The organism is Mesorhizobium sp. WSM1343, assembly GCF_055901535.1.
The window spans coordinates 226,904-1,123,761 of record NZ_CM148370.1; the positions used below are offsets into that span (position 1 = coordinate 226,904).

Sequence of the window (896,858 nt, forward strand, 5' to 3'; positions counted from 1 at the left end):
CCGCCCCTTGGCACGGGATGCAGTTCAGATAAATTCCATGACAGAGACGACCAAGTGACCGAAGCAGGACTCACCATGCTCAATCGGACCGCGGAGAACGTTGCCCGGGCGACCCCGGAACCGTTGGCCCGCAAAGTCCGGGGCATCAGCGACAAGGGCCTCGCCTGGCTGTTCATCTCGCCGACGATCCTGTTGCTGCTGGCCATCAACATCTTCCCGCTGTTCTGGGCGATCTATCTGTCGTTCACCAACTACCGGGCCAACCGCCCGAACGAGGTGGTGAAAAATCTCGGCCTTGCCAACTACCAGCGCATCCTCGGCGACAAGGATATCTGGATCGCCATGCAGACGACCGCGCATTTCGTGTTCTGGACGATCCTTTTGCAGACGCTGATCGGCTTCACGCTGGCCTGGCTGATCGACAGGAAGTTCCGAGGCCACGCCTTCTGGACGACGCTGATCCTGGTGCCGATGATGCTGTCGCCGGCGGTGGTCGGCAATTTCTGGCGCTTCCTCTATGAGCCGCAGATCGGCCTGTTCGCCTATGCGATCTCCTTCGTCACGAGGATTCCGCCGACCGATATCCAGATGCTCTCCAACGTGTCGCTGGCGCCCTGGTCGATCATCATCGTCGATACCTGGATGTGGACGCCCTACGTGATGCTGATCTGCCTCGCGGGCCTCCGCTCCATCCCCGAATACATCTACGAGGCGGCCGAGGTCGACCGCGCCTCCAACTGGCGGCAGTTCTGGTCGATCACGCTGCCGATGGCGCTGCCCTTCATCATGCTGGCTGTGCTGTTTCGCGGCATCGAGAACTTCAAGATGTTCGACATGGTCAATCTGTTGACCGGCGGCGGGCCGGGCTCGACGACCGAGGTCGCCTCGATAACGCTGAAGCGGCAGGCTTTCGAAAGCTGGCGCACCGGTTATTCCTCGGCCTTCGCCATCATCCTTTTCGTGGCGGTGTTCGGCCTGGCCAACATCTACGTCAAGGCGCTCAACAAGGTGAAGCAGAGATGAGCCTGACCACAGCCCATTCGGTCGTCGCACCGAGCAGCAACTCGAAACGGATCGCCGGCACGATCATCGTGCTTTACGCACTAATCTCGATCGTGCCGCTGCTGTGGATCTTCGCCACCAGCTTCAAGACGCCGCCGGATTCAATCGCGTATCCGCCCAAGATCCTGTTCCAGCCCAGCCTCGAGGGCTACTGCAATTTGTTCACGACGCGGACCCGGCAGACGCCGGAATACATCAACTCGCTGGGCCCGGCGACGGGCTTCTGCGACGAGACCACGCGCAAGCGCAACATGGTGATCGCCGGTCCGTCCAACTTCCTGCCGCGCTTCGTCAATTCGCTGATCATCGCCTTCGGTTCGACCTTCTGCGCCGTGTTCTTAGGCACGCTGTCGGCCTACGGCTTCTCACGCTTCAAGGTGCCGCTCGCCGACGACCTCCTGTTCTTCATCCTGTCGACGCGCTTCATGCCGCCGATCGCCGTCGCCATTCCGATCTATCTGATGTACCGCGAGCTTGGCCTGTCGGACACCGCGCTCGGCATGATCCTGCTCTACACGGCGGTCAATGTGTCGCTGGCTGTCTGGCTGCTGAAGGGCTTCATCGACGAGATCCCGCGCGAATATGAAGAAGCGGCAATGATCGACGGCTACACGCGGCTGCAGGCCTTCTGGCGCACCGTGCTGCCGCAGGCGACGACCGGCATAGCCGCGACCGCCATCTTCTGCCTGATCTTCGCCTGGAACGAGTATGCGTTCGCAGCGCTCCTGACCTCCGGCACGGCGCAGACCGCGCCGCCCTTCATCCCGACCATCATCGGCGAAGGCGGCCAGGACTGGCCGGCGGTCGCGGCCGGCACGACGATCTTCCTGGTGCCGATCCTGGTTTTCACCATCCTGCTTCGCAAGCAATTGCTGCGCGGCATCACCTTCGGCGCGGTGCGCAAATGAGCTTGACCAAGCCTGGGAACCGCAAATCGCGCTGGCCGGCCTGGGCACGGCGCGGGCTGATGGAAAACATCGCGACAGCGCTGATCGCCATCGGCTTCCTGATGCTGTTCCAGCCCTTCGCGCTGTCGCTCTACACCTACTCCTTCATCACCATGCTCGCTGGCACCGTGATGTTCATCATCGTCTCCAAGTTCCCGGAATAATCATGGCCGAAATCCGTGTCCAGCACCTGAGAAAGGCTTTCGGCGATTTCGTCGCCGTGCAGGATTCCAACTTCGTCGTCGAGGATGGCGAGTTCTTCGTCATGCTCGGCCCGTCCGGCTGCGGCAAGACGACGACCTTGCGCATGATCGCGGGGCTTGAGCTGCCGACCGGCGGCCAGATCCTGCTCGGCGGCGACGACGTTACCATGCTGCGGGCCCGCGAGCGCGACATCGCCTTCGTCTTCCAGCTGTTCGCGCTCTACCCGCACATGAATGTGCGCAAGAACATCGGCTTCCCGCTGCTGGCGCAAGGCATGCCTTCGGCCGAAATCCGCACGCGGGTCGAGGAAACGGCGAAGCTGCTGCGCATCGACCATCTGCTCAACAAATCCGTCTCCGGACTTGCCGGCGGCGACCGCCAGCGCGTCGCGCTCGGCCGCGCCATCGTGCGGCGGCCAAAATGCTTCCTGATGGATGAGCCGCTGGGAACCCTTGACACCGAATTCCGCGATTTGATGGTCCATGAGCTGCGCGAACTGCACAACCGCATCCACGCCACGACGGTCTATGTCACGCACGACCAGATGGAAGCGATGTCGATGGCCGACAAGATCGCGGTGATGAACCATGGCGTCATCGAGCAGTTCGGAAGCCCGCGCGAAATCTATGACCGCCCGGCGACCATGTTCGTCGCCGACTTCATCGGCTCGCCACCGATGAACTTTTTGGGATTTGGCGGCGGGCTCGCCAAGGGCGCCAGGGAGATCATCGTGCAAGGCGCGAAGGTCGCGGTGCCGGAGGTGCGCGAGGACATCGCACCTGGCGACATGGCGCTCGGCATCCGCCCTGAACACATCCGCTTCGACGACGCCTCAAAATTGCGCGGCGCCATCTACGGCACCGAATATCTCGGCACCACGCAGATCGTCGCGGTGGAGACGGCGGATGGCATCATCAAGGCACGCGTACCGGCCGAAATCAGGCTCGCCACCGGCGACCATGTCGGCCTGACGCTGAGCAGCGCGCGGCTGTCGCTGTTCGAGAAGGGATCGGGCCGCGCGGTGAGAACCGCGATCCACGATGTCGCCTCGGAACGGAGGGCCCAGCATGGCTGAGGTGCACATCAAGAACGTGACCAAGAGTTTCGGCGACCATGTCGCCGTCGACGGCCTCGACCTGCACATAGCGGATGGTGAATTCGTCGTGCTGCTCGGGCCAACCGGGGCCGGCAAGACGACGACGCTGCGGCTCATCGCCGGGTTGGAACGGCCAGACAGCGGCACGATCGAGATCGGCGGACACAATGCCACGACGCTGTCGCCGGCCGAGCGCGACACCGCCTTCGTCTTCCAGCAATATTCGCTCTATCCGCATCTGTCGGTGTTCGACAATCTCGCCTTTCCGCTGCGCTCGCCGGCGCGGAAAATGCCGGAAGACCAGATCCGCCGCCGGGTCGAGGAGGTGGCGAAGATGGTACGCATCCATCACAAGCTCGCCAACCGCTCGACCAAGCTTTCGGGCGGCGAAATGCAGCGCGTCGCCATCGGCCGCGCGCTGGTGCGCAAGCCTTCGATCTATCTGATGGACGAGCCGCTGTCATCGCTCGACGCCAAGCTGCGGGCGGATCTGCGGCTCGAGCTGAAGCGCATCCAGACCGAGCTCGGCGCCACCATGCTCTACGTCACCCACGACCAGATCGAGGCGATGACGATGGCAGACCGCATCGGCATCCTCACCGAGGGCGTGCTGGTGCAGATCGGCTCGCCGCGCACCATCTATTCAGAGCCGGCAAACCTGCATGTCGCGGCGAGGCTCGGCCAGCCGGCGATCAATCTTCTGCCGACCGGGCTGCTGCCTGACGGCGGCGCACCGGCCGGCACCAAGACGATCGGCGCGCGCACCGAGCATCTGACGATCGCGAAGGCCGCGAATGGCCATGCTGACGGCGTTGTCGACTGGGTCGAGCATCTCGGTGACCAGAACCATTTGCATGTGACGGTAGGCACCAAGAAACTGGTGACGCTGACCGATCCCGACACGGATCTGGCGCAGGGCGACAAAGTGGTGATCCGCTACCGGGCGCCGCTGTATTTCGGCGCCGATGGACAGCGATTGATGTGAGCGGTTTTCGGTGATTCAGCACCGGTTTTGACTTTGCCAGTACGGGACGAATCGATGAAGCACTTTTTCAATCGCAGGGAAACGATCGTCACCGAGGCGCTGGACGGCCTGCTACGAACCATTGGCTCCGGCGATCTCGCGCGCCTCGACGGCTATCCCGAGATCAAGGTCGTCCTGCGCGCCGACTGGGACAAGACGAAGGTCAGTGTCGTCTCCGGCGGCGGGGCCGGGCACGAGCCTTCACATGCCGGTTTCGTCGGCAGGGGCATGCTGACGGCGGCGGTTTCGGGCGAGATCTTTGCCTCGCCAAGCGTCGAAGCGGTGCTGGCCGCCATTCGCGCGGTCACCGGCCCGGCCGGCTGCCTGCTGATCGTCAAGAACTACACCGGCGACCGTCTCAATTTCGGCCTGGCGGCAGAGAAGGCGCGCGCCGAAGGGTTTCGTGTCGAGATGGTCATTGTCGCCGACGATATCGCTTTGCCCGACATCACCCAGCCGCGCGGCGTTGCCGGCACCTTGTTCGTGCACAAGATATCAGGCCACCTGTCGGAAGCCGGCCACGATCTGGCTGAAATCGCGGCAGCGGCGCGGGCGGCGGCTAAGGACATAGTTTCGCTCGGCATGTCGCTGTCGTCCTGCTCGATCCCGGGCCAGCCGCACGAAGACAGATTTGGCGAGAACGATGGCGAACTCGGCCTTGGCATTCACGGCGAGCCGGGCGTCGAGCGGATTGCGGTGCAGAGCGCCGACAGGCTGGTGGCGATCATGGCGGAGCGCCTCGCGGCACGGCTTGATCCCAAGGCCACCTACGCCTTGCTGATCAACAATCTCGGCTCCGTGCCGCCGCTGGAAATGTCCGTTATCGCCAATGCGGTGCTTGCCTCGCCGTTGGCCAAAACCATCAAACTGACGATCGGGCCGGGCCCGCTGATGACGGCGCTCAACATGAACGGCTTCTCGCTGTCGCTGATCCGGCTGGATGCGGCGCGCGAAACCGCCTTGCAGGCGCCGGTCGGCCCGCATGCCTGGATACCGGCAAAGCCGGTTGTTTCACCTGCCGTCGTGCCGATGGCGAAAGCGGCCGGACAAAGCGTGGCACGCAAGCCCAGCCAGGATGCGCGGACCCGGTCTCTTCTCGTTACCATCTGCGAAAGGCTGATCGCGCTCGAAGCGACTTTGAACGGACTGGACGCCAAAACAGGCGACGGCGACACCGGTTCGACGGTGGCGACCGGCGCGCGCAGTGTTCTCGAGCGGCTCGACGCGCTACCGCTTGCCGAGCCTGCAGCCACCCTTGGCGCGATAGGCGACATTCTGAGCGCGTCGATGGGCGGCTCCAGCGGCGTGCTGCTGTCGATCTTCTTCACGGCGGCGGCGCAGGCTCTGGGCGGCGGCGCGAGCCTGCCCAGAGCGCTGCTTGCCGGCCTTGAACGGATGACCTTTTACGGCGGCGCCAGAATTGGCGATAGAACCATGGTCGATGCGCTTGAGCCGGCGCTCAAAGCGCTCGACGCGAACGGCCTTGAGGAGGCGGCAACAGCAGCCCGCCATGGTGCCGAGGCCACGGCGGCCATGGACAAGGCAAAAGCCGGGCGGTCGGCCTATGTCGGCAGCAAGCTGCAAGGTGTGGTCGACCCCGGCGCTCACGCGGTGGCCGAAGTCTTCGCGGCGGCCGCGGCATTGCATGAAGCGGCCTGACGTATGCTCCAGTTGTCGAATGACCGTTCTTTCGATACTGCCGGCAAGATGGAAACCGGGAATGCGGGTGACATGGCGGCGTTGAACCTTGCCCGGCTGATCGCGGCCGCCGCGGATACGATCGCCGCGAACGCCGAGGAATTGACGGCGCTCGACCAGGCGATCGGCGACGGCGACCACGGGCTGAACATGAAGCGCGGCTTCGAGGCCGTGCGCGCCGAAGCCGAAGCATTTTCGGCCAAACCGCTGCCCGATGCCCTGAAGGCGATCGGCACCAAGCTGGTGATGACGGTCGGCGGCGCCTCCGGCCCGCTGTTCGGCACCCTGTTCCTGGCACTCGGCAAGGAGATTTCGGCGAAACCCGATCGCGCCAATCTGACGGCGGCGTTCGGCAAGGCGATCGAAGCTGTGGCAGCACGCGGCAAATCGCAGATCGGACAAAAAACCATGCTCGACGTGCTGCAGCCGGTGCATGACGCGCTGCTGCAGGGAAAGACAGCTCTTGAAATCGCCGATATCGCCGACGCCGCGGCCGACGCGACCGTGCCTATGAAAGCCTTGCGTGGCCGCGCCTCGTTCCTGGGCGACCGATCGATCGGTCATATGGACGCCGGCGCGCGCTCAACCGCGGTGCTGGTGCGCACAGTGGCGCACAGCCTCGGGGAAAGCGCATGAGCAATGTCGGCATCGTCATCGTCTCGCATTCGCCGCTGGTTGCCGAGGGCACGGCCGACATGGTGCGGCAGATGGTGGGCGACGAAGTGCCGCTTGCATGGTGCGGCGGAAACGGCCATGGCGGGCTCGGCACCAATGTCGAGGCGATCATGGGTGCCATCGACAAGGCCTGGTCGGAAGCCGGTGTCGCCATTCTGGTCGATCTCGGCGGCGCCGAGACCAACTCGGAAATGGCGGTGGAGATGATCGGCGAGCCACGGTCGCACAAGATCATTGTCTGCAACGCGCCGATCGTCGAAGGCGCGGTGATGGCAGCGACCGAGGCCTCCGGCGGCGCTACGCTCAGGGAAGTGGTGGCGACGGCACATGAATTGTCGCCGTCGTGAACGAACGGGAATTTTGAAAGACATGTCCGCATCCGCCGAAGCGACCGTTGTGATCACCCACGAGGTGGGTCTGCACGCGCGTCCTTCGGTGAAGTTCACCAAGCTGGCCAAGAGTTTTGCCGCCGAGGTGGAGATCGCGCTCGCCGCCAATGGGCCATGGTTCGACGCCAAGAGCATCGTCAAGGTGATGGCGGCCAAGGCGCCGAAGGGCACCGTGCTGCACATCAGGGCCAGCGGTGACGGCGCCAATGATGCCGTCGACGCGTTGGTCGAACTGGTGCGGCGCGATTTCGACGAAGGCGCGGACCATGTCCGAACCGCTTAGACTGCAAGGCATTTCGGCCTCGGCCGGCTATGCCGAGGGGCCACTGTTCGACCTCGACCAGACTGTCGTATCCTATGTCGGCAAAGAAACAGCCGACGACGAGAAGGCCGCGCTCGAAGCCGCAATCGCCGTCGCGACAAGCCGTCTCACCGCATTGAGCGAGATGGCCGAGGGCGATGCCGCCGACATTCTCGAGTTTCAGATCGCCATGCTGCAAGACGATGCGCTGAGCAGCCCGGCCTTTGCCGCGATCCGCACCGGCCTGCCAGCCGACAAAGCCTGGCGGCAAGCGCTTGATACCGAGATTGCCGGCTACGACGCTTCAGACCAGGATTATTTCCGCGCACGGGCCGCCGACATACGCGATATCAGGGACCAGGTGCTGCGGGCGCTGTCCGAGGATGGCGACGTCCAGGCGCCAACCGGCGCCATCCTCTACGGCTGGGATATCGCGCCGACGCGTTTTCTCGAAACCGACTGGAGCCGCGGCGGCGGCATCGCACTGAAGGCGGGCAGCACCGCCAGCCACGTCGCCATGCTGGCGCGTTCGCGCGGCGTGCCGATGGTTGTCGGGTTGGGCACTTCGCTGGCTCGTCTAACCGGCACAGCGCTGCTCGACGCCGAACATGGCGGCATTGTGCTGTCACCCTCCAAGACTGAAATCGCTGCTTTTCGCCAATCGTCCTCATCATTCCGGGCGCGCAGCGACCGGGCCGGGACGTTCCTGGCGCGACCGGCGGTGACCAAGGCCGGCACGGCGGTGCGCGTGCAGGTCAACATCGCCGACCCGTCCGATGTCGACCTCATCGACATTACGACCTGCGACGGAGTCGGGTTGATGCGCACCGAATTCCTGTTCGGCAAGACGCTGCCGGATGAGGAGACGCAGTATCGCGCCTATCGCAAGGTGCTGGAGTGGGCCGGTGAAAAACCGGTGACGATCCGCACCGTTGACGCCGGCGGCGACAAGCCGGTGCCCGGCTTTACGGTCGAGGAGAGCAATCCGTTTCTCGGCCTGCGCGGGATCAGGCTGTCGCTGGCAAGACCCGAGGTGTTTCGTGTACAGATCCGGGCGCTGCTGCGCGCCGCTGTCCATGGCAGCCTGAAAGTGATGTTCCCTATGATCGCCATTGTGGAGGAATACCGACAGGCAGCGGCGATGTTCGCCGAAGAGCAGACTGCACTTGCCGCACGCGGCGTCGCACACAACATGCCGCCGCTCGGCATCATGGTCGAAGTGCCTTCGGTGGCGATCGTACCGGAAGCCTTTACCGATGCCGCCTTCTTCTCGATCGGCTCCAATGATCTCACCCAGTATGTCATGGCGGCCGCCCGCGACAACGCTGCCGTGGCGCATCTCAATTCGGTCCGTCATCCGGCCGTGCTGCGGCTGATCGCTGCCGTGACGGCGTTTGGCCAGCGGGAAGAGATCCCGGTCAGCCTGTGCGGCGATGCAGCCGGCGATCCAGCCTCGATCCCGTCACTGATCGAGGCCGGCCTGCGCGATCTTTCCGTCGCGCCGGCGCAACTCGCCATGGCCAAGGCGGCCGTCGCGGACGTTTCTGTCTAGGCGCGGCCGGCATGGTCGACAGGACACCCGAACCCGGTTCCGAAGAGGCGATCCGCGCCTACAAGACGATCCTGTCGCAGGTCATCGACCAGCGCCCGTCCGGTATGCGCCAGCGCCTGGCCGATGCGCTCGGCAAGCACCGCAGCTTCGTCACGCAGATTTCCAGTCCTGCCTATTCGATCCCGATTCCGTCAAAACATTTGCCGGCTATATTTTCCGTCTGCCATTTCAGCCCGGCCGAGCGCGACCAGTTTCTCGCCGCCTATCACCAGGCGCATCCAGGCAAGATGTCGATCGCATCAGGCATGCGCAAGACGCGGCATGTCTCGCTGATCGTGCCGGATTTCGGCGACGACAAGCAGAACGCCGCGCTCGATAAGGCGGTGAACGATTTTATCCAAAAGATCACCAGCATCACCGGCAAGAGTGGCTGATCGAACTCTTGTTTTACGCAATTCCGGACGGAAAACCGCGATACACTTTTCCTGGAATTGCTTTGGAAGGCCTATTTCGGGAGGAGACGGCCGTGAAGAAGTTTATCAATTCGGTGGACACGGTGCTGACCGAAAGCCTCGACGGCTTCGTCGCCGCCCATGCCGACATCCTCATGCTCGGCGACGCGCACAAATTCATCCGCCGAAAGACCTTGCGGCCGGGCAAGGTGGCGCTGATCTCCGGCGGCGGTTCCGGTCACGAGCCGCTGCATGGCGGCTTTGTCGGTCACGGCATGCTGGACGCCGCCTGCCCCGGCCAGGTGTTCACCTCGCCGACACCGGACCAGATGCTGGCGGCGGCAGAGGCCGTCGACACCGGCGCCGGCTGCCTGTTCATCGTCAAGAACTATGAGGGCGACGTCATGAATTTCGAGATGGCGGCCGAAATGTCGGAAGGCGTCCAGCAGATCGTGACCAATGACGATGTCGCGGTCGAGAATTCTTCCTATACGACGGGCCGGCGTGGCGTCGCCGGCACGCTGGTGGTGGAAAAGATCGTCGGCGCGGCGGCCGAACACGGCCTGGCTCTGGCGTCGCTGAAGGCGCTTGGCGACCGCGTCAACGCTGCTACCCGCTCGATGGGCGTGGCGCTGACCAGTTGCACCGTGCCGGCGGCGGGCAAGCCGACTTTCGATATCGGCGACGGCGAGATGGAGTTCGGCGTCGGCATCCATGGCGAGCCCGGCCGCCGGCGCGATGCGCTGAAAAGCGCCGATGCGATCGCGCAGGAGATTTGCGCCGCGATCCTCGGCGATCTCGGCGACAAAGCGAAAGGCCCGGCGCTGCTGTTCGTCAACGGCTTCGGCGGCACGCCGCTGATGGAACTCTATCTGATGTACAACAGCGCACGGCTAATCTTCGAGAAGCATGGCGTGACGGTGACCCGTTCGCTGGTCGGCTCCTACATCACCTCGCTCGATATGGCCGGCTGCTCGATCACGCTGACCATGCTCGACGACGAGACGACCGCATTCTGGGACGCGCCGGTACACACTGCGGCGCTGCGCTGGGGCATGTAAAAGCTGGCTTACATTAGGCTTTTCTGCAACCATTCCTGACTTGCTCGCAATGCTAGCTGGGTTGATGCTGCCACCGCTTACTTCCGCCGAAGAAAGACTCTTGCTGCGCTTCGCTGACCCCGAGGCGGCGGCAGGCGGCGAAGATTTGTCGGCAAAGACGCTGACGGCGCTGCTCGACAATGCCGAGTTTCACGGCGTGCTGCCGATCATGTTGCGCAAGCTCAGCGGGGACGCGCGGCTGCCAGCGGATGCCGACCTGCACGGCAAGCTGGAGGATCTGCGCCAGAAGGCAACGATCGCCACCGGCCAGTCGATGCTGTTGAAGTATCATGGCGACCGCATCATGAAGGGACTGGCGGCGGACAATATTCCGGCGCGGATCGTCAAGGGACCCGTCTTCGCGCGAAAGCTCTACCGCAACGTCGCCGACAGGCCCTTCACCGACATCGACATCCTGGTCGAACCCGCCAATCTGGCCAGGGCAAACCAGGTGATCGCGGCATGCGGCTTCGAGCTTGGCAGCAACGAGGCCGAATCCTACGAATTGCAGGAATTCAAATGGCTGGAAAAAGAGAATTCCAGCCTGCTGGTCGAACTGCATGGCGACCTCGTGCATGACACCGGCATGCGGCGGCGCCTGTCGCTGGGTTTCCCTGAATTGCGCGCCATCGACGGCGAAGCCACGGACACGCCGGCGGCTCTTCTAACGATCGCCATCGTGCACGCCGCCGGCGGCCACAAATTCCACCGCCTGCAGCTTTGCGTGGACGTGCTGCAAGGCGTGCGGGCGCTGCAATCACCCGAAGCGGAAGCACGCCTGTTCGACGCTGCCCGCATGACCGGCATCGAACTGGAGTTGGCAATCGTGCTCGATGTGACCGGCCAGTTGTTCGACGAAAGCCGCGCGCTTGAGCTCGCCGGCCGCATCAAGCCCGATCTCTCCATACGGCTGGCCAGGCGGTTGATCACCACGAATACGCTGCTCGGCGTCAATTCCAGGGACAGACTGGGCTCGCGCCTGCGCCGCGACGCCTTCCGGTGGATCCAGAGATTGGCCAAGGCCAGAGCAATTCCAGGAAAAGTGTGAGACGTTCTCCCCCGGAAAAGCGTCGCGCCATCACCTCAGGTGGGAAAGTGATGGCGCTCTTGGCTTGGCCGCTCTGAGTCTTTAGCCTGCGTCGGGAAGCACACGACGAAGGATTGAGGAATTTGGCCTATCTCAATACCCACATTGCGAATGCTGCGCATGATCGGAGTTCCCCGCGAGTCGTCGCGGTCCTTACAACACGGAACGAAGAACGGTTCGTCGCCGGATGTCTCGAGAACCTCTTTCATCAAGGCGTACAGGTCTACATCTGCGACAATCAGTCGACGGACCGAACGCTTGAGATTGCCCAGCGCTACTGCAGAGCCGGATTGATAGGATTCGAAACCATCCCGCATAACGGCTGGTATTGCTGGGAGCACCTTCTTCGTCGCAAAGAGGAACTGTTTCAGTCGCTCGAAGCAGACTGGTTCATGCATGTTGACGCTGACGAGATCCACCTTCCGCCGACTTCGTACTCATCGTTGGTCTCCGCCATTGCGGCAGCCGACGCACTCGGCTTCAATGCGATCGAATCTTCCGAGTTTACGTTCATTCCTACCAGAGAAGCTCCCGATCACGACAATCCCGATTATCAACACACGCTGCGCACCTACTACCCGTTCCGGCCAACCTCCCCACACTGCGTCCGTGCCTACAAGAAACAGGACGGCCCCATGGAGATTGCGTGGTCAGGCGGCCATCTCGTACGGTTCGCGGGTCCGGTGAGGCTTTACTCCGAGCGTTTTCGCATGAAGCACTATCTGTTCCTTAGCGCAGAGCACGCCGCATGCAAGTATGCTGGCCGCCGGTTTCTGAGCGAAGAGGTCATTGGTCGTGGCTGGCACGCATGGCGACCCCGCTTGCGATCAGAGGATATTCTGCTGCCGGACGCCAGCCAGGTGCGCGCCAGCGCGACGGACGACGATCTGGACGAGGCCAATCCATGGTCGGCGCACTGGCTTGAGCGGTACGCCTCGTGAATGAGGTACACCTCCCCCGCGTCCTGGCGATCGCGGATCGACCCGGCTGGGCGATTGATCGCAAGACCCAAAATCTCCGGCGCGTGCTGGAAAGAAGGTTCGAGATCGTCCAACGATTTCAACATGATGTGACTGAGTCGGACGTGAACACGGCGGACATCGTGCTCATCTTCTATTGGCTCCAGATCTCGAAGCTGCCCCTGCCGGAATCGGCCCTCGCCAGGCGGTCTGACAGGCTGCTCATCGGGATCTGCAGCCACAGAGAGCTGGAGGGCGAATTCCGCGAGCCCGGGCTCGCCGCCCTGCACCGGCTGGCGCGCGCTGTCTTTGTCAACAATCGGCAGCTCGAGCACGAATACGGTCCTCTACTGCGTGTTCCGGTCCACTACACGCCCAATGGAGTCGACACGACGTTCTTTTGTCCCGCACAAGAGCCACAACCCGGTTCTGGCGAGCTCCGTGTCGGATGGGCGGGAAGTCTCGGCAACCATGGTCCAGCACATCGCGGCTTCCACGACGTCATCGAGCCCGCGGTAGCGGCCGTGCCGGGCGCGCGCCTAGTGACGGCGATTCGCGAGCAACGCTGGCGTAGCCATGACGAGATGCCCGGCTTCTATCGGGATCTCGACGTTTATGTCTGCGCCAGCCTCAGCGAAGGCACTCCCAATCCTTGCTTGGAGGCGGCGGCGTGCGGTGTCCCTTTGGTGACCACCCGTGTGGGAAACATGCCCGAGCTGATTCGGGATGGCGACAACGGGCTGTTCTTCGATGGAACTGCGGAGGGGCTTGCGAACAAGCTAGCCTTGTTGCGGGACACGCCATCGCTCCGGTCGAGGATGGCCGCCCGCATGATCGAGACGATCCAAGAGTGGGATTGGGGCGTGCAGGCGGAGAACTACGCGCGCATGTTTGCCTCGTTGCTTACTGCGGGCGGAGCTGTCGGGCCCGTGAGATGAGCGGCTTCGGGTGTGCCCTGCCAAACCTGACCTTTGTAGCGCCATTCGAGTTTTCCCGGACCCTTGCTCTTCCGTACCTCGCGCAGCAAGGATAACGAGGCCGCGCTGCGCTTAAATCGTTGTTTTTGCGCAAAACTGCGAAGTAGAAGCACTCCGAAACACGCTATCCCCACGCCCTTGGGAACAAGGAATAGCGGCCCCACGTTGCCTGGGGTATTCAGTCCCGCGTCGTCAAAGCGGCGCTGATCAGTGCCGCCGCGTCAGCCGGGCGCGCGCCCACTTCGAGGCGAAAGGTCGGCACCGCATTGACCACCCCGGCGATGGTCGCCAGCCGGCGCTTCTGGATCGGCAGCAGCCCGGTCATGCCGGTGCGGACATTGTCCACTGCCAGCGCCACCATCGCGTCGGTCCCGGCCATGGCGACAAGCCGTGTCTGGCTGTCGGCGGAACGCGCCAGGTGCAGAAGGGCCGCCACCGGCCGGGCGGATGCGTTTTCCACCCGTATGATACCCCCCAACCGTTCTAACGAGACCGGCTGTTCGCCGTTGCGATCCCAGGTCTGGCCAAGGCATGGCGCCACCTGCGGGATCATTTCGGCAGTCTTCCGGTGGATCTTGACGGCGCGCGGCAAACCCCAGGCCACGACCTCGCCCGAAGCGACCTTCACGATCATGGCATCGTCGGAGCAGAGGCCAAAGCCCTGTGTTGCCAGCGCCAGTGACGTCGTGGTCTTGCCGGTGCCGCTCGGAGCATGGATCAGTACCACAGCGTCGCGGTCAGGCAGGGTCAGCCCGGCCGTGTGCAGCATATGCTGGCCACAGGCGTCGAGCGCGGCGTCCAGGACCAGCATCGACGGCGTCCAGGCGGCTTTCGTACCGGTGCGAATCCGGAGTTCGGCCCAACCCTCCCCGCCATTGATCGCAACGGTTTGGCGCCCGGGAAAGACAAGATGGACAATGCCGCCATCCTCGATCATCCGGCAGGAACCATCCTCCGGCACCTCGCCATCGAAGACGAGGGATCCATTGGGTGTCTCGTCCAGTGTGCCTGTCTCCGTGATCTCAAGACGAAAGTCCGGCGCGACGGGTTCCGCGATACGCAGGCTGCCCAGCATGCGGTCGAAATCCTGCCACAGCTCGGGGCGCTCGGCCGATATGCCAAGGATCAGGCCGTTGAGGCCATAGCAGGCTGAAGGTCTGGTCAAGCGGGACGCGCCTTTACGGCATCGGCATGATGACGATAGATTTCGACCATGCCGGGAAGCTTGTCGCTGACCACCGGCTCGCCGTCGAGGCAGACCCAGCAATGCGCCGACAGACGCTGCGCTTGCATCGATTGCGGATCGACGCCAAAGCGCAGGTCCGGATCGAAGCCTGCTAACCGCAGGAAACGATGACCGAGCAGACCCTCCCTCAGGCACCTGCGATCGCGCATCAGCCAGGGATGGCGGACGGTGCGGGTGACGCTGGCGACGATGTAGGCGGAAGGCAGACCGCGATAGGGCGTCGATGAGGCGAGCGGGGCCCATTTGAGCACCTCCTCGAAGCTCCGGTTGATGACAAGGACCGGCATCAGCCGCGCGCTCGTCCAGAGATGGCAGCGAAACAGAGCGCGCAGGAGCGGGCCGTCAGTCATCAAGCACCTGGCGCGGCGAGGATACCTTCCGAAATCAGATCCGTGGCCAATGCCGCCATGTCCTGATCGAGCGTCCCCTTGTCGACCTCGAACTCCTCGCAAAGCAGGTCGACGATCTGGTCGAGGTTGCGCGCGCCGTCCACCTTGTCGAGAAAGGCTTCGGTCGTGCCGTTGCATGTATAGAGCTGGCCGCTGCGCGCCAAAAGCACGACTGCGCCATCGCCCACATGCTGCACCGAGGCATCCTCGGCCAGCCGCAGAACGGTTCCAGAGACTATTTCCACCACGCCCCCTCCAAGCCATGCTCATCCCGGAAATCAGATAGCGCGGAGGTGGAGCGCTGTCTATCAGCCGATCACGGGAGCCCGGTGCACGGACCAACGGCCTTGCTGACAGATTTTCCGCGCCAGTCGCGTTAGAACCTGCTCGGTTGCGTCTTCCCGGCCGCATTCGGCCCAGAAATAGTCATCGGTGAAACGTGACAAACAGCGGGCTGCCGGCAGCGGACGTTGCATTTCTTCCCCTAAGTAAGGTAAAACCTGCCTGGGTATTGGGGAGATAGCGTATGCGTTACAATTGGGAGCGAGCTCCGACGAGCTTCGAACGTCATAGAAAAGCGCTGGCGACAGCCATTTTGATCGCTGGCGGCATTGGCCTCATGCTTGTGGCCCTGCCGATCTAGAAACAACCTTCAGACAGAGCGGCTGCCGGCGCTTGGGCGTGACCTCTCAGCGTGGCTGCCCGGTCACTGCGAGGAAGCGGCGATCGCGCCCCTCGAAACCCTGGCTGAAACGCTGCACCAGCACAACGATCACCGCCGGCTTGCCGGCCGGGGTAAGTTCGTAGGATTCCGACAGGCTGTAGGAGGTCGGGCAGTTTCTTGAGCCCGGCACGGTCTTGTCCTCGTGCAGGATCTTGAACGGCTTGCCGTCCTGCCCTTGCAGCGTCAGCCGGAAGCCGAGTGCCTTGCCAGATGTGTCGCGCTGCTCCGTCGTTGCGAAACTCGCCGAACAATCGCTCGTGCTGGCTGCCAGGATCTCGTCGAGCTGGATGGTCGAAACGCCCGTTTCGCCATGGAGCGGCGACAGCCATTTCTGCGACACCTGTTCGAGGCGGGAGATGTCGTTGTAGGCAACCATTTCACCCGGAAAGGTGAATTTGTCGGACGCTGTCTGCTCGGCTGGGGATGTGATTGCATAATGGGCGAGAATGGGCGCCGCCTGAGCGGCGGCCTGCGCCCTCGCCTGCTCCAGCGTCAGTGTCGCCTCCTCCGTCTCATCGACGACGAGGATCGGCTTACCGCCAACGAACCGATCCGTACGGGTATCGATGATGTCGATCTCAGACCAGCCGGAGTCCGAGGCGCCGGCGTCGAGCGTTCCATATTGCTCGAAGGCGAAATAAGCGCCATCCGGCGAAAAGCCGATGATGTGCCGTGCCGCGGCATCGCCGGCTTCAGCGGTTCCGGTGGACATAGCAAGTACGGCGCCCATGACCGACGATAGCGAAAAGCGCCCGATGATCCGAACAGCAGCAGACATCACCACCCCAGTCCCGTCTCGCAGTTCATAGCTGCTTGCCCCCAAGCGCCAGGTCGATGCCGTCGTCACAATGGCGTGGATTTGCGGCCAAGGGTAGAGCGCGCTATCTGGAAGGAAGAAAAACATTTCCCGGGGAGGTATGGATGGCTTCACGCTATCACGAGGTCTATGAAGGCTGGAAACGCGATCCGGAACAATTTTGGGCGGATGCGGCCGGCGCCATCGACTGGTATTCGCCCTGGGACAAGGTGTTCGACGCCACGGCCGGCGTCTATGGCCGCTGGTTCACCGGCGCCACCTGCAACACCTGCTACAATGCCATCGACCGCCACGTCGCCGGCGGCCGCGCCGACCAGATCGCGCTGATCCATGACAGTGCGATTGCCGGAACCGTGAAAAAGTTCACTTATGCCGAGCTGAAGCGCGAGGTCGTCGCGGTGACCTCGGTGCTGAAGAACCGCGGCATTCGCAAGGGCGACCGCGTCATCATCTACATGCCGATGGTGGCCGAGGCGGCCATCGCCATGCTCGCCTGCGCCCGAATCGGCGCGGTGCATTCGGTGGTCTTCGGTGGCTTCGCCTCGCATGAGCTTGCCACCCGCATCGACGATGCCAGGCCGAAGCTGATCATTTCGGCATCCTGTGGCCTGGAACCCGGCCGCGTCGTTGCCTACAAGCCGTTGCTCGACAAGGCGATCGAGATCTCCCGCCACAAGCCGGACGCCTGCCTGATCCTGCAGCGCGACCAGTTGCGATGCGAGTTGAAGGAGCATTTCGACATCGACTACGCCGATGCGGTCGCCCGCGAACGGGCAGCGGGCGCCAATGTCGATTGCGTTCCGGTGCTTGCCACCGATCCGCTCTACATCATCTACACATCGGGCACGACCGGTCAGCCCAAGGGCATCGTGCGCGACAATGGCGGCCATATGGTCGCGCTGAAATGGACGATGGAAAACGAGTTCGGCGTCAAGCCGGGCGAGGTGTTCTGGGCGGCATCCGATGTCGGCTGGGTGGTCGGCCATTCCTACATCGTCTACGGACCGCTGCTGCATGGCTGCACCAGCATCCTGTTCGAGGGCAAGCCTGTCGGCACGCCCGATGCCGGCACCTACTGGCGGGTGATAGCGGAGCATGGCGTGGTCGCGCTGTTCACCGCGCCGACCGCATTCCGCGCCATCAAGGGGCAGGACCCGAAGGGCGAGTTCATTGCCAAACACGACCTCTCGAAGTTCCGCACGCTGTTTCTTGCCGGCGAGCGCGCCGACCCGGAAACCATCAAATGGGCGGAGCAGAAGCTGAATGTGCCTGTGGTCGACCATTGGTGGCAGACAGAGACCGGCTCGCCGATGACGATCAATCCCGCCGGCCTTGGCCTGCTGCCGGTGAAATACGGCTCGCCCGGCGTGCCGATGCCCGGCTACGACATCCGCGTTCTCGACGATGCTGGCCATGAGGTGCAGCGCGGCACGCTGGGCAATGTGGTGATCAAACTGCCGCTGCCGGCCGGCTGCCTGCCAACGCTGTGGAATGCCGATCAACGGTTCCGCCAAGCCTATCTCGACGAGTTCCCCGGCTTCTACAAGACGGCGGATGCCGGCATGGTCGACGAGGACGGCTATCTCTACGTCATGGCCCGCACCGATGACATCATCAATGTCGCCGGCCACCGCCTGTCAACCGGCGCCATGGAAGAGGTGCTTTCGGCCCATCCCGATGTCGCCGAATGCGCGGTCATCGGCATTGCCGACGCCATGAAGGGCCAGGTTCCGCTGGGCTTCGTGGTGCTGAATGCGGGTGTGACCCGCGATATCGGCTCCATCGAGAACGAGGTGGTCGGCCTGGTGCGCGAACGCATCGGCCCGGTCGCCGCCTTCAAGACGGTGGTGACGATCAAGCGCCTGCCCAAGACGCGATCGGGCAAGATCCTGCGCGGCACCATGCAGAAGATCGCCGACAAGGAGGAATGGGCCATGCCGGCAACCATCGACGATCCGGTCATCCTCGACGAGATCACTGCGGCGCTGAAGGAACGTGGGATCGGCCTTTGAGCCACTGAAGGTGAGCCGCGGACGACCTTTTCGATCGGCAAGCAATACTTTTATTGTGCGGCGCAGCAATGCACCCTAAAGTCGTTCGCGGGGGGCCATCGACAAAGGTCGCATGGCTCAGCAGAAGATTACATTTGGCGGCGTCGACATCCTGCGCTTTCTCGCCGCCGTCATGGTCATGGTCTACCACTATGGCTTCTGGGTGTGGGCGTATCCTGACGGTATCTCGGCGCGTGCCACGGGCGGCGTTCCCCCGCAGCCGGCAATAGGCGCCTGGGTCGAATCCGGCTGGGTCGGCGTCCAGATCTTCTTCGTCATCAGCGGCCTCGTCATCGCCTTCAGTGCCGAAAGGTCGACACCCCTGCGGTTTTTCGAAGCCAGGGTGAAACGGCTGGCGCCGGCCGTGTGGATCTGTGCACCGGCCACTGCGGCGGTGCTTTTGATCGTCGGCCTCAGCTGGCCGACCGATGCCGTCGTCAGGCTCGTCCGCACCGGCCTGTTCGCCCCGTACGCGCCATGGGTGGACAGCGTCTACTGGACGCTCGGCATCGAGATCGCCTTCTATGCCGTCGTCTGGACCTTGCTGCGGCTCGGCCGCTTCCATCTAATGGAAATTGTGGCCCTCGCCATCGGCCTAGTCAGCGCGCTGTTCTGGTGCCTCTACTACCCGCTTGACTGGGCCGACCTTGCCGAAACACGCACGCTCGACCTGCTTCTGGTGCATCACGGCGTTTTCTTCGCCACCGGCGTCATGCTGTGGCTGATGCGCTTCAAGGCGGTGACAGCCGCCCGCCTAGCCTTCTGCGCCCTGTTCCTGGCCGGTGGTGTGCTGCAGATCGCCAGTTCGGTCGACGTTCATATCCTGAAGGTCGGGCGTGATATGCCCTTCGCCCCGCCGATCCTCATCTTCCTCATAGGCATCGCGCTGATGGCGTGGTCGCTGCGGCTCGACCTCTCCTGGAGCGGCTGGCGCCGGATCGGGCTGATGACCTATCCGCTCTACCTGCTGCACGATGTCGTCGGCGCGGCCCTGCTCGGCATCCTGGTCCGCGCCGGTCTGCCGCATCTGTTCTCGATGGCGGTCGTCGGCGCGACGATGATCGCGGCAAGCTGGCTAGTGGCGACCGAGGCCGAACCACGCATCCGGCTGCTGCTCGACCATACCGTTTTCCGTTATCGGCTTAAGGCAGCCTGACGACGGTCCGGCAGACCGGCCCGGCCGCCGACCTAAAGCATGTCGCGCCTGAGCGGATTCAGGCCCACTCCAGGCCTTTGTTCCACGGATCGCTCTCCCAAAACGGAGCTCACTTCCGAGCGACATGCATTGGCGGTGCCGACCCGGCGCAGCTGCATTTTCACGATTGCGGAATTCTTCGTTTCGGGCATGATAACAGGCACTTATGCCTTCGGCATGAGAGCTTGCCTCGAGACGCCCGGCACGTGACCCTGTTCCAGCGAAAACCCCGCATCGCGGCGCGTCCGCGCCTCGATATCGATATGCAGGACGCTGTCGTCTATGCGATCGGCGACGTGCATGGCTGCTACAAGGAACTCCGCGCGCTGGAGCAGAAGATCCTGCTCGATTCGCTGCGCTTCCAGAGCCGCAAGATCATCGTCATGCTTGGCGACTACATCGACCGGGGGTTTCAGTCGGCGCGGGTGCTCGATCACCTCCTGGCGCCGCCGCCGAAAGGATTTCAGCGCATTTGTCTTGCGGGCAACCACGAAGTGGCAATGCTGAACTATCTCGACGGAAATCTGTCCCGCGAACCCTGGCTGGCGACGGGCGGCCTGCAAACCCTGTTTTCCTATGGCATCGATCCGGCGCGCCTCACCAGCCTCTACGGGAGCAGCGGGCAGATCGACCGGCGCATAAGGGAGATCATTCCGGACGATCACGTCAGCTTCCTGCGCGGGCTGCCGATCATGGTCCGTTCGCGTAAGTTCGTGTTTGTCCACGCCGGCATCAGGCCCGGCGTCGACCTTGCGGCGCAAACCGACCATGACCTGATCAACATCCGTTCGGACTTCTTCGAGGCAACGCACCTGCTCGACCGCTGGGTGGTGCACGGGCATACGCCGGTGGATGTCCCGAAGCTCGAAGGGCGCCGGCTCGGCATCGACACGGCCGCCTTCCAGAGCGGACGCCTGACCGCCGTCAGGATCGCCGACAAGCAAGGCAGGCTGATCTTCTCCTGACGCGCAACGATATTCAGGTGTGCTGGCCTGAAGATCGATACACTTCAGAGTGGACCCACTCGCGCAACGGTCGACGTCAGACCGGCGCCTTGCCGCGCACTTCCGACTTTTCCAGATAGTAGCTCGAATATTTATCGAAGAATTTTTCCGAACCGCCGAACGAGCCGTATTTGGCCAGTTTCTTCAAATCGACCTTGTTCAGCACCGCGCCGACGATCTTGTTGGCGACATAGGGTTCGGATTCCAGCATCGACCTGACCATCGCGCGCGGGGTGCGCCCCCACTCGGTGACCAGTACAAAACCGTCGACCAATGGCGCGAAGGCCTTGGCGTCGACCACCGGTCCGAGCGGCGGCAGATCGACGACGATGTATTCGAACGTCTCCTTGGCGTTCTCGATGAAGCGCCGCATGCCGGCCGAGGAGAGAAGTTCGCTGGTATGCGAGAAGTGACCGCGCAGCACCGCCGGGATGATCGCCAGCTTCGTCTGCCTGTCGATCTTGCCGACGGACTGCCAGGTCTGGCCGCCGACCACCGCTTCCATCAAGCCCTGCTCGGTTTCCATGCCAAGGCCTCGGCTGAGGCCGGGATTGCGCAAGTCGCCGTCGATCAGCAGCGTCTTGGAGCCATTGGCGGCAAGCAAGCCGGCGAGATTTGCCGCGACCGTCGACTTGCCCTCGCCGGGAAGCACCGAGATGATGCCGATGACGCGGCTGCCTTGCCCTTCCATCACGACGTCGAAGGCGATCTTGGCGCTGCGCAGCGTTTCGGAGAACATCGAGGCTGGAGAATCGATGCTGACCCGCATGCGCGCCCGCTTTTCGGCTGAAGACAGCGATTGGGTGGTCTTGGCGTCCACCTGGGTCTCGCCCGGTTTTTCTTCCTTGCCGAGCTTGCCGCCGATCGTCGGCAGGTAGCCGAGGAATTTGAGGTTGACGCGGTCGCGCACGTCCTCGCCGGTCCTGAAGAAGCGTTCGTTGAACTCGTTCAGGCCACCAAAGCCGGCGCCCATCAGCAGGCCAAGCACCAGCGAAAGTCCGAGCACGACGATGGTGCGCGGGCTTGAGGCCGCCATCGGCATCGACGCGTCGGAGATGATGCGGATCTTGCCGACCGGGAAGGACTGCTGCTGCGCGGCTTCCTCGTAACGACCCAGGAATGTCTGATAGAGCGTGGTGAGCGCCGTCGCCTGCTGATCGAGTTCACGCAGCTTGACTTGCGTCTGGTTGTCGACGGAACTCTTGCCTTGCGCGGCCGCGACGTTGGCCCTGAGCGCGGTCTCGCGTGCCTGCGCCACCTCATATTCGTTGCGATAGCTTTCGGTCAGCTGCTTCAGCTCGCCGAAAATCTGCGTCGATATGTCGGCCTTCTCCTTGGAGAGAGCCACCGCCTGCGGGTGCTCGGGGCCGAAATTCGCCTCGACGTCCTGCAGCCGCTTGGCCACAGTGAGGTAGCGGGTCTTGAGCGCCGATATGACCGAGCTGCTTGGCTGGTCGCTCGATATGGCGGCATCCTTGAAAGCGTTTTCGGAGCCGCTGTCGACGATGGCCTTGTACTGCTGGTAGCGGGCGCTGGCGCGTGCGGTATCGGCCTGCGCCACGATAAGCTGGGCGTTGAGGTCGGAAAGCTGCTTGTCGCTCATCAGCTGGCCATCGCTGTTGGCGGCCAGCCCATGTTCGGCCCTGAATTTCTCAACCGCGAGCGAAGCTGCCTGCGAGCTCTGGCGCAACTCCGTCAACCGGCCCTGCAGCCAGACCGCAGCCCGCTCGGTGGCATCGAAGCTGGCATCGAGCTGATCGGCGAGATAGGCATCGGCATAGGCCTTGGTGATGGCGTTTGCCAAGGCCGGATCCGTCGCCTGATAGCCGAGCGCGATGACGTAGCTTCGGCCGACGCGTTCCGCCCGGATCTCGTTCTGCAGCTTGAGGATCGCGTAGTCGCGGCGCGACGTGGCGATCAGCGCATCGCGGGCGGCCGGGTCGAGCTTGCTGAAGTCAGCGCCACCCGGCATGGAAGAGCTGGGGCGGACATACTGGATCAGGCCGCGGATGAGGCCTATGCCTTGGGCAAGCGCCGACTGGGGCGGATTCATGAACGTGTCGTTCTGGTCGAGCTTCAGCTTGTCGACGACCACGGCGGCAAGCCGCGTCGAGGTCAGGATCTCGATCTGGCTCAGGATGGCGGAATCGGTCTGCATGGTTGTCGACGTCGCCGAAATGTCGTCGACGATCTTGTTCAAGCCCTCGTCGATCAGCACGCTGGCGATCGACTGATATTTGGGCGGCGTTGTCTGCAAATAGAGCAGGCCCAGGAAGAGACCGATGACGGCACACACGGCAACCACCTTGGCCTGCCGTGCGGCCATGCCAAGCAGCCGCTCGATATCGATGAAGTCTTCGCCGTCTCCTGCGTCCGAATTCGGCAATGGCATCCTCTTGTCGAGAGGAAAGTTGGCATAATTCATCTTCGGTCCAATTCTAGAGCCGGTCCTATTCCGATTGATCGCAATTGGCTCTATCTTACTGTTTCAACATGATCTTTTCCGGAAACCGGGACCCACTTTCAGGGATCATGCCTTGGCTTGCAGGCGCCTCGAAGATCGGGAGCATCGCCAGAGCAATGCAAGCGTCGTGCCAGACGGAGAGAACCTGCCGGCCCCTCTTCGCCGGCCATCTGACGATACTCCCGAAAGATGGGCATTATGCGGCTTCTTCCTGGCGTTCATACGACCGGACGAACTCCTGAAGCATCTCGAAAACCGGACCCTTCATGTCGTCGCGCGCCAGCGCGAAGGCGATGTTGGCCTGGATGAACCCTTCCTTGGAACCACAGTCGAACATGCGGCCGAGGAAAGGCTGGGCGAAGAACGGCTGATCCTTCGACAGACGAACCATGGCATCCGTCAGTTGAATCTCGTTGCCGGCGCCGCGCTGCTGATTGCCCAGGAGCGCGAAAATCTCGGGCTGCAGGATGTAGCGGCCGTTGATGTAGAAGTTCGAAGGCGCATTGGCCGGCGCCGGCTTCTCGACCATGGCCGTCACCTCGAAACCGCCGCCGATCTCGGCGCCACGGCCAACGATGCCATATTTGTTGGTCTCGCTGGGTTCGCAACGCTCGACGGCGATTACGTTGCCGCCCGTCCGCTCATAAAGCTCGACGGTTTCGGCGAGGCATCCGCGACCGCCGAAGGACACCATGTCCGGCAGCAGCAAGGCGAAGGGCTCGTTGCCGATAACCTCGCGCGCGCACCAGACGGCATGGCCGAGGCCTTGCGGGGATTGCTGGCGGATGAAGCTGGTGGCGCCGGCCACAGGCAGCATGCTTTCGAGCGCCTCCAGCTGGGTCTTCTTGCCGGTCTGCTCCAGGGTGCCGATCAATTCCGGATGCAGGTCGAAATAGTCCTCGATCACCGCCTTGTTGCGACCGGTCACGAAGACGATGTGCTCGATGCCCGCCTCGAAGGCCTCGTCCACCGCATATTGGACGACGGGCCTGTCGACCACGGGAAGCATTTCCTTCGGCATCGACTTGGTCGCCGGCAGGAACCGCGTTCCAAGCCCCGCCACCGGTATCACGGCCTTCCTGATTTTCTTCATCGCAAATTCCTTCTGAGGAGATCGACTTCAATCCGTTCACAGGCCACGAAAATTCCCTCCATGTGCCTGCATCTTCACCTCCCCGCCCCGACGGCAAATTGTGCCGCCATTCTTCGCAACCGCACGGCGATCGGCATGCCCATATGCCTGACCGCCGCCGGGTCGCTGAGCGCAGTCCGGATCGCCTTGAGCGGGGACCGCGCCTTGATGTGCTGTACCAGTGACAGAAACGATGCCGCCTTGCGCAGGCTGCGGCCACGCCGCGCGAACGCGGCTTGCGCGGCCTCATCCATCCGATGGGTTTGAGCGAACACGGCATCCGCCCTGCGCATGGCTTCGACGTGGTGAAGCTCGAGCACGCGCGAAATGGAGGCGCTGCGAATATGGTAGGCATAGCCGATATCGGGCTCGACGACGCATTTTCCGCCCTTGGCCAGGGCGGCGGCAAAGAGGATGTAGTCTTCGCCGATCCTCAGCTTCTCGTCATAGCGAAGCCGGTTTTCGTTCAGGAACTCGCGCTGGAAGACCGGCTTGAGGTATCCGAGGTTGAACTTGGATTCGAAGACGACGTTGCCGGCGATGTAGGTGGCCAGCGAAATCTCGCGCAAGCCTTCCAGATATTGCCGCGGAAACATCGCGTCCTCGATAACGCCGTCCTCGCGGACGACCTGCAGATTGTCGACGGCGATCTGGGCATCCGCGCTTTCGGCACGCGCGATCATCTTGGCGAGCCGGCCGGGAAAGACCGCGTCGTCGGAATCGAGAACCGCGATCCATTTGCCGCGGGCGGCATCGAGGCCGGCATTCCTGGCGCCGCCCGGGCCGCGATTGCTTGGCAGGGCGATGACACGGACGATATCCCCGGGACAGGCCCGCGCAACATCGAGCGTCGCATCGCGCGACTTGTCGTCGACGACGATGATTTCGACGCTGACACCCTTCTGGGCGATGGCGCTGGCGATCGCCCGATCAAGGGTCGTCTCGGCATTGTAGGCGGCAATAACGAAGGAAACATCGGGGATAGAGCTGACGTCAGGCTGCACGCTTGCCTCCCTCCTGTGGCGACGGCTGGCCATAGAGGCGGATTTCGCGGATGCCGACGAGGCCGCTGACGACACCAATATGCATAATGCCGCGCAGCACGCTGCGGTTCCTGCGTACCGGACTGACGACGACCGGAAGTGCCGAGGCGAAGCAATAGATGGCCTTTGCCGAGGCCAGGCCGACCTGCTTGGCCAGGCCGATTCCGCTGGCGCTGCTGCCCAGGAGATGGCCATGCGTCTGGCCGACGCGGAAGCGGCGGCGGCCGAGCCAATCGAATGCCGCCCTGGAGCGCGGCACCACCTCCTCGACCCACGCCTCGGGCGAGAAGGCGATGCGGCCGCCTGCCTTGTGCATCTGGTCGAAGAATTCGGTGTCCTCGCCGCCGGTCTGGCCACGCGCCAGGCTGAAGCGGCGGCCGCGCAGGCTGTCCGAGCCCATCCGCAGCAGAACGTTGCAGGTGTAGCCGGTCTGGATCTCGCCGCGCACCCAGACGGGCAAGGTCGAATGGAAATCGCCGCGCCGCATCCAGTCCGGCGCGTCCGGGCGATAGCGCGCCCTGACCGGGCCGAGCACGGCGGCGGCACCGCTTTGCTGCGCCATCGCGACCAGTTCGGCAAGCCATGGCGTCGTGGCCGTCTCGTCGTCATCGATGAAGGCGACGAAATCCGCGGTGCTCGCATCGAGGCAGGCGTTGCGGGCGATCGAGATGTTGCGCGCCGGGGCGTGCTGATAGTGGATCGGCACCGTCAATTCCCGCGACAGCGCCGCCACCAGGTCACGGGCCGTTGGGGTGTCGTCATTGTCGGCGACGACGATGCGGACATCGAATCCCACCGGCATCTCCATGGCGTCGAGCGAGCGCAGCGTGTCGGCCAGTTCCGGCCGGCGGAACGTGCAGACGCCGATGTCGATGCTGCGGTTCTTTGCCGACACCGCCATCAGGCCACTCCTCGTCGCGAGCCGAGGCCGAGAAGCTGCAGCCAGAAGCCGACCGACCAGCCAAGATGCATGACCATGGCCGAGACACCGGCCAGCGCAACGTCGGCCTTGCGCTGGCGGATAGCCGCCACCAGCCCGTAGCCCAGGCAAACCGACGCCCACAGCAGCAGCGGCACCGCCGCCAGCCAGTGCACGAAGGAGAAGGCCGCCAGCAGCACCACCGGGAACACCAGCAGCGGCACCATCTGCCTCACCTTCGGGATGACGCGATGCTTCAGTACATTCTTGGCACGCCCGCGACCGTAGCCGAGATACTGGAAATAGAGGCCTGAGAGCGAGGCACGCGGGTAGTAGACCATCTGCGTCTTGCCGCTCATCCAGATCTTGTAGCCGGCCTTGCGCAGGCGATAATCGAGCTCGGCGTCCTCGTTGTGGCTGAACGTTTCGTCATAGCCGCCGACGGCGCCGAACGCCGATATCCGCATCAGTGCATGATGGCCGTGATCGATCCACTGTCCCTGCGAAAGATGCCTATGCTTCGAGCCGCCGGTGCCGAGCTTGGAGTTCTGCGCCGCGGCCGCCGCCTTCTGCACGGCACCGCTGCCGCTGGTCAGCATCGAAACGACAACCGAATCCGCCGATGTAGCCAGGGCTTCCTCGACCAGCCGGTCGCAATAATCGTCGGGATAACCGCCATGCGCATCGATGCGGATGAGATAGTCGGCACCATCGCCGAAAGTACCGACGGCGAGATTGATCGCCGCGCTCTGGATACGCCGCTTGTTGTGGAGCAGGATAACCCGCGGGTCCCTGGCAATGACGTCGTCTACGATGGAAAGCGTGCCGTCGGTGCTGCCGCCGTCGACGACGATGATCCGGGCGCCAAGCCTGGCGGCCGCGGGCCGCAATTGATCGAGCAGCGCACCGATATGGGCGGCTTCGTTCAGGCATGGGATAACGATCAGGCTGGATGAGGGTTTTTCCGTCTGCGTCATCAACCTCTGTCCATCTTGCCTCTGTCCATCCCCTGCCATCCTATGCCAATGCCTCGGCGGCAAACGAACCGGGCACGGCCGTCAGGCTGCGCAGCCGCTCGACAAGCGCACGGCAATCGCTGCGATCGTAGCTCCAGGTCCTCGGGTTGCGCGCCAGAACACGCCCCTTCAGCCTGGCGAAGCGATGCTCCTCCATCTTGCCTAGCGCGGCTTCGAGCGCTTCGGGCGACGCTTGCGGCAACAGCACGCCGATATCCTGCTGCTTGAGGAACCGCCCGGTCTCGGTGTTGCCCATCGAGATCGGCACCGCGCCGAAACGGCAACCCTCATAGAGCCGGTTGGGCAGAAGCCATTCGGAGTTCTGCCCCGCTTCGAAGAAATCGATCGCCCAGGAAAAATGGACATCGTTGTAGATCGCCGCCATGTCTTCCGGATTGCGGTAGGGCCCGAGAAACGACAGCCATGGCTCGGCCTCGACAAAGCCGTGAAAGTCAGGGAATTCCGACAAAGCCGGACGGCCGCGCAGCACGATCTCGAAGCGGCCCTCCGTGCGGCGGGAGAAATCAGCCAGCAGCTCGAGCGAGCGGCGGCAGCGCAGCGCGCCGAACCAGCCGATCCGCCATGGCGGGCCGACCAGGCTCTCTTCAGCCTCCGGAGCGCCGGGCACAATCGTCGCGGCCTCGAAATATTTGTTTTCGACCAGCTCGATGGGTGCCGCGACCTGGCCGAACGGCTTGAAATAATTGGCGATGAAGGCAGGCGAACTGGTCACCAGCAGCTTCACATCCCTGGCCAGAAATCGTTCGGTGGCACGCAGCGCCTTGCCCAGGACATCGTTGCGCAGCACAAGCCGATGAATGTCGAGGCACTCGTATACGATCGGAACCGATGCACCGAAGGCTGACCTGGCGCGGCGGGCAAGCGCCAGCATTTCCAGGTTGCGCGCGACGATGACATCCGGCTTTGGCATTCCGCCCAGCTTCGAGCCTATCGAAACGGCTGCTTTGGCTACGGCCGCGAGGCGTTGGCCGAATCGCCCGTCACGCGTCCCGCCGAGGTCGATCGGGCGCAGTCCCTCGATATCCGCAATCGGCTTCGCGGTGCGACGGAATCCGGCCAAGGTGACCTGGGCCCCACCTGCCCTGAGCATCGTGATCCGCCGGCGCACCGCCGGGTCGGAAACGTCGTGCACTAGGTACAAGACATGCAGCATAAAAACTCGACCGCTGTTGGCCCACCCGAGGGAATGCTAGTACAGGTCTTGCTGCATCGCAACATTTTTGGTGCGGCGGTCCACGTTTTCTGTTGCACTGCAAAATTATTGCCGTAGTTTGTGGTCGGCGGCGGTCGTGGATTTTCGGGCTCGAAAATCCACGTAAAAAATCAGGAATCCTGAATTTGGAAGCCAATGCATTCGATCCGCCAGAAGGCTCCTTGCGCAAATCGGTTGGGCGCGGCGCGGTTGTCACGGCCATGGCGCAATCGGTGCGGGTCGCGACACAGATTCTGTCGGTTGTCGTGCTGTCGCGGTTGTTGTCGCCACAGGATTTCGGTGTCGTGGCGATGTGCGCGCCGGTGCTTGCCTTTATCGCACTGTTCCAGGATTTCGGCCTGACCCAGGCAACGATCCAGAAATCAGGCATCCGGCATGAGGAGGTGAACTACCTCTTCTGGATCAATGTCGCCGTCAGCGCGATCCTGGCTTGCGTGCTTGCGGGTGCGGCGCCGCTGGTTGCTGCCTTCTACGGCGAGCCGCGCGTGACAGGTCTGGTGGCTGCGTTCGGGCTGCAGATCATGGCCTATGGGCTTGGCGCCCAGCATCTGGCGCTCTTGACGCGCCGTATGCAGTTCGGCCGGCTGGCCGTCATCGACGTCGCCAGCGCAATCGCCGGGCTTGCCGTGTCGATCGCCTGGACCTTCATCGATCGCTCCTATTGGGCCCTGTTTGCCGGCACGCTGACCGGTGCCGTGCTGCCGACGCTCTGCTACTGGGCGAGTTCGCGCTGGCGTCCGGGCCTGCCGCGCAAGGTCGCCGGCATCGGCGAGCTGATCAATTTCGGCGCCGGCATCACCGGCTTCAACTTCGCCAATTTCTTTGCCCGCAACCTCGACAACGTGCTGATCGGCAAATATTGGGGCGAGGCGCAGCTCGGCCTCTATGACCGCGCCTACAAGCTGCTTCTGTTTCCGCTGAGCCAGATCACCAACCCCTTGTCGAAGGTGATGGTTCCAGCACTTTCCAGGCTGAAGGACGAGCCGGATCGCTACCGCAGCGCCTATCTGCGCGTCATGCCGCTGATCCTGCTGGTGGCGCTTCCCGGTGTCGCCTTCGCCACCGCGATGTCGGATGTGCTGATCCCCTTCGTGCTCGGCGAGCAATGGCGCGCAAGCGCCTCGATTTTCCTGGCGCTCGGCTTTGCCGGGCTGCTGCAGCCGCTCAACAATCCGGCGGGGTGGCTTTTCGTCAGCCAGGGCCGCTCCGGCGATTTCATGCGCTGGGGCATCATAACGGCCGTGACGTCGGTGCTGGCTTTCATGCTCGGCCTGCCCTATGGCGCGCTGGGCGTGGCGATCGCCTATGCGATCAGCGAATATCTGCGGACGCCTTTCCTATGGCTCTATGTCGGCAAGAGCGGACCGCTGCAGGCGCATCATGTGCTGCGCGCGGCAACGCCGTTCGTGCTTGGCGCCCATCTGGCGCTGGCCGCGATCTGGTTCGTCAAGCCACTGCTGCCGCAGCAGCATGTCGTCGCCCTGGCCAGCAGCGCCGTGTTCGCCTACCTCATCACAATCATCATCGCACTGGCATTCGCCTCCGGCCGCGAAGCCTTGCGCGAGGCGCTCAAGATGCTGCCGGCAAGGCTGCCTGCGGCAGCGCCGCGCGAAGCGCAATAATTTGGGCGTCTTCGACTGCTACGGACATCTCCTCCAGGACCAGGTCTGAACCATGCACTACCGATCGATCTCCGATATGAACGACGCCATCGTCAGGGGCCTGCACCGGCTGCCGCGCGACATCGACCTGGTCGTCGGTGTGCCGAGAAGCGGCGTTTTGGCAGCGACGCTGGTCAGCCTTGCCGCGAACATCCCGATGACCGATCTCGACAGCTTCCTGGCTGGGCGAATCTACACATCAGGCGTGACCAAGCGCCGTGCCGCTCTCGACCGCAAGGTTTCCGAGATGCGCAAGGTGCTGGTGATCGACGACAGCGTCGCCGGCGGCAATGCCATGCGCGACGCACGCGCCCGCATCCAGGCTGCGGGCATCGAGGCGGACTTCACCTTTGCCGCCGTGTTCGGCCTTGAGCCCCTGCACCAGGAAACTGACCTCGTCTTCGAGGTCGTGCCGCATCCGCGCATGTTCCAGTGGAACTTCATGCATCACAAATTCCTGGCGCAATGCTGCGTCGACATTGACGGCGTGCTGTGCCTCGACCCGACAGAGGCGGAAAACGACGACGGCCCGGCCTATGAGAAATTCCTCAGCGAAGCGCGGCCGCTCCATGTCGCGACCCACACGATCGGCTGGCTGGTCACCAGCCGGCTGGAGAAATACCGCGCGCTCACCGAGGCATGGCTCGCCAAGCATGAGATCAAATACGACCAGCTGATCATGCTCGATCTGCCGAGCAAGGCGGAACGGCAACGACTCGGCGCGCATGGCAGTTTCAAGGCCGATTTCTACCGCAAGTCCGATGCCATCCTGTTCATCGAGAGCGAGCACGAACAGGCGCTGAAGATCACCGAACTGTCAGGCAAGCCGGTGCTGTGCGTCGAAACGCATATGGTCAGCTTCCCCGAAGCGCTGTCGCTGCCGGCACTTGGCCAGGCGGCCCGCAACCTGCCGGCAAGGCTGCGGCAGATCAAGTCGCAAGAGGGCCGCAAGAGCGCCGCCAAGACCATTGCCCGCGCACTGCTTGGCGCCCGCGGCTACGAGACGCTGAAAAGCCGGGTCAAGCGTCCGGCCTGACCTGCTCAGGCGGCGTCGTCAGGCCGCCTGTCGCGCGCGCTGCTGCATGGCCCTGTCCAGTATCGAGAAGAAGGTGATGAACTGGCGATCGGGATCGAGTTCCGGGCGCCCGGCGAAGCTGCGAGCGAGACCGGAAAGCCGGTCATATTCCTGGTTGTCGTTCCACAGCCGCCTGACGGCCGCGACCCAATCGGCCAGCGGAGCATCGTAATCCAGCACCACGCCACCGGAGCCGACAGCCTCGGGCAGACCGCCGCGCCGCGAACCGATAACGGGGATTCCGCTGCAATGGGCCTCCGAAGCGACGCGGCCCCACGCCTCTTCCCACTTGCTGGGAGCAAGCAGGATCTTCGTGCGGCCATAGATCGTCTTCATGTCGCTGGTGCGGCTCTCCAGGACGACATTGCCCAAGGGAGCGATCGTCTGTTCGATCCGCGCCCGGTGATCGTCGTCGAGCTTCCAGCTTTCGACGAACAGGAAGGGAATTTCGCGGCAGGCGCCGGCAATCCGCACCGCGAGCTCAAACCCCTTTTCCTCATAAGGGTTGATCAGCGTGACGAACTGGCCCGTCGTCGGCGTCGAGTAATGCGCCGGGTTGATGGTTGGCGGGATCACCGCTGCCTCGATGCCGAATTCTTTTTTGTAGGTTCGCGCGGTGAAGTCCGAATTGGCAATGTAGAGCGCCGAATGCAATTCGCGCAGATCGCCGCCCAGTTCATGGAACTCGACATTGCGGAGATAAACGACCAAAGGCACGCCCTCCGCCTGCAGCGCCTTGCCGATCGGAACCGATTTGTGACACTGGACCACGGCGACATCGGGCTTCAGCCTGTCGACGGCATAACCCGCCGCTTCCCAGGGAAACCAGGCCCGCACCACCGGATAGCCGGGATAGCTGTCGACAACCGCCGGCTGCCGCAACAGCTTCATCTTGGCGCGCGCCTTGAAGCCGAAGACACCGTCACCGAACAGGGCGGCGAGCACAGCGGCTTCATGACCGTGCTCGATCAGCTGTTCGGCCAGATGATGCGTGCTCGACTGAACGCCGCCACTGAACTCGGGCGGGTAGCCGTTGCCGCCTGCAAAGAGAACTTTCATGATCGGGCTCCTTGTCGCATCTCGTATTCCTTGCTCGAAGACAACAGGCAAAGGCCGCCGCCTCGCTTTCGACGTCAGGCAAGTTTCGGCGGCTCCAGATTGGCGAAGGGATTGGTACAGGATTGCCAGCCGGTAAACCGGATCGGGTCGTTGGGCGAACTGCGCCAGGCGTAGTCCGTCAGCATATGGAATTCGGCGACGACCCAGCGGTCGAAATGCAGCAGATCTTCCCGCTTCCGCCGGGGCAGCAAGCGACGCGCGGCGCCCAGTTTGAGCTCCTCCACCAGGGTGACGGCATCACTCAGTTTTTCGCTTGGGAAATTCCATGGATTCCTGTCGCGGAACGCCAGCACGAACTGCTGCAGATGCTCGATGCGGATGTTCAACTTGCCAAGATATTTTTCCAGCGTGACGCGCACCAGATCCTCGTCCGAGAAGGAGGAAACGGTGGCGTAGGCGACCCCCGTCGAAACCACTCCGCCAGCCAAGACGGCCAGGGCCGAGCGTCTGGAAATCTCGATCATGCGATACCTCCTTTCACGCGATCCGGCTCGCCGCCCGCAAGGACAGCGCTGCCGCGGTCAGGCTCGGGTTGGCGCAGGAGCAGCTCGGATAGGTGCTGGTGCCGACGACGACCAGGTTTCTGAGCTGATGGTGGATCATGCCGCTGTCGACCACAGAATCGGCCGGGCCGGTGCCCATCCTCAGCGTGCCCTGGACGTGCGATTCGGTCGGCCGAATGCCGCGGTCGAAGAGCTTTTCGACCGGCAGCGGCGCCAGAAGGTCAGGCAATTTCTCCAGAGCGCGCGCCATGCCCTTCACCGCGTAGTCCGATGGCGCCTTGAAGCTGACGAAGGCATTGTCATCCGCGTCAAGCGTGACGTAGTTCTCGGGGTCGAGCAGGTTCTCGGTGACCACGACCAACGGCAGCGCCTGGCGTAGCCGCCCCTTTTCGGCACGCATTCCGTGCTGCCAGCGGTTCTCGAAATAGACCAATGCCGCCGCATGCTCCGATCGGTGAGGACCATCATAGAGGCCGAAATTCAGGCCTGTTGTGATGGTGCTGCCGTCGAAATTGTCGACGCCGTCGAGATAGACCTCGAAATTCCAGCCGTAGGATTCATGCAGGCCGCTGCCGACAAACTCGCCGCCCAGGCCGGATCGCAGCATGATCGCCGCGCTCTGGATGGCATTGGCGCCGAGAATGAAGAGATCGCCGCTGACCTGGTATTCCTTGCCGTCATGGCTGAACGTGACCGAACGGACAGCGCCGCCGACGTGATCGAGCCGGCGCACCTCCGCACCGAGGCAGACCGAGATGTCGGGATGCTCGAAGACGTGCATCAACCCGTTGTTGACGGTGAATTTGGCGTCGACCGGGCACAGCCAGCAACGCAGATTGGCACAGCACGAGCTGCGCTGCGCGGTCGGCACGCGAGCCCGCGCGGTTGGCATGACGAAGTGCTGGTCGGGCTGCGCCGCCTTCATCATCCTGTCCGGTGTCGACATGCGATGCGGCGGTTGCGGAAACGGCTTCGAGCGGGGCAGCATCGCCGCCATGTCGGGGTCGCCGGAGATCGACATGATGTCTTCCGCGTCGCAGTAGAACGGCTCGACGTCGTCATAACTGATCGGCCAGTCATTACCGATGCCGTAGGTGCTTTTCAGCCGGAAATCATTGGGATGAAATCTTGGCGTCTGCGCGAACCAGCAGTTCGTCCCGCCACCCAGTCCGATCGTGTAGTTCCACGGCTTGTCGGAATTGGTCTTGTAGGTCGTCTCGTCTTCGATGTCGGTGTTGACGTTCTGTTCGAGCTGCCATTCATGGGTGTTGTGGCGTCCCCACTCCAGCACCAGAATGCGCGCCTTTCGGCGCCTGGCGAACTCATGCAGGAAGAAGGCCGAACCGAAGCCGGAACCGATCGCGACGAGATCGAAATGATCCTTGGTGATTTGCTCCGGCTTTACGTCCAGCACCATCAGCTACAACTCCACACAGAAATACGCGCTCAACCCCAGCGTCCGCAGGCCGTGTGCGGACCGGTCTTGCATCCGTCTGACAGGGCCCGGTCTCATGCCGCCATTCTGCCGATCGAGTGATATTCGATGCCATGGCGGGCGATGACCTTGGGGTCATAGAGGTTGCGGCCGTCGAAGATGACCGGCGTGGTCAGCGCGTCCTTCACCGCGTCGAAGGACGGCGCGCGAAAGCTCTTCCATTCTGTGGCGATCAGCAGCGCATCGGCGCCGCGCAGCGCCGCCTCCTTGGTGCCGCACAGAAGCAGGTCGTCGCGCAGCCCGTAGATGGCCTGGCATTCCTGCATCGCCTCGGGATCATAGGCCTGCACATTGGCGCCGGCCTTCCAGAGCGCCTCCATCAGGACGCGCGCCGGCGCCTCACGCATGTCGTCGGTGTTGGGCTTGAAGGCCAGACCCCAGAGCGCAAAGGTCCTGCCTTTGAGGTTGCCCTTGAAATAGCGGTCCACCTTGTCGAAGAGAACCGATTTCTGTGCGTTGTTGCGCTCCTCAACGGCGCGCAGCAGCTTGGCGTCGAACTTGACGCCTTCGGCGGTCTTGATCAGCGCCCGCACATCCTTCGGGAAGCACGAGCCGCCATAGCCGAGGCCCGGATAGATGAAATGGTAGCCGATGCGCGGATCGCTGCCGATGCCCTTGCGGACCTCCTCGATGTCGGCGCCGAGTTGTTCGGCCAGATTGGCCATCTCGTTCATGAAGCTGATCTTGGTCGCCAGCATGCAGTTGGCGGCATATTTGGTGAATTCTGCGCTGCGCACGTCCATCACGATCATCTTCTCGTGGTTGCGATTGAACGGCGCGTAGAGTTCGCGCATCACAGCCTCGGTGTCCTCGCTGTCGGTGCCGACGATGATGCGGTCCGGCTTCATGCAGTCGGCAACCGCGGACCCTTCCTTGAGGAATTCCGGATTTGAAGCGACATCGAAAGCCAGGTCCTCGCGGCCTCTTTTCTTCAGCGTGTCGGCGATCCTGGCCTTCACCTTTTCGCAGGTGCCGACCGGCACCGTCGACTTGCCTACGACGATCTTGGGTTTGTCCATTTCGCGGCCGATGGTCTCGGCGACTGCCAGCACATATTTGAGGTCGGCCGAGCCGTCCTCGCCCGGCGGCGTGCCGACCGCGATCATCTGGATCTCGCCGTGCCTGACAGCGGCGGCGGCATCCGTTGTGAACTTGATGCGGCCGGCGGCATGGTTCTCCTTAACGAGGTTTTCCAAACCGGGTTCGAAAATGGGAACCAGGCCCTGGTTGAGCCGCTCGACCTTGGCGGCGTCGATGTCGACGCACACCACCTGGTGCCCGACTTCGGCAAGCACCGCCGCCTGCACGAGGCCGACATAGCCAATTCCAAACACCGTCAAATTCATTCGGTTTCATTCCCATGCAAGGCAGCGGACCGTTTTCGGCCCCGCCGGTTCAAATCGACTTTCCCAACTACTTTACACTGCATGCCAGCGATTCCGGAAATTGACAGGGTTCGCCGAGCGCCGTGAAGGCGACCCGCTCGACCTGCAGGGAAAGCTTGCGGCCCGGATCCGCGAACGCTCCCATCCAGCCCTTCATCGTATCGCTACCCCAAAAGCTGAAGAATATCTTCTGTGCATGGCTGGGCAGCTTCGCCGGGTCGGTAATCGTGTTCACCAGTTGGCCGTTGACGTACCATCGCAAGCTGTCCTTCTGCCAGACGAAGGCGTAGTCGTTGAAGGCCTTCTCCGTGCCGCCCGGTACGTCGACCCGTTTCTCGTTCTTGCCCTTGCCCGCGATATAGGCGTTGACCTGCACCTTGGAGGTGTCCTTGGTCAGGACCTCGAAGTCGATCTCGTCCCAGGGCTGCTTGTCGCTTGGACCGATATAGGTGAAGAACGCGGCGTTGAGGCCGGAGCCGGTATCGGTCTTCAGCCGTGCCTCATAGGTGCCATAGCCGAAGCGCTGCTTGGTCTGGATCTCGCCGCAGACGTAGTCGCGATCCTTCAGCGTCTGCTTTTCGAAGCCGAGCGACAGCACACCATTCGACAGTTCGACCATATTTTTCGACCAGGTGCAATTCTGATGGCTGCCGTTGTTCCAGCCGTCGGAAACATACCAGCGCGTGCGGTCGAAGCTTTTGAAATCATCGACAAAGGACGGCGATGTCGGAATGTCCTGGGCATGGGAAGGGGTTGCCAGGAAACCGCCAAGAGCAGCCAGCAGCAACGCACCGAGCGACCCCAGCCGCCGGGCGGCTTGTCCGGTCCGATATGCGAGAGGCGGTGCTTCAATTGCCGTCGTAGGTTTCGGATTCCAATTCATACCAAACTCACCTTTGCGCTGTGTGTCCCCAACCCAAAGTCGACGTTCGAACCGCTCCTGCACGGGCCAACCTTGACCTTCCTTGTGACCCTCTCGATTGCTTCTGCTTCCCGCCTTGCATCAAATCTGTTGCAACAGTTCCGAGCCTTCACGTTCAACCTCTGCCGGCGCCTGCCGGCCAGGCGAATTCCGCCGCGGCGGCCGAGGAGGCATCCTCGTCAAAGACCATATCCAGCGAATGACGGAGCTCTTTCATCATGCCGTCCTGGCGCGACAGCGCCGCGATGCGGCGCTCGCAATTCAGGATCGACTGTGTCAGGGCGCTGACTTCCGAAGACCGCTTGTCGGAAGCAGAGCCGTTTTCCATCGCTTCGACCAGAAAGGCGGCGTTGGTCGACGTCGTCCGGTAGCGATTCTCAAGCCCGGTTCTCTCGGCCTCGATCTCGGCCGCAATCTGCTCGAACAGCTTTGCCAAACGATCAAGACGTGAAACATCGGCCTGACGGTCGCGGGCCGGATCCCTTGATCTGAAACCGAATATCGAGGCCATGAACTCAGGTTCCCGTCATCGCCGGCTTGTGGGCCGGGCTTCTGGCCGATCCCCGCAGCCGGGGCTCAAAAACTCGTGTTGCGTTGTCGTGCTCCTTTTGAGGGAGAGACATCAGACCAATCCGATCGGGGGCCAAGTTCGGCTGGTCGTCCACTATGCTGCACCGCAACATAGACTGCCATCGTCGGAGCCGCGAGGCAACCACCCAATTCGTAAACTCATAAATCCGGCCGAAATGGTTTGCGTGATGACATGCCGCGAGTGGACAAATCGCTGCATCGGGACCACTCTCAGCGTTCCTTGCCCGTGCTGGTTCCGGCCATCAGAAAGCGCAGCGGCGGCACAGGCTTTTGGCTGGACACAAGGCCGACACGACGAAACAGCGCCTCGAGCTTGTCGGAAGCCACGCCCTGGACGATGGGGACGAGGTTGGACAGGCTGGCGAAGGCGTAAGCCGCAGCCGAGCCCAGCCCCCGCTCGGCCTTGACGTCAAGGAAATTACGCAGCCGATATTTGTCGCGCACGTGCCGTTCATGCCGCCGCAGCACCGCCTTCGAGCCTTCCGGCAGGCTGTCGATCGCCAGCAGCGCCAGATCCGCATCGGCCAAACGCTTCAAGTCCTGGGTCTTGTGGCGGCCGCTCAGGGAATCGGCGCGGACGATGGCGCCGTAGCCGCAGGAGCGAATGACCTTGAACCGCGCCCCGCATGCGACCGCGCGGGCGTAGAGTTCATAGTCCTCGCCCAGCCGCAGGCTCTCGTCGTAGCTCAACCCATAGCGGTCGAGGAAGGCACGGCTGATCACCGGCTTCAAAAAGCCCAGTTCGCCCCTCTGCACGCGGCGCCTGGAGATGTTGCCTTCGACGAAACGCTCGAAATCGAGGAATTCCGGATCGGCGGCAAATTGCGGCGCGACGATTTTCGTCGCGTCGCCTGTCGCATCATCCCTGATCAGCATGATGTTGTCGGCGGCGAAATCCCAATCGGCGCCGGCAAACAAGTTGCGAAACCGGCCTTCGAGGAAGAAATCGTCGGCATCGAGAATGCTGATGAACGGCGATTTCGAGCCGGCGATGGCTGCGTTGCGGGCAAAGGAGGGGCCGCGATTGACATCGAGGCGCATCACGGAGAGCCGCCCGCTGCCATCATCGGCGGATCGTGCGACACCGGCGGTGTCGTCGGTGGAGGCATCGTCGACGACCACGACCTCCGCCACTTCCGGTTCGCGCAATGCGGATGCGATGGCGACGGCGATTGTCGCTGCGGCGTTTTTTGCCGCGATGATCACGCAGACCTCGGATTTCGTCATCGACATGGATTTGCCTCTCGTACAGGTAATATCGATTTGCCCTCGCCCCGTACTCGTTCGATGCACTACAGAATTGCCATCAGCATCCAATTTACCTTCAGCGACTCGCCGGCCGCTCGAAGATGCGGCGGCTGATATCGGCGGACGCCGCCCAGCCTGCTTCGGCCAGATAGCGGACCGGCGCGCGGCCGCACAGTTCCCAAAGCACCGTTCGCCGCTGCGGCCACCGCAGCGACGGCAGCCACGGCGCGATGACCATGCTGAGCAGATCCTCATCGCCGATGCGCGGCAGGATCCTGGTCGCGCGCTGCGACAGCAGCGTGGCGGCACCGCCGAGTAGCACGTCGGCGGCGCGCAGGCCAAGCAGCAGCGTGTCGTCCAGACCTTGCGCGGTAGCGGCATCGAGCAAACGCTGCTGATCCGCCTCGTCGAGGCGGCCGGCGCTGGCGCCGATATCACAGACGTATCCGGCGCAGGGTTCCCGGTTGAAAAGTGCCTTGGCGACGCTGATGCAGGACAAAAGCAATGTATCGGCCACCGAGGTGAACGGCACCGTCGCACCGGCGATTTCGACCTGTCGCTTGCGCCGCAGGAACCCGTCCGCGTCGCGCGGGCTTGGCGAGCCGGGCTGCTGGAGGCGGTAGTGGAGATCGACGGTGGACGACCTCGGCCCGTCGTCCCGGGTCATGTGCTGTTCGCCGAGGAAGCGGACCCACCAGACGGAGCTCGACTTGCCTGATACCTCATAGCCGATCTTGCGAAGCGCATCACGCGCCCTGAAAAATCCGAGCGGCGAAACCAGGATGTCGACATCGCCCGAGGGCTTCATAAAATGGTCGTCGTAGAGAAGTTGCTGCTGGAACGGACCCTTCAGAAAAACGAAATCGATCTCGCTGGCGCGCAGCACGTCCTGGATCGCCATCGAATCCATGATGCAGGACGCGTTCATCGAAACCGTTTTCCTGCGGTAGGTGTCGAGCCATTGGAAAAGCTTAGTTGGCCTCTGAAGCGCGGGTGCGCGCGAAAGCGCCTTGAGGACAAAGACGGCGACCTTGTTCAGCCTGGCAATCTCGGCAATTTTTTCACCGTCAAGATGGCGCATCGAAACGTCGCCCGCGCCCGGGCCGGCGAAAAACAATCGCAGGCAAGCCTGCACATAGGCCACCTCGCCGGCACAGCCGGCGGCGCGCAATCGTTCGTATGAGCCATCCGGCAAGGCCATTTAGCGCACAGTCTCCCAAGAAAGCGTTTCGCGCCGACACTTATGCTGCAATGCGAAGCAAGCATCACCAAAAACCTCGATGCCGTAAAGCCTTTCCTTCTGCAGTGCGAATTTTTGCCACCAAAGCGTCTATCGAGGTGGCATCGGAAAGCAGTGAAAACCGCGGTTGAAATGTCCCTTGCCACGTCGGCTTAGGCAATCTCCGGACGATTTCTCAAATGGAAATTCTTTTCATTAGAGAGGCCTAAATATAGGCACAACGCAAACGGCTTATGCAAGCAAAATCAAATGCTTAAAGAATCAGCACAGGCGCGATCGTCGTGCACAAGGAATCGGCTAAAAAATGACAAGTTTTAGGCATGCCGCTCATGTGACGACGCCAGCAACCGTAATTGATTAACAGAAAGTAAAACAGTCTTGACTCATAAATGCTGCCGTGCAGCTATTGCATTGCAGCATAAAAGTGCTGACGGCACTCGACAGGCCGTTTCCAGTCCTAAATCGGAGAGTAAAATGGAACAGAATGTTGAAAAGCATGAATATGAAACGCCAAGCCTGACGGTCCATGGTTCGATTGAGACCATCACCCAGGGCGGCGGCGGCAGCACGGCGATCGACGCATCGTTCCCCGCGCATACGCCGATTGGCGACCTGACGTTCTCCTGAGACCTACAGCCGATTCCAGAGTGACATGTTGGGACTCTGGATTCAAAAGCAGACGTAAGAGGGGTCGGGGGGCCAGCCTCCCGATTTCTCCTGCGCCACCTGGAGATGTCGCAGCGTTTTGTCAGCGAGGTTTGGGGATGAACGGGGAGCTATCCGACCGTGATCTGGGCGACCACGATAGCGTGTGCGCGACCAAGGATGCCGTGGCTTGCGAGTTCGGAGATGGCTTGGCGCTGCTCAATCTCAAATCCAATGTCTACTACAGCCTGAATGGCGTCGGCGCCTTCATCTGGGATTTGATCCAGGAACCCCGGTCGATCGGCGACATCCGCAGCGCCGTGCTTGCGCGCTACAATGTCGACCCGGCGCGCTGCCAGGCCGATGTCGACGCATTGCTGAAGGGCCTGGCCGATAATGGGCTTGCGAGACGGCATCATGAGGCACTTGTCTAAGCCGGTCCAGCACAAGTCCCTGGTTTCACGGGCCCTGGTTTCGCGGGCCTTGTCTTCGCGGGCCACGGCTTTACGGCAGGAACCGGCGAGAGAAACAAACGTCAAGCAGACGAAGCGCGGGGGAAGCCGGCGCGGGCTGGTCAGGATTTTCTCCCTGAGTGGCTCGGAAATGATCTTCCTTGGCCATTGCCTGCTGGTGGTGGCGACAGTTCGGCTGGGGCTGACGCTGTTGTCCTACAATCGTGTACGCAGCCTGGTGACGCGCCTCGACGCGCGGCAGTGCGCCTCAATGGGCGAACTGCGGCGTGTCGCCTCGGGCGTTGCCGCCGCGGCCCGTTTCGTCCCTTACGCCACGTGCCTGACCCAGGCGCTCTCCGGCCAGTATATTCTCGCCCGCCAAGGCAATGAATCGACGATACGCATCGGCATCGAACGTGGCACAGGCGAGCAGTTGAAAGCACATGCCTGGCTGGTCAGCGACAACCATATCGTGCTTGGCGGATCGATCGACGGCTTCGCCCATCTCGTCGACCACGGCAGCCGATGAGCGGCGTCGCCGGAATCCTGTTGCGCGGAGCAAACGCACCGGCGGTCGCGGCGGCCGACATTCAGCAAATGCTGGCGCGCATGCGCCATCGTGGTCCTGACGGCAGTTCTTGGTGGCTGGACACCAGCATCGCCCTTGGCCACGCCTGGCTCAACACATCGGATGAAGTCGGTCCGGGCCCTTTGACGATGGCTGGGGGCCGGCTCGCCATCACCGCCGATTGCCGGCTGGACAACCGTGACGAGTTGCTGGCCAGGCTCGGTATCCGCGACCAGTCGGTAGCCGACGCGATCGTGCTGATGCGGGCCTATCTGCGCTGGGGCGAAGCCTGCCCGGAGCATCTGCAAGGCGATTTCGCCTTCGCCATCTGGGATGACGAGCGGCAATCGCTGTTTTGCGCGCGCGATCATTTTGGCGTCAAGCCGTTCTACTACCACGCGGCGGACCGGCGTTTTGCCTTTGCGTCGGAGATCGGTCCGATCCTGGGCGTCGAGGGTATCCGCGCACGTGTCAGCGAGCGCCAGATCTCCGGCTTCCTGGCCGGGCTTCCCGACGACCCGCAGTCGACCCCCTACAGCGATATATTCAGCCTGCCGGCCCGCCACAGCCTAACCGTCACCGCGCAACAAGTGATGCTGCGCCGATACTGGCAGATCGAGCCGTCGGCGCGGCCCTTGCGGTCGGATGCATCGGAGGAATTCGCCCATCTGTTCTCGCAATCGGTGCGCAACCGCATGCGAGGGACCTCGGCGGTCGGAGCAATGCTGAGCGGCGGCCTCGATTCCTCGTCTATCGCCTGTGTCGCCGGCCTGCAGAATGCCGCCGCGCGCAAGCCGAGGCTGCCAACGTTCTCGCTGATTTTCGAGAAGGGCTCGCCGATGGACGAGCGGCCCTTCATCGATGCCGTTCTCGACCAGCAGAAGGTCGACGCGACGCTGATCCCGGTCGGCAACTATGCCCCATTCGCCGAATTCGAGCGCGTGCTGGAAGAACAGGAAGGAACGTTCCTGGCGCCGGGCCTGACGCTCACCCGCGGCATCTACCGGACTGCCGGCGCCAAGGGCATCAAGGTGCTGCTGGACGGCCATGGTGGCGACGAGGTCGTTTCACAAGGCCACGGCCACCTGCACGAGCTTGCGAATGGCGGCCGATGGATGGATCTGTGGCGCGAGGTCCGCAGCGCATCCAACACCTATGGCGACAGCACGCTTGGCCTTTATCTCCAGTTCCTGACCCTCTACGGGCCGGCCTGGCGCATCGCCAGGCTGAGGCATATGGCCAACCGTGCCCTGAACAAGATCCGCAAGCCCGCGCAAGTGTCGCGCGCACGAAGCTGGCGCGACCTGATCAATCCGGACCTGGCCAAGCGCACCGAGCTTGTCGACCGGTTTCACCGGGCCGGCTACATGCCGCCCGGCGTCCAGGCCAGCGACGCCTTGAGCCATCGCTGGATCCTGTCGAACGGCTATGTCCCGCATGCTTTCGAGGTTCTCGACAAGGCCGCCGCCAATTTCGGGGTCGAGCCGCGCTACCCCTTCTGGGACAAGCCGCTGGTCGAGTTCTGCCTGGCGCTGCCGGGCGAGGAGAAGCTGAGCCACGGTTTTGGCCGCTATGTGCTGCGCCGCGCCATGCAAGGCGTATTGCCGGAGGCGGTGCAGTGGCGGCGCGACAAGATCGACTTCACTGCCAATCTCGTCAACGGCATGCTGCGCAACCATCGCGACCTCCTGGAACAGCTGCTGGTCTCGGATGCGAACCGCATCGCGCCTTACGTCAATCTGCCGCAAGTGAGTGCTGCCTATGCGCGGCTGCTGCGCCAGCCCGATCAGGCAGCCCCCCTGGATGTCCAGTACGTCTGGCGCTCGGCCTCGCTGTCGCTCTGGCTGCGGCAACTCCAGCATGGCGGGAGCCCCGCATGATGCCGCGCAACGAGCCGGTGGCCGCATACAGTGATAATCCCCGTCCGTATGACCGGGCCATACGAGAGCGCCGCTTCTACCGGGCCTACGGCCTGACCATCGCGTCGGAGGTGACGTTGCCCGAACTGCAGCCGGCGGCGCCGGGGGCGGCGGATGTCGTGATTGCCGTCGGCGCGATCGACCTGCCAAAGCCCTCGCCCGAAGCCGCGACCGACTTTCGCTTCGAGCCGGACCGGCAATATCTGGCGTGGCATGCCGTGGGCGCGTTCCTGATCACCGATTCCAGCCGTATCGACATCGAACCGGCGCCCGGCGTCGACGACGCACTGCTCGCGTTTCCGCTGCTTGGTCCGGTCATGGCGCTGCTCTTGCACCGGCGCGGCCTGCTTGTCCTGCATGCCAGTGCCATCGCCGCCGCCGGCACGAGCGCCATCTTCATGGGTGACAAGGGAGCCGGCAAGTCGACGACCGCAAGTGCGATGATCCGGGCCGGGCATCGACTGCTTACCGATGACGTGGTGGCGCTGGACCTCGCCAATCCGAGTGAGCCAATGACCGTTCCGGGCTTTCCGCAGATCAAGCTGGCGGCCGACGCCGCGGCGGCGATCTCGCTTGAGGAAGCGGAAGTGCGGCCGCAAGTGCATCCGGCGATCGACAAGATGCAGCATCGCCTGAACGGCGGCTTTTCGGGCGACGAGGTGCCGGCGACCAGGATCTATATCCTCGAGCGCGGCGAAAGGGCTGGCATCACGCCCTTGCCCGCCATTGCCGCCCTGCCGGCCATCATCAAATTCTCCTATGTGACGCGCTTCGGCCGCGCGGCCCTGCCCGGCGACTTCGCGACGGCGCATCTTCGGCAATGTTCATGGATTGCCAACCATATCGGCGTGTACCGGCTGGAAGTCCCGACGGGCCTGGACAGGATCGGCGAAGCCGTGGAACTGATCGAAAAGGATCTGTCGGCTGGCAGCCGGCGGTTGTGAGCGCAACCATGTCGAAGCCCCCAATCCTTCGCCTGTCGCTGTTTCGAGAAATTGCCGCCTTCGGCGCCACCATTGCCCGGATCGGCGGCCGGCGAACGTGGACGGCGCTGTTCTTCCTCATCCTCGGTAGCCTGACCGAGGGCATTTCGATCCTGCTGCTCGTCCCGCTGCTGCATCTGGTCGGACGTGCCGACCAGGATTTCGCTGTTCGGCTGCCCAACGATGATTTCGTGCGCTGGCTGGTGCCTGATGGCACGCTGCAACTGACGACCGTGCTTTGCGCGCTGGTCGGGCTTGTTGCGGCGCAGGCGGCGTTCAATCGCTTCAAGTCGGTCTACATGGCCAAATTGCTGTTCGATTTCATCAATCGCGTTCGCATGAACCTGTTCGAAAGCATCGGCAAGGCGCGCTGGGGCGTTTTTACACGCATGCGCAGTTCCGACCTCGATCATGCCCTGACCGGCGACATCGACCGCGTCCAGGGCGCGGCTTTCTCACTGCTGATGCTGGTGCAGATCGCCGTTCTTCTGGCCGGCTATCTCCTGGTTTCCGTGTTTATCTCGCCGGTCATGACGCTGTTTGCCGTGGTCATCGGCATCCTGATGTTCGTGGCGCTGCGGCCCTTCCGGGCACGGGCCACTGCCTTCGGCCGTGTGCTGACCGCCAATCGCCAGGACCAGTACCGGACAGTCTCGGAATTTCTCGGCGGCATCAAGGTGGCCAAGAGCCTGAACGTCGAGGACAGCTATTTCGCGCAGCTGCGGTCGACGCTTGAGAGGATGAAGGCCGACAACATCGACTATGTGCGCAACAGCACCATCGGCACTGCTGTATTCCAGGTGGCGAGCGTCGTGGGCCTGAGCCTGTTCATCTATGTGGCTTTGGTCCGCTTCAACCTGTCGCTGGCCGAGATCGTCGTCCTGCTCCTGGTCTTCATGCGTATCGCGCCGCGCTTCATGGACATGCAGACGCAGGCCCAGCAAGTGCTGATCAACCTGCCCGCCTTTACGGCAATGCGCAGCCTGCAGGCACGTTTCGACGCCGAACGCGAACCCGGCCATACCGAGTTCGCCGACGCCGGGACACTCTCCCTCAATACGGGATTGAATATTCGCGGCGTGTCCTTCGCCTACGGAGATGCTGTCGACAAGGCGGTGGTGAGCGGCATCACCTTCGGCCTGCCGGCCGGCAAGGTCACCGCCCTGATCGGGCCGTCCGGATCGGGCAAGAGCACGATCGCCGACATGCTGCTTGGCCTGCTGGAGCCCACCACTGGCAAGATGCTTGTCGATGGCGTCGAGATCGATGCCAGCAATCGCCGTCGCTGGCGCGACCAGGTGGCCTATGTGCCGCAGGACGTGTTCCTCCTGCACGACACGATCGCGGCGAACCTGCGCCTCGCCGCGCCACGGGCCAGCGATGGCGATCTGTGGGCCGCGCTGCGTCAGGCGCACGCCGGCGAGTTTGTCGAACGGCTCGACCTCAGGCTCGAGACGGTGGTCGGCGATCGCGGCGTGCGGCTCTCGGGCGGCGAACGTCAGCGCATCGCGCTCGCGCGCGCGCTGCTGCGCAAGCCGTCGCTGCTCATCCTCGACGAGGCGACCAGCGCGCTCGACTGGCAGAACCAGTCGCTGATCGCCAGGTCGATCGATGGATTACGCGGTACGATGACGATCCTGACCATCGCGCACCGGCCGTCGATGATCGCCTTCGCCGACTGGGTGGTGGCGATGGAAAACGGCCGTATCGTCGAGGTCGGCCAATATCAGCGGCTGAAGGAAAAAACCGGCAGCCGGTTGTCGAGGATGCTGTTGGGGGAACAGTCGGAGAGCGAACCCGCTGATGTGGCGTGAGCCGGCGACCAAGACGCGTCGCGCCGAGACGGATTCACGCGGCGCTTTGGTCCCTTTGTCTCGAAGCATGTCGTTGCCGCCAAACCGGGCCACGTTTGAGCAGTCTGCATCAATGCAGGCCGCGCCTGGCACCGCCCAGCTTCTCGCTTTCGGCGACCTCGGGTGCGTTCAGTTTGCGCTCGGCGTCACGAGCTATGTCGGCAGGCGTCGGCGCGCTCCTGGCGATCATGGTGTAGATGAGCACGAAATAGCCGGCCTGAATGGTCACGGCGCAGATGATGACACGCACCAATATCGTGCCTATCGACGCACCGCCCAGCCAGGACCAGCCGACGACGATCGCCAGAGCGAAAATCATCCCGAGGATGAATTTTGGAAGTGCCATACCCAACAGCCCATAAACCGGCTCGGGTATTATCGCGATTGCCCCACCCGAGCGCCGTCCCTTGTCATGTGGGCTTGTTAAGGTCGCCCACTCTCGACCGGTTGCTTCCGGCCTTTTCCACCTGTCGTCACCGTGACAGGTATAATTTGCAATTCTATTAAGGCGAGCAATAGGCGGCAAGGGCAACTTCGGTTATTTTTGATCGAGCTTTTGCGATCGACTCTGCCATGTTGCAATGCACGCAACGGGAGCTAGGCCGATATCCTCTCGTCGATATTTTTTAGTAAAATTGGCAATATTAAGTAGTACTTTATACGGTTTTGACCAAGCATCACGGCATGATGAAGCACTAATTTGTACCTCGCCTTGGCAAATAGGTAGGTCCGCCTAAAAACCGCCCCACAAAGGCCTCTATTTTTTCGGCCGTGCCCATTTATTGTCACAAATGTGCTAAATATGCCGAAATTTGTGCATAGCAAGCTTATTATTTAGTCATTCCATGACGTGACTATTTCAACGGGGTGGTAAATTGTGTGTTGCGCTGCAACATTTTTTGGGTATCGTGTGGTGAACCATTCGTTCAACGCATGGAGTTTACGGCATGAGGGACGTTGCCAAGTCGGCCACCGCGAGCTTTTCGCAGGCTGACATCGATTTTCCGCCGCCGATCGGCGGCCTGCTCAAACGCAGCTTCGATATCACCGGTTCACTGATTGGCTTGATCGCCCTCAGCCCGCTATTTGTCATGATAGCGCTGCTCGTCAAGTTTTCCGACGGCGGCTCGATTTTCTACGGCCACAGGCGAATCGGGCGGGGCGGACGGATTTTTCCGTGCCTGAAGTTCCGCACCATGGTTCCGGACGGCGACAAGGTGCTGGCAGCCTACCTCGCCACAAACCCGGACGCCAACGCGGAATGGATCGCGACCCGCAAGCTGAAGAACGACCCGCGCGTCACCCGCGTTGGAGCGGTGCTGAGGAAACTCAGCCTCGATGAGTTGCCGCAGATCATCAACATCCTGCAGGGCGATATGAGCCTTGTCGGTCCGCGTCCGGTTGTGCGCGACGAACTGGAGATCTATGGCACATCCGCCGTCTACTACCTGAAATCGCGTCCGGGCCTGACCGGCCTGTGGCAGGTCAGCGGCCGCAACGATGTGTCCTATGACAGCCGCGTCGCCTTCGACCGTCACTATGTCGAGAACTGGTCGCTGTTCGAGGACGTTCGCATCATCATCAAGACCGTCCCGGCCGTCTGGATGTCGCGCGGTTCTTACTGACCGGCCGGTGGCCAATGCCAGACATTGGCGTCGGCCATTCGACGCAAGCTCATCGGGCGATGGGGCTATAGCGGATCGGAACGTTGAGTTGAAAACAGATTTGTTCGAAGCCTTTCGCGGCCCGGTTTCCGGCCGCCTGCGGCGGGCGCGTTTGCTGGCCACATGCCTTGCCATGGCCCTCGTCGTCCCGCACATCGCCGCCGCCGGCGACTATCGCCTCGGCTCGCAGGACAAGCTCACCATCCGCGTCGCCGAATGGCAGACCGTTGAAGGCACATTCCGTGACTGGTCGGCGGTGAATGGCGAGTACACGGTCGGTCCATCCGGCACGCTGTCGGTGCCGTTCGCCGGCGAACTGCCGGCCTCCGGCAAGACCACGTCCGAAATCGCAACGGCGATCGGCGAGGCTTTGCAGAAAAAGCTCGCTTTGTCAGACAGACCGGAAGCCTCGGTCGAGATGGCGCAGTTCCGGCCATTCTACATTTCGGGCGAAGTCCAGAACCCCGGCCAGTTTCCTTATGTGCCCGACCTGACGGTGTTGAAGGCCATCAGCGTCGCCGGAGGCATCCGGCGAAACGCCGACTACGGCCCCCAGCTCGGCAAGGACCTGGTCACCGCCAAGGGCATGTTCGACATCTCCGACGACCAGCGCATCCGACTGATCGTCAGGCGCGCCCGCATCGATGCGGATATGGCCGGAAAGGCGAGTTTCGACGTGCCGAAGGAGGTCGAGGGCGATCCGAGACTGCCAGCCATCGTGGCGGACGAGATGACGATCCTGACAGCGGACCAAAAGGCGCTGAAGCTGAAGCTTGAAGCGCTCGACGATCTCAAAGGGGTTTTGGAATCCGAGATCGAATCGCTGCAGAAGAAGATCGTCAACCAGCAGCAGCAGGTCGACTTGGCGCAGCAGCAGCTCGCCAGCATCGGCCCGCTGGCGCAGAAAGGCCTGATCGCCAACGCCCGACTGCTGGATTCGCGCCAGTCGGTTGCCGACCTGCAGGGCAAGATCCTGGACTACGAAACCGCCATCCTCACCGCCAAGCAGGCGATCAGCAAGGCGAAGCAGGATGCTATCGATGCCCAGAACACCTTGAGTTCAAGTCTCGCCACTGACCGGCAGCAGACCGAAACCGACCTGAACGAGGCCGCGTTGAAGGTGAACATGCAGAAAGGCCTGATAGCCCAGGCCAGCGATCCCGCGATGGCGGCCGCTATGACAAATGATCAGCAGCCGACCCTGCTCTATTCACTGGTGCGCAATGTCGACGGCAAGACCAGCGAAATAGCCGCCAAGGAAGAAACCCCGGTGCTGCCTGGCGATGTGATCAAGATCAAGCTGGCGCCGCTGGCCAGCCAGTAGACCGACTTCCAACACGATCCAGTGTTTCGAGCCAGAGCCTCACCCGACAAACCGGGATGAGGCCCTGGCTCAGTTGTTTGAACATCTCCCTGCGGAAACTATGATAGCCGTCTCGGGATCGAGGCTTCCCGTCCGAGCACATGCTTGCTCAAAGAGGAAGGCCGCTCCCTTCAGCCCGCGAGATGATAATTTATGAGGGACCGGCGCCCGCCGGATGGCCGGCATACCGAGGCCAGTCAGTCTCGCCCCCGGCCGCGTCAGCCGGCTCCAGAGCCGGTGACCGCCGCCTGCGGGTAACGGGCAGCCGCGCCAGCTTGAAGAAGCTGAAATACATCAGGAAAGAACCCATGATGTAGGGGTTGAGTATCTCGACCTCGACGAAGGAGCGGATCAGCAGCAGGACCATCACGCCGAAAAGGATCACCGAGTCCGCCTGCCATGCCTTGAAGATCACCGCCGAGACGTGGCCGTAGAGCGTGCGCAGCATGATCAGCGACACCAGCGTCGCTCCGACGAAGCCGAGTTCGACGAGGGCCTCGATATAGGTGTTGTGGAAGTGGAAGCCGGTGCGGGTGGTGATGTAGAATTCGTTCCACAGCCGCTCGGCTTCAGCGAAACCCTGCACCCAATAGGCGGCATAGCCGACGCCGAGAATCGGCGATTTCTGGACCGTGTTCCAGCCTTGCTCCCACAGATAGGTTCGCCCGGTGAGCGTCGAATCCTTGCCGAAGAGGCCGAGGACGAAGTCCATCAACCCGAGATTCAAGGCGACGAAGGCCGTCACGACCAGCAGGCCGGCGCCGATCAGGAAGATGACCCGGCGATAGCGTCGTGACAGAAGTTTGCTCATCGCAAGAAGCGCCACCAGCGCCAGAACCGCGGGTATCGAGGCCATCGAGGTGGCGGAATGCGAGGCGACCAGGACATAGGCCGACAGCAGCACGACGGGCACCGCCAGGATGAAGCTCAGCCGGCCGCGCCTGTAGAACGCAAGGAAGACGACGCAGAAATAGATGCCGAGCGAGCCGACAAAGCCGATCTGGTTCTTGGAGGCGAAGGCGCCGACGAAGTTGACGGTGCCGTCGAGGACATCCTCGGAATAGTTCCCGACCTTCAGCGAATAGATGAGGACGACAAATATCCCGATCAGCGCCCCTATGGTCAGCGTGCGCACGCTGACGGTGCGCGCAGCTACGTAGGCGCAGGCAATATGGGAAAAATACTGGACCGACGTCCTTGCGGTGACGCCGGGAGCCTGCGACCAGAAAACCGAGAAGCAGACATAGGCAGCAAACAGCAGCGGCAGCCAGGCGCTGGACAGATGCCTCACAAACCGCCGGTAGTCGACCAGGATGAGCGGGAGCCAGACCGCATAGTAGGCCAGGATCAATATCTGGCCGAAGATGACCGAATAAGAAAACGCCCAGATCGAAACGGCTACGGCAAAGGCGCCATAGACCGAATTCTTCTCGGGATCGATCAGCAGGGACTTTGGAATCTTCATCTCAGAGTCCCGCCGACACGACCCAGGGCCGGCAAGCCATGAGCCGGCCGGAATCTTCGCAGACATGGGCGTGCAATAAACGGCGTCTCCATTGTGCAGTGCAATATAACCTATTGCGCCCGGCGCTCAATGGCAAATCCGGTCACCTTGTCTTACAGCGAGGCATCTGCGGAGAGATCAGCCGGTTGCGTGTCCGAGACGCTACCAAAGCGCTCCGCCGGTGATCTGGATGTTTTCCATGGTGATGCCCTTGGCCAGATCGGAGCACAGGAAGACTGCCAAAGCCGCGATCTCCTGCGGCTGCAGCATGCGCTGCTGCGGGTTGCCCCTGGCGATCTCGGCCATCGCTTCCTCTGGCGTGCGCCCCTTGCCTTCGCGCTCGACGACCTGCGCCACATTGCGGCGCATCAGTTCGGTCTCGACCCAGGTCGGGCTGATCATAACGCAGGTGACGCCATGCGCCGCCCCTTCCAGCGCCACGCAGCGGGTGAGACCCAGCAGGCCGGCCTTGGACGCGCAGTAGGCCGGGTTGTCCTTCCACCCGACCAAGGCGGCCGTCGAGCCAATGTTGACGATGCGGCCCCAGCCGCGCTCGATCATACCCGGCAGCACGGCACGCGTGACGCGGAAGGCGCCGGTCAGGTTGGTGTCGACGATCTTGTCCCAAAGCGCGTCGGAATGGCCGCAGACCGGCTGCTCGGCGGTGGTGCCGGCGGCGTTGACCAGAATGTCGGCGGGGCCGATGGCCGTCTCGGCATCAGCCGCGAAACGGTTGGTGACGTCGCTGTCGCGAACGTCAAGGTGTGCGGCGTGAACTTTCGTTCCATGGACGGCAAGGGCCGAGCGCACGCGCTCGATCTCGTCGGCGGCCGGATAGTAGGCGGCATCGGATCTGTCGGCGCCGGCAGGCGCGATGTAGGAGCCGACGGCGACATTGGCCCCAGCCTCGGCCAAAGCCGTGGCAATGGCGAAGCCCATGCCCGAGAAACCGCCGGTCACGATGGCGCTACGGCCGGAAAGGTTGTTCATGGCGCACGGTCTCCGCTTCGTTTGGGCAGGCAATCAGTCCTGACCGGATTTGGCAATCACAGCGGCGCAGCCTCCATCGACGAGGGTTCAGGACCCCTGAAGCGGTCTGCCCAGCCATTCGCGATAAAAGCCTTCGAGGTCGGGTTCGAAATCATGCACGATGGGATAACCGGGTGCCGCCGCCTCGACCTCATGCAGCGTCCCGCACTCCGGGCAGATGAACTCCCGGATTTCCATCCATTCGGGATCAGGGAGATCGCTGTTGGGATAGATCTCGCGCAAAGCCTCCTCGGTGTTGCGCACGTTAATCGCGGCGTTGAGCTTCCAGTTCTTCCGATAGTCGCCGAAGGAGTGGCCGCATTCGCAGCGGGTAATACGCTCATCGCCACTCTGGCAGATGAACAGATGGTCCGAGACCGGCAGCAGGATCGGGTCCTTCCAGGCGACACGATCCTGATAGACGGCAACCATCTTGAAGAAACGGTCGTCATCCTTGTAGGCACTCATGATGCGCCTTGTCTGCGGCCAGGGCAGCTTGCCGGCGGCCAGATCGCCCAGGACTTCCTTGCTGTATGACGTCATGGCTTGGCTCCCGGCGTGAAGATCGATTTGGCGTCGACGTTCCAGAAATCGCTGAATTCCTTGGTGAAGCGCGACGACAGCTTGATCGCGCTGGCGTACATTTTCTTCACTTCGGGCGCGAAGTCGGCCTTTCCGACGCGGCCACGCTCCTTGGCGATCCAATCCGCCACCGGAATCGCCTTAGCCAGGCGCTCTTTGCGCATGGCGGCGCGGCGTTCGACCGTGGCGTCGATATCGGCGACGGGATAACCGTCTTCATCGTCCTTCAGCACAATGCCGAAAACCTGGTCCGCCGCTTCACGGGTGAGAAAGCCGTTCTCGACATCCCATGCCGTCTTGATCGGATCGCGCTCCAGCACGTCGCCATAGCCGCCGCCGCCATTGTAGGAATGGCTGAAGATGTCGCCGGATTTGTGCGGCGAGGTGATGTAGGGGCCTTCGACCACGACATGGTCGCCGCCGATGTTCTTCTCGTAGTCGGAGACGTCAGGGTCGATGCCGGGCGAATGCGCCAGCGGTTCGCCTTTTGCCGCCAGTTCGTGAATGTCTGAGTTGCGCGCCGCGCGATGCTTCTGGCAGGTCGGCGCCGGATAACCACCGCACATGCCGCCATTGTCGAACACGCGCGAGGAGTGCTCGGAGGTGTGGAGCCGCAGATGTGAGGTCTTGTTGATCAGCCAGGTCGAGACGAAGGAACAGCCACCGCGATATTTGCCGGCGCCGCCGGAATTCGGCACGATCGAACGGCCGATATAGACCATCGGCATCGACTGTTCCCAGACCTCGATGTTGCCCATGTCGGATTCCGGGTTCCAGCCGACATAGGCGGTGTCGAGACCATCCTTGATGGCGAGCGCCCCGGACCCGGCGGCAGCGCACTCGAAATGCGCCATGCCGAACGGCGTGCCGTATTGGCTTTCGCCGCCCATCTCGATCATCGGGCTGTTGACCTGGCCGACAAAGGCCTCCTCGACGAAGCCGCGCGCGACAAAACTGCGCGACAAAAGCCGCTGGAAAACACCGTAGGCCGGCAGCAGCAGCGCCCATGAGGTGGCGGTGGCCACCATCTCGTTGTCGGGGTTGGTCCAGGTGCCGTGCGGCAGTTTCAGTTCGGTCGCCATCCAGGCACCGTCATTGACCAGGCCTTCGAAATTCATGTGCTGGGTCAGCGTCACGAACATGCCGCCATCCATGCCGGCCGGCGTGCAGTTCATCGAATGGTAACCCCAGGGCTGCGTGCCCTCGAAGTCCATGGTGATCTTGCCGTCGGTGGTGATCTCCATCTCGATCGGGATGTTGTAGAGCCAGTCGGGATCGCCGAGCAACTGGAAGCCGGGCTTTCCCGCCGTGACATGGCCGTAGAACGTGTGGCCGCGGTAGATGCCGGGCACGGTGAGCTGGCGGGTGCGGGCGAGCTGGGCGCGGCGACCTTCCTCGATGAACTCCTTCGACACCTTCATCCAGTAGTCCAGGCCGATCTCCGAGATGAGCTGCTTGACGCTTTCGCGCATGTCGATGCAGGAGGCGACCTTGGCCTTCTCGTCGAGCACCCAGTAGATCGGCATGCGCAGATTGCGCTCACAGCGGATGACGTAGTCGCGCCGGATCTCGTCATTCTCGCCGATCTTCTCGGCGCAGACGAACAGGCCTTCGGTGAAGCGCTCCTGCGCCAGGCAGACATCGCCGCCCGGCGTAATGCCGCCGGCTTCCAGCTCGTGGCAGACGGCACCGGCCCAGCCGACCAGCGTGCCTTCATGGAAGATCGGCACCACGTCCATGACGTCGGGCACCTGCACGGTGCCGATGAAGGCGTCGTTGTTGGCAAAGATGTCGCCTTCGCGGATCTTCGGGTTTTCCTCGTAATTGTTCTTGATCATCCATTTGATGAAGCGGCTCATCGTATGGACATGCACCATGATGCCATTGGAGAGCGCGATGGCGTCGCCTTCGGGCGTATAGATGGCGACCACCATCTCGCCGACTTCGCGCACGCCGGGCGAGGCCGAGATGCGGCGGGCCATTTCGCGAGCCGAGACGCAATAGGCGCGCAGCTTGGTGTGCAGCGTCTCGAACTTCAGCGGATCCTGGTTGCGCAGCGTGAGTTCCGTGATGCCGTCATAGCAGCCGGTCTCTTCCATCAGCCGCTCGGAATCGAGCAGTCTTTCGCGAAGGCGCAGGGTCGAGGCAGGTTTGTCCAACATGGCGATGCCCTCTCAAGCGTGGGTGTAGTGCAGCAGCGTCCATTCATCGACATGGACGCGGTCCTGCGGATGAACGACGAGCGTGGTGGCGGGGTGTTCGATGATGGCGGGACCGATGACTTCGTGACCGGGCTGCAGCAGGTCCATCTCGTAGAGATTGGCCTTGTGCCAGCGTCCGCCGATATAGGCCTCACGCACGCCCTTGTGCGCGGAAGCCGGATCCGACTTGCCAAGCGGACGCTTGAGCAGCACCGGTTTGACCTTGTCGGCGGTGGCGATCAGCCCGAGTTCGGTGATGGTGAAGCCGGCCTCGCCGTAGCGCGACACGCGATGATTGACCTTGGCGTAGACCGCCTCGAACTCGTCGATAACCCTGCGCATGTCGTCGGCCGAGTTGACCTCAGCCAGCGGCGCCATGACTTCGACATCCTCGAGCTGGCCGGTGTAGCGCATCATCAGGAACGGCACGGTCCTGATCTTCTCGCGCGCATGGCCGTCGGCGATCATCTCGTCGACCGCGGCCTTGGTCAGATCGTTCCAGACCGTGGTGACCTTGACGCCGAAGGCGGCCAGCGTCGCCTCATCGGCGCGTGACGGGATGTCGTGCTGCGTCGACACCGAATGCCGGCGCATGAAATCAGCCGTGGTGCAGCCGAAGGCGGAGAAGGCGGCCGCAAACTGGAAGGTGATGATGTCCTTGAAGCCGATGCCCCTGGAACAGCCGGCCAGGTGCAGCGGGCCAGAGCCGCCATAGGACAGCAGCGTGAACTCGGAGGGATGGATGCCCTGGCCCGAAATGACGCGGCGCAGCGCGTTGTTGGCGTCGGCCTCCAGCATGTCGATCATGCCTTCGGCGGCTTCCTCCAGCCCGACGCCCAGGATGTCGGAGCATTTCTCCTGGAAGGCGCGGCGGGCCTTTTCGACCTGCAGCACGACCTTGCCGCCGAGGAAATAGTGCGGGTTGAGCCGGCCGAGAATCGCATCGCAATCGGCAATGGTCGGTTCGGTGCCGCCCCTGGCGAAGCAAATCGGACCTGGATCGGAGCCGGCGCTTTCCGGTCCAAGCGAGACTTTCTTGGTCAGCGGATCGACCTTGAGGATCATGCCGGCGCCGGCACCGATCGTATCGAGGTGCAGCGTCGGCACGTTGAGCTTGAAGCGATCCATCAGCGGCTCGTTCTCGATCCGCGTCTGGCCGCGCGTGATAACGCCCATGTCGAAGGAGGTGCCGCCCATGTCCGAGCAGATCAGCGAATCATTGCCGATCAGCTTGCCGACATAGGCAGCACCGAGGATGCCGCCGATCGGGCCGGAGATCATGGTTTCATGCAGGCGCGGATGGTTGATCGAGGTCAGGCCGCCGAAGGAGAGCAGCGTCTGCACGCCATATTTGAAGCCGTATTTCTTCGAGACGTCCTCGATACCCCTAAGCTGCTTGCGGCCGCGCGAGGTGGCGTAGGCCTCGATCAGGACCGAGTTCAGCCGCGACTGCTCGCGGATGACCGGGCGGACCTCGTGGCTGGTGTAGACGATGATGTCGGCGCCGGCCTTGTCGACCTCTTCGCGGCAGATTTCCGCGATGCGCTTCTCGTGCACCGGATTGACGTGCGAGAAGATGGTCATGATGCAGATCGCTTCGACCTCGTCGGCGATCAGTTTTTTTGCGGCTGCAGAAACCTCGTGCTCATAGAGCGGCAGCACGACGTCGCCGAACTGGTCGATCCGCTCGGTGACGCCATGGGTGCGGCGGCGCGGCACCAGCGGATCGGGATGATGGTGGGTGACCGCATGCAGCCGGTCGGCGTAGGAATAATCGGCCCAGGCCTGCAGCCCGCGGCCCATCAGGATCATGTCCTCGAGGCCCTTGGTGGTGATCAGGCCGAGCCGGCGGCCGGTGCGCGACAACAGCGTGTTCAGCATGCCGGTGCCGGAATAGAGCACGACGTTGACGCCTGAAAACAATGATTCCAGCGAGATGCCCCAGGCATCCGCCGCGTCCTCGGCCGAGGCCAGAAAACCCTCGGCTTCGTTCTTCGGCGTGGTCGCCGACTTGCCGATCTTGAAGTGGCCGTCCTGATCGACAAGGATCGTGTCGGTCATGGTGCCGCCGGCGTCGATGCCGATGACGATTGGGTTGCCGACAATGGGGGCGGTGAGATTGGGTTGGGTCACGGTCGCCTCGGGATCTGGTCTAGGTTGACGCCAGGCTAGATTCATTGGATGGCCTCGCGCCATATGCCTAAAGACACAATGACGGTTGGGCTGACATCGCCGAGAAAAGGGCATGGGCATGGGCAATATCTGGGCGCCGCTCGCCAAAGCGATCGCCGCCATCGGCACGGACAGGCATGTCGACTGCCTGATCGACCTGATCGGCGCCGACATCGACCACGACCTCGTCACGGTGACGCGCTATTCGGCGACGCAGACACCCGAATTCATCAAGCACCGGCGCTTCTCGGATGAGATGGTCCGGCGCTATCTCCACAATTACTACGTGTTCGACCCGTTCTATGCCTCGTGGCGGCGCGAGCGCAGGTTGGGCATCATGCCGCTGAAACGGCTCGCCGACGACGAGGCCAAGCGCGGCCAGTACATTGCCGGCTTCCTGGCGCAGTCGGAGATCTGCGACGAGGTCGGCATCATGCTTGCCGATGGCGGCGACTGGTGCCTCGGCATCTTCCTCGACCGCTCGACCACGTCGTTCAAGGAGAGCGAGATCGCTTTGCTGGACGAGCGGTTGCCTGTATTCGAGGCGCTGCATGCGCTCGACATCAAGGCGCGCGGAACCAAATTCTCCCGCACGTCGGCGCCGACAGGCCCCGGCGCCTCGCCCCGGCAGGAGCCGACGATCCCGGCCAGTCTGTGGCCGGAGCTGTCGCTGCGCGAGCGGGAATTGGTTCAGTTGATCCTCGCCGGCCACCCGACGGCCAACATCGCCGAGCGCCTCGGCATCACCGTCGGCACGGTCAAGAACCATCGCCGGCGCATCTACGAGAAGCTCGACATCACCACCGAGCGGGAATTGTTTTTGCAGTTCTTCCAGCATCAGGCCGATCGCTAGCCGCTCGCTTACCCAGCCGATCCGCCAGCCGAATGCCTGATTTGCAGAGCCGCTCCCTCCGTGAATTGGTGCAGGGGGCTTGTCGCCGGAATGGCTCGAAAACTGGCTTCAAAATTCCTCTTGCGGAACGCCGCCGTCCCGGCTTAGTCTCGGCTTCGCACAGAAAATGAAATTTAATTCCATTTGTGCGGTGCCCGCAAGCCAGTGCAGTGCCCAGGAAAAGTGCCCGGACGCAATCGACTGAGAAAATATTTGATATATCATCTACCAGAACGGAAATAGCTGACATGGTCCAGCAGACATCGATCCAGCCATCGGCGCCCTGGTTGCGGCTCGACGTCGACGATTCGGACTGGAACGACGCCGAGGTTTCGAGCCTGGTGCGCTGGTATCAGCAGATGCTGCTCATCCGCCGTTTCGAGGAAAAAGTGCTCGATCTCGCCAATGCCGGGCTGGTGCATGGTCCGGCGCATGCCAGCATCGGACAAGAGGCGACGGCGGTCGGCGCCATGTCCGTGCTCGGTACGGGCGACCGCATCAACGGCACCCACCGCGCCCATCACCAGGTCTTGGCCAAGCTTGTCAACGCGCAGACGCCCGGCGGATTCGACCCGTTGCATGACGCTTTCAACCCGGACATGCAGGGCTCGGTGCGCGGCTTGATGGCCGAGATCATGGGCCTCAAGTCAGGCTATTGCGGCGGCCGTGGCGGCTCGATGCATATGCGCGACGATGCCTCCGGCATCCCTGGCACCAGCGCGATCATTGGCGGCAACCTGCCGCATGCGGCCGGCTATGCGCTGGCCGACAAGCTGCTCGGTACCGGCAACATCTCGGTCGCCTTTTTCGGCGACGGCACGATGATGGCGGGGCCGGCCTATGAGGCGATGAACATCGCCGCGCTCTACCGGCTGCCGGTGATCTTTTTCGCCGAAAACAATCTCTATGCCGTCTCGACGCACATCAACGAGCAGACGCGCGAGACGCGGCTGGCCTCGCGCGGACCTATGCTCGGCTTTCGCGGCATCGAATGCGACGGCATGGATGTGGTGGCGGTCCACCATGCCATGCGCGAGGCGCGCCGGGCGATCGAGGAAGACGGTGGCCCGGTGCTGGTCGAGGCGCTTTGCTACCGCTTCCTGCATCAGAGCGGCGCGCGCCCGGGTAGCGAATTCGGCTACCGCACGCGGGCCGAGGAAGACGCCTGGAAAGCGCGCGATCCGCTGGTCACGATGGCGGCTCGCCTGAAGACGATGGGCATTTTGAACGCTTCCGACCTCGGCACACTCGACCAGCGCGTCATGGAGGTGGTCAACACCGCTGCCGATTCGCTCACCGAAATGAGTGGCAACGCGCTGGGCATTCCCGACCATCTGTGGCCAGACCCAGGCGGCGTCGACAACCAGATACGCGGTGATCTTTCCGAACTGAAGGGCGAGCGTTTCCTCGAGATCGAGGATATGCCGCCAGCCGACACCAGGCCGGTCAAGTTCATGGTTGCCGCGTCCGAGGTGATTGCGCGCGCCATGGAAAAGGATTCGCGCATCATTATCATGGGCGAGGATGTGCACCGGCTGCGCGGCGGCGTTTCGGGCGCCACAAAGGGTGCGCTGGAACGCTGGCCGGAGCGTGTACTGGCAATGCCCATCGCCGAGAACGGTTTTGTCGGCGTGGCGCTGGGTGCAGCGCTTTGCGGGCTGCGGCCTATCGTCGAGATCATGTTCGGCGATTTCTGCCTGGTTGCCGCCGACCAGCTGTTCAATGCGGTCAGCAAGGTGCGCCACATGTTCGGCGGCGGCTTCCCGGTGCCGATCGTGATCCGGGTGCGCGTCTCGCCGCACACCGGCTACGGCTCGCAGCATTCGGGCGATCCGTCTGGCCTGTTCGCGCTGTTTCCCGGCTGGCGCATCGTCGCCCCGACGACGCCCTTCGACTATATCGGCCTGATGAATTCGGCGCTGAAATGCGACGATCCGGTCGTCGTCATCGAGCATGTCGAACTGTTCCCGAGCGAAGGGCCTGTGCCTGCGGATGACCGCGATTATTGCGTGCGACTCGGCAAGGCGAAAACCGTCAGGCCGGGCAGTGCCTGCACCTTGCTCACCAGTGCCAGCATGGTCGCCGTCGCCAAGCAGGTGGTCGAGGAGACCGGCGTCGATGCCGAGATCATCGACCTGCGCAGCCTCGACCCGACCGGGCTCGACTGGCCGATGGTGGAGGCCTCGATCCGCAAGACCAACCGGGTGGCCGTCGTCGAGCAGGTGCAGCGTGGACTGTCGCTTGGCGGACGGCTGACACAAGAGATTCAGGATCGCGTGTTCGACTATCTCGATCACGAGATCCTGCATGTGACGGGAAGCCTCTCGGCTCCCGTCGTATCGGCCCCGCTCAACCGCGCCGCACTGGGCGGCGCTGATAAGCTCAAGGCCGCGCTTCAATCCCTCATTGCCGTGGGTGGATAGAGCAACGCATTGCCACAAAGATCTGACAAGAAAATGGGAGAATGAAATGGACATGACGATCCTACCAAGAGCCAAGACCAGGGCGACGATGCTGGCGGCCGTGCTGCTGGCCACCAGCGCCTTCTGGGCGCCTGCCACTTTCGCGCAGGACAGCAAGCCGCTGGTCATCGCGCGTAACATCGACCTCAATTCGCTCGATCCGCACCGCGCCTTCTGCGACACCTGCCAGATCTACAATTCCAGCGTCTACGAATCGCTGCTGACGCTGGACAAGGACAACAAGCTGATCCCGCTGCTCGCCTCGAAGTGGGAAGGCAATGCCGACCAGAGCAGCTTCACCTTTACGCTCGACCCGGCCGCCAAATTCTCGGACGGTTCGCCTGTCGAAGCCAAGGACGTCAAATGGTCCTGGGAGCGGCTGAAGAACCTCAAGGGCAGCGCCTCGTTCCTGATGGACAATGTCGCCTCGATCGAGACTCCGGACGCGCATACGGTCGTCGTCAAGATGGTCGCGCCGAGCTCCGAATTCCTCAACATCGCGGCGGCGCCCTACGCAGCGGTCGTCAACAGCAAGGTTGCTTCCGAAGCCGGCGCCAAGGCCGATGCGGACGCCTCGACGACAGACAATGCCGAGGCCTGGTTCCTGGCCCATTCGGCCGGCAGCGCGCCGTTCGTGCTGAAATCCTATGAGCCCAATTCGGAACTGCGGCTGGCGCGCAACGACAAGTACTGGCGCACGGCGCCGGCGCTGAGCGAAGTCGTCATACGCCAGACCAAGGATGCGGTGGCGCAGGCGCAGATGCTGCAGAGCGGCACCGCCGATATCGCCATGCAGATCGACCCGGACACGGCCAAGACGATGACCGGCAGCGACGTCAAGATCGAGACCGTGCCGTCCTACAACTTCATCTATGTGGCGCTGTCGCCCGGCGCCAAGGCCAACAAGGTGCCGCTGACGCCCGAAGTGCGCGAGGCCATTTCGCTCGGTCTCGACCGTCCTGCTATCCTCGACTTCACCATCGGCTCCGAGGGTCAGCTGATCAGCGCGCCGATCCCGCTCGGCTTCCCCGGCGGTTCGGGCTTCGAGGCGCAGCCCTATGACGTTGCCAAGGCAAAGGAACTTCTGGCCAAGGCCGGACACGCCGACGGCTTCGAGATGGAGGCAGCGTTCCCCGGCATGAACGTCTACGGCGTCGATCTCTCGCTCTTGATGCAGAAGGTTCAGCAGGATTTGGCCAAGATCAACATCAAGCTCGACCTGCAGCCGATCCCCTTCGCCAATTGGCGCGAGCGCGTCAATGGCGACGGCATCCCAATGACGGCGGTGTTCTACGCGCCGGACTATTACGGCACCTCGCAATACATCGACTATTTCGCCATGACGAAGGGCAGCCCTTGGTCGCGCCGTGCCGGCGCGGAGCGCGACCCGTCGGTGCTCAACCCGAAGGAAGCGGATATCTACAAGGCAGCCCTTGCGGCAAGCGGCGACGAGGCCGCCAAGCTGTGGCACCAGGCCGGCGAGGAGATGATCAAGGACAGGATCATCCTGCCGCTGATCAGCCCGAACCTGATCCTGGCCTACAAGTCGGACGTCAAGGGCGTGCGCTACAGCGCCTGCTGCAACCTGCCGCTGGCAGAACTCAGCCACTGAGCAAAACAATACAGGGAGGCGACTGTCGCCTCCCTGTTCTCCATCCGGAAGGCCAGCAAATCCTGTTCTTCCAACATTACATTCAATATATGATATATCAATGAGCGGAGACCTCTTCATGCCTTCCCTGATCAACTCCAAGGACCAGTTGCTGCGCGAGCGTGCGGCCTCGGTGATTCCGGGCGGCATGTGGGGACACATGGCGACGCGCTATCTCGGCTCCGCCTATCCACAATTCTTCGAACGCGCCGACGGCTGCCGGGTCTGGGACGTCGACGGGCACGAATACATCGACCTGATGTGCAGTTGGGGGCCCAACATTCTCGGCCACCATCATCAAGCAGTCGAAGAGGCTGCCGCCCGGCAGCGTCGCCTCGGCGATGCGATGAACGGCCCCGGCGAGGTGCTGGTCGAGCTGGCGGAACTGCTGGTCAAGACGGTCGCGCATGCCGACTGGGCAATGCTGCAGAAGAACGGCACCGACGCCACCACGGCCTGCGTGACGATCGCGCGCGCCGGCACCGGCCGACGCAAGGTGCTGGTCGCGCGCGGCTCCTATCACGGCGCCGTGCCGTGGTGCACGCCATCGCTGGCCGGCGTCACCGCCGAGGACCGCGCCCATCTGATCCATTTCGACTACAATGACGTCGCCAGCCTCGAAGCGGCCGTCGAGCAGGCCGGCAACGATCTCGCTGCTGTCGTCGTCACTGCCTTCCGGCACGACATCGCCCGCGACCAGGAACTGCCGACCGCCGCCTTCGCCAAACGGGCGCGCGAACTCACCACCGCCGCCGATGCGGCGCTGATCGTCGATGATGTCAGGGCCGGCTTCCGCATCGACCTCGCCGGCAGCTGGGAGCCGCTCGGCGTACGGCCGGACCTGTCCGCCTTCTCGAAGGCGATCGCCAATGGCTATCCGCTGGCCGCCATCGCAGGCACCGACCGGTTTCGCGAAGCCGCGACCAAGGTCTATGTGACGGGTTCGTTCTGGTATGGCGCCGTCGCAATGGCCGCGGCGATCGCCACCATCAGCACGCTGCGCGATACCGACGCCGTCACCCACATGACACAGGCCGGCGACAGGCTGCGCTCAGGCCTCGATGCTGCAGCGAAGAAGCATGGTCTTTCGCTGCGACAGACAGGTCCGGTGTCGATGCCGATGGTGCTGTTCGACGGCGATGCCGAATTCAAGCTAGCCAACGCCTTCTGCTCGGCCGCCTTGCGCGAAGGCGCCTATTTCCATCCCCGGCACAACATGTTCCTGAGTGCTGCGCACACCGCAAAAGATATAGATCTCGCCCTGCAGGCTGCCGATGCGGGCATGGCCGCCGCGGCGCAGGTGGCGTGACCGGCGCCAATGCGGTGGAAAGGAACAAACTGTTCAGCCGGTGGCCGACACCAGTCGGCCGTTCTGCGCAGCGCGGCGCAGTTCCTCCGGCGTGACCGCGCCGTCGTTCAGCCGTTCGAGAACCTTGACCAGCAGGCGGCCGCCTTCGATCATGTCCTGCTGAATGCCCTTGCGCACACCGTTCTCGTCGCGCGCCCGCAGCGCTTCAAGAATGTCGAGATGCCGGTGGCGGCCGTCATAGGTCGGCCGGGCGTGCGGGTATTGGTAGTTCACCAGCGGTCCGTTGCGCAGCCAGATTCCCTCAATGATGGCCAGCAGCTCCGGCATTTGCGCCGCCTGGTAGATGGAGTGATGGAATTCCCAATTGTCGCGGACGGCTTCGAACCAGCGGCCATTGTCCTCGTTGGCAATGAGTTTCTCATGCACCGCCGCCAGACGGTCGATCTCGCGCGGCTCGATGCGCGTCGTTGCCGCGGCACCCGCCATGCCTTCGAGATGCAGCCTGATGCTGCGCAGTTCCAGATACTGAGCCAGCGACAGCTGGGCGACGGTGATCGAACGGCCGGCCTCCATCTCCAGGCCTTTTTCGCGCACCAACTGCATCAGCGCCTCGCGCACCGGCGTCTCGGACACCTGAAGGCTGGCGGCAAGGTCGCGGATCTTGAAGCGATGGCCCGGCCAGAAACGGCCTTCCATCATGGCACGGCGAAGCTCCTCATAGACACGCGTCGTCAGATTGTCGCGCGCGATCGGCGCGATAGAAGCAGTCACATCCGCTCTCCGTTCTTGCAACAGCGCAGGCGTCGCCTGCGTCGCGTGGCTTGTGTATATGATACCACGAATGGCCTGACCACCGACATGAGACAAGCCGCCCCGAAACCGGCAGACATGAGACGGGCCGCATGACCGCGTCGATGCCTTCCTTGCTGTTCGGCGCCATTGCCGACGATCTGACCGGCGGCACCGAGCTGGCGTCGATGCTGGTCGCGCGCGGCATTCCGACGGGATGCACGGTCGGGCTGGACGCGCCGATCCCATCAGGCAATCTTGCCCATGTGATCCTGCTGAAGACCCGCGTCATCGCAGCCAGCGATGCGGTGCGCCAGGTGCTGGAGGCCGCGGACCGGCTGGTCGAAGCTGGCGCGCGGCAGATCTTCTTCAAATATTGCGCCACCTTCGATTCGACGCCCGCGGGCAATATCGGTCCTTGCGCCGAAGCGCTGCTCGAGCGCCTTGGCGGCGGCGTCACACTGTTCGCCCCCGCGCTGTGTGAGACTGGGCGCACCGTCTATCAGGGGCATATGTTCGGCGGTCCCCAGCTGCTTGCTGAGTCGCCCAAGCGCTTCGATCCGCTGACGCCGATGACCGATTCCAATCTGGTTCGCGTGCTGCAGGCGCAGAGCAGGGGCAAGGTCGGGCTGGTGCCCTATCTCGTCGTCGACGCCGGCGCTGGAGCCATCCGAAGCGCTATACGAGCACACAGCGCGCGTGGCGAGACGCTGCTGGTCACCGACACCATCCGCGAGCGCGATCTGGCGGCGATCGCGGAAGCCACCTTCGACCTGCCGCTGATGACCGGTAATTCCTCAGTCGCCGCGCATCTGCCACCGGCCTGGCTCACGCATGGGCTGCTGGATTCAGGCGATCTCGTTGCCGCCAGCCTGCCGGCCGTCGAAGGGCCGGCAGCGGTGCTGGCCGGCAGCGTCGCCGACCGCACCATCGAACAGCTCGAGCGTTTTGCGCAAAACAATCCACTGCTGACGATTGACCTTGCCAGCGCCTTTGCCGGCGCCGATGTCATGGCCGAAGCGCGTACCTTCGCCCAACGGCATTTGCCCGGCGCGATGATCGCCATTGCTACGACAGCGCCGCAAGCGACCGTCGAAGCGCTGCAGCAGGCGCACGGCCGCGATATGGTGGCGGCAAGGGCGGAAGAGATCCTGGCCGGGATTGCCCAGATTCTGGTGCGCGAACTCGGCGTCCGCCGGCTCGTCGTCGCGGGCGGCGAGACCGCCGGTTCGGTGGCGAAGGCTCTCGGCATCGACCGGATCGCCATGGGCGCCTATGAGGGCCCCGGACTGTCGCGCGCCATCGCTCACCTCCCCGGCCGGCCTTCCGATCCGCTGGCGCTGATGCTGAAATCGGGAAAGCTCGGCGGCCCGGATATTTTCGCCGACGTCCTGCAAGACATGACACGGCCGAGCACTATTGCGCCGGCGATCGACACATGGCCACCGGCAAGGAGAGCATCGTGATGGAACTCGAAATCGAACGCACGAGCCTGATCACCGCGACGCAGACGCTGGACGCCAGCGGGATGAATGTCGGCACCACCGGAAACATCAGCGTTCGCACGACAGGCGGCATGCTGATCACGCCGACGGGAATAGCCACAAGCGCCTTGCGGCCGGAGCAGATGGTGGGGATGCAGCTCGATGGATCCTGGGACGCTGCGTTCCGGCCGTCGAGCGAATGGGAGATGCACGCCGAAATCTACAAGGCGTTTCCCGAGGCCGGCGCCGTCGTGCATGCCCATCCCGACCATTGCGTGGCGCTGTCGTGCCTGCGTGAACCGCTGCCACTGTTCCACTACATGGTGGCGGGCTTCGGCGGCGATGATGTGCGCTGCTCGGACTATGCGCTTTTCGCGTCAAGCGAACTGGCCAAGGTTGCCGTCGTCGCGCTCAAGGACCGCACGGCTTGCCTGCTCGCCAATCATGGCATGATCGCCTTCGGCGGCGATCTCGACACGGCGCTCATCCGCACCATCAAGCTGGAAACCCTGGCGCGGCAGTACCTTTTGGCGCGCAGCGCCGGCACGCCGGTGCTCATCGAGGGCAGCGAGATCCCCGCCATTCGCGGGCGCTACAAGAATTACGGCCAGCAGAAGTAGCCGGCCGAGCAATTCCAGAAAAGGTGAAGCGGTTTCCCGGGAAAAGCGCATAGCGCTTTCTCCAGGGGATTGCGCCAAAACAAGGAACGGCTCTTCGCCCTCTTGAAGAACCATTCAGTCGACCTGCAAATGCGAGACGAAGGCCCGTCAGGCTCCATGAAGATCAGGCGGGGATCGATTCGGCGGCCGGCGTATAGACGCCGATGGCGCCGGTGCCGATCAGCTGGTCGATGATCTCGGCGCTATAGCCGAGCACGTCGGCCAGCACGGCAGCTGTGTCCTGGCCCAGCATCGGCGGCGCGGTAAAGTCCGCGGTCAGCTGCGCGGCAAGTCCCTGCGCCGGGCGCACCATGGCGACGGAGCCGAGATGCGGATGCGGCAAGGTCTGGACGAGACCACGCTCGCGCACATTGGAACTGTCGAAGACTTCCGGTATCGATTTTACCGTGCCGGCCGGCACGCTGGCGGCGGCACAGGTGGCCATCCAGTGGTCACGTGGCTTGGTCTTGAAGACGGCGGCTAGTTGCGGGATCAGCGCCTCACGGTTGGTGGCGCGCGCCCCTGCTTTGATGAAGCGCGCATCCCCAGCCAGATGTGGCAGATCAACGACCTTCTCGCACAGCGCTGCGAACTGGCGGTCATTGCCGACCGCCAGCGCAAAGCTGCCATCGGAGGCTTCGAATATCTGATAGGGAACGACCGTCGGATGGGCATTGCCGTAGCGGGCGACCTCTTGGCCGGTGTTAAGGTAACCGCTGCCGACATTGATCAGCAGGCTGAGCGCGCAGTCGATCAGCGACAGGTCGAGGAACTGGCCCTTGCCGGTCGTCGCGCGCTCGTAAAGCGCCGCCAGGATCGACTGCGTGGCGACCATGCCGCAGACGATATCGGTAATGGCGACGCCGACACGCATCGGTTCGCCATTGCTCTCGCCGGTGATGGCCATCAGGCCGCTTTCGGCCTGCATGACGAAATCATAGCCGGGCCGTCCGGCATCGGGCCCGGTCTGGCCGTAGCCGGAGATCGAACAGTAGATCAGCCGCGGATTTGACGCGCTGAGTTCCTTGAAACCGACGCCGAGCCTATCGGCGGTACCTGAGCGGAAATTCTCGACGACGATGTCGGCCTTCGCCGCCAGCTCGCGCACGATCGCCAGCCCCTGCGGGCTTTTCATGTCGAGCGCGATGCTCTGCTTGCCGCGATTGGCGCAGAGATAGTAGGTCGAGACACCCTTGTAGCTCGGCACCGACCACGCCCTGGTGTCGTCGCCGCCGTCGATGTTCTCGATCTTCCAGATCTCGGCGCCGAGATCGGCAAGGCTCATCGTTGCCCACGGCCCGGCCAGCACACGCGAGAGGTCGAGAACCTTGATGCCTTCGAGCGGCAAGCGCGCGGGTTCTGCCGTACCGGCATTCGCGGAATGGTCCTCAGTCACGATCAAAATTCCTTCGGGTGAATTCGGCAGGCTACTCAGACAGCCCTGAAAGTGTTGACCGGCTCCGGGAAATGGCAGGCGACGCGATGCGAACCACCGGCCGGATCGAGCGGCGGTTCGACGGCAGCGCAGATCGCCTGCGCCTTGAAGCAGCGCGTGCGGAAGCGGCAGCCGGATGGCGGGTTGAGCGGGCTCGGCACATCGCCGCTCAGCACGATGCGCTCGCGCTTGCGCTCCTTCTCGGGATTGGCGAGCGGCACCGCCGACAGCAGCGCCTGGGTGTAGGGATGCAGCGCCCTCGAATAGAGTTCGGCCGCCGGCGCGATCTCGACGATCTTGCCGAGATACATCACCGCCACCTGATGCGAGATGTGGCGCACGACGGACAGATCATGCGCGATGAACAGATAGGAGGTGCCGAAGGATTGCTGGATGTCCTTGAGCAAATTGAGCACGCCGGCCTGCACCGAAACGTCGAGGGCCGAAACCGGCTCGTCGAGGATCACCACTTGCGGATTGAGTGCCAGCGCGCGGGCGATGACGACACGCTGGCGCTGGCCGCCGGACAGTTCGTGCGGATAGCGCTTGCCATGCTCGGGATTGAGCCGCACCAGTTCGAGCAATTCGGCGACGCGCGCGCGGCGGTCGGTCGCCGACATGTCGCTCATGCGCAGCGGCTCGGCGATGTTGTCGGCAATGCGCATGCGCGGATGCAGCGACCCGTAGGGATCCTGGAAGACGAGCTGGATGTAGCGCCGCATCAGGCGCATGTCTTCGTGATTGAGCGCGAGCAGGTTCTGGCCACGGAACCAGCTTTCGCCGCTGGTCGGCTCGATCAGCCGCATCAGGCAGCGCCCGAGGGTCGACTTGCCGCAACCGGATTCACCGACCAGACCCAGCGTTTCGCCCGGTGCTACGTCGAACGAGACATCGGCGACCGCACGGACATGGGCAACGGCACGGTCGAAGACGAGGCCGCCGCGAACCGGAAAGTCCTTGACGAGATGGCGAACAGAAAGCGCAGCCGCCGGTTTGGTTTCCGCCTGGAGTTGCTCCGCTGCGCTCATGGGGCCACGTCTCCATTGTCCAGGCTCGCCGCCGCCAGCACAGCACTGTGGAAGGGCGGCAAGGTCGTCGCGAAATGACAGGCCGAGAACCGGCCGCCGACATCGTGCAAAGGCGGGTCCTCGGTCCGGCAGCGTGCCGCGGCATAAATGCAGCGCGGATGGAAGGCGCAGCCGCCCGGCAAGCGCCCAAGTGCGGGCGGCGAACCGTCGATCGAGAACAGCCGCTCGCGGCTTTCCTCGAGGTTGGGGATCGAGGCGATCAGGCCACGCGTGTAAGGATGGCGCGGATCGGCGAACAGCTCGGATACGCCTGCCTGTTCGACGACACGGCCGGAATAGACGACCGCGACGCGGTCGGCATGGCCGGCGACGACGCCGAGATCATGGGTGATCAGCACCAGGCCGAGGCCGAGCCGTTCCTGCAGCGAGCGCAGCACGGCCAGGATCTGTGCCTGCACCGTGACATCGAGCGCCGTGGTCGGTTCGTCGGCAATCAACAGGTCAGGATCGTTGGCGACGGCCATGGCGATAACCGCGCGTTGGCGCATGCCGCCGGAGAATTCATGCGGATACTGGTTGACCCGGCGCTCCGGCTGCGGGATCGCCACCAGATGGAGCAATTCGACCGCGCGCGTCATCGCCTGTTTGCGTGTCACGCGCTGATGCAGCCTGACCGCCTCGGCAATCTGGGCGCCGACGGTCATCACCGGATTGAGCGAGGACAGCGGGTCCTGAAAAATCATGGCGATGCGCGCGCCCCTGATCTTGCGCATCTCGCGCGCCGGTTTGCCGACCAGTTCGTCGCCGTTGAAGCGGACCGAGCCGGTGACCACCGCGTTCTTTGACGTGAGGCCGAGCGCGGCGAGCATGCCGACGGACTTGCCCGAGCCGGACTCACCGACAATGCCGACCACTTCGCCCTTGGCGACGTCGAGGTCGATCCCGCGAACCGCTTCGAACTGACTGCCGGCCTTGCGGAACCCGACCCGCAGACCGCGTATGGACAGCAGCGGCTCGCGCTCGCCCACCTTGTCGACTGCGCCCGGTGGCGCTGAGGAAATCTGTGCGCTCATCGCCTAGTCCGACCTTGGATCGAGAATGTCGCGCAAGCCGTCGCCTATGAAGTTAAAGCCCAGCACGATGGTGAGGATGGCGACGCCGGGACCGAAGGCGATCCACCATTGATAGAAATGAACGGCGCCATCGGAGATCATCGAGCCCCATTCGGGTGTCGGCGGCGTGGCGCCGAGGCCGATGAAGCTGAGCGACGCGGCAAGCAGCACGACCTGGCCGAGATCCATGGTTGCGCTGATCAGCACCGGGGTCCAGCAAAGCGGCAATATGTGCGTGAACAGCACGCGCCGCGGCCTGGCGCCGGCGGCGATTGCCGCCTCGACATGCTCGCGCTCCTTCACCTCCAATACCTGCGCCCGCATCAGCCGGGCGTAGACGGGCCACCAGACGAGCACCATGGCTATGGCGGCATTGCCGAGGCCTGGTCCGAGCGACGCCGCGACGGCCATGGCCAGCAGCATCGGCGGAAAGGACAGAGTGACGTCGACAAGCCGCATGATCGCCGCGCCGGTCGATCCGCCGACGAAGCCGGAAATGGCGCCGAGCAGCGAGCCTATGATCACTGCAGAGACGACGACCAGAACCGCGATCGGCAGCGAATGCGCGGCCCCGTGCAGAGTGCGGGCCAGCACATCGCGGCCGAGTGCGTCGGTACCCAGCCAATGCGCCCAGCTTGGCGCCTGAAGCCGGCGTGCGACCATTTCGAGCGGATCGAACTGCACGACCAGGTTGGCGAATGCGGTCATGAACAGCCAGAACAGGATGACGACCGTGCCGATGACCAATGGCGCGGTCAGCCATTCGGGAACCGTCGAGGAGCGGGACTTGGTGACGACGACCGCCATCAGCTCAACCTCACGCGCGGATTGGCCACGACATAGAGTATGTCGGTGATAAGGTTGGTGACCAGGAAGGCAAGGCCGCCGACGATGGTGACGCCGATGATCGCCGGGAAGTCGAGCGCACGCGCTGCCTCCACGGCATAGGATCCCATGCCCGGCCAGGAGAAGATGGTTTCGGTGAGCACCGCGCCGGTGATCAGATAGGCGAAGGAATAGCCGATGACGGTCAGGGTCGGCACCATGGTGTTGCGCAGCGCATGGACGATGACGACGCGGAACTCGCTCGCCCCCTTGGCGCGCGCGGTGAGCACGAACTCGCGGCTCATCACATCAAGCATGTTGGCGCGCACCAGCCGCGATATGGTGCCCGAAACCGTCCAGCCGAGGACGAAGGCCGGCAGAAGCAGGTGCCAGAGCGCGTCCTTGAAGACGGTCCAGTCGCCAGCCAGAAGCGAATCGATGGTCAGGAAGCCGGTGATGCCGGGCGGCAATGCCAAGCGGGCATCGACCCTGCCCGGCCCCGGCAGCCAGTTCAGCATGACGGAGAAGATGAACAACAGGCCGAGCCCCGACCAGAACACCGGCAGCGAAGAGCCGAACAAGGCGAACAGCCGCGCGCCATGGTCGATCAGGCTGTTGCGGAAATAGGCGGCCAGCACACCAAGCACGATGCCGAGCGTGGTGCCGAAGATCATCGCGGCGAAAACCAGTTCGAGCGTTGCCGGCAAGCGGTAGAGAATGTCGGTGCCGACATTGCGCTTGGTGATGAACGAGGTGCCAAGATCGCCGCTCAGCAGATTACCAAGATATATCATATAGCGTTCCGGCAAAGGACGATCGAGACCCCAACGCGTCTTGGCGGCGGCCACCACTTCGGGGTTGCTCATCTGCTGTTCGGCGACAATCGCGGTCAGCGGATCCCCCTTGGTCACCGTGGTGATCAGGAAGGCGATGGTGACGATGCCGAGCACCAGAAACGGCATTGCGATAAGCCGGCGCAAAATATAGCGAGACACGTGGCTACCTTCACAAGGAGGGGCTTCGTAAGATGGCACAAGGCGCTGGGACATGCCATCGACGGAAACATATTGACAGCCCGCGAAAGCCGCTGTCAATATAAATGGAATTTAATTTCATTTTTAACGACAGTGCCGACGTCACCGGCCCGACAGGCGGACGACGACGCCAGAAAGACCTCAGCGTGCGCAAGCGAGCCACCAGGGACGAGACGGAGCTTGAAGGCGAAGGCGCACAACTTTCGTCGTCGCTGGTGCGCGGGCTCGGCATCCTGCGCGCCTTCCGGCCGGGCGACGCCTCGCTCGGCAACCAGGACATCATTGCCCGCACCGGCCTGCCCAAAGCCACGGTGTCGCGCATCACCTATACGCTGAGCGCGCTCGGCTACCTCCTGTACGACAAGGATCTCGGCCGCTACAGCCTGGGGTCGGCTACCGTGGCGCTCGGCTATTCGGCGCTCAGTTCAAGCGCCGTCGTGCACGTCGCCCGGCCGCTGATGCAGCCGCTGGCCGATTTGACGGGGGCGGCGGTGGCGCTCGGCACGCGCGACAGCCTCAACATGGTGTATCTAGCCAATTGCCGGTCGGAGAGCCTTGTCACGCTGCGGCTCAACCCGGGCTCCTATCTGCCGATCTGGAAGACATCGATGGGGCTGGCCTATGCGGCGGCCCTTTCACCCGAGGAGCGCGTCAGCCTTGTACGGGCTTTGCAGGAGGCGGAGCCGGACAAGGCAGCGATGATCGCGGCGGCGATCGACGATGCGATCGCCCAATATGCACGCCAGGGCTATGTGACGTCGTTCGGCGCCTGGCACAGCTACATCCATGCAGTCGGCGTGCCGTTCCGCCCGCGTGACGGCTCGCCGCTGGTTGCCATCACCTGCGGCGGCATCGGCGAGATCATCACCGAGGACCGCGCGCATGCCGAGATCGGACCGGCGCTGGTGGCGATGGTGAAAGCACTGGGCGACCAACTCGAGGGAATTCCCGTGTAATCCCGGCACGGGATTGGCCCAGACGATCGGGCTGCATGCCGGCTTGAACTTGCCTGGTGGGGGCAGCACAGTCGCCGCCGATGGCATGGCGCTCGCGTTGTCAGTCCATCGGGTTCAGGTGACGGGGGGAGATCGGATGCCGATGAATTTTGCAGGACGGTTCAGCGATCGGGTGGCGATCATCACCGGTGGCGCATCGGGCATTGGTCTGGCGGTGGCGCAGAGGATTGTCGAAGAAGGCGGACGGGTTTCGGTCTGGGATCGCGATCCCGCCCAGATCGAACAGGCCAAGGCCGTCATCCCCAGTCTTCACGGCATCGCTATCGACGTTGCCGATGCCGCTGGCGTGGAGCGCGCTGCCCGGTCAACGCTCGAAGCGCTTGGCGGTGTCGATATCCTGGTCACCAGCGCGGCGATCACCGGGCCGAACATGACGACCTGGAACTATTCGGCGGAAGATTGGCAGAAGGTCATCGACATCAACATCAACGGCGTCTTCTACTGCAACAAGGCGCTCGTGCCGCACATGCTCGAGCGCAACTATGGCCGCATCGTCAACATCGCCTCGATCGCCGGCAAGGAAGGCAATCCCAACGCCTCCGCCTACAGCACGTCCAAGGCCGCGGTGATCGGCCTGACCAAGTCGCTCGGCAAGGAACTGGCCAAGACCGGGGTGACGGTCAATTGCGTCACGCCGGCGGCCGTGCGCACCGCGATCTTCAAGCAGATGAGCCAGGAGCACATCGACTTCATGCTGTCCAAGATACCGATGGCGCGCTTTGGCGAGGTCGACGAGGTGGCGGCGCTGATCTGCTGGATCGCCTCGGAAGAGTGTTCGTTCACGACGGCCGCCGTGTTCGACGTTTCCGGCGGCCGCGCCACCTACTGAGGCAGAACGAATCTCAATTCCACGTGACGGTGCAACGGACGGAGCATGCGGGCGTATAGTTGGACGCCTCGAATCGACAAGTCGCGACAAGGTAGCGGGAACCATGACACGGAATGCAGCCGTCAGGCGGGAGTTTGCTACTTTTGCTTAGAGCCGAATCTGCCGCACTTTCCGACGATGAGCTTCTGGACCGCTATCAGCGCGCCGCCTTCGATTATTTCCTCGATAACGTGAACCCCGAAAACGGACTGGTCGCGGACACATCGCGGCCGAATTCGCCGGCCAGCATCGCTGTCGTCGGCTTCGCGCTGTCCAGCTATCCGATCGGCGTCGAGCGCGGCTGGATGACGCGCGATGCCGCCGCGAAGCTGACGCTGGCCGCGCTGCGTTTCTTCTCGACCAGCCGGCAAGGCAATAGCGACGACGTCACCGGCCATAAGGGTTTTTACTACCATTTCCTCGATATGCGGACCGGCCTGCGCGTCTGGCGCTGCGAACTGTCGATGGTGGATACGGCGTTGCTGATATCAGGCATGCTGGTGGCGAGCGCTTATTTCTCCGGTGACGATGACGAGGAAGCCGAAATCCGCCAACTGGCCGAGGCGCTCTACCGGCGCGTCGACTGGCGGTGGGCACAAGGTTCAAGCCCGACCCTGCGGCAAGGCTGGAAGCCAAAGAGCGGCTTTCTGCACTATGGCTGGGAGGGCTACAACGAAGCGACGATCCTCTACGTGCTGTCGATGGCCTCGCCTGACAGTCCAACCTCGGATAACAGCTACGAGGGCTGGACGGCGACCTATCAGTGGGAAAACATCTACGGCTACGACGTGCTGTATGGCGGCCCATTGTTCATGCACCAGTTCTCGCATGCCTGGATCGATTTCGCCGGCATCCGCGACGCCTTCATGCGCGAGAAGAACTCGGACTATTTCGAAAACAGCCGCCGCTCGACCTATCTGCATCGCGACTATGCGCGCCACAACCCTTACGGCTATGACGGCTATGAAGAGAACCTTTGGGGACTTTCGGCGGGCGACGGGCCGGGCGGCTTCCGCACCAGCGTGGAGCGACAGCGCCGGCGGTTTTCCGGCTATGCCGCGCGCGGCGCTCCGTTCGGGCCCGATGACGGGACGATCGCCCCTTGGTCCTATCCGGCATCACTGCCTTTCGCGCCGGAGATCTGCCTGGCGGCGCTGCGCCATCTCGGTGATCGCTACCCCGAGGTGATCGACAATTTCCGGCTGCCGAGCGGCTTCAATCCGACATTGGCGAACCGGCGTAAATTCGGGAGGCACGGCTGGGTGTCGGAAGGCCACTATGGGCTGGATCAGGGTATCGTGGTGATGATGATCGAGAACCATCGGTCAGGGCTGATCTGGAAGCTGATGCGATCCAATCAGCATATCCGTCGCGGTCTGCACAAGGCCGGATTCAATGGAGGCTGGCTGTCTCAGCCGGCAAGCCCGGCGTCAGGTGGCGGCAATGTCGCGTGACCGGACCAGGATCACCGCCTTCCCCGTCGACAGCAACGACATCAGTCTGATCGCGAGCGCCCATCCGCCGCACTGGAAGAACCCGCAGCCGGACGGTCCCTACAACCTCGTCGTCATCGGTGCCGGGCCGGCTGGGCTGACTGCCGCCTACGAAGCGGCCGGCCTCGGCGCAAAGGTCGCGCTCATCGAGCGCAATCTGATCGGCGGAACTTGCGTCAATGTCGGTTGCATCCCGTCCAAGTCGATCATCCGCACCGCAAGGCTTTATGCCGACATGCGCGATGCCGAGAATTTCGGCGGCGACATGCCGGACCGTCTTCACGTCGACTTTCCGCGCGCCATGACGCGGATGCGGCAGATCCGGCAGCGGATCAGCCGCGCGGATGCCGCCGATAGGCTGGTTTCCGAAGGCATCGACCTTTATTTCGGCGAAGCGCTGTTTTCCGGACCGGACGCTGTCACGGTCGCCGGACAAACCTTGCGTTTCAGGAAGGCGCTGATCGCGACAGGCGCGCGCCCGAGGCTGCCGACGATTCCAGGCCTTGCCGAGGCCGGCTATCTCAGCAACGAGACCATGTTCGAGCTCACGGAGTGCCCGAAGCGGCTTCTGGTCATTGGCGGCGGACCGCTCGGCTGCGAGGCGGCGCAGGCCTTCTGCCTGCTCGGTGCCAAGGTCATCCTGGCGCAACGGGAACCGATGTTCCTGCCCGGCGAGGAACGCGACGCCGCCCAGATCCTTTCGGACGCGCTGGCGCGCGAAGGTGTCGAGGTTCGCCTCAACACCGAGGTGGTAGCGGTGCGAACGGAAGGCGGCAAGAAGCTCGCCGACCTGGTGTGCGACGACATCACGACAACGATTTCCGTCGACGAGATCATCACCGGCATCGGCCGATCGCCCAATGTCGACGGCCTCGACCTGGAAAACGCCGGGGTGGCATACGATGCCTACGGTATCAAGGTGGACGATTATCTCCGCACCACAAATCCGCACATCTATGCGGCGGGCGATGTCTGCCTCGCCTACAAATTCACCCACACCGCCGAGGCCACAGCTCGCATGGTCGTGCGCAATGCCCTGTTTCTCGGACGCAGGAAACTGAGCGAGCTGGTCATTCCGTGGTGCACCTACACCGATCCGGAGATCGCCCATGTCGGCCTCTATCCGGCGGAGGCGCGCCAGAACGGCATCCCGGTCAAGACTTATACGGTGCTGATGCACGATGTCGCCCGGGCGGTCATGGACGGCGAGGAGGAGGGTTTCGTCAAAATCCACGTCAGGGAAGGGTCCGACCGCATCCTGGGCGCCACGGTCGTCGCCAGCCATGCCGGTGAGATGATCAATGCGGTGTCGCTGGCCATCAAATCGGGCATGGGATTGCGTGCGCTGGCCGACGTCATCCATCCCTTCCCGACGCAGGCGCTAGGCATAAAGATGGCCGGCGACGCCTATCGGCGGACAAGGCTCACCTCATCATGGAAGCATCTGGCGGGCCGCTGGTTGGCGTGGTCCAGGCGATGGTGACATTCCGGCGGCCTGCCGCAGCTGGTGCGTCGGACATTCGGCGACGATGCGGCGCTTGACGAAAGCCTCGTCGACCATCTCGGATATCCGCCAAACGTCGGTGCCATCCAGAGGTTAGCCGGCTCTATATTTCCGAGGATCCTGCGGGCCCTGCCGACCGCGACTCCAATTTCGTGGCTGCCCTGTCAGGGTGCGTGCAGAAGTTCTTGCCGAATGGGCTCGAGATAGGTTTGCGGATGCAAGCGTCCCCAAACATGGTCGCGCTCGGTCAGGTGCTTAACCTGCTCTATCCAGCGCCTCGGCGCATCAGGGTCCCTGACCTCATGCCAGTCGTCGACGATAATGACCGGCAGACCCTGATAGAGCGGGTCGAGCGGCGAGGTCTTGGTGACGACGATGCAGCCGAGATAAAACAGCTCCCATGTCCTATGGCAGTCCAGGCCGTTGCCTTCGGTGGACAGCACAAGCGGGTATTGCGAGTACAGTTGCCAGATCGAGCGCTGCGAGACGCGTTTCGTCAGGAAATCGACATGCGGACATCCGCGCAGGGCATCAAGCAGTTCCCGGCGCTGTCTCGAGCCATTGCTGATGCTGAAATCAGAGAACAGTCTGGGCGGGCGGCGGTCCACATGATCCTGCCGGGCGCGTATGATTTCCAGTTGCTTCACAAGCCCTTCCGGCGTGGCGAAGGACCGAGGCGTGTGAAGATCGAGCCCGATCGGGAAAGGCTTGACCCTGGGGTGAGTGCCGTCACAATTCTGGCTGTACCAGGAGACCAGGAAGGGGTTGGCGAGAAGCTGGTCGACGGTGTCCTTCGCCAGATCAGACGGCACCGAAGCATCGCCATCGGTCGTCAGCAGCGTGAACGGTGCCGTGATCGTCGGCAACACGATCCTGACGAACGTGTCGAGATCACAGGTTTGCGCATCCCTGGACAAGGTGCTCAGACGCAGCCAGACGATGCCATGTGCGCCGCTGTAATGCTGGCGGAAAAATGCCTCGCTCTGTGTCGATGCGGTTGACGCGTTGCGATACCAGCGCGGCCCGGCGAAATCGCAGAAATGTCCGATCCCTTGCGACCACAGCACGGGCGGAACGCCAAGAAATCTCAGCGCCCTGGAATAGACGGCTCTTTTGACTGCCCTTCGCAACCTGCCCATGGGCAACTCCTAGCGCGGATGCCAATACCGTTGCAACGTGCTGCCCGACATATTCGCCTTGAGCGGAACAAAGGCCAAAAGTTTCCCCGCAATACCCCTTCCGGCTCCGGAGAACCCAACTTACGACAGGCGCAGCCGCCGGCGAGGCTCGATCTACAGACTTGATTATGACAAAGTCGAAGGGCTTGCGGTCGGCGCAAGGCCGCACGTCTCAATCGTGCAATTCCCGCGATATCGGCGGCCCCACCGAAAAGCCGGAGAATGTGACCTCGAAGCCCTCGCGTTGCGGCGAACAGCACATCATGCCAACATCGACCGTCCTGGAGATCGGAAAGTAGGCGAGCCGCACAGGCTCCCAGTGGCCGTCGGAAGCATCGAGATACTGGACACGGATCGTTTCGGCGTGACGGGTCAGCCGGATCCTGACGCCGCCCGGACCGGCATGAATGGCGACCAGCGACCAGTCTGACGTGTCGTTGGTGACCACGACGGAGAAATAGGCAAGGCCGTCGGTGTACTCGATACCGGCCTTGATCCAATGGGTTTCGCTGAGCCGGACCATCAGCCCCGCCTGATCATAAAGCACCTCGTAGTCGCCTTTGACGGTGACCTCGGCGGTGAAATCGCCTTCGACGGGCCGGTGCAGGAAGTGGCCATTGTCGCGCCAGAAACCGTAGAAGGTCTCGCGCCAGAAATCGGTCTCCTTGCCGGTGCGCACACGAACGCTGTCGCCGTCGATAGAATGGTGCGGCGGCGGGTTAAGCCAGGTCAGGTCCTGCACTGTCATCCTTCGCGCCGCTCCAATCCAGATGTGCATGGCGGGGTTGCCGGCGTGGTCGGACGTGACCGAGCAGCCCGGCTGATCGGTCGACGGCCGATCAGCCTGCGAATGTATAGGCCGTCTTCACCGTGGTGTAGAACTCCGCCGCATAGTGGCCCTGCTCGCGCGGCCCATAGCTCGAACCCTTGCGGCCGCCGAAGGGAACATGGAAATCGACACCCGCCGTCGGCAGGTTGACCATCACCATGCCGGCCTCCGAATTGCGCTTGAAGTGCGTGGCATGCTTGAGGCTCGAGGTGCAGATGCCGGAGGTCAAGCCGAAGGGCGTGTCGTTGGCAACGGAAAGCGCCTCGTCATAGTCCTTGACGCGAATGACGCTGGCGACAGGCCCGAAAATCTCCTCGCGCGAACTGCGCATGGCGTTGGTCGCCTCGGTCAGCAACGCCGGCTGCAGGTAGAAGCCCGGCGTCTTGCGGTCGAGCCGCTCGCCACCGAAGGCGAGCGTGGCACCTTCCCTGACACCGATGGCGATATAGTCCTCGTCCTGCTTCAGCTGCGTCGCGTCGACGACAGGACCGATCTGGGTCTGCGCGTCGAGCGCATCGCCGATGACCAGTTTGCTCATGCGATCCTTGAGGGCGTCGACGAAGCGGTCGTGAATGCCGTCAGCCACAATCAGCCTGGACGAGGCGGTGCAGCGCTGGCCGGTCGAGAAGAAGGCACCGTTGAGCGCGCAATCGACGGCGATCGCGAGGTCGGCATCGTCGAGCACGACCAGCGGGTTCTTGCCGCCCATTTCAAGCTGGAACTTGCGCATGTGTTCGATGCTTGCCGCAGCGACGCGCTTGCCGGTGCCGACCGAGCCGGTGAAGCTGATGGCGTTGACATCGGGACTGTCGAGCATCGCCTGACCGACGACCGAGCCCTTGCCCATGACGAGATTGAGCACGCCCTTCGGCAGGCCGGCGCGATGCAAGATGTCGACGATGGTCCAGGCGCTCTCGGGAACCAGCTCCGCCGGCTTGAAGACGACGGTGTTGCCGTGTGTCAGCGCCGGGGCGATCTTCCAGGCCGGAATAGCGATCGGAAAATTCCACGGCGTTATGATGCCGACCACGCCGACCGCCTCGCGCGTCATCTCGACGCCGACGCCCGGCCGCACGCTCGGCACGACCTCTCCGGTCAAACGCAACGTTTCGCCGGCAAAGAAGTCGAATATCTGGGCGGCGCGAATTGTCTCGCCGATGCCTTCGGCCAGCGTCTTGCCTTCCTCTCGCGCCAGGTTGCGGCCGATCTCGTCCTTGCGCGCCAGAATCTCGTCGGAGGCCTTTTTCAACACCGCGTGACGCGCCAGCGGACCGGAGCGGGACCAAGCCGGGAACGCTGCCTTGGCCGCGGCGATCGCCTGCTGGGCCTGTTCGACACCCGCCGAGGCATAGTCGCCGACGACGTCGCCGGTATCCGAGGGGTTGATGTTGCGCGAACCGGCATCGCCGACCCACTCGCCATCGATGAGGTTCTTTCGAAACAGCGTCATATCGTGTGTTCCTGCTTGTTGGCCGCGCGGGCATCTGTCTGAACTGGTATTTGCCAGACAATTGCCTCGCGGGAAAGCAAACAGTGAACCGCCGGCCGCGACAAAAATCCCCGTGCCTGCGCCGCGCGGATGGCGGGCGACGACGATTCCCCATCGAGCCTCGATGCAGCCAACCTCCATCGTGCATCAATCGGCTTGGGCCGATTCATTCTGTACACTTATGTCCATAGCCTTGATTTGCCTGAGGCAGCATGTCATGCGTCGTGTCGATGGCAGCTCTCGAAACGACGATTCAGCGCGCCGGCGCCACCGGCAACATCAAGGCCACTCGCGAAGACTGGCTGAAGCTTGCGCTTGAAACGTTGATCTCTGACGGAGTCGAACGCGTCCGCGTGCTGACGCTTGGCCAGAAGCTCGATGTGTCGCGCTCCAGCTTCTACTGGTATTTCAAGAGCCGGCAGGATCTGCTCGATCAGTTGCTGGATTACTGGCGGCAGACGAATACCAAATTCATCGTGGAACGCGCCAGGCGGCCTTCCGCCACCGTCATACGCGGGGTGATGAGCATTTTCGAATGCTGGGTGGACGAAAGGCTGTTCGACCCCCAGCTGGATTTCGCGATCAGGGCCTGGGCCCGTCGCTCGCCCGCCATCAGGCGCGCGTTAGACGAGGCCGACGAGGAGCGTGTCAACGCCATACGCGACATGTTCATGCGTCACGGCTACGACGAGGAGGATGCCTTCGTGCGGGCCCGCGTGCTGTATTTCATGCAGATCGGCTATTACTCGCTTGAGCTCAACGAGCCGATGAGCAGCCGCCTGCCTCACGTCGCCGGTTATCTGCGCAGCTTCACCGGCCAGGAGCCTCCGGCGGAGGATGTCGAGGACTTCTCGCGCTATGTCGAGAAGACGCTTTCGCGCAACCGATAGTACGGCCCGCCCGGTCGCCGCGGCCTGACGATTTCGCTTCGCGCATCGGCCCAATAGCAAGCACGGTTGCTGCCGACAGCAGCAGAGGAGCCCTCTGCCGTATGGGCGCAGAGCGGCGTCATGGGGCGCTCATTCCGCTGTTCGCCAAGCTCTAGACACATATGTACAATACCGATAGGGTACTCCACACTGGCTGGGTGGAGTGCGACAGGATGAAATCCCAATATCGGGCGATCGTCATCGGCGGCGGCGTGGTTGGAGCCTCGGTGCTCTATCACCTGGCGAAGTTCGGCTGGAGCGACGTCGCGCTGATCGAACGCGAGGTGCTGACCGCAGGGTCGAGTTGGCATGCGGCCGGCGGGTTCCATGCGCTGAACGCCGATCCCAACATCGCCGCCCTGCAGGCCTACACGATCGACCTGCTCTCCGAGGTCGAGAAGGAATCGGGCCAGAGCATCGGCATGCACATGACCGGCGGTATTTCGGTCGCCTCCGCGCCGGAGCGCTGGGAATGGCTCAAGGCTTCCTACCGCATCTTCCAGACCATGGGCATCGACGATGTCCACCTGGTCGGAGTCGATGAGATCAAGCAGCGCTGCCCGATCCTCAACACCGACGGCATGCTGGGTGGACTCTATGCCGCGCGCGAAGGCCATATCGATCCCTCGGGCGTCGTGCACGCCTATGCCAAGGCAGCCAGGCTGCGCGGCGCCGATATCATCGAGCACAACCGCGTGCTGGCACTCAACCGCCGCGCGGACGGCGGCTGGGACGTAGTCACCGAGAAGGGCACGGTGATTGCCGAACACGTCGTCAATGCCGGCGGGCTGTGGGCCAAGCAGGTCGGCCGGATGGCCGGCATCGACCTGCCGGTGTCGCCGATGGAGCACCATTATCTCGTCACCGAGGCGCTGCCCGAAATCCAGGCGCTGGACAGGGAATTGCCGCTGATCGTCGATCTCGAAGGCTTCACCTACATGCGCCAGGAACAGAAAGGCCTGCTGCTCGGCATCTACGAGATCAACCACAAGCACTGGAACATGGATGGGGCGCCGTGGGATTACGGCATTGAACTGATCCAGGAAGACACCGACCGCATCGCCGACGAGTTGGCCCTCGGCTTCAGCCGATACCCCTGCCTGGAGAATGCCGGCATCAAGCGCTGGGTGAACGGCGCCTTCACCTTCTCGCCGGACGGCAATCCGCTGGTCGGCCCGGTGCGCGGGGTTCCCAACTACTGGGTGGCGTGCGGCGTCATGGCCGGTTTCCTGCAAGGCGGCGGGGTCGGCAAGTCGCTTGCCGAATGGATGATCCATGGCGAGCCGGAAGCCGATGTCTACGGCATGGACATCGCCCGCTATGGCGATTTCGCCTCCAACCGCGAATACATCAGGCAGACCACCGGGCAGTTCTATTCGCGCCGCTTTGTCATGAGCTATCCCAACGAGCAGTTGCCGGCGGGGCGGCCCTTGAAGACAGCCGGCGCGCATGACGCGATGGATGCCGCCGGCGCGCGCTGGGGCAATTCATGGGGCATGGAAGTGCCGCTCTATTTCGCGCCGCATGGCTTCGTCGAGACACCGACGCTGAAGCGCTCCAACGCCTTCGACATCGTCGCACAGGAATGCCGCAACGTGCGCGAGGGCGTCGGTCTGCTCGATATCACTGCCTTCTCGCGCTACGAAATCGCCGGGCCGCAGGCGGAAGCTTGGCTCGACCGGTTGCTTGCCTGTGCGCTGCCCAAGCCGGGTCGCGCCAAGCTCGCGCCCATGCTCGGCGAAAACGGCAAGCTCAAGGGCGACCTCACCGTCTTCAACTGGGGCGATGGCTCCTGGTGGATCATGGGATCCTACTATCTGCGGCAGTGGCATATGCGCTGGTTCGAGCAGCATATGAGCGACGGCGTCACCGTCCGCGACATTTCAGACGCGGTCGTCGGTTTCTCGCTGGCTGGTCCCAATGCGCGAATGTTGCTTGAGCGCCTCACACATCAGGACGTTTCGCACGAGGCCTTTGGCTTTCTAGCCTGCAAGACATTGGATGTCGGGCTGGTGCGGGCCAAGGTCGGGCGGCTCTCGGTCATCGGCGAACTCGGCTACGAGATCCATTGTCAGGCCAATGAGCACGCGGGCCTGCGCCGCGCTCTGCTGACGGCAGGCAAGTATCTGGGCGTGAGCGAATACGGCTTCGGCGCGGTCAATTCGCTGCGGCTCGAAAAGAGCTTTGGTATCTGGTCGCGCGAGTTCACGCAGGACTATACGCCCGATGAGACCGGGATGGACCGCTGGATCGCTTTCGACAAGGGCGATTTCATCGGCCGCGAGGCGGCCCGGAAGGAGCTGAAGGCTTCATCGAGGCGCACGCTGGTGACGCTCGAAATCGACGCGGTGGACGCCGATGCCAGCGGTTACGAGCCGGTCTGGTATAGAGGCAAGCTTGCTGGCTTCGTCACCTCGGGCGGCTACGGCCATACGGTCGGCAAGAGCCTCGCCATGGCGCTGGTCGAGCGCGAGGTGGCTGATATCGATACGCAGTTGACAACCCACATCGTCGGCGTCGAAAGAGGTGCGCGCGTCATCGCCTCGTCGCCATACGATCCACTGGGCAAGGCGATGCGGGCATGACCGATCGAACCGGTGACGTCGGTGCGGAAGACCATGCGATGATCCACGTTTCTTTCCGAACATCAGGCCTGTCCGGCACGTCATGACCACACGCTATTCCGCCCTGTCGCTGTTCAAGGAGGGCCTGGCCGGCCAAACCGGCTGGCAACCGGCGTGGCGCTCGCCCGAGCCGAAACTGTCCTATGATGTGATCGTCATCGGTGGCGGCGGCCATGGGCTGGCAACGGCCTATTACCTGGCCAAGAACCACAACATCACCAGGGTAGCGGTGCTGGAAAAAGGCTGGATCGGCGGCGGCAACACCGGCCGCAACACCACCGTGGTGCGCTCCAACTACTATTATCCGGAGAGCGTCGAGCTCTACGGGCTGGCGCACCGGCTCTATGAGGGATTGTCGAAAGAGCTCAACTACAACGTCATGCTGTCGCAACGCGGCATGGTCAATCTCTGCCACTCGACCGGCGAGATGGAGATCGGCGCCCGCACCGTCAACGCCATGCAGATCAACGGCATTGATGCGGAGCTGTTTTCGCCTGACGATGTGCGCCGGGTGGCGCCGATCTACAATTTTTCACCGGACGCACGCTTCCCGGTGTTCGGCGGTATCTGGCAAGGCAGGGCCGGAACGGCACGCCATGACGCGGTCGCCTGGGGCTATGCGCGGGCCGCAAGCCGACTCGGCGTCGACATCATCCAGAACTGCGAGATCACCGATTTCATCATCGAGGGCGGCCGCTGCCGTGGCGTCCAGACCTCGCGTGGCGCGATCCGTGCCGAGCGTATCGGCATGGCGGTGGCCGGGCATTCTTCGGTGCTGGCGGCCAAGGCCGGCTTCCGCCTGCCGATCAATTCCTATGCGCTGCAGGCCTGCGTGTCCGAACCGGTCAAGCCGATCCTCGACACGGTGGTGCTGTCGCCCGGCTGCGGCGTCTATGTCAGCCAGTCGGACAAGGGCGAGATCGTCATCGGCGGCGGGCTCGACCGCATTCCTTCCTATGCGCAGCGCGGCAATCTGCCGGCGCTGGAGGGGGTGATCGCCGGCCTGCTGGAGATGTTCCCGATCTTCGGCCAGCTCAAGCTGATGCGGCAATGGGCTGGGATCGTCGATGTCGTGCCGGACTCCTCGCCGATCATCGGCCCCTCGCCGCTGCCCGGCCTGTTCCTCAATTGCGGCTGGGGCACGGGCGGCTTCAAGGCCATTCCCGCAGGCGGCACGCTGCTGGCGAACCTGCTGGCGACTGGCGAACACAACCACATCAGCCGTCCATTCGACCTTGATCGCTTCGCCAGCGGGCGGCTGATCGACGAAGCGGCCGGCTCCGGCATCGCGCACTGATGCATGTCGCCCAAAAGTGCGCAGCGGTTTTGGGAGAACGACATGCATAAAGACGAAGATTGAGGATCCTATGCAGCTCTTTCCTTGCCCATTCTGTGGTCCGCGCGACGAAACCGAATTCCACTATGGCGGCGATGCCGGCAACATCAGGCCGGATGGCGCCGATGTGCCGATCGATCGCTGGGCAAACTATCTCTATCTGCGCACCAATCCGAAAGGCACGGCGCGCGAGATCTGGGTTCACATGAACTGCGGCGAGTTCTTCGTAATGGAGCGCGACACCGTCACCCACAAGGTGCTGTCCTCGGCCGCACTCGGCGGGGAGCACGTCGCGTGACCGCCTCACGTCTTGCCACCGGCGGCAGCGCCATCGACCGCTCGCGCCCGATCCGCTTCAGCTTCGACGGAACCATCGTGCAAGGCTTTGCCGGTGACACCATCGCCTCGGCGCTGCTGGCGGGTGACGTCGCGGTCGTCGGCCGCAGCTTCAAATACCACCGGCCGCGCGGCATATGGGGCGCCGGCGTCGAGGAGCCAAATGCGCTGGTCGATCTCGGGGGCACGCGGGCAACGCCGAACACCCGCGCCACGACCGAGCCGGCGCGGGACGGACTGCTGGCGAAAAGCGTCAACGCCACGCCCAGCGCGCTGGCCGACCGCAACGCCTTCCTCGACCGTTTCGCGCGCTTCATTCCAGCGGCGTTCTACTACAAGACCTTCATGTGGCCGGACTGGCACAGGTTCGAGCCGCGCATCCGCGCCATGGCGGGATTGGGCACAGTCGACGCCGACTGGACCTCGCCCGGCAAGGCTGACCAGATCAACCATCATTGCGATGTGCTGGTTGTAGGCGCGGGACCGGCCGGGCTGGCGGCGGCAGGGCTGGCGTCCGGTGCTGGCCTGACCGTCGCACTGGTCGACGACCAGCAGAGTCCCGGCGGATCGCTCGGCCATCGTGCCGCGGAGATCGACGGCAAGCCGGCGGCCGTATGGGTCAAGGAGACGATTGCCGAGTTTGCCGCTGGCGGTCACCTCATCCTGCCTTCGACCACCGCCTTCGGCATTTACGACCACAATCTGGTCGGGCTGAACCAGCGTCATCTCGACGGCCGGCCGGATACGCTGTGGCGGGTCAGGCCGCGCCAGATCGTGCTGGCGACCGGCGCCATCGAGCGGCCGCTGCCTTTCGCCAACAACGATCTGCCGGGCATCATGTCGGCGGATGCGGCGTTCGCCTATCTCCGGCGCCACGCTGTGCTGGTCGGACGCCGCATCATCGTCGCCACCAACAATGACAGCGCCTATGAGGTGGCGGGGGCGCTTGCCGAGGTCGGCGCCGAAGTCAGGCTTGTCGATATCCGGCGTGACGGCACGCCTGCCGCGCCGGCCAATGTGCGCCTGATCAAAGGCCGTGCGCTGGCTTCCGCCAGCGGCAAGCTGCGCGTCGACGGCGTGACGCTCGACGACGGCACGAGGTTCGATGCCGATTGCGTTGTGGTCTCGGGCGGCTGGACACCGACCATTCATCTCTTCGGCCAGGCCAAGGGCAAGCTCGCCTGGAGCGATGCGCGCGCGGCCTTCCTGCCGGGCGAACCGGTCGGCGGTATCGTCGTGGTCGGCGCCGCAGCCGGCGCGGTCTCCTTATCGGAGGTGTTTGCCGGCGTGGAAAAGGCATTCGCCGGCAAGGAGAACGCGGCAACACCACGCAGCACCGGGCCGGAGGCGACGGACGGCATTCTCCCGGCCTGGCCGATGCCGGGCTCGAAAGGCCGCATCTGGATCGACTACCAGAACGACGTGACGGTGAAGGACGTCGAGCTGGCCGCACGCGAAAACTTCGTCTCGGTCGAACATCTGAAGCGCTACACCACGCTCGGCATGGCGACCGACCAGGGCAAGACCTCCAACCTGCCCGGGCTGGCGCTGATGGCAGGGATTACCGGCCGCACGGTGCCGGAGGTCGGCACCACCACCTACCGGCCGCCGTTCACGCCGGTGCCGCTGGCAAGCTTTGCCGGCGCGCGCGTCGGTGAATTGATGGCGCCGGTACGGCGACTGCCGCTCGAAAACGTCCATCGCGCCAGCGGCGCTGTCTTCCAGGAATATGGCGGCTGGCTGCGGCCTGCCCACTATGGCGGCAACGCGGACGCGGAACGTTCGATCGCGGACGAGGCGCGACGTGCGCGCCAGTCGGTCGCGCTGTTCGATGGTTCGACGCTCGGCAAGATCGAGGTGATCGGGCCGCAGGCGGCGGCGTTCGTCGATTTCCTCTACTACAACACCATGTCAACACTGAAACCGGGCCGCTGCCGCTATGGCTTCATGCTGTCTGAGAACGGCGTGGTCTTCGACGACGGCGTGCTGGTGCGGCTGGACGAGCATCGCTTCATCGTGTCGTGCTCGTCCTCGCATGTCGCCGCCGTCCATGCGCGGCTGGAGGAATGGCGCCAGGACCGTTTTGGCCGCAGCGCCGTTTACATCCACAACGCCACACCGGACATGGCGACACTGACCGTTTCGGGGCCAAATGCCCGCAAGCTGCTGGAAAAGCTGCATCTTGGCCTCTCGCTCGACGATGCCGACCTGCCGCATATGGCGATCGGTCATGGCACTTATGCCGGCGACGAAGTCCGCATCGCCCGCGTCAGTTTCACCGGCGACAGGAGCTACGAGATTTCGATCCGGGCCGACCACGCCGAGCCGCTATGGGCGCATCTGCGCGAGGCCGGCCAGGCGCTCGACCCCATCGTCATCGGCCTGGAGGCGCTGATGATCCTGCGTGCCGAAAAGGGTTTTATCGTCATCGGCAAGGACACCGACGGCACCACATTGCCGCATGATCTCGGCGTCCACGGTCCGCGGGCCAAACGCAAGACCGAGTTCGTCGGCCGACGCTCATTGTTCACCGATGAGGCGTCACGTGACAATCGCATGCAGCTTGTCGGGCTGGCAGTGCCGCAAGGCGAAGCACCGCTGCCGACCGGCGCGCATGGCATCAAACGGATCGACGGCAGATTGCGCAGCCAGGGCTTTGTCACCTCGAGCTACCAGAGCCCGACGCTTGGCCGCCCGGTTGCGCTTGGGCTGATAGAGCGCGGCGCGACGCGGCACGGCGAGACGATCGACATCCAGCATCTCGGCAAGATCAGCAAGGCGACAATTACCGCCCCTTGCGCCTTCGACCCGGCAGGAGACCGGCTGCATGCGTGATCTCGCGGAAAAATGGTCCGTTGCACCGGACTGGCAGGGTGCGGTCATCGCCACGCCGGGCCTTGCGATACGAGCAGTCCTCGACCTCTCCCAGTTGCTGGTCAGCGGCGATCTCGACGCATGGGCGCGAGTATCTGGCGTGGACCGCACTGGTGTCGGAGCCTTTGGCACCGCACAAGGTGACCGCTATGCGGCACGACTGGCGCGCGACCGGCTGCTGGTCGTCTCGAACAGCCCGCTTGCCATCGCCTCGGGCTGGCACACAGACGGGTTCGCGGTGACGGCGATCAGCGCCGGGTTGCAAATGTTCGAGGCCGAGGGCACGGCGCTCGACGCTTTCATCGCGCGTGGAACGACGCTCGATCCCAGCCAAGCGAGCGCCAGTGCAGCGCTGTCCTTCGCCGACATCAGCGCCGTCGTCTATCGCCATGACGCCAAGCTGCGCATCCATGTCGATCGCGGTCTTGCCGCCTATCTCTGGACATGGATGGAAATTGCCGCCGGCAACATCGCCGCAGGATCAGCGAAGTAGCCGGTTACGGCTGGTCAGAGTGTGAACGACCAGAACAGGCAGGCCAGCGTCGCAGCGGCAAAGACGACGAAGAACAGGCTGCGCAGCAGCACGTTGCGGCGCAGCTCGTTCATGACAAAGTGACAACCGACGATCGCCGCGGCAAACAGGAACCGCCAGTTCAGCAATGTCCACACGGCGCTGCCCTGCCCGAACGCCCATCTGGCGACCATACAGCCGACGATGGTCGCAAACAGTGCGATCACGGTCCAGAAAAGGGCATCGGCGGCATGGGTCAGGACGATACCGGCCGCCCTTATCGGCAGGATCATCATCAGCATCGCGCTGAAGAAATAGACGGCGGCAATCGGGATGAACACGCCGGCGTCGGCAATGCCGTCAAGGCGCCTGACGCCGATCGCGCCATAGGGATAGCCGTGCCTGGCGACAGCCAGGCTCAACGCCATGAGCAAGGCGGTCAGCACGGCGACCAATGCGAAGGATGTGAGGGCTTTGCTCATGACGTTCCTGTCCCAGACGAATCAGACAGGAACGGTTTTAGCGGTCGGTCGTAAATTGCGCGTAAGCGGGGGCGCTGCCCTCACGGATTTCGTTCAGTTCAATCTGGCTGACGACAGGCTATTCAGCGGCGATCCGGCCTGCCGAACGATTGGCCAGCACAAAGCCGACCTCGTCGACCGCCTGCGCCGCACGCTTAAGGATCGCCTCGGAGCGCAGTACGCCGTCGGTGAAATCCTTGTCGGTGGCGTAGACGGCGGTGGGCAGCGCAAAGGCCTCGAAGAAGCCGAACAGCGGCCGCAGCTGATGCTCGACGATCAAGGCATGGCGCTCGCCACCGCCGGTCGCCGTCAGCACGATGGGCTTTCCCCGCAATGCCGCCGGATCGATCAGGTCGAAGAAATGCTTGAAAAGGCCGGTATAGCTGCCCTTGTAGGTCGGCGAGCCCACGACAAGCACGTCGGCGGCGAGGATTTGTTCCAGGATCGCGTGCGCCTGGCCGTCGAGATCGCGGGCCCATTTCGCCGTTCCCAGCGTCGGGCCGAGGTCCTCGATATCATAGGTGCTCGCCGACAGGCCGTGGCTGGCGGCAATGTCCCTGGTGACCAGATCGACGAAGGCGCGCGTCTTTGACGGCCTGGTGATGTTGCCGGAAAAGCCGACGACTGTTGGGTTTGACATGGCAGTGGGCCTCTTGAATGGTCGAAGGTTTGACGTGGCAGGCCGCCAGCCCGCCGGTGGAAAATCAGCTCCAGGCGTGCAGCGGCGGGTTTTCGCCGTTGAGGAAATATTTGCCGAGGATCGAGTATTTCCAGCGCACCGGATCGTGCAGCGTGTGCGTGCGAGCGTTGCGCCAATGCCGGTCGAGATTGTGCTCGGCCAGGGTTGAGCGGGTCCCTGCCAGTTCGAACAGCTTGTTGGTGGCGGCGATGGCGATCTCTGTCGACAAGATCTTGGCTTCAGCAGTGACGATCTGGGCGTGCGCCACCGTCTCGGCTGTCGGCTCGGCCACTGCCCGGTCGATTGCATGACCGGCCTTTTCGAGCAGCGCCTGCGCCGCGTGCAGGCGCAGCGTCAGGTCGCCGATGGCCTGAATAGTGTAGGGATCGTCCCAGGCGTTGTCGACGCCGCTGTCGATCCAGGCGCGGCTTTTGGTCCTGACGAAATCGACCGTCTCGTCGATCGCCGCCTGGGCGATGCCGGTGTCCACGGCCACCTGGATGATCTGGAAGATGGCGCCGTCGGCGGTCGGTTTGTCGTAGCCCTTGTAGCCGGGTACCAGATGCGTCTTCGGCACCTTGACGTTGTCGATGATGACGGTGCCGGACAGGGTCGTGCGCTGGCCGAAGCTCGACCAGTCGTCGATGACGGTCAGGCCGGGTGCGCCGCGGTCGGCGATCGCATACCAGGCGCGGCCCTCGTCATCGAGCGCCACGATCGGCACCAGATGGGCGAGCAGCGCGCCGGACGAATAGAATTTCCGGCCGCTGACAACCACATGATCGCCGGCATCGGTGAAGCGGGTCTCGAAATCGGCGGCGCGCTTGGAACCGAACTCGGAAAAGGCGTTGCCGAACCGGGTGCCCTTCAGCGCTTCGGCGAACAGCAGCTTCTGCTGATCGGCGTCGGACACGGTGCGGACGGCGGCTACAACACCGAGATGATTCTGCGCAACCTGGCCAATCGAGGAATCCGCCGCCGAGATGATCTCGATCACCTTCGCCAGCGTCGCATAGGACACCTCCGGCCCACCGAATGCCTTGGGTACATTGATCGACCACAGGCCGCTTTGCGAAAAGGCATCGAGTTCGGCGACCGGCCAGATCCGTTCACGGTCGCGCCGGGAGGAGTCCTTGACGAATTCGGCGGCGAGCGCATGGGCAACCGCAATCGCCTCGGCGTCGTCCTTGATGATGTGCGCCGGGGCGGTCGGCCTTGCGACTGGCGGCACGGCGGCGGAAGCCTTGTCGGTCTTGACGGTCGAAACGGTCATTTCACTGCTCCTTGGGATTTCGATTCAGGCAACGGCGTGGAGATGGGCGGGCTTGGTGGCGGGTGACGCCTGTTGCCCGGGGTTCGATTGACCGAGATAGAAGGCCCTGATGTCCTCGCGCTGGCGAAGCTCGGGGGCCGCGCCGGCGAGAACGGAAACGCCGTTCTCCAGCACCGTGGCATGGTCGGCATATCGCAGCGCCACTGCGGAGTTCTGCTCGGCGACCAGGATGGATAGGCCAGTCTCGCGGTTGAGTTTTCTCAAGCTCTGGAAGATGTCCTGGACGATGATTGGCGCGAGCCCCATCGACGGTTCGTCCAGGACGAGCAGCCGCGGCCGCGACATCAGCGCCCTGCCGATGGCGGTCATCTGCTGTTCGCCGCCGGAAGTCAGGCCGGACAATGTCCGGCGTTTTTCCCGAAGCCTCGGGAAATAGCCGTAGATCCGTTCGAGATCCCCGTTGATCTCGGCGCGGCTGCCGCTGCGGCCGATGCCGCCGGCGATCAGATTCTCCTCGACGGTGAGGCTTTTGAAGCAGTGGCGGCCTTCCAGCACCTGAACCAGCCCGGCGCGCACCAGATCACCCGGTTTGCGGCGCGAGACATCAGAGCCCTCATAGCGGATGGTGCCGGCATTGACCTGGCCGCGTTCGGCCGGCAGCAGGTTGGAGACGGCCTTCAGCGTCGTGGTCTTGCCGGCACCATTGGCACCGAGCAATGCCAGTATCTGGCCGCGCCTGAGCTCGAAACTGACACCATGCAGCGCCGTGATGGCGTGGTTGTAGGTGGCATGGACCGTGTCCACAGCAAGAATGACGTCATCGTTCGGCATAGGCTGTTCTTTCGCGGTTCGAAAACCGAACAGGTCGGGCGCCACGGAAACTTGGTCCGCGACGCCCGGCACTGACTGATCAGTTGGTGGTCACAGCATTGGCATCGTCGGCGGTGCGCAGCTTGATGCCCTTCTCGGCGGCGTAGGCCTCGGCGGACTTCTCGATGATTGGCCGCAGAAGCGCCCAGTCCGGCGCGATCCAGTCGGAGACGACGTTCCACTTCTTGCCGTCCCACTGCTGGAAGGTCACGTAGCCTTCGCCTTCATGGTTGTCCCAGCTGACATTGATCGAGTGGAACAGGTCCTTGGCGCCGAGCGCCTCGACCTTGGCCGGATCAAGCTTGAGATGCTCGAAGCCCCAGCGGACCTCGTCGCCGGTCAGCGTGCGGTGGCCGAACTTCTCCTGCGCGACCCGGATCGCCTCGACATTGAGGATGCCGTTGACGATGCCGAGATTGTGGTAGACCGAGCCGATGCGCGCCTTGTCTTCAAGGTTACCCTTGCCGGCGCCGTAGACCGTCTTCACGATCTCCTGAACCACCGGGTAGGAGTTGCCGGAAGCCTGCGTGGTGATGGCGGTGTAACCCTTGGCGGCGTCGCCGGCAGGGATGACATCCTCTTCAGAATTCGACCAGACATTGCCGACGATGTGATCGACGGGATAGCCGACCTTGACCGCCGTCTTCAGCGCCACCGGGTTCATCACACCCCAGCCGCGCAGGACGACGAAATCCGGCTTGGCGCGGCGGATGGTCAGCCACTGCGACTGCTGCTCGTTGCCGGGATGCGGCACCTCGATCTGCTGCACGGTGAAGCCGTATTTCTGCGCCAGCAGCTCATAGATCGGGATGGTCTCCTTGCCGTAGGGCGAGCCGTGATAGAGCACGACGATCTTCTTGCCCTTCAGCTTGTCGATGCCGCCTTCCTTGGAGGCGATGTAGTTCACGATGCCTGATGTCTCGCTGTAGGGATTGAGCAGCAGCGGGAAGACGTAGGGGAAGACACGCCCGTCGGTGGAATCGGTGCGGCCGTGGTTGACGGTGATCAGCGGCACCTTGTCGGCGGTGATGCGGTCAATCATGGCATAGGCGATGCCGACCGAGAGCGGGTTCCAGGCGGCGGCGCCGGCATGGCTCTTCTGCCGCTCGTAGCATTCGACGCCGCGCTCGACCTCGTACTGGGTCTCGCATTCGCCCCAGGTCAGCTTGACGCCGTTGACGCCGCCGTCGCGGATGTTGATGAGGTTGAGATAGTCGATGAAGCCGCCGAAGAAGCCGGTGCCGCCGGCCGCGTAAGGCCCGACGCGATAGCTTTGCAGCGGGAAATATTGTTCGTCGGCGTGCGCGGCGGGCAAGGCCACCGACACGATCATCGCCGCGGACAACGCCGCCGCCTTGATTGTGCTGAGGAAAGTCATGGTCGAGGTACTCCCGGTATGGGCCGTCTTGTTCGGCCCCTTGTTCATTTTCGGATGCGTCAGCTCAGGTCGACTGCCAGGCGAACAGGAGCCGTCTTCGGACCCTGTCCCACAGCGCCACCAGCCCGTCGGGCTCAAGGATCAGAAACAGGATGATGAGCGCGCCCAGAACGATGCGCTGGCTCATGTCGAGCACGCCCGAATCGAAGAGATCGCCGAGCAGGAAGCCGCCGAGGCGCGACAGAGCGAGCGGGAAAACCACGATGAGGGCGGCGCCGAAAAACGCGCCGCGGATCGAAGCCAGCCCACCGATGGTGATGATGAACAGGACCTGGAACGACCGGTCGAGATCGAAGCCGTCCGGCTCGACGGTCCTCAGATAGGCGAAGGCCCAGATGACGCCTGCGACGCCGATGATGAAGGACGAGATGGCGAAGGCCAGCAGCTTGGTCCTCAGCACCGGAATGCCGATGATGCGGGCGGCGGTTTCATTGTCGCGGATGGCGATGAAGTTGCGCCCGGTCTGCGACGAGACCAGCCGATGGGCGAGGAAGGTCAGGACGGTGACGATTGTCAGCGCGAAGAGATAGCGACCGATGGCGCCGTCGAGCGCGAAACCTGAGATCGACAGTCTCGGCGCGTCGATGACGCCTGACGCCGAGTTGTTGGAGAACCAGCTGAACTTGGTCAGCGCCCATTGCACGAAGAACTGCGCGGCAAGCGTCGATACTGCGAGATAAAAACCCCTCAGCCGCAGGCTGGGCAGGCCGAAGACGATGCCGATCGCGGCGGCGACGATGCCGGCCAGGAAGATGCTGCCGATCAGCGGCAGGCGCTCGACGCGCAGGTTGAAATTATAGGCGGCGAAGGCGCCCGCCGCCATGAAGGCGGCACTGCCCAGCGAGACCTGGCCGGCATAGCCGGTGAGAATGTTCAAGCCCACGCCGGCGAGGCTGAGCGCCAGGAACGGCAGCAGGATGGCCTCGAACAGATAGCTTGAGCCGATCAGCGGCACGACACCATAGGCGAAGGCGAGCAGCAGGACCGGTACGACCCATTTCGGCAGCACCGGCGCGGCGACGAAATCGCTTGTTATCGCGGTCATTGTTCAGATCCTCTCAACGAGCTTCTGGCCGAACAGGCCGGAAGGGCGGATCAGCAGGAAGACGAGCGCGACGACATAGGCAAACCAGCTCTCGATGCCGCCGCCGAAATAATCGCCGATATAGACCTCGGCGAGCTTCTCACTGGCGCCGATCAGCAGCCCGCCGACGATGGCGCCGAGGATGGAATCGAAGCCGCCGAGCACCAGCACCGGCAGCGCCTTGAGCACCACCAGCGACAGCGAGAACTGCACGCCGAGGCGTGCGCCCCAGAGCAGTCCCGCCACCAGGGCGACAAGGCCGGCGGCAGCCCACACGGTGGCCCAGATCAAGGGCAGCCTGAGGCCGACCGCGAGGGCCGCAAACTGATCATCGGCAACGGCGCGGAAGGAGAGGCCGATGCGGGTGTAGCGGAAGAACAGCGACAGCAGGAGGACCATGCCGGCGGCAACCACCGCGGCAAAAATGTCGAACTGGCTGATCAGCACGCCGCCGATTTCCAGCGGCACGTCCTCGATGCCGAGATCGAGGCCATGGACCTGCGTGCCCCAGATCAGCTGGGCGGCGCCCTCGATGATGTAGGACAGGCCGAGCGTCGCCATGAACAGTGTGATCGGCGGCTTGTTGGTCAGTGGCCGCAGCACCGTGCGCTCGATGGCGACACCCATCGCCACCATGATGGCGAAGGTGACCGCCAGCGCCAGCGCGAACGGAATACCGCGCTCGACGAGGCTGACGAAGGTGAGTGCCGCAAACAGCAGCATCGCGCCTTGCGCGAAATTGAGCACGCCCGAGGTCTTGTAGATGAGCACGAAGCCGATCGCGACAAGCGAATACATGACGCCTGAGAGCAGGCCGCCGACGAGCACTTCGATGAAGAATTGGTAGTCGAAATCGGCGATCATATGCCTGCCCCGTCCTCATTGTCCGAGGCGACGCCGAGATAGGCATCGATGACGCGTTGGTCGTTCCTGACTTCATCGGGCGTGGCGTCGGCGATCTTGCGGCCGTAGTCGAGAACGGCGATGCGATCGGACAGACCCATGACGATGCCGACATCGTGCTCGATCAACACCGCGGTGGTGGCGAAACGATCGCGCGCGGCACGGACGAAAGACGCCATCTCGCTCTTTTCGCTCGCTGTCATGCCGGCCATCGGCTCGTCGAGCAAAAGCAGGCGCGGCTCGGCCACCAGCGCGCGGGCCAGTTCGACACGCTTCTGCAGCCCGTAAGGCAAGGTGCCGACAAGACGGTCGCGAATGGCGGTGAGATGGAGGAATTCGAGGATCTGTTCGGCACGGCTGCGTGAATCGCGCTGCTCGCCACGCGAGCGGCCGATGCCGAGCACCTGGCCGGCAAAGTTGGAGCGAACCTTGTAGGCAAGGCCAGAGGCGACATTGTCGAGGACGCTTAGGCCCTTGAACAGTGCGAGGTTCTGGAAGGTTCTGGCGACGCCGAGATGGGCCAGCCGCTGCGTCGGGACCTGGGCATAGGAGGTACCGTCGAGCTGGACATGGCCGCGATCCGGCCGGTAGACGCCGCTGATGACGTTGATCAGCGAACTCTTGCCGGCGCCATTCGGGCCGATGATGGCACGTATCTCGCCTTGGCGGACCGATAGGTCGACGTCCGCGAGTGCGACGACGCCGCCGAACGACAGGCTGATGCCCTGAAGCGAAAGCAATGCTGAGGCATCGCCGGCAACGGCCCCTGCCGGCTTGGCGACATTTTCGAACGACTGCTCCGGCCGTGGGCCTGACGGCAGGCCGCGCGCAAAGACCTCCGGTGCATAGGCGGAAGCCTCCATCACTCCGAGCGTATAACTGGGCAACGGCATTCCAATCGTCCTCGATTAGGCGCGCAAAATCCTGTTGCCGCCCGACGGATCAGCACGCCGGGCAAGCTTCATGTGTGCAGGCCGGCGCGTGTCCGGCGTGCCTATGGGGTGACTATTCCGCCGCCAGCGACGCCGCCGCCTCGGCGTCTTCCAGTTCGCGAACGAGCGGGATGACATGCTTGCCGAAATACTCTACCTCTTCCTGGAAGTGCAGGAAACCGAGCAGGATGAGATCCGCACCCGCGCGCTTCAGGTCGACGACGCGTTGAGCGACCTGCCTGGGGGTGCCGATCAGGTTCGAGCGGAAGCCGTCATTGTACTGGACCAGATCGTCGAAGGATGATTTCGCCCAATTGCCCTCACCTTCCGGCGAGGCCTTGCCGGCATTCTTGACCTCATGGCCAAAAGCATTGACCGCGTCGGGATTGGCCTCGGCGATGATTTCGGCGAGCACCGCCCTGGCCTCGTCCTCGGTCTCGCGAACGACCGCGAAGGCGTTGACGCCAACTTTGACGGAATGGTTATTGGCCTTCGCCTTGACCCTGATATCATCGACCTGCTTGGCGATCTCGGCCGGCGTGTTGCCGTTGGTGAAGTACCAGTCCGAGACGCGCGATGCCATGTCGCGCGCGGCGCGCGACGAGCCGCCTTGGAAGATTTCGGGTACTTGCGGCGGTTTCGGCTTCAGCGAATACTCATTGAAGCGGTAGAAATCGCCACGGAAGGTGAAGCTGTCTTCAGTCCATATTCCGCGCAGCGCACGGATGAATTCCTCCGAGCGGCGGTAGCGCTCGTCATGGTCGAGCCAATGCTCGCCGATGGCATGGAACTCGCCGCGGAACCAGCCGGAGACAAGGTTGATCGCGACGCGGCCGTTGGTCAGGTAGCTGATGGTGGCGATCTGCTTGGCCGCCAGCGCCGGGTTCCATGGTCCTGGCAGGATCGCCGCGATGACCTTGAGCGTCGTGGTCGCCGCCAGCAGATCATGGCTGAACGCCACCGATTCATGCTGTTCGTCGGCGCCGTAGCCGGCGGTGAAACGTATCTGGCTGAGCGCGTAGTCGAAGCCGGCCTTCTCGGCGATCTGCGCCAGCTTGCGATTGTACTCGGCAGAATGGTTGGTGCGCTGCTCGATGTTGGAAATCACCAGGCCGCCCGAAACATTCGGCACCCAGTAGGCGAATTTGATCGGATCGGCTTCTGCATGTGCCATGAACTGTCTCCCATTCAGGCCGTGTCGTTGATCGCTCCGGTCGCGCCGGCTCCGATATTTATTATGTTTATAGAATATATATACAAAGAAGGATTTTCCGTTTTTGGGGCGCTCTTGGGACGGAAATACCAATTTTCGCTGCCGAACCCGGCCCGCAGGTGTCAGCCCACGTGTGGACGGTGCGCGGCATTGGGGCCGATGGCCTGCGCTGACGGCAGCGTTACCAGCAGCTTGGCAATTTCAACCGCGACCGCCTGGGCATGGCGGGCGACTTCCGGCAGACCCATGAGCTCGCCGAAAGTCCCTCGTGCCAGCGGGCCGGCGACCAGGAGTGTCGCGACCGCCGCGCCGTCCCGGCCGATCGCGCGGCTGTCGAGACCTGTCTCGATGCCAAGCCCATATTGGTCCGTCCTGATCAAGCCGGCTTCCGCCAGCGAGCTTAGCGCCGGGTTCAGCTGCAGCGCCTGCCCATGGGCCGGACCGGTGGTGTTGATGACGGCAGCGAAGCGCATCGTCTCGATCCGGGTCTGCCCGCGCCGTTGAAAGCTGACAGCCAGGCTGCCGTCCTCGTCGTTCGACGCGACAAGCCTGGCGGCAATGGTGTCGACTGTACCGGCGGCATGACGCCGGTCGAGCACGGCGGCGACCTGCGGCGCGATCCTGAAGCGATGCACGTCCCAGAACACGCGCAGCTGGCGCACCAGCCTTGCCCGCTCCGGCGGCGCAAGTGCGGCCCACAGCACCGGCCCCTGGAGGCGCAGCTGATCGAAGACCGACTGCCAGTTGACGCTGGCGGCGCGCGCGGCCGCCAGCGTCGCGCGAATGGTCTTGAGCAGGCCGAGCGCCGTCGTGGCCGGCGCGGATGCAAAGTCGCCAAAAGGCTCGCCCCTGATATCCGGGTGGCCGCGCGAGCGCAGGCCGCGGCGCGACAGCGCGAGGATACGGCCGCGATGGCCACGGCGGTCGAGTTCGGCGACCATGTCGGCCGAGGTCAACCCGGAGCCGACGATCAGCACCGACGCCTCCGGCCCGATCCCTGAAAGCGCGGCGGAAGCGTACGGATCGGCGACGAAACCTGGCGCTTCCGTCAGCGAGGCCAGCGCGTTGGGAATGCCGGGCCGCGGATGCGTCGCTGCCAGGACGAGGATATCGGCGACGACCGGTCCGGCAGAGGTGTGCACGGTCCAGCCCGCGCCACTGGCATCGCGTGTCACGCGTGTGGCGGAACCTTCGACATGATGGACAAGGCCGGAACCGAGATACGGCGCCAGATGCTCGGCGACGTAGCGGCCGAACACGCGACGGCGCGGAAAAGCGTCGCCGTTCTTCCAGATGGCATCCGGGTCGTGTTCGAGTTCTCCGCTGCCAGCCAACCAGCGTGCAAAATGCTGCGGATCATCGGGAGCCATGCTCATCCTGACTGCGGGGACATTGACCCGGTGCGACGGTTCCGCGCTGGAATAGGCCACGCCGCCGCCGAGCGCTGGTCGCGGCTCGATGACGGAAATCGACAGGCACTCCGATTGAGGTGCCCGCGCCAGATGCCAGGCCACCGCCGCGCCGGAAAAGCCGCCGCCAAGGATGGCGACGCGCAACCGGCGGGCCGGAGGGAGCGCGTTCACGAGGCGCTGGCGAGCGATTTCGGCCGGTGGTCGCCGGCGATGGTCTCGCCGAACGGACCGGTGTTGACGGACGAGCCGGCGGCTTTTACCGGATGGTCGGTCGGCAGTTTCGGCAGCACCAGTTCGCCGAAGCGATAGGCTTCTTCCAGATGCGGATAGCCGGACAGGATGAAGGTATCGATGCCGAGGCGCCGGTACTCGTCGATACGCTCGGCGATCGTGTCGGGGTCGCCGACAAGGGCAGTACCGGCACCGCCGCGCACCAGGCCGACGCCGGCCCACAAATTGGGCGCGATCTCGAGCTTGGCACGATCGCCGCCATGCAATGCGCTCATCCGCGCCTGCCCGACCGAATCCATGCGCGCAAAGACTTTTTGGGCCGAGGCGATCGTCGTGTCGTCGAGGCGGCTGATCAGCCTGTCGGCAGCGGCCCAGGCCTGCTCGGTCGTCTCGCGGGCAATGACATGCAGCCTAATGCCGAAGGAGAGCTTGCGGCCGGCCTTCTGCGCCAGTTCACGCACGCTGTCCAGCTTGCGCCCGACATCGGCAGGCGGCTCGCCCCAGGTTAAATATTTGTCGATCTCCTGCGCCGCCACCACGGACCCAGCGTCGGACGAACCGCCGAAATACAGCGGCGGGTAAGGCGTCTGCACCGGCGGAAACAGCAGCCTTCCGTCCTCGATGTGGAAATGCTTGCCGTCATGCTCGACCGTCTCGCCGCTCAGCACCCGCTTGTATATGCGCAGGAACTCCTGCGTCACCTCATAGCGTTCGGCATGCGACAGGAAAATGCCGTCGCCCTTGTTCTCCAGCGGATCGCCGCCGGTGACGACGTTGATCAGCAGGCGGCCATTGGAGATGCGGTCCAGCGTCGCAGTCATGCGCGCGGCCAGCGTCGGCGACTGCAAACCGGGCCGCACAGCGACAAGGAAACGCAAGCGTTCGGTCATCGGCACAAGAGCCGATGCGATCACCCAGGAATCCTCGCACGAGCGGCCGGTCGGCAACAGCACGCCATAGTAGCCGAGCGTGTCGGCCGCCTTCGCCACTTGCGTCAGATAGGGCAGATCGACCGATCTGCCGCCCTCGGCCGTGCCGAGATAGCGGCTGTCGCCATGCGTCGGCAGAAACCAGAGCACCTTGATACGGTCGGGAATGTCCTTGCTCACGGCCTGTCTCCCGCTGCCCGACGGAGGCGGCCGGATATGCCTGCTTTGGTTGACGGCGAGCGCAAAAGGGTAGGCATGGCGTGGTCCTGTCCGGATGGAAACCAGATCGCCAGTGCAGATTACTTATTCTACAAACTCTGTAGAGTTAGTTTATTCCAATTCCGTTGCCGCTATTAGAATTTCTCCCCCAAGAAATCGGCGGCGAGGCCGACCCGAGTGCAGCGGGCCGGCCTTCCTGCATCAGAACGCTGGTTCGACCGCGTTGACGTTGTCCTTGGTGACGACGGTCAGCGGGATCGGCAGCCGGTCCTTGACCTCCTTGCCCTCGATGATCTCGGCCATCGTGTTGATCGCCAGGCGGCCATCCTCGACGGGCGACTGGACGATGGTCGAGTACATCTCATTGGTGCGGATCGATTCGAACGCATCCTTCTGGCCATTGATGCCGACGATCGGCGGTGCGGCCTTGGAGGGGTTCGCCTCTTTCCATGCGTCGATGAAGCCGCGGGCCATCGTGTCGTCATTGGCGTAGACACCGCTGATCTGGTCGCCGAAGCGCGTGATCAGATCGCGGCTCACCACCAGCGACTTTTGCTGGTCGAAATCGGCGTTGACCGTGTCGAGCACCTTGATGCCGGCATTGGTTTCCTTGAGACGGTCGGTGAAGCCGCTGACGCGGCCGATCGTGGTGCCGTTGCCGGCCTGGCCGGCGATGATGACGACGGAGCCCTTGCCGCCCAGCGCCTTGCTCAGCGAGTCCGCCGCCAGCTTGCCTTCCTCGTAGACATCAGGCCCGGTGAACGACTTGATGAACGGCTTGGCATCGTCGCTCATCGGCGAATTGATGAGGATCGCCGGAATGTTCGCCTGCTGCGCGCGCGCCAGCCCCGGTATGTATGCCTGCGGGTCGAGCGGCCACAGGATGATGCCGTCGACCTTGCGCGCAACGCAGGTGTTGAGCTGCTCGGTGCCTTTCTGGACATCAAAATCCTGGCTGAGGCTCAGGATCTCGATGCCGAGTTCCGCAGCGCGCGCCTGAAGCGCCTTGTTGGCCGGCGTCGCGTAGGCATGCGAATCCGCTGCCGTCACGTAGCAGACCGTCTTGGCGCTGGCCCAGCCCGTCGATGCCAGCACAGCCGCCATGGCGGCGACGTGAAGCATGCTTTTCTTGCCAATCATGTGTTTCCTCCCAATCATGTGTTTCCTCCTTGAGTGATTGGATTGTCGCGAACGAGCGCCGGGCGCGTGCCCGGAGCCCTCCCCTTGGTGGTAACGGCCCGATCGAGCACGACGAGCAGGATCAGGATAAGCCCGGACACGACCTGCTGGACGTATGCGGGAACGGACTGGAACTCCATCGCGATGGTCAGCGAGCCGATCGTCAGCACGCCGCCGAGCGTGCCGAGCGCGGATCCCTTGCCGCCTTCGAGACGAGTCCCGCCGACAACGACCGCGGCAATGACGGCGACCGTCAGTTCCGAGCCGAAGACAGGCGAGCCGGTGTTGGTGACGAGGCTCTGGAGAACCCCCGCCAAGCCGGCAAGCGTGCCGGCAAAGACAAAGCCGAGAAAGACGATACGGTCCGAGGCGATACCGCTTTCCTTGGCAGCCGCCGGGTTGGACCCCACCGCAAAGACGTTGCGCCCAGGTATGGTGCGCGTCAGCCAGAAATGCAGCAGCACGATCAGGGCGATGAACAGCACGCTGCGGAGGGTGAAGACATCGAGATAGATCTTGGCCAGCGCCAGGGAGAGCATGATGTCGGTTCCGGTCACCGGCTGGCTGTTGGTGATCCAGTGCGCGAGTGAGCGGAAGATCAGCATCGTCGCGAGCGTCAGCACGAGCGAATTCACCTTCAGGCCGACGACCAGCATGCCGTTGATGGCGCCTGCCAGGGTACCGACCAGGATGCCGGCGATCGCGGCAGGCAGGATGCCGATCTCTCGCTGCAGGATGACCGATACGATGCCGGCCAGGGCAAACACCGCGCCACCGGAGAGGTCGATCTGGCCCGATATCAAAAGCACCGTCAGGCCGACCGCGATCAGGCCGATCGTCGCCGCCCGGTCGAGACCGAGGCCGAGGGTCGATGCCGAGAGGTAGCCGGGGACCAACAGCGCGGAAATGACGAGCGTCAGGCCGAGAATGATGACGACGCGATGCTGCGAGACAAGCGAAAGAAAACGCATCACGCCACGCCCCGCTTGCGCAGCGCCGCATCCATGCCGACGGCACCGACGATCAGGATGCCGAGCAGGAAACCCTGGATTGGCGTGCGCACACCGTCGAGCACCATGACGTTGGTCAGCAGTTGCACGAAGATGAGGCCGGCAATGGCCCGCGGCACCGATCCGAAGCCGCCGACGATCGACACGCCGCCGACCACCACCGCCGTGATGGCGCTGAATTCGTAGCCGCCGCCGATGAGCGGCCGCGCGCTCTGCAGCGTCAGCCCGAGCAGGCCGCCGCTGATGCCGGAAGCCAGTGCGGTGATCACGAAGGCGCCAGCCTTCACGGCCCGCACCGGAACCGCACTAGCCTCGGCGGCGCTGTAATTGCCGCCGGTGGCGAGCGTCCATCTGCCCCAGAAGGAGCGGGACAGGACGAAATGGCCGACAAGGGCGATGACCAGGAAGATCAACACCACGACCGGAATGCCGAACAGCCGGCCCTTGGCGAATTCGGCTGAGGCGGGATTGCTGCCATAGACGATGACCCCGCCGACAGCCGCCTGGACGATGCCCAGTCCGATCGTGCCAACGCCGAGCGTGGCAATGATGGGATTGATGCCGACATATCCGACCAGGCCCCCGTTGAGCAGGCCTATGAGGCCCGCGAGACCCACCGCCAGCAGGAACGCCGGCAGCGGCCCGATCATCGGCTGCAGCCCGAGCGACAGGATGGCGCCGCAGGCGATGGTGGCCGGCACCGACAGGTCGGCCAGGCCGCCGACCACGAGCACGAAGGTCATGCCGACGACGACGATGCCGACGATGGACATCGAAGTCAGGACGTTGAGCAAATTGCCTGACGTGAAGAAGGCGGGGCTGACGAGGGAGCCGTAGAGCATCACGGCGACGATGGCGAAGGCGAGCCCCGCCTTCGACAGGACATCGACAAGCCTGCTGCCACGCGTAAAGCGGTCGTTGCGGTTCACGCCACCGATCTCCATGGCCGCTTCGCTCAAGCCATCTCCTCCCCGGTGGCCAGCGCCATGATGCGCTCCTCGCTCAATTCGCTGCGCAAGAGAGGCTCGGAGGCATAGCCATCGCGCATCACCACCACGCGGTCGCAGACTCCGAGGATTTCGGGCAGTTCCGACGAGATCATCACGACCGCCATGCCGCCGGCGACGAGTTGGCCGATGATGTGGTGGATCTCGGCCTTGGCGCCGACGTCGACGCCCCGCGTCGGCTCGTCGAGGATCAAGGCCGAAGGTTTGGCGGCAAGCCATTTGGCGAGGACCGCCTTCTGCTGGTTGCCGCCCGACAGAAGGCTGATGCGCCGTTCGCCGTCGGGCGGTGAAATAGAAAACTGTTTCACCGAATCCCGGGCAAGCGCGCGATCGGCGCTGCGGCTGATGCGTCCGAAACGGGTCAGGCGGCGCAGGATGGGCAGGCTGATGTTTTCCCGGACCGACATTCCAGGCACGACGCCATCGCCCTTGCGATCTTCCGGAACATAGGCAATGCCTGCCCTGACCGCCTGGGATGGCGAGTTGATCGAGACCTCGCGTCCGTTGACGCTGACCGTGCCCTCGACAAGCCGCGACAGGCCGAAGATTGCGCGGGCAACCTCGGTGCGGCCAGCGCCCACCAAGCCGGTCAAGCCCAGTATCTCGCCGGCGCGCACATCGAAGCTGACATCGCGGAAGCGCTGTCCGTCGCTGATATGCTCCACGCGCAACACGGACTTGCCGATCGCGGCCGGACTTTTCGGGAAGACATTGCTAACTTCGCGACCGACCATCAGCCTGATCATATCGGCAGCCCTTATGCCCTTGATCGGACGCGTCTCGATCATTGAGCCATCGCGCAGCACCGTCACCTCATCGGCGATTTCGAGCACCTCCTTCAGCCGATGGCTGATGTAGACGATGGCGATGCCGTCATCGCGCATCTTGCGCAGGATCCGGAACAGCGCCGCCGTCTCATGCTCGCTGAGGCTGGATGTCGGCTCGTCCAGCACGATGATCCTCGGCTGCGCCGCATAGGCCTTGGCGATCTCGACGAGCTGCTGCTGGCTGATAGAAAGGTTGCCGAGCCGTTCACGCGGATTAATGGCCGCTCCGAGCTCGTCGAGGACGGCAGCCGCCGCCCTGACCATCTCGCGCTTGCGCAGAAAGGTCCATTTGCCGGGCATGCGGCCGAGATAGACGTTCTCGGCGACGGTCAGGTCGGGGACCAGATTGATTTCCTGGTGCACCATGCGGATGCCGAGCGCCTGGGCGTCGGCGGGCCGGCGCATGCGCACCTCGGCGCCACCGACTTTGATCGTGCCGCTGGTGGGCGCGTAGGATCCGTTGAGGATCTTCATGAGCGTCGATTTGCCGGCGCCGTTCTCACCCACGACCGCATGAACGGTGCCGAATTTCACGGCAAAATTGACGTTGGACAGAGCCTTCACGCCTGGAAAGTTCTTGCTGATGCCTCGCATATCCAAGGCGCAATCGGCGGCGACGGTCATATCTGGCTAGGTTCCTCCTGGCGGCCGTCCGGTGCGCTACATCGGCCTTCGATATGTTAGTATAATAGCGGTGCAAACGCAGTTCGGGCTTCTTCGAACAAGCTTGAATGGCCTACGCTGTTGAAGATCCAGGCCTCAGTCCCGCTGAATTTTCCATCGCTCATCCTCACTATTGCACTAATATAACAGTTCTGGCAAGCTGGATTCCGGCGGGTCGTCATGACGTGGTGCGTCCCCGACCCCAGGCTTGTATTGGATGCGTTCCAATTGACATTCTAGTATTATCTGGCCATTTCTGGTGAACGAAGACACGGATTTGCAATGGACCTGGATCCTTCGACGCTCAATCGGGCTCTTCCGCTCCGCGATCAGATCTACCACAAGATCCGCAACCTGATCGTCGTCGGGCAGTTGAAGCCGGGAGAAGTCATCAACGAGGTCGCCATCGCGGAGGCCCTGGGGGTGTCTCGCACCCCCGTTCGCGAAGCGGTCAAGCGCATCAGCGACGAGGGCCTGGTCAAGATCCTGGCGCAGACCGGCACCTATGTTGCTCCGATCAGCCGGGCCGACCTGGAAGAAGCCTATGTCATCCGGCGGGCACTGGAGATGGAAAGCGCCCGACGCGCGGCCGCCAAGTTCACAGCGGCAGCCAGCGAATTGCTGGAAGACAACATGGCGGCGCACCGGCTTGCCATATCCCGCGGCAGATATGCCACCGCGATACAACTCGACGATGTCTTCCACCGCACCATAGCCGAGATCTGCGGCCTGCCGATGATCTGGAGAGCCGTCGACATCTCGAAGGCACAGATGGATCGCGGGCGCTATCTCGCTATCCCAAGACCGGGTTATGGCGAACAGACGATCGAGCAGCACGAGGCCATTTTCGACGCGCTGAAGCGCCACGACGCCGAGGGTGCGGCACGGGCCATGGAACATCATCTCGAGACGTCGTTCCGCAACACGCTCGAAGTCGCCGCCGACCTTCTCGGCTGAAGCCCCGCGAGCAACCAGCATGCAAAGAATGGGACTTTGTATCGGCGTGAAAGCCGAGGCGATCGCGGACTATAAGCGCGTCCACGCCGCCGTCTGGCCCGAAGTGCTCGACGTCATCAGCCGCGCCAACATCAGCAACTATTCGATCTTCCTGCGCGAACCGGAGAACCTTCTGTTCGCCTGCTGGGAGTATTACGGCAGCGACTTCGCCAGGGATGCAGCGCGGATGAGCGAGTCGCCGGCCATGCGCAAATGGTGGGAACTGTGCGGCCCCATGCAGACGCCGCTGCCGACGCGCGCCGACGGCGAATGGTGGGCGGCCATGGAAGAGGTCTTCCATCTCGATTGACCAGAACGTTATCGGGCAGTCGCTTCCCGGATATGCCCCAACGACGTGGCGACCGGTCCGTCTTTCATGACGACCTCATCCAGTCTCCGGCCTTGACCTCTGACATTCTATTATATTAGTATTCCAAATCATTTCTTGTCTCTCGACCTCCTGTCGCGGAGAACTTTTTCAGAGTTTGGGTCATGGCGCGGTTCATCAAGCTTTCGGGGGCCGACAACATTCTTCTGGCGATCGATCCGTTGAAGATCGGCGAAAAAGCCGGTGACGTGGCTGCCAGGGCATGCATACCGCGCGGGCACAAAATGGCCTTGCGCGACATCGGCTCGGACCAGCCGATCGTGAAATACGGCCAGACCATCGGTTTTGCGCGGGAACCAATCGTCGCCGGCGACTGGGTTCACGAGCACAATGTGTATCTGCGAAATTTCGAACGCGACTACGTCTTCGGCACGAATACCAGGCAAACCGAGATCGTTGCCGAGGCCGAGCGCGCTACTTTCATGGGTTACCGCCGGCCGAGCGGCAAGGTGGGCACGCGCAACTTCATTGCCGTCCTGACCTCGGTGAACTGCTCTGCCAGCGTCGCCCGGTTCATCACCGACGAGGTCAACCGATCTGGCATCCTGCGCGACTATCCCAATGTCGACGGTATCATCGCACTCGTCCACGGCACTGGCTGCGGCATCGACACCAAGGGTCCCGCTTACGACCTGTTGAAAAGGACGCAATGGGGCTTTGCCACGAACCCCAATATCGGCGGCGTGCTGATGGTCGGACTCGGCTGCGAAGCGTTCCAGATCCCGCGCTGGATGCAGTCGTACAACATCGAGGAGAGCACGATTTTCCGCACGATGACCATCCAGGAAACCGGCGGTACGCGAAAGACGGTCGAGGCTGGCGTGAAGGCGATCGTCGACATGCTGCCTACAGTGAACGCCGCCGAAAGGACGCCGCGACCAGCCTCCGAACTGGTGCTTGCGCTGCAATGCGGCGGATCGGACGGTTACTCCGGCATCAGCGCCAATCCGGCACTAGGTGCTGCGGTGGACCTGCTTGTCGGGCAAGGCGGTACGGCGGTGCTCTCGGAGACGCCCGAGATCTATGGCGCCGAACATCTCCTCGCCTTGCGCGCCGAGAGCCGCGCGGTGGGCGAAAAGCTGATCGAACGCATCCGCTGGTGGGAGGATTATACCGCCAGGCACGACATGGAGATGAACAACAACCCTTCGCCCGGCAACAAGCTGGGTGGGTTGACGACCATCCTGGAGAAATCGCTCGGCGCTTCCGCCAAGGGCGGCACCACCAATCTGCGGGCGGTGCTGGAATATGCCGAGCCGATCAACGAGCGCGGCCTCGTCTTCATGGATACGCCCGGCTACGACCCGGTCTCGGCCACCGGGCAGGTCGCCGGCGGCGCCAACATATTGTGCTTCACCACCGGCCGCGGTTCGGCCTTCGGCTGCAAGCCGACGCCCTCGATCAAGCTTGCCTCCAACACCTTCATCTTCGAGCAGATGCGCGAGGACATGGATATCAATTGCGGAGACATACTGGACGGCGTCTCGCTGGCCGAGAAGGGCGAGGAGATCTTTGCCGAGATCCTGCGCGTCGCTTCCGGCGGGCGCACCAGGTCGGAAGCGCTCGGCTATGGCGACAACGAGTTCGTGCCATGGAGCCTTGGCGCGACCATGTAGCGATCGCCGGCCTGCACAGGCCGGCCTTTATCCCGGAAGTAGCTCAAACGGAAAGAACCGCTCGACATGAACAGGATCGATCTTGACGGCCAGCACGCTGTGGTCACCGGTGGCGCCCAAGGCCTCGGCTTCGCGATGGCCAGGCGTTTCGTCGCTTCCGGCGCGACGGTCAGCTTGTGGGATCTCGATGAGGCCCGCCTCGAAACCGCCAAGAAGGAACTCGGCAACGCTGCCACGACAGAGATCGTGGACGTCGCCGATTGGACGTCGGTGGACGCGGCGCGCGCCAGGACCGAAGATCTGGCCGGCAAGATTTCCATTCTGGTCAATTCCGCCGGAATTGCCGGCCCTGCCGCCCCGCTCGACGTCTACGACATCGAGACGTGGAAGAAGGTCATCGACGTCAACGTAAACGGTACGTTCTACGTCAATCGCGCCGTGGTTCCCGGAATGAAGGAGCGCAATTACGGACGGATCGTCAACATCGCTTCGGTCGCCGGCAAGGAGGGCAACCCCAACGCCTCCGCCTATTCAGCCTCGAAGGCGGCGGTCATCGGCTTGACCAAGTCGCTCGGCAAGGAACTGGCGCAGTACGACATCGCCGTGAACTGCATCTCGCCGGCCACGGCACAGACGCGCATCCTCGAACAGCTGACGCCGGAGCACATCGAATATATGCGCTCGCGCATTCCGCGCGGCCGCCTGCTGGAGGTCGACGAAGCCGCGGCGATGGTCGCCTGGCTCGTCTCCAAGGAGAACAGTTTCACGACCGCCTCCACGTTCGACCTGTCGGGTGGGCGGACGACCTATTGAAGGGCAGTTGCCGTTCAGCCAGGCAACCGACCGAGGCCAGCCGCAAAGCGCGCCACCATCGCCACGCCGGTCTCGTTGGGCCGCATCGCCGGAGCCCGGTCGTGTATCGGGATGCCTGCGCGGGCGCCGAACAGCCGCTTGCCGTAGCAGATCAGGTTCTCGATGCCCTGCATGACGAAGACCGCTGCCGGCAGCATTCTTGCGTACTCGGCCTCGGCCGTCGCTTCGTCACCGATCCGAAACGCATTGTAGGCGCGCACGGCGAGGTCGATGCCATCAGGCGCCAGGATCATGCCGCGGCAACCGATGCGGAAATTGTCGATCAGTTCAAGGCCGCCGCGTCCGTTGAAAACGGGTATCCGGCCTTCGGTGCGTTCGATCAATCCGGCAATGTCGGTGACAGGGCCTTCGCCCTTGATCAGCCTTATGTTGGGATGAAGCGTGACAAGTTCGCGGATTTCGTCCGATGACAGGCCGCGCCCGAAAAACGCCGGCGCGTTCTGGATCGCCACCGGCAGGTCGGTTGCCTCGGCGACGCGGCCGAAGAACCTGGTGTATTCCAGCGCACCATAGGATCCGACCGGCGGCGGCTGCAGGATCACCCAATCCGCTCCCACGCTTTCAGCATGGCGAAGCTGTGCCACCTGCTCAGCCACCGAAGCGCCGAAGATGGTGAAGGCAAGCGGCACTTTTCCAGCCGTATCTTCCGCCGTCCAGTCCATGATCGTCCGGCGCTCGGCCTCGGTCAGCTTGGCGACTTCCGTCGCCAGGCCGAGCGCCGCCATGCCGTGCACGCCCGTCGCCAGGCAGATCTCGACCTGCCGACGCATCGCCGCGCGGTCCAGTTGTTCGTTCGCGTCAAAGAGCGCGTAGAGAATGGCGTGAATGCCGTGGAAATCGTCAGGCCGGAAATTGGGCATGCTGGTCGGCCTCAATGGCTTTCGCGTGGAATGGCGTGGCCACGGCATCCGACGAGAAAGTCGAGATCGGCGCCGCGGTCCGCCTGCAGGACACGGTCGACATAGAGGCCCTGATAGCCGCCGCGCATCGCCGGGACGGGCGGTAGCCAGGATTCACGACGCCGCGCCAGCTCCTGTGCCGACACGTCGAGATGCAGCTTCCTTGCTTCGACGTCGAGCTCGATGAAGTCGCCGCTCCTGACCAGCGCCAGCGGGCCGCCGATGGCGGCTTCGGGTGCGGCATGCAGCACGACGGTGCCGAAGGCGGTGCCGGACATGCGGGCATCGGAGATGCGGATCATGTCGCGGACACCCTGCTTCAGCAGCTTCCGGGGCAGCGCCATGTTGCCGACCTCGGCCATCCCCGGATAGCCCTTGGGGCCGCAATTCTTCAGCACCATGATCGACGCTTCGTCGACGTCGAGCGCGGGATCGTCGACGCGCGCCTTGTAGTCGTCGATGTCCTCGAAGACGACGGCGCGGCCGCGATGCTTCATCAGGGCCGGTGACGCGGCTGACGGCTTGATGATGGCGCCGTCGGGCGCCAGATTGCCACGCAGCACCGCGATACCGCCATTGGGAGTAAGCGCCTTGTCGCGCGGGCGGATCACCTCGGGATTGTAGTTTTCAGCGTCACGGATGTTGTCGCGCACGGTCTTGCCGGTGACGGTCAGCACGTCGAGATCGAGCAGATCGCCAATCTCCTTGATGACCGCCGGAATGCCGCCTGCGTAGCAGAAGTCCTCCATCAGGAAGCGGCCTGACGGCATCAGGTCGAGGATGGTCGGTACATCGCGGCCATACCGATCCCAATCGTCCAGTGTCAGTTCGGTGCCGACGCGGCCGGCAATCGCCAGCAGATGCACGACCGCATTGGTCGAGCCGCCGATGGCACCATTGACACGGATGGCGTTGGCGAAAGCTTCTTTCTTGAGGATGGCGGACGGGCGGAGATTCTCATTGACCATCTCGACGATGCGCCGCCCCGTCATGCGGGCGATGCGACTGCGGCGCGCGTCGACCGCCGGATAGGCAGCGTTGCCCGGCAGCGCCAGGCCGAGCGCTTCGACCATCGAGGCCATGGTCGAGGCCGTGCCCATGGTCATGCAATGACCCGGCGAGCGTGACATGGCACTCTCGGCATTAGCGAAATCCTGCTCGCTCATCACGCCGGCGCGGACATCCTCGGAGAATTTCCAGACATCGGTGCCGGAACCTATCTCGCGGCCCTGGAAACGGCCATTGAGCATCGGCCCGCCGGAAATGACGATCGACGGCAGGTCGCAGGAGGCCGCGCCCATGACCAGCGACGGGGTGGTCTTGTCGCAGCCTGCCATCAGCACGACACCGTCCATCGGATTGCCGCGGATCGCTTCCTCGACATCCATCGAGGCGAGATTGCGGAACAGCATCGCCGTCGGGCGCAGATTGGATTCGCCGCAGGAGAAGACCGGGAATTCCAGCGGCAGGCCGCCGGCTTCCAGCACGCCCGCCTTGATGTGCTCGATCAGGCCACGGAAATGCACGTGGCAAGGCGTGAATTCGGAGAAGGTGTTGCAGATGCCGATCACCGGGCGGCCGTCGAAGGCATCGTCGGGCAGGCCGTTGTTCTTCATCCAGCTGCGGTGAATGAAGGCGTCCTTGCCCTGCCCGCCGAACCAGTGCTGCGATCGTCTCTTGGTCATGATTTCCCGGAATTCAGGCTGGATGCTGGAGCTGGCTCAGCCCACCATCTACGACGAGCGTGGCCGCATTCATGAACGGGCACTCGTCGGAAATCATGAACACCGCAGCCAGCGCAATCTCGCGCGCCGTGGCGATGCGGCCGCCAGGATGTAGCGCCATGGTGTTGGCGCGTGCTGTGGCCGGATCGGCAAAGCTGTTCCAGTAGTCGATCGCCTTCTGGGTTTCGACATAGCCGGGCGCCAGCGCGTTCACGCGCACGCCTTGCACCGCATATTCGAGCGCCAGCGATTTGGTCAGGCCGAGCAGCGCGTGCTTGGCGACCGGATAGGGAAAGGTGTGTGGGATGATGGTGAGGCTGTGCGTCGAGGCGATGTTGAGGATGGCGCCGCCGCCGCTCGCGATCATGCCCGGCAACACCGCCTTGCTGCAATTCCAGGCGCCCTTGACGTTGACGTCGAAGTTGCGGTTCCATTCCTCCTCGGTCGCCTCGAGCGGCGTCGAGAACACATTGACCCCGGCATTGTTGATCAGCGCGTTGATGGGGCCGATCTCGGCGGCCGCTTGGCTGACGACAGCGGCAATCGCGGCACCGTCGCTGATGTCGGCTGCCGCATGCCCGACATGGCCGCGCGGCACGGCGAGGCCCGCGACGGTCTTGTCCAGCAGTGCGCCGTCGCGGTCGACCAGGAACAGTCTTGCGCCTTCGGCAAGGCAGGCCTCGGCGATCGCCAGCCCGATGCCTTGCGCGGCGCCGGTCAGGAAGATGCGTTTGCCGGAAAGGCGCTCAGCCATGGTTGTCGCTCCAGTCGAAGACGGTCATTGCGAATCTTGCTCTGAGAACCTCGCCGGGGGAAAGTACCTTGATCCCCATTGGGTCGGCATCGAAATGCTTCAACGCACTTGGGGTATGGCTCATCGGCTCCAGGCAGAAGAAGCTTCGGTCCGTGTCCGGCGCAAAGAGCATGTAGCGGTCGAGCTCCGCGTCCGCCTCGATGTCGATCCCCAGACAATGCTCCGGCCAGATGATGCGCGCGATGCCGCTCCACCCTTCGAAGCCATTGTTCAGCCAACGGTCGGGCAAATGGCGCGGCGTTGAGAAATCGACATCGTCGGCAATGGCGCTCCTGGACGCTGGAAGGTGCCCGTCGCGCTCTGTCCACCAGGTTTCGGCCGGCGCAAACAAGGTCGTCCGCGGCGTGCGCGGAAAGAATGGATGGAAACCGAGGCCGAATGGCAGTGGAATGACGCCGGTATTTTCGACGGCAAGCCGGAGTTCCAGCCGCGCGCCGGCGAGCCGGAACGACTGTCGCGCATGGTAGACATAGGGCGAGTCGACGCCGCGCGGATGATCGAAGGCCAAATGGAGGCGGTCGACGCGATGCTCCTCGACCTTCCAGTTCGCCTGCCAGCCGTCACCGTGAATATAGAAAGGATCAGTCGTGTTGGGCGCCAGCGTGAAGTTTTGACCGCCGCAGGAAAACGCATTGCCCTCGACGCGATTGCCGATCGGCACCATCGGAAAGCAAGCGCAGTGCACAACGTCGAACTCGGCCTCGCCTTGGTAGGGACGCAGGAATGGCACCCCGTCGGCCGTATGGCCGTTGACGATTGCGCTGCCAGAGGGGCTGATCTCGACGCACAGCCGATTGCTTTCCAGTAGTATTCCAGCCGACATGCCCTGCCCCGAGTCAACGCCGGCCCAAAGCCGACGAGCGCAGATTGTCGAGCAGCACGGCCAGCAGCAAAATAACGCCGCGCACGATGTACTGGTAAAAGGCCGGGATGTTGAGCAGGTTCATGGCGTTCTCGGCGATGCCCATGATCAGCACGCCGACGATGACGCCCGACATGGTGGCGCGGCCGCCGGCAAGCGAGACGCCGCCGAGCACGCAGGCCGAGATGACCGAGAGTTCCAGTCCGACCGCCGCGTTGGGCTGGCCCGAGGTGATGCGCGACGCCAGCAGGATGCCGGCGATGCCGCAGACGACGCCTTGCAGCGCAAAAATCCAGATGCGCGTCCGGTCGACATTGACGCCGGCAAGGCGCGAAGCCTCCGGATTGCCGCCGATGGCCAATGTGTTCTTGCCGAAGACGGTGCGGTTGAGGACGAAGCCGAAGATGAAAAACAGGATGGCGAGCACCCAGACCGGCGTCGGAATGCCGAGCAGTTTGGACAGCGCGAGCTGGTAGAAATCCGGGCTGTTGATGCCGACGGCGCGGCCGTCGGACGCAATCAGCGCAAACCCGCGCACGATCTGCATGGTGGCCAGCGTCGTGATCAGCGCGTTGATGCGGAATTTGGCGATGACGACGCCATTGATGAAGCCGACGAAGGCGCCGCTGGCAATTGCCGCCAAGAGGCCAAGCAGGATCGAGCCGGTGTAATTCGACGCCATCACAGCGACCATGCCGGCAAAGGCGACGATGGAGCCGACCGACAGGTCGAAGTCGCGTGCGGCAAGGCAGAACATCATGGTGCAGGCGACGATACCGACGGTGACCACCGACTGCAGCAGGCCGAGCATATTGCGGTCGGTGAGGAAATTCGGCACCAGAGCCGAGACCAGCGCGAAGGCGACGACAAAGATGACGACGAGGCCCTGTTCGCCGAGCAGGATTTTTTTCAACTGGTCGGTCATGCCAAAAGTCCTCAAGATGCGATCGCGTCGGGGGTTTTCTGATCGGGGAGAGCGGCGGCCAGGATCGCCCTTTCGGCGAACTGGTCGCGGGTGAGCTCGGCGCTGACGCGGCCGCCGCACATCACCAGAATGCGATCGCAGATGCCCATCACCTCCGGCAGTTCGGACGAGACGACAACGATCGCCATGCCGTCCTGCGCAAGCTGGTAGAGCAGTTCATAGATTTCCGATTTGGCACCGACGTCGATGCCGCGCGTCGGCTCGTCGACAATGAGAACCCGCACCCCTTGTTCGGACAGCCAGCGGCCAAGAATGACCTTCTGCTGGTTGCCGCCGGAGAGGTTGATGATGTCCTGCTTGCGCGACGGCGTGCGCACCTTGAGCTTCTTGATGAAGGTTTCGGCGGTGGCGATCTCGCTGGCGCGGTTCAACACGCCGAAGCGCGTGTGATGGCGCCGCGACGAGATGTTGATGTTCTCCTCGACCGAGCGGCCCTGGATGATGCCGTCATGCTTGCGATCCTCCGAACACAGCACGATGCCGGCCCGGATCGTACCACGCGGATCGGTGGCAGGGACCAGCTTGCCATCGACGGTGATGGTGCCGCCCGAGCGCGGATCGGCGCCATAGACCAGACGCATCAGTTCCGAGCGCCCGGCGCCGATCAGGCCGAAGAAGCCGACGATCTCGCCTGCCCTCGCCTCGAAACTGGCCGGCGTCTTCAGTTTGGGGCCGCTGAGAGCGTCGACCTTCAGGCGGACATCGCCCGTTTTTCGTGCGCGAAAACCCCAGATATCCGAAATCTCGCGGCCGACCATTTCGGCGACGACCTGGTCGCGGGTGACGCCTTTCAGCGACGCATGGTGCGCCGCCAGCTTGCCGTCGCGCAGCACGGTCAGGCTGTCGCAGAGCCGGAACACTTCGTCGAGCCTGTGCGAGACGTAGATGATGACCTTGCCCTCGCCGCGCAGGCGGTCGATCAGGGCAAACAGGATTTCGCTTTCGCGCGAGGACAGCGACGAGGTCGGTTCGTCCAGCGCGATAACGCGTGCGTCGAGCATGATCGCCTTGGCGATCTCGACCATCTGGCGTTCGCCGATGGACAGCGTCTTGACCTTGCGGCGCATGTCGATGTCGATGCCGGCCGATTTCAGCTTGGCGCCGACGTCGTCCAGCATCCGGCGGCCGGCGATGATGCCGGCGTTGGCAGGGAAACGACCGAGGCTGAGATTTTCGGCAACGGTGAGTTCAGGAACCAGCTGCAGTTCCTGATGAATGACGATGACGCCATTGTCGAAGGCATCCCGGGTCGACGTATAGGCCTGAACCCTGCCGTCGATGCGGATCTCGCCCTGATCGGCATGCTGGTCGCCGCACAGTATCTTGATCAGGGTGGATTTGCCGGCGCCGTTCTCGCCCATCAGCCCATGCACGGCGCCTTTGTCGACGCCGAACGAGACGTCCGACAGCGCCTTGACGCCCGGATAGGTCTTGGTGATGTGCGAGAAGTCGAGAAAGGACACGGGCAGCGATCCTCTTATGGAATGGCAAACAGGCGGCGGGATGAGCCGCCGCCTGTTTGTACAGGGAGGATTATTCGATGCCGAGGCCCTGGCGGACCTTCTGGTAGTCGTCGCGCTTGGCGAGTGCACCGGAAGTCAGGATCAGCTTCTCCGGCTCCTTGTTGCTGGCAACCCAGTCATACATGTTGAGCGCCGTTTCGTAGCCATGACGCTTCGGCGAGATGATCACGGTGCCGACGAAGCCGGTGGCCGTCGGCTTCTTGAACTCGTTGATCGCCGAATCCGCGCCGCCAATGCCAACGCCGATCACGCTATCAGCGGGGATGCCGACGCTTTCGGAGGCACGCACCGCACCCAGCACCGCTTCGTCGTTGAGGCCGAAAGAAACCCACTTCTTGATCTCGGCATGGGCGTTGAGCACGACGGTCGCCGCATTGAGGGCAGCTTCCGTATCGGTCTTGGCCTGAGGGGCGTCAAAAATGTTCTCGGCCTTGAAGCCGTTTGCCTTGAGCACCGAGATGGCGCCTTCGACGCGGTCGACGGCGGTCGGCAGTTGGTCGTAAGAGACGCGGATGGCGCCGACCTCGTCGGCCTTCCAGCCGCGCGCCTTCATCTCGTCGACGATCGCCTGGCCGACCGCCTCGCCGATCTTGGTTGCCGAGATGCCCATATGCGGCACGTCTTCCAGCGCCTTGCCGTCGGCGCCGACCAGGCGGTCATCGACAGTCATCAGCTTGAGATTGTTGGCGGCGGCCTTGGCGACGATGCCGGGGCCGAGCTTCACGTCGGGCGTGCAGACGATGAAACCCTGCGCGCCCTGGGCGCCGAGATTGTCGATGGCCGACATCAGCTTCTCACCGTCTTCGGCGCCGATCTTGACCAGGGTGAAGCCCTTTTCCTTGGCGGCCTGATCAGCGAACTTCCATTCGTCCTGGAACCACGGCTCCTCGGGCTGTTTGACGATGAAGCCGATTTTGGTGTCCTGAGCATATGCAGCGATGGTCGTGACGGACAGCACGGCAAGCGCGCCCGCGACGAGCGCGGTCTTCAAAAGTCGCATGATTACCTCCCAGCGATGACCGGGCGCTCAGCCCGGATGCCGGAGTCTCTAATCGCTTTTATCATACTCGTCAATTGATCTGGTATGATAATTAATGTACATGCTCTGACCAGCGATCGCTGGCGCAATTGATCCGCATCCGTTAAGGCCGAACCGGTTGTGCGAAACCAGCGGTTCGCCGCCTTGGAGGAGGGCTGAGGTGACCGGGACTTTGAAGAAACCGCAAGGCGACACAGCCACTCGCCGCCCGCGCGTCATGCCCGACGTGACCAAGGCGATTGCCTCGGACATCTTTTCCGGGCGCTATCCGGCCGGCTCCTCACTGCCGACCGAAAACGAGCTCGGCGTCGAATACAGCGTCAGCCGCACCGTCATCCGTGAGGCCCTGAAAGTGTTGGCGGCAAAAGGGCTGGTGCTGTCGCGGCCACGCGTCGGCACGATCGTCTGCAACGAGGACGACTGGAACATCATCGACCCGCAGGTGCTGGCCTGGCACGCGCCGCATGCACTGGACGACAAGCTCTTCGACGCCATTCTTGAGACTCGCCGGGCCATCGAGCCGCTGGTTGCCGAACTCGCCGCCACGCGCGCGACGCTGCAGGAGATCGCCGATCTCGAAGCCACCTGGCGCGGCATGGCCGGCGCCGGCGAGGATCTCGCCGCCTTCTCGCGCAGCGACATCGCTTTCCACCAGATCGTCTATGCCGCGAGCCACAACCCGATCTTTCGCCAGATCGGTAATCTCATCGACACCGGGCTGAAATTCTCGCTGGAGGCGACGGCGGTGATTTCGCTCGACCGGCGCATGGAGGCCGTGGCGGCGCACCGCGAGGTGGTCGAGGCGCTGCGTATGCGCAATGCCGATGCCGCGCGTGGCGCGGCAAACAAGATCCTCGACCTCGCGGCGCGCGACCTCGTCAGCGCCAAGAAACTCAAGAGCAACTGAGACTGCGCATGAAAATCATCTCGCTCACCACCTACATCGTTCCGCCGCGCTGGCTGTTCCTGAAGATCGAAACCGATGCCGGCGTCACCGGCTGGGGCGAGCCGGTGGTCGAAGGCCGGGCGCTGACCGTCGAGGCGGCGGTCAAGGAGCTTGGCGATTATCTCATCGGCAAGGATCCGCGGCTGATCGAGGACCACTGGACGGTGATGCACCGCGGCGGTTTCTACCGCGGCGGCCCGATCCTGATGAGCGCCATTGCCGGCATCGACCAGGCACTGTGGGACATCAAGGGCAAGGCGCTCGGCGTGCCCGTGCACGAACTGCTCGGCGGCAAGCTGCGCGACTCGATCAAGGTCTATTCCTGGATCGGCGGCGACCGCCCGGCGGAGGTCGCGGCCGGCGCCAGGGAAATGGTTGCGCGCGGTTTCCTGGCGCTCAAGATGAACGGTACCGAAGAACTGCAGATCGTCGACAGCCATGACAAGATCGACGCCGCTGTCGAACGCGTCGCCATGGTGCGCGAGGCCGTCGGGCCCAACATCGGCATCGCTGTCGATTTTCATGGCCGCGTGCACCGGCCGATGGCGCGTGCGCTCGTCAAGGAACTCGAACCCTATAGGCTGATGTTCATCGAGGAGCCGGTGCTCAGCGAAAACCGCGAGGCGCTGAAGGAGATCGCCGCGCTTGGCTCGACACCGATCGCGCTCGGCGAGCGGCTCTATAGCCGCTGGGACTTCAAGTCCGTGTTCGAGGAAGGCGTCGTCGACATCATCCAGCCCGACCTGTCGCATGCCGGCGGCATCACAGAATGCCGCAAGATCGCGGCGATGGCGGAAGCCTATGATGTCGCGGTCGCGCCGCATTGCCCGCTCGGGCCGATCGCGCTTGCCTCGTGCCTGCAGCTCGACGCGGTCAGCTACAACTGCTTCATCCAGGAGCAGAGCCTCGGCATCCACTACAACGCCGCCAACGACCTGCTCGACTATGCCGCCAACAAGGATGTCTTCCGCTACGAGGATGGTTATGTCGCCATTCCCGACGGCCCGGGCCTGGGTGTCGAGATCGACGAGGATTATGTCAAGGAACGTGCCAGGGAAGGCCACCGCTGGCGCAACCCGGTCTGGCGCCACAAGGACGGTTCCTTCGCCGAGTGGTGATCGGGCTGGCTTTCAGACTCCAAGCATCCAGGAATAGTGAAGACTTTGTCCGGCGAGCAGTTGCTCTCGAGAAATGGCTCGTTCGTTCGGTTTGATCGAGGGGCTTTCAGCGGCATTGCCTGAATTGACCATCAAACGCAGATGACCGCAGTGCGGCACATTCATCGGCTGCGAATTGCAGAGGGACTGTTTGGTGGAGCCAATCGGGATCGAACCGACGACCTCTTGAATGCCATTCAAGCGCTCTCCCAACTGAGCTATGGCCCCACTTCCGGCAGTCAACCGGCGCCGTTTCCGGCGAAGAGATCCGGCGCGGGTTGGAGACCGCGCCGTTAGTGCAGGCGGCTTCTAACCCCGCCCTTCTCAGATATCAAGCCTTCGAGAGTCGCTTTTTCTTCACAGTCCTCGAAAGCCCGCAAACGCCCGCTTTCAAGGCCGATCAGACCTCGTCGTCGTCGTCGCCGACGCCGATCATGTCGGCAACGTCGTCATCTTCTTCCTCTTCGTCGGCGAGGAAGGTGTCATCTTCGTCGTCGCCGAGATCAACGTCGTCCTCGTCGTCGCCAAGATCCGGCAGGTCGTCGCCCTTGACGTCCTCATCTGCCTCTTCGAGCGAGACGACCTCAACGCCTTCTTCTTCCTCGGCGTCCACTTCCTTCTCGGCCACTTCCTCTTCCTCCTCGAGAGCGGCAATCTTGCCTTCCTCGAAATAGGAACGCGGATAGGTCTTGCCGGTGTAGGGCGAGACGATCGGGTCCTTGTTCAGGTCGTAGAATTTTCGGCCCGTCTCCGGGTCGATACGTTTTGTGCCAAGTTCGGTTTTTGCCACGGCAAGCCTCGTCAATAAAAGAGTGGTCCCCTTAACCACAGTTTGCAGCGCTGTCAAAGCGAAAAGCCGGCGTCACAAAACCATGCATTGAAAGGCCTCGCGTGAAGTGACGACCATGGGGATGACCATTTCGGCCCACCGTGGTACGAGACCGCCGCAACAAATGAAAAGCGCCGGCCCGCCGGCATTCCGTCCAGGGAAATTCCATGTCTCACGCCGCCGCCCCCAAGCCGGCCACCGCCCGCCAATCCCCAGCCCTTTCCGGCATCGCGCGCGTGCCGGGTGATAAGTCGATCTCGCACCGTTCCTTCATGTTCGGCGGCCTCGCCTCCGGCGAGACCCGCATCACCGGCCTGCTCGAAGGCGAGGACGTGATGCGCACGGGCGCGGCCATGAAGGCAATGGGCGCGCATATCGAGAAGAACGGCGACGAGTGGGTGATCCGCGGCACCGGCAACGGCGCGCTGCTGCAGCCGGAAGGCCCGCTCGATTTCGGCAATGCCGGCACCGGCTCGCGGCTGACCATGGGCCTTGTCGGCACCTATGACATGGAGACGACCTTCATCGGCGATGCCTCGCTGTCGGGCCGGCCGATGGGCCGTGTGCTGGAACCCTTGCGCCAGATGGGCGTGCAGGTGCTGAAGGCGACGCCGGGCGACCGCATGCCGATCACACTGCATGGACCCAAGCATGCCGCACCGATCACCTATCGCGTGCCGATGGCCTCGGCGCAGGTGAAGTCCGCAGTGCTGCTCGCCGGCCTCAACACGCCCGGCATCACCACGGTGATCGAGCCGGTGATGACACGCGACCACACCGAAAAGATGCTGAAGGGGTTTGGCGCCAATCTGTCGGTCGAAACCGACGAGCGTGGCGTGCGCCACATCTTCATCGAAGGCCAGGGCAAGCTGACCGGCCAGACCATCGCCGTGCCGGGCGACCCGTCCTCGGCCGGCTTCCCGCTGGTGGCCGCCCTGATCGTGCCGGGTTCGGACATCACGATCGAAAACGTACTGATGAACCCGACCCGCACCGGCCTGCTTTTGACGCTGCAGGAGATGGGCGGCAACATCGACATCCTCAACCCGCGCAATGCCGGCGGCGAGGATGTCGCCGACCTGCGGGTACGTTACTCCGAGCTCAAGGGCGTCATCGTGCCGCCCGAGCGGGCGCCGTCCATGATCGACGAGTATCCGGTGCTGGCGGTCGCTGCGAGCTTCGCCGAGGGCGAAACGCTGATGCAGGGGCTGGAGGAGCTGCGGGTGAAGGAATCCGACCGGCTGTCGGCCGTCGCCAACGGGCTGACGCTCAACGGCGTCGACTGCACCGAGGGCGAAGCTTCGCTTGCCGTGCGCGGCAAACCGGGCGGCAAGGGCCTTGGCGGCCATCCCAACGGCAAGGACACCACCGTGCAGACCCATCTCGACCACCGCATCGCCATGAGCTTTCTGGTCATGGGGCTGGCGACGGAAAAGCCGGTGACCATTGACGACGCCGCCATGATCGCGACCAGCTTTCCGGAGTTCATGGGGCTGATGACGGCGCTGGGCGCGGAGATCGGGTGACGGTCGTGGCAACCAATAGCCTTGGTACGTTGGCAGGCCAGCGCCCAACCCTTTCGGCGGTCTGCCAATGACACACGTCTTCACCATCGCCATCGACGGCCCCGCCGGCGCCGGCAAGGGCACCCTCGCCCGCCGGCTGGCCGACCACTACCGCCTCAACCTGCTCGACACCGGCCTCACCTACCGTGCCGTGGCCTATGCGCTCATCCAGCACGCGCTGCCGCTCGACAATGTCTCGGCGGCTGAAACCGCTGCCCGCCAGGTCGATCTGGCAAAGCTCGACCGGACGGTCTTGTCGGCGCATGCGGTCGGCGAGGCGGCCTCCAAGGTCGCGGTGTACCCGACCGTGCGGCGCATCCTCGTCGAAAAGCAGCGCGACTTCGCCAAGACGCCGCCGGGTGCGGTGCTCGACGGGCGCGACATCGGCACCGTGGTGTGCCCCGACGCCGACATCAAACTCTATGTGACGGCGAGCGCCGAGGTGCGGGCACAGCGCCGGCTGGCCGAGATCGAGAGCATCGGCGGGACCGCTGATTTTACCGAGATCCTCGCCGATATCATGCGCCGCGACGAGCGCGACATGGGTCGAGCGGACTCACCTTTGAAGCCGGCCGCCGACGCGCACTTGCTTGATACCAGCGAAATGGCTATAGAAGCCGCGTTTCTTGCAGCCATGGCGATCATCGATGACGTCTTGGCCAAGAGAGACTAGGCCTGATCCGGGTTTTTCCCTCGTCTTTCCGTTGTCGGAGGCGAAGAAAATACCCATATCGGGCACGAACCAGCCTGCCAGCATTCTTCATGCGCCGGAATTGCCGCTTAAAGAGCGGCCCAGGGCTTTTGTAGCCCGGAACGCCGGCAGGCCAACGCAACGCTAACCCACGGCGCCCGTCCCGCTTGAGATGCGGGGCACTCCAGGAGAAACAATGTCAGCTGCAAATCCCACTCGCGATGATTTCGCGAGCCTGCTCGAAGAATCATTCACCACCGGTCACTCCGGCGAAGGCCAGGTCGTCAAGGGCACGATCACGGCGATCGAAAAGGACATGGCCATCATCGACGTCGGCCTCAAGGTCGAAGGCCGCGTGCCGCTGAAGGAATTCGGCGTCAAGGGCAAGGACACTACCCTCAAGGTTGGTGACACCGTCGAAGTCTATGTCGAGCGCATTGAAAACGCGCTTGGCGAAGCAATGCTTTCCCGTGAGAAGGCCCGTCGCGAAGAGAGCTGGGTCCGCCTCGAAGAGAAGTTCACCAAGGGTGAGCGCGTCGAAGGCGTTATCTTCAACCAGGTCAAGGGCGGCTTCACGGTCGACCTCGACGGCGCCGTGGCCTTCCTGCCGCGCAGCCAGGTCGATATCCGCCCGATCCGCGACGTCTCCCCGCTGATGCACAACCCGCAGCCCTTCGAGATCCTCAAGATGGATCGCCGCCGCGGCAACATCGTGGTGTCTCGCCGTACCGTGCTCGAAGAGAGCCGCGCCGAACAGCGTTCGGAAATCGTGCAGAACCTCGAAGAAGGCCAGGTTGTCGAAGGCGTCGTCAAGAACATCACCGATTACGGTGCGTTCGTCGACCTCGGCGGCATCGACGGCCTGCTGCATGTCACCGACATGGCATGGCGCCGCGTCAACCATCCGACCGAAATCCTCAACATCGGTCAGACGGTCAAGGTGCAGATCATCCGCATCAACCAGGAAACCCACCGTATCTCGCTCGGCATGAAGCAGCTCGAGAGCGATCCGTGGTCCGAGATCGGCACCAAGTTCCCGATCGGCAAGAAGATCAAGGGTACCGTCACCAACATCACCGACTACGGCGCGTTCGTCGAGCTGGAGCCGGGCATCGAGGGTCTCATCCACGTTTCGGAAATGTCGTGGACGAAGAAGAACGTGCATCCCGGCAAGATCCTGTCGACGACCCAGGAAGTCGACGTGGTGGTGCTCGAGGTCGATCCGGCCAAGCGCCGCATCTCGCTCGGCCTCAAGCAGACGCTCGAGAATCCGTGGCAGGCTTTCGCCTCGAGCCATCCGGTCGGCAGCCAGGTCGAGGGCGAGGTCAAGAACAAGACCGAGTTCGGCCTGTTCATCGGCCTCGAAGGCGACGTGGACGGCATGGTGCACCTTTCCGACCTCGACTGGACCCGTCCGGGCGAGCAGGTCATCGAAGAGTACAATCGCGGCGACATGGTCAAGGCGCAGGTGCTCGACGTCGACATCGACAAGGAGCGCATCTCGCTCGGCATCAAGCAGCTGGCCAAGGATACGGTCGGCGAAGCGGCGACTTCAGGCGAACTGCGCAAGAACGCGGTCGTCACCTGCGAAGTCATCGGCGTCAAGGATGGCGGTCTGGAAGTGCGGCTGGTCGACAGCGGCATCGAAACCTTCATCAAGCGCTCCGACCTGAGCCGTGACCGCGACGAACAGCGCCCCGAGCGCTTCACCGTCGGCCAGAAGGTCGATGCCCGCGTCATCGCCTTCGACAAGAAGACCCGCAAGCTGCAGGTCTCGATCAAGGCGCTGGAAATCGCCGAAGAGAAGGAAGCGGTCGCTCAGTACGGCTCGACCGACTCCGGCGCTTCGCTGGGCGACATCCTGGGTGCCGCGCTGAAGAAGCAGGGCAGCTAAGTCTTCGCACCGCGAAGCCTTCGCACAGGCTCCAAAACAAAACCCCGCCGGAGCGATCCGGCGGGGTTTTTCTTTGACCTAGGTAAAGGTTGGAAAGTTACGCCCTGCCGTAAAGCGGCACCAGCGTGCCGCTCATCGCCTGATTGGCCGGCGAGGCGAGATAGGCGATGGCCTCGGCGGCGGCTTCGAGGCTGACCCATCTTGTGACATCGGCATCCGGCATATCGGCGCGGTTTGCCGGCGTATCTAGCGTCGACGGCGCCACGGCATTGACCAGGATGCCCTTGTGCTTCAGCTCTTCGGCCATCGCCACCGTCATGGCTGCCACCGCCGCCTTGCTGGCGGCGTAAGCGACCATGCCGGCGCCGCGCCGCGGATCGAGCCCGGCGCGCGCGGTGACGTTGACGATGCGGCCCGCCGTGTCCGACGACAGCATCGAGCGGATCGCGGCGCGGCAGCACAGGAAGGCGGTGCGCGCATTGGTGTCCATCATCTCGGCAAAGGACGCCGACTCGATCTTTTCAACAGGCGCCGAGGTGAAGCCGCCAGCCAGATGGATCGAGCCCCAAAGGCCCGGAACCTGGCTATAGAACGCTTCGACCTTCGCGGGGTCCGAGAGATCGACGTTGTGCACCAACTGGACACGGTCATGCGAGGTAAAGGGGAAATGCGTAGGGGCGGCAGCATGAGCATTGGGCACATGGCAGATCGCGCCGTCGCTCAGCAGTTTGCCGACAACCGCACCGCCGAGCGCACCGGTCCCACCAGTCACGACGATATGCTTGCCTTCAAGTGTTTCCGTCATCTTGGACGCTCCTGTCATTTTTTTATCGTTAGGTCGTTTCTGTGCCGCCGACGCGAAGCGTCGCGCCTTTTGCGCCATCACTCAATTGACATCTCGACATGGCAGTTGTCGCGTCTTTGCATGCGTCCGACACTTCAGCCGTGGCCCGCCAAAACGGGAAACCCGCGCTTCAGTCAACTGTGATTTCGATGACGCGCGGCAGTCCGGTGGCCCGGGCGCGCTTCAGCGCGTCCGCGAGAGCATCGATATCGGCAAGCCGTTCGGCGCCGATGCCATAGGCCTCGGCCAGCTTGCAGAAATCCGGCGGCGCCGGCGATACGCCGACCGGCTCGACGCCGACATCGAGCATCGAGGTTTCGATCTCGCGGTAGCCTCTGTTGTTCCAGACGACGAAGATGACCGGTACCCGCGCGTCGAGCGCGGCGCCCAGTTCCGGCAGCGTGAACTGGAAGCCGCCGTCACCCGTGAGGCAGACGACCGGCGCATCGGGTATCGCAAAGGCCGCGCCAATTGCGGCCGGCGGGCCGTAGCCAAGCGCGCCGAAGCCGGTGGCGGCATTGAACCAACCGCCTGGCCGATCATGGTCGTAATAGAGGTTGGCCGCATAGATTGGCTGCGTCGAATCGCCGACGATGAGCGCGCCCGGCAAAGCGTCGCGGATCATCTCGACGGCGCGCACCTGCCCCTGCAGTGTCGGATTGAGCTCGGCAAAGGCTGCTTTGCGTGTAGTAGCGGCGCGCGACGAACCGCCCTCGCTTGCCCGGACATGGCGGGTTTCCAGAAGCAGTGCTTCGAGCGCCTCGGCGCAATCGGCCTGGATCGAAACCGTCGCCGGGCGGCGGGCAAGCTGGTCCGCGCCGATATCGATGCGGATCAGGTTGGCGGGCAGGACGAAGCCGCCATCGCTGTAGCCGTCATAGTCGGTCGGGCCGAATTCGGTGCCGGCGGCAATGACCAGGTCGGCGTCGGCCATCAGCGCCCGTACTGTCTTCAGGCTGGGACTGGCCGGCACGCAAAGCGGATGACCATGCAGCAGGCCGCGCGCATTGGTGGTCTGGACGACCGGCGCCCCCAGCCGTTCGGCCAGACGCCGCAGTGGCGCTTCGGCGCGTTTGGCGCCGCCGCCGACCAGGATCAGCGGGCGGCGCGCTGCACTGATGAGTTTGGCCGCGTTGGCAATTGCGACACCTTCCGGCACGGGCGGCGTCACATTGCTCAGCATGGCAGCGATGCCATCCGCCGGCTTGACCATGACGTCGGTCGGGATCTCGATATGTACCGGGCCGGGCCGGGCCGATGAAAACAGGGCGAAGGCCTGCGCCAGCGCGCCGGGCAATTCGCCAGCCTCGGTAACGCGCTGCGAAAACAGCGCCACCTTCTCCATTATGCCGCGCTGATCCGGCAATTCGTGCAGATGGCCCAGCCCCTTGCCCAGCGTCGGCGTGGCGTTGACGCCTGAGATCACCAGCATCGGCACCGAATCGGCGCGTGCCTGCCCCATGGCGGTGATGGTGTTGGTCAGCCCCGGTCCGGTGATGACGAAGGCGACGCCCGGTCTGCCGCTGGCGCGTGCGTAGCCATCGGCCATGAAGCCGGCGCCCTGTTCATGGCGCGGTGTGACGTGGCGGATCTTGGAGCGCGCTAGCCCGCGGTAGAGTTCTACCGTGTGGACGCCGGGAATCCCGAAGACCGTGTCGACGCCATGGGCTTCGAGCAGCGAAATGAGCGCTTCGCCGAGTGTCGTCATTGGTTTTCCTCCCCTTCCGGCGCGAGGCCTAGTTCGGCCTCGACGGCCTTGATGCCGATCGCCGCCAATTCGCCGGGCGAGAACATCTCGCCGGCCAGGCAGCCTTCGATCCAGAGTCCGTCGATGATCGCATTAATCGCGATGGCATGGTGGCGCAATTGGCTTGCGTCCGATTTGCGCCGTTCGGCGGCGAGCACCTCGGCCACAACCGCTTCCACCTCATTGCGAAAACCAAGGTAGCCTTCGCGGTGGGCGTGGGCCAAGGTCGGATCCGCTCTGGCGCGGCCGATGAAGGTTGCCCAGAGCGAAAACACCCGCGCGTCGATAATCGGCGCATTGAGGTTGGCGGTGACGAAAGCCGCAAGGCGCTGGCGAGGCGAGGCATTCTCCATGACCAAAGCCGCTTTCGCCTGCTCGGTCATGCGGCCCATCAGCGCTGCATAGGCTTCCTGCAGCAATTCTTCCTTGCCGGGAAAATAGTGCCGGATCAGCCCGGCGGTGACGCCGGCACGCAATGCGATGGTGCGCAAGGTGGCGCCCTGCAGGCCATGTTCCGCCACGCTGTCCAGAGTGGCCTCGATCAGATCCTGCCGCCGCCGCTCCTCGCCCTCGCGACGGAACCTGCGGCGGGATGGCATATTCATTGGCGCAGGATCGGTCGCGTCAGGCATGTCGGCCCGCCCTCGCAGGCGATGCAGAGCGCATCCGCCTCGAAGATTTCGACCGTGCAGCCGGCGGCTTCCATCGCGGCTTTGGTCTTTGGAAAGCCCGCGACGGCAATGATCTTGTGTGGGCTGGTCGGCAGCACGTTCAGGCTAAGGCCGTTGGAAGCCGCGAACTCTTCGGCGTCGCCTTCGACCAGCCGGATGTTACGCGCCTTCAGCATCTGATAGAATGGGGCCGGCAAAAGCGGTGAATGGACCAGTGCGAGGTCGTCGGCCAGCGGGCTGATCACCGACATCAGATGCAGGCACGCTTCTTCGCCTTGCCACAGCGGAAGATCAAAGCCGTAGACGGAAACGCCCAGCGGCGTCAGCAGGTTGGAAACCTGCTGGATGCCTTCCTGGTTGGAGCGGACACCGCGCCCGATCACCAGCGTACGGGCATCGAGCCATACGCAATCACCGCCTTCGACCTGGCCAGGAACCTCGACGCGGCCCAGGATTGGAATGCCCAGCCTTCGGTACGTTTCCTCATGCAGCGAGGGCTCCCTGGCGCGCAACGGCTTGCCCATGGACAGAATCAGCGCGCCGCGATCGGTCATCAGCGACGGGTCGTGCGTGAACACCGAGTCCGAAAGTCCATCCGCCGTGTCCTCGATCCATTCGATTTCGGCACCGGAAGCCGCCACCAGTTCAGCAAGGAGCGCGTGCTGCGATGCCGCTTTCGCCGGATTGAATCCCGGGCCATAGTGCCAGGCAACCCTGTCGGCATTGCGCATGGCGTTGGCCGCCGACCGCATCAGCACGCGGCGCAGCGGCGCCGCCATGGACTGTGATCCGAAAGCGCTCATCGAAGTCCTTTTTCGCTGAAAAAAATCGAGAAAATTTCATGGAAGGCTATTTATACACTTGCACAACAAGCTCGCAAGTGCCGTAATAAGCAGGATTGACGGGCTCTCGCCGTTGGGTCCATGCTGAAGTCTGGAGCGGGGCAGTACAGCGTATATGTTAATTAGCCGGATACACGTTCGACGAACCGCAGCCGACCCGATAGAGGTCACCCGGTGAGCGTGGTGGAAGCTGCCGCAGTCCGATCCGGCAAGGCGCAGGACGGCGCCGCCGAAGCCATCCATGTCGAGAACCTGCACAAGAAGTTCGGTGAGCTGCATGTGCTGAAGGGCGTCTCGCTGTCGGCGCGCGACGGCGAGGTCATCGCCATCATCGGCGGCTCGGGCTCCGGCAAATCGACCCTGCTGCGCTGCATCAACTGCCTGGAAAACCCGACCAGCGGCATCATTCGCGTCAATGGCGAGGAGATCAAACTCAAGGCCGACAGCCACGGCCACACCATTCCGGCCGACCGCAAGCAGATCGAGCGCATCCGCTCCAAGCTCGGCATGGTGTTCCAAAACTTCAACCTGTGGAGCCACATGACGCTGATCGAAAACGTCATCGAGGTTCCGGTGCATGTGCTTGGCGTCAAGCGCGATGTGGCGATCGGCGAGGCCGAGAAGCTGCTCGCCCGTGTCGGTCTGGCTGAAAAGCGCGACGTCTATCCGGCCTATCTGTCGGGCGGCCAGCAGCAGCGCGCCGCGATCGCCCGGGCGCTGGCCATCAATCCGCGCGTCATGCTGTTCGACGAGCCCACCTCCGCGCTCGATCCCGAACTGGTCGGCGAGGTGCTGAAGGTGATCGGCGACCTAGCGCGCGAAGGCCGCACCATGGTGCTGGTCACCCACGAGATGAAGTTCGCCCGCGAGGTCGCGACCCATGTCGTCTACCTCTACAACGGGCTGGTCGAGGAAGAAGGGCCGCCGGAGCAGATCTTCGGCGCACCGAAATCCGAAAGGCTGAAGCAGTTCATCCGCAACATCGGCTAGGCAAGCCGGGACGGAAGAAAACCGGGAACCAACAACAAACTGGGAGTCATGAAATGAAGACCGTTCTGAAGACATTTGCCGCAGCGCTGCTGCTCGGCGTCGCCGCCATGGGCGTGGCCAAGGCCGATCCGGTCAAGATCGGCGTCGCCGCCGAGCCTTATCCGCCCTTCACCTCGCCCGATGCTTCGGGCAAATGGATCGGCTGGGAGATCGACTTCATCGACGCCGTCTGCGCCGAGGAGAAGCTCGATTGCGTCATCACCCCGGTTGCCTGGGACGGCATCATCCCGGCTCTGACGACCAAGAAGATCGACCTCATCGTCTCCTCGATGTCGATCACCGCCGAACGCGCGAAGACGATCGATTTCTCGGACAAGTACTATAACACGCCGACCGCGATCATCGGCCCGAAGGACCAGAAATTCGGCTCCGCTCCGGACGACCTCAAGGGCAAGATCGTCGGCGTGCAAGTGTCGACGGTGCACGCTGTCTACGCCAAGAAGCACTTTGGCAGCACAGCCTCCGAGATCAAGGAATACCAGACCCAGGACGAGGCCAACAACGATCTGGCCGCCGGCCGTCTCGACGCGGTGCAGGCCGATTCCATCGCGCTTGGCGAATTCCTCAAATCCGACCAGGGCAAAGCCTGCTGCGACCTGAAGGGCATGGTCGCTCCCGATGACGAAGTGCTCGGACCGGGCGTCGGCGCCGGCGTGCGCAAGGAAGACACCGACCTGAAGGGCAAAATCAACGCCGGCATCAAGGCGATCCGCGCCAACGGCAAATATGACGAGATCTCGAAGAAATACTTCGATTTCGACATTTACGGCGGCGGCGGCGCGCAGTCGAACTGACGATCCTCGTATGAGCTGTGGGGTGTGGCGTCGCGCCATGCCCCACCTGCTCGATCTTTCCCAGGCATGTTTGCCGCCCACGCAGCCGTCGGCGGTTAGTCAGCACTTCGGGGGCGACGCTGATCGACGCACTTCTTTCGGCCTCCGCGGCCGGCATCACCGAGCTTCTCTCGCCCTACCCGCCAGGCTGGGGCGGGGCGCTTCTGGTTGGGCTGCTGCATTCGATCGAGATCGCGCTGGGCGCCACGTGCCTCGGCCTTCTGATCGGCACCGGCGGCGCCTATGGCAAGCTTTATGGCGGGCCGGTGGTGCGCGATCTCCTGGCGGTTTACACCACCATCGTGCGCGCCGTGCCCGAACTGGTGCTGATCCTGCTGCTCTATTACGCCGGCACCGACCTGATCAATCAGGCGCTGACGGCCATGGGTTATCAGCGCGTCGACGTGAGCGGCCTTGCCGCCGGCATCGCCGTGCTCGGCTTCGTCCAGGGCGCCTATTCGACAGAGGTGATACGCGGCGCGATCCTGGCCATTCCGCAGGGCCAGATCGAAGCCGCCCGCGCCTATGGAATGTCTCCGGGCCTGATGTTGCGGCGCATCACCTTGCCGTCAATGCTGCCCTTCGCTATTCCGGGCCTCGCCAATCTCTGGCTGATCGCCACCAAGGACACCGCGCTATTGGCTGTTGTCGGCTTCTACGAGCTGGCGCTGGCAACGCGGCAGGCAGCGGGCGTCACCAAGGCCTATTTCACCTTCTTTTTCGCGGCGGGCGTGCTCTATCTGCTTTTGTCGCTGTTTTCCAACCTCGTTATCGGCCGGGTCGAGACCTGGTCGCGGCGCGGCATGCCTTCGCTCAAGGGGGCGCGCTGATGGCCAACGAGGCGACCATCATCGACGTCGTCGCGCGAACGTCGCTGTGGCTGCAGCCGCACCGCATCGTGCTGATCCTGATCGCGCTCGGCCTGGTTCTGTCGGCCGCCTTTTTCATGCGCTGGGACTGGCTGCCGCAATATTATGAAATGGGCTTGATCGGCCTCTGGCGCTCGCTGTGGATCCTGGCCGTCACCTGCGTGCTGGGCTTCCTGCTGGCCGTCCCGCTTGGCCTGGCGCAGGCTGCCGGCTCGTTCTGGTTCGCCGCACCCGCCAAGGTGTTCTGCACGGTGATCCGGGGCACGCCGCTGCTGATCCAGCTCTGGCTGCTCTATTACGGCCTGGGTTCGCTGTTCCCGCAATATCCGTGGATCCGCGAATCCTGGATGTGGCCATATCTGCGGCAAGCCTGGCCCTATGGCGTGCTGGCGCTGACCCTGTCGTTCGCCGGTTATGAGGGCGAGGTGATGCGCGGCGCCTTCGCCGGCGTGCCCAAGGGGCAACTCGAAGCCGCCCGCGCCTTCGGCATGAGCCGCTGGAAGGCGTTCCGGCGGATCTGGCTGCCGCAAGCCATCTACCGGGCGCTGCCGACGCTGACCGGCGAGACCGTGCTGCAATTGAAGTCGACGCCGCTGGTGGCAACGATCAGCGTCATCGACATCTTCGCCGTTTCGTCCAAAGTACGGCAGGACACCTACCTCACCTACGAGCCCTTGCTGCTGCTGGCGCTGATCTACATGACGATAACCGGCATTCTGGTCTTCGCCTTCAGCAGGATAGAGGCCAGAATCCCGAACAAGATTGGTTAGAGGGGAGTAGGGGAGTAGGGGAGTAGGGGAGTAGGGGAGTAGGGGAGTAGGGGAGTAGGGGAGTAGGGGAGTAGGGGAGTAGGGGAGTAGGGGTAGGGGAGTAGGGGAGTATCAGGCCACTATCCACATTCACATTTCCATCCCCATTCGCTATTCACTGCCCACTGTCCCGTACTCCCCTATTTCCTTACTCCCCTACTCCCCTACTCCCCTAGGACGGCCATGATGCAACTCAGTCTCGACCAGGCAAAAGGACTGTGCCGGATGGCGGCACTTGGCGCCGGCGCCAATGAGGAAGCGGCGCAATCGCTCACTGCTTCGATCATATCAGCCGAGGCCGAAGGGCTTTCCTCGGTCGGTCTGTCGCATTTCATCGACTATCTCGAGGCGCTGGAAGCCGGACGCATCGACGGCAATGCCGACCCGGTGATCACCCGGCCGGCGCTGGCAGTCTATCTCTCCGATGCACGCGGCGGGCTGGCGCATACCGGCTTCGACCGCACCATCGACGACCTCGCCAAGGCGGCAAAGCTGTTCGGTGTCGCCATCTTCTCGCAGAAGAACGCCTATACATGCGGCGCGCTCGGCTATTTCACCGGAAGGCTGGCAGCACAAGGACTGGTGTCGTTTGCAGCCACCAACGGCCCGGCCGTGCTTGCCGGCTCGGGCTCGGTCAAGCCGGTCTACTGCACCAACCCGATGTCGTTTGCCGCGCCTGCCGCCGACAGGGCGCCGCTGGTCATCGACCAGTCGTCGAGCGCCACCGCTTTCGTCAACATCCGCAAAGCGGCCGAGGACGGCAAGACAATCCCGGAAGGCTGGGCGCTGGACGCCAGCGGAAACCCGACCACCGATCCCGCCGCCGCCATAAAGGGTGCAATGCTCGCCTTCGGCGGTCAGCGCGGCGCCAACATCGCGCTGATGGTCGAGGTGCTGGCGGCGGGCCTGTCGGGCGCCAACTGGTCGCTCGACGCGCCATGGTTCAGCGGCGGGCCGGACAGCCCCGGCACGGGACTGTTCGTGCTTGCTATCGAACCCAAGCTGCTCGATCCAGATTTCGAGCAACGAATGAAGGACCAGCTTGACCGGCTGCGGCGGCGCTTCGGCGTACATGTGCCCGGTCGTGCTCGCGCAGAGGCCGCCGAGAAGGCGCAAGCGCGCGGCATTACCGCATCGAAGGCCGTGGTGCAGCGCATTTCCGAATTCGCCGCACGCTATTCTTCCTGAACATCTATTAAATATCAATCAGTTATCTGGAATTCGCCCGCCGCAGGCGCGGCGCAGTGCGATTTTCTTTGCGCGTCGCTGAACCTTTCCGCGCCTTGCTGCGACCCAGCTTTGTCCAGGGCAAGGCGAGCTTGCCCGATCCACACCGAGGGAAGCAGCAAACCGAAATCGAAAGCCTGCATCACGCGAAGGCCGGTCCTTCGCGCCTCGGAAAACTCAACCCAAATCAAAGGAAATTGCCATGACCAACACCAAGATCACCATGCTGACCGCCGTCCTTCTGCTCGGCTCGTTCATGGGCGCCACACAGGCAGCCACCCTGAAGGCCGCACCGGTCAAGCCGTCCAGCCCGGGTGTCATCGCTGCCCCGAGCGGCGGGGCCACCGAAGACCACTACTGCAAGAACGGCCATGCAAAATTCGCCAATTGCAGCGCTGATTTCGTCGCCGCCTGCAAGAAGGTTGGTGGCACCATGTCGGATGTTCAGGGCTGGGGTGGGCGTACTTGCTTCACGCCCTCCTGATACCGTCTCAGGTCAGGCCGCGCCGTCGGCCCCTGGCTTCGCATGGATGTCACCCGGAAAACCCCGCTTCAGCGGGGTTTTCTGCGTTTTGATCGCACGATGGTAAAACATTCTCGTTTTGGTCAACTTTTGTTTATTTGACTTCGACCAACCTGATCGGCCGTTTGCGCTGATTGAGCAAAACAGAGGAGCTACAATGTCGGCAAGCACGGACAATCCCCGCAACGCCCTTGTCATCCCGGTCCTTGGCAGGTTTTACGCGGCCCTGCACGATGGTGCCGAAACCGTTCTTCGCGTCGTCGCCGGCGGGTTTCTCGCGATCCACGGTTCGCAGAAGATCACCAATCCTTTCGGCGCTGCCGAGATGGTCGAGGGTCTCGGCTTCTGTCCGGGCGCGTTGTGGTCGTTGCTTCTGGCCTGCACTGAATTCTTCGGCGGCATCTTCATCGCCATCGGGTTTTTGACGCGGCCGGCCGCCTTTGCCGGCCTGTTCGTGCTGCTGGTCACGGTCTGGTTCCACTGGGTCACCATGGGCCAAGGCTATTCGGGTGCGGAAAAGTCGCTGCTGTGGGCAGCGATCCTGCTCTTCTTCGTCATTCGCGGCGGCAACCGCCATTCGGTCGACAACCGTATCGGCAAAGCGTTCTGACAGGCTGACAGCGACGACGCGTCGCCCTTTGCCTTTGGCACGAAACGGATTATGAAACGGCTTCAGCCAAGCCTGCGAGCGCCGGAGCCAGCCATGACCGAAATCCTGCAGACCCCAAAGCTCGTCGTCGTCTTTGGCGGGTCAGGCTTTGTCGGCCGCCATGTCGTGCGCGCGTTGGCCAAGCGCGGCTATCGCATCAGGGTCGCCTGCCGGCGGCCCGATCTCGCCGGCCATTTGCAGCCGCTCGGCAATGTCGGCCAGATCCAGCCGGTCCAGGCCAATGTGCGCGTGCGCTGGTCGGTAGACCGCGCCGTGCAAGGCGCCGACCATGTCGTCAATCTGGTCGCCATCCTGCATGAGAGCGGCCGGCAGAAATTCTCCGCCGTGCACGAGTTCGGCGCCCGCGCAGTGGCCGAGGCCGCGCGCTCGGTCGGCGCCGGCCTGACCCACATTTCTGCGCTTGGCGCCGATCTGGACTCCGAATCAGACTACGCGCGCACCAAGGCGCTTGGCGAAAAGGCTGTGCTGGAGACGATCAAGGACGCCGTGATCTTCCGGCCGTCGATCAATTTCGGACCCGAAGACGGCTTCTTCAACCGCTTCGCCAACATGGCGCGCTATTCGCCGGTGCTGCCGCTGATCGGCGGCGGCCAGACCAAGTTTCAGCCGGTCTATGTCGGCGACGTGGCCGAAGCGGTGGCGCGCTCGGTCGACGGCAAGGTGGATGGCGGCCAGATCTATGAACTCGGCGGACCGAAGGTGCTCACCTTCAAGCAGTGTATGGAAGAGCTGCTCGACGTGATCGAGCGCAAGCGGCTGCTGGTGCCGGTTCCGTGGTGGGTGGCCAACATCCAGGCCTCGATCCTCGGTCTCCTGCCCAACCCGCTGCTGACCAAGGACCAGGTGATGCAGCTGCGCGAGCACAACATCGTTTCGGACGCCGCCAACCAGACCAACAGGACGCTTGCGGGGCTAGGCATCCAGTCGCAGTCGATCGCGACGATCCTGCCCAGCTATCTCTGGCGCTACCGCGCCGCCGGCCAGTTCCAGCAACGCAAGCCCGCGGCCTAATTCGGCGCAACTGCCTGAAGGTGTCACGCCTAACGCGGCGTGACCTGCATCGGTAGACCGCCTTGCGGCTGCGTGGTCAGTTTCTGTACCGGCCAGGGTTTCGTTTCGGCGGTGGTGTCGAAGCGGAAGCGCGACAGCATGATCGCCAGCGCGATGATCGCCTCCTGCATGGCGAAGCTGGCGCCGATGCAGACGCGTGGGCCGGCGCCAAACGGCAGATACTGGAAGCGGTCGATCTTTTCGCGATTTCCCGGGTGGAAGCGCTCCGGCAGGAAGGCATCCGGCCGGTCCCACAGTTTCCTGTGGCGATGCACGACCCAAGGCATCACCAGCACCGCGGCGTGCTTGGGGATATGAAGATCCTTCCACATTTCCGGTTCGATCGGCTCGCGGTTGATCGACGGCGCCGGCGGATAGAGCCTGAGCGCTTCGTCGAAAGCCGCGCGCGTGAACGGCATGGCATCGAGCCATTTCGTCGGATCGGGCTCGCGCTCCAGCACCTGGTCGATCTCCTGCTCGACCCGGTTGCGCTCCCAAGGTGATTCAGCCAGGCAATAGAGCGTCCAGCCGAGCGCACGCGCCGTCGTCTCATGGCCGGCGCCGATGAAGGTGATGATGTTATCCTCGACCTCGGCCCGCGTCAGTCCGTCGGGTCCCTCGGCCTTGAGCAGCAGTGTCAGGAAATCCTGCGGCACGGCATCGGGATCGCGCTTGAATTTCGCTTCGCGCATCTTGACCGTGTCGGTGACGATCTTGCGGAAATAGGCCATGGTCTTGCGGCCACGGATGCGGGTCAGCCTCGGCAGCCAGTCGGGCGCACGCAACAGGTCGAGCGGATCGACGCGACCCATGGTCTCGAACAGGCGGTCGATCTCGTTGGCGAAACTGCCGGGCTCGCCTGATATCTCGCCGGAAAACAGCGTCTCGGCCAGGATGTCATAAGTGAGCAGCGTCATGTCATGGGCGATGTCAGACGTGCCGCCGTCTTCGTAACGGGTGACGAAGTCCTGCGTGCGCCTCAGCATCGGCTGGGCGAAGCCGAAGATGTGGCGCGGCGTGAACACCGGCGCCATCGCCTTGCGCGACCGCTTCCAGACCTCGCCCTCGGCGGTGAGCAGGCCGTCGCGCAGGATCGGCCGCAGGATCTTCTGGCGCACCGTCGCCATCTTGTAGTTCCTGGCGTTGTCGACCAGCACATGCCGGATCAGGGCGGGATCATTGGCGACGATCAGATGTCCGCCAACGCCGTTCGCCGAGATCCACGGCTCGTTATAGGTATGCTCACCCCACAATTCGAGCGGGTTGCGGTAGACGATGCGGATCATCTCCAACGTCGAGGGCGGCGTCGTGCGCGGCTTCGGCGCCGGGGGAATGAAGGGGGCGGGCTGGATGTCCATGCTGTGCTCCGCTGATGACCCAATGTAGTGGGCCGCAAAGCAGGCGTCCATGTGACCGAACGGCAAGGCCCTACTCTCCGGAATGTGACCGGTTACCGCGAGGTGCCTTCTTGTTGCCCCGAGCGGCATGCCCTAGGTGGCAGTCACCAATGGATACCGCCACCGCAGGAGCCCAGCTTGAAGCACCAGTTGAACATCATCATCGGCAGCACGCGGCCAGGCCGCGCCGGACCGATTTTTGCCGAGTGGCTGGAGAGGTTCGCGCGCGAGCACGGGAAATTCGAGCCTGTACTGACCGACATCAATGCGTTCAAGCTTCCGGTGCTGGACGAACCGCACCATCCAAGGCTTGGCAACTACCAGAACGATCATACCAAAGCCTGGTCCAAGGCGATCGATGCCGCCGATGCCTTCGTCTTCGTGGCGCCGGAATACAATTATTTCGTGGCGCCGGCGATCGTCAACGCGATCGACTATCTCTCGCGCGAATGGAAGTACAAGGCAGCCGCCATTTTCAGCTATGGCGGCGTCTCCGGCGGCCTGCGCGCGGCGCAAGCGCTGAAGCCGCTGCTGACCTCGGTAGGTGTCATGCCGATCCCGGAAGGCGTCGCGCTGCCGATGTACCAGAAACTGCTCGACGAAAATGGCGCTTTCAACGCCAGCGAACAGGTGCAGGGCGGAGCCAAAACCATGCTCGACGAGCTGCTGCGCTGGAGCGAGGCTTTGAAGCCGATGCGGGCAGGCTGAAAACGCTGGTTTTCCGCAAAAAACCCCGGTTTGCTGCCATAGAGAGGTGGTCGTGCACAGGAACGAGCTGGGGGGCAGTTCGATTTGCGCTTGCTGTTTGCCTTGCTGCCTATGCTCACCACCGCCACCGCAGTGGTGGCGCCTGGCCCTGGTCATCGCCAACGACGACCACCGCCTGATCCGGCCGCCCGCCCGACATGACGCCGGGGCGCGATCGCAGCAGGCGGCTGGCGCCGAGATACAAGTTCATGATCAAGGTTTCTCAAGGACCCGCTGGCCGAAGTGAAATGGGGGCCGGCGGAGGCCCGCCATTGGCAGCCGGCCATTCCCAGTGAAATGCCTGCAAACCTTGGAAAAACCGCCTTTTGCGCCTATATCTAGTCGATATCAGAGGCGCGATTCGGCGCGGATTTTTCGCGCTGTGCAGGCGGCATCCAGACAACAGGTTTTCATGAGCGATCAGATCGACAACAACAACGGCGCTGAAGCCGAATACGGCGCCGATTCCATCAAGGTTTTGAAGGGGTTGGACGCTGTCCGCAAACGCCCCGGAATGTATATCGGTGATACAGACGACGGCTCGGGCCTGCATCACATGGTCTATGAAGTGGTCGACAACGCCATCGACGAGGCGCTGGCCGGTCACGCCGACCTCGTCACAGTGACGCTCAACCCCGATGGTTCGGTCACTGTGATCGACAATGGCCGCGGAATTCCGACCGATATCCACACCGGAGAAGGCATTTCGGCGGCCGAAGTGATCATGACGCAGCTGCATGCCGGCGGCAAGTTCGACCAGAATTCCTACAAGGTCTCGGGCGGCCTGCATGGCGTCGGCGTCTCGGTGGTCAACGCGCTGTCGGCGTGGCTAAAGCTGAAGATCCGCCGCAACGGCCAGATCTTCGAGATGAGTTTCACGCATGGCAATGCCGACGCACCTCTGAAGGCGACCGGCACCTATGAGCAGGACAAGCAGCCGGGCACCTATGAGGGCCGCAGCGGCAGCCAGATCACCTTCTTCCCGTCGGCCGAGACCTTCACCATGGTCGAGTTCGACTTCGGCACGCTGGAACACCGGCTGCGCGAGCTTGCCTTCCTCAATTCCGGCGTGCGCATCATTTTGACCGATGCCCGTCACGCCGATGTCGTGCGCCATGAACTGCACTACGATGGAGGCCTCGAAGAATTCGTCAAATATCTCGATCGCGTCAAGAAACCGCTGATCGACAAGCCGATCGCCATCCGGGCGGAGCGCGACGGGATCACCGTCGAAGTGGCGATGTGGTGGAACGACAGCTACCACGAGAACGTGCTGGCCTTCACCAACAACATCCCGCAGCGCGATGGCGGCACGCATCTGGCCGGCTTCCGCGGCGCGCTGACGCGTCAGATCACCGGCTATGGCGAATCCTCTGGGCTGACCAAGAAGGAAAAGGTCTCGCTGATCGGCGACGATTGCCGCGAAGGTCTAACGGCGGTGCTGTCGGTCAAGGTTCCCGACCCGAAATTCTCCTCGCAGACCAAGGACAAGCTGGTCTCGTCGGAAGTCCGTCCTGTCGTCGAAGGCCTGGTCAACGAAGCGCTCGGCACCTGGCTGGAAGAACACCCGAGCGAAGGCAAGGTGGTCGTCGACAAGGTGATCCAGGCGGCGGCGGCGCGCGAAGCGGCGCGCAAGGCGCGCGATATCACCCGCAAGAGTTCGCTCGGCGTCACCTCCCTGCCCGGCAAACTGGCCGACTGCCAGGAACGCGACCCGGCGAAATCCGAAATCTTCATCGTCGAGGGTGATTCCGCCGGCGGCTCCGCCAAGGGTGGGCGTTCGCGCCAGAACCAGGCGATCCTGCCGTTGCGCGGCAAGATCCTCAATGTCGAGCGGGCGCGCTTCGACCGCATGCTCGGCTCCGACATGATCGGCACGTTGATCACGGCGCTCGGCACCTCGATCGGCAAGGACGAGTTCAACGCCGACAAGCTGCGCTACCACAAGATCATCCTGATGACCGACGCCGACGTCGACGGCGCCCATATCAGAACCTTGCTTCTCACCTTCTTCTTCCGGCAGATGCCGGAGCTGATCGAGCGCGGCCATCTCTACATCGCCCAGCCGCCGCTCTACAAGGTGACGCGCGGCAAGAGCTCGCAATATATCAAGGACGAGAGCGCGTTCGAGGAGTTCCTGATCGGTTCGGGACTGGAGGAAGCATCGCTTACGCTCGGCTCGGGCGAGGTTCGCATCGGGCAGGACCTGCGTGGCGCCATCGATGACGCGCTGGCGGTGCGCCAGCTGATCAACGGCCTGCACACGCGCTACAACAGAGGCGTCGTCGAGCAGGCGGCGATCGCCGGTGGGCTCAACCCGGACGTGTTCGCCGATCTCGGCCGCGCCAACGACATGGCGGAGCGGATTGCAAAACGCCTCGATATCATCGCCGAGGACACCGAGCGCGGCTGGACCGGCCGCATGTCGACCTCGAATGAAGGCGTTGGCGGCTATGTGTTCGAGCGCACGGTGCGCAGCGTCAAGGAATATGCGCATCTCGACCTGGCGCTGATCAATTCGGCCGACGCACGCCAGCTCGACCGCTACGCACAGCGCCTCAGCGAGGTCTACGGGTCGCCGCCGGTGCTGCGCCGCAAGGATGTCTCCGAAACCATCTCGGGGCCGCTGGCGATGCTCAATGCGGTCTTTGCGACAGGCCGCAAGGGCCTGACGATGCAGCGCTACAAGGGTCTCGGCGAGATGAACGCCGAACAGCTGTGGGAAACCACGCTCGATCCGAACGTGCGCTCGCTGCTGCAGGTCAAGGTCAATGACGCGACCGATGCGGATTCGCTGTTTTCGCGGCTGATGGGCGACGAGGTCGAGCCCAGGCGCGAGTTCATCCAGGACAACGCGCTGTCGGTCGCCAATCTGGATATCTGATCTGGACGTTAAATCTGAATTGGCGCGCTGCGGCGCGCCAATTGTTCCACCGGCGGCAACAAAATCAATTTGCAACGCGCCGGAACGGAAGTCCCTGCGAGACATTGTGACAATATCGATCACAATTTCTAACAGGAGGCTTCCATGGGACGCGGCATTTTGCTCTGGTTGCTCGGCATACCGATCCCGATCATCATTCTGATCATGCTGTTCGTACGATAGGGGGCACTTATGCAGTCCACCCTATCGGCTGTCGACGTTTCCACTTCAACAGAATCCTCCTCCACCGCCGTCAGTTGGGGACCGATCATCGCCGGTGCCTTCGCGGCCTCGACGCTGACCTTCATCCTCATGCTGCTGGGCTCCGGGCTTGGATTGAGCATGGTGTCGCCCTGGTCGGGATCCGGCGCATCTGTCACCACTTTCGCGGCATCCACCGCCGTCTGGCTGATCATCGTGCAATGGCTGTCCTCGGGTGTCGGCGGCTACCTTGCCGGACGCCTGCGCACCAAATGGGTCGGCATCCACACGGACGAGGTGTATTTCCGTGATACCGCCCATGGCTTTCTTGCCTGGGCGTTGGCCACACTGCTCGTCGTCGGCGTGCTTGGCTCCGCGCTTTCCGCTGCCATAGGCTCGGGCGTGCAGGCGGTGTCCACCATCGCGTCTGGTGCGGCCATGGGCGCATCGGCGGGGGCTTCGGCCAATGCCGGCAGCGCGTCGGCCGACAACGCGACATCCTACCTGGTGGATTCACTGTTCCGTCCGGCTGATCTGGGCAAGCTCGCGGCCGCCAATCCGGACAGCGATGCGGCCGCGGTTGGGCAGGCTTCGCGCATCCTGATCGCCGGCGCCGCGGCAGGCGAGGTTTCCGCAGACGACAAAACCTATCTGTCGCAGCTGGTCGCCGTTCGCACGGGGCTTTCGGAAGCAGATGCCAGGACCCGGGTGGATGCCGTCCTCGCCAAGGCCCAGGACGCCAAGGTCAAGGCGCAGCAGGCCGCCGACACAGCCAGGAAGGCCAGCGCGACGTTTGCCTTGCTTGGTGCGCTCTCGCTGGCGATCGGCGCCTTTATCGCCAGTGCTGCCGCGGCCCTTGGCGGCAGGCAGCGCGACGATGAGGAAGCGGTTTTTATCACCAACCGTTGAACTGCACTTGCAACAAAGCCACTCTGGCCCGCCCGGAGCGGCTTTGCTTTGAAGTTGTCGAGCGGCGCTGCCTTGGCCCCGTTCGCTGAAATCCGTTCTTATTTTCGGGGAGGAATCGCCGGCACTTCGGCTTGGCTCGGCTCCAGTTTGCGACCGAGGTCGACAGCGTCGCGCAGCACGGCGAGATGCGAGCGCGGCTGATCGCCGGCGGCAACCTCGATACCGGTCGCCGCCAACGACCAGTACAGCGTGTGGGTGAAGACCCGGCCGAGGGAACCGCGCAGCTCGACCTGGATGTTTTCTATGCCCGGGCCGAAATTCTCCGCCATCGGCCCGGAGATCGGGTCGCCCGTCAGCCAACCGTTGCCGCGGTCGAAGATATTGGTCCAGCGCGTCGCAGCAAACACCGCGCCATGATGCACCGCCCGCTGCGGCTTGCCGGAAGAACGGTTGCGCCCTTCCTGATAAAGCACGGTGCCACCGGCCGCCGCTCCCTCGGCAATCGGCGGACATGCCGAGAACAGGCGCTCGGCGATGCCGCGCCTGAATTCAGCGAGATTGTGCGTCACCAGAAATTCGCTGTGGGTCAGCGGGCTACCAAGCGTGACGAAATCGCTGATCTTCCAAGGCCGATGGCTGTCGTCCCTGGTGCGCAGTTGGCGATAGAGCTCCCACTGATCGCGCCGGAACCCGGCAAGATCGTCAAGGCTGCCGGGCCATGCCGAGCCGTCGGCAACAAGCGTCGCCTTGTCGATGGCGTGGATAGCCTTCAGTTTCGCCTTGTCGCGGATGGCCTCCAGTTTTCGGGGCCTGAAATCGGACCACAAGATCTGCAACAGGTCATAGGCAATCATCGAGCCGAGGCTGTGCGAGACCAGCACGATGCGATCGTAGGTATCGTCCATCATCAGACGCTTCAGCAGTTTCAGGCCGCGGTCGCGGATCAGCGCGCGCTTCTCTACCGTGGCCGCTTCAGCGCGCACATAGGCCGCGACATCGCCGAAATAGGGAAGGCCAAAACGGTCCACCGACCAGATGACGAACGATGCCAGGATGGTGACGAGGACGCCGACAGTCCACGAAATCTGCTGCTGCCAAACCGACGTCGCAAGCGCGAGCGTCGCGACCAGGACGATGATGACGGCAACCAGAGTGACCAGATAGAGCTTTCGGGCGTCCGGCGGTATGTCGGCGGGCTTGCGCCACAGCAGATTTGTCACCCAGGCGGCAAGCCGGCCTCGCGTCGTGCCCTGCGTGATGTCGGCCCAGTAAAGCTCGTAGAAGTCGGTGCGGCGGCCATCGACATCGTAGGGCGTGGTGATGCGGCGAAGTTCGTACGAATTGGTCCGGCTGTCGGGAGTGATCCAGCTCTGGTTGATCTTCGCGCCGGCGGGGTCGGCCGGATCGGCGACATGGGCATAAAACGGCGCGCGGTTGGCGTCATGGCTCCAGACAGCCTGGACAAAGCCTCGCAGCGTATCCATCGGCCGCTGTTCGCCCATGCCATGCACAATCACCACCGCCTGGCCAGGCTTGCGCGGCGCTTTCCCGGCGGGCGGCGATGCGATCGGGTCAGGCACCAACGTCTCCGTCGACGACAATCCCGCCGTCGAGGCGGGAATTCGTCATCGTAGCGCCGAAATCGCCGTCAAGCCAAGAAAGCCAGCCAAGAAAAAGCCCGGCGCGAAGCCGGGCTCTTCTTGGCGTGTCCCGGCGCTTATCCCGGATCAGTGATCCATGGCCTTGACGATCTCTTCGGTCATCTTCTTGGCGTCGCCGAGCAGCATCATGGTGCCGTCCTTGTAGAACAGCGTGTTGTCAATACCGGCATAGCCGGAACCGAGCGAGCGCTTGACGAACAGGCAGGTGCGCGCCTTGTCGACGTCGAGGATCGGCATGCCGTAGATGGGTGAGGACTTGTCGTCGCGGGCGGACGGGTTGGTGACGTCGTTGGCGCCGATGACATAGGCAACGTCGGCTTGCGCGAACTCAGAGTTGATGTCCTCAAGCTCGAACACCTCGTCGTAGGGCACATTGGCTTCGGCGAGCAGCACGTTCATGTGGCCGGGCATGCGGCCGGCGACCGGGTGGATGGCGTACTTCACGTCGACGCCATTGGCCTTGAGCTTGTCGGCCATTTCGCGCAGTGCATGCTGCGCCTGGGCAACCGCCATGCCATAGCCCGGCACGATGATGACTTTCTGGGCGTTCATCATGAGGTAGGCGGCATCGTCGGCAGAACCCTGCTTGACCGTGCGTTCGATGCCGTCATCAGCGGCCGCTGCCGTCTCCCCACCGAAGCCGCCGAGAATGACCGAGATGAAGCTTCGGTTCATGCCCTTGCACATGATGTAGGACAGGATCGCGCCGGATGAGCCGACCAGCGCGCCGGTGATGATCAGCGCCAGATTGCCGAGCGTGAAGCCCAGGGCTGCCGCCGCCCAGCCGGAATAGGAATTCAGCATCGAGACGACGACCGGCATGTCGGCGCCGCCGATCGGGATGATCAGCAGGATACCGAGCACCAGCGAGGCGGCAACGATCAGCCAGAAGACCAGCTTGGACTCGGTGGTGACCAGCAACACGATCAGCACGACGAGCGCGATGGCAAGTGCGGCGTTGATGAAGTGGCGTGCGCCGATCATGATCGGCTTGCCGGACATGCGGCCATCGAGCTTGAGGAAAGCGATGACCGAGCCGGTGAAGGTGATGGCGCCGATGGCAACGCCAAGGCTCATCTCGATCAAGGCCTGGGCATGAATGTCGCCATCCGTGCCGATGCCGAAGCTTTCCGGGGCATAGATCGCGGCAGCCGCCACCATGACGGCGGCAAGGCCGACCAGCGAGTGGAAGGCAGCGACCAGCTGCGGCATCGAGGTCATGGCGATGCGGCGCGCGGTAACGGCGCCGACGCCGCCGCCAATGGCAAGGCCGAGCACGATCAGGCCGAAGCGACCGGCGGACGGGGTCGCCAGAGCCAGTGTGGTGGCGATGGCAATACCCATGCCGATCATGCCGTAGAGATTGCCCTGGCGGCTGGTGGTCGGATGCGACAGGCCGCGCAGCGCCATGATGAACAGGACACCGGAGACGAGGTAGAGGAAGGACGCGAAGTTGGCGTTCATGGCGCTCTACTTGTCCTTCTTCTTGTACATGGCCAGCATGCGCTGGGTGACGAGGAAGCCGCCGAAGATGTTGACCGAAACCAGCATCAGCGCGACGAAGCCGAAGCCCGCGGCAATGCCGGAGGCGGCGATGCCGACGGCAAGCAGCGCGCCGACGACGATGACCGAGGAGATGGCATTGGTGACGGCCATCAGCGGCGTATGCAGTGCGGGGGTCACCGACCAGACGACGTAGTAGCCGACGAAGATCGCCAGGACGAAGATGGCGAAGCGGAAGACGAAGGGATCGATGGCTCCGCCGGAGAGCGCATGCGCGGCATCACCGGCTGCGTCAGTGCCGCCGGGCGCGGTCGCCATATTGTGCACCGCCAGCCGGACGGCGGCGGAGGCCTGGTCGAGCTGGTCGAGGGCTTTCTGCAGGGTCTGGTCCATCACGCGATCCCTTTCGGCTTCGACGAGGGCGACTTGGGTGCGGCCGCCTTCTTGGGCGCGGCTTTCTTGGGCGAAGCATCGGCGACCATGGTCTTGGCCGGGATCGCGGCCGGCTCGACATATTGGCCCTTTGCCGGCTGCTGGTCGGCTTTCACGAAAGCCGGATGAACCACCTTGCCGCCATCGGTCAGCATCGTTGCCTTGACCAGATCGTCGTCGCGATTGATGGCAAGCGTCTTGGTCGTCTTGTCGACCAGCGTCTCGAGAAAGGCGAACAGGTTCCTGGCATAAAGCAGCGAGGCCGACGCCGCGATGCGGCCAGGCACATTGAGATGGCCGACAATCTTGACGTTGTTGGCGGTGGTGACCACCTTGCCGGCTTCGGCGCCCTCGACATTGCCGCCGCGCTCGACCGCGAGGTCGACGATCACCGAGCCCGGCTTCATCGAAGCGACCATCGCCGCCGAGACCAGCTTGGGCGCCGGCCGGCCGGGAATGAGCGCCGTGGTGATGACGATATCCTGCTTGGCGATGTGCTCTGATGTGAGTGCCGCCTGCTTGGCCTGATATTCCTTCGACATTTCCTTGGCGTAGCCGCCGGCCGTTTCGGCCGCCTTGAATTCCTCGTCCTCGACCGCGAGGAACTTGGCGCCGAGCGAGGCGACCTGTTCCTTGGCGGCGGGGCGAACGTCGGTGGCGGTGACAACCGCACCAAGCCGGCGCGCGGTGGCGATCGCCTGCAGGCCGGCGACGCCAACGCCCATGATGAAGACCTTCGCCGCCGGCACCGTGCCGGCCGCCGTCATCATCATCGGCAAGGCGCGGTCATATTCCGAAGCCCCGTCGATCACCGCCTGATAGCCGGCCAAATTGGCCTGCGAGGACAAGACGTCCATCGACTGCGCGCGGGTGATCCGGGGCATGAATTCCATCGAGAAAGCGGTGACGCCGGCCTTGGCAAGAGCTGCCACGGCGGCATCGTTGCCGTAGGGGTCCATGATGGCGATCACAGCCGCGCCGGGCTTGTAGCTCTTCAGCTCAGCATCACCAGGCCGGCGCACCTTCAGCACCACATCGGCCTTGGCGACATCGGAAGCCTTGCCGATAGCAGCGCCGGCGCTCGCATAGTCGGCATCGATGATGCGCGATTTCAGACCGGCACCGGCCTCGACGACGACGTCGAAGCCCAACGCCGCCAGCCGTTTCACCGTATCGGGCGAAGCCGCGACGCGCGGCTCGTTGACATCGAGCTCACGAGGGATGAAAACCGTCTGTCCCACCGCATGATCCTTTCGGCCGGAAGCTATTTCCCGCAAGACGCCGGCCGGCCTCGCGGCGGCGCCGTGGACAAGATGTCGGAAAAATCTATCGGAGGATAAAGGCGCCGACAGCCAGAATCAGCACGAACAGAATGGTCGCCGAGAAGAAGCCGCCCGCGAAGAAGCCGAAGGCCATCGCCAGGAGCAGGGCGCCACAAAACAGCGAGCCGTACTTGGCCAGCGCGAGGAAGCCCGCATAGGTGCGGTCATGCTCGGCATAGTCCATCTTCGCGCCCAGTTCGACAGGACCAGTCGGCGAGTGATCAGCCATAGGAATACCCCTTCGAAGACATCTTTCAGGCACATAGCGAAAAGCCGCGCCGAGAGCAATGGCGCTATTGCCGCACAACAACCGACAACTGCCTCAAAGAAAGATTGAAGCCAGCAGTCGACGCCGCGACGGAGTCCGATCGCTGGATTCTGATGCTTGATGCGGAACTCCGAAGGGCGGACGCTTGCGTGGCCTAAGCCGGCGCCTCAGCCGGCTAGATGCGGAAATAGCCCGAGCAACCCGACGACGATCAGATAGAGCGCGACGATGTAGTTCAACAGCCTTGGCATGACCAGGATCAGCACGCCGGCGATCAGCGAGATGAGCGGGGTTAGCGCAAGTGTGGAAATGGTCATGGCGGGTTCCCTCAAAAACCTCAGATCGACCCGGAGCGCTGCTCGTGGCCTCACCCAGAACGCCGAAGTCGCCAAAAGGCTCCTGTCGGCCCTGCAAAATCGTGTGGATCCCTGCCGTATCAGGCGGCTTCGTGATAGTATTTTGCCGTCGGCAGGATGGTCAGCGGCGCGAGTTCCCCGACATGCGGCGTATCGAACAGCATGCGCTGCTCCATTGGCGTCGAGCGGAAGAACGGGAACCGTGAGAAGGACCGCTCGCGGATTGCGTTGACGTCGGCGCGGTAGAGCACGACCTTGTTGAAAACGCCCGGATAGGCGCGCGACTCGCTGATCTTCTCCGAGTAGTAGATACGCTTGTAGAAGCCGGCGTGATCCTCGCGAATGGTCGACAGGCAGTAGGGCGCGTTGAAATGGAAGCACGCCATGCCGGCCAGCCGCAGCGTCAGGTAGGGAATCTGCGGGTAGACGCGCGACCATTCGGGATCGGACGCAAACCGGCTGGGACAGATGAAGCTCAGTCCGTCACGAAGCATCGGCATGACGATGTCGCCAAAGGCCTTGGTGGAAGGCGACATCGGCGTCGCCAAGGTGACGTGATGGATACGCAGCGTGCTGACGAGTTCCTGGTCGATATAGACCCCGAAGCGGTACACATTCGGTGCCTCGTCGAGCTCATCGTGAATGGTATGGTTTTCGTTGTCGGGCACCATATCGTTCGAGCGATATGACTTGTAGCGCAGGCGGTAGATGTCCTCGAGATCTTCGCCCTTGTCGCAGCGGCGGTATTCTGTCCGCTCAAGCATCGCCGAGACGTTGCGGGCGAAGCTGGACATGGTGTCGGCGGCGTCCTTGCCGTCCTCGCCCGTCACCGGACGAAGCGAACTCAACTGCACAATCATCAACTCAATCCCCGTACATTGCCGCCGCGATCCGACACTACGACAGGGTCTTGGGATGTAAAAGATGAAAACAGGAAGCAGCCCGTTTACCAGTCGTTAAGGTTAACGATTGCTAAAATAAAACTAAAATTGGTGGTTTTCTTCGTTTTCTGCGTCGCGACGGGGAAAGAGCGTGTCTCGAACATGACGGGAAGCGGCTGAAATTCTGGCATGGCCCGCGATGTGCAAAGAAACCTCGAATGCAGTGAATGCCTAAAGCCTGGGCGCCTGTTCAATCCTGATGGAAACAGGGATGGGCTCTCAGTGCCTGGGCACCATGCGCCAGGCGCCGCAAATCAGCGGCGTACCGCCTTTTTGGCGGTCCTGATATCCTTGGCGAAGGGCCATACCGTGTTCGACATCGTCTCGATGCCGGAAGCGCTGAGCGCCGAACCGAACAGGAACCCCTGGACAAGATCAGGCTTGACCTGCAGCGCCAGGATCTTGAGCTGCTCGAAGGTCTCGACCCCTTCGACGGTCACCGAAAGCCCCAGCGGCCGCGACAGGTTGACGATACCCTTGAGCAGCTCGAGCGAACGGGGATTCTGGGTGACGTCCATCAGGAAAGAGCGGTCGATCTTGATCTTGTCGAGCGGCAGCTTGTGCAGGTAGCTCAGGCTCGAATAGCCGGTGCCGAAATCGTCGAGCGCGATGCGCACGCCAAGCTGCTTCAGCTCCTCAATATACTGGCGCGTCAGCGACTTGTCATCGAGCAGCGCCGTTTCGGTGACCTCGATCTCGAGCCTACTGGCGGCGAGGCCGGAGCCGGCCAACGCATCGCGAACCTTCTGGATGACATCGCGGCTGCGGAAATCCTTGGCCGAGAGATTGACCGAGACGCTGGTCTGGTCGGGCCATTTGGCGCATTCGGCGCAGGCTGCCTGCAGCACGAAGGTGCTGATCTCGGAAATGATGCCCATTTCCTCGGCCAGTGGAATGAAGATGCTGGGCGAGATTGGCCCGAGATCTGGATGATCCCACCGGCACAGCGCCTCGCAACTGGCGATACGCATGGTGCTCATCGCCACGATCGGCTGATAGACCACCCGCAGGCTCTTGCCCTCTACCGCGGTGCGCAGATCCGCCTTCATCAGCTGACGGTTGCGGAAGGCGGCATCCATCGAAGCTTCGAACAATCGCCAGCTGTTCTTGCCGAGTTCCTTGGCCTTGTAGAGCGCCAGGTCCGCCTTCACGATCATGGCGTCGACATCGGTATCCTTGACCCGTGACAGCACCGCGCCGCCGCTGGCCTGAATGCGCAGCCCGTGACCGGCGACGTCGACTTCCCCTTGCAGGCCGGCGAAAATCTCGTCGAGTTGGCTGGTCAGATGGCTCTCATCCTCGACGCGGTCGAAGAAGATCATGAACTCGTCGCCACCGAAACGGCTGACCGTGATATCTTGCTTGGCAATGGCGCCAAGCCGCTCGGCAACGGCATAGATCAAGCCGTCGCCGATCGGATGGCCAAGCGTGTCGTTGACGCTCTTGAAATCGTCGAGATCGAGCACCGCAAGGCCGCAGAGACGGTCGTGATCGCCGGACGCCATGGCCTCGCCCACCAATTCATGGAAATAGGCGCGGTTGGGCAGGCCGGTGAGATTGTCGTAGCGTGCCATGAAGCGGATCTTGTCTTCCGCCTCGACACGGGCGGTGACGTCCTCGAAGGTTATGACGCCCAGTTCCTGGCTGCCTTCGCGAGCCGAGAACTCGTAATGCTGGCCGTTGGCGAGGGAAACCAGCACCTTGCGGTCGCGACCCTCACGCAGCGCACGCGTCAGCTGCGCCTCGATGTAGCGGCAATCCTTGGGCGCCAGCATGCCGCCGGCGACACCGCGCATCAACAGACCGTGGATCGACCGTCCGAGCAGCGCGTCGGGCGACTTGAGCGACATCAGATGCGCGGCCTCGGCATTGGCCACCGCGACGCGGCCGTCCGGACCGAGCATGACAAGGCCGTGCGACATGGTGTTGAGCGCCCGGTTGAAGCGCTGGGCAATGCGGTTGGCCTTCTTCTCTTCCGAGACGGCCGCAAAAAGCACATCGCGTACGGTGTTGGCGAATTTCCGGATGGCGAACAGGAACGGCGCCGACAGGAGCCCGAGGAGGACATGGTAGATGTCGCCGCGCAGCAGGAAGCCAAGCGAGATCGGCCAGGTCAAGGCAATGGTCAGGATGGTGACCATGCGCGGCGAGCCGTAGTTGCGGCCGGCGATGGAGGTCGCCGTCGCGAGCGTCAGGCAAACGGAGGCGATTTCGGCGAAACCATCGCGCGCGAAATAGATGCCGAGCAGGCAGAAAGCGCCAAGCGTCAAGCCATGCAGGGAGCCATAGAGAATGTAGTCATTCTCACGCTTGTGCGCCTCTTCCCAGGTCGTCGGCGACGGCATGCTGTTGTATTTTCGAAAGTTTCTCATGCGGAACACACCGACGAGAACCATCGAGATCGCGACCAGCAAATACCGCGGATCGCCGCTCTTCCACCAGACCAGGCCGATCAGGAAAGTCTGCGCGAGAATGCCGATCGAAAGCGTCAGCCCGTCGCGAAACAGGGTTTCCACGAACGGAATATAGACGTCGACCGGGATCTCGTTCTTTTTTCGCAGATTCAACGCCTGAATCCCAACCCTGGGGAGCCAAGCAGTGCCACATCCGCCTTAAGAAAGATTTAGAGAGACCCTCGCGCTCCTGCCGTCAAGCCGGGTGACGCATCGGAAAGCAAGGAAACTGTCGTTCAGGTAAACAAGGCGTATCGATCATTCGGCGGCCTGAAGTTCGGGCCGCGCCGGCGTACTCGACAGGCGTTCGAGCAGCCTTTGGCGCTCGCCGGCGGCCTTTTGCGCGCTGGCTTGACGGACGTGGCCATAGCCGCGGATGAGGGCAGGCACCGAGGCCAGCGCAACCGCCGCATCGACCCTGGCTGGGGCCAACGATCCGGCGATGAGCTCCAGATCCGCCTCGTACCGCGCCAGCAGCTGCCGCTCCATGCGCCGTTCGGCGGTGTAGCCGAACAGGTCGAAGGCAGTGCCGCGCAGGCCCTTCATCGCCGCCAGCACGCGAAAACCCTTCATCATCCACGGGCCGAAGCTCGATTTCCGCGGGCTTCCGTCATTGCCGCGACGGCCCATGATCGGCGGAGCGAGGTGGAATTCGAGCCTTTCGTAGCTCTGGAACTGCTTGCCCAGTTCGGCGGCGAAAGAGCCGTCCGTGTAAAGACGCGCCACCTCGTATTCGTCCTTGATCGCCATCAGCTTGAACAGGTTCCTGGCGGCAGCCTGCGACACCGCGGTCGAACCAGGCACGGCCTTCGCTTCGGCGGCGCGCAACGCGGCCAGTTTTCCGGCATAACGCCTGCCATAGGCGGCGTTCTGATAGGCGGTCAGGAAGGCGACGCGGCGGGCAATGATGTCGTCCAGCGTCTCGGCGGTATCCGTGGCCTGGCCTGCCTTTCCAGCCGCGGTCGGACCCGGCTGGGCAACCAGCCCGCGCACGAAATCCGGCTGATGGGCAGCGCGACGGCCCCAGCGGAAGGCGGCGATGTTCATCGCCACGGCTTCGCCATTGAGCTCGATCGCCTTCTCGACCGCCTCGGCGGACAGCGGCAGGCCGCTGTGCTGGAAGGCAAAGCCAAGCATGAACATGTTGGCGCCGAGTGAATTGCCGAAAAGTGCCGAGGCAGTGCGGGTGGCATCGAAGAAATGTGCCTTGTCGTCGCCCGCAGCCGCGCGGATCGCCTTTTTCAGCCGCTCTATCGGCAACGAAAAATCGGCCGAGCGGGCGAATTCGCCGGGCATGATCTCGGCGGTGTTGGCGACGAAGATGGTGTGGCCCTCGCGCACCGCGGTCAGCACCTTCTTGGCGCCCGACACGACGAGATCGCAGCCAAGCACGAGATCGGCCTTCCCCGCCGAAACGCGGATTGCATGGATGTCGTCCGGGGTACGAGCGATGCGGACATGGGTGAACACCGAGCCGCCCTTCTGGGCGAGGCCGGCCATGTCGATCATGCCGCAGCCCTTGTCCTCAAGATGCGCCGCCATGCCTAGCACCGCACCGACGGTGACGACGCCGGTGCCGCCGACGCCGTCGATGATCGCCGCCCAGCCCTGCTCGCCAAGCGGGAATTGCGCCGGCACGGGCACGCCTTCCAGCGGATCGGCCTTGCCGGCCAGGCCCTCGGCCTTGCGGATCTTGGCGCCGTGCACAGTGACGAAGGACGGGCAGAAGCCGTTGACGCAGGAGAAATCCTTGTTGCAACTCGACTGGTCGATCTTGCGCTTGCGGCCGAATTCGGTCTCGACCGGCTGGATCGAGACGCAGTTCGACTGTACGCCGCAATCGCCGCAGCCTTCGCAGACCAGTTCGTTGATGAAGACGCGCTTGTCGGGATCGGGGAATGTGCCGCGCTTGCGGCGGCGGCGTTTTTCGGCGGCGCAGGTCTGGTCGTAGAGCAAGACCGAAACGCCCTTGACGTCGCGCAGCTCGCGCTGGACGAGATCGAGGTCGTCGCGGTGATGGATAGTGGCGCCGGCCGGGAATTCGGCTTTGCCAGCATATTTGCCCGGCTCATCCGTGACGATGGCAATGCGGTCGACACCCTCGGCCCGCACCTGCCTGGCAATCATATCGACGGTCAGGCCGCCTTCGTGCGGCTGGCCGCCGGTCATGGCGACCGCGTCGTTGTAGAGGATCTTGTAGGTGATGTTGGCATCGCTCGACAGCGCGAAGCGGATCGCCAGCGTACCGGAATGGTTGTAGGTGCCGTCGCCAAGATTCTGGAAGATGTGCTCGCGCTTGGAGAACGGCGCCTGGCCGACCCATTGCGCGCCCTCGCCGCCCATGGCCGTGAAGCCGACTGTGTTGCGGTCCATCCACAGCGCCATGAAGTGGCAGCCGATGCCGGCCGCGGCGATCGAGCCGTCCGGCACCTTGGTGGACGAATTGTGCGGGCAACCGGAACAGAAGAACGGCGTGCGCGAGCCGATGTCGGTGGCCTCGGTGAGCATTGCCTGGAACTGGCGCAGTTTTGCCACCCGCGCCGAAATCTCTTCGGACGGGCCGATGGTCCTGACGATCCTCTCGCCAAGCGCGATGGCGATCTCGTTGGGATCGAGCGCGCCTTTGGCCGGAAACAGCCAGTCGCCGCGCTCGTCCTTCTTGCCGATAATGACCGGTTGGGTGGCAGTGCCATAAAGGCTTTCGCGCAACTGTACCTCGATCAGCGAGCGCTTCTCCTCGACGACGACGATGGTGTCGAGGCCGCGGGCGAAACCGGCGATGTGATGCAGGTCGAGCGGCCAGGGGCAGCCGACCTTGAACAGCCTCACCCCGATGCGGTTGGCGGCCGCTTCGTCGATGCCGATATCCTCCAGCGCCTGGCGAACGTCGAGATAGCTCTTGCCGAGCGTGATGATGCCGATCTTCGGGTTGCGGCCCCCCGAATAGACGATGCGGTTCAGCCCATTGGCAAGGATGAAGGCGGAGGCCGCGGCGCGCTTGTGTTCATGCAGCCGCTCTTCCTGGCCGAGCATGTCGATCTCGTGGCGGATGTTGAGACCGCCAGGCGGCATGTCGAACTCCGGCACGACGATGTTCAGCCGCTCGAGCGCGGCATCGACCGAGGCGGTCGATTCGATGTTGTCCTTGACGCATTTGATCGCCGCCCACGTGCCGGCAAAGCGCGACATGGCGAAGCCGTAGAGCCCGTAGTCGATGATCTCCTGGACACCGGCCGGGTTGAGGATCGGCACCATCGTGTCGACGAACAGGAATTCGGTGGCGTGCGCATTGGTCGAGGATTCGGCCATATGGTCGTCGCCCATCAGCGCAAGCACGCCGCCATGCTTCGACGATCCGGCGAGGTTGGCGTGGCGGAACACATCGCCTGAGCGGTCGACGCCCGGTCCCTTGCCGTACCAGACCGAAAAGACGCCGTCATGAGTGCCCTCGCCCAGCAGCTCCGTCTGCTGCGCCCCCCAGCAGGCGGTGGCGGCAAGCTCCTCGTTGAGACCCGGCTGGAAGACGATGTCAGCCTGGGCGAGCTGTTTCTTCGCCTTCCACAGCTGCATGTCGAGGCCGCCGAGCGGCGAACCGCGATAACCGGAGACGAAGCCGGCCGTGTTCAAGCCGGCGCGACGGTCGCGCTCGCGCTGCATCAAGAGCATGCGAATGACCGCCTGCGCGCCGGACAGGAAGATGCGCTCCTTTGCGAGATCGAACTTGTCGTCGAGCGCGACGTCGTGCAGCGTCATCAGGCATTTCCTCTGCGGAGGCCACGCGGGGCAGGCAGCCAACGTCGGGGTCGGATGACGCATCCTTTCTCCCCTTGCAAGGCAGGTCAAACAAAATCGCAGATGCCAGGCAACGCGCAACGAACAGTCCGCGGCCATCCTGAATCGGGTATGAAACCGATCCGCGGACATTGCCCGGCGCATGAACATTACAGCTGCGGCACGGGCGGCCGCGACGCGTCAGCCGCCTTTCGAGCAATCTGGCTTCGGCTCGCCCGGCAGCTTGCCGTCGGGATGGCCGACGAGATCGGGATTGGCGGTGTAGAGCTGGTCGATGACCAGCGGCCGGTCGGGCAGGATCGACTGGTCTTCCGTCGACATCAGCGTGGTGTCGATCTTCTGCAGGACCGCGCCGTCGGCGCCCTTGATGCTGATGGCAATCGCATAGGGCTTGTTCTTGACGACGCAGGTCAGTGCCGGGCTCTCCAGCGTCACCTTGTCGAGCTTCGGCCAGACCTTCTGCTCGACCACCAGAGGTGCGCCGCCGGCGGGATCCTGGAAGCTGGCGACCGCCACCTGGCCCTCTCCCATCGGCTTCAGCGGCCGCAGGGTCACCACATAAGTCGCCCTGGCGAGGCGGTAGTTGAAAACGAATATCTTGCCGGAAACCTCGAACAGCTTGCCTTCGGCGTCGCCGGTGTCGCGGCAGGCGCCGAGCGCAACGGCCACGATGAGCGCCGCGCCAACAAGGATCGAACGGGAAAGGCCGCTACGCATTCTTGACCTCATTTTCCGCCATGCGACGGCGGCGATAGTGACGGCTTGCCTTCTGACGGTTGCCGCACACTGCCATGTCGCACCACAGGCGGCTGGAATTGCGGCTTCTGTCGACGAACAGCCAGGTGCAGTTGGGACAGATCCTGAGCCTTGCGACGGTATCGTCGCGCAGAAGCGATAGCGCCGAAACCGCCAGCGCCGCCTCGAAGGCGATCGGCGTCAGGGGATCACCGAACGGCCTTCCCGGCACACCGATCTCGGTCCGGCTGCCGGCCAGACCCTCGGCGCAGGCGCTCAGGAATCCGGGCAGATCAGCGGTGGCGACCGCGCCCTTCGACACCGCTCCACGAAACAGCCGGTCCGTCGCCTCGCGGATCGACAGCACGACGGGTGCGATCGCCACCGCTGAGGATACCGCCAGCGGCCTTTCGCCAAGCTCGGCGGCGCGAAAGCGGCTCGCCGCGTCGGCGAAGCGGGCAATCTCGGCCGGATCTTCGAAGCGGTCGAACGTCCGCTCCGGATCGCCGCGCAGCACGACGGTGTTCGCCGTGTCGAGCGCGAGCAGGCCGCCGGTGAAACGGTGCGGGGTCCATGATACCGTCATGGCGAAAATCTAACCGATAAATCGTATTTGACAAGTTAGATTCCGCGATGCAACCTCACTCCGGGATGCGGTGGTCTCCGCAGCCTTTTGAGTATGCTGTTGGCCAGGACCGCTTCGCACTTTTGGGCGGCATGCTTCGAGGTTTTGCATGCTCTATTTCTTCCAGCAGGTGCTGAACGGGCTGCATTCGGGCGCGCTGTATGCGTTGCTCGCCTTTGGCTATGTGCTGACCAACGGCATCCTGCACCGCACCAATCTCGCCTATGGCGCGTTGTTCGCCTTTTGCGGCCAGACCATGATCCTGACCGCGGCCTTCGGCTATCAGGTGCTGTGGCTGACGCTGCTGGCGGCGGTGGCGCTCGGCGTCGTCGCTGCGTTCCTCTATGCCGCGCTGATCAGCCACGTGCTGTCGCGCAGTGTCTTCGAACCGTTGGCCGACCGCACGCCCAATGCAATCGTGGTGACGACGCTCGGCATCCTGCTGCTGCTGTCCGAAGCGAGCCGCATCGCCGCCGACACGCATGATCTGTGGCTGCCGCCGATGCTGGCGCAGCCCATCGTTTTCGCGCAGGGCGCGACCTTCAAGGCAACGCTGACGCTCATCCAGCTTATCGACTGCGCCGTGGTGGTGGCGGCAATCGCGCTGGCAAGCTGGGCTTTTGCCCGGTCGAGCTTCGGACGGTGCTGGCGCGCCGTCTCCGACGACCCCAAGGCTGCCGCGATGTGCGGCGTCGACGTACGCACGGTGTTCCGGCACGCGGTGCTGTTCGGCGGCTTCTGCGCCGCGCTGGCCGGTGTCATGGCCGGGCTCTATTACGGCAATGTCAGCTTCGGGTCGGGCCTCGTCTACGGACTGAAGATCCTGTTCGTGACGGCGGTCGGCGGCTATCTCTCGCCACCGCGCGCGGCGCTCGGCGCGGCCGTCTTCGGCATGGCCGAATCACTGTGGGCCGGCTATTTCCCGGTCGAGTGGCGCGACGCGTGGATGTACCTGTTCCTGGTCACGACGCTGATCCTGATCGGCGCCGGCCGCGACACCGGCAAAATCGCCTGAAAACGTCAGACTTTGGTTGCATGACGCGAGGGCAGATCGCCGGTATTGGGCACTGTCTGCGATGCGATGATATTCGCTGCCTCTATCCTTGTTGACCCGTCAGTCCACGCGCGGCATACCGTTGGACCACGTGGCGTGACGGACAAAAAGGGGGAAGCCGGCACGCCTCCGGTACAAGGGAGGAATGCATGGCAGGGCTTCTCGCTCTATCCAGGACTATTGATCGCGCCAACGAGTTCATCGGCAAATGGATATCGTGGCTGATCCTGCTGGCGATCCTGGTGAGCGCCGCCAACGCCATTATCCGCAAGGTGTTCGACATATCCTCGAACGCTTGGCTCGAGCTGCAATGGTATCTGTTCGGCGCCGCCTTCATGCTGGCCGCCGCCTATACGCTGAAGCAGAACGAACATATCCGCATCGACGTCGTCTACGGCCTGTTTCCACGCCGCGTGCAGCACTGGATCGACCTTTTCGGGCATGTCTTTTTTCTGATGCCGTTCGTGACGCTGATGGTGATCTATTTCGTTCCTTATGTGTCGCTGTCGTTTCGCAGCGGCGAGATGTCCAACAATTCCGGCGGCCTGATCATCTGGCCCGCCAAGGCCATCCTGCTCGTCGGGTTTTTCCTGCTGGCGCTGCAGGGCATCTCCGAGATCATCAAGAAGATCGCCATCATGCGCGGAGACATGGACGACCCCAATCCCTTCATATCGGTGCATGAGCAGGCCGAACTCGAAGCCAAGGCGCTGGCCGACGAGGTGCGTTCGTGATGGAGTTCATCGCGCAGAACATGGCGCCGATCATGTTCGCTTCGCTGATCATCTTCCTGCTGATCGGCTACCCCGTCGCTTTTTCCTTGGCCGCCAACGGCTTGATGTTCTTCTTCATCGGTGTGCTGCTGTCTCCCTATTCCGGAGGATCGATCAACCTCGCCTGGCCGCTCCTGCACGCATTGCCGGATAATTTCTACGGCAGCCGGGTGATGTCGAACGACACGCTGCTGGCCATCCCGTTCTTCACCTTCATGGGCATCGTGCTCGAGCGATCGGGCATGGCCGAAGACCTGCTCGACACGATCGGCCAACTGTTCGGGCCAATCCGCGGCGGCCTCGCCTATGCGGTGATCTTCGTCGGCGCGCTTTTGGCGGCGACCACCGGCGTGGTGGCGGCTTCCGTCATCGCCATGGGCCTGATCTCGCTGCCGATCATGCTGCGCTATGGCTATGACCGCCGGCTCGCATCCGGTGTCATTGCCGCCTCCGGCACGCTTGCCCAGATCATCCCGCCGTCGCTGGTGCTGATCGTGCTTGCCGACCAGCTCGGCCGCTCGGTCGGCGATATGTACGCGGGCGCGTTGATCCCGGGCCTCGTGCTCACCGGCCTCTATATGTCCTATATCCTGATCATGTCGATCATCCGGCCGAACTCGATGCCGGCGCTGCCGCTCGAGGCCCGTACACTTGGCCATGGCGTGATGTCGCTGCTGGTGGCTTTGCTGGTCACATCGGCGGTTTCCTACGCGGCGTATCGTTATCTGGCGCCGGCGCATGGCGACAATGCCGACATTCTTGGCGCGACTGCCGGGGTGCTGTTCATCTACATCGTCGCCATTGCCGACAAGCGCCTGAACTTCAACATGATGTCCAGGCTCGCGCAGCAGGTGATCATCGTGCTGATCCCGCCACTGGCGCTGATCTTCCTGGTGCTGGGCACCATCTTCCTGGGCATCGCCACGCCGACCGAAGGCGGCGCCATGGGCTCGGTCGGCGCCTTGTTCATGGCGGCGGCCAAGGGGCGCTTGTCGCTTGACGTCGTCAAGCAGGCACTGGCCTCGACGACAAGGCTGTCGTCCTTCGTGCTGTTCATCCTGATCGGCGCACGGGTGTTCTCGCTGACCTTCTACGGCGTCAACGGCCACATCTGGGTCGAGCACCTTTTGACGTCGCTGCCGGGCGGCGAGGTCGGCTTCCTGATCGGCGTCAACATGCTCGTCTTCTTCCTCGCCTTCTTCCTCGACTTCTTCGAACTGGCGTTCATCATCGTACCGCTGCTGGCGCCCGCCGCCGACAAGCTCGGCATCGACCTGATCTGGTTCGGCGTGCTCCTGGGCGTCAACATGCAGACCAGCTTCATGCACCCGCCCTTCGGCTTCGCGCTGTTCTATCTGCGTTCGGTGGCCGCGCGCGTGCCCTATCTCGATCGTCTCACCGGCAAACAAATCGCGCCGGTGACCACCGGCCAGATCTATTGGGGCGCGGTGCCCTTTGTCTGCATCCAGGTGATCATGATCGGGCTGACCATCGCCTTCCCGCAAATGGTGATGCACTACAAGGGAACGACCGTCGATCCGGGCACCATCGACTACAAGGTACCGGAGGTGCCCGGCCTATCGCCGCTGGGCACGCCGCCGGCGGTTGGAGCGGCGCCCGCTGGTGGCGCCACGGCGCCGGCCGCTCCTGACCTTTCGCAACCGCCCAGTTTCGGCGATCCGACACCGGCAAAGCCGGCAGCGCCGCAGCCCGACTTGTCGCAACCGCCAAGCTTCAACTGAACCGGCATGGTCAAGACCATGAAAGCGGTGCGGCTGGAAGCAGTGGGCGACATCACGCTGCGCGACGTCGACATGCCCGACATCGGTGCGGATGAGCTACTGGTGCGCATCGAAGCCTGCGGCGTCTGCGGCACGGACCGGCATCTGTTTCACGGTGAATTTCCTTGCACGCCACCGGTGACGCCCGGCCATGAGTTTTCCGGCATCGTCGAGGCGATCGGAAAATCGGTCTCGGGTTTTGCCATCGGCGATCGTGTTACCGGCGACCCCAACATAGCCTGCGGGCGCTGCGCACACTGTCACGCGGGACAAGTCAATCTCTGCAGCAATCTGTGCGCGATCGGCATTCATCGCGACGGCGGCTTTGCCGAATATCTTGCCTTGCCGCAGAAGCAGGCTTTCGTCCTGCCTGTAGGCCTGAACCCCCTGCACGGTGCCTTCTGCGAGCCGCTCGGCTGTTGCCTGCACGGCGTCGACCTGGCCGGTATCAAACCGGGCAGGTCGGTGGTCGTGCTTGGCGGCGGCGTGATCGGCCTGCTCACCGTGCAGCTGGCAAGACTGGCGGGAGCCACGACCATCATCCTGTCGACCAGGCAGGCTTCGCGGCGCGCCCTCGCCGAGGACCTCGGCGCGACAGCGACGATCGATCCGACAGCCACCGATGTCATCGATGCGATCGCCGGACCGGCCGGTCTGGCGCCAGGTGGCGTCGACGTCGTCTTCGAATGCGCCGGCGTGCGAGAGACCGTCGAGCAGTCCATGCGGCTGGCCCGAGCCGGCGGCACGGTCGTCATTGTCGGCGTGACGCCGCAAGGCATGAAAGCGGAATTCGAGCCGTTCGACCTGTTGTTCCGGGAACTGAAGGTGCTCGGTTCCTTCCTCAATCCCTACACCCATCGCCGCGCCGCCGAACTCATCGCTTCCGGTGCGGTCGAGATCGACAGGCTGATCTCCAGGCAGGTGTCGCTTGAAGAAGCGCCAGCGGTGATCGCCAATCCGCCGGCGCCCGGCGAGGTCAAGGTTCTGGTGGTGCCGCGCCGCGGCTGAACCGCCGGCTTCGCCTCCCGGCATATACAGAAAAGCTCCCTGAGCGGGTCCGCCCAGAGAGCTTTTGAGCAGAAGTCCGGCCGGCTACAGCTTGCCGTTGCGCTGCTGGACCATCATGAAGGTGTCGTAATTGTATTCGGCCACCTGTGCCCAGAGATAATGCTCCTTGCGGAAGCCCTTGATCGATTCCCAAATCTTCTTGAACGGGGCGTTGGAGGCTTCCATTTCGGTATAGACCTCGTTGGCCTTTTCGAAGCAGGCGGCCATGATCTCCTGGCTGAACGGGCGCAGTTTCGCGCCGCCGGCCACCAGCCGCTTCACCGCCGCAGGGTTCAGATAATCGTATTTCTGCAGCATGTTGGCGTCGGCCGCCTGCGCGGCAGTGTGCAGCAGCGACTTGTACGTCGGCGAAAGCTCTTCGTACTTCGCCTTGTTGAACATCAGGTGGACGGTCGGGCCGCCCTCCCACCAGCCGGGATAGTAATAATAGGGCGCCACCTTGTAGAAGCCGAGCTTCTCGTCGTCATAGGGGCCCACCCATTCGGCCGCGTCGATGGTGCCTTTTTCCAACGCCGGATAGATGTCGCCGCCGGCGATCTGCTGCGGCACGACGCCGAGTTTCTGCACCACCTTGCCGGCAAAACCGCCGATTCGCATCTTGAGGCCGGAAAGGTCGGCCACCGTGTTGATTTCCTTTCGGAACCAGCCACCCATCTGCACGCCGGTGTTGCCGCCCGGCAGGCCGAAAAGACCCTGCGTGGCGAGAAACTCGTTGAACAGGTCGATGCCGCCGCCATGGTAATGCCAGGCATTCATGCCGCGTGCGTTGAGCGAAAAGGGAACCGCCGCACCGAGCGCCCATGTCGGGTCCTTGCCCCAGTAATAATATGCCACCGTATGGCAGGCCTCGACCGTGCCGGCCGTGGTGGCGTCGGCGGCCTGCAGGCCAGGCACCAGCTCACCGGCAGCAAAAACCTGGATCTGGAAATTGCCGTCGGTGGCTTCCGACAGCATCTTCGAGAACACCTCGGCGCCGCCATAGATGGTGTCGAGCGACTTCGGGAAGGACGACGCCAGCCGCCATGTCACCTTGGGATTGGACTGGGCGATTGCAGGCGCCGCCAGCGTGGCCGCCGCCGCCGCGGCACCGACGCCGGTGACACCGGCCTTGCGAATGAATGAACGACGATCCATGAAGTTCCTCCCTTTTGGATCAACAGGCCGACGTCAGAAAATCCTCGGTTTCCGTGTCGGTTCGTTCGAGACAATACACAGGCAAGAAGTCGAGTCCAGCAGGCCGGCCCGATTTGACGGCGAAGCCCGGCTGCACTGCAACTATAGTCTAACAGGCCGTTTCGTGGCCCATGCGACACGCCGAAACTTGGCATGGAAAAATAACGTGGGATCGCCTATTTTGAAGGCAGGTATCCCTTGCCCCGATGGAACATAGAGCCAAAATGCATCAGCCGCTCGTCGCCATATCGACCGACGTCTGTCAGTTCGACAACTACACCTGGCACGCCGCCCCACAACAATATCTGGAAGCGGCGATCGCCGGCGCCGGCGTGTTCCCGGTGCTGGTGCCATCGTTCGGCGACCGGCTCGATTTCGACGAACTCCTGTCGTCGGTCGACGGCGTCATGGTCACCGGCTCGAAATCCAATGTGCATCCCTCGCTCTATGGCGGCGACGCCAGTGAAGCCAATGGCCCCTATGATCCGGCGCGCGACGCCACGACGCTGCCGCTGATCCGCCGGGCGATCGAACGCGGCGTGCCGCTGCTCGCCATCTGCCGCGGCATCCAGGAACTGAACGTGGCGTTGGGCGGCACGCTCGGCACCGAGATCCAGGAGCGCGAGGGCTCGCTCGATCACCGCGCGCCGGTGAGCGAGAAGCAGGACGAACGCTTCGCCATCCACCAGACCATTTCGATCAAACCTGACAGTTGCCTGGCCGGTGTGTTCGGTGCCGGCGACATCAAGGTCAATTCGTTGCACCGCCAGGCGATCGACCGGCTCGGCTCGAAGCTGCAGGTCGAGGCCGTCGCCACCGACGGTACGGTCGAGGCGGTTTCGGTGCGGGACGCCCGCGCCTTCGCCGTCGGCGTGCAATGGCACCCGGAATACTGGGTCAAGTCGGACAGCAATTCGGTGAAAATATTCCGTGCCTTCGGCGATGCGGTTCGGCTGCACGCCGCAGCGAAGGCGGGCGCGCGGGCCGCAGCGGAATAATCAGTCGCCGGATTTTTTATCACGGGTGGCCGCCAGCGACAGCAGCGGCAGCGCCGGGGCATAGGATTCGTAGCCGTCGCCATCGGCAGCCGCGAAGGTGACGATTGGATCGGTGCCATTGGCGCTGAAGGCAACGGTGCCATCGTTTTGCTCGCGCCAGAACTTCGCCTGTTCTATGCCCGGCAAGAGCCGACGGCATTTGGGAGCAACGGTGAGCAACGACAAACCGTCCGAAATTTCGGCTCCGCGGCTGACTGCACAGACCGCCTCATCGCCATTGGCGACCAGCCTGTAGCTGTTGGACGGGGCGGCCTCGTTGGCTACGCTTTCCCGGCTGCCGCCATGAAACAGCTGAATGCCACCAAACAGCGCTGCGGCAGCGATCAATGCGGAAAGTGCTTTCATCATTCTTCATCCACGTACACGGACAGGTTGAACAATGATTCCAAAGGGTTAAGCTGACGTTAATAAATGTGGCAGCCACCGATCAGTTTCTAGCCTTCACATGCGCCGTCTCGGGCACCGGCGTCAGCGGCCGGCGCTCGGTGAACCAGGACACCAGATTGTCGACGCACAGATCCGCCATGGCGCGGCGTGTATGGTCCGAGGCCGAGCCGACATGCGGCAGCAGCGAGGTGTTGGGCGCGTCGAGCAGCGCCTTGGGCACGTTCGGTTCGTCGGCAAAGACATCGAGGCCGGCAGCGGCGATGGTGCCGTTGGCAAGGGCTGCCGCAAGCGCTGCCTCATCGACCGTGCTGCCACGGCCGATGTTGACGAAGACGCCGTTGGCGCCAAGCGCCGACAGTATCTCGGCATTGACCGCCTTCTCCGTCGAGGCGCCGCCCGGCGCGACCGAAATCAGCGTATCCACGGCTTCGGCAAGCCCTTTCAGGGTCGCATGATAGTGGTAGGAAAGACCTTCGACACGGCGCCGGTTGTGGTAGGCGACCGGCAAGCCAAAGGCCTCCAGACGCCGGGCAATGGCCTGCCCGATGCGGCCCATGCCGAAAATACCCACACTGCGCCCGCGCAAGGTCAGCCGGCTCAGCGGATAGTTGCCCTTGCGCACCCAGCTGCCGTCGCGCAGCCAGGTCTCGGCGCGCGGCAGGTCGCGGATGGTGTTGATCAACAGCCCGATCGTGGTGTCGGCGACCTCCTCGGTCAACACGTCGGGCGTGTTGGTGACCATGATGTTTTTCGCCGCCGCATGACCGACATCGACCGAATCATAGCCGACGCCGAAGGAAGCGATGAGTTCGAGGTTGGGCAATGCATCCATCATCGCCGCGTTGATGCCGGCGAACGAAGCGACGCCGCGCACATCACTGCGCATCTCGTCGGTGACGAGCGCCGGATCGGCGCGTTCAATTCTGACACGCCTGAACGTGCGGTTGATGCGGTCGACCGCGTGGTCGTTGAAATCGCCCGGCACCAGGATGGCGACGGTCTGCAACTGTTCGGCCTTGGTCATGCACGCTCCACCGGCTTGCCGGTCGACTGACGCACATGCAGTTCCGGCTTGATCAATTCCTGCGAGGGTCGCACCGTCTGCCCGTTGAGCTTGTCGAGCAGCGCGCTGGCGGCGCGGCGGCCCACCTCGCGCTGGCCGTTCCAGACTGTGGTCAGCGCCGGCGTCGCGATCGCCGCCTCTTCGAGGTCGTCATAGCCGGTGACCGAGATGTCGACGCCCGGGACCAGGCCGGCGCGGGCAATGCCGTTCATCAGGCCGATGGCGACGAGGTCGTTCCAGCAGCAGGCTGCCGTCGGCCTGTCCTTCAGCGCCAGGAACTGTCCGGCGGCCTCGAAGCCGGCCTGCTTGGTGCGCGGCCCGGCGATGCGCCAGGATGGCCTGACTTCCAGCCCGGCCGCCTCCATCGCGTTGATATAGCCTTGGTAGCGGTCACGGCCGGTCGAGGTCTGGTCGGTGCCGCCGATCATGGCGATGCGCTTGTGGCCGAGCGAGATCAGGTGGTTGGTGGCGAGGCCTGTTCCATAAGAGTCGTCGCCGCGAAAGACCGGCACGTCGGCACCCTCGACGGTGCGCGCGATCAGCACAGCCGGCAGGCCGTTCTCCTCGGCCATCACGATGTCGGAAGCCGGCGTGCCTATCGCCGGCGACATGATGACGCCGTCGGCGCCGAGTTGCAAAAGCGTATCGATGAAAGTGCGCTGCTTTTCGAGCTGATCATAGTGGTTGGACAGGATGAAGGTTTGCCGGCTGCGGTCGAGCTCGCTTTCGATCGAGCGCAGGATCTCGGCGAAGAACGGGTTCATGATGTCGTGCACGACGACGCCGACAATGCCGGAACGCGAGGTGCGCAGGCTGGCGGCGCGTCGGTTGTAGATATAGCCGATGGCGCGGGCATGTTCCTTGATGCGGTCACGGGTGGTCCCGGCAACAAGAGGGCTGTCGCGCAGCGCCAGCGAGACCGTGGCCGTGGACACGCCGAGCGCATCCGCGATCGTCGAAAGCTTGATTTTTTGTGCCAGCGACGTGTGCTCCCCGGACCTGACTTTCCAGACCTAAACTGTTTAAAGGCGGCGTTATGCCACCGATCGGGGGCAAATCAAAGTTTTTTTGCCAACGCCTCGGCCTCGACGTCCGAGGCCGCGCGGCTCCGCAGCCGAAGCCTATGCTCGCGATGGACGATGTAGAGGCCGCTGGCGACGATGATGGCGGCGCCGACCAGCGTCCAGCGGTCGGGAAACTGCTTGAAGACGATCCATCCGGAAATGATCATCCACACCATCTGCGAATAGGGATAGGGCGCCAAAGCCGTGGTCGTCGCCAGCCGGTAGGCCTGGACGAGCAGCCAGTGACCGACGCCGCCGAACACGCCGAGCATCAGCAGCACGAACCAGTGCCAGCCGTCATGCGGCAAGGAAAACGAAAACGGCAGCAGGGGCAACAGCAGCAGCGCCGGCGCCAGCGCCGAAAACAGGATGAGGCTCTCCGATGTCTCGGTCGCCGACATGCGGCGCGTCATGATGACGTAGAAGCAGTTCGACAGCATCGAGCCGAGCGCGAAGAGATGTCCGATGCCGAACACGCCGACGCCCGGTCGGGTGATGATGAGGACGCCGGCAAAGGCCGCCAGGATGGCCAGCCAGCGCCGCCAGCCCGCCCACTCGCCAAGCAGCGGACCGGCCAGCGCCGTGATCACCATCGGCCCAAAGAAATAGATCGAGGTTGTCTCGGCCAGTTGCAGGGATTTGAGCGCCAGGACATTGAATATGGTCGATCCGAACAGGAAAGCCCCGCGCAGGATATGCGCAGGCAGGTTGACCGGGCGAAACCGCATGGGTTGGCGCCAGCCGCGCAACAGGGTGCCGACCAGGATGACATGCACGGCAAAGCGCACCCAGGCAACGACCAGCACGGAAATGCCGGCGAGGACGAGGTATTTGCTTGATGTGTCGAGGAAGGTGAAGCAGACGTAAGTGGAAAGCATGCACAGGATCGCCACCGGGGGCGTCGCGCTTTCTACATGTCTTTGGGGAGCACTCACTTGCAGGCCGGGTGGGAACTGGGCTGGACCCACCTTTGCGGGAATTGCCGGCTCCCGGCAAGCCAATTGTCGGCTGTCGCCACGCCAAAGCCGGCTGGCACAACAAGTGTCGGCGGCAGGCTTAGTCGATGCCTTTGAAAGCTACGGGTGCATACGGGCGCCCTTGGTGATCTTATCGACCAGCTTCTTGTCGGCGCGAAGCGCGATCCCGACCACCTTGGCATCTTCAGGCGCAAATTCGGCGAAGACGGCCCGGTTGGCCGCGTCAAAGCCGGTCGAAAACATCTCCTCGACATAGAGCGAGGTGGTCACGCCGCGCTCCAATGTGCGCCGGTGGATCGTGCCCAGCGTGGCCTGGTCGGCGGACAAAACGATGACCGGCTGGATCGACAGCGGGTTATAGAGATTGCCGGCGCGGTCGCGATAGGGTTCGCCGATGATGTCGCGAAACTGGGCGACAATGCCGCTGGTCAGGAAGGCGGTGACGTTGAGTTTCTGCCAGACCGGCAGATCCTCCCTGAGCACGATTGCAAATTTCGTATCGAACATGAGACATTGGCCATTCGGTTTGTGCCCCAATGCGAGGCTTAAGGAGACGATGTCGCACGATCTAGACAGCCAGGCCTTCGAGGGTCTTGGACGTTTGTGCATCGATGCGGCGGAAAACCGTATTATCTCCGGTCCCGATCCCGCAGGCATGGAGCGGATCGAGGCACGCTTCCATGGCAGCGCGTTCGACCTGCATCGCCACGACACCTATGCGATCGGGGTAACGCTGCACGGTGTGCAGACGTTTCGCTATCTTGGTGCTGCGCGTCACAGCCTTCCAGGCCAGATCATCGTGCTACACCCCGACGAACTGCATGACGGCGGCGCCGGCACCGAGGACGGCTTGCGCTACCGAATGCTCTATTTGGAGCCGTCGCTGATGCTCGACTGCCTCGGCGGCGCTTCGCTGCCTTTTGTGAGGGATGGCGTGGTGACGGACGCGGCCTTTTGCGCAACGCTGCTTTCGGCTCTGGGGCCGCTGGAGCAGGAACTCGACGACCTGTTCGTCGACGACTTCCTGGTCCAACTGATGCAAAGCCTGACCCGGCACGGCGGCCAGCCGGCAAAGCCGATGACACGGACGGCGTGGCGGGCGGCTGCACTGGCGCGCGGCTATCTCACGGAAAACCTGACCCGGCCGGTGCGCTCCGGCGAACTGGAAGCGATAACCGGGCTCGACCGCTATGCCTTGTCACGGCATTTCCGCGCGGCGTTCTCGACCAGTCCGCATCGCTTCCTGGTGATGCGCCGGCTTCAGCGTGCGCGGCGGATGATCGCCGCCGGCGAACCGTTGGCGCAGATCGCGGTCGAAGCCGGCTTCAGCGACCAGAGCCATTTCATCAGGCAGTTCAAGAAGGCGTTCGGCATGACACCGGGACGCTGGTCATCGCTGATCCAGGGCTCTGCCGCGGCGGCTTGATCGCCTGCCGCGACAATCCGCCGGTCAGTCGTCCGACTCGGCGTCGTCGTCGATGAGCACCAGTTCCTCGTTCGAGAGGTTGGCCTCGATGCGGGCAAGCAGTTTGGACAGCGACTTCTGGTCCTTCTTGTCGAGGCCCTTCAGCGCCTGCTTTTCGGTCTTCTTCACCGATTTCTCGATGGCGTGGATGATGTCGCGGCCTGTATCGGTGAGGAAGATGTGGGCCTGGCGGGCATCGGCTTCAGAAGCGCGCTTCTCCAGGAAACCCTGGGCCTGCAGCCGGTTGATGGTCTTGGTGATCGTCGGCGGGCGCACGCCGAAACGTCCGGCAAGATTGCCCGGCGTCTGGCCGTCCTCACGGTCGAGCGCCAGCATGATCTGGTCCTGGCCGGCATAGAAGCCGTGCGCCAGAAGCCGGGCAGCCAGCGCCGTCCTTGCCAGCCTTGCCGCGGAATGCAGCCGGCTCATTGTCGCAGTCTTGTCCGCCTTGGCCATGGTCTTCCCTCTTCGGCCGTACCGGTGCGGGCAGCATAGAGGCAGCCGGCCGGTTGGCAATCGACGATCAAAAAGATTCCGGTGCTTCAAACAGCTTTGCCGGCAAGCATTGTGGTGTCCGCCGTGGCTAATGCCAGATGTTTATTTCAGTTAGATGACAAACGAATTCCCAGCCGGAGTTTTCGTCGCGAGCAGGGTGGTGGTGGTGGAGTGACCGCCGCTCAGCCGGACTTCACCGCCACGATCATCAGCGCCTGATAGGCATCCTCCAACTCGCGCAGCGCAGCCTGCGATTGCGATCCGGCCCGCCTGGCGATGCCGTCATCGGCATTTGAAGTGTCGCGCTTGCCGGGCCGGTCATTGTAGGGCGCGACAGAGGTGAAGATCTGCTCGCTGAGGCTGTCGGGGAAAAACAACTGGCCGGTCATCACCGACCTGTCGTCAGGGAAGACCTTGAAATGGATATGGGTGGTGCGGCCGCGATACCAGCCGGGATAGATCGTGGCGAAGGAGACGATGCCGCTTGCATCGGTTTTCTGCCAACCACGCAGGAAGGTCTGGCCCGACGTGTCGACGTCGCGGCCGTCACCCTGTCCGGGATAGCCGGAATAGGCGCCCTGCGCGTCGCAATGCCAGATATCGACGCGGGCGCCGGCAAGTGGGCGGCAGTCCACGTCGACAACCTGCAGCCGGACGTCAAGGGCAATACCTTTCTTGCCTTCGGTGACATCGGCACGTTCGAGTTTCGGGTCGAAATAGAACGGTCCCTCGGTCACTTCAGGCGTAATGGTGCAGACACCGGCGCCGTTTTCGAACAAGGCCAGTCCGGCATAGGGTGAAGCCTGGGCAGCCGAAGATTGAGCGGCCATTGCCGAGGCCGGCAGGAAGGCACCACCTCCGGCGGTGACCGCGATCAACCCGAGCGCCTGGCGCCGGCTCAATGAGAAGGAGGATGGCTTGCCGAACATATCATGCCTCTCAAATTGACCTTCCGCATCCCGAGCTAGGCAATCACAGCGGCTTTCGCCAGTCAAAATCCGGTATTGTAGCAAGCCGGTTTGGCCCATCGGTTTGCCCCGTGCAAAAGCCCGGCACACATCCTATATGGAACCGACAATCCCTTTTGAGGGCCGGATCTTTCGCGGCCCAGCACTTTCGAGGCAAGCCATGAGCGACGCACAGACGCAAATCCCCGTAACCGTTCTCACCGGCTATCTCGGCGCCGGCAAGACGACGCTGCTCAACCGCATCCTGTCGGAAAACCACGGCAAGCGCTACGCCGTCATCGTCAACGAGTTCGGTGAAATCGGCATCGACAACGATCTGATCGTGGAATCCGACGAGGAAATCTACGAGATGAACAATGGTTGTGTCTGCTGCACGGTGCGCGGCGACCTGATCCGTGTCGTCGAGGGCCTGATGCGCCGCCCCGGCCGCTTCGACGCCATCGTCGTCGAGACCACCGGGCTCGCCGATCCGGTGCCGGTGGCGCAGACCTTCTTCATGGACGACGATGTGCGCTCCAAGACCAAGCTTGACGCGGTGGTGGCGCTGGTCGACGCCAAGCACCTGCCGTTGCGGCTCAAGGATTCCAGGGAAGCCGAGGACCAGATCGCCTTCGCCGACGTCGTCGTGCTCAACAAGACCGACCTCGTCACGTCAGAAGAACTCGCCAAGGTCGAGGCAACGATCCGCGCCATCAATCCGGCGGCAAAGATCCATCGTACCACCCGCGCCGGCGTCGACCTGACCGAAGTACTCGACCGCGGCGCTTTCGATCTGTCCCGGGCACTGGAAAACGATCCGCACTTCCTCGAGGCGCATGACGATCACGATCATCATGACCACGACGGCCACGATCACCACCACCATGATCATGACGGGCACGACCACCACCATCATGCGCATGCTTCCGACATTCATGACGTGACGGTGCAATCGGTGTCGCTGCGCGGCGGCGAGATGGATCCGAAGAAATTCTTCCCCTGGATCGAGAAGATCACCCAGATGGAAGGCCCCAACATCCTGCGGCTGAAAGGCATCATCGCGCTCAAGGGCGACGACGAGCGCTATGTCATCCAGGGCGTGCACATGATCATCGAAGGCGACCACCAGCGCGCCTGGAAAGACGGCGAAAAGCACGAGAGCCGGCTGGTGTTCATCGGCAGGGAACTCGACGCCGAGCGGCTGAAGAAGAGTTTTGACGCCTGCCAGGCGGCTTGATTTCCAAGCCTTATAACGCTAGCGCTGCCCCTTCTGTCCTTCTCCCCTTGTGGGAGAAGGTGGCCGTGCGAAGCTCGGTCGGATGAGGGGTGCTCCAGCTGGGCACCGACGGCGATCCGTCCAACACCCCTCAACCGTCTCGGCGCTGCGCGCCGATCCACCTTCTCCCACAAGGGGAGAAGGTTGGCGCCACACCCGGCCGCGCTGGCGACTTCCCGGGGATGGCAACAAACTTCATTGGAATGGTTCCCTGATGCCCACAGTCGCCCCCCTAGACCTCGAAGGCCATTGCATCGCCGCCGTCTTTCTCGGCGACGTGCCGCATTTCGCGATGGCCGACGGCGCCATCCATCGGCTCGACCATGGCCACAAGACGGTTCAGGCCAATGACGGGCTGCTCGCCGCCTTCCATGATGCGGCCAATGACCGGCTGATCACCGGCGGCGAGGACGGCAAGGTGTTTGCCGTGAAAACGGGCGGCGAGGCCACGGAATTGGCAAGCGCGGCCAGGAAGTGGATCACCAGCGTTGCCGCCGGGCCGCAAGGCGCCATCGCCTATGCCTCAGGCAAGACTGCCTTCGTGCGCTTCGCCGACGGCAAGACTAGGGAATTCGTCCATCCGCGTTCGGTGGAGGGGCTGGCCTTCTCGCCCAAGGGCATGCGCTTCGGCGTCGCCCGCTACAATGGCGCGACGCTGCATTTCCCGGCCGCCGAGGGCAAGCCGGTGGAACTCGAATGGGCCGGCGCCCATACCGGCATCACCTTCTCGCCGGATGGCGCCTTCCTCATCACCACCATGCAAGAAAACGCATTGCACGGCTGGAAGCTCGCCGACGGCAAGCACATGCGCATGACCGGCTATCCCGGCAAGGTCAAAAGCCTGTCGTGGAGCGTAAAGGGCAAGTGGCTTGCGAGTTCCGGCGCGCCGGCGGCGATCGTCTGGCCGTTTTCCGGCAAGGACGGGCCGATGGGCAAGGCACCGCTGGAACTCGGCACGCGCGGCAACGCCATGGTGACGGCTGTCGCCTGTCACCCGAGCCAGGATGTCGTCGCCGTCGGCTATGATGACGGCATGGTGATGGCGGTGCGTTTTGCCGACGCCAAGGAAGTGCTGTTGCGGCGGCCGGGCAAGGGCGCCATCACCTCGATGATGTGGGACAAGGAAGAACGCCGCGTCGCCTTTGGCAGCGCGGCAGGCGACTGCGGCGTCATCGACATCACGGCCTGACCCCGCTCACTCCGCTCCGCACGACACTTTGCCGCTGATTTCAACCGGTTTGCCGTCCTGGTCCGTATCCGCCGCGGCGTCGTAGATGGAGAGCGTATAGCTCCCGTCGTAGACGCCTTCGTCGCTGGTCCTGGTCAGGATCGTCAGTTCGACCGAGTTGATCTTTTGCGCGGCCTCGTGCTCACGATAGATGTTCAGCCGCAATTCCTTGCCGTCGAGCCAGTACTGCGTCAGGTTGGAATCCTCGAACACAGTCTTGCGCAGGCTGTCGCTGGCAGGCCGGCTCAGAATTTCGAGGTTGCCGCGAAAGTTGAAGGTCGGCCCGCCCATGCCTCTGGTGACGCCGGCCTCGACCTCGAATGTCGCCGCCGTGTCGTCGGTGGAGCACCAGATGCCGCCCGAGGCGAAGGCCGCGCTCGCCGACGACAGGTGCATCGCCACACAGATGACTGTCCTCATTACCCCTCCCCCCTCAATTCCCGCTCATATTGGCGCCGACTTCGGCAGCACGGTCAAGCGCCGCCGCCAAAGGCTGAGCCAACGCAGGACAGATGCGCGGCCAATTGCGGATGCAGACACGGATTGGCTAAGAGGAATCGACCAGAGGGGTTTTCATGCACAGCGATATGTCCAAGACGTCCATCGGCGGCATCGGCCGCGACCGCATTGCCGATCTGCGCGAGACCGAGGGGGCAGCCTTCCGCAAGGCGCGGCCGCAATCTCAGGCGAAGGTCGGCAACGGCCTGCCCGGCTTCTTCGGCGGCGTGCCGATGCACTGGATGAACGACTGGCCGACGCCGTTCCCGATCCTGGTAGACAGCGCCAAGGGCGCCACGATCACCGACATCGACGGAAACAAGCTCGACGATTTCTGCCTTGGCGACACCGGCTCGATGTTCGGCCATTCGCCGCCGCCGGTGGCGCGCGCCATCCGCCGCCAGGCCGGACGTGGCCTGACCTATATGCTGCCTTCGGAAGACGCGCTGGCCATCGGGCCGCTGCTGCAGCAGCGCTTCGGCCTGCCGTTCTGGCAGATCGCGACGACGGCAACCGACGCAAACCGTTTTGCATTGCGCGTCGCCCGCGCCGTCACCGGCCGGGAGAAGATCCTTGTCTTCAACGGCTGCTACCATGGCTCGGTCGACGAGACGATGGTGCGGCTGATCGACGGCAAGCCCGTCAACCGGCCGGGATTGGCGGGCGAGTTCCGCGACCTGACCCGTACGGCCAAGGTCATCGAGTTCAACGATATCTCAGCACTCGAAGCCGCGCTTGGGGATAAGGACGTCGCCTGCGTCATCGCCGAACCGGTGCTGACCAACTCCTGCATGGTGCTTGCCGATCCGGGCTACCATGACGCCCTGCGCAAACTGACACGCCAAGCCGGCACACTGCTTCTGATCGACGAGACGCACACGATCTCGACCGGCCCCGGCGGCTACACGAGGAAATATGGTCTCGACCCGGACTTCTTCGTCCTGGGCAAGCCGATCGCCGGCGGCGTGCCGGCCAGTGTCTGGGGCATGAGCGACGACGTCGCCTCGCGCTACGCGGACTACAATAGGACCAAGGAGCCGGGCTATTCCGGCATGGGCACGACGCTCTCGGCCAACCCGCTGCAGTTCGCGGCGATGCGGGCCGCGCTTGAAGAGGTGATGACGCCGGAAAATTATGACCGCATGGATCACCTGGCGCGGCGGCTCGATGCCGGGTTGACCGGCGTGATCGATCGCTATCGCCTGCCCTGGCATGTTTCCCGTGTCGGCGCCCGCGTCGAGTTCATCTGCGCGCCCGGTCCGCTGCGCAATGGCGCCGAGGCGGAAGTGGCGCATGCGCCGGAACTGGAGGCCGCCATCCATGTCGCGCTGGTCAATCGCGGCGTGCTGATCGCACCCTTCCACAACATGATGCTGATCTCGCCGGCGACCACTGCGACCCAGGTCAACCGGCTGATCACCGCCTTCGGCGCGGTTGCGGCAAAGCTTGCGGCATGAGACAAGCGGCGATGGACAATCCCAATGCCATGATGACCTCACCTTCGGGCTCGACATCAGCCGAGGCGCACGCCTTTCTCGACGCCCATCCCGAGATCGAGGCCTTCGATATCGTGCTGACCGACGCCAATGGCGTCGGCCGCGGCAAGATCGTGCGCCGGCATGAGCTGAAGAGCATCTTCGAGGGCGGCCGCCACATGCCGATCTCGATCCTGGGCCTCGACATCACCGGCGAGGATGTGCACGAGACCGGGTTGATCTGGACTACCGGCGACGGCGATCTCAGGGCATGGCCGATCCCCGGTACGCTGGTGCCGCTCTACGGCACGAGCCCGCCGCGTGGCCAGCTGCTGATGGCGATGTACATGCTCGACGGCCGGCCGATGTCGTCGGATCCGCGGCTGGCGTTGGCTCGGCAAGTCGACATCCTGGCGGCCAAGGGCCTCTATCCGGCTGGCGCCTTCGAACTTGAATTCTTCCTGCTGGCCAATGAGCGCGATGCCGACGGCAAGGTGCAGCCGGCGCGCGCCGTGCTCGACGGCCGCGTCTCGGGCAAGACGGAAGTCTATTCCGTCGACCATCTGCACGGCATGGAGCCGCTGTTCTCCGACATCTATGCCGCAGCCAAGGCGCAAGGCATTCCGGCCGAGACGGTCATTTCCGAATATGCGCCCGGCCAGTACGAATTGACGCTGAACTACCGCAAGGATGTGATGCGGGCGGCCGACGATCTGGTCATGCTGAAGCGGCTGGTGCGGGCGCAGGCGCGCCGCCACGGCGTCACCGCCTGTTTCATGGCCAAGCCGATCGAGAAATATGCCGGCTCGGGCATGCATTTCCATGTATCGCTGCAGGACAAGGCCGGCCGGAACGTCTTTGCCGAAGCCGGCGGCGAGAGCTGGTCGCTGCCGCTGCTGCAAGGGCTCGGCGGCCTCATCCAGACCATGGCGGAATCGATGCTGGTGTTTGCGCCGCACGCCAATTCCTGGCGGCGCTTCGTCTCGCAATCCTATGCGCCGGTGGCACCGACATGGGGCGTCAACAACCGATCGGTGGCGCTGCGTGTGCCGGCCGGCGACGCCAAGAACCGGCGCATCGAGCACCGGCCGTCGGGCGTCGACGCCAACCCCTATCTGATCGCCGCAACCGTGCTCGCCGGCATCATCAAGGGCATGGATGAAGGGCTCGATCCGGGGCCCGAAACGACCGGCAACGGCTATGAGGCAGCGGTCACGCGCACAACCATGCCTGTCGACTGGCGCGCCGCGATCGAATCGGCCCGGGCGTCCAGCTTCCTGAAGAACGCGCTCGGCGAGGACCTGCACCGGACCTTCGTGGCAATCAAACAGTCCGAATACCTGCGCGTGGCACGCACGGTCAGCGAACTGGATTACCACCTCTATCTGCACGAAGTCTAAGGGCCGGGCGGGCGATCACTTTTTCGCCGTTTCCATCAAATGAGGTGGCATAAGGGCGGATAAGAACATATCATGAACGGATGAGCGCACTCACCGTCCGTGAAAAACTGGCTGTCCTCTCCGACGCCGCCAAATACGATGCGTCCTGCGCCTCATCGGGCGCGGCGAAAAAGGACTCGCTGGAATCAGGCGGCATCGGCTCCACCGAGGGCATGGGCATCTGCCATTCCTACGCGCCGGACGGCCGCTGCATTTCGCTGCTGAAAATCCTGCTGACCAATTTCTGCATCTATGATTGCAGCTACTGCATCAACCGATCGTCGTCCAATGTGCGGCGCGCCCGTTTCACCATCGACGAGGTGGTGAAACTGACAATGGATTTCTACCGGCGCAACTATATCGAAGGCCTGTTTCTGTCCTCCGGCGTCGTCCGCTCACCGGACGGGACCATGGGCGAGATGGTCGAAGTGGCACGCCGGCTGCGGCTGGAGGAGAAGTTCTCCGGCTATATCCACCTGAAAACCATTCCGGAAAGTTCGGCCGAACTGGTCGAGAAGGCAGGGCTTTATGCCGACCGGCTGTCGATCAATGTCGAGCTGCCGACCGACGAGGGTGTGAAGCGGCTGGCGCCCGAGAAGAAGCCGGAGACAATCCGGCTTTCCATGGCCAGGCTGCGCCAGAAGATGGAGGAGAAGGCCGAGCCGACTTTGAAGACCAAAAAGCGCGAACGCTTTGCGCCGGGCGGCCAGTCGACGCAGATGATCATCGGCGCCGACAAGACATCTGACGACGGCATATTGCACACGAGCGCCCGGCTCTATGGCAGCTACCATCTGCGGCGGGTCTATTACTCGGCCTTCAGTCCGATTCCGGATTCGTCGTCGTCGCTGCCCCTGCAGAAGCCGCCGCTGATGCGTGAGCACCGGCTTTATCAGGCCGACTGGCTGATGCGGTTTTACGGCTTTTCGCAACCGGAAATCCTCGCCGGCAGCAGCGACGGCATGCTCGATCTCGCCATCGACCCGAAGCTGGGCTGGGCACTGCGCAACCGGGGGCAGTTTCCCGTCGACATCAATCGCGCCGACCGCGAAGCGCTGCTGCGGGTGCCGGGTCTCGGCACCAAGGTGGTGGCGAAGATTTTGGAGACGCGTCGGCAACGGCGCATGCGGCTCGAGGACGTCGGACGGATCTGCCAGTCGATCGCCAAGCTCAGGCCGTTCATCATCGCCGAAGGCTGGTCACCTGGCGCGCTGACCGACAAGGCCGGCCTGCGCGAAAAGATTGCCTCCTCCTGCGAACAGTTGTCGTTGTTCTGATCATGCGGCCGGCGGAACTCGATCTCGCCAGATACAGAGTTCGGCTCGACAGCGAGACGGATTTTGCGGGCTGGCGTGACGCGGCACGGCGGCTGGCCTTGAATGAGGTCAGGCCCGAGGACGTCGACTGGCATGTCGCGCCAGGCTCTGATCAGGCACAATTGCCTGAAGTGCCTGCGGGCGCGCAACTCGTCGTACCGCGCGACTTCCTCGGGCATGCCGAAACGGCGTTCTGCCATTCCGATCCCGGCCGGTTTGCCTTTCTCTACCGAATGCTGTGGCGATTGCGCGACGAGCCTAAACTGCTGGAAATCGCGTCGGATTCCGACACCAGGCGGCTCGAGGCCATGGAGAAGGCGGTGCGGCGCGACAGCCACAAGATGCACGCCTTCGTACGTTTCCGGAAAATCGGCGACGGTGCCGATGAGCGCTATGTCGCCTGGTTCGAGCCGGATCATTTCATCGTCGAGCGCAACGCCGATTTCTTCGTCAGACGTTTCACCGGCATGCGCTGGACGATCCTGACCCCTTATGCCTCTGCCGACTGGGATGGCGAAAGGCTGGCGATCGGGCCGGGCGCGGCCAAGGGCGATGCGCCTGATCAGGACGATACCGAGGCGCTCTGGCGCACCTATTTCGAGAACATCTTCAACCCGGCGCGATTGAAGGTGAAAGCCATGCAGAAGGAGATGCCGAAGAAATATTGGCGGAACCTTCCCGAGGCCTCGCTCATTCCAGACATGATCGCAGGAGCGGACAAGGCCGCCAAGGACATGATTGCGAAGATGCCGACAACACCCGCGCCGCACCACGCAAAGGTGCAGGCACGGCATTGGCCGAAGCAGCCCGTCGAAGCACCGGAAGATGATGCAAGCACGATTCCGGAATTGCGCGAGGCAGCGAAAGGCTGCCGCCGCTGCCCGCTGTGGCGCGACGCGACGCAGACCGTCTTCGGTGAAGGCCCTGACAATGCCAAGGTGATCTTCGTCGGCGAACAGCCGGGGGATCAGGAGGACCTCGCCGGCAAACCTTTCGTAGGTCCGGCCGGCAAGGTGTTCGATGCGATCCTGGACGATGCCGGTGTCGACCGGCAAAAGGTCTATGTCACCAACGCGGTCAAGCACTTCAAGTTCGAGCCGCGCGGCAAGCGCCGCATCCACTCCAAACCGAATTCCGGTGAGATTCAGGCCTGCCGCTGGTGGATCGAACAAGAATTCGAGCTGATCAAGCCGAACCTCGCCGTGGCACTCGGCGCGACAGCGGCGATGTCGCTGCTCGGCAAGGCGATTCCGGTGACAAAGATGCGCGGACAAGTGATCGAGCGCGAGGACGGATTGCGCGTGTTCATCACCATCCATCCCTCCTTCATCCTGCGCATCCGCGAACCCGCGGACAAGGAGGCTGAACGCGAACGGTTCCTGCAGGATATGAAGCTGGTGAAGCGGCTGATGGCCGCCTGATTGTCTGTTTTGCGCGATTCCGGACGGAAAACCGCTTCACGGTTTTCCTGGAATTGCTGCAGCTACCTGATCAGAATTGCCCTGAGATCGTTGACATTCGTACCGGTCGGGCCGGGTACGAAGAGATCGTCAACCGCGTTGAAGGCCGTCCAGGCATTGTTGCCGGCAAGCATAGCCTTGGCGTCCACCCCGGCAGCGCGCATGCGCGACACGGTCGAAGCATCGGCAAAGGCACCGGCATTGTTTTCCGAACCGTCGATGCCGTCAGTGTCGGCGGCCAGCGCATTGATACCGTCGACGCCATTGATGCCGATGGCGAAGGCGAGCAGGAATTCCGAATTGCGGCCGCCCTTGCCTTTTGCGCGCAGCGTCACGGTTGTCTCGCCGCCCGACAGGATCAGCACCGGCTTCGAGAAAGGCCTGTTGCGCGTCGCCACTTCACGCGCGATCGCGGCGTGGACACCGCCAACCTCGCGCGCCTCGCCTTCGATGGCATCGGAGAGGATAACCGCCTCGACGCCTTGCCGTTTCGCTTCCGCAGCGGCGGCTTCCAGCGATACACCGGCCGAAGCGATCAGATGCACCTCGTTGCGCAAAAAGCGCTCGTCATCCGGGCTTGGCGCATCGGCGGCCGGCGAATTGATATGCGCCATCACCGAGGCCGGCAGTTTCATGCCATAGGCCGATATCGAGGCCAGCGCGTCGGCGCGGCTGCCTGTATCCGGTACGGTTGGGCCGGAGGCGACCATTGCCGGATTATCGCCGGGAATATCGGAGACGATCAGCGACACCACCCTGGCCGGCCATGCGGCCGCCGCCAGCCTGCCGCCCTTGATGGTGGAAAGGTGCTTGCGGATAGTGTTCATCGCCGCGATCGGCGCACCCGAGGCGAGCAGCGCCTCATTGACGGCGATCTCGTCGGCCAGCGTCAAGCTGCCGGCCGGCGACGGCAACAGCGCCGAGCCGCCGCCGGAAACCAGCGCCACCACCAGATCGTCCGCCGTCAGCCCTTGCACCTTCGCCAGCAGCCGGCGCGAGGCTTCAAGGCCGGCAGCGTCCGGCACCGGGTGCGCCGCCTCGATGATCTCGATGCGCTCGCAGGTCGCGCCATAGCCATAGCGGGTGACGACCAGCCCTTCGATGGGGGCGTCCCACACTTTCTCGAAGGCTGCCGCCATTTGCGCCGAGCCTTTGCCCGCGCCGATGACGATGGTACGGCCCTTGGGCTTGGCCGGCAGATGATCCCTGATGGTTCGTTCCGGATCGGCGGCGGCGACGGCGGCGTTGAAGATAGAGACGAGGAACGATTTGGGGTCGAGCACGGTCATTCGGCTTCCCGAGGCAATGCCAAGCCGCGCTTGTCGACGCCCAAATGATCGCACAGCGCATCGACGACGACGCCGTGATCCTCGCGCTCCGGCAGTCCGGAAACGGCGATGACGCCAATGACGCCGATGCCCTTGGCGGCCACCGGAAAGCCACCGCCGGCCAGCACGTAGTCGGCAATATCCAGCCCTTCACCAATCTTGAAGGTGCGGTCGGGGCGCTGCTGTTCCAACACCATGCGATAGGTGCTTCTCAGGAACCGTTTGACCACATTGATCTTGCGCCGCGCCCAGTCGGGATTGGAAGCGTTCGAGCCCGGCAGCGCGGCGTAGAACAGCGGCCGGTCCCACAGCCTGATGTCGACTATGATGGGTAGATCTTCGGCGATTGCACGATCGCGAATGGCGGAGCCGATTTTGAAAGCGACGGCCTCGTCGAAGGTCGCGAAGACAAGGGTCTCTTCCTGTCTCTTGATCAGAGCGATGTCGTCAGCAACGGCCATTTTCTTTCTCCGAAATCGTCACACGTCGTGTGTACGACAAGCTCCGCTCGGTCAAGCTTCCGTGGCGTGGCCACCTTCTCCCGAGGGGAGAAGAGACGAGCACGGGCCTCGGCTTCCTCCTCTCCCCTCGGGGAGAGGCCGGATTGCCCCGAATTGCCTTCGCAATTCGGTTGGCAATCCGGGTGAGGGGGTCTTACCCCGCGCTCATGTCAGCCTTGGCTGGCCGCCCCGCCACATAAACTTCGCGGACGGAGCGGTCGTCGCCCAGCGTCTGCAGGAGAAACAGTTCCTGCGCCAGCGTCTCGACCGTCTCCATCCTGAGCCGCATTCCCGGCGTTGCCCTGGCGTCCAGCACGACGATGTCGGCGTCGCTGCCTTCGTCCAGCGTGCCTATCTTTTCCACCACCGACAGCGCCTCGGCATTGCCGCGCGTCGTCTGCCAGAAGGACTGGAACGGGTTGAGCTTTTCGCCATTCAGCGCGATCACCTTGTAGCCTTCGTCCATGGTGCGCAGCATGGAGTAGTTGGTGCCGCCGCCGACATCGGTGGCGGCGGCGATGCGGATCGGCTTGTCGCGTCGGCGAAAGCGCTGATAATCGAAGAGGCCGGAGCCGAGGAAAAGGTTCGAAGTCGGGCAGAACACCGCCACCGAGCCCGAGTCCGAAAGCGCATCCGCTTCGCGCTCCGACAAATGGATGCAGTGGCCGAACAGGCTCTTTTTGCCTAACAGCCCGTAATGCTCGTAGACATCGGTGTAGTCGCGCGCCCACGGGTAGAGTTCCTGCGTGAAAGCGATCTCGGCGTGGTTTTCCGACAGATGCGTCTGCATGTGCAGGCCGGGATGTTCGCGGCACAACACGCCCGCCATCTCCATCTGCTCCGGCGACGAGGTGATGGCGAAGCGCGGCGTGATGGCGTAGTGCTGGCGGCCCTTGCCGTGCCACTCCTTGATCAGCGCCTTTGTGTCGTCATAGCCGGATTGCGGGGTGTCGAGCACGCCGTCGGGCGCATTGCGATCCATCATCACCTTGCCGGCGATGTTGAGCATGTTGCGGTCATGCGATTCTGCGAAGAAGGCTTCGGCCGAGGCCTTGTGCACCGAGCAGTAGGCGGCGACCGTCGTGGTGCCGTGGCGCACCATTTCGTCGAGGAACAGCCGCGCGATGCGGCGGCCGTGCTGGGCGTTGGCGAACTTCGTTTCTTCCGGAAAAGTGTAGGTGTTCAGCCAGTCGAGCAGTTCGGCGCCGTAGGAGGCGATGATCTGCATCTGCGGAAAATGCGCATGGGCATCTATGAAGCCGGGCAGCAGCAGATGCGGCCGGTGGTCAATCCTTTTCACCGTCTCGTCGGCTTGCTTTTCAACATCGGCATAAGTACCCGCGGCGACGATCCTGCCGTCACGGATCAGCAGTCCGCCATCCTCCTCGTAGCGCCAGGCGGAATGGTCTTCGATAGTTTGCGGCCAGCGCACAAAGGACAGCGTGCGGCCGCGCAGAAGTGTCGAATTCATGCTATTTCCCTGCGCCTTCGAACCAGGCCACCAGCAGCGCCCGTTCCTTGTCGGTGATCTGAGAGACGTTGGCGGGCGGCATGGCGTGGCTGCGGCCGGCCTGCAGATAGATTTCGCGGGCGTGGTTGGCGATATCCGCATCGGTGTCGAGCATCACGCCCTTGGGCGCATGATAGATGCCCTCATAGACCGGCTCCGCCGCGTGGCACATCGAACAGCGGCCGAGCACGGTGTCGCGCACTGCCGGGAAATGCGCTGAAGCGACATAGATTTGCGCCGACGCGGATTCCTTGGGTTCGCCGGTCAGCACCTTCGGCGCGGTCGACAGCCAAATGATGACGATGAACAGGACGAGTGCCGCCATCCAGGTCCAGGTCGGATTGCCCTTGCGCGCATGGACCGAGTTGAAATAGTGCCGGATCAGCACGCCGATGATGAACACCAGCGAGGCGATGACCCAGTTGAACTCAGTGCCGAACGCCAGCGGATAGTGGTTCGACAGCATCAGGAACAGCACCGGCAGCGTCAGGTAATTGTTATGGAGAGAGCGCTGCTTGGCGATCTTGCCGTATTTCGGGTCGGGCTTGCGGCCGGCGATGAGGTCGGCGACGACGATCTTCTGGTTGGGGATGATGACCATGAAGACATTGGCCGACATGATCGTGGCGGTGATGGCGCCCAGATGCAGGAAGGCGGCACGGCCGGTGAACAGGTGGGTCAGTCCCCAGGCGATGAACACCAGCACGCAATAGAGCACCAGCATCAGGCCGGTGTCGCTTTTGCCCAGCGGCGAGCGGCACAGCAGATCGTAGACCACCCAGCCGACGCCGATCGTTGCCAGAGACAGCAGGATGCCGACCGGCACCGACATCGGCAGCACGTTCGGATCGATCAGGAACAGATCGGCCCCGGCATAATAGACGACGCACAGCATGGCGAAGCCGGAAAGCCAGGTGGCGTAGGATTCCCATTTGAACCAGGTCAGGTGTTCCGGCATTTCGGCCGGCGCCACCAGATATTTCTGGATGTGATAAAAGCCGCCGCCATGCACCTGCCATTCCTCGCCGAAGGCGCCGACGGGCATGCCGGGACGCTGGCGCAGGCCGAGATCGAGCGCGACGAAATAGAACGACGAGCCGATCCAGGCGATGCCGGTGACGACATGCAGCCAGCGCACGGCAAAACTCAGCCAATCCCAGAAAATCGCGAAATCCATCATTGAAATCGTCCCTGCCGATTGGGTGACTTTACGGGCTGGAGCGCAAACGGAAAGAGGCGAGGCGCACGAGGACTTTCAAAAAAAAATGGAAAATACTAGGTTGATCCTGCAAACCGGCGAAGGTGCTCCGCATGGCCTATCTCGACAACATCGCCGTCTTCGTTCGCGTCGTTGAACTCGGCAATCTGTCGGCGGCCGGGCGCGACATGCGCATTTCGCCGGCGGTCGCTTCCAACCGCATCAAGGAACTGGAGAAGCACCTTGGCGTGCGGCTGTTCAACCGCACCACACGGCAATTGATGCCGACCGAGCATGGCACGGTTTTTTACGGGGGCGCCAAGCAGGTGCTGGAGGCAATCACCGAGGCGGAAGCGGCGGTCTCTGCCCTTTCCGGCCAGCCGCGCGGCACCATCCGCGTCACGGCACCGCTCGGCCTCGGCCGCCGGCTGGTCGCTTCGGGCATCCCCGATTTCCACGACAAATACCCTGATATCGAGGTGCGGCTCAGGCTCTCGGACCACAATGTCGACATCATGAAGGAAGGCATCGACGTCGCCTTCCGGCTCGGCATCATCGAGGATTCCAGCCTCAGGATGCGCGGCATCATGGAATGCGAGCGCGTGCTGGTGGCGGCGCCGAAATATCTCGAAGCGCGCGGCGAACCGTTGGAGCCGCAGGAGCTGATCGGCAAGAAGCACGACTGCCTGATGCTGCGTTATTCCGGCGCGCGCGAATATGTGTGGACGCTGCAGACCCCCACCGGCCCGCAGAAATTCGAGGTACACGGGCCCTACGACACCGACGATGGCGACGTGCTCACCGGCTGGGCGCTTTCAGGCCGCGGCATCATCAACAAGCCGCGCTTCGAGGTCGAGCCATTCATCCGCGACCGGCGGCTGAAGGTGATCCTGCCCAGCACGCCACCGACACCGGTGCAGTTCGCCGCCGTCTATCCGCACAAGAAGCTGCAGGACCCAAAAGTGCGGCTGCTGCTCGACTTCATGGCCGAGCGCTGCCAGCGGCTGATCAACGATCTTCTTGCTGGCAAGTAAAGGCTGGCCGGCAAATAGGGACTGGCCGGTAGGTGAGCGGCGGTTTGGCCCAGCGCCGGCGGTTGCCATCCCAGGATGTGGCGAACATAGTTCGGGTGGCATTTCATCTCATAGGGAACCCTCGATGGACAACGGCGCCACAATGCATCTTGCCGTTTCGCTCGCCGATCCATCACTCGAGACTGGGTTGGAATTCAGCCGCCTGGCTGGTTTCGTGCAAAAGGCTGAAGCAGCCGGGCTGGACATGGTGCTGCTTGCCGATGCCGCGCCAGCGTCCGAAAGCGAAGCCGCGAACAAACGGATGCCCTTCGAAGCGACGACCTTGCTGGCCGCTCTGGCGACTGTCACAAGCAGGATCGGCTTGGTTGCCGCTGCCTCGACAATTGCCCACCAACCCTACAATCTGGCACGCCGTTTCGCTTCGCTCGACGTTATCAGCCACGGCCGCAGTGGCTGGAACGCAACCATGACGCAAGCGCCACGGGAAGCAGCCAATTTCAGCCGGCCCGAAGGATTTTCGCCTAACGATTTCCGCCGTCGCAGTGAGGAATATATCGGCATCGTGCAAGGTCTGTGGCAGGGCTGGGATGCGGACGCGCTGCTGTTCGACCAGCGCGGCGGCCGCTTCCACGACCCCGAAAAGATGCACCTGCTGGAGCACAAGGGCGAATTCTTTTCCGTGCGCGGACCGCTGAACGTCGCCCGGTCGCCGCAGGATACGCCAGTGCTCGTCTTGTCGGGCCTGCAGGAATCCGACTTCGATATTGCCACTAGCACCGCCGATGTCATCCTGCTGGACGGCGGACTGGTGGAGGGCGCGACCGAACGCTATGACGATATCAGGCGCCGTGTCACGGCGTGCGGACGCGATCCGGATGCTGTGAAAGTGCTGACGAACGTCGCGCTTATCGCCGATAGTAAGCCGGCTGCCGTCGCCGAGAGGCTGGAAAAGGAATTCCTGGCGAAAAGCTGCGACGGGTTCAACATCCTGATGCCGGCACAGCTTTCAGCGCTCGACGATTTCGTCGGCTTGGTTCTGCCGGAACTGCGGCGGCGTGGCCTGGTTCGAGAAAGCTATCGCGGAAAAACGTTGCGCTCGCATCTCGGGCTTGCCGGCGGAGGTGACCGATGACCGCTCGCCAGATGAGGCTGGGCGCCTTCCTGTGGGCGACAGGCCACCACATCGCCGCCTGGCGCCATCCCAAGGCACACGTCACCGCCGGCATCGACATCGACCATTACATCGCATTGGCGCGCACGGCGGAGACGGCAAAATTCGACATGGTGTTCTGCGAGGACGCCGCCGGCCTGCGTGAAGCCAAATTCGGCATTGCCAGCCAGACGTCGCGCTCGATCGGTTTCGAGCCGATCAGCCTGCTCTCGGCGCTCGCCGTCCAGACCAGCCGCATCGGCCTCGTCTCGACAGCGTCGACAAGCTACAACGAGCCCTATGGGCTGGCACGAACCTTCCTGTCGTTCGACCATCTGAGCGGCGGCCGGGCCGGCTGGAATCTGGTCACCTCGGCCAGCCCCATCGAAGCAGCCAATTTCGGCGCGACGGGCCTCAAGCCCCATGCCGACCGCTACGAACGGGCGCGCGAGTTTGCCGAGGTGGTGACCGGCCTGTGGCACGGCAAGGCTTCCGGCCATAACGGCCAGAGCTTTTCGGTTCGCGATCCGCTCGACCTGCCGCGCTCGCCGCAGGGCGCGCCGGTGATGGTTCAGGCCGGCGCCTCGGATGTCGGCCGCGACCTTGCCGCCCGCACCGCCGATGTGGTGTTCACGGCGGCGCAGACCTTCGAGGAAGCCAAGGCCTTCTATGACGATCTCAAAGGACGTCTGCCGGCCTACGGGCGCGAGCCGGACGACATCAAGATCATGCCGGGCGTCGCACCGGTGGTGGCGGAGACCGAAGCGGAGGCCCGTGAAAAATACGAGGAATTGCAGGAGCTGATCCCCGACGATGTCGGCGTGGCGCTGCTGTCCAGCTATCTCAGCATCTCCGATCTGTGGCGCTATCCGATCGATGGGCCACTGCCGGAACTGCCGGAGAGCGAGGGGATGAAGAGCAGGCAAGCGCTGGTGATCGAGCAATCGCGCCGCGACGGCCTCTCCATCCGCCAGCTCGCCCGGCATTTTGCCGGCGCGCGGGGCCATTGGCGCATCGTCGGCACAGCGGCCCAAGTCGCCGACGAACTGCAGACGCGGTTCGAGGGTGGGGCGGCCGACGGTTTCAACGTCATGCCCTCATATTTCCCCGGGGAACTCGATGCCTTTGCCACGCTCGTCGTGCCGGAGTTGCAGCGGCGCGGCCTGTTCCGGACGGAATACCAGGGCCGCACGCTGCGCGACCATCTGGGTTTGAAACGGCCGGTTTAGCTGCGGCGCAGCTTAGCCTGCCATCACCTTGCCATGCGGAATTTGATGGTCGGCATTTAAGGCTGCGTTGTGATTGACCAGCGCCGTCATGATCTCGGCCGCAGCCAGCGCCGCGATGACCTGAGGGCGCTTGTCCTTGACGGTGTCGCCGCCAATTGGCGAGACGAGGCGGGCAAACTCGGCCTGGCTGCCGTCCGCCGATTTCAGGAACCAAGTCCTGAACGTCGCTTTCTTGGTCTTCGAGCCGATCATGCCGACATAGGCGGTGTCACCGCGTTTCAGCGCTTCCGCGACGATCAGGAAATCCAGCGCATGATCGTGGGTAAGGATGGCGAAGGCGGCGCCGGCGGGGGCATTCCGCACCATCGCTTCCGGCATAGCTGTCAGCCGTGTCTCGATGATTTCGGGCATGCCTTCCAGTGCTTCGGCCCGCGTCTCGATGACGACGCCGTGCACGGGAAGAAGTGCGATCGCCGATGCCAGCGCCTGGCCGACATGGCCGCCACCGAAGATGTAGACGTACGGCAGGTGCGCCTCCTCGGCTTCCGCGGCCGCAACCAGGTCGCCGGCAAGCGCAGCATCGACGAGCCGGATCAAGACTTCGACGCGCCCGCCGCAGCATTGGCCGATCTCGGGACCCAGCGGGACGTCTAGGATAGCGCAGACTTCGTCAACCTCGATGCGGACTTCTTTGCCCAACATCTGCCTGGCCTTGTCGATTGCCATATATTCGAGCTGACCGCCGCCGATGGTGCCAAAGATCGCCGTCTGCGAGACGAGCATGAAGGCGCCCTTCTCGCGTGGCGTCGAGCCTTTTGTTCCGGCCACTTCGACCAGGGCAACCCGACCGGCGCTGGCGAGAAAGGCTTTCAGGCTTTGCACTTTCGAGTTCATGGTTCACGTTCCCGAATGGGAAATATAGGTTTTTTCGGCCCGGATTGCACGCATTGCCGACCCTGGGGCCGGATTCAGGCGCCGGCCTCCTTCTTCAGCCGCTCGATCGCCATTAGAACCCGCTCCGGGGTCGCCGGAGCATCGAGGCGCGGGCAGATCCTGTTGTCGGCGACACTGGCCACCGCGTCCGATAGCGCATGCAGCACCGACATGCCGAGCGGGAACGGCGGCTCGCCGACCGCCTTGGAGCGGTGGATGGTCGGCTCGCCGGCTTCCGGCCAGTCGGCCAAGGTGACGTTGAAGATCTTCGGCCGGTCGGAGGCGAGCGGGATCTTGTAGGTCGACGGTGCATGCGTGCGCAGCCGGCCCTTGGCGTCCCACCACAGTTCTTCCGTCGTCAGCCAGCCCATGCCCTGGATGAAGCCGCCCTCGATCTGGCCGATATCGATCGCCCGGTTCAGCGAGCGGCCACAGTCATGGAGAATATCGGTGCGCTCGACCATGTATTCGCCGGTCAGCGTGTCGACCGAGACTTCCGAGCACGAGGCGCCATAGGCGAAATAATAGAAGGGGCGGCCCTCGCCCTTGTCGCGGTTCCAGTGGATTTTCGGCGTCTTGTAGAAACCAGCCGCCGACAGCTGGATGCGGGCCATATAGGCCTGCTTGACGAGGTCGGCGAAGGCGATTTCCTGGTTGCCGATACGCACCCGGTTGGGCAGGAACAGCACCTGATCACGCGGCACCTGATATTTTTCGGCGGCGAAATCGGTCAGCCGATCCTTGATCTGGCGCGCGCCATTCTGCGCCGCCATGCCATTGAGGTCGGAGCCGGACGACGCTGCCGTAGCCGAAGTGTTCGGCACCTTGCCGGTCGTAGTCGCGGTGATCTTCACCTGGTCGAGATCGATCTGGAACTCTTCCGCCACCACCTGTGCCACCTTGACGTAGAGGCCCTGCCCCATCTCGGTTCCGCCATGGTTCAGATGCACCGAACCGTCGGTGTAGACATGCACCAGCGCGCCGGCCTGATTGTAATGCGTGGCGGTGAACGAGATGCCAAACTTGACCGGCGTCAGAGCGAGGCCCCGCTTGATGAAACGACTGTTGGCATTGAAGGCCGATATTTCACGCCGCCGCCGCGCATAGCTCGCGCTTTGCTCCAGCTCGGCGACGATGCGCTGGATGATGTTATCCTCGACCGTCTGGTGGTAGGGCGTGATGTTGCGGCCCCCCTCGCTACTGGTGCCGTAGAAATTCTTCTTGCGGATTTCGAGCGGATCCTTGCCAACGGCAAAGGCCACCTCGTCGATGACGCGCTCGGCGCCGACCATGCCTTGCGGGCCGCCGAACCCCCGAAAGGCGGTGTTCGACACGGTGTTGGTGTAGAGCGGCGCCGACTGCGCATGCACCGCCGGCCAGAAATAAGTGTTGTCGCAGTGGAACAGCGCGCGATCGGTTACCGGGCCGGAAAGGTCCGACGAAAAACCGCAGCGCGCCGCGAAAATGAAATCGACGCCGAGGATGTTGCCCTCGTCATCGAAGCCGACCTCGTAATCGACGAGGAAATCATGACGCTTTCCGGTGGCGATCATGTCGTCGTCGCGGTCGGGCCGGATCTTCACGGCGCGGTGGTGCTTCTTCGCGGCGATCGCGGCCAATGCGGAAAACTGATTTCCCTGCGTTTCCTTGCCGCCGAAGCCGCCTCCCATGCGGCGGATTTCCACCGTGACGGCATTGCTCGGCACGCCGAGCGCATGGCTGACCATGTGCTGGACTTCGCTTGGATGCTGGGTCGAGGAATAGATGGTGACGTCCTGATCCTCGCCAGGAACGGCCATGGCGATATGGCCTTCGAGGTAGAAGTGTTCCTGGCCGCCGATGCGCATTTTTCCCTTTAGCCGGCGCGGCGCCTGACGGATCGCCGTAGCGGCATCGCCGCGCTTCAGGGTGAGAGGCGGCGTGACGAGCTTGTCCTTCTTCGGATCGAGCGCGCCGATGTCGGTGACGAAAGGCAATTCCTTGTATTCGACCTTTGCCAATCTTGTGGCGCGGCGCGCCTGCTCGCGAGTTTGCGCAATAACGCAGAAGATAGGCTGGCCGTAGAATTGCACCTTGCCGTCGGCAAGCACCGGCTCGTCGTGGCGGCCGGTCGGCGAAATGTCGTTTTCGCCCGGCACGTCACTGGCCGTCAACACGTCGACCACACCGGGCGCTGTACGCACCGCCGAAAGATCCATGCTGGTGATGGTGGCATGCGTGGCACCGGAAAGCCCTAGGCAGCCATGCAGCGTGCCTGATGGTTCCGGCATGTCGTCGATGTAGACGGCGGTACCGCTGACATGTTTGTGCGCGGAATCGTGGCGCTGATCGGTGGCGACGCCGCCAGCGATCTTTTCAGCCTTGAGGTTGGGGGCAGCGTGCTTGTTCATCATGCCGCCTCGTGCCTTGAAACCTGGACCGGCTCTCTGGTGCCGCTGCTCTCGGCAAAAAAGCGCAGCAGCAGGTTTTTCGCTGCCAGGGCGCGATATTCGGCCGAGGCCCGCATGTCGGTCAGCGGGGTGAAATCCCTGGCATATTCGGCCATCGCCGCTTCAACCGTCTGTTCGGTCCATGGCTTGCCGAACAGCGCTTTTTCGACGGAAGACGCCCGCTTCGGCGTCGCCGCCATGCCGCCATAGGCGATGCGCACCTCCGCCACCGTGCCGTCCTTGGCCAGATTCAGGAAAAACGCGCCAAGGGCCGCGGTAATGTCCTCGTCGCGACGCTTGGTGATCTTGTAGACGGCAAACTTCGTTTCCTTGGCCGGCACCGGCACATGCACGGCCTCGACGAACTCACCCGGCTGCCGATCCTGTTTGCCGTAGGCGATGAAGAAGGTTTCCAACGGGATCGTCCGCTGCTTCTTGCCCTTGCGCAAGGTGAGACTTGCGCCAAGCGCGATCAATGGCGGTGGCGTATCTCCGATCGGCGAGCCGTTGGCGATGTTGCCGCCGATGGTGCCCATGTTGCGCACCTGTTCGCCGCCGATGCGATCGAACAATGGCCCCAACGCCGGGATGCGCTTCGCCAATGTCGCGAAGGCGTCAGTGTAGGTGACGCCGGCGCCGATCGAAATGACGCCCTTGTCTTCCGAGATGGTGCAAAGCCCGTCGAGATCGCCGATGAAAATGGCCGGTGAAATATCGCGCATGTGCTTGGTCACCCACAGGCCGACATCGGTCGAGCCGGCCACGATGGTAGCGCCGGGTTCCTTGTCCAGCACGGCGGCGAAATCGTCGACATCGGCCGGCACGACCAGCCGCGCCTTGCCGGTTCCGATCTCGACCCGGGCGCCGTCACGCATGGCCTCGAGCCTTGCGGTGATCGCCTTGCGTTCCGTGGCCAGCGGGTCCTTTGCCGCCTTGCCGTAGCTGGAGATGGCATGCGCGGCGCGCATGATCGCCTCGTAGCCGGTGCAGCGGCAGAGATTGCCTTGCAAAGCCTTTTCGACATCCGCGTTCGAGGGACCAGGCGACTTCATCCACAAGCCATAGAGCGACATGACGAAGCCGGGCGTGCAGAAGCCGCATTGCGAGCCGTGGAAATCGACCATCGCCTGCTGCACCGGATGCAACTGGCCGGGTGAACCGCGCAGATGCTCGACCGTCACGACATGGGTGCCGTCGAGCGAGCCGAGGAAGCGGATGCAGGCATTGACGCTTTCATAGACCAAGCCGCCCTCCGACAGCTTGCCGACCAGCACGGTGCAGGCACCGCAGTCTCCCTCGGCACACCCTTCCTTGGTGCCGCGCAGCGAACGGTCGAGCCGCAGCCAGTCGAGCAAGGTCGCGTCGGGTGCCACCGACGAAAGCGCCACATCCCTGCCATTGAGAATGAAGCGGATTTCGTTGCGGATGCTAATTTTGGTCATACCTCAGCTCCCCCTGTAGGTCGAGTAACCGTAGGGCGAGACCAGCAGTGGCACATGATAATGCACAGGCTCGGCCATGCCGAAGCGGATCGGTATCACATCGAGAAAGGCCGGTTTCGGCAGGCTCAACCCCTGTTGGCGCAAATAGTCGCCGGCGGCGAAGACCAGTTCGTATTCGCCGGTGCGGAATTCCGCGCCGGCGAGCAGCGGCTTGTCGCAACGGCCGTCGGCATTGGTGAGAACGGTCTTCAGATGTGTCCGCGCCTTGCCCTCGAGGTGATAGAGCGCAATCGACAGTCCCGCCGCCGGCTTGCCGGTCGCCGTGTCGAGGACATGGGTCGTCAGACGCCCGCCGTCGGCTTTCGACGTTTCTGCCATTGGCCGCCTCCCATTTCCGGTACGAGCGAATTGGCCCGGTACGGTCAAGTATCAACAGTGAATTGTGCGCCAATTAAAGGCGATGCATAAGTCCCGGTCGAGCGGAGTGCGACAAAAACACTTTCAAAAATTTTCGGGGGAATGCGAGAAGCACCCTTTCGATATTCTGATCATACTTCGGGCCGTGCCCGGCGGGAGGGACGATGCGTTACAGCAGAGACATGCGTGGCTACGGAGCCAATCCGCCGGACCCGAAATGGCCTGGCGGTGCACATGTCGCCGTGCAGTTCGTCGTCAATTACGAGGAAGGCGGCGAAAACTGCGTGTTGCATGGCGACAAGGCGTCCGAAGCCTTCCTGTCGGAAATCGTCGGCGCGGCACCCTGGGTGGGTCAACGCCACTGGAACATGGAATCCATCTACGAATACGGCGCCCGCGCCGGCTTCTGGCGGCTGCTCCGGCTGTTCACCGAGTCGCAAGTGCCGATCACCTGCTACGGCGTCGCCACAGCGCTCGCCCGTTCGCCGGATCAGGTAGCGGCCATGCAGGACGCCGGCTGGGAGATCGCTTCGCACGGCTTAAGATGGATCGACTACCGCGACCACAGCGCCGAGGATGAGCGCCGCGACCTCGAGGCGGCGATCAAGCTGCACTACGAAGTGACCGGCGCGCGCCCGACCGGCTGGTATACGGGTCGCACATCGATCAACACGGTGCGGATTGTGGCGGAAGAAGGCGGCTTCGACTATGTGTCGGACACCTATGACGACGAGCTGCCGTACTGGTTCGAGCATGAGGGCGGCGCGCAGCTCATCATCCCCTATACGCTCGACGCCAACGACATGCGGTTCGCCACGCCGCAAGGTTTCAACTCGGGTGACCAGTTCTTTGCCTATTTGAAGGACAGCTTCGATACGCTCTATGCCGAGGGCAAGGCCGGCCGGCCACGCATGATGAACATCGGCCTGCACTGCCGCCTCGTCGGGCGGCCGGGCCGGGTGGCGGCGCTGAAGCGCTTCGTCGACTATGTGAAGTCGCACGACAAGGTCTGGCTGGCGAGGCGCATCGACATCGCCAAGCACTGGCAAGAGGTCAATCCTTATCAACCGGCGGCACTCCGCCCATCGAAGATGGAATTCGAGACCTTCGTCCACACTTTCGGCGGCGTATTCGAGCATTCGCCCTGGATCGCCGAACGCGCCTACGAACTGGAACTAGGCCCGGCGCATGACACTTCGGGCGGCCTGCACAATGCGCTTTGCCGTATCTTCCGCTCCGCCAGCGAAACCGAGCGGCTTTCGGTGCTCAACGCCCATCCCGACCTTGCCGGCAAGCTGGCCAAGGCCAAACGGCTGACGGCGGAATCGACCAGGGAACAGGCCTCGGCCGGCCTCGACGCGCTGACCGACAAGGAGCGCGAACTGTTTTCCAAGCTCAACGCCGCCTACGTCACCACCTTCGGCTTCCCTTTCATCATCGCGGTGAAGGGCAAGACGAAGCAGGAAATCCTGGCGGAGTTCGAGGCGCGCATCGGCAACAGCCGCGGCGTCGAATTCGAGACCGCCTGCAAACAGGTCGAGCGCATCGCGCTGCTCCGCCTCAAGGACATGCTTCCGCAATAGGTTTGAAACCATGGATACGATCAGGATGCCCGAGCGAACCTATTACGCGCCACATGGCGGTCATTCCGGCCAGAACGAGCTTCTGACCGGCCGCGCCGTCTTCACCGAGGCCTATGCCGTCATTCCCCGGGGTGTGATGCAGGACATCGTCACCAGTGCGTTGCCGTTCTGGGACGAAACCCGCGTCTGGATCTTGTCGCGACCGCTATCGGGTTTTGCCGAGACGTTCTCGCAATACATTGTCGAGGTCGCGCCCGGCGGCGGCAGCGATCGGCCGGAACCCGATGCCGGCGCCGAAGGCGCTCTGTTCGTGGTCGAAGGCGAACTGACGGTTCTGCTTGCCGGCAAGACGCATGTGTTGCGGCCCGGCGGCTTTGCCTTCCTGCCGCCGGCCAGCGGCTGGACGGTTCGCAACGAAAGCAGGGCCGCCGTGCGCTTCCACTGGATTCGCAAGGCTTACGAGGTGGTCGACGGTCTCGATGTGCCGGAAGCCTTCTTCACCAATGAGCAGGAGATCGCGCCAACGCCGATGCCCGGCACCGAAGGCCGCTGGGCGACGACGCGGTTCGTCGATCCGGCAGATTTGCGCCACGACATGCACATGACCATTGTCACGCTGGAACCCGGCGCGGTCATTCCCTTCGCCGAGACCCATGTCATGGAGCACGGTCTCTATGTGCTGGAGGGTAAGGCCGTCTACCGCCTCAACCAGGACTGGGTCGAGGTCGAGGCCGGCGACTATATGTGGCTGCGCGCCTTCTGCCCGCAGGCCTGCTATGCCGGTGGCCCGGGTAAATTCCGCTATCTGCTCTACAAGGACGTCAACCGGCACGCCAAGCTCGGCGGCGCCGGCATCGCAAGGCGCGCGCTGTGACCCGTATCGTCGCGCGGCCGCTGACCCGCGAGGGCTTTGCCCCCTTCGGCGATGTCATCGACATGGGCGGCGACAACCACTACCCGATCAATGGCGGCAGGGCCGAGCGCTATCATGATCTGGCTACCGCCGAAGCAACCGGTCCGAACGCCCGCGTGCTGATCTCGATGGTGCGCGGCACGCCCTACGAATTGCCCCTGAAATTGAGCATGGTCGAGCGCCATCCCTTCGGCAGCCAGGCCTTCATCCCGCTCTCGCCGCGCCCCTTCCTGGTCGTCGTCTGCCATGACGGGGAGCAGGGGCCGGGCGAGCCGCATGCCTTCATCACCGCACCCGGACAAGGCATCAATTACCGGCGCAATCTCTGGCATGGCGTGCTGACGCCGCTCGGCGAGGCTCAGGACTTCCTGATCGTCGACCGTGGCGGCGATGGCTCCAATCTCGAAGAGTTCCATTTCTCGCACGCCTACGAGATCCACTTGCCCAACGAGAGCCTCCTGTGACCGATATTTCACTGATCGACCGCCTGCTCGATGTGATCGAGCACGACATCGTGCCGAAGACGGCCGAGGGCGTTACCTATGGCAACAAGCTGTTCGGCGCGGCGATCCTGCGCAAGGACGACCGTTCGCTGGTGCTGGCTGAAACCAACAACGAGATGGAAAACCCGCTCTGGCATGGCGAGGTACACTGCCTGAAGCGTTTCTACGAAATGCCCAGGGCTGAGCGCGTCGATACGAAAGACGCCATCTTCATCGCCACGCACGAACCCTGCTCGTTGTGCCTGTCGGCGATCACCTGGACCGGCTTCGATAATTTCTACTATCTGTTCAGCCACGAGGATTCGCGCGACAGCTTCGCCATCCCGCACGACCTGAAGATCCTGAAAGAGGTCTTCACCCTCGATCCCGGCGGCTACAATGCCGAGAATGCCTATTGGAAGAGCTTTTCTATCCGCAGGCTGGTGCGAGCGTTGCCCGAGGCAGAGCGGCGACGGCTGGAGACCCGTATCGGCGCGATTTCGGCGCGCTACGATGAATTGTCCAACATCTATCAGGCGAACAAGGACGATAACGATATCCCGCTGAACTGACGCGGATTGACCAGCCGAATTCGTTGGCTGGCCCACGACGCGGCACGGCAGGTTCCATCATCTGGCGATCCTGGAGCATGCCATGAAAACCGTCACCGAATTTGCCCGCAAAATCGTCGAATTCCCGGATATGGGCATCGTCACGCCGGATGGCTGCCGCCTGTCGGCGCGGGTGTGGATGCCGGAGGATGCGGGCGACGATCCGGTGCCTGTCATCCTAGAGCATCTGCCCTACCGCAAGCGCGACGGCACCATCTTTCGCGATCAGCTGACGCATCCTTATTTCGCCGGCCACGGCTATGCTTCGATCCGCGTCGACATGCGCGGCAATGGCGATTCCGAAGGGCTGATGGACGACGAATATTCCGAGCAGGAATTGCAGGACGCCTGCGACGTCATCGCCTGGGCGGCAAGCCAGCCCTGGTGCAACGGCAATGTCGGCATGATGGGCATTTCCTGGGGCGGCTTCAACTGCCTGCAGGTGGCGGCCAAGCGGCCGCCGGCGCTGAAAGCGGTGATCAGCCTGTGCTCGACCGTCGACCGCTATGCCGACGACATCCACTACAAGGGCGGCTGCCTGCTGATCGAGAATTTCGGCTGGGCCTCGACCATGCTGTCCTACTCGTCGCGGCCGCCGGATCCGCTTTTGGCCGGCGACAACCGGTGGCGCGATCTGTGGCTGACCCGGCTGGAGAACCAATCCTTCCTGGCGCCGCTGTGGCTGAAACACCAGCACCGTGATGCCTACTGGAAGCGCGGCTCGATCTGCGAGGATTTTTCCGCCGTCAAAGCCGCCGTGCTGTCGATCGGCGGCTGGCATGACGGCTACCGCAACACCGTCTCGCATCTGGCGACCAACATCCAAGCCCCGGTCAAGGGCATCGTCGGGCCATGGATCCACAAATACCCGCACTACGCCGGGCCCAAGCCTGCCATCGGCTTCCTGCAGGAGGCCTTGCGCTGGTGGGACCGCTGGCTGAAGGGTGTCGACACCGGCGTCGAGGCCGACCCGGCCTACCGCGCCTATGTCATGGACAGCGTGCGTCCGGCGCGCTGGCACCCCGAGCGTCCCGGCCGTTGGGTGGCGGAGCAGGAATGGCCCTCGCCAACCATCAAGATGCAAACGGTTGATCTGATCCCCTCAACGGAAAAACCCGCCATCATCGCCTCTCCGCAAAGCTGCGGCCTGGCCGGCGGCGAGTATTTTCCCTTCACCTTCGGCCCCGAACTGCCCGGCGACCAGCGCCCCGACGATGCCCTGTCGGTGTGTTTCGACCAGCCGGAACTCAGCGAGCCGATCGACATCGTCGGAGCGCCGGAGGTCGAGCTGCGGCTATCCTCTGATCGTCCGCAGGCCAACATCGCGGTCCGGCTTTGCGATGTGCATCCCGACGGCGCCTCGGAGTTGATCTCCTATGGCGTGCTCAATCTGACGCACCGCAATTCGCACGAATTCCCCGAGGCGCTGGTGCCGGGCGAAACCGTCTCGGTGCGCGTCGTGCTCGATCAATGCGCCTATCGTGTGCCGGCCGGCCACCGGCTGCGTGTTGCCGTTTCGAACGCCTATTGGCCTGCCATCTGGCCGTCGCCGGAGCCGGTCCAGCTCACCTTGTCGACGGCGACGCTCAATTTGCCGCTGCGGCCGCTGGCGACAGGCGACGAAGTAACGTTCGCCGAGCCGGAAGGTGCCACCCCCTGGGCAACAGAGACGATCCGCGCCGCCAATTCAGAGCGTCATGTCGATCGTGATGAGAAGACCGGAATGGTGACGCTTTCCATTGTTGACGATTTCGGCGAGGTGCGCGATCTCGCCCATGGCCTCGCCAATGGCAGCATCGCCCGCGAGACCTGGACGATCCATCCCGACGATCCGCTGTCGGCCTCGGGGAAGACGCACTGGACGCAGACCCTGTCGCGAAACGGATGGTCAGTACGCACCGAAACGACAGCCGAAATGCGATCGGATGCGCAAAAATTCATCGTCAGCGCCAGAATCGAGGCCTATGAGGACGAAACTCTCGTCTTCGAGCGCAATTTCGAGGAGAAGGTGCCGCGCGCGCTTCTTTGAATGCCGATTTGATTGGTCCAATTGCGACGTACGATTTACGCCACGGCATGTCGCATTCGGTCTTGCTTACCGCTTTCCCTTGCGGTCATTATTCTCCTCACAAGAAACAAGAAAAACGACCGCAGAGTCGAACCAACAGAGTGAGGAACTCAAAATGTCGAACGAACTGGAATTTCTTAGCCGGCGTGTCGCGTCGGGCAAACTGAGCCGTCGTGATTTTCTCGGCCGGGCGGCGGCGCTCGGTATCTCCGCGCCCTTCGCCAACTCGCTGCTTTCAAGCGCTGCACGCGCGGCAGGCCCGGTCAAGGGCGGCACACTGAAGGCCGGACTTGTCGGCGGCGAATCCACCAACAGCCTTGATCCGGCACTGTTCATGACTCAGGTGCCGTTCGCCTTCGGCAAGATGTGGGGCGAATTGATTGTCGAGCTTTCGCCGGAAGGCAAGCTCGAGAACCGCATCGCCGAGGAGATCGGCTCGTCGGACGACGCCAAGGTGTGGACGCTGAAGATCCGCGACGGCGTCGAATTCCACAACGGCAAGACAGTGACCGCCGAGGACGTGGCCGCCACACTTGAGCGCCATTCCGACGAGAAGTCGAAATCCGGCGCGCTCGGCTACATGAAAGGTATCGAGACCATCAAGGCCAGCGGCAAGGAAGTCGTGCTGACGCTGAAGGAGGCCAATGCCGATCTGCCCTATTTGCTCAGCGACTATCACCTGATCGTCCAACCAAATGGCGGCAAGGACAAGGCTGACGCAGGCATCTCGGCCGGTCCTTACAAGGTCACGACCAATGAGCCCGGTGTGCGCCATGGCGGCGAGCGTTTCGCCAATTACTGGCAGGGCGACAAGATGGGCCATGCCGACCAGATCGAGATCATCGTCATCAACGATGCGACAGCGCGCACGGCCGCCCTGCAGGGCGGCCAGGTCAACGTGATCAACCGCGTCGAGCCGAAGATCGTCGACCTGATCAAGCGCCTGCCGGGCGTCACCATCCGCAACCACGCGGGTCCTGGCCACTACGTGTTCATCATGCATTGCAACACGGCGCCGTTCGACAACGCCGATTTGCGCATGGCACTGAAGCTGGCCATCGACCGCGAGGAAATGCTGGACAAGATCCTGCGCGGCTACGGTTCGCTCGGCAACGACTTCCCGATCAATGCGTCCTATCCGCTGTTTACCGAGATCGAGCAGCGCAAGTACGATCCCGACAAGGCCAAGTTCCACTTCAAGAAGTCCGGTCACGACGGCGCCGTCCTGCTGCGGACCTCGGACGTCGCTTTCCCGGGTGCCGTCGATGCATCGCAGTTGTTCCAGCAGAGCGCGGCCAAGGCCGGCATTCAGATCGAGCTGAAGCGTGAGCCCGGCGACGGCTATTGGAACGAGGTCTGGAACAAGCAGCCCTTCTGCGCGTCCTACTGGGGCGGCCGCTCGACCCAGGACCAGATGTACTCCACCGCTTATCTGTCGACCGCCGACTGGAACGACACGCGCTTCAAGCGTCCTGACTTCGACAAGATGGTGCTGGCGGCGCGCGCCGAGCTCGACGAGACCAAGCGCAAGCAGATGTATCATGACATGGCTGTCCTGGTACGAGACGAGGGCGGCCTGATCCTGCCGATGTTCAACCAGTTCATCGACGCTACCGGCGCCAAGGTCGGCGGCTGGGTCGACGATCCGCATCAGGAGCTGATGAACGGCTACGCGCTGGCGAAGTGCTGGCTCGAAGCCTGAGCTTGGCCTTGCGGATATGTCCTCACCCATCTTGAAACTGGTGGCCCAGCGCGTTGCGCTGGGCATTCTGCTCTTGTTGGCCGTTTCGGTCCTGATCTTCGCCGGCACCCAGATCCTGCCCGGCGACGTCGCGCAAGCCATTCTCGGACAGTCGGCGACGCCGGAGTCGCTTGCCAATCTGCGCGAGCAGCTCGGACTCAACCAGCCAGCCTATCTCAGGTATTTTCATTGGCTGGGCGGCGTGCTGACCGGAGATCTCGGCACGGCCATGTCGAGCGGGCAGGACATCGCCACGTCGATCAAGGGACGGCTGTGGAACACGCTGTTCCTCGCCTTCTGGGCGGCGATCGTCGCCGTGCCGCTGGCGATCATCCTCGGCCTGATCGCGGTGCGCTACCGCAATGGCTGGGTCGACAAGCTGATCTCCGGGCTGGCGCTGGCCTCGACCTCGTTTCCCGAATTCTTCATCGGCTATGTGCTGGTCTATTTCTTCGCCGTGAAATGGCAGATATTCCCCGGCATTTCGACCGTCTATGACGGCATGCCTTTTGGCGAACGGATGCAGGCGATCGCCTTGCCGGCGACGGCGCTGACGCTGGTCGTGCTCGCCCACATGATGCGCATGACACGCGCGGCGATCCTCAATGTCATGCAGTCGGCCTATGTCGAGACGGCGGAACTGAAGGGCCTGTCGGCCTTCAACGTCATCCGCAAGCACGCCTTCCCCAATGCCATCGCGCCGATCATCAATGTCGTCATGCTCAACCTCGCCTACTTGATCGTCGGCGTCGTCGTGGTCGAGGTGATCTTCGTCTATCCGGGCATGGGACAGTATCTGGTCGACCACGTCACCAAGCGAGACGTGCCGGTGGTGCAGGCGGTCGGCCTGATCTTCGCCGCCGTCTATATCAGCCTGAACATCATTGCGGACATAGCGGCGATCGTCGCCAATCCGCGTCTCAGACATCCGAAATAAGGGGCGGATATGCTCGATATCAAACGCATCCCCATCCCTGCGCTGATCGGCATCGTGCTGACGGCACTGTTCGTGCTTGCGGCGGTCTTCGCCCCCTGGATCGCGCCGCACGGCAATGGCGAGATCGTCGGCGACGTCTGGGAACCGATGTCGGCTGCCCATTTGCTGGGCACCGATAATCTCGGCCGCGATCTGCTGTCGCGCATGATCTACGGCGCCCGCATCACTTTGTTCATCGCGGTGCTGGCCACCGCGCTGTCGTTCTCGCTCGGCGCCATCCTCGGCTTCTCGGCGGCGGTGTTCGGCGGCTGGTTCGATACGCTGCTGTCGCGTCTTGTCGACCTCTTGATGTCGATCCCGACGCTGATCATGGGTCTCGTCGTGCTGTCCGTACTGCCGACCAATCTGGTGACGCTGATCCTGGTGATGGGCATTCTGGATTCGACCCGCGTCTATCGCCTGTCGCGCGCGGTCGCCGTCGACATCAACGTCATGGACTATGTCGAAGCGGCGAAACTGCGCGGTGAGGGCAGCGGCTGGATCATCTTCCGCGAGATTCTCCCCAACGCATTGTCGCCGCTGGTTTCCGAACTCGGTCTGCGCTTCATCTACGCGGTGCTGTTCCTGTCGACGCTGTCGTTCCTCGGCCTTGGCGTGCAGCCACCGGACGCCGACTGGGGCGGCATGGTCAAGGAAAACAAAGACGGCATCGTGTTCGGCATCGCGGCCGCACTCATCCCAGCGGGGGCGATCGCGCTGCTGGCGATTTCCGTCAACCTGGTTGCCGACTGGGTGCTCAACCGGACGACAAGCCTCAAGGGAGGACGCGGGTGATGGCCGACACCAAAGCGAAGCTCGGGCAACCGAAGTCAGGCCTGCTGCTCGACATCCGCAATCTGCGCATCGAGGCTACCGTCTTCCCGCCCGGCGAACCGCCGAAGAACATCGTGCTGGTGCACGATGTCTCGCTGACGCTCGAGAAGGGCAAGGTGCTCGGCCTGATCGGCGAATCCGGCGCCGGCAAGTCGACTATCGGCTTGTCGTCTATGGGCTACGGCCGCGGCGGCGTGCGCATCACAGGCGGCGAGGTGATCCTGAACGGCCGCGACATCCTCAAGGGCGGCAAGGACGGCTTCCGCAAATTACGCGGCCGCGAGGTCTGCTATGTCGCGCAGTCGGCGGCCGCGGCCTTCAACCCGGCGCACAGACTGATGGACCAGGTGGTGGAAGCCACCCTGCTGCACGGCACCGCGACACGCGCCGAGGCCGAGAAGCGCGCGGTTGCGCTGTTCAAGAAGCTCAGCCTGCCGAACCCTGAAACCATCGGCGAGCGTTTTCCGCACCAGGTTTCGGGCGGCCAGTTGCAGCGTGTGATGACGGCGATGGCCCTGTGCTCCGAGCCGGACCTGATCGTCTTCGACGAGCCGACCACGGCGCTCGACGTGACGACGCAGATCGACGTGCTGGCGGCGATCAAAGACGCCATCCGCGACACCCATGTCGCTGCGCTCTACATCACGCACGACCTTGCCGTCGTCGCCCAGGTCTCCGACGAGATCATGGTGCTGCGCCATGGGAGGCTGGTCGAATGGGGCGGCACAAGGCAGATCATCAAGGAGCCGCGCCAGGAATACACCAACGCGCTGGTCTCGGTGCATGAGATCGAACACCAGGAGCAGAAGCCCGGCACGTCGCCGTTCCTGTCGGTGAAGAACGTCACCGCCGCTTATGGCCGCAGCCATATCAAGGTGCTGAAGGACGTATCCGTCGACATCTATCCGGGCCAGACGCTGGCCGTGGTCGGCGAGTCCGGCTCCGGCAAGTCGACGCTGGCGCGCGCCATCACGGGACTTTTGCCACCCGAACAGGGCACCGTCACCTTCGACGGACGCCCGCTGGCCAACAGGCTGGCCGACCGGCCGAAGGAGGATCTGCGCCAGTTGCAGATGATCTACCAGATGGCCGATGTGGCGATGAACCCGCGTCAGACCGTCGGCACCATCATCGGCCGGCCGCTGGAGTTTTATTTCGGCATGCGCGGCCGTGAGCGCGACAGACGCGTTGCCGAACTGCTCGACAAGATCGAGATGGGCAAGGGATTTTCCGACCGCTACCCGGCCGAGCTTTCCGGCGGCCAGAAACAGCGTGTCTGCATCGCCCGGTCGCTTGCCGCCAAGCCGAAGCTGATCATCTGCGACGAGGTGACCTCGGCGCTTGATCCGCTGGTGGCACACGGCATCCTCGAGCTGCTGCTGGAGCTGCAGAAGGAAGAGAACGTCGCCTATCTGTTCATCACGCATGACCTTGCCACGGTGAAGTCGATCGCCGATTCAATCGCGGTTATGTATCGCGGCGAGGTGGTGCGTTACGGCCCCAAGGGCAAGGTGCTGAGCCCGCCCTTCGACGCCTACACCGACCTGCTGCTCTCCTCGGTTCCAGAGATGGAAATCGGCTGGCTGGAAAAGGCAATCAAGGGACGGCGCATGGCCAGCGCGGGGAACTAAAGCAATTCCGGGAAAACTGGGAACCAATACTGCCGGAAGAAAAAGGCAGGCGCTTCCCCTGGAAATTGTGTCAGACCAAGCTGCCACATAGGGGCGTCAGCGACCGTCATCCGGATGCAACACTAGAGCGCCACACGTCCTTCGGGACGAGCGCCGCTCGCACGACTTTTAAACAGGGGTAGGACATGAAAACTGAACTCGATTATCTCGCCGAACTCGCCGGTCACGGCCGGATATCGCGCCGTGCCTTTCTTGGGCGCGCCGCCGCGCTCGGCGTATCGGCGGCCATGATGCCGGCGCTGGCCGGCAAGGCATTTGCCCAGACGGCGGTGAAGGGCGGTATCATCAAGGCTGGCCTGCAGGGCGGGGAATCCACCAACAGCCTCGATCCGGCGCTGAATCTCAGCCAGGTAACCTTCAGCTTCGGCAAGCTTTGGGGCGAGTATCTTGTGCGCCTCACACCGGACAACAAGCTGGTCAACCTGATTGCCGAAGAGATTGGCGCCTCAGCCGACGCCAAGACATGGACGATCAAGATCCGCGATGGCATCGAGTTCCACAATGGCAAGACGGTCGGCGCGGAGGACGTTGCCGCCACCATCGAGCGCCATGCGGACGAGAAGTCCAAGTCCGGAGCACTCGGCATCCTCAAGAACATCAAGGGCGTCAAGGCGAGCGGCAAGGAAGTCATCGTCACGCTCGGCGACGCCGATGCCGACTTCCCTTATCTGATGGCCGACTACCATCTCGTCATCCAGCCGAATGGCGGCAAGGACGATCCGAATGCCGGCATCAGCGCCGGACCCTACAAGGTTAGCGTCAACCAGCCAGGCGTGCGCCATGGCGGCGAGCGTTTCGCCAATTACTGGCTTGGCGACAAGGCCGGCCACGCCGACCAGGTCGAGATCATCGTCATCAATGATGCGACCGCACGGCTTGCAGCCTTGCAAGGCGGCCAGGTGCACATGATCAACCGCGTCGAACCCAAGGTCGTCGATCTGGTCAAGCGCATCGCGGGCGTTTCCATCGAGAATGTCTCGGGCAAGGGCTACTATCCGTTCAACATGTTCTGCGACACCGCACCTTTCGACAGCAATGATCTGCGCATGGCGCTGAAGCTAGCCATGGACCGCGACGAGATGCTGGAAAAGATCCTGCGCGGCTATGGCTCGGTGGGTAACGACTTCCCGATCAACGAGGCCTATCCGCTGTTTTCCGCCGATATCGAACAGCGCAAGTTCGATCCGGACAAGGCGGCGGCAGCCTACAAGAAATCAGGCCACAGCGGCTCGATCGTGCTGCGCACCTCGGACGTCGCCTTCCCGGGCGCCGTCGATGCCGCACAGCTCTATCAGCAGTCCTGCGCCAAAGCCGGCATCAAGATCGAGATCAAGCGCGAACCCGGCGACGGCTACTGGTCGGAGGTCTGGAACAAGCAGCCCTTCTCGCTCTCCTACTGGGGCGGACGCGCCACGCAGGACCAGATGTATTCCACCGGCTATGTCTCGACCGCCGACTGGAACGACACGCGCTTCAAGCGGCCGGAATTCGACAAGATGCTGTTTACCGCGCGCGGCGAGCTCGACCAGGCCAAGCGCCAGGCGATCTACCACGATATGGCAGTGATGATGCGTGACGAAGGTGGGCTGATCGTGCCCTTCTTCAATCAGTTCATCGACGCGGCCGCCACCAACAAGATCGGCGGCTATGCCAAGAGCCCTATCGGCGAAATGATGGACGGCTACGCGCTTGCCGAGTGCTGGCTCAACGCTTGAGCAGACTCTGATCGTCCGATTTCATCTATCAGAACGCCGTGTGCCCGGGACGGCACACGGCGTTCCCGTTTCAACCGCCAACCGCATGGAGCAGCCCGTGGCGCTCAAATCCAAGCTTCTGCTGATCATCCTCGATGGCGTGCCTTACCGGAACTGGCGCCGGCTGATGGGCAATCTCGAAGGCTGGGTGCAATCGGGCGAGGCGCGCGTCTGGAAGATGCGCTCGGTGCTGCCGTCGACCTCGGCCTGCTGCTATGCCTCGATCCACACCGGGGTTTCGCCGCAGGTGCACGGGATTCTCTCCAATGAGAACCGTTTCCGCGTCGAGCAGCCCGATATCTTCTCCGAGGTCAGCAAGGCAGGCGGCAAGACGGGGGCGGTGACCCATTCCTACTGGTCGGAATTCTTCCGCGCCTACCCGTTCGACCTGGTCGAGGGCATGGAATTCGACGAGCCAGGCGGGCCGATCACGCATGGCCGCTTCCACACCATGACCGGTTACAATCTCCGCAACCAGATGACGCCGAGCGATGTCGACCTGTTCGCGACGCTGACCATGCTGACGAAACGCCATGGCATTGACTACGGCATCCTGCACACCTGCACGCTGGATTCGATGGGACACCGCTTCGGCCACGACTGCCACGAGATGGACCATGCCGTCTATGCGATGGACGGCATGCTGGCCGCCTTCCTGCCGCGCTGGATCGAAGCCGGCTATGAGGTGATCGTGACCGCCGACCACGGCCAGACCGATCGTGGCCATCACGGCGGCCATGACGACGAGATGCAGGATTTCGCGCTGTATTATTTTGGACAAGGCAAAGGGCCGGATGCGGACACACTACTCGACCAGCTGCAGCTGGCGCCGACGGTGCTGAGCCGACTGGGTGTTCCCGTGCCCGCGACGATGAAGGCGAAGTCTTTCTTGGAGTGAGAAGCGGTCCGCGAAGCTCTTCCCTTCTGCCCTTGTGGGAGAAGGAAGAGGCGCACCTCTGGCAACCTCCGCGCTCTTCGGTTAGCCTCCGCAAAATTCCTTGGCGGAGGATGAACCTTTTTGGGCCGATCAGCGACAGAGCAGACAGGAGCCAGGCGGCTCGACCGGCCATGACGGCAGCGACGGAGACCGATCGCGCGCTCGTCGACCGGGTCGCGAAGGGCGACCGAGCCGCCGTGCGGCTCCTGTTCATGCGTCACCACGCGCGGGTCTACCGCTTCGTGGCGCGCCAGACGGGATCGGAAATGATGGCCGACGATATCGCCAACGAAGTCTTCCTCGAGTTGTGGCGCCAGGCGCCCGGCTTCGAAGGGCGTTCCGAAGTCTCGACATGGCTGCTCGGCATTGCCCGTTTCAAGGCGCTGTCCTTTCTGCGCAAGAAGAAGGAAGACTGGATCGACGACGAGGCCGCCGCCGCGGTGCCCGACGGCGCCGACACGCCGGAAGTCGTCACCATGAAGGAAGACAAGGCGGCCGCCCTGCGGCGCTTCGTCGACGCCTTGCCGGAAGAGCATCGCGTCGTCATCGATCTTGCCTATTATCACGGGCAGTCGGTGAGCGAGATCAGCGAGGTGCTCGACATTCCGGTCGCCACCGTCAAGACCCGGATGTTCTACGCCCGCAAGAAACTCGGCGAGGCTCTCAAGGCCGCCGGTTACGACAGGGGGTGGCCATGAGCGCCGCTGAAAAGATGTCGCGCCGCGACGAAATGGAAACGCTGCTGCCGTTCTACCTGAACGGCTCGCTGGAAGGTTCCGACCTGGAAGCGGTCGAGGAATGGCTGGCCAGCGATCCGGCCGCACTTGCCGCCCTTGGCGAAGCTGAAGCCGAATTCTCCGGCGCCACGGCCGCCAACGAAGCAATCCGGCCGCCGGCCGATGCGCTCAGCCGCTTTGCCAAGGCACTCGACGCCGAGGCCGGGCCTGCGCGCAAGCCGGCAGGATCGTCCTGGCTGGCGCAGGCCTGGGGCCGCTTCATGGCGGTGCCGGTCGGCGTCGCCTGGGCGGCAGCCGCGGTTCTGCTGGCGCTGGTCATGGTGCAGTCGTTTGTCGAACCCGGCGGAAAGGGCAATGATTTCGAGATTGCCGGCGCGCAAGACGATCTGGCGAAAATGCCGTACGCCCTGGTCAAGTTCAAGCCGGATGCGAAGATGTCGGACATTTCCGCCTTCCTCGGCAGCAACGGGCTGAAGATCGTCGGCGGACCGACCGCCGACGGCGTGTTCCGGCTTGGCATCCCGGCTGCCAACGCAGCCGACTACACCAGGCAAATCGGCCTTGTTGCCGCCCAGGCTTTCACGGAGACTGTGATCGAGGGAAGGAAACCGGTTGATGGCGGCTGAGGCGGTCATTCGATTTGCGGCAATGCTTGCGGCGGCGATGACAATCGTCGCCGTGCCCGCGTCGGCGCAGACCAACGATCCCAATCCCGACCAGACGAAAATCGACTGCCGCGACGGGACCAATGCGGCAGGCGCCGACTGCGCCAAGGATGGCAGCGACACAGAGGGCGGATCGGATGCGGCGCAATCCGGCGCGGTGTTCCTGCCGGCCCTGATCGTCGACCTGTTTCCCAACCCGGCGGCGCCCCCGACCCCTGTGCCGACGCCACGGCCCGAACCGGCGACGCCGCCGGCCGATACTCAAGCCGGCCCCCCGCCCGGTGGCCCGATCGTCTCGCCGACCGATCTCATTGCCGTTCAGCCGCCGCGCGCGGTGGTTGGCGATTTCGTGCCCGACGAGGTGCTGGTGACCGTCGACGGCGATGCCGGCGCTGTCCAGCAGATCGCCGCCTCCTTCGGCCTGCAGGTGCGCTCGCAGCGCCAGTCGCGCCTGCTTGGCACCACACTGGTGCGCTTCGGCATTCCCGACGGCCGGCCCGTCGGCGTCGTGCTGGCGCAACTGGCCGCCGACGGCCGCACCCAGCGGCGCGAGCCCAATCACGTCTATTCGCTGCAGCAGGCCGCCGGCATCGTCAACTATGCGTTCGACCGCATTGCACTCGATTCCAAGCAGGCCAGCGGAGAAAACGTCCGCATCGCGGTGATCGACACCGGCATCGACGACACCAACCCGGCGCTCTCGGGCGTCATTGCCGGGCAGTTCGACGCCATGCCCGACGTGCCGATCGAAAAGCGCGATCACGGCACGTCGATCGACGGGCTGATCGCCGGCGTCGGCGCGCTGGAAGGCATGGCACCGGGCGCAAAAATCTATCACGCCCGCGCCTTCGAGGGCGGCAAGTCGACCATGGACGTCATCCTGTCGGCGCTCGACTGGGCGGCGGAACAGGACGTGCGCATCATCAATATGAGCTTTGTCGGGCCGAAGAACGATTTGCTCGGCGTCGCCTGCCGCAATGCCCGCGCGCTCGGCATGGTGCTGGTCGCCGCAGCCGGTAACAACGGGCCGAAGGCGCCCTATGGCTATCCGGCCGCCTTCGATGGTGTCATCGCGGTGACCGCCACCGATGCCAAGGACGGGCTGATGCCGCAGGCCAATCGCGGCGCCTATGTCTTCATCTCGGCACCCGGCGTCGAGATGGTGGCGCCGAGCGGCGCCGGCTCGGATGTGGTCACAGGCACCTCGTTTGCCGCGGCGATCGTGAGCGGCGCCATCGCCAATCTCATCCATGCCGCGCCCGATCGCTCGGCCGACGACATCGAAAAGGCGCTCGCGGCAACGGCCAGGGATCTCGGCCCCAAGGGACGCGACAATGATTTCGGCTACGGCCTGCTGGACATCAAGGCGGCGGCGGCAAAGGACTAGTCTGCGACAGTCCAAGCCGCGGCTTGCGGAGGACGCACCAGAAAATAGAACGCGACGATGTGCGTGATCATCAGCAGCGGCACGTAGATGATCGGGATCGCGTAGGTGGCGCCCAGTTCGCCCGCACGCTGGGGGAGGCCGACCTGGATGGCGTGGTAATAGTCTACGATCAGATCAACCGCCCCGACCAGATTGAAGGCGACGACGAGCGCCCAGAAGAGCCGAGGTATCCTTGCCGTGAGCAGCGCCAGCATGGCCAGCACTCCTGTTGCAAGGTCGCCGTAGGCAGCAAACACGGCAAAGCCGGCAGGCAAATCGGGGCTGACGACACCCGGAACGAGGAAGACCAGCCCGAAGAAGCGGAAGCTGTGCAGAGTGGCAACAGCGCGCTGCGCCGCGACCCGGTCCATCGACCTGAGCCACGGCAAACCGTATAAACCGAAGCAAAGCAGCCACGCGACATAGCCCAGAACAAGATGGATTTGGAACACGATCTCGGTTGACATCTGGCCTCCCTCGGCAACTGGTTCATGCGGCCTCGAACACTGCGGTCAGGATACCGAGCCGACCTTGCATAAGATTTCGTCCGAGGTTGGCCGCAAGCTCAGCGAAGTCCGGTCCCATCACCACGCCGAGATTGGGCGAAGGCGGCGGCCCCGACGCGCGCAACTGTGCGAACCACGCCTTGGCGGCGTCGGTGTCGTCTTGCCATGCCAGCATGCGGAAGCTGGCCGGTTCGATCGCCTCGCGCGTCGCACCGGCTGTTAGGAGAAAGCTCGTCGCCGGCGTTCTCGCCCAGGGAAGCGGATAGTGCGGCTCGCCTCCAGACAACACGACGTCGTATGTGGCAAACCTGCCGCCTGGCTTCAGCACGCGCCGAATCTCGCTGTAGAGCAGCGTCCGGTCAGAGATGTTCATCGCCACGTGCTGCAACAGCACCGCGTCGAAACGGCCATCGTCGAATGGGAGCTCCAATGCGCTGGCGGTCTGGAACGACAGCTGCCCGCTCTGTCCCGTGCGCTCGGTCAGATAGCGCGCGGCATCCACGAAAGGCTCGCTGAGATCCACGCCAGTAACCCGGCAGCCATAGGTCGCAGCCAGAAAGCGCGCCGGCCCACCGACGCCCGAGCCGACGTCCAGTATCGACATGCCGGCAGCGATCCCCGCCAATTGGGCAAGCTCGGCGGTGGCAGCTAGCCCACGGGTGTGAAACTGGTCGAGAACGCCCAATTGTTGGGGCGTGAGGAGCTGGTCCTCCGGGCCGAGGGCAGCCAACACCGTCTTCAGCCGCTCGGTCAGGCCCGTCGCGCGATAATGGTCGCGTACCCCTTCAAGTTCATCGGTCATCGCATGATGTCTCCTAGGTTCAGCTCATACCTAGGCCCACTTCCATAATTCGACTACCCGGCGTAATAACAACAACCTATGAAGCAGAACTACACAGTCCGACATGGTGCGCTGGAGGGCATCGAGGCGTTCCTGGCTGTCGCCAGGCACCGCAACTTCCGCCGCGCCGCAGCGCAACTCGGCGTGACACCGTCCGCCGTGAGCCAGGCGGTGCGCGCGCTGGAGGCACGCATGGGTGCGGCGCTGTTCGTCCGCACGACACGGAGCGTCGGCTTGACCGAGCCTGGCCAGCGGTTCCTCGATCGTGCCGGCCCTGCTTTCGAAGAACTCGTCGCGGCCGGCGAGGCCGTGCGTGACATCGGCCAACGGCCGACCGGTCTGCTGCGCCTGTCCGTGCCCCGCGCTGTCGTGCCGTTGATCCTGGAGCCGATGATCGCGTCGTTCTGCCGGGCTTACCCCGAGATCGAACTGGAGATCGCCGCGAGCGACGAGATGGTCGATCTCGCGGCCGGCGGGTTCGATGCCGGCATCCGTCTCGGCCAGTTCATTGCGGTCGACATGGTCGCGGTGCGGCTAACCCCATCGTTTTCGTTCGTGGTCGTCGGCAGCCCTGACTATCTCAAACGCCACGGCCGCCCCGAACGCGTCGACGATCTGCGCAACCACGCCTGCCTGCGCTTGCGCCGTTCGAATGGCGCCATAGCGCCCTGGGCTTTCGTCGACGGCAACGAGGCGATCGAGGCGATGCTCTCAGGCCCGCTGATAGCGCACGATTATCCGACATTGCTCGGGGCCGCGATGCGGGGCGTCGGGCTGGCGCAGACGCCTCGACCAATCGCTGAAGCTCCGATAGCCGAAGGTAAACTGGAACCGGTGCTGGACGGCATCGCCGCCACGACGCCGGGCGTCTTCCTGTATCATCCCGGCAAGCGCCAAGTCCTGCCGAAGCTGCGCGCCTTCATCGACCACCTCAAATCCGCGGCGTGAGATATCGGAATCCGGCCCCCTTGCGGTGGTCTCCCTACTGCCGGCGTCGGGCGAGATTGATGCGGCGTGAGTGTCGCGTCTCAACTCGATCCCGCAGAGCACATGGATTTGATCTCCAGCTACGCCGGCGCACCGGCGACTGACCCTCTCACCACCAGGTCGACCGGCCAGACCTCGCCTCGCGCGCCCTCCTCCAGTCCTGAAATCCGTGCCGCCAGCCGCTCGGCGACACGGGCGCCGGCGAGACGGATCGATGAACGCGTCGTCGACAGCGGCACCGAGAAATTCTCCGGTCTCAGCCAGGGGAAGACATCGTCATGGGCGATCAGCGAGACGTCGCCCGGAATGCTCAAGCCGAGGTCGCGCACCGCACGCACGACGCCCAGCGCCATGATCAGGCTGGAGCAGGCGATCGCCGTCGGCGCATCGTCCCCTTCCAGCAAACGCCTGGTGGCGCGATAGCCGTTCTCCTCGGTCATATCGACCGAGCAGACATGGCGTTCGCTCAATGTCAGTCCGCTCGCGGCGAGTGCCCGGCGCACGCCGCGTTCGCGATGGATGGCGAAGGTCTCGCGGTCGTCACCGTTGATCAGCGCCAGCCGCCGATGACCGAGCTGGATCAGCAGCCTGGCCGCTTCGTGGAAGGCGCCCTCATTGTCGATGTCGGTGAAGGCATAGTCGAAATCGAAGCCCTCACTGCGGCCATGGACGATGAAGGGAATGCCGAGCGTGTTGACCAGCGCCACGCGCCGGTCAGCGGGCCTTGGAGAGGAGATATAAACAGCGTCGACCTGCCGGTTGGCGACGATGCGCCGGTAGGTCGTCTCCTGGTCGTCGGCGTCGGCCGGCGACAGCACAAGGTCGAGCTCGTGCGAGCGAGCATAGTCGCCAAGGCCGGACAGGAACTCGACGAAATGCGGATCGATGTCGACGGACGCACCGGTCGGCAGGACATAGCCGATCATGCCGGTCTTGCCGGTCGCCAGCCGGCGCGCGCTCGGGTTGGGCCGATAGCCATGGCGCTTGGCGGCATCCATGACACGCCTGCGCGTCTCCTCGTTGACCTCGGGATAGCCGTTCAGCGCGCGGCTTACCGTGGTTTGCGAAAGTGCCAGCATGTGGGCGAGCTGCTTGAGGTTCACGAAAGTCTCCATTCCCTCAAAGCGCTTTTAAATTGAATCGACCCAAGTGCCATCGGGGCCGAGCCATACGAAGCCCAACCATAGACGCGGTTTGGGCATGTTTGAAACAAAAATTGCTGCTGCACTGCCATAATAGCGTGCTGCGACGCACTTTTAGGGCGCAAATGCGCGAACCTAAATCGATTGATTCGCCAGCCTCTTGACTTCCCCGCGATTCAATGGCGTGATCGAAAAAGCCAAAGCGCTTTGGAAGACTCTTCGAAAGGTTGCGGTTCCTTTCCGACTGAGTCACAGTCCTGCGGCGTCGGCGGGCGGAATGGAGGTTCCGTCCGGTGTGTGAGACCCACTGGGAGGAATACCGATGAAGAAAATGCTTTTGCTGGGTGCTGCGTTTGCCACGTTCGCCCTGAACGCGCCCGCGCAGGCCGAACTGAAGTTCAAGCCCGGCGAAGACAAGCGCTTCAACTGGGCGAACTACGAAGAGCTCAAGAAAGTCGACCTCAAGGGTGAGACGCTGTCGATCTTCGGACCGTGGCGCGGCGAGGACGAAGGCCTGGTGCGCGGCGTTCTCGACTATTTCTCGGAAGCCACCGGCGTCGAGATCAAATACTCCTCCTCGGAGAATTACGAGCAGCAGATCGTCATCGACACGCAGGCCGGCAGCCCGCCCAACATCGCCGTGCTGCCGCAGCCGGGCCTCATCCAGGACCTGGCGTCGAAGGGCCTTTTGACGCCGCTCGGTGACGACACCGCCAAATGGGTCAAGGACAATTACGGCGCCGGCCAGTCATGGGTCGATCTCGGCACCTTCAAGGACAAGGACGGCAAGCCGGGCTTCTTCGCCTTCCCTTACAAGGCCGACGTGAAGTCGCTGGTCTGGTACTCGCCGGATAATTTCGAGGAAGCCGGCTACAAGGTGCCGAAGACCCAGGAAGAACTCGCCGATCTCGAAAAGAAGATCATCGCCGATGGCGGCAAGCCGTGGTGCATCGGCCTCGGCTCCGGCGGTGCCACCGGCTGGCCGGCAACCGACTGGGTCGAAGACCTGATGCTGCGCACCCAGCCTCCGGAGGTCTACGACAAATGGGTGAAGAACGAGATCCCGTTCAACGATCCGGCGGTGGTCAGTGCCATCGACATTTTCGGCAAGATCGCGACCGACGACAAGATGGTCGACGGCGGCGCCAAGGCGGTTGCGGCGACCGACTTCCGCGACAGCCCGAAGGGCCTCTTTTCGGTGCCGCCGAAATGCTACCTGCACCACCAGGCATCGTTCATTCCGACCTTCTTCCCGGAAGGCACCAAGGTCGGCCAGGACGCGGACTTCTTCTACTTCCCGCCCTATGCCGCCAAGCCTGAACTGGGCACGCCCGTGCTCGGCGCCGGTACGCTGGCGATGATCACCAAGGACAGCAAGAGTGCGCGCGCGTTCATCGAATTCCTGAAGATGCCGCTCGCCCACGAGATCTGGATGGCCGAGGGCGGCTTCGTGACGCCGCTCAAGTCGGTCAACAAGGATGCCTATGCCAGCGACGCGCTGAAGAAGCAGGGCGAAATCCTCGCCAATGCCTCGACTTTCCGCTTCGACGGTTCCGACCTGATGCCGGGCAAGATCGGCGCCGGCGCCTTCTGGACCGGCATGATCGACCTGGTCGGCGGCAAGTCGGCGCAGGACGTCGCCACCGACATCCAGAAGAGCTGGGACGCCATCAAGTAGACGGCTGGCACGTAGACGACCAACCATTCTCGCACTGGATCCGGACCGTACCGGCCCGGATCCGACGGCGGCCCGTGCCGCAGCCTTTCGTCATGAGCGCATTGACATGAAGCGCGATCGGCAATGTGCGCAAGCCGCCGATGACGCGCTCCAAACAACTGAATCGGCGCCTGGTCCCCGTCACCAAGGTCATTCCTTGTCGGGTCATGCGCAGGGGGAGAGGGACCCATGGCGGCTCAGATTTTCTCGGCCATATTCGTCATCATCGTCGGCGTCGGCGGTTGCGTCGCCTATTTCTGGGGCGCCAACAAACTGGTCGACCTGATATTCCCATCACGCGGCGTCGCCGGTGCCGCGGCCATCGACAATCTACGCCGGCAAGGGTTGGTCCGCCCATGGCTGTTCGTCGGCCCGGCGATGATCATCCTCACCATCTACCTGATCTATCCGGTGGTCGAGACGCTGCGGCTGTCGTTCCTCGATCGCGGCGGCATCAATTTCGTCGGCCTGGCGAACTATGAATGGGCGTTCGGCGACCGCGAGTTCCGCAACTCGATCCTCAACAACATCGTCTGGCTGGCGGTGGTGCCGGCCGCCTGCACCTTCCTCGGGCTGATCATCGCCGTGCTTACGGACAAGATCTGGTGGGGCACGATCGCCAAGAGCCTGATCTTCCTGCCGCTGGCGATCTCCTTCGTCGGCGCCAGCGTGATCTGGAAATTCATCTACGAGTATCGCGGCGAGGGCCAGACGCAGATCGGCATCCTCAACGCCATCATCCAGCATTTCGGCGGCCAGCCGCAGGTCTGGATATCACTGCCGTTCTGGAACAATTTCTTCCTGATGATCATCCTGATCTGGATCCAGACCGGCTTTGCCATGGTCATCCTGTCTTCCGCCCTGCGCGGCATCCCCGAGGAAACGCTGGAAGCCGCCGTCATCGACGGCGCCAATCCGTTCCAGATCTTCTGGAAGATCATGGTGCCGCAGATCTGGGGCACCATCGCCGTGGTCTGGACCACGATCACCATTCTGGTGCTCAAAGTATTCGACATCGTGCTGACCATGACCAACGGCCAGTGGAACAGCCAGGTGCTGGCCAATCTGATGTTCGACTGGATGTTCCGCGGCGGCGGCGATTTCGGCCGCGGCGCCACCATCGCCATCATCATCATGATTGCGGTCATTCCGATCATGGTCTGGAACATCCGCCAGGCGAACAAAGAGACGGGAGGACATTGAGATGGCAGTCGCGACCGGAAATTCCTTCGCCAGCCGCTTTGGCGTCCACATCGCCGTGCTCATCTTCGTCGCCATCTGGACCATACCGACCCTCGGCATCCTGGTTTCATCGCTGCGCGACAAGAACCAGATCATCGCCTCGGGCTGGTGGAACTCGTTCGCCAGTTCCACCCAGACCGAAGCCGGCCGGCTGCCGCCCGCCTCGGCGCAAGTCGAGAAGGACGGCAAGTTCGTGCTCGAGGGCAATATCTTCGGCGACGGCGCCAAGCGCGACATCAGCGCCTTCGGGGTCAAATCGGCGGCACCGACGCAGTATCCCGCCGGCACCACAGCCGATCTCGGCGACGGCGTGACCTTGCAGCTCAATGCCGACGGCAGCTTCGTCATGCAGTCCCCGAAAGCGTTCGAAGGCGATCGCGGCCAGCGCGTCTATTATGCTTCGTCGGCGCCGCCGAAATTCACCACCGATAATTACAAAACCGTGCTGTTCTCCGAAGGCATCGGACGGTCTTTCATGAATTCCCTGACCGTCACCATTCCGGCGACCGTCATCCCGATCCTGATCGCCGCCTTTGCCGCTTATGCGCTGGCCTGGATGCGGTTTCCCGGCCGGGCGCTGCTGATCGCGGTCATCATCGGCTTGCTGGTGGTGCCGTTGCAGATGTCGCTGATCCCGCTGTTGAAACTCTACAACGGCGTCGGCGCTTTCTTCGGCATGCCGTCGAAGACCTATCTCGGCATCTGGCTGGCGCATACCGGCTTCGGCCTGCCCTTCGCCATCTACCTGCTGCGCAGCTACATTGCCGGCCTGCCGCGCGAAATCATGGAATCGGCGCGCATCGACGGCGCCAGCGATTTCGAGATCTTCGTCAAGATCGTCTTGCCGCTGTCGTTTCCGGTGCTGGCTTCGTTTGCCATCTTCCAGTTCCTGTGGGTATGGAACGATCTGCTGGTGGCGATGGTTTTCCTCGGCACAGAGGCAGACCAGATCGTGCTGACCGCCAAGCTCAACGCGCTGTTGGGCTCACGCGGCGGCGACTGGGAGATTCTGACGACATCGGCTTTCGTGACCATCATCGTGCCGCTGATCGTGTTCTTCTCGCTGCAGCGCTATTTTGTCCGCGGGCTGCTTGCCGGCTCGGTGAAAGGAGGCTGAGACGATGCAATCCGCTTTGAAGGCCAGCTCGAAGCCTGACCTCGCCATCGATCGCGACTGGTGGCGGGGCGCGGTGATCTACCAGATTTATCCGCGCAGCTACCAGGACTCGAACGGCGACGGCATCGGTGACCTTAAGGGCATCATCGGGCGGCTACCCTACATCGCGGCACTCGGTGCGGACGCCATCTGGATTTCGCCATTCTTCAAGTCGCCGATGAAGGATTTCGGCTATGACGTGTCGGATTACTGCGACGTCGATCCGATGTTCGGCACGCTGGCCGACTTCGACGCGCTGACCGCCGAGGCACACAGGCTGGGCTTGAAGGTGATGATCGACGAGGTGCTGTCGCACACCGCCGACAACCACCCGTGGTTCAAGGAAAGCCGGTCGAGCCGCAGCAACCCGAAGGCCGACTGGTACGTCTGGGCAGACGCCAGGCCGGACGGCACGCCGCCCAACAACTGGCTGTCGATCTTCGGCGGCTCGGCCTGGCAATGGGACACCAGCCGCCAGCAATATTACATGCACAATTTTCTGGCCGAGCAGCCCGACCTCAACTTCCACAACCACGAAGTCCAGGACGCGTTGCTCGACGTCACCCGCTTCTGGCTGGAGCGCGGCGTCGATGGTTTCCGGCTCGACACCATCAATTTCTACTTCCACAGCCAGGGCTTGGAAAACAACCCGCCGCTGCCGCCGGAAGAGCGCAACGACCAGACCGCGCCGGCGGTCAACCCCTACAACTACCAGGACCATCTCTACGACAAGAGCCGGCCCGAGAACCTCGGCTTCCTCGAACGGTTCCGTGCCCTGCTCGATGAATATCCGGCAACGGCAGCGGTCGGCGAGGTCGGCGATTCGCAGCGTGGGCTTGAAGTGGTGGCCGCCTACACCGCCGGCGGCAAGCGCGTGCACATGTGCTACTCCTTCGATTTCCTGGCGCCGGAAAAGATCAGCGCGGGCAAGGTCCGCTCGGTGCTGGAATCCTTCGGCAAGGTCGCCAGCGATGGCTGGTCGTGCTGGGCCTTCTCCAACCACGATGTAATGCGCCCGGCCTCGCGCTGGGCCGCCAATGAGCCCGACCCGACCGCCTACCTCAAGGTCATCTCGGCGCTGCTGATGTCCTTGCGCGGTTCGGTCTGCATCTATCAGGGTGAGGAACTTGGGCTCGGCGAGGCCGACCTTCGGTTCGAGGATTTGCAGGATCCCTACGGCATCCGCTTCTGGCCTGAATTCAAGGGCCGCGACGGCTGCCGCACACCGATGGTGTGGGACGGCGGCGCCAAGAATGGCGGCTTCTCCCAGGCAAAACCCTGGCTGCCGGTGCCGGCCAAGCATTTGGCGCAAGCGGTCAATGTCCAGCAGGGCGACGAGGCTTCGCTGCTCGAGCACTACCGGCGCTTTCTCAGCTTCCGGCGTGCCCATCCGGCGCTGGCCAAGGGCGACATCACCTTCATCGAAAGTGAGGGAGATACCGTGGCCTTCACGCGCCGCGCAGGCAACGAGCAGATCGTCTGCGTCTTCAATCTGGGAGCCGGGCGGGCCAAGGTTGACCTTGGCGGCCGATCGCTGCAACCTCTGCCCGGGCACGGATTTTCGGGGCAGGCGAGCAGCGGTTCCATCGAGCTTGGCGGCTACGGCGCCTGGTTCGGGCGTCTCGACTGAATTTCCAATCACTGGAGGAAACCAATGGCCGATGTCACGCTAAGACAAGTGAAGAAGTCCTACGGCAATCTGAACATTCTCCACGGCATCGACCTCGATATTAAGTCGGGCGAGTTCATCGTCTTCGTCGGCCCGTCGGGCTGCGGCAAGTCGACATTGCTGAGGTCGATCGCCGGGCTCGAGGAAATCACCTCCGGCGAACTCAGAATAGCCGGCGAAGTGGTGAACGACGTGCCGCCGTCGAAGCGGGGCATCGCCATGGTGTTCCAGTCCTACGCGCTGTACCCGCACATGACCGTCTACGACAACATGGCGTTCTCGATGAAGATCGGCAAAGAGAACAAGGCCGAGATCGACCGCCGCGTGCGCCAGGCCGCCGAGATCCTGCAGCTGACCAAATATCTCGACCGCCTGCCCAAGGCGATGTCGGGTGGCCAGCGCCAGCGCGTCGCCATCGGCCGCGCCATCGTGCGCAATCCGAAGGTGTTCCTGTTCGACGAGCCGCTTTCGAACCTCGACGCCGCGCTGCGCGTCGCCACCCGCATCGAGATCGCCAAGCTCAAGGAATCGATGCCCAACACGACCATGATCTACGTTACCCACGACCAGGTCGAGGCGATGACGCTGGCCGACCGCATCGTGGTGCTCAAGGACGGCCATATCGAGCAGGTCGGCACGCCGATGGACCTCTACAAGAAGCCCGGCAATCTGTTCGTTGCCCAGTTCATCGGCTCGCCGGCCATGAACATCCTGCCGGCGACCATCGAAAAGACCGGAAACCCGACCGTCGTCAGCCATGTCGGCGGACGCAAGGCGACCGTGCCGATTGCGACGCCGGCTTCGGCAAAGGGCGCCGCGGTGAGCTTTGGCGTGCGGCCGGAGGACCTGATCATCGCCAGCGGCGCGGACTATCTGTTCGAGGGGACGGTCGACTATGTCGAGCAACTCGGCGAGGTGCAGCTTGTCTATGTCGACATCGGCCGCGCCGATCTGCCGCTGGTGACCAAGCTGCCCGGCAATGTCGAGGTCAAGCGCGGCTCGACATTGCGGCTGAGCGCCAATGGCGAGGACCTGCATATCTTCGACGCGGATGGACGTTCTTTCGCGTTGCATGAAGTGGAAGCAAAGGCGGCTTAACCGCAATTACCGTGTCAGGCACAAAAAAGAGCGGCGGGCCGGGCCCGCCGCTCTTTGACTTGGAGATCGACTTCGGTTGTTAGTTGTTGCCGAAGAGGTTGCGGTCGGCACCTTGCGGAGCAGACTTCTGGGTGGTGTCACCCGACGAGTTCAGCAGCTTGTAGACCGGCGAGCCGGTGTTGCGTACCGAAGAGGTGCGCGTGCTGTCGACCGAAGTCGTGGCGGCAGGCTGATTGGCACCATTGGAGCCAAAGTTGTCGCTGCCGGCGAAGGCACTGCCGTTGATGGCCAGAACGGCGGCGGCAGCAATAAGGATCTTGTTCATTTTAGTCTCCTGAATTCTGGATTTCGCCAGGACGGCAGACACAGCTGCCGTCGGTTGCGAAATTGGTTGTTAGCGACCGAAGAGGTTACGGTCGCTGCCCTGAGCGGGCGTCTGGGCAGCCGGTTCCGAGGTCTTGGTGGAAGCCGTGTACGACTGGTCCACAGCGGCGGCAGGCTGGTTCGGGCCGTTCGAACCGTAGTTGTCGCTGCCCGCGAAAGCGCTGCCGGTGATGGCCAGAACGGCGGCGGCAGCAATGAGGATCTTGTTCATCTTGAATACTCCTGAATGTCTGAATTTCGCCAGGGCGGCGGGCGAGCCCGCCGTCGACCGGGAAACTGGGAATCGGCTGTTAGTTGTTGCCGAAGAGGTTGCGGTCAGCACCCTGGGCAGGCGCCTGAGCAGCCGGTTCCGACTTCTTGGTCGAAGCGGTGTACGAGCTGTCGACAGCAGTGGCTGCCGCGGCGTTGGAACCGTAGTGGTCGCTACCAGCGAAGGCGCTGCCGGAAATGGCCAGAAGGGCTGCGGCAGTGAGAATGATCTTTTTCATTTTTGGTACTCCAGTATCGTCTTTTTTCCGTCCGTCTAGCGGCGTGTCTTGGAAATGAAATCGCGTCGTTCGGACAGCCCCGATGTGGGAGGGCAAGGTCGTCTTTTCCAATCACGAAGTTGTTCCGTGTGGACCATGAATCCACACCTTGAAATTGTGCCAATGGAATCTAAGGATGCATTTTTCTTCTTCATATCAGTGCGTTAGCTGTAGCCACCTGATGGATCACCGACTGTTTCAGAGGCCCAGCGTTCACACCGTCCTGCACGCACCGTCAACAGAAACGAACCGTTCGGTTCGATTTTAGGGCGAGCTAATAGTCACTTTTCGAAACCATTAACCTTTTTGACCCCCGCGAAGGGTCGGATTCGGGAAGATCGCAGCCGGCAAATGGCCGCCCGGGAGGTGGGATCTCGGCCCGCGACGATCTGCAGTATCGTTTCGCATGCCGTGTCGCGCCGCATGGATACGATGTCGTTTTCATGCCGACGGCGCGCCCGCGATCGTGGTTAGATCATACCATCTCAGGTGCCGCTTCGTGACGACGAGGCGGAGAATTGGGAAGCCGGTCAGAATCCGGCGCTGCCCCCGCAACGGTGGTGGAGTTCAAGTCGCAACGGGAGACCACTGGGCAACCGCCTGGGAAGGTGTCGCGATGGTCCGCAAGGACAACTCCAGAGCCCGGAAACCAGCCCGAGATTTTTAGACTCGACTGATCGCGGTGGGCGGTCAAGAGGTGGATAGCGCATGTCCGGCACACAGCCGGCCTGCGTTTCAATCCTTCCTCCGTCACCACCAGTTCAGTCCTTAGGAACGAGGACAGGACATGGATATCCGCAACGACATGCTGAGGCTCCTGAAGGGGCGCCGGCAAGGCTTTTCGCTGGAGCAGCCCTTCTACACCGATCCGGACTACTTCAAGCTCGACATGGAGCTGATCTGGTATCGCGACTGGCTGTTCATCGGCCATGATTGCGAACTGCCGAAGCCGGGCAGCTACATCACCGTGCAGGTCGGCGATTATCCGGTCGTCCTTGTCCGCGACCAGCACGGCAAGATCAACGCCTTCCACAATTCCTGCCGCCATCGCGGCAGCCGCGTGTGCAACACGGAGAAGGGTACCGCGGCAAAGCTCGTCTGCCCGTATCATCAGTGGACCTACGAGCTGGACGGCCGCCTGCTGTTTGCCCGCCAGATGGCCGACGGTTTCGACAAGAGTGATTTCGGCCTGAAGCCGGTCGCTTGCGAGAGCGTCGGCGGCTACATCTTCATCTGCCTGGCCAAGGAACCGGCAGATTTCGCGCCGATGCGGGCGATGATCGAACCCTATCTTTTGCCGCACCGGCTGCGTGAAGCAAAGATCGCCTTCGAGAGCACGATCGTCGAGAAGGGCAACTGGAAGCTGGTCTGGGAAAACAACCGCGAGTGCTACCACTGCGCCGCCAATCATCCCGAGTTGTGCAAGACCTTCCCCGAGGCTCCAACCATAACCGGCGTCCATGGCGCCGACAGCGACCCTGAAATGGTCGCACACTGGGCCAAATGCGAGGCATCAGGCTTGCCGAGCAAATTCCGCATCGATCCGGCAGGGCAGTACCGCGCCACCCGCGCGCCGCTGCTGCGCGATGCCGTCAGCTACACCATGACGGGAAAACGGGCGGTCCAGAAGAACTTGTCCGACAGCGTTTCAACCGACCGCATCGGCTCCTTGCTGCTCTATCACTATCCGACGACCTGGAACCATATCCTCGGCGACCACGCCGTTACCTTCCGCGTGCTGCCGATCAGTGCCACGGAAACCGCGGTGACAACGAAATGGCTCGTCCACAAGGATGCGGTCGAAGGCGTCGACTACGACCTCGCTGAGCTCACCCATGTCTGGACCGAGACCAACGACCAGGACCGCCGCATCGTCGAGGAAAACGCCTTCGGCATCCTGTCGCCGGCCTATGAACCAGGCCCCTATTCGGAGCTGCATGAGGGCGGCGTGATCCAGTTCGTCGAGTGGTACGCGTCGTTCATCGGGCCGCGCCTTGCCGAAGGCGGCCGGCCGGCCCTGCGCAGCGTCGCCTAGCCCAGGGGATAGGAGGATGAATGCGATGACGGACCTTGGCCTCTATCGCCATCTCGACCAGATGACGCCCTGGAACGACAGGCTGCAGGTGCTGGAAGTGATCGGCGTCAGCGACGAAGCGCCTGACGTGAAGACCTTCACCTTCCGCTCCGACAACCAGACCTGGTTTCGCTACAAACCGGGGCAGTTCGTGACTCTGGAATTGCCGACATCGGACGGGCCGCTGATGCGCACCTACACGCTGTCGTCCTCGCCGTCGCGGCCGTTCTCGATCGCGGTGACGGTCAAGGCGCAGGCGGGCAGCACCGGTACGCGCTGGATGTTCGACCATCTGACGCCCGGTTCGCACGTCAAGGCCTATGGGCCGACCGGCGACTTCTCGCTGCACAGCCACCCGGCCGCCAAATACCTGTTCATTTCGGCCGGTTCCGGCGTGACGCCGATGATGTCGATGCTGCGCTGGCTGAACGACTGCGCGCCATGGACCGATGTCGGCTTCGTCAACTGCGCGCGCCGCCCGGAAGAGATCATTTTCCGCAAGGAGCTCGAACTGCTCGGCAGCCGCATGCCTGGGCTGTCGCTCGGCTTCATGATCGAGGAGCGGTCGAGCCGCGAGGGCTGGTTCGGCCATATGGGCCGCATCGACGCGATCCGGCTGCCATTGCTGGCGCCCGATTTCCGCGAGCGCGAGATTTTCTGCTGCGGCCCCGATCCTTTCATGCGCGCCGTGCGCGGCATGCTGGACGCAGCCGGCTTCGACATGGCGAAATACCATCAGGAAAGCTTTGCCGCGCCTGCCGTGGAGGAGATCCCGGCGCCGTTCTCGCCGCCGGCGGAAGACGGCGCCGCTGCCACCGTGGAGGCCGTGACACCGATCCGGTTCTCGCATTCCGATGTCGATGCCGAATGCGTCGCCGGCCAGACGGTGCTGCAGACGGCACGCGCCTCGGGGGTGCGGATTCCCGCCGCCTGCGAGTTCGGCCTGTGCGGCACCTGCAAGGTGAGGAAGGTCGCGGGCGACGTCGAGATGAGCCACAATGGCGGCATCCTCGATCACGAAATCGAGGACGGCTTTATCCTCGCCTGTTGCTCGAAGCCGCTTTCGGCGCTTGAAATCGAGGCGTGACCGGCAGGCACGGTCAGAGACTGTCCATGCCCGCGCGGCCTGCAGCTGCGCTCGCCCGGGCCTAAGCCATCTTGCCAAAAACCCTGCAAATGGTTAGACGCCTGCAACGGTGGGGTTGACCGTAGGGCCCGAAGATCATCTCCGCGGCCTGCTTCGGCGGGGAGCAAACATGCGACAATCCGGCGTATATGCCATTGCCAGCAAGGATATCGTCTTTGAATCCTTCGATGGCGAAGCCGTCGTTCTCGACCTGACCACCGGTAAATATTTCGGCTTCTCTGATTCAGGCAGCAGGCTTTGGGATGCACTGTCGTCCGGCGTGCCTGCCTCCGAACTGGTCGGCGCCGCGACCGGAATTGGCGCCCTCGATGCCGCCGCGATTGACGGCTTTGTTTCACAATTGCTCGAATTCGGTTTGCTGGCGGCCGCAACCGATGGCGTGGCAAGACCGGTTCCCAGCGAATTGCTGGCTCAGCTCGCCGCTGCCGGCGAGCCCCTCAAGGTCGACATCCATGACGACCTTGCCGACCTCATTGTCGTCGATCCCATCCACGAGGTCGAGGAGCCCCTCGGCTGGCCCGCGGTGAAGCAGGCCAACTGAGGCGCCCGCCAGGCTCTCGTTGCCGGACGGCTCCGGAACAGGCAGACCATGCCGAACGTCACTCTCGAAAACCTGACTGACTACGCACGTCATGTCCTGGCGCAAGCGCAGAGCAGCGCCGCGCATTATCCACTGACCTGCAAGGTGGGCTTGCCGCATCTGGAGTTGACCACTCATGTGAGTGCCGGCGCGTTGGCGGATGCCTTCGCTCATGGCTTTGTCACGGCTGCGGACAACCGAGCGCCTGCCGACATCTGCCGCATCTTCGTCGCACATCCCGGCATTGACGGCATCGCGGCACCGGCCAGATGGGGCCAAGGACCCTTCACGCAGCATGGCTTCGCCACCAGGCTGGCGGAAGCCGGATTGCGCGGCAACCATTTCCATGACCTGGATTTCTGGCAGTTCTATGATCCGCAACGTCGCGTTGGCGTGCAATTGATGGCCTCGGCCGATGCCTTTCCACCGTGGGAGCCGGGAGCGCCGCTGCGCCCCTTCCTCCATTGGGAATATGCGGCACGTGGCATGCGGCTGGCCCATGCGGGGACGCTCGGCACCAAAGGCAGGGGCGTACTGCTGGCCGGCGCGGGCGGCGCCGGGAAATCCGGGACCGTCGCCGCCGGCCTCCTCCACGGGCTGGACAGCGTCGGCGACGATTATGTGCTGGTCGACCTCTCCAACGGCGTGACTGCCCGCCCGTTGTTTTCAACACTCAAGCAGGATCCCCAGGGATTCGCGCGACTTGGGCTGAAGCACCGGCTGAAGGCGCACGGTCCGCTCAACTGGCAAGGCAAGCATGCTTTTCACATTGACGACATTGCGCCACGGCCGGTGCCCGAAACTCTGGACATCGTTGCGCTGGTGGTGCCACATATCGGCGGAGGCGAGGCAAGTTCGATCGTGCCGGTGTCGCGCAGGGATGCCATGATTGCCTTGGCGCCGTCCGGCATAGCGCAGATGCCGGGCGAGCGGGAGAGCGGCTTTCGCTTCTTCAGCGACCTGACCCGCCTGCTGCCGTGCTATCGTCTGTCGCTGGGGACGCAGCCACAGGAGATAGCCGGCACGATTGCGGACTTTCTTGTGCGGGGCGCTTCGTGAAACTGAGCGTGATAATGCCCGTCTACAACCGTGAGCGCTATGTCGTTTCGGCATTGCGCTCGCTGGTGCGGCAGCGGGACGCCGCCGATCTCGACATCATCGTCATCGACGACGGTTCGACCGACGGCTCTGCTGAGGCCGTACGCTCGATGATGCGCGAAAACCCCTGCATCCGACTCTTCCAGCAATCGAACATGGGCGTGGCCAGGGCGCGCAACGCCGGGCTGCGGCAACTGCCGCCGGATGCGGAGTTCGTGTCATTCCTGGATTCTGACGACATCTCGCTGGCCGGACGGTTCAAGGCCGATCTCGCCCGCTTCGAGGCTACCTCCGGGCTTGAGCTAACCTATTCGCTGATGACGCTGGTCGACCGGATCGACGACGAGAAGCTCGAGCCGGAGGCGGACTGCTGTACCATGACGCTTCGCGGAATTTCGCTGAGCACCGCTCTCTTCAGTCGAACGCTTGTCGATCGCATCGGCCATTTCGACGAGGACTTTGAGCAGTCCGAGGACACGGATTATCTGTTGCGAGTCTTCGAAACCGGTCCGCGCTACGAATTGCCGAACACCGTCGCGATCTACTACCGACGCCACGCCGGAAATGTCACCAAGGAACATAGCGGCAGGGTCCGCAACCACTTGCGTGCAATCCACAAGTCGATGCGGCGGCGCAAGGCCGATCCGTCACGGCGAGAGGTCCAGGGCATCTTCGAATTGAAGAGTCCCGCCGATTGGCGGATGCCATGATGTTCGACACAATCGGCTCGGATCAGCCAAGCCCGCAACGCTGCTGGAGACGCCGATGAGGCTGAGCGTCATCATGCCGGTCTACAATCGCGAACAATTCGTTGGCCTGGCGCTGCGCTCGTTGCTCAGGCAGCGCGAAGACATCGATCTCGACATCATCGTCATCGACGACGGGTCGACCGATGGCTCGGCAGCCGTCGTACGGTCGTTAATCGACGAGGCCCCATGCATTCGTCTTTTCCAGCAGATCAATGGCGGGGTCACCAAGGCGCGCAATGCCGGGCTGAAGCAGTTGCTGCCGCAGACGCGTCTGGTGTCGTTTCTCGATTCGGACGACATCTCCCCGATAGGCCGCTTCAAGGCGGATCTCGCCTGCTTCGAAGAGGATCCTGGCCTCGAGCTGACCTATTCGCGCATGACGCTGATAGACAAGATAGATGGCGAGACACTGGAACCGGCCGCCGACAGCCACTCCATCACCGTGCGAGGAATCCACCTGTCCGCCGGGATCTTCGCGCGAGACCTCATCGAGCGCACCGGTGGTTTCGACGAGGATTTCAAACAGGCCGAGGACACCGACTATCTGTTGCGTATCTTTGAGAGCCAGGCAAAATACGTTATGCCCGATACGGTGGCTCTCTATTACAGGCGTCATCCCGGCAACATGACCAAGGAAGCCGATGTGCCCTTTCGCGAGTTCATGCGCGCCATTCACAAGTCGATGAAGCGTCGCAAGGCCGATCCCAGCTTGCGCCGGGTGGAGGGGATCTTCGACTTCAAGGATCTCGCGCAGTGGCGGTTCCTTTGATGGCAGGCTACGGCGTCGTCATTCCGGCTTTCAACGCGGCCGCCACCATAGGCGCGGCCCTGAACTCCGTTCTGGCCCAGACGGCAAAGGCGGAGGCCATCGTCGTGGTCGACGACGGTTCGACCGATGATACGGCCGCGGTGATCGATGCGATGAACCTGCCGGTGACGGTGCTGCGACAGGACAATGCCGGACCCGGCAGCGCAACGACCCGTGGCATTGCGGCACTCTCGACGCCGCTCATCGCGACGCTCGATGCCGACGATTTGTGGTTGGCGGACAAGATCGAACAGCAGCTGGCCTATCTCGGCCGTCATCCCGGGACAGCGGGCGTCTTTACGCACTGGCGGACGTTTCGCGGCGACAGCCCCGATTTGCCCGATGCGGCCAGTGGAGCGGGCTGGTCGCGCACGACGATGATGATCCGCCAGGAGGTGGTGCAGAGCGTCGGTTCCATCATCGACCCACCAGGCGGTCGCGGCGAGATGATCGACTGGATCGCCCGGGTTCGTGAGGCAGGCTTTGTACTTGCCATGCTCGACGACGTGCTTGCATTGCGCCGCATCCGTCCGGGCAGCCTTTCCTACGGCCGCGATCCGGCACGCGACCGGGGCTATCTCCAGGTCGCAAGGCTCGCCATGCAGCGGCGGGCCCAGAACAAGGCGGGCTCCAGTTGAACGCCAGGCCTGTTCGCCGCATCAGCCGCCGCTTCCCGGACTATGGCTGGTCGTGGCCCACCGGCCAGTTGGACCTGTTGCTGAAGGCGGCGCTGCTCTCCGATGAGGACGCAGCCGCTGCCTGCGCCGCGCGCTGGCTCGACGAGAACGACATCGACCTCGTCTCGTTTCGAGAACATCGTCTGCTCGCCGCCATCTCCGACAGGTTCGGCAGAAAACTGGCCGGGCATACCGCGCACCCGCGCCTCGTCGGCCTGCAGAAGATGCTGTGGACGAAGTCGCGCATGGCGATGCGCGAGGCCGAGCCGGCGCTGAAGGCGATGGCCGACGGCGGCGCCGACATCATGCTGATCAAGGGCGCCAGCCGCATTGCGTTGAACGCGTCGGCGCAGCGTGGTCGGGTGGCGCATGACATCGACATACTGGTGCGCCCGCGCGACATGGCTGCCGTCTTCGACATCTTGCGCGACCGCGACTGGCAGATCGCCTCGGGCGTCAGCGCGCAATATCTGCGAACCCGGTTGGCGTCGCTGCGGTCGATGAACTTCTTCAAGGGCCGTTTCGGCGACATCGACCTGCACCAGCTCGGCTATGATGGGTCGCAGACGAGCGCGGAAGACGACCTGGCGATCTGGCAACGGGCGGTCCCGGCACAATTCAGCGGCGTCGCGGTCTTCGTGCCATCGCCGGCCGATCGCATGGCACTGGCCATCGCCCATGGCGGCCTCGACGCCCACACCCACAGCGACTGGCTTGTCGACTGCGCGGTCGCCATTCATGCCGAAGACGTCGATTGGGGGATGTTCCTCGACATCGTCGGAAGACGCGGCCTGGCGGTTCCAGCGGCGGTGGCGTTATCCTATCTGGCGTTCGAGATCGGCATTCCGGTGCCGGAACGGACAATGGCCAGAATCTTCGAGATGGCCGACCGGGCTGGCCTGTCGCGTTGGTCGTCGGTTCTGCAAGCCAAGCCGCGCACGGATTTCGGCGGCCTGGTCTGGCTGTCGCGCGGCCTTGCCAAGCAGTTGCGCCTGAAGCGGAAGAAGGGCCGGTTGCAGCAGGAGCCGCCCGCCAAACCCTGGCGCGGGAGACCGGCCGCGGGCAAGCCGCAAGCCGCATCGGCGCCTCTGGTGTTTTCGCAGGCCATCGCCTGTCCGCAAACGACCGGCGACATGATGCTCGACATCACCGTCAGGATCGGCGTTCCGCCGGTCCGGCGCCGCATCGAAATGGAGATCAATGACGGTGGCGAGCATATCGCTCGCCTGCGTGCCGTGGCTATCAGCCGATCCGGCAGGGAACGCGTGCTGCATTTTCGCGGCAAGGTGACGCTCGACGGCGCGCGAGTTGCCTTGACGCTCGAGGCGCGACCATCGCGACAGTTTCGCGAGTGGAACGACGCGGCCACGGTGGCCGCCTATGGCGCCTTGCCTTTCCAGTTGCTGTCGGCGGGTTTCTTGCCGATCGGCTGAAGGCGAATCCGACGAACCTTTCTCGCAAGGCGGCGTCCGCTCAAACTCCGTAGCGTTCGGTGCGGATGATTTCGGCTGCAACGCCGGCATCGATCAGCGCCTGGGCTGCCGCGGAAACGAAGGCATTGGAGCCGCAGACGAAGGCGAGACCGGGCGGCTCGGGCAGCCGCGCCATGGCTTGCGCCATCATCGCGACGTCCACCCGCCGCGCATAGTCGGCCGGGCGGCGTGCGGCTTCGCGGGTCAGTGTCAGCACCAGCTCGAAGCCGTCCTGACGCTCGTCGAGGGCGATCAGCTCGTCACGAAAGATCACTTCGTCCCAGACCCGGACCGAAAAGACCAGGACGACGGGCACCGCTGAATTCCGTGCGGCGCGGTGGCGGATCATCGACATCAAGGGCACGACGCCCGAACCGCCGCCGACCATCACAAGCGGCCCACTCTCATCCTTCGGCCAGACGAAATGCCCGCCAAGCGGCCCGCGCAGTTCGATTTCGTCGCCAATTGCCGCGACTTCGTGGAAGAAGGGCGAAACCTCGCCATCGTCGAGTTTTTCGATCGCCAGTTCGATTGCGCCATTCGTTTCGGGCGCGGAGGCGATGGAATAGGAGCGGCGCGCCTGATAGCCGTCCGGCGCCGTCAGCCTGACGTCGACATGCTGCCCGGCGCGATAGGCGAAGGGCCGAGACGGCTGAAAAAAGAAGCTGGTGACACGCGGCGTGCGCTTTTCGATGCGGACGATGCCGGCTGTTTGCCAGGGCGACTGCACTGCCGCCGTATCGCTCACGGATCGTCCGTGTAGCGTTGCTCGCGCCATGGGTCGCCATAGATATGGTAGCCGCGCAATTCCCAGAAACCGGGCTCGTCGCGCGTGGTGAATTGCAGGCCGTTCAGCCATTTGGCCGACTTCCAGAAATAGAGATGCGGCACCAGCAGCCTTGCCGGGCCGCCATGATCCGGTGTGATCGGCTTGCCTTCGTAGAGCAGCGCGACCATGGCCTTGCCGGCGGTGAGATCCTTGACCGGCACATTGGTGGTGTAACCGTCGAACGCGTGCGCCAGCGTGAAGCCGGTCGGCGGCTCCACACCCGCGTCGGCAAGGATATCGTCGACCAGCACGCCCTGCCACGGCGTGTCGAACTTGGTCCATGCGGTCACGCAATGGATATCGCGCGTCATCTTGGTCAACGGCAGCGCGTTGAACTCGGCCCAATTCCATTTCTTGATCGGGCGTGGCCCATGTTTCAGCGTGAAAGACCAATCCTCGGTGCGCACGCGCGGCGTCGGACCGGCCGACAGCACCGGAAAACCCTGTTCAAGATGTTGGCCGGGCGGGATGCGGGCATCGTCATCGGTTGGCGGGCGCCGTCCTGAAGAGAAACCTCGGGTGACCATCGCGGCAATCTCCCTGCATCGGGCCGACATCAACCTGATGCAATGTTCTCGAAGATGTCGTGGCGGGCAACCAAAATCTTGACGGGCGGAGGCCGGAGGGGATCGTCGCCGACGAACCCTGCCGGTCCCGTTCACGTCAAGGCCATTACTCAGCCATTGGCAAAAGGCACCGCGATGTAGATCTGAGCGTCGCCACGCTCGACCAGCAACAGCACCGACTTGCGGCCAGACTTGCCGGCTTGCGCGATTGCCTGGGTTACCTGCCTGGCGTTCTTAACCGGCACCTGATTGACGGCAACGATGATGTCGCCGGCCTGTATTCCGGAAGCGGCGGCAGCTTTGTCGGGATTGACGCTGGCAACCACCGCGCCGTGCTGCTTGCCGGCTAGGTTCATCTGCTGGCGAATGTCGGGCGTTATATCCATCAAGCCGAGCCCTATCGCCGGAGCGCGCCCGGCACTGGGCGTGTCGGACCCGTCATCCAGCGACGCGGTCTTCGCATCGGCGCTGTTCTGGCCGACATCGACGGAAATCCGCATCGGCTTGCCTTTGCGCCAGACATCGACCGTTTCCGTGGCGCCCGGCGCGACATCGGCGACCGCCCGCGACAGGTCCTTGGGGTCCTTCACGTCCTGCCCGGCAAAGCTGGTGATGACGTCGCCCGTCTCGATGCCGGCCTTGGCCGCCGGCGAGCCGTCATTGACCTCTGAAACCAGCGCGCCGCCGGGATGGTCGAGCCCGATGGCGCTCGCGACATCCGGTGTCACCTCCTGGATCTGAACGCCGAGATAGCCGTACTGGATGGAGCCGCCCTTCATCAGCTTGGCCACCACCTTCTGGGCCTGGTCCGACGGAATGGCAAAGCCGACGCCGACGCTGCCGCCATTGGGTGAATAGATCGCCGTGTTGATGCCGACGACATTGCCGGCGACATCCACCAGCGGACCGCCGGAATTGCCGTGGTTGATCGGCGCGTCGATCTGGATGAAATCGTCGAACGGCCCGCTATGCAGGTCACGGCCGCGCGCCGAGACGATACCTGCCGTGACGGTGGTGCCGATGCCGAACGGGTTGCCGAAGGCCAGCACCTGGTCGCCTGGCATAAGCTTGTCGGAATCGCCCCATTTGACGGTCGGCAGGGGTTTGTCCGACTTGATCTTCAGCACGGCGAGATCGTTCTTGGCATCGCGCCCGACAAGCTTGGCCGGAAGTTCGGTGCCGTCGTCGAGCGTCACCTTGATCGAAGAGGCCCCATCGATGACGTGATTGTTGGTGACGATGGTGCCGTCGGAGGCGACGATGAAGCCGGAACCCAGCGCCTCGGCGCGCTGCGGTTGCTGTTGCGGCGGCGTCTTGGGCGTCGGCATGCCCTGGTCACCGAAGAACTGGCGGAAATAGTCGTCGAAAGGCGAGCCGCCGTCGAAAGGAGAGGCATCGCTCATCGTTTCAGGCTGTGCCTTCATGACCGTGGTGACCGTCACCACCGCCGGCTTGTCGGCGGCCACGATGGGTGCGAACGAGCCATTGGGCGCTGTGATGCCGGCGACAGGTGTCTGGGTGGTCGGAACGGTGTTGCCCGCGCTTTGGGCGAAAGACATGACGAAGGGGGATATGATCAGCGCAGCGCCCAGCAAGGCCGCGACGCGATGCCTACGAAGGATATCTGACATGGTCGTTTGTCCGGGCGAGAGTTGATCCAGCGCCGTGGCCTCCCATGCGGGAAATCGGTCATCGGCGTGTCGAGGTTGCAATTGCCCGTCTCGCCTACATGGCAGCCAACCGGATCGACCGCCTTGCATCTAGGGCGCGGATTGGCCCGATTTAGGGTTTTCGGGCGACCTTACGAAGATTTAATATCCGCACGGCGGCAGGGTCACAAAGTCGTCGGGTCACGCCTTGCTGCCTCGCTGGAGCCTCAGCCACCGGCGGTTCGTCCGAGATAGGCCGTAGCAATCTCGCGCATGCGCTTGCCGTCGAAGCTCGGTCCGTGTCCTCCATGACCGATACGGATCGGCAGGTCGAGCAGGCGCCGCATCGTACTGATATAGGCGGCCCGGTCGGAATCCGGCAGGTCGTCTATCAGCATGGCGTCGTAGATGGCATCGCCGCTGAAGAACAGTCCGTCGGCCTCGTCGAACAGCGCGATCGAATCCGGTGAATGGCCCGGCAAATGCAGCACGCGAAATTGCCGGTCGCCAAGATCGACGACATCGCCCTCGTCCAGGGTTCGCGTCAACGGCGCGGGCGGGATCCTGTAGTGGGCCGACTTCCATCCGGGCGCCGGCAGTTTCGAGACGGCACCCTCGAGGTCGTGGAACATGTAGGCGTAGGTCGCGGCCTCATCCATGGTCTCGAACCGAGCCGCGCTCATTCTTGGCCCGGCCCGCAACGGGAATTCATGCAGCGAGCCGACGTGGTCGAGATGGATGTGGGTGGCAACGACCAGCAACGGCTTGCCCTGCGGCGTCTCGATCTGCGGCGCCAGCGGACAGATGCCCATACCGGTGTCGACGAGCAGGTCGGCATCGCGACCGCGCAGATGCCAGATATTGGCCCGAACATAGGCATGCACGAAGGGCTCGGTCAGCATCGTCGTCTTGCCGTCGACCACGCTCCTGCTGAACCAGCTCGGCATCAAGTGTGAGTCCGGCATACGAAGTGAGCCGGGCATCAGGTGTGAGCCCGGCATCAGACGAAGGGCTTCCCGACCTTGTACTTTTCCGGCACCAGCCGCTTGAGATAGGCCATGCCGGCATCCGACAGCTGATTGACGTCGGGCTTCATGAAATGGTCAGGCATGTGGCGGGTCTTGCCGGCGACGTTCTTGAGCGGCACTTTCTTCAGCACCGTTCTGGTGCCGTCATATTGCAGCGCCACCGAGCCGCCGCCCTGTTCGGCGACGGTGACGGCGAAAGCGCCGGCATCGAAAGCCTCCTGCGCGTCGACCGCGCTGATGGCGCCGATATAGCCGCGCGGCATGTAGCCGAGCGCGTCGACGCGGGCACGTTTGCCCGGCAGGCCTTCCGCCAACGCGCGCTCGAGTGCGGCCGGCAGATCGCTGCCCGACAGCTTGACGTTGCCATGCGCGTCGCGCTCAAGCTTGTCCGGCGGCACCAGGCTTTCGACCAATGCCTTGCCGTCGGCGGTGCTGACGCCTTCCGAAACGGCGACGATGCAGCGCTTGTGGCGATCGAGCGTGGCACGCACGTCGTCGATGAAGCCAGCGGCCGAGAACGGCCGCTCGGGCACGTAGACGAGATGAGGGCCGCTGTCGGGGTCGAGCTGCCAGGCAGCGGCAGCCGCGGTCAGGAAGCCCGCATGCCGGCCCATGACGATGCCGACATAGATGCCGGGCAGCGCGCGAAAATCGAGATCGACGGACAGGAAGGCGCCGGCGACGAACTCGGCCGCCGAAATAAAGCCCGGCGTGTGGTCGTTTTCCTCGAGATCATTGTCGATGGTTTTTGGCGCATGAACAAAGGCAATTGAGCCGCCGGCGGCGTCGGTCAGGATCTGCTGGGTACCCGACGTGTCGTTGCCGCCGATATAGATGAAGGCGTCGGCGCCGGCCTTCTTCAGGCCGTCGAGGATGACATCGCAATAGGCGGCGTCGGGCTTGTCGCGCGTCGAGCCGAGGGCGGCGCTCGGCGTGCCGGCAATCAGCCGCAGGCGGTCTTCCGGAATGGCGGAAAGGTCGACATAATTGCCGTCACGGATGCCGCGCACGCCATGGATCGAGCCCAGCACCTTGGCACCGGGATGCCGCTTGCGGATCTCCAGCGTCGCCCCGACAACCGTCTGGTTGATGACGGCGGTTGGGCCGCCGCCCTGCGCGATGACAAACGTTCCAGCCATGCTTGATTTCTCCCGGCGCGATGGTTTTCAAGGCACCTTGGCCTGTCTTGCCGCATCGCGCAACGGGAGTTTCGAGCGGCGCCAACACGCCCCATAAGCGTCAGACGACGACGACCGGATTTTTCTTGGAGACGCGGCTGTAGAGGTCGATGATGTCCTGGTTGATCAGGCGCACGCAGCCCGACGACATCGCTTGCCCGATGCTCCACCATTCGGGCGAGCCGTGGATGCGATAGCCGGTGTCCTTGCCGTCCTGGTAGATGTAGAGGGCACGCGCGCCGAGCGGATTGGTTAGGCCGCCGGGCTGTCCGGCCTGCCATTTCACCAGTTCAGGCTTGCGGGCGATCATCTCCGGCGGCGGCGTCCAGGTCGGCCATTCCCTGCCGTACTGGATGTTGGCGCGGCCGGACCAGCGGAAACCGTCCTTGCCGATGCCGACGCCATAACGGATGGCATCGCCACCCGGCTGGACGAGATAGAGCATGCGCTCCTTGAGATGGACGACGATGGTGCCGGGCGCCTCGCCTGTCGTGTCGACGACGATCTGGCGGCGGAATTCCGGCTTGACCTTCAGATATGGCACTTCCGGCACGTTGAAGCCGCCGTCGGTCAGCCCGGCATACATGACCCCGGGGCTGGTGACGTTCTTGTCGACGCTGATGCTTGGCCGGATCGGCCGCACGGAACCCGTGGTGACGTCGTCGAGCTCGAGCGCCGGCAGGCCGCCGCCCGAGGTCGAGCAACCGGCGGCGCTCAGCAGCGCAAGGGCCCCTGCCCCGGACAGGATGGCGCGGCGGGAAAGATGATGATCGGTTTCGATTGCGTCGCCATTTCGCGGCGGCGTCAGACCTTGCGGCAACTCACGCATATACCCAGACCCTACGCTGTCGGCGGGAAGCACGGTCCGGCCGGATAGCAGGCATTTTCCTCATTCATGGTTGATAAAGCGTGAAGACCTTGCACAGCCTGCATTTGCGCATGGCCTTGGCGATGTTCGACCTTCTTGCCTGAACTTGACGAAGGCTGCTGCACAAAAAGACCTCGGTCGAGTCATATTCCCGGCGCCGGCGTCTCCTACTCCTCGAACCATCAGCGAGGGGCCTCCATGTGCAAGACCTTAAAAACCGACATCAAGCTTTTTGCCGCTGCCATTGTCGCGGCGGCTACCGTTCTCGGTGCCAATGTCAGCCTGGCCGATATCGTGAGCACACTGAGCGGCGCGAACTGACACCGATCTGCCGCTGGCGCAGTTAGGGAAATCGCCTCTTTACATTCTCCCGGGCCTAAGGATTTATCCTCTTCTTTAAGCTCAAAGGAGACGAGCATGTCCTTCGAAAACTGGGCCGCCTTCGCTGCCGCATCGACGATCCTTCTCATCATTCCGGGTCCGACCATCCTGCTGGTCGTGTCCTATGCGCTGGGCCAGGGCTGGCGTACCGCTCTGCCGATGGCCGTCGGCGTGGCGTTGGGGGATTTCACTGCGATGACGTTGTCGATGCTGGGTATCGGCGCGCTGCTGGCGGCCTCGGCGACCGTCTTCACCATCCTGAAGCTGATCGGCGCCGGTTATCTGATCTATCTTGGCGTGAAACTATTTCGCGCCGGCGGCGCGTTGAAGGCCGAACCGCGCACCGACGCGGTCTCCTCGGCCAAGATGATGGCGCACGCCTGGCTGGTCACCGCGCTCAACCCGAAAAGCATCACGTTCTTCGTTGCTTTCCTGCCGCAGTTCCTCGACCGGCACGCCGATTTCTGGACGCAGATGCTGATCTTCGAGACGACCTTCCTGGCGCTCGCCTTCGCCAATGCCTTCGGCTATGCGCTGATCGCGGCACGCGCACGCAACGTGGTGCGCAATCCCAAGGCGATCCGCATCTTCAACCGCACCGGCGGCACGCTGCTGGTCGGCGCCGGCATCGCCACGGTGGCGATGCGTTCCAGCAATTAAGCTGTCTTTTTGATCATGATCCCGAAACTGGTTTTCGGGATCATGACCGGCCTTACCATTTGACGCTGAAGCCCAGATTGCCTTCGAGGATCCGACGCTTGTCGCCACCGAGATTGGTGGTGTAGTCGCCGGTGGCGAAGATGCTGACCTTGTCCGTCACCTTGGCAATCACGCCGCCGCCGAACTCGAACGAGGTCGATCTGCCCTCGGTCGAGATGTCGGTGGTGTCGAAATTGACATGGCTGGTGCCGCCGAAATCGTGCCAGATGTTGGCCTTGAGATACGGCTGCAGCGCCATGCCATTGATCGTTGTTTCGCCTTGCAGCCGTGCGCCGAGCCGGCCGGTCACGCTGCCGTCCGTATCGAAGGAAACCGAAGCAAAGCGGTCCGACGCATCGTCGAGCGACAATTGCTGCCAGACCAGTTGCGCCTGCGGTTCAAGCGTCCAGCCTTGTGCCAGCGCGATGGGATAGCCGCCTTCCAGCGAAGCGGTGACGCCGGTCCCGCCGACGTCGATGCCAATGTCGCGCGACGATGTTGCGTTGCCGCCGAAGAAGGTGGCCATGAGGACGCCGTCCAGGTACCAGCCACCCTGACCGATCCGGGTCCAGTAGCCGCCGACACTGGTGCCGTTGATATCCATGCTGCCGACGGACAGATTGTCCCTGCCCAGCGCCTGGCCGCGCACGTCGCCATTCATGCTGGCATAGGCGACGAACAGGCCGGCGCGATCGGTCTGGCCCGACGCGGTTTCGCGGCCGAACAGATCGAAGCCCGCCTGGAGGCCGAACAGGGTGCCGTCAAAGGACGGCGATACCGTTCCTGAATAGGCCATCTTGCTGTCCTGACCGAAGATGCGGCCCCAGACCGGCGACAGCTCGGTGTCCGACAACAGGCTCTGCTCGCCGCGCCGTTCGTGGAAGGTGCCGAGCGTCGTCATCGCCAGATGTTCGGCGACCGGCGGCAAGGCCGAATAGACCGGAACCTCGATGCGATAGAGCAGGATTTCCTCGCCCGCCGCCGGTGTCGGCAGGTCGGGCACCTCAGTTGGCACCACCGGCGGTGGCGGGGGCGGATCCGCCACTGGTGCCGGTGGTGGTGCCGGTGGTGTCGCGGGCGGCGGATCGGTCGGCACGACCGGCGGCGCCGGATCAACCGGATCGGGATCGCCGGGGGTGGATTCCGGCGGAGGCGGCGGCGCAGGGTCGATGGGCGGCGGCGGCGGCGGTTCGGCCGCCGGCGGCTCAGGTGCCGGCGGCGGAGCAGGCTCCAGCGCCGGCGGGGCTGCGGCCGGCGGGGCCGGCGTGTTCAGCGTCGAGCGCAGGTACCAGTTCTCCTCGCTGCCGGCGCTGACGCCGCCCTTGAACAGATAATATTCAAAGGCACCGGCAGCGACCGGGGCGTCGAGCGCGAATGTCGTGGCGCCCGAGGTGGCGCCGTTGATTGCCTGGATGACCATGATGCCGTCCTGCGTGGTCGCAGCCCCCGCGCCGCCGAGATTGACCACGGAGATGCCGGTCGAACCGGAAGCCGTTCCGCTCGACAGGACCAACTTGTCGGATGCGGAGGAATCGTCACCGAGCTCGGTCTGGATAAGCAGCAGGCCACCCAGGCCGACATAATTGCCCGAAATCGTCAGGCTGTCGGTGGCGCCGGTGCTGCCATTGGTCAGGTCGATGCGGCCGGCATTGGTGACCTGCGCCAGCTGGCCTGCCGTAAACGCCTGGATCGCCGCATTGAAGCCGCCGCCATAGAGCGTGCTTGCGGCATCGACACTGAGCGAACCGGTGCCGGTGCCGCTGTCGCCGAGCACCAGATTGCTGTCCATCGTCAGCTGGGTGTCATTGGTGGCGTCGATGCTTTCCCAGTTCTGGAGCCGGCTGATGCCATCCAGTTTGACGTTGTCCAGGGTCAGCGCATCGGTGCCGGCACCACCTGATATGGCATCCGTGGCACCGAGATTGGCGTTGGTGAGGTTGCTGAGCCTGGCGGTGTCGTTATCGCCGCCGAGATCGACGGAACCATAGATGATGCCGCCACCGTTCCAGACGAAATTGTCGGCGCCAAAGCTCATCAGTATATCGCCACCGACCGTGCCGCCGGTGACCGTGACGCTGTCATTGCCGCCGCTGACGCTGATGTTGCCGCCGATGGTGCCGCCCGACAGGATGATCGTATCCTTGTCGAAGCCGGTGACGAGGTTGCGGTCGATGGTGCCGCCTGACATGTTGAAATAGTTCTGATCTAGCTTCATGTTGACCCGGCCGATGCGGCCACCGGTCATCACGGCGTGGTCGCCATCGTCGAAGAAATCGACGATGCGTCCGCCGGTCATGGTGAAGGTGTCGAGGCCGTCGCCCTGGTTGAGCGAGCCGATCTGGCCGCCGCTCATGTTGAAGTCGTCGATGCCGGCGCCCTGCTGGACATTGCCGGCGACGGTGCCCGCGCCAATGGTGAAGAAATCCGTGCCGCCACCCTGATCGACGGCGCCGGTTATGGTGCCGGACTGCATGTCGATGCGGTCCGTGCCGACGCCAAAGGTCACATTGCCTGATATCTGCCCGGTGCCGCCGGCGGGAAAATTCAGCGTGTTGTCGCCGTCGAGATCGGTGAGGCTGCCGCCTGAGTCGCCGCTGTCACAGGTGTAGACGGTGTTTCCGGCGGATGGAGCCAGCACGCATGCGGCAAACGCGGCGGAGTTGGGCAGCAACGCAAAAGCTGTATTTGAGAGGATGCTAATAAGCCACGGATGTAACGGATGCGGCTTTCGCCGTTGCGAAGCAATTGTCACCTGCGCATCCGCCGAACGACTGTTCGGAAGCGAGTTCTTCACATGCCGCATCGCGTCCCCTCTCGATTCGCGATTTCCAGCCCCCGCCAGCCGCCGCAATGAAGACACAATTCATTCAATTTTACAAAGCCTAATCTGCCCCGCATGGTTGCTAAACTGCAAAGACTACTGAAAGGTCTGGCGTAGCGCACGGTTGGCGCGTCCGTGGCCTATGCTTTAGGATCGCTTTGGACCGAAGGATCAAGGGCCTGTCACGGGTCGATAAAGGACATCGCATGGCAACCAGGGACGCATTCGGCCTGGCACTTTCGGGCGCGACGGAGGCGGGATTCACGCCTTACAGCCAGGCAGTGCGTGAACTGCAGTGCTTCATCGGCGATCCCGTAGCTTCCGTCGACCGCGCCATCGCGGAAGATCCCGGCTTCGTCATGGCCCATGTCTTCAAGGGATATCTGTTCGGCCTCGCCACCGAGCGGGAGGCGACGGCCGTGGCCAAGGCTTGCCATGAGGCCGCACTGCCGCTTGCCGCGACCACGCGCGAGCGGGCGCATGTCTCGGCCCTTGGCCATCTCGCCAGCGGGCGCTGGCATGAGGCCAGCCGCGTTCTCGAGGACATCACCATCGAGACCCCGCGCGACGGGCTGGCGCTGCAGGTCGGCCACCAGATCGATTTCTTCACCGGCAATGCCCGCATGCTGCGCGACCGCATCGCTCGTGCCCTGCCTTCGTGGCAAAGCGGCATGCCCGGCTACCACGCCATGCTCGGCATGCAGGCTTTCGGGCTGGAGGAAATGGGTGACTATGTCAGGGCCGAGCAGCTTGGCCGCGAGGCAGTCGACATCGAGCCGCGCGACGGCTGGGCGCAGCACGCCGTCGCCCATGTCATGGAGATGCAAAGCCGGCAAAGGGATGGCATTGCCTGGATGCGCGCCAATCCGGAAGCGTGGACACGGGAGAGCTTCCTGCAGGTCCACAATTGGTGGCACCTGGCGCTGTTCCATTATGATCTCGGCGAGACCGACGCGGTGCTGGCCCTCTATGACGGCCCTATCTACAGCGTGCAATCGACGATGGCGCTCAACATGGTCGATGCCTCGGCAATCCTGTGGCGGCTCCACCTCGGCGGCGTCGATGTCGGCGACCGCTGGGCGGCACTCGCCGCCAACTGGGGCAAGGCGGGAGCGGGTCTTTATGCCTTCAACGACGCCCACGCGATGATGGCCTTCGTGGGTGCCGGGTTAGATGCGCCGGCCCTCGCCTTGCTCGAGGCTCAGCGCGAGGCCATGCGTGGCAGCGACGACAATGCGGCTTTCACGCGGGATGTCGGCCATCCGCTGACGCTCGCCATCAAGGCATTCGGTGAGGGCAGCTACGCCGAGACCGCGCGCCTGATCCGGCCGATCCGGGCGATCGCACATCGTTTCGGTGGCAGCCACGCCCAGCGCGACGTCATCGACCTGACGCTGATCGAGGCGGCCTTGCGCGCCGGTGAGGGTGCGCTGGCCAAGGCGCTCACGGCGGAGCGTTCGATGGCGCGGCCCGAAAGTCCGCTGTCAGCGCTGTTTGTGCGACGCGCCGCCGATTTGTCGGAGAATTGACCCGAAGCGGATCTTGTTTTAGAAACTGGCCAAGCCAGATTTTTTCGAGACCCGAAAAAATTAACTGGCGTGGGAGGAAGACATGTATCTGGGCCTCGATCTCGGGACGTCGGGCGTCAAGGCGCTGCTGATCGATGCCGGGCAAACCGTCCTCGGTTCCGGCCATGGTTCGCTTGATGTTTCACGGCCGCACCCCGGCTGGTCGGAACAGAATCCCGAGCACTGGATCCGGGCCTGCGAAGACGCAATCGCCGAGCTCAAATCCTCCCATCCGCATGAACTCGCGGCAGTCAAGGGCATTGGCCTGTCCGGCCAGATGCATGGCGCCACGCTGCTTGACGCCGCCGACAAGGTGCTGCGCCCCTGCATCCTGTGGAACGACACGCGCAGCCATGCCGAGGCCGCCGTCCTCGATGCCGATCCGCGTTTCCGCGTCCTGACCGGCAACATCGTCTTTCCCGGGTTCACCGCGCCGAAACTGGCCTGGGTGAAGAACAACGAGCCCGCTGTCTTCGCCAAGGTCGCAAAAGTGCTGCTGCCCAAGGATTTCCTGCGGCTCTGGCTTTCGGGCGAGCACATTTCGGAAATGTCGGATTCTGCCGGCACGTCCTGGCTCGATGTCGGCAAGCGGCGCTGGAGTGCGGATTTGCTCGCGGCGACATCGCTCGATGAAAAGCAGATGCCGTCGCTGGTCGAGGGTACGCAGAAGGCAGGCGCGTTGCGCAGCGAATTGGCATCGAAGTGGGGCGTTCAGGCCGGCATTCCGATCGCCGGTGGCGCCGGCGACAACGCGGCCTCGGCCTGCGGCATGGGCACGGTTGGCGCCGGCCACGCTTTTGTTTCGCTCGGCACGTCGGGTGTGCTGTTTGCCGCCAACGCTTCCTACCTGCCCAACCCGGCTAGCGCGGTTCACACCTTCTGCCACGCGCTTCCGAACACGTGGCACCAGATGGGGGTCATCCTGTCGGCAACCGATTCGCTCAACTGGCTGTCGGAAATCACCGGGAAGAGCGCCGGCGAGTTGACCACTGAGCTCGGCGACACATTGAAGGCGCCGAGCGGCGTGTCCTTCCTGCCATACCTCTCGGGTGAGCGCACGCCCTACAATGATTCCGCCATTCGCGGCGCGTTCACCGGGCTGGCGCATCAATCGAGCCGTGCCGTGCTGACCCAGGCCGTGCTGGAGGGTGTAGCCTTTGCCTTCCGCGACAGCCTCGAAGCGCTGGCCACGGCCGGCACAGCCTTGACGCGGGTGACGGCGATCGGCGGCGGTTCGCGCTCACGCTACTGGTTGAAGGCGATTGCCACCGCGCTTCAACTGCCTGTCGACATTCCTGCCGACGGCGACTTCGGCGCCGCCTTTGGTGCCGCGCGGCTCGGCCTGATCGCGGCGACGGGTGCCGATCCGCTCGAAATCTGTACGGCCCCGAGGACGGACGCAACTATCGAACCGGATGCGGCGCTCGGCGGCGCCTATGCCGATGCCTATCAGCGCTACCGGGCGCTTTATCCGGCAATCAGGGTCGCCACGGCGTGAGCGGTCTTTCGCCCACGCCGCGGGTGTCCGGCTCACTGCGCCGGCACCTTGTCGAGAAAACCGGTGACGCTCTTGAGGCGGCCGTTCTCGATGATTCCGATGTCGGTACCTTCGATCACCGAAGGCGTCCCCTCAGGTCCGAGATTCCACGAGAAGCGGATCTTGTCGGCAAAACCGTCCGGCGTACCCTTCAGCGAGAACCGGAAACCGGCAAAGCGCTGCTGCACGCCGCCGATCAGAGCCGCGACGCCTTCATGGCCATCACCCTGCATGAGCGGATCGCGGTAGCTGACGTCTTCCGTGAAGGTCGCCTTGAGCAATTCGGCCCGGCGGCCGGCATCGCTTTCGTTCCAGGCGGTGATGTAGTTTTTAGCGATCTTGGTGAGGTCGGTCATGGTCTGTCTCCTTCGTTTGGTGGCTTTGACATGACCCTTTTCAACCAGCGCCGGCGTGAAACCAATTACGCCTGAGGTAATGGCGTCAGAACTTTGTGAGAGGACAGAAATCATGAGCAGTGGATTTTTCGGCGACATCCAGAAGATCAAATATGAAGGGCCGGATTCGACCAATCCGCTGGCCTATAGGTTCTACAATCCCGATGAGGTCGTCGCCGGCAAGCGGCTGGAAGATCATCTGCGCTTCGCCGTTGCCTACTGGCACTCCTTTGCCTGGCCGGGTGGCGATCCGTTCGGCGGCCAGACTTTCGACCGGCCGTGGTTTCCCAAGGCCGGCGGCGTCGACACGATGGAGCTGGCAAAACTGAAAGCAGATGTCGCCTTCGAGATGTTCTCGTTGCTCGGCGCGCCCTACTTCTGCTTCCACGACGCCGATGTACGGCCGGAAGGCAAGGATTTTTCCGAGAGTGCGGCGCGCCTCGATGAGATCGCCGACTACTTCGCGGGCAAGATGAAGCAGACCGGCGTCAAGCTGCTTTGGGGCACCGCCAATCTGTTCTCCAACCGCCGCTTCATGTCGGGCGCGGCCACCAATCCCGATCCGGATGTCTTTGCCTACGCGGCGGCGACGGTAAAAAGCTGTATCGACGTCACCAAGCGGCTGAAGGGCGAAAACTACGTGCTGTGGGGCGGGCGCGAAGGCTATGAGACCCTGCTCAACACCGACCTTGCGCGCGAGCAGGAACAGGCCGGCCGGTTCCTCAGCATGGTCGTCGACTACAAGCACAAGATCGGCTTCAAGGGCACGATCCTGATCGAGCCGAAGCCGCAGGAGCCAACCAAGCATCAGTACGATTACGATGTCGCCACGGTCTACGGCTTCCTCAAGCGCTTCGGGCTGGAGAAGGAGGTCAAGGTCAATATCGAGCAGGGCCACGCCATCCTGGCCGGCCATTCCTTCGAGCACGAACTGGCTCTGGCCAATGCGCTCGGCATTTTCGGTTCGATCGATATGAATCGCAACGACTACCAGTCGGGCTGGGACACCGACCAGTTCCCCAACAACGTGCCGGAAATGGCACTGGCCTACTACCAAGTCCTGCAGGCTGGCGGCTTCAAGACCGGCGGCACCAATTTCGACGCCAAGCTGCGCCGCCAGTCGCTCGATCCGCAGGACCTGCTGATCGGCCATATCGGCGGCATGGACTCTTGCGCTCGCGGCCTGAAAGCTGCGGCGCGCATGGTCGAGGACAAGGCACTGTCGGCGCCGCTGGCCGAACGCTATGCCGGCTGGAACACGGCCGAGGGCAAGGCGATGCTTGCCGGCAAGCGCACGCTTGAGGATATCGCCGAGCGTGTCGTCAAGAAGAAGATCGAGCCGCAGCCGAGGTCCGGCCGCCAGGAACTGCTGGAAAACATCGTCAACCGCTACGTGTAGGGCGAGCGCCGCTTCATCTTTGGACCGACATCCGGCGCCACTGGCTGAAAGCCGCCGCCATCGCCATCTGCTAGTCAGCCCACTTCGTGACAAGCTGCCGAGGATCGCACAGATCTTCGGCAGCCTGCGTGAGACCAGGACGCTACACGTGTCACCGAAAGAGGACCCGTGCGGCGGCATGTCGTCGTCCCAAATCGCTGTGCACTTTGGGCGACATGCATTGGCAGGAGACGGAAATGGCAGAGGATCGAATCATTGTGCGCCCGGCGCAGGCGAGCGATATTCCGGCGCTGAAGCAGGTGCTGCAGGAAACCTTCGAAGGCACCTGGCTGCCGAACATCACCGAAGCAGCCGCGCAACGCTATGTCGAGACGGATATTGGCGGGCGCTATGTCGACCAGAGCTGGCCTGAATTCGCCGTTGCCGAGATCGATGGCGAGGTCGCCGGCTTGATCCATTGGCGCGCGGATTTCATCGAGGCCCTGCACGTGATGGCATCCCGTCAAGGCCAAGGTGTCGGCCGCAAGCTGCTTTCCCATGCCGAACAGGCGGTCAGTGCGGCCGGATTGGCGCAGGCGCGGCTGGAGACCGACACGTTCAACCTGCCCGCACAAGCACTCTACAAAGCGGTCGGCTATATCGAGAAAAGCCGCTATCCCGATGACGAATGGGACAGTGGCTTCACCACGGTGCTGTTCGAAAAGCGGCTTTGAGCAATTCCAGGAAAAGTGGGTAACGGTTTCCCCGGGAAAAGCGTACAGCGCTTTGCCTTGGGAATTGCGCAATCCAACAATAGATTTCTCGTTGACCTGACCTGCCTGGGCGCAGGAACAGCTTTGCGCATGGCCCGGTCCAGCGACATGGTTTTGCCCTTCGACGCCCTTCAATGACCTCGCTCTTGCCTTCAAACTGCCGTCACGAATCTCGTATAAGAGTGGCTCGTGGCGGGAGAGGAAGAAGGAGGCGAACCGATATGCAGAACGAACGTGAAATCGACGCCCTGCTCTCACCTGGCGAGGCTGGATCGATCATCGACCGGCTGATGGCAATGCCGCATCCGAAGGACGGCACGCGCCGCTCGAACGAATGGGATCGCGCTGTGGCCAGCCGTTTCGAGACCCATCTTGCCAAGCAAATGCGCTCGCAGATCGACGGCGGCAGCGACCGTCAGAACGCTGCCTGATTCTATCATAGTCAGCCCCGGCGCAGCCTGACCGGCGCTTCGCCGAAAGCCCTTGAAAACGCTCTTGAAAACGCCGCGGCGGATGAGAATCCGGTCCGCCCGGCAATATCGGCCATGGCGATCCTTGTATCGACCACCAGCCGGCGCGCGGCGCCCAGGCGCAGCCTGAGATAATAGGCGCCCGGTGTCTCGCCGATCGATTTGCGAAAGATGCTCTCCAGCGTCCGTGCCGTCACGCCGGCGCGCTTGGCCACCGCTTCAATGGTCAGCGGCTGGTCGACATGCGCTTCCATCAGCCGGATCGCTTGCGCCAGCCGCGGATCGTAGCCATCGAGCCGGCCGAGCGAGACCAGCGGCTGTGCGTCGGTGGCGGCGCGCGCCTGGTCGTAGATGAAGACGCTGGCGACATCGAGCGCGACGGCCATGCCGAGCCTCGTGCGGATGAGATGCAGCATCAGGTCGAAGGTCGGCGACGCGCCGCCCGAGGTGAACACCGGCCCGTCGATAACATAGCGGTCAGGGCGGACATCGACGCCGGGGAATGCCGAGGAAAAATCCTCCATGTCCTCCCAGTGGGTGGTGGCGCTGCGTCCTTCCAGCAGGCCGGCGCGCGCCACCAGCCAGGTGCCGGCTTCGACACCGCCGCAAGCGCGTGCTGTCCGTGCGGCCCGGCGCAGGCCGGACAACAGAGCCGAGGTTGCATAGTTCTGGGTGCCGAAGCCGGCGACGACGACAAGAACGTCGGTCGACTCGCCCGCATCGAAGCGGCCGCCGACCGCCACCGGCAGGCCGCAAGTGGTGACTGGAGCCTCGCCGGTCACCGAGACCAGCTTGAAATCGAACAGGGTCTCGCCGGAGATGCGGTTGGCCGCGCGCAGTGGATCGACGGCGGATGCGACGCACATGATCGACGAACCGGAAAATACCAGCAGCGTCACCCTAAGCGGCGAGCGCTCGGCGCGAAAGATCGTTGGTTTTTCGCTTTTCGTCATGGAAGCTTCGTAAAACGCAAAACAGTTTCCGGCAAGTCGGGCATTGTTGAGGTCTATTTCTTTCGGAGGAGAGTTCCATGCCGCTTGCGATGAACCGTGAGGTCTTCATTACCTGTGCCGTGACCGGGTCCGGCGGGTCGCAGGACCGCAGCCCGCATGTGCCGCGCTCGCCCAAGCAGATCGCGGATTCCGCCATCGATGCGGCCAAGGCGGGCGCCGCCATCGTGCATTGCCATGTGCGCGATCCCGAGACCGGTAGGCCGAGGCGCGACGTACATCTCTACCGCGAAGTGACCGAGCGCATCCGCGCGGCAGAAGTCGACGTCATCCTGAACCTGACCGCCGGCATGGGCGGCGACATGGTGTTCGGATCGCCGGAAGCGCCGCTGCCGCTCAACGAAAAAGGCACCGACATGGGCGGTGCCACCAACCGCATGGAACATGTGCGCCAATGCCTGCCGGAAATCTGCACACTCGACTGCGGCACCATGAATTTCGCCGAGGCCGACTATGTCATGACCAACACGCCCGGCATGCTGCGCGCCATGGGCGGCATGATGACGGCGCTCGGCGTCAAGCCGGAGATCGAGGCTTTCGACACCGGCCATCTGTGGTTCGCCAAGCAACTGGTCGAGGAAAAGGTGCTCAACCCGGATGCGCTGGTGCAGCTTTGCATGGGCGTGCCGTGGGGTGCGCCTGATGATCTCAACACCTTCATGGCCATGGTCAACAATGTGCCGTCGACCTGGAACTGGTCGGCCTTCGCCATCGGCCGCAACCAGATGGCTTATGCCGCGGCGGCGGTGCTGGCCGGCGGCAATGTCCGCGTCGGGCTGGAGGACAATCTGTGGCTCGACAAGGGCGTGCTGGCCACCAATGCACAGCTGGTCGAGCGCGCCGCCAGCATCGTCACCAATCTCGGCGCCAGAATCCTTGGACCGGAAGAGGTACGGCAGAAGCTCAACCTCACCAAGCGGGCGCCGATCGCGGCATAATTATTCGTCGGGAGGGTCGGCATGACTACCGTAAAATTCACCGCGATGAAGGATGGCGACCGGGACGACTACGAGTTCCTGACCGCGCATGAAATCGACTATGCGGCCAGGACCGGCGAGCGGCTGCTCGACGCGCTGGTGCAGCTCGACGCGGGTCTTTCCGGCTACAAGATCACCCGGCTCGGCCATTCGCTGCAGGCAGCGACACGTGCCTGGCGCGACGGCGCAGACACCGACTGGATCGCTTGCGCGCTGCTGCACGACATCGGCGACATCTATGCGCCTTACAATCACGACGAATATGCCGCTTCGATCCTGAAACCTTTCGTGCGCGAGCAATGCACTTGGGTGGTGGAAAAGCATGGCGACTTCCAGCGGCTCTATTATGCCCATCATCTCGGCGGCAACCGCCACGCCCGCGACCGCTTTGCCGGCCATGCTTATTTCGACGATTGCGACCAGTTTTGCGAACGCTGGGACCAGTCCAGCTTCGACCCCGACTATGACACGCTGTCGATGGAATTCTTCCGGCCCTTCGTGCTCGAAGTCTTTGCCCGCAAGGCCTACGATCCCTCGGTGATCCGAGCCGGCGAGCGCGTGCCCCTCATCGATCCCGCAACCGCCGCGACAAGAACCGGAGCTTCAGCATGAGCATCATCAACAAGGCAGCCGCCATCGGCGGCGGTGTGATCGGCGCCGGCTGGGTGGCGCGCCTGCTGCTCAACGGCATCGACGTGTCGATCTTCGATCCCGATCCCGAGGCGTCGCGCAAGGTCGGCGAAGTGATGAAGGGCGCGCGCCGCGCCTACAAGCAGATGGTGCCCGGCGGCCTGCCGAAAGAGGGCAAGCTGACCTTCGCCAAGACCATCGCCGAAGCGGTCGCCGATGCCGATTTCATCCAGGAGAGCGTGCCGGAGCGGCTCGACCTGAAACACCGCGTGCTGGCCGAGATCGACGCTCACGCGCCGGCCAACGCGATTGTCGGCTCCTCGACTTCCGGCATCAAGCCGACCGACATGCAGGTGGCGATGAAGAAGCATCCGGAGCGGCTGGTCGTCGGCCATCCGTTCAACCCGGTCTATCTCCTGCCGCTGGTGGAGATCGTCGGTGGCGAGCAGACCTTCCCCGAGGCGATCGAGGTCGCCAAGGAGATGTATGCCTCGATCGGCATGAAGCCTGTCGTCATCCGCAAGGAGATCGAGGCCTTCGTCGGCGACCGCCTGCTCGAAGCGGCATGGCGCGAGGCGCTGTGGCTGATCAAGGACGGCATCTGCACGGTCGAGGAACTCGACGACATCATGCGCTACGGCTTCGGCCTGCGCTGGGCGCAGATGGGCATGTTCCAGGTCTATCGCGTCGCCGGCGGCGAGGCCGGCATGCGCCATTTCATGGCGCAGTTCGGGCCGTGCCTGAAATGGCCATGGACCAAGCTGATGGACGTGCCTGAGTTCAACGACGAACTGGTCGACCTGATCGCCACGCAGTCGGACGAACAGGCGCATGGGCTGTCGATCCGCGAGCTGGAAAAGATCCGCGACGACAATCTGGTCGCCATCATGGATGCGCTGTCGAAACAAAACAAAGGCAAGGGCTGGGGCGCCGGCGCGCTGCATAAGGACTATACCAGGCAGCTGGCCAAGCTGGCGGCGAAGAAGCCCATGGCCTCCAAGGCGGCCGAGAAGGCCAAAGCCTTGAAACCGGTCAAGAAAGCCGAAAAGCCGAAGAAAAAGACCGGCAAGAAGAAAGGCTGAGAGCATGGATTTCGGGCTGTCGGAGGAACAGAAGCTCATCGTCGAGACGACGCGCGCGTTCGTCGAGAACGAGCTTTACCCGCATGAGCGCGAGGTCGAGCGCACCGGCGTGCTGCGCCGCGACCTGATCGAGGAGATCAAGGTAAAGGCGATCGAGGCAGGGCTCTATGCCGCCAACATGCCGGCCGATGTCGGCGGAGCCGGCCTCGATACGGTGACCTGGCTGCTCTACGAGAAGGAACTCGGCCGCGCCAATTACGCGCTGCACTGGACCTGCGTGGCGCGCCCCTCCAACATCCTCCTGGCCGGCACGCCCGAACAGCGCGAAAAGTATCTGTTCCCCTGCATCCGTGGCGAGAAATGGGACTGCCTGGCGATGACCGAGCCGGGCGCCGGCTCCGATTTGCGTGGCATGAAGGCAACCGCCGTGCAGGACGGTGACGACTGGGTGCTGAACGGCACCAAGCATTTTATCTCCCACGCCGACCTCGCCGACTTCGCCATCGTTTTCATGGCCTCAGGCGAAGAGGATTCGCCGCGCGGCAAACGCAAGAAGATCACCGCCTTCTTCGTCGATAAGGGCACCAAAGGCTTCACCGTCCGTGACGGCTACCGCAACGTCTCGCATCGCGGCTACACCAACGCCATCCTCGAATTCGACGATTGCCGGCTACCCGGAGCCCAAGTGTTGGGCGAAGTCCACAAGGGGTTCGATGTCGCCAATTCCTGGCTAGGCGCCACCCGGCTGCAGGTCGGCGCCACCTGCCTCGGTCGCGCCGAGCGTGCGCTTGGCCATGCCGTCGAATACGCCGCGCAACGCCAGCAGTTCGGCCAGCAGATCGGCAAGTTCCAGGGCGTATCGTTCAAGCTTGCCGACATGGCGACCGAATTGAAGGCCGCCGACCTGATGGTGTTCGAAGCCGGCTGGAAGTACGATCAGGGCACCGTCACCGACCAGGACATGGCCATGGCCAAGCTGAAGGCCACCGAAATGCTCGCATACGTCGCCGATGAAGCGATCCAGATCCATGGCGGCATGGGGCTGATGGACGATCTGCCGCTGGAGCGCATCTGGCGCGACGCGCGCGTCGAGCGCATCTGGGAAGGCACATCCGAGATCCAGCGCCACATCATTTCAAGGGCGCTGCTGCGCCCGTTCGGGGCATAACATATGCATAAACTGGAGCGTCTCCTGCGGCCTAAATCGATCGCCGTCTTCGGCGGCGCGCAGGCCGCAGCCGTCGTCGCGCAATCGATCAAGATGGGTTTTGCCGGCGAGATCTGGCCGGTGCATCCGACCAAGGACGAGGTTGCCGGTCGCAAGGCCTATCGTTCGGTGGCTGACCTGCCCGGCGCGCCGGATGCTGCCTTTGTCGGCGTCAACCGGCATTTGACCATCGAGGTGATCAAGGCGCTGGCCGAACGCGGCGCCGGCGGCGCCGTCTGCTTTGCCGCCGGCTTCCTCGAAACCGAGGCCTATGACGATGATGGCGAGCGGCTGCAGGCCGAGCTGGTCGCGGCGGCCGGCCAGATGCCGATCATCGGGCCGAATTGCTACGGCCTGATCAATTATGCCGACGGCGCGCTGCTGTGGCCCGACCAGCATGGCGGCATAAGACTGGCCGAGGGCGGCAAGGGCGTCGCCATCATCACCCAGTCCTCCAACATCGCCATCAACATGACCATGCAGAAGCGCGGCCTGCCGATCGCCTTCCTGATGACCGCCGGCAACCAGGCGCAGACCGGCCTATCCGAAATGGCGCTCGGCCTGATCGAGGATGAGCGCGTCACGTCGCTCGGCCTGCACATCGAGGCCTTCGATTCGGTAGCCGGCTTCGAACGGCTGGCGGCACGAGCCCGCGAGCTGAAGAAGCCGATCATCGCCATGAAGGTCGGCCGTTCCGAACAGGCCAGGCAAGCGACTGTCTCGCATACCGCGTCGCTCGCCGGCTCGGACGCGGCCTCGGGTGCGTTCCTGCGGCGGCTCGGCATTGCGCGTGTCGATTCGATCCCCGCCTTCATCGAGGCGCTGAAGCTGCTGCACATCACCGGACCTTTGCCCGGCTATAGGCTGTCGTCGATGAGCTGCTCCGGCGGCGAGGCCTCCGTCATGGCCGACAGCGCCGAAGGCCGCTGGGTCAATTTCCCTGTGCTGACCGACAGCCATCGCGCCCATGTCAAATCGACGCTCGGGCCGCTGGTCGCGGTCGCCAATCCCTTGGACTATCACACCTTCATCTGGAACAACGAGCCGGCGATGACCGCCACCTTCACCGCCATGGTGTCGGGCGGTTTCGACCTCAACATGCTGGTGCTCGATTTTCCGCGACCCGACCGCTGCTCGGTCACCGACTGGTGGGCGACGTTGCGCGCTTTCGAATCGGCGCTCAAGACCAACAAGGCGCATGGTGCGATCGTCTCCTCGCTGCCGGAGAACCTGCCGGAGGAATACACCGCCGAACTGATGGCGCGCGGCATGGTGCCGTTGTTCGGCATTTCGGAAGCGATGGATGCAGCCGGCGCAGCAGCCTTCATCGGCTGGGCTTGGGCTGAACCGCAGGCGCAGCCGATCGACACGTCGGCCTCCGGCGCCTCTGGCGGGGACCACGTCACGCCCGACGAAGCCGAGGCGAAGTCACGGCTGATCAAAGCCGGCCTGCCGGTGCCGAAGGGCGAGCGCGCCGCCAATGCCGTCGAAGCGGTGATTTCGTCGATGGCGCTCGGCTTTCCCGTCGCGTTGAAGGCGCTCGGCGTCACCCACAAATCCGAAGTTGGCGCTGTCAGGCTCAATCTCAGGGATGCCGAATCCGTCAGCACCGCAGCGCATGACCTGTTGCCGCTCGGCACCGGGCTCTATGTCGAGCGCATGGTGCGCGACGGTGTTGCCGAACTCATCGTCGGCTTCACCCGCGATCCGATGTTCGGCGCGGTGATGACGCTCGGCACTGGTGGCGTGCTGGTCGAGCTGTTGCGCGACAGCGTCACGCTGATGCTGCCGGCGACCCGCGACGATATCGAGGCGGCGCTGCGCGGCCTGAAACTGTTCCCGCTGCTCGAAGGCTATCGCGGCCGGCCGAAGGCCGATGTCGCGGCTGCCATCGATGCTATCTCTGGCATTGCCGCCTTCGTGCAGCAGAATGCCGGTGAGATCGAGGAACTGGACATCAACCCGCTGATCGTCTGTGCAGAGGGCAAGGGCGCCTGGATCGCCGACGCGCTGCTGGTGCTGGGAGAGAACAAGAATGTCTGACGTCATTTCGACCCGCCGCGAGGGCACCATCCTCGAAGTCACCCTCGACCGGCCCAAGGCCAACGCCATCGACCTGAAGACCTCGCGGCTGATGGGCGAGACCTTCAAGGCGTTCCGAGACGATCCGGAATTGCGCGTCGCCATCGTCAAGACCGCTGGCGACAAGTTCTTCTGCGCGGGCTGGGACCTCAAAGCAGCTGCCGGCGGCGATGCGGTCGACGGCGACTATGGCGTCGGCGGCTTTGCCGGCCTGCAGGAGCTGCGCGACCTCAACAAGCCGATCATCGCGTGCGTCAACGGCATGGCGGTCGGCGGCGGCTTCGAGCTGGCGCTGTCCTGCGACCTCATCTACGCCTCCGATCATTCCTCCTTCGCGCTGCCCGAGATCCGAGCCGGCACGCTGGCCGACGCGGCGACGATCAAGCTGCCGAAGCGCATCCCCTACCATGTCGCCATGGACCTTCTGCTCACCGGCCGCTGGATGGATGTCGCTGAAGCGCATCGCTGGGGCTTGGTCAACGAAGTGCTGCCCAAGGAAAAGCTGGAAGATCGCGTCTGGGAGATCGCCCGGCTGCTCGCAGGCGGCCCACCGCTGGTGTTTGCCGCGATCAAGGAGACGGCGCGCGTGGCCGAGGCGCTGACCTTCCAGGACGCCATGAACAAGGTGACCCGCCGGCAATTGCCGACGGTCGATGCGCTCTATGGCTCCGAGGACAATATGGAGGGTTTTCGGGCTTTTGCGGAGAAGCGTGAGCCGGTGTGGAAGGGGAAGTAAGGATTGTTGCCGAAATGACGGCGCTCACCCCCCTCTGTCCTGCCGGACATCTCCCCCTCAAGGGAGGAGATTGGCAGCTTCGATCTCTGCACTCTTCTTGCGACGCAGAAGGTTGGCGAAAGCCTTCGCAACATCCGATCTCCCCCCTTGAGGGGGAGATGTCCGGCAGGACAGAGGGGGGCGCCCAGGCTCAGCCTTGGCCGCCTCTCCAGCACCCATGACCGACTACATCAAGCTCATCGATGCCGAGACCTGGGCCTTCATCGAGCGGACCAATTCCTATTACCCGCCCGATACGATCGACTACACGATCGCGCAGCAGCGCGAGATTTACGACCGCATGTGCCGGGAATTCTTTGCCGGCTACCCCGAGGGCGTCGCTGTCGAAACCTCCGCCATTGCAACGCCGACGCATGACATCCCGATCCGCATCTACCGAAGCACACTTCAGGAAGCCGTGACGGTGCTCTATGTCCATGGCGGTGGCTTCATCCTTGGTGGGCTGGACAGCCACGACGATGTTTGCGCGGAGCTGTGCTCGCGCACAGGCTATGAGGTGGTCTCCGTAGATTACCGGCTGGCGCCGGAACATTTGCATCCAGCCGCCTTTGACGATGCCATGAGCGCCTTCGAATGGGCCGCCGCCAATCGCGATCATCCTATCGTGCTCTGCGGCGACAGCGCCGGCGGCAATCTCTGCGCCGCCGTCAGTCACGCCACGCGCGGCCATTCGAAAAGGCCGGTCGGCCAGGTGCTGATCTATCCCGGCCTCGGCGGAGACCGCTCGAAAGGCTCCTATGTCAAGCACGCCGAAGCGCCGATGCTGACCGTGCGCGATCTCGAATTCTACAAGCACATTCGCACTGGAGGGCAAGACCGTAGCGGCGATGCGACGCTGGCCCCGCTTGCCGACACCGATTTCTCCAACTTGCCGCCGACAGTGCTGATCACCGCCGAATGCGACCCGCTGTCATCGGATGGCGAGACCTATCGCGACCTGATCATCACGGCAGGTGGCCACGCGACGTGGTTCGAGGAGCCGGGATTGGTTCACGGCTATCTCAGAGCCCGGCACACGGTTGGCCGCGCCCGCACCAGCTTCACCCGGATCGTCGATGCGGTGACCGCGCTTGGACGGGGCGGCTGGCGCTGGTGATCGCGGCAAAACTCTGAGGACCAAGTGGCGCCCCTTCACGCCACCGAGGCAGCCGCTGCCCGGCCGGCGCTGCGGCCGGAAAAGATGCAGCCGCCGAGGAAGGTGCCTTCGAGCGCCGCATAGCCATGCACGCCGCCGCCGCCGAAACCGGCGGCTTCGCCGACGGCATAGAGCCCGGCGACCGGCTGCCCATCTGCCCCCAGCACGCGGCTGTCGAGATCGGTCTGCAGGCCGCCCAGCGTCTTGCGGGTCAGGATGTTAAGCCGCACCGCGATCAGCGGGCCATTTGCCGGATCGAGCATCTTGTGCGGCTTGGCCGTGCGGATCAGCCGGTCGCCGAGATAGGCGCGCGCGCCGCGCAGAGCGGTGATCTGCATATCCTTGGAGAACGGGTTGTCGAGCTGCCTATCGCGGGCGCGGATCTCGCGCTCGACTTGAGCCACCCCAAGCAGCGCCTCGCCGCCGGCCAGCGCGTTCATGCGCGCGACCAGCGCCGGCAAATCGGCCTCGACGATGAAGTCTTCGCCCTTTTCCATGAACGCCTTGACGGGGCCCGGAATGCCCGATGTGGCGCGGCCGAGCACCTGGCGCCAGCTCTTGCCGGTCAGATCGGGGTTCTGCTCGGAGCCCGACAGCGCGAACTCCTTCTGGATGATCTTCTTGGTCAGGATGAACCAGGAATAGTCGAAGCCGGTGCTCATGATGTGGGAGAGCGTGCCCAGAGTGTCGAAGCCGGGATAGAGCGGCACCGGCAGGCGCTTGCCGCGCGCATCGAGCCACAGCGATGATGGGCCGGGCAGGATGCGTATCGCATGGTCGGTCCAGATCGGCGCCCAGTTCTTGATGCCCTCGACATAGTGCCACATGCGGTCGCGGTTGATGATCGAACCGCCGGCCTGTTCCGTGATCGCCAGCATGCGGCCGTCGACATGGTCGGGCACGCCGGTGATCATGCGCTTGGGCGCCGCGCCCAGCCGCTGCGGCCAGTTTTCCCGTACAAGCTGATGGTTGGCGCCGATGCCGCCGGAAGCGACGATCACGGCTTGCGCGCGAAGCTCGAAATCTCCTGATATTTCGCGCGAACTCTTGTGGCCGCGCTCGGCGGTGCTCGGTTGCAGGATGTCGCCGCGCACCCCGTCGACAGTCGCACCCGTGCGGGTCAATTCATCGACCCGATGGCGGAATTTGAAACTGATCAGTCCGCGCTTCTGCGCCTCGCGCACGCGCTGTACGAAAGGTTCGAGAACGCCGGGGCCCGTGCCCCAGGTGATGTGGAAGCGCGGTACCGAATTGCCGTGGCCGATGGCATTGCCGCCGCCTCGCTCGGCCCAACCGACCACGGGAAAGAATTTCAGGCCGCGCTGTATCAGCCAGGAGCGTTTTTCGCCGGCGGCAAAGCCGACATAGGCTTGCGCCCATTTGCGCGGCCAGAAATCCTCGGGCCGATCGAAAGCCGCGGTGCCCAGCCAGTCTTCCAGCGCCAGGTCATGCGAATCGCGGATGCGCATGCGCCGCTGCTCGGGCGAATCGACGAGGAAAAGGCCGCCGAACGACCAGAATGCCTGGCCGCCGAGCGACTGCTCCGGCTCCTGGTCGACGATGATGGTTTTCTTGCCGGCCTCGGCGAGCTCGGCGGCGGCAACCAGCCCTGCAAGGCCGGCGCCGACAATGATCACGTCCGCATCGTCAGCCATTTTTCCTCCCAGAATTAGCCGGCTATTTCAATGCGAGGAATTCAGACGGTCTCCCAGCCTTCTTTGCCGCCGGCGCGGAAGATGGCGTCGATGACTTTCTGGTTGAGCACCGATTCCTCCAGCGTGAAGACGCGCTCCTTGCCGCCCTGTGCCGCGCGCGCGAAGGTCTCGACCTCCAGCCGGTACTGCTGCGTGCCGGGAAAGCGGAAAACCTGCGCCTCGGTGTGGTTCTGGTTGTGCAGTTCGACGCGGTGGTGGTCGTAGAGCCCGGCATTGAAAGGCGAGAACAACTCGATGAAACCCTTCTCGCCGTGGAACACCATCACCTGGCGCGCCGCCATCTGCGTCGACAGATAGAACGACAGCTCGAAGTCACCGAAATCGGCACGGATCGAGGAGTAGATGTCGGTGCCGAATGTCTTGTCGCGCTCGATCGTCGCCTGCACGCGCAGCGGCTCCTTGCCGGTGGAAAAGCGCGTCGACACGGTCGGGTAAACGCCGATGTCGGGCAGCGCGCCGCCGCCGAGGTCGAGCTGGTTGCGCATGTTGCTGGGGTCGACGTTGTAGTAGGAGAACGCGCCCTGCACATGGCGCAGCCGGCCGATGGCGCCGCTGGCGATGAGCTCGCGCACCTTGATCCATTGCGGGTGGTAGATGACCATGAAGGCTTCGCAGACCAGCACCTTTTTCTGGTCGCGCAGCTTGATCAGCGGCAGGATGTCCTTGGCGTCGAGCGCCAGCGGCTTTTCGACCAGCACATGCTTGCCGGCTTCGATGGCCTTGGCCGACCACTCGACATGCTGCGAGGTCGGCAGCGGGATGTAGACGCCGTCTACTTCTTTCGAGGCGAGCAGTTCCTCATAGGAGCCGAAGGCATGGCGTGCACCGAAGCGGTCGGCCAGCGCCTTGGCCTTCGACAGGTCGCGGCTGGCGATCGCCGACAGCACGCCATTCTCCGCCTCGACCATCGCCGGCAACAAATGCTCGCGGCCGATCTTGGCCGTCGACAACACACCCCATCGGAACATCAGGTTTCTCCATCACGATTACAGGCGACGAGGTTTGCCCGAAATCGCCGGAAAAGCCAATGACGAGGTCAGCCCCTTTTGCCGGTCAGCGTCATGTCGAAGTCGACGATGTTGGAATAGATCGGCGTGCCGACATCCATGCCGTAGCGCGACCTCAGCACCTTGCCGGTGACATGGAATTTGATCATGCCGGCCTTGAGACCGCCGAGCTCGGCCGTGAATTTTTCCGGGAACGTCTTGCCGCGCGCCGTCAGCCGGCCGCTGACCAGAGCCGTGGTGTCGCTGGTTCGGGTCACGCTGGTAGAGCGGAACTGGATTTCCGGGCTGTTGGCGGCATCAAACACCGCGTCGGAGCGCAGGAAGGCATCGATACGGCCCTGGCCGGTGCCGACGCTTTCGGGAAAAATGGTGAAATTGACAGCTGAGCGCCCGACATCGCTGTTGTCGATGCGGATCGAGCCCTTGAAGCGGGCGAAGGTGCCATTGAGGCCGCCGCCGCCGACCTTGCCGATGGAGAAGCGGATGCTGGAACTGGCCGGGCTGATCGAATAGCTGCCGGCGGCGTCACCCAGCGCGACGGCCGCAGAAACAGGCATGGCAAGGCAAGCGGCGACCGCCGCAAATCCGAGGATGCGCGTGTACATGGGGATGTTCCTTGTTGGAGGCAGCGCATTTCTTGCGCCCTCACTCCATGAACGAATGAACCGCTCGCTCTATTCCGAATCTGACGAAGGCGTGACCATGCGCGTGAGCACGCCATCCCTGAGCTGGAAATGATGCCGCAGCGCCGCCGCGACGTGGAGAGCCACAAGCGTCATGCCGGCATAGGCGAGATACCAATGTGCCGCCGCCCAGAAGCTCTCGGCACCATCCGATTCGGCCAGCGGCAGGTTCGGCATGACGAACAGGTTGAATGGCAGGCTGGGGATCTCCAGCATCGAGACCGACACCAGCGCCCAGCCGGACAAGGGCAAGGCAAGCTGAAACGCGTAGAGCGCAAGATGGGCCAACGGTGCTGCCCGACGCTCCAGGGTTCCGACCGAGCGCGGCAGCGCCGGCGTTGCATTGCCAAGACGCCAGGCGATGCGCAGCAACACAAGCCCGAGCAGCAGGAAGCCGAAAGATTTGTGCAGTTGGATCAGCTCGAAGGCGGTGCGCTGGCTGGTCAGCCGCACCATGACGAAGCCGAGCCCGAACTGGCCGATGAAAATGAGCGCAATCAGCCAGTGGAGAAGGATCGCGCCCCAGCCATAGCGGGTGGCGCTGTTGGTGATCGATGTTTGCATGGGGAGTGAACGAATGTTGGTTCGGCTTTCTTCCAGCGCGCTTCACCCTCCCCCTTGTGGGGAGGGGCGCGCAGCAAATGCCGCGAAGCGGCTTTTGCGAGGCGGGGTGGGGGTCTCGTAGGGCGCTACCCACCCCGTCCCTCAGCCGACCTATCGGGGCGAGCCGCCGATCTCGCCCGTCCTTCGGACTCCCATCAGGGCCCTCCGGAGGGAGACGAAAGGCGCGAGCTTATCACAGCCGGTGCCCTTCCTCTCCCTCCGGAGGGCCACAAGGGGAGGGGCGAGCCCGCTCTATCCACTCACCTTGAAGAAATCGACAAACGCCCGGAGCGCCGGGCGCATTTGCCGGCGGCTCGGATAATAGACGAAGAAGCCGTCGAAGGAGGGGCACCAGTCCTCCAGCACACGGATCAGCCTGCCGTCGGCGAGCGGCGCGCGGACATAATCCTCAAAGACGAAGGCGAGCCCAGCGCCGTCGACCGCCGCCTGGGCGATCAAGTGGTCCTCGTCGAGGATCAGCGGTCCCTCCACCGCCATCTCGATCGCCTCGCGGCCTTTCTCGAACTCCCAGCGGTAGAGGATGCCGCTGGAGAAGCGGAAGCGGATGCAGCGGTGGTCAGCCAGGTCGCGCGGGTGACGCGGCTTGGGGTTGACCTCGAAATAGACCGGGGCGCCGACCACCGCGCCGCGAAGGTCCGGCCCGATGCGCACCGCGATCATGTCGCGCTGCAGGCTCTCGCCTAGCCTGACGCCAGCATCGAAGCCCCCTTCCACCACGTCGGTGAAACGGTCCTCGATGACGATCTCCAGCACGATATCGGGATAGGCCGACGCAAAGGCGCCCAACCGTGGCGTCAGCGCCAAATGGGCTGCGGTGCGCGGCACGGTCAGGCGCAGATTGCCGGCCGGCCGGTCGCGTGTCTCGATTGCCGTCTCCAGCGCCAGATCGATCTCCGACAGCGCCGGCCGCAGCCGTTCCAGCAACTGCGCACCTTCTTCGGTCGGCGCGACGCTGCGTGTGCTGCGCGCCAGCAGCCGAACGCCAAGCCGCGCCTCTAGGCTGGACACCGCATGGCTGACCGCCGAAGGCGCGATGGCCAATTCCCTGGCCGCGCCGCGAAAGCTGCCGCATTGGGCAACGGTTGCCAGCACGGCCAGTTGGGAAAGATGCGCGCGATTCATTGATCTATCTTTTAGAACAGCCCGTGCAAATGAGAGCCGATTATCGAACACAAGGCAAGGCGCTATTTCTCCCGCATCGCAACAAGGAGACGCGTTATGCAAACCCGCAAGCTAGGAACTGAATTGAACGTCTATCCCGTCGGCCTCGGCTGCATGGGCATGAGCTTCGCCTATGGCGGCCAGGCGGAAGCCGACGCAATCGCCACGCTGCACCGCGCCATCGATATCGGCGTCAATTTCTTCGACACGGCGGAGGTCTATGGCCCGTTCGAGAACGAGATCCTGCTCGGCAAGGCGCTGAAGTCCGCGCGTGACAAGGTGACGATCGCGACAAAATTCGGCTTCAGGATTTTGGAGGAAGGTACAGGCCTCGACCGCATGGCCGGCGTCGACAGCCGCCCCAAGCACGTCAAGGCGGTCGCCGAGGCGTCGCTGAAGCGGCTCGGCACGGATGTGATCGACCTCTACTACCAGCACCGTGTCGACCCCAACGTGCCGATCGAGGACACGGTCGGTGCCATGGCCGAGCTGGTGCGCGAGGGCAAGGTGCGCGCGCTCGGCCTGTCGGAGGCGAGTGCGGCGACCATCCGCCGGGCCCATGCCGTGCATCCAATTGCTGCCGTGCAGAGCGAATATTCGCTGTGGAGCCGCGACCCGGAAGACGAGGTGTTCGCCGTCTGCCGCGAACTCGGCATCGGTTTTGTTCCCTACAGCCCGCTCGGCCGTGGCCTGCTGACCGGCACGATCGCCAAGCCCGAGGCGCTGAGCGACGACGACTGGCGCCGGACCTTGCCGCGCTTCCAGGCCGAGGCGATGGAAGCCAACGCCGCTGTCATCGCGACGCTGGAAAAGCTGGCAGCTGAAAAGGGGGTAACTTCGGCCCAACTGGCGCTGGCCTGGGTGCTGCACCAGGGCGATTTCATCGTGCCGATCCCCGGCGCAAGAAGGATACGCCATCTGGAGCAGAATGCGGCGGCTGCCGGGATCGCGCTGAGCGCGGTCGAGGTGCAGGCGATTGGTGACGCGCTGTCGCCCGACAAGGTGGTCGGTAGGCGCTATGCGGAGAAGGAGCTGACGCTGGTCAATGGTTGAAAACTGGTGAGTAATCGGAAGGGGCGCCGCGCGCCCCTTTTTCGTACGCAGCGCGGTGCAGAAGGTGGGGACGCTGACGTGAAGCGCCCCCCTCTGCCCTGCCGACATTTTTACCAAGGCTCGACACTAATCTCCGGCCAGTTCTCCCTTGCACGCTTACCCTTCGCCTCATGCGTGCGCTGATTGTCCATCACCCGGTTCGGCGTGATGCGAAACGAGAAAATGTCGTCAAGACCAAACGGTGCCACGATCTCGAGCTGCCCGTCAGCGTCGTATCGAACCCCGACGGCGTGCGTCTTCGAGGCAAAATGGCTGACGGATTCGCTGGCGCTCGAATAGCGCGGGCACGGCCGTCCGAACTTCTGCGGATACCACAGATGCACCCGCGCCTGGTTGCGCACCTCGACCGGCAACGCCAGCCCCTCGAAATGCTTCTCCGCCCGGCGGATCACCGCGTCCTCGGCCTCATAGGACAGGTCGCTGTCATCGAAGTAGAAAAGATCAACATCCTTGATGCCGTAGCCCGACGGTTTGCCGGTCAGGTGGTTCCAGATGCTGTTGTAGAGAGCGCCGGATACCACCAGCCAGTCCGGCAGGTCGAGCGTGCGAGCCCGCGCCACCGCGTCGCATAACAGCGGGTCGGCAGACACGATGGCGAGAAACGCCGCGCGCTGTTCTTCAAGGGGAAGGCCGGAATACCGCAGATGGTCCATCGCCCTTTGGAGGGCGATTCGCCATCTGCTCGCAAGTTTTTTAGCCCCGCAGAACGCCCCCGGTCTGCTTGCCGACATTCTCGATGATGCGCTTGGCCAACGCCTCGAAATCCTCGTCGGTGAGCGTCTTTTCGACCGGCTGGATCGACACTTCGATGGCGATCGATTTTTTGCCCTCGCCCAGCGAAGCGCCTTCGAAAATATCGAAGACCGAGACGGCGGTGATGAGCTTCTTGTCGGCGGCGAGCGCTGCGCGCACCAGCGTGCCGGCCTCGACCGACTTGTCGACGACGAAAGCGAAATCGCGCTTGACCGCCTGGAAGGGCGACAGTTCCAGTTTCGGCTTGGTTTTCGTCGGCTTGGCCTTCGGTTCAGGCACGGCATCGACGAAGACCTCGAAGCCGCACAGCGGGCCGGAAACATCGAGGCCCTCCAGCGTCTTCGGATGGAATTCACCGAAAGTGCCGAGTACGGTTTTCGGGCCGAGCTTGATCGTGCCGGAACGGCCGGGATGATACCAGGCCGGGCCGCCGGCCTCGATCTGCAGCCGGTCGACAGGCGCACCGCAGGCTTCAAGTGCGGCGATCGCATCGGCCTTGGCGTCGAACACGCCGACCGGGCCGGAATTGCCGGCCCAGTTGCGGCCGGAACCGTCGAGCTTGGCGGTGCCGCGGCGCACGCCGGCGGCGACGCGCCGCTGCTGGTCGGCGCCGTCGCCCTCATAGGTGCCCGACACTTCGAACAGCGCCACGTCGCCAATACCCTTGTCGGCATTGCGCTGGGCAGCCGCGATCAGCCCCGGCAGCAGTGAGGGCCGCATGTCGGACATGTCGGCGGCGATCGGGTTGGCGAGCTTCAGCGCGGTCTGGCCGCCGCCGAACAGCTCGGCGTGCTTGGCCGGAATGAACGACCAGGTAACGGCTTCCATCATGCCGCGCACGGCAAGCGCGCGCTTGGCCGTGCGGGTACGGACCTGCAGCGTGGTGAGGATCTTTGCATTGACCGCGTCATGCGCACCGAGCGGCTGCGGCGCGATGTTGTCGACACCGTGGATGCGCATGACCTCCTCGACCAGGTCTGCCTTGCCATCGACGTCGGGGCGCCAGGACGGCACGGCGACATCGACGACATCGCCCGAGCCCTCCGGCTTGAAGCCGAGGCGCGACAGGATGTCGAGGCTTTCCGCGCTGGGAACCTCGATGCCGGTCAGCCGCTTCACTTCCGAAAGCGGGAAGGAAACGATCTTCGGCGTGTGACCGGCATAACCGACGACCTCCATTTCGGTCGGCGTGCCGCCGCAGAAATCGAGCACCAGTTTCGTTGCCAGTTCGACGCCCGGAACCATGAATTCGGGGTCGACGCCGCGCTCGAAGCGGTAGCGCGCATCGGTGATGATGCCGAGCGTGCGGCCGGTGCGCGCCGTGGTGATCGTATCCCAAAGGGCGGATTCGATCAGCACATCTGAGGTGTTCTCGTCGCAGCCCGAATGCTCGCCGCCCATAATGCCGGCGATCGACTCGACGCCGTTGTCATCTGCGATGACGCACATTTCCGGCGTCAGCGTGTATTCGCGGCCGTCGAGCGCCTGCACCTTTTCGCCATCGCGCGCGCGGCGCACGACGAGATTGCCGGCAACCTTGCTGGCGTCGAACACATGCAGCGGGCGGCCGCGGTCGAAGGTGACGTAGTTGGTGATGTCGACCAGTGCGCTGATGGGTCTCAGCCCAATGGCGATCAGCCGCTGCTGCAGCCATTTTGGCGAGGGTCCATTCTTGACGCCCTTGACCAAGTTGAGCGCGAAGCCGGGGCAAAGCTCCGGCGCTTCGATCGTCACCTTGACCGGACACATGCCATTGCCGACATGCGGCATGATGGCGCCGCCGACGAGGCGGCCAAGCCCGCTCGCCGCCAGATCCCTGGCGATGCCGTAGACGCTGGTGGCATCCGGCCGGTTCGGCGTCAAGTTGATCTCGATGACCGGATCGTCGATGTGCGCATAGGCGGCGAAGCTGGTGCCGACCGGCGCATCCTCAGGCAGGTCGATGATGCCATTGTGTTCGTCGGACAGCTCCAGCTCGCGCTCGGAACACATCATCCCGTGGCTTTCGACGCCCCTGATCTTGCCGACCGTCAGCGTTACGTCGATGCCGGGCACATAGGTGCCGGGCGCGGCAAAGGCGCCGATCAGGCCCGCGCGAGCGTTTGGCGCGCCGCAAACGACCTGCACCGGAGGCTTGCCGTCGCCGGTGTCGACGGTCAGCACGCGCAGCCGGTCGGCATCGGGATGCTGAACCGCCGTCAGCACCCTGGCGATGACGAATGGTTTCAGGCTCGACTTGTCGTCGACATGCTCGACTTCGAGACCGATCGAAGTCAGCCGCTCGACGATCTCGTCGAGCGTGGCGTCGGTCTCGAGGTGGTCCTTGAGCCAGGAGAGGGTGAATTTCATGGGACTGTTCCGTCTGGTCTTTTGACGCTTGATTTCAGATGTCTCGGCAGGTCGTCGGACATATGCAGGAAGGCAAGCTGCTCGCCGATATAGGCATGCAGCGTCGGCTGGAAATCGGCCGGCATGTCCATGGCGCCGAGCATGAAGTAGATGTCTTCTTCCAGCCGCTCGTCGACATAGGCGATGGGTGAGCCGCAGGTGCCGCAGAAAGAGCGCGTCACCGGGCCGTTCTCATACATCTTCAGCGCCTTGCCGGTGAACGCGACCTGATCGACCAGGAAGCCGACAAAGGCCGACACCGGCGCGCCGCTGGCCCGCCGGCAATCGCCGCAATGGCAGTAGCTGACGTGATGCGGTTCGGCAGAGGCCTCGAACCGCACGGCGCCGCAGCGGCAGCCGCCGGCATAGGGCGCTGTCATGCGCTCAGGCCTCCGAACAAAGTCGGCATGTCGAGCGGCCGGAAGCCGTAATGCGACAGCCAGCGCACGTCTGCATCGAAGAAGGCGCGCAGGTCCGGCATGCCGTATTTCAGCATGGCGATGCGGTCGATGCCCATGCCCCAGGCAAAACCCTGATATTCGTCCGGATCGAGACCGCCATGGCGCAGCACGTTGGGATGCACCATGCCACAGCCGAGGATCTCCATCCAATCGGAGCCTTCGCCGAAGCGCACTTCGCCGGGCCGCGAGCGATCGCACTGGATGTCAACCTCGAGGCTTGGCTCGGTGAACGGGAAGAAGGACGGCCGGAAGCGCATCTTGACCTGCGGCACCTCGAAGAAGGCCTTGCAGAACTCCTCCAGCACCCATTTCATGTTGGCAACGTTGGCGGTCTTGTCGATCACCAGCCCCTCGACCTGATGGAACATCGGCGAGTGGGTGGCGTCCGAATCCTGCCGGTACGTCTTGCCAGGTATGACGATGCGGATCGGCGGCTTCTTCGTTTCCATGGTGCGGATCTGCACCGGCGAAGTGTGCGTGCGCAAAAGCTTGCGCTCGCCCTTCTCGTCCGGCTGGAAGAAGAAGGTGTCGTGCATCTCGCGCGCCGGATGGCCTTCGGGGAAATTCAGCGCGGTGAAATTGTAATAGTCGGTCTCGATGTCGGGACCTTCCGCGATGGAAAACCCGAGGTCGCCGAAGATCGCAGCAATCTCGTCGATGACCTGGCTGATCGGATGGATACGGCCGCGCTCGGCCGGCGACTGCCGCACCGGCAGCGTCACGTCGACCTTTTCGGCGGCGAGGCGGGCGGTGATCGCCACATCCTTGAGCTCAGCCTTGCGGGCAGTCAGCGCGTCGGTGACGCGGTTCTTGAGGCCGTTGATGGCTGGGCCTTTGATCTGGCGCTCCTCGGCGGTCATGGCGCCAAGTGTCTTCAGCATCTCGGACACGCTGCCCTTCTTACCGAAAGCAGCGATGCGCACGGCCTCGATGGCCGGCTCATCGGCGGCCGAGGCGATCTCGGCCAGAAGTGAGTTTTCAAGCGTATCCAGGCCAGTGGTTGCGTCGTTCACGGTCAAACTCGCTGCGTTGGGAGGTCGGCCTCAAAGTGAAAGTCACTCCTAAAGTGAAATCACTCCAAGGATCAGGCAAAAGAAAAACCCGCGCCAGCCGTGCCAGCGCGGGTTCCCCAAATCAGAATTGCGAATGCTTGGGAAGCGCTGGTCTTAGGCGACAGCGCTTTCAAAAGCGTTCGGCGTGGTGTTCTTCAGATATTCGAGCGCCACCTTGGCCTTGGCGACCAGGGCCGCGAAAGCCTGCGGCTCGTGGATGGCCATGTCCGACAGGATCTTGCGATCGATCTCGATGCCCGACTTGTTGAGGCCGTCGATGAAGCGGCCATAGGTCAGGCCATGCTCGTGGGTCGCGGCGTTGATACGCTGGATCCACAGCGCGCGGAAGGAGCGCTTGCGGTTCTTGCGGTCGCGGTAAGCGTATTGCAGCGACTTTTCCACCGCCTGCTTGGCGATGCGGATGGTGTTCTTGCGGCGGCCGTAGAAGCCTTTCGCGGCTTTCAGGACCTTCTTGTGCTTGGCGTGCGAAGTGACGCCTCTTTTTACGCGTGCCATGTCATGATCTCCTTAAAAGCAATTCCAGGAAAAGTGCCTTGCGGTTTTCCGTTCGGAATTGCGTAAAACAAATGCGTGTCCGGACCGAATGCCTTAGAGGCCGTTCGGCAGAAAATTCTTGATGACCTTCTTGCCATCCGGTTCAGCCAGAACCATCGTGCCGCGGGCATTTCGAATGAACTTGTTGGAACGCTTGATCATGCCGTGACGCTTGCCGGCCGCAGCCGACAGGACTTTACCCGTACCTGTGATCTTGAACCGCTTCTTGGCGGCCGATTTGGTCTTCATCTTGGGCATTTTGCTACTCCGTATTGTTGGCGCACTATCGCGCTTCTTGTTCGCTTCAGGCCGACCAAAGCCCGAAAAGCAAATGAAACCGCCACGGCATGCCCTGCCGGGCGGTTTTCTTGAACGGCGGTGCTATACGTCAAAGACGGCCCGCGCGCAACACCTGTGGAGATGCGGCGCTGTGTCCTCGTCAGGGCAGCGTGAACCAGACCGGCAACATGCCTGACAGCTGGGCGCCGTCGATCAATTCGAAGGCCGGCAGCGCGATCAGAAACACCAGGCCGTCGAGCAGCGTGGTCAACAGCAGGCGCGGCTTGAAGTTTCCGGTATCGCCCTCCTGGTAGAGCGACAGTTTTGGGAAGAAGCGCGGCACCCGCGCCAGATAGGCCTGATACGGCGCGCCGAGCGCTTCCTTGAGGAACTTCTCCTCGCGCAGGATGACGATATGGAACGCCCCCGCGCACAAAAGCCCGAAGAGGATGATACCGGAGAACGAACCGATCTGCGCGCCGACACCGGCTGCGGCTACGGTCGAGAACACATAGAGCGGGTTGCGAGTGATCGAGTAAGGCCCGCCAGTCACCACCTCGGACGATTTGCGCCCGCCTATGTAGAGTGTCGCCCAAAGGCGGCCCACGATGCCGAGGAAAATCAGCAGCACGCCGAACATTTCGATCGTCTCGTGCACGGCTGTGTCGGGCGGAAACGTCGATTGGCCAAATAGCAATGCTGCAAACAGCACGACCACGAGAACGGCAAGCACTATCCGGCGCATATGCTGGTAATTGCCCAGCCCGTGTTTGAAGTCCACGTCCGAAACCTTGACTTCATCGACCATAGTGAATCCGATCGTCAGGAATTTTGCCGGCGATCGCAGCGTCTGAACAAGAAGAAGGCGTCCCGCCGATCGCCGGGACGCCTTGCGATGTGATTCAGGCGGATTTAAGCGCGATGGCCAAGCCTGACGTCATCGTGATCCTAGATACGCGCCGATGCAGATCTTAGCGCGGCGACAGCACCATCATCATCTGGCGGCCTTCGAGCTTCGGTTCCGCTTCGACCTTGGCAATCGTCGCCACTTCCTCGCGGACCTTGTTCAGAAGCTGCATGCCGAGTTCCATATGCGCCATCTCGCGGCCACGGAACCGCAGCGTCAGCTTGACCTTGTCGCCTTCCTCGAAGAAGCGGCGAACCGCCTTCATCTTGGTCTCGTAGTCATGGCTGTCGATGTTCGGGCGCATCTTGATCTCCTTGATCTCGATGACCTTCTGGTTCTTGCGCGCCTCGGCCGCCTTCTTCTGGTTGGCGTATTTCAACTTGCCGAGATCAAGGATCTTGACGACGGGGGGCACCGCGTTGGGCGATATCTCGACGAGATCGAGCCCGGCCTCTTCGGCCAGCAGCAATGCGTCGTTGATGGAAACATCGCCGCGGTTCTGGCCTTCGGCGTCGATAAGCTGGACCCGGGGAACCCGGATGTCACGGTTGGAGCGCGGGCCATCCTTGGTCGGCGCCGCTGCTTTGAAAGGTCTGCGAATGGTCGTGGTCTCCTTGGCCGTTTCGTTCAGGATTTGTCAGTGTTGATGCATGGACGCGCCAATGTGGTGAGCGCGCGGGCGGAGTCAATAGCACAGCATTGACAGAAAATCACCCTGATCGCTGCCCTGCACCAAACAAAGAACATAGTGAGCACTTTTCGCCACGCCACCGACCGTGCCACAAGAATCCCGCGCCAGAAGAGGGCCTGAGGAAAAAGCCATGACCGCAACGCCCCCCGTCTTTATGGATGTCGACGGATCGCGCATCGCGGTGCGCCATACTGCTGGCTCTGCGCCCGGCATCGTCTGGTTCGGCGGCTACAAGTCGGACATGCTGGGCGCGAAGGCGCAGACGCTGTCGGGCTGGGCGGCAAAAGAAGGCCGCGCCTTTCTGCGCCACGATTATTCCGGCCATGGCGAATCCGGCGGCGCCTTTGCCGACGGCACGATTTCGACATGGCTTGCACAAAGCCTTGCCGTGTTCCGGCATTTCACCAAGGGCAAACAGATCCTGGTCGGCTCCTCGATGGGCGCCTGGATCGCGCTGCGCATGGTGCAGGAATTGCGCAAGGCTGATGACAGCAACGTCGCCGGCCTGGTGCTGCTGGCGCCGGCACCGGATTTTACCGCTGAACTGATCGAACCGGTGCTGACCAAGGCGCAGAAGCGCGATCTCGCCAAAAAAGGTTTCTTCGAAGAGCCGTCGGACTATTCCACGGAACCCTACATCTACACCCGCGCCCTGATCGAGGACGGGCGCGACAACCTGACAATGACAGGCCCGATCGACACCCATTGCCCGGTGCATATCCTGCAGGGCCTGGCCGATGCGGATGTGCCGGCAAGCCATGCACTGAAGCTGGTCAGCCTGCTGCCCGCCGACGACGTGACCCTGTCGCTGATCCCTGACGGCGACCATCGCCTGTCGCGACCGCAGGATCTCGACATGCTGGTGCGGGCCGTCGATGCGATGGCGCAGAGGGGAAACTGATGCGCCTTTCCATTCCGATATCCGCCTTCGTCGCGGCGATCGTCGGCTTCGGCGGCACGCTGGCCATCGTCATCGCCGCCGCCAACGCAGTCGGCGCGACGCAGATCGAGACGGCAAGCTGGGTGACGACGATCTGCCTGGCCATGGCGATCGAGAGCCTGTGGCTGTCATGGCGCACGAAAATGCCGGTCATCACCGCCTGGTCGACACCGGGCCTGGCGCTGATCGCGGCATCGAGCGGCTTTTCGATGGGTGAGGCCGTCGCCGCCTTCATCGTCACCGGCGTCCTTCTGATCGCCACCGGGCTGTTTCGGCCCCTGACGAAGCTGATCTCGAGAATACCGCCTTCCGTCGCCTCGGGCATGCTGGCCGGTATCGTCGTCACCTTCGCGCTCAATGCGGTGAAGACCATTCCCATCGACCCGTGGCTGATCCTGCCGCTGATTGCAGCCTTCTTCGTCATCCGGCTGTTCAACCCGGCGCTGTCGGTGCTGGCGGTGCTGATCGGCGGTGGCCTTGCCGCTTTCCTCACCGGCCGTGTCGGCGGCCTGCCGACACCGGAACTGTCGACGCTGACGCTGATTGCGCCTGATTTCACCGCCAAGGCGATGATCGGGCTGGCACTGCCGCTCTATCTCGTCACCATGGCTTCGCAGAACCTGTCCGGCCTCGCCGTGCTGCGCGCCGCCGGCTACCATCCGGAGCCCGGCCCGCTGATCGGCGTCACCGGCCTGTTTTCGCTGCTGTCGGCGCCGTTCGGCGGCTCGACCACAAATCTGGCGGCGATCTCGGCCGCGATCTGCACCGGGCCGGACGTCCACCCCGACCCCGCCGAGCGCTGGAAGACCGGGCCGTTCTATGCGCTCGCCTATCTCATCTTTGCGATTTTCGGCGCTTCGCTGGTGGCGATCTTCGCGGTGCTGCCACAGAGCCTGATCGTGCTGGTGGCGGGCCTGGCGCTGATGGCTTCCCTCGCCAACGCGCTGTCTATCGCGCTGAAGGAAGAGGCGGATCGCATGGCCGCCACCGTCACCTTTGTCGTCACCGCGTCGGGTCTGACGTTGTTCGGCGTTGGCGCCGCATTCTGGGGCCTGGTTGCCGGGCTGGTCGTGCTTTTCCTCGATATGATCAAAAAGCGATAAACATTTCAGATGCTTGTCCGGATTTGGCGGACATTGTCTTGAATCGCCGTTTTTCTCTTCCCATTTCGATTCCACGCAGCCGGGTTTGGCTGTCTCCAACCGAAGGAATGGGAGAAAATGAACACATCCGCATTGATCCGTCCGGCCTGGACGCCGGCAACCATCGCGTTGATGGTTGTGGGTTTCATGGTGTTCTGGCCACTCGGCTTCGCCATGCTCGCCTACATCATCTGGGGCGACCGCCTCGATGGCTTCAAGCGTGACGTCAACCGCGCGACCGACGGCATCTTCGCCGGTTGCCGCCGCGGTTCCGACAAGGCCGCGCGCTGGGGCAATGGTTCCGCCCGCACCGGCAACGTCGCTTTCGACGACTGGCGCGAAAAGGAACTTGAGCGGCTGAACGAAGAGCGCCGCAAGCTCGACGAGATGCTGACCCAGTTCGACGAATACGCCCGCGAATTGCGCCGCGCCAAGGATCAGGACGAGTTCGACCGCTTCATGGCCAACCGCAACAAGTCGACGGCGCCGACGAAGACCGATCCGAGCACCGGAACGACGACCACCAAGCGTGGCAAGGGTTCGAACCTGCTTGACGACTGAGATCCGGCGACTGGTCACATCGTGAAAAAACGGCGTCGCGCGAGCGGCGCCGTTTCTTTTTTGTTCTAGTCGTTTTTCTCGAATCGCGTATCGTCCCGCCATGACTCTCGGCTTCTTTCGCAATCTGACAAAGCCCAAGCCCACGCCTGTCGTGGAGCGCGAATATTGCGTCGCCGGTCGCACGCTGCCGCTCAAGATCGTCGAGAGCGCCAGGGCGCGCCGAATGACGCTGCGTATCGATTCAGGCGGCCAGGGTCTGCGCATCACCGTGCCGCCAGGCCTGCGCCGCGGCGAAGTAGACAGGTTCCTCGAGCGGCATCAGGACTGGCTGGAGCAGCGACTGGCCAAGGTGCCGACGCGGCCGCAGGTGCGGCCCGGCATCAGGATCCCGGTGCGCGGCGTGCCGCACCGCATCGTCCATGAACCGTCAAAGCGCGGCACCGTCACCGTGTCGCGCGACGAACGTGGTCCGCTCTTGATCGTGCATGGCGACCGCATACATCTGCCGCGCCGCCTCGCCGATTTCCTCAAGCGCGAGGCCAAGAAGGAAATCGAGAAGCTGGTGGCCAAGCACACCGAGGCGCTTGGCAAGCGCGCCAAGGCGATCCGCTTCAAGGACACGTCAAGCCGCTGGGGGTCATGCACCTCCGAAGGCAATCTGTCCTTTTCCTGGCGCATCATGATGGCGCCGTCGCCGGTCATCAACTATCTCGTCGCGCATGAAGTGGCGCATCTCAAGGAGATGAACCACGGCCCGAAATTCTGGAAACTGTGCGAAAAGCTCTGCCCCGACACCGATCGCTGCAAGGACTGGCTGAAGCGCAATGGCGGTGCGCTGCAGGCGATCATGTTCGAGTAGATCGCTCAATCGTCGTTGGCGGCGTTCAAGTCTTCGGGCCGCAACCCCTCATCGCCATGATGCGGCCACGGCAGGAAATTGCCGTCGAACTCATCGCCGCCGAAATAGTCGAGCGCGCGGTGCGCCTCGGCGCCATTGAAGGCGGCCTTGTCGATCAGGTGCGCGATGACCTCGCGCGCCTGCGCAATCTTCTGCCTGAGTTCGGCTACGGTTCTGTCGGCCATGATCGTGCTCCCGCCTTGCGTCCTGTCCATCCATAGATAGCGCCTTTGGCCGTGCCGGCAAACAGCATGCTTTTTCTCGACTCTTATCGCTTTTCATGCCAATTCCCGCGCCATGGCACTCGACATCAAGATCTGCGGCTTGAAGACCGACGCGGCAATGGCCGCGGCGCTGGCCGGCGGCGCCAGCCATGTCGGGTTTATCTTCTTCGCCAAAAGCCCGCGCTATGTCGAACCTGCCGAGGCTGGCCGTCTGCGCGAGGCCGCGCGCGGCAAGGCGATGGCGGTTGCCGTCACCGTCGATGCCGGCGACGCCTTCCTGGATGAAATCGTTGCCAAAATGCAGCCCGACATGCTGCAGCTGCACGGCGCGGAAACGCCCGAGCGCGTCGCCGAGGTCAAAGCCCGCTATGGCCTGCCGGTGATGAAGGCGCTGCCGCTCAGCGAGGCCGCCGATCTCGAACGAATGAAGCCATTCATCGGCATAGCCGACCGGTTCCTGTTCGACGCCAAGCCACCGAAAGGCTCCGAACTGCCGGGCGGCAATGGTGTTGCCTTCGACTGGCGCATTCTCGCCGGCCTTGACGGCGGCGTCGATTACATGCTTTCCGGTGGGCTCAACGCCGCCAATATCGGCGATGCCCTTCGGCTTGCCAACCCGCCTGGGATCGACATTTCTTCAGGCGTGGAAAGCGCGCCGGGCGTCAAGGATCCGGCGCTGATCGAACAGTTTTTCCGGGCCGTCAGGGCCGCGCGGAACACCCGCGCAGCCTAGTGGTGCCTCAAACCAGAGCATGTCCCGGAAAAGTGGGAACCGGTTTTCCGACAAGGACATGCCTCATAGTCAAGATGCTAGGAGATCGGCGATGAACAAGCCGGCGACACCCAATTCCTTCCGCACCGGGCCCGACGAACAGGGCATGTTCGGCATTTTCGGCGGTCGTTTCGTTGCCGAAACGCTGATGCCGCTGATCCTCGATCTGGAGCGGCACTGGAACGAGGTCAAGAACGATGCGGATTTCAGGGCTGAGCTGACTGACCTGTCGACCCACTATGCCGGACGGCCGTCGAAGCTTTATTTCGCCGAAGGCCTCACGAAGCATCTTCGTGAGGTTTCCTCGGCCAGGGGCCTCGCGGGCGGCGCGAAGGTCTACTTCAAGCGGGAGGATTTGAACCACACCGGTTCGCACAAGATCAACAACTGCCTCGGCCAGATCCTGCTGGCCAAGCGCATGGGCAAGAAGCGCATCATCGCCGAGACCGGCGCCGGCCAGCACGGCGTGGCCTCGGCCACGGTTGCGGCCCGCTTCGGCTTTCCCTGCGTCGTCTACATGGGCGCCACAGACGTTGCCCGGCAAAGCCCGAACGTCTTCCGCATGAAGCTGCTCGGCGCCGAAGTGCGCCCGGTGACCGCCGGCCACGGCACGCTGAAGGACGCCATGAACGAGGCGTTGCGCGACTGGGTCACCAATGTCGAGGACACTTATTACCTGATCGGCACCGCCGCCGGCCCGCATCCCTATCCGGAGCTGGTGCGCGACTTCCAGTCGGTGATCGGCATCGAGGCGCGGGCACAGATCCTCGAGCAGGAAGGCCGGCTGCCCGACACCATCATCGCCGCTGTCGGCGGTGGTTCGAACGCCATCGGCCTGTTCCATCCCTTCCTCGACGACAAGGAGGTCCGCATCATCGGCATCGAAGCCGGCGGTCGCGGTCTCGACGGCATCGAGCATTGCGCCTCGATGAATGCCGGCGCGCCGGGCGTGCTGCATGGCAACCGCACCTATCTCCTGCAGAATTCCGACGGCCAGATCATGGACGGCCATTCGATCTCGGCCGGCCTCGACTATCCCGGCGTCGGGCCGGAGCATTCCTGGCTGCGCGATTCAGGCCGGGTCGAATACGTGCCGATCCTCGATGACGAGGCGCTGGAGGCTTTCAAGCTGACGACGCGCGTCGAAGGCATCATCCCGGCGCTGGAATCGGCGCATGCCATCGCGCATGCGGTGAAGATCGTGCCTGCCATGAACAAGGATCAGATCGTCATCGTCAACCTGTCCGGCCGTGGCGACAAGGACGTGCACACGGTGGCCAGCATGCTGGGCATGGAGATCTGATCATGGCCACCCGCATCGACCGCCGCATGGCGAAGCTCAGGAACGAAGGCCGCCCGGCGCTCGTCACCTATTTCATGGGCGGCGACCCCGACTACGACACCTCTTTGTCGATCATGAAGGCGTTGCCGGGCGCAGGTTCCGATATCATCGAGCTCGGCATGCCGTTCTCCGATCCGATGGCCGACGGCCCGGCGATCCAGGCGGCGGGCTTGCGGGCGCTGAAAGGCGGTCAGACGCTGGCCAAGACGCTGAAGATGGCGGCCGACTTCCGCGCCGGCGACAATGAAACGCCGATCGTGCTGATGGGCTACTACAATCCGATCTACATCTATGGCGTCGACCGCTTCCTCAAGGACGCGATCGCCAGCGGCATCGACGGGCTGATCGTCGTCGACCTGCCCCCGGAGATGGACGAGGAACTGTGCATTCCGGCATTGAAAGCCGGCATCAACTTCATCCGGCTGGCGACGCCGACGACCGACGACAAACGCCTGCCCAAGGTGCTGCAGAACACGTCGGGCTTCGTCTATTACGTGTCGATGACCGGCATCACCGGCTCGGCACTGGCCGACACCGGCAAGGTGGCGGCGGCGGTCAAGCGCATCAAGGGCCACACCGACCTGCCGGTCTGCGTCGGCTTCGGCGTCAAGACCGCCGAGCAGGCCCGGGTGATCGGCGCCAATGCCGACGGCGTCGTCGTCGGCACCGCGATCGTCAATGCGGTGGCCAATGTGCTGGGGCCGAAGGGCGAGAAGACCGCCGATCCGGCCGAGGCCGTCGCCACGCTGGTCAGCGGCCTAGCGCAAGGCGTGCGCTCGGCCCGCCTTGCTGCTGCCGAATAGTTTCCCTACGTCAGGTCTTGTGCATGCCGTTATCCCAGAACCGGTTCCCACTTTTGGGCGACATGCATTAGCAACTCTTCGTCAGGACAGGAGCCGAAGCGATGAACTGGATCACCAATTACGTTCGCCCGAAGATCAATTCGATGCTCGGCCGGCGCACCGACATGCCCGAGAATCTCTGGATCAAGGATCCGGAGACCGGCGAGATGGTGTTCCACAAGGACCTGGAATCGAACCAGTTCGTCATTCCCTCGTCCGGTCATCACATGAAGATCTCGGCCAAGGAGCGGCTGAAATTCTTCTTCGATGGCGGCAAATACGAGACCCTGGACAACCCCAAGGTCATGCAGGATCCGCTGAAATTCCGCGACGAGAAGCGCTATGTCGACCGGTTGAAGGACGCCAAGGCCAAGACCGGCCTTGAGGACGCGATCATCAATGCGCTGGGCACCGTCGAGGGTCTGCCGGTTGTGGTCACGGTGCAGGACTTCGCCTTCATGGGCGGTTCGCTCGGCATGGCCGCCGGCGACGCCATCGTGCACGGCTTCGAAGTGGCCCTGCAGCGCAAGCGGCCGCTGATCCTGTTTGCTGCTTCCGGCGGCGCCCGCATGCAGGAAGGTATTTTGTCCCTGATGCAATTGCCGCGGACAACGGTCGGTGTCGACCGGCTGAAGGAAGCCGGCCTGCCCTACATCGTCGTTTTGACCAACCCGACCACGGGCGGCGTGACCGCCTCCTACGCCATGCTGGGCGACGTGCACATCGCCGAGCCCGGCGCGCTGATCGGCTTTGCCGGACCGCGCGTCATCGAACAGACCATCCGCGAGAAACTGCCCGATGGCTTCCAGCGCTCCGAATATCTGATGGAGCACGGCATGGTCGACATGGTCGTATCCAGGCTGGAAATGCGTGAAACGATCGCGCGCCTGCTCAAGATGCTGCTCAAGCTGCCGGAAGAGCAAAAAACGCTGGAGCCGGAAATCCTGCCGCCGGCGGTGGTTGCCGCGGAAGCTCGGCCGCAAGCCTGAAGCGACACGAAGCGCCGCGACCGCGATTGCACGAGGGCTTCGGCGCGCTGTAGCCTTTGATTGCCATGGCCATTCGAAACCGATTCTGGTTTTCAGGCCCATGCGCTAGGATTCCACCATGACGACGCTTGCCGCCGACCGCGAAATCGAAGCCCTGATGGCGCTTCATCCGAAAGGCTTCGACCTTTCGCTCGACCGCATTTCGCGGCTGCTGGAGCGGCTTGACAATCCGCAGGACCGGCTGCCCCCGGTCATCCACATCGCCGGCACCAACGGCAAAGGTTCGTGCGCAGCCTTTTCACGCGCCCTGCTCGAGGCTGCGGACTACCGCGTCCATGTCCACACCTCGCCGCATCTGGTCAACTGGCATGAGCGTTACCGGCTGGCCGCCGATGGCGGCGGCAGGCTGGTCGAGGACAGGGTTTTCGCCGATGCCATTGCCCGTGCGGCCAGGGCCAATGAAGGCGAGAAGATCACCGTCTTCGAGATCCTCACCGCCGTCACCTTCCTGTTGTTTTCCGAACACCAGGCCGACGCTGCGATCATCGAAGTCGGGCTCGGCGGCCGCTTCGACGCGACCAATGTCATCAAGGAGCCGGCCGTGTCGGTGATCATGCCGGTGTCGCTCGACCACGAGGCCTATCTCGGCGACCGGGTCGAACTGATCGCGGCCGAAAAGGCCGGTATCATCAAGCCCGGCTGTCCGGTGGTCATCGGCGCGCAGGAGAGCGAAACGGCGCTGCAGGTGCTGATCGAAACCGCCGAGCGGCTTGAATGCCCCACCTTCGTCTACGGCCAAGACTTCCTTGCCTTCGAGGAAAACGGCCGCATGGTCTACCAGGACGAAGACGGCTTGATGGACCTGCCGCCGCCCAGGCTGCCCGGCCGCCACCAGTTCGCCAATGCGGCGGCGGCGATCGCCGCGGTCAAAGCGGCCGGTTTCGAGATCAGCCATCGCGCCGCCGAAAAGGCGATGGTCAATGTCGCCTGGCCCGGCCGCATGCAGAAGCTGGTGCAGGGCCGGCTGGCCGAACTGGCACCCAAGGGCGCCGATATCTGGCTCGACGGCGGCCACAATCCCGGTGCCGGCGTGGTGGTTGCCGAAGCGCTGGCCGAGCAGGAAGAGAAGAACCCGCGTCCGCTGTTCCTCATCTCGGGCATGATCAACACCAAGGACCAGAGCGGCTATTTCCGTGCCTTCAAGGGCCTCGCCCGGCATGTCTACACGGTGCCGGTGAGCCTCAGCGAGGCCGGCGTGCCGAACGACGAACTGGCGATCCGCGCAACGGAAGCCGGGCTGACCGCCGAGCCGGTGAGTTCCGTCGCCAGCGCGCTGATGCTGCTGCGCGACACCTGGGACGGCCCGTCGCCACGCATCCTGATCAGCGGTTCGTTGTATCTGACCGGAGCGGTGCTGGCCGAGAACGGCACCCCGCCGACCTGAAGCAGGCGACTATTCATGCCTTGGGTGGCTGCGGCGGCTGAGGCCGAACCTTGGCTTTCGACCTTCAGAAATCCCACGGTGAGATCAGATCAAGGCTGGTGGTGCCAAAGTCGCTGAGATTGCGCGTTGCCAGCCGGCCACCGTTCACGCGCGCTATCGCCGCAATCATGCCATCGGGGGCTGACATGCCGCGACCTTGGCGTGTCGCGGCCCCCATGATCTCGCCGTAAGCCAAGGCAGCATCTTCAGTCAATCCAAAAATCCGGCCGGCAAATCGATGGCGCCACCGGGAAAGTCCCTGCTCCAGCCGATCGGCACGCTCATCAGGCCGTATTTTTTGGATGCCGAAGGCGATTTCAGCAATCGTCACTGTGGGAAGGGCCAGTTCAGCGTCATTGCGGACAAGCCACGCCAGGACAGCTTGGTCCGGCGCCTTCTTCAGACTCTCCGAAATCACGTTGGTATCGACGAAAATCAAAGCTCAAGTCCCGAATGAACCTGGCGGCCTTCGCGAATGATCTTTTCCAGATCGATGTCGGCGCCATGGTTTGCAGTCAAGCTGGCATAGAAGGTGGAAGCAGGTTCACGGCCAGCTTCACGAATTTCGTAGGATTCGAGCGCACGTTCGACCACATCGGCTATCGAACGATTTTCACGACGAGCAAGTCTATGAGCCAGGTCGCGTGCTTTTGCGCTTCGGACTGAGAGTTGTGGTTCGGCCATTTCGAACTCCCTTTTAGAACGGATATAGGCCGATCCACCGCTGCCATCAAGGTGGCAGTTGATGGCGTGCCATCACGCGGTGGATTTCCAGCGCATTGATAGGCGGCGTTACTTCAACTCTATCTCGATAAAGGCGTATTCGCCTTCATTGGCGTTGATGACGTCGTGCTCTACGCCCTCCTTGCGGAAATAGGGCGCGCCCTTCTTCATCTCGGCAAAGGATTCGCCGTCCTTGGTCAACAGCTTCACCTTGCCGTCCATCAGCGGCACGACGACATAGTCGTGGCCGTGGCGATGCCAGCCGGTGTTCTCGCCCGGCGCGAAGCGGTATTCGGTGACGATGACACGCTCGTTGTCGATGAAGACGGTGGCCTTGGCGGATCCGGTCATGGAGTTCTCCTGTCTGCCTCGAGCAGATGACATGGAGTGCCCGGATGCGAGAGCCAGAGCCACGCACCGATGACGCCAACAAAAAGCCCGGCGCGAGGCCGGGCTTGATACCAGGAATTTCAGATGGGTCAGGCGAGGTTGCCATTGATCCAGTGCGACAGCGCGGTCTTCGGCGCGGCACCGACCTTCATGTCGGCCATTTCGCCGCCCTTGAAGATCATCAGCGTCGGGATCGAGCGCACGCCGAACTGGGCGGCAAGCTCCGGATTCTCGTCGATGTTGAGCTTGGCGATCTTGACCTTGGCGCCAAGTTCGGTGGCGATATCTTCGAGCGCCGGCGCAATCATCTTGCAGGGACCGCACCATTCCGCCCAGAAATCGACGACGACCGGTACGTTGGCGTCAAGCACGTCAGCCTGGAAGTTGCTCTTGTCGACCTTCACGGTTGCCATATGGAAAAATCCTTTTGAAAGTTTTTGTCCCACCAAATGTGGTGGTGATCGCGCCCTTCTTCAAGCAGGTGTTGTGTCACGCTCCCGTGAGTCGAGCAAGGGCGTCGTCCATGGCGCTGGCAGGCAGTTCGATCAGCTGCGGCGCCTCGGTGAACAGCAAGGCCGCCTTGACCGTGCGGCCGGGATAGAGCGGCTGCAACAGCGCGCGGTAGAGCGCCAACTGCAGGACATAGGCCGGCGGCACCTCGGCCAGACTGGCGGGCGCCGGCCGGTTGGTCTTGTAGTCGACAATCGATACCGTGTCCGGCGTTACCGCCAGCCGGTCGATCTTGCCGGAAATCGAGCGCTTCTTGCCCTTGACCTCCAGGCTGCCCATGATCGCAACCTCGGCACGCGACGATGGCGCAAACAGCTGACCGAAGCCGGGATCGGCAAGGATCGATGTGACCGACGCCAGGGCCTTTTCACGCTCTGATGGCGGCCAGTCCGCACCGGTTCGCAAGAGATAGCGTTCTGCCGCTCCCGCACGTTCGGGCTCGGCAATACCGGGCAGCATCTGCAGCAGTTTGTGGAGGGCGAGCCCACGCAGCACGGCAAAGCCGGGCTCGGCGTCGGCGTCGAGCACCGGCGACGCCTTGTCGACAACGGCTTGCTTGCCTTCGTCGATCAGCGCCGAGGCGCCCGATGGCGACAACGGACGCGGCAGATCCTCGAAGGGCAGCAAGGGCCGGAACAGCGTCGCCGGCAAAGGCGCGAAAGCGTCGGCCTGCCGTACCTGCTCGGCGGAACTTGGCGCGACGGGGGGCAGCTTGGTGACATGGAAACGGTGCACCGGCTCGCCGCCGGCGGGATGCGCACGCTGCTCGCTCTCCGACGCGCCGATCAGCGCGCGGCTGACGATCGAGTGCCAGGTGCCGGCGTTCGGCGCCCGCTTGCCATGATAGCCGCAGACGATCAGCCGGTCCTCGGCACGGGTCATGCCGACATAGAGCAGCCGGCGGTATTCGTCGTCGGCGAGTTCCCGTGCCCTTGAGGCCGCTGCTTTCGAAAAACCGTTGGCGACCTCGCTGGCCGAGCGCCAGAGATAGCCCTTGCCGTCCCAGTTCGCGCCGGAGCCATCGAAGGGCATCAGGCGCGGCAAATGCTGGTCGCTGAACGGCGCGGAACCGCCATCGACCAGGAACACGACGGGCGCTTCCAAGCCCTTGGCGGCGTGCACGGTCATGACCCGGACCTCGTCGCGGGTCTGGTCCATCTCGCGCTTGATCTCGGGACCGGCGTTTTCCAACGTCGACAGGAAGGCTTCCAGCCCCGGCAGGCCGGTTCGCTCCTCGGCGAGGCAGAAGCTCAGGAACTCGTCGAGAATATCGCCGGCTTCGGGCCCGAGCCGCGCGATCATCTTGCGGCGCACGCCATCGCGCGCCAGCAGGGCGGCATAGAATTCGAACACCGGCTTAAACGCGGCTTCGTTCGTCCAGATGTCGACCTGGGCGACGATCTTCGCCAGTCTCTCGCTGTCGCCGGCGTGCTGTCGCAGCGACGCGATCAGCGACAGACCCGACGGCCTCTGCGCGGCGAGCATGAACAGCGTCTCTTCCGGCAGATCGAAGATCGGGCTGCGCAACACGGCGGCAAGCGACAAATCGTCCTGCGGCTGGATGAGGAGGTGACCGAGCGCGATCAGGTCCTTGACCGCGATGTGCCCGGGCAGGCTCAGCCGGTCGGCGCCGGCAACCGGAATGTCGCGGCGTTTGAGTGCGCGGGTCAGGGCATGGACGAAGCGATCGCGCTTGCGCACCAGCACCAGCACATCGCCCGGCCGCAGCCGCTTGCCGCGGCCCTCGATGATTTCGCCACTGCCGATCCAGCCGGCGATGGTGGCGGCGACGTTCTCGGCCACGCGCACCGCCGGCGCATGGGCATGGTCGATGGCTTGTGTCCAGTCATCTGGCTCATCGACGGCTTCAGCGCCGACCGACGGCCACACCTCGACATAGCCCGGCGCGTCGGTGCGGATCGCCTGGTGGCGAAGCGGATCGGGATCATGACTGATGCCGCGCCGCACGGCTGGATCGGCGAAGACGCGGTCGACCGCGGTCAGAACATCGTCGGTCGAGCGGAACGACCAGGTCAGCTTGAGATCGGCGAAGGACGCCTCGGCGTCACGCACTCGTCCGGCAAACAACAGCCGGCTGTCGGCGAAGGAGTCCGGGGCCGCACCCTGGAACGAATAGATCGACTGCTTCTCGTCGCCGACGGCGAACACCGTGCGATGGACCCTGTCGCGTGCGCCAAAGCCGGCAAAGAATTCCTCCGCCAGCCGTTTCACCACTTCCCATTGGTCCGGACTGGTGTCCTGCGCCTCGTCGAGCAGGATGTGGTCGATGCCCTGGTCGAGCTTGTACTGCACCCAGGGGCCGGCGTCCGGCCGCGCCAGCAGGTTGACGGTGCGGGTGATCAGGTCGTTGAAATCGAGGAAGCCGCGGCTGCGCTTCAGCATTTCGTAGCGGGCGATCAGCCAGTCGGCGATGGTCAGCGCGGCAGCCGTGCCTTCAAGCATCCGGAACAGGGCCAGCCGATCGGTGGTTTCGACTATGGCGTTGGCGGCCGAGAGATAACGCTCCGCCAGATCCGGCAACCGGTCGACCAGGGCCTTCTTGAAGGCCTTTGCCGGGTCGTAAGCGTCGCCATCGGTCTTGAGGAAGGCTCGCGCGAGCAGTTGCAGGCGGCGAATGGGATCGCCCTCGGCAAAAGCCTGCCGCGCATAGGGCAGGATGTTGTTCAGTACCGATCTGGCGTCGGTGGCCTCGGCGGCGTGGGCGAAGCCGGCAAAATAGTCGGGCAGGAAGCCCGGCAACGGCCATACCGAAGCGGCTATGCCCTCGGCTGTCTGGCCTGGATGGAAATGGAATTCGTCGAACAGGGCCTGGAAGTGCGTGCCATCGCGCCCGACCGCGTCGATGAAATGGCGCAAGCCGTCGCGCTTGCGCACAATCTCACCCAGCAAGGCGTCGAGCCCGGCTTCGCCGCCCCGATCGAGAATGGCGGCAAAAGCCTCGGCCAGATCCCTGTCACCGGCGGACGTGCCCGAAATCATCTCGCGGCGCGCCGCGGCAAACAGCGATGCCTCCATCTGGCCGTCGAGCATCTCGAAATGGGCCGGGATGTTGGCCTCCAGCGGGAACTGGTGCAGCACCGATTCGCAGAAGGCGTGAATGGTCTGGATCTTCAGCCCGCCGGGCGTTTCCAGCGCCTCGGCGAACAGGCGCCGCGCCCGGCGCATGGTCTCGAGATCGGGCCGGCGCCCCTCCAGCGCCTCGACCTTTGCCGCCAGATCCACGTCACCAAGCGTCGTCCACTCCGACAGTGTCGAAAAGACCCGGTTCGACATGTTGGCGGCGGCGGCGCGCGTATAGGTCAGGCACAGGATCTTCGACGGATCGGTGCCGCGCAGCAGCAGCCGGATGACGCGCTGCGCCAGCACATGGGTCTTGCCGGAGCCGGCATTGGCCGACACCCAGGCGGAATTGCCGGGGTCGGCGGCGCGGGCCTGGCTGGTCGCGGTGTCGCTGGGAATGGGATAGGCCTTCTTCATGCCTCCCCTCCCTCGTCGCCGCCATCGCCGCCTGCCGACCATTCGAGCACGCGGGCAAGATGGTCGTAGTCGCCATCCGTCTCGCCTTCGCGGAACGGCAGCGCGCGCGACAGATACCCGGTCGCAGGGTCTGCATAGTGGATCAGCAGCTTTTCCAGCCGTGCCCAAGCCTCTTCGGCAAGATCGGTCGCGGTTCGCGGCTGGCGGTTGTGTTCGAGGATGGATTCCTCGAACACCTCGCCATTCGGCTTCAGCCTGATGAAAGCCAGCTGAGAGGGCTCACGCACGCCCAAATCCTTGAAGGCGCCGCGCCTGAGCAGCGCGCCCTCCAGCGCCAGTTGCGGCGCAAGCAGTGTGTGCGCCTGCGCCTTGGACGGCGAGGAGCCGGTCTTGTAGTCCAGTATGTCGGCCATGCCGCCGGCCAGAAGGTCGACCCGGTCGGCGTAGCCGGACAGCGTCACGCCGGACTGGCCGACAACGGTCTTTCCGGCGCGCTCCTCGGCATGGCGCCTTGTCACAGCATCAGCGCGCGTGCGCTCCCACTCGATGATGTTGGCGGCGAGTTTTTCGAAGCGCGGCCACCACACCGCCTCGACGTCGGCCGGAAGGGCGGCTTCGGCAAAGCAGGCGCGGCCGGCGGCGATGAGGCCCGCAAGCGCATCGGGAGCGCGCGGATCGGCGACGCTGCCTGAGAACAGGTACAGGATGGCGTGAAACAGCGTGCCGCGCTCGGCCGCACCGGGGTCGCGAATAACCAGATCGAGCGGCATCAGGCCGAGGATGCGTCTTGCATAGACGGCGTAGGGATCACGGCGCAGGGTCTCGATCTCGGTGACCGAGAAATGCGTCGGGCGCACCGACAGCGGCGGCTTCGGCTGCGGCCGTGGCGCGAAATCCTGCCTTGGGCCGGTATCGAGCGCGCGCGCCCAGGTAAGCAATTCGTCGCCGCGCCGGCGCAGCGCGGCCGCCTGGTCATTACCTATGAAGGTGAGCAGCCGCTGAAGCCAGCGCGACGGCACGGCGGGTGCATCGCCGGCACGTGCCGAGCGGGACAGAACCACCTTCCCGGCGCCCATGGCCATCTGGAAATCATGCGCGGCAAGGCCGATACGCCGCTCGGGCGGCTCGAGGTCGATGCCGGTCTTCATCAGCCGCGACATGAAGCGGTCGCTCTCTGGCTTGCGCGGCCATACGCCCTCGTTGAGCCCGCCGATGACCAGCGTGTCGACCGTCTGCAACCGGGCTTCCAGCGCGCCCCAGATGGCGATGTTCCGGTCGGTGCCTTGTGCCGGCTTGACCGTTTCAGGCGCGATCAGCGCCGCCATGATGTCGGGCCACTCGGTCGCCGCGAAGGACAGCGAAGCCGAAGCCGCGACCAGCCCGCGCAGCAGTTCGGCAAGCTTCTCGCCGGCGTCACCGGCATAGATCTCGCCAAGACCCCCGTCGGCGGAGCGGCCGAGATTTTCGAGTGTCACGACACTGGCCCTGACAAGCGCGGCAAGGTCGGCGTCATCCCGGCCTCGGAAGGCTGCGAGCGGCGCCAGCGCCTGCTTGAGACGTTCGAGCAAATTCCGCGCAGTTTCGATAGAGCGCACGGTCAGCCGGGAAAACCAGAAGGGCTGTCGGCTGCCGCCGCCCAAGCCGGTGAGGCGGGCTTCGAACAGTTCCGGTAGCGAAACGATGTCGGGGCGGCCTGTGCCGCCGCGCAACGCCACCAGTTCGATCAGCTCCGCCGCGTGGCGCACATCGGCCCGTTCGAGGCCGAGGCCGAGCAGCGGATGCTTGAGCAGCGACAGCAGGCCAACCGGATCGCCTGGCCGGAACAGTGCCTCGAGCGCCAGCCTGAGCAGGCTGGCCGCCGGGGTGTTGGCGAGCGGTGTGCCACCGGAATCGTCGGCAACGACGCCGAAGCGCTGGAGCTCGATCGAGACGCGCCGCGCCAATGCGCGGTCGCCGGTGACGAGAGCCGCCCTTTGGCCGGGATGTTCGACCGCGCGCTTGAGCGCGACGGCGATGGCCACGGCCTCATCACGTTCGCTGGCGGCTTCGAGCAAGGTCACCTCGGCGAAGGCGCCGGCAATGTCGGACGCCGGGAAACCGGCACGTGTCTCGGCCCAGAGTTCGGTGGTTTCGGCCGGCCGCAGCGCTTCGCCGACAAGGGCAGCGCGAAGCGCACGTCGCGGTTCGGCCACGCCAATCTCCTCGACGTCGCCGCGCAATACGCCGATCTTGCCGATCAGCCTGGCCAAGCCATATTGCGGGTGGCCGAGTACGGCTGGACGCGCGCCAGGCGCGGCAATCGCCTGGAACGACGCTTCGTCCAGCGTCCGGTCGAGACCCGGCAGCACGATGGCGCCGCCGGGCAGGCGCGCGATCGCGGCAAGCAATTCGGCCGTCGCTGGTATCGAGCCGGTCGAGCCTGCGGCGATGACCGGGCCGACGGGCGGATTGCGCTGCAGCCGCGCCGCCTCGGCGCGGATCAGCGCGCTGCGATGCGCGGCCGGATTGGAGCAGTCGCTTTCCGCGAGGAATTTCGGCCAGGCTTCGGTGACGATGCCGAGGAATTCGAGCGTCACCTGCCACCATCCGGCAAGATTGCCGGTCACCAGATCGGTGAGCTTGGCCCAGTCGGTGCCTTCCGTCTCGATCTCGTCCATCAGCCGGGCGAGATCGCGCGCCAGCCAGATCGCGTCGGCGGTGGAAGCCGGGATGACGATCTCCTCGGCGAAAAGGGCGGCGACATGCGCCGGCAGCCGGCGTTTCCAGGCGCGCACCAGCGGCGTCAGCAGCAACAGGCGTTCGGTTGCCGAAATCGGCGGCGCCAGATCGATGGCCGCCGATGCCTCGGTCTCGAACGCGGCCTCATCCTCGTCGAATTCGCCGAGTGGCCGGATGACCGGCAGGATCGCCGAGCCGCCGCCGCCGCGTGCCGCCAGGCTGTCGACGAAGACACCCCGCAAGGCACGCGCGGCACGGCGTGTCGGCACATAGATGGTGGCATCGGCCAAACCGAGCGGGTCGCCGTCGAATCGAAACCCCGGAACAAGACGGCCGGCAAGCAGCGCCTCGGCAAGCGTCGGCAGAAACGGCGCTCCGGGCGGGATCGAGAAAACGCGGCTGGAGCCGCTCATTGCGACTCGATGAGCGCACCGGCGACCGCCGCTTCCGCGAGCGGTACGGCATCGGGCGTGCCGACGGTGATCCAGTGGCCATGCAGGGGCATGCCGAACAGGCGCCCTGCGGCGATGGCGGAATCGAAATAGGCGTTGAGCGAGTGCGGCCCGGCCGGTGCGCCCTTGAACAGGCGCGGATGGACGATCGCCGCGCCGGCATAGATCAGCCCCGCCGGATCCCCCTTTGAACGCCGCAAGCCGCCATCCGGCGCCACCAGGAAATCGGTGCTGCCGCAGTGTCCGGTCGCCTCTTGGAGATCCGCCAGCATCAGCAGAATATCCATTTTCGCCGCGTCCCATGCAAGGGCGAGGCGCTGGAGATTGAGAGGACCGTCATCGATCCAGAAGGTGTCGGCATTGAGGATGTAGAAGGGTCGCTCGCCCAGTTCCGGCAGCGCCTTGACGATGCCGCCGGCGGAATCGAGCAGTTGTTCGCTCTCATCGGAAATGACGATTTTTGGCGCGCGGCGGGCGGCGACATGGGCGACGATCTGTTCGGGAAAATAGTGGACGTTGACCACGGCCTTCGCGACACCGGCGGCAGCCAGGCTGTCGAGGCTCCAGTCGAGCAACGTCTTGCCGGCAATCCTGACCAGCGGCTTGGGAATGGTGTCGGTAATCGGCCGCATGCGTTTGCCAAGGCCGGCGGCAAGTACGATGGCGGTGTCCGGTCCTGCTGTCACAGCGCTCGCTCCTCCAGCAAACCGTGGGCGTCGTAGAACTCGCGCAGGCTTGCCAGCGCCGGATGAGACAAGGCCCGGCGCAGATAATCGCGAATGCGCGGCAGGTGTTTTAGATAATAGGGCTTGCCGTCGCGCTTTTCGAGGCGGACGAAGATGCCGAGGATCTTGGAATTTCGTTGCGCCGCCATGATGGCGTAGGATTCCAGGAAGCTTGCCTCGTCGAAAGCACCGGCTGCGTGGCGCGCCGCGACATAGGCATCCAGCGTCTTTCTCTCGATCTCGGGCGACATCGTAACACGCGCGTCCATGGCCAGCGAGGCGACGTCATAGGCGGACGGGCCGATCAGCGCGTCCTGGAAATCGACGATGCCCAGCCGATCATGCCCTGAACGGTCGCCGCGCCAGATGATGTTGGGCGAATGGAAGTCGCGCAGCATCAGCGTATATTCGCGGCCGTGCAGCCGGTCGAGGAGCGCGCCCCATTGCTTGTGGTAGCCGGCGCGCAAGGCACCGCTTGCCGGGCTGCCCGTTATTGCCGGCACGTACCAGTCGACCAGCAGATCGGCCTCGATCATCATGGCCTCGCGGTCGAAAGGCGGGACATCGTGGAAGCCGCCATGCCCTGTTTCCAGGCGCTGCGGCCAGGTCCTGCCATGCATCATGGCCAGCAGCTCGGCCGCCGCCGCGCAGCGCTCGGGCAGCGGCTGGCCATCGCTGCCGAGGAACCCTTCCGAGCCAAGATGTTCGAGTAGCAGGAATCCCTGCTCCTGGTCCTCGGCATGGATTTCCGGAACGCTGACGCCGCCTGCCTTCAAGGCGCGGTCGATGGCGACGAAAGCGGAAACCGACTGGGCGGTGTGGGCGATCTCGGCATAGGGCTTGCCGTCGCGGACCGGCGGGCCGAGCACCAGCCGTGGCGAGTTCATCAGCACTTGCGGCTTTTGGCCCGGCAGCGAAACGATCTCGTAGGAGCGGGCAGAAGCATCGCCAATGAAATGGCGGCGCTGCGCTTGCGCCCAGCCGGCGCTCACGAGAAAGTCGCGCATGGCCAGCGACCGTGCGGCCCGATCGAAGGCAGGTCCCTGCCCCGACAATCGTGCCAGCCGGCCGTCGCCATGCTGGACGAGCTCGATCAGGACCGTGGTTTTCGGCAGATGGGCTTCCGCCCGCTCCGGCCATTCGACCAAAGCAGCACCTTGCGCCAAGGCTTCGTCGAAACCAAGCTCATCGATCTCGTCGGCCGAGGACAGGCGGTAGAGATCGAAATGATGCACCGGAATGCGGGTGTCGTAGCTCTGCACCAGCATGAAGGTCGGGCTCGGAACGTCGAGGCCGGCATCGTCGGCCAAGGTCCTGATCAAGGCCCGCGCCAGCGTCGACTTGCCGGCGCCCAGATCGCCCTTCAGGGCAAGCACGTCGCCTGGGCGCAGCGACAGCGCCAGATCTTCGCCCAGCCGCGCTGTCTGGGTCTCGTCGGCGAGTAATCGCTCCAGCACCAGTCCGGTCATCGAACGCGCTACTCGGCCGCGGCACGGATGCCCGGCATGTCTGGAAAGGTGCAGATGACGGTCGTGCCCTTGTCCTTGCCGGTTTCGATGCGAACGCTGCCGCCATGCAGCTCGACGAAGCTCTTGACGATCGACAGGCCGAGGCCGGCGCCGCGCCGGCGGCCACCATTGGCGCGCGGCTCGAAACGGCGGAACACCGAATCGAGCACATCGGGCGGCATGCCGGGACCGTCGTCATGGACCGAGAATTCCACCCCATCCGCCAGATGGCGGCAAGTGAGCCGGATGGTGCTGGCTTCCGGGGCGTAATTGGCGGCATTGCTGAGCAGATTGTAGAGGATCTGGCGGACGCGGACCTCATCGCCGTGAAACGTCTTCGGCGCCGAGGCTGCTTCGACCTCGAGCCTGATCGAATGCTCTTCCAGGCGGTCGGCCACCAGTTCGGCCGCAGCGGCGATGGTGCGATCGACCTGCACCTCGGAAATATCGAGCTGCATGATGCCGGCGTCCACCGTCGCCAGGTCGAGTATGTCGTTGACGATGGTGAGCAGGACCGCGGAGGAGGAGCTGACATGCTCGACATATTCCCGCTGCTTCTGCGTCAGCGGACCGGTCGTGGGCTGTGACAGGAGTTCGGTGAAGCCGATGATGTTGGTCAGCGGCGAGCGCAGTTCATAGGAAACATGCTGGACGAATTCGTTCTTGAGCTGGTCGGATTTTTGCAGCGCCTCGTTCTTGTCCTTCAGCGCCCGCTCGACATGGACGCTGTCGGTGACGTCGACGAAGGTCATCATCACCTGCCCGTTGGGCAGCGGGATCATGGCGTAACTCAACACGTTGCCGTTGTTGAGCTCGGTCTGTCCGTGGCGGTCGCGGCGCTCGTCGTCGAAGCCGGTGACGGCGGCAACAAAGCCGGGCCAGGGGCTGTCCGCCGCCTGCCGGTCGCAAAGGTCGCGGATGGTGGAAACATGGACGCTGGGCTTGGCCGCTTCGCCGCTCAATCCCCAGAGCGTGGCAAAGGCAGGATTCGACAGCCGGAGCCTGCCGTCGGGTCCGAACACCGCTACGCCTTCGGCAAGATTGTCGAGCGTCTCGCCCTGGACCCGCACCGCTGTCTGGTAGCGGCTCTCGAGGTCCATCTTCTCGGTCAGGTTCTCGAACACCCAGGTCACGCCGCCCTTGGGCTGGGGGTTGGCGACGACGCGGATGGTCTTGCCATCCGGCAGATGCCACCAATGTTCCTGGGATTCCACAGCGCGATAGGCGCCGAGCAGGCCTTCCTTCCAGCGGCGCCATTCAGGCTGTTCGGCGATCTTGCCTTCGCTGCGCAGCCGGTCGAGCAGCAAGGCATTGTCTGGAGCGCTGTGCAGGAAGCCTGCGTCCAGGCCCCAAAGCTTCTGGAAGGCCTGGTTGAAGAACCGCAGCTTCTCGTCGGTGTCGAAAATGGCGACCGCCGTGTTGAGCTGGTCGAGCGTGTCGGCGTGGCTTCGCACCGTCCGTTCGTATTCGCCGCGAACGGCTTCGATGGCACTGGTGTCGCAGGCAAGGCCGGCCGAGCCATCGCTGCCGGCGAAATCGGTGACCGCGAACACACGGCGATCGCCTTCGATCACGGTGGACAGCGACTGCTCGAAAACCGGATGCGTCCTGTGCTGGGCGGCAATCGCATCGCGCGCCTGGCCGCCGAGGAACTCTTTCTTCTCCCGAACCGCGGCTTCGGCATTTTCGGCTTCGACGGCATCGGCATAGGCGCGGTTGACCCACTTCAGCCCGCCATCCTCGCCGCGGAGCCACGCCGGCATGTTCAGCGCGTCGAGCAGGCCGATCATCGTGTCGTGGTCGGCGGCCAGCCGCTGGTTCTCGATCTTCAGTCTGGCCTGGCTGCGCTGCGTCTCCGAGAGCGAGAGGAAACGCACGAGCACATGCGCGGCACTCTTGCGGCCATGCACTTCGAGCGGCGCACCGGCCTGCGATTCGATGACCAGGTCGAAGGGTTTGGCCTTTTCGCGCAATCCCGCGACGGCATGTTCGAGTGCCGCCGCCGAACGCGGCATCAGCCAGCGGCCGAAAGCAAGAAAAGCGGCCCTATCCTCGGGAGCGCCGCTTTCGACGGGCAATGTGCCGATGAGCTCGGGCTTCTTGTTTTCCGCAGCCCAGACGACGACGCGCTGGTCGCGCAGATTGAGCAGCGCCTCGGAACGGCGGAGCGCCGCGTTGATGTCGGCGAGGCGGCTCCTGAGTTCGACATTCTCCGCCGAGGTGCGGGCTCTTTCGCGGATGAGAACGATGGCCGATATCAGTGCGGCACCCGTCACGCCGACGAACACTGCAAGCTGCATGACATCAATGGCGCTCACCGACAGTCCGGCGACGCTGGCAACAGCGGTCTCGGCATGCGCGGCGGCGCCGGCCAAGGGCCCCGCGAGCGCGGAGGTGGCAAGGAATGTCGACGCGCGGGCGCGCCAGGACAGGCTCCCCCCTTCCAGGGCGGAGCCAGCAATCCCCGAATCGTCATGGCCGCCGGAAACGGCCCGTCCCGCTCTGTGCGGGTGTTGCCCCGGCATGTCTTGGTCCTCTCCGCCGCCTGAATGCAAGACCGCCCTGATGCGTGCCTCTCTTGACCCTCTCGGGCTGGAAGCATCGCCGAATCACCTGACAATAACCCCTCGCCGAATCGGCGTGAAGGCTGATGGCGCGCAAAAATAAGGCCGGGCGAAAAGTCAATCGCCCGGCCTCAATATCTGGTAGTAATTTTAGCTTTGGTTAATAGCGGTAGTGTTCCGGCTTGAACGGACCCTGCGGCGTGACGCCGATATAGGCGGCCTGTTCACCCGACAGTTCGGTCAGGCGGGCGCCGAGCTTGTCGAGATGCAGGCGGGCGACCTTTTCGTCGAGATGCTTGGGCAGGACATAGACCTGGTTCTCGTACTGGCCGGGCTTGGTGTAGAGCTCGATCTGCGCCAGCACCTGGTTGGTGAAGGATGCCGACATGACGAAGCTCGGGTGGCCGGTGGCGTTGCCGAGATTGAGCAGCCGTCCTTCCGACAAAAGGATCATCCGCTTGCCGTCCGCGAAGGTGATCATATCGACCTGCGGCTTGACGTTGGTCCATTTCAAATTGCGCAGCGCGGCGACCTGGATCTCATTGTCGAAGTGGCCGATGTTGCCGACGATGACCATGTCCTTCATAGAGCGCATATGGTCGAGGGTGACGACATCCTTGTTGCCGGTGGTGGTGATGACGATATCGGCGGTGGGGGCTGCATCTTCCAGCGTGACGACTTCAAAACCGTCCATCGCAGCCTGCAGGGCGCAGATCGGATCGACCTCGGTGACCTTGACGCGGGCACCGGCGCCCTTGAGCGAGGCCGACGAGCCCTTGCCGACGTCGCCATAACCGCACACGACAGCGACCTTGCCGGCCATCATCGTGTCGGTGCCGCGGCGGATGCCGTCGACCAGCGATTCCTTGCAGCCATACTTGTTGTCGAACTTCGACTTGGTGACCGAGTCGTTGACGTTGATGGCAGGGAAGGGCAGCAGGCCCTTCTTCTGCAGCTGGTAGAGCCGGTTGACGCCGGTGGTCGTCTCTTCGGTGACGCCGCGGATCGCCGCCTTCTGCTTGGTGAAGAAGCCGGGCGAAGCCTTCAGGCGCTTCTTGACCTGGGCGTAGAAATATTCCTCTTCCTCGCTCTGCGGGTTGGACAGCACGTCCTCGCCGGCCTCGGCGCGGGCGCCGATCAGGATGTACATGGTGGCGTCGCCGCCATCATCGAGGATCATGTTGGAGAGGCCGCCATCGGCCCACTGGAAAATCTTGTCGGTGTAGTCCCAATACTCCTCGAGCGACTCGCCCTTGACGGCGAACACCGGGATGCCGGCTTCGGCGATGGCCGCAGCCGCGTGATCCTGGGTCGAAAAGATGTTGCAGGAGGCCCAGCGGATGTCGGCGCCCAGTGCCTTCAGCGTTTCGATCAGCACCGCCGTCTGGATGGTCATGTGCAGCGAGCCGGTGATGCGCGCGCCCTTGAGCGGCTGCTTGGGACCGAATTCCTCACGGCAGGCCATCAGGCCCGGCATTTCGGTTTCGGCGATCTCGAGTTCCTTGCGGCCCCAGCCGGCAAGCGAGATGTCGGCGACCACATAGTCCTTGCTACCCGTCATGGCAGTACTCCGATGCGAATGTTGTGCTTGCGAATTTGTTGCGGACACGTCCGCGCCGGTCGGCGCGTCCAAGGGCGCGAATTGCCGGCCTGACTAGCAGATCGGAGCAAGGACGACAATGGGATATAAAGAAATCTTTATCCCTGCATGTCTCGCGGACGCATATCGCGCTCTACCAGATCAGCATTCCTCGCCGAAGCGGGACGCCACCAACTGCTCCAGCGCGTCGATGACCTGCCGGGCCTCCGGGCCGCTGGCGGTGACGCGGATCGAATAGCCGGGGCTTGCCGCCAGCATCATCAGGCCCATGATCGAGGTGCCGCCAACCTTGACGCCATCCTTCTCGACATGCACCGAGGCATCGAAGCCGCTGGCCAGCTGGACGAACTTCGCCGAAGCGCGCGCATGAAGGCCGCGCTGGTTGATGATGGGAAAATCCCGGACTATCTGATCTTTTTCCGGGGACAGCGCGGTCATTTGCTGCTCAGGAGCTGGCTGGCAACATTGATGTATTTGCGACCGGCGGCCTGGGCCTCATCAAGGGCGGCCGCCATGTTGTCGCCCTTGCGGATCGAGGAAAGCTTGATCAGCATCGGCAGATTCATGCCGGCGATCACCTCGGTGCGGCCGGACTCCATCACCGAGATGGCAAGATTGGAGGGCGTGCCGCCGAACATGTCGGTCAGCACGATGACGCCCGCCCCGGTGTCGACACGGGCAACCGCGTCGACGATGTCGCGGCGACGCTGCTCCATATCGTCGTCGGCACCGATCGCCACGGTTTCGAAATTGTCTTGTGGCCCGACGACATGTTCGACGGCATGTCGGAACTCGGTGGCCAGTTGACCGTGCGTTACAAGCACGAGTCCGATCATTCTTTGGTGGCTCCCGTCATCGCCGCTTCACAGGCGCATTTTATGCTCGCCAGCCAATCCAGGCGGCGGGAGCGCTATCTTGTCGACGCGCGGCCCGTTGACAAGCCCAAAATTGCGCAGGCGCATGCCATTTTGACGCATTGCAGCAAAAAACCCGGAGCGGATCATAGAAAAGGCGCGATCGACAGCCGCGCCATCACGACCGGTAAGGCCGCCGGGATATTGCGTTCGACCACATCGACCTGTGGCACCAGACAACCCACGATGCTGCTTGCGGCATCCTCCTGGAAGCGCGGCGCTTCATCGGCCGGCACCAGGTGGACATGCAAGTCGACGAGGCCTGCCGGCTCGAATGGCAGAGGCCGGGGGCCGAGCCCAGGCACCTCGACGAGGCCTTCTATGGCGGCGGGAGCGCGGCACAGCAGCCGCCCGGCATGCGCCTCGACAAAGAGCTGATCGTCACCGACGAGCCGCGCGAACGATCCGCGCTGGCGACAATGATCGATGAGCGCCAGCGCCAGCGCCGTCTTGCCCGAGCCGGAGGCTCCGGTGATGAGAATGCCGCGCTCGCCGATCAAAACCATTGTCGCGTGAATGTTTTCAGGCTGCACGGCTGGACCAGGCATGGTTGGAATTCATGCTCTCAGCCTTCGGCCGGCAACGTCACCACAAAACGCGCGCCTTTGATCTCGCCGGGTTTGGTGCCGGGGATGTTTTCGGCGGTTAGCGTGCCGCCATGGGCCTCGACGATTTGCCTGGATATCGACAGGCCAAGGCCCGAATTCTGGCCGAATGCCTCGCCGGCCGGCCGATCCGTGTAGAAGCGCTCGAAGATGCGGTCGATGTTGTCGGCGCGGATGCCGGGGCCATTGTCGTCGATGGTGACGATGTTGAACTTGCCGGCACGCGCCAGCGACAGGCTGATGTGGCCATGATCCTCGGGAACGAAGGAACGGGCGTTCTCGATCAAATTGGTGATGACCTGGCCGATGCGCAGATCATGGCCGACGACGACATAGCCTTTGACGCCCTGCGGCAGTTTGGCGGCCTTGAACTCGATCTCGACCGCCTTCTTGTTGCGCGTCGCTTCGCGCGAAACGGCGACCAGATCGGTGATGAATTTCTTCAAATCGACCGTTCCCGCATCTTCACGCGCGAGTTCCGCGTCCAGGCGCGATGCGTCGGAAATATCGGTGATGAGCCGGTCGAGCCGCCTGACATCGTGCTGGATGATATCCATCAGCCGGCCGCGCGAATCGTCGTTCTTGGCCAGCGGCAGGGTCTCCACCGCGCTGCGCAGCGACGTCAGCGGGTTCTTCAGCTCGTGCGAGACATCGGCCGCGAAGCTTTCGATCGCCTCGATCCGGGCGTAGAGCGCGTTGGTCATGTCGCGGATGGCGATCGACAGATTGCCGATCTCGTCCTGGCGGTCGGAAAAGTCGGGGATCTCTTCACGGCTCTTGACGCCGCGCCGCACTCGCACCGCCGCCGCCGACAGCCGGCGCAGCGGATTGGCGATGGTCGAGGCGAGCAGCATCGACAGGATGGCGGTGACAAGGGCCGCGATGCCGAAGACGCGCAGGATCGCCTTGCGCTCGGCGGCGACGATCTTGTCGATGTCGCCGCCTTCGGTCGACAGCATCAGCACGCCCAGGACGGCACGAAAGCGCTGGATCGGCACCGCCACCGAAACGATCTGCTCGCCCTGCTCGCTGACGCGCACGATGGTCGAAGGGCTGCCGGTGAGCGCCTTGACCACTTCCGGGAAAGCGGCGCCATTGCCGCCCGGCTGCTCGTGATAGACCGGCAGCTCGGTGTTGCGGAAGAAGTCGAAGACGAATTTCTGGATGCGCTCGACCAGATCGGGCTCTTCTTCCTCGACCGGCGGCAGGTCGTAGCGCAGGATCTGGCCACGCGAATAGAGGTGGCGCGAATCGAGCAGCAGATTGGCGTCGCGGTCATAGATGCGGGCGCGGGTCCTGGTCGGCGAGATCAGCCTTCGCAGCACCGGGGCGACACGCTCCGGGTTGATGGGGAAATCGAGATTGTCGAGCTGGTCGGAGCCCGGCCCCAGGCTTTCGCCGGCCTGCAGTTCAAGCAGCTTTTCCGGGTCGATGCTGATCGAATCCGTCTCGACCGTCGCCGAAGCGGCAATGGCGCCGGCGATGATCTCGCCCTGGGTCATCAGGCTTTCGACGCGGGCGTCGATCAGCCCGTCGCGGAAGGTGTTGAGATAGAGGATGCCGGTCACCAGCACGGCGAGGCCGGCAAGGTTGAGGAACAGGATACGCCGCGTCAGGCTGGAAAAGATGTGATGGCCAAGGAAGCGGCGCATCGGCACCGTGATCTTCGAGACGAAGGACGGCATGATCCGCGACGGCCGCCTGGAGGCGCCCGCCGGTCTTGTTCGCTGTGCTTCCACTGCCATCGAATAGCAGGCCCTGCTACTTATGCTTCGCGGAACCGGTATCCGACTCCGTAAAGGGTTTCGATCATCTCGAAGTCGTCGTCGACGGCCTTGAACTTCTTGCGCAGCCGCTTGATGTGGCTGTCGATGGTGCGGTCGTCGACATAGACCTGTTCATCATAAGCCGAATCCATCAGCGCATCACGGCTTTTTACGACACCGGGACGCTGCGCCAGCGAATGCAGGATCAGGAACTCGGTGACGGTGAGCGTCACCGGCTCGCCCTTCCAGGTGCAGGTGTGGCGCTCCTGGTCCATGACGAGCTGGCCGCGCTCGAGAGAGCGGGCCTGCTGGCTGGGTGTCTTGGCGGCGGCCTCGCGGGCACTGGCGCGGCGCAGCACGGCGCGCACGCGCTCGACCAGCAGGCGCTGTGAGAAGGGTTTGCGGATGAAATCGTCGGCACCCATCTTGAGGCCGAACAATTCGTCGATCTCGTCGTCCTTGGAGGTCAGGAAGATCACCGGCAGGTCGGACTTCTGGCGCATCCGGCGCAGCAGTTCCATGCCGTCCATGCGCGGCATCTTGATGTCGAGGATGGCAAGGTTCGGCGGGCGTGCCGCCAGGCCTTCCAGCGCCGACGCACCATCCGTGTATGTCTCGACGCGATACCCCTCGGATTCCAGGGCGATCGACACCGATGTCAGAATGTTGCGGTCGTCATCGACAAGCGCGATTGTTGCCATTTCAAGCGGCTCCCTCATGAGCTGTCCCTTCTGTCGTAGAGAAGGGGCTTTTGCAGGACAAATTAGGTACAAAATGTGGCATAGGCCTTGTCCGCTGTCACGCGCGGCATGCCGGCGGCCACAATCCTACCTCGACATGGATTGGACGAACGTACATCGCCAATCCTTTGGGCAACCGCGAAACTTTTTGCACATATAAACGATTTAAACAACTTTCAAAATATTTAAATCGATTAATGATTTGATATCATTTGGCTTTTCTGGTTCTGACCATCTCAGCCCGCGTAGTGGGCGTGCCGGGAAGGTGCCGGCAAAGATGCGGCAAATCCAAGAGGGACACTCGATGTCGGAAGTCGGCAAACGCAATTCCGCCTGCGCGATCGATCATATCGGCCTGAAAACCACCGGCGTGGTGCGCTATAATTTCGGTGCGGCTGCCCTTTATGAGGACTCGATCCGGCGCGGCGAAGCCCGCTTGACGGCACATGGCGCGCTGGTCGCCGAAACAGGCCAGCACACCGGCCGCTCGCCCAAGGACAAGTTTGTCGTCCGCAACAGTGACACCGAACCGCACGTCTGGTGGGACAACAACAAGGCAATTTCACAAGCCCAGTTCGACACGCTGCTCGCCGATTTCCAGGCGCATGCCGCGGACAAGGATCTATACGTCCAGGACCTGATCGGCGGCGCCGATGCGGAGCTGAAGCTGCCGACCAGGGTGGTCACCGAATTTGCCTGGCACTCGCTGTTCATCCGCAATCTGCTCATTCGTCCCGATGCCGCCGAGCTCGAGCATTTCGTGCCTGATATGACGATCATCGACCTGCCGTCCTTCCGCGCCGATCCCGCCCGCCACGGCAGCCGCACCGAAACGGTGATCGCCGTGGATCTCACGCGCAAGGTCGTGCTGATCGGCGGCACCTCCTATGCCGGCGAGATGAAGAAGTCGGTGTTCACCATGCTCAACTATCTGCTGCCGGCGAAAGGCGTGATGCCGATGCATTGCTCGGCCAACGAGGGTACGTCCGGCGACGCCGCCATCTTCTTCGGCCTGTCGGGCACCGGCAAAACGACACTCTCGGCCGATCCCTCGCGCACGCTGATCGGCGACGACGAGCATGGCTGGGGACCCCACGGCATCTTCAATTTCGAAGGCGGCTGCTACGCCAAGACGATCAAGCTGTCGGCGGAAGCCGAGCCGGAAATCTTCGCCACCACGCAGCGCTTCGGCACGGTGCTGGAAAATGTCGTGCTCGACGCTGATGGCGTGCCGGATTTCAACGACGGAAGGCTGACCGAAAACACACGCTGCGCCTACCCGCTGGATTTCATCCCCAACGCCAGCAAGACCGGCCGCGCCAACCATCCGAAGAACATCATCATGCTGACCGCCGATGCGTTCGGCGTGATGCCGCCGATCGCGCGGCTGACCCCGGCGCAGGCGATGTATCATTTCCTCTCCGGCTACACCGCCAAGGTGGCCGGAACCGAAAAGGGCGTGACCGAGCCCGAAGCGACGTTTTCGACCTGTTTCGGCGCCCCGTTCATGCCGCGCCATCCATCGGAATACGGCAATCTGCTGCGCGAGCTGATTGCCCACCACGGCGCCGATTGCTGGCTGGTCAACACCGGCTGGACCGGCGGCGCCTACGGCACCGGCAAGCGCATGCCGATCAAGGCGACGCGGGCCTTGCTTGCCGCCGCACTCGACGGCTCGCTCAAGACGGCCGAGTTCCGCACCGACCCTCATTTCGGTTTCGAGGTGCCGGTGGCGGTTCGAGGCGTCGACAGCGCCATTCTCGACCCGCGCTCCACCTGGGCCGACAAGGCCGGCTATGACCGGCAGGCGGCAAGGCTGGTCGGCATGTTCGCCGTCAATTTCGAGAAATTCGAAAGCCATGTCGATGCCGTGGTGCTGGGTGCGGCGCCGCGCATGCAGGAAGCGGCGGAGTAATCGCGCTACGGGGTTCAGCTTCGTTGAAAGGCCCGGTTCGATCGGGCCTTTTCTTTTTCGATCCGCCGCGCCATGACTGCGGCATGGCGAGCGACGACAATATCTTCATATCAGGCGATGCGGTGATCCATCCGGGCGACCTGCACGAGGATTTCATCCGCTCGTCCGGTCCCGGCGGCCAGAACGTCAACAAGGTGGCGACGGCGGTGCAACTGCGCTTCGACGCCGCCAACGCAGCGGGTCTGTCGGAGCGCGTGCGCGAGCGGACGATCAAGCTTGCCGGCCAGCGTGCCACCAAGGACGGCGTCATCGTCATCGAAGCGGGCCGCTTCCGCACCCAGGAACAGAACCGGGCGGACGCCCGGGCACGGCTGACGGCATTGGTCGCCAAGGCCGCCGAGCCGCCACCGCCGCCGCGCAAGAAGACGCGGCCGTCGAAAGGTGCCGTGGAACGGCGGCTGAAGAGCAAGGCCGGGCGCGGCACGATCAAGAAACTGCGCGGCCGGGTGGAGAACGATTAAGCACCACACCAATCACGCGCACAAAACGACTTCCCAAGCACGCTCACTCAAAGGAAATATTGCGCCCTGGCGGAAATTCTCCCGGATCGGGCAGAGCGTCCGTAGACGCGGCGCGTCCACGTCTGATTGCATTGCATTCATGAAAGTTGGCTTGCAAATAGCAAGACCGTATGCAGAACGCCGGACGCCGGCGGGAATATTCCATAGCTTGGCTCTCGGCCCTGCGAGCAGCGGGAGTGCCGCAGCATCGGTCAAACAAGACCGGGGATCGGCCTCGTCTTGCCGCTCATATGGGCGCCCAGTGTCAATGCTCGCGGGAAATTCCGAACAGCCGCCGCCATCAAGGCGGGACCGGCGGGGCTGAGGGCTATTCGGGCGAGGACTGCAGCTGCGTGAACCCGCGTCGAAAACAATTCTCTCCAGGCCGCTTGATAGCGTCTGCCGGCCAGTTCGCGCCCGGCTCGGCCGCGTGGCGCGCGCGCGAGTTCCTCGGCCAGCAGCCAACCGGACTGAAGCGCCATTGAAATGCCTTCGGCGATGATCGGATGCGACTCGCCTGCGGCGTTGCCGACGCGGAAGATATCCCGCTCGTAACAGGAGCGGATGCCAGGCTGGATTGGACCTGCGGCAAGCCACGGACCATCGAGGTGGACTCCATCCAGAGCATCGCTCACGCCTCGGCAAGAAGCCATGAGATGGCGAAACACCGCTTCAGCAGCCGACACTTGGCCATCCTGTTTGGGGCCATCCCATCCGGAGCTACGGTTCCTGCGCAGTCGGGCGAGCATGTCGCGCCTTATGCAGCACGAGATCGACAGCCGGCCATGATCGGCCAGGACCATGCCGCCGTAGCCGCCGGGAAACGCCAGCAACGGCATCAGATCAGGCGCGAGTGACGACCCGGTGAAATGCGCCTTGAAGCCAAGCAAGTCCGACGGGTGGCTGGTCTTTTGGAGTTGGCTTGGCAGCGGTCCCGGTTCCCAGGAACCGTGCGCTCCAACAATTACCGGCGCCCGCAAGGTCGTCGTCTCGTCGCCCGAATTCTCGTCCCTCGCCTGAATGCGCACCCTTTGCATGTCCTCGTCCCGCTCGATGGCGACCGCCCGGCAAGGCTGGAATATCTCGGCGCCCGCCGATCGCGCCGCCTGCAAGAGCAGAGCGTCGAGAACGTCCCGGCCCAGCGCCCGGCCGAAGCCGTCGTTTGCAGCGAGCCCATATTTTGCACCCGGCATAGGCGCCTCGACGCAGGTCTCGCTGGAAAAGAAACCGACGCGGCGGACTTCGGGGCCGGCGTTGGCGCGCCAAGCATCGCCGATGTCCAGACGGTCGAGCAGAGCGATGTTACTCGCCGAGATGTACTCGCCGCAGACTTTGCGGCGGGGGAATGCACTCTTTTCCACAATGGCCACGGCCCATCCGCGCAGGGCCAGCGCCAGCGCGACGGAGGAACCTGCGGGGCCTGCGCCTATGATGATGGCATCGTAGGTCGACAATCGCGTCATGGGTCACTACCGGCATTGGTACTGGCGCCGACGAATACGTGCGAAAAGGGACCAACGCGCCGCTCTCTCAATGACTTGCCATTCGCTGCAAGCCAGAGAGCAGATAGCTCCCTGCCGCGAAAGCCGGCGCGCACGCTCTGGGCCGCGTCATGTCGGGTGACGTCGTTGGCGCCGATCGCCAGGAGAAGCCGGGCTGCGGCGAGCGCCGACATTGCCCTCTGCGGTTCGATCGCCAGGAGCAGCGGGGCCTTCGGCGCCAGCAGCAAAAACAGACGCACCAGCTCTGCGTCGTCGAAATGATGCAGGAAAAGATTCACAGTGATAGCGTCGAAGCCCCTGCCGTCAGTTCTTTCCATCCAGTCGAAGACGTCGGCGGTGATACCTTCGACAGCCCATCCCAGCCTGTCGAACTCGGCCGAAAGTTCAGTGGTGACGAGGCCGACGCGATCGAGGAGCGTCAGTTCGACCTCAGGCCAATGCCTGGCGATGCGCCGCGCCACTGCGAGCATGGAGGTACCGTCGCCAGCGCCGATCTCCAGAATGCGACGTGGTGGCGTTGGCACGAATTTCCGCAACAATGACGCCATGATCGGCGCCTGAAACATCAACGCATTAATACGTCGAAGGTCACGGCGCGACGCGCGCGCCCGCGGATCGTCGGCTGCAAGCCCGTCAAGGATTTCCGGGACAAGGCTGCGGTGGCTGAGCGAATTCATGACACGGTTCGAAAAAGCATGGTTTCGGCCGTCAATCCGGGTCCGAACGACATGCCGCAGCCAAGCAGTCCGGACGGCGCCCTCAGCATCTCTTCCATCACAAACATGACCGTCGCCGACGACATGTTGCCGTATCGGCGCAGCACATCGCGCGATGGAGTGAGCGCGGTGGGCGCGAGGTTCAGCGCCCTTTCGACGGCGTCAAGAATCGAACGTCCGCCGGGGTGTATGGCCCAGAGATCGATCGCTTCGGTTGGCCGGTTGCCGAGGATGGCGCCCTGGTTGGTCCGCACAATTTCATGAACCGTCGCCGGCACCTGACCGGAAAGAACCATATCGAAGCCGTGGTCGCGAATGCCCCACCTCATCAGGTCCCGCCGCTCGTAGGCGACGGTGCAATGAAAGCTGTCGAGTTCGATGCCGGGCGGCTCGGCGGTGACAAGTGCTGCCGCGCAGCCGTCGCCCCAGAGGCAGAAGGACAGCAGTTTTTCCAGCTCGGCGGTTTCCCTGAGATGCAACGTGCAGAGTTCGATATTGACCAGCAGGACCCTCGATTGCGGGTCGGAGCGAACGATGTGACGGGCCAGCTTGAGGGCGTTGACCGCGGCATAGCAACCCATGAACCCGATCATCGTGCGCTCGACCCTGTCCGACAGACCGCAGCGCTGAATCAGGTCCAAGTCGATACCTGGCGCGGAAAACCCTGTGCAGGTGGTGACGATGAGATGGGTGATGCGTGATGCTTCGTCGCCAAGCTGCAATCCGTCGACGCCTTTTTGTGCCAGCACAGGCGCGGCTTCGCAAAACATCGCCATTCTCGCGGCCGTTCCGGGGAATGCACCACGGACAAAGGTTCCGGCACGATCTACATAGGCCCCCTCGGGGTCGAGGGCGGGCGCAAAGCAGGAATAACGGCTTTCGATGCCGGCAAGGCCGGCCATGCGTTCAAAAATCCTCCGGTGATCGGCAGCAAGCATGGAAGCCGCGAATTGCAGATAGAATTGATGAACCTCATGTTCCGGAACCACTGTCGCGATCCGGTTGATATAGGCGTTGGCAGACATTTCCGGTCTCCCTGGGCGTCGTGCGGCGTCGCGCTGCCGCCAAAGGGTCTTTGCTCAATAGGCACCAATGTTGGTCGCCGGGCTTTGAGCGTTGCCTGTTCCATAAACGTTTCAGAAAACGAGTTTCGTCCCGGACGGGGCGGCCGCCTGCCGGCCCGGCTGACATTGCAGCAGCATTTTCTGCTCAGGGCTGATGTCAATGGGTGGCGCAGCTCATCCCAGCGTACCACCAAGGACGGTATCATCGTCATCGAAGCGGGCCGCTTCCGCACCCAGGAACAGAACCGGGCGGATGCGCGGGCACGGCTGACGGCATTGGTCGCCAAGGCCGCCGAGCCGCCACCGCCGCCGCGCAAGAAGACGGGGCCGTCGAAAGGTGCCGTGGAACGGCGGCTGAAGAGCAAGGCCGGGCGCGGCACGATCAAGAAGCTGCGCGGCCGGGTGGAGAACGATTGAGCACCGCGAAGCTGCAACGCGCGGGTGGCTTCCAATTCTGGGTTGCAGATGGCAAGCTGCGATCACCCACCACAGCAATGGAGACCAACGATGGGCATGTTCGATTTCGTCAAGAGTGTCGGCAAGAAACTGGGCATCGGCGGTGACGACGAAGCCGCACCCACGGCCGACACACTCAAGAAGGAGCTCGATTCGCACAAGCTCGGCACCGATGGCGTCGAGGTCGTCGTCAACGGCGATACGGCGGTGCTGAAGGGTGTGGTCAAGGACCAGTCGATTTTCGAGAAGGCGGTCATCGCCGTCGGCAACACGCTCGGCGTCTCCAAGGTGCAGGCGGACGAATTACAGGTCGCGCCAGCACCTGGCACGGCCGCCGCCCCGGCCAAGGAGCCCACCTTTTACACCGTGAAGAAGGGCGACAATCTCTGGAAGATCGCCGAGAAAAGCTACGGCAAGGGCCAAGGCGTCAAGAACACGGTCATATTCGAGGCCAACAAGCCGATGCTGACCCATCCCGACAAGATCTATCCGGGCCAGGTGCTGCGCATCCCCGACCTCGCCTGATCGGCGACTGCCAATTCGACAAGAGCGGCGGCTTTCGGGTCGCCGTTTTCATTTGATCGTGACATTTTACGGTTCCGAACCATCCAAAAGGTGATCGAATCCGTGCTCGTTCTGCCCAAAGGCGTCCGCCACATGCCGGCCTACCTGTCACGCACCGTGCAGGAAGAACTGGTCGACGAGGTGAGACGGATCGTGCAGCAGGCGCCGCTGTTCGTGCCGGCCATGCCGCGCACCGGCAAGGAGATGAGCGTGCGCATGACCAATTGCGGGCCGCTGGGCTGGGTCACCGACAAGGAGCACGGCTATCGTTACCAGCCGGCGCATCCGCTAACCGGGGCGCCTTGGCCGCCAATTCCGGATGCGCTGCTCGACCTGTGGCGCGAGGTCTCGGGCTATCCGCATCCGCCGGAAGCGTGCCTGATCAATTTCTACACGGCGGATGCGAAGATGGGCCTGCATCAGGACCGCGACGAGGCCGACTTTTCGGCGCCGGTCGTCTCCGTCTCGCTCGGCGACGACTGCCTGTTCCGGGTTGGCCAGACCACGCGTGATGGCGCCACCAAGTCGTTCAGGCTGCAAAGCGGTGATGTCGTGGTGCTCGGCGGCGAGGGGCGGCTGTGCTTTCACGGCGTCGATCGGATCTATCCCTCGACCTCGGCGCTGCTGAAAAACGGTGGGCGGATCAATCTGACATTGCGACGGGTGACGAAGCCGGCCGTCACAGCTTCCTAAGCGCCACTTCCTCGATCAGGTGGTCGGCGCCCTTGCGCAGGATCAAGTCGGCGCGGGCCCGCGTCGGCAGGATGTTCTCGCGCAGATTCTTCAAATTGATGTTGGTCCACAGGCCTTCGGCGATGGCGCGCGCCGAACCCTCCGACAGCTGCGAGTAGCGGTGAAAGAAGGAGTCCGGATTGCGGAATGCGGTCTCACGCAGCCGCATGAAGCGGGAAATGTACCAGTTGTGGATCAGCTTCTCGTCGGCATCGATGTAGATGGCGAAGTCGAAGAAGTCCGACAGGAAAGGCACGATCTTGCCGTCCTGCGGCAGCTTGCCGGGCTGCAGGACATTGATGCCTTCGAAGATCAATATGTCGGGCCGGTCGATGGTGACGAACTCGCCGGGAATGACGTCATAGGTGAGGTGCGAATAGACCGGCGCGCGGACATCGGGCAGCGCCGACTTGATGCCCGACAGGAAGCGCAGCAGCGCGCCGACATCGTAACTGTCTGGAAAACCCTTGCGCTCCATCAGGTTCTCGCGGCGCAGGACCTCGTTGGGCAGCAGGAAGCCGTCGGTGGTGATGAGATCGACCTTGGGGCTCGACGGCCAGCGCGCCAAAAGCTCCTTCAGCACGCGTGCGGTGGTCGATTTGCCGACCGCGACGGAACCGGCGATGCCGATGATGAAGGGCGTCTTGACCACGTCGACCGCGTTGAAGAAGGCCTGGCGTTGCCGAAACAGCAGCTGGCTCGCTTCGACATGAGCCGACAACAGCCGCGACAGCGACAGATAGATGCGCGTGACCTCTTCGAGATCGATCGGATCGTTGAGCGACCGCAGGCGGCGGAATTCGTCCGCGCTCAGCGTCAGCGGCGTGTCGGCGCGGAATTGCGACCATTGCTCGGCGGAGAAGAAGCGAAACGGGGAATACTTCTCGGTCGGCGCGAGCTGATCCATCGAGATACCTGCCCTTCCTCGCGGTCAGCCCTTGGGCCGTGACGCCTTCTCGGCGATGCCCGAACGCCGGGTGCGGCCTTCGAGCTCCTTGAGCACGTCGCTCAGCAAAACCCCCGAGAGGCCGAGAACGACGAGCCAATGATATATAAGATCGGCACTTTCCGAAACGAGGGCCTGTTTGTCGCCCTTGACGGCGGCAATCACCGTCTCGACCGCTTCCTCGCCGAGTTTCTGCGCCGCCTTGTCGATGCCGCGCGCGAACAGTTTTGCCGTCCACGAGTCCGGGTCGCCGGAATGGGCGCGTTCCCTGATGGTTTCTTCAAGATCTGACAGCGAAAACTCAGCCATGGCGCCATCTATCTGCTTGTTTAGGCATGATCTTTTCCGAAAACCGGTTCCCATTTTTCGGGATCATGCTTTAGGGCCGATTATTCACAGAGTCCAGCCGCATCGGCAGCCCTGCGGCGGCCATATGCGCCTTGGCCTGCGCTATCGTGTAGGTACCGAAATGGAAGATGGACGCGGCCAGCACCGCACCGGCATGGCCGTCGCGAATGCCTTCGACCATGTGGTCGAGCGTGCCGACGCCGCCGGAAGCGATGACCGGCGCGCGCACGGCGTCTGATATCGCGCGGGTCAGCGCGATGTCGTAGCCGGCCTTGGTGCCGTCGCGATCCATCGAGGTCAGCAGGATCTCGCCGGCGCCGCGATCGACCATTTTCCGCGCGAACTCGACCGCGTCGATGCCGGTCTTTTCGCGCCCGCCATGGGTGAAGATTTCCCAGCGGTCGGCCTCACCGGTGGCGGACACTTTCTTGGCGTCGATGGCGACGACGATGCACTGGTTGCCGAACTTGTCGGCGGCCTCGGCAACGAAATCCGGGTTCTTCACCGCCGCCGTGTTGATCGACACCTTGTCCGCGCCGGCCAAGAGCAGCTTCCTGATGTCGGCGACCTGGCGCACGCCGCCGCCGACGGTCAGCGGCATGAAGCATTGTTCGGCGGTGCGTGCGATGACGTCGAAGATGGTTTCGCGATTGTCCGACGAAGCAGTGATGTCGAGGAAGCAAAGCTCGTCGGCGCCGGCCGCGTCATAGGCCTTGGCCGCCTCGACCGGATCGCCGGCGTCGACGAGATCGACGAAGTTGACGCCCTTGACGACACGGCCGTTCTTGACGTCGAGACAGGGGATGACACGGGCTTTCAGCATCAGCGGCCCTCTATCGTGGCGATGAGATCGTTCAGCAACTGGCCGACCAGCGGCGGAACATCGGCCTGCGCGTCGAAAGCCGGATCGTAGGCGGAGACGGTGATGCCGACGACCGGCACCGCAAGCGCCATGGCGCAAGTGGCGTCGCGCAACTGCTCCGGGCTCGGGCCGCCCGAAGTGATATAGCGGTTGGCCTGCAACTCGCGGGGATCATGCACGTCCATATCGAGGTGCATGTGCACGCGTTTGGCGCCGGCGATCTTCAGTCTTTCGGTCGCCTGGGCCACCCCGGCGCATTCCGTCCGCACGATCGGCAGCGTCTCCAGCAGCCGCTTCTCGTCCGGATCGAGATCGCGCGCGTTGACGAGCACGCAACGCGACGGATCGATCGGCTTGAAGCCGGGAATGGCCGACGCCATCGGCCTCCAGCACAGGCCAAGCACCGTCGCCAGCGCCATGCCGTCGAGAAAGCCGTATGCCGATGTCTCGGGCGTGTTGAGGTCGCCATGCTGGTCGGCCCAGATGATCGCATCGGCGTCCTCGCCGGCGACCGCACCGGCTGATGTCAGGCAATTTCCCGCAAGGACGATGGGAAACCGACCGGCGTCACGGGCAAGGCGAACCTCGGTCGCAACCGCGTTGCAGACAGCAAAGCCGGTGGCGATCTCGCGCTCCTGGATGTCTCCGACCCTGCCGATGTCTTCCACCGTAACGTCATGGCCGGCCATGGTCAGCGCGTCGACGAGCCCGCCTGATATCAGTGCGTCCGGGCCCTGGCCCATGCCGCCATGGTAATGACCGCTGTCGTAGGAGGCCAGGATGATGGAGATTTTCACGTCCGCGTCTCCGCCCTGCCCTGCAGGATCGCCAGGGCCTCGGCCGGATCGATGCGGCCGTCATAGAGCGCGCGCCCGGAGATCGCCCCTTCGAGCTTTTGCGCATCGGGCATGGTCATGCGCACGATGTCGGCGATCGAGGCGAGGCCGCCCGACGCGATGACCGGGATCGATACGGCATCGGCGAGATCGATGGTGGCGTCCCAGTTGATGCCGGTCAAAACGCCGTCGCGGTCGATATCGGTGTAGATGATGGCGGCGACTCCGGCGCCCTCGAATTTCCTCGCCAGTTCGACGACGCCGAGGCTCGACGCCTCGGCCCAGCCCTCGACGGCGACCTTGCCGCCCTTGGCGTCGATGCCGACGGCGACCTTGCCCGGAAACGCCTTGCAGGCCTGTCTGACCAGGTCCGGGTCACGCACCGCCACCGTGCCGAGGATGACACGGGCCAGCCCGCGATCGAGCCAGTCCTCGATCTGCGCCAGCGTGCGGATGCCGCCGCCGAGCTGCACAGGGTTCTTCGTCGCCTTGAGGATGGCGCCGACCGCCGCGCTGTTGACGCTCTGGCCCTGGAAGGCGCCGTTGAGGTCGACGACATGCAGCCATTCGAAGCCCTGTTGCTCGAAGGCCCGCGCCTGCGCTGCAGGATCATCGTTGTAGATGGTCGCGGTGGCCATGTCGCCGTGCTTCAGGCGCACGCACTGGCCGTCCTTGAGATCGATGGCGGGGAAAAGGATCATCCGTTCAGGCGCCTTCCACAATGGCGAAATGCGATGTCGAATAGAGACGTCGGAACTTCAGCGCCGCCTGGTATTCGGGCGAATGGAAGCAGGCGAGTGCGACCGCGTAGCTCTCGAACTCGATGATGACATGGCGATTGCCCGACGACCCTTCCGGGCTCGACGACTGACCGCCGCGGGTCAGGAATTTTGCGCCATATTTGTCGAAAGCCGCTTTGTTGGCGGCAATGTATAGCGGATAGTTTTCCGGATCGGTCACCTCGACCATCGCCATCCAGTAACCCTTCTTGCTCATCGGTTTCCCCTTTGCTTGAGCATGATCTCGGGACAAACGGGACCGTTTGTCCGAGAAAACCGGGGTCCACTTTTCGGGATCATGCTCTAGGGCCTCCAGCGCAGGAAATTGGTGATCAGGGCGAGGCCCAGCGCCTGGCTCTTTTCCGGGTGGAATTGCGTGCCGACGAGATTGTCGCGGGCGACGGCCGCCGTCACCGGGCCGCCATAATCGGCGACCGCCAGCACTTCGTCCGGCTTGCGCGCATCGAGGTGGTAGGAGTGCACGAAATAGGCGTGCAGCCCGTTGGTCCCGGTGGGAATGCCGGCAAACAGTGGATGCTGGCGTTTGAGTTCGATCGTGTTCCAGCCGATCTGCGGGATCTTCAGCGCCGGATCGGAAGGCATGATCTCCTTGACGTCGCCCGATATCCAGCCGAAGCCCTCGGTAATTGTCTTTTCAAGGCCGCGCTGCGACATCAGTTGCATGCCGACGCAGATGCCGAGGAAAGGCCGGCCCTTGACGATCGCGACATCCCCGACGGCTTCCCACATGCCTTCGACGGCCTGCAGGCCGGCCGCGCAATCGGCATAGGCGCCGACGCCGGGCAGGACGATGCGATCGGCCGTGCGCACCCGCTCGGCATCGGCCGTCAGGTCGATCTGCGCCGCGATGCCGGCTTCGCGCGCGGCGCGCTCGAAAGCCTTGGTGGCCGAGCGCAGGTTGCCCGAGCCGTAGTCGATGATCGCAACCCGCATCTCAGCTTCTTCCCGGAATCATGTCAGTTTCTTCCCGGTATGTGGGTCAGCCCCAGCGCAATGCCCGGCAGCGCTGGCCGCGCGAGGGCAGCATCGGGGACCATGCGCGGCGCCGGCACAACCTCATCGGCAAGCGCTTCCGCCTCCAGCGCATAGCGTGTGTCGGCTTCGTCGAGCCAACCGGCTTCGACCGCGCCCCACTCGTGCCAACCACGCCGGCGAAGTGCCGCGATGCGCAGGCCTTGCCCTTCCAGGCCGACATAGAGCGAAACCAGCAACGACAGCAGCGACCCGGCCACACCAAGGCCGAGCTTCTGGCCCAGCATCGAAAGCAGGCCCATGACGACGAAGGCAAGTGCTGCTTCGATCCACAGCCGATGCCAGGCGAACCATAGCGGCGGCACCAGGAGGCCCAGCCAGGTGAAGCCATCGCGGACAAAGGCCGTCGCATCAGCCTTTTCGCTGCGGCCTGGCGGTTCCATCACGACGTAGGTGGCCATGGCCTTATCCCTTCAACGATCCTTTGGTGGAGGGAACCGCATCCGGCTGGCGCGGATCGCGTTCGAGAGCAGCGCGCAGCGCGCGCGCCACCGCCTTGAAGCAGGTCTCGGCGATGTGATGGTTGTTGGCGCCATAGTGGTTGGTGACATGCAGCGTAATGCCGGCATTCTGCGCCAGCGCCTGGAAGAACTCGCGCACCAGTTCGGTGTCGAAGGTGCCGATCTTCGGCGACGAGAAGGAAACGTTCCAGACCAGGAAGGGACGGCCGGACACATCGATCGCGGCGCGCGTCAGCGTCTCGTCCATGGCAAGGTCGATCGAGGCATAGCGCATGATGCCGCGCCGCTCGCCGAGCGCCTTGGTCAAGGCCTGGCCGAGCGCGATGCCGGTGTCCTCGACCGTGTGGTGATCGTCGATATGCAGGTCGCCCTTGGCCCTGACCGTCATGTCGATCAGGGAATGGCGCGACAGCTGGTCCAGCATATGATCGAAGAAGCCGACTCCCGTAGCGATATCCGACTTGCCGGAACCGTCGACATGGATCGACACGGAGATGTCGGTTTCCTTGGTCTTACGGCTCGCTTCGGCGGAACGGGGCGGCATCACTCTATCCTTGTCCAGAGGTTCACATCGTGACCGGCTCAGAGGCTTCAAGCGCTCGCAGGCTTGAAAACGAAAGCCTTCTAGCAGCATGATCCGGCGATTGCCAGTTGCCTCCGGCAGCGGTATCGGCCTTGCCAGAGAGCGATTTGCAATCACCGGCCCCATGCATACATATGGCCGATCAAAGTTACTCGTACCGCGCCAATCGCCTTATCGGGATGGCGCTGCTCGGAGCCCAAGAAATGTCCAATGAACTGACCATGCACGCCACGACCATCGTGACGGTGCGCAAGGGCAACAAGGTGGTGATCGCCGGCGACGGCCAGGTCAGCCTTGGCCAGACCATCATGAAGGGCAACGCCAAGAAGGTGCGCCGCATCGGCAAGGGCGGCAATGTGATTGCCGGTTTCGCCGGCGCCACCGCCGACGCCTTCACGCTTTTGGAGCGGCTCGAGGCCAAGCTCGAACAATATCCCGACCAGCTGACGCGCGCCTGCGTCGAGCTCGCCAAGGACTGGCGCACCGACCGCTATCTGCGCCGGCTGGAAGCGATGATGCTGGTGGCAGACAAGTCAGTCTCGCTGGCGCTGACCGGCACCGGCGACGTGCTCGAACCCGAATTCGGCGTCATGGCCATCGGTTCGGGCGGCAATTACGCGCTGGCCGCGGCCCGCGCGCTGATGGACAGCGACAAGGATGCCGAGGAGATCGCCCGCAAGGCGATGCAGATCGCATCCGACATCTGCGTCTACACCAACAACAATTTCGTCGTCGAAACGCTCGATGCCGCCTGAAGAGGTGGTGACCTATGATTTTCGGCCGGTGACGGAGAAAGACCTGCCGATGATCGCCGGCTGGCTTGCCCAGCCGCATGTTGCAGAGTGGTGGGACGATCCGGAGACGGAAATCGCCGGGATTAGCGATCATATCGACTCGATTTCCGTCGAGCCGCTGATCGTCGAGCTCGACGGCAAGCCGATCGCCTATCTGCAGAGCTACGATCCGCATCTGGAAGACGACCACCCCTACGCCGACCAGCCGTTCGGCACGCTCGGCATCGACGTGTCGATAGGCGTGCCGGAGCTGGTCGGGCGTGGCCATGGCTCGGCGATCGTGCGCCAATTCGTCGAACAGCTTTTCGAGGAAGGTGTTCCGCGCGTCATCATCGACCCGGATCCCGCCAATGTCAGGGCGATCCGCGCCTACGAAAAGGCCGGCTTTGTTGCCTTTGACACCAGAACATCGGAGTACGGGCCAGCCCTGATGATGGCGCGCGACGCGACGCAGGAGCCCAATTGATCAGCGCCGAAACCCTCGACAAGGCAGTCGCGAAAGGTTTGATCTCGCAGACCTTGCGCGATCAGTTGGAGGCCATGGAACGCGCGGTCGCTCTCGCCCCCGAGGCCAGGCGCGCCGATGACGAGGGTGACGAGGAAAACCTGCGGCTGGTCGGCGGCGGCAACGATCTGTTCGTCACCGTCGGAACCGTTCTGCTCAGCGCCGGCTTCTTCTTTGTCCTCACCACCTTGCTTCCAGGCCAGACATTCTGGATCGCCGGCATCCTTGCGGTTTTCGCCTGGGGGCTCGCCGAAATCGTCACGCGTCAGCACCGGATGAAGCTATCGTCGTCCGTGCTTGCCCTGATTTTCATGGCCGCCATTCTGGCCGCTCTGGCGCTGCAAGTGGAGGCCAGCTTCGGCATACGCAAGCCGGAAACCATCTGGCAGCTATTGGCGTTGCGCCAGACGGCGTCCCGGGCCGGATATCTGTTCCTGGGCGGAGGAATAATCGCGGCGGCAATCTATTTCTGGCGCTTTCGCGTCCCCATCATTGCCGGGACCATCGCCATCGCCTTCACACTGCTTGCCTTCCTGCAAACGGCGATAATCCTGTATGACAGTGTGACAACCGGCGCGATTGCGCCGCCGCGCCTCGAGGACGTTCCCGAATTGCTTCGCGCGGCTCTTTACATGCCGCTGATCTGCGGCCTGATCGTGTTCGCAACGGGTGTCGCTTTTGACATTTACGACAGGGATCGACGCAAGATCTGGTCCGATTGCGCTTTCTGGCTGCATGTCGTCTCGGCGCCGATGCTGGTGCATCCGCTCTTTATCATGGCAACCGGCCAAAACGTCGTATTCGGACATATCGCGCCGGATGCCAATGCAACCATCATGCTGACGATTCTGATCCTTGGCTTCCTCTATGTCGCGCTGGCCATAGACCGCCGTTCGCTTCTGGTTCCTACATTGGCTTACTTCGGCTCGCTGGGCATCTATTATCTGGTGAATTCCGCCTCCGATTCGACGGGCATCCCGCCTTTTGCCTTGATCCTGGTCGTTGTTGGCGCGCTGATTATCCTGTTCGGGGCCGGCTGGCAGCGTATCCGGCGGATTGTGGTCAACCCCACCTTGCCGGCGGCCGTGATCCGCCGGCTACCGCCGCTGAAGGCGTGACAGGGCTTTGTGATGGTCGAGACGGCGACGCGAAACGAGGGGGAATGAACCGATGACGACACCGGCCACGGAAAACAGCTATTCGGCCTACGAAGACAGCTGGCGGATGGGGCTTCTGCTGGTGCTTGCCCTGGTCATCTTCCAGGCCGGGGCGCTCTACGGCATGGGGCGGACGCCGATCTGCACCTGCGGCTACGTCAAGCTCTGGCATGGCGTGGTGAACAGTTCGGAGAATTCCCAGCACATTTCGGACTGGTACACCTTCTCGCACATCATCCACGGCTTCCTGTTCTATGCGCTGGCGCGGTTCCTGTTCCCGCGTTCGCCGATCGGCCTGAGGCTGGCGTTCGCCGTCTTCATCGAGGGCGGCTGGGAGCTGCTGGAAAACAGCCCGTTCATCATCGACCGCTACCGCGCCGGCACCATTTCGCTCGATTACTATGGCGACAGCATCATCAATTCGGTGTCGGACACACTGGCCATGGTGCTGGGATTTGTGATGGCGCGAAGGCTACCTATATGGGTGATCGTCAGCCTCGCCATCATCTTCGAACTCGGCACCGGCTACCTCATCCGGGACAATCTGACACTCAACGTGATCATGCTGCTGCATCCGTTCGAGGCCATCAAGCAGTGGCAAAGTGGAATTTAGTGATATGAGCACATTTTCTCCCCGCGAAATCGTTTCGGAACTCGACCGCTTCATCATCGGCCAGAAGGACGCCAAGCGCGCCGTGGCCATTGCCTTGCGCAACCGCTGGCGCCGCCAGCAGCTGGAAGGCCAGATGCGCGAAGAGGTGATGCCCAAGAACATCCTGATGATCGGGCCGACCGGCGTCGGCAAGACGGAAATCTCGCGCCGCCTGGCGCGGCTGGCCGGTGCGCCCTTCGTCAAGGTCGAGGCGACCAAGTTCACCGAAGTCGGCTATGTCGGCCGCGATGTCGAGCAGATCATCCGCGACCTGGTCGAGATCGCCATCGGCCTGGTGCGCGAGAAGATGCGTGAGGACGTCAAGGCGCGCGCCCACGTCAACGCCGAGGAACGTGTGCTGGAAGCACTGGTCGGCAAGACGGCGAGCCCGGCCACCCGCGACAGTTTCCGCAAGAAGCTGCGCGACGGCGAGCTCGACGACAAGGAAATCGAGGTCGAGGTTGCCGACACCGGCAGCGGCGGCATGCCCGGATTTGAAATCCCCGGCATGCCGGGCGCCAATATCGGCGTGCTGAACATCAACGACATGCTGTCGAAGGCGATGGGCGGCAAGAAAACCAAGATGCGCAAGACGACGGTGAAGGAGTCCTACGACCTGCTGGTCAATGACGAGTCCGACAAGCTGCTCGATCAGGACGAGGTGGTGCGCCGGGCGCTCGATGCCGCGGAAAACGACGGCATCGTCTTCCTCGACGAGATCGACAAGATCGCGGCGAGATCGGACATTTCCGGCGGGCCCTCGCGCGAAGGCGTGCAGCGCGACCTGCTGCCGCTGGTCGAAGGCACCACGGTGGCGACCAAATACGGACCGTTGAAGACGGATCACATCCTGTTCATCGCCTCCGGCGCCTTCCACGTCTCGAAGCCGTCCGACCTGTTGCCGGAATTGCAGGGCCGCCTGCCGATCCGCGTCGAACTGCGGGCGCTGGAGAAGGACGATTTCGTGCGCATCCTGACCGAGACCGAGGCCAGCCTGATCAAGCAGTATATCGCGCTGATGAAGACCGAGGGCGTCGAGTTGACCTTCACCGACGACGCCATCGATTCGCTCGCCGGCATCGCCGTCGATCTCAACGCCAGCGTCGAGAACATAGGCGCCAGGCGCCTGCAGACGGTGATGGAGCGGGTGCTGGACGAAATCTCCTACGATGCGCCCGACCGCAACGGAACGAGCGTCACTATCGACGCCGCCTATGTCGAAAAGCATGTCGGCGATCTGTCCAGGAATACCGACCTGTCGCGGTTCATCCTTTAAACGACGGCGCCGAAACGTTCCGGCGCCGGTCCAGGCAACATTTTCCGGCAAGCAAAATCATGTGTGGCCAGATGGTACCATCTGGCCACCTTTCGTCCTGCCGGGTGAAGGGGCGCTCTCGACTCGACCAAGAGCTTTACCTAGTTTGCGCGGCAATTCTCGATCTCTTGGTTGACGCAATTCCGGAAAACCGTTTCACACTTTTCCTGGAATTGCTTGGGCGGCGGGTGCATGAAAAAACTGATCCTGGTCATTCTCGGCTTGACGCTGGCGGCGACGCTGTTCGCCGCCGAGGCAGCGACATTGGTGCCGCCGGGAAATCGCAATGCCGTGCAGCCCGACATTCCCGGCGCCTCCAGCCGGCGCACGCAGGCGACCAACACCAGCTTCCAGGCGAAGTACCGCAAGGTCTATGCCCTGCTGCAGAACGACGCCGATCTGCGCGGCAAGATCAGGAAGGCGGCGGCCGCCTACGGCATCGATCCCCTGCACATCGTCGGCGCCATCGTCGGCGAGCACACCTACAACGTCGATGCTTATGACCGGCTGCAGACCTACTATGTCAAGGCGATCTCCTATCTCTCCAGCAAGCTGTCCTTCGCCTATGACGGCGAGGACATCACCGACTTCGTGCAACGGCCGGAATTCAAGAAATGCGCGGGGATGTCCGACAGCTACGATCTGTGGGAATGCCGCGAACAGGTGTGGAACCGTTCGTTTCGCGGCAAGTCGGTCGGCGGGACCAGCTTTCCCGACGACCGCTTCGGCGCCACCTTCTTCCAGCCTTATTATGCCGGCCAGACCTTCGGCCTCGGCCAGCTCAATCCGCTGACCGCCCTGCAGATGAGCGATCTGGTGCACAAGGTTTCGGGCCTGCCCAAGCTCGACGTCGGCGATCCCAATTCGGTCTACAAGACCATCATGGATCCCGACCTGACGCTCCCCTACGTCGCCGCGACGATCAGGAAATCGATCGATGCCTATAAAAGCATTGCCGGCTTCGACATTTCGGGCAATCCTGGGCTGACCGCTACGCTCTACAATGTCGGCAATCCGGAGCAGCGCGCTTATGCGTTGAAGGCGGAGAACGACAGGCGCCGCGCCGCCGGTGAGCCCGAAAAGCTGCCGGAAGAGAATTATTATGGTTGGCTGGTGAACGACAAACTGCCGGAGCTGAAGGCGCTGTTTTAGGGCTGGGGTTCAGAGCCTTTACCTGCCCCTTGTAGGGCAGGTCGGACCGAAGGTCAGGGGCGGTGCCGCACTCCCATCCCGCAGCTGCGCAGCGGCCCCCAAAAAGGGGGAGCGTAGGCTCAGGCGGCCAACAACGACTTCAGCTTCACATCCGGTGATCCCAGCGCTTCCGGCGCCGGCTTGGCCCGCTTGGCGATCAGCATTTCGGCCAGCCTGATGTCGCGGGCGACCGCGTTGCCGGGGCCGATGCCGCTGGCCGCGACCAGCCTGCCGTCTTCAGCCAAATGGAAGAGGATGAAGGCGCCGTCGCCGAGATCGCGGCGCACGGTGTTTTTGCCCTCGTCGGAGAGCCCGGCGATCTGCAGCGACAGACCATATTGATCCGACCAGAACCACGGCACCGCCGCATGCGCCTCGCCGGCGCCGAGCATGTTCCTGGCCGCCAGCGCGCCCTGTTCCTGGGCGTTGCGCCAGGCTTCCAGCCGCACCCGGCGGCCGCCATAGACGGCGAGCGGAAACGAGCAGCAATCGCCGGCGGCAAAGATGTCGGGATCGCAGCTGCGCAGCTCGGCATCGACTGCAATTCCATTGTCGATCGTCAGCCCCGCTTCGGCCGCAAGCCCGGTCACCGGCACGGCGCCGATGCCGATGATCGCGAGGTCGGCGACGATTTCCCGGCCGCCGGCAAGTGTGGTGCGCACCTCGTTGCCATCGTCGGCGATGGACGCGATGCCGTCGCCGCACAGGATGTCGACGCCCTCGGCGACATGCGCCTCATGGATGATTTCCGCGATCTCCGCCGGCACGCCGCGAATCAGGATGCGAGGCTGCGCCTCGATGACGGTGACCGCGGCACCGAGCTTGCGGGCCGCGGCGGCGAGTTCGAGGCCGATAAAGCCGCCGCCGATGATGGCGATACGGTTGCCGGGGGTGAGATGCGCGCGAATGGCGAGCGCATCAGCGAAGGTTCTAAGATAGACGCAGCGCGGACCCAGGCCCGGCATCGGCAGCTTGCGCGGCGTCGAACCGGTTGCCAGCAGGAGCTTGTCGTAAGGCAGGACCGATCCGTCCGACAGGCGCACAGTATGCGCCGCGCGGTCGATCGCGACGGCCTGGACGGAATGGATATGCCGGATCGACTTCTCGGCCAGAATTGCGTCGCTGGCGATCGCCTTGATCTCGGGCGCATCGCTGGCCATCGCCTCCTTGGACAGAGGCGGGCGCTCATAGGGCAGATGCGGCTCGTCGCCGACCAGCGTCACCGGCCCCTGATAATCGAGGTCGCGCAGCGCCAATGCCGCCCGCCCGCCGCATTCGCCGGCGCCGATGATGAGCATCCCCCCCGCCATGTCAGTCATCCGATCTGGATCAGGACTTTGCCGGCATCGACCTTGACCGGATAGGTCTTGAGATTGATGCAGACCGGGGCGCCGCGGGCGTCACCCGTCTTGTAGTTGAAGCGCCCATTGTGCTTGGGGCATTCGATGATGTCATCCATCACCAGCCCGTCGGCCAGGTGCACCTTTTCATGCGTACAAAGGCCGTCGGTGGCGAAGAACTCGTCGTCGGGGCTGCGATAGATGGCGAAGGTGCGGCCGCCGTGGTCGAAGCGCATCACATCCTCCTCGTCTATGTCGCCGGTGGCGCAGGCCTCGACCCAGTCGCTCATTCAAGTCCTCCCAAAAGCAAAAAAGTGCGCAGCGGTTTTCCGTCCGGAATTGCGTTAAATAAACAGTCTGGATCGGATGGAAGCACGATCATTCCGCCGCGGCGGCGATAGTGTCGTTGTGGAATTCCTCGCGATATGGCCGTGCGCTCGGCGGCAGCTCGCGCTTGAGGAAATAGTCCTCGTTGCGCAGCTGGCGCAGGAAGACCGGGATCATCTCGCGGTAGCCGGCCAGGATCGACGGTGTCGCTTCCGGCAGATCGTGCTTGATCAGCTCGTGCAGCCTCGGCAGCGCATGATAGGGCACCATCGGAAACATGTGATGCTCGACATGGTAGTTCATGTTCCAGTAGATGAAGCGGCTGATTGGGTTCATGTAGACGGTGCGGCTGTTCAGCCTGTGGTCGGTGACATTGTCGGCCAGGCCGCCATGCTGCAGCAGCCCGACCATGACATGGTGCCAGGCGCCGTAGAGCCTGGGCAGGCCGACCAGCATCAGCGGCAGGAACGAACCGGTGTAGAGCGCCAGCCCGACGGTGGCGGCATAGATCGCCGTCCAGATGCGGGCGACGCGGATCGCCTTGGGCTGTTCCTGTTCTGGAATGAAGGTCTTTCCGGCGGCGCTGACGGTGCCGGCGGCGTTGCGCAGCATATCGCTCATCGCATGCCAGGCGTCGAGCACGCCGACGAAGCCCAGCATGGCGCGAACCAGATCCGGCGGCCGCATCACCGAGATTTCCGGGTCGCGGCCGACGATGACGGTGTCGGTGTGGTGGCGCGTGTGGCTCCAGCGCCAGGTCACCGGATTGCGCATGATCATGAAGCAGGCGATCTGATAGACCGCATCGTTCATCCATTGCGTGCGGAAGGCGGTGCCGTGACCGCATTCGTGCCAGCGTGAATCCGTCGAGGAGCCGTAGAGCACGCCATAGACGAAGAAGAACGGCACGCACCACCATGTGCCCCAGAGCCAGGCGCCGCCGGCGCCACTGACGATCAGGGCGGCGAACCAGATCGCGGTATCGCGGATCGCCGGCCCGTCGGAGCGCTGCATCAGCTCCTTCATCTGCTTGCGCGGTATGTCGGTGTGATACCACTCGGCCGCCGACAGGCCGGTCTCGACGGCGAGCTTGGCGTCGCGGCCGATCAGGCTGTAGTCACGCCGGGACGGCGCAGTGGACATGATTGCCTCCCTCGGCAAAGGCATCCGCCAGAGCGAATGCCATGAAATCCCTTGGCTTCAGGCGTCAAAGTAACGCCGACCGATGATAGACTCAACATCATAAAGATAGTTTCTATCATTTCCCATCAGGATGATGTACGAAGGGCTCGAGCAAACCCGACGAGGCAAGCATGGTGAAGCGGCCGACAATATCCGATCTGGCGCGCATCTCGGGCGTCAGTGTCGCCACCGTCGACCGCGTGCTGAACAACCGGCTGCCGGTGCGCGAAGAGACAGCGCGCCGCGTCTACGAGACCGCTACCGACATCGGCTACCACGCCGCCGGCCTTATCAAGCAGCGCATGCGCCAGGAGTTGCCGGAGTACCGCCTGGGCTTCCTGCTGCTGCGGGGCAATGATGCCTTCTACGGTGACTTCGCGCGGGAACTCGAACTGGCCATCTCGCAATCGCAGCGCTTCCGCGGCGTTGCGAGCATCGATTTCGCCAGCTCCCTGGCTCCCGACGAGATCGCCTTGCAGATGCGCAGGCTGGCGGCGAAATCGAGTGCCATCGCCGTTGTCGGTCCGGACCATCCGACCCTGACAGCGGTCGTGGAAACCTTGAAGGCGAGAGGACAGCCGGTCTTTTCGGTGCTGTCCGATTTTGCCGCCGGTATCCGGGAGGGCTATATCGGCCTCGACAACCGCAAGGTCGGGCGCACCGCCGCATGGATGATCTCCAAGGCAGCCAAGCGGCCCGGCAAGGTCGCCCTCTTCGTCGGCAGCCACCGCTTCCACGGCCATGAGCTGCGCGAGATCGGCTTTCGCTCCTTCTTCCGCGAGCATGCGCCGGAGTTCAGCGTGCTTGAAACGCTGGTCAATCTGGAAGCCAACCAGGTGACCCATGACGCGATGATCGATCTTCTGGCGCGCTATCCGGATCTTGCCGGCTGCTACGTCGCCGGCGGTGGCATGGAAGGCGCGGTCTCGGCGCTGCGGGCAGCGAAGCCCGCGACCATGCCGGTGGTCGTCTGCAACGAGATCAACGCCGAGTCGCGCGCGGCGCTCGCCGACAACATCCTCACCATGGTGATCTCGACCCCGCTCGCCGCTTTATGCCGTGAGCTCGTCGACCTGATGGCGCATGCCATCGAAACCGGCGCCGCCAACGCTCCGGGCCAGACCTTTCTGCCCTTCGACATCTATCTGCCGGAAAACATCTAGCCAGCCGCCGCGCAAGGTGCCGAGGCAAATGATAGAATCCATCAGAGCGATGCGTAAATCGGCCGGCAGGCCGCGGAATCGCCCTTGACGCCCCGATGTGAAATGGAATAAATATTTCATCATCTGTATATTTTGGTTCTTTCGTTCCGGAATATCTGTTTCAAACAGAGGGTTTGACGTTCCAGCCAACGGCAAGCGTCACCCGGAATAGAAACGACATCAGGGAGAGATTCCCCGGGGAGATCGGGGATTCCGGATAAATCGGTGAAACCGGACACCAATATGTGGAGGAGAAACACAATGAAGAAATTGATTTTAGGCGTCGCCTTCGCGGCGCTGATGAGTTCATCCGCCCTGGCCGCCAAGGTTGGCGTGTCGATGGCCAAATTCGACGACAACTTCCTGACCGTGCTGCGCAACGGCATGATCGAGCAGGCCAAGGGCATGAGCGGCGTCGAGCTGCAGGTCGAGGACGCGCAGAACGACGTTGCCAAGCAGCTTGACCAGATCAAGAACTTCGCCGCTTCGGGCGTCGACGCCATCATCGTCAACCCGGTCGACACTTCGGCCACGCAGGCGATGTCGGATGCCGCCGCCGCAGCCAAGATCCCGCTGGTCTATGTCAACCGCGAGCCGGTCAATGTCGACACGCTGCCCGACAACCAGGCCTTCGTCGCTTCGAACGAAGCCGATTCCGGCACGCTCGAGACCAAGGAAGTCTGCCGCCTGTTCAAGGAAGCCGGCAAGAAGGAAGCCAATGTCTATGTGATCATGGGCGAGCTTTCCAACCAGGCCGCCGTGCAGCGCACCAAGGACATCGACGATGTGATCGCGACGCCGGATTGCAGCTTCATCAAGATCATCGACAAGCAGACGTCGAACTGGAACCGCGACGAGGCGCAGAACCTGATGACCAACTGGCTGTCGACCGGCAAGCCGTTCGATGGCGTCATCGCCAACAATGACGAAAGTGCCATCGGCGCCATCCAGGCGATGAAGGCCGGCAACATCGACATGAAGGCGGTTGTCGTCGGCGGCGTCGATGCCACCCAGGACGCGCTGGCGGCCATGCAGGCGGGCGACCTCGACGTAACCGTGTTCCAGGACGCCGCCGGCCAGGGCGCCGGCGCTCTCGATGCGGCGCTCAAGCTCTCCAAGGGCGAGAAGGTCGAGCACAAGGTCTACGTGCCCTTCCAGCTGGTGACGCCAGCCAACATCGACAAGTTCCTGAAGAAGAACTGAGCCGCCAGCGGTTCGATACGGAGCGGCGCTCTCGATCAAGACAGCGCCGCTCCCCTCTCTCCCTCAGCGCCGGCACGGCGCGAGGGCGACCGCGGCTGATGGAGGACAGAATACGTGGCACAGACATCTCATGGCGTCGGCGGCGTCGGTTATGATGCGAAGAAGCGCACATGGCCGGCCGAGTTCAATGTTTTCCTGGCCCTGGTCATTCTCGTCGTCATCTTCGAACTGATCGGCCGCATCTTTCTCGGCGACAGCTTCCTGTTCAACACACGCAGCGATGTCGGCGGCATCTTCAACGAAGCGCGCCTGCAGATCATCATCCTGCAGGTGTCGATCGTCGGCATCATCGCCATCGGCGTGACACAGGTCATCATCACCGGCGGCATCGACCTGTCCTCGGGCTCGATCGTCGGCGCGACCGCCATGATCGCCATGAGCTTCGCCCAGGTGGCGACGGTCAACGGCAACCCCAATCCCAAGGCGATGTTCCTGGCGCAAGGCTGGACCGACCTGCCTGTCATCGTGCCGCTGCTGGTGGCGATCGCCTGCGGCCTCTTCGCCGGCCTGGTCAATGGCGCGCTGATCGCCTACACGCGCATTCCGCCGTTCATCGCCACGCTCGGCATGATGGTGACCGCGCGCGGCATCGCCAAATGGTGGTCCAAGGGCCAGCCGATCTCGTTTCCCACCGAGAGTTTCGCCAGCATCGGCAAAGGCCTGATGCCGGTCGTCATCTTCCTGTCGCTGGCCATCCTGTTCCAGCTGATCATGACCTATACGAGGTACGGCAAGCACTGTTACGCGATCGGCTCCAACGAGGACGCCGCGCGTATGTCCGGCATCAAGATCGCCAATCACAAGATCCTGGTCTACGTCATCGCCGGCATTCTCGCCGCGCTCGCCGCCGTGGTGCTGAGCTCCAAGAACCTGACCGCGCAGTCCGGCATGGGCGTGATGTACGAACTCGACGCCATCGCCATGGCGGTCATCGGCGGGGTCTCGCTGTCGGGCGGCCGCGGCTCGATCATCGGCACGGTGATCGGCTCGCTGATCTTCGGCGTCATCATCTCCGGCTTCACCTTCCTGCGCCTCGACGCCTACTACCAGGAGATGGTCAAGGGCGTGATCATCGTCGGTGCGGTGGTTCTCGACCAGTGGCGCCAACGCCTGCGGGCAATGAGGGCATGACCATGTCAGACATCGTCCTGAAGACCGAAAACCTGACCAAGCGCTATGGCGGCGTGCATGCGCTGGAAGGCGCGAACTTCGAGCTGCGCAAGGGCGAGCATATCGCCATCATGGGCGACAACGGCGCCGGCAAATCGACCTTCGTGCGCCAGATCACCGGCGTCGAGCAGCGCACCAGCGGCCAGATCTGGTTCGACGGCAAGGAAGTGAATTTTGCCGGGCCGATCGAGGCCCGCACGGCGGGCATCGAGACCGTGTTCCAGAATCTGGCGCTGGCCGACGATCTCGACGTGCCGTCGAACCTGTTCCTCGGCCGCGAGAAGGTTTTGTTCAACCTCGGCCCGTTCTCGATCCTCGATCGCAAATACATGCGCAAGGCGACCGAGGCGGCATTGGTCCGCACGGCGGTGAAGATCCCCAATCTGTCCAACACCATCCGCCACATGTCGGGCGGTCAGCGCCAGTGCGTGGCGATCGCCCGGACCGCGACCTTCGCCTCCAAGCTGATCATCATGGACGAGCCTACCGCCGCCCTTGGCGTGCAGGAGACCGCCCAGGTCGAAAACATCGTGCGTACGCTGAAGGACAATGGCGAGCCGCTGATCCTGATCAGCCACAATATGCGCCAGGTGTTCGATCTCTGCGACCGTATCGTCGTGTTCCGGCGCGGCCGCATCGTCGCCAATCTGCGCAAGGAGAACACCGACGGAAACGATATCGTCTCCTACATCACCGGCGCCAAGACCGGGGAGGCGGAACTCGCGGCCTAAAACAGGATGGTCATCCTGTTTTCTGGCGCGCTCGAAAAATAGCCTTGCCACCTTTCCCCAAAAGCAAGGTGTGGACAACTCTCTCCAACCCATTCCCCCAGAGGAAATACCCATGACCGTTCGCTTCGCTCTCCTCGGTGCCGGCCGCATCGGCAAGGTCCACGCCCGTGCCGTCGGCTCCAATCCGCAGGCCAAACTGGTTGCGGTTGCCGATGCGTTCGAGAAGGCGGCCACCGAACTGGCCAGCGCCTATGGCGCCGAGGTGCGCAGCATCGAGGACATCGAGAAAGCCGGAGATATCGACGCCGTCATCATCTGCACGCCGACCGACACCCATGCCGATCTGATCGAGCGCTTCGCCAAGGCCGGCAAGGCGATCTTCTGCGAGAAGCCGATCGACCTCGACGTCAAGCGCGTCGAGAAATGCCTGGCCGTGGTCGAGAAGACCAAGGCGACGCTGATGGTCGGCTTCAACAGGCGCTTCGATCCGCACTTCGCCGCCGTGCGCAAGGCGATCGACGACGGCGCCATCGGCACCGTCGAGATGGTCACCATAACCTCGCGCGATCCGGGCGCGCCGCCGATCGATTACATCAAGCGCTCGGGCGGCATTTTCCGCGACATGACCATCCATGATTTCGACATGGCGCGCTTCCTGCTCGGCGAAGAGGTCGTGGCGGTCAGCGCCCATGCCTCGGTGCTGGTCGACAAGAAGATCGGCGCTGCCGGCGATTTCGATAGCGTCAGTGTCATCCTCGAAACCGCTTCCGGCAAGCAGGCCGTCATCTCCAACTCGCGCCGCGCCACCTATGGCTACGACCAGCGCATCGAGGTGCATGGCTCGAAAGGCATGGTCGCGGCCGAGAACCAGCGCCCGGTGTCGATCGAGCTGGCCAACGAGAAGGGCTATACCCGCCCGCCGCTGCACGACTTCTTCATGACCCGCTATCTCGACGCCTATGCCAATGAGATCGCTGCTTTCATCGCCGCAGCGACATTAGGCAAGAAGGCCGCGCCGAGCGGTGCGGACGGACTGGTGGCGCTGAAACTGGCCGACGCAGCGCTGAAATCAGCAACGACCGGCAAGACCGTCCGTCTCGACAAGTAAGAGAACCCTTAGGAAAAACCACAGGAGCAGAGCGATGAGCGCATCAGCCGATCGCAATTCACAGACACGCGCCATCGTCACCGGCGGCGCGCAAGGCATTGGCTTTGCCGTCGCCGAGGCCTTGGCCGATGAAGGCTGCCGGGCACTGGCGCTCATCGGCCGCTCGCAGGAGAAGGGCGACAGGGCCGTCGCCCATTTCAAGAAAGCCGGCGTCGATGCGATCTTCATCAGCGCCGATGTGTCAAAAGTGGCGGACTGCAAGCGCGCGGTCGCCACCGCGATCTCGCATTTCGGCACCGTCAACGCGCTGGTCAACGCCGCCGCCACTTCGGCGCGCGGTTCGCTGGTCGAAACCTCCGAAGAGTTGTTCGATACGATTTTCGATACCAATGTGCGCGGCCCGTTCTTCCTGATGCAGGGCGTGGTGGCGCATCTCCTTGAGAAGAAGGCACCCGGCTCGATCGTCAACGTGCTGTCGATGTCGGCGCATACCGGCCAGTCGTTCCTGACGCCCTATTCGACCAGCAAGGGCGCGCTGATGACACTGACCAAGAATGTCGCCAATGCCTATCGCTACAACCGCATCCGCTGCAATGCGGTGCTGCCCGGCTGGATGGACACGGAAGGTGAGGACATCGTGCAGAAGAAGTGGCACGACGCGCCGGACGACTGGCTGGCGAAGGCCGAAGCGACGCAGCCGATGGGCCAGTTGGTCAAGCCGGACCAGCTTGCCCGTCTGATCAGCTACATGGTCAGCCCACAGTCCGGTGTCATGACCGGGTCGCTGGTCGACTACGATCAAAGCATTGCGGGGGCGTCACCGGAGTAACGCCGGCGAGTCTCAAACGCCCATCACTTCGTCATCCACGGGCGGAGCAAGGAGCGTAGCGACGCGGCGCAGACCCGAGGATCCATGCCGCGACTTCTGAGCGGTGCTGCGGTGCGGAATTCTGCTCCGCTGCACCATTCGGCCAAAGTCACGGAATGGATCCCAGGGTCTCCGCGACGGAGCTTCGCTCCTGCTCCGCCCAGGGAGCACGAAGTTTGGGTGCTTCGGCCATCCCGAATTGTCTCCGCATCAGGGCACGTGACAAGTGCCTCCGCATCGACTATATGAGCCTCATGATCAACCTGACCGCCACATATTGGTACTTTAGGAGCTCGCTGGCGGCGGGAGGATTGCGCTCGATCTGAAGATTGCAGCAACAAGATCCGAACAGCCGCCATACCTGGCGGCTTTTTTGTTTTCAGCCGGCAGGTTCCCTCTAAATCAAAGAGGAGCATGATGTCGTCCGAAAACCGCTTCACACTTTTCGGCATCATGCTCTCGACAGGAGCAGAAAGCCGTGTTGACCACCACAGACGACCTCCGGGTCAAAGAAATCCGAGAACTGAGCACACCGGACGAGGTGATGCGGGAGATACCGCGCACTTTGACGGCGACGCGCACCGTCAGCGCATCGCGCAACGCAATCCATGCCATCTTGAACGGGACCGACGACCGGCTGCTCGTCATCGTCGGCCCGTGTTCGATCCACGATCCGGTCGCGGCGGTCGATTACGCCAGCCGTCTCGCGGCGCTGCGCGAGAGCCTGTCGGACCGGCTGGAGATCGTGATGCGGGTCTATTTCGAAAAGCCGCGCACGACGGTCGGCTGGAAAGGCCTGATCAACGATCCCGACCTCGACGGCAGCTTCAACATCGACAAGGGGCTGCGGATGGCACGCAATGTGCTGTCGGCCGTCAACAATCTCGGCCTGCCGGCGGCGACCGAATTCCTCGACATGACCACCCCGCAATACATTGCCGACCTCGTGGCCTGGGGCGCGATCGGCGCGCGCACGACCGAGAGCCAGATCCACCGCGAACTGGCCTCGGGCCTCTCCTGCCCGGTCGGCTTCAAGAACGGCACCGACGGCAATCTGCGCATAGCCGCCGAGGCGGTGAAATCCGCCGCGCAGCCGCATCATTTCATGGCGGTGACCAAGGGCGGGCGCAGCGGCATCGCCACGACCACGGGCAATGAGGACTGCCACGTTATCCTGCGCGGCGGCGTTCAGCCCAACTATGACGCGGCGAGCGTCGAGGCCGCCGCTGTGGAACTCGCCCGCATCGGCATTGCGCCCCGTCTGATGATCGATGTCAGCCACGCCAACTCGGCCAAGAAGCCCGAGAACCAGCCCAAGGTGGCGGCAGATGTCGCCGGCCAGGTCGCGGCAGGCGACGAGCGCATCATCGGCCTGATGATCGAGAGCAATCTCGTCGCCGGCCGGCAGGACGTGGTGCCGGGCAAGCCGCTGGTCTATGGCCAGAGCATCACCGATGGCTGCATCGACTGGGCGACCACCGAGACCGTGCTGCACGGCCTTGCCGGCGCCGTCGAGTGGCGCCGCTCGGCACGCCGCGCCATGATCGACAACCGGCAGGGAGCTGCCTGACAGGGCATAGGGAAGTGGGCGGCGGTGACCGGGATTACGCCGCCCTTAATCCTTCCCATGCCGTGAACACCGACACGGCAAAGAGCAGCAGTCCGGCCGCCCGGCCGGCAAAAATGGTCGCCCGCGGATTGGCGATCAGAACGTTGCGGCTGCGGCCGGCCGTGATCGCCAGCCCGCCATAGATCGCAGCCTGCGTCACCACGGTCAGCAGCCCCATGACCGTCGCCTGCATCCAGATCGGACCGTAGTCCGGTTTCAGGAACTGCGGGTAGACGGCAAGCACGAACAGGTATGCCTTCGGGTTGATCAGGCAGGTCACAAACCCCTGGCGAAACGCCTTCCATGCGGAACGGCTGCCGGCAGGCCCCTCCTGGCCGACGATGATGGAACTGCGCATCAGCGTGATGCCTATGAAGGCCATGTAGGCGGCGCCGGCAAGCAGCAGCGGCTTGAACAGGATCGGCACGAAATGCATCAGCAGGCCGACGCCGATGGCGCCGTTCAGCGTGTGCACCATGCCGCCGACCATGATGCCGCCGGTCGCGGCAAGGCCTCGGTCGCGGCCGCCCGTCAGTGCATTGGCAAGCACGAAGAGCATATCCATGCCCGGAACGGCGATGATGCCTAACAGCAGGATAAAGAAAAGCCAGAGATTTTCCGCATAGCCCATGTCAGTTGCCTGCCGCCTCGCTCCGCCAAACCGCAGCGGAACCTGTTGATTTTCAATTCGATAGGCGCTCCTATAGGTCAGCCCAACTGACGATGGTGTGTCAGTTGTGATGGAAACCGGGCGAGAAAAATGCGCAAGGCGTCGCGCCTGTTCGAGATCATCCAGATCCTGCGGCTGGCGCGGCAGCCGGTGACGGCAGCGACGATCGCCGAGCGGCTGGAGGTGACGGTGCGCTCGATCTATCGCGACATTGCCGCCCTGCAGGCGATGCGCGTGCCGATCGAGGGCGGGCGCGGCATCGGCTACATCCTGCGTCCCGGCTTCGACCTGCCGCCGCTGATGTTCTCGATCGAGGAGATGGAGGCGATCGTCCTGTCGCTGGCGCTGCTGGAGCGCACCGGCGACAGCGAGCTCAAGCAGGCGGCCAAGCGCGTCAGCGCCAAGATCGCCGGCGCGGTGCCGCCGCCCTTGCGCCAGGTATTCGACGCCAATGCGCTGCATGCGTGGGGGTTCGCCGCGCCTTCGACCGGCGCGATCGACCTTGCGCTGGTGCGACGCGCCATCCGCGACGAGGAAAAGCTCGACCTCTCCTATCGAGACGAAATGGGCCGCGCCTCCGAGCGCCTCATCCGCCCGATCGCGCTCATCTACTACGCCGAAACCGCCAACATCGTCGCCTGGTGCGAGCTGCGCCAGGCGATCCGCAATTTCCGCAGCGACCGGATCGCGGATTGCCAGGCGACCGGGTTACGCTTCAAGGGCGAAGGCGACCGCTTGCGGCAGGTCTGGGTGAATGGATGGGAGACGAACGTCGCTGCCACGGTCGTCTGAGCGGGCTTATATCACCGTACGTCCACCCAGCGCTTTTCCTCGAACGAGCGCGCCATCGCGTGCACCGTGCGCTCGATCTCCAGCCCTTCGGCAAACTCGATGAGCCGCGCCGGCCTGCCCTCAAGCCGCGTCAGCAATTCGTGGCACTCGATGATCTTGAGATCGTTGAAGCCGAGGCCATGGCCCGGCGCCGGCACGAAGAGGTCATAGGGCTTGTGGTGCGGCGCCACCAGGATGGTGCGGTAGCCCTGTTCGGTCGGCCGATCTGATGTGAGGTAGAGCTGGAATTCGTTCGATCGTTCCTGGTCGAACAGGATCGACCCCTTCGAGCCGAAGATCTGGACGGCGATGCGGCCCTTGCGGCCCCAGGCCGAGCGGTTGACCAGCAGCGTGCCGGCAATGCCGTTTTCCAGATGCATCAGCACGCTGGCGATGTCGTAGGTCTCCACCGCGCGACGGCCGCCACTGGCCAGCTTGCGGTCGGCATAGGGTTTGGCCATGTCGCAGATGACACTGGCGACGCGGCCGAACAGGGCTGAGACCAGCGACAGCGGATGCACGGCGAAATCGTCGAGCGCGCCATAGCCGGAAGCTGCTTCGTGCTTCCAGAAGAACAGCGCCTCCGGGTCGGCCATGAAGTCCTCGTCCATCTCGATGCGCAGATGGTTGACCTCGCCGATGATCTTCTCTTCCAGCAGCGCGCCGATATGGCGGATGGCCGGGCTCTGGATGTAGTTGTAGCCGAGGGCCGCGACCTTGCCGGACTTTTTCGCCGCGTCCGCCATCGCCTCGGCCTCGGCAAAGCTCGGCGCCATCGGCTTTTCGCACCACAGATGCTTGCCTGCCTGAAGAACCGCGATGGCCATTTCCGGATGGAACTGGTTGGGCGTGGTCAGCGAGACGATGTCGACTTCGGGATCGTTGACGACGGCGCGCCAGTCGCCCGACGCCTTGGCGAAACCGAACTCGCCCGCCTTGCGCCGGGCAAGCTCTTCATTGACCTCGCCGAGATGGACCAGCCGTGGCTTGGCCACGTCGGGAAAGACGGCGCTGACGGCACTCCATGCAATGGCGTGACACTTGCCCATGAAACCCGTACCGATGAGACCGACGCCGACCATTTTCCGTTTCTCCACTGCTTGAAGCGCTGCGTGGATGAATTAGTCCATTTTCTCCTGAAATGGAATGTCTGCCTCATTTTTTATGGTGTTCTTGCGCAGGCTCGCTATGATGAGGCACAGAGGACGCTTCACGCATGAGCCTGGACAGAGCGACGATGGACGAACGGGTACCTCGCGATTTCGAGACGCTGCGCACCACCATCCTGGAGCGACGCGAAAGCCTGCCGAAACGCATCGCCCAGATCGCTGCCCATGCGCTCGACAATCCCGACGATATCGCCTTCGGCACCGCCGCCAGCATCGCCGCTTCGGCGGGCGTGCAGCCTTCGACCCTGATCCGATTTGCCCAGCAGCTTGGCTTCGATGGTTTCACCAGCCTGCAGCAGGTGTTTCGCGAGCGGCTGCGCGAGCGCAACTCATCCTATGACGAAAGGCTGCAGGCGCTGCGCGTCAAGGCTGAGGGAGGCGCCGGCCACCGGGCGATCTTCGACGGCTTCGTCGCCGCCGCCTCGACCTCGCTCAACGACATCTCGCGCACGCTGGACGAAGCGCATCTGGAAGACGCTATTTCCCTGCTGGCAAAGGCGGAAACCATCTATGTGCTGGCCAAGCGGCGCTCCTATCCGGTGGCGTCCTACATCGCCTATGCACTGGGCAAGCTGAAGATCCGCAACCAGCTGATCGAATCGGCGGCCGGGCTGAATGCCGAGATGATCGGCTTCGCCACGCCGGCGGATGCCGTCATCGCCATCTCCTTCTCGCCCTACGCGCCCGCCACGATCGAGGAGGCGCGCAGCATTTCGGAACAGGGCGTGCCGATCGTCGCCATCACCGACAGCTCGTTTTCGCCGCTCGCCCAGTTCGCCAAGGTCTGGTTCGAGGTTGCCGAGGCCGATTTCGCCGGCTTCCGCTCACTGTCGGCGACAATGGCGCTGGCCATGGCACTGACCGTCGGCGTCGGCGAGAAGCGGCGCGATACGGGCCGCAAGCGCAAGGCCTGATCCACCGCCGAAAAGGTACTTTTCACCGAAGGAATGCTCATTCCATATTGACTATGGATTGGAATTATTATTTCATATTCCCGGCGCCACGCTGCCGCTCGCGCGTGTACCCCAACACAACAAGGCCGACGGGAGGTTCCAATGAGCGAAGCCGTGGACGCTGAATACGCGCCGCTCGACGTCATCACCATCGGTCGCGCTTCCGTCGACCTTTACGGCCAGCAGATCGGCTCGCGGCTGGAGGACATCACCTCCTTCGCCAAGTCGGTCGGCGGCTGCCCGGCCAACATCTCGGTCGGCACCGCCAGGCTCGGCCTGCGCTCGGCGCTGCTCACCCGCGTCGGTGACGAGCAGATGGGCCGCTTCATCCGCGAGCAGCTGACGCGTGAAGGCGTCAATGTCGACGGGCTCAAGACCGACAAGGAGCGGCTAACCGCGCTGGTGCTGCTGTCGGTCGAGGACGAAGGCGTCTCGCCGATGATCTTCTATCGCTCGGACTGCGCCGACATGGCGCTGGCGCCGGAAGACATCGATGAGGCCTTCATCGCCTCGGCGCGCTCGATCGTCGTCACCGGCACGCATTTTTCCAGGCCCAACAGCGATGCCGCGCAGCGCAAGGCGATCGGCATCATGAAGGCCAAGGGCGGCAAGGTGGTGTTCGACATCGACTACCGGCCGAACCTGTGGGGCCTCGCCGGCCATGCCGAAGGGTTCGAGCGCTATGTGAAATCGGACCGGGTCTCGGCGCAGCTGAAGACGGTGCTGCCCGACTGCGACCTCATCGTCGGCACCGAGGAAGAGATCATGATCGCGTCGGGCGCCGATGATTGCCTGAGCGCCTTGAAGACAATCCGCTCGCTGTCGTCCGCCACCATCGTCCTGAAGCGCGGCGCGATGGGCTGCATCGTCTATGACGGACCGATCAGCGACGATCTCGAGGACGGCGTCGTCGGCAAGGGATTTCCGATCGAGATCTACAATGTGCTCGGCGCCGGCGACGCCTTCATGTCGGGCTTCCTGCGCGGCTGGCTGGGCGGCGAAGACCATGCGACGGCGGCGACCTGGGCCAATGCCTGCGGCGCCTTCGCCGTGTCGCGGCTGCTCTGCGCGCCGGAATATCCGACCTTCGAGGAGCTGCGGTTCTTCCTCAAGAACGGCAGCAGGCATCTGGCGTTGCGCAAGGACGAGGCGATCAACCACATCCATTGGGCAACGACGCGCCGGCGCGACATTCCCTCGATGATGGCGCTCGCCTGCGACCACCGCGTGCAGCTCGAGGATGTGGCGGCGAAGGCCGGTGCCGATCCCGCACGCATCCAGGATTTCAAGGTGCTGGCGGTCAAGGCGGCGGCGAAGGTTGCCGCCGGCCGCGACGGCTACGGCATGCTGATCGACGAGAAACACGGCCGTAAGGCGATGTTCGAATTCGCCAGGCATTCCTTCGCCTGGCTCGGGCGGCCGGTGGAGCTGCCGGGTTCGCGGCCGCTGCGCTTCGAATTCTCGCAGGACATCGGCTCGCAGCTCACCGAGTGGCCGGTCGACCATTGCATCAAATGCCTGTGCTTCTATCATCCCGACGATCCGGCGGCGCTCAAGGACGAACAGCAGCAGAAGTTGCGCGCGCTGTTCGAAGCCGCGCGGAAGGTAGGCAGGGAGCTTCTCATCGAGATCATTGCCGGCAAGCATGGCAAGCTCGACGACACGACGATCCCGCGCGCGCTGGAGGAACTCTATGCGCTCGGCATCAAGCCGGACTGGTGGAAGCTCGAGCCGCAGGCGTCGAGCGGCGCCTGGGCGAAGATCGAGGCCGTGATCCTGAAGCACGACCCCTGGTGCCGCGGCGTCGTGCTGCTGGGCCTGGAAGCGCCGCAGGACGAACTGGAAGCGGCATTCGCCGCCACCGCCAAGGCACCCATCGTCAAGGGTTTTGCCGTCGGCCGCACCATCTTCGTCCATGCGGCCGAACAATGGCTGGCCGGCAGGATATCGGATGACGAGGCTATCGCCGACATGGCGCAGCGCTTCGAACAGTTGACGGATGCGTGGCTTGCCGCGCGCGGCCGCAAGGCGGCATAAGAAGGCGCGGAATAGGACTGCGGAGGAAAACACCATGAGCAAGACAATCCGCCTGACGATGGCGCAGGCGCTGACCCGCTTCCTGTCGCGCCAGATGACTGAGATCGACGGTAGCAAAGTCCCGATCTTCGGCGGTGTCTGGGCGATCTTCGGCCACGGCAATGTCGCCGGCATCGGCGAGGCGCTCTATCAGGTGCGCGACGAACTGCCGACCTTTCGCGCCCACAACGAACAGGCGATGGCGCATGCGGCAATCGCCTACGCCAAGGCCAATTTCCGCCGCCGCTTCATGGCCGCGACCTCTTCGATCGGCCCCGGCGCGCTCAACATGGTGACGGCGGCGGCGCTCGCCCATGTAAACAGGTTGCCCGTCCTGTTTTTGCCAGGCGATGTCTTCGCCAACCGCATCCCCGACCCGGTGCTGCAGCAGGCCGAGGATTTTTCCGACGGCACGGCGACGGTCAACGACTGCTTCCGTCCGGTTTCGCGCTATTTCGACCGCATCACCCGGCCGGAGCAGATCATTCCTGCGCTGAGCCGTGCCATGGCCGTGCTGACCGATCCGGCCGAATGCGGCCCGGTGACGCTGTCGCTCTGCCAGGACGTCCAGGCCGAGGCCTATGACTATCCCGAGAGCTTTTTCGCGGAGCGGGTCTGGCACCAGCGCCGGCCGCGCCCGGATCGCCAGGAACTGGCGGCCGCGGTCGCCGCGCTCAAGGGTGCAAAAAAGCCGTTGGTGATCGCCGGCGGCGGCGTCCTCTATTCGCAGGCGTCGGACGAACTGGCGAAATTCGCCGAGAGCGGCGGCATCCCGGTCTGCGAGACGCAAGGCGGCAAATCCTCGCTGCCGGACAACCACCCGCTCAACATGGCGGCGGTCGGCGTCACCGGCACTTCTGCCGCCAACCGACTGGCTGAGGAAGCCGATGTCGTGCTGGCCATCGGCACGCGCCTGCAGGATTTCACCACCGGTTCGTGGGCGCTGTTCAAGAATTCGGGCAAGACCATCATCGGACTCAACGTGCAGCCCTTCGATGCCGGCAAGCACCGCGCCCTGCCGCTGGTGGCCGATGCGGCCGAGGGCCTGGCGGAACTCGGTGCTGCGCTGAAGGGCTGGAAGGCGCCGGCAAGCTGGACCGACAATGCGTCCTTCGGCAAGAAGGCCTGGACGGTCGAGGCGGCCAAGGTGACGGCGTCGACCAATGCCGCCTATCCGTCCGATGCGCAGGTGATCGGCGCGGTGCAGCGCGCCATGGGCTCCGGTGTGACGCTGCTGAATGCCTCCGGCGGGTTGCCGGGCGAATTGCACAAGCTTTGGCAGGCGGGCGCGCCCGGCTCGTACCATGGCGAATACGGCTTCTCGACCATGGGCTACGAGATTGCCGGCGGGCTCGGCGCCAAGATGGCGAAGCCCGGCGAGGAGATCGTCGTCATGATCGGCGACGGCTCCTACCTGATGATGAATTCGGAGATCGCCACCTCGGTGATGCTCGGCCTCAAGCTGACCATCGTGCTGCTCGACAACCGCGGCTATGGCTGCATCAACCGGCTGCAGATGGCGACCGGCGGCGCCAACTTCAACAATCTGCTGAAGGACTCGCGCCACGAGGTTCTGCCCGACATCGACTTCGCCGCGCATGCGGCGAGCATGGGGGCGATTGCCGAGAAAGTGCCGTCGATCGCCGGGCTGGAAAACGCGCTGGCACAAGCCAGGAAGAATACGCGCACCACGGTGCTCGTCATCGACACCGACCCGCTGGTTTCCACCGATGCCGGCGGTCACTGGTGGGATGTGGCGGTGCCGGAAGTGTCAGTGCGGCCGCAGGTCAACGCGGCGCGCAAGGCGTATGACGAAAAGCGGCAGATGCAGACCATCGGCGATTGATAGAGGCGCCGAAGCTCCTCCTTCTCCCCGTCTCTACACGGGGAGAAGATGCCGGCAGGCAGATGAGGGGCGGCGCCAACGAGCAAGAAACTGTTTTAGGACCGGAGTGACGACTTGAAAGCCAAACTGGGCATGTCCCCCATTGCGTGGTGGAACGACGATCTTGCGGAGCTCAGCGATGACGTGTCGCTGGAAGAATGTCTGCGCCAGTCGCGCTCGGCCGGCTTCACCGGCATGGAGATGGGCCGGCGTTTTCCCAATGACCCCGAAATCATGCTGCCGATCCTGAAGGCCGCCGACGTCACGCTGTGCGGCGGCTGGTTCTCGGGCACGCTGGTCGATGGGGAGATGGCCGACAACAAGGATCGCATCCAGCCGATGATCGACCTGTTCAAGGCGGTGAACGCGCCTTGCATCGTCTATGGCGAGGTTGGCCGTTCGATCCAGGGCGACCGCTCGAAGCCGCTGGCGACCAAGCCGAAGCTGTCGGACGACGAGATGAAAGCCTATGCGAAGCGCCTGACCGAATTTGGCGAATGGTGCGCCGAACAGGGCATGCCGCTGTCCTACCACCACCACATGGCGGCGGTGGTCGAGACCGAGCCGGAACTCGATGCCTTCATGCGCTATTCCGGAGCCGGCATTCCGCTGCTGCTCGATGCAGGCCATCTGGCATTCGCCGGCGGCGACGTGCTGCGCGCCATCGACAACCACCATACCCGGATCAGCCATGTGCATGTGAAGGACGTCCGCATGGGGGTGATCGAAAAGCTCGACCGCACGAAGCAGTCCTTCCTCGACGCGGTGGCGCTCGGCGCCTTCACCGTGCCGGGCGACGGTTCGCTGGACTTCGGCGCCATCGTGCAGCGCTTCGCCGACCATGGCTATGAGGGCTGGTTCGTGGTCGAGGCCGAGCAGGACCCGAAGAAGAACCCGCCGCTCAGGATGGCGCAAGTGGGCTACAAGGAATTGATGCGCGTCATGACGGCGGCCGGATACACGGTCGAGACGCAAGGCTTTCCAAATGTCTAGTCTCCCAATGGCTGGTGCGACGGGTTCCCGGCGAGGCCGATTGCTGTAGATTGGCCCGATGAAAGATTCCGAACACCCCTTCTTCCGGCCTTTGTGGCGGCGTGTCGCCGTCGTCGCGGTCTGCGTCATCTGGTCGATCATCGAGTTCGCCACCGGCACGCCGTTCTGGGGCATGATCGCGCTCGGCTTCGCCGGCTACGCCGTCTGGCAGTTTTTTTATCTCTACAAGCCTGCTGACGAGGCGAGGCCTCCGGTCGGGCCCGAGCCGAAGGAGTGACTGATCGCATGCGTCGGCGGTTAGCTTCCAGTGCTTCTAACTTCGTCATCCTAGGGTCTCCGCGACGGAGCTTCGCTCCTGCTACGCCCTAGGGTGACGAAGTTGAGAGGCTTCGGCCGATCTCGAAGATTTGCGATAGGAGAGACAAAAATGTCGAAGCTGCTCGTCAAAGCCGACAAGGGCCACGGTCGCGTCGCCCATGTGACGCCGAAAAGCGCCGGCTGGACCTATGTCGGTTTCGACCTGCATCGGCTGAAGCCCGGCGAGAGCGCCTCCGGCAAGACGGAGGATCGCGAAGTCTGCCTGGTGTTCGTCACCGGCAAGGGCAAGGCTTCAGCCGGCGGCAAGGATCTCGGCCTGCTCGGCGAGCGCATGTCGCCCTTCGAGGGCAAGCCGTGGTCGGTCTACGTGCCTGAGGGTTCGGACTGGTCGGTGACCGCGGACACCGAGCTGGAGCTCGCGGTCTGCTCGGCGCCGGGTCTTGGCAGCGGCCTGCCGGTTCGCGTCATCGGACCGGACGATCTCGGCCAGGAGGTGCGCGGCAAGGGCACCAACACGCGCTATGTCACCAACATATTGCCGGAGGGCAAGCCGGCCGATTCGCTGCTGGTGGTCGAGGTCATCACGCCCGGGGGGCATACGTCGAGCTATCCGCCGCACAAGCACGACCAGGACAATCTGCCCGCTGAATCCTACCTCGAGGAAACTTACTATCACCGCCTCAACCCGCCACAGGGCTTTGCCTTCCAGCGCGTCTACACCGACGCCGACAAGAACGGCCATCGCGCGCTCGACGAAGCAATGGCGATCGAGGATGGCGATGTCGTGCTGGTACCCAGGGGTTATCACCCCTGCGCCGCCTGCCATGGCTACGACCTCTATTATCTCAACGTCATGGCAGGACCGAAACGGACGTGGAAGTTCCACAATGCGCCCGAGCATGAATGGCTGATGAAGGCCTGATCGGTCGCTGCGTGAGCACTCGCTCCCTGGTCCAGCACGAAAAAATCGTCGGCTAATGACCCCGCCGCAGCGTTTTGTTACCTGAAAGCCAGCAAGGCTTCGTCAATTCGTCATGGAAATCACCTATGGCAGCGAAGCTGACAAGGACTTTCCATGCGCTACGCCCTCTATTTCACTCCCCGGCAGGACGAGCCACTGGCGCGGATTGCCGCCGACTGGCTGGGCCGCGACCCGTTTGGCGCCGCCACGAGGCCGGTCGAAGCGGTGGCCGACCTGTCGGCGGCGGAAGTCGCTTTCCACACCGCTTCGGCGCGCCGCTATGGTTTCCATGCGACGCTGAAAGCACCGTTCCGCCTGGCTGCCAACGAGACGGAAGTCTCGCTGCGCGCCGCACTCGACCATTTTGCCGAGGTGACGCCGGTGGTGACCATCCCCCGTCTGGTGGTCAGCCAGATCGACGGCTTCTTCGCACTGGTGCCGGAAGGGCCAGTGCCTGCGCTCAACCGGTTCGCCGATGACGTGGTGCGCGACTTCGACCGGTTTCGCGCACCGCTGAGCGAGGCGGAAATCGAGCGGCGCAGCCCGGATTCGCTGAAGCCGGCCGAGTTCCGCAATCTCTGCCAATGGGGCTACCCCTATGTCTTCGAAACCTTTCGCTTCCACATGACGCTCTCCGGCCGGGCGGGGTCACAGGAGAGCCCGCGTTTGCGCGCAGCGATCGACAGCCTGTTCGCGGAAGTGCTGCAACAGAAGGTGCTGGTGGATGCGCTGACCTTATTTGTCGAAACCGAACCGGGTGCGCCGTTCATGGTGCTCTCGCATCACGCGCTCGGGCGCCGCCCGGCCAGAAAAACCGCCTGAAGGACTGCCTGAAATGACCGCCGAGACTGTTCTCCACAATGCCCGCATCGTGCTTGCCGACGAGATCGTCGAAGGTTCGCTGGTGCTGCGCGACGGCTTTATCGCCGGCATCGAAGCCGGCGCAAGCCTTGGCTCTGGCCGCATCGGCGAGGATATGGGCGGCGACTATATTATTCCCGGGCTGGTCGAGTTGCACACCGACCATCTCGAAGGCCATTACGCGCCGCGGCCCAAGGTGCGCTGGAATCCGATCGCCGCCGTGCTCGCCCATGACGCGCAGGTGGCAACCGCCGGCATCACCACCGTGCTGGACGCCTTGCGCGTCGGCATGGACGAAGACGCCGACCTGACATCGGCCGACATCCGCAAGCTGGCCGACGCGATCGAGGACAGTGTGAAGCAGGACCGTCTGCGCGCCGACCATTTCATCCACCTGCGCTGCGAGGTTTCGGCTCCGGACTGCCTCAGGGCTTTCGCCAATTTCGACGGCGACGAGCGGGTGAAGCTGACATCGCTGATGGATCATGCGCCAGGCCAGCGCCAGTTCGTCAATCTCGAAACCTATGCCTACTATTACCAGCGCAAGCTGAAGCTGACCGATCGCGACTTCAAGGTGTTCTGCGAAAAGCGGATGGCCGAATCGGCGCGCAATTCGGCGCCGAACCGGGCGGTGATCGCCGCCGCCTGCCAGGAGCGCGGCATCGTGCTGGCCAGCCACGACGACGCCACATCGGGCCATGTCGACGAAGCGATCGAGCAGGGCGTGCGGGTCGCCGAATTCCCGACCACGGAAGAGGCCGCCAGGGCCTCGAAAGAGGCCGGGATGGGTGTGCTGATGGGCGCGCCAAACGTTATGCGCGGCGCCTCGCATTCGGGCAATGTCTCGGCCCGTACGCTGGCCAGCGACGGCCTGCTCGACATCTTGTCGTCCGACTACATTCCCTTCAGCCTGATCCAGTCGGCGTTCTTCCTCGGCGATGTCGTCGAAGGCATTTCCCTGCCGCAGGCCGTCGCCATGGTGTCGAAGAACCCGGCCGATGCGGTTGGCCTGACCGACCGCGGCGTCATCGAGCAGGGCCGCCGCGCCGATCTGGTGCGGGTGCGCGTCGACGACCATGTTCCGGTCGTGCGCACCGTGTGGCGGCAGGGACGCCGGGTGGCATGATGGTGTCGGCACTGATCGAGCGGGAACTTTCGGCCGAGACGTTTCCGATCCGCGATGGCGTTTTCGTCGCCGTCGTCGGCCCAAGCGGCGCCGGCAAGGACACGGTGATCGGCTACGCCCGCAACCATTTTGCCGACGAAACGCGGCTGGAGTTCGTCCGCCGGGTCATCACCAGGCCGAGCGATGCCGCAAGCGAGGATCACGACACGCTGGCCGACGCTGCCTTCGCCGAAGCCGAAGCCGATGGCGCCTTCGCCATTTCCTGGGAAGCACACGGCTTGCGCTACGGCATCCCCGCCGATGTCGACTGGTCTGTCGCCAACGGCCGTGTCGCTGTCGCCAATGTGTCGCGCGCGATCATCCCCTCCTTGCGCGAACGCTATGCCAACCTGGCCGTCGTCGAGATCACTGCCTCGCCTGAAGTGCTGGCCGAGCGTCTGGCGATGCGCGGCCGGGAGTCCCGCGGCGAAGTGCTGGCGCGGCTGGCACGCAGCGCCAATGTCACTCTGTCCGGGCCCGGCGTCACCTCGATCGACAACAGCGGCCCGCGCGAAGCCGCCGGCGAACGCTTCGCCGAGGTGCTGCGCAAGGCGATGGCCTTTTCCGACATGTCGGGCCTGATCTAGGCTAGCTATTCCGCAGCCTGGCCCGCCACGCCCTTGCGGGTGGCGTCGACCATCAGCCGCCGTTCCCGGAACACGCCCCATTGCTGGTCGACCAGCACGCCGATGAGGATGACGCCGCCCATCACCGCGAAGTTGAGCGAGGACGGGATGCCGAGCAGGTTGACGAGATTCTGCAGCTCCTGCAGCAGCACCGTGCCGAGGATGACGCCGATCAGCGAGCCTTCGCCGCCGCGCAACGAGAAGCCGCCGAGCACGGCGGCGGCGATGGCGTAGAGTTCGTAGAACTGGCCGTGGCTGGCCGGCGAGATCGAGCGCGTGTACATGGCGAAATAGATCGCCGACAGCGCCGTCAGCACACCGCAGATGACATAGGCGGCGATGACGACACGGCCGGTGCGGATACCCGAATATTTCGCCGCCTCCTCGTTCTTGCCGATGGCGTAAAGATAGCGGCCGAACACCGAGCGGTGCAGCACCACCCACATGACGATCGAAATAACGATCAGCGCGATGAAACTGTTCGGCACGCCATAGGAGCGGCCGGCGGTGAGGAATTCGAGCTCGGGAAAATTCTGGCCGAACGCAAAACCCGCCGTGCCGTCGGCAGTGTAGAAGCGGGCGACACCGCGGTAGATCAACAGGCCGCACAAAGTGACGACGAAAGGCTGCAGCTTGAGCCTTGTGATCAGCCAGCCATGCACCAGGCCTATGATGGCGCCGAGGAACAGGATCAGCACGAAGGCCAGCGGCCAGCCCACCTCGCGCACGGCGATGAAGTCGATGAACAGCGTTCCAAGCAGCGCGACCACCGAGCCGACCGACAATTCGATGCCGCCGGTGATGATGACGAAGGCCTGGCCGATCGACAGGATGCCGAACAGGCCGATCAGGTTCGAGGTGTTGGCGAGGTTGATCGGCAGCAGGAAGCGCGGATTGATGATCGCCACGATCGCCCCGACCACCAGGATCAGGATCAGCAGGCCGAGATCTTTCTTGCTCATCGTCGTCTCCCCAATGCCTGAGCAGATCGCGCTTGCGCGACCCCGGCAAAACTACTTCGGCTGCTTGCCCACCGCCAGCAGCAGCACGTTTTCCTGGCTGAACCGGTCCTTGTCGAGAATGCCGGAGATTTGGCCCTCATGCATGACGGCGATGCGGTCGGACACGCCGATCACCTCTTCCATGTCCGACGAGATCATCAGCACGGCGACGCCGGCATCGGCCAATGCGCGCATCAGGCCGTAGATTTCCGCCTTGGCGCCAATGTCGATGCCGCGCGTCGGCTCGTCGAGGATCATCACCTTGGGGTTCATGGCCAGCCACTTGCCGAGCACGACCTTCTGCTGATTGCCGCCCGACAGCGTGCCGGTGCGCGTCTGCACCGAAGGCGCCTTGATGCCGAGATCTTTCTTCTGCTTCTCGGCGGTGGAGGTCTCGGCGCTTGAGGACACCAGGGAGCGGCGCGCATGCGCGGGCAGATTGGGCAGCGAAATGTTCTGAGCGATCGACAGGTCGAGCAGGATACCGGTGAGCTTGCGGTCTTCCGGCACCAGGAAGATGCCGTGCGCGACGGCGTCGGCCGCGGAAGCCAGCGCAAGCGGCTTGCCGTCGAGTTCCAGCGCGCCGCCGAGCTTCGAATCGATGCCGAAGAACACCCGCGCCAGCTCGGTGCGGCCGGAACCGACAAGACCGGCGAGGCCGAGGATTTCGCCGCGCCTGACGTCGAGATCGACCGGGCGGCCGGGATAGGCAGGGGTGCGGATGGCCTTGGCCGCAAGTGCTACGGCGCCGGGCGCACGCGCCGCTTCCGAGGCCTTCTCGCGCTCCTTCAGCATGCGGCCGATCATCAGCTTGACCATCTGGTCGTGGCCGATATCGCTCTTCGGCAAGGTGCCGGCCAGCATGCCGTCGCGCAGCACCACGACGCGGTCGGCGACGCGTTCGACTTCGTGCAGGCGGTGCGAAATGAAGATGACGCTGATGCCGTCGGCCTTCAGCGCCTTGATGACGTCGAGCAATTTGTCGGTCTCGGCGAGCGGCAGGCTGGATGTCGGCTCGTCGAGGATGACCAGCCGCGCCTCGATCGACAGCGCCTTGGCGATCTCGACCATCTGCTGCTGCGCCAGAGACAGGGTCGCGACCGGCGTGTCGGCGGAAAAATTGGCGCCGACGCGCTTCAAAAGCGGCGCCACCATGGTGCGCAGCTTGGCGCGGTCGACGAGCTTGAGCGGCCCGGCGCGCAACGGCTCGCGGCCGAAGAAGATGTTGGCGGCGACGTCCAGATTTTCGAACAAGTTGAGTTCCTGGTGGACGAAGGCGATGCCCGATCCCAGGCTGGCTTCGACGGAGAGCCTGTCATGCGCGGTGCCGTCGACGGTGATCGTGCCGCTGTCGGGCCTGGTGACGCCGCCGAGGATCTTCATCAACGTCGATTTGCCGGCGCCGTTTTCGCCGACAAGGCCGATGACCTCGCCCGGCCTGACCTCCATGGAGAAGCCGTCGAGCGCAACGACGCCCGGATAGGTCTTGCGCACGTTCTCAAGGCTGAGGAACGGGGCGGTCACGGATGCAGCAATGGATGTGTCGGAATAATTCATCATGCCTGACAGCGATTGGCGGGCCAATTCTGAGCATGATCTTTTCCGAGAACCGGCTTCCACTTTTCGGGATCATGCTCTTGGCTTTTGGCAGACTGACGATCCTCGCGGTGTTCGTCAATGCGAGCAGCCGGCCCAAGCGACGTTGAGCCGGCTGAACTGCTTCAAGTCTTAGTTTCCGGCCATCGCCTTCAGATTGGCGGCGTAGGCGTCGACGTCATCCTTGCCGATGATCTTGGTCGGGATGATGATGAGGTTGCCTTCCGGGATGCCCGACTTGTCGCCCTTGAGATAGGCAGCCATCAGCTTCATGCCCTGATAGGCCCATTCGAAGGGCTGCTGCACGACGGTGGCGGCAATGGTGCCTTCCTTGACGCCGCCCAGCGTGATCGGATCGTCATCGAAGCCGACGACGGTGATCGAGCCGAGCTTGCCGGCGTCGCGCAGCGCTTCATAGATGCGCGGCGTGTTGTAGGAGTAGAAGCCGACCATGCAGGTGACGTCGGGGCTGGCGACCAGCGCGTCCTCGACGTTCTTTTTGGCGCGCGCCTGGTCGATGTCGTCGCCGCGCACGTCGATCAGCTCGATCTTGGTGCCGGCCAGGCCGTCCTTCATGCCCTGGATGCGCTCCTTGGCATTGTCGGCGCCGAGCAGGCCGACGAAGCCGAGGCACTTGCCGCCATTGGGCATCGCCTTTTTGGCGATTTCGGCCGCCTGCTTGCCGGCATCGACGTTGGACGAGCCGATATAGGCGACGCGCTTGGTCTGCGGCGCGTCCGAGTCGGTGGTGAACAGCGCGGTTTCCGAGGCGATCTTGTTCAACCCATCGGTCGAGGTCTTGGGATCGACGGCCGAGACCATGATGCCCTTGACGCCGGCCGTCACCAGATCGTCCATCAGCCGCTGCTGGATGGCGACCGAGGACTGTTCGGGATATTTGAGCTCGAGCGTATAGTCGGGCAGTTCGCCCTGCGCCTTCTTGACGCCGGCTTCGGCGGCCTTCCAGAAATCGGAAGCGCCGTTGACGACGAAGGCCAGCGTCGGCTTGTCGTCGGCACGCGCGATTGCCGTGGCCGACAGGCCAAGCAGCAGCGCGGTCGCGGCTACGGATGCATTGCGTATCAAGGATTTCATGTTCAACCTCCCGTTTGGCTCAGTCGTTGGACCGGCCGATCTTGCACTGACCTGATTTGCCGTTTGCAGCGTGGACGCCCTCCTCCTCAAAGGGGTTCCCGGCACCGAAAGAATGGCGTCGTTCCAGCCACGACAGCGACCTTAGAGACTCATCCTTCATTCGTAAATAGTCCGATTTGTCTGACATATCACATATCCGAGACAAGGCTTGCGAAGATAGTATCCGCTCGCCACCGGGCCATTTTTCGCACTCTCCCGTCGCCCCGGACGTGACCGGCCGGATGCGACGATTGACGGTACAGCGCATTTTTGTATTAGTAAACAGTATTAGTTCCGAGCCAATGCCAGCGGTTCGGGGTGTGCCGGCCGGCATGCCGTCCTCACCGCTGGGCCGCCGCCCAGGCCTTTTATTAATTGAGCTTTCGCTTGTATGGAGATGCGTGGCGGATGGACCTCCGGTATACTAATAGTTATAAACGAGCTTGACGTTATTCCGATAAATCGACGGCGTCACGCCACCTTGCCGGCCTGACCGGCCAGCCAGACTGGGATTTGCCATGAGCGAGACGACGGATCGGGCCAGCGACACAGCGAGGCGGCGCAAGGCGCCGACCAAGGGCGCCAAGGGCCGCGTCACCATGATCGATATCGCCAGGGCCGCCGGCTGCTCGCAGGCGACCGTGTCCTTCGTGCTCAACAATTCGCCAGGGATCAAGCTGTCGCAGCAGACCCGCGACCGGGTGATCGAGGCCGCACGGACGCTTGGCTACACCGCGCCCGCTTTCGAGGCGCTTCACCCTCCACTGCCGGCCTTCGAAGGGCTGGACGGGGTGATCGGCTTTGCCGTCGACCAGCTCGCCACCAGCCCCGAAGCCGTGGTCGCCATCGAGGGCGCGCGCCAGGCCTCGTGGAATGCCGGCAACGTGCTTCTGGTGGCGCAGACGCTGGGCGATTCCGTCATGGAGCCGCGCGCTATTTCAGCGCTGACCAAGCGGGGCATTTCGGCGCTGATCTACATGACCATCTTCACCCGCGAGATCACAGCGCCCGACTATCTCTACGGCCTCGACATCCCGGTGATCCTGCTCAACTGCTACACGGCGGACTACGCCTTCCCGTCCGTGGTGCCGAGCGAGATCGCCGGCGGCCAGAGCTCGACCCGCCATTTGATCAGCCACGGCCACCGCCGCATCGCCACCATCACCGGCGAGCCGTGGATGCAGGCCGCACAGGATCGGCTGAAGGGCTACCGCCGCGCGCTCGCCACGGCCGACATTCCGTTCGATCCCGAGCTGGTGGTCGAAGGCGACTGGTCGGCCAGCGCCGGCTATGCCGCCACCGTCAAGCTGCTGGCACTCAGGGACAAGCCCACCGCCATCTTCTGCCAGAACGACCGCACCGCGATCGGCTGCTACGAAGCGCTGAAGGAAGCCGGCCTGCACATCCCCGGGGATATTTCCGTGGTCGGCTACGACGACGAGGAAATCGCCCGGCACCTCTTCCCGCCGCTGACGACCTCGATCCTGCCGCATATGGCGATGGGCCAATGGGCGATCGAACAGCTGGAAGCGCCGGCGGCGCCTGGACGGGGGCGGTATCCGATCACGAAGCTGGAGTGTCCGCTGGTGGAGCGGGAGAGTGTACGGGGGGTGAAGGGGTAACGCGACTCGGCGGGCCCGCGCTGGCTTACCTTCGACCGTTAGGGAAACCTGACCAGTGGGACGAAGAGCTGATGGCGGCAATGCAGACAATTCTTGCGCGGAAGGGGGTCAAGGTCGAAGTCCGAGACATTCATTCCCATTGGTGCAACAGACCGGCACGGTTGCGAATTTGGGGTTGGACACGCCGTGCCGGCCAGTGCTGGACACCCCAGCCCGATTACGCTACCGGCACAACAGGAATCCAGCAATTAAGCCTGATGGTCTAGATCGCGAGTGCAGAGCCTGTTCTCGCGCTTCAGGGGGCCTTTTTACCACGGGCATTACTTCTCCTCCGGGCAGTCCAGCATCTTCGCATGGCGATGCATTTCTTCGCACCCGTCCGACAAGGCCGGGCTTGAACCATTCCGCCTTGTCTTTCTTCAGGCCTTCGGCACTGGTCCGCTAACCTTGCCCTGCACGCGGTCCCACAGGCAGTTGCGTCTGCCGAACTTGAAATTGACGTTGGCGGTGCCGACTTGCGGAATCGGCTGTCGTTTCCTGGAGAAAGCAAAAAGCCCGCCACCTTTCGGCAGCGGGCTTTCCAAAACTGTAACTCTCTTGGTTAATCGATAATCCCGGATGAGCTGGGCGAAGCCGTCACTGACGACAGTCGCTCACGCTTCGTGAAAACGGGCTTCTGATAGATCTTCTTCATCGACATTCCCCTTTGCCAATAATGTGTCACTCTTTGCCTTCCGCCGGGCAGCGTGTCAATCGCGCAACAAAATGCCGCCACCTTTCGGCAGCAGGCCGGTCACGGCGGTATGTCGATGGCCGTCACCGCCTCCACGGAAGGGACGCTGATGGCATTCCAACTTGCCCATCGTTTTCGGATGATTAACAAAAAGGGCAATTATGTAACTGACAAACCCGGCTCTTATTGGCGCTGGCTGTCAGGAAAGATCTGCCTGCGCCTTGCCCTTGCCGATAACCTTTGCTTGCCTACTGTCCCGACCATGAGAGGAGGCAAACATGGAACGGCTTTACCCGGTAGCTCTCGTGACGCTGTTTTGTAGCTTGATGATATTCGGAATGGCGGTGACGGTCGCGAGAACCCACAAGAAGACTGGCATACTGGCGCCCGCAATGACCGGTGACCCGCTCCTTGAACGAACCATCCGGGCACATGCCAACGCGGTGGAATGGTTTCCTATCTTTATGCCGTCGATGTGGCTGTTCGCGATCTACTGGAATGCCGCGTGGGCTTCCGGCCTTGGGCTGCTCTGGATGATAGGTCGGATTGCATATTTCGTAGGGTATCGCACCGCGCCCTTGAAGCGCTATCCCGGCTTCTTCGTCCAGTCGATTGCAGCCTTCGCGCTGCTTTTTGGCGCTCTGGGCCGGATCATCTATCTGATGCTCTAGGCGCTCCCCAGCCACGGGAGAATGGCACAGTACCTCATAAGTGGAGATAGGGCGCACCCACTCCGGTCGGTGTCGGGTCGGTAACATTGCTGGACGCGTTCGAGGGGCGCCAAATGCTCATCGCCTCCTATTACATGTGGTTCGACGGCCGGCCGGCAGCCGAGCAATGAGGGGTGTACCTTCTTCACGACGCAGGTGGCCCATTCGCGGGCTCGCGACACCCTCGCCGCCGAACGCTGGCGGTTGCCCTGGCTGGCGGTTGAGAAGAATTATGCCTTTGAAGGGCTGAAGGGCCGCGTGAGCCTGCTCGACCGCAAAGCTGCCAACGACAAACGCAGTGCCCCGAAACGGACCTACATGGAACTGGCGCACCCGACAGGATTCGAACCTGTGACCTCTGCCTTCGGAGGGCAGCGCTCTATCCAGCTGAGCTACGGGTGCTTTCCGGAATCCGGAAAACGAACCAGCCGGTGAACCGGCAAGTCACGGCTTCTTAGCGGAAGCGGGCGCGGGCTTCAACGGGCAATTGGCGATTGGCGTAGCGACTTGGCCCGGTGCTCCAGGCTGCGGCCTATGAGGTTCCCGCCCCCGCCTTCACCGTCCGCCTTCCACGCACCGCCCGCTTCGGCTTCTTGGCGCCCGCCAGTTCGTGCATCGCATCCAGCTGCATCTGCTGCATTTCGGCGAGCCGCGTCCATTGGCGCGAGATGAGGTAGTCGAGCTTTTCGTGCAGATGGCGCACTTCGAGCTCGGCCTTGAGGTTGACGCGGTAGTCGTTGAAGGAGCGCAGGCGGTCCTTGGACTCCTGCCGCCGCTGGCTCATCATGATGATCGGCGCCTGGATGGCGGCAATGCAGGAGAGCAGCAGGTTGAGCAGGATGAAGGGATAGGGATCGAAAGCGGCGCTCATGCCGGCGACCAGATTGATGCCGATCCACACCAGAAGCACGCTGCCGAACGAGATCAGGAACCACCAGCTGCCGCCGAAGGCCGCCATGTTGTCGGAGACGCGGTCGGCGAAGGTGCGGTGCTCCTCGAATTCTTCTTCCGAGTTTTCGGAAATCGTGTCCTGCCTGGCGATCGATTCGACCACCTGACGGTCGAGCTCGGAGAATTCGCCGTGCTCCTGCTGCAGCAGCTCCTCCATGTAGCGCATGCGGTAGCGGCCGAGCTCGGCGCGGCTGATGCGGGCGCCCGCCGGCAGGTCGGGATGGTCCGAGCGGATGCGGTCAGCGAGGCTCGGGCGCAGCGTGTCGATGCGCACCAGATCGCGCTTGCGGAATTTGCGGCCCGATATCGCCGACGGCTTTTTCTTCGGCTTGCCACGGTGGGCGCCTGGACCAGCGGGGTCGGAGTCCGGCACTTCGGGCGTGTCGAAGTGTTCGTCCGATACCGGATCGGCCTCCAGCTCACCGACGATCGGCGCCTCGAAATACTCGCCGCCGTCATCGTTCTGATTGTCTGCCGCCTGTTCGGGCGTTTTGGGGACGGTGCTCATGGTGGGCTCCTGAGGGTGCTGGGCGACGATAGACAGAGGTGGCGGCGCATAGCCAGCGCCGGGCACGGATTTCGCAGGCCGGACAAGTGTTTTTGATCGGAGAAGGCGATGTGGCTGGCGGCGGCTCGCCTCTCAGGGCGGGTGGAGACGTTCCAGATTGGCCGGAGCGGGAAGAACTTGCCCGATGTTTGCGGCAATCACCCCCCTCTGTCCTGCCGGACATCTCCCCCTCAAGGGGGGAGATTGGCTGTTGTCCCGGCTTTCGCCAATTTCCACCGTCACAGGAGTGAGCGGAGCGCCGAAGCTGCCAATCTCCCCCCTGCGGGGGTTGAGGAGCGGTCCGCGTAGCGGGTGGAAAGCCAATTGCTTGGCTTTCCGAGCGACGAAGATCCGGCAGGACAGAGGGGGGGGCGCTGTCCCCGCCAACGTGCACAAGGTTCTGCAGGGCGGCGGGCAACAAAAAACCCGCCTTGCGGGCGGGTCACGTTTCCAGTCGATCAATTGGCGCGACTCAGCACCATACCGAAAATAGTAGCATAGCTGCCCTCAGGGTCAAGAAAAAATTCCTATCGACATCCATCCCCGCGCAGCCAAGCGCGATGCTTGCTACCGGCAGCTCGCCCTTCGCAGGCTCAGGGCGTTCGTCGTTCAAAAAGCCAAGCAATTGGCTTTTTGTCCGCTACGCGGACCACTCCTCACTGTTCCGCGAACATCAGCCTGGTCTTGGCGCCGTCCGTGGTCGGCGACAGGCTGCGCTGGATCAGCGCTTCGACATGGTCGTTGCGCTGGCGGGCTGAGTCGGCGCCCATCACCACGACGATCAAATTGCGGCCGTCGGCATTGTAGGAGGTGACGATGTTGAAGCCGGACGCCCTGATGTAGCCGGTCTTGATGCCGTCGACGCCGCGCACGCGGCCGAGCATGTCGTTGTGGCCGCGCACCAGCCGGCCGCGGAACATGAAGTCGCTTTCGGAGAAATAGTGGAACTGCTGGGGAAAGCGCTGATGCAGCGCCATGCCGAGCACCGCCATGTCGCGCGCCGTCGTCATCTGGCCATCGTCGGGCAGGCCCGACGCGTTGCGGAAGGTGGTGCTGGTCATGCCGAGCTGGCGCGCCTTGGATGTCATCATGGCGGCGAACTGATCCTCCGAGCCGCCGAGATATTCGCCGACCGCCACCGCCACGTCATTGGCCGATTTGACGACGATGGCGCGGATCGCGGAATCGACGTCGATGCTCTCGCCGCGCCGGAAGCGCATCTTGGTCGGCGGCTGCGAGGCGGCATGGTCCGACACCGGGATCTGCGTCTGCTTGCTGACGCGGCCGGACTCCAGCGCCTCGAACAAAAGATACAGCGTCATCATCTTGGTCAGCGAGGCGGGGTAGCGCTGCGCCGTCGAGCTGACCTCGAACAGCTGCTTGCCGGTCCTGGCGTCAACCACGATGGCCGCATATTTCTGCGCCGGCGCGGGCACGGCCAGCACGCTGTCGGGCGGCGTCGTGGCGCAGCCGGCCAGCAGCACCAGCAGGGCTAGTGCCGCAAAAACTCTCTGGATGAGCGGAAAGGGACGCAGGTAGGACAAGGGCTGGACTGTTCTGGGTCGGCTGTTGCTGAGATGAGACGACGCTAACGTAACGCGGCTGTTGCGTCCATTTGGTTAATGCCGGTTAGCCCCAGGATTGTCGAGCCTCGCAAGCTTGGCATCCGCCCCGAAAACGCCGGTTTTCCCGTGTCTTTGCTTGCCAAGGCCGCGTTTCCCGTGGGAAGGGGCGTGGTATCGAGGGCTTGGGGGCTTGGCATGACGAACATCGGGGCCGGGGGCGCTGCGCCCTCGCTTATCAGGGCATCACTCAGCCGCACCGGCAAATGGGCTGGCAGCGTCGCCTTTGTCGGGGGTGCCGTATCCGACATCCTCAATCCGCTGGCGCCGTTCGCCGCCTATATCGCGCTGGTCGCTGCGGTGGCCGCAATCATCATCGCCATTGCCATCGTGCTCCGGCTGGTGCTGGCGGCCAAGGCGCTGCCGGCCTTGATCTTCGCCACCAGTGCGGCGGCCGTCGCCGGCGGCGTCTACGGCCTGCAGCAGCAGACCAACGCCCAGCATGGGGTGATCGCCAGCCTGGTGCCGGCCATTGCCGGGCTGCAGCAGTCGATGGGCATCGTTACCGAGAAAGTTGCGAAGATCGAGCAGACCGTCACGCAGACGCAAAAGACGGTCGACGCGGTCAAGCAGTCGACCGACACGGCGGCGAAAAAGACCGACGAGATCGCGTCCGTCCAGCAGCAGCAGACTGAGCAGACGGCGGAAGTGCAGAAGACCACCGACGAGGTGAAGAAGGAGACCGAGACGCTGGTCGCCGGCCAGGCGCAGCAGCAGGCCCAGACCGAGAAGCTGCAGGCGACGACGCAGCAGATCGCCGCCTCGATCGACATCATCGCCAAGGGCTTTGCCGCCCTTGCCGCGCAGGGCGGGGCGATCGCCGAGCCGAAGCGGCCGGACGAGTTCTACCACAATGCCCGCGTCTACGAGTTGTCCGGCGACATGCTGAATGCGCGGCGCTCCTACCTCGCCTTTGCCGGCTTCGACGTCGACGCCATCGATCCCTACACGCGCTTTGCCGCGCTGCTTCGGGTGCAGGACGGCAAGGCCGGCGCGCGCGAGGTGTTCGGCGCGCTTGCCGACAAGGGCAAGGCGCTGTCGATCAAGCTGGTGCATATCCAGCAGTTCGACGACGCCCAGCGCCTCGACAAGCTCAACGCCTTCATATCAGCCAATCCAGATTTCGCGCCGGCCTATTTCCTGTTGGCGCAGGAGTTTTCCGAAGACCGCCTCGGCGCCCAGACGCTGGCCGACAAGCGCAACGAGGCCAAGGCGCTGACCAAGTTCACGTCCTACGAAAAGGATGGCGGGTTGCTCAAATATTTCGTCGACCAGACGCAGTTGGCCGACTGGCTGGACCGCAGCCGCAGCCGGCTGGCGGCGCTTGGCGACGTGCTCGACCCCGCCCGCTTCGTGCCTTCGCTGACGCCGATGCGCTCCAACCAGGGCTGGTCGATGACCATCTCGCTGCCCGAGCCGGCGACCGCCATCTCCTGGCGCATGGGCGACAGCGGTCCGTTCACCGACACCGGTTTCCTGGCCATGAACGACCAGACGACCGGCAAGCCGATGGCCAATCCGAGCTTCGAGATGCCCGACAGCACGGTGGCGGGAATCATTGCGATCAAATATCTCGACATCAGGGGCCGCGAGACCGGCCCGTTCGACATCCGCTTCGACCCCGAGACAGCGCTTCAGCAAGGCAACAAGCAGATCCTCGACCAGTTCTGGACCTCGTGGATCGCCTTCGATGCCAGCGGCAACCACGGCCTGGTCTATTTCACCCAGATGCTGTCCTACCGCTGCGCCATCAAACAGGTGCATTACAGCCTGAACGGCGCGGCACTCGACAAGGAGATCAAGATGCCGCCTTGCGACAAGAAGGACCCCTACGCCATCCCATACGACTACCAGCCCTATTTCAAGGTCGCCGACAGCGTGAAATCGATGTCGGTGCAGGTTACCTATACCGACGACACCAAGTCGCCGGTGCGGGAATACAAGCGACAGTAGCTCACCCTCCCCTTGTGGGGAAGGTGAAGGTGCGCGATGCAAAAATGCCCTGTCGCAGTGCTTGCGCAACCGCCGCCGAACGGGTTCTGTTTGTGCCTTCAGAATCGGTGACAGCGCAAATGACCATCCACACCATCAAGGCCAGAGGCATTTCGGTTTCGCTCGACCTCACGGTCGGCCACATCGCCGACATGGTCGTCGAGGGCGGTGGGCGGCAGCTGAAGCCGCTGCATCGCGCGCCCTGGGTCGATGCGAACGAGACGCTGCCGAAAGACCTGCCGGAAGGCACGGTTCGGCTGTCCGGCGATTTCCTCTGCGCGCCGTTTTCGCGCAGCGATGTCGAGGAAGCGCCGCTGCATGGCTGGACGGCCAACAGTGCCTGGGATGTCGTCGAAAGTGTCGCGACCGACGATGGCTGGCGCGCCGTCTATCGCCTGCGGCACGAGGTGATGGGCGCTTCGGTCGACAAGATCCTGACGCTGCGCGACGGCCATCCCTTCCTCTACCAGGAGCATGCGTTTTCAGGCGGCCATGGTGCCATCCCGGTCGCCCATCACCCGATGACGGCCATGACCGGCGGCGGCAGGCTGGCCTTTTCGCCCAAGCGTTTTGCCGCGACGCTGGACGATCCGCTGGAGCCCGATCCCGCACGCGGCCGCTTCATGCTCGCCTATCCGGCGCGCTCCACCGATCTCGGCCATTTTCCCGCCGCCGGCGGCGGCACGCTCGACCTGACGGAATACCGCATGGATGACCGCCGCGAGGATTTCATCACGCTGGTCGAAGCCGACCATGGCGGGCCGGGATGGACCGCGCTTGCACGACAGGCCGAGGACGATCTGGTGCTGGTGCTGAAGAACCCGGCCGAACTGCCAATCACCATGCTGTGGTTCAGCAATGGCGGGCGCGACTACGCCCCATGGAGCGGCCGCCACCTTGGCGTGCTCGGCATCGAGGATGGCCGCGCTGCCGTCGGCCATGCCGCCTCGATCGGCGACAACTGGCTGAAGCGCGAAGGGGTGGCGACCGCTTTTGCGCTGGGCGAAGGCCAAAGCGTGTCCTTTCGCCACGTCATCGGCATCCTGCCGCTGTCGGGCGGCGAGCCGCCGCGGGACGTCATGACGGCGGATGGCCGCATGCGGCTGCAAGCCGGTGGTTCGACGCGGGAGGTTCCCTTCGACAGCGATTTCCTGCGCATCGGCCAGCCGCTGGCCTCGTAGGTGTGATTGCGCGGCCGCAGGGTTTGAAATTTCCGTGAACTGTCGCCAAGATGTGGCCGAAATCATCATGCGGAACATGGTGGATCTGAAGCTCTGCCAGAGAGGCTCTCATGTCCGAAATCGCCCATCTCGCCGCCACCATCTTCAAGCGTGCCGGCAAGGCAAACCGCTTCATCGTCGCCATTGCCGGTCCACCGGGCGCCGGCAAGTCGACGCTGTCGGCAAGGCTGCATGAACTGCTGCCCGAAGGGGCAGCGGAGGTCGTACCGATGGACGGCTTCCACTATGACGACGCCGTGCTCGAGCGGCGCGGTCTGCGCGCACGCAAGGGCGCGCCGGAAACCTTCGACTTTGCCGGTTTTGAGGCCTTGCTGAAGCGTATCCGTGCCGGTGAACCCGACATCGCCATTCCGGTCTTCGACCGCAGCATGGAACTGTCGCGCGCCGCAGCCTCGATCGTCGCCACAGAAACCAAGTTCATCCTGGTCGAGGGCAATTACCTGCTGCTCGACGAAGAGCCGTGGTCGCGGCTGGCGCCGCTGTTCGATTTCTCGATCTTCGTCGACGTGCCGCGCAACGAGCTCGAGCGCCGCCTGATGGAGCGCTGGCACGAGCATGGCCGCTCCGATGAAGATGCGCGCGCCTGGATCGCTTCCAACGACCTGCCCAACATCGAGCGCGTGCTCGCGCGGCGCAGTGCCGCCGATCTGGTGATCGGCCTTTCCGCTTGATTCGACGGATTGTGCAAGGGGAACCTTAAGACTTTCAGGCCGTTATCCCGACACGACAATTGTGCCAAAAGAGGGATTCGGTCCAATGGCAACCAAGGCAAAAAAGCCTGCGCCCGCCAAGGGCAAGGCGACCCAATCCAAAACCGGCGCCGGCCCGGCGATGACAGGCCGTTCAAAGGACGCCAAGCCGGCTTTCGGCAAGGCAGCGCCGAAGAAAGTGGTGCCGGCCGCAGCGAAAGCCGCGCCAAAAGCCGCAAAGCCGAAGAAGCCCGCGAGTTCCAGCGACTCCTTGGGCGGCAGTGCGATGCGCACGGCCAAGGCCACGGCCAACGTCGCTGCCGGCGCAGTCATGGTCGCCGCCCGAGGTGCTGCGTCGCTCGCTGCTTCCGTCATGGGCAAAGGCGGTTCGAAAGCCAAAGCGAAGGCGAAATAGCCGCGCTTCGGAGGCTGGTTTTTCTATCCCTTGGCCGGGATGGTCAGGCCTTTTTGCACCGCCGGCCGCGCCAGGCCGCGCTCCAGCCACGTTCCCAGATGGGCGAAATCGTCAAAGCCGACGAGTTCGCGTGCTTCGTAGAATCCGATCAGGTTGCGCACCCAACCGAGCAGCGAGATGTCGGCGATGGTGTAGTCATTGCCCATGATCCACTTGCGCCCCTTCAGCCGGCCGTCGAGCACGCCGAGCAGTCGCTTTGACTCGTCGCGATAGCGCTCGAGAGGGCGTTTGTCGGCGATCTCGCGGCCGGCGAATTTGTGGAAGAAGCCGACCTGGCCGAACATCGGCCCGACCGAGGCCATCTGGAAGAACACCCACTGGATGGTCTCGTAGCGGCGCGCGCCATCAATGGGCATGAGCAGGCCGGTCTTTTCAGCAAGGTAGAGCAGGATGGCGCCGGATTCGAACAGGCCGATCGGCTTGCCGTCCGGGCCGTTGGGATCGATGATCGCCGGTATCTTGCCGTTGGGATTGAGCGACAGGAATTCCGGTGTCCAGCTTTCGTTCTGGCCGATGTTGACCCAATGCGGCTCGTAAGGAAGGCCGAGTTCCTCCAAGGCGATCGATATCTTCACCCCGTTCGGCGTTGTCGCCGAATAGAGCTGGAGCTGGTCCGGATGCTTGGCCGGCCAACGCGTTGCGATCGGAAAGGCGGACAGGTCTGCCATGGAAGCTCCTGGATGAGGATTCGCGCCGAGCGGCGCGGTTTTGGCGGGTCGGCCAAGGATTAGACGCGGCGCACGGCACGATCAATATGGCGGCGAAGGGTTTCACCGTGCACGGACAGTCAACGGAATGGCCGGCCTGGGGCAGATCCGCCCGCCCCTTAGATCAGACAGCCTTGAAAGCCAGCACGGCATTGGTGCCGCCGAACGCGAAGCCGTTGCTGATCGCGGCGCGCACCTTGCGCTCGCGCGGCACATTCGGCGTGACGTCGAGGTCGCAATCGGGATCGGCCTCACGAAAATTGGCCGTCGGCGGCACGATGCCTTCGCGGATCGCCATCACGCAGGCGATCATCTCCAGCGCACCCGATGCGCCGAGGCAATGGGCGTGCATCGACTTGGTCGACGACACCGAAAGCTTGTAGGCATGGTCGCCGAAGACGCGCTTGATCGCTGCCGTCTCGATCTGGTCGTTGGCCTTGGTGCCGGTGCCATGGGCGTTGAGGTAGTCGACATCCTCGGGATTGAAGCCGGCATCGGCGAGGCAGGCGCGCATGGCCGCCGTCGGCCCTTCGACGGTCGGCGCGACAATGTCGGAGGCATCGGCGGAGAGGCCGGCGCCGGCGACCTCGGCAAGGATGGTGGCGCCGCGCGCCATGGCGTGCTCGTACGTCTCCAGGACCGCCATGCCGGCGCCCTCGCCGAGCGACAGTCCCTGGCGGTCGGCCGAAAATGGCCGGCAGGTGTCGGGCGCCAGCACGCGCAATGCTTCCCAGCCCTTCAGGATGCCCCAGACCAGCGGCGCATCGGTGCCGCCGGCGACCATCACATCGGCGCGGCCAAGTCTGATCTGGTCGACAGCCGAGGCGATGGCGTGGTTGGACGACGAACAGGCCGAGGTGACGCCGAAGACCGGGCCGCGCAGGCCCAGATTCATGCTGACATGGCCAGAGGCCGCGCTTGGCATGACCTTTGGCACGGTGAAGATGCCGGCGCGGTTCTTGCCCTCGACCAGGATGGCCCGATAGCTCTCTTCGATCGCCTCCCAGCCGCAGACGCCGACACCGACGACGGTGCCCATCCGATAGGTGGTGGCTTCATTCGAGACCAGGCCGGCGTGCTGCATGGCTTCCCTGGCTGCGATCGTCGCCAGCAGGCTGAAGCGGTCCATCGACACGGTCTGCTTGCGGTCGATGCCGTGATCGGGAAGCGTCTTGATTTCGCAGCCGACCTTGACCTTCAAATCATGCAGTTGGGGACTTGTGATCTGGCCGATGGCCGAGCGGCCGGCGCGCATCTCGTTCCAGATCGCGGGCGCGCTGGTGCCGAGCCCGCAAATGCCGCCCATGCCGGTGATGACAACGCGCTGCCGCATTCAGTTCAGGCTTTTTTCGCGATCAGCGCGCGCACAGCTTCGACCATGTCGCCGACGTTCTTCAGATTGCTCCAGGCGTCGACCGTGTTCATCTCGATCTCGATGCCATACTCTTCCTCAAGATCGAAGATAATCTCCGTCAGCTCGAGCGAATGGATGCCAAGCGAGGTCAATTCGGTGGTGGTGGTGATTTCTTCGCCGCCCGGCTCGGCATGAGCCTTGATCTTCGCGATGATATCCGTTGCCAGCTGGTCGGCCATTCGGTTCCTTCCCCACTATCTCGCGTTTCCCGACGCCGACTGAGCAGCGCCCCTTTTTCTCCTGGTATCAAGCCGCCGTCGTCGTTTAATACCCCCGCCAAGCGCAGCATGACCGTACCAAGGTGGTTCCCTCTATAGAAACCGAAACGTTGTCAAGCAACAAGCTATATCGAACTCCATATCGACAAAGCCGCCGGAGTGCTTAACGTGCAGGCATGGATATGGGCGAACATGGCGGGATTTCGACGCAGCGCGTTGCGGGCGTGGCGCGGCTTTCCTGTGCGCTCAGTGAGGGCCGCACGCGCCTGCGGCGCCTCTATCAGGACGGCGCCGCCAAGATAAGAATGCCGGCCGTCTCGGCCGATCCGCTCGAAGCGGTGCTGATCAACACCGCCGGCGGAATGACGGGCGGCGACCGTATCGCCTGGGACGTGGATGTCGGCGCGGCCGCTTCGGCATCGATCACCACGCAGGCCTGCGAGAAGATCTACCGGGCGGCATCCGACCATGCCGAAGTGCGGGTCAATTTGTCGGTAGGCGAAAACGGCCGCATCGCCTGGCTGCCGCAGGAAACCATCGTCTTCGACAGGGCGGCCTTTGCCCGTACGCTCGACGTCGAGCTTGCCGTCGGCGCCGAGGCGCTGGTGCTGGAAGCCGCCGTCTTCGGCCGCCTGGCGATGGGCGAACGCGCCACGCAGGGCAACTTCCATGACCGCTGGCGTGTGCGTCAGGATGGCGCCCTCGTTCATGCCGAGGATTTCCGCATCGGACCCGATATCGCCGCAACGCTCGATCGCCCGGCGGTTGCCGGCGGCGCGATCGCGGTGGCGACGCTGCTTCTGGTGTCGCCGCGCGCCGAAGCCCTGCTCGATCCGGTTCTGGAGATCGTCGGCGACCAGGGCAGCGCCAGCGCCTGGTGCGTGAAGAAATCTGGCAAGCTTCTTGCGAGGCTCTACGCCGGGGATGGCTACCGACTGCGCCAGCGGCTGGTTCCACTCGTCGAATTGCTCAACGGAAGGGCGGGGTTGCCCAAATTATGGTCACTATAGGCCTGCCTCTACCAATCCAGGGAAACGCATGAACCTGACGCCGAGGGAAAAGGACAAGCTGCTGATCGCCATGGCGGCGATGGTGGCGCGCAAGCGGCTCGAACGCGGCGTCAAGCTCAACCATCCGGAAGCGATTGCGCTGATCACCGATTTCGTCGTCGAAGGCGCCCGCGACGGCCGTCCGGTCGCCGAACTGATGGAAGCCGGCGCTCATGTCGTCAGCCGCGCGCAAGTCATGGAAGGCATCGCCGAGATGATCCATGACGTGCAGGTCGAGGCGACGTTTCCCGACGGCACCAAGCTGGTGACCGTGCACGAACCGATCCGTTGAGGAGGACAGGATGCTGGAGCTGCGTCCCAACTGCGAATGCTGCGACAAGGACCTGCCGCCCGAGGCGACGGATGCGCTGATCTGCACCTTCGAGTGCACCTTTTGCGCCGGATGCGTGGAACAGGTGTTGGGCGGCATCTGCCCCAATTGCGGTGGTGGTTTTTCGGCGCGGCCGATCCGCCCGGCAGCGATGCTGAAGAAATATCCTGCGTCGAGCAAACGCGTACTCAAGGCCGAAGGCTGCGGCCCCCGCAAGGCGGCGTGAACACCAGACCGAGCAAAACGAAAGGCAAACAGAATGATATCCGCCAAACGCCTCTGCCTGTCGGCGATCCTGCTGCTGGCCGCCGCCCTGCCGGCCTATGCCCATGTCGGCCTGGGCACCACCTCCTCCTTCACGGCCGGCTTCATGCACCCGCTCTCCGGCCTCGATCACATGACGGTGATGATCGCGGTCGGGCTGTGGGCGGCGCTCAAGGGCGGCAAGGCGGTTCTTGCCTGGCCGGCTGCCTTTGTCGGCGTCATGGTGGTCGGCGGCGCGCTGGGCATGCTGCATATGCCGCTGCCCTTCGTCGAACCGGGCATACTGGCATCGGTCGTGACACTCGGACTGCTGGTGGCGCTGGCGATCGATCTGCCGGTCTCGGCCGGCGTCGCCATCATCGGCCTGTTCGCACTTTTCCACGGCCACGCGCATGGCACCGAGGTGCCGGAGAATGCCGGCGGGCTTGAATACATGGCCGGCTTTGCCACCGCCACGCTGTTGCTGCATGCCACCGGCATCGCCACCGGTCTCGGTCTCGGCATCCGGTTTCGTGGCCTGGCCCGCGCTGCCGGTGCCGCCTGCGCGGCGATCGGCATCGGTCTCGCCTTCGGCATCGTGTGAGGGTGACCATGATCCCCGGTGAAATCATCACGGTGGGCGGCGACATCGAGCTCAACAAGGGCCTGCAGACCGTCACCCTGAAAGTCGCCAACAGCGGCGACCGGCCGATCCAGGTCGGCAGCCACTACCATTTCTTCGAGACCAATGAGGGGCTGAAATTCGACCGTGAGCGCGCCAGGGGCATGCGCCTCGACATTGCCGCGGGCACGGCCATGCGCTTCGAGCCGGGCCAGGAGCGCGACGTCACGCTGGTGCCGCTCGGCGGCAAGCGCGAGGTCTACGGATTTCAGCAGAAGGTGATGGGCAAGCTGTGAAATCTTCCGGCGCGCTCAGCTCAGTTCGATGGCTTGGCCGCGGCGTAGATGACGATCTTTCCGGGATTGTCGAATTCGACGGCGAGGACATCCTGCGCCTGCACGCGCCGCGATTCGATGGCGTTGAACAGCAGCGCGTTGGCCTCGATCTCCTTGCGCAGCTCCGTAATGTCGTCCTGATGCTGCTTGACCTTGGCCTCGATCTCCGGCGGCGGGCCGCCTTCGCTGCGCGCGGCGTCGGTGAGGAACACGATGTCGACCTTGTCGAGCTTGGATGTCTTGCGCACCGTGCCGATGTTTTCACGCGTGCGGTCGATCGCCGTGTTGACGTTGCCGGCCTCAGAGTTGGCCTTGGCCTCTTCCTGCTTGACCTGCGAGCCGACGATGCGATTGACGGTCTCCGTGCTTTCCAGTCCTTGCGCCTTCAGTCCGGCAGCAGGACCAGCCGCCGCCAGGAACGCCATGGCGGCGACTGCCTGCATTCTGGTCGAGAAAGAAGTGATCGCCATCGCTCGCTCCTGAGAGAAATCGTTTCGGGGCGCGGGTTAGCGCGAAAAGAACAAAACGAATCCGGCCCGGCGAAGGTTCCTTTCCCGATGCGGCCGGCCGGCCGGATGCCGGCCCGCCATGCCGTGGCGTCAGCTCGCCTTCTTGGTGATCAGGGTCAGTGCGCCATTGGGTTCCATACTGGCTGCGACCACCTGCGCCGAGGTCATTCCCTTGGCCTCGAGCGCCGACTTGACCTTGGGTGTGGCGTCGATCGAGCTGCGCAGTTTCTTCAAGCCGTCATCGCCGCGCTGGGCGATCACCTGGTTGACCTGCGTCTGGGTGTCCTTTGGCAGCTCCGTGATGTCGACGATGTTGACGCTCTGGATCGTCGGAACGGCCGGCTGAGCCTGGGGCGTGGCTGGAGCAGGCGTTGCCGGCGCCGGAGCGGGCTGTGGCGCGGGTTGCTGCTGGGCACTGGCGGCGCCCGCCAGCATCAGGCTGGCGGCGGCGGCAAGAACTATCGTTTTGCGCATGGATTTTCCTTTCCATCGATTGGCAAACGGTCGGTCTGGGGTGACGCCCTAACCTCAACCGCCAAATGGGATCAGAAGGTGTCGCCCAGCAGGTCATTGCGTGACCATAGGATGGCAGCAATGTGCAGCCGCGCTTCAATCCAACCGCATTTCGGCAAACCGCATTTCGGGAGCAATCGCTGATGGCCAGAATTACCCGCGCCGCCTACGCGCAGATGTACGGCCCGACGGTCGGCGACAGAGTACGGCTTGCCGACACCGAACTGTTCATCGAGGTCGAGAAGGATCTCACCATCCATGGCGAAGAGGTGAAATTCGGCGGCGGCAAGGTGATCCGCGACGGCATGGGCCAGAGCCAGGTTTCCAGGGCGCAAGGCGCCGTCGATACCGTGATCACCAACGCGCTGGTGATCGATGCCAGTGCAGGCATCTTCAAGGCAGATGTCGGGCTTCGCGACGGGCGCATCGCGGCCATCGGCAAGGCGGGCAATCCGGACACGCAGGATGGCGTTACCATCATCATCGGCCCCGGAACCGAGATCATCGCCGGCGAAGGCAAGATCCTGACATCAGGCGGCTTCGACGCGCATATCCACTTCATCTGCCCGCAGCAGATCGAGGAGGCGCTGATGTCAGGCATCACCACCATGCTCGGCGGCGGCACCGGTCCGGCGCACGGCACGCTGGCCACCACCTGCACGCCGGGGCCATGGCACATGGCCCGCATGATCCAGTCCTTCGACGCCTTTCCGATGAACATCGGCCTGTCGGGCAAGGGCAATGCCTCGCTGCCCGCCGCGCTCGAGGAAATGGTGCTGGGCGGCGCCTGCTCGCTGAAGCTGCACGAGGACTGGGGCACGACGCCGGCGGCCATCGATTGCTGCCTGTCGGTCGCCGACGATTACGACGTGCAGGTGATGATCCACACCGACACGCTGAACGAATCCGGCTTTGTCGAGAACACGGTCGCCGCCATCAAGGGCCGCACCATCCACGCCTTCCACACCGAGGGCGCCGGCGGCGGCCATGCGCCCGACATCATCAAGGTCTGCGGCCTGCCCAACGTCATTCCGTCTTCGACCAATCCGACGCGGCCCTACACGGTCAACACGCTGGCCGAGCATCTCGACATGCTGATGGTCTGCCATCATCTGTCGCCGTCGATCCCCGAAGACATCGCCTTTGCCGAAAGCCGCATCCGCAAGGAGACCATCGCGGCGGAAGACATTTTGCACGACATCGGCGCCTTCTCGATCATCTCGTCGGATTCGCAGGCCATGGGCCGCGTCGGCGAAGTCGCGATCCGCACCTGGCAAACGGCCGACAAGATGAAGCGCCAGCGCGGCTCGCTGCCGCAGGAGACCGGCAACAACGACAATTTCCGCGTCCGTCGCTACATCGCCAAATACACGATCAACCCGGCCATCGCGCATGGGCTGTCGAAAGACATCGGCTCGATCGCGGTCGGCAAACGCGCCGACCTGGTGCTGTGGAACCCGGCCTTCTTCGGCGTCAAGCCGGACATGGTGCTGATCGGCGGCATGATCGCCGCCGCCCCGATGGGCGACCCCAACGCCTCGATCCCGACGCCGCAGCCGATGCATTACCGGCCGATGTTCGGCGCCTATGGCAAGGCCAGGACCAACTCGTCGGTGACGTTCGTTTCGAAGGCAGCGCTCGAGTCGGGACTGCATGGCAGGCTCGGTGTCGACAAGCAGTTCGTCGCCGTCGAAAACACCCGCGGCGGCATCGGCAAGCATTCGATGGTGCTCAACGACGCCACGCCGCATGTCGAGGTCGATCCGGAAACCTACGAGGTGCGCGCCGACGGCGAGTTGCTGACCTGCGAGCCGGCGACGGTGCTGCCGATGGCGCAACGGTATTTTCTGTTTTGAAGCGGCGCTTCCACCGGGCGAGCATTATCCGTTGCAGCCCTTGGTGGAAGGCAGCACTATGCGGCCAACCAACAGCTGCATTGTGATCGAGCATGACCACCGAAATCGCTTCCGCCCACGACATCTTCCCGCACATCCGAATCGTCATGGGCATGGTGATCGGGCTTGGTGTCGCCCGCCTGCTGTCGGGGGTGGCGCGCATCGTCCAGCATCCCGGCCAGTACAAGCTCTATACCGTGCATCTGGCCTGGGTCGTCTCGGTGCTCCTGATGCTGGTGCATTTCTGGTGGTGGGAGTTCGGCCTCTACGCCGTCGAGACCTGGACCTTCGGCAAATATTTGTTCATCATTTTCTACGCGATCACGCTGTTCCTGCTGTGCGCGCTTTTGTTCCCAGATTCGATGCTGGACTACACCAGCTACGAGGATTTTTTCTATTCGCGCCGGGCGTGGTTCTTCGGCCTGCTGGCGGCGACCTATCTGCTCGACGTGGTCGACACGCTGCTGAAGGGGCCGGAGCATTTCGCCCGCTTCGGCAGCGAATATCTGTTCCGCACGCCGGTCTTCGTCGTGCTCTGTATCATCGCGATCCTGGTGCGCGACCGCCGCTTCCACATCGCCTTTGTCACGGCGGCGCTTATCTACCAGATATCGTTCATCCTGCGGCTCTTCGACACCATCGTCTGAACGAACGCGATGGTCTAGCTTTGTTGGGGAAAGGCAGGGTTCGACATGTACAAGGCCATTGGATCGCGTGTGTGCGGGCACAAGCAAATGGGAAATCCATGAAATGAAACTCAACCTCAACACCGACTTCACCAAATTCCCGCGCGCCGTCTCGGTGCTGTCCGCCGGCGCTGCCGGAACCACCCTACCGTCCGGCCGGGCCATTCTCGCCCATGACGAGCGGCATCTGCGCCGCCGGGCCATCGAACTTGCCGACGGCGGCAAGGTGCTGGTCGACCTGCCCGAACCCGTCGCCTTGAACGATGGCGACCGGCTGGTGCTGGAGAATGGCGGCCATATCGAGATCATCGCGGCACCGGAAGAGGTCTACGACATCCGCGCCCGCGATGGCGTGCATCTGGCCGAGCTCGCCTGGCATATCGGCAACCGCCATCTCGCGGCAGGCATCGAGGCCGGACGCATCCTCATCCTGCGCGACCATGTCATCAAGGCGATGCTGGAGGGGCTGGGCGCCACCGTGACCGACGTTTCCGAACCGTTCAAGCCGGTGCGCGGCGCCTATTCCGGGCATGGCAGGCAAAGCCACGATCACGGCCATGCGCATGCCCACGCCGAAGCGCACAGCCATTCTCATGGCGAATCGCGTTCCCATTCGCACAGTCATGCCGGCCATCACCACGATCATGACTGACCAGCCTTCGAACATCGCCCTGCTGCGGCTGATGGCGTGGCTGTCGCCTGCCTTTCCGGTCGGCGGCTTTTCCTACAGCCATGGTCTCGAGCGGGCGGTGCAGGACGGGTTGGTTGCCGATGCCGGGAGCCTCGCCGGCTGGCTGGAGACGCTGGTCGAGATGGGCTCGGGCTGGAACGACGCCGTGCTGTTCGCCGAGAGCTGGCGCCGGGCACGCGGCACCGGTGATCTCGATGAAGTGGCGGCACTCGCCGAAGCCCTGGCCGGCTCGCGCGAACGCCATACCGAGACCATGCTGCAGGGTGGAGCCTTCCTCAAAGCGGCGGCCGCCTGGCCTAATCCGGTGCTGGAGCGCCTGCCGGCCGGATGCGCCTATTGCGTCGCCGTCGGCGCCATTGCGGGTGGCAACGGCATCGCGCTTCAGGATGCGCTGTCAGCCTTCCTGCAAACCTTCTTCTCCAACCTTGTGCAGGCAGCGATCCGGCTTGGCATCGTCGGCCAGAGCGGCGCGACCACGTTGTTAGCCGGCTTCGAGCCGCTGGCCCTGGCGACCGCAAGCCGCGCCGCGCGCTCGACACTCGACGATCTCGGTGGCTGCGCCTTCGTCTCCGATGTCATGGCGATGAAGCATGAAACCCAGTATTCGCGACTGTTCCGCTCATGATTTTTCTCGCCTTCTCGCTTTCGACTGTTCTGCTCCTGATCACCGCGCTGCATGTCTATTGGGGTCTTGGCGGCATCTGGCCGGGCCAGGACGCAGCCTCCTGCGCTCGCGCCGTGGTCGGCTTTCGCGGCGTCGATGAGATGCCAACGCCGTTTGCCAGTTTCGCCGTTGCCGCGTGCTTGTGCCTGGCGACACTATGGCCGCTGGCGCTCATGGGAGTCTTCGCTTCACCCTTCCCCAAGGAGGGTCTCGCCGCCACGTCGCTGCTCATCGGTCTGGTGTTCCTGGGGCGCGGCATAGCCGGCTTCACGCCATGGTGGCGGCGGCTGACGCCTGAACAGCCTTTCGCGCGGCTCGATGTCCGCTATTATTCGCCGCTGTGCCTGTTGATCGGGCTCGGCTTTGCCATCCTCGCCATCACGGAGTTTCCCGCATGACACAGACAAATGGTCCGCTGCGCGTCGGCATTGGCGGCCCGGTCGGTTCGGGCAAGACGACGCTGACCGAAAAACTGTGCAAGGCGCTGCGCGACGAGTTTTCCATCGCCGTCGTCACCAACGACATCTACACCAAGGAAGACGCCATGATGCTGGCGCGGCTGCAGGCACTGCCCGAGGACCGCATCATGGGTGTCGAGACCGGCGGCTGCCCGCATACCGCGATCCGCGAGGATGCCTCGATCAATCTGCAGGCGATCGCGCAGATGAACAGGAAATTCCCGGATCTCGACATCGTCTTCATCGAATCCGGCGGCGACAACCTTGCCGCCACCTTCTCGCCGGATCTCGCCGACCTGACGCTCTATGTCATCTCGGTCTGCCAGGGCGAGGAGATTCCGCGCAAGGGCGGGCCGGCGATCACCCGCTCCGATTTCCTGGTCATCAACAAGAGCGATCTGGCTCCTTACGTCAACGTCAACCTCGACGTGATGGAGAGCGACGCCGGCCGCATGCGCGGCAAGCGGCCGTTCGGCTTCACCGACCTGTCGCGCGGCAAGGGTCTGCAGGAGGTGATCGATTTCATCGTCGAGCATGGCGGCCTGCGAGCCGGCGCTGCCGCTGCCAGCACGGCGGCGTGAGCATCCCTGCACCAACCAAAACCGGTTGCGGGAATGGGCTGGCCACGGCATTCTTGCCGAAACCGGAGGATTTTTCGATGAGCCTTGCCCGCTTGCAAAAGGAAACGCTGACCAACCTGCCCTACTATGAGGAGCGCGTCGATCTCGCCTGCGCCTTCCGCTGGACGGCGCGGCTCAATATGCACGAGGCGGTGGCCAATCATTTCTCGCTGGCTGTCAACGATGAGGGCACACAATTCCTCATGAACCCCAACCAGGTGCATTTCTCGCGTATCAAGGCGAGCGACCTTCTGATGATCGATGCCAACGATCCGGAAACGCTCTCCGGCCCCAATGCGCCCGACCCGACGGCGTGGGGGCTGCATGGCGCCATCCATCGCAATGTGCGTCACGCGCGCTGCGTCATGCATGTGCACTCGATCCACGCTACGGTGCTGGCATCGCTCGCTGACTCGACATTGCCGCCGATCGACCAGAATTCGGCGATGTTCTTCAACCGCCATGTGGTCGACGCGCACTATGGCGGGCTGGCCTTCGAGGAGGAGGGCGAGCGCTGCTCGCAGCTTCTCGTCGATCCCAAGGTCAAGGTGATGGTGATGGGCAATCACGGCGTACTGGTCATCGGCGACACGGTCGCCGATGCCTTCAACCGCATGTTCTATTTCGAACGCGCCGCGGAGACCTACATCAAGGCGCTGTGGACCGGCCGCCCGCTGCGCACGCTGTCCGACGCGATCGCCGAAAAGGCGGCGAGCGAGATGGACGATTACCCCGGCCAGGCCGAACGCCATCTCAGCGAGTTGAAGGCGATCCTCGACGAGCAGGAACCGGTCTACCGGAATTGAGCGTCCTTCTCCCCGTGCCGTCACTATACGGGGAGAAGGTGCCGGCAGGCGGATGAGGGGCGGCGCCGACCTGGGCGGTTTTCCTCAGAGCCCCAGCTCTTTCCCCAATTCCTCGGCGCTGTTGATGACGACGGCGCCAGGCGGGCCTTCCATCGGCTTTTCCGGCCAGAAAATCGTCTTCATTCCCGCTGCCAGCCCTGCCATGGCGCCCGGCCAGCTATCGTCGATCGCCACCGCCTGCGCGGGGTCGACATCGGCCAGATACGCGGCGCGCAGGAATGGCTCGGCGTGCGGCTTGCCTTCGCGCACGTCGTTGCGGCTGATCGTCTTCATGCCGGGGTAGATCAGGCCGACCATGCTCAAATTGGCGTCGACGATCATCCTGTCCGAATTCGAGACCACGGCCTGCTGGATGCCTCTTGCACGCAGCTCGTTGAAGATCTCGATCGCGCCGGGGCGCGGCTTCAAGCTCTCCACCAGCGGCAGGTAGTGTTCGTATTTGCGCAGGATCCAGTCGTCGAAAGGCAGGTCCAGGCCGAACTCGTCGCGCATCATCTCGTAGACCGGCCAGGCGGCGACGCCGAGCACGCGCTCATGCAGATCGTCCGGCGGGACAAGGCCGACATTGCGCATCGCCGCCACCAGGGCAGCTTCGTGCAGCGGTTCGCTGTCGACCAGCGTGCCGTCCATGTCCCAGAAAACCGCTTTCGGCGTCATGCGAGGCTCCTTTTTGCCATCCCTTAAAGGGTTTGAGCCGGGAGATAAACCTTCGGAGCGCAAGAACGTGCCGCCTGCCGGGACCGCAGCCAAGTCTCTTGGCGAGACAGACATCGTGGGGAGACGAGAAACTGGGCCGTGCCTACGCCGAGGGACAGCAAGCAATTGCCCCCGAGATTTGACAATTGCGCAGCAGGCCGTTCCCTGCGAAAGTGGGCATGGGCCGCTCTCATGACCGGCGGTCTCGGGAGGCAGGACTTTGAATAGCCGGCAGGATGGTGGCAGCAACAGGCTGGACGATGCGGCACGCGCCGGCTGGCTTTATTATGTTGCCGGCAACACACAGGACCAGATCGCTTCGACGCTTGGCATCTCGCGGCAAACGGCGCAGCGGCTGGTATCGCTGGCGGTGTCGGAGGGCTTGATCAAGGTTCGCGTCGACCATCCGATCGCCAACTGCCTCGATCTGGCGGCACGGCTGAGATCGCGCTTTGCGCTCGATCTGGTCGAAGTGGTGCCGAGCGACCCCAACTCGTCCTCGACCACGATCGGCATCGCCGAGGCGGCTGCCGCCGAGATCGAGCGACGGTTGCGTTCACCGACGCCGATCGTCATGGCGATCGGCACCGGGCGCACGCTGAAGGCGGCGATCGAGCAGCTGCCGCCGATGGAATGCCCGCAGCACAAGGTGGTGTCGTTGACCGGCAACATCTCGCCGGACGGCTCGGCCGCTTTCTACAACGTCATCTTCACCATGGCCGACAGGGTCAAGGCGCGTTCTTTTCCGATGCCGCTGCCGGTCATCGCCTCGTCGCCGGAGGAGCGTGAGATGCTGCTCAACCAGCCGATGATCCAGCCGACGCTTGCGCTTGCGGCCGAGGCCGACGTCACCTTCATCGGCATCGGCGACCTCGGCCCCAAGGCGCCGCTCTACGAGGACGGCTTCATTTCGGAGAGCGAATTGAAGGCGCTGCAGAAGGCCGGGGGCATCGCCGAGATCGTCGGCTGGGTGTTCGATAGGGAAGGCCGCATGATCGAGGGGATCACCAACGACCGGGTGTCGTCGGCGTCGCTGCCGTCACGCGAGAAATCGCTGGTCATCGCACTGGCGATGGGAGAACGAAAGCTGCCGGGCATTCTGGCGGCCGCGAACCGGCGGCTGATCAACGGCCTCATCACCGATGAACGGACCGCCGCCGCGCTGCTCGCCAGCATCTGACCGGAAGCACAACTGATTTGCGATAAAACCAACCGCGCTAGCTGTGCCGCCCGAAAGGGTCGTTGCCATCGAGAAAACCGAGATCGCGCTGCAGATGCGGCGACAGGTCCCTGATGTCGAGATGTGCCCGTTTTTTGGCTGCGAACCAGCCGAATCCATCCGTCAGCCACGAAAACCAGCGATGATCGGGTGCGGAAGTGCATTTTTGCTGCGCCATGGTCATGATCGTCAACCTTCGCTATCCTGAACCCGAATGACGGGTTGACTGGAAATGTCGGTCTTGACGGCGGCCTTTGCCAATCGAACGTCGATAAGGACCCATAAGGAGGCTTTATGCCGGACCTCAGCTCTCGGCAGGTTTCACAGCTTCCGCCGCTGCAGGCGATCCGGGTGTTCGAAGCGGTGGCGCGGCATCTTTCCTTCACCAAGGCGGCCGAGGAACTTGCCATGACGCAAGCGGCGGTCAGCTATCAGATCAAGGTGCTGGAGGAACGGGTCGGCGCGCCGCTGTTCCTGCGCCGGCCGCGCCAGATCGCACTCACCGAGGCTGGACAGCGCCTTGCGCCAGCGGTCAGCGAGGCCTTTGCCATTCTCGGCCAGGCCTATGCGGCGGCGCGTGGCGGCGCCGACGGATTGCTGTGCGTCACGACGGTGCTGACCTTTGCCTCGAACTGGCTGGCGCACCATCTGGGCTCATTCCAGATCGCTCATCCCTCCCTTGCCGTGCGGCTCGAAACATCGAGCCGGCTGACGGATTTCGCCCGCGAGGATGTCGACCTCGCCATCCGGTCGGGCGGCGGCAAATGGCCGGGGCTGGAAGCCTACAAGCTGCTCGATGCCGATTTCACGCCGATGCTGAGCCCGAAGCTCGCGGCAAGCATCGGCGGCGTCAGGGAACCGGCGGACCTGTTGCGGCTGCCGATCCTCGATCCCGGCGACATCTGGTGGACGCAATGGTTCGAGGCTGCCGGCGTGCACTCGCACGATCTCGCCAAACGGCCCGGCAGCAGCATGGGCGCGCAGGCCTATGAGGCCAATGCGGCGATCGCCGGTCATGGCGTCGCGATCCTGACCAGGGCGCTGTTCAAGGCGGAACTTGCCGGTGGGCGCCTGATCCAGCCTTTCGATCTGGTTGGCGACGACGGCCATGCCTTTTGGCTGGTCTACCCCGAAGCGCGCCGCAACGTGCCGAAGATCCGTGCCTTCCGCGACTGGCTGCTGGCCGAGATCGCCTGCTGACCGGCAGGCTTGCGGGCTGCACCTGGTCTCACAGATCCATCCGCTGTTGCCGCACTGTATCCGGCCGGGACGCTCTTCGTCCTGGCAATTTCCGCTCGTCCCGGCCTGCGGTGTCGCCCGGGTGCTGCGCTGCAGCATCGAATCCGACTTGACATAATTCACGCCAAGTGAGTAATTGCCCAAAGCCAAGGCAAATGCTCATCTTGGTTCAAGGGAGGAATTTGATGAAACTTCGCACGCTCACCCTGGGCTTGTTGTCGGCCAGCACGCTTGCGTTCGCCGCACACGCCGAATCCATCACCATCGCCACCGTCAACAATGGCGATATGGTCCGCATGCAAAAGCTGACCGAGGACTTCACCAAGGCGAACCCCGACATCCAGCTCAACTGGGTTACGCTCGAAGAGAATGTGCTGCGCGAGCGCGTCACCACCGACATCGCCACCAAGGGCGGCCAGTACGACGTGATGACCATCGGCACTTATGAGGTTCCGATCTGGGCCAAGCAGAGCTGGCTTTTGCCGCTCGACAAGCTCGGCGACGACTACGACGCCAAGGACATCATCCCGGCCATTGCTGGCGGCCTTTCGGTCGACGGCAAGCTCTATGCCGCGCCCTTCTACGGCGAAAGCTCCTTCGTCATGTACCGCAAGGACCTGATGGACAAGGCCGGGCTGAAGATGCCCGACGCGCCGACCTGGGACTTCATCAAGCAGGCCGCCGACAAGATGACCGACCGCGCCAATGGCGTGAACGGCGTGTGCCTGCGCGGCAAGGCCGGCTGGGGCGAGAACATGGCTTTCCTGACCGCCATGTCGAACTCCTTCGGCGCCCGCTGGTTCGACGAGAACTGGAAGCCGCAGTTCGATCAGCCGGAATGGAAGAACACGTTGCAGTTCTATGTCGACCTGATGAAGGCCGACGGCCCCGAGGGGGCTTCCTCCAACGGCTTCAACGAAAACCTGGCGCTGTTCCAGCAGGGCAAATGCGGCATGTGGATCGACGCCACGGTCGCCGCGTCCTTCGTTTCGGACCCGAAGAACTCCACCGTCGCCGACAAGGTCGGTTATGCGCTGGCGCCCGACAATGGCCTGGGCAAGCGCGGCAACTGGCTGTGGGCCTGGTCGCTGGCCATCCCCGCCGGCACGCAGAAAGCGGATGCCGCCGAGAAGTTCGTCTCCTGGGCGACCAGCAAGCACTATGCGGAGCTCGTCGCTTCGAAGGAAGGCTGGGCCAACGTTCCTCCGGGCACGCGCTCCTCGCTCTACGCCAATGCCGAGTACCAGAAGGCGGCTCCGTTCGCCAAGATGACGCTGGACTCCATCAATGCCGCCGATCCGACGCATCCGACGGTCAAGCCGGTGCCCTATGTCGGCGTCCAGTTCGTCGCCATCCCTGAGTTCCAGGGCCTTGGCACCACGGTCGGCCAGCTCTTCTCGGCGGCGCTTGCCGGCCAGTCGAGCGTCGACGACGCGCTGAAGCAGGCCCAGGACGCTGCCACCGCGGCAATGACCGAGGGCGGATACATCAAGTAAGGCTCCTCCCGGTGCCGACTGCCGGTCGCCTCCTTGACCGGCAACGGCCGCCCGAGTTCCCAGTTCGGGCGGCCGCCTTTAACGCCTTTTGAAAATTCCGTCTGACCAGTGAGGGTGACCGTCATGGCTACTCAGCAGACCCGTTCGCTTGCCCGTTTCATGATGGCGCCATCCGTGGTGCTGCTGTTCGTCTGGATGATCGTGCCGCTGGTCATCACCATCTGGTTCTCCTTCCAGCAGTACAACCCGCTCAATCCGATCCGCGACGGCTTCGTCGGCTTCTCGAATTACGCGCTGTTCTATTCCAACCCGGCCTTCCTGCAGTCGATCCTCAACACGCTCACCTTGGTGGTCAGCGTGCTCCTGATCACGGTGATCGGCGGCATCCTTCTGGCGCTGCTGATCGACCAGCCGATGTGGGGCCAGGGCATCGTGCGCATCCTCGTCATCTCTCCGTTCTTCGTCATGCCGCCGGTGGCCGCATTGGTCTGGAAGAACATGATCATGCACCCGCAATACGGGGTGTTCGCCGACATAGCCCGCTTCTTCGGGGCCCAGCCGATCGACTGGTTCGGGCAACATCCGATGCTGGCGATCATCATCATCGTCGCCTGGCAGTGGCTGCCCTTCGCGACGCTCATTCTTCTGACCGCATTGCAGTCGCTCGACGGCGAGCAGAAGGAAGCCGCCGAGATGGACGGCGCCGGGTTCATCAGCCGCTTCATCTATCTGACGCTGCCGCACATGTCGCGCGCCATCACGGTCGTCATCCTGATCCAGACGATCTTCCTTCTCTCGGTCTATGCCGAGATCCTCGTCACCACCAATGGCGGCCCGGGATACGCCTCCACCAACCTGCCCTTCCTCGTCTACCAGAAGGCGTTGCTGGAGTTCAAAATCGGCCAGGCATCCGCCGGCGGTGTGATCGCCGTCATTCTCGCTAACATCGTTGCCTTCTTCGCCATGCGCGCCGTCGGCAAGAACCTGGACAAGTAAGGGAGGCTACGATGGCACGCTCAGTCACCACCCGGCACAAGACGATCGCGACGGTTGCCGCCTGGATCGTCGCCCTGCTGATCTTCTTCCCGATCCTCTACACGATCATCACCTCGTTCAAGTCGGAGCAGGAAGCCATCCAGGGCTTCAGCATCATCCCGTCGGGAACGTTCGAGAGCTATACCGAGGTCCAGGCGCAGAGCGGCTACTTCAAGTTCTTCTTCAACTCGGTGCTGCTCTCGGTCGGCTCGACCATCCTGGCCCTGCTGGTCGCCATACCGGCGGCATGGTCGATGGCCTTCTCGCCGACCAAGCGGACCAAGGACATCTTGATGTGGATGCTGTCCACCAAGATGATGCCGGCGGTCGCGGTGCTGTTCCCGATCTACCTGATCTTCCGCGACACAGGCCTGCTCGACAGCCGCATCGGCCTCATGATCATGCTGATGCTGATCAACCTGCCGATCGTGGTGTGGATGCTCTACACCTATTTCCGCGAAATCCCTGGCGAGATCCTGGAAGCGGCGCGCATGGACGGCGCATCGCTGTGGAACGAGATCGTCTATGTGCTGACGCCGATGGCGGTGCCGGGCATCGCCTCGACAATGCTGCTCAACATCATCCTGGCCTGGAACGAGGCGTTCTGGACGATCCGGCTGACGACGACGGAAGCCGCACCCCTGACCGCCTTCATCAGCTCGTTCTCAAGCCCGCAAGGCCTGTTCTGGGCCAAGCTTTCGGCCGCCTCGACGCTGGCCATCGCGCCGATCCTGATCATGGGCTGGTTCAGCCAGAAGCAGCTGGTGCGCGGCCTGACATTTGGTGCGGTGAAATAACGGAATTGCCCGAAGCAATCGGCAGAAATAACCCCTCGGGGAGGAAACCATGGGAAACATCACGCTCAAGAACGTCTCGAAATCCTTCGGAGCGACGTCCATCATCCCCGGTCTCGACCTGGTGATCGAGAATGGCGAGTTCGTCGTCTTTGTCGGCCCGTCGGGTTGCGGCAAGTCAACGCTGCTGCGCCTGATCGCCGGGCTCGAGGACACCAGCGGCGGCTCCATCAACATCGACGGCCGCGACGTCACCGGCGAGGCACCGGCCAAGCGCAAGCTCGCCATGGTGTTCCAGTCTTACGCGCTCTATCCGCACATGACGGTGGCCAAGAACATCGGCTTCCCGCTGAAGATGGCCGGTGAGGACAAGGCGACCATCGACAAGAAGGTGGGAGACGCGGCGCGCGTGCTCAACCTGACCAACTATCTCGAACGCCGGCCCGGCCAGCTTTCAGGCGGCCAGCGCCAGCGCGTCGCGATCGGCCGCGCCATCGTGCGTCAGCCGACCGCCTTCCTGTTCGACGAACCGCTGTCCAATCTCGATGCGGCACTGCGCGGCACCATGCGGCTGGAGATCAGCGAGCTGCACCATCAGCTCAAGACCACCATGATCTACGTTACCCACGATCAGGTTGAAGCGATGACCATGGCCGACAAGATCGTCGTGCTGAACGCCGGCAACATCGAGCAGGTCGGCTCGCCGATGGAGCTCTACAAGACGCCGAAGAACCTGTTCGTCGCCAGCTTTATCGGCTCGCCGAAGATGAACCTGATCGAGGGCGCGCCGGCTGCCAAAAACGGCGCCAAGACCATCGGCATCCGTCCCGAACACCTGGAGATCTCGACCACGGCGGGCGAATGGAAGGCGGTCGTCGGCGTCGCCGAGCATCTCGGCTCCGACACCTTCCTGCACGTCCAGGCCGACGGCGTCGGTCCGCTGACCGTGCGCGCCGACGGCGAACTCGGCGTCCATCACGGCGACACCATTTACCTGACACCAGACAAGGCCAAGCTGCATCGCTTTGGCGCCGACGGAAAGGCAATCTGAACATGCGACTGGCCGGCAAATCCGCGCTGATCACGGGTTCGGCCCGCGGCATCGGCAGAGCCTTCGCCGAAGCCTATGCCGGCGAAGGCGCAACCGTCGCCATCGCCGACATCAATCTCGAGGCGGCGCAGAAGACCGCCGCCGAGATTGGCGGCAAGGCCTATGCGGTCAAGCTCGACGTCACCGACCTCGCCTCGATCGAGGCGGCAGTGAAAGCCGTCGAGACGAAGACCGGTGGCCTCGATATCCTGATCAACAACGCCGCCCTGTTCGACCTGGCGCCGATCGTCGAAATCACCAGGGCAAGCTACGACAAGTTGTTTTCCGTCAATGTCGCCGGCACGCTGTTCATGCTGCAGGCAGCCGCCCGCTCGATGATCGCGCGAGGCAAGGGCGGCAGGATCATCAACATGGCGAGCCAGGCCGGACGCCGCGGCGAGGCGCTGGTCGGCGTCTATTGCGCCACCAAGGCCGCCGTCATCTCGCTGACCCAGTCGGCGGGGCTCGACCTGATCAAGCACCGCATCAACGTCAACGCGATTGCCCCTGGCGTCGTCGACGGCGAGCACTGGGATCACGTCGATTCGCTGTTCGCCAAATATGAGAACCGGCCGAGGGGCGAGAAGAAGAAACTGGTCGGCGAGGCGGTGCCGTATGGCCGCATGGGCACGGCACAGGACCTCACCGGCATGGCTGTGTTTCTCGCCAGCAGCGACGCCGAATACATCGTCGCCCAGACCTACAATGTCGATGGCGGCCAGTGGATGAGTTGAGGGCGGGGACGGCCTCTGCTCCTCGTCCCTCCGCGGGGAGCAGAGGCCGACTTCAGCGGGCGCGTAGCAAGTGCCACCCCTTATCCGCTCCCCGACGGGGAGAGGAGCGTAACGAAGGCCGAAACCCGGCCAAAGGGTAAAACAGATGACCGTGAAACTCTCGTCCTCTAACCTCTCCAAGCTGCCCGCCAACGTCGCAGGTCCGAAGTATGACCGCGCGACGCTGAAGGCCGGCATCGTGCATTTCGGCGTCGGCAATTTCCACCGCTCGCATCAGGCCGTCTATCTCGACGATCTGTTCAATGCGGGCATCGGCCATGACTGGGCGCTGATCGGTGCCGGCGTGTTCGACGGCGAAAAGATCGGTCGCGGCAAACTGGAAGAGCAGGACTGGCTCACCACGGTGGTCGAGCAGGATAGCGGCCATATGAGCGCACGCGTCACCGGCGCGATGATCGACTTCCTGATGCCTGGCGATGCGGCCGGTGTGATCGAACGGCTTGCCGACCCGGCGATCAAGATCGTTTCGCTGACCATCACCGAAGGCGGCTACTTTATCGATCCGGCTTCCGGCGTGTTCAACCCGACCCATCCCGACATCGTTGCCGATGCGCAGCCCGGCGCCACGCCGAAGACGGTGTTCGGCATCATTCTTGCCGGGCTGGTGCGCCGCCGCGATGAAGGCACCGTGCCGTTCACCGTCATGTCGTGCGACAACATTCCCCACAACGGCCATGTCACCTCGGATGGCGTCATCGGCCTGGCCCGTTTGATCGACGAGGATCTGGCGAACTGGGTCAGCGAGCATGTCGCCTTTCCGAACGGCATGGTCGATCGCATCACGCCGGCCACCACCGACCGCGAGCGCGGCATCCTGGCCAAGGATTTCGGCCTCGAGGACAACTGGCCGGTGTTCTGCGAGCCGTTCCGGCAGTGGGTGCTGGAGGACCATTTCACCGATGGCCGGCCGCCGCTGGAAAAGGTCGGCGTGCAGTTCGTCAAAGACGTTGCGCCTTATGAACTGATGAAAATCCGCATCCTCAATGGCGGCCATGCAGCGATCGCCTATCCGGCCGGCCTGATGGACATCCATTTCGTGCATGAGGCGATGCAGGAGCCGCTGGTGAGCGGTTTTTTGGCCAAGCTCGAACGGGACGAAATCATCCCGACGGTGCCGCCGGTGCCGGACACGGTTCTGGAAGACTATTACCAGCTCATCGAGAGCCGCTTCTCCAACCCGAAGATCGGCGACACGGTGCGCCGGCTCTGCCTCGACGGCTCCAACCGCCAGCCGAAGTTCATCATCCCGACCATCGCCGACCGGCTGAAGGCTGGGAAAAGCGTCGCCGGCCTGGCCCTGGAATCGGCATTGTGGTGCCGCTACTGCTTCGGCACGACGGACAGCGGCGCCGTCATCGAGCCCAACGACCCGAGTTGGGACCGGCTGCAGGCGACGGCAAAGGCAGCAAAGGACGCTCCCGCCGCCTGGCTCGCCATGGAGGACATCTATGGCGATGTCGGCCGCGCAACGGCGTTTGTCGAGGCCTTTGCCCATGCGCTCAACGTGCTGTGGGCGAATGGCGCGCGCGCCACGCTGACGCGCTACCTCGCCGGCAAGCTCTGAGAGCCATTCTCGGCCATGACGCCTGAACTGGTCATTTTCGACTGCGATGGCGTGCTGGTCGACAGCGAGGCGCTCTCCGTCTCGGCGCTGCTCGGCATGGTCAGGCTTGCCGGCGGCAGCGTCAGTGAGGATGCCGCCTACGAGCATTTCCTCGGCAGGAGCATGAAAAGCGTGCGCGAGATCCTCGGCCGCGACTTCGGGCTCGATATCACCGACCTGCACCTGACCGAGATGCGCGTCGAATTGATGCGCAAATTCCGCGAGGAGCTGAAGCCGATCGCCGGCGTCAAGAAGATGCTGCCGAAGCTTGGGCTGCCGTTCTGTGTCGCGTCCTCGGGCACGCTCGACCGCATCCGCTACGCGCTCGACGTCACCGGATTGCTTGGGCTGATGGAACCGCACCTGTTCAGTGCCACCATGGTGGCCAAGGGAAAGCCCGCGCCGGACCTGTTCCTGCATGCCGCCGCCAGCATGCGGGCCCATCCACGCAAATGCCTCGTCATTGAGGACAGCCCGGCCGGCATCATTGCCGCGCGGGCGGCGGGGATGCGCGTGTTTGCCTTCACCGGCGGTTCGCATGCCGGCAACCCGACCTTGAAAGCGCGGCTTGCGTCGAGTGAACCGGACTTTATATTCGCTGACATGCTGCAATTGCCCGATCTGATTGCAGGCCTGGGAGCGAGAGACAGAGCATCTTGACGAAACAGTTCGTTTGCGCGGTCGATGTCGGCACCGGGAGCGCTCGCGCGGGCATTCTCGACACCAACGGCACCTTGCTCGGCCGCGCCGAGCGGCCGATCGCCATGAACCAGCCGAAGCCCGATCACGCCGAACATGATTCGCGCGATATCTGGTCGGCCGTCTGCGCCGCCGTGCGCGCTGCCCGCGAAAAGGCCGGCATAGCTGCCGAGGAGGTCGTCGGCATCTCCTTCGATGCCACCTGTTCGCTGGTGGTGCGCGACCGGCAAGGCGGCCAGCTCAGCGTCTCGACCACGGGCGACAAGCGCTGGGACACCATCGTCTGGCTCGACCACCGCGCCATCGCGGAGGCCGACGAATGCACGGCAAGCGGCCATGCCGTGCTGAATTACGTCGGTGGCGTCATGTCGCCGGAAATGGCGACACCGAAGCTGATGTGGCTGAAGCGCAATTTGCCGGAGACCTGGAATGAAGCCGGCTATTTATTCGATCTCACCGATTTCCTGACCTGGCAAGCGACAGGTTCGCTGGCCCGCTCGCAATGCACGCTGACCGCTAAATGGACCTATCTGGCGCATGAAGAGGCCGGCTGGCGGCGCGACTTCTTTGCGCTCGTCGGCCTCGGCGATCTTTTCGAGCACGGCAATTTGCCGGAAAAGGCCAGCCCGGTCGGCGCTTATATTGGCCAACTGACCGCCCAGGCAGCGGCCGAGCTTGGGCTGAGCGAGAAATGCCGGGTCGGCGCCGGCGTCATCGATGCCTATGCCGGTGCGCTTGGCGTGCTCGGCGGCTTTGCCGGCGACCAACAGGACATCGGCCGGCATTTGGCGCTGATCGCCGGCACGTCGAGCTGCGTCATGGCGATGTCACCGGATCCGCAGCCCTTCGCCGGCGTCTGGGGTCCCTATTACGGCGCGGCGCTGCCCAGGCTGTGGCTGTCGGAAGGCGGCCAGTCGGCGACCGGCGCCCTGCTCGACCACATCATCCGCTGGCACGGCGCCGGCGGCGAGCCGGATGCCGCCATGCATGCGAAGATCGCCAGGCGTGTCGCCGAGCTGCGCGCCACCGAGGGCGACAACCTTGCCGCGCGGCTGCATGTGCTGCCCGATTTTCACGGTAACCGCTCACCGCTCGCCGATCCGCATGCCGTCGGCGTCGTCAGCGGGCTGACGCTGGACTCCTCCTTCGACAGCCTGTGCAAGCTCTACTGGCGCACCGCCGTCGGCATCGCGCTCGGCGTGCGCCACGTGCTGGAGGCGCTGAACGAGAACGGCTATCTGATCGATACGCTGCATGTCACCGGCGGCCACACCAAGAACCCGCTGTTGATGGAGCTCTATGCCGACGCCACCGGCTGCACGGTGATCGAGCCGCTGGCCGACGAGGCGGTGCTGCTCGGCACCGGCATGATCGCCGCCACCGCGGCCGGGCTGTTTCCCGACCTCAACGCGGCCTGTCTTGCCATGCAGCAAGGCGGCAGGAAGCGCGCGTCGAACCCGAAATCATCAGGGCGTTTCGACCGCGACTACAAGGTTTTCCTTGAGATGCACCGCCAGCGGCGGATGCTGGACGCGATCCGCTAGAGCATCGGGGCCGGTCCCTGGCTCAATCCGTTCCCGTCCCTCCTCTCTTGCCTTCATGTCGCGTTTCGTCCAGAAGCTGACGCAAACGCCGCGAAACCGAAGGTTTTGCCGTTTGACATGCGGCTTCCGGCTTTAATGCCGACGTGCCGTATCTGGAAAGAGCGGAACAATGTCTGCGATCGAAGCCGGCGCTCGCGCGCCGGAAAATCTTTGGCGTCAGGAAATCAGGGCGACGCTGGCGCTCGCCTGGCCGATGGTGCTGACCAATCTCGGCCAGACCGCGATGACGGCCACCGACGTCATGATGATGGGCCGGCTGGGGCCGGACACGCTGGCCAGTGGCGCGCTTGGCGCCAACCTCTATTTCATGCCGCTGATCTTCGGCCTCGGCCTGATGCTGGCGACATCGCCGATGATCGCCACCGAGCTTGGCCGCCGCCGCTATTCGGTGCGCGACCTGCGCCGCACCGTGCGCCAGGGCCTGTGGCTGGCGATCCTGATCTCGATCCCGATCTGGCTCGTGCTTTGGCACGGCGAAGGCATTCTGCTGGCCATGGGCCAGGAACCGGCACTGGCGCATCAGGCCGGCATCTATCTGCGCTGGCTCGAATGGGCGGTGCTGCCCTTCTACTTCTATATCGTGCTGCGCTCGTTTATCTCGGCGCTGGAGCGGCCGGGCTGGGCGCTGGTCATCGTCTTTGTTGCCGTCGCCTGCAATGCCTTCTTCAACTGGGTGTTCATGTTCGGCAATCTCGGCGTGCCGTCGATGGGCATTGCCGGGTCGGGCCTTGCCACCTCGCTGTCCTCAACGCTGATGTTCATCGGCCTGGCTGCCGTGGTGATGCTGGAGAAGAAGTTCCGCCGTTATCGTCTGTTCGGACGGTTCTGGCGATCGGACTGGCCACGCTTCAAGGGCCTGTTGCGGCTCGGCCTGCCGATTGCCGGCATTCTCGCCTTCGAGGTGACTATCTTCAATGCGGCCGCCCTGCTGATGGGCCTGATCGACGCGGATTCGCTGGCCGCGCACGCGATCGCCATCCAGATCGCCTCGATCTCCTTCATGGTGCCGCTTGGCCTCAACCAGGCGGTGACGGTGCGCGTCGGCCTTGCGCATGGCGCCGGCAATCCGCAAGGCGTGTCGCGCGCCGGCTGGACCGCCTTCGTCATCGGCGTCTCGTTCATGGCGCTGATGGGGCTGGTGATGATCCTGTGGCCGCATCCGCTGATCAGCGCCTTCATCGATCTGAGCTATCCGGCCAATGCCAGGGTGATCGAACTTGCCGTGTCGTTCCTGGTCTTCGCGGCGCTGTTCCAGGTCTTCGACGGCGCCCAGGCGGTGGCCGCCGGCATGCTGCGCGGCCTGCACGACACCAAGGTGCCGATGATCTATGCCGCGATCGGCTATTGGGGCGTCGGCCTGCCGCTTGGGGTGCTGCTCGCCTTCCATTTCGGCCTGCATGGCGTCGGCATCTGGATCGGTCTGTCGACGGGGCTGGCCGTGGTGGCCGCGCTGCTGCTGGCGCGCTGGCTGCGGCGCGACCGACTGGCGCCGCCGCTCGCGTTCGGGCATTGAAACAGGACGGTTGGGCTCGGCGGCTGTTGTCCTGTGGACGTTGGCTCATTGAACGACGTCTTCAGAACTCCCTCGAAATCCGGCGCCGCGCTTGAGGCGGTCAGAATGTCGGCGGCGTGTTGACCCAGAGGATGCGGACCGTGGTCGAACCGATATTGCGGTAGCCGTGGCCGAGTTCGGAGTTGAAATAGAACGCGTCGCCTGCCTCGAGCGCCACCACGTTCGCCTCGACCAGCAATTCGACGGAACCTTCGAGCACGTAGCCGAACTCCTGTCCCTTGTGGCTGATCAACTCGGGGCTGCCGCCGCCGGCCTCGATCACATGAACGTTGATCTGCAGCAGATATTCCGGACCGGACGGCACCAATTGCTCGAGCACGACATGGTTGCCCGAACGCCGATGTCCCGTCTCCATGTGCGGACGCTCGTTCTGCCGCAAAACGAAAACTTCCGAGGCATTGTGCTGCAGCGTGCCGAACATCGCGTTCATGTTGATGCCCAGCGCCTGCACCAGCCGATGCAGAGCCGCCATCGAGGGCGTCGCCCGGTCGTTTTCGATCTTCGAGAGATAACCCTCTGTCAGCCCGATGCGGGCGCCGAGCTCTTCCAGGCTGAGGCCAAGCACCTGTCTGGCATGGCGCAGCTTGACGCCGATCCTCGGGGTTCCGTTTCTGTCGCGCATGTCAGGTCCGCGTCTTCATCCAGTCCGCCAGCTTCGCCAGCAGGAAATCGACTTCCGCCTCGGTGTTGTAATGAGCCAGCCCGATGCGGACGACACCGTTGCGGTCCGCAAGCCCCAGCCGCTTGATTGGCTCCAAACCGTAATTGTGACCGTGCCAGAGATAGATGCCTTCCTCTGCCATCGCCTTGGCGATATCGGCGGGATCGGTTCCGTCAACGGTGATCGACACGGTAGGCACACGGCGCGCCAGCGCCGCCACATCGGATATGCCCTGGATCAAGACGCCATCAATTCTGGACAATCCGGCAATCAGCCGTGCTGTCAGGACACGCTCATAACGGTCGGCGACTTCAATGCCGGCGACGATGCGCTCCCGCCGCGTCGCCTGCGGGTGGACGTTGCCGAAGGACTGTCCGAGCCAGGCATAGTGCTCGACGGCGCCAAGCACCCCGGCAAGCGCCTCGCGGCTTGTCGTTCCCGTCTCGAATTTTCCAGGTGGCGTATTGGAAGCCGCGCGCACCTTATAGGCGGTCAGCGCCTGCAGCAGATCGAAACGGCCCCACAACACCCCGTGATGCGGTCCAAAAAATTTGTAGGCCGAGCAAACCAGGAAATCACAGCCGATCTCCTGGACGTCGATCACCCCATGCGGCGCGAACTGCACCGCGTCGATATAGCTCAGCGCCCCGATCGCGCGGGCGCGCTGCGCGATCCGCTTCACGTCGTTGATCGTGCCGGTAACGTTGCTGGCATAGCCGACGGCGACCAGCTTGACGTCCTCGTCGATAGTCGCCTCCAGCGTCGACAGGTCGAGTTCGAAGGTTTTTGGATCGAGGTCGATCCAGCGTACTTCAAGCCCCCGATCCTCCGCCAGCATCAGCCAGGGTGCGACGTTGGCGTCATGATCCATGCGCGTCAGCACGATGGCGTCGCCGGCGTTCAGATCGCGGCCGATGGCGCGCGAGACGGCGAAAGTCAGAGTCGTCATGTTCTGGCCGAACACCACCTCACGCCGGTCGGCGGCATTGAAGAAATCGGCCATCGCCTGATGCGCGTCGTCGACCATCGCCTGGGCCGCGAGTGAGGTTTCGAAATAGCCACCAAGATTGGCGTTGGTTTCGATCATGACACGCGTCATACGCTCGATCGAACGGCTCGCCATCTGGGTTCCCGCGGGATTGTCGAAGAAAATCCGCTTCTTCGGCTCGGCACCTCTCGCCATCGCCGGAAAAGCATCGCGGACTGTATCTATATCCATGTCTGAATTCCGTGTCTGATGATCGTTGTGCGGCGGCCCCTCGACCGCCGCCAGCAGCGGCTTCACGCGTTCAGCCGGCCGCTTCATGGATGGCGATAGCGCGAGCCGGGAAGCCAGATCCGGCCTTTGGCTTTGGCCAGCTTGCCATTATCAACGCGCCGGCTTCGGGCACCTTGTCGAGATTGGCCAAGAGCTCGATCTGCCAGCAGTCGCGCGACAGCACATAGTATTCCAGGCTTGCGTCACCTGCCGAAGTGGCACGGCCGGGATCAGTGTCCATGCCCTCGTGCCCGATCGCAGCGACACCGCGGCGTTCCAAAAGTTCCTCCAGCACCGGCTTCGACCAACCCGGCGCATGCGAGATACCGTCGGCCGACTTGTTCCGAAATGCCACGGGGTCCGGCCAGCGCGGCCACCAGCCGGTGCGAAGTGCGACAAAACACTTTTCCGGGATACGGCCGTTCCGCGTCTCCCAGGCCGAAATATCGTCGAGCGTCGGCGTCGCGTCGGGATCGGCGGCGACCCTGTCGCTGATGTCGAGGATGACCAGCGGCAGAAGCATCTCCGCCACCGGCAGTTGGTCGATCGAGCGGCCGCCGTCGATGAAGTGCACCGGCGGATCGACATGGGTGCCCCACTGTCCGACGAAGGCGTAGTGGTGGACCTGGAAGGCATCGCCCTTCGAAAAATCGAGCAACGCACTGCGCTCCTCGTCCGGGAAGGCCGGGAAATGCGGCTGACCCGGATGAAACGCATGCGTCAGGTCGGTGAAGGTCGCGGCGGAGAGCCGCGACCTGTAGATGTCCCAAAGCGAGCCCGGAGTGGACAAGATCACGGCTCCGCGACGAAGGTCGGTGCCGCTTCACTTGCTAGGACAAGCTTGCCGTCCTTGACACCAATGACCGAGACCGACTTGTCCGGCACCGAAATGCCCGGGCGGTAGGTGACCGTGCCGGTCACGCCGTCGAGCCCGGACGTAGCGGCCAGCGCGTCACGGATCTTGGCCGGATCCGGCGCACCGGCACGCTTGATCGCGTCGGCCATCAGCTTGACCGAGTCGTAGCCGAGCGCAGCGAACGCGTTCTCCGGGGCATTGCCGACCGACTTGGTGTAGGCGTCGATGAAGGCCTGCACCTTCGGGGTGGCGCCCTCACCGATGTAGGCGTGTGTAGTGAAGTAGGTGTCCTTGGCCGCGTCGCCGCCGACCTGGATCAGCAAGGGCGTGTCGTAGCCGTCGCCGCCGACCACCGGCAGGTTGATGCCGGCCTGGCGCATCTGCTTCAAGATCAGGCCGATTTCCTCGGCATTCGACGAGGCATAGACGAAGTCTGGCTGCGGCGACAGCGCCTTCAGTTTGGCGATCTGCGCGGTAAAGGTCTTGTCGCCGATCTTGTAGGTGTCGCGCTCCAAAATCTTGCCCCCGCCATGCTCGTAGGCGGTGACGAAGTAGTCCGACAGCAGCGTTGTGTATTCAGTGCCGATGTCGGTCAGCAGGTAGGCGGTTTTGCCATTCAGCTTGTTCAGCGCAAATTCCGCGCCAACCGCAGCCTGAACGTTGTCGCCGAAGGCGGCGAGGAAGATCTCGTTGCCGAGCTGGCTCGGCAATTTCGGCGAGGTCGCGCCTGGCGTTATGAACGGTATCTGCGCCGTCTGGACCTGCGGTCCGATGGCCAGCACCGAGTCGGAATCGGCGAAGCCGATGATGCCGACGACCTTGTCGCTGTCGATCAACTGGCTGGCGACGGTCGAGATCGTCGTCGAATCGCTCTTGGAGTCGTAGATCACCAGTTCTATCTGCTGGCCGAGCACGCCGCCGGCGGCGTTGATTTCGCTCGCTGCCAGCTTGGCGCCATTCAGCATCGGACCGTCGAGCGAGGCCTGGATGCCGGTCAGGTTTGCCGGATAGCCGATCTTGATGGTGTCGGCAGCAAGTGCCGTGCTGGCCGAGGCAAGCGCGAAGAATGCGCCAAGTCCCAGGCCGATGGTACCGCGTCGAGTGAGTTTGATCATCGTTTTCGTTCCTCTGTCTGGTTCACCGTTGCCGATCTTTGGGTTGATCCGAACGTAAGTTCCCGGTCCCCCATGATCCCCTTCGGCCGGAAGATCATGACTAGAATGAAGATGAAGCCGAGCACGATCTGGCTGGCGCCAAACAGGGCCGGCACCGCGAAATCGCCGATCGTGAAGCCGCGTTCGACCGAGCGCAGGATCTCCGACAACAGCGAAACGCAGATGACGCCGACCACCGCGCCGGTCAGGGAGCCCATGCCGCCCAGCACCAGCATTGTGATCAGACTCATCGTCAGCGCGAAGTAGAAAGTGTTCGGCGAAAACGAGCCGAGATAATGCGCATAGAGCGACCCGCCGATGCCTGAGAAGAACGCGCCGATGACGAAGGCGATCAGTCTGGTCCGCAGCACGCCGATTCCGACAGCGCTGGCCGCGATCGTGTCGTCGCGCACCGCCTTCATGGCGCGCCCGAAAGGCGAATAAACCAGGCGTGCCAGAACGAACACCGTGATGGCGAGCCAACCCATCACCCAAGGCAACGTCGTCTCCAGCGGCACGCCGGTAAACGTGCGGGCGCCTCGGGTGAAATCCGACGCATTGATCAGCACCACGTTGACGATAATCAAGAATCCCATCGTCGCCACCGAAACGAAATAGCCCGACAGGCGCATCAAGGGATAACCGACGACCACCGCAAGCAGTGCCGTCAGAACGCCTGCCACCAGCGTCGCCGGCAGGAAGGGGAGACTGAAAGCATGCAGAAACGCCGGCAAATGCGGCAGCAATGCCATCTTCTGCTGCACCGGGATCGACAGGATCCCCGAAATATACGCGCCGGCGCCGATGAAGCCGACATGGCCGAGCGAAAACACGCCCGTAAAACCGTTGCTCAGCGACAGCGCCAGCACCAGGATTGCATTCAGCGCGATCAGCAGGATAATCCGGACGAAATAGTCGCTCAGCACGTGCGGCGCACCGAATGCGACAGCTGCCCCCGCTACCAGGGCGACGAGGACGAGGAGTGTGATCCGCGCTTCCCGGCTCACAGCTTTATCTCCCGGTTTGGCTGCAGCAGCCCGCCCGGGCGCACCAGGAGAAAGGCGATCAGCACGGCGAAGACGATTGCGTCGCGATAGGACGAGACGCTGCTCGGCAGGAATGCGACGATGAATATCTCCAGCGCGCCCAATATGTAGCCGCCGACCAGGGCGCCCGCGATCGACCCGAAGCCGCCGATGATTGCCGCCACGAAAGCCTTCAGGAGCGGCGTGAAGCCCATCTGCGGCTGCACCACGCCGGCCTGCGCCGCCCACAAAATGCCGGCGAGGCCGGCATAGGCGGATGCGACGATGAAGGCGACGATGATCAGCCGGTTGACGTTCAGACCGACAAGGTGTGCCGCCGACATGTCCTCGGCTGCGGCGCGCATGCCGAGCCCAGTCGTGGTGCGCGTGATAAACCAGCCGAGGAGCAGCAGCGACACGAAGGTCAGCGCGATGGTCAGGAGATTGATGCTGGTGAAGGTGATGGCGCCGTTCGACATCTCCCAGGAGGTGTTGAGAATATCGGGGAGTGGAAAATTGCGCGGCGAGGAGGTGAACACCAGGATGCCGACATTCTCGATGATGTAGGTGACGGCGAGGCTGGTCAGCAGTCGCGCGACGTCGGGCGCGTCGCGGATCGGGCGATAGGCGATGCGTTCGATGAGGAAGCCGGCGACGGCGGCCGCGGCGATGCCGCAGATCACGGCGACCGGGAACGGAACGCCGATGCCGACCAGCAAGGCAACCCCGAAGGCACCTACCATCATGACGTCGCCATGCGCGAAATTGGTGAGCTTGAGGACGCCGAAGACGATCGACAGACCGACCGCCACCAGTGCGTAGAGGCTGCCGAGGCTCACCGCATTGACGATCTGCTGCAGGATATAGTCCAGCTGGGTCATGTTGCCGCCCCGAGATATGCCTGCGCCACGCGTTCGCTGTCGCGCAGTTCCGCGGACCGGCCCGACAGCGCCACCTGACCCGTGCGCAGCACATAGGCGCGGTCGGCGAGGTCCAGCGCGAGCGTGATGTTCTGTTCCACCAGCAGCATCGTCATGCCCTGGCGCTTCAGTTCGGCAAGCGCGCTGAAGATGTGGCGCACCAGCAGCGGCGCAACGCCGAGCGAAGGCTCGTCGAGCAGCAGCAGGCGCGGCGCCGCCATCAGCGCGCGCGCCAAAGCAAGCTGCTGCTGTTCGCCGCCCGACAGCGTGCCGGCCAGCTGCTTCAGCCGCTGCTTGAGAATCGGGAACAGCATGAACATGCGCTCGCTGTCTCTGACGACGGCCTCCTTGTCGGTGCGGGTGCAGGCGCCGAGCCGCAGATTGTCAGCCACCGTCAGGCCGCCGAACAGGCGCCTGCCCTCCGGGCTCTGCGCGATGCCCAGACTTACGATGCGCGACGGAGCGATACCTCCAATCGGCTTGCCATCGAAGATGATCCTGCCGCCGCGCGGCCGCGACAGGCCGGAAATGGTGCGCAAGGTCGTGCTCTTGCCGGCGCCGTTGGCGCCCACCAACGCCACCACCTCGCCGGCATGGACGTCGAGCGAAATGCCCTTCAGCGCACGCACCGCGCCGAAATTGACCTCGAGGTTCTCGACGCTGAGCAGAACGGGGCTAGGCGTGGCCAAGATACGCCTCCCGCACTTTCGGGTGTTCGCGTACCTGCTCCGGTGTTCCGACGCAGATCACCTCGCCAGTCGCCAGCACCTGGATGCGTTCGCACAGCGCCATGATCAGGTCCATGTCGTGCTCGACAACGACCACCGTTACGCCATAGCGGTCACGGATCGTCCGGATCAGCGCTGCCAACACCTTGGTCTCGTTGGAATCAAGCCCGGCTGCGGGCTCATCGAGCAGCAGCAGCTGCGGGCCGGTCGCCAACGCACGCGCAATCTCCAGCCGCCGCTGATCGCCGTAGGGAAGATCCGCGGCGACCCTGCCGGCCTGATCTGTCAGGCCCATGAGGTCGAGGAGTTCGTCGGCCTTCTGCCGGGTCGCGGCCACCCGCTCGCGATAACGCCGACCGCGCAGCACGGTATCGGCGGCGCCGACAGGATGGCGCAACTGCGCCGCCGTCAGCACGTTCTGCGCGACGCTGAGGCTGCCGAACAGGCGAGAGCCCTGGAAGGTGCGGGCGATGCCCATCGCGACGATCTGCGATGTGCGCAGGCCGACGATCGACCGGCCCTCCATCTCGATGCTACCGGAATTCGGCTGGGAGAAGCCGGTGATCAGGTTGAAAAGCGTGCTCTTGCCCGAGCCATTCGGCCCGATTACCCCAATGATTTCACGTTCGTGGAGTTCGATGGAATGATCCCGCAGGGCAACTAGCCCTCGAAAGGCTTTTGTCAGCCCAACCGTCCTCAACAGCACTCGACTCGACTGTCTATCCACCCGCCGGTTTGCCCCTGTCCCTCGCCGCCCCGTTCGGCCCGGTCAAGCTTCAAATGGACAATTCGAACGGCAAGATGTCAAGTCCTATTCCCAAGAGGAAAGCTGTATGCCTGCCTCGGCTCGACCGTTGCCGCGACAGCACCGGCATCGATTCAGGGCCTGCAGTCCAGCGCGCCAGCGCTCGCTTCTCGAGCCTGCGCGCATAGTGCGTGGGCGCAAGGCACGAGACGAAGACGATCGGCGCCACCGGCCCGTAGACCTTGGGCGTCCTCGGACCGCGCTTGTGCTAGCTTGTTATCTGTTCGGCGACAGCTTCTTCGAGGCCGGCTGCGGCCTGGGCGGCGAGAGCGCGCGCCGCCGCCTGTGAATCGTAGAATTCCTCGAGCGCATGAACCCTGCCCCACCGCAGCGTGAACACGTGGAGACCACGGTTGACGTAGGACGTATCGCCATTGAGCAGGGTAGCGGTGCCATCCCACTGGGCAAACACGGTGGTATGCCAGGGCCAGCCCTTCACCCACACGTGGTTGACCGTGAGATGGAGAGTGGGCAGAACACGGCCGAGGCGCTCGAACCACCGGCGCAGGGCTTGCTTGTCGTGACGCTCGCCACCAAGCGCGTGTGCGCCACCAACCCGGTGATGGACATGCGGCGCGATGGCCTTCACCGACACATCCCAGCGATGGTTGTTGACGTCGTCGAAGCTCTGCCGGATCGATTTCTCGACAAAATAGCTGTAAAGCATGTGACCTCTCTCCAAACTTATCGGTGGCGCGCCGTTCCGACGCGAGACCCCGGCCAGCATCGCTCGGCCGCGGCCTGCGCGTCAGGTCAGGGCATTGTCGCGTCGGCTCGCAGGGATGTGTCCGTCTCGGTCGAGACCGTCACCTCCTCACCGGACCTTGAGAACGCGTAGAGCGAGCCCGGGTGGCCCGGTATGGAAAACGCCACGGAGTCACTGTTGGCGAGGCCCATGACAACCCGCAGCGGATCACCCCCGGCCTTCGGTGCGAAAGTGGCGGTGACCTCAAGCAGGTCGCCGCGCGGAACGTAGTAGGCCACCATGTCCAGGTGTCCCTGGTGCAGGCTACCGCCTTCGATCGGGCGCCCGATGGTGGCTTCCTCGGCAAGAGCCGGGGTTGCAAGAAACAGCGCCGCCAGCAGCGAGGCGCCCAAGGTTTTGCGGATCATCTCATTTGTCCTTTTTTAGATTGCGTTCACCCTCTATATCGGGTATAGATTACGAATGCAATCTAAAAAAGGAGATGACGATGCGTGTAAGTCGCACTCAGGCCGCGGAAAACCGTGAGACCGTGATCAATGTGGCAAGCCGGCTTTTTCGGGAGCGCGGGTTCGACGGCATCGGCCTCAAGGATCTGATGAAAGGGGCCGGGCTGACCCAGGGCGCCTTTTACAAGCAATTCGAGTCGAAGGACGATCTGGCGGCGCTGGCGTCCAGGCGGGCGATGGAAAGCGCCACCCACAAATGGTCGGCCGCGACCGCGGCAAATCCCGGGAACCCGCTCGACGGGGTGATCTCATTCTACCTCAGCATGGATCATCGCGGAGAAAAGATGGACGGCTGCCCGGTCGTTGCGCTGGGCTCGGATGCGGCCAGGCAAGGTGCCGAGGTGAAGGCATCATTCGAAGCCGGCATCAAGGCGTACCTCGAGATGCTCGGCGGTTGGGTTGGCGAGGGCGACAGCGAAAAGACCGGCAACAAGGCAATGGCCGTTCTCTCGACGATGGTCGGCGCGGTCGTGCTGTCGCGGGTCGTCAACGACCCCGACCTTGCGCAGGCTATTCTGGATGCGGCGGCCGATCAGGTTCGCGAAGCAGTCGCTACTTGAACGGCGCGAGCAGCGCCGCCAGCACAGCAAGGATAGGAGAGCAGATGGAACGGATTGTCGTCACGGGCATGGGTGCGGTCACGCCCCTTGCCGCCAATGTCGAAGCGTCCTGGTCACGCCTGCTTGCCGGCCGGTCTGGCGTTCGCAGGCTTCCTGACGATGTGGTGGGAGAGCTGCCGGCTAAGATTGGCGGCGTGGTTCCCTCCCTGGGCGAAGACCCCGAGGCCGGTTTCGATGCCGATGCCGTCCTGTCCGCGAAGGATCAGCGCAAGGTGGACCGGTTCATTCTCTTCGCGCTGGCGGCGGCGGAAGAGGCGCTTGCGCAGGCGCAATGGAAACCTGCCTTGGAGGCGGATCGCCTGCGCACGGCCACGATCATCGCTTCAGGTGTCGGCGGGTTCCCGGCCATCACCGAGGCGGTGCGCACGGTGGACCTGCGTGGCGCCCGCCGCCTGTCTCCCTTTACGGTGCCGTCCTTCCTGGTGAACCTCGCGGCGGGCCACATCTCGATCCGTCATGGCTTCAAAGGTCCACTCGGCGCACCGGTGACGGCGTGCGCGGCGGGCATCCAGGCGATCGGCGACGCCGCCCGCCTGATCCGCGCCAACGAAGCCGACATCGCCGTGTGCGGCGGAACGGAAGCGTGCATCAATACCGTCAGTCTCGGCGGTTTCGCCGCGGCTCGTTCTCTTTCAACCGGCTTCAATTGGGCGCCGGCCCAAGCCTCGCGCCCTTTCGACACATCGCGCGACGGCTTCGTCATGGGCGAAGGGGCCGGCGTGCTGGTCATCGAGGCGTTGAGCCACGCGTTGGCGCGCGGCGCAAAACCGATTGCTGAGCTCGTCGGCTACGGCACGACGGCGGATGCCCATCACGTCACCTCCGGGCCAGAGGACGGCGACGGCGCGCGCCGGGCCATGCAGATCGCGATTGCCCAGGCAGGGATTTCGCCACGCGACGTTCGTCATCTCAATGCGCATGCGACCTCCACGTCAGTCGGCGACCTGGGTGAGATCGAAGCGATCAAGAGCGTGTTCGGGCGCGATTTCGCGATAGCTGTCAGTGCCACGAAATCGGCGACCGGACACCTGCTCGGAGCGGCCGGCGGGCTTGGTGCGATCTTCGCAATCCTGGCGCTCAGGGATCAGGTCGCCCCGCCAACCCTCAACCTGGGCGAGGCCGATCCGGCCGGCGACGGAATCGACTTCGTCGCCAACGCACCCCGGCCCATGGAGATGGAGTACGCGATCTCCAATGGCTTCGGCTTTGGCGGCGTGAATGCCAGCGCCCTGTTCAGACGCTGGAACTAGCGGTGGCCAGACGCAGTCATGACCGACGCCCTTTGCCCCGGCCTATCTCAATGCTTTTCCCAATCCGATCCAACGCAAAGAAGGATATGATTCCATGAACAAGACCAGTCCCGGCGTCGCCCTTGTCACAGGGGCATCTTCCGGCATCGGGCGCGCTACCGCCGACGCCTTGCTCGGCGCTGGCTTTCGCGTCTTCGGAACCAGCCGTCGCACGGCCTCACAGCAATCCGCCGGCGTGACCATGCTGACCTGCGACGTGACCGACGACGCGTCCGTCGCGACAATGGTCGATGACGTTCTGGCCGCGGCCGGACGCATCGACGTGCTTGTCAACAATGCCGGCATGGGGCTGTTTGGCGGCGCGGAGGAGTCCTCGACCGCCCAGGCCAAGGCGCTGTTCGACGTGAACGTCTTCGGCGTCTTGCGCGTGACCAACGCGGTGCTGCCGGCAATGCGGCGCCAAGGGAAGGGCAGAATCGTAAATTTGAGCTCGGTACAGGGGTTCATCCCCGCTCCCTATTTCGCGCTTTACTCGTCGACCAAACACGCCATCGAAGGGTATTCCGAGTCGCTCGATCACGAATTGCGCCCCTTCGGCATTCGCGTTTCGCTGGTGGAGCCCGCCTATACCCGCACATCATTCGAGGACAATCTTGCCGCCCCCGACCGGTCGCTCGAAATCTACGACTCCGCGCGCGCCGGGATGACTATGTCAGTGCGGAAATCGATGGAAAAAGGCGATGCGCCCGAAGTGGTCGCCAAGACCATTTTGGCAGCAGCGACCGATCCCGCGCCGAAGAAACGCTATGCGGCGGGAAAAATGGCGCGCCAGGTCAGTTTCCTGCGCCGTTTCGTCCCCGCATCCGAATTCGACAAGAGCCTGCGCAAGCAGCTTGGGTTGCCGGTCTGAAATCGGGCGCTGCCTTGGCGCGTCAGCGAGCAGCCGCCTGTTTCTCGAGCCTGCGGGCGTATTGCGTCAGCGGAAAGCACATGACGAAGAAGATCAGCGCCACCAGCCCGTATACCTTGAACGGTTCGAAGGTCGCATTGTTGATGGCGTTGGAGGTCCGCACCAGCTCCTCGAAGCCGATGATCGAGGTGAGCGCCGTCGATTTGATCAGCTGCACCAGGAAGCCGACGGTGGGTGCGCGGGTGATCGAAAACGCCTGCGGCAGGATGATCAGCCTGAGTTCCTGCAGATAGTGCAGGCCGAGGCTGGCACCGGCGTCCCATTGACCGAGGGGTAGCGCCGCGACGCCGGAGCGCCAGATTTCGGCGAGATAGGCGCTGGCGAAGAAGGTGAGGCCGAGCGCCGCCGCCGTCCAGGGTTCGATGCGCAGACCAAGCATCGGCAGGCCGAAGAACATCAGGAACAGCTGCATCAAGAGCGGCGTCCCCTGGAACAGGGCGATGTAGCCGGAGGCGACACGCCGGCTCCATTTGTTCTCAGCGATCCTGAAGAACAGCACGATCATGCCGACGATACCGCCGCCGATAAAGGCGGCCAGCGATAGCAGCACCGTCCAGCGGGCGGCGAGCAGTAGGTTGCGCACGATGTCCCAGAAGGTGAACTCGATCATGACACACCGGCTCCGAGCGCGCGGCGCCCGCCTGACACCAGCAGCCGGCGCAAGGCCATCGACAGAGCGAGATAGACCAGCGTCACGACGAAATAGGTCTCGAAGGAGCGGAAGGTGCGTGCCTGCAGCATGTCGGCCTCGTAGGTCAGCTCACGCACGGCGATCTGCGACACGACGGCGGACTCCAGCATCATGATGACGATCTGGCTGGTGAGCGCGGGGTAGATGATCTTGAGCGCCTGCGGCAGCACGATCTTGACGAACACCTGGCGTGGCCGCAGCCCAAGGGCCAGCGCTGCTTCCGTCTGCCCGCCGGGCACGGCGTCAAGCCCGGCGCCGACGATCTCGATGGTGTAGGCCGCCATGTTGAGCGTCATCGCCAGCATGGCGGCCAGGAGCGGGTCGAGCCGGACGCCCAGGCTGGGCAGCCCGAAGAAGATGAAGAACAACTGCACCAGGAACGGCGTGTTGCGCATCACCTCGACATAGCAGGCGATTGCCCGCTTGAGCAGCACCGGGCCGTTTCGCCGCCCCGCGGCACCCAGGATGCTGAGCAGCGTTCCGGCCAGCGTGGTCACGGCGATCAGCAGGATCGTCGTGGCCGCGCCATGCGCGATGTCGCCCAGGGCACCCGGGAGCCAGCCAAAGGCCACGGAAACTCAATCCTTGAGATTGTCGGGATTGAGCGGCGTCTTCAGCCAGGCTTTCGAGCTTTCGTCCAGCTTGCCGTCGGCCAGCATCTTGGCGACCGCATCGTTGACGGCCTTCTTCAGGCCGTCTTCGTTCTTGTTGAGGCCGATATGCGAAGGCGAGGTCAGAAGCTGGAACTTCTGCTCCGGCTTCAGTGCGTCCTGCTTGGCCAGCACCTGCGCGCCGACGTCGTTGCCGACGACCATCAGCTGCGTCTGGCCGGAGATGAAGGCCTGGATCACCGAATTGTAGTTGTCGAAGCGCTTTATGTCGGCCGATGCCGGTGCTGCCTCGGTGAGCGAGGTGTCTTCCAGCGTGCCGCGATTGACGGCGATCGACTTGTCGGCGAGGTCTTCCTTGCCTTTGACGGCAAGCGCTGCCGGACCGATCACGGCGATGTAGTAGGGCGCGTAGGCAGCGGCGAAGTCGATGACCTGCTCGCGTTCCTTCGAATAGCCGACGCTCATCAGCAGGTCGACGCGATGATCGTTCAGATACGGGATGCGGTTCTGGCCGGTGACGGCGATGGGATTGAGCTTCACCTTGAGCGTATCGGCGATGTATTGCGCGACATCCATGTCATAGCCCTTGAGGCTCATGTCGGCGCTGGCCGAGGAGAAGGGCGGAAAGTCGGCGAAGACGCCGACATTGATGGTGCCGGCCTTGGTGATGTCCGCCAGCGCATCGGCGCTAGCGGCCTGAACTGCGAGGCCGAAACCGGCCGTGCCGAGCATCAGCACGGCGGCGATGGAGGCAAATGTCTTACGGATTGTCATTGTCATTCCCCTGTCTGGAAGCTTTGTTTGTTCGGGTCGGCCGCCGGCTCCAGCGCGGCGGCTGCCTTTGCTTTTCTAGACGTCAGGCGCCCTTGCCTGTTATCGCCGGGCTGAACACCATCAGGCTCAGTATCTCGAACAGCACCTGCGCCGCAGCGTGCGCCGTGTTGGTGGTGGCGTCGTATTGCGGCGCCACCTCGACGACGTCGCCGCCGACGATGTTGAGACCTTTGAGGCCGCGCAGGAGTTCAAGCACTTCGCGCGTCGTCAGCCCGCCGACCTCCGGCGTGCCGGTGCCCGGCGCGAAGGCCGGATCGACGCTGTCGATGTCGAAGGAGACATAGGTCGGGCCGTCGCCGACGATCTTGCGCGCCTTCTCGATGATCGCCGGAATGCCGAGGCCGGTCACCTCCTCGGCATGCACCACGGTCATGCCGGACTCGTAGGTGAACTCCCACAGATATTCGGCCGAGCCGCGGATGCCGATCTGGATCGTGCGCGTCGGGTCGAGCACGCCGTCAAGCACAGCGTTGCGGAACGGGCCGCCATGGTGGAACTTGGTCATGTCGAACAGGCCGCTGGTGTCGCAGTGGGCGTCGATATGGATCAACCCGACCGGAGCTTTCTTGCCGACGGCCTTCAGGACCGGATGGCTGATCGAATGGTCGCCGCCGATCGACAGCGGAATCACCCCGGCATCGACGATCTGGTTGGTGCGGCGCTCGATATCCTCATGGCTGGTCTCAAGCCGGTAGCGGCTGCGGAACGGCGTGTCACCAATGTCGGCGACCCTGAGCTCATGCGTCGGCGCGCATTCCAGCACGTGATTGTAGGGCCCGATGCGCTCGATGGCGCGCAACGCCCTTGGCCCGAAGCGCGAGCCCGGGCGGTTGGTGACGCCGAGATCCATCGGCACGCCGATCATCGCCACCTGCAAATCGCCGAAATCCGGATTGTCGGCCGATATTTCGCGGTAGGGCGCGGCAAGAAAGGTCGGGATGCCTGAATAGGGCGCCAGCCGCGTGCCGCTCTTGGAGAAGATCTTGTCGGCGACCTTGCGGAATTTCGGGTCGAACATCTCGCCGCCATGGCTTTCACCATATTTGCGACGCAACGCATCGAGCTTGCCGCGATCGTATCCCATGTCCGCTCCTCCTGGGCTGATGCAGTGCCGGCGCGGGTGACGCCTGCGAACCGACCATCATCCGGCCGGGCCGCTGTCCCGCTGGCTGCCTGCAGATTTCATGTCTTGATGCTGTTCTGAACTCGAGTGTCTGGCAGTGGCATTGAAAAATCAATTGATATTGTTAGGGTGTATTCTGTGAGAAAATCTCACAACAAAGTGGTACCATGACCAAGCGCCTGCCACCGCTCAATCCGCTGCGCGCCTTCGAGGCAACGGCTCGCCATGGTTCACTGACCAAGGCGGCCACTGAGCTGAACGTCACGCATGGCGCCGTCAGCCACCAGATCAAGGCGCTCGAGCAGTCGCTCAGTGTCAAGCTGTTCGAGCGGGTCGGCCAGCGGGTCAAGCTGACACCGCATGGCGCGGAGCTTCTGCCGGCGGTGTCGACCGCGTTCGACGGCATCGCCGCCGCCACCCAGCGCATGACAAGGCCGGCGAGCAGCGGCACACTTTCGGTCTCCTGCGTGCCGGCGCTACTGTTGCTGTGGATGACACCGCGGCTCGGCAGTTTCATGGCGCAATATCCCGACATAAGGCTGACGCTTATTCCGTCCAACGATCCCAAGGATTTGCGGGCGCCCAATATCGATGTCTGCGTGCATTATGGCGACGGCAGCTGGACCGATTGCTGGATGCGCAAATGGTCGGGCCTCGAACTGTTTCCCGTGGTCAGCCCGACCTTGATCAACAACCGGCCGATCCGCAGCGTCAGGGATCTCGCCGATCATGTCTTCCTGCATGGCGATGACGGCCGCGAGTGGCACACCTGGCTGGCTGCCGCCGATGCGCTGGACCTGGAGCGGGGCCGCCGCCATCACCTCGGCGATGCGCGTATGGCGACCGAGGCAGCGGTGCACGGCCATGGCGTGGCGCTGGGCGACTCGGTGACGGCAAGCGCGCTGCTGGCCAGGGGCATGCTGGTCGCGCCGTTCAGCCTGTCGGTGCCGGCGGTCGACGATTTTTATGTCGTCTGCCGCAACGAGATGCGGACGACGCCGATCGTGCAGGTGTTCGTCGACTGGCTGTTTGCCGAGAAAGCGGGGGACGACGGGCGCGCCGACGCCCCTGTGGCCGGCCGCATCGTCAGCCGCCGCAAGCGTCCGGCGCTCAGGGTGATGGGCGGCAAATCCGCAAGCTGATGCCAGGCTGCGCGCCGCCGCATGCAGGCAGCTCTTTTTGTCGGGCCAGCCTGAAAGCGGGCAGCGTTGCGGCCGATTCGATGCTATGAGGCCTGTCGCGATTGTGGATGGCAGGCAGCGAAGGCGGTGTTGAAACATGGCTAAGACCGATATTGCGCGGCGCGTCTACAACCACACCTGGAAGCTCGACCCGATCGTGCGCAGCCTGCTCGACACGGATTTCTACAAGCTTTTGATGCTGCAGATGATCTGGGGCATGTATCCCAAGGTCGACGCAACCTTCTCGCTGATCAACCGCACGACGTCGGTGCGGCTTGCCGACGAGATCGACGAGGGCGAATTGCGCGAACAACTCGACCATGCCCGCACGCTGCGCTTCTCCAAGAAGGAGATGATCTGGCTCGGCGGTAACAATTTCTACGGCCGCAAGCAGATCTTCGAGCCGGAGTTCCTCGCCTGGCTGGAAGGCTTCCGGCTGCCCGAATACGAACTGTCAAAGCGCGACGGCCAGTATGAGCTGACCTTCAGCGGGGCGTGGATGTACACCACGCTGTGGGAAATCCCGGCGCTCGCCATCATCAATGAACTCCGATCTCGCGCGGCGATGCGGGCGTTCGGGCCTTTCGCGCTCGACGTGCTCTATGCCCGCGCCAAATCCAAGATGTGGGCCAAGACCGAGCGGCTGAAGGCGCTGCCCGGCATCCGCATCTCGGACTTCGGCACGCGCCGGCGCCATTCCTTCCTATGGCAGCGCTGGTGTGTCGAGGCGTTGAAGGAAGGCATCGGCGAGGCGTTCACCGGCACCTCCAACGTGCTTTTGGCCATGGACAACGACCTCGAAGCGCTCGGCACCAACGCACATGAGCTGCCCATGGTGTTTGCCGCGCTTGCCGACTCGGAAAAAGAGCTGAGACAGTCGCCCTACAAGGTGCTGCAGGACTGGCAGCGCTACTATGGCGGCAATCTCTTGATCGTGCTGCCCGACGCCTTCGGCACAGCCTCATTCCTGCGCGATGCGCCGGACTGGGTGGCCGACTGGACGGGCTTTCGCCCCGACAGCGCGCCGCCGATCGAAGGCGGCGAAAAAATCCTGTCCTGGTGGCGCGACAAGGGCAAGGACCCCAAGCAGAAACTGCTGATCTTCTCCGACGGGCTCGAGGTCGAGACCATCGAGGAGACCTATCGCCACTTCAAGGGCAAGGTGCGTATGTCCTTCGGCTGGGGCACCAATCTGACCAATGATTTCGAAGGCTGCGCGCCGACGGAAACCAACAGCCTCGACGCCATATCGCTGGTTTGCAAGGTCACCGAGGCCAATGGCAGGCCAGCGGTCAAGCTGTCGGACAATCCGGCCAAGGCGACCGGCGATGTGAAAGAGATCGAGCGGTATCTCAGGATTTTTGGCGAGAAGGACCGCGTGGAGCAATTGGTCAAGGTGTGAGGGGTGGTGGGGCTCTTGGATAGGCCGAGTTCCTTGGCGCCCCCCTCTGTCCTGCCGGACATCTCCCCCTCAAGGGGGGAGATTGGACGTCATCTCCGCTTTCGCCAATTTTCGACGCCCAACGAAAAGCGCCGATCGAGCGAACTGCCAATCTCCCCCCTTGCGGGGGGTGAGGAGTGGTCCGCGCAGCGGACGGAAAGCCAATTGCTTGGCTTTCCGAACGACGAACGCCCGGAGCGACGGCGAAGGGCCGGGTCCGGCAGGACAGAGGGGGGCGCCGCAGGGTGCCGTCATCTATCGTTGGCTTTGTTGCTTACAGCCGCATCGCTCATATTTCCCGCCCCCGCCTGCGCACACGCCTCCGACCGGGGCCACGTCCTGCTGTTGCCGACCGGCTACTATCTGGTCGGAGGCGCCTTCGCCGTGGCCGTCAGCTTCCTCGTCCTGGCGCTGCTGCCGGCGGCTTCGCTTGACCGCTTCTGGCGCCGACGCCTGCCGCTGTTCACCTTCGGCGACAGCGCCCGCGCCGCCATCAGCCTGATATCCTTTGCCGGCTTTGCAATTCTCATCGCCGCCGGCCTTTTCGGCAGCCGCGACCCGCTTTCAAACCCGCTGCCTTTGGTGATCTGGACCCTTTTGTGGGCCGGCGTCACGCTGTTGCAAGGCCTCTTCGGCGATCTCTGGTCATGGCTGAACCCCTGGTATGGACCATGGCGTATCGCCTCGCGCCTGTTCGGGACCGGGACATGGCGCCTGCCCCGATGGGTCGGCTGCTGGCCTGCGGCCATCTTGTTCTTCGCCTTTGCCTGGTTCGAACTCATCGATCCGGCGCCCGACGATCCGGCGCGTCTGGCCGTGGCCGCCGGCCTCTACTGGCTATTCTCTTTCCTCGCCATACTGGCGTTCGGCTATCGCGGCTGGAGCCGCAGCGGCGAATTCCTGACGGTCTTCTTCTCCATGGTGGCGCGTTTCGCAATTGTGGTACGGAACGAACATGGCCGGCTTGCCCTGTGCTGGCCGGGCGCCAAGCTGCTGGCCGCGGAGCCCTTGCCGGCCAGCGGCATGGCTTTCCTGCTGCTCGCCCTGTCGTCGGTGTCCTTCGACGGCCTGTCGAAAACCTTCTTCTGGCTCGGCCTGTTCGGCATCAACCCGCTCGAAGTTCCCGGCCGCACGGCGCTGATCGGCAGCGGCACTTTCGGGCTGATCCTGACATTCGCGCTGCTGGCGGCGGTGTTCCTGCTTGCCGTCTGGCTCGGCCAACGTCTTGCCGGCAGCGACCACATTCTTAACCAGGCGGCCGGTCAGCTGGTGTGGTCGATCGTGCCGATCGCGCTTGCCTATCACATTGCGCATTATCTGACGGCGCTGCTCGTCGACGGCCAATATGCGCTTGCGGCACTTTCCGATCCGTTCGCGATGGGCTGGAACCTGTTCGGCACCGCCGATATGCAGATCGAGGCCGGCATCGTTGCGGGGGCGGACTCTGCGTGGTGGCTGTGGAATATCCAGGCCGGCGCCATCATCCTGGGCCATGTGCTCGCCGTCCTCGTCGCTCACGGCTTCGCCTGGCGCCTGCACCCACAGCCCTCCCGCGCAGCCCTCAGCCAGTTCCCGCTTACCTTGCTGATGATCGCCTACACCGTCTTCGGCCTCTGGTTGCTTGCCACGCCGACTGTCGGATGAGAAAAGGCGACCAGCATGCCTTCGGGGAAAGCCCGCTTGCCACGTCGGGGCTTTGGTGATTTAGTTTGTACACATGCGATTTTTTGCCTCGTTGCAGCCAGTCAAAACTCAAAAACAGGGGAACTGCCGTGACTGACAAGAATGGGTTTTTCGATCTCTCCAGATCCACGCTCACCCGCCGCACCGCACTGAAAGGTCTGGCCGCAGGCGCCGGCCTCGGCCTTGCCCCTGGCTTCGTCCGCTATTCCCAGGCGCAGAGTTCGGCGCCGATCAAGATCGGCTTCCAGTCGCACCGCACCGGCATCGGCGCTGCCTATGGCCGCTGGTACGAAAAGACCACGGCTGCCGCGGTCAAGGCGATCAATGCCGCCGGCGGCATCAATGGCCGTCAGGTCGAGGTGATCATCGAGGATGACGGCACCGATCCCGGCCGTGGCGCCGAGGTGGTCGGCAAGTTCGCCACCCAGCACAAGACCGACATCGTCTTCGGCACGCTGTTCTCGCATGTCGTCATCGGCTCGGCGCCCGCCGCCGGCGAAAACAAGATGCCCTATTTCGTCGTCAGCGAAGGCCATCACGTCGCCTCGACCAAGCTGAACCGCTATGTCTTCCAGCCCGGCATCACCGACGTGAAGAGCCAGATCCAGTCGATGGCTCCGTGGATCGCGGCCAACGCCGGCAAGAAGGTGACGCAGATCTTCCCGGATTTCGCCTTCGGCTACGACCACCGCGACTACCTGCCGCCGGCGCTGAAGGCGCAAGGCGGCGAGGTCATCGCGCAGATCGCCATCCCGCCGACGGAATCGTCCTTCACCAAGTATTTTCCGCAGATCCCGGCCGAGACCGAGGTGATCTACCACGTCATGGTCGGCCCGGCCGTGCTCACCTTCGTCAAGGAGCTTGGTGAGTTTTACGGCTCCAACCGGCCGCAATTGTTCGGCTTCATCGATTCGCTCGAAGCCACCGACATCAACAGCCCCGGCCTCGAATTCCTCGATGGCAGCCATTTCTGGGAAGGCTCGCCGCGCTATGCGCAGGCCGATGACTCCGAGGCGCAGAAGGCCTATCGCGCTGCTGTCGGCATCGACGACAATGGCGCCGCCGTCGGCGACCCCAAGGACGTCTCCACCGCAGCCCACATGTTCGGCTGCTGGGAAACGCTCTACGTCGTCAAGAAGGCGATGGAGGACGCCGGCTACAAGGGACCGGAAGACCGCGCCAAGCTGGTCGAGGCGACCGAGGCGCTGACCGAATTCGCCGAAGGTCCGGAACATCCGCAGGGACCGAAGACCTTCAACGGCAAGATCCACCAGTGCTTTGGCATCCAGAACATCTCCAAGATCGAAGGCGGCAAGCTCAAGGTCGTGCACAAGACCAAGATCGAGGACGGACTTTACGAGGCCGAAGGGGATTATACGACGCAGGCGCTGTGAGCTGCTCCAGCACAAGCGTGAGCGCCAGGCCGCCCCCCTCTGTCCTGCCGGACCCGGCCCTTCGCTGTCGCTCCGGGCGTTCGTCGTTCGGAAAGCCAAGCAATTGGCTTTCCGTCCGCTGCGCGGACCACTCCTCACCCCCCGCAAGGGGCGCGATTGCGCTATCGCTGGGCGTGTAGCATGCACTTCGGTCCCCACCTCCTCCTCGCCGCCCTCGAAGGCCTCGTCACCTCAGCCGTGCTGGCGCTGACCGCGCTCGGCCTGTCGCTGGTGTTCGGCGTCATGCGGGTGGTCAATGTCGCGCATGGTGAGTTCTTCATGCTGGGCGCCGTGCTCGCCTGGGCGATCACCACAGCCATTGGCGGCCATCCCGCGCTCGGCTTCCTGGCCGCACTTGTGATTGCTCCGCTGATCGTCGGCGCCATTGCGCTGGTCGCCGAACGGCTGGTGCTGCGCCGGCTCAACTACAATCCGGAAGCCACCATCGTCGCCACCATCGGCATGCTCTACATCATCCAGCAGCTGGCGCTGACCTTCTACGGTCCGGAGGCGCGGCCGGTGGAGCCGCCGTTCAGCTACCGTATCCTTTTGCCGTGGTTCGGCTACTCCGGCTACAAACTGTCTGTCATCGCCGCCTCCGCGCTGCTGCTCACCGCGACATGGCTGGTGCTGACGCGCACCAGGATCGGCCTCGTCATGCGCGCCACGCAGTATGACAGCGAGACGGCGCAGGCCTTCGGCATTCCCGTCGGCCGCGTCTATGGCGGCGTCTTCGCGCTTGGCGCCATGCTGGCGGCCATTGCCGCGGTGCTGATCGTGCCGATCAGCCAGGCGCATTATCTGATGGGGCAGGACCCGCTGTTGCTCTCCTTCATCGTCGTCATCATCGGCGGCCTCGGCTCGCTGCGCGGCACGGTCGTCGCCGCCGTGCTGATCGGTCTCTCCGACGGCATCATCTCGATGTTCTTCTCGCCGACGCTGGCCAAGATCATCGCCACGCTGCTGGTCGCCATGGTGCTGGTGTTCCGTCCGCAAGGCTTGTTCGGGACGAGGTCGCGATGAGCGAAGCTTCGCCGGTAAAAGCCTATGCCCTGCATCTCGGCGTCGTCGCGCTGCTTTTCGTGCTGAGCTTCCTTCTGCCGGAATACTATCACGGCCTGCTCGCCCGCATCATGGTGCTGGCGGTGTTCGCCATGGGCTACAACATGCTGTTCGGCTATGTCGGCCTGCTCAGCCTCGGCCATGCCATGTTCTTTGCCGCCGGGCTCTATGGCGCCGGCCTTGCCGTCATCCAGCTCGGCTGGAGCGTACCAGCGGCGTTCGCCGCCGGGCTTGCCTGTGGTGTTGTTGTGTCACTCGTGATCAGCCTGCTGGCGCTGCGCACCACTGGCGTCGCCTTCATGATCGTCACCATGATGTTCGCGCAAGTGTTCTACCTCCTCATCCTCTACTTCGCGACGTGGACCGGCGGCGACCAGGGCATGGTCGTGCCGCAGCCGGCGCGGGTGCTGAGCTTCGGCGCGACGTCGCTCGAGCTCACCAATCCGACGGTGCGCTACATGACAGCGCTGGCGCTGTTTTCCATCGTGCTGCTCGTCACATTGGCCATCGTCCGCTCCCGCTATGGCCGCGTGCTGGTCGCCATCCGCGAAAATGAGGAGCGTACGAAGATGCTCGGATACGACACGTTTTCGAACAAGCTCGCCGCCGTCGTCATCTCCGGCATCATCTGCGCGGCCTCGGGTGCCGCCTATGCGCTGCTGTTCGGCTATGTCGGATCGAGCTTCGCGTCGGTGCAATATTCGATCCTGCCGCTGCTGTGGGTGCTGCTGGGCGGTGCTGCAACAACGCTCGGGCCGCTGATCGGCACGCTGTTCATGTACTATGTCATCGATATCACCAGCGGCTACACCTCCGCCTATCTGCTGATCGTCGGCATCGCGCTGATCCTTCTGGTGCTGTTTTTCCCCAAAGGCATTCTGGGCAGCATTAGGCAGCGCTGGCTCGGGTGGCTGCCATGATGCCGCTTTTGACCACCAAGGGCCTTTCTCGCGACTTCGGCGGCCTGCGTGCCGTCGACCGTGTGGATTTCTCCTTGATGCCGGGCGAAATCCGCGCCGTGATCGGCCCCAATGGAGCGGGGAAGACCACCTTCGTCAGCCTGGTCAGCGGCCGCATCCAGCCGTCTGCCGGCATGATCGTCTTCGACGGCGCCGACATCACCAATCTGCCTGCCTATGTCAGGGTCCGCAGGGGGATCGCCTACACCTTCCAGCTCACCAGCGTCTATGCCAACCTGTCCGTCTACGCCAACGTCGCGCTGCCCGCGCAACTGACGCTGCGGCATGGCAGCCATTCCAGGAGCGCGATACAGGCCGCTGTCATGACCGCACTCGAACGCACCGGCCTGGCCGATCGCGCCCACATGCCGGCCGGGCAGTTGTCCTACGGCCATCAGCGCCTGCTGGAAGTGGCGATGGGCCTGGCGCTGAAGCCGCGCCTGCTGATCCTCGACGAGCCGACGCAAGGGCTGGCCGACAGCGAGATCGACAATTTCATCACCCTGGTGCGCGAGATCGCCAAGAACGCCACCATGCTTCTGATCGAGCACAACATGCCTGTCGTCATGCAACTGGCCGACCGCATCACCGTCTTCAATGCCGGCAAGATCCTCGCCGAAGGCACGCCCGAAGCGATCCGCGAAAATACGGCCGTACAGGAAGCCTATCTGGGGACCGCCCCATGACAAACAAGGCCGAGCCGAAGTCTCAAGCGCTCACCATCTCGAGGCTCGACTGCTTCTATGGCGAGGTCCAGGTGCTCTACGGGCTCGACCTGGTGCTGAACAAGGGGGAGGTGCTGTGCCTGTTCGGCCGCAATGGCGCCGGCAAGACGACGACGCTCAAGGCCATCATGGGACTGGTCCCCTCGAGCGCCGGCTCGATCAGGCTCGATGGCCAGGAATTGACCCGGCTGCCGGCACATGAGGTGCCGAAGGCCGGCGTCGCCTATGTGCCGCAGGGAAGGCGATTGTTCGCCGAGATGACGGTGGCGGAAAACATCGAGATCGGCCTGATGGCGCGCGGCAAGGGCAAGGCGACGCGTGAAAACGTGCTCGACCTCTTTCCATTGCTGCGCCAGCGGCTGCGGCAGCGTTCCGGCACACTGTCCGGCGGCGAACAGCAGATGCTGGCGATGGCGCGTGCACTCTGCCTCGAACCGCAGGTGCTATTGCTCGACGAGCCGACCGAAGGGCTGATGCCGTCGATGATCGCCAAGATCCGCGAGACGGTGTCGACGCTGCGTGACATGGGCGTGTCGACCATCCTGGTCGAACAACGGGTCGATGCAGTGCTTTCTGTCGCCGACCGCGTTGCCTTCGTCGAAAACGGCCGCAACCGCGAGACAGTCGATGTCCAAGAACTGCGCGCCGATCCGTCAGCGGTGCGCCGTTATGTCGGCGTGGGTTGATCAGCCGAAGAACAGAAAACCCGCTACCAAAAATGTCGGGATCAGCACCAGGCCCGACCATGCCATATAGCCGAAAAAGCCCGGCATCTTCACGCCGCGATGTCGGGCGATGGCGTAGACCATGAAGTTCGGCGCATTGCCGATATAGGTGTTGGCGCCCATGAACACCGCGCCGGCCGAGATCGCGGCAAGCGTCGAAGCGAACTCCGTCATCAGGTGCCGGGGGTCACCGCCGGCAAGCTCGAAGAACACCAGATAAGTCGGCGCATTGTCGAGGAAGGATGACAGCGCCCCGGTCAGCCAGAAATAGGCTAGATCGTTGGGCTGGCCGGAGGAAGAACTCACAAGCGACACCAGCGGCGCCAGCGCACCCTCATGGCCTGCCCTGAGGATGGCGATGACCGGCACGATGCAGATGAAGATGCCGGCAAACAATTTGGCCACCTCTGATATCGGACCCCAGTTGAAGCCATTGGCCTCGCGGTATTCCTTGCGCGAAATGACAAGTGAAACGAGGGCGAGCGCCAGGATCATGGCGTCGCGCACCAGATTCTGCAGTTCCAGGCTGACGCCGAACACGGAGAAGCTGACGCCCGGCTTCCAAGCCGCCGATAGCAGGATGGCGCCGATCACCCCCGCCAGCAGCGGAAGGTTGGCCAGGCCGCGCAGGCGCACCTTGGTATCCGGTGTCGGATCCTTGATCTTCGGCGCGCCAGCCTCGCGCCGGTGCAGGATGATGTCGATCACCAGAAAAACGCCCAGCACGACACCGCCGACGAACAGCGTCTCGCGCCAGAGGTTCGTCGTCGTCCAGAAGAAGTCGACGCCGCGCAGGAAGCCGACGAACAGCGGCGGATCGCCAAGCGGCGTCAGCGAGCCGCCGATGTTGGACACCAGGAAGATGAAGAAGATGACGACATGGGCGTTGAACGGCCTGTTATCGTTGGCGCGGATGATCGGCCGGATCAGGATCATCGAGGCACCGGTCGTGCCGATCACCGAGGCCAGCAGCGCGCCGACCAGCAGCAGGCCGGCATTCACCAGCGGCGTGCCGTGAATGTTGCCAGCAAGGAGAATGCCGCCGGAAATGGTGAACAGCGCAAACAGCAGGATGATGAACGACATGTATTCGGTGAGCAACGCATGCAGCACCGCTTCGGTCGCTGTGGAGACACCGAAGGCAACCGCCAGCGGCAGGATCACCAGAGCGCCCCAAAGGGCCGCGATCTTGCCGTAGTGATGCTCCCAGACATGAAGAAACAGCAGCGGACCAGTGGCGATCGACAACAGCAGCCCGGCAAAGGGCAGCGCCCACCACAGCGACATCGAAGCGCCGGGCAGGCCGTGTTCCTCCGCCCCGAAAGCCTGTGCCGGAAACAGCACGGCCACAACGATTGCCGCCTTCGTCGCGACCCACAAAAAGCCCCTCTTGCGCCTCACGATCCGTCAGTCCGACAAAGGGTCTTCGAGCCTCACGCCGGCGTCGCGCATGCGCTGCAGCGTGGCATGGAGCGAACCGTTGAGATCGATGCCGCGGCAGGCATCCAGCCGCACTGTGGTTTTGAAGCCCTGGCTGACGGCATCCAGCGCCGAAAAGCCGACGCAGAAATCGGTCGCCAGCCCGACCAGGGTCAGCGTGTCGATGCCGCGCTCCCGGAGGTAGCCGGCAAGGCCGGTCTGGGTCGTGCGGTCGTTCTCGAAGAAGGCCGAGTAGCTGTCGATATCAGGCCGAAATCCCTTGCGAATGACGAGCTCGGCCTTGGTCCAGGCGAGGCCGGAATGGAAATCCGAGCCCAGGCTGCCCTGGATACAGTGGTCCGGCCACAGCGTCTGCTGGCCGTACGGCATTTCGATCATGGTGAAGGGCTGCGCGCCCGGATGGCTGGAAGCAAAGCTGGAGTGACCGGCGGGATGCCAGTCCTGCGTCAGCACGACATGGTCGGTTCGCCGGATCAGGTCGTTGACCAGCGGCACGATCTCGTCGCCGCCGGCAACCGCCAGCGCGCCGCCGGGACAAAAATCGTTCTGCAGGTCGATGACGACAAGCGCTTCGTCGGCCATGGGCTTTCCTCTTCCGTATGCAGGCTCCAGTGGAAAATGCCGCTGACGCGACCGGACGCAGAAACTTGACCAGATGGCCGGCCGCGTCAACCTCTCAAGCCATAACAAATGCGTGCCGGCGGCGCCGCGGCAAACTCCGGCTTTGACAAATCCTGCCAGCTTGATATCATTTGCATACGAATGAATTTTCCGACCCCTGTGCTGGAAGGATCTTTCGAAGTACCAGCTCTGGAAGGCCTCTTTTCGGGAAGGCAAAGCGTGATCCGTTACGCGAAACCCACCTCGGTCGACGAAGCGCTCGCTTTGCTTGGCGAGGGCGCCTGGCGCATCCTTGCCGGCGGCACCGATTTCTATCCGGCACAGGGCAGCAAACCGATCCGCGACAATGTTCTCGACATTAACGGCCTGGCGGCGCTGTGCGGCATTGCCGAGACGAGCGACCATTTCGTCATCGGCGCGCGCACGACCTGGACCGACATCGTCCGCCATCCCTTGCCGCCGGCCTTCGAGGCGCTGAAGCAGGCGGCGCGAGAGGTCGGCTCGGCGCAGATCCAGAACGTCGCCTCGGTCGCCGGCAATCTCTGCAACGCCTCGCCTGCCGCCGACGGCGTGCCGGCCCTGCTCGTCCTCGATGCCGAGGTCGAGCTGCGCTCGGTGGCAGCGACGCGGCACCTGCCGTTGCAGGACTTCATTCTCGGCAACCGCCGTACGGCTCTGCTGCCCGGTGAGATGGTCACTGCGATCCGCGTGCCGAAGCCCAGCGGCACGTCGGCTTTCGTCAAGCTCGGCGCCCGGCGCTACCTCGTCATTTCCATCGCCATGGTGGCAGCACGTCTGGCCGTCGACAATGGCACCGTCCGGCAAGCGGCGGTCGCGGCCGGCTCCTGTTCGGTGGTGGCCAAGCGGCTGGCCGGCGTCGAAGCCGCGTTGTGCGGGCTGCCGGTGGATGGCGAGCTTGCCGATGCGGTCCTGTCCGCGCCGATGAGCGAACTGTCGCCGATCGCCGATGTGCGCGGCAGCGCCGAATACCGGCTCGATGCAGTGCGCGAGATTGTTGCCCGCGCCGTGCTTGCGGCTGTGGGGCGGACGACTGGCGAAGAGGTGGCGGCATGAGCCAGGTTCAACCTGACGTGCGTGAAGCAGTGCCCGACCTGGGCGCCGTTCGGCCTGCTCGCGGCCCGGAGCGCGTTGACATCGCCTTCGAGGTCAATGGCAGCGTCGTATCGGTCAATGTGCCGCCGCTGCGCCGGCTGTCCCTGGTGCTGCGCGACGAACTGGGGCTGACCGGCACCAAGGTCGGCTGCGATGCCGGCGATTGCGGCGCCTGTACGGTGCTGGTCGACGGCGATCCCGTCTGCGCCTGCCTGATGTCGGCGGCGTCCGCTGCCGGCGTATCGGTGACGACCGTGGAAGGGCTTGCCAACGGCCGGCTGTCGGCGTTGCAGGCCTCTTTCCTTGCCCATGGCGCGGCGCAGTGCGGGATTTGCACGCCCGCCCTGTTGGTTGCGGCGACGGCGTTGCTGGAGAAGAAGGCGAGCCCCACCGAGGTCGAGGTACAGGACGCGCTCGGCGGAATTCTGTGCCGCTGCACCGGCTACCGGAAGATCATTGCCGCAGTGATGGATGCCTCCCTGCAGGCAGCAAGCCTGGATTTCCGCTTGCCCCGGTCAGGCCACGCGATCGGTTCCTCGCCCATCCGGCTCGACGGCGTGCCGAAAGTCACCGGGGCTGAGAAATTCGGCAGCGATTCCTTCCCCGCCGATGCGCTGGCGGTGCTGGTGATCCGCTCTCCGCATTATCACGCCAGCTTCGCCTTCGGTGACCTCGATGGCTGGGCGAAGGCACATCCCGGCGTTGCCGGCGTCTTCACCGCAGCCGACATTCCGGGAAAAAACTGTTTCGGCGTCATCGGCCCGTTCGCCGACCAGCCGGCACTGGCCGAAGGGTTTGCCCGCCTTCGCGGTGAGGCGGTGGCGTTGGTCGCTGGCGAGCGCGAGGCGATGCTCGATATCGACCTCTCGGATTTTCCGATCCGCTGGACCGAATTGCCGCATGTTCTCCAATCCTGCGAAGCGCGCGCCGGCGGTGCCAAGCTCATCCATGAGAACAGACCGGCAAACCTGCTGACCTCCGGCTTCGTCGAACGCGGCGATCCGGAAGGGGCCCTTGCCGGTGCAGCGTTCACGGTTTCCGGCGTCATCGACACCTCCTATGTCGAGCACGCCTATATCGAACCGGAAGCCGGCTATGCCTATGTGGACGGCGACACGCTGGTCGTCGTCGCCTGCACCCAGGCGCCCTATATGGACCGCGACGAGACGGCGAAGGTGCTCGGCCTTGCCGTCGACAAGGTGCGCATCGTGCCGACCGCGACCGGCGGCGGTTTCGGCTCGAAGCTCGACGTCTCGCTGCAGCCGCTGATCGGCCTTGTGGCGATGAAGACAGGGCGGCCGGCGGCACTTGCCTACACCCGCACCGAATCGATGATGTCGACCACCAAGCGCCATCCGGCCGAGATGAAGGCGACCATCGGCGCCGATGCCGACGGCCTTGTCACCGGCATGATTTTTGAAGGCGATTTCAACACCGGCGCCTATGCAAGCTGGGGCCCTACCGTGGCCAACCGCGTGCCGGTGCACGCCTCCGGACCTTATGCGACGCCGAACTACCGCGCCGAAGGCCGCGCCATCCATACGCATGGGCCGATCTCCGGCGCCTTCCGCGGCTTCGGCGTGCCGCAAGCGACGATCATGCAGGAGACCCTCTACGATGAGCTGGCCGGCAAGCTCGGCATGGACAGGCTCGATTTTCGCCTGAAGAACTGCCTTCGTAACGGCTCCGAAACGGTCACAGGACAGCTTCTGGACTCGGGCGTCGGCATTGCCGAATGCCTCGAATCGCTGCGGCCGCACTGGGCGCGCGCAGCGGCCGATGCGGAGGCATTCAACAGTGCCAACACAGATAGGAAGCGCGGCCTCGGCGTCGCGTCCTGCTGGTATGGCTGCGGCAACACCTCGCTGCCCAATCCGTCGACCATTCGGGTCGGCATCGCGGCCGACGGCACGGTCATCCTGCACCAGGGCGCTGTCGATATCGGCCAGGGTTCGAACACGGTCATCGCCCAGATCTGCGCCGACGCACTCGGCCTGCCGCTGGAGAGATTCCAGCTGAAGAGCGCCGATACATCAATTACTCCCGATGCCGGCAAGACATCGGCCTCGCGCCAGACCTTCGTCACCGGCAAGGCGGCCGAAAAGGCCGGCCGCGCCTTGCGTGAAAAGATCCTGCGTTTCGCCAATGTTTCGGAAAAAGCCGCTCTCCAACTCGACGGCCCGGCGATCGTCATCCGCGAAGGCGAAGCCACGCGCCGCATCGACCTCACGACGTTGGACCTGGATGCCGAGGGCTTCGTCTTCCGCGCCGAGGAGAGCTACGACCCGCCGACGCTGCCCCTCGATGCCAAGGGCCAGGGCAAACCCTACGCCGTTTACGGCTATGGCGCGCAGATTGCCGAGTTGGAGGTCGATCTCAAGCTCGGCACGGTGAAGCTGATCAAGATCACCGCCGCGCATGATGTGGGCAAGGCGATCAACCCGCTGCTGGCCGAAGGCCAGATCGAAGGCGGTATCGCGCAAGGCATCGGCATGGCGCTGATGGAAGAGTACATCCCCGGCCGCACCGAGAACCTGCACGATTATCTCATCCCGACCATAGGCGACGTGCCGCCGATCGAGACCGTCCTGATAGAAGTTCCGGATCCGGAAGGACCCTTTGGGGCCAAGGGTTTGGGCGAGCATGTGCTGATCCCGACGGCGCCGGCAATCCTCAATGCCATCCGCCACGCCACCGGCGTGCTGGTCACCAAGATACCGGCGACGCCGACGCGTATCCGCGCTGGCATCCGCGAAAGAGATGGCATCCGCGAAAAGGAGGCACGCCGATGAGCGAGCTTGCCGAACGCTTCGAGACCCATGATCCCGGCGAGAAGCTGGTGGCGGAGAAGATCCGCTGCGATGCCTGCCCGGTGATGTGCTACATATCAGATGGGCGCACCGGCGCCTGCGACCGCTACGGCAATGTCGGCGGCAGGATCGTGCGGATGGACCCGCTGACCATCCTCGACCATGCGGCCGAGACCGGCGCGGCAATCGTGCCGTTCGTCGCCGAGGGCGAACAATGGGACGGCGAACTGGTCAACACCGGCCGCCGCTTCGTCACCGCAATCGGCGCCGGCACCACCTATCCCGACTACAAGCCGGCGCCGTTCATCGTCAGCCAGGAAGTCGAAGGCGTCGATCTCGTCACCGTCGTCACGGAAGGCATTTTTTCGTACTGCGGCGTCAAGGTGAAGATCGACACCGACCGGCATATCGGACCCGAGACGGCTATTGTGCGATCGCAAGGCGAGGCAATCGGCCATGTCACGACGGGCGAGTATGGCTCGCAGATGCTGTCGCTGGGCGGCGTGCATCATCTGACCGGCGGCTCGAAGGCCGAAGGACGCGCCACCTGCGACGCGCTGCTCAATCTGTGCAACCGCAAGCCGGTGGAACTGGCCATCGACGGCGGCGCCACCATAACAGTCGAAGCCGGCAAAGCGCCTGTCATCGACGGCAAGCAGGAACATCGCATGCGCGTCGGCTGCGGCTCGGCGACCATCGGCATGTTCGCCACGCAATGGCGCGGCCTTGTCGACGAGGTGGTGGTGGTCGACGACCACATCACCGGCGTCGTTTCCGAGCATCAGGCCGGCAAGGTGCTGGGCTGGCAGGACACAGGGATAAAGATCATCGGCCGCCGTTCGACGCCGGGCCGCTATTTCAAGGTGTCCGAGCCAGGCCTCGGCTGGGGCGGCACCAGCATTTCAGACCCGCTGTCGATCCTTGGCGAGTGGAACGCCAAGAAGGGTGCGCGGCCGGGCCTGTCGCTGCTGATGGTTTCGACCACCGGCGAGCAATTCGCCTATTACGAGCTCGACGACGAGTTGAAGCCGGTGCAAAAGCCGTTTCCGGAACGGCTGCAAAAGTCGGTCGGCCTGATCGAGGACAATTGCGAGCCGGCTTTGTGCACGGTGCTGTTCATCGGCGGCGCCGGCGGTTCGCTGCGCGCCGGCGTCACCGAAAACCCGGTCAATCTCACCCGCTCGGTTCAGGGCCTGACCACCTATGTCACGGTCGGCGGTGCGCCGGTCTATGTCTGGCCGGGCGGCGGCATCACGCTGATGGTCGATGTCACACGGGTGCCGGAAGGCGCCTTCGGCTATGTGCCTACACCGGCGCTGGTGGCGCCGATCGAATTCACGCTGCGCCGCGACGACTATGTCAGGCTCGGCGGGTACGAGGCCGAGATCCGCAGCGTCGAGGATATTGTCGCAAAAGGCGGTGAGTACCTGAATCCGCGCCGCGGCACAGGCGCCGAAGCCAACAATCCATGGCCGCCACTCGCGCAGCTACGTCGTGCCGGCTCGAATGGAGCCGGGTGATGCAAGGCCCGCAAGCGCATTGGCTGCAGGACGGCAAGCGGCTGCATCTCAACCACGGGCCGATCGACCTGATCGTCGAGGTTTTTGGTGAGGCGGATGAATGCCGCCGAGCCTATGAACAGGCCATAGCGCGCTTCCAGACGATCCTGGTGGAGCTGGTCGAGGAACTCCCCGAATTGCGGCTGCCGGCGTTTTTCCTGGCGCCGCGCACCTTCGCCGGCCCGACGGCGCGCCGCATGGAGGCAGCCGTCATGCCCCTGGCGGAATGCTTTATAACTCCGATGGCGGCCGTCGCGGGATCGGTAGCCGACGAAATGCTCGCCGCATTGCTTGCCGGTCGCAAGATCGAGCGCGCCTATGTCAACAATGGCGGCGACTGCGCGCTCCATATCGGCAAGGGCCAGTCGATGGGTCTGGCGGTAGCCGGTACCGGCAGCGGCATGGCCGACCGGATCACGATCCGCGCGGAAGATGGCGTTCGCGGCGTCGCCACCAGCGGTTGGCGTGGCCGCTCCTTCTCGCTTGGCATTGCCGACGCCGTCACCGTTCTGGCGCGGACCGGCGCCGAAGCCGATGCGGCGGCGACGCTCATCGCCAACGCGGTGGACCTGCCCGGCAATCCCGCCATCAAGCGCATTTCCGCACACGAACTGTCGCCCGACAGCGATCTCGGCTCGCGGCTGGTGACGCAAGGCGTCGGCACGCTTGCCTTTGGCGAAGTGGCGCGCGCGCTGGACAATGGCCTTGCCGTCGCCGAAGATTTTCGCCGGCGGGGGCTTATTGCCGGGTCGGCGCTGTTTCTCGGCGGCGAGATCCGCATCAGTGGCTCGGTTGCGCTTGCCGCGCCCAACGAAACTTCGAGGGAGGAAGTTGCCCATGCCTGAGTTTCCGATCCGCAAGATCGCGGTTCTGACCGAAGAGATCTTTCACGAGGGCGGGCCGGTGGCCAAGGTGCCGCGCCGCCGTGCCGCCGCCATGGCGCTGGTAAAGAACCCGTTCGCCGGGCGCTATGTCGAGGAGCTGCAGAGCGCCATGGACGATCTCAAGCCGCTCGGCCTGCTGCTCGCCGACCGGCTGATCGCGGCGCTCGGCGGCGACGTCAAGCAGATCGACGGCTACGGCAAGGGTGCCATTGTCGGCGCGGCGGGTGAGCTGGAACACGGCGCCCTCTGGCATGTGCCCGGCGGCTACGCCATGCGCGAGCGGCTCGGCGACGCCAAGGCGATCGTGCCGTCGGCCAAGAAGGTCGGCGCTTTCGGTTCGAAGCTCGACGTGCCGCTCGGCCACATCAACGCCGCCTATGTGCGCAGCCATTTCGACGCCATGGAAGTCGGCATGTCCGATGGTCCGCGCCCCGACGAGATTCTGTTCTGCCTCGCCATGACTTGTGGCCCGCGCATTCACGATCGCATGGGTGGTCTCGCGGCCGATGACATCAAAGCCTGGGATGGGCTGCGGTGAGCGGCGAGGACAATCTGCTCAAGCTGGTCGAGGTCGAGGCGCCGGACGACCAGGATTACCTCCTGCAGGAGCAGGTCGGCTTCATCCTGCGTAAGGCGCATCAGCGCCATGTCGCGATCTTTGCCGCGCATATCGGCGATCTGACGCCGCCGCAATTCGCGGCGCTGGCCAAGCTGCGTGACGTCGGCGAGACCTCGCAGAACCAGCTCGGCACGCTGATCGCGATGGATGCGGCGACGGTCAAGGGCGTCATCGACCGGCTGAAGGCGCGCGGCCTGGTCGAGCTTTCCAGGCACGAGGTCGACAAAAGACGGCTGCTGGTCAATCTGACCGCGGCAGGCCGCGATGCCATCGAGCGCCTGATCCCGCTGGCGCGCGAGATCACAAAGGAGACGCTGGCGCCGCTCTCGGCCAAGGAGATCGCCACCTTCATGAAGCTGCTGGTGAAGCTGGCTTAGACCCGCCGGGCGCCAAAGGAGGCACCCGGCAGGAAGTTTGCCTCAGAGGCCGTTGTCCTTCAGCACCTGGGCGGCGTTTTCCTTGGTGATCTTCTCGGTTGGCAGGGTAATGGTCTTTTCGACTTTCTCGCCGTTGAGGAACTTGATCGCCTGGCGCAGGCCTTCGGCACCGGGAGTGACATAGGTGAAGGTCGCCGTCAGCTCGCCCTTGTTCACCATCTGCACGCCTTCATTGGGCAGGCCGTCGATACCAATGAACTTGATGTCCTTCTCGCGGCCGACATCCTTGGCGGCGAGATAGGCGCCATAGGCCATCGGGTCGTTGTGCCCGTAGACGAGATCGATCTTCTCGTTGCTCTTCAGCGCGTTGGCCATCAGATTGTAGGCCTGGTCCTGCTTCCAGTCGCCCGATTGCTGGTCGAGCAGATATTTGATGCCCGGCTCCTTGTCGGTGAATTCGTGAAAGCCGTCATGGCGGTCATGCGCCGGCTGGGTGCCCATGCCGCCCCAGATCTCGACGACATTGCCTGCAGCCTTGCCCTTGCCGCCCAGCAGTTCGACGGCATATTCGCCGGCCGCGCGGCCGATCAGCGCGTTGTCGCCGCCGACGAACTGCGTGTAGTCCTTGGTGTCGACATTGCGGTCGAGCACGAAGACCGGGATCTTGGCGTCGATCGCCTGCTGCACGACGCCGGTCAGGCCGGCCGATTCCTTCGGTGACACCAACAGCGCATCGACCTCCTGGCGGATCAGGTTCTCGACATCGGCGACCTGCTTTTCGGTCTTGTCCTCGCCGTCGGTGATGATCAGCTCGACCTCGGGGTGCTTGGCGGCTTCGGCCAGGATGTCCTTGTTGAACTGCGCGCGCCAGGGCTCGATGGTCGTCACTTGGGAGAAGCCGATTTTCCACTTCTTGTCCTGCGCGTAAGCGTTGCCAGTGGTCAGCAGCGCGGTGGTGGTCAGCAGTGCCGCGGTCACGGCGGCAAGCTTCAGCATGTCACGTCGTTTCATTTTTTGTTTCCTCCGAGATTGAGAGACGGTGTCTCTTGCGACGGCCGCTTTGCCGCGGCCGTTTCCTTGTGCGCCGATTGCCCGCCGGGCAGGCGCAGATAGGCCAGGAGATCACCGGCATTGCGCTCCTGCACGAGCACGGTGCCGATGATGATCATCCCCTTCAGCACCAGCTGAAGGTTCGAATTGATGTTGTGGAGCTGCAATATGTTGGAGAGCAGACCGAAGATCAGCACGCCGCAGAACGTGCCGATGAGGCTGCCGCGCCCGCCCATCAGGCTGGTGCCGCCTATGACCACAGCGGCAATGGCGTCGAGCTCCAGCCCGGCGCCGGCATCCGGCTTGCCTTGCCGGTACTGCGCAACATAGAGCACGGCGGCAATGCCGGCGAGCAGCCCGGAGACGGCATAGGTGGCGATCTTGACGCGGCCGGCGGCGATGCCGGAGAGGCGCGCCGCCTCCTCGTTGCCGCCGATGGCATAGACATAGCGGCCGAACGGCGTGAAGCGCAGCACCGCGCCGTAGATCACGATGGCGCCGAGGAAGAACAGGCCCGGCATCGGGATGATGCCGAACACCAGCGAGCGCAGGATCTCGAAATCGGCGGTGGCGTTGGAGCCTGTATAGACCGGCAGCACCGCATTGTTCTGGCCGGCGGTCAGCCGTGCGATGCCGAGCGCCGTCACCATCATCGCCAGGGTGACGATGAAGGGCTGCAGCCGTCCGGCAACGATGATAAAGCCGTTGAGCGCGCCGAACAGCAAACCAACGCACGGCGCCACCAGCAGCACGCCGAGCACGCCGAATTTCGGCTCGATCTGCGGCAGCAGAAACCACAGCGACAGGCAGCACAAGACCACGCCGACGACGGCGGGCGTGATCAGGCCGCGAATCCCGTCCAGCCTGATCTCGCGGACGAGATCGGCGCCGGCACGGGACTTTGCCAGGTTCTGGAAGATGAAGCGGGTGACGACGAAACCGAGGCAAAGCGCCACCAGCGCGACGGTCGGCACGCCCAGCACGACGCCCGGCGTCACGCCTGGGACCGTCAGCAGCATGGCACAGACCACCGAGCAGATGGCCATCAGCGAGCCGACGGAGAGATCGATGCCGCCGGTGATGATGACAGCCGTCATGCCGGTGGCGATCAGCCCGGTGGTCGAGACCTGGCGCAGCACGTCGAGCAGGTTGCCGTAGGAGAGGAAGATGTTGTTGCCCTTGGAACTCATCGGCGAGCCCAGCACGCCGATCAGGAAGATGGCGATCAGGCCCCAGTAGAGCTTGGTACGGGACAGGAGTTTCAGGGCAGTCATGCGGCTGGTCTCGATATGGTCCTGCGCGGGGCGGCGAGACGCATGATGGCCTCCTCGCTGGCCGCGTCGCGGGAAAGAATGCCTGTCTGGCGGCCATCGGCCATCACCAGGATGCGGTCGGAGAGATGCAAAAGCTCCGGCAGTTCGGAGCTGATGACGGCGATGGCCAGTCCATCGCGCGCCAGCTTGAAGATCAGGTCGTAGATCTCGCGTTTGGCGCCGACATCGATGCCGCGCGTCGGCTCGTCCAGCAACAGCACCCTTGGCCTGGTCGCCAGCCACTTGCCGATGACGACCTTCTGCTGGTTGCCGCCGGACAGCGTGCCGGCAGGCTGGTCGATGTCCCGGCAGCGGATGCCGAGCGCCTTGACCGCCTGCCGCGCCAGCCCCTGCTCGGAGGCCAGCGAGCGGATGCCGAAGCGGGCCAGCGACCCGACCAGCGGCAGCGCGACATTGTCTGCGATCGAAGCCTGCAGATGCAGGCCTTGCGTCTTGCGGTCCTCGGTGACCAGTGCAATGCCCAGCCGCCTTGCATCGCGGGGCGAACGGATATCCACAGGCCGGCCGTCGACCTGGATTTCGCCACCGGTGCGGCCATCGCTCGAGCCGAAGATCGCTTCCAGGATCTCGGTTCGGCCCGAACCCAGCAGCCCGCCAATGCCGAGGATCTCTCCGGCGGCAAGATCGAAGCCAACGCCGTCGATCACCGTGCGCCAGCCATGCGCATCGGGCTTCGACAGCGACAGGTTTTCGACCGAAAGCACAATGTTGCCGCCGGAGTGGCGCTCTTCCTGGGAGGAAGCGAGCAGGTTGCGTCCGACCATCGCCGAAATGATCGCATCTTCGTCCAGCCTAGCCATCGGCTCGGTCAGTACATGGCGCCCGTCGCGAAACACGGTGACGCGGCTGGCCAGATGCATGACCTCGTCGATGCGGTGCGAGATGTAGACGATGGCGACACCGCTCTCGGCAAGCTGGCGGATGATGCGGAACAGCCGCTGGCATTCGGCCGGCGACAGCGCCGAGGTCGGCTCGTCCATGATCAGGATGCGTGCCGACATCGACAGCGCCTTGGCGATCTCGACCAGCTGCTGCTCGCCGACACGCAGGGCACCGACGCGGGCTTGCGGATCGAGCTCGATGCCGAGCCGCTGCAACAAAGCGCCCGCCGCGCGGCTGCTTGCCTTGCGGTCGACAATCAGCCCGGCGATCAGCTTCTCGCGGCCAAGGAAGATGTTGTCGGCGACGCTGAGTTCGGGCACCAGGTTGAGCTCCTGATGAATGATGGCAATGCCGGCATCCTCGGCGTCGCGTACGCCAGCGAAATTGACAGGGTGGCCATCGACGCTGACCGTGCCTTCATAGCCGGTGTAGACGCCGGAGAGGATCTTCATCAGCGTCGACTTGCCGGCGCCGTTCTCGCCCATCAAGGCATGAACCTCGCCGCGCCGCAGCTCGAAGCTGACATCGACCAGGGCGGCGATGCCGCCGAAGCTCTTGGAAATATGCTCGGCGCTCAGAACGGTGTCCGACCGATCGGCAGCGCCGTGCTGCGGGGAAAGGGAACTGCTCTCTCGCATGACAATGGCGGCCTCCCTTCCGTCCTCGTCAACTTCCCGCAAACGCTAATCTAAACGTTTCGATCATGTCAAGCTGATATGAGGTGCCGCATGTTTACTGCATTTCGATTCTTGCTAAAAAGGACAGGATTCCGTACGTATTGGCCGGCAAGGGTGGCGAAACGTTTCGAAAATGACAGCATCAGGGCAAAAAAAACACCGGAAATCCACCGCGCCCACCATGCTTCATGTGGCTGAAGCGGCACGTGTTTCTGTCGCCACCGTTTCGGCGCTGATCAATGGCACGGCGACGGTCAGTCCGGAGCTTAGCCAGCGCATCGAACAGGCGATCCGCGATATCGGCTACAAGCGCAACGCGATCGCCCGCAGCCTGAAGATGGGCACGACCCGCACGATCGGACTGACCGTGCCGCACATCACCAACCCATTCTTCACCGATGTCGTCTCGGTCATCCAGCAGGCCTTCGACCGGGCCGGCTATGCCGTCATGCTGTGCTGCACGGACGAGGATTTGAACACCCAGGACGATCAGATCAAGCTGCTGCTCGACCGCATGGTCGACGGGCTGATCGTGGCGCGCGTCGGCGACGGCGCGATCCTCAAGCGGATCGTCGACGACGCCAACGTGCCGGTGGTGCTGCTCGATCGTATCTGCAAAGGCGTCGACACCGATGCCGTGGTGCTGGACAACCAGCGCGCGGTGTTCGACGCCATCACCTATCTGATCAATCTCGGCCACCGGCGCATCGGTTACATCACCGGCACGTCGGACATTTCGCCGATGCATGACCGCATGGCGGGATATCGCGAGGCGCTTCACGCCGCCGGCCTGCCGATCGCGGAGGAGCTGATCCGCTTCGGCAATTTCCACGAGATCGACGGCTACAACGCGACCATGCAGATGCTGTCCTCGCACGATCGGCCAAGCGCGATCTTCTCGGCCAACAACCCGATGGTGATCGGCACCATGAAGGCGATCCGCGACATCGGCCTGTCCTGCCCGGAAGACATTTCAGTTGCCTGCTTCGACGACTTTCCATGGTCCGACGTGTTTCAGCCGCAGCTGACCACCGTCGCGCAGCCGGTGCAGGCGATCGGCGAACAGGCGGCCAATCTGCTTCTCGACCGTCTCGCCGGCAACAGGGACGCGCCGCCGCGCAAGCTTTTGCTCAAGGGCCGGCTGATGATCCGCAATTCATGCCGCCCGCTCGGGGCGATTGCGCAGAGCGTGAGCGCATAGTTTTTCGCCCAGCATATATCGTACCAGAACTTGTCAGGCCGCCTGCGACAGCGATTTGTGCGCCTCGGCCAGGATCTCGAACGACCGCACCCGCGCCGCATGATCAAAAATCTGCGCGGTGACCATCAGCTCGTCGGCGCCGGTGCGGCGCACGAAAGCATCGATGCCTTGCCGCACCGTTTCCGGGGAGCCTACGACGGCGCAGGACAATGCCTGGCCCAGCATGGTCTTTGCCATCGGATCGAGATCGCGGTCATAGTTCTCGACAGGTGGCGGCAGCCGTCCGGCCCGGCCGGTGCGCAGATTGACGAAAGCCTGTTGCAGCGAGGTGAACAGCAAACGAGCCTCGGCATCGGTGGGCGCGGCAAAGACGTTGAGGCCAAGCATGACATGCGGCTTGTCGAGCTGCTCGGAGGGTTGGAAGCGCGAGCGGTAGACATCCAGCGCGTGATCCAGATCCGCCGGCGCGAAATGCGAGGCGAAGGCATAGGGCAGGCCGAGCATGGCGGCAAGCTGCGCGCCGTAGAGGCTGGAGCCGAGGATCCAGACCGGCACGCCCTGGCCTTCGCCGGGCACGGCACGGATGCGTTGGCCTTCCTCGGCCGGCTGGAAATAGCCCATCAGCTCGACGACATCCTGCGGGAAATTGTCGACCCCGGCCTCGAGATTGCGGCGCAAGGCGCGGGCGGTACCCATGTCGGTGCCGGGCGCCCGGCCGATGCCGAGATCGATGCGGCCCGGATGCAATGCGGCCAGCGTGCCGAACTGCTCGGCAATCACCAGCGGCGAATGGTTGGGCAGCATGATGCCGCCGGCGCCGACACGAATGGTCTTGGTGCCGCCGGCGACATGGGCAATGACGACGGCTGTGGCGGCACTGGCAATACCCGGCATGTTGTGATGCTCGGCCAGCCAGAAACGCTTGTAGCCCAGGCGCTCGGCATGGCGGGCAAGATCGAGCGAGTTGGCCAGCGACTGCGAGGCATCGCTGCCTTCGACGATCGGCGACAGGTCGAGAACGGAAAGAGCGGTCATGGGTGGGATCCTGTGTCAGGACCGGATGTAGGAAGCATCCGGCGGCGCCGCAAATTCAAAAATATTGATCAGCCTTTGACAGCTTCGGGGTCGGCGATGTCGTCCTCCTCGACGACAACCGCGTGCTGCGCGGCGAGAAAATTGCCGACATGGCTGAGCCCATCGAAATGATCGCAGAACACCTTGATGACGACCAGCAGCGGCACCGCCATCAGGGCGCCGACGAAACCCCACAGCCATGACCAGAAGGCGATGGCGATAAAGATCGCCACGGCGTTGATCTCGAGGCGCCTGCCGACCACCATCGGCGTCACGAACTGGCCTTCGACGATGTCGCACAAGATCACGAAGGCCGGCGCCAGAAGCGCGTAGAAGATGGTATCGAAGCTGATCAACGCCATGACCGTGACAAGCACGATGGTGATCAGTGCTCCGACATAGGGCAGGAAATTGAGCAGGGCGGCAGCAACGCCCCAGACCAGCGGATTGGGCACGCCGAGCGCCCAAAGACCGAGAGCGATGACCGTGCCGAGGCCGGCATTGATGATCGTGACGGTGAGCAGATAGTGCGAGATTTCGCGTTCGACATCATAGACGACGCGCAGCGCCCGCTTCTTTTCGCTGAGGCTGGCGAAGGACTGGATGATCTTTTCATAAAACATCGTGCCGGAGGCGAGCAGGAACAGCGACAGCACGAAGATGATGGTGAGGCCTGTTCCCGCCGACAGGATGTTGCTGGCGGCCGCCGACAGGATGCCGGACTGCGCTACCGCCACCTTCTGAATGCCCGACTCCTGCGAGGTCTCGGTCAGTTGTTCGATCTGATGCGAAATCTGCATGATCTTCTCGAGCGGCTGTCGCAATTGCGCCAACCGTTCGGTGAGCTTCTGGCCGATCGACGAGGTGTTGTTGATAAGATCGATTATCGGGCCACTGAGCAGATAGCCGGCGGTGGCGAACACACAGAGGGACAACAGCACCAGAAGGGTTGCCGAGATCACTTCCGGGATACCGTGCTTGCGCAGCAGCCGGACGATCGGCGTCAGCGTCAGCGCAAGCAGGAAAGCCAGAAGCACTGGCATGAAGAAAGCGCGGGCGAAATAGAGCGCGTAGATGGCCATGAACAGAAAGATGCCGATCAGCAACGAGCGCATCAGACGCGTGTCGGCGCGAGCCGCGACGCGCGAATCCGGTTCATCGGAAACGTCCTGACCCCAGGCTGTGGGTTCGGTTTTCATGGTCACCCCTCAAGCCGGCGCCCCTTGGCACGGCAATCGCCTCCATGAAACGCAGAGTTACGGGCGAGGGTTCCATGAGCCGGCTTCGGGATTGAGGCCGCTCGCGCCGGCTCCGGGTCAGGCTGCCGGCGACGTGACGGCTGTGGCGGGCTTGGCTGTTTCCTTGCGCACGATCGGCGCCACCCTGGTGCCGTAGAGTTCGATCGCCTTCATGATCTTGGCATGCGGCATGGTGCCGATCGCCATCTGCAGCAGGAAGCGGTCATTGCCGAAGATCTTGTGCTGGGCGACGATCTTTTCAGCCACTTGCTCGGGACTGCCTACGAACAGGGCGCCTGTGGGGCCGCGCGACTGGTCGAAATGCGCCCGCGAGGTCGGACCCCAGCCGCGCTCGCGGCCGATGCGATTCATCACTTCCGCCTGCGGGCCGTAGAAATCGTCCGCCGCCTGCTCGGTCGTCTCGGCGATGAAGCCGTGCACGTTGATGCTGGTGCCAAGGCCCGCCGGATCACTGCCGGCGCGCTTGGCGGCTTCGCGGTAGAGATCGAACAGCGGCGCGAAACGCGCCGGCTCGCCGCCAATGATGGCGAGCGCCAGCGGCAGGCCGAGCGCGCCAGCGCGGGCGGCAGACTGCGGCGTGCCGCCAATGGCGATCCAGACCGGTAGCCTGTCCTGGAAGGGCCGGGGATAAACGCCGCGATCGTTGATCGGCGCACGCAGATTGCCCGACCAGGTGACCTTCACGCTGTCGCGGATGGCAAGCAGCAGATCCAGTTTTTCGGCGAACAGCTCGTCATAATCCTCGAGGTTGAAACCGAACAGCGGGAAGGATTCGATGAACGAGCCGCGCCCGGCCATGATCTCGGCGCGGCCGCCCGACAGAAGATCGAGCGTGGCAAATTGCTGGAAAACGCGCACCGGGTCATCGGAAGACAGAACGGTGACCGCGCTGGTCAGCTTGATGCGCTTCGAACGCTCGGCCGCCGCGGCCAGAGCCACGACCGGTGCGGAGGCGGCATAGTCGGGCCGGTGATGCTCGCCGAGGCCGAAGACGTCGAGGCCGACCTGGTCGGCCAGCTCGATCTCCTCGATCAGGTTGCGCAGCCGCTCATGCGGGCCGATGGCACCGGGGCCCGGCTGCGGGCTGACGTCGGCGAATGTGTAGAGACCGAGTTCCATTTGATATCATCCTGGTGTTGGGTTTTCGGGTTAGAGGTAGCGACGCCTCAGCCGCGCCGCCAGTGGGGCGGACGGTGAACAGTGCATGTCGGTTTCGGCTCTATCTCTTCGTCGCCATTCCGGACGGAAAACCGCTTCACACTTTTCCTGGAATTGCTCCAAAGGCGTCTCCCGAGTGCAACAGCCGACAATTTCATGGCTGCCATGCCGTTTTGGCGCTTGAACTCTCGGTTTTCGCGCGTATGTAAGCGTCGCGAATTGACTTCAGGGAAGTGGACTTGGCTATCTACAGGGAAAAAGACGTTTTCGAGCGGCGCAATGCCGCAAACGAGGCAAAGAAGGCGCTCCTCGAGCGCTTCAAGGCAAAGCCGGCGGCGGATGATCCCGCAGTGCTGGCGCGGCAGGCTGAACGCAAGGCTATCCTTGCGGCCCGCGAAATCCGCGAGGCCGAAAAGGCCCGGCTGAAGCAGGAGAAGCTGGCACGCGAAGCGGTCGAGAAGGCCGAGCGCGAGGCAGCAGCCGAAGCGGCACGTATCGCCGCCGAGGAAGCTGCACAGGCCGAGGCCAAGATTCGGGAATCCGAAGAGAACGAGCGCATCGCCCGTCTTCTGGCCGACGAAGCCGAACGCAAGGCCAAGCGTGACGCGCGTTATGCGGCACGCAAGCAGCGTACCGGCCGGACGCCTCCGGGCTTCTCCGCCCGCTAGCTCTCGGCTACGGAGCAATCTGCTTCGAGAACCAGGGTCGCCTCGCAGCGGCCCTGAACGTGTTTGTCCCATGCATGTCGCCCTGGTCCCGGCTCTGGGAGGACGACATGCGCAAACCAAGAGACCTACGCAAACCAAGAGACCCAAGCGTTACCGTCAGGCGGCGAACTTCAGCCCCATGATGCCGCAGACGATGAGCGCGATGCAGGCCAGCCTGATCGCGGTGGCCGGTTCGCCGAGCAGCCAGATGCCGAGCAGTGCCGTACCGACGGTGCCGATGCCGGTCCACACCGCATAGGCGGTGCCGACGGGCAGCGCCTTCAGCGCCAGGCCGAGCAGAGTGAGGCTGACGACCATCGAGGCAACGGTCAGCACGGTCGGCACCAGCTTCGAGAAGCCATCGGTGTATTTGAGGCCGATTGCCCAGCCGATCTCGAACAAGCCAGCGAAAAAGAGAAGAATCCACGACATCGACAACGCTCCATCAGAGCATCGGACCCGAAAGGTATTTCGGCGCCCGACGATCCGTCAAACAATGGCGGGTCGTCCCGTCCGGATTTGGGGAAGCGCGAGGTCGTCCCCGCCACGCCAATATAAGAATTTCGGGCGCTCGAGCAACAGCGACCGGCAACAAGTGTCGCCGGCCGTAATCTTATTGCGAAGTGGATCGCCGGACCTACTTGTCCTTGAGCTTCATCGCCTTGACCGGCGGCGCCTTCAGCGCCGGAGCCGGAGCGGGCTTCTTGGCGTCCTTCTTCGGCTTGCGGGCTTCCTTGCCTGCCTTCATCGCACCTTTAGCCATGATTCGTTCCTCCTGATGTGAGAAGCCAAGTGAAACAAGAGAACCGCCCGACCGCAAGGGGTTAGCGACTGTTGCCGCCGACAGCGGATCGCTTTCAACCGGTTTCTAGAGCAATTCACCGTTTCGCGGAAACAGTGAATTGCTCTAACTCTTTGTTTTGACGCAATTCCGGATGGAAAACCGCTTCACACTTTTCCTGGAATTGCTCTAATTTGCTCGTAAACCATGGCGGTCCGTGCCATGGTCATTTTCGCACTGCAGCATCGACCCGAGCTTCGCCGGGTGATCGTCAGGCAGGCCGTCAGGACGACAATGCGAATCCACATCGGCTGCGAGATGAGCTTCGACTTTCCGCAGGAAACGCCGCTCATCGCGATGCTGAATGTGCACTATTCGCGGGCCTCCGATCTCGAGCGGCCGGATTTCCTGATCTCCAATCCGCCGGTGCCGATCGAAAGCTATCGCGACAGTTTCGGCAATTGGTGCAACCGGCTTGTCGCGCCGCCCGGGCGCTTCACCTTCGGCACCGACGCGGTGATCCGCGACCCCGGCACCTTCGAGATGGGCGACCCGATGGCCTGGCAGCACGAGGTGCGCGACCTGCCGGCGGACACATTGCTGTTCCTGCTGCCCAGCCGTTTTTGCGAAAGCGACCTTCTGGCTGACGAGGCGTGGCGGCTGTTCGGCAACACGCCGCTGGGTATTCCGCGCGTGCAGGCGGTCTGCGACTTCGTCCACAGCCACATCGTCTTCAACTACGGCAATGCACGGCCGACGCGCACCGCGGCGGAAGCCTATCGTGAACAGAGCGGCGTGTGCCGCGACTACGCGCATCTCGCCGTCACCTTCTGCCGGGCGCTCAACATCCCAACACGCTATTGCACCGGCTACATCAGCGACATCGGTATGCCGAAGCCATGGGCAAGCATGGATTTCTGCGCCTGGATGGAAGTCTATCTCGGCGGCCGCTGGCATGTCTTCGACCCGCGCAACAATGCACCGCGCATCGGCCGCATCCTGATCGCCTCCGGCCGCGACGCCGCCGACGTGCCGCTGACCCATATTTTCGGCCCGGGAACGCTTGCCGGCTTCAAGGTGTGGACCAGCGAGATCATCGAGTAGTCGCCGTTTTCCATAGACCGATCTCTCATGGCCGCTGCCGTGGACGACCCGACATTCGCGCGGTGTGATGCCTGTGGAGCTTTAGCGGCCTGGCCGCTAGACTGCGCCTTGAACGAGGGCAAATGCCATGGCCGGGCACGGCGGCTCAAAAAAGGTGATCTACGCGGCGCTCGCCGGCAATCTCGCCATCGCGCTGACCAAGTTCGCCGCCGCCGCCTTTACCGGCAGTTCGGCGATGCTGTCGGAGGGCGTCCATTCGCTGGTCGATACCGGCAATGGCGGCCTGCTGCTCTACGGCATGCACCGCGCCGCTCGCCCGGCCGATCGCACGCATCCGCTCGGCCACGGCCGCGAACTCTACTTCTGGAGCTTCATCGTCGCGCTCCTCGTCTTCGCGCTGGGCGCCGGCGTGTCGTTCTACGAAGGCGTGGTCCATATCATGGCGCCGGAGCCGGTCGCCAACGCCAAAGTAAACTATATTGTTCTGGGCCTTTCCTTCCTGTTCGAAGGCAGTTCGTGGTGGGTGGCGCTGAAGGAGTTTCGCCGGCAGAAGGGCAGGCAAGGCTGGCTGCAGGCCGTGCAGTCGAGCAAGGATCCGAGCGTCTACACCGTGCTGTTCGAGGACAGTGCGGCACTTCTCGGCCTGATCGTCGCTTTCGCCGGCATATTGGCGGCGGAACTGCTGGAGATGCCGGAGCTCGACGGCGCCGCCTCTATCGGCATCGGGCTGATCCTTGGCGCAACCGCGATCTTCCTGGCCCGCGAAAGCAAGGGCCTGCTGATCGGCGAGCCGGCGTCGCCCGAGGTGCAGATGAAAGTGCTGGCGATCGTCCAGCAGGATCCGGCGGTGCAGCGGGCGAACGGCGTCCTGACCGTCCATATGGGGCCGACAGAGATCGTCGCCGGGCTCAGCATCGAGTTCGAGGACCATTTGACGGCGCCCGAGATCGAAGCTTGCGTCGAGCGCCTGGAGGCGCAGTTGAAGAAGGAAATGCCGGAGATCACACGGCTGTTCGTCAAGCCGCAGACGTCAGGCACCTGGGAGCAGCGACGCAGGCTGATCGATTCCGCATCCGATCCTGCCCTGGACTAAAACCGTGCCATTGCCTCACGGCCTTGCGCCGCTAGATTGAAGGGGCTTTGGAGGAACGAAGATGAGAATAGACGGCGGCTGTCATTGTGGCGCCATCACCTACGAGGCGGAGGTCGATCCGGAAAAGACCACGATCTGCCACTGCACGGATTGCCAGCAACTGACTGGCACGGCTTTTCGCCTTACGGTTCCGGCGCCGGAAAGCAACTATCGCATCACCAAGGGCACGCCGAAAATCTACATCAAGATCGTGGCGAGCGGCGCCAAGCGCACCCAGGCCTTTTGCGCCGACTGCGGTTCGCATCTCTACGCCACGTCTGTCGGAGATGGTCCGAAGGTCTATGGAATTCGCGTGGGGACCGCGCGGCAGCGCCAGGATTTGATCCCGACACAGCAGAAATGGCACCGCTCGGCGCTGCACTGGCTGCCTGAATTTCAGGGCTTGACCACGTTGGAGGAGCAGTAGCGCCGGTCCGGCACCGCGCCTCAATCGTCGCCTTCGACGACCCTCAGCCTGAGCTGCCCGGTTTTCGAATCGGCAACGCGCGCGCCGGTATCGACCTTGGCGGCGGGAGCCCGTGACGCGGCGTCTACGGCGGCATCGCCGTCGGGCTGCGCGCCGAATTCCAGCGCCTCGATCTTCTGGCCGCGCTTGGTGACTTTCGACGTCGAAACCAGTATGTCGTCGATGTCCTTGGCCGACTGGCCGAAATGCACCTGCAGCTTGCGCACCCGCTCATCGACACGTGCAACATCCTCCATCAGCCGGATGACCTCGCCCTGGATCAGGTGCGCCTGTTCGCGCATGCGGGCATCCTTGAGGATCGCCTGGATGACCTGGATCGACAGCATCAGCAGCGACGGCGAGACGATGACGACGCGCGCACGGTGCGCCTTGTGCACGATCGCCTCGAAATTCTCGTGGATCTCGGCGAACACCGATTCCGACGGCACGAACATGAAGGCAGTGTCCTGCGTCTCGCCCTGGATCAGGTATTTTTCCGAGATATCGCGGACATGGATCTCGATGTCGCGGCGGAAGGCCTGCGAAGCTGCCTTCTGCAGATCGGCGCCATCGGCGGCGCGGATGGCGTTCCAGGCTTCCAGCGGAAATTTTGCATCGATGGCCAGCGACGGCGCGCCATTCGGCATCTTCACCAGGCAGTCGGGCCGGCTGCCGTTCGACAGCGTCGCCTGGAACTCATAGGCACCGTGTGGCAGGCCGTCGGCAACGATCGCCTCCATGCGCGACTGGCCGAACGCGCCGCGCGTCTGCTTGTTCGAGAGGATCGCCTGCAATTGCACGACCTGGCCGGCGAGCGACTGGATGTTGCCTTGCGCGACGTCGATGACCGCCAGCCGTTCCTGCAATTTGGCCAGGCTCTCATGCGTGGATTTGGTCTGCTCGGTCATGGTCTGGCCGAGCCGGCCGGTCATAGCGTCGAGGCGTTGGCCGATCGATTGCGTCAGCTCCGCCTGCCGTGCGCCGAACACTTCCGCAATGGCGCCCATGCGGCCCTGCATTTCGGCCTGGCTTTGCAGAATGCCGGCCATCCGCACTTCCGCATCGCGGGCATGATCGGCGGCTTCCGCGGCCGCCACGGCGCGCGCCTTGGCCGACCGCCACAACGCAATGACCAGCGCCACGAACAGGGCCAGAAACAGCAAAACGCCGAAGGCCAGCGCATGGCCGAGCGTGATCGTTGTGGCGCCAAGCCGGGCGACAGGCTCCGAAAGGATGGTGCTCAAATCATTCATGTGGACAGCATAGACGATTCGCCGCGATAGCACAGATCAAAACGTGAACGCGCCTGATGCCAACCGGTTGACGCGTTTCGCTGGAGGTCTTAGGTGGAACGCCATGCCGATCAAGCCGCTCATCATCCTTCCCGACCCCATCCTGCGCCAGGTTTCCAAGCCCGTAGAGCGTGTCGACGCGCCTTTGCGCAAATTAGCCGATGACATGCTGGCGACCATGTATGATGCGCCGGGCATCGGGCTGGCGGCAATCCAGATCGGCGAGCCGCTGCGCTTGCTGGTGATCGATCTCGCCAAGGAAGACGAGACGCCGGCGCCGCATGTCTTCATCAATCCGGAAATCCTGGAGAGCGCCGACGCGCGCTCCGTCTATGAGGAAGGCTGCCTGTCGATCCCGGATTATTACGCCGAGGTCGAACGCCCCGCCGCCGTGCGGGTCAAATATCTCGACCGCGACGGCAAATTGCAGGAGATAGAGGCCGAGGGGTTGATGGCGACCTGCCTGCAACACGAGATCGACCACCTCAATGGCGTCCTGTTCATCGATCACATCTCGAAGCTGAAGCGCGACATGGTGGTAAAGAAATTCAAGAAGCTCGCCAGGGACAAGGCGCCGGGCAAGCTCGCGGGATAAGGTACGGGAGTCCCCTCCAGGCCTATTGTCGGCAGGATTGCCACCAAATGGAGATGCCGACGGTCGACATGCTGATCAGGGACATTCCTGAGCCTTTGAAGCGCGAGATCGAACTGGCGGCGCGCGAGGTCGGCCAGAGCGTCTCGGACAAGGCCATCGGCCTTCTGCGCAAAGGCATAGTTGCGGAGAGGCCGGCCCGAGAGGAGTCGAGCCTCTCGGCGTGGGCTGCAATTCGCTCGGCTTTCGTATCTGAAAGCGCAATTGGCGATGAATACGCGGAAATCATGGAGAAGATCGAAGCGGAAAGATGGCGCGACGGTCGTCCCGCGACTTCGACGGCCTTGACCTGAAGCTCGTAAACCCGTTTGAAGCGGATGCCTGAGCCGGCACACTGCGCGAGCAAGAAGACAGGATACCGGAAGAAAAAATGCCCCTTCGCGTCATCTTCATGGGTACGCCGGAGTTTTCGGTGCCGACCTTGCGCGCGATCGCCGAGGCTGGCCATGAGATATCAGTCGTCTATACCCAGCCGCCGCGCGCTGCCGGACGACGCGGGCTGGAGCTGACGCCGTCGCCGGTGCAGCGCGAGGCGGAGCGACTGGGCATCGAGGTGCGGACGCCGGTTTCGCTCAAAGGAGAGGCCGAACAGGCCGCTTTTCGCGCCTTGCAGGCCGATGTGGCGGTGGTCGTCGCCTATGGCTTGCTGCTGCCGAAGGCGGTTCTGGAGGCAACCCGGCTCGGCTGCGTCAACGGCCATGCGTCGCTTCTGCCGCGCTGGCGCGGCGCCGCCCCCATCCAGCGCGCCATCATGGCCGGTGACCTGGAAAGCGGCATGATGGTGATGCGCATGGAAGAGGGCCTGGACACCGGTCCGGTCGGGCTGGTTGAAAAGTGCGCCATCGAACCCGATATGACAGCCGGCGATCTGCATGATCGGTTGATGAGTGTCGGTGCTGCCTTGATGGTGGAAGCGCTGGCGCGGTTGGAAGGGAACACCCTGACATTCACCACACAAGCTGTGGATGGGGTGACCTACGCCAAGAAAATCGATAAATCCGAGACTCGCGTGGACTGGACTCGCTCGGCAAGTGAGGTCCACAATCATATTCGTGGCCTGTCGCCCTTTCCAGGCGCCTGGTCGGAGATAGGAATTGGCGGCCGCCAGGAGCGGCTGAAACTGCTTCGCTCGACGCTGTCGCAAGGCCTGTCGCCTTCGGAAGATTTGGGCGAGTCGGGAGGAATTCTCGATGACCGGCTGACGGTCGCCTGCGGGGCAGGCGCGATCAGGCTGGTCGAAGTTCAACGGGCGGGCGGAAAGCCCGCTGCCGCGTCGGAATTCCTGCGCGGGGCCAAGATCGAAAAAGGACTGAAATTCTCATGAGCATGATGTCGATACGCGCGGCAACGCCGCGGGATCGCGAGGCCATCCGCCTCGTCGAGGAACACGCTTTCGGCCAGCAGGCGGAGGCCGGTCTGGTCGACGCGCTGGTGACCGGCGGCGACGCGGTTGCCGAGCTGGTTGCGGAAGAGGACGGCCAGGTGGTCGGCCATATCCTGTTTTCGCGGCTGTTCGTCCAGAATGGCGGCAAGACCTTCGCGGCCGTAGCGCTGGCGCCGCTGGCGGTGGAGCCCTCGTTCCATGGCAGCGGCATTGGCGGCGCGCTGATCCGCGAGGCGCATATCCGCCTCAAGGATGGTGGTGAGACGCTGGCCGTGGTGCTGGGCGACCCCACCTATTACGGGCGTTTCGGCTATAGCCACACGCGTGCCGAGAACTTCGAAAGCGAGTATCAGGGCGAAGCGCTGCAGGCGCTGGCCTGGGGTGACGCACCAGAAGCAGGCAGGCTGGTCTACGCCTCCGCCTTCACCGCTCTCGCCGCGTAGAATAGTCCGCCGTTTTCACGGAAACGGCGAACTGCACTCCTCTTTGTTTTAACGCAATTCCGAACGGAAAACCGTTTCACACTTTTCCTGGAATTGCTCGAGGCGAGAGCTCTAGCCGCAAATGCCGCGTTTTCGCCTCTACATCGAGTATGACGGCAGCCTGTTTGCCGGCTGGCAGCACCAGGCGGATCAGCCTTCGGTGCAGCAGGCGATCGAGCAGGCGATCGAAAAATTCTGCGGCGAAGCGATCAGGCTGCGCGCCGCCGGCCGCACCGATGCCGGCGTGCATGCGACCGCGCAGGTGGCGCATGTCGACCTCGTCAAGGCGTGGCCGAGCGACAAGGTGCGCGATGCCGTCAACGCCCATCTGCAGGCGGCCGGGGCGCGCATCGCCATCCTGAAAGCGACGGTGGTCTCCGACAGTTTCGACGCCCGCTTCTCGGCCATTGGCCGCCACTATCTCTACCGCATCCTGAACCGCCGCGCGCCGGCCGCGCTCGACAAGGGCAAGGTGTGGTGGGTGCCGAAGCGGCTCGACGCCGGCGCCATGCACGAAGCGGCAAAGGTCCTGCTTGGACGGCATGACTTTACCACCTTCCGCTCGACCCAGTGCCAGGCCAACAGCCCGATCAGGACGCTGGAACGGCTCGATGTGAGCCGACAAGGCGACATGATCGAGGTCAGGGCTTCGGCGCGCTCGTTCCTGCACAACCAGGTGCGTTCGATGGTCGGCTCGCTCAAGCGTGTCGGCGACGGCGGCTGGAGCGCGGCCGACCTGAAAACAGCGCTCGAGGCGCGCGACCGCGCCGCCTGCGGCCAGGTGGCGCCGCCCGACGGGCTGTTTCTCACCGGTGTCGATTATCCGATCGAGACGAGCCCGGAAAGGCTCTGAACTCCGACATCGTCCGGGACGGTGATGCCGAGCAACGTCTGCAGGCCGAACAGCACCAGCAGCGACGCAATGAACATGCCGACGAAAACGGCCGTGCCGACCGCTGCGCCCCTGCCCATCGTGGCATTTGTCATGCGCCAGGTCAGCACCATAGAAAGGGCAAAGAGGAACAGCGACACAAGGCTCGAAACCTGGCTTGCGGACGACAGGAAAAGCCGGATCAGCGCCGAAGGCAGCATCAGCCAGGCGGTGATGGCCGAAGCCCAGTTGCTGGCAACGACGTAGTGGACGAAGCGGCCGCCTATGCCGGCGCGCGGCGCGATGAAAGCGAGCGCAACCAGCGGCAGCACCCAGGAGCCGATGTCGACCGTCGCCAGGCGCACCAGCATGCTGAAGCGCCCCGCGAAGGCGTCGGGATCGCCGATTTCGTTGGCGATGCCGACCCAGCCGACGATCAGCGCCGGTGCTGCAACGACAATGGCGAAGAAGGAATTCCAGAAGCCGTCGGCCGACAGGTCGAGCAGGCGTAGGCCGTCGGCTCTGCCGAGCATCAATCGCCAGGCGCCCGTCAGCGAAGCTTGGGTTTCGTCCGCCGAAAGCATGCTGTTCAGCCCTGTCCGAACCAGTCTTCTATGAAGCGCTGGTAGATTTGCGTCAGCGTCTCGAGGTCGGCAATGGCGACGCGCTCGTCGACCATGTGCATGGTCTTGCCGACCAGCCCGAACTCGACCACCGGACAATAGTCCTTGATGAAACGCGCATCGGAGGTTCCACCGGAGGTCGACAGCGTCGGCTCCTTGCCGACCGCCGACTTGATCGAGCCGCGCAGCGTTTCGATCAGCCTGTCGTCACGGGTCAGGAAGACATGGCTCGGCCGGTCGCGCCAGACGAGCTCGTAGTCGACCGGCGTCTTCTTGCCCTGCCGGTACTTCTTGCGCCTGGCCGCCTGGTCGAGCCGGTTGTGGATTTCGGCCTGCAGGGTCTCGTCCGTCCAGGTGTCGTTGAAGCGGATGTTGAAGGTCGCGGTCGCTTTGGCCGGGATGACATTGGTGGCCGGGTTGCCCACATCGATGGAGGTGATCTCCAGATTTGTCGGCTGGAAATCCCTGGTTCCCTTGTCGAAAACCGGATGCAGCAAGGCATCGACCAGGCTCATCAGCCCGCGCACCGGATTGTCGGCAAGCAAGGGATAGGCGACATGGCCCTGGCGGCCGTTGACGGTGACGGCGCCGGACATCGAGCCGCGGCGGCCGATCTTGATCATGTCGCCCAGCGCATCCGGGTTGGTCGGCTCGCCGACGACAGAGGCATCCCATTTCTCGCCCCTGGAAGCCGCCCATTCGAGCAGCTTGACCGTGCCGTTGATCGCGGGGCCTTCCTCGTCGCCGGTGATCAGCAGCGAGACCGAGCCTTTCGGACCGCCATTGGCCTCGACATGGCGCGCCACGGCGGCGATGAAACAGGCGATGCCGCCCTTCATGTCGACGGCGCCGCGGCCATACATCTCGCCATTGGCGATCTCGGCGGCGAAGGGCGGATGCGTCCAGGCGGCTTCGTCGCCGACCGGCACCACGTCGGTGTGGCCGGCGAACATCAGATGCGGGCCATTGCCGGAACGCCTTGCATAGAGGTTTTCGATATCGGGCGTGCCGTCTTCGGAAAACACCGGCCGATCGACCAGGAAGCCGAGCGGTTTGAGCATCGTCTCCAGCGCGGTCAGCGCACCGCCCTCAGCGGGCGTCACCGAAGCGCAACGGATAAGGGCGGCGAGGTTTTCGGCAGGATTGGTCGGCAGCGTCATGGCAAAAGCGATAGTCGAAAGCGCAGGGCCTGTCACGGCCAGACATAGGGGCCAGCCTCATGGCTGGCGATACCGCCGATATTATGGTTTTCATGTCGTATAGTTGCGACCCGGCGCGGGCGACAGGATGGCAGACAAGGACAAACGGATCGTCATAGCCGGTGCCGGCAGCATCGGCTGCTATGCCGGCGGCTGCCTGGCGCTGGCCAGCCGAAAGGTCATTCTGCTGGCCCGGCCGCGCATCGAGGCAGCGTTGCGGCAGGGTGGATTGCGGGTCAGCGACCTCCAGGGCCGCGATCGCTCGATCAAGCCGGAGGCGCTTGCCGTCACCACCGATCCGGCCGCCACCCTGCCGCAGGCGGACGTGATCCTGGTCACGGTCAAGAGCGGCGCCACTCAGGACATGGCGGATCTTATCAAAGCTCATGCCCGGCCCGACGCCGTGGTGATCAGCCTGCAGAACGGTGTCGACAATGCCGACAGGCTGCGTGCCGGACTTGGCCGGCGAACGGTGCTGGCCGGCATGGTGCCGTTCAATGTGGTGCAGTCGCCGGACGGCGAGCTGCCGCTGCGCGTGCACCGCGCCAGCGACGGCAAGGTGATGGTCGAGGATGGCGATGCCGGCCTGGTCGGCCTGCTTGGCGTCGAAGGGTTTGCGGTTGAAGCGCATGGCGACATGAAGGCGGTGCTGTGGGGCAAGCTGCTGATGAATCTGAACAACGCGCTGGTGGCGCTTTCCGGCCTGCCGCTGGCAACCGAACTGGCCGACCGACGCTGGCGGCTGATCCTGGCTGGCCAGATCGACGAGGCGCTGACGGCGCTGAAAGCGTCCGGCATCGAGCCGGCGCGGATCGCCGGCCTGCGGCCGGCGCTGCTGCCGAAAGTGCTCAGGCTGCCGGACTGGCTGTTCAAGCTCTTGGCGCGGCGCATGCTGGCGATCGACCCGCAGGCGCGCTCGTCGATGTGGGACGATCTTCAGCGCGGCCGGCCGACGGAGATCGACGACTTGCAAGGTGCCATCTTGCGGCTGGCGGGGAAGGCCGGCACGCCCGTGCCGACGGTTCAGCGGATCATCGCCTTGGTGCGCGCGGCGGAAGCGGAGCGGCTTGGCTCGCCGGGCCTGGCGCCGGAGCAGATTGTTGCACCGGCCGGCCGTCGATCAACGTGATCTTCTGCCAGATTTTCCGCGACAGGTTGGACGCCAGGTTCTCGATGTCGTTGACGCCGTCGATGACCACGTCGTCATTGACCGACTGCGCGAACAATGCGGCGATCTTGCCGGTGATCGACAGCATTTCGGAGCAATAGTCGAGGTAACGCGCCAGGTCGGCGGCATTGGTGATGCGGGCGGGCGAATGCGACGTTGGCTTGAAATCGGCCGACAGCGCCGCCGGATCCTTGGTCAGCTGGTGCATGTCGATGACGTGGATCAGCGAGCGCAGGCCATGCAGCTGGCGAAAGACCTGCTTGCGCTTGATGCGCTCCTCGGAGCGGATCAAGGCGAGAAATCCGACAATGGCGAGGATGAACATGTTGAGCGAAGCTTCGATGCCTTGCACAGACTGGACGGCATCACCCGGTTTGGAAATGCGGTCGAATGGCAATACGGTTCCGACGAAGATGAACATCAGTGCGCCGGCAACGACAGCGGCGACGATGAGGCCGCGCAGCCACCAGATCGGCGCTTCCAGGGCCTTGGCGCCCTGTGCCAGGTCGCGCGACAGCGAGACCAGTTCGGCGGCAACGCCGCGCAGGCCGGCATCGGGGAAACGCTCCGCAACGCGCGTCTCCAGCCGTTCTGCGGTCTCGATGATCAGTTTCGGATCAAGCGTACGGTAGCGCATGTCCGATCGAACCTCAGGGTTGTGCTGGCTCGTTGGTGCGCCGGCCGTAGCGGTTGGGTCCAGGCTGCCCCGGAAACAGGCACAACACAAGGAAGGCCACGATCGAGACCACCGGCACGAACAGGATCAGCGCCGCAATGCCCGGCTTGTCCAAATCGTGCAGCCGCTTGACCGCCAGGGCAATGTTCGACCACAGCGAGGCGATGAAGGCGACGAAGAAGATGAACGACCACATGTTGCTCTCGGCCGAACCTTCCGGCACCAGCGTGAAGCGGTAGAGCGGGAAGGCCTGGATGATAGCGACGAGCAACCCGCCAAGAAAATAGGCCGCGCGACTGACGCGGCCCGAGGTTTTGAAGAAAAGCCAGGTGAGATCTGATCTGTCAGGCAAGCGGGTCCGGTCCATATTGATTGGCGCCCCTGGCGCCTTCGAGAATGCCGCATTCCACCAGAAACCAGATCGGGCCGATCAATGGCACCAGCATGATCAGGCTCCACCAGCCCGACTTGCCGCGATCATGCCAGCGCTTGGCGTAGACTGCGAGTGCGAAATAGATCGAGGCCAGAGCGATGAGAATGCCGATGATGCCGATCTGGGCGCCACTGGCCGTGGTGATGCGTGTACCGAGGATCGCATCGAGAATAAAGGCAACGATGCCAATGACGATGAAAACGCCAATCGCGGCCCAGAACTTGCCACGGTTGATGCGACCGTCAAAACTTGTGAGCAGATACTTCCAGTCCATGTCACCCCTCCATGATGAACCCGCGCGACCGATTGTCGCGCCGGCGGAAGGTGCGCCCGCTTTGCGCAAAGATCAATCGCGCAGCAATTCGTTGATCGAGGTCTTGGACCTGGTTTTGGCGTCGACGCGCTTGACGATGACGGCGCAGTAGAGGCTCGGACCCGGCTCGCCGTTCGGAAAGGGCTTGCCCGGCATCGCTCCGGCGACGACGACGGAATTCGGCGGCACTTCGCCGTAGAAAATCTCGCCGGTGGCGCGGTCGACGATCTTGGTCGACTGGCCGATGAAGACGCCCATGCCGAGCACCGAGCCTTCGCGCACGATGCAGCCCTCGACCACTTCCGAGCGCGCGCCGATGAAGCAATTGTCCTCGATGATGGTCGGACCTGCCTGCATCGGCTCCAGCACGCCGCCGATGCCGACGCCGCCGGAAAGATGCACGTTCTTGCCGATCTGGGCACAGGAGCCTACCCCGACCCAGGTGTCGATCATGGTGCCTGTATCGACATAGGCGCCGACATTGACGAAGGACGGCATCAGCACGGCGCCCGGCGCGATATAGGCCGAGCGACGCACGATCGACCCCGGCACGGCGCGAAAGCCCTCCTTTTCGAAATCGACAGCGCCCCAGCCATCGAACTTCGACGGCACCTTGTCCCACCACGTCGCTTCGCCGGGACCACCCTTGATGATCTCCATCGGGTTGAGCCGGAAGGACAAAAGCACGGCCTTCTTCAGCCACTGGTTGACATGCCACTTGCCGTCGGCCTGCCGCTCGGCGACGCGGACGGCGCCGCGGTCGAGCAGGTCAAGCGCCGACTGGATGGCATCGCGCGTTTCGCCGCGCGTCGCAGTCGAAATCGCATCGCGTTCCTCGAAGGCCTTCTCGATACTCTTTTCGAGGCTCGCCAGATCGGGCTTCGACATGAATTCGCTCCATTACCAAGCTGTTAAGGGGCTGAGCCTTAACCTGTTTTGAAAGTCGCGCGGACCCTATGTTAAGGCTTAATGGGGGTCAATCGCGTGTGCGTCACGGGACGGCGCAGTTAAGGGAATTGGACGGGTAGTTATGACTCCTATGGAAAAGGCGGGGTGGACGCCGCTGCCGCATTCGGACGAGGATCTGGAGCGGTCGAAGAGCGTGCCTGACACGCCGCAGACGCGTGCCGAAACCTACCGGCTCGCCTGGAACGATCCCGACTTCATGACGCGGCGCGAGTTGCGCGCGGTCAGGCTGCAACTCGAACTCCTGAAACCGGAAATGATCCTAGCCGAACGCGGTATTCGCTCGACGGTGATCCTGTTCGGCGGCGCGCGCCTGCCGGAACCCGGCGGCGAGGCCTGGGCGGCCAAGAACGAGACGCAGAAGAAGAACCTCGAAGAGAACAGCAAATACTACGAGGAAGCGCGCAAATTCGCCCGCCTCTGCTCGCAGCAATCGGCTACCTCCTATTACCGCGAATATGTCGTGGTGACCGGCGGCGGGCCTGGCGTGATGGAAGCGGGAAACCGCGGCGCCGACGATGTCGGCGCGCCGTCGATAGGCCTCAACATCGTCTTGCCGCACGAGCAGGCGCCGAACATCTATGTGACGCCGGAGCTCTGCTTCAACTTCCATTATTTCGCTATCCGCAAGATGCATTTCGTCATGCGCGCCAAGGCGGTCGCGGTGTTTCCGGGCGGCTTCGGCACGATGGACGAATTCTTCGAGACGCTGACCCTGATCCAGACAGGGCGCATGGAGCGCGTGCCGGTGATCCTGTTCGGCAAATCCTTCTGGAAGCGGGCGATCGATCTCGATTTCCTCGCCGAGCAGGGCACGATCAGCCCCGGTGATCAGGACATCATCGACTTCGTCGACACCGCGGATGAGGCGTGGGGGATTATCAGCCGGTTCTATAAGTTAGGAGAGTAGGGCTGGGGATCGGGGAATTGAAGAATTGAAGAATTGAAGAATGAAGGGATTGTGGCTCTGCATTCGGATCGATGCCCAATTCGTCATTTCATCATTTCTTCATTTCCCCTCCCCCCTCTCCACAATCGCCGTCAGAAACCCCGCCAGATCGTCGGTGACGAAATCGACATCATCCTCATTGGCCGGGTCGCGCTCCCAGATTTCGGAAAAGGTCGGCTCGAAATTGCGCGGCACGATCAGCACCGTGGTCATGCCGAGCGACTTCGGCACCGAAAGGTTACGGGCAAGATCCTCGAACATCACCGCATTGTGGCCGGTGACGGCGTGGAGTTCGGCGAACTTCTCGTAGGTCTGGCGCGCCGGCTTGGGATTGAGCCCCGCAGCGACGATGTCGAAGATGTCGTCGAAATGGTCGAGGATGCCGAGCTGGCGCGCGGTGCGCTCGGCGTGCCTGCGGTCGCCGTTGGTGAAGATGAACTTGCGGCCGGGAAGCTGGCGGATGGCGGTGCCGAGAACGGGATCGGGCACCAGCCATGAATAGTCGATGTCGTGGACCTTCTCGAGGAAATCGTCGGGGTCGATGCCGTGGCGTGTCATCAGGCCGTTCAGCGTCGTGCCATATTCGCGGTAGAGCTCCTTCTGCAACTTGCGCGCATCGTCGCGCGGCAATGCCAACAGTTCGCCGACATAGGCGGTCATCTTGACGTCGATCTGCGAGAACAGATTCGAATGGTGCGGATAGAGCGTGTTGTCGAGATCGAAGACCCAGTCGGTGACATGGGCGAAGCGGGCGGGGTCAGGGAGCGTGGTCATGGGCTCCTTATGGCATGAAACGCGCATTCCGAAAGCGACTTTATCCACAACTTCTGCTCGTTGAGGTTGCGTAAATCGTCTCACGATTCAAATTTTAGGCATCTGGGAAAGGTGGCCTTCAGGGCTTGCTGGCAGAGAGGCAGTCTTGTGGGAGCAAGCGATGAACAGCATAATTCTGAGATCCGCCGCCGTTGCTTTCGCCTCAGTCGCGGCCTCTCTCCTGCTGACCCTGATCATCGTTCCGGCCATGGGATTTCCGGTCAACCGGACGATCTGGCTGACCTCCACGCTCTGTCCGCTGGTGCTGGCGTGGGCCGCCAGCGCAAGCACTTTCTGGCAAAGCGACAGGCTGAAAAACGCGCATCGCGATCTCGCCCGAGCCCATGCCCAGCTCGCCGCCGCGCATCGCCGCCTGGCGGAAAAGGCGAGCCGCGACGACATGACCGGCATGCTCAACCGGGAAAGCTTCTTTGCCGCGCTCGACGGTTCGCGCCGCAAGTCCGATCGCGGCGCGCTGCTGATCATCGATGCCGACCACTTCAAGACCATCAACGACAATTTCGGCCACCTGACCGGCGATGACGCGCTGCTTTTGATCGCCAGCGCGATTCAGCGCGGCGTGCGCAGCGGCGATGTGCTCGGCCGCATCGGCGGCGAGGAATTTGGCGCCTTTCTGGTTGGCGCCACCGAGCAGGAGGCCAAGCGCGTCGCCGAGCGCATTCGCCGCGAAGTCGAGCTGATCCGCTTCCGGCCCGTCGACGAGCGGACCATTCCGCTCACGGTCAGCATCGGCGGTACTGTCTGCGGCGAGGAAGCCAGCGTGTCGGAGTTGATGCGCGCCGCCGACCGGCGCCTCTACCAGGCCAAGCACCAGGGCCGTAACCTGACGATCATCGACACCGGCATTTCCGAGGCGGCGTGATCCGATCTGCCGCAACCGGCCTGTTAAGAAAACTCTAACCCTGTTTGCACTCGGTTGTACCGCTTAGCCGGGTTTTCACTGCTTTGCGGCCAGACTTGGCACGATACTGGCTTCCACGGTGATGCATGTGTCGTTCCGGGAATTGCCGTTCTGGGAACGCCATGCAGTGCCGAAGCCCAGCCGAGAGACCAGCCATGAGTTTCATCATCAAGAAAATGTCACGCCGCGCGCTCGTGCAGGCGTTGATCGCATTGCCTGCCCTGTCTTTGTTCCGCAAGCTGCCTGATGCCGATGCCGCCGGTCCAAAGCCCGACCCGAACGAGATCGTCGAGGTCGATGGCTGGATCCTGAAGCGGAGCGACCTGGCATGATCTTCGACAGCTACGAGGCGTATCGCGCTGCGAACTTCACCCCGAAGGTCTGCATCCTCGGCTCCGGTCCGGCCGGCATGACCATTGCCCGCAAGCTTGGCGCGGCCGGCATTCCGGTGGTGGTGATGGAGGCCGGTCCGCGCGAATTCAGCGACGACTCGCAGGACTTTTACCGGGGCAGCACGGTCGGGGATTTCTATTTCGATCTCGACGTCACCCGGCTGCGGTTCATGGGGGGCAGTTCCAACCACTGGGCAGGCTGGTGCCGCGTGCTCGACAAGCAGGATTTCGAGCCGAAGGCCTGGGTACCCGATACGGGCTGGCCGATCGCCCGCACCGACATCGAACCCTATCTGCCGGAAGTGCGCGATATTCTCGACCTTCCGGCCCTCCGGCCCGATATGCCGATCTCGGACGATATTCGCTGGGTGCAGCTGATCAAGAGCCCGGCCGTGCGCTTCGCCGAAAAGTTCGGCGATGAACTCGACAAGGCCACGAACATCGCGGTGGTGCTCAACACTTGTGCCACCGAACTTGCCGGCGACGGCAGACGCGTGACTGGCGCCAGGCTGTGGTCGAACGGGCAGGATGCCGGCTCCTTCAGCGCTGACTATTTCATCGTCTGCACCGGTGGGCTGGAGAATTCGCGGCTGCTTCTGTGGTCCAACCAGCGCTCGAACGGCGGCGTCGTGCCGAATGCAACTGCGCTTGGCCGCTACTGGATGGAGCATCCGACCTTCGAGGGTGGCAACGCCATCCTGGCCGACTATAACGCGTTCGAGGTCGACGCCGTCAACGAGGCCTTCTTCTCGCCGACACTCGCCGCCATGGAGCGGCTGCAGATCATGAATTTCGGCATCCGGCTGATCGAGACGCCGTATCCCGGGGTCAAGAGCCTTATCGCCGACCTCGCCTGCACGGCGCCCAGCATGGCGGAATGGATGTCGTACCAGCTCAGTCAGAGACTGCGCTGCGCGGCCCAGCTCTACGTCGCCTGGGAACAGGCGCCGCTGGCCTCCAACCAGATCGAGTTGTCGAAGACCGATGTCGACCATGCCGGCGTGCCGCGCATCGAACTGCACTGGAAGAAATCCGAACTGGAACATCGCACCCTTCTCGAAGGGCTCAGACTGTTCGGCGCAACGCTGATCGAGAAGAATCTCGGCCGCGTGCGCATTGCCGACTGGATCAGCAATGGTCAGGACTATCCGACCAACGACGAGACGGCGGGCCATCACCATATGGGCGGCACGCGCATGGGCACCGACATCAGCAAGAGCGTGGTCGACGCCAACTGCAAGGTGCACGGCATGGACAATCTCTATGTCGGCGGCTCCTCGGTGTTCTGCACGTCGGGGCAATGCAACCCGACGACGACGATCACCGCGCTGGCCTGCCGGCTGGGCGACCATCTCAGCAAGGTGGTCACCGCCTGACGGCTGCAGGGCAGCATGCTGCCTAGGGCAGTTCACCGTTTCACGGAACGGCGATCCGCTCTAACTCTTTGTTTGACGCAATTCCGGACGGAAAACCGTTTCACACTTTTCCTGGAATTGCTCTAGAGCGTCGCCGGGTCGAGCGCCGGCTGGTCCTTGCGCCGGGCGACGATTGCCGCGAAATCGGCGGTCTGGAAGGCATCGCGCAAGGCGTCGAAGGACGGCAGCACGAAATAGGCGCGCTGGAACTTGTCGATCTCGTAGCCGGTGCGCATCACCGTTTCCAGGTCGAAGGGCACGTGGTGGGCGTCCTTGCCTTCGACCGCGAACTGCAGCTCGGTAAACGACGACATAAGGCCGGCGCCAAAGGCCTTCAGCGGCTGGCCGGCCTCCTGCATCAGGCCATATTCGGCCGTGTACCAGTAGAGCCGGGAAATCATCTCGTCGCCACCCAGCGCGATGATGTCGCCGGCCTTCTCGCCATACATCTGCATGAAATCGGCGAACACCGGTTGCGACAGCGCCGGCACATGGCCGAAGAAATCATGGAACATGTCGGGCTCGACAATGTAGTCGAGCTCCTGCCTGGTCCGCAGCCAGTTGGTGACCGGGAAGCGGCGATCGGCGAGATGGTCGAAAAACGGAGCTGCGGGAATGAGCCCCGGCACCGCGACGATCTGCCAACCGGTGAGTTTGCGCAGCTTGGCGCTGACCTCGTCGAAGTCGGGAATACGGTCGAGCAGGCCGAGTTTTTCGACGCCGTCGAGGTAGGAATGGTGGGCGAGCTTGCGCGTCAGTCTGGTCTGGCGGTCGCACAGCGTGCGCCACACCGCCTGCTCTTCATCGCTGTAATCGTAACCCTGCGACACGGTGAAATCGGCACGGCAGACCGAGTAGTCGCCGCGCAATCCTTGCGCCGCGCAGTCGCGGGCATATTCGGCAACGCTCATCGTCGTCATGGTTTTTCTCCTCGCAAAGCAAATGGCCGACGTGTTGAAGGTTAAGCGGGTTTGCGGAGGCGAATCGGTTTTGATGATGGTTCGAATTCGGAAATCGGGATAATATTCACTCATAAATTCCCAGGAAGGAGTGGAAATGCCTCGATTCGATGATTTCGAGATCAAGATGCTTGATGTCCTGCAGCGCGACGGGCGCAAGCCGGTTTCCGAGCTGGCGCAAGAGATCGGCCTGTCGACGACACCATGCGCGCGGCGCTTCGAGGCGCTGCAGGAGGCCGGCATCATCAAGGGATTTGCCGCCGTGATCAGCCGCCGCGCTGTCGGGCTGATGGTCGAGGTGTTCATCCAGGTGCGCCTCGTCAGCCACAGCGACGGCTCGCCCGAAAGCTTCATCGCCGCCGTGCAGCGCATGGACGAGGTTTCCTCGTGCTGGACGATGACCGGCGACCATGACTTTCTGCTGCATGTCATGGTGCCGTCGGTCGACGAGCTCAACGCTTTCGTCATGCACCGGCTGATGCGGCTCGACGGCGTGCGCGACGTCCACACGCAGTTGGTGCTGCAGAACATCAAGGGCCCGGGCCATGTGCCGCTCGGGCATCTCAGGCGATGACAATGCCTGCCCTTCGCACTCCTTGAGGAAAAGCTGCACGCAAACTGCTGAAACGGGCCAAGCGCGTGTCCACATCGCCGGCCAGCTTGTGCGGACCAACTGCCCAGGAGGTCCGCCATGAAAATCGTCCTGATCAATCCGCCGCACACCGCCATCGGCAGCCGCGTGCCCGACGATCACCTGCCGCCGCTCGGCCTGCTGGCGATCGGCGGGCCGCTGATCGATGCCGGCCATCAGGTGCGCCTCGTCGACGCCGAGTTCGGGCCGATGCCGCTCGATGACGTCGTGCGCAGCGCACTGGAGGACCACCCCGACTTCGTCCTGATCGGCCATTCCGGCTCGACCTCGGCGCACCCGACCGCCTTGGTGATCGCGCGCATGATCAAGGAGCGCGAGCCGGCGACCATCATCATCTATGGCGGCGTTTTCCCGACCTATCATTGGCGCGACATCCTGGCCGCTACCGATGCCTTCGACTTCATCGTGCGCGGCGAGGGCGAAGCGACGGTGGTGGCGCTGGTCGAAGGGCTGGAGATGCGCCAGCCGCCGGCGAGCGTGGCCGGCATCGCCTATCGCGACGATCTCAGCCGCCCCTTCGCCACACAGGCGGCCATGACCATTGCCGACCTCGACGCCTACCGCGTCGGCTGGGAACTGATCGACCATCCCAGTTACAGCTACTGGGGCGGCAAGCGGGCCGTGGTCATGCAGTTTTCGCGCGGCTGTCCGCATCTGTGCAACTATTGCGGCCAGCGCGGCTTCTGGACCCGCTGGCGGCATCGCGATCCGGTGAAATTCGCCAGGGAGATAGCATGGCTGCATCGCCAACATGGCGTCGAGCTCATCAATCTCGCCGACGAGAATCCGACGGTCTCGAAGAAAGCCTGGCGGGCCTTCCTCGACGCCCTTATCGCCGAGAACGTGCCGGTGCTGATCGTCGGTTCGACCCGTGCCGACGACATCGTGCGCGATGCCGACATCCTGCATCTCTACCGCAAGGCCGGTGTCATCCGCTGGCTGCTCGGCATGGAAAACACCGACGAGCAGACGCTTCAATTGATCCGCAAGGGCGGCAGCACCTCATCCGATCGCGAGGCGATAAGGCTGCTGCGTCTCAGCGGCATCCTGTCTATGGCGACCTGGGTGTCCGGCTTCGAGGACGAAGGGTTTCGCGACCTGTGGCGCGGCTTTCGCCAACTCATCGCCTACGACCCCGACCAGATCCAGGCGCTTTATGTGACGCCGCATCGCTGGACGCCGTTCTTCCGCATCGCGCAGGATCGCAAGGTGATCCAGCAGGATGCGCGCCTGTGGGACTACAAGCACCAGGTGCTGCAGATGACGCGGCTGAAGCCGTGGATGCTGTTCTTCAGCGTTAAGCTGATCGAGCTGGCGGTGCAATCACGGCCGAAGGCGCTGGCCCGCATCCTGTTCCACAAGGATCCCGAGCAGCGCCATTCGATGCGCTGGTACACACAGATGGGCCGCCGCGTGTGGCTCCGCGAGGTCTGGGGCTTTCTGGTCCGCGACATCAGGGTGAAAGACGGCCCGACGCTGGCCGAATTCTGGGGCGCGCCGCAGGACGCCGAGGAGGAATCGATGTCCGTTCGACGCCCGGCCAGAAAGCCCGCCATTCCCACCATCGACAATATTGAAGATTCCGAGGCGAGAAAGTTAGCCGGCTGACGAGCGCCTCAGGGCACGATCAGCGTGCCGGCGCCATGTTCGGTGAACAGTTCCAGCAGCACCGCATGCGGGGTCTTGCCGTTGAGGATGACGACGCCTTCGACGCCGCGCTCAATCGCTTCGATGCAGGTCTCGACCTTGGGGATCATGCCGCCCGAGACCGTGCCGTCCTTGATCAGCGCCTTGGCCTCGGCCACGGTCAGTTCATCGATCAGCTTCTTGTTCTTGTCGAGCACACCCGGCACGTCGGTGAGGAACAGCAGGCGCGTCGCCTGGCAGGCGCCGGCAATGGCGCCGGCGAAGGTGTCGGCGTTGATGTTGTAGGTGTGGCCATCGCGTCCCGGCGCCACCGGCGCCAGCACCGGGATCATTTCGGAGCGTGCCAGAAGATCGAGCAAGGTACGGTCGACCTCGACCGGCTCGCCGACGAAGCCGAGATCGAGCACGCGCTCGATGTTGGAGTCCGGATCGATCATGGTCTTGCGGGCCTTTTCGGCGAACACCATGTTGCCGTCCTTGCCGCACAGGCCGATCGCCCATTCGCCCTCGGCGTTGATCAGCGCGACGATCTCCTTGTTGATCGAACCGGCCAGCACCATTTCGACGATCTCGACCGTCTTCTGGTCGGTGACGCGCAGGCCGCCTTCGAACTTGGATTCGATGCCCATCTTGGCCAGCATGGCGCCGATCTGCGGGCCGCCGCCGTGGACGACGATCGGGTTGACGCCGGATTGCTTGAGCAGCGCGATGTCGCGCGCGAAGGCCTTGCCGAGCTCGATGTCGCCCATGGCATGGCCGCCATATTTCACCACGACCGTCTTGTGCTCGTAGCGCTGCATGTAGGGCAGCGCCCGCGACAACAGGGCTGCCTGCATTTCGGCGGTGGCGGTTATTTCCGTCATCGGCTTGGTTCCCTGGAGATCGGTAAGGACGGCGGCGTCTTAGCGGGAATTGGCGCCGCCCGCAAATGGCTTTGCTGTCATATTCGAGCGCCTCACGGCCTCGTCATCGTGTCGGCACCATCAGCGGCGCCCTGCGGCCCAGCCAACCTGAGATCTTCTCCATCTGCGCGGCGAGCGACAAAAGCGTCTCCTCGTCGCCCGGACGGCCGGCAGCCTGGACGCCGATCGGCAGACCGGCGTCGGTGACATGGACCGGCAGGGCGATCGATGGCTGGCCGCTGACATTCTGGATCGCCGGCCAATGGGTGAACCAGAGGCTCTTGTCCATCAACTGGCCGAAGAACGGCTTCAGCTTCAGCAAGGGCGTCAGGTGAAGCTTGTCGAGCAGGTTCTCGATGAGGTCGTCGGCGCCTTTCGGATCCATTGCGCCGCAGGCAAGCGGCGGGTGGGCAATGATCGGCATCAGCACGGCGTCATACTGCGCGGTCTCTGCGATCAGCCGCCGTGAGGCGGCATGCAGCCGCTGCAGGTCGGCATAGGTCTCGCCGGCCGACACCAGTTCGCCGAAGCGGGCGAGCACGCGCGTGGCCCGCTCGATGTCGCCAGCAACGGAACGGCCGACGCGCAGCGCTTCGGCCCGCATCGTGCCAGCGACGGCGGAGGCAACCGTCCTGCAGAAATCGGCGAAGAAATCGCGGCCGATAAAGGGCAAGTCGATCTCCTCGACCGTGTGGCCGCCCTCGCGGGCAAGCGCCACCGCCGTGTCGAGCGCCTCGAGCGTCTCGTCCGAGATCGGCAGGCCAAGCGGCGATTTGCGGTACACGGCCAGGCTGAGCTTGCCGGGATCGCGCGCGGCGGCAGCCGCGAACGTGCCTTTCGGCCGCGGCGCGGCATAGGGCGACAGAGGATCGGGCCCGTGGGTCAGGTCGAGCAGCAGCGCGCAATCGCGCACCGAACGGGTGAGCGCATGGTCGACGACCATGCCGTACCAGCTTTCGCTCACCAGGGGCGTCAGCGGTGTACGGCCGCGCGACGTCTTCAGGCCGACAAGCCCGGTGCAGGCGGCAGGCACACGGATCGAGCCGCCGCCATCGGAGGCATGCGCCACCGGCACGACGCCGGCTGCGACCAGTGCTGCCGAACCGCCCGAAGAGCCGCCGCTGGTATGGCCGGTGTTCCACGGATTGCGGGTGATGCCAAAGGCCCTGGATTCGGTCATCAATCGAAGCCCGTGCTCCGGCGATGTCGAGGTGACGATCGGGATAAGTCCGGCAGCGAGATAGCGGTCGGTCAGCGCCGAATTGACGTCGGCCAGCCATGCCGGAATGCGGCTGCCGCCATGCGTCGGCACGCCCTTGATGGCGATGCCGAGATCCTTGATGGCGAAGGGAACACCAGCCAGCGGCAGCGAGGGGTCGACGGTCTTGGCGCGGGCGCGGGCAGCATCGTAGAGCGGTTCGGCCGTGGCATTGATGTCGGGACGGGTGGCCTCGGCGCGGGCAATCGCGGCGTCGGTCAGTTCGACGGCCGAAACCTCGCCCTTGCGGACCAGATTGGCGAGGCCCGTGGCATCTTCTTCCCAAAGGATCCGTTCGACCGACATGCGCGCTCCCCCATCAATGAAGGCAAGCTAGCCAGTGGCAATTCCATTGGCAATCGACCGACGGATCCGGGCCGGCGACACACAAAAGCTTAGGCGTGCACAAGGTTATTTCCGTCGTTGCAAATACATGGCAATCGCCTAATTTGCCTGCAATGACGCCGCAGGACATCACCAAGCTGATCGTTCGGACTTCGATGAAGGATCGGGCCGCGTTCGATCTGCTTTACCGGCAGACCAGCGCGAAACTTTTTGGCGTCTGTCTTCGTGTATTGAACGACCGGGGAGACGCGGAAGAAGCGCTGCAGGAAGTCTTCGTTAAGATATGGACGAAGGCCGACCGTTTTGCTGTTTCCGATCTAAGCCCGATCTCCTGGCTGGTGGCAATCGCGCGCAATCATGCGATCGATCGCATCAGAGCGCGGCGCAACCCCGCCGCCGACATCGATGCCGCGCTCGACGTGGCCGATCCGGCGCCGGGGCCTGAAGCGATGGCGGTGGCGGGCGACGAATCCGAACGTATCCACCATTGTCTCGATGAGCTGGAGAAGGACCGGGCAGCAGCCGTCCGGGGCGCCTATCTCAAGGGCGAGAGCTATGCCGAACTGGCGGAGCGCCATGGCGTGCCGCTGAACACGATGCGTACATGGCTGCGCCGCAGCCTGTTGAAACTCAGAGAATGCCTGGAAAGATGACGCTGGCAGAAGACACAGGACCGGAACGTGGAGGCGACGACCTGCTCGCCGCCGAGTACGTTCTCGGCGTGCTCGATGCCGACGAACGCCAGATCGTCTCTCGCCGCATCGATGCGGATACGGTTTTCGCCCGTCTTGTCGAGGACTGGGAGGTCAGTCTCTCACCGCTTGCCGCCGCCTATCGGGAAGTCGAGCCGCCGGTTTCGGTGAAGACCGCGGTCGACCGCCGCCTGTTCGCTACCGCTGCCGCGGTGAGCAGGCCCGCCGAAGTGCGCGGCGGCCTGTGGTCCAGCCTGGCCTTCTGGCGCGGCCTTGCCGCAGCCGCGGTTGCGGCACTGGCGATTTACATCGCCGTGCCCATTCTCAACCCACCGGTCGAGCAGCCGCAGGCGCGACTCGTCGCTTCGCTGGCCGCCGAAGGCAGCGACGTCAAATATCTTGCCGTCTACGACGCCGCGCATCACGAAGTCGGCCTGTCGCATGTCTCCGGTGAGCGTGCTTCCGGCAAGGACTTCGAGCTGTGGATGATCGAGGGCAAGAACCCGCCGGTCTCGATGGGCGTCATTCCGGCAGGTGCAACGGCGCATATTATCGTCTCGCCGGCGGCCCATCAGAAACTTGCCCAGGGCGCGGTGCTTGCCGTCAGCCTCGAGCCGTCGGGCGGTTCGCCGACCGGACAGCCGACCGGACCGGTGGTTGCCGCTGGCGACCTGAAGAGCATCTGACCGGCTCTTCACCTGAAAAGTCACAACAGACTATCATAAGTCTATCCTTCGCTGAACATGCCCAAGACAGCATGTCGGCAGGCGGCCGATGGCTCGGGAAATCCCTCTGCGCCATGGATAAAATCAAGAATCACAATATTTCTGAAACTCGGGCGAGTTTGTTCCGTATCTCCTCGCGTCCCCAAAAATGGGAAGAGAAAAACCCGAGGAGTTCGACATCATGCGTAGATACGCCACCCTTTTGCTCGCCGGTACGATCGCCGTTTCGGCCCTTGCCACCGCCGCCTACGCCGAAAACCCGATGGTTGGCGGCGCCGCCATGTATGCCAACAAGAACATCGTCGAGAACGCCGTGAACTCGAAGGATCACACCACGCTGGTCGCCGCCGTGAAGGCCGCCGGCCTTGTCGAGACGCTGCAGGGCGCCGGTCCGTTCACCGTGTTCGCGCCAACCAACGAAGCCTTCGCAGCCCTTCCGGCCGGTACGGTCGAGACGCTGCTCAAGCCCGAAAACAAGGACAAGCTCACCAAGATCCTGACCTGCCATGTCATCGGCGCCAAGGCGATGGGAGCAGATGTCGCCGCGATGGCCAAGGCTGACGGCGGCACCCACAAGGTCAAGACGGTCGGCGGCTGCGAATTGTCGCTCAAGGCCGACGGCGGCAAGGTCACGGTCACCGACGAGAACGGCAATGTCGCCAATGTGACGATCGCCGATGTCGAACAGTCCAATGGCGTCATCCACGTCATCGACAAGGTTCTTTTGCCCAAGATGTAACAAGGGGCTTGCTGCCGGCGAACTGACGGCAAGGACCCTCCGTCGATTGCACGATCCCGCTCCCGTGATCCGCAATTGGCCCGTGCACTTCGCGCCCGCCTGCATTCGGATGTGGGAGGGCGCGGAGTGTTCGTTCGAGGGGCTACCGTCACCGGCTTTTGATTTCCGCGCGGCGGTGTAGTTTGGCAAAAAGGACATCAGGAGGAACTGGTCATGAACCGTCGCGACTTTCTTTTGAGCGGTGCCGCCGCCATCGGCGTGATCGGGGCCGCGGCAACGATGCTGCGCATGGGCGATCCGCAGGCAGCACAAGCGGCCGAGAGCTTCGAGGTCGTCAAGACCGACGCCGAGTGGAAAGCCATCCTGTCGCCGGCCGCCTTCGACGTGCTGCGCAAGGAAGGCACGGAGTACCCCGGCACCAGTCCGCTGCTCAACGAACACCGCAAGGGCATTTTCGCCTGTGCCGGCTGCGACCTGCCGGTCTATTCGTCGGAGACGAAATTCGATTCCGGCACCGGATGGCCGAGCTTCTGGCAAGAGATCCCCAAGGCGATTGGCACGACCGTGGACAGGTCGCTCGGCATGACGCGTACCGAGGCACATTGCCGCCGCTGCGGCGGCCATCTCGGCCATGTCTTCGACGACGGTCCGGCGCCGACCGGCCTGCGCCACTGCATCAACGGCGTCGCGCTGACCTTCAAACCCGCCACGGCCTGAGTCCATAGACTCGAATGCAAAAAACTCCGGGCTTGCGGCCCGGAGTTTTTACGCGGTCAGAGCTTTTCGGGCGTGGACTGGAGGAGCTTCCCGAAACCGCTGCCCACGTATCCTTGTCTTGTCGCAATCTCCAAGGGAAAGCGCTGCGCGCTTTTCCCGGGAAACCGCCTTACACTTTTCCTGGAATTGCTCCGTATCAGTGCCCCCCACCGCCGCCGCCACCCGGTACGGCCGGCTTGCGGATCAGCATGGTGAACAGGCCAAGCGTCGCAAACAGCACCGTCAGCATGAAGAACACGTCCATGAAGGACAGCAGCGCCGCCTGCTGCTGGACCATGCCAGACAACTTGGAGATCGCAGCGCTTGTGGCGTCGAGGCCGGGGGTCTGCTCGAAATTGCGGGTCATGTTCTGCAGCTTGGCCTGCGCGGCTTCACTGCCCCATTGCACATGCTCGGAGAGCCTTGCGTAGTGGAAGGCGTTGCGGTCGATCAGCACGGTGTTGATCAGCGCAAGGCCGACGGCACCACCAAGGTTGCGGGTGAGATTGAACAGGCCTGACGCATTCTTCAGCCGCTCGGGCGGCAAGGTGCCGAGCGCGATGTTGTTGATCGGAACCATGCACAGCATCATCGAACAGCCGCGCAGGATCTGCGGGATGAGCAGCTCATAGAAATCCCAGTCGGCGGTCAGATGCGTCATCCACCAGGTGCCGGTGGCGAAGCCGAAGAAGCCGATCATCATCATCAGGCGCGGGTCCATCTTGTTCGACAGGATGCCCGAGATCGGCGCGGTGAAGAACATCGCCAGGCCGCTGACGAACAGAGCCTCGCCGATCATCATCGAATCGTAGCCGCGGATGCGCCCAAGGAACACCGGGTAGAGATAGGTCAGGCCGTAGAGACCGATGCCGATGACGAACGAGAACAGCGAGCCGAAGGCGAAGTTGATGTTGGTGAAGGCCTTCAGGTCGACGATCGGCTCCTCGGCGGTGAATACGCGCCAGAAGAACAGCACCGCGCCGATGCTCATGACGATGGCGCAGATAAAGACGCCCTGGTCCTGCAGCCAGTCATTGTTGGGGCCTTCCTCGAGCACATATTCCATGCAGCCCAGGAAAGCCGCCATGCCGGCGAGGCCCCACCAGTCGAATTTGCTGAACAGCTTGAGGTTAGGCTTGTCGAAGTCGATCAGCGTCCAGGCCGCCGTTGTCACCAGGATGCCGGGCACGACGTTGACCAGGAACAGCCAATGCCAGGACATGGCATGGCTGATATAGCCACCGACGGTCGGGCCGATGGTCGGCGCCAGCGTCGCCACGAGGCCGATCATCGGCGAGACGACGGCGCGGCGCGAGGGCGGGAAGATGGTGAAGGCAGCGGCAAAGACGCTCGGTATCATGCCGCCGCCGATGAAGCCCTGGACGGCGCGGTAGACGATCATCTGGTCGATGTTGGTGGCGGTCGCCGCCAGCGCACTGGCCGCGGTGAAGCCTGCCGCCGAGATGGTGAACAGCACGCGCGTCGACAGCATCCGGCTGAGAAAGCCCGACAGCGGGATCATCACCACTTCGGCGATCAGGTAGGCGGTCTGCACCCACGGAATTTCGTCGGAGCTGGCGCTCAGGCCGGCCTGGATCTCCGACAGCGAGGCGGAGACGATCTGGATGTCGAGGATGGCCATGAACATGCCGAACACCATCGCCAGGAAGGCGATGACGCGCCGCGTCGAAATGGTGTCAGGCACAGCCGGCCTCGCCGGCGGCGCTCCTGCTGTCAGGGTTGCGGTTGCCATGGCATTGCTCCCCGGCCGCCGCTCAATTCGACGCTGCCACTGACGCCGACCCGGATGGGGCGGTGCGGCTGTCGACGGCGACGACGACGCTCAGGCCGGCGCGCAGCTTACCGCTCTTCAGCGCATCGGCCGGCACATCGATGCGGACCGGAACGCGCTGCACGACCTTGGTGAAGTTGCCGGTGGCATTTTCGGGCGGCAGCAGCGAGAACACGGCACCCGAAGCCGGCGCCAGCGACGAAACGGTTCCCTCGAAGTCCTGGCCGTCGGTCGCATCGACCGAGATCTTGACCTTCTCGCCGGGAACCAGCCGGGCAAGTTGTGTCTCCTTGAAGTTGGCGACAATGTAGAGCTTGTCCATCGGCACGATGACGGCGAGCTTCTGGCCGGGGCTGACAAGGTCGCCCTGCTCGACCGAGCGGTTGCCGACGATGCCGTCATATGGCGCCTTGAGCACGGTGAAGGAAAGATCGCGCAGCGCCTTGTCATGGCTGAGCTGCAGGGACGCCAGCGTGCTCGCCGATTCCGCGCGCTGCGCCTGCAGCACGCCGATATTGGCTTGCGCGGCGGCGATCTGTGCGTCGGCGCCGACAAGGGCGGCATCGGCCTGCTGGACCGCGGTCTGGGCGTCGTCCAGCTGCGCCTGCGTGCCGACATGGGTCTTGAGCAGCTGGGAGGCGCGCGCCGCGACCTTGGCTGCGTTGTCGGCCGCGGCCTGGTCGGCGACCTTCTGCGCCTGGGCCTGCTGCAGCGAGGCGCGGGCCGCGTCGGTCTGGGCGTCGATACGGTCGAGCGTCTTGCTCAAGGTGGCGATCTGCGCCTCGGCCTGGGCGACGGCAATCTTGTAATCGCCGTCATCGACGACGAGCAGCGGATCGCCGGCCTTGACCAGCTGGTTCTCGCTGACCTTGACCTGATCGACATAGCCGGAAATCTTGGGCGAGATGAACGCCATGTCCGCCTGGACATAGGCATCGTCCGTCGAGATCATGAAGCGGCCCGTTGTCCAGTAGTCGTACCCATACCAGGCGCCGGCGCCCAGCAAGGCAACACCGATGACCGGCAGCAGGAAGGAACGCACCGAACGCTTCTTCCTGGCCGGAGCCTCTGCCGGCGGCGACGAGACGGGCTGGACAGGTACTTCCGGTGCTTCCGTCGCTGGCGCAACCTTGGCGTTGGGGAAGGGACGGACTTCGGCAGTGGTCGGCGCGTTCGAGGACATGACATCTCTCTAAAGTTATAATATAATACTGAACCGTTCGGTTCGATCCGGCCGTTGACATAGCGCGTAAAGAGGACCATATCAAGGGCAATCGAACCGCTTGGTTCGAATTATTTTCGAGGTGTGACTTTCATGGCCGAGACCCCGCCCAATGTCGAAAACGAGTCGTGTGACGACCTGTTGGAAAGCTTGCGCCGTGGCCGCCCGGCCGCGGGGCAGGATCCGGCCAAGCGCAGCCAGATCATCGACGGCGCCCGTCGTGTCTTCATCGACAAGGGCTTCGAAGCCGCCTCGATGAACGACATCACCCGCGAGGCCGGCGTCTCCAAGGGTACGATCTACGTCTACTTCGCCAACAAAGAAGAGCTGTTCGAGGCGCTGATCGAGGAAGAGCGCGGCACCATCTTCAAGAACATGTATGACGTGCTGGACAATGCCGACAACCTGCGCGAGACGCTGGTGAAGTTCGGCAAGGTGCTGGCTCTCAAGATCACGTCGGCCAAGGTCGTCCAAGCGCAGCGCACGGTGATCGGGGCATCAGACCGGATCCCCGACATGGGCGCGCGTTTTTACGAGCGCGGTCCCAAGCGTGGCCACGACAAGGTCGCGGCCTTTCTCAATGCCGCCATCGAGCGCGACCTGCTGCGCATCGACGATGTCGATCTTGCCGCCTATCAGTTCACCGAACTGTGCCTGGCCGGTCTGTTCCGCCAGTGCATCTTCGCCTACCGCACCAAGGCCCCGACCCAGGACGAGATCGACCACATCGTCAGGTCAGGCGTCAGCATGTTCCTGAAGGCCTACGGCACCGAAAGACTTGTGGCGGAAGAAGGCCATCAGACGATTGCTATCGAGGCCAAGCCCTAGCCAGACCATGCTCTAACTCTTTGTTTAGACGCAATTCTGGACGGAAAACCGCTTCACACTTTTCCTAGAATTGCTCTAAGGTGCGGATGCTTTAGCCGCCATTGGCGGCAAGCACGATGGCTGCCTGCAATTCCTCAAGGCCCTCGGCCTTTTCAGAAGAGGTGGCCAGCACGAACGGGAACGCCGCCGGCCGCTTCTTGATCTTTGCCAGCGTCTCCTCGATCAGCCTCGGCACGCCGGCAGTCTTGATCTTGTCGGTCTTGGTCAGCACGATCTGGTAGGACACCGCCGCCTTGTCGAGCAGCGACAGCACTTCGTCGTCCTTGGCCTTGATGCCATGACGGGCGTCGATCAGCACATAGACGCGTTTCAGCGTGACCCGGCCCTTGAGGTAATCGAAGACCAGCTTGGTCCACTCGTCGACCTTCTCCTTGGGCGCGGTGGCGTAGCCGTAGCCGGGCATGTCGACCAGCGCCAAGGGCGGCAGGTCGGCGCCCTCGCCCGAAAATCCATCCGGCACGAAATAGTTGAGCTCCTGCGTGCGCCCCGGCGTGTTGGAAGTGCGCGCCAGCCCCTTCTGGTTGACCAGCGCATTGATCAGCGACGACTTGCCGACATTCGAGCGGCCGGCAAAGGCGATTTCCGGCGGCCCTTCCGGTGGCAGGAACTTCATCGCCGGCACGCCGCGGATGAAGATCCACCCTCGCGTAAACAGTTCGGTGCCGATTATGCTGCTGTTCAGAGCGTTCAAGCTGCTGCCTCCAGAAGAGAAATATTGGCACCCCGGATAGCATCGAGGTTGCGGCTGACCTTGTCTACCGGCCAGTCCCACCACGCCACCGCCAGCAGCCGCCTGATTGTCCGGTCGTCGAAACGCATCTTTACCACCTTGGCCGCGTTGCCGGCGACGATCGCATAGGGCGGGACGTCGTGCGTCACCACTGATTTCGCAGCGACGATGGCGCCGTGGCCGATTTCCACCCCGGGCAGGATCACCGCCTCCATGCCGATCCAGACGTCGTTGCCGACGATGGTGTCGCCGCGCACCTCCTTCGACCAGGTCGCCGGGTCAAAACCCTTTTCCCAGCCATGGCCGAAAATATTGAACGGATAGGTCGAAAAGCCGGACATGGCGTGGTTGGCGCCGTTCATGATGAAGCGCGCGCCCTCGGCGATGGCGCAGAACCTGCCGATGATCAGCTTGTCGCCTATGAACGGATAGTGATGCAGGACGCACTTCTCGGCGAATTTGTCCGGCCCGTCGGGGTCGTCATAATAGGTGAAGTCGCCGATCTCGATGTTTGGCGCGTTCACCAGACCCTTGAGGAAGCCGACGCGGGTATGCATCGGGATCGGGTGCTTGATGTCTGGGTTGGGTCCGTCCATGTCGAAATCCGTCAGAGAAATGGCCGCCAGGTGCATCCGAAACTCGAATGCGCCCGTTCAAAATAGCGTGATCCGCCCTATAGCACCAATCGGGCGACGAGCGAGCTTTCCTTGACGGCCTTGCTCATTTGCTGCCGCGGCAAATCACGATCGGATCGGACAGCGCACTGTCGAAACCGCTGCCCTGATAGACGGTGACATTCGTGGCGCCGGGCGGCAGCATGAAGCTGCCTTCAACGATTTTCTGGTCGCCGGCCGGCATGTGGAGAGCCCAGCTATAGGTGCAAAACTGAGGCGGCGCCTGGGGTTCGACGTGGCTGCAGTTCAATTGCGCGCCACCCAGCATGGCGGCGCCGCCGCAACTGACGGCGCCCTTTGCGAGCGCAATGCCCGGCCATCCCGCAATGGCCGCCACGGTCGCGATCTTCAGCCAATTCATCGTCGTAACCTTGCCCGGCAACAGCCTGCTACCTGAGCCTTTTGGTGGGTCGCAGCCCATGCGTCATTTTTTCCAGGCGGGCTTAGTCCGTCTTGCGCACCGCGTCCAGCAAGATTATGTGCATGATGATAATAAGCATGCTCACTAATAGTCGCGCCGAAAAACTCCAGTACCTCCCATGCCATCGTCACCCAACATCAGCTTCGTGCTGCACGATGTCGCGCGCCTGCTTCGAAAGCGGTTCGAGCAGAGGTCGCGGGCATCGGGGCTGACCCGCGCCCAGTGGCAGGTGCTGGCCTATCTCAGCCTGCATGAAGGCATCCACCAGAACAAACTGGCGGACCTGATCGAGATCACGCCGATCACGCTCGCCCGGCTGCTCGACAAGATGGAAGCAAGCGGCTTCATCGAGCGCCGGCCCGATCCCGCTGACCGCCGGGCATGGCTGCTGTACCTGAAGCCGCAAGCCCATCCGCTGATCGAAATCATGCGCGGCAATGGGCGGAAGACGCGTGACGAGGCCTTTGTCGGCCTTTCCGCGGATGCGCAACTGCATCTGCTGCAAACCCTATCCCTCATCAAATCCAATCTGCTCGCGGCTTGCGCCCAGCCTGCCGCCGACCGGGAGAAAACACATGGCTGAATCAACCTCACCAAAGAAGCCTGTCGAAGAAGACGGATCCGCCGCCGACCGGGCGCGCGACCAGGTCATCCGGCTGGACAGCGAACGCGAGCAAAGGCGAGCCAGCACCGTCATCGACAATGACGAGCTCGAAGCACCGGTCGCCCTGGAGCCGGCGGCGCTTGAGGCTCCGTCCAAGGAGCCACGCCAGGCCGGGGTTGCGGTGGCGCCTCCGGCGCCGGTCAAGCCCAAGCGCGGCCGGGCACGGCCGATCCTGTTTGCCCTGCTTCCGTTCGCGCTGGTCGTCGGCGGCTATTACTACGTCATCGGCGGCCAGGTCATGACGACCGACAATGCCTACATCCAGGCGCAGTCGCTCGGCGTTTCCACCGATGTCTCCGGCACTGTGTCCGAGATCGACGTGCACGAGAACGAGGCGGTGAAGAAGGACCAGGTGCTTTTCCGGTTGCGGCCGGCCTCTTTCGAAACCGCTCTTGCCGCCGCCCAGGCACAGCTCGGCACAGTGCGCAACCAGGTGCTGACCTTGCAGGCGAGCTACCAGCAGTCGCAGGCGCTGATCGAGCAGGCGCAGGCCGACATCCCCTATTACGAGGCCGCTTTCCAACGCCAGCAGGATCTGCTCAAGACCTCCACCTCCTCGAAGGCGACCTTCGACAGCGCCCAGCACGACCTCGTCGCCGCCCGCCAGAAAGTGTCCGTTGCCCAAGCGCAGGCACAGGCGACGCTTGCCCAGCTCGGCGGCGACGCCAGCCAGCCGGTGGAGAAGAACCCGTTCTATCTCCAGGCGCAGTCGGCGGTGGACGACGCCCAGCGCAACCTTGCCGATTCCTTCGTCAAGGCGCCATTCGACGGCATCGTCACCAATGTCGACGCGCTTCAGGTCGGCAAGTACCTGCCGGCTTCGCAGCCGGCGTTCAGCCTGATTTCGGCGACCGATCTGTGGATCGCGGCGGAGCCTAAGGAAACCGAACTGACCTATGTGCGGCCGGGACAGACGGCGACGATCAGCGTCGACAGCTATCCCGGTGCCGTCTGGCACGGCAGGGTCGCCTCGATCAGCCCGGCGTCGTCGTCGAGCTTCTCGCTGCTTCCGGCGCAGAACACCACCGGCAACTGGGTCAAGGTCGTGCAACGCATTCCGATGCGCGTGACGGTGGACGATCTCCAGGGCAAGCCGCCGCTGCGCGGCGGGATGAGCGTCGTGGTCGGCATCGATACCGGCCATGCGCGCGGCCTGCCGGACTTCGTGACGGACCTCCTCGGTCGGTTCGGACAAAAGTCATGACCGGCGCGTCCGCGACAGGTGGCGTGGTCGCCAATCGCGGCGCCATCACCGCCTGCGTGATCCTGGCCGTGATCATGCAGGCGCTGGACACCACCATCGCCAATGTGGCGCTGCCCTATATCCAGGGCAGCGTTTCGGCCAGCGCCGACCAGATAAACTGGGTGCTGACGTCCTACATCGTCGCGGCAGCCGTCATGACGCCGCCTTCGGGCTATATTGCCAATCGCTTCGGCCGCAAGCGCATCCTGCTGATCTCGATCACCGGCTTCGTCGTCGCGTCGGTGCTGTGCGGCTTCGCGCAGTCGCTGCCGCAGATCGTCGGCTTCCGCCTGCTGCAAGGCCTGTTCGGCGCAGCCCTGGTGCCGCTGGCGCAGAGCATCCTGCTCGACATCTACAGCGTCGAGGAGCGCGGCTCGGCGATGGCGCTGTTCGGCGTTTCGGTGATGGTCGGGCCGGTGCTCGGGCCGGTCATCGGCGGCTGGCTGACCGAGAATGTCAGCTGGCGCTGGGTGTTCTACATCAACGTACCGATCGGCGCGCTGGCTTTCGCTGGCGTCTCGATGTTCGTCCAGGAAACCAAGACGGACCTCAAGGCCAGGCTGGACTGGCTGGGCTTCGGCATGCTCAGCGTCACCATCGCGTCGCTGCAGATGTTCCTCGATCGCGGCGAGCAGCTCAACTGGTTCTCGTCGTCCGAGATCATCGTCGAGGCGCTGATCTGCGCGTCGGCCTTCTACATCTTCCTCGTCCACACCTTCACCGCCAAAAACACCTTCGTGAACCCGCGGCTGTTCCTCGACAGGAATTTCGCCGTCGGCATGATCTTCATCTTCATCATCGGCATCACCTATCTGGCCTCGCTGGCCCTGATGACGCCCTATCTGCAGACCCTGATGGGCTATCCGGTGGTGACGGCCGGCATCGTCATGGGGCCGCGCGGTCTCGGCACCATGGCTTGCATGTTCCTGGTCGGCAGGCTGATCGGCAAGGTGGACACGCGCTGGCTGCTTCTAACCGGCCTGCTGGTCACCGCCTGGGCGATGTACGACATGACCGGCTGGACCCCTGATGTCTCGCAATGGACGATCATCAGCACCGGCTTCATCCAGGGCGCGGGCCTGGGTTTCCTGTTCGTGCCGCTGACCACCATCACCTTCGCCACGCTGGCGCCGGAGCGGCGCGCGGAAGGCACCGGACTGTACAATCTGTCCCGAAACATCGGCTCCAGCGTCGGCATATCGGTGGTCACCGCGCTGTTGACGCAGAACGTGCAGATCAACCACGCCAATATCGCCACCTATGTGACGCCCTACAACCAGGCGTTCAGCAATCCGGCGATCTTCCAGGCAATGGATCCCTACAGCGCCGCGGGCCGCGCCGCGCTCGACGGCGTGGTCACGCTGCAGGCCACGATCATCAGCTATATGAACGACTTCAAGCTGATGATGATCCTGTCGCTTGCTGCCATTCCGCTGGTTCTGTTGCTGCGCAAGCCGGCGACTCCGGCCAAGATCGACCACAGCGCCGTGATGGAGTGACGACGCTCGAAACTTATCCGGCTGCACAGGCAACAGCCAAAAAGAAACCGGGGTCCTGTGAGGGACAGGACCCCGGCCGATGCCGATACGACTTCCCAAGAAACATGGCACCTCGTCATGAGGCGGGGATAGCAGGCCCGAGAAAGCCCCAACGGACCTGCCTTGATCCCATGCCGAAAGCCGTTACTTCGGCAACAACACCTTGTTGACGACATGGATGACGCCGTTCGACTGGTTGACGTCGGCGATCGTCACTCGCGCCTCGCCGCCTGACTCATCCATGATGTAGAGCTTGCCCTTCTTGACTTCGGCGGTCAGCGTGTCACCGGAGACGGTCTTCATCTCGTACTTGCCGCCCATCGCCTTGGCCTTCTTCATCATCTCGGCGCCGGAGATCTTGCCGGCCACGACATGCGCGGTCAGCACCTTGGTGAGCTTGCCCTTGTTCTCCGGCTTCAGCAGCGTGTCGACGGTGCCCTTGGGCAGTTTCGCAAACGCTGCGTTGGTCGGGGCAAAGACGGTGAACGGGCCAGCGCTTTGCAGCGTGTCGACCAGGCCGGCGGCCTTGACCGCAGCGACCAGCGTCGTGTGGTCCTTCGAATTGACGGCGTTCTCGACGATGTTCTTGGTTGTGTACATCGGCGCGCCGCCGACATTCGGGTTCTTGGCATAGGCGGGCGCGGCAATCGCCACGCCGGCGACGAGTGCGGAAAGGGCGATGATCCTGAATGACGGCAAGCGCATGTGGTCTTCCTCCGTGTGAGGGCTGATCGGAATTGATAGCCTTTGGAAACGCACAGGCAGTCACGCCGCCGAGGGGGCGCAAGTTTCGCCGATCACGGGAACGTGATGCCGGAGCTGCTTAAACGAAAAGCCCCGCGCGAGGCGGGGCTTTGAAGGCTGGAGAAAGCGCTGCGCCTTCTATTCGGCCGGTGATGGTTTCTTTCGGAACAGCGCGACCAGATTGTCCCACAGCTCGATCTTGGCGCCCTGGCGCTTCATGATGATGCCCTGCTGGAGGATCGACAGCGTGTTGTTCCAGGCCCAGTAGATGACCAGGCCGGCCGGGAAACCCGCCATCATGAAGGTGAAGATGACAGGCATCCAGGTGAAGATCGCAGCCTGCGTCGGATCCGGCGGCGTCGGGTTCATGCGCATCTGCAGGAACATGGTGACGCCCATGATCAGCGGCCAGACGCCGATCATCAGCATGTGCGGCAGGGTGACCGGAATCAGGCCGAACAGGTTGAACAGCGACGTCGGATCGGGCGCGGCCAGATCCTGGATCCAGCCGAAGAACGGCGCGTGCCGCATTTCGATGGTGATGTAGAGCACCTTGTAGAGCGAGAAGAAGACCGGGATTTGCAGCGCCACCGGCCAGCAGCCGGCAAGCGGGTTGATCTTCTCGGTCTTGTACAGCTCCATCATCGCCTGCTGCTGCTTCATCTTGTCGTCCGCGTATTTCTCGCGGATCTCGAGCATTTTCGGCTGCACCTTCTTCATGTTCGCCATCGACGCGTACGACTTGTTGGCGAGCGGATAGAAGATGGCCTTGACGATGACGGTGGTGGCGAGAATGGCCAGGCCGAAATTGCCGAAAAATTTGTAGAGCGTGTCGATCAGCCAGAACATCGGCTTGGTGATGAAGTGGAACCAGCCCCAGTCGATCAAAAGGTCGAACCGCTTGATATGACGGTCTTCCGCATAGGCGTTGATCTTGCCGACTTCCTTGGCGCCCGCGAAGATCTCGCTCTCCACCGTCGCCGACTGGCCGGCATCGACGGTGATCGGGTCGGTGAGGAAGTCGGACTGGTAGCGATGGCGGCCGTCCTCGAAATAGGCATAGCGCGGCTGGAACGGCTGCTTCTCGGTCGGCACCAGCGTCACCGCCCAGTATTTGTCGGTGATGCCGAGCCAGCCGTCGGTCGACTTGCCCGGCGTGAACTGCTTGTCCTTCTCGATGGACGCGTATTTGTGTTCCTGCAGGCCTTCCGTGCCGGTGAAGCCGATCAGGCCCTCATGCAGCACATAGGTGCTTGCAACGAGCGGCTTGTCGAAGCGGGTGACGCGGCCGTAATTGGACAGCGAGACGGCGGCCGTGCCGGCATTCTGCACCGTGTCGGACACCGTGAACATGTAGTTGGTGTCGACGGAAAAGGTGCGCTTGAAGGTCAGGCCCTTGTCGTTCGAATAGGTCAGCGTGACCGGGGTCGTCGGCGTCAGTGTCGCATTGCCGTCGACAGCCCACACTGTTTCGGGACCGGGCACCGCGCCGGTCTTGTCGTTGCCGACGAAGCCGATCTCGGCATAGTAGCCATTGGGCAGTGCTGCCGGATTGAGCAGGCTGATCTCGGGCGAGTTCTTGTCGACCGTCTCGGTGTAGTGCTTGAGCTTGAGGTCGTCGAGACGGGCGCCGGTCAGGTTGATCGAACCCTCGAGGCTCGGCGTGTCGATCTTCGCGCGGGTCGTCGTGGCGAGCGCCTGTTCGCGGCCGGCCGGCGTCACGGCATCGGTGCCGGGTGCGTTGGGAATGGCGCCAGGGGCGGCGGGCGTTCCGGTGTCGGTACCGGGATTGGTGCCGGCGGCCTTCTTCTGCTCCTCGACGCGCTGCTGTTCGACGCGGGCGGCCTCGCGCTGCGCTTCGCTGCGCGGCAACACATAAAAATATTGCCATACCGCCAGGATCAGCACCGACAGCGCGATGGTGATGAAGAAGTTCCGGTTGTTTTCCATCGAAAGCCCTTGGCCTATCGTGTTCCGCGCAGTCGGCGGGAGAGTTCGGCCTTCAATTGGCCGAACGGAGTGGTAAGCACGTCTTCGCGCCCGACGATGACATAGTCATTGCCAGGCGCCATGTCACTTGCCGCATGCGTACGGACGGCTTCTCGCAGCCGCCGCCGGACGCGGTTGCGGACAACCGCATTGCCGACCTTCTTGGTGACGGTGTAGCCGACGCGCGGCGACAGGCCGTCGCCGCGGTCGAGAACTTCGACGAGAAAAAGCCGCCCGCGTCGTTTTTCACCACGACGGACAGCCAGGAATTCCGCGCGCTTCAGAAGCCGCTTGGGATTTGGTCCCACTGGCTTGCCGGATGCGGGCAACGATCTCGTCTTCCGTTCAGGCGCTGAGCCGCTTGCGACCGCGGTTGCGGCGAGCTGCGACGACGCCGCGACCACCCTTGGTGGCCATGCGGGCACGAAAGCCGTGCCGACGTTTGCGGACGAGTTTAGACGGTTGGTAGGTACGCTTCATTTGTTTTAATACCGCGGGGTGCGGCCCTTCTTGATTCTGTCACTGTGTAACAGGAGCTTTGCCGGGCCGGCTTTGGCGCGATCGAAACCGCGCCGGGACGAATGGCCCGAGCGTGTGCGGGCTTATAGAAAGAAGGCTTTTGGAAGTCAATCCGGAGTCGTCGGGCCGAAAGCTTCGCCATTCAGGCCGGTTATGTTTGCGACCAAGGATGAAATTGGCAAAAAAGCCGTAATCGCCTAATCTGCGTTGATCAAGTGATCGTGAAGACATTAGCCGCATGAGCGAAACCATACAGGCACAGGAAGGGATCGGCACGGCGGGGTCCACCGAGGCGCCGGCCAGCGTGCGCACGGTGCCGCTGTCGCGCGGCCTGTCGACCAAGCTGCTGCTGCTGACCATCGTCTTCGTGCTGCTGGCCGAAGTGCTGATCTTCCTGCCCTGGATCGCCAGCTACCGGCTGAACTGGCTGAAGGAGCGGCTGAGCACGGCGGCGGCGGTGTCGATCGTGCTGGTGCAGGGTGAACCCACCTCGCTGTCGCGCACGGCGCAGAACGACGTGCTGATGGCGATCGGCGCCAAGGCGATCGCGGTGCGCGACGGAGGCGTCTCGCGGCTGCTGGTGGTGGCCGAAATGCCGCCGAAGGTCGACGAACACATCGATATCGCCTCGATCGGCATGATCAAGGGCATGACCGGCGCGCTCGACACGTTGTTTTTCGGCGGCAACCGTATGCTGCGCGTCTTCGGTCCGGTCGGCGACTCGGACAAGGAGTTCGAGCTTATCATGCCCGACAACAGCCTGCGCAACGCGATGCTGCGCTATTCGCGCAACGTCGCCTTCGTCTCGCTGCTGATCTCGCTGTTCACCGCCATGCTGGTCTACGCCGCCATCGACCTGATCATGATCGGGCCGATCCGGACGATGACGCGCTCGATGCTGTCTTTCTCCGAAGCCCCTGACGATCCCGGGCGGATCATCCATCCGGCTGCCCGCGCCGACGAGATCGGCGTTGCAGAGCGCGAGCTGTCGCAGATGCAGGAACGGCTGCAAAAAATGCTCTCCGAGCAGAAGCATCTTGCCGATCTCGGCCTGGCGGTTTCCAAGATCAACCATGACATGCGCAACATCCTGGCTTCGGCGCAGCTGATGTCGGACCGCTTGCGTCAGGTCAAGGATCCGACGGTGCAGGCCTTCGCGCCGAAACTGCTGCGCGCGCTCGACCGCGCCGTGTCTTATTCCGAAGGCGTGCTTCACTACGGCCGCACGCAGGAGCCGCCGCCGGCGCGCCGACGCCTGAGGCTGCGGCAACTGGTCGAGGACGTGCACGGCCTGCTGGACATCGAGCAAGGCATCGAGTTCGTCAATTCGGTCGAGCCGGCCTTCGAGGTCGATGCCGATTCCGACCAGTTGTTCAGGGTGCTGACCAATCTGTGCCGGAATTCCGTGCAGGCGATGGCGGCCGACAGTGAAAGCGCCCTGGTGCGCCGCCTGGCGGTGTCGGCCGTGCGCCTGGGCAGCGTCAGCCGCATCGCCGTCAGCGACACCGGCCCCGGCCTGCCGCCCAAGGCGCGCGAAAACCTGTTCGCGGCCTTTCGCGGCTCGGCGCGCAGCGGCGGCACCGGCCTTGGCCTGGCGATCGCGCACGAACTGATCCGCGCGCATGGCGGCACGGTCGAGCTGGTCGAGAGCATTGGCGGGCGCACCACATTCGCCGTCACCATCCCCGACCAGCCGGTCCGGCTCGACCAGGCCCGCAACGGCCTGCGCCGCCCGGCCTGAGGTTCTTGACCGGTTTCCGCTTGGCAACACCTAGCTTTTCGGTCTCACCCCTTCCTTCCAGAAACATGTCGCCCGCGAACGGGCTTTTGCCCTGAGAGGCCGGCATGCATGGAAAGCGCATCGTCTGAACCACCCAGCACGATGCGCTTTGGTTGTTTTGAGGCGCTGAGAAGCGAGCTGTCATTGCCGAATGACACACCTGCGACAAAACTTTTGCCGGATCGGCTTGCTTTTCGGAAATTCAGTCGCTAGGGAACACGTCTCGTCGCGACCGGTCGTTCACGATCGGATCGCGGGGTCATGGAAAGCATGGCCTGTTGCGCGCCCGTAGCTCAGCTGGATAGAGCACCAGACTACGAATCTGGGGGTCAGGAGTTCGAATCTCTTCGGGCGCGCCAAAACCATTCATCGTTTCCCTGCGACGATATAGCTGCCGAATTGGTGCCTACGCGACGAGCGGGGAATAGCCTGCGAGCGAAAAAGCGTAGAAACGGCGGCGTTAGGCAGTAAAGAGTTCGAATCTCTTCAGATTGGCGGAGTTCCGACGCGGCCGGAGCGGAGTTCCAAGCGGTGATTGATGTGGATGGTGCCGACGACGATCTCCCGACAGGCGAGCATCATTTATTTGTATCAGATCATGGATCGAGGTCAGCAGGCGCTCATACCACTTGGTCGGCGTGTGTCAGTCACTCGAAACCTGCTTCGGTTTTCCGGCATCCGCGGCATTGTCCCCATGCGCAGCGGCCTTCCCGGGTTCAGGAAAGCATTTCGACGCGCAGCGGATGTTCTCCGCGCGTCAGAAGGGGCGCCGGGCCCTGGTCCAGTCGCCCGAGCCGGATCAGGCCGCGCGACCAGCGGTAGGGACCATGAAACATCGCCAGATTGCCCCAGGGGGCGTAGTAGCAGAGATCGCCAGTCGCCTCGTTGCCGAAGCGACCGCTGCCTTCCTCGGTGAGCTTGCGCGGCAGGTAGGCGATCTTCTCGTTGGTCGAATAGTCGTCGATCGTCAGATCCAGCGGCAGGATCGAGACCAGATCGTGCGCGGAAGGATTGTCCTCCAGCGTCGCCGTGAAATCCTGATCCCCGAAGATGAATCTAAGGCGCATGGTGGCTCCTTTCCTATCCGTGGCTGCGTCGGTCTGAGAGCGCACCGAAGAGGGGAGCGCGAGGCTGGCAGCACCTGCCAGCAAGGTGCGGCGCGAAAGCCATACGGCGGCGCGTGTCATTTAAAGTCTCCCGGTCGGTGCGGCCATGTCCATCGTTCCTGCACACGGCCGCACCCTTCGACGATACGACCTGGTCAGGCAGCGAGATGCTGGTTGAAGAAGCTGGTCAGCTTGTCGAACGGGATCACGTCCACCTTGTCGTAAAGATCGGTGTGGCTGGCGCCTGGAATGATCATGAGTTCCTTCGGCTCCGCCGCTGCCGCGAAGGCGGTTTCGCTGAAGTAGCGCGAATGGGCCTTTTCGCCATGGATGAACAGGATCGGGCGCGGCGAGATTTCAGCGATGTAGGTCAGGATCGGCATATTCATGAACGACAGCGGCGTGGTCTGCGTCCAGGAATTGCCTGAGTTGACCGCGCGCGCATGGTAGCCGCGCGGCGTCCTGTAATAGTCATGGTAGTCGACCAGGAACTGCGCCTCGCCGCCGTGCAGGTCGTTGTAGGGTGGTTGATAGGCTGGCGCGCCGTTTTCCGCATCCGTCCAACGCTGCCGACCCAGTTGCTCCAATGTCTGTGCGCGCTGTTCGGGGGTCACGCTGTCGTTGTAGCCCTTCGACATAACACGGGTCATGTCGTACATGGTGCTCGCCACCACGGCCTTGACGCGCTTGTCTGCGGCGACGGCATTCAAAGCCATACCGCCCCAGCCGCAGATGCCGATGACGCCGATGCGCTCACGGTCGACGGCGGGGTGCAGGCCGAGATAGTCGACGGCCGCGCTGAAATCCTCGGTGTTGATGTCCGGCGAAGCGAGATTGCGCGGCTCGCCGCCGCTTTCGCCGGTGTAGGACGGATCGAAAGCCAGTGCGACGAAGCCGCGCTCGGCCATCGTCTGCGCGTAAAGGCCAGAGGATTGTTCCTTAACAGCGCCGAACGGACCGCCGACGGCAAGCGCCGGCAGACGTCCACCGGCCCGGTCCTTCGGCAGATAGAGATCACCCGACAGTGTGATGCCGTAGCGGTTCTTGAATGTGATCTTCTCGTGATCGATCTTATCGCTGAGCGGAAAGACCTTATCCCATTGCTTTGACATATTCTGAGCCTTTGCTTTGAAGGGGTTGGATATTGAAACTGCACCGAAGGCGGCGACGCCTGCGCCGGTCAACTTCAACAGTTCGCGCCGGTGGATGACGCTTGCCGAATTTTTCGTGTCAGGGGTATTCATGGGCATTTCCGATCTCCTGTTGGTATGAATTGGGATTGGGCAGTTCGTTGAACGAACGTCAGTGCGGGGCGTCCGGGCTTCAGCAACCGCCGGCCATTGCCGATCAGGGCGATTGCAAGGCCGGCGAGAACCACGCTGCCGGCGAAGGTCGCGAAGACCGTCATGCCATCCAGCAGCAGCCCGCCGACCACGGCACCGAGCAGGATCGACGCCTGGATGGCTGCGACCATCAGGCTTCCGGCGGCTTCCGGCGCATCGTCCGCGTTTTGGGACATCCACGTCATCCAGATCACAGACATTGCGGTGTTCGCCGCGCCCCAGAGAGCAAGGAAGAGGCCGGCGGCGGCTACCGAACCGCCGAGAAGCAGGAGTCCCAGCGTGCAACCGCCCATCAGCAGCGCGGGCAACCGCAGCAGCGGTGCGACATTGCCGCTCACGATACGCCCTGCCGCCCATGTTCCGAGGAAGCCCGCACAGCCCAGTACAAGCAACAGGATCGAGAGCGTCCCCACGTTGACGCCCGTCACCTGCTCCAGGAAGGGGCGGAGATAGGTGAACATGGTGAAGGCCGAGCCCCAGGATAACATCGAGGCAATAAGGCCGCGCAGGAAATGGGGGCGCTTCAGCAGGCCGAACATCGTCCGGAAATCCTGCCGCTGGCGCGCGGGCAACGACGGCAGCGCGATCAAGTGCCAGACGAGGTTGATGGCGACGATTGGCGTCAGCGCCCAGAACACCGCGCGCCAGCCGAACACGGCGCCGAGATAGCTGCCGATCGGCGCGGCGAAGGCCGCAGCGATCGCCTGTCCGCCATACATCAAGGCGAGCGCGCGCGGCACATCCCTTTCAGGGACCAGCCGCATGATGACGGCGGTGGCCAGTGCCCAGAAGCCGCCGATGCAGATGCCCAACAGGCCTCGACCGAGCATCAGCACGGAGAAATTCGGGGCCGCCGCAACCAGAACCAGTGACAACAGCATGAAAGCCGTCATCGCGACCAAGACCCATTTGCGGTTCAGCGTTCCAGCGGCAGTGGTGATGACCATGCTCGCCGCTATGGCGAAAAGACCGCTGATCGATATCGCCTGTCCGGTCTGTCCCTCAGTTGCGCGCAATCCTTCGGCCATGGGGGTGAGCAGGCTGACCGGCATGAATTCCGAGGCGATCAGCATTGCCACACACAGTGCCATCGAAAGAACCGCGCCCCAGGCGGCGTCCGGTTTGCTATCCGCATCGGTTGCGGCGGCAATCGCCATGTCGTTTGCTCCTGCTGAATTGTTGCAACGCAAAACTAGTGGCTTTGCCATAAAGCGATTAGCCATCGAAATTCGCATGAACTAATCGACCACATCGAATAATGTGCTGCGGCATGGCAAACGAGAGAAGCTCATGGCCAAAACCGACCTCAATCAACTGACGTGGTTTCAGGCCGTCGCCGAGGAGCGCAGCTTCACCAAGGCGGCGGCAAAGCTCGGCGTCGCGCAGTCGACGCTCAGTCACAGGATCAAGCAGCTCGAAGCGCAAATGGGCATACGCCTCCTGACCCGCACCACGCGCAATGTCGCGACGACCGCCGCAGGCGAGCGGCTGTTACAGACGATCGCCCCGCGCATCGGCGAAATCGAGGATGAGATCGCCGCGTTGATGGCGTTTCGTGAAAAACCCTCGGGCTCGATCAGGCTGACGCTGTCCGACCACGCGCTTGAAAGCGTGGTTTGGCCCAAGCTGAAGCCGATCCTCAGCGCCTATCCCGATATCGGTGTCGAACTGATCCTGGACAGCACGTTCCGCAACATCGTCGAGGAGGGCTTCGACGCGGGCGTCCGGTTGGGAGAGAGCGTCGAGAAGGACATGATCGCGGTCCGAATTGGTCCGGACTGGCGTTTGGTGGCCGTGGCTTCTCCCGACTATTTCGCCGCGCGTGGTGTGCCTGAGCACCCACAGGACCTGATCCGCCACGTCTGCATCAACATGCGTCACGAGACCGCCGGCGGTCTTTATGCATGGGAGTTCGAGAAGGATGGGCAGGCGTTGCGCGTCCGGGTAAACGGCCAGCTGACCTTCAACAATTCCTATGCCATGATCGACGCAGCCGTGCACGGCTACGGCATCGCCTATGTGCCCGAGAACATCGTGGAGCGGCACATCGCCTCGGGCCTGCTGGTGCAGGTCCTCGACGATTGGTCGCCGTTCTTCGACGGCTATTTCCTCTATTATCCGAGCCGTCGTCAGAATCTTCCCGCGTTCAAGGTCATCGTCGACGCGCTACGACATCGGAATTGAGACAAGAGGATCTAACCCGCGCGATTGGCTGCACGCCGAGCCCGTTTCGCCCCGCTCGCATAGCACCCACCTGCGGAAGATACGGTATTTTCCAGATCTCGGGCATCAAGATCGTCCTTCCCACGCCCGCTCTATCGCCACGCCTCGTTCGGCTCGTCTTCGCACGTCGAGAACGCACAGCGGGCGGGATGTTGCAGAGCAAATCTTCGCAGCGCCATCACCCCAATGTGCGTGGTAAGACCGCGACAGGCGCAACCAGCGGAGCCTGATTTGACCATGACCTCTACCCCCATCAAGCGCGCTTTGATCACCGGGGCCGGAGCGGCCGACGGCATCGGTTTCGCCATTGCCCGCCAGCTCGGCCATGCCGGCCATGCCGTTTTTCTCACCGGTGCCAGTGGGCGTGTGCTCGATCGCGCCGTTGAGCTCCGTGCAGAAGGCATCGACGCCAAGGCCGTGGTCGCCGATCTCACCATAGCTGCCGATGTCGCGCGGTTGCGGGCTGATGTCGGCGCGGTCGATATCGTTGTCAACAATGCCGGCATGGGCTCGCTGGCATCGCCATCGGTCGACAAGGCGTTTCTCGCCATGACCGAGGCCGACTGGGACCATGGGATCGACGTCAGCCTGAAGACGGCATTCCTCGTCACGAAGGCGTTTCTGCCGGCGATGGTCGAAGCGGGCTATGGGCGTATCGTCAATGTGGCGTCAGTCACCGGACCGCTGGTGTCTTTCGAAGGCACATCAGCCTATTCCGCCGCCAAGGCCGGCATGGTCGGCCTGACACGCACGCTGGCGCTCGAAGTGGCGAAAAACGGCATCACGGCCAACGCAGTGGCTCCCGGCTGGATCGAAACAGGGTCGTCGAGCGAGATGGAGCGGCAAGCCGCCCTGAATACGCCGCCGGCGCGGGCCGGGCGACCGGATGAGGTGGCCGCCGCGGTCGTGTTCCTGGCCTCGGAAGGCGCCAGCTATGTCAACGGCGCCCTGCTGGTGGTCGATGGCGGCAACAGCCTTCAGGAGCGCAAGGGCTGAAGCCGTCCAACGCGTCGGGTGCGAGAATTCAGCCTTTGCCCGAGCTTTTGCCTGCCCCCGGCGCTTCCGGCCTGAGATAGACGGCCAAGCAGCAGCAACAGATCGCCAAGCCCGCGACTGGATATTTCAGGGCGACCAGCCCCGCCAGCGCGAATAGGCAGAGCGTCGCGAGCGACCGGATGCGCATGCGCTTGCGCACCGCGAGCGGAACCGCGTTCTCCGGCATCGGGTCGATGAGTTCGCGGATCAGAAGAATGTAGGTCAGGTTCACCAGGAAGAAGACGGCGGCATAGAAGGCGACCGGCTGCGGCGCCAGCTCGCTGACCGCCATCCACGCGGTCGCCAGCGGCAGCAGCGAAACCGAGAACAGATGCGCGAAATTGTACCACATCAGGCTGGCTGTCGCCTCCCTGGCGTGGCGTAACAGATGATGATGGTTCGCCCAGACGATGGCGATGAAGAGATAGCTGACGCTGTAGCTCAGCCATGTCGGCCAGAGCTCCAGAAGCGCCTTGAACGTCGGCAACTCCGGCGGGCGCAAGTCGAGGACCAGCACCGTGATGAGGACGGCGAACACGCCATCCGAAAATGCGCTCAACCGATCGAGCCCTGTCGAGGGAAGCACTGGACCGTCCTCGTCGCAGTTCGTGAGACATATAGTAGTGCTGTCGATAGCAATATCCATGGCCGCTCGGACCATCTGACGCCGCCACCAGCGCCGCTCAGGACGCCTTGGCCAGAAAACTCTGGTAGTCCGATTTCGCCTGCAGCAGGCGCAGCACATTGTCGCGCGAGCCCCTTACGTGGGCGCGGGCCAGCGTGCCGGCTCGGGCGGCATCGCCGGCGCAGATCGCCTCGACGATCTCGGCATGCTCGTCGCGGGCGATCTTCCATTCGTCGAGCCACAACAGTTCGGTCCAGACATAGTGCTGGCACTTGTCGAGGATGCCGCACAGCATGCCATGCAGCATCGCATTGCCGCTGATTTCGGCGATGACGCGGTGCAGGTCGATGCCGACTTCGAGCTCCTGGAATTTTTCGCGCGTGGTGCGCTCCGGAATGGCGGCCAGCCGCTCGCATTCGGCCAGCATGGCACGCAGCCGCGCCTTGTCCTGTTCCGTCGCAGCAGCGGCGGCCAGTGCCGTCGCGTGGCCGTCGAGCAGTTCGCGGATCTCGAAGGCCTCGCGGAACATGTTGATGTCGAACTCGGTGACGACATAGCCCTGGCGCGGCCGGCCGGTGACCAGGCCGTCGCGCTCGAGGCGGTTGAAGGCCTCGCGCACCGGGGTGCGGCTGACAGTCAGCTTCGCCGCGATGTCGTTTTCGGTGACGCGTGAGCCCGGCGGAATCTGGCCGGTCACGATCATCGCCTTGAGCGCGGAATAGACCGAGTCGCGCAGCGTGTTTTTGGTTTCCTTGGCCAAGTTCCGTTTCCAGTTCTCCGGTCTTTCCGCCGGCATATGTTCTCACGCATAGCTGTATTCAAAGTCGGCGCGGTTTGCCACGCCCCGGCGCCCCATCTCCCAGCCCGGGTTGACGGCCCCAGGCGCGCCGATCGGTGTTGACATCGCTGATCCCCAAGCTACACTCAAAATTGTATACAAAATAGCATGCGAAATCAAAAACAATGGGAACACCGGTTGGAGAGCCGAAAATGAACAGGACCAGAAGCGTTAGCATTGCCGCGATGGCAGGCCTCATGGCCTCGCTGGCGGCCCCCGCCATGGCGGGCGACACCATCACCGTCGCCTCATGGGGCGGCACCTACCAGGAGGCGCAGACCAAGGCGTTTTTCAAGCCGACCGCCGACGCGCTCGGCATCACCATCAAGGAGGACACCACCAACGGCCTCGACGACGTACGGCTGCAGGTAACCGGCAATGCGGTGAAATGGGACATCACCGAGCTTGGCGCCGACGAATGCGCACGCGGCTCGAAGGAAGGGCTGTTCGAGAAGCTCGACTACGGCATTATCGACAAGAGCGGCATCAACCCGAAGCTTGTCCATGATGACTGGGTCGGCATTTCCTACACCTCCGTCGTGCTGATCTACCGGACCGACGTGTTCGGCGACAAAGGCCCCAAGACCTGGGCCGACTTCTGGAACGTGGAAAAATTCCCGGGACGGCGCGCGTTGAGCGGCAGCCAGGCGACCGAAACGCTGAGCGTCGCGGCTCTCGCCTCGGGCCTGCCGATCGACAAGGTCTATCCCGTGGATGTCGACGGCGCGCTGAAATCCGTCGACAAGATCCGTGGCCATGTCGACGCCTGGTGGACCTCCGGCGCGCAGGCCATGCAACTGGTGAAAGACGGCGAAGTCGACATGGCGAGCATCTGGAACGGCCGCGCCGGCACCTTGAAGAAGGAAGGCGCGCCGGTCAGTTTCTCCTTCGACCAGGGCGTGCTGACCGCCGACTGCATGGTCATCCCCAAGGGTGCCAAGAACAAGGAAGCCGCGATGAAGGCGCTTGCGATGTTCGTCAGCCCGCAGCTGCAGGCCAATCTGCCGCTCTACGTCGACAATGGCCCAGTAAACGAGAAGGCTTTCGAGACCGGCAAGATCCCGCAGGACAGGATCAAGGACATCAATTCGGCGCCCGAAAACGTCAAGAAACAGGTGCTGCAGGACGCCGAGTTCTGGCGCGACAATCTGGTCGAGGCGACGGAGAAGTTCAACAATCTGGTCCAGCAATAGGCCGCGGACACAAGCTTACGGCGGGCAGCGTAACCAGCCACTGCCTCGCCACCTGTTCTCTGCGGCTAAGGAGCGAAAAATCTTGTCCATTGCGCCATCCGCGTTGCCCATCGGCATGCGCGGGATCGAGAAACGATTTGGCAGCGTCCCGGTGCTGCGCGACCTTAACCTCGATGTCGAGGCCGGCGAATTCCTGACGCTGCTCGGCCCTTCCGGTTCCGGCAAGACGACGCTGCTGATGATCCTGGCCGGTTTCGTGCGGGCCAATGCCGGCTCGATCAAGGTCGGCGGCGACGAGATCATCACCACGCCGCCGCACAAGCGCAACATCGGCATGGTGTTCCAGAACTACGCGCTGTTTCCGCACATGAACGTCTTCCACAACATCGCCTTTCCGCTGAAGCAGCGCGGCGTCGCCGCCGCCGAGACGGCCGAACGTGTCGAGAAGGCGCTCGATCTGGTGAAATTGCAGGGCCTGGGCGAACGCCGGGTCGACCAGCTTTCCGGCGGCCAGCGACAGCGTGTGGCGCTGGCACGCGCCATCGTCTTCGAGCCGCGCATCGTGCTGATGGACGAACCCTTGTCGGCGCTCGACAAGGGCCTGCGCGAGCACATGCAGATCGAGCTGCGCGCCCTGCATCGCCGGCTCGGCATGACCACCGTCTATGTCACGCACGACCAGCGCGAAGCCATCACCATGTCCGACCGCATCGCGGTCATGAACGCCGGGCGCATCGAACAGCTCGACAAGCCTGAAACCCTCTACGCCAGGCCGCAAACGCGATTTGTAGCCGGCTTCATCGGCGAATCGAATTTCATTCCGGTCGAGTGCCGCAACGGCTCCGTCTGGTACGAGGACCGGAGAATCCATACCGCGGCACCAGTGCCGGCGGCAGGCCAGCACCTGATGGTGGTGCGGCCGGAAAAGCTGCGGCTCCTGGCAGACGCCGAACCGACAAGCGGCGTCAACGTGCTCGAGGCGAAAGTCAGCGACATCATCTATCAGGGCGACAGCTTCGTCTGCTACGCGGCGTTGCGCGACGGCCGCCAGCTGACTTTGCGCGACTACTGCCGCAGCGATGTGCTGGCCAAAATGCCGGCGCCCGGCCAGCCAGTCTCATTCGGTCTCGATGCGCAGGACACGATCCTGGTGGCGGCAGACTGATGAGCGCGCAGCCCGCCCTCATGGAAGAGATCGGCAGCGCCGCAGGCCGGGAGCTCAACACGCAGGGACTTCACGCCGACGCCCGGCGTGAATCACTACGGCTGCTGGCGCTGTTGTCGCCAAGCCTGCTTCTGGTCTTCGCCATCATCATCGTGCCGATCGGCTGGCTGTTCTGGCTGTCGCTGTTCGACGAAGCGGGCGGCTTCAGCGCCGCCAATTATGCGCGATTCTTCGAGCAGGCCTCCTACATCAAGACCTTCATCACCACCTTCAAGGTCGCCTTCATCGTCACCGGCGCCTGCGTGCTGCTCGGCTATCCCTTGGCCTACATGCTGTCGCAACTGCCGCGGCGGGCGGCGTCGATCTGCCTGATCTTCGTCATCCTGCCGTTCTGGACATCGGTTCTGGTGCGCACCTATGCCTGGCTGGTGATCCTGCAGCGCAAGGGACTGATCAACAGCTGGCTGATCGATCTCGGAATCATCAGCCAGCCGCTATCGCTCGCCAACAATTTTTCCGGCGTCGTCATCGGCATGACGCACATCTTGCTGCCGTTCTTGGTGCTGCCGCTCTACGCCTCGATGAAGACCATCGACACCGACTGCCTGCGCGCCGGCATGAATCTCGGCGCCGGCCCGGCTGCCACCTTCCGGCAGATCTTCTTTCCGCTGTCGCTGCCAGGCCTCGCCTCGGGCGTGGTCATCGTCTTCGTGCTCTGCCTGGGCTTCTTCGTCACGCCGGCTTTGATGGGCGGCGGCAAGGTCATCATGTGGGCGATGCGCATGGAACAGACCACCAGCCTCTATTCAAACTGGGGCGCGGGTGCAGCACTGGGCGTGGTGCTGCTGGTGGTGACGCTGGCGCTTCTCGGCCTGTTCCAGTGGCTGCTCGGCGCGCGTGCCACCGGCGTGTGGAGTTCGAGATGAGTAGGGATCTCGGCCTGCCTATCTCGCACCGGCAACGCCTATGGCTCTATTGCTTCGGCGGCCTCGTGCTGCTGTTCCTGATCGCACCGTCGATCATCATCGTCATCATGTCGTTTTCCGATTCGACGCTGCTGCAATTCCCGCCGCAGCAATGGTCGCTGCGCTGGTACCAAGCCTATTTCGGGTCGCTGGAGTGGCGCGATGCCACGATCGTCTCGGTCAAGGTGGCTGTCATGACCGTGCTGGTGGCGACGCCGCTCGGCACCGCGGCCGCCTATGCCATCAACCGGGGCACGCTGCGCTTCAACGGCACCATCAACGCGCTGCTGACGGCGTCGCTCATCGTCCCTGTGATCCTGATCGGCATCGGCACCTTCTTCCTCTATGCGCGCATCGGCCTCAACAACACGCTGACCGGCCTGGTCATCGCGCATACGGTGCAGGCGCTGCCGTTGGTGGTGCTGACCGTGCTGTCGGGATTGCGCTCCTACGACATGAACCAGGAGCGCGTGGCGCGCAGCCTCGGCGCCGGCCGCGTCGCCGCCTTCTGGCAGGTGACGATGCCGCAGATCCGCTTCTCGATTGTCTCGGGCGCGCTGTTTGCCTTCATCACCTCCTTCGACGAAGTGGTGGTGTCGCTGTTCATCTCGGGCGGCGAGACGACGACATTGACGCGCCGTATGTTCAATGCGCTGCGCGACCAGATCGACCCGACGATCGCCGCCATCTCGACCTGCCTGATCGTTCTGTCGGTCGTGCTGTTGTCGGTTGCGCAGATCTTCGGCCGGCGGCATTGATTTCACCAGATCAATTCGCAGAAGCGACCAATTTGCAGAAGTGACTAGGGGATATTCAGACAGAATGCGTGATTTCCAGTTTCCCGGCCGCTCGCCGGTTCGTGCCACCGAGGCGGTTGCCGCGACCTCGCATCCGCTTGCAACGCTTGCGGCCATCGACATGCTGCGCTCCGGCGGCAATGCCATGGACGCCGCGGTCTGCGCCGCCGCCGTGCAGGGTGTGGTCGAGCCGCAATCGACGGGCATCGGTGGCGACTGCTTCGTGCTTTATTCTCCCGGAGGACAAGGCAATGTGCTGGCCTTCAACGGCTCGGGGCGAGCGCCGGCCAGGGCGACGGTCGGCTGGTATCTCGAAAAAGGCTTCGACCGCATCCCGCTGCAGGGTCCGCATGCGGTCACCGTACCGGGCGCCGTCGACGCCTGGAGCCGCCTGCTCGAAGACCATGGCCGCAAGGGCCTTGCCGAGGCGCTGACGCCGGCCATTCACTATGCCGAGAACGGCTATGTCGTGCACGACCGCGTCGCCTTCGACTGGGCCGAGCCGGAGACCGACCTGTCGGCCGACGAGCATGCCGCGCGCATCTTCCTGCCCGGCGGCAGGGCGCCGAAGGCGGGTGACGTCCATCGGCAGCCGGAACTGGCGGCGACCTTGCGCATCATCGCCAAACACGGCCGGTCCGGCTTCTACGAAGGCGCGGTCGCCGACGATATGGTGAGCCGGCTTAACGAATTGGGCGGACTTCATACGGCCGAGGATTTCGCCGCGACCAGAGGCGACTATGTGGCGCCGGTCAGCACCTCCTATGGCGGCCATGAGATCCACCAGATGCCGCCGAACAATCAGGGGCTGACGGCGCTTTTGATGCTCAATTTGCTGTCGGGCTTCGAGCTTGGCGGGCTCGACCCCAACGGCGCCGAACGCCTGCATCTGGAGATCGAGGCCGGGCGCCTGGCTTACCGCGACCGCGACCGCTATGTCGGCGACCAGGACCATGTCCCGGTGCCCCTGAAGCAGCTCCTGTCCGGCGCCTATGCCGACCGGCTACGCGCCGAGATCGACCGCGACCGCGCCATGACGCATCTGCCGCGCGTCGAGCTGCCCGGCAGCGACACGGTCTATATCTCCATCGTCGACCGCGACCGCAACGCGGTCTCCTTCATCAACTCGACCTATTATTCGTTCGGCAGTGGCGTCGTCGGCCCGAAGACCGGTATCGTGCTGCAGAACCGTGGTTCGAGCTTCCGCCTCGACCCGGCGCATCCGAACGCGATCGCGCCGGGCAAGCGGCCGATGCACACGATCATGCCGGGCATGGCGACGAAGAACGGCCGCGTGGTGATGCCGTTCGGCGTCATGGGCGGCGGTTACCAGCCGTTTGGCCATGTCCACCTGCTCACCAACATGATCGATTTCGGCATGGACCCGCAGCAGGCACTGGATGCGCCGAGGGTGTTTTACAACGATGACACAGTGGAAGCCGAGCGTGGCGTTCCCACTGATGCAACCGAGGGCCTGCGCCGGCGCGGCCACCGCATCGCCGAACCGCATCATCCGCTTGGCGGCGGGCAAGTGGTGCTGATCGACTGGGAGAAGGGGACGCTGACCGGCGCTTCCGATCCACGCAAGGATGGTTTGGCGCTTGGCTATTGAGGCGATCCGTTGTCCAATGGCGCCCATATCGAGGCAAGCCCGTCAGAAGGGCTCTCGCCAGTAATCGTTCGAAATCCAGCCGGTGATCATGACCCAAACTGAAACCCACGCAGATCTCTCCCGCCGTCTCGCCGCCGGCGCCGACGACGCCCCCGCCATTCTGGCGCCCGATAGGGCAACGCTCAGCCATGGCGGATTGCGCAGCATGATCGCCGACACGGCAAAACAGCTGCATGCGCGCGGCATCGGCCGCGGCGACAGGGTGGCGATCGTGCTGCCGAACGGGCCCGAGATGGCCACCGCCTTCGTCGCCGTGGCGGCCGCCGCCTCTACGGCGCCGCTCAACCCCGCCTACCGGGCCGACGAGCTCGATTTCTACCTGACCGACATCGGCGCCAAGGCGATCCTTGTCGCGGAGGGTGAGACCGGCCCCGCGGTGACGGTGGCCGAGCGCCTCGGCATCGGCGTGCTGCGGCTCGTCGTGCAGCCTGGCACACCCGCCGGCAGTTTTGCTATCGAGGGCGCGGCGATCGGACCGAAGGCCGCGCCCGACATGGCGCAAGACAGCGACATTGCGCTGCTGCTGCATACCTCCGGCACGACATCGCGTCCAAAACTGGTGCCGCTCAGCCATGCCAACATCGCGGCCTCGGCAGCTCATATCGGCGGCACGCTTGGCCTGACGGCCGATGACCGTTGCCTCAATATCATGCCGCTGTTCCACATTCACGGCCTGATCGCGGCCGTGCTGTCGTCGCTGGCTGCCGGCGGCAGCATCTACTGCACGCCGGGTTTCAACGCGCTGCGCTTCTTCCAGTGGCTGAGCGAGGCGCAGCCGAGCTGGTACACGGCGGTGCCGACCATGCATCAGGCGATCCTGGCCCGCGCGGCACGCAACACCGAGGCGCTGGCGGCGGCGCGCCTGCGCTTCATCCGCTCGTCCTCGGCGTCGCTGCCGGCGCAGGTCATGACTGAGCTGGAAGCGACCTTCGGCTGCCCAGTGATCGAATCCTACGGGATGACCGAGGCGGCTCACCAGATGGCCTCGAACCGGCTGCCGCCGGGCCAGCGCAAGCCCGGCAGCGTTGGTGCCTCCGCCGGGCCGGAGGTGGCTGTGATGGCGCCCGACGGGCGGCTGCTCGATGCAGGCGAGACCGGCGAGATCGTCATCCGCGGGCCCAATGTCACGACGGGCTACGAAAAGAACCCGGATGCCAACGCCACGGCTTTCGCGCATGGCTGGTTCCACACCGGCGACCAGGGCGTGCTGGACGGGGACGGCTATCTCAGGGTCACCGGTCGGCTCAAGGAGATCATCAATCGCGGCGGCGAAAAGATCTCGCCACTCGAGGTCGACGATGTGCTGATGGACCATCCGGCGGTGGCGCAGGTCGTCACCTTCGCCATGCCGCATGGCAAGCTTGGCGAGGAGGTGGCGGCGGCGGTTGTGCTGCGCGAAGGCATCAGCGCCACCGAGGGCGACATCCGCACCTATGCCGCGACGCGGCTTGCCGACTTCAAAGTGCCGCGCAAGATCCTGATCCTGGACGAGATCCCCAAGGGCGCGACCGGCAAATTGCAGCGCATCGGCCTTGCCGCCAAACTCGGGCTTTGACGATGAAGATCACCATCTTCGGCGCCGGTGCGATCGGCGGCTATCTCGCTGCCAAGCTTGCCGCCGCCGGCCGCACCGATCTCTCGATCGTCGCGCGCGGCGCCCATCTGGAAGCGATCAAGGCAGATGGCCTGCGCCTGATCGAGGATGGCCAGGAGACGTCCGTCCCCGTCCGGGCCGCCGCCAAGGCCGAGGAACTTGGCGTGCAAGATTATGTCGTGCTGGCGCTGAAGGCCCATTCCCTCACCCCGGCGCTCGACCAGATCGCACCGCTGCTTGGGGACCACACATCAGTCGTCACCATGCAGAACGGCGTGCCGTGGTGGTATTTCCACGGCGTCGGCGGGCCACTCGAAGGCACCAGGCTGAACGCGGTCGATCCCGGCGGCGCGATCTGGCAGCGGATTGGACCGGACCGCGTCATCGGCTCGGTCGTCTATCCCGCGGTCGCGGTCGATGCGCCGGGGCTCATCCGCCATGTCGAGGGCAAACGCTTTTCGCTCGGCGAACCTTCGGGCGAGCGCAGCGAACGGGTCACGCTTCTGGCCGAGGAGATGGTCAAGGGCGGCTTGCAGGCGCCGGTGCGCGAAGACATCCGCAGCGAGATCTGGGTAAAACTGTGGGGCAATCTCTCCTTCAACCCGATCTCGGCGCTGACCGGCAGCACGCTTGCCGCGATCGTTGTCGACGAGGGCACCCGCACGCTCGCCCGCACCATGATGCTGGAGGCGCAGGCGATCGGCGAAAGCCTCGGCGTGCGTTTTCCCATCGCGGTCGATCGGCGCATCAAGGGCGCCGGCGATGTCGGCGAGCACAAGACCTCGATGCTGCAGGACCTGGAGCGTGGCCGGCCGATGGAGATCGACGCGCTGGTGAGCGCGGTGCAGGAACTTGGCAGGCTAACGGACAAGCCGACCCCGACCATCGATGCCGTGCTGGCGCTGGTGCGGCGGCTGGCGATGGAACGCGGGTGTTATGGATAATGGGCTCGGGGTTGATCAGCACCGTGGCGAGGGCGCGACGATCCAGGCCTTGAAGCGCCTTGGCCTCATCTCCCAGCTTGACCAGGGTTAGCAGCATGCTGAACGCCATTCACCACGTCGCGCTCATCTGCACCGACTACGACCGGTCGCGACGGTTCTACGTCGAACTCCTCGGCCTCGATCTGATCCGGGAGGTTTATCGGGAGGAGCGGCAGTCATGGAAGGCGGATCTGCGGATCGGGTCGGCCCAACTGGAATTGTTCTCCTTCCCTGCACCGGCGATGCGGCCGTCCCACCCAGAGGCTACAGGCCTAAGACATCTGGCATTCGCGGTGGCTAATCTTGATCCCGTGATTATCCGGCTGGAAGCCGCAGGCGTTGCCGTCGAGCCAATCCGGATCGATCCATACACAGACCAACGGTTTACCTTTTTCAGGGACCCGGATGGATTGCCGCTGGAACTCTACGAAGCCCCATAAGGAACGGTTCGATTTCACGATGGGCGCTTTGTACTGACGGTCTCGGTATCGGCGGACCGCGAATCTGTGCTAAGCGCCGCCCAACCAACCAAAGGACGACACCAATGAGCGAACTGACCGTGGCCGAGGCGACCGAGAGCATCTATGCCTCGCTCCGGGCGGACAATGCCGACATCGACACACATATCGCGGCGCTTAAGGCGGCGCTGACGCGAGAGGGGATCAAACAGGCGGTGTTCGATCCGACCAAGCTGGCGCAGAACAACCGCTCGGGCCGCAAGTTGATGCAGGCTTATTTTCGGCAACGCGGCGTGAGCGTGACGTTTTCGGACCAATAGAACCGCGCACGGGCGATCTCAACCGTGTGATTGGTTGGTTTCGGACGCATGTTCTCCGACGCTCCGGGCCCTCCCATTTGGCCGGTTCAATAACAGCGATCTGCCGCCGCAAGGGCTTCGGCACGGTGAGCTTGGTCCAGTGCGCCAATCCGTCGGACCGACGCATAGAACCTGACATAGTCGCCCGAGCACAGATCGAACAGGCGGAGAAACGCGGTCACCCGATCGCTATAGACGGAAGTCGCGGCGAGCTTTGCATTGTTGATCGGGGAAGCGAACCAGGCATCGTATCCCCGGTATCGGCCCCAGCGCCTGTCGCGCATGTGTCGGTAGCGCATCCGCAGCCGTTCGATCGCCGCCGTCTTCGCGGCCAGTTTTTGCTCCGAGGTTCCGGCGTTGGAATAGACTTTCGCCAACTCGTCCCGTGTTTGCGACACCAGCGCAAGAAATTCAGCTTTGCGCCTCCGGGCGGCTTCGTAACGGCGCAATGCTGCGGTATCGCCAGCCGCGCGCAGCCATTTTTTCACGCCGGTCGTTTCGACGGCGACAGCGAACGACTCGTTGAATGCGGAATCGTCGTGCACGTAGACGCGCTGGTGGGCCAGTTCATGGAACACCAGCCCCGCAAGATAGGTTTTATCCTCGCTGAACATCGTGCTCAGCAGCGGGTCACTCGACCAGCCAAGCGTGGAATATGCGGTGATGCCCGTCACATAGACATCCATGCCCTGTCCTTGAAGTTCGGCAGCGGTTTCAATTGCGGATTTCCTGGAGAAATATCCCCGGTAGGGCACGCAGCCGAAAACGGGAAAACACCATGTTCGCGGCGTCAGCGAGAATGCCGGCGCGGCGAAGACGGCCCATGTCACCGAGTCCCGACCGATATCGACGTAGCTGCGGTAGCTGTTGTTGTCGGGCAGCGCCAGTTCATCCGTTGCGAATTGTCGTATGGCGCTCGCCGATGCCATTCGAGCGCGCAATGCCTTCGGCGTCGAAGGGTCCTCGATCAGTTTTCCGACATCCTGGCGCGCCGTCATGATCCTCAGATGACCCTGCACGGATTGCGCGTAGTAGGAAACACTGGTGCAGCCGGTCACGCCGGACACCACGATCATAACGGCAAGCAATCGAAAGAATGCGCGCATCACGATTTGCCCACAGCAGTGCTCCCGTACCGATCGGGCGATTGTCGCGATTGCCCCAGGTCGCAAGCAGCCGCATCGGTTTGATCGAGGTCTATAGCTTTCTAAAGAATCCGGACAGAATATTCGGACCCACTTCCCCAGGGCGCAGTCTGATCCCGTCCTCGAAGCCGTTCAGCGTCATGCATTCGAAGCCGCTGTGTGCGAGGAGTGCCACCAGCGAGTCACGATCGAAGTGGTGGAGGTGCTCGTCGGGAAGACGCATACGCCACGTCCGGAACCAGGCGTCGCCGTCGGCGCCGAGCTCGCGCCAGCGGCAATAAGGGACGGCGACGGCAAGGTAGCGGGCCTTAAGCCGGGCGAGGAAACCCAGATTCGGGATATGCTCAAGCACATCGAACATGGCGACGAGATCCCACGAGCTGGAGAGCGCCTCATCCCAATCGACGAAGCGGACGCCCTTGGGCAGCGGAAACCTGGTTATGTCGCAGCCGGCGCAGTCGGCGACCCCGGTTATTTTCGCGGCTTCGATGAATGTGCCGGTGCCATATCCAATCTCCAGCACGGACCGGGGAATCTCGCCAGTGATTCCCAGCACCCAGCCGAGTCGCTGATATCCGAGCTTGATGGTCCGGTCACTCAGGTCCTCGTAATAGGAAATGTACTGCTTGTCATACTTGATCGGTTTGGAGTCGACCTGGTGGATCACGCCAAACCCGTCCACCGCGTAGTTGTCCAACATTGGCGTGCGGCCCCCAGGTTCCGGTGCTCAGTCCTTGCCCGCCCGCTTGAAAATCCGCGCATAAAATTCGCCGACGATGCCGCGCCGGAAGATCAGCACGCACACCATGAAGATGAGGCCGGTGGCGATGGTCACCGGAAAGCCGGAAGTGGCAAGCGTGTTTTCCAGGCCGATGACAAGGCTGGCGCCGATGATCGGCCCGACCATGGTGCCGATGCCGCCGAGAAGCGTCATCAGGATCACCTCGCCCGACATCTGCCAGGTGACGTCGGTGAGCGTGGCGAACTGGAAAACGATCGCCTTGAGCGAGCCGGCCAGCCCGGCCAGGGCCGCCGACATGACGAAGGCGCCCAGCTTGTAGTTGGCGACGGAATAGCCCAGCGAAATGGCGCGGTTCTCGTTCTCGCGGATCGAGCGCAGGATCATGCCGAACGGCGAGTTGACGATGCGCCAGATGGCGAAGACGCCGATCAGGAACACCGCCAGCACGAAGTAATACATGTTCAGCGAGACGTTCAGGTCGAGGACGCCAAGCAGCATGCCGCGCGGCACGCCCTGAATGCCGTCCTCGCCTTGCGTGAAGGGCGACTGCACGCAGAAGAAGAAGAACATCTGCGACAGCGCCAGCGTGATCATGGCGAAATAGATGCCTTGCCGGCGAATGGCGAAAAAGCCCATGACAAGGCCGAGCAAGGCCGCACCCGCCATGCCGAGCAGAATGCCGGCTTCCGGCGGCCAGCCCCAGACCTTGACGGCATGCGCGGTGAAGTAGGCGGCGCCGCCGAAGAAGGTGGCGTGGCCGAACGATAAGAGCCCGGTATAGCCGAGCAGAAGATTGAACGCGCAGGCAAACAGCGCGAAACACAGCATCTTCATCAGGAAGATCGGATAGATCAGGAAAGGCGCTACCAGCAGCGCCAGGATGCCGAGCCCGACCAGCATCCATTCAAGCCGTGCCGAGGTTTTGGCCGATGCCTCGCGAAGCGTCAGTTCGGTCATGTCAGATGTCCCTTCCGACATGTCAAGCGTCCCTTCCGAACAGGCCAGCCGGCCGGACCAGAAGCACGATGGCCATGATGACGAAGACCACGAGATTGGAGGCCTCGGGGTAGAAGACCTTGGTCAGGCCCTCGGCGAGGCCAAGCATGTAGCCGGTGACGATCGCACCGAGGATCGATCCCATGCCACCGACCACCACCACCGCGAAGACGACGATGATGAGGTCCGATCCCATAAGCGGGCTCACCTGGTAGATCGGTGCTGCCAGAATGCCGGCAAGCCCGGCCAGCGCGGAGCCAAGGCCGTAGGTGAGGGTCAGCAGCAACGGCACGTTGACGCCGAAAGCCTGGACGAGACGGGGATTCTCGGTTGCCGCGCGCAGATAGGATCCAAGCCTGGTCTTCTCGATCAGCGCCCAGGTGCCGAAGCAGACGATCAGCGAGGCGACCACGACCCAGCCGCGATAGTTGGGCAGGAACATGAAGCCGAGATTGGTGCCGCCGGCAAGCAGCGGCGGCACGGCATAGGGGTTTCCCGAGACGCCGTAATAATAGCGGAAGATGCCTTCGAGCACGAGCGCGAGGCCGAAGGTGAAGAGCAGCCCGTAGAGCGGATCGAGATCGTACAGCCTCGACAGCGCCAGGCGCTCGACCACGACGCCGAAGACGCCAACGATCAGCGGCACAAGGATCAAAGCGGGCCAATAGCCGATGCCGAGATGGGTGAGAAGCAGGTAGCCAACGAAGGCGCCGAACATATACTGGGCGCCATGGGCGAAATTGATGACGCGCAGCAAGCCGAATATGACAGCCAGGCCCAGGCTCAGCATGGCGTAGAACGAGCCGTTGATCAGGCCGACCAGCAGCTGGCCGAGAAAGGCCTGAACCGGGATTCCGAAGATCATCGTCATGGCGCCATCATACACCCAGGACTTCGTGGAGCTGCGCCATGCGGTCCGGCAGTTCGCCGACCGGAAAACCCGCCACCACCTTGCCGTGCTCCATCAGGTAGAAACGGTCGGCGACGCGACTGGCGAAGCGGAAGTTCTGCTCGACCAGCAGGATCGTCATGCCGCGCTTTTTCAACGTCGCCAGCAACGCGCCGATGCGCTGCACGATGACGGGAGCGAGCCCCTCCGTCGGCTCGTCGAGAAGCAGCATCTTCACGCCGGTTCGCAGCATGCGCGCGATCGCCAGCATCTGCTGTTCGCCGCCCGACAGCCTGGTGCCGGGACTGTTGCGCCGCTCCTTCAGATTGGGGAACAGATCGAATATCTCCTCGACGCTCATGCCGCCCTGCGCGACGACCGGCGGCAGAACCAGATTCTCGTCCACGGTCAGCGTTGCGAAGATGCCGCGCTCCTCCGGCACGAAGCCGATGCCTTGATGGGCGGTGCGGTGCAGCGGCAGCCGCATCAGGTCCTTGCCGTCGAAGGCGATCCGGCCGGTCCGCTTGCGGATCAACCCCATGATGGCGCGCAGCGTCGTCGTCTTGCCGACGCCGTTGCGGCCGAGCAGCGTGACCGTCTCGCCGGCAAACACTTCCAGATCGACACCGTGCAGCGCATGGCCCTCGCCATACCAGGCGTTGAGGCCGGTGACGGCAAGCAGAGGTGCGGCACTAGTCATCGGCGGTGCCCATATAGGCGATCTTGACGCGCTCGTCGCGGCTAACGGTGGCGTAGTCGCCAGCGGCCAGCACCTCGCCGCGCTGCATGACCGTTATCCAGTCGCAAAGGTCGGCCACCACGGTCAGATTGTGCTCGACCATCAGCACGGCGCGATCCCTGGCAACCGAACGGATGAGGCTGGAAACCGTGGCCACGTCCTCGTGCCCCATGCCGGCCATCGGCTCGTCCAGCAGCAGCACTTTCGGATCGAGCGCGAGCGTCGTGGCGATCTCCAGCACGCGTTTCCTGCCATAGGAAAGATCGCCGGCGAGCCTGTTCCTGGCGTCGTCGAGACCAACCGAGCGCAGCAATTCCTCGGCGCGCGGGGTCAGCCGGTCGAGCGCCGCGAGCGAGCGCCAGAATTGAACGGCAAGACCACCCGGCCGCTGCAGCGCGACGCGGACATTGTCGAGCACGCTGAGGTGCGGAAAAATCGCCGATATCTGGAACGAGCGCACCAGCCCCATCCGCGCAACCCTGGCCGGCGAGGTGCGGGTGATGTCGTGGCCAAGCAGCTCGATCCTGCCGCTGGTCGGCGCCAGGAACTTGGTGAGCAGGTTGAAGACGGTCGTCTTGCCGGCGCCGTTGGGTCCGATCAGGGCATGGATGTTGCCATGGCGGACATCGAGATCGACGTTTTTGACGGCGATGAAGCCGGCAAAGTCGCGTCGCAACCCGCGGGCGGAAAGCACAACCCGCGGCTCGTTCGCGTCCAGGTCAGTCGGCGCCATCGGCCGCGCCGATCACTGGCCGGCCGTCGGACAGCCGCTTTCCTTCTCGCTGAGGAAGGCCTCGTTGCCTGGAATGGTGGCGAGATATTTGTAGTAGTCCCAATCCTTGGTGCTCTCGGCTGGCGACTTGACCTGGTAGAGGTACATGTCGTGGACCATGTTGCCGTCCGCCTGCACCTTGCCGTTGGTTATCACCGCGTCGTCCACAGGCATCGAATGCAGCTGCTTGGCGACGGCTTCGGTCTCGTCCGTGCCGGCCTTGTCGATCGCCTTCAAATACTGCGTCACCGCCGAATAGGTCGCGGCCTGGATCATGTTCGGCATGCGGTTGGTGCGCTTGAAGAAGCGCTGCCCGAATTCGCGGCTCTTGTCGTCGCGATCCCAGTAATAGCCTTCGGTCAACACGACGCCCTGCGCCGCCTGAAGGCCAAGCCCATGCACCTCGGCCAGCGTGAACAGGAGTGCGGCAAGACGCTGGCCGCCCTGCACGATGCCGAATTCGGCCGCCTGCTTGATGGAGTTGGAGGTATCGAGGCCGGCATTGGCCAGGCCGATGACCTTGGCGCCCGACGATTGCGCCTGCAGCAGGAAGGACGAATAATCGGTCGATCCCAGGGGATAACGCACCTCGCCCAGCACCTTACCGCCATGGCTTTCGACGAACTTGGTGGTCTGATCCTTCAGCGAATAGCCGAATGCATAGTCGACGGTGACGAAGAACCAGCTGTCGCCGCCCTGCTGCACGAGAGAGCCGCCGGTACCCACCGCCTGCGAGTGAGTGTCATAGGCCCAGTGGAAGCCGTAGGGCGAGCACTGTTTGCCGGTCAACTCCGTGGTCGCCGCGCCGGTGACGATGTCGATCTTCTTCTTTTCCTTGGAAATCCCCTGGACGGCGAGCGCTACCGAAGAGGTCGTCAGTTCCATGATGGCATCGACTTGCTCGGTGTCGTACCACTGCCGGGCGATGTTGGAGGCGATATCCGGCTTGTTCTGGTGGTCGGCGCTGATGATTTCTATCGGCGCTCCCTGCACCTTGCCGCCGAAATCCTCAACGGCCATCTTGGCCGCCTCGACCGACCACTTGCCGCCGAAGTCGGCGTAGACGCCCGACTGGTCGTTGAGGATGCCGATCTTGACCTTGCCGTCGGAAATTTCGGCGGCCGAAGCGGGGATCGCGGATGCGGCGAGAAGTGCCGCGGAAACGAAAAGGCTTACCTTCATGGTTGACTTCCTCCCATAGCGATGAATCCGACCGACCCTCCTACGATCGATCATCGCAATGGTATTGAACATGAGGAAGATAGGGACAGAGGGCAAGAGGCCGTTAGGGATTTAGTGTTCGAAGCGATACGGTTTGGCGGCGCAACGCGAGCCTTGGGCGAGAGATAGAGACACAAACATGTGAACCGCCCGGCGGCAGTGCCGGCTCAGCCCTCGGCGGCGACGAGGTGGCCGTTGCCGACATCCCTCAGCGCCAGTTTCAGCGGCGCCTCGCCGATCCTGCGGGTGGCGCTCGGGATTTCCTGGTCGAGGCGCGCGAAGCGGCTTCTGCGCTGCGCGGGATCGGGCACGGGCACGGCTTCGATCAGGCGCCTGGTGTAGGGATGGCGCGGGTTGGAAAAGACCTGGTCGCGGGTGCCCATCTCGACGATCTGGCCGAGATACATGACGGCGACGCGGTCGGAGATGTTCTCGACCACCGCCATGTCATGCGAGATGAAGAGATAGGCGACGCCGAATTCGCGCTGCAACTCCTTCAACAGATCGAGCACGCGCGCCTGCACCGAGACGTCGAGCGCCGAGACGCTTTCGTCGGCGATGATCAGCTTCGGCCGCAGTGCAAGCGCGCGGGCAATGCAGACGCGCTGGCGCTGGCCGCCGGAGAATTCATGCGGATAGAGTTCCACCTGGTCGGCCGACAGGCCGACGCGCTCGAACAGCGCTGCGACACGCTCGCTGCGCTCTTCCTTCGAGGCGATACCGTGGATCAGCAGCGGCTCGGCGACGAGGTCGCCGACACGCATGCGTGGGTCCAACGAGGCATAGGGGTCCTGGAAAATCATCTGCACGTCGCGGCGCACCGCCTTGCGCTCGTCGCGGCCGAGGCCGGACAGATTGCGGCCGCCAATGGCGATGTCGCCGCTGTAGGGCACCAGTCCGGCCAGCGCCTTGGCGGTGGTCGACTTGCCACAACCGGATTCGCCGACCAGCGCCAGCGTCTCGTTGGGCGCGATCGAGAAGCTGACGCCTTCGACGGCGTGGACGCGACGAGTGACCCGGCCGAAGAAGCCGCCATGCAGGTCGAAACGGACATGCAGGTCCTTGACGTCAGCGACATTGGCCGGCGTTGCCGTCTCGGCACTCCTGGATTCCTGGCGACCGATACCGCTGCCGATGCGCGGCACGGCGGCCAGCAGCTCGCGCGTGTAGCCGGCTTGCGGCCTGGCGAAAATGTCAGCGGTTTTTCCCTCTTCGACCATGCGGCCATGCCGCATGATGATGACGCGGTCGGCCATTTCGGCGACGACGCCCATGTCATGAGTGATGAGGATGACGCTGGTGCCATGCTGGCGCTGCAGATCGCGCAAAAGTTCCAGCACCTCGCCTTGCACGGTGACGTCGAGCGCCGTCGTCGGCTCGTCGGCGATCAGCACGTCCGGCTCGAGCGCCAGCGCCATGGCGATCATCACCCGCTGGCGCATGCCGCCGGACAGTTCGTGCGGAAACTGCTTTAGCCGGCTTTCGGCTTCCGAAATGCGCACCGCCTTCAGCGCCTCGATGGCACGCTGGCGAGCCTCGCTCTGCGACAGGGAGGTATGCGCCTCGATGGATTCGGTGAGCTGCCGGCCGATCGACAGCACCGGGTTGAGTGAGGTCATCGGCTCCTGGAAGATCATGGCGATGCGGTTGCCGCGAATGCGCCGCATCCGGCGCTCGTCCAGAATCGTCAGATCTGTATCGCCGAGATGGACCTTGCCGGATGAAGTCCTGGCGGCAGGCTGCGGCAGAAGCTGCATGATGGCCAGAGCGGTCATCGACTTGCCGGAGCCGGATTCACCGGCAATGCACAGCGTCTCGCCACGAGACAACGTCAGCGACAGGTCGGAGACGACCTCGCGCTCGCCCTCCTCGCCGCGCACGCTGACGGAGAGGTTGGCGATGTCGAGTATGGGTTCGCTGGCGGCGATCATTGCGCGCGTGACCCGGAGAGGGATTTACTCCGGCACACCCCCCTCCTCATTCAAACACGCAGCGCGGAAAGTAGAACGACACCACCCAGTTCGGCATGTCGACGATCTCGCTGATGCGGAGATCGCCGCAGACCGAGGCCAGCATATAGGCCTCGACTGGGTCGATGTGATAACGACCGGCGAGCAGGTCGACCATCTGCGCAACCGCTTCCCTGGCGCCGGTCATCAGGTCCGGACCGATGCCGGTCGTCACCTGATAGCCCTTGGCGTCGAGATGGCGCGTCACCGGGCCTGGCGTGGTGAAGCGCGGCGTCTTCAGCCTGGCATCCTTGACCAGGTCGAGCTTGAGCACGACGTCCATCGGGCTTTCGATCGCCGTGCCGCAGACCTCGCCGTCACCTTGCGCGGCATGGGTGTCGCCAACCGAAAACAGCGCGCCCGCCACTTCCACCGGCAGATAGAGCGTGGTGCCGGCGGCGAGATCGCGGATGTCGAGATTGCCGCCGACGCGCCTTGGCGGCACCACCGAGTGGTGGCCCTTTTCCGCCAGCGCGTTGCCTATGGTGCCGGCGAAGGGTTTCAACGGCACACGCGCATTCTTGCCGAACAGCGCCGGCTCGAGCGAGGCAGCGTCGTATTTCCAGATGTTCAGCGCCGGCTCCTTGAAGTCGTCGGCGAGCAGCCCAAAGCCCGGAATGTTGGCCGTCCAGCCGAAGCCGGACGGCTTGAACATCTCGATCGTCACCTTCAGCGCGTCACCCGGCTCGGCGCCCTCGACGAAGATCGGCCCGGTCACCGGATTGACGGTGGCGAAGTCGAGCTTGGCGACGTCGGCGACCGTGCTGCCGGCCTGCAACTGGCCGCCGGAGGAATCGAGGCACTGGAACTCGATCGTCGAGCCGGGCGCCACCCGCTCGGCCGGGGCAAACGAATTGTCCCAGCCGAAATGATGTTGGCGCCCGTGGATGGTGTAGTCGCAGTTATTGCACATCTTTTACGTACACATTGTCGTAGTTGATCGGGATATGAACCGGGTCGACATAGAGGTTGTCGGCGCCGCCCATGCGCGCCGATTTCATGGTGAAGCGCTGCTCGTTGAAGACCGGCGCCCAGGGCGCGTCTTCCATCACCTTGTCGTAGATGGCGCTCCACATCTTGTCGCGTTCGCCTGATTTAGCCGGGTCGACCACCGAGTCGGCCTCGGCCGCCTTGGCGTCGAGATCCTTGTTGCAATACCACGACCAGTTCCAGCCGCCCGGCACCGCACCGGCGCAGCCGAGGATCGGGCCGTAGAAGTTCGACGGATCCGGGAAGTCGGCGATCCAGGCCATGCCGCCGGACCAGATCATCGGTGCGCCGGCCTTGTCGCCGCCGGCGGCAATCACGTTTGCCTGCGCCAGCGACTGGATGCTGGCCTTGATGCCGATCGCCGCCAGATCCTGCTGGATCGCCTGGGCGATGCGCGGGTTGGGATCGGTGTTCATGGCAAACAGCTGTGTCTCGAAGCCGTCGGGGTGGCCAGCCTCTGCGAGCAGCGCCTTGGCCTTGGCGACGTCATAGGGATAGCCCTTGTATTCCTTGTCGTAGCCCGGCATCGACGGCGGCAGCGGCTGGTTGGCCGGCACGGCGCGGCCGTTGATGATCTGGATGACGCGCGCCTTGTTGATCGCCATGTTGACCGCCTGGCGCACCTTAACATTGTCGAACGGCGCCATGGTGGTGTTCATGGTGACATAGCCGGTGTGCAGCTGGCCGCCTTCGACGACGCGTGCCTTCTGCTCGGGATCGGCCATCACCTCCTGGAATTTTGCTGGCGGAATGCCGTCGCCGGGGACGTCGATCTCGCCCTTCTGCAGGCGCAGCAGCGCCACGATCGGCTCCTGGCCGATCTCGAAGGTGATCTTGTCCAGATGCGGCAGGCCCTTGTGCCAGTAGTCCGCATTGCGCTCGAAGACGATGCGCTGGCCGAGCGTCCACTCGGCGAGCTTGAAGGCACCGGTGCCGACCGGATGCTTGCCGAAATCGGCGCCGTATTTCTCGACCTCTTCCTTCGGCACGACATGGGCGAAGTTGATGGCCATCACATGCAGGAAGGTGGCGTCGGGGCGGGTCAATTCGAACTTGATCGTGTAAGGGTCGACGACGGTGACGCCGGAGAGGCTCTCGGCCTTGCCGGCGGCGACATCGTCATAGCCCTTGATCGAGCCGAAGAAGCCGGCGCCGGGGCTCTGCGTCTTCGGATTGGTGACGCGGTCGAGCGAATATTTCACGTCGTCGGCCGTCATCTCGCGGCCATTGTGGAATTTCACGCCATGGCGCAGCTTGAAGGTGAAGGTCTTGCCGTCGGGCGAAATCTCGTAGCTTTCGGCGAGGTCGGGTTTCAAATTGGTGGTGCCCGGCTCGTAGTCCATCAACCCGTCGAACAGACTCTTGATCATCGACCAGTTCTGCCAGTCATAGCCGATCGCCGGATCGAGCGTGGCGACGTCGTCCTTGTAGGTGATGGTGATGGCGCCGCCCTGCTTGGCGTTCGGATCGACGGCGTCCTCGGCGCGAACGCTCGTCATGCCGAGCATCAGAGCCAGCGCCGATGCCGCTACCGTGGATGCGAGAAACCTTTTCATTTTTATGTTCCCTTTCTCTGTCTGGTTTTCATTTCATCTGAGCTTGATGCGGGGGTCGATGAAGGGCGCGATGATGTCGGCCAGCAGATTGCCCAGCACGATGGCGAAGGCCGACACCAGCGTCACACCCATGATGATCGGGATGTCGACGCGCTGGATGGCCTGCCAGGCGAGCTGGCCGATGCCGGGCCAGCCGAATACGCTTTCGACGACGACGATGCCGCCCATGAAGATGCCTATGTCGATGCCGATCATGGCGATCACCGGCAGGATGGCGTTGGGCAGCGCATGGCGGAACAGGATAGCTCGCCGCGCCAGGCCTTTGGCGCGGGCGGTGCGCACGTAATCCTGGCGCAGCACGTCGATCATCGACGAGCGCATCATGCGCGCGTACCAGCCGGCGCCGAGGATTCCCATGGTCAGTGACGGCAGCACCAGATGACGCCAGGTGCCGTAGCCGCCGATCGGGAACCAGCTGAGCCGCACGGCAAAGACGTAGAGCAGCAGCAGACCGACGACGAATTGCGGTGCCGAGACGCCGACGAAGGAGGCGACCATCAGCGTCTGGTCAGTGGCGGTGCCGCGCTTGACGGCGGCGATCAGGCCCATGCTCAGGCCGAGCAACAGCTCGCACAGGATGGCGCCGACCATCAGCAACAGGCTGGCCGGCAGCCGCGAGACGATCAGCTCGGTGACTTCGGAGCGCTGGATGTAGGAGCGGCCTAAATCGCCGCTGACGAGCTTCGTGAGATAGCGCCAGTACTGGACGATGAAGGGCTGGTCGAGGCCGAGCTGCTGGCGGATGTTCTCGACCGTCTGCGGCGTGGCGCTGCGGCCGGCGATCTGGCGCACCGGATCGGCCGGCAGGAGATAGAGCAGCGCGAAGGTGATCAGCGAGACGCCGAGCAGGATCAGCAGCGACTGGATGAGGCGGCGGCCGAGATAGGCGATCATGCCCGGCCCCTCTGCGTCGGATCGAGAATGTCGCGCAGCGCATCGCCGATCAGGTTGAAAGCCAGCGCCAGCGCCAGGATCGCGGCACCGGGGAAGAACACCAGCCAGGGTGCGGCCTGGAAATAGGTCTGGTTCTCGAAGATGATGTTGCCCCAGGACGCCGTGGGCGGCTGGACGCCGATGCCGAGGAAAGAGAGCGTCGCCTCGAGCAGCACGGTGGTCGAGATGCCGAGCGTGCCCCAGACGATGATGGTCGGTAAGAGATGCGGCAGGATGTGGCGAAACAGGATGCGCGGCGCGCTCGCGCCGATGGTGCGTTCGGCATCGATGAACTCACGCTCCGCCAGCGATGAGGTCTCGGTGTAGATGACGCGGGCGGTCTGCACCCAGTTGACCAAAGCGATGACCATGGCGACGATCCACAGGCTGGGCTCGAACACCGCGGCCAGGCAAATGGCGAGCAGCAGTGCCGGAAACGCCATCATCAAATCGGTGAAACGCATCAGCGCGCTGCCGATCCAGCCACGGAAATAGCCGGCGACAACACCGACCAGCGTGCCGATGAACAGCGCCACGCCATTGGCGACGATGCCGATGATCAGCGAGGTGCGGGCGCCGTAGAGGATGCGGGTCAGGAGGTCGCGGCCGAGCAAGTCGGTGCCCAGCCAGAATTTTGCATCCGGCGGCAAGGGCGAGCCCTCGATGGTCAGGCCGTCGAACATCTGCTCGTTGGGATCATAGCCAGTCAGCCATGGCGCCAGCACGGCGCCGGCAACGACGATGGCGACGATGACCAGCCCGAGCAGAGCCAGACGGCGCCTGACCAGCCGGCGCCAGACGCCGGCGCGCGGCTTGACCGGCATGCGCCCTGGCGCGGTGAGATCAGGCGCGATGGGACTGGTCATCGCCGCCTTCTTCCCCTGTTGCTTCTTCACTTGTCATGGCCACGATCCGCCGCGCGGCATCCTCGACGCTGATCTGCCAGCTCATCGCCAGCGAGCGCAGTTGCGCATAGGCGCGGCCGTCATCGCTGCCTTTCGCGAGTGCCGTCACCGCGCGCACGATGGTCTGGCGCTCGGCAACGCGCTGGCGAAGCGAGGCGATCTCGCTGGCCAGGTGTTTTCGCGCCTCGAAACTCTGGCGCGCGATCAGCAGCGCGCTGTAGACGCCGGCATTGCCGACCGGCTTCAGCAGCTGCGCATCGGCCTTATGCGACAGCGCCCATTCGATGCGGCCCGGCGCCTCGGAACCGATCAGCGCCACCAGCGGCATCGGTGCCTCGCCCGGCTTCCACGGAAACTGCTCGTCAAAGCCGAGATCGGCGTCGAAGAAGACGAAATCGGCGGCCAGCGCCTCGGGCGGCAGTTCCGGCCAGCAATCCAGCGTGATCAGCCCGATGGCCGACAATTGCCTGGTGATCGCCTGCACCGTCGGATGCGGGCGATGCAGGATAAACGCCCTGGCGCCGCCGAGATTGGGGATGCGTGGGGCTCTGGTCACGACACCACCCTCAGGCGCGGGCGGCCGAATGTTTTTGCCGGGTCGTAGCGCGACAGATACGGATCCGGCGCGACTTCGTCTTCGCGGCTGACGACCTCGAAGAAGCCGTCCGCGATGCGCCCGATGATCACCGGCAGTGTCGCGTGCTGCGAGTGGGCGTCGATGGCGATCGGACCGAGCCGGGTGGAGAAGCGGCGTTCGGCGAAGGCTTTGGAGAATTCCGCCGGACCGGCGTCGGGATTGCTGGAGAGCACGTCGGCCATCACCTGCACCGAGGCATAGGCGGAGGCCTCGAAGGATGAGGCAAAGGCAGCCGGGCGCGGCGCGAAATACGGCCCGACCGACAGATGTCCCTTGCCGGATTCACCGATCGCCGGCAGCTCACCTTCGGTCAGGTTGCAGGAGATGACGGGGCAAGTCCCGGGACTGAAGGCGGCATCCTCGTGACCCAGGTCGCGATAGGCCGCGAGGAAGGCGTAGGACGAGGTGCCGATCAAGTTGTTGAGGATGAAGTTCGGCCGCGTGGCGCGGATCTCCGCGATCAGCCGCGACACGTCGGTCTCGCCGATGCGCAGGTAGCGTTCGCCCAGCACCTTGCCGCCGGCATCCGCGATCAGGTCGCGCGCGACGCGATTCATCTCCCAGCCCCAGATGTAGTTCGAGCCGAGCAGGAAGCCGTTGGCGCCGAAACGCGGCACGACATGCGCCATCAGCGGCACCAGATGCTGGTTGGGGCAGGCGTGCATGTAGACGACATGCTCATTGGCTTCGAAGCCCTCATAGGGGCAGGCGTACCAGAGCATGCCGCCGGCTTTCTCCAAGACCGGAATGGTTTCCTTGCGGCTCCAGGAGGTGACGCAGCCGATGACATGGCGTGCGCTGCTGGTCTTGAAGATATCTTCGCAAAGCGTTGCGTAGCGGTCCGCATTGCTTTGCGGATCGCGCTCCACCGGCACCAGTTCGATGCCTGAGCTGCGATCGGCGTTGATGTCGGCTATGGCACGCATGGCGCCGATGCGGCACGCATCGGAGACGAGCTGATAGCTCCCCGAGCGGGAATACAGGATGCCGATCTCGATGCGCCGTTTCAAACAGGACCCCAGAAATGACAATGCCTCGCAGCCTGCGCCGGAAGGGCGAGGCATACGAGGCATTTTTGCCGCCCGGCAATCAGAGCCGGTATTTTGCGCTAGCGTATTCGGTCCGGCGGGTCAGTCAAGCCCTCAATGACATTTGCATGACCTGCCATCGCCGTTTCGCTGCCGCCGGCTATTTGGCCGCCGGCCTCTGGCCGAGTTGGCGGGCATAGGTCACACAGGCGTCCACCGTGCTGACACAAAGCGCGTCGCGCCTGTTCGGCAAATTGTTGTCGCCGGCATAGGCAACTTCGGCGACACGGCCATCGACCATGCGAATTTGCGTATCGCAATAGCCGCCGGGAGCGACATTGACGGAGCCGCCGACCGCCGGGATCGCGCCGACCGCCAACGTCGGAACCACAATGCTGAGATTGCCGCGCTGGACGATGCGCTTGTAGGTCCAGATCTGGCCCGATTGGCCGGCGTCGGCGGTGGCGGTCGGAAACCCGGCGCACATTCGAACATCGGCTTCGCTGAGGCCGACCATCTCCTTGCGGGCAGCCGCCGCCGTTGGATCAACCTTGGCGATACGCGACGTATCGTCGGGAACGACGCAGGAAGACTGGATGCCGACACAGAGAGCAGCGAGGCCAAGCTTTCGAATGCAGGAAAATATCATGCCGACTGTCAGATTTGCCCGATTGTCAGATTTTGCGTGGCGCCCGCCGCTCCTTTCTACCTAGGCAGACAGGCGAGCGGATCAACCCGTTCAGCTTCACGAAAAAGTGGCTGTGGCTGCATCATGGCCGGTCGGGAAGCCAACGCCCTGGCGGAAGCGGACTCGCGCCGGAACGGTGCGCCAAGGTCCGCATCCATGGTCACCCATCAATGACCCTGCAACTGTTTCCGCCGCCAGGACGCGGGCGCTTCGCCGACCCGCGCGCGAAAGAATCGTGAAAAATACGCCGGGTCGTCGAAGCCGATCTCGTAGGCGATGTCCTCGACCGTGCGTACGGTGAACAACAGCAGCCGCTTGGCCTCCAGCAGCCGTCGCTCACTGACGACGCGTTTGACGCCGCTGCCCAGCACCGCGCGGCTGGCCTTGTCGAGAAGATGCGACGTCGTGGCCAGCGCCTCGACGTAGCGATCAACAGGCCAGTTGTCGCGGAAATGCGCATCGGCGAGCCGGCGCAGCCCCAACGCCAGTGAGGCATCAGAAGACGCCGTGGCATCCTTTGTCTCGGGACTGAGGCGCGCGATGTGGGAGAGCGCGACGGCGATCAGCGCCTGCAGGACCCTGTCATTGCCGGCTTGCGCCTCGGCGTATTCGGCGGCGATCATCTCCAGCACCGCCGCCAATCTGGCCCACGCTGCGTGCTGCGGCATGCCGTCGGCAAAGACCGGCCGGTCCAGCGGCAGCAGGCTGTGAGCCGCGATGGCCGCAAGCGCGCCGTCGGCGACCGAGACGACGATGGCGTCGGTGCCGGGGCCGATCGAGAAGCCGTGCACGATAGTGCTCGGCACGAAACTCACGGCAGGCGCCGAAAAGTCCCAGGATCGGTCTTCGATGCGGTAGGTACCGGAGCCGCTGGTCCAGAAGGTGATCTGACCCATCTGCGGGTGCTTGTGCGCGGCGACCTCACCAAGATGGATATTGCCGCGCGCAAGCACCGTCTCGACATGCAGAAAACCGACATCGAGCGGCCGCACCGGCTCGCCATAGACGAAGAAGTCGGGGATGGATCTCTGGCTCATGACGCCGGAAAAAGTCCAATCGGTTTTGCCGTTCCGTCCATAACCGATCGATGCCCAGGGCGCTAGGGTTACGGCTTAAGAGGAGGACCATCATGCGATCAGAAGACTTCCGCACTGATAAGGCACGCCCGTTCACCGGGGCCGAGTATCTGGAGAGCCTGCGCGATGGCCGCGAGGTCTATATCAACGGCGAACGCATTGCCGACGTCACCACGCATCCGGCGATGCGCAATTCGGCGCGGTCGCTGGCGCGCCTCTACGACGCCCTGCATGATCCAAGGCGGCGGGACGCGCTGACGTCACCAACCGACACCGGCTCGGGCGGCTACACCCACAAATATTTCCGCGTTGCCAAGTCTTCCGCCGAGCTTGTTGCCCAGCAGGCGGCGATCGCGAAGTGGTCGCGCATGTCCTATGGCTGGATGGGCCGCACGCCCGACTACAAGGCGGCGCTGATGAACACGCTCGGCGCCAATGCCGACTGGTACGGGCCGTTCAAGGACAATGCCCTGTCCTGGCACAAACGCGCGCAGGAAGCCGCGTTGTTCATGAACCACGCCATCGTCAACCCGCCGATCGACCGCCACAAGCCGGCTGAACAGGTGAAGGATGTCTTCGTCCACATCACCAGGGAGACGGATGCCGGCATCTACGTGTCCGGCGCCAAGGTGGTGGCGACGTCCTCGGCGCTGACGCACTACAATTTCCTGGCGCAAGGGTCGGCGACGGTGACCGAGGATCCGTCACTGTCGGTGATGTTCATCGTGCCGATGAATGCGCCGGGGATAAAGATGTTCTGCCGCGTCTCCTACGAGCAGACGGCCAATACGATGGCGGCACCCTTCGATTATCCGCTGTCGTCGCGCTTCGACGAGAACGACGCGATCCTGGTGCTCGACAATGTCTTCATCCCCTGGGAGGACGTGCTGGTGCTGCGCGATGCGCAAAAAATCCTGTCCTTCCATCCGGCCTCCGGCTTCATGCACGGCTACTGCTTCCAGGGCTGCACGCGCTTCGCCGTCAAGCTCGACTTCCTCGCCGGCCTGCTGGCCAAGGCGCTGCGCGCCACCGGCGGCGATGCTTTCCGCGGCAACCAGGCGGCACTGGGCGAGGTCATTGCGCTCAGGCACATGTTCTGGAGCTTTTCCAACGCCATGGCCTACAACCCGATCCCGTGGGCGAATGGCGCGGTGCTGCCCAATCTGGAAGCCGCGCTTGCCTACCGCACCTTCATGTCGGAAGCCTATCCGCGCGTCATCGACACCGTGCGCCGGGTGATCGCCTCGGGGCTGATCTACCTGCCGTCGTCGGTGCGCGACTTCAACAACCCCGAGATCGACAAATATCTGGCGCAATATGTGCGCGGCTCCAACGATATGGGCCACATCGAACGCATCAAGATCATGAAGCTGTTGTGGGATGCGACCGGCACCGAGTTCGGCGGCCGCCACGCGCTCTATGAGCTCAACTATGCCGGTGCGCCGGAAGAGGTACGGCTGCAGGTGCTGAAAGGCGCCGAGCGCGGCGGGCGGCTGAAGGCGATGGAAGAGCTGGTCGACACCTGCATGGCCGATTATGACGAGAATGGCTGGACCGGCGATACCTGGTTCAATCCGCTTGTCTCAACGGCCGAGTGAAATCACATGGCCACGCAGATTTCGAAAGCCGATTTCCGCGACGCCATGGCGAGGGTCTGCGCGCCGGTCAACATCGTCACCACAGACGGGCCGGCAGGACGCGGCGGCTTCACCGCCACCGCCATGTGCAGCGTCTCGGACGAGCCGCCGACGCTGCTCGTGTGCATGAACGGGCGCTCGACCCAGGCCGCCATGTTCCTGTCCAACCGGCGCTTCTGCGTCAACGTGCTGACGCATGACCACATGCATCTGGCGGGAAAGTTCGCCGGCGCGACCAGGGACATGGAGGCGCGCTACGCCTCGGCGCGCTGGCAGACGCTGACCTCCGGCACGCCGGCGCTGTCGGATGCGATCGTCAACTTCGATTGCGAGATCGAGACCGTGCATGTCGTCGGCACGCACAATGTCATGATCGGCCGCGTCATCGATGTCCGGCACGGCAGCGGCGGCTCGGCCCTGCTCTATGTCGACCGGAATTATACGCAGCCGACACGGTTGGGCAGCTTTGGCGGGTGAGCCTGGACGAAACGGCCAGGACCGACCGCTCAGCTCTCGCCGTCGATCAAGCTCTCCAAGAGATCGAGGAGCTGCTCCAGCTTCTCATGCCCAAAACGCTGTTCGATGTCGTCATAGATGACGCGACGCTCGGGCGACAGGGCGTCGATCAGGGCGGAGCCGGCAGGCGCAATGGTCAGCACGACGCGGCGGCCGTCGCCTTCGGCCTTGTTGCGGGTGATGAATTTGCGTCCCTCGAGGGCCTTGATGATGCGCGTCAGGCTGGGCGGCAAAACCGAGGCGCGATCGGCAAGTTCCGTCGCCTCGACCGGGCCGGCTTCGCTGAGCACACGCAGCACGCGCCATTGCTGTTCGGTCACGTCATGCGCCGCAAGCATCGGCCGAAACCGCGCCATCACCGCTTCGCGGGCATGAAGCAGCGCCATCGGCAGGGAACGACGGGTATTTTCAGGCAGCAAAAAAGAGCCTCCCACGCTTGCGATCGAAACAGGCCTTCCTTCGGCCGAATCCGCCAGCCGGGGCCCGTTCCTGCCATCCCGTATCGTTGCGCCAAGGCCGATGCAAGACTTGACTTCGCGGATGCCGCATGTAATTAACGCGTTAACTACAACAAAGCAATAACCCAGGGAAACGAAGCGCCGTGCCTCACTTCTCCATCGAGTATTCGGCCAATCTCGATGCCAAGGTCGATATGGACGAATTGTGCGCGCTGGTGTTGCGCACAGTGCTGGACACCGGGCTGTTCGAGACCGGCGCCGTGCGGGTGCGGGCCTTTCGCGCCGAGGCCTACGCGATGGCCGACAGCCTGCCGGAAAACGCTTTTCTCGACATGTCGTTTCGCATCGGCACCGGCCGCAGCCCGGACGAGAAGAAGCGGACCGGCGAGGCTGTCTTCGCGGCGGTGAGCGAATACCTTGCCACCCTGTTCGAGACCCCGCATTTCGCCCTGTCGCTCGAAATCCGGGAAATCGACCCGGTGCTCAGCTGGAAGAAAAACGCAATCCACCCGCGGCTGCGCGGCAAGTGACGGAACCCGACATGTCCGACCTGCAAGGCAATCTCAAAAAGGCCGAGGCCTATCTGGCCCGCTTCAAGCGCGATGGCGTTTTGAACCAGATCGGCGGCGAGGCGGTGCCGGCCCTCGATGGCGCGACGTTCGAAACGCTGTCGCCGGTCGATCTCAAGCCGCTGGCAAGCGTCGCGCGCGGCGGGGCCGCCGACATCGACCGCGCCGCCAAGGCGGCGAAGGCGGCGTTCCCAGCCTGGGCGGCCATGCCTGGCGAGGCACGCAAGAAGCTGCTGCACAAAATCGCCGACGCAATCGAAGCGCGCGCCGAGGAGATCGCTTTTGTCGAATGCATGGATACCGGCCAGGCGCTGAAGTTCATGGCCAAGGCAGCGCTGCGCGGTGCCGAGAATTTCCGTTTCTTCGCCGACCGCGCGCCCGAAGCGCGCGACGGCGAGACACTGCGTACGACAGGCCAGGTCAATATGACGACGCGGGTGCCGATCGGCCCGGTCGGCATCATCACGCCGTGGAACACACCGTTCATGCTGTCGACGTGGAAGATTGCGCCAGCGCTGGCGGCCGGCTGCACCGTGGTTCATAAGCCGGCTGAATTCTCGCCGCTGACCGCCCGCCTGCTGGTCGAGATCGCCGAGGAGGCCGGCCTGCCGAAAGGCGTATGGAACCTGGTCAACGGCCTTGGTGAAGACGCCGGCAAGGCGCTGACCGAGCATCCCGACATCAAGGCGATCGGTTTTGTCGGCGAAAGCCGCACCGGTTCGATGATCATGAAGCAAGGCGCCGGCACGCTGAAGCGCGTGCATTTCGAGCTTGGCGGCAAGAACCCGGTGATCGTCTTTGCCGACGCCGATCTCGAGCGCGCCGCCGACGCCGCCGTGTTCATGATCTATTCGCTGAATGGCGAGCGCTGCACCTCGTCGTCGCGCCTGCTGGTCGAAGCCTCGATCTATGGAAGCTTCACCGCCAAAGTCGCGGAGAGGGCGAAGCGCATCGTCGTCGGCCACCCGCTCGATCCGAAAACGGTGGTCGGGCCGCTGATTCATCCGGTGCATGAAAAGAAGGTGCTGTCCTATATCGACATCGGCAGGTCGGAGGGGGCGACGCTGGCCGTCGGCGGCGGCAAGGTCGAAGGGCCGGGAGGCGGCTGTTATGTCGGCCCGACCCTGTTCACCAACGTGACCAACGGCATGCGCATCGCGCAGGAGGAGATTTTCGGGCCGGTGCTGAGCGCCATTGCGTTCAACGACGAGACGGAAGCGCTGGCGCTGGCCAACGACACGCAATACGGCCTGACCGGCTATCTCTGGACCTCTGACGTCATCCGCGCCTTCCGTTTCACCGATGCGCTGGAGGCCGGCATGATCTGGGTTAACTCCGAGAACGTGCGGCATTTGCCGACCCCCTTCGGCGGCGTCAAGAATTCCGGCATCGGCCGCGACGGCGGCGACCATTCCTTCGACTTCTACATGGAGACGAAGAACGTCGCCTTCGCGACGACGGCGCACGCGATCCAGAAACTCGGCGGCTGACCGGAGGAAATCGGATGCCCTTGCCCAAACCCAATCTCCACCCCGCCTTCAACATCGTGCGCCTCAGCGATGTCGAGTTGGCTGTCACCGACCTCGCCAAATCCCGCGCCTTCTATGTCGACACGCTCGGCCTGCAGGTTACCGACGAGACATCAGGCGCCATCTACCTGCGCGCCATGGAGGAACGTGGCCATCACTGCATCGTGCTGCGCAAGGCGACGATGCCGGAAGCGCGCGATCTCGGCTTCAAGGTCTTTTCGGACGAGGACCTCGACAAGGCCGAGTATTTCTTCAAGGGCAAGGGCCTGCCGGTGGAATGGGTCGAGCGGCCCTACCAGTCGCGCACTTTTCGGACGCGCGACCCGCACGGGATTCCGCTGGAGTTCTATGCCCAGATGGAAAGGCTGCCGCCCATCCATCAGAAATATGCGCTCTACAAGGGCGTCAAGCCGCTGCGCATCGACCACTTCAACTGCTTCTCGCCCAATGTCGACGAGTCCGTCGCCTTCTACAACGAGCTCGGTTTTCGCGTCACCGAATACACCGAGGATGCCGCAACCGGGAAGCTTTGGGCAGCTTGGACGCACCGCAAGGGCGGCGTCCACGACATCGCGTTCACCAACGGCATCGGCCCGCGCCTGCATCATGTTGCCTTCTGGGTGCCGACGCCGCTCAACATCATCGACCTGCTCGACCTGATGGCGACCACGGGCTATTTGCCGAACATCGAACGCGGCCCTGGTCGGCACGGCATCTCCAACGCCTTCTTCCTCTATGTCCGTGATCCGGACAACCACCGTATCGAGATCTACTGTTCGGACTACCAGACAGTCGATCCGGACCTGGAGCCGATCAAGTGGGACCTCAAGGACCCGCAGCGCCAGACGCTGTGGGGCGCACCGGCGCCGAAAAGCTGGTTCGAGGAGGGCAGTGCGTTTGCCGGGGCGGAGGCGCGCCAGCCGGATTTGGCGGCTTCGCCGATCATTGCGCCGTGAGTGGATTCTAATCGATGTCAGCGTTCCTTCGCGCCCCCCTCTGTCTTGCCGGACATCTCCCCCTCAAGGGGGGAGATTGGCTAGGCCCATGGTCAGCGCCTCTCTTGCAGCGTTGGAAATTGGCGAAGGCAGAGATGACATCCGATCTCCCCCCAGGAGGGGGAGATGTCCGGCAGGACAGAGGGGGGCGCCGTAGAGCTCCAACCTCGCCCACCACCATCGCCGGAGCCGCAGCATGAACCACGCACGGCTCGCCACCTTCACCGTCGGCGGCAAGGCGCGCTATGGCGCGGTCACCAGCAAGGGTGTCGTCGACCTGTCGGCGCGCCACGGCCAGTGGCCGACGCTGCGGGAGGTGATCGAGGCCGGCGCCTTGCGGCGGCTGGCGGAAGAGGCAGAGGCCTTCCCAGTCGATTTCCCGCTCGACGCCATTGCCTACGAAATTCCGATCCCTTCGCCGGAAAAGATCATCTGCGTCGGCGTCAACTATCCAGACCGCAACGAGGAGTACAAGGACGGCCAGGCAGCACCCTCGAATCCGTCGCTGTTCGTCCGTTTTCCCCGCTCCTTCGTCGGCCATGGCGCGCCGCTGGTGCGGCCGCCGGAATCCCCGCAGCTCGACTATGAGGGCGAAATCGTCATCGTCATCGGCAAGGCGGGACGGCGCATTGCCGAGGCCAACGCGCTCAGCCATATTGCGGCACTGTCGCTGTGCAATGAAGGCACCATCCGCGACTGGGTGCGGCATGCCAAGTTCAACGTCACGCAAGGCAAGAATTTCGACCGCACCGGCTCGATCGGCCCTTGGCTGGTGCCGTTCACCCACGAGGCGCAGATCGCCGACATCGCGCTGACCACCCGCGTCAATGGCGAAATCCGCCAGCAGGACCGCACCAGCCGGATGATCTTCTCGTTTCGCAAGATTATCGCCTATGTCTCGACCTTCACCACGCTGGTGCCGGGCGACATCATCGTCACCGGCACGCCGACGGGCGCCGGCGCCCGCTTCGAGCCGCCGATCTGGCTGAAGCCCGGCGACGTCATCGAGGTCGAGGCAGACGGCATCGGCGTGCTGCGCAACAGCGTCGTCGACGAGGAAGCAGCATGACCCCGGAGCAAGTGGAAGACGCCGCGGCACGGCTGTTCGAGGCCGAGCGTTCGCGCAAGCAGATCCGGCTGCTCAGCCTCGATTTTCCCGAGGCGACGATGGAGGATGCCTATCGCGTGCAGGCAGCGCTGGTGACGCGCAAGATCGATGCCGGGCTGAAGCCGAAGGGCTGGAAGATCGGCCTGACCTCCAAGGCGATGCAATATGCGCTCGCCATCGACACGCCGGATTCGGGCGTGCTGTTCGACGACATGTTCTTCGACGGTGGCGCGACCATTCCCGCCGGCCGCTTTATCCAGCCGCGCGTCGAGGCCGAGATCGCCTTCATCATGAAGGCGCCGCTGAAAGGCCCCGGCGTGACGATCTTCGACGTGTTCAACGCCACCGACTACATCACGCCGGCGCTCGAAATCCTCGATACGCGCATCGAGCGCGTCAATGCGGAGACGAAGAAGGCGCGTACCTTCTTCGACACCATTTCGGACAATGCCGCCAATGCCGGCATCGTCATCGGCGGCCGGCCGCAGCGGCCTGATGAGACCGACATGCGCTGGATCGGCGCCATCGTTTCGCGCAATGCCGAGGTCGAGGAGACCGGGCTTGGCGCCGGCGTGCTCAACCATCCGGCGATGGGCATTGCCTGGCTGGCCGACAGGCTCGCCCGCTACGGCATGTCGATCGCTGCCGGCGAGGTCGTTCTCTCCGGGTCGTTCGTGCGTCCGGTCGAGGCGCGACCCGGCGACACGATCGTCGCCGATTTCGGCAGTTCGGGCACGGTCAGCATCCATTTCGCGAAGGGCTGACGGTTCCGCCAGTTCTTATCAATCGGCCCTATTCGCCATGCAGATAGGCAATCACCACATCGGCTGCGATGGCCGACATGCGCAAGCCGACCTCCCTGGTGATGTCGCCTTCGACGCGGCTCTGCACCCAGCCGAGGAAGGCGAAGGCCCGCAAGGCAGAAAACAGCGGCAGCGCGGCGATGTCGCGCGCCGTCAGTTCGCGCTCCTGCCGATAGCCCTTGAGCAAAGCGGCCTCGATCAGCGGATAGATCGCCTCATCGCGGTTCTGGTAAAGCGCGACGGCAAGGTCGTACATGTGCCAGCCATGGCCGCAATCGTCGAAGTCGATGATGCGGATCGCACCATCATGGACGAGCACATTCTCGCGCACCAGGTCGGCGTGGATGATGCCGAAATTGCGGGCACTGCGTTCATACCTCAATAGCGCGCGCACGGCCTTTTCGCGCGCCCGCAAAACCAGTTCGCGGCGAGGACCGTCGAGGAAGGGCGAGGTCTCGAAACGCCCCCAATTCGGGTTCGCGCCGAAGAAGCCGTCGAAATCCCAGGCATGGCGGGCAAAGCCGGACGGAGGCGTCCAGGCTGCTGTGACATTGTGCATGTGGGCGATGGTTCGCCCGATCTCGGTAAAGATCTGTCTTGCCTGCTCGGGCGTAAAATCCAGCGGCACGCCTCGCGCGCCGACGGCGCGGCCTTCCAGCCAGCTCAGGCAATCGACTTGCCGGGGTTGCATTGAGGCATTCGCGCTGACAAGCACGAACAGATCGCCAGCCGGCGTGGCGACCGCAGATGGCGTGGCGATGCCGGCCGATTGCAGAAAACCCATCCATTGCAGTTCCGAGCGCAGGGCGGCGTCCGTGTGATAGCCAAGCCGGTGAATGCGCATGGCGGCCGGCTGGCCATCGGGCAGACGGATCCGGAAGACCGCGTTCTCGCGGAATTTCAGCAGCTCCGGCTCACCCTCATCAATGCCCCAATGGGCGAGCGCGCGCCTGGCCAGCGCCGTGACATCGGCTGCCGTCTCGGGTTCGGATTGCGCGGAGACTGCGCTCACGCCTTCACTCCGCGGACTTCGCCAAGCACTTCGTCGAGGACGCCGATCAGGAAGTCGGCATTGTCGCGGGAGAACGGCATTGGCGGGCGGATCTTCAACACATTGCCGTGGATGCCGGTCTTGCCCATCAGCACGCCGCGCTGGCGCATCCGGTTGGCGACCTGCTCGGCAATGTCGGGCGCCGGTTCGCGCGTCTTGCGGTCGTGAACCAGTTCGGCGCCGAAGAACAGGCCAGCGCCCCTGACCTCGCCGATACATTCATGGCGATCGGCGAGCGGGCGCAGCAGGTTGAGTGCATAGGCGCCGACGTCACGCGCGTTGGCAACGAGATCTTCCTGCTCGATGACGTCGAGAACGGCATTGGCCACCGCGCAGGAAACCGGATTGCCGCCGAAGGTGTTGAAATAACGGAAGGCGTTGCGGAAGGTCGCCAATATCTCCCTTGATGTGACCACGGCGGCGATTGGATGGCCGTTGCCCATCGGCTTGCCCATGGTGACGATGTCGGGAACGAAGCCGGCGCGCTGGTGACCCCAGAAATGACTGCCGGTGCGGCCGAAACCAGGCTGCACCTCGTCGGCGATGACCAGTCCGCCGGCGTCACGCACCGCGCGCATCGCGTCGTCGAAAAAGCCGGATGGGAGCGTCGGAAAGCCTTCATTGGCGAGCAGCGGACAAAGGATGATGCCGGACAGGCCGATACCGTCCTTTGCCAGCGCGGCGATGGCTTCGCGCACCGCGTCGCCAAAGGCTTTGCCGTTGGCCATCGCATCCGGATGGCGATAGCTGTCAGGCGCCGGCACCAGCCTGACATTGCGGGCGCGGCCGCCGACCGGCGGCATGCGGGTGCTGAGCTGCGAAACCGCCGCGGTGTTGCCATGATAGGTGGCGTCGGTGGCGATGATACCCATGCGGCCGGTGGCGGCCTGCGCCATGCGCAGCGCGATGTCGTTGGCCTCGCTGCCGGTGCAGGTCAGGATGGCGGTCGACAGGCTGGCATCGAAGGTCGCGGTCAGCCGCTCGACATAGTCGAGGATGGCGGTGTGCAGATAGCGCGTGTGGGTGTTGAGCAGGCTTGCCTGCCGGCACAGGGCCTCGACCACATAGGGGTGGCAGTGGCCGACATGGGCGACATTGTTGTACGCGTCGAGATATTTGCGGCCGTCGGCATCGTAGAGCCAGACGCCTTCGCCGCGCACCAGGTGCACGGGCTCGTCATAGAACAATTGCGATTTCGCACCGAGCAGGCGCGAGCGCCGGCTAACCAGCGCTTCTTGCGGTTGAGTCATTGCGTCTCGAAACTCCGTTCTCTCCAATAAACCGTCAGACCTTCGACAGGCCTGCATCCAATGCTTCGCCGATCCTCGCGACATCCGCGGCGCTGACGATAAGCGGCGGCGACAGGATGATGGCGTTACCGGAGACGCGCAGCATGACGCCGGCCTCGTAGGCCGCCTCCGAAACCAATGCCATAGTCTTCTTGTCGGCGGGCTTTTTCGTCGCGCGGTCCGAGACCAGCTCCAGTGCCGCCATCAGGCCCTTGTACCGGACATCGCCGACGATCGCATGCTTCGCCTTCAGCCCCTCCAGCACGGCTGCGAGTTCGACGCCGCGCGCGGCGGCGTTTTCGTTCAGGCGAAGCCGTTTGGTCTCGGCAAGCGCCGCCAGACCCGCGGCGCAGCCGACAGGATGGCCGGAATAGGTATAGCCGTGGCCGATGGCGCCGAAGCTGGTCTTGTCGGCCTCGAAGACATCGGCGACCTTGGCGCCGATCAAAGTGGCGCCGAGCGGGAAATAACCCGAAGTGATCGCCTTGGCGATGGTCATGAAATCGGGCTTCACGCCGGACAGACGCGAACCCGACCATGCGCCGGTGCGGCCGAAGCCGGTGACAACTTCATCGGCGATCAAAAGGATCTCGTGGCGGTCGCAGATCTCGCGCACCAGCGGCATGAAGCTCTCATGCGGAACAATAACGCCGCCGGCGCCGAGAACCGGCTCCATGATGAACGCGGCGATGGTGTCGCCACCCTGGAAGGCGATTTCGTCCTCCAGCGCCTTGGCGCAGAGTTTTGCCAGCCGCACTGGGTCGGTCTCGTCGAACGGGTTGCGGAAGGTCCAGGGCGCGGGAATGTGGAAGACGCCCGGCAGCAGCGGCTCGTAGTTGCGGCGGAAATTGGCATTGCCGTTGACCGACGCGCCGCCGAAATGCGTGCCGTGATAGCCTTTCTTCAAGGCGATGAATTTGGTGCGGTCGGCCTGGCCACGGATCTTCCAGTACTGCCGCGCCAGCCGAAGTGCCGTTTCGACCGAATCCGAGCCGCCCGAAGTGAAAAACGTCCGCACCATGCCTTCTGGCTCGAACCATTCGCAGAGTTCGTAGGCGAGCTCGATCGACGGGCCGGTCGAGGTGCCGCGAAAGCCGGAATAATAGGGCAGCGCGCCAAGCTGGTCGGCGATCGCTTTCTTGATCGGGTCGCAGCTGTAGCCGAGATTGACGTTCCACAGGCCGCCGACGGCGTCGAGCACGGTGTTGCCGGCGATGTCGGTGACCATCACACCCTCGCCTTTCATGATCACCTTTGGCGGGTTGGCCCGCATCTCGGCCGGATGCGCCATCGGATGCCAGATCGGCTTGGCGTTGGTTTCGGTGAGAAAATTGATGTCGCGCATAATGGACTCCGCAAAAATCTCAGGCAACTGGGACGAGGTCGAAATGGCCGAGGGCCTCGGCATAGGAATGAGCCGGGCGAGCGACGTCGAAATGCACCGTGCGCATGCCGGCAGCACAGCCGCCATCGACATTGCGCCGCTGGTCGTCGACGAAGACGCAAGCGCCGGCCGGCACGCCGAGCGCCTCGCTGACGAAGGCATAGGCACGCGGGTCGGGCTTGAGGATGCCGGTGTAAGTGGCGTCGATGATCACATCGAAGAGGCCGAGCAACGGCAGCCGCTGGCGGAAGTCGGCGCCGTAGAACAGGTCGAGTTCATTGGACAGGATGGCCAGTCGAAAACCGGCGGCATGCACCGTGCGAATGGTGCTGTCAGCCTCCGGCCGCACCACCTTTTCCGGCTCGGCCCCTCGCGCGCGCCGGACGAAGGTCTCCATAGCCTGCCAGTCCTCGCCCACCAGACGGCCGACCTCGCTTGTGCGTGTGCGCCAATAGTCACGCTCGCTGATCTCGTCGGCCTGCATGGCGCGCCACAGCGGATCGCTGCCCGGATCGAACGGCCCGCGCCATTGCAGCGTCCCCGGCGCGAGGCCGAGCGCCTGTTCGGTCAAGGCGTGGGTCTCGAACAGCGTGCGGGTGACGACGCCGCCGAAATCGAGGACAAGCGCCTGGGCGGGAACAGCACTCACGCCGCCACTCCCTCGGCCGGCTTGCCGCGCGGGACGATGCCTTCCTCGACCCAGCGGTCGAAGATCTCGAGCGCCTTGCCGACGAAGTCGTCGCTGTTGATGTGAGCGTCGATCTCGTGGAACTCGACGCCGGCGGGAATGACCTTGCGAATTTCGTCAGTGAAGGCGGCCAGGGCTTCCGGCTCATAGAGCGGCTCGCCCTCCACGTCCCATTCCTGGATGCCTTGGGAGGGCAGGATGAAGGCGGAGCGGCCTCTGGCGGCACCGAGCTTGGCGGCGATGGTCCTGGCGACCTGGCGGCGATCGTCGGCATCGACGGTGATCGAAGCGATCAGCCTGTTATGGGCGTGAAACGGCCGCTTCGAGAATTTAGCCGGCAAATCCTGCCAGGTCGGCAGGTCGACCATGTCGACCGCGCCGGGTGCTGCGATCTGCGGAATGCCGCGGGCACCGGCATTCTCCAGCCGGTCGGCGCCGGAACTGACGACTGAGCCCGCGAGATGATTGGTGATTTCCTGCAGGCTGAAGTCGAACACCGCGCAAAAATGGTCTTGACCGGCAATCGATTCGAAGGCGCGGCCGCCCATTCCGGTGGTGTGGAAGACGGCAACGTCATAGCCGCGCTGTTCCAGCGCCGGCTTCAGCGTCTTCATGTAGCGCAGGCAGCTGCTGCCGAGCGAGGTCATGCCGATGGTCGGGCCTGTTGCTCGCGCCGACACGCGCGACGCCAGCACGATTTTCGCCGCGCCGACGACCGCACCACAGGCCTGTGACAGGACCAGCCTGCAGATCGAGTTGAGGCCGTACAGCCCGCCCGCCCAGAGGATCATCATCAGGTCGGGCGCGACGCGCTCGGGTGGGATGAGGTGCGAATAGGCGATGGTCGAGACGACGAATTTCGGCACGCCGAGCGGCAGGCAAAGCGCCACGTCGAGCGCCAGATCTGTCCCCATCGAACCGCCGATGGCGATGAAGGCGTCGATCTCGCCGTTTTGATGGAGCTTGCGCACCAGTTGCACGGCGCCGCCGGCCATCAGCGTCATGGCGGTGTTCTCGTCACCGCTCGAAACGATCTCGGCGATCGTCACATCCACCGCCCGCGCCACGGCGTGCTTATCCTGGTCCGGGCTGTAGGGCGGGTCGCCGAGCACACTGACATCCATCATCACGGCGCTGCCGCCCGACTGCTCGATGCACTGTTTCATGAACAACAGCTCTTCGGCCTTTGTGTCGCCCGTGCCGATGACCAGGATGCGGGGTGCTGTCTCCGAGGGCATCAGGCCTGCCTCCTCAAGATTTGCAGGTTTTCACCGTTGAGGCGCATGGAAATCTCCCGTGCCGCCGCCCTCACGGCAAGTCCCCGCTCCGTGATCGCGGCCGCCGTCGTTCTGGCCTTTGGCGCCGCCACCGCGATGGTGCCGAGCGCAAAGCCATCCGCCCCGCGGATTGCCGCCGCGACGCTGATCACACCTTCCTCATAGCCCTGGTCGCAGATCGAATAGCCGCGATCGCGCGCCTCGCCCATGGATCTTGAGATGGCGGCCGGCTCGATCAGCGTATGGGCCGTGAAGGCGTCGAGCGAACCCGCCAGGCACGCTTTGACGGTCTCGTCGCGGGCGAAGGCCAGATAGGCGATGCCCGACGCGGTCGAATGCAGGGGCAGCAACTGGCCGATGTCGATGTTGACCCGGTTTGCCCATGCTGGATGCTCGACATGGACGGTGACCAGCCTGTCGACGCCGAATTCCGACAAATGCACGGTCTCGGCCGTCGAGGCGGCCAGGTCCCGCACCAGCGGAACGGCCGTCTGCAGGAAGGGAAAGCGCGCCTCGCGGATGCGCGCCAGCCGCGACAGGCCGGCGCCGAGGCGATAGTGCCGCGTACCCGCATCCTGCTCGACGAAACCACGGCCGGCCAGCGCTACCAGCAGCCGCCTTGTCGTCGCCTTGTCCAAGCCCGAGCGGCGCGCCAGATCGGACAGGCCGAGCTCGGGCTCGTCGACGTTGAACAGCTCCAGAAGCGAGATCGCTTTTCCGACCGTACTCAAATTTGCCTCCCGGTTCGGACAATCATTTAACGTGTGAATTAACTTGACAGGCATCAGCATTGTTTGCAAGTCTATATTCAAAATAACGGTTCAAATAATGAACCAACCACCAGAGTGCATGGGACAGGCCATTCGGCCGGCGAACTCAAGGGTTTGCAAACAGGAGGGATCAATGACAGCAGTCTCGGAACAGGCGCCGGCCAACAGGCTGCGCAAGAACAGTCTTGGCGTCGGCGCCATCACCTTCATGGTGATTTCTGCGGCCGCCCCACTCACGGCAGTCGCCGGCGGCACGCCGCTTGGCATGCTGATGGGCAATGGCGCCGGCTTTGCCGGCACCTATCTCATCGTGACCGTGCTGCTGCTTTTGTTCGCGGTCGGCTATGTCGCCATGTCACGCCATGTCGGCAATGCCGGCGCCTTCTATGCCTATGCCGCACGCGGCCTCGGCAGCATGGCCGGCGGCGCCACGGCGCTGATCGCCATCCTGTCCTACAACGCCATGCAGATCGGCGTCATGGGCCTGCTGGGCGCCGCAACCGCCGGCCTGTTCGCCGGCTGGGGCATCAACCTGCCCTGGTGGGTGTGGAGCTTCATCGCCATCGCGCTGGTCGCCGTGCTCGGCTATCGGCAGGTCGACCTCTCCGCCAAGATCCTGACGGTGCTGGTGCTGTGCGAATATCTTGTGGTGCTGATCCTCGATATCGCCATCCTCAAGACCGGCGGCGATAGCGGCCTGTCGGCGGCGCCATTCAGCTGGAGCCAGATCGTCAGCGGCTCGCCGGCCATCGCCATCCTGTTCTGCTTCGCCGCCTTCATCGGTTTCGAGGCGACGACGATCTATGCCGAGGAAGCCCGCGACCCAAAGGTCACCATTCCGCGCGCCACCTATTTTTCGGTCGTGCTGATCGGCGTCTTCTACATGCTCACGGCATGGCTGATGGCGGTCGGCGCCGGTGTCGACAAATTGCTGCCGACGCTGCAGGGATTGCAGGATCCGACGACCTTCCTGTTCGGCCTGTCCGACCGCTACGCCGGCACGATGCTTTCGCAGGCGATGAGCATCCTGTTCGTGTCGAGCCTGTTTGCCGGCGTGCTGGCGTTCCACAATGCGGTTGCGCGCTATATCTACGTCTCGGGCCGCGAGAAGCTGTTGCCGCAGACGATCGGCGTGACGCATCCGGTGCACCAGAGCCCGCACGTCGCTTCCGTCGTCCAGAGCGTGCTCGCCGCGGTCGTTGTCGGCCTGTTCGCCGTGCTCGGCCTCGATCCGGTGCTGGCGCTGTTTTCGTGGCTGACCAATGTCGCGACGCTCGGCGTCATCGTGATGATGGCGGTGGCATCGCTTGCCGTGGTGATGTTCTTCCGCGCCAACCCGGCGGCCCACGAGAATGCGCTGAAGACCACCATCCTGCCCGGGCTGACCTTCATCGCCTTCGTCATCATCATCTATTTGATCGTCATCAATTTCGGCAGCCTGTCGGGAGCCGGCGGTTTCCTTGGCGTGTTCCTGCCGGGGCTGGTGCTGATCGCCGCGATCGTCGGCCTGCTGCTGGCCAGCGCGCTGAAGAGCCGCGATCCGGTCGCGTTCAAAAACCTCGGCCAGCCGCTGAAGGATTGAGAAAAGCAAAGGGGCGGCATGCCACGCCGCCCCTTACACCACAAGGGGAGTGGCGGATTTGAGCTTTGCCGAAAATATCACCGTCGAGGCATTGGAAGCCGATCCCTACCCGATCTATGCAGAGCTCAGGCGCAGTGCGCCGGTCGCTTTCGTGCCGGCGGTCAATCTTTGGTTCGTCACCCGCTGGAAGGATGTCGAGAGCGTCGCCAAGTCGCCCGAGATCTTCTCCGCCGTCGTCGGCTCGTCACCAGTTGAGCGTTCCTTCGGCAAGCCGACCATCCTGACCACCGATGGCGAGACGCACAAGCAACTGCGCCAAGGCGTCGACCCGAAATACCGGCCGCGCACCGTCGCCGCCTATGCCGGCGACCTCGTGCGGTCGATTGCCGAACCTTTTCTGGACCGGATCGTCAACCAGGGCTCCGCCGAGCTGATGGCCGATTATTTCGAGCCGGTGTCGACGCTCAGCCTGGCGCGCTCGCTCGGCCTTGCCGGCATCGATATGCCGACGCTGCGCCGCTGGTTCTACGGCCTTGCCCAGGGCGCCATCAATTTCGAGAACGATCCGAAACGGCAGGAGATCGCCGACGCAACCAGTGCCGAGGTCGGCGACGCCATCCTGCCGACGCTGGAAAGACTTGCGCGCCAGCCAGATGACTCGGCGCTGTCGCATATGCTGCATGACGGCATGCCGGAGGGCACGACGCGGCCGATCGACTTTCTGATGCCCAGCATCAAGGTCATCCTGCTTGGCGGCATGCAGGAGCCCGGACATGGCGCCGGCTCGATCCTCGCCGGCCTGCTGGCCCATCCCGAGCAATTGCGGCAGGTGCTCGCCGATCCCGAGACTTTCGTGCCGAGGGCGGTCGACGAGGGCCTGCGCTGGGTGGCGCCGATCGGCACGCAGACGCGGCAGACGACGCGGGCAGTCGAGCTTGGCGGCGTGACGATCCCGGCCGGCGCTGCCGTCGCCGCCCTCGTCGCTTCGGCAAGCCGCGACGAGAGCCGCTTTGCCGATCCCGACCGCTTCGACATCAACCGCAACGAAGGCAACCATGCCGCCTTCGGCTTCGGCCATCATTTCTGTTCGGGCCGGTTCTTCGCACGCGAGCAGATGTGCCTTGCGGTGCGGCTGTTGCTCCAACGCTTCCCTGATCTCAGCCTTGTGCCGAGCAGGGAACCGGTGTTTCGCGGCTGGGAATTCCGCGCGCCAATCACATTGCATGTTTCCCTTGGAGTCCGTCACCAATGATCAGTCAGAATGCCATCGAAACGCTGCGCAAGACGGAGATCGGCGCGCAGGGCCTGTTCATCGATGGCGTGCAGGTCGAGGCAACAAGCGGCGCAAGCCTGCCGGTGACGTCGCCGATCGACGGCCGACCTTTCGCCAGCATCGCCGACGGCAACGCCGCCGATATCGACCGCGCCGTGAAGTCGGCGCGCAAGGCGTTCGAGAAGGGCTCGTGGTCGCGCGCCGCACCCGCCTTTCGCAAGAAGGTGCTGACGAAATTCGCCGAGCTGGTCGAGAAACACGCCGATGAGCTCGCCGTGCTCGGTGTGCGCGACAACGGCACCGAGATCGGCATGGCCTACAAGGCAGAACCGCTGTCGGCGGCAGGCACCATCCGCTACTATGCCGAGGCCATCGACAAGGTCTATGGCGAGATAGCACCGACGGCCGAGAATGTGCTCGGACTGATCCACAAGGAGCCGCTCGGCGTCGTCGGCGTCATCGTGCCGTGGAATTTCCCGCTGATGATCGGTGCCTGGAAGATCGCGCCTGCACTTGCCGCCGGCAATTGCGTGGTGGTCAAGCCGCCGGAGATCGCCTCGCTGACGCTGCTGCGGCTGGCCGAACTGGCAAGCGAGGCCGGCTTGCCCGCCGGTGTGCTCAACGTCGTCACCGGGCTTGGCGCGGTCACCGGCGAGGCGCTCGGTCTGCATATGGATGTCGACGCCATCGCCTTCACCGGTTCCGGCCCGGTCGGCAGGCGGCTGCTCGAATATTCCGCTCGCTCCAATCTGAAGCGCGTCTTCCTCGAACTCGGCGGCAAGTCGCCGAACATCGTCTTTGCCGACGCCCCGGATCTGAAACAGACAGCGGTCGTCTCGGCCAATGGCATCTTCCGCAATTCCGGCCAGGTCTGCGTCGCCGGCTCGCGGCTTCTCGTCCAGTCAGCGGTCTACGACCGCTTCATGGACGAACTGCTCTCGGCAACCATGCGGCTCAAAGTCGGCGATCCGCTTGATCTCACCAGCGATGTCGGCGCGGTATCGAGCGCCGAACAGCTGGACAAGAACCTCGGTTTCGTCGCCAGGGCCACGGACGAAGGTGCCCGTCTCGTCACCGGCGGCCAGCGGATGCTGACCGAGACCGGTGGCAGCTACATGGCGCCAACGATCTTCGAGAATGTCATGCAGGACATGCAGTTGGCGCGCGAGGAGGTGTTCGGGCCGGTGCTCGGCGTCATGCGCTTCGAGACCGAGGAGGAGGCGGTTCGGCTCGCCAATTCGACCATCTACGGGCTTGCCTCCGCGGTGTGGACCGCCAATCTCTCCACCGCGCATCGCATGGTGCGCGCCATCAATGCCGGCGTCGTCCACGTCAACACCTATGGCGGCGCCGACATCACCGTGCCGCTCGGCGGCGTCAAGCAGTCCGGCTTCGGCCGCGACAAGTCGCTGCACGCGCTGGAGAAATATTTGGAACTGAAGACGGCCTGGATCGCGCTTTGACGGCACGCTGAGCTCTCTGAGAATCTGACGACCTCCAGACGCGCGCAAGATCGCGCCGCGATCCGCTGCGGCCGGTCAAGCGGCGGCTTTTGCTCACGCTCTTGAAAATTTTGAGAGGATATTCCCGGCTTTGGCGAGAATGGCGAAACGCGTTCTTTGATAAACTTGATAGAATTTCTGAGGATGCGACCAAGGCTAGGCAATCCGCCTCGCTGCCATGACTCACAACCGCAGAGATCAATCATGACTGACTTCAAGAACACTTTGCCATCTTCCCCTGGGTCAACCGTCAACCGGCGCAGTGGCCTTGCTCTGCTGTTCGCCTCGGTCGTCGCGATCGGCAGCCTGATTGCACCGCATGCGTCGTTTGCCGAGGACAAGAAGGCGATCAAGGTCGGCATCATCAGCGGCGAGGACGAGGACGTCTGGCGCGTCGTCGTCGCGCAAGCCGCCGAAAAGGGCCTTGCCATCGAGACGGTGGTATTCAACGACTACACCCAGCCCAACGAGGCGCTGGAGCGCGGCGAGATCGACGCCAACGCCTTCCAGCACCAGCCCTATCTCGACAACCAGATCAAGACGCAAGGCTACCACATCGTCCGTGTCGGCTATACCGGCGTCTGGCCGATCGGCCTCTACTCTAAGAAGTTCAGCAAGGTTGCCGACCTGCCCGAGGGCGCGGTCATTGGCGTGCCCAACGACCCATCCAATGAAGGCCGGGCGCTGCGCGTGCTGCAGAACGAGGGCGTGATCAAGCTCAGGGATGGCACCGGCATTCTGGCCACCACCGCCGACATCGCCGAGAACGCGAAGAAGGTGGTGATCAAGGAACTTGACGCCGGTATCGTCGGCCGCTCGGTCGAGGATCTCGATGCGGCCGTAGTCAACACCGACTGGGCGCTGAAAAGCGGCCTGTCGCCGGAAAACCGCATCGCGCAGGAGCCTATCGCCGACAATCCCTACCGCAACTTCATCGCGGTGAAGACCGGTAACGAGAACGAGGCCTGGGTGAAGACGCTGGTGGCTTCCTATCAGAACGAGGCGGTGAAGGCCGAGTTCGACAAGGTCTACAAGGGCACCGGCCTCAGCGCCTATTGATCCGGTCCTCGGCCGGAAGCCCGGTTCGAGAGCAACAGCGGTCCGCGCTCAGGCGCGGGCCGCGATTGCGTTTTCGGGAACAGGAATATTCATGAACCAGCATATCACGGCATCCGGGAAGACCGCCGATCCGACCCAGACCCGGCCCGACGCATCTCAGGATGTCGTGCGCCTTGTCGACCTGAAGCGCCATTTCGGTGTGACGGCGGCGCTCGACGGCATTTCGCTGACCGTGCGCAAGGGCGAGATCCTCGGTATCATCGGCCGCAGCGGCGCCGGCAAATCGACGCTGATCCGCTGCCTGAACGGGCTGGAACGGCCTGACTCCGGCGAGGTGTTCATCGAGGGCCGCGAGATCAGCCGGCTCGGCGAGCGCGACCTGCAGCCGCTGCGGCGGCGCATCGGCATGATCTTCCAGCATTTCAACCTGCTGTCGGCCAAGACCGTCGAGGACAATGTGGCGCTGCCGCTGAAGATCGAGGGCCGCCCGAAAGCCGAGAGGCTGAAGCGCGCCGCCGAACTGCTCGATCTCGTCGGCCTGTCGGAGAAAGCCAAGGCCTATCCGGCGTCGCTGTCGGGCGGCCAGAAGCAACGGGTCGGCATCGCCAGGGCGCTTGCCGCGCGCCCGGCGCTGCTCCTGTCGGACGAAGCCACCTCGGCGCTCGATCCGGAGACGACGCGCTCCATCCTCGCACTGCTCAAGGACATCAACCGGCAGCTTGGCCTGACCATCCTTTTGATCACCCATGAGATGGAGGTGATCCGTTCCATCGCCGACCGCGTGGCGGTGATCGACGCCGGACGCATCGTCGAGCAAGGGCCGGTCTGGTCGGTGTTTGCCGACCCACAATCAGACATCACCAAAAGCCTGCTCGGCGCCATCCGGCCGCAGCTGCCAGCCGAACTGGCGGCCCGGCTGTTGCCGGCGCCCGGCGAGGAGACGATCCTGCGCGTGGATGTGGCCGGCGAAGCGGCAAGCAGGCCATTGCTGTCCGACCTTGCCACGGCTGTTCCAGGCGCCTTCCGCCTCGTCCATGGCGGCATCGACCATATCCAGCAGCAGCCGGTCGGCACGCTGTTCCTGTCGGTTCCCGGCAGCGATGCAGATCATCTCGCTGACATCATCACATTCCTGAAGGCCCGCCAGGCGCGGGTGGAGGTGCTTGGCCATGTCGCCAATCCTGTTTGAGCTTCTGCTGCGTTCGATCTGGGAGACAGTGCTGATGACGGCCGCTTCCGGCCTCATCTCGCTGGTCTTCGGCCTGCCGCTCGGCCTGGCGCTGATTGCTACCGAACGCGGCGGCATTGCCGAAAGCCTTTGGGTGAACCGGGCGCTCGGCGCCATCATCAACGGCTTCCGCTCGGTGCCCTTCATCATCCTTCTGGTGGCGCTGATCCCGGTGACGCGGCTGATCGTCGGCACCTCGATCGGCACATGGGCAGCCATCGTGCCGCTGTCGATCGCCGCAACGCCCTATTATGCGCGCATCGCCGAAGTGTCGCTGCGCGAAGTCGATCGCGGGCTGATCGAGGCGGCGCGCGCCATGGGCGGCAACCGCTGGACGATCATCCGCGAGGTGCTGGTGCCAGAAGCCCTGCCCGGCATCGTCGCCGGCTTCACGGTGACGCTGGTGACGCTGATCGGTGCGTCAGCCATGGCCGGCGCGATCGGCGCCGGCGGCCTCGGCGACCTCGCCATCCGCTACGGCTACCAGCGTTTTGAGACGTCGGTGATGATCGCAGTGGTCATAGTCCTGATCGTCCTGGTCTGCGGCATCCAATGGGTGGGGGATCGTCTGGTGGCGAGGCTGGATCGGAGGGGGTGAGGGTCGGCTCATAGCGTCGGATGAGCCGAGGCCTCCCCGACTTTGTCATCCACGGGCGGAGCAGCCGCGAAGCGACGCGGCGCAGACCCGAGGATGACGAGGCACAGGGGGTTTCCGCCAATCACCAACTAATGCGGTTCGCGCTGTGACGCCCGCGTCACGGCGTTGGGCGAGAGAGTTCAGTAATTGCCGACGTCGTTGTCGGGGCGATGCTCGGGGTTATTCTCCCCGAGGCCGGTGGCCGCGCCGTAGGCCTTCCAGGTGGCGGAGGCGTATGCCTCTGTTATGCCGCACAGGAACCGGCCCAGACGAAACTTCGGCCACTTCAACGGTTTCTTTTTGAGGGTCTCACCTGCCTTTCCCGGAACCTCTGCAACGACCGACATTGGTGTTTCCTCTCAGATGTTGTTTAGTTGCGAGAGGCACCATCGAATTCGGGGCGTGAGACGGCTGTGAAAAGCCTCGTGAAAATCGCGGAAAAAGCAGAAATTCCGGGCAAATCGCGATGAGCTTGGCGAGGCTCGATCTCCTGGGTGGTTTTCGCCTGACGTCCCGCGAGGGGGAAACCTTGGAAGTGCCTGCCAAGAAGAACAGGGCACTTCTGGGCATTCTCGCCGTAGCGCCGAACCAGGAGGCGACGCGTCATAAGCTGGCTGCTCTTCTATGGAGCGATCGAGGTGAGGAGCAGGCAAGGGACAGTCTGCGGCAGGCCCTGGCCACTATCCGTAAGGACTTCGCCGAGCTGGGAGCGGATGCCTTGGCCCTGGTCGGAGATCGTGTCGCGCTCAATCCGAAATTCGTCACCATCGACGTGGTGGAATTCGTGGCTGTATGCGGGAGCCGCGACGCGGTCGAGCTTCGACAGGCCGCCACCCTCTATACCGGACCCTTCCTTGATGGTCTGGGCACGTCCGACAACGCTTTCGAGGATTGGCTGCGTGAAGTCCGTGCCGACCTGTCCTTGCGTGCGATCGATCTGTTTGAACGCCTGGCTGAATCGGTGAGCGGCACCGAGCGCGTTGCCACTGCCGAACGGCTGGTTGCTCTCGATCCGCTGCGAGAGCCATCGCATGTCGCACTGATTCAGGCACATATCGCCCTGGGTCAGACCGCTCTCGCCATCAAGCAGTATGAGGCGTGCAAGCTGTTGCTGAAGCGCGAGCTGAACCTGAAGCCCGGTGATGAGCTTCAGCTATTGAAGCAGACCATCGACGAGCTGTCCAAGCCGCAAACCGGCGACGCATCAAGCCACAGGCCGGTCATTGCGGTTCTTCCGTTCGAGAATATGAGCGGCGACCCCAGCCAGGCGTATTTCAGTGACGGGATCACCGAGGACATCATCACCGAACTGGGCCGATTTGGAGAACTTCATCTCATAGCCCGCAATTCCTCCTTTGTTTTCAAGGACGGGCTTGCTGACGCTGCCACCATCGCGAAGCAGTTGTCCGTCGATTACCGCCTTCAGGGCAGCATCCGCCGTGCGGGAGACAGAGTCAGGATCTCGTCGCAACTCGTGGAAGCCAGATCCGGCAATCAAATCTGGGCTGATCGATTTGATCGCGAGCTAACGGATATTTTTGAACTCCAGGACGAGATCGCCAGAAGTGTCGCCATTACCGTTGTCGGCACGATCCGAACTTCGGCCGTTGAGAAAATCCGGCGGCTTCCCATCTCCCAGCTCGATGCCTACGATCTGTATCTCCAGGCTCGTGTCCGCATGGTTCGCTACGACACGGTGCTGGAAGCAGAGCCCTATCTTGTCAGAGCGATTGAACTCGACCCGAACGTCGCCACGACCCATGCAATGATGGCGATCATGCTCACAGTCAAATGGCTGCTTGAGGGGGACGGAGACACGCTCAAGACCGCTCTTGCCCACAGTCGTCGCGCTCTAAAACTCGGACCGAAACAAGTATGGAGCCATATGGCGATGGGTCACGCGCTCATCTTCACGGGTGAGTTGGAGGAGGCGCTGCTCCATCTCGAACAGGCTGTGAACCTCAATCCGAACGAAAGCCGAGCGAGAGCGATCCGGGCTTTGTGCCGCAACTATCTCGGTCGGCATGAGGAAGCTTTGGCCGATCTGGACGTCTGTATCGCCCGCGACCCCCTAAATTACGATTGGTTGTGGGATCTGCGCGGGCAGGTTCTCCTGGTTCTCGGACGGTATCCCGAGGCGATAGCCTCCTACCGGAATCTCAATTCCTATGCATTTTGGGCACACGCGTTTCTAGCGGTCTGTCATTGGAGAATGGGTGACGAGCAACTCGCCGCTCACGCAGCCAGACAATGTCTGGCGGCAAGGCAAGGTGCGACCGTAAGCACCATCTTGATCGATCCATATCGCAACCCGAAAATCCTGAAGGATCTTCGGAGAGACTTGCTTGCTGTCGGCATACCCGATGGATGAATGTCAGCCTTCCGTGCCGTCGGCACTGGCGTAGTTGAAGCGCGGATAGGCGCCCTCGGTGCCGATCCTGAGTTTCTTGTCCTGGGCGGACGCGGCACCGGCGGCAAGGGTTAGAGCGACGGAAGCGGCAAGCACGAAACGACCGAAAGGCCGCATGTTCCAGATCTCCGTTGACTGCGGAAGCCCACGGCTTCGTGCGGCGGAGACGGAAACGACGTGCGCGGCGAGCGATCCGCGCCATGGCAGAGCCGACGGTCCTTCAGCCCGCGCGCTGCTTGTCTGTCGCCATTCGGTCGACGGCTAACTCCGCTGCCGACAGGACAACGCCGAATTTTTCACTGGCTTCTTCAGCCGTGTAGTACCCCAGTGCCACGTCTCGTGCCACCAGATCCGGATCCCGCTCACGCGGATCACCATAGCCGCCGCCGCCCGGCGTGCCGACGCGCACGCGGTCGCCGGCCTTGAGCGCAATGTCCTGTTCCTTGGACAAATGCGGCGGCACGTGTTCCTCGCCGTTGCGGAAGACGGTCACCGTGTTGACGGCGCCGTCCTTGCCGCCAAGCGCGCCCTGCGGGCCGAACCGGCCATGGTCCATGACGAAGGAAGCGCGGGCGTCGCCGCGCAGGATTTCCACCTCATAGGCGAGGCCGAAACCGCCGCGATGCTTGCCGGCGCCGCCGGAGCCTTCACGCAAGGCGTAGTGGCGGTAGAGCACCGGGAATGCCTGTTCCATGATCTCGACCGGCGGCGACTTGGAGATGCCGATGGTCGAGCAGCCATTGGTCAGGCCGTCATGGCCTGAATTGCCGCCATAACCGCCGCCGGAGATCTGATACATGACGTAGTCGCGGCCGCGTGCCGGGTCGTTGCCGCCGAGTGCGAAATTGCCGCTGGAACCGGCGGGGGCGGCCGTCACCTTGTCCGGCAATGCCTGCACCATCGCCGCGAACACCGCCTCGGCGATGCGCTGCGACACCTCGGCGGCGCAGCCCGAGACGGGCCGCGGATATTTGGCGTCGAGGAACGTGCCTTCCGGCCGTTTGACGATCAGGGGTTCAAACGCGCCGGCGCTGATCGGTACATCCGGGAAAATGTGGCGCATGGCGAGATAGACCGAGGATAGGGTCGTCGCCAGCACGCTGTTCATCGGCCCGGCGCAGGGCTTTGACGAACCGGTGAAATCGAAGGTCAGCGTGTCGCCCTGTTTTTCGACGGCGAGCGCGATGATCAGCGGCTCGTTGACCACCCCATCGGAATCGACAAAGGCCTTCGAATGGTAGGTGCCGTCGGGAATGGCTGAGATGTTGGCGCGCATCTGCTCGGCCGCGCGGCGGCGCAGTTCGGCGATCGCCTCTACAACCGTTTCATCCCCGTAACGATCCAGGATTCCATTGAGCCTGTCCCGACCGATCAGCAGTGCGGCAGCTTGGGCGCGGATGTCGCCGATGCGCTGGTCGGCGACACGGATGTTGGAGCAAATGATGGCGTAGATTTCCGGATCGAGCACGCCCTTCTTGAACAGTTTTACGGGCGGCAGTCGCAGGCCTTCCTGCTCCACGGCAGTCGCCGAGGCTGAAAATCCGCCCGGCACCGAGCCGCCAATGTCGGGCCAATGGCCGGTGTTGGATAGCCAGCAGAAAATCTTGCCGTCCCGGTAGACCGGCATGGCGAAGCGCACATCCATCAGATGGGTGCCGCCGAGATAGGGGTCGTTGACGACGTAGATGTCGCCTGGTTCCGGCGGCAGGCAACGGCCGTCGGCGATCATCTCGATCACCGTCCTGGTCGAATACTGCATGACACCGACGAACACCGGCAGGCCCTGGCTGCCTTGCGCGATCAGCGAACCGTCGACAGCCGAATAGATGCCGTCGGAGCGGTCATTGGCCTCGGCGATGACAGGCGAGAAGGCGGCGCGTGAGAAGGTCAGGTCCATCTCGTCGCAGACCTGCTGCAGGGCCGCCTGGAGGACCGAAAGGGTGATGGCGTCGAGCTTTGCCATATCAGGCCTCACCAATGTCGATGATGATGTTGCCGTCAGCGTCGCTGCGTGCGCGGTCGCCGGGTTCGAGCACGGTGGTGGCATCCATCTGTTCGAGGATCGCCGGGCCTTCGATGATAGCATCGAGCGGCAGCTTTTCACGCGCATATACGGGCGTGTCGTGCCAACGGCCGGCATACCAGACCGGCCGGATTTCGCGCCGCGCCTCGTCCAGCGTTGCTGCGCGCCCCGCCGGATCGATCAGGCGCGACAGATCGATCGCCAGACGCACGCCGGTGACCGATGTATTGAGATTGACGAGATTGGCTCGGATTTCCGGCAGCTCGACCTTGAATCGGGCGAAATAGGCCTTTTCGAAAAGCTGCTGCAGCGTTGCCCGGGTCACCGAGGAGGACGGCAGCGCCACGTTGATGATGTGGGTCTGGCCGACGAACTGCATGTCGGCGGAGTGGGTGACGCGGATCGTCTCCGGCTTTACCGCTTCCTTGCCGATCAGCTCCTCGCCTTCGTTTCGGTGCCGTTCCAATACCCCATGAAGGCGCGTTTCGTCGAGCACCGACACCGGCTGGTTGATGGTGTTGACGAAGTCGTGGCGCAGGTCGGCAACGACGCAGCCGAGCGCGTTGGTGATGCCTGGACGCGCCGGCACCAGCACCTTGGGCAGGCCGAGTTCGCGCGCCAGGGCAGTCGCATGCAGCGGCCCGGCGCCGCCAAAGGCGAACAGCGCGAAATCGCGGGGGTCATGACCGCGTGACACCGAGACCATGCGGATGGCGCCGGCCATCTTCATGTTACCGAGCCGCAGCACCGCGCCCGCCGCCTCGACGCCGGACAGGCCGGTCGGCTTGCCGATTTTCTCCTCGAAGATGCCGGTGACGCGCTCTGATGTGACCGGGTTTTCGACCGCCAGCAGCTTCTTCGGCGCCAGCCGGCCGAGCACCAGATTGGCGTCGGTGATGGTCGGCTCGAGGCCGCCGCGCCCGTAGCAGATCGGGCCGGGATTGGCGCCCGCACTTTCCGGGCCGATCTGGATCAGGCCGGCCGCGTCGACGCGGGCGATCGAGCCGCCGCCGGCGCCGACCGTGTGCACCGCCACCATCGGCACATGGATCGGCATGGCATATTCGATCTCGATCTCGTTCGAGACAGCCGGCTCGGCATTGCGGATCAGCGCCACGTCGGTCGAGGTGCCGCCCATGTCGTAGGTGACGAGGTTTTCGAAGCCGGCACGTTTTCCGGTGTAGGCGGCGGCGATGACGCCCGAGGCCGGACCGGACATGACAGTCTTGGCCGATTCACGTGTGACGAAGCGGGCCGAGATCATGCCGCCATTGCCGTTCATGATCAGGAAGTCGCGGGCATAGCCTTTTGCAGCCAGTTCCTTGCGCAGCCGCTCGACATAACGCTCGAGGATCGGCTGCACCGAGGCGTTGACCGAAGCGGTGACGCCGCGCTCGAACTCGCGCGCCTCCGACAGCAGCGCATGGCCTGCCGTGATGTAGCCGTTCGGCCAGAGCTCGGCGGCAATTTCGGTGGCGCGCCGCTCGTGCGCCGGATTGGCGTAGGAATGCAGGAAATGGATGACGAGGGATTCGCAACCGGCCGCGATCAGCGTCTGCACCGCCTCGCGCATTTCGGCCTCGTCGAGCGGTGTGCGTATCGCACCCGACGCCTCGACGCGCTCCGACACTTCGAGCCTGAGATTGCGCGGGATGATCGGCACGAAGCTGCCGGTCATGCCATAGGCCTGCGGCCGCGTGCGCCGGCCAAGCTCGATCACGTCGCGAAAACCGCGCGTGGTGATCATGCCGGTTTTCGCCAGCCGGCGTTCGAGCACCGCATTGGTGGTGGTGGTCGTGCCATGCACGATGAGGTCGATGCCGTCGATCGGAAATCCGGTGGCGCCGAGCGCCGAAACGACACCGAAGGCCTGGTTCTCGACCGTGGTCGGCGTCTTGGCCAGATACACCCTGCCGCCATCGCTTCCGTCGATCAGGAGCAGGTCGGTGAAGGTGCCGCCGACATCGATACCGGCAACGACATTTCCCCGGGACTCGCGCGCTTGCGCCGAAATATTCTCTTCCATCGTCGAAACCCGAAATGCGCGGACTACGGATATGCGTCAGTTTGGAAAGCTGTTTTAAGGGAGCATCTTGACGCAAATATCGTTTGTATACTAATAAATTCCGGACACAAGAGCTTGCCGCTTTGAAGTGTGCGAACAGCACGCCGGGACCTGAATGGTCCGGGCGCGCAGGTGAAGGTTTGGCGCCCGCGTCCGTGAGCTGGGCCAGAAGGTTGGATTTGATGAACACCACATCCGCTCTCAACACCGTCGGCGCCCGACCGCTGCAGTTCCCGATTCCGGCCAATGTCTATGCCGAAACCGTGGTCTCGGTGAAGCACTACACCGACCGGCTGTTCTCGTTCCGCATCACCCGTCCGCAGTCGCTGCGCTTCCGCTCCGGCGAGTTCGTCATGATCGGCCTGCCCAATGCAGAGAAGCCGGTGTACCGCGCCTATTCGGTGGCGAGCCCGGCCTGGGACGAAGAGCTGGAATTCTTCTCGATCAAGGTGCCGGACGGCCCGCTGACTTCGGAGCTGCAGAAGATCCAGGTCGGCGACACCGTCATCATGCGCCAGAAGTCGACGGGCACGCTGGTGGTCGACGCATTGACGCCGGCCAAGCGGCTGTTCATGATCTCGACCGGCACCGGCATCGCGCCCTTCGCCAGCCTGCTGCGCGACCCCGACACCTACGAAAAATTCGATCAGCTGATCCTGACCCATACCTGCCGCGACAATGCGGAACTCACCTACGGCCAGGAGCTGGTCGCAGCACTTGAAAGCGACCCGCTGATCGGTGAACTGACCACTGGGCGCGTCACGCTCTACAATTCGACGACCCGCGAGGAATCGGCACGCATGGGCCGCATCACCGCGCTGATCGGCTCCGGCAAGTTCTACAGCGATCTCGGCATCGACAAGCTCAACCCGGAAACCGACCGGATCATGATCTGCGGCTCGATGCATATGCTGAAGGACGTCAAGGAACTGGCCGAAAGCCTCGGCTTCGAGGAAGGCTCGCTGAGCCATCCGGCGACTTTTGTCGTCGAGCGCGCCTTCGTCGGCTGAGCCGCACCAACATCTCGAGTCTACGCTTTTGACCGCACGGTCAAAAATTGCTGCTTTCGCCGCCTTTTTCGGTTATGACCGCCCGCAGGACTCGTGAAGTACGGCTTCACGGGCTATCTTCGGCACACGTCGCTGAATGAAAGGGCAGGAGATGAGCAGCACAATCCGCGAAGCCGATGTCGGCTCGTCCAAGGTGACGCCGCTGCCGGCGCGTGCCGCCGCCAATACAGCCGTCCCACCGGACCATCGCGTTGCGCGCAACCCCGGCATGAAGCTCGACCTTGGCTTCATGGAATCGGTGCGCAGCGTCAATCGCTCGGCGCTGGAACGGCGCGTCGCCAGCCTGACCAAGCGGCGCTCTATCAAGGCCGACAATCAGGCCGCCTGGCTGCTGCGCGCCGTCGCCTGCATGGATTTGACGACGCTGAATTCCAACGACACCGAGGAGCGCGTGCGCCGGCTTTGCGCCAAGGCGATCAATCCGTTCCGCCGCGACATTGTCGAGGGCCTCGGCATATCAGGTGAAACCATCCGCCCGGCCGCCGTCTGCGTCTACCACCCCTTCGTTGCCACCGCCGTCGATGCGGTGCGCGGCACTGGCATCCATGTCGCCGCCGTCTCCACCGCCTTTCCGCATGGCCTGGCGCCGCTGTCGACCCGTTTGCAGGAGATCGAGGCCTCGGTCCGTGACGGCGCCGACGAGATCGACGTCGTCATCCCGCGCGGCCTGGTGTTCGGCGCCAAGTGGCGGGAGCTTTACAATGAGATCGTCTCGATGCGCGCCGCCTGCGGTGATGCGCATCTGAAGGTCATCCTCGGCACCGGCGACCTCGCCACGCTGCGCAATGTCATGCTGGCCTCGATGGTGGCGATGATGGCGGGCGCCGATTTCATCAAGACCTCGACCGGCAAGGAAAGCGTCAACGCGACGCTGCCCGTCGGCCTCGCCATGGTGCGTGCCATCAGGGCCTATTTCGAGGAAACCGGCTATCTCATCGGCTTCAAGCCGGCCGGCGGCATTTCCACGGCCAAGGCCTCGCTCGACTGGCTGGTGCTGATGAAGGAAGAGCTCGGCCGGCCATGGCTGGAGCCGGACCTGTTCCGCTTCGGCGCGTCGAGCCTCTTGACCGACATCGAGCGCCAGCTCGAGCACCATCTGACCGGACATTATTCGGCCAATCATCGCCACGCGATGGCGTGAGCCTTTACCCCCACCCCGATCGGCTTTTGCCGATCGACCCTCCCAGGCGGGAGGGTGAAGGAGGCACCTGATGAACATTCTCGACCGCTACCACGCCATGGAGTACGGCCCGGCACCGGAGGCCCGCAACGAGGCCGACGCCTGGCTTGCCGCGCGCGATTTCGGCAAGGCGCTGTTCATCGGCGGCGACTGGAAAGCCGCTGCCGGCGGCAAGACCTTCGAGACCAGCGAGCCGTCTTCCGGCAAGCTGCTGGCCGAGGTCTCGGACGCCAATGCCGCCGATATCGACGCGGCGGTTGCGGCCGCCGCCAAGGCGCTGCCGAAGTGGTCGGCAGCCTCAGGCTATCAGCGTGCCAAAGTACTCTATGCCATCGGCCGCGCCATGCAGCGGCATCAGCGCCTGTTCGCGGTGCTTGAGACCATCGACAACGGCAAGCCGATCCGCGAAAGCCGCGATATCGACGTGCCGCTGGCGATCCGCCATTTCATCCACCATGCCGGCTGGGCGCAGGCGCTGGACAGGGATTTCCCCGGCCATAGGGGTGTCGGCGTCGTCGGCCAGATCATCCCGTGGAACTTTCCGCTGCTGATGCTGGCCTGGAAGATCGCGCCGGCGCTCGCCGCCGGCTGCACCGTGGTGCTGAAGCCGGCCGAGTTCACGCCGCTGACCGCTATCCTATTCGCCGAGATTTGCGAGCGTGCCGGCGTGCCGAAGGGCGTCGTCAACATCGTCCAGGGCGGCCCTGAGGCCGGCGTCGCCATCGTCAACCATCCCGGCGTCCAGAAGATCGCCTTTACCGGCTCTTCCGAGGTCGGCAAGATCATCCGCAAGGCCACCGCCGGCTCGGGCAAGAAACTGTCGCTGGAGCTCGGCGGCAAATCGGCTTTCATCGTCTTCGAGGATGCCGATCTCGACAGCGCCGTCGAAGGCCTGGTCGACGGCATCTGGTTCAACCAGGGCCAGGTCTGCTGCGCCGGTTCGCGACTCCTGGTGCAGGAAGGCATAGCCGACGCCCTGATCGCCAAGGTCAAGACGCGGATGAGCCGGCTGCGCGTCGGCAGCCCGCTCGACAAGAACACCGATATCGGCCCGCTGGTCGATCTGACCCAGCTCGAGCGCGTCAAGGGCCTGGTTGCCGAAGGCGCCAGACAGGGCGCTGTTTGCTGGCAGCCGGATGCCGGGCTGCCGTCCTCCGGCTACTACCATCTGCCGACGCTCGCCACAGGTGTTTCGCCGGCTAACATATTGGCGCAAGAAGAGGTGTTCGGCCCTGTTCTGGCGACCATGACCTTCCGCAACACCGAGGAAGCGATCGAGCTCGCCAACAACACGCGCTATGGCCTCGCCGCCTCGGTGTGGAGCGAGAATGTCAACCTTGCCCTGCACGTCGCGCCGCAATTGAAGGCCGGCGTGGTCTGGGTCAACGGCACCAACATGTTCGACGCCGCGTGTGGCTTCGGCGGCTACCGCGAGAGTGGTTTCGGTCGTGAGGGCGGGCGCGAGGGTATGTTCGAATATCTCACGGCAAAATTGCCGCTCGGCCCGGTCATCAAGCCGGCGACGATGTCGGCGCAACCGGTCGAGCAGGCCGACGGCGCGGCAATCGACCGTACGGCAAAGCTGTTCATCGGCGGCAAGCAGGTACGGCCGGACGGCAATTATTCGCTGGCTGTCGCCACCGCCAAGGGCAAGCTTGCCGGCGAAGTTGGGCTTGGTAGCCGCAAGGATATCCGCGATGCCGTCTCCGCCGCCCGCGGTGCCAAGGCCTGGCCGGAGGCGACCGCCTATAACAGGTCCCAGGTGCTCTATTATCTGGCCGAGAATCTTTCCGGCCGCGCCGGCGAGTTCGCCGCCCGTCTCACCGAATTGACCGGCGCTACGCCCAAGGCCGCGCGGGAAGAGGTAGAACAATCCATCGAGCGGCTGTTCCTCTATGCCGGTCTGGCTGACAAATTCGAGGGCCGCGTGCACCAACCGCCCGCGCGTGCCGTGACATTGGCGCTGCACGAGCCGGTCGGCGTCGTCGGCATCGTCGCGCCGGATGCCTCGCCGCTGCTCGGCCTGATCTCGCTGATTGCACCCGCACTCGCGATGGGCAACACCGTGGTCGCAGTGCCGTCGGAGCGCTACCCGCTGCTGGCGACCGATCTCTACCAGGTCATCGAATATTCCGACATTCCCTCAGGCGCCATCAACATCGTCACCGGTCGCAGCGCCGAACTCGCCGGCGTGCTGGCCAAGCATGACGATGTCGACGGGCTTTGGGTATTCGCCGATGCCGAGACCTGCGCCAAGGCGGAGGCCGCGTCCATCGGCAACCTCAAGCGCGTCTGGAGCGGCAATGGCCGCGGCATCGACTGGGCATCCGACCAAGCCGCCGGCGACGCCTTCCTGCGCCGCGCCGTCGAGGTCAAGAATGTCTGGGTGCCTTACGGCGATTGATGGCCTGCCGGTACTGTTCAGATCGTGTTCGGGCTTGACGCCCGGACAGATGTTCTTTAACGAGAAAAAACATCTTTATCAGTGAACGGTCAACGGCGCAGGCTGCACGATCACGCGTGACTGGCACATGACGCCTTGGCCAGCCGCAGGTAGACCCGGACTATCCCAGCGGACGAGGAGAACAGCATGGCGGATCTGGCAGGCAAGGTCGTTGTCGTCACGGCAGCGGCGCAAGGGATCGGCAAGGCGAGCGCACTGGCCTTCGCAAAAGCCGGCGCCATCGTCTACGCCACCGACATCAACGAGACGCTGCTGGCGGAACTCGCCAAGACGCCAGGGATCAAGACCCGCAAGCTGGACGTGCTCAACGACGAAGCCGTCAACGCCGCCTTTGCCGAGATCGGTGTCGTCGACGTGCTGTTCAATTGCGCCGGTTTCGTCCATTCGGGCTCGATCCTGGAGATGAAGGACGGCGACCTCGATTTCGCGCTGAACCTCAATGTGCGCGCCATGATCCGCACCAGCCGGGCCGTGCTGCCCGGCATGCTGGAACGTGGCGACGGATCGATCATCAACATGGCCTCGCTGGCCAGTTCCACCAAGGGCGTGCCCAACCGCTTCGTCTATGGCCTGACCAAGGCCGCGGTCATCGGCCTGACCAAGGCGATAGCCGCCGACTATGTCGGCAAGGGCATACGCTGCAACGCCATCTGCCCCGGCACGGTCGAGAGCCCGTCGCTGCAGGACCGCATGCACGCGCAAGGCGACTATGATGCCGCCCGCGCCGCCTTCATCGCCCGCCAGCCGATGGGCCGGCTCGGCACGCCGGAGGAAATCGCCGATCTGGCCGTCTACCTGGCCGGCGCCACGTACACGTCCGGGCAGGCCTACAATATCGACGGCGGCTGGTCGATCTGACTGCGGAAATCTTGCGTGGGCCGGACGATCTGGCCCGTTGCCGGCGTTCAACAGGGGATCGAACAGTCTGAAAATCCCGCGCGCCGGCTATCTTGTATGGCGATCGCGCTTGTCCGTAGTCAGGTCGATGGGTACGGTCCGCCGGTTCCTTGAAGGAGCAATCGCCTTGGCGGAAAGTTTGCAAAAGGCCACGAGGCCGCAATCAGGAGAAGGATTTAGATGAAACTGCTGCGCTATGGCGAGGTGGGAAGCGAACGTCCCGGCCTGCTCGATGCGGATGGAACGATCCGTGATCTCTCCGCTCACGTCACCGATATCGGCGGCAAGGCACTCGATCCGGCATCGTTGGCAGCACTCGCCAGGCTAGATCCGAAGTCGCTGCCGGCGGTTTCCGGCAGCCCGCGCCTCGGCGCCTGCGTTGCCGGCACGGGCAAGTTCATCTGTATCGGCCTGAACTATTCCGACCACGCCGCCGAGACCGGCGCCACCGTGCCGCCGGAGCCGATCATCTTCATGAAGGCAAGCTCGGCCATTGTCGGGCCGGACGACGACGTGCTGATCCCGCGCGGCTCGGAGAAGACCGACTGGGAAGTCGAGCTGGCCGTGGTCATCGGCAAAACCGCCAAATATGTCAGCGAAGCCGACGCGCTCGACTATGTCGCCGGCTATAGCGTCGCCCACGACGTCTCAGAGCGCGCCTTCCAGGCCGAGCGCCAGGGCCAGTGGACCAAGGGCAAGAGCTGCGACACCTTCGGCCCGACCGGCCCATGGCTGGTGACCAAGGACGAGGTGGCCGATCCGCAGAACCTCAAAATGTGGCTGACCGTCAACGGCAAGACGATGCAGAACGGCTCGACCAAGACCATGGTCTATGGCGTCAAGTATCTGGTGTCCTATCTCAGCCAGTTCATGTCGCTGCACCCCGGCGACATCATCTCCACCGGCACGCCGCCCGGCGTCGGGCTGGGCATGAAGCCGCCGGTGTTCTTGAAGGCCGGCGATGTGGTGGAGCTGGGCATTGAAGGCCTGGGGCAGCAGAAGCAGACGTTCAAGGCGGACGTTTAGGCAGTACATTTCGGGGTCAGCGCTGCCCCCTCATCCGGCCGCTTCGCGGCCACCTTCTCCCCGCTGGGGAGAAGAGACTGGCGTCGGCGCTGACAATCTCCTCTCCCCTCGGGGAGAGGTCAGCCGAGCGAAGCGGAGGCTGGGTGAGGGGGCTGCGCCGGCGTATCTACTTCAGCACCTTCCCATCCGCACCAAACCGATACGTCTTCGCCGGATCCGGCGTCGCATACAGCGTGGCACCCGGCTCGGCATCGTAAACACCAAAAATCCGCACGGTGATCAGCCCGGCCTTCTCGCAGTCGAGATAGAGGTTGGTGTCGGCGCCGAGATGCTCGGCGTGCACCACCGTTCCCTTCCAGGAGCCGGATTTCGGATCGACGGTCAGATGTTCCGGCCGCACGCCGATTGTCCTGGCGGTTTCGCCGAGACGGGCGCCGTCGACGAAATTCATCTTCGGCGAGCCGATGAAGCCGGCGACAAATTCATTTGCCGGCGAATTGTAGAGCTCCATCGGGCCACCGATCTGCTCGATTTTCCCTGCGTTCAGCACCACGATCTTGTCGGCCAGGGTCATCGCCTCGACCTGGTCGTGGGTGACGTAGATCATCGTTGCCTTCAGCCGGCGATGCAGCTGCGCGATCTCCAGCCTTGTGTTGACGCGCAGTGCCGCATCGAGGTTGGACAATGGCTCATCGAAGAGAAAAAGCTTGGGTTCGCGCACCACGGCGCGGCCGATGGCGACGCGCTGACGCTGGCCGCCGGAGAGTTCGGCCGGCCGCCTTTCGAGATAGGGCTCCAGCGACAGCATCGACGAGGCGATGCCGATGCGGCGCTCGATCTCGGCCGCCGGCGTGCCGGCCTGCTTGAGGCCAAGGCCCATATTGTTCTTCACCGTCAGATGCGGATAGAGCGCATACGTCTGGAACACCATGGCGATGCCGCGCTTGGCCGGCGGCGTGGCCGAGACGTCCGCGCCGTCGATGACGACGCGGCCCGAGGTCGAATCCTCCAGTCCGGCGATGACCCTGAGCAGGGTCGACTTGCCGCAACCGGAGGGGCCGACGAAGACAACGAACTCGCCGTCGTTCACTTCGAGGTTGATGCCCTTCAGCACCTCGACCGGCCCAAAGGCCTTCTTCACGTTCTCGATGTTCAGCGAGCCCACGGCTTCGTCCCTGTTCTAGAGTTTGACGGCGGCGCCACTGCGCACGCTCTCGTCGGCTGCAAGGCAGACGGCGAGCGATTTGACCGCGTCGTCCATATGTTTGGTGAGATCCAGATCCTCGCGGATCGCCTTCAGCACGAAGGCCTGTTCGAGGTCGCAGAGGTCCTGATGGCCGGGTTCGCCTGCCATCGACAGCATTTCGTCGGCCTTGAGAAACTTGCCGTCCGCGTCGGTCGCCGCATTGTGCAGGCGGATGGTCGAGGTCTTGGTGTGGGTGTCGATGTCATCGGACTTCACACCTTCCTTCATGACGATCGACACGCAGCCATTGGGCGAGATGACGTCCTTCACGAAGAAGGCGGTTTCCGAAATCATCGGCCCCCAGCCGGCCTCATACCAGCCGACCGAACCGTCATCGAACAGCACCTGCAAGTGGCCGTAATTGTACATCGAGGGCGCGACCTCGTCGGTCAGCCGCACGCCCATGCCGCGCACTTCCACGGGCTTCGCATCGGTGATCTGCAGCATGACGTCGAGATAGTGCACGCCGCAATCGACGATCGGCGAGGTCGTCTGCATCAACTGCTTGTGCGTCTCCCAGGTATGGCCCGAGGATTGCTGGTTGAGGTTCATGCGGAAGACGTAGGGGCCGCCGAGCTTGCGCGCTTCGGCGATGAGCCTGATCCAGGACGGGTGATGGCGCAGGATGTAGCCGATCACCAGCTTCCTGCCGTTGGCCTTGGCCGCCGCGACGACGCGCCTGGCATCGGCCACCGTCGTTGCCAGCGGCTTTTCGACGAAGACGTGGCAACCGGCCTCGAACGCCTTCACCGCATAGTCGGCATGGCTGTCGGAATAGGTGGCGATGCAGGCGACATCGGGCTTTTCGTCACGCAATGCCTCGTCGAAGGAGCGCCTGATGCCGTAACCCGACAGCCCGTCCGGCAGCGGCACGTCGGAGCGATTGATCAGCGCCGCGATCTGGAAACCTGGATTGGTATGGTAGGCCAGCGCATGGCTGCGGCCCATATTGCCGAGGCCGGCGACGACGACACGCAGGGGTTGGGCCATTTCAATTCGCCTTTTCTTGACTGCGGGCTGCGAGAGCCACCATCACCTGTGGCTCACATTCATCTGCGACCCGCAGGGCTGCTTCTTCGCTGTCACACCGGGACAAAAGTCGAAAGCCATAGGCATCAACTCCGTCCTTGATCAGTGAAAGCCTCTGATCATCAGGCAAGGGATGCTCAAGGTTGAGCGCCTGCTCGAACGCTTTCGACTGCTCGTCTTCCATCTGGGAATTGACGCGCCAACGAATGTGACAATTGTATTCCTTCGGCCGGCGCTCCGGCCCAAGCCGTGCAAACCAGACAGCAGCGTTGATATAGAATTGCGGACCCCAGGAAGACTTCTGAAGGTTCAGCACACAGATCGTCTCCGGCCACTCTCGGTAGAAATTTTTGGCGCGAACGCCCCGGAATCCATAGTGGCTCGCTGTCTCGACGAGGGCCTGTACGATAGCTTCTTCCCCGCCGCTCACTTCACCGCTCCGGAAGTAATGCCGCGGATCAACTGCCGCGAGAAGATGACGTAGAGGATAAGCACCGGCATGATCGCCAGCGACAGCGCCGCCAGGATGGCGTTCCAGTTGGTGACGAACTGGCCGAGGAAGAGCTGCGCGCCGAGCGTCACGGTCTTGGTGTCCTCCGACGGCGCCAGGATCAGCGGGAACCACAGATCGTTCCAGATCGGGATCATGGTGAAGACGGCGACGGTTGCCATCGACGGCCTGACCAGCGGCAGCACCAGGCGGAAGAAGATGGTGTATTCGGACAGGCCGTCGATGCGGCCGGCATTCTTCAGATCGTCGGACACCTGCTTCATGAACTCCGACAGGATGAACACGGCAAGCGGCAGGCCTTGCGCGGTGTAGACCAGGATCAGCGCCGTCAGCGTGTTGACCAGCCCGCTCGCCACCATCAATTGCAGGATGGCGACGGTGCCCAGCCGGATCGGGATCATGATGCCGAGCGCCAGATAGAGCCCCATCAGCGAATTGCCGCGGAAGCGGTATTCCGACAGCGCAAACGCTGCCATGGCGCCGAACAGGAGCACGAAGAACAGCGAGGCGACAGTGACGACGAGGCTGTTCTGGAAATAGTGGAAGAAGTCGCCCTGGCCGATGACGGTGGTGTAGCCGATCAGGTCGAAGGTCTTTGGCGTCGGCGGCGTCAGCGGCGCGCCGAAGATGCCGGCGCGGGATTTGAACGAGTTCATGATCACCAGGATCACCGGAAACAGCGCGATCACCGTGTAGGTCAACAGAATCGCATGGGCGCCGATGGTGCGGGGCACGGAACGGGTGGCGGTGCTCATCTCTCGGCCCCTCAGAACTGGTAGCGACGCAGGCGCGTCTGGACGAGGAAGAGGTAGACGCAGACGCCGCCGAGGATGATCAGGAACATCATCGTGGCGATCGCCGCGCCCATATTGGGGTCGCCGACCTGCAGCTGGAAGCCGAAGAAGGCGCGGTAGAGGAAAGTGCCGAGAATATCGGTCGAATAGTTCGGCCCGGCGAGCGCGCCTTGCGCGGTGTAGATCAGGTCGAAGGCGTTGAAATTGCCGACGAAGGTGAGGATCGAGATGATGCCGATCGACGGCAGGATCAGCGGCAGCTTGATCTTCCAGAACTGCGCCAGGCCGGTGATGCCATCGCATTCGGCGGCCTCGATCACCTCTTCGGGGATCGACAGCAGGGCGGCGTAAATCAGCATCATCGGGATGCCGACGAACTGCCACACCGAAATCAGGCTGAGTGCGGTGAGCGCATATTGTTCCTTGCCGAGCCATGGCGTGAACAGGCTTTTCAGGCCGACGAGATCCATCAGATGCGGCGCTACGCCCCACAACGGGGACAGGATCAGCTTCCAGGCGAAACCGACGATGACGAAGGACAGGATGGTCGGCACGAAGATCGCCGTGCGGTAGAAGGCCGCGAACCTCAGTCTCGGGCTGGACAGAAGCGCGGCCAGCATAACGCCGATCGGGTTCTGCACCAGCATGTGGATGATAAAGAACCAGGTGTTGTTCCTCAGCGCGTTCCAGAAACCCACCGACCAGTTGGGATCGCCGAACAGCATGCGGAAGTTTTCCAGCCCGACGAAGACCTGGTGCTGCTCGATGTTGCGGAACAGCGAGAGCTGCAGCGTGCCGGCGAGCGGCAGGATCATGATTGCCGTGTAGACGAGCACCGCCGGCGCCAGGAAGACGCCTATATGCCAGCGGAAAGGTCTTTTCGGTCTGATATCTGCGGCCATGAGTTCGGTCCCCGCCGTCTCTCGGTTCCAAAGGGTATCGATCTAGATGATGCCTCGATGCACGGCCCGACCATTCCTGCCGATGCGGCAGGAACAAAGGCCTGCGACTGATCAGCTAGCCTTCCCCGAAGAGAGGGTAAGGCCGGGAGGCGGTGCCGACAATCGCAATCTGAATAGGCGCACTTTGAATGAGGTAGTCCGGAACCGGCCAGGCGTGCGCCGGCCGGTTCCATTACCTGAGCTCTTACTTGGCCGGATGGTACCAGCTGTCGAGGCCGGTCTGCAGCTTCTTGGCCGCCGCTTCCGGCGTATCGGTGCCGTTGATGACGTTGGCCGATTCAACCCAGGTCTCGTTCTCGAGGTTCGGCGTGCCGCGCGACAGGATCTGGTAGGTCGAGCGGATCGTCGACTTGCACTTGCCGCGCCAGGAGACGAATTCCTGCGCCAGCGGGTCTTCCATCTTCACCGGCGAGGAGTTCAGGCTGAAGAAGCCCGGCAGTGCGTTGGCGTAGATGGTGGCGAAATCCGGCGAGGCGACCCAGGACAGGAAGGTCTTGGCCGCATCGGCGTTCTTCGAAGCCGCATTCAGGCCCATGCCGATATCGGTATGGTCGGAGATGTAGCAGGTGTCACCGGCCTTCTCGACCGGCGGCGGGAAGGCGCCCATCTTGAACTGCGCCTGGGTGTTGAACAGGCCGATCTCCCACGAGCCGGCCGGGTAGATGGCGGCGCGGCCGAGCGTAAACAGGTTCTGGCTGTCCGGATAGGTCTGCGCCTCGAAGCCATCGCCGAGATAAGGCTTCCACTTGGCCAGTTCCTCATACGGCGCGACCCAGTCCTTGTCGGTCAGCTTCTGATCGCCCTTGATCAGTGCTGCGCGGCCATCTTCGCCCTTCCAGTAGTTGGGGCCGATGTTCTGGTAGCCCATGGTCGCGGCTTCCCAGAGATCCTTGGTGCCCATCGCCATCGGGATGTAGGTGCCGTCGGCCTTGATCTTGTCGAGCGCGGCGAAGAACTCGTCGCGGGTCTCCGGCACCTTGATGCCGAGCTTGTCAAAGGCGTCCTTGTTGTAGATGAAGCCGTGGATGACCGAAGCCATCGGCACGCAGAAGCTCGCCTTGCCGTCGTCGGTCTGCCAGGCGGACTTGGCCACCGGCGAAAAGTTCTCCATGCCGGGCAGCGCCGAGAGATCGGCAAGGTTGCCCTTCTTGAACAGCTCAAGCGACTTGTCGAACGGGCGGCAGGTGATCAGGTCGCCCGCCGAGCCGGCGGCGAGCTTGGCGCCGAGCGCGGCGTCATATTCGGTCGGAGCCGACGGTGCGAACACGACCTTGATGCCCGGGTTCTTGGCTTCGAAAGCCGGGATCAGCTTGTCCTTCCAGATGGCAAGGTCGTCGCCGCGCCAGCTTTCGATGTTGAGCGTTACGTCGTCGGCGTGAGCCAACCCGGCCGAGCCGAGAATGCTGGTGCCCAAAAGCAGTGCCGTCAGTAGTTTCGTTGTCATGCTCAGTCTCCCTGTTGACCTTTTTCAGGTTCGGTTTTGATGAGAACAGAGGCTTTTGAGCCCTTGCTCCCCTCTATAGCGGAAAGGGCCGGCCGCAACTTCTGGCCGGCCTCTTCCAGTATCTTCTGCGCCGCGTCAGTGCTGTCGGCGCCGGCGGCGAGCAGAATGGCGGTCTTGACCGCGCCGCCGCTCTTTTCGAGCAGGCGGGCCGCTTCGTCCGTGCCGCGGCCGCTGACGGCGGCGACGATGCGCGCCGCGCGGTCGCGCAGCTTGATGTTGTCGGCCATGAGATTGACCATGTAGCCGTCATGCACATGGCCGAGATGGATGGCGGTCAGCGTCGACAGCATGTTGAGCGCGATCTTCTGGGCAGTGCCGGCGCCCATGCGCGTGGAGCCGGCGATCAGTTCCGGCGGCGTTTCGAGCAGGATGGCGGCTTGTGCCTGGCGCAGCAGCGCAGAGTCCCTGTTGTTGGCGATGCCGATGGTGGCAGCGCCGCGGCGGGCAGCCTCCTCGATGGCCCGCACGGCATAGGGCGTCGTGCCGCTGGCGGAAATGGCGATCAGGCAGTCGCCCTTGCCGAGGCTGGCCTCGGCGACCGCTGCCGCGGCTTCCTCGGTATCGTCTTCCGGCCCGCCGGCCAGCGTGCGGAAAGCGTCGTCGCCGCCGGCGATGAGGATGGCGATGCGGTCGCGGTGAATGCCGAAGGTGCCCGGCAGCTCCAGCGCATCGGCCAGTGCCATCAGGCCTGAGCTGCCGGCCGCGGCGTAGGCAAGCTTGCCGCCGCCCTTCAGCCTGCCGGCGATGATCTCGGCGGCCCTGGCGATGGATGGAATGGCATGGCGCACCACCTTGGCGGCTTCGATCTGCGCATCGGCCAAATAGGAAAGGATGGCGTCCGGAGGCTGGATATCCAGCCCCTCGGCATTTTTGTGAAGCGCTTCGGTGCGCGTTTCGGCCATCCCGGTTCCTCCAATACCAGAACAATACCAAAAAAATACCACTTGTCCACACGCATTAACGAATTCGCGGGCTGGAAATCGCTGAGCGGCCGAAATACGCAGATTTTTCAATAAAATACGGCTTAAACTTTTTGAAACGGAAATTAACCCTTGGCTATTGGTATTTTATTGGTATTATCCGCCCGGAGGAGAAATCAACGTGAATTTCGTGCTCGGAATCGATGGCGGCGGCACCAGCTGCAGGGCCGCCCTGGCAACGGCGGACGGCACGGTGATCGGCCGCGCCAAAAGCGGCGCCGCCAACATCCGCACCGACCTGACCGGCGCTCGCTCGAACATCGTCGAGGCCGCCAGGCAGGCGTTCCTCGTCGCCGGGCAGGATCCGGAACTGATCCCGCGAACGCCCGCAATTCTCGGCCTTGCCGGCGCCAATGTCGGCACCTACCGGCAGCAGCTCGAGGCGATCCTGCCATTCAGCATCAGCCAAGTCGAGACCGACGCCGAAATCGCGCTGGAAGGCGCTGTCGGCGCCGGTGACGGCGCCATGGCGATCCTCGGCACCGGCACCGCCTATATGGCGCGCAGACAAGGCAAATCGCGCGCCATCGGCGGCTGGGGCTTCCAGGTTGGCGACCAGGGCAGCGGCGCCCGTATCGGCCGCGACCTGCTCGAACAGACACTGCTTGCCTATGACGGCGTCCGCGCGGGCTCGCCGCTGACGCAGAGCATGCTGGCCGTCTTCCGCAACAACCCGGAGGATGTCGTCGAATTCACCACCAATGCCAAGCCCGGCGATTTCGGCGGCTTCGCACCCAAGGTGTTCGAACACGCCGAGAAGGGCGACAGCGTCGCCAACTGGATCCTCGACAAGGTAGTTGCCGATGTCGAAGCCTCGCTCGGCGCGCTCGATCTCGCCGACGACGCGCCGCTGTGCCTCCTGGGCGGGCTGGCGCCGCTCTACGCGCCGCGCCTGTCTGCCCGCTACCGGGCGCTGCTGAAGCCGCCGCTCGACGACGCGCTGGGCGGCGCGGTGCAGATGGCGGTTCGCCTCCTTGCCGGACACGCGGAGGCAACTCGATGAGCGAGGCCGCCGACCAGATCTTCGCCACGCTGAAACATCAGGCGCAAAGCGGCGCGCCGCTTTATCTGCAGTTGCGCAAGAGCATCGAGGACGCGGTCAATCGCGGCCTGATCGGGCCGGGCGACGCGCTGCCCTCCGAGCGCGACATCGCCACCAAGGCCGATATTTCGCGGGTCACCGTGCGCAAGGCGGTGCAGGACCTGGTCAAGGGCGGCATCCTGGTGCAGCGCCACGGCTCCGGCACCTTCGTGGCGCCGCGCATGGAGCGTGTCGAACAGTCGCTGTCGCGGCTGACCTCGTTTACCGAGGACATGGCGCGGCGCGGCATGGTGGTGCGTTCGGCATGGCTCGACCGCGGCCTTTACGCACCTTCGCCCGACGAAATGATGGTGCTCGGCCTGTCGTCGAACGAACTGGTGGCGCGCGTGGCGCGCCTGCGCATTGCCAACGACACGCCGCTGGCGATCGAGCGGGCCTCGCTGTCGGCCAGCGTGTTGCCCGACCCGGCCGACATAGGCTCCTCGCTCTATGCCGCGCTGGAATTGACCGGCAATCGGCCGGTGCGGGCGGTGCAGCGCATTTCCGCCGCCAATCTCGGCGACAGCGACGCGCGCCTGCTCGAGGTGCCGCCAGGCATTGCCGGCCTGCACATCGAACGTATTTCCTATCTGGCGAGCGGCAAGGTGATCGAATTCACCCGCTCTATCTACCGGGGCGACGCCTATGATTTCGTCGCCGAACTGCGGCTGACAGGGCCGAGCGAAGAGGGCCGACCATGAGCACGACAGAGCCGACCATGTCGACAGAGATGACCCATATGCGGCGCGAGATCGAGGAGGTCCCGCAGGCCGTCGCCCGCCTGCTCGACGGCTCCGGCGCCGTGCTGACCGAAGCCGGGCGCGGCATCCGGGAACGCGACCCGCAGTTCGTCGTCACCGTGGCGCGCGGCTCGTCCGACCATGCCGCCACCTTCATGAAATACGCCGTCGAGCTGACCGCGGGCCTGGCCGTCGCATCGGTCGGGCCGTCGATCGCCTCGATCTATGGCCGCAAGCTCAGGCTCGCCGGCTCGGCCTGCCTGGCGATCTCGCAATCGGGCAAGAGCCCCGACATCGTCGCCATGGCCGAAACCGCGCGGGCGGGAGGCGCGCTGACCGTCGCCATCACCAACACCGCCGATTCGCCGCTGGCGCGTGCCTCGGACTATGCGATCGACATCCTGGCCGGCCCCGAGCGCAGCGTCGCGGCCACCAAGACCTTCATCAATTCGGCCGTCGCCGGCCTCGCTCTGATGGCGCATGCCACCGGCGACGATGCGCTGCTGGCGGCGCTTGCCCGCCTGCCGGAGCATTTCGGCAAGGCGATCGCCTGCGACTGGATGAGCGTGCTCTCTGAGACGATCGAGAAGCAGAAGTCGTTGTTCATCCTCGGCCGCGGACCGTCGGCGGCGATGGCCAATGAGGCTGCGCTGAAATTCAAGGAGACCTGCGGCATGCATGCGGAAGCCTACAGCGCCGCCGAGGTCATGCACGGCCCGCTGGCGCTGGTCGGCCCCGATTTTCCGGTGCTGGCGCTGGCCGCGCGTGACGCGTCCGAACCGTCGATTGCCGAGGCCGCCGACAGCCTGGCGGCCAAGGGCGCGCCGGTGTTCGTCACCTCGGCACTTGCCCAACGCGCCGTGCGCCTGCCGCATGTCGCCACAGGCCATCCACTGACCGATCCGCTGACGCTGATCGTCTCCTTCTACATGTTCGTCGAGGCGTTTGCCCGCCATCGCGGTCTCGACCCGGACACGCCGCGCAATCTTCGCAAGGTGACGGAGACCGTATGAGCAATCGCTTTGCCCTGACTGGCGCCCGGATTTTCGACGGCGACGATTGGCATGAAGGCCACGCGCTGGTCGTGCGCGACGGTCTCGTCGAGGCCATTTTGCCCACGGGCGCCGTCCCCTCGGACATCGCCCTCGTCGACGCCGGTGACGGCCTGCTGGTGCCGGGTTTCGTGGACCTGCAGGTCAATGGCGGCGGCGGCGTCATGCTCAACGACCATCCCGATGTCGCTTCCATCGAGACCATCTGCCGCGCGCACGCGCCCTTCGGCACGACGGCGCTGCTGCCGACGCTGATCACCGACACGCCTGCAATCACGGCCGCCGCTGTCGCCGCCGGCGAGGCGGCGGCGCGCCAGAAGGTGCCTGGGTTTCTCGGGCTGCATCTCGAAGGCCCGCATTTGTCGGTCGCCCGCAAGGGCGCGCATGATCCGGCGCTGATCCGGCCGATGACGGATGCCGACCAGGCGATGCTGATCGCGGCTCGGCAAAAGCTGCCGGTGCTGCTGACCACCATCGCGCCCGAATCCGTCGAGCCGGCTCGCGTCGCGGCGCTGACTAAGGCCGGCGTCATCGTCAGCCTTGGCCATTCCGACACCGGCTACGCCACCGCCAGCGCCTTTGCCGCGGCGGGCGCCTCGATGGTTACCCACCTGTTCAATGCGATGAGCCAGATCGGCAATCGCGAGCCTGGCCTGGCTGGCGCCGCCATCGACATCGGCACCTTGTCGGCCGGTCTCATCGCCGACGGCATCCATGTCGATCCGGCCACCATCAAGATCGCACTGCGCGCCAAGCAGGGGCCGGCCAGGATCGTTCTGGTCACCGACGCCATGGCGACAATCGGCACCGACATGACGTCGTTCACGCTCAACGGCCGTACCATCTATCGCAGGCATGGCAGCCTGCGGCTCGGCGACGGAACGCTGGCGGGCGCCGATCTCGACATGATCTCGGCCATTCGTTTCACCCACCGCGTCATCGGGGTCGAGCTTTCCGAGGCCTTGCGCATGGCTTCGCTCTATCCGGCGCAAGCAATCGGCCAGTCGCACCGGCTTGGCCGATTCGCCAACGGCACGGCTGCGGATATTGTCGCGCTGTCGGACGATCTCGACCCGAAGGGCGTCTGGATCGGCGGCGAAAAGGTTTTTGGAGCCGGCTACGGCACTGCGCATTGATATCGGCTGTCGTCGTGAAACCTTTTGATTTTGAGGTCGTTGTCGGAGCGTATGTCCGAGGCGAAACCCAAATTGAAACAGGCCGACGGCATCAAACCGCGCGGTGCCTTGAAGCCGCGACAGCAAGCGCCGCGTGACCAGAGGCCGCGCCACGAGGATCTGCGCGAAAAAAAACCGCCGACTGCCGAAGCTGCCCCCGAGGTCGACGGCCAGCCGGGACCGCCACCGGAGGCTGTCGAGCCGGATCCGCAACTGACGCCCGAAGAAGCCGAGCAGGCGCGCCGGAAATACCTGCTGCGGCGTTTCTGGATCAGCGGGCGCGGCTACTGGGCCAGGCGGGGCGATGGGCTTGCCTGGCCGCTCACGATCGGGCTGTTGATCCTGATCTGCGTCAATGTCGGCTTTCAATACGGGATCAACGTCTGGAACCGCTCCTTCTTCGACGCCATCGAGCAACGCAACGTCCACACCGTCTATGTGCTTAGCGCCATATTCCTGCCGCTCGTCGCTGGAAGCGCGGGCCTTGTGGTCGCGCAGGTCTATCTGCGCATGACGATCCAGCGCCGCTGGCGTTCCTGGCTGACCACCGCCGTCATCGCACGCTGGCTTGCCAATGGCCGCTACTACCAGTTGAATCTCGTCGCCGGCGACCACTCGAACCCCGAAGCCCGCCTCACGGAGGATCTGCGGATCGCCACCGAGTCACCCGTCGATTTCATCTCGGGCGTCCTCAATGCGTTCCTGTCGGCCTCGACCTTCATCGTGGTGCTGTGGACGATCGGCGGCGCGCTCACTTTGCCGATCGGTGGCGAAAACCTGACCATTCCCGGCTTCCTCGTCATCACCGCGGTCATCTATGCCGCCATCACCTCCACGTCGATGGTGGTCATCGGCCGGCATTTCGTCCGCCTCTCCGAGCAGAAGAACCAGGCGGAAGCCGAATTCCGCTACACGCTGACGCGGGTGCGCGAAAACGGCGAGAGCATCGCATTGCTTGGCGGCGAGGAGGAGGAGCGCAGCGGCATCGACAGGAATTTCGGTCATGTGCTCAGGCAATGGGCGCTGCTGACGGGCCAGCACATGCGCACGGCGCTGGTGTCGCAGGGGTCGAGCCTGTTTGCGCCGGTCGTGCCGGTCCTGCTCTGCGCGCCGAAATTCCTCGAAGGCTCGATGTCGCTCGGACAGGTGATGCAGGCTGCCTCCGCCTTCGCCATCGTGCAGGGCGCGTTCGGATGGCTGGTCGACAACTACCCGCGTCTTGCCGACTGGAACGCCTCGGCGCGGCGCATCGCCTCGCTGATGATGTCGCTCGACGGGCTCGAGCGTGCGGAGCAGAGCGACGCGCTCGGACGCATCCAGCACGGCGAAACCGAAGACGGTGCGATGCTCAGCCTCGACGATCTCTCCGTCACGCTCGACGACGGCACCTCCGTGGTCAAGGAAACCGAGGTTGCGATCGAACCGGGCGAGCGTGTGCTGGTGGCTGGCGAATCCGGTTCCGGCAAGTCGACGCTGGTGCGGGCCGTTGCCGGCCTGTGGCCGTGGGGCGGCGGCAGCGTCAATTTTCATGCCGACAGGCGACTGTTCATGCTGCCGCAACGCCCCTACATTCCCTCGGGCACGCTTCGCCGCGCGGTCGCCTATCCCGCGGCCGCGGACAAGTGGACGATCAAACAGATCAAGGCCGCCCTGGACAAGGTCGGCTTGGCCTATCTTGCCGAAAGGATCAAGGAAGAAGCGCCATGGGACCAGACGCTGTCGGGCGGCGAAAAGCAGCGTCTCGCTTTCGCGCGCCTGCTGCTGCACCGCCCCGATATCGTCGTGCTGGATGAAGCAACCTCGGCGCTCGACGAGAAGAGCCAGGACGCCATGATGGCGACGGTGATCCGCGAATTGCCCGATGTCACCATCATCAGCGTGGCGCACCGTGCCGAGCTGGAAGCCTTCCACAGCCGCAAGATCACCCTCGAACGGCGCGAGGGCGGCGCCAAGCTTGTCAGCGACATCAACCTCGTGCCGCGCAAGCGCAACCTGCTGAAGCGCGCCTTGTGGGGCTCCGGCAGTCGGGTCGAAAGGGCGCGCAAGGAGTAAGGCGCCGCTGCCCCGGGCTCCGCGCAACTATGATGCGTATATGTCCTTGTAGGTGTCGCGCAGCAGGTTCTTCTGTACCTTGCCCATGGTGTTGCGCGGCAGTTCATCGACGAAGATCACGCGCTTCGGATGCTTGTATTTCGCCACCCGTCCGGCGATAGCGCCGAGAATTTCGGCACCGGTGATCCGCGATGACGGCGCCCGCACGACGACGGCGGTGACGCCTTCGCCGAAATCCGGATGGGCAACGCCGATGACGGCGCTTTCGCTAACCCCGTCGAGCGCATCGATCTCGCTTTCGAGCTCCTTCGGGTAGATGTTGTAACCGCCCGATATGATCAGGTCCTTGCCGCGACCGACGATGTGGACGTAGCCGTCGGCGTCGGTCATGCCGAGATCGCCGGTGATGAAAAAACCGTCGGCGCGGAATTCCGCCTTGGTCTTCTCCGGCATGCGCCAATAGCCGCCGAAAACATTTGGGCCCTTCACCTCGATCATGCCGACCTCGCCCTGCGCAAGCGCTGCGCCGCTGTCTGGATCGGCGATGCGAAGCGTGACGCCGGGCAAGGGGAAACCGACGGTGCCGGCGCGCCGCTCGCCCTCATAGGGGTTCGAGGTGTTCATGTTGGTCTCGGTCATGCCGTAGCGTTCGAGGATCGCGTGGCCGGTGCGCTCGCGCCAGGCCTTGTGCGTCTCGGCCAGCAGCGGCGCCGACCCGGAAATGAACACACGGATGTTTTTCGCCGCCTCATGGTCCAGCCCCTCATGCTGCAGCAGGCGCACGTAGAAGGTCGGCACCCCCATCAGGGCCGTGGCACGCGGCAGCAGCGAGGCGATGCGGGCCGGATCGAACTTCTGCTCGAACAGCATCGAGGCGCCGGCCATCAGGACGACGTTGGTGGCGACGAACAGGCCGTGCGTGTGGAAGATCGGCAATGCGTGGATCAGCACGTCGTCTCCGGTGAAACGCCAGTGCTCGACCAGCACGCGCGCGTTCGAAGCAAGGTTCTCGTGGCTGAGCATGGCGCCTTTCGAACGACCGGTGGTTCCCGACGTGTAGAGGATTGCCGCGAGGTCATCCGACCCGCGCGCCACGTCATGAAAATCCGTCGGCAGCCGCGAGGCCTGCTCGGTCAGCGATCCCCGGCCATCGCGGCCGAGCGTGACGGTGACGGCGCCCGTCTTTTCCGCCAGCGCGCCGATGTCGGCCGCTCTTGCCGGATCGCAGACGACCAGGCGTGGTTCCGCGTCGCCGAAGAAATACTCCAGCTCAGCCAGCGTGTAGGCGGTGTTGAGCGGCAGGAAGACGGCGCCGGCGCGCAGGCAGGCGAGATAGAGCATGACCGCTTCCGGGCTCTTCTCGACCTGCACGGCAACGCGGTCACCGGGTTCGACATCCAGTTGCAGGAGCGCATGCGCAAGCTGCGCCGAGCGGGCCAGCATATCGCCATAGGTGATCGAGCGGCCATCATCGGTTTCCATCAGCAAGCGCGCTGGCGCCGGCATCCGGAACCGGAACGCATCGAACAGATGATTGCTCATGAAGACTTCCCTGGGGTGCTGCGGCGCTGAGCATGCGCCTGTCGCGGCATGCCTCGGCGGCGAGAGTTCGCGGTTCTTGGCCGCGCCGTCAAGCCCGCCGACAGCGGTTCACGCCGGCCACGCCGACGCAGGTTGCGTGCAAGAAACGAGCACAAGAGACCCGCCAGGAAACGACTGCTATCGCCGAGCGCGTTTGCCGGCGATTTCTTTCGTTTCCTCGTCCTGCTCGAAGCGCTTCATGCACATGGCCGCAGTCAACCGGTAGTGGTTGAGCAGGGCCTCGACGGCACCGTCGGCATTGCCGTCCAGGGCATATTCGGCGATCAGACGATGCTCGCCGAAATCGTCGCGCTGGACGCCTTCGCCATCATTGGCCATTTGCCGGTAGCGATAGGCGTGATCGGAGAGCTGGTCGCAAAACCCCACCAGCCATTGCGACCGGCAGGCCGAAATCAGCACCCTGTGGAAGATGCGATGCAGCCTCTCCCAATCGGGATTGAGCGAGAAGAGATTCTGCGGTGCCAGACGTGACGCGCGTCCCAGGCGATGCAGCGCCAGCACGAGCTGTTCTTCCCATTCGGCGGTGCGGTGGGTGATGGATTCGCGAAGCGCTCGCTCCTCGAGCCAGCAGCGGGTGCGCGTCAGCTCCTCGAGTTCCGAGGCGCTGACCGGCATGATGAAGAAGCCGCGCTGGTCGTGCCGGCCGAGAAGCCCTTCCGAGGCGAGGCGATTGAGGGCTTCGCGGACAGGCGAGGCGCCGGCTCCATATTTGGAGACCACCCACTCGACCCGCAGCTTGCTCTCGGCTTCAAGGACACCGCCGAGAAGATCGTCCCGCAATTGCTGATAGACCGTAGTGGCAAGCGTGCTCTTCGGTCCGGCTGCGTCGTCGTTCAGATTGGCAGCTCCGTATGTCAAAGCGACTCCTTGTCCCCAGGACTTGTCCCGGGCGATTCGAGTCCGAAAGCATTCGCCTTCTCGTACTTGTACCATACAGCGCGAAGATTCGCCTGCTCAAGCAGAAGATCACGTTATTGTACTTTAGCACAAAGGAATATGCGGCATTTCGGAGTTCAGTGCTGTAATTCCGCGCTTTTTCACAACCTGCGGGCACTTAACATGTTTTGTATGCACGCAGGAGAATCTGTTCTTTTTGTTCTTTTGTATTCGCGCGAGATCAACTGTCTGCTTTGGGCATAGACGACGGAGCTGAAAACCGAATCAGGCAATCGCTCACATCCGATGCCGTTGCCCCAAAAGCTTCACAAACCCGCCCGGCACCAGAACCTTAGCCGGCATGCAGGACCGACGCGGGAACACTGCTGGTCAACCGGCTGCCTTATCGGCTGCCGTCCTGATCGCCTGGATGTTCTGCCGATAAGCCTCGACGCTGCCGCCTTTGAAGATGGCGGCGCCCGCCACCAGCACGTCGGCGCCGGCAGCGGTGACCAGCGGCGCGGTTTCGGCTGAAACACCGCCGTCGATCTCGATTCGGATCGGCCGGCCTCCGATGAGGGCCTTGACCCGCTTCACCTTGTCGACGATCGCTGGGATGAAGGCCTGGCCGCCGAAGCCCGGATTGACGGTCATGATCAGGATCAGGTCGAGCCGGTCGAGCACGTATTCGACCACGCTTTCCGGCGTCGCCGGATTGAGCGACACACCGGCCTTCTTGCCAAGATTCCTGATGGTCTGCAGCGAGCGGTCAAGATGCGGGCCGGCCTCGGCATGGACGGTCAAACCGTCGCAGCCGGCCTCGGCGAAAGCGGCCAGATAGGGGTCGGCCGGGGCAATCATCAGATGGCAGTCGAAGAAGGCCTTGGTGCGGTTGCGGATCGCCTTGATCACTGGCGGGCCAAAGGTGATGTTGGGCACGAAATGCCCGTCCATAACATCGAGATGTATCCAATCGGCGCCGGCTGCCGCTACCGCTTCGACCTCATCGCCGAGTTTGGAAAAATCCGATGCCAGCACCGATGGTGCAATCAGGGACTTTCTGCTCATGGATGCGGCCTTTCCGAGTGTCCTTCTCGTTGGCCACCCTATCGACTGCCTAATGCGCCGCAGCCGACTTGTCGAGGGTGCAGGCGCGGTCGACGCGCAGGCTGGGACGCGTGCCGTTATCCGCGATCATGCTGCGGCCAATTCCCGCTTGTCCCCACAGCTGCGAAGAAAAACCCGCCGGATTGCTCCGGCGGGGTTTCTGGTCTCGCGTCGAGCAGGTGGTTATTGCTGCTGGAGCTTCAGGATTCTGTCTGGAACCTGGTCCTGCCGCTGTTCGACTTGCGGCCTGCGCCGTGGCAGCACCTGCTGCAGCAGCAGGCCGGGGTTCAGCTCCAGCGACGGTTGTCCGCGGACCGCCCGGCAGTTCGGGTAGCGCCCGATCGTGCCTTCCGGGCAGCGCCTCCTGATGATCGGCTGGCACTGGCCATCGATCATCTGCGAGCCCGGTGCGCATTCCACCTCCTGCCTGCGGCATGCGCCGTTGATCACCTCGGTGCCGCGCGGGCAGACACATTCGCCGCGCTTGTTGTGGACCTGGCCGCGTATGTCGCACTGCTCCTGCGTCGGCTGCTTGCGCCGGCAGGCATTGCCCCGCACCTCGGTACCCCTCGGGCAGACACAATTGCCGTCGGCGTCGTGGACCTGGCCACGGATGGTGCACTGGTCAGGCCTTGGCCGGATCGGGCGGCAGGCGCCGTTTCTGACCTCGTTGCCTTGCGGGCAGACGCAGTCTCCGTCCGCGTCGTGGACCTGGCCACGGATGATGCACTGCTCAGGCTTCGGCCGGATCGGACGGCAGGCGCCATTGCGCACCTCGGTCCCTCGCGGGCAGACACAGTCTCCATCGGCATCGTGGACCTGGCCACGGATCGTGCACTGCTCCGGCTTTGGCTGGATCGGGCGGCAGGCATTGCCCCTGATCTCGGTTCCCCTGGGGCAAACACAATCGCCATCCGCATTGTGGACCTGGCCACGGATAGTGCACTGCTCGGGCTTGTCGGTCCTGACACACCTGCCGTTCTCGAGCCCGGTTCCGCGTGGGCAGACGCAGCGTCCGTCCTCGGTGCGGATCTGGCCCTCGAGCAGCACACAGCGTTTCGGCTGTTCCGGCTTCGGCACGATACCACCGCCCGGCGAGCACTGGCCGTTGCGGTAGGTGGTGCCTTCGGGGCAAACGCAGCGGCCGGCATCGTTCATGACGAAGCCTTGCGAGCATTCCTTCCTCGTCTCCTGGCTAATGGTGAAGGGATGGCAGGCATAGGCCTTGCCGCGATCGCCCTGCACATTGGTCTGATCGCCGCCAAGCACGTCGCCACCGCCCTGCACCCGTGTGTCGGGAGACAGCACGCCGACGCAGTTCTGGCCGCTGACATTGCCCTGCAGATTGGCCAGGCGGCCGTCGTCGGGAATGACCACGGTGACATGGTGCACCCGGCTTTCGCCGGCGCCGAGCGTCAGGTTGGCAATGCAGGACGCAGGCAAGGTTGCCGGTTCCGGCGAGCAGCCGAAGGGCGGATCGATCGAGGTGATCTCAACGCCTTCCAGCCTGCCGAGCCCCTCCACGCCGATCGCATCGCCGATGCGGACCGGCCCGGAGAAGGCGGTCGCTCCGTCATTGGTGATGGTGATCTCGAACGAGCAGGGTTGGCCGAGCCTGCATTCGCGGTCGCCGGTCTTTTCGACACGGATGGTCGAAGAACCGCCGCCCTTGGCGCAGGCCTGGCCAAAGGGATAGACGACGTCGTCGCCCGGCGCAGGCCCATAGGAGCCGCGCGCGCAGTTTTCGAACGCGCCATTCGCCGAGACCGTCACGTCGAAGTGGCGGCTGGTTCCAGGTGTCATGACGGCACCGGGAATCTGGCACGACAGCGCATTGGCCGGAACCGGTCCGCACGCCCATTCCGCGCCGTCGGGGGTGACGGTCTGGATCTGGACGGGCGCGCCGCCGGCCACCAGCGTGGCGGCATCGTTGACCCGCACCGGACCGTTGGGGGCAGCGGTGCCAAGGCTGATGACGGTGATGCGGCAAGAGACGACCGCGGCACCGGCGAGCGAGCCGTTGCACACCTTGGTGATGCGCAGGGTCGGCTTGCCGCCATTGGGATGACGGAAGCGTTCCTTGGCGCAGGCCTTGTTGTTGGTGAGGTCGTTTTCACCGGCGATGGGCTTCACCTCAGCGCAATTCTCGACAATGTCCGACTGGTAGCCGGCCGGCATGACCGCCTTCACGAAGATCGGCGTCGAGGCGCCCGCAGGCAGCGAGATGCCGGCATTGTCGCAGCGGAACTGGCCGGGGCCGTTCGGTCCGCATGTCCAGGGCGGGCTCGGCCCGAAGGTCGAGGAGGACGGCGCGCCGCCGGGATAATTGTCGATGACCGTCAGCGGTCCATTGTAGGTGGCGCTGCCGTTGTTGATGATGTCGATCACGAAGGTGCAGATGCCGTCGGCCGAGCAGACCGGGACGCGGGCACGCTTCTTCAGGATCAGGTCGACCTTCTTCTCCACCGGCGGCCGGCAGTCGCGGTCACGGTCGCCGCGCCGGCAGATCGGGATCGAGGCACAGCCGCGATCGTTCGACTGGCTGCCGAACAGCGGCTTGCCGCTGGCGCCATAATTGTAGGTGGCGCAGTTGCGTAAAGCACCGCCTTGCCAGCCTCCGGCCGGCTTGAAGCCGAGCTTGAGGTCGACGGAGGCCCCCGGATTGAGCGTGGTCACCGGATAGGTGCAGGTCATCGGGGTGGTTCCGGGTACGCAGACCCAAGGTGGATTTGGCCCTGAATCGAGCGTCGAGCCGGCCGGCAGCGTCACCTCGTCGAGCACGATCTTGCCGTGGTAGGCACCGGTGCCGACATTGGTGACCCTGATGGTGAAGTCGCAGCCGCCGCCCATCGTGCAACGCGTCACGTCGGCGCGTTTCTCGACCTTGAGGTCCGGCTCCTTGTCCCTGGGCGGGCACCTCTGGTCACGCGGGATGACGATGTCGATCGTCTGCGTGCAGCACAGGCCCCAGCCTTCCTTCGGACCGGCATAGGTTTCGATGCCGGTGACGATGAGGTGGATGACGTCGCCGGGCGAGGCACCGACGATCTTCCAGTTGAGCACACCGCCGCCCGCCGGCACCAATTGGGTATCGGGGATGATGTTGATGCCGGGCGTGCTCGTCGACACCTGCACCCACTTGCCGCCCATCTCCGGGCCGACCGGCATGTGATAGATGAAGGCGCCGCCGCCGGGCACGCAGTCGACCGTACCGCGTTCCACCTTGAAGCATTCCTTGCCGGGAGGTGGCGGTGGCGGATTGCACTTGGTGACGTCGATCTTGATCGAGGTCTTCACGCCGGTCTTGAAGTCACCGTCGTCGGGCTTGCTCGGATCCTGCGATGGGATGATGGTCCCGGTGCCCGGTCCGGCCGTCACCTTGATCATGCCCTGGTTGTCGACGATCGTCGGCGCGGGAAATGCCGCACGATCGATCTTGGCCGTGATCGCGAAGTTGATCACACGCTCGTTGGCAGCGCCGACGCCGTCGACATCGGACGTGGAGATGCGGAAATCGGAAACCGTGGCAGTATCGTTCGGATTTGCCGAAGTGCTGATCGTTGCACCCGGCAGTGGTCCGCCGGACGAATCCGTGCCGTCGCCGGACACGTTGACGTTGATGATCGCAAGGCCGTGCGGAAGCTGGTCCTTGAAGTCGATCCTGACCTTCTTCAGCCTGGCCTCGAGGCTCGGGTCGGCAAGGCCCTGCGGATCGCCGCGCAAGCCGAAGCTCAGCGAGTAGACGACGTAATCGCAGCCTCTTTGAGTGCCTGTCTTGGTGAAGAAAGGCACCACCTGGTCAGGCCTCGGAGTGACGACGCGCGAACTATCAAGATCGAGCTTCAGCTCCGGGGTGATCGAGGCAGCGTCTTCTGCAAAGCCTTGCACCGGGGTGAACATGGCGACCGCGATACCGGCCGCCATCAGCCAGCGCGCGCCGCGCCTGGCGTATGACAGGGGTTTCATGATCGTCTCCATGACGGTTGTTTGGGCGTTCGTTGCGAGCGGGGAGAGTGCGAGATTTTTCATCTTCCCCTCCTCAACGTTCGCAGCTGGCGGCTGGGGTTCTGAGCGGCAAAGTCATCTTGCAGCAAGGGTAATAGCCACCCTTGTCCTTGTCGGACTTCCTGTAGAAGCAGAGCCCGACATCGACTGTGTCACCCGGATAGTGGCCGGTGATGTCGATCGTGTAAGGCTTGCCGGGCGCATGCGACTGGGATGATGTCACCCCGACGCCTGGCGTCCTGGACTGGACCTTGATCGAATCGCCGCCGAAGCCGGCATGGTCATGGAGATAGAGATCGGCCTCGAGGCCGGAAGGCGTGCAGTAATACTGGACGTCGTCGACGTCGAGACATGGAGGCAGGTTGCCGGGTGGTGGGAAATCCGGCGGGTAGAAGGGGGGCAGGTAGCCGCCCGGGATTTCCTCGTAATAGCCGGCGCGGCCCTCGCAAGGGTGCCAGACGGCAACATCGCCGACATGGCCCTCGACCTCCGGGTCTTCGAAATAACCGTCGAAGTCGACGAACCATGAGCCGAAGGGCGGCACATTGGCCGGCTTGACCAGCTCTTTCGGCGTGATCTGCACACCGTGTACGGCCAGCGGCCCGCCGGCTGCGAGCTGTTCGGCGAGTGAAGGATTGTCGCGCAGCTTGTCGCCCGTGTTGACCAGCGTCTGCGTGCAGACGGAGCTGTCGAGATTGCCGTCGGCGTCATAGCCATATTGCAGGTCGAGGCCGCCGGCCGACTGCCGGTTGCCTTGGGGGAAGCCGACCGCATATTCCTGCGGCACTTCGACCCAGACCGATTCCGTTTCCGGATCGTCCGGGTTCTCCCGGAAATAGCGGATGACCTCGCCTTTACCGGAATCGGCGAACTGGCTGTAATCGTAACGGTTCTCGACCGGACCGCGCTGGGCCAGGTACATGAAGCCGCTGTTGTCGAAGGCGATGTCGGTGACGGCGTAGTCCTTGTCGGCCCTGACCGTCAGTTCCCAGCGCGGGTCACCGGCAAAACTGCCGTCGCGAGCGATGCCCACCGACCAGATTTCCGACTTTTCGCCGACCGAATAGTAGAGCCGGCCGCCATGGTAGGAGACACCCCAGACGCGGCGCTCGTCCTGCGTGTAGCCCCAGCTGTCGGGGTCTTCGCTATCGAAGGCGGCACCTTGTATGTCCATCACCGAACCATCGTCGGCGACGGGAGCGAGCCCATGCGTGGGCCGGCCGGCAACGCCGTGATCGAAGCTGTCGATCAGTCTGCCTTCGGCGTCGATGCGATGGATCAGGCCGGTGTCGAGATCGGACGCAAAGAACTCGCGGTGAGTGGCGTCGAAAGTGAGATTGCCGATGCCGGGACCGCTGTTGGTGTCGATGTCGGCGAATTTGGAGACCTGGCCGGTGATGCCGTCGATCTTCCAGACGGCGCCCGGCCCGCCACCGTTTTCGGTGCCGAACTGGCCATCCATGAAGGTGGCGCCGGCAGCGCCGCGGCGCTGCCTCTCGGGGCGGCCGTCATCGTCGGCATCCGGGGTGACGATACGGATGCCGTGCAGCGAGGTGGCGCCGGCATAGAGATTGGGAATGCCCGATGGAACGCCGTCGCGCACGCCGTCATCATAGGTGACGCCGAACACCTGGCCGATCTGCTCCGCCGTCACCTCGAAGGGCGGCGGCGTGTTGACCAGCTGGCCGGAGGCTGGGCCGCCCAGATGCGAAACGTCGAACACGCGCAAGGTGGCGCGCGTGGGGTCGATGAAGGTTTCGTCGACCGGATCGACGCCGGGCGGCAGGCCCTCTTTTTCGGAATCAGGGGGGTCGAAATTGGGAATGATGGTGCCGGAGAATCCGGTCACCGCCATCGAGCCGGGATAGATGATCCGGGTTTCCTGCGCCTGCGCGGCGCCCAGCCACAGGCCGAGTGCCAGCGCCAGCAACCCGCCTGGATGCACAGCACGGCGCAAGCCGCCATCAAGAGACGACACGAACGAGCCGCGGATGCGAGACATGACACTACCCCCCGTAGTCGACGGGAGAACGTCGGGGCTGGCCGCGCAAATCAGGGCAAGGCGCGGCGGTCCGGCTCGTTCTTCCCTGATCGAATTGTCTGCTTTCCTCAAGACGACGATACGCCTGGTCTTACGCAGGGTCAACGGAATCAGCGGAAAGCCCAGCGCATCGACCCCGTCCCGAAGGCGGTGGTCGCGCCGAGCTCCTGTTGTTCCCGGAGACCTCAGAGCCTCTGGGTTATTGGTCATGGGGGCTTCCTTTCCGGGCCGCACCATGCGGCACCTGGAGATCAGTCGCGGGCGGAGATGGAAAGGTTCATGGGAGGCCTGCGCAGAATGCTTGCGCGCGATGCCGCCTGTTCTTATATACGCGCCAAGCCGTTCGGCGCCGGAATGCCGGTTGCCGGAACGGGATTTCTTGTGAACAGGGGCTTTCGTCGGAACGCCTGTACGGGTCCTGAGAGCCTGCTTAGCGGAGAGACTAGAGAAATGGCAAAAGTAATCGGTATCGATCTCGGCACCACCAACTCCTGCATCGCCATCATGGATGGCAAGGAGCCCAAGGTAATCGAGAATGCGGAAGGCGCGCGCACGACGCCTTCCATCGTCGCCATCTCGGGCGACGACGAACGTCTGGTCGGCCAGCCGGCCAAGCGCCAGGCGGTCACCAATCCTGAAAACACCATCTTCGCGGTCAAGCGCCTGATCGGCCGCCGCTATGACGATCCGGTGACGGAGAAGGACAAGAAGCTTGTCCCCTACAAGATCGTCAAGGGCGACAATGGCGATGCCTGGGTCGAAGCCGGCGGCAGGAAGCAGTCGCCCTCGCAGATTTCGGCCATGATCCTGCAGAAGATGAAGGAGACGGCGGAAGCCTATCTCGGCGAAAAGGTCGAGAAGGCGGTCATCACCGTTCCGGCCTATTTCAACGACGCCCAGCGCCAGGCGACCAAGGATGCCGGCAAGATCGCCGGCCTTGAAGTGCTGCGCATCATCAACGAGCCGACCGCGGCAGCGCTTGCCTATGGCCTCGACAAGAAGGAAGGCAAGACCATTGCCGTCTATGACCTTGGCGGCGGCACGTTCGACATTTCGGTGCTCGAAATCGGCGACGGCGTGTTCGAGGTCAAGTCGACCAATGGCGACACCTTCCTCGGCGGCGAGGATTTCGACATGCGCCTGGTCGAATACCTGGCGGCCGAGTTCAAGAAGGAACAGGGCATCGACCTGAAGAACGACAAGCTTGCCCTGCAGCGCCTCAAGGAGGCGGCTGAAAAGGCCAAGATCGAGCTGTCGTCGACCACCCAGACCGAAATCAACCTGCCCTTCATCACCGCCGACGCGACCGGGCCGAAGCACCTGACGCTGAAGCTGACGCGCGCCAAGTTCGAGCAGCTGGTCGACGACCTCGTCCAGCGCACGATTGCCCCTTGCAAGGCGGCGTTGAAGGATGCCGGCCTGAAGGCGGGCGAGATCGACGAAGTCGTTCTGGTCGGCGGCATGACCCGCATGCCCAAGATCCAGGAAATCGTGAAGCAGTTCTTCGGCAAGGAGCCGCACAAGGGCGTCAATCCGGATGAGGTCGTCGCTCTCGGCGCCGCCATCCAGGCCGGCGTGCTGCAGGGCGACGTCAAGGACGTGCTGTTGCTCGACGTGACGCCGCTGTCGCTCGGCATCGAGACGCTGGGTGGCGTGTTCACCCGCCTGATCGAACGCAACACGACGATCCCGACCAAGAAGAGCCAGGTGTTCTCGACGGCCGAGGACTCACAGTCGGCAGTGACCATCCGGGTCTTCCAGGGTGAGCGCGAAATGGCCGCCGACAACAAGGCGCTCGGCCAGTTCGACCTGGTCGGCATTCCGCCGGCGCCGCGCGGCGTACCGCAGATCGAGGTCACCTTCGACATCGACGCCAACGGCATCGTCAACGTTTCGGCCAAGGACAAGGGCACCGGCAAGGAGCACCAGATCCGCATCCAGGCATCGGGCGGTCTTTCGGACGCCGACATCGAGAAGATGGTCAAGGACGCAGAGGCCAATGCCGAGACCGACAAGAAGCGGCGTGCGCTGGTCGAGGCCCGCAACCAGGCCGAAGCGCTGCTGCATTCCTCGGAGAAGTCGCTGAAGGAATATGGTGACAAGGTTTCGGAAGGCGAGCGCACGGCGATCTCCGACGCGATCGCGGCGCTGAAGACCGCGACCGAAGGCGACGACGCGGCCGACATCGAAGCCAAGAGCCAGGCGCTGGCCGAGGCTTCTATGAAGCTTGGCCAGGCCATGTACGAGGCTTCGCAGAAGGAAGCGGCGGAAGCCGACGCCAAGGCGGACGCCGCCAAGGACAGTGACGTTGTCGACGCCGATTTCGAGGAAATCGACGAGGACGACGACAAGAAGAAGTCGGCCTGAACCGTTTGACGGCAAGATAAAGCGAAAAGCCCGGCGAAGGCCGGGCTTTTTTGCAACCCCTTGCAGAAAAACAGCGGGCCTTGCTGAAAAAATGCAGGCAAAGCCGCGTCGACACTGGCATCCCCCTTCCATCGCACCTAAATCGAAGCGTCAGTGCCGGCAAGAGACGCAACAATGCTTCAAGACGTTGAGCATCCGGACAGCGGGAAAAAATGAAAGCTGATTTCTACGAGACGCTGGGCGTGCAAAAAGGCGCCGATGAGAAGGAGCTCAAGAGCGCTTTCCGCAAGCTCGCCATGCAGTTCCATCCCGATCGCAACCCCGGCGACCATTCCTGCGAGCACAAGTTCAAGGAAATCAACGAAGCCTACGAGACGTTGAAAGACCCGCAGAAGCGCGCGGCCTATGACCGCTTCGGTCACGCCGCCTTCGAACAGGGCGGCATGAATGGCGGGGCCCAGGGCTTTGGCGCCGGCGGCTTCGCCGACATTTTCGAGGACATTTTCGGCGACATGATGGGCGGGCGCCAGCGCCGCTCGTCGGGCGGCCGCGAGCGCGGCGCCGACCTGCGCTACAACATGGAAATCACCCTGGAAGAGGCTTTTGCCGGCAAGACCGCACAGATCCGGGTGCCGGCGTCGATCTCGTGCTCTGAATGTTCGGGCAGCGGCGCCAAGCCCGGCACCCAGCCCGTCACCTGCTCGATGTGCAACGGCCACGGCAAGGTGCGCGCCACGCAAGGCTTCTTCTCGATCGAACGGACCTGCCCGCAATGCCAGGGGCGCGGCCAGACGATCAAGGACCCGTGCCCGAAATGCGCCGGCCAGGGCCGCGTCACCGAGGAGCGTTCGCTGTCGGTCAACATCCCGGCCGGCATCGAGGACGGCACCCGCATCCGCCTTGCCAATGAGGGCGAAGCCGGCCTGCGCGGCGGGCCCTCGGGCGACCTCTATATTTTCCTGGCGGTCAAACCGCACGAGTTCTTCCAGCGCGACGGCGCCGACTTGTATTGCAAGGTGCCGATCTCGATGACGACGGCAGCCCTTGGCGGCTCCTTCGAGGTGACGACGCTGGACGGCACGCAGACCAAGGTCAAGGTGACCGAAGGAACGCAGAACGGGCGCCAGTTCCGCCTCAAGGGCAAGGGCATGCCTGTGCTGCGCCAGCCCAATGTCGGCGACCTCTACATCCAGACCGCGGTCGAGACGCCGCAGAACCTGACCCGGCGCCAGCGCGAACTTCTGGAGGAGTTCGAACAGCTCTCCTCGCAGGACAATTCGCCTCAATCGAGCGGCTTTTTCGCCCGTATGAAGGATTTCTTCGAGTCTTTCGGCGAGCGTTGATGCACTTTGGCCCGCGTAAGCCGATTTGCCACGCGTAAGTCCTTGAATCGCGTCACCCCTTGAGACGCGACGAAAATTATCTTATCCACGACATGCGTCCGGCCGCGCCTTGCCTAGCATCGCTCAGGTGCTAAGTAACTTTGCGGGGAGCGCTGAGGAGAGCTTGCATGACACGTGGCCCTGGACTGCGGAAGGCGCTTGTCGAAAAGTTCGACGACGAACTCAAATTCTTCAAGGGCTGGATCGACAAGCCGAAGACGGTTGGCTCGATCGTGCCGACCAGTTCGATCACCGCGCGCAAGATGGCCTCGATCGTCAATCCTAAATCCGGCCTGCCAGTGCTCGAGGTCGGTCCCGGTACCGGCGTCATCACCCGCGCCATCCTCGCCCAGGGCGTACGCCCCGAAAACCTCTACGCTGTCGAATATTCCACGGATTTCGTTCGTCACCTGCGGCGGCTCTATCCCGGCGTCAACGTCATCGAGGGCGACGCCTTCAACCTCAACGCCACGCTTGGCGACAAGAGCGGGATGATCTTCGATTCCGTCGTTTCCGGCGTGCCGCTGCTCAACTTTCCAGTCGCCCAGCGCATTGCCTATATCGAGAGCCTGCTCGACCGCATCCCGGCCGGACGGCCGATCGTGCAGTTGACCTACGGACCGATGTCGCCGATCCCACCCGGCCGCGGCAATTATACGGTCAAACATTTCGATTTCATCCTCCGCAACATTCCGCCGACGCAGCTGTGGATCTATCGCCGCGAAGCGCACTAAGTGAGAAGGGAATAAGGCAATAGGGGAGTAAGGGAGTAGGGATGAAGGGTTCCATTTCCAGGCTATTTTCTACTCCCATATTCCCCTACTGCCCTATTCCCCTATCCAGCCGTTGATTTGAGCCGCCCTTGGCTGTACCTGTCCGGGAACAAGGGTGGCCAATGGCAGTGATCCCGAAAATCCTCGTCTTCGCCGGCTCGGTGCGCAGCGGCGCCTATAGCGGCAGGGCCGCCGACGTGGCGCAGAAGGAACTTGCCATGCAAGGCGCCGAGGTGACCCGCATCTCGCTTGCCGACTACCCCCTGCCGATCATGGACGAGGACCTGGAAAAGGAAAAAGGCGTTGCCGAAAACGCCCAGAAACTCGGGCGTCTGGTGATCGCCCATGACGGGCTGCTGATCGCCACACCCGAATATAACGGCTCCATTCCGCCGCTGCTCAAGAACACGATCGACTGGGTGAGCCGGGTGCGCAGGGATGGTGGCCGGCCAGTCAGGCCGCTGGCCGGCAAGGTCGTTGGCCTCTGCTCGTCCTCCAACGGGCACTTTGCCGGTATCCGCTGCATCAACCATCTGCGCGCGGTGCTGGTGCGTTGCCAGATGGAGGTGGTGACGCCGGAATGCTCGGTGCCCGACGGCGGTGACGCCTTCGACGAGGATGGAAATTTCCGTGACGAAAGACTGCACAAATCGATGGAGCACCTATGCCGCACGCTGATCGAGACCTCGCGCCTGCTGTCCACCCGGATCGAGGCATGATCGCCAACAGCATGCGCGACCGGCTCATCGTCGGCCTCGACGTGCCGACAGTGAAGCAAGCCGAGCAGGCAGTGCGCGAACTCGACGGCATCGTCTCCTTCTACAAGATCGGCTACCAGCTTGCCTTCGCCGGCGGGCTCGACTTCGCCAGGGAGCTGGCCAGCGGCGGCACCAACGTCTTCCTGGACATGAAGCTGCTCGACATCGACCACACGGTGGCCAAGGGTGTCGAGAACATCGTCAAGATGGGCGTGACCATGCTGACCATTCACGCCTATCCCAAGGCTATGCAGGCCGCCGTAGAGGCGGCCAGAGGCAGCGACCTTTGCCTGCTTGCCGTCAGCGTTCTGACCTCGATGGACGAGCAGGACATGATCGACGTCGGCTATGAGTACGATCCGCATACGCTGGTGCTTAGGCGCTCGGAACAGGCGCTGCATGCCGGCATGGGCGGCATCGTCTGCTCGGCCGCGGAGGCCGAGGCGGTGCGCCGGATCGTGGGACCCGACATGGCGGTGGTGACGCCCGGCATCCGGCCGGCGGGCAGCGACCATGGCGACCAGAAGCGCGTGGTGACGCCGGGCCAGGCGATTCGCAACGGCGCCAGCCACCTCGTCGTCGGCCGTCCGATCATTGCTGCGGCCAACAAACGGGAAGCGGCCGAAGCCATCCTCGACGAGATGCGCTCGGCCTGAGATTTCCAGGAACAAGTTCGGAGACCAAGAAAATGCCCAAAGGATATTGGATCGCTCGTGTCGATGTGCGCGACGCGGAAGGCTACAAGGACTATGTCGCCGCCGCCAAACCTGCCTTCGAGCGCTTCGGCGCGAAGTTCCTGGCGCGCGGCGGCGAGCATGAAAAGGCCGAAGGCCCCGGCCGCGCACGCAATGTCATCATCGAGTTCGAATCGCTGGCTGCCGCACACGATTGCTACCATTCGCCGGAATACCAGCGCGCCGCCGCCATCCGCCAGAAGGTCGCCGATGGCGAGATCGTCCTGGTCGAGGGCGCCTGAGGTCCCCTGCAAGCATAGTTCCGGTTTTAGCCGGAGACGTGCTCAAAATCGGATAGAGCCTGGCGGCGTTTGAAGCCTCGCAGGCTCATTTTACATATCTTTGCTCCGCGATTTCACGGTGATCTGCCTGGAGCAGTTGCCAGGTGCGGAGCCGTGCCGACGAGCGGTCATTCAACGCCGGTCGGATTGCCGGTTGACATGCAGGTATTTACCTGCATATTCTGCCTTACAACAGAGTGAGGCAGATGGACGCCGACAAGGTTTTCAAAGCGCTGGGCGACCCGACGCGCAGAAGGCTGCTCGACCTTCTGTGCGAGCAGAACGGGCAGACGCTCGGTCAGCTTTGCGATCATCTGGACATGGCCAGGCAATCCGCCACCCAGCACCTCGACCTGCTGGAGGCGGCCAACCTGGTGAGCACGGTCAAGCGCGGCCGCGAAAAGCTGCATTTCATCAATCCCGTGCCGCTGCACGAAGTCTACGAGCGCTGGGTACGGAAATTCGAACGGCAGCGGCTCAGCCTGCTGCACGACCTGAAGCAGGAACTCGAAGGAGAAGACCAATGACCACCAGAGAGACCACGAGCTTTGTCTACGTGACCTATATCCGCTCGACGCCGCAGAAGGTGTTCGAGGCGATAATCAAGCCCGAGATCGCAAAACGCTACTGGGGCCACGAGAACGTCTCCGAATGGACGCCGGGCTCGAAATGGGAACACATCCGCGCCAATGACGAACGGACCGTCGAACTCGTCGGCAAGGTCGTCGAGATTTCGCCGCCGACCCGCCTCGTCATCACCTGGGCGAACGCTTCGCAGGCAGACGATCCGTCGAAAACCAGCCGGGTGACGTTCGCCATCGAGGAATACGACACCATGGTGCGGCTGACCGTCAGCCATGACGAGCTCGAGGCCGGCAGCGGCATGGCGAAGGGCGTCAGCCAGGGCTGGCCGGCGGTGCTGTCCAGCCTGAAATCCTTCCTCGAAACCGGCAGCGGCATCGATATTTTCGCCAGGCCGAAATCGGCCTGATGTTGCGGCCTCGAGCAGAATCAGACCCGTGGAGAACGACAATGACCAACCACTATACCGGCGGCTGCGCATGCGGCGCGATCCGTTACGAGACCAATGACGAGCCTATCTTCCAGAACCACTGCCAATGCAGCGATTGCCAGAAGCGCTCAGGCACCGGCCACGGATCCTACCTGACCTTCGGCCAGCGTGCCGATATGGCCATTACCGGGGAGGTGAGCACCTGGCGCGTGGCGGGCGCCAGCGGCAATGAAAAAATCCACACCTTCTGTCCAACCTGCGGAACGCCGGTCTTTCTGATATCCGTCGCCATGCCGGAATTCATAGCGGTCCATGCGGCCAGCCTCGACGATCCGGAACAGTTCAGCCCACAGATGGTGACTTACACGAGCCACGGCCATGCCTGGGACAAGATGGATCCCGCCTTGCAGGCGGTCGAGCGAATGCCGTAGTGAAACGCGTCCGCCGGTCGGCCCGCGATCTGCCGTAGCGCCTTCAGGCGCGATGCTCTTGGCCGATCAGCCGGCTCGCCGCTGTCTCGGCTATGGCATCGGCAAGCTCGAGACCCCATTGCTGGCGGCAATAGGCGCGGAAATCGAAGCAGGGCAGGCCGGGGCAGACCTCGAACTCGATGAGGTGGACGGTGTCGTCGGCCTCGACCCTGAGATCGATGGAAAACACGTCGCGCAGGCCGAGCCCGCTCATCAGCCGCCCGGCGATCGCACGGATCCTGGCGTCGGCGACCGGCTGGCTGTCGGCGACCGCGACGAGCTCCGGCTCGGCGTAATGTCCCGCCGCTTTCGCTGCCTCGCCAGTGTCGCCGTAGAGCGCCAGGCTGTCGGCCATGGTCTGGAAATCGGCGCCTGAATCGACAAAGGCCACGCCAAGCACTTCGACTCCCGCGCCCGGCATCAGGCTAAGGAAACTGGCGCGCACGTTGCGGCCGGCGACGTAGGGCTGGACGACGACATCGTCGCGATAGGCCGAAAAGACGCGCCGGCTGAGCTCCAAAGCGTGGGCGAGATCGCTGCAGCGCGACTCCGGCCAGATGCCGATCTTGGCGCCGAGCCGGTTGGGCTTGACGAACCAGCCGGCGGGCGAGGCCGGCGGCTCGACCAGCCATTGGCCGTCACGCGCGAGCCCAGCCTGTGGCACCGGCAGGCCGAGCGCGCCGAGCACGGCGCCGGAGCGGAACTTGTCCTGGCAGAGCGCAAACAGCGCATCGTCGGCGCCGATTGTCTTGAAACCGCCCAGTCGCGCCAAAGCGGGCGCCGCCCCGCCGCGAAAATAGGCAATGCCGTCGGTCAGCGTCCAGACCAGCGTTATGCTGGGGTGCTCACCGGCGAGGACGCTTGCGGCGTCGTCGAGCGCCACCGGCGCGAACGACAGGCCGCGTGCCTGGCAGGCACGGCCAAGCACCTCGAATTCAGGAGCGAGATCGGTCGACTGCGCCAGATAGGACGCGATTTCGGTTGCGCGCTGCGGCGCATGGCCGTCGGCGACCAGACGGTCGAAACAAGCCTTTTCCGGCTCATGGACGAGTATCAGTTTCGGCTTACGGCTTGGCATGAGATGAACGATTCCCGGCGGTACGATCACCTACCATCGCATGGTCGAGACGTCAGGCTCTCGCGAAACCGACACGGTGCGGGCGGTGGCGTGACAACGCACCGTCCGACCATAGAATCCAGTTCGATCAGGCGATCAGCACGCGCGGCTCGAAGCGGCCGTTGACGGGAATATCGAGCAGAAAGGTCATGCCGCCCTGCAGATCCAGCAGACGCTGCTTCTCATCCTTGCCCGACCAGGCGGAGGTGACCGCCAGCCGGTCGGCCTTGGCGCCGACGAAGGCTGGGCAGGATGGCTGCGTCACCGGCATGGCGACCGTGCGGACGAGCTTGCCGTCGGGTCCGTAGGCTTCGATGACGCTGCCGCCCCAGACGGCGTTCCACAGGATGCCGTCGCGGTCGAGCACCGACCCGTCGACATAGCCCTTGGCCGAGCGGTGGTCGACGAACAGCTTGGGCTCACCGGCAGGCAGACCGGTCGCCGGGTCGCAGGCGACGCGCATCAGCAGCCCGGTCGAGGTGTCGGTGTAGTAAGCGATCGCGCCATCCTCGGTAAAACAGATCGAATTGGAGACGGTGATGTCCGAAAACAGCTGGCGCAGTTCGCCCTTGAAAAACCAGTAGATCGAACCCGCGCCTTTTTCCTCGCCCTTGCCCATGGTGCCCATCCACAGGGCACCACAGGGATGGACGCGGGAATCGTTGGAGCGCGTGACCGGATTGTCGGCCTCGACAGGCGTGTGCAGCGTCAGCTTGCCGGTCGCGACATCGCGGACATAAAGGCCGGTCTCGGCGGCGATCAGCTGGCGCTTGTCGTCGATGACGGCGATGGCGCTCGCCATTTGGCCAAGCTCATGCACGGTGGTCGCGCCGCCGGACAGCCGCTTTTCCAGAAGCTGGCTGTTGACGATGTCAAACCAGTAGAGCGTATCGGTGGCGGGATCGTAGCTCGGCCCCTCGCCGAGCTGGCAGACGTGATCGGAAAAAACCGAAACGATCGCTTCGCTCATCCTGCTTCTCCGAACACCGCATCCCAGGCCGCGACGGCAGCTTGCGCACGCGCGGCCACCTCGTCGACGCTCATGCCCGGCTTGAACAGGCTGGAGCCCAGACCAAAGGCGGTCACGCCGGCAGCCTTGTAGCCGGCAAAATCTTTTTCAGAGACACCGCCGACGGCGCCGACCAATGTCTGCGCCGGCAACACCGCGCGCATCGCGGAAATGCCGCCGGCACCCAGCACGCTCGCCGGGAAGAATTTCAGGGCCGAGGCGCCGAGCTTGATCGCCTGGAAGGCTTCGGTCGGCGTGAACACGCCGGGCATCGTCACCATGCCGTAATGCATGGCGCGCGCCATCACCTCGGCATCGATGTTGGGGCTGACCAGCAGCCGCCCTCCGGCCTGGTGCAAGCCATCGACATCGGCCGGCGTCAGCACCGTGCCGGCGCCGACCAGCGCCGTTTTCGGCAGCACTTGGACGATGCGAGCGATCGACGAGAACGGTTGCGGTGAGTTCAGCGGCACTTCGATCGCCTCGATGCCAGCGTCGAACAGCGCCTGGCCCATGGCCATCGCCTCGGTGGGCTTGAGCCCGCGAAGGATGGCAACCAGGCCGCGCTTGAGTTTTGGAAACGGTGCGGTCTGGCTCATCGGGCAACTCCAATTCTGGCGATCATGCCGTTCTCGCGCGCCGCCTCGACGAGACCGGCACGCACTGCCTCGTCGGCGTCGACGGCCCGGACCTCAAGCCCAGCAAGACCAAGTGCGGCCTGGTAGAGTGCGGCCAGCGCGCCGGAGGCAATCAGCACCACGGGTTCGGCGCCGGCGCCATGCCGGCGGCTGGCGGAGGCGATCTCGCCGCCGATCAAAAGGCCGGACAGGCAGGCGGCGGCATCGTCGGCTTTCAGATCCTGCAGCAGGCCGGCGGCGCGGATGGAAAACAGCCGCGAGGTGACATCGCCGCCTTCGCCCAATGCGGTTTCGCACCAGCGGCGGAAGAACGGATTGTCCGATGTGACCGGCTTGGGGTGCTCGCCGAGCGAGTGGCGCAGGATCGAATGCGCGGCAAGCACGGAAAACAGCTCGCCGGTCGGCCAGGTGCCGAAACCGGCAACCGCGCCATCCTCGACCAGCACCCATTTCGAATGGGTGCCGGGCATGCAGACCAGCTGGCGCCCCCTGGCCGGCAGGCCGGCGCCGGCAAGCTGGGTTTCCTCGCCGCGCATGACGTCGGGCGCGTCAGTCAGCCGCTGGGCAAGGCCCGGAACGATGCGGATGTCGCGGCTTTGGCCGGGCACGCTGGCGGCACCCGCAAGGATGGCGGTAAGCGGCGCCGGCACGGTGACATAGGGCGCTTCGAGCCAGCCCTGGCGGGACCCGGCCATGCCGCAGATGATGACGGGCAGCGCCGCTGGTGCTCCCATCGCCGCCAGATGCCCTTCGAGGATGGTCGAAAAGCCCTTTTGCTGCGCGGTGATCAGGCCGTCATCGCCGCGGCGTTCGGCAAGCATATTGCCTTGCCCGTCGATCAGCCAGACCCGCATACGGGTCGTGCCCCAGTCGACGGCGGCGACCGCCGGTGCGTTGCCGGCTTGGCTCACAGGAAGCCTCCATCGACGACCAGCATCTGCGCTGTCAGCATGCGCGAGGCGTCCGAGGCCAGGAACAGCGCGGTGCCGACGATGTCGTCCGGCTGCATCACCTGTTTTATGCACTGCTTGGCGACATGGGCGGCAAGCCCCTGTTCGGTCACCCAGAGCTCCTTCTGCCGCTCGGTGATCACCCAGCCGGGCGCGATGGCGTTGACGCGGATGCCGTCCACACCGAGCTTGCCGGCCAGCCCCTTGGTCAGACCGAGGATACCGGCCTTGGCGGCCGTGTAGGACGGCATGTCGGGGTGGTTGATCAGATAGGACGTCGAGGTGAAGTTGATGATCGAGCCGCCGCCGGCCCGCTTCATGCCCGGCGCCACCGCTTGCGCGGTGAAGAAATGCGGCCTCAGATTAATGGCTTGGTTGTTGTCCCAGAACTCGACCGTCACGTCTTCGACGGCGTGGCGTTCGTCCCAGGCCGCATTGTTGACCAGCACGGTGACATCGCCATGCGCCTCGGCAGCCTTCGCGGCGGACGCCCGCAGGGCCTCGACATCGCGCAAATCGGTCTTGAGATAGAGCGGCCGGCGGCCGAATTCTTTCTCGATGCGGTCGGCAAGAGCTGTGCTTGGGCCGTCGGCGATGTCGATGAAGGCGACATTGGCGCCCTGGCGCACAAAACCCTCGGTCAGTGCCGCGCCAATTCCGGAGCCGCCGCCGGTGATCAGCACCGAGGCTCCTTCGAGGTCGGCAAAATGCGCCGATGGCATCATCGTTGTTGTCTCCCAGCGCATGACCCCGAAAATCGGATCGATTTTCGGAAAGGGATCATGCGCAAATGTTAAATGCTACAGCGTCCTTTGCGCGTCTTGAAAGACGCGCGGCGCCGTAGCGTGATCGGCGCGCATCCTAGCCACGCAAGGCGCGCGGGCAAGGGCGAACCGCCGAATTTCAGGGCTTATGTCAGACAAAACGACAATGCGCCGCACCGGATGCGCACGGCAGCACCGTCGGGGTTGGGGATCTCGGAGGACCGCCGGTCAGATCGCCTTGGCGCGCAGGGCGCCGCGGAAGGAATCGCGGAGATAGCCGAGCGTGGCGTCGGCATCGACCGGCTTGCCGAACAGATAGCCCTGTCCGCCGGCGCAGCCAAACTGGACCAGGCGATCGGCCTGCGCTTCCTGCTCGATTCCTTCGGCGACGACGTCCATGCCGAGCCCTTCGCACATTGCGAGGATAGCGCGGATGATGTGTTCCGACGGCCTGTCGTCGAGAATGGAGGAGACGAAGGCGCGATCGATCTTGAGCTTGTCGAAATGGAATTCGCGCAAGCGGCCGAGCGAGGACTGGCCGGTGCCGAAATCGTCTAGCGAGACGCGGATGCCGACGCGGCGCAGATCCTCGACGATCTGCGCGGCCGAGGCCGGGTCGTTCATCAGGCCGGTCTCGGTGATCTCGATCTCCAGCCGGCGCGGATCGAAGCCGGTGCGGTCGAGGATCGCCAATATGTGCAGGCCGGTGTTCTGGTCGACGAGCTGCGAGGGTGACAGGTTGAACGACAGGAACAGGTCCTTCGGCCAGCTTCTGGCGGCCTCCGTCGCCTTGCGCAGCACCAGCTGCGACAACGGGCCGATGATGCCGCGCTCCTCGGCGATGGGAATGAAGACGGTCGGCGGCACGGAACCCAGGTCGCGGTCGGTCCAGCGCGCCAGCGTCTCGAAGCCGATGGTGCGGCGCGTGGCGAGATCGACGATGGGTTGGAAATGCGGCTCCACTTCGCCGGCCGAGACAGCCCGGCGCAGCGCCTGTTCGATGCGGGTGACGCGCTTGGCCGCTTCTTCCATCTCACGGGTGTAGACGACGACGCGGCCACGGCCGGAACGCTTGGCGTGGTAGAGTGCCGTCTCTGCCTTGTTGATGAGGATTTCCGTGGTCTCGTCGCCCGAATAGAACAACGAGCAGCCGACCGAGGCCGAAAGCCTGGCGGTGCGTTCGCCGACATCGTAGGGCGCCGACAGGATCTCGATCAGCATGCGCGACTTTTCGGCCGCAGCGTCCTCGCTGAATACCATCGGATAGAGAAAAGCGAATTCGTCGGCGCCGATGCGGCAGACCGTGGAATAGCCGTCCATAGAGGCGCGCAGCCGCATCGCGACCTGGATCAGGATGTCGTCGCCGGCCTTGTGGCCGAACAGATCGTTGATCGGCTTGAAGCCGTCGAGGTCGAGAATCCCGACGGTAAAGGGCGCGGGATCGTCGGCTCGGTCGGCGATCAGCCGATCGACCTTGTCGAAGAAGCGGCGATGGTTGCCAAGCCCGGTCAACGGATCGGTGAATGCCAGATCCGTGCTCTCCCTGTTTGCCTGACCGGTGCCAAACGAAGTTTGCATCGGTGTCCCTGTTTTGTGACTTCGGAATTTATTTTCAGACTGGCAGCAAACCCTTTAGGAAACGTATCGCGAAATCGATTTTCCATGGGCAACCGCGACCTGTTTCGAAGGATCGATGTGAGGTGTGGATTCGGGCTCAAGGAACAACGAGGACGCGCAGCCTGGCTCCTGTCACGGAATGACCGGCAGGGCCGAGCTTGCGACTTGCTGATGCCAATCTTCAAAAGGTCGCGATTGGCAGACGGGCAGTGAGCCTGTACAGGCAGGACAGTCGTCCATCCGAGCCGCCGGAGACCCGCCATGAAGCTGAAAATCGCCGTCCAGATGGACCACATCTCCACCGTGTCGATCGCCGGCGACACCTCGTTCGCGCTGTCGCTGGAAGCGCAGCGGCGTGGCCATGAGCTGTTCCACTACACGCCGGATCGGCTGTCGTTGCGCGACGGCAAGGTGTTTGCCCGCATTGAGGAGATGCAGGTGCGCGACGAGAAAGGCAGCCACTATTCGCTGGGCGAGAAGGTGCGCACCGATCTGTCGGAGATGGACGTCGTCCTGCTGCGCCAGGATCCGCCCTTCGACATGAACTACATCACCACCACGCACATCCTGGAGCGCATCCACCCGAAGACGCTCGTGGTCAACGACCCGGCCTGGGTGCGCAACAGCCCGGAAAAGATCTTCGTCACCGAATTTGCCGACCTGATGCCGGACACGCTGATCACCAAGGATCCACTCGAAGTTGCCGCCTTCCGCAAGGAGTTCGGCGACATCATCGTCAAGCCGCTCTACGGCAATGGCGGCGCCGGCATCTTCCATCTGCTGGAGGGCGACCGCAACCTGGCCTCGCTGCTGGAAATGTTCGGCCAGATGTTTCGCGAACCCTATATCGTGCAGCGCTATCTCAAGGACGTGCGCAAGGGCGACAAGCGCATCATCCTGATCGACGGCGAGCCGGTCGGCGCCATCAACCGCGTGCCCGCCGAACATGATTCCCGCTCCAACATGCATGTCGGCGGCCGCGCCGAAAAGACCGAGCTGACGGCGCGCGAACGCGAGATCTGCGCACGCATCGGGCCTTCGCTGAAGGAGCGTGGCTTCATCCTGGTCGGCATCGACGTGATCGGCGACTACATGACCGAGATCAATGTCACCTCGCCGACCGGCGTGCGCGAGGTCAAACGCTTCGGCGGCGCCGACATCGCCAGCCTGTTCTGGGATGCAGTCGAGGGCAAACGCGGGTAAGCCGTTTTCATTTTGTCTTAACCATGTTCCGTTTTTGCAACCGCGCTCAATTCGGCTGCAACCCACGCGCTCACATGTTCCCGTAATGTTCTTGATTTGACCGAGGATTTGTGATTGTCTGCCCGTGGGGCCATTTCTTGGCCATCGCGTGGGTTGTGGCCTGGGGGCAAAGAAATGGTGGCGCGGGTTCGCACGGTCGCTTTCCAGGGCATCGAGGCCGTGCCGGTCGACGTGCAGGTGATGATCGCACCCGGCAAGGTCAACATGCACATCGTCGGCCTGGGCGACAAGGCGGTGGCCGAAAGCCGCGAGCGGGTGCAGGCCGCACTGCATGCATCCGGCCTGTCGATGCCGTCGAAGAAAGTCACGGTCAATCTGGCGCCGGCCGACCTGCCGAAGGAAGGCAGTCACTACGACCTGCCGATCGCGCTTGGCCTGATGGCTGCGCTTGGCGCCATTCCGGGCGACATGCTGGCCGGCTATGTCGTGCTTGGAGAATTGTCGCTCGATGGCACGATTGCCGCGGTCGCCGGCGCCTTGCCGGCGGCGATCGCCGCCAATGCCGAGGGCAAAGGCCTGATCTGCCCGTTCGCCTGCGGACCTGAGGCGGCCTGGGCTGGAAAGGATTTCGACATTCTGGCACCGCGCAGCCTGATTGCCATCGCCAATCATTTTCGCGGCACGCAGGTGCTGTCGCGCCCCGAGGCCGGCATCCACGCCGCCGCGCTGGATTTGCCCGACCTCGCCGACATCAAGGGCCAGGAGACCGCCAAGCGGGCGCTGGAAGTGGCGGCCGCCGGCGGGCATAATCTTCTCATGATCGGCCCGCCGGGCTCGGGCAAATCGATGCTGGCGCAGCGGCTGCCGTCGATCCTGCCGCCGCTGGCGCCGAAGGAATTGCTCGAAGTCTCGATGATCGCGTCGGTGGCGGGAGAGCTCGGCGAAGGCAAATTGACCGACCGGCGGCCGTTCCGCGCTCCGCACCACTCGGCCTCGATGGCGGCGATGGTCGGCGGCGGCATTCGCGCGCGGCCGGGCGAGGTGTCGCTGGCCCATCACGGCGTGCTGTTCCTCGACGAGTTTCCCGAGTTCACGCCGCAGACGCTCGATGCGCTGCGCCAGCCGCTGGAGACCGGCGACTGCATGATCGCGCGAGCCAACCATCGCGTCACCTATCCAGCGCGTATCCAGCTGGTGGCGGCGATGAACCCGTGCCGCTGCGGCATGGCCGGCGAGCCTGGTTATCGCTGCCTGCGCGGCGAGCGCTGCCGCACCGACTATCAGGCGCGCATTTCGGGCCCGCTGCTCGACCGCATCGATCTCAGGATCGAAGTGCCGGCGGTCTCGGCCAGCGACCTGATCCGGCCCGACCGGGCGGAGAAAAGTGCCGATGTGGCGCTGCGCGTGGCACGCGCCCGCACCATCCAGCGCGAACGTTTCGAGCGGCTCGGCGCCACCCGCGCCACCACCAACGCGCATTGCGCGCCCTCGGTCATCGAGGAGATCGCCATGCCTGACGCCGCCGGCCTGTCGCTGCTCAAGGACGCCAGCGAAAAGCTCGCCTTTTCGGCGCGCGCCTATCACCGGGTGCTGAAGGTGGCGCGGACACTGGCCGATCTCGACGCCAGCGAAACCGTCGGCCGCATCCATCTGGCCGAAGCGATTTCCTATCGCATGAGCTCGGAGCGGGTGGCGCAGGCGGCGTAGGTCACTCGCCGCCCGACAAGCCGACTCTGCCACGCCACCTTCCGCAATCACGCCATAACCGTCATCCGACGAATCGGCCATCTCCGCACTGCGGCGGACCTGATTGTCCGCTTGGTCGACGTCCTCACCACCCAACGGCCCCCACCGACCGGGCGCCGGCCGTTTCTCCGTCTTCGGGGCGTGGACGTCATCGCATCGGACCAAAGTCTTGGTCTCCGCATTGGGAATTCCTTATTTAGATAATGTGAATATGATTGTGGTCGGGGAGCCCGCTATGTTCGTTGACTACTACGAAGTTTTGGAAGTCAGCCCGAACGCCAACTCGGAAACGCTGGAGCGCATATTTCGCTATTTTGCGATGCGCTATCATCCCGACAATCGCGAAACCGGCGATGAAGCCCGCTTCAGTGAAATCGTGGAAGCCCACAACACGCTCAAGGATCCGGTCAAACGCGCTCAATACGACATCGCGTATAGGGACCATGCCGGCCTTCGCCGCGAATTGACCGAGGAAGCCAGCAACAGCAAAGGCATCGAGCGGGATGTCGTGATCCAGGCCAGGCTGCTGTCGCTGCTTTACGCGAAGCGCCGGCACGACGTCAGCAATCCCGGGATCGGGGATGTGGAGCTCGAACGCCTGTCAGACTGTCCGCGAGAGCATCTCGAGTTTCATCTCTGGTATCTAAAAGCGAAGGGCTGGATAGCAAGAGTGGAAAACGGGACGATCGCGATTACGGTGGAAGGCGTCGATAGGGTCAACTCCGAACACCGTCGCGATCCCACCATCCGGCTCCTGGACCATACAGCTTCCTGACGCCTCACCTCCGGAGGAAGTCAGGCCGAAGACCTGCCGCCCCATTCACGGCAGGGACTGGCCTCTTCAGCCCTGCTGCGCCTTCAGTTCCAGCCGCCGCGCGTGCAACACCGGCTCCGTATAACCATTCGGCTGTTCGCGGCCCTTGAACACCAGGTCGCAGGCGGCCTGGAAGGCGATGGAGTTGTCGAAATCGGCGGCCATCGGGTAGTAGAGCGGATCGCCGACATTCTGCAGGTCGACGATGGCCGCCATGCGGCGCAGCGAATCCATCACCTGGATTTCGGAGCAGACCTTGTGGTGCAGCCAGTTGGCGATGTGCTGTGAGGAAATACGCAGCGTGGCGCGGTCTTCCATCAGGCCGACATCGTTGATGTCAGGCACTTTCGAGCAGCCGACGCCCTGGTCGATCCAGCGCACGACATAGCCAAGAATGCCCTGCGCGTTGTTGTCGAGTTCCTTCTGGATATCATCCGGCGACCAGTTCGGCCGCACCGCGACGGGCACCGACAGGATGTCGTCGAGCCTGGCCTTGGGCCGGTTCTTCAGCGCCGCCTGCACGGCGTGAACATCGACCTTGTGATAGTGCGTGGCATGCAGCGTGGCCGCCGTCGGCGACGGCACCCAGGCAGTGTTGGCGCCGGCCTTGGGGTGGGCGATCTTCTCGACCAGCATCGCAGCCATCAGATCCGGCATCGCCCACATGCCCTTGCCGATCTGGGCGTGGCCGGCCAAGCCGCATTCCAGCCCGATGTCGACATTCCACGCCTCGTAGGCGGAAATCCAGGCGGCCTGCTTCATGTCGCCCTTGCGGATCATCGGGCCGGCTTCCATCGAGGTGTGGATCTCGTCGCCGGTGCGGTCGAGAAAGCCGGTGTTGATGAACACGACGCGCTCCTTTGCGGCGCGGATTGCCTCCTTGAGGTTGACGGTGGTGCGCCGCTCCTCGTCCATGATGCCCATCTTGATGGTATTTTTCGCCATGCCGAGCAGCGCTTCGACGCGGTCGAAGATCTCGACGGCGAAGGCGACTTCGTCGGGCCCATGCATCTTGGGTTTCACGACATACATCGAGCCGGCACGGGAATTGGCGCGGCGGCCGTTCGGCCCGACATCGTGCAGCGCGATCAGCGCCGTCATCGCCGCATCCATGATGCCTTCCGGAACCTCATTGCCGTCGCGGTCGAGGATCGCCGGGCTGGTCATCAGGTGGCCGACATTCCTGACCAGCATCAGCGAGCGGCCGGGCACGGTCAGCGTGCCACCGGCGGGCGCGGTGTAGGCGCGGTCGGGATTGAGCTTGCGGACAAAACTCTTGCCGCCCTTGGTGATCTCTTCCGCCAGGTCACCCTTCATCAGGCCGAGCCAGTTGCGGTAGACGACGACCTTGTCTGGCGCATCCACCGCCGCGACCGAATCCTCGCAGTCCTGGATGGTGGTCAGCGCCGATTCCAGGATGACATCGGCGATGCCCGCCGGATCGGTGCGGCCGATCTGGTTGTTGCGGTCGATCACGATCTCGATGTGCAGGCCGTTGCGCACAAGCAGCACGGCATCGGGATTGGCGGCATCGCCGCGATAGCCGACGAATTGCCTGGGGTCGGCCAGCGTCGTCGAGCCGGCGCCGGCGCTCAGCCGCAAGGCACCTTGCGCCAGCGACAGGCCATTGACGCCGGCCCATTTGCCGGACGTGAGCGGGGCAGCCTCGTCGAGAAAGGTCTTCGTCCAGGCGACGACCTTGGCGCCGCGTGCCGGATTGAAGGCTTTGCCCTTTTCGGCGCCATCCGTTTCGGGGATGGCATCGGTGCCGTAGAGCGCATCGTAGAGCGAACCCCAGCGCGCATTGGCAGCGTTGAGCGCATAGCGCGCATTCATCACCGGCACGACCAGCTGCGGTCCGGCAACATCAGCAATTTCCGGGTCGACATTGTCGGTCGACACGCTGAAGGCCGGGCCTTCGGGAACGAGGTAGCCGATCTCTTTCAGGAAGCCCTTGTAGGCCTCCATGTCGACCGGCGCGCCGTGATCGCGATACCAGCCGTCTATCTGTTCCTGGATGGCGTCACGCTTTGCCAGCAGCGCCCGGTTCTTCGGCGCCAGATCATGGACGATGGCCGAAAAACCGTTCCAGAAGGCGTCCGCTTCGATCCCCGTGCCCGGCAGCGCTTCCGTGGCCACGAACTCATGCAGCTCGCGGGCAATCCGCAATCCGGCGATCTCGATGCGGTCGGTCATCAGGCTACTCCAGATGAAAGGCTTTGCGGGCCTTTGGCATGTCAGGTTTGCCGGGTCAATTCAGCTTAGGGTGAAGGTGGCGTATTTCGCCGCGTCGCTCAAACCGCAATGCGCGGCCTTCCCGAGGCCACGGCCACGACATGCGCCTCGATGAACATGCGCTGGGCCTCGACGGTCGAGACCCGGAATTCGGTGGCGACGTCGATCTCGGCGCTGTCGGTGCCGGCATCCCTGGCGCGCTCCGCGACGATGGCGCGGACATCGGCCTCGGCCGCCGCGATCGCCGCTGCCTCGTCGAGGAAATCGCGTACGGTCTCGCCCGAGGCGAGACGAAACAGCCCTTCTATGGGCTGGCTGACCCGCGCCTCGGCCGAAACCCTGACCTGGCCGACGACGGCGCCGAGCGCGTTGGCGACATCGGTATCCCTGGGCACCACGCAGTCATTGCCGATCAGCTCGGCCAAGCCGGCATAGTGCAGCGGCGCCGAGGCGCCGAGGCCGATGACCGGGCGGTCGAGCGCAACGCTCAGGCGGGCGATGCCGGGATGCGCGTCGACTGCGCGCTGCACCAGGGCGTGCGCCACTGTCGCGGCGCCATCGAGCCCATCCTCGGCAAAGGCGGTCTCGAGGATATATTCGGCCGACCAGCGCGTCAGCGTCACCAGCACCCGTTCCGAGATCGCTTCCGGCGAAGCGGCGATGTTCTGGCCACGGCCGTCACGCTTGCGGGCAAACAGTTCGGCGCCGAGGCGCGCGGCGATGGGATCCCAGTTCGCCTGCTTGCCCAGCACGTGGGCGGCGTCCGACGGGGTGAAGCCGGCGACATGCACCAGCCCGCGCGACACCAGCCGGTTCAGCGTCGCGTTCTGCGCATTCGAGGTCAAAAGCCTGTCGACGGCGAGCGGCACGGCACCGATGGCCTCGTAGAGCCTGGCTTCGGCGCCGGTCAGGCCGGCGGCGAGCCGGTCCGGCACGCCGGTGCGCACCGCGAAGCGGCCGTCCATGCGGCCGGGATTGGGTGCCCGCAGATGGCGCTCCAGCTCTGAAATCACCGCTACGCCATGCGCCATGCCGGCCAGCGCCAACGGCACCAGGCGGCGCGGCCCGAGCAGGATCCTGGGGTTGAGCGCGCCATCCTCCAGCGCCACTTCGGAATCGCCGCCGAGGCCGAAGGTGCGCATGGCGACGGCCTCGACCATGGTGCGGAAGCCGCCGACGGTGGCGCCTTCCGGATCTAGCCTGGGACGGCCGCCGTCGAGCACGGCGACGTCGGTGGTGGTGCCGCCGATGTCGGACACCACAGCATTGTCGAGCCCGGTCATGTGGCGGGCGCCGACCAGGCTGGCGGCCGGGCCGGACAGGATGGTCTCGATCGGTCGCTGGCGGGCAAAAGCGGCTGAAACCAGCGCGCCATCGCCGCGCACCACCATCAGCGGTGCTGCGATGTTGCGCGCCTCGAGAAAGCCTTCGGTCGCTGCCACCAGCCGGTCGATCATCGAGATCAGCCTGGCGTTGAGCAAAGTGGTCAGCGCCCGGCGCGGGCCGCCGAGCTTGGCCGACAGCTCGTGGCTCGATGTGACCGGCAGGCCGGACTTGTCGCGGATCAACTCGCGGGCGGCGATCTCATGCGCCGGATTGCGGGTGGCGAAGTAGGCGCAGACGGCAAAGCCGGACACCGAGGCGCCGAGTTCCGGCAGCGCCGCTTCCAGTCCGGACAGATCGAGCTTGGCGGCATTGCCATGCACGTCGTGGCCGCCCGGACAAAAAACCACCGGATCGGTGCCGAGCGCGGCCTTCAGCCCGTCGCGGGCGAGATCGCCCTCGGAAAAGCCGATCATCACCAGCGCGACGCGGCCGCCCTGGCCCTCGACGAGCGCGTTGGTGGCAAGCGTCGTCGACATCGACACCAGCTTGATATCAGCCGGATCGGTTCCGGCCTTCTGCAGCACCGCGTCGACGGCGCCGGAAATGCCGACGGCAAGATCATGCCTGGTGGTCAGCGCCTTGGCCTTGGCCAGCACCTTGCCCTTGTTCGGCCCTTCTTGCGGGCCTTCCGTTTCAGACCACAACACGGCATCGGTATAGGTGCCGCCGGTGTCGATCCCGAGGAACAACGGTTTTGGCTTGGTCTTGGGTGTCATTTTTGGCGGCGGTCCGGCTGGGGAGTCTGTCTGCCCCTGCCTTTAGCCGATGCGGGCCGGTCGATAAAGCTGCGAGCGCTGGGCCAAGGCGGAGATTGGCAGCGTTGGCCGAAGCGCCAACCTACCCGACAAACCCCACTTTCTTGTGCGTGCCATCGCAGAACGGCTTGTTGGCGGAATGGCCGCAGCGGCAGAGGAAGGCGCGTTGCGTACGGTCGACCGTATGGCCGGTTCCGGTGACGATCTCGAGATTGCCCTCAAGCTTGAGCGGGCCATTGGTGGTCGGCGTCACTTTCAGCGGACCATTTCTCGCTTCGAGCGCCGGCGTGTCCTTCAGCTGCGGCTCGCCGCTGGCGGCAAAACCGGATTTGTTGTGGCTGCCGTCGCAGAACGGCTTGTTTTCCGAAGCGCCGCAGCGGCAGAGCGTGGCACGATAAGAAGTCTCGCCGTCGAGAACGATCTCGGCGTGTACCGCCAGCGGGCCGTTTTCCCGCAGCCGCACCGTGTTGACCACCGGTGCTTGCTCCTGCGGCCCGCCATCCTTCCTGACATAGGTGATGGCGCCCGACGGGCAGCTTTCGGCGATGGCCACGATCTTCTCGACGCTGGCCGCCTCGGGATGGATCCATTGGCCCGGCGCGTTGGGCATGAAGACGTGGGGATCGCCGAGCACGCAGTTGCGCGAATGGATGCAGCGCTTGCCGGAAAACCCGACGTCGATCTTGTCGCTTTCGACCGTGCCGGCCATAGCTGAGCTCCTTTTGCCTGAAGCACGTCGCGTCTGAACAGTTCGAGGCGGCGCGCGCTGCGTATTTGCACAGGCTATGGCTCCAGCCCGAAGACCGTCAAGCTGGCAAACCGGTCAGGGGACCAGTTCGATCTCCTCGGTCTCGCCGCCGCTGCAGGTGTAGCAGCAATCCTCGCATTTTTCCTTGTTGCCGGGGCCGACGCCCCAATAGGTGCCCTCGTCACCATCGACCCAGGCGCCGTAACAGATCGATTCCCCGGCGTTGCAGGATATCGGCAGCTGCTTGGTCTCGCCGTCGTCGAGGTAGAAGTCCTTGTCATCGCCCGGCCAGACATAGTCGCGGTCCTGGCTGTAGAGTTCGACGCGCATGGCGTTGGGGTGGCCGTTCTTGATGGCAAAGGTGACATCGTCGGCACGCGCCGCCGGCACGAGCAGCATGAGGAGAGACAGCGCGGCCAGCACGCGGCGCGCATAGGCATGAAACATGAGTAACCCCCTGAATAAGCGGCCCACCCGGCCGCGTGGCGACCATCGCACGCAGCGCTGAATCGCGGAAGTGGACCGGACGAGCCGATCCCTGACTTAATTTGGGTCCAACGAAAACTTCCGCGCTCTACGGCACCAGATCGATCGTCTCTGTCGAGTGTTCGACGCAGATGAAGCAGCAGGTGTCGCAAGGCTGGTCATTGTCCGGCCCGACGCCGGCCGAGAGGCTGTCATTGCCGTCGGCCCAGGCGCCATAGCAGATATGTTCGCCCTGATTGCAGGAGAACGGCACGGATTTCTGCGACCCTGGGGCGATCAGGAACACCTTGTCGTTGCCCGGCCAGACCGTCTCGCGGTCGCGGCTGAACAGCTCGACCGCGACTGCTTCCTTGCGCAGGTTCTTGACGAAGAAGGCCATGTCGGCGGCCTGCGCCGAGGCGGTGAAGACCAGCGCCGCCAGTGCAACCATACGAAACAGCGTCACGGCCTGGATCTCCCGAATCACCGCGGCAGAATCGCATGCCTGCCCGCTACTAGGAAGGGTGCGGAACCCTGCGTCGCGATCTCATGCCCCAGCCGCACCGTTTCACGCACCAGCAGGTCGAGATCCTCGCGCCGTGTGCGATGATTGGTGATCGCCACGCGCAACCAGTGCTCGCCATGCACCGTGGTGTCCGAAAGGGCCGCAATGCCCTGTTCCTGCAGCCGCAGCATGATCTCCGTGTTGAGCGCCTTCAGAGCCTCGCCTGTCAGACCGGGCTGATAGCGGAAGCAGACGATGTTGACGGTCGGCGATGCCGCCAGCTGCAGCCGCGGCGCGGCCTCGATCAAGCCGGCAAGATAGACGGCCTGGGCAATGTTCTGGTCGATCAGGCGGCCGAATTTCTCGACACCGTGCTCCTTCAGCGCCATCCACACCTTCAGCGCGCGAAAACCGCGCGACGTCTGCAGGCCGTAGTCGTGCAGCCATTCGCCGGAAGCGAGGCCGCGCGGCGTCGATTCCAGATATTCCGGCGTCACCGCGAAGGTCCCGCGATGCGCGGCGGCATCCCTGACCAGGGCGCAGCCGACTTCGAACGGCGCGTGCAGCCATTTGTGGGGATCGAGCGCGACCGAATCCGCCCGTTCGATGCCGGCGACGCGATGGGCATTCTCAGGCGCAATGGCGATCAGCGCGCCGATGCAGCCGTCGAGATGGAACCAGAGGCCTTCCTCATGTGACAGCTTCGCAAGCGCCTGCAGATCGTCGATCGCCCCGGTGTTGACGGTGCCCGCCGTACCGATGACGCAGGCCGGCTTGAACCCTGCCGCGCGGTCCTCTGTGATCGCTGCCCGCAAGGCGGCGATATCGATGCGCAGCCCGGCATCGGTCGGGATGCGGCGCAGTGCCCGGTTGCCGAGGCCAAGTGCCTCCATCGCCTTGCGGTGGCACGAGTGGATCTGCTCCGAGCCGTAGAAGCGCAGCGGCTTTTCGATGGCGGCGACACCATGCTCGCGCACGTCGATGCCGGCCTTGACGTTGCGCGCCACGGTCAGCCCGATGATGTTGGCCATCGAGCCGCCGCTGACCAGCGTGCCGCCGGCAGAAGCGGGAAAGCCCAGCATCTCCTTGCACCAGTTCACCACCTGGCTGTCCATCAGCCCGGCGGCGTGGTTGCCGCCGCCGAGGTTCGAGCCCTGGATTGCCGCCAGGAAATCGCCGAGCGCACCGGTGAAATTGCTCGACCCCATATACCAGGACCAGAAGCGCGGATGAATGTTGCCCATTGGATAGGACATCACCGTGCGGGACACCTCAGAATAGACCGCATCCAGCGGCGCCGGTGAGCGCGGCAGCGGCGCCGAGAAGGCCCCTCTCACATCGGCCGGCATCTCCCGCCAGACCGGGCGGTCGCGCACATCGCGGAGGTAATCGACCGCATCGTCGATGACCCGGTGCGACAGGGCCTGCACATCGGCCCAATCCAGGGGGTCGAGCGTTTCCTCGGCCAACAGGCCTAGGTTATCTTGCACGGCGTCCATACCAGATCTCCCGTCAAGCCGCCGGGAACTGGCAGCCGGGCGTCGAGCGCGACAGGGCGGTCTCGTCGGCATCCATCTCGGCCTCGATGCCGTCGAACAGCGGCGTCGACATGTAGCGTTCGCCGGTGTCGGGCAGCATGCACAGGATCACCGCGCCAGCCGGCGCCTTCTCAGCGACCTGCCGCGCCACGGCGAAGGTCGCGCCGCCGGAAATGCCGGTGAAGATGCCCTCTTTGCGCGCCAATTCCCTCGCCCATTTGATGCCCTCGGGCCCGGCGATCGGCATCACCTCGTCATAGAGGCTGGTGTCGATCGCCTCCTGCAGCACGTTGGGGATGAAATCCGGCGTCCAGCCCTGGATCGGGTGCGGCTCGAAGGCTGGATGGCTGGCGGCGGGAGCACCATCGACGCCGCGCTGCTGGACCTTGCCGCTGCCGATGAGCTGCGCGTTGGCCGGCTCGGAGAGCACGATGCGGGTTTCCGGCCGCTCGCGGCGCAGCACGCGCGCCACGCCCACCACCGTGCCACCGGTGCCATAGCCGGTGACGAAGCAATCGAGCCGCGAGCCGGCGAAATCATTGACGATCTCGCGCGCCGTCGTTGCCTCGTGGATGGCGGCGTTGGCGGCCGTCTCGAATTGGCGGGCAAGGAACCAGCCATTGGCCTCGGCCAGTTCCACCGCCGTCTTGTACATGCCGAAACCTTTTTCGGCGCGCGGCGTCAGCACCACCTTGGCGCCCAGCATGCGCATCAGTTTGCGGCGCTCGACCGAAAAACTGTCGGCCATCGTGACGACCAGCGGATAGCCCTTTTGCGCGCAGACCATGGCGAGGCCAATGCCGGTGTTGCCGCTGGTCGCCTCGACCACCGTCTGGCCCGGCTTCAGCGCCCCGCTGCGCTCGCCCTCCTCGATGATGTTGAGCGCCAGCCGGTCCTTCACCGAGGCGCCGGGATTGAAATACTCGGCCTTGACGTAGATCGTCGCGTGGGACGGTCCGAGATTGTTGATGCGAACCACCGGCGTGTCGCCGACGGTGTCGAGAATGCTGTCGAACAGGCGGCCGCGCCCGGCCGTGGTTCTGATCTTCTGTTGCTGCAACATCTTGGTCTCCTTGATTGTCATCGCGTTTTGTCTTCACGGGCCGGTTACAAACCGGCGGGTTGGGCGGCGAGGTTTGGTGACCTTGCCGCGCTAGGACTGACATGCCGCACAGCGGCAATGCCCGTATCCGGCGCTGATATCCGCTGCCGGATGCGCCGTGTCGTGTTTGGTGATACAGGAGAGGCCGACAGGCCAGCGTGGGAGCAGGCGTGGAAACGCACGTGGAATCCACTCGATCGAGGCCGGACGGCGACATGCCGGTCCTTTCCGTGCGCCTGCTCGGACCGCTGATGATCTCCCGCGACGGCGCTCCGGTTGCCCTGCCCGCGTCACGCAAGCTGCGCGCGCTGCTCGCCTATCTGGCGCTGGCGCCGCATCCGGTCAGCCGCAGTCGCCTGTGCGAGTTGTTGTGGGATGTGCCGAACGACCCAAGGGGCGAACTGCGCTGGTGCCTGAGCAAGCTGCGCGGCGCGCTTGACATGCCGGCCCGGCGCCGGGTCTCCACCCAAGGCGATACGGTCGCACTCGATCTCGACGATTGCCTGGTCGATGTGCTGGAGGTCAGCCGCGCCGCCGCGCAAGGGATCGGCACGCTTGACGTCGAGCGCTTGCGCGTGCTGGCCGGACTGTTTGCCGGCGATTTCCTCGACGGGCTGGAGCTCGAGCGCAGCCCGCATTTCAACAGTTGGCTGATCGCGCAGCGCCGCCGCTTCAGCGCTTGCCATGCCGCCGTGCTGGAACGCCTTGTCGCGAGCCTGCCGGCTTATAGTGACGAGGCGATCGCCCATCTCGACACATGGGTGGAACTGGCGCCGTTCGACACGTGCGGACATCTGGCGTTGCTGTCCAATCTGGCCGGGCGCGGCGAGGTCGGCGCGGCCGAAGAGCATCTGGCCGCGGCGGAACGATTGTTTCGGTCGGAGGAGCTCGATTTCGCACCGCTTCGCGCGGCCTGGCGGGCGATCCGTGACCGACAGTCGGGCACCTCGCTTCGAACGGCCTGCCTGTCCACGCTATCGCCACTGGTGGCCACCATGCCCACCGCACCCGGCCCGGTCGAGCCCAGCCACGCTTCGCTGGCGGTGATGCCGTTTGTCGAGGAGAGCGGCGGCACGCGCGGCGGACTGGCCGACGGTTTCACCCACGACATCATCACCCGCCTGGCCAAGCTCAGGGATTTCTTCGTCATCGCGCGCGGATCGGTGTTTGCGCTGGCAGAACAGAACATCGCGCCCGAGGATGCCGGCCGCCGGCTGAATGTCGACTATGTCGCCACCGGCACGGTGCGCAGCCCGTCCGGCCGCCTCATCGTCAGCGTCGAGCTGATCGAGGTGCGCAGCGCCAGGATCGTCTGGGCCGAGACCTTCGAGCGCAGGCCCGATGACATCTTTTCCGTGCTCGACGACATCGGCAACAGCATCGTCTCCTCGATCTCGGCCGAGATCGAAACGGTCGAGCGCAACCGCGCCATGCTGAAGGCGCCCAGCTCGCTCAACGCCTGGGAGGCCTACCATCGCGGCCTCTGGCACATGTACCGCTTCACCCAGGCCGAAAACGAGCAGGCGCGGCATTTTTTTGCGCAGGCCTTGCAGCTCGACCCGACCTTCGCCCGTGCCTATGCCGGCCTGTCCTTCACCCACTGGCAGAACGCCTTCCAGCGCTGGGGCGACCGCGACCGCGAAAGCGCGCTGGCGTTCGAGAGCGCCGGCCACAGCCTGCTGGTCGACGACCACAATCCGGCCGCGCATTGGGCGATGGGCCGGGCGCTGTGGCTGCGCGGCGAGCAGGACGGCTCGCTGCTCGAACTCGAGCGGGCGGTCGATCTCAGCCCCAACTTCGCGCTCGGCCACTACGCTTTGTCCTTCGTGCATTCGCAGTCGGGCGACCCGCGAGCGGCGATAGGCTCTTCCGATCATTCGCGCCATCTCAGCCCGTTCGACCCGCTGCTGTTCGGCATGCTGGGCGCACGCGCCATGGCGCATGTCCGGCTCGGCCAGTTCGAGGAGGCGGCCGAATGGGCGCTGAAGGCGGCGGCGCGGCCCAACGCCCACGCCATCATACTGGCGATCGCCGCGCACTGCCTGGCGCTGGCCGGACGGCTCGACGAGGCGCGCGGCTTCGCCGCCGCCATCCGCAAGACAAGGCCGGACTATTGCGCCGACGATTTCATCGGCACCTTCCGCTTCGAACCGGATGCCGTAGCGCTGTTCCGGCAGGGCGCCAGCCGCATCGGGCTCAACTGAAGCCTGGATCGCCATCTTGGGGATCGCGTGGGAATTTCGCCTCAAATCCGCCGGGTTAACGAAGTCGGAAGGAGTTGTTTAACCGTTAGCTTCTATGTCACGGCCCGGGGGGCCGACAAAGTGAGTATGATGAGCAACAGCCCCGACAAGCGCAATGAATGGCGCGCCATATTTTACGTGCAGGCTCGCGTTGCCATCCTGTTTGTCCCGGTGGTTGCCAGCCTGCTGATCATAGCGGCGCTTGCCGGAAACGAACGCAAGTCGGTTCCCAGCATGATCGACCCGACCGTCACCGGCTCCGTGCGGTAGGCGCTATCGGTCGGCGTTAGCCCTCTCGGGGAGAGCGCCTTCTGAAGAAAAAGAAGGTCGAGGGAAAGGCCCTCCCGATCAACGAGGGAAGGCGCTATGCGCTTTTCCTGGGAAACCACTTCACACTTTCCCGGACTTGCTCCAGGAGAGCGTGCTTTCCGGCAGCATTCGCTTGAGCACGTCGTCCTTGCGGATGAAATGATGCCATAGCGCCGCGGCCGCGTGCACTCCGGCGAGGATGAGGATCAAATTGGCGCACAGGCTGTGCAGTTCCCTGATGAACCGGGCCGTGTCGCGGTCGGGCGATACCGGGGCCGGGATGGTGAAGAGGCCGAAGAAGCTCAAGGCGTCGCCCCTGTACCAAGTCAGCAGGATGCCGAGAGCCGGAATGGTCACCAGCAGCGCATAGAGCAGCAGATGCGCGATCTTGGCCGCCCATCGTTCAAGCTCCGACATTTCCGTCGGCAGCCCTGGCGTTCCCAGTATCAGGCGCAGGCCGACGCGGATGACGACCAGCGCAAACAACAGCAGCCCGAACGAAATATGGAACCACCAGACGAGCGCGCGGCCGGGATCGCCGCGCGGAAAAAGTTCTTCCACATAGGTCAAGCCATAAAGGCCGATGACCAGCAGAAACACCGCCCAGTGAATGGCTTTTTGTGCGCTTGTATAGGTGGGGTGCATGCGAGCCTTCCAGTTTTGAATATTTCTAAACTAGCCGCGATCATGTCAAAGCTTTGTCGGGCTCGGATGATCGTGAGCTGGCAGGACACTGGAACGGGTAAGCTGTCAGTTTGCGGACAGTCGGGCATCGAGCGCGTAATGCTGGACAAAGAAAAGCCCGGGCGAACCGGGCTCTTCTTCGGCGTCTCCAGGGCGCTCAAACAAAGCGCGGGATCGGACCGTTCTGCGGGGTCACATCGTCGCCGAGGTCGACAAACACCTCGTCGACATAGCACCATGCCCAGCCTTCGGGTGGATCGTAGCCCTCGATGATCGGATGCTTGGTGGCGTGGAAATGCTTGGTGGCGTGGCGGTTGGGCGAGTCGTCGCAGCAGCCGACATGGCCGCAGGTACGGCACAGCCGCAGATGCACCCATTGCGACCCGCTCTTCAGGCATTCCTCGCAGCCGAGCGCGCTCGGCGTGACCTTCCTGATGTCGCGCGTATGTCTGCATTCATCCATCATGGTCTCCCGGCCATTTGAAATGTGTCGGCGTTGCCGCGCGCGAGGTAGGCATGCAGAGCCGCGACCACCTGGGCGCCTTCGCCGACAGCCGCCGCGACCCGTTTGACCGAACCGGCGCGGACATCGCCTATGGCGAACACGCCGCTGCGGCTCGTCTCCATCTGCGCCGATCCTATGTCCGATCCGGTGCGCACGAAACCCCTGGCGTCCAGCGCGACATCGCAGTTGGCCAGCCAATCGGTGTTCGGATCGGCGCCGATGAAGAGAAAGAGATGGCGGATCGGGCGCGTCGTTTCCGCGCCGCTGGCGCGGTTGCGCCAGCGCACCATGGCAAGATTGCCCTCTTCGCCCTCCAGCGCCTCGATTTCGGACCCGGTCAGCACTTCGATATTCGGCTGCGCCCTGATGCGCTCGACCAGATAGCGCGACATCGAGGCTTCGAGGCTGCCACCACGCGCCAGCAGCGCCACTTTCCGCGCATGGCTGGCGAGGTAAACCGCCGCTTGGCCCGCCGAATTGCCGGCGCCGACCAGCGCCACTTCCTGGCCGGCGCAAAGCCGCCCTTCTATGGGCGACGCCCAATAGTGCACGGACGTCCCCTCGAACCGCGCAAGATTGGCGATGTCGAGGCGGCGATAGCGCGCGCCGCTGGCGATCACCACGCTGCGCGTGCGCACGGTCTCGCCGTCACCGACATCGAGCAGATAGCGGGCGCCTGATGTGTCGGTGGCCGCGCTCAAAAGTTTCGCCTCGTCCGGGATGACCATTTCAACGCCGAACTTCTGCGCCTGGTTGTAGGCGCGCGCCATCAGCGCCATGCCGGTGATGCCGGTCGGGAAACCGAGATAGTTCTCGATGCGCGAGGAGGCGCCGGCCTGTCCGCCGAAGGCACGGCAATCGAGCACGATCGTCGACAGCCCTTCGGATGCCGCATAGACCGCCGCCGCCAGCCCTGCCGGGCCGGCGCCGACGATGGCCACGTCATACACCGTATCGGCATCGATCGGGCGCAACAGGCCGACGCAGCGGGCGAGGTCCTTTTCGCCGGGGTTCATCAGCAGCCTGCCGTTTGGACAGAGCACGATCGGCAGGTGGTGCGGATCGACCTCGAAGCGTTCGACCAGGGTTTTGGCGCAGGGATCGCTGTCGGAATCGAGCACGCGGTGCGGCTGGCCGCTGCGCGCCAGAAAACCCTGCAGCCGCAACACGTCGGCATTGTCCTGGGGTCCGATGATGATCGGCCCGCTGGTGGCGCTCTCCAAAAGCCCGACGCGGCGCAGGATCAGCGCCCGCATGATGCGCTCGCCGAGATTGGCCTCCTGCACCATCAGGTCGCGCAGCCGCTGCGAGGCGATGACGAACGCCTCCACCGGCTCGGCGGCCTGCGCATTCACCAGCGAGGGACTGGCCGAAAGCTGCGCCAGCTCACCGACAAAGCTGCCCGGGCCGTGCGTGACGATCGTCTCGCGCCGGCCGAGCCCGCCGTCCTGGGTGATGTCCACGCTACCCGACAGCACGACGATCAGGCCGGGCGCCACATCGCCGGCTTCGATGATGTGCTCGCCGGCTGCATAGGCGCTGGCCTCGCCGAACCGGCGCATGCGGTCGATGTCCACCTCGGCCAGCGTGGGGAACGCCTGGTCGCGGCGGGCACCGAAGATCGGGTTGGTGGATTGAGCCATGGTTTTGAGCGTAGCGAAGCGGCCGCGGAGTTTGAAGCGGTTTGTGAGGGGACTGGCCGGAAGGGGAGGTTGGCTGAAAAGAAAAAGCCCGGACGAACCGGGCTTTTTCTCTAAGTTTCTGAACCGTCGAGTGGCTCGAAACGGGAATTTGGTGCCCAGAAGAGGACTCGAACCTCCACTCCTTGCGGAACACGGACCTGAACCGTGCGCGTCTACCAATTCCGCCATCTGGGCTGGTGCGGGCTCATGTAAGCGGGCAAGCGATGTGTGTCAACGCGCTTTTTTCGCAGGTACTCCGTTCGCCGGTTCAGTCGTCCAGCACTTCCTTGGAAGCGACGGTGGAATCGGCGTTGAGCTGGTAGATGACCGGCACGCCGGTGCCGAGTTCCAGCTTGACGATCTCCTCACCCGACTTGCCGTCGAGCGCCATGATCAGCGCGCGCAGGGAGTTGCCATGCGCGGCGACCAGCACGGTGCCGCCGCGAAGCACGTGCGGCTGCAAATCGTGCAGGTAATAGGGCCAGACGCGGGCGCCGGTGTCCTTCAGGCTTTCGCCGGCAGGCGGCGGCACGTCGTAGGAGCGGCGCCAGACATGCACCTGCTCCTCGCCCCATTTCTTGCGGGCGTCGTCCTTGTTGAGGCCGGAGAGGTCGCCATAGTCGCGCTCATTGAGCGCCTGGTCGCGGATGGTCTTCAGGTCGCCCTGGCCAACCGCGTCGAGGATGTGCTGGCATGTCTTTTGCGCCCGGATCAGCGCCGAGGTGAAGGCGATGTCGAATTTCAGGCCGCGCGCCTTGAGCTTTTGCCCGGCGGCCTTGGCCTCGGCGTGGCCCTGTTCGGTCAGGTCGACGTCGCGCCAGCCGGTGAACAGGTTCTTCAAATTCCATTCGCTCTGGCCGTGGCGCACGAGCACGAGGGTTCGCGACATGTTTGCTCCTTCAGGTTTATGGATCAGGCCGGCTCAGCTGAGGCCGAGCACGTCCCGCATCGAATACAGTCCCGGCTTCTTGCCGCGCGCCCAAAGCGCCGCCTTGACGGCGCCCCGAGCGAAGATGGCGCGGTCCTCGGCGTGGTGCGACAGGGTGATGCGCTCGCCGGTGCCGGCCAGCATCACGCTGTGGTCGCCGACGACAGAGCCGCCGCGCAACGTGGCAAAGCCGATCGAGCCCGTCTTGCGCACCCCGGTGTGGCCGTCGCGGACGCGCACGTCGTTGCCTGAGAGCTCGATACCACGCCCGCCGGCGGCGGCTTCACCCAGCAGCAGCGCCGTGCCCGAAGGCGCGTCGACCTTGTGCTTGTGGTGCATTTCGAGGATCTCGATGTCGAAATCGTCGGCATCGAGCGCGCGCGCCGCCTGCTCGACCAGCACCGCCAGCAGATTGACGCCGAGGCTCATATTGCCCGACTTGACGATCGTCGCATGGCGCGCCGCCGCAGCGATCCTGGCATTGTCATCGGCCGAACAGCCGGTCGTGCCGATGACATGGACGATGCGCGCCTGCGCCGCGTAGCCGGCGAATTCGACCGTCGAAGCAGGCGTGGTGAAATCGAGCACACCGTCGGCCTTGGCGAACACCGGCAGCGGATCGTCGCTGATCGGCACGTTGATGATGCCGATGCCGGCCAGCTCGCCGGCATCCTTGCCCAGATGCGGCGAATCCGCCCGCTCGACCGCGCCGATGACCCGCGCGCCTGATATAGAGTGAATGGCGCGGATCAGCGTCTGGCCCATGCGGCCGGCGGCGCCCACCACCACCAGGCCCATATCATTTGCCGGTCCGTCGGTTGCGGGCGTGGCGCTCATGTCGTGCTCCCGGCGATGCTCTGCGTGTCGATGCCTTGTGACAGGCGTTGCGCCGAAGTCCGGATCGGCGCGCTGTCGTCGACAAGCCCCAGACCCTTGACGCCCTGGATGCGGTGGAAGCGGGCATAGACGCTGTGCGGATCGGCCATCAGCGAGGCGTGCGTGCCTTCCTCGACCAGCCGTCCCTGTTCCATGACGATGATGTGGTCGGCATTGACCACCGTCGACAGCCGGTGCGCGATGACGATGGTGGTGCGGCCTTCCATGACCTTTGTCAGCGCCTGCTGGACGCGAGCCTCGGCCTCGTTGTCGAGCGCCGATGTCGCTTCGTCGAGCAAAAGGATCGGTGCCTGCCGCACGATGGCCCGCGCGATCGAGACGCGCTGGCGCTGGCCGCCGGACAGCGTCACGCCGTTCTCGCCGACTGGCGTGTCGTAGCCCTGCGGCTGCTGGCGGATGAAGTCGTCGGCCGCGGCTTGGCCCGCGGCCTGTTCGATCTCGGCATCGGTGGCGCTCAGCCGGCCGTAGCGGATGTTGTCGCGGATGGTGCCTTCGAACAGATAGGGCTGCTGCGAGACATAGGCGATGGAACCGCGCAGCGACTGTTTGGTGACCTTCGAGATGTCCTGGCCGTCGATCTCGATCGACCCCGCCTCGACATCGTAGAAGCGCTGCAGCAGCGCCACCAATGTCGTCTTGCCGGCGCCCGAAGCGCCGACGATTGCCGTCACCTTGCCGGCCGCGGCGACGAAACTCAGATCCTGCAGCACCGGAGCCTCCTCGACATAGCGGAAGGAGACGTTGTTGAAACGCACTTCGCCGGAGGTGAATTTCGCCTCGGCGGCGCCTTGGGCGTCGCTCTGCTGCGGCTCGATGTCGAGAAGCTCGTAGATCATGCGCGCATTGACCAGCGCGCGTTCCATGCCGACCTGCATGCGCGCCAGACGGCGGGCCGGATCATAGGCGAGCGTCAGCGCGGTGATGAAGGAAAACACCGCGCCCGGCGGCTGGCCGAGAACGGTGGCCCGGTAGCCGGAATAGGCGATGACGCTGGCGAAGGCGATGCCGGCCAGCAGTTCGGAAACCGGCGTCAGCCGCTCGGAGACGCGAGCGATCTTGTTCGACCGCTGCTCGGCATCCTCGGCGAGCTGGCTGATCCGGCGCGACAGCTCGTCCTCCATGGTGAAGGCCTTGACGATGGCGATGCCTTGCGTGGCTTCCTGCATGGCGCCGATCAGCCGAGAGTTGATCTGCACCGATTCGCGCGTGATGCGGCGCACCCGGCGCATTAGATAGGTGACGGTCCAGATCAGCGGCGGCCCGATCAGCAGCGAACTCAAGGAGAGTATCGGATCCTGATAGATCATCACGCCGACCAGGCCGACCAGCGAGACGGCATCACGCGCGGTCGAGGTCACCGTCATCGACAACAGGTCGCGAATGCCGTTGACGTTCTCGTTGACCTGCGCGGCCAGCCGCCCGGACCTTGTGTCGTTGAAGAAGGAGACGCCAAGCTTCATCAGATGGTTGAAGATGCGCTGCTGATAGCGCGCCACCAGATTGTTGCCGATCCTGGCCATCGTCACCGCCTGGCCGTAGCCGGCAAGGCCGCGCAGGATGAAGGCACCGAGCAGTGCGGCGCAGATCCATGGGATCAGGTCGCCGCGTCGTTCGTAGAAGATCTGGTTGACGACCGGGCTCATGATCCAGGCGGCAAGCGCCGTCGTCGCCGACACGGTCAGCAGGCAGAGGATGGTGAAAACATACGCGCCCCGATAGTCGCGGCCATTTTCCTGGAGGATACGGCGGATGACCGCCACGATCTCTCCCGCACGGGGTTTCGACAAATTGGGGGGCTGAAATGTCAAATTGGAGCGCTTCGTAGATTTCCGCTTCCCGCGGCCGGGCAATTTGGCACCCCTCTTAACGCCAAGCAGCCAGCTTGCCTATGCCTCGGGGTGACTAACTTCGTCGCGCCAGCGCCGGCCCGAAGTCTGGACACCGAACAGCGAGGGGTTCCTGGCATAGGCGGCAAGGCCCAGAAGTGCGGCCAGCGGATGGGTAATGACATACACCGGCATGGTGCGCATCATCGCGCTGTGCGGCGCCTTGTCCTCGAAAGCGGCACGGAAATTGCCGGCTTTCAGCGCCGGCACGATCTTCTGCGCGATGCCACCGGTGAGAAACACGCCGCCGCGGCTCATGAACACCAGAGCAAGGTCGCCTGCCGTGCGCCCAAGGCAGGTGACGAAGGTCTCCAGCGCTTCCTCGGCAACCGGATCGGTTTTCGCAAGTGCCGCGGCAGTGATCTCGGCCGGCGTGGTGAAGGGCGACGGCTTGCCGTCCGCCTTGGCAACCGCCCGATAGACATTGACCAGACCGCGTCCGCACAGGATCTGCTCGCCCGAAATGCGGCCCTCCAGCTTCTCGATATGCGGAAAAACCTCGAAATCGCGGGCCGAGCGCGGACCGATGTCCATATGGCCGCCCTCGCCGGGCACCGGTATCCAGTGGTGCAGCGCATGGACCAGCCCGGCGACGCCGAGCCCGGTTCCGGGGCCGAGCACGACGCGGCCGGCATTGGGCTCCGGCGTGCCGCCGCCGATCTTTTCCATGTGCTCCTCGCCGAGCGCGACGACGGCCAGCGCCTGCGCCTCGAAATCGTTGAGCACGACGATGTCGCTCAGGCCGAGGCTGGCGAACATTTTTCTCGGCTTGACGATCCAGGGGCAGTTGGTCAGTTCGATCTCGTCGCCGTCGACCGGACCGGCCACCGCCAGCACCGCCGAATTGGGACGCACCGACGAGCGATCGAGCACGGCCGCCTGGATCGCCTCGTCGATGGTGTTGTAGTTCGCCGTCTGGACGATGGTCGGCTCGCCTGCCTCGGAATTGGCGTCGAGCACGATCGAAAAGCGCGCATTGGTGCCGCCGATGTCGCCGATAAGGATCGGAAACCGCAACAAAGTATCGTCGTCGCCTGTGCCTGGCATGCTCTCGTCCGTCTCCGGCGCCACCGACGGCATCTAGCCGTTCTTCCGTTGACTAGCGCATGGGTTTGAAAAGGGAAACGGTTTTCGACCCCGGCGGCGCGCTGAGGCCGGCTGTGCGGCCAAACCGACACGGTTTCGCAAAAATAAGGCCCCGAACCGATTGGGCCGTGACCGTCAGTTTCCTGGCGGCCGCGGTCGCGGCAGCGGCACGCCGGTCTCGGGGGTCGCCGTGAAGGCGTTCACCGTACTTGGCAAGCCGGCGGCGGCCGGCGTGGCGGACAATGACGGCGCTTCGGGTTCGGGTGCGGCAGCCGCGACCGGCACGCCGCCGCCATGATAGGTCGCCGCCTCGGCCGAGGCCGGCCCCGGCGCGTCGAGCACGGCGCGGCATTCGCTCGGCAGGTTCGCCATCGTCATCAGGTCGCGTGCCTTGGGGGCATCCGGGTTCTTGTTGGGCCGCCACGGCTCCTGCGTGAACCACCAGGCCAATGGCTTGCCGCAACCGTCATCGTCCGGCGTCGCTTCCTGCGCCTTGCAGCCGGGGGATCCCGGCTGACAGCCGATGCGCATGTGAAAATGATAGTCGTGGCCCCAAAACGGCCGGATCTTGCGCAGCCAGCCGCGGTCGCCCCTGACGGTGTCGCAGAGTTTCTTCTTGATGCCCGGATTGACCAGGATGCGCTCGACCTGGCTGTAGCTCGCCGCCCGCTTCAGAAGCCTTGTGTGCGCCGGCGTCCACAGCGCGTCCTTCACCAGATGGGTCTTCTCATCGACCATCAAGGTGGCGCTCATCGATTCGCGCTGCGCCATCGACAGCGGGCGGCTGGGCATCGGCGTCAGCCAGATGTCGGCGTCGAGCCCGATCTGGTGCGAGGCATGCCCGGTCAGCATCGGGCCGCCGCGCGGCTGCGAAATGTCGCCGATCAGCAGGCCCGGCCAACCGTCGGCTGCCGCATCGCGCGACAATTTCTCGATCACCGCGATCATAGCCGGATGGCCCCAGCGACGGTTGCGGGACGGCCGCATCACCTCCCAGGTCGGACCGTCCATGGGAATGGCGACGCCGCCGGCAAAACAGCCCTTGGAATAGAAGCCGATCGATTGCGCCGCGCTCGCGGCTGGCAGTTTCTTGGCGCCGAACAGGTCTTTTGCCCGTTCCTCGGCCGCGGCCGGCCGTACGGCTAGACCGGTAAGGACGAACAGGCCGAGAGCGGCCGCCAGCCTGAATTTTTTGCCGAGAGATGGCTGTATCGGTGTTTTCATGAAACCGGATCCCCACCAGGCCGAATCATAGCATGCAACGCGGAACGCTTCGATCGACAGAGCGGTTCACCGAAACGGTGAACCGCTCTATCTCTGTTTTGACGCAATCCCGGACGGAGAACCGTGTCACACTTTTCCTGGAATTGCTTTTAGCGCTTCATCGGGCTGCGCGCCTCGCCGTCGCGCCAGTCGTCGCTCGCCCACATATGGTCGAAGGCGGCGCGGTAGTCCGGAAAGCGCAGGGAATAGCCCGCCGCCTTGATCGCCGCGTTGCCGACGCGCTTGTTCTCGCCATAGAAGGACCGCGCCATGGGCGAAAGTTGGGCGGCGTCGAAAGGAATCTCGGGCGGCGGTTCGATGCCCATCAATGATGCGGCATAGGCGACGACGTCCTGCGGCGCCGCCGGCAGATCGTCGGTGACGTTGAAGATGCCGCCTTTATTGCCTTGGATGAGCTGCCACAGGGAGCCTGCAATGTCGTCGCAATGAATGCGGTTGAACACTTGGTCGGGCTTGACCAGCCGCCTTGCGCTGCCGTTTTCCAGATTGACCAGGGCATTGCGGCCCGGCCCGTAAATGCCGGAGAGTCGCAGGATCGCCACCGGCCGGCGAATCTCGCGGCCCAGCTCCAGCCAGTCCTGCTCTGCCGCCACCCGCATCATCGAACGCTTCGACACCGGCCGGCATTCAGCCGTTTCATCGACCCATGCGCCGTCATAATTGCCGTAAACCCCGACCGTAGAGAGATAGCCGATCCATTCCAGCAAAGGCATTTGAGCGATTGCCTCTCGGGCGGCACCCAGCACGGGATCGCCGGCCTCCTCCGGGGCGACCGAAATCAGCAGATGCGTTGTTTTCCGCAATGCATCGCCAATCTCATCCGTCAGCGCACCGTCGAACAACAGCGGGGCGATGCCGGCCTGCCGTAGCGTCTCGAATTTTTCCGGCGAGCGTGTCGTGCCGAAGATCGTCGCGGCGCCTTTGTTGGCCCGAGCAAAAGCCCTGCCCGAATAGCCGGCGCCGAAGATGAATATCTGCTTTTCGCTCATGCATTCGCCCTGGTTGGCCGCGCCAGACGCCATTCGTCGCGCACGGCTTCGTCGCTCTCGGTTTTCAGGCCGATGGCTGCCCTTTCTGAATATTCGGCGTTGGGCACCAGCCGCGCCAGCGCCCAAATTGCCGCGCCCCGCACCAGCGGGGACGGATCGCCGAGCAGCGCAAGCACCGCGCCGGACAGCGACGCTTCGCCGGAATTGCCGGCGGCGATCAGCACGTTGCGGATGAACCGATCGCGGCCGATGCGTTTTATCGGCGAACCGGAGAAGAGAGCGCGGAAGGCCGCGTCATCGAGACCCAAAAGGTCGGCGAGCGGTGGTTCGCGCAGATCATCGCGCGCGGCGAGTTTTGCTTCCGAAGCCGCCCGGGCGAATTTGTTCCACGGGCAGGCGGCTAAACAGTCATCGCAGCCATAGATGCGGTTGCCGATCTTTTCGCGGAATTCGTGCGGGATCGGCCCCTTGTTCTCGATGGTGAGATAGGAAATGCAGCGCCGCGCATCGAGCCGGTAGGGCGCCGGAAAAGCATCGGTCGGGCACGCGTCGAGGCAGGCGCGGCAGGAGCCGCAATGGTCGATTTCGGCGCGGTCGGGCACGAGTTCGGCGGTGGTGAAGATGGTGCCGAGGAACAGCCAGGAGCCGTGCTCGCGGCTGACCAGATTGGTGTGTTTGCCTTGCCAGCCAAGCCCGGCGGCTTCGGCCAGCGGCTTTTCCATGACAGGTGCGGTGTCGACGAACACCTTCACGTCACCGCCGGCGCGGGCAACGAGCTTGCCGGCGATCTCCTTCAGCCGGCCTTTCATCACATCGTGATAGTCGCGGTTTTGCGCATAGACCGAGATCGCGCCGCGGTCGCGCTTGGCCAGCACTTCGCGAAGATCATGGTCGGGGCCGTAGTTCATCGCCAGCACGACGATCGAGCGTACCTGCGGCCAGAGGGCCGTTGGTTCACTGCGGCGTTGCAGCGTCTCGGCGATCCAGTCCATCGAGCCGTGAAAGCCGTCGGCGACGAATTCGGCCAGGCGCGCCGGCGCCAGCGGGATCGCATCGGGGGAGGTGACGGCGACGGCATCGAAGCCGGCGCGCTGCGCCTCCGCGTCGATCAGCGCGCGCAGTTTTGCGGCGTCAGAAGTCGAGGTCCGCATAATGCGACACCGGTGACAGGCCGCGCACCCGGTCGGTCAAAAGCGGCCGGAAGGAAGGCCGCGACTTGACCCGCGTGTACCATTCGCGTGCAGCGCTGTGCTCGCGCCAGTCGATCTCGCCGAGATAATCGAGCACCGACAGCGTCGCCGCGGCCGCGAGATCGGCATAGGTGACCCTCGAGCCGGCCAGCCAATGGCGGGTGCCGGCCAGCCAGTTGGTGTATTTCATGTGCTGGCGGATGTTGGCGCGCGCCGCACGGATCGCGCCCGAGTCGGGCGAGCCGCCGCCCGCCATTTCCGGCATGACCGGCTTCAGCACGCGCTCACGCACCAGATGGCGGGTGACTTCGCTTTCAGCCTTGTTGAGATACCAGTCGATGAGCCGGCGGATTTCGGCGCGCTGCATCGGGTCCTCGGCGAACAGCCGCTTGTCGCGCTTCAGCACGCCGCGCGTTTCATCGAGATATTCCGATATGACCGTCGCGCCGACGATCGGCACGTCGCCTTCGGCCAGCAGGATCGGCAGCGTGCCGGCCGGGTTCAGCGCCAGGAACTCCTTGCGCCGGGTCCACGGCTTTTCCTCGATCAGGGCCAGCTCCTCGCCATACTCGCCGAAAGCGAGGCGGACGAAGCGACAGGTGGCGAACATGGGATGGTGGAAAAGCGTCAGCATGGTTCCGCGATGATAAAGCGCACTGGCGAATCGCAGGGCGCACCGGTAAGTCTTGGCCGCCCGGTTAGCGGGCCGTCAGGGTGTTGCGACCTATAGGGGGACTTCAACGCCATGACAAGCAAGCCCTTCTGTCAGCCGTCACGCCAATGCCGAGGTAGCCATGGAAAGCCAGACCATCGTCGAAGCCCTGCTGCTCGGCCTGCTGGAGGGGCTGACCGAGTTCATACCGGTGTCCTCGACCGGCCATATCCTGCTCGCTGGCCATTTCCTCGGCTTCCACTCGACCGGCAAGGCCTTCGAGATCCTGATCCAGCTCGGCGCCATCCTGGCGATCCTCAGCGTTTATTTCCGCCGCCTCTGGAAAATGCTGCTCGAACTGCCGCACGACCGACTGACCAGGCATTTCGTCATCGGCATCCTCATCGCCTTCCTGCCGGCGGCATTCATCGGCGCGCTGGCGCATGATTTCATCAAGACGGTGCTGTTCGAATCGCCAAGGCTGATCTGCATCATGCTGATCATCGGCGGCGTCGTGCTGCTGGTGGTCGACCGCATGAACCTCAAGCCGGTTTATCGCGACGTCGAGCGCTTCCCGACCCGGCTTTACCTGCAGATCGGGCTTTTCCAGTGCCTGTCGCTCATTCCCGGCACATCGCGTTCGGGCTCGACCATCGTCGGCGCCCTGCTTTTGGGCGTCGATAAGCGCGCGGCCGCTGAATTTTCCTTCTTCCTTGCAATCCCGACCATGGTCGGCGCCTTCGCCTTCGACCTGTTCAAGAACCGCAACGTGCTGAGCAGCGCCGACCTGCCGATCATCGCCGTCGGCTTCGTCGCCGCCTTCGTCACGGCGCTCATCGTCGTGCGCTTCCTGCTCGATTACGTCTCGCGCAAAGGTTACTCGCTGTTCGGCTGGTGGCGGCTGGTGGTGGGCGGTGTCGGGTTGGTGGCGTTGATGATCTGGGGGTGAGGAGTGTTCCGCGTAGCGGCCCTCACGCTTCGTCATCCACGGGCTCCGCCCGTGGATGACGAATGAAGGAGGGCTGCCCCCTCTAACTCTTCCCATAAAACGCGTTCTCGACATGCACCGGCCAGCGCCAGGGCAGCACGGCGACCATGTCGAAGCGCATCGACAGCCTGCCGTAGTCCGCTTGGCGCGAGAGCCAGATGTCGGCCGCGCCTTCTATGCGACGCTCCGATTCGTGACCGATCGCCTCCATGGCTTCCATCAGCGACCGGCGCGCCTTGACCTCGACGAACAGCACCAGGTCGCCGCGCCGCGCGATCAGGTCGATCTCGCCGAAGCGCGTGCGGTGGCGGCGGGCGAGAATGCGATAGCCTTTCAGCATCAGCGCTACCGACGCCAGCCATTCGCCGCGATGGCCGCGCCGATAGGCTTTCTGGCGGCTGGCGCTCGGGCGTTCAGCCACCGCCGCTTTCTCCCGAAGCTTCCTTGAGCTCCAGCAATCGCCGGTACAGCGCCTGTTTCTGGCCGCCGGTCATCTTCGCGGCTTCCGCCGCCGCCTTGGAGGCCGGCATTTCGGCGGCAAGCGACAGAAGCAGACGGTCGATGTCGGCGGGTTCGTCGACCCTGGCCTCGGCCGGAGCGACGCAGACGACGATCTCGCCCTTCGGCGTATCGGCCGCGGCATAGTGGTCGGCCAGCGCCTGCAGCGTGCCGGTTCGCATCTCCTCGAAGGTCTTGGTCAATTCCCTGCCGATCGCGGCCTTGCGCTCGCCGCCCAGCGCTTCGACCATGGCACCGAGGGATTCGGCCAGCCGGCGCGGCGATTCGAAGAAAATCAATGTCGCCGGCACGGCTTTCAGTGCCTCCAGCCGCGTCAGCCGCTGCCCGGTCTTCACCGGTAAAAATCCGGCGAACATGAAGGCATCGGAGGGCAGGCCGGATGCGGTCAACGCCGCGAGCGGCGCCGATGGGCCGGGGATAGGCACGACGCGAATGCCGTGGTCGAGCGCCTCGCCGACCAGCCGGTAGCCGGGATCGGACACCAGCGGCGTGCCGGCATCGGAGATCAGCGCCACGCTCTGTCCAGCCTGCAGCGCCGCGATCAGCTTCGGCCCGGCCTCGCCTGCATTATGCTCATGATAGGCTGTGGTGCGGCGGCGGATGCCATAACGGTCGAGCAGCACGCGCGACACCCGTGTGTCTTCGCAAGCGACGATGTCGGCGGCGGCCAGCGTCTCCAGCGCGCGCAGCGTGATGTCGGCGAGATTGCCGATCGGCGTCGCCACCAGATAGAGCGCCGGTTCCAGCGGCCGGGCCGCGATCTCGGTCTGCCCGACCACATAGCTGCGCTTACCCGTCTCTGCGGTCACTGATCAAGTCTCCGTTCGACCCTGTTTGGCACGGCTGACGCGGGCTTGCAAAAGCCGACGCCGATGTAAGGAATTCGCCTTTCCTTTGCCACAGTGGGGAACCAAACCGGCGTTGGCAGATTAGCCCCCTGATTCCGGAGGAGGACAGGATGGACAGCCTCAAGATACAAGACGCTTTCGAACCCTACTATGCCGGCCGCAACCGCGTTGCCACCCCCAGGGACAAGCGCCCGTCTGCCAAGACCGAGCACAGCCTGACCGAAGAGCGCGTCGCCAGCACCTTGCCGACGAACGTCAGCCTTTCCGACAACAAACCCGACAGCACGACGGAGCACTGACCGGACGATGCCCAATCGCTTCGATATCTTCATCACCCGTCTTGAAACGAAGAACGCACGCCATGGCGCGCAACTACCCTCGATAGGCGACCAGCACAGCACCCGCCGCGATAAGGGCGACGCCAAGCCAGTTCGCTCCGGACAACCGCTCGCCGAGAAAGGCCGCGCCAAACACCGCCACAAGCACGACGCTTAGCTTGTCGATCGGCGCCACCTGCGCCGCATTGCCGATCTTCAGGGCGCGAAAATAGCAGAGCCATGAAGCGCCGGTCGCCAGACCGGACAGGGCGAGGAAAGCCCAGGTCTTTCCCGAGATCGTAGCCGGCGACTGGAACTGGCCGCTGGCGAGCAGGATGGCACCGAGCACGATCAGGATGATGATCGTGCGGATGAAGGTGGCGAAATCGGAATTGATGTTCTCGATGCCGACCTTGGCGAAGATCGCCGTCAGGGCAGCGAATGCAGCCGAGAGCAATGCCCAGAATTGCCAGGAGGATACGGTCAGGTTCATCAAGGTGGCCTTCGCGGATGACGTCTCAACCGAGATACCGCGAAACGCGCGCCTTCAGAAGGCCAATCAACTCCAGATCCATGAATTCATAATTGTCAGGTATGTCGAGGCAGATCACACGCACCTTCTTCAGGCTGGCCTTGAATTTCTTCTGCAGCTTGGTGCGGTGCGCCTTTTCCATGACGAAGATGATGTCGGCCCAAGCGACCAGCTCATGCGTCAGCGGCGTGTCGGCATCGTGGTTGGTTCCGGCCGAGGCCACCTCGATATCGCGGCGCGTTGAAAACACCTGTTCGGCGGTCGGGCTGCGCAAGCGGTTCTGGCTGCAGACGAAAAGGACGTTCTTCAAGGGTTAGCGCGCCAGATCGGCGACCACCGCGTCGAGCACGATCATGCCGGCGGCCGTGGCACGCAGGCGCGCATTGCCGATCGGCGCCACCAGCCCTTCGCCCTGCAGCATCGACAACCGCTCGCTCGACAGGCCGCGCCCGGAGAACGCCTCGTAGCGGGCGAGGTCGATGCCTTCGGCCAGCCGCAGGCCCATCAGCAGGAATTCGTCGGCCTCTTCCGAACGCGTCAGGATCTCGCCGCCGGTGACGCCATGGCCCTTGGCCTCGACCAGATTGGCCCAGGTTTCCGGCATCCGCTCGGCGATTGTCACCGTGCGGCGGCCGTTCTCGACGAAGCGGCCATGCGCGCCCGGCCCGACGCCGACATATTCGCCATAGCGCCAGTAGGTCAGGTTGTGCCGGCTCTCGGCGCCCGGCCTGGCGTGGTTGGAAATCTCGTAGGCCGGCAGGCCGTGCGCCGTGGTGATCTCCTGCGTCAGCGCATAGAGGTCGGCGGCATGGTCGTTGTCGGGGATGACGAATTTCTTTGCCGCATGCAGCGCGTGGAAGGGCGTGCCTTCCTCGATGGTCAACTGGTAGAGCGACAGATGGTCGGCGGCATGGCCGATCGCCTGTTCCAGCTCCGATGCCCAAGCCTCCGGCGTCTGGCCGGGGCGGGCGTAGATCAGGTCGAAGGACAGCCTTGGGAATATTTCTCGCGCGAAGCCGATGGCGTGCAGGGCCTGTTCGACATTGTGCAAACGGCCGAGGAAGCGCAAATCCTTGTCGTTCAGCGCCTGCACGCCGAGCGACACGCGATTGACCCCGGCTGCCCGATAGCCGCGAAAGCGCTCGGCCTCGACCGAGGACGGATTGGCCTCCAGCGTCACCTCGATGCCGGCAGGCACAGTCCAGTTCTTCGCCACGGCGTCCAGAACCCTGGCCACGGTTTCCGGCTCCATCAGCGAGGGCGTGCCGCCGCCTAGAAAAACGCTGGTCACCTCGCGCGGCCCGGTGCGCTCGCGCATCGTCGCCAGTTCGGCCTCGAAGGCGGCGGCAAAGCGCTCCTGGTCGACCGGCTGGTGGCGGACATGGCTGTTGAAGTCGCAATAGGGGCATTTGGCCGCGCAGAACGGCCAGTGGACATAGACGCCGAAGCCGGGCGTCCGGTCGAGCAGCATGCTCATGCCGAGCCCAATCTCGCCTTGGCGAATTTCTGGAAGGCGCGGGCGCGGTGCGACAGCGCCGTCGGCTGGCCGGGCTTCCAGCCATGCTTTTCCTCGGCGCTCATTTCGCCGAAGGTTTTTTCGAAGCCATCGGGCAGGAACACAGGATCATAGCCGAAGCCGAGCTCGCCGCGCGGTGGCCAGACCAGCGTGCCTTCGGCCTCGCCGCGATAATATTCCGCCTCGCCGTCGGGAAACGCCAGGCAGATGACGGCGACAAAGCGTCCCTTGCGCTGTTGCGGCAAGGCCGCTCCGACTTCCTGCAGCGCCACTTCGGTGCGTTGCATGGCCATGCCGAAGTCACGCGAACCGTCCGGGGTTTCGGCCCAGTTGGCGGTGTAGACGCCGGGCGCGCCGTCAAGCGCGTCGACGCACAGGCCGGAATCGTCCGACAGCGCCGGCAGGCCGGTCGCCTTGGCGGCGGCGAGCGCCTTGATGTAGGCGTTCTCCTCGAAGGTGGTGCCGGTCTCGTCCGGCTCCGGCAGGCCATACTCCCTGGCCGACTTCGCTTCGAAGCCGAACGGTCCCATCAGGTCGGCGAATTCGCGCAGCTTGCCCTCATTATGGCTGGCGACGACGATCTTCTTGCCATCGAGAGAATGCATCAAAGGCCCCAGATTCTTGGCTCGGCAAATTCGATCGAATTGCCCGAGGGGTCGCGTATATAGATCGAACGGCCGCCCTGCGGCCACTCGAATTCGCTCTCGATGGCGATCTTCTTTGCCTCCAGATGGGCTTTCCAGCCGGCGATTTCATCGGCGGTCGCCGTAAAGCAGAGATGACCTTGGCCGACCGCGCCGTGCGGTGGCACCGGCAGCCTCGCGCCGGGCGCCGGCGGGATTTTGGTTGCCTCGGCGTTGAAGACGAGCAGCACGCCGGGGCCGCAGCGGAAGAACAGGTGCCTGCCGTCGACCTTGCCGAGGAGATTGAGGCCGAGGATGTCGGTGTAGAAGGTTTCGGCGGCGGGCAGGTCTGTGACGTAGAGGGCCGATTCCAGGATGGCGGAGGGTGTCACGAGGCGCCCCCCTCTGGCCTGCCGGCCATCTCCCCCTCAGGTGGGGAGATTGGCAGCTTCTGCATTGTCGCGCACCCTACAACGCCGGAGATTGGCGAAGCCCTAGACGACATCCGATCTCCCCACTTGTGGGGGAGATGGCCGGCAGGCCAGAGGGGGGCGCTCAGGCTCGACATCTAAAAAACTAAGCCACTGCCATCTGCTGCAAACTCACCAGGCGCTGGATGCCTTTCTTGGCCAGGCCCATCAGGTCCGCGAACTGCTCCTCGGAGAAAGGCTCGCCCTCGGCGGTGCCCTGGATCTCGACGATGCCACCCTTGCCTGTCATGACGAAATTGGCGTCGGTGCCGGCCGCGGAATCCTCGATATAGTCGAGGTCGATGACCGGCTGGCCGTCATGGATGCCGCAGGAGATCGCAGCGACATGATCCTTCAGCACCTTGGCGACGCTGGCCATCTGGCGCGCTTCCATCCAGCGCAGGCAGTCATACAGCGCCACCCAGCCGCCGGTGATCGAGGCGGTGCGGGTGCCGCCATCGGCCTGGATGACGTCGCAGTCGACGGTGATCTGCTGTTCGCCCAGCGCCTGCAAATCGACCACGGCGCGCAAGGAGCGGCCGATCAGCCGCTGGATTTCCAGCGTGCGGCCGCCCTGCTTGCCGGCCGAAGCCTCACGGCGCATGCGCTCGCCGGTCGAGCGCGGCAGCATGCCGTATTCCGCCGTCACCCAGCCCTTGCCGGAGTTGCGCATCCAACCCGGCACTTTTTCCTCGAGGCTGGCCGTGCACAGGACATGCGTGTCGCCGAACTTCACCAGGCATGAGCCTTCGGCATGCTTGGAGACGCCACGCTCGAAGGAGATGGCACGCATTTCGTCGAATTGGCGTTTGGAAGGGCGCATTCAGGGCTGCTTTCTTGTCATTTTTTCGGAATCTTGGCCGGCTTGTAACCGCATGGGACGCGTGGCGCAAAGGAAAATGGCCTGACGATCGGACACAGACACCGGGTTGCGCGGGTGCGGTGTAAGTCTGTATCCTTGGGCCGGAGGTTTTTGGCCGTATGACCAAGGCAGTCGATCCGAGTTCGCAGTCGCCCGCGCTTCAGTCGCCAGTATTCCAGGCGCTCGACATGCGTTCCCGCGACATCTTCCGGCGCATCGTCGATTCCTATCTCAGGGACGGTGAACCGGTGGGATCGCGCAGCCTGTCGCGTATCCTGCCGTCTTCACTGTCGCCGGCGACCATCCGCAACGTGATGAGCGACCTCGAGCATCTCGGCCTGATCTACGCGCCGCACATTTCGGCCGGCCGGCTGCCGACGCAGGCCGGCCTGCGTTTCTTCGTCGATGCCTTCATGGAGCTTGGCGACCTTTCCGACGAGGAGCGCCGCGCCATCGAGGCACAGGTGCGGGCGTCCGGTTCCGGTGCGACGCTGGAGCACATGCTGACCGAGGCCAGCCAGATGCTGTCGGGCATGTCGCGCGGCGCCGGCCTGGTGCTGGCCGCCAAGAACGAGGTGGCGCTGAAGCACATCGAATTCATCCAGCTCGAACCGACCAAGGCGCTGGCGGTGCTGGTGTCGCAGAATGGCGACGTCGAGAACCGCGTCGTCGACCTGCCCGCCGGCATCACCGTCTCGCAACTGCACGAGGCCTCGAATTTCCTCAACGCCCATATACGCGGCCGCACGCTTGCCGAGGCGCGGATCGAGATCGCTCGCATCAAGGAAGAAACCAGGGCCGCGCTCGACACGCTGTCGCAGGACCTGGTGGAGAAGGGGCTGGCGGTGTGGGCCGGTGCCGACAGCGGCCTGCCGGCACGGCTCATCGTGCGCGGGCGTGCCAATCTGCTTGAAAACGTCACCGCCCAGGCCGACATCGAGCTGCTGCGCCATCTGTTCGAGGACATGGAGACGCAGGACGGGCTTATCCAGCTGCTTGACCTCGCCGAGCAGGGCTCGGGTGTGCGCATCTTCATCGGCTCGGAAAACAAGCTGTTTTCGCTGTCGGGCTCGTCGCTGGTCGTCGCCCCCTATCGCGACAAGGATGCCCGCGTCGTCGGCGCGCTCGGCGTCATCGGCCCGACCCGGCTGAATTACGCGCGCATCGTCCCAATGGTCGACTATACGGCGCAGCTGATTTCACGCATGCTGCGCTGAGCTGATCCAACCGAGGAGACGACGATGGCGCTCGAAGAATTCAAGGCCCGGATCAGCCTGCTGCTGGAGGAGATGGTCAACCAGCCGGAAGACCAGCACGAGATCCAGGAGCAGCTGCGCGAAAAGCTACGGGAAATGCGCGCCATGGGCCTGCCGCTGCCGGCTGACCTCGTCGAGTTGGAAAAACGCCTCGACGACGATTTCTACGCCGCCGGGACCTGAACCGGAAAACCGCAAGCTTCCTTCACCTCATCGTGTGCCGTGGAACGATCGACGAAACCGGTCGTTCCTGTTTTCACGCCCGAACATTGGAGGACCGAATGATGCGTTTTGCCGGCCCCGCACTTTCCGCCGCACTGTTTGTCTCGACCGCTTCATTCGCCCAGCAGGCGGACGAGCCGGTGCTGAAAGGCGCGGCCGCCTTCGGCGACTGGCGAGCGGACAAGCCGGGCACACGCCGCCTGATCAGACCGGATGATCTGCCCAAGCCCAATGCCACCCGGTCGACCTCGAACAGCGCCGGCATCGCGGACATGCCGGCAGACGCGAAGCTGCAACTGCCGCCGGGTTTCTCGGCCGAGCTGGTTGCATCGGGCATCGACAATCCACGCGTCGTGCGCGTCGCACCGAATGGCGACCTGTTCGTCGCCGACAGCAAAGCCAACCAGGTCCGCATCTATCGCCTCGCCGAAGGCAGTGCGAAGCCGGCGCAGGACGGCATCTTTGCCGGCAATCTCAACCGGCCCTATGGCATTGCCTTCTATCCGCCGGGCGCTGACCCGCAATGGGTCTATGTCGCCAACAGCGACAGCATCGTGCGCTTTGCCTACCGCAATGGCGACCTGAAGGCCTCCGGCGACCCGGAAACCATCGTCGGCAACATCCCCGCCAGTCATCACTGGACCCGCGATATCGCCTTCTCGCCGGACGGCAAGACGCTTTACCTTTCGGTCGGCTCGGGATCGAATGTCGCCGAGGACATGGGCCGGGAGCCGAAAGGCGGACTCGATGCCTGGGCGAAATCGCAGCCGCTGGGTGCAGCCTGGGGTTCTGAAGACGGCCGCGCCGACGTGCTGGCCTTCGATCCCGATGGCAAGAACGGCCGCATCTTTGCCGCCGGCTTGCGCAACTGCTCGGGTATGACTGTGCAGCCGGCGACCGGCGCGCTGTGGTGCGTCGTCAACGAACGCGATGCGCTTGGCGACAATGTGCCGCCCGAATACGCGACCGTGGTCAAGGAGGGTGCTTTCTATGGCTGGCCCTGGTACTATATCGGCAACAATGAGGATCCGCGCCACAAGGGTGAGCGCCCCGATCTTGCCGGCAAAACGACCGTTCCCGATGTGCTGATGCAGGCGCATTCGGCGCCGCTCACCATCGCCTTCTACGAGGGGAAGAGCTTTCCAGCTGAATACAAGGGCGATGCTTTCGTCGCTCTGCACGGGTCATGGAACCGCGGCAACCGGACCGGCTACAAGGTGGTGCGGTTGCTGTTCAAGGACGGCAAGCCGACCGGCGCGTATGAGGATTTCATCACCGGCTTCGTCGTTTCCAACGGTGAGGTCTGGGGCCGGCCGGTCGGCGTGGCGATTGCGAGCGACGGTGCGCTGATCGTCAGCGAGGACGGCAACGGCACGATCTGGCGTGTCACCCATGGCGACGGTCCGTCCTGATCTGCTCAGGTAACGCAGGCCCCCTCACCCGGATTGCCAACCGAATTGCGAAGAGCAATTCGGGACAATCCGACCTCTCCCCGAGGAGGAGTCGGCAGACGCTGGCGCCCGTCTCTTCTCCCCTCGGGGAGAAGGTGGCCGCGAAGCGGCCGGATGAGGGGGCTTCGTAAGGCGAGCCCTCGATATCTGGTGCAATAGAATCCGGCCCCAGGGAATTCAATCTTGGCCTGTCCCATGCAATAAAACGCTCTGATCCGAGACCAGTGCCATGACCCTTACCGGATTCCTCGCCTATAGTGCGGCCCTCGGCATCGCCGCCGCGATTCCTGGTCCCGGCATCACCGCGCTGGTCGCCCGTGCGCTCGGCTCAGGCTTCCGATCGTCGCTGGCGATGTCGTTTGGCCTGATGGTTGGCGACATCACCTATCTGACCGCCGTGGTGCTTGGCCTCGCCTTCGTCGCACAATCCTTCGGCATGGTTTTCCTGGCCATCAAATGGCTCGGCGTCGCCTATCTCGCCTTTCTCGGCTGGCGCTTCTGGAACAGCGGCATCACGCCCGAGACCGTCGAGGCCGGAAAAGGCAAGGGCGGCTTGCTGTCGAGCTTTGCCGCCGGCCTGACCGTTACCCTCGGCAATCCGAAGACGATGATCTTCTATCTCGCGATCACGCCGACCATCGTCGACCTGAAAACCATCACGCTGGCGGATTACGGCATCCTCGTCGCGCTGACCGTTGTCGTGCTGTTGGTGGTGCTGGTGCCGTATCTGGCGCTGGCGGCCAAGGCGCGCTGGTTTCTGAAATCGCCCCGCGCGCTCAAGGCGCTGAACCGCACGGCGGCCGGCTTCATGGTCGGTGCTGCTGCAGCGATTGCCGCTCGGCAATAGAGAGCTTTCGGCCAAAGCATTTCGCAAACAGGCCTTTGCGAGAAATGCTTTTCCGGGACGGCACGGTTTTAGACACAGGTCCCACTCGGATATTTTCAGCCGACAGTCTATCTTGCGCGACCGAAGGCCCTATCTTGCCGGCTGCAATTCCACTGCCTGAAATCCTTACTCGCCTGAAATTCTGGGAGCGAAACCAATGAACAAGCCCGTCACAGCCCGTGTGCCCGGTCGCGGCCGCGTCTACAATTCGATCACCGATACGATCGGCGACACGCCCCTGGTGCGGCTCGACAAGTTCGCCAGGGAAAAGGGCATCGTCGCCAATCTCATCGCCAAGCTCGAATTCTTCAATCCGATCGCCTCGGTCAAGGACCGCATTGGCGTGGCGATGATCGAGGCGCTTGAGGCATCAGGCAAGATTTCTCCCGGCAAGACAACGCTGATCGAACCGACGTCGGGCAACACCGGCATCGCGCTTGCCTTCGCCGCCGCGGCCAAGGGCTACAAGCTGATCCTGACGATGCCCGAAACAATGTCGGTCGAGCGCCGGAAAATGCTGGCGCTGCTCGGCGCCGAGTTGGTGCTGACCGAGGGTCCGAAAGGTATGAAGGGCGCCATCGCCAAGGCCGACGAACTGGCAGCGACGATCCCCAATGCGATCATCCCGCAGCAGTTCGAGAACCCGGCCAATCCGGAAATCCACCGCACGACGACGGCCGAGGAAATCTGGAACGATACGCATGGCGAGGTCGATATCTTCGTCGCCGGCATCGGCACCGGCGGCACAATCACCGGCGTCGGCCAGGTGCTGAAGAAGCGCAAGCCCTCCGTGCATGTCGTCGCCGTCGAGCCCGACTCCTCGCCGGTTCTGTCGGGCGGCCAGCCCGGCCCGCACAAGATCCAGGGCATCGGCGCCGGTTTTGCGCCCAAGATCCTCGACACGACGATCTATGACGAGATCGTCAAGGTGTCGAACGAGGATTCGGTGGCCAATGCCCGCCTCGTCGCCCGCCTCGAAGGCGTGCCGGTCGGCATCTCTTCGGGCGCCGCCCTGCAGGCGGCCATCGTCGTCGGCTCGCGGCCGGAGAACAAGGGCAAAAATCTTGTGGTGGTCATCCCGTCCTTCGCCGAGCGCTATCTGTCGACAATCCTGTTCGAGGGGCTGGGATCGTAGTCCGACGCTCCTTCGCGTCCAAGCTGGCCCGCTGAAAAAACGCGCGTGGCCGCCATCGGCGGCTTGAGCGCGGCACCGCTTCCGGTTCATATCGCCCCGGCCTGCTTTGCGCGGCCGGGGGAGAATTTCATGTACAAGCTTTACACCCGTCCTGGCAGCGGCGGCTTCGTCGTCGAGGCAGCGCTGGCGTTGGCGAATGCACAGTTCGAGCAGATCGACGTGCCGAAGACCGACCGGCCCGACCCCGCCTTCCTCGACATCAGTCCGTTGAACCAGGTGCCGGTGCTGACCTTGCCGGACGGAAGCTCGATGACGGAATCGGCGGCGATCTGCATCCTGCTTGCCGAGCGTCATCCCGATGCCAATTTGGCGCCGGCAGCAGACGCGCCTGCCCGCGCCGATTTCCTGCGCTGGATGGCCTTCATGTCGTCGGTGCTCTATCCGGCGGTGCTGCGTTTCTACTACGCATACCGCTACACTGCCGATCCCGAAGGCACCAAGGCGGTCAAGCAGGCAGCCGTGGCCGAGATGGACCGTGGCTTTGCCGTTCTGGATGCCGCGCTTGAAGGCCGTGACTGGCTGGTCGGCGACCGGATGTCGCTGGCCGACATCTATCTGGTCATGCTGGTGGCCTGGCATCCCGACATCGACAGCGCGCGGACGGCATGGCCGAACATTGAACGCCTGTGGGCGCGGCTGCGCGACCATCCGCTGATGAAGACGCTCAACACCTCGCACGAGATGTGGCCGGGCTGAAGCTCAATTTCTGAGCACTGCCCGCTTTTCCTGCAGGAAGCGGCGCACCGCCGGGTCGCGCTCGAGGCCGATCGCCCGGTCATAGGCTTCGCAGGCTTGCGGTTCCTGACCAAGCCTGGCCAGGAGACCGGCGCGTGCGGCCCAATAGGGCTGATAGTCATCAAGCCGTTTGTCGTCGCCCAGCACGTAGAGGGCCGCCAATCCCGCCACTGCGCCCTCGGCCTCGGCGATCGCCACCGCGCGGTTTATCGCCACCACCGGCGATCCTGCGATCGAAAGCAACGCATCGTAGAGCTCGCGGATCGCCGCCCAGTCGGTGCGGCCGGTCAGCCGTCGTGCCGCATGCGCGGACTGCACGGCCGCCTCAAGCTGGTAGCGGCCGATGATGCCCTTGGCCGCGGCGTTGGAAAGCAGCGCCTCCGCCTCATCGATCAGGGCGCGGTCCCATAGAAGGCAATCCTGTTCCGCCAGCGGCACGAAGTCGCCGGCGGCGCTGCGCCGTGCGGCGCGGCGCGACTCAGCAAACAGCATCAGCGACAGGAGGCCCAGCGCCTCCGGCTCCTCCGGCAACAGCGAAGCCACCAGCCGGCCGAGCCAAATGCCTTCGGTCGCCAGATTGCGCCTTCGCGTCTCGGTGCCCGCCGGGTCGGACCAGCCTTCGGCGAAGGCGGCGTAGATCGCTTCCAGCACCGCATCCAGCCGTTCGCCGAGTTCGGCCTGCTCCGGCACGCGGAACGGAATACCGGTTTCACGGATGCGGGACTTGGCTCGCACCAGGCGCTGGCCCATCGTTGCCGGCGAGACCAGGAAGGCGGAAGCGATCGTCGCGGCGTCGAACCCCAGCACCGTCTGCAGGATGAGCGGCGAACGCACGCTCGATTCGATCGCCGGATGGGCGCAGGCGAACATCAGCCGCAGCCGCTCGTCGGGCAGGTCTTCGTCGGTCATGCGCGCCTCCGCTTCCTCGGCAATCAGCTTGAGATGCTCGCGGCCGGCCTCGCTGGTCAGCCGGCGCCGCACCGCATCGACGCGGCGCCGCCTTGCCACCGCCAGCAGCCAGGCTTCCGGCTTCTTGGGTACGCCGGTTCTTGGCCAGCGTTCGAGGGCGGCGGCAAAGGCATCGGCCAGCGCGTCCTCGGCTGCGGCCACGTCGCGCGTGCGGGCCGCGAGCCAGGCGACAAGCTTGCCGTAGCTTTGCCGGGCGGCGGTTTCCGCTGCCGCCCGCGCGATCTCCAGGCCACTTTCCATCACATGGTCTGTTCCCAGATCGGCCGCAGCTCGACCGTGCCGGCGCTGGCCGCGGGGCAGCGCGCCGCCCAGGCGATAGCGGCATCGGCATCCTCGGCCTCGATCATGTAGAAGCCCGCAAGCTGCTCCTTGGTGTCGGCATAGGGGCCATCGAGCACGTTGGTCTTGCCATTGACCATCCGCACCGAAGTGGCGGCCTGGGTCGGCTTCAGCCGGTCGCCGGCCAGCCAGGCGCCGGACTTCTTCAACGCATCGGTATACGCGCCATAGGCAGCGCTGATCTCGTAGGTCTTATCGGTCGGCGCGGCCGCCATCGCGGCTTCATTGACGTAGATCAAAAGCATGTATCGCATGGTCTTCTCCCGTTGTTTCGAAGGCTGCTTCGTTTGCGAGCCGGACGTATGTCGCGCGGCCCTGGCCGATTTCGACAGGCATTGGAAAAATCTTTCGGCTCCGAAGACATTTCACGCAAGCGGCCATCTGTGCATCCCGCACTCAACCATTCGTCTAACGCATGGGATTGCGGGTTGGCATTTCCATCTCGCTGTCTAAACTCGCTTCTGTTCGCGTCAGGGAGGTGATGCGGCTGCTATTTCAGGGAGGAAATCAGATGTTCCATTTCAGGACGAAACTTGTTGCGGCCGGCGCCGTGGCGCTGTCGCTTGGCCTAGGCGCTGTTTCCGCCAAGGCGCAGGAATTCATCAACGTGCTCACCGGCGGCACATCTGGCGTCTATTATCCGCTCGGCGTGGCACTGTCGGAAATCTACGGCAAGGGCATCGAAGGTGCCCGCACCCAGGTGCAGGCAACAAAGGCTTCGGTCGAAAACCTCAATCTGTTGCAGCAGGGCAAGGGCGAGATCGCGTTTGCGCTGGGCGATTCCGTGAAGCTGGCCGCCGAAGGCAATGCCGAGGCCGGTTTCCCCGGCAAGCTCGATAAGTTGCGCGGCATCGCAGCCATCTATCCCAACTACATCCAGATCGTCGCCAGCCGGGAGTCCGGCATCAAGACGCTGGCCGACCTCAAGGGCAAGAGCCTGTCGGTCGGCGCGCCGGCCTCCGGCACCGAGCTCAATGCCCGCGCCATCTTCGCCGCCGCCGGGTTGAAGTATGAGGATCTCGGCCGGGTCGAGTATCTGCCCTTCGCCGAATCGGTCGAGCTGATCAAGAACCGGCAGCTCGACGCCACGCTGCAATCGGCCGGGCTCGGCGTCGCCTCGATCCGCGACCTCGCCACCTCCGTGCCGATCAATGTCGTGGCGGTGCCGGCCGAGGACGTCGCCAAGATCGGCGCGCCCTATCTGTCGGTGGTCATTCCCAAGGGCACGTATGAAGGCCAAAGCGAGGATGTCGCCACCGCCGCCGTCGGCAATTTCCTCATCACCCGCGCCGATGTCTCCGACGAGACCGCCTACCAGATGACCAAGCTGATGTTCGACCATCTCGACCAACTGGCTGCGGCACATGCCGCCGCCAAGGCGATCGACCCGGCCAAGGCGCTCGACGGCATGCCGGTGCCGCTGCACCCCGGTGCCGAGCGGTACTACAAGGAGAAGGGCTTGTTGAAGTAGGGGCGGGTCCGTCGGATGACCGAAGCAACGTCTGGAACATCAACCGACGGCAAATCCGCCACCTTCCATCTGCCTGCCGTCGAAGAACAGGTCGAAGGGCTGCCGCCGGGCTTCGGCGACGGCCTTGCGGGCAAGGCCGCCTTTCTCATCGCCGTCGCCTTTTCCGTGTTCCAGATCTATGTCGCCGCCTATGGCAGCATTCCGAGCCAGGTGGTGAGGGCCATGCATGTCGGCTTCCTGCTGCTGCTCGGCTTTGGCTTGATCGCCAATCTGCGCGCCAAGAGCATGCCGGCGAAAGCCGCGTTCTGGACGCTCGGGGCGCTCGGCTTCGGCACCGGCCTCTACAATTGGCTGTTCTACACTGATCTGATCCGCCGCTCCGGCTTCCTGACCACGCCGGACCTCGTCGTCGGCGCGGTGCTGGTGGTGCTGGTCTTCGAGGCAGCGCGGCGGCTGATGGGCCTGCCGCTGGCGGTCATCGCTTTCATCTTTCTCGCCTACTGCTTTTTCGGCAACCATTTGCCGCCGCCGCTCATCCATCGCGGCTATGATTTCGCCCAGATCGTCGACACCTTCGCCTACGGCACCGAAGGCATCTACGGCACGCCGATCTATGTCTCGGCCGCCTACATCTTCATCTTCGTCGTCTTTGCCGCCTTTCTAGAACGCGCCGGCATGATCGCGCTGTTCAACGATTTCGCGCTTGGCCTGGTCGGCTCGTGGCGCGGCGGCCCGGCGCAGGTCTGCGTGCTGTCCTCGGCGCTCATGGGCACCATTTCCGGCTCGGGCGTCGCCAATGTGGTGGCCAGCGGCCAGTTCACCATCCCGCTGATGAAGCGCTTCGGCTTCCGCTCGGCTTTTGCCGGCGCCGTCGAGGCGACCTCCTCGATGGGCGGCCAGATCATGCCGCCGGTAATGGGTGCGGTCGCCTTCATCATGGCCGAGACGCTGAACGTGCCTTATGCCGAAGTGGTCAAGGCGGCGATCATCCCGGCGCTGCTCTATTTCGGCGCCTGCTTCTGGCAGGTGCATCTGGAAGCCGGCAAGGCGGGCCTGCACGGCATGGCCAAGGCCGAGCTGCCCAATCCGTGGGACGCGGTGCGGCAACACTGGCCGCTGGTGCTGCCGCTGGCAGCGCTCATCTACCTGCTGTTTGCCGGCTATACGCCGATCTTCGCCGGCACGATGGGCCTGGCGCTGACCATCGTGCTCATCCTCGGCACGCCGTTGGCGGCAGCGATCGGGCCGCTGGCCTTCCGCATCGTCTTCTGGATCGCGCTCGGGATTGCCGCCGCTTCGTTCATGAAGTTCGGCGTCAACCTCCTCGGCCTGGTGATCGCCGCACTGGTCGTCGCCTGCTTCACGTTCAAGGGCGGCCGCGAGACGTTGCAAATCTGTGTCGACTCGCTCGCCGAAGGCGCCAAGAACGCGCTGCCGGTCGGCATTGCCTGCGCCATTGTCGGCATCGTCATCGGCACGCTGACGCTGACCGGCATCGCCTCGACCTTCATCGGCTGGATCATCTCGATCGGCGAGGACAATTTGTTCCTGTCGCTGGTGCTGACCATGGTCACCTGCCTGGTGCTGGGCATGGGCATTCCGACCATTCCCAACTACATCATCACCTCGTCGCTGGCCGGGCCGGCGCTGCTCGAGCTTGGCGTGCCGCTGCTGGTCAGCCACATGTTCGTGTTCTATTTCGGCATCATGGCCGATTTGACGCCCCCGGTGGCGCTGGCGGCGTTCGCCGCCGCACCGATGGCCAGGGAAAGCGGCCTGAAAATCGGCATCCAGGCGACCAAGCTGGCCATTGCCGGCTTCGTCGTGCCGTTCCTGGCTGTCTACACGCCGGCGCTGATGCTGCAGGACGCAGGTCCGATCGCCGCCCAGTTCGGCTATCCCGTCGAGGTCGGCTACATCGTCGCCAAGGCGTGCATGGGCATCGTGCTGTGGGGTGCCGCCGCCGTCGGTTTTCTGGTCACCCGCATGGCGTGGTGGGAGCGGCTCGTCGCCTTCGCGGCCGGCGTGCTGCTGGTCGCCGCGGTGCCGCTCACCGACGAGGCCGGCTGGGTGCTGGCGCTGGCCTGGATCGGCTGGCACTGTTTTCGCGCGCGGCAGGCTTCAGTCAGAACATGAGCCTGTGCATCCTGGCCGCGGGCAAGACGGTAACGCTCTCCGTCGCCGCCTTCACGCTGTCCTGGACGCATTCGGTGGAACGGACGCGCTGGCAAGAAGACTGGAAGGTCACGTTCTCCGGCCTGCAGGTGGTCGAAGCCCGGATCGAGGGCTCGGGCGCCGGCATGGAGCCACCGGAAGGCGCTGTGCTGAAGGAGGGTTGGTGGAGCTATGCGCCTGATGTCGGCCCGCAGCGGCGCGTCGTGCTCGCCGCTTCAGGTGCAACCAGCGACGGCTGGACACTGTGCACGGTTCAGGGCTGCCGGGAATTGGGGAGGACGGCAGGCGGACCGATCGTGCTCGAGCCGTGCCGGCCGGATGGCACGAGCCAGCCGCGGTAGCGCATAGCCACACCCTCAGCCAAGGAACCGCTCGCGCAGCTCCGGAGAAGGAATGTCGCAAGCGTCCTTCCTGCCGAACAGGGCGTAGCGGTTCCTGGCGATGCGATCATAGAGCCAACCACGCAGCGGGCGCGGCAACAGCAACAGTGCCTTGGCCGCCCGCCAAGGCCAGCCGAGTTCCGCCATGACGGCGACAAAACTGTCCAGCCGCGTGAAGGCGACGCCGTCGATCAGGACGAGATTGGTTTCGTAAGAGTCGGTGCGCAGTCCATGCTTCCGGAACAGCGCTTCACCGAAGGGCGACTGCGCGGTGGCGAAGCGGAAACGGCCTTGGCGGTCGAGCCTGACCACCATGCGCACGAAACCGGAGCAGAGCACGCAGACGCCATCGAAAACGATCAATGGATGGCGTGAGTCGAGAACTGTTTCGAAAGGACGAGTTGACTGGGGTCGAACTGGTTGAGGATGGTCCGTCACGCTGGCCTCGGCTGCTCGTGTCCTATGACACTAAGCCGGCCAGCGATGGTATCAAAGCCGTGGCGATGTCGCACGGCGCCTGTCGGCGAGAGCGGGACGCTCGGCGCGATAGGTGGTGGCGCGGGTGGAGGCGGCCGGCCTGCAGATCCGGCTGTTGTGGCGATTTTCGAAAGCCATGATCAGTGCGCGCCCAGCGAGTTGCCGCGACGGGCGCAGGCCGGGCCGGGGCCGCGCATGTAATAGCGTTCGGGCCGGTAGGTCGGCGCGACGAATTCGCGGATGGCGGCGGCATAGCCGATGAGGTGCGCGAGGAAGTTCATTACCTTGTCCCTGTCCCGATTTTCGGATGTCCCTTCCGAATTGCGGTCATCATAGCGTCGAGGCGTGAATAGTCGGTGAACGTGATGTTAATATCTGGTCGAAAATGCCTTGCTTCGTGGCTGGAATGCGGCTGATTCGGGGTCTTTCCGTGCAGTTGGTTGGCATTCCGGCCAATGTGACTTTTGCATCACATATGTTTCGTTTGAATGTCGCCTGCGCGCGGTTCTGTTTCAACTTTTGCCGAGCCCGCGAAATTTCCGTGCTGGCGGCCAGAACCAACCAGGCGGCCCCTTGGCATCCAGATCGGCGCGGGAGCGCGGAACTGGAGCGCGATCTGTCCGTTCTCACCTTCATCTGGTTCTGAAGGGAAGATATCATGGCGCCGCGTCCGGCCTGGAGAGGCTATCTGAAGCTTTCGCTGGTCACCTGTGCCGTCGAACTGACCAATGTCGTCACCCATACGGAGCGGGTCTCGTTTCGCATTCTCAACCGCAAGACCGGCAACACGGTGAAGCGCCTCTATGTCGATGCCGAAACCGGCAAGCCGTTGGAGGAGGATGACGAGATCAAGGGTTATGAACTCGACGATGGCAATTTCATCCATATCGAGGAAGACGAGATCGAGGCGGTGCAGATCGAATCCTCGCACACGATGGCGCTCGACGGTTTCGTCGACAAAGCTTCGATCCAGCAGATCTATCTCGACACGCCCTACTATGTGGCGCCCGCCGACAAGGTGTCGGAAGAGGCGTTCGCCGTCATTCGCGATGCGATGGCGGGCAAGAAGATGGCCGGGCTGGCGCGTATCGTGCTCTACCGACGCGAACGGCCGGTGGTGATCGAATCGCTCGGCAAGGGCATGGTGCTGACGACGCTGCGCTACGACAACACGGTACGTCAACCGGACACCGTCTTCGGCGACATCGAGCCCGTGAAGACCGATCAGGAGATGACCGATCTGGCCGAGTTGATCATCGACAAGAAGAAGACGAAGTTCGATCCCTCGAAATTCGACGACAAATACGAGGACGCGCTGCTGGAGCTGATCCGCGCCAAGAAGGCCGGCCACAAGGCGCCGAAGGCTAAGGCGGCGCCCAAACCTTCCAATGTCGTCAATCTGTTCGACGCGCTGAAGAAGAGCCTGTCGGACTCCGGGTCATCGAAAACATCTTCGTCGGCGAAGGCCAAGCCAGCGGCCAAACGCGCCAAGTCGAAAGCCAGCGCGCCCAAACGCAAATCGGCGTGAGGAACCCCAACGAATGGCCAGCCTCGAACAATATCATTCCAAGCGCGATTTCAAGAAAACCGCCGAACCGGCCGGCAAGGTCGCCCGGACCAAGCAGGGCGGCGCGGGCGGCATCTTCGTCATCCACAAGCATGCCGCGACGCGGTTGCATTACGACTTGCGGCTCGAGCATGATGGCGTGCTGTGGAGTTGGGCGGTGACGCGCGGCCCGAGCCTCGACCCGCATGAGAAGCGACTGGCTGTCCATGTCGAGGATCACCCGATCGACTATGCGCCGTTCGAAGGCACCATTCCCAAGGGCGAATATGGCGGCGGTTCGGTTATCGTTTGGGACGAGGGCACCTGGATTCCCGAGATCGACCCGGCCAAGGCGATGAAAAAGGGCCATATCAGCTTCGAGCTCAGGGGACACAAGCTGCATGGGGCATGGCATCTGGTGCGGCTGAAGCCGCGTGCGGGTGAAAAGCGCGACAACTGGCTGCTGATCAAGTCGGACGATGCCGCAGCGCGTCCCGGCGAGGACATCCTCAAGGAAGCGCCTGAATCGGTGAAGTCCGGCCTGACGATCGAGGAGGTCGGCGAGGGCAAGATCGCGAAGGGCGAGAAGCCGAAAGTCTGGCATTCCAACAAGCCGGCCGCCGTCAAGACAAAAGCCGGCAAACGCCTCGACTTTATCGAGCCGCAGCTGGCCACGCTCGAGCGCGATGCGCCGCCGGGCAAGGACTGGCTGCACGAAGTGAAGTTCGACGGCTATCGCATGCAGGCGCAGATCGCCGGCACCGATGTGCGGCTGCTGACCCGCACCGGCCTCGACTGGACGAAGAAATTCGGCGGCGAGATCGTCGCGGAGTTGGCCGGGCTGAAGTGCAGCGATGCCATCCTCGATGGCGAGGTGGTGGTGTTGGCCGACAGCGGCGTCTCGTCTTTCGCGCTGCTGCAGCAGGACCTGTCGGCGAAGCGGACCAATCGCTTCATCTATTACGTGTTCGACCTGATGCGGCTCGATGGGCAGGATCTTCGGCGCGAGCCGCTGGTCGAGCGTAAGCAGGCCTTGCAGGAACTGCTCGGCGAACAGTCCGACAATGCGGCGGTCCGCTTCAGCGACCATTTCGCCGAACCCGGCAAGATCATGCTGGAGCATGCCTGCCGCATGGGCCTGGAAGGCGTCGTCTCCAAGCGTGCCGATGCACCCTACCGCAGCGGCCGCGGCCCGACCTGGGTCAAATCGAAATGCACGGCGCGGCAGGAATTCGTCATCGGCGGCTACCTGCCGTCGGACAAGACCGGGCGCGGACTGCGCTCGATCCTGGTCGGCTTCCACGAGGGCGGCAAGCTGCATTATGCCGGCCGCGTCGGCACTGGTTTTTCGGGCAAGGGCGCCAATGAGCTGAAGGCAAAACTCGATGCGTTGACGGCAAAATCATCGCCCTTCTCCACCGCCGTGCCGAAGGGCAAGGGCCTGGTCTGGGTCAAGCCTGAACTTGTCGGCGAAGTGGAGTTTCGCAGCTGGACCTCGGACCGTATAATACGCCACGCCTCGTTCCAGGGGTTGCGCGAGGACAAGCCGGCGGAGGAAGTCGTGCAGGAAAAGCCCAAAGCGGCGACAGGCAAGCCATCGACAGGCAAGAGCACGGCCAAGCCGGCATCAGGCGGCAAAGCCGCCGGGTCGATGACGACCACGGTCAAACTCTCGCATCCCGACAAGCTGCTGTGGCCGGACGAAAACATATCCAAGCAGGGCCTGCTCGACCATTACGCACAGGTTTGGCCGCGCATGGAACAGTTCGTGGTCAACCGGCCGCTCAGCCTGGTGCGGGCGCCGGACGGTGTCGGCGGCCAGCGTTTCTTCCAGAAACATGCCTCGGCTGGCATGAGCGACAAGATCGCGCGCATGAAGGACCCGACCGACGGCGAGGAGATCCTGTTCATCCGGGATTTCGATGGTGTTGCCGCACTGGTCCAGTATGGCGTGGTCGAGATCCACATCTGGGGGTGCACGATCGATGAGATCGAAAAGCCCGACCAGATCATCTTCGATCTCGACCCGGATGAAGGCGTCGACGTGAAGGCGGTGCGCGAGGCGGCGCTCGATATCAGAGGCAAGCTCGACGAGCTGTCGCTGCCGAATTTCGTCAAGACCTCGGGCGGCAAGGGCTATCACGTGCTGGTGCCGCTGAAGCCGTCTGCCGAATGGGACGCGGTGAAGGGCTTCGCCCATGACTTTGCCCGCGCGTTGGAGCAGGGTGCCCCCGATCGCTACACGGCGACGCTGTCGAAAAAAGCGCGCACGGGAAAGATCTTCGTCGACTATCTGCGCAACGGCAGGGGCTCGACGACGGTCGCGCCCTATTCCTCGCGCGCCAAGAAGGGCGCCACCGTGTCGATGCCGGTGACCTGGCCAGAGATCGAGGCCGGCTTGCCGCCGAACGCTTTCCCGATCGGCGACAAGACGACGCTGAAGCAGCTGGCGAAAGCCGATCCGTGGAGGGAATTTTTCAAGCAGGGGAAGGCGTTGAAGCGGGGGTAGTTCGCGCAATTTGCCAGCGCAGCGATCCTTCGCGCCCCCTCTGGCCTGCCAGCGTGACGAAATCAGCGTCGGCTCCTCAGCTCAGAAACACCTTCTCGAAAGCCTGCTTGCCCGGCAGCGAGAAAATCACCGCGCGGCTGTCCTTCTCGCGGCGCGCCCATTTCTCGGCAAGGATCTTGTCGAGGATGGCGGCGCCCAGCGTGCCGGCGAGGTGCGAACGGCGCACGCTCCAGTCGAGGCAGGCGCGGCATACCGGCCGGCGCGGCTTGGTGTAGACGTCGATGCCGATCGCGGCGAAATGCGAAGCCGCCGATGGCCCGAGCCTGATCTCTTGTTCGTCGCGGACCAGTACGTTCTTGGCGACGAGCCGGTCGAGCATCGCCACTGCCTGCTCGCCGGCGAGGTGATCGTAGCAGACGCGCGCCACGCGCATCGCTGCATCGCGCGGACCCGGCCGCACACGCTTTGGACCGACGGCTTCCGCGACGCCTGTGATGGCTTCGATCATGCCCGCCACCTGCGGTCCGGCGAGGCCGTAATAGCGATGCCGGCCCTGGCTCGCCACCGTGAGCAGCCCACCTTCCATCAGTTTGCCCAGGTGCGAGCTGGCGGTCGGCAGCGAGACGCCTGCCTCGAGCGCCAGCTCGCTTGCCGTCAGCGCCGTGCCGCCCATCAGGGCATTTAGCATGTTTGCGCGTGCCGGGTCGCCGACCAGGCTGGCGATGCGGGCGATGTCGGGTCCTTCGCGCATAGTTCGTTCCTCATCGAAGCGTTCTTGTCAGATAATCACTATTCTCCGGTGAGATCAAGGAGACGACGATGGCCGCACGAACCGCTTTCCCCTCAGCCCCGCTCCACAGCCGTCGGTTCTTCCCGTTCGTCAGCTGGTTGCGTTCGCGGCTGCTGGCCCGCTGGTATGACCGCCATCTCCAGCGTCTCGACCTTGCCGAGATCGACGACCATCAGCTGCGCGACCTTGGCCTGACGCCGCAAGACGTGCGCCGCGAATGCGCGAAGTCCTTCTGGCAGCCCTAGCAGACCAGTCGGCACGACGTTTCAATGCCGCTCAAACTATCGACGCAAGCCGAGGAGACCACAATGACCATCACCTGCTTCATCCGCTACGAGATCGACCCGTTCGGCAAGGCGGCCTTCGAGGAGTATGCGCGCAACTGGGGCCAGGCCATTCCGCGCTGCGGCGCCGATCTGATCGGCTATTACGCGCCGCATGAGGGCTCGGCGACGACCGCCTATGCGGCCTATAACATCGAAAGCCTGGCCGCCTACGAAGCCTATCGCGCCCGGCTTGCCGCCGATCCCGCCGGCAAGGCAAACTACGAGTTCGCCAAACGCGAGAGATTCATCCTGAAGGAGGATCGCATGTTCCTGAAACTGGCCTCAGGCCCGCACGCGAAACTGGTGCTGCCGTGATTGCCGTCATCTTCGAGGTCGAACCGGCGGAGGGTCGGCGCGATGCCTATCTGAGCATCGCCGCGGACCTGCGTCCGCTGCTCGACGGCATTGACGGCTTTCTCTCCATCGAGCGTTTTCAGAGTCTGGCCGATCCGAACCGCATCCTGTCGCTGTCGTTCTGGCGAGATGAGGAAGCCGTGAAGGACTGGCGCAACACCGAGGAACACCGGCAGGCGCAGAAGGCCGGTCGCGGCGGCATCTTTGCCGGCTACCGATTGCGCATCGCCCATGTCGTGAGGGACTATGGGCTGACGGAAAGGGACGAGGCGCCGGCCGACAGTCGGGCGGTGAATGGGTGAGTGAGGCTACTCACGCATTCCCGATCAGCACGCCGGCCGCGAACACCAGGGCGCCGCCCAGCACCACCTGGAAGGCGGCGCGCAGGAAGGGCGTCTGCATGTAGCGGTTCTGGACAAAAGCGATCGCCCACAATTCGAAGAACACCACCACCGCGGCAACCCCGGTCGCCGTCCAGAAATGCGGAATGAGATAGGGGAGTGCATGCCCGAGACCGCCCAGCGTCGTCATGATGCCGACGGTCAGACCGCGCTTGAGCGGCGAGCCGCGGCCCGACAGCTTGCCGTCGTCTGAAGCGACTTCGGTAAAGCCCATCGAAATGCCGGCGCCGATCGAGGCGGCAAGCCCGACCAGCAGCGTCTGCCAGGTGTCATGCGTGGCAAAGGCGGCAGCAAAGATCGGCGCCAGTGTGGACACCGATCCGTCCATCAGCCCGGCCAGCCCTGGCTGCACATAGGTGAGGATGAACTGGCGCTGCTCGGCGGCGGTCTCTTCGTCCTTCACTTCGCCCGGCACATGTTTCTGCTCCAGCCGCTGCGCCAGTGTCTCATGGCCCAGTTCGGCCACCGCCAGATCGTCGAGCAGTTTTCGCGTCGAGGCATCCGCCGTGCGCTTGGCAGCCTCGACATAGAAAAGGTAGGCTTGCCGCTCCATCGCCTCGGCCTGGCTGCGCACGTGCTCGATGCCGAGCGGCCGGACCAGCCAGTCGGGCTTGCGCTCGTAATAGCCCTTCACATGTTCGCGCCGGATCAGCGGAATGCGCTCGCCGAAACGCTTGCGGAAAAGCTCGATCAGCGAATCGCGATGGCCATCCTCTTCCTCGGCCATCTCCTCGAACACTTTTGCCGATTGGGGGAAGTTTTCCGTCAGGCCGTCGGCATAGGCCCGATAGATGCGACCGTCATCCTCCTCGGACGAAATGGCCAGCGCCAGGATCTCCTGTTCGGAAAGCGATTCGAAGGGGCGGCGGCCGAAGCCGAAAACACGGGAAAGCATGAGGAATTCACCCTAGTTTAGAATAATTCTAAACTAGGGCTCAAGGTGCCTCCGGTCAATTGCGCGCTTGGGTCGCGGTCAAGAATTGTTGAAGCTCGCATGCCGGGCCGACCCCTTCATTATCAGTGAATGTTCACCTATATAATTCAACCCAGCCAGAACAAGGAACCCGCAGATGACGGCAAAACAGCCTCCGCATCCCTATGACCCAAAGCCCGTTCTCGATCTCATCGCCAGCATCGAAGCCGATCTGCAGCGCCTGAAAGGCCTGGTCGAGCAGCAGGTCGAGAAATTCGACCCCGCCAATCCGCACAACAAGGCGCCGGACGGCAAACTGACCGAGGAAGGCGTCGAGTGCTGCTACCGCATGTTCGACGAGGGCAAGTCGCGCTATTCGGTCGCCCAGCAGATGAAGATATCCTTTGCCGCCGCCAGCCACCGCTTCAACAACTGGCGCAAGCTGGGCGGGAGCAAGAGGCAGAGGACGCTGTTGGGGTGAAACTCGTGAGACGGCGGCGGGACGGCGCCCCCCTCTGTCCTACCGGACATCTCCCCTACGAGGGGGAGATTGTCAGCTTCATTAGGTGTGCCCCTTCTTCAACGTTGGAAATTGGCGAAAGCGGATACTCAGCCGATCTCCCCACCCGTGGGGAGATGTCCGGCAGGCCAGAGGGGGGCGTGCAGCCGAGGCGTTGGCGACCGCCTCGCTAAACCTTGTAACGGTCACATTTTTCCCATGGTGCGCCGCCTCCCTTTGCGGGCATCATGGAAAGACCCCTGTCCACTGGACCTCACATGACCGCCACCACCCCTCCCGGCATCGCCGACATCCACGCCGCCGCCGCGCGTCTCGCCGGCCTGATCGTCGAAACCCCGTTGATCGAATCGCAGGAGCTGAACAAGCGCTTCGGCGGCCGCATCCTGTTCAAGCCGGAGACGCTGCAGCGTACCGGCTCGTTCAAGTTCCGTGGTGCCTACAACAAGCTGTCGTCGCTGAGCGACGAAGAACGCAGCCAGGGCGTCGTCGCCTTCTCGTCGGGCAATCATGCGCAGGGTGTCGCCGCTTCGGCCGCGATGTTCGGCGTCAAGGCGGTCATCGCCATGCCTTCAGACGCGCCGGCGATGAAGATCGCTAACGTCCGCAAGATGGGGGCGGAGGTGGTGCCGTTCGACCGCTTTCGCGACGACCGCATGAGCGTGGTTCGCCCTTACGTGGAAAGAGGCATGGTGCTGGTGCCACCCTTCGACGACCCGGCCATCATTGCGGGCCAAGGCACGATCGGCCTCGAATTGATGCGCCAGGCAAAAGCGCTTGGCGTCGACCTCGACGCGGTCGTCATTCCCTGCGGCGGCGGCGGCCTGACCAGCGGCATTTCGGTTGCCGTCAAGGACGCCTCGCCCAACACTGCGGTCTGGGCGGTGGAGCCCGAGCATTTCGACGACACCCGCCGGTCGCTGGCCGCCGGCGCCAGGGTGTCGAACGAACCCGGCCACGCGTCGATCTGCGACGCGATCCTGACCGCGGAGCCCGGCCTGATCACCTTCGAGATCAACCGCAGGAACCTGGCAGGCGGCATCGCCGTCTCCGACAAGGCGACGGCACAGGCGATGCGCGACGCCATGGCCTATCTCAAGCTGGTGGTCGAGCCCGGCGGCTGCGTGGCGTTGGCGGCGCTGTCGTCGGGCGAGATCGAACTGTCCGGCAAATGCGTTGCCGTGGTGCTGTCCGGCGGCAATGTCGATTTCGGCACTTATGCCGGGATCATGGCGGCGGCTTGAGACGAGATGTCCAAGGGGTCCGACATGGATCTGAGGCAGGTTTCGCCTTGGATCACTCCTCGCCCGCCTCCAAATCGTCGGCGGGCTGAACATGGTCATCTACCGCCCGCTCACGCGTTCTGAGCTGCCCGACGATACAGCATCCCTTGCCCGCACTCTCATCGGCAAGATCGTGGTGCGCGAACTGCCCGAAGGCATCGCCAGCGGCCGCATCGTCGAGACCGAGGCCTATGTGACCGGTGACGCCGCCGGGCACGGCTATCGGGGGATGACCCCGCGCAACCGTTCGCTGTTTCTCGACGCTGGGCACGCCTATGTCTATCTCGCCTACGGCATCTCCTACATGCTCAACGTCTCGAGCGAGATGGCAGGGGTCGGAACCGGCGTGCTCATCAGGGCGCTCGAACCGCTCGAAGGCATTGCGCTCATGCGGCTCAATCGCGGCATCGAGCGCTTGCGCGACCTTGCGCGAGGACCGGGAAGGCTGGCCCAGGCGTTGCGGATCGATCGTTCGCTCGACGGGCTCGATCTCTGCCGCAAAGGCCCGCTATGGCTGGCACGCGATGATCATGAACCCGACGAAATAGGGGAAAGCGTCAGGATCGGTATTTCGAAAGATGCGGACCGCCTGCTGCGATTCCATGTCAGAAAGAGCCCGTTCGTCAGCGGCCCAGCTTCGCTGAACGGCTAGACGACGGGCTGGTCGCCAGCAAGAGGACGCCAGCCTGGGTGCATTATTCGAAGCGAACGAGATTGAGGACCGGCAACGGACCGCCCGGAAATTGGACGAGGCGAGCGCCGAGCGCCAGGGGTCCGAGATCTATGCCATGGAAGCCAAGCCTGCCGATCAGCGCGCCGATTTCAGCCTTGGCCTGCGCGTCGTCACCCGAATAGAACAGCACGCGCTTGCCGCCTTCCGCCGCCGGGTCGTCGGCCAACAGCTGTGCCAGCAAATGGTTGAACGCCTTCACCACCCTGGCGCCAGGCACGAGATCGGTAAACACCTCACTTGAGAAACGGCCGCCGAGATCGACCGGCCTGAACAGCGGCGCCTCGATCGAGTTGTTGGCGTCGATGACGATGCGCCCGTTCCAGTCGGGCAGGCCGGCAAGTGCTCCCGGAAGCTTCGACCAGTTGACCGCGACAAGCACAATGTCCTTGGCCGCCGCCTCTTGCAGCGTGCCGGCCTTGATCGAGGGGCCGATTGACGTAACGAGTTCCGCCAGTGTCTCCGGGCCGCGGCTGTTGGCGATGGTGGCCTCGATGCCGTTCCTGGCCAGCGTTCGGGCGAATGCCTGGCCGATATTGCCGGCGCCGATGATGCCGATGCTGTTCATGATCTTCACTCCGTTGGTTCGTGTGGAGTGGATATCGCCCTTTTATTGGCCTAGGATTAGCCGGTATTTGCTTGTCTTATTCTCAAACATCAGTTGAAGATTGTTCGTTACGGAGAACGATGGAGACGCTCGCCAACCTCGAATCCTTCGTTCGCAGTGCGGAAGCCGGCGGCTTTTCCGCCGCCGCGCGGCTGCTCGGGCTGACACCTGCCGCCGTCAGCCGCAACGTTGCCATGCTGGAGCGCAATCTCGGCCTGCGCCTGTTCCATCGCTCGACGCGCAAACTCGCGCTGACCGAAGCCGGCGAGCGTTTTCTGCACGACATTGGCGGCAATCTCGAAGCGCTGCAGGACGCCATTGCGGCAACGTCCAGTGGCGGCAGCGAACCAGCCGGCGTGCTCAAGCTCAGCCTGTCGCCGACGTTTGGCATCGCCTATTGCCTGCCTCTGCTGCCGGCATTTCTCATGCGCTATCCGCTCATCCGCCCGGAATGGCATTTCGAGAACCGACCGGTGGACCTCGTGGCCGAGGGCTATGATGCGGCAATCGGCGGTGGCTTCGACCTCTCGCCGGGCGTCGTATCGCGGTCGCTGGCGCCGGTCCACGTCATCGCCGTCGCCTCGCCCGCCTATATGGCAGCGCAGACGCCTCCGACCGATCCTTCCGGCCTTGCCGCCTTCGATGGCATTCTCATGCGCTCGCTCAGTACCGGCCGCATCCGTCACTGGACGATGCGGGATGCCGCAGGCAATGAGATGGCGGGCTCACCGCGCGAGACCATTGTCGTCAACGATCCGGCCGCCATGCGGCAAGCCGCCCTGCTGGGGCTTGGTGTCACCATGATCGCGGTGCCGGACGCACTGCAGCATCTTGAAAATGGTAACCTCGTCCGGGTGCTGCCCCGCTGGTATGCCGATGCCGGCGCGCTCTCGATCTACTTCGCCAGCCGCAGGCTGCTGCCCGGGAAAACCCGCGTCTTCATCGATTTCGTCGTCGACGCTTTCCGACGCGAACACTTTGCCGAGCGCTTCGCCGGCAGCCTCGGGTGAGGCTCGAGGGAAGCCAGCGGACACCCGCTTCGCCTTGGGACGACGACGCCACGAGGGGATTAGATAGTTGACAGACCCTAGGCTAGGCAGGAGGCCGGTGATGTGAGTCGCGCACAGATTTCATTGTGTAAGGAAGCATATGCCGGATACCGAAGGAAAGATGTCGCCAGAAGAGCAAAAGAAGGCGATAGACTGGCTAAACAGAAAAGCTCCGAACATGGTGTGCCCGGCATGCAAGCATTCTTCGTTTGCCATTGTCGAGCATATTTTGACCCCTCAGATTCACTATGGCGGGAGCATCATCATGGGCGGTCCGAATTATCCGCAATTCATGGTCGTCTGCAACAATTGCAGTCACATGCTCACCTTCAGTGCCATCGCGTCCGGTGTCATACCAAAGGACCCGTCCGATGGAAAATGAGGTGCAAATTACTCAGACGACAACTTACACAGAAAGACCCGCAGAGCCGATCCGGCTTGTCATGGGGTCTCGCGAAATGAGGTGCTACACCGTCACCGATAGCGAACTGAAGCAGCTAGGGCTTGCGAACCTGGCTATCTCCGGAACGTTTGGGATTGGATCGGCGTTTTTCGCCTTTGGTCTCGATGTCTACAAAGACACGGAGATGGCGGCGCAAATCCCAGCGGCAGCCCAAGCTATGGTCGGCGTAGTGCAGCCCATTTGCCTCTATATCGGTATCGCTCTTTGGATAGCCTCCGGAGCGCTGCTTTATTGGCGGCACGGAATGCTCGACATCATAAAAAAGGAATCGAAGTCCTAGGCGCTACCCAGCCAGCCGTAGGGGGATTGGCCCGCTAAAGCACGCGCATGTGTTTCCTTAGCTCCGTTTGTGCCGTGTTTGCCTGTGAAAACCGGGTACGGGGACGCCTTAGGGTCGTCGGGCACCTACGAATCACCTAATGTTTGGTTTGGCCTACTCCAGACCGGCCACAGGACCCGCCCTGATAACCGGCGGGGCGCGATCCTGCGTACCTGGTCAACCGGGGGTTATCCCGGCGGAGGACAAGAACATGGTAGCATGTTCATGGCCGAAGGCTGTACACGTCGTATTTTACTGGCGTGTACGGTTCGGACGATTGGAATTCGTCCGAGAGCATTGTCGGTCCTACCCGACGGTGTAATTAGTAAGAGACTTCAACTCCAAGCCCCGCTTCGGCGGGGTCTTTTTTTAACAAGCGAATCTTGGCCGTATTCGACCGCTTTTGCAATCGTTTCGTCACCGTTCCGGTGCAATTATTTTGATGGGCTTGGACCTCTTTTCAGGCACGGGAGGCGCCTTGACCGCCTTCTTAGTTGCTGCGTTCAAGGGCTCTTCGGAATCGGTGGTCTCAATCTTGCGCGCCAGTTCACATATATAATCGCCCTCCACGAGCGCGGCGTCTAATCCAGCGTCCGCCGGAATCGCACCAATGCTACGCCGGCAAACAAAGCCACGAACACCACCAGCCAACCGATCTCGCCGGCCACCGCCGGCAGTTCGGCGCCCTTCAGCATCACCGCGCGGGTGATGCGCAGGAAATGCGTCAGCGGGAAGATCTCGCCGAAGATTTGTGCCCAGTCCGGCATGCCGCGATACGGGAACATGAAGCCGGACAGCATGATCGACGGCAGGAAGAAGAAGAAGGTGAGTTGGAGCGCCTGCATCTGCGTGCGGGCGATGGTCGAAATCGTGTAGCCGAGCAGCACCAGCGCCAGCACGAAGATCAGCACGGCGGTCAGGAGCAGCGACATCGATCCGGTGAAGGGGATGGCGAACAGAAGTTTCGCCGCCGCCAGCACCACCACCACCTGCACGCCGCCGACCGCCAGATAGGGCAGCACCTTGCCCATCATGATCTCGAGCGGGCTGGACGGCATCGCCAGCAGGTTCTCCATCGTTCCGCGCTCGGTCTCGCGTGTCAGCGCGATCGAGGTCATCATCACCATGGTCATCTGCAGGATGACGCCCAGCAGGCCGGGCACGATGTTGTATTGCGAGATGCCTTCGGGATTGTAGCGCCGGTGTACGACGACATCGAGCTGACCCTTGGCGGCCTCGGCGGCGGCTTCCTGCGTGCCTTGCGCCCTCAGCAGCGCCTGGCTGGCGACTGTGCCGAGCGTCGAGATGGCGCCGCTGGCCACCGCCGGGTCGGTGGCGTCGGCCTCGATGAGTATCTGCGGGCTGTTGCCGCTCTCCACCCTCCTGGCGAAATCGGCCGGGATGGTGACGACGAAGGCAACGTCGCCGCGCGATATCAGGAACTCGGCCTCGGCGGCACTTTGCGCGACATGGTCGAAACGATAGTAACCGGTGGTCTGCAGCGCCGCGACAATGGCGCGCGTATAGGGATCGTTGCTCGTCGCCACGAGTGCTGCCGGCAGGCTTTTCGGGTCGTTGTTGATGGCGTAGCCGAAAAGCACCAATTGTATCAGCGGCACGCCGAGCATCATGGCGAAGGTGATGCGGTCGCGCCGCATCTGGATGAATTCCTTGATCAGCAAGGCGCCAAGCCGGGCGAAGGAAAAGACGCTGTTCATGCCATGTTGTCCTTCGAGCCGGACATGAACTGGATGAAGACGTCCTCGAGGCTGGTTTCGCCGGGCGAAACTTTCACGCCCTTGTGCTCTCTCTCGACATCGGCAAGCGCGGCTTCGAGCTTCTTCTTGTCGGAGCCGACGACATGCAGCGTCGCGCCGAACGGCGCCACCTGATCGACGCCGGGGCGGCCCTGAAGCGCTTCGGCGACCTGATCGAGGCGCGGACCCTGCAGGACGAAGGTGGTCAGCCCGGCATTTTTCACCACTTCGGCGACAGTGCCGGTGGCCAGCATCTTGCCATAGGAGATGTAGCTGATGCGGTGGCAGCGCTCGGCTTCGTCCATATAGTGGGTGGAGACCAGCACGGTCAGCCCGCCGCTGGCGAGGCGATGGATCTCGTCCCAGAACTCGCGCCTCGCCTTCGGGTCGACACCGGCCGTAGGCTCGTCGAGCAGCAGCAATTTCGGCTTGTGCATGATGCAGGCGGCCAGCGCCAGCCGCTGCTTCCAGCCGCCCGACAAGGTGCCAGCCAGCTGGTTGCGGCGCGACGTCAGGCCGAGGTCCTCCAACGTGCTCGCGACATGCTCCTCGACCGGCTTCAGCCGGTAGAGCCGCGCCACGAATTCGAGATTCTCGCCGATCGTCAGATCCTCGTAGAACGAGAATTTCTGCGTCATGTAGCCGACTTCGCGCTTGATGCGCAGGCTGTCGGTGCGGATGTTGAAGCCGAGCACCGTGCCTTCGCCCTCGTCCGGGGTCAGCAGGCCGCACATGATGCGGATGGTGGTCGTCTTGCCCGATCCGTTGGGGCCGAGAAAGCCGACGATCTCGCCCTCGGCAACCGACATCGTCACATGGTCGACGACGGTCTTGTCGCCAAAGCGCTTGACCAGGCCGTGGACGTCGATGGCGTTCATCTTGCGCTGTCCGCCAGATCGACATCGACGATCTGGCCGGGCTGCAGCGGGCCGGCATCGCCCTCCGGCCGCGCCTCGACCAGGTAGACCAGCTTCTGCCGGTTCTCAAGCGAATAGATCACCGGCGGGGTGAACTCGGGATCTGGCGAGACGTAGCTGACGCGCGCCTTCACATCCGGGCCGCAGCCGTCGCAATGGACGCCGAGCAAGGTGCCGACCTTGACCGAGGAGAAGGCGCTCTCCGGGATATAGACGCTGAGCTTCACCGCGCCGTCGGGCAGGATCGAAATCACAGGCGCGGTCGGACCTGATGTATCGCCCGGATTGCGGATGACGTCGTTGACGCGGCCCGGCGAAGGGGCTGCGAGGACGCGCTTCGACAGCCGCCACTGCGCCTGCTCCAACGCGGCCTGCGCCTGCTTGACCTGATTGTCGGCGGCCTTGATCGTCTCGGGGCGCGCCGGCAGGCCGCCGACGGCGAGATTGGATTTGGCCTGGCCGACCTGCGCATTGGCCGTTTCGAGCGTGGCCGACGCGGTGTCGAAATCCGCTTGCGTGCCGGCGCCGCGCTTGAACAGATCGGCGGCGCGGTCGTATTTGCGCTTGGCGTCGGCGGCCTGGGCGCTGGCCATATCGACCTCGGCCTTCAGCACGGCGATCTCTTCCGGCCGCTTGCCGATCTGCAGGTCGGCCAATTGCGCCTGCGCCTGGGCAAGGCCGGCCTGCGCCTGCGCGACAGCGATTTTTGCGTCGGCACTTTCCAGCGTCACCACGGTCGTGCCGGGCACCACACGGTCGCCGCGCTTGACCGTGACGGTCTCGACCTGCGCCACCTCGATCGGCGCCAGCAGCACGTAGTCGCCTTCGACATAGCCGACGGCCAGCGGTGCTGCCGGGGCACAGGCCGAGAAGAGCTGCGCGGCGAGCGGCAGCGAACACAGAAAGCTCATGGTCTTTGCCCCTTTGTCTTTGCCCCTTTTCTGGCGGCCAATATGGCCTTGAGATTGCCCGATGTGACCGCCACCACCTTGGCGGCCTCCGCGGCGCCGATATCGGGCCAGCCCATGCGGCGCATCACCGCCTCACGGCCGATGCGGAAATAGATGACCTGGCCGATGAGCGTGAACACGGTGAGCCTTGTGGCCTCGCTTTCGGCGGGCTCGCCAGTTGCCTGTTCCCACAGCTGGCACAGCCGGCGATGGCTCGGCTCGAAGACACCGTCATAGATACGATCGAGGGCTGCCGTTGGATGGGAAAGTTCGCGCAGGATGAACTGCACGATCTCACCGGCCTGCGGACTGGCCACGACAAAGCCGACCATTCGCTCCAGCGCCGCGAAGAGCTGCGCCTGCGCTGCCTCCGGACCGACCGGCGCGGGCGCCTGCGCATTGCCGAGCGCCGGGCCGGCGACCGTCTGGATGGTCTCGACGATAAAGTCGGCGGCGGCCGTGCGAAGACCCTCCTTGCCTCCGAAATGATAGGCGATCGAGCCGATATTGGCTTGCGCCTCGGCGGCGATCTCGCGCGTCGAGGTGCCATCGAAGCCCTGCCGTCCGAACAGCTTCAGTGCCGCCTGGACAAGCGCCGCGCGCGTCATCTCGGCGGGCTCGCGACGAAGAACTTTGGGCTCAGGTAGTTTGATCATGAGCGCACTTTAATCAATCGATTGATTAAAGTCAACTTCTGTTCGTCATTGTCTTGCCATCGACGGCGGCAAACGCTTTAGTGCGCGGCCATGGGCAAGGAAGTCGAACGAAAATTCCTGGTCACCAGCACCGCATGGCGGGAGTTGGCCGAGGCCAATATCCGCATTCTCCAGTTCTATCTCGCTGCCGGCCCCGGGCGCACAGTGCGCATCCGCATCAGCGACGGCACTTCCGCCAAGCTGACGCTCAAATTCGGCAGCAAAGCGCGCGAGCGCGACGAATTCGAATACCCGATCCCGCTGTCGGAGGCGGTGGAGATGCTGGACTTCGCCATCGGACGTGTCATCGAGAAGACACGTCACCATGTTAGGCACCGTGGCTATCTCTACGAAGTCGATGTCTTTGGCGGACCGCTTGCGGGACTTGTGGTCGCCGAACTTGAGACGCCGGAGGACGTGCCGGACGAAATGCTGCCCGACTGGCTCGGCCGTGAAGTCACCGGCGAGCAGAAATTCTACAACGCGTCGCTCGCCCTTGGTGGGATTCCGGAGATCGCCGCATGAGCTTTCGCATCGATCCGCGCCTGCCGCTGACCGGCGAGGTCAGGAGAATCCTTGCCGAGGAGATCGGCAAGGCGCTGCATCATCTTGACGCCGCACGGAGCCGGCCGGAACAGGCGCTGCACAAATGCCGCAAGCGGCTGAAGAGCGCTCGCGCCTTGCTGCGGCTTGTTCGTTCCGGTGACGAAACATTCTGTGAGACAGAAAACCAGTGCTACCGCAACGTGGCGGCCCTGCTTGCCGGCCCGCGCGAGGCGACAGCGCTGATCGAGACCATCGACCGCCTGGCGGCAAGCTTTCCCAAGGAGAGCGCCGACGATGGGCTGGGCGCGGTTCGCGACAGGCTGATCGCGCGCCAGCATGAATTGCATGAAGGTACAGGGCTCGAAGCGGCGATCGGTGCTGCGACCGCCGCCTGCGAGGAGGGCCTGCACCGCATCGGCACGCTGGCCTTGCCCGACCAGCCGGAACAGGCGGCCGACGTGCTTGCCGAAGGCGCCCGCGTCACGCTGCGCCGCGCCAGGAAGGCGCTCGACAAGGCCGGATCGCGGGGAGCGGCCGATGATTTCCACGATCTGCGCAAGGCGGCCAAGACCCACGGCATGCATCTGTCGCTGCTCGGCAGGCTGTGGCCGACACCGATCAAAGCAAGGCGCAACGCGGTCGACGAACTGGGCGAGCGGCTGGGCGACCTGCACGATGTGCTGGTGATGCGCGCCCTGCTCGAGGCCGACGACCAGCTGCTCGGGCCGCCCGAGGACACGAAACTTCTGGCCAAGCTTTTGAAGCGGTCGGAAAAGCAGCTGAAGAAGAGCTGCCTTGCCGAGGCGGCCGAGCTGTTCGGCGACAGTCCCAAACGCTCGACACGCAAACTGGCCCGCAAGGCGCGCGACGATCTGGCTGCGCCGCCGGAAGAGGCCGCGGCATCGTAGGATGACTTGGCGCTCTTCCTCTCGGTCCGGACGGGGGAAAGAAAGGCGTGCGCTAGCCCTTATTACCCGCCCATGCTAATCGCCATGGAGTATGACCGAGCCCGGCGACACGCTTCTGGATCGACTTGGCCGCTGGCTTGCCGGCCGGCTGCAGGAAGAATCGTCCGGCTACGAGCCCTACACCCCCTCCGATGCCGAAACGCTGCGTCGCACGCTTGAGCCCGGCGACATCCTGCTGATCGAGGGCAACCAGAAGATCTCGGCGGCGATCAAGTACCTGACCCAGTCGACCTGGTCGCATGCGGCCTTCTATATCGGCGATGCCTTGCCCGCGCCGGCGGACGGCTCGGAGCGGCCGCGCCTGATCGAGGTCACGATCGGCGAAGGCTGCGTCGCCGTTCCATTGTCGCGCTACCGCACCTACAACACCCGCATCTGCCGGGCGAGTGGGCTGGCGCCGGAGGATCGCGACAAGGTCGTCGCCTTCATGATCGGCAAGCTCGGCCTGAAATACGACCTCAAGAACATTTTCGACATGCTGCGTTTTTTCTTCCCGACACCGCCGGTGCCGGTGCGCTGGCGCCGCCGCATGCTGGCTTTCGGTTCCGGCGATCCGACACGGGCGATCTGCTCGACGCTGATTGCCGAGGCCTATGGCCAGATCCGCTATCCGATCCTGCCCGAGATCACCCGTGCGCCCGGCCGCGCCTCGGCGCAGTCGAACTATTCGCGCAAGGAAATCCTGCACATCCGCCACCATTCGCTCTACACGCCGCGCGATTTCGACCTGTCGCCCTATTTCCGCATCGTCAAGCCGACGCTGGAATATGGTTTCGACTACCGGGCGGTGACCTGGGACGACAAGCTTGCCGATTCCGGGGCCAAGGCCGCCGAATAAACGCGATCAAATGAGTCCAGCCGCTGCACAGGACCGCTGGCCGGCAGCCGGGCGTCAGTGCTTGCAAGCCGCGGCCCGCACGTCCGAGGGTGTGGCGTCATAGCGGCGACGGAACGCCCGGTTGAAATAGGAAAGGTCGTTGAAGCCGGCCTCGTAGGCGATCGCGGTGATGCTGCGTCCGGCATGGCGCGGATCGCCGAGCATGCGATGGGCGCGCGCCAGCCGTTGGGTCATCATGAAATCAATCAAGGATGTGCCATCGCTCTCGAACAGCTTGCGGACGTAGCGGGCCGACAGTCCGTGGCGGGCGGCGACGTCCTGCGCCGACAGGTCGACATGGCCACCATGCGCGACGATATCGGCCTTGATGGCGCGCAAGCGGGCAACGCTGACGCCGCGGCCGCGTGCGATCTGGGCCGCATCCCTGGTCGCGCCCATGGCGAGTGCGGCAAGGTCGAAGACATGCGCCGCCACAAGGTGGCAGGCCTCCGCAGTCAACTCGTCTCCGACCTCCTGGATCGAGCTGATATAGTCGAGCAACAGCCGCATCGCCCCGCTTTGGGTCGGCAAGGGCCGCATAAGAACCGCGGCCGGATCGCCGATCAGAGGCGAAAGCTGCTTGCGCGAAAAACTCAGATTGACGAAGCGAAACCCGCCGGCGCCGATCAGGTTGAGGCCAACCTCTTCACCGCTCATCATCAGCGCCTGGCCGTTGCCGACCGCCTCCTCGCGGCCGCGATGCTTCATCACACTGCCCCCGTCGAGGGCCGCCAGAAGAACGAAGTCGTCATTGTCGATCAGCGACGACGTGCGATGCACCCGGAATTCCGATGAGCTGCCGGTGGCGATGCCGAGGCCTGGCAACGCGCGCACCCGCATGTCGATCTGCGCCGGCGCCAGCGGATCGAGGTCCACCCTCAGAACCGTGCGGCCGTAAACCTCACGCGTGATCTCGACGCGATCCCGCTCCGGAAACATCTCCGTCGACAGCCTGAATGAGGCTGACGTCCCCATCGTCGCAGTCATCGACACCCCCCATGCCCAAGAGCGCGGTCATATGCGCCGGAGCCTGCAAAACGTCAATCCCGGGCCGTTTTGGCCGCTTTCAGTGCCGTTCTGTCCAAGCTGCCCCCCTTTTATGCCCCTAGTTTGCGGCGCGATTCCGGAACCGGAACCGCATTGGCGGCAATCCAAAGGGGGGCACGATGTTTCATTTGCAACTGTTCAAGACGCTGTCGGCACTGGCTGCGGCAGGGTTCAATCCGCGTGTCTATCTGCTGTCGATCGCCTTGGGCAACGCAGTGACCGATCATCGCGAGGCCAAGCTGCCGCCGCGCGCTGCCCGATGATGAGCAGCACCATGAAAAAGAGCATTTTCCTGGCCCTGACCATTGCCCTGGCGGGCTGCCAAACGGGCCAGGTCGACGACAAGCCGGCATCGATCGCGAGCGCGGCCGGCAGCAAGAAGGCCCGGAACGAACCGACGACGGAAACGGCCTGCGCCGATGCGGCCAAGAAGGCGGCGAAGGCGCAGACCAATGCGGCTCTGCTCGGCGGTGTGCTGTCGATGGCGGGGGGTCTTGGCGGTCTGGCTGGCAATGGTGGGGTCATTGCCGGCCAGGCCGCCTCGATCGGCGGCTCGGTTCTGCAGTCCCAGGCAACGAGCAGTGCCCGGGCCGGCATTGCGGAGGATTGTTATGGCTGAGCGGCGTTTCGCAGCCATGCGCCGGCTGGCCGGCGCGCTCGCACTTGCCGGCATGATCTTCGACAGCCCGCAGGCCTTGGCCCTGACAGCGCGGGATGCGTCGGCGGTCGTCGGCCTGATCGAGGTCTTGCAGCCCGAATTCGGTCAGTTCGCCTATGACGAGGAGATCGCCGCCGACTGGTACGAGCGCGATGCCGCGGACAAGGGCTTGATCGGCACAGCCGGTTTCACCGCCGACAGCTGGAAGGTCGCGCTTGGCGAGACCATGCGCGGGTTCCTGGCGACGATGCCGGTCGCGGAACTCGATGCCATTTTCGCCAAGCTCAGAAATGCCATATCCGGCATGAGGGAGCTGACCGAGGCACAGAAGACGGAGACCATCGACGCCATCGACGAAGAGGTCGAAGGCTTGATGATTTTGCGGACTGAGGGCGATCCCTTCGCCGACGTCGTCAGGCCGCTGACGCCAAAAATCCGCAGCCTCATCCTCGGCCCGGCGGTGGGGCAATAGGATGTTGGACAACAGGAAACGGGTGGCGGGAAAAGCAACTCCTAGCGGGAGCCTCGAGGCCGAATATCGTGGCATTTTTCCAGCCACGGCACGTGCCGGGCGAGGCAGCCCGATCGCGATGCTGATCTGCCTGCTGGCCTCCGGCTGCAGCCAGACGGCCGCCAGCCCGCCGATCACGCCAGACCAGCATGCGCAATTGGCGGAGTTGGCGGCCGGCCCGGACTCGCCGGCAGGCCTTGGCGAGGCCCTGGCTGCAGTCGAGGCGACCAGGAAAATGCAGGACTGCCGGGAGCGTATGAACGAGACGGTCGGGCAGATGAAGACGATGGGCGCCGTCAATGGCGCAGTCGGCGTCGCCGGTCGCGTGGCGGGTCCGGGGGGCAAGACAGCGGCAAAAATGGTGGCGGTCGGCACTGCCAGAGTCGTGCGCGGCAAGCTCAGCCACCAGATGCAATCGTGCTGAGACGATTGACGCGGTGCCTGGTCAGGCCGGCAGCGGCCGCCGTCCTTTCGCGGCGGCGGGCGTATCAGGCCTCGCCCCGGCATCTCGCGCGTGCGGCCCGATCGGCATGATTGCCGGAAATGGCGTCGCGCCAAAGGCAAACGTCCATTTGTAGCCGATCAGGCCATCCTCCGGCGTCGTGTGCTGGTCGTGATGGGCGAGCAGCTTGGCGCGGTCGGCGAGATCCTCCGCCTCGCGCCGCACCATTTCAGCCGTCTCCGGCCGCATCCGCCTGGAGAAGCTGACGAAGGTCGCTTCCTTGTCGATATGGGTGATGGCCCAGCCGATGAAATTCTTGTTGGTCATCTCGAACAGCGGCCTGAGCGGCCCTTCGAAGTTCCACTGGATCGGCGTCTCGACCAGCAGTCTCGCCGAAAGACCCCGTCCGAGCGCGATCAGGCCGAGTTCCTCGAGATCGCGCAGATAGAGGAACATCGAAGCCTCGCTCAGGCCTTGCGAGCGCATGATGCCTTCGGGCGTGAACTTTTCTGACAGCATGACGAAGATGAACAGCAGCGCCGGCCGGCCGGCGAGCTTGCGCTCGATCTCCGGCGCGATGTGGTTGACCGGCCCAGGCCCCCGGTTCATCGAGCCGAGCACGTTTTCCAGTTCGACACCGGCCGCAGCGCAAATCTCCATCAGCCGGTCGAGCTTGCAATTGCGCTCATGGAAGATACGCTTCACCGTCGGTTCGGAAACGCCCATGCGTTCGGCAAGCGCGCGATAGGTGACGCCCTTCGCCTTCAACGTCCGCTTCAGCGCCTGGAAGATCAGACCGTTCATCGGATGCACCTCTTGCCGCTAGTTTCGTATCGATATTCGATACTAGCGGTGTCAGGCCTTTCCGGAAAGTATCGAAAGCCATAGCTCTGCCTCGTCATCTCAGGAGAGCAGTCATGAACACCCTCATCACCTCAACCTTTATCGCCGTCATCGGCATTGCCGCGGTGCCCGCCGCGGAGGCCGGCGAACTCTGGCGCGCCACCGGGCTCGAACAGCCGGAATCGGCCCTGTTCGACGCCGCTGACAATCGCATCATCGTTTCCAACATATCAGGCAATCCCGGCGAGGCCGACGGCAACGGTTATCTCTCCGTGCTGTCGCTGGACGGCAAGACGGTCACCCAGCACTGGACCGACGGCATGGACGCACCCAAGGGTATGGCGATCTCGGGCGGCAAGCTCTATGTCGCCGACATCACGAAAGTCCGCGTCGTCGACCTCGCCAGCGGCAAGCTGGTCGCCAGCATCTCGGTGCCGAACGCGGTCTTCCTCAACGACATGACATCGGACCAATCCGGCAAGGTCTATGTCACCGACATGCTGGCCGACGCCATCTACCGCATCGATGGCGACCGGCCGGAGCTGTTCGTCAAGGACGGGGGATTGGCTTCGCCCAACGGCGTCTTTGCCGATGGCGGCCGATTGATCGTCGCCTCCTGGGGCAAGGGCATCAAGCCCGACTTCAGCACGACGGAGCTTGGCGGCCTGCTGTCGGTCGACATCGCCAGCAAGGTGGTTTCGCCCTTGCCGGGTGCCCAGAAATTCGCCGATCTCGACGGCGTCTTAGCCATCGGCGACACCATCTACGCCACCGCCTACATGACCGGCACGCTCTACCGCTATCATGCGGGCGGCGCGCCGGAGGTGGTGGCGCAGTTCAAGCCGGGCAGCGCCGACATCGGCACCGATGGCAAGTCGATCCTTTATGTGCCGTTGATGAACGAAGGCGAGGTTGTGGCGCTGAAGCTCGATTGAGAGCCATGATCGGCGCCTCGGGGCAGAGCTGCGAGACGTTCGCAGCCGTGAGGGGAAAGCTCGTTCGTCGGCGATGATCACCAACTCGAACTCGCAGTGCGGCTAATTAACGACGTCTGGCCCGTTGCGGTCGTCTGTCATGCGACGACCCAAAGGATGTTCTTCACCGAAACTAAACCTCGACGTGACCACCGGTTTGGGTCGACCGATGTTTCAGCATCACGTCAGATAGGGTGTCGCGTGCTGCTACCATTCGCTGATGCCAGTCGTTCTCCTTGTCGAGGACGATTGCACATTCACCCGCCTTTTTCCCTAGCAGGACCGAGTTGCTAAGCCGCGAAAAATACCATGTAGTAGCCGCAGCGTAGAAGATCGTGTGAGGCGAGTGCACTGAGGCTAGTTCGAAAATGGCGGGTGCGAACACCTCTTCTTGACCGAGCTTTCCGGACAAGATCGTCAGTGCAGCGGCTATATAGGACAGGTGTGAAGATTGCGAGAGTATCTCGTATTCTTTCCGACGCCCATTTCGTCACCGCATCAATTTCGAAGGCGCGGGCGATGGTATCGGACAAACCGCGAGGAGCGGCGCAAAGCGGTGTTCACGTCGGGCCGTGCGTGAGTCAGCTCAACGTCAAGAAGTTGGCATTCAACAGGTGGACACCTTGTCCTGACAATGGCCACCGGCCGGCAAATCCCGGCCCCTACCCCGCCTCGATCTTCCCTTTCAGCTGCGCCCGCGCATCCTTGATCGAGGCGGCGTAGGTCACCAGCGGGCGCTTGACGCCGTGGGTGATCAGCATGCGTCGGATCTGCGGCGCGGCACCCGATATGATGAAGCGGACACCGGCGCGTTTCGCCTTGTGGGCGGCGCCTTCGATGACGTTGGCCGCCGTCGAATCGAAGAACGGTACGGCCGAGCAGTCGAGGATGAAGTTCCTGCGATGGTCGGCTATGCGGTCGAGCACGGTGCCGACGGTCGATGCGGCGCCGAAGAAGAAGGCGCCCGAAATGCGATAGACGACGGTGTCGGCGTCGGTCGCCTCGCTGGCATCGTAGGCGTTGGTGCTGTCGGCGACATCCTCCTGCACCAGCGGCTGATCGGCCTCGACCGCAATCGACTTGGCCATGCGGTCGATGAACAGGATCGACCCCAGCACGAAGCCGACGACGATGCCTTCGGTGAGATCGCGGAAGATGACGAGCAGAAAGGTCGCCATCAGCACCAGCGCATCGCCGCGCGAGGCACGCAGCAAGGTGGCGAAGGCCTGTTTCTCGAACATATTCCAGCACACAACCGCCAGCACGCCGGCCAGGGCGGCGAGCGGGATATAGCTGGCGAGCGGCGCCGCCACCAGCATCAAGGCGAGCAGGATGGCGGCGTGGACGATGCCCGAAACCGGTCCGTGGGCGCCGGCCCGCACATTGGTCGCCGTGCGGGCGATGGTGCCGGTGGCGCAGATGCCGCCGAACAGGGCGGATGCGATGTTGGCGAAGCCTTGCGCCACCAGTTCGCAGTTGGAACGATGCCGGCGGCCCGTCATCCCGTCGGCGACCACCGCCGAAAGCAGCGATTCGATGGCGCCCAGCAAGGCGAAGGCAATCGCATCCGGCAGCACGTCAATCATCCTGTCCAGGCTGATCGGCGGCAAAGCGGGCATTTGCAGGCTGCGCGGTATACCGCCAAAGCGGGTGCCGATCGTCTCCGCCGGCAGCGCGAGAAGCGCCACGACCAGCGATGCCAGCCCGATGGCGATGAGCATTGCGGGCCATGTCGGTCGCCAGCGCTTCAGGCCGGCGATGGTGGCGACGGTCAACACCGCCACGAAGATCGCCGCCGGGTTGATGGTGCCGGCCGCCTCGCCGACCGCGATCAGCTTCGGCACCAGCGGTCCGGGCTCCTTGCCGGCAAGCTTCAGCCCGAACAGTTCGACGATCTGTCCGGAAAAGATGATGACGGCGATGCCGGCGGTGAAGCCGACCGTCACCGGATAGGGAATGAACTTGATGTAGGTGCCGAGACGGAGATAGCCGATGGCGAGCAGGAAGACCCCTGCCATCATCGTTGCCAGCAGCAGCCCGTCAATACCGACCCGGGCAACCGTCGCGGCCACCAGCACGATGAAGGCGCCGGCCGGGCCGCCGATCTGGAAGCGGCTGCCGCCGAGCGCCGAAATGATGAAGCCGCCGACGATCGAGGTGTAGAGGCCGCGCTCGGGCGTGACTCCCGAGGCGATCGCGATGGCCATCGACAAGGGCAGCGCGACAATGGCCACCGTCAGCCCGGCAATGGCGTCCGCCTTGAAGTCGGCGAACGTGTAGCCCTCGCGCCAGACCGTCACGAGCTTTGGCATGAACAATTCGGAAAATGTCGGCTTTGCCGACTGGTGGGCCGACCTTTGGGCCGATCTGTAGGCCGGTTCATGCACTGCCCGCTGCGTCTGATCCATGGACTGCCTTTCGCACCCTGAAAGGCGGCGGGATCGTCGGCAGGGCTGTCGGCGGTCGCCGTCGCGACTTTATGCCGGCTCAGCCTTGGGATCAGGCGGCACGGCAGGCTTGAGGCGCACGCCCCGGCCGCCGCGCTCGCTGGCCTGATTCTCGCCGATCAGCTCCACCCCGGCCTCGTCGAGGGCCTGGATGACCTTCATCAGCGTGTCGACCACGCCCCTGACCACGCCATCGCTCGCCTCCATGCGCTGGATAGTCGGAAGCGAAACGCCGGCGCGCTCGGCGAGCGTCTTCTGATCGATGCCGGCCAGCGCCCTTGCGGCGCGCATCTGCGCGGCAGTGATCATCGGCCGGAATCCCCGTCTGAGTCTGCAGGAGTAAGGTGTAATATCATTATTCTGATGTTTCAAGCATTAGGATGAATGTTTGAGACGTAAGGGGCGGCGCCTGACTGACCATTTTTAGATACTTTCCCGGGATTGCGCGCTAAGGTTTCCATCTGGCAGGGAGTAACGCGGTTGAATATCTTCAAGACTTTCATGACATCGGCAGCCTTGCTGTCGGCGGTTTTCCTGTTGGCCGGCTGCGGGCACGGGCTGATCAACCGGCTGATCTAGTCTCCAGTCTCGCCGTCCGGGTGCTGCCCACGCCATCGCTGCCACGTCCGGGCAGCGAGCCAGCACAGCATCGCCCAGACGAAGCCGGCGCACCAGCCGGCCAGCACATCCGAAGGCCAGTGGACGCCGAGATAGACGCGGCTGATGCCGACCAGCAGCGTCGTCAGCACCGCCAGCGACAGCACATAGATCTTCGTCGTTCGACCGGGCAGGAAGCGTGCCGCCAGCGCGCCGAGCGTCAGATAGGTCACCGCCGACAGCATGGCGTGGCCGCTGGGAAAAGACAGCGTCGTTTCGTTGACGAGATGCGACACGAGTTCGGGGCGCGGCCGGTCGATTCCGGCTTTCAGCAGGCTCGACAGCACCTGACCGCCGGCCACCGCCACGAAGATGAAAAGGGCGGTCGCCGGCCTGCGGATAAGCAGGAGATAGACGATTACCGCCGTCACGATCAGCACCAGCACGCTGCCGCTGCCAAGGCTTGTGATGTCGCGCATCGCCCCTTGCAGCCACAGCGGGCCGATCGGGCTGTCAGGCCGCCCCGCCTGGCGGAAGGCGAGCAGGATTTCGGTGTCGAAGGCGTGCGGGGTGGTGGCGCGCGCCATCTCCATCAGCTCCTCGAATCCCCAAAGGCCGGCCGCGATGACCAGGCCGGCCAGCAGCACCGGGAATTCGACCCGGTTGAGCAAAGCGTTCGCGGCATTCTTCATCGGCAATCCGCCCGTTACAGCCGGCCTTGCAGATAGGGTCCGAGCGTGATCAGCGCCACTGCGGCGATCGCCAGCATGATGCCGGTCGCCTGCAGCGCGTTGACGCGCTCGCCGAAGAAGACCAGTGCCACGACGTTCACCGATACCAGCTGGATGACGGCAGACAGGCTGAACGACACCGACATGCCGAATTCGCGGATCAGCCGCAGCATGATCAGATTGCCCAGCGAATAGAGCGCCAGCGTCAGCGCGATCTTGCCGAGGCTCGGCGCCAGGCCCCATTGCTTGGCGGCTGTCGCCGCCAGCAGGAAAATGACCGTTGAAAAGCCGAGCTGCAGCAGTCCCGAAAAACTCAACGTTCCGTCCCCTCTCGAAGCGGCTCCCGCCGCATGTATCGCGGACGTTGTTTCCGAAGCGCGCCGGGACGTCAAGCGCTCGACCAAACGAAGCTCTTGGCAATGGCAAGACGGAGGCTCAATGTACCGACATCGTCCAGCCAGTCGATTGAAGGGCGGTCAGGGGTTCATGATTCGTATTCTGCAGAACTTGACGCGACGCTGGAGCGAACTCTCTCTTGCCTTGCAATTCGTCGTTGCCGGCGGTTTTGGCCTGCTGGCCGTCATGCTGGTGGTGGGCGCCTGGGTGACGGCGCAGATCAGAGAGGGCGTCATCCGCAATTCGGCCGCCACGACGGCGCTCTATGTCGACAGCGTGATTGCGCCGCTGCTTCCCGACTTGCGCAAGGAGCAGGAGCTCAGCGATTCCGTCAAGCAGGCGCTGGACGAGACGCTTGGCCAGGGCGCGCTCGGCAAGCGCCTCGAATCGTTCATGCTCTGGCGCCGCGACGGGACGGTCCTCTATGCCAAGGAGACGGCCCTGATCGGCCGCCGCTTCGCTCCGAGCGACAATCTGCGTTCCGCTTTCGAAGGCAATGTCGTCGCTGAATTCAATACTTTCGATGAGGATGAGAGCGAGGAGAAGGCGACCGGCTTGCCATTGCTGGAGATCTACAATCCCGTGCGCGAGCCCTGGTCGGGCGAGGTGGTGGCGGTTACCGAGTTCTATGAGATCGCCGACGATTTCCAGGCCACCCTGGCTTCCGCTCTGTGGTCGAGCTGGCTGATCGTGGCCGGCGCGACCCTGGCGGCATTCCTGCTCCTGTCGGGCATCGTCCTGCGCGGCAGCCGCACCATCGACGACCAGCGTGGGGCGCTGCGCCGCCAGGTGTCGGAACTGCAGGGTCTGGTGGCGCAAAACAGTGCCTTGCGACTGCGCGTGCAACAGGCCTCGCGCCGCGCCACCGCGCTCAACGAAAGATATCTGCGCCGCATCGGCGCCGACCTGCATGACGGCCCGGCCCAACTCGTGGCCCTGGCGGCGCTGCGCATGGACAGCCCGATATTTTCCAGCGATGGCCATTCAGGCGCAAGCCGCTCGACCGAGGTCACGATGATTCGCAAGACGCTGGAGGATGCGATGCGCGAAATACGCGGCATCTGCACCGGCCTTGTCCTGCCGCAGATCGAGACGGCTGCCGCAACCGACATTCTGCGGCTGGCCGTCAAGGAACACGAACAGAGGACGGGAACGTCGGTGACGCTGACGCTGGCCGGACAGTTGCCTGAACCCGGCGCCTCCGAGAAGATCAGCATCTATCGTTTCGTCCAGGAAGGGCTGAACAATGCCTATCACCACGGGCTAGGCAAGGATCAGGCGGTGAGTGCCGGGATGAAAGGTGGCAGGCTTTTTGTCGAAGTGTCGGACCGCGGGCCGGGTTTCGATCCGACGGCACGGGTCGAGGGCCTCGGGCTCGCCGGCCTCAGGGAACGGGTCGAAAGCATTGGCGGACAGTTCGAAACCTTGACCGGGCCGCAAGGTACGCGTTTGGTGATCCGTCTGTCGGTCGAGGAGCAAGCATGACTGGGACCATTCGCATCGCCATTGTCGACGATCATCCCCTCTTTCGCGAAGGTGTGACGCGCAGCCTGTCGGAGATCGGAGGCTTCGAGATGGTTGGCGAGGGCGCCACGGCGCAGGATGCCGAACGCCTCGCCGCGACGATGCGGCCCGACATCTTGCTGCTCGACATCTCGATGCCGGGCGGCGGGCTGAGCGCGGTCGCAAGCATCCTCGCCAACCATCCCGCCCAGAAGATCGTCATGCTGACCGTCTCGGAGGCCAATGCCGATGTGACCAAGGCGCTGAACGCAGGGGTGAATGGCTATGTCCTCAAAGGCGTCGGATCGCGCGGCCTCGCCGACATCCTGCGCAATGTCGCAGCCGGCGAAAGCTATCTCTCGCCGACACTATCGGCCCGGCTGCTTTCGGATCTCCAGTCCCAGCAGCCGACCGACGGCTTGGCGGAACGGCTGCGGCAGCTCACCGATCGGCAAACGGAAATCCTGCGGCTGGTGGCGGAGGGGTTGAGCAACAAGGAAGTCGCCTTGCGGCTTGAGTTGCAGGAGAAGACCGTCAAACATCACATGACCGGAGTGCTGTCGAAGCTCAATGTGCGAAATCGCACCGAAGCGGCCTTGATGATGCGTGAGTGGCGCGACCGCGACAGGCCTTCCTAAAGCATTTCACCGTTTCACGGAAACGGCGAGCTGCTCTAACTCTGTGACGCAATTCCCAAGGGAAAAGCGCTACGGGAAAACCGCTTCACACTTTTTCTAGAATTGCTCTGGGCAGGTCCGAAGAAATGCGCAGCGGTTTCCGGTCCCGGATTGCGCAAAAGCGCGTCGCGCCTCGGGACCGCAGCCATTGCGGTGCCGAAAACCGGGACGACGCCGGCCGGAAACGAGGTCACCTCCGCCGGGGGGCGGCGGAGGTGACGTGCAAAGCTGACCGTTGCCTGTTGGCCAGCTTCACAAAGCCTTGAGACGATTGGCATCGGCCGGCGTGGCCTGGCGGTCGATGATCGTGCGACCGAGAGCGTCTTTCATGCTGAAACGACCGTTCTCGAGCTTTTCCGTTATGCCGTCGGGATGCCTGACTGTGATCTTGTTGCCGGTCACGTCGACCTTGTCACCGGTCTTTGCATTGACATGGCTCCCGCTCTTACCCTGACTGGATCCTGATTTGCCGTTGTTGCCACTGTTGCCGCTGTTGCCGTTATTCCCATTGCCGTTGCCGCTGTTCCCGCTATTGCTTCCGCCGGAATTGCCGCCGTTGCCGCCCCCACTGTTGCCTCCGCCCCCACCGCCACCGTTGCCGCCGCCACCCTTGCCGGCGTATGCGCTGGCGGTGTGGATGCCGGAAACGGAGCCGTCCAGGACAATTTGATAGGGCGCAATCGTCAACACCAGCGCCGCTGCCGATTTGAGCGCCAGCCGGCAACAACGGGTCGTGACCGATCTGTGCATTCTGATCTCCGACGACTGAGCCCGGCGCGCCCCACCCCAACGTTGCAGTGCAACCAACATTGCCGAAAGACGCGGCGCCCGGAAGCGACCTCCGACCGTTGCGGTTGTCAACCAGGACCATTGCAAGCGCAAGGTTGGACTAAAGTCCCAAGTATATGCTACATTAGCTTCGCATGAACGGCGCCGTGACCGCCATCGCTAAACGGGAGACTGGCTTTCCCGATGCCTGACGACGGCAGACGCCGAACATCAAGTCACCTCCGCCGGGGGCGGCGGAGGTGACTTGTCGAGGGTGCAGTTGCCCGTTGATCTGTTTTTTGCAAACGACTGATGTCGTCCGCCGTCGCGGGATGCGCGGCCAAGATGCCGCCTAAGGTCTCCTTTCATCTCGAACCGGCGATTCTGGAGCAGTTCACGGTCTGCGGGAATGCTTAGCCAGCGCTGCGCGCAATGCTTGTCGCGTCTGAAAGGTCTCCCGATGTCACGAAAATGTGATCCGGCGATTATAAGGGGGTCAAACAGGTACCCACGCTCCAGCCAATCCAACAGCCAGAGGCAAGCCATGACTGACCTTCGCTCCCCCGACACCCGATTCCGCACCAGCCTGCTCGAGGAAAACGACGGCCCGGCCATCAACGCTTCCGACAACCGCACCATGGGCGAGATCATCGCCGCGCGGTTCTCGCGCCGCGGCTTCCTCAAGGGTTCGCTGGCTGTCTCGGCCATCGCCGCCACCGTCAGCCCGCTGGCGCTGATCAGCGCCGACGAGGCCCGGGCCGCTGAAGGCTCGGCCTTCACGTTCGACGAACTCGAGGCCGGCATCGACGACAAGCACCACGTCGCGCCGGGTTACGATGCCGATGTACTGCTGCGCTGGGGCGATCCGCTGTTTGCCGATTCGCCCGACTTCGACCCGACGAAACAGTCGGCCGAGGCCCAGGCGAAACAGTTCGGCTACAACAACGATTATGTCGGCTACATCCCCATCGACGGCTCGGCCGAACATGGCCTGCTGGTGGTCAACCACGAATACACCAATCCGCATCTGATGTTCCCGGGCATCGTGAAGATCGTCCAGAAGGACGGCAAGAAGTCGGCCGAAGTCGCACCCCTCTCGAAGGAGCAGGTCGATGTCGAGATGGCAGCTCACGGCGGCACCATCGTCGAGATCCGCAAGACATCAGGCAAATGGCAGGTGGTGCGCGACGGCAAGCTCAATCGCCGCATCACCTCCAACACCGAAATGGCGCTGTCCGGTCCGGTTGCCGGCCATGACCGCGTCAAGACCAATGCCGATTCGTCCGGCACCAAGGTGTTCGGCACGTTCAACAATTGCGCCGGCGGCGTCACGCCCTGGGGCACCTATGTGATGGCCGAGGAGAACATCCATGGCTATTTCTCCGGCGAGTTGCCGGAAGGCCACAAGGAAGCCGCGAACTACAAGCGTCTCGGCATTCCCGAAGGCGCCTATGAATGGGCGGCGCATTACGAGCGTTTCGACCTCGCCAAGGAGCCCAATGAGGCCAACCGCTTCGGCTGGATCGTCGAGGTCGATGTCAACGACCCGACCTCGACGCCGAGGAAGCGCACCGCCATGGGCCGCTTCAAGCATGAGGGCGCCGAATCGATTGTCGCCAGGGACGGCCGCGTCGTCTTCTATCTCGGTGACGACGAGCGCTTCGACTATGTCTACAAGTTCGTGACCAAGGCCGCGTTCGATCCGAACGATCATGCCGCCAACAAGGACCTGCTCGATGATGGCACGCTGCATGTCGCCAGGTTCGCCGAAGATGGCACGGTCGAATGGCTGCCGATCGTCTTCGGCCAGGGACCGCTGACGGCTGAAAACGGTTTCACTGGCCAGGCCGACGTGCTGATCGAGACGCGCCGCGCCGCCGACCTGCTCGGTGCCACCAAGATGGACCGCCCCGAAGACATCCAGCCCAATGCCGTCAATGGCAAGGTCTATGTCATGCTGACCAACAATTCGAAGCGCAAGGCCGACCAGGTAGACGCCGCCAACCCGCGCGCCGAAAACGCCTTCGGCCACATCATCGAGATCGCCGAGGACGGCGGTGATTTCACCGCCGCCAAGGGCAAGTGGGAAGTGCTGCTGAAATGCGGTGATCCGGCGGTTGCCGATGTCGGCGCCACCTTCTCGACGGCAACGACGGCCAATGGCTGGTTCGGCATGCCCGACAATTGCGCGGTCGATTCGGCCGGGCGTCTCTGGGTCGCGACCGACGGCCAGGGCCCGAAAGCCACCGGCCGCACGGATGGTCTGTGGGCGGTGGACACGGAGGGGGCGGCGCGGGCAACCTCGAAACTGTTCTTCCGCGTGCCGATCGGCGCCGAAATGTGCGGTCCGCTGTTTGCGCCCGACGACCAGACCGCCTTCGTCGCCGTCCAGCATCCGGGCGATGGCGGCGAGGACTGGGAAGCGTTCGGCCGCCCGTCCTACTATGAGGATCTGTCGACGCGCTGGCCCGACTTCAAGCCCGACATGCCGGTGCGGCCGTCGGTGGTCGCCATCACCAGACAGGGCGGCGGCAAGATCGCGGTCTGATCGCCCTCCAGCATGGGGCGCAGCAGCGGAGCAGATTGCACCGCTGCCGCCCTTTGAAGTCGCGGCATGGGGTGAAGTCGGTCAAGCCTCGGGAAAGATTGGTAATTTAAACATGGCGCCCTAGGTCTTTATCAGGAGATCGCCATGTCGAAGTCCGTCTATGACCGTGGCTTGCTCAAGCCAGCCGATATCGCCAAGCTGCAGCGCGTGTTCGACGAGGCCTGCCGGCGGCGCGAGGCACATCCCGATTCCGCCGACGCGCGGGAAATCGCGCTTAACCTGCTCGCCCTGCACAATGCCGGCATGGTGGAAGAGGACATGCTGATGGAGGCCGTCGGTTTCCGGCGGCTGGAACCCAAATCAGCGTGATGCGCCGGGTTGGTGCGAGGCCGACCCTGCAATCCGTTTGGCGATCGCCTTGGCCAGGATACCGGCATTGGCGAAGCAGCCGCGAATGCTCGGCCGCATGCCGGTGAACCACAGACCGGGCAATTTCGGATCGGCTTGCCCGCCGTTGAAGAGCGGAACGCCCTTGGCGTCGAGCACGCCGAGCTTGCCGACCATCGGCTCCAGCCCGGTGCGGTAGCCTGTCGCGGCAATGACGATGTCAGGATAGATCAGGCTGCCATCGGCCAGGATCACGCCGTCACGGGTGAATTCCCTTATGCCGGGTACGACGGTGATCTTGCCGGCCTTTATGGCGCTGACGGCGCCGTCGTCGGCGGCGATCGCGGTGTAATCCGAGGTCAGGCGGCTGGCGCCGCCCGCAGGCGCGGGCGGCAGGCCGAATTTGGTCAGGTCGCCGAAAGCCAGGCGCTGCGTCGCCGACATCACCGCGTCGGCGACCCGCAACGGCAAGCGAGCCATGAACGGCGAAAGCCGGTGCACGGCGATCTTGCCGATGCGCTTGGGCAGCAGGGCGGGACCGCTGCGGGCCGACAGCCAGATGGCGGCCGTGTCTATGCCGGCCAGATGATTGAGCGCATCGAAACCCGAATTGCCAGCGCCGACGACCAGCACTTTCTGGCCCGCATAGGCCTGTGCGTCACCGAAATCCGCCGAATGGATGATGCGCCCGACGAAATCCTTCATGCCTTTCCATTCGGGAATGAACGGCTGCCTATCGCGGCCGGTGGCGACGACGACATTGCGGGCCAGCCGCAGGCCAGCGCTGGTCCGTACCGCCCAGTGATCGCCCTTGAAGGCAATCTCTTCGACAGCGACGCCAAACTGCACCGGCAGCCGGTTTTCCTCCCTGAAATCATTCATGTGGCGGATGACGACCGTCCGGTGCGGAAAGGCGGGGGTGCCGGGGGGATAGGGGAGACCAGGCAGCGAAGAAAGATCGCGGTGGGTGTTGAGATGCAATTGCTTGTGCCGCCGGTGCCATGGCTCAGCCAACCGGCTTTCCTTTTCCAGGATCGCCGTCGGCACGCCGGCGTTCATCAAGGCGTGCGCGACGGCCAGCCCGGCAGCACCGGCGCCGACGACGATTGCCGGCTCGACCTTGGCCGGCAGATCCACAACCGATGTGATTGTCGTATCAGTCATTCACTCGAATCCCGTTCGACGCTAGGCTGGCAGGACGCTGTAACCGTTTGATCCCGCGCAGGATCCCTGCAGCAAACCGCGGCCGAAATTTCGAGCGATGCGAATTAGCTCCGTACGCCGGGCCGCGGTTGCGCTCTATATGGCATATGCGCGATATCAACGGTAATCAGGTCGCGGCAATGTGATTGATTCGAGGCTCGGGGTGGCTGGCGGGTCTCGGTTATCCCCACGCGCATGCCCGAAATCGACTCCGATTTTCGAGTCATGCGCAGAATCAAAGTGTTACAGCACCTTGGCGCGTCCTGGACGGCCGGCGCTGTAGGCGGCACGCGGAATCTCGACCATGCCCTCCTTGCGGTTCTATTTCGACAAGATCCTTGAGGCCGCCGCGCCCGAGGTCGAGCGGCAGGCGCTGACCCATGTCGAACGCCTGGCACTGGTGCGCCGCTATGGCGACTTCTCGCTCGCCTATTCCACCGCCGTGCAAGGCAAGCTCTCCTATTTCGGCGACGCCGACGGCTACATCGCCTTCGGTACCAAGATGAAGCACCATTTCGCGCTCGGCGACCCGGTGGCGGCTCCGGCGCGTCGGGCCGATTACATCAAGCGCTTCGTCGAGACCGCCGGCAGCCCGTGGTTCGTGCAGGTCGGCGAGGAAACCGCACGCGTGCTGGCCGGCCTTGGCTACAAGGTCAATCGCCTCGGCGTCGACACCCGCCTCACCCTGCCCGAGCATGATTTTTCCGGGAAGCGCAACGAGACCGTGCGCTACTCCGAGCGCTGGCTGCTGAAGAAAGGCTTTTCGTTCGACGAGGACAAGCGCACGATTTTTCTGGATGAAATTGCCCGGCTTTCGGAAAACTGGCGCGGCGACCGCATCGTCAAGCGCTGGGAGATGGGCTTTCTCAACCGCAACTTTGCCGACCATCTCGGCACCGACATGCGCCGTTTCGTCCTGCACGGTCCCGACGGCGGACTGGTCGCTCTGCTCGACTTCGACCCGCTGTGCCGCAACGGAAAGGTCATCGGCTACACGACGGCCTTCAAGCGCAAGCATATCGACGCTTCGCCGCATGCCGAGGTCGGCCTGACCAAATTCGCCGTCGATCGTTTTCGCGAAGAGGGCATCTCGGTGGTCACGCTCGGCCTGTCGCCGATGCTCGATATCGGGCCAAGCGGCTTTGCCGAAAGCGATTTCTGGCGCAATGCCTTCCAGCGCGCCTACGATTCGCCCTGGGTCAATCGCCGCAGGTTCAACCTGCAGGGCCAGGCGGCCTTCAAGCGCCGCTTCCACGGTGTCGAGGAGCCGGTCTACATCGCCTTCCGCAAGGGGACGTATGTCGAGATGCTGGGGTTGCTGCGGCTGGTCAAGGCGATCTAGATCTATCGATATTCAGGTGAGGCCGGCCTGCAAATGGCGGCTTCCTGCGCTTCCGGTGCTCACGTACGAAAAGTACGCTCCGCTCCGGTTCTCGGAATCCGCCATTTTCGACTCGGCCTGACCTGAATCTCAACAGACCTGGCGGCGTTCTGCCGTCAATTCCTCAACCGATACCCTGTCCTGAAGATCCAGGCGACGATCGTTATACAGATCAGCAGGAAGACGACCGTCATGCCGAGGCTGACGCCGACCGAGACGTCGGACTTGCCGTAGAAGCTCCAGCGGAAACCGCTGATCAGATAGACGACCGGGTTGAACAGCGTGATCGTGCGCCAGACCTCGGGCAGCATGTTGATCGAATAGAAGCTGCCACCGAGGAAGGTCAGCGGCGTGATGATCAGCAGCGGAACCAGTTGCAGCTGCTCGAAACTCTTCGCCCAGATGCCGATGATGAAGCCGAACAGGCTGAAGGTCACCGCCGTCAGCACCAGGAAGGCGAGCATCCAGAACGGATGCAGGATGGTGAGCGGCACGAACAGCGAGGCGGTGGCCAGGATGATCAGGCCGAGGATGATCGACTTGGTCGCGGCACCGCCGACATAGGCGATGACGATCTCCAGATAGGAGACCGGCGCCGACAGAAGCTCGTAGATCGAGCCGACGAATTTCGGGAAATAGATGGCAAAGGAGGCGTTGGAGATCGACTGCGTCAACAGCGACAGCATGATCAGACCCGGCACGATGAAGGCGCCATAGCTGATGCCGTCGATCTCGGTGATGCGCGAGCCGATGGCCGAGCCGAAGACGACGAAATACAGCGACGTCGAGATGACCGGCGAGACGATGCTCTGCAGCACGGTGCGGAAAGCACGTGCCATTTCCATCCGGTAGATCGCCCATACTGCGCGAAGGTTCATGGCTCCCTCCTCACCAGATTGACGAAGATCTCCTCGAGCGAAGAGTTTTGCGTGTCGATATCGCGGAACTGGATGCCGCCGGCCTCGAGATCGCGCATCAACGAGGCGACGCCGGGCCGCTCGGCCTGGTTGTCATAGGTGTAGGTCAGCTGCCCGCCATCGGGCGACAATTCCAGCGCATAGCGCGAGAGCGCCTCGGGAATGGCCGTCAGCGGATTGCGCAGTTCCAGTACCAGCCGCTTGCGGCCGAGCTTGCGCATCAGTTCGGCCTTGTTCTCGACCAGGATGATCTCGCCGCGGTTGATGACGCCGACGCGGTCGGCCATCGCTTCGGCTTCCTCGATATAGTGCGTGGTGAGGATGATGGTGACGCCGTCCTCGCGCAGCCGGCGCACCATCGCCCACATGTCCTGGCGCAGCTCGACATCGACGCCGGCGGTCGGCTCGTCGAGGAACAGGATGCGCGGCTCATGCGACAGCGCCTTGGCGATCATCAGCCGGCGCTTCATGCCGCCCGACAGGGTGATCGCCTTGGCGTCCTTCTTTTCCCACAGTGAGAGATCGCGCAGCACCTTCTCGACAAAGCCGTGGTTGGCCGGCTTGCCGAACAGGCCACGGCTGTAATTGACCGTCGCCCAGACGCTCTCGAAGGCATCGATGGTCAGTTCCTGCGGCACAAGCCCGATCAGACCGCGCGCGGCGCGATAATCCTTGTTGATGTCGTGGCCGTCGACGGTGACGGTGCCCGACGAGCGGTTGACGATGCCGCAGACGATCGAGATCAGCGTCGTCTTGCCGGCGCCATTGGGCCCAAGCAGCGCGAAGATTTCGCCGCGCTGAATGTCGAGATTGACTTCCTTGAGCGCGGTAAAACCGGTGGCGTAGGTCTTGGAGACCCCGGAAATGGACAGGATGGAAGGCATGGATGAAAACGGCTGCTTGAAAGAGGTCCCCTGATATAGGCCGAATGTCGGTGCTTGCAACCGCAAGTCAATGCCCTGCTGACAGTTCTCGACAATCGTTGCCGGCCGGCCATTGCAGGTGCGGCGCACAGGCCCGGAGTTGCGCGGCATGCAACCGGGAAAATTGTCCTGTGGCGTTCAGCCTCGCGGCAGGACGCCGCTTTGACCTGAACTCGCTTCGGGCCTATTCTTCGCGAGTATTTGCAGCAGCCGGAGCCCATCATGGACCCGCTCATACTTTCGCGTATCCAGTTCGGCGCGAATATTTCATTCCACATTCTATTTCCGACGATCACCATTGCGCTGGGTTGGGTGCTGCTGTTCTTCAAGCTGCGCTACAACGCGACCAACGATTCCGCCTGGATGCGCGCCTATTTCACCTGGGTGAAGGTGTTCGCGCTGTCCTTTGCCATGGGCGTGGTTTCGGGCGTCACCATGAGCTTCCAGTTCGGCACCAACTGGCCGGGCTACATGGAAAAGGTCGGCAACATCGCCGGGCCGCTGCTGGCCTACGAGATCCTCACCGCCTTCTTCCTCGAAGCGGCCTTCCTCGGCATCATGCTGTTCGGCTTCCGCCGCGTTTCCAACCGCATCCACACGCTGGCGACGGTGCTTGTCGCCGGCGGCACCACCGTCTCGGCGTTCTGGATCATCGCGCTCAATTCCTGGATGCAGACGCCGGCCGGCTTCGAGATGCGCGACGGCGTGGCGCACGCGGTCGACTGGTGGGCAATCATCTTCAACCCGTCGATGCCCTACAGGCTGACCCACATGCTGCTGGCGTCCGGGCTGACGGTGTCGTTCCTGATCGCTGGCCTGTCGGCGCTGCGCTATCTCACCGGCGACCGTTCGGAATCGATGTGGAAGGCGCTGCGCACCGGCGTCTTCACGGCCGCGATCCTGATCCCGATCCAGATCTTCGCCGGCGACCAGCATGGGCTGAACACGCTGGAGCACCAGCCGCAGAAGATCGCCGCCATGGAAGCCAACTGGAACACCGGCCCCAACGTGCCGCTGGTGCTTTTTGCGCTTCCCGACGAGGCCGCGAAGGAAAACAAATTCGAGATCGCCATTCCCGACGGCGCCAGCCTGGTGCTGCGGCACTCGACCAGCGGTGTCGTGCCGGGACTGAACGATTATCCCGGCAACCATCCGCCGGTCTTTCCGGTGTTCTGGGGTTTCCGCGTGATGGTCGGCACAGGCATATTGATGCTGCTCGTCTCGTGGTCGGCCGCCTTCTTCCTCAAGCGCCGGCACAGCCTGCCGAAGCCGCTCGCCATGCTGATGGTACCGATGGCGCTGTCGGGCTGGCTGGCAACGCTGGCCGGCTGGTACACCACCGAAATCGGCCGCCAGCCCTGGCTGGTGACGGGCGTGCTGAAAACGGCAGACGCGGTCGGCCCGGTGGCGGGCAGCCATGTCGCGCTGACGCTGGCGATCTACCTCGTTCTCTATGTGCTTTTGCTGATCGCCTATCTCGGCGTGCTGGTGCACCTGGCGCTGAAGGCGGCGAAGGACGGCGATTCATCGCCGCTGCCGGGCGTCATGAACGCCGCCATGTCACAGCCGGCGGCTGGCGAGTAGGAGAAGAAGATGAGCTTCGACTGGCCAACCGCGCTTCCCCTCATCTTCGCCGGCCTGATGGGCCTCGCCATCCTGATCTACGTCATTCTCGACGGTTTCGATCTCGGCATCGGCATCCTGTTCGCCGCCGCCGAAGACGCCGAACAGGATACGATGATCGCCGCGATCGGCCCGTTCTGGGACGCCAACGAAACCTGGCTCGTGCTGGCCGTCGGCCTGCTGCTGGTCGCCTTCCCGCTGGCGCATGGCGTCATCCTGACGGCGCTCTACATTCCGGTCTTCGTGCTTTTGCTCGGGCTGATCCTGCGCGGCGTTGCCTTCGATTTCCGCGCCAAGGTGCCAGCTGGCCGGAAGCATCGCTGGAACCGTATTTTCTTCCTGGGTTCGCTCATCGCCTCGCTGGCGCAGGGCTACATGCTGGGTGTCTATGTGCTCGGCCTCGATGTCGGCCTCGGCGGCATGGCGTTCGGCGTGCTGGTGGCGTTCTGCCTTGCCGCCGCCTACGCGGCGATGGGCGCCGCCTGGGTGATCTACAAGACTGAAGGCGAATTGCAGAAGAAGGCGGTGCGCTGGCTGCGCACGACGCTGGTGCTGACCGCGCTCGGCATGGCGGCAGTGTCGCTGGCGACGCCCTTCGCCAGCCCGCGCATCTTCGACAAATGGTTCGTCTGGCCGGAGTTGCTCTATCTGTCGCCGCTGCCGATCCTGTCGGCGCTGCTGTTTCTGTGGCTGTGGCGGCAGACCTTCCATCTGCCGAAGCCCGACGACCGCCATTCACTGACGCCGTTCCTGACGCTGGCGGCCATCTTCGCGCTTGGCTTTGCCGGCCTCGCCTGGTCGTTCTACCCGTTCGTGGTGCCGGATCGCCTGACCATCTGGCAGGCAGCCTCGGCACCGGAAAGCCTGGCCATCATCCTGGCCGGCACCGTGGTGGTGCTGCCGATCATCATCTTCTATTCCTTCTATGCCTACCGGGTGTTCGGCGGCAAGGCGACCGACCTGACCTACGATTGATCCGCTCCATCTCTTTGACGCAAAGCGCCATGGGCTTTCTCAGGAAGGGCTGCTTTCAGATCAGCCCGGAATCGCGCGCGGCAGCTGTGGCCTCGCCACGCGAGATGGCATCCAGCTTACCCAGAACCGCGGAGACATGGTGATCGACGGTTTTTGGTGAAATGGTCAGATGCTCTGCGATCCGCTTGTTGGAGAAGCCGCGCTCGATCAGTTGCAGCACTTCCATCTGGCGTTGGGTCAGGCCGGCGCTGTTGGCGCGCGTGGTCTGGCGCGGCCCCCGGGCGATGCGAATGACGCCGTTGCGCCGCATGATTTCGCGCACATGGCTCGCAACCGGCTTGGCTCCAAGGGTCTCGAATATCTCGAGTGCCGCACGCTGCGCCGGCTCATCGCCCTGGGCGAGCGCGAGCGCACGTTCATAAGGTGCGTTGAGATCCGCCCAGACCGCGGCCGCCCCTTGCCAGTCGCCAGCCAGGAGCATTCGGTACGGCGCGGCCATGCCGGCCGTATCCCCCGCGTCGCTACCGGCGGAGAGGATCTGGCGCCAGCTGGCCAGTTCGGCAAACATGGCCCGCGTCGGCGACAGGGTCTCGGCAAGGTCGATCAGCCGCAGCGCCTCGGCGATTTCCGCCTCGCCGAGCCATGCCTGCTCGGCGACGATGGCGGCGTACGGCAACAGCCGCTGCAATTCGGCTCCCCTTTCCAGGAACCGATTCATTTCCGCCAGCAGCGGCTCGGCCGAAGGATCTCCGCGCCGAAGACGCAGTTTCACCAGGGCCACCAAAGCGGGATAGCGGACCAGCGCCGTCGCCTGGTCATTGCTTATGACATCCAGAGCCTCGGCGGCAGCTTCGTTCCAGTATCCCTGACGCAACAACAACTGTGCCCGAACCCCACGCATATAGTCACGCCAAGTCGCCAGATCGTTGTCGACGCAATAGTCGATGCCGCGATCGAGGAAGGATTGAGCCTGGCTGTAGCCCAATTGGTTGATCTCGCCACAGGCGCAATTGGTGAAGGCACGCGCGGCGTGCTCCTGAAAATTCTGCTCCAGCGCGATTTCGAGGCTGCGGGCGAGATGCAGCCGGCTGCTGGCCAGATCCAGCCACTGCTCGGCGGCGCCGACATTGTTGAGCGCGTGACAAACGACATCCTGCCGGTCCAGCTGCTCGGCAAGCTCGATCGCCCTGCCGCCCAGCGACAGGGTCTCGTCGAGCCTTTCGGCCAGCATCGCCAGCTGCGAAAGGTTCGAATAGGCCATGGCAAGTTCGGCACTGGCGGGAACTGCCTCCAGCAACGCGACCGCCTGGGCGCCGAACAGGTCGGCTGCCGGGCGGTCGCCCAACAGATAGGCGAAGCGCGATAGCCACCTGAGGCTGTCGCCTTCCTTCAGCGTGTTGCCAAGCGCCTTTTGCAACGCGCGGGCTTGTTCCTGCGCCTTGATGGCCTCGTCAATGCGGGCGATCAAGTGACACTCGAAGGCATACTGCTCGTAAAGTCCGGCGCGTTCTTCCACGGGCAAGGTGTCGGCCTGCCGCAAGGCGACCTCATAGTAGCCGGCGGCGTCGCGATGGGCGCCGACACGCGAAGCCTCGCGCGCGGCGATCGGCGCGAATTCGCGCACCGCCTCGAAATTGTGCGCTTCCACGGCGTGATGGACCAGGCGTGCGGTGGCGACGCCGCCGTTTTCAAGCAGCGCCGACAGCGCGCGCTGGTTGAACAGTCTCCTGTAACTTGTCGTCAGCATCATCTCGATGGCGCGGCGTGCGATTTCATGGCGGAAGGCATAGCCATCGCCCAGATCGTCGAGCAGCCCATTCGACACACATTCCGCCAGCTGTCCGGCGCTGGCGACGCCGCACAGGCCCTGCAGAGCCCAAGCATCGGCCCGCCTGGGAAACACCGACACCGCGTCGAGCATCGAGCGGGCACCGGCGGACAGCCGTTCGGCCCGCGCCACAACGGCGTCCCTCACGCTGGCCGGTGGCGTCATCTCATTGTCGGCGCACAGGAGCTCGGTGACGAAGAAGGCATTGCCGGCGGTGACCCGGTAGATGGCGTCGCCATCGCGGCCGGCAGCGCTGGCGAGCGACAGGACGGCCGCCTCGCTCAACAGCGGCACGTCGATACGGGCAACGTTGCCCGACGGAATTTCACCCAGCGCCCGGCGCACACGCGCCTGTCCTTCGCTGCGGTCGGTGCGCGCCGTCAACAGGACCAGGATGTGGGTGTTGGCGATGCGCCGGCCAAGAAAGCGGACGAAATCGAGCGTCGCGTCGTCCGCCCAATGCAGATCCTCGATTACCAGAAGCGTCGGCTGGGTCCTTGTCTCGAACACGTCGAGGGCACCGGAGAACAGTGGCAGCCGCTGACCCTGCCTGGCGTCGATCGCCTGCGGCATCGCCCATTGCGCCTCGCGGGCGAGGTCATAGAGCGGTCCGAGCGGATCGGGGATCGACAGGTCCTCGCAGGCGCTGCGCAAGATGCGCGTAGCCTTGGCCGCGCCGGCGACGAAGGCCTCGACCAGTGCGGTCTTGCCGGCGCCGGCCTCGCCCGACAACGCCACCACGCTGCCGCGACCACGCGCGGCTTCGGCGAGAAGTCCGTCAAGCTGCTCCAGCTGTGTCTGCCGTTCCAGAAGCATGATCGTCCGCTTTTCGTGATCCGGGTCGCTGCCGCACCCCGCTTTCGTCAGGCAGGATAGCGCGGCCCGGTATCGGCTTTGTGGCTCCAGCAGTGAACGCCGTTAACATGGGGAATCGTCCCACGAAACATAGGGAAAGGTTCCGATGCGCGCCCCTGGCGAGCGTGATCAATGTCCTCCGCGCGCTCAAAACCGGGCGTGAAACAGTAAAAAAGGAACCTGATATGCCTCGCTATGTGGTTGAACGTACATTTCCCAACGGCCTCAGCGTGCCGGTGAACGATGCCGGCGCCGATGCGCTGGGCGGCGTCATCATGCGCAACGCGGAGAAAGGCGTGACTTGGGTGCAGTCCTTCGTCTCGCCCGACAAGAAGCAGAGCTTCTGCATCTATGACGCGCCTTCGCCGGAAGCGATCCGCAGCACGGCCCAGAAAAACGCGCTGCCTGTCGACAAGATCACGGAGGTGCGGGTTCTTGACCCTTACTTTTACCGTTGACCCGATCGATGAGCATCAAACTGCCCTTCGCGGCGACGGCAGCGTGCCTGACGAATCGTTCAGCGGGCCGTCGGCGGCGTCGAGATCCGTCGGACGAGACCCGTTACCGGGCCGGGCTTTCTGGCGGCTGGCCTCGCTGCTGTTCGCGCCATTGCGCAAGAGTCGGCGTCGATTGCCTCCGCAGGACGATTATCTGAGACGCGACATCGGCCTGCCGGAGCTCGAGGGGCTGCCGCACTACTGGGACTTCACCCGGTACCAATGATGCGTGCAGCCGAGATCCGACGTCGCAGCGGGAGCGGCTGCTCCCGCGCGCCATCAACAAGGAGGAGAGAACATGAACATCCATCTGTGGACCAAACACCTCATCAACCTGTCGATTCTGTCGATCGCGGCCACGGCGGCCAATGCTCACAACGCTGGCGCGCTGGACGAGAAGGTGCGGGCAGCCAACAGCCGCTTCGAGAACGTGGCGATGGCGACGGCCGAGGGCTATGCGCCGATCCCTTGCGCCAGCGGCATCACCGGCGGCGCCATGGGCATCCACTATGTCAATGCCGGTTATCTGAAGGACGATGCGGTCGAACTCGCCAAGCCCGAGGCGGTGATGTACGAGCCGATGGCAAACGGCAAGCTGAGGCTGGTGGCCGTCGAGTACATCACCTCGAAAGGTCCGGCTTCGCTGGAAGGGCAGCTGTTCAATTTCGACAGCGCGCCCAACCGCTACGGTCTAGGCCCGTTCTATGAACTGCATGTCTGGGCCTGGAAGAAGAACCCGGCCGGCACCTTCGCCGACATGAACCCGACTGTGTCGTGTGACGCGATGAAGGCCATGTAGCCGGCAGAGGCGGGGCGGCTGAGTGCGCAATCTCCCCCGCGAGGGGGAGATTGCGCGTTCTCAGTTGCTTGCCGCCAGCACCAGCACCGGCTTCTCGCTATAGAGCGCCGGGAACAGGGCCTTCAGGTTCGCCACCTTGGGCAGGTCGTTGTAGACGATGTAGGGATAGGTCGGGTTCAGCGTCAGGAAATCCTGATGATAGTTCTCGGCCGGATAGAAGGTCTTGCCGGTTTCCAGCGTGGTGACGATCGGCTCCGGGAACACCTTGGCCTGGTCGAGCTGGGCGATGTAGCTTTGCGCGATCTTCTTTTGGGCATCGTTTTCGGCGAAGATCGTCGAGCGGTACTGCGTGCCGGAGTCCGGACCCTGGAAATTCAGCTGGGTCGGGTTGTGGGCGACCGAGAAATAGACCTGCAGCAGCTGGCCGTAGGTCACCTTCGACGGATCGTAGGTGATCTCGACGGATTCGGCATGCCCGGTACGGCCTGAGCCGACCGTCTCGTAGACGGCGGTGTCCTTGTCGCCGCCGGTGTAGCCGGAGACGGCTCTGGTGACGCCCTTGACGTGCTGGAACACGCCCTGCACGCCCCAGAAACAACCGCCGGCGAAGACTGCCTTTTCAGTGCCGGTGGCCGCCTTCTCGTCGAGTGCCGGCGGCGGGATCTTCACCGCGTCCTCGGCCGAAACCGCCGGCGTCAGCCAGAAGGCGGCGCCCGCGGCGGCCAGCGCAAGAGCGGCGAGCGCGCTGCGGAAGACGTTCGACGATTGTCTGATGACTGGTTTTTGAATGTCGGTCATGGCTTGAGCTCCTGTGACGTCCATCATGTGGAGTCTATTGGATAAGATACGATCATGCGACGGGCGAGTTGCGGCCGAAGCCTCACTTTCACGTGCATCCGGCTTCGGACCCGCGGGACCGAAGCCGGAAACAGCACCGCCTTTACTTGGCCGGAGCCATCGCATCCGTTGCCGGCTTCATCGCATCGGCGGCCGGCTTCATGGAATTGGTGGCCATCGGGTCGGCAGGCTTCATCGCCTCCGTTGCAGGTTTCATGGCGTCTGCGGCCGGCTTCATCGCATCCGCGGCCGGTTTCATGGCATTTGCAGCCGGTTTCATCGCATTGGTCGCGTCGTCGGCACGGGCGATGCCGCCGGCAAACAGCGCCGTCGAGCACAGAGCGAGAGCGAGCGCCGGCAGCGTCAGGCGGGAAGTGGTCATGATGATCTCCTTGGGGTTGGCGTTGAAGGCGCGCCCTCTAGGCGGCCGTGCTATGCGGCGCCGCTCCATGCGGCGTTGCGCAATCTCTTGTCGAAGCGCGATCTAGTCGGTCGCGGCGGCCAGGATCGGTCCGCCACCGGGCGACTGCACGAGCACGGCGGTGCTCAGGCCGCCGGATGCGGCGGGCAGCGGATACGTCGCGGCCGCGCCGGTCCAGCTGCCGAGTTTTTCGAGCGCATGCACGACATTGGCGTGCGGCAAGGTGCGGCCGGTATTTTCGCCGCGCGAAACCGGCACCTCGACCACGCCCTTGGCATAGCGCACCAGCCAGACATCGGCGCGGCCGCCAGGTGCGGCGCCGGCGCCGATGCTGATCTTGCCGCCATCGAGCGACAATGCCGGGCCGCTTGTCCGGCCGCTCGCCGCAATCAGCTTTTCGATTTCGCCGGGTGCGGCACCGACGACATCGGCATGGCCGTTGACCACCACTTGCGGCGTGAACGGCCCGTCATGGCCGAGCGCCGGCTCGTAGCTGACCTGGCGCTGGGTGAATTCCTGTTTTCCGAAGATATCCTTCCAGCCGAGATAGTCCCAGTAGGTGACGTTGAACGACAGCGCCAGCACGCCGGGCTGGTCCTTGACCTTGATCAGATTGGCATTGGCCGGCGGGCAGGACGAGCAGCCCTGGCTGGTGAACAGCTCGACCACGCTGAGCGGCTGGGCGGCGGCCGCACCGAGCGACGCTGCCAGCGCAATAGCCGAGAGGCTGGCGACTGTAACGAACTTGGACCCTGACATCGGCTTGCTCCGTGGGCGGCGGCGCCTGGAAGCACCGCAGATATCCCCACTTCGCCGCTGTCGGCGCCTTCGTTACAGCGCTCACCGGTTTGTGATCGGGCCGCAGGCGTTCTTCCCTTCTCCCCCTGTGGGAGAAGGTGTCGCCGCAGGCGACGGATGAGGGGTGTTCCAGGGAAAGCCAACGTCTCACTCCGCTGGAACACCCCTCATCCGTCTCGGCGCTACGCGCCGATCCACCTTCTCCCACAGGGGGAGAAGGGAAGAACGCGCCCCTACCGCCAAGGCTGTAGGCTGGTATCCCGTACATAGGCGATGATGGTATCGCAAACGGCGTTCATGTCTTTCAGAACGTCATCGTTCCAAAAGCGCAAAATGCGAAAGCCTTTCTCTTCCAGGTGAGTTTTGCGGACGCTGTCAGACTCCAACTCCGCATGCTGGCTGCCATCGATCTCGACGACCAAGCGTGCTTCGAAGCAGACGAAATCAGCAATGTACTTTCCAATGGGAACCTGGCGCCGAAATTTTATCCGGTCGAGCCTGCGGTCGCGCAGTTCATGCCACAGCCGGTCTTCCGCTTCCGTCATTACACACCGGAGCGAACGGGCGAAGCTTCGTTTGGCTGGCGGGACAGGTTGATGCGGCATGGCTTAGATTAGCCGGCTATTGCGCTCCGTCCAGCACCCCTCATCCGTCTCGGCGCTACGCGCCGATCCACCTTCTCCCGCAAGGGGAGAAGGCAAGAGGAGCAGCATCTACTGCGTCAGCCGCGTGTTGTTGGGCCGCTTGTTGAAGTCGCATTTGCCGGTCACGTTGTAGAAGAAGTCGGCGTTGCTGACGGGCGCCGGGACCTTGTTGCCGCCGTCTTCCCAGGCCTGGTAGGCTGTCGCGCCGCAAGGCACGAGGCCGAAGATATCAACGATCTGGCCGGTCGCCATCTCGTTGTAGTCGATAGCGCCCGTCTGGTCCGATTTGAGGCCGCTGTAGAGCCTGTTGGACGTGGTCGGATCGTTCGACATGAGCTTGCTTGGGTTGCCCGATGGCACATCCATCTGCAGATAGAGGCCGGCCATCTGGCTGACATTGATCTGCGCGCCGGCGCCATCGGCGGGATACATCGTATCGACGCAGTAATATTTCGTCTGGAACCCATCGGTCAGGATCACCGCGCCAGCGGGCGTGCTGGAATCGACGAGCTTGCAGACCTGCTTCTGGGCCACCGTGGTGACCGTCTTGCCGGCTGAATCGGTGGTGAGAACGCTGACGGTCGTGGTGCCGTAGCCTTTCGGATCGCCAGTCTTGCCATAGGCATAGTCGATCGTCATCAGCGGCTTGCCCGCTGCGGCGCCGAACATCGTGCCGTAGAGCGTCATTTTCTTGTTCCAGTAGCCCGACACGCCGGTGACCTTGAAGGTGGCCTCCACCAAAGCCGGCGCCTTGTTCACCGCCGACGTAACGCCGACTGCCACCGAAGGAATCCTGGCGATCTGCATGAACACGGTCGGCATGGCGAAACTTGCCGAGGCCTGCGCGGTGGCGGTGCCGTTGGCGCTGACGTCGAAGCTGTTCAGGGTCGCTGCGCCCCGCCCGCCGTTTTCTCTGTAGGTATCCTGGAGCATCACCTGGCGCTGCGGCTTCGTCGAGGCCGTATCCATCGTGGTGATCGACAGGATCGCGGCGTCGAGTGCCGCCTGCTCGGTCGACCTGGTCTGGACAGCGGAGGTGTAGTCGACGGAAAAGCCGATCGCGGTGATCAACGGTATCATGGCAAGAATGAGTATCGGTGCGAACGAGCCGCTCCGCGACTCGATAAAACTGCCTGCAAGCCCCCGCATGCCTTCGTCCTTACATCAGATATTTCCCTCCGCTAACATCCCGTTCGCAAATTATGCTCTAACGGGCTTGGTTAAAATTTATAGATTTTTCGCGAAAAGCGCGAAAAAAGCGACAGGTGCCCGTGCTGCCTGCTCCGGCAAAGGCGCACAGCTTGCTCGGGCAAGCCACCCCTGCTAAACGCGCGCCATGAGCACGCCCCTCGACCACATCCGCAATTTCTCCATCGTCGCCCATATCGACCATGGCAAATCCACGCTTGCCGACAGGCTGATCCAGCTGACCGGCGGGCTGGAGCTGCGCGACATGAAGGAGCAGGTGCTGGACTCGATGGACATCGAGCGCGAGCGCGGCATCACCATCAAGGCGCAGACGGTGCGGCTGAAGTACCGCGCCAACAATGGCGAGGACTATATCCTCAATTTGATCGACACGCCCGGACATGTCGACTTCGCCTATGAAGTGTCGCGTTCGCTGGCCGCCTGCGAGGGCTCGCTGCTGGTGGTCGACGCCTCCCAGGGCGTCGAGGCACAGACGCTGGCCAATGTCTACCAGGCGATCGACAACAACCACGAGATTGTCGTGGTGCTGAACAAGGTCGACCTGCCGGCCGCCGAGCCCGAGCGCATCCGCGAGCAGGTCGAGGAGGTGATCGGCATCGACGCCTCCAACGCCGTGCTGATCTCGGCCAAGACCGGCCTCGGCATTCCGGATGTCCTGGAGGCCATCGTCCACCAATTGCCGCCGCCGCGCGAAGGCGACGCCACGGCGCCCCTGAAGGCGATGCTGGTCGACAGCTGGTACGACGCCTATCTCGGCGTCATCGTGCTGGTGCGCGTCATCGACGGCGTGCTGAAGAAGGGCCAGACCATCCGCATGATGGGCACCGGCGCCAAATATCTGGTCGAGCGCACCGGCGTGTTCACGCCGGCGCGCATCAATGTCGAGGAGCTCGGCCCCGGCGAGTTCGGCTTCTTCACCGGCTCGATCAAGGAAGTGGCCGACACCCGCGTCGGCGACACCATCACCGAAGACAAGCGCGCCACCGCCAAGGCGCTGCCCGGCTTCAAGCCGGCGCAGCCGGTGGTGTTCTGCGGCCTGTTCCCGGTCGACGCCGCCGATTTCGAGGATCTCCGCGCCGCGGTCGGCAAGCTGCGCCTCAACGACGCCAGCTTCTCTTTTGAAATGGAAACCAGCGCCGCGCTCGGCTTCGGCTATCGCTGCGGCTTCCTTGGCCTCTTACATCTCGAAATCATCCAGGAGCGGCTGGAGCGCGAGTTCAACCTCGACCTGATCGCCACGGCACCGAGCGTCGTTTACCGGCTGGCTCTGACCGACGGCTCGATGAAGGAACTGCACAACCCGGCCGACATGCCCGACGTGGTGAAAATCTCGGCCATCGAGGAGCCGTGGATCCGCGCCACCATCCTGACCCCCGACGACTATCTCGGCGGCATATTGAAACTCTGCCAGGACCGGCGCGGCATCCAGGCCGACCTGTCCTATGTCGGCAAGCGCGCCATGCTGATCTACGACCTGCCGCTCAACGAGGTCGTCTTCGATTTCTACGACCGGCTGAAGTCGATCTCCAAGGGCTACGCCTCCTTCGACTATCACCTGACCGACTACCGCGAGGGCGACCTGGTGAAGATGTCGATCCTGGTCAATGAGGAGCCGGTGGATGCGCTCTCCATGCTGGTGCACCGCACGGCGGCGGAAAAGCGCGGAAGGCAGATGTGCGAGAAGCTGAAGGAGCTGATCCCGCACCACCTGTTCAAGATCCCGATCCAGGCCGCCATCGGCGGCAAGGTCATCGCCCGCGAAACCATCTCCGCGCTGCGCAAGGACGTCACCGCCAAATGCTACGGCGGCGACGTCTCGCGCAAACGCAAGCTGCTGGATAAGCAGAAAGAAGGCAAGAAGCGGATGCGCCAGTTCGGCAAGGTGGATATCCCGCAGGAGGCGTTTATCCAAGCGCTGAAGATGGGGGATTGAGAAGCCGGCTGGCGCGCTGAGCGCGCCAAGTCATCATCTTCGAAAGCGGGGCTGCCGGAGGCAGCGGGCCCCCCGCCAGCGGGGCGTGGACGCTGCGCGGTGGGGGTTAGCCACCAACAGTGCAGAGTCAGGAATTCTTTGTATCCCGACCGTCCGGCTCTTTCGCGACACCTTTGAAAGGGCCTTCCGTGGATTTACGCTCCATGAATTGGCCGTTTCGCTCGTCGCGTTTTTGCCAATCGCCATTTTCGTGCTGGAATTGGGTTCTGCCGGTTACCGCACCCCGACGATAGTCGTCCCCTGTGTTCTTAGCCATATAGACCTCCTTCGAACAGATGATGAACATAGCGCGATTCGCGATGTGAAGCACGCTATGTTTATTATGTCTCCAATGCAGGGATGCGGTGACGTACCATGGCCGCGCTGCTATGAATTTAAGCATGAATGATCCGATTCAATTTCTCAAAGATAACTGGGCAGTGGTGATTGAAGCACCTTGGGTGTTCGTCACTATGGTCGTCATCATAGGCGGTGGTGGCGTAGCTGTAGGGCGGACGTGGCTGAATAGGACAATCTCAAATCTGAAAAGTGACATTGCTACATTGGAAAATCGGCATATCGCAAAGGATGAGAGAATTGCCGAGTATCAATCTAAGCTAAATGGCGCGACACCTGACGAGGCTAGGAGCCTGATTTCTGGATTAGAGAGGCGGCTTGCCGCACTGGAGCCAAGAAACCTTGACCCAGAGCAATCGAGAATTCTTTCGACCCATCTCGTCAAAAAGCCGGGATCTATCAAGTTGATCAGAGATATGGGCAGTTCCGAGAGCAGTAAAATATATGCCCAATTTGGTACTTTGCTTAGGAAGCTTGGTTGGGATCTGATGGAGGGCGGTGTGATGGGATTAGGTAATCCACCACCCACCGGAATAGCCGTCCAATCGCATGCTGGAGAAATGCTGACTGAGGACGCGAAGACTCTCATCGCAGCTCTACGAGCAGCGGACATCGAATATGACATTCAAAAAACGCCAGAGATGGGTATGCCCGGCCAACCATTGACAAGTCTGCTATTCACCACACGATCAAATTAGTCTTTGTTCCCAATGACGCTCCGGCCTTCCTTTTTGGGCAAGCGACGAGCAAGAGGGGGCGCGTTCTAGCGATACTCCTCTCGAAGTTTTTCCCACTCAGTTAGGAGTGCATTATAGTAGCCCATGAACAGCGCCTCCTCATTTCCCTGCAGAGGGTGATCGATTGTTGCAAAAGACGTGCCTCGAAGGACATCCAACACACGGAAGTCATTAGGCGAAAAATTCGGAAGTGACTGACTGAGTATCCAGATACCTAGCCTAGATCCTTCCTCATTTAACACAGGCTCTTCGCTAAAGTATGGATATACTAGGCGGTGAGATTCGTCGCCGATTTTGACGGAAAGCAAATTCTCGATTTTTACGACACAGTTGACTGTCGGCAGGCGAAAATGATTCTTCACGCTATAGTCTAAAATCTGAAACGGCTCATTTATCCAACGCCGTTTCTCATTCCACCAAGTTAGAAAGCCTGCTTGCAGCAAAGGGTAGAGTCTCTGGCGGCGCGGATTCGCGGCGACACGGCTATGGGTGAGTTGAGGCAAATCTCCCTGTCCTGCGGCGTGCTGTTTAGCGTCTGTCCAGAAAGGGACATGATAATCCCCACCCCCTGACGCCACGCCGGCATCCTTCCTGAGATCCGATCGGATGTCGTCCCGAAGAGCAGCGATTCTTGCTTTGGTTGGCAGGTAGAAAAATCTCAGTAATTTTCTTAGGTGGATACGCTCCAAAGACATTCGATATCCCCTTAAAAACGGCGATCCATATCGCGTGCGCAGAATCTCTAGTGAGTCGCTGAAATTTTCAACGACTGCAAATCTAAATACAGATTTTCTTCCTTCCGATTGTACGTGGCCTCTGATCCTTTACATCCACGTGAGAACATAACTGCTGATCTGCCACTTACGAGCGGTCGTTGCCTTGCCCGATGCGGTCAAATACGCACCGGCCGATGCGTTACCTCCGCGCAGCAGACCATTCTTTGAAACGTCCCACGTCCACATCAGACACCGTCGCTTCTCTCGGCCTTGCCGGCACCTTCGTCGCCAGCGCCCCACTTCGCGAAACACTCTGGACGATCGACGGTGCCGCACTGGTGGTCGCCACCGCGCTGCTGACGATGAAATACCAGCGGCTGGGCCATGACTGCATCGCTGCCGGGTTCCTGACCTTCCTGGCCGGCGAAACCCTGCTAATGGCGGGCAATGCGGCGGGGCTGGAGGCCAGCGTGCCCTCCTATGTCGGCGGCATCTCGCTTTGGGCGGCGGCACTGGTCATGGTCAGCGTGCCCAGGACATTTGCCCTGTGGATGCGGCTCACCGCGCTGGTGGCCGCCGCGCTGTTTGTCGTCTCGGCTTGCATGATCCTCTGGGGTGCGCCCTTGCTGCCGACCTCCGCACCGCTGCCCGCCGCCGGTTATCCGTTCCTGGTGCTGACCTTTGTCGGCTGGATCTGGACGCTGCTGAGGGCGGAGCGGTGAAGCTTTGTTCGCTTGCGTACCAAGCGTCCGGCCTGGTTGATCGGGCATCGGCGGGGCGGTAAAAAATCCGGGCGGCGGACCCAGGTTCGCCAGTGGCCGGCGCGGGCTCAGGCAACTGCCTCACCGGCATTCGCGCCGGCCATTTTCAACCCGCAGATGATCGCAGCGATCCACCGGCTAGCCCTGCACTTGAAGGGGCGCTGACGCTTCTGACCTTCTCCCCTTGTGGGAGAAGGTGGATCGGCGCGCAGCGCCGAGACGGATGAGGGGTGCGTGACGGAGTGAGGCGGTGAAGGTTCTGCTCTGGTTCAGGGCGTTTACTGTTGGCGTATCGCCAAGCTGGAACACCCCTCATCCGTCTTGCCGCTGCGCGGCAATCCACCTTCTCCCACAAGGGGAGAAGGTTAGAAATGCCGGCGCATCACCGTCGCCCGGCCCTTCGCAGGCTCAGAGCGTTCGAGGCTCGTAAAGCCAAGCAATTGGCTTTACGTCCGCTAGCGCGGACCGCCTCTCAACTCTCAATCCACACCTTATCAAAGTGCTGCTCCAGCGCCTGGTGCTGTTCGCAACCTTCCACGCCCTTGCGGTACGTCCGGTAGACCGAGCGCCAGTAGGGTTGGATGATGATGCCTGAATCGCGCAGGTTCTTCTCGATGCCGGCCATGATCTCCTTGCGCGTCTTGGCGTCCGGGGTGGCCAGCGCCTTGTCGAGCAGCGTGTCGAATTCGGGATTGGCATAGGCGCTTTCGTTCCAGGCGGCGCCGGATTTATACGCCAGCGCCAGCACCTGGACGCCGAGCGGGCGGCCGAGCCATTCGGTGCAGGAGAAGGGGTATTTGCTCCAGTCGTTCCAGAAGGTGGCGGCGGGCAGCACGGTGCGCTTGATCTTGAGGCCGGCCTCGCGCATCTGCGCGCCGATGGCGTCGCCGGTGCTCTTTTGCCATTCGACGTCGACGGAGATGAGCTCGAACTCGTGGTCTGATTTGCCGGCCTCGGCCAACAGCTTCTTCGACTGCTCGACGTCGCGCTTCGCCGGGCCGATATCGGCATATTCGGGGTGCATGGGGCCGACATGGTGGTTGTCGGCGGGCTTGCCGCGGCCGCCGAGGCCGAGCGCCAGCACGGCGGCATTGTCGACGGCGAGCTGGGCGGCGCGGCGCACCTTGACGTCGTCATAGGGCGCGTTGGCGACATTGAAGCGGGCGACGATGGTCGAGCCGGTGGCGATCTCGGAATTCATCAGCCCCATCGTCTCGGTCTGCGAGACGGCATCGGAAGCGGTCTCGTGGTCGGTGTCGATCTCGCCGGATTCGAAGGCCGAGAGCATGGCGTTGGGGTCGGAGCCGTAGTCGACCCATTTGATGCCGTCCAAGTAGAATTCGCCCTTCCACCAGGGCTTTTCTTTGCGCTTCACCTCGGCACCCGTCTCGGCATCCCAGCTGACCAGCTCGCAGGGACCGGTGGTGATGGCCAGCGCCTTCAGGGGATCGCCGTCGCCCTCATAGGAGCGGTGCATGATCAGTGCGGGATAGTCGGCCATGCCGGCGATCAGCGAGATGTCGGGCTTGGGCAGGTTCAGCTTGATGGTGAAGTCGTCGACCTTTTCGATGCCGCCATCGACGACCTTCTTGGTGTCGGCATTGACCAGCGCGCCCATGCGCGCGGCGACCGAATTGCCGGGCACGGAAGCGTCGCACCAGCGGGTGAGGTTGTGGATGACATCGTCGGCGTTGAAGGCATCGCCGTTCGACCAGGAGATGCCCTTGCGCACATGCAGGGTCAGCGTCCTGGCGTCGTCGCTCGCCTCCCAGCTTTCGAGCAGCCAGGGCTCGAAGGAGAAGTCGGTGTTCCAGCGCACCAGATATTCGTTGCAGTGGCGGGCGACATTCGACATCTCCACGCCGTCGAAGGTGCGCGGGTCCTTGAAACCCTTGACGTTCATGGCGACGCGCAGGACGCCGCCCTTCTTGGGTTCCGCCGCGCGGGCAGGGATGGTGCCAAGTCCGCCCAGCGCCAGCGCCCCGGCGGCGCTGACGCCGAGCCCGGCCATCAGCGCCAGATATTCGCGGCGGTTGATGCCGCCGGCCTTGAAATCGTCGGCGACGGGTTTGGCCTGCGGGTGGAGTTTGCGGTCGGTCAGCATGAATTTCATCGTCGTTCCCCTGTTGTTGATGCATGCCGCCCAAAGGTGCCCAGCGGTTTTGGGACAATGGCATGCACAGAAAAATCGCCCCGGCCGATCGACAGGCGCGGGGGCGGACGCGACCGCCGGGGCGCCGTTGCCTGAGGGGGAATGATAGAGCGGGGTGACGCTGCGGAGTGTTCGCTTTTCCGCAGTGATTGTGCGGCGCTCCGCGGGGCTAATCTCCCCCCTTGAGGGGGAGATGTCCGGCAGGACAGAGGGGGGCGCCAAGGATCGCAAACCTTCGGTGCACTTCGTTACCAAGACACGTCAGTCTGAACTTCAATCAGAAAGGTAGGTCGGCGGGACAGCGCCCCCCTCTGCCCTGCCGGGCATCTCCCCCTCAAGGGGGGAGATTGGCGCTTTACCGTCGGCAACTGCTCAATGCGGCCACTCGCCCTTACCCAGCGCTGCAACCGCGCCGACGATCCGCGCAAACGCTTCCGCCGCCGCCGGCACCGTGGTGCGGGCGCGCAGGAAGCTGTGCACCAGCCTCGGCTCTTCGTGCCACCACGCCTTGCCGCCGGCGGCCACAATGCGGTCGCGGTAGGTCTCGCCATCCGAGGACAGCGGGTCGCATTCGGCGGTGACGATCACCGTCGGCGGCAGGCCGGTGAAATCCTTGTCGCGCAGCGGCGCAAAAGTCGGATCGTCCAGCGATTGGCGCCTGGCCGAGCGGACGTCGCGGTAGAAGGCGACGTCGGCCACCGACAGCAGCGGCGCGTCGGCGTGTTCGATGTAGGAGCCGGCGCCCTCGTCGCCGCCGAGCTCGGGGTAGATCAGCACCTGGCCAATGGCAGCGCTGGCGTGCCGGCGCGTCGCCTGCGCCACCGCCGCGGCCAGATTGCCGCCGGCGCTTTCGCCGCACAGCACCAGCGGCAGGCCTGATCTCGCCGCTGCCCATTCGAAGGCGGCCACCGCATCGTCGAAGGCGGCGGGATGAAGATGCTCCGGCGCCAGCCGGTAATCGACCGACAGCACGTCGAAACCTGTGCCGGCGCAGAGCTCGGCGCAGATGTCGTCATGGCTTTCCAACCCGCCGAGGATGAAGCCGCCGCCGTGGTAGTAGATCACCATCGCCTTGGCGGCGTTGCCCTCGAGCCGGTAGCGCCGGACCGGGATGTCGCGGCCGGCGGCGGCGATCAGCCCGTCGCTGCCCTTGACGCCAGCCGGGCGGCCCTGATGGAAGGCGCGGCTCATCCTGTCGTAGACCACGCGCTGCTTGTCGATCGGCAGGCCGGTGATTTCCGGCGGATACCAGGCGTTGACCGCGTCGATATAGGCCCACAGCGCCGGGTCGAGCCGGGTTTCGTATTTGCCGCGAGTCATGCTTTCGGCAGTCATAGATCCGCGTAAAGTTGGGCCGCGTTGTCGAAGGTGAAGCGCAGCGGCACCGAGCCCTCGACCTGCCAGGCGGTGACGGTCTCGCCGGCCAGCAGCCGGCAGGCGCCGTCGGTGTCGGTGACGGCGCCGCCATAGAGCCGGTTGGCGAGGTTGATTATGCCGGTCTGGTGCATGGCCGCGCTGCCGCTGCCGCAGGCATCCTTGACCAGCAGCACGCGAAAACCTTTTGCCACCGCATCCTTGACGGAAGCGTCGATGCAGGCCTCGGTCCAGACGCCTGCAACAACCAGCCATTCGATGCCGGCCGACTTGATGTCGCGCGCCGCCAGCCCGGTGCGGAAGGCGCTGGCCTCGGCCTTGATCAGCAGCGCCTCGCCGTTGATCGGCGCCACCTCATGGCAGATCTCGGTCAGCGGATCGCTCTTGTCGGAGAAGGCCGACTTGCCGTCCTCGCCGAGCGGATGAAACGGGCGGTCCTGGCTGTCGAGATCGACGATGTAGGCCCAGTGGTAGAGCGGCACATGGTTCTGCCGCGCCGCCGCCTGCAGGCGCTGGACGTTGGCGAGGATCGTGGGAAAGCCCTCGACGAGGTAGCGCGGGTCCTGCCGGTGCTCTTCCTGCAGGTCGATGAAGATCGCGGCCACCGTGCCGCGCTTGAGGGAGATGGGCGTTTTCATGCGGCGCCTGTGTGATGCATGGGCGAGGCAGTCAAAGACCCTTCCGTATGCCGGCGGGACAGAGGGGGGCGCCAGGCAACGAGGCGCTCATTGGTTGCCCGTATCAAACCTGCGTCTCCAGAAACTCGTCCTCATAAGGAAAGCGCGACAGCAACTCCGTGCCCGTCTCGGTGATCAGGATCTCGTCCTCCAGCTTGACGCCCTCGCGGCCGCCCTTTTCGCCGATATAGCTTTCGACGCTCACCACCATGCCTGGCACGATATGGCCGTCGCGGCCATAGGTCTCGTAATCCATGGCGTGCGCGATGAACGGTGTCTCGCCATGCATGCCGACGCCGTGCATGACCGAGGTGTAGCGCTGGTCGACGAAACGGTCGGGGATCTTCCACGCCTGCTCGGCGATCTCGCGGAAGGCCATGCCGGGCTTGACGATCGAAATGTTGTGCTGAACCTGGTCATGCGCCATGCGGTAGAGCGACTTCTGGTAGGGCGTCGGCTTGCCCGGCCCGCAGCGGAAGGTGCGCGAGAAATCCGAATAATAGCCGTAGCAGCCGATGGTGTCGGTATCGAGCGCCAAGAGTTCGCCGGGGCGGATCTTGCGGCCGCTGGCCTCGTTGAACCACGGGTTGGTGCGCTGGCCTGATGTCAGCAGCCGCGTCTCGATGAACTCGCCGCCCTGGCGGATGACCTCGCCATACATGATGGCGAACAGGTCGTTTTCGGAAACGCCAGGCTTGATCGCCTCACGCACCGCATAGACGGCAGCCTCGGCGCCGGCCATCGACACCTGCAGGCATTTCACTTCCTCCGGCGTCTTCACCGCGCGCACCGCCAGGATTTCGCCCTGGCAATCCCTGACCTCACAGCCGCGCTTTTCCAGCGCCAGCGCCTGCAGATGGCTGCAGCGGTCGAGGCCGAGCTTCATCGAGCCGCCGCCATGCTTTTTCAAAAGCTCGGCGATCTCGTCGGCGAACGGACCTGCGGTCTCGTCGTCGCGGCCCGAGACCGACGACCAGACCAGCTTGGAAGGCCGCGCCTCGTCGATCGTGTCGAGCACCATGGAGACATGATAGCTCTGCGGATATTCGAACAGCACGATCGGCCCGTCGGTCGGGATAAAGAAATAGCGGGTCGAGTTGCGCAGGAAATAGCCGAACATGTTGCGCGAGCCGGTGGCGTAGCGCTGGTTGTACGGATCGAACAGCACCACGCCGCCATAGCCGGCCTCGCGCATCCAGCCGCGCAGCTTGGCCAGCCGGCCCTTGCGCAGGGCGTCGGCATCGATGAAGGACGGCTCGGTGTCCGACAGCCACATGCCGCCGGCCGGATCGGCCGCCGCGGGGTGGCGCATGCGGTCCTTGAAGTCCACGTCCTCGGTGCTGTCGGGGTCGAAAACGACGATGCTCATAGGGGCTCGGCCTTGGCTGGGTTGCGAGGTCGCAGCATGGCGCAGGCGGGGCGGAGGGATTGTGCGGGAAACCGCAGCTGTTGTGCGGGATGCCGCTGGCCTAACAAGAGATGCGCCAACATCTCATCGCGTCAGCGAGCGCCAAGCCTAATGCCGCCGCGCCAGTTTCGGCGGATGGCCATGCTCCTCGCGAAACGCCCGGGCAAAACTCGACATCGAGGCAAACCCACACGCCAGCGCCACGTCGCGCACGGCGAGCGTCGAATGCGCCAGCAGGTCGGCGGCACGTTTCAGCCTGAGCCGGCGGTAATAGCCGTTCGGCGAGATGGCGAGTTCGGAGCGGAAGGAGCGCTCGAGCTTGTCGGATGAGACGCCGAGCTTCGCGGTCAGCTCGGCCATGCCGAGCCGTTCCTCGACCGCATCCTCCATGATGGCGATGGCCGACAGCACCAGCTCGTTCTGGACCCCGGTGCGCAGGCGCAGCGGCATCATCTTGCGGTCGATGCTGGAGCGCAGCTGGCTGTGCACGAACCATTCGGCGACGCCGGCGGCAAGCTCGGCGCCGTAGTCGCGGGTGATGATCTCCAGCATCATGTCGAGGCTGCCGACGCCGCCGGCCGAGGTGAAGCGCTTGCGGTCGATGACATAGAGGTCGCGCCTGAGCTCGATGTTGGGGAAGGCTTCGGTGAAGGCGGCCTGGCTGGTCCAGTGCAAGGTGCAGGCATGGCCGTCGAGCAGGCCGGCGCGCGCCAGGAAGAACGCGGCATCCGCCACCGCACCGATATGGGCGCCATTGCGCAGGCTCTTGCGGATCCAGTGTGCCGCGTCCTCGGCGACGAGGTGATCGGCATCGCCGCCCGAGCAGACGACGATGCGGTCGACCTTCGGGGCATCCTCGGCGTAAAAGCCCGGCTGGATGACGACGCCGTTCGACGCCTCGACCGCACCCTTCGTGCCGCCGACGATGATCCAGCGATAGCATTCTCTTTTCGCCAGGACATTGGCGGCGCGCAGCGGCTCGATGACCGAGCTGAACGCCATCATCGGAAAACCTGGGAACACCAGCACGGCGAAAGTGAGGGGTTCAGTGGGCTTGGGTGGTTCGCGCGTGGCCATGGGGCGCTACATTTCGGGCAGATAGGGTTCGGGGTCAATTGGCCGGTCCATCATCATAAGACGTCGGCGCCGCCCTTTGCCCTTCCTCTCCCCCGTCGATCGGGGGAGAGGTGTCGAGCGAAGCTCGACGGAGTGGGGGTCGACCCTCGCCGCGCGCCTGAGGTCTCTTGCTCGTCAGATTGTGCCTGTCTTGCGGCGACTGCGCGTCTGCGAACGCCTTCCCCCACTCCGTCTCGGCTTCGCCGAGCCCCTCTCCCCCTCCGGAGGGAAAGGAAAGGAGCCAAGGCAGGGCGATGAGGGGCAACGCTGAAGTTGCAAGTTGATTGAGCTTCTAGCCCCCCAGCGCCTGCTCCAGATCCGCAATCAGATCATCGCCATCCTCGATCCCCGCCGACAACCTTACCAGCGAATCCGATATGCCGATCTCGGCCCGTTTCTCCGCCGGTATGGAGCCATGCGTCATCAGCGCCGGGTGTTCGATCAGGCTCTCCACACCGCCGAGGCTTTCGGCGAGCGTGAACAATTGCGTGCGTTCGAGGAACTTTTTGGTGCCGGCTAGGTCGCGGTCGAGCACGGCTGTGATCATGCCGCCGAAGGCATGCATCTGCTGGACGGCGACGGCGTGCTGCGGGTGGCTGGCGAGGCCGGGATAGATGACGCGGCGGACGTCGCGGCGCGCTTCCAGCCATTGCGCGATCTTCAGGCCGTTGGCGGAATGGCGCTCCATGCGCAGCGCCAGCGTTTTCAGCCCGCGCAGCGCCAGAAAACTGTCGAACGGGCCCGAAATGGCGCCGATGGCGTTCTGCAGGAATTTCAGCTGGGCGGCCAGATCCTTGTTGTCGCCGACCACGGCGACGCCGCCGACCATATCGGAATGGCCATTGAGATATTTGGTCGTCGAATGCACGACGATATCGATGCCGAGCTCCAGCGGCCGCTGGATATAGGGGCTGCAGAAGGTGTTGTCGGCGACCGTGAGAATCCCCTTGCGCCTGGCAAGTGCGGCGACGCCTTCGAGGTCGACGATGCGCAGCAGCGGGTTGGTGGGGGTTTCGACCCACAGCATTTTCGTCTCGGGCCGGATCGCGGCCTCCACGGCGGCGAGGTCGGTGAAGTCGACGAACGAGACCCGCAGATCGGCCGAGCGCTTGCGCACCCGCTCCATCAGCCGGAAGGAACCGCCATAGATGTCGTCGGTGGCGACGATATGCGCACCGGAATCGAGCAGCTCCAGCACGGTGGCGATCGCCGCCAGCCCTGACGCGAAGGCGAAGGCGGCCGAGCCGCTTTCGAGGTCGGCCACGGCGCGCTCGAAGGCAAAGCGCGTCGGGTTCTGGCTGCGGGCATATTCAAAGCCCTTGTGCACGCCGGGCGATTGCTGGCCATAGGTCGAGGTGGCGTAGATCGGCACCATTACCGCGCCGGTCAGCGGGTCGTGGCTCTGGCCGCCATGGATGGTGCGCGTCGAGAAAGCCAGTCGGTTTTTCCCGGCTGGCGGAGTATTGCTGGTCATCGTGCGCGCCTCAGATGGTTGATCAGGTCGATGCGGGTTATCAGGCCGACGAATTCGTCGCCGTCGAAGATGATGGCGACCTCGTTGCGGTCGAACACCGGCAGCAGCGCGTCCAGCGTCTGGCTGGCCTGCAGCGTGTGCAGGTTGGAGGTCATGGCCGTGCGCACCGGGCCGTTGAAGCGCTCCCAGCGGCCGTCATAAGGGCCGTCGACCTTGGCCAGGATGTCGCTTTCGTCAACGATGCCGACGAGCTTGCCATTGTCGAGCACCGGCAGCTGCGAGACATCGGAGCGGCGCATGCGGCCATAGGCATTGAGCAGGCTTTCGTCCGGGCCGACATAGACGGTGTCGCCGGTGCGGTGCGAGCGCATCACCAGGTCGCGCAGATCGCCATGCTGCTCGTGCTCGGCCAGCCCCTGCTCGGCCAGCCAGAAATCGTCGAACACTTTCGACAGGTACTTGTTGCCACTGTCGCAGACGAAGGTGACGACGCGTTTGGGCACCGTCTGCTCGCGGCAATAGCGCAGCGCCGCCGACAGCAGCGTGCCCGACGATGAGCCGGCAAGGATACCTTCCTTGGACAAGAGGTCGCGCACCGCCAGCATGCTCTGCTTGTCGGGGATCGAATAGGCCTTTTTGACCAGCGACAGATCGGCATTGGGCGGCACGAAATCCTCGCCGATGCCTTCCACGGTCCAGCTGCCGGCCTCTTCCATCTTGCCGGTCTTGATCAGCGGCGCCAGCACCGAGCCGACCGGATCGGCCAGCACCATTTCGGTCTTCGGCGACACTTTTGCGAAGTAGCGGCCAAGCCCGGTCAGCGTGCCCCCCGAGCCGACGCCGACCACCACGGCATCCACATCACCGTCGAGCTGCGAAAAGATCTCGGGGCCGGTGGTGGTTTCATGCGCCAGCGGATTGGCCGGGTTGGCGAACTGGTTAGCATAGAAGGCGCCGGGCGTTTCCGCCGCGATCTTCTCGGCCATGTCCTGGTAATATTCGGCATGGCCCTTGCCGACATCGGAGCGCGTCATGCGCACTTCGGCGCCGAGCGCGCGCAGGTGCTGGATCTTTTCGCGCGACATCTTGTCGGGCACGACCAGCACGATGCGGTAGCCCTTGGGGATGCCGACCTGGGCGAGGCCAAGCCCGGTGTTGCCGGCGGTCGCCTCGACGATGGTGCCGCCGCGCTTGAGCTTGCCCTGCTTTTCAGCCGCGGCGATCATCGACAGCGCGATGCGGTCCTTGATCGAGCCGCCGGGATTCTGGCTTTCGAGCTTGATGAACAGCCGGCATTTGCCGGTGTCGAACTTGGTCAGCTCGACCACCGGCGTCTGGCCGATCAGGTCGAGTACCGACTTGTAGGGCGGACGCAGGCGGGACAATTCGGCTTCCGAGGGGGCACTGTCCAGTGCGGCGATCTCATGCTCGCTCATATCGATGCTCCATGACCAAGCGACCGCCTCTGGGCAGGGCGGCAGCGTAGCCTCTTTTCCAGCCCTTTGCAGTCGGAAAGAAGATAGATCGTGCCAATCAACCGGCCAGATGCGGAATGAAATTCCGGTTTGTGCCTCAAGGGCTTGGAGGGTGTGTTGAGATTCAGGTCAGGCCGAGCCGAAAATGGCAGATTCCGAGAACCGGAGCAGAGCGTACTTTTGGGTACGTGAGCACCGGAAGCCACAGGAAGCCGCATTTGCAGGCCGGCATCACCTGAATATCGACACAGCCTACCCCAGCAGCTGCTTGCTCAGCCTCGCACACTGCACGCGGATATCGGGGATGGCGTCGATCTCGAAGAAGGTGCCGCGCGTCAGCGGGCCGACGGCGAGGATCTTGGCCGAAACGGTTCCGTCGCCGGCGATGATCTCGCATTTGGTCGATACGTCGAGGCCGATGCGCAGCGGATCCGGCCTTGCCAGGCCGCGGTCGACCAGCGAGCGCACGACGCTGTTCGACGAGGTCGAGATGTCCCTGACGATGCCAGAGCAATCGTAGATGCGGGCGACCTCGAAGGTCTCGAGACGCTGCGTGTGACGCGACTGGACCTGGACGGTGAATTCGCCGTTGCGCGCAATGTCGACGACGCGGCCGGCGACCAGGCGGATGCGGCCGGATTGCACGGCCTCGGTGACACGGGCGTAGACCTCGGGCGCCATGCGATGGCGGTGGATGTCCCACCAGGCCTTAGTGTGCTCGACGAAGCGGCGCTTGGCGGAAGCCGGCCAGTTCTGCCAGATCTTCTGGTTGAACGGCCGCAGCCCGTCGACGACGTCACGCCAGTCGATGCCGGCCTTCTGGTTTTCCTTGATCAGGTCGCGGAACCAGCCGACGAAATAGGAGAGCTGCGTGCCGAGCGGAATGTCGGCGACGTCGAGCTTGATCGGATTGCCCTTGCGATGCGGCGAGGGCAGCAGGCCGCGCCTGGACACAGCTATGATGTCGCCGCGATGGCCGCGTTGCTCCAGCGCCAGGAAAGCATCGACCATGCTGAGGCCGGTGCCCAGCACCATGACGCCGGCGTCGGGCGGAAGTGCTGTATCGGCTTCCGATCCCATCCTGATGGCATGGCCTTGCGCCGGCTCCTCGTCGTGGCCGGTGGCCAGCACGGCGAGATGCGCAACGACGCTGGTGCCGTTGGCCAGCGCCACTTCGACGCCGGAGGCGGTGGGCGTGATCGAGAGGCTTTCCTCGCGGATCAGCCGAAGCCGACCGCTCTGCTTTTCCCGCGCTTCAAGATCGACCAGCAACTCGCCGAGATAGCGGGCATAGATGCTGCGTGGCGCATAGAAGGGCGCCTCCTCAGCCGTTGCCAGGCCGCGTTCCTGAAGCCAGCGCCAGAAATTGCCGGGATCGTCGGCATAGGCGCTCATGCCGGCGGCGCTGACATTCAGTACATGCGCCGACAGCAGCGTCGAATAGGCGATGCCCTGACCGAAATGCGGGCGCCTTTCGATCAGCGTGACGCGCAGGTCGGGATTGGGCGACTTCAGGAGATGCGCGGCCAGCACGACGCCGCTGGCGCCGCCACCGACAATGATGATGGAGTTGGCGCGCCCGGTCATAGGCATGCCTTCGCTCTGCGCAGCGCCAGTGTCAGGCCTGGACCTTCACCGCGACCGGCAGATCGCCGATGCCGACCGACAGGTCGTCGAGAGAGATATCGCGCATTTCGGCGAGGCTGCGCTGATCGAGCACCTCGGCGATCGCCTGCCGGACCTCGAGCATCAGATGTCGGACTTGGCATGTCGCCTCGTTGCAATCTTCACAGCGCTGGTACTGGGTGCGGCTGGCGCAGGGGATCGGCGCCAGCGGACCGTCGAGGACGCGCACGACATGGCCGACCTTGATCTCGTCGGCGGGCCGCGCCAGGCGATAGCCGCCATCCTTGCCCTTGCGGCTCTGGACGAAGCCGGCATTGCGCAACTCGCCCAGGATGGCGTCGAGAAATTTCTTCGGGATGTTGTTGCCGGTGGCGACGTCGTTGACGAAGGCGAGCTGCCCGGCCGGCAATCGCGCGAGGTGGACAAGCGCCTTGAGGCCGTACTTACCTTTTTTGGTGAGCATGAGATCAAATTTTCTCTGGCATGCGACGGCATGGAACCATCGGTTGCAAAACGCCTGGCGTGCGTTGCCGCCGCGTCCAAGCCCGCATGACACATAAATTCTAGTGACATGATGTACAAGCCGAGAACTGCTGATTTTGCTTCGTTTTCAAGCCGCGCGGGCCATTTTGACCAGCCTTTGTGCCCACAGGGACACAAAAGCGCACGAGTTTGGGGGCGCGACCATCGCGATATGGTGACTGCTCATCGTCGCCTCCAGTCTCAATGTCGATAAGATTACTATACTTACCCTCGAACACGCGGAATGGGTTGTCAAATCGGCGGTTGTTTGAGGCATGAATTTGCCTGGAAGAGGCCGGAAGCGGGAATTCTAGTTCGCGGTGGGCGTAGGCGGAGCCATCACCGCAGTTCAGGAGGTTAAAGGTCGGTGGGACAGAGGGGGGCGCTGGCCCGCCGGCGTCGAAAGGCCTGCCCTGTGGCGACACTCTGCCCCACCGCAACCACCCTATCCGCCTCACCACCTCACCATCGACAGCTTTTTTCTAACAAGCCCGCCTTGGTTGGAAGGATTTAACTCTACAAGAACCATAGAATTAGCTGACTATTATGAAGCATTCCGGTTTTTCTCTTTTCAGGAGCCCTTCATGTCCACCATTTCGCGACGCATTCTTCTGCTCTCGTCGGCGGCACTTGCCGGTGCGGCCTTCCTCGGCCCGGCCCTTGCCAACGACCTCAAGATCACCATCGGCTACCAGACGGTGGTCGAACCCTCGAAAGTGCCGCAGGCCGACGGCGCCTATGAAAAGGCGACGAAGGCCACCATTGATTGGCGCAAATTCGATTCCGGCGCCGATGTCATCGCCGCGGTCGTTTCCGGTTCGGTCGATATCGGCTATGTCGGCTCGAGTCCGCTGGCGGCGGCGGCGAGCCGCGAATTGCCGATCCAGACTATCTTCATCGTCGGCTTGATCGGCGAATCCGAGGCGCTGGTGGCACGCAACGGCGCCGGCATCGAGAAAATCGCCGATCTCGCCGGCAAGAAGGTCGCCGTGCCGTTCGTCTCGACGACGCATTACAGCCTGCTCGCAGCACTGAAGCATGAGGGCGTCGATCCGAAGTCGGTCGAGATCCTCAATCTCCGGCCTCCGGAAATCGCCGCCGCCTTCTCGCGCGGCGACATCGACGCCGCTTATGTCTGGGATCCGGCGCTCGGCCAGATCAAGACGACGGGCAAGGTGGTGGTGGATTCCTCGCAGGTCGCCGCCTGGGGCGCGCCGACCTTCGACGCCTGGATCGTGCGCACCGACTTCGCCGAAAAGAACCCGGAAGCGGTGCGCGACTTCGTCAAGGTGACGGGCGCGGCATATGCCGAGTTCCTCGCCAAGCCCGAAGCCTGGTCGGTATCGTCGCCGCAGGCGGCCGCGATCGCCAAACTCACCGGCGCCAAGCTGGAAGAAGTGCCGCAGCTGCTCAAGGGCTATGTCTTCCCGACGCTGGAAGAGCAGGCCTCCGACAAATTCCTCGGCGGCGGCACGGTCAAGGCGGTCGAAGCGACATCCACCTTCCTCAAGGAGCAAGGCAAGATCGACGCCGTGCTTCCCGACTATTCGAAATACGTATCGTCGAAATACGTCACCGAGGCGCTCGCCTCGAACTAGTACTCGCTTAACGCAATTCCGGACGGAAAACCGCTTCACACTTTTCCTGGAATTGCTCTGAACGCGCGCGGATCTTTTTCCCTAACGCCGCGTGCTGACTGCCCCGGAACCGCTGACGAGGGCCGGGGCAGTCGGATTTCAACGAACCGCGAGGCATCCATGCCGCATCTCGTGCTCGACCCGCATCTCGTACTGGACAAGGTCTCGATCCACTATGACGGCCAGGCAGCGCCTGCCGTCGAGCGGGTGTCGATCGATGTCGCCAAGGGCGATTTCGTCGTGCTGGTGGGCCGTTCCGGCTGCGGCAAGACCTCGCTGCTCAACGTCGCCGCCGGCCTTGTCGCGCCGGCGCGCGGTACGGCTTCCATCAACGGCAAGCCGATCACAGCACCTGGCTCGGACCGGGCGGTGGTGTTCCAGAACGATGCTTTGTTCCCATGGCTGACGGCGCGCGAAAACGTTGCCTTCGCGCTCAGGCTGCGCGGTGTCGCTCCGGCCGAGCGGGCGCGGCGCGCCGATGAGCTGCTGGCGCTGGTGAAGCTCGCCGACGCCGGCGACAAGTGCATCTGGGAGCTTTCCGGCGGTATGCGCCAGCGTGTCGGCCTGGCTCGGGCGCTCGCCGCCGAACCCGAATTCCTGCTGCTCGACGAACCGCTCGGCGCGCTCGATGCGCTGACGCGCGAGCGCATGCAGACGACGCTGCTCGATCTGTGGACGGCAAGCGATGTCGGCGTGCTGATGGTGACGCATGGCATCGAGGAGGCGCTGGCGCTGGCCACCCGCATCGTCGTGCTGGCGCCTGGCCCGGGCCGCGTGGTGCAAACTTTCGAACCGGGCTTCTCCAGGCGCTACGCATCGGGCGAGGCCATCCGCACCATCAAGGCCGACCCGGCCTTCGCCGCGGCGCGCGGCGAACTAACCGACGCGATCTTCGAAGGAGAGGCGGCATGACCGTTACCTCCTACACCGAGCGGCCGGGACACAAGGTCGACGAGGCCGACGGCCTGTCGGTGCCGTGGTCGCGGTCCAGCCCGAAACGCAAAGGCGTTTCCGCGCGCGCGGTCAGCGTGATGACCATCCTGGTGGTGCTGGCGCTGTGGGCGCTGTCGGCCCGCCTGCAACTGGTGTCGCCAGTGTTCCTGCCCTCGCCGGTTGCGGTGTGGAACAAGTTCATCACCGTCGCCCGCGACGGCTTCGTCGATGCGACGCTGCTGCAGCATGCCGTCGCCAGCCTGGGCCGGGTTTTCGCCGCGCTGATCGCCGCCATCCTCGTCGGCGTGCCGGTTGGGCTCGCCATCGGCATCAGCACGATCGGGCGCGGCATCTTCGATCCGCTGCTTGAGTTCCTGCGGCCGATCCCGCCGCTCGCCTACCTGCCGCTGGTCGTCATCTGGTTCGGCATCGGCGAACCGTCGAAGATCCTGGTGATCACTATTTCCATGCTGGCGCCGGTGGCATTGTCGACCGCGTCCGGCGTTCGCGGCGTTTCGCAGGAACGCATCAATGCGGCGCGCTCACTGGGTGCTACTCAGCGCCAAGTGGTCCGCCATGTCATCCTGCCGAGCGCGCTGCCGGCGATCCTGACCGGCCTGCGCATCGCGCTCGGCGCCGGCTGGTCGACGCTGGTCGCCGCCGAACTGGTGGCGGCGACGCGCGGGCTTGGTTTCATGATCCAGTCGGCCGCCCAGTTCCTCGTCACCGACGTGGTGGTGATGGGCATATTGGTGATCGCGGCCATTGCCTTCGTGCTGGAATTCACCCTCCGCAGGATCGAGCGCGTGCTCGTCCCGTGGGCGGGACGCGAATGATTGGGAACCAGAAGAGCAGGAGAGAATGCCGATGACCCATTCCACCGCCGTGCTGTTCGCCCAAGCCGGCAATTGGCTTCTCGCCTGGACCAGGGAAAGCCAGCCGCTTGAACAGCAACCGAAATCGCCAACGCCGGGACGCTGGGACGCCGAGCGCGACCGCCTGCCGCCACGCGACGAGAGTTTTTACTGGGCCTGGCAGTACTGGTCGCAGTGAGGGGATTGGCGATTGGCACTAGCCCCCGCGTCTTCGTCATCCTAGGGCGGAGCAAGGAGCGAAGCGACGCAGCGCAGACCCCAGGATGGCGAATTCCAGGTAGCCAAAGAAGATAATTCCCATTCTCCCCTCTAACTCGCAAAATCATTCCTCTACTAAATTTATAGAATTACCTAACCTCATCCATCTTCCAACCGGCGAGGCCATTTCCGGCGCCGATCCGCAGCGAAGGAGAGGGATCAATGTTCAATCTAACGAGACGTGTTTTCGGCATCGGCCTGCTGGCGGCGACGGTTGCCGTGTCGTTCGGCGCCACGGCGCAGGAGCTGAAGCAGTTCAGCATCGGCTATCAGAAGACCGGCCTGCCGGTGATCGCCAGGCAGCAGCAGGTGATCGAGAAGGCACTTGAAGACAAGGGCGTGACGGTCAAATGGGTCGAGTTCACCGCCGGTCCGCCGCTGGTCGAGGCGCTCAATGTCGGCGCCATCGATGTCGGCTGGACCGGCGACGCGCCGCCGATCTTCGGCCAGTCGGCCGGTGCCAACATCGTCTATGCCGCAGCGCTGCCGTCGAATGGCGAGGGCGAGGCGATCTTCGTCAAGCCGGCGTCGCCGATCCAGTCGGTCGCCGATCTCAAGGGCAAGCGCGTCGGTGTCGGCAAGGGCACCAGCGCGCACAATCTGCTTGTCGCCGCGCTGGAGAAGGCCGGCATCCCGTTCGACCAGATCACGCCGGTCTATCTCAGCCCGGCGGATGCGGCCGCAGCCTTTGCCAGCGACCAGATCGATGCCTGGACCGTCTGGGATCCGTTCTTCGCCATCGCCGAAACCCGCTACCAGCCGCGTGTGCTGGCCCGCTCCAGCGAGGTGCTGAAGGTCAACACCTATTTCCTCGCCAACAAGGACTTCGCCAAGGCGCATCCCGAAACCGTCACCACGACGATATCAGCCTTGGGCGAGGCGGCGAAATGGGCCGACCAGAACCGCGACAAGGTGGCCGCGGCGCTGCATGAGGTGACCGGCGTGCCGCTCGACGCGCAGATCATCGCCGCCAACCGCACCAAATTCGGCGTCTTCCCGATCACCGACGAGATCATCGCCGGCCAGCAGGCGACCGCAGACCGCTTCTTCAAGCTCGGGCTGATCCCGAACGCGGTCCGCATCTCCGACGCGGTGTGGACGGCACCCGGCAACTGACTTGTCCCCTGACGGCGCCGGATGAGAACGCCCGGCGCCATTTGCGTTCGCACCCATATCTCCAGGAGATCCGCCCGTGACTGTGCCAGACATGACCGCGCCTGCCAGCACCGCACCGCTCGATTTCTTCTGGTTCATCCCGACGCATGGCGACGGCTCCTATCTCGGTTCCGAGGAGCAGCAGCGGCCGCCCGAATTCGGCTACTTCAAGGAGATCGCGCAGGCGGTCGACCGGCTCGGCTTTCCCGGCGTGCTGTTGCCGACCGGCCAGAATTGCGAGGATTCCTGGATCACCGCGACGGGCCTCGCGACACTCACCGAAAAACTGAAGTTCCTGGTCGCGCTGCGGCCGGGCGTGACGCTGCCGACTTTCGCCGCACGCCAGACCGCCGCCCTCGATCGCTTGAGCAATGGCCGCCTGCTGCTCAATGTCGTGGTCGGCGGCAACCCGACCGAGCTCGCCGGCGACGGCGTCTTCCTGCCGCATGACGAGCGCTATGCCCAGGCGCATGAATTCCTGACCATCTGGCGCGGCCTGGTGTCCGGCGAGCGGGTCAATTTCAACGGCAAATATTACCGCGTCGAAAATGGCCGCCTCGACCTTCTGCCGCACCAGGAACGGCCGCCGCTCTATTTCGGCGGATCGTCGGATGCGGGCCAGGACCTCGCCGCGGACCTCGTCGACATGTATCTGACCTGGGGCGAACCGCCGGCGCAGGTCGCCGAGAAGCTGGCCGCGGCGCGCGCAAAGGCGGCGCTGCGCGGCAGAAAACTGCGCTTCGGCATCCGGCTGCATTTCATCGTGCGCGAGACCGAGGACGAAGCCTGGCGCGCCGCCGACCGGCTGATCAGCCATGTCACCGACGCCCAGATCGAAAACGCGCAGGCGCGCTTCCTCAACCAGATGGATTCGGTCGGCCAGCGCCGCATGGCGGAGCTGCATGGCGGCCGCCGTGACAGGCTGGTGGTGTCGCCCAATCTGTGGGCCGGCGTCGGGCTGGTGCGCGGCGGCGCCGGCACGGCGCTGGTCGGCACGCCGGAACAGATCGCCGGGCGCATCCGCGAATACCAGGCGATCGGCATCGATACCATCATCGGCTCGGGCTATCCGCATCTCGAGGAGGCCTACCGCGTCGCCGAGCTTCTGTTTCCGAAGCTCGGGCTCGGCACCAGGCGGCAGCGGGCGCATGAGAACATCGCCAACGAATTCTCGGTCGGCTTCCATGGCGCCAACCGCCTGCAGGCTTCGTCATGAGCTTTTCCACGCGCCTGCATAGCAACGCCATCGGCTGGCTGCTGCCGGCGCTGATCATTGCCGGCTGGGAGATTGCCAGCCGCGCCTGCGTCATGCCGGCCAACGTGCTGCCGGCGCCCAGCGCGGTCGCCGAGGCCTTCTGGCGGCTGACGCTGTCGGGCGAACTGATCCGCAACATCGGCGTCTCGACCGCGCGCGCCCTTGCCGGCTTTGCCGTCGGTGGCTCCATCGGTTTTGCGCTCGGCCTTGCCAACGGGCTGTCGACGCTCAGCCGCGGCCTGACCGACACGACGCTGCAGATGATCCGCAACATTCCGCATCTGGCGCTGATCCCGCTGGTCATCCTGTGGTTCGGCATCGACGAGGAAGCCAAGCTGTTCCTGGTGGCGCTCGGCGTGTTCTTTCCGATCTACGTCAACACGCTGCTCGGCATCCAGAGCGTCGACCCACAGCTCGTCGAGATGGGCCGCGTCTACGGCATGGACCGTCGCGCCCTGTTCTTCCGCGTCATCCTGCCCGGCGCGCTGCCGTCGATCTTCGTCGGCCTGCGCTATGCCCTGGGCATCATGTGGCTGACGCTGATCGTCGCCGAAACCATCTCGGCCAGTTCGGGCCTCGGCTACATGGCCATGCAGGCGCGCGAATTCCTGCTGATCGACGTCGTCGTGCTGTCGATCCTGATCTACGCGTTGCTCGGCAAGCTCGCCGACAGCCTCGCCCGCCTGCTCGAGCGGCTGTCGCTCGGCTGGCATCCGGCCTTCCAGAACGGATGAGAGATTGCCCATGACCACCGCCAGCCTGACCGCAGCCCGTTCCTTCGTCGCCACGCCGGTGCGGCCGATCGGCTCCGTCGAAGGACAGCGGGCCTTTGCCTTCAGGCATGCCGGCAAGCGCTTCGGCGACAAGACCGTGCTCGACGGCATCGACCTGGACGTGCCGGCCGGGCAGTTCCTTGCCGTCATCGGCAAGAGCGGCTGCGGCAAGAGCACGCTGTTGCGGCTTCTGGCCGGGCTCGACCGGCCGACATCGGGATCGCTGTCCTTCGGCGTCGAAGAGGAAGGACACAGCCGCACGCGCTTCATGTTCCAGGAACCACGGCTCCTGCCCTGGGCCAGCGTGGTGGAAAACGTCGAGGTCGGGCTGACCGGCATCGCCACCGGTAGCGAAGCGAGGCACCGCGCGCTCGACATCCTCGGCGAGGTCGGGCTTGCCGACCGGGCCGACGAATGGCCTTCGGTGCTGTCCGGAGGTCAGAAGCAGCGCGTGGCGCTGGCCCGCGCGCTGGTCGGCCACCCGCAGATCCTGGCTCTCGACGAGCCGCTCGGCGCACTCGACGCCCTGACCCGCATCGAGATGCAGCAGCTTCTGGAACGCATCTGGATCGCGCAGAAGTTCACGGCCGTGCTGGTCACGCATGATGTCGCCGAAGCGGTCGCGCTCGCCGACCGGGTCGTGGTGATCAGCGAAGGCCGGATCGCGCTCGATCTGGATGTGCCCGTGGAACGGCCGCGCCGTCGCGGTTCGGTGGAGTTGGCCCGGCTGGAGGGCAAGATTCTGGATCGGCTGTTCGGGTAGGGCCGGGGGGCCGGGCCCTCGAGGACCGCCTTCCCCCACTCCGTCGCTGCTTCGCAGCGCCACCTCTCCCCCCTCCGGAGGGAGAGGAAAGGAGCCAAGGTCGGCGAGCTCGCGCTTTTCCTCTCCCCCGTCGATCGGGGGAGAGGTGGCCCGAAGGGCCGGAGTGGGGGTCGACCTTTCATCAAGCTCACCCGCTTGACCGGTTCGCCCACACCAACCCGATCAGCCCGACCAGCATGGTGACGACGCCGATATAGAGCCATTGCGACTGGCCGGTCATGAAGCTGCCGCCGACAACGCCGATGCCTTGCAGCGACCACAGCGCGCCGACGGCAAGCACAATCAACGCCAGCAGATTTTTGGTCAGCCTCATTGCCGGATCTCCTTTTTGAAGTCGATTGGTTGCAGCATCGGGACCGCGATAAAAGAGCCAAAGGAAGTGGCCCGGCCGCGCCGAGCTCTACTTGGATATTAATGTTCGATCTTGTCAAACGGATGCCCGATAGCAACACAAAGATCATCGTTGATTGATCATCGCGTGCCGGAAAATCCCTGACAGACTGTTACCCAGCGACTCCAAACGTGTGCCATTGCCACGGAACCGCCAGATCACTGCCGCATTTCCCGCCTTATTTGGCACCTAACGGCTGGGGTCTGTCAAAAACGGAGCCATCCCCCAAATATGAAGAACCCAAAACAGACCGCGATTGTCGCGGTAACGATCGCTGCTGGCCTGATGGTCGGCGCTTCTTCGGCGACCGCCGCCGCCCAGTGCGGCCGCGCCTCGTGGTACGCCCTGCACTCCAGAACCGCCTCGGGCGAGCGCATGAACCCGTCGGCGATGACCGCCGCGCATCGCACCTTGCCTTTCGGCACCAAGCTCAGGGTGACCAACAAGAACAACGGCCGCAGCGTCGTCGTGCGCATCAACGATCGCGGTCCGTTCATCAAGGGACGCGTGCTCGACCTGTCGAAGGGCGCGGCCGGCCAGCTCGGCTTCATCGGCTCCGGCCACACTTCCGTGTGCATGGCGCGCGTCTAGAGCTTCCTGTGTCCGGCAAGGGCCGGACACACTACCTACACATTTCGCAGCCGCACACTGAGCCGGCTGGCGCCGTTCGGCCCCGATTTCCATGGTCTTGAACCAAAGAAGCATTGGTCACGCAGCGTGACGTATTGCATCGCAGCAATTAGTTGTTAACTTCCCCGCGAGACATTTAGGCTCGGCGCTGCTCGTCGTCCCTTCGGTCGCAGGCAGCAGCGGGGTTTCTCGATGTTCTACCAGCTCTATGAGATGAACCACGCCGCCCTGCAGCCGGCGCGCCTCTATGCCGACGCGGTGCGGATGTTCTACTCCAATCCGCTCAATCCGTTTTCCCACACGCAATGGGGCCGTTCGATCGCGGCGACGGCCGAACTGTTCGAGCGCACCACGCGCCGCTACGGCAAGCCGGCCTTCGGCCTGAGCAAGACCGTGGTCGACTGGAAGAGCGTCGAGGTCGCCGAGAAGACCGTCTGGTCGAAGCCGTTCTGCAATCTCGTGCGCTTCGAGCGCGCTGTCCCCGCCGGGCGCAAGCCCGATCCGAAGCTTCTGATCGTGGCGCCGATGTCGGGCCATTATGCGACGCTGCTGCGCGGCACGGTGGAAGCCATGCTGCCCTATGCCGACGTGCACATCACCGATTGGGTCGATGCCCGCATGGTGCCGCTTGCCGACGGCCAATTCGATCTCGACGACTACATCGACTATGTCATCGACATGCTGCACACGCTCGGGCCGGACACGCATGTGATGGCGGTGTGCCAGCCTTCCGTGCCGGTGCTGGCCGCCGTGGCGCTGATGGAATCCAAGGGCGACCCGTTCGTGCCCTCGACGATGACCTTGATGGGCGGGCCTATCGACACGCGCAGCAACCCGACCGCGGTCAATCTGCTGGCGCAGGAAAAAGGCATCGACTGGTTCCGCGACAATGTCGTGATGCATGCGCCGTGGCCGGTGCCAGGCTTCGGCCGCGAGGTCTATCCAGGCTTCCTGCAGCTGTCCGGCTTCATGAGCATGAACCTCGATCGCCACATCATCGCCCACAAGGACTTCTTCATGCATCTGGTGAAGCATGATGGCGACAATGCCGAGAAGCACCGCGATTTCTACGACGAGTATCTGGCGGTCATGGACCTGACGGCCGAATTCTACCTGCAGACCGTCGACACCGTCTTCGTGCGGCAGGCCTTGCCAAAGGGCGAGATGACGCATCGCGGCACCAGGATCGATCCGTCGGCGATCCGCAACGTCGCGCTGTTCACGGTCGAAGGCGAGAACGACGACATATCAGGCCTTGGCCAGACCAAGGCGGCGCATGATCTTTGCCCCAATATCCCGGCTGAGCGGCACGCCCACTACATGCAGCCGGCGGTCGGCCATTACGGCGTGTTCAACGGTTCTCGCTTCCGCTCCGAAATCGTCCCGCGCATCGTCGACTTCATCACCAGCTACGGCCGCCAGGAGCGTGTCGCGGTGAAGCCGAAGCTGGTCCGCGCCGCCAAGAGATAATGCACGTCGTCCAAAATTGCGGGTTTTGGGACGATGACCTGCATAAAACCAAGCTTAACGGCGACAAACCGTGCGATTGACCGGTAAAAGCCGGCCGGCTGGCTGATTCTGTTGCACAAGTGCCGCTGTCCAGCCCCTCGGGTAACCATGCCGACAATCCGACCGTCGTCGTAATTGACACGGACTGTAAATCCCCCTTAACCTTTCGTTAATAACAAAGGGTGAGCGGGGACAATGATTTCCTCATCGATGGCGCGACGGCTGCGCGTGTATGTGGCGGCCGGGCTGGCAATGACGGCGGGCTGGGTGGCACCGGCCTTGGCGGGTGGAGCGATGGCGACCGGGGGGCTCACCTCGCAGCCGATCGGCCACTATGATTTCTGCAAGCTGCATCCGGGCGAGTGCTCGATCCGCCCGGCCAATCTGGCGCCGGCTCCGATGACCGACGCGCTGATGCGCAAGCTTCTCAATGTCACCGCCAGGGTCAACGCCGCCGTCAAGCCGATGAGCGACATGGACATCTACGGCAAGGACGAGGTCTGGGCTTATCCCGACAAGGGCGTCGGCGATTGCGAGGACTATGTGCTGGAAAAGCGGCGCCAGCTTTCGCGCATGAGCATCTCGCTTGCCGATCTTCTGATCACCGTCGTGCGCAAGCCCGACGGCGAGGGCCACGCCGTGCTGACGGTGCGCACCGACGAGGGCGACTATGTGCTCGACAATCTGACCGACAAGGTCAAGCCATGGGACGCGACCGGCTACCGCTTCCTCAAGCGGCAGGCGATCGACAACACCGGCCGCTGGGTCTCGATCCGCGGTGGCCAGCAAGTTCTGGTCGGCGCGGTTCAGTAGGCACCAGCAACGGCGGCTTCCCTAGGGGCGGCATCCAACGCTTCGTCATCACAGGGCTGAGCAGGAGCGAAGCTCCGTCGCGAAGACCCGGGATCCATGCCGTGATGCCGATGAAGAACGCTGCGGCGCAGGAACAGGCGCCTGCAATCGTCATACCGTCATCACCAGATCTTTTGCCCCGTCGCGACGCTCGCAACTCGCGGCATGGATCCTCGGGTCTGCGCGCCCGCTTCGCCCGTGGATGACGAAATCGATGGGCCCTCCGCCAGAATTCGCATTTCTCCGTGAACCATTTCGCTCCGGCCAGCGACACACAGCCGTGAACCGAAACCAACCATGGAGACTTCAGATGACTGCTTTTTTGCGAAACACCCTTCTTGCCGCTATCGCGGTGTCGAGCATGGCCGGATCCGCCATGGCCGATCAGACCACCAGCTGTGCCAAAACCAACCTCAACGACCTCTGGGCCGGCCGCTGTTGCGGTGATGCCGGGGCGTCGGACTGCCTGGGCGGCGGAAACAATGGCCACGACCACGGCGATCATGGCCGGGGTGGAAATGGCGGCACCGCCGGCAAGAAATGATCTCACCACTTTGCCCGCCGGCGGGCCGCCGGCGGGCAGTGTCCTCGTGAGGCAGGCGAACTTGTACCGGCGCGGACCGTCAGGCTACGGCCGCTGGTTCAACGCCGCGCGGATCGATGCGGTGATGCGGCGAAGCTCGGTTTCGTCGAGTTTCTCGATGTTTTCCGCCAGCAGATTGGCGAGCTCGGTGGCGGCGGGGGAAAGACCCGACGTGTCGAGTTTTACACGCGGGTGCGAGGCCTCGGCCAGCCGCGCCAGTTCCTCGGCATCGTCCCAGATGATGTTGAAATAGCCGATGATCTTCTGGATCAGCGTCCAGGTCGGGGCGCCTCGCCTGCCATGTTCGAGCGCCGACAGATAGGCGGCGCTGACGCCGATCGCCGCCGCCATGTCCTTCTGGCGGACACCGCGTTCGCTTCTCAGCGTCCGCAGCTTCTCGCCGAACGGAGTCATGCCCCCGTCCTCATGAACGGACCCGCCGCAGGCGGATATAGAGCGCACCCGAACCGCCATGATTGCGGGCGGCATGGTCGTGGCTGGAGACGAGCGGCCGGAAGGCAGGCGTCGACAGCCAGGCCGGCACGGCGCGCCGCAACACGCCATCGCCGCCGGAGGACGAGCCCTTGCCGGTGATGACCAGGACATAGCGGACGCCGCCGGCATGCGCCCGGTGCAGGAACGAGAACAGCAGCGAGTAGGCCTCGTCCTGCGTCATGCCGTGCAGATCGACGCGGCCCTCGATCGGCAGCCGGCCCTTCGACAATTTGTCCAGCGTCGGTTCGTCGAGGCGGTGCGTGACATGCTGCGCCTTCGGCTTCGCGGTCCCTGCGACATTGGCGACGGGCTGGGCGGGCTGCGACTGGCTTGGCTTGGCCTCGGCAGGAATTTCGGGGATATCGACGGCAAATTTCCCCTTCAGCGGCTTGGCCGTGCGCGCCACCAGGTTCCACAGAATCCGGTCGTCCTCGCTGAGCTTGTCCGGGCGTCGGGTCATCGGACCGCACCCGCAATGAGCGCGCGCGGCACCAGCGCATAAAAATCCGCGGCATTGCGGACCACGCCGGCGATCTCGCCCGCGGCCCCGCCCGAACCGGCGAACAGGTCGCCCCGCGCCGGCCCGGTGATGGCGGAGCCAGTGTCCTGCGCGATCATCAGGCGGCGGAATGGTTTTGCGTCGAAGGCGGCGAGCGTCGGCGCGTCGATGTAAAAGGGCGTGCCGAATGTGTGCAGCAGGCGGTCGACGGCGATCGAGCGGCCCGGCGTCAGCGGCACCTTGGCGGCGGCGATCGGACCAAGGGCAACGTCCTCGACATCGGCCGGGCGGAAGAAAATGTAGGAGCGGTTCTGCCACAGGATCTCGTCGACGCGGTCCGGATGCGCCTTGAACCATGCGCGGATCGATTGCATCGTCACTTCCGCCAGCGGGATCTCGCCAATCTCGCTCAGGACCTTGCCTGGTCCGGTGAAGCGCTGGCCGGATTTGGCGGCATAGGTGACGCGGGCAAGCCGGCCGTCGGTCATGGCGAGGCGTGCGGCACCTTGCACGTGAATGAAGAAGGCATCGACCTTGTCGGCCAACCAGGCGATTTCCAGGCCCTTGCCATCAAGCGCGCCGCGCTCGATCTCGCCACGGTCATGATATTCGACCGGCCCGTTCGGCGTCTGGCGCGCGAAAGCGAGATAGGGGTCCAGGCCCGGCGGCCGGTTTGCGTCATCGATATCGACGAGATCGGCCGGGCGCGACAGCAGCGGCACCGAAAACCGGTCCGTGCGCACCGGTGACGCCTCGACTTGCGGTTCATAGAAACCGGTGACGAGCCCATTTTCGGCAGGGATAAGCGCCGGCACAAAATGGCGCTCGAAGAAGGCGCGGGCCTCCCCGCGGGTCAAAACCGGCGACCGATTCGCCGGCGAAACGGTCCGGGCCTCGGCGTAGGCATCCGCAAAGGCGTCGAAGTCGACGCCGAGCACGCCGCTGCGATAGGGTTTGGTCAGGACATGGAAGGCCGAGCGGCGAAAGGCGGCGAAGGCCGCCGAATGGTCGTCATCGTTCCAGCCGGGCAGATCGCCGAAGGCTTTCTCGACAAAAAGAGGCGATAGCGACACCGGAGCCTCGCCGCGTATTCCCTAGTCTTCTTCCTCGGTGGCGACGAGCTTCCAGTTCGGATCGCGCGAGCGCGTGTCGCGGGCGAAGGTCCAGACATCCTTGACCTCGGCCACGGTTTCCGGGTCGCCGTCGATGACGGCACCGGCCTTGTCGCGGGTCGCCGAAATCAGCTCGCTGATGATGCGCAGCGTGACATGCGCCTCGCCGCCCTTCATCTCGGCCGAGACGATATCGGCCTTGTCGATGCCGACGAAGGAGGACTGGATCTTTTCCGCCTTGGCCTCGCGCTCGCCGATAGCGGCGACAAAACCGTCATAGACCTCGCGCGACAACAGGTTCTTCAGCGTTTTGCGATCGCCGTCGGCATAGGCCATGACGATCATCTCGTAAGCCATCTTGGCGCCGTCGACGAAACCCTTCGGCTCGAAGGACGGATCATTGTCCTTGATCGTGCGCAGGCCCTTGTTGAGGTCGGTATCGGGCTTGGCGAAAGCGTCGATCGCGGCATAGGCGTCGGGAGCCGGCTCGCCTGGCGGACGCTTGCGCGGCAGCGAGACGACGTTTTCGGATTTCTGGGCGGCATCCTTGTCGCTGGTGCGAGCCGCCGAATAGGGATCGAAGGGCGGCCGTTCGCTGCCGGTGCGGCGGCCCAGCACATTGCGCAGCTGGAAAAAGATGACCACCGCCGCAATCAGGAAGAAAATCGTGCCGAAGTCGAAGAATCCCATATCTTCCGCCAATCAATCCCTGCCCTGTGGCCGGACCGTCAGGCCCAACGGCCGCGGTCGCATAGCGTTCAACATTCAAAGCATATAGAACGCAAGGCGCAATCATTCAAATCAAAGGCAGGCATACCTATCTAACAGCCTCGGTGCCAGCGGCGATTGCCAGTTGGCGGCCAAAACAATCAAAACGGTCATAACGATCGAAAAAGGTTGGCAAGACTTGCGCATTTCGTTGCTTCCCTTCTTTCTCCTTGCACTGCCGCTGCTGGAAATAGCCGGTTTCGTCATCGTCGGCCGCGAGGTCGGCGCGCTGGCGACGGTAGGCCTCGTGCTGGCCTCGAGCATCGCCGGCGTGCTTTTGCTCCGATACCAGGGTTTTGGTGTCATGGCCCGCATCCGCAACGAGATGGCCGCCGGCCAGAACCCCAGCCGCCACCTTGCGCACGGCGCCATGATCGTGGTTGCGGCAATCCTCCTGATCATCCCCGGCTTCATCACCGACATCATCGGCCTGCTGCTGTTTCTGCCGCCGTTGCGCGACTTTGCCTGGAGCCGGTTCAAGGGCCGCATTGTCGTCGCTACCGATTTCTCGACCGGCGGTTTTCGTGGCCGCCAGCGCGACAGGGTCATCGACCTCGAAGACGGCGACTATTCGCGCGAGGACGATCTGAAGCGCGGCCCGGATCACAACTCGCCGTGGCGCCGCCTGAAGGACGATTAGCGCGCCGTCCCATCTCCATGCCGCAGCCGGGAAGCAAGGCGGCAAACCTTGTCTTGTCATCCCCGCCATGGTAGCGAACGCCCGATTTCAATTCGGTCAGCGACGCTGCCCAGGCAAGAGGACAAGGCTTATGGCCAGCAAAGATGACGCGCCGGTCGGCGCAGCCAACGGAAACGGCAATGCGGCGCAGCCGTCGCTCAACGTTCTGGCGCAATATGTGAAGGATCTGTCCTTCGAAAGCCCCGGCGCGCCGAATTCGCTGCGCGGCCGCGACAAGGCGCCGGGGATCGCCATCAATGTCAACGTCAACGCCAACCCGCTCTCCGATAAGCAGTTCGACGTCAATCTGACGCTCAACGCCAAGGCGTCCTTCGACCAGGAAGTGCTGTTCAATGTCGAGCTGGTCTATGGCGGCGTGTTCGCCATCGCAGGCTTTCCGCAGGAACACATGCTGCCGATCCTGTTCATCGAATGCCCGCGTCTTTTGTTCCCGTTCGCCCGCCAGATCATCGCCGAGGCAACCCGCAATGGCGGCTTCCCGCCGCTGATGCTCGACCCGATCGACTTCGCGCAGATGTTCCAGCAGAAGCTGGCCGAGGATCAGGCGTCGTCGAAGGTCCAGGTGAGCTGAGGCCTACTGTCTCGTAAGCGTTTGAAAAGCCCGGCCTTGCGCCGGGTTTTTTGTTTTGGGCGGGACGATTGAGGCGCCGGCAGGGCAGAGGGGGGCGCCAAGGATCGCCAACGGGACGATTTTAGTTCCCGAGAACCTTCAGCCACAGCGCCTTTTCACCCAATGTCCCGACCATGCCGGCGTGCGCGGCGCGTTCGGCTTCTGTCACGCGCGGCGGCAGCGGTGCCGGGCGCTGGCTGATGATGATCTCGATCTGGCGGACATTCTCGCCCTGGGCCGGCGCGGTGGCGCTGTCGAGGATAAGGGCCGCCTGCTTGCCGCCGATCAGCTCGATATAGACCTCGGCCAGCAATTCGGAATCGAGCAGGGCGCCGTGCTTGGTGCGCTTGGTGTTGTCGATGCCGTAGCGCCGGCAGAGCGCATCGAGCGAATTAGGACCCATCGGGTGCTTGCGGCGCGCCAGCGCCAGCGTGTCGACGACGACGCCGTTGTCGATGACAGGGTGACCCAGCCGGCCGAATTCGACGTTGAGGAAGCCGACATCGAAAGTGGCGTTGTGGGCGACCAGCTTGGCGCCGTCGGTAAAGTCCAGCCACTCCTGCACGATCTCGGCGAAGGTCGGCTTGCCCGCGAGGTCCGCCGCGCTGATGCCGTGCACCGCCTGTGCCTCGGCATGGATCGTGCGGCCTTGCGGGTTGATGTAGTGGTGGAAGGTCCTGCCGGTCGGGAAACGGTTGACCAGTTCGACGCCGCCCAGCTCGATCACGCGGTCGTCGCGCGAATCCAGGCCGGTGGTTTCCGTGTCGAAGATGATCTCACGCATCGAATCAGTCGCTCCAAAGGAGCAGAATCATGAGAGCGGAACAAAATGGCAATGAGAAACTATGATGGCCAGGGCAATCGCACAGGTTTGCGCCGCCCCTCATCGCCCTGCACCTTTCCTCTCCCCCGTCGATCGGGGGAGAGGTGTCGAGCGAAGCCGGCAGGCAGATAAGCGGCTCTCACATCGACAGCTGGCGGTCGAGCGGTGGGCTCAACCACCTGGCTTGCCTATCAGCTGGCTGATGATTGCAGCGACCTCCGCCCGCGCGGCGTCCATCCCCTGTCCGGTGTCGACGATGAAATCGGCCTGACGGCGCTTTTCCGCGTCCGGCACCTGCTTGGCCAGGATCGACGCCAGCTTCTCTTCCGTCATGCCGGGCCGTGCCAGCACGCGTTCGCGCTGGGTCTCGGCCGGGGCGGTGACGACGACGACCTTGTCGACGCGGTTGCGGCCGCCGGTTTCGAACAGCAGGGGGATGTCGAGGACGGCGACCGGCGCGCCTGATCCACGATGCCTGGCCAGAAAGGCATCGGCATCGGCGCGCACCAGCGGGTGGATGATGGTTTCCAGCCGCTTCAGCGCCGCGGCATCGCCGAGCACGCGCGCGCCAAGTTTGGCACGATCGACCACGCCGGCGGATGTGGTGCCGGGAAAGGCGGCCTCGACCAGGGGTGCTGCCTTGCCGGCATAGAGGCGATGCACCGTCTCGTCGGAATCATGGACCGGCACGCCGGCGTCAGTGAACATCCTGGCTGTGGTCGACTTGCCCATGCCGATCGAGCCGGTGAGGCCGAGCACGATCATGGCTTCGGCACCAGATCGGCGACGATCAGGGCCCGAAGTTCGGCCGTCACCCGCGGCCTGATGCCGAACCAGCGCTCGAAGCCAGGCACGGCCTGATGCAGAAGCATGCCGAGACCGTCGACCGTCTTCAGATTTCGCGCTCGGGCGGCCGCAAGCAGCGGCGTCTCCAGCGGCACATAGACGATGTCGGTGACGATGGCATGGTCGGGCAGCCGGGCGGGATCCGCCGACAGGCCTTCATTGCCATGCATGCCGAGCGCGGTGGTGTTGACCAGCAGGCCGGCATCGCCGAGCAGTTCGTTGGTCGCCGCCATGCCATGCGCCGAGACACCGGTGCCGAAACGATCGCGCAATTCCTGCGCTCGGGCCAGAGTGCGGTTGACGATGCGGATGTCGGCAACGCCGCGCTCCTTCAGCGCATGGATGACGGCGCGCGACGCGCCGCCGGCGCCGAGCACCACCGCCGGACCCTTGCTTGCCCAGCCCGGTGCATGATCGTCGAGGTTGGCGGCAAAGCCGTGACCGTCAGTGTTGCCGCCCCACAGGATGCCGTCCTCGAACCACAGCGTGTTGACGGCGCCGATTTCTTGCGCCGCCTGGTCGCGGCGTTCGGCCAATGCGAAGGCCGCTTCCTTGTGCGGGATGGTGATGTTGCCACCGCGGTAATTGTTTGCCTGCAATGTTTCCACGAACACGGCAAAGTCTTGCGGCGCGACATCGAGGGCCTGGTAGCTTCCGTCGATGCCATGTTTGGCCAGCCAGTGACCATGGATCTTCGGCGAGCGCGAATGCTTGACCGGATGGCCCGACACGAAGGCTTTTTTCGACGCCTCAGCCATCGATCGCCCCCAGGTCTCGCAGTTCGGCCAGCAGCGGCAACAGCGGCAGGCCGACAATGGTGAAATGATCGCCCTCGATTTTCTCGAACAATTGAATGCCTTCGCCTTCGATCTGATAGGCGCCGACGCTTCCCAGCGCCTTGGCGCCGACGCGGGCGAGGTGGCGGCCGATGAAGGCGGGGTCGAGCTTGCGCATGGTCATCGAAGCGATGCCGACATGGCGCCACAAAATCTTGCCGTCGCGAACCAGCACGGCGGCGCTGTTCAACTGATGGGTCTTGCCCGACAGCGCCAGCAAATGACGGCGGGCACCCTCCATGTCAGCCGGCTTGTGGAACACCTCGTCGCCGAGCGACAGCGTCTGGTCGCAGCCCAGCACCAGGGCGCCCGGCCTGCGCTCGCTGACTTCGGTCGCCTTAGCCTCGGCCAGCACCAGGGCGACGTCCTCGGGCGAGACGCCGCTATCCTGCAAAGGCGACTCGAGCGCGCGCTCGTCGACATCGGCCGGCACCGCCTCGACATCGACGCCGGCATTGACCAGCATCGCCTTGCGGAACGGACTGCCGGAAGCGAGGATGAGTTTTTCGGTCATGCTGATTCACCCATGTTGGCGCTCCGTCACGCACCCCTCATCCGACCGAGCTTCGCTCGGCCACCTTCTCCCACAAGGGGAGAAGGGAAGTCCCGCGCGTACGCCGCTGCAAATCGCCAACTGGCGGTATCTCGCGGAGACGACGGTGCCACGTTCTTCCTTCTCCCCTTGTGGGAGAAGGTGGCCTCGCGAAGCGAGGTCGGATGAGGGGTGCTGGTGCTCACTTATCTTACCTGCCCTATCTATTCTTCCCCCGCAGGGCAACGATGGCCGCCGCCGTTTCCTCGATCGAGCGGCGGCTGACGTCGATCATCGGCCAGCCATGCCGCGTGCAGATCTTACGGGCGTAGGCGAGCTCTTCGCTGATCGCCGCGCGATCGACATAGTCTGATGCCTCATATGAGCTGCTGTTGCCGAGGATGCGGTTTTGCCGGACGTGCGAGATGCGCTCGGCGGTGGCGATCAGCCCGACGATGAGCGGCTTGCTGGCGGCAACCAGGCTTTCCGGCACCGGCACACCGAGCACGATCGGGATGTTGGCGGTCTTGATGCCGCGGTTGGCGAGATAAATGCTGGTCGGCGTCTTCGACGTGCGAGAAATGCCGATCAGCACGACATCGGCATCGTCCATGTTGAGCGGCAGCTGGCCGTCATCATGGTCCATGGTGAAATTGAGCGCATCGATGCGGCGGAAATATTCGGCGTCGAGAACATGCTGGGCGCCGACGCGGCGGCCGGCGGGGGTGCCGAGATAGGACTGGAACACGGTCAGCACCGGCTCCAGCACCGACACACAGGGCAGGCCCATGGCCGCGCAGCGCTCGTCGATGCCGCGCGCCAGCTTCTGGTCCACGACCGTATAGAGGATGATGCCCGGCTCTTCCTCTATGTCCTCGAACACCTTCGCCACCTGCTTTTCGGTGCGGATGAGCGGATAGATATGCTCGATGGCGCGCGCATCCTTGTATTGTGCCGAAGCCGCCCGGCCGGCGGCGAGCAGCGTTTCGCCGGTCGCGTCGGAAATCAGGTGCAGGTGGAAGAAGCTCTGGGGTTTGTTCACAGGGGGTCACCTGGGGCTGTGGGCTTCTGTGGATAAAGCGGGATGAAAAGAGGGATCGGTCGGAGGCGACTGTATCAGATGGCAGTTTGTCCACAATTCGATGCGCTGTCAGCTTCGTCGGGCGACTGGGGACAAGTTTGGGGACGGCTTTTTTCGCCTACAGTCCGTCCACAGGACCTGCCTTTCACCGCTCTGCCTAACGCTCTGACTCGATTGATCGATTCCGACCTATCCCCAGAACCCTACATCTGGGAAAAAGAAGCACGCGACAATATGTTGGCTGGTGTTTTCCGGGGCAAAGCGGGACAGGTGGCAATCACCAGAACCAACAGACTCTTAGAATCAGAAGAATCTTAGATATAAGAATCTTTGATTATAGAAGAGGCCGGAAGAAGCGAGCGCTTGATGCCCCAGAACCGGATCATGCTGGATGTCCTGAAGGGCAAGGCTCATTTTCCGCCTCCGCTCTGGATGATGCGTCAGGCAGGGCGTTATCTGCCGGAGTATCGGGAGACACGCAGGCGAGCAGGCTCGTTCCTCGATCTCTGCTATGATCCAGACCTTGCCGTCGAAGTGACCTTGCAACCGATCGAGCGCTTCGGCTTCGATGCTTCGATCCTGTTTTCCGATATCCTTGTCGTTCCGCATGCGCTTGGCCGTGACGTCCGTTTCGAAGAGGGCAGAGGGCCGCTGCTGACGCCGATCACCGCGCCGGAGATTCTGGCTCTGGAAGGCAAGGTGTTTCACGTGAATCTCGAACCGGTCTACGAGACGGTTCGCCGGTTGCGGGCCAAATTGCCCGACGAGACAACCCTGATCGGCTTCTGCGGCGCGCCGTGGACGGTGGCGACATACATGATTGCCGGCCATGGCACGCCCGACCAGGCGCCGGCGCGGCTTTTTGCCTATCGCGAGCCGGTGGCCTTTCAACGATTGCTGAAGGTGCTTGCCGAACATTCGGCCGCCTATCTCATCCGCCAGATCGAGGCGGGCGCGGATGTGGTGCAGATTTTCGATTCCTGGTCCGGCGTGCTGGACGATGAAACTTTCGATTTGTTCTGCGTTCAGCCGATGGCCGAGATCGTTGGCCGGGTGCGGGCGGTTTATCCCGATGTCCCGATCATCGGTTTTCCCAAGGGCGCCGGTGCGCGCTACCGGACCTATCGACAGAAGACCGGCGTAACGGCGCTGGGCATCGACTGGACGGTGCCCCTGATTGCGGCGAAAGAATTGCAGCGCTCGGGTGCGGTTCAGGGCAATCTCGATCCCTTGCGGCTCGTGGCTGGCGGCAAGGCGCTGTCGGATGGCGTCGACGCGATCCTGAGAGCGCTGGGAGACGGGCCGCTGATCTTCAACCTCGGTCACGGCATCACGCCGGAGACGCCGATCGCCCATGTCGAGGCGATGGTGAAACAGGTGCGGAGCGCGACACGCTGATGGCTCAGATGAACAACACGAACAGCACCGGCCAGGCGATGATGCGCATGATATCAGGTATCGCCGTGCTGATCGTTTTCACCGCGCTTTTGTATTTCGCGGCACCCGACAGTTTCTACCCCTGGGCCAAGGCGATCCATATCCTCGCCGTCATCTCGTGGATGGCGGGCATGCTCTATCTGCCGCGGCTGCTGGTCTATCACGCCGATGCCGAGAAGGGCTCGGTGCAGTCGGAAACCTTCAAGGTGATGGAGCGGCGCCTGCTGCGCGGCATCATAAACCCGGCGATGATCGTCACCTGGGTGTTCGGCCTGTGGCTTGCCTGGAAAGGCTTTGGTTTCCAGGGCGGCTGGCTTCACGCCAAGATCGGAGCGGTGCTTTTGCTGTCGGCCATGCATGGCTATCTGGCCGGTGCGGTGCGTAAATTCGCCGAGGACCGCAATGAAAAACCGGCCAGGCACTGGCGGATGGTCAACGAGATCCCCACATTGCTGATGATCGCAATAGTCATCCTGGTGGTGGTCAAGCCGTTCTGATGCATGCCGCCCAAAAACGGCCAGGAGACTGCGACAGGCATTGATGCGTTTTAGGCCTTCATAGGCCATGCAAAACGCAGCTTGCTCTTTCACCCGACCGACGATAAAAGACGGGTCTTCCTTCCCGTCATGCGCCGCCCCTCGTTGTTTTCGGCCGCGCCCGGCATTTGTCGCATCCCGCCGATATTTTCCCAAAGCCTACCCAGACTCCATCTATTCAAGGTCCGTCTATGCAAGAAATGAAACTCGCCGAGTTCAAGAACAAGAAACCGCCAGAGCTGATCGCTTATGCCGAATCGCTGGAGGTCGAAAACGCCAGCGTCATGCGCAAGCAGGAGCTGATGTTTGCGATCCTGAAGAAGCTGGCCGCCCAGGAGATCGAGATCATCGGTGATGGCGTGGTCGAGGTGCTGCAGGACGGTTTCGGCTTCCTGCGCTCCGCCAACGCCAATTACCTGCCAGGTCCCGACGACATCTATATTTCACCGTCGCAGATCCGGCGCTTTTCGCTGAAGACCGGCGATACGGTCGAAGGGCCGATCCGCAGCCCGAAAGAGGGCGAGCGCTATTTCGCGCTGCTCAAGGTCAACACCATCAATTTCGACGATCCCGAGAAGATCCGGCACAAGATCCACTTCGACAATCTGACGCCGCTCTATCCGACCAAGCGGCTGAAGATGGAGATCGAGAATGTCACCACCAAGGACATCTCGGCCCGCGTGATCGACCTGGTGGCGCCGATCGGCAAGGGACAGCGCGCTTTGATCAACGCGCAGCCGCGTACCGGCAAGACGGTTCTGATGCAGAACATCGCCCACTCGATCACCGCCAACCACCCGGAATGCTATCTGATCGTGCTGCTGATCGACGAGCGGCCGGAAGAAGTGACCGACATGCAGCGCTCGGTGAAGGGAGAGGTGATCTCCTCGACCTTCGACGAGCCGGCGGTGCGCCACGTGCAGGTCGCCGAAATGGTCATCGAGAAGGCCAAGCGCCTGGTCGAACATGGCCGCGACGTCGTCATCCTGCTCGATTCGATCACCCGTCTCGGCCGCGCCTACAACACCGTCGTGCCGTCATCCGGCAAGGTGCTGACCGGTGGTGTCGACGCCAACGCGCTGCAGCGGCCGAAGCGCTTCTTCGGCGCCGCCCGCAACATCGAGGAGGGCGGTTCGCTGACCATCATCGCCACCGCGCTGATCGATACCGGCAGCCGCATGGACGAAGTCATCTTCGAAGAGTTCAAGGGCACCGGCAACTGCGAAATCCAGCTCGACCGCAAGGTCGCCGACAAGCGCATCTATCCGGCCATGGACATCCTGAAGTCCGGCACCCGCAAGGAAGACCTGCTGGTTTCCAAGCAGGACCTGCAGAAGATCTTCGTGCTACGCCGCATCCTGGCGCCGATGGGAACCACCGACGCGATCGAGTTCCTGATCGACAAGCTGAAGCAGACCAAAACCAATGCGGATTTCTTCGATTCGATGAACACGTAAGGGGATGGGGTAGCGATCCTTCGCGCCCCCCTCTGCCCTGCCGGGCATCTCCCCCTCTAGGGGGAGATTACGCCCTTGGTCGCTTTCGGCAATTATCAACGCCGTAAGGTGAACGGAACAGGGAAGCTGCCGATCTCCCCACTTGAGGGGAGATGGCCGGTAGGCCAGAGGGGGCGTCTCTCGCCGGCGGTTAGCAAAACTATCGCCGTCGCAACAATCGCTCCAGCTCTTCAGCATCCGTCGCCGCCGGCAAACAAACCTGCCCCGTGCACAACCATGCACCTGCCTTGTCGGTCGGCGGCAGGATTCCACCGGGCAGCAAGGGTCGATTCGCTGCCGTACCGATCGGCACGACGATGTCGATGCGGCGCGGGTCCGGGTTTCGATTCGCAACCGGAACGAGCTTTGGATCTGTGAGCTCATCCACCAACACCAGCTTGAGTGGCTCGATTGCCAGGGCGCAGGCATTGACGATGCCGGCCTGGCCATAGGCCTGGTGCGCCGCGCGGCCGGCGGCATGCTCGGCGACGTGCCAGGCTCTTTCCTGCAGCTCGAGATTGCCGGTGACGGAGGCGAGCCTGACCAGCGCCTCGATGATCTGGCCGGTGGCGGACGGAATGGCTTCGTCGACATCGCCGCGGATGCGGATCGGCACGTCGGTGCTGTCGGAAGCAGTCAGGTAGTAACCTGTCTTCTCGGCGTCGGCATGCCAATGCTCGAGCTGCCCGACAAACTGGCCGGCCTGGTCGACATAGCTCCAATCCCCGGTGGCCTCGAACAGCGAGATCGCGGCGTTGGTCATAGCGGCATAGTCGCTGGACAAAGCCGGGAACAGTTTTCTGGCGCCGAGCATCGAATGCGGCAGACGGCCGTCGCGGCTGCCAGAGCTGATATAGGCAAAGGCCTTTGCCGCCGCATCGATCCAGTCAGGCCGCGCCAGCGCCCGGCCGGCCTCGGCAAGCGCTGCGATCATCTGGCCGTTCCAGTCGATGAGGGTCTTTGCGTCAAGGCCGGGCCTGACCCGCTCTTCCCGGACAGCAAGGAGTTTCGCCTTGAGCGCGCTGATCTCTTCGCGGTGGATCACATATTGCAATTGCTGAGACAGCGTTTGGTGGACGACCGGCTTGCCTTCCCAGCCATGCGGGTTGGAGAGCGTGAAGTGCTTGAAAAACAATGCGGAATCGTCTCCAAGGGCGGCTTCGATCTCGTCGCGGCTCCAGGTGTAGAACAGACCTTCCTCGCCGTCGCTGTCGGCATCGAGACTGGCGGCAAAGGCACCGCCGTCGACGCGCATTTCGCGCAGCAGCCAGCCGATCGTCTCTTCGATTCGCACCCGGAACAATTCATTGCCGCTTGCGGCATAGGCCCAGTTGCAGAAGCGGAGGAGCTGGGCATTGTCGTAGAGCATCTTTTCGAAATGCGGCACCAGCCATTCGGCGTCGGTGGAGTAACGGCTGAGCCCGCCGCCGATGTGGTCGTAGATGCCGCCGCGCAGCATCTGCTCGAGGCTGTTGAGGACGTCGTCGCGATGGGCGGCATTGCCGTCGCGAAGCCAGGACAGCCACAGCGTTTGCATGAACGGCGCGTTGGGAAATTTAGGCGCGCCGCGCAATCCGCCGAGATCACGGTCGATCATGCCGTCGATGCCCTTGGCCAATTCCGCCAGCGTGGCGCGGTCGAGCACGGTTCTGGCATGCGAACCGGCGAGCCGTGCCTCGACATGCGTCGTCAGGCCGTCGGCGCTCTGGTTGAGGCTCGCCCGCTTCTCCCGCCAGGCCTTGTCCACCGCCTCCATCACCTGGACAAAACCCGGGCGGCCGTAGCGCGGCTCGCGTGGAAAATAGGTGCCGCCCCAGAACGGCTTGCCGTCCGGAGTCAGGAACATGGTCAGCGGCCAGCCGCCCTGCTCGCCCATCGAGGACAGCGCCGCCATATAGATCTGGTCGATGTCCGGGCGCTCCTCGCGGTCGACCTTGATATTGACGAACAGACGGTTCATGACGGCGGCGACGCCATCGTTTTCGAAGCTTTCATGCGCCATGACATGGCACCAATGGCAGGCGGCATAGCCGACCGAGAGCAGGATCGGCCTATCCAGCGCTTTTGCCTCTTGGAGCGAAGCCGGCGACCAGGCCCGCCAGTGGACGGGATTGCCGCTATGCTGCTGCAGATAGGGGCTGGCTTCTTCGGCAAGCAGGTTTTGCGCGGGCAGCGTCACTGGGCAAACTCGGGTGCGATTGGCTGATAGGCGTGAAGCTAGGGCGGTTCAGTAGAGCGGGCAAATGATTTCAGGCGATTCCATCGTAGCGCTGTCGAGCGGCCGGCTGCCTGCCGGCGTCGCCGTCATCCGAATTTCCGGCCCGCAGACTCGATTCGTGGTCGAAACGATTGCTGGGACTATGGTTAAGGACCGCGCGGCGGCTCTGCGCCGACTCAGGGCGTCTGACGGGACATTGCTCGATACCGGCCTGGTTGTGTTCTTTCCCGGTCCGGCCAGTTTCACCGGCGAGGATGTCGCGGAATTCCACGTTCATGGCGGCCGTGCCGTTGTGGCAAAAATGCTGGAGACGATGACCGGTTTTGACGGCGTCAGGCACGCGGAACCGGGTGAATTCACGCGTCGCGCCTTTCTGAACGGCAAGGTCGACCTGGTCGAGACCGAGGCGCTGGCGGATCTCGTCAATGCCGAGACGGAGGCGCAGCGGCGCTTCGCGGTCCAAAATGCCGGAGGCGCCCAAAGCGAACTCTATCTCGGCTGGCGCCGCAGGCTGATCCATGCCCGCGCCATGATCGAGGCCGAGATCGATTTCGCCGACGAGGAAGACGTCCCCGGTTCCGTTTCGGATACGGTCTGGTCTGATGTCAGAACGATGATCGACGAGATCGACCGGCACATCGCCGGATTTCGCGCCGCCGAGATCATTCGCGACGGCTTTGAGGTCGTCATCCTCGGTGCGCCCAACGCCGGTAAGTCGAGTCTGTTCAACGCCCTGGCGCGGCGCGATGCCGCTATAGTAACGGATGAGCCAGGCACGACCCGCGACCTGCTTGAAGTGACACTTGATCTTCAGGGGCTGCGTGTCCGGCTTACGGATACGGCCGGGTTGCGCGATGCGCCGGGGAAGGTCGAGGCGATCGGCATCGAGAAGGCGAGGGCCAAGGCGCATGGCGCCGATCTCTTGCTGTTGCTTAGGGATGTCGCCGATCCCAGGGAGATTGGACTGCTGCCGACCGAAGCGCCGATCTTACGTGTCGGCACCAAGCTCGATCTGCTGGAAAGCCGCGCGGCGAGCGACGCGACGGAGGATTACGACCTTGTCATTTCAGTGAAGAACGGGACGGGCGTGGAGGAACTGCTGGCGGAGATCGGCCAGCGGGCGGCGGAGGCAGCCGGCAGCGTCGGCGATGTCCTGCCGTCGCGCCTTCGCCACGTCGAATTGCTTGGCGAGACCAACCGTCATCTGCTTCGCGCCACCGATGGCCGTTCTGTCGGGCAGGAGTTGCGCGCGGAGGAGCTGCGGCTTGCCGCCGACCGCTTGGGCCGAATCGTCGGCGCCATCGACGTCGAGGACATGCTGGACGTGATCTTCTCGCAGTTCTGCATCGGGAAATGACTCACGTGAAACATTGGGTCGCTGCGGCGTGAGCTCCCTTTAGATCGTATGTTGCTTTGCTGCATGGCTTCGTGATTTCGACGAACCCCGAAGGCGGGGAGGCTCCATCTGGGCCACCACCGCGCTGCGCCGCCTGCATGACTCACGTAAAACGTGGCAGGCGGCCCCGATGACTCACGTGAAACACTGAGCTAACTGGCGGCTCGGCTGTTTCACGTGAAACTTGTCGCGGAGTTTTCTTGACAGCGTCGCTCCGCAGGGACATGTGTCCCTCATTCTTCTGAGTCCAGGACGTTTGGAAATGACCAATCGCTATGATGTGGTTGTGGTGGGCGGCGGCCACGCGGGTTGCGAGGCGGCTAGTGCTGCCGCGCGCGCCGGTGCCAGGACCGCGCTGGTGACGCTGCGTTTCGACACGATCGGGGTGATGTCGTGCAACCCAGCGATCGGCGGGCTCGGCAAGGGCCATCTGGTGCGCGAGATCGATGCCATGGACGGCTTGATGGGGCGCGTGGCGGATGCGGCAGGCATCCAGTTCCGCCTGCTCAACCGCCGCAAAGGCCCCGCGGTGCGCGGACCTCGCACGCAGGCCGACAGAAAGCTCTATCGCCTTGCCATGCAGGAAGCGATTCGGCAGCAGAACGATCTCGACGTGGTCGAAGGCGAGGTTCTGGACTTCGAAATCTCCGATGGGCAGATCAGGGCTGTTCTCCTGGCTGATGGGCGGCGCCTGGCTTGCGGCGCGGTCGTTCTGACGACCGGAACTTTTCTGCGCGGGCTTATCCATATCGGCGAGAAGAAGATCGTCGCCGGCCGCATGAACGAGCAGGCGAGCCTCGGCCTGTCGGCAACGATGGACCGCGCCGGCTTCAAGCTTGGACGGCTGAAGACCGGGACGCCGCCGCGGCTCGATGGCCGGACCATCGACTGGGCGTCGCTGGAAAGCCAGGCGGCGGATGCGGATCCGGTGCCGTTCTCGCTGATGACCGACCGTATCGAGACGCCGCAGATCGAGTGCGGCATCACCCGCACAACGACCGCCACGCATGAGCTGATCCGCGCCAATCTTGGCCGCTCGGCCATGTATTCCGGCTCGATCGAAGGCGTTGGGCCGCGCTATTGCCCGTCGATCGAGGACAAGATCGTCAAGTTCGGGGACAGGGACGGGCACCAGATTTTTCTGGAGCCGGAAGGCCTGGACGACGACACCGTCTATCCCAATGGCATTTCGACCTCGCTGCCCGAAGATGTGCAGCTCGACATCTTGAAAACCATTCCGGGGCTGGAGCGGGCCGTCATGCTGCAGCCCGGTTATGCCATCGAATATGATCATGTCGATCCGCGCGAGCTGCATCAGACGCTGGAGACGAAGCGCATCAGCGGCCTGTTCCTCGCCGGGCAGATCAACGGCACGACCGGCTATGAGGAAGCGGCCGGGCAAGGCTTGCTTGCCGGCCTCAATGCGGCGCGGCGGGCGGCGGGCAGCGCGCAGATCGTGCTCAGCCGCACCGAGGCCTATATCGGCGTCATGGTCGACGATTTGACCAGCCGGGGCATTGCGGAGCCCTACCGGATGTTCACCTCGCGGGCCGAATTCAGGCTGTCGTTGCGTGCCGACAATGCCGATGAGCGGCTGACGCCCGTGGCTGCGAAGCTTGGCATCGCCTCGGCGCAGCGGATGCAGCGCTACGGGGATGTCATGCAAAGTCTGGATGAGGCTCGGGAGCTGGCGAAATCGCTCACAATGACGCCCAACGAGGCGGCGCGACACGGGCTGGAGATCAACCGGGACGGCGTGCGCCGGTCCGGTTACGAATTACTATCCTATCCCGACGTCGACGTGGCCTGGTTGGGACGCATCGATTCGCGATTCGCGGCAATCGACGGCAAGGCGGCGGAGCGACTCGAAACAGAGGCCAAATATTCGGTCTATCTCGATCGCCAGAAGACGGATGTGGCGCAGATCCGGCATGAAGAGAGCCGGCTGATCCCCGAGACGGTCGATTTCGCTGGCGTGCCGGGTCTGTCGAACGAGTTGAAGCAGAAGATGCAGGCGCGGCGGCCGCGCTCCATCGCCGATGCCCAGCGCATGGAAGGCATGACGCCAGCGGCGCTGGCGATCATTGTCGCGCATGTCCGTCACGCGGAGAGCGCCCAGCGCCTACAAAAGGATGTTGCGTGAGTTCTATGACCCTAGCGAGCCTGCAGGACACGGCAGGCCCGGTTTCACGTGAAACATTCGATCGGCTGGTGGCGTTCGAGCAGATGTTCCAGAAGTGGAATCGCAGCATCAATCTGGTGGCGCAATCGACCTCGGGCGACGTCTGGCAGCGTCATATATTGGACAGCGCGCAGCTCGCGCGCATAGAGCCGGCCGCCACACGCTGGGTGGATATCGGCTCAGGCGGCGGATTTCCGGGCCTTGTCATGGCTTTCCTGCTGGCCGAGCGCGACGGCGCCAGCGTCGATCTGGTTGAAAGCAATCGCAAAAAAGCATCCTTCCTGCAGACCGTCATTGGGCAGTTCAGCCTGCCGGCGCGGGTGGTGGCGCGCCGCATCGACGACAGTCATGCGCTTGTTTCGACGCCGCAGATCGTCACGGCGCGGGCGCTGGCTCCGCTTTCGACCTTGCTGGACCTGTCGGCGCCCTGGCTGATTTCAGGCGCGCGCGGTCTGTTCCACAAAGGCCGGGATTACCGCACCGAAGTGCAAGAAAGCGTTCACCGATGGTCCTTCGATCTGGTAGAACATCCCAGTGTGACCGACGCTGGCGGCGTCATCCTGGAATTGTCCAACCTGCGACCTGTCTGATCCGTCACTGACAGGCGATTTGGCGCCCAAAATGAATTTCTGGCATAAACCCATGATGAAGAATGGCCCCCGAATCATCACCGTAGCCAACCAGAAAGGCGGCGTCGGCAAGACAACCACCGCCATCAATCTGGCGACCGCGCTGGCCGCGATCGGCGAAAAGGTGCTGATCGTCGATCTTGATCCGCAGGGAAATGCCAGCACCGGTCTCGGCATCGACCGCAAGGACCGGACGGTGTCCTCCTATGACGTGTTGACCGGCGAGTTGGAGCTGGAGGCCGCGGCCATCCCGACGGCGGTGCCCGGCCTGTCGATCGTGCCGTCGACGCTCGACCTGCTCGGCATTGAAATGGAGATCGCCTCCGCGCCCGACCGGGTGCTCAAGTTGCGTAATGCGCTGCGCGCCGCGACCGAGCGCGGCGCACCCTTTGGCTATGTGCTGATCGATTGCCCGCCATCGCTCAACCTTTTGACCTTGAATTCAATGGCTGCGGCCGATTCTGTTCTTGTGCCGCTGCAATGCGAGTTCTTCGCGCTCGAAGGTCTCAGCCAGTTGCTGGAGACGGTCGAGCAGGTGCGCCGCTCGATCAATCCGGATCTGACCATCCAGGGCATCGTGCTGACCATGTATGACGGCCGCAACAATCTCGCCAACCAGGTGGTGCAGGATGTGCGGGCGCATATGGGCGACAAGGTCTACGAGACCGTCATCCCGCGCAATGTGCGGGTGTCCGAGGCGCCGTCCTACGGCAAGCCGGCGATCCTTTACGATCTGAAATGCTCGGGCAGCCAGGCCTATCTGCAACTGGCGTCGGAAGTGATCCGCCGCGAGCGCAAGTTACGCGCCGCTTGATTAGACTCCCTGCAATCTAAAGAGCCGATTCGATACCGAAACGATCCGGAACCTGGAATAAAGATGAGCGAAGACCTTTCGAGAAAGAGACTGGGGCGTGGGCTGGCGGCGCTGATCGGCGAGATCGATCGCCCAGCTGCGCCTGAAAAACCAGGCATGAGCGCCGACGGCAAGGTGCCGATCGAGTTCCTGACCCCCAATCCGAAGAATCCGCGGCGGCATTTCGGCGACGCCGAGCTGACCGACCTTGCCCAGTCGATCCGCGAACACGGCGTCGTCCAGCCGGTGGTGGCGCGTCCTTCGCCGGCACAGGCCGGCCGTTACGAGATCATCGCCGGCGAGCGGCGCTGGCGCGCGGCGCAGCGCGCCGGGCTGTCCGAGATCCCGGTCATCATCCGCGAGGTCAACGACCGCACCGCGCTCGAGCTGGCGATCATCGAAAACGTCCAGCGCACCGACCTCAATGCGGTCGAGGAAGCGCTTGGCTATCAGCAGCTGATCGATGAGCACGGCTACACCCAGGCCGATCTCGGCCAGGTGATCGGCAAGAGCCGCAGCCATGTCGCCAACACGCTCAGGCTCCTGAAGCTGCCGGACGTGATCCGCGACATGCTGGTCGACGGCGCGCTGTCGGCGGGCCATGCCCGCACGCTGGTGACGGCGGAAGATCCGGCCGGCCTTGCCAAGCGTATCGTCGAAGAGGGCCTTTCGGTACGCCAGGCCGAAGCGCTGGCCCAGATACCGGCCGGCACCAGCAGCACCAAGGAAGCCAAGCCGGCGCCAAGTCCGGAGCAAAAGGACGCCGATACGCTGGCGCTGGAAAAGCTGTTGACCGATACGATCGGCATGATTGTGTCAGTGGATCACAAGGGCAAGGGCGGCACTTTGCGGGTTTCATACCGGTCGCTGGAGCAGCTTGATGAGCTGTGCAGAAGGCTGAAGCAGGAGCGTTAGTTAGCCGGCGAAGTATATTGAGACCGGAGATTGCGCATGTGGAAAGGGGCTGGCCGTTTGGCCGGCCTTTTCCTTTTGGGGCGCTGGTGATTGGCGAAATCGGTGACGCCGCGAATCTCCCTCCTTGAGGGGAGATGGCCGGCAGGCCAGAGGGGGTCGCCCCACATCAAGCGCCGGGCCCCTGCGGGAACGAAGAAGAGGTCAGCGCCCCACGCGCGGCGGCCCCCTCTGTCGCCTTCGGCGACATCTCCCCCCTCGAGGGGGAGATCAGGCTCGCTCCCCAGCCTCGCGCTCTCAACCGCGATCCCAAGCAGCGCCTGCCGCCAGCCCTGCCGCTCGCGGCTTGACAGTGCCAGGCAACGGCGTAACCTATATTAGATATGGCTTAAATTATGTGCCCTAGCGTGCCGGTCAGTCGAGGCGGGCGCTATTTGCCGTTCCTACAACAATCGTGAAATGGCACTGCCCCGCCAATGCGATATGCCGACGCGCCTGACGCAAGTGGGAGGTGCAAATGGCAGTCCGTTGGCAATTGTCCGGAAGTTACTTCGAAAATTGTAGCTGCGATGTCGTATGTCCTTGTCTGCTGTCCACCAACGCGCAGCTGACATCGAAGCCGACGAAAGGTGTTTGCGACGTCGGTTTGGTCTTTCACATTGATACGGGCAACTACGGCGACGTTCGATTGGATGGGCTCAGTGTCGCGATGGTCGCTCACACGCCGGGTCCTATGGCAAACGGCAATTGGACGGCCGCCGCCTATATCGACGAACGGGCCGATGACAGGCAAACAGAGGCGCTAGGTGCCATCTTCACCGGCGCTGCGGGCGGCCCTATGGCGGTGCTGGCACCGATGATTGGCACGAATCTTGGCGCCAAGAAGGTGCCGATAAGCTACCGGATAGACGGCAAGAAGCGGTCGGCGGAGATTGCGGGCGTCATGCAGATGGCGGTCGAGCCGCTGCCGACAATGCGCGAGGACGGGCAGATGTGGGCGGCCACCGGCCATCCTGTCAATCCCGATTGGCTCGCCCTGGCGATGGGGGCGGAAGGCAGTACATTCAGCGATCATGGCATGAGCTGGGACAATTCCCGCCGAAACGGACATTACGCCCCGATCAATTGGTCTGGGCAGCAGTAGCCGTTGGCAGCGTAGCACGGAACGACCTCGTCCATGGCCCCGACGTTGCAGCGATACATCATTCTCGCGCTGCTGATCGCTATCGCTGCGGCGGCGTGGACCCTGCTTGTCTGGCAGCAGATGGGCATGGACGCGGACATGCGCATGGAAATGTACGCACTCACCATGGGTATGAAGGCGCCGCTGTTTCTTGCCATCTGGATGATCATGATGATTGCCATGATGTTTCCGACGGCCGCGTCCATGATCCTGACGTTTCACAAGGTCCAGGCCGGCAAACAGAGCCGGGGCGAGACCTTTGTCTCGAGCTGGGTGTTCGTGGCCGGGTATATGCTGGTTTGGGGCGTGATGGGCGTTATCGCCTTTGCCGGTGCGGCGGGTGCGGAGATGCTTGCCGGGCATGTGGGATTGTCCGCTGCGACGGCCGCGCGTATCGGCGGCGCGCTGCTGATGATTGGGGGCGCCTATCAACTCTCCCCACTGAAAGATCTTTGTCTGGCCAAATGCCGCACGCCGATTGGCTTCATCCTGACCTCATGGCGCGATGGTTATTGGGGTGCGGTTCGCATGGGCCTGGAGCATGGACTTTTTTGCCTGGGCTGCTGCTGGCTTTTGTTTCTCGCCCTCTTTCCTCTCGGGATCATGAACGTCGCCGCAATGGCCGTGGTCACCTTGCTGATCTTTGCGGAAAAGACCCTCCCGTCAGGAGGTGGGATCGCAAAGGTGTCGGGCATCGCTCTGCTTCTTTACGGCGCGGCGGTGCTGGTCTTTCCACAGGCGCTGCCAACCTTCCAGCAGGTGGGCGCTATGACAATGAATTGACCGATGGAGGCAGCGCTCGGTGCCGAGAAGAGGAGGATCGCTCTCCTACCTCTGCGCCAACCTGCTGCTCTCCACCGCAATGCCAAGCAGCGCCTGTCTTGCCAGCGCCACGGAAAGATCCGGCCGCCGTCTGGTCTGCAGCACCGCCGTCTGCAGCCGGGTCAGTGCGCGGCCGAGCGCTTCGGTGCTCCAGCGCTCCAGCGCTTTCTCCACCAGCTTGCGCCTGGAGAAAAACACCGGCGGGCGGGCGGCGGCAACGACCGTGGCGGCGTTGCGGTTGCCGGACTCCATCTGGCCGCGCATGATCTGGATCTGCTGCAACTGCCGCATTGCCGAGGACAGCACCAGGAAGGGCTGGCCGCCGGACTGGCAATGGCGGGTGAAGGCGGTGTCGAAGTCGCCGATCTTGCCTTCGAGAAGCGCGTCAACCGCGTCGTCGAAAGACGCGCCGGAGACATCACCTGACATCGCTTTGACCTCCTCCAGGCCGATCTCGGTCTGGCCATGGGCGTAGAGCACAAGCTTCTCGATCTCACCGCGCGAGGCCAGCCGGTCGCCGCCGAGATTGCGGCGCAGCGCCTGTCTCGCCTCCATGGTCATCGACATGCCGGCCCTGCCCAGTTCGCCGTCGATGACGGTGTCGATGTCGCGGGCTTCATCGGCATAGCAAGGCAGGGCCATGGCATTGTCGGCCGCCTCGACGATGGCGCGCAGGCCGACACCCTTCTTGAGGTCGCCGGCCTCGATGAGAATGATCGCATCGCGCGCGGGTTCGGCCGTCAGCGCCTTGACGTCGTCGGCCAATGCCTTCTGGCCGCTGGCATTGCGCACCCACAGCAGGCGCCGGTCGGAAAACATCGGCACGGTGCGGGCCTCGTCGAGCAGCCGGCCCTCGTCGCGGTCGACCTCCGACCCCTCCAGCCTGACCACCGAGAAGGAATCGTCGAGCGGCAGGCCGGTCTTGCCGGCAAAGGCCTTTGCTCGCTCGGAGACAAGGCCGCGATCGGGGCCGTAAAGCAGGACAATGGAGATCCGCTGGTCCGGCTTCGCGAGCCAGCCATCGACCTCATATGCTTTCTTCTGTGCCATGGCGGGCTGGTTAGCATGATGTGGGGGCGGCATCCAGCTTGGGCGAACCGTCGACCCCCACTCCCTCGAGCTTCGCTCGACACCTCTCCCCCGATCGACGGGGGAGAGGAAGGGCGCGAGTTCGTCGACCAATCACCTTATCTGCCGGCAAACCTCGCCCAACCTTCTCTCTAATTGCGCGCCACCGCCCAACATCGACAAGAAATTTCGCGGACATATCTTCATCTTGGGTGCGGGAGGCTGGATCGGCCGGCGTGGCCGGGACCGACGTCCGCAGGCTACCCGACGAATTCGCACTGGCGGCGCAGATATGCAAATATCTGTTCCGGGCAACATTGGAGGACAAAGGTCATGGCCGATGCTGGGATGTTGCGTTTCCACGTTCCGGAGCCGGAAGTGCGGCCGGGCGGAACGCCTGACTTTTCCAATGTGCCGATCCCCAAGGCCGGCTCGGTGCCGCGCCCGGAGATCGATGTCGATCCGCGCACCATCCGCGATCATGCCTTCTCGATCATCCGCGTGCTGAACCGCACGGGCGAGGCCGTCGGCCCGTGGGCCGGCCTGCTGTCCAGCGACGAGCTTCTCACCGGCCTGCGCCACATGATGACGCTGCGGACCTTCGATGCGCGCATGCAGATGGCGCAGCGGCAGGGCAAGACCTCGTTCTACATGCAGCATCTGGGCGAAGAGGCTGTGGCTTGCGCCTTCCGCAAGGCACTGGCGCCGGGCGACATGAACTTTCCGACCTATCGCCAGGCCGGGCTGCTGATTGCCGATGGCTACCCGATGGTCACGATGATGAACCAGATCTATTCCAACGAAGCCGACCCGCTGAAGGGCCGGCAATTGCCGGTCATGTATTCGTCAAAGGAGCACGGCTTCTTCTCGATCTCCGGCAATCTGGCGACGCAGTACATCCAGGCGGTCGGCTGGGCGATGGCCTCGGCGATATCGAACGATTCGCGCATCGCAGCCGCGTGGATCGGCGACGGCTCGACGGCCGAGTCCGATTTCCACTCGGCGCTGGTGTTCGCCTCCACCTACAAGGCGCCGGTCGTGCTCAATGTCGTCAACAACCAGTGGGCAATCTCGACCTTTCAAGGCATCGCGCGCGGCGGCTCGGGCACGTTCGCGGCGAGGGGCCTCGGCTTCGGCATCCCGTCGCTGCGCGTCGACGGCAACGACTATCTCGCGGTGCATGCGGTCGCCAAATGGGCGGAGGAGCGGGCGCGCAGCAATCTCGGGCCGACGCTGGTCGAATATGTCACCTACCGTGCCGGCGCACATTCGAGCTCGGACGACCCGTCCGCCTACCGTCCGAAGACCGAATCCGACGCCTGGCCGCTCGGCGACCCGATCGTGCGGCTGAAGAACCATCTCATCGGGCTCGGCGTCTGGTCGGACGAGCGGCACGCGCAGGCCGAGGCGGAAATCCTCGACACGGTTATCGCGGCGCAGAAGGAAGCGGAAAGCCACGGCACGCTGCATGCCGGCGGCAAGCCGTCGACGCGCGACATGTTCGAGGGGCTCTATGCCGAGATGCCGCCGCATCTCAGGCGCCAGCGCCAGCAGGCGGGAGTCTGAGCCATGCCGAGGCGGACCATGATCGAAGCCATTCGCGATGCCATGGACGTGTCGATGGGGCGCGACGAAAAAGTCGTCGTGTTCGGCGAGGATGTCGGCTTCTTCGGCGGCGTCTTCCGCTGCACGCAGGGCCTGCAGGCCAAATATGGCAAGAGCCGCTGCTTCGACGCGCCGATCAACGAATCCGGCATTGTCGGCTCTGCCATAGGCATGGCCGCCTATGGCTTGAAGCCATGCGTGGAGATTCAGTTTGCCGACTACATGTATCCGGCTTACGACCAGCTGACCCAGGAAGCAGCCAGGCTGCGCTACCGCTCCAACGGCGATTTCACCTGCCCGATCGTGGTGCGCATGCCGACCGGCGGCGGCATTTTTGGCGGCCAGACGCACAGCCAGAGCCCTGAGGCGCTGTTCACCCATGTGTCGGGGCTGAAGACGGTGGTGCCGTCCAACCCGCACGACGCCAAGGGGCTTTTGATCGCGGCGATCGAGGATCCGGATCCGGTGATTTTCCTCGAGCCGAAGCGGCTCTACAACGGTCCGTTCGATGGTCATCACGACCGGCCGGTGACGCCCTGGTCGAAGCATGAGCTGGGCGAGGTGGCCGACGGCCACTACACGGTGCCGCTCGGCAAGGCGGCGATCCGCAGGGCAGGCTCGGCCCTCACCGTGCTCGCCTACGGCACCATGGTCTATGTCGCGCAGGCGGCTGTCGAAGAAACCGGCATCGATGCCGAGATCATCGACCTCAGGACCCTGCTGCCGCTCGATCTCAATACGATCGTCGCCTCGGTGAAAAAGACCGGGCGCTGCGTCATCGTGCATGAGGCGACGCTGACCTCGGGCTTCGGCGCCGAGCTGTCGGCGCTGGTGCAGGAAAACTGTTTCTATCACCTCGAAGCGCCGGTTGCTCGCGTTGCCGGCTGGGACACGCCCTATCCGCATGCGCAGGAGTGGGATTATTTTCCCGGTCCCGCCCGCGTTGGCCGTGCCTTGCTTGAAACCATGGGAGCCTGAGATGGGCGAACACATCATCAAGCTGCCCGATGTCGGCGAAGGCGTCGCCGAGGCCGAGCTGGTCGAATGGCACGTCAAGGTCGGCGATATCGTCCGCGAGGACACTGTGCTCGCCGCCGTCATGACCGACAAGGCGACGGTTGAAATCCCCTCGCCGGTCGATGGCGAGATCCTGTGGCTGGGCGCCGAGATCGGCGACACGGTGGCCATCGGTTCGCCCATCGTGCGGCTGAAGGTGGCGGGCGAGGGCAACGCCAAGCCGCAAGGCGCCGAAGTGGAAGCGGTGTCCGCTGAGCCTCCGGCAAAACTTCCGACGCCGAAGCCCGAGGCTGCTGCGCCGGTCGTGAAGACATCGCCAAAGAGCGACGAGCCCAAGGCGAAACCGGCAGCCTCACAGAAAAGCACGGCGCAGCCTTCCGTCTCCGGCGCGCCGCGGCCTGAAGGCGAAAGACCGCTGGCGTCGCCGGCCGTTCGTCTGCGGGCAAAAGAAGCCGGCATCGATCTCAGGCAGGTTGCCGGATCCGGTCCGGCCGGTCGCATCGGCCATGAGGACATCGAAGCGTTCCTGGCGCGCGGGCCGCAGGTCGCAAAGGCATCCGGCCTCGCCCGCAACGATGCTGTGCAGGATATCAAGGTGGTCGGCTTGCGGCGCAAGATCGCCGAGAAGATGTCGCTGTCCAAATCGCGCATTCCGCACATCACCTATGTCGAGGAGATCGACGTCACCGCACTGGAGGAATTGCGCGCGGCGCTCAACAAGGAGAAGCGTCCTGGCGTGGAGCGGCCGAAACTGACGCTGCTGCCGTTCCTGATGCGGGCGATGGTCAAGGCGATCGCGGACCAGCCCAATCTCAATTCCCTGTTCGACGACGAGGCCGGCATCGTCCATCAGCATGGCGGCATCCATATCGGCATCGCCGCACAGACGCCGTCGGGGCTGGTGGTTCCGGTGGTCAAGCACGCCGAGGCGCGCGACATCTGGGATTGCGGCGCCGAGGTCATCAGGCTGGCCGAGGCGGCCAAGTCCGGCACGGCAACACGCGACGAGCTGTCCGGCTCGACCATCACCATCACCTCGCTCGGCGCCATGGGCGGCGTGGCGACGACGCCGGTCATCAACCATCCGGAAGTGGCGATCGTCGGCGTCAACAAGATGATGGTGCGGCCGGTGTGGGACGGCACCCAGTTCATGCCGCGCAAGATGATGAACCTGTCGTCGAGCTTCGACCATCGGGTGATCGATGGGTGGGATGCGGCGGTGTTCATCCAGCGGATCAAGACGCTGCTGGAAACGCCGGCGCTGATTTTCGTGGATTGAGGGGATGAGAACGGTCGCAAGGGCCCCCTCACCCGGATTGCCAAAACCGAATTGCGAAGGGCAATTCGGGGCAATCCGACCTCTCCCCGAGGGGAGAGGAGGTCGCCGGCGTCTGTGCTCGCCTCTTCTCCCCACCGGGGAGAAGGTGGCCGCGAGGCGGCCGGATGAGGGGGCCTTCGCCACCAGAAAGAGCGTGCCATCATGAAAGAAATCTCCTGCAAGCTGCTCGTCATCGGCGCCGGGCCGGGCGGCTATGTCTGCGCCATCCGGGCCGGACAGCTCGGCGTCGATACGGTGATCGTCGAGGCCGGCAAGCCGGGCGGCACCTGCCTCAATGTCGGCTGCATCCCGTCCAAGGCGCTGATCCACGCGGCGGAGGAGTTCGAGAAGGTGTCGCACATGCAAGGCGGCAAGAGCCCGCTCGGCATTTCGGTCACCGCGCCGACGCTCGATCTTGCCCGGACCGTCGCCTGGAAGGATGGCATCGTCAGCCGGCTCAACAGTGGCGTCGCCGGCCTGCTCAAGAAGGCAGGCGTGAAAACCGTGCATGGCTGGGCGAGCTTTCGCGACGGCAAGACGGTCGCGGTCGAGACCGAGACGGGCGTGCAGGTGATCCGGGCCGAAACGATCGTCATCGCCACCGGTTCGGCGCCGGTGGAGCTGCCGTTCCTGCCGTTTGACGGTCCGGCGATTTCGTCAACCGAGGCACTGGCGCTCAGCGACGTGCCGAAAAAGCTCGCGGTCGTCGGTGGCGGCTATATTGGGCTGGAACTCGGCATGGCATTTGCCAAGATGGGCGCTGAGGTGACCGTGATCGAGGCCTTGCCGCGCGTGCTGGCGCAGTATGATGCGGAGCTGACCCGGCCGGTGGTCAAGCGGCTCACCGCGCTCGGCGTCGAGGTGATGCTGGGCGCCAAGGCCAAGGGGCTTTCAACCAAGGGTGACGCGTTGCTGGTCGAGACGGCGGACGGCAAGAGCGTCAAGGTCCCAGCCGACAAGATACTGGTGACGGTCGGGCGCAAGCCGGTGACCGAAGCTTGGGGGCTCGAGCAGATCGACCTCGACATGGCCGGCAAATTCATCCGCATCGACGACCAGTGCCGCACCTCGATGCGCGGCATCTTCGCCATTGGCGACGTCACCGGCGAGCCGATGCTGGCGCACCGGGCGATGGCGCAGGGCGAGATGGTCGCCGAGATCGTTGCCGGCCACAAACGCAGCTGGGACAAGCGTTCGATACCCGCCGTTTGCTTCACCGATCCCGAACTGGTGACCGCTGGTCTTTCGCCGGAAGAAGCCAAGGCGCTCGGCGGCGAGATCAAGATCGGCATGTTCCCGTTCGCAGCCAACGGCCGGGCGATGACCAAGCTGGGCGAGGACGGCTTTGTCCGCGTCGTGGCCCGCGCCGACAACCATCTGGTGCTCGGCATCCAGGCGGTCGGGCAGGGCGTGTCGGAACTGGCGGCGGCGTTCGGGCTGGCGCTGGAGATGGGCGCGCGGCTGGAGGACATCGCCGGCACCATCCACGCGCATCCGACGCAGGGCGAGGGATTCCAGGAAGCAGCGCTGAAGGCGCTGGGACACGCGCTGCATATTTGAGGAAAGGGGCGAACCTGTTCGAGTCGGCTCTCTTCCTTCCCTCGCCAGCCCATCGATCAACTCGCCAGCCGCTCATCTAGGCGCGACCAAAGCGATTGGCGGGAAAGTGCCGCGTACCATGTTTTCCGAGAACCGGATTCCACCCTTCGGGATCATGCTCTAGTCTCCTCTCATGAGCACCGACCTGAAGAAATACGTGGCGATTCGCTACAACGCCGCCACCGGCTTCATGCCGAGCCAATGGAATGGACACGGCAGAGCCAATCTCGACCCGGTGTGGCTGGTCGAGCGGCTGGCGCTGTTCGACACCTATTGCGCGCCGTCGAGGGCCAGTCGCAGAAGGACTTTACGGTCCTGATTGCGTTCGATTCCGAAACACATGAGAACTACATCCGGATCGTCTGCGGCTGCGCGGCCGGGATTGATGTCAGGCCGGTTCTCATCAAGGCCGGCGAGAACTACAATGTCGCCTTCAATGCGTTTGTCCAAAGCGACACGGATGCCGAATTTGTTTCGCTGACTCGGCTCGACAGCGATGACGCGATGGCGCCGACCTTCATGGAGCGTGTCGATTTCTACGCGCGCCGGGAAATCGCCAAGGGCGAGGTGAACCAGCAACCGCTCTATATCGCCTTTCCGCACGGCCAGAATTTCGATGCGGCAACCAACCACTACACGCAGCACGAATATCCAACGTCGGCCTTCGGCACTCTGGTCGAGAAGCGATCACCGTCCATGAACGGGGTCTATTGCGACGAGCACACGAGGATGGCGATGCGTTTCAACACCGTCGGGGCGGCCTCGAAGGAGGCTCAATGGTGCATCGTCATTCATGACAACAATGCAGCCAATGTCTTGCGCGGCGAGCCGGTCGCGGAGCCGGCTTTCACCGTGGGCCGGCCCGGTGCCGAGACAAATGCGCGCGCGCCGGCTCGAAAAGAGACTACGCAAAAGCAGATGCCGCAGACTTCGGCCAAGGCCTCGCGCAACGCCGGCAATTTTGTCCGGTTTCTGCTTGGGCGGCCGATGGCCTTGCGGAAATAGCTCGATGCTAATCTCCCCCTCAAGCGGGGAGATTATGCGCTTCACCCCGCCAGCCGGCTCACCATTTCGTGCTGGGCATAGGCGCGGCCAAAACGGTTGGCTAGAAAAGCGTCCAGCGCGATGTCTTCCTGCTTGATGAAGCCGGTCGCCGGCAGGCTGCCGTCGGCCAGCATGTCGAGCACGGCGCAGATGCCGGACGCCGTGGTGATCTGGATGGCGCTGCGCACCACCTGGCCGACACGCTGGGAATAGACCTTGTTGGCGTAGGTCTCCTGCAGCAGGCGGCCGTTCTTGCGGCCGGAGACGGTGACGAAGACGATGACGACGTCCTGCAATGTCGCCGGCAGGGCGCTTTCAAAAATGTCCTTCAGCACGTCGCGGCGATGGCGCAGGCCGAGGTCGTTGAGCAGCGCCTTCATGATCGCGGCGTGGCCGGGGTAGCGGATGGTGCGGTAGTTGAGCGTGCGCACCTTGCCCTTCAGCGTCTCGGCCAGCGTGCCGAGCCCGCCGGAGGTGTTGAATGCCTCGTAAGTGACGCCGTCGAGCGAGAACTCCTCGCGCTCCTCCAGTGGCGGCACCTCGACCAGCTCGCCTTCGACGATCGCCTCGCAGGGCTCGCAATATTCGTTGATGACGCCGTCGGTGCTCCAGGTCAGATTGTAGTTCAGCGCATTGGAGGGATATTGCGGCAAAGCGCCGACGCGCATGCGCACGCTCTCCAGCGAATCGAAACGGCTGGCGAGATCGTTGGCGACGATCGAGATGAAGCCCGGCGCCAGGCCGCATTGCGGAATGAAGGCGCTTCTGCCCGAACGCGCCAATTCCTTGACGCGGCGGGTCGAGACGACATCCTCGGTCAGGTCGAGATAGTGCACGCCGGCACTGGCCGCCGCCTCGGCGATGCGGGTGGTCAGATGGAAGGGAGCGGCGCTGAGCACCGCGAATTTGCCGGCGAGCGCGGCTTCAAGCGTGCCGGATGCTTCGATGTCGAGCTCCAGCGTCGCAACCGTGGCCGGGACTTCGGCAGCAGTGAGCTGTGCTGCCGAGCGGTCGACGAGCGTGACCTGATAATCTCCCGTGGCGGCGAGCATCTCGGCAATGGTCGAGCCGATCTTGCCGGCGCCGACAACGACAATTTTCTTCATGACAAATCCCTCACTGGTTGTGAGCACAGATTCGCAGCTTGCCCGTCGAAAGGAAGCGTGGTTCTGTACGAAACGAACCCATTGATTGGTCAGTCCGCCGAGAAGAATCGTCGAAATGCTCAGCGATGCCGAACAGACCCTGCTTTCGCTGCTGCGCGAGAATGCGCGCGCCTCGACCGCCGAGCTGGCGCGGCGGCTTGGCGTCTCGCGGACAACCGTGCAGAGCCGGATCGAACGGCTGGAGCAGCGCGGCATCATATCAGGCTACGGCGTGCGGCTGGCGCCGGATTATGAGCAGGGGCTGGTGCGGGCGCATGTGCTGCTCACCGTGACGCCCAAGCTTGCCGACAAGGTGGTGCGCGGCCTGCGCGGTTTGGCGACGGTCAGGACGCTGCATTCGGTCAGCGGCAATTTCGACATGATCGTCATCGTCGACGCCCCATCGATCCGCGACCTCGACATGCTGCTCGACCAGATCGGCGCCATGGATGGAGTCGAGCGGACGCTGTCGTCGATCATCCTGTCGACGCGGATAGATAGGTGAGGGGACCTCTCAACCCAAGCTGGGCTTGAACAGCACCAGCCGTTTCGCCGGCTAATCCGTAGCCAGCGGAAAACGCACCACCACCGCAAGTCCCGGTCGGCAATCCTCGAGCGTGATCGATGCGCCGTGCAGATCGGCTATGGCCCGGACAAGGCTGAGCCCGAGGCCGCTGCCTGATGTCGAGCGGCTGTGGTCCAGCCGGTAGAGCCGCTGGAACACTTTCTCGCGCTCTGCCGCCGGAATGCCGGGACCGTTGTCGGCGACGCCCGCAACGACGCGTTCGTCCTGGCGCGCTACCGACAGCTTTATCGTCGTGCCCGATGGACAATGGCGCAACGCGTTCTCGACCAGATTGGCGAACATCTGCGTCAGCAGCTCGCGATCGCCATGGATCCGGTCCGTCGTTTCCTGTGGTTGCGCCAACGACAGCGACTTTCCGTCGTCCTCGGCAACATCGGCATAGATCTCGGCGATGGTTTGCAGCACCTCGCCCAGATCGACATCGGTGAACCGCGCCCGGCGGGCGCCGGCCTCGATCTGCGCGATGCGCAGCAGGGCATCGAAGGTCTCGTTGATCTGCAGGCTCTCGGCATGCGCCTCCGCCAGTTCAGCGGCGATTTTCCGGCCCGACAGGTTCTTTTCCGACGCGGTGTCGAGGATCATCTGCAACCGGTTGAGCGGCGTCTTCAGATCGTGGGCGATGTTGGCGCTGACCTGTTTCATGCCTTCGACCAGCGCCGACAGGCGGTCGAGCGCGGCATTGACCTGGCTGGAGACGATGTCGATGTCGTCACCCTTGCCGGTCAGCGGAATGCGGGTGTCCAGCCGTCCATGCGAGACATCCACCATGGTGGCGGCGATGCCGTCGAGACGGCGCTGGACGCGCGAGGCGAGCAGGGCGCCGCCGGCGACCGCCAGCCCGGTGATGATCAGGGTTCCCCAGCCAAAGCTCATCAGCACGATTCTCTCCAGCTCCTCCGTCTCGGAAAGGCTGAAGGCGACGGTCAGCGTGTTGCCGCCGACCGGGCCGGAATAGGCGCGGTACTCGGCGCCGGGCGGCACGCCGGGCATTTCGGTGTCGAACATCGAGAAGCCGTCGGGGAGCCCCGCGGCGGTGAAGTTGCCGGCCAGGCGATTGCCCGTTGCGTCGGTCAGCGAAAACAGCTGCTCCTTCTTGAGGCTGCGCAGGGAGTGGCTGCCGACGGTCTCAACCAGCTCCTTGAGATCGTTCTCGGCATAGGTCGCGGCGACGACCGCGTAGGTTTCCTTGATGGTGTCGTCGAGCCGCTCGGCAAGATCGGCGCTCATCATCTGGTAGACGATGGCGCCAGACAGGACGAAGGCCAGCACGAACAGGAAGGCGAAGGTCAGGGCAAGCCGGAATGGCGTGCTGCGCAGCAGGCGGGACCAGGTTCCGGTCATGGCGCGTGCAGGCTGTAGCCTGTGTTGCGGACGGTGTGGATGAGCTGGGTTTCGAAGGGCTTGTCGACCTTGGCCCGCAGCCGGCTGATATGGGTCTCGACGACGCTGGTCCTGGGATCGAAATGAAAATCCCAGACACGCTCCAGAAGCATGGTGCGGGTGATGACGCGGCCTTCGCCGCGCATCAGCACTTCCAGCAGGCTGAACTCCCGCGGCTGCAGGTCGATCGGCTGGCCCCGCCTCGTGACGCGGCGCATGATCAGGTCCATTTCGAGGTCGGCGACCCGCAGGACGGTTTTCTGCTCCTGCGCCGCCGGCCGCCGGCCAAGCGCATTGATGCGGGCGAGGAGTTCGGAAAAGGCGAAGGGCTTGACCAGATAGTCGTCGCCGCCGGCCTCGAGCCCCTCGACGCGGTCGTCGATGCCGCCGACGGAGGTGAGGAAGATCGCCGGCGTCCGCACGCCGGCGGCGCGCACCGCCTTGACCATCGACAGGCCGTCGAGACCGGGGATCATCCGATCGGCGACGATCACGTCGTATTTGCCCCGGGTCGCCGCGAACAGCCCGTCATGGCCGTTGCGCAGGAGATCGCAGACATGGCCGGCCTCGGTCAGTCCCCTGACGATATAGTCGGCCGTCCTGTGGTCGTCCTCGACGAGAAGCAGTCGCATGAAAGGTCCGGTCCGTTGCCGAGATGGAGAGGCTATCACCGGCACGGGCTTGTTCCTAGGATGTCACGAAGGCGCAGGGATGGTGGCGCTAGAACGTTCACGATTGGCCGAAGCGGTGGGGTTTTCGGCAATTGTCAATGCTAGCGCATCCGCCCTGCACCTAGTCCAGGTCCAGCAACAGTTCATCGGCTTCGTCGGTTGTCCCCTTCAGGGTCATGTGCAGGACGAGCGCAATGATACAGCCGAGGAAGAGCAGGCTGGTGAAGATGGTGCCGAAGCCCAGGCCGCCATGCCTGGCCGATCGCGACAGCAGGTCACCGAAGGAGGCGCCGAGCGGCCGCGTCAGGATATAGGCGAGCCAGAAGGCCAGGATGCCGTCGAGATTGAGCAGCCAGTAGGCCAGCACGATGAGCGCGATGGCGCCGCCGAACAGCAGGCCTGTGGTGAGGTAGCCCATGTCGAAGCTTTCGGCGACGAGATCGCCGGCGGCGGTGCCGAGCGCGAAGGTCAAGAGGATCGCCAGCCAGTAGAAGATTTCGCGCCTGGTGGTGAAGATGGTGTGGATCGACAGCGTCCGTTCGCTGGCGTACCAGACCGCGAATGTCGCGGCGAGCGCAACCGAGAAGGCGATGGTCGTGGTCTGCAGGCGCACGCCGAAAGTGTCGACGAGATTGTCCGTCACCAGGGTGCCGACGATGCTGATCAGCACCACCGCCAGCCAGTAGGCCCACGGCACGTAACGCTTCTGCGCAAACTGCAGGACGAGGGCAGCGATCAGGATGCCGGTCATGATCAGCGAGGTGACGGTCAGCCCAAGCCCGATCGTGTCGGCAAGATAATCCGCCGCGGTCTCGCCGGTGGTGACCGCCATCAACTTGATCACCCAGAAATCGAGAGTGACGTCGGGAACCCTGTTGTGGCTCGGTGGGGCGGGTTGTTGCCTGTTGGGCGCGAGCATGGCTGAAGTCCTGAGGTCGACGGTTGCGGCGGCGGCGGCGGCGGCGGTGGCGGTGGCGATCCCCGCAGCGTAAGCAAACGAGTTCACGCCGGCCTGTCCGGCGGCATACAAATTCGTAAGAATGGTCGTGGGCCGCGCAAAGGTCCTTTACGAATGCCCGGCGCTGCGCCGATAGAGGGCGTGCGCCTTTCATCCGCCATCAATGTCATGCCCATTGCTCACGGGCACTCGTCAGTGCCCCAGGAAACACCAAATGACCTACGCTACCCTCAAGCCGGTTTCCCAGGCCTTCGACCAGCGCAAGCGCCTGATCTTCGTGCGAGTTGCGGCGGCGCTGGCGGTGTTGCTGCTGTTTCTCACCAAGCCGGGGCTGAGCGAGGGCTCCGACGGGCACGAAACGATCGAATTCTTCGGCTTTTGCCTGGTGCTCGTCTGTGTCGTCGGGCGGCTGTGGAGCATTCTCTATGTCGGCGGCAAGAAGAACGAGGAACTGGTCTCGACGGGACCGTTCTCGACCACGCAGAACCCGCTCTATTTCTTCTCGACGGTCGGCGCGGTCGGCATTGGATTGCTCTACGGCTCGCTGATGGCGGCCGTGGCGCTGGGCCTTGCCAGCTTTTTCATCTTTCGCGTCACGGCGCGCAAGGAAGCCGAATTTCTGCTCGGCAAGTTCGGCCCAGCCTATCTTGCCTACACCAAGAGCACGCCCCGGTTCTGGCCAAACCCGCTGCTCTACCGCGACGATGACGAACTGCAGTTCTCGACGCGGGCTTTGAAGCGCACGTTTTTCGACGGGCTCTATTTCCTCGCCATCTTCCCGGCCATCGAACTGGTCGAGCATTTCCGGGCGACCGGCATGCTGTTTCCGGCCTTCGTCACGCTCTACTGATCAGCTGGCTCTAGCTGCCGAGCGGATGCGGCATATAGCCGACGAAGCCTGATATCTTCCAGCTTCCGCCGACCTTGCTGCAGAAATACAGCGTCTGCCATTTCAGCCGGTCGACGCTGCCGTCCGCCTTGGCGACCGAGCCGTCGAACTTCTTGTGCAGCACGGCGCGGTCGCCGTCGACGTCGATGTCTCGCATGTTGGTGACGCGAAACAGCGCCTCGCGCAGCGGCTCGGCGAATTTGGTCGCCGCCGTCTCTTTGGCCTGGCGCAGCCATTCGTCGCGATAGACTTCGAGCCTTGGAAACTGCAGCCGCCAGGCGTCGGCGTTGTGCAGGAAATGCGCATGCATGCCGAAGAAACTCTCGGCGACGAAATCGTCCTCGACCATGGCCCAGTCTTGGCCGATGAAGGCGTCGATGTCGCGCCGCACCAGCATTTCCCAGAGCGCGTGGCGATCGGCATCGCCTGATGGAAACGGGTTCTTGTCGTAGGTCATTGCTGCTGTCTCCGCTCTGGCAAATCCGTCTATGCGGTGCGGCTTCCAAGCCGCCCGTCAGCGCGTACGATGCAAGGGCTCTTGTAATAAAGCAACGCAGATTTCCAAGAATGTTGCTTTCCAACAAGGCCCCTATGAGGATCGGCCGGATCGGCGTAAATGTCGATCGAAGCGGGCGCTGCAATGGCACCCCGTCCTGTCATCAGAGGAGGCTTGTCCCTTGCCGAAACAGTGTTTTGGAACGTCGCATGTGCCGTTGTCGCCCGCCGTGCGGGCAGGCGATCTCGTCTATGTCTCGGGCCAGGTTCCCGTCGGCAGCGACGGCATCGTGGTCAAGGGCGGCATATCGGAACAGACCGAGCAGGTGCTCGCCAACGTCAAGGCCGCGCTGGCGCTGGCCGGCTGCACCATGGACGATGTGGTGAAGACCACCGTGTGGCTGGAAGACGCGCGCGATTTCGGCGCCTTCAACGCGGTCTATGCCAGGCACTTTCCGAAGAACCCGCCGGCCCGCACCACGGTCGAATCGCGGCTGATGATCGATATCAAGATCGAGGTCGAGGCGGTCGCCTATCGGCCTCTGTAAGCAAAGCAACGAGCGGAGGTTACTCCATGCAATTCGACCTCCTGCTGAAGGGCGGACGGCTGATCGATCCGGCCGCTGGCCTCGACGCGCTGCGCGATGTCGCCATCGCCAATGGCCGCGTTGCCGCGGTCGACGCCGATATCCCGGCGGACAGCGCCGCGCAGATCGTCGATGCCGGCGGCTGCATCGTCACGCCGGGCCTGGTCGACCTGCACAGCCACGTCTATTGGGGCGGCACGTCGCTTGGCGTCGATGCCGACCGGCTGGCCGCCAAGAGCGGCACCACCACCTTCATCGATGCCGGCAGTGCGGGCGCCGGCAATTTCCTCGGCTTCCGCCGCCATGTCATGGAGCGCTCGAAGGTTCGCATCCTGGCCTATGTCAACATTTCCTTTGCCGGCATTTTCGGCTTCTCGCAGACGGTGTCGGTCGGCGAGTGCAGCGATCTCAGGCTCTGCGAACCGCGCGAGGTTGTGGCTGCGGTGCGCGAGCACCGCGATGTCGTGGTCGGCGTAAAGGTTCGCTCGGGCAAGCATGCCGGCGGCACCAGCGGCATCGCGCCGGTGGATCTGGCGCTGGAGGCCGCCGACCAGGCCGGCCTGCCGCTGATGGCGCATATCGACGAACCGCCGCCCGGCCGCTCGGAAGTGCTGCCGCGCCTGCGCAAGGGCGACATTCTCACCCATTGCTTCCGGCCTTTCCCGAATGCGCCGGTGTTCGCTTCCGGCGCGGTGCGGCCCGACATGCGGCTGGCGCGCGAGCGCGGCGTCATCTTCGACATCGGCCACGGCATGGGCTCGTTCGATTTCGCCGTCGCCCGCGCCATGCTCGAAGAAGGGCTGGCGCCCGACGTGATCTCGAGCGACGTGCATCTCTACTGCGTCGACGGTCCCGCCTTCGACATCCTCGTCTGCATGTCGAAGCTCCTGGCGCTCGGCATGCCGCTGGTCGAGGTCCTGCGCGCCGCCACGCAAGCGCCGGCGCAGGCGATCGCGCGGCCTGACTTGGGCACACTGGCCATCGGCACGGTCGGCGACGTCGCCGTGCTCCGTCAGCGCCCGGGCCGCTTCACCTTCGTCGACGCGGTCGGCGCGTCATTGGTCGCTGATCAGAGACTGGTGTGCGAAGGCATCGTTATCGGCGGCACCTGGTGGCCGAACGATGCGGTCAACGATGTCAGCGAGACTGAGCGGTTTGTGGCGCATGCCGCGCATACCCATGTCGAGGTTGCGGCGAGGCACTTTGGGCATCGGCACGACTAGCTGATCTCGCCAGCTTGTGCCTGTCTTGGGACTGTGCGCTTGGCGAATGGCTTCCCCCACTCCGTCGCCGCTTCGCGGCGCCACCTCTCCCCCCTCCGGAGGGAGAGGAAGGGAGCCAAGGGCGGTGAACTCGCGCCTTTCCTCTCCCTCGCCGATCTGTGTGGCGCCCTTCCTCTACCCCGTCGATCGGGGGAGAGGTGGCGAGCGAAGCTCGACGGAGTGGGGGTCGACTTTACCCGGCGTTGCTCACCGCCCCGTAAACCGGCGTCTCAATGCCTTCCATCCGCGCCTTGATCTGCAGCGCCACATATTTCGAATAGAAGCGCGACAGCGCCAGATTGCCGCCGTGGAACCAGAGCGCTTCCTGGGCGGTCGGCTTCCACATATTGCGCAGCTCGCCTTGCCAGGGGCCGGGGTCGCCCTTGACGCCCGAGCCAAGACCCCAGCACGGGCCGACCTTGTCGGCGACTTCGCGCGAGACGATCGCGGCGACATTCTCGTTCATCGACTGATAGCCGGTGCAGGCGATGATGGCGTCGGCGGCCAGTTCGGTTCCGTCCTCGAACAGGATGCCGCTCGGGGTCAGCGACTTGATGGCGACGCCGCTGCGGATGCCGATCTTGCCGTCGATGATCAGGTCGGAGGCGCCGACATCGATGTAGTAGCCGGAGCCGGTGCGGTAGGCCTTCATCAGAAGGCCGGTCTCGTCGTCGCCGAAATCGATGGCGAAGCCGGCGGCGCGCAGGCGGTCGTAGAAGGCCGCGTCGCGCGCCTTGATCACCTCGTAAAGCGCCCGCTGGCCCTTGGGCACCAGCGCGAACGGCGTCGAGGCGACGATCATGTCGGCCTTCTCGGTGGTGATGCCGCGCGCCAGTGCGTCTTCCGAGAAGATCTCGAAGCCCACTTCCATCAGCGTGTCCGACTTGACCACTGTCGTCGGCGAACGCTGGATCATGGTGACCTCGGCGCCGCTCTCCCAGAGGTCGACGCAGACATCGTGGCCGGAGCTTGCAGCGCCAATGACGGCGACTTTCCTGCCGCGGAATTTGTCGCCGCTGGCATACTGGCTGGAGTGCAGCAACTCGCCCTTGAACCGGCCGGCACCCGGCAGATCGATCCGCCGTGGCGGGCCGTAGGCGCCGGTGGCGAAGACGATGTGCTTGGGCTTCAGCGTGATCTGCCGGCCGACGCGGTCGACGACCACGGTCCAGACTTTTTCGGCCTCGTCATAGCTGGCGCTGAGGCATTTGGTGGCGACCCAGTAGTTGAGCTCCATGACGCGCGTATACATTTCCAGCCAGTCGCCCATCTTGTCCTTGGGCGTGAACACCGGCCAGTTTTCGGGGAAGGGAATGTAGGGCAGATGGTCGTACCAGACCGGATCGTGCAGCACGAGCGTGCGGTAGCGGTTGCGCCAGGAGTCACCCGGCCTGGCATTCTTCTCGATGACGATGGCCGGCACGCCGAGCTGGCGCAGTCGCGCCCCCAGCATGATGCCGCCCTGGCCGCCGCCGATGACCAGGCAGTAGGGCTGTTCATCAGTGCCGAGTTCGCGTGTCTCGCGCGCCCGCGCCTCCGACCAGGTCACGCGCTGGGGATCGGCCTTGTGGCGCACGCCGAGCGGCCGCGCCGCGCCCTTGCGCTCCTCGAAGCCCTTGAGGTCGGCCATGGCCGTGAACAATGTCCGGCAGCGGCCGTCGCGCAGCCGCATGATGCCCTCCCCCCTGGCCACCACGGTTTCGAAGCTGAACCAGGCCTCGATGGTGCCGTCGTCCGAGGTCGCCTCGCCGGTCAGCCGCCACGCGCTCGGCTTGGCCGTCGCCAGCGTCGTCGCCAGCATGTCGGCGATCGCCGCGCGGCCTTCCATGGTCGTGATGTTCCAGGTGAAGGTCAGGAGATCGCGCCAGTAGCAATCGTCGACGAACAGGTTGCTCGCCGCCGCAGCGTCGCCGGCTGCGAGCGCCTGCGCCAGGGATTCGAGCCATGCGGCTGCCTGTTTCGATGGTGCTATTTCGAGCATTTCTTTCCTCTTCCTGCGTGCGTCTAATCTGTGTTGGAATGGCAACTGTCGAACTCGGCGCTGCCCCTCATCCGCCTGCCGGCACCTTCTCCCCGTCAACGGGGAGAAGGGAGCTAGTCTCCGAGCGGCTCCATCTCCTTGCCGGTGCGGTGGATCTGGGCGTTGTATTTGATGCGGCGCACCGTCTCGCGGGCCGAGCCGTCGAGCTTGTAGGCGGAGGCCACCGCCAGCAGGTCGATCGCCGCCAGGAAGGCGAAGCGCGAGGCCGTCGGCTTCAGCGTGTCGGGATATTCCGGGACCGCCACCGTCAACCTGACGTCGCAGGTGCGGGCGAGCTCGGTGTCGGGCGCGGTCACGGCGATCGCATTGGCGCGGTAATGCTTGGCGAGCTCGACGGCCTCGATCACCTCGCGGGTGCGTCCCGTCGCCGAAATGGCGATCACCAGATCGCCGGGCTTGAGCGTCGAGGCGGTCATGCGCATCAGATAGGGATCGCACTGGGCGCTGACCGTGATGCCGTAGCGGAACAGCCGGTATTGGGTTTCCTGCGCCAGCGCCGAGGAGCTGCCGCCGAGGCCGAAGACCGTGACCTGGCGCGCCTTGGCGATCAGCTCGGCGGCTTTCTGCAGCTGCGCAGGGTCGAGCTGCCGCTCGGCCTCCTGCAGCGCCCGGCGCGCCTCGCCGAACACGGCATTCCAGAACGGCATGCCATTGTCATTGCTGACGGAAGGCGACTTGGCCAGGTAGAGCGCGCCGACGACGAGGCTCTGCGCCAGCTTCAGCTTGAAATCGCGCACGCCCTCGCAGCCGATGGCGCGGCAGAACCGGGTCACCGTCGGTTCGCTGACCCCGGCGCGCTGGGCAAGGGCGGCGTTGGAGGCGTCGACGGCATATTTGACGTCGTCGAGAACGACATCGGCGACACGCCGTTCGGCCGGGCGCAATTCGCTGTAGGAATCCTTGACCAGCGAGATGATGTCGGGGATGCGCCGGACAGGATCGCGCCCCTCGGTATCGGGGCCTGGAACAGGCTCGTCCTGGCTGCCAGCGTCGGTCATGGGGTCCTGGTCTTTCCCTGGGTTGCGAGGCTGTCGTCTTAGCATGTTTGCACGCCCTGGCTCCACGTGCCCGACCGGATCGCAACCGCAGCGTGTCGTTGGGGAAAGCTCACCTTCCTCCGTTCCTCTCCGGTCCGTGTCAGTTCCGAAGTATGTAGGAAAGCAACATGCATTTCAAGGCCGTAAAACCGACGGTAAAACAAGACGATAGGTATACTAATCGATTTTCGTGATACGGCCGCTATCGTCGGTGCTTGACAGGAAAGTAGGATAGTTACAGACTGATTTTCGCTGGGGATGAGCCAATGGATCATCGCGCAATCTTCCCGGGGGGCAGATGAACACGGGCGATGCAAAAAAGCCGAAGCTTGGCGTGCAGGCAGCCACCAAGATCTATCACACGGCCTCCGGCGACCTGCTGGCGCTGGACCGCTGCAGCCTCGATGTCAGCGTCAATGAAATCGTCTCGATCGTCGGCCCTTCCGGCTGCGGCAAGACCACGCTTTTGTGGTCGATGTCGGGCCTGCACAGCCTGACCAGCGGCGAGATCCGGCTCGACGGCAAGGCCATCACCGGTCCGCATCCCGATATCGGCATCGTCTTCCAGGAGGCGAACCTCCTGCCGTGGCGCAACCTCGACGCCAACATCCGCTTCCCCTTCGAGATCAAGGGCGAGAAGCCGGACCGGGCGTGGATCGCGCATCTACTCAACCGGGTCGGGCTCGATGGCTTCGGCGGCAAGTTTCCGCGCGAGCTGTCGGGCGGCATGCAGCAGCGCGCGGCGATCGTGCGGGCGCTGGCGCTAAAGCCCTCGGTGCTTTTGATGGACGAGCCGTTCGGCGCGCTCGACAGTTTCACCCGCGAGGAGATGAACCGGCTGGTCGAGGAGATCTGGCTCGACACCAAGACAACCATCGTCTTCATCACCCACTCGATTGAGGAAGCGATTTTTCTCTCGGACCGGGTGGTGGTGCTGAGCGCCCGGCCTGGCCGCGTCGCCAAGGAATACCGCGTGCCGTTCCCACGGCCGCGTTCGCTGGAGATCATGGCGACGAAGGAGGTCTTCGACCTCACCAACCGGATCAAGATGGACATTGTCGGCGAACGCACGCGGCCAAAAGCGCCGGAGCGCCCGAGCGCCGAAATCGTGAGGATCAGGCCGTGAGCGGGGGCGATGCCATTCCGGAATTCTCAAAGTCCAAGTCGGGCGCCAAGGCGGGCGACGGCCATGAGGTCAGCCTGACCAACCTTTCCGCCTTCGCCAGCGGCCCCGGCATCAAGTCGGGCAAGGAGGTGGCGGCCATTCTTGCCGTGGCGGTGATCATCATCGGCGGCATCGAACTGGCGCTGCGGCTGTTCCACGTGCCGCTCTATATCATGCCGCCGCCGAGCTCGATCGCCTATGCGCTGTTCGACGAGTTTCCGCTGATCGCGCCGCATCTCGGCTACACGCTGGTCGAGCTGGTGTCCGGCTTCACCATCGGCGCCATCATCGGCCTGGTGCTGGCCGCCGTCATCACCCAATTCCCGTTCGCAGAGAAGATCGTCGCGCCTTACATCCTGCTTCTGGTCACCACGCCGATGCTGGCGCTGGTGCCGCTTCTGATCCTGCGCTTCGGCTTCGGCTACACGCCGCGCATCATCGCGGTGGCGCTGGCCGCCGGGCCGATGGTAATGATCAATGCGGCGACAGGCTTTCGCCGCGTCGACAGCGCCAAGATCGCGCTGGCGCGTTCCTATGGCGCCAGCACCCTGCAGATCTTCTGGAAAATCCGCGCGCCGATGGCGCTGCCGATGATCCTGGTCGGGCTGATGATCGGCGCCATTTTCGGCCTGCTGACCGCGGTCGGCGCGGAAATGGTCGGCGGCGGTTTCGGCCTCGGCAACCGGCTGACCACCTATTCGTCGATGATCCAGATGCCGCAGTTCTTCGCAGTGGTGCTGATCCTGTCGACGCTCGGCATCCTGATCTACGTGCTGTTTTTCCTGATCGGCAAGAAATGGGCGAGCTGGGAGGCTTGAACACAGGGATATGACGGCGCCCGGGAGGCGGGCGGCAAGAGACTGACATCAAACAAAAAAGGGGAATGCCATGACCAAAGAGAACTCGATCAACCCGGCGGGGATCAGCCGCCGCTACTTCCTGCAGGTCACCGGCGCCGGGCTGGTGACGGCGACGGCGCTTGGCGCCACCGGCCTGAAGGCCAGGGCCGAACCCTACGGAAAATTCACCTGGATCTCGCCGCGCGGCACGCTCGAAGTGCTCGACGATTATCCCTACTGGGCGGCCAAGAAGGCCGGCTATTTCGACGGGTTGGACACCGACATGCAGCCGGGACCATCGGACGGCACCGCGACGGTGAAGTTCGTCGATGTCGGCCAGGCCGATATGGGCTTCCCGTCGCCCGGCGTGTTCTCCTTCGCCATCCAGAACGGCATGAAGCTGAAGTCGGTGTTCCATATGGGCGCGCGCGACACATTCAGCATCGCCTTCCGCAAGGGCGAGGGATCGAACGACCTGAAGAAGCTGGAAGGCAAGACCATCCTGCTCGGCTCCGCCGCCTGGCAGTCGATCACCGACCCGCTGCTGGCCGCGCAGGGCGTCGACATCAAGAAGGTGAAATATGTCGAGGCCGGCTGGCCGACCTGGGGAACGGCGCTGGCCGGCGGCCAGGGCGACGCCGCCCTGTCGTGGGAAGGGCTGCGCGCCGAATGGATCGCCAAGGGGCTCGACTTCGAATACTGGCTCGGCGTGCAGAATTCGAAGCTGCCGGCCAACACCTTCGTCGTGCGTGCCGCCGATCTTGAGGATCCCGACCGCAAGGCGTTTTTGGAAAAGTACCTGCGCGGCTGGGCGATGGGCCTCGAATTCGGCTACCAGAATCCACGCGCGGCGGTCGAAGCGGTGTTCGAGCAGTTCCCGACGCTGGCCAAGAATCTCGGGCCGGAGCTCGGCACCACCTCGATCCTGCAGCAGATCAACGTTTTCCGCGGCGACATGGACAAGCGCGGCGGCTGGGGCTCGCACGACATGGCGAGCTGGCAGGGCTTCTTCGACGAAATCCACAAGATCGGCCAGATCACCGCCCCGGTGAAGGCCGAGGATGTCTGCACCAACGATCTGATCGGCCCGGCCAATGATTTCGACAAGGCCAAGGTCAAGGCCGATGCCGACGGCGTCAAGCTGTCGGAAGGTTTTGCCGCGCTCGATGTCGAGAAGATCAAGGCGCATCTGTTCGATTCGGCGGTGAAGTAGGGCTGCGCAACGGGTCATGTCGGCGCCGCCCTCCATTACCCTGCCTTGGCTCCTTTCCTCTCCCTCCGGAGGGGGGAGAGGTGGCGCCGCGAAGCGGCGACGGAGTGGGGAAGGCGTTCGTCAAACGCGCAGTCGCCGCAAAACAGGCACTGACGAGCAAGAGACCTCAGGCGCGCGGCGAGGGTCGACCCCACTCCGTCGAGCTTCGCTCGACACCTCTCCCCGGTCGACGGGGGAGAGGAAAGGGCCGGGCAATGAGCGGCGGCGCTGACCTGAGGTGATTGTCTCGAATAGACATACGAGCGGCAACCGATCGCCGCGCACAATTCAATCAAAACCTGGGAGATATTCGGTGTCCGACAAGGTGAAAGTGCTGGTGGTGGGTCTCGGCAATATGGGTGCGTCGCATGCGAGCGCCTATCACCGGCTCGACGGTTTCGAGATTGTCGGCATCATGAGCCGGTCGATCAAGAGCAACACGAAGATTCCGGAAGAATTAGCCGGCTACCCACTCTACGAGGATTTCGACCAGGCGCTGAAGGAAACAAAACCGGACGCCGTCTCGATCAACAGCTGGCCGAACACCCACGCTGAATACGCGCTGAAGGCAATCGCCGCCAACTGCCATGTGTTCATGGAAAAGCCGCTCGCCACCAACAACGAGGATGCCGAGAAGGTGGTCGCGGCGGCGCGGGCCAAGAACCGCAAGCTGGTGCTCGGCTATATTCTGCGCGTGCATCCGTCGTGGATCAAGTTCATCGAGGTCGGCAAGACGCTCGGCAAGCCGCTGGTGATGCGGCTCAACCTCAACCAGCAGAGCAGCGGCAGCGCCTGGCACTGGCACAAGAACCTGATCGATTCGCTGATCCCGATCGTCGATTGCGGCGTCCACTATGTCGACGTCATGTGCCAGCTGACCGGCGCCAAGCCGGTGCGCGTGCACGGCATCGGCGCCAAGCTCTGGGCGGAAGCCGACAAGCAGAATTACGGCCATCTGCACGTCACCTTCGATGACGGTTCGGTCGGCTGGTACGAGGCGGGCTGGGGCCCGATGATGAGCGAGACGGCCTATTTCGTGAAGGACGTCGTCGGCCCCAAGGGCGCGGTGTCGATCGTCGCCGGCCAGCAGGCAAGCAGTGTTGCCGAGCTGGCAGAGGTTTCGAATTCCGCCGACATCGACCGCCACACCAAGACCGATGCGCTGAAGATCCATTATGCCGCTGTCGACGGCGACAAGAATTTCTCCAAACCCGACGAGATCGTCAGCATGGAGGACGAACCCGGCCACCAGGAACTCTGCGATCGCGAGCAGGCCTTCTTCCTGCGCGCCATCCGCGAGGATCTCGACCTCACCGAGCAGATGGATGCGGCAGTCAACAGCCTGCGCATCGTGCTGGCCGCCGAGCAGAGCATCGCGCTGGGGCGGACCATCGACCTGGCCTGAAGTCGCGCCAGCCCCCTCATCCGGCCGCTTCGCGGCCACCTTCTCCCCGTTGGGGAGAAGAGGGTGGCGCTGGCGCTGCAAGTCTCCTCTCCCCTCGGGGAGAGGTCAGCCGAGCGAAGCGGAGGCTGGGTGAGGGGGCCGATGCCCCAATACAGTTCTCCGCAGGAGCAGCATCAACACAAGCTATCCGCCGAAGGAGAGAGATATGGCCGCCGTCACCGACAGTCTGCTGAAAACCTATGCCGAGTCCGACGCGCTGGACCTTGCGGCGCTGGTGAAGCGCGGCGACGTTACCCCGGCGGAGCTGGTGGAAGCGGCGATCACGCTGGTCGATCGGCTCAACCCGACGCTCAATGCGGTCATCCATCGCCTCTACGACATGGCGCGCGCCCAGGCGCAGACGGTCGACACATCAGCGCCCTTCGCCGGCGTGCCATTCCTGCTCAAGGAGCTGGCATCGTCCTGGACCGGGGCGCCGAACACCAACTCCTCATTCTACCTGAAAGATGTCGTCGCCGATTTCGACACCGAAGTGGTTCGCCGCATGAAGGCGGCCGGGCTGGTGCTGGTCGGCAAGTCGAACGCCCCAGAAAATGGCTGGTCGATCACCACCGAGCCAAAGCTCTACGGCGCGACGAAGAACCCGTGGAAGGAAGGCATCACGCCCGGCGGCTCCAGCGGCGGAGCGGCCGCGGCGATTGCTTCGCGCATGGTGCCGATCGCCGAAGCCAGCGATGGCGCCGGCTCGATCCGCATCCCGGCCTCCTGCTGCGGCATCGTCGGGCTGAAGCCGTCGCGCGGCCGCGTCAGCCTCGCGCCGTTCGGCGACTATTGGTATGGCGGCGCCTATTTCCTCTGCTGCTCGCGCACGGTGCGTGACACGGCGGCCTATCTCGACGCGGTCGCCGGCGCGCTGCCGGGCGACCCCTACACGCCGCCGGTTCCTGATGGCAGCTGGCTCAGCCTGTCGGCGCGGGCGCCAACGAAGCTGCGCATCGGCTTTTCCGTCACGCCGCCCAACGGCACCGCGATCGATCCGGAGGTGAAGGCGGCGGTGCTGGAGACCGTGGGGACGCTCGAGCGGCTCGGCCACCATGTCGAGGAGCATGACATGCCGCTCGACGCCAATGCTGTGTGGAAGACCTACACCAACATGACCTGCGTGCAGACGGCGGCGACCTTCGACTACCTTGAAACGGTGATGGGGCGGCCGGTGACACCGGGCGATGTCGAGGCGGTGACCTTTGCGATCATCGAGCGCGGCCGTGCGACCAGCGGCACCAGGCACATCTCCGACGTCGAGCAGCTCAGGCAGGTCGGCCGCGACATCGTCGGCGACCTTGGCGCCTACGATCTCTTCATCACCCCGACGCTGACGCAGCTGCCGCGCCCGCTCGGCTATTACGACATGTCGGAAACCGATATCGACCGCTACAACGCCAAATGGGCGGACTCGGTGTTTGCCTTCCCCTTCAACATCTCCGGCCAGCCGGCGATCTCGCTGCCGCTCGGCTGGTCGAAAGACGGCGTCCCGATCGGCGTGCAGCTGGTCGGCCGCTACGGCGACGAGGCAACGGTGCTGGCCACGTCGGCGCAGCTGGAGCAAGAGATGCCGTGGAGGGGGAGAAGGCCGGCGGTGAGTGGTTAGGTGCTTGGCAGCCCACCGCCGAGTTCCGTGGCGCCCCCCTCTGTCCTGCCGGACATCTCCCCCTCAAGGGGGGAGATTACGCGCTCAACAGCCTTCGCCAAATCATCTACACGGTAAGGTGGGCGAGACGGCGAAGCTGCCAATCTCCCCCCTTGAGGGGGAGATGTCCGGCAGGACAGAGGGGGGCGTAGAGCGCTGTCCCTGCAGTGACCCGCCTCGCTATCCAATCCTCTCCAGCCGTCGCGGCAGCCTGTTCATCGGCTTGGGCCCGTCCGGCGTGATCAGGAACTGGTCCTCGAGATTGAAGCTGGCGAGGCCGTCTATGTAGAGCGGGATCTCGAAGGCCAGCACCATGCCGGCTTCGATCACGACATCGCTGTCGGCGGCGATGAACGGCCATTGTTCGGAAAACACCGACTGGCCGACGCCATGGCCGAAATGGCCGCGGCGGTAGGTGCGCAGCCCTTGCCGCGCCAGGCTGTCGGTGGCGACGCGATGCACGTGGGCGAGCGTGGTTCCCGCAACAAGGGACGCCAGCCCGTCGTCAAAGGCCCGCTCGGCGATGGCGTGCAGTTCGGCCTGCTCGGCGGATGGCGGCCCGAAGGTGAAGTTGCGCGACATGTCGGAGGCGTAGCCGCCGACCGTGCAGACCATGTCGCACTTCAGCGGATCGCCAGGCATCGCTTTCGCATCGGCATCTTTGGCCCGAGCGCCCAGCGTCACATATTCGGCAGTTTGGACCGTATGAGACAGGCCGGACGCGGCCGTGGCGACACCTTGCCGGTAGAGGGCAATGAGATCGGCCTGGCGCATGCCGGCCATCGCATCGACCTGCAGCCGCTCCAGCCCGGCTTCCGACAGGATGATGCCTTGCTGCAGCAGGTCGATCTCGCGCGGCGACTTGATGGCCCGCAACCTGTCGAGCACGGCCGAGCCGTCGACCATCGTGCAGGCCGGCAGCAGCGCCTGCATGACCAAGAAATCGGCGGCGGGAACAAAATCGAGGTCGACGCCGACCCTTGCGCGCCCGAGCCCGAACCCGGTCAGGATCTGCTTCAGCTCGTCGACGGCACGGGCGAGTTCGAATGTCGCGGGCCGAGAAAAACCGGGCGCCCGGCCGGCAAGGCCGGCCTCGATGCGTTGCGGCAACCCTTGCCCTGACGTCGAGGCGTCCAGCGTGGCGGCTTCGATCCAGATCGGGTGGCTGCGGATAACAGCGTCCGGCAGAACCCGCTGCAGTTGTCCCGCATTGAAGTCCGCCACCACGACGCCGATCGGCAGGTCTCGGCCAGCCGGGATGACGACAAAGCCGGCGCCGGCGCGCCGGAACAATCCCGCCGGGCCGATCGAGGCTCCGGTCGCATAGTGGAAGGCCTCGGGCGCGCACAGCACCAGCGCCTCGATGCCGGCGCGGTCCATCAGTTGCGCAGCGCGCTGGCGGTCGACAAAGCCTGTCATGGGTTTCTCCACTGTCCGAAGCGGCAACGGAGCATTCCGGGTGCGTACAATCAAGCCGCTGACAACAGCTACTTGATCGATTCCAGCTTGGCGACGGCGGCGGTGAAGCCAGCCAGCGACACCGGGATGGTGACCGGCTTGCGGGTGACCGATTCCATGCCGATGTTCAGATTGGTCCCCGACTTCATGGCCTTGATGAGATCCGCCGACAGCGGCGTGGCGGCATAGGCGCCGTTCTGGTCGCTGGTCTGGATGGCAATCGTCGTCTTCTGGCCCTGGTCGATCTGGAAGGAGGCGCCGGACGGCAGGAACAGGCCGTGCGGCAGGGCAAGCAGCATGGCGAGGCTGCCATTGCCGTTGTCGCGGCGCACGGTCACGGTCAGCACGCGCTGCCCGGTCTTGGCCTCGGTCAGGTTCTGCGAAAGCTGGCACTGAAGCTCGGTGGTCGCCGAACCGCTGGAGCAGTTCACCGCCCACGGATTGGCATCGGCCGGTTTTGCATTGCTTTCAGCCGGCTTTGGCTGGGCCGGCTTGGCATCTTCGGCGAGGGCTGGGCCGGTGGCCAGAGCAAGCCACAGGGCGGCCAGCCCCGCGGCCATGCCAAGTAAATTAGGCTTTGCTAAAGTAAATGTCATGTTGTTTTGCCGGATGCCTTGCATGTTTCCTCGCCGCGCCCGGTATTCTCCCGAGCATGGCTTGATACAACACCCGCGACTGTTCCGAAAGCCGAGCAGGAGGCAAGCAAGCCGGCGAAATTACTGTGGCTTTTCGGATACAACGAACAATATTGCAGGAGGCCCTCAGAAATCGAAGCGGCGGAGACTCGCTATACAATAGAATTCGAGTAAGATTTTACACGGGGTGCGTGCAGTCCCCGAAGGACTCGCCAGGGATGGGAACTACCGAGACGCCTCGGCAAGTTGGTGAGATGGCGGCGCCTGGGGAGGATTTCCGCGTGCACGCCGGCTATCGCCGTTCGCGAATCGCCAGGCATCTCTGGAAGACGACGGCACTGACGACGCTGGCGCTCGGCCTTTCAGGCATGGCCGCCTATGGCGATCCCAACGGGCTATGGCAGCCGCAGATCCGCGCCATCATCGGCGCCGACAACAATGGCGGCAACGGCGCGCTCGAAGGTTTCATCCCGCTCAAGCAGACGGCCGAATCCGTGTTGTTCCTGGATGTCCGGGCCAAACACGATTTCAAGGACGGTTCCGGCCAGGATGTCGGCCTCGGCATTCGCCGCATCGTCAACCCGGACCTGATGATCGGCGGCTACGCCTATCTCGATCTCGAGAACTACAACTCCACCCAGTTCACCGCCGCCACGCTGGGCGCCGAGGCGATCACGCCTCATTTCGATGCGCATGTGAACGTCTATCTGCCGATCAAGGGTGATTCGACGGATCACTCGACCAGTTCGACCCTGTCGATGGTCAGCAACCAGCTGATCGAGCAGATCTCGGTCCTCGACCACCGCGATTACGCGGCATGGGGCATCGAGGCCGAGATCGGCGCGCAGGTGCCGGTCAACCTGCCCGACAAGCATTCGCTGCGGCTCGACATCGGCGGCTATCATTTCGAGGATCCGCATGGCGACGACGGCAGCGTCACCGGCGCCAAGGCCGGGTTCGAGTATACGATCGGCGATGTCTTCGGCAGCAACACGGAACTGGTCTTCGCCGGCGAGGTCCGCAACGACAATCGCGACGACACCCAGTTCGCCGGCAGTGTGCGGCTGAACATCCCGTTCAATCCCGGCAGCGGCTCGGACAATGGGGCCGACAGCGGGCCGGAGCCGGTCTATCCGGTCAGCGAAGGCCTGCGCAAGCGCGTCAACGAGCGCGTGCGTGGCGATATCGGCGTCCGCGTCCAGTCGCAGACGCTGACCGGCGGCTCGACGACGCGTGTCGCCATCAACGCCGCCACCAATGCCGCCTTCGGCAAGTTCTACTACGCCGATGGCGGCCTCGCCGGCGCCGGCACGCTGGCCGACCCGACGACGCTGGACGACGCCGTGACCAAGTCGGGTGCGAACGGTTTTGTCGTGGCACTCGGCGGCAACGGCAATCTGACGACTGGCGGGGTGACGCTTGCCAATGGACAGACCGTCATCGGCGGCGGCGAAAGCGTCACCGCAAGGCTTTTCGGCGGCGGCACCAGCACCTTCAACCTGGGCGGCAGCGACGGCACGATCCAGGGCACCAACGTCGCCAACCCCGTCTTTACGCTCGGCAACGGCAACACGCTCAACGGCATCACCATCACCGGCGGCGGCGACGGCATCTTCGGCAACAACATCACCGGCGCGACGCTGACCAATGTGACGGTCACCGGTGCGGGCGGCAACGGCGCCGACTTCACGGGCAGTTCGACCGGCATCACCGGCTCCAACTTCACCGCCACCGGCAACGGCCTCGACGGCCTGCACATCGACGGCGACGGCACCTACAATTTCACCGGCACGACGCTGCTGAAGGGCAATCTCGACGACGGTCTCGATATCACCGGCAAGGGTACCTACACCTTCGCCACCGTCAATGCGCAGGACAATACCGACCGCGGCATCACCGTGCAGGGCACGTCGACCGGAGGCACGTTCACCACCACCGGCGGCACCGTGTCAGGCAATGGCGGCACCGCCGTCTTCATCGATCCGATCACCGCCCATGTGGTGCTGGACTCGATCAGTCAGAGCGGCGGCACGTCGGGTGTCGTGCTGGAGAATGTCGCGGGCAGCTTCACCGTCAACGGTGCGACGACGATCTCCAACACGACCGGACCGGCGATCGCCATTTCGGATTCGCCGGCGACGATCCGCTTCGGCGACATCAGCATCACCAACCCCGGCGCCGACGGCATCTCGTTTGCCGGCGTCAATGCGGCGGTGGTCGCCGGCAACATCGTCATCTCCGGACTGGGTGTCGGCACCGGCCTCGACTTCTCCGGATCCAAGACCAATTTCACCGCGCAGTCGCTCAGCATCACCGGCACCGGTGCTGCCGGCTCGATCGGCATCGATCTGACGTCGCCGAGCGTTGGCGGCGCGGTGATCATCATCACCGATGGCGGCGTCATCACCAATGTCGATACCGGCGTGCGGCTGGGCATTGCCGGCACGCCGGGCGCCACGGCCAACGCCGAATTTACCTTCGGCGGCAATTCCAGCTCCATCTCCGGCATCACCGCCTCGCTCGATGCGCGCGGGCTCAATGAGGGCAGCGGCCACTACGCTTTCGGCACGACCGCGTTTTCCGGCCCGCAACTTTACGATCTGCGCAATTACATCTTCGTTGCGGCCGGGGCTTCGGGCGGCGGCACGTCGATCACCGACCTCGCCTCGATCGAATATGCCGACAGCATTACCGCCAGCGACGCGATCATTGTCCTGGTCAACCGCGGGACAATCGACGACGCCACCGGCTTCTCGCTGAGCGACGGACAGGAACTGGCCTCGTTCGGCAATGACCGCGCGTTCTCGCTCGGCGGGGTGCCGTTGAATGTCACCGGCACCAACATCCATCATGACGAATCCATATCGGATTCAGCGGGTGCGGCGACGCTGACCAGTTCCGGCGGCGGTAATGTCGTGACGCTGGGCAACGGCAACACGCTGCTCGATTTCAACATTTCCGGGGGTTCCGGCTCGGCGATCTACGGCCTGGGCATCAACGGCCTGACCGTCCAGGGCGTGACGGCCAGCAATGTCGGGTCCGGCCTCTACCTCAATGGTGTGACCGGCACGGTCTCGGTCGACGACCTGACTGTCCAGACCGCATCTCAAACCGGCATCGTGCTTGTCGATTCGAGCGCGACCGTCGATTTCACCGGCAACACCAAGATTACCAGTGCCGCCAGCGTCGGGCTGTTCGCCAACAATTTCGACGGCATCGCCACCTTCGACGATCTCGACATCAGTGGCGGCGGCAGGGGCGTGGCCGTCTGGAGCGGCTCGAGCGGCACGCTGACTTTCGCGGCCGCGAGTTCCATCACCAACACGGGCGATGTAGCCTTCAACATCAACGGTGCGGTGCCCAACGTCACCTACAACGGCACGATCGACCAGGCCAATGCGGCCAACGCGGTCAGGATCATCGGCCAGACCGGCGGCACCGCCACCTTCGGCGGCAAGATCACCGCCAGCACGGGCTCGGCCAACGCGATCGACCTGTCCGCCAACACCGGCGGCATGGTGAAATTCACCGGCGGGCTGGACCTGACCACGACGACCGGTACCGGCTTCGATGCCACCGGGGGCGGCACGATCACAGTCGCGGCCGCGGGCACGGAGCAGATCACCACCGGCACCGGCCGGGCGATCAATCTCGACGGCATCACCATCGGCACCGGCGGCATGGCGTTCGACAGCATCACGACAGGCGTTGCGACGGCCACGGCGCTCAACTTCAATGCCGTCTCGGGCGGCCAGTTCCTGGGTGGCAATGTCACTGTCGGCGGCACCGCTGCCGGCATCAACGGCCTTGCAATCAACGCTTCGTCATCGACCTTCACCATCACCAATCTTGTGACGACCAATGTCGCGGGCACCGATGTCAGCCTGACCAACAATACGGGCTCGATCACGATCCTCGGCGGCACCATCACCAATTCGGGCGCTGGCGACGGTGTCGTCGTTTCCGGCGGTAGCGCGATAGTCGGCGTAGCGGCCAACGTCTCCAGCTCGGCAACCGCGCCAGGCGCGGCGGTCAAGGTCGACGGCACCACCGGCGGCTCGGTGACCTTCAGCGGCACCATCACCTCCACCGGCACCGGCAATCTTTTCGCGATCGGCTCGACGCTGCCCCCGGTCGGCGGCGCGATCAGCTTCATCGGCTCGACACTGTCTGCGACGGGCGGCGGTGGCGCCGTCGTCACCGGCCTTGCCGGCACCGCGACGCTGAACGTCACCGCTCCGCTGTCGATCACCGGCGCCACGGCCACTGGTCTGGCCGTCGCCAATGTCGCCAGCACCGCATCGGCGACCTTCGGGGCGGTGACCGTGTCGGGCGCCACGGGCAATGGCATCGACATCACCAACAATGCCGGCGCCGTCACCTTCGGCACCACCGGCGTGACGATGGGTTCGACCGTCGGTCCGGCCGGCATCAACTTCGCCCTCACCAATGCCGATGTCACATTTGGAACAACCAATGTGACGATGGGCTCCGGCGCCAACCAGACCGGCATCGATTTCAGCGGTTCCTCGACAAGGGCCGATTTCGGCCTGACCACGATCACCGGCACCGGCAGCCTGACCTCGCGCGGCATCGACCTGTCGTCGACGACCGGCAACAAGACCATCACCTTCCTGCGCGGCTCCAGCATTTCCAATGTCGGCGTCGGCGTCGAATTGTCGTCGAGCGGCGCCACCGCGACCTCGGCCAACGCCAACTTCACCTTCGGCGACGGCACGTCCGCCGATGGGCTGCAGTCCTCCATCAGCGCCGCCGCCGGCGGCTACACCGTCAACACGATCGGGCTCGATCCGACGCTCGGCAATTATGATTTCGACGACGTCAACTTCACCGGCGCCGCCCATCTGGCCAGCGCGGTCGGTGGGACCATCATGATTTCCCAGGGCGGTGGCATCGTCCACGCCAACACGGACGGGCTCAGCGCCGACGTGACCACCTACACGGTCGCCGAGGCCGATGCCATGACCGGCACGCTGAACTTCGCCTTTGTCGGCACCGTCGATCTCAGCGGCACCCCGTTCACGCTCGATTCCGGCCAGTCGATCATCGGCTTCGGCAACGGCGCCTCCATCCTCACCTCCGGTACCGTCCAGCCGGTCAATGTCCAGGGCAATCTCGGCGCTACTGGCGGCAACGTCACCGGCGATGAGGGCGTGGTCAAGAGCACGGGCAGCGATACCCTGCATCTGCTCGGCAACAACCAGGTGCGCGACACCGCTTTCGACTTCAGCGGCGGCAGCGGCTCGGTCTTCCTCGTCGACGGGAGCGCGGCTGGCTTCGTCAATACCGGCGGCATCTTCATCGAAGGCGTCACGGTCAGCAATGTCGCCGTGGGCCAGACAGCGTTCAAGGTCGTCGGCCTCGACACCAATTTGTCGATCACCAACAACAACATCAACGTCGCCGGCACGCTGCTCGACGTCGATGGCGGCAGCGGCGACATCACGGTCACGCGTGGCAGCTTGCCCAACAGCGGTCCGGCGGGCACGCTGACCGGCGGCGGCATCAACCTGCAGAACCTGACCGGCACGGTGACCATTGGCGACGGCACGCTGACCAACACCGGCGCGAACACGGCTTTCAATGTCGGCTCGACGACTGCCGGGAGCGGCGGCAGCGCGATCATCTCCTATGCCGGCACCATCAACAGCAACGGCACCGGCGCGGCTGTTTCGATCCAGAGCATGACTGGCGGCTCGGTGACGCTGTCGGGCAACCTGACTGATACCAACGCGGCCGCTGGCGGCAATATCGTCATTGCCGGCAACGACTCGGCCGCGATCACCTTCTCGGGCACCAGCAAGGTGATCAGCTCGGGCGCGACGGACGCCGTCAGCCTGGGTCTCGTTGGCAATTTCCCCGCAGGCACACCGGCCCCCAACACCAATTCCGCGATCAATTTCACCAATGGCGGTCTCGACATAACGACGACGACCGGCACCGGCTTCATCGCCTTCGGAGATTTTACCACCGGCGCCGTTACGGTCACCGGCACGGGCAACGAGATCAATTCCGGCGCCGACGGTCTTATCTTGTTCGGCGCCAATGTCGGCGCCGGCGGCGTTGCCTTCGACAGCGTCTCGGCCGTGTCCACGAGTGCCGGCGCTGGTGTGCTGCTTGGAGGTATCAATCTCGGCGGCGACGTCAACATTGGCGGCCTGAGGGATACCGGCTACATCGGCGCTTCATTGATCGGCCTGAGCGGCGCCGGCGTGGTCAATTTCACCGGCAAGACCGATCTCGACGTCAGCTACAGAGGGTTCGATATTGGTGGGCCGCTGGTCGGCACCATAAACATCGCCAATGTCGCCGGATCCACCCTGAACATCGATGGCGCCGAGATCGGTATCGCATTGACGACCTCGAGCGGGACCGTCAACGTTGGCGGGAATGGCGGCAGCGCCAGCATCGGCGCGACGACAAGCACCACTGGTTCAGCGATCACGCTCGCCGGCGGCAATGATCTTGTCCACGCCACACTGAACTACACCGGCTCGATCAACGTCGGCGCGGGCAGCGTCTTGCAAGTCGGCGGCGGCGACTGGAGCGAGCTCAACATGAGCGGTTCGGTCGTTTCGACCTCGGCAGTAGCGCTGCCGGGGACAGCGGTCTTCACCTTCAGCGGCAATGCCGAGGGCGTGTACAATATTTCGAGCACGATCAATCATACCGGCAGCGCCGTCGGCGTCTTGTTCGACGGATCGTCCGAGGGAACGGCCACCTTCTCCGGCACCTCGAAGATCTTCAACACCAGCAGCGGCACCAACGGCGCCATCGTCAAGCTCCCCAGCATCGGTCCGACCCAGGGCACGGGCACACTGGCCTTCACCAATGGCGGCCTCGTCATCACCACCTCGAGCGGCGCCGGCTTCACCGCCAGCACCTTCGCCGCCGGCACGGTCAGCGTCAGCGGCGCCGGCAACACCATCACCACCGGCACGGGCACCGCGCTCGATCTCGACAGCGCGACGGTCGGCGCAGGCGGCATCACCTTCGATTCGATTTCGAGCAACGGCGCCGCGACCGGGGTGTCGCTCAACAATGTCGGCGGCGGCGCCATCGACCTCGGCGCGGTCAACCTGCAGAACATCACCTCGCGCGGCGTCGACATTTCCGGCACGCTCGGTTCGGCGCTGAGCTTCGACAGCCTGAACATCGGGATCGCGGCCAGCGCCACCAACGCCGTCGGCCTCGACCTCAACGGTGCGGCGCTCGGCACGAGCACCATCACGGCGGACGATTTTGATGTCGATGGAGGCAACTCCACAGGGTCGATCGGCATCGACATGGCCGGCACGACCGGCACCGGCACGATCCAGCTCGGTGACCTCCTCAACAACAATCCTGGCCCGGCTGGCCAGACGTCGACCATCACCAAGGTCGCCCAGGGCGTCCAGTTCTCCAGCGCCACCAACGCCAGGCTGGTGTTCGGCGACGGCGGCAGCCCGGCCGAATCGAAGATCGAGACCTTCGGCAACGGCCATGTCATCCACGCCACCGACACGCTGCCGACCAATGGCGACTACAATTTCAACGACGTCAATTTCAGCGGCGACACGTCGAACCTGTCTTCGTACAAGGTCTACTATGTCACCGCCGATGCCACCGCCCTTGGCGACGGCAGCCTGCTCAATCCAGGCACCTATGCCAACGCCCAGGCATCTACCGCCAATGTCATTGTGCTCATCGACAAGAACGTCGACGGCAGCCAGGCGACGATTGACCTCGGCGGTACGTCGTTCCAACTCGATGACGGGCAGGTACTGCTCGCCTTCAAGAGCGACGACGCGGCCGTCGATGTCTCGCAGCTTGGCGTCGATACCAGCGCCGGCGCTTCGGCTGCGTTCCATTTCACCACCGTGCAAAACTCGCCGATCATCGCGGCACCGGCGGGCATCGACACGCTACGGCCGATCCTGCAGAGCAACACAGCCGGCTCGGTGGTCGATCTGGCGACATCAGGCTCGGGCGTCGTCACCGGCGGCCTCCAGAACCTCATCATCCGCAACACAGGCACCGGCACTGGTGTCGCCGTCAACGCGACGTCCGCCTCCAGTTTCTTCCTCCGCAACAACGACATCGCGGCCGGCGGCAGGGCGCTCGATTTCTCCACATCAGCTGCGCCGGCCAACACGCTTCTGCTTTCGATCGACGGCAATACGCTGAAATCGACGGGATCGGCGCTGGCCGCGTCCTTTGCCGGCCAGAACATCAGCGCGACGGACAACTCGGTCGAGATCCAGTCCTTTGCCGACAACACTGTGCTCGGCGGCACTGGCGGCGGCATCGCCTTCAACAATGTCCGCTTCGACTCCAACGGCGCCGGCGGCACTGTCAGCGCCGGAACGATCGGTGTTGGCTCACCAGGCCCAGGGCGCGTCCAGGGCGACGGCCTCAGCTTCACCAACACCAGCGGCACCCTCGATCTCGGCGCGTTCAGCGTCTTCAACAATGGCGGCACCGGCGTCCTCGCCAACACCAAGACCACCAATTTCACGCTGAACAGCAGCAGCGGCGGCGTCTTCACGGGGAATGGCGCGGCGTTCGATCTCGATCCGCTGACCGTCAATATGGTGGTGACCAGCATCAGTTCAGGCGGCAGCAGCGGCGGCATCATTTTCGACGGCGTCGCCGGTACCTTCACCGTCACCGGCAACACGAGCGTTGCCGCGGCGACGACTGCCGGCATTATGGCGATCAACGCCGGCAACACCGGCGTCTTCACCTTCAACACGGTGACACTGAACAGCGCCGTCACGGCGGGCGGCGGCATTCAGGTGGCGAGCGGTACGCTCAACATCACCGGCCTCGCCAACATTGACACGACCACCGGCGTCGGCGTCTCGCAAACCGGCGGCACGGTCAGCTTCACCGGCGGCGTGACCATCGACACCGCCAGCGGCACCGGCATTGTTGGAACCGGCGGCACGATGGGCATCACAGCTACCGCTGCCGCAGAAACGGTGAGGGCGACCACCGGCCAGGCGATCAATCTCTCTGGCGTCGCCGCCAGCATCGCGCTCGATTCGACCAATTCGGTCGGCGGCGCCAACAATGTCAGGCTGACCAACGTCAGCGGCATCGTCGGACTTGGAACTGGTTCGCTGACCGGCGCAACGGGCGCGTCGTTCAATGTCGTCGGCGGCACGGCGGCCGTCAGCTATTCGGGCACTGTCAGCAATTCGGGCGCATTCAGTCCGGCGCTGAATGTCCAGAGCCGGCTTGCCGGCGCCGGCCTCGTCGCCCTGAGTGGCAATCTGACGGCCAGCGGGCTGGGCATATCGCTGAACAACAATGCAGGCGGCACGGTGACGGTGTCCGGCGCCTCGAACAGCTTTACCGGCGGGGGCACCGGCATATCGATCACCGCCAACACCGGCGGCACCTACAACATCAGCGGCGCCAGCTACGCCATCGGCATGAGCGGCGGCGGGCTTGGCGTCGACATTGCCGGCAACAGCGCCCCGGTCACGGTCAATTTCAACGGCGGCGGTCTGACGATCGTGACCTCGGCAGGCGCCGGCTTCAATGCCACGGGCTTCGGCGCGGTCAGCGTGACCGGCGTGGGCAACTCCATCGCCACGGGCACCGGTGTGGCGATGAACCTGAGCGGCGTCACCGTCGCGGCCACCGGCATGAATTTTTCCTCGACCAGCAACGGCGCCGGCGGCAACAGCGCCGTCGTCCTCACCAACGTCATCGGGTTGGGGACGATCAATCTCGGCGCCGGCTCGCTGGTCGGCGGCAGCGCGGCAACCATCGCTGTCAGCGGCGGCACCGCCAACCTCAACTATACCGGCAATGTCAGCCAGTCGAACAATGCGACCCTGGTCAGCGTCGCGGGCGGGCACAGCGGCACGCTCAACTTCGCCACCGGCGCGCTGTCGGCAACGAACGGTACCGGCCTGCAGTTCGACAATGCGGACGGCATCTACAGTTTCGTCGGCACGACGACGCTGAATGGCGGCAATGCCAGCGTCGACATCCTCAACGGCTCGGGCGGCACGTTCAATTTCGGTACCGGTACCTCCATCGTCAGCCCCAGCGGCACGGCGTTCAACGTCAATGGCGGCACCGCCACCGTCACCTATGCCGGCACGATCACGCAAGCCACCGCCGGCCAGCGCATGATCGTCGTCGCCGACACCGCCGGCGGTTCGGTGAATTTCACCACCGCCGTGGCGAACGGGCTCAACGACACCGGCGGCACCGGCATTGTGATCGACGGCGCGGCGGGCAGCGTCACCGTCAACAATGCCAGCCTGACGGGCACGGCCGGCATCGTCATTCTCGGCGATTCGACCAACAATGCGACCGGCACCTACACCTTCAACAATGTCGCCATCCAGACCGACGCAGGGGCTGCGAACAATGCCTTCGTCGTCGATGGCGACCAGGGCACGCCGGGCAATGACGACGTCAGCGCGGTCGTCAACCTGAACAATGTCGACATCACCAATCCTGGCGGCAATGTCGCCAACATCCGCGGCATGGCCGGCGGCTCGGTCAATTTCGACAGCGCCAGCTCGATCACCCGCAACGATGGCGGGCTGGGCATTGCCGTGCTCAGCAACGCTGGCGGCACGATCAACTTCGGCGGCGGAGTCAAGACGCTCTCGACCGGCGTCAACGCCGCCGTCATCCTGACCAGCAATCCCGGCGCAACCATCAATTTCACCAATGGCGGGCTGGCGATCAACACAACGAGCGGCGACGGCTTCAGCGCCACGGGCGGAGGGACGGTGACGGTGCAGGGCGCCGGCAACACGATCGCGTCCGGCACAGGCACGGCGCTCAATGTCGTCAACACGACGATCGGCGCCAGCGGGCTGAATTTCCAGAGTATCTCGTCCACAGGATTGAGCGGCAACGCAGGCATAGTCCTCGACAACACCGGCTCAGGCGGCGGACTGACCGTGACGGGTACGGGTAGTGCAGGTTCCGGCGGCACGATCTCGAATAAGACCGGCGGCGATATCCTCAACGGCAGCACCGCAGCCGGCAACACCACGTCCGGCACAGGCGGCACCGGTATCTTCCTGCGCAGCACGGCGAACGTGTCGCTGGCCAACATGCAGCTCAACGACTTCTCCAACTTCGCTATCTACGGCAAGACGGTTACCGGCTTCACGATGACCGGCATGACCATCAGCGGCGTCAACGGCTCCAACGATGCCGGCGATATTGAAGAAAGCGCTGTCCGCTTTGACAATCTGCTCGGCAGCGCCTCGATAACTGGTTCCAACATCAGCGGCGGCGCGTACGGAAATCTCGCCGTCTGGAACACCAGCGGCACGCTGAACCGGCTGACCATGAGCGGCAACACGTTCGGCCTGATCAGTTCAACCCTCGGCAACGATAATGTCGGCTTCACCGTCTACAACAACGCAACCGCGAATGTGACGCTCGACAACAACACGTTCTCTGGCACGCGCTCCGACTTCTTCGAGGCGGTCGCCAACAACAATACGACCATGGATGTGGTCGCCACCAACAATATTTTCCACAATGGCCAGACGATCATACCGGGCGGCGGCACGGCAATTTCGGTGCGCAGCGGCTCTGCCGGCAACACGTCCGCCGCGACGACGACCTTCAACATCTCGAACAACGTCAACAGCGATGGCGGCGCCAATGCCTTCGACACGGTCGGCATCTTCGTCGCCAAGGGCCAGGACCTCGGCACTATGACCGGCAGAATCGTCGGCAACACGCTGGTTGCCAAAACGGGCTCGAATTCCGATGGCATCTTCGTCCGCTCCGCAGGCGCCAGCGGCTCGTTGACCACGCTTATCCAGAACAACACCATCGCCGGCTGGGGCAATACAGGTATCCACCTGCAGAACAACGATGGTGGCGCGACAATGAATGCTTCAGTGTTCGGCAACAGTGTGACTGCGCCAGGTAGCGCATTCCCGTTCTCCGCATTCTTTGCCGATAATGGCGGCACGGCCGGGGATACAAGCACGATGAACCTCGTGCTCGGCGGTGCGGGTGTGCAGCAAAACACCTTCGCCGGCGGGCCAAATGCAATTGTGGACGTCAGCTTAAGCAACTTCAACGCCAGTACACACTTCAATCTGTCTCGCAACGGCTCGGTGGCGGGCACCGCCGGAGGCGTCGTACAGGACGACAATGTGGGCGCACCTACCTACGATGACACGGGTGGAGTGGGTACAATCGTGCTGGTGAATACTCTGCCGGTAACGCCGCCCTGATCAACCAAATCATTTATTCGGCAAGCTACACTAAGGTTCTCAACCTTTGATCGGGCTCTATGCGGCAGTTCAGTTTGATCAGGTTGGTATTCACTCGGGGAACGTTCGAGCGATGACGATTTCTACCCAGTTGCTAAATGGATTTCTGCCGAATTTTAATAAAAGCGCATTCACGATATTTCTCTATTTGCGATTCTCCTGTCGTTGCGTAATGTCACTGTGGTGCGTTAGTATGCGGAAACAACGAGGAGGTGGCGATGTCGGAACCATTTATTTCCGAAATCAGAATTATGTCTTTCATATTCGCGCCAAAGGGCTGGGCGCTCTGCAATGGACAGTTGCTGCCCATCAATCAGAACCAAGCGCTGTTTTCGCTGCTAGGCACCACCTTCGGCGGCGACGGCCGGGTGAATTTCGCGCTGCCCGACTATCGCGGGCGCGTGCCGATTCATGTCGGCGGCGGGCACACGCTGGGCGAGCGCGGCGGCGAACAGGTGCACACGCTTTCGATCGCGGAATTGCCGTTTCATAGTCATGTCGAGCAGGCCACCACCGCCAGTGCCGATGTGCCGGTGCCCACGGGCAATCTGCTGGCAACCGTCGCCAACACCTATACGCCGCCCGGGAACGTCACGGCGATGGATCCCGGTACGCTGGCCTCCGTCGGCAACAACCAGGCGCATTTGAACATGCAGCCATTTCTGACCCTGAGCTTCTGCATCGCTTTGCAGGGCATCTTCCCGTCGCCGAATTGAGGGAGCGCAGCCATGGGACAACCCTTCGTTGGCGAAATTCGCATGTTTGCCGGCAATTTTGCGATAGCCGGCTGGATGTTCTGCGAAGGGCAGCTGCTGCCCATCTCGGAGAACGAGACGCTTTTCCAATTGATCGGTACCACCTATGGCGGCGATGGCCAGAGCACATTCGCGCTGCCCGACCTGCGCGGCCGCCTTCCGATCCATCAAAGCGCCGATTTCATTCTTTCCCAAACTGGTGGCGCGGAAGAAGTCACGCTTACGCCCCAGCAGATGCCATCGCACACGCATCCGTTCCTTGCTTCGCTAAACAATGCCGGGGCAAGCACCCCGGCCGGCAACATGACCGGGCAGGTCGGCGCGTCACAAATCTATCGTGAGGCACCGGCGGCTGCGGCGATGTCCCCGCAGACGGCCGGGCAGACCGGCGGTAGCCAGCCGCATACGAACTTCCAGCCGTATCTCTGCGTCAATTTTATCATTTCGCTTTTCGGCATTTTTCCGTCGCCGACCTGAGAGGACATCATGGCTGACCCATTCGTCGCCGAAATCCGAATCTTTCCCTTCAATTTCGCGCCCAGCGGCTGGGCTTGGTGCGATGGCCAGCTCCTACCGCTGTCGCAGAACACAGCGCTGTTCTCGTTGCTCGGCACCACTTATGGCGGCGACGGCAAGTCCAACTTTGCCTTGCCCGATCTGCAAGGCCGCGCGCCGATGCACCCAGGGCAAGGACCTGGGCTTTCGCTGCACGATCTCGGTGAGACGGGCGGTTCGCAGACAGTGTCGCTGCTGATATCGGAGATGCCGCAGCACGGGCACAATTTGATGGCCAACGTCAATCCCGCCAATCTGGCGGCGCCAAGTCCCGCACGATCTTTCGCGCGGACGGCTCCCGGGCAGTCCTACTCGGCGACGGCCACTTTGACGCCGCTCAGCGATCAGGCGGTGCGGCCGATCGGCGGCGACCAGCCGCACAACAATATGCAGCCCTATCTCACCTGCTATTTCTGCATCGCGCTGCAAGGCATTTTCCCACCAAGAGGCTGACCGAGCCAACAGGGCAGGACCGATATCATGGCCAAGAACGCAGAACCGAAGTCGAAGGCCCCCGCGGCGAAGACGCCGGCGCGGAAAGCGCCCTCCAGGGCCGGGGCCCGCCCGGCGCCGTCCAGCCCCCCACCCATTTACCAGCACAAGCCGGCCGGCGCGTCATTCTTCGAACTGTCTCGGCTGATGGTGGTTGGCATCGATTCCGCCAAGGGGCAGTTGATCCAGAAGGCGCAGCTTTCGCCGGACGGGCCATGGCCTTCGGCCTGGTCGTTCATCGCGCCCGGCGCCTGGGTGATCATGACGGCGGGGCTGACCAGGGACGGCCGCGTCGCGGTGGTCGCGCAGCCATCGGGAACCACCAACCTGTCCTTCATCACCGAGGACGCCAACCAGATCGGCCCGGTCGAGAAATGGACCGCGCCGATGAGCATCGGCACGCCGCCCGGCGCCACCAGCTACCAGAAGCTTTCGATGGCGCGCGATGCCGATGGCCGCATCGAAGTCTTCGTCACCGACAATCAGGGCCGCATCTGGTGGATCTACCAGAATCCGGACCAGATCGTGCAGGTGCAGAAAACCATCACGCCACCGGGCACGACGACGCCGATCGTCGTCACCGTCGAGGTGCCGGCGCCGCCGGCCAAACCGTGGAGCGACTGGATCCAGATCCCCGGCGGGCTGGTGACGGTTTCGGCGATACGCCAGGGTGACGGCCGCATCGCGCTGTTCGGCATCAATTCGAACCTGCATCTCTATCGCTGCCAGCAGGCGAAGGCGCGGGCCTTGAAGGCCGCCGACTGGACGGGTTGGGTGCAGATCGACACGACCCAGACAGGCGGCTTCATCGAGATGGCGCCGGTGATCGGCCCGCTCGGCGCCACCAATCTCTTCGCCCTGACCCAGAGCGGCCAGGTGCTGCATACGCGCCAGATGCCCGCCGGATCGGATACGTGGACGCAGTGGGCGACACCTGGCTACTCCAGGGCGTCCAACCTGGCGCTTGCCGCCGGCATCCAGGGCGACGGCGATATTGTGCTGGTCGCCGCCGACCAGCATTTCCTCCAATTCAACGCGCAATGGGATGCCTACACCCAGAACTGGTCGGGATGGCGCGATTTCGGCGCATCCCTTCGCTCGACGCGCCTGACGCTCAACTACAATGCCGATGGCCGGCTTGCTCTGTTCAGCCTGGCGCGCATGCCGGACGGCACCAACGGCCTGTGGACGATCAACCAGATGGGCATCGACAGTTCCGAATGGGAGTATAACTGGACGTCGCTGACCGACAACAATCTCAAGCAGATCGTCGTCGTGCGCGACCTGACGCCCCCGGTCTGACGGTTGATTTCCGGTCGCGTGGCAGAAACGAAACAGGCACGTCCGGCCTGGTCCCGGTCTGACAAGGCCGGGCTCGGCTTCCGCCCTGCGACAGAGGCGGATTTGCCGTTCCTGTCGCGGCTCTACGCCTCGACGCGCATGGAAGAACTCGCGGTGACGTCGTGGAGCGACGCGCAGAAGGCCGAATTCCTCGGCATGCAGTTCCAGGCGCAGCACGCGCATTACCAAAAACACTATCCCGAGGCCGACTGGCTGGTGGTGGAACGCGGTAGCGAAGACATCGGCCGGCTCTACATCGAGCGCTGCCCAAGCCAGCACCGCATCATCGACATTGCCTTCCTGCCGGAGCATCGCCACAAGGGCTACGGCACCGCACTGCTGCGCGATCTCATCGACGAGGCATGGTTAGCCGGCAAATCAGTATCGATCCACGTCGAGAAGCACAATCCGGCCAGGTGGCTCTATGTCAGGCTCGGTTTTGCGGTGGTCGAGGACAAGGGTGTATACGATTTGATGGAATGTGCGGCGCCGAGTGGCGGGGCGGGGTGAGACGATGGCTGTCCCGCTGGCGTCAAGGTTTCGCGCCGCAGCGCAAGCGTCGCCTCAAAAAGCAAACGTCGCCTAGTTGAACACCGCTTCGTACAGCCGCCCGGCCGCATCGGCGGCGACCGGCACGATGAAGATCTCGTGGCTGCCGCTCTCCCCAGTGAAAAGGTAGGTCGCCTGCGGCAGCGCGATGTCGCGCGGGCCTCTAAACAGCAGCGAGAAACCGCCACCCGGGCGCGGGCTGGCGGCGATGGGCTTGACCGCGCTCAGTTCGAGCGGGATCTGCTTGCCCCCGGCTTCGATGGTGAAGGTTTGTCCCTGCTCGAAATCCGACACCGACGCCATCCCGTTTGCCTCAATCTGTGCGCTGGAGCGGTTCAGCGTTCGGATCCGATCCAGCTTTTTGTTTCTCCGCAATTGCCAAGGGAAAACCGCTGCACGTTTTTCCCGGAATTGCTCCAGCGGCGGCACTGTCGCCGCTTCGCCGCAAGCTGTCCAGAGGCGGGCAGGCCGCGGTCGTGTTCCCCAAGACAATCGATCGCCGCAAATCCCAAAGATACAGCACCGCCTGTCCTTTTATGCGCGCAAGAGACGCTGTAGTACTTTGTCCTGCGCGGGATTCCTTTCGATCCAAGATCAGCGCAAACAAAGCATAGATCCCGGCTTCGGGACCATTGGCAGCCTGATGGGCGTGCGGGAGACGGATGATGGCGGATGCAAAGACGGACGTGCCGAGCGATGCGTTGCCGCTGTTCTATTCGAGGCCCGAGGCGCTCAATCCGGCGCGGCACGGCTCGCTCGGCCTGACAGCGCGCAGCGACTTCGGCTTCGCCCGCTCGGCGCATGCCATTCCGGTGGTCGCGTCGGAAATGCCGGCGGCGATGCGCTCCTACCCGATCGTCTTCATCGGCCCGGCCAAGTCGCCGGTGATCATCACCGGCGTGCGCCAGAACGAGAACCTGTTCGTCGATGCCGACGGCAAATGGACCGGGCCGCACTACATCCCCGCCTATGTCCGGCGCTATCCCTTCATCCTGGCCGAAGACCCGACATCGGCCGGCCGGCTGACGCTGTGCGCCGACCGGGCAAGCGACCGTGTCGTCGACCAGCTGCTGGCGCCGTTGCGCGACGACAAGATCCTGCCGTTCTTCGCCGGCAACGAGCCGACCGAAGCGACCAGACAGGCGCTCGCCTTCTGCAACCAGTTCCAGATCGACTTCCGAGCCACCCGCGAGATGGTCGAAAAGATCGACGCGCACGGCCTTTTTGCGCCGCGCCAGAGCAAAGTAACGCTGGAAGGCGGCGAAATTCTCAACCTCACCGACTTCCAGGTGATCGACGAGCCGGCCTTCAACAAATTGAGCGACGAGGCGTTTCTCGACCTGCGCAAATCAGGCGCGCTCGGCCTGCTCTATTGCCACCTCGCCTCGACCAACAGCTGGACCTCGCTGGTGCATCAGGCATCGCTGCGGAAGGCGGATGGGGCGAAGGGCTGACTGTGAAAAGCTTGCGCGACCGATCGTCTGGGCGGACAGGCGGCTAGGCAGCAACCCTTCTGTCGTGCCGCCCTTCCCTGATCTCCTCGGCGAGCTTGTCGCAGAACGCGTCGAGATCGCCGGGATTGCGACTGCTGACGAGCCCCTGGTCGGTGACGACTTCGGTGTCCTCCCACAGACCGCCGGCGTTGATCACATCGGTCTTGATCGATTTGTAAGACGTGACCCGGCGACCCCTAACGATGCCGGTCTCGGCGAGAAGCCAGGGCGCATGGCAGATCGCGCCGACGACCTTCTTGGCCGACCAGAACGATTCGATGAAGTCCAGGGCCTTTCGCTCGACGCGCAGCAGATCCGGATTGATGACCCCGCCGGGCAGGACGATCGCGTCATAATCGTCCGCCCGCGCCTCATCCAACGTCTTGTCGACAGGAATCTCCCGACCCCCTCCTTGAGGTCCCAGCCTTTGATCTTGCCGCTAGCGAGCGACACGACATCGACCTCGGCGCCCGCCTCGCGTAATTTTTTGAGCGGAACTTCAAGCTCGGATTGTTCGAACCCGTTTGTCGCAAGGATAGCGACGCGCTTACCGGAAATATCCTGCATTGGTTTTTCTCCATCGTTAGGTGATGGAGGGCTAACGAGGCGAGGCGGGAAGCGTTCCTGGCTGTAATTTTATGTGACATGAGAGGCGGATGGACGAAGCGCAGTTCGGCCCAAGCTCCCAGTTCGACAATGTCCAAAAACGAAAAAGCCGCGGCGGACCGCGGCTTTTCGATGCTTGATTTCCTTAGAGGAAACTGGAGCGGGTGAAGCGATTCGAACGCTCGACCCCAACCTTGGCAAGGTTGTGCTCTACCCCTGAGCTACACCCGCTCGCACGGCGTCTTGGCCGCAAGCCGGGCCTATATGGCTGAAGAGCGCGGCGATTGCAACAGGGAAATCGCAGGCTTTTTTACGACCCGGCAAGCGAGGCCGGCAAGCCGCCGGCGGGCGCGCGAGTGGCACGCGGCGGGGGCGCCACCGCAAAAGGGCGGGTGCCGTGATCTCGCATGACGGTCTTGTGTCGGCTGCCCCATTGGCCGTAAACGGCTGGCTAGAGAAACGGGACGAAGACGAAACCGATGCCGAAGACCGAAACCGATTTGATGGCCTTTCTCGCCGAACTCGGGATTGCCGCCTCGACGAAGCGCCATCCGCCGCTCTACACGGTCGCGGATTCGCAGGCGCTGCGCGGCGAGATCGCCGGCGGGCACACGAAAAACCTGTTCCTGAAGGACAAGAAAGACAATTTCTTTCTGGTCACCGTCGGCGAGGACGCGGTCGTCGACCTGAAGCAGATCCACCAAGTGATCGGCGCCGCCAGCCGGGTTTCTTTCGGCAAACCGGAGATGCTGATGGAGCTGCTCGGCGTCACGCCGGGCGCCGTCACGGTCTTTGGCATCATCAACGACACGGCAAACAGGGTCAAGCTCGTGCTCGACAAGGATTTGATGGAGCATGCGGTGATCAATGGGCATCCGCTGACCAATGAGGCGACGACATCGATCGCAGCGAGCGACCTGATCAGATTCGTCGAGGCAACCGGGCACGATGCTGCTATCTTGAAAGTCTCCGCGTGATCGCCACATGGATGGCTTAAAACCGATGGTCTGAAGCATAGGGCGCCTGGCCGCCGGCCGGCGGCGCCACGGAAGGGTAAAGAGATGAGCGACAACAATCCGTTCGGCGGCCCCTTTGGCGGCAATGGCGGCCAGTACACCACCTCGGTGCAGTATGGTGGAACCGCGCCGGCGCCGGCGAAAGTCGCGCTTGGCGATACGCCCGCCGCTCCCGCCGATGTGATCAAGGACACGACGACGGCTGCCTTTGCCGCCGATGTCATCCAGGAATCGCGCCGCCAGCCGGTGCTGGTCGATTTTTGGGCGCCCTGGTGCGGACCTTGCAAGCAACTGACGCCGCAGCTGGAGAAGGCGGTCAAGGCCGCCGGCGGCAGGGTCAAGCTGGTCAAGATGAACATCGACGACCATCCGTCGATCGCCGGCCAGCTCGGCATCCAGTCGATCCCGGCGGTCATCGCCTTCAAGGACGGCCAGCCGGTCGATGGCTTCATGGGCGCCATCCCGGAGAGCCAGATCAACGAATTCATCACCAAGGTCGGCGGCAAGGGCAATGGCGCGCCGCCGGTGGCCGAAGCTCTGGCAGCGGCCACCGAAGCGCGCGACGCCGGCGACATGCAGACCGCGGCCGACATTTATGACGCCATCCTGGCGCAGGCGCCGGAGACGATCGAGGCGATCGCCGGACTGGGAGAGCTGCTGTTCGAGGCCGGCGACACGGAAGGCGCCGAGGCGCTTTTGGCAACAGCCCCGGAGGCCAAGAAGGATGCGCCGCCCCTGGCAGCCCTGCGCGCCAGGATGGCGGTTGCGGCGCAGGCGGCGGCTCTCGGCAATCCAGCCGAATTCGAGCGGCGCCTTGCGGAAAATCCCGGAGATCACCAGGCGCGTTTCGATCTGGCCATGATCCAGAACGCCAACGGCGACCGTACGGCCGCAGCCGACAATCTGCTGGCCATCATCAAGGCCGACCGGGCCTGGAACGAGGATGGCGCCAGGACGCAATTGCTGCAGCTGTTCGAGGCCTGGGGCATGACCGACGAGGCGACGCTGGCCGCGCGCCGCAAATTGTCGGCGCTGCTGTTTTCCTGAGCCGGCTGCCGGTTGTTTTGCCGCACGGGCTTGGCGTCGGCGATGATTGCGCCAGATTAGGGCCAAGAACTCACGCGCTTCTTGATGGCGCGATCGGAGGAACGAGGTGCAAGCGGGAAACGCGCATTACCGGCTCGCCAAGGATTTGCCGTCGACGATCCCTATCTTTCCGCTCGAGGGGGCGCTTTTGCTGCCGGGAGGCCGCATGCCGCTCAACATCTTCGAGCCGCGCTATCTGCAGATGGTGGACGAGGCGATAGCCGGCTCGCGGCTCATCGGCGTCATCCAGCCCAGTCTCGACGGCGCCTTGCGCGACGACGGCGAGCCGGAACTCTGCAATGTCGGTTGCACCGGGCGCATCATCGCCTTTTCCGAGAGCGGCGACGGCCGTTACCTGATTTCGCTGCAGGGCGTGTGCCGGTTCCGCATCGCCCATGAATTGACGGTCAAGACGCCGTTTCGCCAGTGCAAGCCCTCGCCTTTCCTTGCCGATCTCGATGAGGACCAGGCGGGCAACGAGATCGACCGGCCATCGCTGCTCAAGGCATTTCGCGCCTATCTGCAGGCCAACGACCTCGAGGCCGACTGGGAAAGCGTCAGCCGGGCCGAAAATGCCATGCTGGTCAATGCGTTGTCGATGATGGCGCCCTACGGGCCAGCCGAGAAACAGGCGCTGCTCGAAGCGGCGGATTTGAAGACCCGGGCCGAGACGCTGATCGCCATCACCGAAATGGCGCTGGCGCGCGAGAATGAGGATTTTGGGTCGAGTTTGCAGTAAGAGGGCGCGATGGCGGACGGACGTGACGGGAAGAAGGTCGACCCCAAGCTGCTGGAACTCTTGGCCTGCCCACTGACCAAGGGGCCGCTGGCCTGGGATCCGGAGCGCGGCGAACTGATTTCCAGGGTCGCCAAGATTGCCTATCCGGTGCGTGACGGCATCCCGATCATGCTGCCTTCCGAGGCGCGGACGCTTTCGGTGGAGGATGTTCTGGCCCCGCCACCGCCGCGTCTGGGTGGGCCGGGCTGAGGGGCACGTTTCTTGTACCCAATAGGCCGGCAGGACAGAGGGGGGCGCGAAGGATCGCCGACGTCCGCTTTCGTTCCGTTCTTGGCATGGCCTTGCCTACTGAAAATTCCGCCCCTTGGGCATGACCTGTTCCGCTTCTTCCGACAGCGTTGCGAGATCCTGCCGGATCGGCGCGCTTTGTTTGGCGGGGCTGAAGCGATCCGAACCGTCCTTGGCGAGGTCTCTCGGAGGAACCGCTGGTGCAGCCTCGCTGACCTTCTCCAGAAGCACGGTCAGCCAGGGCGTCAGATCCTCGATCTTCTCGGCAACGATGTGGACCACATCCGATTCCGACTGCAATTTTCCGGTGACCTTGACGAACCGGGCCCCCATGACGATGGGCCGGTAGCGGTCGAAGGTTCTTTGCCAGAAGATGATGTTGGCCACCGCCTTGTCGTCCTCCAGCGTCAGGAAGATCGCATTGCCCTTGCCGGGACGCTGCCGCACCAGCACGAGGCCGGCGACGGAGACGCGCCTGCCATCGCGCACGGAAGGAAGATTCGCATTGGGGATGACGCCGGCGCGGTCGAGTCGCTCGCGCAGGAAGGCGACCGGATGCGCCTTCAGCGACAGGCCGAGCGCGCGGTAATCGTGGATGACATGCTCGCCGAGCGGCATTTTCGGCAGCCTCGTCTCCGGTTCCAGCTCGCGCAGGCGAAGCGCCGGCTGGTCGAACAGCGGCAGCCTTTCGGCGGCGCTCTTGCCGTCGAGCGCGCGCACCGCCCACAAGGCTTCGCGACGGTCAAGACCGAGCGAGCGAAAGGCATCGGCCTGCGCCAGTTTTTCGATCTCGCCGACATCGAGGCCGGAGCGCAGCCAGACATCCCTGACGGATACATAGCCTGAGCCGCGCCGCTCGACGAAAGCCTCCATGCGCTCCTTCGACAGGCCCTTGATCTGCCTGAAGCCGAGCCGCAGCGCATGATTTGTCTCGATGACGCCGCGCATTTCGGCATGGCGTGGCAGGATGCGGGCCGGATCGAAAGGCGCCTTTTCCAACGTACAATCCCACACCGAAAAATTGACGTCGACGTCGCGGATGTCGACGCCATGGTCGCTTGCGTCGCGCACGAGTTGGGCCGGCTGGTAAAACCCCATCGGCTGCGAATTCAGGATCGCGGCGCAGAACACGTCGGGATAGAAGGTCTTGAACCAGCAGGAGGCATAGACGAGCAGGGCGAAGGAAGCGGCATGGCTTTCGGGAAAGCCGTATTCGCCAAAGCCCTCGATCTGCTTGAAGCAGCGCTCGGCGAAGTCCTTCGTGTAGCCCTTGCCGACCATGCCATTGATCATACGGTCGCGGTAATTGCCGATGGTGCCGGTGCGCTTGAAGGTGGCCATGGCGCGGCGCAGTTCATCGGCTTCGCCCGGTTTGAAACCGCCGGCGACGATGGCGATATTCATCGCCTGTTCCTGGAACAGCGGTACGCCAAGCGTCTTCTTGAGGATCGCTTCCAGCTCCGGCTTTTGATACTCGGCCTGTTCCTTGCCTTGCCGGCGGCGCAGATAGGGATGAACCATGTCGCCCTGGATCGGGCCCGGCCGAACGATCGCCACCTCGATGACGAGATCATAAAAGGTTTTCGGCTGGAGGCGCGGCAGCATCGACATCTGCGCCCGCGATTCGATCTGGAAGACGCCGAGCGTGTCGGCGCGGCAGATCATCTTGTAGACCTGCCTGTCCTCCGGCGGCAGGGTGGCCAACACATAGGGCTGCCCATAATCATCCCGCGCATTAGGATAGTGATCCGTGAGCAAGGTGAAGGCGCGTTGCAGGCAGGTCAGCATGCCGAGCGCCAGCACGTCGACTTTCAAGATTTTCACCGCGTCGAGATCGTCCTTGTCCCATTCGACCATCTTGCGCTCGTCCATCGCCGTCTTGACGATGGGCACAATCTCGTCGAGCCGGTCCCTGGTGATGACGAAGCCGCCGACATGCTGGGAGAGATGGCGGGGGAAGCCCATGATCTCATTGGCACGCTCCATCACGTGCCTCGACACCGGGTCGGTGCGGTCGAGGCCGCCGGCGCGGGCTTCCTTCTCGCCAAGCTCCGATGTCGACCAACCCCAGATCGAGCCGGAAAGCGATGCCCTGACATCCTCGGACAGGCCCATCGCCTTCGACACTTCGCGCAGCGCCGACCGGCCGCGATAGCTGATGACGGCGGCGGCAAGTGCCGTGCGCTTGCCGCTGTATTTCTCGTAGATGTACTGGATTACGGCTTCGCGCTTTTCGTGCTCGAAATCGACGTCGATATCCGGCGGCTCGTTTCTCTCCTCGGAAATGAAGCGCTCGAAGAGCGAATCGATTTTTTCCGGCCCCACTTCGGTGATGCCGATGCAGAAGCAGACGACCGAATTGGCGGCTGATCCACGTCCCTGGCAGAGAATATCCTTGCTGCGCGCGAACTTGACGATGTCGTAGACAGTCAGGAAATAGCGGGCATAGTTGAGGCGTTCGATCAAAGCGAGCTCTTCCTCGATGCGCTTGGTCACGGAATCCGGCACACCAGCCGGATAGCGGTTCGCCGCTCCCTCCCGCGCCAGTCGCGCCAGCTCAGCCTGTGGACCAAGACCCGATTCCGTCGGCTCGTCGGGGTAGTTGTACTGGAGGTCGCCAAGCGAAAAAGTCAGCTCTTGCGCAAACCGCAGCGTCTCGGCCAGCGCCTGCGGATGCCGGCGGAACAGGCGGCCCATCTCCATCGGCGGCTTCAGATGGCGTTCGGCATTGGCGGAGAGTTGCAGCCCGACCTCGGCAACGGGCGTGTTGAGGCGGATCGCGGTCAGCACGTCCTGCAACGGGCGCCGTTCGGCGGTGTGATAAAGAACGTCGTTGGTCGCCATCAGCGGAATGCCGGCGCTCTCGGCAAGTGCTGCCGCCTGCTCGATGCGGAAACGGTCATTGCCGGCGTAGTCGGGCGAAACGCCAAGCCGCAGGTTCCTGCCGAAACGGCCCTTGAGCTCACCAAGCAAGGCAAGACTGTCTTGCGCCCCCGTCGACAGACCGGGCAGGACCGCCAGCGACATCAGGTCACCCCATTCGAGCAGGTCGCCGCGCTGGAGAAGGGTGGCGCCTTTTTCGTTCTCGTCGCGCAGATTGGCTTGCGTCAGCATGCGGCAGAGGTGCCCCCAACCCTTGCGGTCCTGGGGATAGGCGAGGATGTCCGGCGTGCCGTCGTCAAAAACCAGCCGGCAGCCGGGGTGATAGGAGAGTTTTTCGACCTTGGCCTGCTGCCAGGCGCGCACCACGCCGGCCACCGTGTTGCGGTCGGCAAGTCCGATCGCCGAGAAGCCCAGGAGCTTGGCCGCGACCACCAGCTCCTCCGGCTTGGAGGCGCCGCGCAGGAAGGAGAAATTCGACTGGATGCCGAACTCGGCATAGGGAATGACGGTCAGCGCGTTCATGCGAAGACTCCATGCAGGAACCAGCGCGGCGGGACTTGCGAGGCGCCGCCGTAGAGGCCTTGCCGGTAGAGCCAGTAGCGGCGGCCGTCGGCATCCTCGATGCGGAAATAGTCGCGCGTCGATGCCGCCTCGTCGCTTGGCGCTTCCCGCCACCATTCGGCGGCGATGCGTTCCGGCCCTTCGGCGCGCTTGACCCGGTAGAGCGCGCGCCGCCAGCGGAAGTTCAGCGGCGGTCCTTCCGGCATTTCGGTGGCCGGCACATCGATGGGTTCGGGCGAGCGGAACAGCCGGATCGGTCGTTCCGGCGGAAATATGGTTTTTGGTGCCTGCAGCCTGTCCGGCTTCTTCGGCGGCGTGGTCCGGCACGGCGCGTCGGTGAAGGGGATGGTGGCGACGGCACGCTCCGGCAGATGGCTTTCGACCGCGACCGGCCGGAGAACCGCGCCATCGCCGAGCCGGGCGCGGATGCGGTCGGCGAACAGCGCGATATCGGCGCCGTCGTCGGTCACCTCGCCGGCAAGATCGGCCTGCTGCATGTCGAAGGTGGCTGATGCCAACACCGAGAGCCGCACCAGATCGAAACCATAGCCGGCATCGATATCCTGTTCGAGCGCGGCCAGCCTTTCATGGAACAGTTTCTGGATCAGCATGGGTTCGCGCATCGGCCGCGAGGTACCGAGCGCGATGCGGCTGACGGCGCCGTCGACGCGAAAGAGCAGCAGCGCCAGCGTCCGGGCGCCCTCGCCGCGGCGCTCGAGATCGGTCTTCAAGGTCGCCGCCAGCATGCCCACCAGCCGTTCGATGTCCTCGGTCAGGGTGACGGGTTCGGCGAGGTGGCGTTCGACCGAAAGCGGCGCGACGGGCAGGCGCGGCGACACCGCCTCGTCGAGCCGGCCAAGCGCCTGGTCGAGGCGCAGGAGCAGCAGGGCGCCGAAGCGGCGGGCGAGCGGCGCGCGCGGTGCCGCCATGACGGCGCCCGCCGTGCGCAGGCCCACACTTTCCAGGCTGGTGCGGGTCGAAGGTTCTATGCGCAGCGCGGCCAGCGGCAGGGGCGCCAGCAGCGCCTCCTCCTCGCCTGACACAACGATGCGGTCGCCGCAAAAGCGTGCCGCCGCCCAGGCAGCGCCCGGCGTCGCGGCAAGCCCGGCGCGGACATCGAAACCCTGATGGAAGAAGCGCGACAGGATGTCGTCCAGCATGGCGCGCTCGCCGCCGAACAGATGGGTGCAGCCGGTGACGTCGAGAAACAGGCCGTCTGCCCCGTCCAGCGCCACCAGCGGGGTGTAGCGGTCGCACCAGTCGGCGAGGCCTTCGAGCAGGCGGCGATCGGCTTCCGGATCGGCCTCGACGACGTCGATCGACGGATGCATGGCGCGCGCATCGGCGATGCCCATGTCGCGCTTCAGGTGCAGCGCCTCAGCCCGCTCGTCGAGGGCCGAGATGCGCTGTGCGTTGCGGTCGCGATGGCTGATCACGAGCGGCGGGTGAGATGGGTGATCCGACGGCCGGGAACGCCAGGACCGCCCCAGACGCTGGCGCAGGATTCTTTCCGCCGCCAGATAGGGAAACCACAGGGACAGGATTCTTTGCCCGGTCTCTTGCCTCGCCCGCTCTTTCGTCGAATGCGCGTTCATCGGGGTTCCACTCCAGTGTGAATTGTCCAGGCAGAGCCGTGCGGCTCTTGCCGATGGTGAGGGTGAAGGCCGGGCGGCCGATCGAGCCGGCCAGCGGCCCGGCGATGGTGTCGCGCGGCACCGCCGGCGCCGAGGCGACGATGAGGCGGACGGGTGCCGCCGTCGGTTCGGGCCCAGCCGCCTGCCGCAGCAGGAACACCGGCCGGCCGGCCGCTTGCGCCCTTGCATGCAGCCGGCGTGTCGCGGTCAGGTCAAGCCGCTGCGGATTGCCGCGGATTTCCAGGATGACGGCGGCGAGCGCCGTCATCCGGGCTGCCTCCTCGGCGACCCACAGCGCATCGACGAGCCTTGGCGCCTCGGAAAACAGCAATTGCTCCGGCTCGATGCCGAACGAGGCGGGAAGCCCCCTGGCATAGGGAAAGCCGGCCTCGCGAAAAATCTCCGATGTGCCGATCCACAGCACCGGCAGCCCCGGCGTTTGCTTGAGGATCAGGCTGGTGAGCGACAAAGCGAAGCCGGCGACGGCCCCGGCATCGCGGGTTTCAAGCCCATGGATTTCGCTCAGGGCGGCCTTCGGCAGCCCGCCGCTCAGGGCGGCATCGAGGCGCCCGACGCCGATAGGCAGGAACGCATCCGGCAACGCCGCGGCAATGCCACGCCGGACGATTGTGAGATCAGTGTTGACGTCAGCATCAAAGGGTGCGGCTGCCGGCGCAGCCAAGCGCTCGGGCAGCGTTCCCTCGATTTTCGCGATCTGGCGGCGCAGGGCAAAAACAGTCTCCCGCGCCACGGCGGTCATCGCCATGACGGTCAGCTTCCACTCACAATTGTTCCTGTTATGTTCCTATAGATTCCAGAGCGCATCCCAAGAGTCAAGCAGAGTCATGGGGAATTTATTCCTCTCTGCAGGGATGGCGCAGGCGCATCGGCCCGTTCATTTGCCGATTCCGGTGCGAAAGCCTATATGCCGGGATCAAAGGACAAAGCATGGCCCGCATCTACAAGACCCGCACCTGGCACGACGAACTCTCGCCCTCGATGGACGAAATGGAGTTCCTGGCGCTGGAGGCGTACGCCCATCTGCCGGAGGATTTTCGCAAGCTGACCGGCGAGATCGTCATCCAGATCGCCGAATTCCCGACCGACGAAATCATGGACGATCTGTCGCTGGAAACGCCATTCGACCTGCTCGGCCTGTTCGAGGGACGCGGCATCGCCGAGCGCTGGAACCCGCAGACCGGCGAAGGCCCGAACCGCATCACGCTCTACCGCCGCGCCATCCTCGATTACTGGTCCGAGAACGAAGAGACGCTGGGCGACATCGTCACCCACGTGCTGATCCACGAGATCGGCCACCATTTCGGCCTGTCGGACGAAGATATGGAGAAGATCGAAGAGGCGGCGGAGTAGGGTGCGCTGATATTCAGGTGATGCCGGCCTGCAAATGATGGCTTCCTGCGCTTCCCCGCTCTACCGCGTCGCGGTAGAACTGTGCTCACGTACCCAAAAGTACGCTCCGCTCCGGTTCTCGGAAACCACCATTTTCGACTCGGCCTGACCTGAATCTCAACACACCCTGCGTCGGAGCTTTTCAAATCTACCAGTCACTCAGCTTGGTATCGGGCCCGTATTCCTGACCGTCGATATCCTTAACCACGGCCTGGCCGCAACGCATCGCTTTGGCCTTCTTGTCGTAGGCATAGGTCGGCGAGCCGAACAGATGCCAGCCCTTGTTCAGCGCCGCTGTCACCTTGTGGCAGAAGCTGGCATCGTCCGGAGCGGACAGAAAGCGGTAGAGTTTCATTGTTCAATTCCTGTCGTGAGTAGCTGTAGCCCGCTCGCATCCATCGAGCATTTATGACCCGATGGCGGCTGCCTTCGCCAGCAGTTTTTCGGCCTGCGCCAGATGCAGCCGCTCGACCATCCTGCCGTTCAGCGCGATCACGCCCTTGCCGGCATTCTCGGCGAGCGCGAAGGCTTCCCTCACCGAGCGTGCCTCGGCCACCGCTTCCGTGGACGGCACGAAGGCGCGGTTGGCGGCTTCGATCTGGGCCGGGTGGATGAGGCTCTTGCCGTCGAACCCCATGGCCGCGGCTTCCGCGCATTCATGGGCGAAGGCGTCGAGGTCGCGAAAATCGTTGGAGACGCCGTCGAGCATGTCGATGCCGCCGGCGCGTGCGGCCAGCACCATCTGCATCAGCCATGGCACGAGGTAGCGCCTATCAGGCGTCGCCAGAATGCCGGTCTCCTTGACCAGATCATTCGTTCCGGCAACGAAACAATTGAGCCGCGAGGCCGGATCGCGGCCAAGTTCGGCGATGGCGCCGATGTTGAGCAGCGCCTTGGGCGTCTCGATCATCGCCCATAGTTTCACGCTGTCGGGGGTAAAATTGTCGTCAAGCACGTCGCCGGCCTCGAGCAGGTCGCGCGGCGTGTCGACCTTGGGCAGAAGGATGCCGTCGGGTTCGCAGCTTGCGGCCGCCAGCAGGTCGTCGGCGCCCCATTCGCCTGATATCGCATTGATGCGCACGATCATCTCGCAGCGTCTCTCGGAATGGCCGGCGAAAATGCCGGCCAGTTTTTCGCGGGCGGCGATCTTGTCGGCCGGAGCGACGGCGTCTTCCAGGTCGATGATGATGGCATCGCAGGCAAGCTGCGCGATCTTGGCCAAGGCCTTGTCGCTGGAGGCCGGGATGTAGAGCACGGAGCGGCGCGGACGGTAGGTTTCCATGGCTGATCTATGCCGCTTGTGGGCGGGTGAGGCAAGTCGGGGCATGAAGCTGCCAATCTCCCCCACGAGGGGGGAGATCGGCAGCGTTTACCCCTGCACGAAAACTGCACGGGCCTGCGGAAAACCTCCTCGGATCCGCCCTGCCGTTTCCCCGCCCGCTTGCGAGACAAGCGGCATGCACAAGCGAGCAAAGCCCCGTTGGTCCCTGCCTCACCGACTGCGTAGCGAGGGCTGGTGGCTGGCCGATCCGCCGCGCGCGTGTCCCGTCGCAACCCTCATTCCCTTTGTCCGCAGAAGCCCGCCAACGGTTCGGCTGGAAGCCATCAGGAAAGCCAGGTCATGACAGCGTTGTTCTCCGCCGCGCCGAGCTATTGCAGCCGTTTCGGTGTCGCCATCCTGCTGGCAGCGCTCGCGGATTTTCTGTTCTATGGCCAGCCCGCCGGGATCACGGTTTTCCTGTTCGCCCTGCTGATTGCCGCGGCGGTCGTCGCTGTGCACCCGGCCGCCTTCAACGACGGCCGGGTCTGGCTCAAGCCCATCGCCTTGCTTGTCGCGCTGCTGCCGCTGGCTGAAAACGTCAGCACCCTGTCGGTCTCGATCGCGCTGGCGGCGCTGACCGTCTTCGCGCTTTCGTTGAGCGGCCGGCTGCGGCACAGCATCGCCCGCATTGCCGGGCAGATCGTGCTGTTCGGGCTGGCGGCGCCGTTCCGCTTCGTCATTGATTGCATCCGCTGGCGCAGGACGGCGCGGCGGTTCGATGGGCGTCGCATCCGGCTGGCGGCGATCGCCGTCTGGGTGATGCCGCTGACGCTGGGCGCGGTCTTCCTGGCGCTGTTCGGTGCCGCCAATCCGGTCATCGATTACTGGCTGTCGCTGATCGATCTCGTGAGGCTGCTCGATCTTATCCAGCTGGCGCGGATTGCCTTCTGGCTGTTCGTGCTCGCCGCTGTCTGGGCTTTTCTGCGACCGCGCCTGCCGCGCCTGGTTCGCCGCATCCCGCGCGCGGCGCCGGCGGTCGGCGCTCAAGCCGGCAAAACCGCCACCACCATCGAAGACATCCTGTTCGGCAAGGCCGCCATCCTGCGCGCCCTGATTGTCTTCAACATCCTGTTTGCGCTGCAGACGGCGCTCGACGCCGCCTATCTGTGGGGCGGGGCAGCGCTTCCCGATGGGCTGAGCTACGCCTCCTACGCGCATCGTGGCGCCTATCCCTTGATCGTCACGGCACTGCTTGCCGCCGGCTTCGTGCTGGCAGCGCTGCGACCCGGCAGCGAGACCTCGGCCGATCCGCTGATCCGCCGGCTGGTCTATGCCTGGGTGGCGCAGAACATCATGCTGGTCATCTCGTCGATCCTGCGGCTCGACCTCTATATCGGCATCTATGCATTGACCTACTGGCGCGTCGCCGCCTTTGTCTGGATGGGGCTGGTGGCAGCAGGCCTTGCCCTGATCATTGCCCGCATCGCGCTTAGAAAATCCAACGAATGGCTGCTGTCCGCCAATCTTCTGACGTTATCCCTGACGCTTTATGCCGGCTGTTTCATCAATTTCGCAGCAACGATCGCCAATTACAATGTCGACCATTCCCTCGAAATGACCGGCCAGGGCATTCCCCTAGACGCCTGGTATCTTCACTCGCTCGGTCCGGCCGCGTTTCCCGCGCTTGATCGCTTCCTCGAGCACCAGGGCAAGACGGCGGCCGCCGGCACTGTCCGCGAACTGGCCGGCGTGCGCGGCAGCGACGAAATCTGGTATCGAACCATCCAGCAGAACTGGCGGGCCTGGAGCTTTCGCGACTGGCGGCTGCTTCGATATCTCGACACCAAGGAGCCGTTCGTGATTCCCTCCGCTATCGAACCTTCCATGCCGGGCCGCTGATCCATGCCGCATCACATCCTCGTCGCCGACGATGACCCGCACATTCGCGAGGTGATCTGCTTTGCCTTGGAGAAGGCCGGCATGAAAACGACAGGGGTGGCCGACGGTGCCGCCGCCTTGCAGGCAATCGGCCGCCGGGCACCGGACCTCGTCGTGCTCGATATAGGCATGCCGGAAATGGACGGGCTGGAGGTCTGCCGGCGGCTGCGGCACATATCCGATGTGCCGGTGCTGTTCCTCTCTGCGCGCGACGAGGAGATCGACCGCATTCTCGGGCTCGAAATGGGCGGCGACGACTATGTGACGAAACCATTCAGCCCGCGCGAGCTGGTTGCCCGCGTCAACGTCATCCTGCGGCGCGCCCGCCCGGCGGTGCCCGAACCGGCCGACGACAGGCGGTTTTCGCATGGCAAACTGGCTCTGGCGCCGGCCAGCCATACCGCCAGCTTCGACGGCAAGCCGTTATCGTTGACAGGAATAGAGTTCTCGATCCTGAAGGGGTTCCTGGCGCGGCCGGCGCATGTGCTCGACCGCGACGCGGTGACGGCCAGCGCCTATGCTGCAAACATCCACGTCGCCGGCCGCACCGTCGACAGCCACATCCGCAACATCCGCGCCAAACTGGCAGCCGTGGGTTGCCCTAATGTCATCGAGACGGTGCATGGCGTCGGCTTCCGGCTTGGCCGATGCGGCTGACGGCCTCCAGCAAATGGATCGGCCGCAAATGGCGGCCACGGCTTGCCACGGTCGTCGTCGCCATCCTGATCATGGTGATGGCCTTGCCACTGGTCGGCCTGTTCTTCTTCCGCCTCTACGAGAACCAGCTGATCCGCCAGACCGAGGCGGAGCTGATCGCGCAAGGCGCTGCCATCGCCGCCATCTATGCGCGGGATGTACGTGACGCCGGCATCCCACCGGAAAAGCTCGGTGCGCCGATGCCGGAGCCAAGTGGGGATTCAAGCCGCAGCGTCAATCCGGACCCGCTCTACAGGCCAATCGAACCGCAGCTCGATCTTGCCTCGGATTATGTCCTGCCGACCCGGCCGGCGGCGATGCCGGCGATCGTCGATCCCGCCTTCGCGGTGATCGGCGCGCGCCTGTCCGGCATCCTCGACGCCACCCAGAAAACCACGCTGGCCGGCTTCCGGCTGCTCGACCCCCGGGGCGTCGTCATTGCCGGGCGCGGCGAGGTCGGCCAGTCGCTCAGTGCGGTCGAAGAGGTGCGCACAGCACTTGCCGGCCACTATGCCAGCGCGCTCAGGCTGCGCATTCCCGACCAGCCGACGCCACCGCTCTATTCGGTCAGCCGCGGCACCAAGGTGCGTGTCTTCGTCGCCCTGCCGGTCGCTGTCGACGGCCAGGTCGCCGGCGTCGTCTATGTGTCGCGGACGCCCAACAACATCATCAAGCATCTCTATGGCGAACGTGGCAAGGTGACGTTGGCGGCGATCGCCATTCTCGGCGGCACGCTGCTCATCGGTCTCATCTTCCTGCGCACCGTCAGCCGGCCGATCTATGCGCTGATCGACCGCACCGAGCGCATCGCCGCCGGCGACCGCACGGCGATCCGGCCGCTCGACCACCACGGCACGCGAGAGATGGCGGAGCTGTCCGCCGCCTTCCTCGACATGGCCGAGAAGCTTCAGGCGCGGTCGGACTCGGTCCAGACTTTCGCCACACATGTCTCGCATGAGCTCAAATCGCCGCTGACGGCGATCCAGGGCGCGGCCGAATTGCTGCGCGATTCCGGTGGCGCGATGGACGATGCGGAGCGGCGGCGTTTCTCCAACAATATCGTCACCGATGCGGGGCGGCTCAATCTGCTGGTGCGGCGCCTGCTCGACCTGGCACGCGCCGAAAACCTGGCGCCGAGCGGCGAAAGCACATCGCTCGGTGCGGCACTGTCGCTGCTGCCCGTCGATAGCAGGCTCGCGGTTAGCATCGGGGCCGGCGGCGACATCGACTTGCGCATATCGGCCGAGAACGCGGCTATCGTGCTGGCCAATTTCATCGACAATTCGGCCAGGCATGGCGCGACGCAGGTTTCTGTCTCCGCTACGAGCGCCGGCGGCAAGGCGAGGATCCTGGTCAGCGACGACGGTGCCGGCATTTCGCCGAGCAACCGGGCGCGCATTTTCGAGCCGTTCTTCACCACGCGGCGCGAACAGGGCGGTACCGGCATGGGGCTCGGCATCGTGCTGGCCCTCCTGAAAGCGCATGATGGTATGATCGCGCTGGTTGACAGCGAGCGCGGCACGCGCTTCGAGGTCATTCTGCCGGTGGCGTGAAGGACACTATCGGCCGGATCGGAGAGAACATGCGCTACGACATCGTCATCATCGGCGGAGCCATCGTCGGCTCCTCGGTCGCCTATTACCTGCGTGAGCAAGGGTTTTCCGGCACGATCGCGCTGATCGAGCGTGATCCGCAATTCGCGCATGCGGCAACGACGCTGTCCATGGCCTCGATCCGCCAGCAATTCTCGATCCCGGAAAACATCCGCCTGTCGCAGTTCACGCTGAAGCTGTTCCGGCGGCTGAAGGAAGAGTTCGGGGATGACGCCGATATCGGCTTTCGCGAGGGCGGCTACCTCATCCTTGCCGGCGAGGACGGCTTGCCGATCCTGAGGAGCAATCACCAGGCGCAGATGGCCGAGGGCGCCGACATTGTGCTGGAGGACGCGGATCAGCTGGTGCGCCGGTTCCCGTGGCTGTCGCCCGAGGGCATTTCAGCCGGCGCCTATGGCCGCAGCGGCGAAGGCTGGTTCGACGCGCATGCGATGCTGACGCTGTTCCGCAAGGCGCTGCGGCAGAAGAAAGTCGATTTCATCGCCGCAGATGTCACCGGCATCGCGCGCGATGGCAACCGCGTCACGGGAGTGAGCCTCGGCAATGGCGAGACGCTGGAGGCTGGCATCGTCGTCAACGCCGCCGGCCCGAACGCCGGCAAGGTGGCTGCCATGGCCGGGCTCGAGCTGCCGGTCGAGCCGCGCAAGCGCAATGTCTTCGTCTTCGAGGCGCGCGAGAAATATGCCGACATGCCGCTGCTGGTCGATCCCTCCGGCATCTATGTCCGTCCGGAAGGCTCGGTCTACCTCACCGGCGGCGCCGAACCGGAGGAAGGCGACTGCGCACCCGATCCCGGCGACTTCGAGGTAAACTGGCCACTGTTCGAAGAGGTGATCTGGCCGGTGCTGGCGACCCGTATTCCCGCCTTCGAGGCGATCAAGCCGACCCGTGCCTGGGCCGGCCACTACGACTACAACACGCTCGACCAGAACGCGGTGATCGGTCCGCATCCCGACGTCGGCAATTTCCTGTTCGCCAACGGCTTTTCCGGCCATGGCCTGCAGCAGGCGCCAGCAGTGGGCAAAGCGCTGGCCGAACTGATCGTGCATGGCGGCTATCGCACGGTGGATTGCTCGGCGTTCGGGTATGAGCGGGTGGCGGAGGGAAGGGCGTTTCGGGAATTGAATGTGATTTGAGCGGGCGAAGGGAAGGTCCTTTTTGACGCTGGCGCGAAGGATCGCCACGGTTGCGGAAGAGTATTTCGAGCGAGCCTTAACCCTTGCGGTCGAACCAGAAGGCGTCGGCCATGCGCTTCATGCCGAGACGTTCGTAGAAGCCGACGGCATCGGGCATGGAGATCAGGCTGATGGCGACCGATGGTCCAAGCTGCCGGCGCGCCTCGTCCATCAGGCCCTTGCCGATGCCGAGCCCCTGTGCCGATCGGGAAACGGCGAGTTCGGAGATGTAGCAGACCCAGGAGAAGTCGGTGATCGCCCTGATGACGCCGATCAGCGGCTTGCCCTGAATATCAAGGCGCGCGGTCAGCACCAGATTGGCGCCCGACAGCATCGCCCGCAGCCGCGCTTCATCATCGATCGGCCGTGTTTCGCCGAGGCCGGATTCGACCAGCACGCGACGGAATTCGGCGATGTCGAGCGCGGATTCTCTGTTATAGAGGACGTGTGCGTTTTCTGCCATGGCCGCCAGATTGCACCATCGGGCTGGCTTGTGCCACCATGCACGAACAGTTGCCTTTTATTTGCCGCCGGCTTTGTGTAAACCGGGCCTCAGCAAATTCCCCCGCAACGAAAACACGGGCAAAAGCCATGGAAAAATTCACCAAGCTCACCGGCGTCGCCGCTCCGATGCCGATCGTCAATGTCGACACCGACATGATCATCCCCAAGGATTATCTCAAGACGATCAAGCGCACCGGGCTCGGCACCGGCCTGTTCGCCGAAATGCGCTACAAGGACGACGGTTCGGAAAACCCGGATTTCGTGCTCAACAAGCCGGCCTACCGCAAGGCGCAGATCTTGGTCGCCGGCGACAATTTCGGCTGCGGCTCCAGCCGAGAGCATGCGCCGTGGGCGCTGCTCGACTTCGGTATTCGCTGCGTCATCTCGACCTCGTTCGCCGACATTTTCTACAACAACTGCTTCAAGAACGGCATCCTGCCGATCACCGTCAGCCCCGAGGATCTCGAGAAGCTGATGGACGACGCCTCGCGCGGCTCCAATGCCACGGTGTCGGTAGACCTCGAAGCCAAGGAAATCCGTGGGCCGGATGGCGGCGTGGTCAAATTCGACCTCGACGACTTCAAGCGGCACTGCCTGCTCAACGGGCTCGACGACATCGGCCTGACCATGGAGAAAGCCGGCGCCATCGCTTCGTTCGAGAAGCGGAACGCCGAACAGCGCCCCTGGGCCTGAGCGGCGCGCTCCGGACGGATGGATCTGGCCTTTCGGGCCGGTTCGCGGCGACTGAGTGGAGGGACAGTCATGACACGTTCGCTTCTTGCCGGCCTTTGCGGGCTGGCCTTGTTGCTGGGGCAAATCGCCAGCGCGTCTGCGCAGACCCAGACGCCCGCCACACAGCCGGCCCCGGCGACGGAGCAGCCGTCCGCCGATCAGGGGACGAACGCCGCCGATGCTTCCGATGACGACAAGCAAGCTCCCGTCCCATTCGAAGGCGGCACGCTGACCATCACCCAGAAGGAACAGTACGGCGAGAAGGTGCTCGCCTATGACGGTCAGCAGCTGGCCAGCAATTACGATGTCTTCTTCGACAAAACAGTCGAGGTCGGCGGCGTCAAGGTGGCGCTGTTCGATGTCGGCGACGGCGGCAATCAATGCGGGCCGGCGACGGTGATCGTCTGGAAACCGGAAGGCGGCACGATCCAGAGCACCACGGTCGAGCAGGACCAGTGCGGCGCGCCGCCCTCGGCGGTGTCCGACAACGCCATCTATTTCGTGCCTTACCTGTTGCCGGGAGATCAGAAGCCGGCTTTGCAATGGTCGCCGACCGACGGGCTGACGATTTCGGGCAATCTGACCTACATGCCGGAACCCGGCACGGACTGGAAAGACATCGATCCGGAAAAGTACCAGAACATCATCGACGCCTTCCACAATGAGGCCGTCTACAAGGAAGCGGAAAAGCTGCTCGGCAAGGACATGCCCGATATGGCGACCAGCCTGCTGGTCGGCGGCGGCACCGAAAAGACCGCTTCGGGCGCCTTCTACGCCAGCGGCTGCGTGCCACATGATTGCGGCGGCAATGACGGCTTCATGGCGGTCGACCCGGCCCAGCACAAACTCTACTTCGCCCGCCGCGGCGACAATGGCCAGCCGCAGGCGTGGCCTGGTGTGGCGACATGGCCCGCGGATGTGAAGGCGGCGTTGGACAAGGCGCTGGGGGCGGCAAATTAAGGCTTTAGCGTTGCGCAGCACCCCCTCGCTTTCGTCATCCTATGGTCTGCGCCGCGTCGCTACGCTCCTAGCTCCGCCATAGGATGACGACGGAAGGGATGCTTCAACCAATCTCGGAGGTTCGCGCTTGGCTTCCGGGATAACAGTTTGCCTGGCTTGGCCCACGACCCGCGCCGTTCCGCCTGCTAATGCTGGCAGACAACCCAAGCAAGGCCCCTCATATGCGCAAACTCATCTCCACCGGTTCGCCGTTCGAAAAGACCGCCGGCTATTCGCGCGCCGTGGTGCAGGGCGACTGGTGCTTCGTCTCCGGCACCACCGGCTACGACTATGCGACGATGACGATGCCGGAAACGGTGGAGGCGCAGACGCGCAATTGCCTGGCGACGATCGGCAAGGCGCTGAAGGACGGCGGCTTCGAGATGGCTGACGTGGTGCGGGCGCATTACTACGTCACCGACCAGGCCTTCGTGGATGTAGTCTTCCCGATCCTCGGCGAGACGTTCGGTGACATCAGGCCGGCAGCGACGATGATCGTCTGCCAACTCAACAAACCGGAAATGAAGATCGAGATCGAGGTGACGGCGCTGCGGCGCACGGCCTGAAGAGCGACCGACGATGAAAGTCCAGCGCATCGTTGCCAATATCGAGACAGCGGATGTCGCGGCGGCGAAGCGTTTCTACCAGGATGTGCTCGGTCTCGACCTGCTGATGGACCTCGGCTGGATCGCGACCTACGGCTCGCAAGCAAAGATGGATGTCCAGGTCAGCTTCATGGCGCAAGGCGGCTCCGGCACGCCGGTGCCCGGCCTCTCCATCGAGGTCGACGATGTCGATGCGGCGCTCGACGCCATGCAGGCGGCCGGCTTCGCCATGGAATACGGACCGGCCGACGAGCCCTGGGGCGTGCGGCGCTTCTACGTCCGCGATCCGTTCGGCCGGCTGATCAACATTCTCTCGCATCGGTAGACGGCCACGGGACGCTTCCGACGCTGGCGGGACAGAAGGATCTCGGCGCTCGTCCCCTTGCATGCAACTCGCTTGGCGTTTAGCAAGACCGCGGTCGCACAGCGACGCGCGCCTTTTGGGGCGCAAAGGACGCTGTGCAAATCGAAACACATTCTTTCCAGGACGGTTTCTCCATGGCAACGAAGCATCTTTTCCTGCTCCCCGGTGACGGCATCGGTCCTGAGGCCATGGCCGAGGTCAAGAAACTGATCGCGGTCATGAACGACAGGCTCGGCAGCGGTTTTGCCACCGATGAGGGGCTGGTCGGCGGCTGCGCCTATGACGCGCATGGCGCGGCGATCTCCGATGCCGACATGGAAAAGGCGATGGCGGCCGACGCGGTGCTGTTCGGCGCCGTCGGCGGTCCGAAATGGGATGCGGTGCCCTATGAGGTGCGCCCGGAAGCCGGCCTGCTGCGCCTGCGCAAGGACATGGAGCTATTCGCCAATCTGCGCCCGGCCATCTGCTATCCGGCGCTGGCGGCGTCCTCCTCGCTCAAGCAGGAGGTGGTCGAAGGTCTCGACATATTGATCGTGCGCGAGCTGACCGGTGGCGTCTATTTCGGCGAGCCCAAGCAGATCATCGATCTCGGCAACGGACAGAAGCGCGGCATCGACACGCAGGTCTACGACACGTTCGAGATCGAGCGCATTTCGGGCGTCGCCTTCGAACTCGCGCGCACCCGCAAGAACCACGTCACCTCGATGGAAAAGCGCAATGTGATGAAGTCGGGCGTGTTGTGGAACGAGGTCGTCACCCAGACCCACAAGGCGCGCTATTCCGACGTCAAGCTCGACCACATGCTGGCCGACGCCGGCGGCATGCAGCTGGTGCGCTGGCCAAAGCAGTTCGACGTCATCGTCACCGACAATCTGTTCGGCGATATGCTGTCCGATATCGCCGCTATGCTGACCGGCTCGATCGGCATGCTGCCGTCGGCCTCGCTCGGCGCGCCTGACGTGAAGACCAAGAAGCGCAAGGCGCTCTACGAGCCGGTGCACGGTTCGGCGCCCGACATTGCCGGCAAGGGCATTGCCAACCCGATCGCCATGATCGCCTCCTTCGCCATGTGCCTGCGCTATTCCTTCGGCATGGTCGATGAAGCCGACCGCGTCGAAGGCGCGATCGCCGCCGTGCTCGACGCGGGCCTGCGGACGAAAGACATCATGTCCGATGGCATGACCGAGGTCGGTACGGTTGAGATGGGCGACGCGATCATCGCCAAATTCCTGGGCTGATACCGTGACGGTCGACGTCCGCTGGGCGACGATCGAGGACGCGACGACGCTCGCGACCATGTTTGCGAGATGGCGGAACATTATCGGCAACCGCCTCTCGATGCCGACCGGGCCCTGTCTGCGGCACGAAAATGGCTTGGCGAGGAAAGCCCGGCCTATCCGCATTTCGCGCTCGCCTTCATCGAGGGCGAGGTCAGCGGCCTGGCGTCGGTGGCGATCGCGCATCCCGGTATCGATCTCGAGCGGCTGCTGTTCCTCAAGGACCTGTTCGTGCGCGACAAAGCCCGCAACGCTGGTGTCGGCCGGGCGCTGATCGGCTTTCTCGCCGATCATTGCCTGCGCGAAGGCATCGGCCGCATCGACCTGACCAGCGAGGACTGGAACGAAGGCGCGCAGCATTTCTACGACCGGCTTGGCGCAGAACGCCACGGCCAGAAGGTCTTTCTCAGGCTTTCGGGCGAGGCGCTGAAGGCGATCATCCCTAGACCCTGACGCCCGCCGGCACCGGTCCCCACTGGTTTTCGCGGGCCTGCGTCGGGACCAGCGCGAAGACCAGGATGATCAGGCTGCCGATGGTCGGGATCAGCACCACCAGATAAAGCCAGCCCGAGAGGCCGATGTCATGGATGCGGCGAACGGTCATGCCGAGGCTGGGCAGCAGTGTCGCCAGGACGAAGGTGCCGCAAAGGCCGACGGTTACCGCCGCCGATACGCTGCTGTCGAAATTGCCCATTTCGTTGTCGGCGAAAAGACCGATACCGCCGATGACAAGCAGCGAGACCACCCAGAACAGGAAATAACCCCAATATTCCTTGCGGCGGGCACGTCCGGCGAAATTGAAATAGTTCTGCGTCACGCCACGCCAGAAATAGCCCCAGAGATCGCTGGGCTCGGCCGGCCCGGAGGAACGGCCGAAATGCTGGGCCTGTGGCGCAGAAGCGGATGGTGCGTTACCGGCTTGAGTCGGCGCGGCGCTCGTACCAGCGTCGCCGGCCGGTGCAGCCGTCTCGGCGGCGATCAAAAAGACGTCGCGCGCCTGGCCGCCGCCCGCCTGGAATTCCACGCCCGCGCCCTTCCGCATAGTGGTTTCCCGGCGCAGGTTTTCGCGGGTGAAGGTGTAGCGGTTGCCGTCGGCTCCGGTGATGAAGCCGAAGCCCTGGACTTCGTCATAGTGAAGCACTTTGCCGCGCATTTGCCACCCCCACTTGCCACGTCCCTGCCAAGGTGTGGCACATGGCCGAACCGATGGGCAAGACCGCATCGGGATGCGGCCGGCGTCATGCGGGCGAATGAGGCTCGTTGCCCGGTCTTACGAAGGCCGCTTCTTCGCCTTCTTGTGCTTGGGTGCACCAGAGGTGTCGAATTTCGGCTTGCCCGGCTTCTTCGCCCAGGGCTTTGCATCATGCGGGGCGGTCGGGCGCTGATCGGCTGCTGCCGGTGCACGTTTTTCGAATTTGCGCTTCGGCGCGTTGGGATCGAACGGCGCCTTGCCGCGATGCGGCTTCTTGTCGGGGCTTGGCGGCTGATAGCCGGCGCGCGACAGATCGGGCGTACCGTCGAGCCGCTTCACCAGGATGTTGCCTTGCAGCTTCCGGTCGGGACCGATCGCGGCCAGGAAGCGGTCTGCCCAATCCGCCGCGATCTGCACGTAGGTCTCTTCCGGCTGCATCTTGATGGCGCCGATCTCTCGCTTCGAGATGCTGCCGGTGCGGCATAGCATCGGGATGAGCCAGCGCGGTTCGGCATTCTGCCGGCGCCCGATCGACAGCGAGAACCAGACGCTGTCGCCGAAATCGTCGCGGCGGCTGGGCGCCTCGTCGCGGCGCGCGAAACCTTCGCCCGCCGGTCTTTCACGCGACGGCGTGAAGGGCGCGATCTCCATGAGGTCCTCGGGGGCCGAGCGGCTGGCGCGGCACTGGCGCACGAAGGCAGCGGCCACCTGTTCGGCGCCATGCCTGGCGAGCAGTGCGTCGATGAAGGAGCGCTCGTCCTCCTTCACCGGCTCATCGAAAGCCGGATCGGCAAGGATGCGCTCGTCGTCGCGCCGCATCACGTCGTCGGCCGAGGGCGGGCTCGCCCATGTCGCCTTGAGGCCGGCGTTCTGCAACAGCCGTTCGGTGCGCTTGCGGGCGCTGTTGGGCACGATCAGCGCGCTGACGCCCTTGCGCCCGGCGCGGCCGGTGCGGCCGCTGCGGTGCAGCAGCGTTTCCGGGTTGGTCGGCAAATCGGCGTGGATGACCAGCTCAAGATTGGGCAGGTCGATGCCGCGCGCCGCGACATCGGTGGCGATACAGACTTTTGCGCGGCCGTCCCGCATCGCTTGCAGCGCATGGCTGCGCTCGTTCTGGCTGAGCTCGCCCGACAGGGCGACGACGGAGAAGTTGCGGTTGTTGAAGCGCGCGGTCAGATGATTGACGGCGGCACGCGTGTTGCAGAACACCAGCGCATTCTTGGCTTCATAATAGCGCAGCACATTGATGATGGCGTTCTCGCGGTCGGGCTGGGCGACGCTCAGCGCCCGATATTCGATGTCGAGATGCTGCTTCTCCTCGCCGGCGGCCGAAATGCGCACCGCATCGCGCTGATAGCCCTGGGCGAGCGTGGCGATCGAGCGCGGCACCGTGGCCGAGAACATCAGCGTCCGGCGTTCGGCCGGAGCGGCGTCGAGGATGAATTCGAGGTCTTCGCGAAAGCCGAGATCGAGCATCTCGTCGGCCTCGTCGAGCACCACCGCCTTCAGCGCCGACATGTCGAGCGAGCGCCGGGTGATGTGGTCGCGCAGCCGGCCGGGCGTGCCGACGACGATATGGGCGCCACGCTCCAGCACCCGCCGCTCCGAGCGCATGTCCATGCCGCCGACGCAGGACGCCACGGTGGCGCCGGTCAGTTCGTAGAGCCATTCCAGTTCGCGCGTCACCTGCAAGGCGAGTTCGCGCGTCGGCGCCACCGCCAGCGCCAGTGGTGCGGCGGCGTGGCCGAAGCGCTCCGCGCCCTCAAGCAGGGTCGGCGCCAGAGCGAGGCCGAAGGCCACCGTCTTGCCGGAGCCGGTCTGCGCCGAAACCAGCGCATCGGCCTCGCCGAGCTCGGGCGCCACGACCGCCTTCTGGACGGGCGTCAGCTCGGAATAGCCGCGTTTCTCCAGCGCCCTGGCAAGCGCTGGAACAAGTGCTTCGAAGTTGGACATCTCACTCTTTCGGAATTTTAGGGTCCGCGCTCATCACGGAGCACATGCCGGGGCGGGCCTCGCGCCAGCCAAACAATCTTGGCCGTTCGTACTTCGCGTAGCCGCGATTGTACAGGGCGCGCGCAAAACCAGGCGCCGCTCGGCAATTGACTCTTGACGCAAACCGCGTAAAAGCCGGCACCGAACGGGACAGTTTCGATGCGCGGCCTTTTGACGGCTCTTCCTGCATTCGATGCCCCCAGCCTCAATGCACATCATTGGGCCGGGCGCGTCGGCGCATCTCCTCGTTTCAGCAAAACCGCATTCTTGGCCGAGAAAACTGGCAAAACCACCACCAAAACGGTGTGATTCCCTTGGCCTAACCACCCTCTCCCGGGTTCGGCCCGGGGGACGGAACCCGCAGCGGCCAGCGGGTTTCTCCAAAAACCAAGCGGAGAGGGACAGGAGATTTTTCGATGAGTTTCAAGGTAGCGATCGTCGGCGCCACGGGCAATGTGGGCCGGGAAATGCTCAACATATTGGAAGAGCGCGGCTTTCCGGTAAGCGAAGTCGTGGCGCTGGCGTCGCGGCGCAGCCAGGGCACGGAAGTGTCGTTCGGCGACCGCACGCTGAAGGTGAAGACGCTCGACCAGTATGATTTTTCCGACACCGACATCTGCATCATGTCGGCCGGCGGCAGCGTCTCCAAGGAATGGTCGCCGAAGATCGGCAAGCAGGGCTGCGTCGTCATCGATAATTCGTCGGCCTTCCGCTACGACCAGGACGTGCCGCTGATCGTGCCGGAAGTGAACCCGGACGCGATCTCGCTGTTCACGCGCAAGAACATCATCGCCAATCCGAACTGCTCGACGGCGCAGTTGGTGGTGGCATTGAAGCCACTGCACGATTTCGCAACCATCAAGCGCGTCGTCGTCGCCACCTATCAATCGGTGTCGGGCGCCGGCAAGGAAGGCATGGACGAACTCTTTACCCAGACCCGCGCGGTCTTCGTCGCCGATGGCGTCGAGGTCAAGAAGTTCACCAAGCGCATCGCCTTCAATGTCATCCCGCACATCGACGTCTTCCTCGACGACGGCTCCACCAAGGAAGAGTGGAAGATGGTCGCCGAGACCAAGAAGATGCTCGACCCCAAGATCAAGCTGACGGCGACCTGCGTGCGCGTGCCGGTGTTCATCGGCCACTCGGAAGCGGTCAACATCGAGTTCGAAAAGCCGATCACCGCCGACGACGCGCGGGATATCCTGCGTGAAGCCCCAGGTTGCCAGGTCTTGGACAAGCGCGAGGACGGAGGCTACATCACGCCGCTGGAATCGGCCGGCGAGGACGCCACCTTCATCTCGCGCATCCGCGAGGATTCGACCATCGACAACGGCCTGTCGATGTGGATCGTCTCCGACAATCTGCGCAAGGGCGCCGCACTCAACGCGGTGCAGATCGCCGAGCTTTTGGTCGAGCGCGGCCTGATCCAGCCGAAGAAGAAGGCGGCCTGACGGCTGATTTAGTTTTCGCTCACGGGCCGCACCGCCGCTAGCGCGGCTGGCCCGCGGTCGCGGGCTCCGCCCTCGGCCGGGATGCTGAAGGTTTGCGGAGCATTGATGAAGGCCAATCTCCCCCACGAGGGGGAGATCGGCAGCTTCGCCGATGCGCTACACTCGGTTGTCCTCGGCCAGCCCGATCAGCAGCTTCAGTGCCTCCTGCGCCCTATCGGCGGGAACGAACAGATGGTCGTGATAAAAGGCCGAAACCGGGTTCACGCCCATGCCGGCGGCGGCCAGGCGCGTGGTGATGGCGGCGAGGAAGCCGACGGCTTCCAGCGACGAATGGATGTTCAGCGTCAGCATCCGGCAGCGGAACGAAGCGGTCAGTGCCGCGGCGCTGGCCTCCTCCTCGGTCACGATCAGCGTCACACCCTCGCGCTCGCGAAACACCATCACCGGCTCAACGCCTTCCGGCTGAGGGACGCCGGGTGCCAGCGTGACGAAGACATAGGCGCCGGCGAGCAGCTCCGGTGTCATCGACGCCAGCAGTGTCTTGAGATCGGTTTCGCCGGCCATCTGTCTTCCCTCGCCTGCAAAAAAACGGGCCGCAGCCCACGTGCTCTTCAATATCCGCGACCGGCGCGTGCCGATAGTCCAGGCGCTGCAAGGACGACATGGCGATGTCGCTGGCGGCTGGGCTTGCAGAGCTGTCGCATCGCACAATAGAGAAGCTGAGGGCCAGTGCCGGTCCGTGAAAGGCCTTCGATGATCGTTCGCCCGCGCCCCACATTCCTGCAGCTGTTCTTCATCATGCGCGGTTCGGTCGTGCCACGCATTCTGCCGCAGATATTGGGCTTCGCGCTTTATTCCGCGATCATCCTGGCCGCGGCGCGCCGGTTCCAGCTTGATTTCAGCGTCTTCAACATCACGCCTTTCGGCCTGGTCGGCGTGACATTGTCGATCTATCTCTCGTTCCGCAACAACGCCGCCTACGACCGTTGGTGGGAGGCGCGCAAGCTGTGGGGCGCGCTGGTCTTCGAAATGCGCAACCTGGCACGCGCCACCACCAGCCTCATCCCGGACCAGACTGAACAGCGCGCCTTGCTGATGGAAGCGCTCGCCTTCTGTCATTTCCTGCGCGGGCAGCTGCGCAAGATCGACAGCATGAAGGATGCCCGTGCCTTCATCGACGCCGAGGCGGACAAGGCAGCAGCCTTTTCCAATCCGGCGGATGAGATGGTCAGGCGCATGGGCCGGCGTGCCAATGCGCAGCGCCTGGCGGGCGACGTCGACACGATCGGCTTTCGTATCCTCGATGAGAGGCTCGCGTCGGTCGCGGCCATCCAGGCCGGCTGCGAGCGGATCGCCGGTACGCCCTTGCCGTTCGCCTACACGCTGCTGGTGCATCGCACGGCCTATATCGTCTGCCTGCTGCTGCCGGTCGGCCTGATCTCGACCACCGGTTGGGCGACGCCGCTGTTCACCGCGCTGATCGCCTATACTTTCTTCGGCCTCGACGCGCTGTCGGAAGAGCTCGAGGATCCGTTCGGCACCGAAGCCAACGACCTCGCTCTCGACAGCCTCTGCCGTGTCTGCGAAATCTCGGTGTTCGAGGCGCTGGGCGAAACGCCGCCGAAGATGATCCCGGCGGAAAAGTTCTATTTTTCGTAGGCAAAGGCGCGCGGGCTTAGCGGGATTAAAAGAATCCGCCCCGCTGTCGGATCGCCGCTCCATGCCACGTCCTTGGTTCGACCCCAGCAAGAAGGGGATAGAACCATCAGGAGGGACCATCATGAGCATTTCCGAAACCGCGCCCGTCTCGCCGGGCGCTTTGTGGACCGGCCGCGCGCTCAGCGGCGTCATCGTGCTGTTCATGATCTTCGACGGCGCCATCAAGCTGCCGCCGCTCGATATCGTCGTCCAGACGATGGTACCGCTTGGCTGGCCGGCCGATCCGAATGTCGCGCGCATGCTTGGCGTCATCGGCCTGATCTCGACCGCTCTCTATGCGCTGCCGCGCACCTCGGTGCTCGGCGCCATCCTGCTCACCGCCTATATGGGCGGCGCCATCGCCACCAATGTCCGCGTCGACAACCCGCTGTTCTCGCACATTCTGTTCGGCGTCTATCTCGGCATTATCCTGTGGGGTGGCCTGTATCTGCGCGATCCCAGGCTCCGCGCGCTGATCCCGTTCAGCCGTTAGATCCGGATCGAAGCACCGCTTTCAACTCGAAGCCTGAACCCTTTGCCGGGCAATATCTCAGGGATCGAATCGTCGAGTTGCGAGTTAGAGATTCGCCCGGCGGCGGAGGCGGCTCCTATCGGAGAGGAACGACGATGAAGAAAACGATGCTTTTGATGGCGCTGCTGGTGCCGCTCGCCGCTTGTTCGCAAACGGAAAAAGGCGCGGCCGTAGGCGGCCTCGGTGGCGCTGCCGTCGGTGCGGCGGTCGCCGGCGATCCGGTTGAAGGCGCCGTCGTCGGTGGTGCTGTCGGCGCTGTTGCCGGCGCGCTGATCGGCCGGGCGAGCGAGCGTGGCGAATGCCGCTACCGCGATAGCCGTGGCCGCGTCTATATTGACCGCTGCCCGCGCGGCTATTGACCGGGCGGCTTTTACAGACAGGGTCGAATGAAAAAAACGGCGGGCACATGGCCCGCCGTTTTCCTGGATGCGATAGAGCAAATACTTATTCGGCGGTTGCGGCTTCCGCCTCGGCCGGTGCAGCCGCGGCGGCGGCAACGGCAGCAGCGGCATCTTCCTGCGCCTTCTTCAGAAGAGCAGCGCGTTCCTGCGCCTTCTTGCCCGGCTCGGCCTTCTTCGGGTTGGAACGGGCGTCGCGCTTGACGAGGCCGGCCTCGTCGAGGAAGCGCAGCACGCGGTCGGTCGGCTGGGCGCCATGCGCCAGCCAATGCTTGACGCGGTCGGCGTCGACCTTGACGCGTTCGCCGTCCTTGGGCAGCAGCGGGTTCCACGAGCCGATGGACTCGATGAACCGGCCGTCACGCGGCGAACGGGCGTCGGCAATGACGACGTGGTAGTAAGGACGCTTCTTCGAGCCCGCACGGGCCAGTCGGATCTTCAAGGGCATTTCTTTTCTCCTAAAAACTAAGTTCGTTGATTGGGTTTCAGTTGGTTTTCGTCACGCCGTTGGAAGCGGCGATCTGTTCGTGGTGGCGGATCACTTCGCGGACGACGAAGTTGAGGAACTTTTCCGCGAAATCCGGGTCGAGATGGGCATCCTTCGCCAGCTGGCGAAGCCGGGCGATCTGCTGCTGCTCGCGTGCCGGGTCGGCCGGCGGCAAGCCATGAGTCGCCTTCAGCACGCCAACCGCCTTGGTGCAGCGGAAGCGCTCGGCAAGCATGTGGATGAGGGCTGCGTCGATGTTGTCGATCGACGCCCGGTAATCTGCCAGGAGGGCGCGGGCGTCGGCCATGTCCTTTTCTTCGTTCATGGCGTCCTCACTTCTTCTTGCCAAGGCCGGGCAGCCCGCCACCGCCGAGGCCGGGAAGCCCGGGAAGTTTCATGCCGCCGGGCAAACCTGGCATGCCGCTGGGCAGGCCACCGCCGCCGGGAAGGCCTTTCATGCCGCCGCCTAGGCCGGCTGCCTGCGCCTGCTTCTGCAAGGCTTCGAGCTGCTTGGGATCCATCTTCGACAGGTCCGGCATGCCGCCGCCCATCATGCCACCCATACCGCCGGGCATCATGCCGCCGAGGCCCATCTTGGAGGCGAGGCCGCCCATCATGCCGCGCATCAGGCCGCCGCCTTTGCCCTTGCCGCCCATCGCCTTCATCATGTCGGCCATGCCGCGATGCATTTTGAGCAGCTTGTTGATTTCGGCCGCGTCGGTGCCGGAACCGGCAGCGATGCGCTTCTTGCGCGAATGCTTGAGCAAATCGGGATTGGCGCGCTCTGCCTTGGTCATCGACGAGATGATGGCGAGCTGGCGGCCGAACATCTTGTCGTCGAGACCGGCGGCGGCCATCTGGTCCTTCATCTTGCCCATGCCGGGCATCATGCCCATGATGCCGCCCATGCCGCCCATCTTCGACATCTGCTGAAGCTGGCCGGCGAGATCGTTCAGGTCGAACTTGCCCGACTGCATCTTCTTGGCCATCGCCGCCGCCTGTTCGGCGTCGATGTTCTCGGCGGCCTTTTCGACGAGCGAGACAATGTCGCCCATGCCGAGGATGCGGTCAGCGATGCGCTTGGGGTGGAATTCCTCCAGCCCGTCCATTTTTTCGCCGGTGCCGATCAGCTTGATCGGCTTGCCGGTGACGGCGCGCATCGAAAGGGCAGCACCGCCACGGCCGTCGCCGTCCATGCGGGTCAGCACGAGACCGGTGATGCCGACGCGCTCGTCGAAGCTCTTGGCCAGGTTGACGGCGTCCTGGCCGGTCAGCGAATCGGCGACCAGCAGGATTTCGTGCGGGCTCGATACCTTCTTGATGTCGGCCATCTCGACCATCAGCGGCTCGTCGATATGGGTGCGGCCGGCGGTGTCGAGGATGACGACGTCGTGGCCGCCGAGCTTGGCCGCCTGCACGGCGCGGCGCGCGATGTCGACCGGCGACTGGCCGTCGATGATCGGCAGCGTGGCGACCTTGACCTGTTCGCCGAGCTGGCGAAGCTGCTCCTGCGCGGCGGGGCGCCGCGTGTCGAGCGAGGCCATCAGGACCTTCTTGTTCTGACGCTCGGAAAGACGCTTGGCGATCTTGGCCGAAGTGGTCGTCTTGCCGGAACCCTGCAGGCCGACCATCATGATGACGACCGGCGCCGGGGCATTGAGATCGATGGCGACGCCTTCGGCGCCGAGCATGTCGACCAGTTCGTCATGAACGATCTTGACGACCATCTGGCCGGGCTTGATCGACTTGACCACGGCAGCGCCGACGGCCTTCTCGCGCACCTTGTCGGTGAAGGAGCGCACCACTTCCAGCGCCACGTCGGCTTCGAGCAGCGCACGGCGCACCTCGCGCAGCGCCGCCGAGACATCAGCCTCCGACAGCGCGCCGCGGCCGGTCAGGCCGTTCAGGATCGAACCAAGACGTTCCTGTAGCGATTCAAACATTCGTTTTCCTTTTCCCTGGCACCCGGATGGTGCCCGAGAGGTAATGCGTTCGCGCCCAGTGTCCAACCAAAAGTCCAAGCAAAAGCCAAAACCAAAAAGCACCCGGGGGCGCTCAGCGCTGCCGGGTGTTGGCCTCCAGGATCGATTTACAGCACTTCACCTCAAAGAGGTTTCGGCGTCCTGGTCGGCTTGCTCGGAGGGATACTCGTCGCGGAAGTCGGGGCGTGTAGACAGGAAATCTGCGCAAGAGTCAAGACAAGGGCCGGGTAGCGTCGTTCCCGGACCCGCATTCAGGCCGTGCTCGCGCGGTCCGGAAGCTCGGCGGCGACCTTGAGCGGCGAGCGCGGATGCAAAAGCAGCCCGATGGTCAGCAGGCTGCAGGCGATGCCGATGAAGGCGATGAGAACCGCATCCGACGTTGCCCAGCCCGGTCCCTCGAGCGGCCTGGCGTTGAACAGGGCGAAGGAATTGTAGCTTTCCTGATGCGAGATCAGCAGGAAGCCGGTCAGGTTGTTGCCGAGATGAGCACCCAGCGCGGCGCCGAGATTGCCTGTTGCGTAAACGACAAGCGTCAGCAGCAACGCGAAAGCGGCGATCGACGCCAGCACACAGGCGTTGATGGCTGGCGACGAACTCGCACTCCAATGCAGCGAGGTGAACAGCAGGGCCGGCAGCAGCGCCCAGATGAACGGGCTCTTGAACCGGCTGGCCAGCCCGCGCAGCAGGTAGCCGCGAAACAGCAACTCTTCCGACGAGGTCTGCAACAGAGTGAGCGCGGCGATCGGGATCGCAAACAGCAGCCAGGACGACAGGCTGATCGGGCCGCGCGCGATCTGCGGCTGCAAGAGATAGAGCAGGATTTCGGAGATCAACGAGGTGATCAGCACCGCGATCAGCCCCTTGAGGAAGCCGGACCATGAAACACGCCGGCTGTTGCCGAGCAGCGCCGACAGCTTCTCGCCATGCACCCAGCGCATCGCGACCCACAGGCCGATCCAGATGCCGGCGAACGAGACGAGCGCGGTGAGAATGCCGATGGGCGAGGCGAGGAAACCCTGCATGCCGGATGATGGGGCCGCCTGCCGGGCGAAGAAGGCATAGGTGCCGCCGACCAGCACGGCCACGGTGGTTGCTGCCCAAAAAAGGACGACGATCCCCGTTCCGAGCAACAGGCGCGGCAAGGTCGTCCTGGCGTTCGGCGAATGCCTGTAGCGCTCGAAGGCGGCCGGATCGATGGTCACGCGGGCTCCTTTGCCAAAGTCATCGCCTATTGACTAACCGACCGCCGGAAAAATCGGAAGTTTTCCGCAAAGGACAATGCTCAGAGCAGCGTCGGCGCACAAGAGGCGACGCTGCGGTGCCGCCTGCCGGCGGCCGCTGCTGTGGCAGCGGCCGCTTATGTCAATTGTCGTCAGCGCACGACGTACATGATGCGCCGGGTCTGCGGATCGATCAGCGCCCGCTGGCCGTTCACATAGACATAGCGGTAATTGTAGTCTGGAATCTCGCGCAGCTCGACGGTGTCGGGCAGGGTCGCGCCGGTGACCACTTCGCCATCGAGATAGATGGGATCGAGGCGGTGCGTGTCGACATAGGTGCGGACTTCAGCCGGGGGCGGCGGGAAGTCATCGACGACCGGATCGCTGGCGATGATCGCGCCGGTATAATCGGTCGAGTAGTTGCCGATGTCCTCCGGCGGCGAGACGACAGCAACGCTGGCGCGCCGTTGCGTCAGCACCACCCGGCTGCCGCCTATATCGGCCGTCACATAGTCGGAATAGACCCAGCCCTGGCCGCCGGCCTCGGCTATGGTGCACCATTTGCTGTTTTCGATGCAGCCATTGAGCGTTGCCGACTGACCGGCGGCGAGCACGCCGATGACAGGGTATTGCGGGCCGGGTCCGGCGCGAACGTTAAGATCGGTGACGGCTGAGACGGCGGTGTCGGCAAACGCGGCGCCCGACATCACGGTCAGCATTCCGGCGACCGCCGGAAACAACAGGGATTTCATGGTTTCTCTCCGTTTTCATGGTCCCTCGCCAGCGAAAACGGGGCAGCAGCTCATGCGTTCCCGCTAAAGCGCCTGTGCCAACTCACGATTTGTTCCCTGTTCTCCAGGCAAATCGGTCAGAAGTTCGTGAACGAAGTCCAATTTCCGCGCCGTGACGTCCGAAATGACAAAGGGATAGAGGTCCGGCAGGCCCATGCAGCGGTTGATCGAATTGGAGGCTTCCGACAGCACCAGCCAGCGGGCCAGGATCTTTTCGAAAGACTCGGGCGCGGTCGGCGGCTCCGAGGGTGCGGCCTGCAATTCGCCGCCTGTGTCGCCGCGCGGCAAGTCGTTGGCCTCCACCGTCTCCAGCCGGCCGAGCGGAAAGTTCAGTGCGTGCACCATTTCCAGCGTGTCGGTGATGTGCAGGTGGTGAGCCCAGGTCTCGGCCCAGTCCTCCCATGGATGCGAGGTCGCATAGGCCGAGATGTGGCCTTGCTGCCAGTCGGGCGGCGCACCATTGGCATAATAGGCCTTCAGCGCCTGTTCGTAATCGGCGCGGTCATCGCCGAACAGTGCGCGGAAAGCTTCGAGCCGGTGCGGATCGTCGCGGATCAGGCGGTCCCAATAATAGTGCCCAAGCTCATGACGGAAATGACCGAGCAAGGTGCGGTAGTTCTCGCCCATCTCGACGCGCCGCTTCTCGCGCTCGGCCGAATCCGCCTCGGCGACGTTGAGCGTGATCAGGCCATTGTCGTGGCCGGTCAGGATCCGCTCGCCGCCGGGGCCGCCGCCGATCGGATCGGCGAGGAAGTCGAAGGCCAGCCCGATCTCGTCGGCGGGGTTCTGCTTGGGCGCCACCGGCAGCCCGAAGGCCAGCAGCGAATAGATGGCGCGCTTCTTCGCCGCTTCGACACGGATCCAGCGGCGGCGGTTGCCGTCGACGGAGAGATCCGGGATCAACTGGTTGAGCGCACAGGCGCGGCAAAAGGCGTGTCCGGGCTCGGCCATCCAGTTGCAGGCGCATTCATCGGCGTTGGTGCACTGGAAGATGCCGTCGGCGCTCGCCAGCGCGAAACAGGCGTGCTCGGGATCGTAGAGCACGGGGTTCCCGCAGTTCAGGCACTGGGCGTTCTCGAAATAGATGCGATGGCCGCAATGGGGGCAGTCGAAGAGTTTCATGTCGGTCTCAATTCACCGGAGGTGACATAGATATTCACGGCGGCCCGTGCCCAACGCGAACAGCCGCGCGGCGTTCCACATTTTCCTGAAGCTATTTGGCCGCAAGCTGGGCGACAACCTGTCTTGCCACCGCTTCGCCCGACAGCCGTGCGCCGCCGCAGGTCTGCATCAGCGGGCCGGCCAAGTGCTCGCCGGCGAAGAAGATCTTGTCGGCCACCGGCTGCATGAGCGCGGCGCGCGCCAGTGAACGGCCAGGGCGGGCGGCGGCGTAGGCGCCGCGCACGAAGCGCTCGCCGCCCCAATTGGTCATCATGGCGCGTCCGACATGCTTGCGCGTATCGCCACCGAAGATGCCGCACAGCCGGTCGACGACGAAGTCGATGCCGGCCGCCTCGCCGGCCGCCGACATTTCCCAGGCGAAATCGCCGCCGACGAAGCCGACCATCAGGTCAAGGTCGAACGGGAAGCACAGGAAATAGATGTCGTGCCTGGCCATCCGTTCGATCAGCAGGTCGTCGAAGGGCTGCAGCCCGAGCCTTGTGCCCGATATTTCGACCGGCAATTTGGTCAGCATGCCCATCGGCAGGTCGAAGAAGGCGCCAAAATGGGTGTCGGGCAGGGCCGGCGAGAACGCGATCTCCTCGAAGGCGAGCACCGCCGGCGAAGCGGTCACGATCACCGCTTTGGCGCGGACGGTGCCGCGATCGGTGACGCAGGCGACGCCGGGCACGTCCCACAGGATCTTGCGTACCGGCGTCGACAGTTCGACCGGCACGCCGGCGCCGAAACGCGCCACCAGCGCGCCAAGGCCCTCCTTGCTGAAGTAGTTCGGGTCGAGATCGGCGGCGGCTTGGAAGTCCAGGATCGAGATTTCGTCCTCGTCGGCGCCGAAATCCATCGGCCCGGCGAAGGTGGCGGCGGCGCGCGGCGCATGGCCTTTTGCCAACAGCGCCGAAAGACGATCGTCATCTCCGTCCTTCACTTCATGCCTGGCCAGCAGTTCGAACAGCTTTGCGTCGGCGGACTTCATGTCGGCTTCTTCCGCTTCGCTCGCCTTGCGCTCGCGGTAGTAGAGATGATCGACATTCATGTCGTGATGATGCAACGTCCAGCCTGCCACTTGCGCTTCGGGAAAATAGGGATTGCGGTCGGCGGCATGCAGCCAGGCGCAGCCGATGTCGAAAGGCACGCCGAAATGCTGGTCGCTGGTCCAGGCTCGCCCGCCGATTCGGTCCATCGCTTCGAGCAGCGTGAAGGAAAGCCCCGCCGCCTGCAGGGTTTTGGCAGCGGCAAGACCCGCCGAGCCGGCGCCGATGATGACGACATCAACGTCTTGCATGCAGCCCCCTTGCCACAATAATCACTTGATCCTAGGCAAATTCCACGGCATTCGCCAGCATTGCAGCGGTGACAGTGACAAGTGCGCGTTTCGCTGGCAAGTTCGCAATTGGGACGTGATTCAGGCAACCAGGAGATCAACATGGCAATTCTTGCCAAGGGAAAGATGTTTGCAGCGGCCGCGATGGCGGTGCTTGCGCTGGCGACGGGCGCACAGGCAGCGGCCAGCTGCGGCAAGACCGGCGCCGGCTTCGAGGCCTGGAAGCAGGACTTTGCCGCGCAGGCCAGGTCGGAAGGTGTGGGCGCCAAGGGGCTGGCCGCTCTGGCCGGGGCGAACTACGCGACAAAGACCATCTCCGTCGACCGCGGCATTCACAAGGCCTTCAGCGGCTCGGTGGACGATTTCATGCGGCGGCGCGGCGGCGCGGCGATTATCTCCAAGGGCCGGTCGCTGAAAAAGTCGAATGCGGCGCTGTTCTCCAAGATCGAAGCGAATTACGGCGTGTCGCCGGGCGTGTTGCTGGCCATCTGGGGTATGGAAACCGGCTTCGGTTCGGCCATGGGCAACCAGAACACCGTCTCTGCCATTTTGACGCTTGCCTATGATTGCCGCCGCCCGGGGTTCTTCTACCCGCATGCGATCGCCGCCCTGAAGCTGGTCGATCGCGGGGCGCTGACAGCCTCGTCGGTCGGGGCCGCGCATGGCGAGATCGGACACACGCAGTTCCTGCCAGGAAACGTCCTGAAATATGGCGTCGGCGGCGGAAACCTGCGCGACAAGGGCACGGCGCTGGCTTCCACCGCCAACTTCCTCAAGGGTCATGGCTGGCGGGCAGGCGCGAGCGCGAGTGCGAATATAGGCGCGATTGCCGGCTGGAATTCCGCGAGCGTCTATCAGCAGGCCATCGCCCGCATTGCCACGGCGATCGACGGCGATTGACGGACCATGCACCGGGCAGGAGGCCCCGGCCATTTTTGACTTGATCGAAAACCCGGCGTGAATGCCGGGTTTTTATTTGATTTCGAGCGTGTAGGAGCAGCCGGCCAGGGTCTTGCCGGGATGGGACTCGACGGTCGAGACGTTGAGCTTGACGTCCGTGGAGAAGGTCAATCCTTCCGACTCTTCGGTGCTTTGGACAACGACCTTTTCGCCAAGGAATTTTTGCGGCGTGGAAAAAACGGCCATGACGTCGAGTTCTTTTGCAAGCTCCGGCGCGGCAACGCCGTCGAGCACGGCCATCGGCCCCGCAGCGGTAAACACGATCGATCCTGTCTCGCGGTTGAACACGCGGATTTTGGCCGGCAGTTCGTATTGGCTGAGAAACGGATTGGCGGAGGCAACCTCCTTCCAGCCAAGCGTTTCAACGGCACCCGGTGCGCTGGACAGCCACAGGGCAAAGTCGTTGTAGGTCGGAACGTCCGCCCTGCACTCGATCAGCGCGGGAAGGTCAAGAGAGGCGGGGTCGAACTCCTGGCCGGCGGCCGGCGTCGCCAGAACAACCAGCGGCGCCAGGCAGCGACCGAAACCGCGCATCCGCCCTACTTGGCGCGGTTGCGCGCTGCCAGCGTTCTCAGCCGCAGTGCATTGAGGCGGATGAAGCCGGCGGCGTCCTTCTGGTCATAGGCGCCACGGTCGTCCTCGAAAGTGACCAGCGCATCGGAGTAAAGCGTCTTCTTCGACTTGCGGCCGGTGACCATGACGTTGCCCTTGTAGAGCTTGAGCCGCACCGTGCCCTCGACGTCTTCCTGGCTCTTGTCGATCATCGCCTGCAGCATCAGCCGTTCGGGCGCGAACCAGAAGCCGTTATAGATCAGCTCGGCGTAACGCGGCATGAACTCGTCCTTGAGGTGGGCCGCACCTCGGTCGAGCGTGATCGATTCGATGGCCCGGTGGGCGGCGATCAGGATGGTGCCGCCTGGCGTTTCGTAGACGCCGCGCGACTTCATGCCGACGAAGCGGTTCTCGACCAGGTCGAGCCGGCCGATGCCATTGTCGCGGCCAAGATCGTTGAGTGTCGCCAGCATGGTTGCCGGCGACAATTTCTTGCCGTTCAGCGCGATCGGATCGCCCTTCAGGAACTCGATCTCGATCTCGGTGACCTTGTCCGGCGCGTCCATCGGCGAAACGGTGCGCTGATGAACGAATTCCGGCGGCTCCACCCACGGGTCTTCCAGCACCTTGCCCTCGGAGGACGAATGCAAGAGGTTGGCGTCGACCGAGAACGGTGCATCGCCCTTCTTGTCCTTCGGCACCGGGATCTGGTGCTGCTCGGCGAAATTCATCAGGTCGGTACGCGACTTGAACGTCCAGTCGCGCCACGGCGCGATGACCTTGATGTCGGGGTTCAGTGCGTAAGCCGAGAGCTCGAAGCGAACCTGATCGTTGCCCTTGCCGGTGGCGCCATGCGCGATCGCATCGGCGCCGGTTTCCCGGGCTATATCGACCAGATGCTTGGAGATCAGCGGCCGGGCGATCGAGGTGCCGAGCAGATAGGTGCCTTCATAGACGGTGTTGGCGCGGAACATCGGGAAGACGAAGTCGGCGACGAATTCCTCGCGCACATCGACGATACGGATGTCCTTGATGCCCATCATCTCGGCCTTGCGGCGCGCCGGTTCCAGCTCTTCACCCTGACCGAGATCGGCGGTGAAGGTGATGACCTCGGCGCCGAACTCGGTCTGCAGCCATTTCAGGATGATGGATGTGTCGAGACCGCCGGAATAGGAGAGCACGACTTTCTTGATGTCTTTGGTTTTGGACATTTTTACCCCGTCGGTGGCGGACGCCCCAGCCTGGGCGTCACGGATTTGTCGCAGCGCCTTTTAGCAGGAACGGCAGAGCGAGCAAGCACGCGTGCGTGCATGGCTTCTGGTCCAGCGTATGGCGGGAGCACGATGCCGGCAGCGGAAACAACCTGCTGCAATCAAAGGCTGCATTTGCCGGTGAGACTTAATCAAGTTTTCATGCCGTGCCGCTAACACTTACGACAAAGCCGCCTTGGGCACGTTCCGGGCGGCTTCTTGCCTGCCTTGTCGCGGGCTCCTCGGGCTTGGGCGACTCTCGATGCGCGTTATATCATGCATCGCCACGGAGCATAATCTGTGGCTTGTCCTCCTGGCGGCGCTGATGTGCGTCACCGGCTGTTGGGTGACGATCGGCCTCTTCGACCGTTCGAGGAAAACCACCGGCGTGCAGATGAAGGGCTGGCTGTTCCTGACCGCGGTCGCCGCCGGCTCGTCGATCTGGTGCACCCATTTCATCGCCATGCTGGCCTACCAGCCCGGCGCGCCGATCACCTTCGATCCGGTTCTGACCATGGCGTCCCTGGTCATCGCCATCGTCGGCACCGGGCTGGGCTTCACCCTTGCATCCGGCAAGAGCCGGCGGCTGGCCCCGGAATGGAGCGGCGTCGTCGTCGGCCTGGCGATCTCGGCCATGCACTACACCGGTATGATGGCCTATCACGTTGCCGGCATTGTCGAATGGGACGGCTCCTATGTCGTGGCCTCACTGGTCATCTCGGCGGTGTTCTCCGCCCTGGCCGTCGGCCATGCCGTACGCCGGCCATACGGCTGGTCGCATTATCTCGCCATCGGGCTGCTGGTGCTGGCGATCGTCGGCCTGCATTTCACGGCTATGGCCGCGGTGGCGGTGACGCCGCTGTCCTTCATCAGCACAGGCACCAATCCCGATATTCTGGTGGCAATGGCGGTCGCCGTCGCCGTGGTCGGCCTGATCGTCGCGGCCACCGGCTTCGCCAGTTACCTGATCGATGAGCGTGGCCGACTGGAGAGTTTCGTGCGGCTTCAGCATCTCGCCCTCAACGACGCCCTTACCGGCCTTCCCAACCGCGTCTCCTTCAACGACCGCCTCGACCACGAGATCGACCGGGCATGCGAGGGCGAGGACACGATGACGGCGGTCATCGTCATCGATCTCGACCGCTTCAAGGAGATCAACGACCTCAGGGGACACGCGGCCGGCGACCAGGCTCTCAAGATCGTTGCCCGCAGGCTGGCGAAACTCACCGGCGAGGGCGAGTTCGTCGCACGGCTCGGCGGTGACGAGTTCGCCGCCATCAAGCGCTTCAAGGATCAGAAGGACCTGCTCGGCATGGTCTCGAGGCTGGAGAAATCCCTGTTCGAGCCGTTGCGGCTCGAGGATTTCGAGATCGCCGCCGGCGCCAGCATCGGCGTCGCGGTCTATCCGCGCGACGGGGCCGACCGCGAGCGGTTGGTCAGCAACGCCGACCTTGCCATGTACCGGGCCAAGGGCGACGTGACGCGTGCCGTCTGCTTCTACGAATCGGCCATGGACGAGACGGCGCGGGCGCGCCGCGCGCTGGCCACCGACCTTCGCCAGGCGATCGAGCGCGACGAGCTCTCGCTGCACTATCAGGTGCAGACCTCGGTCCAGAGCGGCGCCACCTGCGGCTACGAGGCGCTGCTGCGCTGGACCCATCCCGTGCATGGCATGATCCCGCCCGCCGAATTCATCCCGATTGCCGAAGAGAACGGCTCGATCATGGCGATCGGCGAATGGGTGCTGCGGACCGCGTGCCGGCAGGCGGCCTCGTGGGGCAATGGCCACAAGATCGCGGTCAATTTGTCGCCGGTGCAGTTCGCCCATGCCGATCTCGCCAAGCTCGTCCATCAGATCCTGATCGAGACCGGGCTGTCGCCGAAACGGCTGGAGCTGGAGTTGACCGAATCGACGATCGTCGCCGACAAGGTGCGCACGCTGCATGTCCTGCGCCAGGTCAAGGCGCTTGGGGTGACGATCGCGATCGACGATTTCGGCACCGGCTATTCATCGCTCGATACGCTGCGCTCGTTTCCCTTCGACAAGATCAAGCTCGACCGCTCATTCATGGCCGATGTCGAGCGAAGCCCGCAGGCCAAGGCCATCATCCGGGCGGTGCTGACGCTGGGCCGCAGCCTCGACATTCCGGTGCTCGCCGAAGGCGTCGAGACACATGTCCAGCTCACCATCCTGCAGGTCGAAGGCTGCAATGAGGCGCAAGGCTATTTTCTCGGCCGGCCCAAGCCGATCGACCAGATCACCGGGGACACCGATGTCCGCAACGATCGACTCTTCGCGGAGGAGCCAGCGAGGATACGGCTGAGCAGGCAGGCATAGGACTGCCGCGGCCGGCGCCCAGCGAATGCCGTGCAGACGCCTGCTGGATCGAGATCGGATCGCTGCTGTGTCTGGCGTCGACATGGCGCATCCTGTATAGGCCTCCCAATTCCCCGGGGCCGCTCATGTCGTTCATTCCAGACACCACCACGCTGATCCAGTTCGCCATCGCCACGGTCATCCTGGCGATCACGCCGGGGCCGGACATGACCCTGTTCGTCTCGCGCACGCTGAGCCAGGGCCGTGCCACTGGCTTTGCCTCGATGGCCGGCGCGCTGTGCGGCACGCTGATCCACACCACGCTGGTGGTGGTCGGCGTCTCGGCGCTGATCGTCGCCTCGCCGATGGCATTCTTCGTGCTGAAGATCTTCGGCGCCGGCTATCTCGTCTTCCTGGCCTGGCAGGCAATCACCAGGGGCTCGGCCTTTTCGCCGGAGAAGAAGACGGGACCCGAGATTTCGCTGTTGCGCAGCTGGGCGGCGGGCCTCGGCGTCAATCTGCTCAACCCGAAGATCATCCTGTTCTTCATGACCTTCCTGCCGCAGTTCGTCTCCGCACATGATCCGAACGCACCGGGAAAGCTGTTTTTCCTGGGCACGATGTTCATCGTGCTGTCGGTGCCGGTGACGGTGCCGATGGTGCTGGCGGCGGAAAAGTTTTCGGCGGCGATGAAGGCCAGCCCGCGCGTCACGCGGGTGGTCGACTATCTCTTTGCCGGCGTGTTCTCCGCCTTCGCCCTCAAGATCCTGACGGCGCAGGCAAAGTAGGCGCCGTCATCCTGTATGGCCATCTTCTTTTGAGCCTGGTTCGCCTTGCCACCAGCTTGCGGCCCAGCGCCCGGCGCTGAGCCAGTAAAAGATACCACCGACCATGCCGCTGCCGATCACGGCCATGATGGCGCTGGTGTCCCTGACGGCGAAGGCGGTGTCACCGCTGTGGTCGGCAAGCCCGAGGAAAACACCGGCAACCACCGCGCCCGCCAGCGCATAGAACAGCCAGTCGCGCCGGCCCAGGATTTCGGCAAGCAGGATGACGACAGAGGCCGGCATCAGGGCGAAATAGGCGACGAACAGGGCGGCGAAGGGAATTGAGAAATACAGGGAAGCCGTCGCCGTCGGATGTGCATGCTCCGGCGTGTAGCCGAGCGACGCCAGCAACAGGATGTTGAGGAAGGCGCTCGCCGCCAGCGAGGCGACGGCATAGCCGAACAGGATGACGGTGAAACGGATGAGGTAGCCGACGAGACGCGCCATCAATCCCGGCCCAGATTCCGGCCCGTGCCGGACCTGCGTCCAGCCAGAAGCCAGTAGATCCAACCGGCGGCGATGCCGGCGGTGGCGAGAAAACCCAGAAAGCCCGGATTGAAGACAAAGCTGCTGGCCGAGCGCGGCATGGATACGCCAAAGGCAATGGACGTGATCGCACCAGTGGCGGCGAAGTAGAACCATCCTCGAAGTGAGAACCGTTCGGCGACAAAGAGCGCCGGGCCGACGATCAACAGCGCGCCGATCATTACGGTCAACACGGCGAGCGGGAACGAGCCAAGCCAGTCGAAGGCGAAAATGATCGACCAGTTGCCGTCTTCGATGCCTTCCAGAAGAGCGATCAGCAGCACCGGCACCAGGATCGAGGTCAGCACGGCGGCGACATAGCCGACCGCCATGATGGCGAGGCGTCTTAGCCAGGCGAAGGGGCGGTTCACGCCTCGCCGTGCCCCGCTATCATCATCGCTTCCAGAGCCAGCCGGTCGACCTTGCGCATGCGCTCGGAGTCGGATTTGAGCTGACCGCAGGCGGCGAGGATGTCGCGGCCGCGCGGCGTGCGGATCGGCGAGGCATAGCCGGCATTGTTGATGTAGTCGGCGAATTTCTCGATCGTCTCCCAGTCCGAGCACTGGTAATTGGTGCCCGGCCACGGGTTGAACGGGATCAGGTTGATCTTGGCCGGAATGCCCTTGAGCAGCTTGATCAGTCCCTTGGCGTCCTCGATGGAATCGTTGACGTCCTTCAGCATCACATATTCGAAGGTGATGCGCTTGGCGTTCGACAGGCCGGGATAGGCGCGGCAGGCGGCGATCAGTTCCTTCAGCGGATACTTCTTGTTGATCGGGACAAGCAAGTCGCGCAGATCGTCATTGGTGGCATGCAGCGAGATTGCCAGCATGACGCCGATTTCCTCGCCGGTGCGGAAGATTTCCGGCACGACGCCGGAGGTCGACAGCGTGATGCGCCGCTTCGACAGGGACAGGCCGTCACCATCGGAAGCGATCAGCAGCGCCTTCTTCACCGCTTCGAAATTGTAAAGCGGCTCGCCCATGCCCATCATGACGATGTTGGACACTTTGCGGCCTTCGGCCGGCACGATGGCGCCGTCGGGCGTGTCGCGGTCAGGGAAATCGCCGAGCCGGTCGCGGGCGGTTAGCAGCTGGGCGAGGATCTCCTCGGCCGTCAGATTGCGCACCAGCTTCTGCGTGCCGGTGTGGCAGAACGAGCAGGTCAGCGTGCAGCCCACCTGCGAGGAGATGCACAGCGTGCCGCGACCCTCTTCGGGAATATAGACAGTCTCAATCTCGACGGGCCGACCGGCGCCGCGCGGCGGAAAGCGGAACAGCCACTTTCGCGTGCCGTCGGCGGAAATCTGCTCCTCGACGATCTCGGGCCTGGCGACGGTGAAATGCTTGTCGAGCTCAGCACGCAGATCCTTGGAGATGTTGAACATGCCGGCGAAATCGCAGACGCCGCGCACATACATCCAGTGCCACAGCTGCTGGGCGCGCATTTTCGCCTGGCGCTCGGGCACAGCGCCTGATGCAACCAGAGTCTCGGCGAGTTCGATCCGCGTCAGGCCGATCAGCGACTGCTTTTCGGGCTGTGCCGCGCGGGCACGCAACGCGTCGCGGGCGCTGTCAGTGGTGAGATCGAATGAAAGGGTCATGGTTGCACTGATATAAGCGGTTTGCGGCCGATTTCACGCATCGTGCCGGAAAGGAAGCGCGGCGCATAGCACAGGTTGAGGGCAGAGTCATGCTCAGCTAGCTTTACGATCTACGATCGCCTTGGAACGACTCGGCACCGCCCCTCGTCATGGCGGGCATTTCTCTCCCGATAATGCCTGTCTTGCGGCGGCAGCGCGTTTGGCTGATGGCTTCCCCCACTCCGTCGAGCGTAGCTCGACGGAGTGGGGGCCGACCTTTCACCGAAGCGATGCTTCCGCCTGGCACTCAGGCGAGCGCCAACGACAGGTTTTTCCGGCGCTAGTTTAATAGACTGCCCAGCTGTGTTAGGCCGAAACATTCCCCGCTCGAGGACAGACATGGCCGGCACATCGCGAAAATATCCCATGCTGCGGCGTTCGCGCGCGATGTGGGGCTCACGGCGGGTCTGGCAGCCGCGCCTGGTGTTCTGGGCCGGCGCGCTTGGCATCGGTGTGATCAGCGTGCTGTTCGCGGTGCTGGCCGACAGGGCGCAGGAACTGTTTCAACTGATGACAGGAGATGCAGGCGGCTGGCGTTTCTATCTGCCGCTTGCCATTACGCCGTTGGGTTTCGTGCTGTGCGCCTGGCTCGCCCACACCTTCTTTCCCGGTTCGCAAGGCAGCGGCATTCCGCAGGCGATCGCCGCCCGCCATCTGCGTGACGACGAGGACCGCAGCCACATCCTGTCCCTCAAACTGGTGGCCGGCAAAATCATGCTCACCATCGTCGGCCTGTTCTGCGGCGCCTCGATCGGCCGCGAGGGTCCGACGGTGCAAGTCGGCGCGTCGCTGATGCTGCAGGCGGCACGCTGGGGCGGCATGGTGCAGGCCCGGGGTCTGATCCTGGCCGGGTCGGCCGCCGGGATTGCCGCCGCCTTCAACACGCCGCTGGCCGGCATCGTCTTCGCCATCGAGGAGATGGGCCGCACCTATGAGGCGCGAACCAACGGGCTGGTGCTGACGGCGGTGATCCTGGCCGGTCTCGCTTCGCTCGGCCTGCTCGGCAACTACACCTATTTCGGCGTCGCCAGGGACACCATCTCGTTTGCTGCCGAATGGCCGCTGGTGCTTGCCTGCGGCATCATCGGCGGCGGGTTCGGCGCGCTGTTCTCGCTGCTGGCGTTGAAGGCGACGCGGCGGATCCGGCGCTGGAACACTGGGCAGCCTTTGCGGCGCGCCCTGGTCGTGGCCGCAATCTGCGGGCTTGCGGTGGCGGTGATCGGCATCGCCTCGGGCGGGCTGACCTTCGGCACCGGTTACGTCCAGGCGCGGGGCGCCGTCGAAGGCACGCCGCTGCCGTGGTTCTTCTTCGCCGAAAAGTTCCTGGCGGGACTGCTGTCGATGATCTCGGGCATTCCGGGCGGTATCTTCGCGCCCTCGCTGGCTGTCGGCGCCGGCATCGGCAGTTCGCTCGGCCTCCTCTTTGGCGCGAGCACTGGGGTGGCGGCACTGCTCGGCATGGCCGGCTATTTCGCCGGTGTGGTGCAAGCGCCGATGACGGCCTTCGTCATCATCCTGGAGATGACCGGCAATCACGACAATGTCATCGCGCTGATGCTGGCCTCGATGCTGGGCTACGGCACGGCGCGCATGATCTCGCACGAGCCGCTCTATCACGCGCTATCGCGTGTCTTCATCGCCGAGGCGATCCGGCGCCGCCGGGCGGAGGCCGGGCCGGGGCAAGTATGAAAGAAAAAAGGCCGGGCTTCGCGGCCCGGCCTTTCTCTCAAAAAAAGTAGCTTTGCCTATTTACACTTGGCGATCGATGTCAGCGCCGCCGAAATGCCCTTCAGAGAGAAGACATAGGAGGTGGGATTGCCGCGGCCGGACTTCGCCGTCACCTTCATGTCGGTGCCGGTCTTCATGGCGGCGATCAGTACCGGCTCCTCGGCGGCATTCTCGACCCAGGCCGATTTGCCGCGCGTGAACATCGAAAACGTCTTCTTGTCGATGGTCACGGTGGCCTTGGAGCCCTCCTGGAAATTGTAGCCGGCAATGAATTGCGGCTCGTAGGACACTTGCTGGCCGGGCCGCTGGCTGACGAAGAAGAACATATCGCCATGGTCGAGCGTGGGCGGCTGCTTGTCGGTCGGCACGGTCAGGACATAGCAGACCTTGCCGCCCGATGCCTGGTAGCTGTAGGTGCCCCAGGCATTGTGCTGGCCGATCTTGGTCGCCGACTGCGCCAGTGCCGGCGCTGCCACGGCCACCAGGGCCAGACTCGAAACTATCGCAATCAATCCGCGCATCGCTTTTCCCGTATTCCAAATGGTGCGGAGGCAGGCCGGCTTGGCGTCCTGCCCGTCGCTTCATTTTGATTTAATCTGGGTTACCAAACGGTGAATTTCCGAAGAGAAAAGGACCCTCACCCCGAGGAAACCGCCACCATACCCGCGCCGCCGCCCTGCGAGCGGGTGGCGCGACATCCCTTTGGCGACTTGGAGGCCACGAAAGCGGCAAGAGTTTGACTTTTTACGCTGTCGCCGAAAGCCGGCTTCAACGGCGTTCCGCGCGCGTGTTCAGCCCTTGTCGGCTATGGCGTCCCTGGCGGCCTGCCGGTGCGCAGTGGTGATGTGGGCACTGACGGCGGTGATCGCGGCGGTGAGCACGGCGATGTCGTCGGTGAAGCCAAGCCCGAAGACGAAGTCGGGGATGACATCCACCGGCAGCACGAAATAGCCGAGCGCGGCCAGCAGAATGCCCTTGGCGCGCAGCGGCGTGTTCTTGTCCATGGCGCAATAATAGGCGGCCACGACCTCTTCCATGAAGGGGATCTGCCGCGCGGCCTTCTTGGCTGTGCGCCAGAATTTCTCGCGCACTTCGCTCTCGTCTGACGGCTTGCCGCCAAAGCCGAAGAAATCAAAACCGGATTGTTGCGCCATCAGTCTCTCCTTGCGGGGCTCATGCGCATCCGGCGCCTGCCCGCGGGGGAAAATGTGGTGAAACCCGACCCCCGCTACAAGATGCCGGTGCCGATTTGGGCCTGCCGAGGCGATACCAGGCCTCAGGCGCCGGCAAAACGGTTCATTTTCGTGGCCAGATCGATATCGAGCGCAGTGACGCCGCCGGCGTCGTGGGTGTTCAGCGTCACGTCGACGGTCTTGTATACATTCGACCACTCGGGATGATGATCCATCGCCTCGGCGGCAAGCGCGACGCGGGTCATGAAGGCGAAAGCCTCGGAGAAATTCGCGAAGGTGAATGTGCGCTTGATGGAGGCGCCGTCTTCCGCCAGCGCCCAGCCGTCGAGGCCCGTCAATGCGGCTTCAGCGGCTTGCCTGCCCAGTTTCTCTCTCGCCATGTCCCTATCCTGTGCTATTCGAAAACGACCCTCACCATAGCGACGGATCGATGAGCGCGAAGCCTATAAATTCCATTCTCTTCGTCTGCCTCGGCAACATCTGCCGGTCGCCGCTGGCGGAAGGTGTCTTCCGCGCCGTTTGGGCCGAGCGCGGGTCGGCCCGGGATATCCTGCTCGATTCGGCGGGAACCAGTGACTGGGAGGCCGGCTCTGCCCCCGATCGACGCGCGATCGCGGTCGCCATGCGGCACGGCGTCGACATTTCCGGGCAGAGGGCGCGCAAGGTCACGCCACAGGACCTCCACCGTTTCGACCTGATCCTCGGCATGGACCGGTCGAATGTCGCCGACCTGAAGGCGCTGGCGCCGGCGGCCGTGCAGGACCGCATCCATCTGTTCCTGGAATTCGCGCAGGGAAAGGCACGCGACGTGCCGGATCCTTATCATGACGAGGCAGAAGCCTTCGCTTCCGCCTATCGCATGATCCGCGAGGCGTCGGAGGCGCTGGCGACAAGGCTGGAGGCGCGGGCGTCCGTGCCTGACAGCGGCCAGGCTTCCTCGACGATGTAGGGTCCGCCGCCGACCGAATCGCGCGACGACATCAAAACGAAACGGCCGATGCGGAACGGCAGCGTCGAGAAATTGCCGCGCGCCGACAGATATTGGGCAACGTCCAGCGGGGTCGAATTGCGCAAGCGCGCCAGCGTCACATGCGGCATGAATTTGCGCGGGTCGGCCGGGATGCCGAGCCGCTGGCAGATGCGGTCGATCTCACCTTGAAGGGCGGCCAGATCGGGCGAGGCGGAAGCGCCCGCCCACACCGCATGCGGCTTCTTCTGGCCGAAAGCGCCGACGCCGGTCAGCGCCAGCGAGAAAGAAGGGCGGTGGACGCGGTCGAGCGCGTTGGCGATCTCGTCGGCGACATGGCCGGGAACATCGCCGATGAAGCGCAGCGTCAGATGGTAGTTTTCGACGTCGATCCAGCGGGCTCCCGGCAAGCCGCCCCGCAGCAGGGACAGCGAAAGGGCAGCGTCACGCGGAATTTCGAGGGCGGTGAAAAGACGCGGCATGAAAAGCCTCCCTTCCTCGAATCGAACTGTCACCCATAGCGAATCATCGATAGTCAAACGGAGCAAGAGGTTTGTTGGCCACAGTCCCTGTTAAAAGCTCGCCGGGCGGAAACAGTTCCAACCCGCTAGGAATCGCCCGGCACCGCCGCGATCACCTTCTCGACCGCGGGCAGGATGCGTTCGACCATCTGGTCGACGCCTCGTGCGCTCGGATGCAGGCCGTCCTCGAGCTGCATGCCGGGCTGGCCGGCGACGCCATCGAGAAAGAACGGGTAGAGCGCGACGTCGTATTTCTTCGCCAGGTCCGGGAAAATGGCGTCGAAGGCGCTCTGGTAGTCGGGACCGAGATTGGGTGCGGCGCGCATGCCGGCCAGAAGCACGGCAATATTGCGCTGCTTCAGCTTGCTCAGCATCTCGTCGAGGTTCTTTTTGGTGATGTCGGGCGAGACGCCGCGCAGCATGTCGTTGGCGCCGAGTTCGAGGATGACCAGTTGCGTGCCGTCCGGCACCGACCAGTCAAGCCGCGCCAGGCCGCCGCTCGTCGTGTCGCCGGAGACGCCGGCATTGGCGACGGTCACGTCGTGGCCTTTGGCGCCAAGCGCTGCCTGCAGCCTGTCGGTAAAGCCCTGGTCGGGTCCAAGGCCATAGCCCGCCATCAGGCTGTCACCGAAGCCGACGATCTTGAACGGCTCGGCACGCGCCGACGACATGACGCCGCAAATGGCGAGGAAAACCACGAAGCCTGCGGCAATACTGCGTTTGAAAGACATGCGGCAGGCCCCATATGAGCTAGGAATTCTTCAGTCGACGGCTTCCGGCAAGCAGAGCCTTCATTCCCAGATATAGGACGATTTCATTTTGACAGAAGCCGTCATCGCGCTGAAAGATGTGTCCCTGACCCTTGGCGAGGGCGCTTCATCGGTCCATGTGCTGAAGGGGGTGAGCCTCGATGTGGCGACCGGCGAGGCGACCGGCATCGTCGGACCTTCGGGTTCCGGCAAGTCGACCTTGCTGATGGTCCTGGCAGGCCTGGAAAGGGTCGATTCGGGTACGGTCCGAATCGCCGGCGAGCTGCTCAACGGCAAAAGCGAGGACCAGATTGCATCGTTTCGTGGCCGAAACATTGGCATCGTGTTCCAGTCCTTCCATCTCATTCCCAACATGACGGCGCTCGAAAATGTCGCGGTGCCGCTGGAACTGGCGGGCCATGCCGATCCGTTCGCGGTGGCGGCGCGCGAGCTGGCGGCGGTTGGCCTCAGCGACCGCGTCACCCACTATCCCGGCGAATTGTCGGGCGGCGAGCAGCAGCGCGTGGCGATCGCCCGCGCATTGGCGCCGTCGCCGCGCATCCTGATCGCCGACGAGCCGACCGGCAATCTGGACCAGGCGACCGGGCGGCAGGTCGCCGACCTCTTGTTTGCGAAGGCGGCCGAGCGCGGCATGACGCTGGTGCTGGTGACGCATGATCCGGCGCTCGCGGCACGCTGTTCGCGCCAGGTTTCGATGCGCTCGGGCCGGATCGAGGCACCGGCGCCGGTCAAGGTGACGGCCTGATGCCGCTGTCCCGGACGTTGAGGCTCGCTGTCCGCTTCTCGCTGCGCGAGATGCGCGGCGGCCTGTCCGGTTTCCTGATCTTCCTTGCCTGCATCGCGCTCGGCGTCGCGGCCATCGGCGGCGTCAACTCGGTGGCGCGTTCGATCACCGCCGGTGTCGCCAATCAGGGCCAGACGCTGCTTGGCGGCGATCTTCGCTTCCAGATCAACCAGCGTGACGCCAGCCAGGCGGAGCGCAGCTTCCTTGACGGGCTCGGCACGGTTTCGCGGACCGCCAGCATGCGTTCGATGGCGCGTCTGGCCGACGGATCCGACCAGGCGCTGGTCGAGGCCAAGGCGGTCGACCATGTCTATCCGCTCTATGGCACGCTGGAGACCGAGCCGGCGCTGTCGAAACAGGAACTGTTCGGCGAAGAGTTCGGCGTCTTCGGTGCGGCAGCGCCCGATCTTCTGTTCGAGCGGTTGCACGTCAAGCTTGGCGACCGGCTGAAGCTCGGCACCGCCACTTTCGAACTGCGCGCCAAGCTGGTCGCCGAACCGGACGCCGTGTCCGACGGTTTCGGCTTCGCGCCGAGGCTGATGATCTCGACCGAAGGGTTGGCGGCCACTGGACTGATCCAGCCGGGCAGCCTGGTCGAGAATGCCTATAAAATCCGGCTGCCGGCGGACGCCGACGAGGCAAGGCTCAAGGCCATCCAGGATCAGGCCGCCACGGATTTTCCGGAAGCCGGCTGGTCGATCCGCACGCGCAGCAACGCGGCGCCCGCGCTGTCGTCCAACATCGAACGCTTCTCGCAGTTCCTGACCCTGGTCGGGCTGACGGCGCTGGTGGTCGGCGGCGTCGGCGTCGCCAATGCGGTGCGCGCCTATCTCGACGGCAAGCGCGGCGTCATCGCCACCTTCAAGAGCCTGGGCGCTTCGGGCGGCTTCGTCTTTGCCGTCTATCTCGTGCAGATCCTGATCATAGCCGGATTGGGTATCGTGCTGGGCCTTGTGCTCGGCGCACTAATGCCCTTCGCGGCGAGCGCGGCCTTGCAATCCGTCATTCCGGTGCCGGCCGAAGGCGGCTTCTATCCCGGCGCGCTCGGCATGGCGGCGCTGTTCGGCCTGCTGGTGACGTTGGCTTTCGCGCTGCTGCCGCTCGGCCGCGCCCGCGACGTGCCGGCAACCGCGCTGTTTCGCGAAATGGGGCTGGAAGGCCGCGGCTTGCCGCGCCCCGCCTATGTCGCGGCGGCCATAGGCATCGCGCTGCTGCTTGCGGCGCTGGCCATTCTGTTCTCGGGCGACCAGCGCATCGCCTCGATCTTTGTCGGCGCTACCGTCTTCGCCTTCCTGGTGCTGCGCGCGGTCGGCGCACTGGTGCAATGGACGGCCAGGAAAAGCCCGCGCGTGCGCTTCGTGGCGCTCAGGCTCGCCATCGGCAACATCCATCGGCCAGGCGCCCTGACGCCATCGGTGGTGCTGTCCCTGGGGCTCGGGCTGACGCTATTGGTGACGCTGGCGCTGATCGACGGCAATCTCAGGCGACAGATCTCGGGCAGCCTGCCGGAACGGGCGCCGAACTTCTTCTTCGTCGACATCCAGAGCGCCGATGTCGCGTCCTTCTCGGCGCTGATCGGCAAGGAGGCGCCGCAGGGCGTGCTGGCCAAGGTGCCGATGCTGCGCGGCCGGGTGATGGCGCTGAACGGTGTCGACGTCGACAAGGTGAAGGTGCCGGCGGAAGGCGCCTGGGTGCTGAGGGGGGATCGCGGCCTGACCTATGACACCAGGCAGCCGGAGAACGCGACGCTGACCGAGGGCAGTTGGTGGCCCGAAAATTACAGCGGCGAACCGCTGGTTTCGTTTTCGGCGCAAGAAGGCAAGGAGATCGGGCTGAAGCTCGGCGACACCATCACCGTCAATGTGCTGGGCCGCAATGTCACGGCCAGGATCGCCAGTTTCCGCCAAGTCGAATGGGAGACGATGGGTATCAATTTCGTCATGGTCTTCTCGCCCAACACATTCGCGGGCGCCCCGCATGGCTGGATGGCGACGCTGACCGAAAAGAGTGCATCGACGGCCGACGACGCCCGCATCCTCAACGCCGTCACCCGCGCCTTCCCGGCGGTGACGACGGTGCGGGTCAAGGACGCGCTCGACGTCGTCAACCGGCTGGTCGGGCAGCTCGGCACGGCGATCCGGGCGGCCGCTGGCGTGGCGCTGATCGCTTCGGTGCTGGTGCTGGCCGGCGCGCTTGCAGCCGGCAACCGGGCGCGCATCCATGATGCGGTGGTGTTGAAGACGCTGGGCGCGACACGCACGACGCTGATATCGGCCTTCTCGCTCGAATATATGCTGATCGGGCTGGCCACCGCCATTTTCGCGCTGGCGGCGGGCAGCGCAGCCGCCTGGTTCGTCGTCGCGCGCATCATGACTCTGCCGTCGCATTTCATGCCGGAGGTGGCGGTGGCAACCATTCTGTTTTCGCTGGTGATCACGGTCGGCATTGGTCTCGCCGGCACTTGGCGGGTGCTCGGCCACAAGGCAGCACCGGTGCTGCGCAACCTGTGACGACAGGCCCGGAACGGACATCCTGGATTAAATCTTGGTAAGAAAGCCGTCCGAAAAGCCGAGGAAACGGCGCTTCGCCCTCTCACGAACCGTTACATCCGGTTACGGTCTTGTTCTTGACGCGAATAACCATCATATTTCGCCACAGGCATGCTGGAGCCCTGCCAGCGGCGCCTGGGTCCGGAAGGACCTGACACCGGACGGGGCAGAAGCAATAGAGGACTACAATGGCTGATCCCATTCGCAACTACCAGACGCGCGCCGTGCCCGGCGTCGGCGTCGGTGCCGACATCGATCAGGGCCTGCGCGCCTACATGATCAAGGTTTACAATCTGATGGGGCTTGGCCTCCTCATCACCGGTCTTGCCGCTGTCGGCACGATCATGCTGGCCACCACCACCGATCCGGCTTCGGCTGTCGCGACGCTGCCGAGCGGCGAGATGCTGACGTCCTTCGGCTACGCGATCTTCGGCTCGCCGCTGCGCTGGGTGGTGATGCTGGCGCCGCTGGCCGCCGTGCTGTTCCTGTCGTTCCGCGTCCAGTCGATGAGCGTTTCGGCGGCGCAGACGACGTTCTGGGTCTATGCCGGTCTCGTCGGCCTGTCGCTGTCTTCGATCTTCCTGGTCTACACCACGGCCAGCATTTCACAGACCTTCTTCGCCACGGCCGCCGCCTTCGGTGCGCTGTCGCTGTTCGGCTACACCACCAAGCGCGACCTGACGGCAATGGGCTCGTTCCTGATCATGGGCGTGTTCGGCATCATCATCGCGTCGGTGATCAACATCTTCCTGCAGTCGTCGGCGCTGTCGTTTGCCGTGTCGGCGATCGGCGTGCTGGTCTTCGCGGGCCTCACCGCCTATGACACGCAGAAGATCAAGGAGATGTATTTCGAGGGCGACAGTTCGGACGTTGCCGGCCGCAAGGCGATCATGGGCGCGCTGACGCTCTATCTCGACTTCATCAACCTGTTCATGTTCCTGCTGCAGTTCATGGGCGACCGTCGCTAGTTCAGCATGCTGGACCATCGAGTTCCAAAAGGGCGGCCCAACGGCCGCCCTTTTCTTTTGTGCCGGGCTTTGCTGTTATCGCGAGCAGAGAAATGGCACGCATAAATTATGAGCACTATTACGATTCGACCGGCGACAGCGGCCGACCTCGACAGCATCACGGATATCTACGCCGACGCGGTCGCCAAAGGCACGGCGAGCTATGAGTTGGAGCCGCCGAGCCGCGCGGAGATGGGTGTTCGATTCGACAGCCTGATGGCCGGCGGCTTTCCCTACCTGGTGGCGGAGAAGGACGGCGCGGTTCTCGGCTACGCCTATGCCGGTGCCTTCCGGCCACGCCCGGCCTATCGCTTCATTGTCGAGGATTCGGTCTATGTCGCGCCCGAGGCCAAGGGCCAGGGCGTCGGGCTCAAGCTGATGCAAAGCCTGATCGAGGCGGTGACGACGGCGGGCTTTCGCCAGATCATCGCGGTGATCGGCGATGGCCGTCCCGACAGCGCCTCGGTGCGGCTGCACGAAAAGCTCGGCTTTCGCCATTCGGGCCGCCTGGAAGGCTCCGGCTACAAGCACGGGCGCTGGCTGGACACGGTGTTCATGCAGCTGTCGCTGAATGGCGGGGCATCGGCGCCGCCCGATCCCGAATCGCTGCCGGAGCGGAAGTTTCGCCTTAGAGGGGACTGAAGAAGGAACTGAAGAATTGCGGAATTGAAGAACTGAAGAATAAAAAGAAGCGGCGGCAACAGATGACGCCGAGGCCTTTTCTCAACTCATCAATTCTCCACTTCTTCAATTCCCCTGCTCTAATTCCCTGCTCAGGCTTCGACCAGCTTCAACTTGCTGTCGAACACACCGAGCACGCGGCCGAGTTCCTGGCCGCGTTTCAAGATGCGGCCGCCGGCGGCGATGACGGCAAAGGCGCCCTGCTTGCGGGCCAGTTTCGGATCCTTGACGATCTGGAACAGCGGCACTTCGCTGGTGCGGCGGAAGACGGAAAAGACAGCGCGGTCGGCGAGATGATCGATGGCGTAGTCGCGCCATTCATTGGCGGCGACCATGCGTCCGTAGAGCCTGAGGATCTGGTCCAGCTCGCGTCGGTCGAACCGCACCGGCTGATCGAGACGTTCGCGTCGCGCCTCGTGCAGCGGGATTATTGCGGATGCGTCCCCATCCCCCGTCCCGCCACTGTCATCGGTCATGCCTCGATCCTTCAAAATGAATCTTTGCCAACCAAAGTTGGCGTGTTCGCGACTGAATTGCAAGGCCCGGCGAACCGAGCCCCGCGCCGCGCCGTTTCCGTCACGTCCAGTCACTTTTATGAAACGCCGTGTTGGAATTGGTGATGTTCCGCCACATTTCTGCCTTTTTTTATCCGCGCTCATGCCCCAATGTCCGACGAATTTACCGGCGTTGCCTGAGACGGTTCGGTCCGGCACCGGCTCGTAAACCCCAAGCCCCCCGCCCACGGGTCTGCGTCGGATCGAACCAACCTCGGCTCTTCTTCGGAAGAACCGGGAGCGACGATCCCAAAACCTAAATGACCGGCGTCAGAAGCAAGCTGACGTCGGTTTTTTATTGGCTGGTGATAGCCTTCGCGCTACCGCGGCAGGGGTTTGAGCGCTCTCAAGGCTTGTGGATGAATGCGGCGCCGAGAATGGGACCGGGCATGCCGTCCTTGCCGACCGACTGCAGCAGCACGGCGCAGCCGCCCTTTTTGGCAATCTCGCTCATCGGCAGTTCGTAGCGCTGTGCCTTGCCATGCCACATGCCGGCGGTCTGGATGCCGGTGACGGCGTTCCAGTAGGTCATCTTGCGGCCGGTATTTTCGCCCTCGCCGACTTTGACCGTCTGCGGCGGGTCGAAATAGACGATGACGACATGGGCGTCGCTGGGGCCGTTGCCGGCATCGCCGGCGTCGATCATCACGCGATCGCTGGTGCGGCTGACCTTGACGGCGACGCGCATGCCTTCGCCGCTCTTGGCCATGCGGGCGAGCGCACCATCGACCTCGCCGCGGTTGGCGCCGTTGACATGGACGCGGCCATTGATGACGGCCTGCGGCGTATAGACGGAGCGGCTGCCGAAGGCGCGCATATAGTCGTATTGCCGCTCGGTGTTCTCCTTGCGGCCGAGCGTGTCCTGCCAGCCGAGATAGTCCCAGTAGTCGACGTGATAGGCGAGCGCGACGATGTCTTCCTTGGCGGCAAGTTCGGAGAACAGAGTATCGGCCGGCGGGCAGGAACTGCAGCCCTGGCTGGTGAACAGCTCGACCACGCCCAATGGCTTTTCGATCCGGACCCGGTCGGTCTGGGCGCGATCGGATTCGCCGGCATGCCCGGCGCCGGCAGACGCCGAGAAGGCCAGCGCAAGAGCTGCCAGCCACAATGATTTTCGCGAGGCCATGGCCATTCCGATTCCCGCCGGTGATGCCGGCTTTATCTTGATTGCTGAAATATGTGGCAGAACCGGAAGTCAACGGGAAGTCACGTTGCGGTGAAATTTTGCCGTTGCAGCCGACCGCAACCGCGCAATAGGAAGGATCTGCGCTTCAGGATAGAAACCGATTCGGGCGGCAATCGCGATGTGGCAAACGTTTTTGGCGCCGGTCGACCTCTATTGCGAGCGGACCGGCCCGGAATTCTGGTCCGAACCGGTCAACGCCCTGACCAACTTCGCCTTCATCGCCGCCGGCCTGTGGGGCGTGCGCGAGGTGCGAAGGCTGGGCACCGGCGCCTTCGCCGAGGTTCTGGCCTGGTGGGTGGTGGCGATCGGCATCGGCTCGACGATCTTCCATACTTTTGCCACCAAGGGCACGGTCTGGGCCGACGTGCTGCCGATCGCCGGCTTCACGCTGGCCTACACGCTGTTCAATCTGCGTCGCTTCCTCGGCATGCGATGGGGCAAAGCCATCGCCATCTTCATCGCCTTCTATGTGATTGCCGGGGCGATAACCGTTGCCGTGCCGGACTGGCTGCGCCAGGCGTCGAACGGCACGACGGGCTATCTGCCGCCGTTCCTGGCGCTCGCCTTCTTCGGCGCGCTGGTAGCCGCCAGCGGCAATCGCGCCGGCTGGTACAATCTGGCCGGATCGGCGATCTTCGTGGTGTCCGTCGTCTGCCGGATGATCGACCCGCTGGTCTGCGGCGGTTTCCCGCTCGGCACGCACTTCCTCTGGCACATCCTCAACGGGCTGATGCTGGGTGTGTTGTTGGCCGCCGCGGCGCGGTTCGGGAAGCCGAAAGTAAGGGAATAGGGGAATAGGGGAATAGGGGAATAGGTATTCCCTTCCCTACTTCCCTACTTCCCTACTTCCCTACTTCCCTACTCCCCTACTCCCTTACTCCCTTACTAAGCTGCCAGATCGCGCAGCACGTATTGCAGGATGCCGCCGTTCTTGAAGTAGTCGAGCTCATCCAGCGTATCGATGCGGCAGATGATCGGCACGTTCTTCACCGTGCCGTCGCCATAGGTGATTTTGGCGATCATCGTCTGGCGCGGCTTGATGGTGCTCAGTCCGTCGATCTCGACCAGCTCGTCTCCCTTGAGGTTGAGCGATGCCCATGAGGTGCCTTCCTCGAAGACGAAGGGGATGACGCCCATGCCGACCAGGTTCGAGCGATGGATGCGCTCGAAAGACTGGGCGATGACCGCGCGGACACCGAGCAGATTGGTTCCCTTGGCCGCCCAGTCGCGCGACGAGCCGTTGCCGTATTCGACGCCGGCGAAGACGACCAGCGGCACGCCTTCCCTTTTGTACTCCATCGCCGCGTCGTAGATCGATTCCTCTTCCTTCGACGGGTAGTGAATGGTGTAGCCGCCCTCGCGGCCGTTCTCGCCCAGCATGTGGTTGCGGATGCGGATGTTGGCGAAGGTGCCGCGCATCATCACCTCGTGATTGCCGCGCCGCGTGCCGTACTGGTTGAAGTCGGCGACACCGACGCCGTGGTCGGTGAGATATTTTCCGGCCGGTGAGGCCGCCTTGATCGATCCGGCCGGCGAGATGTGATCGGTGGTGATCTTGTCGCCGAACAGGCCGAGCACGCGGGCGCCCTTGATGTCGCCGATCTTGCCGAAACCTGATGTCATGCCGGCGAAATAGGGCGGGTTCTGCACATAGGTCGAGTTGTCGTCCCAGGCATAGGTCTGGCCTTCCGGCGCCTTGACGTTCTGCCAGTACTCGTCGCCCTTGAAGACGTCGGCATATTTGCGGGCGAACAGCTCGCGGGTGACGTTCTTCTCGATGAACTCCTGGATCTCGGCCGAGCTTGGCCAGATGTCCTTGAGGTAGACCGGCTCGCCGTTCTTGTCCTCGCCGAGCGGCTCTGTCGTGAGGTCCTTGGTGACAGTTCCGGCCAGCGCGTGCGCGACGACCAGCGGCGGCGAGGCCAGATAGTTGGCCTGCACGTCAGGCGAGACACGGCCTTCGAAGTTGCGATTGCCGGACAGGACCGCGGCAGCGATCAGGCCCTTGTCGTTGATGGTTTTGGAGATCGGCGCCGGCAGCGGGCCGGAATTGCCGATACAGGTGGTGCAGCCGAAGCCGACCAGGTTGAAGCCGATCTGGTCGAGCTCCTTCTGCAGGCCGGATTTCTCCAGATATTCGGCGACCACCTGGCTGCCGGGAGCCAGCGAGGTCTTCACCCACGGCTTCTGCTTCAAACCGAGCCGGTTGGCATTGCGGGCCAAAAGACCGGCGCCGATCAGCACGCTCGGGTTCGAGGTGTTGGTGCAGGAGGTGATGGCGGCAATGACGACATCGCCGTGACCGAGATCATGGTCGGTGCCTTCGACGGCGTAGCGCTTGGAGATTTCGGCCGCCTTCTTGTATTCGGTCTCCATCGCCTTGGCGAAGCCTTCCGGAATGCCTTCCAGGGCGACGCGGCCTTCCGGTCGCTTGGGGCCGGCCATCGACGGCACGACGGAGCCAAGTTCGAGCTCGAGCAGATCAGTGAAGACAGGGTCGGCCGAGCCGGTTTCACGCCACAGGCCCTGCGCCTTGGCATAGGCCTCGACCAGCGCGATGCGGTCCTCGCTGCGGCCGGACATTGTGAGATAGCGGATGGTTTCCGAGTCGACCGGGAAGAAGCCGCAGGTGGCGCCATATTCGGGGGCCATGTTGCCGATGGTGGCGCGGTCGGCCAGCGTCATGTTGGAGAGGCCCGGGCCGAAGAACTCGACGAACTTGCCGACGACCCCCTTCTTGCGCAGCATCTGGGTGACGGTGAGCACGAGGTCGGTGGCGGTGACGCCCTCTTTCAGCTTGCCGGTGAGGCGGAAGCCGATGACTTCCGGCAGCAGCATGGAGACCGGCTGGCCGAGCATGGCCGCCTCGGCCTCGATGCCGCCGACGCCCCAGCCGAGCACGCCAAGGCCGTTGATCATGGTGGTGTGCGAATCGGTGCCGACGCAGGTGTCGGGATAGGCTGTGGTTTCGCCGTCCTCGGTGTTGGTCCACACCACCTGGCCGAGATATTCGAGGTTGACCTGATGGCAGATGCCGGTGCCAGGCGGCACGACGCGGAAGTTGCGGAACGCCTGCTGGCCCCATTTCAGGAATTTGTAGCGCTCCTCGTTGCGCTCATATTCCAGCTCGACATTGCGGGCGAAGGCCATCGGCGTGCCGAATTCGTCGACGATGACGGAATGGTCGATGACGAGGTCGACCGGCACCAGCGGATTGATCTTCTGCGGATCGCCGCCGAGCGAAGCCATGGCGTCGCGCATTGCGGCAAGATCGACCACGGCCGGAACGCCGGTGAAATCCTGCATCAGCACGCGGGCCGGCCGATAGGCGATCTCGACGCCGGCGGTGCCCTTGTCGGTCAGCCAGCCGGCCACCGCCTGGATCGATTCCTTGGTGACGGAGCGGCCGTCTTCGTTGCGCAGCAGGTTTTCCAGCAGCACCTTCATCGAATAGGGCAGTTGCGAGATGCCGGTAAGGCCGTTCTTTTCGGCCTCGATGAGATCGAAATAGGCATATTCAGCGCCGCCTGCGGTCAGCGTGCGGCGGCAATTGAAACTGTCGAGGGATTTTGACACGTGCGATCCTTGTCTGTTCAGCCTGAAAGGGAACGGACGCCGATGGCATGCAATCACGCGCAAAGGTGCGGGTACGGCCATTTCCGCTGTCCGTTCCCAAGCAACCCGAGCCGTTCAAGGCGGCGCGTGCGCTGGTTCGGCGCTAATTCTGTTCCCGTGCCGACCGCTGGCACGGATGCACCGCATATAGAGAATTTTCTGGAATAGTTCTAGACAGTTGGAAAGCAATTTTGTGCGATGCGGCAGCGGCCGCGACACATGGTTTCAGGGCAGGCGAGGAATGCGGCTGATCGCCGAAAATCTGGGCGGCGAGCGAGGCGGCGACGCGGTGTTTTCCGGCATCGGCTTTGCCTTGGAGGAGTGTCAGGCGCTTATCGTCACCGGGCCGAACGGATCGGGCAAGTCGACCTTGCTGCGGATCATCGCCGGGCTGCTGCCGGCGGCGGAAGGCAGCGTGAGGATTGAGGGCGTCATGAAGGTCGAAGACGGGGGCGAAGCGTTTCCGTCTGTTGCCTCGGCCTGTCACTATCTCGGCCACCAGAACGCAATGAAGCCGGCGCTCAGCGTGGCGGAGAATTTGCGCTTTTGGCGAGACTTCAATGGCGACGGACAGCTCGGCGTCGAAGAGGCGCTGGAAACGGTCGGGCTCGGCGGCATCGGCCACCTGCCGTTCGGCTATCTATCGACCGGGCAGCGGCGCCGCGCGGCGATCGCCAGGCTTTTGGTCAGCCACCGGCCATTGTGGCTGCTGGACGAGCCGACGGCGGGGCTGGACAAGGCGGCGGAGGCGCGGTTTGCGGGGTTGATGGCGAGGCATTGCGCGGATGGCGGGATGATTGTCGCGGCGACGCATCTGCCGCTCGGGATCGAGGGGATGGAGTTGAGGATGGGGGAAGCCGGTTGATGGTGTCTGGGCGAAAGCATCTCAAACCATGCTAGCGCTCTTCCTGCGCGACATCCGCCTCAACATTCGTGCCGGCGGCGGAGCGCTGACCGGGGTCATCTTCTTCCTCGCCGTCATCGTCACCATCCCGTTCGGGGTCGGGCCGGACCTGAAGCTGCTGGCCCGCATCGGACCGGCCATCCTGTGGATCGGCGCGCTGTTGTCCTGCCTGCTCGGGCTCGACCGGTTGTTCCAGGCCGATCGCGAGGACGGTTCGCTCGATCTCCTGGTGCTCGGCAACGATCGCCATATGCTGGCTCTGACAGTGCTGGTGAAATGCCTGGCGCATTGGGCGGGCAGCGTGCTGCCGCTGGTCATTGCGGCTCCCTTGCTCGGCCTGTTCATGAACATGGAGCCGCTCGGCATCGGCGCCACGGCGCTGACGCTGCTGGTCGGCACGCCGGCCATCACGTTCATCGGCGCCGCCGGTGCGGCGGTGGCGGTGGCGCTGCCGCGTGGCGGGCTGCTGATCTCGGTGCTGGTGCTGCCACTGACCATCCCGGTGCTGATCTTCGGCGTTTCGGCAAGCTATGGGGCGACCGCCAATCCCGACCCGTTTCTGCAGCCCTTCCTCATTCTTGCCGCGCTGACCCTGTTTCTTGGCGTGCTGGGTCCGGTCTCGGCGGCGCTGGCGCTGCGCCATGGCACGGATTGACGCAGCGTATGACTGCGGCTCGGCGACCGATTGCGAAGCCGACGGAGCGAGGCTAAGGAAAAGCATGTCTAGACTGGGCGACATGATCGGCTTGGAAGGCCCCACTTCAGCGGGACCTGCCGCATGAGTGCGCATGCACTCTACGTGACCGCCGCCTATGGCATCACTGCCGTGGTGCTGGCCGGATTGATCGGCTGGATCCTGCTCGACCAGCGGGCGCGCAAGCGTGAGCTTGCCGAACTGGAGGCGTCCGGCGTGAGGCGTCGCTCCGACAAGGTCGCCAAGCCATGAGCACCGAAACGGAAACGCCGCCGCCCAGTCGTCGCCTGTTCGTGCTTCTGCCGCTGCTGATCTTCCTCGGCCTGGCCGGACTGTTCCTGTCGCAACTGCTGTCGGGGCGCGATGCTTCGGAAGTGCCGTCGGCCCTGATCGGCCTGCCTGCGCCGCAAACCAGCCTGCCGGCGCTGGAGGGCTCAAACCTGCCGGGGCTCGATTCGAAAACCTTCGCCGGCAAGGTCACATTGGTCAACGTCTTCGCGTCGTGGTGCGCGCCATGCCGCGAAGAGCACCCGGTGCTTCTGGCGTTGTCGCAGGATAAGCGTTTCACCATGGCAGCGCTGAACTACAAGGACCGGCCCGAAAACGCACGCCGGTTCCTCGGCGATCTCGGCAATCCGTTCCAGGCGATAGGGGTCGACGAAGCGGGCCGCGCGGCGATCGACTGGGGCGTCTACGGCGTGCCGGAAACCTTCGTCATCGGCAAGGACGGCAAGATCGCCTACAAACATGTCGGCCCGCTGACGCCCGAGACGGTGCAGGCGTTGCTGTTGCCGCAGATCGACAAGGCACTGGCGGCGCATTGATATTCAGGTGATGCCGGCCTGCAAACAGCGGCTTCCTGCGCTTCCGGTGCTCACGTACCAAAAGTACGCTCCGCTCCGGTTCTCGGAAACCACCGTTTTCGACTCGGCCTGACCTGAATCTCAACGCACCTTGGCGGCGCGTCTTATCGGGCTTGAGATCAGCCGTAGATCTGCTTGTGGATCTGGTAGAGCATTTCCGAGCGGTCGGCGCGCATGTCGGCCAGATCGCGGCTGGAAAAGCTGTCGATTTCGGCGACAAGGCGGTTGTAGTGCTTGCGCTTGGCAATGCTGTTGCGAGCGCGGGTCATGAGACTGTCGAGGATCATAGCAAGGTTCCTTTTTGGCGCCGCATTTCGGCGGCGGTTTCTTCCTCCCTTGATCGATACGAAGCATGACATAGTAATGGTGCATTGCAAAAAGAAGATGTTGCAATGCACCATTGCGCTGGACGCATAGCCGGTTAATGCGGCGCTAACGTCATGCGCAGAGCCGGCAAGCGATCTTTTGTGGGACACTGTGCGTACCCACATTGCCTTCTGTCCCTCCGGCTGGCTTGATCCCTGTCATTGATGCCGGGAGGAAAGCATGGCGGCCGCAGACTATTATGAAATTCTCGATCCGCGCTTCGCGCGCCTGTTCAACGGCAACGCGCAGGTCGAGAAGCTATTCACCGGATGCCAATGGGCGGAGGGGCCGGCCTGGTTCGCCGCCGGCCGCTATGTCGTCTGGTCCGACATCCCCAACAATCGCATGCTGCGTTATGACGAAACCGACGGCAATGTCAGCGTCTTCCGGCAGCCGTCCGGCAACTCGAACGGCAACACCGTCGACCGGCAGGGCCGGCTGATTACCTGCGAGCATTCGGGCCGCCGCGTCAGCCGCACCGAGTTCGACGGCTCGGTCACCACGATCGCGGCCAAATGGAAAGGCAAGCGGCTGAATTCGCCCAACGACGCGGTGGTGAAATCCGACGGTTCCATCTGGTTCACCGATCCAAGCTACGGCATCGATACGGATTATGAGGGCGACAGGGCTGAGAGCGAAATCGGCGCCTGCCACGTCTACCGGGTCGATCCCGGCACCGGCGAGGTCGAAGCCGTCATCACCGATATGGTCAGGCCCAACGGGCTCGCCTTCTCGCTGGACGAGAGCAAGCTTTATGTCGTCGATACCGGCCGCACGCATGGCGCGCAGAATCCGGCGCATATGCGGGTGTTCAATGTCGGCAAGGGCGGCAAGAAAGTCTCCGGCGAAAAAGTCTTCGCCGACTGCACCGCCGGCCTGTTCGACGGCTTCAGGCTCGACGAGGACGGCCGCATCTGGACCAGTGCCGCCGACGGCATCCATTGCTACGATCCGGACGGCACGCTGATCGGCAAGGTCAAGGTGCCGGAAGTCACCGCCAATTGCGTGTTCGGCGGCAACAAGCTGAATTGCCTCTACATCGCCGGCACCACGTCGCTCTACATGGTGCGGCTGATGGTCAACGGCGCCAAGACATACTGAGAGTTGAACACTGGCGACCGTTCGACGGTTTCATCGAAGCGGGTCGTGAGCACGAACATCCCCGGGAGGACAAGAAATGCCATTCGTCAACATCCGCATCGTCAAGGAAGTGATCGCCGCCGATCCGGCGGGCAAGAAGGCGGATATCGCCAAGAAGGTCACCGCGGCCATCATGGACGCCACCGGGCTGAGCAACGACGATGTCTGGGTGGTTTTTGAAGAGGTCAACGCCCGCGATTGGTACGTGGGGAAGACCGATGTGGAGACGCTGCGAAAGGGGTAGTGCGCGATCTTTCCTTCTCCCCTTGTGGGAGGTGGATCGGCGCGCAGCGCCGAGACGGTTGAGGGGTGGGTGACGGATTGCCGTCGGTGCCAAGCTGGAATACCCTCATCCGACCTCGCTTCGCGAGGCCACCACCCTGGGGCGAGCCACGGGTCTCGCCCCGTCCTTCAGACCCCACAAAGGGAGAAGGAAGAGAGGCCGCCGCTCAACGCGAGCGGATAAACTCCGCGAAGGCATTCAGTGCATCATGCATCGCCTGCCGGTTCGCCGGCGCCGCCAGGATGCCCGCCACCTCCGGCGGCTTCCTGCCGAGCAGGGCGATCTCCAGCACATCGTCGTAAAGCGCGAACGACATGGTGCGCATGATCTCGGCCAATGCGGCGCGGGCGAACAGCGAGCGCGGCGAGGCGTGTACCAGCATGGCGGGCTTGGCGACGGCGGCATCGCGCGAGACCAGCCAGTCGAGCGCGTTCTTCAGCCCGCCCGGCACGCCATGGGCATATTCCGGACAGGAGACGATCAGGCCGTCGGCTCGACTGACGGCATCGATCAGCTTGGAGGCTTCGAGCGGCGTCCGCTCGCCTTCATCGTCGGGATTGAAGATCGGCAAACGGCCAAGCCCGTCATGGACGGTGACGCGGCAGCCGGACGGCGCTTCGCGCGCCAGTGCGGCGATCAGCGCCGAATTTGTGGAGGCCGCGCGCAGGCTGCCGGAAATGGCAAGGATGTTCAGCAAGGTATGGAATCGGTCCAGACGCGAATCGCGTCCGCAAAAACTACCACATCGTCTTCTTGTATTCCTCGTCGAGCCAGCGATCGGTCGCCTCGGCGGAATCGGCAACCGCCAGCTGATCGCGCATGATCTGGCCGAGCGTCGGCAGCGTCGCGCGGTCGTACCAGGTTTCCGGCTTCCACAAATCCGAGCGCATGAAGGCTTTTGCGCAGTGCATGTAGGCCGCCTTGACGCTGACCACGACAACGCTTTGCGGCTCCCTGCCGTCGACGGCGAGCCGTTCGCGCAAATTTGCGTCGACGGTGATGCGGGCATCGCCGTTGACGCGCAGCGTCTCGTTCATGCCGGGGATGAGGAAGAGCAGCCCGACCGAGGGATTGACGAGGATGTTTTCCAGCGTGTCGAGCCGGTTGTTGCCAGGCCGGTCGGGAATGGCGATGGTGGTGTCGTCCAGAACGGTGGCAAAGCCCGGTTTGTCGCCCTTCGGCGTCACGTCGGCATTGCCGGCACCGTCGGACGAGCCAATCAGCACGAATGGGCTCTTGGCGATGAAGGAGCGGCAATGGCCGTCAAGTTTTTTCAGCTCCTTTCGGATAGAACCGTCGGTCGGTCGTGGCGTCTTGTAGATCGTCCTCAACTGGTCGCGCGTGGTGACGAATTCCATGGCCCTTTCCCCTTATTTGCAGGCTCTATTTCCCGGCCTTCTCTTCTTTGCCGGTCTTGTCGTCCAGCGAATGGCGCAGGATCAGCGGCATCTGGCTGAAGGTGAACAGAAGCGTGATCGGCATGATGCCCCAGACTTTGAAAGTAACCCAGGCGTCGGTGGAAAAATTGCGCCACACCACCTCATTGACGATGGCCAGGAACAGGAAGAACAGGCCCCAGCGGAAGGTCAGCTTGCGCCAGCCTTCAGCGTCGAGGCTGAAGGCTGAATCGAAGACATAGCCAAGCAGCGATTTGCCGAAGTACAGGCCGCCGAGCAGCACCCCGCCGAACAGCGTGTTGACGATGGTCGGCTTCATCTTGATGAAGATGTCGTCCTGCAGATAGAGCGTCAGCGCGCCGAAAATGAAGACGACGACGCCCGACACCATCGGCATGATCGGCAAGGTGCGGGTGAGCAGCCACGAGGCGATCAGCGCGATTGCCGTGGCGGCCATGAACAGGCCGGTGGCGACGAAGATCGGCCCGCCGAACTCGGCCAGAACAGGGAATTTCTGCACCAGCCATCCGCTGCGCGCATTGGCGAAGAAGAACACCATCAACGGACCCAGCTCCAGCACCAGCTTGAGCAGCGGATTGACGCCTTCCTTCTTCTGCTTCTGCGGGTCCGACGGATCGCGTTCGAGAATGGGTGGGTTCATGGAATCTCTTTCTTGCGCATGATCTGATCCAAAAAGTCTGCACCTTTTTGGGACATGCTTGTTAAGCTACTCCAGCGATCGCCCTGGCGAATTCGCTTGCTGAGAAAGGTTCGAGGTCGTCGACCTGTTCGCCGACGCCGATGAAATAGACCGGCAATTTGTGCTTTGCCGCGATCGCCACCAGAATACCGCCGCGCGCCGTGCCGTCCAGCTTGGTCATCACCAGGCCGTTGACGCCGGCGATATTGCGGAAGATCTCGACCTGGTTGAGCGCGTTCTGGCCGGTGGTGGCGTCGACCGTCTGCAGCACGGTGTGCGGCGCTTCCGGATCGAGCTTGCCGAGCACGCGAACGATCTTTTCGAGCTCGGCCATCAGTTCGGTCTTGTTCTGCAGACGGCCGGCGGTGTCGATGATCAGCACGTCGGAGCCGGCCTCTTTCGCCCGCTCGAATGCATCATAGGCAAGGCCCGCGGCATCGGCGCCGAGCTTGGAGGCGATGACCGGCGATTTCGTCCGCTCGCCCCAGATTTTCAGCTGCTCGATCGCTGCCGCGCGGAACGTGTCGCCGGCGGCGAGCATGACCGACAGGCCGCCATCGGTCAGCTTGGCGGCGAGCTTGCCGATGGTGGTGGTCTTGCCGGTGCCGTTGACGCCAACCACCAGGATGACATGCGGCTTGTGCGAGAGGTCGAGCTCCAGCGGCATGGCGACATGGGTCAGCACTTTTTCCACCTCGGCCGCCATGATGGCGCGGACCTCGGTGTCGGAAACGTCCTTGCCGTAGCGGCTGGCGGCCAGCGCGTCGGTAACGCGCAAGGCGGTCTCCATGCCGAGATCGGCGCGGATCAGCACATCCTCCAGGTCCTGCAAAGTCTCTTCGTCCAGCTTGCGCTTGGTGAAGACGCCGGCAATGTTGCCGGTCAGTTCCTTGGACGAGCGGGCAAGCCCGTCCTTCATGCGCTGGAACCAAGAGCGCCTCGGTGCCGGCTCCGGCGCTTTTTGCGGCTCGGCCTTCTGCTCGACCTTCTTGGTGACGGTCACCTTGCCGGGGGCGGCTTTCGGCTCCGGCGCGGGTGGCGGAAGAGGCTGCGGCTCGGGCGCAATTTCCGCAATGACCGGCTGCGATTCGATCGGCGCAGGCTGGCGAATGGGAGGTGCGATTTCGGCGGCGGGTGCTTCGGGCGTCGGCGCTGAAACTTCTTCCTTCTCCCCGTCGCTATACGGGGAGAAGGTGCCGGCAGGCGGATGAGGAGCGGCGCCGGCCTCTGAAGACGGCTGAAGAGGGGACGGCGCCGGTGTGGGCACCTCGATCGGCGCTGGTGTTTCTGCCGGAACCTCGGCCGGCGTCGGCACTTCGACTGGTGCCGGCTCCGGCCGCTTTTCCGGGCGTGACGGGACGATCTCCGGTTCGGCCGGCGCCGGCGCTGGGACTTCTTGCGGCTGCCGTTCGGGCGTGGGTTCGGGAGTCGCAGGGGTGAGCGGAACTTCCTCGGGCGCCGGCGGCTCTGGAGTCTCTGGCGCGGGCGCCGGTTCTTCTTTCGGCGCGGGCTCCGGCAGAGGTTCCGGCTCGGAGGGAACAGTCGGCTCCGGTGCTGGCGGGATGGTCGGCTCCGGCGCAGGAATTACCTCCGGCTCGACCGTCGGCGTCGTTTCTGCCTCGGGCCGCGGCTCGTCGCGCTTCAAGAACTCCGGGACGACCTGTTCGGCCGCCGGCTTCAGCGCATCGAGTGCTTCCCATTTGATCGGCGGTAGCGGGGCGGTCTCGTCGATCCGTTCCTCGACCACCTCTTTCTTGCCGAACGAAAATATCTTCTTGAAAAAACCAGCCATGCTTTGCGTTTCTCAGGCGGCGCGGGCGGCAAGCGGCGCCGCGATCAGCCTGGTACCATCGTGGCCCGATATATCGGCCTCGACGATCTCACCCGGTGCGCCCGTGCCGAGTGCGGCAAGCGTAAAACCCTCGGTGCGGCCAAGGCCGTCTCGCTCGATCAGGATCGACTGACGCGTACCGGTGAGCAACGACAGATGCCTGACATAGGCAACTTCACCGGCGGCTCGCAGCCGGGCGGCGCGCTGCTTGACCACCTCGCGGCGGAGCTGCGGCATGCGCGCGGCAGGCGTGCCTTCGCGTGGGCTGAAGGGGAAGACGTGGAGATGGGTCAGGCCACACTCCTCGACAATTTTCTCCGAGTTCTCGAACATTTCGTCGGTCTCGGTCGGGAAGCCGGCGATGATGTCGGCGCCAAAGACGATACCGGGGCGCAGTTTGCGCACATCCTCGCAGAAGCGGATCGACTGATCGCGCAGATGCCTTCGCTTCATCCGCTTCAGGATCATGTCGTCGCCCGACTGCAGCGACAGATGCAGATGCGGCATCAACCGGGGCTCGGTGGCGATGGCGTCGAGCAAATCGTCGTCGGCCTCGATCGAATCGATCGACGACAGCCGCAGGCGCTTAACATCGGGCACCTGTTTCAGGATGGTCTTCACCAGTTTGCCGAGCTTCGGCGCGCCCGGCAGGTCGGCGCCGAATGAAGTCATGTCGACGCCGGTCAGAACGATCTCGGCATAGCCGTTGCCGGCGAGCCGCTTGACCTGCTCGACCACGGCGCCCATCGGCACCGAGCGCGAATTGCCGCGGCCGTAGGGAATGATGCAGAAGGTGCAGCGGTGGTCGCAGCCGTTCTGCACCTGGACGAAGGCGCGTGCGCGGCCCTCGATGGCGTCGACCATGTGACCCGCGGTCTCGCGCACGGAAAAAATGTCGTTGACGCGCGCCTTCTCGGTGTCGTTGACGCCGAAATCCGGCAGCGCGCGGTAGGAATTCGCGTTCAGCTTCTCTTCATTGCCAAGCACGAGATCGACCTCGTCCATGGCGGCGAATTTTTCAGGCTCGGTCTGCGCAGCGCAGCCGGTGACGATGATGCGGGCTCGCGGGTTGTCGCGGCGCGCCTTGCGGATCGCCTGCTTGGCCTGGCGCACGGCTTCGCCTGTCACGGCGCAGGTGTTGAAGATCACGGCGCCACCTTCCAACGCGCCGAGGCCCGCACTTTCAGCCTCGCGCCGCATCACCTGCGATTCATAGGTGTTGAGCCGGCAGCCGAAGGTGACGACATCGATCCCCGGGGACACCGGGCTCTTGGGCAGAGCGGACATCAGGCCGCGCTTTCAGTGTCGCGGGCCCATGTCCCGATCGACGGGTCGAAGTTGCCGGAAAATTCCCATTCGGCGGCGCCCGTCAGGACCACGTGGTCATCGTCGCGCCATTCGACATGCAGCGTGCCGCCGCCTGGCGTCAACAGACTGACGCTGCGGCCGGTCCGGTTGGTGCGGGCCGCGGCCACCACGGCCGCGCAGGAGGCCGAGCCGCAGGCCTTGGTCAGGCCGGCGCCGCGTTCCCAGGTGCGGATGATCATGGTTTCGGGCGAAGTAACCTGAGCGATGGTTATGTTGGCGCGCTCGGGGAACATCGGGTGGTTCTCGAGCAGCGGACCGAAGCGGTCGAGCTCGTAGGACCAGACGTCGTTGTCGACCCAGAAGATCGCGTGCGGGTTGCCCATCGAAACGACCGAGGGTGAATGCAGCACGGGGGCGTCGATCGGGCCGATCTGCAGCTCGATCATGCGGGTGTCGCGGAATTCCTCGGCTAGCGGGATATCCTGCCAGCCGAAGCGCGGCGTGCCCATGTCGACCGAGATCGAACCGTCGGCGTGTTCGCGCGCATTGAGGATGCCCGCCACGGTCTCGAAGGTGAAGATCTTCTGGCCGGTCTCGGCGGCGAGCGCCTGGACGACGCAGCGCATGCCATTGCCGCAGGCCTGCGCACCGGTTCCATCGGAATTCAGGATGTCGATGAAAAAGGCGGTGCCAGACGTCCTGGCGTCATGGATCGCCATGATCTGGTCGAAGCTGGTCGCAGCATCGGCGTTCAGCGCAATCGCCGCCGCCGCCGTCACCCGATCGGCACGGCCACGCATATCGGCAACGATGATCTCGTTGCCGATGCCGTTCATCTTGGCGAAAGGGGCAGTGCTGGCCATTGCTCCGAAAAATTCCGTGTCCGTTTGGCGCTATATGGCGGAAACGGGCAGGAATTACCAGTGCGCAGCCGCTTGGTCTCGGCGAAAGCGCCGGACTTACGTGACGGCGAAAATGCCCAGCACCACCAGCAGGAAGATGATCAGAACGATGCCGATAAGGATACGCGCACCGGTGGCCGCGGCACCTGCCAGTGCCGGCATGCCGAGCAAGCTCGCCGCCGCGGCGACGATCAGGAGAATGATAATCCATTTGAGCATGACAATGCCTCGCAAACCGGCAGATATTTCAACCACATGAAAACGCGGTTGCAGCGCTGGGGTTCCGTCGAAACCGATGCGGATCAGGGCGCTATGTGCTCCGGCACATCCCAGACCTCGCCCGGCCGCAAGGCGCGAAAGCGCTCGCGTGGGATGCCTCGATCGTCAAGCGCCTCGGTCAATTTGCGCGCCGGCTCGTCGATCCGCTCGTCGGTGAGCTGGAAGGTGCCCCAGTGACAGCCGGCGGCATGGGCGGCGTTGCACAGCGTCATGCCTTGCACCGCTTCCCAGGGGTTCTGGTGCTGCGGCGCCATGAACCAGCGCGGCTCATATGCGCCGATCGGCAGGATGGCGAGGCGGAAACCGCCATGTTTCTCAGCCATCAGCCGGTAGTTGATGCCATCGTGGAAGCCGGTGTCGCCGGCGAAATAGAGCTTGCCGTCAGGCGTTTCGACGACAAAGCCGGCCCAGAGCGCCATGCGCCGGTCTCGGGCGCCACGCGCCGACCAGTGATGCACCGGCTCGACATGGACGGCGGCGCCATTGCCGATCTCGACGCTGTCGCCCCAGTCATGCGCCGACAGTCGCATGCCGGGCACGGCGGCTTCGATGATGGCGTCGTTGCCGAGCGGAGTGAGCACCAGCGGGTCGTGGCCGGCCTTCAGCCGCTTCAACGTGGCGAGGTCGAGATGGTCATAGTGGTTGTGGCTGACCAGCACGAGATCGATCGGCGGCAGGTCGGCAAAGGCGATGCCTGGCGCATTGATGCGTTTTGGTCCGGCGAAGGAAAGCGGCGAGGCGCGCAGCGACCACACCGGATCGGTAAGGATGTTCAGACCGGCCGTCTGGACCAGCAAGGTGGAATGGCCAACCATCGTCACTTCCAGCGCGGCGCCCTCGACCCTTGTCGCCGGCTTTGCCTGCGGAAAGGGGCTTGCATCGCTCGCCGGCCATTTCGAGCGCTGGCCATTCAACTGCCATTTCAGCAGGTCGGCGAAACGGCCGGGTGGCTGGCCGTCGGGATTGAAGAACAATGCGCCGTCGAAATGGTCGCTGGGCGGGCCGCTATAATAGCGATTGGCGGCTGTCTTTCTCGCGGCCAATTTTGCGGCTCCGGCAGGTGTTTCGTTTTCCAGACATAGGCGCTAAGGCGGCTCGCGCAAGCGTCCAACCGTCGAATGTCGGCGCTGCACTGCTTTGACCGGATCCCCAAGCGACGCGCGACAAGCGGTCAGCCGCCGCGATTGCGATAAATTTGCAACAATTCTTGCTGCAAACTGTATTTTAACCATATCGGGTTGAAATTTCGCCACCTTCTCCATCTTGGTGGGGGTGAGATTGTGGGACGGCTTCCCCCCAGCCGGATCCGACGGAGGTTGGAATGACTTTTTCGAAAACCGGTCTGGTGGCCGTATCGCTGGCGGCGCTCGTTGCGAGCGGCTGTTCGACCTCGCGTTTCTCCTCGATGGATGACCAGCAGCCGGCACCGCTGGAGGCCGCGCCCGCCGGCAAGGTGACGGCGAACCAACTGCCGCCGCCAGCATCGCCCGGCACCACCGACCCGTCTCAATTCCCGACCGCTCCTGCGAACACGCAGGTCGCCGCGCTGCCTTCGGATGGTTCGGCGCCGGCCGGCGCTTCGGACGTGACTGCCGCCAGCGTCGCCGGTGTCTGGAACGCCAGCGTTGCGGGTCAGAGCTGCAAGGTGGCGACACCGCAGACCAAATTCGGCGCCGGCTTCCGCGCCGGGCCGCTGCATTGCCCGGCGCCGATGGACGGCGTCAAGTCGTGGAACGTCGCCGGCAAGCAGCTGACGCTCTATGACGAGAGTGGCGGTGCGCTGGCGCGGCTCTATTCCTCGGGCGGCTCGAAATTCGACGGCCAGACTTCCAACGGCCAGCCGATTTCGCTTACAAGGTAGGCTAATGCATGTCGCCCAAAAGTGGCCGCGGTTTTGGGAAAACAAAGATCTAAAGCGGGTCGTCTGAATCCGTTCAGACACGACCGCTTTAGTCCTCCGAATGCATGTCGCGCAGAAGTGACCCCGGTTTCGGGACAGCGACATGCATGAACAAATGACGTGACCGATGCATCTGCGTGACGGCCTCCAGACCCATGCGACCGTCAGGCAGCGCTACGAGCATCTGGTGGAAACCGGTACGATCGACCGCGATCCGGCGCAGGAACGGATCGTTGCGGCGCTCGACCTGCTGACCGATGAGATTTCGGCCAAGCGGCTGGCGCATAAGTCGAGCGCGCTGGGCTGGCTGTTCGCCCGCAAGCGCGAGACGCATGAGGCCGTCAAAGGCCTTTACATCCATGGCGGCGTCGGTCGCGGCAAGACCATGCTGATGGACATGTTCTTCGAGTTGCTGCCGGTGCGGCGCAAGCGCCGCGTCCACTTCAACGACTTCATGGCGGACGTGCAGGACCGTATCCAGAAGCACCGGCAGGCGCGCAAGAATGGCGACGTCAAGGAGGACGACCCGATCCCGCCGGTGGCCAAGGCCCTTGCCGAGCAAGCCTGGGTGCTGTGCTTCGACGAGTTCTCGGTCACCGACATCGCCGACGCGATGATCCTGTCCAGGTTGTTTTCGGCGCTGTTTGCCAGCGGTGTGGTGCTGGTCGCCACCTCGAATGTGGCGCCGGAAAACCTCTACAGCGACGGGCTGAACCGTCAGCTTTTCCTGCCCTTCATCGGCATACTGGAGCGGCACACACAGGTGCTGGCGCTCGATGCCGACAAGGACTACCGGCTGGAAAAGCTCGCCCGGACACCGGTCTATGTCACGCCGGCCGATGCGGCGGCGGACCAGCTACTCGACGAGGCCTGGCAAGCCATGACGCGCAACGCGCCGACCGCCGAGACATCGATTGCCCTCAAAGGGCGGCAGGTGATCGTGCCGCGTGCGGCAGGCGATGCGGCGCGGTTCTCCTTCGCCGATCTCTGCGAAAAGCCGCTTGGCGCGCGCGATTTCCTGGCGATCGCCGGGCGCTTCTCAACCATTTTCATCGACCACCTCCCGGTGCTCGGCGAAGGCAAGCGCAACGAGGCCAAACGCTTCATCCTTCTGATCGACACGCTCTACGACCATCATGTGCGGCTGGTGGTGAGCGCCGAAGCGCCGCCGCAAGCGCTTTATGCCGCCAAGCGCGGCGTGGAGGTCTTCGAGTTCGAGCGCACCGCATCGCGGCTGATCGAGATGCAAAGTCGCGACTGGCTGGAGGATTGGGCGGAGCGGCAGAAAGGGAAGCCGGCGCCAGAGGCACAGCAGGCGCAGGCCTGAATTTCCAGGGAATGCGTCGGTAGCGATCCTTTGCCCCCCTCTGTCATGCCAACGTCTACAACTCGAACCTCCTCGGCCACCCGCATCACAAGGGCGTCATTACCCGCATTCAGCCTTACGATTTCCATCTTCGTCGGTTATTTCCTCCCAAGTCGGCTTACAAACTTTGACGTTTACGTAAATCCCAAATGATCTAACCGATTGAAAACACTGACGCCGAAATAATCGTTTGAATTTTTTCCGTGCCGGGGCTATTGGGTGCGGCGAAAATTCGCGGTCCCCCGCAGCATTCCGGCCTCTTCTTCGACGCCGCCATCAAGTCACCAGAGATTTGAGACGTCGTCACCGACAAAGGGAAAACATCCTCACATGGCACGCAACAAGATAGCGCTTATCGGCTCTGGCATGATCGGCGGCACGCTCGCTCACATGATCGGCCTCAAGGACCTCGGCGACGTGGTGCTGTTCGATATTGCCGAAGGTATCCCGCAGGGCAAGGGGCTCGATATCGCGCAGTCGTCGCCGGTCGATGGCTTCGACTCCAGGCTCACCGGCATCAACGACTATGCCGGCATCGAAGGCGCCGACGTCTGCATCGTCACCGCCGGCGTGCCGCGCAAGCCCGGCATGAGCCGCGACGACCTTTTGGGCATCAACCTCAAGGTCATGGAGCAGGTCGGCGCCGGGCTGAAGAAGTATGCGCCGAAGGCTTTCGTCATCTGCATCACAAACCCGCTCGACGCCATGGTGTGGGCGCTGCAGAAATTCTCAGGCCTGCCCAACAGCCACGTCGTCGGCATGGCCGGCGTGCTCGACAGCGCGCGCTTCCGCTATTTCCTGGCCGAGGAATTCAAGGTCTCGGTCGAGGACGTCACCGCCTTCGTGCTCGGCGGCCACGGCGATTCCATGGTGCCGATGATCCGCTACTCGACGGTATCGGGCATTCCGCTGCCCGACCTCATCAAGATGGGCTGGACCTCGAAGGAGAAGCTCGACCAGATCGTGCAGCGCACCCGCGACGGCGGCGCCGAGATCGTCGGCCTGCTCAAGACCGGCTCGGCCTATTACGCGCCGGCCGCTTCGGCGATCTCGATGGCCGAAGCCTATCTCAAGGACAAGAAGCGCGTGCTGCCCTGTGCGGCGTATCTCTCCGGCCAGTATGGCGTCAAGAATACCTATGTCGGCGTTCCCGTGGTGATCGGCGCCGGCGGCGTCGAGCGCATCATCGAGATCGAGCTCAACAAGAGCGAGCAGAAGATGTTCGACTCCTCCGTGGCGACGGTGCAGGGCCTGACCGAGGCCTGCGTCAAGATCGCGCCGCAACTCGCCTCCAAATGAATCTCCAGTAAGTGAACCCCCAGTCGATCCGGAGACCATACAGATGAACATCCATGAGTATCAGGGCAAGGCACTGCTGAAGTCGTTCGGCGCGCCGGTGGCCGAAGGCGTGCCGGTGTTCAAGGCGAGCGAAGCGGAAGCCGCCGCCAAGGCGCTGCCGGGCCCGCTCTATGTGGTGAAGAGCCAGATCCATGCCGGCGGCCGCGGCAAGGGCAAATTCACCGAGCTCGGCCCGGACGCCAAGGGCGGCGTGCGGCTGGCGAAATCGGTGGCCGATGTCGTCGCCAACGCCAACGAGATGCTGGGCAACACTCTGGTGACCAAGCAGACCGGCCCGGCCGGCAAGCAGGTCAACCGCCTCTATATCGAAGACGGCGCCGACATCGAACGCGAGCTCTATCTGTCGATCCTGGTCGACCGTTCGGTCGGCCGCATTGCGTTCGTCGTCTCGACCGAAGGCGGCATGGACATCGAAGCGGTTGCCCATGACACGCCCGAAAAGATCATCACCGTCGCCATCGATCCGGAAAAAGGCGTCACATCGGCCGACCTGAAGGCGCTCAACGGCGCGCTCAAGCTCGACGGCGATGCGGCCAAGGACGGCGATACGCTGTTCCCGATCCTCTACAAGGCCTTCGTCGACAAGGACATGAGCCTGCTCGAGGTCAATCCGCTGATCGTCATGAAGAACGGCCGGCTGCGCGTGCTCGACGCGAAAGTGTCGTTCGACAACAACGCGCTGTTCCGCCACCCCGACGTGCTTGAGCTGCGCGACACCACGGAAGAGGACGAGAAGGAAATCGAGGCGTCGAAATACGACCTCGCCTATGTGGCGCTCGACGGCAATATCGGTTGCATGGTCAACGGCGCCGGCCTCGCCATGGCAACGATGGACATCATCAAGCTCTATGGCGCCGAGCCCGCCAACTTCCTCGATGTCGGCGGTGGCGCTTCGAAGGAGAAGGTGACGGCAGCGTTCAAGATCATCACCAGGGATCCTGCGGTCAAAGGCATCCTGATCAACATCTTCGGCGGCATCATGAAGTGCGACATCATTGCCGAGGGCGTCATTGCCGCGGTCAAGGAAGTCGGCCTGGAAGTGCCGCTGGTGGTGCGCCTGGAAGGCACCAATGCCGAGCTCGGCAAGAAGATCATCAACGACAGCGGCCTCAACGTGGTGTCTGCCGACGATCTCGACGATGCAGCCAAGAAGATCGTGGCGGCGGTGAAGGGCTGATCTGGTGCCTCCGCATAAGATAAACCTGGTCGAGGCTGCGGATCAAAAGATCAAGAAGGTCTTCGATCCGCATATCGCCGGCGACGTCAACGACAGCCAGGCGAAGGTCGCCAAGTTCGGCGAGGTCTTCGATTGGCACGCGCATGACAATGAGGACGAAGCCTTCCTCGTGCTGCGTGGGCGTATTGCCATCGATTTCCGCGACGGCCCGGTCGAACTCGGCGAGGGCGATTTCATCGTCGTGCCGCGCGGCGTCGAGCACCGGCCGCGCTCGCTCACCGTTGAGCCCGTGGTGCTGATGTTCGAGCCGGCAACGACGCTCAACACCGGCAACGCCAAGAGCGACCTCACTGTCGCCGACTTGAAGCGGCTCTGACCATGTTTCCCTCGATCAACGGTTTTTAGAAAAGGGCTCCCATGTCCATCCTCGTCGACAAGAATACCAAGGTGCTGGTGCAGGGCCTGACCGGCAAGACCGGCACGTTCCACACCGAGCAGGCGCTGGCCTATCACGGCACGAAAATGGTTGGCGGCATCCATCCCAAGAAGGGTGGCGAGACGTGGACCGGCGCGAAGGGCGAGAGCCTGCCGATCTTCGCCACCGTCGCCGAGGGCAAGGAAAAGACCGGTGCCAATGCGTCCGTCGTCTATGTGCCGCCGGCAGGCGCCGCCGAAGCCATCCTCGAAGCGATCGAGGCCGAGATCCCGCTGATCATCTGCATCACCGAAGGCATACCGGTGATGGACATGATCAGGGTCAAGGCCAGGCTCGACCGTTCGACCTCGCGGCTGATCGGCCCGAACTGCCCGGGCGTGCTGACGCCCAACGAATGCAAGATCGGCATCATGCCCGGAAACATCTTCCGCAAGGGCTCGGTCGGCGTTGTTTCGCGGTCGGGAACGCTTACCTATGAGGCAGTGTTCCAGACCACCAATGTCGGCCTCGGCCAGACCACCGCCGTCGGCATTGGCGGCGACCCCGTCAAAGGCACCGAGTTCATCGACATGCTCGAGATGTTCCTCGCCGACGAGGAGACCAAGTCGATCATCATGATCGGCGAGATCGGCGGTTCGGCCGAGGAAGACGCCGCGCAGTTCCTCAAGGACGAAGCCAAGCGTGGCCGCAAGAAGCCGATGGCCGGCTTCATCGCCGGGCGCACGGCGCCGGCCGGCCGCACCATGGGCCACGCCGGCGCGGTCATCTCCGGCGGCAAGGGCGGCGCCGAAGACAAGATCGCGGCAATGGAATCGGCCGGAATAAAAGTTTCGCCGTCGCCGGCAAGGCTGGGCACGACCTTGGTCGAAGCGATCAAAGGGTAAGGGAATAGGGGAGTAAGGGAGTAGGGCAGTAGGGAAAATAGCAGCGGCAAAAAGCCCTACTCCCCTATTCCCTTATTTCCCTACTCCCCTCCAAAAACAGGAGACGGAGCCGGGCTCCGCGGACAAAAATGGCAAGACAAGATCAGGCCAACGACCAATTTTCGCTCACCTCTTTCCTCTATGGCGGCAATGCCGACTACATCGACGCGCTCTATGCCGCCTATGAGGACGATCCAGCCTCGGTCAATCCCGAATGGCAGGAGTTCTTCGCCGGGCTGAAGGACGATGCCGGCGATGTGCGCAGGAACGCCAAGGGCGCCTCCTGGGCCAAGCCCTCCTGGCCGCTGCAGGCCAATGGCGAACTGGTGTCGGCGCTCGACGGCAATTGGGGCATCGTCGAGAAGACGATCGAAAAGAAGGTCAAGGATAAGGCGGTCACCAACGGCGTCGTCCTCTCCGATGCCGACGTGCACCAGGCGACGCGCGATTCGGTGCGCGCCATCATGATGATCCGCGCCTACCGCATGCGCGGCCATCTGCACGCCAATCTCGATCCGCTCGGCATCGCCAAGCCGCTCGAGGACTACAACGAGCTGTCGCCGGAAAACTACGGCTTCACCGAAGCCGATTACGACCGGCCGATCTTCCTCGACAATGTGCTGGGGCTTGAATTCGGCAGCATCCGGCAGATGCTGGAAATCCTGACCCGCACCTATTGCTCCACGCTCGGCGTCGAGTTCATGCATATCTCCGACCCTGAGGAAAAGGCCTGGATCCAGGCGCGCATCGAGGGTGCCGACAAGGAGATCACCTTCACCGCCGCCGGCAAGAAGGCGATCCTGCAGAAGCTGGTCGAGGCTGAAGGCTTCGAGCAGTTCATCGACGTCAAGTACAAGGGCACCAAGCGCTTCGGCCTCGATGGCAGTGAGGCGCTGATCCCGGCGCTGGAGCAGATCGTCAAGCGCGGCGGCCAGCTCGGCATGAAGGAAATCGTGCTCGGCATGGCGCATCGCGGCCGGCTGAACGTGCTCTCCCAGGTGATGGCCAAGCCGCACCGCGCCATCTTCCACGAGTTCAAGGGCGGCTCTGCGGCACCCGATGAGGTCGAAGGCTCGGGCGACGTCAAGTACCATCTCGGCGCCTCGTCGGACCGCGAGTTCGACGGCAACAAGGTGCATCTGTCCCTGACCGCCAATCCTTCGCATCTGGAGATCGTCGATCCGGTGGTGATGGGCAAGGCGCGCGCCAAGCAGGATTATCTGTTCGGCCGCAGCCGCGAGGAAATCGTGCCGCTGGAAGAGCGCGCCAAGGTGCTGCCGCTCTTGCTGCATGGCGATGCCGCCTTCGCCGGTCAGGGCGTGATCGCCGAGATCCTCGGCCTGTCGGGCCTGCGCGGCCACCGCGTCGCCGGCACGCTGCATTTCATCATCAACAACCAGATCGGTTTCACCACCAACCCGCGCTTTTCGCGCTCCTCGCCCTATCCGTCCGACGTCGCCAAGATGATCGAAGCACCGATCTTCCACGTCAATGGCGACGACCCGGAAGCCGTGGTGCACGCCACCAAGGTGGCGATCGAGTTTCGCATGAAGTTCTTCAAGCCTGTTGTGGTCGATATGTTCTGCTATCGCCGCTTCGGCCACAATGAGGGCGACGAACCGGCCTTCACCCAGCCGATCATGTACCGCAACATCCGCAACCACAAGACGACGGTGCAGATCTATGGCGACCGGCTGATCGCCGAGGGTCACCTCACCCAGGCCGAGCTCGACCAGTTGAAGGCCGACTGGCGGGCGCATCTGGAATCCGAATGGGAAGTCGGCCAGCATTACAAGCCCAACAAGGCTGACTGGCTCGACGGCGCCTGGTCGGGCCTGCGCACCGCCGACAACCAGGACGAACAGCGGCGCGGCAAGACCGCCGTGCCGGTCAAGACACTGAAGGAAATCGGCAGGAAGCTGACCGAGGTGCCGAAGGACTTCGAGGCGCACAAGACGATCATCCGTTTCCTCGAAAACCGCCGCCAGGCGATCGAGTCCGGCGAAGGCATCGACTGGTCGACGGCCGAGGCGCTGGCCTTCGGCGCCATCCTGCTCGACGGCAATCCGATCCGCCTGTCGGGGCAGGATTCCGAACGCGGCACCTTCTCGCAGCGCCATTCCGTGCTCTACGACCAGCGCGACGAGACCCGCTACATCCCGCTCAACAATCTGTCGGCGGCTCAGGCCGGCTATGAAGTCATCAACTCGATGCTGTCGGAAGAGGCGGTGCTGGGCTTCGAATACGGCTACAGCCTGGCCGAGCCCAAGGCGCTGACCTTGTGGGAAGCGCAGTTCGGCGACTTCGCCAACGGCGCCCAGGTGGTGTTCGACCAGTTCATCTCGTCAGGCGAACGCAAGTGGCTCAGAATGTCGGGCCTCGTCTGCCTGTTGCCGCATGGCTATGAAGGCCAGGGTCCGGAACATTCCTCGGCCCGGCTCGAACGCTTCCTGCAGCTTTGCGCCGAAGACAACATGCAAGTCGCCAACTGCACCACGCCGGCCAACTACTTCCACATATTGCGCCGGCAGCTGAAGCGCGACTTCCGCAAGCCGCTGATCCTGATGACGCCGAAGTCGCTGCTGCGCCACAAGCGGGCGGTGTCGACGCTGCCGGAAATTTCGGGCGAAAGCTCGTTCCACCGGTTGCTGTGGGACGATGCGCAGCTGCTTTCCGGACAAGCGATCAAGCTGGTCAAGGATTCCAAGATCCGCCGCGTCGTGCTGTGTTCGGGCAAGGTCTATTACGACCTCTATGAGGAGCGCGAGAAGCGCGGCATCAACGACATCTATCTGCTGCGCGTCGAGCAGCTTTACCCGTTCCCGGCCAAGGCGCTGATCACCGAACTGTCGCGGTTCCGCAATGCCGAGATGGTGTGGTGCCAGGAGGAGCCCAAGAACATGGGCGCCTGGTCGTTCATCGACCCGTATCTGGAATGGGTGCTGGCGCATATCGACGCCAAGCATCAGCGGGTGCGCTACACCGGCCGTCCGGCCGCCGCCTCGCCGGCGACCGGACTGATGTCGAAGCATCTCGCCCAGCTCGCCGCCTTGCTCGAAGACGCGCTTGGTGAATAGAGAAGATCTGGGCGAACAACAGAACCGAAAGAAAACGGACAGGCACAATGGCTACCGAAATCCGCGTTCCCACTCTCGGCGAATCCGTCACTGAAGCGACCGTCGGCAAATGGTTCAAGAAGGTTGGCGATACAATCGCCGCCGATGAACCGCTGGTCGAACTCGAGACCGACAAGGTGACGGTGGAGGTGCCTGCCGCCGCCGCCGGCACGCTGGGTGAGATCACCGTCAAGGAAGGCGAGACGGTCGGTGTCGGCGCGCTGCTGGGGTCGATTTCGGCAGGCGGCGCGGCTCCCGCCACGAAGCCGCAAGCGGTGTCGCAGGCCTCGTCGCCGGATGCGGCATCGACCGGCAAGCAGGCCGCGGCCGAGACCGCCAAGATCGCCGGCGATGCCGGCCCGGTCGAGCCGCGCACCATGCCACCGGCACCGGCCGCGGCGAAACTGATCGCCGAAAGCAATCTCTCGGTCGACCAGATCTCCGGTTCGGGAAAGCGCGGCCAGGTGCTGAAAGGTGACGTGCTCGACGCCATCTCCAAGGGCGCGCCGTCGCAGCCGGCCGAGACGCCGAAAGCAGCACCTGCACCGGTTGCCGTGCGGGCGCCGTCCTCGGGCGACGATGCATCGCGCGAGGAGCGCGTGCGCATGACCAAGCTGCGCCAGACCATCGCGCGCCGCCTCAAGGAAGCGCAGTCGACCGCAGCCATGCTGACCACCTTCAACGAGGTCGACATGTCAGCGGTGATGGCGCTGCGCACCAAATACAAGGACGTGTTCGAAAAGAAGCACGGCGTGAAGCTCGGCTTCATGGGCTTCTTCACCAAGGCCGTCACGCACGCGTTGAAGGAAATCCCCTCGGTCAATGCCGAGATCGACGGCACCGATATCATCTTCAAGAACTATGCCCATATCGGCGTCGCCGTCGGCACTGAAAAGGGCCTCGTCGTGCCGGTGGTGCGCGATGCCGACCAGATGTCGATCGCCGAGATCGAGAAGGACATCGGCCGGCTGGGTATCGCCGCGCGTGACGGAAAGCTGTCGGTCGCCGACATGCAGGGCGGCACGTTTACGATTTCGAACGGCGGCGTTTACGGGTCGCTGATGTCGACCCCGATCCTCAACGCGCCGCAGTCGGGCATTCTGGGCATGCACAAGATCCAGGACCGGCCTGTCGTGGTCGGCGGCCAGATCGTCATCCGGCCGATGATGTACCTGGCGCTCAGCTACGATCACCGCATCGTCGACGGCAAGGAAGCGGTGACGTTCCTGGTGCGCGTCAAGGAAAGCCTGGAGGATCCGGAACGGCTGGTGCTTGATCTCTGAGGTCTGGTGCTGGTCCGGCTGTTGGAATGTGTGCCGGAGGAAGGGATCTGCGCGGCAGAATGACGACCCGTTCCCTTAGCCTTTCCAAGGTGCTTTCGATCGCATCGATCGCGGCCGGCATGGTGCTGGCCGCTGCCGGCGCCCATGCCGCCTGCCCGATAGAACTCGCTGTCTATGGCGACGCCCAGAGCGGCGGCGAGATCGATTTCACGCCGACCGGCACCTCGGCTACCGTCACCAACACGTTCCGCATGATCCTCGACAACAATGTGGTGCTGAATGGCATCGTCATGTGGAATGAAGGCGTATCGCGGCCGAACGGTGCGCTGATGCACAAATGCCCCGAGGGCGACGTCACCGGCGAGGAGCTTGCCGCCTGCACGCCCTGGCATGGCGTCATCTACACGGCGGATGAAAAGAGCAACATCGGACTGCTGCCGGCTGAAGGCGTCGAAGCGCCGAAGACGCTGATCCTGCCGGACCTCGGGCCGGCGTTGCGCCAATCCAGCGCCTATGGCGGCAGCGGATTTTCGAAAGTGCCGTGGGATGTGTTTGCCTTGAAGGGATGCCAGGAATGAGCGGGACGCAAAAGGTGCTGCTGGTCACCGGCGGCAGCCGCGGCATCGGCGCCGCGATCTGCCGGCTCGGATCGAAGGCCGGCTATCGCGTCGGGATCAACTACGCTTCGAACCAGGAGGCCGCCAAGGCGCTGGTCGCCGAGATCGAGGCCGCCGGCGGCGAGGCTTTCGCGGTCAAGGGCGATGTCGGCAAGGAGTCCGATATCGTGGCCATGTTCGAGGCCGTCGACCGCACCTATGGACGGCTCGATGCCTTCGTCAACAATGCCGGCATCGTCGACGTCAAGGCGCGCGTCGACGAGATGGATGTTTCGCGGCTGGAGCGCATGATGCGCATCAATGTCGTCGGCTCGTTGCTCTGCGCCCGCGAGGCGGTGAAGCGCATGTCGACCCGTCATGGCGGGTCGGGCGGATCCATCGTCAACATCTCGTCGGCCGCGGCGACATTGGGCTCGCCGGGCGAATATGTCGATTATGCCGCCTCCAAGGGCGCCATCGACACCTTCACCGTCGGGCTCGCCCGTGAGGTGGCGCTAGAAGGCATCCGCGTCAATGCGGTGCGGCCGGGCATCATCGACACGGACATCCACGCCTCCGGCGGGCAGCCGGACCGGGTGGAGCGGTTCCGCGATCTGCTGCCGATGAAAAGAGCCGGTACAGTGGATGAAGTCGCGGGCGCGGTTCTCTATCTTCTCTCCGACGCCGCGTCCTATACGACGGGCGCGATCCTGAATGTAAGCGGCGGCCGCTGAGCGCTCTCAAGCAGATCGAGCATGATGTTATCCGAAAACCGCGTCACACTTTTCGGCATCATGCTCAAAACAGAAGGACAGTATCATGGCTTATGACGTCGTTATCATCGGATCGGGACCCGGCGGCTATGTCTGCGCCATCAAGGCGGCGCAGCTCGGGCTCAGGGTTGCGGTGGTCGAGAAGAACGCGACCTTCGGCGGCACCTGCCTGAACATCGGCTGCATCCCGTCCAAGGCGCTGCTCCATGCCTCCGAGATGTTCGCCGAGGCCGGCCACTCCTTCGACACGCTCGGCGTTGAGATATCGGCGCCGAAATTGAACCTGAAGAAGATGATGGCGCACAAGGATGCGACGGTGTCGTCGAACGTCAACGGCGTCGCCTTCCTGTTCAAGAAGAACAAGATCGACAGTTTCCGCGGCACCGGCAAGGTGCTCGCCGCCGGCAAGGTGTCGGTCACCTCCGAGGACGGCAAGGTCGAGGAGATCGAGACCAAGAACATCGTCATCGCCACCGGCTCGGATGTCGCCGGCATTCCCGGCGTCAAGGTCGACATCGACGAGAAGGTGATCGTGTCGTCGACCGGCGCGCTGTCGCTGGATAAGGTTCCCGGCCATCTGGTGGTGGTCGGCGGCGGTGTCATCGGGCTCGAGCTCGGCTCGGTGTGGGCGCGGCTCGGCGCCAAGGTCACCGTGGTCGAATTCCTCGACACCATCCTGGGCGGCATGGACGGCGAGGTCTCCAAGCAATTCCAGCGGTTGCTGGGCAAACAGGGCTTCGAGTTCAAGCTCGGCGCCAAGGTCACCGGCGTCGCCAAGGCCAAGAAGGGTGCGACCGTCACCTTCGAGCCGGTCAAGGGCGGCGCCGCCGAGACCATCGAGGCCGATGCCGTGCTGATCGCCACCGGCCGCCGCGCCTATGCCGACAGCCTCGGGCTCGGGGAAGCCGGCGTCGAGGTCGACGAGCGCGGCCGGGTCAAGACCGATGGCCATCTCAAGACCAATATCCCGGGCATCTATGCCATCGGCGATGTCATCGCCGGGCCGATGCTGGCGCACAAGGCCGAGGATGAGGGCGTGGCGGTAGCGGAAACCATTGCCGGTCAGGCCGGCCACGTGAACTATGACGTCATTCCGAGCGTCGTCTACACCAGCCCGGAAATCGCCTCGGTCGGCAAAACCGAAGAAGAGTTGAAGAAGGCCGGCATCGACTACAAGGTCGGAAAATTCCCGTTCAGCGCCAATGGCCGGGCGCGCGCCATGCTGCACACGGACGGTTTTGTGAAGATCCTCGCCGACAGGCAACGCGACCGCGTGCTCGGCGTCCATATCGTCGGCTTCGGCGCCGGCGAGATGATCCACGAGGCGGCGGTGCTGATGGAGTTCGGCGGTTCGTCGGAGGATCTCGCCCGCACCTGCCATGCGCACCCGACGATGTCGGAGGCGATCAAGGAGGCGGCGCTGGCGACGTTCTTCAAGCCGATCCACATCTAAGGCCCTTTCATAAACTCTACTCCGGCGGCCATCTGGCGAGGTTTTCTCCGCTTTCACAGCGCCGCGCGTCCCTCCTGGACGCTCAAAGGATGCTGTGACCCTTTTTGATTGGCGCATGATCCTTTCCGAAAATCGGACTGATCTTCGGGGTCATGCGCTGCTCACGGACCCAAATGTCCGCTGCGCTCCGGTTCTCGAAAACCACACCAGCTGACTCACCGGAGCGAGTTTCTGGAAAGGCCTTTCTGGCGGCCCCTACAAAACAAAACGGCCCGCTTTTCAGCGGGCCGTTCGTAACTGATATCGAGCCAATCACTGGGCCGGTGCAGGTGCCGGCGCAGGGGCTGGTGCCGGCGCAGGAGCCGGTGCGGGTGCCGGGGCAGGCGCCGGTTCTGCAGGTGCCGGAGCAGGCGCGGGCGCAGGTTCAGCCGGCTTCATCGGTTCCGCCGGTGCAGGCGCTGGGGCCGGTGTGCTGGCCGCCGGCGGCTCGGCGGGTGCCGGGTGCTCACCACTTCTTCCGAAAACATAATACGCGACAACCGCCAGAATAACGACGACCAGGGCAATCAGCCAACCGCTACCACCGCCGCCGCCACTTGGCCTTGGTGCGTTGGTGGACGAATTGAACGGGTCGTTTGGATTCGGTGTGTTCGCCATAAAAGTGTCCTCCGTGGATGAAAAATATCAATCAACACCATACAACGCGCAATCATTGAACTGGTTTCACGCTAGGGTTGGAAAACGCCAAAAACAAGGACAATCCTGCCCTTCCGCAGCCGGAGTGGCGTCGTTTCGCCACGCAGCGCGCCAAGTTTGCGTCTGTTAAGGTCGAATCAGAGGGTTTTGCCGTGACGAATTCGTCAGCTCAGCTTGTCCCGAATCACTGCGATGCTCTTGCCAGAGCCCAGTTCGCAGACCGCTATGTGCTGGTCACTGAAGGCCTTTCCTTAACCGCACTCGGCGCGGCCGAACGCGCTCTGGGGCGAACGCCGCCCTGGGTCGGCAGGCTCATGGCGCTGCGCAATCTTGCCGTCAGGCCGTTCCGGCTGAAGACGGGCCTGGAAACTGCGGTGTTGCCGTCGGGCCGGATCGGGATATTTCCGCTCATCAGCCAGTTTCCCGGCAAGGTTGTGCTTGGCCTCGACGACCGGCATCTCGATTTCCGTGTCCTGGTCAAAGTCAGGGATCTCGGCGAGGGCCAGCAAGAGGTGGCCGCGACGACGATCGTCAAGACGCACAATTGGCTCGGGCGCGCCTATCTCGCGATCATCATGCCGTTTCACCGGATCGTCGTTCCGGCGATGCTGGCCCAGATCCTGGCGAAGTAAGCTGAAGTCACTAAAGTCCGACAGGCGTGACGGTGTAACCGGCCTTGCGGAAATCCTCGACCAGGCCTTCGGGGCCGGGGAGGTGGAGGGCGCCGACCGCCATGAAGACGTTGCCTTTGGCAAGGATCGGTTCGGCATGCTCGACCATCACCTTGTTGCGGCTGGTGATCATGGTTTCCTCGAACGCCGCATAGCCCGCGGGGTCGTCCTGTTGGTCTGGCATGGCCGCACGAAACAGCGGCCAGAACATGCCGGTGTCGCCACGCTGGTAGAGCACGATCATGGTTTCGTTGATGTCGTTGACCTTGTCGCCGAGCTTCAGCGTGTCGACGAGGCCCTTCATGTGAAACGCCAGCGGCAGCGAGGCCATGGCGCGCAGTTGGCCTTCAGCCGTCTCCAATCCTTCCACCGGCTTGCCGGAAGCCTTCGCGCCTTCCGCCAGCCTGACATCGAGCACCGGGGCGCCGCCTGACTGACGGGCCAGCTCGCAGGCCGGCAGTGCCATCATGGCCGAGAGCATCCACGGCTTCATCTTGGCAACCGTTGCCGGCGGAATGCCGCGTGCGTCGAGCGCGGTGTTCATGGCCGCCGCATCGTCGGGCGACAGCAGCGACGCCAGCGTCGTCGAATCCGTGAACATCATCAGGTCCGGCTCCTTGAGCATCGCGACCATCATCTTCTGCTTGTCGAGCACGTCGGTGGTTTCGATGACGATGGTGCCGGCGGCGTCATAGGCTTTCTGCGCTTCGGGAGGCAGCGTGGTGACGCGCGGGTCGGTCATATGCATGGTGCCGAACAGGAAGGACGGCTTCTCGCCGGGCTTTTCCAGCTTCCACAACAGGCCCTTGCCGTTCGGCGTCGCGGCGGCTTCCGCTTCGATCTTGCGGTAGGTCGCCGGATCGTTCTTCTGCAGGGCCGACAGCATGTCGGCACCGGTGCAGGTCGGGACGTCGGCATGCGCCTTGCCGGCTGCGAACAGCAGCACGGCGAGGAACGACAGGAAGAACAGAACATTGAGCGCGACGAGCAGCTTCAGCGACACGGAAGCAGCACGGTCGGCGATGGCTATGACGCGTTTCATGAGCCTCTTCTAGAACTGAAAAGCGGCAAAACGGTTAACCTGTGCTGAGAAATTGTCTTGGACTGGCTATCGCCCTCAACTGACGTCGATGGGGCTCATGCTTCAACGATTAGCGGAAACGCCCATTTCTTCGTCATCCCAGGGTCTCCGCGACGGAGCTTCGCTCCTGCTTCGCCCAGGGACGACGACGTTGGGGAGGCTTTCGGCCAAATGGTGAACGTTACTGGCGTTCACGCCCTGGGATGCGCCTGCTCATAAATCTCGAGCAGCCTCGCGGTGTCGACGCCGGTGTAGATTTGTGTCGTCGACAGGCTGGCGTGGCCGAGCAGTTCCTGGATGGTGCGCAAATCACCGCCGCGGCCGAGCAGATGCGTGGCGAAGGAATGGCGCAGCGCATGCGGCGTCGCGGTATCGGGCAGGTTGAGCGCCGAGCGCAGCTTGGCCATGTCGCGCTGGACGATGGCCGGGTTGAGCGGGCCGCCGCGGGCGCCGCGAAACAACAGGCCCTTGGGGTCGAGATGGTAGGGGCAGAGCCGGCGATATTCGGCGATTGCCCTGAGCGCCACCGGCAGCACCGGCACCAGGCGCGTCTTGCCGCCCTTGCCGGCAACGCGCAGCACCGTGTCGGCCGCCGACGCCAGATCGGCGCCGGCCAGGCCGAGCGCCTCGGAAATGCGCAGGCCAGAGCCGTAGAGCAGCGTCAGCACGGCGGCGTTGCGGGCTGCGATCCAGGGTTCCTCCGCCAGTTGGCCTTCGATGGAAACGATATGCTTGGCATCGCTCGCCGTCAGCGGCTTGGGCAGCGATTTGGGCTGGCGCGGCGCGCGCAGTGCCGCCGCACCGGCCGCATTGGCGAGGCCGCGCCGCTCGAGGAAACGCAGCAGCGAGCGGATGCCGGCGAGACCCCGGCCCAGCGTGCGGGCGCCGGCACCGGCATTGCGGCGGGCGGCAAGGAAGCCGCGCAAATCCGCCGGGCGCAGATCGGCGATGTCCGAAATGCCGGGCGAGCCGCCGCAATGGCCGGTGAGGAAATGCAGGAACTGACGCGTGTCGCGCTCATAGGCTTCCACCGTCTCGGGCGACAGCCGACGTTCTCGCGCCAGCATCTTCAGCCAGCTTTCGCGCGCCGCCTGGAGATCGGGTTTGGCCGGGATGAGGAATTCCTGCATGGCGGCATTTTCGGATATTCGGGTTAGGAAGCGGTGAATAGCCCGTCATTGAAATGACAGCCGCGTGGGGCTAGAGCAGGCCAAAGGATATTTCGCCATGAGCAAGCTCCAGAATCCTGTCCAGATGGCCGTGATCGGCGCCGCCCATGGCATCAAGGGCGAATTGCGGGTGAAGACCTTCACCGGCGAGCCGCTGGCGCTGGCCGATTACGGGCCGCTCTACGCCAGGGACGGGCGCGCCTTCCAGATCGTCGACATCAGGCCCGCCAACACCGTCGTCGTGGTCCGTTTCAAGGGCATTGCCGACCGCAATGCGGCCGAGGCGCTGGCCGGCACGGAGCTGTTCGTCGACCGTTCGATGCTGCCGGACGATGGCGAGGAAGACGAATTCTACCATGCCGACCTCGTCGGCCTCGAAGTCCGCGACGACACGGGTGCCGTGCTTGGCAAGGTGGTCGCGGTGCACAATTTCGGCGGCGGCGACATTCTCGACGTGACGCTGGGCGGGCGCAAGGGCGTGCTGATCCCGTTCACACAGGCTGCCGTACCGCAAGTGTCGATCGCAGAGGGTTTTGTTCGTGTCGATCCGGCGGCAGCCGGGCTGGTCGATGACGAGGATGGCGGTGGTCCGCGTGAGGAAGACTTCGATCCGAAGGGCAGGCCGCGCGGACCGAGCGATGCCGGGGGCAACCGGTGAGTTTTTCCGCTTCGGTGCTGACGCTTTACCCCGAGATGTTTCCCGGCGCGCTCGGCCTGTCGTTGGCTGGCCGGGCGCTCGAGGCCGGGACGTGGTCGCTGGAGACGATCCAGATCCGTGACTTCGCCACCGACCGCCATCGCACCGTCGACGACACGCCCGCCGGCGGCGGCGCCGGCATGGTGATGCGCGCCGACGTGCTGGCGAAAGCCATCGACCATGCTTCGCCGGAAGGCGATGCGCGGCCTCGGCTGCTGATGAGCCCGCGCGGCAAGCCGCTGACCCAGGCGCGTGTGCGCGAGCTGGCCGCTGGGCCGGGCGCCGTCATCCTGTGCGGCCGCTTCGAAGGCGTCGACCAGCGGGTGATCGACGCGCGGGAATTGGAGGAAGTCTCCATCGGCGATTTCATTCTCTCGGGTGGTGAGCCGGCCGCCCTTGTGCTGCTCGACGCGGTGGTGCGGCTGCTGCCCGGGGTCATGGGCAACGCGATGTCGGGCGAGGAAGAGAGTTTTGAAAACGGCCTGCTCGAACATCCGCACTATACGCGGCCGCAGGAGTTCGAAGGCCGTGACATTCCCGAGGTCCTGATTTCCGGCAATCACAAGAAGATCGCCGCCTGGCGGCGGGCGGAGTCAGAAAGACTGACAGCCGAGAGGCGTCCGGACCTGCTTGCCGCTGCTCAGCCCTTGGCAAAATAATAGAAGGCCAAAAACAGGCCGACGGCGACGACGAAGCCGCGCACCGCGTTTTGCGGCACCCGCTTGGCGATCCAGACGCCGGCATAGCCGCCGAGCGCGCCGCCCGGGATCATGATGATCGCCTGCGGCCAGGCGACGACGCCGCCCGAGATGAAGACGACGATCGCGACAGCGGCGATGACCATGGCCAGCATGTTCTTCAACGCGTTCAGCCGGTGATAGTCGCCGGCCTGGGTGAGGCCGAGCGTCGCCAGCATCATCACGCCCATGCCGGCGCCGAAGAAGCCGCCATAGATGGCGGTGAGAAATTGTGCGAGCGAGCCGGCCAGCGAGCCCACCGCCGCTTCATGGCCGGGCTTTGGCACTGGTTTCAGCCAGGGGCCGGCGGCGAACAGGGCCGTCGCGGCTAGCAGCAGCCACGGCACCAGAGCGCGAAACGAGGGATTGTCGAGCGCCAAAAGGATCAGAGCGCCGGCCAGTGCACCCACGGCCGAGATCAGGCACAGCAGCAGCGCGCCGCGCCAGAAGTGCCTGATATCGGCCGAGTAGGCGAGGGTCGAGGTGATGTAGCCTGGAAATTGCGTCACCGAGGAGGTGGCGTTGGCAACGATCGGCGGCAGGCCGACCAACGTCATGGCGCCGAAGGTGATGAAGGTGCCGCCACCGGCGACCGCATTGGCGGCGCCTGACAGAAAGCCCGCTAGAAACAGCAGGATGGCATCGAAGACAGACATGAATTGCGGCCGCTCAAAACTGTGTTATTTCAGGCTTTAGAAAGCCTGAACGACCGGCGCAACCCGGCACGGCAGGATTACGATGGTGCCATGCGAGCAGAAAATGCGCGCCCAAGGCGTGACAAAGCGGCGAAATAGCTGTATGTGCCCGCCCGTACCGGCCAGAAAGAATCTGCCGGACCCGTCAACAATGACGGTGTAGTCGCCCCTGCCTGATGTTTCAAAGACAAATGTCTTGGAGACAAAAGGCATAGCCAAGCGGTCAATGGAACTGCAAGGCGAGTGTCGGACGCTCTGACTGTCGGAAGAACAAGAAGTGGACTTTTGAGATGGATATTCTCCGTCAGCTCGAGGCCGAACAGGCCGCCAAGATCGAAGCCAAGCGCAAGCTTCCCGAATTCCAGCCCGGCGACACCGTGCGCGTCCAGGTCCGCGTGACCGAAGGCACCCGCACCCGCGTCCAGGCCTATGAGGGCGTCGTCATCGCCCGCGCCGGCGCCGGCTTCCAGGAGAACTTCACGGTTCGCAAGATTTCCTACGGCGAAGGCGTCGAGCGCGTGTTCCCGGTCTACTCGCCGATGGTTGAAGGCGTCGAGATCGTTCGCCGCGGCAAGGTGCGTCGCGCCAAGCTCTACTACCTGCGCGATCGTCGCGGCAAATCGGCCCGTATTTCGGAAAACACCGGCGTGCGCGCCCGCAAGCTGAACGATGAGGAGCGCGATGCGCTGAACGCCGAGAAGGCCCGCATCGAAGCCGAGAAGGTGGCAGCAGCCGAGGCCCTGGCCGTCGAGAAGGCCGCCCAGGACGCCGCCGAGAAGAAGGCCGCCGCCGAGGCCGAAGCAGCAGCCAAGGCCGCCGCAGAAGCGACCCCTGCCGAATAAGATTTTCGGAACTCATTCAAAAAGGCGGCTTCGGCCGCCTTTTTTCGTTTCACCAGACTGTGAACGCTTTCAGCGCCAGACACAGGATCCGGCTGTTGACGGCGCATTACTTTGTGCACTAAATAATCGTGCACAAAGTAATTGGAGATTTGATATGGCACTCTACACCACACAGGCTCACGTCACCGGCGGCCGCGCCGGCCATGGCGAGACCAGCGACGGTCTGCTCAAGGTCGATCTGGCAATGCCCAAGGAACTCGGCGGGCCGGGGGGCGCCACCAATCCCGAGCAACTGTTCGCTATCGGCTATGCCGCCTGCTTCGAAAGCGCCATCCGCTTTGTCGCGCGCAAACAGAAGCTGTCGCTGACGGATGCCGGGGTAACCTCCACCGTCAGCCTGCTTCCCAATGGCGAAGGCTTTAAGCTCGGCGTCGCGCTCGCGGCGGAAACGAAAGGCCTTGATCAGGCGACGGCGGAAGCGCTTGTATCGGAGGCGCACAAGATCTGCCCCTATTCCAACGCCATCAGGGGCAATGTCGACGTAGCGCTTTCGGTAAAGGCGGCATGACGGAAAAGACGACAAAGAGCACCAGGGACGTCCCGGCGGAGGCCACCGGGACGTTTCACGTTCCGCGGCTCGACCAACAGCTCTGCTTCGCGCTCTATTCGGCAAGCGGGCTGATGACGAAGCTCTACCGCCCGCTGCTCGATCCGCTCGGCCTGACCTATCCGCAATATCTGGCCATGTTGGCGCTCTGGGAACGGGCTCCAAGCACGGTCGGCGAGCTTGGCGAAGCGCTCGGGCTGGATTCGGCGACGCTGACGCCGCTGCTCAAGCGGCTGGAGGCCGGTGGCCTGGTCACACGCCGGCGCGACCCCGCCGACGAGCGCCGGGTTCTGGTCGAGCCGACAGCGAAGGGACAAGCGTTGCGTGAGCAGGCCAAAAGCGTGCCGGCGGCGATGCTTTGCAACCTGCCGCTGGATGCCGACGAGTTGAAATCCCTGCACCGCACGCTGACGCGGTTCGTCTCCGGCTTGCGCAAGGCGGATGCCGGCATCGTGAAGCGGAGCTGATCGCTGCCGCGACACCGTTCATTCCTGAATCCCGGAAATGAAGGCATCGGAATCCCTTTTCGCGCGCGCTGACGCAGCGGACCGTCTTGCATGACGCTTGCGGAAAGCTAAAGTCGGCGCCGGATTTTCCTGCAAGCCCGGCCGTGCCCGGGTCCGTCAATTTCCGGGGAGTGTGTCATGACCAAATCGAAACTGCTGCTGGCAGGCCTGCTTGCCCTCGTCCTGGTACCCGTTGCCGCCTTTGCGCAGGCGCTGCCCGACCTCGGCGGCAAGAAGGTGGTGGTTGTGACCGAAAACGCCTATCCGCCGCTGCAGTTCATCGATGCCAAGACCGGCAAGCAGATCGGCTGGGAATATGATGCGATGAACGAGATCGCCAAGCGGCTGAATTTCGCCGTCGAGTACCAGAACACATCCTGGGACGCGATGATCCAGGCGGTTTCCGACAACCAGTACAACATCGGCATGACCGGCATCACCATCAAGGACGACCGCAAGGAGAAGGTCGATTTCTCCGACCCCTATATGCGCTCGGAACAGTTCATGCTGGTGCGCGGCGATGAAAGCCGTTTCACCGACGCCAAGACCTTCGGCGCCTTCAAGGATGGGCTGATCGGCGCGCAGGCCGGTACCACGCCCTTCTACACCGCCGTCTACAGCGTGCTCGACGGCAATGAGCAGAACCCGCGCATCAAGCTGTTCGAGACCTTCGGCGCCACGGTGCAGGCACTGAAATCCGGCGACGTTGACGTCGTCTTGACCGACGGCACCGCCGGCAAGGGCTATGTCGACGCCTCCGACGGCAAGCTGAAGCTGATCGGCGGACCGCTCGGCACCGAGGATTTCGGCTTCATCTTCCCGAAGGGTTCCGACCTGGTGAAGCCGGTCAATGCGGCGATTGCGGCGTTGAAGGCGGACGGGACGTTCGATGCGCTGAACAAGAAGTGGTTCCTTGATTACAAGATGGGGCAGTGATTTCGCGCCGACTTCGCGCTTGAACGCCCCCCTCTGCCCTGCCGGCAATCTCCCCCTCAAGGGGGGAGATTGGCTGTTTTTTCCGCTTTCGCCAATCACCAAAGTTGTAAAAAGAGTGCCGTCGACGAAGCTGCCAATCTCCTCCCTTGAGGGGGAGATTGCCGGCAGGCCAGAGGGGGGTGCCTTGGCGCAATCCTTTTGATGCCTCCCGCCTCTTCCTCCAAAGCCGACTTCCCCTGGTGGCTTGTCGTGGCCGTAACTCTCGCGATCGCGGTGGCCGTCTTCGTCGCCACCAGCAATCTCTATGCCCAGGTGTTCGCCACGGTCGCCAAGGGCATCGGCGTCACCATCTTCGTCACAGTGATTGCCTTCGTGCTGGCGTCGGCCATTGGGCTCGGCATCGCGCTGATGGGAATGTCGGGTTCGCGCTGGCTGCGCCAGATTGCGCGCTTCTATGTCGAGATCATCCGCGGCGTACCGATTCTGGTGCTGTTGTTCTGGATCGCCTTTGCCGGCGCGCCGGCCTTCGTCGCGGCCTGGAACGCGCTGACCGCGCCACTGCAAAGCGCCGGCCTGTTCGGCGAGTTGCTGGTGCGCGACGTGTCGCTGTTGTGGCGCGCCATCATGGCGCTGACCATCGGCTATTCGGCTTTCATCTCGGAGGTGTTCCGGGCCGGCATCCAGGCAGTGGAGAAGGGCCAGATCGAAGCGGCGAAGGCGCTCGGGCTGACCCGCGCGCAGCGTTTCCGGCTGATCGTGTTTCCACAGGCGATCCGAACCATCCTGCCGCCCCTCGGCAATGATTTCGTCGCCCTGGTCAAGGATTCCTCGCTGGTCTCGGTGCTCGGCGTTGCCGACATCACGCAGATGGGCAAGGTCTACGCCGCCGGCTCCTTTCGCTTCTTCGAGACCTATTCGATAACAGCCTACATCTATCTCATCCTGACCGTCGGTCTGTCGCTGGCGCTCAGGGCGCTGGAACGGCGGCTGCGCCGCCAGCACGAGGAATAGTCTTTCGGCCAAGGCAGCGCTACGATCCCCGAGCATTCCCGTTGAGGAGGTCCCATGATCGTCGACAAAGCCAATGCGGCGCTGGATTCCGTGTATACGGCCGACACGCCGGAAGCGCTTGAAGAGGCCTATGCCGCATGGGCCGCGACCTATGACAGCGAGACCGCCTCGCTCGGCTACCTCCTGCCTTTCCTGATCACCGCCTGGGTGGCGCGCTATGTGCCGGCGGGCGATGGCCCCTTGCTCGATGCCGGCTGCGGCACCGGCCTGTCGGGACCGTCGCTGAATGCGCTCGGCTACCGCGACATTGCGGGGCTCGACCTCTCGGACGATATGCTGAAGATCGCCGGCAGCCGCAATGCCTACAGCGAACTGAAGCAGGCAATGCTGGGCGGTCCGCTGCCGTGGCCGGACGGGTTTTTCCGCGCCTTCTTCTCGACAGGCGTGTTCACCATCAGCCATGCGCCGGCGACAGGCCTGCACGAACTGGTGCGCATCACCCGCAAGGGCGGCCATGCGATCTTTACCGTGCGCGACCGGGTGTTCGAGAGCGGCGGCTTCCAGGCGGTGTTCGATGAGCTGGAGCAGACTGGGAAATGGCGGCCGGTCGAGGAAAGCCCGTGGTTCCGCTGCTATGCGATCGCCGAGCCGGATGCGCTGGTGAAGACGTTTGTGTTTGAAGTGATCTGAGCGGCGCGTTCTCCGATCTTGGCTTCCTTCCTCTCCCTCCGGAGGGGGGAGAGGTGGCGCTGCGAAGCAGCGACGGAGTGGGGGAAGGCGGTTCTCGAAGGCACAGTCGCCGACAGGCGAGCACGATCAGGCTGGCTCCAAATCTCGTGCAGCCGGGTAACCCCAGCGCATGCATCGCCTCGACACGAAATCACAACACTTGAGCCGGTCGACCCCCACTCCGTCGAGCTTCGCTCGACACCTCTCCCCGATCGACGGGGTAGAGGAAGGCGCTAGCTTAAGTAAGGTCGGCTCCCTTCCTCTCCCCCTGAAGGTGTGGAAGTGAGGACGAGGAACCCGAGTTCTGCGAAGGCAGCTTCCAATTGCCGAAAACCCAAAACATTGATATGAGCCACGCCATGGAAGAGCTTTTTGGCGATCCGGCCTACAAGGGGTTCGTGCTGCAGGACAGAAAACGCCTGCCGTCGCGCTTCTCCGCGCGCGTGTCCGGGGCGCTGACCAGCCGACTACCCTAGGCCGACCCATCGAGGTCGTTTCGCCGGGCCGGAGGTCCGGCACCTGCTCTTTCCCATTCTCATATCGACGGATTTACGCACATGAGCGCACCGCGCACCCTCTACGACAAGATTTTCGACGACCATGTCGTCGATCGCCAGGACGACGGCACCTGCCTGCTCTACATCGACCGCCACCTGGTCCATGAAGTGACCAGCCCGCAGGCCTTCGAAGGCCTGCGCATGACCGGCCGTAAAGTCCGGCATCCGGAAAAGACGCTGGCCGTGGTCGATCACAATGTCTCGACTTCGCCCGAGCGCAAGTTCGGCATCAAGAACGAGGAAAGCCGCATCCAGGTCGAGGCGCTGGCCAAGAACGCCAGGGATTTCGGCGTCGAATATTATTCCGAGAACGATATCCGCCAGGGCATCGTCCACATCATCGGTCCGGAGCAGGGCTTTACACTGCCCGGCATGACCATCGTCTGCGGCGACAGCCACACCTCGACGCACGGCGCTTTCGGCGCGCTGGCGCATGGCATCGGCACATCCGAGGTCGAGCATGTTCTGGCGACGCAGACGCTGATCCAGCGCAAGGCCAAGAACATGCTGGTGCGTGTCGACGGCCAATTGCCGGAAGGTGTCACCGCCAAGGACATCATCCTGGCCATCATCGGCGAGATCGGCACTGCCGGCGGCACCGGCTATGTCATCGAATATGCCGGCGAGGCGATCCGTGCGCTGTCGATGGAGGGCCGCATGACGATCTGCAACATGTCGATCGAAGGCGGCGCGCGCGCCGGCCTGATCGCCGCGGACGAGACGACCTTCGCCTATGTCAAGGACAAGCCGCGCGCGCCGAAGGGCGCGGCCTGGGATGCGGCACTCGAATACTGGAAGACGCTACAGTCCGACGAGGGCGCGCATTTCGACAAGGTGATCGTGCTCGACGCGGCCAAGCTGCCGCCGATCGTCTCCTGGGGCTCCTCGCCCGAGGACGTCGTGTCGGTGCAAGGCATCGTGCCGAACCCGGACGACATCACCGATGAGAACAAGCGCACCTCCAAGCAGCGCGCGCTCGACTATATGGGTCTGACGCCGGGCACCAGGATCACCGACATCACGCTCGACCGCGTCTTCATCGGTTCCTGCACCAATGGCCGCATCGAGGATCTGCGCGCCGTCGCCAAGGTGGTCGAAGGCAAGACGGTCAGCCCGCATGTCGATGCGATGATCGTGCCGGGCTCCGGCCTGGTCAAGGAACAGGCGGAAGCCGAAGGCCTCGACAAGATCTTTGTCGCCGCCGGTTTCGATTGGCGCGAGCCGGGCTGCTCGATGTGCCTGGCCATGAACGACGACCGGCTGAAGCCGCATGAACGCTGCGCCTCGACTTCGAACCGCAATTTCGAGGGCCGGCAAGGCTTCAAGGGCCGCACCCATCTGGTGTCGCCGGCGATGGCGGCCGCGGCGGCGATCGCCGGCCACTTCGTCGACATTCGCGAGTGGAAGTAGTCCAGACTTGAACGGACCCGAGCCGCACCCGGCTCGGGTCAACGCTTCCCGTCACGGCGGACGAGTTCGTGGAACTCCTCGCGGCGTCCGGGCTGTTCGGCCGCGACCACAAGCGCAAGCTGTTGTTCCTCGAAGAGCTTGAACCATTCGTCCCATTCGACGAGTTCATATCCTCCCGCATTGAGCGGCCGTTCAGGCTGGTCCTGATCCTGATAGGCGTGCTGGCCGAAGACCAGCCTCAACATGGGCTGCGTCCCCGCTTCGGGCGAGATGTCGACGATTGCGGGAAAGCCGGCGCGCCCGGCAGCCCACGAGCGGATCGCATCGTGGTCGGTCAGTGTGATTGTGTCGGCCATGGGTCGCTCCAGATTGTGAACGAAGGAACGCTGACCGGAGACGGCGGTTCCCTGACATTATTTTGAGATGGCGGTCCTGCTTGCGGCGAGGCTTAACCGCTTGTTTGGGCTTGCCCTCTAAGCTCTTCCCCGACGTAAGCGAGGGGAAGTCATAGTCGTTTGGACACGGGTCTGCTCATAGCGCTGCTCAACCCGACGATCGCGCTGGCGCTCGGCGCGGCGTTCCTCGTGCTATGGTCCTATCAGCGCCACCGCCCCTATCTGGCCGTGCTGGCGCTCAGCTACAGTCTCTCGGCGGTGGGCTTCCTGCTTCAGTATTTCACCTTGCCGATCGGCATGCCGCTGACCAAGCTGGTGTCGAACATCTGCTTCAGCATCGCCGGCTGCTGCCTGGCCGGCGCCATCGTCCACCGCTATGGCCGCAAGGTGCCCTATGTGGGGATCGGCGCGCTGGCCTGCGGGGGACTGGCGTCGTTTTGCTGGTTCCTGTTCGTCGCGCCGGATCTCACCTGGCGCATCCTGGCGATGAATTTCGCTTTCGGCGGTATCAGCCTTCTGGTTGCCGCCGAACTGCGCCCGGTGCGCAACAGCGGCCCGACCGAGAAAATCCTGTTCGTGCTGTCGCTGCTGTCGGGCGTCAACTTCTTCGTGCGCACCCTTGTCGTCGTCATCGCGCACGGGCCCTTTACGAGCTATGACGGGTTCTATGGCTCGTCCTACTGGACGACGGCGCTGCTGTCGCACGCGCTGCTGTCGCTGCTTATCGCGCTGTGCCTGTTTTCCGCCGCGGCACTCGACGTGTTGAAGGCGTTGAAGACCGAGACCTTTACCGACCCCCTGTCGGGCCTGCTCAACCGGCGTGGCTTCGAGGAGCGCGGCATGCTGCTCTTGCGGCACTGCGCCTCGGCGCGGTTCCCGGTCGCGCTGGTGCTGGCCGACCTCGATCATTTCAAGGCGCTCAACGATGTGCATGGGCATGGGGCGGGCGATCGCGTGATTGCCGATTTCGCCGCCAAGCTTCGGTCGGCGGCCGGCGCGCGCGGTGTTGCCGGGCGTATCGGCGGCGAGGAATTCGCGGTGCTGCTGCCACTCAGCGATCTTGCCGCGGCACGGCTGTTCGCCGAAGCGGTGCGCACGGTCTATTCGGCCGGCCATGTCGACGGGCTTCCCCAGGGAACGAAGGTGACGGCAAGCTTCGGCGTGGCGGCCCGCAGCGGTGACGAGGCGCTGGAGCCGCTGATGCGCCGTGCCGACGATGCGCTCTACAAGGCCAAGAAGAACGGCCGCGACAGTGTACGCCTGTCCTATGAGCGACCGGAAACGGCGTTCCTGCCGGAGCCGCTCAAGACCGGCTGAATCCTGCCCGGCCAGGACGTTAACGTCTTCTTCGCCCGTCGATGATTAGCTGTCGGCGCGGGTGCGGGAGAACATGAGCGGCGCCAACTTCATCCTGTTGATCAATCTGTCGGTTGCCGGTCTGCTGGCGGCCTGCTTCATGGCGGTCGCCTTCCACGATGTCGGCCGGGCGCCGGCGCGCTGGCTGGCATTTGGCTATCTGCTGGGCATGGCCTATTCGGCCATCGAATTCTCCATTCCCGCTTTTGCCGACGCGCGGCTCCCGGTCGTTGCCGCCTTCGCGGTCTTCCTTGCCGCAACCATTGCGTTCAATGGCGGGCTTGCCCGCAAATACGGCGTGGCGCCGCCCTGGAAGGCGATGCTGTTTTTCCTGTTGGCCACCACCATAGCTGTGTATTTCGTACAGGACCTGCCCCGCCAGTCGCTGATCCGCATCATGGCCTACCAGCTTCCCTATGCGGTCATGCAGTTCATCGGGCTGGCCATCGTCTGGTCATCGAGGCAAAAGCTTGCCCGTCTCGATCGCATATTGATGGCCGTGCTGGCGGCGAGCGGCCTGCAGTTTGCCTCCAAGCCATTCATCGCCCATGCGCTCGGCGGCTGGGGCGCCAATCCGCAAGCCTATCTGCAAAGCAACTACGCGCTGGTGTCGCAATCGCTCGGCACTGTCTTTGCGCTGGCGCTGGCGCTGCTGATGCTGGCCATCCTGGTTCGCGACGTGCTTGCCGAAGTGACGTCGAAGTCGGAGACGGACACGCTTTCGCGCCTGCTCAATCGCGGCGGCTTCACCCGCCATGCCGAACTGGCGGTGCTTGGCGCCCTGCGGCAAGGCGTGCCGGTCGCGCTGGTCATAGCCGATCTCGATCATTTCAAGAGCGTCAACGACAGCTTCGGCCATGCGTCCGGCGACCGGGTGATCGAGACTTTTGCAGGCTTCCTGCGTGAAGCCGCCGCCGCGCATCACGTTGCCGGCCGCATTGGCGGCGAGGAGTTCGCCATCATCCTGCCGGGAACCAACCTTGCCGCGGCGCGGCTGTTCGCCGAGGGAACGCGCAGCGCCTTCGGCGCGCTGCCCATAGACGGACTGCCGGCTGACAACCGCTGCACCGCGAGCTTCGGCGTCGCCGAACTCCATGCGAGCGAAGACTTTGCCGATCTGATGCGGCGGGCCGACCAGGCGCTCTATCAGGCGAAGAATGCCGGGCGCGATTGCGTGCGCGTCTCCGTCGGGCCTGCCGGCAACTGGTCGGCAGCCGGAACGGAAGCTAGCGGCAGGGGCTGAGTTCGGGCATCTCGCCGTCGGAGAGGCCGTACATATAGGAGCGGCCCTTCACCAGCACCGGCGGCCGGTAGCAATCGCTATAACCGCCGATTTCGTCGGCTTCGTTCTCGTAGATCACCTTGGGCTGGCCGGCGCTGGTGTAGTCGGAGAGCTGCTTGGCCAGCCTGCCTTGGCCGACGATGATGCGCTTGTAGCCGGCGGCGCTGTCGACGACGAGGTTGCCGAAGGAATCGGCGTACACGCGATCCTGATGCCGTGCGCCGGCAAGCGCTGGCGCTGCAAGGCCGGCGACCGAGGCTGCCACGATGAGCGCCGCAAGGCGCGATTTGCCCGAATTCGAACGCATGGCGTCCTCCGTGTCTTGAGGGAAAGCCTCCTCGAATCAGAAATTAACGGTTTCTTAACCTTTGTTAAGAGGCCGGCGCGTTTGGCGGCGATGTCTCGGTAAACATGGTTAATATCCGTTAATATCCGACTGGATGGAAAACCCGGTGGCCATCATTCGGCCATGCTTGGCCGCACCATCGCAGCGGCGTCCGCCTTGGCGTCGGGACGATATTGATCTGGACAAAGCATCGTGGCCGCTTGCCGCGCGGGAGGACAGCATATGGCGCTACGCCGGCCGATTTGGGTGTCCGTTTTCCCGTTGCTCGGTGTCGTCGCTGCCTGTGTGCCGCAAGACAGCGCGCCGAAGACAGCCAATACCGTCGTCGTCTCACCTGCGCCGGCCCAGCAGTCCGTCGCAGCCGCGGTGCCTCCGGCAGCTGCAACCAAGATCATCACCGACCTTACCGCGCCGCGACCAGGCATAGGCACGGCCACCTATAGATGCGGCAACAACGGTATGATTTCCATCCAAAATCTAGGCACGTCGTTGCGTGTGGTCGGGTCCGACGGCGCGACCGAGGAGTTTGCGGCGTCGCCTGCCAACCAGAGCAGCCGCTACCAGGCGGCCACGCATGACGCAATCGTGATCGACGGGCGCGAGGCGCTGGTGATGAAGAAGGGATCGACGCCGCAGACCTGCAAACGCTGACGCCAGTCTCACCACCGCTGGGCTCTGGGGCCAGATATGTTGCACTGCAGCGATATCGAGCCGGCTTCAGGCCTTCCCGGCCTAATCGATTGAAGCCAAAGCCCGCCTTTTAGTCAGACTAAATTACGTTTTCGAAACGGTTTTCTGGCTTTGACGCGGTGCAAAAAGAGCATTAGAAACCGGCTGTCCGAAGTCGCAACCGGAAGCGGCAATGCCGCATTTCCACCTGAGGCTCCAGAGAGACGCCGAACTGGGGGAGCCATGAGCAAATCACCAGCCACCCGCGAATTTGCCAGACGTGAACGGCCGATTTCGCCGCACCTCACCGTGTACCGGCCGCCGATCACCATGACGATGTCGATCATTCACCGCATCACCGGCGGCGCGCTGTATTTCGGCACGCTGCTGGTCGCCCTGTGGCTGATGGCGGCGGCAAGCTCGCAGGCGACCTTCGATTGGGCCAATTGGGCCTTCGGCACCTGGCTCGGCCGGATCATCCTGTTCGGCTACACCTGGGCGCTGATGCATCATATGCTGGGCGGCGTACGGCACCTCATCTGGGACACCGGCGCGGGCCTGGAAAAGCATACCGCCTCGAAGATCGCCTGGGCGACGCTGGCCGGCTCGATCCTGCTCACGCTGCTGATCTGGATCGCCGGCACCATGGCGCGGGGAGCTTGATCATGAGCGGCAAAAACACCGACATGCGCACGCCGCTGGCGAGGGTCCGCGGCCTTGGCTCCGCCCGCGAGGGCACCGGGCATTTCTGGCGCCAGCGCCTGACCGCGATCGCCAACATCCCGCTGATCCTGTTCTTCGTCGGTTTCCTGATCGCGCTCAACGGCGCCGACCACGAGCATGTGCGGGCAGCCCTTGCCAACCCGTTCGTGGCGCTGGTGATGGCCCTGGTGCTCATCTCCGGTCTCACCCATATGCGGATCGGCATGCAGGTGATCATCGAGGATTACGTGCATGGCGAAGGCATGAAGCTGGCGCTGATCGCGCTCAATACATTTTTCACCATAGCGGTCGGCGTCGCCTCGATCTTCGCCCTGCTCAAGCTGGCATTCGGAGGCTGAGTTGGCCAAGGACGCGAAACAAGCCAACACGGCAGGCTATACCTTTGTCGACCACAAGTTCGACGTGGTGGTCGTTGGCGCCGGCGGCGCCGGCCTGCGCGCCACGCTCGGCATGGCCGAACAGGGGCTGCGCACCGCCTGCATCAGCAAGGTGTTCCCGACCCGCTCGCACACGGTGGCGGCGCAAGGCGGCATTGCCGCCTCGCTGTCCAACATGGGTCCCGATTCCTGGCAATGGCACATGTACGACACCGTCAAGGGCTCGGACTGGCTGGGCGATGTCGACGCCATGGAATATCTGGTGCGCGAGGCGCCGGCCGCGGTCTACGAGCTCGAACATTACGGCGTGCCGTTTTCGCGCACCGAAGAGGGCAAGATCTACCAGCGGCCGTTCGGCGGCCACATGATGAACTATGGCGAAGGTCCCCCCGTGCAGCGCACCTGTGCCGCCGCCGACCGCACCGGGCATGCCATCCTGCATACGCTTTACGGCCAGTCGCTGAAGAACAATGCGCAGTTCTTCATCGAGTATTTCGCGCTCGACCTGATCATGGAGCCGGACGGCACCTGCACCGGTGTCGTCGCCTGGAACCTGGATGACGGCACCATCCACCGCTTCTCGGCCAAGATGGTGGTGCTGGCGACCGGCGGCTATGGCCGCGCCTATTTCTCGGCCACCTCGGCGCACACCTGCACCGGCGACGGCGGCGGCATGGCCGCGCGTGCCGGCTTTCCGCTGCAGGACATGGAGTTCGTGCAATTCCACCCGACCGGCATCTATGGCGCCGGCTGCCTGATCACCGAGGGTGCGCGCGGCGAGGGCGGCTATCTCGTCAATTCCGAGGGCGAGCGCTTCATGGAGCGCTATGCGCCGTCAGCCAAGGACCTTGCCTCGCGCGACGTCGTCTCGCGCTGCATGACGCTGGAGATCCGCGAAGGCCGCGGCGTCGGCAAGAACAAGGACCACATCTTCCTGCATCTCGACCATCTCGATCCCGCCGTCCTGCATGAGCGGCTGCCGGGCATTTCGGAATCGGCCAAGATCTTTGCCGGTGTCGACCTGACCAAGGAGCCGATCCCGGTGCTGCCCACGGTCCACTACAATATGGGCGGCGTGCCGACCAATTACTGGGGCGAGGTGCTCAATCCGACGGCGCTCAATCCAGACCAGGTGTCGCCCGGATTGATGGCTGTCGGCGAAGCCGGCTGCGCCTCCGTGCACGGCGCCAACAGGCTCGGTTCGAATTCGTTGATCGATCTTGTGGTGTTCGGCCGCGCGGCGGCGATCCGCGCCGGCCAGGTCATCGACCGCAAGTCGGCGATCCCTTCGCCCAACGAAGCCTCGGTCGAAAAGATCATGGACCGCTTCGACCGGCTGCGCCACGCCAACGGCTCGACGCCGACGGCGGTGCTGCGTGAAAAGATGCAGAAGGCGATGCAGGAAGACGCGGCCGTATTCCGCACGCAGGAGTCGCTCGAAAATGGCTGTAAGCGCATTTCGCAGATCTGGGGCGAGTTGAAGGACATCAAAGTGTCCGACCGCTCGATGATCTGGAACTCCGATCTGGTCGAAACGCTGGAGCTCGAAAACCTGATGGCCAATGCCATCACCACGGTCTACAGCGCCGAGGCGCGCAAGGAGAGCCGTGGCGCGCACGCACGCGAGGACTTTTCGGCGCGCGACGACGCGGTCTGGCGCAAGCATACGCTGGCCAGGCTGAGCGAAGACGGCAAGGTGGCCCTCTCCTACCGGCCGGTGCACACCGAGCCGCAGCTGGCTGAAAAGGACGGCGGCATCAGCCTCGCCAAGATCGCGCCCAAGGCCAGAGTGTATTGAGGATCGAACATGGTTGAACTCACGCTCCCCAAGAATTCGCAGATCAAGCCGGGCAAGACCTGGCCGAAGCCGGAGGGCGCCACCAATCTGCGGGAATACCGCATCTATCGCTGGTCGCCGGACGACGACGAGAACCCGCGCATCGACACCTATTTCGTCGACATGGACGATTGCGGGCCGATGGTGCTCGACGCGCTGCTGTGGATCAAGAACAAGATCGACCCGACGCTGACCTTGCGGCGTTCCTGCCGCGAAGGCATTTGCGGCTCCTGCGCCATGAACATCGACGGTTCCAACACGCTCGCCTGCACCAAGGGCTGCGACGACATTTCGGGCGCGGTAAAAGTCTACCCGCTGCCGCATATGCAGGTGGTCAAGGATCTGGTGCCCGACCTCACCAATTTCTACGCCCAGCACGCGTCGATCCAGCCCTGGCTGAAGACGGTGTCGCCGGAGCCGGCCAAGGAGTGGCTGCAGAGCCATGAGGACCGCGAGAAGCTCGACGGGCTCTATGAATGCATATTGTGCGCCTGCTGCTCGACCTCGTGCCCGAGCTATTGGTGGAACGGCGACCGCTATCTCGGCCCGGCAACGCTTCTGCAGGCCTATCGCTGGCTGATCGATAGCCGCGACGAGGCCACCGGCGAGCGGCTCGACAATCTCGAAGACCCGTTCCGGCTCTATCGCTGCCACACCATCATGAACTGCGCGCAGACCTGCCCCAAAGGCCTCAACCCGGCCAAGGCGATCGCGGAGATCAAGAAGATGATGGTGGAGAGAAGGGTTTAGGCGGTTGGTTGGTTGCCGGCGAGAGTAATCCAATGAGCGATGACCTTCCCATCCTTTCCCCTGTGGAAGCTCGCATTCTTGGCTGCCTGATCGAGAAGAAGGAGCTGACGCCGGATGTCTATCCGCTGACGCTCAACGCGGCACTGGCTGCCGCCAACCAGAAGACGGCGCGCGAGCCGGTGATGGCGCTGGAGCAGAGCGAGGTGCACCGGGGGCTGAAGCTGCTCGAACAAAAGGGGCTGGTGCGGCAGATGTTCGGTTCGCGTGTCGAGCGCTACGAGCACCAGATGGCGCAGCGCTTCTCGCTGACCACACCGCAGACCGCCTTGATCGGCTTGCTGTTGCTGCGCGGGCCGCAGACGGCCCATGAATTGTCGGCGCGCACCGAGCGCATGGCACGGTTTTCGTCGATCGAAGATCTGCGCGCCGAGCTCGACATGCTGATCGGCCGCCGACCGCCACTCATCCAGGAAATCCCACGCGGACCGGGCCAGCGCGAGGAGCGTTACGTCCATCTGCTGAGCGGGACTCCGCAGATCGCCCCCATCGCCATGCAGGCTGCGTCGGCTGCTTCATCTGCCTCCGGCCTCGAGGAGCGCGTCAGCGCCCTCGAGGAGGAGATTGCAATGTTACGCGCCCGCATCGACGCGCTGACCGGCGAGCGCTAGGCTCACCTCCTCGAGTAAACGCCGCTCGCTTCGCCGTCGGGGTCGATCAGCCGCAACTGGTTGCCGTCCAGTTGCCAACGCAAGGAGACCGGCTTCAGGTCACCGGGCTTGAATTTCCAGAGGCCCGTGAGGTCGGGCCGGCAACCATTGACGGATTTGTAGGTTCCTGCCGTCGGCGTGAAAACCAGGGTCGAACCGCGCACGGAGGCCTTACCGGTTTTCAGGGTCAGCGACCGGACCTGACCGCAGCCGTCGACCAGAGACGATTGGAACAGCGCGTAATAGGTGCGCCCGTCAGCCCCGAAGGTAAAGGTGACGCTGCCGCCGCTGCCTGGATCGCAGTTGCTGAATGTGTCGCAATAATTGCCGCTGGCAACTGCAAAACCCCACTTGCCGACAAGCGCTGCCGGCATCGCACCGAGGCGCGAGCGTGTCGTCGGTCCCTTGCCCTGGCCGTAAGCGCCGCCGGCGCTGAAGGCCAGCCAGCCGGCAAGCCCGACAAGTGCCGCCCGGCAGGCATGGTGTGACGAGGCCCTCAACATCCTTTGCTCGCAACAAGCTGCCGGAGATAGACAAGCCGCGTGCCGATGACATTGTTGACGATCGCCGTCTTGCCGGCCGGCGCCATGCCGCCGTATTTCTTGACCGACGGCCCATGGTTCTTCGCCTCTTCGTAACCTGCCATCAATTGCCGCAGATCCGCACAGGACATCGAGGCGTACTTCGCCTGCTCCTGCGGGCTGATGACGCTCGATTGCGCCATGCCGGCGGAGTTGGCCGCTGCCATGCCGGCCATGCCGACGACCGCAGAAACCGGGTTGATGCCGACGCAGCCCGATAGGCCGAGGCACAGGACCGGTGCCGCCAGGACTGTATGCCGGACGCTCATGGCCGACGCTCCCCACACGGCCGCTTCGGATCGCGATGGTCGGCGACGGTTCCGCCGAGAGCGATGGACAACAGATAGACGCGTGGATTGAAGCCTGCCGAGGCGAGCCCCGACAGTGTCCTGAACAATTGCAAATGATACATCGAACCCCCTTGTGGCTGTTTGCGATGCGCTTCCTGATCGGAAACGCGCTGCAAACTAGGTCCGGCAAAAGCGGGCAGCTTGGACGCAGCGGCCCTAAAAACGGCCCAAACGGCCCTGTATTGACGTTTTCGGAGGCGCGGCGCATATCACGCCGCTTCTAATGACCTGAGGCATGGGGGATGCCGGTGACGGCGACGATGGGGCCAACCGCCTCGTTCCGACTGATGACCGACGCGCTTCCGGAGCGGGATCGCGTCGAGGTCATGCGCGAGGTCTATGGCCGCACGGTGCTCAAGGTCGATCTCGATCCACTCGGCCCGACGCATGTCGATATGCAGGTGCGCGCGTTGCCTGGCCTCGGCATCGCCACGGGCTCGTGTTCGGAATTCCGCGTCCATCATTCGACGTCGCTGATCGACAGCGACGATCTCGTCCTCCTGGTCGCCCTCGATGGCGCAAGCGTGATGAAGCATCGCGGCCGCGAGGAGCCGGTCGGCAACGGCCAGGCGCTGATGATGAGCGGCGAGGAGGTCGGCCTCAATGTCATCCAGCCAGGCGGTCTTCGCTTCGTCAATATGAGCTTCTCGCTCAAGGCACTGTCACCGCTGATCGGCGACCCGGCCCCGGCGCTGATGCAGCCGCTGCCAACCTCCGGCGGGGCGATGCGGCTGCTGCTCGACTATGTCAGGTCGATCCAGGATGCCGGCGACGTGCTGACCCCGGAGGCCTGGCATCTGGCGACGACGCATATTTTCGATCTCGTCGCTCTGGCCATGGGTGCCACCCGAGACGCGGCAGAAATCGCCCGGGGCCGAGGCGTGCGCGTGGCGCGGCTGCGTGCCATCAAGGCCGAAATAACAGCCCATGGCGGCGACCTGTCGGCCGAAGACATCGCCCGCCGTCACCGCCTTTCGGCCCGCTACATCAGAAAACTGTTCGAGAGCGAAGGCACGTCGCTGTCGGATTTCATGCTGTGCCAGCGCCTGTTGCGCGCGCATCGGATGCTCAGCAATCCTCGTCATGCCGGACGCAGCATCACGGCGATCGCCTTCGAGGCAGGCTTCAACGACCTCTCCTATTTCAACCGGGCGTTCCGGCGGCGCTACGGCGCGACGCCATCGGATGTGCGGGCGGCCGCGTTGAAGGGCTGACCGCAAACGAAAACGCCGGCCCAAGGGCCGGCGGTTTCTGGATGAATTTGCCGTTCGGGCCTTCAGCCGAGCTTGGCGTCGAGCGATACGTTTATGGCGCCGAGCGCCTTCGAGACCGGGCAGCCGGCCTTGGCCTTTTCGGCCAATTCCTTGAACTTCGCCGCGTCGATGCCCGGGACCTTGCCGACCACTGTGAGGGCGCTGCCGGTGATCCCGGTGCCGGGAACCAGCGTCACCACGGCCTTGGCGTCGAGTTCGGTGGCCGGCGTGCCGTTCTCGGCCAGGAAATGCGAAAACTGCATGGCAAAGCAGCCGGCGTGCGCCGCCGCGATCAGCTCTTCAGGGTTGGTGCCGGATTTGCCGCTCTCGTCCTCGAAGCGCGCTTTGAACGAATAGGGCGTGCCCTTCAGGGTTCCGCTCTGGGTGTCGAGCGTGCCCGTGCCCTCTTTCAGATTGCCTTTCCAGACGGCGTTTGCGGTGCGGTCCATGAATTCCTCCTTATTACAGCGGTGGCGCCGGCCAGGCGGCGTTCCTCCCAACTATAGCGCGGGCGCGAGGGAAGGCCACCGCGCTGTTTGCGCGCGCATGCAGCACCGGCGAGCCGCACCGAATTTTTTTGAAAAATGTACGTGCAAGAATGTCGACTTGCATCGGCCCCGACCGTCCTGCGGGCGGCCACGGATTCTCGTGGCGGATGGAGGTTCGCATGAACAATCTGTTTTCTGCCCATTGGACAAGCACCTGCCGAACGGCTGATCCAGGGAAAAGCGGCCCGCTGCATGTGCCGCCCTCCGGCTTCGGCCGGCTGCTTGCGGCAGTTGCAATCATCGGCATTGCGGTCAGCCTTCTCGACCATGTCGCTGCCGGCAAGAACTCAACCGATACCGTGATCGCCTATGGTTCGTCACAGCAAGGGAGCTGGAAATGAAATATGTCTGTCTGGTCTATGGCGAGGAAAACGACCTCCATGCCATGACGCCGGAGCGTCTGGCCAAGCTCGATGCCGATTCGATGGCTCATGACCGGTCATTGGATCATCGTGGGGTGCTGATCGTCGCGCAGGCGCTGCAATCGGTGAAAACGTCGAAGACGGTGCGGCGACGCCAGGGCAAGCGGCTGATCACCGACGGCCCGTTCGCCGAAACCAAGGAGCAGTTGCTTGGCTTCGTCATGATCGAGGCCGACAGTCTCGACCAGGCGCTGGAGATCGCCGGCGAGATCCCGCTGGCCGAAATCGGCACCATCGAGGTGCGGGCGATCTACAATGTGCCGGGGTCATAGCCCCCGCCATGTGCTACAGCCACGCGGAAACCAAGGCGTTCGATTGAACGATCGTCCCGGTTCATTTGGTGCGCAACTTTTGCGTGTTGAAGCAAGGCGAGAGTTCTCCTATCGTCGCCGGGGTTCTTGGGGATTTCGACATGCCTTTCCTGATTGCTATCCTTGGCGTGATGGGCGCGGCGGCGTTCTGGTGGTACCGGATGAAGGCGATGAACGACGCGGCTCGCGAGGTTGCGGACGTTGTCGGGCGCGTGCAGGGCAACATCCGTCGCAAGAAGCTGCGCAAGCAGGCGGCTCTGTCGCCTCTGACGGCGATCGATGATCCGGTCGTAGCGGCGGCTACGCTGATCACATCAATCGTCTCCGAGCATGGGCCCATCCTGCCGCAGCGCGAGGCTGTCATCCGCGCGGTGATTTCCGAGATCGCCGACAAGAAGAAGACCGACGAGGCGGTGATCTACGCCAAATGGGCGGCGGCGCAGGTCGACGACACCACCGTCGTCATCGACAAGCTGGCGCCGTTCCTGCGCGAACGCCTCGATGTCGCCGAGCGAAACGATCTGCTGCAGATGGTCAACCGCGCCGCCCAGGGCGGGGAAAAACGCCTCGAAATATCCGACCAGAGGATATTGCGGCTGCGGCAGAAGCTGGGTTTCGAGGTCAACTGAGCGATAGCGCTCAGATCGCCTCGCCCTTCAACAATCGCGGCGTGCTGGCGGACAACCCCGACGCCTGCCGTATAAAAAAGTCCTTCAGGCGCGGCATGCGTTCGACAAGGCTGAGGCCGATGTCGCGGACGGTTCGCAGCGGGCCGATATCGTTGGAAAACAGCCGGTTCAGCGCGTCCGTGGTGATGCCCATCTGCACCGTGTCGAAGCGGCGCCACTGCTGGTAGCGTTCGAGGACGTCGAGCGCGCCGATGTCCTGGCCGAGCCGGTCGGCCTCGACGATCACCTCGGCAAGGGCTGCGACATCCTTGAAGCCGAGATTGAGGCCCTGGCCGGCGATCGGGTGGATGCCGTGGGCGGCATCGCCGGCGAGTGCGATGCGGGGCGCGACGAAGGCACGCGCAATGGTCAAGCCGAGCGGCCAGGCGCGCGGCGCATCGGTAACGCGGATCTCGCCAAGCTTCAGGCCAAAACGCTGCTCGAGTTCGTGTTCGAACAGGAGATCGTCACCGGCCACCAGCTTCTCGGCATCGGGCGTACGCTCGACCCAGACGATCGACGAGCGGTTGGTGCCGTCCTCGCCGGGTTTGAGCGGCAATGTGGCGAAAGGCCCGGCCGGCAGGAAATGCTCTTCGGCGCGACCATTGTGCGGGCGTTCATGCGCTACCGTGCAGACGATGCCGGACTGGCCATATTCCCACTTCACCGTCTTGATGCCGGCCATGTCGCGCAGCTTCGAGTTGACGCCGTCGGCGGCGACCAGCAGCCGCGCCTTCAGCGCCGCGCCGTCGGCGAGATGCACGGTGATGCCACTGCCGTTGGTCTCGAAGCCCTGCACCGCGACGCCTTCGATGATATCGATGCCGAGCCTTTCGGCGCTGGCCCGCAAGGCGCCGTTCAGCACCTTGTTGGCGACCATATGCGCAAAGGGCTCGCCCGGCGCCACTTCGCCGCCGAAGGTCAGGAAGACCGGACGCACCGGATCGGCGGTGCGCGAATCGGTGATGATCATCTCAGTGATCGCCTGCGCCTGGGGTGCGATCTCGGCCCACACGCCGAGCTGGTCGAGCATGCGGCAGGCGGCAGCGGCAATGGCCGAGGCGCGGCCATCCCTTTGCCAGGCGCCAGCAGGTGCCGCATCGACGAGAGCGATGGCGAGGCCCGGTCGCGCCTGTTTCAGCGATACGGCGGCGGCCAGGCCGACATAGCCGGCGCCGGCGACCAGGACATCGAGCCCGGATCTGTTTTTCGTGTCCGCCTTGCGTTCCATCATCTTCGCTCCTGCGCCGGCCGGGTCTTGCGCCCTTGACTGCCTGTCCGTCCTGTCGGAAACCGCCATAACACTTCTGCGGCGAGGGCGCGAAATATGACGGCAGCCATGGACGAGCTTCTCGGCATTCTCGACCTCGAGAAGCTGGAACACAATCTGTATCGTGGTCGCAGCCCGCTGCTCGACTGGCAGCGCGTGTTCGGCGGCCAGACCATCGCCCAGGCGCTGGTGGCGGCGCAGCGGACAGTGGATCCCGATCGGTACGTGCATTCGCTGCACGGCTATTTCATGCGGCCCGGCGACACCAAGGTGCCGATCGTCTACGAGGTCGACCGCATTCGCGACGGCGGCTCCTTCACCACGCGGCGCGTGGTGGCGGTCCAGCACGGCCAGGCGATCTTTTCGCTCGAAGCCTCGTTCCAGCAGGATGAGGTCGGCCTGGAGCACCAGGTGCCGATGCCGCAGGACGTTCCGGGGCCGGACACATTGCTGTCGCAACGCGAATTGCTGGGCAAATTCGGCGAGGCGGTGCCCGATGGCATCAAACGCTACTGGGAGCGCGACCGGCCGATCGAGATGAAGCCGGTGATGCTGAAGCATTACACCAGCCGCGAAAAGCTGGAGCCAAAGCAGAACATCTGGATCCGCACCACCGGTCCGGTGCCGGCGGACCGCGCCATCCAGGCAGCGGTGCTCGCCTATCTCTCCGACATGACGCTGCTCGACACATCGACCTTCGCGCATGGCCGCGCCATTTTCGATCGCGATATCCAGGCGGCGAGCCTCGACCACGCCATGTGGTTCCACCGCAGCCATGCGCTCGACGACTGGATGCTCTACACGCAGGACAGCCCGTCGACGCAGGGCTCGCGCGGCTTTACACGCGGCTCGCTGTTTGCCCGCGACGGTACGCTGATTGCCTCGGTTGCGCAGGAAGGGCTGATCCGGCTCAAGCGGTCGCCTGCAGAGTAGGCATTTTTCAGAATTTGCCTAATTTTTAAGCAGACGTATCGCCGCAGCTGTGGGCAGGTTGCGTCGGTGCACCCCCTAATCTCTTTGTTTACAGTGGGTTAACACCCTGCTTCGGCACTTGGCACGGAGCTTGAATCCTTGTGGGCACTCTCCGGCTCTTTGGGATCGGTGAAGGTGTGCAAACGCGGGGGACCGCAACAGCAAAGGGTGAAACCTTATGAAAATCGTGATGGCAATCATCAAGCCGTTCAAGCTCGACGAGGTACGCGAAGCGCTCACCGCCGTCGGCATCCAGGGCCTGACCGTCACCGAAGTCAAAGGCTACGGGCGTCAGAAAGGGCATACGGAGATCTATCGCGGGGCGGAATACGCGGTCAGCTTCCTGCCGAAGATCAAGATCGAAGTCGCGGTCAGTGCCGACATGGTCGACAAGGCCGTCGAAGCCATCACCGCAGCCGCCAAGACCGGCCAGATCGGCGACGGCAAGATCTTCGTTTTCGGCATCGATCAGGCGGTGCGCATCCGCACCGGCGAAACAGACACCGACGCGCTCTGAGCGGCGATCACGTATTCCAATGGAGAGTTCAATGAATATTCCTTCCACCTTGAAGACGACGGGACGAGCTGCCCTTTTGGGTTCGCTTACTCTCGCAGCATTGGGCACGGTCGCCGCCTTCGCACAGGAAGCGGCACCGGCCGCAGCCGCGGCCGCGCCGGCTGCTGCCCCGACCCCGGTGCTCGACACCGGCAACACCGCCTGGATGCTGACCTCGACGGCGCTGGTGCTGATGATGACCATTCCGGGCCTTGCGCTGTTCTACGGCGGCATGGTGCGCAAGAAGAACGTGCTCGCCACCGTCATGCAGAGCTTCGCCATCACCTGCCTGGTGACGGTGCTGTGGTTCATGTTCGGCTATTCGCTGGCCTTCTCGGACGGCGGCGGCGTGAACAGCTATATCGGCGGCACCTCGAAGTTCTTCCATCACGGCATCACCACGGCCTCGCTGTGGCTGCCGGGCGTCGCCAACATTCCTGAATTCGTGTTCTCGATGTTCCAGATGACGTTCGCCATCATCACGCCGGCGCTCATTGCCGGCGCCTTCGCCGAACGCATGAAGTTCTCGGCGCTGCTGATCTTCATGGCGTTGTGGCTGCTGGTCGTCTACGTGCCGATCGCGCATTGGGTCTGGGGTGGCGGCTTCCTCGGATCGGCGGGCGTGCTCGACTTTGCCGGCGGTACGGTCGTTCACATCAACGCCGGTGTCGCCGGTCTGGTCTGTGCGCTGGTTCTCGGCAAGCGCGAAGGCTATGGCACCACCAACATGGCGCCGCATAACCTGGTCTATTCGGTGATCGGCGCTTCGCTGCTGTGGGTTGGCTGGTTCGGCTTCAACGCCGGTTCGGAACTGGCAGCCGACGGTCTTGCCGGCGCTGCCATGCTCAACACCCAGGTTGCCACCGCGGCGGCGGCACTGGCCTGGATGTTCGCCGAATGGATCGTCGCCAAGAAGCCTTCCGTGCTCGGCATCATCTCGGGTGCGGTTGCCGGCCTGGTCGCGGTGACGCCGGCTTCCGGCTTCGTCAACCCGACCGGTGCCTTCATCGTCGGCATCGTCGCAGGCGTCGTCTGCTACCTCTCGGCGGTCAAGGTCAAGCACATGTTCGGCTATGACGACTCGCTCGACGCCTTCGGCGTGCATGGCGTCGGCGGTGTGGTCGGCGCTCTGCTCACCGGCGTGCTCGCCGACCCGGCGATCAACAGCCTCGGCGCAGGTGCTTCGCTCGGCAAGCAGATCTACGGCGTTGCCGTCACCATCGTGTGGACCGGCATTGCCACCTTCGTGCTCCTCTACATCGTCAAGGCGCTTGTCGGCCTGCGCCCGACGACCCAGGAAGAGGTCGAAGGCCTCGACATCTCCCAGCATGGCGAAGTGGTGCCGTAAGGCCAGCTTAGCCAAGGGGCCGGCGGAACCCTCCTCCCGCCGGCCCCATATCTCCACGCAATTCCGAATGGAAAGCGCTGCACAGTTCTCCTGGAATTGCTTTGAAAGATCCCGTCGTGACGCTCCCGAAAGGAGTTCACGCATTGAGGCCCGGATCGCATCCGGGCCTCTTTTTTTGGCAAGCCATTCCGGCAATGCCCGGCTTCACGCAATCACGTTCGCGTGATCATGTTTTTTGAGGAAACAACGACCGCTCTGGTTCCGAACCGTGGGGACGATCGTCGTTCTGACGCTCGTGCCAAACAACAGGGAAGGAAACCATCTCATGAACCTCAAGAACATCTGTCTCGGAGCGCTTGCTCTTTCCATGATCGGCGGCGTGGCGTTTGCCGGTGCTCTGGACGAGCCCGACAACATGGCGCCGTTCTTCACGGATTCCGGCATGAAAACCATGAAGCCGATGGCGGACTTCAAGACAGCTTTCATGGCCATGCCGATGGAAAAGCAGGAAGCGATGAAGAAGGAATGCCAGGATGCGGCGATGAGCAAGCCGCATGCGGAATTCTGCGCCAATGTGCAGGCGCTCGGCGGCGCCAACTGATTTGCCGCGATCGGGCCGAGGCCCGATCTCTGTTCAGACGACCAATGGCGGGCCGGCAGCCCGCCATTGTTTCGTTCGATGGAGCTCCATCGGTCCGTCGTCCATCATTGCCTCATACGGCTCAACCGGCGGTAATGAGGTTTGAGCGTCTCAACCTCTTATAGTTAATGCGCCCTTAACCTTCCCACCGATAGTCTGAGACCCGAATCTGCCGGAGTGCGCCACGCACCCGGCGAGTCCACGACAGACGGGGAAGAGCATGCGTTCAGGGGCTTCAGCACCGCTCGCGCTGGCCGATACGGGGCACGGCATCCAGGCGTTCGCGCGGCGTCAGGTCGGGCGGCTGGTTGGCGTCGGCCTGTTCGCGCTGGCCGCCTTTGGCGTTGCCAGCCTTGCCACCTGGAATGTCGCCGATCCGAGTTTTTCCCACGCGACGAACAACACCGTCACCAACGCCATGGGCTATGCGGGTGCCGTGTTCTCCGACCTCGCCATGCAGTTCTTCGGCCTCGCCGCCGTCGCCGCCCTGGTTCCGACGGTCATCTGGGGCTTCCTGCTGTTTTCCGCGCGCGGCGTCGACAGGCTGCCCAAGCGCGGGTTGTCCTGGTTCGGCTTCGCGCTGCTGGCCGCTGCGATGGTCGGCTGCGTGGTGCCGCCCAAGACCTGGCCGCTGCCCACCGGCCTCGGCGGCGTGTTCGGCGACATGGTGCTGAAGATCCCCGGTGTCGTCATCGGCGGCTATCCGACCGGGCTGATCGCCAGCATCATCGCCATCCTGCTTTCGGCGCCCGCACTGTGGCTCTTCGCCCATGGCTCGGCGCTGATCGGACGCAAGAACGGCTTTGCCGTGATGGAGGACGAGCCCGCCGTCGATCCGCGCGAGGACGACCTTTTGTTCGACAATGACGAGGACGAAGGCGACGAGGGCATCCTGGCGCTCGGCGCCATCACCCATTGGTGGCTGTCGCTGCGCGCGTGGATGCACCGCCGCGCCGTGCGCCGCAGGCAGGAGCGGGACGAGTACGAGCCGGAGATGGAGCAGCGCTCCACCGCCTGGCGCCGCGCGGCCGAACGGGTCGAATCGGCCGAGTTCGCCGAGCAGCGGATGAGCCAGGATGGCCGCGCCCGCGTCGAGCCGGAATTCTTCGCCGCCATGGTCAATGACCGCAGCGCCTCGCTCGACCCCGACGATGCCGATATCTTCGACGACCGCTTCGACAATGCGGGCGAGGATGCCGATTTCGACGATGAGCCTGTCGTGCAACGCCGAGGCGCGCCGACCGCCAAGGTACAGCCGTTCCGTTCCGATGCCGCCACGCGCGTCGAGGCACCGGCGGCGCGCCCCGTGCCCGGCGCCCGTGTGCAGCGCGAGGCGCAGACATCGCTGATCGGCTCTGAAAAATTCGAAATGCCGTCGCTGCACTTCCTCTCCGAGCCGAAGAACGTGGTGCGCGACGCCAGCCTGTCCAAGGACGCGCTGGAACAGAATGCGCGCCTGCTCGAAGGCGTGCTGGAGGATTTCGGCGTCAAGGGCGAGATCATCGCCGTCCGTCCGGGTCCGGTCGTCACGCTCTATGAGCTCGAACCGGCGCCCGGCATCAAATCGTCGCGCGTCATCGGCCTGTCCGACGACATCGCCCGCTCGATGAGCGCCATCGCCTGCCGCGTCGCGGTGGTGCCCGGCCGCAACGCCATCGGCATCGAACTGCCGAACGCCAAGCGCGAAACCGTCTATCTCAGGGAGATCCTGGCCAGCCGCGATTTCGAGACGACGAAGGCCAAGCTGGCACTGGCGCTGGGCAAGACCATCAATGGCGAGGCGGTCATCGTCGACATCGCCAAGATGCCGCACGTGCTGGTCGCCGGCACCACCGGCTCGGGCAAGTCGGTCGCCATCAACACCATGATCCTGTCGCTGCTCTACCGGCTGACGCCGCAGGATTGCCGGCTGATCATGATCGATCCGAAGATGCTGGAACTCTCGGTCTATGACGGCATCCCGCATCTGCTGACGCCCGTCGTCACCGATCCGAAGAAGGCGGTGGTGGCGCTGAAATGGACCGTGCGCGAGATGGAGGACCGCTACCGCAAGATGTCCAAGGTCGGCGTGCGCAACATCGACGGCTTCAACGCCCGCGTCAGCCAGGCGGACAAGAAGGGTGAGAAGATCTCGCGCACCGTTCAGACCGGCTTCGACCGCCAGACCGGCGAGGCGATCTACGAGACCGAGAACCTCGATCTCGAGCCGATGCCTTATATCGTCGTCATCATCGACGAGATGGCCGACCTGATGATGGTCGCCGGCAAGGACATCGAAGGTGCCGTGCAGCGCCTGGCGCAGATGGCGCGCGCCGCCGGCATCCATGTCATCATGGCAACGCAGCGGCCGTCGGTCGACGTCATCACCGGCACCATCAAGGCCAATTTCCCGACCCGCATCTCCTTCCAGGTGACGTCGAAGATCGACAGCCGCACCATTCTGGGCGAGCAGGGCGCCGAGCAGCTGCTCGGCATGGGCGACATGCTCTACATGGCCGGCGGCGGCCGTATCCAGCGCGTGCACGGCCCGTTCGTCGCCGATGAAGAGGTCGAGAAGATCGTCGCGCATCTGAAGCTGCAGGGCGTGCCGGAGTATCTCGACGCCATCACCGAGGATGATGGCGAGGATGACGACGAGCCGTCAGGCAAGGGTGGAGCGAGCGGCGGTGGCGGCAACAGCAATTTCGAGGATTCCGACGATCCTTACGATCAGGCGGTCTCCGTGGTGCTGCGCGATGGCAAGGCCTCGACCAGCTATATCCAGCGCCGGCTGGGCATCGGCTATAACCGCGCTGCCTCGATCATCGAGAAGATGGAGAAGGAAGGTATCGTCGGCCCGGCCAACCATGCCGGCAAGCGCGAGATCCTGGTGCCGACCGAAGAGGACAAGTTCTGACCAGAAAGCCTGACCCTTGTGACATCCCGGTCCGGCAACCTTGAACCTTTCAAGGCGTTGAAGCGACCAAGGGACGCCCGACCCGCCAAATTTCAGCCCAACTGGGGGTCCAAGCACAGAACAACTCAGGAATCAGACGAGAGTGACCGACATGAAAAACGATCTTTCAGAGCTCAGCACATTTGCTCCCTCCCGGCGTCAGTTGCTGGGCCTCGGCCTGGCGTTTGCAGGGGCGGCAGCCTTCAACGCGGTGCCCGGCTTCCAGCTGCTGGCCTCGGCGCAGGCGGCTGTGCCGGCCGCTGCGCAGAAGATCGCCGACCACTTTTCCTCGGTCAAATCGATGAGCGGCGAATTCGTGCAGTTCGGCCCCAAGGGCGAGCAGACCGGCGGCAAGTTCTTCCTCGAACGGCCAGGCAAGATCCGCTTCAACTACGACGGCTCTTCGAACTTCCGGGTGATTTCAGACGGCCAGTCGGTGGTCATCCTGAACAAGAGGCTCAACACGTCCGATCTCTATCCGCTGTCGAAGACACCCTTGAAGCTGCTGCTCGACAACAGGATCGACCTCTCCGGCGACCGCGTCAAAAGCGTCAAGCAGGAGGACGACCTCACAACCATCCAGCTCGCCGACAAATCGGTGTTCGGCAATTCGAAGATCACCATGATGTTCGATCCGAAAACCTTCGACTTGCGGCAGTGGACGATCACCGACGCGCAGGGCAAGGATACGACGGTGATGATCTTCAACACCAAGGAAGGCGTCAGCTTCGCGCCGGATACTTTCGCCATCGACTACACGGCGAACCGCGAGCTCAACACCAACAAGGCGCGCTAGCTTCAAACGCTCCAATAGCTGTGGAAAGCACCGGGCCGCGCCTCGTCGAGCGTTGCCCGGCTTGTCTTTGCGGCTTGCGGCTGGCAATTTCCCGGACCGACTCCGTCAAAAGGCGTCTTCCCCGCCGGGACCCATCGGTTCTGGCCGGTTGCACGCTGTCCTGGATTGCCAAATGCCCTTCTCCATCGCCACCTGGAACATCAACTCCGTTCGCCTTCGCATGCCGATCGTCGAGCGCCTGCTCGTCGAGCATGCGCCCGACGTGCTGTGCCTGCAGGAAACCAAGGTTCCCGACGAACTGTTCCCCGAGAAGGCTTTCCGCAAGCTCGGCTACGAGCACATCGCCTTCCATGGCCAGAAGGGCTACCACGGCGTAGCAACCGTGGCGCGGCGGCCGATCGAATTGGTCGAAAAGCGACGCTTTTGCGAAATCGAGGACAGCCGGCACCTCTCGGTGACGGTGCGGGCTGGCGGCAAGGCGATCCTGCTGCATAATTTCTATGTCCCGGCGGGCGGCGACGAACCGGATCCCGTCATCAACAGGAAGTTCAAGCACAAGCTCGATTTCGTTGCCGAGATGAATGCCATCCGGGCAGAACATGACGAGGTGTCCGGCTCGGTGCTGGTCGGCGACCTCAACATCGCCCCGCTCGAACATGACGTCTGGTCGCACAAGCAATTGCTCAACGTGGTCAGCCACACGCCGGTCGAGACGGAAAATTTCGAGGCGATGCGTCGCGCCGGCAACTGGGTCGACCTGATGCGGCTCAACGTGCCGGATGAGCAGAAGCTCTACACCTGGTGGAGCTATCGCGCGCAGGATTGGGAGCTGTCCAATCGCGGCCGCCGCCTCGACCACGTCTGGTCGTCGCCGAACCTTGTGCCCAGCTTTTCCGGCTACGAGATCCTGCGTCTGGCGCGCGGCTGGGAGCGCCCGTCGGACCATGTGCCTGTCATCGCGCGGTTCGATCTGGACTAGTCTGGTCGAAAATGCCCGCGTGCGGCAGTCAGTCTGTAGAGTTGGGACCGGCTGGATCCACCCACGGACGGCCCAATCGTGTCACCATCGCCGCGTACCCAACGGCACCTGCCGCCCAGAGGAAGATGCCAAGCTCTTTGACGACGTCCTCGGCGATGGCGGCCGCAGAACCGGGGGTAGGAAACAGCTCTCCGAGCTGGTCGATCGATGCTGACATCGCCAGCAGGAAGCCTGCGGCCACAAAGATGATCGTGCCGTCGAATGTTTTTCGTCGCAGCCGGAAGAACCAGAACAACCCGGCGGCGGCGTAGGCAATCATCGGAACGATCTCTGGTATCCCAACAATGGGCAGCACGTCCTCATGGATCAACAACAGGTCATCGAGGCCCAGGAGGAGGGTAAGGCCGCCGAGAAACGTGCAATCCCATCGGCGCGTGAGCAGGCCAGCAAACAGGGTTGCGGCGCCGGAGCCGATCCATAGCGAAGCACCCAGGGACGAAATCCACCCCGTATAGAAACCGACTCCGGCGGCTGCGGATGGATCTCGATAAAAGATCCACGCGTCCAGACCACGAATTTGCGCGACGAACAGCGCGGCCAAGAGCATCGCAACGTTGATCGCCGCCGCCGCCACCACGACCAAGCGCCAGGCTATTGTCCATTCGCCGCCATGCTTTGTGTTCGGCGCGCTGTTCTCTGGCATTTGCTATTCTCATAGAGGACTGAGAGGAACTCCATTGGAATCAAAGATCAAGAAGTGCTGACCTATGCCTAATCCAGTGCGATGGCTGCCAGCTCTGCCGCGCCGAGAACTCCGCCTGCATTGTGCCGGTGGTCAGCATCGAACGGTTGCAGCGCTTCGCTCCACCGAACCCATTGTACCATGGCGCCGATGTTCAGGGGAGGCCGGCCTGCAAATGCCCGACCTGAATCCAACACGCTTCGAAGCGCGTCCAAATAAATTCGAACTCAAACGGCGCGCTTCACGTCTTCACGCATGTCGTTGCCCCAGGGCTGCTGCGCTGACAGGCCTGCGAGATCCGGCAGATGGGGATGGTCGCGGCGGCGTGTCGCCAGCATCCGTTGCGCCGCTTCGATGATTGTCGGCGCCGGGACATCGGCGACCAGGCCGGTCGGGCTGGCATGGCGGGTCGCGATCACGTCCACGCAGTTCGAAAGCGGCCTCCAACGGGCCATGTTGGCGCCGCCATTGAGGATAACCATCGGCGTCATCACCGTTGCCATGAGATGTGCGGTACCGCCTTCGGCGCCGATGTAAAGATCGGCAAACTCGCCGAGCGCCAGCAAGATGTCACCGATATCGACACCTCCGATCGCGGCGGAATCGACAAGCCGCAGCTTCGGCACGCGCTGAGCCAGCTCAGCCATATCGGGACCGTCGCCGGGGGTTCTCACATAGAGAAGGTTCGCCCCGTCGGCGATCAGGCTGTCGGCGATTGCGGCAACCTGATCCGCCGACATGCGCTTGCTGGCGCTGCCATGCGCCGCGATAATGATCAAGGGAGCATGCTTGCCGTCCGCAAGGCTCCTGGCCGCCGCTCGTGCGGCCGGGCTAGGCTCCAGCCGATGATCGAAAGGCAGCCGCTTGCCGGCAAGGCGTTCGATGAGGCGATGGTAGCGCCAGGCATTGTGCCCGGGTCGTGCTTCAGGCCTGTGACCCAGGCGCCAGGAAAGGGCGAAAGCCGGAAAGTTTGCCTCATAGGCAATGCCGCGGCCGAGCAGTGATGCCGAGGCTTGAAGCAGCCAACGCGCCGAGATGCGGAAATCGACGACGGCAAATCGCTCCTTGCCCTTGCGGTGATCGGCGATCAGGCGCGCCAGCGGCGTCCGCACATTGATCGCATCGACCAAATGGCCGGCATGGCGATTGAGGCTATGTTCAAGGGACGACGACCGGGTGGTTCCGTAGACGATGAAACTATCAGGGAATGCCGTTCTGGCGGCGCGCAATGCCGGAATCCGGATCAGTCCGTCGCCGAACGCGTCATTGCGGGAATACAAGATAATGGTCTCGTACCGCCCTGATGGCATGGCTCGCTCCCCCCAGGAGCCTGGTGGTGATGGCGCCTGCTGCGCCGGCCGCCTTCGAGGTGCTTTAGGATTTCACCTCTTGCCTGTCAACGGAGCCTTGCCGCTGGATCCGGGCGTCCGGATGGCCGCAGTGCGCCACGACCAGCTCATCGCTGTCGTTGAAAACGCTTCTGCCTTCGGCCGCGAGGCCAGCAGCTTCGTGGGTACGCTAGATCTAGCCGGAGAAGCGCGGCGCCAGTTCCTGGATGCGGCGGATCATCGCCTGAAATTCCTCCGAGATGCGCTGGTGCAGCTTGACCGCGATCTCGGGATATTCCTCCAGGATGCGGCGGAACATCTTGCGGCTGAGGCGCATCACTTCCGAATCGATCTCGGCCGAGGCGCTGGTCAACCGGTTGGTGTCGGCGATCAATGCCAGTTCGCTCAGGATCGTGCCGGGGTCTGCCGTGCCAATCGGGATTCGCTCACCATTCTGCTCCCGGTAGAGCACGATGCGCCCGCTGACAACGATATAGGCGGAATCGGCCTCGTCGTCCTCGCGATAAAGCTTGTGGTTGGCAATCAGCCTGGTGTTCTCGGCGCCAAAGGCGAGCAGGCGCAGTTGTTCCTGCGTGAAGCCCTCGAAGAGCCTCACGGCGGACAGAACGCGGATGTCGTCATCCAGCGCCATCTAGCTATGTCCCCGAACCGACAGTCCGTCTCCTCCTCTGCGAGTTCGATCCAAACCACCCTCCAACTGGATCGTACCCGAAAGCGGCCCCGCCCGGCCGCTCATTGGATAATGAAAATGTTTAAGGAACCAGCTTGTAGCCGCCGCTTTCTGTCACAAGAATTTCCGCATTGGAAGGATCGCGCTCGATCTTCTGGCGCAGCCGGTAGACATGGGTTTCCAGCGTGTGCGTGGTGACGCCGGAATTGTAGCCCCACACCTCCTCGAGCAGCACGTCGCGCGTCACCACCTTCTGGTCGGCGCGATAGAGATATTTGATGATCGAGGCCTCCTTCTCCGTCAGCCGCACCTTGCCGCCGCGCGGGTCGAGCAGCAGTTTCTGGCTGGGCTTGAAAGTATAGGGCCCGACCGAGAAGGTGGCATCCTCGCTCTGCTCATGCTGGCGCAACTGCGCCCGAATGCGCGCCAGCAGCACGGCGAAGCGGAACGGCTTCGTCACATAGTCGTTGGCGCCGGCCTCGAGACCAAGAATCGTATCCGAATCGGTGTCGTGACCGGTCAGCATGATGATGGGCGCCTTGTAGCCGCCCTTGCGCAGGATCTTCACCGCTTCGCGGCCATCCATGTCGGGCAGCCCGACATCCATGATGAGCAGATCGATGAGGCCGCCGCGCGCTGCGGCGACACCTTTTGCCGCAGTCGATTCCTGCAGCACGTCGAATTCCTCGTAAAGGGATAATTGCTCGACCAGCGTGCCGCGCAGGTCGTCATCGTCGTCGACGATCAGTATGGTGCGTGAAGTCATGGATCAATCCGTTGTTTTGAAAAGAAAATTCAGTTGACCGCTGCCTGTTTATGCGGAAGCTGACCGGCGTAACAGCCGTTCACAGTGATTTGTTCCGTGGCACGATCATACAAGAAAAAACACGATCGCAATGCAGCCGGCGCAATTTTGCGAAAAGGGCTGCGTGTGCTGACCGTGCGGGCGAGGCCTGGGCATCCAAGCCAGGGCCTGCTGCAGGCCGGGAAAACGGTGTTTGCCTGTGCGCTGGGGCGCGGTGGCATCTCGGCCGACAAGCGCGAAGGCGATGGCGCCACGCCGCTGGCCGCGATGCGGATCCTGTCGGGGTATTTCCGGGGGGATCAGTTCTCCAGCGGCCGCAGGACCCGGCTGGCGATGACGCCGATCGGGCCCGATCTGGGCTGGTGCGAAGTGCCTGACGACCGCAACTACAACAGGCCGGTCAGGATTCCCTATGGCGCCAGCCACGAACGCATGCGGCGCGACGACAGGCTCTACGATGCCTGCCTGGTGCTCGACTGGAACCTGTCGCCGCGCCGGCGCGGGCGCGGCAGCGCCATCTTCTTCCATCTGGCGCGCCCCGGCTTCACGCCGACGCAAGGCTGCGTGGCTGTCACGGCGCAAACCATGGCGCGGCTGCTGCCGCTGCTGTCGGACCGGACGGTGGTGAGGGTGGTAAGATAGTAGGGGAGTAGGGGAGTAGGGGAGTAGGGGAGTAGGGACAAGCTCGGGCGCGGCCTTAGTTTTTCCTATTCCCCTATTCCCCTATTCCCCTATTCCCCTATTCCCCTACTCCCCTACGGCCAGGTCTCTGCCAGCCGATGTCGAGCAGGCCCAGCCGGCCAAGCTCCTTGTCCATTGCGCGAGCGACATCACGGCGCGCGCCGCCGATATCGCGCAGTTGGCGGTCGGAGAGATCCTCGACGTTCTGGTAGGCAGTATCGCGGCGGGGGAGGCGTATCGCGACCCGGGCGTGACGCAACCAGTCGAGGGTTTCGGCCAGCCAGTTCGGACGATGTGCGGACGAATTCAAAACGATGATGGACATGGTGTGCTCCGTTCTCCCCGAATATCAAATCCGGCTTGATGATGTTTCGATGGACAGATCATGCCAGATTGAAATCTCTGTAGGAAACGAGTAGTTTTCTCTCGATCATCAAGTTTTCTTTGAGGATAGGATGGCTCGTCTTCTGCCTGGGACTCGCGCCTTGAGGACGCTGGAGGCGGCGGCCCGGCACCTCAATTTCACCCGTGCCGCCGACGAGCTTGGGCTGACACCGGCCGCCGTCAGCCATCAGATCAAGGAAATCGAGGATCAGCTCGGGCTGGTGCTGTTCACGCGCACCAGCCGCACCATCCGGCTCACCGAGGCGGGAACGGTGCTGTTCGACGCCTCGGCGGACGCGCTCGACCTGCTTGGCCGGGCTGTTTCGCGGGCGCAAAAGCTGACGCGCGGCACCGCTCTCTTGAAGGTAACGCTCGACGCGCAGTTCGCGTCAAAATGGCTGATGCGACGCGTCGACGATTTTCGCAAGCGTCACCCCGATATCGAATTGCGATTCGACATCGCCTATGAAGTGCGGGATTTCGAACTTGACGACATCGATGTCGGCATCCGTTTTGGCGCCGGCAAATATCCGGGCCTTCGCACCCACCGGCTGTTCGACAACATCCTCATTCCGGTGTGCAGCCCGAGCCTCTTGACGTCCGGTCCGCCGCTGCGCGAGCCGCGCGACCTGTTCAATCACACGCTTGCGCATATCGAATGGTCGCGGCAAGGCGTGACGTGGCCGAACTGGCGGATGTGGATGGCGGCGGCCGGCATCAATGATTTCGACGACAGCCGGACAGTCGTGTTCGGAAATTCCACGGATGCCGTCCAGGCAGCGCTCGACGGCAATGCCGTTGCGCTCGCCGATTTCGCCATGGTGGCGAACGACCTTTCCCAGGGCAGGCTGGTGCAGCCTTTCGAACTCGGCCTGCGGGTGGCGCCCGAGTTCGCCTATTTCCTGGTCTATCCCGAAAATACCGCCGACGATCCACGCATCGTCGCCTTTCGCGAATGGATGCTAGAGGAAGTCGCCAAGACGCGGACCACGGATAAAGGGCAGTAGGGCAGTAGGGCAGTAGGGCAGTAGGGCAGTAGGGCAGTAGGGCAGTAGGGCAGTAGGGCAGTAGGGCAGTAGGGCAGTAGGGCAGTAGGGCAGTAGGGATAGGCGTCGGTGCCGTCTGCTCCCCTATTCCCCTACTGCCTTACTGCCCTACTCCCTTCTTGACTCAGCTTGCCACCGCGCCGAACCAGCCGATGACGGCGCCGATGATCAGCAGCACGCCGAGCCAGTGGCCGCCGTCGATGAGGGTCAGGTCCCAGCCGAAATTCTCGTAGCGATGGTTGACCGAGAGCGTCGTGGCGACGAAACCCAGCCAGAGCACGAAGCCGAAGACAAGTCCGGCGAGCCATGTCGGCTCGCCGCCGGTCATCGCGCCGACGACCAGCGCCATTATCGTGGCCATGACCAGTTCGGCGATGAAGCTGACGACGAAGGGCAGCGGCGACTTCTTCATCGTGGCCGGATCGAGCTTGGCGGCCTTCAGCCACGGCTTGCTCAGGCTCATGTACCAGGCGGCGCCGAACAGCCACGCCACGATCGCGGCAGCGACCACCGCCAGCCAGTTCACTGCTGAAAAATCCATGAGCTCCCCCCTCTGATTTGGATATGATGGAACGCCTGTTCGGCGATCGCGTCAAGCGAACCGCCAGACGGTCGTGCGCTTGACCAGCGCATCCTCCAGCGCCCGCGTGACGGCCACTTCATAGACCGCAAGCGGCTCCAGCCCTGTCTTCGGCAGATACGACCGGCCGGGATCGCCGACAAGGATTTCGGCGCCGCGCGCCTTCAGCGTTGCGAACCATGGCACCAGCCGGTCAGCGAAAGATTTGTCATAGAAAACATCACCGGCCAGGACCACGTTCCAACCTGCATCGGTGCCGATGCAATCCGTGCCGAGGAATTCGGTCCCGATACCGTTGATCTCGCTGTTGAGCCGGATCGCGGTGGCGCAGAACGGGTCGATGTCGGAGGCGATCACCTTGGCGGCACCGGCCTTGGCAGCGGCGATGGCGACAAGGCCGGAGCCGGAAGCGAAGTCGAGCACGTGCTTGCCACGCACCGTGCCGGAATTGTCCAGGACATAGCGGGCAAGGCCCTGGCCGCCGGCCCAGGCGAAAGCCCAGAAGGGCGGCGGCAGGCCGATTTCGACCAGCTCTTCCTCGGTCCGCTGCCACAGGTCATGCGCTTCGTCGGCAAGATGAAGCAGGATCTCCGGCACGTGCGGCGGCGCCATCAGCGCCGTGTTGTCGAGAATGAACTGTTTGGCGCTGTTGGGCGTGAGCGCCGTCACGGAGCCGGCGTCAAGCCGCCCATGCGGCAGACTTCCTTCCATTCGGCCGGCGTCACCGGCTGCACGGAAAGCCGTCCGAGCCGCACCAGCGCCATGTCGGCAAGCCTGGGATTGGCCTTCACCTGTTCCAGCGTCGGCGGGTTCGGTACCTCCCTTACGGCGCGGATGTCGACGCATTCCCAGCGCGGATCGTCCGACGTGGTGTCGGGATGGGCAAGCGCGCAGACTTCAGCGATGCCGACGATGTTCAGCCCCTCGTTGGAATGGTAGAAGAAGCCGAGATCGCCGATCTGCATCGCCTTCATGTTGTTGCGCGCCGCGTAGTTGCGCACGCCGTCCCATTGCGTGCCGGCCTTGCCCTTGGCCTTCAGCATCTCGAAGGAGAACTTGAATGGCTCGGATTTGAACAGCCAGTAGTTCATGTCTTTCTCCTCCTTGGAGTCGCGCTGGCGACCGGGATTTAACTAGCCGCCGGCTTGTTGAACGTCCAGTTCCACGGGCGGATTTCGACGCTTTCGAACAGCCCGGCCTTGGCGTAGGGGTCGGCGGCCGACAGAGCCTGGGCGCCAGCCAGGTCGGGCGCTTCGACGACCACGAGGCTGCCATTGGACTTGCCTTCAGTGTCAAGGAACGGACCGGCGAATGCCAGCTTCTTGTCGCCGTTCAACCCCTCGAGAAAGGCAACATGCTCGGGCCGCGTGTCGAGGCGCACCTGCAGGCTTCCGGGCTTATCCTTGCAAATCACAGCAAACAGCATTTTTTCTCCTGATCGTTCAAAGTCGTGGGGATCAATCGTTGGTTTCGGTCTTCAGCGGCCGGGTCATCAACGCCGTCACGGCCTGCCGGACGGTGATGGTGCCATCCAGTATGGCGGCGACGGCGGCAATGATCGGCGCGTCGATGTTGCGCTCGGTCGCAATGCGGGCTGCGATCGCCGCCGTCGGCACGCCTTCTGCCAGCGGCAATCCGGCAAGTGGCTTGCCTTGCCCGAGCGCCAACCCATAGGCGAAATTGCGCGACTGGGTGGACGAGCAGGTCAGCAGCAGGTCGCCAAGGCCGGAAAGCCCCATCAGCGTTTCGGGCCTGGCGCCGAAGGCAGCGCCGATGCGGCGCAATTCGACAAAGCCGCGCGTCACCATGGCGGCCTGGGCGCTGGCGCCGAGACCCGCCCCGGTGACGGCACCTGCGGCAATGGCAAAGACGTTCTTCAAGGCGCCGCCGATCTCGACGCCGATCAGGTCGTCGTTCGAATAGCAGCGCAGGTTTTCGGCGGAAAAGCGGGCGGCGAGATCGGCGGCCAATGCCTCGTCGCGGGCGGCGACCACAACGGCCGTCGGCAGGCCGCGGGCGACGTCGGTGGCGAAGCTCGGGCCCGACAAAACGGCAACCGGATTGAGCGGCAGGATTTCTTCGACAATCGCCGATAGCAACGCGCCAGTCTCGCTTTCGATGCCCTTGGCGCACAGAACCAGCGGGATACCGGCCGGCATATGGTCCTTCGCGGCCGCCAGCGTCGCCCGCAGCGACTGCGCCGGCGTCACCGCCAGCACGCAATCGGCACCGTCGAGCGCGGCCTGGATGTTGCTCGTCGCCACGATGCCGGGCTGGAGCGTAATGCCCGGCAGGTAGCGTGGATTGTCGCCGCGGTCGATCGCGGCGACGGTCTCCGGATCGCGCGCGTAAAGGCGGACGAAATGGCCGGCGCGCAGCATGGCCAAGGCCAAGGCAGTGCCCCAGGCGCCGCCGCCGAGCACGGCAACGCGCCAGCCGCTTGGCGCGGTGACGTTGCCGCTCATTGCCACCTCGTTCATGCCTTGGCTCCGCGCCGGCCGGAGCCGACCATCGGCGCCGAGATGCTGTCCAGCGGCCAGCGCGAGCGCGGCACGAAATCGAAGCCGTTCTCTTGCGCCATGCCCTCGCGCAGCCGCTCGATGCCGGCCCAGGCGATCATCGCCGCATTGTCGGTGCAAAGTTTCAGTGGCGGCGCAATGAAGGTGAAGCCGGTCTCGGCGCAGAGCCGCTCCAGCATGGTCTTGATCGTGCGGTTGGCGGCGACACCACCGGCAACGATGAGGGCTGGGTTCCTGGTGCCGGGAAATGTCTCGCGAAAGCGCGTCAGCGCGCGAGAAACACGGTCGGCCAGAGCATCGGCTACGGCCCCCTGGAACGAGGCGCAGATGTCGGCGACGTCCTGGTCGCTCAGCGGCGCAATGGCGCTCGCCGCCTGGCGCACGGCGGTCTTGAGGCCGGAGAAGGAGAAGTCGGGCTGGGCCGAGCCCTTCATCGGACGCGGAAAGGCAAAGCGCGAGGCGTTGCCGGCCTGTGCCGCCTTTTCGACATTCGGTCCGCCGGGATAGGGCAGGCCAAGCATCTTGGCCGTCTTGTCGAAGGCTTCGCCGAGCGCGTCGTCGATAGTCGTTGCCCAGCGCTGGTAGTCGCCGACACCCCGCACGGCGACGATTTGCGTATGGCCGCCGGAGACCAGCAGTAAGAGATAGGGAAAGTCGAGCCCGTCGGTCAGCCTTGCGGTCAGCGCATGGCCTTCGAGGTGGTTGATGGCGATCAGCGGCTTGTTCGCCGCCGCGGCGATTGCCTTGGCGGTCATCAGCCCGACGATCAGCCCGCCGACCAGGCCGGGGCCGGCGGTGGCGGCAATCGCGTCGATATCGGCTAGCGCCGTGCCCGAATCGGCAAGCGCCGCCTCGATGATGCCGTCCAGCGCCTCGACATGGGCGCGCGCGGCGATTTCCGGCACGACGCCGCCGAAAGCGGCATGCTCCTCGATCTGGCTGAGCACGATGTTGGACAGGATTTTTGGCGCGGCGTCGCCGTCGATGGCCACCACGCTGGCGGCGGTCTCGTCACAACTCGTCTCTATGCCCAGCACGCGGATCAATTCGTCGCTGTCCCTAAAGATTGTATCATGGGGCTTTCCCCGTTAGGAGAACCCCGGAAAGCCTCGCTTGCCGGGGGGTTATCACGGACTGCGCGCCATGCAAACAATCTTGAGAATCGGAACACGCGGCAGCCCGCTGGCGCTGGCGCAGGCGCATGAAACGCAGGCGCGGCTGATGGCCGCGCATGGCATGCCGGCGGAGGCGTTCGAGGTGGTCGTCATCTCGACCAGCGGCGACCGCATTCAGGACCGGCCGCTGTCGGAAGCCGGCGGCAAGGGCCTGTTCACCAAGGAGATCGAGGAGGCGCTGCTGGCCGGCCGGATCGACATCGCCGTGCATTCGTCGAAAGACATGCCGACGCAACTGCCCGACGGCCTCGAACTGTCGGCCTTCCTGCCGCGCGAGGACGCACGCGACGCCTTTGTCGGCAAAGCGGCGAAGACGATCGCCGAACTGCCGCGCGGGGCGAAAGTCGGCTCGTCGTCGCTGCGGCGGCAAGCGCTGATCCGCCGGATGCGGCCGGATCTCGACGTGGTGATGTTCCGCGGCAATGTGCAGACGCGGCTGCGCAAGCTCGAGGAAGGCGTCGCCGCCGGCACGATCCTGGCCTATGCCGGGCTGAAGCGGCTTGGGCTCGAGCATGTCGTCACCGACCTGATACCGCTCGATGTCTTCCCGCCGGCGCCGGGGCAAGGCGCGATCGGCATCGAAACCCGTATCGGCGACCGCGATGTCGAAAAGATGCTGGCGGCCGTTCATGATGTGCCGACCGGCCAGACGCTGGCCTGCGAGCGTGCCTTCCTGGCGGCGCTCGATGGCTCCTGCCGCACGCCGATCGCCGGCTATGCGGCGATCGAGGCCGGAAAACTGTCTTTTGCCGGGCTGATCATCTCGCCCGACGGCACGCAGTCACACACGGTCGAACTGCAGGGACCGGCGCAAGACGCCGCCCGGATCGGCGGCGAAGCGGCCCGGAGCGTGCGCGCCAGGGCCGGCGAAAAGTTCTTCGACGGCTGGCTCTGAAATGCTTCGCGTCCTGGTGACCAGGCCGGAACCGGGTGCTTCGCGCACAGCGCATCGGCTGGAGGAGGCAGGTTTTCAGCCGGTTCTTTTGCCCCTGACCGAAACAAAGGCGTTGCCCGCCGCTGCCGGACTGATCCCGGACGATGCCGTCGCGGTGGCCGTCACAAGCGCCAATGCCATGCGCCATGCGCCGGAAGAAATCATCGCGACGCTCGCCGCCTTGCCTTGTCATGCCGTCGGTAGGCGGACTGCGGAAGCTGCCCGCAAAGCGGGGTTTTTGTCGGTCAGTGAAGGCCCGGGCGATGCCGAGGCGCTGGCCGACGTTCTCGCCGCCGATTTTTCTGGAAAGACGATTGTCTACCTCTGCGGGCGCGTGCGTTTTCCGGCGTTCGAACAGAGGCTCGGGACGGTGGGCGTTCGGGTCCACGCCGTCGAGACCTATGACACGCTGACAGTGGGTTATCCGGACGAAGTCACCCTCGAACGCCTGTCGGGGCAACCTGCCGACGCGGTATTGCTCTATTCAGCCAAGGCGGCGGCGGCGATGCAGATGTTGGCAAGACGGCCCGCTCTGCGCGGTCTCTTCGAAAAAACATGGGTTTTTGCGCTTTCCGCTCGCATCGCCGCAGCCTTCGACGATGCCGCCAGCGAAAGGATCCGCATTGCCGCGCAACCTGACGAGGAGGCATTGCTGGCACTTTTGCAGGCGCCGCGCTGAGCCGCGTCATCACACCGCCCCTTTTCACCGCTTGGTGATGTGCTAGACCCTTTCTGAACCATCATGCGCCGCCAGGCGTTGAGACGAAGCGAATGTGCGGAGCCCAGGCATGGTCAAGACGCCGAAGATGCGACACTCGAAAAGCCGCCGCGAGCCGGTGACCATCGATCTCGAGCCGGGCGCCGTCTCACGCATCGCCGACGAGGACGCCGCCACGCAGGAGGCGCAGACAGACGAGGCGAAGGCCGAGGAAGCAGCGAACGCTTCGCAGCCCGAGGTTCCCGAAGAGCCGGTTCATGCCGACCAGACCGATCTCGAGCCGTGGGAGCATGCCGATGGCGCCGCAGGTGCGGAAGGGCAAGCGCCGGCGGATAGCGGAGCCAAAGCCGCCGAGCCAGAGCTGCCTTATCCCGGTTCGGATGCGCCGCCCAACCGCGCCAAAACCTTCGACTACAGTTTCGACGACGCGTCGGCAGCGCAGACCGACGGCAACAAGGCAAAAGCCGAGACACAGGACGAGAAAATGGCGCCAGCCCCTGAAAAGCGTGGCGGCCTCAACGGCATCGCCGCCGGCATCATCGGCGGCGTCATCGCGCTGGTCGGCGCCGGCGGGCTGCAATTTGCCGGCCTGCTCGGCGCGCCGGGCTCCGGTGCCGGCGTCTCGCTCGATGGCGTCAATGGCGACATCGCCTCGCTGAAGACCGAAATCGCCGGCTTGAAGGACGCCGGCGGCAATGGCGATGCAGCGGCGAAGATGGTCGGGCTGTCCTCGGGCCTGGAGCAGGTCAAGGCTGATGTCGCGGCGCTGAAATCGGCTGTCGAGAAAGGTGGAGCAGGCGACGCGGCCGGCGTCACCGCACTGGGCGACAAGGTCGCGCAGATCGAGACGGCGGTCGCCGCCCTCGGCAAGGCGGGCAGCTCGGCGCCGGTCGATCTTGGTCCGCTCACCGAAAAACTGGCAGGCCTCGACGCGCAGGTGAAGTCGGCCGGCGAGGCGGCGACCGCGCAGGATGGCCGGCTGAAAGCGCTGGAGCAGTCTGTGTCGCAGCTGTCCGGCAAGGTCGAGGCGGCGGCGGGACAGCCGAAGATCGCGCTTGCCATCGCGGCGTCGGCCTTGAAGGCGGCGCTTGAGCGTGGCGGGCCGTTTTCGGCCGAACTCGAAACCCTCGCCGCGATTTCGCCTGATGCGCCGCAGCTTGCGGCACTGCGCCCCTATGCCGAAAAGGGCGTTCCAACCCGCGCCGAGATCGCATCGCAGGCTGATGCCGCCGCCAATGCCATGGTCACGGCCGCGACGCCTGTCGATGAGAATGCCGGCTTCGTTCAGAGCCTTCTGTCGAGCGCGCAATCGCTGGTCAAGGTCAGGCCGATCGGCGCCGTCGAAGGCGCCGGCGCACCGGAAACCGTCGCGCGCATGGAGGCGGCGGTCAACCAGGGCGACTACGCCAAGGCACTCAGCGAGTATGAAACGCTGCCCGAGGCCGCCAAGGCCGCGGGCGCCGACTTTGCCGGCAAGCTGAAGGCGCGCATCGAGGTCGAAACCCAGGTCGATGCGCTGATCTCGGGCGCGATGAAGGCATGAGGGCAACACAATGATCCGCCTGCTCGCCTTCCTCATCGTCGTTTTCGCGCTCGGGCTGGGCTTTGCCTGGCTGGCCGACCGGCCGGGCGACATGGTCGTCACTTTCAACGGCTATCAATACCAGGTCAGTCTGATGGTGGCGGCGGTGGCTGTCGTTGCCGTGGTCGCTGCGGTGATGATCCTGTGGTGGCTGCTCAAGGCGCTGTGGAACAGCCCCTACACCATCTCGCGCTATTTCCGTGTCCGCCGCCGCGATCGTGGCTATCAGGCGCTGTCGACCGGCATGATTGCCGCCGGCGCCGGTGATGGCGCGCTGGCCCGCAAGAAGACCAAGGAAGCCGCCAAGCTGATCCGGTCCGACCAGGAGCCGCTGATCCACCTGCTCGAAGCGCAGGCGTCGCTGCTCGAAGGCGATCATGAAGGCGCGCGGCAGAAATTCGAGAGCATGCTCGACGATCCCGAAATGCGGCTGCTGGGTTTGCGCGGGCTTTATCTGGAAGCCGAACGGCTCGGCGACCGCAACGCCGCCAGGCATTATGCCGGCCGCGCCGCCGCTGTGGCGCCGCAGCTGGCCTGGGCGGCGGAATCGACGCTGGAAGAGCTGACCGCGCGCGGCGACTGGGACGGCGCCCTGAAACTGGTCGACGCGCAGAAAGCGACACGGCAGATCGAACGCGATGCCGCCAACCGCCGCCGCGCCGTGCTGCTGACCGCCAAGGCGCAGGCGCTTGCCGACAGCGATCCCGCCGCCGCCAGGACGGCGGCGATCGAGGCCAACAAGCTCAGGCCCGACTTTGCGCCCGCCGCCGTGGCCGCTGCGGCCGCGCTGTTCAAGCAGAACGATGTGCGCAAGGGCTCGAAGATCCTCGAGGCGGCGTGGAAGGCCGAGCCGCATCCGGAGATCGCCGAGCTCTATACCCATGCAAGGCCGGGCGACGCGGTGCTCGACCGCCTCAACCGGGCGAAGAAGCTGCAGGAGATGAAGAAGAACCACGCCGAATCGTCGATGACGGTGGCGCGCGCCGCGCTCGACGCGCAGGATTTCGCGACCGCCCGCCGCGAGGCCGAGGCGGCGATCCGGATGGACCGTCGCGAGGGCGCCTATCTGCTGCTCGCCGACATCGAGGAGGCCGAGACCGGCGATCAGGGCAAGGTGCGGCAGCTGCTGTCCAGGGCGGTGCGGGCGCCGCGCGATCCGGCCTGGGTCGCAGACGGCGTGGTATCGGAACGCTGGGCTCCGGTATCGCCGATCACCGGCCGGCTCGACGCCTTCGAGTGGCGCGCGCCGATGGAGCGGCTTGGCCAGTTGATCGACAGCCATGATGACGCGCCAGCGGGTGCGGCACCGGTTATTGAAGCATTGGCAAAGCCGACGAGCGAAAAAAGGCCGATCGAAGTGATCGACGACGCCGGTGGCGAGACGTCGGCGGGCAAGCAAGCTGAAAGTCGCGAAGAAGATCATGTCAGGCCGATCACGGCAGCGGCCTTCGCCGCGGTGCCGAGCGATGCCGAAGGCGTCGAGCCGGCCGAGGAGCTTGCGCGGCTGCCGGACGATCCCGGCGTCGATCCGGACGAGGAAGCGGAGAAATCGCCGCGCCGGTTTCGGTTGTTTTGAGTTGGGCAGGCCGTCAGGCCGTTGGGGTATGGATCTATGTTTGAACGCGTTCTGTCGTTTCTCAGGGATTTGCCGGCCGGTGCCGGCACGCATGCCAGCACGGACGATCCGCGTGTCGCCGCCTCGGCGCTGCTCTACCATGTGATGAACGCCGATGGCGTGCGCCAGGATGTCGAGTGGGAGCGGTTCAAGGCGGTGCTGGCCGAGAGCTATTCGATCAGTGGCGCGGAACTCGAAGCGTTGGCCGCTGCCGGCGAGCGGGCCGACAATGAGGCGATCGATCTCTACGCCTTCACCAGCGTCCTGAAGCGCCATCTCGATGCCGATGCGCGCAAGGCTTTCATCGGCCTGATGTGGGAAATCGTCTATGCCGACGGCGAGTTGCACGAGCTCGAGGACAACACCGTCTGGCGCGTCGCCGAGCTGATCGGCGTCGAACGCCACGATCGCGTCGAGGCGCGCCGCAAGGCGGCGGCGCACGCGCCCGGCGCCACCGGAACATCGAGCGACGAATAGGATCTTCGCCTTCCCATGCCACGCCAGACGAGTTCGAAGCCAAAGATCCTGATCGTGCTGCATCAGGAGAGTTCGAGCCCGGGACGTGTCGGCCATATGTTGCTGGAAGAAGGTTTCGATCTCGACATCCGCCGGCCGCCGCTTGGCGACGCCTTGCCCGAAACACTGGACGACCACGCCGGCACGGTGGTGTTCGGCGGCCCGATGAGCGCCAATGACGACGACGAGTTCGTCCGCCGCGAGACCAACTGGCTGGAAATACCGCTGAGGGAGAACCGGCCATGTCTCGGCATCTGTCTCGGCGCGCAGATGCTGGTCAACTGTCTCGGCGGCAAGGTCGAGGGTCATGGTGAAGGGCTGGTCGAGGTTGGCTGGTATCCCCTGAAGGCGACCGAAGCCGGCAAGCAACTGATGCACTGGCCGGAGATGGTCTACCAGTTCCACCGCGAGGGTTTTTCGCTGCCCAGGGACGCGACGCTGCTGGCGACGGCCGAAACCTATCCCAACCAGGCCTTCCGCTACGGCGACAATGCCTGGGGCATCCAGTTCCATGGCGAACTGACCAGGGTGATGATGCAGCGCTGGGTGGTGCGCGGCGCGCATCGCTTCGAATTGCCCGGTGCCCAGCCCGGCCGCGATCATCTCGGCGGCCGGCTGATCTGGGACATGCATCTCAAGCGCTGGCTGGACGAGTTTTTGCGGATGATCTTCGGCAAGCCGAGCAGATAGCTGAACCGTCGTCTGAACGGATTTCAGGCGACCCGCTTTAGGTCTTTGTCTTCATGCATGTCGTTCTCCCAAAACCGGGGCCACTTTTGGGCGACATGCATTAAGGTTCGAGCACCGGCCGCAGGAAGCTGCGCTCGTAGCTGAGAATGCTGCGATTGCGTTTTTCCATTTCGAACACTTCCTGGCATTCCGGGTCGGCAGCCATCCGTTTGCGATAGTCCTCGTAGTCGGCAAGGCTCGGGAAGCTGAACATGGCATAGGCGATGTTGCTCGCCCCCTCGCTCGGAAGGAAATAGCCGTGATGGTTTCCGCCGAGGCGGTTGACCAGAGCTATCCAGCGACGACCATAATCTTCGAACTCGGCAAGCTTGTAGGGGTCGATGACGTATTTCAGGTAGCAAGTGATCATGAGAGCTCCTGTGGCATGGGCTAGGCATGTCGGCTGTCAACCGTGGGAAGATCAGTTGCGCCCGTTGAGGTGGCGCACCTTGCGCAGTTGCGGGAACAGCACCACCCACAGGCCCGCGACGGCGATGGCGCCGATGCCGCCGATCACCACGGCCGGCACCGTGCCGATCAGCGCGGCCATCGTGCCGGCCCGGAATTCGCCGACCTCGTTGGAGGCGCCGACAAAGACCTGGTTGACGGCGTTGACGCGGCCGCGCACCTCGTCGGGCGTCCACAGCTGGATCAGCGTCTCCCTGATGTAGACGCTGAACATATCGGTGGCGCCAAGGAAGACCAATGCCACGATCGACAGCCAGGTGATGGTCGACAGGCCGAAAACCACGGTGAAGGCGCCGAACGAGGCTGCGGCGGCCAGCATGATCATGCCCGCGTGGTTGCGAAGTGGATGCCCGGCCAGCCAGATGGCGACGCAAATGGCGCCGATGCTTGGCGCCGAGCGCAGCAGGCCGAGGCCCCACGGGCCGAGCTGGAGGATGTCGCGCGCATAGACCGGCAGCAGCGCCGAGGCGCCGGACAGGAGCACGGCGAACAGATCGAGCGAGATGGCGCCGAGCACGATCTTCTCGCTCCAGATATAGCTGAACCCGCCGAGCAGGTGCTGCATCGTCGGCTTGTCCGACTCGGTGCGCTGCGACGGCTTCGGGATGGTGAAGATCAGCAGCCCGGACACAAGCATCAGGACAACGGCGGTTCCGTAGGCCGCTTCCGGCGACACGCCGTAGAGCAGGCCGCCGGCGACGGGTCCGACGATGGTCGCCGTCTGCCAGGCCGATGAATTCCAGGCGATGGCGTTGGCGAAATCCTGAGGCGGCACCAGATTGGCGAACAATGAGGCGGAGGCCGGACCGAAGAAGGCACGGGCGACGCCGAACATGGCAAGCACGCCGAAGATCGGCAGCGGCCCGCTGATGCCGCGCAGCGCCAGGAACAGCAGCGCCAGCGCGCACATCGCCTCCACCACGACCGCCAGCGCCATGATCAGGCGGCGGCCGAAGCGGTCGGCGACGACACCGGTGACCAGCACCAGAAGCAGCGACGGCAGGAACTGGACGATGCCGACCAGGCCGAGATCGAGCGGGTCGCGGGTCAAATCATACATCTGCCAGCCGACCGCGACGGACACGATCATGGTGGCGAATGTGGTGAGGAAACGCGCCGCCCAATAACTCAGGAAGGAGCGGTGGCGGAACGCGGCATAGCGCTGGTCCGGTGATATCTGTTCGGCGGTCATGATTTAAGAGGCCCCATTGCAGTGGCGTCAGCTGGCGGGGCACTTCCACGATGGGCGCTGGTCCGGCTGGCGGAACTTTTAGCTCAGTTCGCCGCGGATATGCGTCAGAATCAGTGCTGGATCAAGGAATTTTCAGCCTGCTCCATCGCCGGCACGCGGAAGTTACTGCCGCAGCGCGACGGAGATGGCGTCGAGGCCGCCGCGCAATTCGGCTTCCGTCGGCCAGCCGAAGCCGACGCGGAAGAAGCGTTTTTCCATCTCGAACCAGTGGCCGGGTCCGACATAGGTTCCATGGTTCTCCAGCAGGTTCGCATAGAACCGGTCGAGGTCGAAGCCGGGTTCGACATTGAGGCGCGGGAAGCCGACGACACCGCCTTCGGGCCTGATCCAGTCGACCAGCGGTTCGCGGTCGATCCAGGCCTGGACGATGTCGCGGCGCTTGGCCATTTCGGGCAGCAGTGTCGCCAGGAAGGCGTCCCGGCGCTCGAGCATGCCGCGGGCAATGCCTTCGTCGATGACGCTGCCGCAGATGCCAATCTGCTCCTTTGCGGCGAGGAATTTTTCCTGAAGCACCGCATCCCTGGTGATCAGCCAGCCGATGCGGATGCCGGGAATGCCGAAGGCCTTGGACAATGACGAGACGCTGATCGCCTTCGGGCTGAGCGAGGCAGCCGTCGGCAGCCGCCTGCCGTAGGAGAGGTCGCGATAGGTCTCGTCGACGAGCAGACGGCAGTTGCTGCTTTCGGCAAGCGCCACCAGCGCATCGAGCTCGGCTCGGCTCATCATCGTGCCGGTCGGGTTGTGCGGGCAGGTGACGCTGATCAGCTTCGTGTCCGGCCGAATCGCGGCCTTGACGCGTTCGACATCGATGGCGAAGCCTTCCTCGAAGGCCAGGTCGACAAAGCTGATGGCGCAGCCGATCGCCCTTGGGGTTTCGATGTTGGTGGCGTAGTTGGGCCGGATGACGACGAGATGGTCGTTGGCCGACAAAAGCGAGGTCGAGATGATGAACAGTGCGCCGGCGGCACCGGCGGTGACCAGCACATCATCCGGCGAAATGCCGGCATCCTGCGCCGATATCAGTGCACGCAACTGCTTGTCGCCGCGATGCTCGCCATAGAAAAGCGTGAGATCGGGCAGCGACAGGCCGATGTCGGAGAGCTTCTGGTCGGCGATCGAGCTTTCGGAAAGATTAAAGCGGATACGGTCGTAGCCGTATTCTTCCGGTGCCTCTTTCTCGATCACCATCCTGGTGTAGTTCATGGCTCACTCCCCAAGAGCAGTTCACCGTTTCACGGAAACGGCGACCCGCTCTAACTCCTTGTTTTTTTACGCAATTCCGGACGGAAAACCGTTTCACACTTTTCCTGGAATTGCTCTAGGAACCCGGCCACCTATCCAAGCCATAAAAATAGGAAGCCGGCCAAGGCGGATTCGCCGGCAGGCTTCTGTTCCAGTCGTCCTAACTGTTGGCTCAGGACTGAATGTTCAGGCCGAGGCCTTGGCCTTCCTGCCCTTGGCGGGCGCCTTGACGGGGGCGGCCTTGCGGCCGAGGCCGATCGACTTCGCCAGCAGCGAACGCGAGGCCGCGTAGTTGGGAGCGACCATCGGATAGTCCGACGGCAAGCCCCATTTGGCGCGATAGGCGTCCGGCGTCAGGCCGAAATGTACACCGATGTGACGCTTCAGCGATTTGAACTTCTTGCCGTCTTCGAGGCAGATGATGAAATCGGGCGTCACCGACTTCTTGGGATTGACCGCCGGGACCAGCGGGGCAGCCACCGGGACCGCAGGCTTGCCGAGCCCGCTTATCGAGGCGCTGACGCTGGCGATGAGGTCGGCCAGGCCGGAGGCAGGCAAGCGGTTCTTCTCGACGTAAGCGGACACGATGTGGGCGGTCAGCTCGAGCAGATCGATGTCTTTACGGGCACTGTTGCTATCGTCGGTCACTCTATTTCTCCGTCTACAGCGAATGACCTGAAAATCGGATTCGACTTCCGGAAAGGATCATGCGCGAAATCAAAATGCTATGGCGTCCTTCGTGCGTCCACGGGACGAATTGGCGTTGTTGTAGCGCGGAATTCCTAGTCGGCAAATCTGCGTATTGCAACGACTTGATGGCAGGTCACACGTTATTTTGAACAACTATATTAAACAATAACAGTATCAGACTATCAGCGCCTTGTCGCGCCACAAACGAAACCCGCCTTCGAAGGCGCGTGTGTTGTCGCCGCGCCTGGAGTCGGCGGGCAATTCATCGAGCTTGTCGACGTTGCCGCCGCCAATGACGACATAGTCAGGCTGCATGGCGGCACGGAGCCGGTCGACGACGTCGAAGACGTATTTGCGCCATTTCTTCTTGCCGCGCTTTTCCAGGCCGCGTTCGCCGACATAATCCTCGAAGCTCTTGCCCTTCTTGTAGGGCAGATGCGCGAGTTCCATCGGTTGGGCGACGTTGTCGGCAATCATCGCCGCACCGAGCCCGGTGCCGAGCCCGAGGAACAGCATGCGCCCGCCCTCGTAGCTGCCGATGGCCTGCATCAGCGCGTCATTGACCACTTTCACCGGTTTGCCGAACGCGCCCGCAAAGTCGAATCCAGCCCAGCCCTTGCCGAGATTGGCGGGGTCGGCGAGCGGCCTGTTGTGGTTGACCGGACCGGGATAGCCCATCGAGACGACGTCGTAGGACAGGCCTTCGGCGAGCTTCTTCACGGTATCGATCATCTGTTGCGGCGTCAGCCCCGGCCCCGAATCGGCGCGGCGCTCCGCGCCGCCGGCGCTGGTGAGGATCTTGACGTGCGAGCCGCCGATGTCGATCGTGAGCACGATCTTTTCAGTATCCGGCGTCTCGGTGCCCGATGCTGGTTGCTTCACTGCCTTGGCCATCGCGTGGTTCCTCTCACTTCACCGGATCGATCCAGCCATTGGGTGGCCCGAACCCGGCCATGACGTCCGCCGGTCCCCATGTCAGCGGCTCGTAGAGGTGCGGCGGCGTGGTGTCGCCAAGCACCGGGCCGACGATGCGCCAGGCCAGTTCGCTGGCGTCCTGGCGGGTGAACAGCTGGCCGTTGCCGTTCATGGCGTCGCCTATCAAGCGCTCATAGGGCGGCATGTCGCCCTTCGAGTCGTCGAGCGCCGTCAGTTCGACCTGCTCGCCGATCATGTCGTCGCCCGGCGCCTTGCGCTGTGCTCCGATGGCGATCACCACCTGTGGGTCGATGCGGAAGCGGACGTAGTTCTGGTCGGCGGGCTTGATCGGATCGAAGACATCGAGCGGCGGCCGCTTCAGCCGCACCACCACTTCGGTGACATGCACCGGCATGTTCTTGCCGGCGCGGATGAAAAACGGCACGTCCTGCCAGCGCCAGGTGTCGACGAAGAAACGCACCGCCGCGAAGGTCTCGACGGGCGAGTTCGGCGCCACGCCGGGTTCAGTGAGATAGCCGGTGAACTGGCCGCGCACGACATCGTCTTTGGTCAGCGTCCTGATCGCGCGCAGCACCTGCACCTTCTCGTCGATCAGATCGTCGGCGGAGCGGCCGACAGGCGGCTCCATGGCAAGCAGCAACAGGATGTTGAGCAGATGGTTCTCGATGACGTCCCTGATGCAGCCGACATCGTCATAGAAGCGGCCACGTCCCTCGACGCCGAAATCCTCGGCCATGGTGATCTGCACGCTCTCGACGTAATTGCGGTTCCAGATCGGCTCGAGGAGGGAATTGGCGAAGCGGAAATAGAGCAGGTTCTGGATCGCTTCCTTGCCCAGGTAGTGGTCGATGCGGAAGATCGACTGCTCGTCGAACACCAGATGCAGGACCCGGTTCAGCCAGCGCGCCGATTGCAGATCGTGACCGAAGGGCTTTTCCACCATCAGCCGCGCGCCATGCGCCGTGCCCGACTGCTCCAGCCCCTGGACGACGGTCTCGAACATGGTCGGCGGCACCGCCATGTAATGCAGCGGTCGATGTGCGGTGCCGAGCGCGCTCTTCAGTTTCTCGAACGTCGCTCCGTCACGGTAGTCGCCGCTGACGTAGCGCAGCAGCGAGGCGAATTTGGCGAACGCTTTTTCGTCGATCTTGCCGAGCGCATTGACGATGCCGTCACGCGCGCGCGCCTGCAGTTGCTTGAGGTCCCAGGCATCGAAGGCGACGCCGATCACCGGTTCGGTAAGCGTGCCCTTGGCGACCATCTGGTAAAGGGCTGGAAATATCTTCTTGTGGGCGAGGTCGCCGGTTGCCCCGAAGAGCACCAGCGTGTCGGACCGTTCCTGGCTCATGCGCGTGTCTCCCCCGCTGTCCTCACTTGCCGGCCTTCGGCTTCTCGACATGGCCGCCAAAGGCATAGCGCATGGCGGAGAGCAGCTTGTCGGCGAATTCGGATTCGCCCTGCGAGGAGAAGCGGTCGAACAGCGCCGAGGACAGCACCGGAGCCGGCACGCCGGTGTCGATGGCCGCCTTCAGCGTCCAGCGGCCTTCGCCGGAATCCGAAACGCGGCCGCCGAAATTCACCAGGCCCGGATCGCTTTTCAAGGCGCCGGCCGTCAGGTCAAGCAGCCAGGAGCCGATAACGCTGCCATGCCGCCAGACCTCGGCCACCTGGGGAAGGTCGATGTCGAACTGATAGTATTGCGGGTTTTCCAGCGGGCTGGTCTCGGCGTCCGCCGTCCGTTGCCGCTTGCCTGCATTGGCCGATTTCAGGATGTTCATGCCTTCGGCATAGGCGGCCATGACGCCATACTCGATGCCGTTGTGCACCATCTTGACGAAGTGGCCGGCGCCGCTCGGTCCGCAATGCAGGTAGCCGAAGGGCGCGGTCCCGGCATCCCTGGACGGATTGGAGCCGGCATCGGCGCCCGGCGCCAGCGTGGCGAAGATCGAATCGAGGTGCTGCACCGCCACGTCGGGACCGCCGATCATCAGGCAGTAGCCACGCTCCAGGCCCCAGACGCCGCCGCTGGTGCCGACATCGACAAGATGGATGCCCTTGCCGGCCAGTTTCGCGGCCTGGTCGACGGCGTCGTGATAATAGGAATTGCCGCCGTCGATGACGATGTCGCCGGGCTCCATCAGGGCCGCCACCTGGTCGATGATCCTGCCGGTGATCGCCGCCGGCAGCATCAGCCACACACAGCGCGGCTTGGCCAGCTTGCCGATGAATTCTTCCATCGAGGCCGCCCCTGACGCGCCGTCGGTCACCAGGGCCGCGACGCTGGCCGGGTTGATGTCGTAGACGACGCATTCGTGGCCGTCGCGCATCAGGCGCCGGACCATGTTGGCGCCCATCCGGCCCAGTCCCATCATTCCGATCTGCATGGTTTCGTCCCTGTTTTCTAGGAGATTTGCGGGGTTATCGAGGGAAGGTCTGCTGGCTGTCCTGGTCGCCTGAGATGACGGAGAAGTCGACATTCTCCCAATCGCCGGCCCCGGGCCAGAAAAAAGTGAAGGTCAGCGTGCTTCCCTTGGGAAGGCCAGAGACGGGCAGATCGGCAAGATGGATGCCGAAATCGTTTTCTACCGTCTGGCTGTCGTGGGCGGTCGCCCAGTTGTCGGTGCTCCAATGGACTGTAGCCGGGGCCAACAGTTCGAAGCGCAGCGTCTTGCCGGCCGGGACCGTGCGGATCTTGTTGTTGAACCGCCATGTTCTGAACGGCGATACGGTCTTGTCCTCGATATAGCGCTTGACGCCTTGCGGGGGCATGTCGAAGACCGCGCCGTCGCGCAGCGAGCGCAACAGCTTGATATGCTCCGAATGCGCCCAGACCAGCGGCATGGCGCTGCCCGAGGGGCGGCCGTGCAGCAGTTCGCGCTCCGGCCTATCGGCGCCGTCCCAGACCTGCTCCGGCAACAGGCCGCCCGGTCCGGCCGAGCCTTCTAGCGCTGCCAGCAGGCTGGCTGCCTTTTCCCTGCGCCCGGCCGCCAGCTCATAGTGGGCGCGTTCGCCGGCCAGCAGCGGCCAGGGGCGACCCTGGCCGGTGCCGTCGAAAGGTGCGCCATCTTCATGCTCGCCATAGCCGTCGCCGTTGTAGCGGTACCAGAGCGGCCCTTGCGGCAGATCGCAGCGCAATTGCGCGTCGATGACCTTGACCGTGTCTGTCATGCGCGGGTCGTCGGCCGCCCGCAGACCGAAGCGGACAAGTGCAAGCGCATCCGGACTGACGATTTGCTCGGCCGGCCGGTCGGTGTCGCCGGGCGGCCGGTTCTTGATCGGGACATAGCCGTCCTTCGGCGAACCGGCCGAGGCGCTGTCGGGCGGCGCGATGCGGACATAGTAGCCGTCGACGCCGACTTGACCGCAGATCGCCGTGCCGGTGACGTAGGTCCAGCGCTCGACCTGGTCGTTCCAGACGTCTGATGTCTCGCGCAGATAGGTCGCCCCGTCCGGCTTGCCACAGGCGTCGAGCAGGTCGGCTGCGGCAAGCAGTGCGGCGATTTCGACGGCGAGCGTGAACGGGCTGTAGCCGGCATCCTCTTCCCAGCGGTCCTCGCCGGTGACCGGCCCGTTGCGCACGACGAACCCGGCGGCGCGCTCGATCATCGGCAGAAAGACTGCGAGCCTGGCGTGCGGCAAATGGCCGGCGCGGTGCAAAGCTTCGGCCAGCAGCAGCGGAAAGGCGCATTCGTCCATCTGGATGCCGGGCCAATAGGCCGATCCGTCGAGCCAGGCGTTCTGCGGCCAGTGGCCGTCCGGCTGCTGGATGGAGCCGAGATAGTCGAGGATTTGCAACGCCGAGGCGGCGTCGCCGGCAGCAAGAAAGCCGCCGGCCGTCTCGACCAGATCGCGCGGCCAGACCAGATGGTAGCCGCCGAGGTCGTCGTCGCCCTTGTCGAAGCCCCACGGGATCGACAGGCTGGCGACCGCGGCGCCCGGTGTGGCGATCGACCGGTGCGTCGCCAGTACCGCCGTCGAGACGCGATAGAAGTTGATCCCGGGCACCGCGTGCCGGTCGAGCGGCAGCAGGCCCTTTTGCCAGTTGCGCCAGTTCTGGAGGTAGGATTTCGCCGCGGGTTCAAAACCCTGCTTCAGGCTGGCGAAAGCATGTTCCGCGGCCTCCTCGGGCGTCGCGCCAAATCCCAGCGCCAGCAAAGCCTTGGTCCTGGCCGCGGAAAAGCCGATCTCGCCGGTCAGCGCGACATTGCCGTCCTCGGCCCGCTGGTACGCAGCATCGAGCTCACCTGTGTTGTGCAGTTGCTGCCAACCGTCGGAAAAACCGACATAGCCGGCCGAGCCGGTCCGCCAGGGCAGCGACGAGGCCAGCGCCAGGCAGGAGCCGCGCCCCGAGGCGAACAGCACGGGCTTTCCCTCGTGCTCGCCGACCCAGGCGGTGTTGCCCATGCCGGCATTGACCAGATGCGGCGCCAGAAGCGCGTAGACGCGATAATCGTCAGCGACGCCCCTCAGCGCCGTGAAGGTGATTTCCTGCAGCAGCGCCGGGCGCGCCGGATCGGCGAGGATGCGCTTTTCGATCCGCCAGGCGCCGTCGTTCGCCGTGTTGACCAGCCGGTAGGCGGGTACGCCGTCCTCGAACGGTTCGATGCTGTGCGTGGCAGCGCGCTTCTCTTCCGAGAAATAGCCGGCGGCGCCGGTGACGATGAGGCCGAGGTCGCGGGTGCAGGCACTGTCGACGCGCGGATAGTAGATTTCGTTGAGGATGCCGTGGCTGATCGTGAACCAGATCCGGCCGGCCGGCGAAAGCGACGTTCCGACGCCGCTCTTGGCGCTTGACGTCCAGCGCGCCGGAATTCCCGGGGCGCCCGGAGCAACGTTTTGCGTCACTGGCATTCTGTTTCGGTCTCCTGGCCTCCTCCCTAGACCAGGACGCGAACCCTTTACAATCATTGCACCGCAAGTTGATCGGCGCCGACGGCAGGGCAACGAACTAGGGCTAACGGGTTTCTTCGGAGCTTTCGTCTGCGCTGACGGAGCAGCAAATGAAAAACCCGCCAGTGCGGCGGGTCACCGGCGCAAATCAGCACCATGGACGAAAATGTACCATAGCTGAGCTCACCGAGTCAAGAAAAAATTCCTATGACCAAAGGCGCCGTCGTTGACAGCGGCGGCGGCATGCGTCCACTATTTCCCAGCACGGGAGGATCGTGAAAGCAATGGCGGAAGTGTCCCTGGTCCTGATCGACCGGCTGCTGGCGATATCGCGGGCGCTTGCCGGCCATATCGATCCCGGCACGGCGTTCCGCGCGACAGCCATCGAGATCGGCTCGCTCATCCCGCACGACCACATGGATCTGGCGGTGCTGTCGCATGATGGGCGCCGGCACGCCTGTTACGAAGCCGGCTTCCACACCAGTTGGAGCGAGCTTGCCCAGCATCCGCTGCCGACCGAAGTCAGCCCGATCCGCTCGGTGCTGTGGGGCGAAGTCCCCTATCTGCTCGCCGACGACGCGCTGAGCGACGAGCGGTTCCATTTCGCCACCGCTATCGATGGTCCGATCTTCGCCGCCAGGCTGCGCAGCCGCATCGTCGTGCCGCTCAGGGCGCGCGGCGGCATCATCGGCGCGCTCAACATCAGCCGGCACGAGGTCGACTGCTACACGCTTGCCGACGTCGCGGTCGCCCAACAATGCGCCGACCTGATCGCGCCCTACATCTTCGCGCTGATCCAGACCGAGGAGGCGCGCCGCGCCATGCTGGCCGAGAGCGAGGCGCGAAACCGCGTCGAGCTGCTGCGCGTCGGCGCCTCGCAATTGACCGAAGGCATGGAGCGCGAACGCCGGCGCATGGCCATGGACCTGCACGACCAGACGCTTGCCGATCTCGCCCGCATCGCGCGCCAGCTCTCGGCCCTTCGCGGCCAGGGCGTGGCGCGGGCAGCACAGCTTGCCGATCTCGAGAAGGAGGTCGCCGGCTGCCTGACGGAACTGCGCCACATCGTCGACGACATGCGGCCGAGCGTGCTTGAACTGTTCGGCCTGCGCGATGCGGTCGAGGCGCATCTCAACCGCAGCGTCGCCAGGGCCAAGCCGCCGATCGCCGTGCGCATCGCCGACACCAGCGACGGCGGCGCCGACAGCCTGTCGGAGCCAGTGCGGACCGCGCTCTACCGGATCGTGCAGGAAGCGATCAACAATGCCGTTCGCCATGCCGCGCCGCACCGCATCGACGTGCTGCTGGCGTCGACCGCGAGCGTGCTGCGGGTGATCGTCACGGATGACGGCCAGGGCTGCGGCGCCGTTGACCCGGCCGCGTATGGCGGCATCGGCCATATGCACACGCGGGCAGCCCTTATCGGGGCGCGGCTGCGCATCGGCCAGGCCGGCCGCAAGAACGGCGGCACCCGTGTCGTCGTCGAGATCGACCGCCAGCCATCACGGGAACTGGCGGCGGCTGCAACAATGCCTGGCGAACTCGCCGTATCGGAGGCCATGTGATGCTTGTGATGATCGCCGAGAATGACGGGCTGCACCGTAGCTTCGCGCGGCGGACGGTGGAGCAATTGTGGCCCGGTGACGTCGAGGTGATCGAAGCGAGCGACGGCGAGGACGCCATCAACCTGGCGACTGAGCGCGAGCCACTGCATGTCGTGCTCGATTTGCAGATGCCGAAGGCGACGGGAATCGAAGTTGCCAGGGCGATCTGGAACCGCCGCGCCGGCACGCACATCCTGTTCTGGTCGAATTTCGCCGACGAAGCCTATGTGCGCGGCGTGGCGCGGATCGTCCCGCCCGGCTCTGTCTACGGTTATGTGCTGAAATCGGCAACGGAGGAAGGCATGCGGTCCGCCCTGCGCGGGGTTTTCCGCGAAGGCCACTGCATCATCGACCGCGAGATCCGCGGCATCCAGCATCGCGTTCAGGACAAGTTCGAGGGCATCACCGACGGCGAATATGAAAGCCTGATCGACATCGCGCTCGGCCTGACCGACCGGGCGATCGCGGCACGGCGCGGCCTGTCGATCCGTGGTGCGCAGAGCCGCATCAAGCACTGCTACGACAAGCTCGGCATCGTGCCGGCGGAGGACGGCGCCGGCGATGCTTCCGTGTTCAACTCGCGGACGCGGGCGATCTATCTCGCCATGGCGCGTGGCCTGATCAACATCGACGCG

At 63.8% G+C, this 896,858-nt stretch carries 862 protein-coding genes, 5 tRNA genes, 4 pseudogenes and 1 riboswitch (1 of these 872 cut by a window edge); of the genes and pseudogenes, 458 read left to right on the forward strand and 413 right to left on the reverse strand.

Features of this window, described 5'->3' with window-relative positions:
- Positions 1-75 precede the first annotated feature (75 nt).
- The 15 genes from AC0NIL_RS01050 (at position 76) to AC0NIL_RS01120 (ending at position 13,484) form a co-directional block, all read left to right on the forward strand.
- Positions 76-1,023 carry a carbohydrate ABC transporter permease gene (locus AC0NIL_RS01050; RefSeq protein ID WP_013528078.1) on the forward strand — a complete coding sequence of 316 codons (948 nt, stop codon included), beginning with the start codon at positions 76-78 and terminating at the stop codon, positions 1,021-1,023.
- Positions 1,020-1,970, forward strand: a complete 951-nt coding sequence (locus tag AC0NIL_RS01055) for a carbohydrate ABC transporter permease (protein ID WP_013528079.1) — start codon at positions 1,020-1,022, stop codon at positions 1,968-1,970. Before AC0NIL_RS01050 ends, AC0NIL_RS01055 begins: the two co-directional genes overlap by 4 nt.
- The gene (locus AC0NIL_RS01060; protein WP_013528080.1) at positions 1,967-2,173 is read left to right on the forward strand and encodes a hypothetical protein; all 207 of its coding nucleotides are present in this window, start codon (positions 1,967-1,969) and stop codon (positions 2,171-2,173) included. The genes AC0NIL_RS01055 and AC0NIL_RS01060 overlap by 4 nt, the downstream gene beginning before the upstream one ends.
- Before the next feature lie 2 nt (positions 2,174-2,175).
- Positions 2,176-3,288 carry an ABC transporter ATP-binding protein gene (locus AC0NIL_RS01065; RefSeq protein WP_013528081.1) on the forward strand — a complete coding sequence of 371 codons (1,113 nt, stop codon included), beginning with the start codon at positions 2,176-2,178 and terminating at the stop codon, positions 3,286-3,288.
- On the forward strand, positions 3,281-4,294 hold the full coding sequence (locus AC0NIL_RS01070; RefSeq protein WP_013528082.1) for an ABC transporter ATP-binding protein: 1,014 nt from the start codon (positions 3,281-3,283) through the stop codon (positions 4,292-4,294). Before AC0NIL_RS01065 ends, AC0NIL_RS01070 begins: the two co-directional genes overlap by 8 nt.
- A 54-nt stretch (positions 4,295-4,348) precedes the next feature.
- A complete protein-coding gene (locus AC0NIL_RS01075; protein ID WP_473573851.1) occupies positions 4,349-5,992 on the forward strand; it encodes a dihydroxyacetone kinase subunit DhaK in 1,644 nt (547 codons plus the stop codon).
- Positions 5,993-6,064: 72 nt separating this feature from the next.
- Positions 6,065-6,667: a dihydroxyacetone kinase subunit DhaL gene (dhaL, locus tag AC0NIL_RS01080; protein WP_275954212.1), complete on the forward strand. Its 603-nt coding sequence runs from the start codon at positions 6,065-6,067 to the stop codon at positions 6,665-6,667.
- Positions 6,664-7,053: a dihydroxyacetone kinase phosphoryl donor subunit DhaM gene (gene dhaM / locus AC0NIL_RS01085; RefSeq protein WP_275954147.1), complete on the forward strand. Its 390-nt coding sequence runs from the start codon at positions 6,664-6,666 to the stop codon at positions 7,051-7,053. The genes dhaL and dhaM overlap by 4 nt, the downstream gene beginning before the upstream one ends.
- A 22-nt stretch (positions 7,054-7,075) precedes the next feature.
- Entirely contained in the window at positions 7,076-7,378 is a 303-nt protein-coding gene (locus tag AC0NIL_RS01090) for an HPr family phosphocarrier protein (RefSeq protein ID WP_013528086.1), read from the forward strand.
- Positions 7,362-8,948: a phosphoenolpyruvate--protein phosphotransferase gene (gene ptsP / locus AC0NIL_RS01095; RefSeq protein WP_224618439.1), complete on the forward strand. Its 1,587-nt coding sequence runs from the start codon at positions 7,362-7,364 to the stop codon at positions 8,946-8,948. Before AC0NIL_RS01090 ends, ptsP begins: the two co-directional genes overlap by 17 nt.
- A gap of 11 nt (positions 8,949-8,959) precedes the next feature.
- Positions 8,960-9,382 carry a hypothetical protein gene (locus AC0NIL_RS01100; RefSeq protein ID WP_013528088.1) on the forward strand — a complete coding sequence of 141 codons (423 nt, stop codon included), beginning with the start codon at positions 8,960-8,962 and terminating at the stop codon, positions 9,380-9,382.
- A 92-nt stretch (positions 9,383-9,474) separates the two neighbouring features.
- Positions 9,475-10,461, forward strand: coding sequence for a dihydroxyacetone kinase subunit DhaK (gene dhaK, locus AC0NIL_RS01105; protein WP_473573852.1), 987 nt, complete (start codon positions 9,475-9,477; stop codon positions 10,459-10,461).
- A 64-nt stretch (positions 10,462-10,525) separates the two neighbouring features.
- A complete protein-coding gene (locus tag AC0NIL_RS01110) occupies positions 10,526-11,548 on the forward strand; it encodes a nucleotidyltransferase family protein (protein ID WP_473573853.1) in 1,023 nt (340 codons plus the stop codon).
- A gap of 122 nt (positions 11,549-11,670) precedes the next feature.
- A complete protein-coding gene (locus AC0NIL_RS01115) occupies positions 11,671-12,528 on the forward strand; it encodes a glycosyltransferase (protein ID WP_473573854.1) in 858 nt (285 codons plus the stop codon).
- A complete protein-coding gene (locus AC0NIL_RS01120) occupies positions 12,525-13,484 on the forward strand; it encodes a glycosyltransferase family 4 protein (RefSeq protein ID WP_473573855.1) in 960 nt (319 codons plus the stop codon). Before AC0NIL_RS01115 ends, AC0NIL_RS01120 begins: the two co-directional genes overlap by 4 nt.
- Before the next feature lie 217 nt (positions 13,485-13,701).
- Here the strand turns inward: AC0NIL_RS01120 and AC0NIL_RS01125 are convergent, their stop codons facing one another.
- The 4 genes from AC0NIL_RS01125 to AC0NIL_RS01140 form a co-directional block, all read right to left on the reverse strand.
- Complete coding sequence (locus tag AC0NIL_RS01125; protein WP_473573856.1) at positions 13,702-14,688, reverse strand: serine kinase; 987 nt, start codon at positions 14,686-14,688, stop codon at positions 13,702-13,704.
- The gene (locus tag AC0NIL_RS01130; RefSeq protein WP_473573857.1) at positions 14,685-15,119 is read right to left on the reverse strand and encodes a lasso peptide biosynthesis B2 protein; all 435 of its coding nucleotides are present in this window, start codon (positions 15,117-15,119) and stop codon (positions 14,685-14,687) included. The genes AC0NIL_RS01125 and AC0NIL_RS01130 overlap by 4 nt, the downstream gene beginning before the upstream one ends.
- Positions 15,119-15,406, reverse strand: coding sequence for a PqqD family protein (locus AC0NIL_RS01135; RefSeq protein WP_032898709.1), 288 nt, complete (start codon positions 15,404-15,406; stop codon positions 15,119-15,121). Before AC0NIL_RS01135 ends, AC0NIL_RS01130 begins: the two co-directional genes overlap by 1 nt.
- 441 nt (positions 15,407-15,847) lie before the next feature.
- Entirely contained in the window at positions 15,848-16,660 is an 813-nt protein-coding gene (locus AC0NIL_RS01140; protein ID WP_164753479.1) for a DUF2259 domain-containing protein, read from the reverse strand.
- Between the two features lie 143 nt (positions 16,661-16,803).
- Here AC0NIL_RS01140 and AC0NIL_RS01145 point away from each other — a divergent pair, with 143 nt between their 5' ends.
- The 3 genes from AC0NIL_RS01145 (at position 16,804) to AC0NIL_RS01155 (ending at position 20,910) form a co-directional block, all read left to right on the forward strand.
- Positions 16,804-18,711: a propionyl-CoA synthetase gene (locus tag AC0NIL_RS01145; RefSeq protein ID WP_473573858.1), complete on the forward strand. Its 1,908-nt coding sequence runs from the start codon at positions 16,804-16,806 to the stop codon at positions 18,709-18,711.
- Positions 18,712-18,823: 112 nt separating this feature from the next.
- The gene (locus tag AC0NIL_RS01150) at positions 18,824-19,906 is read left to right on the forward strand and encodes an acyltransferase family protein (RefSeq protein WP_473573859.1); all 1,083 of its coding nucleotides are present in this window, start codon (positions 18,824-18,826) and stop codon (positions 19,904-19,906) included.
- Positions 19,907-20,151: 245 nt separating this feature from the next.
- On the forward strand, positions 20,152-20,910 hold the full coding sequence (locus AC0NIL_RS01155) for a metallophosphoesterase family protein (RefSeq protein ID WP_473573860.1): 759 nt from the start codon (positions 20,152-20,154) through the stop codon (positions 20,908-20,910).
- A gap of 76 nt (positions 20,911-20,986) precedes the next feature.
- On the opposite strand, the gene AC0NIL_RS01160 is transcribed toward AC0NIL_RS01155, so the two are convergent.
- The 6 genes from AC0NIL_RS01160 to AC0NIL_RS01185 all read right to left on the reverse strand — a co-directional run bounded on the left by AC0NIL_RS01160 (position 20,987) and on the right by AC0NIL_RS01185 (position 28,697).
- On the reverse strand, positions 20,987-23,374 hold the full coding sequence (locus AC0NIL_RS01160) for a polysaccharide biosynthesis tyrosine autokinase (RefSeq protein ID WP_013528098.1): 2,388 nt from the start codon (positions 23,372-23,374) through the stop codon (positions 20,987-20,989).
- 235 nt (positions 23,375-23,609) lie between these two features.
- Complete coding sequence (locus AC0NIL_RS01165; protein ID WP_473573861.1) at positions 23,610-24,506, reverse strand: UTP--glucose-1-phosphate uridylyltransferase; 897 nt, start codon at positions 24,504-24,506, stop codon at positions 23,610-23,612.
- Between the two features lie 74 nt (positions 24,507-24,580).
- On the reverse strand, positions 24,581-25,549 hold the full coding sequence (locus AC0NIL_RS01170; protein WP_473573862.1) for a glycosyltransferase family 2 protein: 969 nt from the start codon (positions 25,547-25,549) through the stop codon (positions 24,581-24,583).
- Positions 25,539-26,489 carry a glycosyltransferase family 2 protein gene (locus AC0NIL_RS01175; protein ID WP_473573863.1) on the reverse strand — a complete coding sequence of 317 codons (951 nt, stop codon included), beginning with the start codon at positions 26,487-26,489 and terminating at the stop codon, positions 25,539-25,541. Before AC0NIL_RS01175 ends, AC0NIL_RS01170 begins: the two co-directional genes overlap by 11 nt.
- Positions 26,489-27,484 (reverse strand): glycosyltransferase family 2 protein, encoded by a 996-nt coding sequence (locus tag AC0NIL_RS01180; protein ID WP_275954153.1) that lies wholly within the window; start codon positions 27,482-27,484, stop codon positions 26,489-26,491. Before AC0NIL_RS01180 ends, AC0NIL_RS01175 begins: the two co-directional genes overlap by 1 nt.
- Before the next feature lie 40 nt (positions 27,485-27,524).
- On the reverse strand, positions 27,525-28,697 hold the full coding sequence (locus AC0NIL_RS01185) for a glycosyltransferase (RefSeq protein ID WP_275954154.1): 1,173 nt from the start codon (positions 28,695-28,697) through the stop codon (positions 27,525-27,527).
- Between the two features lie 185 nt (positions 28,698-28,882).
- Here AC0NIL_RS01185 and AC0NIL_RS01190 point away from each other — a divergent pair, with 185 nt between their 5' ends.
- Complete coding sequence (locus AC0NIL_RS01190) at positions 28,883-30,379, forward strand: lipopolysaccharide biosynthesis protein (protein WP_346016445.1); 1,497 nt, start codon at positions 28,883-28,885, stop codon at positions 30,377-30,379.
- 52 nt (positions 30,380-30,431) lie between these two features.
- On the forward strand, positions 30,432-31,454 hold the full coding sequence (locus AC0NIL_RS01195; RefSeq protein WP_275954156.1) for a phosphoribosyltransferase family protein: 1,023 nt from the start codon (positions 30,432-30,434) through the stop codon (positions 31,452-31,454).
- A gap of 18 nt (positions 31,455-31,472) precedes the next feature.
- On the opposite strand, the gene AC0NIL_RS01200 is transcribed toward AC0NIL_RS01195, so the two are convergent.
- The 8 genes from AC0NIL_RS01200 to AC0NIL_RS01235 form a co-directional block, all read right to left on the reverse strand.
- Positions 31,473-32,552 carry a glycosyltransferase gene (locus AC0NIL_RS01200; protein WP_275954157.1) on the reverse strand — a complete coding sequence of 360 codons (1,080 nt, stop codon included), beginning with the start codon at positions 32,550-32,552 and terminating at the stop codon, positions 31,473-31,475.
- A 74-nt stretch (positions 32,553-32,626) separates the two neighbouring features.
- A complete protein-coding gene (locus AC0NIL_RS01205; protein ID WP_013528107.1) occupies positions 32,627-33,076 on the reverse strand; it encodes a hypothetical protein in 450 nt (149 codons plus the stop codon).
- Between the two features lie 13 nt (positions 33,077-33,089).
- Positions 33,090-34,532, reverse strand: a complete 1,443-nt coding sequence (locus tag AC0NIL_RS01210) for a GMC oxidoreductase (RefSeq protein ID WP_063169883.1) — start codon at positions 34,530-34,532, stop codon at positions 33,090-33,092.
- A 92-nt stretch (positions 34,533-34,624) separates the two neighbouring features.
- The gene (locus AC0NIL_RS01215) at positions 34,625-35,956 is read right to left on the reverse strand and encodes a UDP-glucose dehydrogenase family protein (RefSeq protein ID WP_013528109.1); all 1,332 of its coding nucleotides are present in this window, start codon (positions 35,954-35,956) and stop codon (positions 34,625-34,627) included.
- A gap of 67 nt (positions 35,957-36,023) precedes the next feature.
- Entirely contained in the window at positions 36,024-36,878 is an 855-nt protein-coding gene (gene exoK, locus AC0NIL_RS01220) for an endo-1,3-1,4-beta-glycanase ExoK (RefSeq protein ID WP_275954158.1), read from the reverse strand.
- Between the two features lie 154 nt (positions 36,879-37,032).
- A complete protein-coding gene (locus AC0NIL_RS01225; protein ID WP_127369213.1) occupies positions 37,033-37,428 on the reverse strand; it encodes a hypothetical protein in 396 nt (131 codons plus the stop codon).
- Positions 37,429-37,718: 290 nt separating this feature from the next.
- Entirely contained in the window at positions 37,719-38,741 is a 1,023-nt protein-coding gene (locus AC0NIL_RS01230) for a glycosyltransferase family 2 protein (RefSeq protein ID WP_275954159.1), read from the reverse strand.
- Positions 38,742-38,832: 91 nt separating this feature from the next.
- Entirely contained in the window at positions 38,833-39,957 is a 1,125-nt protein-coding gene (locus AC0NIL_RS01235) for a nucleotidyltransferase family protein (protein ID WP_275954160.1), read from the reverse strand.
- A 513-nt stretch (positions 39,958-40,470) separates the two neighbouring features.
- Here AC0NIL_RS01235 and AC0NIL_RS01240 point away from each other — a divergent pair.
- The 6 genes from AC0NIL_RS01240 to AC0NIL_RS01265 all read left to right on the forward strand — a co-directional run bounded on the left by AC0NIL_RS01240 (position 40,471) and on the right by AC0NIL_RS01265 (position 46,377).
- Positions 40,471-40,623: a lasso peptide gene (locus AC0NIL_RS01240; RefSeq protein ID WP_010913078.1), complete on the forward strand. Its 153-nt coding sequence runs from the start codon at positions 40,471-40,473 to the stop codon at positions 40,621-40,623.
- Between the two features lie 137 nt (positions 40,624-40,760).
- Entirely contained in the window at positions 40,761-41,075 is a 315-nt protein-coding gene (locus AC0NIL_RS01245) for a PqqD family protein (protein ID WP_013528114.1), read from the forward strand.
- 169 nt (positions 41,076-41,244) lie between these two features.
- On the forward strand, positions 41,245-41,622 hold the full coding sequence (locus AC0NIL_RS01250; protein WP_473573864.1) for a lasso peptide biosynthesis B2 protein: 378 nt from the start codon (positions 41,245-41,247) through the stop codon (positions 41,620-41,622).
- Entirely contained in the window at positions 41,619-43,541 is a 1,923-nt protein-coding gene (locus AC0NIL_RS01255; RefSeq protein WP_275954161.1) for a lasso peptide isopeptide bond-forming cyclase, read from the forward strand. Before AC0NIL_RS01250 ends, AC0NIL_RS01255 begins: the two co-directional genes overlap by 4 nt.
- Positions 43,538-44,524: a phosphoenolpyruvate carboxykinase (ATP) gene (locus AC0NIL_RS01260; RefSeq protein WP_473573865.1), complete on the forward strand. Its 987-nt coding sequence runs from the start codon at positions 43,538-43,540 to the stop codon at positions 44,522-44,524. The genes AC0NIL_RS01255 and AC0NIL_RS01260 overlap by 4 nt, the downstream gene beginning before the upstream one ends.
- An 8-nt stretch (positions 44,525-44,532) precedes the next feature.
- On the forward strand, positions 44,533-46,377 hold the full coding sequence (locus AC0NIL_RS01265; protein ID WP_024501839.1) for an ABC transporter ATP-binding protein: 1,845 nt from the start codon (positions 44,533-44,535) through the stop codon (positions 46,375-46,377).
- Between the two features lie 109 nt (positions 46,378-46,486).
- Here AC0NIL_RS01265 and AC0NIL_RS01270 read toward each other — a convergent pair whose 3' ends face one another.
- Positions 46,487-46,762 (reverse strand): exopolysaccharide production repressor ExoX protein, encoded by a 276-nt coding sequence (locus tag AC0NIL_RS01270; protein WP_013528119.1) that lies wholly within the window; start codon positions 46,760-46,762, stop codon positions 46,487-46,489.
- Between the two features lie 601 nt (positions 46,763-47,363).
- Between AC0NIL_RS01270 and AC0NIL_RS01275 the strand changes: the two genes are divergently transcribed.
- Positions 47,364-48,041 (forward strand): sugar transferase, encoded by a 678-nt coding sequence (locus tag AC0NIL_RS01275; RefSeq protein WP_013528120.1) that lies wholly within the window; start codon positions 47,364-47,366, stop codon positions 48,039-48,041.
- 100 nt (positions 48,042-48,141) lie between these two features.
- Positions 48,142-49,404 carry a polysaccharide biosynthesis/export family protein gene (locus AC0NIL_RS01280; protein ID WP_064992948.1) on the forward strand — a complete coding sequence of 421 codons (1,263 nt, stop codon included), beginning with the start codon at positions 48,142-48,144 and terminating at the stop codon, positions 49,402-49,404.
- Positions 49,405-49,594: 190 nt separating this feature from the next.
- Here AC0NIL_RS01280 and AC0NIL_RS01285 read toward each other — a convergent pair whose 3' ends face one another.
- The 5 genes from AC0NIL_RS01285 to AC0NIL_RS01305 form a co-directional block, all read right to left on the reverse strand.
- Positions 49,595-50,908, reverse strand: a complete 1,314-nt coding sequence (locus AC0NIL_RS01285; protein ID WP_127367914.1) for an O-antigen ligase family protein — start codon at positions 50,906-50,908, stop codon at positions 49,595-49,597.
- A gap of 201 nt (positions 50,909-51,109) precedes the next feature.
- Complete coding sequence (locus AC0NIL_RS01290) at positions 51,110-51,937, reverse strand: SDR family NAD(P)-dependent oxidoreductase (protein ID WP_275954163.1); 828 nt, start codon at positions 51,935-51,937, stop codon at positions 51,110-51,112.
- Between the two features lie 87 nt (positions 51,938-52,024).
- Positions 52,025-52,519 (reverse strand): acetone carboxylase subunit gamma, encoded by a 495-nt coding sequence (locus AC0NIL_RS01295; RefSeq protein ID WP_013528124.1) that lies wholly within the window; start codon positions 52,517-52,519, stop codon positions 52,025-52,027.
- The gene (locus AC0NIL_RS01300) at positions 52,516-54,720 is read right to left on the reverse strand and encodes a hydantoinase B/oxoprolinase family protein (protein WP_275954164.1); all 2,205 of its coding nucleotides are present in this window, start codon (positions 54,718-54,720) and stop codon (positions 52,516-52,518) included. The genes AC0NIL_RS01295 and AC0NIL_RS01300 overlap by 4 nt, the downstream gene beginning before the upstream one ends.
- Positions 54,721-54,732: 12 nt before the next feature.
- A complete protein-coding gene (locus AC0NIL_RS01305) occupies positions 54,733-56,820 on the reverse strand; it encodes a hydantoinase/oxoprolinase family protein (RefSeq protein ID WP_063170449.1) in 2,088 nt (695 codons plus the stop codon).
- A gap of 184 nt (positions 56,821-57,004) precedes the next feature.
- Here AC0NIL_RS01305 and AC0NIL_RS01310 point away from each other — a divergent pair, with 184 nt between their 5' ends.
- The 4 genes from AC0NIL_RS01310 (at position 57,005) to AC0NIL_RS01325 (ending at position 63,245) form a co-directional block, all read left to right on the forward strand.
- Entirely contained in the window at positions 57,005-57,784 is a 780-nt protein-coding gene (locus AC0NIL_RS01310; protein WP_063169873.1) for a helix-turn-helix transcriptional regulator, read from the forward strand.
- A 287-nt stretch (positions 57,785-58,071) separates the two neighbouring features.
- Positions 58,072-60,246, forward strand: coding sequence for a dehydrogenase E1 component subunit alpha/beta (locus AC0NIL_RS01315; protein WP_127367909.1), 2,175 nt, complete (start codon positions 58,072-58,074; stop codon positions 60,244-60,246).
- Between the two features lie 88 nt (positions 60,247-60,334).
- Complete coding sequence (locus tag AC0NIL_RS01320; protein WP_164747171.1) at positions 60,335-61,897, forward strand: ABC transporter substrate-binding protein; 1,563 nt, start codon at positions 60,335-60,337, stop codon at positions 61,895-61,897.
- Positions 61,898-62,015: 118 nt separating this feature from the next.
- On the forward strand, positions 62,016-63,245 hold the full coding sequence (locus AC0NIL_RS01325) for an aminotransferase class III-fold pyridoxal phosphate-dependent enzyme (protein ID WP_275954166.1): 1,230 nt from the start codon (positions 62,016-62,018) through the stop codon (positions 63,243-63,245).
- A gap of 33 nt (positions 63,246-63,278) precedes the next feature.
- Here the strand turns inward: AC0NIL_RS01325 and AC0NIL_RS01330 are convergent, their stop codons facing one another.
- The gene (locus AC0NIL_RS01330) at positions 63,279-64,016 is read right to left on the reverse strand and encodes a GntR family transcriptional regulator (protein WP_013528131.1); all 738 of its coding nucleotides are present in this window, start codon (positions 64,014-64,016) and stop codon (positions 63,279-63,281) included.
- Positions 64,017-64,147: 131 nt separating this feature from the next.
- Here AC0NIL_RS01330 and otnK point away from each other — a divergent pair, with 131 nt between their 5' ends.
- Entirely contained in the window at positions 64,148-65,500 is a 1,353-nt protein-coding gene (gene otnK / locus AC0NIL_RS01335) for a 3-oxo-tetronate kinase (RefSeq protein ID WP_275954167.1), read from the forward strand.
- On the forward strand, positions 65,500-66,138 hold the full coding sequence (locus tag AC0NIL_RS01340; RefSeq protein WP_084015593.1) for a class II aldolase/adducin family protein: 639 nt from the start codon (positions 65,500-65,502) through the stop codon (positions 66,136-66,138). The genes otnK and AC0NIL_RS01340 overlap by 1 nt, the downstream gene beginning before the upstream one ends.
- Positions 66,139-66,301: 163 nt before the next feature.
- On the opposite strand, the gene AC0NIL_RS01345 is transcribed toward AC0NIL_RS01340, so the two are convergent.
- Genes AC0NIL_RS01345 through AC0NIL_RS01365 form a run of 5 tightly spaced genes read right to left on the reverse strand, consistent with a single transcriptional unit; the run spans position 66,302 to position 71,539 of the window.
- Positions 66,302-67,573 carry a CaiB/BaiF CoA transferase family protein gene (locus tag AC0NIL_RS01345; protein ID WP_473573866.1) on the reverse strand — a complete coding sequence of 424 codons (1,272 nt, stop codon included), beginning with the start codon at positions 67,571-67,573 and terminating at the stop codon, positions 66,302-66,304.
- Between the two features lie 35 nt (positions 67,574-67,608).
- Entirely contained in the window at positions 67,609-68,640 is a 1,032-nt protein-coding gene (locus AC0NIL_RS01350) for an ABC transporter ATP-binding protein (RefSeq protein WP_013528135.1), read from the reverse strand.
- Positions 68,637-69,713, reverse strand: a complete 1,077-nt coding sequence (locus tag AC0NIL_RS01355; RefSeq protein WP_275954169.1) for an ABC transporter ATP-binding protein — start codon at positions 69,711-69,713, stop codon at positions 68,637-68,639. Before AC0NIL_RS01355 ends, AC0NIL_RS01350 begins: the two co-directional genes overlap by 4 nt.
- 3 nt (positions 69,714-69,716) lie before the next feature.
- The gene (locus AC0NIL_RS01360) at positions 69,717-70,559 is read right to left on the reverse strand and encodes an ABC transporter permease (protein ID WP_473573867.1); all 843 of its coding nucleotides are present in this window, start codon (positions 70,557-70,559) and stop codon (positions 69,717-69,719) included.
- A complete protein-coding gene (locus tag AC0NIL_RS01365; RefSeq protein WP_474048759.1) occupies positions 70,559-71,539 on the reverse strand; it encodes an ABC transporter permease in 981 nt (326 codons plus the stop codon). Before AC0NIL_RS01365 ends, AC0NIL_RS01360 begins: the two co-directional genes overlap by 1 nt.
- Positions 71,540-71,676: 137 nt before the next feature.
- Here AC0NIL_RS01365 and AC0NIL_RS01370 point away from each other — a divergent pair, with 137 nt between their 5' ends.
- The 4 genes from AC0NIL_RS01370 (at position 71,677) to AC0NIL_RS01385 (ending at position 76,471) form a co-directional block, all read left to right on the forward strand.
- Complete coding sequence (locus tag AC0NIL_RS01370; RefSeq protein WP_473573868.1) at positions 71,677-72,567, forward strand: IclR family transcriptional regulator; 891 nt, start codon at positions 71,677-71,679, stop codon at positions 72,565-72,567.
- A gap of 136 nt (positions 72,568-72,703) precedes the next feature.
- Positions 72,704-73,456, forward strand: a complete 753-nt coding sequence (locus tag AC0NIL_RS01375; RefSeq protein ID WP_127366658.1) for an SDR family NAD(P)-dependent oxidoreductase — start codon at positions 72,704-72,706, stop codon at positions 73,454-73,456.
- Between the two features lie 143 nt (positions 73,457-73,599).
- Positions 73,600-74,949: a glucoamylase family protein gene (locus tag AC0NIL_RS01380; RefSeq protein ID WP_013528141.1), complete on the forward strand. Its 1,350-nt coding sequence runs from the start codon at positions 73,600-73,602 to the stop codon at positions 74,947-74,949.
- Positions 74,939-76,471, forward strand: coding sequence for a mercuric reductase (locus tag AC0NIL_RS01385; RefSeq protein WP_473573869.1), 1,533 nt, complete (start codon positions 74,939-74,941; stop codon positions 76,469-76,471). Before AC0NIL_RS01380 ends, AC0NIL_RS01385 begins: the two co-directional genes overlap by 11 nt.
- A 185-nt stretch (positions 76,472-76,656) precedes the next feature.
- Here the strand turns inward: AC0NIL_RS01385 and AC0NIL_RS01390 are convergent, their stop codons facing one another.
- The 3 genes from AC0NIL_RS01390 to AC0NIL_RS01400 form a co-directional block, all read right to left on the reverse strand.
- Entirely contained in the window at positions 76,657-77,631 is a 975-nt protein-coding gene (locus tag AC0NIL_RS01390; protein WP_013528143.1) for a hypothetical protein, read from the reverse strand.
- Positions 77,632-77,842: 211 nt separating this feature from the next.
- On the reverse strand, positions 77,843-78,418 hold the full coding sequence (locus tag AC0NIL_RS01395; protein ID WP_473573870.1) for a DUF1349 domain-containing protein: 576 nt from the start codon (positions 78,416-78,418) through the stop codon (positions 77,843-77,845).
- A 91-nt stretch (positions 78,419-78,509) separates the two neighbouring features.
- A complete protein-coding gene (locus AC0NIL_RS01400; RefSeq protein WP_013528145.1) occupies positions 78,510-79,949 on the reverse strand; it encodes an aldehyde dehydrogenase family protein in 1,440 nt (479 codons plus the stop codon).
- 269 nt (positions 79,950-80,218) lie between these two features.
- On the opposite strand from AC0NIL_RS01400, the gene AC0NIL_RS01405 reads away from it, so the two are divergent.
- The 6 genes from AC0NIL_RS01405 to AC0NIL_RS01430 all read left to right on the forward strand — a co-directional run bounded on the left by AC0NIL_RS01405 (position 80,219) and on the right by AC0NIL_RS01430 (position 88,580).
- Complete coding sequence (locus tag AC0NIL_RS01405; protein ID WP_024501867.1) at positions 80,219-80,878, forward strand: TetR/AcrR family transcriptional regulator; 660 nt, start codon at positions 80,219-80,221, stop codon at positions 80,876-80,878.
- A gap of 212 nt (positions 80,879-81,090) precedes the next feature.
- Positions 81,091-83,502 (forward strand): GcvT family protein, encoded by a 2,412-nt coding sequence (locus AC0NIL_RS01410; RefSeq protein ID WP_473573871.1) that lies wholly within the window; start codon positions 81,091-81,093, stop codon positions 83,500-83,502.
- Positions 83,503-83,584: 82 nt separating this feature from the next.
- Positions 83,585-84,838, forward strand: a complete 1,254-nt coding sequence (locus AC0NIL_RS01415) for a sarcosine oxidase subunit beta family protein (RefSeq protein WP_473573872.1) — start codon at positions 83,585-83,587, stop codon at positions 84,836-84,838.
- A 70-nt stretch (positions 84,839-84,908) separates the two neighbouring features.
- Positions 84,909-85,175 carry a sarcosine oxidase subunit delta family protein gene (locus AC0NIL_RS01420; RefSeq protein ID WP_473573873.1) on the forward strand — a complete coding sequence of 89 codons (267 nt, stop codon included), beginning with the start codon at positions 84,909-84,911 and terminating at the stop codon, positions 85,173-85,175.
- On the forward strand, positions 85,172-88,048 hold the full coding sequence (locus AC0NIL_RS01425) for a sarcosine oxidase subunit alpha family protein (RefSeq protein WP_473573874.1): 2,877 nt from the start codon (positions 85,172-85,174) through the stop codon (positions 88,046-88,048). Before AC0NIL_RS01420 ends, AC0NIL_RS01425 begins: the two co-directional genes overlap by 4 nt.
- Entirely contained in the window at positions 88,041-88,580 is a 540-nt protein-coding gene (locus AC0NIL_RS01430) for a hypothetical protein (RefSeq protein WP_063171072.1), read from the forward strand. Before AC0NIL_RS01425 ends, AC0NIL_RS01430 begins: the two co-directional genes overlap by 8 nt.
- A gap of 14 nt (positions 88,581-88,594) precedes the next feature.
- On the opposite strand, the gene AC0NIL_RS01435 is transcribed toward AC0NIL_RS01430, so the two are convergent.
- The 15 genes from AC0NIL_RS01435 to AC0NIL_RS01505 all read right to left on the reverse strand — a co-directional run bounded on the left by AC0NIL_RS01435 (position 88,595) and on the right by AC0NIL_RS01505 (position 104,949).
- Positions 88,595-89,080, reverse strand: a complete 486-nt coding sequence (locus AC0NIL_RS01435) for a hypothetical protein (RefSeq protein WP_063169862.1) — start codon at positions 89,078-89,080, stop codon at positions 88,595-88,597.
- A gap of 118 nt (positions 89,081-89,198) precedes the next feature.
- The gene (gene msuE / locus AC0NIL_RS01440) at positions 89,199-89,759 is read right to left on the reverse strand and encodes an FMN reductase (protein WP_064992932.1); all 561 of its coding nucleotides are present in this window, start codon (positions 89,757-89,759) and stop codon (positions 89,199-89,201) included.
- Positions 89,760-89,823: 64 nt separating this feature from the next.
- The gene (locus tag AC0NIL_RS01445; RefSeq protein ID WP_064992931.1) at positions 89,824-91,071 is read right to left on the reverse strand and encodes an SfnB family sulfur acquisition oxidoreductase; all 1,248 of its coding nucleotides are present in this window, start codon (positions 91,069-91,071) and stop codon (positions 89,824-89,826) included.
- A gap of 24 nt (positions 91,072-91,095) precedes the next feature.
- A complete protein-coding gene (locus AC0NIL_RS01450) occupies positions 91,096-91,902 on the reverse strand; it encodes an ABC transporter ATP-binding protein (protein WP_275954177.1) in 807 nt (268 codons plus the stop codon).
- 79 nt (positions 91,903-91,981) lie between these two features.
- Positions 91,982-93,319 carry an ABC transporter substrate-binding protein gene (locus AC0NIL_RS01455; protein ID WP_275954178.1) on the reverse strand — a complete coding sequence of 446 codons (1,338 nt, stop codon included), beginning with the start codon at positions 93,317-93,319 and terminating at the stop codon, positions 91,982-91,984.
- A 64-nt stretch (positions 93,320-93,383) separates the two neighbouring features.
- On the reverse strand, positions 93,384-94,424 hold the full coding sequence (locus AC0NIL_RS01460; RefSeq protein WP_275954179.1) for a branched-chain amino acid ABC transporter permease: 1,041 nt from the start codon (positions 94,422-94,424) through the stop codon (positions 93,384-93,386).
- A 3-nt stretch (positions 94,425-94,427) separates the two neighbouring features.
- Entirely contained in the window at positions 94,428-95,327 is a 900-nt protein-coding gene (locus tag AC0NIL_RS01465) for a branched-chain amino acid ABC transporter permease (RefSeq protein ID WP_032898718.1), read from the reverse strand.
- Positions 95,324-96,259 carry an ABC transporter ATP-binding protein gene (locus AC0NIL_RS01470; protein WP_275954181.1) on the reverse strand — a complete coding sequence of 312 codons (936 nt, stop codon included), beginning with the start codon at positions 96,257-96,259 and terminating at the stop codon, positions 95,324-95,326. The genes AC0NIL_RS01465 and AC0NIL_RS01470 overlap by 4 nt, the downstream gene beginning before the upstream one ends.
- A gap of 112 nt (positions 96,260-96,371) precedes the next feature.
- Positions 96,372-97,472 (reverse strand): dimethylsulfone monooxygenase SfnG, encoded by a 1,101-nt coding sequence (sfnG, locus tag AC0NIL_RS01475; protein ID WP_013528160.1) that lies wholly within the window; start codon positions 97,470-97,472, stop codon positions 96,372-96,374.
- 161 nt (positions 97,473-97,633) lie between these two features.
- Positions 97,634-99,094: an FAD/NAD(P)-binding protein gene (locus AC0NIL_RS01480; RefSeq protein ID WP_275954182.1), complete on the reverse strand. Its 1,461-nt coding sequence runs from the start codon at positions 99,092-99,094 to the stop codon at positions 97,634-97,636.
- On the reverse strand, positions 99,091-100,263 hold the full coding sequence (gene ssuD / locus AC0NIL_RS01485; protein ID WP_063171063.1) for an FMNH2-dependent alkanesulfonate monooxygenase: 1,173 nt from the start codon (positions 100,261-100,263) through the stop codon (positions 99,091-99,093). Before ssuD (AC0NIL_RS01485) ends, AC0NIL_RS01480 begins: the two co-directional genes overlap by 4 nt.
- A gap of 240 nt (positions 100,264-100,503) precedes the next feature.
- A complete protein-coding gene (locus AC0NIL_RS01490) occupies positions 100,504-101,442 on the reverse strand; it encodes a sugar ABC transporter substrate-binding protein (protein ID WP_275954183.1) in 939 nt (312 codons plus the stop codon).
- 14 nt (positions 101,443-101,456) lie between these two features.
- Complete coding sequence (locus AC0NIL_RS01495) at positions 101,457-102,452, reverse strand: ABC transporter permease (protein WP_275954184.1); 996 nt, start codon at positions 102,450-102,452, stop codon at positions 101,457-101,459.
- Positions 102,452-103,450, reverse strand: a complete 999-nt coding sequence (locus AC0NIL_RS01500) for an ABC transporter permease (protein ID WP_245268583.1) — start codon at positions 103,448-103,450, stop codon at positions 102,452-102,454. Before AC0NIL_RS01500 ends, AC0NIL_RS01495 begins: the two co-directional genes overlap by 1 nt.
- The gene (locus tag AC0NIL_RS01505) at positions 103,447-104,949 is read right to left on the reverse strand and encodes a sugar ABC transporter ATP-binding protein (protein ID WP_473573875.1); all 1,503 of its coding nucleotides are present in this window, start codon (positions 104,947-104,949) and stop codon (positions 103,447-103,449) included. Before AC0NIL_RS01505 ends, AC0NIL_RS01500 begins: the two co-directional genes overlap by 4 nt.
- A gap of 321 nt (positions 104,950-105,270) precedes the next feature.
- Here AC0NIL_RS01505 and AC0NIL_RS01510 point away from each other — a divergent pair, with 321 nt between their 5' ends.
- The 4 genes from AC0NIL_RS01510 to AC0NIL_RS01525 all read left to right on the forward strand — a co-directional run bounded on the left by AC0NIL_RS01510 (position 105,271) and on the right by AC0NIL_RS01525 (position 108,801).
- Entirely contained in the window at positions 105,271-105,945 is a 675-nt protein-coding gene (locus AC0NIL_RS01510) for a GntR family transcriptional regulator (RefSeq protein WP_013528167.1), read from the forward strand.
- Between the two features lie 19 nt (positions 105,946-105,964).
- Positions 105,965-106,294 (forward strand): L-rhamnose mutarotase, encoded by a 330-nt coding sequence (locus AC0NIL_RS01515; protein WP_275954186.1) that lies wholly within the window; start codon positions 105,965-105,967, stop codon positions 106,292-106,294.
- A gap of 182 nt (positions 106,295-106,476) precedes the next feature.
- Positions 106,477-107,988: a UxaA family hydrolase gene (locus tag AC0NIL_RS01520; protein WP_275954187.1), complete on the forward strand. Its 1,512-nt coding sequence runs from the start codon at positions 106,477-106,479 to the stop codon at positions 107,986-107,988.
- A 66-nt stretch (positions 107,989-108,054) separates the two neighbouring features.
- Entirely contained in the window at positions 108,055-108,801 is a 747-nt protein-coding gene (locus AC0NIL_RS01525) for an SDR family NAD(P)-dependent oxidoreductase (protein WP_013528170.1), read from the forward strand.
- A gap of 14 nt (positions 108,802-108,815) precedes the next feature.
- On the opposite strand, the gene AC0NIL_RS01530 is transcribed toward AC0NIL_RS01525, so the two are convergent.
- The 7 genes from AC0NIL_RS01530 to AC0NIL_RS01560 form a co-directional block, all read right to left on the reverse strand.
- Positions 108,816-109,721, reverse strand: a complete 906-nt coding sequence (locus tag AC0NIL_RS01530) for a dihydrodipicolinate synthase family protein (protein WP_027164224.1) — start codon at positions 109,719-109,721, stop codon at positions 108,816-108,818.
- 11 nt (positions 109,722-109,732) lie between these two features.
- A complete protein-coding gene (locus AC0NIL_RS01535) occupies positions 109,733-111,445 on the reverse strand; it encodes an IlvD/Edd family dehydratase (RefSeq protein ID WP_224673661.1) in 1,713 nt (570 codons plus the stop codon).
- 13 nt (positions 111,446-111,458) lie between these two features.
- Complete coding sequence (locus AC0NIL_RS01540; protein ID WP_275954189.1) at positions 111,459-112,238, reverse strand: SDR family oxidoreductase; 780 nt, start codon at positions 112,236-112,238, stop codon at positions 111,459-111,461.
- Positions 112,231-113,121 carry an aldose 1-epimerase gene (locus tag AC0NIL_RS01545; protein WP_473573876.1) on the reverse strand — a complete coding sequence of 297 codons (891 nt, stop codon included), beginning with the start codon at positions 113,119-113,121 and terminating at the stop codon, positions 112,231-112,233. Before AC0NIL_RS01545 ends, AC0NIL_RS01540 begins: the two co-directional genes overlap by 8 nt.
- Positions 113,122-113,134: 13 nt before the next feature.
- A complete protein-coding gene (gene araH / locus AC0NIL_RS01550; protein ID WP_063169847.1) occupies positions 113,135-114,085 on the reverse strand; it encodes an L-arabinose ABC transporter permease AraH in 951 nt (316 codons plus the stop codon).
- Positions 114,086-114,096: 11 nt separating this feature from the next.
- A complete protein-coding gene (gene araG / locus AC0NIL_RS01555) occupies positions 114,097-115,608 on the reverse strand; it encodes an L-arabinose ABC transporter ATP-binding protein AraG (protein ID WP_473573877.1) in 1,512 nt (503 codons plus the stop codon).
- A 70-nt stretch (positions 115,609-115,678) separates the two neighbouring features.
- Entirely contained in the window at positions 115,679-116,668 is a 990-nt protein-coding gene (locus tag AC0NIL_RS01560; RefSeq protein ID WP_024501894.1) for an arabinose ABC transporter substrate-binding protein, read from the reverse strand.
- Between the two features lie 256 nt (positions 116,669-116,924).
- Between AC0NIL_RS01560 and AC0NIL_RS01565 the strand changes: the two genes are divergently transcribed.
- Both AC0NIL_RS01565 and dgoD read left to right on the forward strand, forming a co-directional pair.
- Positions 116,925-117,614 carry a FadR/GntR family transcriptional regulator gene (locus tag AC0NIL_RS01565; protein ID WP_050596413.1) on the forward strand — a complete coding sequence of 230 codons (690 nt, stop codon included), beginning with the start codon at positions 116,925-116,927 and terminating at the stop codon, positions 117,612-117,614.
- 8 nt (positions 117,615-117,622) lie between these two features.
- Positions 117,623-118,771, forward strand: a complete 1,149-nt coding sequence (gene dgoD, locus AC0NIL_RS01570) for a galactonate dehydratase (RefSeq protein WP_127368303.1) — start codon at positions 117,623-117,625, stop codon at positions 118,769-118,771.
- 191 nt (positions 118,772-118,962) lie between these two features.
- On the opposite strand, the gene AC0NIL_RS01575 is transcribed toward dgoD, so the two are convergent.
- Together AC0NIL_RS01575 and AC0NIL_RS01580 are read right to left on the reverse strand one after the other, a co-directional pair.
- Positions 118,963-119,038, reverse strand: a tRNA-Ala gene (locus AC0NIL_RS01575).
- Positions 119,039-119,210: 172 nt separating this feature from the next.
- Entirely contained in the window at positions 119,211-119,600 is a 390-nt protein-coding gene (locus AC0NIL_RS01580) for a TIGR02300 family protein (RefSeq protein WP_013528180.1), read from the reverse strand.
- A 206-nt stretch (positions 119,601-119,806) separates the two neighbouring features.
- Here AC0NIL_RS01580 and aroA point away from each other — a divergent pair, with 206 nt between their 5' ends.
- The 3 genes from aroA to rpsA all read left to right on the forward strand — a co-directional run bounded on the left by aroA (position 119,807) and on the right by rpsA (position 123,789).
- Positions 119,807-121,165 (forward strand): 3-phosphoshikimate 1-carboxyvinyltransferase, encoded by a 1,359-nt coding sequence (aroA, locus tag AC0NIL_RS01585; RefSeq protein ID WP_013528181.1) that lies wholly within the window; start codon positions 119,807-119,809, stop codon positions 121,163-121,165.
- Between the two features lie 67 nt (positions 121,166-121,232).
- The gene (gene cmk / locus AC0NIL_RS01590; RefSeq protein WP_013528182.1) at positions 121,233-121,877 is read left to right on the forward strand and encodes a (d)CMP kinase; all 645 of its coding nucleotides are present in this window, start codon (positions 121,233-121,235) and stop codon (positions 121,875-121,877) included.
- A gap of 214 nt (positions 121,878-122,091) precedes the next feature.
- On the forward strand, positions 122,092-123,789 hold the full coding sequence (rpsA, locus tag AC0NIL_RS01595) for a 30S ribosomal protein S1 (protein WP_013528183.1): 1,698 nt from the start codon (positions 122,092-122,094) through the stop codon (positions 123,787-123,789).
- A gap of 97 nt (positions 123,790-123,886) precedes the next feature.
- On the opposite strand, the gene AC0NIL_RS01600 is transcribed toward rpsA, so the two are convergent.
- From AC0NIL_RS01600 to AC0NIL_RS01615, 4 genes are all read right to left on the reverse strand, one after another.
- On the reverse strand, positions 123,887-124,594 hold the full coding sequence (locus tag AC0NIL_RS01600; RefSeq protein ID WP_063171055.1) for an SDR family NAD(P)-dependent oxidoreductase: 708 nt from the start codon (positions 124,592-124,594) through the stop codon (positions 123,887-123,889).
- Between the two features lie 169 nt (positions 124,595-124,763).
- Positions 124,764-126,341, reverse strand: a complete 1,578-nt coding sequence (locus tag AC0NIL_RS01605) for a 5-guanidino-2-oxopentanoate decarboxylase (RefSeq protein WP_275954192.1) — start codon at positions 126,339-126,341, stop codon at positions 124,764-124,766.
- Positions 126,338-126,985 (reverse strand): TetR family transcriptional regulator C-terminal domain-containing protein, encoded by a 648-nt coding sequence (locus AC0NIL_RS01610; protein WP_032809890.1) that lies wholly within the window; start codon positions 126,983-126,985, stop codon positions 126,338-126,340. The genes AC0NIL_RS01605 and AC0NIL_RS01610 overlap by 4 nt, the downstream gene beginning before the upstream one ends.
- A complete protein-coding gene (locus AC0NIL_RS01615; RefSeq protein ID WP_063171053.1) occupies positions 126,982-127,854 on the reverse strand; it encodes a dimethylarginine dimethylaminohydrolase family protein in 873 nt (290 codons plus the stop codon). Before AC0NIL_RS01615 ends, AC0NIL_RS01610 begins: the two co-directional genes overlap by 4 nt.
- A 213-nt stretch (positions 127,855-128,067) precedes the next feature.
- Here AC0NIL_RS01615 and AC0NIL_RS01620 point away from each other — a divergent pair, with 213 nt between their 5' ends.
- From AC0NIL_RS01620 to AC0NIL_RS01655, 8 genes are all read left to right on the forward strand, one after another.
- The gene (locus AC0NIL_RS01620) at positions 128,068-128,883 is read left to right on the forward strand and encodes an ABC transporter ATP-binding protein (RefSeq protein ID WP_013528188.1); all 816 of its coding nucleotides are present in this window, start codon (positions 128,068-128,070) and stop codon (positions 128,881-128,883) included.
- Between the two features lie 53 nt (positions 128,884-128,936).
- Complete coding sequence (locus AC0NIL_RS01625) at positions 128,937-129,737, forward strand: transporter substrate-binding domain-containing protein (protein ID WP_063169843.1); 801 nt, start codon at positions 128,937-128,939, stop codon at positions 129,735-129,737.
- Between the two features lie 155 nt (positions 129,738-129,892).
- Entirely contained in the window at positions 129,893-130,606 is a 714-nt protein-coding gene (locus AC0NIL_RS01630; protein ID WP_275954214.1) for an ABC transporter permease, read from the forward strand.
- A complete protein-coding gene (locus AC0NIL_RS01635; protein WP_013528191.1) occupies positions 130,606-131,415 on the forward strand; it encodes an ABC transporter permease in 810 nt (269 codons plus the stop codon). The genes AC0NIL_RS01630 and AC0NIL_RS01635 overlap by 1 nt, the downstream gene beginning before the upstream one ends.
- Before the next feature lie 225 nt (positions 131,416-131,640).
- Positions 131,641-132,642, forward strand: a complete 1,002-nt coding sequence (locus AC0NIL_RS01640) for an Ldh family oxidoreductase (protein WP_275954193.1) — start codon at positions 131,641-131,643, stop codon at positions 132,640-132,642.
- Between the two features lie 241 nt (positions 132,643-132,883).
- Entirely contained in the window at positions 132,884-133,165 is a 282-nt protein-coding gene (locus tag AC0NIL_RS01645) for a hypothetical protein (protein ID WP_013528193.1), read from the forward strand.
- Between the two features lie 196 nt (positions 133,166-133,361).
- Positions 133,362-133,814 (forward strand): DoxX family protein, encoded by a 453-nt coding sequence (locus tag AC0NIL_RS01650; protein ID WP_473572789.1) that lies wholly within the window; start codon positions 133,362-133,364, stop codon positions 133,812-133,814.
- Positions 133,815-133,907: 93 nt separating this feature from the next.
- Positions 133,908-134,885, forward strand: a complete 978-nt coding sequence (locus tag AC0NIL_RS01655) for a complex I NDUFA9 subunit family protein (RefSeq protein WP_013528195.1) — start codon at positions 133,908-133,910, stop codon at positions 134,883-134,885.
- A 29-nt stretch (positions 134,886-134,914) separates the two neighbouring features.
- On the opposite strand, the gene AC0NIL_RS01660 is transcribed toward AC0NIL_RS01655, so the two are convergent.
- Positions 134,915-136,282 (reverse strand): cytochrome P450, encoded by a 1,368-nt coding sequence (locus AC0NIL_RS01660; protein WP_275954194.1) that lies wholly within the window; start codon positions 136,280-136,282, stop codon positions 134,915-134,917.
- Between the two features lie 177 nt (positions 136,283-136,459).
- Between AC0NIL_RS01660 and AC0NIL_RS01665 the strand changes: the two genes are divergently transcribed.
- The 3 genes from AC0NIL_RS01665 to AC0NIL_RS01675 all read left to right on the forward strand — a co-directional run bounded on the left by AC0NIL_RS01665 (position 136,460) and on the right by AC0NIL_RS01675 (position 141,101).
- Entirely contained in the window at positions 136,460-137,029 is a 570-nt protein-coding gene (locus tag AC0NIL_RS01665) for an NADPH-dependent FMN reductase (RefSeq protein ID WP_275954195.1), read from the forward strand.
- 451 nt (positions 137,030-137,480) lie between these two features.
- On the forward strand, positions 137,481-139,952 hold the full coding sequence (gene gyrB, locus AC0NIL_RS01670) for a DNA topoisomerase (ATP-hydrolyzing) subunit B (protein ID WP_013528198.1): 2,472 nt from the start codon (positions 137,481-137,483) through the stop codon (positions 139,950-139,952).
- Positions 139,953-140,183: 231 nt separating this feature from the next.
- Positions 140,184-141,101 (forward strand): hypothetical protein, encoded by a 918-nt coding sequence (locus AC0NIL_RS01675; RefSeq protein ID WP_275954196.1) that lies wholly within the window; start codon positions 140,184-140,186, stop codon positions 141,099-141,101.
- Between the two features lie 98 nt (positions 141,102-141,199).
- On the opposite strand, the gene AC0NIL_RS01680 is transcribed toward AC0NIL_RS01675, so the two are convergent.
- The 11 genes from AC0NIL_RS01680 to AC0NIL_RS01730 form a co-directional block, all read right to left on the reverse strand.
- A complete protein-coding gene (locus AC0NIL_RS01680) occupies positions 141,200-142,681 on the reverse strand; it encodes a hypothetical protein (RefSeq protein ID WP_275954197.1) in 1,482 nt (493 codons plus the stop codon).
- Positions 142,682-142,828: 147 nt separating this feature from the next.
- On the reverse strand, positions 142,829-144,226 hold the full coding sequence (locus AC0NIL_RS01685; RefSeq protein WP_013528201.1) for an NAD(P)(+) transhydrogenase (Re/Si-specific) subunit beta: 1,398 nt from the start codon (positions 144,224-144,226) through the stop codon (positions 142,829-142,831).
- Between the two features lie 6 nt (positions 144,227-144,232).
- Entirely contained in the window at positions 144,233-144,658 is a 426-nt protein-coding gene (locus AC0NIL_RS01690; RefSeq protein WP_013528202.1) for an NAD(P) transhydrogenase subunit alpha part 2, read from the reverse strand.
- Positions 144,658-145,938: a Re/Si-specific NAD(P)(+) transhydrogenase subunit alpha gene (locus AC0NIL_RS01695; protein WP_473572790.1), complete on the reverse strand. Its 1,281-nt coding sequence runs from the start codon at positions 145,936-145,938 to the stop codon at positions 144,658-144,660. Before AC0NIL_RS01695 ends, AC0NIL_RS01690 begins: the two co-directional genes overlap by 1 nt.
- Before the next feature lie 85 nt (positions 145,939-146,023).
- Complete coding sequence (locus tag AC0NIL_RS01700; protein ID WP_013528204.1) at positions 146,024-146,248, reverse strand: aa3-type cytochrome c oxidase subunit IV; 225 nt, start codon at positions 146,246-146,248, stop codon at positions 146,024-146,026.
- A gap of 206 nt (positions 146,249-146,454) precedes the next feature.
- The gene (locus AC0NIL_RS01705) at positions 146,455-146,604 is read right to left on the reverse strand and encodes a DUF3096 domain-containing protein (RefSeq protein WP_013528205.1); all 150 of its coding nucleotides are present in this window, start codon (positions 146,602-146,604) and stop codon (positions 146,455-146,457) included.
- A gap of 119 nt (positions 146,605-146,723) precedes the next feature.
- Positions 146,724-147,503: an N-acyl amino acid synthase FeeM domain-containing protein gene (locus AC0NIL_RS01710; RefSeq protein ID WP_013528206.1), complete on the reverse strand. Its 780-nt coding sequence runs from the start codon at positions 147,501-147,503 to the stop codon at positions 146,724-146,726.
- A gap of 335 nt (positions 147,504-147,838) precedes the next feature.
- Entirely contained in the window at positions 147,839-150,151 is a 2,313-nt protein-coding gene (locus AC0NIL_RS01715) for a putative bifunctional diguanylate cyclase/phosphodiesterase (RefSeq protein ID WP_275953171.1), read from the reverse strand.
- A 144-nt stretch (positions 150,152-150,295) separates the two neighbouring features.
- On the reverse strand, positions 150,296-153,790 hold the full coding sequence (locus tag AC0NIL_RS01720; RefSeq protein ID WP_275953172.1) for an indolepyruvate ferredoxin oxidoreductase family protein: 3,495 nt from the start codon (positions 153,788-153,790) through the stop codon (positions 150,296-150,298).
- 219 nt (positions 153,791-154,009) lie between these two features.
- Positions 154,010-154,546 (reverse strand): hypothetical protein, encoded by a 537-nt coding sequence (locus AC0NIL_RS01725; protein WP_084652797.1) that lies wholly within the window; start codon positions 154,544-154,546, stop codon positions 154,010-154,012.
- Positions 154,539-155,150: a CGNR zinc finger domain-containing protein gene (locus tag AC0NIL_RS01730; RefSeq protein ID WP_063169838.1), complete on the reverse strand. Its 612-nt coding sequence runs from the start codon at positions 155,148-155,150 to the stop codon at positions 154,539-154,541. Before AC0NIL_RS01730 ends, AC0NIL_RS01725 begins: the two co-directional genes overlap by 8 nt.
- A 148-nt stretch (positions 155,151-155,298) precedes the next feature.
- Between AC0NIL_RS01730 and AC0NIL_RS01735 the strand changes: the two genes are divergently transcribed.
- The 4 genes from AC0NIL_RS01735 (at position 155,299) to AC0NIL_RS01750 (ending at position 159,805) form a co-directional block, all read left to right on the forward strand.
- The gene (locus AC0NIL_RS01735; protein ID WP_275953173.1) at positions 155,299-156,204 is read left to right on the forward strand and encodes a branched-chain amino acid ABC transporter permease; all 906 of its coding nucleotides are present in this window, start codon (positions 155,299-155,301) and stop codon (positions 156,202-156,204) included.
- A 188-nt stretch (positions 156,205-156,392) separates the two neighbouring features.
- On the forward strand, positions 156,393-156,977 hold the full coding sequence (locus AC0NIL_RS01740; RefSeq protein WP_013528212.1) for a TRAP transporter small permease subunit: 585 nt from the start codon (positions 156,393-156,395) through the stop codon (positions 156,975-156,977).
- The gene (locus AC0NIL_RS01745; protein WP_275953518.1) at positions 156,977-158,758 is read left to right on the forward strand and encodes a TRAP transporter large permease; all 1,782 of its coding nucleotides are present in this window, start codon (positions 156,977-156,979) and stop codon (positions 158,756-158,758) included. The genes AC0NIL_RS01740 and AC0NIL_RS01745 overlap by 1 nt, the downstream gene beginning before the upstream one ends.
- 18 nt (positions 158,759-158,776) lie before the next feature.
- The gene (locus AC0NIL_RS01750; RefSeq protein ID WP_275953519.1) at positions 158,777-159,805 is read left to right on the forward strand and encodes a zinc-dependent alcohol dehydrogenase family protein; all 1,029 of its coding nucleotides are present in this window, start codon (positions 158,777-158,779) and stop codon (positions 159,803-159,805) included.
- Positions 159,806-159,889: 84 nt separating this feature from the next.
- On the opposite strand, the gene AC0NIL_RS01755 is transcribed toward AC0NIL_RS01750, so the two are convergent.
- The gene (locus AC0NIL_RS01755) at positions 159,890-160,999 is read right to left on the reverse strand and encodes a TRAP transporter substrate-binding protein (RefSeq protein ID WP_013528215.1); all 1,110 of its coding nucleotides are present in this window, start codon (positions 160,997-160,999) and stop codon (positions 159,890-159,892) included.
- A 263-nt stretch (positions 161,000-161,262) separates the two neighbouring features.
- Between AC0NIL_RS01755 and AC0NIL_RS01760 the strand changes: the two genes are divergently transcribed.
- Positions 161,263-162,036 (forward strand): gamma-glutamyl-gamma-aminobutyrate hydrolase family protein, encoded by a 774-nt coding sequence (locus AC0NIL_RS01760; protein WP_473572791.1) that lies wholly within the window; start codon positions 161,263-161,265, stop codon positions 162,034-162,036.
- On the opposite strand, the gene AC0NIL_RS01765 is transcribed toward AC0NIL_RS01760, so the two are convergent.
- From AC0NIL_RS01765 to AC0NIL_RS01785, 5 genes are all read right to left on the reverse strand, one after another.
- Positions 162,037-162,441, reverse strand: a complete 405-nt coding sequence (locus AC0NIL_RS01765; protein WP_024501916.1) for a hypothetical protein — start codon at positions 162,439-162,441, stop codon at positions 162,037-162,039. It abuts the gene before it with no gap.
- An 82-nt stretch (positions 162,442-162,523) separates the two neighbouring features.
- Positions 162,524-163,507, reverse strand: coding sequence for a 2-hydroxyacid dehydrogenase (locus AC0NIL_RS01770; protein WP_127369338.1), 984 nt, complete (start codon positions 163,505-163,507; stop codon positions 162,524-162,526).
- Positions 163,504-164,526 (reverse strand): LacI family DNA-binding transcriptional regulator, encoded by a 1,023-nt coding sequence (locus AC0NIL_RS01775; RefSeq protein WP_081714208.1) that lies wholly within the window; start codon positions 164,524-164,526, stop codon positions 163,504-163,506. The genes AC0NIL_RS01770 and AC0NIL_RS01775 overlap by 4 nt, the downstream gene beginning before the upstream one ends.
- A 77-nt stretch (positions 164,527-164,603) precedes the next feature.
- Positions 164,604-165,488, reverse strand: coding sequence for a DMT family transporter (locus AC0NIL_RS01780; protein ID WP_063173523.1), 885 nt, complete (start codon positions 165,486-165,488; stop codon positions 164,604-164,606).
- Positions 165,489-165,686: 198 nt separating this feature from the next.
- Positions 165,687-166,094 carry a DUF2000 family protein gene (locus AC0NIL_RS01785; protein WP_024501919.1) on the reverse strand — a complete coding sequence of 136 codons (408 nt, stop codon included), beginning with the start codon at positions 166,092-166,094 and terminating at the stop codon, positions 165,687-165,689.
- Positions 166,095-166,143: 49 nt separating this feature from the next.
- On the opposite strand from AC0NIL_RS01785, the gene AC0NIL_RS01790 reads away from it, so the two are divergent.
- Positions 166,144-167,013, forward strand: coding sequence for an AraC family transcriptional regulator (locus tag AC0NIL_RS01790; protein ID WP_275953175.1), 870 nt, complete (start codon positions 166,144-166,146; stop codon positions 167,011-167,013).
- 24 nt (positions 167,014-167,037) lie between these two features.
- On the opposite strand, the gene AC0NIL_RS01795 is transcribed toward AC0NIL_RS01790, so the two are convergent.
- Positions 167,038-167,508 (reverse strand): MarR family winged helix-turn-helix transcriptional regulator, encoded by a 471-nt coding sequence (locus AC0NIL_RS01795; RefSeq protein WP_473572792.1) that lies wholly within the window; start codon positions 167,506-167,508, stop codon positions 167,038-167,040.
- A 221-nt stretch (positions 167,509-167,729) separates the two neighbouring features.
- A complete protein-coding gene (locus tag AC0NIL_RS01800; RefSeq protein WP_473572793.1) occupies positions 167,730-168,476 on the reverse strand; it encodes an intradiol ring-cleavage dioxygenase in 747 nt (248 codons plus the stop codon).
- Between the two features lie 199 nt (positions 168,477-168,675).
- Between AC0NIL_RS01800 and AC0NIL_RS01805 the strand changes: the two genes are divergently transcribed.
- Positions 168,676-169,731 carry a CobW family GTP-binding protein gene (locus AC0NIL_RS01805; RefSeq protein WP_275953176.1) on the forward strand — a complete coding sequence of 352 codons (1,056 nt, stop codon included), beginning with the start codon at positions 168,676-168,678 and terminating at the stop codon, positions 169,729-169,731.
- 253 nt (positions 169,732-169,984) lie between these two features.
- Positions 169,985-170,959 (forward strand): WD40 repeat domain-containing protein, encoded by a 975-nt coding sequence (locus AC0NIL_RS01810; RefSeq protein WP_275953177.1) that lies wholly within the window; start codon positions 169,985-169,987, stop codon positions 170,957-170,959.
- 6 nt (positions 170,960-170,965) lie between these two features.
- Here AC0NIL_RS01810 and AC0NIL_RS01815 read toward each other — a convergent pair whose 3' ends face one another.
- The gene (locus AC0NIL_RS01815) at positions 170,966-171,418 is read right to left on the reverse strand and encodes a hypothetical protein (RefSeq protein WP_013528227.1); all 453 of its coding nucleotides are present in this window, start codon (positions 171,416-171,418) and stop codon (positions 170,966-170,968) included.
- Between the two features lie 155 nt (positions 171,419-171,573).
- Between AC0NIL_RS01815 and AC0NIL_RS01820 the strand changes: the two genes are divergently transcribed.
- From AC0NIL_RS01820 to AC0NIL_RS01835, 4 genes are all read left to right on the forward strand, one after another.
- On the forward strand, positions 171,574-172,953 hold the full coding sequence (locus AC0NIL_RS01820; protein ID WP_127369174.1) for an aspartate aminotransferase family protein: 1,380 nt from the start codon (positions 171,574-171,576) through the stop codon (positions 172,951-172,953).
- A 32-nt stretch (positions 172,954-172,985) separates the two neighbouring features.
- Positions 172,986-174,371, forward strand: a complete 1,386-nt coding sequence (locus tag AC0NIL_RS01825; RefSeq protein ID WP_473572851.1) for a glutamine synthetase family protein — start codon at positions 172,986-172,988, stop codon at positions 174,369-174,371.
- Positions 174,372-174,451: 80 nt separating this feature from the next.
- Entirely contained in the window at positions 174,452-175,687 is a 1,236-nt protein-coding gene (locus AC0NIL_RS01830; protein WP_473572794.1) for a putative DNA modification/repair radical SAM protein, read from the forward strand.
- Between the two features lie 2 nt (positions 175,688-175,689).
- Positions 175,690-177,147 carry a UdgX family uracil-DNA binding protein gene (locus AC0NIL_RS01835; protein WP_275953179.1) on the forward strand — a complete coding sequence of 486 codons (1,458 nt, stop codon included), beginning with the start codon at positions 175,690-175,692 and terminating at the stop codon, positions 177,145-177,147.
- A gap of 62 nt (positions 177,148-177,209) precedes the next feature.
- On the opposite strand, the gene AC0NIL_RS01840 is transcribed toward AC0NIL_RS01835, so the two are convergent.
- The 4 genes from AC0NIL_RS01840 to AC0NIL_RS01855 all read right to left on the reverse strand — a co-directional run bounded on the left by AC0NIL_RS01840 (position 177,210) and on the right by AC0NIL_RS01855 (position 181,704).
- Positions 177,210-178,475, reverse strand: a complete 1,266-nt coding sequence (locus tag AC0NIL_RS01840; protein WP_275953180.1) for a glycerate kinase type-2 family protein — start codon at positions 178,473-178,475, stop codon at positions 177,210-177,212.
- Positions 178,472-178,975, reverse strand: coding sequence for a heme-degrading domain-containing protein (locus AC0NIL_RS01845; protein ID WP_275953181.1), 504 nt, complete (start codon positions 178,973-178,975; stop codon positions 178,472-178,474). Before AC0NIL_RS01845 ends, AC0NIL_RS01840 begins: the two co-directional genes overlap by 4 nt.
- Before the next feature lie 193 nt (positions 178,976-179,168).
- Positions 179,169-180,485, reverse strand: coding sequence for a guanine deaminase (guaD, locus tag AC0NIL_RS01850; RefSeq protein ID WP_275953182.1), 1,317 nt, complete (start codon positions 180,483-180,485; stop codon positions 179,169-179,171).
- 1 nt (position 180,486) lies between these two features.
- Positions 180,487-181,704 (reverse strand): urate hydroxylase PuuD, encoded by a 1,218-nt coding sequence (locus AC0NIL_RS01855; RefSeq protein ID WP_027163804.1) that lies wholly within the window; start codon positions 181,702-181,704, stop codon positions 180,487-180,489.
- A gap of 131 nt (positions 181,705-181,835) precedes the next feature.
- Here AC0NIL_RS01855 and AC0NIL_RS01860 point away from each other — a divergent pair, with 131 nt between their 5' ends.
- The 3 genes from AC0NIL_RS01860 to AC0NIL_RS01870 all read left to right on the forward strand — a co-directional run bounded on the left by AC0NIL_RS01860 (position 181,836) and on the right by AC0NIL_RS01870 (position 185,135).
- Entirely contained in the window at positions 181,836-182,756 is a 921-nt protein-coding gene (locus AC0NIL_RS01860) for a LysR family transcriptional regulator (protein ID WP_013528236.1), read from the forward strand.
- A 124-nt stretch (positions 182,757-182,880) separates the two neighbouring features.
- Positions 182,881-183,888, forward strand: a complete 1,008-nt coding sequence (locus AC0NIL_RS01865) for an LLM class flavin-dependent oxidoreductase (RefSeq protein ID WP_275953183.1) — start codon at positions 182,881-182,883, stop codon at positions 183,886-183,888.
- Complete coding sequence (locus AC0NIL_RS01870; protein WP_473572795.1) at positions 183,885-185,135, forward strand: LLM class flavin-dependent oxidoreductase; 1,251 nt, start codon at positions 183,885-183,887, stop codon at positions 185,133-185,135. The genes AC0NIL_RS01865 and AC0NIL_RS01870 overlap by 4 nt, the downstream gene beginning before the upstream one ends.
- A gap of 12 nt (positions 185,136-185,147) precedes the next feature.
- Here the strand turns inward: AC0NIL_RS01870 and xdhC are convergent, their stop codons facing one another.
- The 4 genes from xdhC to uraH all read right to left on the reverse strand — a co-directional run bounded on the left by xdhC (position 185,148) and on the right by uraH (position 190,317).
- Entirely contained in the window at positions 185,148-186,029 is an 882-nt protein-coding gene (gene xdhC / locus AC0NIL_RS01875) for a xanthine dehydrogenase accessory protein XdhC (protein WP_275953185.1), read from the reverse strand.
- A gap of 74 nt (positions 186,030-186,103) precedes the next feature.
- Positions 186,104-188,458 carry a xanthine dehydrogenase molybdopterin binding subunit gene (xdhB, locus tag AC0NIL_RS01880; protein WP_275953521.1) on the reverse strand — a complete coding sequence of 785 codons (2,355 nt, stop codon included), beginning with the start codon at positions 188,456-188,458 and terminating at the stop codon, positions 186,104-186,106.
- Positions 188,458-189,939 carry a xanthine dehydrogenase small subunit gene (gene xdhA, locus AC0NIL_RS01885; RefSeq protein ID WP_275953186.1) on the reverse strand — a complete coding sequence of 494 codons (1,482 nt, stop codon included), beginning with the start codon at positions 189,937-189,939 and terminating at the stop codon, positions 188,458-188,460. Before xdhA ends, xdhB begins: the two co-directional genes overlap by 1 nt.
- Before the next feature lie 3 nt (positions 189,940-189,942).
- Positions 189,943-190,317: a hydroxyisourate hydrolase gene (uraH, locus tag AC0NIL_RS01890; protein WP_013528242.1), complete on the reverse strand. Its 375-nt coding sequence runs from the start codon at positions 190,315-190,317 to the stop codon at positions 189,943-189,945.
- Positions 190,318-190,520: 203 nt separating this feature from the next.
- On the opposite strand from uraH, the gene puuE reads away from it, so the two are divergent.
- The 14 genes from puuE (at position 190,521) to AC0NIL_RS01960 (ending at position 206,735) form a co-directional block, all read left to right on the forward strand.
- Complete coding sequence (gene puuE / locus AC0NIL_RS01895) at positions 190,521-191,939, forward strand: allantoinase PuuE (protein ID WP_013528243.1); 1,419 nt, start codon at positions 190,521-190,523, stop codon at positions 191,937-191,939.
- Between the two features lie 10 nt (positions 191,940-191,949).
- On the forward strand, positions 191,950-192,813 hold the full coding sequence (locus AC0NIL_RS01900; RefSeq protein ID WP_024501939.1) for a bifunctional allantoicase/(S)-ureidoglycine aminohydrolase: 864 nt from the start codon (positions 191,950-191,952) through the stop codon (positions 192,811-192,813).
- On the forward strand, positions 192,810-193,316 hold the full coding sequence (locus AC0NIL_RS01905; RefSeq protein WP_013528245.1) for an ureidoglycolate lyase: 507 nt from the start codon (positions 192,810-192,812) through the stop codon (positions 193,314-193,316). The genes AC0NIL_RS01900 and AC0NIL_RS01905 overlap by 4 nt, the downstream gene beginning before the upstream one ends.
- A complete protein-coding gene (locus AC0NIL_RS01910) occupies positions 193,313-193,906 on the forward strand; it encodes a nucleoside deaminase (protein ID WP_024501941.1) in 594 nt (197 codons plus the stop codon). The genes AC0NIL_RS01905 and AC0NIL_RS01910 overlap by 4 nt, the downstream gene beginning before the upstream one ends.
- 82 nt (positions 193,907-193,988) lie before the next feature.
- Entirely contained in the window at positions 193,989-195,974 is a 1,986-nt protein-coding gene (locus tag AC0NIL_RS01915; RefSeq protein WP_275953187.1) for a CocE/NonD family hydrolase, read from the forward strand.
- Between the two features lie 154 nt (positions 195,975-196,128).
- On the forward strand, positions 196,129-197,715 hold the full coding sequence (locus AC0NIL_RS01920; RefSeq protein WP_013528248.1) for an ABC transporter substrate-binding protein: 1,587 nt from the start codon (positions 196,129-196,131) through the stop codon (positions 197,713-197,715).
- Between the two features lie 16 nt (positions 197,716-197,731).
- Positions 197,732-198,691, forward strand: coding sequence for an ABC transporter permease (locus tag AC0NIL_RS01925; protein ID WP_013528249.1), 960 nt, complete (start codon positions 197,732-197,734; stop codon positions 198,689-198,691).
- A 9-nt stretch (positions 198,692-198,700) separates the two neighbouring features.
- Positions 198,701-199,525 (forward strand): ABC transporter permease, encoded by an 825-nt coding sequence (locus AC0NIL_RS01930; protein WP_013528250.1) that lies wholly within the window; start codon positions 198,701-198,703, stop codon positions 199,523-199,525.
- Positions 199,525-201,195, forward strand: coding sequence for an ABC transporter ATP-binding protein (locus AC0NIL_RS01935; RefSeq protein ID WP_275953188.1), 1,671 nt, complete (start codon positions 199,525-199,527; stop codon positions 201,193-201,195). The genes AC0NIL_RS01930 and AC0NIL_RS01935 overlap by 1 nt, the downstream gene beginning before the upstream one ends.
- Before the next feature lie 185 nt (positions 201,196-201,380).
- Positions 201,381-202,970 carry an ABC transporter substrate-binding protein gene (locus AC0NIL_RS01940; RefSeq protein ID WP_024501943.1) on the forward strand — a complete coding sequence of 530 codons (1,590 nt, stop codon included), beginning with the start codon at positions 201,381-201,383 and terminating at the stop codon, positions 202,968-202,970.
- Positions 202,971-203,067: 97 nt separating this feature from the next.
- The gene (locus AC0NIL_RS01945) at positions 203,068-203,907 is read left to right on the forward strand and encodes an alkaline phosphatase family protein (protein ID WP_084015589.1); all 840 of its coding nucleotides are present in this window, start codon (positions 203,068-203,070) and stop codon (positions 203,905-203,907) included.
- A 170-nt stretch (positions 203,908-204,077) separates the two neighbouring features.
- Positions 204,078-204,644 (forward strand): sigma-70 family RNA polymerase sigma factor, encoded by a 567-nt coding sequence (locus AC0NIL_RS01950; RefSeq protein WP_027163789.1) that lies wholly within the window; start codon positions 204,078-204,080, stop codon positions 204,642-204,644.
- Positions 204,641-205,309, forward strand: coding sequence for an anti-sigma factor (locus tag AC0NIL_RS01955; protein ID WP_082826721.1), 669 nt, complete (start codon positions 204,641-204,643; stop codon positions 205,307-205,309). The genes AC0NIL_RS01950 and AC0NIL_RS01955 overlap by 4 nt, the downstream gene beginning before the upstream one ends.
- Positions 205,299-206,735, forward strand: a complete 1,437-nt coding sequence (locus AC0NIL_RS01960; protein WP_224675059.1) for a S8 family serine peptidase — start codon at positions 205,299-205,301, stop codon at positions 206,733-206,735. Before AC0NIL_RS01955 ends, AC0NIL_RS01960 begins: the two co-directional genes overlap by 11 nt.
- Here the strand turns inward: AC0NIL_RS01960 and AC0NIL_RS01965 are convergent.
- Positions 206,732-207,241: a hypothetical protein gene (locus AC0NIL_RS01965; protein WP_064992883.1), complete on the reverse strand. Its 510-nt coding sequence runs from the start codon at positions 207,239-207,241 to the stop codon at positions 206,732-206,734. The genes AC0NIL_RS01960 and AC0NIL_RS01965 overlap by 4 nt on opposite strands.
- Positions 207,242-207,263: 22 nt before the next feature.
- A complete protein-coding gene (locus AC0NIL_RS01970) occupies positions 207,264-208,082 on the reverse strand; it encodes a class I SAM-dependent methyltransferase (protein WP_024501949.1) in 819 nt (272 codons plus the stop codon).
- A gap of 78 nt (positions 208,083-208,160) precedes the next feature.
- Here AC0NIL_RS01970 and AC0NIL_RS01975 point away from each other — a divergent pair, with 78 nt between their 5' ends.
- A complete protein-coding gene (locus AC0NIL_RS01975) occupies positions 208,161-209,069 on the forward strand; it encodes a LysR family transcriptional regulator (protein WP_063171028.1) in 909 nt (302 codons plus the stop codon).
- A gap of 119 nt (positions 209,070-209,188) precedes the next feature.
- On the opposite strand, the gene AC0NIL_RS01980 is transcribed toward AC0NIL_RS01975, so the two are convergent.
- Positions 209,189-210,211 (reverse strand): LacI family DNA-binding transcriptional regulator, encoded by a 1,023-nt coding sequence (locus AC0NIL_RS01980; protein ID WP_064993030.1) that lies wholly within the window; start codon positions 210,209-210,211, stop codon positions 209,189-209,191.
- A 361-nt stretch (positions 210,212-210,572) separates the two neighbouring features.
- On the opposite strand from AC0NIL_RS01980, the gene AC0NIL_RS01985 reads away from it, so the two are divergent.
- The 5 genes from AC0NIL_RS01985 to AC0NIL_RS02005 all read left to right on the forward strand — a co-directional run bounded on the left by AC0NIL_RS01985 (position 210,573) and on the right by AC0NIL_RS02005 (position 217,132).
- On the forward strand, positions 210,573-211,928 hold the full coding sequence (locus AC0NIL_RS01985) for an ABC transporter substrate-binding protein (RefSeq protein WP_064992882.1): 1,356 nt from the start codon (positions 210,573-210,575) through the stop codon (positions 211,926-211,928).
- A 228-nt stretch (positions 211,929-212,156) separates the two neighbouring features.
- Positions 212,157-213,170 carry a carbohydrate ABC transporter permease gene (locus tag AC0NIL_RS01990; protein WP_024501951.1) on the forward strand — a complete coding sequence of 338 codons (1,014 nt, stop codon included), beginning with the start codon at positions 212,157-212,159 and terminating at the stop codon, positions 213,168-213,170.
- Position 213,171: 1 nt separating this feature from the next.
- A complete protein-coding gene (locus AC0NIL_RS01995) occupies positions 213,172-214,326 on the forward strand; it encodes a carbohydrate ABC transporter permease (protein ID WP_063171027.1) in 1,155 nt (384 codons plus the stop codon).
- A 4-nt stretch (positions 214,327-214,330) separates the two neighbouring features.
- Positions 214,331-215,995: a beta-galactosidase BglA gene (bglA, locus tag AC0NIL_RS02000; RefSeq protein WP_063169812.1), complete on the forward strand. Its 1,665-nt coding sequence runs from the start codon at positions 214,331-214,333 to the stop codon at positions 215,993-215,995.
- Positions 215,996-216,019: 24 nt separating this feature from the next.
- A complete protein-coding gene (locus AC0NIL_RS02005; protein WP_013528265.1) occupies positions 216,020-217,132 on the forward strand; it encodes an ABC transporter ATP-binding protein in 1,113 nt (370 codons plus the stop codon).
- Between the two features lie 79 nt (positions 217,133-217,211).
- Here the strand turns inward: AC0NIL_RS02005 and AC0NIL_RS02010 are convergent, their stop codons facing one another.
- The 3 genes from AC0NIL_RS02010 to AC0NIL_RS02020 form a co-directional block, all read right to left on the reverse strand.
- Positions 217,212-217,457, reverse strand: a complete 246-nt coding sequence (locus tag AC0NIL_RS02010; RefSeq protein ID WP_473541049.1) for a DUF680 domain-containing protein — start codon at positions 217,455-217,457, stop codon at positions 217,212-217,214.
- 69 nt (positions 217,458-217,526) lie between these two features.
- A complete protein-coding gene (locus AC0NIL_RS02015) occupies positions 217,527-217,727 on the reverse strand; it encodes a DUF680 domain-containing protein (protein ID WP_013528267.1) in 201 nt (66 codons plus the stop codon).
- 79 nt (positions 217,728-217,806) lie between these two features.
- On the reverse strand, positions 217,807-218,004 hold the full coding sequence (locus tag AC0NIL_RS02020) for a DUF680 domain-containing protein (RefSeq protein ID WP_013528268.1): 198 nt from the start codon (positions 218,002-218,004) through the stop codon (positions 217,807-217,809).
- Positions 218,005-218,513: 509 nt separating this feature from the next.
- Positions 218,514-218,715, forward strand: a riboswitch (cobalamin riboswitch).
- A gap of 115 nt (positions 218,716-218,830) precedes the next feature.
- Between AC0NIL_RS02020 and AC0NIL_RS02025 the strand changes: the two genes are divergently transcribed.
- The 8 genes from AC0NIL_RS02025 to AC0NIL_RS02060 all read left to right on the forward strand — a co-directional run bounded on the left by AC0NIL_RS02025 (position 218,831) and on the right by AC0NIL_RS02060 (position 226,609).
- Positions 218,831-220,078, forward strand: coding sequence for an aromatic ring-hydroxylating oxygenase subunit alpha (locus AC0NIL_RS02025; RefSeq protein WP_473572797.1), 1,248 nt, complete (start codon positions 218,831-218,833; stop codon positions 220,076-220,078).
- 25 nt (positions 220,079-220,103) lie between these two features.
- The gene (locus AC0NIL_RS02030; protein ID WP_013528270.1) at positions 220,104-221,204 is read left to right on the forward strand and encodes an FAD-binding oxidoreductase; all 1,101 of its coding nucleotides are present in this window, start codon (positions 220,104-220,106) and stop codon (positions 221,202-221,204) included.
- A gap of 169 nt (positions 221,205-221,373) precedes the next feature.
- A complete protein-coding gene (locus AC0NIL_RS02035) occupies positions 221,374-221,805 on the forward strand; it encodes a PqqD family protein (protein ID WP_013528271.1) in 432 nt (143 codons plus the stop codon).
- 48 nt (positions 221,806-221,853) lie between these two features.
- Positions 221,854-222,903, forward strand: a complete 1,050-nt coding sequence (locus AC0NIL_RS02040; RefSeq protein WP_127368350.1) for a serine kinase — start codon at positions 221,854-221,856, stop codon at positions 222,901-222,903.
- Entirely contained in the window at positions 222,900-223,652 is a 753-nt protein-coding gene (locus AC0NIL_RS02045) for a glycosyltransferase family 2 protein (protein WP_027160995.1), read from the forward strand. Before AC0NIL_RS02040 ends, AC0NIL_RS02045 begins: the two co-directional genes overlap by 4 nt.
- Positions 223,653-223,707: 55 nt before the next feature.
- Entirely contained in the window at positions 223,708-224,460 is a 753-nt protein-coding gene (locus AC0NIL_RS02050) for a glycosyltransferase family 2 protein (protein WP_275953195.1), read from the forward strand.
- Complete coding sequence (locus AC0NIL_RS02055; protein ID WP_275953196.1) at positions 224,460-225,137, forward strand: glycosyltransferase family 2 protein; 678 nt, start codon at positions 224,460-224,462, stop codon at positions 225,135-225,137. Before AC0NIL_RS02050 ends, AC0NIL_RS02055 begins: the two co-directional genes overlap by 1 nt.
- A complete protein-coding gene (locus AC0NIL_RS02060; protein WP_027160997.1) occupies positions 225,134-226,609 on the forward strand; it encodes a nucleotidyltransferase family protein in 1,476 nt (491 codons plus the stop codon). Before AC0NIL_RS02055 ends, AC0NIL_RS02060 begins: the two co-directional genes overlap by 4 nt.
- 40 nt (positions 226,610-226,649) lie before the next feature.
- On the opposite strand, the gene AC0NIL_RS02065 is transcribed toward AC0NIL_RS02060, so the two are convergent.
- From AC0NIL_RS02065 to AC0NIL_RS02090, 6 genes are all read right to left on the reverse strand, one after another.
- Positions 226,650-227,396 carry an FAD-binding oxidoreductase gene (locus AC0NIL_RS02065; RefSeq protein WP_013528277.1) on the reverse strand — a complete coding sequence of 249 codons (747 nt, stop codon included), beginning with the start codon at positions 227,394-227,396 and terminating at the stop codon, positions 226,650-226,652.
- Positions 227,393-228,004 (reverse strand): sulfite oxidase-like oxidoreductase, encoded by a 612-nt coding sequence (locus AC0NIL_RS02070; protein WP_024501962.1) that lies wholly within the window; start codon positions 228,002-228,004, stop codon positions 227,393-227,395. The genes AC0NIL_RS02065 and AC0NIL_RS02070 overlap by 4 nt, the downstream gene beginning before the upstream one ends.
- 149 nt (positions 228,005-228,153) lie before the next feature.
- Positions 228,154-229,674, reverse strand: a complete 1,521-nt coding sequence (locus AC0NIL_RS02075) for a DegQ family serine endoprotease (protein WP_013528279.1) — start codon at positions 229,672-229,674, stop codon at positions 228,154-228,156.
- Positions 229,675-229,919: 245 nt separating this feature from the next.
- Positions 229,920-230,639: an MBL fold metallo-hydrolase gene (locus AC0NIL_RS02080; protein WP_064992875.1), complete on the reverse strand. Its 720-nt coding sequence runs from the start codon at positions 230,637-230,639 to the stop codon at positions 229,920-229,922.
- Between the two features lie 53 nt (positions 230,640-230,692).
- Positions 230,693-231,859, reverse strand: coding sequence for a diphosphate--fructose-6-phosphate 1-phosphotransferase (locus tag AC0NIL_RS02085; RefSeq protein WP_473572798.1), 1,167 nt, complete (start codon positions 231,857-231,859; stop codon positions 230,693-230,695).
- Positions 231,860-231,959: 100 nt separating this feature from the next.
- Positions 231,960-232,727 (reverse strand): L,D-transpeptidase, encoded by a 768-nt coding sequence (locus AC0NIL_RS02090; RefSeq protein ID WP_024501964.1) that lies wholly within the window; start codon positions 232,725-232,727, stop codon positions 231,960-231,962.
- Positions 232,728-232,964: 237 nt separating this feature from the next.
- Between AC0NIL_RS02090 and AC0NIL_RS02095 the strand changes: the two genes are divergently transcribed.
- Complete coding sequence (locus AC0NIL_RS02095) at positions 232,965-233,087, forward strand: hypothetical protein (protein ID WP_013528283.1); 123 nt, start codon at positions 232,965-232,967, stop codon at positions 233,085-233,087.
- Positions 233,088-233,183: 96 nt separating this feature from the next.
- Entirely contained in the window at positions 233,184-233,807 is a 624-nt protein-coding gene (locus AC0NIL_RS02100; RefSeq protein ID WP_023761181.1) for a LysE family translocator, read from the forward strand.
- 52 nt (positions 233,808-233,859) lie between these two features.
- On the opposite strand, the gene AC0NIL_RS02105 is transcribed toward AC0NIL_RS02100, so the two are convergent.
- The gene (locus AC0NIL_RS02105) at positions 233,860-236,649 is read right to left on the reverse strand and encodes an autotransporter family protein (RefSeq protein WP_473572799.1); all 2,790 of its coding nucleotides are present in this window, start codon (positions 236,647-236,649) and stop codon (positions 233,860-233,862) included.
- Positions 236,650-236,873: 224 nt separating this feature from the next.
- Between AC0NIL_RS02105 and AC0NIL_RS02110 the strand changes: the two genes are divergently transcribed.
- Together AC0NIL_RS02110 and xylB are read left to right on the forward strand one after the other, a co-directional pair.
- The gene (locus tag AC0NIL_RS02110) at positions 236,874-238,196 is read left to right on the forward strand and encodes a tetratricopeptide repeat protein (RefSeq protein ID WP_473572800.1); all 1,323 of its coding nucleotides are present in this window, start codon (positions 236,874-236,876) and stop codon (positions 238,194-238,196) included.
- A gap of 82 nt (positions 238,197-238,278) precedes the next feature.
- Positions 238,279-239,733, forward strand: a complete 1,455-nt coding sequence (gene xylB / locus AC0NIL_RS02115) for a xylulokinase (protein WP_473572801.1) — start codon at positions 238,279-238,281, stop codon at positions 239,731-239,733.
- Positions 239,734-239,765: 32 nt separating this feature from the next.
- Here xylB and AC0NIL_RS02120 read toward each other — a convergent pair whose 3' ends face one another.
- Positions 239,766-240,128: a nuclear transport factor 2 family protein gene (locus tag AC0NIL_RS02120; protein ID WP_224675069.1), complete on the reverse strand. Its 363-nt coding sequence runs from the start codon at positions 240,126-240,128 to the stop codon at positions 239,766-239,768.
- Between the two features lie 112 nt (positions 240,129-240,240).
- Here AC0NIL_RS02120 and xylA point away from each other — a divergent pair, with 112 nt between their 5' ends.
- The 3 genes from xylA (at position 240,241) to AC0NIL_RS02135 (ending at position 242,749) form a co-directional block, all read left to right on the forward strand.
- A complete protein-coding gene (gene xylA / locus AC0NIL_RS02125; protein WP_027161006.1) occupies positions 240,241-241,566 on the forward strand; it encodes a xylose isomerase in 1,326 nt (441 codons plus the stop codon).
- A gap of 236 nt (positions 241,567-241,802) precedes the next feature.
- Positions 241,803-242,279 carry a GNAT family N-acetyltransferase gene (locus AC0NIL_RS02130; RefSeq protein ID WP_013528290.1) on the forward strand — a complete coding sequence of 159 codons (477 nt, stop codon included), beginning with the start codon at positions 241,803-241,805 and terminating at the stop codon, positions 242,277-242,279.
- Positions 242,280-242,539: 260 nt separating this feature from the next.
- A complete protein-coding gene (locus AC0NIL_RS02135) occupies positions 242,540-242,749 on the forward strand; it encodes a hypothetical protein (protein WP_013528291.1) in 210 nt (69 codons plus the stop codon).
- 11 nt (positions 242,750-242,760) lie between these two features.
- Here AC0NIL_RS02135 and AC0NIL_RS02140 read toward each other — a convergent pair whose 3' ends face one another.
- The gene (locus AC0NIL_RS02140; RefSeq protein WP_024501969.1) at positions 242,761-243,741 is read right to left on the reverse strand and encodes a GlxA family transcriptional regulator; all 981 of its coding nucleotides are present in this window, start codon (positions 243,739-243,741) and stop codon (positions 242,761-242,763) included.
- Between the two features lie 77 nt (positions 243,742-243,818).
- On the opposite strand from AC0NIL_RS02140, the gene bcoG reads away from it, so the two are divergent.
- The 7 genes from bcoG to AC0NIL_RS02175 all read left to right on the forward strand — a co-directional run bounded on the left by bcoG (position 243,819) and on the right by AC0NIL_RS02175 (position 251,668).
- Entirely contained in the window at positions 243,819-244,736 is a 918-nt protein-coding gene (gene bcoG, locus AC0NIL_RS02145; protein WP_013528293.1) for a 3-dehydrocarnitine:acetyl-CoA trimethylamine transferase BcoG, read from the forward strand.
- Positions 244,737-244,757: 21 nt separating this feature from the next.
- Positions 244,758-245,387, forward strand: coding sequence for an HD domain-containing protein (locus AC0NIL_RS02150; RefSeq protein WP_013528294.1), 630 nt, complete (start codon positions 244,758-244,760; stop codon positions 245,385-245,387).
- Positions 245,384-246,487, forward strand: coding sequence for a carnitine 3-dehydrogenase (locus AC0NIL_RS02155; protein ID WP_024501970.1), 1,104 nt, complete (start codon positions 245,384-245,386; stop codon positions 246,485-246,487). Before AC0NIL_RS02150 ends, AC0NIL_RS02155 begins: the two co-directional genes overlap by 4 nt.
- A gap of 4 nt (positions 246,488-246,491) precedes the next feature.
- A complete protein-coding gene (locus AC0NIL_RS02160; RefSeq protein ID WP_013528296.1) occupies positions 246,492-247,655 on the forward strand; it encodes an acyl-CoA dehydrogenase family protein in 1,164 nt (387 codons plus the stop codon).
- A gap of 3 nt (positions 247,656-247,658) precedes the next feature.
- Positions 247,659-249,737: an acetate--CoA ligase family protein gene (locus AC0NIL_RS02165; protein ID WP_013528297.1), complete on the forward strand. Its 2,079-nt coding sequence runs from the start codon at positions 247,659-247,661 to the stop codon at positions 249,735-249,737.
- The gene (locus tag AC0NIL_RS02170; RefSeq protein WP_013528298.1) at positions 249,730-250,512 is read left to right on the forward strand and encodes a carnitinyl-CoA dehydratase; all 783 of its coding nucleotides are present in this window, start codon (positions 249,730-249,732) and stop codon (positions 250,510-250,512) included. The genes AC0NIL_RS02165 and AC0NIL_RS02170 overlap by 8 nt, the downstream gene beginning before the upstream one ends.
- Before the next feature lie 217 nt (positions 250,513-250,729).
- Positions 250,730-251,668 carry an alpha/beta hydrolase gene (locus AC0NIL_RS02175; RefSeq protein WP_027161011.1) on the forward strand — a complete coding sequence of 313 codons (939 nt, stop codon included), beginning with the start codon at positions 250,730-250,732 and terminating at the stop codon, positions 251,666-251,668.
- Between the two features lie 35 nt (positions 251,669-251,703).
- Here AC0NIL_RS02175 and AC0NIL_RS02180 read toward each other — a convergent pair whose 3' ends face one another.
- From AC0NIL_RS02180 to AC0NIL_RS02200, 5 genes are all read right to left on the reverse strand, one after another.
- Complete coding sequence (locus AC0NIL_RS02180; RefSeq protein ID WP_275953206.1) at positions 251,704-253,362, reverse strand: FAD-binding dehydrogenase; 1,659 nt, start codon at positions 253,360-253,362, stop codon at positions 251,704-251,706.
- Between the two features lie 41 nt (positions 253,363-253,403).
- The gene (locus AC0NIL_RS02185; protein WP_063169794.1) at positions 253,404-254,390 is read right to left on the reverse strand and encodes a Gfo/Idh/MocA family protein; all 987 of its coding nucleotides are present in this window, start codon (positions 254,388-254,390) and stop codon (positions 253,404-253,406) included.
- A 68-nt stretch (positions 254,391-254,458) separates the two neighbouring features.
- Positions 254,459-255,034, reverse strand: coding sequence for a YceI family protein (locus AC0NIL_RS02190; RefSeq protein WP_013528302.1), 576 nt, complete (start codon positions 255,032-255,034; stop codon positions 254,459-254,461).
- Between the two features lie 69 nt (positions 255,035-255,103).
- Positions 255,104-255,676, reverse strand: coding sequence for a cytochrome b (locus tag AC0NIL_RS02195; protein ID WP_013528303.1), 573 nt, complete (start codon positions 255,674-255,676; stop codon positions 255,104-255,106).
- Positions 255,677-255,967: 291 nt separating this feature from the next.
- On the reverse strand, positions 255,968-256,858 hold the full coding sequence (locus tag AC0NIL_RS02200; RefSeq protein WP_224675075.1) for a LysR family transcriptional regulator: 891 nt from the start codon (positions 256,856-256,858) through the stop codon (positions 255,968-255,970).
- Positions 256,859-256,954: 96 nt separating this feature from the next.
- On the opposite strand from AC0NIL_RS02200, the gene AC0NIL_RS02205 reads away from it, so the two are divergent.
- Positions 256,955-257,950, forward strand: a complete 996-nt coding sequence (locus tag AC0NIL_RS02205) for an aldo/keto reductase (RefSeq protein WP_275953207.1) — start codon at positions 256,955-256,957, stop codon at positions 257,948-257,950.
- A gap of 110 nt (positions 257,951-258,060) precedes the next feature.
- Here the strand turns inward: AC0NIL_RS02205 and AC0NIL_RS02210 are convergent, their stop codons facing one another.
- From AC0NIL_RS02210 to infC, 8 genes are all read right to left on the reverse strand, one after another.
- A complete protein-coding gene (locus AC0NIL_RS02210) occupies positions 258,061-258,663 on the reverse strand; it encodes a nucleotidyltransferase family protein (RefSeq protein WP_027161016.1) in 603 nt (200 codons plus the stop codon).
- 40 nt (positions 258,664-258,703) lie between these two features.
- Positions 258,704-261,112: a phenylalanine--tRNA ligase subunit beta gene (gene pheT / locus AC0NIL_RS02215; RefSeq protein ID WP_275953209.1), complete on the reverse strand. Its 2,409-nt coding sequence runs from the start codon at positions 261,110-261,112 to the stop codon at positions 258,704-258,706.
- Complete coding sequence (locus tag AC0NIL_RS02220) at positions 261,109-261,531, reverse strand: GFA family protein (RefSeq protein WP_013528308.1); 423 nt, start codon at positions 261,529-261,531, stop codon at positions 261,109-261,111. Before AC0NIL_RS02220 ends, pheT begins: the two co-directional genes overlap by 4 nt.
- Positions 261,528-262,625, reverse strand: a complete 1,098-nt coding sequence (gene pheS, locus AC0NIL_RS02225; RefSeq protein ID WP_013528309.1) for a phenylalanine--tRNA ligase subunit alpha — start codon at positions 262,623-262,625, stop codon at positions 261,528-261,530. Before pheS ends, AC0NIL_RS02220 begins: the two co-directional genes overlap by 4 nt.
- Positions 262,626-262,778: 153 nt before the next feature.
- Positions 262,779-263,180, reverse strand: coding sequence for a 50S ribosomal protein L20 (rplT, locus tag AC0NIL_RS02230; RefSeq protein WP_013528310.1), 402 nt, complete (start codon positions 263,178-263,180; stop codon positions 262,779-262,781).
- A gap of 93 nt (positions 263,181-263,273) precedes the next feature.
- Positions 263,274-263,477, reverse strand: a complete 204-nt coding sequence (gene rpmI, locus AC0NIL_RS02235) for a 50S ribosomal protein L35 (RefSeq protein WP_006201248.1) — start codon at positions 263,475-263,477, stop codon at positions 263,274-263,276.
- Between the two features lie 181 nt (positions 263,478-263,658).
- Positions 263,659-264,306: a methyltransferase family protein gene (locus AC0NIL_RS02240; protein WP_013528311.1), complete on the reverse strand. Its 648-nt coding sequence runs from the start codon at positions 264,304-264,306 to the stop codon at positions 263,659-263,661.
- 163 nt (positions 264,307-264,469) lie between these two features.
- Positions 264,470-265,006, reverse strand: a complete 537-nt coding sequence (infC, locus tag AC0NIL_RS02245; protein WP_013528312.1) for a translation initiation factor IF-3 — start codon at positions 265,004-265,006, stop codon at positions 264,470-264,472.
- Positions 265,007-265,226: 220 nt separating this feature from the next.
- Here infC and AC0NIL_RS02250 point away from each other — a divergent pair, with 220 nt between their 5' ends.
- The 4 genes from AC0NIL_RS02250 to AC0NIL_RS02265 all read left to right on the forward strand — a co-directional run bounded on the left by AC0NIL_RS02250 (position 265,227) and on the right by AC0NIL_RS02265 (position 268,598).
- Positions 265,227-265,997 (forward strand): alpha/beta hydrolase, encoded by a 771-nt coding sequence (locus AC0NIL_RS02250; protein ID WP_275953212.1) that lies wholly within the window; start codon positions 265,227-265,229, stop codon positions 265,995-265,997.
- Positions 265,997-267,139, forward strand: a complete 1,143-nt coding sequence (locus AC0NIL_RS02255) for a benzoate/H(+) symporter BenE family transporter (protein WP_275953213.1) — start codon at positions 265,997-265,999, stop codon at positions 267,137-267,139. Before AC0NIL_RS02250 ends, AC0NIL_RS02255 begins: the two co-directional genes overlap by 1 nt.
- A gap of 117 nt (positions 267,140-267,256) precedes the next feature.
- The gene (locus tag AC0NIL_RS02260) at positions 267,257-267,739 is read left to right on the forward strand and encodes a DUF2852 domain-containing protein (RefSeq protein WP_063169787.1); all 483 of its coding nucleotides are present in this window, start codon (positions 267,257-267,259) and stop codon (positions 267,737-267,739) included.
- A 100-nt stretch (positions 267,740-267,839) separates the two neighbouring features.
- Positions 267,840-268,598, forward strand: a complete 759-nt coding sequence (locus tag AC0NIL_RS02265) for a M48 family metallopeptidase (RefSeq protein WP_013528316.1) — start codon at positions 267,840-267,842, stop codon at positions 268,596-268,598.
- Positions 268,599-268,603: 5 nt separating this feature from the next.
- Here the strand turns inward: AC0NIL_RS02265 and AC0NIL_RS02270 are convergent, their stop codons facing one another.
- Positions 268,604-268,822, reverse strand: coding sequence for a hypothetical protein (locus AC0NIL_RS02270; protein ID WP_013528317.1), 219 nt, complete (start codon positions 268,820-268,822; stop codon positions 268,604-268,606).
- Between the two features lie 112 nt (positions 268,823-268,934).
- Here AC0NIL_RS02270 and AC0NIL_RS02275 point away from each other — a divergent pair, with 112 nt between their 5' ends.
- From AC0NIL_RS02275 to AC0NIL_RS02295, 5 genes are all read left to right on the forward strand, one after another.
- Positions 268,935-269,594 carry a phosphoribosylanthranilate isomerase gene (locus tag AC0NIL_RS02275; protein WP_024501981.1) on the forward strand — a complete coding sequence of 220 codons (660 nt, stop codon included), beginning with the start codon at positions 268,935-268,937 and terminating at the stop codon, positions 269,592-269,594.
- Between the two features lie 91 nt (positions 269,595-269,685).
- A complete protein-coding gene (trpB, locus tag AC0NIL_RS02280) occupies positions 269,686-270,936 on the forward strand; it encodes a tryptophan synthase subunit beta (protein WP_275953215.1) in 1,251 nt (416 codons plus the stop codon).
- Positions 270,937-270,938: 2 nt separating this feature from the next.
- Positions 270,939-271,778 (forward strand): tryptophan synthase subunit alpha, encoded by an 840-nt coding sequence (trpA, locus tag AC0NIL_RS02285; RefSeq protein WP_013528320.1) that lies wholly within the window; start codon positions 270,939-270,941, stop codon positions 271,776-271,778.
- 101 nt (positions 271,779-271,879) lie between these two features.
- Positions 271,880-272,806, forward strand: a complete 927-nt coding sequence (accD, locus tag AC0NIL_RS02290; RefSeq protein WP_013528321.1) for an acetyl-CoA carboxylase, carboxyltransferase subunit beta — start codon at positions 271,880-271,882, stop codon at positions 272,804-272,806.
- A gap of 118 nt (positions 272,807-272,924) precedes the next feature.
- Positions 272,925-274,250 carry a bifunctional folylpolyglutamate synthase/dihydrofolate synthase gene (locus AC0NIL_RS02295; protein WP_024501984.1) on the forward strand — a complete coding sequence of 442 codons (1,326 nt, stop codon included), beginning with the start codon at positions 272,925-272,927 and terminating at the stop codon, positions 274,248-274,250.
- A 64-nt stretch (positions 274,251-274,314) separates the two neighbouring features.
- Here the strand turns inward: AC0NIL_RS02295 and AC0NIL_RS02300 are convergent, their stop codons facing one another.
- The 15 genes from AC0NIL_RS02300 to AC0NIL_RS02370 all read right to left on the reverse strand — a co-directional run bounded on the left by AC0NIL_RS02300 (position 274,315) and on the right by AC0NIL_RS02370 (position 292,963).
- On the reverse strand, positions 274,315-274,728 hold the full coding sequence (locus tag AC0NIL_RS02300; protein WP_013528323.1) for a type II toxin-antitoxin system VapC family toxin: 414 nt from the start codon (positions 274,726-274,728) through the stop codon (positions 274,315-274,317).
- Positions 274,725-274,973: a type II toxin-antitoxin system VapB family antitoxin gene (locus AC0NIL_RS02305; RefSeq protein WP_013528324.1), complete on the reverse strand. Its 249-nt coding sequence runs from the start codon at positions 274,971-274,973 to the stop codon at positions 274,725-274,727. The genes AC0NIL_RS02300 and AC0NIL_RS02305 overlap by 4 nt, the downstream gene beginning before the upstream one ends.
- 108 nt (positions 274,974-275,081) lie before the next feature.
- Positions 275,082-275,363 carry a cupin domain-containing protein gene (locus AC0NIL_RS02310; RefSeq protein WP_013528325.1) on the reverse strand — a complete coding sequence of 94 codons (282 nt, stop codon included), beginning with the start codon at positions 275,361-275,363 and terminating at the stop codon, positions 275,082-275,084.
- 128 nt (positions 275,364-275,491) lie between these two features.
- Complete coding sequence (gene trxA / locus AC0NIL_RS02315) at positions 275,492-275,815, reverse strand: thioredoxin (RefSeq protein WP_013528326.1); 324 nt, start codon at positions 275,813-275,815, stop codon at positions 275,492-275,494.
- A 76-nt stretch (positions 275,816-275,891) separates the two neighbouring features.
- The gene (addA, locus tag AC0NIL_RS02320; protein WP_063171002.1) at positions 275,892-279,410 is read right to left on the reverse strand and encodes a double-strand break repair helicase AddA; all 3,519 of its coding nucleotides are present in this window, start codon (positions 279,408-279,410) and stop codon (positions 275,892-275,894) included.
- A complete protein-coding gene (gene addB, locus AC0NIL_RS02325; protein WP_275953216.1) occupies positions 279,407-282,541 on the reverse strand; it encodes a double-strand break repair protein AddB in 3,135 nt (1,044 codons plus the stop codon). The genes addA and addB overlap by 4 nt, the downstream gene beginning before the upstream one ends.
- Positions 282,538-283,266, reverse strand: a complete 729-nt coding sequence (locus AC0NIL_RS02330) for a nucleotidyltransferase family protein (protein ID WP_473572802.1) — start codon at positions 283,264-283,266, stop codon at positions 282,538-282,540. Before AC0NIL_RS02330 ends, addB begins: the two co-directional genes overlap by 4 nt.
- A complete protein-coding gene (tsaE, locus tag AC0NIL_RS02335; protein WP_473572803.1) occupies positions 283,263-284,774 on the reverse strand; it encodes a tRNA (adenosine(37)-N6)-threonylcarbamoyltransferase complex ATPase subunit type 1 TsaE in 1,512 nt (503 codons plus the stop codon). The genes AC0NIL_RS02330 and tsaE overlap by 4 nt, the downstream gene beginning before the upstream one ends.
- A gap of 8 nt (positions 284,775-284,782) precedes the next feature.
- On the reverse strand, positions 284,783-287,338 hold the full coding sequence (locus AC0NIL_RS02340; RefSeq protein ID WP_275953217.1) for a sensor histidine kinase: 2,556 nt from the start codon (positions 287,336-287,338) through the stop codon (positions 284,783-284,785).
- 199 nt (positions 287,339-287,537) lie between these two features.
- Positions 287,538-288,938, reverse strand: coding sequence for an adenosylhomocysteinase (gene ahcY / locus AC0NIL_RS02345; RefSeq protein ID WP_013528332.1), 1,401 nt, complete (start codon positions 288,936-288,938; stop codon positions 287,538-287,540).
- A 180-nt stretch (positions 288,939-289,118) separates the two neighbouring features.
- Positions 289,119-289,415 (reverse strand): HPr family phosphocarrier protein, encoded by a 297-nt coding sequence (locus AC0NIL_RS02350; RefSeq protein WP_027039963.1) that lies wholly within the window; start codon positions 289,413-289,415, stop codon positions 289,119-289,121.
- The gene (locus AC0NIL_RS02355) at positions 289,412-289,813 is read right to left on the reverse strand and encodes a PTS sugar transporter subunit IIA (protein ID WP_010912939.1); all 402 of its coding nucleotides are present in this window, start codon (positions 289,811-289,813) and stop codon (positions 289,412-289,414) included. Before AC0NIL_RS02355 ends, AC0NIL_RS02350 begins: the two co-directional genes overlap by 4 nt.
- Positions 289,814-289,977: 164 nt before the next feature.
- The gene (locus AC0NIL_RS02360; protein ID WP_013528335.1) at positions 289,978-290,439 is read right to left on the reverse strand and encodes an HPr kinase/phosphorylase; all 462 of its coding nucleotides are present in this window, start codon (positions 290,437-290,439) and stop codon (positions 289,978-289,980) included.
- 17 nt (positions 290,440-290,456) lie between these two features.
- On the reverse strand, positions 290,457-292,241 hold the full coding sequence (locus AC0NIL_RS02365; RefSeq protein ID WP_024501992.1) for a sensor histidine kinase: 1,785 nt from the start codon (positions 292,239-292,241) through the stop codon (positions 290,457-290,459).
- 20 nt (positions 292,242-292,261) lie between these two features.
- Positions 292,262-292,963, reverse strand: coding sequence for a response regulator transcription factor (locus AC0NIL_RS02370; RefSeq protein ID WP_013528337.1), 702 nt, complete (start codon positions 292,961-292,963; stop codon positions 292,262-292,264).
- Positions 292,964-293,306: 343 nt separating this feature from the next.
- Here AC0NIL_RS02370 and AC0NIL_RS02375 point away from each other — a divergent pair, with 343 nt between their 5' ends.
- The gene (locus AC0NIL_RS02375; protein WP_027161030.1) at positions 293,307-294,917 is read left to right on the forward strand and encodes a phosphoenolpyruvate carboxykinase; all 1,611 of its coding nucleotides are present in this window, start codon (positions 293,307-293,309) and stop codon (positions 294,915-294,917) included.
- A gap of 83 nt (positions 294,918-295,000) precedes the next feature.
- The gene (arfB, locus tag AC0NIL_RS02380) at positions 295,001-295,438 is read left to right on the forward strand and encodes an alternative ribosome rescue aminoacyl-tRNA hydrolase ArfB (RefSeq protein WP_027161031.1); all 438 of its coding nucleotides are present in this window, start codon (positions 295,001-295,003) and stop codon (positions 295,436-295,438) included.
- 251 nt (positions 295,439-295,689) lie between these two features.
- On the opposite strand, the gene AC0NIL_RS02385 is transcribed toward arfB, so the two are convergent.
- From AC0NIL_RS02385 to AC0NIL_RS02395, 3 genes are read right to left on the reverse strand one after another with little or no spacing between them, the layout of a single operon-like run.
- Positions 295,690-296,940, reverse strand: coding sequence for an NAD(P)/FAD-dependent oxidoreductase (locus AC0NIL_RS02385; RefSeq protein ID WP_275953218.1), 1,251 nt, complete (start codon positions 296,938-296,940; stop codon positions 295,690-295,692).
- Positions 296,937-297,656 carry a methyltransferase domain-containing protein gene (locus AC0NIL_RS02390; RefSeq protein ID WP_275953219.1) on the reverse strand — a complete coding sequence of 240 codons (720 nt, stop codon included), beginning with the start codon at positions 297,654-297,656 and terminating at the stop codon, positions 296,937-296,939. The genes AC0NIL_RS02385 and AC0NIL_RS02390 overlap by 4 nt, the downstream gene beginning before the upstream one ends.
- Complete coding sequence (locus AC0NIL_RS02395; protein WP_275953220.1) at positions 297,653-298,720, reverse strand: type III polyketide synthase; 1,068 nt, start codon at positions 298,718-298,720, stop codon at positions 297,653-297,655. Before AC0NIL_RS02395 ends, AC0NIL_RS02390 begins: the two co-directional genes overlap by 4 nt.
- A 213-nt stretch (positions 298,721-298,933) precedes the next feature.
- On the opposite strand from AC0NIL_RS02395, the pseudogene AC0NIL_RS02400 reads away from it, so the two are divergent.
- From AC0NIL_RS02400 to AC0NIL_RS02410, 3 genes and pseudogenes are all read left to right on the forward strand, one after another.
- Positions 298,934-299,176: pseudogene (locus AC0NIL_RS02400) on the forward strand (alternative ribosome rescue aminoacyl-tRNA hydrolase ArfB); the annotation flags it as partial.
- A gap of 90 nt (positions 299,177-299,266) precedes the next feature.
- The gene (gene lysM, locus AC0NIL_RS02405; RefSeq protein ID WP_013528340.1) at positions 299,267-299,740 is read left to right on the forward strand and encodes a peptidoglycan-binding protein LysM; all 474 of its coding nucleotides are present in this window, start codon (positions 299,267-299,269) and stop codon (positions 299,738-299,740) included.
- A gap of 102 nt (positions 299,741-299,842) precedes the next feature.
- Positions 299,843-300,472, forward strand: coding sequence for an alpha-ketoglutarate-dependent dioxygenase AlkB family protein (locus tag AC0NIL_RS02410; RefSeq protein WP_013528341.1), 630 nt, complete (start codon positions 299,843-299,845; stop codon positions 300,470-300,472).
- Here AC0NIL_RS02410 and coaA read toward each other — a convergent pair.
- The 9 genes from coaA to hisB form a co-directional block, all read right to left on the reverse strand.
- Positions 300,459-301,418 carry a type I pantothenate kinase gene (gene coaA, locus AC0NIL_RS02415; protein WP_275953221.1) on the reverse strand — a complete coding sequence of 320 codons (960 nt, stop codon included), beginning with the start codon at positions 301,416-301,418 and terminating at the stop codon, positions 300,459-300,461. The genes AC0NIL_RS02410 and coaA overlap by 14 nt on opposite strands.
- Positions 301,419-301,442: 24 nt before the next feature.
- Positions 301,443-301,766 (reverse strand): phosphoribosyl-ATP diphosphatase, encoded by a 324-nt coding sequence (locus AC0NIL_RS02420; RefSeq protein WP_275953222.1) that lies wholly within the window; start codon positions 301,764-301,766, stop codon positions 301,443-301,445.
- A gap of 70 nt (positions 301,767-301,836) precedes the next feature.
- On the reverse strand, positions 301,837-302,631 hold the full coding sequence (gene hisF / locus AC0NIL_RS02425) for an imidazole glycerol phosphate synthase subunit HisF (RefSeq protein ID WP_024501998.1): 795 nt from the start codon (positions 302,629-302,631) through the stop codon (positions 301,837-301,839).
- Positions 302,628-303,464, reverse strand: a complete 837-nt coding sequence (locus AC0NIL_RS02430; protein ID WP_063169781.1) for an arginase family protein — start codon at positions 303,462-303,464, stop codon at positions 302,628-302,630. The genes hisF and AC0NIL_RS02430 overlap by 4 nt, the downstream gene beginning before the upstream one ends.
- Complete coding sequence (hisA, locus tag AC0NIL_RS02435) at positions 303,461-304,204, reverse strand: 1-(5-phosphoribosyl)-5-[(5-phosphoribosylamino)methylideneamino]imidazole-4-carboxamide isomerase (protein ID WP_013528346.1); 744 nt, start codon at positions 304,202-304,204, stop codon at positions 303,461-303,463. Before hisA ends, AC0NIL_RS02430 begins: the two co-directional genes overlap by 4 nt.
- A gap of 4 nt (positions 304,205-304,208) precedes the next feature.
- Positions 304,209-304,499 carry a DUF1330 domain-containing protein gene (locus tag AC0NIL_RS02440; protein WP_013528347.1) on the reverse strand — a complete coding sequence of 97 codons (291 nt, stop codon included), beginning with the start codon at positions 304,497-304,499 and terminating at the stop codon, positions 304,209-304,211.
- 86 nt (positions 304,500-304,585) lie between these two features.
- Complete coding sequence (hisH, locus tag AC0NIL_RS02445) at positions 304,586-305,236, reverse strand: imidazole glycerol phosphate synthase subunit HisH (RefSeq protein ID WP_275953224.1); 651 nt, start codon at positions 305,234-305,236, stop codon at positions 304,586-304,588.
- Positions 305,237-305,259: 23 nt separating this feature from the next.
- Complete coding sequence (locus AC0NIL_RS02450) at positions 305,260-305,736, reverse strand: DUF2628 domain-containing protein (protein WP_275953225.1); 477 nt, start codon at positions 305,734-305,736, stop codon at positions 305,260-305,262.
- 4 nt (positions 305,737-305,740) lie between these two features.
- Positions 305,741-306,340: an imidazoleglycerol-phosphate dehydratase HisB gene (gene hisB, locus AC0NIL_RS02455; protein ID WP_024502002.1), complete on the reverse strand. Its 600-nt coding sequence runs from the start codon at positions 306,338-306,340 to the stop codon at positions 305,741-305,743.
- 242 nt (positions 306,341-306,582) lie between these two features.
- Between hisB and hslV the strand changes: the two genes are divergently transcribed.
- The 6 genes from hslV (at position 306,583) to AC0NIL_RS02485 (ending at position 311,954) form a co-directional block, all read left to right on the forward strand.
- Complete coding sequence (gene hslV, locus AC0NIL_RS02460; protein ID WP_013528351.1) at positions 306,583-307,134, forward strand: ATP-dependent protease subunit HslV; 552 nt, start codon at positions 306,583-306,585, stop codon at positions 307,132-307,134.
- Complete coding sequence (locus AC0NIL_RS02465; protein WP_024502003.1) at positions 307,124-307,639, forward strand: GNAT family N-acetyltransferase; 516 nt, start codon at positions 307,124-307,126, stop codon at positions 307,637-307,639. Before hslV ends, AC0NIL_RS02465 begins: the two co-directional genes overlap by 11 nt.
- A complete protein-coding gene (locus AC0NIL_RS02470) occupies positions 307,636-308,796 on the forward strand; it encodes a hypothetical protein (RefSeq protein ID WP_027161037.1) in 1,161 nt (386 codons plus the stop codon). The genes AC0NIL_RS02465 and AC0NIL_RS02470 overlap by 4 nt, the downstream gene beginning before the upstream one ends.
- Positions 308,797-308,848: 52 nt before the next feature.
- Positions 308,849-309,448: a DUF2585 domain-containing protein gene (locus tag AC0NIL_RS02475; protein WP_013528354.1), complete on the forward strand. Its 600-nt coding sequence runs from the start codon at positions 308,849-308,851 to the stop codon at positions 309,446-309,448.
- A 4-nt stretch (positions 309,449-309,452) separates the two neighbouring features.
- On the forward strand, positions 309,453-310,763 hold the full coding sequence (gene hslU / locus AC0NIL_RS02480) for an ATP-dependent protease ATPase subunit HslU (protein WP_013528355.1): 1,311 nt from the start codon (positions 309,453-309,455) through the stop codon (positions 310,761-310,763).
- A 231-nt stretch (positions 310,764-310,994) separates the two neighbouring features.
- On the forward strand, positions 310,995-311,954 hold the full coding sequence (locus AC0NIL_RS02485) for a DUF1402 family protein (protein WP_064992846.1): 960 nt from the start codon (positions 310,995-310,997) through the stop codon (positions 311,952-311,954).
- A 119-nt stretch (positions 311,955-312,073) separates the two neighbouring features.
- On the opposite strand, the gene AC0NIL_RS02490 is transcribed toward AC0NIL_RS02485, so the two are convergent.
- The 3 genes from AC0NIL_RS02490 to AC0NIL_RS02500 form a co-directional block, all read right to left on the reverse strand.
- Positions 312,074-313,312, reverse strand: a complete 1,239-nt coding sequence (locus AC0NIL_RS02490) for an NAD(P)/FAD-dependent oxidoreductase (protein WP_275953227.1) — start codon at positions 313,310-313,312, stop codon at positions 312,074-312,076.
- Entirely contained in the window at positions 313,309-313,623 is a 315-nt protein-coding gene (locus tag AC0NIL_RS02495) for a Rieske (2Fe-2S) protein (protein ID WP_013528358.1), read from the reverse strand. Before AC0NIL_RS02495 ends, AC0NIL_RS02490 begins: the two co-directional genes overlap by 4 nt.
- 88 nt (positions 313,624-313,711) lie before the next feature.
- Complete coding sequence (locus AC0NIL_RS02500) at positions 313,712-314,803, reverse strand: fatty acid desaturase family protein (RefSeq protein WP_473572804.1); 1,092 nt, start codon at positions 314,801-314,803, stop codon at positions 313,712-313,714.
- A gap of 170 nt (positions 314,804-314,973) precedes the next feature.
- On the opposite strand from AC0NIL_RS02500, the gene AC0NIL_RS02505 reads away from it, so the two are divergent.
- The 7 genes from AC0NIL_RS02505 to AC0NIL_RS02535 all read left to right on the forward strand — a co-directional run bounded on the left by AC0NIL_RS02505 (position 314,974) and on the right by AC0NIL_RS02535 (position 322,754).
- Positions 314,974-316,005: a LacI family DNA-binding transcriptional regulator gene (locus AC0NIL_RS02505; RefSeq protein WP_473572805.1), complete on the forward strand. Its 1,032-nt coding sequence runs from the start codon at positions 314,974-314,976 to the stop codon at positions 316,003-316,005.
- 300 nt (positions 316,006-316,305) lie between these two features.
- The gene (locus AC0NIL_RS02510; protein WP_024502009.1) at positions 316,306-317,247 is read left to right on the forward strand and encodes a sugar ABC transporter substrate-binding protein; all 942 of its coding nucleotides are present in this window, start codon (positions 316,306-316,308) and stop codon (positions 317,245-317,247) included.
- A gap of 114 nt (positions 317,248-317,361) precedes the next feature.
- On the forward strand, positions 317,362-318,438 hold the full coding sequence (locus tag AC0NIL_RS02515) for an ABC transporter permease (RefSeq protein ID WP_013528362.1): 1,077 nt from the start codon (positions 317,362-317,364) through the stop codon (positions 318,436-318,438).
- A 2-nt stretch (positions 318,439-318,440) separates the two neighbouring features.
- Positions 318,441-319,208 carry an ATP-binding cassette domain-containing protein gene (locus tag AC0NIL_RS02520; RefSeq protein ID WP_013528363.1) on the forward strand — a complete coding sequence of 256 codons (768 nt, stop codon included), beginning with the start codon at positions 318,441-318,443 and terminating at the stop codon, positions 319,206-319,208.
- Between the two features lie 112 nt (positions 319,209-319,320).
- Positions 319,321-320,316: an inositol 2-dehydrogenase gene (gene iolG, locus AC0NIL_RS02525; protein WP_473572806.1), complete on the forward strand. Its 996-nt coding sequence runs from the start codon at positions 319,321-319,323 to the stop codon at positions 320,314-320,316.
- A gap of 34 nt (positions 320,317-320,350) precedes the next feature.
- The gene (locus AC0NIL_RS02530; protein WP_275953230.1) at positions 320,351-321,145 is read left to right on the forward strand and encodes an SDR family oxidoreductase; all 795 of its coding nucleotides are present in this window, start codon (positions 320,351-320,353) and stop codon (positions 321,143-321,145) included.
- A gap of 517 nt (positions 321,146-321,662) precedes the next feature.
- Positions 321,663-322,754, forward strand: coding sequence for a 3-deoxy-7-phosphoheptulonate synthase (locus AC0NIL_RS02535; RefSeq protein ID WP_224618266.1), 1,092 nt, complete (start codon positions 321,663-321,665; stop codon positions 322,752-322,754).
- A 34-nt stretch (positions 322,755-322,788) separates the two neighbouring features.
- Here the strand turns inward: AC0NIL_RS02535 and AC0NIL_RS02540 are convergent, their stop codons facing one another.
- On the reverse strand, positions 322,789-323,424 hold the full coding sequence (locus AC0NIL_RS02540) for a LysE family translocator (protein WP_473572807.1): 636 nt from the start codon (positions 323,422-323,424) through the stop codon (positions 322,789-322,791).
- 129 nt (positions 323,425-323,553) lie between these two features.
- On the opposite strand from AC0NIL_RS02540, the gene AC0NIL_RS02545 reads away from it, so the two are divergent.
- Positions 323,554-324,255, forward strand: coding sequence for a helix-turn-helix transcriptional regulator (locus AC0NIL_RS02545; protein ID WP_127370704.1), 702 nt, complete (start codon positions 323,554-323,556; stop codon positions 324,253-324,255).
- Positions 324,256-324,266: 11 nt separating this feature from the next.
- Here the strand turns inward: AC0NIL_RS02545 and AC0NIL_RS02550 are convergent, their stop codons facing one another.
- Entirely contained in the window at positions 324,267-325,376 is a 1,110-nt protein-coding gene (locus AC0NIL_RS02550; RefSeq protein ID WP_275953232.1) for a Gfo/Idh/MocA family protein, read from the reverse strand.
- A 155-nt stretch (positions 325,377-325,531) separates the two neighbouring features.
- On the opposite strand from AC0NIL_RS02550, the gene AC0NIL_RS02555 reads away from it, so the two are divergent.
- The 9 genes from AC0NIL_RS02555 to phnN all read left to right on the forward strand — a co-directional run bounded on the left by AC0NIL_RS02555 (position 325,532) and on the right by phnN (position 335,262).
- Positions 325,532-326,377 (forward strand): MurR/RpiR family transcriptional regulator, encoded by an 846-nt coding sequence (locus tag AC0NIL_RS02555; protein ID WP_024502014.1) that lies wholly within the window; start codon positions 325,532-325,534, stop codon positions 326,375-326,377.
- A 141-nt stretch (positions 326,378-326,518) separates the two neighbouring features.
- Positions 326,519-328,453, forward strand: coding sequence for a bifunctional 5-dehydro-2-deoxygluconokinase/5-dehydro-2-deoxyphosphogluconate aldolase (locus tag AC0NIL_RS02560; protein WP_275953233.1), 1,935 nt, complete (start codon positions 326,519-326,521; stop codon positions 328,451-328,453).
- Between the two features lie 34 nt (positions 328,454-328,487).
- A complete protein-coding gene (gene iolD, locus AC0NIL_RS02565; RefSeq protein ID WP_473572808.1) occupies positions 328,488-330,338 on the forward strand; it encodes a 3D-(3,5/4)-trihydroxycyclohexane-1,2-dione acylhydrolase (decyclizing) in 1,851 nt (616 codons plus the stop codon).
- A gap of 114 nt (positions 330,339-330,452) precedes the next feature.
- Positions 330,453-331,370 (forward strand): myo-inosose-2 dehydratase, encoded by a 918-nt coding sequence (gene iolE, locus AC0NIL_RS02570; protein ID WP_063169768.1) that lies wholly within the window; start codon positions 330,453-330,455, stop codon positions 331,368-331,370.
- A 58-nt stretch (positions 331,371-331,428) separates the two neighbouring features.
- Positions 331,429-331,647, forward strand: a complete 219-nt coding sequence (locus tag AC0NIL_RS02575; RefSeq protein WP_027161053.1) for a hypothetical protein — start codon at positions 331,429-331,431, stop codon at positions 331,645-331,647.
- Between the two features lie 150 nt (positions 331,648-331,797).
- On the forward strand, positions 331,798-332,610 hold the full coding sequence (gene iolB, locus AC0NIL_RS02580; protein ID WP_275953237.1) for a 5-deoxy-glucuronate isomerase: 813 nt from the start codon (positions 331,798-331,800) through the stop codon (positions 332,608-332,610).
- A 153-nt stretch (positions 332,611-332,763) separates the two neighbouring features.
- On the forward strand, positions 332,764-333,471 hold the full coding sequence (locus AC0NIL_RS02585) for a DUF1045 domain-containing protein (protein ID WP_013528376.1): 708 nt from the start codon (positions 332,764-332,766) through the stop codon (positions 333,469-333,471).
- Between the two features lie 13 nt (positions 333,472-333,484).
- A complete protein-coding gene (locus tag AC0NIL_RS02590) occupies positions 333,485-334,636 on the forward strand; it encodes an alpha-D-ribose 1-methylphosphonate 5-triphosphate diphosphatase (RefSeq protein WP_473572809.1) in 1,152 nt (383 codons plus the stop codon).
- Positions 334,633-335,262 (forward strand): phosphonate metabolism protein/1,5-bisphosphokinase (PRPP-forming) PhnN, encoded by a 630-nt coding sequence (gene phnN / locus AC0NIL_RS02595; RefSeq protein WP_024502021.1) that lies wholly within the window; start codon positions 334,633-334,635, stop codon positions 335,260-335,262. Before AC0NIL_RS02590 ends, phnN begins: the two co-directional genes overlap by 4 nt.
- 5 nt (positions 335,263-335,267) lie before the next feature.
- On the opposite strand, the gene AC0NIL_RS02600 is transcribed toward phnN, so the two are convergent.
- From AC0NIL_RS02600 to AC0NIL_RS02610, 3 genes are all read right to left on the reverse strand, one after another.
- Positions 335,268-336,263, reverse strand: coding sequence for an ABC transporter permease (locus AC0NIL_RS02600; protein WP_027161057.1), 996 nt, complete (start codon positions 336,261-336,263; stop codon positions 335,268-335,270).
- Positions 336,264-336,314: 51 nt separating this feature from the next.
- Positions 336,315-337,859, reverse strand: coding sequence for a sugar ABC transporter ATP-binding protein (locus AC0NIL_RS02605; RefSeq protein ID WP_081714222.1), 1,545 nt, complete (start codon positions 337,857-337,859; stop codon positions 336,315-336,317).
- A gap of 171 nt (positions 337,860-338,030) precedes the next feature.
- Positions 338,031-338,993: a sugar-binding protein gene (locus tag AC0NIL_RS02610; protein WP_013528381.1), complete on the reverse strand. Its 963-nt coding sequence runs from the start codon at positions 338,991-338,993 to the stop codon at positions 338,031-338,033.
- Positions 338,994-339,550: 557 nt separating this feature from the next.
- Between AC0NIL_RS02610 and AC0NIL_RS02615 the strand changes: the two genes are divergently transcribed.
- The 3 genes and pseudogenes from AC0NIL_RS02615 to AC0NIL_RS02625 all read left to right on the forward strand — a co-directional run.
- The gene (locus tag AC0NIL_RS02615; protein WP_473572810.1) at positions 339,551-340,654 is read left to right on the forward strand and encodes a LacI family DNA-binding transcriptional regulator; all 1,104 of its coding nucleotides are present in this window, start codon (positions 339,551-339,553) and stop codon (positions 340,652-340,654) included.
- Positions 340,655-341,665: 1,011 nt separating this feature from the next.
- Positions 341,666-342,058 carry an MAPEG family protein gene (locus AC0NIL_RS02620; RefSeq protein ID WP_013528384.1) on the forward strand — a complete coding sequence of 131 codons (393 nt, stop codon included), beginning with the start codon at positions 341,666-341,668 and terminating at the stop codon, positions 342,056-342,058.
- A 195-nt stretch (positions 342,059-342,253) separates the two neighbouring features.
- Positions 342,254-342,313, forward strand: a pseudogene (locus AC0NIL_RS02625) (hypothetical protein); the annotation flags it as partial.
- 109 nt (positions 342,314-342,422) lie between these two features.
- On the opposite strand, the gene AC0NIL_RS02630 reads toward AC0NIL_RS02625, so the two are convergent.
- The 3 genes from AC0NIL_RS02630 to AC0NIL_RS02640 form a co-directional block, all read right to left on the reverse strand.
- Positions 342,423-342,499, reverse strand: a tRNA-Arg gene (locus AC0NIL_RS02630).
- 130 nt (positions 342,500-342,629) lie between these two features.
- Positions 342,630-343,556 carry a DUF1003 domain-containing protein gene (locus AC0NIL_RS02635; RefSeq protein ID WP_013528385.1) on the reverse strand — a complete coding sequence of 309 codons (927 nt, stop codon included), beginning with the start codon at positions 343,554-343,556 and terminating at the stop codon, positions 342,630-342,632.
- A 695-nt stretch (positions 343,557-344,251) separates the two neighbouring features.
- Positions 344,252-345,139 carry a D-alanyl-D-alanine carboxypeptidase family protein gene (locus tag AC0NIL_RS02640; protein WP_063169763.1) on the reverse strand — a complete coding sequence of 296 codons (888 nt, stop codon included), beginning with the start codon at positions 345,137-345,139 and terminating at the stop codon, positions 344,252-344,254.
- 216 nt (positions 345,140-345,355) lie between these two features.
- Between AC0NIL_RS02640 and AC0NIL_RS02645 the strand changes: the two genes are divergently transcribed.
- The 4 genes from AC0NIL_RS02645 to AC0NIL_RS02660 all read left to right on the forward strand — a co-directional run bounded on the left by AC0NIL_RS02645 (position 345,356) and on the right by AC0NIL_RS02660 (position 349,554).
- Positions 345,356-347,170, forward strand: a complete 1,815-nt coding sequence (locus AC0NIL_RS02645; RefSeq protein WP_473572811.1) for a methyl-accepting chemotaxis protein — start codon at positions 345,356-345,358, stop codon at positions 347,168-347,170.
- Between the two features lie 119 nt (positions 347,171-347,289).
- Complete coding sequence (locus tag AC0NIL_RS02650) at positions 347,290-348,390, forward strand: hypothetical protein (RefSeq protein ID WP_473572812.1); 1,101 nt, start codon at positions 347,290-347,292, stop codon at positions 348,388-348,390.
- 110 nt (positions 348,391-348,500) lie between these two features.
- A complete protein-coding gene (locus tag AC0NIL_RS02655; protein ID WP_013528389.1) occupies positions 348,501-349,121 on the forward strand; it encodes a nucleoside triphosphate hydrolase in 621 nt (206 codons plus the stop codon).
- An 85-nt stretch (positions 349,122-349,206) separates the two neighbouring features.
- On the forward strand, positions 349,207-349,554 hold the full coding sequence (locus AC0NIL_RS02660) for a hypothetical protein (RefSeq protein WP_013528390.1): 348 nt from the start codon (positions 349,207-349,209) through the stop codon (positions 349,552-349,554).
- Between the two features lie 23 nt (positions 349,555-349,577).
- On the opposite strand, the gene AC0NIL_RS02665 is transcribed toward AC0NIL_RS02660, so the two are convergent.
- From AC0NIL_RS02665 to AC0NIL_RS02675, 3 genes are all read right to left on the reverse strand, one after another.
- Positions 349,578-350,282 carry a glutathione S-transferase N-terminal domain-containing protein gene (locus AC0NIL_RS02665; protein ID WP_027161063.1) on the reverse strand — a complete coding sequence of 235 codons (705 nt, stop codon included), beginning with the start codon at positions 350,280-350,282 and terminating at the stop codon, positions 349,578-349,580.
- Positions 350,283-350,445: 163 nt separating this feature from the next.
- Positions 350,446-351,654 carry a beta-ketoacyl-[acyl-carrier-protein] synthase family protein gene (locus AC0NIL_RS02670; RefSeq protein WP_063170976.1) on the reverse strand — a complete coding sequence of 403 codons (1,209 nt, stop codon included), beginning with the start codon at positions 351,652-351,654 and terminating at the stop codon, positions 350,446-350,448.
- 5 nt (positions 351,655-351,659) lie between these two features.
- Entirely contained in the window at positions 351,660-351,914 is a 255-nt protein-coding gene (locus AC0NIL_RS02675; protein WP_013528393.1) for an acyl carrier protein, read from the reverse strand.
- Positions 351,915-352,129: 215 nt separating this feature from the next.
- On the opposite strand from AC0NIL_RS02675, the gene AC0NIL_RS02680 reads away from it, so the two are divergent.
- Genes AC0NIL_RS02680 through AC0NIL_RS02700 form a run of 5 tightly spaced genes read left to right on the forward strand, consistent with a single transcriptional unit; the run spans position 352,130 to position 354,494 of the window.
- Positions 352,130-352,963, forward strand: a complete 834-nt coding sequence (locus AC0NIL_RS02680; RefSeq protein WP_027161065.1) for an urease accessory protein UreD — start codon at positions 352,130-352,132, stop codon at positions 352,961-352,963.
- A 28-nt stretch (positions 352,964-352,991) separates the two neighbouring features.
- Positions 352,992-353,294 (forward strand): urease subunit gamma, encoded by a 303-nt coding sequence (locus AC0NIL_RS02685; RefSeq protein WP_013528395.1) that lies wholly within the window; start codon positions 352,992-352,994, stop codon positions 353,292-353,294.
- 10 nt (positions 353,295-353,304) lie between these two features.
- Entirely contained in the window at positions 353,305-353,559 is a 255-nt protein-coding gene (locus AC0NIL_RS02690; protein WP_027161066.1) for a DUF1272 domain-containing protein, read from the forward strand.
- A 33-nt stretch (positions 353,560-353,592) separates the two neighbouring features.
- Positions 353,593-354,180, forward strand: coding sequence for a HupE/UreJ family protein (locus AC0NIL_RS02695; protein WP_063169757.1), 588 nt, complete (start codon positions 353,593-353,595; stop codon positions 354,178-354,180).
- An 8-nt stretch (positions 354,181-354,188) separates the two neighbouring features.
- Positions 354,189-354,494, forward strand: coding sequence for an urease subunit beta (locus AC0NIL_RS02700; protein ID WP_013528398.1), 306 nt, complete (start codon positions 354,189-354,191; stop codon positions 354,492-354,494).
- A gap of 20 nt (positions 354,495-354,514) precedes the next feature.
- Here AC0NIL_RS02700 and AC0NIL_RS02705 read toward each other — a convergent pair whose 3' ends face one another.
- Entirely contained in the window at positions 354,515-355,003 is a 489-nt protein-coding gene (locus tag AC0NIL_RS02705) for a hypothetical protein (RefSeq protein WP_275953248.1), read from the reverse strand.
- A 129-nt stretch (positions 355,004-355,132) separates the two neighbouring features.
- Positions 355,133-355,516, reverse strand: coding sequence for a hypothetical protein (locus AC0NIL_RS02710; protein ID WP_013528400.1), 384 nt, complete (start codon positions 355,514-355,516; stop codon positions 355,133-355,135).
- A gap of 182 nt (positions 355,517-355,698) precedes the next feature.
- Here AC0NIL_RS02710 and ureC point away from each other — a divergent pair, with 182 nt between their 5' ends.
- The 7 genes from ureC (at position 355,699) to AC0NIL_RS02745 (ending at position 361,375) form a co-directional block, all read left to right on the forward strand.
- Complete coding sequence (gene ureC / locus AC0NIL_RS02715; protein WP_027161069.1) at positions 355,699-357,411, forward strand: urease subunit alpha; 1,713 nt, start codon at positions 355,699-355,701, stop codon at positions 357,409-357,411.
- Between the two features lie 92 nt (positions 357,412-357,503).
- Complete coding sequence (locus tag AC0NIL_RS02720; protein ID WP_024502037.1) at positions 357,504-358,097, forward strand: hypothetical protein; 594 nt, start codon at positions 357,504-357,506, stop codon at positions 358,095-358,097.
- A 103-nt stretch (positions 358,098-358,200) separates the two neighbouring features.
- Positions 358,201-358,788, forward strand: coding sequence for an urease accessory protein UreE (gene ureE, locus AC0NIL_RS02725; RefSeq protein ID WP_275953249.1), 588 nt, complete (start codon positions 358,201-358,203; stop codon positions 358,786-358,788).
- Entirely contained in the window at positions 358,781-359,452 is a 672-nt protein-coding gene (locus AC0NIL_RS02730) for an urease accessory protein UreF (RefSeq protein WP_473572813.1), read from the forward strand. Before ureE ends, AC0NIL_RS02730 begins: the two co-directional genes overlap by 8 nt.
- Positions 359,449-359,889: a DUF3995 domain-containing protein gene (locus AC0NIL_RS02735; RefSeq protein WP_275953251.1), complete on the forward strand. Its 441-nt coding sequence runs from the start codon at positions 359,449-359,451 to the stop codon at positions 359,887-359,889. Before AC0NIL_RS02730 ends, AC0NIL_RS02735 begins: the two co-directional genes overlap by 4 nt.
- Positions 359,886-360,530 (forward strand): urease accessory protein UreG, encoded by a 645-nt coding sequence (gene ureG / locus AC0NIL_RS02740; RefSeq protein ID WP_027161074.1) that lies wholly within the window; start codon positions 359,886-359,888, stop codon positions 360,528-360,530. Before AC0NIL_RS02735 ends, ureG begins: the two co-directional genes overlap by 4 nt.
- Positions 360,531-360,607: 77 nt before the next feature.
- Complete coding sequence (locus AC0NIL_RS02745) at positions 360,608-361,375, forward strand: class II aldolase and adducin N-terminal domain-containing protein (protein ID WP_024502042.1); 768 nt, start codon at positions 360,608-360,610, stop codon at positions 361,373-361,375.
- A gap of 84 nt (positions 361,376-361,459) precedes the next feature.
- On the opposite strand, the gene AC0NIL_RS02750 is transcribed toward AC0NIL_RS02745, so the two are convergent.
- Entirely contained in the window at positions 361,460-362,092 is a 633-nt protein-coding gene (locus AC0NIL_RS02750) for an HAD family hydrolase (protein ID WP_275953252.1), read from the reverse strand.
- Between the two features lie 259 nt (positions 362,093-362,351).
- Here AC0NIL_RS02750 and AC0NIL_RS02755 point away from each other — a divergent pair, with 259 nt between their 5' ends.
- Positions 362,352-363,311, forward strand: a complete 960-nt coding sequence (locus AC0NIL_RS02755; protein ID WP_013528410.1) for a sugar-binding transcriptional regulator — start codon at positions 362,352-362,354, stop codon at positions 363,309-363,311.
- Between the two features lie 37 nt (positions 363,312-363,348).
- Here the strand turns inward: AC0NIL_RS02755 and AC0NIL_RS02760 are convergent, their stop codons facing one another.
- Positions 363,349-363,534 (reverse strand): hypothetical protein, encoded by a 186-nt coding sequence (locus AC0NIL_RS02760; protein WP_013528411.1) that lies wholly within the window; start codon positions 363,532-363,534, stop codon positions 363,349-363,351.
- A gap of 110 nt (positions 363,535-363,644) precedes the next feature.
- On the opposite strand from AC0NIL_RS02760, the gene gcvA (AC0NIL_RS02765) reads away from it, so the two are divergent.
- The 10 genes from gcvA (AC0NIL_RS02765) to AC0NIL_RS02810 all read left to right on the forward strand — a co-directional run bounded on the left by gcvA (AC0NIL_RS02765) (position 363,645) and on the right by AC0NIL_RS02810 (position 375,217).
- A complete protein-coding gene (gcvA, locus tag AC0NIL_RS02765) occupies positions 363,645-364,550 on the forward strand; it encodes a transcriptional regulator GcvA (protein WP_013528412.1) in 906 nt (301 codons plus the stop codon).
- Positions 364,551-364,774: 224 nt separating this feature from the next.
- Entirely contained in the window at positions 364,775-366,085 is a 1,311-nt protein-coding gene (locus AC0NIL_RS02770) for an ABC transporter substrate-binding protein (protein WP_013528413.1), read from the forward strand.
- A 123-nt stretch (positions 366,086-366,208) separates the two neighbouring features.
- Positions 366,209-367,081: a carbohydrate ABC transporter permease gene (locus tag AC0NIL_RS02775; protein ID WP_013528414.1), complete on the forward strand. Its 873-nt coding sequence runs from the start codon at positions 366,209-366,211 to the stop codon at positions 367,079-367,081.
- Between the two features lie 11 nt (positions 367,082-367,092).
- Positions 367,093-367,917: a carbohydrate ABC transporter permease gene (locus AC0NIL_RS02780; RefSeq protein ID WP_013528415.1), complete on the forward strand. Its 825-nt coding sequence runs from the start codon at positions 367,093-367,095 to the stop codon at positions 367,915-367,917.
- Between the two features lie 49 nt (positions 367,918-367,966).
- The gene (locus AC0NIL_RS02785) at positions 367,967-368,965 is read left to right on the forward strand and encodes an ABC transporter ATP-binding protein (protein WP_013528416.1); all 999 of its coding nucleotides are present in this window, start codon (positions 367,967-367,969) and stop codon (positions 368,963-368,965) included.
- 2 nt (positions 368,966-368,967) lie between these two features.
- On the forward strand, positions 368,968-369,738 hold the full coding sequence (locus AC0NIL_RS02790) for an L-iditol 2-dehydrogenase (RefSeq protein ID WP_013528417.1): 771 nt from the start codon (positions 368,968-368,970) through the stop codon (positions 369,736-369,738).
- A 145-nt stretch (positions 369,739-369,883) separates the two neighbouring features.
- Positions 369,884-371,362: a mannitol dehydrogenase family protein gene (locus AC0NIL_RS02795; RefSeq protein ID WP_275953254.1), complete on the forward strand. Its 1,479-nt coding sequence runs from the start codon at positions 369,884-369,886 to the stop codon at positions 371,360-371,362.
- Between the two features lie 15 nt (positions 371,363-371,377).
- Positions 371,378-372,061 (forward strand): HAD family hydrolase, encoded by a 684-nt coding sequence (locus AC0NIL_RS02800; RefSeq protein ID WP_013528419.1) that lies wholly within the window; start codon positions 371,378-371,380, stop codon positions 372,059-372,061.
- Positions 372,058-373,644, forward strand: a complete 1,587-nt coding sequence (locus AC0NIL_RS02805) for an FGGY-family carbohydrate kinase (RefSeq protein WP_275953255.1) — start codon at positions 372,058-372,060, stop codon at positions 373,642-373,644. The genes AC0NIL_RS02800 and AC0NIL_RS02805 overlap by 4 nt, the downstream gene beginning before the upstream one ends.
- A gap of 169 nt (positions 373,645-373,813) precedes the next feature.
- Complete coding sequence (locus AC0NIL_RS02810; RefSeq protein ID WP_275953256.1) at positions 373,814-375,217, forward strand: MATE family efflux transporter; 1,404 nt, start codon at positions 373,814-373,816, stop codon at positions 375,215-375,217.
- Positions 375,218-375,317: 100 nt separating this feature from the next.
- Here the strand turns inward: AC0NIL_RS02810 and AC0NIL_RS02815 are convergent, their stop codons facing one another.
- From AC0NIL_RS02815 to AC0NIL_RS02860, 10 genes are all read right to left on the reverse strand, one after another.
- On the reverse strand, positions 375,318-375,899 hold the full coding sequence (locus tag AC0NIL_RS02815) for a cupin domain-containing protein (RefSeq protein ID WP_013528422.1): 582 nt from the start codon (positions 375,897-375,899) through the stop codon (positions 375,318-375,320).
- A 1-nt stretch (position 375,900) separates the two neighbouring features.
- Positions 375,901-377,157: a cysteine desulfurase-like protein gene (locus tag AC0NIL_RS02820; protein WP_275953258.1), complete on the reverse strand. Its 1,257-nt coding sequence runs from the start codon at positions 377,155-377,157 to the stop codon at positions 375,901-375,903.
- 70 nt (positions 377,158-377,227) lie between these two features.
- Positions 377,228-377,986: a cyclase family protein gene (locus tag AC0NIL_RS02825; RefSeq protein ID WP_275953259.1), complete on the reverse strand. Its 759-nt coding sequence runs from the start codon at positions 377,984-377,986 to the stop codon at positions 377,228-377,230.
- 2 nt (positions 377,987-377,988) lie between these two features.
- Positions 377,989-379,167 (reverse strand): ABC transporter substrate-binding protein, encoded by a 1,179-nt coding sequence (locus AC0NIL_RS02830; RefSeq protein ID WP_275953260.1) that lies wholly within the window; start codon positions 379,165-379,167, stop codon positions 377,989-377,991.
- Entirely contained in the window at positions 379,164-380,213 is a 1,050-nt protein-coding gene (locus AC0NIL_RS02835) for a branched-chain amino acid ABC transporter permease (protein WP_275953261.1), read from the reverse strand. The genes AC0NIL_RS02830 and AC0NIL_RS02835 overlap by 4 nt, the downstream gene beginning before the upstream one ends.
- Positions 380,210-381,112, reverse strand: coding sequence for a branched-chain amino acid ABC transporter permease (locus AC0NIL_RS02840; protein ID WP_013528427.1), 903 nt, complete (start codon positions 381,110-381,112; stop codon positions 380,210-380,212). The genes AC0NIL_RS02835 and AC0NIL_RS02840 overlap by 4 nt, the downstream gene beginning before the upstream one ends.
- Complete coding sequence (locus AC0NIL_RS02845) at positions 381,109-381,840, reverse strand: ABC transporter ATP-binding protein (RefSeq protein ID WP_275953262.1); 732 nt, start codon at positions 381,838-381,840, stop codon at positions 381,109-381,111. The genes AC0NIL_RS02840 and AC0NIL_RS02845 overlap by 4 nt, the downstream gene beginning before the upstream one ends.
- Positions 381,827-382,606 (reverse strand): ABC transporter ATP-binding protein, encoded by a 780-nt coding sequence (locus AC0NIL_RS02850; protein ID WP_024502054.1) that lies wholly within the window; start codon positions 382,604-382,606, stop codon positions 381,827-381,829. The genes AC0NIL_RS02845 and AC0NIL_RS02850 overlap by 14 nt, the downstream gene beginning before the upstream one ends.
- A 286-nt stretch (positions 382,607-382,892) precedes the next feature.
- A complete protein-coding gene (locus AC0NIL_RS02855) occupies positions 382,893-383,351 on the reverse strand; it encodes a nuclear transport factor 2 family protein (protein ID WP_275953263.1) in 459 nt (152 codons plus the stop codon).
- Positions 383,352-383,437: 86 nt separating this feature from the next.
- Positions 383,438-383,797, reverse strand: a complete 360-nt coding sequence (locus tag AC0NIL_RS02860; protein ID WP_013528431.1) for a hypothetical protein — start codon at positions 383,795-383,797, stop codon at positions 383,438-383,440.
- Positions 383,798-383,877: 80 nt separating this feature from the next.
- Here AC0NIL_RS02860 and AC0NIL_RS02865 point away from each other — a divergent pair, with 80 nt between their 5' ends.
- The 3 genes from AC0NIL_RS02865 (at position 383,878) to AC0NIL_RS02875 (ending at position 386,676) form a co-directional block, all read left to right on the forward strand.
- Positions 383,878-384,456 (forward strand): TetR/AcrR family transcriptional regulator, encoded by a 579-nt coding sequence (locus tag AC0NIL_RS02865; RefSeq protein ID WP_473572814.1) that lies wholly within the window; start codon positions 383,878-383,880, stop codon positions 384,454-384,456.
- Positions 384,457-384,500: 44 nt separating this feature from the next.
- Complete coding sequence (gene fabF / locus AC0NIL_RS02870; RefSeq protein ID WP_084015525.1) at positions 384,501-385,766, forward strand: beta-ketoacyl-ACP synthase II; 1,266 nt, start codon at positions 384,501-384,503, stop codon at positions 385,764-385,766.
- Between the two features lie 94 nt (positions 385,767-385,860).
- Positions 385,861-386,676, forward strand: coding sequence for an oxidoreductase (locus AC0NIL_RS02875; RefSeq protein WP_063170427.1), 816 nt, complete (start codon positions 385,861-385,863; stop codon positions 386,674-386,676).
- A 22-nt stretch (positions 386,677-386,698) separates the two neighbouring features.
- Here the strand turns inward: AC0NIL_RS02875 and AC0NIL_RS02880 are convergent, their stop codons facing one another.
- From AC0NIL_RS02880 to speB, 4 genes are all read right to left on the reverse strand, one after another.
- Positions 386,699-387,346 (reverse strand): amino acid ABC transporter permease, encoded by a 648-nt coding sequence (locus tag AC0NIL_RS02880; RefSeq protein WP_024502056.1) that lies wholly within the window; start codon positions 387,344-387,346, stop codon positions 386,699-386,701.
- On the reverse strand, positions 387,343-387,999 hold the full coding sequence (locus tag AC0NIL_RS02885) for an amino acid ABC transporter permease (protein WP_024502057.1): 657 nt from the start codon (positions 387,997-387,999) through the stop codon (positions 387,343-387,345). The genes AC0NIL_RS02880 and AC0NIL_RS02885 overlap by 4 nt, the downstream gene beginning before the upstream one ends.
- A gap of 6 nt (positions 388,000-388,005) precedes the next feature.
- Positions 388,006-388,812, reverse strand: coding sequence for a transporter substrate-binding domain-containing protein (locus tag AC0NIL_RS02890; protein ID WP_013528437.1), 807 nt, complete (start codon positions 388,810-388,812; stop codon positions 388,006-388,008).
- Between the two features lie 82 nt (positions 388,813-388,894).
- Entirely contained in the window at positions 388,895-389,956 is a 1,062-nt protein-coding gene (gene speB / locus AC0NIL_RS02895; protein WP_127370311.1) for an agmatinase, read from the reverse strand.
- Between the two features lie 206 nt (positions 389,957-390,162).
- On the opposite strand from speB, the gene gcvA (AC0NIL_RS02900) reads away from it, so the two are divergent.
- From gcvA (AC0NIL_RS02900) to AC0NIL_RS02935, 8 genes are all read left to right on the forward strand, one after another.
- Positions 390,163-391,137, forward strand: coding sequence for a transcriptional regulator GcvA (gene gcvA / locus AC0NIL_RS02900; protein ID WP_275953264.1), 975 nt, complete (start codon positions 390,163-390,165; stop codon positions 391,135-391,137).
- A 136-nt stretch (positions 391,138-391,273) separates the two neighbouring features.
- Positions 391,274-392,578, forward strand: coding sequence for a nicotinate phosphoribosyltransferase (gene pncB, locus AC0NIL_RS02905; RefSeq protein ID WP_027161087.1), 1,305 nt, complete (start codon positions 391,274-391,276; stop codon positions 392,576-392,578).
- Positions 392,579-392,593: 15 nt separating this feature from the next.
- Positions 392,594-394,261: a hypothetical protein gene (locus AC0NIL_RS02910; RefSeq protein WP_473572815.1), complete on the forward strand. Its 1,668-nt coding sequence runs from the start codon at positions 392,594-392,596 to the stop codon at positions 394,259-394,261.
- 128 nt (positions 394,262-394,389) lie between these two features.
- Positions 394,390-395,694: an ABC transporter substrate-binding protein gene (locus tag AC0NIL_RS02915; RefSeq protein ID WP_013528442.1), complete on the forward strand. Its 1,305-nt coding sequence runs from the start codon at positions 394,390-394,392 to the stop codon at positions 395,692-395,694.
- A 180-nt stretch (positions 395,695-395,874) separates the two neighbouring features.
- Positions 395,875-396,756, forward strand: coding sequence for a branched-chain amino acid ABC transporter permease (locus AC0NIL_RS02920; RefSeq protein ID WP_013528443.1), 882 nt, complete (start codon positions 395,875-395,877; stop codon positions 396,754-396,756).
- Positions 396,753-397,715 (forward strand): branched-chain amino acid ABC transporter permease, encoded by a 963-nt coding sequence (locus AC0NIL_RS02925; protein ID WP_275953266.1) that lies wholly within the window; start codon positions 396,753-396,755, stop codon positions 397,713-397,715. Before AC0NIL_RS02920 ends, AC0NIL_RS02925 begins: the two co-directional genes overlap by 4 nt.
- A complete protein-coding gene (locus AC0NIL_RS02930) occupies positions 397,712-398,440 on the forward strand; it encodes an ABC transporter ATP-binding protein (protein ID WP_275953267.1) in 729 nt (242 codons plus the stop codon). Before AC0NIL_RS02925 ends, AC0NIL_RS02930 begins: the two co-directional genes overlap by 4 nt.
- Complete coding sequence (locus AC0NIL_RS02935) at positions 398,437-399,165, forward strand: ABC transporter ATP-binding protein (protein WP_275953268.1); 729 nt, start codon at positions 398,437-398,439, stop codon at positions 399,163-399,165. The genes AC0NIL_RS02930 and AC0NIL_RS02935 overlap by 4 nt, the downstream gene beginning before the upstream one ends.
- On the opposite strand, the gene AC0NIL_RS02940 is transcribed toward AC0NIL_RS02935, so the two are convergent.
- Both AC0NIL_RS02940 and pncA read right to left on the reverse strand, forming a co-directional pair.
- Positions 399,166-400,584 (reverse strand): sodium:proton antiporter, encoded by a 1,419-nt coding sequence (locus AC0NIL_RS02940; protein ID WP_275953269.1) that lies wholly within the window; start codon positions 400,582-400,584, stop codon positions 399,166-399,168.
- 27 nt (positions 400,585-400,611) lie between these two features.
- Positions 400,612-401,226 (reverse strand): bifunctional nicotinamidase/pyrazinamidase, encoded by a 615-nt coding sequence (gene pncA, locus AC0NIL_RS02945; protein ID WP_063169737.1) that lies wholly within the window; start codon positions 401,224-401,226, stop codon positions 400,612-400,614.
- A 258-nt stretch (positions 401,227-401,484) separates the two neighbouring features.
- On the opposite strand from pncA, the gene AC0NIL_RS02950 reads away from it, so the two are divergent.
- From AC0NIL_RS02950 to AC0NIL_RS02975, 6 genes are read left to right on the forward strand one after another with little or no spacing between them, the layout of a single operon-like run.
- Positions 401,485-402,339: an FAD binding domain-containing protein gene (locus AC0NIL_RS02950; protein WP_027161092.1), complete on the forward strand. Its 855-nt coding sequence runs from the start codon at positions 401,485-401,487 to the stop codon at positions 402,337-402,339.
- Positions 402,336-405,170, forward strand: coding sequence for a molybdopterin-dependent oxidoreductase (locus AC0NIL_RS02955; protein WP_275953270.1), 2,835 nt, complete (start codon positions 402,336-402,338; stop codon positions 405,168-405,170). Before AC0NIL_RS02950 ends, AC0NIL_RS02955 begins: the two co-directional genes overlap by 4 nt.
- Positions 405,167-406,708 (forward strand): 6-hydroxynicotinate reductase, encoded by a 1,542-nt coding sequence (locus tag AC0NIL_RS02960; RefSeq protein WP_064992808.1) that lies wholly within the window; start codon positions 405,167-405,169, stop codon positions 406,706-406,708. The genes AC0NIL_RS02955 and AC0NIL_RS02960 overlap by 4 nt, the downstream gene beginning before the upstream one ends.
- Positions 406,708-407,592, forward strand: a complete 885-nt coding sequence (locus AC0NIL_RS02965) for a UPF0280 family protein (protein WP_275953271.1) — start codon at positions 406,708-406,710, stop codon at positions 407,590-407,592. The genes AC0NIL_RS02960 and AC0NIL_RS02965 overlap by 1 nt, the downstream gene beginning before the upstream one ends.
- A complete protein-coding gene (locus AC0NIL_RS02970) occupies positions 407,585-408,169 on the forward strand; it encodes an amino acid synthesis family protein (RefSeq protein ID WP_224674701.1) in 585 nt (194 codons plus the stop codon). Before AC0NIL_RS02965 ends, AC0NIL_RS02970 begins: the two co-directional genes overlap by 8 nt.
- Positions 408,166-408,627, forward strand: coding sequence for a MarR family winged helix-turn-helix transcriptional regulator (locus tag AC0NIL_RS02975; protein ID WP_013528454.1), 462 nt, complete (start codon positions 408,166-408,168; stop codon positions 408,625-408,627). Before AC0NIL_RS02970 ends, AC0NIL_RS02975 begins: the two co-directional genes overlap by 4 nt.
- 42 nt (positions 408,628-408,669) lie before the next feature.
- Here AC0NIL_RS02975 and AC0NIL_RS02980 read toward each other — a convergent pair whose 3' ends face one another.
- Genes AC0NIL_RS02980 through AC0NIL_RS02990 form a run of 3 tightly spaced genes read right to left on the reverse strand, consistent with a single transcriptional unit; the run spans position 408,670 to position 412,531 of the window.
- Positions 408,670-409,638 carry a substrate-binding domain-containing protein gene (locus AC0NIL_RS02980; protein WP_013528455.1) on the reverse strand — a complete coding sequence of 323 codons (969 nt, stop codon included), beginning with the start codon at positions 409,636-409,638 and terminating at the stop codon, positions 408,670-408,672.
- Positions 409,635-410,951: an ABC transporter permease gene (locus AC0NIL_RS02985; RefSeq protein WP_013528456.1), complete on the reverse strand. Its 1,317-nt coding sequence runs from the start codon at positions 410,949-410,951 to the stop codon at positions 409,635-409,637. The genes AC0NIL_RS02980 and AC0NIL_RS02985 overlap by 4 nt, the downstream gene beginning before the upstream one ends.
- A complete protein-coding gene (locus tag AC0NIL_RS02990) occupies positions 410,948-412,531 on the reverse strand; it encodes a sugar ABC transporter ATP-binding protein (RefSeq protein ID WP_473572816.1) in 1,584 nt (527 codons plus the stop codon). Before AC0NIL_RS02990 ends, AC0NIL_RS02985 begins: the two co-directional genes overlap by 4 nt.
- A 220-nt stretch (positions 412,532-412,751) precedes the next feature.
- On the opposite strand from AC0NIL_RS02990, the gene AC0NIL_RS02995 reads away from it, so the two are divergent.
- On the forward strand, positions 412,752-413,771 hold the full coding sequence (locus tag AC0NIL_RS02995) for a LacI family DNA-binding transcriptional regulator (RefSeq protein WP_013528458.1): 1,020 nt from the start codon (positions 412,752-412,754) through the stop codon (positions 413,769-413,771).
- Between the two features lie 33 nt (positions 413,772-413,804).
- Here the strand turns inward: AC0NIL_RS02995 and AC0NIL_RS03000 are convergent, their stop codons facing one another.
- The 3 genes from AC0NIL_RS03000 to AC0NIL_RS03010 form a co-directional block, all read right to left on the reverse strand.
- On the reverse strand, positions 413,805-414,806 hold the full coding sequence (locus AC0NIL_RS03000; protein ID WP_064992802.1) for an LLM class flavin-dependent oxidoreductase: 1,002 nt from the start codon (positions 414,804-414,806) through the stop codon (positions 413,805-413,807).
- A gap of 68 nt (positions 414,807-414,874) precedes the next feature.
- Entirely contained in the window at positions 414,875-416,044 is a 1,170-nt protein-coding gene (locus tag AC0NIL_RS03005; RefSeq protein WP_013528460.1) for an AI-2E family transporter, read from the reverse strand.
- 117 nt (positions 416,045-416,161) lie between these two features.
- Complete coding sequence (locus AC0NIL_RS03010; RefSeq protein WP_473572817.1) at positions 416,162-417,223, reverse strand: LLM class flavin-dependent oxidoreductase; 1,062 nt, start codon at positions 417,221-417,223, stop codon at positions 416,162-416,164.
- Between the two features lie 278 nt (positions 417,224-417,501).
- Here AC0NIL_RS03010 and AC0NIL_RS03015 point away from each other — a divergent pair, with 278 nt between their 5' ends.
- Entirely contained in the window at positions 417,502-417,930 is a 429-nt protein-coding gene (locus AC0NIL_RS03015; protein ID WP_013528462.1) for a DUF6481 family protein, read from the forward strand.
- Between the two features lie 156 nt (positions 417,931-418,086).
- On the opposite strand, the gene sugE is transcribed toward AC0NIL_RS03015, so the two are convergent.
- Positions 418,087-418,401, reverse strand: coding sequence for a quaternary ammonium compound efflux SMR transporter SugE (sugE, locus tag AC0NIL_RS03020; RefSeq protein ID WP_013528463.1), 315 nt, complete (start codon positions 418,399-418,401; stop codon positions 418,087-418,089).
- A 205-nt stretch (positions 418,402-418,606) separates the two neighbouring features.
- Positions 418,607-418,732 carry a hypothetical protein gene (locus AC0NIL_RS03025; RefSeq protein WP_013528464.1) on the reverse strand — a complete coding sequence of 42 codons (126 nt, stop codon included), beginning with the start codon at positions 418,730-418,732 and terminating at the stop codon, positions 418,607-418,609.
- Positions 418,733-419,044: 312 nt separating this feature from the next.
- On the opposite strand from AC0NIL_RS03025, the gene AC0NIL_RS03030 reads away from it, so the two are divergent.
- The 3 genes from AC0NIL_RS03030 (at position 419,045) to AC0NIL_RS03040 (ending at position 421,413) form a co-directional block, all read left to right on the forward strand.
- Positions 419,045-419,854 carry a transglutaminase-like domain-containing protein gene (locus tag AC0NIL_RS03030; RefSeq protein WP_473572852.1) on the forward strand — a complete coding sequence of 270 codons (810 nt, stop codon included), beginning with the start codon at positions 419,045-419,047 and terminating at the stop codon, positions 419,852-419,854.
- Positions 419,855-419,981: 127 nt separating this feature from the next.
- Positions 419,982-420,947 carry a cation diffusion facilitator family transporter gene (locus AC0NIL_RS03035; protein ID WP_337123167.1) on the forward strand — a complete coding sequence of 322 codons (966 nt, stop codon included), beginning with the start codon at positions 419,982-419,984 and terminating at the stop codon, positions 420,945-420,947.
- A 61-nt stretch (positions 420,948-421,008) separates the two neighbouring features.
- A complete protein-coding gene (locus tag AC0NIL_RS03040; RefSeq protein WP_473572818.1) occupies positions 421,009-421,413 on the forward strand; it encodes a GFA family protein in 405 nt (134 codons plus the stop codon).
- Positions 421,414-421,433: 20 nt separating this feature from the next.
- Here the strand turns inward: AC0NIL_RS03040 and AC0NIL_RS03045 are convergent, their stop codons facing one another.
- A complete protein-coding gene (locus AC0NIL_RS03045) occupies positions 421,434-422,705 on the reverse strand; it encodes a DNA recombination protein RmuC (RefSeq protein ID WP_473572819.1) in 1,272 nt (423 codons plus the stop codon).
- Between the two features lie 103 nt (positions 422,706-422,808).
- Between AC0NIL_RS03045 and def the strand changes: the two genes are divergently transcribed.
- The 5 genes from def to truA all read left to right on the forward strand — a co-directional run bounded on the left by def (position 422,809) and on the right by truA (position 426,115).
- Positions 422,809-423,339, forward strand: coding sequence for a peptide deformylase (def, locus tag AC0NIL_RS03050; protein WP_064992801.1), 531 nt, complete (start codon positions 422,809-422,811; stop codon positions 423,337-423,339).
- Positions 423,340-423,386: 47 nt separating this feature from the next.
- Positions 423,387-423,689, forward strand: coding sequence for a plasmid stabilization protein (locus AC0NIL_RS03055; RefSeq protein ID WP_473572820.1), 303 nt, complete (start codon positions 423,387-423,389; stop codon positions 423,687-423,689).
- A gap of 77 nt (positions 423,690-423,766) precedes the next feature.
- On the forward strand, positions 423,767-424,720 hold the full coding sequence (gene fmt, locus AC0NIL_RS03060; protein WP_063170946.1) for a methionyl-tRNA formyltransferase: 954 nt from the start codon (positions 423,767-423,769) through the stop codon (positions 424,718-424,720).
- Positions 424,717-425,223 carry a GNAT family N-acetyltransferase gene (locus AC0NIL_RS03065; RefSeq protein ID WP_013528472.1) on the forward strand — a complete coding sequence of 169 codons (507 nt, stop codon included), beginning with the start codon at positions 424,717-424,719 and terminating at the stop codon, positions 425,221-425,223. Before fmt ends, AC0NIL_RS03065 begins: the two co-directional genes overlap by 4 nt.
- Before the next feature lie 121 nt (positions 425,224-425,344).
- Positions 425,345-426,115 (forward strand): tRNA pseudouridine(38-40) synthase TruA, encoded by a 771-nt coding sequence (truA, locus tag AC0NIL_RS03070; RefSeq protein ID WP_473572821.1) that lies wholly within the window; start codon positions 425,345-425,347, stop codon positions 426,113-426,115.
- On the opposite strand, the gene AC0NIL_RS03075 is transcribed toward truA, so the two are convergent.
- Positions 426,082-426,717, reverse strand: a complete 636-nt coding sequence (locus AC0NIL_RS03075) for a hypothetical protein (RefSeq protein WP_063169726.1) — start codon at positions 426,715-426,717, stop codon at positions 426,082-426,084. The two genes, truA and AC0NIL_RS03075, sit on opposite strands and share 34 nt — an antisense overlap.
- A gap of 5 nt (positions 426,718-426,722) precedes the next feature.
- Complete coding sequence (gene dapE, locus AC0NIL_RS03080) at positions 426,723-427,916, reverse strand: succinyl-diaminopimelate desuccinylase (protein WP_473572822.1); 1,194 nt, start codon at positions 427,914-427,916, stop codon at positions 426,723-426,725.
- Positions 427,917-428,043: 127 nt separating this feature from the next.
- On the opposite strand from dapE, the gene AC0NIL_RS03085 reads away from it, so the two are divergent.
- Positions 428,044-429,084 (forward strand): 2-dehydropantoate 2-reductase, encoded by a 1,041-nt coding sequence (locus AC0NIL_RS03085; RefSeq protein WP_063169725.1) that lies wholly within the window; start codon positions 428,044-428,046, stop codon positions 429,082-429,084.
- Here the strand turns inward: AC0NIL_RS03085 and AC0NIL_RS03090 are convergent.
- The 4 genes from AC0NIL_RS03090 to dapD form a co-directional block, all read right to left on the reverse strand.
- A complete protein-coding gene (locus AC0NIL_RS03090; RefSeq protein ID WP_063169724.1) occupies positions 428,987-429,760 on the reverse strand; it encodes a hypothetical protein in 774 nt (257 codons plus the stop codon). The two genes, AC0NIL_RS03085 and AC0NIL_RS03090, sit on opposite strands and share 98 nt — an antisense overlap.
- 13 nt (positions 429,761-429,773) lie before the next feature.
- Entirely contained in the window at positions 429,774-430,151 is a 378-nt protein-coding gene (locus AC0NIL_RS03095; RefSeq protein WP_024502086.1) for a DUF805 domain-containing protein, read from the reverse strand.
- Complete coding sequence (locus AC0NIL_RS03100) at positions 430,144-430,506, reverse strand: DUF805 domain-containing protein (protein ID WP_013528479.1); 363 nt, start codon at positions 430,504-430,506, stop codon at positions 430,144-430,146. The genes AC0NIL_RS03095 and AC0NIL_RS03100 overlap by 8 nt, the downstream gene beginning before the upstream one ends.
- Positions 430,507-430,578: 72 nt before the next feature.
- A complete protein-coding gene (dapD, locus tag AC0NIL_RS03105) occupies positions 430,579-431,433 on the reverse strand; it encodes a 2,3,4,5-tetrahydropyridine-2,6-dicarboxylate N-succinyltransferase (RefSeq protein ID WP_024502087.1) in 855 nt (284 codons plus the stop codon).
- 142 nt (positions 431,434-431,575) lie between these two features.
- Between dapD and AC0NIL_RS03110 the strand changes: the two genes are divergently transcribed.
- Positions 431,576-432,421 carry an LOG family protein gene (locus AC0NIL_RS03110; protein WP_013528481.1) on the forward strand — a complete coding sequence of 282 codons (846 nt, stop codon included), beginning with the start codon at positions 431,576-431,578 and terminating at the stop codon, positions 432,419-432,421.
- 99 nt (positions 432,422-432,520) lie between these two features.
- Here AC0NIL_RS03110 and AC0NIL_RS03115 read toward each other — a convergent pair whose 3' ends face one another.
- Positions 432,521-433,234 carry a pyrimidine 5'-nucleotidase gene (locus AC0NIL_RS03115; protein WP_013528482.1) on the reverse strand — a complete coding sequence of 238 codons (714 nt, stop codon included), beginning with the start codon at positions 433,232-433,234 and terminating at the stop codon, positions 432,521-432,523.
- 160 nt (positions 433,235-433,394) lie between these two features.
- Between AC0NIL_RS03115 and AC0NIL_RS03120 the strand changes: the two genes are divergently transcribed.
- The 3 genes from AC0NIL_RS03120 to AC0NIL_RS03130 all read left to right on the forward strand — a co-directional run bounded on the left by AC0NIL_RS03120 (position 433,395) and on the right by AC0NIL_RS03130 (position 435,963).
- Positions 433,395-434,156, forward strand: coding sequence for a GGDEF domain-containing protein (locus AC0NIL_RS03120; RefSeq protein WP_013528483.1), 762 nt, complete (start codon positions 433,395-433,397; stop codon positions 434,154-434,156).
- A gap of 194 nt (positions 434,157-434,350) precedes the next feature.
- On the forward strand, positions 434,351-434,527 hold the full coding sequence (locus AC0NIL_RS03125; RefSeq protein WP_082826619.1) for a hypothetical protein: 177 nt from the start codon (positions 434,351-434,353) through the stop codon (positions 434,525-434,527).
- Positions 434,524-435,963 (forward strand): GMC oxidoreductase, encoded by a 1,440-nt coding sequence (locus AC0NIL_RS03130; RefSeq protein WP_473572823.1) that lies wholly within the window; start codon positions 434,524-434,526, stop codon positions 435,961-435,963. Before AC0NIL_RS03125 ends, AC0NIL_RS03130 begins: the two co-directional genes overlap by 4 nt.
- A 122-nt stretch (positions 435,964-436,085) precedes the next feature.
- On the opposite strand, the gene phhA is transcribed toward AC0NIL_RS03130, so the two are convergent.
- Positions 436,086-436,922: a phenylalanine 4-monooxygenase gene (gene phhA / locus AC0NIL_RS03135; RefSeq protein WP_224620819.1), complete on the reverse strand. Its 837-nt coding sequence runs from the start codon at positions 436,920-436,922 to the stop codon at positions 436,086-436,088.
- 136 nt (positions 436,923-437,058) lie between these two features.
- Here phhA and AC0NIL_RS03140 point away from each other — a divergent pair, with 136 nt between their 5' ends.
- Together AC0NIL_RS03140 and bchE are read left to right on the forward strand one after the other, a co-directional pair.
- Positions 437,059-437,535, forward strand: coding sequence for an Lrp/AsnC family transcriptional regulator (locus tag AC0NIL_RS03140; RefSeq protein ID WP_024502088.1), 477 nt, complete (start codon positions 437,059-437,061; stop codon positions 437,533-437,535).
- Positions 437,536-437,652: 117 nt separating this feature from the next.
- The gene (gene bchE / locus AC0NIL_RS03145) at positions 437,653-439,221 is read left to right on the forward strand and encodes a magnesium-protoporphyrin IX monomethyl ester anaerobic oxidative cyclase (protein WP_473572824.1); all 1,569 of its coding nucleotides are present in this window, start codon (positions 437,653-437,655) and stop codon (positions 439,219-439,221) included.
- An 8-nt stretch (positions 439,222-439,229) separates the two neighbouring features.
- On the opposite strand, the gene argB is transcribed toward bchE, so the two are convergent.
- Positions 439,230-440,123 carry an acetylglutamate kinase gene (gene argB / locus AC0NIL_RS03150; RefSeq protein WP_013528489.1) on the reverse strand — a complete coding sequence of 298 codons (894 nt, stop codon included), beginning with the start codon at positions 440,121-440,123 and terminating at the stop codon, positions 439,230-439,232.
- 103 nt (positions 440,124-440,226) lie between these two features.
- Entirely contained in the window at positions 440,227-441,726 is a 1,500-nt protein-coding gene (locus AC0NIL_RS03155; RefSeq protein ID WP_473572825.1) for an amidase, read from the reverse strand.
- Between the two features lie 152 nt (positions 441,727-441,878).
- Here AC0NIL_RS03155 and AC0NIL_RS03160 point away from each other — a divergent pair, with 152 nt between their 5' ends.
- The 4 genes from AC0NIL_RS03160 to msrB all read left to right on the forward strand — a co-directional run bounded on the left by AC0NIL_RS03160 (position 441,879) and on the right by msrB (position 444,638).
- Positions 441,879-442,418 (forward strand): sigma-70 family RNA polymerase sigma factor, encoded by a 540-nt coding sequence (locus AC0NIL_RS03160; RefSeq protein WP_063169719.1) that lies wholly within the window; start codon positions 441,879-441,881, stop codon positions 442,416-442,418.
- Positions 442,415-443,143 carry an anti-sigma factor gene (locus AC0NIL_RS03165; protein ID WP_224620816.1) on the forward strand — a complete coding sequence of 243 codons (729 nt, stop codon included), beginning with the start codon at positions 442,415-442,417 and terminating at the stop codon, positions 443,141-443,143. The genes AC0NIL_RS03160 and AC0NIL_RS03165 overlap by 4 nt, the downstream gene beginning before the upstream one ends.
- 220 nt (positions 443,144-443,363) lie before the next feature.
- Positions 443,364-443,921 carry a fasciclin domain-containing protein gene (locus tag AC0NIL_RS03170; RefSeq protein ID WP_013528492.1) on the forward strand — a complete coding sequence of 186 codons (558 nt, stop codon included), beginning with the start codon at positions 443,364-443,366 and terminating at the stop codon, positions 443,919-443,921.
- A 213-nt stretch (positions 443,922-444,134) separates the two neighbouring features.
- Positions 444,135-444,638, forward strand: a complete 504-nt coding sequence (gene msrB, locus AC0NIL_RS03175) for a peptide-methionine (R)-S-oxide reductase MsrB (protein WP_013528493.1) — start codon at positions 444,135-444,137, stop codon at positions 444,636-444,638.
- A 196-nt stretch (positions 444,639-444,834) separates the two neighbouring features.
- On the opposite strand, the gene AC0NIL_RS03180 is transcribed toward msrB, so the two are convergent.
- Positions 444,835-446,430 (reverse strand): DHA2 family efflux MFS transporter permease subunit, encoded by a 1,596-nt coding sequence (locus tag AC0NIL_RS03180; RefSeq protein WP_275953284.1) that lies wholly within the window; start codon positions 446,428-446,430, stop codon positions 444,835-444,837.
- Positions 446,431-446,452: 22 nt separating this feature from the next.
- Positions 446,453-447,652 (reverse strand): HlyD family secretion protein, encoded by a 1,200-nt coding sequence (locus tag AC0NIL_RS03185; RefSeq protein ID WP_275953285.1) that lies wholly within the window; start codon positions 447,650-447,652, stop codon positions 446,453-446,455.
- A gap of 132 nt (positions 447,653-447,784) precedes the next feature.
- On the opposite strand from AC0NIL_RS03185, the gene AC0NIL_RS03190 reads away from it, so the two are divergent.
- Positions 447,785-448,519, forward strand: coding sequence for a TetR/AcrR family transcriptional regulator (locus AC0NIL_RS03190; protein ID WP_013528496.1), 735 nt, complete (start codon positions 447,785-447,787; stop codon positions 448,517-448,519).
- Between the two features lie 91 nt (positions 448,520-448,610).
- On the opposite strand, the gene yihA is transcribed toward AC0NIL_RS03190, so the two are convergent.
- The 3 genes from yihA to AC0NIL_RS03205 all read right to left on the reverse strand — a co-directional run bounded on the left by yihA (position 448,611) and on the right by AC0NIL_RS03205 (position 450,344).
- Positions 448,611-449,192 (reverse strand): ribosome biogenesis GTP-binding protein YihA/YsxC, encoded by a 582-nt coding sequence (gene yihA, locus AC0NIL_RS03195; RefSeq protein WP_474048763.1) that lies wholly within the window; start codon positions 449,190-449,192, stop codon positions 448,611-448,613.
- Between the two features lie 74 nt (positions 449,193-449,266).
- Positions 449,267-449,905, reverse strand: coding sequence for a CatB-related O-acetyltransferase (locus AC0NIL_RS03200; RefSeq protein WP_027161114.1), 639 nt, complete (start codon positions 449,903-449,905; stop codon positions 449,267-449,269).
- A gap of 124 nt (positions 449,906-450,029) precedes the next feature.
- Positions 450,030-450,344, reverse strand: coding sequence for a hypothetical protein (locus AC0NIL_RS03205; RefSeq protein ID WP_024502096.1), 315 nt, complete (start codon positions 450,342-450,344; stop codon positions 450,030-450,032).
- Between the two features lie 178 nt (positions 450,345-450,522).
- Here AC0NIL_RS03205 and AC0NIL_RS03210 point away from each other — a divergent pair, with 178 nt between their 5' ends.
- From AC0NIL_RS03210 to AC0NIL_RS03220, 3 genes are read left to right on the forward strand one after another with little or no spacing between them, the layout of a single operon-like run.
- Complete coding sequence (locus AC0NIL_RS03210; RefSeq protein ID WP_013528500.1) at positions 450,523-450,987, forward strand: MarR family winged helix-turn-helix transcriptional regulator; 465 nt, start codon at positions 450,523-450,525, stop codon at positions 450,985-450,987.
- Positions 450,980-452,272: an HlyD family secretion protein gene (locus AC0NIL_RS03215; protein WP_275953287.1), complete on the forward strand. Its 1,293-nt coding sequence runs from the start codon at positions 450,980-450,982 to the stop codon at positions 452,270-452,272. The genes AC0NIL_RS03210 and AC0NIL_RS03215 overlap by 8 nt, the downstream gene beginning before the upstream one ends.
- On the forward strand, positions 452,269-453,810 hold the full coding sequence (locus tag AC0NIL_RS03220) for a DHA2 family efflux MFS transporter permease subunit (protein WP_275953288.1): 1,542 nt from the start codon (positions 452,269-452,271) through the stop codon (positions 453,808-453,810). The genes AC0NIL_RS03215 and AC0NIL_RS03220 overlap by 4 nt, the downstream gene beginning before the upstream one ends.
- Before the next feature lie 183 nt (positions 453,811-453,993).
- On the opposite strand, the gene AC0NIL_RS03225 is transcribed toward AC0NIL_RS03220, so the two are convergent.
- The 4 genes from AC0NIL_RS03225 to rpmH form a co-directional block, all read right to left on the reverse strand.
- Positions 453,994-454,554, reverse strand: a complete 561-nt coding sequence (locus tag AC0NIL_RS03225; RefSeq protein ID WP_013528503.1) for a fasciclin domain-containing protein — start codon at positions 454,552-454,554, stop codon at positions 453,994-453,996.
- A 177-nt stretch (positions 454,555-454,731) separates the two neighbouring features.
- A complete protein-coding gene (yidC, locus tag AC0NIL_RS03230; protein ID WP_013528504.1) occupies positions 454,732-456,543 on the reverse strand; it encodes a membrane protein insertase YidC in 1,812 nt (603 codons plus the stop codon).
- Positions 456,544-456,557: 14 nt separating this feature from the next.
- Positions 456,558-456,911, reverse strand: a complete 354-nt coding sequence (gene rnpA / locus AC0NIL_RS03235; RefSeq protein ID WP_013528505.1) for a ribonuclease P protein component — start codon at positions 456,909-456,911, stop codon at positions 456,558-456,560.
- Positions 456,912-456,927: 16 nt separating this feature from the next.
- On the reverse strand, positions 456,928-457,062 hold the full coding sequence (gene rpmH / locus AC0NIL_RS03240; RefSeq protein ID WP_008833937.1) for a 50S ribosomal protein L34: 135 nt from the start codon (positions 457,060-457,062) through the stop codon (positions 456,928-456,930).
- A 277-nt stretch (positions 457,063-457,339) separates the two neighbouring features.
- Here rpmH and AC0NIL_RS03245 point away from each other — a divergent pair, with 277 nt between their 5' ends.
- Both AC0NIL_RS03245 and AC0NIL_RS03250 read left to right on the forward strand, forming a co-directional pair.
- Positions 457,340-458,842 (forward strand): sensor histidine kinase, encoded by a 1,503-nt coding sequence (locus tag AC0NIL_RS03245; protein WP_275953293.1) that lies wholly within the window; start codon positions 457,340-457,342, stop codon positions 458,840-458,842.
- Positions 458,843-459,163: 321 nt separating this feature from the next.
- Positions 459,164-459,240: transfer RNA gene (locus AC0NIL_RS03250), tRNA-Arg, on the forward strand.
- 357 nt (positions 459,241-459,597) lie between these two features.
- On the opposite strand, the gene AC0NIL_RS03255 is transcribed toward AC0NIL_RS03250, so the two are convergent.
- The 3 genes from AC0NIL_RS03255 to AC0NIL_RS03265 all read right to left on the reverse strand — a co-directional run bounded on the left by AC0NIL_RS03255 (position 459,598) and on the right by AC0NIL_RS03265 (position 462,487).
- Positions 459,598-460,068, reverse strand: coding sequence for a cyclophilin-like fold protein (locus AC0NIL_RS03255; RefSeq protein ID WP_024502099.1), 471 nt, complete (start codon positions 460,066-460,068; stop codon positions 459,598-459,600).
- A gap of 74 nt (positions 460,069-460,142) precedes the next feature.
- Positions 460,143-461,237 (reverse strand): alpha/beta hydrolase, encoded by a 1,095-nt coding sequence (locus AC0NIL_RS03260; RefSeq protein WP_275953294.1) that lies wholly within the window; start codon positions 461,235-461,237, stop codon positions 460,143-460,145.
- Positions 461,228-462,487 (reverse strand): MFS transporter, encoded by a 1,260-nt coding sequence (locus AC0NIL_RS03265; RefSeq protein WP_473575027.1) that lies wholly within the window; start codon positions 462,485-462,487, stop codon positions 461,228-461,230. The genes AC0NIL_RS03260 and AC0NIL_RS03265 overlap by 10 nt, the downstream gene beginning before the upstream one ends.
- Before the next feature lie 133 nt (positions 462,488-462,620).
- On the opposite strand from AC0NIL_RS03265, the gene AC0NIL_RS03270 reads away from it, so the two are divergent.
- Positions 462,621-463,514 (forward strand): LysR family transcriptional regulator, encoded by an 894-nt coding sequence (locus AC0NIL_RS03270; protein ID WP_063173508.1) that lies wholly within the window; start codon positions 462,621-462,623, stop codon positions 463,512-463,514.
- A gap of 276 nt (positions 463,515-463,790) precedes the next feature.
- Positions 463,791-464,549, forward strand: coding sequence for an SDR family NAD(P)-dependent oxidoreductase (locus tag AC0NIL_RS03275; RefSeq protein ID WP_275953295.1), 759 nt, complete (start codon positions 463,791-463,793; stop codon positions 464,547-464,549).
- Positions 464,550-464,577: 28 nt separating this feature from the next.
- Here the strand turns inward: AC0NIL_RS03275 and AC0NIL_RS03280 are convergent, their stop codons facing one another.
- Both AC0NIL_RS03280 and AC0NIL_RS03285 read right to left on the reverse strand, forming a co-directional pair.
- Positions 464,578-465,147 (reverse strand): TMEM175 family protein, encoded by a 570-nt coding sequence (locus AC0NIL_RS03280; RefSeq protein ID WP_027161123.1) that lies wholly within the window; start codon positions 465,145-465,147, stop codon positions 464,578-464,580.
- Positions 465,148-465,271: 124 nt separating this feature from the next.
- Positions 465,272-465,973 carry a GntR family transcriptional regulator gene (locus tag AC0NIL_RS03285; protein ID WP_164745804.1) on the reverse strand — a complete coding sequence of 234 codons (702 nt, stop codon included), beginning with the start codon at positions 465,971-465,973 and terminating at the stop codon, positions 465,272-465,274.
- Between the two features lie 230 nt (positions 465,974-466,203).
- Between AC0NIL_RS03285 and AC0NIL_RS03290 the strand changes: the two genes are divergently transcribed.
- The 9 genes from AC0NIL_RS03290 (at position 466,204) to AC0NIL_RS03330 (ending at position 475,198) form a co-directional block, all read left to right on the forward strand.
- Positions 466,204-467,244, forward strand: a complete 1,041-nt coding sequence (locus AC0NIL_RS03290) for an ABC transporter substrate-binding protein (protein ID WP_275953296.1) — start codon at positions 466,204-466,206, stop codon at positions 467,242-467,244.
- Positions 467,245-467,326: 82 nt separating this feature from the next.
- Positions 467,327-468,409, forward strand: coding sequence for an ABC transporter ATP-binding protein (locus tag AC0NIL_RS03295; RefSeq protein WP_063169709.1), 1,083 nt, complete (start codon positions 467,327-467,329; stop codon positions 468,407-468,409).
- Entirely contained in the window at positions 468,409-469,335 is a 927-nt protein-coding gene (locus tag AC0NIL_RS03300) for an ABC transporter permease (RefSeq protein WP_275953297.1), read from the forward strand. The genes AC0NIL_RS03295 and AC0NIL_RS03300 overlap by 1 nt, the downstream gene beginning before the upstream one ends.
- Positions 469,332-470,132: an ABC transporter permease gene (locus tag AC0NIL_RS03305; RefSeq protein ID WP_127369843.1), complete on the forward strand. Its 801-nt coding sequence runs from the start codon at positions 469,332-469,334 to the stop codon at positions 470,130-470,132. The genes AC0NIL_RS03300 and AC0NIL_RS03305 overlap by 4 nt, the downstream gene beginning before the upstream one ends.
- A 64-nt stretch (positions 470,133-470,196) precedes the next feature.
- Positions 470,197-471,783 carry a gamma-glutamyltransferase gene (gene ggt / locus AC0NIL_RS03310; protein ID WP_275953298.1) on the forward strand — a complete coding sequence of 529 codons (1,587 nt, stop codon included), beginning with the start codon at positions 470,197-470,199 and terminating at the stop codon, positions 471,781-471,783.
- Positions 471,784-471,871: 88 nt separating this feature from the next.
- Entirely contained in the window at positions 471,872-473,398 is a 1,527-nt protein-coding gene (locus AC0NIL_RS03315) for an acyl--CoA ligase (protein WP_027161128.1), read from the forward strand.
- 2 nt (positions 473,399-473,400) lie between these two features.
- Positions 473,401-474,381 (forward strand): 2-dehydropantoate 2-reductase, encoded by a 981-nt coding sequence (locus tag AC0NIL_RS03320; RefSeq protein ID WP_275953299.1) that lies wholly within the window; start codon positions 473,401-473,403, stop codon positions 474,379-474,381.
- Between the two features lie 95 nt (positions 474,382-474,476).
- Positions 474,477-474,860, forward strand: a complete 384-nt coding sequence (gene gloA2, locus AC0NIL_RS03325; protein WP_027161129.1) for an SMU1112c/YaeR family gloxylase I-like metalloprotein — start codon at positions 474,477-474,479, stop codon at positions 474,858-474,860.
- A gap of 104 nt (positions 474,861-474,964) precedes the next feature.
- The gene (locus tag AC0NIL_RS03330; protein ID WP_024502111.1) at positions 474,965-475,198 is read left to right on the forward strand and encodes a hypothetical protein; all 234 of its coding nucleotides are present in this window, start codon (positions 474,965-474,967) and stop codon (positions 475,196-475,198) included.
- Positions 475,199-475,284: 86 nt separating this feature from the next.
- Here the strand turns inward: AC0NIL_RS03330 and AC0NIL_RS03335 are convergent, their stop codons facing one another.
- From AC0NIL_RS03335 to AC0NIL_RS03410, 16 genes are all read right to left on the reverse strand, one after another.
- Positions 475,285-476,343 carry an aminopeptidase gene (locus tag AC0NIL_RS03335; protein WP_275953526.1) on the reverse strand — a complete coding sequence of 353 codons (1,059 nt, stop codon included), beginning with the start codon at positions 476,341-476,343 and terminating at the stop codon, positions 475,285-475,287.
- A 91-nt stretch (positions 476,344-476,434) separates the two neighbouring features.
- The gene (locus tag AC0NIL_RS03340; protein WP_275953300.1) at positions 476,435-477,082 is read right to left on the reverse strand and encodes a class I SAM-dependent methyltransferase; all 648 of its coding nucleotides are present in this window, start codon (positions 477,080-477,082) and stop codon (positions 476,435-476,437) included.
- A 27-nt stretch (positions 477,083-477,109) separates the two neighbouring features.
- Positions 477,110-478,081, reverse strand: a complete 972-nt coding sequence (locus tag AC0NIL_RS03345) for a branched-chain amino acid ABC transporter permease (RefSeq protein ID WP_024502115.1) — start codon at positions 478,079-478,081, stop codon at positions 477,110-477,112.
- A 22-nt stretch (positions 478,082-478,103) separates the two neighbouring features.
- Entirely contained in the window at positions 478,104-478,991 is an 888-nt protein-coding gene (locus tag AC0NIL_RS03350) for a branched-chain amino acid ABC transporter permease (RefSeq protein WP_024502116.1), read from the reverse strand.
- A 7-nt stretch (positions 478,992-478,998) separates the two neighbouring features.
- Positions 478,999-479,709 carry an ABC transporter ATP-binding protein gene (locus tag AC0NIL_RS03355; protein WP_013528528.1) on the reverse strand — a complete coding sequence of 237 codons (711 nt, stop codon included), beginning with the start codon at positions 479,707-479,709 and terminating at the stop codon, positions 478,999-479,001.
- Positions 479,702-480,481, reverse strand: coding sequence for an ABC transporter ATP-binding protein (locus AC0NIL_RS03360; protein WP_013528529.1), 780 nt, complete (start codon positions 480,479-480,481; stop codon positions 479,702-479,704). The genes AC0NIL_RS03355 and AC0NIL_RS03360 overlap by 8 nt, the downstream gene beginning before the upstream one ends.
- Before the next feature lie 12 nt (positions 480,482-480,493).
- The gene (locus AC0NIL_RS03365; RefSeq protein ID WP_013528530.1) at positions 480,494-481,702 is read right to left on the reverse strand and encodes an ABC transporter substrate-binding protein; all 1,209 of its coding nucleotides are present in this window, start codon (positions 481,700-481,702) and stop codon (positions 480,494-480,496) included.
- A 206-nt stretch (positions 481,703-481,908) separates the two neighbouring features.
- Positions 481,909-483,672, reverse strand: a complete 1,764-nt coding sequence (locus tag AC0NIL_RS03370) for an ABC transporter ATP-binding protein (RefSeq protein WP_275953301.1) — start codon at positions 483,670-483,672, stop codon at positions 481,909-481,911.
- 46 nt (positions 483,673-483,718) lie between these two features.
- Positions 483,719-484,663 carry an acetamidase/formamidase family protein gene (locus AC0NIL_RS03375; RefSeq protein WP_473572826.1) on the reverse strand — a complete coding sequence of 315 codons (945 nt, stop codon included), beginning with the start codon at positions 484,661-484,663 and terminating at the stop codon, positions 483,719-483,721.
- Positions 484,653-486,296, reverse strand: coding sequence for an ABC transporter substrate-binding protein (locus tag AC0NIL_RS03380; RefSeq protein WP_063170924.1), 1,644 nt, complete (start codon positions 486,294-486,296; stop codon positions 484,653-484,655). Before AC0NIL_RS03380 ends, AC0NIL_RS03375 begins: the two co-directional genes overlap by 11 nt.
- Before the next feature lie 33 nt (positions 486,297-486,329).
- On the reverse strand, positions 486,330-487,250 hold the full coding sequence (locus AC0NIL_RS03385) for an ABC transporter permease (RefSeq protein WP_063170923.1): 921 nt from the start codon (positions 487,248-487,250) through the stop codon (positions 486,330-486,332).
- Complete coding sequence (locus tag AC0NIL_RS03390; RefSeq protein WP_128278528.1) at positions 487,247-488,113, reverse strand: ABC transporter permease; 867 nt, start codon at positions 488,111-488,113, stop codon at positions 487,247-487,249. Before AC0NIL_RS03390 ends, AC0NIL_RS03385 begins: the two co-directional genes overlap by 4 nt.
- Before the next feature lie 19 nt (positions 488,114-488,132).
- Positions 488,133-488,750 carry an ANTAR domain-containing response regulator gene (locus AC0NIL_RS03395; protein WP_024502123.1) on the reverse strand — a complete coding sequence of 206 codons (618 nt, stop codon included), beginning with the start codon at positions 488,748-488,750 and terminating at the stop codon, positions 488,133-488,135.
- Complete coding sequence (locus AC0NIL_RS03400; RefSeq protein WP_013528537.1) at positions 488,747-489,841, reverse strand: transporter substrate-binding protein; 1,095 nt, start codon at positions 489,839-489,841, stop codon at positions 488,747-488,749. The genes AC0NIL_RS03395 and AC0NIL_RS03400 overlap by 4 nt, the downstream gene beginning before the upstream one ends.
- Before the next feature lie 178 nt (positions 489,842-490,019).
- On the reverse strand, positions 490,020-490,508 hold the full coding sequence (locus tag AC0NIL_RS03405) for a hypothetical protein (protein WP_275953302.1): 489 nt from the start codon (positions 490,506-490,508) through the stop codon (positions 490,020-490,022).
- 206 nt (positions 490,509-490,714) lie between these two features.
- A complete protein-coding gene (locus AC0NIL_RS03410; protein ID WP_473572827.1) occupies positions 490,715-491,584 on the reverse strand; it encodes a helix-turn-helix domain-containing protein in 870 nt (289 codons plus the stop codon).
- Positions 491,585-491,676: 92 nt separating this feature from the next.
- Between AC0NIL_RS03410 and AC0NIL_RS03415 the strand changes: the two genes are divergently transcribed.
- On the forward strand, positions 491,677-493,221 hold the full coding sequence (locus AC0NIL_RS03415; protein WP_275953304.1) for a 4-hydroxyphenylacetate 3-hydroxylase N-terminal domain-containing protein: 1,545 nt from the start codon (positions 491,677-491,679) through the stop codon (positions 493,219-493,221).
- Positions 493,222-493,227: 6 nt separating this feature from the next.
- Positions 493,228-493,737, forward strand: a complete 510-nt coding sequence (locus AC0NIL_RS03420; RefSeq protein WP_013528541.1) for a flavin reductase — start codon at positions 493,228-493,230, stop codon at positions 493,735-493,737.
- A 29-nt stretch (positions 493,738-493,766) separates the two neighbouring features.
- Here the strand turns inward: AC0NIL_RS03420 and hpaR are convergent, their stop codons facing one another.
- Positions 493,767-494,162, reverse strand: a complete 396-nt coding sequence (gene hpaR / locus AC0NIL_RS03425) for a homoprotocatechuate degradation operon regulator HpaR (protein WP_224620863.1) — start codon at positions 494,160-494,162, stop codon at positions 493,767-493,769.
- Positions 494,163-494,377: 215 nt separating this feature from the next.
- On the opposite strand from hpaR, the gene AC0NIL_RS03430 reads away from it, so the two are divergent.
- The 5 genes from AC0NIL_RS03430 (at position 494,378) to hpaH (ending at position 499,199) form a co-directional block, all read left to right on the forward strand.
- Entirely contained in the window at positions 494,378-494,764 is a 387-nt protein-coding gene (locus tag AC0NIL_RS03430; RefSeq protein WP_013528543.1) for a 5-carboxymethyl-2-hydroxymuconate Delta-isomerase, read from the forward strand.
- Between the two features lie 11 nt (positions 494,765-494,775).
- Positions 494,776-496,293 carry a 5-carboxymethyl-2-hydroxymuconate semialdehyde dehydrogenase gene (hpaE, locus tag AC0NIL_RS03435; protein ID WP_275953305.1) on the forward strand — a complete coding sequence of 506 codons (1,518 nt, stop codon included), beginning with the start codon at positions 494,776-494,778 and terminating at the stop codon, positions 496,291-496,293.
- 14 nt (positions 496,294-496,307) lie between these two features.
- Entirely contained in the window at positions 496,308-497,288 is a 981-nt protein-coding gene (gene hpaD / locus AC0NIL_RS03440; RefSeq protein WP_473572828.1) for a 3,4-dihydroxyphenylacetate 2,3-dioxygenase, read from the forward strand.
- A 235-nt stretch (positions 497,289-497,523) separates the two neighbouring features.
- A complete protein-coding gene (locus AC0NIL_RS03445; protein WP_063170917.1) occupies positions 497,524-498,396 on the forward strand; it encodes a fumarylacetoacetate hydrolase family protein in 873 nt (290 codons plus the stop codon).
- Positions 498,393-499,199 (forward strand): 2-oxo-hept-4-ene-1,7-dioate hydratase, encoded by an 807-nt coding sequence (hpaH, locus tag AC0NIL_RS03450; RefSeq protein WP_473572830.1) that lies wholly within the window; start codon positions 498,393-498,395, stop codon positions 499,197-499,199. The genes AC0NIL_RS03445 and hpaH overlap by 4 nt, the downstream gene beginning before the upstream one ends.
- Positions 499,200-499,227: 28 nt before the next feature.
- Here the strand turns inward: hpaH and AC0NIL_RS03455 are convergent, their stop codons facing one another.
- Genes AC0NIL_RS03455 through AC0NIL_RS03480 form a run of 6 tightly spaced genes read right to left on the reverse strand, consistent with a single transcriptional unit; the run spans position 499,228 to position 505,658 of the window.
- Positions 499,228-500,250, reverse strand: coding sequence for a phosphotransferase enzyme family protein (locus AC0NIL_RS03455; protein WP_275953308.1), 1,023 nt, complete (start codon positions 500,248-500,250; stop codon positions 499,228-499,230).
- The gene (locus AC0NIL_RS03460) at positions 500,247-501,539 is read right to left on the reverse strand and encodes an aminotransferase class III-fold pyridoxal phosphate-dependent enzyme (RefSeq protein ID WP_064992765.1); all 1,293 of its coding nucleotides are present in this window, start codon (positions 501,537-501,539) and stop codon (positions 500,247-500,249) included. Before AC0NIL_RS03460 ends, AC0NIL_RS03455 begins: the two co-directional genes overlap by 4 nt.
- Positions 501,540-501,573: 34 nt before the next feature.
- Positions 501,574-502,923 (reverse strand): aminotransferase class III-fold pyridoxal phosphate-dependent enzyme, encoded by a 1,350-nt coding sequence (locus AC0NIL_RS03465; RefSeq protein WP_063170913.1) that lies wholly within the window; start codon positions 502,921-502,923, stop codon positions 501,574-501,576.
- A gap of 19 nt (positions 502,924-502,942) precedes the next feature.
- Positions 502,943-503,611: an HAD family hydrolase gene (locus AC0NIL_RS03470; protein WP_064992764.1), complete on the reverse strand. Its 669-nt coding sequence runs from the start codon at positions 503,609-503,611 to the stop codon at positions 502,943-502,945.
- Complete coding sequence (locus AC0NIL_RS03475; protein ID WP_064992763.1) at positions 503,608-504,888, reverse strand: Tm-1-like ATP-binding domain-containing protein; 1,281 nt, start codon at positions 504,886-504,888, stop codon at positions 503,608-503,610. The genes AC0NIL_RS03470 and AC0NIL_RS03475 overlap by 4 nt, the downstream gene beginning before the upstream one ends.
- The gene (locus AC0NIL_RS03480) at positions 504,888-505,658 is read right to left on the reverse strand and encodes an IclR family transcriptional regulator (RefSeq protein ID WP_064992762.1); all 771 of its coding nucleotides are present in this window, start codon (positions 505,656-505,658) and stop codon (positions 504,888-504,890) included. The genes AC0NIL_RS03475 and AC0NIL_RS03480 overlap by 1 nt, the downstream gene beginning before the upstream one ends.
- 172 nt (positions 505,659-505,830) lie before the next feature.
- Here AC0NIL_RS03480 and AC0NIL_RS03485 point away from each other — a divergent pair, with 172 nt between their 5' ends.
- The 6 genes from AC0NIL_RS03485 to AC0NIL_RS03510 all read left to right on the forward strand — a co-directional run bounded on the left by AC0NIL_RS03485 (position 505,831) and on the right by AC0NIL_RS03510 (position 512,939).
- The gene (locus tag AC0NIL_RS03485) at positions 505,831-507,279 is read left to right on the forward strand and encodes an APC family permease (RefSeq protein WP_064992761.1); all 1,449 of its coding nucleotides are present in this window, start codon (positions 505,831-505,833) and stop codon (positions 507,277-507,279) included.
- A gap of 49 nt (positions 507,280-507,328) precedes the next feature.
- Complete coding sequence (locus AC0NIL_RS03490) at positions 507,329-508,531, forward strand: cytochrome P450 (RefSeq protein ID WP_064992760.1); 1,203 nt, start codon at positions 507,329-507,331, stop codon at positions 508,529-508,531.
- A complete protein-coding gene (locus tag AC0NIL_RS03495; RefSeq protein ID WP_473572831.1) occupies positions 508,528-510,015 on the forward strand; it encodes an aldehyde dehydrogenase in 1,488 nt (495 codons plus the stop codon). Before AC0NIL_RS03490 ends, AC0NIL_RS03495 begins: the two co-directional genes overlap by 4 nt.
- Positions 510,016-510,258: 243 nt before the next feature.
- Entirely contained in the window at positions 510,259-511,113 is an 855-nt protein-coding gene (locus tag AC0NIL_RS03500) for a MetQ/NlpA family lipoprotein (RefSeq protein WP_013528557.1), read from the forward strand.
- A 91-nt stretch (positions 511,114-511,204) separates the two neighbouring features.
- A complete protein-coding gene (locus tag AC0NIL_RS03505) occupies positions 511,205-512,302 on the forward strand; it encodes a methionine ABC transporter ATP-binding protein (RefSeq protein WP_275953310.1) in 1,098 nt (365 codons plus the stop codon).
- Positions 512,283-512,939: a methionine ABC transporter permease gene (locus AC0NIL_RS03510; RefSeq protein WP_275953311.1), complete on the forward strand. Its 657-nt coding sequence runs from the start codon at positions 512,283-512,285 to the stop codon at positions 512,937-512,939. The genes AC0NIL_RS03505 and AC0NIL_RS03510 overlap by 20 nt, the downstream gene beginning before the upstream one ends.
- A gap of 179 nt (positions 512,940-513,118) precedes the next feature.
- Here the strand turns inward: AC0NIL_RS03510 and AC0NIL_RS03515 are convergent, their stop codons facing one another.
- The gene (locus tag AC0NIL_RS03515; protein ID WP_275953312.1) at positions 513,119-513,325 is read right to left on the reverse strand and encodes a hypothetical protein; all 207 of its coding nucleotides are present in this window, start codon (positions 513,323-513,325) and stop codon (positions 513,119-513,121) included.
- A 119-nt stretch (positions 513,326-513,444) separates the two neighbouring features.
- Between AC0NIL_RS03515 and AC0NIL_RS03520 the strand changes: the two genes are divergently transcribed.
- The gene (locus tag AC0NIL_RS03520) at positions 513,445-515,349 is read left to right on the forward strand and encodes a BTAD domain-containing putative transcriptional regulator (RefSeq protein WP_473572832.1); all 1,905 of its coding nucleotides are present in this window, start codon (positions 513,445-513,447) and stop codon (positions 515,347-515,349) included.
- Positions 515,350-515,355: 6 nt separating this feature from the next.
- Here AC0NIL_RS03520 and AC0NIL_RS03525 read toward each other — a convergent pair.
- From AC0NIL_RS03525 to AC0NIL_RS03535, 3 genes and pseudogenes are all read right to left on the reverse strand, one after another.
- A pseudogene (locus AC0NIL_RS03525) lies at positions 515,356-515,505 on the reverse strand (amino acid ABC transporter); the annotation flags it as partial.
- Between the two features lie 103 nt (positions 515,506-515,608).
- Entirely contained in the window at positions 515,609-517,351 is a 1,743-nt protein-coding gene (locus AC0NIL_RS03530; protein ID WP_473572833.1) for a hydantoinase B/oxoprolinase family protein, read from the reverse strand.
- Position 517,352: 1 nt separating this feature from the next.
- Complete coding sequence (locus tag AC0NIL_RS03535) at positions 517,353-519,437, reverse strand: hydantoinase/oxoprolinase family protein (protein ID WP_275953315.1); 2,085 nt, start codon at positions 519,435-519,437, stop codon at positions 517,353-517,355.
- Positions 519,438-519,658: 221 nt separating this feature from the next.
- On the opposite strand from AC0NIL_RS03535, the gene AC0NIL_RS03540 reads away from it, so the two are divergent.
- The 5 genes from AC0NIL_RS03540 to AC0NIL_RS03560 all read left to right on the forward strand — a co-directional run bounded on the left by AC0NIL_RS03540 (position 519,659) and on the right by AC0NIL_RS03560 (position 526,113).
- Positions 519,659-520,486, forward strand: a complete 828-nt coding sequence (locus AC0NIL_RS03540; protein WP_027040179.1) for a ferredoxin--NADP reductase — start codon at positions 519,659-519,661, stop codon at positions 520,484-520,486.
- 151 nt (positions 520,487-520,637) lie between these two features.
- Entirely contained in the window at positions 520,638-521,687 is a 1,050-nt protein-coding gene (gene deoC, locus AC0NIL_RS03545; RefSeq protein WP_024502140.1) for a deoxyribose-phosphate aldolase, read from the forward strand.
- 70 nt (positions 521,688-521,757) lie between these two features.
- Positions 521,758-524,130, forward strand: coding sequence for an aldehyde dehydrogenase family protein (locus tag AC0NIL_RS03550; protein WP_275953316.1), 2,373 nt, complete (start codon positions 521,758-521,760; stop codon positions 524,128-524,130).
- 186 nt (positions 524,131-524,316) lie between these two features.
- On the forward strand, positions 524,317-525,048 hold the full coding sequence (locus tag AC0NIL_RS03555; protein ID WP_013528567.1) for an SDR family oxidoreductase: 732 nt from the start codon (positions 524,317-524,319) through the stop codon (positions 525,046-525,048).
- 219 nt (positions 525,049-525,267) lie between these two features.
- Complete coding sequence (locus AC0NIL_RS03560; RefSeq protein WP_473572834.1) at positions 525,268-526,113, forward strand: fumarylacetoacetate hydrolase family protein; 846 nt, start codon at positions 525,268-525,270, stop codon at positions 526,111-526,113.
- Between the two features lie 166 nt (positions 526,114-526,279).
- Here AC0NIL_RS03560 and AC0NIL_RS03565 read toward each other — a convergent pair whose 3' ends face one another.
- From AC0NIL_RS03565 to AC0NIL_RS03595, 7 genes are all read right to left on the reverse strand, one after another.
- Positions 526,280-527,278 (reverse strand): ABC transporter ATP-binding protein, encoded by a 999-nt coding sequence (locus AC0NIL_RS03565; RefSeq protein ID WP_275953318.1) that lies wholly within the window; start codon positions 527,276-527,278, stop codon positions 526,280-526,282.
- Positions 527,279-527,293: 15 nt separating this feature from the next.
- The gene (locus tag AC0NIL_RS03570; protein WP_275953319.1) at positions 527,294-528,349 is read right to left on the reverse strand and encodes a Gfo/Idh/MocA family protein; all 1,056 of its coding nucleotides are present in this window, start codon (positions 528,347-528,349) and stop codon (positions 527,294-527,296) included.
- Between the two features lies 1 nt (position 528,350).
- Complete coding sequence (locus AC0NIL_RS03575) at positions 528,351-528,818, reverse strand: DUF4304 domain-containing protein (protein ID WP_013528571.1); 468 nt, start codon at positions 528,816-528,818, stop codon at positions 528,351-528,353.
- Positions 528,815-529,654 carry a carbohydrate ABC transporter permease gene (locus AC0NIL_RS03580; RefSeq protein ID WP_064992751.1) on the reverse strand — a complete coding sequence of 280 codons (840 nt, stop codon included), beginning with the start codon at positions 529,652-529,654 and terminating at the stop codon, positions 528,815-528,817. The genes AC0NIL_RS03575 and AC0NIL_RS03580 overlap by 4 nt, the downstream gene beginning before the upstream one ends.
- A gap of 11 nt (positions 529,655-529,665) precedes the next feature.
- Entirely contained in the window at positions 529,666-530,595 is a 930-nt protein-coding gene (locus AC0NIL_RS03585; RefSeq protein WP_013528573.1) for a carbohydrate ABC transporter permease, read from the reverse strand.
- A 244-nt stretch (positions 530,596-530,839) separates the two neighbouring features.
- Positions 530,840-532,099 carry an ABC transporter substrate-binding protein gene (locus AC0NIL_RS03590; protein WP_013528574.1) on the reverse strand — a complete coding sequence of 420 codons (1,260 nt, stop codon included), beginning with the start codon at positions 532,097-532,099 and terminating at the stop codon, positions 530,840-530,842.
- A gap of 2 nt (positions 532,100-532,101) precedes the next feature.
- A complete protein-coding gene (locus AC0NIL_RS03595) occupies positions 532,102-533,061 on the reverse strand; it encodes an N-acetylmuramic acid 6-phosphate etherase (protein WP_275953320.1) in 960 nt (319 codons plus the stop codon).
- 199 nt (positions 533,062-533,260) lie between these two features.
- On the opposite strand from AC0NIL_RS03595, the gene AC0NIL_RS03600 reads away from it, so the two are divergent.
- From AC0NIL_RS03600 to AC0NIL_RS03620, 5 genes are read left to right on the forward strand one after another with little or no spacing between them, the layout of a single operon-like run.
- The gene (locus AC0NIL_RS03600; protein WP_127369172.1) at positions 533,261-534,142 is read left to right on the forward strand and encodes a glucosamine kinase nucleotide-binding domain-containing protein; all 882 of its coding nucleotides are present in this window, start codon (positions 533,261-533,263) and stop codon (positions 534,140-534,142) included.
- Positions 534,139-534,921 carry a GntR family transcriptional regulator gene (locus AC0NIL_RS03605; RefSeq protein ID WP_063169682.1) on the forward strand — a complete coding sequence of 261 codons (783 nt, stop codon included), beginning with the start codon at positions 534,139-534,141 and terminating at the stop codon, positions 534,919-534,921. Before AC0NIL_RS03600 ends, AC0NIL_RS03605 begins: the two co-directional genes overlap by 4 nt.
- A 17-nt stretch (positions 534,922-534,938) precedes the next feature.
- A complete protein-coding gene (locus AC0NIL_RS03610; protein ID WP_024502148.1) occupies positions 534,939-535,973 on the forward strand; it encodes an SIS domain-containing protein in 1,035 nt (344 codons plus the stop codon).
- A complete protein-coding gene (nagA, locus tag AC0NIL_RS03615; RefSeq protein WP_013528579.1) occupies positions 535,970-537,148 on the forward strand; it encodes an N-acetylglucosamine-6-phosphate deacetylase in 1,179 nt (392 codons plus the stop codon). Before AC0NIL_RS03610 ends, nagA begins: the two co-directional genes overlap by 4 nt.
- 51 nt (positions 537,149-537,199) lie before the next feature.
- A complete protein-coding gene (locus AC0NIL_RS03620; RefSeq protein ID WP_275953321.1) occupies positions 537,200-539,239 on the forward strand; it encodes an ABC transporter ATP-binding protein/permease in 2,040 nt (679 codons plus the stop codon).
- A 27-nt stretch (positions 539,240-539,266) separates the two neighbouring features.
- On the opposite strand, the gene AC0NIL_RS03625 is transcribed toward AC0NIL_RS03620, so the two are convergent.
- The 5 genes from AC0NIL_RS03625 to AC0NIL_RS03645 all read right to left on the reverse strand — a co-directional run bounded on the left by AC0NIL_RS03625 (position 539,267) and on the right by AC0NIL_RS03645 (position 549,107).
- On the reverse strand, positions 539,267-540,781 hold the full coding sequence (locus tag AC0NIL_RS03625) for a malonate--CoA ligase (protein ID WP_275953322.1): 1,515 nt from the start codon (positions 540,779-540,781) through the stop codon (positions 539,267-539,269).
- Positions 540,782-540,958: 177 nt separating this feature from the next.
- Positions 540,959-541,699 (reverse strand): GntR family transcriptional regulator, encoded by a 741-nt coding sequence (locus AC0NIL_RS03630; protein ID WP_013528582.1) that lies wholly within the window; start codon positions 541,697-541,699, stop codon positions 540,959-540,961.
- A gap of 408 nt (positions 541,700-542,107) precedes the next feature.
- On the reverse strand, positions 542,108-542,785 hold the full coding sequence (gene rpe, locus AC0NIL_RS03635; protein ID WP_275953323.1) for a ribulose-phosphate 3-epimerase: 678 nt from the start codon (positions 542,783-542,785) through the stop codon (positions 542,108-542,110).
- Positions 542,786-543,007: 222 nt separating this feature from the next.
- Positions 543,008-546,853, reverse strand: a complete 3,846-nt coding sequence (locus AC0NIL_RS03640) for a DUF7929 domain-containing protein (RefSeq protein ID WP_275953324.1) — start codon at positions 546,851-546,853, stop codon at positions 543,008-543,010.
- 10 nt (positions 546,854-546,863) lie between these two features.
- Complete coding sequence (locus AC0NIL_RS03645; protein WP_473572835.1) at positions 546,864-549,107, reverse strand: hypothetical protein; 2,244 nt, start codon at positions 549,105-549,107, stop codon at positions 546,864-546,866.
- A gap of 213 nt (positions 549,108-549,320) precedes the next feature.
- Here AC0NIL_RS03645 and dnaK point away from each other — a divergent pair, with 213 nt between their 5' ends.
- From dnaK to AC0NIL_RS03690, 9 genes are all read left to right on the forward strand, one after another.
- On the forward strand, positions 549,321-551,237 hold the full coding sequence (gene dnaK, locus AC0NIL_RS03650) for a molecular chaperone DnaK (protein WP_024502156.1): 1,917 nt from the start codon (positions 549,321-549,323) through the stop codon (positions 551,235-551,237).
- A gap of 212 nt (positions 551,238-551,449) precedes the next feature.
- Complete coding sequence (dnaJ, locus tag AC0NIL_RS03655; protein WP_013528587.1) at positions 551,450-552,580, forward strand: molecular chaperone DnaJ; 1,131 nt, start codon at positions 551,450-551,452, stop codon at positions 552,578-552,580.
- 167 nt (positions 552,581-552,747) lie between these two features.
- Positions 552,748-553,353, forward strand: a complete 606-nt coding sequence (gene pmtA, locus AC0NIL_RS03660) for a phospholipid N-methyltransferase PmtA (RefSeq protein WP_013528588.1) — start codon at positions 552,748-552,750, stop codon at positions 553,351-553,353.
- Positions 553,354-553,514: 161 nt separating this feature from the next.
- Complete coding sequence (locus tag AC0NIL_RS03665) at positions 553,515-554,111, forward strand: NADPH-dependent FMN reductase (RefSeq protein ID WP_473572836.1); 597 nt, start codon at positions 553,515-553,517, stop codon at positions 554,109-554,111.
- Positions 554,108-554,806, forward strand: coding sequence for an orotidine-5'-phosphate decarboxylase (pyrF, locus tag AC0NIL_RS03670; protein WP_013528590.1), 699 nt, complete (start codon positions 554,108-554,110; stop codon positions 554,804-554,806). The genes AC0NIL_RS03665 and pyrF overlap by 4 nt, the downstream gene beginning before the upstream one ends.
- A gap of 32 nt (positions 554,807-554,838) precedes the next feature.
- Positions 554,839-555,126, forward strand: coding sequence for a DUF1330 domain-containing protein (locus AC0NIL_RS03675; protein ID WP_013528591.1), 288 nt, complete (start codon positions 554,839-554,841; stop codon positions 555,124-555,126).
- Positions 555,127-555,371: 245 nt separating this feature from the next.
- Complete coding sequence (locus tag AC0NIL_RS03680) at positions 555,372-555,692, forward strand: ArsR/SmtB family transcription factor (protein ID WP_013528592.1); 321 nt, start codon at positions 555,372-555,374, stop codon at positions 555,690-555,692.
- Positions 555,689-556,156 carry an SRPBCC family protein gene (locus tag AC0NIL_RS03685; RefSeq protein WP_473572837.1) on the forward strand — a complete coding sequence of 156 codons (468 nt, stop codon included), beginning with the start codon at positions 555,689-555,691 and terminating at the stop codon, positions 556,154-556,156. Before AC0NIL_RS03680 ends, AC0NIL_RS03685 begins: the two co-directional genes overlap by 4 nt.
- A gap of 41 nt (positions 556,157-556,197) precedes the next feature.
- Positions 556,198-556,608, forward strand: a complete 411-nt coding sequence (locus tag AC0NIL_RS03690) for a GFA family protein (protein ID WP_027161173.1) — start codon at positions 556,198-556,200, stop codon at positions 556,606-556,608.
- A gap of 43 nt (positions 556,609-556,651) precedes the next feature.
- Here AC0NIL_RS03690 and AC0NIL_RS03695 read toward each other — a convergent pair whose 3' ends face one another.
- The 6 genes from AC0NIL_RS03695 to AC0NIL_RS03720 all read right to left on the reverse strand — a co-directional run bounded on the left by AC0NIL_RS03695 (position 556,652) and on the right by AC0NIL_RS03720 (position 562,703).
- Positions 556,652-557,725, reverse strand: coding sequence for a D-alanine--D-alanine ligase family protein (locus AC0NIL_RS03695; RefSeq protein ID WP_275953327.1), 1,074 nt, complete (start codon positions 557,723-557,725; stop codon positions 556,652-556,654).
- Positions 557,726-557,852: 127 nt separating this feature from the next.
- The gene (locus AC0NIL_RS03700) at positions 557,853-558,734 is read right to left on the reverse strand and encodes an SMP-30/gluconolactonase/LRE family protein (RefSeq protein ID WP_024502161.1); all 882 of its coding nucleotides are present in this window, start codon (positions 558,732-558,734) and stop codon (positions 557,853-557,855) included.
- The gene (locus AC0NIL_RS03705; RefSeq protein WP_063173488.1) at positions 558,731-559,372 is read right to left on the reverse strand and encodes a 2-dehydro-3-deoxy-6-phosphogalactonate aldolase; all 642 of its coding nucleotides are present in this window, start codon (positions 559,370-559,372) and stop codon (positions 558,731-558,733) included. Before AC0NIL_RS03705 ends, AC0NIL_RS03700 begins: the two co-directional genes overlap by 4 nt.
- Positions 559,369-560,265 carry a 2-dehydro-3-deoxygalactonokinase gene (locus tag AC0NIL_RS03710; RefSeq protein ID WP_474048765.1) on the reverse strand — a complete coding sequence of 299 codons (897 nt, stop codon included), beginning with the start codon at positions 560,263-560,265 and terminating at the stop codon, positions 559,369-559,371. The genes AC0NIL_RS03705 and AC0NIL_RS03710 overlap by 4 nt, the downstream gene beginning before the upstream one ends.
- Positions 560,266-560,318: 53 nt before the next feature.
- Entirely contained in the window at positions 560,319-561,086 is a 768-nt protein-coding gene (locus tag AC0NIL_RS03715) for an SDR family NAD(P)-dependent oxidoreductase (protein ID WP_275953329.1), read from the reverse strand.
- A 267-nt stretch (positions 561,087-561,353) separates the two neighbouring features.
- The gene (locus tag AC0NIL_RS03720) at positions 561,354-562,703 is read right to left on the reverse strand and encodes a putative bifunctional diguanylate cyclase/phosphodiesterase (protein ID WP_013528600.1); all 1,350 of its coding nucleotides are present in this window, start codon (positions 562,701-562,703) and stop codon (positions 561,354-561,356) included.
- A gap of 300 nt (positions 562,704-563,003) precedes the next feature.
- Here AC0NIL_RS03720 and gshB point away from each other — a divergent pair, with 300 nt between their 5' ends.
- From gshB to AC0NIL_RS03735, 3 genes are all read left to right on the forward strand, one after another.
- Complete coding sequence (gene gshB, locus AC0NIL_RS03725) at positions 563,004-563,945, forward strand: glutathione synthase (RefSeq protein ID WP_027161179.1); 942 nt, start codon at positions 563,004-563,006, stop codon at positions 563,943-563,945.
- A gap of 174 nt (positions 563,946-564,119) precedes the next feature.
- Positions 564,120-565,652, forward strand: coding sequence for a YifB family Mg chelatase-like AAA ATPase (locus tag AC0NIL_RS03730; protein ID WP_275953330.1), 1,533 nt, complete (start codon positions 564,120-564,122; stop codon positions 565,650-565,652).
- A gap of 274 nt (positions 565,653-565,926) precedes the next feature.
- The gene (locus AC0NIL_RS03735) at positions 565,927-566,466 is read left to right on the forward strand and encodes a J domain-containing protein (RefSeq protein WP_013528603.1); all 540 of its coding nucleotides are present in this window, start codon (positions 565,927-565,929) and stop codon (positions 566,464-566,466) included.
- A gap of 66 nt (positions 566,467-566,532) precedes the next feature.
- On the opposite strand, the gene AC0NIL_RS03740 is transcribed toward AC0NIL_RS03735, so the two are convergent.
- From AC0NIL_RS03740 to AC0NIL_RS03770, 7 genes are all read right to left on the reverse strand, one after another.
- The gene (locus tag AC0NIL_RS03740; RefSeq protein WP_275953331.1) at positions 566,533-568,701 is read right to left on the reverse strand and encodes a malate synthase G; all 2,169 of its coding nucleotides are present in this window, start codon (positions 568,699-568,701) and stop codon (positions 566,533-566,535) included.
- A 98-nt stretch (positions 568,702-568,799) separates the two neighbouring features.
- Complete coding sequence (locus AC0NIL_RS03745) at positions 568,800-570,842, reverse strand: hydantoinase/oxoprolinase family protein (protein WP_275953332.1); 2,043 nt, start codon at positions 570,840-570,842, stop codon at positions 568,800-568,802.
- A 121-nt stretch (positions 570,843-570,963) separates the two neighbouring features.
- Positions 570,964-571,590, reverse strand: coding sequence for a CDGSH iron-sulfur domain-containing protein (locus AC0NIL_RS03750; protein WP_275953333.1), 627 nt, complete (start codon positions 571,588-571,590; stop codon positions 570,964-570,966).
- 114 nt (positions 571,591-571,704) lie between these two features.
- A complete protein-coding gene (locus tag AC0NIL_RS03755) occupies positions 571,705-572,076 on the reverse strand; it encodes a hypothetical protein (protein ID WP_064992726.1) in 372 nt (123 codons plus the stop codon).
- Between the two features lie 127 nt (positions 572,077-572,203).
- Positions 572,204-572,560 carry a hypothetical protein gene (locus AC0NIL_RS03760; protein ID WP_024502169.1) on the reverse strand — a complete coding sequence of 119 codons (357 nt, stop codon included), beginning with the start codon at positions 572,558-572,560 and terminating at the stop codon, positions 572,204-572,206.
- Between the two features lie 17 nt (positions 572,561-572,577).
- Positions 572,578-574,098: a pyridoxal phosphate-dependent decarboxylase family protein gene (locus AC0NIL_RS03765; RefSeq protein WP_275953334.1), complete on the reverse strand. Its 1,521-nt coding sequence runs from the start codon at positions 574,096-574,098 to the stop codon at positions 572,578-572,580.
- Positions 574,099-574,111: 13 nt separating this feature from the next.
- The gene (locus AC0NIL_RS03770) at positions 574,112-575,200 is read right to left on the reverse strand and encodes a PLP-dependent cysteine synthase family protein (protein ID WP_473572838.1); all 1,089 of its coding nucleotides are present in this window, start codon (positions 575,198-575,200) and stop codon (positions 574,112-574,114) included.
- Between the two features lie 254 nt (positions 575,201-575,454).
- On the opposite strand from AC0NIL_RS03770, the gene AC0NIL_RS03775 reads away from it, so the two are divergent.
- Together AC0NIL_RS03775 and AC0NIL_RS03780 are read left to right on the forward strand one after the other, a co-directional pair.
- On the forward strand, positions 575,455-577,443 hold the full coding sequence (locus AC0NIL_RS03775; RefSeq protein WP_013528611.1) for an adenylate cyclase: 1,989 nt from the start codon (positions 575,455-575,457) through the stop codon (positions 577,441-577,443).
- Between the two features lie 129 nt (positions 577,444-577,572).
- Complete coding sequence (locus AC0NIL_RS03780) at positions 577,573-577,752, forward strand: hypothetical protein (RefSeq protein WP_023814179.1); 180 nt, start codon at positions 577,573-577,575, stop codon at positions 577,750-577,752.
- Between the two features lie 120 nt (positions 577,753-577,872).
- On the opposite strand, the gene AC0NIL_RS03785 is transcribed toward AC0NIL_RS03780, so the two are convergent.
- From AC0NIL_RS03785 to AC0NIL_RS03840, 12 genes are all read right to left on the reverse strand, one after another.
- Complete coding sequence (locus AC0NIL_RS03785) at positions 577,873-578,436, reverse strand: cytochrome b (RefSeq protein WP_275953335.1); 564 nt, start codon at positions 578,434-578,436, stop codon at positions 577,873-577,875.
- Between the two features lie 196 nt (positions 578,437-578,632).
- Positions 578,633-578,941, reverse strand: coding sequence for a UBP-type zinc finger domain-containing protein (locus tag AC0NIL_RS03790; RefSeq protein ID WP_027161196.1), 309 nt, complete (start codon positions 578,939-578,941; stop codon positions 578,633-578,635).
- Positions 578,938-580,623, reverse strand: a complete 1,686-nt coding sequence (locus AC0NIL_RS03795; protein ID WP_473572839.1) for an FAD-dependent oxidoreductase — start codon at positions 580,621-580,623, stop codon at positions 578,938-578,940. Before AC0NIL_RS03795 ends, AC0NIL_RS03790 begins: the two co-directional genes overlap by 4 nt.
- Before the next feature lie 149 nt (positions 580,624-580,772).
- Positions 580,773-580,857, reverse strand: a tRNA-Leu gene (locus tag AC0NIL_RS03800).
- 73 nt (positions 580,858-580,930) lie between these two features.
- Complete coding sequence (locus AC0NIL_RS03805; RefSeq protein WP_013528615.1) at positions 580,931-581,551, reverse strand: 2,3-bisphosphoglycerate-dependent phosphoglycerate mutase; 621 nt, start codon at positions 581,549-581,551, stop codon at positions 580,931-580,933.
- 33 nt (positions 581,552-581,584) lie between these two features.
- A complete protein-coding gene (gene dapB / locus AC0NIL_RS03810) occupies positions 581,585-582,427 on the reverse strand; it encodes a 4-hydroxy-tetrahydrodipicolinate reductase (protein WP_275953338.1) in 843 nt (280 codons plus the stop codon).
- Positions 582,424-584,295, reverse strand: a complete 1,872-nt coding sequence (locus AC0NIL_RS03815; RefSeq protein ID WP_024502175.1) for an ABC transporter ATP-binding protein — start codon at positions 584,293-584,295, stop codon at positions 582,424-582,426. Before AC0NIL_RS03815 ends, dapB begins: the two co-directional genes overlap by 4 nt.
- Positions 584,296-584,373: 78 nt before the next feature.
- Positions 584,374-585,420, reverse strand: coding sequence for a glucokinase (locus tag AC0NIL_RS03820; protein WP_027161200.1), 1,047 nt, complete (start codon positions 585,418-585,420; stop codon positions 584,374-584,376).
- A 174-nt stretch (positions 585,421-585,594) separates the two neighbouring features.
- Complete coding sequence (gene mepA, locus AC0NIL_RS03825; protein ID WP_064992720.1) at positions 585,595-586,683, reverse strand: penicillin-insensitive murein endopeptidase; 1,089 nt, start codon at positions 586,681-586,683, stop codon at positions 585,595-585,597.
- Between the two features lie 149 nt (positions 586,684-586,832).
- Positions 586,833-587,732 carry an SDR family oxidoreductase gene (locus tag AC0NIL_RS03830; protein WP_013528620.1) on the reverse strand — a complete coding sequence of 300 codons (900 nt, stop codon included), beginning with the start codon at positions 587,730-587,732 and terminating at the stop codon, positions 586,833-586,835.
- On the reverse strand, positions 587,729-588,883 hold the full coding sequence (gene queG / locus AC0NIL_RS03835) for a tRNA epoxyqueuosine(34) reductase QueG (RefSeq protein WP_275953339.1): 1,155 nt from the start codon (positions 588,881-588,883) through the stop codon (positions 587,729-587,731). The genes AC0NIL_RS03830 and queG overlap by 4 nt, the downstream gene beginning before the upstream one ends.
- The gene (locus AC0NIL_RS03840) at positions 588,864-589,556 is read right to left on the reverse strand and encodes a glutathione S-transferase family protein (RefSeq protein ID WP_275953340.1); all 693 of its coding nucleotides are present in this window, start codon (positions 589,554-589,556) and stop codon (positions 588,864-588,866) included. Before AC0NIL_RS03840 ends, queG begins: the two co-directional genes overlap by 20 nt.
- A 160-nt stretch (positions 589,557-589,716) precedes the next feature.
- Here AC0NIL_RS03840 and AC0NIL_RS03845 point away from each other — a divergent pair, with 160 nt between their 5' ends.
- Positions 589,717-590,523, forward strand: coding sequence for an undecaprenyl-diphosphate phosphatase (locus tag AC0NIL_RS03845; RefSeq protein WP_013528623.1), 807 nt, complete (start codon positions 589,717-589,719; stop codon positions 590,521-590,523).
- Between the two features lie 82 nt (positions 590,524-590,605).
- Here the strand turns inward: AC0NIL_RS03845 and AC0NIL_RS03850 are convergent, their stop codons facing one another.
- Together AC0NIL_RS03850 and rsmI are read right to left on the reverse strand one after the other, a co-directional pair.
- The gene (locus tag AC0NIL_RS03850; RefSeq protein WP_024502180.1) at positions 590,606-590,983 is read right to left on the reverse strand and encodes a YraN family protein; all 378 of its coding nucleotides are present in this window, start codon (positions 590,981-590,983) and stop codon (positions 590,606-590,608) included.
- A complete protein-coding gene (gene rsmI, locus AC0NIL_RS03855) occupies positions 590,976-591,890 on the reverse strand; it encodes a 16S rRNA (cytidine(1402)-2'-O)-methyltransferase (protein WP_275953341.1) in 915 nt (304 codons plus the stop codon). Before rsmI ends, AC0NIL_RS03850 begins: the two co-directional genes overlap by 8 nt.
- A 149-nt stretch (positions 591,891-592,039) precedes the next feature.
- On the opposite strand from rsmI, the gene AC0NIL_RS03860 reads away from it, so the two are divergent.
- A complete protein-coding gene (locus tag AC0NIL_RS03860) occupies positions 592,040-592,228 on the forward strand; it encodes a hypothetical protein (RefSeq protein ID WP_013528626.1) in 189 nt (62 codons plus the stop codon).
- A 73-nt stretch (positions 592,229-592,301) separates the two neighbouring features.
- On the opposite strand, the gene AC0NIL_RS03865 is transcribed toward AC0NIL_RS03860, so the two are convergent.
- From AC0NIL_RS03865 to rph, 6 genes are all read right to left on the reverse strand, one after another.
- Positions 592,302-592,739: an EamA family transporter gene (locus tag AC0NIL_RS03865; RefSeq protein WP_013528627.1), complete on the reverse strand. Its 438-nt coding sequence runs from the start codon at positions 592,737-592,739 to the stop codon at positions 592,302-592,304.
- Positions 592,740-592,764: 25 nt separating this feature from the next.
- Positions 592,765-593,088, reverse strand: coding sequence for a low molecular weight protein tyrosine phosphatase family protein (locus AC0NIL_RS03870; RefSeq protein ID WP_275953342.1), 324 nt, complete (start codon positions 593,086-593,088; stop codon positions 592,765-592,767).
- Positions 593,089-593,091: 3 nt separating this feature from the next.
- A complete protein-coding gene (gene hemW, locus AC0NIL_RS03875) occupies positions 593,092-594,255 on the reverse strand; it encodes a radical SAM family heme chaperone HemW (RefSeq protein ID WP_275953343.1) in 1,164 nt (387 codons plus the stop codon).
- Positions 594,252-594,899 (reverse strand): RdgB/HAM1 family non-canonical purine NTP pyrophosphatase, encoded by a 648-nt coding sequence (gene rdgB, locus AC0NIL_RS03880; RefSeq protein WP_275953344.1) that lies wholly within the window; start codon positions 594,897-594,899, stop codon positions 594,252-594,254. The genes hemW and rdgB overlap by 4 nt, the downstream gene beginning before the upstream one ends.
- On the reverse strand, positions 594,899-595,309 hold the full coding sequence (locus AC0NIL_RS03885; protein ID WP_027161210.1) for a VOC family protein: 411 nt from the start codon (positions 595,307-595,309) through the stop codon (positions 594,899-594,901). The genes rdgB and AC0NIL_RS03885 overlap by 1 nt, the downstream gene beginning before the upstream one ends.
- Positions 595,310-595,493: 184 nt before the next feature.
- The gene (rph, locus tag AC0NIL_RS03890) at positions 595,494-596,210 is read right to left on the reverse strand and encodes a ribonuclease PH (protein ID WP_013528632.1); all 717 of its coding nucleotides are present in this window, start codon (positions 596,208-596,210) and stop codon (positions 595,494-595,496) included.
- A gap of 158 nt (positions 596,211-596,368) precedes the next feature.
- Here rph and hrcA point away from each other — a divergent pair, with 158 nt between their 5' ends.
- The 6 genes from hrcA (at position 596,369) to AC0NIL_RS03920 (ending at position 601,955) form a co-directional block, all read left to right on the forward strand.
- Positions 596,369-597,466 carry a heat-inducible transcriptional repressor HrcA gene (gene hrcA / locus AC0NIL_RS03895; protein WP_027161211.1) on the forward strand — a complete coding sequence of 366 codons (1,098 nt, stop codon included), beginning with the start codon at positions 596,369-596,371 and terminating at the stop codon, positions 597,464-597,466.
- Between the two features lie 24 nt (positions 597,467-597,490).
- Positions 597,491-597,688 carry a hypothetical protein gene (locus tag AC0NIL_RS03900; protein ID WP_013528634.1) on the forward strand — a complete coding sequence of 66 codons (198 nt, stop codon included), beginning with the start codon at positions 597,491-597,493 and terminating at the stop codon, positions 597,686-597,688.
- Positions 597,689-597,786: 98 nt separating this feature from the next.
- The gene (locus AC0NIL_RS03905) at positions 597,787-599,139 is read left to right on the forward strand and encodes a PQQ-dependent sugar dehydrogenase (protein ID WP_082827514.1); all 1,353 of its coding nucleotides are present in this window, start codon (positions 597,787-597,789) and stop codon (positions 599,137-599,139) included.
- Between the two features lie 268 nt (positions 599,140-599,407).
- Positions 599,408-600,025: a LysE family translocator gene (locus AC0NIL_RS03910; protein ID WP_013528636.1), complete on the forward strand. Its 618-nt coding sequence runs from the start codon at positions 599,408-599,410 to the stop codon at positions 600,023-600,025.
- Between the two features lie 196 nt (positions 600,026-600,221).
- Positions 600,222-601,199 carry a cysteine synthase A gene (cysK, locus tag AC0NIL_RS03915; RefSeq protein ID WP_027161213.1) on the forward strand — a complete coding sequence of 326 codons (978 nt, stop codon included), beginning with the start codon at positions 600,222-600,224 and terminating at the stop codon, positions 601,197-601,199.
- A gap of 129 nt (positions 601,200-601,328) precedes the next feature.
- A complete protein-coding gene (locus AC0NIL_RS03920; protein WP_024502187.1) occupies positions 601,329-601,955 on the forward strand; it encodes a glutathione S-transferase family protein in 627 nt (208 codons plus the stop codon).
- A 3-nt stretch (positions 601,956-601,958) separates the two neighbouring features.
- Here the strand turns inward: AC0NIL_RS03920 and AC0NIL_RS03925 are convergent, their stop codons facing one another.
- Together AC0NIL_RS03925 and AC0NIL_RS03930 are read right to left on the reverse strand one after the other, a co-directional pair.
- Positions 601,959-603,203: an RNA polymerase sigma factor gene (locus AC0NIL_RS03925; RefSeq protein ID WP_224619101.1), complete on the reverse strand. Its 1,245-nt coding sequence runs from the start codon at positions 603,201-603,203 to the stop codon at positions 601,959-601,961.
- Positions 603,203-603,556, reverse strand: coding sequence for a YciI family protein (locus AC0NIL_RS03930; protein ID WP_013528640.1), 354 nt, complete (start codon positions 603,554-603,556; stop codon positions 603,203-603,205). The genes AC0NIL_RS03925 and AC0NIL_RS03930 overlap by 1 nt, the downstream gene beginning before the upstream one ends.
- 257 nt (positions 603,557-603,813) lie before the next feature.
- On the opposite strand from AC0NIL_RS03930, the gene AC0NIL_RS03935 reads away from it, so the two are divergent.
- The 3 genes from AC0NIL_RS03935 to AC0NIL_RS03945 are packed head-to-tail and all read left to right on the forward strand — an operon-like array spanning position 603,814 to position 607,289.
- Entirely contained in the window at positions 603,814-604,773 is a 960-nt protein-coding gene (locus tag AC0NIL_RS03935; protein ID WP_024502189.1) for a TAXI family TRAP transporter solute-binding subunit, read from the forward strand.
- Between the two features lie 15 nt (positions 604,774-604,788).
- Positions 604,789-606,909 carry a TRAP transporter permease gene (locus tag AC0NIL_RS03940; protein ID WP_275953345.1) on the forward strand — a complete coding sequence of 707 codons (2,121 nt, stop codon included), beginning with the start codon at positions 604,789-604,791 and terminating at the stop codon, positions 606,907-606,909.
- Positions 606,906-607,289 (forward strand): DUF1850 domain-containing protein, encoded by a 384-nt coding sequence (locus AC0NIL_RS03945; RefSeq protein ID WP_064992712.1) that lies wholly within the window; start codon positions 606,906-606,908, stop codon positions 607,287-607,289. The genes AC0NIL_RS03940 and AC0NIL_RS03945 overlap by 4 nt, the downstream gene beginning before the upstream one ends.
- Positions 607,290-607,304: 15 nt before the next feature.
- Here the strand turns inward: AC0NIL_RS03945 and AC0NIL_RS03950 are convergent, their stop codons facing one another.
- Both AC0NIL_RS03950 and AC0NIL_RS03955 read right to left on the reverse strand, forming a co-directional pair.
- Positions 607,305-607,766 (reverse strand): thiol-disulfide oxidoreductase DCC family protein, encoded by a 462-nt coding sequence (locus tag AC0NIL_RS03950; RefSeq protein WP_064992711.1) that lies wholly within the window; start codon positions 607,764-607,766, stop codon positions 607,305-607,307.
- Between the two features lie 179 nt (positions 607,767-607,945).
- Entirely contained in the window at positions 607,946-608,086 is a 141-nt protein-coding gene (locus tag AC0NIL_RS03955) for a hypothetical protein (RefSeq protein WP_013528645.1), read from the reverse strand.
- A gap of 149 nt (positions 608,087-608,235) precedes the next feature.
- Here AC0NIL_RS03955 and AC0NIL_RS03960 point away from each other — a divergent pair, with 149 nt between their 5' ends.
- From AC0NIL_RS03960 to ligD, 3 genes are read left to right on the forward strand one after another with little or no spacing between them, the layout of a single operon-like run.
- Positions 608,236-608,451, forward strand: a complete 216-nt coding sequence (locus AC0NIL_RS03960; RefSeq protein ID WP_127218916.1) for a hypothetical protein — start codon at positions 608,236-608,238, stop codon at positions 608,449-608,451.
- 12 nt (positions 608,452-608,463) lie between these two features.
- Positions 608,464-609,333, forward strand: coding sequence for a non-homologous end joining protein Ku (ku, locus tag AC0NIL_RS03965; protein WP_473572840.1), 870 nt, complete (start codon positions 608,464-608,466; stop codon positions 609,331-609,333).
- A gap of 13 nt (positions 609,334-609,346) precedes the next feature.
- Positions 609,347-611,860 carry a DNA ligase D gene (gene ligD / locus AC0NIL_RS03970; protein ID WP_473572841.1) on the forward strand — a complete coding sequence of 838 codons (2,514 nt, stop codon included), beginning with the start codon at positions 609,347-609,349 and terminating at the stop codon, positions 611,858-611,860.
- Positions 611,861-611,936: 76 nt separating this feature from the next.
- Here ligD and AC0NIL_RS03975 read toward each other — a convergent pair whose 3' ends face one another.
- A complete protein-coding gene (locus AC0NIL_RS03975) occupies positions 611,937-612,611 on the reverse strand; it encodes an ArsR/SmtB family transcription factor (protein ID WP_013528648.1) in 675 nt (224 codons plus the stop codon).
- 68 nt (positions 612,612-612,679) lie between these two features.
- On the opposite strand from AC0NIL_RS03975, the gene AC0NIL_RS03980 reads away from it, so the two are divergent.
- From AC0NIL_RS03980 to AC0NIL_RS03990, 3 genes are all read left to right on the forward strand, one after another.
- The gene (locus AC0NIL_RS03980; protein ID WP_027161220.1) at positions 612,680-612,895 is read left to right on the forward strand and encodes a DUF1127 domain-containing protein; all 216 of its coding nucleotides are present in this window, start codon (positions 612,680-612,682) and stop codon (positions 612,893-612,895) included.
- Between the two features lie 63 nt (positions 612,896-612,958).
- Complete coding sequence (locus tag AC0NIL_RS03985) at positions 612,959-613,291, forward strand: NIPSNAP family protein (protein ID WP_013528650.1); 333 nt, start codon at positions 612,959-612,961, stop codon at positions 613,289-613,291.
- A complete protein-coding gene (locus AC0NIL_RS03990; RefSeq protein WP_013528651.1) occupies positions 613,288-613,632 on the forward strand; it encodes an antibiotic biosynthesis monooxygenase family protein in 345 nt (114 codons plus the stop codon). The genes AC0NIL_RS03985 and AC0NIL_RS03990 overlap by 4 nt, the downstream gene beginning before the upstream one ends.
- A 10-nt stretch (positions 613,633-613,642) precedes the next feature.
- On the opposite strand, the gene mbfA is transcribed toward AC0NIL_RS03990, so the two are convergent.
- On the reverse strand, positions 613,643-614,626 hold the full coding sequence (mbfA, locus tag AC0NIL_RS03995) for an iron exporter MbfA (protein WP_013528652.1): 984 nt from the start codon (positions 614,624-614,626) through the stop codon (positions 613,643-613,645).
- Between the two features lie 175 nt (positions 614,627-614,801).
- Here mbfA and AC0NIL_RS04000 point away from each other — a divergent pair, with 175 nt between their 5' ends.
- The 3 genes from AC0NIL_RS04000 (at position 614,802) to AC0NIL_RS04010 (ending at position 617,096) form a co-directional block, all read left to right on the forward strand.
- Positions 614,802-615,125 carry a hypothetical protein gene (locus AC0NIL_RS04000; RefSeq protein ID WP_024502197.1) on the forward strand — a complete coding sequence of 108 codons (324 nt, stop codon included), beginning with the start codon at positions 614,802-614,804 and terminating at the stop codon, positions 615,123-615,125.
- A gap of 296 nt (positions 615,126-615,421) precedes the next feature.
- A complete protein-coding gene (locus AC0NIL_RS04005) occupies positions 615,422-616,405 on the forward strand; it encodes a threonine/serine dehydratase (protein WP_027161221.1) in 984 nt (327 codons plus the stop codon).
- Between the two features lie 91 nt (positions 616,406-616,496).
- Positions 616,497-617,096 carry a DNA-3-methyladenine glycosylase gene (locus tag AC0NIL_RS04010; protein ID WP_063173460.1) on the forward strand — a complete coding sequence of 200 codons (600 nt, stop codon included), beginning with the start codon at positions 616,497-616,499 and terminating at the stop codon, positions 617,094-617,096.
- 43 nt (positions 617,097-617,139) lie between these two features.
- Here the strand turns inward: AC0NIL_RS04010 and AC0NIL_RS04015 are convergent, their stop codons facing one another.
- Complete coding sequence (locus AC0NIL_RS04015; RefSeq protein ID WP_027161223.1) at positions 617,140-617,742, reverse strand: NADPH-dependent F420 reductase; 603 nt, start codon at positions 617,740-617,742, stop codon at positions 617,140-617,142.
- Between the two features lie 119 nt (positions 617,743-617,861).
- Here AC0NIL_RS04015 and AC0NIL_RS04020 point away from each other — a divergent pair, with 119 nt between their 5' ends.
- The 3 genes from AC0NIL_RS04020 to AC0NIL_RS04030 all read left to right on the forward strand — a co-directional run bounded on the left by AC0NIL_RS04020 (position 617,862) and on the right by AC0NIL_RS04030 (position 619,573).
- Positions 617,862-618,791: a LysR family transcriptional regulator gene (locus tag AC0NIL_RS04020; protein WP_027161224.1), complete on the forward strand. Its 930-nt coding sequence runs from the start codon at positions 617,862-617,864 to the stop codon at positions 618,789-618,791.
- Positions 618,792-618,930: 139 nt separating this feature from the next.
- Entirely contained in the window at positions 618,931-619,212 is a 282-nt protein-coding gene (locus tag AC0NIL_RS04025) for a hypothetical protein (protein ID WP_063173459.1), read from the forward strand.
- A complete protein-coding gene (locus AC0NIL_RS04030; RefSeq protein WP_063173458.1) occupies positions 619,202-619,573 on the forward strand; it encodes a hypothetical protein in 372 nt (123 codons plus the stop codon). The genes AC0NIL_RS04025 and AC0NIL_RS04030 overlap by 11 nt, the downstream gene beginning before the upstream one ends.
- Positions 619,574-620,193: 620 nt before the next feature.
- Here AC0NIL_RS04030 and AC0NIL_RS04035 read toward each other — a convergent pair.
- The 4 genes from AC0NIL_RS04035 to AC0NIL_RS04050 are packed head-to-tail and all read right to left on the reverse strand — an operon-like array spanning position 620,194 to position 623,892.
- Entirely contained in the window at positions 620,194-621,330 is a 1,137-nt protein-coding gene (locus AC0NIL_RS04035) for an ABC transporter permease (RefSeq protein WP_064992708.1), read from the reverse strand.
- Positions 621,327-622,247: an ABC transporter ATP-binding protein gene (locus AC0NIL_RS04040; protein WP_013528656.1), complete on the reverse strand. Its 921-nt coding sequence runs from the start codon at positions 622,245-622,247 to the stop codon at positions 621,327-621,329. The genes AC0NIL_RS04035 and AC0NIL_RS04040 overlap by 4 nt, the downstream gene beginning before the upstream one ends.
- Positions 622,244-623,197, reverse strand: coding sequence for an HlyD family secretion protein (locus AC0NIL_RS04045; RefSeq protein WP_027161228.1), 954 nt, complete (start codon positions 623,195-623,197; stop codon positions 622,244-622,246). Before AC0NIL_RS04045 ends, AC0NIL_RS04040 begins: the two co-directional genes overlap by 4 nt.
- Positions 623,194-623,892 carry a CerR family C-terminal domain-containing protein gene (locus AC0NIL_RS04050; protein WP_027161229.1) on the reverse strand — a complete coding sequence of 233 codons (699 nt, stop codon included), beginning with the start codon at positions 623,890-623,892 and terminating at the stop codon, positions 623,194-623,196. The genes AC0NIL_RS04045 and AC0NIL_RS04050 overlap by 4 nt, the downstream gene beginning before the upstream one ends.
- A 90-nt stretch (positions 623,893-623,982) precedes the next feature.
- Here AC0NIL_RS04050 and AC0NIL_RS04055 point away from each other — a divergent pair, with 90 nt between their 5' ends.
- The 3 genes from AC0NIL_RS04055 to AC0NIL_RS04065 all read left to right on the forward strand — a co-directional run bounded on the left by AC0NIL_RS04055 (position 623,983) and on the right by AC0NIL_RS04065 (position 626,283).
- The gene (locus tag AC0NIL_RS04055; RefSeq protein WP_013528659.1) at positions 623,983-624,456 is read left to right on the forward strand and encodes a CYTH domain-containing protein; all 474 of its coding nucleotides are present in this window, start codon (positions 623,983-623,985) and stop codon (positions 624,454-624,456) included.
- Positions 624,453-625,385 carry a CHAD domain-containing protein gene (locus AC0NIL_RS04060; protein ID WP_027161230.1) on the forward strand — a complete coding sequence of 311 codons (933 nt, stop codon included), beginning with the start codon at positions 624,453-624,455 and terminating at the stop codon, positions 625,383-625,385. Before AC0NIL_RS04055 ends, AC0NIL_RS04060 begins: the two co-directional genes overlap by 4 nt.
- Positions 625,386-625,476: 91 nt before the next feature.
- Positions 625,477-626,283: a C40 family peptidase gene (locus AC0NIL_RS04065; RefSeq protein WP_024502202.1), complete on the forward strand. Its 807-nt coding sequence runs from the start codon at positions 625,477-625,479 to the stop codon at positions 626,281-626,283.
- Positions 626,284-626,337: 54 nt separating this feature from the next.
- Here the strand turns inward: AC0NIL_RS04065 and AC0NIL_RS04070 are convergent, their stop codons facing one another.
- Positions 626,338-627,309, reverse strand: a complete 972-nt coding sequence (locus AC0NIL_RS04070; protein WP_027161231.1) for a helix-turn-helix transcriptional regulator — start codon at positions 627,307-627,309, stop codon at positions 626,338-626,340.
- Between the two features lie 179 nt (positions 627,310-627,488).
- Between AC0NIL_RS04070 and AC0NIL_RS04075 the strand changes: the two genes are divergently transcribed.
- Genes AC0NIL_RS04075 through AC0NIL_RS04090 form a run of 4 tightly spaced genes read left to right on the forward strand, consistent with a single transcriptional unit; the run spans position 627,489 to position 628,962 of the window.
- Positions 627,489-627,632 (forward strand): hypothetical protein, encoded by a 144-nt coding sequence (locus AC0NIL_RS04075; RefSeq protein WP_023813481.1) that lies wholly within the window; start codon positions 627,489-627,491, stop codon positions 627,630-627,632.
- Positions 627,633-627,643: 11 nt separating this feature from the next.
- Positions 627,644-627,988 (forward strand): hypothetical protein, encoded by a 345-nt coding sequence (locus tag AC0NIL_RS04080; RefSeq protein ID WP_027161232.1) that lies wholly within the window; start codon positions 627,644-627,646, stop codon positions 627,986-627,988.
- Positions 627,981-628,499: a hypothetical protein gene (locus AC0NIL_RS04085; RefSeq protein ID WP_473543819.1), complete on the forward strand. Its 519-nt coding sequence runs from the start codon at positions 627,981-627,983 to the stop codon at positions 628,497-628,499. Before AC0NIL_RS04080 ends, AC0NIL_RS04085 begins: the two co-directional genes overlap by 8 nt.
- A 1-nt stretch (position 628,500) precedes the next feature.
- Positions 628,501-628,962: a hypothetical protein gene (locus AC0NIL_RS04090; protein WP_275953355.1), complete on the forward strand. Its 462-nt coding sequence runs from the start codon at positions 628,501-628,503 to the stop codon at positions 628,960-628,962.
- A 21-nt stretch (positions 628,963-628,983) separates the two neighbouring features.
- Here AC0NIL_RS04090 and AC0NIL_RS04095 read toward each other — a convergent pair whose 3' ends face one another.
- Complete coding sequence (locus AC0NIL_RS04095) at positions 628,984-629,784, reverse strand: helix-turn-helix domain-containing protein (protein ID WP_127366869.1); 801 nt, start codon at positions 629,782-629,784, stop codon at positions 628,984-628,986.
- Positions 629,785-629,897: 113 nt separating this feature from the next.
- Here AC0NIL_RS04095 and AC0NIL_RS04100 point away from each other — a divergent pair, with 113 nt between their 5' ends.
- Positions 629,898-630,758, forward strand: coding sequence for an SMP-30/gluconolactonase/LRE family protein (locus AC0NIL_RS04100; protein ID WP_473572842.1), 861 nt, complete (start codon positions 629,898-629,900; stop codon positions 630,756-630,758).
- A 701-nt stretch (positions 630,759-631,459) separates the two neighbouring features.
- Here the strand turns inward: AC0NIL_RS04100 and AC0NIL_RS04105 are convergent.
- The 4 genes from AC0NIL_RS04105 to AC0NIL_RS04120 form a co-directional block, all read right to left on the reverse strand.
- The gene (locus AC0NIL_RS04105) at positions 631,460-633,205 is read right to left on the reverse strand and encodes a SulP family inorganic anion transporter (protein ID WP_275953357.1); all 1,746 of its coding nucleotides are present in this window, start codon (positions 633,203-633,205) and stop codon (positions 631,460-631,462) included.
- 69 nt (positions 633,206-633,274) lie between these two features.
- On the reverse strand, positions 633,275-633,553 hold the full coding sequence (locus AC0NIL_RS04110) for a helix-turn-helix domain-containing protein (protein ID WP_013528670.1): 279 nt from the start codon (positions 633,551-633,553) through the stop codon (positions 633,275-633,277).
- A gap of 266 nt (positions 633,554-633,819) precedes the next feature.
- Positions 633,820-634,533, reverse strand: coding sequence for a phosphatase PAP2 family protein (locus AC0NIL_RS04115; protein ID WP_027161239.1), 714 nt, complete (start codon positions 634,531-634,533; stop codon positions 633,820-633,822).
- 14 nt (positions 634,534-634,547) lie between these two features.
- On the reverse strand, positions 634,548-634,889 hold the full coding sequence (locus AC0NIL_RS04120; RefSeq protein ID WP_013528672.1) for a hypothetical protein: 342 nt from the start codon (positions 634,887-634,889) through the stop codon (positions 634,548-634,550).
- Between the two features lie 169 nt (positions 634,890-635,058).
- Between AC0NIL_RS04120 and AC0NIL_RS04125 the strand changes: the two genes are divergently transcribed.
- Positions 635,059-636,453, forward strand: coding sequence for a sensor histidine kinase (locus AC0NIL_RS04125; RefSeq protein WP_013528673.1), 1,395 nt, complete (start codon positions 635,059-635,061; stop codon positions 636,451-636,453).
- Complete coding sequence (locus AC0NIL_RS04130; protein WP_013528674.1) at positions 636,450-637,109, forward strand: response regulator; 660 nt, start codon at positions 636,450-636,452, stop codon at positions 637,107-637,109. Before AC0NIL_RS04125 ends, AC0NIL_RS04130 begins: the two co-directional genes overlap by 4 nt.
- Before the next feature lie 291 nt (positions 637,110-637,400).
- Here AC0NIL_RS04130 and AC0NIL_RS04135 read toward each other — a convergent pair whose 3' ends face one another.
- Complete coding sequence (locus tag AC0NIL_RS04135; RefSeq protein WP_064992700.1) at positions 637,401-637,898, reverse strand: hypothetical protein; 498 nt, start codon at positions 637,896-637,898, stop codon at positions 637,401-637,403.
- A gap of 562 nt (positions 637,899-638,460) precedes the next feature.
- On the opposite strand from AC0NIL_RS04135, the gene AC0NIL_RS04140 reads away from it, so the two are divergent.
- Both AC0NIL_RS04140 and AC0NIL_RS04145 read left to right on the forward strand, forming a co-directional pair.
- A complete protein-coding gene (locus tag AC0NIL_RS04140) occupies positions 638,461-640,464 on the forward strand; it encodes a PhoX family protein (protein WP_473572843.1) in 2,004 nt (667 codons plus the stop codon).
- A 144-nt stretch (positions 640,465-640,608) separates the two neighbouring features.
- Positions 640,609-640,833, forward strand: a complete 225-nt coding sequence (locus tag AC0NIL_RS04145) for a hypothetical protein (RefSeq protein WP_013528677.1) — start codon at positions 640,609-640,611, stop codon at positions 640,831-640,833.
- On the opposite strand, the gene AC0NIL_RS04150 is transcribed toward AC0NIL_RS04145, so the two are convergent.
- Entirely contained in the window at positions 640,825-642,015 is a 1,191-nt protein-coding gene (locus AC0NIL_RS04150) for a flavin-containing monooxygenase (RefSeq protein WP_473572844.1), read from the reverse strand. The genes AC0NIL_RS04145 and AC0NIL_RS04150 overlap by 9 nt on opposite strands.
- Positions 642,016-642,358: 343 nt before the next feature.
- Between AC0NIL_RS04150 and AC0NIL_RS04155 the strand changes: the two genes are divergently transcribed.
- Positions 642,359-643,396: a phosphatidylglycerol lysyltransferase domain-containing protein gene (locus tag AC0NIL_RS04155; RefSeq protein WP_275953361.1), complete on the forward strand. Its 1,038-nt coding sequence runs from the start codon at positions 642,359-642,361 to the stop codon at positions 643,394-643,396.
- Positions 643,397-643,551: 155 nt separating this feature from the next.
- Here the strand turns inward: AC0NIL_RS04155 and AC0NIL_RS04160 are convergent, their stop codons facing one another.
- Complete coding sequence (locus tag AC0NIL_RS04160) at positions 643,552-644,313, reverse strand: ABC transporter permease (RefSeq protein ID WP_013528680.1); 762 nt, start codon at positions 644,311-644,313, stop codon at positions 643,552-643,554.
- Positions 644,310-645,236, reverse strand: a complete 927-nt coding sequence (locus AC0NIL_RS04165) for an ABC transporter ATP-binding protein (protein WP_063173835.1) — start codon at positions 645,234-645,236, stop codon at positions 644,310-644,312. The genes AC0NIL_RS04160 and AC0NIL_RS04165 overlap by 4 nt, the downstream gene beginning before the upstream one ends.
- 261 nt (positions 645,237-645,497) lie before the next feature.
- Here AC0NIL_RS04165 and AC0NIL_RS04170 point away from each other — a divergent pair, with 261 nt between their 5' ends.
- Complete coding sequence (locus AC0NIL_RS04170; protein ID WP_275953362.1) at positions 645,498-646,859, forward strand: cytochrome ubiquinol oxidase subunit I; 1,362 nt, start codon at positions 645,498-645,500, stop codon at positions 646,857-646,859.
- A 9-nt stretch (positions 646,860-646,868) separates the two neighbouring features.
- Positions 646,869-647,873 carry a cytochrome d ubiquinol oxidase subunit II gene (locus AC0NIL_RS04175; protein WP_473572845.1) on the forward strand — a complete coding sequence of 335 codons (1,005 nt, stop codon included), beginning with the start codon at positions 646,869-646,871 and terminating at the stop codon, positions 647,871-647,873.
- Positions 647,874-647,928: 55 nt separating this feature from the next.
- Here AC0NIL_RS04175 and AC0NIL_RS04180 read toward each other — a convergent pair whose 3' ends face one another.
- Positions 647,929-650,517, reverse strand: a complete 2,589-nt coding sequence (locus tag AC0NIL_RS04180; RefSeq protein ID WP_473572846.1) for a helix-turn-helix transcriptional regulator — start codon at positions 650,515-650,517, stop codon at positions 647,929-647,931.
- Between the two features lie 164 nt (positions 650,518-650,681).
- Between AC0NIL_RS04180 and AC0NIL_RS04185 the strand changes: the two genes are divergently transcribed.
- The 3 genes from AC0NIL_RS04185 (at position 650,682) to AC0NIL_RS04195 (ending at position 651,852) form a co-directional block, all read left to right on the forward strand.
- Entirely contained in the window at positions 650,682-651,014 is a 333-nt protein-coding gene (locus tag AC0NIL_RS04185) for a DUF4242 domain-containing protein (RefSeq protein WP_245459140.1), read from the forward strand.
- Positions 650,992-651,279, forward strand: coding sequence for a hypothetical protein (locus AC0NIL_RS04190; RefSeq protein WP_127366181.1), 288 nt, complete (start codon positions 650,992-650,994; stop codon positions 651,277-651,279). The genes AC0NIL_RS04185 and AC0NIL_RS04190 overlap by 23 nt, the downstream gene beginning before the upstream one ends.
- Before the next feature lie 72 nt (positions 651,280-651,351).
- Entirely contained in the window at positions 651,352-651,852 is a 501-nt protein-coding gene (locus AC0NIL_RS04195) for a hypothetical protein (protein WP_063173443.1), read from the forward strand.
- 60 nt (positions 651,853-651,912) lie between these two features.
- Here AC0NIL_RS04195 and msrA read toward each other — a convergent pair whose 3' ends face one another.
- From msrA to AC0NIL_RS04220, 5 genes are all read right to left on the reverse strand, one after another.
- Positions 651,913-652,650, reverse strand: coding sequence for a peptide-methionine (S)-S-oxide reductase MsrA (gene msrA / locus AC0NIL_RS04200; RefSeq protein ID WP_013528688.1), 738 nt, complete (start codon positions 652,648-652,650; stop codon positions 651,913-651,915).
- Between the two features lie 142 nt (positions 652,651-652,792).
- Complete coding sequence (locus AC0NIL_RS04205; protein WP_063173834.1) at positions 652,793-653,071, reverse strand: hypothetical protein; 279 nt, start codon at positions 653,069-653,071, stop codon at positions 652,793-652,795.
- Between the two features lie 102 nt (positions 653,072-653,173).
- On the reverse strand, positions 653,174-653,869 hold the full coding sequence (locus tag AC0NIL_RS04210; protein WP_275953364.1) for a DUF1223 domain-containing protein: 696 nt from the start codon (positions 653,867-653,869) through the stop codon (positions 653,174-653,176).
- Positions 653,870-654,141: 272 nt separating this feature from the next.
- Positions 654,142-654,513, reverse strand: coding sequence for an endonuclease domain-containing protein (locus AC0NIL_RS04215; RefSeq protein ID WP_063173440.1), 372 nt, complete (start codon positions 654,511-654,513; stop codon positions 654,142-654,144).
- Positions 654,514-654,621: 108 nt separating this feature from the next.
- Positions 654,622-655,701, reverse strand: coding sequence for a TadE/TadG family type IV pilus assembly protein (locus AC0NIL_RS04220; RefSeq protein WP_473543854.1), 1,080 nt, complete (start codon positions 655,699-655,701; stop codon positions 654,622-654,624).
- 187 nt (positions 655,702-655,888) lie between these two features.
- On the opposite strand from AC0NIL_RS04220, the gene lepA reads away from it, so the two are divergent.
- Entirely contained in the window at positions 655,889-657,694 is a 1,806-nt protein-coding gene (gene lepA / locus AC0NIL_RS04225) for a translation elongation factor 4 (RefSeq protein WP_224619056.1), read from the forward strand.
- A gap of 127 nt (positions 657,695-657,821) precedes the next feature.
- Here the strand turns inward: lepA and AC0NIL_RS04230 are convergent, their stop codons facing one another.
- Positions 657,822-658,010 carry a hypothetical protein gene (locus AC0NIL_RS04230; protein WP_024504101.1) on the reverse strand — a complete coding sequence of 63 codons (189 nt, stop codon included), beginning with the start codon at positions 658,008-658,010 and terminating at the stop codon, positions 657,822-657,824.
- 124 nt (positions 658,011-658,134) lie between these two features.
- Here AC0NIL_RS04230 and AC0NIL_RS04235 point away from each other — a divergent pair, with 124 nt between their 5' ends.
- Positions 658,135-658,788 carry a hypothetical protein gene (locus AC0NIL_RS04235; RefSeq protein WP_473572847.1) on the forward strand — a complete coding sequence of 218 codons (654 nt, stop codon included), beginning with the start codon at positions 658,135-658,137 and terminating at the stop codon, positions 658,786-658,788.
- 65 nt (positions 658,789-658,853) lie between these two features.
- Here the strand turns inward: AC0NIL_RS04235 and AC0NIL_RS04240 are convergent, their stop codons facing one another.
- On the reverse strand, positions 658,854-659,522 hold the full coding sequence (locus tag AC0NIL_RS04240) for a hypothetical protein (RefSeq protein ID WP_024504103.1): 669 nt from the start codon (positions 659,520-659,522) through the stop codon (positions 658,854-658,856).
- Between the two features lie 245 nt (positions 659,523-659,767).
- Between AC0NIL_RS04240 and AC0NIL_RS04245 the strand changes: the two genes are divergently transcribed.
- Entirely contained in the window at positions 659,768-660,265 is a 498-nt protein-coding gene (locus AC0NIL_RS04245; RefSeq protein WP_024504104.1) for a hypothetical protein, read from the forward strand.
- A gap of 511 nt (positions 660,266-660,776) precedes the next feature.
- On the opposite strand, the gene AC0NIL_RS04250 is transcribed toward AC0NIL_RS04245, so the two are convergent.
- The 9 genes from AC0NIL_RS04250 to AC0NIL_RS04290 form a co-directional block, all read right to left on the reverse strand.
- Positions 660,777-662,417, reverse strand: coding sequence for an ABC transporter substrate-binding protein (locus tag AC0NIL_RS04250; protein ID WP_473572848.1), 1,641 nt, complete (start codon positions 662,415-662,417; stop codon positions 660,777-660,779).
- A gap of 411 nt (positions 662,418-662,828) precedes the next feature.
- Complete coding sequence (locus AC0NIL_RS04255; RefSeq protein WP_473572849.1) at positions 662,829-663,776, reverse strand: alpha/beta hydrolase; 948 nt, start codon at positions 663,774-663,776, stop codon at positions 662,829-662,831.
- An 11-nt stretch (positions 663,777-663,787) separates the two neighbouring features.
- Positions 663,788-664,468, reverse strand: coding sequence for an isochorismatase family protein (locus tag AC0NIL_RS04260; protein WP_473572850.1), 681 nt, complete (start codon positions 664,466-664,468; stop codon positions 663,788-663,790).
- A gap of 103 nt (positions 664,469-664,571) precedes the next feature.
- Complete coding sequence (locus AC0NIL_RS04265) at positions 664,572-665,876, reverse strand: M24 family metallopeptidase (RefSeq protein WP_127385197.1); 1,305 nt, start codon at positions 665,874-665,876, stop codon at positions 664,572-664,574.
- A gap of 147 nt (positions 665,877-666,023) precedes the next feature.
- On the reverse strand, positions 666,024-666,992 hold the full coding sequence (locus AC0NIL_RS04270) for a GlxA family transcriptional regulator (RefSeq protein ID WP_013528701.1): 969 nt from the start codon (positions 666,990-666,992) through the stop codon (positions 666,024-666,026).
- 331 nt (positions 666,993-667,323) lie between these two features.
- Positions 667,324-668,505, reverse strand: a complete 1,182-nt coding sequence (locus AC0NIL_RS04275) for a trans-sulfuration enzyme family protein (RefSeq protein WP_473574073.1) — start codon at positions 668,503-668,505, stop codon at positions 667,324-667,326.
- Positions 668,502-669,941, reverse strand: coding sequence for a pyridoxal-phosphate dependent enzyme (locus AC0NIL_RS04280; RefSeq protein WP_064992683.1), 1,440 nt, complete (start codon positions 669,939-669,941; stop codon positions 668,502-668,504). The genes AC0NIL_RS04275 and AC0NIL_RS04280 overlap by 4 nt, the downstream gene beginning before the upstream one ends.
- Positions 669,942-670,232: 291 nt before the next feature.
- Positions 670,233-671,567 carry an FAD/NAD(P)-binding protein gene (locus AC0NIL_RS04285; RefSeq protein ID WP_064992682.1) on the reverse strand — a complete coding sequence of 445 codons (1,335 nt, stop codon included), beginning with the start codon at positions 671,565-671,567 and terminating at the stop codon, positions 670,233-670,235.
- Between the two features lie 31 nt (positions 671,568-671,598).
- A complete protein-coding gene (locus tag AC0NIL_RS04290; RefSeq protein ID WP_013528705.1) occupies positions 671,599-672,069 on the reverse strand; it encodes an RrF2 family transcriptional regulator in 471 nt (156 codons plus the stop codon).
- A gap of 643 nt (positions 672,070-672,712) precedes the next feature.
- On the opposite strand from AC0NIL_RS04290, the gene tauA reads away from it, so the two are divergent.
- The 8 genes from tauA to AC0NIL_RS04330 all read left to right on the forward strand — a co-directional run bounded on the left by tauA (position 672,713) and on the right by AC0NIL_RS04330 (position 679,777).
- The gene (gene tauA, locus AC0NIL_RS04295) at positions 672,713-673,726 is read left to right on the forward strand and encodes a taurine ABC transporter substrate-binding protein (protein WP_473544032.1); all 1,014 of its coding nucleotides are present in this window, start codon (positions 672,713-672,715) and stop codon (positions 673,724-673,726) included.
- Between the two features lie 159 nt (positions 673,727-673,885).
- A complete protein-coding gene (locus tag AC0NIL_RS04300) occupies positions 673,886-674,677 on the forward strand; it encodes a taurine ABC transporter ATP-binding protein (RefSeq protein WP_473574072.1) in 792 nt (263 codons plus the stop codon).
- The gene (locus AC0NIL_RS04305) at positions 674,674-675,534 is read left to right on the forward strand and encodes an ABC transporter permease subunit (protein ID WP_473574071.1); all 861 of its coding nucleotides are present in this window, start codon (positions 674,674-674,676) and stop codon (positions 675,532-675,534) included. Before AC0NIL_RS04300 ends, AC0NIL_RS04305 begins: the two co-directional genes overlap by 4 nt.
- Positions 675,535-675,565: 31 nt before the next feature.
- The gene (locus AC0NIL_RS04310; RefSeq protein WP_473574070.1) at positions 675,566-675,751 is read left to right on the forward strand and encodes a hypothetical protein; all 186 of its coding nucleotides are present in this window, start codon (positions 675,566-675,568) and stop codon (positions 675,749-675,751) included.
- Positions 675,752-675,993: 242 nt separating this feature from the next.
- Positions 675,994-676,947 (forward strand): sulfonate ABC transporter substrate-binding protein, encoded by a 954-nt coding sequence (locus tag AC0NIL_RS04315; RefSeq protein WP_157678448.1) that lies wholly within the window; start codon positions 675,994-675,996, stop codon positions 676,945-676,947.
- Positions 676,948-677,038: 91 nt separating this feature from the next.
- On the forward strand, positions 677,039-678,202 hold the full coding sequence (gene ssuD, locus AC0NIL_RS04320) for an FMNH2-dependent alkanesulfonate monooxygenase (RefSeq protein ID WP_063173428.1): 1,164 nt from the start codon (positions 677,039-677,041) through the stop codon (positions 678,200-678,202).
- On the forward strand, positions 678,199-678,975 hold the full coding sequence (locus tag AC0NIL_RS04325) for an ABC transporter permease subunit (RefSeq protein ID WP_275953375.1): 777 nt from the start codon (positions 678,199-678,201) through the stop codon (positions 678,973-678,975). Before ssuD (AC0NIL_RS04320) ends, AC0NIL_RS04325 begins: the two co-directional genes overlap by 4 nt.
- 10 nt (positions 678,976-678,985) lie before the next feature.
- Entirely contained in the window at positions 678,986-679,777 is a 792-nt protein-coding gene (locus tag AC0NIL_RS04330; protein ID WP_473574069.1) for an ATP-binding cassette domain-containing protein, read from the forward strand.
- A 187-nt stretch (positions 679,778-679,964) separates the two neighbouring features.
- On the opposite strand, the gene AC0NIL_RS04335 is transcribed toward AC0NIL_RS04330, so the two are convergent.
- Positions 679,965-680,150: a hypothetical protein gene (locus AC0NIL_RS04335; RefSeq protein WP_024502222.1), complete on the reverse strand. Its 186-nt coding sequence runs from the start codon at positions 680,148-680,150 to the stop codon at positions 679,965-679,967.
- A 309-nt stretch (positions 680,151-680,459) separates the two neighbouring features.
- Between AC0NIL_RS04335 and AC0NIL_RS04340 the strand changes: the two genes are divergently transcribed.
- From AC0NIL_RS04340 to AC0NIL_RS04355, 4 genes are all read left to right on the forward strand, one after another.
- A complete protein-coding gene (locus AC0NIL_RS04340) occupies positions 680,460-680,819 on the forward strand; it encodes a septal ring lytic transglycosylase RlpA family protein (RefSeq protein WP_013528714.1) in 360 nt (119 codons plus the stop codon).
- A 231-nt stretch (positions 680,820-681,050) separates the two neighbouring features.
- Positions 681,051-682,328, forward strand: coding sequence for a polyhydroxyalkanoate depolymerase (locus tag AC0NIL_RS04345; RefSeq protein WP_013528715.1), 1,278 nt, complete (start codon positions 681,051-681,053; stop codon positions 682,326-682,328).
- Positions 682,329-682,562: 234 nt separating this feature from the next.
- Positions 682,563-683,180 (forward strand): transglutaminase-like cysteine peptidase, encoded by a 618-nt coding sequence (locus AC0NIL_RS04350; protein ID WP_013528717.1) that lies wholly within the window; start codon positions 682,563-682,565, stop codon positions 683,178-683,180.
- Positions 683,181-683,595: 415 nt separating this feature from the next.
- Positions 683,596-683,763, forward strand: coding sequence for a hypothetical protein (locus AC0NIL_RS04355; RefSeq protein ID WP_245265299.1), 168 nt, complete (start codon positions 683,596-683,598; stop codon positions 683,761-683,763).
- 84 nt (positions 683,764-683,847) lie between these two features.
- On the opposite strand, the gene AC0NIL_RS04360 is transcribed toward AC0NIL_RS04355, so the two are convergent.
- From AC0NIL_RS04360 to AC0NIL_RS04375, 4 genes are read right to left on the reverse strand one after another with little or no spacing between them, the layout of a single operon-like run.
- Positions 683,848-684,216: a helix-turn-helix domain-containing protein gene (locus AC0NIL_RS04360; protein ID WP_013528719.1), complete on the reverse strand. Its 369-nt coding sequence runs from the start codon at positions 684,214-684,216 to the stop codon at positions 683,848-683,850.
- A gap of 10 nt (positions 684,217-684,226) precedes the next feature.
- Positions 684,227-684,757: a Smr/MutS family protein gene (locus AC0NIL_RS04365; protein WP_275953376.1), complete on the reverse strand. Its 531-nt coding sequence runs from the start codon at positions 684,755-684,757 to the stop codon at positions 684,227-684,229.
- On the reverse strand, positions 684,754-685,869 hold the full coding sequence (mltA, locus tag AC0NIL_RS04370) for a murein transglycosylase A (RefSeq protein ID WP_224675817.1): 1,116 nt from the start codon (positions 685,867-685,869) through the stop codon (positions 684,754-684,756). Before mltA ends, AC0NIL_RS04365 begins: the two co-directional genes overlap by 4 nt.
- Positions 685,870-685,890: 21 nt before the next feature.
- Positions 685,891-686,598, reverse strand: coding sequence for a Tim44/TimA family putative adaptor protein (locus tag AC0NIL_RS04375; protein ID WP_027161247.1), 708 nt, complete (start codon positions 686,596-686,598; stop codon positions 685,891-685,893).
- A 217-nt stretch (positions 686,599-686,815) separates the two neighbouring features.
- Here AC0NIL_RS04375 and AC0NIL_RS04380 point away from each other — a divergent pair, with 217 nt between their 5' ends.
- Both AC0NIL_RS04380 and secB read left to right on the forward strand, forming a co-directional pair.
- Positions 686,816-687,316, forward strand: a complete 501-nt coding sequence (locus AC0NIL_RS04380) for an FxsA family protein (protein WP_082826715.1) — start codon at positions 686,816-686,818, stop codon at positions 687,314-687,316.
- Between the two features lie 130 nt (positions 687,317-687,446).
- Positions 687,447-687,947, forward strand: coding sequence for a protein-export chaperone SecB (gene secB / locus AC0NIL_RS04385; RefSeq protein ID WP_013528724.1), 501 nt, complete (start codon positions 687,447-687,449; stop codon positions 687,945-687,947).
- 121 nt (positions 687,948-688,068) lie between these two features.
- On the opposite strand, the gene dnaQ is transcribed toward secB, so the two are convergent.
- The 5 genes from dnaQ to AC0NIL_RS04410 all read right to left on the reverse strand — a co-directional run bounded on the left by dnaQ (position 688,069) and on the right by AC0NIL_RS04410 (position 692,065).
- Positions 688,069-688,770: a DNA polymerase III subunit epsilon gene (gene dnaQ / locus AC0NIL_RS04390; protein ID WP_473574068.1), complete on the reverse strand. Its 702-nt coding sequence runs from the start codon at positions 688,768-688,770 to the stop codon at positions 688,069-688,071.
- Positions 688,771-688,980: 210 nt separating this feature from the next.
- Positions 688,981-689,574: a dephospho-CoA kinase gene (gene coaE / locus AC0NIL_RS04395; protein ID WP_473574067.1), complete on the reverse strand. Its 594-nt coding sequence runs from the start codon at positions 689,572-689,574 to the stop codon at positions 688,981-688,983.
- The gene (locus AC0NIL_RS04400; protein WP_473574066.1) at positions 689,571-690,413 is read right to left on the reverse strand and encodes a shikimate dehydrogenase; all 843 of its coding nucleotides are present in this window, start codon (positions 690,411-690,413) and stop codon (positions 689,571-689,573) included. The genes coaE and AC0NIL_RS04400 overlap by 4 nt, the downstream gene beginning before the upstream one ends.
- Entirely contained in the window at positions 690,406-691,005 is a 600-nt protein-coding gene (locus AC0NIL_RS04405; protein WP_473574065.1) for a Maf-like protein, read from the reverse strand. The genes AC0NIL_RS04400 and AC0NIL_RS04405 overlap by 8 nt, the downstream gene beginning before the upstream one ends.
- Positions 691,006-691,243: 238 nt before the next feature.
- Positions 691,244-692,065 carry a pyruvate, water dikinase regulatory protein gene (locus tag AC0NIL_RS04410; RefSeq protein ID WP_013528729.1) on the reverse strand — a complete coding sequence of 274 codons (822 nt, stop codon included), beginning with the start codon at positions 692,063-692,065 and terminating at the stop codon, positions 691,244-691,246.
- A 405-nt stretch (positions 692,066-692,470) separates the two neighbouring features.
- Between AC0NIL_RS04410 and hemE the strand changes: the two genes are divergently transcribed.
- The 3 genes from hemE (at position 692,471) to rho (ending at position 695,534) form a co-directional block, all read left to right on the forward strand.
- On the forward strand, positions 692,471-693,502 hold the full coding sequence (gene hemE, locus AC0NIL_RS04415; RefSeq protein WP_275953379.1) for a uroporphyrinogen decarboxylase: 1,032 nt from the start codon (positions 692,471-692,473) through the stop codon (positions 693,500-693,502).
- The gene (gene hemJ / locus AC0NIL_RS04420; RefSeq protein ID WP_063173417.1) at positions 693,502-694,038 is read left to right on the forward strand and encodes a protoporphyrinogen oxidase HemJ; all 537 of its coding nucleotides are present in this window, start codon (positions 693,502-693,504) and stop codon (positions 694,036-694,038) included. Before hemE ends, hemJ begins: the two co-directional genes overlap by 1 nt.
- Before the next feature lie 230 nt (positions 694,039-694,268).
- Positions 694,269-695,534 (forward strand): transcription termination factor Rho, encoded by a 1,266-nt coding sequence (gene rho / locus AC0NIL_RS04425; protein WP_013528732.1) that lies wholly within the window; start codon positions 694,269-694,271, stop codon positions 695,532-695,534.
- Between the two features lie 199 nt (positions 695,535-695,733).
- Here the strand turns inward: rho and AC0NIL_RS04430 are convergent, their stop codons facing one another.
- A complete protein-coding gene (locus AC0NIL_RS04430; RefSeq protein WP_275953380.1) occupies positions 695,734-697,752 on the reverse strand; it encodes a thioredoxin domain-containing protein in 2,019 nt (672 codons plus the stop codon).
- Between the two features lie 64 nt (positions 697,753-697,816).
- Here AC0NIL_RS04430 and mnmE point away from each other — a divergent pair, with 64 nt between their 5' ends.
- The 7 genes from mnmE to AC0NIL_RS04465 all read left to right on the forward strand — a co-directional run bounded on the left by mnmE (position 697,817) and on the right by AC0NIL_RS04465 (position 705,729).
- Positions 697,817-699,148: a tRNA uridine-5-carboxymethylaminomethyl(34) synthesis GTPase MnmE gene (gene mnmE, locus AC0NIL_RS04435; RefSeq protein WP_473574064.1), complete on the forward strand. Its 1,332-nt coding sequence runs from the start codon at positions 697,817-697,819 to the stop codon at positions 699,146-699,148.
- 301 nt (positions 699,149-699,449) lie between these two features.
- The gene (mnmG, locus tag AC0NIL_RS04440; protein ID WP_275953382.1) at positions 699,450-701,330 is read left to right on the forward strand and encodes a tRNA uridine-5-carboxymethylaminomethyl(34) synthesis enzyme MnmG; all 1,881 of its coding nucleotides are present in this window, start codon (positions 699,450-699,452) and stop codon (positions 701,328-701,330) included.
- Complete coding sequence (gene rsmG / locus AC0NIL_RS04445) at positions 701,327-701,959, forward strand: 16S rRNA (guanine(527)-N(7))-methyltransferase RsmG (RefSeq protein WP_275953383.1); 633 nt, start codon at positions 701,327-701,329, stop codon at positions 701,957-701,959. The genes mnmG and rsmG overlap by 4 nt, the downstream gene beginning before the upstream one ends.
- Positions 701,960-702,011: 52 nt before the next feature.
- A complete protein-coding gene (locus tag AC0NIL_RS04450) occupies positions 702,012-702,812 on the forward strand; it encodes a ParA family protein (RefSeq protein WP_013528736.1) in 801 nt (266 codons plus the stop codon).
- Between the two features lie 63 nt (positions 702,813-702,875).
- A complete protein-coding gene (locus AC0NIL_RS04455; RefSeq protein WP_013528737.1) occupies positions 702,876-703,766 on the forward strand; it encodes a ParB/RepB/Spo0J family partition protein in 891 nt (296 codons plus the stop codon).
- 514 nt (positions 703,767-704,280) lie between these two features.
- Positions 704,281-704,907 carry a DUF1326 domain-containing protein gene (locus AC0NIL_RS04460; protein WP_127366385.1) on the forward strand — a complete coding sequence of 209 codons (627 nt, stop codon included), beginning with the start codon at positions 704,281-704,283 and terminating at the stop codon, positions 704,905-704,907.
- 33 nt (positions 704,908-704,940) lie between these two features.
- The gene (locus AC0NIL_RS04465) at positions 704,941-705,729 is read left to right on the forward strand and encodes a DUF2182 domain-containing protein (protein WP_027162841.1); all 789 of its coding nucleotides are present in this window, start codon (positions 704,941-704,943) and stop codon (positions 705,727-705,729) included.
- 45 nt (positions 705,730-705,774) lie between these two features.
- Here AC0NIL_RS04465 and holA read toward each other — a convergent pair whose 3' ends face one another.
- Entirely contained in the window at positions 705,775-706,818 is a 1,044-nt protein-coding gene (holA, locus tag AC0NIL_RS04470) for a DNA polymerase III subunit delta (RefSeq protein WP_473574063.1), read from the reverse strand.
- A 351-nt stretch (positions 706,819-707,169) separates the two neighbouring features.
- On the opposite strand from holA, the gene AC0NIL_RS04475 reads away from it, so the two are divergent.
- The 6 genes from AC0NIL_RS04475 to AC0NIL_RS04500 all read left to right on the forward strand — a co-directional run bounded on the left by AC0NIL_RS04475 (position 707,170) and on the right by AC0NIL_RS04500 (position 713,380).
- Positions 707,170-708,402, forward strand: coding sequence for a thiamine pyrophosphate-dependent enzyme (locus AC0NIL_RS04475; RefSeq protein WP_473574062.1), 1,233 nt, complete (start codon positions 707,170-707,172; stop codon positions 708,400-708,402).
- 3 nt (positions 708,403-708,405) lie between these two features.
- A complete protein-coding gene (locus AC0NIL_RS04480; RefSeq protein WP_473574061.1) occupies positions 708,406-709,419 on the forward strand; it encodes an alpha-ketoacid dehydrogenase subunit beta in 1,014 nt (337 codons plus the stop codon).
- Between the two features lies 1 nt (position 709,420).
- Complete coding sequence (locus tag AC0NIL_RS04485) at positions 709,421-710,737, forward strand: dihydrolipoamide acetyltransferase family protein (RefSeq protein WP_473574060.1); 1,317 nt, start codon at positions 709,421-709,423, stop codon at positions 710,735-710,737.
- A gap of 201 nt (positions 710,738-710,938) precedes the next feature.
- Positions 710,939-712,336, forward strand: coding sequence for a dihydrolipoyl dehydrogenase (lpdA, locus tag AC0NIL_RS04490; RefSeq protein WP_473574059.1), 1,398 nt, complete (start codon positions 710,939-710,941; stop codon positions 712,334-712,336).
- Between the two features lie 172 nt (positions 712,337-712,508).
- The gene (locus tag AC0NIL_RS04495) at positions 712,509-712,694 is read left to right on the forward strand and encodes a hypothetical protein (RefSeq protein ID WP_473574058.1); all 186 of its coding nucleotides are present in this window, start codon (positions 712,509-712,511) and stop codon (positions 712,692-712,694) included.
- Positions 712,649-713,380 carry a glycosyltransferase gene (locus AC0NIL_RS04500; RefSeq protein WP_473574057.1) on the forward strand — a complete coding sequence of 244 codons (732 nt, stop codon included), beginning with the start codon at positions 712,649-712,651 and terminating at the stop codon, positions 713,378-713,380. Before AC0NIL_RS04495 ends, AC0NIL_RS04500 begins: the two co-directional genes overlap by 46 nt.
- Positions 713,381-713,421: 41 nt before the next feature.
- Here AC0NIL_RS04500 and AC0NIL_RS04505 read toward each other — a convergent pair whose 3' ends face one another.
- The gene (locus AC0NIL_RS04505; RefSeq protein ID WP_473574055.1) at positions 713,422-714,525 is read right to left on the reverse strand and encodes a saccharopine dehydrogenase family protein; all 1,104 of its coding nucleotides are present in this window, start codon (positions 714,523-714,525) and stop codon (positions 713,422-713,424) included.
- 115 nt (positions 714,526-714,640) lie between these two features.
- On the opposite strand from AC0NIL_RS04505, the gene AC0NIL_RS04510 reads away from it, so the two are divergent.
- Positions 714,641-715,069, forward strand: coding sequence for an Lrp/AsnC family transcriptional regulator (locus AC0NIL_RS04510; protein WP_013528746.1), 429 nt, complete (start codon positions 714,641-714,643; stop codon positions 715,067-715,069).
- A 51-nt stretch (positions 715,070-715,120) separates the two neighbouring features.
- Here AC0NIL_RS04510 and AC0NIL_RS04515 read toward each other — a convergent pair whose 3' ends face one another.
- From AC0NIL_RS04515 to AC0NIL_RS04525, 3 genes are all read right to left on the reverse strand, one after another.
- A complete protein-coding gene (locus AC0NIL_RS04515; protein ID WP_024504077.1) occupies positions 715,121-716,491 on the reverse strand; it encodes a HAMP domain-containing sensor histidine kinase in 1,371 nt (456 codons plus the stop codon).
- Positions 716,488-717,162 (reverse strand): winged helix-turn-helix domain-containing protein, encoded by a 675-nt coding sequence (locus AC0NIL_RS04520; RefSeq protein ID WP_013528748.1) that lies wholly within the window; start codon positions 717,160-717,162, stop codon positions 716,488-716,490. The genes AC0NIL_RS04515 and AC0NIL_RS04520 overlap by 4 nt, the downstream gene beginning before the upstream one ends.
- Before the next feature lie 160 nt (positions 717,163-717,322).
- Positions 717,323-718,120 (reverse strand): COG4705 family protein, encoded by a 798-nt coding sequence (locus AC0NIL_RS04525; RefSeq protein WP_024504075.1) that lies wholly within the window; start codon positions 718,118-718,120, stop codon positions 717,323-717,325.
- A 253-nt stretch (positions 718,121-718,373) separates the two neighbouring features.
- Between AC0NIL_RS04525 and AC0NIL_RS04530 the strand changes: the two genes are divergently transcribed.
- Positions 718,374-719,009 carry a methyltransferase family protein gene (locus tag AC0NIL_RS04530; protein WP_024504074.1) on the forward strand — a complete coding sequence of 212 codons (636 nt, stop codon included), beginning with the start codon at positions 718,374-718,376 and terminating at the stop codon, positions 719,007-719,009.
- Positions 719,010-719,019: 10 nt separating this feature from the next.
- Here AC0NIL_RS04530 and AC0NIL_RS04535 read toward each other — a convergent pair whose 3' ends face one another.
- Positions 719,020-719,505, reverse strand: coding sequence for a hypothetical protein (locus AC0NIL_RS04535; protein WP_027162851.1), 486 nt, complete (start codon positions 719,503-719,505; stop codon positions 719,020-719,022).
- Between the two features lie 220 nt (positions 719,506-719,725).
- On the opposite strand from AC0NIL_RS04535, the gene AC0NIL_RS04540 reads away from it, so the two are divergent.
- Positions 719,726-720,091, forward strand: coding sequence for a RidA family protein (locus AC0NIL_RS04540; protein WP_063169591.1), 366 nt, complete (start codon positions 719,726-719,728; stop codon positions 720,089-720,091).
- Positions 720,092-720,117: 26 nt separating this feature from the next.
- The gene (locus AC0NIL_RS04545; protein WP_473574054.1) at positions 720,118-721,353 is read left to right on the forward strand and encodes an amidohydrolase/deacetylase family metallohydrolase; all 1,236 of its coding nucleotides are present in this window, start codon (positions 720,118-720,120) and stop codon (positions 721,351-721,353) included.
- Between the two features lie 232 nt (positions 721,354-721,585).
- Here the strand turns inward: AC0NIL_RS04545 and AC0NIL_RS04550 are convergent, their stop codons facing one another.
- The gene (locus AC0NIL_RS04550) at positions 721,586-723,373 is read right to left on the reverse strand and encodes a flavin-containing monooxygenase (RefSeq protein ID WP_473574053.1); all 1,788 of its coding nucleotides are present in this window, start codon (positions 723,371-723,373) and stop codon (positions 721,586-721,588) included.
- A gap of 113 nt (positions 723,374-723,486) precedes the next feature.
- Positions 723,487-724,431, reverse strand: coding sequence for a MurR/RpiR family transcriptional regulator (locus tag AC0NIL_RS04555; RefSeq protein WP_024504069.1), 945 nt, complete (start codon positions 724,429-724,431; stop codon positions 723,487-723,489).
- A gap of 337 nt (positions 724,432-724,768) precedes the next feature.
- Here AC0NIL_RS04555 and AC0NIL_RS04560 point away from each other — a divergent pair, with 337 nt between their 5' ends.
- The 5 genes from AC0NIL_RS04560 (at position 724,769) to AC0NIL_RS04580 (ending at position 730,779) form a co-directional block, all read left to right on the forward strand.
- Positions 724,769-725,596 carry an ABC transporter ATP-binding protein gene (locus AC0NIL_RS04560; protein WP_024504068.1) on the forward strand — a complete coding sequence of 276 codons (828 nt, stop codon included), beginning with the start codon at positions 724,769-724,771 and terminating at the stop codon, positions 725,594-725,596.
- On the forward strand, positions 725,593-726,453 hold the full coding sequence (locus AC0NIL_RS04565; protein WP_013528757.1) for an ABC transporter permease: 861 nt from the start codon (positions 725,593-725,595) through the stop codon (positions 726,451-726,453). The genes AC0NIL_RS04560 and AC0NIL_RS04565 overlap by 4 nt, the downstream gene beginning before the upstream one ends.
- A gap of 70 nt (positions 726,454-726,523) precedes the next feature.
- Positions 726,524-727,687, forward strand: coding sequence for an ABC transporter substrate-binding protein (locus tag AC0NIL_RS04570; RefSeq protein WP_013528758.1), 1,164 nt, complete (start codon positions 726,524-726,526; stop codon positions 727,685-727,687).
- Positions 727,688-728,039: 352 nt separating this feature from the next.
- A complete protein-coding gene (locus AC0NIL_RS04575) occupies positions 728,040-729,131 on the forward strand; it encodes a Gfo/Idh/MocA family protein (RefSeq protein ID WP_063173405.1) in 1,092 nt (363 codons plus the stop codon).
- Between the two features lie 205 nt (positions 729,132-729,336).
- The gene (locus AC0NIL_RS04580; protein WP_473573849.1) at positions 729,337-730,779 is read left to right on the forward strand and encodes an amidase; all 1,443 of its coding nucleotides are present in this window, start codon (positions 729,337-729,339) and stop codon (positions 730,777-730,779) included.
- A 219-nt stretch (positions 730,780-730,998) separates the two neighbouring features.
- On the opposite strand, the gene AC0NIL_RS04585 is transcribed toward AC0NIL_RS04580, so the two are convergent.
- Together AC0NIL_RS04585 and AC0NIL_RS04590 are read right to left on the reverse strand one after the other, a co-directional pair.
- Entirely contained in the window at positions 730,999-732,237 is a 1,239-nt protein-coding gene (locus tag AC0NIL_RS04585) for a M24 family metallopeptidase (RefSeq protein ID WP_473573848.1), read from the reverse strand.
- 68 nt (positions 732,238-732,305) lie between these two features.
- Positions 732,306-732,872, reverse strand: a complete 567-nt coding sequence (locus AC0NIL_RS04590) for an invasion associated locus B family protein (RefSeq protein ID WP_473573847.1) — start codon at positions 732,870-732,872, stop codon at positions 732,306-732,308.
- A gap of 320 nt (positions 732,873-733,192) precedes the next feature.
- Between AC0NIL_RS04590 and AC0NIL_RS04595 the strand changes: the two genes are divergently transcribed.
- The 6 genes from AC0NIL_RS04595 (at position 733,193) to AC0NIL_RS04620 (ending at position 748,842) form a co-directional block, all read left to right on the forward strand.
- On the forward strand, positions 733,193-745,150 hold the full coding sequence (locus AC0NIL_RS04595; protein WP_474048425.1) for a beta strand repeat-containing protein: 11,958 nt from the start codon (positions 733,193-733,195) through the stop codon (positions 745,148-745,150).
- A gap of 257 nt (positions 745,151-745,407) precedes the next feature.
- Entirely contained in the window at positions 745,408-745,905 is a 498-nt protein-coding gene (locus tag AC0NIL_RS04600) for a phage tail protein (protein ID WP_064992654.1), read from the forward strand.
- A gap of 12 nt (positions 745,906-745,917) precedes the next feature.
- Positions 745,918-746,421 (forward strand): phage tail protein, encoded by a 504-nt coding sequence (locus AC0NIL_RS04605; RefSeq protein ID WP_224618988.1) that lies wholly within the window; start codon positions 745,918-745,920, stop codon positions 746,419-746,421.
- Positions 746,422-746,430: 9 nt separating this feature from the next.
- Positions 746,431-746,952: a phage tail protein gene (locus tag AC0NIL_RS04610; RefSeq protein WP_064992652.1), complete on the forward strand. Its 522-nt coding sequence runs from the start codon at positions 746,431-746,433 to the stop codon at positions 746,950-746,952.
- A 27-nt stretch (positions 746,953-746,979) separates the two neighbouring features.
- Complete coding sequence (locus AC0NIL_RS04615; protein WP_275953396.1) at positions 746,980-748,293, forward strand: DUF8189 domain-containing protein; 1,314 nt, start codon at positions 746,980-746,982, stop codon at positions 748,291-748,293.
- A gap of 18 nt (positions 748,294-748,311) precedes the next feature.
- The gene (locus tag AC0NIL_RS04620; protein ID WP_473573845.1) at positions 748,312-748,842 is read left to right on the forward strand and encodes a GNAT family N-acetyltransferase; all 531 of its coding nucleotides are present in this window, start codon (positions 748,312-748,314) and stop codon (positions 748,840-748,842) included.
- Between the two features lie 72 nt (positions 748,843-748,914).
- Here the strand turns inward: AC0NIL_RS04620 and AC0NIL_RS04625 are convergent, their stop codons facing one another.
- The gene (locus AC0NIL_RS04625; protein WP_473573844.1) at positions 748,915-749,310 is read right to left on the reverse strand and encodes a DUF6916 family protein; all 396 of its coding nucleotides are present in this window, start codon (positions 749,308-749,310) and stop codon (positions 748,915-748,917) included.
- Between the two features lie 233 nt (positions 749,311-749,543).
- On the opposite strand from AC0NIL_RS04625, the gene AC0NIL_RS04630 reads away from it, so the two are divergent.
- Positions 749,544-750,335, forward strand: a complete 792-nt coding sequence (locus tag AC0NIL_RS04630; RefSeq protein WP_474048427.1) for a SapC family protein — start codon at positions 749,544-749,546, stop codon at positions 750,333-750,335.
- 43 nt (positions 750,336-750,378) lie between these two features.
- Here AC0NIL_RS04630 and AC0NIL_RS04635 read toward each other — a convergent pair.
- Positions 750,379-750,941: pseudogene (locus AC0NIL_RS04635) on the reverse strand (type 1 glutamine amidotransferase domain-containing protein).
- A 195-nt stretch (positions 750,942-751,136) separates the two neighbouring features.
- Positions 751,137-751,211: transfer RNA gene (locus AC0NIL_RS04640), tRNA-Gly, on the reverse strand.
- A gap of 248 nt (positions 751,212-751,459) precedes the next feature.
- Between AC0NIL_RS04640 and AC0NIL_RS04645 the strand changes: the two genes are divergently transcribed.
- From AC0NIL_RS04645 to AC0NIL_RS04660, 4 genes are all read left to right on the forward strand, one after another.
- Positions 751,460-751,957, forward strand: coding sequence for a prolyl-tRNA synthetase associated domain-containing protein (locus AC0NIL_RS04645; protein ID WP_127384857.1), 498 nt, complete (start codon positions 751,460-751,462; stop codon positions 751,955-751,957).
- Positions 751,958-752,041: 84 nt separating this feature from the next.
- Positions 752,042-753,043 carry a thioredoxin gene (gene trxA / locus AC0NIL_RS04650; RefSeq protein WP_027162862.1) on the forward strand — a complete coding sequence of 334 codons (1,002 nt, stop codon included), beginning with the start codon at positions 752,042-752,044 and terminating at the stop codon, positions 753,041-753,043.
- Between the two features lie 106 nt (positions 753,044-753,149).
- The gene (locus AC0NIL_RS04655) at positions 753,150-753,821 is read left to right on the forward strand and encodes an LON peptidase substrate-binding domain-containing protein (RefSeq protein ID WP_024504054.1); all 672 of its coding nucleotides are present in this window, start codon (positions 753,150-753,152) and stop codon (positions 753,819-753,821) included.
- Positions 753,822-753,830: 9 nt separating this feature from the next.
- On the forward strand, positions 753,831-754,070 hold the full coding sequence (locus AC0NIL_RS04660) for a Trm112 family protein (RefSeq protein WP_013528775.1): 240 nt from the start codon (positions 753,831-753,833) through the stop codon (positions 754,068-754,070).
- A gap of 96 nt (positions 754,071-754,166) precedes the next feature.
- On the opposite strand, the gene AC0NIL_RS04665 is transcribed toward AC0NIL_RS04660, so the two are convergent.
- From AC0NIL_RS04665 to AC0NIL_RS04675, 3 genes are read right to left on the reverse strand one after another with little or no spacing between them, the layout of a single operon-like run.
- Positions 754,167-757,514 (reverse strand): error-prone DNA polymerase, encoded by a 3,348-nt coding sequence (locus AC0NIL_RS04665; RefSeq protein ID WP_473573842.1) that lies wholly within the window; start codon positions 757,512-757,514, stop codon positions 754,167-754,169.
- Positions 757,511-758,989, reverse strand: a complete 1,479-nt coding sequence (locus AC0NIL_RS04670) for a DUF6504 family protein (protein WP_027162864.1) — start codon at positions 758,987-758,989, stop codon at positions 757,511-757,513. Before AC0NIL_RS04670 ends, AC0NIL_RS04665 begins: the two co-directional genes overlap by 4 nt.
- Positions 758,931-759,953: an ImuA family protein gene (locus AC0NIL_RS04675; RefSeq protein ID WP_473573841.1), complete on the reverse strand. Its 1,023-nt coding sequence runs from the start codon at positions 759,951-759,953 to the stop codon at positions 758,931-758,933. Before AC0NIL_RS04675 ends, AC0NIL_RS04670 begins: the two co-directional genes overlap by 59 nt.
- A gap of 182 nt (positions 759,954-760,135) precedes the next feature.
- Between AC0NIL_RS04675 and AC0NIL_RS04680 the strand changes: the two genes are divergently transcribed.
- Positions 760,136-760,558: a metallopeptidase family protein gene (locus AC0NIL_RS04680; protein ID WP_013528779.1), complete on the forward strand. Its 423-nt coding sequence runs from the start codon at positions 760,136-760,138 to the stop codon at positions 760,556-760,558.
- Between the two features lie 187 nt (positions 760,559-760,745).
- Here AC0NIL_RS04680 and AC0NIL_RS04685 read toward each other — a convergent pair whose 3' ends face one another.
- Both AC0NIL_RS04685 and AC0NIL_RS04690 read right to left on the reverse strand, forming a co-directional pair.
- Positions 760,746-760,952 carry a DUF1737 domain-containing protein gene (locus tag AC0NIL_RS04685; RefSeq protein ID WP_013528780.1) on the reverse strand — a complete coding sequence of 69 codons (207 nt, stop codon included), beginning with the start codon at positions 760,950-760,952 and terminating at the stop codon, positions 760,746-760,748.
- Between the two features lie 51 nt (positions 760,953-761,003).
- A complete protein-coding gene (locus AC0NIL_RS04690; protein WP_473573840.1) occupies positions 761,004-761,879 on the reverse strand; it encodes an HpcH/HpaI aldolase/citrate lyase family protein in 876 nt (291 codons plus the stop codon).
- Positions 761,880-762,218: 339 nt separating this feature from the next.
- Between AC0NIL_RS04690 and AC0NIL_RS04695 the strand changes: the two genes are divergently transcribed.
- Genes AC0NIL_RS04695 through AC0NIL_RS04710 form a run of 4 tightly spaced genes read left to right on the forward strand, consistent with a single transcriptional unit; the run spans position 762,219 to position 767,241 of the window.
- A complete protein-coding gene (locus tag AC0NIL_RS04695) occupies positions 762,219-763,757 on the forward strand; it encodes a DUF4153 domain-containing protein (protein ID WP_473573839.1) in 1,539 nt (512 codons plus the stop codon).
- A gap of 3 nt (positions 763,758-763,760) precedes the next feature.
- Complete coding sequence (locus AC0NIL_RS04700) at positions 763,761-764,453, forward strand: response regulator transcription factor (RefSeq protein WP_127365621.1); 693 nt, start codon at positions 763,761-763,763, stop codon at positions 764,451-764,453.
- Entirely contained in the window at positions 764,444-766,045 is a 1,602-nt protein-coding gene (locus AC0NIL_RS04705) for an ATP-binding protein (RefSeq protein ID WP_473573838.1), read from the forward strand. The genes AC0NIL_RS04700 and AC0NIL_RS04705 overlap by 10 nt, the downstream gene beginning before the upstream one ends.
- A gap of 29 nt (positions 766,046-766,074) precedes the next feature.
- Complete coding sequence (locus AC0NIL_RS04710; RefSeq protein WP_473573837.1) at positions 766,075-767,241, forward strand: NAD(P)/FAD-dependent oxidoreductase; 1,167 nt, start codon at positions 766,075-766,077, stop codon at positions 767,239-767,241.
- Positions 767,242-767,317: 76 nt separating this feature from the next.
- Here the strand turns inward: AC0NIL_RS04710 and AC0NIL_RS04715 are convergent, their stop codons facing one another.
- On the reverse strand, positions 767,318-767,743 hold the full coding sequence (locus AC0NIL_RS04715; RefSeq protein WP_473573836.1) for a GNAT family N-acetyltransferase: 426 nt from the start codon (positions 767,741-767,743) through the stop codon (positions 767,318-767,320).
- Positions 767,744-767,871: 128 nt separating this feature from the next.
- Between AC0NIL_RS04715 and leuD the strand changes: the two genes are divergently transcribed.
- The 6 genes from leuD (at position 767,872) to AC0NIL_RS04745 (ending at position 772,214) form a co-directional block, all read left to right on the forward strand.
- Positions 767,872-768,477, forward strand: a complete 606-nt coding sequence (gene leuD, locus AC0NIL_RS04720; RefSeq protein WP_013528787.1) for a 3-isopropylmalate dehydratase small subunit — start codon at positions 767,872-767,874, stop codon at positions 768,475-768,477.
- Between the two features lie 69 nt (positions 768,478-768,546).
- Positions 768,547-769,476, forward strand: coding sequence for a hypothetical protein (locus AC0NIL_RS04725; RefSeq protein WP_473573835.1), 930 nt, complete (start codon positions 768,547-768,549; stop codon positions 769,474-769,476).
- A 221-nt stretch (positions 769,477-769,697) separates the two neighbouring features.
- On the forward strand, positions 769,698-770,081 hold the full coding sequence (locus AC0NIL_RS04730) for a RidA family protein (RefSeq protein WP_473543745.1): 384 nt from the start codon (positions 769,698-769,700) through the stop codon (positions 770,079-770,081).
- 13 nt (positions 770,082-770,094) lie between these two features.
- Positions 770,095-770,445, forward strand: a complete 351-nt coding sequence (locus tag AC0NIL_RS04735; RefSeq protein ID WP_473573834.1) for a VOC family protein — start codon at positions 770,095-770,097, stop codon at positions 770,443-770,445.
- Between the two features lie 173 nt (positions 770,446-770,618).
- Positions 770,619-771,722: a 3-isopropylmalate dehydrogenase gene (leuB, locus tag AC0NIL_RS04740; RefSeq protein WP_013528791.1), complete on the forward strand. Its 1,104-nt coding sequence runs from the start codon at positions 770,619-770,621 to the stop codon at positions 771,720-771,722.
- Between the two features lie 69 nt (positions 771,723-771,791).
- Positions 771,792-772,214, forward strand: a complete 423-nt coding sequence (locus AC0NIL_RS04745; protein WP_473573833.1) for a GNAT family N-acetyltransferase — start codon at positions 771,792-771,794, stop codon at positions 772,212-772,214.
- Here AC0NIL_RS04745 and AC0NIL_RS04750 read toward each other — a convergent pair.
- Positions 772,204-772,914, reverse strand: coding sequence for a DUF805 domain-containing protein (locus AC0NIL_RS04750; protein ID WP_275953410.1), 711 nt, complete (start codon positions 772,912-772,914; stop codon positions 772,204-772,206). The genes AC0NIL_RS04745 and AC0NIL_RS04750 overlap by 11 nt on opposite strands.
- Positions 772,915-773,031: 117 nt before the next feature.
- Positions 773,032-774,906 (reverse strand): DEAD/DEAH box helicase, encoded by a 1,875-nt coding sequence (locus tag AC0NIL_RS04755; RefSeq protein WP_063169562.1) that lies wholly within the window; start codon positions 774,904-774,906, stop codon positions 773,032-773,034.
- Between the two features lie 198 nt (positions 774,907-775,104).
- On the opposite strand from AC0NIL_RS04755, the gene AC0NIL_RS04760 reads away from it, so the two are divergent.
- Both AC0NIL_RS04760 and AC0NIL_RS04765 read left to right on the forward strand, forming a co-directional pair.
- Positions 775,105-775,254 carry a hypothetical protein gene (locus tag AC0NIL_RS04760; RefSeq protein ID WP_167355191.1) on the forward strand — a complete coding sequence of 50 codons (150 nt, stop codon included), beginning with the start codon at positions 775,105-775,107 and terminating at the stop codon, positions 775,252-775,254.
- Between the two features lie 107 nt (positions 775,255-775,361).
- Positions 775,362-776,396, forward strand: coding sequence for an aspartate-semialdehyde dehydrogenase (locus tag AC0NIL_RS04765; protein ID WP_013528795.1), 1,035 nt, complete (start codon positions 775,362-775,364; stop codon positions 776,394-776,396).
- 156 nt (positions 776,397-776,552) lie between these two features.
- Here the strand turns inward: AC0NIL_RS04765 and AC0NIL_RS04770 are convergent, their stop codons facing one another.
- Positions 776,553-776,960 carry an ACT domain-containing protein gene (locus AC0NIL_RS04770; RefSeq protein WP_275953411.1) on the reverse strand — a complete coding sequence of 136 codons (408 nt, stop codon included), beginning with the start codon at positions 776,958-776,960 and terminating at the stop codon, positions 776,553-776,555.
- Between the two features lie 189 nt (positions 776,961-777,149).
- Between AC0NIL_RS04770 and AC0NIL_RS04775 the strand changes: the two genes are divergently transcribed.
- The 3 genes from AC0NIL_RS04775 to AC0NIL_RS04785 all read left to right on the forward strand — a co-directional run bounded on the left by AC0NIL_RS04775 (position 777,150) and on the right by AC0NIL_RS04785 (position 778,985).
- Positions 777,150-778,055, forward strand: a complete 906-nt coding sequence (locus AC0NIL_RS04775) for a bestrophin family protein (protein WP_027162876.1) — start codon at positions 777,150-777,152, stop codon at positions 778,053-778,055.
- Between the two features lie 121 nt (positions 778,056-778,176).
- Positions 778,177-778,587 (forward strand): DoxX family protein, encoded by a 411-nt coding sequence (locus tag AC0NIL_RS04780; protein WP_013528798.1) that lies wholly within the window; start codon positions 778,177-778,179, stop codon positions 778,585-778,587.
- Positions 778,588-778,721: 134 nt separating this feature from the next.
- Positions 778,722-778,985, forward strand: coding sequence for a YMGG-like glycine zipper-containing protein (locus AC0NIL_RS04785; RefSeq protein WP_013528799.1), 264 nt, complete (start codon positions 778,722-778,724; stop codon positions 778,983-778,985).
- An 85-nt stretch (positions 778,986-779,070) separates the two neighbouring features.
- Here the strand turns inward: AC0NIL_RS04785 and rpsP are convergent, their stop codons facing one another.
- From rpsP to AC0NIL_RS04820, 7 genes are all read right to left on the reverse strand, one after another.
- Positions 779,071-779,472 (reverse strand): 30S ribosomal protein S16, encoded by a 402-nt coding sequence (rpsP, locus tag AC0NIL_RS04790; RefSeq protein WP_013528800.1) that lies wholly within the window; start codon positions 779,470-779,472, stop codon positions 779,071-779,073.
- Positions 779,473-779,509: 37 nt separating this feature from the next.
- Positions 779,510-779,836, reverse strand: coding sequence for a chorismate mutase (locus tag AC0NIL_RS04795; RefSeq protein ID WP_013528801.1), 327 nt, complete (start codon positions 779,834-779,836; stop codon positions 779,510-779,512).
- Between the two features lie 7 nt (positions 779,837-779,843).
- A complete protein-coding gene (gene ffh / locus AC0NIL_RS04800) occupies positions 779,844-781,454 on the reverse strand; it encodes a signal recognition particle protein (protein ID WP_024504031.1) in 1,611 nt (536 codons plus the stop codon).
- Positions 781,455-781,744: 290 nt separating this feature from the next.
- A complete protein-coding gene (locus AC0NIL_RS04805) occupies positions 781,745-782,695 on the reverse strand; it encodes a CPBP family intramembrane glutamic endopeptidase (protein ID WP_013528803.1) in 951 nt (316 codons plus the stop codon).
- A gap of 170 nt (positions 782,696-782,865) precedes the next feature.
- A complete protein-coding gene (locus AC0NIL_RS04810) occupies positions 782,866-783,465 on the reverse strand; it encodes a DUF1236 domain-containing protein (RefSeq protein ID WP_063169558.1) in 600 nt (199 codons plus the stop codon).
- 63 nt (positions 783,466-783,528) lie between these two features.
- Positions 783,529-784,626, reverse strand: a complete 1,098-nt coding sequence (locus AC0NIL_RS04815) for a zinc-binding metallopeptidase family protein (protein WP_013528805.1) — start codon at positions 784,624-784,626, stop codon at positions 783,529-783,531.
- Between the two features lie 91 nt (positions 784,627-784,717).
- Entirely contained in the window at positions 784,718-785,965 is a 1,248-nt protein-coding gene (locus AC0NIL_RS04820) for a flavin monoamine oxidase family protein (protein ID WP_275953412.1), read from the reverse strand.
- Between the two features lie 141 nt (positions 785,966-786,106).
- Here AC0NIL_RS04820 and AC0NIL_RS04825 point away from each other — a divergent pair, with 141 nt between their 5' ends.
- The gene (locus tag AC0NIL_RS04825; RefSeq protein ID WP_275953413.1) at positions 786,107-786,904 is read left to right on the forward strand and encodes a lytic murein transglycosylase; all 798 of its coding nucleotides are present in this window, start codon (positions 786,107-786,109) and stop codon (positions 786,902-786,904) included.
- Between the two features lie 72 nt (positions 786,905-786,976).
- Here AC0NIL_RS04825 and AC0NIL_RS04830 read toward each other — a convergent pair whose 3' ends face one another.
- A complete protein-coding gene (locus AC0NIL_RS04830) occupies positions 786,977-787,498 on the reverse strand; it encodes a hypothetical protein (RefSeq protein WP_027162880.1) in 522 nt (173 codons plus the stop codon).
- A gap of 5 nt (positions 787,499-787,503) precedes the next feature.
- Positions 787,504-788,727 (reverse strand): argininosuccinate synthase, encoded by a 1,224-nt coding sequence (locus AC0NIL_RS04835; RefSeq protein ID WP_013528809.1) that lies wholly within the window; start codon positions 788,725-788,727, stop codon positions 787,504-787,506.
- A 301-nt stretch (positions 788,728-789,028) separates the two neighbouring features.
- On the opposite strand from AC0NIL_RS04835, the gene AC0NIL_RS04840 reads away from it, so the two are divergent.
- Complete coding sequence (locus tag AC0NIL_RS04840) at positions 789,029-791,104, forward strand: putative bifunctional diguanylate cyclase/phosphodiesterase (RefSeq protein ID WP_275953414.1); 2,076 nt, start codon at positions 789,029-789,031, stop codon at positions 791,102-791,104.
- A 125-nt stretch (positions 791,105-791,229) separates the two neighbouring features.
- The gene (locus AC0NIL_RS04845) at positions 791,230-791,871 is read left to right on the forward strand and encodes a LysE family translocator (RefSeq protein ID WP_013528810.1); all 642 of its coding nucleotides are present in this window, start codon (positions 791,230-791,232) and stop codon (positions 791,869-791,871) included.
- A 6-nt stretch (positions 791,872-791,877) separates the two neighbouring features.
- Here AC0NIL_RS04845 and AC0NIL_RS04850 read toward each other — a convergent pair whose 3' ends face one another.
- From AC0NIL_RS04850 to rlmN, 3 genes are read right to left on the reverse strand one after another with little or no spacing between them, the layout of a single operon-like run.
- A complete protein-coding gene (locus AC0NIL_RS04850) occupies positions 791,878-792,357 on the reverse strand; it encodes a hypothetical protein (protein ID WP_473573832.1) in 480 nt (159 codons plus the stop codon).
- Positions 792,357-792,767 (reverse strand): hypothetical protein, encoded by a 411-nt coding sequence (locus AC0NIL_RS04855; RefSeq protein WP_263499194.1) that lies wholly within the window; start codon positions 792,765-792,767, stop codon positions 792,357-792,359. Before AC0NIL_RS04855 ends, AC0NIL_RS04850 begins: the two co-directional genes overlap by 1 nt.
- Positions 792,768-792,802: 35 nt before the next feature.
- Positions 792,803-794,038, reverse strand: coding sequence for a dual-specificity RNA methyltransferase RlmN (gene rlmN / locus AC0NIL_RS04860; RefSeq protein ID WP_275953415.1), 1,236 nt, complete (start codon positions 794,036-794,038; stop codon positions 792,803-792,805).
- A 378-nt stretch (positions 794,039-794,416) separates the two neighbouring features.
- On the opposite strand from rlmN, the gene AC0NIL_RS04865 reads away from it, so the two are divergent.
- Positions 794,417-795,766 (forward strand): chloride channel protein, encoded by a 1,350-nt coding sequence (locus AC0NIL_RS04865; protein ID WP_024504018.1) that lies wholly within the window; start codon positions 794,417-794,419, stop codon positions 795,764-795,766.
- Positions 795,767-795,822: 56 nt separating this feature from the next.
- Here AC0NIL_RS04865 and AC0NIL_RS04870 read toward each other — a convergent pair whose 3' ends face one another.
- From AC0NIL_RS04870 to AC0NIL_RS04880, 3 genes are all read right to left on the reverse strand, one after another.
- Positions 795,823-796,326, reverse strand: a complete 504-nt coding sequence (locus tag AC0NIL_RS04870; protein ID WP_013528815.1) for an invasion associated locus B family protein — start codon at positions 796,324-796,326, stop codon at positions 795,823-795,825.
- A gap of 270 nt (positions 796,327-796,596) precedes the next feature.
- Entirely contained in the window at positions 796,597-796,959 is a 363-nt protein-coding gene (locus AC0NIL_RS04875; RefSeq protein WP_127368612.1) for a YkvA family protein, read from the reverse strand.
- 122 nt (positions 796,960-797,081) lie between these two features.
- Entirely contained in the window at positions 797,082-797,378 is a 297-nt protein-coding gene (locus tag AC0NIL_RS04880; protein WP_013528817.1) for a 4a-hydroxytetrahydrobiopterin dehydratase, read from the reverse strand.
- 50 nt (positions 797,379-797,428) lie between these two features.
- Between AC0NIL_RS04880 and AC0NIL_RS04885 the strand changes: the two genes are divergently transcribed.
- The gene (locus AC0NIL_RS04885; RefSeq protein ID WP_013528818.1) at positions 797,429-797,947 is read left to right on the forward strand and encodes a low molecular weight protein-tyrosine-phosphatase; all 519 of its coding nucleotides are present in this window, start codon (positions 797,429-797,431) and stop codon (positions 797,945-797,947) included.
- On the opposite strand, the gene thpR is transcribed toward AC0NIL_RS04885, so the two are convergent.
- Positions 797,851-798,447 (reverse strand): RNA 2',3'-cyclic phosphodiesterase, encoded by a 597-nt coding sequence (thpR, locus tag AC0NIL_RS04890; RefSeq protein WP_013528819.1) that lies wholly within the window; start codon positions 798,445-798,447, stop codon positions 797,851-797,853. The two genes, AC0NIL_RS04885 and thpR, sit on opposite strands and share 97 nt — an antisense overlap.
- A 125-nt stretch (positions 798,448-798,572) precedes the next feature.
- Complete coding sequence (locus tag AC0NIL_RS04895; protein ID WP_275953416.1) at positions 798,573-799,217, reverse strand: arylesterase; 645 nt, start codon at positions 799,215-799,217, stop codon at positions 798,573-798,575.
- Positions 799,218-799,305: 88 nt separating this feature from the next.
- Between AC0NIL_RS04895 and AC0NIL_RS04900 the strand changes: the two genes are divergently transcribed.
- The 4 genes from AC0NIL_RS04900 (at position 799,306) to AC0NIL_RS04915 (ending at position 804,238) form a co-directional block, all read left to right on the forward strand.
- The gene (locus AC0NIL_RS04900; RefSeq protein ID WP_013528821.1) at positions 799,306-800,001 is read left to right on the forward strand and encodes an ABC transporter ATP-binding protein; all 696 of its coding nucleotides are present in this window, start codon (positions 799,306-799,308) and stop codon (positions 799,999-800,001) included.
- Entirely contained in the window at positions 800,001-802,550 is a 2,550-nt protein-coding gene (locus AC0NIL_RS04905) for an ABC transporter permease (RefSeq protein ID WP_275953417.1), read from the forward strand. The genes AC0NIL_RS04900 and AC0NIL_RS04905 overlap by 1 nt, the downstream gene beginning before the upstream one ends.
- Positions 802,551-802,777: 227 nt before the next feature.
- On the forward strand, positions 802,778-803,557 hold the full coding sequence (locus AC0NIL_RS04910; RefSeq protein WP_013528823.1) for a Bax inhibitor-1/YccA family protein: 780 nt from the start codon (positions 802,778-802,780) through the stop codon (positions 803,555-803,557).
- Positions 803,558-803,665: 108 nt separating this feature from the next.
- Positions 803,666-804,238 carry a GNAT family N-acetyltransferase gene (locus tag AC0NIL_RS04915; RefSeq protein ID WP_275953418.1) on the forward strand — a complete coding sequence of 191 codons (573 nt, stop codon included), beginning with the start codon at positions 803,666-803,668 and terminating at the stop codon, positions 804,236-804,238.
- Between the two features lie 131 nt (positions 804,239-804,369).
- Here AC0NIL_RS04915 and AC0NIL_RS04920 read toward each other — a convergent pair whose 3' ends face one another.
- Entirely contained in the window at positions 804,370-804,753 is a 384-nt protein-coding gene (locus AC0NIL_RS04920) for a DUF2794 domain-containing protein (protein ID WP_013528825.1), read from the reverse strand.
- 424 nt (positions 804,754-805,177) lie between these two features.
- Entirely contained in the window at positions 805,178-805,963 is a 786-nt protein-coding gene (locus AC0NIL_RS04925; RefSeq protein WP_275953419.1) for a DUF1223 domain-containing protein, read from the reverse strand.
- Between the two features lie 172 nt (positions 805,964-806,135).
- On the opposite strand from AC0NIL_RS04925, the gene AC0NIL_RS04930 reads away from it, so the two are divergent.
- On the forward strand, positions 806,136-806,807 hold the full coding sequence (locus AC0NIL_RS04930; protein WP_275953420.1) for a ceramidase domain-containing protein: 672 nt from the start codon (positions 806,136-806,138) through the stop codon (positions 806,805-806,807).
- Between the two features lie 95 nt (positions 806,808-806,902).
- Here the strand turns inward: AC0NIL_RS04930 and acnA are convergent, their stop codons facing one another.
- Positions 806,903-809,593: an aconitate hydratase AcnA gene (gene acnA, locus AC0NIL_RS04935; RefSeq protein WP_013528828.1), complete on the reverse strand. Its 2,691-nt coding sequence runs from the start codon at positions 809,591-809,593 to the stop codon at positions 806,903-806,905.
- A 280-nt stretch (positions 809,594-809,873) separates the two neighbouring features.
- Here acnA and ccmA point away from each other — a divergent pair, with 280 nt between their 5' ends.
- From ccmA to AC0NIL_RS04955, 4 genes are all read left to right on the forward strand, one after another.
- Positions 809,874-810,497 carry a heme ABC exporter ATP-binding protein CcmA gene (ccmA, locus tag AC0NIL_RS04940; RefSeq protein ID WP_063169544.1) on the forward strand — a complete coding sequence of 208 codons (624 nt, stop codon included), beginning with the start codon at positions 809,874-809,876 and terminating at the stop codon, positions 810,495-810,497.
- A gap of 28 nt (positions 810,498-810,525) precedes the next feature.
- Positions 810,526-811,191 carry a heme exporter protein CcmB gene (gene ccmB / locus AC0NIL_RS04945; RefSeq protein ID WP_024504965.1) on the forward strand — a complete coding sequence of 222 codons (666 nt, stop codon included), beginning with the start codon at positions 810,526-810,528 and terminating at the stop codon, positions 811,189-811,191.
- 123 nt (positions 811,192-811,314) lie between these two features.
- A complete protein-coding gene (gene ccmD, locus AC0NIL_RS04950) occupies positions 811,315-811,482 on the forward strand; it encodes a heme exporter protein CcmD (protein WP_013528831.1) in 168 nt (55 codons plus the stop codon).
- The gene (locus tag AC0NIL_RS04955; protein ID WP_063169543.1) at positions 811,479-812,054 is read left to right on the forward strand and encodes a DsbE family thiol:disulfide interchange protein; all 576 of its coding nucleotides are present in this window, start codon (positions 811,479-811,481) and stop codon (positions 812,052-812,054) included. The genes ccmD and AC0NIL_RS04955 overlap by 4 nt, the downstream gene beginning before the upstream one ends.
- Positions 812,055-812,212: 158 nt before the next feature.
- On the opposite strand, the gene AC0NIL_RS04960 is transcribed toward AC0NIL_RS04955, so the two are convergent.
- Entirely contained in the window at positions 812,213-812,380 is a 168-nt protein-coding gene (locus AC0NIL_RS04960) for a hypothetical protein (RefSeq protein ID WP_013528833.1), read from the reverse strand.
- Positions 812,381-812,639: 259 nt separating this feature from the next.
- Here AC0NIL_RS04960 and AC0NIL_RS04965 point away from each other — a divergent pair, with 259 nt between their 5' ends.
- Both AC0NIL_RS04965 and AC0NIL_RS04970 read left to right on the forward strand, forming a co-directional pair.
- A complete protein-coding gene (locus AC0NIL_RS04965; protein ID WP_013528834.1) occupies positions 812,640-813,560 on the forward strand; it encodes an SMP-30/gluconolactonase/LRE family protein in 921 nt (306 codons plus the stop codon).
- 76 nt (positions 813,561-813,636) lie between these two features.
- Entirely contained in the window at positions 813,637-813,843 is a 207-nt protein-coding gene (locus tag AC0NIL_RS04970; RefSeq protein ID WP_013528835.1) for a tautomerase family protein, read from the forward strand.
- Positions 813,844-814,048: 205 nt separating this feature from the next.
- On the opposite strand, the gene AC0NIL_RS04975 is transcribed toward AC0NIL_RS04970, so the two are convergent.
- From AC0NIL_RS04975 to AC0NIL_RS05010, 8 genes are all read right to left on the reverse strand, one after another.
- A complete protein-coding gene (locus AC0NIL_RS04975) occupies positions 814,049-814,579 on the reverse strand; it encodes an NADPH-dependent FMN reductase (RefSeq protein ID WP_024504967.1) in 531 nt (176 codons plus the stop codon).
- Positions 814,580-814,619: 40 nt separating this feature from the next.
- A complete protein-coding gene (locus AC0NIL_RS04980) occupies positions 814,620-815,240 on the reverse strand; it encodes a pyridoxamine 5'-phosphate oxidase family protein (RefSeq protein WP_275953421.1) in 621 nt (206 codons plus the stop codon).
- A 25-nt stretch (positions 815,241-815,265) separates the two neighbouring features.
- A complete protein-coding gene (locus tag AC0NIL_RS04985) occupies positions 815,266-815,940 on the reverse strand; it encodes a septation protein A (RefSeq protein WP_013528838.1) in 675 nt (224 codons plus the stop codon).
- Positions 815,941-816,001: 61 nt separating this feature from the next.
- The gene (gene ftsY, locus AC0NIL_RS04990; RefSeq protein ID WP_275953422.1) at positions 816,002-817,771 is read right to left on the reverse strand and encodes a signal recognition particle-docking protein FtsY; all 1,770 of its coding nucleotides are present in this window, start codon (positions 817,769-817,771) and stop codon (positions 816,002-816,004) included.
- A gap of 12 nt (positions 817,772-817,783) precedes the next feature.
- A complete protein-coding gene (mtaB, locus tag AC0NIL_RS04995; protein ID WP_127384638.1) occupies positions 817,784-819,097 on the reverse strand; it encodes a tRNA (N(6)-L-threonylcarbamoyladenosine(37)-C(2))-methylthiotransferase MtaB in 1,314 nt (437 codons plus the stop codon).
- A complete protein-coding gene (dapF, locus tag AC0NIL_RS05000) occupies positions 819,097-819,981 on the reverse strand; it encodes a diaminopimelate epimerase (protein ID WP_224675755.1) in 885 nt (294 codons plus the stop codon). Before dapF ends, mtaB begins: the two co-directional genes overlap by 1 nt.
- Before the next feature lie 96 nt (positions 819,982-820,077).
- Entirely contained in the window at positions 820,078-820,239 is a 162-nt protein-coding gene (locus AC0NIL_RS05005) for a DUF1328 family protein (RefSeq protein WP_013528842.1), read from the reverse strand.
- 83 nt (positions 820,240-820,322) lie between these two features.
- Entirely contained in the window at positions 820,323-821,342 is a 1,020-nt protein-coding gene (locus AC0NIL_RS05010) for an MBL fold metallo-hydrolase (protein ID WP_473573831.1), read from the reverse strand.
- Between the two features lie 278 nt (positions 821,343-821,620).
- On the opposite strand from AC0NIL_RS05010, the gene AC0NIL_RS05015 reads away from it, so the two are divergent.
- From AC0NIL_RS05015 to AC0NIL_RS05070, 12 genes are all read left to right on the forward strand, one after another.
- The gene (locus AC0NIL_RS05015; RefSeq protein ID WP_013528844.1) at positions 821,621-822,160 is read left to right on the forward strand and encodes a protease inhibitor Inh/omp19 family protein; all 540 of its coding nucleotides are present in this window, start codon (positions 821,621-821,623) and stop codon (positions 822,158-822,160) included.
- A 166-nt stretch (positions 822,161-822,326) separates the two neighbouring features.
- Positions 822,327-823,526, forward strand: coding sequence for a cell division protein ZapE (gene zapE / locus AC0NIL_RS05020; RefSeq protein WP_473573830.1), 1,200 nt, complete (start codon positions 822,327-822,329; stop codon positions 823,524-823,526).
- Between the two features lie 369 nt (positions 823,527-823,895).
- Positions 823,896-824,864: a malate dehydrogenase gene (mdh, locus tag AC0NIL_RS05025; protein WP_013528846.1), complete on the forward strand. Its 969-nt coding sequence runs from the start codon at positions 823,896-823,898 to the stop codon at positions 824,862-824,864.
- A 43-nt stretch (positions 824,865-824,907) separates the two neighbouring features.
- Positions 824,908-826,101: an ADP-forming succinate--CoA ligase subunit beta gene (gene sucC, locus AC0NIL_RS05030; RefSeq protein WP_013528847.1), complete on the forward strand. Its 1,194-nt coding sequence runs from the start codon at positions 824,908-824,910 to the stop codon at positions 826,099-826,101.
- A 4-nt stretch (positions 826,102-826,105) separates the two neighbouring features.
- Entirely contained in the window at positions 826,106-826,477 is a 372-nt protein-coding gene (locus tag AC0NIL_RS05035; RefSeq protein ID WP_013528848.1) for a cupin domain-containing protein, read from the forward strand.
- Between the two features lie 41 nt (positions 826,478-826,518).
- Positions 826,519-827,421, forward strand: coding sequence for a succinate--CoA ligase subunit alpha (sucD, locus tag AC0NIL_RS05040; RefSeq protein WP_013528849.1), 903 nt, complete (start codon positions 826,519-826,521; stop codon positions 827,419-827,421).
- A 128-nt stretch (positions 827,422-827,549) separates the two neighbouring features.
- Entirely contained in the window at positions 827,550-830,537 is a 2,988-nt protein-coding gene (locus AC0NIL_RS05045; protein ID WP_013528850.1) for a 2-oxoglutarate dehydrogenase E1 component, read from the forward strand.
- Positions 830,538-830,584: 47 nt separating this feature from the next.
- Positions 830,585-831,859, forward strand: coding sequence for a 2-oxoglutarate dehydrogenase complex dihydrolipoyllysine-residue succinyltransferase (gene odhB, locus AC0NIL_RS05050; protein ID WP_013528851.1), 1,275 nt, complete (start codon positions 830,585-830,587; stop codon positions 831,857-831,859).
- A 59-nt stretch (positions 831,860-831,918) separates the two neighbouring features.
- On the forward strand, positions 831,919-832,437 hold the full coding sequence (locus tag AC0NIL_RS05055; RefSeq protein ID WP_473573829.1) for a hypothetical protein: 519 nt from the start codon (positions 831,919-831,921) through the stop codon (positions 832,435-832,437).
- Entirely contained in the window at positions 832,434-833,189 is a 756-nt protein-coding gene (locus AC0NIL_RS05060; protein WP_473573828.1) for an SDR family oxidoreductase, read from the forward strand. Before AC0NIL_RS05055 ends, AC0NIL_RS05060 begins: the two co-directional genes overlap by 4 nt.
- A gap of 85 nt (positions 833,190-833,274) precedes the next feature.
- Entirely contained in the window at positions 833,275-834,681 is a 1,407-nt protein-coding gene (gene lpdA, locus AC0NIL_RS05065) for a dihydrolipoyl dehydrogenase (protein ID WP_474048436.1), read from the forward strand.
- Between the two features lie 848 nt (positions 834,682-835,529).
- On the forward strand, positions 835,530-836,009 hold the full coding sequence (locus AC0NIL_RS05070) for a DUF2867 domain-containing protein (RefSeq protein ID WP_473573827.1): 480 nt from the start codon (positions 835,530-835,532) through the stop codon (positions 836,007-836,009).
- Between the two features lie 10 nt (positions 836,010-836,019).
- Here the strand turns inward: AC0NIL_RS05070 and AC0NIL_RS05075 are convergent, their stop codons facing one another.
- Both AC0NIL_RS05075 and AC0NIL_RS05080 read right to left on the reverse strand, forming a co-directional pair.
- Positions 836,020-837,090, reverse strand: coding sequence for a TraB/GumN family protein (locus tag AC0NIL_RS05075; protein ID WP_063173361.1), 1,071 nt, complete (start codon positions 837,088-837,090; stop codon positions 836,020-836,022).
- Between the two features lie 230 nt (positions 837,091-837,320).
- Positions 837,321-838,259, reverse strand: coding sequence for a tyrosine recombinase XerC (locus tag AC0NIL_RS05080; protein WP_473573826.1), 939 nt, complete (start codon positions 838,257-838,259; stop codon positions 837,321-837,323).
- A gap of 97 nt (positions 838,260-838,356) precedes the next feature.
- Between AC0NIL_RS05080 and rimM the strand changes: the two genes are divergently transcribed.
- Positions 838,357-838,956, forward strand: coding sequence for a ribosome maturation factor RimM (gene rimM, locus AC0NIL_RS05085; RefSeq protein ID WP_013528858.1), 600 nt, complete (start codon positions 838,357-838,359; stop codon positions 838,954-838,956).
- Positions 838,953-839,654, forward strand: a complete 702-nt coding sequence (gene trmD / locus AC0NIL_RS05090; protein WP_063173360.1) for a tRNA (guanosine(37)-N1)-methyltransferase TrmD — start codon at positions 838,953-838,955, stop codon at positions 839,652-839,654. The genes rimM and trmD overlap by 4 nt, the downstream gene beginning before the upstream one ends.
- Here the strand turns inward: trmD and AC0NIL_RS05095 are convergent.
- On the reverse strand, positions 839,636-840,388 hold the full coding sequence (locus AC0NIL_RS05095; protein WP_473573825.1) for a sulfite exporter TauE/SafE family protein: 753 nt from the start codon (positions 840,386-840,388) through the stop codon (positions 839,636-839,638). The genes trmD and AC0NIL_RS05095 overlap by 19 nt on opposite strands.
- A 329-nt stretch (positions 840,389-840,717) precedes the next feature.
- Between AC0NIL_RS05095 and rplS the strand changes: the two genes are divergently transcribed.
- From rplS to leuC, 7 genes are all read left to right on the forward strand, one after another.
- The gene (gene rplS / locus AC0NIL_RS05100; protein ID WP_013528861.1) at positions 840,718-841,269 is read left to right on the forward strand and encodes a 50S ribosomal protein L19; all 552 of its coding nucleotides are present in this window, start codon (positions 840,718-840,720) and stop codon (positions 841,267-841,269) included.
- A 154-nt stretch (positions 841,270-841,423) separates the two neighbouring features.
- The gene (locus tag AC0NIL_RS05105; protein ID WP_473573824.1) at positions 841,424-841,837 is read left to right on the forward strand and encodes an organic hydroperoxide resistance protein; all 414 of its coding nucleotides are present in this window, start codon (positions 841,424-841,426) and stop codon (positions 841,835-841,837) included.
- Positions 841,834-842,343: a MarR family winged helix-turn-helix transcriptional regulator gene (locus tag AC0NIL_RS05110; protein ID WP_013528863.1), complete on the forward strand. Its 510-nt coding sequence runs from the start codon at positions 841,834-841,836 to the stop codon at positions 842,341-842,343. Before AC0NIL_RS05105 ends, AC0NIL_RS05110 begins: the two co-directional genes overlap by 4 nt.
- A 177-nt stretch (positions 842,344-842,520) precedes the next feature.
- A complete protein-coding gene (locus AC0NIL_RS05115; RefSeq protein ID WP_224618937.1) occupies positions 842,521-843,318 on the forward strand; it encodes a transporter substrate-binding domain-containing protein in 798 nt (265 codons plus the stop codon).
- A gap of 201 nt (positions 843,319-843,519) precedes the next feature.
- Positions 843,520-844,329: an amino acid ABC transporter permease gene (locus AC0NIL_RS05120; RefSeq protein ID WP_063173357.1), complete on the forward strand. Its 810-nt coding sequence runs from the start codon at positions 843,520-843,522 to the stop codon at positions 844,327-844,329.
- Positions 844,330-844,383: 54 nt separating this feature from the next.
- Entirely contained in the window at positions 844,384-845,019 is a 636-nt protein-coding gene (locus AC0NIL_RS05125; protein ID WP_473573823.1) for a class I SAM-dependent DNA methyltransferase, read from the forward strand.
- A gap of 596 nt (positions 845,020-845,615) precedes the next feature.
- Positions 845,616-847,025, forward strand: coding sequence for a 3-isopropylmalate dehydratase large subunit (gene leuC, locus AC0NIL_RS05130; RefSeq protein WP_027163297.1), 1,410 nt, complete (start codon positions 845,616-845,618; stop codon positions 847,023-847,025).
- 38 nt (positions 847,026-847,063) lie between these two features.
- On the opposite strand, the gene AC0NIL_RS05135 is transcribed toward leuC, so the two are convergent.
- Complete coding sequence (locus AC0NIL_RS05135; RefSeq protein ID WP_013528869.1) at positions 847,064-847,381, reverse strand: hypothetical protein; 318 nt, start codon at positions 847,379-847,381, stop codon at positions 847,064-847,066.
- A 159-nt stretch (positions 847,382-847,540) separates the two neighbouring features.
- Between AC0NIL_RS05135 and AC0NIL_RS05140 the strand changes: the two genes are divergently transcribed.
- Both AC0NIL_RS05140 and AC0NIL_RS05145 read left to right on the forward strand, forming a co-directional pair.
- Positions 847,541-848,737 carry a GGDEF domain-containing protein gene (locus AC0NIL_RS05140; protein WP_473542615.1) on the forward strand — a complete coding sequence of 399 codons (1,197 nt, stop codon included), beginning with the start codon at positions 847,541-847,543 and terminating at the stop codon, positions 848,735-848,737.
- Between the two features lie 73 nt (positions 848,738-848,810).
- On the forward strand, positions 848,811-850,019 hold the full coding sequence (locus AC0NIL_RS05145; RefSeq protein ID WP_473542612.1) for a GGDEF domain-containing protein: 1,209 nt from the start codon (positions 848,811-848,813) through the stop codon (positions 850,017-850,019).
- Here the strand turns inward: AC0NIL_RS05145 and AC0NIL_RS05150 are convergent.
- Entirely contained in the window at positions 850,003-850,365 is a 363-nt protein-coding gene (locus AC0NIL_RS05150) for a hypothetical protein (protein WP_013528872.1), read from the reverse strand. The two genes, AC0NIL_RS05145 and AC0NIL_RS05150, sit on opposite strands and share 17 nt — an antisense overlap.
- 261 nt (positions 850,366-850,626) lie before the next feature.
- On the opposite strand from AC0NIL_RS05150, the gene AC0NIL_RS05155 reads away from it, so the two are divergent.
- The 6 genes from AC0NIL_RS05155 to AC0NIL_RS05180 all read left to right on the forward strand — a co-directional run bounded on the left by AC0NIL_RS05155 (position 850,627) and on the right by AC0NIL_RS05180 (position 855,428).
- Positions 850,627-851,055 (forward strand): hypothetical protein, encoded by a 429-nt coding sequence (locus AC0NIL_RS05155; RefSeq protein WP_013528873.1) that lies wholly within the window; start codon positions 850,627-850,629, stop codon positions 851,053-851,055.
- A gap of 261 nt (positions 851,056-851,316) precedes the next feature.
- Positions 851,317-851,736, forward strand: a complete 420-nt coding sequence (gene sdhC / locus AC0NIL_RS05160) for a succinate dehydrogenase, cytochrome b556 subunit (protein ID WP_013528874.1) — start codon at positions 851,317-851,319, stop codon at positions 851,734-851,736.
- 2 nt (positions 851,737-851,738) lie between these two features.
- A complete protein-coding gene (gene sdhD / locus AC0NIL_RS05165) occupies positions 851,739-852,134 on the forward strand; it encodes a succinate dehydrogenase, hydrophobic membrane anchor protein (RefSeq protein ID WP_013528875.1) in 396 nt (131 codons plus the stop codon).
- Position 852,135: 1 nt separating this feature from the next.
- Entirely contained in the window at positions 852,136-853,971 is a 1,836-nt protein-coding gene (gene sdhA, locus AC0NIL_RS05170) for a succinate dehydrogenase flavoprotein subunit (RefSeq protein ID WP_064992607.1), read from the forward strand.
- A gap of 9 nt (positions 853,972-853,980) precedes the next feature.
- Positions 853,981-854,760: a succinate dehydrogenase iron-sulfur subunit gene (locus tag AC0NIL_RS05175; RefSeq protein WP_013528877.1), complete on the forward strand. Its 780-nt coding sequence runs from the start codon at positions 853,981-853,983 to the stop codon at positions 854,758-854,760.
- Between the two features lie 32 nt (positions 854,761-854,792).
- On the forward strand, positions 854,793-855,428 hold the full coding sequence (locus AC0NIL_RS05180) for a YceH family protein (protein WP_024504993.1): 636 nt from the start codon (positions 854,793-854,795) through the stop codon (positions 855,426-855,428).
- A 2-nt stretch (positions 855,429-855,430) separates the two neighbouring features.
- Here AC0NIL_RS05180 and AC0NIL_RS05185 read toward each other — a convergent pair whose 3' ends face one another.
- Positions 855,431-855,970, reverse strand: coding sequence for an META domain-containing protein (locus tag AC0NIL_RS05185; protein WP_013528879.1), 540 nt, complete (start codon positions 855,968-855,970; stop codon positions 855,431-855,433).
- Positions 855,964-856,317, reverse strand: coding sequence for a hypothetical protein (locus tag AC0NIL_RS05190; RefSeq protein WP_013528880.1), 354 nt, complete (start codon positions 856,315-856,317; stop codon positions 855,964-855,966). The genes AC0NIL_RS05185 and AC0NIL_RS05190 overlap by 7 nt, the downstream gene beginning before the upstream one ends.
- A gap of 323 nt (positions 856,318-856,640) precedes the next feature.
- On the opposite strand from AC0NIL_RS05190, the gene AC0NIL_RS05195 reads away from it, so the two are divergent.
- Positions 856,641-857,612: a helix-turn-helix transcriptional regulator gene (locus AC0NIL_RS05195; RefSeq protein ID WP_473573822.1), complete on the forward strand. Its 972-nt coding sequence runs from the start codon at positions 856,641-856,643 to the stop codon at positions 857,610-857,612.
- Between the two features lie 62 nt (positions 857,613-857,674).
- Here AC0NIL_RS05195 and AC0NIL_RS05200 read toward each other — a convergent pair whose 3' ends face one another.
- Positions 857,675-858,100 carry an OsmC family protein gene (locus AC0NIL_RS05200; protein ID WP_013528883.1) on the reverse strand — a complete coding sequence of 142 codons (426 nt, stop codon included), beginning with the start codon at positions 858,098-858,100 and terminating at the stop codon, positions 857,675-857,677.
- A gap of 218 nt (positions 858,101-858,318) precedes the next feature.
- Here AC0NIL_RS05200 and AC0NIL_RS05205 point away from each other — a divergent pair, with 218 nt between their 5' ends.
- The 3 genes from AC0NIL_RS05205 (at position 858,319) to AC0NIL_RS05215 (ending at position 859,561) form a co-directional block, all read left to right on the forward strand.
- Complete coding sequence (locus AC0NIL_RS05205) at positions 858,319-858,540, forward strand: hypothetical protein (protein ID WP_063170404.1); 222 nt, start codon at positions 858,319-858,321, stop codon at positions 858,538-858,540.
- A complete protein-coding gene (locus AC0NIL_RS05210) occupies positions 858,537-858,893 on the forward strand; it encodes a YciI family protein (RefSeq protein ID WP_275953436.1) in 357 nt (118 codons plus the stop codon). The genes AC0NIL_RS05205 and AC0NIL_RS05210 overlap by 4 nt, the downstream gene beginning before the upstream one ends.
- 140 nt (positions 858,894-859,033) lie before the next feature.
- Complete coding sequence (locus AC0NIL_RS05215; RefSeq protein WP_275953437.1) at positions 859,034-859,561, forward strand: hypothetical protein; 528 nt, start codon at positions 859,034-859,036, stop codon at positions 859,559-859,561.
- 10 nt (positions 859,562-859,571) lie between these two features.
- Here AC0NIL_RS05215 and AC0NIL_RS05220 read toward each other — a convergent pair whose 3' ends face one another.
- Complete coding sequence (locus AC0NIL_RS05220; RefSeq protein ID WP_473573850.1) at positions 859,572-860,831, reverse strand: ubiquinone biosynthesis hydroxylase; 1,260 nt, start codon at positions 860,829-860,831, stop codon at positions 859,572-859,574.
- 96 nt (positions 860,832-860,927) lie between these two features.
- On the opposite strand from AC0NIL_RS05220, the gene tesB reads away from it, so the two are divergent.
- The 7 genes from tesB (at position 860,928) to AC0NIL_RS05255 (ending at position 869,096) form a co-directional block, all read left to right on the forward strand.
- Positions 860,928-861,803: an acyl-CoA thioesterase II gene (gene tesB / locus AC0NIL_RS05225; protein WP_013528888.1), complete on the forward strand. Its 876-nt coding sequence runs from the start codon at positions 860,928-860,930 to the stop codon at positions 861,801-861,803.
- A gap of 217 nt (positions 861,804-862,020) precedes the next feature.
- Complete coding sequence (locus tag AC0NIL_RS05230; protein ID WP_013528889.1) at positions 862,021-862,359, forward strand: P-II family nitrogen regulator; 339 nt, start codon at positions 862,021-862,023, stop codon at positions 862,357-862,359.
- A 31-nt stretch (positions 862,360-862,390) separates the two neighbouring features.
- Positions 862,391-863,746 carry an ammonium transporter gene (locus AC0NIL_RS05235; protein WP_027163308.1) on the forward strand — a complete coding sequence of 452 codons (1,356 nt, stop codon included), beginning with the start codon at positions 862,391-862,393 and terminating at the stop codon, positions 863,744-863,746.
- Positions 863,747-864,071: 325 nt separating this feature from the next.
- Positions 864,072-864,347 carry a hypothetical protein gene (locus AC0NIL_RS05240; RefSeq protein WP_013528891.1) on the forward strand — a complete coding sequence of 92 codons (276 nt, stop codon included), beginning with the start codon at positions 864,072-864,074 and terminating at the stop codon, positions 864,345-864,347.
- A gap of 259 nt (positions 864,348-864,606) precedes the next feature.
- The gene (locus tag AC0NIL_RS05245; RefSeq protein WP_013528892.1) at positions 864,607-867,282 is read left to right on the forward strand and encodes a DNA translocase FtsK; all 2,676 of its coding nucleotides are present in this window, start codon (positions 864,607-864,609) and stop codon (positions 867,280-867,282) included.
- 151 nt (positions 867,283-867,433) lie between these two features.
- Positions 867,434-868,117, forward strand: coding sequence for an outer-membrane lipoprotein carrier protein LolA (locus AC0NIL_RS05250; protein WP_013528893.1), 684 nt, complete (start codon positions 867,434-867,436; stop codon positions 868,115-868,117).
- A 172-nt stretch (positions 868,118-868,289) separates the two neighbouring features.
- The gene (locus AC0NIL_RS05255) at positions 868,290-869,096 is read left to right on the forward strand and encodes an exodeoxyribonuclease III (protein ID WP_013528894.1); all 807 of its coding nucleotides are present in this window, start codon (positions 868,290-868,292) and stop codon (positions 869,094-869,096) included.
- A gap of 28 nt (positions 869,097-869,124) precedes the next feature.
- Here AC0NIL_RS05255 and AC0NIL_RS05260 read toward each other — a convergent pair whose 3' ends face one another.
- The 4 genes from AC0NIL_RS05260 to AC0NIL_RS05275 all read right to left on the reverse strand — a co-directional run bounded on the left by AC0NIL_RS05260 (position 869,125) and on the right by AC0NIL_RS05275 (position 872,623).
- Complete coding sequence (locus AC0NIL_RS05260; protein ID WP_050596349.1) at positions 869,125-869,799, reverse strand: hypothetical protein; 675 nt, start codon at positions 869,797-869,799, stop codon at positions 869,125-869,127.
- 266 nt (positions 869,800-870,065) lie between these two features.
- Positions 870,066-871,148 (reverse strand): glycosyltransferase family 9 protein, encoded by a 1,083-nt coding sequence (locus AC0NIL_RS05265; protein WP_275953439.1) that lies wholly within the window; start codon positions 871,146-871,148, stop codon positions 870,066-870,068.
- A gap of 214 nt (positions 871,149-871,362) precedes the next feature.
- Entirely contained in the window at positions 871,363-871,818 is a 456-nt protein-coding gene (locus tag AC0NIL_RS05270; protein ID WP_275953440.1) for a Crp/Fnr family transcriptional regulator, read from the reverse strand.
- Positions 871,819-871,939: 121 nt separating this feature from the next.
- Positions 871,940-872,623 (reverse strand): response regulator transcription factor, encoded by a 684-nt coding sequence (locus AC0NIL_RS05275; RefSeq protein WP_013528898.1) that lies wholly within the window; start codon positions 872,621-872,623, stop codon positions 871,940-871,942.
- A 144-nt stretch (positions 872,624-872,767) separates the two neighbouring features.
- Here AC0NIL_RS05275 and AC0NIL_RS05280 point away from each other — a divergent pair, with 144 nt between their 5' ends.
- On the forward strand, positions 872,768-873,304 hold the full coding sequence (locus AC0NIL_RS05280; RefSeq protein ID WP_181172690.1) for a L,D-transpeptidase family protein: 537 nt from the start codon (positions 872,768-872,770) through the stop codon (positions 873,302-873,304).
- A gap of 97 nt (positions 873,305-873,401) precedes the next feature.
- On the opposite strand, the gene AC0NIL_RS05285 is transcribed toward AC0NIL_RS05280, so the two are convergent.
- Entirely contained in the window at positions 873,402-873,668 is a 267-nt protein-coding gene (locus AC0NIL_RS05285) for a hypothetical protein (RefSeq protein WP_275953441.1), read from the reverse strand.
- Positions 873,669-873,798: 130 nt separating this feature from the next.
- On the opposite strand from AC0NIL_RS05285, the gene gcvA (AC0NIL_RS05290) reads away from it, so the two are divergent.
- Positions 873,799-874,734: a transcriptional regulator GcvA gene (gene gcvA / locus AC0NIL_RS05290; RefSeq protein WP_013528901.1), complete on the forward strand. Its 936-nt coding sequence runs from the start codon at positions 873,799-873,801 to the stop codon at positions 874,732-874,734.
- 163 nt (positions 874,735-874,897) lie between these two features.
- On the opposite strand, the gene AC0NIL_RS05295 is transcribed toward gcvA (AC0NIL_RS05290), so the two are convergent.
- Genes AC0NIL_RS05295 through tsaD form a run of 6 tightly spaced genes read right to left on the reverse strand, consistent with a single transcriptional unit; the run spans position 874,898 to position 878,915 of the window.
- A complete protein-coding gene (locus AC0NIL_RS05295; protein ID WP_063173342.1) occupies positions 874,898-875,314 on the reverse strand; it encodes a DUF1761 domain-containing protein in 417 nt (138 codons plus the stop codon).
- Positions 875,315-875,365: 51 nt separating this feature from the next.
- Entirely contained in the window at positions 875,366-876,064 is a 699-nt protein-coding gene (locus AC0NIL_RS05300; protein WP_275953442.1) for a class I SAM-dependent methyltransferase, read from the reverse strand.
- Positions 876,019-876,444, reverse strand: coding sequence for an EVE domain-containing protein (locus tag AC0NIL_RS05305; RefSeq protein WP_275953443.1), 426 nt, complete (start codon positions 876,442-876,444; stop codon positions 876,019-876,021). The genes AC0NIL_RS05300 and AC0NIL_RS05305 overlap by 46 nt, the downstream gene beginning before the upstream one ends.
- A 38-nt stretch (positions 876,445-876,482) precedes the next feature.
- Positions 876,483-876,779 carry a YciI-like protein gene (locus AC0NIL_RS05310; protein ID WP_013528905.1) on the reverse strand — a complete coding sequence of 99 codons (297 nt, stop codon included), beginning with the start codon at positions 876,777-876,779 and terminating at the stop codon, positions 876,483-876,485.
- Between the two features lie 31 nt (positions 876,780-876,810).
- On the reverse strand, positions 876,811-877,833 hold the full coding sequence (locus tag AC0NIL_RS05315; RefSeq protein WP_275953444.1) for an NAD(P)H-dependent glycerol-3-phosphate dehydrogenase: 1,023 nt from the start codon (positions 877,831-877,833) through the stop codon (positions 876,811-876,813).
- Positions 877,830-878,915 (reverse strand): tRNA (adenosine(37)-N6)-threonylcarbamoyltransferase complex transferase subunit TsaD, encoded by a 1,086-nt coding sequence (gene tsaD, locus AC0NIL_RS05320; RefSeq protein WP_275953530.1) that lies wholly within the window; start codon positions 878,913-878,915, stop codon positions 877,830-877,832. Before tsaD ends, AC0NIL_RS05315 begins: the two co-directional genes overlap by 4 nt.
- Positions 878,916-879,015: 100 nt before the next feature.
- On the opposite strand from tsaD, the gene hemC reads away from it, so the two are divergent.
- The 6 genes from hemC (at position 879,016) to AC0NIL_RS05350 (ending at position 885,102) form a co-directional block, all read left to right on the forward strand.
- A complete protein-coding gene (hemC, locus tag AC0NIL_RS05325) occupies positions 879,016-879,942 on the forward strand; it encodes a hydroxymethylbilane synthase (protein WP_275953445.1) in 927 nt (308 codons plus the stop codon).
- 1 nt (position 879,943) lies between these two features.
- A complete protein-coding gene (locus AC0NIL_RS05330) occupies positions 879,944-880,660 on the forward strand; it encodes a uroporphyrinogen-III synthase (protein ID WP_275953446.1) in 717 nt (238 codons plus the stop codon).
- A 109-nt stretch (positions 880,661-880,769) separates the two neighbouring features.
- The gene (locus tag AC0NIL_RS05335) at positions 880,770-882,242 is read left to right on the forward strand and encodes a COG4223 family protein (protein ID WP_473572853.1); all 1,473 of its coding nucleotides are present in this window, start codon (positions 880,770-880,772) and stop codon (positions 882,240-882,242) included.
- Positions 882,243-882,252: 10 nt separating this feature from the next.
- Positions 882,253-883,857: a heme biosynthesis protein HemY gene (locus AC0NIL_RS05340; RefSeq protein WP_013528911.1), complete on the forward strand. Its 1,605-nt coding sequence runs from the start codon at positions 882,253-882,255 to the stop codon at positions 883,855-883,857.
- Positions 883,858-883,893: 36 nt separating this feature from the next.
- Positions 883,894-884,373 (forward strand): tellurite resistance TerB family protein, encoded by a 480-nt coding sequence (locus tag AC0NIL_RS05345; RefSeq protein WP_013528912.1) that lies wholly within the window; start codon positions 883,894-883,896, stop codon positions 884,371-884,373.
- A gap of 15 nt (positions 884,374-884,388) precedes the next feature.
- A complete protein-coding gene (locus AC0NIL_RS05350) occupies positions 884,389-885,102 on the forward strand; it encodes a glutamine amidotransferase (RefSeq protein ID WP_013528913.1) in 714 nt (237 codons plus the stop codon).
- Positions 885,103-885,202: 100 nt separating this feature from the next.
- On the opposite strand, the gene AC0NIL_RS05355 is transcribed toward AC0NIL_RS05350, so the two are convergent.
- From AC0NIL_RS05355 to AC0NIL_RS05390, 8 genes are all read right to left on the reverse strand, one after another.
- The gene (locus AC0NIL_RS05355) at positions 885,203-885,511 is read right to left on the reverse strand and encodes an NIPSNAP family protein (protein ID WP_024503037.1); all 309 of its coding nucleotides are present in this window, start codon (positions 885,509-885,511) and stop codon (positions 885,203-885,205) included.
- A 51-nt stretch (positions 885,512-885,562) separates the two neighbouring features.
- The gene (locus AC0NIL_RS05360) at positions 885,563-886,801 is read right to left on the reverse strand and encodes an MFS transporter (protein ID WP_473572854.1); all 1,239 of its coding nucleotides are present in this window, start codon (positions 886,799-886,801) and stop codon (positions 885,563-885,565) included.
- Positions 886,802-886,963: 162 nt separating this feature from the next.
- Positions 886,964-888,064 carry a pyridoxal phosphate-dependent aminotransferase gene (locus AC0NIL_RS05365; RefSeq protein ID WP_473572855.1) on the reverse strand — a complete coding sequence of 367 codons (1,101 nt, stop codon included), beginning with the start codon at positions 888,062-888,064 and terminating at the stop codon, positions 886,964-886,966.
- Between the two features lie 225 nt (positions 888,065-888,289).
- Positions 888,290-888,751 carry a Ros/MucR family transcriptional regulator gene (locus AC0NIL_RS05370; RefSeq protein ID WP_013528917.1) on the reverse strand — a complete coding sequence of 154 codons (462 nt, stop codon included), beginning with the start codon at positions 888,749-888,751 and terminating at the stop codon, positions 888,290-888,292.
- 216 nt (positions 888,752-888,967) lie between these two features.
- Positions 888,968-889,687, reverse strand: a complete 720-nt coding sequence (locus AC0NIL_RS05375; RefSeq protein ID WP_063169511.1) for an ROK family protein — start codon at positions 889,685-889,687, stop codon at positions 888,968-888,970.
- A 13-nt stretch (positions 889,688-889,700) separates the two neighbouring features.
- Complete coding sequence (gene zwf / locus AC0NIL_RS05380; protein ID WP_473572856.1) at positions 889,701-891,077, reverse strand: glucose-6-phosphate dehydrogenase; 1,377 nt, start codon at positions 891,075-891,077, stop codon at positions 889,701-889,703.
- A 22-nt stretch (positions 891,078-891,099) separates the two neighbouring features.
- Positions 891,100-892,113, reverse strand: a complete 1,014-nt coding sequence (gnd, locus tag AC0NIL_RS05385; protein ID WP_063169509.1) for a phosphogluconate dehydrogenase (NAD(+)-dependent, decarboxylating) — start codon at positions 892,111-892,113, stop codon at positions 891,100-891,102.
- A 34-nt stretch (positions 892,114-892,147) separates the two neighbouring features.
- Positions 892,148-894,580 (reverse strand): glucan 1,4-alpha-glucosidase, encoded by a 2,433-nt coding sequence (locus AC0NIL_RS05390; RefSeq protein WP_473572857.1) that lies wholly within the window; start codon positions 894,578-894,580, stop codon positions 892,148-892,150.
- 323 nt (positions 894,581-894,903) lie between these two features.
- On the opposite strand from AC0NIL_RS05390, the gene AC0NIL_RS05395 reads away from it, so the two are divergent.
- On the forward strand, positions 894,904-896,184 hold the full coding sequence (locus tag AC0NIL_RS05395) for a sensor histidine kinase (RefSeq protein WP_013528922.1): 1,281 nt from the start codon (positions 894,904-894,906) through the stop codon (positions 896,182-896,184).
- Positions 896,184-896,858 carry the 5' portion of a response regulator transcription factor gene (locus AC0NIL_RS05400; protein WP_127218946.1) on the forward strand. It continues 48 nt past the right edge of the window, so 675 of the gene's 723 nt are visible here — the first part of the coding sequence; its start codon is at positions 896,184-896,186; its stop codon lies beyond the right edge, outside the window. The genes AC0NIL_RS05395 and AC0NIL_RS05400 overlap by 1 nt, the downstream gene beginning before the upstream one ends.

What these genes read in the sequence shown, in the direction of transcription:
- gshB (WP_027161179.1), top strand. Translation starts at nt 563,004, where the DNA reads ATGAAGCTGAAAATCGCCGTCCAGATGGACCACATCTCCACCGTGTCG.
- AC0NIL_RS03185 (WP_275953285.1), bottom strand. Translation starts at nt 447,652, where the DNA reads ATGTCCTCGAACGCGCCGACCACTGCCGAAGTCCGTCCCTTCCCCAAC.
- AC0NIL_RS02150 (WP_013528294.1), top strand. Translation starts at nt 244,758, where the DNA reads ATGACTACCGTAAAATTCACCGCGATGAAGGATGGCGACCGGGACGAC.
- AC0NIL_RS04875 (WP_127368612.1), bottom strand. Translation starts at nt 796,959, where the DNA reads ATGGCGCAACAATCCGGTTTTGATTTCTTCGGCTTTGGCGGCAAGCCG.
- AC0NIL_RS01265 (WP_024501839.1), top strand. Translation starts at nt 44,533, where the DNA reads ATGTCGAAGCCCCCAATCCTTCGCCTGTCGCTGTTTCGAGAAATTGCC.
- AC0NIL_RS03330 (WP_024502111.1), top strand. Translation starts at nt 474,965, where the DNA reads ATGAGCGAACTGACCGTGGCCGAGGCGACCGAGAGCATCTATGCCTCG.
- guaD (WP_275953182.1), bottom strand. Translation starts at nt 180,485, where the DNA reads ATGAATTCGACACTTCTGCGCGGCCGCACGCTGTCCTTTGTGCGCTGG.
- AC0NIL_RS03415 (WP_275953304.1), top strand. Translation starts at nt 491,677, where the DNA reads ATGCGATCAGAAGACTTCCGCACTGATAAGGCACGCCCGTTCACCGGG.
- AC0NIL_RS01645 (WP_013528193.1), top strand. Translation starts at nt 132,884, where the DNA reads ATGACCAACACCAAGATCACCATGCTGACCGCCGTCCTTCTGCTCGGC.
- AC0NIL_RS02120 (WP_224675069.1), bottom strand. Translation starts at nt 240,128, where the DNA reads ATGACCGACCTCACCAAGATCGCTAAAAACTACATCACCGCCTGGAAC.
- AC0NIL_RS03390 (WP_128278528.1), bottom strand. Translation starts at nt 488,113, where the DNA reads ATGCCGGTCAAGCCGCGCGCCGGCGTCTGGCGCCGGCTGGTCAGGCGC.
- AC0NIL_RS04590 (WP_473573847.1), bottom strand. Translation starts at nt 732,872, where the DNA reads ATGACATTTACTTTAGCAAAGCCTAATTTACTTGGCATGGCCGCGGGG.
- AC0NIL_RS01655 (WP_013528195.1), top strand. Translation starts at nt 133,908, where the DNA reads ATGACCGAAATCCTGCAGACCCCAAAGCTCGTCGTCGTCTTTGGCGGG.
- AC0NIL_RS01365 (WP_474048759.1), bottom strand. Translation starts at nt 71,539, where the DNA reads ATGCCGTTTCTGGTGCTCGGCATCGTCACCATCGCCTTCCTGATCACC.
- AC0NIL_RS03085 (WP_063169725.1), top strand. Translation starts at nt 428,044, where the DNA reads ATGGCAGACAAGGACAAACGGATCGTCATAGCCGGTGCCGGCAGCATC.
- AC0NIL_RS03715 (WP_275953329.1), bottom strand. Translation starts at nt 561,086, where the DNA reads ATGATGCCATCGGCGCATTTTGCCGACCTCGAAGGAGCCTCGGTGCTG.
- AC0NIL_RS01855 (WP_027163804.1), bottom strand. Translation starts at nt 181,704, where the DNA reads ATGATGGATTTCGCGATTTTCTGGGATTGGCTGAGTTTTGCCGTGCGC.
- AC0NIL_RS03980 (WP_027161220.1), top strand. Translation starts at nt 612,680, where the DNA reads ATGGCCGCACGAACCGCTTTCCCCTCAGCCCCGCTCCACAGCCGTCGG.
- AC0NIL_RS01420 (WP_473573873.1), top strand. Translation starts at nt 84,909, where the DNA reads ATGCAGCTCTTTCCTTGCCCATTCTGTGGTCCGCGCGACGAAACCGAA.
- AC0NIL_RS03245 (WP_275953293.1), top strand. Translation starts at nt 457,340, where the DNA reads ATGAGCGAAACCATACAGGCACAGGAAGGGATCGGCACGGCGGGGTCC.
- AC0NIL_RS05015 (WP_013528844.1), top strand. Translation starts at nt 821,621, where the DNA reads ATGACTTTTTCGAAAACCGGTCTGGTGGCCGTATCGCTGGCGGCGCTC.
- AC0NIL_RS02735 (WP_275953251.1), top strand. Translation starts at nt 359,449, where the DNA reads ATGATTTTTCTCGCCTTCTCGCTTTCGACTGTTCTGCTCCTGATCACC.
- AC0NIL_RS02210 (WP_027161016.1), bottom strand. Translation starts at nt 258,663, where the DNA reads ATGGACCATCTGCGGTATTCCGGCCTTCCCCTTGAAGAACAGCGCGCG.
- AC0NIL_RS01430 (WP_063171072.1), top strand. Translation starts at nt 88,041, where the DNA reads ATGCGTGATCTCGCGGAAAAATGGTCCGTTGCACCGGACTGGCAGGGT.
- sfnG (WP_013528160.1), bottom strand. Translation starts at nt 97,472, where the DNA reads ATGGCACATGCAGAAGCCGATCCGATCAAATTCGCCTACTGGGTGCCG.
- AC0NIL_RS05260 (WP_050596349.1), bottom strand. Translation starts at nt 869,799, where the DNA reads ATGCCAGAGAACAGCGCGCCGAACACAAAGCATGGCGGCGAATGGACA.
- AC0NIL_RS01240 (WP_010913078.1), top strand. Translation starts at nt 40,471, where the DNA reads ATGGAACAGAATGTTGAAAAGCATGAATATGAAACGCCAAGCCTGACG.
- AC0NIL_RS01230 (WP_275954159.1), bottom strand. Translation starts at nt 38,741, where the DNA reads ATGTCGATGACGAAATCCGAGGTCTGCGTGATCATCGCGGCAAAAAAC.
- AC0NIL_RS04770 (WP_275953411.1), bottom strand. Translation starts at nt 776,960, where the DNA reads ATGGCCGGCGAAACCGATCTCAAGACACTGCTGGCGTCGATGACACCG.
- ureG (WP_027161074.1), top strand. Translation starts at nt 359,886, where the DNA reads ATGACACAGACAAATGGTCCGCTGCGCGTCGGCATTGGCGGCCCGGTC.
- AC0NIL_RS01700 (WP_013528204.1), bottom strand. Translation starts at nt 146,248, where the DNA reads ATGGCTGATCACTCGCCGACTGGTCCTGTCGAACTGGGCGCGAAGATG.
- AC0NIL_RS03165 (WP_224620816.1), top strand. Translation starts at nt 442,415, where the DNA reads ATGACGCTGGCAGAAGACACAGGACCGGAACGTGGAGGCGACGACCTG.
- AC0NIL_RS04750 (WP_275953410.1), bottom strand. Translation starts at nt 772,914, where the DNA reads ATGCGCGGCAAAGTGCTTCACTATGACGAAGTCCAGGGCTTCGGCTTC.
- msuE (WP_064992932.1), bottom strand. Translation starts at nt 89,759, where the DNA reads ATGTCAAACCCAACAGTCGTCGGCTTTTCCGGCAACATCACCAGGCCG.
- AC0NIL_RS04610 (WP_064992652.1), top strand. Translation starts at nt 746,431, where the DNA reads ATGGCTGACCCATTCGTCGCCGAAATCCGAATCTTTCCCTTCAATTTC.
- AC0NIL_RS03640 (WP_275953324.1), bottom strand. Translation starts at nt 546,853, where the DNA reads ATGAAAAATCTCGCACTCTCCCCGCTCGCAACGAACGCCCAAACAACC.
- AC0NIL_RS04680 (WP_013528779.1), top strand. Translation starts at nt 760,136, where the DNA reads ATGGCCCGCATCTACAAGACCCGCACCTGGCACGACGAACTCTCGCCC.
- AC0NIL_RS04850 (WP_473573832.1), bottom strand. Translation starts at nt 792,357, where the DNA reads ATGGCGCGTCTCGTCGGCTACCTCATCCGTTTCACCGTCATCCTGTTC.
- AC0NIL_RS01835 (WP_275953179.1), top strand. Translation starts at nt 175,690, where the DNA reads ATGCGGCCGGCGGAACTCGATCTCGCCAGATACAGAGTTCGGCTCGAC.
- AC0NIL_RS01925 (WP_013528249.1), top strand. Translation starts at nt 197,732, where the DNA reads ATGTCCTCACCCATCTTGAAACTGGTGGCCCAGCGCGTTGCGCTGGGC.
- AC0NIL_RS05150 (WP_013528872.1), bottom strand. Translation starts at nt 850,365, where the DNA reads ATGCGTTCGAATTCGGGCAAATCGCGCCTTGCGGCGCTCATCGTGGCA.
- AC0NIL_RS01180 (WP_275954153.1), bottom strand. Translation starts at nt 27,484, where the DNA reads ATGACGCAGACGGAAAAACCCTCATCCAGCCTGATCGTTATCCCATGC.
- AC0NIL_RS02085 (WP_473572798.1), bottom strand. Translation starts at nt 231,859, where the DNA reads ATGGCTGGAACGTTTGTCATCGCGCAGGGCGGCGGCCCAACCGCCGTC.
- gnd (WP_063169509.1), bottom strand. Translation starts at nt 892,113, where the DNA reads ATGCAGATCGGAATGATGGGACTGGGCCGGATGGGCGCCAACATGGTC.
- xdhB (WP_275953521.1), bottom strand. Translation starts at nt 188,458, where the DNA reads ATGAACAAGCACGCTGCCCCCAACCTCAAGGCTGAAAAGATCGCTGGC.
- msrB (WP_013528493.1), top strand. Translation starts at nt 444,135, where the DNA reads ATGAACCGTCGCGACTTTCTTTTGAGCGGTGCCGCCGCCATCGGCGTG.
- dapB (WP_275953338.1), bottom strand. Translation starts at nt 582,427, where the DNA reads ATGAGCGCCACGCCCGCAACCGACGGACCGGCAAATGATATGGGCCTG.
- AC0NIL_RS02370 (WP_013528337.1), bottom strand. Translation starts at nt 292,963, where the DNA reads ATGGCAACAATCGCGCTTGTCGATGACGACCGCAACATTCTGACATCG.
- mdh (WP_013528846.1), top strand. Translation starts at nt 823,896, where the DNA reads ATGGCACGCAACAAGATAGCGCTTATCGGCTCTGGCATGATCGGCGGC.
- AC0NIL_RS04480 (WP_473574061.1), top strand. Translation starts at nt 708,406, where the DNA reads ATGCCGAGGCGGACCATGATCGAAGCCATTCGCGATGCCATGGACGTG.
- hrcA (WP_027161211.1), top strand. Translation starts at nt 596,369, where the DNA reads ATGACCAAGGCAGTCGATCCGAGTTCGCAGTCGCCCGCGCTTCAGTCG.
- AC0NIL_RS02685 (WP_013528395.1), top strand. Translation starts at nt 352,992, where the DNA reads ATGAACCTGACGCCGAGGGAAAAGGACAAGCTGCTGATCGCCATGGCG.
- AC0NIL_RS02980 (WP_013528455.1), bottom strand. Translation starts at nt 409,638, where the DNA reads ATGAAACGACGTGACATGCTGAAGCTTGCCGCCGTGACCGCGGCACTG.
- dapD (WP_024502087.1), bottom strand. Translation starts at nt 431,433, where the DNA reads ATGTCGAAGCCCGATCTGGCGAGCCTCGAAAAGAGTATCGAGAAGGCC.
- dapF (WP_224675755.1), bottom strand. Translation starts at nt 819,981, where the DNA reads ATGGCCAGCACTGCCCCTTTCGCCAAGATGAACGGCATCGGCAACGAG.
- AC0NIL_RS02700 (WP_013528398.1), top strand. Translation starts at nt 354,189, where the DNA reads ATGATCCCCGGTGAAATCATCACGGTGGGCGGCGACATCGAGCTCAAC.
- AC0NIL_RS02080 (WP_064992875.1), bottom strand. Translation starts at nt 230,639, where the DNA reads ATGCCGAGCTGGTTCAGCAGGAGCGTGGTCGACGGCAAGACGACGATG.
- AC0NIL_RS04330 (WP_473574069.1), top strand. Translation starts at nt 678,986, where the DNA reads ATGACCACCGCCAGCCTGACCGCAGCCCGTTCCTTCGTCGCCACGCCG.
- AC0NIL_RS05215 (WP_275953437.1), top strand. Translation starts at nt 859,034, where the DNA reads ATGCCTTTCCTGATTGCTATCCTTGGCGTGATGGGCGCGGCGGCGTTC.
- AC0NIL_RS05200 (WP_013528883.1), bottom strand. Translation starts at nt 858,100, where the DNA reads ATGGACCGCACCGCAAACGCCGTCTGGAAAGGCAATCTGAAAGAGGGC.
- AC0NIL_RS01185 (WP_275954154.1), bottom strand. Translation starts at nt 28,697, where the DNA reads ATGCTGCATGTCTTGTACCTAGTGCACGACGTTTCCGACCCGGCGGTG.
- AC0NIL_RS04250 (WP_473572848.1), bottom strand. Translation starts at nt 662,417, where the DNA reads ATGAAATTCATGCTGACCGACCGCAAACTCCACCCGCAGGCCAAACCC.
- AC0NIL_RS03860 (WP_013528626.1), top strand. Translation starts at nt 592,040, where the DNA reads ATGGACAGCCTCAAGATACAAGACGCTTTCGAACCCTACTATGCCGGC.
- AC0NIL_RS01600 (WP_063171055.1), bottom strand. Translation starts at nt 124,594, where the DNA reads ATGACGGAAACACTTGAAGGCAAGCATATCGTCGTGACTGGTGGGACC.
- AC0NIL_RS04765 (WP_013528795.1), top strand. Translation starts at nt 775,362, where the DNA reads ATGAGTTTCAAGGTAGCGATCGTCGGCGCCACGGGCAATGTGGGCCGG.
- AC0NIL_RS02075 (WP_013528279.1), bottom strand. Translation starts at nt 229,674, where the DNA reads ATGTCAGATATCCTTCGTAGGCATCGCGTCGCGGCCTTGCTGGGCGCT.
- AC0NIL_RS04025 (WP_063173459.1), top strand. Translation starts at nt 618,931, where the DNA reads ATGCCGGATACCGAAGGAAAGATGTCGCCAGAAGAGCAAAAGAAGGCG.
- AC0NIL_RS01110 (WP_473573853.1), top strand. Translation starts at nt 10,526, where the DNA reads ATGCTGCCACCGCTTACTTCCGCCGAAGAAAGACTCTTGCTGCGCTTC.
- AC0NIL_RS03010 (WP_473572817.1), bottom strand. Translation starts at nt 417,223, where the DNA reads ATGGAACTCGGTCTCTACACATTCGCCGACGTCAGCCCGCAGCCGGGC.
- AC0NIL_RS02175 (WP_027161011.1), top strand. Translation starts at nt 250,730, where the DNA reads ATGACCGACTACATCAAGCTCATCGATGCCGAGACCTGGGCCTTCATC.
- AC0NIL_RS02650 (WP_473572812.1), top strand. Translation starts at nt 347,290, where the DNA reads ATGACCATCCACACCATCAAGGCCAGAGGCATTTCGGTTTCGCTCGAC.
- AC0NIL_RS02135 (WP_013528291.1), top strand. Translation starts at nt 242,540, where the DNA reads ATGCAGAACGAACGTGAAATCGACGCCCTGCTCTCACCTGGCGAGGCT.
- AC0NIL_RS03955 (WP_013528645.1), bottom strand. Translation starts at nt 608,086, where the DNA reads ATGAACTTCCTCGCGCACCTCATCGGCTATGCCGCCGCCATCCGCGAA.
- AC0NIL_RS04150 (WP_473572844.1), bottom strand. Translation starts at nt 642,015, where the DNA reads ATGACTGATACGACAATCACATCGGTTGTGGATCTGCCGGCCAAGGTC.
- AC0NIL_RS04050 (WP_027161229.1), bottom strand. Translation starts at nt 623,892, where the DNA reads ATGATCAAACTACCTGAGCCCAAAGTTCTTCGTCGCGAGCCCGCCGAG.
- AC0NIL_RS02190 (WP_013528302.1), bottom strand. Translation starts at nt 255,034, where the DNA reads ATGTACACGCGCATCCTCGGATTTGCGGCGGTCGCCGCTTGCCTTGCC.
- hpaD (WP_473572828.1), top strand. Translation starts at nt 496,308, where the DNA reads ATGCCCTTGCCCAAACCCAATCTCCACCCCGCCTTCAACATCGTGCGC.
- AC0NIL_RS02815 (WP_013528422.1), bottom strand. Translation starts at nt 375,899, where the DNA reads ATGCGCGACAGAAACGGAACCCCGAGGATCGGCGTCAAGCTGCGCCAT.
- ssuD (WP_063173428.1), top strand. Translation starts at nt 677,039, where the DNA reads ATGACCGCGCCTGCCAGCACCGCACCGCTCGATTTCTTCTGGTTCATC.
- AC0NIL_RS04060 (WP_027161230.1), top strand. Translation starts at nt 624,453, where the DNA reads ATGAGCTTTCGCATCGATCCGCGCCTGCCGCTGACCGGCGAGGTCAGG.
- AC0NIL_RS01145 (WP_473573858.1), top strand. Translation starts at nt 16,804, where the DNA reads ATGGCTTCACGCTATCACGAGGTCTATGAAGGCTGGAAACGCGATCCG.
- AC0NIL_RS04220 (WP_473543854.1), bottom strand. Translation starts at nt 655,701, where the DNA reads ATGCGGGGGCTTGCAGGCAGTTTTATCGAGTCGCGGAGCGGCTCGTTC.
- AC0NIL_RS02010 (WP_473541049.1), bottom strand. Translation starts at nt 217,457, where the DNA reads ATGAACAAGATCCTTATTGCTGCCGCCGCCGTTCTGGCCATCAACGGC.
- AC0NIL_RS01395 (WP_473573870.1), bottom strand. Translation starts at nt 78,418, where the DNA reads ATGACAGTGCAGGACCTGACCTGGCTTAACCCGCCGCCGCACCATTCT.
- AC0NIL_RS03115 (WP_013528482.1), bottom strand. Translation starts at nt 433,234, where the DNA reads ATGACCACGCTCCCTGACCCCGCCCGCTTCGCCCATGTCACCGACTGG.
- AC0NIL_RS03940 (WP_275953345.1), top strand. Translation starts at nt 604,789, where the DNA reads ATGACCGAAGCAACGTCTGGAACATCAACCGACGGCAAATCCGCCACC.
- AC0NIL_RS03840 (WP_275953340.1), bottom strand. Translation starts at nt 589,556, where the DNA reads ATGCTGACGCTTTTCCACCATCCCATGTTCGCCACCTGTCGCTTCGTC.
- AC0NIL_RS03485 (WP_064992761.1), top strand. Translation starts at nt 505,831, where the DNA reads ATGACAGCAGTCTCGGAACAGGCGCCGGCCAACAGGCTGCGCAAGAAC.
- AC0NIL_RS02985 (WP_013528456.1), bottom strand. Translation starts at nt 410,951, where the DNA reads ATGACTGCCCTGAAACTCCTGTCCCGTACCAAGCTCTACTGGGGCCTG.
- AC0NIL_RS05175 (WP_013528877.1), top strand. Translation starts at nt 853,981, where the DNA reads ATGGTTGAACTCACGCTCCCCAAGAATTCGCAGATCAAGCCGGGCAAG.
- tauA (WP_473544032.1), top strand. Translation starts at nt 672,713, where the DNA reads ATGTCCACCATTTCGCGACGCATTCTTCTGCTCTCGTCGGCGGCACTT.
- AC0NIL_RS03100 (WP_013528479.1), bottom strand. Translation starts at nt 430,506, where the DNA reads ATGGACTGGAAGTATCTGCTCACAAGTTTTGACGGTCGCATCAACCGT.
- AC0NIL_RS04910 (WP_013528823.1), top strand. Translation starts at nt 802,778, where the DNA reads ATGGCTGATCCCATTCGCAACTACCAGACGCGCGCCGTGCCCGGCGTC.
- tsaE (WP_473572803.1), bottom strand. Translation starts at nt 284,774, where the DNA reads ATGACCGGACTGGTGCTGGAGCGATTACTCGCCGACGAGACCCAGACA.
- thpR (WP_013528819.1), bottom strand. Translation starts at nt 798,447, where the DNA reads ATGCCGCGTCTTTTCACCGCCCTCGAAATTCCGCGTGACGCTGCCCTT.
- AC0NIL_RS02025 (WP_473572797.1), top strand. Translation starts at nt 218,831, where the DNA reads ATGGATATCCGCAACGACATGCTGAGGCTCCTGAAGGGGCGCCGGCAA.
- trxA (WP_027162862.1), top strand. Translation starts at nt 752,042, where the DNA reads ATGAGCGACAACAATCCGTTCGGCGGCCCCTTTGGCGGCAATGGCGGC.
- AC0NIL_RS03200 (WP_027161114.1), bottom strand. Translation starts at nt 449,905, where the DNA reads ATGGACGGACCCAACCCAGACATCAAGCACCCGATCCCGATGCATACC.
- AC0NIL_RS04885 (WP_013528818.1), top strand. Translation starts at nt 797,429, where the DNA reads ATGAGCGCGAAGCCTATAAATTCCATTCTCTTCGTCTGCCTCGGCAAC.
- AC0NIL_RS05335 (WP_473572853.1), top strand. Translation starts at nt 880,770, where the DNA reads ATGGTCAAGACGCCGAAGATGCGACACTCGAAAAGCCGCCGCGAGCCG.
- AC0NIL_RS04815 (WP_013528805.1), bottom strand. Translation starts at nt 784,626, where the DNA reads ATGAAACTCTTCGACTGCCCCCATTGCGGCCATCGCATCTATTTCGAG.
- AC0NIL_RS03445 (WP_063170917.1), top strand. Translation starts at nt 497,524, where the DNA reads ATGAACCACGCACGGCTCGCCACCTTCACCGTCGGCGGCAAGGCGCGC.
- AC0NIL_RS05120 (WP_063173357.1), top strand. Translation starts at nt 843,520, where the DNA reads ATGCCTCCCGCCTCTTCCTCCAAAGCCGACTTCCCCTGGTGGCTTGTC.
- hemW (WP_275953343.1), bottom strand. Translation starts at nt 594,255, where the DNA reads ATGAGCATGCTGCTCGACCGGACGCCCGGCTTCGGCGTCTATGTCCAC.
- AC0NIL_RS03090 (WP_063169724.1), bottom strand. Translation starts at nt 429,760, where the DNA reads ATGCGCTACCGTACGCTTGATCCGAAACTGATCATCGAGACCGCAGAA.
- AC0NIL_RS03385 (WP_063170923.1), bottom strand. Translation starts at nt 487,250, where the DNA reads ATGATCGCCTATCTCGGCCGCCGCCTCATCCAGTCGCTGCTGATCCTG.
- AC0NIL_RS03700 (WP_024502161.1), bottom strand. Translation starts at nt 558,734, where the DNA reads ATGAGCGAAGCGATCGTTTCGGTTTTTTCCGATCACGTCTGCCAGCTC.
- AC0NIL_RS04210 (WP_275953364.1), bottom strand. Translation starts at nt 653,869, where the DNA reads ATGTCAGGGTCCAAGTTCGTTACAGTCGCCAGCCTCTCGGCTATTGCG.
- AC0NIL_RS02500 (WP_473572804.1), bottom strand. Translation starts at nt 314,803, where the DNA reads ATGTCCACTGCGCCGTCCCGGCGTGACTACAGCCTGATCGGCCGCGAC.
- AC0NIL_RS02420 (WP_275953222.1), bottom strand. Translation starts at nt 301,766, where the DNA reads ATGGCTGAGTTTTCGCTGTCAGATCTTGAAGAAACCATCAGGGAACGC.
- secB (WP_013528724.1), top strand. Translation starts at nt 687,447, where the DNA reads ATGGCCAGCAAAGATGACGCGCCGGTCGGCGCAGCCAACGGAAACGGC.
- mepA (WP_064992720.1), bottom strand. Translation starts at nt 586,683, where the DNA reads ATGAAAACACCGATACAGCCATCTCTCGGCAAAAAATTCAGGCTGGCG.
- AC0NIL_RS03370 (WP_275953301.1), bottom strand. Translation starts at nt 483,672, where the DNA reads ATGATCGCCGCCAGCGAACCCATACTCGACATCGCCAACCTCTCCGTC.
- AC0NIL_RS01815 (WP_013528227.1), bottom strand. Translation starts at nt 171,418, where the DNA reads ATGAGGACAGTCATCTGTGTGGCGATGCACCTGTCGTCGGCGAGCGCG.
- AC0NIL_RS02310 (WP_013528325.1), bottom strand. Translation starts at nt 275,363, where the DNA reads ATGACCGGATCCGCCAAGGCCACCGTCTTCATCGACAACGAGCGTGTC.
- AC0NIL_RS02015 (WP_013528267.1), bottom strand. Translation starts at nt 217,727, where the DNA reads ATGAACAAGATCCTCATTGCTGCCGCCGCCGTTCTGGCCATCACCGGC.
- AC0NIL_RS05185 (WP_013528879.1), bottom strand. Translation starts at nt 855,970, where the DNA reads ATGTTGAGGGCCTCGTCACACCATGCCTGCCGGGCGGCACTTGTCGGG.
- AC0NIL_RS03120 (WP_013528483.1), top strand. Translation starts at nt 433,395, where the DNA reads ATGAACAGCATAATTCTGAGATCCGCCGCCGTTGCTTTCGCCTCAGTC.
- AC0NIL_RS01820 (WP_127369174.1), top strand. Translation starts at nt 171,574, where the DNA reads ATGCACAGCGATATGTCCAAGACGTCCATCGGCGGCATCGGCCGCGAC.
- AC0NIL_RS01390 (WP_013528143.1), bottom strand. Translation starts at nt 77,631, where the DNA reads ATGGGCAGGTTGCGAAGGGCAGTCAAAAGAGCCGTCTATTCCAGGGCG.
- AC0NIL_RS01780 (WP_063173523.1), bottom strand. Translation starts at nt 165,488, where the DNA reads ATGCTTTCCACTTACGTCTGCTTCACCTTCCTCGACACATCAAGCAAA.
- zwf (WP_473572856.1), bottom strand. Translation starts at nt 891,077, where the DNA reads ATGAGCCAGGAACGGTCCGACACGCTGGTGCTCTTCGGGGCAACCGGC.
- AC0NIL_RS01745 (WP_275953518.1), top strand. Translation starts at nt 156,977, where the DNA reads ATGGAGTTCATCGCGCAGAACATGGCGCCGATCATGTTCGCTTCGCTG.
- AC0NIL_RS01160 (WP_013528098.1), bottom strand. Translation starts at nt 23,374, where the DNA reads ATGAATTATGCCAACTTTCCTCTCGACAAGAGGATGCCATTGCCGAAT.
- pyrF (WP_013528590.1), top strand. Translation starts at nt 554,108, where the DNA reads ATGATCGCCAACAGCATGCGCGACCGGCTCATCGTCGGCCTCGACGTG.
- xdhC (WP_275953185.1), bottom strand. Translation starts at nt 186,029, where the DNA reads ATGAACTCGAAAGTGCAAAGCCTGAAAGCCTTTCTCGCCAGCGCCGGT.
- AC0NIL_RS03130 (WP_473572823.1), top strand. Translation starts at nt 434,524, where the DNA reads ATGATCTTCGACAGCTACGAGGCGTATCGCGCTGCGAACTTCACCCCG.
- AC0NIL_RS02475 (WP_013528354.1), top strand. Translation starts at nt 308,849, where the DNA reads ATGACGACACCGGCCACGGAAAACAGCTATTCGGCCTACGAAGACAGC.
- AC0NIL_RS01415 (WP_473573872.1), top strand. Translation starts at nt 83,585, where the DNA reads ATGACCACACGCTATTCCGCCCTGTCGCTGTTCAAGGAGGGCCTGGCC.
- AC0NIL_RS05310 (WP_013528905.1), bottom strand. Translation starts at nt 876,779, where the DNA reads ATGCTGTTTGCTGTGATTTGCAAGGATAAGCCCGGAAGCCTGCAGGTG.
- AC0NIL_RS02095 (WP_013528283.1), top strand. Translation starts at nt 232,965, where the DNA reads ATGTGCAAGACCTTAAAAACCGACATCAAGCTTTTTGCCGCTGCCATT.
- rpsA (WP_013528183.1), top strand. Translation starts at nt 122,092, where the DNA reads ATGTCAGCTGCAAATCCCACTCGCGATGATTTCGCGAGCCTGCTCGAA.
- AC0NIL_RS03335 (WP_275953526.1), bottom strand. Translation starts at nt 476,343, where the DNA reads ATGCGCGCATTCTTTCGATTGCTTGCCGTTATGATCGTGGTGTCCGGC.
- AC0NIL_RS02360 (WP_013528335.1), bottom strand. Translation starts at nt 290,439, where the DNA reads ATGCCTGGTCCAGCCGTGCAGCCTGAAAACATTCACGCGACAATGGTT.
- AC0NIL_RS01975 (WP_063171028.1), top strand. Translation starts at nt 208,161, where the DNA reads ATGAAGCAGAACTACACAGTCCGACATGGTGCGCTGGAGGGCATCGAG.
- AC0NIL_RS03005 (WP_013528460.1), bottom strand. Translation starts at nt 416,044, where the DNA reads ATGAAAACCGAACCCACAGCCTGGGGTCAGGACGTTTCCGATGAACCG.
- AC0NIL_RS04775 (WP_027162876.1), top strand. Translation starts at nt 777,150, where the DNA reads ATGATCGTTCGCCCGCGCCCCACATTCCTGCAGCTGTTCTTCATCATG.
- AC0NIL_RS02050 (WP_275953195.1), top strand. Translation starts at nt 223,708, where the DNA reads ATGAGGCTGAGCGTCATCATGCCGGTCTACAATCGCGAACAATTCGTT.
- AC0NIL_RS02270 (WP_013528317.1), bottom strand. Translation starts at nt 268,822, where the DNA reads ATGGCCGACAGAACCGTAGCCGAACTCAGGCAGAAGATTGCGCAGGCG.
- AC0NIL_RS04825 (WP_275953413.1), top strand. Translation starts at nt 786,107, where the DNA reads ATGGCAATTCTTGCCAAGGGAAAGATGTTTGCAGCGGCCGCGATGGCG.
- rpe (WP_275953323.1), bottom strand. Translation starts at nt 542,785, where the DNA reads ATGAGCAGAAAGTCCCTGATTGCACCATCGGTGCTGGCATCGGATTTT.
- AC0NIL_RS03520 (WP_473572832.1), top strand. Translation starts at nt 513,445, where the DNA reads ATGAGCTTGGCGAGGCTCGATCTCCTGGGTGGTTTTCGCCTGACGTCC.
- AC0NIL_RS03585 (WP_013528573.1), bottom strand. Translation starts at nt 530,595, where the DNA reads ATGGCCGCAGATATCAGACCGAAAAGACCTTTCCGCTGGCATATAGGC.
- AC0NIL_RS03695 (WP_275953327.1), bottom strand. Translation starts at nt 557,725, where the DNA reads ATGCCAAGCCGTAAGCCGAAACTGATACTCGTCCATGAGCCGGAAAAG.
- AC0NIL_RS04140 (WP_473572843.1), top strand. Translation starts at nt 638,461, where the DNA reads ATGACTGACCTTCGCTCCCCCGACACCCGATTCCGCACCAGCCTGCTC.
- AC0NIL_RS02340 (WP_275953217.1), bottom strand. Translation starts at nt 287,338, where the DNA reads ATGCCGGGGCAACACCCGCACAGAGCGGGACGGGCCGTTTCCGGCGGC.
- AC0NIL_RS03380 (WP_063170924.1), bottom strand. Translation starts at nt 486,296, where the DNA reads ATGAAAAGGTTTCTCGCATCCACGGTAGCGGCATCGGCGCTGGCTCTG.
- AC0NIL_RS04715 (WP_473573836.1), bottom strand. Translation starts at nt 767,743, where the DNA reads ATGGCAGAAAACGCACACGTCCTCTATAACAGAGAATCCGCGCTCGAC.
- iolG (WP_473572806.1), top strand. Translation starts at nt 319,321, where the DNA reads ATGACCGTTCGCTTCGCTCTCCTCGGTGCCGGCCGCATCGGCAAGGTC.
- AC0NIL_RS03420 (WP_013528541.1), top strand. Translation starts at nt 493,228, where the DNA reads ATGGCCACGCAGATTTCGAAAGCCGATTTCCGCGACGCCATGGCGAGG.
- AC0NIL_RS03055 (WP_473572820.1), top strand. Translation starts at nt 423,387, where the DNA reads ATGGAGATGCCGACGGTCGACATGCTGATCAGGGACATTCCTGAGCCT.
- AC0NIL_RS02030 (WP_013528270.1), top strand. Translation starts at nt 220,104, where the DNA reads ATGACGGACCTTGGCCTCTATCGCCATCTCGACCAGATGACGCCCTGG.
- AC0NIL_RS02365 (WP_024501992.1), bottom strand. Translation starts at nt 292,241, where the DNA reads ATGGCAGTGGAAGCACAGCGAACAAGACCGGCGGGCGCCTCCAGGCGG.
- AC0NIL_RS04325 (WP_275953375.1), top strand. Translation starts at nt 678,199, where the DNA reads ATGAGCTTTTCCACGCGCCTGCATAGCAACGCCATCGGCTGGCTGCTG.
- AC0NIL_RS02645 (WP_473572811.1), top strand. Translation starts at nt 345,356, where the DNA reads ATGACGAACATCGGGGCCGGGGGCGCTGCGCCCTCGCTTATCAGGGCA.
- AC0NIL_RS01205 (WP_013528107.1), bottom strand. Translation starts at nt 33,076, where the DNA reads ATGATCGAGATTTCCAGACGCTCGGCCCTGGCCGTCTTGGCTGGCGGA.
- hpaE (WP_275953305.1), top strand. Translation starts at nt 494,776, where the DNA reads ATGTCCGACCTGCAAGGCAATCTCAAAAAGGCCGAGGCCTATCTGGCC.
- AC0NIL_RS04525 (WP_024504075.1), bottom strand. Translation starts at nt 718,120, where the DNA reads ATGCTCGCGCCCAACAGGCAACAACCCGCCCCACCGAGCCACAACAGG.
- AC0NIL_RS04580 (WP_473573849.1), top strand. Translation starts at nt 729,337, where the DNA reads ATGGCCGCCGTCACCGACAGTCTGCTGAAAACCTATGCCGAGTCCGAC.
- AC0NIL_RS01640 (WP_275954193.1), top strand. Translation starts at nt 131,641, where the DNA reads ATGCAACTCAGTCTCGACCAGGCAAAAGGACTGTGCCGGATGGCGGCA.
- cysK (WP_027161213.1), top strand. Translation starts at nt 600,222, where the DNA reads ATGAACAAGCCCGTCACAGCCCGTGTGCCCGGTCGCGGCCGCGTCTAC.
- AC0NIL_RS03025 (WP_013528464.1), bottom strand. Translation starts at nt 418,732, where the DNA reads ATGGCTAAAGGTGCGATGAAGGCAGGCAAGGAAGCCCGCAAGCCGAAG.
- AC0NIL_RS02505 (WP_473572805.1), top strand. Translation starts at nt 314,974, where the DNA reads ATGGTGAAGCGGCCGACAATATCCGATCTGGCGCGCATCTCGGGCGTC.
- AC0NIL_RS03495 (WP_473572831.1), top strand. Translation starts at nt 508,528, where the DNA reads ATGATCAGTCAGAATGCCATCGAAACGCTGCGCAAGACGGAGATCGGC.
- AC0NIL_RS01605 (WP_275954192.1), bottom strand. Translation starts at nt 126,341, where the DNA reads ATGACGACACTCGGCGAAGCGCTCATTTCGCTGCTCGAAGCCCATGGC.
- lpdA (WP_474048436.1), top strand. Translation starts at nt 833,275, where the DNA reads ATGGCTTATGACGTCGTTATCATCGGATCGGGACCCGGCGGCTATGTC.
- AC0NIL_RS04690 (WP_473573840.1), bottom strand. Translation starts at nt 761,879, where the DNA reads ATGGAAACCTACCGTCCGCGCCGCTCCGTGCTCTACATCCCGGCCTCC.
- AC0NIL_RS01565 (WP_050596413.1), top strand. Translation starts at nt 116,925, where the DNA reads ATGCCCGACGTGACCAAGGCGATTGCCTCGGACATCTTTTCCGGGCGC.
- AC0NIL_RS03215 (WP_275953287.1), top strand. Translation starts at nt 450,980, where the DNA reads ATGGCTGAATCAACCTCACCAAAGAAGCCTGTCGAAGAAGACGGATCC.
- AC0NIL_RS04405 (WP_473574065.1), bottom strand. Translation starts at nt 691,005, where the DNA reads ATGACCGAAAAACTCATCCTCGCTTCCGGCAGTCCGTTCCGCAAGGCG.
- AC0NIL_RS02590 (WP_473572809.1), top strand. Translation starts at nt 333,485, where the DNA reads ATGACCGCCGAGACTGTTCTCCACAATGCCCGCATCGTGCTTGCCGAC.
- AC0NIL_RS01320 (WP_164747171.1), top strand. Translation starts at nt 60,335, where the DNA reads ATGCTGGCGGCCGTGCTGCTGGCCACCAGCGCCTTCTGGGCGCCTGCC.
- dnaJ (WP_013528587.1), top strand. Translation starts at nt 551,450, where the DNA reads ATGAAAGCTGATTTCTACGAGACGCTGGGCGTGCAAAAAGGCGCCGAT.
- AC0NIL_RS04285 (WP_064992682.1), bottom strand. Translation starts at nt 671,567, where the DNA reads ATGACCGGGCGCGCCAACTCCATCATCATTGTCGGTGGCGGCGCCAGC.
- otnK (WP_275954167.1), top strand. Translation starts at nt 64,148, where the DNA reads ATGACCGCGTCGATGCCTTCCTTGCTGTTCGGCGCCATTGCCGACGAT.
- AC0NIL_RS01675 (WP_275954196.1), top strand. Translation starts at nt 140,184, where the DNA reads ATGCAGTCCACCCTATCGGCTGTCGACGTTTCCACTTCAACAGAATCC.
- AC0NIL_RS05095 (WP_473573825.1), bottom strand. Translation starts at nt 840,388, where the DNA reads ATGTCTGTCTTCGATGCCATCCTGCTGTTTCTAGCGGGCTTTCTGTCA.
- AC0NIL_RS01050 (WP_013528078.1), top strand. Translation starts at nt 76, where the DNA reads ATGCTCAATCGGACCGCGGAGAACGTTGCCCGGGCGACCCCGGAACCG.
- AC0NIL_RS01615 (WP_063171053.1), bottom strand. Translation starts at nt 127,854, where the DNA reads ATGAGCGCTTTCGGATCACAGTCCATGGCGGCGCCGCTGCGCCGCGTG.
- rho (WP_013528732.1), top strand. Translation starts at nt 694,269, where the DNA reads ATGCAAGAAATGAAACTCGCCGAGTTCAAGAACAAGAAACCGCCAGAG.
- AC0NIL_RS03910 (WP_013528636.1), top strand. Translation starts at nt 599,408, where the DNA reads ATGACCCTTACCGGATTCCTCGCCTATAGTGCGGCCCTCGGCATCGCC.
- AC0NIL_RS04350 (WP_013528717.1), top strand. Translation starts at nt 682,563, where the DNA reads ATGATTTCCTCATCGATGGCGCGACGGCTGCGCGTGTATGTGGCGGCC.
- AC0NIL_RS02550 (WP_275953232.1), bottom strand. Translation starts at nt 325,376, where the DNA reads ATGGTCGGCGTCGGTCTCATCGGTACGGGTTTCATGGGCAAGTGTCAC.
- sugE (WP_013528463.1), bottom strand. Translation starts at nt 418,401, where the DNA reads ATGTCGTGGATTCTTCTCTTTTTCGCTGGCTTGTTCGAGATCGGCTGG.
- AC0NIL_RS04310 (WP_473574070.1), top strand. Translation starts at nt 675,566, where the DNA reads ATGACCCATTCCACCGCCGTGCTGTTCGCCCAAGCCGGCAATTGGCTT.
- AC0NIL_RS03595 (WP_275953320.1), bottom strand. Translation starts at nt 533,061, where the DNA reads ATGGCCGAAACGCGCACCGAAGCGCTTCACAAAAATGCCGAGGGGCTG.
- AC0NIL_RS01350 (WP_013528135.1), bottom strand. Translation starts at nt 68,640, where the DNA reads ATGAGCGCAGCGGAGCAACTCCAGGCGGAAACCAAACCGGCGGCTGCG.
- AC0NIL_RS04015 (WP_027161223.1), bottom strand. Translation starts at nt 617,742, where the DNA reads ATGAACAGCATCGGCATCATCGGCGCCGGCAATATCGGCCAGGCATTC.
- AC0NIL_RS04700 (WP_127365621.1), top strand. Translation starts at nt 763,761, where the DNA reads ATGCCGCATCACATCCTCGTCGCCGACGATGACCCGCACATTCGCGAG.
- AC0NIL_RS03740 (WP_275953331.1), bottom strand. Translation starts at nt 568,701, where the DNA reads ATGACCGACCGCATCGAGATCGCCGGATTGCGGATTGCCCGCGAGCTG.
- AC0NIL_RS05220 (WP_473573850.1), bottom strand. Translation starts at nt 860,831, where the DNA reads ATGGAACGCAAGGCGGACACGAAAAACAGATCCGGGCTCGATGTCCTG.
- AC0NIL_RS04365 (WP_275953376.1), bottom strand. Translation starts at nt 684,757, where the DNA reads ATGACCCGACGCCCGGACAAGCTCAGCGAGGACGACCGGATTCTGTGG.
- AC0NIL_RS04170 (WP_275953362.1), top strand. Translation starts at nt 645,498, where the DNA reads ATGGACCCGCTCATACTTTCGCGTATCCAGTTCGGCGCGAATATTTCA.
- AC0NIL_RS04055 (WP_013528659.1), top strand. Translation starts at nt 623,983, where the DNA reads ATGGGCAAGGAAGTCGAACGAAAATTCCTGGTCACCAGCACCGCATGG.
- ccmD (WP_013528831.1), top strand. Translation starts at nt 811,315, where the DNA reads ATGAGTGCGCATGCACTCTACGTGACCGCCGCCTATGGCATCACTGCC.
- AC0NIL_RS03785 (WP_275953335.1), bottom strand. Translation starts at nt 578,436, where the DNA reads ATGCACCCCACCTATACAAGCGCACAAAAAGCCATTCACTGGGCGGTG.
- AC0NIL_RS02995 (WP_013528458.1), top strand. Translation starts at nt 412,752, where the DNA reads ATGCTTCATGTGGCTGAAGCGGCACGTGTTTCTGTCGCCACCGTTTCG.
- AC0NIL_RS04495 (WP_473574058.1), top strand. Translation starts at nt 712,509, where the DNA reads ATGAGCACCGACCTGAAGAAATACGTGGCGATTCGCTACAACGCCGCC.
- AC0NIL_RS05245 (WP_013528892.1), top strand. Translation starts at nt 864,607, where the DNA reads ATGCGTTCAGGGGCTTCAGCACCGCTCGCGCTGGCCGATACGGGGCAC.
- AC0NIL_RS02695 (WP_063169757.1), top strand. Translation starts at nt 353,593, where the DNA reads ATGATATCCGCCAAACGCCTCTGCCTGTCGGCGATCCTGCTGCTGGCC.
- pmtA (WP_013528588.1), top strand. Translation starts at nt 552,748, where the DNA reads ATGACACGTGGCCCTGGACTGCGGAAGGCGCTTGTCGAAAAGTTCGAC.
- AC0NIL_RS04360 (WP_013528719.1), bottom strand. Translation starts at nt 684,216, where the DNA reads ATGACTCCGTTCGGCGAGAAGCTGCGGACGCTGAGAAGCGAACGCGGT.
- AC0NIL_RS02920 (WP_013528443.1), top strand. Translation starts at nt 395,875, where the DNA reads ATGCACTTCGGTCCCCACCTCCTCCTCGCCGCCCTCGAAGGCCTCGTC.
- hisB (WP_024502002.1), bottom strand. Translation starts at nt 306,340, where the DNA reads ATGCCGCCCCGTTCCGCCGAAGCGAGCCGTAAGACCAAGGAAACCGAC.
- AC0NIL_RS02510 (WP_024502009.1), top strand. Translation starts at nt 316,306, where the DNA reads ATGAAGAAATTGATTTTAGGCGTCGCCTTCGCGGCGCTGATGAGTTCA.
- coaA (WP_275953221.1), bottom strand. Translation starts at nt 301,418, where the DNA reads ATGGATCAGCTCGCGCCGACCGAGAAGTATTCCCCGTTTCGCTTCTTC.
- AC0NIL_RS03035 (WP_337123167.1), top strand. Translation starts at nt 419,982, where the DNA reads ATGGCCGGGCACGGCGGCTCAAAAAAGGTGATCTACGCGGCGCTCGCC.
- AC0NIL_RS03180 (WP_275953284.1), bottom strand. Translation starts at nt 446,430, where the DNA reads ATGGCAACCGCAACCCTGACAGCAGGAGCGCCGCCGGCGAGGCCGGCT.
- lysM (WP_013528340.1), top strand. Translation starts at nt 299,267, where the DNA reads ATGGGCATGTTCGATTTCGTCAAGAGTGTCGGCAAGAAACTGGGCATC.
- AC0NIL_RS05115 (WP_224618937.1), top strand. Translation starts at nt 842,521, where the DNA reads ATGACCAAATCGAAACTGCTGCTGGCAGGCCTGCTTGCCCTCGTCCTG.
- AC0NIL_RS01840 (WP_275953180.1), bottom strand. Translation starts at nt 178,475, where the DNA reads ATGACCGTGCTCGACCCCAAATCGTTCCTCGTCTCTATCTTCAACGCC.
- AC0NIL_RS03590 (WP_013528574.1), bottom strand. Translation starts at nt 532,099, where the DNA reads ATGACAACGAAACTACTGACGGCACTGCTTTTGGGCACCAGCATTCTC.
- AC0NIL_RS01525 (WP_013528170.1), top strand. Translation starts at nt 108,055, where the DNA reads ATGAACAGGATCGATCTTGACGGCCAGCACGCTGTGGTCACCGGTGGC.
- AC0NIL_RS04965 (WP_013528834.1), top strand. Translation starts at nt 812,640, where the DNA reads ATGGCGGCCGCAGACTATTATGAAATTCTCGATCCGCGCTTCGCGCGC.
- AC0NIL_RS03685 (WP_473572837.1), top strand. Translation starts at nt 555,689, where the DNA reads ATGACCACCAGAGAGACCACGAGCTTTGTCTACGTGACCTATATCCGC.
- AC0NIL_RS01650 (WP_473572789.1), top strand. Translation starts at nt 133,362, where the DNA reads ATGTCGGCAAGCACGGACAATCCCCGCAACGCCCTTGTCATCCCGGTC.
- AC0NIL_RS05255 (WP_013528894.1), top strand. Translation starts at nt 868,290, where the DNA reads ATGCCCTTCTCCATCGCCACCTGGAACATCAACTCCGTTCGCCTTCGC.
- AC0NIL_RS03690 (WP_027161173.1), top strand. Translation starts at nt 556,198, where the DNA reads ATGACCAACCACTATACCGGCGGCTGCGCATGCGGCGCGATCCGTTAC.
- AC0NIL_RS03510 (WP_275953311.1), top strand. Translation starts at nt 512,283, where the DNA reads ATGTCGCCAATCCTGTTTGAGCTTCTGCTGCGTTCGATCTGGGAGACA.
- AC0NIL_RS01090 (WP_013528086.1), top strand. Translation starts at nt 7,076, where the DNA reads ATGTCCGCATCCGCCGAAGCGACCGTTGTGATCACCCACGAGGTGGGT.
- AC0NIL_RS01520 (WP_275954187.1), top strand. Translation starts at nt 106,477, where the DNA reads ATGGCGCGGTTCATCAAGCTTTCGGGGGCCGACAACATTCTTCTGGCG.
- AC0NIL_RS01830 (WP_473572794.1), top strand. Translation starts at nt 174,452, where the DNA reads ATGAGCGCACTCACCGTCCGTGAAAAACTGGCTGTCCTCTCCGACGCC.
- AC0NIL_RS02105 (WP_473572799.1), bottom strand. Translation starts at nt 236,649, where the DNA reads ATGCGGCATGTGAAGAACTCGCTTCCGAACAGTCGTTCGGCGGATGCG.
- AC0NIL_RS01300 (WP_275954164.1), bottom strand. Translation starts at nt 54,720, where the DNA reads ATGTTGGACAAACCTGCCTCGACCCTGCGCCTTCGCGAAAGACTGCTC.
- AC0NIL_RS02180 (WP_275953206.1), bottom strand. Translation starts at nt 253,362, where the DNA reads ATGGCTGACGATGCGGACGTGATCATTGTCGGCGCCGGCCTTGCAGGG.
- addA (WP_063171002.1), bottom strand. Translation starts at nt 279,410, where the DNA reads ATGAAGAAGGCCTATCCCATTCCCAGCGACACCGCGACCAGCCAGGCC.
- AC0NIL_RS04255 (WP_473572849.1), bottom strand. Translation starts at nt 663,776, where the DNA reads ATGACTCGCGGCAAATACGAAACCCGGCTCGACCCGGCGCTGTGGGCC.
- AC0NIL_RS04130 (WP_013528674.1), top strand. Translation starts at nt 636,450, where the DNA reads ATGACTGGGACCATTCGCATCGCCATTGTCGACGATCATCCCCTCTTT.
- zapE (WP_473573830.1), top strand. Translation starts at nt 822,327, where the DNA reads ATGCATCTGCGTGACGGCCTCCAGACCCATGCGACCGTCAGGCAGCGC.
- AC0NIL_RS05350 (WP_013528913.1), top strand. Translation starts at nt 884,389, where the DNA reads ATGCCACGCCAGACGAGTTCGAAGCCAAAGATCCTGATCGTGCTGCAT.
- AC0NIL_RS02705 (WP_275953248.1), bottom strand. Translation starts at nt 355,003, where the DNA reads ATGGCGATCACTTCTTTCTCGACCAGAATGCAGGCAGTCGCCGCCATG.
- AC0NIL_RS02440 (WP_013528347.1), bottom strand. Translation starts at nt 304,499, where the DNA reads ATGAGCAAGAAGGGTTACTGGATGGCGATGGTCGAGGTGACCGATCCG.
- AC0NIL_RS05135 (WP_013528869.1), bottom strand. Translation starts at nt 847,381, where the DNA reads ATGGCCGACACAATCACACTGACCGACCACGATGCGATCCGCTCGTGG.
- AC0NIL_RS01055 (WP_013528079.1), top strand. Translation starts at nt 1,020, where the DNA reads ATGAGCCTGACCACAGCCCATTCGGTCGTCGCACCGAGCAGCAACTCG.
- AC0NIL_RS05195 (WP_473573822.1), top strand. Translation starts at nt 856,641, where the DNA reads ATGCCGGTGACGGCGACGATGGGGCCAACCGCCTCGTTCCGACTGATG.
- AC0NIL_RS02635 (WP_013528385.1), bottom strand. Translation starts at nt 343,556, where the DNA reads ATGAGCACCGTCCCCAAAACGCCCGAACAGGCGGCAGACAATCAGAAC.
- AC0NIL_RS04455 (WP_013528737.1), top strand. Translation starts at nt 702,876, where the DNA reads ATGAGCGAAGACCTTTCGAGAAAGAGACTGGGGCGTGGGCTGGCGGCG.
- AC0NIL_RS01610 (WP_032809890.1), bottom strand. Translation starts at nt 126,985, where the DNA reads ATGAATATGCCATCCCGCCGCAGGTTCCGTCGCGAGGGCGAGGAGCGG.
- AC0NIL_RS03110 (WP_013528481.1), top strand. Translation starts at nt 431,576, where the DNA reads ATGACTCCTATGGAAAAGGCGGGGTGGACGCCGCTGCCGCATTCGGAC.
- AC0NIL_RS04730 (WP_473543745.1), top strand. Translation starts at nt 769,698, where the DNA reads ATGCGCAAACTCATCTCCACCGGTTCGCCGTTCGAAAAGACCGCCGGC.
- AC0NIL_RS04560 (WP_024504068.1), top strand. Translation starts at nt 724,769, where the DNA reads ATGAACACGGGCGATGCAAAAAAGCCGAAGCTTGGCGTGCAGGCAGCC.
- AC0NIL_RS03605 (WP_063169682.1), top strand. Translation starts at nt 534,139, where the DNA reads ATGAGCGAGGCCGCCGACCAGATCTTCGCCACGCTGAAACATCAGGCG.
- AC0NIL_RS02780 (WP_013528415.1), top strand. Translation starts at nt 367,093, where the DNA reads ATGGCACGCTCAGTCACCACCCGGCACAAGACGATCGCGACGGTTGCC.
- AC0NIL_RS01965 (WP_064992883.1), bottom strand. Translation starts at nt 207,241, where the DNA reads ATGTCAACCGAGATCGTGTTCCAAATCCATCTTGTTCTGGGCTATGTC.
- AC0NIL_RS05250 (WP_013528893.1), top strand. Translation starts at nt 867,434, where the DNA reads ATGAAAAACGATCTTTCAGAGCTCAGCACATTTGCTCCCTCCCGGCGT.
- AC0NIL_RS01340 (WP_084015593.1), top strand. Translation starts at nt 65,500, where the DNA reads ATGGAACTCGAAATCGAACGCACGAGCCTGATCACCGCGACGCAGACG.
- AC0NIL_RS02820 (WP_275953258.1), bottom strand. Translation starts at nt 377,157, where the DNA reads ATGGATATAGATACAGTCCGCGATGCTTTTCCGGCGATGGCGAGAGGT.
- AC0NIL_RS02710 (WP_013528400.1), bottom strand. Translation starts at nt 355,516, where the DNA reads ATGCGCAAAACGATAGTTCTTGCCGCCGCCGCCAGCCTGATGCTGGCG.
- AC0NIL_RS05275 (WP_013528898.1), bottom strand. Translation starts at nt 872,623, where the DNA reads ATGACTTCACGCACCATACTGATCGTCGACGACGATGACGACCTGCGC.
- AC0NIL_RS01795 (WP_473572792.1), bottom strand. Translation starts at nt 167,508, where the DNA reads ATGGCCAAGGCGGACAAGACTGCGACAATGAGCCGGCTGCATTCCGCG.
- AC0NIL_RS03705 (WP_063173488.1), bottom strand. Translation starts at nt 559,372, where the DNA reads ATGAGCCAGACCGCACCGTTTCCAAAACTCAAGCGCGGCCTGGTTGCC.
- AC0NIL_RS04630 (WP_474048427.1), top strand. Translation starts at nt 749,544, where the DNA reads ATGATGGCGGATGCAAAGACGGACGTGCCGAGCGATGCGTTGCCGCTG.
- AC0NIL_RS02575 (WP_027161053.1), top strand. Translation starts at nt 331,429, where the DNA reads ATGAAAGATTCCGAACACCCCTTCTTCCGGCCTTTGTGGCGGCGTGTC.
- AC0NIL_RS05360 (WP_473572854.1), bottom strand. Translation starts at nt 886,801, where the DNA reads ATGACCGCCGAACAGATATCACCGGACCAGCGCTATGCCGCGTTCCGC.
- AC0NIL_RS03190 (WP_013528496.1), top strand. Translation starts at nt 447,785, where the DNA reads ATGGCCGAGACCCCGCCCAATGTCGAAAACGAGTCGTGTGACGACCTG.
- AC0NIL_RS01635 (WP_013528191.1), top strand. Translation starts at nt 130,606, where the DNA reads ATGGCCAACGAGGCGACCATCATCGACGTCGTCGCGCGAACGTCGCTG.
- AC0NIL_RS02495 (WP_013528358.1), bottom strand. Translation starts at nt 313,623, where the DNA reads ATGAGCGACTGGGTCGAGGCCTGCGCCACCGGCGACATAGACGAGGAG.
- AC0NIL_RS02555 (WP_024502014.1), top strand. Translation starts at nt 325,532, where the DNA reads ATGGACGAACGGGTACCTCGCGATTTCGAGACGCTGCGCACCACCATC.
- AC0NIL_RS02620 (WP_013528384.1), top strand. Translation starts at nt 341,666, where the DNA reads ATGGAACGGCTTTACCCGGTAGCTCTCGTGACGCTGTTTTGTAGCTTG.
- AC0NIL_RS02205 (WP_275953207.1), top strand. Translation starts at nt 256,955, where the DNA reads ATGCAAACCCGCAAGCTAGGAACTGAATTGAACGTCTATCCCGTCGGC.
- AC0NIL_RS04840 (WP_275953414.1), top strand. Translation starts at nt 789,029, where the DNA reads ATGCGCGTTATATCATGCATCGCCACGGAGCATAATCTGTGGCTTGTC.
- leuB (WP_013528791.1), top strand. Translation starts at nt 770,619, where the DNA reads ATGGCAACGAAGCATCTTTTCCTGCTCCCCGGTGACGGCATCGGTCCT.
- hpaH (WP_473572830.1), top strand. Translation starts at nt 498,393, where the DNA reads ATGACCCCGGAGCAAGTGGAAGACGCCGCGGCACGGCTGTTCGAGGCC.
- dapE (WP_473572822.1), bottom strand. Translation starts at nt 427,916, where the DNA reads ATGACGCTGCCGACCAATCCTGCCGAAAACCTCGCCGCCCTTATCCGT.
- trpB (WP_275953215.1), top strand. Translation starts at nt 269,686, where the DNA reads ATGAACAAGCCGGCGACACCCAATTCCTTCCGCACCGGGCCCGACGAA.
- ftsY (WP_275953422.1), bottom strand. Translation starts at nt 817,771, where the DNA reads ATGGCTGGTTTTTTCAAGAAGATATTTTCGTTCGGCAAGAAAGAGGTG.
- AC0NIL_RS04735 (WP_473573834.1), top strand. Translation starts at nt 770,095, where the DNA reads ATGAAAGTCCAGCGCATCGTTGCCAATATCGAGACAGCGGATGTCGCG.
- argB (WP_013528489.1), bottom strand. Translation starts at nt 440,123, where the DNA reads ATGACGGAAATAACCGCCACCGCCGAAATGCAGGCAGCCCTGTTGTCG.
- AC0NIL_RS01825 (WP_473572851.1), top strand. Translation starts at nt 172,986, where the DNA reads ATGACCTCACCTTCGGGCTCGACATCAGCCGAGGCGCACGCCTTTCTC.
- mnmE (WP_473574064.1), top strand. Translation starts at nt 697,817, where the DNA reads ATGATTTCAGGCGATTCCATCGTAGCGCTGTCGAGCGGCCGGCTGCCT.
- AC0NIL_RS02655 (WP_013528389.1), top strand. Translation starts at nt 348,501, where the DNA reads ATGTCCGAAATCGCCCATCTCGCCGCCACCATCTTCAAGCGTGCCGGC.
- AC0NIL_RS03255 (WP_024502099.1), bottom strand. Translation starts at nt 460,068, where the DNA reads ATGACACGCGCCGCCGTATGGCTTTCGCGCCGCACCTTGCTGGCAGGT.
- AC0NIL_RS02005 (WP_013528265.1), top strand. Translation starts at nt 216,020, where the DNA reads ATGGCCGATGTCACGCTAAGACAAGTGAAGAAGTCCTACGGCAATCTG.
- AC0NIL_RS05240 (WP_013528891.1), top strand. Translation starts at nt 864,072, where the DNA reads ATGAACCTCAAGAACATCTGTCTCGGAGCGCTTGCTCTTTCCATGATC.
- AC0NIL_RS04980 (WP_275953421.1), bottom strand. Translation starts at nt 815,240, where the DNA reads ATGGAATTCGTCACCACGCGCGACCAGTTGAGGACGATCTACAAGACG.
- AC0NIL_RS04345 (WP_013528715.1), top strand. Translation starts at nt 681,051, where the DNA reads ATGTTCTACCAGCTCTATGAGATGAACCACGCCGCCCTGCAGCCGGCG.
- AC0NIL_RS01740 (WP_013528212.1), top strand. Translation starts at nt 156,393, where the DNA reads ATGGCAGGGCTTCTCGCTCTATCCAGGACTATTGATCGCGCCAACGAG.
- AC0NIL_RS04510 (WP_013528746.1), top strand. Translation starts at nt 714,641, where the DNA reads ATGCTCAGCGATGCCGAACAGACCCTGCTTTCGCTGCTGCGCGAGAAT.
- AC0NIL_RS02240 (WP_013528311.1), bottom strand. Translation starts at nt 264,306, where the DNA reads ATGGTCGATGAAGTCAAGGTTTCGGACGTGGACTTCAAACACGGGCTG.
- AC0NIL_RS05105 (WP_473573824.1), top strand. Translation starts at nt 841,424, where the DNA reads ATGGCACTCTACACCACACAGGCTCACGTCACCGGCGGCCGCGCCGGC.
- AC0NIL_RS01940 (WP_024501943.1), top strand. Translation starts at nt 201,381, where the DNA reads ATGAAAACTGAACTCGATTATCTCGCCGAACTCGCCGGTCACGGCCGG.
- AC0NIL_RS01310 (WP_063169873.1), top strand. Translation starts at nt 57,005, where the DNA reads ATGGGCATGGGCAATATCTGGGCGCCGCTCGCCAAAGCGATCGCCGCC.
- AC0NIL_RS02875 (WP_063170427.1), top strand. Translation starts at nt 385,861, where the DNA reads ATGAACAAGACCAGTCCCGGCGTCGCCCTTGTCACAGGGGCATCTTCC.
- AC0NIL_RS04865 (WP_024504018.1), top strand. Translation starts at nt 794,417, where the DNA reads ATGGCCGGCACATCGCGAAAATATCCCATGCTGCGGCGTTCGCGCGCG.
- AC0NIL_RS01255 (WP_275954161.1), top strand. Translation starts at nt 41,619, where the DNA reads ATGAGCGGCGTCGCCGGAATCCTGTTGCGCGGAGCAAACGCACCGGCG.
- AC0NIL_RS03125 (WP_082826619.1), top strand. Translation starts at nt 434,351, where the DNA reads ATGAGTTTCATCATCAAGAAAATGTCACGCCGCGCGCTCGTGCAGGCG.
- fabF (WP_084015525.1), top strand. Translation starts at nt 384,501, where the DNA reads ATGGAACGGATTGTCGTCACGGGCATGGGTGCGGTCACGCCCCTTGCC.
- AC0NIL_RS03140 (WP_024502088.1), top strand. Translation starts at nt 437,059, where the DNA reads ATGCCTCGATTCGATGATTTCGAGATCAAGATGCTTGATGTCCTGCAG.
- AC0NIL_RS03830 (WP_013528620.1), bottom strand. Translation starts at nt 587,732, where the DNA reads ATGAGCGAAAAGCAGATATTCATCTTCGGCGCCGGCTATTCGGGCAGG.
- AC0NIL_RS02670 (WP_063170976.1), bottom strand. Translation starts at nt 351,654, where the DNA reads ATGCGGCAGCGCGTTGTCATCACCGGCATGGGCGGCATTTGCGGGCTC.
- AC0NIL_RS01195 (WP_275954156.1), top strand. Translation starts at nt 30,432, where the DNA reads ATGCACTACCGATCGATCTCCGATATGAACGACGCCATCGTCAGGGGC.
- mtaB (WP_127384638.1), bottom strand. Translation starts at nt 819,097, where the DNA reads ATGTCCGCTCTGCCCAAGAGCCCGGTGTCCCCGGGGATCGATGTCGTC.
- AC0NIL_RS05330 (WP_275953446.1), top strand. Translation starts at nt 879,944, where the DNA reads ATGCTTCGCGTCCTGGTGACCAGGCCGGAACCGGGTGCTTCGCGCACA.
- AC0NIL_RS01490 (WP_275954183.1), bottom strand. Translation starts at nt 101,442, where the DNA reads ATGATTGGCAAGAAAAGCATGCTTCACGTCGCCGCCATGGCGGCTGTG.
- AC0NIL_RS02040 (WP_127368350.1), top strand. Translation starts at nt 221,854, where the DNA reads ATGCCGAACGTCACTCTCGAAAACCTGACTGACTACGCACGTCATGTC.
- AC0NIL_RS03820 (WP_027161200.1), bottom strand. Translation starts at nt 585,420, where the DNA reads ATGCCAGGCACAGGCGACGACGATACTTTGTTGCGGTTTCCGATCCTT.
- AC0NIL_RS01865 (WP_275953183.1), top strand. Translation starts at nt 182,881, where the DNA reads ATGGACAACGGCGCCACAATGCATCTTGCCGTTTCGCTCGCCGATCCA.
- AC0NIL_RS04970 (WP_013528835.1), top strand. Translation starts at nt 813,637, where the DNA reads ATGCCATTCGTCAACATCCGCATCGTCAAGGAAGTGATCGCCGCCGAT.
- AC0NIL_RS01270 (WP_013528119.1), bottom strand. Translation starts at nt 46,762, where the DNA reads ATGGCACTTCCAAAATTCATCCTCGGGATGATTTTCGCTCTGGCGATC.
- AC0NIL_RS04095 (WP_127366869.1), bottom strand. Translation starts at nt 629,784, where the DNA reads ATGAACGGTCTGATCTTCCAGGCGCTGAAGCGGACGTTGAAGGCGAAG.
- AC0NIL_RS02675 (WP_013528393.1), bottom strand. Translation starts at nt 351,914, where the DNA reads ATGGCCGACCAGCTGGCAACGGATATCATCGCGAAGATCAAGGCTCAT.
- trxA (WP_013528326.1), bottom strand. Translation starts at nt 275,815, where the DNA reads ATGGCAACCGTGAAGGTCGACAAGAGCAACTTCCAGGCTGACGTGCTT.
- AC0NIL_RS02255 (WP_275953213.1), top strand. Translation starts at nt 265,997, where the DNA reads ATGCGCCTTTCCATTCCGATATCCGCCTTCGTCGCGGCGATCGTCGGC.
- AC0NIL_RS03030 (WP_473572852.1), top strand. Translation starts at nt 419,045, where the DNA reads ATGCGAATCCACATCGGCTGCGAGATGAGCTTCGACTTTCCGCAGGAA.
- AC0NIL_RS04675 (WP_473573841.1), bottom strand. Translation starts at nt 759,953, where the DNA reads ATGGCGATGACCGCCGTGGCGCGGGAGACTGTTTTTGCCCTGCGCCGC.
- AC0NIL_RS01725 (WP_084652797.1), bottom strand. Translation starts at nt 154,546, where the DNA reads ATGCGTAGCGGCCTTTCCCGTTCGATCCTTGTTGGCGCGGCGCTCATC.
- AC0NIL_RS04090 (WP_275953355.1), top strand. Translation starts at nt 628,501, where the DNA reads ATGTTGGACAACAGGAAACGGGTGGCGGGAAAAGCAACTCCTAGCGGG.
- trpA (WP_013528320.1), top strand. Translation starts at nt 270,939, where the DNA reads ATGGCCACCCGCATCGACCGCCGCATGGCGAAGCTCAGGAACGAAGGC.
- AC0NIL_RS01410 (WP_473573871.1), top strand. Translation starts at nt 81,091, where the DNA reads ATGAAATCCCAATATCGGGCGATCGTCATCGGCGGCGGCGTGGTTGGA.
- AC0NIL_RS02865 (WP_473572814.1), top strand. Translation starts at nt 383,878, where the DNA reads ATGCGTGTAAGTCGCACTCAGGCCGCGGAAAACCGTGAGACCGTGATC.
- AC0NIL_RS01275 (WP_013528120.1), top strand. Translation starts at nt 47,364, where the DNA reads ATGAGGGACGTTGCCAAGTCGGCCACCGCGAGCTTTTCGCAGGCTGAC.
- AC0NIL_RS01705 (WP_013528205.1), bottom strand. Translation starts at nt 146,604, where the DNA reads ATGACCATTTCCACACTTGCGCTAACCCCGCTCATCTCGCTGATCGCC.
- AC0NIL_RS02170 (WP_013528298.1), top strand. Translation starts at nt 249,730, where the DNA reads ATGTCTGACGTCATTTCGACCCGCCGCGAGGGCACCATCCTCGAAGTC.
- AC0NIL_RS01150 (WP_473573859.1), top strand. Translation starts at nt 18,824, where the DNA reads ATGGCTCAGCAGAAGATTACATTTGGCGGCGTCGACATCCTGCGCTTT.
- gyrB (WP_013528198.1), top strand. Translation starts at nt 137,481, where the DNA reads ATGAGCGATCAGATCGACAACAACAACGGCGCTGAAGCCGAATACGGC.
- cmk (WP_013528182.1), top strand. Translation starts at nt 121,233, where the DNA reads ATGACACACGTCTTCACCATCGCCATCGACGGCCCCGCCGGCGCCGGC.
- puuE (WP_013528243.1), top strand. Translation starts at nt 190,521, where the DNA reads ATGCGTTACAGCAGAGACATGCGTGGCTACGGAGCCAATCCGCCGGAC.
- AC0NIL_RS01730 (WP_063169838.1), bottom strand. Translation starts at nt 155,150, where the DNA reads ATGACGGTATCATGGACCCCGCACCGTTTCACCGGCGGCCTGCTCGCG.
- AC0NIL_RS03735 (WP_013528603.1), top strand. Translation starts at nt 565,927, where the DNA reads ATGTTCGTTGACTACTACGAAGTTTTGGAAGTCAGCCCGAACGCCAAC.
- AC0NIL_RS03460 (WP_064992765.1), bottom strand. Translation starts at nt 501,539, where the DNA reads ATGACTCAACCGCAAGAAGCGCTGGTTAGCCGGCGCTCGCGCCTGCTC.
- AC0NIL_RS04955 (WP_063169543.1), top strand. Translation starts at nt 811,479, where the DNA reads ATGAGCACCGAAACGGAAACGCCGCCGCCCAGTCGTCGCCTGTTCGTG.
- AC0NIL_RS03475 (WP_064992763.1), bottom strand. Translation starts at nt 504,888, where the DNA reads ATGCCCTCGGAGACAGCACCCCGCATCCTGGTCATCGGCACGGGCGAC.
- AC0NIL_RS02100 (WP_023761181.1), top strand. Translation starts at nt 233,184, where the DNA reads ATGTCCTTCGAAAACTGGGCCGCCTTCGCTGCCGCATCGACGATCCTT.
- AC0NIL_RS01065 (WP_013528081.1), top strand. Translation starts at nt 2,176, where the DNA reads ATGGCCGAAATCCGTGTCCAGCACCTGAGAAAGGCTTTCGGCGATTTC.
- AC0NIL_RS03540 (WP_027040179.1), top strand. Translation starts at nt 519,659, where the DNA reads ATGAACACCACATCCGCTCTCAACACCGTCGGCGCCCGACCGCTGCAG.
- AC0NIL_RS05340 (WP_013528911.1), top strand. Translation starts at nt 882,253, where the DNA reads ATGATCCGCCTGCTCGCCTTCCTCATCGTCGTTTTCGCGCTCGGGCTG.
- AC0NIL_RS03645 (WP_473572835.1), bottom strand. Translation starts at nt 549,107, where the DNA reads ATGGTGCGGCCCGGAAAGGAAGCCCCCATGACCAATAACCCAGAGGCT.
- AC0NIL_RS01370 (WP_473573868.1), top strand. Translation starts at nt 71,677, where the DNA reads ATGGAATTTAATTTCATTTTTAACGACAGTGCCGACGTCACCGGCCCG.
- AC0NIL_RS03265 (WP_473575027.1), bottom strand. Translation starts at nt 462,487, where the DNA reads ATGGCGATTGCCGCCGCAACCGATGCGGATAGCAAACCGGACGCCGCC.
- AC0NIL_RS02305 (WP_013528324.1), bottom strand. Translation starts at nt 274,973, where the DNA reads ATGGCCGAACCACAACTCTCAGTCCGAAGCGCAAAAGCACGCGACCTG.
- dhaM (WP_275954147.1), top strand. Translation starts at nt 6,664, where the DNA reads ATGAGCAATGTCGGCATCGTCATCGTCTCGCATTCGCCGCTGGTTGCC.
- AC0NIL_RS02955 (WP_275953270.1), top strand. Translation starts at nt 402,336, where the DNA reads ATGAGCCAGGTTCAACCTGACGTGCGTGAAGCAGTGCCCGACCTGGGC.
- ahcY (WP_013528332.1), bottom strand. Translation starts at nt 288,938, where the DNA reads ATGACGGGTAGCAAGGACTATGTGGTCGCCGACATCTCGCTTGCCGGC.
- AC0NIL_RS01210 (WP_063169883.1), bottom strand. Translation starts at nt 34,532, where the DNA reads ATGGTGCTGGACGTAAAGCCGGAGCAAATCACCAAGGATCATTTCGAT.
- AC0NIL_RS01625 (WP_063169843.1), top strand. Translation starts at nt 128,937, where the DNA reads ATGAAGACCGTTCTGAAGACATTTGCCGCAGCGCTGCTGCTCGGCGTC.
- AC0NIL_RS01070 (WP_013528082.1), top strand. Translation starts at nt 3,281, where the DNA reads ATGGCTGAGGTGCACATCAAGAACGTGACCAAGAGTTTCGGCGACCAT.
- AC0NIL_RS03350 (WP_024502116.1), bottom strand. Translation starts at nt 478,991, where the DNA reads ATGACGATGATCTTCGGAATCCCGGTTCAGGCCTTTCTCGGCCAGCTG.
- AC0NIL_RS02110 (WP_473572800.1), top strand. Translation starts at nt 236,874, where the DNA reads ATGGCAACCAGGGACGCATTCGGCCTGGCACTTTCGGGCGCGACGGAG.
- leuC (WP_027163297.1), top strand. Translation starts at nt 845,616, where the DNA reads ATGAGCGCACCGCGCACCCTCTACGACAAGATTTTCGACGACCATGTC.
- AC0NIL_RS03320 (WP_275953299.1), top strand. Translation starts at nt 473,401, where the DNA reads ATGAAGATCACCATCTTCGGCGCCGGTGCGATCGGCGGCTATCTCGCT.
- AC0NIL_RS01260 (WP_473573865.1), top strand. Translation starts at nt 43,538, where the DNA reads ATGATGCCGCGCAACGAGCCGGTGGCCGCATACAGTGATAATCCCCGT.
- AC0NIL_RS02730 (WP_473572813.1), top strand. Translation starts at nt 358,781, where the DNA reads ATGACTGACCAGCCTTCGAACATCGCCCTGCTGCGGCTGATGGCGTGG.
- AC0NIL_RS01970 (WP_024501949.1), bottom strand. Translation starts at nt 208,082, where the DNA reads ATGACCGATGAACTTGAAGGGGTACGCGACCATTATCGCGCGACGGGC.
- xylA (WP_027161006.1), top strand. Translation starts at nt 240,241, where the DNA reads ATGAGCAGTGGATTTTTCGGCGACATCCAGAAGATCAAATATGAAGGG.
- AC0NIL_RS03500 (WP_013528557.1), top strand. Translation starts at nt 510,259, where the DNA reads ATGACTGACTTCAAGAACACTTTGCCATCTTCCCCTGGGTCAACCGTC.
- AC0NIL_RS01505 (WP_473573875.1), bottom strand. Translation starts at nt 104,949, where the DNA reads ATGACCGTCGCCGCCGATTGCGCCTTGGATATGCGAGGCATCAGCAAG.
- AC0NIL_RS02055 (WP_275953196.1), top strand. Translation starts at nt 224,460, where the DNA reads ATGGCAGGCTACGGCGTCGTCATTCCGGCTTTCAACGCGGCCGCCACC.
- AC0NIL_RS03220 (WP_275953288.1), top strand. Translation starts at nt 452,269, where the DNA reads ATGACCGGCGCGTCCGCGACAGGTGGCGTGGTCGCCAATCGCGGCGCC.
- AC0NIL_RS04135 (WP_064992700.1), bottom strand. Translation starts at nt 637,898, where the DNA reads ATGCACAGATCGGTCACGACCCGTTGTTGCCGGCTGGCGCTCAAATCG.
- AC0NIL_RS03865 (WP_013528627.1), bottom strand. Translation starts at nt 592,739, where the DNA reads ATGAACCTGACCGTATCCTCCTGGCAATTCTGGGCATTGCTCTCGGCT.
- AC0NIL_RS03355 (WP_013528528.1), bottom strand. Translation starts at nt 479,709, where the DNA reads ATGACTAGTGCCGCACCTCTGCTTGCCGTCACCGGCCTCAACGCCTGG.
- AC0NIL_RS04205 (WP_063173834.1), bottom strand. Translation starts at nt 653,071, where the DNA reads ATGACCACTTCCCGCCTGACGCTGCCGGCGCTCGCTCTCGCTCTGTGC.
- AC0NIL_RS01685 (WP_013528201.1), bottom strand. Translation starts at nt 144,226, where the DNA reads ATGAACGCCAACTTCGCGTCCTTCCTCTACCTCGTCTCCGGTGTCCTG.
- AC0NIL_RS04070 (WP_027161231.1), bottom strand. Translation starts at nt 627,309, where the DNA reads ATGACTGCGACGATGGGGACGTCAGCCTCATTCAGGCTGTCGACGGAG.
- gcvA (WP_013528901.1), top strand. Translation starts at nt 873,799, where the DNA reads ATGGCTCGTCTTCTGCCTGGGACTCGCGCCTTGAGGACGCTGGAGGCG.
- AC0NIL_RS03375 (WP_473572826.1), bottom strand. Translation starts at nt 484,663, where the DNA reads ATGTGCAATAACTGCGACTACACCATCCACGGGCGCCAACATCATTTC.
- AC0NIL_RS04930 (WP_275953420.1), top strand. Translation starts at nt 806,136, where the DNA reads ATGTGGCAAACGTTTTTGGCGCCGGTCGACCTCTATTGCGAGCGGACC.
- AC0NIL_RS04915 (WP_275953418.1), top strand. Translation starts at nt 803,666, where the DNA reads ATGAGCACTATTACGATTCGACCGGCGACAGCGGCCGACCTCGACAGC.
- hpaR (WP_224620863.1), bottom strand. Translation starts at nt 494,162, where the DNA reads ATGGCGCTGCTTCATGCCCGCGAAGCGGTGATGGCGCGGTTTCGGCCG.
- sdhD (WP_013528875.1), top strand. Translation starts at nt 851,739, where the DNA reads ATGAGCGGCAAAAACACCGACATGCGCACGCCGCTGGCGAGGGTCCGC.
- AC0NIL_RS04075 (WP_023813481.1), top strand. Translation starts at nt 627,489, where the DNA reads ATGTTTCATTTGCAACTGTTCAAGACGCTGTCGGCACTGGCTGCGGCA.
- AC0NIL_RS01760 (WP_473572791.1), top strand. Translation starts at nt 161,263, where the DNA reads ATGCATCAGCCGCTCGTCGCCATATCGACCGACGTCTGTCAGTTCGAC.
- AC0NIL_RS05390 (WP_473572857.1), bottom strand. Translation starts at nt 894,580, where the DNA reads ATGCCAGTGACGCAAAACGTTGCTCCGGGCGCCCCGGGAATTCCGGCG.
- AC0NIL_RS03530 (WP_473572833.1), bottom strand. Translation starts at nt 517,351, where the DNA reads ATGGCAAAGCTCGACGCCATCACCCTTTCGGTCCTCCAGGCGGCCCTG.
- dgoD (WP_127368303.1), top strand. Translation starts at nt 117,623, where the DNA reads ATGAAAATCATCTCGCTCACCACCTACATCGTTCCGCCGCGCTGGCTG.
- AC0NIL_RS02720 (WP_024502037.1), top strand. Translation starts at nt 357,504, where the DNA reads ATGACCACCGAAATCGCTTCCGCCCACGACATCTTCCCGCACATCCGA.
- ffh (WP_024504031.1), bottom strand. Translation starts at nt 781,454, where the DNA reads ATGTTTGAATCGCTACAGGAACGTCTTGGTTCGATCCTGAACGGCCTG.
- AC0NIL_RS03580 (WP_064992751.1), bottom strand. Translation starts at nt 529,654, where the DNA reads ATGAGCACCGCCACCCGTTCCGTGCCCCGCACCATCGGCGCCCATGCG.
- AC0NIL_RS01445 (WP_064992931.1), bottom strand. Translation starts at nt 91,071, where the DNA reads ATGACCGTTTCGACCGTCAAGACCGACAAGGCTTCCGCCGCCGTGCCG.
- AC0NIL_RS04450 (WP_013528736.1), top strand. Translation starts at nt 702,012, where the DNA reads ATGATGAAGAATGGCCCCCGAATCATCACCGTAGCCAACCAGAAAGGC.
- AC0NIL_RS04505 (WP_473574055.1), bottom strand. Translation starts at nt 714,525, where the DNA reads ATGAAGAAAATTGTCGTTGTCGGCGCCGGCAAGATCGGCTCGACCATT.
- AC0NIL_RS04300 (WP_473574072.1), top strand. Translation starts at nt 673,886, where the DNA reads ATGCCGCATCTCGTGCTCGACCCGCATCTCGTACTGGACAAGGTCTCG.
- AC0NIL_RS01995 (WP_063171027.1), top strand. Translation starts at nt 213,172, where the DNA reads ATGGCAGTCGCGACCGGAAATTCCTTCGCCAGCCGCTTTGGCGTCCAC.
- AC0NIL_RS05235 (WP_027163308.1), top strand. Translation starts at nt 862,391, where the DNA reads ATGAATATTCCTTCCACCTTGAAGACGACGGGACGAGCTGCCCTTTTG.
- AC0NIL_RS02350 (WP_027039963.1), bottom strand. Translation starts at nt 289,415, where the DNA reads ATGACCGCGCTGTCCCCGGAAAAAGATCAGATAGTCCGGGATTTTCCC.
- AC0NIL_RS03900 (WP_013528634.1), top strand. Translation starts at nt 597,491, where the DNA reads ATGGCGCTCGAAGAATTCAAGGCCCGGATCAGCCTGCTGCTGGAGGAG.
- AC0NIL_RS02760 (WP_013528411.1), bottom strand. Translation starts at nt 363,534, where the DNA reads ATGACCATGGCGCAGCAAAAATGCACTTCCGCACCCGATCATCGCTGG.
- AC0NIL_RS02220 (WP_013528308.1), bottom strand. Translation starts at nt 261,531, where the DNA reads ATGACAGCGCCCTATGCCGGCGGCTGCCGCTGCGGCGCCGTGCGGTTC.
- fmt (WP_063170946.1), top strand. Translation starts at nt 423,767, where the DNA reads ATGCCCCTTCGCGTCATCTTCATGGGTACGCCGGAGTTTTCGGTGCCG.
- AC0NIL_RS01955 (WP_082826721.1), top strand. Translation starts at nt 204,641, where the DNA reads ATGAGCGCCGCTGAAAAGATGTCGCGCCGCGACGAAATGGAAACGCTG.
- AC0NIL_RS04235 (WP_473572847.1), top strand. Translation starts at nt 658,135, where the DNA reads ATGAATGATCCGATTCAATTTCTCAAAGATAACTGGGCAGTGGTGATT.
- AC0NIL_RS03225 (WP_013528503.1), bottom strand. Translation starts at nt 454,554, where the DNA reads ATGCGCTTGCCGTCATTCAGGATCATCGCCCTTTCCGCACTCGTCGCC.
- AC0NIL_RS04710 (WP_473573837.1), top strand. Translation starts at nt 766,075, where the DNA reads ATGCGCTACGACATCGTCATCATCGGCGGAGCCATCGTCGGCTCCTCG.
- AC0NIL_RS04305 (WP_473574071.1), top strand. Translation starts at nt 674,674, where the DNA reads ATGACCGTTACCTCCTACACCGAGCGGCCGGGACACAAGGTCGACGAG.
- speB (WP_127370311.1), bottom strand. Translation starts at nt 389,956, where the DNA reads ATGGGATACGATCGCGGCAAGCTCGATGCGTTGCGTCGCAAATATGGT.
- AC0NIL_RS03270 (WP_063173508.1), top strand. Translation starts at nt 462,621, where the DNA reads ATGGCCAAAACCGACCTCAATCAACTGACGTGGTTTCAGGCCGTCGCC.
- AC0NIL_RS01495 (WP_275954184.1), bottom strand. Translation starts at nt 102,452, where the DNA reads ATGCGTTTTCTTTCGCTTGTCTCGCAGCATCGCGTCGTCATCATTCTC.
- AC0NIL_RS02355 (WP_010912939.1), bottom strand. Translation starts at nt 289,813, where the DNA reads ATGATCGGACTCGTGCTTGTAACGCACGGTCAACTGGCCACCGAGTTC.
- AC0NIL_RS01720 (WP_275953172.1), bottom strand. Translation starts at nt 153,790, where the DNA reads ATGACGCTGCACGACGTCGCGCTCGACGACAAGTTCGATCTCGCAAAG.
- AC0NIL_RS03675 (WP_013528591.1), top strand. Translation starts at nt 554,839, where the DNA reads ATGCCCAAAGGATATTGGATCGCTCGTGTCGATGTGCGCGACGCGGAA.
- gcvA (WP_013528412.1), top strand. Translation starts at nt 363,645, where the DNA reads ATGCCGGACCTCAGCTCTCGGCAGGTTTCACAGCTTCCGCCGCTGCAG.
- AC0NIL_RS02960 (WP_064992808.1), top strand. Translation starts at nt 405,167, where the DNA reads ATGAGCGAGCTTGCCGAACGCTTCGAGACCCATGATCCCGGCGAGAAG.
- AC0NIL_RS03275 (WP_275953295.1), top strand. Translation starts at nt 463,791, where the DNA reads ATGACCTCTACCCCCATCAAGCGCGCTTTGATCACCGGGGCCGGAGCG.
- AC0NIL_RS04275 (WP_473574073.1), bottom strand. Translation starts at nt 668,505, where the DNA reads ATGACCAGCAATACTCCGCCAGCCGGGAAAAACCGACTGGCTTTCTCG.
- AC0NIL_RS04475 (WP_473574062.1), top strand. Translation starts at nt 707,170, where the DNA reads ATGGCCGATGCTGGGATGTTGCGTTTCCACGTTCCGGAGCCGGAAGTG.
- AC0NIL_RS02925 (WP_275953266.1), top strand. Translation starts at nt 396,753, where the DNA reads ATGAGCGAAGCTTCGCCGGTAAAAGCCTATGCCCTGCATCTCGGCGTC.
- iolD (WP_473572808.1), top strand. Translation starts at nt 328,488, where the DNA reads ATGAGCAAGACAATCCGCCTGACGATGGCGCAGGCGCTGACCCGCTTC.
- AC0NIL_RS02485 (WP_064992846.1), top strand. Translation starts at nt 310,995, where the DNA reads ATGAAAAAACTGATCCTGGTCATTCTCGGCTTGACGCTGGCGGCGACG.
- AC0NIL_RS04400 (WP_473574066.1), bottom strand. Translation starts at nt 690,413, where the DNA reads ATGGCTGAGGCGTCGAAAAAAGCCTTCGTGTCGGGCCATCCGGTCAAG.
- AC0NIL_RS04585 (WP_473573848.1), bottom strand. Translation starts at nt 732,237, where the DNA reads ATGACAGGCTTTGTCGACCGCCAGCGCGCTGCGCAACTGATGGACCGC.
- AC0NIL_RS05375 (WP_063169511.1), bottom strand. Translation starts at nt 889,687, where the DNA reads ATGGCCAAGGCAGTGAAGCAACCAGCATCGGGCACCGAGACGCCGGAT.
- AC0NIL_RS04155 (WP_275953361.1), top strand. Translation starts at nt 642,359, where the DNA reads ATGCCCTCCTTGCGGTTCTATTTCGACAAGATCCTTGAGGCCGCCGCG.
- AC0NIL_RS01545 (WP_473573876.1), bottom strand. Translation starts at nt 113,121, where the DNA reads ATGTCGGCTGGAATACTACTGGAAAGCAATCGGCTGTGCGTCGAGATC.
- rplS (WP_013528861.1), top strand. Translation starts at nt 840,718, where the DNA reads ATGGATATTCTCCGTCAGCTCGAGGCCGAACAGGCCGCCAAGATCGAA.
- AC0NIL_RS02385 (WP_275953218.1), bottom strand. Translation starts at nt 296,940, where the DNA reads ATGACGCGATTGTCGACCTACGATGCCATCATCATAGGCGCAGGCCCC.
- AC0NIL_RS03765 (WP_275953334.1), bottom strand. Translation starts at nt 574,098, where the DNA reads ATGGACGCCGTGCAAGATAACCTAGGCCTGTTGGCCGAGGAAACGCTC.
- AC0NIL_RS02880 (WP_024502056.1), bottom strand. Translation starts at nt 387,346, where the DNA reads ATGATCGAGTTCACCTTCTGGGACATCGTGCGCAACCTACTGCTCGCC.
- AC0NIL_RS02990 (WP_473572816.1), bottom strand. Translation starts at nt 412,531, where the DNA reads ATGCGAGAGAGCAGTTCCCTTTCCCCGCAGCACGGCGCTGCCGATCGG.
- AC0NIL_RS05190 (WP_013528880.1), bottom strand. Translation starts at nt 856,317, where the DNA reads ATGAGCGTCCGGCATACAGTCCTGGCGGCACCGGTCCTGTGCCTCGGC.
- AC0NIL_RS03975 (WP_013528648.1), bottom strand. Translation starts at nt 612,611, where the DNA reads ATGCGCGAAGGACCCGACATCGCCCGCATCGCCAGCCTGGTCGGCGAC.
- AC0NIL_RS04115 (WP_027161239.1), bottom strand. Translation starts at nt 634,533, where the DNA reads ATGAAGAATGCCGCGAACGCTTTGCTCAACCGGGTCGAATTCCCGGTG.
- AC0NIL_RS04160 (WP_013528680.1), bottom strand. Translation starts at nt 644,313, where the DNA reads ATGAACCTTCGCGCAGTATGGGCGATCTACCGGATGGAAATGGCACGT.
- AC0NIL_RS04905 (WP_275953417.1), top strand. Translation starts at nt 800,001, where the DNA reads ATGCCGCTGTCCCGGACGTTGAGGCTCGCTGTCCGCTTCTCGCTGCGC.
- AC0NIL_RS01385 (WP_473573869.1), top strand. Translation starts at nt 74,939, where the DNA reads ATGTCGCGTGACCGGACCAGGATCACCGCCTTCCCCGTCGACAGCAAC.
- AC0NIL_RS01250 (WP_473573864.1), top strand. Translation starts at nt 41,245, where the DNA reads ATGATCTTCCTTGGCCATTGCCTGCTGGTGGTGGCGACAGTTCGGCTG.
- AC0NIL_RS02790 (WP_013528417.1), top strand. Translation starts at nt 368,968, where the DNA reads ATGCGACTGGCCGGCAAATCCGCGCTGATCACGGGTTCGGCCCGCGGC.
- AC0NIL_RS05005 (WP_013528842.1), bottom strand. Translation starts at nt 820,239, where the DNA reads ATGCTCAAATGGATTATCATTCTCCTGATCGTCGCCGCGGCGGCGAGC.
- AC0NIL_RS04280 (WP_064992683.1), bottom strand. Translation starts at nt 669,941, where the DNA reads ATGAGCGAGCATGAGATCGCCGCACTGGACAGTGCCCCCTCGGAAGCC.
- AC0NIL_RS04605 (WP_224618988.1), top strand. Translation starts at nt 745,918, where the DNA reads ATGGGACAACCCTTCGTTGGCGAAATTCGCATGTTTGCCGGCAATTTT.
- AC0NIL_RS05345 (WP_013528912.1), top strand. Translation starts at nt 883,894, where the DNA reads ATGTTTGAACGCGTTCTGTCGTTTCTCAGGGATTTGCCGGCCGGTGCC.
- AC0NIL_RS02540 (WP_473572807.1), bottom strand. Translation starts at nt 323,424, where the DNA reads ATGGGCTATGCGGAAAATCTCTGGCTTTTCTTTATCCTGCTGTTAGGC.
- AC0NIL_RS02090 (WP_024501964.1), bottom strand. Translation starts at nt 232,727, where the DNA reads ATGCGTGAGTTGCCGCAAGGTCTGACGCCGCCGCGAAATGGCGACGCA.
- tesB (WP_013528888.1), top strand. Translation starts at nt 860,928, where the DNA reads ATGACGGCAGCCATGGACGAGCTTCTCGGCATTCTCGACCTCGAGAAG.
- AC0NIL_RS02930 (WP_275953267.1), top strand. Translation starts at nt 397,712, where the DNA reads ATGATGCCGCTTTTGACCACCAAGGGCCTTTCTCGCGACTTCGGCGGC.
- AC0NIL_RS05205 (WP_063170404.1), top strand. Translation starts at nt 858,319, where the DNA reads ATGAACAATCTGTTTTCTGCCCATTGGACAAGCACCTGCCGAACGGCT.
- AC0NIL_RS04085 (WP_473543819.1), top strand. Translation starts at nt 627,981, where the DNA reads ATGGCTGAGCGGCGTTTCGCAGCCATGCGCCGGCTGGCCGGCGCGCTC.
- AC0NIL_RS01225 (WP_127369213.1), bottom strand. Translation starts at nt 37,428, where the DNA reads ATGGCCTCGATATTCGGTTTCAGATCAAGGGATCCGGCCCGCGACCGT.
- AC0NIL_RS04855 (WP_263499194.1), bottom strand. Translation starts at nt 792,767, where the DNA reads ATGGCGGTCGGCTATGTCGCCGCCGTGCTGACCTCGATCCTGGTGCCG.
- AC0NIL_RS03340 (WP_275953300.1), bottom strand. Translation starts at nt 477,082, where the DNA reads ATGTTGGACAACTACGCGGTGGACGGGTTTGGCGTGATCCACCAGGTC.
- AC0NIL_RS03260 (WP_275953294.1), bottom strand. Translation starts at nt 461,237, where the DNA reads ATGCCCATGAATACCCCTGACACGAAAAATTCGGCAAGCGTCATCCAC.
- AC0NIL_RS02830 (WP_275953260.1), bottom strand. Translation starts at nt 379,167, where the DNA reads ATGATCAAACTCACTCGACGCGGTACCATCGGCCTGGGACTTGGCGCA.
- AC0NIL_RS05060 (WP_473573828.1), top strand. Translation starts at nt 832,434, where the DNA reads ATGAGCGGGACGCAAAAGGTGCTGCTGGTCACCGGCGGCAGCCGCGGC.
- AC0NIL_RS01690 (WP_013528202.1), bottom strand. Translation starts at nt 144,658, where the DNA reads ATGGACCAGACCCTGCAGAAAGCCCTCGACCAGCTCGACCAGGCCTCC.
- pncB (WP_027161087.1), top strand. Translation starts at nt 391,274, where the DNA reads ATGGCTAAGACCGATATTGCGCGGCGCGTCTACAACCACACCTGGAAG.
- AC0NIL_RS01405 (WP_024501867.1), top strand. Translation starts at nt 80,219, where the DNA reads ATGGCAGCTCTCGAAACGACGATTCAGCGCGCCGGCGCCACCGGCAAC.
- truA (WP_473572821.1), top strand. Translation starts at nt 425,345, where the DNA reads ATGCCGCGTTTTCGCCTCTACATCGAGTATGACGGCAGCCTGTTTGCC.
- AC0NIL_RS01235 (WP_275954160.1), bottom strand. Translation starts at nt 39,957, where the DNA reads ATGGCCTTGCCGGATGGCTCATACGAACGATTGCGCGCCGCCGGCTGT.
- AC0NIL_RS01930 (WP_013528250.1), top strand. Translation starts at nt 198,701, where the DNA reads ATGCTCGATATCAAACGCATCCCCATCCCTGCGCTGATCGGCATCGTG.
- AC0NIL_RS03755 (WP_064992726.1), bottom strand. Translation starts at nt 572,076, where the DNA reads ATGTTTCATGCCTATGCGCGCCGCGTGCTGGCCGCGCTGTCTCTCCTC.
- AC0NIL_RS01765 (WP_024501916.1), bottom strand. Translation starts at nt 162,441, where the DNA reads ATGAAAGCACTTTCCGCATTGATCGCTGCCGCAGCGCTGTTTGGTGGC.
- hisH (WP_275953224.1), bottom strand. Translation starts at nt 305,236, where the DNA reads ATGCGGGTTGCGATCATCGACTACGGCTCGGGCAACCTGCGCTCGGCC.
- AC0NIL_RS02395 (WP_275953220.1), bottom strand. Translation starts at nt 298,720, where the DNA reads ATGTCTGCCAACGCCTATATCAACCGGATCGCGACAGTGGTTCCGGAA.
- pncA (WP_063169737.1), bottom strand. Translation starts at nt 401,226, where the DNA reads ATGGCCGACGAAGCGCTTGTCGTCATCGACCTGCAGAACGATTTTTGT.
- odhB (WP_013528851.1), top strand. Translation starts at nt 830,585, where the DNA reads ATGGCTACCGAAATCCGCGTTCCCACTCTCGGCGAATCCGTCACTGAA.
- AC0NIL_RS03410 (WP_473572827.1), bottom strand. Translation starts at nt 491,584, where the DNA reads ATGAGCCAGAGATCCATCCCCGACTTCTTCGTCTATGGCGAGCCGGTG.
- dnaQ (WP_473574068.1), bottom strand. Translation starts at nt 688,770, where the DNA reads ATGCGTGAGATCATCTTCGACACGGAAACCACCGGCCTGGATTCGCGC.
- AC0NIL_RS04555 (WP_024504069.1), bottom strand. Translation starts at nt 724,431, where the DNA reads ATGACCGACGCTGGCAGCCAGGACGAGCCTGTTCCAGGCCCCGATACC.
- AC0NIL_RS05080 (WP_473573826.1), bottom strand. Translation starts at nt 838,259, where the DNA reads ATGCAGGAATTCCTCATCCCGGCCAAACCCGATCTCCAGGCGGCGCGC.
- AC0NIL_RS02750 (WP_275953252.1), bottom strand. Translation starts at nt 362,092, where the DNA reads ATGACGCCGAAAGCGGTTTTCTGGGACATGGACGGCACGCTGGTCGAC.
- mnmG (WP_275953382.1), top strand. Translation starts at nt 699,450, where the DNA reads ATGACCAATCGCTATGATGTGGTTGTGGTGGGCGGCGGCCACGCGGGT.
- hemJ (WP_063173417.1), top strand. Translation starts at nt 693,502, where the DNA reads ATGGCTCAGATGAACAACACGAACAGCACCGGCCAGGCGATGATGCGC.
- AC0NIL_RS04230 (WP_024504101.1), bottom strand. Translation starts at nt 658,010, where the DNA reads ATGGCTAAGAACACAGGGGACGACTATCGTCGGGGTGCGGTAACCGGC.
- AC0NIL_RS01990 (WP_024501951.1), top strand. Translation starts at nt 212,157, where the DNA reads ATGGCGGCTCAGATTTTCTCGGCCATATTCGTCATCATCGTCGGCGTC.
- AC0NIL_RS05355 (WP_024503037.1), bottom strand. Translation starts at nt 885,511, where the DNA reads ATGATCACTTGCTACCTGAAATACGTCATCGACCCCTACAAGCTTGCC.
- AC0NIL_RS04785 (WP_013528799.1), top strand. Translation starts at nt 778,722, where the DNA reads ATGAAGAAAACGATGCTTTTGATGGCGCTGCTGGTGCCGCTCGCCGCT.
- AC0NIL_RS01215 (WP_013528109.1), bottom strand. Translation starts at nt 35,956, where the DNA reads ATGAATTTGACGGTGTTTGGAATTGGCTATGTCGGCCTCGTGCAGGCG.
- AC0NIL_RS02810 (WP_275953256.1), top strand. Translation starts at nt 373,814, where the DNA reads ATGTCTGCGATCGAAGCCGGCGCTCGCGCGCCGGAAAATCTTTGGCGT.
- AC0NIL_RS02680 (WP_027161065.1), top strand. Translation starts at nt 352,130, where the DNA reads ATGGATATGGGCGAACATGGCGGGATTTCGACGCAGCGCGTTGCGGGC.
- AC0NIL_RS04105 (WP_275953357.1), bottom strand. Translation starts at nt 633,205, where the DNA reads ATGGATCAGACGCAGCGGGCAGTGCATGAACCGGCCTACAGATCGGCC.
- AC0NIL_RS02800 (WP_013528419.1), top strand. Translation starts at nt 371,378, where the DNA reads ATGACGCCTGAACTGGTCATTTTCGACTGCGATGGCGTGCTGGTCGAC.
- AC0NIL_RS01735 (WP_275953173.1), top strand. Translation starts at nt 155,299, where the DNA reads ATGCTCTATTTCTTCCAGCAGGTGCTGAACGGGCTGCATTCGGGCGCG.
- AC0NIL_RS03560 (WP_473572834.1), top strand. Translation starts at nt 525,268, where the DNA reads ATGAAACTGCTGCGCTATGGCGAGGTGGGAAGCGAACGTCCCGGCCTG.
- AC0NIL_RS04660 (WP_013528775.1), top strand. Translation starts at nt 753,831, where the DNA reads ATGGCGGACGGACGTGACGGGAAGAAGGTCGACCCCAAGCTGCTGGAA.
- AC0NIL_RS03790 (WP_027161196.1), bottom strand. Translation starts at nt 578,941, where the DNA reads ATGATGGATGAATGCAGACATACGCGCGACATCAGGAAGGTCACGCCG.
- AC0NIL_RS03920 (WP_024502187.1), top strand. Translation starts at nt 601,329, where the DNA reads ATGTACAAGCTTTACACCCGTCCTGGCAGCGGCGGCTTCGTCGTCGAG.
- AC0NIL_RS04180 (WP_473572846.1), bottom strand. Translation starts at nt 650,517, where the DNA reads ATGCTTCTGGAACGGCAGACACAGCTGGAGCAGCTTGACGGACTTCTC.
- AC0NIL_RS01075 (WP_473573851.1), top strand. Translation starts at nt 4,349, where the DNA reads ATGAAGCACTTTTTCAATCGCAGGGAAACGATCGTCACCGAGGCGCTG.
- AC0NIL_RS02035 (WP_013528271.1), top strand. Translation starts at nt 221,374, where the DNA reads ATGCGACAATCCGGCGTATATGCCATTGCCAGCAAGGATATCGTCTTT.
- AC0NIL_RS02775 (WP_013528414.1), top strand. Translation starts at nt 366,209, where the DNA reads ATGGCTACTCAGCAGACCCGTTCGCTTGCCCGTTTCATGATGGCGCCA.
- iolB (WP_275953237.1), top strand. Translation starts at nt 331,798, where the DNA reads ATGTCGAAGCTGCTCGTCAAAGCCGACAAGGGCCACGGTCGCGTCGCC.
- leuD (WP_013528787.1), top strand. Translation starts at nt 767,872, where the DNA reads ATGGAAAAATTCACCAAGCTCACCGGCGTCGCCGCTCCGATGCCGATC.
- AC0NIL_RS04265 (WP_127385197.1), bottom strand. Translation starts at nt 665,876, where the DNA reads ATGAGCATCGTCGTTTTCGACCCCGACAGCACCGAGGACGTGGACTTC.
- AC0NIL_RS02155 (WP_024501970.1), top strand. Translation starts at nt 245,384, where the DNA reads ATGAGCATCATCAACAAGGCAGCCGCCATCGGCGGCGGTGTGATCGGC.
- AC0NIL_RS04960 (WP_013528833.1), bottom strand. Translation starts at nt 812,380, where the DNA reads ATGATCCTCGACAGTCTCATGACCCGCGCTCGCAACAGCATTGCCAAG.
- ureC (WP_027161069.1), top strand. Translation starts at nt 355,699, where the DNA reads ATGGCCAGAATTACCCGCGCCGCCTACGCGCAGATGTACGGCCCGACG.
- AC0NIL_RS04570 (WP_013528758.1), top strand. Translation starts at nt 726,524, where the DNA reads ATGACCAAAGAGAACTCGATCAACCCGGCGGGGATCAGCCGCCGCTAC.
- AC0NIL_RS03770 (WP_473572838.1), bottom strand. Translation starts at nt 575,200, where the DNA reads ATGTTGCAGCAACAGAAGATCAGAACCACGGCCGGGCGCGGCCGCCTG.
- AC0NIL_RS04465 (WP_027162841.1), top strand. Translation starts at nt 704,941, where the DNA reads ATGGCCCCGACGTTGCAGCGATACATCATTCTCGCGCTGCTGATCGCT.
- phhA (WP_224620819.1), bottom strand. Translation starts at nt 436,922, where the DNA reads ATGACGACGATGAGCGTTGCCGAATATGCCCGCGACTGCGCGGCGCAA.
- AC0NIL_RS04175 (WP_473572845.1), top strand. Translation starts at nt 646,869, where the DNA reads ATGAGCTTCGACTGGCCAACCGCGCTTCCCCTCATCTTCGCCGGCCTG.
- accD (WP_013528321.1), top strand. Translation starts at nt 271,880, where the DNA reads ATGAACTGGATCACCAATTACGTTCGCCCGAAGATCAATTCGATGCTC.
- AC0NIL_RS03935 (WP_024502189.1), top strand. Translation starts at nt 603,814, where the DNA reads ATGTTCCATTTCAGGACGAAACTTGTTGCGGCCGGCGCCGTGGCGCTG.
- AC0NIL_RS04165 (WP_063173835.1), bottom strand. Translation starts at nt 645,236, where the DNA reads ATGCCTTCCATCCTGTCCATTTCCGGGGTCTCCAAGACCTACGCCACC.
- AC0NIL_RS02185 (WP_063169794.1), bottom strand. Translation starts at nt 254,390, where the DNA reads ATGTTCCGATGGGGTGTGTTGTCGACGGCCAAGATCGGCCGCGAGCAT.
- AC0NIL_RS01935 (WP_275953188.1), top strand. Translation starts at nt 199,525, where the DNA reads ATGGCCGACACCAAAGCGAAGCTCGGGCAACCGAAGTCAGGCCTGCTG.
- AC0NIL_RS05075 (WP_063173361.1), bottom strand. Translation starts at nt 837,090, where the DNA reads ATGAAACGCGTCATAGCCATCGCCGACCGTGCTGCTTCCGTGTCGCTG.
- rimM (WP_013528858.1), top strand. Translation starts at nt 838,357, where the DNA reads ATGAGCAAGCTCCAGAATCCTGTCCAGATGGCCGTGATCGGCGCCGCC.
- AC0NIL_RS05300 (WP_275953442.1), bottom strand. Translation starts at nt 876,064, where the DNA reads ATGGAAGGAAGTCTGCCGCATGGGCGGCTTGACGCCGGCTCCGTGACG.
- rph (WP_013528632.1), bottom strand. Translation starts at nt 596,210, where the DNA reads ATGCGCCCTTCCAAACGCCAATTCGACGAAATGCGTGCCATCTCCTTC.
- dnaK (WP_024502156.1), top strand. Translation starts at nt 549,321, where the DNA reads ATGGCAAAAGTAATCGGTATCGATCTCGGCACCACCAACTCCTGCATC.
- AC0NIL_RS02605 (WP_081714222.1), bottom strand. Translation starts at nt 337,859, where the DNA reads ATGAATTATTCCGACACATCCATTGCTGCATCCGTGACCGCCCCGTTC.
- AC0NIL_RS02795 (WP_275953254.1), top strand. Translation starts at nt 369,884, where the DNA reads ATGACCGTGAAACTCTCGTCCTCTAACCTCTCCAAGCTGCCCGCCAAC.
- AC0NIL_RS01915 (WP_275953187.1), top strand. Translation starts at nt 193,989, where the DNA reads ATGAAAACCGTCACCGAATTTGCCCGCAAAATCGTCGAATTCCCGGAT.
- rpmH (WP_008833937.1), bottom strand. Translation starts at nt 457,062, where the DNA reads ATGAAGCGTACCTACCAACCGTCTAAACTCGTCCGCAAACGTCGGCAC.
- sdhC (WP_013528874.1), top strand. Translation starts at nt 851,317, where the DNA reads ATGAGCAAATCACCAGCCACCCGCGAATTTGCCAGACGTGAACGGCCG.
- AC0NIL_RS02260 (WP_063169787.1), top strand. Translation starts at nt 267,257, where the DNA reads ATGAACACATCCGCATTGATCCGTCCGGCCTGGACGCCGGCAACCATC.
- AC0NIL_RS05125 (WP_473573823.1), top strand. Translation starts at nt 844,384, where the DNA reads ATGATCGTCGACAAAGCCAATGCGGCGCTGGATTCCGTGTATACGGCC.
- AC0NIL_RS04040 (WP_013528656.1), bottom strand. Translation starts at nt 622,247, where the DNA reads ATGAACGCCATCGACGTCCACGGCCTGGTCAAGCGCTTTGGCGACAAG.
- AC0NIL_RS04000 (WP_024502197.1), top strand. Translation starts at nt 614,802, where the DNA reads ATGACGGCAAAACAGCCTCCGCATCCCTATGACCCAAAGCCCGTTCTC.
- AC0NIL_RS05155 (WP_013528873.1), top strand. Translation starts at nt 850,627, where the DNA reads ATGGCGCTACGCCGGCCGATTTGGGTGTCCGTTTTCCCGTTGCTCGGT.
- AC0NIL_RS02295 (WP_024501984.1), top strand. Translation starts at nt 272,925, where the DNA reads ATGACGACGCTTGCCGCCGACCGCGAAATCGAAGCCCTGATGGCGCTT.
- AC0NIL_RS01510 (WP_013528167.1), top strand. Translation starts at nt 105,271, where the DNA reads ATGGACCTGGATCCTTCGACGCTCAATCGGGCTCTTCCGCTCCGCGAT.
- AC0NIL_RS03570 (WP_275953319.1), bottom strand. Translation starts at nt 528,349, where the DNA reads ATGGCCCAACCCCTGCGTGTCGTCGTCGCCGGCCTCGGCAATATGGGC.
- AC0NIL_RS04705 (WP_473573838.1), top strand. Translation starts at nt 764,444, where the DNA reads ATGCGGCTGACGGCCTCCAGCAAATGGATCGGCCGCAAATGGCGGCCA.
- AC0NIL_RS01960 (WP_224675059.1), top strand. Translation starts at nt 205,299, where the DNA reads ATGGCGGCTGAGGCGGTCATTCGATTTGCGGCAATGCTTGCGGCGGCG.
- hisA (WP_013528346.1), bottom strand. Translation starts at nt 304,204, where the DNA reads ATGATCCTTTTCCCCGCCATCGATCTCAAGGACGGCCAGTGCGTGCGC.
- AC0NIL_RS04290 (WP_013528705.1), bottom strand. Translation starts at nt 672,069, where the DNA reads ATGCTCACCAAAAAAGGTAAGTACGGCCTCAAGGCGCTTGTCCACCTC.
- AC0NIL_RS04550 (WP_473574053.1), bottom strand. Translation starts at nt 723,373, where the DNA reads ATGCTCGAAATAGCACCATCGAAACAGGCAGCCGCATGGCTCGAATCC.
- phnN (WP_024502021.1), top strand. Translation starts at nt 334,633, where the DNA reads ATGATGGTGTCGGCACTGATCGAGCGGGAACTTTCGGCCGAGACGTTT.
- AC0NIL_RS05210 (WP_275953436.1), top strand. Translation starts at nt 858,537, where the DNA reads ATGAAATATGTCTGTCTGGTCTATGGCGAGGAAAACGACCTCCATGCC.
- AC0NIL_RS02465 (WP_024502003.1), top strand. Translation starts at nt 307,124, where the DNA reads ATGCCGCCTGAAGAGGTGGTGACCTATGATTTTCGGCCGGTGACGGAG.
- AC0NIL_RS04895 (WP_275953416.1), bottom strand. Translation starts at nt 799,217, where the DNA reads ATGTCTTTCAAACGCAGTATTGCCGCAGGCTTCGTGGTTTTCCTCGCC.
- AC0NIL_RS01455 (WP_275954178.1), bottom strand. Translation starts at nt 93,319, where the DNA reads ATGACTTTCCTCAGCACAATCAAGGCGGCGGCGTTGTCCGCGGCGATG.
- AC0NIL_RS03155 (WP_473572825.1), bottom strand. Translation starts at nt 441,726, where the DNA reads ATGTCGGTCGAACGGATCCTTTGGGAAGAAGATGCCACGGGCCTCGCC.
- ureE (WP_275953249.1), top strand. Translation starts at nt 358,201, where the DNA reads ATGAAACTCAACCTCAACACCGACTTCACCAAATTCCCGCGCGCCGTC.
- rdgB (WP_275953344.1), bottom strand. Translation starts at nt 594,899, where the DNA reads ATGCATTCTCTCGATGGCAAGAAGATCGTCGTCGCCAGCCATAATGAG.
- AC0NIL_RS02130 (WP_013528290.1), top strand. Translation starts at nt 241,803, where the DNA reads ATGGCAGAGGATCGAATCATTGTGCGCCCGGCGCAGGCGAGCGATATT.
- AC0NIL_RS03665 (WP_473572836.1), top strand. Translation starts at nt 553,515, where the DNA reads ATGGCAGTGATCCCGAAAATCCTCGTCTTCGCCGGCTCGGTGCGCAGC.
- AC0NIL_RS04035 (WP_064992708.1), bottom strand. Translation starts at nt 621,330, where the DNA reads ATGAACAGCGTCTTTTCCTTCGCCCGGCTTGGCGCCTTGCTGATCAAG.
- def (WP_064992801.1), top strand. Translation starts at nt 422,809, where the DNA reads ATGCCGATCAAGCCGCTCATCATCCTTCCCGACCCCATCCTGCGCCAG.
- AC0NIL_RS02745 (WP_024502042.1), top strand. Translation starts at nt 360,608, where the DNA reads ATGAGCCTTGCCCGCTTGCAAAAGGAAACGCTGACCAACCTGCCCTAC.
- AC0NIL_RS04515 (WP_024504077.1), bottom strand. Translation starts at nt 716,491, where the DNA reads ATGACCGGAACCTGGTCCCGCCTGCTGCGCAGCACGCCATTCCGGCTT.
- rpmI (WP_006201248.1), bottom strand. Translation starts at nt 263,477, where the DNA reads ATGCCCAAGATGAAGACCAAATCGGCCGCCAAGAAGCGGTTCAAGATC.
- AC0NIL_RS04340 (WP_013528714.1), top strand. Translation starts at nt 680,460, where the DNA reads ATGAAGAACCCAAAACAGACCGCGATTGTCGCGGTAACGATCGCTGCT.
- AC0NIL_RS01845 (WP_275953181.1), bottom strand. Translation starts at nt 178,975, where the DNA reads ATGGCCGTTGCTGACGACATCGCTCTGATCAAGAGACAGGAAGAGACC.
- AC0NIL_RS01660 (WP_275954194.1), bottom strand. Translation starts at nt 136,282, where the DNA reads ATGGACATCCAGCCCGCCCCCTTCATTCCCCCGGCGCCGAAGCCGCGC.
- AC0NIL_RS02070 (WP_024501962.1), bottom strand. Translation starts at nt 228,004, where the DNA reads ATGGTCACCCGAGGTTTCTCTTCAGGACGGCGCCCGCCAACCGATGAC.
- AC0NIL_RS04530 (WP_024504074.1), top strand. Translation starts at nt 718,374, where the DNA reads ATGACCTACGCTACCCTCAAGCCGGTTTCCCAGGCCTTCGACCAGCGC.
- AC0NIL_RS02970 (WP_224674701.1), top strand. Translation starts at nt 407,585, where the DNA reads ATGCCTGAGTTTCCGATCCGCAAGATCGCGGTTCTGACCGAAGAGATC.
- AC0NIL_RS05230 (WP_013528889.1), top strand. Translation starts at nt 862,021, where the DNA reads ATGAAAATCGTGATGGCAATCATCAAGCCGTTCAAGCTCGACGAGGTA.
- AC0NIL_RS04920 (WP_013528825.1), bottom strand. Translation starts at nt 804,753, where the DNA reads ATGACCGATGACAGTGGCGGGACGGGGGATGGGGACGCATCCGCAATA.
- AC0NIL_RS01750 (WP_275953519.1), top strand. Translation starts at nt 158,777, where the DNA reads ATGAAAGCGGTGCGGCTGGAAGCAGTGGGCGACATCACGCTGCGCGAC.
- AC0NIL_RS04925 (WP_275953419.1), bottom strand. Translation starts at nt 805,963, where the DNA reads ATGGCCATGGCCTCGCGAAAATCATTGTGGCTGGCAGCTCTTGCGCTG.
- AC0NIL_RS02690 (WP_027161066.1), top strand. Translation starts at nt 353,305, where the DNA reads ATGCTGGAGCTGCGTCCCAACTGCGAATGCTGCGACAAGGACCTGCCG.
- AC0NIL_RS03315 (WP_027161128.1), top strand. Translation starts at nt 471,872, where the DNA reads ATGACCCAAACTGAAACCCACGCAGATCTCTCCCGCCGTCTCGCCGCC.
- AC0NIL_RS03210 (WP_013528500.1), top strand. Translation starts at nt 450,523, where the DNA reads ATGCCATCGTCACCCAACATCAGCTTCGTGCTGCACGATGTCGCGCGC.
- AC0NIL_RS03795 (WP_473572839.1), bottom strand. Translation starts at nt 580,623, where the DNA reads ATGGCTCAATCCACCAACCCGATCTTCGGTGCCCGCCGCGACCAGGCG.
- AC0NIL_RS01285 (WP_127367914.1), bottom strand. Translation starts at nt 50,908, where the DNA reads ATGAAGATTCCAAAGTCCCTGCTGATCGATCCCGAGAAGAATTCGGTC.
- AC0NIL_RS01535 (WP_224673661.1), bottom strand. Translation starts at nt 111,445, where the DNA reads ATGACCAAGAGACGATCGCAGCACTGGTTCGGCGGGCAGGGCAAGGAC.
- mbfA (WP_013528652.1), bottom strand. Translation starts at nt 614,626, where the DNA reads ATGCTTTCCCGTGTTTTCGGCTTCGGCCGCCGCCCCTTCGAATCGCTT.
- AC0NIL_RS03750 (WP_275953333.1), bottom strand. Translation starts at nt 571,590, where the DNA reads ATGGCCGGCACGGTCGAAAGCGACAAGATCGACGTCGGGTTTTCCGGC.
- AC0NIL_RS01800 (WP_473572793.1), bottom strand. Translation starts at nt 168,476, where the DNA reads ATGTTCGGCAAGCCATCCTCCTTCTCATTGAGCCGGCGCCAGGCGCTC.
- nagA (WP_013528579.1), top strand. Translation starts at nt 535,970, where the DNA reads ATGAGCAATCGCTTTGCCCTGACTGGCGCCCGGATTTTCGACGGCGAC.
- AC0NIL_RS04125 (WP_013528673.1), top strand. Translation starts at nt 635,059, where the DNA reads ATGATTCGTATTCTGCAGAACTTGACGCGACGCTGGAGCGAACTCTCT.
- AC0NIL_RS01755 (WP_013528215.1), bottom strand. Translation starts at nt 160,999, where the DNA reads ATGGATCGTCGTTCATTCATTCGCAAGGCCGGTGTCACCGGCGTCGGT.
- AC0NIL_RS03925 (WP_224619101.1), bottom strand. Translation starts at nt 603,203, where the DNA reads ATGGAAAGTGGCCTGGAGATCGCGCGGGCGGCAGCGGAAACCGCCGCC.
- araH (WP_063169847.1), bottom strand. Translation starts at nt 114,085, where the DNA reads ATGACCGACCAGTTGAAAAAAATCCTGCTCGGCGAACAGGGCCTCGTC.
- AC0NIL_RS04845 (WP_013528810.1), top strand. Translation starts at nt 791,230, where the DNA reads ATGTCGTTCATTCCAGACACCACCACGCTGATCCAGTTCGCCATCGCC.
- AC0NIL_RS03720 (WP_013528600.1), bottom strand. Translation starts at nt 562,703, where the DNA reads ATGCAAACTTCGTTTGGCACCGGTCAGGCAAACAGGGAGAGCACGGAT.
- AC0NIL_RS04725 (WP_473573835.1), top strand. Translation starts at nt 768,547, where the DNA reads ATGACACGTTCGCTTCTTGCCGGCCTTTGCGGGCTGGCCTTGTTGCTG.
- AC0NIL_RS05110 (WP_013528863.1), top strand. Translation starts at nt 841,834, where the DNA reads ATGACGGAAAAGACGACAAAGAGCACCAGGGACGTCCCGGCGGAGGCC.
- AC0NIL_RS04145 (WP_013528677.1), top strand. Translation starts at nt 640,609, where the DNA reads ATGTCGAAGTCCGTCTATGACCGTGGCTTGCTCAAGCCAGCCGATATC.
- AC0NIL_RS01950 (WP_027163789.1), top strand. Translation starts at nt 204,078, where the DNA reads ATGACGGCAGCGACGGAGACCGATCGCGCGCTCGTCGACCGGGTCGCG.
- pheT (WP_275953209.1), bottom strand. Translation starts at nt 261,112, where the DNA reads ATGAAATTCACCCTCTCCTGGCTCAAGGACCACCTCGAGACCGACGCC.
- AC0NIL_RS03625 (WP_275953322.1), bottom strand. Translation starts at nt 540,781, where the DNA reads ATGAGCAATCATCTGTTCGATGCGTTCCGGTTCCGGATGCCGGCGCCA.
- AC0NIL_RS05315 (WP_275953444.1), bottom strand. Translation starts at nt 877,833, where the DNA reads ATGAACGAGGTGGCAATGAGCGGCAACGTCACCGCGCCAAGCGGCTGG.
- AC0NIL_RS03680 (WP_013528592.1), top strand. Translation starts at nt 555,372, where the DNA reads ATGGACGCCGACAAGGTTTTCAAAGCGCTGGGCGACCCGACGCGCAGA.
- ku (WP_473572840.1), top strand. Translation starts at nt 608,464, where the DNA reads ATGGCGCCGCGTCCGGCCTGGAGAGGCTATCTGAAGCTTTCGCTGGTC.
- ptsP (WP_224618439.1), top strand. Translation starts at nt 7,362, where the DNA reads ATGTCCGAACCGCTTAGACTGCAAGGCATTTCGGCCTCGGCCGGCTAT.
- bglA (WP_063169812.1), top strand. Translation starts at nt 214,331, where the DNA reads ATGCAATCCGCTTTGAAGGCCAGCTCGAAGCCTGACCTCGCCATCGAT.
- AC0NIL_RS03805 (WP_013528615.1), bottom strand. Translation starts at nt 581,551, where the DNA reads ATGTCGCGAACCCTCGTGCTCGTGCGCCACGGCCAGAGCGAATGGAAT.
- sucD (WP_013528849.1), top strand. Translation starts at nt 826,519, where the DNA reads ATGTCCATCCTCGTCGACAAGAATACCAAGGTGCTGGTGCAGGGCCTG.
- AC0NIL_RS04195 (WP_063173443.1), top strand. Translation starts at nt 651,352, where the DNA reads ATGAACATCCATCTGTGGACCAAACACCTCATCAACCTGTCGATTCTG.
- AC0NIL_RS04745 (WP_473573833.1), top strand. Translation starts at nt 771,792, where the DNA reads ATGGCGGAACATTATCGGCAACCGCCTCTCGATGCCGACCGGGCCCTG.
- ccmA (WP_063169544.1), top strand. Translation starts at nt 809,874, where the DNA reads ATGCGGCTGATCGCCGAAAATCTGGGCGGCGAGCGAGGCGGCGACGCG.
- deoC (WP_024502140.1), top strand. Translation starts at nt 520,638, where the DNA reads ATGAGCAGCACAATCCGCGAAGCCGATGTCGGCTCGTCCAAGGTGACG.
- AC0NIL_RS03550 (WP_275953316.1), top strand. Translation starts at nt 521,758, where the DNA reads ATGAACATTCTCGACCGCTACCACGCCATGGAGTACGGCCCGGCACCG.
- AC0NIL_RS03780 (WP_023814179.1), top strand. Translation starts at nt 577,573, where the DNA reads ATGAGCAACAGCCCCGACAAGCGCAATGAATGGCGCGCCATATTTTAC.
- AC0NIL_RS01900 (WP_024501939.1), top strand. Translation starts at nt 191,950, where the DNA reads ATGGATACGATCAGGATGCCCGAGCGAACCTATTACGCGCCACATGGC.
- AC0NIL_RS02770 (WP_013528413.1), top strand. Translation starts at nt 364,775, where the DNA reads ATGAAACTTCGCACGCTCACCCTGGGCTTGTTGTCGGCCAGCACGCTT.
- AC0NIL_RS01540 (WP_275954189.1), bottom strand. Translation starts at nt 112,238, where the DNA reads ATGGCTGAGCGCCTTTCCGGCAAACGCATCTTCCTGACCGGCGCCGCG.
- AC0NIL_RS03745 (WP_275953332.1), bottom strand. Translation starts at nt 570,842, where the DNA reads ATGACACCCAAGACCAAGCCAAAACCGTTGTTCCTCGGGATCGACACC.
- AC0NIL_RS05055 (WP_473573829.1), top strand. Translation starts at nt 831,919, where the DNA reads ATGACGACCCGTTCCCTTAGCCTTTCCAAGGTGCTTTCGATCGCATCG.
- AC0NIL_RS02020 (WP_013528268.1), bottom strand. Translation starts at nt 218,004, where the DNA reads ATGAAAAAGATCATTCTCACTGCCGCAGCCCTTCTGGCCATTTCCGGC.
- AC0NIL_RS05145 (WP_473542612.1), top strand. Translation starts at nt 848,811, where the DNA reads ATGAGCGGCGCCAACTTCATCCTGTTGATCAATCTGTCGGTTGCCGGT.
- AC0NIL_RS03930 (WP_013528640.1), bottom strand. Translation starts at nt 603,556, where the DNA reads ATGCGATACATGCTTTTGATCTACGTCAATGAAGCCGCGATGGCGGCC.
- AC0NIL_RS02935 (WP_275953268.1), top strand. Translation starts at nt 398,437, where the DNA reads ATGACAAACAAGGCCGAGCCGAAGTCTCAAGCGCTCACCATCTCGAGG.
- AC0NIL_RS04375 (WP_027161247.1), bottom strand. Translation starts at nt 686,598, where the DNA reads ATGGGATTCTTCGACTTCGGCACGATTTTCTTCCTGATTGCGGCGGTG.
- AC0NIL_RS02200 (WP_224675075.1), bottom strand. Translation starts at nt 256,858, where the DNA reads ATGAATCGCGCGCATCTTTCCCAACTGGCCGTGCTGGCAACCGTTGCC.
- AC0NIL_RS04460 (WP_127366385.1), top strand. Translation starts at nt 704,281, where the DNA reads ATGGCAGTCCGTTGGCAATTGTCCGGAAGTTACTTCGAAAATTGTAGC.
- AC0NIL_RS03170 (WP_013528492.1), top strand. Translation starts at nt 443,364, where the DNA reads ATGCGTAGATACGCCACCCTTTTGCTCGCCGGTACGATCGCCGTTTCG.
- AC0NIL_RS02275 (WP_024501981.1), top strand. Translation starts at nt 268,935, where the DNA reads ATGGCACTCGACATCAAGATCTGCGGCTTGAAGACCGACGCGGCAATG.
- AC0NIL_RS03985 (WP_013528650.1), top strand. Translation starts at nt 612,959, where the DNA reads ATGACCATCACCTGCTTCATCCGCTACGAGATCGACCCGTTCGGCAAG.
- AC0NIL_RS04065 (WP_024502202.1), top strand. Translation starts at nt 625,477, where the DNA reads ATGACCGAGCCCGGCGACACGCTTCTGGATCGACTTGGCCGCTGGCTT.
- AC0NIL_RS03505 (WP_275953310.1), top strand. Translation starts at nt 511,205, where the DNA reads ATGAACCAGCATATCACGGCATCCGGGAAGACCGCCGATCCGACCCAG.
- AC0NIL_RS01435 (WP_063169862.1), bottom strand. Translation starts at nt 89,080, where the DNA reads ATGAGCAAAGCCCTCACATCCTTCGCATTGGTCGCCGTGCTGACCGCC.
- AC0NIL_RS02165 (WP_013528297.1), top strand. Translation starts at nt 247,659, where the DNA reads ATGCATAAACTGGAGCGTCTCCTGCGGCCTAAATCGATCGCCGTCTTC.
- AC0NIL_RS01100 (WP_013528088.1), top strand. Translation starts at nt 8,960, where the DNA reads ATGGTCGACAGGACACCCGAACCCGGTTCCGAAGAGGCGATCCGCGCC.
- AC0NIL_RS03075 (WP_063169726.1), bottom strand. Translation starts at nt 426,717, where the DNA reads ATGCTTTCGGCGGACGAAACCCAAGCTTCGCTGACGGGCGCCTGGCGA.
- AC0NIL_RS03160 (WP_063169719.1), top strand. Translation starts at nt 441,879, where the DNA reads ATGACGCCGCAGGACATCACCAAGCTGATCGTTCGGACTTCGATGAAG.
- AC0NIL_RS03775 (WP_013528611.1), top strand. Translation starts at nt 575,455, where the DNA reads ATGCCGGTCCTTTCCGTGCGCCTGCTCGGACCGCTGATGATCTCCCGC.
- AC0NIL_RS04030 (WP_063173458.1), top strand. Translation starts at nt 619,202, where the DNA reads ATGGAAAATGAGGTGCAAATTACTCAGACGACAACTTACACAGAAAGA.
- AC0NIL_RS03045 (WP_473572819.1), bottom strand. Translation starts at nt 422,705, where the DNA reads ATGAATGATTTGAGCACCATCCTTTCGGAGCCTGTCGCCCGGCTTGGC.
- AC0NIL_RS03000 (WP_064992802.1), bottom strand. Translation starts at nt 414,806, where the DNA reads ATGACCGCTCTTTCCGTTCTCGACCTGTCGCCGATCGTCGAAGGCAGC.
- AC0NIL_RS01140 (WP_164753479.1), bottom strand. Translation starts at nt 16,660, where the DNA reads ATGTCTGCTGCTGTTCGGATCATCGGGCGCTTTTCGCTATCGTCGGTC.
- rpsP (WP_013528800.1), bottom strand. Translation starts at nt 779,472, where the DNA reads ATGCCCTTGAAGATCCGACTGGCCCGTGCGGGCTCGAAGAAGCGTCCT.
- AC0NIL_RS04820 (WP_275953412.1), bottom strand. Translation starts at nt 785,965, where the DNA reads ATGCAAGACGTTGATGTCGTCATCATCGGCGCCGGCTCGGCGGGTCTT.
- bcoG (WP_013528293.1), top strand. Translation starts at nt 243,819, where the DNA reads ATGCCGCTTGCGATGAACCGTGAGGTCTTCATTACCTGTGCCGTGACC.
- dhaL (WP_275954212.1), top strand. Translation starts at nt 6,065, where the DNA reads ATGGCGGCGTTGAACCTTGCCCGGCTGATCGCGGCCGCCGCGGATACG.
- AC0NIL_RS03730 (WP_275953330.1), top strand. Translation starts at nt 564,120, where the DNA reads ATGGTGGCGCGGGTTCGCACGGTCGCTTTCCAGGGCATCGAGGCCGTG.
- AC0NIL_RS04315 (WP_157678448.1), top strand. Translation starts at nt 675,994, where the DNA reads ATGTTCAATCTAACGAGACGTGTTTTCGGCATCGGCCTGCTGGCGGCG.
- AC0NIL_RS03405 (WP_275953302.1), bottom strand. Translation starts at nt 490,508, where the DNA reads ATGATATTTTCCTGCATTCGAAAGCTTGGCCTCGCTGCTCTCTGTGTC.
- AC0NIL_RS04645 (WP_127384857.1), top strand. Translation starts at nt 751,460, where the DNA reads ATGCCGAAGACCGAAACCGATTTGATGGCCTTTCTCGCCGAACTCGGG.
- AC0NIL_RS03465 (WP_063170913.1), bottom strand. Translation starts at nt 502,923, where the DNA reads ATGCGCGACATCAATTTTCTCACCGAAACCAACGCCAAGCCGATCTGG.
- AC0NIL_RS01710 (WP_013528206.1), bottom strand. Translation starts at nt 147,503, where the DNA reads ATGATTGTGCAGTTGAGTTCGCTTCGTCCGGTGACGGGCGAGGACGGC.
- AC0NIL_RS01325 (WP_275954166.1), top strand. Translation starts at nt 62,016, where the DNA reads ATGCCTTCCCTGATCAACTCCAAGGACCAGTTGCTGCGCGAGCGTGCG.
- AC0NIL_RS04810 (WP_063169558.1), bottom strand. Translation starts at nt 783,465, where the DNA reads ATGAAATCCCTGTTGTTTCCGGCGGTCGCCGGAATGCTGACCGTGATG.
- rlmN (WP_275953415.1), bottom strand. Translation starts at nt 794,038, where the DNA reads ATGACCCTTTCATTCGATCTCACCACTGACAGCGCCCGCGACGCGTTG.
- AC0NIL_RS02860 (WP_013528431.1), bottom strand. Translation starts at nt 383,797, where the DNA reads ATGATCCGCAAAACCTTGGGCGCCTCGCTGCTGGCGGCGCTGTTTCTT.
- AC0NIL_RS05365 (WP_473572855.1), bottom strand. Translation starts at nt 888,064, where the DNA reads ATGAACTACACCAGGATGGTGATCGAGAAAGAGGCACCGGAAGAATAC.
- AC0NIL_RS04110 (WP_013528670.1), bottom strand. Translation starts at nt 633,553, where the DNA reads ATGATCACTGCCGCGCAGATGCGCGCCGCAAGGGCGCTGGCCGGCATC.
- AC0NIL_RS02560 (WP_275953233.1), top strand. Translation starts at nt 326,519, where the DNA reads ATGAGCGAAGCCGTGGACGCTGAATACGCGCCGCTCGACGTCATCACC.
- AC0NIL_RS01130 (WP_473573857.1), bottom strand. Translation starts at nt 15,119, where the DNA reads ATGACTGACGGCCCGCTCCTGCGCGCTCTGTTTCGCTGCCATCTCTGG.
- AC0NIL_RS01860 (WP_013528236.1), top strand. Translation starts at nt 181,836, where the DNA reads ATGGCCTATCTCGACAACATCGCCGTCTTCGTTCGCGTCGTTGAACTC.
- uraH (WP_013528242.1), bottom strand. Translation starts at nt 190,317, where the DNA reads ATGGCAGAAACGTCGAAAGCCGACGGCGGGCGTCTGACGACCCATGTC.
- gloA2 (WP_027161129.1), top strand. Translation starts at nt 474,477, where the DNA reads ATGCTGAACGCCATTCACCACGTCGCGCTCATCTGCACCGACTACGAC.
- AC0NIL_RS04685 (WP_013528780.1), bottom strand. Translation starts at nt 760,952, where the DNA reads ATGAAACTCTACCGCTTTCTGTCCGCTCCGGACGATGCCAGCTTCTGC.
- bchE (WP_473572824.1), top strand. Translation starts at nt 437,653, where the DNA reads ATGAAAATCGTCCTGATCAATCCGCCGCACACCGCCATCGGCAGCCGC.
- AC0NIL_RS01360 (WP_473573867.1), bottom strand. Translation starts at nt 70,559, where the DNA reads ATGGCGGTCGTCGTCACCAAGTCCCGCTCCTCGACGGTTCCCGAATGG.
- AC0NIL_RS04080 (WP_027161232.1), top strand. Translation starts at nt 627,644, where the DNA reads ATGAAAAAGAGCATTTTCCTGGCCCTGACCATTGCCCTGGCGGGCTGC.
- AC0NIL_RS01985 (WP_064992882.1), top strand. Translation starts at nt 210,573, where the DNA reads ATGAAGAAAATGCTTTTGCTGGGTGCTGCGTTTGCCACGTTCGCCCTG.
- AC0NIL_RS03065 (WP_013528472.1), top strand. Translation starts at nt 424,717, where the DNA reads ATGAGCATGATGTCGATACGCGCGGCAACGCCGCGGGATCGCGAGGCC.
- AC0NIL_RS03535 (WP_275953315.1), bottom strand. Translation starts at nt 519,437, where the DNA reads ATGGAAGAGAATATTTCGGCGCAAGCGCGCGAGTCCCGGGGAAATGTC.
- AC0NIL_RS05270 (WP_275953440.1), bottom strand. Translation starts at nt 871,818, where the DNA reads ATGGCGCTGGATGACGACATCCGCGTTCTGTCCGCCGTGAGGCTCTTC.
- AC0NIL_RS02610 (WP_013528381.1), bottom strand. Translation starts at nt 338,993, where the DNA reads ATGAAATCCTTGATACGCAATGCATCCGTAGCCGCGACCGCGCTGCTG.
- AC0NIL_RS04695 (WP_473573839.1), top strand. Translation starts at nt 762,219, where the DNA reads ATGACAGCGTTGTTCTCCGCCGCGCCGAGCTATTGCAGCCGTTTCGGT.
- AC0NIL_RS04020 (WP_027161224.1), top strand. Translation starts at nt 617,862, where the DNA reads ATGGAGACGCTCGCCAACCTCGAATCCTTCGTTCGCAGTGCGGAAGCC.
- AC0NIL_RS05395 (WP_013528922.1), top strand. Translation starts at nt 894,904, where the DNA reads ATGGCGGAAGTGTCCCTGGTCCTGATCGACCGGCTGCTGGCGATATCG.
- ggt (WP_275953298.1), top strand. Translation starts at nt 470,197, where the DNA reads ATGCGTGATTTCCAGTTTCCCGGCCGCTCGCCGGTTCGTGCCACCGAG.
- AC0NIL_RS02890 (WP_013528437.1), bottom strand. Translation starts at nt 388,812, where the DNA reads ATGACAATCCGTAAGACATTTGCCTCCATCGCCGCCGTGCTGATGCTC.
- AC0NIL_RS02450 (WP_275953225.1), bottom strand. Translation starts at nt 305,736, where the DNA reads ATGGCCACCTACGTCGTGATGGAACCGCCAGGCCGCAGCGAAAAGGCT.
- yidC (WP_013528504.1), bottom strand. Translation starts at nt 456,543, where the DNA reads ATGGAAAACAACCGGAACTTCTTCATCACCATCGCGCTGTCGGTGCTG.
- hemE (WP_275953379.1), top strand. Translation starts at nt 692,471, where the DNA reads ATGCCCCAGAACCGGATCATGCTGGATGTCCTGAAGGGCAAGGCTCAT.
- AC0NIL_RS03905 (WP_082827514.1), top strand. Translation starts at nt 597,787, where the DNA reads ATGATGCGTTTTGCCGGCCCCGCACTTTCCGCCGCACTGTTTGTCTCG.
- ccmB (WP_024504965.1), top strand. Translation starts at nt 810,526, where the DNA reads ATGCTAGCGCTCTTCCTGCGCGACATCCGCCTCAACATTCGTGCCGGC.
- AC0NIL_RS01805 (WP_275953176.1), top strand. Translation starts at nt 168,676, where the DNA reads ATGAGCGACGCACAGACGCAAATCCCCGTAACCGTTCTCACCGGCTAT.
- AC0NIL_RS02665 (WP_027161063.1), bottom strand. Translation starts at nt 350,282, where the DNA reads ATGGCAGACCTGTCCGCCTTTCCGATCGCAACGCGTTGGCCGGCCAAG.
- hslV (WP_013528351.1), top strand. Translation starts at nt 306,583, where the DNA reads ATGTCCAATGAACTGACCATGCACGCCACGACCATCGTGACGGTGCGC.
- AC0NIL_RS01465 (WP_032898718.1), bottom strand. Translation starts at nt 95,327, where the DNA reads ATGATCGCCGATTTCGACTACCAATTCTTCATCGAAGTGCTCGTCGGC.
- AC0NIL_RS05305 (WP_275953443.1), bottom strand. Translation starts at nt 876,444, where the DNA reads ATGAACTACTGGCTGTTCAAATCCGAGCCATTCAAGTTCTCCTTCGAG.
- msrA (WP_013528688.1), bottom strand. Translation starts at nt 652,650, where the DNA reads ATGACCGACATTCAAAAACCAGTCATCAGACAATCGTCGAACGTCTTC.
- xylB (WP_473572801.1), top strand. Translation starts at nt 238,279, where the DNA reads ATGTATCTGGGCCTCGATCTCGGGACGTCGGGCGTCAAGGCGCTGCTG.
- AC0NIL_RS01400 (WP_013528145.1), bottom strand. Translation starts at nt 79,949, where the DNA reads ATGACGCTGTTTCGAAAGAACCTCATCGATGGCGAGTGGGTCGGCGAT.
- AC0NIL_RS03710 (WP_474048765.1), bottom strand. Translation starts at nt 560,265, where the DNA reads ATGCGGGTCTGGCTGATCGACGGGCAAGGCAATATGCTTGCCGAACGC.
- AC0NIL_RS04830 (WP_027162880.1), bottom strand. Translation starts at nt 787,498, where the DNA reads ATGCGCGGTTTCGGTCGCTGCCTGGCGCCGCTGGTTGTTCTGGCGACG.
- AC0NIL_RS01290 (WP_275954163.1), bottom strand. Translation starts at nt 51,937, where the DNA reads ATGAACAACCTTTCCGGCCGTAGCGCCATCGTGACCGGCGGTTTCTCG.
- AC0NIL_RS01790 (WP_275953175.1), top strand. Translation starts at nt 166,144, where the DNA reads ATGTCGCACGATCTAGACAGCCAGGCCTTCGAGGGTCTTGGACGTTTG.
- AC0NIL_RS02660 (WP_013528390.1), top strand. Translation starts at nt 349,207, where the DNA reads ATGGCAACCAAGGCAAAAAAGCCTGCGCCCGCCAAGGGCAAGGCGACC.
- AC0NIL_RS04535 (WP_027162851.1), bottom strand. Translation starts at nt 719,505, where the DNA reads ATGACCTACGACAAGAACCCGTTTCCATCAGGCGATGCCGATCGCCAC.
- aroA (WP_013528181.1), top strand. Translation starts at nt 119,807, where the DNA reads ATGTCTCACGCCGCCGCCCCCAAGCCGGCCACCGCCCGCCAATCCCCA.
- AC0NIL_RS04355 (WP_245265299.1), top strand. Translation starts at nt 683,596, where the DNA reads ATGGCCGATCAGACCACCAGCTGTGCCAAAACCAACCTCAACGACCTC.
- AC0NIL_RS04780 (WP_013528798.1), top strand. Translation starts at nt 778,177, where the DNA reads ATGAGCATTTCCGAAACCGCGCCCGTCTCGCCGGGCGCTTTGTGGACC.
- sucC (WP_013528847.1), top strand. Translation starts at nt 824,908, where the DNA reads ATGAACATCCATGAGTATCAGGGCAAGGCACTGCTGAAGTCGTTCGGC.
- AC0NIL_RS03205 (WP_024502096.1), bottom strand. Translation starts at nt 450,344, where the DNA reads ATGAATTGGCTGAAGATCGCGACCGTGGCGGCCATTGCGGGATGGCCG.
- AC0NIL_RS02530 (WP_275953230.1), top strand. Translation starts at nt 320,351, where the DNA reads ATGAGCGCATCAGCCGATCGCAATTCACAGACACGCGCCATCGTCACC.
- AC0NIL_RS01175 (WP_473573863.1), bottom strand. Translation starts at nt 26,489, where the DNA reads ATGGCGGTGTCGGCAAAGAACCGCAGCATCGACATCGGCGTCTGCACG.
- hemC (WP_275953445.1), top strand. Translation starts at nt 879,016, where the DNA reads ATGCAAACAATCTTGAGAATCGGAACACGCGGCAGCCCGCTGGCGCTG.
- AC0NIL_RS04485 (WP_473574060.1), top strand. Translation starts at nt 709,421, where the DNA reads ATGGGCGAACACATCATCAAGCTGCCCGATGTCGGCGAAGGCGTCGCC.
- AC0NIL_RS04005 (WP_027161221.1), top strand. Translation starts at nt 615,422, where the DNA reads ATGACCGCCACCACCCCTCCCGGCATCGCCGACATCCACGCCGCCGCC.
- addB (WP_275953216.1), bottom strand. Translation starts at nt 282,541, where the DNA reads ATGAGCGGCTCCAGCCGCGTTTTCTCGATCCCGCCCGGAGCGCCGTTT.
- AC0NIL_RS05045 (WP_013528850.1), top strand. Translation starts at nt 827,550, where the DNA reads ATGGCAAGACAAGATCAGGCCAACGACCAATTTTCGCTCACCTCTTTC.
- AC0NIL_RS03515 (WP_275953312.1), bottom strand. Translation starts at nt 513,325, where the DNA reads ATGTCGGTCGTTGCAGAGGTTCCGGGAAAGGCAGGTGAGACCCTCAAA.
- AC0NIL_RS01305 (WP_063170449.1), bottom strand. Translation starts at nt 56,820, where the DNA reads ATGACCGACACGATCCTTGTCGATCAGGACGGCCACTTCAAGATCGGC.
- AC0NIL_RS02490 (WP_275953227.1), bottom strand. Translation starts at nt 313,312, where the DNA reads ATGACTGACATGGCGGGGGGGATGCTCATCATCGGCGCCGGCGAATGC.
- AC0NIL_RS01810 (WP_275953177.1), top strand. Translation starts at nt 169,985, where the DNA reads ATGCCCACAGTCGCCCCCCTAGACCTCGAAGGCCATTGCATCGCCGCC.
- AC0NIL_RS04795 (WP_013528801.1), bottom strand. Translation starts at nt 779,836, where the DNA reads ATGAACGAAGAAAAGGACATGGCCGACGCCCGCGCCCTCCTGGCAGAT.
- AC0NIL_RS02140 (WP_024501969.1), bottom strand. Translation starts at nt 243,741, where the DNA reads ATGACGAAAAGCGAAAAACCAACGATCTTTCGCGCCGAGCGCTCGCCG.
- gcvA (WP_275953264.1), top strand. Translation starts at nt 390,163, where the DNA reads ATGACCAAGCGCCTGCCACCGCTCAATCCGCTGCGCGCCTTCGAGGCA.
- AC0NIL_RS01785 (WP_024501919.1), bottom strand. Translation starts at nt 166,094, where the DNA reads ATGTTCGATACGAAATTTGCAATCGTGCTCAGGGAGGATCTGCCGGTC.
- AC0NIL_RS01200 (WP_275954157.1), bottom strand. Translation starts at nt 32,552, where the DNA reads ATGAAAGTTCTCTTTGCAGGCGGCAACGGCTACCCGCCCGAGTTCAGT.
- AC0NIL_RS03345 (WP_024502115.1), bottom strand. Translation starts at nt 478,081, where the DNA reads ATGACCGAACTGACGCTTCGCGAGGCATCGGCCAAAACCTCGGCACGG.
- AC0NIL_RS04835 (WP_013528809.1), bottom strand. Translation starts at nt 788,727, where the DNA reads ATGTCCAAAACCAAAGACATCAAGAAAGTCGTGCTCTCCTATTCCGGC.
- AC0NIL_RS01870 (WP_473572795.1), top strand. Translation starts at nt 183,885, where the DNA reads ATGACCGCTCGCCAGATGAGGCTGGGCGCCTTCCTGTGGGCGACAGGC.
- AC0NIL_RS04335 (WP_024502222.1), bottom strand. Translation starts at nt 680,150, where the DNA reads ATGAGGCTGACCAAAAATCTGCTGGCGTTGATTGTGCTTGCCGTCGGC.
- AC0NIL_RS01470 (WP_275954181.1), bottom strand. Translation starts at nt 96,259, where the DNA reads ATGCCGTTGCCCAGTTATACGCTCGGAGTGATGGAGGCTTCCGCCTAT.
- AC0NIL_RS02785 (WP_013528416.1), top strand. Translation starts at nt 367,967, where the DNA reads ATGGGAAACATCACGCTCAAGAACGTCTCGAAATCCTTCGGAGCGACG.
- AC0NIL_RS01530 (WP_027164224.1), bottom strand. Translation starts at nt 109,721, where the DNA reads ATGCCCAATTTCCGGCCTGACGATTTCCACGGCATTCACGCCATTCTC.
- AC0NIL_RS02965 (WP_275953271.1), top strand. Translation starts at nt 406,708, where the DNA reads ATGCAAGGCCCGCAAGCGCATTGGCTGCAGGACGGCAAGCGGCTGCAT.
- AC0NIL_RS05295 (WP_063173342.1), bottom strand. Translation starts at nt 875,314, where the DNA reads ATGGATTTTTCAGCAGTGAACTGGCTGGCGGTGGTCGCTGCCGCGATC.
- AC0NIL_RS01375 (WP_127366658.1), top strand. Translation starts at nt 72,704, where the DNA reads ATGCCGATGAATTTTGCAGGACGGTTCAGCGATCGGGTGGCGATCATC.
- AC0NIL_RS03365 (WP_013528530.1), bottom strand. Translation starts at nt 481,702, where the DNA reads ATGAAGGTAAGCCTTTTCGTTTCCGCGGCACTTCTCGCCGCATCCGCG.
- AC0NIL_RS04520 (WP_013528748.1), bottom strand. Translation starts at nt 717,162, where the DNA reads ATGCGACTGCTTCTCGTCGAGGACGACCACAGGACGGCCGACTATATC.
- AC0NIL_RS03620 (WP_275953321.1), top strand. Translation starts at nt 537,200, where the DNA reads ATGTCCGAGGCGAAACCCAAATTGAAACAGGCCGACGGCATCAAACCG.
- AC0NIL_RS01920 (WP_013528248.1), top strand. Translation starts at nt 196,129, where the DNA reads ATGTCGAACGAACTGGAATTTCTTAGCCGGCGTGTCGCGTCGGGCAAA.
- AC0NIL_RS04045 (WP_027161228.1), bottom strand. Translation starts at nt 623,197, where the DNA reads ATGAGCTTTCTGTGTTCGCTGCCGCTCGCCGCGCAGCTCTTCTCGGCC.
- arfB (WP_027161031.1), top strand. Translation starts at nt 295,001, where the DNA reads ATGGCGAGCGACGACAATATCTTCATATCAGGCGATGCGGTGATCCAT.
- holA (WP_473574063.1), bottom strand. Translation starts at nt 706,818, where the DNA reads ATGGCACAGAAGAAAGCATATGAGGTCGATGGCTGGCTCGCGAAGCCG.
- AC0NIL_RS01295 (WP_013528124.1), bottom strand. Translation starts at nt 52,519, where the DNA reads ATGACGTCATACAGCAAGGAAGTCCTGGGCGATCTGGCCGCCGGCAAG.
- AC0NIL_RS02615 (WP_473572810.1), top strand. Translation starts at nt 339,551, where the DNA reads ATGAGCGAGACGACGGATCGGGCCAGCGACACAGCGAGGCGGCGCAAG.
- AC0NIL_RS05285 (WP_275953441.1), bottom strand. Translation starts at nt 873,668, where the DNA reads ATGTCCATCATCGTTTTGAATTCGTCCGCACATCGTCCGAACTGGCTG.
- AC0NIL_RS04010 (WP_063173460.1), top strand. Translation starts at nt 616,497, where the DNA reads ATGGTCATCTACCGCCCGCTCACGCGTTCTGAGCTGCCCGACGATACA.
- AC0NIL_RS01355 (WP_275954169.1), bottom strand. Translation starts at nt 69,713, where the DNA reads ATGAGCGCACAGATTTCCTCAGCGCCACCGGGCGCAGTCGACAAGGTG.
- AC0NIL_RS02375 (WP_027161030.1), top strand. Translation starts at nt 293,307, where the DNA reads ATGTCGGAAGTCGGCAAACGCAATTCCGCCTGCGCGATCGATCATATC.
- AC0NIL_RS01245 (WP_013528114.1), top strand. Translation starts at nt 40,761, where the DNA reads ATGAACGGGGAGCTATCCGACCGTGATCTGGGCGACCACGATAGCGTG.
- hslU (WP_013528355.1), top strand. Translation starts at nt 309,453, where the DNA reads ATGAGCACATTTTCTCCCCGCGAAATCGTTTCGGAACTCGACCGCTTC.
- AC0NIL_RS04545 (WP_473574054.1), top strand. Translation starts at nt 720,118, where the DNA reads ATGCAATTCGACCTCCTGCTGAAGGGCGGACGGCTGATCGATCCGGCC.
- AC0NIL_RS04985 (WP_013528838.1), bottom strand. Translation starts at nt 815,940, where the DNA reads ATGAACCCACCCATTCTCGAACGCGATCCGTCGGACCCGCAGAAGCAG.
- AC0NIL_RS03305 (WP_127369843.1), top strand. Translation starts at nt 469,332, where the DNA reads ATGAGTAGGGATCTCGGCCTGCCTATCTCGCACCGGCAACGCCTATGG.
- AC0NIL_RS04240 (WP_024504103.1), bottom strand. Translation starts at nt 659,522, where the DNA reads ATGTCTTTGGAGCGTATCCACCTAAGAAAATTACTGAGATTTTTCTAC.
- AC0NIL_RS02840 (WP_013528427.1), bottom strand. Translation starts at nt 381,112, where the DNA reads ATGACCCAGCTGGACTATATCCTGCAGCAGATCGTCAATGCGGTGAGC.
- AC0NIL_RS03845 (WP_013528623.1), top strand. Translation starts at nt 589,717, where the DNA reads ATGGAAAGCCAGACCATCGTCGAAGCCCTGCTGCTCGGCCTGCTGGAG.
- AC0NIL_RS03300 (WP_275953297.1), top strand. Translation starts at nt 468,409, where the DNA reads ATGAGCGCGCAGCCCGCCCTCATGGAAGAGATCGGCAGCGCCGCAGGC.
- lepA (WP_224619056.1), top strand. Translation starts at nt 655,889, where the DNA reads ATGAGCACGCCCCTCGACCACATCCGCAATTTCTCCATCGTCGCCCAT.
- AC0NIL_RS04260 (WP_473572850.1), bottom strand. Translation starts at nt 664,468, where the DNA reads ATGAAAACGCCCATCTCCCTCAAGCGCGGCACGGTGGCCGCGATCTTC.
- AC0NIL_RS04760 (WP_167355191.1), top strand. Translation starts at nt 775,105, where the DNA reads ATGCGCGGCCTTTTGACGGCTCTTCCTGCATTCGATGCCCCCAGCCTC.
- AC0NIL_RS01450 (WP_275954177.1), bottom strand. Translation starts at nt 91,902, where the DNA reads ATGCCGAACGATGACGTCATTCTTGCTGTGGACACGGTCCATGCCACC.
- AC0NIL_RS03040 (WP_473572818.1), top strand. Translation starts at nt 421,009, where the DNA reads ATGAGAATAGACGGCGGCTGTCATTGTGGCGCCATCACCTACGAGGCG.
- exoK (WP_275954158.1), bottom strand. Translation starts at nt 36,878, where the DNA reads ATGAATTGGAATCCGAAACCTACGACGGCAATTGAAGCACCGCCTCTC.
- AC0NIL_RS03945 (WP_064992712.1), top strand. Translation starts at nt 606,906, where the DNA reads ATGAGCCTGTGCATCCTGGCCGCGGGCAAGACGGTAACGCTCTCCGTC.
- AC0NIL_RS03290 (WP_275953296.1), top strand. Translation starts at nt 466,204, where the DNA reads ATGAACAGGACCAGAAGCGTTAGCATTGCCGCGATGGCAGGCCTCATG.
- AC0NIL_RS02390 (WP_275953219.1), bottom strand. Translation starts at nt 297,656, where the DNA reads ATGAATTCGCTCAGCCACCGCAGCCTTGTCCCGGAAATCCTTGACGGG.
- AC0NIL_RS02520 (WP_013528363.1), top strand. Translation starts at nt 318,441, where the DNA reads ATGTCAGACATCGTCCTGAAGACCGAAAACCTGACCAAGCGCTATGGC.
- AC0NIL_RS01770 (WP_127369338.1), bottom strand. Translation starts at nt 163,507, where the DNA reads ATGACCAAGGCCGAACAGTTGCAGACCGTCGCCATCCTGGTGCCGGGC.
- AC0NIL_RS02195 (WP_013528303.1), bottom strand. Translation starts at nt 255,676, where the DNA reads ATGCAAACATCGATCACCAACAGCGCCACCCGCTATGGCTGGGGCGCG.
- AC0NIL_RS03610 (WP_024502148.1), top strand. Translation starts at nt 534,939, where the DNA reads ATGTCGACAGAGATGACCCATATGCGGCGCGAGATCGAGGAGGTCCCG.
- AC0NIL_RS01460 (WP_275954179.1), bottom strand. Translation starts at nt 94,424, where the DNA reads ATGACCGCGATAACAAGCGATTTCGTCGCCGCGCCGGTGCTGCCGAAA.
- AC0NIL_RS02545 (WP_127370704.1), top strand. Translation starts at nt 323,554, where the DNA reads ATGCGCAAGGCGTCGCGCCTGTTCGAGATCATCCAGATCCTGCGGCTG.
- AC0NIL_RS04870 (WP_013528815.1), bottom strand. Translation starts at nt 796,326, where the DNA reads ATGCGCGGATTGATTGCGATAGTTTCGAGTCTGGCCCTGGTGGCCGTG.
- queG (WP_275953339.1), bottom strand. Translation starts at nt 588,883, where the DNA reads ATGCGGACCTCGACTTCTGACGCCGCAAAACTGCGCGCGCTGATCGAC.
- xdhA (WP_275953186.1), bottom strand. Translation starts at nt 189,939, where the DNA reads ATGACCAAAATTAGCATCCGCAACGAAATCCGCTTCATTCTCAATGGC.
- AC0NIL_RS04215 (WP_063173440.1), bottom strand. Translation starts at nt 654,513, where the DNA reads ATGCCGCATCAACCTGTCCCGCCAGCCAAACGAAGCTTCGCCCGTTCG.
- AC0NIL_RS03360 (WP_013528529.1), bottom strand. Translation starts at nt 480,481, where the DNA reads ATGGCGCCGACTGACCTGGACGCGAACGAGCCGCGGGTTGTGCTTTCC.
- AC0NIL_RS02585 (WP_013528376.1), top strand. Translation starts at nt 332,764, where the DNA reads ATGCGCTACGCCCTCTATTTCACTCCCCGGCAGGACGAGCCACTGGCG.
- yihA (WP_474048763.1), bottom strand. Translation starts at nt 449,192, where the DNA reads ATGAAGTTCCTGCCACCGGAAGGGCCGCCGGAAATCGCCTTTGCCGGC.
- AC0NIL_RS04270 (WP_013528701.1), bottom strand. Translation starts at nt 666,992, where the DNA reads ATGGCCACGCGCGAACCACCCAAGCCCACTGAACCCCTCACTTTCGCC.
- AC0NIL_RS02265 (WP_013528316.1), top strand. Translation starts at nt 267,840, where the DNA reads ATGACTCTCGGCTTCTTTCGCAATCTGACAAAGCCCAAGCCCACGCCT.
- AC0NIL_RS03555 (WP_013528567.1), top strand. Translation starts at nt 524,317, where the DNA reads ATGGCGGATCTGGCAGGCAAGGTCGTTGTCGTCACGGCAGCGGCGCAA.
- AC0NIL_RS04755 (WP_063169562.1), bottom strand. Translation starts at nt 774,906, where the DNA reads ATGTCCAACTTCGAAGCACTTGTTCCAGCGCTTGCCAGGGCGCTGGAG.
- AC0NIL_RS01515 (WP_275954186.1), top strand. Translation starts at nt 105,965, where the DNA reads ATGCAAAGAATGGGACTTTGTATCGGCGTGAAAGCCGAGGCGATCGCG.
- lpdA (WP_473574059.1), top strand. Translation starts at nt 710,939, where the DNA reads ATGAAAGAAATCTCCTGCAAGCTGCTCGTCATCGGCGCCGGGCCGGGC.
- AC0NIL_RS01060 (WP_013528080.1), top strand. Translation starts at nt 1,967, where the DNA reads ATGAGCTTGACCAAGCCTGGGAACCGCAAATCGCGCTGGCCGGCCTGG.
- AC0NIL_RS02250 (WP_275953212.1), top strand. Translation starts at nt 265,227, where the DNA reads ATGACCGCAACGCCCCCCGTCTTTATGGATGTCGACGGATCGCGCATC.
- AC0NIL_RS05180 (WP_024504993.1), top strand. Translation starts at nt 854,793, where the DNA reads ATGAGCGATGACCTTCCCATCCTTTCCCCTGTGGAAGCTCGCATTCTT.
- AC0NIL_RS04615 (WP_275953396.1), top strand. Translation starts at nt 746,980, where the DNA reads ATGGCCAAGAACGCAGAACCGAAGTCGAAGGCCCCCGCGGCGAAGACG.
- rplT (WP_013528310.1), bottom strand. Translation starts at nt 263,180, where the DNA reads ATGGCACGCGTAAAAAGAGGCGTCACTTCGCACGCCAAGCACAAGAAG.
- AC0NIL_RS01560 (WP_024501894.1), bottom strand. Translation starts at nt 116,668, where the DNA reads ATGCGACTTTTGAAGACCGCGCTCGTCGCGGGCGCGCTTGCCGTGCTG.
- AC0NIL_RS02855 (WP_275953263.1), bottom strand. Translation starts at nt 383,351, where the DNA reads ATGCTTTACAGCTATTTTGTCGAGAAATCGATCCGGCAGAGCTTCGAC.
- AC0NIL_RS04600 (WP_064992654.1), top strand. Translation starts at nt 745,408, where the DNA reads ATGTCGGAACCATTTATTTCCGAAATCAGAATTATGTCTTTCATATTC.
- AC0NIL_RS04880 (WP_013528817.1), bottom strand. Translation starts at nt 797,378, where the DNA reads ATGGCGAGAGAGAAACTGGGCAGGCAAGCCGCTGAAGCCGCATTGACG.
- coaE (WP_473574067.1), bottom strand. Translation starts at nt 689,574, where the DNA reads ATGATCGTGCTCGGCCTCACCGGCTCGATCGGCATGGGCAAGTCGACC.
- AC0NIL_RS04665 (WP_473573842.1), bottom strand. Translation starts at nt 757,514, where the DNA reads ATGAACGCGCTGACCGTCATTCCCTATGCCGAGTTCGGCATCCAGTCG.
- AC0NIL_RS04100 (WP_473572842.1), top strand. Translation starts at nt 629,898, where the DNA reads ATGAACACCCTCATCACCTCAACCTTTATCGCCGTCATCGGCATTGCC.
- AC0NIL_RS02160 (WP_013528296.1), top strand. Translation starts at nt 246,492, where the DNA reads ATGGATTTCGGGCTGTCGGAGGAACAGAAGCTCATCGTCGAGACGACG.
- AC0NIL_RS05265 (WP_275953439.1), bottom strand. Translation starts at nt 871,148, where the DNA reads ATGCCATCAGGGCGGTACGAGACCATTATCTTGTATTCCCGCAATGAC.
- AC0NIL_RS01165 (WP_473573861.1), bottom strand. Translation starts at nt 24,506, where the DNA reads ATGAAGAAAATCAGGAAGGCCGTGATACCGGTGGCGGGGCTTGGAACG.
- ligD (WP_473572841.1), top strand. Translation starts at nt 609,347, where the DNA reads ATGGCCAGCCTCGAACAATATCATTCCAAGCGCGATTTCAAGAAAACC.
- AC0NIL_RS02600 (WP_027161057.1), bottom strand. Translation starts at nt 336,263, where the DNA reads ATGAGCAAGAAAGATCTCGGCCTGCTGATCCTGATCCTGGTGGTCGGG.
- AC0NIL_RS01315 (WP_127367909.1), top strand. Translation starts at nt 58,072, where the DNA reads ATGGTCCAGCAGACATCGATCCAGCCATCGGCGCCCTGGTTGCGGCTC.